Source organism: Pseudomonas simiae, from assembly GCF_000934565.1.
Lineage (GTDB): Bacteria > Pseudomonadota > Gammaproteobacteria > Pseudomonadales > Pseudomonadaceae > Aquipseudomonas > Aquipseudomonas simiae.
Genome location: NZ_CP010896.1, coordinates 5,180,521 through 6,090,358, shown reverse-complemented (window position 1 = coordinate 6,090,358; position 909,838 = coordinate 5,180,521). Strand labels below are relative to the sequence as shown.

The following is a 909,838-nucleotide window of genomic DNA, read 5'->3' as shown; positions in this document are numbered from 1 at the left end:
CGCTGTTGAAACCGATAAACACACGGTCGCCGACGGTGCAGGGGCCGTGGACGATGGAACGGTGTGCAATGGACGTGAACTCGCCGATCGTCACCGCCGCGCCGGACTTGGAGTGGATGACCACGCCGTCCTGGATATTGGAGTTGGCGCCGATGACGATCGGGTCCATACCACCGCTGGCGTCGACTTCGTCGGCACGGATCACAGCGTAGGGCCCGACGAAAACGTTTTCGCCAATGATGACTTTTCCGCAGATGATGGCGGTCTTGTCGACGTAGGCCGATTCGGCAATCACGGGCAGATCGCCGGACGGATTTTTGCGGATCATGCGAGGGGCTCCGTAATGATGTGAACGTAGTCGCCGTCGATGGCGTTGTAGAAGCAGGTGGGCCGTCCGGTGTGGCACGCCGGGCCTTGCTGGTCGACGATCAGCAGTACCGCGTCGCCGTCGCAATCCAGGCGTGCTTCCACCAACTGTTGCCAGTGCCCGGAGCTTTCGCCCTTGCGCCACAACTGCTGGCGTGAGCGCGACCAGTAGCAGACTTGCCCGGTGTCCAAGGTTTCCTTGAGGGCCTGGCGGTTCATCCAGGCCAGCATCAATACCTCGCCACTGCCGTGTTGCTGGGCGATGGCGGCGATCAGGCCATCGCTGTTCCACGGCAAGGCATCGAGCACGGGTTCGAGTGGAAAGCGGCTACCGACGGCAGCCCCTTCCAGGTCGAGCATGCTCAAAGTCATGGTTCGCTCAGGGCCGTGCACAGAGTGTTGAGGTTGTATTCGAACAGACCGGTAAAGGTGCTGGCCGGGCCTTCTGCGGCGAGGGCATCGGAGTACAGCGTGCCGCCGATCTGCGCGCCGCTTTCGTCAGCGATCTGCTTGAGCAAGCGCGAATCCTTGATGTTTTCCATGAACACGGCTTTGACTTTGTCTTTACGGATCTGGGTGATCAGCGCAGCCACTTCGGCAGCGGACGGCTCGCGCTCGGTGGACAGGCCCTGGGGCGCCAGGAACTCGATGCCGTAGGCTTGGCCCAGGTAACCGAAGGCGTCGTGGGAGGTGACGATGCGTCGGTTGCCGGCGGGCAGTGCGCCGAACTTGGTCTTGGCTTCGGCCAGCAGGCGATAGATTTCTTTCAGGTAGGTTTGGCTGTTCTGTTGGTAGTCGGCTTTGTTGGCCGGGTCAGCAGCGATCAGCGCCTTGGTGATGTTGTTCACGTAGATTTCGGCGTTGGCCAGGTTGTGCCAGGCGTGCGGGTCAGGGATGGTCTCGCCGTCCTCTTCCATGGTGTGGGAGATCACGCCCTTGCTGGCGGTTACCACCGTGGCTTTGGTTTCGGTGCTGGTCACCAGGCGGTCCAGCCAGGGTTCGAAGCCCAAGCCATTCTTGATGATCACCTTGGCCTTGAGCAACGCCTTGGCATCGTCGGGGGTGGGTTCGTAGGTATGAGCGTCGGCGTCAGGGCCGACCATGTTGCTGATCTGGATGTGATCGCCACCGATCTGGTGGGTGATGTCATCAAGGATACTGAAGCTGGTAACCACCTGAAGCTTGTCTGCGGCCTGGGCCGTCGACAACGACAGGACGAGACTGAACAGCACGAGTAGGGCGCGCATCGGGAAACACCTCATTGGGATGACAGCAAGGGTGGGCGGCGCAGCAAACCGTGCACCGGACCGAAGACCACGGACAGCAGGTACCCGGCGCCAGCCACCAGCACGATGGCCGGGCCGCTGGGCAACGAGTAGTAGAACGACAGCAGCAAACCCAACCACACCGACAGGCATCCCAGCACTGCCGATACCGCGATCAACACCGGCAGGCGCCGGCTCCAGAAGCGTGAAGCGATGGCCGGTAACATCATCAAGCCCACCACCATCAAGGCGCCGATGGCCTGGAAGCCAATCACCAGGTTCAGCACCACCAAGGTCAGGAACAAGCCATGGGCCAACGGGCCAAGGCGGCTGACGGTCTGCAGGAACAGCGGGTCCAGGGTGTCCAGCAGCAGGGGTTTGTAGATCACGGCCATGGCGATCAGGCTGAAGCTGGAAACCCAAAGCATGCCGGTGAGGGTGGTTCCGTCCACGGCCAGGGCGGAGCCAAACAGCAGGTGCAGCAGGTCCAGGCGTTTGCCGGCGAGGCCGAGGATCAGCACGCCGGCGGCAAGGGAGATGGGGTAGATAGCGGCGAGGCTGGCGTCTTCGCGCAGGCCGGTGCGGCGGGTGATCCAGGCGGACAAGCCGGCCATGCTTAGGCCCGCGCCGAGGCCGCCGATGGTCAGGGCGGGCAGGCTGAGGCCGGCGAACCAGAAGCCGAGGGCGGCGCCGGGCAGAATGCCGTGGGCGACGGCGTCACCGATCAGGCTCATGCGCCGCAGGATCAGGAATACCCCCAGTGGCGCGGTGCTGCAGGCGAGCACCAGTCCACCGATGAGGGCGCGGCGCATGAAGACGAAGTCGACGAAGGGCATCCACAGGTGGGCGGCGAAGTGCATCAGGCCACCTGCATCTGTGGCTGCGGACGGATCAGCTCTTTGCTTGGGCCGAATACGCAGCCGGTGCTTTTGATCTGCACCACGTGCGGGGTGTGGTGGCGTACTGCGGCGAGATCATGACAGACCACGATCAGCGTGCGACCGGCGTCGTGCCAGGCGTGGATGTGTTTCCAGCACAGCGACTGGCCTTCTTCATCGAGGGCGGCGTGGGGCTCATCGAGCAGCAGAACCGGAGCCTCCGCCAAGCTCATGCGGGCGAGCAGAGCGCGCTGCAATTCACCTCCGGACAAGGCCATCAACGGACGGTTTTCCAGGCCGCTCAGGCACCACTCTTCGAGTACCGCTTCCAGGCGCTGGCTGCGTTGTTGCGGTGACCGTTGTTGCGTGCCCCAGAAACCGGCGGCGACCAGCTCTTGCAGGCTAATGGGGAACTGTCGGTCCAAGTGTTGCTGCTGGGGCAGGAACGACAGGCCGCCACGGCGTGGAACGTCCACCGTCACTTTGCCCGCCAGCGGTTTTTGCAGGCCGGCGATAACTTTGAGCAGGCTGCTCTTGCCGGTGCCGTTGGCGCCGATGATGCCGGTGAGGCTGCCTTTTTCCAGCGTGAGGTCGATGGCGGGCGTCAGCGGTTGGCCGGGTGCGCCCCAGCGTAAAGCGGTACAGGTGATCATGCAGGGTGTCTCGTCCAGCGGCTTTCAGCCACGGCATCGTGCGCGTGCAGGCTTTCGGCGTGGATCACTTTCAGGTGGAAGGCTTTGACGGCATCCGAGCGTTTCAAGGCGAGGTTCAGGCGGCGGGCGGCGTCTTCGCAGAACATCAGGTTCTGCCCATTGGCCAGTGCGAAGGCTTGTTCGTCCGCCCGTTTTACGGCGGTTTGTACGGCGGTGCCGAGGGCAGCTTCGACGTTATCGATCAGCTCGGTGATGGGCAGGCTGGGGTGTTCGCTGTCCAATGCAATCAGTAGTTGCGCGCTGCTGCGCTGGCTGTGGGGTGTGGCGACGATGCCGTTGGCGGAGCCAAGCCAGCTCAATACGTCTTCATGCTGTAAAGGCGTGTTGGCGAAGTCTTCAAGAAATTGCTGCTGAATCAACTGCCTGGCGAGGGCAGCGGAGCAAGGACAGGTTGAGGAATAAGTAACGTCAATTTTTAGTTCCACGTGGAACATCTGGTTTTCCAGACGCGCCTCGATGCTCACCGGGTAGCCTTTCCAGCCGGCCAGGGGGCTCACCAGCGCTGGGCGTTTCAGCAGCAAATCGGTGTGGATACGCAGGTAGGCGTTGTTAGATAAACCTTCATGACTGTCGAGAAAACGCTGCAGTACATTACGCAGAAGTGCAGGCGTAAGAGGCTGTTGGTCGAGCATCTCCAATGCCAGGTACAGGCGTGACATATGAATGCCACGGGCGGCGCCATCGTCCAGACTCACGCCGGCATCCGCGGTGGCAGTCAGGCGTTGTCCGTCGATGAGAATGGGCAGGGCGATGCCACACATGCCTACCCAGTCGAGTGGCAAGGCTTGGCGTGAAGCCTGCGCGGCGATATCCGGCAGAGTCAGCGCATTCATGAGCAGGTCCATCATTGGAAATAAAAAGACATGTTATAGTATAACGATTGTGTCGACGATGGTTTTTCTGCTCCAGCCTTTTTTCAGTCATGTCGAGTACGGACGCTCCTTTATTTGCGGTATTTTTCATGCACAGACGTCAGCTCCTAAACCTGCTTCTGGCCAGCCCTCTGTTCACGTTACCGTTCGCCGCCCACGCCACGCAGATCAGCAATGCACGCCTGTGGCGTTCGGACGAAAAGTTGCGGCTGGTGTTCGATCTCAGCGGACCGGTGCAATACAAGACCTTCACCCTGAGCGCGCCGGAACGCTTGATCATCGACCTCAGCGGCGCCGGGCTCAGTGGTGACTTCTCTCAGTTGGCACTGAAGAACAGCGGGATCACCTCGATTCGCTCCGGGCATTTCGGCAAAGGCGACACGCGCATCGTGCTGGACCTCGCAGCGCCGATGCAGCTCAACAGCTTTCTGTTGCCGCCCCAGGATGGCCAGGGGCATCGCCTGGTACTGGACCTGACCAGCGCCACCCAGGCGCCGCGCCAAATTGCGGCCGAGCCCAAGCCACTGGTGGACAAGGCCCACCCCAAGCGCGACATCATTGTGGTGGTTGACCCCGGCCACGGCGGCAAGGACCCGGGCGCGGTCGGCTCCAAGGGGCAGCGCGAGAAAGATGTGGTGCTGTCCATCGCTCAGTTGCTGGCTAAACGGTTGAAACGCGAGAAAGGCTTCGACGTGAAATTGGTGCGCAACGACGACTTCTTCGTACCGCTGCGCAAACGCGTGGAAATCGCCCACAAGCACAATGCCGATATGTTTATCTCGGTGCATGCGGATGCGGCGCCGCGGGTCACTGCGTCGGGCGCTTCGGTGTATGCCTTGTCGGAAGGGGGCGCGACATCAGCCACGGCGCGCTTCATGGCACAACGGGAAAACGGTGCCGATCTGCTCGGTGCCACCCGCCTGCTCAATCTGAAGGACAAGGACCCGATGCTCGCCGGGGTGATCCTGGATATGTCGATGAACGCCACTATCGCTTCCAGCCTGCAACTGGGCAACTCGATCCTGGGCAGCCTGGAAGGCATCACCAGCCTGCATCAGAGGCGTGTGGAGCAGGCGGGTTTCGCGGTGCTCAAGTCACCTGACGTGCCGTCGATCCTGGTGGAAACCGGGTTTATTTCCAACGCGCGGGACAGTGCGCGGCTGGTCACCGCGCGTCATCAACAGGCGGTTGCCGATGGCCTGTTCGAAGGTCTGAAAAAATACTTCCAGAAGAACCCACCCATGAACAGCTACATGGCGTGGGTACAGGAACAGAAGAACGGTCAGGTCTAACAGCCGGTCATACGGCTGCAGGTGAATTTGGCGCTGGCGCCACCCGAACTGGAAAACCGGTTGAGGGTGGTCCAGCCCACACGCCGTGTATAGCCGACCCACGCTTCCCCATCCGATGCCAACCCGGTAAAGAACGTCAGCTGCCCGTAGCGGCTGTTGGTCTGTGCCCAATAGCGTTTGCCGATCACCTCGTAGCCGCGCAAATACGTGGTGCTGCCGACCGTCGCCACACTGTAGGCATTGCCCAAGGGGTCGACACACGCGAGCAGGTTGGCGCTGCGCGTGCAGTGGGCCAACAGGCTAGGCGCCTGGGCGCAGGCAGGTCCTGCGGCAATCAATAACAGGGCGCACACCAAGTATCTCATCGGGTTTCTCAAGGCTGGAGAGTGTTGAAGCATTGCGCCCTTCGTCGTGGCGAGCAAGAGGGGATTGGCTTATTTGCATTGTTATACTATAACATTGAAAAACAGCCTGACCCGTGAACCGCTCCCATGACCGAACAAGACCTCCTGGCCCAGTCTTGCGCCGACTACATGAATGAAGCCCAGCAAGGTTTCTTCCGTGAGTTGCTGCTGAGCCAACGCACTGAATTGCAAGCACGCATCGACGCTGAGTTCCTGGTACTGCGCGAGCAGGAAACCAACAGTGATCCAGCCGATGTCGGCAGCGCCGAAGAACAGCGGCAATGGCAACTGCGCCTGCTGGAACGGGAAAAGAAGCTGCTGGACAAGATCGACGACGCCCTGGAATTGCTGGCCCGCGGCGAATACGGCTGGTGCCGCGAAACCGGCGAGCCCATCGGCCTACAGCGCTTGTTGCTGCGTCCTACCGCCACCCTGTGTATCGAAGCCAAAGAACGTGAAGAGCTGCGCGAACGCCATAGACGGGCGAGTTGACCGGCCAACCCTGATGAGGAATACCTGATGCCCAATCGTCTCCCCGTTACCGTGTTGTCCGGTTTTCTCGGTGCCGGTAAAAGCACGCTGCTCAATTACGTCCTGCGCAACCGCGAAAACCTGCGAGTGGCGGTGATCGTCAATGACATGAGCGAAATCAACATCGACGGCAGTGAAGTCCAACGCGACGTCACGCTCAACCGCGCCGAAGAAAAACTGGTGGAGATGAGCAACGGCTGCATCTGCTGCACCTTGCGGGAAGACTTGCTGGAAGAAGTCGGAAAACTCGCCAAGGAAGGTCGCTTCGATTACTTGCTGATCGAGTCCACCGGTATTTCAGAACCCTTGCCCGTGGCCGAAACCTTCACCTTTCGCGACGAAAATGAGCAAAGTCTGGCCGATATCGCGCGCCTGGATACCATGGTCACCGTGGTCGACGGCATGAATTTCCTACTCGACTATCAGGCTGCCGAGAGCCTGGCCTCGCGCGGTGAAACCCTCGGTGAAGATGACGAGCGCTCCATCACTGACCTGCTGATTGAGCAGATCGAATTCGCCGACGTGATCCTCATCAGCAAGATCGACCTGATCAGCAGCCGCGAACGCGAAGAGTTGATGGCGATCCTTGAACGCCTCAACGCCCAAGCGGAAATCATTCCGATGGTCATGGGCGAAGTGCCGCTGAACAAAATCCTCAACACCGGCCGTTTCGACTTTGAACGCGCCGCTCAGGCCCCGGGCTGGTTGCAGGAACTGCGCGGTGAGCATGTGCCGGAAACCGAGGAATACGGCATCGCTTCCACAGCCTACCGTGCGCGCCGGCCGTTCCATCCCCAGCGTTTCTTCGACTTCATCGACCGTCCGTGGGTCAACGGCAAACTGCTGCGCTCCAAAGGTTTTTTCTGGTTGGCCAGCAAGCATAAGGAGGCGGGCAGCTGGTCCCAGGCCGGCGGTTTGATGCGCCATGGTTTTGCCGGACGCTGGTGGCGCTTTGTGCCTAAAAGTCAGTGGCCTCAGGACGAAGAAAGCATCGCGGCGATCATGGGCAACTGGCAACTGAGCACAGGTGATTGCCGCCAGGAACTGGTGTTTATCGGGCAAAACCTCGACTTCACCCAACTGCGTGCCGAGCTGGACGCATGCCTGCTCACCGATGAAGAAATGGCCCTGGGCGTCGAAGGTTGGCGCCTGCTGGTCGATCCCTTTGGCCCTTGGTATGAGGAGGCCGTCGCCTGATGCTGGCCCCGGCTATTTCCCTGCGTCCCGTGATTCGCCAGACACGCGGTGACACCCCGCTGGCGCTGTCCGACATTCTGGAAGATGGCGTCAACCTGGCCGTGTGGGAGCGGCAGTTGCCGTTGCACATCGCCGAGTTCGGCGCCTTGCTGGTGGCGCTCAATGAGCCATTGGCCGATTCCCTGGTGATCGAGCTCAACAATGAAGACGCCCTGCCCAACCTGCAGGGTTTGGCGTCCAGTTGCCGTGACCTTGAGGGCTACGAAGGCTTTATCGCCGATGTGTCGTGGCTGGTCAGCGCGTTTGCCTGCCTGCTGGGTGCCAAACGTATCGGCGTGCGATTGAGGTTGCTGGACAAGGCGATGTGCCCACGTTTTCACGTCGATCATGTGCCGGTGCGGCTGATCACCACCTATGCCGGAGTCGGCAGCCAGTGGTTGCGCGAAGGCGTGATGGATCGCCGCCAGCTGAGCCAGCCGGATGCCGAGCCTACCGGGTGTATCGAGCAGATCCATTGCGGCGAAGTCGCTCTGTTGAAGGGCACCAAATGGCATGGCAATGAAGGTTATGGACTGATTCACCGTTCGCCCGCACTCAAGGCTGACGAACGTCGCTTGATCCTGACACTGGATTGGCTCGCATAACCGCGTAGGATCAAACGCTCTACACGGTCCGAACGATGCCCCTCATGCTGCAGAACATTCCCACCCACGTGATTGCCGGGCCCTTGGGCGCCGGCAAGACCAGCCTCATCAAGCATCTGCTCGCCCAGCGTCCGGCCAACGAGCGCTGGGCCGTGTTGATCAACGAGTTCGGGCAGATCGGCCTGGACGCCGCCTTGCTCACCCAGGATGACGACGGCATTGCCCTGGGCGAAGTTGCCGGAGGCTGCCTGTGTTGCGTGAATGGTGCGCCTTTTCAGGTAGGACTGGGTCGTCTGTTGCGTAAGGCCAAGCCCGACCGGCTGCTGATCGAACCGTCAGGTCTGGGCCATCCGGCGCAGTTGCTCAAGCAGCTGCGACAGGCGCCATGGCAGGACGTGTTGTCAGTCCAGCCCTGTGTGGTGGTGTTGGATGCCCAGGCGCTGGCAGCGGGTAAACCGTTGCCACCCTCACAGCAGGCGGCGCTGGCGAGTGCTGGGTTGCTGGTATTGAACAAGGATGAAGGGTTGGACGCGGGACAGCGCCGTGCGATCGAACGGCAGTTGCCCGAATGCCCGCTCTACTGGACCCGCCAAGCGCAATTACCCTTGGACCAGTTACCAGGCCTGAACGCGCAGGCCTCAGCCGCTGTGGATAAGGTTGAAGTGCCCGAAGGCCTTGCCCAAATGCCGGCTATCTGGGGCGATCCCACGCAACCGATCTGCCTGAGCCAGGCCCAGGAAGGCGGTTGGAGTGTCGGCTGGCGCTGGCACCCAAGCCAGCAATTCGACACCCGCCGTCTTCACCAGTGGCTGACAAGCCTTGAATGGCGCCGCGCCAAATTGGTTATCCACAGCGCCGAAGGCTGGGTTTCGACCAACGCGGTGGATAACAGCGAGCTCACTTGGCAGGCCAGCGAGTGGCGCCGCGATTCACGTATCGAGTTGATTTTCAGCGAGCCACAGGACGTGGCCGCCTTGCAGGTCGCGTTAAACGCCTGCCGTCACTGACGGTTCTTGGTGCCGTGGTCCTGACGCCACTGGCTTAGCTCGATCACTTCGGCGCTGGGCAACGGCGTCTTGATCTCGAACGGGTAGGGCGCCAGTTCGATCTGCGCACTGTGGGCGCCAAATTGGGTGATGGTTCCCGGATGGCGGGTTTCGCCGGTCACGGTGAATTCAAAGTTGTAGATGCGCGCCAGGCGCCGCCGCCCGTTGGCATCCCTCACAAGCCCTATGCGCTTGAGCGCTACGGCGCCGTCCAGCAGTTCGATGTCGAGCTTGGCGCAATGCTGCTTGACCCGCTCCAGCGCCCGCTCGCGCAGGCCGTGGTTGTGCCACACCCAGGCGGCACCGGTCGCCAGCAGCATCAACACGAAGATGTTTCCCAGGGTCAGCATGCGAAAGACTCCAACAAAGTGAGAGCAGCTTAACTGTGTCGCCGGTCTGTCGTACAGGCTGCGTTTAGTCGCATACTGCGCGGCCAGAATTTCAATGGCTTTACGGAAATCCCGCGCATGAAACGCACACCTCATCTGCTTGCGATCCAGTCTCATGTGGTCTTTGGCCACGCCGGAAACAGCGCCGCCGTATTCCCCATGCAGCGAGTCGGGGTGAACGTCTGGCCGTTGAACACGGTGCAGTTCTCCAACCATACCCAGTATGGCCAATGGGCGGGCGAAGTGTTGGCGCCGCAGCAGATTCCGGCGCTGGTGGAAGGTATCGCCGCGATTGGCGAACTGGGCAACTGCGACGCTGTGCTGTCCGGCTACCTGGGCAGTGCGGACCAGGGCCGGGCGATTCTCAGCGGTGTGGCGCGTATCAAGGCCATCAACCCCAAGGCGCTGTACCTCTGCGATCCGGTGATGGGCCACCCGGAAAAAGGCTGCATCGTGCCCCAGGAAGTCAGCGATTTCCTACTGGACGAAGCCGCAGCCATGGCCGACTTCCTGTGCCCTAACCAGCTGGAGCTGGACAGCTTTGCCGGGCGCAAGCCGCAGTCGCTATTCGATTGCCTGGCCATGGCCAAGGCGTTGCTGGCGCGCGGGCCAAAGGCCGTGTTGGTTAAGCACTTGGATTACCCCGGCAAGCTGCCGGACGGTTTCGAGATGCTGCTGGTGACCGCCGAAGGCAGTTGGCACCTGCGCCGGCCGCTGCTGGCGTTTCCGCGTCAGCCAGTGGGCGTGGGCGACCTGACCTCGGGGTTGTTCCTGGCGCGGGTACTGTTGGGCGACAGCCTGCTGGCCGCCTTTGAATTCACCGCCGCTGCGGTGCACGAAGTGCTGCTGGAAACCCAAGCCTGTGCCAGTTGGGAACTGGAACTGGTACGTGCCCAGGATCGCATCGCCCATCCGCGTGTGCGCTTTGAAGCCACGCCGATCGGTCTATAAATACCCAGAACCCAGTGTGGGAGCGGGCTTGCTCGCGAATGCGGTGGATCAGTCAAAGATGCATTTACTGACACACCGCATTCGCGAGCAAGCCCGCTCCCACATTTGAATCGTGTTCGCCGCTGTCAGCCTTTGATTTCCTGATAGCGCTTTTCCAGCTCCTGACGGATCTGACGGCGCTGCTGGGCCTGGACGAACCGGCGCTTGTCTTCGCTGTTGTGCGGTTGCAGCGGCGGCACGGGGGCTGGTTTACGCTGGTCGTCTACGGCCACCATGGTGAAGAAGCAGCTGTTGGTATGGCGCACCGAGCGTTCGCGGATGTTCTCGGTCACCACCTTGATGCCCACCTCCATCGAGGTGTTACCGGTGTAGTTAACCGACGCGAGGAACGTCACCAGCTCGCCGACATGAATCGGCTCGCGGAAAATCACCTGGTCCACCGACAGCGTCACGACATAGCGCCCGGCATAGCGGCTTGCGCAGGCATAGGCCACTTCGTCGAGGTACTTGAGCAGGGTGCCGCCGTGGACATTACCTGAGAAGTTGGCCATATCAGGGGTCATCAATACCGTCATCGACAGCTGGGCGTTTCCGGGTTCCATAGCACACTCACGGGTTGTAGGCATTGGTTTGGGGGAGGGCACCTCTGCGGGTGCTGGAATCTTTGCAGCGCCATCCATAACGGGACGCCAGTGGGCGGCTTGCCGTCACGCATGCACCGATCTGTTTCCATATATTGCACCGGCTTTCTGCCGGAAGTCGCGGTGTTAACCTTCAAAAGCCCGTCTCAGGGCATTTCTTACGATCAAGGCAAACTTTTCCTTCCGCACTTTGCGACAGTTCAACGGCGTGGACGGAAGTGGGAAAAGTGTCTGTACCCTCAAGGAGCCCCTCGCCATGCACGCCATCAGCTTTATCCAGGACTTGGCCGTGATCATGTTGGTGGCAGGGGTTGTCACCATCCTGTTTCACCGCCTCAAGCAGCCGGTGGTGCTGGGCTACATCGTCGCCGGGTTCATCATCGGCCCCCACACCCCTCCGTTCGGCCTGATCCACGACGAAGACACTATCAAGACCCTGGCCGAGCTGGGTGTGATCTTCCTGATGTTCTGCCTGGGCCTGGAGTTCAGCCTGCGCAAACTGTTCAAGGTCGGTGCCACGGCGTTTATCGCGGCCTTCCTGGAAATCATCCTGATGATCTGGATCGGCTACGAGATCGGCCGCTGGTTTGACTGGAGCACGATGGACTCGCTGTTCCTCGGCGCGATCCTGGCGATCTCCTCGACCACCATCATCGTCAAGGCGCTCAATGACCTGAAGATGAAGAACCAGCGCTTCGCCCAGCTGATCTTTGGCGTGTTGATCGTGGAAGACATCCTCGGCATCGGCATCATCGCCTTGCTGTCGAGCATTGCCGTCAGCGGCACGGTCAGCTCCGGCGAGGTGTTCTCAACGGTCGGCAAGCTCTCGCTGTTCATGATTGTCGCGCTGGTTATCGGCATTTTGCTGGTGCCGCGTTTGCTGGCCTACGTGGCCAAGTTCGAAAGCAACGAGATGCTGCTGATCACCGTGCTGGGCCTGTGTTTCGGCTTCTGCCTGCTGGTGGTAAAGCTGGAATACAGCATGGTGCTGGGCGCGTTCCTGATCGGCGCGATCATGGCCGAATCCCGCCAGTTGATTAAGATCGAACGTCTGATCGAACCGGTTCGCGACATGTTCAGCGCCATCTTCTTTGTGGCAATTGGCTTGATGATCGACCCACAGATCCTGCTGCAATATGCCTGGCCGATTGCAGTGATTACCGTGGCGGTGGTGCTGGGCAAGATGTTGTCCTGCGGCCTGGGTGCGTTTATCGCCGGCAATGATGGCCGTACCTCACTGCGCGTGGGCATGGGGCTGTCACAAATTGGTGAGTTTTCCTTCATCATCGCGGCGTTGGGGATGACGTTGCAGGTGACCAGTGATTTCCTCTATCCCGTAGCGGTGGCGGTTTCGGCGATTACCACACTGCTCACGCCGTACCTGATCCGTGGCGCCGACCCGCTGTCATTGAAGATCGCGTCGGTAATGCCCAAGCGTTTGAGCCGGGTGTTCGGCATGTATGGCGAATGGCTGCGCAGCATTCAGCCTCAGGGCGAGGGCGCGATGCTGGCGTCGATGATCCGCAAAATCATCCTGCAAGTAGGGGTGAACCTGGCGCTGGTGGTGGCGATCTTCTTTGCCGGCAGCTTTTTTGCTGTGCGAATCGGAGGGTATCTGGAAGGCTGGATCAGTGATCCCAGCTGGCAGAAGGCGCTGATCTGGGGTGGGGCGTTGTTGCTGTCGCTGCCCTTCCTGATTGCGGCGTACCGTAAGCTCAAGGCGCTGTCGATGCTGCTGGCGGAGATGAGTGTGAAGCCGGAAATGGCCGGGCGGCATACCCAGCGCGTGCGGAGGGTGATCGCGGAGCTGATCCCGATCCTCTCGCTGCTGGTGATCTTCCTGCTATTGGCAGCCTTGTCGGCCAGTATTCTGCCGACCAACAAGTTGCTGGTGCTGATCGCCGTGGTCACGGCGGCAGTGGCGGCCGTGCTCTGGCGGTGGTTCATCCGCGTGCATACGCGGATGCAGGTCGCCTTGTTGGAGACGCTGGATAATCACAAGGATACGCCGGAGCACTAAGCGCCTGGGGGTGGGGTCAGCTTTCCAGCCAGACGTCCCGCGCCCAGTGCCACACCGATTCCCAGGTTTCCTCGGTGACGATTTCTTCTTCGCCGGACCACAGCACTACAGTGCCGTCTTCTTCGACGCAGTAGTAGTCGTCGCCGTCCTGGCAGATCGGGATCAGGCTACGATCAACACCGGCGTCCCAGGCGTTGGCGGCAACGTCTGGCAGGTAGGTGTGGGATTGCGGGTCGGTGACGGTCACCGGCTCCAGGCTGCCGTACACCACGTCGCTGACGGTCAGCAGAAACTCTCGGAAGACAAACGGGATGTCGATGAACAGTTGTTCCTCGATTTCCACCAGCAGGTCTTCGTCAGGCAGCTCCAAAGGAACCGGGACCGGTTCGTTGGCTTCACGCAATTGTTCGATGATTTCTTCCACGGCCGGGATCCTCTTGCTAGATGGCGCGGTTTATAGGGGCGTTTTATACAGTAGCTCGCTATAAGTGCAACCGTGAAATAGAAAACCCCGGACAGGTCCGGGGTTTTTTGTATCTGCGTGCTAAGCGTGCAGGGATCAGCCGTTCTGGCGAATACCGGCCACCAGCCAAGGCTGGTTGTCGCCCTGGGCACGTTCCATGTTCCAGCTTTCGCTGAACACTTCGCCCTGATCGAAACGCGAGGTCTTCGACACACCGCTGAAGGTCAGGGTGGCGATGGTCTTGTCGGCGCGATCATCCACACCTTCCAGCTGGACGCGCAGGTCGTCGATGTAGGTCGACTGGAAGCCGTCGCCCAGGTCGGCGCGTTCGCGCTTGAGGAACTCCAGCAGCTGTGGGGTCACGAACTCGGAGATCTTGTCCATTTCGTTGGCGTCCCAGTGTTGCTGCAGGGACTGGAAGTGGCTACGGGCCGCTTCGACGAAACGCTCTTCGTTGAACCAGGCCGGCGCGTTGATCACCGGACGGGCTGCAGCAGGGGCTGCAGAACCACCGAAGATCGAGCCCATGGCTGGTTTTTGCTCGAACACTTCACGCTGCATCGGCGCGCCGGCTGGAGCCAGGTGCTCCTGCTGCTTGCGGCGACGGGCGGCGATAAAGCGGAAGATCACAAAGGCGATGACCGCCAGGATCAGGATGTCGAAGATCTGCATGCCCTGGAAGCCGCCGCCCATGAACATGGACGCGAGCAGGCCACCGGCGGCGATACCGGCCAGAGGGCCCAACCAGCGCGAAGCACCGCCGGCCTTGGCCGCGGCGCCTGCAGCACCGGCTGCGCCTGCGGTCGCGGCTGCACCGCCCGTGGCGCCGGCGGATGGAGCCATTTGGCTGGTCTGGTGAGTCGGTGCCGCACCGGAACTTTTGCCGCCACCGAAGCGTTTGGCGTTGGCGTCGAGGCTCATCGTCAGGCCGATGCACAACGCCATGGCGATGCTAAGAAAACGTTTCATAAAGGGAATTCCCATTTGTGGATTGCACGCGCGCCATGTTGCACAGGTGTAGTGACACTGGCTAGCGACATAATGTTTCGGGCTTTTGCGTAGGACCGATTCAGAATGGTCTGTAGGACTTATTACAGATATTGGCCCGCGCTCGTTAAATACAAGGGCGGGCCAATAACCTTCATGTAGGCAAATGTTTCAGCTCTGACAGCGGGGAAGACCTCAGAGGGCTTCGAGTTTCGCGTAACCCATCATCAGCCACTTGCTGCCTTCGGCGAAGTTCACCTGCACCCGTGCCTGGGCACCCGCGCCTTCGAAGTTGAGGATCACGCCTTCACCGAACACTGAATGCCTGACCTGCTGGCCAAGGCTGAACTGGGTTTCCGGGATTTCGGAGCCGGCAAACAGGCTGCTGGAGTTCTGCTGCTGGCCTCCGCCGAATGGGCGGCTGACGCTGTTGGACAGGCGCACTTCCTGGATTAGACCCTTCGGCACTTCACGTACGAAGCGTGACACCTTGTTGTAGGTCTCGCTGCCATACAGGCGTCGGGTCTCGGCGTAGGTCATCACCAGGTTCTGCATGGCGCGGGTGATGCCCACGTATGCCAGGCGGCGTTCTTCCTCAAGGCGGCCGGGTTCTTCCAGGCTCATCTTGTGCGGGAACAGGCCTTCTTCCATGCCCACCAGGAACACATACGGAAATTCCAGGCCCTTGGCGCTGTGCAAGGTCATCAGCTGGATGCTGTCTTCATGCTCATCGGCCTGGGTATCACCGGCTTCCAGCGACGCGTGGCCGAGGAACGCAGCCAGCGGCGTCAGCTCTTCGTCTTCCTCGGTGTTTTCGAAGGCACGGGCGGCGCTCACCAGTTCCTCAAGGTTTTCTACCCGGGCCTGGCCTTTCTCGCCTTTTTCCGCTTCGTGATAGGCGATCAGCCCGGACTGTTCGATTACCGTCTGGGTCATCAAATGCAGGGGCATTTGCGCGCACTTGGCCGCCAGGTTCTCGATCAGCTCGACAAACACCCCCAACGCACCGGCTGCGCGGCCAGTCAGGCCTTTATTGACGATGAGCAAGCGCATGGCTTCCCACATCGACACATCGGCATGGCGTGCGTGATCGCGGATGGCTTCGACGGTTTTTTCGCCGATGCCGCGCGCCGGGATATTGATCACCCGCTCCAGCGCCGCATCGTTGCCGCGACCTTCCAGCAAGCGCAGGTAGGCCATGGCGTTCTTGATTTCGGCGCGCTCAAAGAAGCGCTGGCCGCCATAGATGCGGTACGGGATGCGCTCGCGCAGCAAGGCTTCTTCCAAGACCCGCGATTGGGCGTTGGAACGGTAAAGGATCGCGATGTCGCTGCGCGCCAGGCCGGTCTTCAGCGCGCTTTCGATGGTTTCCACCACGTAGCGCGCTTCATCGTGCTCGTTGAACGCGGCGTACAGGTTGATGGCCTCGCCTTCGCCGCCGTCGGTCCACAGCTCTTTGCCCAGGCGCCCGGTGTTGTTGGCGATCAAGGCGTTGGCGGCCTTGAGGATGCCGGCGGTGGAGCGGTAGTTCTGCTCCAGGCGGATGGTCACCGCGTCTGGGAAGTCTTCGGAATACTGGTAGATGTTCTCGATTTTCGCGCCACGCCAGCCGTAGATCGACTGGTCGTCGTCGCCCACCACCATCAGGCTGTCGCCACCCTTGGCCAGCAGGCGCAACCAGGCGTACTGCACGGCGTTGGTGTCCTGGAACTCGTCCACCAGGATGTGGCGGAAGCGCTTCTGGTAATGGGCCAGCAGGCCTGGGTTGTCACGCCACAGGTCGAGGGCGCGCAGCAGCAGCTCGGAGAAATCGATAACCCCGGCGCGTACGCAGGCGGCCTCGTAGGCTTCATAAATGCTGCGCATGGTGGCCAGGAACAAATCACCGCTGGCCTGGATATGCTGTGGGCGCAGGCCTTCGTCTTTCTGGCCGTTGATGAACCATTGCGCCTGACGCGCCGGCCAACGCTGCTCGTCGAGGCCCAGCTCGCGGATGACCCGCTTGACCAGGCGTTGCTGGTCATCGCTGTCGAGGATCTGGAAGGTCTGGGCCAGGCCCGCCTCCTGCCAGTGTGCCCGCAACAGGCGGTGTGCCAGGCCGTGGAAGGTGCCCACCCACATACCGGCCGGGCTGATGCCCATCAACTGCTCGATGCGATGACGCATCTCGGCAGCGGCCTTGTTGGTGAAGGTCACCGACAGGATGGAATGCGGGGACGCGTTTTCGACCTGGATCAACCAGGCGATACGGTGCACCAGCACTCGGGTTTTACCGGAGCCAGCACCGGCCAGGACCAACTGACGGCCAACAGGGGCCGCTACGGCCTGGCGTTGGGCATCGTTGAGGGAGTTCAGCAAAAGGGAGAGATCATCGCGCATCGGCGCATTCTATGGCCCCCGGGGAAGTGGGGCAAATACCAATGCCGGGTGGTCGACCGAAAACCACCCGGGTGATGACCGGTCGGTCAATGGCCGCAGCCCGCGGGGCGTCTCGCTCGAGCCCTCTGGCACCGAAGTTTGCGCCGCACGACCGTGCAGATTTTATGACGTAGAGCAGTTTGGCCCAGGCGCTTGCTTGTGTATGCTCCGTCGACGTTTCGGGCTCACCATTATAAGAACACTGCCTATGACCTTCAGCACTGATCTGCTCGGCCCCTCAGCGGCGCCCGCGCAGGTTCTTCGCAAACACTACGCCACGGAGATGGCGGTCGAGCGCACGCGCCTGCTGTATCAGGGTTCGCTGTTGCCGACCCTGTTGATGCTGGTGAATGGCCTGGTCTGCGCCTGGCTGTTGTGGAACCCCAAGCAATACCTGCTGGACAGTATCTGGCTGGTCTGGCTGCTGGCCCTGGTGGCGATGCGTGTGATCCAAGTGGCGGCGTTCGACTCGGCCATGCCCAGCCGCCAGGCTCAGCCGGTGTGGCGGCGTATGTTCATGCTGGGTTCGGCCGTCAGCGGTCTGACCTTGGCCACGGCCGCCATCGCGCTGGTGCCGGTCGATAGCTTCATGCAACAGGCCTGGGTGTTCGGCCTGATCGGCGCGGCGACGCTGTCCGCCAGTGTGGCCTATGCCGTGAGCCTGCCGGCGTTCTTGTCGTTCGCCTTGCCGTGTCTGGTGCCGGCGATCCTTTACCTGTTCTGGACCGGCGACCCGCAGCAACGCGGTTGGGGTGTGCTGGGCCTGATCCTGCTGGCATCCTTGAGCCTGGTGGCGTGGCAGGTCAATCGCCTGATCCAGCGCGGGCTGCTGCGGCGTTTTCAGAATCAGGCACTGATCGAACATCTGCAACAGGCACAACAGCGCAGCGAGCAACTCAATCAGGAGCTGGTGCGCGAAGTTGAACAACGTCGTCAGGTCGAGCACGAACTGCGCGAAGCCCAGGTCGGCCTGCAGGACCGCGTGGCGCAACGCAGTCAGGAGCTGGACGCCACCCATCTGGCCCTGAATAAAAGCGAAGCGCGCCTGGCCATGGCGCTGCAAGCCAGTGAGTTGGGCCTGTGGGACTGGAACCTGCAAACCGACGAAGTCCATCACACCCAACTCAAGGAGTTGTTCGGCCTGGAGCCGGAATACGTCACGGCCATGCTCAGCCACCTCAAGCCGCGCTTGCACCCTGATGACCTGCCGCTGCTCAAGCGTGCCTTGGTGGAACACCTCAAGGGCCGCAGCGAGGACTACCAGGTGGAATACCGCGTGCGCCACGGCGATGGGCACTGGGTGTGGATCGAAGACCGTGGCCGCGCCGTGGAGCGTGCGCCCAGTGGGCGGGTGACGCGCATGCTGGGTACGCGCCGCGATATCACTGCGGGCAAGGCCCTGGAAGAGCAGCAGCGTTTGGCGTCGACAGTATTCGAGGCCGCCAGCGAAGGCATCGTGATCCTTGACCCGGACTACAAGCTGATCGCCGTGAACCAGGCGTTCAGCCGTGTCACGGGTTTTGAAACCGACGACATGATCGGTCGCAATGTGGTCGAACTGCCCAGCAGCCGCGATGCCCGCCGCCACTTCCCAGTGATCCGCCAGGCGTTGCTCAGCCACGGTACCTGGCAGGGTGAACTGGTGGAGACGCGCAAGAACGGCGAGCTGTATCCGCAGTGGCTGCAATTGAATGTGGTGCGCGATGTCCGAGGAAAAGTCAGCCACATTGTGGGCTTCTTCGCCGATCTCTCGGCGCGGCGCGAGTCCGAAGAGCGCATGCGCTACCTGACCCATTACGACGAATTGACCGGCCTGGCCAACCGCTCGCTGTTCCGCGAACGGCTGCGCGAGGCTCACCAGCGCGTACGCCAGGGCGGGCGCAACCTGGCGTTGCTGCACATCAACCTCGACCGCTTCAAATTGCTCAATGACAGCCTCGGCCATGAAGTTGCCGACCAACTGCTGCAGAAAATGGCGCGCCGCCTGATCAACGCTTTACCTGAGGCTGACACCATCGCGCGTCTGTCCGGGGACGAATTCGCTGTGCTGTTCGACGCCTACGGCAACCTGTCCAGTCTTGCGCGAGTGGCCACGCGGTTACTGGCCAAACTGCGGGTGCCCGTGACGGTGGAGGGGCATGAGCTGGTAGTGAGTGCCTCGATGGGTGTCAGCCTGTTGCCGGACAATGCGCGGGAAATTTCCGCACTGGTCAGCCAATCCAACATGGCCATGCAACATGCCAAACACCTGGGCGGTAATAACTTCCAGTTCTACACCGACAGCCTGCAAGCCAGCACCCTGGAGCGCTTGCAGCTGGAAAACCACTTGCGCAAAGCCATTGAGGAGGGCCAGCTCACGGTGTTCTATCAGCCGAAACTCTGCCTGGCCACCGGCAAGCTGAATGCTGCCGAGGCGTTGATCCGCTGGGAGCATCCGCAGTGGGGCATGGTGCCGCCGGGGGACTTTATCGGCCTGGCCGAAGAGACGGGTCTGATTGTGCCATTGGGCGAGTTCGTGCTGCGCGAAGCCTGCTGGCAGGCTTGTGAATGGCAGCGCCAGGGGCTGGCGCCGATCCGGGTGTCGGTGAACTTGTCGGTGCATCAACTGCGCCAAGGCAAGTTGGTCAGCCTGGTGCGCCAGGTGCTCGAAGAAACCGGCCTGGACCCGCAATACCTGGAGCTGGAGCTGACCGAAAGCCAATTGCTCGACAGTGTCGAACACATCATCGCCACCTTCCAGCAACTGCGGGACCTGGGCGTGAAACTGGCGATCGACGATTTCGGCACGGGTTATTCGTCCCTGAGCTATCTCAAACGCATTCCCGTGGACTATGTGAAGATCGACCAGACCTTCATCCGTGGGCTGGGCCAGGGGCGTGAAGACGCGGCCATCACCCGCGCCATCATCGCCATGGCCCACGGGCTGGCGCTCAAAGTGGTGGCCGAAGGCGTGGAAGATCAACAGCAGCTGGATTTCCTGCGCGGTGAACGTTGTGACGAGGTGCAGGGCTATTTGATCAGTCGGCCGATGGAGGCCAAAGGGCTGGCAGATTTGTTACGGAAAAATGCAGATTTTCCCTAGTGATGCCTGGGGCCGCCCTGTGGCTACAACTTGGCCGCCCTTAGATTCAAAGGGGGGCAGGGCGATTTAGTGATGCGCCGGACGGGCAAAACGGCAATTCTTGTAGTATAACTACAAGCTTGCTACATCCCTGGCCCTGCCCATAACAAGAGTCCTGCCCTTTGAACCTGTTGCAACATATCGCCCAGTCGCGCCACCTGTTACGCAAATCGGAACTCAAGGTTGCCGATCACGTGCTGCTTGACCCTGCGGCTGTGATGCACAGTTCCATGGCCGACCTGGCGCACAGCGTGGGCATCAGCGAGCCGACCATCGTGCGTTTCTGCCGCGCCATCGGTTGCTCCGGGTTCCAGGACTTGAAGCTCAAGCTGGCGCAAAGCCTGGCCGCGGGTGCCAGCTTTGGCCAATTCGCGATCCATGAAGACGACTCCGTCGCCGACTACAGCCTGAAAATCTTCGACACCACCCTGCACACCTTGATGGAAGTGCGGGAGAAGCTGGACCCGGTGGAGTTGCAAAAGGCCGTGACCGCCATGTCCCAGGCCCAGCGTGTCGAGTTCTATGGCTTTGGTGCTTCTGGCGCGGTGGCTGCCGATGCCCAGCACAAATTCTTCCGCTTGCTGCTCACCGCAGCGGCCTACAGCGACCCGCACATGCAGGCGATGTCGGCGGTGACCTTGAAGCCTACGGACGTTGCCATCTGCATTTCCCAGTCGGGCCGTTCCAAAGACCTGCTGATCACCGCCAACCTGGTGCGTGAAAGCGGTGCATCGCTGATCACCCTGTGCCCGAGCCAGACGCCGTTGGCGGAACTGTCCACGGTCAACCTGGCGATTGATGTGCATGAAGACACGGAAATCTATACGCCGCTGACCTCGCGTATTGCCCATCTGGTGGTGATCGACGTGCTGGCGATGGGCGTGGCCATGGCGCGCGGGCCGAGCCTGGTCAACCACCTCAAGAGCGTGAAGCGCAGCTTGCGCAGTCTTCGCCTGTCGCCTAAATCGGTCAAAGCCCTCGACGATTGATTCAAAGTCACGCACGGTCAAATGTGGGAGCAGGCAAGCCAGCTCCCACAGTGGATCTGCGTCAGCTTTAGAAGATTCATCGTCCTGTAACCCCCGCGCCGCCAAACCGTCATCGCCCAGGGCCATCCTGAACTCCCCGTACTCGCATTGGGAGACTCCAAATGGCCCGGCCCTACGAAGACAGCAACAGCTCCGTCAAAACCCGTCGTCAGCAGGAAGACCAGCGCCGCATGGCGTTCCGTCGCGCAATCGAAGACCGTTGCGAGGAGCGTCAACTGCTCCAGAGCATCAGTGACTACCCGGAACTCCATTGGCAGGCACCCGCGGCTGCCCAGCGAAACGCTCAGCCAGTGCGCTGATCTGCACCCGCTCGCTGCGGATAAAGCCCAGGAACGCATGGGCCACCGGTGACAGGCGCTTGGCTTTGGCTTGCACCAGGCACCAACTGCGGTACAGCGGCAATTCTTCCACCGGCAGCTCCTTGAGCCCGCCGGTGGCCAGTTCCATGTTGACTGCGTGACGCGTCAGCAGGGCCACGCCCAACCCCGCGCATACACATTCACGCTGCGCCTCGGCCGAGGCCACTTCCACCGTCTGGGTGAAGTGCACGCGTTTTTCCTTGAAATACTCCTCGCAGGCCAGTCGCGTGCCGGAGCCTGGCTCGCGCAGCAACAGTGTGTAGGGTTCCAGGTCCTGCAGGCGCAGCGGCCCTTGCAGGCTTAGCGGGTGATCGTGTGGCGCCACGGCGACGATCGGATTGTTGAGGAACGGCAGGAATTCCAGGCCCATGTCCTGGGGCACCATGGACATGATCACCAAGTCATCGCGGTTGTCCGAGAGCCTTCGGATCACCTGGGCGCGGTTCACTACCGTGAGGTGCAACTGCACTTCCGGATGCTGGCGCTTGAAGGCGGCAAACAGGTGCGGCACGAAGTACTTGGCGCTGGACTCAATCGCCAGCTTGAGCTGGCCTTGCAGCGAACCCTGCATATCCGACAGCTGCATATCGAGGTTTTCCAGGCGCCCGAAAATGTCGCGACTGGCGCGTTGCAAGGCTTCGGCGGCCTCGGTCATGTAGAGCTTTTTGCCGACATAATCGAACAACGGCTGGCCGATCAGCTCTTCCAGCTGGCGGATTTGCAGACTCACGGCCGGTTGAGTGAGGGACATTTCCTCGGCTGCGCGGCTGTAGGAGCGCAAATCGCAGACTTCATTGAAGATCTGCAATTGACGCAATGTCATACGCATCAATGATTTACGCATTATTTCAATCCTTTCGCCCCAGGCCGTCCGGCCAACTATAAGTCTTTACTTATGCACGACCCAATAATTATTGATTTTTGTTAATCCCTCTGCAGGCTTAGTGTGTGTCTCGCGACTGTCATGAAACATTTGGTCACGCGCCGACCCGGGTCTAGCGGGTCGAAGAACGCAGCAATCGGCTCAAGGGAATTTCCAAGTGATAAAAAAGATCCTGATCGCCAACCGTGGTGAAATCGCCGTACGAATCGTGCGTGCCTGCGCCGAGATGGGCATTCGCTCGGTCGCGGTCTATTCCGACGCCGACCGCCACGCGTTGCACGTCAAGCGTGCCGACGAAGCCCACAGCATTGGTGCCGAGCCCCTGGCCGGCTATCTGAACCCGCGCAAGCTGGTGAACCTGGCGGTGGAAACCGGTTGTGATGCGCTGCACCCTGGTTACGGCTTCCTGTCGGAAAACGCCGAACTGGCAGACATTTGCGCCGAACGCGGCATCAAATTCATTGGCCCGTCGGCAGAAGTGATTCGCCGCATGGGCGACAAGACTGAAGCGCGCCGCAGCATGATCAAGGCCGGTGTACCGGTCACGCCGGGCACCGAAGGCAACGTTGCGGATATCCACGAAGCCCTGACCGAAGGCGACCGCATCGGTTATCCGGTGATGCTCAAGGCCACTTCCGGTGGCGGTGGCCGTGGTATCCGTCGCTGCAACAGCCGTGAAGAACTTGAACAAGCCTTCCCTCGCGTGATCTCCGAAGCCACCAAGGCCTTCGGTTCGGCGGAAGTGTTCCTGGAAAAGTGCATCGTCAATCCCAAGCACATCGAGGCGCAGATCCTCGGTGACAGTTTTGGCAACGTGGTGCACCTGTTCGAGCGTGATTGCTCGATCCAGCGCCGCAACCAGAAGCTTATCGAGATTGCCCCCAGCCCCCAGCTGACCCCAGAACAGCGCGCCTACATCGGCGACCTGTCGGTGCGTGCGGCCAAGGCCGTGGGTTACGAAAACGCCGGCACCGTGGAGTTCCTGCTCGCCGAGGGCGAGGTGTACTTCATGGAGATGAACACCCGGGTGCAGGTGGAACACACCATCACCGAAGAAATCACCGGTATTGATATCGTCCGCGAACAGATTCGCATCGCCTCCGGCCTGCCGCTGTCGGTGAAACAGGAAGACATCCAGCACCGTGGTTTCGCGTTGCAGTTTCGCATCAACGCTGAAGACCCGAAGAACAACTTCCTGCCCAGCTTTGGCAAGATCACCCGTTACTACGCCCCCGGCGGCCCTGGCGTGCGTACCGACACGGCGATCTACACCGGTTACACCATCCCGCCGTTCTACGACTCCATGTGCCTGAAACTGGTGGTGTGGGCGTTGACCTGGGAAGAAGCCATGGACCGCGGCCTGCGAGCCCTGGACGACATGCGCCTGCAAGGTGTGAAGACCACCGCCGCCTACTACCAGGAAATCCTGCGCAATCCGGAATTCCGCAGCGGCCAATTTAATACAAGCTTTGTGGAAAGCCACCCTGAGCTGACCAACTACTCGATCAAGCGCAAACCCGAAGAGCTGGCCCTGGCCATCGCCGCCGCCATCGCCGCCCACGCAGGCCTGTGAGGAATATAAGAATGAGCAAGAAAATCTTCGTAACCGACACCATCCTGCGCGACGCCCACCAATCGTTGCTGGCGACCCGCATGCGTACCGACGACATGCTGCCGATCTGCGACAAGCTCGACAAAGTCGGCTACTGGTCCCTGGAAGTCTGGGGCGGCGCGACCTTCGACGCCTGTGTGCGCTTCCTCAAGGAAGACCCGTGGGAGCGCCTGCGCAAACTGCGCGCCGCGTTGCCCAACACTCGCCTGCAGATGCTGCTGCGCGGCCAGAACCTGCTGGGCTACCGCCACTACAGCGACGACGTGGTCAAAGCCTTCGTCGCCAAGGCTGCCGTAAATGGCATCGACGTATTCCGCATTTTCGACGCCATGAACGACGTGCGTAACCTGCGCGTGGCGATCGAAGCGGTGAAAGCCGCCGGCAAACACGCCCAAGGCACCATCGCCTACACCACCAGCCCGGTGCACACCGTCGAAGCTTTTGTGGCCCAGGCCAAGCAGCTGGAATCCATGGGTTGCGACTCGATTGCGATCAAGGACATGGCCGGCCTGCTGACGCCGTACGCCACCGGCGAACTGGTCAAGGCGTTGAAGGCCGAGCAAAGCCTGCCGATCTTCATCCACTCCCACGACACCGCCGGCCTGGCTGCGATGTGCCAGCTCAAGGCCATCGAAAACGGAGCCGACCACATCGATACCGCCATCTCCAGCTTCGCCTGGGGCACCAGCCACCCAGGCACCGAGTCGATGGTCGCCGCCCTTAAAGGCAGCGAATTCGACACTGGCCTGAGCCTGGAACTGCTGCAGGAAATCGGCCTGTATTTCTACGCCGTGCGTAAGAAATACCACCAGTTCGAAAGCGAATTCACCGCGGTCGATACCCGCGTTCAAGTCAACCAGGTGCCCGGTGGGATGATTTCCAACCTGGCCAACCAGTTGAAAGAGCAGGGTGCGCTCAACCGCATGAACGAAGTGCTGGCGGAAATCCCGCGTGTGCGTGAAGACCTCGGCTTCCCGCCGCTGGTCACTCCGACCTCGCAGATCGTCGGCACCCAGGCGTTCTTCAACGTGTTGGCTGGCGAGCGCTACAAAACCATCACCAACGAAGTGAAGCTCTACCTGCAAGGCGGCTACGGCAAGGCGCCAGGCATTGTGAACGAGAAACTGCGTCGCCAGGCCATCGGCAGCGAAGAGGTGATCGACGTACGCCCGGCCGACCTGCTCAAGCCGGAAATGACCAAGCTGCGCGGCGAGATCGGCGCGTTGGCCAAGTCTGAAGAAGACGTGCTGACCTATGCCATGTTCCCGGACATCGGGCGCAAGTTCCTCGAAGAACGCGACGCCGGCACCCTGGCGCCTGAAGTGCTGTTGCCGATCCCTGAAGCCGGCGGCGTGGCGCGCGTCGGTGGCGAGGGCGTACCGACTGAATTTGTGATCGACGTGCACGGTGAAAGTTACCGCGTGGACATCACCGGTGTGGGCGTGAAGGCTGAAGGCAAGCGCCACTTCTACCTTTCCATCGATGGCATGCCGGAAGAAGTGGTGTTCGAACCGCTCAACGAGTTTGTCAGCGGTGGCAGCAGCAACCGCAAGCACGCTACGGCGCCGGGTCATGTCAGCACCGCAATGCCGGGCAATATCGTCGACGTGCTGGTCAAGGAAGGCGACGTGGTCAAGGCCGGCCAGGCCGTGCTGATTACCGAAGCCATGAAGATGGAAACCGAAGTGCAGGCCGCTATTGCCGGCAAGGTGACCGCGGTTCATGTGGCCAAGGGCGACCGGGTCAACCCTGGCGAAATCCTGATTGAAATCGAAGGCTGATCCAGCCTTCGAAACTACCGTTTAATCCTCGGGGGGGCAGGTGCCCCCCTTTTTTTTGCCCGAAATCTGGCAGGTTTAGAAGCTCATCTTCCATTGGCCCATCAAGCCTTGGTTACGGCTGTTTGTACCGGCTTGGACGCTGTAGGTCAGGCCTACGGTGTGCTGTGTCGACAACGCGAGGTCCAGGCCAGCGTGCAGGTCCAGGCTATTGCGGTCCAGCGAGGTGCCATTGATGGTGAAACCGTCTGCCATGGCCGGCAGGGCTCGATAGGACTGGCGGACCTGGCTGTCGACGTCGCCGTAGAGGTGTTTCCAGCTTGTGCTGAGGTGAGGTGTGAGGCTGATCTGGTTATCGAATCGATACAGCGTTGCCAAGCGCAGGCCAAAAGTGCTGCTCAGGTTTTGCTGGGTTTGTGCGCCGACGTTCAGCGCGGTCAGACCTCCCGTTTCCTTGAAACTGTCGCGGTGGTAGCGCTGGAAGCCGAGGCCTGCGAAGGGTTCGATGCTCAGATCCGCGACGCCCAATTGATAGCCCATTTCAGAGAACAGGGTTTGGCTTTGAGCGTTGTATTTGCCCTTTAGCTGCTCCTTGTAATCAAGCAGGTTGACGTTGCGCTTGTTCTGGCCAGCATGGTCGCTGTAGATCGCACCCAGGCGCAGGGCCAGCGGTCCGTCCTGGCGCACGGCATAACCCCCCAGGTGCCAGCTGTCCAAGTTGGCGGAGAAACGTTGGGCATCGAGGTTGCTGGTGGATTTCGCGGCCATGACACCGACTCTCCACGCGTCATCCAGTGCCCAGTCGGCACCCAGCAACAGGCCTTGGCTTTCGTATTTCATCCCGGCGCTGCCGCCTTGTTTGTCGAGGCTGCCGCCGTTGCCCAAGCCTTGCACCCAGACGTGGCCTTCGTCGTCGGTGGGCAACGAGCGCAGGGTCGAGAGCAATTGGTTGCTCAGGTGCTGCGTGGTGTTGTGCGTTGCCGTGGCAAGGTTGGCGTTCTGGCTGCCGGCCAACTGCTCAAGGCTTGCGCCGATCCCTCCGGGTTGTTTGCCCAGTGCATCGCCGAATTTTTCCAGGGCTTTGATTTGCTCGGAGTTCAGTTCTCCGGACTCCAGTAACCGAATCAACGCGGGCTCCAGCACCTTGGCCACCTGCAAGCCATTGTGGGAGGTCGCTTTCTGAGTGAGATAACCGTCGAGGGGCTCCGCGTTGGCTTCGGGCTCGTAAGGCCACGCGTCGGGCAGCGCATCGTCGGGTTGAAACGGATACGGCAGGTATTCGATATCGCCTCGCGCCTGCGCGGTTTGAAGGCTGGCGGCGCTGAGGGCAAGGGCAATGACAAGTGCGAGTCGGTGTTGTGTAAAGGACATGAAATCCCAACCTCTGATGAATGAGGCCGGGAATTTAGCGAGATCGCGGGGTGATAACTGTCAGGCCAACTACCCCTGGTTTGCGGGAGTTGTCTCTAGTCCGGCGCGATTAAAAACGCATCTGCTGTGGCCGCGTATCGAACACGGTGAAGGCAATCAGACCCTGAAGTCGCTGAACGCGGTGTTCCGCCCCTTCGGCTTGCAGATGGGCGTGGTCAAGGTCCGTCGTAAATGGAGCAACTGACCCTCACCCGCGCCGTACGTAGCCCTTGCCGTAATGCCGCTCCATCCGTGCCTGGATCAGTTCCAGTCCGAGGGACATCACCCAGTAGATGATTGCTGCGGTGGTGAGCATCTCGATGTAGCGATAGCTTGAGCGTCCATAGGACTGCGCCAGGAACATCACTTCCCACACGCCCATCACTGAGATCAGGGATGAGTCCTTGAGCATCGAGATGAACTGGTTGGTGGCGGGCGGGATGATGGTGCGCATGGCCTGGGGCAGGGTCACGTGCCAGAAGATCACACTGTCACGCATGCCCAACGCCAGGGCCGCTTCGCGTTGGCCGTGAGGCACGCCGAGGATGCCGGCGCGAAAAATTTCGCTCAGGTAGGCGCCGTAGTTCAGCGACAACGCGATGATCCCGGCGACGATGGCGCCTGGCACCAGACCCAGTTGGGGCAGGCCAAGGTAGATCAGGAGGATCTGGATCAGCAGCGGCGTACCGCGAAAGAACGACGCGTAAAAGCTGGCAATGCCAAAGGCCACGGCGCTTTTGGACAGGCGCCCCAGCGCGGTGACAAAGCCCAGTATCGACGAGGCCACGATTGCGCACAGGCACAGGAACACTGTCAGCGCTGCGCCTTGCAGAAAACCGTTAGGCGCCAGGTGCAGGCCCACCAGGTTGGGCAGTTTGTCGAGAATGATCGAGAACTTCAGGTCAAAGCTCAGGAAAAAACTCGCAAACAGGCAAAACAGCGCGGCCCAGGTCAGGTACAGCCGCGTGCGGAAACCCAGCAGGCGCTGAAGCCGCGATGCATTGACCGGCGGCTTGGGAGGCGTTGGAAATGCTGTCATTGGCTGATGTCAGCGCCGATCCATTTTTGCGACAGCTTGCTCAAGGTGCCGTCCTGTTTCAGCTGCGCGAAGACTTCACGCACTTTGCTGTCCCACTGCGGGTCGCCTTTTTCGATGGCCACCGAATTGGGCTCGGAATACAGCGGCTCGCCGGCCAGCTTGAAACGCTTGTCCTGGGTCAGGCGCGGTTGGGCGGTGACCAGGTTGGTGAGGATCGCATCCAGACGCACGCCGGCGCCCAGGCCCAGGTCCTGGAAGGCCACGTTGTCGGTGTCATACGGGGCGATCTGCACATCCTCGAATGGATATTGCAGTTGGGTGTCCTCGGCGCCTTCAATCACCAGGTTTTTATTCAGGTAGCTCTCGTAGCTGGAGGCGCTGGTGAGGCCGACTTTCTTGCCGCTCAGGTCCTTGGCGCTGTGGATGCGATCATCCTTGGCGTTGACCACGATCACCGCCGGCGACGCGTAATACTCCACGGGGAAGTCGAACACTTCGGCGCGAGCCTTGCTCGGGGTCATGGAGCAGATGCAGATGTCGTAGCGCCCGCTCCAGCGCCCGGCGGCGATCACGTCCCAGGACGGGGTCTCAAGACGCAACTTCACACCGAGTTTCTGCGCCACGGCCTTGGCCACGTCAACGTCGAAGCCATCCAGCTGGTTTTGCTCGTTCAAGAACGAGAACGGTGGATAGCTTTCCATCAGCACGCCCACCAATTCTTTGTTCTTCTCGATGCGATCCAGCGTCGCACCGCCGAAGGCTTGAGTCGAGGCGGCCAGCAGGGTCAGGCCCAGGGCCAGCAGCGGTTGAAGTTTCATGAAGGACACCGTTAGAAAAAAGAGTTGTTATGTACCGAATGGAGCGTATTAAATAGTTATAAGAACGACTCTCATAGTGAGTTATTTTCATAAGCTTATGAGTAAAAAGCATATGGCCACAGCAACAGTAATTCTCGATGGCGGCATGGGCCGTGAACTGCAGCGCCGCGGCGCGCCGTTTCGGCAGCCGGAGTGGTCAGCACTGGCGTTGAGCGAAGCACCGCAGGCGGTTGAAGCGGTGCATGCGGCTTATATCCAGAGCGGTGCCAATGTCATCACCAGCAACAGCTACGCGGTGGTGCCGTTTCACATTGGCGAGGAGCGGTTTGCCGCCGAGGGCCAGGCCCTGGCGGCCCTGGCCGGTACGCTGGCACGACGTGCTGTGGAAGCTTCCGGTCAGGCCGTGCGAGTAGCGGGTTCGTTGCCGCCGTTGTTTGGCTCATATCGCCCCGATCTGTTCGAGCCGCAGCGCGTGGCCGAGTTGCTGACGCCACTGGTGCAGGGCCTGGCGCCCTACGTTGACCTGTGGCTGGCGGAAACCCAGAGCTCCATCGCTGAAGCGCGTGCGATCCAGGCCGGGCTGCCGCAGGACGGCAAGCCGTTCTGGCTGTCGTTTACCCTCAAGGACGAAGACACCGACGACGTGCCGTGTCTGCGCTCCGGCGAGCCAGTGGCGGACGCGGCCGAAGCGGCGGCGCAGTTGGGTGTGCAGGTGTTGTTGTTCAACTGCAGCCAGCCGGAAGTGATCGGCGATGCGATTGATGCCGCGCGCCAAACCTTCGAGCGGCTCGGCGTGCACATTGAAATAGGGGCCTACGCCAACGCCTTCCCGCCGCAACCCAAGGAAGCCACGGCCAACGATGGTCTGGACCCACTGCGTGACGACCTTGACCCGCCGGGCTATCTGCACTGGGCTGCGGATTGGCAGGCACGTGGCGCCAGCCATTTGGGCGGGTGCTGCGGGATTGGGCCGGAGCATATCGCCGTGTTGGCGCAGAAGCTGGGTTAATTGAACCCACACAGGCCCAAATGTGGGAGCGGGCTTGCTCGCGAAAGCGGTGGGTCAGGCGACATCGTCGTTGGCTGAAACACCACCTTCGTGAGCGAGCCCGCTCCCACATTCATGTTGTGGTGACCGTGGGGGCTAGGCTCGGCACTCTGCCAGTGTGTTGAGCTGGCCTGAGGATGTTTGATTCGCCTCCGACAACCAGCGCTCAAACCCCGCCTCAATCGCCGGCCATTCCGAATCGAGGATCGAGTACCACGCGGTATCTCGGTTCTGCCCCTTCACCACCATGTGCTGGCGGAACACCCCTTCAAAACTGAATCCCAAGCGCTCGGCCGCATATTTGGAACGGGCATTGCCGTTGTTGCATTTCCATTCCAGTCGGCGATAGCCCTGCTCAAATGCATACTTGCCCAGCAAGTACACCGCCTCGGTGCTTTTGGGCGAGCGCTGCATCGGCGCACCGAAGGTGACGTGACCAATTTCAATACGACCTTGCGCCGGCACGATGGACATCAAGCTGAGGATGCCCTGTACCTGACCGGTCGCGCGGTCGATCACGCTGAAAAAGTACGGATCACTGTTGGCGGCGTGATTGTTCAGCCAGGCATCGAATGTGCTGCGCTCGGGAAACGGCCCATAGGGCAAGTAGTCCCACAGTTTTGGATCCGCGCCTGGGCCATGGAGGGCGTGGAACAAGTCGTCGCCATGGCGGGCCGGATCGAGTTTTTCCAGGCGGATAAAGCGTCCTTCCAGCAGTTGAGCTGTGGGCGCCGGGACGCCTTTCCAGTTGGCGAGAGAGGTCATCATGCTGCGCTCCTTAAAGGCCTTTGCGAAATTGGATGAAGCCAGGGCGTTCGGCGATGCGTTCGTAGAGTTGGATCGCGGTGGCGTTGGTCTCGTGGGTCAGCCAGTGGACCTTGCAGCAACCGTCAGCTTTGGCGGTGGCGTAGACGAATTCGATCAGCTTGCGGCCCACGCCGGTGCCGCGTTCGGTCGGGACCACCAGCAGGTCCTGCAGGTAGCAGGAGTTCTCGATGCTCCAGTTGGAGCGGTGGTAGATAAAGTTGACCATGCCCACCGCCTTGCCGTCCTGCCAGGCCAGGGCCGAGTAGGTAGGCTCGCTGGCGTCGATCAGGCGCTGCCAGGTGCTTTGGGTGACGGCGTCGGGCAGTTCGGTGTTGTAGAACGTCAGATACGCTTGCCACAGCGGCAGCCAAGCGGCGTGGTCGGCGGCGGTGACTGGGCGGATGTCGATCTGGCTCATTCTGTGGCTCCTTGGGGAATGAAGCGTGCGAGGGTCTGGTCACGCACATCGATGCTGGCGGCAAGGCCTTCGCGTACACCGGCAATATCCGCCGAGCTGCGGTTCTGGCTGAGTTTGCGTTTACCGATCAGGCGCTCGATCGGCAGGGCGAAGCCGACGATGGCTTTGAGCATGCCGTCAATGTAGTCGGCCGGGGCGTCGCTGACTTTCCACGGCTGCGCGCGACTGCCTTCGTGGCGATCGGTCAATGCCGTGACCACGGCGAGCAGGCGCTGGGCGTCGGTGAATACCTCGGCCTTGCCGTAAGCGTGCACGGCGATGTAATTCCAGGTGGGTACCACTTTGCCGTGCTCGGCCTTGGCCGGGTAAAACGCCGGGCTGATGTAGGCCTCGGCACCGGCAAAGATCACCAGGGTCTCGCTGCCGTTGTGCAGGTCTTGCCATTGTGGATTGGCCTTGGCCAGGTGCCCGTAGAGCGTGCCGTTCGGGCCCTCATCCGGGTTGAGCAGCAGTGGCAAGTGACTGGCCAGCAGGCCGTGCTCACCAAACGTCACCACTTGCGCCAGGCGAGTGTGTTGGATCAGCTGATGCAGTTCGGGCAAATCATCGAGGGCGAATGAGCGTGGTGTGTACATGCAAATTTTCCTTGGCGAATGCTTGCATCGTAGGCAGGCTAATGGCTCGTTGTAAGAGCCATCTGGAACCAATTTCATAGGTCCAATATGTCGCGTGTCTCGCCACCCCTGTCATTCAACCCCGCCGGTATTGAGTTGGATCGCCGTCAGGGCCTCACTCGCCAACTGTATGACGCCTTGCGCCAACGAGTACTGGACGGGCGGCTGGTCAGTGGCACGCGCTTGCCTGCTACCCGTGACTTGGCGGCCGCGCTGTCGATCTCCCGCAACAGCGTGGTGCGTGCCTACGATCAGCTGTATGCCGAGGGTTTCACGGAGAGCCGCGTGGGTGACGGAACTTATGTGGCGAAACTGCCCACTGCAAAAAAGCTGTCCACAAACCTGTCCACAGGGTTATCAACAGGCTTATCCCCAGGTTTATCCACAAATCCCTCTCAAAACCCTCAAGCTGCGCCGGTAAAAGTTATCCACAGCGCAGCGCTGGGGCGCTTGGAAAACAACCATTTGCCCCTGCCGCCCACGGGGCCGCCGCGCGCTTTTCGCGTGGGTGTGCCGGCGTTTGATCTGTTCCCCTTTGACGTTTGGGCCAAGCTGAATGCGGCTTTCTGGCGCAAACCGGACTTCGAACAACTGTGTTACGGCAACCCCGCAGGCGACCCGCGATTGCGCGGGCTGATCGCCGCATATCTACGCAGCTCGCGGGGCATGCAGTGCTCGGCTGAGCAAATTGTGATCACCAGTGGAGCGCAACAGGCAATTAGCCTTTGTGCACAGTTGCTGGTGGCGCCTGGCGATGGTGTGGCGATTGAAAACCCTGGCTACCGTGCGGCCGGCCATGCCTTCGCGTTGGCTGGCGCACAGTTGCGCGGCGTGGCGGTGGATGCAGAGGGCATTGATTGCAACGTGTTGAACACCTTGAGCGATTGCCGCCTGGCCTATGTCACCCCGTCCCATCAGTACCCGTTGGGCGTGGTCATGAGCCTGGCCCGGCGTCTGGAGTTGCTGGCCTGGGCCGAGCGTAGCGGGGGGTGGATCATCGAGGACGACTACGATGGCGAATATCGCTACAGCGGCGCCCCGTTGGCCCCGCTGGCGGCCTTGGATCGCAGCGGGCGCGTGCTTTATGTGGGCACCTTCGGCAAAGTCGCATTCCCCGCATTGCGCCTGGGTTACCTGGTGTTGCCGCCGACGCTGGTGGAGGCGTTCGCCCAGCGCCGCGCGGTGGATGTACGGCATTCGGAGGTCAGCACCCAGGCGGTGATGGCGGAGTTCATGGCCACGGGGCATTTTCAACGGCATATCCGACGCATGCGTCGCGCTGCACTCAGTCGGCGTAATGCGCTGCTGAACGCCTGGTCGGGCGAACTGGCGGGCGTCGGCAGTCTGCCCAATGCCGCTGCGGGCTTGCACCTTACAGTACGGGTGGACAGCCTCGCTCGCGAACAGCAACTGCTGGCGCAAGCGCGCTCGGTTGAGGTGGAGATCAGTGCCCTGAGCAACTACTGGTTGCCCGACTCCAGCACACCCCCCGATCAACGCGCCGGGCTGGTACTGGGGTTTGCCGCGGTGCCCGAGGCGGCGATCAGGCAGGCGCTGGGCCGGTTGCGCAAGGCCTGGACAGGTTAGGCGACAGGCTGAGGTGGTTTAGCCTTGAGGAACAGCGAGCGCGCCAACTGTGGACCGATTTCTCTACGGTACACGGCGATGTCGCTCAACGATTCGCGTTGGCCACCCATCTTTCGCTGCTTCTGGGTTTTCAGGTGGGCCGCGGTGTAGGCCTCGTTCGGACCGGTTGGGGTGGGGTAGTGAAAGTGTGCATACCACAGCGGGAGTTTGGTTGTGGCGTCCACCACCGTGTATTCCCGTAGATAGCCCTTGTCGCGCCCCCTGAGTTTAATGCGCTCGCCAACCGGTGGATCGACCGTCACGGCGCCCTCATGCAACAGTATTTCGATATGTGCGGCCTCCGGTGGGCGGCGCTTGAGCACGTCGATCTTGACGCGTTTGCCTTCTCGGTACAGTTTTTTGCCTGCCTCATCCAGGTTGCGGCTGGCCAGCGCGGCTGACGGCGAGTCGATTCCTGTCAGGTTGCTGGCGGTCAATGCGTCTTCGATGTCCAGGCTGGCCTGTTCCAATTTTTTGGCGTGCCGATGAAAGCTTTCTTCGATTTCCACTGGCAGCTGTGCGGTTTTTTTAGCCCAGGCTTCCTTACGGGTGATAAATGCGTCGACGCCATCGATCAGATCCAGGCCCGAATTGATGGCAATTTGCAGATCGCGGACCCGGGTGCGTGGAACGGGCTTGAGCACCTGTTCCTGTTCCACCCAGACCCCGGGCTCTTTCTCGTGGAAGGTGGCAATAACCTTGCCCGTCATCGGCTCCTTCACATCGACCAGCGCTTTGCCGTCTTCAGCGGGAGTTTCTCGCTGTTCGCCGACCACTATCCCCTTGGAGCGCGTCTTGATGTACTTACGCTTCACTCTGGAGGTGGCGTTGGACGGGCCTGGGGTGGGTTCAAGTGTTTTGCGCTCGCGAAGCAGGGCCGTCAGTTGTTTCTTTGCGCGTTGGGCAAACTCATCCACTTGCGTGCGCAGGTTTTCGAGGTCGGGCCTGTTGAGGTCGGTGGGAAACTCCGCCGGCAGGTCCACGAGGTTCTGATCAACCCTGGAGAACTGGTCCGTCAGGCTATCCAGTGTTTCGATCAATTGCTCCAGGGGGGCCACATTGACGGGTTGCACGGCCTCCCTGAAGCTTTGCACCGTCAGCTCCGCCGCGTCGACGATGCGGCGTAAGGCCTCCCTGGCATCGACGCGCGATGGCGACTCGCCTTCTGTTACGCACAAGAAGTGGCTCAAGCTGACCTTGAACGCCTTGAGGTCATCAACGTCATGGCCTGACGCGAAGTTATCATCGCTTTGGACCAGCTCTGCTCCCAACGCACCCAGGTCCAGGGCCTGCTCGCGGCGTTCTCGTACATATTCCAATCGATCGATCATGGCCTGTGTCGCGGTATACAAGTCGCGATAGTGAACCGTAGGCCAGGTATCTTCTTGAATATTCTCGATATCGAAGTGGCCCTGTGAGGCTTGCAACTGTTTGCGAAATGGAATTCCTTGTTCATAGATGGCTGAACGCGCCAGCAATAGCTGGTGTTTCAGGTAACTCGCCATGCCGTCCTGGTAGTTGGGAACCGTGTCGATGATCTTCAAGGATTTAAGCTGTGAAATCGGCACGTCTATCTCTTTGAGGCGCGTATCGATCTGTTCGAGAAAGGTGGCCCTGGCCAACTCCTTTGCGTCATCCGCAGCACTGTCGATGGCGCTGCGCAGTTTTTCAAGACTGGCAGTGCGCTCGGCTCGCGTGTTTTCAAATAGCTCCAGTTTTTGACGTAAGTCAGCGATTTTCGGTGGCCTGAGGGCTTCACCTTTTTTGCGCCGACTGCGCAGGCCTGCGCCACGAAGACGCAAGCGTGTATCGACAAACCATTGGCCCAGTTGGTTACCGATTAGCAGCGGACCGTGCCGGCCCGGTTGTTGCGGATCGACGATCAATACTGCGTCGTTTTCATCGACGATCACTTCAAACCATCGCTCACCCACCGGGGCGTACCAGTGTTGGTCTTTGGCATAGAGATTCAGGTAGGGCCCGGCGACCGTATGTTGTTCGCCTAATTTATCGGGCTTGGGTAACGTGAAACTGTCCAGGAAAGTCCCCAGGCTTGGCGAGTTGCGGGTTATGGCTCCACTGATATGCAAGGTGTGCTCGTGGCCGATGGGGGGCCCTACGCCGTCCACCGTAGGTTTTTGTATGAGTTCTGGCTTGGCCGCAGGGGGTGGCAACTTTGGCAGTACGCCAGGCTTCTCGATGGCCGGCCCAGGCCCATGCCGTGTGGCTACGTGCGTTGCCAGCACCATGCCCAGCGTCAGGAAGATATCCACCAGGGCCGAAATGCCGGTTGTACGGTCGTCGATTTCTTTGGCGTCGACCATCTGTTGCAAGTCATCCATCAGTTGCCAGATCCAGGTCGCGGCGCCCACTGAGCGGCCCATAAACGGCAGCACGGTGTTAAAGATCAGCCACCCGGCGTTCTTGAGGCTTTGCCAGCGCGCCTCGGCGTTGGAAAGCGATTGGCGATCGGCCAGCGTAACCATTGCAGCGGCGTTGGCCTTGAACAGTGTTGCGAAGTAATCACCGCGCAGTACCTCCTGCCCCAAGTCGATGGGCCCGGTCATCACTAATGCGTTCAGCGGGTCGTTCACCAGGCTGGTGAGCACCCAGGGCGAGGGCAGGCTGCCGGGAAAGACAAACTGTGCGTAAGCCGTGCGCACATTGTCAGGCAGCCAAGCCAGCACCGATTGGCGCAATGGGGTGTCTTGCTTGATCGCGTACAGCAGGTTGGAGGGCGATGGGAACTCCATCAACTGTACATCGGACAGCGGACGATAGAGCAGGCAAGGCCCCTTCTTCGGGTCTTGAGGACCAATGATGAACATGTTGCTGACCACGTCGACTGAGGCGGTCAGGCGCAACTTGGGGCGCAGGGACAGCGGGCGAATGACGATGGCCGCGCCGTCGACTTCACGGGCCGCGCTGTCAGGACTCAAGGCGGCACAAACGTAGCGATAGCCTTGTTCACTCACCCCGAAGACGCGCTGAACTTTGCACTGCAGCGCCAGCAACGGTAATTGCAGGCGTAGGTGAGCGATGTAGAGCTGTTGCCGACGCAGGGATTCGACAGGGTCGTCAAGGAGTGTGCGCTTGACCAGGGCCGGATAGCGCTCACCGACATTCGCCTGGGTAATCAACGCTTCCAGGTAGGCAGCCGTCATCCAGGCAGGCACATCGCTGCCGTTTTTATAGCTGACGGTTTTGTTGCCCAAAGGCAGGGCTATCAGGTTTTCCAGGGCCAGTTGCGCCAGCGTCAGGGTTTGGATCTGGGTATTGCCCGGCACAATCAAGGTGCCCCAGGCCTGCACGCTGGTAATGGTGATCCGTACATTGTTGAGTGTTGCGCGGGCAACCTCTGGGTGCTCAGTGAGCATGAGCGTATGAATGGCATCCAGGGCGAATTCATCGATGGACTTGATGCCATCATCAAAGGCTTTACCCGCGTCCTGAAAGTGCTGGGCCGCCACATCCATCGAGTATCGCCCATAGGCTGATTGATCGGTGGGAGACGCGTCGAGCAACCAGGTGGGCAGTGCATGATGAACCGCGTCGAGCCTGGATGGGGCTATCAGTGACAGCAAGTCAACCGTGTTGCTGGGGGCGGCTTGGGCCACGGTGGCTACCACTTCGCCGTTTTCGAAGGTGACCGCGCCGATCGCTTGAATTTGCAAGGCTATAAACGTGCAGGCCTGTTGCTCGAAAAAATTGCCGGCCGGCTCGAACAGGCGCCAGTGCATCGAGGAAGACCGTGCAATGGCACCGTGAGTGCTCAAGGATTCGCCAAACTCCTTCTGGCTGTTGAAGGCGGCGTAGCCAGTGCCAATCGAATAGCTGAGGATAATTTCACGCTCCCCGAGGCGCCCGATCAGCACCGCCAACGCTGCCAGGTTGGAGTGGCTGACCTGCGTGGCTTGCTGCACGTCGATATCAATCAGGTAGGCCTTGGTGTTGTACTTGTCGTGGAGCTGGCGGTCGGCGTAGTCGGGATAGAGAAAAACGTTCCTGGCGACGTTGCACTCATCTTCATCCCAGCCCTCGACGCTTTCGATATTCCAGATTCTGCGCAAGGCATTGGCAAAGCTCTGCCAGCGCGGGCCGTTCTCTTGCGGGCTCTGGTTCCAGAACAGAAGTTGCTGCTCTTGGTACGCGACGGGCAGCAGCGGTGCCAGCTCATTGATCAGGCTGCCGACAGTGTCCACCTTGACCGGCAGATGCACGTTCGGCCCGAGGGTGGTTTGATAGATCAGGTAATGCTCGCCGTCGATCCAGGTCACTGTGGTGTTGGACATCACGCACCGGGACAGCGCCCCGGTAAGCGATTGGGCGTGCGGCGTACCGGGCAGGATCACCTCTGCAGTGATTTGCCAGCCGGGTGTGATCAGAAGCGCCAGGTCGGGGTCAATGTCGAGGTCGGGATACAACTCGCGTAAGCTCGAACGCAGGGTGGCCGCGGCTACTTCGCGTAATGAAGGGCCGGTGGTCAGTTGGGTCAGTAAATCTTTGGCGCTGGAGGGGAATGTGGGCAAGAGGGGCTCCTGACAGGCAAGGTGATGAGGGCTGCCGAATGCAGCTCAAGACCTCAATCACGCTAAAGCGCAGGTCTGTCAGGAGGTGGTATTCAGATACCCGACTTGATCTTGCTCCAGGCTCGGGTCCTGGCGCGCTCCGCGTCACGGCCCAAAGGTTTCAGGGTATACAGCGTGGCCATCGCCGCCTCGGTGGGGTACAGGTTGGGGTTGTTGCGAATCGAGGGGTCAACCTGTTCGGTGGCGTCTTTGTTCGGGTTGGGGTAGCCGACGAAATCGCTGATCGGCGCGATCACCTGCGGTTGCAACAGGTAGTTGATGAAGGTGTAGGCGTCCTGCGGGTTTTTCGCGCCTTTTGGGATGGCAAGCATGTCGAACCAGATCGGCGCGCCTTCCTTGGGCAGGCGCATATCTACGGTCACGCCATTTTTGGCGTCCCTGGCGCGGTTGGCGGCCTGGGAGAAGCTGCCGGAGTAACCGACGGCCACGCAGATGTCGCCATTGGCGATATCGGCCATGTACTTGGAGGAGTGAAAGTAAGTGACGTAGGGGCGGATCTTCAACAGCAGCGCTTCGGCCTTTGCATAGTCCTTGGGGTTGCTGCTGTTGGGGTCCAGACCCAGGTGTTGCAGGGCCAGGGGCAGGATCTCCGACGGGGAATCGAGCAGGGCCACACCGCATTGCTTGAGCTTACTGATGTTTTCTTCTTTGAAGATCAGGTCCCAACTGTCCACCGGCGCATTGACGCCCAGCGCGGCCTTGACCTTGTCGGGGTTGAAACCGATGAGAATGGTGCCGTACATGTACGGCACGGCAAATTTATTGCCTGGGTCATTGGCTTCGATCAGCTTCATCAGCTTGGGGTCGAGGTGCTTCCAGTTCTGTAACTGGCTGCGGTCCAGAGGTTGGAAAACTCCGGCCTCGATCTGCTTGGCCAGGAACACATTGGATGGCACCACCACGTCATACCCGGAGTTGCCGGTGAGCAGCTTGGCTTCCAGGGCTTCGTTGGTGTCGAAGATGTCATACACCAGTTTGATCGTGGGGTTCTGCGCCTTGAAGTCTTCCAGTGCCTTGGGCGTGATGTAGTCGAACCAGTTGTAGACCCGCAGGGTTTTCTCTTCGGCGTGGGCCATACCGCTGATAACGGCAGCGCAGAGGACGAGTGACTTGAGCATGTTCATTGGGCTGCCCCTTCAAATCCTTCAAGAACGTTGACGGCATTGATGCCGATTTCTTCCACGGCATAGCCGCCTTCCATCACGAACAGCGTGGGTTTGCCCAAGTCGGCGATGCGTGCGCCCATTGCCAGGTAGTCCGGGCTGTCGAGTTTGAACTGTGAGATGGGGTCGTCCTTGAACGTGTCCACACCCAGGGACACGATGATGATGTCGGCGCCATAGCGCTCGATCTCTTTACAGGCTTCCTCAAGCGCTGCACTCCAGCGCTCCCAGCCGGATCCTGCAGGCAGCGGGTAGTTGAAATTGAAGCCTTCGCCTGGGCCTTCACCCAATTCGTCGGCATAGCCCAGGAAAAACGGAAACTCCGCCTCGGGGTGGCCGTGGATCGACGTGAACAGCACGTCGCGGCGCGCGTAAAAAATCGATTGGGTGCCGTTGCCGTGGTGGTAGTCCACATCCAGGATCGCGACCTTTTTGTGGCCCTGATCAAGAAAGGCTTGGGCGGCAATGGCGGCGTTGTTGAGGTAGCAATAACCGCCCATCAAGTCGCTGGCGGCGTGATGTCCCGGTGGTCGGCACAGCGCGAAGGCACTGTGGGCGCCTTGCTGGATCGCCTGTTGCGCGGTGAGCGCGACTTGCGCTGCGCTGTACGCCGCTTGCCAAGTGCCGGCGGTAATCGGCGCGCCGCCGTCGAAGCTGTAGTAACCCAGCTGGCCGTGCAGGCTGGTGGGCAATACCCTGCGCAAGGTACGGGCGGGCCAGGTATAGGGCAGCAGGTCGCCATCCGTGGCGAATTCAGTCCAGCGCGCCCAGGCGCCTTTGAAAAATTCCAGGTAGTCGCGGCTGTGGATGCGTTGCAGCGGCGCCAGGCCAAAATCCTGCGGCGCTTGCACCGGGCCCAGTTCGCGGTCCTTGACCCGTTGCAGCACGTGGTCCGCGCGCGAGGGCATTTCGAAGCAGGGCATCAGTTGCCCGTCCATCAATTCGCACCGACCGTGATGCAGGTGATGATCGTCTGAGTAGATCGTCAGCATTTTTTGTTCTCCGCAGGCTGTATCAGTGGATGCAGTCTTGCGGCGGGACGGTTTTAAGAAAACGGCAAGAGCGGCCAAAAGGGGATAAATACGGCCAAATTGTGTGACCGCAATTCGCCCCGCTAGCGCGCATCGACCCGTCATTGCGAGGCGTCAGGGGCGAAATTGACTGGGTGCCACGCCGCTCCAGCGTACAAATGCGTGGCGAAAGCTGGCGGTTTCACTGAAACCGAGCTGTTCCGCGATTCGGTAGATCGGCAGTTCGTCCTGCCCCAGCAACTGCTTGGCGCGCTCGAAGCGCAGCTCATCGAGCAGTTCCTGGTAGCTGCTGCCCAAGTCATGCAAATGCCGACGTAAGGTTCGCGCGGAACAGTTCATCTGCGCAGCCAAGCCTTCAATGCCGGGCGCGGCGTGGAGCTGGGCGGCGAGCAAATGGCGGATCCGACCCAGCCAGGCCTGGCGCCCGGTAAACTCCAAGTTCTGCTTGCGACAGCGATCGGTCATGGCTTGATGGGTGACGGCGTCGGCCAGTGGCAGCGGCTGGTCGAGCCAGCGCTTGTCAAACGCGAAGGCGTTGGCGCTGGCTTCAAAATGCAGCGAGCACGCGAAGCACTCGTGGTAGCGCGCGTGATAGTCCGGCGCGCTGTATTCGAAACGTGCACCGAGTAACGGCAGCGGCTGGCCCAGCAGGTCGTCGCAGATGATTTTCAGCGAAACCAGGCAGAATTCGACGTTGAACATTTCCAGCGCGGGCGTTTCCCGGTAATCGGCGGCGGTCAGCCAGATACGCTCGCCGTCGTTTTCCAGGCTCAGCTCGAAAAGTGTTCCCAACAGCGCCGGGTAGCGTAGCGCCAGGCGCAACGCGTCACCGAAGGTGGCACAGGTGAGCAGGGCATAACCGAGCATGCCGTAGGACGACACATGCATCTTGCGGCCCAATTCGAGGCCAATATCCCGCCGCAGCGCGACTGCGTTGGTACACACACGCATCTCCTGGTTGGTGGTGATGCAGGCGTCGGCGCGGCTCAAGTCGGCGGCGCAGATACCGCTGCCCGCGAGCAACGTTTCAGCCGGCAAGCCTTCGGCCTTGAACGCGTTAATGACCAGCGAGACGGCGTTGAGGGTCGTGAGGTGGGAGTGCAACATAGGGGCTTCCAGCCAGAGGATGGCTGGAAGTGGAGCAAGTTATATGCCGCTCAGCGCAGCTCGCCGCACAGGTCCAGCTCTACCAGACGGCGGACCTCCTGGATATCGAGCCCGGCGCCGATCAGCGCGTTGAGCTTGCCGAACGCGGCTTCACGGGTCATGCCGCCACCGGACAACACGCCCACGCCACGCAAACGACTGCCGGCTTCGTAGACGTCCAGTTCCACGCCGCCTTCATGGCATTGGGTGATCGCGACCACGACCACACCTTGCGCCTGCGCACGCTGAAGGCTGGCGAGGAACTCGGGGTTATCGCTGGGCCCGGTGCCGCTGCCGAAACATTCCAGGATCAGCGCTTGAATGCCGCTGCCAATCACCGCGTCCAACTGCGCCGCACCGATGCCCGGCACCAGAGGCAGCACGCCGACGCTGGCCAAGGCTTTGGGCTGGCGATAGTCCAAGGCCTGGGGAATGGACTCTGCACGCGCAGCACCGCCCTGGCGATTCAGCGCCGCGAATGGATTGCGACCGAAGCTGCGAATTTTCGCGCAACGGGTCGGTGCCATCAGCGCGCCGTGGAAGTACAGGTGCACACCCGGCGCGATGCCTTTGCCCAGCGCCGCCAGGGCGCCGCTGACGTTTTCCCAGGCATCGCTGTCGGGCACGCCGGCTGGCAGCATCGAGCCGGTAAACACCACCGGTGCAGGCAGGCCGAGCAGTTGAAAGCTCATGGCCGCCGCGCTGTAGGCCAGGGTGTCGGTGCCGTGCAGGATCAGCACGGCATCGCAGCCGTCGTCCACGGCCTCAACCACGGCGGTGCGCAGGCGCTGCCAGTAAGCGGGGGTCATGTTGGCGCTGTCGATCAACGGGGCCATTTCCTGGAAGCGCCAGGCAGACGCTGGCAGGTGTGCCAGCTGTTCGCGCATGCGTGCTTCGAAGCCGGATGCGGGAGCCAGGCCATGGGTGCTGGCCTGCATGCCGATGGTGCCGCCGGTGTAGAGCACCATGACGTTACTGGATGAGGACATCGATAATTCTCCTGAACGAAAAACGCCGCACGGCCTTGAGCATGCCCAAGGTCGTGCGGCGTGTCATCTATCTACGCTTAGCGTTGCACTTGAGCGTTCAGCTCAGCCGACGTTGCTGCTTCAGGTTTTACCGGGTTCGCCGGCCACGCCTTACGGTCCAGGTCCAGATCAGGAAACTGACTGGAGTCGAACACCGGCGTCTTGATACCCGCCGCGCGCTGGTTGTCGTAGTCGTTCAGGATGCGCATGGCGATCTTGAACAGGAACGCCAGGGCGAACAGGTTGACGAACGCCAGCATCGTCATGGTGATGTCGGCGAAGGCAAACACGGTGCTCAGGTTCTCGATGGAACCCCAGAAAATCAGCACCAGCACCAGCGCGCGGTAGCCCATCAACATCTTGCGGTTGTTGCCGACCAGGAAGCGCAGGTTGCTCTCGCCGAGGTAGTAGTTGTACATGATCGAGGTGAACACGAACAACGCCAGGGCCACCGAGATAAACATGCGACCCCAGTCGCCGACCACGGCCGCCAGGGAGTTCTGGGTCAGGGCAATGCCGTCGCCTTCGAAGCCTGGGGTGTAGAAGCCGGAAAGCAGGATCAGCAACGCGGTACAGGTGCAGATCACGAAGGTGTCGAGGAACACGCTGAACGCCTGCACCACGCCTTGGGCGATCGGATGCTCTACCGACGCCACGGCTGCCACGTTAGGCGCACTGCCCAAACCGGCTTCGTTGGCGAACACGCCGCGCTTCACACCCATGATGATCGCGCTGCCCACCAGGCCGCCGAAGGCTTGGTCGAGGCCGAAAGCGCTCTTGACGATGGTCGCGAGCATGGCGGGTACGTGGTCGAATTGCAGCACGATCACGTACAGGGTTACCGCGATGTAGACCAGGGTCTTGACCGGTACCAGCAGGTCGGCAATCGAGGCGATGCGCTTGATCCCACCGATGAACACCAGGCCCAGCAATACGGCCAGGGCCAGGCCGGTGTAGGTGGTGTCCAGGCCAAAGGCGTTGTTCAGCGAGTGAGTCACGGCATGGGCTTGCAGGCCGTTGAACGCAAAACCGAAGGTCACCAGCAGCAGGAATGCCATGACCATACCCAGCCAGCGCTTCTGCAGGCCGTGCTGGATGTAGTAGGCCGGACCGCCACGGTAGGTGCCTTCGGCGTCGGTGCGCTTGTACAACTGGCCGAGGGAGCACTCGATGAAGCTCGACGACATGCCGACCAACGCGGTGACCCACATCCAGAACACGGCACCGGGACCACCCAGGGTCACGGCAATGCCGACACCCGCGATGTTACCGGCACCCACGCGGCCGGCCAGGCTGAGCATCAGCGCCTGGAAGGAGCTGAGCTGGCCGGCGCTGCTTTTGAGGCTGTCTTTAAACACCGAGAACATGTGGAAAAAGTGGCGCAACTGAACGAAACGCGAGCGAATCGTGAAATAACCGCCGAGCCCGACAATGAGCACGATCAGTACTTTCCCTGAGAGGAAGTCGTTGATGACTTCGAGCATGGAGTGTTCCTCGCTGATTTTTCTAATGGCAAACGCAGGACGGTTCAATGCATCGCTCGGCACCAGGCAGTGCACGACGCTTGGACCCCAATCCTTTTGCGGGTGTTGTTATTCATGCGGTTTCGCGCTGTCCAGGACCTCGATAACGACGATCTCTGACGCGAAGAGGGGCGGCACTATACCTAGGCGAGCGTGATCCGTCTGCACAGGCCGATTAAAGGTTTCAGCACGCTCGAGTCGGGCAAGGAGGGTTTGCAGGGCGATATTGGATTTTTTATGGGCGTCATTTCACAACCTTGAGGCAAAAAAAAGGGCCTGAAGAACGAGCCTTCAGGCCCTCAAAAGGTGAGAGGTGTCTAGTCCCTCAACCTGGTGAGCGGTGCAACAAACGCTTAGGCCTTCAGGGGAACCAAGCGTGGAGCAATCATGTTTTCGGGGCGCAGGATGTCGTCGAGCATGGCGTCGTCGAGCAAGCCTTCTTCGCGCACCAGTTCCAGCACGCCGCGGCCGCTTTCGAGGGCGATACGCGCGATGCGGGTGGCGTTTTCATAGCCGATGTACGGGTTCAGCGCGGTGACCAGGCCGATGGAGTGCTCCACCAGTTCGCGGCAGCGCGCTTCGTTGGCGGTGATGCCGACGATGCAGTGTTCGCGCAGCATGTCCATGGCGCGTTGCAGCAGGCGGATCGAGTCGAAGATCTTGAAAGCGATCAGCGGCTCCATCACGTTCAGTTGCAGTTGGCCACCTTCGGCTGCCATGGTCAGGGCCAGGTCGTTACCGATGACCTGGAACGCTACCTGGTTCACGGCTTCCGGAATCACCGGGTTGACCTTGCCGGGCATGATCGAGCTGCCTGGCTGACGCGCTGGCAGGTTGATCTCGTTGATGCCGGTGCGTGGGCCGCTGGACAGCAGACGCAGGTCGTTGCAGATCTTCGACAGCTTCACCGCCGTGCGCTTGAGCATGCCGGAGAACAGTACAAAGGCGCCCATGTCGGAGGTGGCTTCGATCAGGTCGGCGGCTGGAACAACCGGTTGGCCGCTGATAACGGCCAGGCGTTGTACAGCCAGGGCCTGGTAACGCGGGTCGGCGTTGATGCCGGTACCGATGGCGGTGCCGCCCAGGTTGACTTCGGTCAGCAGCTCGGGCGCGAGGGTCTTCAGGCGCGCCAGGTCTTCGCCCAAGGTGGTGGCGAAGGCGCGGAATTCCTGACCGAGGGTCATCGGCACGGCGTCTTGCAACTGGGTGCGACCCATTTTCAGCACGTGGCTGAACTCTTCGCCCTTGGCGGCGAAGGCCTGGATCAGGCTGTCGAGGCTGGCGAGCAGCGCGTCATGGCCCAGCAGCAGACCCAGGCGGATCGCGGTCGGGTAGGCGTCGTTGGTCGACTGCGCCATGTTCACGTCGTTGTTGGGGTGCAGGTACTGGTATTCGCCCTTGTTGTGGCCCATGGCCTCCAACGCGATGTTGGCGATGACTTCGTTGGCATTCATGTTAGTTGAAGTGCCAGCGCCGCCTTGAATCATGTCCACCACGAACTCTTCGTGGAAATCGCCGCGGATCAGGCGGGCACAGGCTTCGCTGATGGCAGCGTGCTTGGCTTCGCTGAGCTGGCCCAGTTCGCGGTTGGCGTCAGCCGCCGCTTGCTTGACCATTGCCAGACCGACCACCAATTTCGGGTAATGCGAAATCGGAACGCCCGAGAGGCGGAAGTTGTTCACCGCTCGCAGGGTCTGGATGCCGTAATACGCTTGAGCAGGTACTTCGAGTACGCCAAGCAGGTCTTTTTCGGTACGGAAAGATGCAGCGGAGGACATGACGGAAATCATCTCGATATGGACCCGGAACTGGCCGGAACGCTGCGAATGCTAGGCTTGTAGAACTTTTTGGGCCAATGCTGTTAAACACTGGCCTATGCACAAACGGCATAATGCAGGTGTGACCCGGTTATCATGACGGGCGTGTGTGCCAAAATGGTGCATACCCGTGGGAGGAAGTGATGAACCTTGAGAGCAAATGGCTGGAAGACTTCAGCGCCTTGGCGGCCACCCGCAGCTTTTCCCAGGCGGCAGAGCGACGCTTTGTGACCCAGCCGGCGTTCAGCCGACGTATCCGTAGCCTGGAGGCAGCGTTGGGCCTGACCCTGGTCAACCGCTCGCGCACACCGGTGGAATTGACGGCAGCGGGGCAGTTGTTCCTGGTGACTGCGCGCACGGTGGTTGAACAGCTCGGCGAGGTTCTGCGCCATTTGCATCACCTGGAAGGCGGGCAGGGCGAAGTCATGCAAGTGGCAGCCGCCCACTCCCTGGCCCTGGGGTTCTTCCCGCGCTGGATCGCACAATTGCGTAACGAAGGCTTGAACATCGCCACGCGCCTGGTCGCCACCAACGTCGGTGACGCGGTACACGCGCTGCGCGAAGGCGGCTGTGACCTGATGCTGGCGTTCTACGATCCGGACGCCGCCATGCAGATGGACGCCGAGATCTTCCCGTCGCTGCACCTGGGCAACACCGAAATGCTCCCGGTGTGCGCCGCTGATGCCGACGGCAAGCCGCTGTTCGATCTGGAAGGCGAGGGCAGTGTGCCGCTGCTGGCCTACAGCGCCGGCGCGTTCCTCGGGCGTTCGGTGCATTTGCTGCTGCGCCAGCGTGCGCTGCGTTTTACCACCGTGTACGAAACGGCCATGGCGGACAGCCTCAAAAGCATGGCCCTGGAAGGCCTGGGCATCGCCTGGGTACCGCAACTTAGCGTACGGGCGGAGTTGGCCCGTGGCGAACTGGTGGTGTGCGGCGGCCCGCAATGGCATGTGCCGCTGGAGATCCGCCTGTATCGCTGTGCGTTGGTGCGCAAGGCGAACGTGCGGTTGTTGTGGCGCAAGTTGGAAGGTGGCGCGGCCCAAAGCGCCTGAGCGCGATGCAGATCAACTGTGGGAGCGGGCTTGCTCGCGAAGACGGTGTATCAGACACCGCTATTTTGACTGCCCCAGCGCATTCGCCAGCAAGCCTACTCCCACAGGGTTTTACAGCGTCCCTGGCTGACTCTTGAGTCAATAAAACCGCCGGTTTGCGCCACTGGACAGATGGTCATTCCAGGGGCTGTTTATCTTGATTATTACGGTATACTGCGCGGCCTTCGGCCGGTCCAACCGGCCTTAATTCGTACAACAAGCCACGCCGGATTTCCCGCGTGGCTTGTTGTTTTTTGACGCGCCTGCGGGCGCCCAGAGAGAAGAGGCACGACGATGAGTGCATTGGTTGGCGTGATCATGGGCTCCAAGTCCGATTGGTCCACCCTTAGCCACACCGCCGATATGCTGGAAAAACTCGGCATTCCGTATGAAGTGAAGGTGGTCTCTGCCCACCGCACCCCGGATTTGCTGTTCCAGTATGCCGATGAAGCAGAATCCCGTGGCATCGAGGTGATCATCGCCGGTGCCGGCGGTGCGGCGCACCTGCCAGGCATGTGTGCGGCCAAGACCCACCTGCCGGTGCTCGGTGTGCCGGTGCAGTCGTCGATGCTCTCGGGTGTGGATTCGCTGTTGTCCATCGTGCAGATGCCGGCCGGTATCCCGGTGGCGACCCTGGCGATCGGCAAGGCCGGTGCGATCAACGCCGCGTTGCTGTCCGCCAGCATCCTGGGCGCCAAGCACCCGCAGTTCCACGCGGTGCTGAAGAAATTCCGTGCTGAGCAGACAGACAGCGTGCTGGACAATCCAGACCCACGCATCGCCTGAGGTTGTTGACGATGAAAATCGGTGTAATCGGTGGCGGCCAACTGGGTCGCATGCTGGCTCTGGCGGGAACCCCGCTGGGGATGAACTTCGCTTTCCTGGACCCGGCGCCGGACGCCTGCGCGGCCGCCTTGGGTGAACACCTGCGCGCTGACTACAGCGACCCGGACCACTTGCGCCAACTGGCCGACGAAGTCGACTTGGTGACCTTCGAGTTCGAAAGCGTCCCGGCCGAAACCGTTGCGTTCCTGTCGCAGTTCGTCCCGGTGTACCCCAGCGCCGAAGCCTTGCGCATTGCCCGTGACCGCTGGTTCGAGAAGAGCATGTTCAAGGACCTGGGTATTCCGACCCCGGCCTTCGCCGATATCCAGTCCCAGGCAGACCTGGACGCTGCAGTCGCCAGCATCGGCCTGCCGGCCGTGCTGAAAACCCGCACCCTGGGTTATGACGGCAAGGGCCAGAAAGTCCTGCGCACTGAAGCTGATGTGGTCGGCACCTTCGCCGAACTGGGCAGCGTCGCCTGCCTGCTGGAAGGCTTCGTACCGTTCACCGGCGAAGTCTCGCTGATCGCCGTGCGTGCCCGTGATGGCGAAACCCGTTTCTACCCGCTGGTGCACAACACCCACGACAGCGGCATCCTCAAGCTGTCAGTGGCCAGCACCGACCACCCGTTGCAGGCTTTGGCGGAAGATTATTCCAGCCGTGTGCTCAAGCAACTGGATTATGTAGGCGTGATGGCGTTCGAGTTCTTTGAAGTCGACGGTGGCCTCAAGGCCAACGAAATCGCCCCACGCGTGCACAACTCCGGGCACTGGACCACCGAAGGCGCCGAGTGCAGCCAATTCGAAAACCACCTGCGGGCGGTTGCGGGCTTGCCATTGGGCTCCACGGCCAAAGTCGGCGAGAGCGCCATGCTCAACTTCATCGGCACCGTGCCTGCGGTGGAAAAAGTCATCGCCATCGACGACTGCCACCTGCACCACTACGGCAAGGCCTTCAAGGCCGGGCGCAAGGTCGGCCACGCCAACCTGCGTTGCAAGGACCGCGCAACGCTGGAAGCGCAGATCCTCAAGGTTGAAGCGCTGATCGCCGAGCAATAAGGTGAGCCCGACGGGAACCATTGGTGACCGTCGTCTCTCTGATTGCAGGATGCCAAAGCCTGACTAGGCTTTGGCATAGCTCACTTCAATCAGAGGGAAATGCCATGGGTATCATCGGAACCATTTTTATCGGCTTGATCGTCGGCCTGCTGGCGCGTTTCCTGAAACCAGGCGACGACAGCATGGGGTGGATCATGACCATCCTGTTGGGTATCGCTGGCTCTCTGGCCGCGACCTACGGTGGTCAGGCACTGGGTATCTACCAGGCCGGTCAAGGTGCAGGTTTCATCGGCGCGCTGGTGGGTGCCATTGTGTTGCTGGTGATCTACGGCCTGATCAAAAAGAAGTAATCAGCCGACAAAGTCCTCTGCGCTGCGCAGGCGCAGGGGGCTAGAATGCTCGGCACTTGTACTTGCCGAGCTTCTCCATGCGCCGTCTTCTGTTGACTCTCCTTTTGCTGGGCCCTGGCCTGGCGCACGCCGGTGAACTGCCGGAAACCGACTGGCTCGACCTGATGCCGCTTTCCGACCAGAAAGCCCTCGAAGCCATGCCCGAGATCGATCACAACTCCCCCGAAGCCCAGGGCACCTTCACCGACAAAGGTGGCCTCAAGCAAAGCAAAGGCTTGCCGGCGGTGATGTATTCCACCAAGACCGTGGCCGCCATGAACGGCAAGAACATCCGCATCGGCGGCTACCCGGTGCCGTTGGAAACCGACGCCAAGGGCCGAAGTACTTTGTTCTTCCTTGTACCGTATCCGGGCGCCTGTATCCACGTGCCGCCGCCGCCGCCCAATCAGCTGGTGCTGGTGCGCTATCCCAAGGGGCTGAAGCTGGATGATATCTACACGCCGCTGTGGGTCACGGGCACGCTGAAGGTGGAGAAGGTCAACAATGACCTTGCCGATGCGGCGTATGCGCTGGATGCGGGGAAAGTACGGGTGGTGAAGGAGTCGGATTTATAAGGCGCGGCACATGACCCAATGTGGGAGCGAGCAAGTCTCACCGCCGCTCCCACATTTCGATTGGGCTTACAGGGCTATAGCGGCGATGCTCACGCCCAGCGTATGGCTTTCACCGGGTGCCAGGCTCACCACGTCATCCAGCACATTCGCCGTCTCGATGCACAGCATGCCTGTCCAGCCATCATCGGCCATGTCGTCAAATGCCTTGGCGCGTTCGGTCCACGGGTTCCAGATCACGGTCGACTTTGAGCCTTCGCTGGTGAGCTGGATACGGCGTTGCCAGTCTTTGTCGACGATAGTCAACTGTGACGGCGTATCGAGGTAGATGCGATCGGTCTCGGCGGTGAAGTGCAGCAGGCCGGATTGTGTCTTTTCGGTCCAGCCGTCGGCGGTATCGATATAGGCGCGCCCGTCCAGCCCTTCGACCTGCGCATTGCGCACATCGCTTACGGCGAAGTAGGTGTGCAGCGCCTGGCTGAGGGTCACGTTGTCGGTACCACGGTTGTGGCTGGTCAGGCGGATATGCAGTTGGTCATCCAGCAGCAGGCTCAGTGTCAGGCCGACCTGATGGGGCCAACCAGGAAAGCCGCCTGCCGGCACCGGCAGTACCAGATCCACGCGTAGCGCTTCACCTTCAAGCTCGGTCGCGGCCAATTCCCACAACGCTGTGCGCACGAAACCGTGTGCGCCAGCGGGCTGCTCGCTCTGACGCATCGCTTTCACGCTCTGCGGGTTGCGGTCAAATACGCCAAACCACGGCCAGCACACCGGTACGCCGGTGCGAATGCCCTTGCCCTTTTTGAACACCGCTTCAGGATTCGGCCAGATCAGTGGCTGTTCGCCGTCGCGCCCATAACTGAAGAGATGCGCGCCCTGTTGGGCCACTATCAGTTCGGCACCGTTGTGGCGGATACGCCAGCAATCCAGCTCGTCGATTTTCACGGTTTCAACGTGGGGCGTCGGCATAACAAAGCACTCTTCATGGCAGGCAATGGGGCAATTGACCGTCAAAACCCGGCGAGGTTTAACGTGCGCGCGATGGAACCGAGCGCGTGCGGCCGCTGCCGTCGATGGCGACGAATACAAATACCGCCTCGGTAACCTTGCGCCATTCGCTGGACAGCGGGTCGTCGCTCCACACTTCGACCATCATCTGGATCGAGCTGCGGCCGATTTCCAGGGCCTGGGTATAAAAGGAGAGCTGTGCGCCCACCGCGACCGGCACCAGGAACGCCATGCGATCAATGGCCACAGTGGCGACACGCCCGCCTGCAACCTTGCTGGCCATGGCGGTGCCGGCCAAGTCCATCTGCGCGACCAGCCAGCCGCCGAAGATGTCGCCAAAACCGTTGGTTTCACGCGGGAGCGCGGTGATTTGCAGGGCGAGGTCGCCTTGCGGGATAGGATCTTCTTGTTCGAGTTCGATCATGCCGAGGGCCTCTGACCCGTAACGCTTCATGGGTATTTCAAGTGGATAGCCGTCTTCGAAAAAAACGTTTCAGCACCAACATACACCGCGTGATGCGTTTCTCGTAAGGCGTACTAAAGGGAAACTCTGCCAAATCGGCTGGATGGCGCCCAACGACGTTTTGGCACAGCAGCCCCTCAAGACTGCGGTTCTTGCGCTTGCAAGGGCCGAGTATATCGAGACCCTGGCGCCACGACGACCTCTGGGCGTTCATTTGGTCGGCATTTAGCGGCTGTATCGCGGCTTTTTCCGGCAACTGTGCTTATCGGCGCAAATAAACAGCAGGAAAGGGGAATATTGCGCCCCTATAAATGGTTATTCGCTCAACGCTGTGCTTTTTCTAGCGATTTGCTATCTTGCCAAACCTGCCGCAAGTCCCGCTTGCCATCCTGATTACTATAAGAGAAGCCTTGCTATGTCCTCCGTGCCCGCAAGCAGTGCGCAACCGTCGCGCCCGCTGACCCGCAACGACTACAAAACCCTGTCGCTGTCTGCCTTGGGCGGGGCGCTGGAGTTTTATGATTTCATCATTTTCGTGTTTTTCGCCACCGTGGTCGGAAAACTCTTCTTCCCCGTGGACATGCCTGAATGGCTGCGCATGATGCAGACCTTCGGCATCTTCGCCGCCGGCTACCTGGCACGCCCCCTGGGCGGCATCATCATGGCGCACTTCGGTGACCTGTTGGGTCGCAAGAAGATGTTCACCCTGAGCATCTTCATGATGGCCGTGCCGACCCTGATCATGGGCCTGCTGCCAACCTACGCGCAGATCGGTCTGTGGGCACCGGTGCTGTTGCTGCTGATGCGCATCATCCAGGGCGCCGCGATTGGTGGTGAAGTGCCTGGCGCCTGGGTGTTCGTCTCCGAACACGTACCGCCGCGTCACATCGGCTACGCCTGTGGCACCCTGACCAGCGGCCTCACTGCCGGTATTTTGCTGGGTTCGCTGGTGGCCACTGCGATCAACACGCTCTATAGCCCGGAGCAGGTCTCGGATTTCGCCTGGCGGATCCCGTTCCTGCTCGGCGGCGTGTTCGGCCTGTTGTCGGTGTACCTGCGTCGCTGGCTGCATGAAACGCCGATCTTCGCCGAGATGCAGCAGCGCAAGACCCTGGCCGCCGAGCTGCCATTGCGCGCGGTACTGCGGGATCACCGCGGCGCTATCGTGTTGTCGATGCTGCTGACCTGGCTGCTGTCAGCTGGCGTGGTGGTGGTCATCCTGATGACCCCGACCGTGCTGCAGACCGTCTACCACTTCAGCCCGACCGTGGCGCTGCAGGCCAATAGCCTGGCCATCGTCACCCTGAGCCTGGGCTGCATAGCCTCGGGCGCATTGGCTGACCGCTTCGGTGCCGGCCGCGTGCTGGTTACCGGTTGTGCGCTGTTGCTGGCAACGTCCTGGACGCTGTATCACAGCCTCATGGCCCACCCGGATTGGTTGTTCCCGCTGTACGCCCTGACCGGCCTGTTCGTAGGCACCATCGGCGTGGTGCCGTACGTGATGGTCAAGGCCTTCCCGCCCGTGGTGCGTTTCAGCGGCTTGTCGTTTTCCTACAACGTGGCCTATGCCGTGTTCGGCGGGCTGACGCCGCTGGCAGTGTCGCTGCTGATGAAGGAAAGCCCGATGGGCCCGGCCTACTACGTTGCCGCGCTGTGCTTGATGGGGATGGTGGTGGGTGGGTATCTGTGGAAGCGTTCGCGCTGACGCTTTGACAATGACCGCTCCCGCGCCCTGCGTGGGAGCGATGGCAACGCCTCGCTATGCCCCTTCTCCTTGCCAATAGTGGCCTTTCATCTAACTGTCACATTCCAGACATAGAGTGTTCACACGGCCTCCCGATACTTGGCCCCGATCCAACTATCCCTATCTGCTAGGAGCAAGGCATGAAACTGAAACGTTTGATGGCGGCAATGACTTTTGTCGCTGCTGGCGTTGCGACCGCCAACGCGGTGGCCGCTGGTGTTGATCCGGCAATTCCGGCTTATGTTAAGACCACTGGTGTGTCGGGCAACTTGTCCAGCGTTGGTTCCGATACCCTGGCTAACCTGATGACCCTGTGGGCCGAGGGTTACAAAAAGGAATACCCGAACGTCAACATCCAGATTCAAGCTGCCGGCTCCGCTACCGCGCCACCTGCGCTGACTGAAGGCACCTCCAACCTGGGCCCGATGAGCCGCAAGATGAAGGACACCGAACTGGCGGCCTTCGAGCAGAAGTACGGCTACAAGCCAACCGCTATCCCGGTTGCCGTGGATGCCCTGGCTGTGTTCGTGCACAAGGACAACCCGATCCAGCACCTGACCATGGAACAAGTCGACGCGATCTTCTCCTCGACGCGTCTGTGCGGTGGCAAAGCCGACGTGAAAACCTGGGGTGACCTGGGTGTGACCGGCGACCTGGCCAACAAGCCAGTACAACTGTTCGGTCGTAACTCGGTTTCCGGCACCTACGGCTACTTCAAAGAAGAAGCCCTGTGCAAAGGCGACTACAAGCCAAACGTGAACGAACAACCTGGCTCGGCTTCGGTCGTGCAGTCGATCAGCTCCTCGCTGAACGGCATCGGTTACTCGGGGATTGGCTACAAGACCGCCAGCGTGAAAACCGTGGCCCTGGCCAAGAAAGGCAGCACGGATTTCATCGAAGACAGTGAAGAAAACGCCCTGAACGGCAAATACCCGCTGTCGCGCTTCCTCTACGTTTACGTCAACAAAGCCCCGAACAAGCCTCTGGCCCCGCTGGAAGCTGAGTTCGTGAAGCTGGTTCTGTCCAAACAGGGCCAGGAAGTTGTGGTGAAAGACGGCTACATCCCACTGCCAGCCAAAGTCGCCGCCAAGGCCCTGGCTGAACTGGGTCTGAAAGAAGGCAACTGATTGCCTCTGCGGGGCCGGAGTACCGGCCCCGCATCCGAATTTTCTAGTCCGCTGCCAGCCTTGCTTCGCGGCGGCTTTGTTGCGTCACTGCACTGTCATCTTTCTGTCATACAGGATCGCTAGGGTGTGCGCATGAATGATCTGGCCAATTCCACCATGACGACGACTTCTCCCCCCAAGCGCATTGACTTCAATACGCCTGAGCTGCAACGCAAGCGCCGCATTCGCGCGCTCAAGGATCGCCTGACCCGTTGGTATGTGCTGGTCGGCGGCCTCGCCGTCCTCGGCGCCATTACCCTGATTTTCTTCTTCCTGGCCTATGTCGTCGCGCCGCTGTTCCAAGGCGCCTCCTTGACCAAGGAAGATGCATTGACCCCGGCCTGGATCCAGGACGCGGGCAAGCCGCTGATGATCTCCCTCGAAGAACAGAACCAAGTCGCCATGCGGGTTTCCGACAAGGGCCAGGCGTTGTTCTTTAATGTGGAAACCGGCGCTGAACTCAAGCGCGTCGACCTGCCACTGCCCGCTGGGACCAGCGTTGCCTCTATCGGTGAAGACCAGCCCGGTAGCCCGTTGGTGATCCTGGGTCTGTCCAATGGCCAGTCCATGGTGTTCCGCCACACGTATAAGGTATCCTACCCGGACGGCAAGAAAACCATCACGCCTGCGATCGAATACCCCTACGGTGAAACGCCGATCGTGCTGGATGACGCCGGTCGCCCGCTGGAGCACGTCGCCCTTAACGCCACTGATTCCACCTTGGTGGTTGCAGGTTCCGCCGGTTCGCACTTGAACGTGCTGTCCCTGAGCCGCGAAGAAAACATGATGACCGGCGAAGTCACCAGCGAGCAAAAGCGCATCGAACTGCCGCAGATGACCGAGCCAGTGAAGGCGATCTTCATCGACCCACGCCAGCAATGGTTGTACGTGATCAACGGCCGCGCCCTGGCCGACGTGTTCAGCTTGCGCGACAAGAGCCTCAATGGTCGTTACAAATTGCTCGAAGACGGCAATGCCGAGGTGACCGCCAGCACGCAGCTGGTGGGCGGTATCTCGCTGATCATCGGTAACTCCAAGGGCGGCCTGGCCCAATGGTTCATGGCCCGCGATCCGGATGGCGAGCAGCGCTTCAAACAGATCCGCACCTTCCAGATGGGCACCACGCCTATCGTAGAAATTTCCGCCGAAGAGCGCCGCAAAGGCTTCACCGCCCTCGACGCTTCCGGCCAGTTCGGCGTGTTTCACAGCACCGCGCACCGCACCCTGTTGGTCGACCCTGTAGTCGATGGCCAAGGCGTGTACGGCATGTCGCCACGGGCCAACCGGGTGATCGTTGAAGCCGGCGGCAAGCTGCAACCGTTGATGCTCGATAACCCGCACCCGGAAGTGTCGTGGAGCGCGTTGTGGAGCAAGGTCTGGTACGAGAACTACGACGAGCCTAAATACGTCTGGCAATCGACCGCCGCCAACACCGACTTCGAACCCAAGATGAGCCTGGCCCCGCTGACTTTCGGCACCCTGAAGGCCGCGTTCTACGCCATGCTGCTGGCGGCGCCACTGGCCGTTGCCGCGGCGATCTACACCGCCTACTTCATGGCCCCGAGTTTGCGCCGCAAGGTCAAGCCGGTGATCGAACTGATGGAAGCAATGCCGACGGTGATCCTCGGCTTCTTCGCCGGCCTGTTCCTGGCGCCGTATGTGGAAGGGCATCTACCGGGCATCTTCAGTCTGTTGATGCTGTTGCCGATTGGCATCCTGGTCGCCGGTTTCGTGTTCAGCCGCCTGCCTGAGTCGATCCGCCTGCGGGTGCCCGATGGTTGGGAAAGCGCGATCCTGATCCCGGTGATCCTGTTCATGGGCTGGCTCTCGCTGTACATGAGCCCGTACCTGGAAACCTGGTTCTTTGGCGGCGACATGCGCATGTGGATCTCCCATGACCTGGGCATTACCTACGACCAGCGCAACGCCCTGGTCGTCGGCCTGGCCATGGGTTTCGCGGTGATCCCGAACATCTATTCCATCGCCGAAGACGCCGTATTCAGTGTGCCTCGCGGGCTGACCCTGGGCTCGCTGGCCCTGGGCGCCACGCCGTGGCAGACCATGACGCGCGTGGTGATCCTGACCGCCAGCCCGGGCATCTTCTCGGCGCTGATGATCGGTATGGGGCGTGCTGTCGGCGAGACCATGATCGTGTTGATGGCCACCGGTAACACCCCGGTGATGGAGATGAACCTGTTCGAAGGCCTGCGCACCTTGGCGGCCAACGTCGCGGTGGAAATGCCCGAGTCGGAAGTGGGCGGCAGTCACTACCGCGTGCTGTTCCTCTCGGCGCTGGTGCTGCTGCTGTTCACCTTCATCATGAACACCCTCGCCGAGCTGATCCGTCAGCGTCTGCGCAAGAAATACTCGTCGCTTTAAGAAAGGTAGAAGTCTGTGAAACAGAACTCCCTGAATGGATGGTTCAAGAGCGGCGCCCCCGGCGTCTGGATCAGCGGTGGCGCAGTGTCCATCGCGGTCATCATGACCATTGGTTTGTTGGCCGTGATTGCGGTGCGTGGTTTGGGCCACTTCTGGCCAGCCGACCTGATCCAGGCCAACTACACCGTACCGGGCCAGGCCAACCATATCGTCATCGGCGAAGTGGTGCAGAAAGAAGAAGTACCGCGTGAGCGCCTGAAAAGCGCTGGCCTGCCTGTGCCGGAGCAAGGTCCGGAATTCATGACCCGCGAGCTGATCAAGGTCGGCAACCGCGACCTGAACGGCAACGACTTCACCTGGATCGTCGGCGAGTGGCTCAAGGACCAGACCACGCCTGCGAACCTGATGACCATCGAGCGCCGTGAGTGGGGCAACTTCTACGGCACGCTGGTCAACGTCAAGCAGGATGGCAAGGTCGTCGCCGAAGGCGAAGCCGCGTGGCCGGAACTGCAAGCCCGTGTCGAGCGCGTCAATAAGCTGGCCGCCCAACTCAAGACCCTGGAGAAGTCCGACATTGGCGCGATCAACGCCGGTCTCGAACGCATCCGTCTGCACGGCCGCAAACTGGAACTGGAAGGCAAGCTCGACGCTGCCGCCCAGGCCGACATGGACGCCGACCGCGCCGAGCTGAATGCCCGCTACCAGGACATCGAAGCGCGCCTGGCCGATCTGCATGCCCAGTTCAACCGCGACGCCCTGACCGCCCGTGACGGCAACGGCAAGGAAGTCGAAATCGGCATCGGCAAAGTGGTGCACGCCTACCAGCCGAACGCGATGGGCACGATCACCAAGGTCGGTTTCTACTTCAGCAAGGTCTGGGAATTCCTCAGCGACGACCCACGGGAAGCCAACACCGAAGGCGGGATTTTCCCGGCCATCTTCGGCACCGTGATGATGACCCTGATCATGGCGATGATCGTCACCCCGTTCGGCGTGCTGGCGGCGGTGTACCTGCGTGAATACGCCAAGCAGAACACCCTGACCCGCGTCATCCGTATCGCCGTGAACAACCTGGCTGGTGTGCCGGCCATCGTCTACGGCGTGTTCGGCCTGGGCTTCTTCGTGTATGTCTTGGGCGGCTCGGTCGACCGCCTGTTCTTCGCCGAAGCCCTGCCGGCGCCGACCTTCGGTACGCCGGGTCTGTTGTGGGCCTCGCTGACCCTGGCACTGCTGGCGGTGCCGGTGGTGATCGTAGCCACTGAAGAAGGCCTGGCGCGGATTCCTCGCACCGTACGTGAAGGCTCCCTGGCCCTGGGCGCGACCAAGGCGGAGACGCTGTGGAAGATCGTGCTGCCGATGGCCAGCCCGGCGATGATGACCGGCATGATCCTCGCCGTGGCCCGCGCCGCCGGTGAAGTGGCGCCGCTGATGCTGGTCGGTGTGGTGAAACTGGCGCCGTCGCTGCCGCTGGACGGCAACTACCCGTACCTGCACCTGGACCAGAAGATCATGCACCTGGGCTTCCATATCTATGACGTCGGCTTCCAGAGCCCCAACGTTGAAGCCGCACGACCGCTGGTGTACGCCACCGCGTTGCTGCTGGTGCTGGTGATCGCCACGCTCAACTTGTCGGCGGTGTGGATCCGTAACCACCTGCGCGAAAAATATAAAGCGTTGGACAGCTAATTGAAGTGAGCGCGGACTGAATGGGGGAGCGGGCTTGCTCGCGAAAGCGGTGTATCGGAAACACATGTGCTGACTGACACACCGCTTTCGCGAGCAAGCCCGCTCCCACACCGAACTGCGCCAGACACAGCTTTTTAGTAAGCCGCCAGCCCGATCCAGAAGTCTGCGGTTCAATGAAACGAATTGGTAGCACAGGGAGCATCCCATGCAACAAGACACCCACACCCACGGCATCAACATGTCTGCCCTGGGGCGCGACAAGCAGAGCCTGAGCCTGGCCCAGGAAACCGTGGCCATCGAAGTGCCGGGCCTGAGCCTGTACTACGGTGAAAAACAGGCACTGTTCGACGTCAGCATGAACATCCCCAAGCAGCGCGTGACTGCCTTCATCGGCCCGTCGGGTTGCGGCAAGTCCACACTGCTGCGGACCTTCAACCGCATGAATGACCTGGTGGACGGCTGCCGCGTAGACGGTGCGATCAACCTCTACGGCACCAACATCTACCGCAAGGGCGAAGACGTGGCCGAGCTGCGTCGCCGCGTGGGCATGGTGTTTCAGAAGCCCAACCCGTTCCCCAAGACCATCTACGAAAACGTGGTCTACGGCCTGCGCATCCAGGGCATCAACAAGAAACGCATCCTCGACGAAGCAGTCGAGTGGGCCTTGAAAGGCGCGGCGCTGTGGGACGAAGTCAAAGACCGTCTGCACGAGTCAGCCCTCGGCCTGTCCGGTGGTCAACAGCAGCGTCTGGTGATCGCGCGGACCATCGCCGTTGAGCCGGAAGTGCTCCTGCTCGACGAACCGTGCTCGGCACTCGACCCGATCTCGACGCTGAAAGTCGAAGAGCTGATCTACGAGCTCAAGTCCAAGTTCACTATCGTCATCGTGACCCACAACATGCAACAGGCGGCGCGGGTTTCCGACTACACCGCGTTCATGTACATGGGCAAACTGGTGGAATTCGGCGATACCGATACCCTGTTCACTAATCCGGCGAAGAAGCAGACCGAAGACTACATCACCGGTCGATACGGCTAGAGAGCTGTGGTTCTCATCGCACTGACGCTGCGGTTCTCCGCACCTTACCGGACGCTCCAAGGACGCCAACATGATTAGCAAAGAAGGCCTTACCCACCACATCTCCGCGCAGTTCAACGCCGAGCTTGAGGAAGTGCGCAGTCACCTCCTGGCGATGGGCGGGCTGGTGGAGAAGCAAGTCAACGACGCCGTGACTGCGCTGATCGAGGCCGACTCGGGCCTGGCCCAGCAAGTGCGTGAGATCGATGACCAGATCAACCAGATGGAACGCAACATCGACGAAGAATGCCTGCGCATTCTGGCCCGTCGCCAGCCGGCGGCGTCCGACCTGCGTTTGATCATCAGCATCTCCAAGTCGGTGATCGACCTGGAGCGCATCGGCGATGAAGCCACCAAGATCGCCCGCCGCGCCATCCAGCTCTGCGAAGAAGGCGAAGCGCCACGCGGTTACGTGGAAGTGCGCCACATCGGCGATCAGGTGCGCAACATGGTGCGCGATGCCCTTGACGCCTTTGCCCGCTTCGATGCTGAGCTGGCACTCTCGGTGGCGCAGTACGACAAGATCATCGACCGCGAATACAAGACCGCGCTGCGTGAACTCGCGACTTACATGATGGAAGACCCACGCTCTATCTCGCGGGTCTTGAGCATTATCTGGGTACTGCGTTCTCTGGAGCGCATCGGCGACCACGCACGCAATATCTCGGAACTGGTGATTTACCTGGTGCGCGGGACCGACGTTCGGCACATGGGCCTCAAGCGCATGAAGGCCGAAGTTGAAGGTTCGGCGGATCTTATCCCTAATGTTCCGGGCGAATCTGACGATAAGTAAGGTTGCCCGAGAAATTAACGCCCGGCCTTTGGTCGGGCGTTTTTGTTTGCGGCCACTGAATTTTTTGCACGTTGAGTGAGATAAATTCCCAACGTGACTACAGAGTTTTGGCAAAATGCCACCAGTCAGGCGTGTTGCGTGCCGAAGTGTTAATAGGATGAAGGGTCGATGAGTAAAGTCAGTGTGTTGGTGGTGGATGACGCCTCGTTTATCCGCGACCTGGTGAAGAAGTGCCTGCGCAACTACTTCCCCGGGATCAAGCTTGAAGACGCGGTGAACGGCAAAAAGGCCCAGGCCATCCTGATGCGCGAGAGCTTCGACCTGGTGCTGTGCGACTGGGAAATGCCGGAGATGTCTGGCCTTGAACTGCTGACCTGGTGCCGCGAGCAGCCTCACCTCAAGGCCATGCCGTTCGTGATGGTGACCAGCCGTGGCGACAAGGAAAACGTGGTCCAGGCCATCCAGGCCGGCGTTTCGGGCTATGTCAGCAAGCCGTTCACCAACGAGCAGTTGCTGAACAAGGTCAAGCAAGCCCTGCACAAGATCGGTCGCCTCGACGCGCTGGTCGCCAGTGCACCGACCAAAATGAACTCGGCTTTCGGCAACGATTCACTCAGCGCGCTGACCGGTGGCAAACCGGAAGCCGCACGCGCAGCGCCGGTTGCTGCTGCGCCTGTGCCCAACAAAGGCCTGCTCAACAGCCCACCGGTACAGGCGCCTTCAGCGGCGCCGGCTGGCGGTCGTGGCCAGGGCCAACTGCGCCTGTCCAGCGGCAGCCAGCAATGCGTGATCAAGGCACTGAGCATCAAGGAAGCGCTGCTGGTGGTGCGCCGTGGCGAAGTGTTGCCTCAGGTACTGGAAAGCGCCGTGCTCGACCTGGAGCAGGGTGAGAATGCCGAAGTGGCCCGTCTCAACGGCTACCTGCACGCCATCGTCGCCTTCGAACCCAAGCCTGACAGCGATTGGTTGCAGCTGACCTTCCGGTTTATCGACCAGGACGCGCAGAAGCTCGACTACATCTCTCGCCTGATCGCACGGGGTACGGCGCAGAAGCACTTTGTACCGGGTGCCTGACCTCTTGATACCGGAAATTGACCGATTATCTGACTGTCGGCGTCTGCCTAAATGAACGTGGATATTTGTTTCAGCGGGCTGCCAGTCTAAAGTTGTCATGATCCCTTGTTAGCCTGCCGTTCCGTTATCCCGGCAGGTTCACGCCATGCTCATGCGCTTTTTGCTGTGCTGCGGGCTGGCCACGGTCACCGTGTCGACCCAGGCCATGACCCTCTACAAATCCATCGATGCCAATGGCGTGGTGTTTTTCAGCGATCGCTATACGCCGGGTGCCCAGGCATTCGTGATGCAGGAGCGCAAGCTCGAACGGCCGATACTTGACAGGCCGCCTTCCCGTTACCCACCTCAGGCGCACCGCTATCCCTTGCCTTGGCGTGGCGGACCGTTTCGTATGACCCAAGGCCCCAACGGCACGTTCAGCCATACAGACGCCAAAAGCCGCTACGCCATGGACATCGCCATGCCCGAAGGTACGCCGATCATTGCGGCACGCAGCGGTGTGGTGGTGAAGACCGAAAACGAGCAGGCCGGGCGGGGCAGTGATGCGTCGGGGAATTTCGTGAGGGTGCGCCACGATGATGGCACCGAGGGCGTTTACCTGCACCTCAAGCAAGGTTCGGTCAGTGTCCGGGCTGGGCAGCGTGTGGCGGTGGGGAGCCCGCTGGCGTTGTCGGGTAATACCGGCAACAGCAGCGGGCCGCACCTGCACTTTGTGGTGCAGCGCGCCACCGAGGCGGGGCTGGTGTCGATCCCGTATGAGTTCAACCAGCCGGTGGGTGCATTGCCCAACTTTGCGTTGGGCAATTGAGGGTCAATCCAGCAGAAGTACCTTGGCCAACACGATCTTCGGTCCTTTCATCTTCTTGATGATGATCCGCAAACCTTCCACCTCCAGCACTTCTTCCTCTTCCGGCACGCGCTTGAGGGTGTCGTAGATCAGGCCGGCCAGGGTTTCGGCCTCGATGTGGTCCAGGTCGACACCCAGCAGGCGTTCGACCTTGAACAGCGGGGTGTCACCGCGCACCAGCAGCTTGCCCGGCTGATAAGCCAGGATGCCGCGTTCGGCCTTGCGGTGTTCGTCCTGGATATCGCCCACCAGCACTTCCAGCACGTCCTCCATGGTCAGGTAGCCGATGATCTTGCCGTCGGCCTCTTCCACCAGGGCGAAATGCGCGCCGCCTTTGCGGAACTGCTCCAGCAGCTGCGACAACGGCATGTGTCGCGACACACGCTCCAGCGGGCGGGTCAGCTCAGCCAGGTTGAACGACTCGGGAATGTGGTCCAAGGCTGCCAGTTCCAGCAGCAGGTCCTTGATGTGCAAAAGGCCGACAAACTCGTTGCGCACCGCGTCATACACCGGGTAGCGGCTGAATTTGTGGCGACGGAACAGCGCGAGGATTTCCTTGAGCGGCGCGTTAAAGTCCAAGGTGACCAGGTCTTCCCGGGAATTGGCCCAGTCCACCACTTCCAGCTCGCCCATTTCCACGGCGGAAGCCAGTACACGCATGCCTTGGTCGCTTGGGTCCTGGCCACGGCTGGAGTGCAGGATCAGCTTGAGTTCTTCGCGGCTGTAATGGTGTTCATGGTGCGGGCCAGGCTCGCCTTGGCCGGCAATGCGCAGGATGGCGTTGGCGCTGGCATTGAGCAGGTAGATCGCCGGGTACATGGCCCAGTAGAACAGGTACAGCGGCACCGCCGTCCACAGCGACAGCAGCTCGGGCTTGCGAATCGCCCAGGACTTGGGCGCCAGCTCACCGACCACAATGTGCAGGTAGGAAATCACGAAGAAGGCGGCAAAGAACGACACGCCCTTGATCACTTCCGGCGACTCGACGCCCACGGCGCCCAGCAGCGGTTCGAGGATGTGCGCGAAGGCGGGCTCACCGACCCAACCCAGGCCCAGGGAGGCGAGGGTAATGCCCAGCTGGCAGGCCGACAGGTAGGCATCAAGCTGGCTGTGCACGGTACGCAGGATCTGCCCGCGCCAGCCGTTTTTGTGGGCGATCGCCTCGACCCGGGTGGCGCGCAGTTTGACCATGGCAAATTCCGCCGCAACGAAGAAACCGTTGAGCAGTACCAGGATCAGTGCAAAAAGAATCATGCCGAAGTCGGCGAAGAGTGTAGCGAGGGTGATACCAGGGGAAGGGTCCATGATGGGGTTTTGCAGGTTCCGTGTGTTCAATAAGGGGTGGCAGGTGGGCCTGAAGGGCAGGCGCAAGTCGGCCAATGTAGCGGCTGACGGGGCGCTTGCCTAGTGCCCACTGCCGGGCGGGGCGTGGAATACGCACTTCGACACGCTGGAAATCTAATGTGGGAGCGGGCTTGCTCGCGAATGCGGTGGGTCAGTCAACACCTTCATGGCTGACCCACCGCATTCGTGAGCACGCCCGCCTTCACCTTTCAGGTTTGGGTCGTTCTCAGGTTATTCATCGGCAGTGACCCCCCGCGAACGGGTCATCTGCGTCGGCGGAAAATGGCAGGTAAACGTACTGCCATGCCCCAGCACGCTGCTGATTTCCAGGCGCGCACGGTGGCGCAAGAGCACATGCTTGACAATCGCCAGGCCGAGCCCGGTACCGCCGGTATTGGAGTTGCGGCTGGAGTCGACGCGGTAGAAACGCTCGGTCAGACGCGGCAGGTGCTTGGCGTCGATGCCGATGCCGGAGTCTTGCACGCTCAGGTGCGCGCCCTGTTCGTCGGTCCACCAGCGGATGCGGATATTGCCTTTGTCCGGGGTGTACTTCACGGCGTTGAACACCAGGTTGGAAAACGCACTGCGCAACTCACCTTCGCTGCCTTTGAGCAGCACGTTCGGGTCGGCTTCCAGGGTGATCTGTTGCCCACGTTGGCCGGAGAGGGCCAGGGCGTCGTTCTTGATGGTTTGCAGCAGGCTTTGTACGGCGACGGGTTGGTTATCCGAGGGGTAATCGGTCGCCTCAAGCTTGGCCAGCAACAGCAAGTCGTTGAGCAGCGTCTGCATGCGTGAACCTTGCTGCTGCATCTGCTGCAGGGCTCGGCTCCAGCGCGGATTGATCTCGTCGACGTTGTCCAGCAGCGTCTCCAGGTACCCACAGATCACGGTCAGAGGCGTACGCAGCTCATGTGAGACGTTGGCGACGAAGTCTTTGCGCATCTGTTCCAGCTGGTGGATGCGGGTAACGTCGCGCACCAGCATCAGGTGTTCATTGTTGCCGTAGCGCGTCAGGTACAGCTGGATGCGTACGCGGTCATTGGTGGGTGAGGGGATTTCCAGGGCTTCTTCGTAGTTTTCCTGCTCGAAGTACTCCTTGAAGCGCGGATGGCGCACCAGGTTGGTCACCGGCTGGCCGCTGTCCTGGGGCGTTTTGAGGCCCAGCAGGGTTTCGGCGGCGCGGTTCCACCATTCCAGGTTGCCGTCGCTGTCGAGCATGATCACCGCATCCTTGAGCGCGGCGGTGGACTCCTGCACCCGGTCGATCACCGCTTGCAGGCGCCCGCGCACCCGTTGGTCGCGTCGTTGCAGGTGGTAAATGCTGTCGAACACTTCGCCCCACAGGCCGTAGCCATCGGGCGGTGCTTCGTCGGGTTTGTGCTGGCGCAGCCATTCGTGCAGGCGCAGCAGTTGCTTGAGGGTCCAACCCAGGTACAAGGCAATGCCGACTGCCAGGCTCCAGCCGTAGTAGCCACTGACCAGGCCCACCAACAGGCAGCCGGTGATCAGCAAAAGCATGTGGCGGATCAGGGTGCCATGCCAGTTTTGGTTCACTTAAACATGCGTCCTTGTCAGCTGTTAAGGAAAAAAGGGACGGGCTCAGCCTTTGGTGGAGAAGCGGTAGCCAGTGCCGCGCACGGTTTGTACCAGATTCTCGTAGGCCTCGCCCAAGGCTTTGCGCAGGCGGCGGATATGCACATCCACGGTGCGCTCCTCCACATAGACGTTGCCGCCCCACACTTGGTCGAGCAGTTGGCCACGGGTGTAGGCGCGTTCCTGGTGGGTCATGAAGAACTGCAGCAGGCGATATTCGGTAGGGCCCATCTCGGCCGGCGTGCCGTCGATGGTCACGCGGTGACTGATCGGGTCCAGCAACAGGCCACCGACTTCAATCGGTGCTTCGCCATCGGTCGGGCCGGCGCGGCGCAGCACGGCTTTCAGGCGTGCGACCAGTTCGCGTGGGGAAAACGGCTTGGTGATGTAGTCATCGGCACCGACTTCCAGGCCCTGGATCTTGTTGTCCTCTTCGCCCTTGGCGGTGAGCATGATGATCGGGATGTCCCCGGTCAGCTCGTCACGCTTGAGACGGCGGGCGAGTTCGATGCCGGAGGTGCCGGGCAGCATCCAGTCCAGCAGGATCAGGTCCGGCTTGCGGTCGACGATAATGGCATGGGCCTGCTGGGAGTTCTCCGCCTCCAGGCAGTCGTAGCCGGCCATTTCCAACGCAACGGCGATCATCTCGCGGATGGGCGCTTCGTCGTCAACAATCAGAATGCTCCTGCCAACCATGCTCAAAAATCCTCTTGTCATTTAACTGTCTTGCGCCGCATTAGATAACGGAATTATTGCAGTCGTGTGACAGTAATTTAGTCGCTCGGGCAATTCCCGCCTCTCTGGACTACGCTTTGGGTCCGAATCCTGACAACCAAAAAAGGAAGGTTCCGATGACTTACAGCACGATTTCCTGGAAAGCCCTGCTGGTAACGGCAGCGTTGACGCTACCGACCCTGGCGTTCGCGGCGGAACCCGCGATGACGAAAGACGGGATGCTGGTGGACCACAAGGGCATGACGCTCTACACCTTCGACAAGGATGCCGACGGCAAGTCAGTGTGCAAGGACCAGTGCGCGACCAACTGGCCGCCGCTCAAGGCTGAGTCCACCGATACGTCGACGGGCAAATGGACGGTGATCACTCGCGACGACCAGACCAGCCAGTGGGCCTATGACGGTAAGCCGGTCTACACCTACAAGGATGACCACAAGGCGGGTGACAAGACGGGTGATGGCAAGGGTGGGGCGTGGCATGTGATCAAGCCCTGATCACCCCTGTAGGAGCCAGCTTGCTCGCGAAGGGCGTTAACGATAACGCTGGGTGCCTGACACACAACAGCGCTCTCAGGTTTTTCGCGAGCAAGCTCGCTCCTACAGCATTCAGCGAAATGCGTAGTCCGCCACAATCCCGACAAATATCGCCAGCCCGGCCCAGTGGTTGTGCAGAAACGCCTTGAAGCACTTCATCCGGTCCTTGTCGCGGGTGTACCAGAACTCCCAGGCAAAACAGCCCGCCGCCGCCAGCAAGCCCAGGTGGAACCAGCCGCCCAGCTCGAACCGTGCGCCCGCCAGCAGCAGGCATGCCAGCGAAAGGCCTTGCAGGGTCAGGATGATCACGCGATCAGCTTCACCAAACAAAATGGCGGTGGATTTCACGCCGATTTTCAAATCGTCATCGCGATCGGTCATCGCGTAATAAGTGTCGTAGCCCACCGTCCACAGCAGGTTGGCGATATACAGCAGCCACGCGGCGGCGGGCAGGCTGCCGGTCTCGGCGGTAAACGCCATCGGCATACCCCAGGAAAACGCCGCGCCCAGCACCACTTGAGGGTAATAGGTGTAACGCTTCATGAACGGGTAGCTCGCCGCCAAAGCCAAACCACCGAGGGACAACAGGACAGTGGTGGCGTTGGTCAACAGCACCAGCAGGAAACTGATGCCCATCAGCACCGCAAAAAACACCAGCGCTTCCTTGGAGCTGATCTTGCCGCTCACCAGTGGGCGCTGCTCGGTGCGCTTCACATGGCCGTCGACCTTGCGGTCGGCCCAATCATTGATCACGCAGCCGCCCGCCCGGGTCAGCACCACGCCCAGCACGAAAATCACAATATTGATCAGGGACGGCGAACCTTTGCCTGCAATCCACAGTGCCCACAGCGTCGGCCACAGCAGCAAGTAAATGCCGATGGGTTTGTCCATCCGGGTCAACTGAATGAAATCCCAGGCCCTCGGGTTCAGGCGGTTCAGGGATTTGAGCAGGCGTTGATACATCAGCAGTTCTCCGGATGGGCATGCAGCGCGTGCCAGAAGCTCGGCAAAAAGATCTCCGCCACCAGCACGCTCAGCGAACCGCGATCGAAGCGTGAGCGGCGCGCCCACAGCCCGTCGGTCTGGACCGTCGTGGGCAGCCATTGTCGCGGGTAATGGCACACCTCAATGGCCTGGCGGGTGAATGCCTGGTCGCAAAACAGCAATTCACCCAGTGAACGGCTGCCCAACTCATCCATATGCAAGCCGTCGCCCTGCAAGGCACTGCGCGCCGCCACACTGCGCGCGAACACCCAAGGCTGGCCCTGCCCACGCAAATACACTTCACGCACCCAGCCGATAGTGGCCGGGGCCAGTGCCAGGGCAGCGCATTCATCATCGCGCAGTGGCTGCCACCCTTCGAACAGTGGCGTCACGCTGAAACCGTCGCTGGACAGCCACGTCAGCCGCCGTGTCAGTGAGTCTTCGTTGAACAGCCAATTGAGGGTCAAAGGCGCAGGCGCAGGGTGCAGAAGGCTCTGGGTCAGCCATTGGCAAGCATCGGAAGAGTCGATTGAGTGCGGCACGGTGAGTCAGTATTGGCAGCAAAAGAGGCGGCGAGCTTACCATGGCGTCCCTGGTTTTTGCCGGACCGAACTGGCTGTTTGCGTCGATCGTGCTTGCATCTGCCCGCCCCGATCAGTACAAAACGCCCTGAGCCGCACGGCAACGCTGGATCCATCGACCGTCGGCCAAACTGCCTGGACCCTGAGGAAGTAAGTAATGAAGAAGTGGCAATGTGTAGTCTGCGGCCTGATCTATGACGAGAAAGACGGCTGGCCGGATGACGGAATCGCTCCGGGAACCCTGTGGCAAGACGTCCCGGAAGACTGGCTGTGCCCTGACTGCGGCGTGGGCAAAGTGGATTTCGAAATGATCGAAATCGGCTAATTTTCAGCTTTCAGATAAGTACTACAAGGAGAAAGGAATGAACGCACCTGTCGTGATCATCGGCACAGGATTGGCCGGTTACAACGTGGCCCGGGAGTTTCGCAAGCTCGACAGCGAGACCCCATTGCTGCTGATCACCGCGGATGACGGGCGCTCCTACTCCAAGCCCATGCTCTCCACCGGCTTTGGCAAGAACAAGGAAGCCGATGGCCTGAGCATGGCCGAACCCGGCGCCATGGCCGAGCAACTCAAGGCCGAAGTGCGCACTCACACCCGCGTCAGCGGCATCGACCCCGGCCACAAGCGCCTGTGGATCGGCGAGGAAGCGGTGGCGTACCGCGACCTGATCCTGGCCTGGGGCGCAGAAACCGTGCGTGTGCCGGTGGAAGGCGATGCGGCTGAACTGATTTTCCCTATCAACGATCTCGAAGATTACGCACGCTTTCGTGCCGCCGCTGCCGGCAAACGCCGTGTGCTGCTGCTCGGCGCCGGCCTGATCGGCTGTGAATTTGCCAATGACCTGATCCTTGGCGGTTATGAAATCGACCTGGTGGCACCGTGCGAGCAAGTCATGCCGACCCTGCTGCACCCGGCCGCCGCCGCAGCGGTACAGGCCGGCCTGGAAAGCCTTGGCGCGCGCTTCCACCTGGGTCCTGTCCTCAATCGCCTACAGCGCACCGCTGACGGCTTGGAAGCCCATCTGTCGGACGGTGAAGTGATCGCCTGCGACCTGGTGGTCTCGGCCATCGGTCTGCGTCCACGCGTGGACCTGGCCGCCGCCGCCGGCCTGCAGACCAACCGCGGGATCATGGTGGATCGCCACCTCAAGACCTCCCACGCCAATATCTACGCCCTGGGCGACTGCGCCGAGGTCGACGGCCTGAACCTGCTGTACGTGATGCCGCTGATGAGCTGCGCCCGCGCCCTGGCCCAGACCCTGGCCGGCAACGCCACCGCAGTCAGCTACGGCCCGATGCCGGTGACCGTCAAGACGCCGGTCTGCCCACTGGTGGTCTCGCCACCGCCTCGCGGCACCGAAGGCGTCTGGAGCGTTGAAGGCGAGGGTGCCGACATCAAGGCCTTGTGCCGCGACGCCAGCGGCCGCCTGCTGGGCTACGCACTGACCGGCAGCGCCGTGATGGAAAAACTCGCGCTCAATAAAGAACTTCCACCGTTGCTGGCGTAAATAGCGGTCGTTCTGTCGGAATAACCGCGTTTTTCACCCTAGAAAGGTCGCCGCGAGACTGGCGGAGCGTGCGAGGGCATGCCATCCTCACTCCCGTCTGCCGCAGAGTAGAGCCTGCGGCGCTTTGGGCGCTGCTCCAGAAGAGAGCAGCACGGACATAACAACAAAAAACCGTCAAAGAGGCTTCACTTATGCGTAAACCAGAACTCGCAGCCGCCATCGCTGAAAAAGCGGATCTCACCAAAGAACAGGCTAACCGCGTCCTTAACGCTGTTCTCGAAGAAATCACCGGCGCCCTGCACCGCAAGGACAGCGTCACCCTGGTTGGCTTCGGCACCTTCCTGCAACGCCATCGCGGCGCCCGCACCGGCAAAAACCCACAAACCGGTGAGCCGGTGAAAATCAAGGCGAGCAACACCGTTGCGTTCAAACCGGGTAAATCGCTGAAAGACACTGTTAACGCGTAATGGCGTTACCGTCTCGAACGGGGCGGGGTGGTAGGAAAAATGGGCACGCCGACTGGGTCGGGTGCCCATTTTTTGTCCTTGGTGTTACAGAGCCTGCAGGCCAACCAGCAAGCTCACGGGTGTAGACGCGCCGTCCTCTTATTTAGAGTCATCATTGGACCTGCCAGTTCTTTTTGAAAAGCGCACGTCACCCGCAATAATTTCAATGTAATAATCATGGCTTTGGATAATATAGTGTGTGTATTTGTTCTTGTCATAGGCTCTCCAGTTGGGTGAAGTGATATCCCTTTCTTTTGTCAGGCCTTCAAGCCAAGAGGACTCAGGGATTACCCAATAGGAGGACTTGAACTCATCGTCCTCGCGGTTTTCGTAATAGTGCAGGTGTTTATTACGCTCCAGCCTGAGGGCCCATACATTAGAGAAATCCAGAATGCCAATATATTTGGAGTAGTTTGCGTTTTTGGTCCAAGTAGGAAACTCGGCTCTTACATCATCTCGCTCAAGGGTGATGCGAACGTTGTCATTCGGCGCCTGCCATACTGGCAACTCAATAGCGAATGCCCGATCTTTACTTGTAGGTACTGTCATAGCCGTTATCCTTTGCATGTTGGTACTTTGGACGTACCGCTATTTGGCAAGCCATTATTCCTGAGTCGGGTATTAAAGTCGCGTAGCAGGGTAGGGTCGGTAATGACCTTGTACTTAATTTGTTTTGCCTTGCCCAGCACAGCAATCGCCAGGCGGCTGTTGCCATCCCGTGCGACAAGCTGGCCTTTGACATTCACCACTTCAATTGGTGGGAAATCGGTAACTTTCAGTTTGCCCTTTTTAACTTGGTTGACGACAGATTGGATAGGTTTTTTTCCTTCGGGAGTATCGAACGCGCTATTGATGGTTCGCTGGGCAAAGTTGATGTCCTTCGGGTTTCCTAATTGCTCACCTGGGCCCAGCTCAATGCCTTCCAGGCCAAGCGGGTCAACCCAGCTGAAAGGGTTGAAGCCGTATAAGTAGAGATTCAGTCCTCCCATCAAGCTGATCGGGTCAGGGGATGTAAAGCGCCCTATATCCGGATCGTAGAATCTGAAAGTGTTGTAGTGCAGCCCTGTTTCTCGATCCAGATACTGCCCCTGGAATCGCAGGTTCTGTTCTTCAATGTAATGAGGTTCTCGCACTTCCTCCAGCGTGTTGCCCCACACCCGGTACGTTGCCTGCCAGACGATGTGGCCGTCAGCTTCGCTGAGTTGTGCCGGAAGGCCGTTGAGATCGTTATGGTAATAACGCAATTTCTGCAGTTGTCCAATGCCATCTACGCGGGCCAGGGGTTCATAGCCCTCATTTTCGTACACGTATAGGCTGGTCTGGCTGTATTTGTGTTCCTGCAAGAGACGCAAGCCGTCCCAGGAAAAACGAGTTTCACTCAGTGGGTAACCATCAATACCGTGTTCCGTTTTTTTGATGCGTCGGCCCAGTGGGTCATAGTGCATTTTCACCACGTTGCCGTTTTCATTGCGGACTTCAATCAGTCGGCTTTCTGCATCGTAGGCAAATCGTTGTACGCCTCGGGAGGTGCTGCGTTTTTCGATCATGCGTCCGAAGCCGTCATAACGGTAGCGCTTGTCCTGATAGGTCATCAGCTTGTTATGTACTACTAGGCCCGCTCCGGGGTGCGGACTGTCCAGCAGGTTGGCGGCGGCGTCGTAAGTAAAGGTTTCGCGCTGGCCCAGCAGGTTATCCTGGCTGGCAGTGATGCGGCCGGTAGCGTCGTAGTGCAACAGCTGGCGCTGCTGGGTCGTTGGTTGCTGATCGAGTTTGCCGGTCAAATTGTCAGCGGGGTCGTATTCGAAGTGCTGTTGCATTGCCGCCGGCGTCAGCATGGGCTGGTGGCTATGACGGCAATGGCGTGAACGCAGGCGACCGCTCCGGTCGTATTCGCTACGTGTGCTGAGCTGGCCTTGAGTACGTAGCACTTCACGATGAAGGCGGTCGCGCTCGAAGTCGCTGATAACTTCTCCGTCCAGATTGATCTGATGCAAGTGGCCGCTGCCGTAATACAGCCTATTAAGCCAGCGGCCGTCAGGCAGTTGGGTCTGGGTTAGATTGCCGAGTTCGTCATAGTGATGTTGCAAGGTGCCCATAGGGCTTTGTTCGGTCAATAACCGGCCGAGAGGAGCGTATGCGAAACTCAGGACTTGGGTATCGCCCGACAGATCGGTAAAGGTGACGGCGCAGAGCTGGTCCAGCGAATCGTAAACGTATTCGGTGCGGCCATCATCGGTCATTTTTGCAATCAGTCGGCCAACAGCGTCGCGTTCCATCCGGTGAACGATAGGTGACGGCGTCTCGGCAGCGTTGACCAGAGTATTGTCGAAATGCGCGGGAACGGCCGTCATTGCAGTCATGTGGTTCAGCAGATCATAGGTGTAGCGCTTGGCGCTGCCATCGAGGTCTCGCTGTTCGGTCAAGCGATCCCCGGCGTCCCAGACAAACTGGTAGCTTTCTTCATTCTCGTTGATCAGGGCTTTCAGCCGTCCATAGCTGTCATAAGCGAACTTCACCCGTCGGCCATAGGCATCCGTTTGCTGACACACCTGGCCACGCCTATTGTGTTGATACAACGTGGTGTGCCCTGCCGGGTCGGTGTAACCCAGCAATAGGCCACTGGTATCACGTGTGTACTGTTCGGTTCGCCCGTCAGGCAATTGGCTGCTGATCAGCCGCCCACGGGCGTCATGGCTGAACTGAGTACGTTCTCCGAGCGCATCAGTGATGAACTGTAAAAATCCCCGCTCGTCGTAACCGAATCGCGTCGAATAACCCGAGCAATCGATGTGTTCGACCAATTGCCCAAACGGACTCCAGCGCAGCTTTTTGCTTTTGCCGGTAGCGTCGATGATTTCCACGGGGTGGCCGTGGCTGTCGTAGCGATAACGGGTAATGTGGCCCATCGGGTCGGTGGCGGCGATGCAGTTACCGCGCTGATCGTATTGATAGCGCCAGCTGTGGTTGGCGGGGTTGGTCTCAACCAGAGGTAATGCCCAGTGTTCGAGCCACATCGTCGAATCGCGACGGCCCAGCGGGTCGATTTCACTGATGAGGTTACCGGTTTCGTCGTAGCTATATTCAAAGCGCCCGCCCTGAGGATCGGTAGCACCGAGCAATTGGCGCTCATCGTTCCAGTCGAACAGCCAGGTCTGGCCAAGATTGTCGCTGTACTTGGTGATTTGGTGCTGGTTGTTCCAATGACGAATGCTGATGCGCTGCATGCCGTCGGTGATGCGCGTGATACCGGCACTCAGGTCGTACTCGAAATGGTAAGCATCGCCTTCATCGGTCCAATGGTGTGATACGCGCCATTCCACGTCCTCAACCAAGGCCCACTCATAAAAACAGCGCAGTCCGGCAGGCAGTTGGTGCTCTACCATCCGCCTGCCTGCGTCGTAACTGAAGCGTCGTTGTATCTGACCGGTGGCATCGCGCACCTCTGTCAGATCGCCAGTTGCGTTGTAACTGTAACTCACGAGCACTTCACGACGCTGATCAGGGTAAACACGCTCAATCTTGGACACGTGACCCTGGTCGCGGATTAATTCAACCTGCACCAGATCAAGGTTGTCGTGCAACTGCACCAAACGCCCGGCGGCGTCGTAGTTGAGGTGGATGCGATGGTCGTTGCGGTCACCAAGCTGAGTAAGGCGTAGCAGTGATACGTTTGCCGGAGTGGATTCGAACAAGCGATATATACCGTCGGCGCTTTCGATCAGCAGCTGACCATTGCGATGTCGCCGAATGCTCAAACCCTCTCCCGGACTGAACATCGCGCTGCCAAGTGATATACCGCCAAGGTTGATTCGCCTGCCTTGCTCGTCGGTGTAGAGCAATTCTTCACCGCCGTCAGGGTGTAGCAGTATCTCTACGCTGATCTCGTACGGGACACTCCAGCCTGCACCAAACATCCCGGTGCGGCGCTCATCTCGCGAGTTATAAAAACGTTGCCAATCGATTGGCAGGATGCCGGGCAATACAAAATCCAGCTCAGTCTCGCCACCCAATACCTTGGCCCCAGTTGCCGCATGCACCGGGTTAGGTGACCCCATCGTCGCATTGGCTGCAGCGCCCATCGCTTGGCTGACGGCATAAGAAGTTACCCCCGCGAGCAACATGCACGGCAAATTACTCAGCGTCTTGCCTTTGGCACCTTTCAGCATCATCAGCGCTTCAATCGCCAACCCCACCCCAGGGGTTTTCCCGCTGCGAATCTCCTGCACCACCACCGTCCCACCACCAATGGTGACGTTTGGCGAGATCAGCCCCGACGACACCACCGTCGCATCGCACATGCTGCGGTCGCCACTGCGCACGGCGGGCTGGCCGTTGATGGTGACTTTGTCAGACCCTTCGGCCAGAAGCTGTGGTGGCATCGGTGGATGGCGGGCGCACAGGACCATGTCGGTGAGGGCCGGTACCACGCCCGGTGCAGGCGTGGCGACAGTGGGGCGCCATAGTTGGGAGAAGAAACCCTCGGCCATGTCCAGAAAGCCGGGCTCGGGTCGTGGCTCGGGGTCGGGCTCCGGCGGCACTTGCTCAAGCTCTGTGCCAGCGGGCGCCACGTGCGAGGGAATGGAGCCTGCGGCCCGTGCAGCCGGAATGCTGTTGACGAAAGTGTCGGTCGAACCCACCGCAATCGTGGCTTCCACCACGGGCGGGAACAGCGCGTTGGCGAAGCTCTCGCACATCTTGCTGAGGCCCTTGTCGGCCCCCGTCTTGCTCATGGCCATGCCGACGACAATGCCCACCACCGCGCCGAGGATGCAGCCGCCGATACCGGCGGTAGCAATCGTCACCCCCACGGCCGCCGCGACAGCAGCAGTCGCCAGCGCAGTAATCGCCACGTTGGCCGCCACTTCCAGCACACCGCCGAGGATGTCGGCCATCATGGAGGTGTGGGTCAGCGCATCGCCCATCCGGGCAGCCCATAGAGCGTCAGACATACAAGCAGCTCATCAAGAAACAGCGTCGAACGACAGCGAATTTTTAATCAACGCCCAATGCGCCGCCTCGGCATCCCCGAGCTTGTCGGCCTTCACGTAACTCAAGGCGAGCATCTTGCGCGTTCCCGGTAGCACCAGCGCCAACTGGTACTGGAACACTTTGTCATTGCCCTTGTTGAACTGGCTGCGCAGCTCGATGCCTTCCACTTCTTGGGCTGCGCCCAAACGCACGTCCACACCGGGTTGGTAGCGCAAATCCTGCACCTGCTTTTCCAGGCGCTGGAGCTGGTCGTTGAAGTTGCTGTGCAGGGTTTCACCCTCGGCGAGCAGGCTGCGGCTGACAATCAGGGATGTTCCCAATTCAGGGAACTTGAGGATATTGATTGTCGCGTCCTGCAACTCACTGGCGGGCAGTTGAAACTGGAATTCGTTGATTCGATACGTCATGAAAACAGGTCTCGTCAGGAACTTTTAGGCGCGGGGAACGCGGCTTTGATGTTGGCGTCGATGGCGCCTTTCTGGCCCTGGCCATCCGGCGTGGCGCCGGGGCCGCCGCCGTTGTTCAGGTGCAGGACGCCGCCGGTGTTGAACTCTGCGTCGCCGCTGGCATAGAAGCTGATCTGCACGCCGGTGAGGTTGATCTGCCCACTGGCGTTCAACTCCAAAATGCTTTCGCCGCAGACCAGGCGCAGGTTTTCGCCCACTTCGATGACGTAGCTCTGGCTGATGCTGTCGGTCTTCTTCTGGCCTACTGAGAGGATGTCTTCCTGCTTGACGATGCGCAGGCGGTTGTTGCCGATGGTCACCGTCTCGTTATGCCCGATGCTTTTGTTACGGTCATGCCCCACCGAATGGCTCTCATCCACCTCCACCACGATGTCCTGATTGCGCTCGGCGTGGATATACAACTGCTCCAACCCCTTCTTGTCCTCCATGCGGATTTCATTGAAGTTGGCTGGGCTGCCGCCCTTGCTGGAGCGGCTTTTCATGCCGCTCTGGGTAGCGTTCTCCGGCAGGTCGTAGGGCACTGTCTGCTCGGCGTTGTACACGCGGCCGGTGATGATCGGCCGGTCGGGGTCGCCTTCCAGAAAGCTCACAATCACTTCCTGGCCGATCCGTGGGATCTGCATCGAACCCCAGTTCTTGCCGGCCCAGGATTGCGATACACGAATCCAGCATGAGCTGTTCTCGTTGGATTGGTCGTGACGGTCCCAGTAGAAGTGCACTTTTACGCGGCCGTACTGGTCAGTCCAGATTTCCTCGCCCTTGGGGCCGACCACCAGCGCGGTCTGCGGGCCTTTGACGATGGGCCGATGGGTGTTGGCCAGCGGGCGGAAACTCTGCTGGGCGTCGATGCAGGTGAGGCTGCTTTCGAACTGCGCCGAACCTGAGCCGCCGCCGCTTTCCAGGCTTTCCTGGACGATGTAGTAGCGGCAGCCGACGATCAGGTATTCGCGGTTCTGGTCCTGGCGACTGAAGCCGGTCAGGCTGAACAAATGCCCCGAACCCAGGCCACGGGCGTTGCCGTTGAACTCGATCTGTTCATGCAGGGTTTGCAGGGCTTCGATGCGGGTGCGCGCATAGTGCTCGCCGTCTTCGCTTTGCACGTAGGTGCCGGGGTAGTCGTACAGCGGATAGTCGCCGGCGGTGTGCGGGCGCGGCATGGCCGAGCGCACGTCGATGCTGGCGCTGGGGCGTTGGAAGTCGTAGTCGTTGAGCTCCATCGATCCCGGCTGCACCTCGTGCGCCAGGTGCCAGTTGTGCATGTGGTCGCGTTCGCGCTGCTGCTCGTCCTTGGGGTAGTACGGGATCGACGCGTAGCCGGGCACGGTGGTGTGGGCGCCGTAGGCGTCGGCCAGCACTAGCACATGGCGGTCCTGCTCGTGGCGGAAGAAGTAGTAGATACCTTCCTGTTCCATCAAACGGCTGACGAAATCAAAGCTGGTCTCGCGGTACTGCACGCAGTATTCCCACTCGCGGTACGGCCGGCTCAGGGCGTCCTCGAAGTCGGAAAACCCCAGGTCGCGGAACACCTGCTTGATGATCTGCGGAATGCTCAGGTTCTGGAAAATCCGGCAGTCGGACGTGCGGCTGAGCAGCCACAACCAAGGACGCAGCGTCACCTGGTAACTGGCGAACTGGCCCTGGTCGATGTTCTGGCTGCACCGCGCGACGATGCCGTGAAAGTGCCGCTCACCTCCGTCCGCCAGTTGCAGGCCCACGCTCATGGGCTTGCCGAGCAACTGGTTGAGGTCGATGTTGGCGTCCAGGGACGTCAGTTGCAGCTCATAGTTGAACAGCCTGCCCAGCTCTTCACCGCCGCCCATTTCATTGAGCAGCAGCACATCCGGCCCGAGGGGGCTGGTGATCTTGGCCAGGCGTGAGGCTTGGTTGAATAGCATTGGGCGTCCTGTAAAGGTCTTGATTACTGAAGGAACCGAATCCAATGTGGGAGCTGGCTTGCCTGCGATAGCAATTGAACATTCAACATTGATGTTGACTGATACACCGCTATCGCAGGCAAGCCAGCTCCCACATTTTGACCGTGTTCCGTCAGGTCAATCTGCGTCGCTGAAGTCGTAGTGCAATTCATTATCCCGGCTGCTGATCCGTACCCCCGCCAACGCCTTGCCTTCGAGCATGCGCGTGAGGAACTCACGGCTCATGTCCGGCAGCAGGCTGTTGGTGAGAATGGTGTCGATCATGCGCCCGCCGCTTTCGGTCTCGGTGCAACGCGAGACGATCAGGTCGACCACCGCGTCGTCGTAATCGAAGGCCACTTTGTGCGTCGTCTCCACACGCTTCTTGATGCGGTTGAGTTGCAGGCGGGTGATTGCCTTGAGCATCTCGTCGCTCAGCGGGTAGTAAGGGATGGTTACCAGGCGGCCGAGCAGCGCAGGCGGGAAAATCTCCAGCAGCGGCTGGCGCAGGGCCTTGGCGATTTCCTCCGGCTCCGGCACGTTCGCCGGGTCTTTGCACACCTGGGAAATCAGCTCGGTGCCGGCGTTGGTCGTCAGCAGGATCAGGGTGTTCTTGAAGTCGATCACCCGGCCTTCGCCGTCCTCCATCACGCCCTTGTCGAACACCTGGAAGAAGATTTCATGCACGTCCGGGTGGGCTTTTTCCACCTCATCCAGCAGCACCACGCTGTAGGGTTTGCGCCGTACCGCTTCGGTCAGCACGCCGCCTTCGCCGTAGCCGATATAGCCCGGAGGTGCGCCCTTGAGGGTCGACACCGTATGGGCTTCCTGGAATTCGCTCATGTTAATGGTGATGACGTTCTGCTCGCCGCCGTACATGGCTTCGGCCAGGGCCAGGGCGGTTTCGGTCTTGCCCACGCCGGAGGTGCCGGCCAGCATGAACACGCCAATCGGCTTGCTCGGGTTGTCGAGGCCGGCGCGGGATGTCTGGATGCGCTTGGCGATCATCTGCAGGGCGTGGTCCTGGCCGATGATGCGTTTCTTCAGGTGCTGGTCGAGGTTGAGCACCGTTTCCAGCTCGTTGCGCGCCATGCGGCCGACCGGGATGCCGGTCCAGTCGGCGACCACCGAGGCCACGGCCTGGTAATCCACGGTGGGCAGGATCAGTGGGGTTTCGCCTTGCAGCGCGGTCAGGCGTTGTTGCAGGTCGACCAGCTGGGCGCGCAATTCATCGCTCTCGTTGTTCCCGGCAGGGCTGTCCACGACACCGACTTTTTCGCGCAACGTTGCCCGGGTGGCGAGCAGCTCATCTACCAGCGCTTTCTCTTCAGCCCAACGGCTTTCCAAGGTTTCAAGACGCTCACGCTCAGCGCTCAACAGCGTCTCGGTGTTGGTCTGGCGCGCACCAATTGCAATGCCGATGGCGTGTTCGCGGGCGATGATCTGCAACTCGGTTTCCAGGGCTTCGATGCGACGGCGGCTGTCGTCCACTTCGGCCGGAACCGCGTGCAGGCTGATGGCGACGCGAGCGCAGGCGGTGTCCAGCAGGCTCACGGACTTGTCCGGCAACTGGCGCGCTGGAATGTAGCGATGAGATAGCTTCACCGAGGCTTCCAGCGCCTCATCGAGGATCTGCACCTGGTGGTGTTTTTCCATGGTCGACGCCACGCCGCGCATCATCAGCAGCGCCTTGTCCTCCGACGGCTCGGCGACTTGCACCACCTGGAAACGCCGGGTCAGCGCCGGGTCCTTCTCGATGTGCTTCTTGTACTCGGCCCAGGTGGTCGCGGCCACGGTGCGCAAGGTGCCACGTGCCAACGCCGGCTTGAGCAGGTTGGCTGCATCACCGGTGCCGGCGGCACCACCGGCACCCACCAGTGTGTGGGCTTCGTCGATAAACAGAATGATCGGCTTGGGCGAGGCCTGCACGTCTTCTATAACCTGGCGCAGGCGCTGTTCGAATTCGCCTTTCATGCTGGCGCCGGCTTGCAGCAGGCCCACATCAAGGCTGCGCAGTTCCACGTCTTTCAATGCTGGCGGCACGTCACCGGCGACGATACGCAGGGCGAAACCTTCGACCACCGCGGTCTTGCCCACCCCGGCTTCACCGGTGAGGATCGGGTTGTTCTGGCGGCGGCGCATGAGGATGTCGACCAGTTGGCGGATTTCTTCATCACGGCCAACAATCGGGTCGAGTTTGCCGCTGCGCGCCTGTTCGGTCAGGTCGACCGTGAAACGCTTGAGGGCTTCCTGCTTGCCCATCGCACTCGGCGCCATCGCACCGCTGGCTTCGCCCGGAACGGCGCCGGCGTTGAAACCGTCGCTTGCGCTCAGGGCATTTTCCGGCGAATCGCCGACGTATTCGTCAAAGCGCTCGCTCAGGGCTTCGGCCTTGATCTTGTCGAATTCCGACGACAAGCCCAGCAACGCATGACGCAGGCTGGGTGTCTTCAAGATACCAAGCACCAAGTAACCGGTGCGCACTTGGCTTTCACCGAACATCAGGCTGCCGTAGACCCAGCCGCGCTCAACCGCTTCTTCCACATGCGAGGACAGGTCGGTGATCGAGGTCGAGCCACGCGGCAAACGATCCAGCGCTTCGGTGAGGTCACGGGCCAGGCGCGCCGGCTCCACGTTGAACTGACGGATGATGCGGTGCAGGTCCGAGTCCTGCAGTTGCAGCAACTGGTGAAACCAGTGAGCCAGTTCCACATACGGGTTGCCCCGCAGCTTGCAGAACACGGTGGCGGCTTCGATGGCCTTGTAGGCCACGCTGTTGAGTTTGCCGAACAGTGCGGCGCGACTGATTTCACCCATGCTCTGGATTCCTTGAGGTGGTGGCCTGATCGGCGTAATGCCGGGCCAGGATTAGGTCGTTGGCGTCGTGCGCAGGGCTACCGAGCCAGGTGTTGAAGCCCAGGCGGAACTGGCCGTTGAGTTGCAGTGCCGGCACTTCAGGTTGTTGCAAAACCAGGTTGAGGTCCCAGTCCAGTTCATGGCCCAGGTACTCGGCCACCCACGCCACCAGCTCGTTGAACGGCTGTTGGCCGGGCAGCATGCCCATGTAGTCCTCCAGCGTGAGCGGGCCCAGGCGGATACGGAATTTGTGCTGGCGGTCCCATACGAAGCTGCCCAGGCAAAAGTCCACGCCCAGGCGGTTGGCGCTCACGCTGACGCGGCTGCGTTCGGGCAACTCCAACCATTGGCCGACGTACTCTTCAATCTCCACAGGCAGCCCGAAGTACTCGCCGAGAATGGCTTTCAGGCCGTCGGGATAGCGGGTTTGCGCGGACAGATGGCCGCTGTAATGCAGCTTCGCGGTGTCCGGGATGAGTCCCTGATTCAGCAGGCTCGGCATGCCCCGTCCACTCAACGCAGCGAGGCGCGCGGACCAGTAATCATCGTCCGGGCGGTCGTGGCTGACCGTCGGCCGGGCCTCTGCCCATGCCCGGTAAAACAGGCTGAGCAGGCGATGGTGGAACACATCCAAAAACTGCTTGCTGGTGCTGTCGGCGTTGTTGCGCTGGCGCTCGCGCACATATTCGGTGATATGCAGCGGCAGCGGGCCATTGGGTCCGCCAAGGCCGAAGAAGAACTGCTCGAGCCGCGCCGGCTTGCCGTCGCCACCGGGATCGACCGAGGCCAGTGTGGCCGGCGCGAAGGTGCAGTCGGCCTGTTGCCCCAGGCGCAGCGGATCATCCGCCAGGCGCAGGGAATGGCCCAGGCGCGGCAGGTCCGGCGATTCGCACTCGATACGCCGCAGCGCCTGGAAGAAATCGTATTCCCAGGGCTCCTGATGCATCGCATCCAGGGTACTCACAGGGTCGGACGACGTCCGGGCTTGGCTTTCCATCGCATGATCTCGCCGCGTTCGGTGGTACGGATCACCGTCTCGGTAAAACTGTTGATCGACACGTAGCGTGCCAGGAAGCGTTCCAGCACCGCACCGAGCAGGAACACGCCGGTGCCGCGAAACGCGTTTTCATCGAATTCCAGGGTGATCTCCAACCCGCGCCCAAATACGATCGGGCCGGGCATCGGCAGGCGGCGGGTCACCGCTTTGCTGCTGACGTCGCGCAGGCCTTCGATCTGCAATTGCAGGGCGGCGTCGTTGCTGTCGCCATACAGGCGCAACAGTTCGCGCAAGGCCGCGGCGCCCTGGCCCTGTTCGCTCAACGACAGATAGTTGAGCGACAACTGGCTTATCAGGCGCCAGGCCTTGGCGTCATGGGCATGGCTGGCGCGCGGACGACTGGGGCCTGCCACGCAACGTACGGACAGCACCGGGGCGCTGTCGGCCAGGGTGAAGTCGGTCTTGCCGTTGCCGATGCTCATGAACAGTGGCAGATCGCGGTTGGTGCACAGCGCGGTCACGCCGAGTTGGCGCAGGTCGTGGCGGTACGGTGACTGCCGGCTGTCCACCAGGCTGACGAAGGTTTCGCTGCCGACATAAGTGGAGCGCGGACCGTTGCGGCGTTGGTCGCTGGACAACACGCGCGGCTCGCGGCGCACCGTGTAGTACGCCTGGTCCCGGCCGTAGCGGGAGGGATCACGCACTGCATAGAACGGCAAAAATGGCTGCTCCGGCCCAGTGCCGTGTCCTGTGATGCCACTCAACGAATGAATCTCGAAATCCATCGGGCGCGTACGGTCGGCGATCACATGGTGTTCGTTGACCCGGTCAGACAAGTGGATGCGGTCCACGCGCTTGGGGAACAAGTTGATCGCCGGGGTGCAGAACGGCAGGAACTGCGCCGCGCCGACGCTGCCTTCCAAACTCGGCTCATGGCGGTCGAACAGCACGATCAGTTCCAGTTCCTGGCCGTCGCAGCGTTTGACCGCGCGGCTCAGCTCAGCGAACTCGACGAACAGGAAGCGGTGGGGCAGGGCAAAGTATTCCTGCAACAGGCGATAGCCCTGGAACGCACGCGCAACAACCGGCATGGCGGCGTCGGCGTCATCGAAACCCCGCGAGCGCAGTGCGTCTTGTGGCAGGCGCTCGACCCAATCGCCCCCCGGCTTGCGTGCAAACACCGCGCAGGCGTTGCCCAGCAGTTGCTCGTAAAGGCGGAACGGTTGTTCGTCAGCACCGCTGAGGTACAGCGGCAGGTTATCCAGGTCGAGGCTGTTGAAGGGCAATTCGGCGCCGGTGCGCAGGGTCAGGCGCAGGCCGGCCTTGGCTTTCGGCTCGCTGGCGGCCAAACGGCCCAACACGGCGGCGGGGTTGCCGAAGTACTCGGCGTTGCTCACTTGCAACGGCCATAACGTCACTGGATGAGCAGTGCGGTACTCGCAACAGGTCTGGGTTTCACGACCTAATGCGGCGCGCAGGACAGTGTCGCGGGGCAGTGGGAAACCACTGGCCAGGGAGCCCTCGTCCGGGTCGGTCTGCAATTGCACCACGGTCATCGACGGCGTGGGCGCCAAGTAGTGCGGGTAGGCGATTTCCAGCAGGTTGTGGGTGAAGGTCGGGTACTCGGCATCGAGCTTGAGCTGCACGCGGGCGGTGAGGTAGGCAAAACCTTCGAGCAGGCGTTCGACGTACGGGTCGGCGCAGTCCATGCCGGACAGGGTCAGCCGACTGGCGATCTTCGGGTATTCCTTGGCGAACTCGGCGGCGCTTTCGCGCACGTGGTGCAGTTCCTGGTTGTACAGCTCTAGCAGGCGCGGATTCATGGGCGTCTCCGCTGGTCGGCATTCACCACGCGCACGTGGCCTGATTCCAGGTCGAGGTCAGTTTGCAGCAGCAGGCGCAATGGCACCGGCTGGGCCCACAGGTCGCCTTCAATCTCGAAACTCAGGGCGTTATGGTTCATCTCGCCATGGCCGACGCGGGCTTTGACCCGCAGGGTGTGGCGCAGGATGCGCGGTTCAAAGGTTGCGATGGCCTGGTAGATCAGGGCTTCCAGGGCCTTGATGTCGACACTGGAAACACTGTTGCCCGCCAGCGCCGGCAGGCCGTAATTAACCACCGATGTGCCGGCCGGGGTGTGCAGCGTGGCATCGGCATCGAGCAACGACGTGGTGTTGAGCAGCCACGCCAGGTCACGCAGCACCGAGGCTTTTAATTGGGTCAGGGACAGCACGCGTTTGTCGGCGCTTTCCTTGGGATTGGTCGGGTCGTCGTCGGTCAGCCGGTCCAGCAGGGACGGTTGCAGACGGTCGCGGGAAGCGATTTCAGTTACCACCAAAGCAGCTCCACGGACGGGTTGTGAGGGGGACGGTGGGTGAGCGGGGAGGCCTGGGGCCGTGGCGCGCAGCCACGGCCACCAGAGCTATCAGCGCTTGGTGTTGGAGCGGATGTTCCAGCCAAACTTGATCGCGCCGCCGTCTTTGGTGCCGTCGGCTTTCTGCGGCTGGTAGTCGACCATCACTTGGGCAAAGTTCAGGGTGACGTTTTCGGTCAGGCGGTCATCGGTGCCCGAACCGCCCGTGCTCAGGGAAGTCACCAGCACTTCTTCCAGGTTGATCACCATGTACTCGACCTGGCTTTCGCCACCGGCCTTGCGCACGGTCAGCTTGACCTTGTCGATGTGCTTGCCGCTGGCGCAGTGCATCATCAGGTTCGGCGAAGCCTTGTCGACGTACTTGGTCAGCGACAGGTCCTGGATATTCACCTTGCCCGCGCCGCCGCCACCGCCGACATGCATGTTGCCGGACTGGGCCATGCCCCAGCTCCAGTTCAGCACGTCGATTTCGTCCTTGTGGGCCTTGTCCATGGACTCGCCCTTGATGTCGCCGATCTTGATGAAAATATCAACAGCCATGTTTTCTCCCTGTGTGGCGTGCGCCACTCGATTTGGTTTGTGTGGGAGCGGGCTTGCTCGCGAAGGCGTTGGATCAGTCAATACTTGTGCCGACTGACACTGCGCCTTCGCGAGCAAGCCCGCTCCCACAGTAGAGCGAGTTCGCTTTTACTTATGCACTTTTCGCCGAAGGCAGCTTCGATACCAGACGCAGCGACACGGTCAGCCCTTCGAGCTGGTAGTGCGGGCGCAGGTAGAACTTGGAGTTGTAGTACCCCGGGTTGCCTTCCACTTCTTCCACGATCACTTCGGCGGCCGCCAATGGATGCTGGGCCTTGGTGGTTTCGGTGGAGTGCGCAGGGTCACCGTCAACGTAGTTGAGGATCCAGTCCTGCAACCAGCGCTGCATCTCGTCCTTCTCTTTGAAGGAACCGATCTTGTCGCGCACGATGCACTTCAAGTAGTGGGCGAAGCGGCAGGTGGCGAACAGGTACGGCAGGCGCGCGGCCAGGTTGGCGTTGGCGGTGGCGTCCGGGTCATCGTATTCGGCCGGCTTCTGCAACGACTGGGCGCCAATGAACGCGGCGAAGTCAGTGTTTTTCTTGTGCAGCAGCGGCATGAAACCGTTCTTCGCCAGCTCCGCTTCACGGCGGTCGCTGATGGCGATTTCGGTCGGGCACTTCATGTCCACGCCACCGTCATCGGTAGGGAACGTGTGCGCCGGCAGGTTTTCCACTTCACCGCCAGACTCGATGCCACGGATGCGCGAGCACCAGCCGTAGTGCTTGAACGAACGATTGATGTTCACTGCCATCGCGTACGCGGCGTTGGCCCAGGTGTACTTGGAGCTGTCGGCACCGTCGGTGTTTTCTTCGAAGGCGAAGGCTTCCACCGGGTCGGTCTTGGCGCCGTACGGCAGGCGTGCCAGGAAACGCGGCATGGTCAGGCCGATGTAGCGCGAATCTTCCGACTCACGCAGCGAGCGCCAGCCAGCGTATTCCGGGGTGGTGAAGATCTTGGTCAGGTCGCGCGGGTTTGACAGTTCCTGCCACGAGCCCATGCCCATCACGGTCGGCGAAGCGGCAGCGATAAACGGGGAGTGCATGGCGGCGCAGACTTTCGACAGTTCGCCCAGCAGTTCCACATCCGGTGGCGACTGGTCGAAGTAGTAGTCGCCCACCAGGCAGCCGTATGGCTCGCCGCCGAACTGACCGTATTCTTCTTCGTACATCTTCTTGAAGATCGGGCTCTGGTCCCATGCGGTACCCTTGAATTTCTTCAGGGTCTTGTGCAGGTCCGGCTTGGAGATGTTGAGCACGCGAATCTTCAGCTGCTCATCGCTCTCGGTGTTGTTGACCAGATAGTGCAGGCCGCGCCAGGCGCTTTCCAACTGCTGGAAATCCTGGTGGTGGATGATCTGGTTGACCTGGGCGGTCAGCTTGGCGTCGATGGCGGCGATGATCGATTCGATCGACTTGATCGCGTCATTGGACACCAGGTCGGTTTGTGCCAAAGCCTGTTCGGCCAAGGTGCGTACGGCGGTTTCCACGGCTTCGCGGGCACGCTCGGTCTTGGGCTTGAACTCTTGCAGCAGCAGGTTGGCGAACTCGCTGGCTTCTTCGGTGGCACCCAGGATCTGGCTGCCTTCGCGGGCGGTATTGTCGGTCATGATTACTGATCCCCTGCAGGCTTGGGCGCGCTGGCAAGTGCCTGAAGCAGTGCCGGGTCCTTGATCGCCTTCATGATGATTTCTTCAGCGCCAGTCTTGCCGTCCATGTAGGTCAGCAGGTTGGCCAGCTGGGTGCGGGCTTCGAGCAGTTGGTTCAGCGAGTCGACCTTGCGGGCCACGGCGGCCGGGCTGAAGTCGTCCATGCTTTCGAAGGTGATGTCCAGGCTCAGGTTGCCTTCGCCGGTCAGTTCGTTCGGTACGTGGAACGCCACGCGCGGCTGCATGGCCTTGAGGCGTGAGTCGAAGTTGTCGACGTCCACCTCAAGAAACTTGCGGTCGGCCACTGGCGCCAGAGGCTCGGCGGGCTTGCCGGCGAGGTCGGCCATCACACCCATCACGAAGGGCAGCTGGACCTTTTTTTCGGCGCCGTAAAGCTCGACGTCGTACTCGATCTGCACTCGAGGCGCGCGGTTGCGCGCGATGAATTTCTGAGAACTTTGCTTCGCCACGTTGCTGCTCCTGGTCGCTTGAGCGACGGTGTTGTTACTGCACAGTCGGGCGGCTTACTCGCCGTCCGGGCCACGCAGGTTTTCAAATTGGGACATGCCGTCGGGAATCAGATTGCGCACGATGGCCGCAAAGTCGGCATGCACCAGATTCTTGGCCCGGTTCAACAGCACCGGCAGCGGGCTCGAAGGCTCGTGCCGGGTGTAGTACGCAAGGATCTTGTCGAGGCTGCGCAGCACATCGTCGCGGCTGGCGATATCGCCAGCGGGGCGAGGTGCTGCGGGGGCGGCGGCGACGTCGACCGAGGGGGCATTGTCGTCACTGACGGCCTCGGGTTCGCTGCTGCCAGCGGTGCCGGGCACCGCTTGGTTGAGTATCTGCAACGCCTGCTTGAGCGGTTGCTTCAAGGCACTGAGGTCCACGCCTTGGGCGGAACCGACCTGATCGTTGACCTGTTGTTCGATGGCTTCGCACGCCGCACGCGCTGCAATCAGGGCGTCGCGGGTGGCCTGCAGTTGCTCGGGGTCGCTGTCGAGGAACGCGGCGTTGAGTTGCTGGGCGCCGAGTTGTTCATCGGGAAAGTTCAACAGGCCGCTGGCGTTGAGCGCCGCGCGAAGGGTCACGGGGCCGAAGGTGCGCGAGCGCGTGAGGATGCTTTCGCGCAGCAGGCGGATGTTGGTGTCGCAGGTCAGGCCGGTGAGGGCGTTGATGCGCACGGTGGGGTCGTTATCGTCGTCGGCGTCCAGGCGCGGGTGCAGGTCGGCCCAGTAGTCGCGCAGCAGGGCGTCGATCAGCGTCAGGGCTTCGGCCAGGCCGGCCACGCCCTGGAGGGCGAGGGCGCTTTGCAACAGGAAATGAGTGATGCGCAGGTCTTTGCTGCGCGCGAGCAAGTCGAGGCTTTGCTGCTGGATGCTGCGCCATTCCGGCGGTTCAGCGGGCAGGATGGCGTCGCCCATGCTGCGCTCGGGTTGGCCCTTGGCATCACGCTCCAATTGCAGAAATTGCGCGTCATATTCCATGTCTTCGCCACAAGGCGAAGTCGCGGAAACGGCGGTGAGCAGCAACGGCACATCCACTGAATTTGATCTCCCTATCAGCCCGTTAGATGGCGGGCAATTCATGCATTAGTTGCGCGAGGAACTTTGCATGTTTTCTTGGTCATATAAGCAAGATGCCACTAATGTGCCATCACTGGTATTCAAGAAGTTGTGCATTTTTGGTGTAGTACTTAGGGCTTGTCAAGGTAAGCTATTCGCCCTCTGTGACAGATGTGCGGTGCTTAACAACCTGCGCGACTGGTGGGTCGAACGACGCACCGGGACAGGATTTTTGTCATAGAGCCCAGTTAAGATCAGCGATCATGCTGGTATTGACAGGTTTTGGACGGTCGATTGCTCGACCTGATGGGGATACCCCGGGAAGCGCTGTTCCGGGAATCGACCGCGCGCGAAGTATCAGCAAGGAGGCAAGATGTCGCTGTGCTTGACTATCACTAGTTATCACAAGATTACCCCTGGGCAGTGCTCCGAAAAGTCCATGAATCAGGGCGCGATGGCTATCGGCCGCAGCTCGGATAATGACTGGGTATTGCCTGATCCAGAGCGCCTGGTGTCCTCGCAACATTGCGTTATTCAATACAAAGATGGCCGCTATTATTTAACCGATAACAGCACAAATGGTGTGGAGTTGGTTAAAGCCGGTATTCGTATGCGCCGGGGTAATAGTGAACTGTTGCAAGATGGTGAACTGATCCGCATCGGCGATTACGAGATCCAGGCGCGCATCGACTTCAACGTGCAATCCATCGACAGTCAGCCGTTTACCGGCGATGCACCGAACAGTTTTGAAGCGCTGATGGGCGCTGTGGTGAACACGCCCGCGCCCGTCGCCACGCCGGTGATTGCGCCGCAGTTCCAGGGAGCGTCCTCGATGGACACGCTGCCGGACCTGTTTGATTTCCTCAGCCCCACTGCCGTGCCGCCACCGACGGTGCCGGACCACGTGCCTTCCGAGCAACACGACTTCCGCCCGCCGACGCCGGTCGCGATGCCTGTGGCCGAGCCGCCTGTGGTATCGGGCGCGGTGATCCCCGAAGACTGGGACCTGTTTGGCGATGCGCCTGCGCCTGTCGTCAGTGCTCCACCACTGCCGACGCCACAGCCAGTCACCCCGCCGCCACCCGTGGTCGAGTCCATGCTCCCCGTGGCAGACAGCCAACAACCCGACCTCCTGCAAGCCTTCCTGCGCGGCGCTGGCCTGGACCAATTGCGCCTGGACAAAGCCCAGGCCGAGGCCCAGATGGAAAGCATCGGCCGAAGCTACCGCCTGATGGTCGAAGGCCTGATCGACGTGTTGCGTGCCCGCGCCAGCCTCAAGGGCGAGTTCCGCATGCAGCAGACGATGATTCAGCCTGCGGAAAACAATCCGTTGAAATTTGCCCCCAATGCTGATGAAGCGTTGCTGCTTTTGCTGCGTCACGGTAACCAAGCGTTTATGGCACCGGACCTCGCCGTGCGCGACAGTTTCAACGACTTGCGTGCCCACCAGTTGGCGGTGATGGCCGGCGTGGAAGCGGCCATCAAGCACTTGCTCAGCCGATTCGAACCGGCGCAATTGGAAGAACGCATGGGCAAGCCTGGCGGGCTGTCGAGCCTTTTCAATGGCTCGCGCCAGGCGCAGTACTGGCAACAGTTCACCGAGCTCTACAGCAATATTTCCCGCGAGGCCCAGGAAGACTTCCAGGACCTGTTCGGCCGTGAATTCAGCCGGGCCTACGAAGAGCACAGCGCACGACAGCGTCGGTAAAACCGCGCCGCAACACATGGATTAACGGATAGCTAAGTACGTCATTGAGGACGCAGGATGATTCCCAGGTTTTTACTCGCAGCCGCCACCTTGCTGCTGCTGACGGCGTGTGCCAAAGACGCCGCCAAACCCGAAACCACCGCCGAGGCCGAAGCGGATACGGCTGCCGTCGAGCTGCACTTTCACGCGATCAGCGGGCTCAACCCCGGCGCCAACGGCCAGGCCGCCCCGGTGCGGGTGCGCATCTTCGAACTGAAAAACGCCGCCACCTTCGCCCGCTCCGATTACTTCGCATTGGCCGACCGCGCCCAATCCACCCTTGGCCTGGACCTGCTGGACCAGGATGAAGTGATGGTGCAACCCGGCGAGCAACTGACCATCCAGCGCGATCTCGACCCGTCCACGCGCCAGATCGGTTTGCTCGTGGGCTATCGCGAGTTGGACCGCGCGCAGTGGCGCACGGTGATCAATGTGCCCGCGCGCCAATACACCGAATACCAGATCAGCCTCGATGTGCGTGCCGTGCGCGCCGACGTCGTGGTCACCCCATCCAGCCCTGCCCAATAAGAAGCAATCGGAGCCCCCATGTCCTGGAACAATCGCGTGGTCTGGTCGGAAGGCATGTTCATCGGAACGCAGCACTTCCAGCAGCATGACCGTTACCTGGAAAACCTGATCGACGCCCGTAGCCGCCCGCTGTCCGCAGGCAGTTGGGGTTTTTCCGAATTGCTGATCGACCAGGGCCTGCTGGCCCAGGGCAAGCTGGCGATTGTCTCGGCGCGCGGTCTGTTGCCCGACGGCACGCCGTTCAACATTCCCCAGGACGACCTGGCGCCGAGCCCGTTGAACATCGATGACAACCTGCGTGATGGCCTGGTGTACCTGGCGCTGCCGCTCAAGCGTGCCGGTGCTCGCGATACGGTGGATGAAGGCGAAGCCCTGGAAGCCGCGCGTTACGTGAGCCAGGTGCGCGAAGTGCGCGACGACAACGCACCGTTCGAAAACCGCGCTCCGGTGGCCGTGGGCGCCCGGGCCCTGCGCCTGCTGACCGCCCAGGATGGCATCAGCGATTACGCCGCCATCGGCCTGGTGCGCATCAAGGAAAAGCGCGCCGACCGCGCACTGGTACTCGACGACACCTACATCCCGCCGGTGCTGGACGTGGCCGCGAGCAAGCCACTGACGGCATTTCGCAGCGAACTGCTTGGCCTGCTGCACCAGCGCGGCGAAGCCCTGGCGGGGCGCGTGGTCGCCTCGGGCGCCGGTGGCGCATCGGAGATTGCCGACTTCATGCTGCTGCAACTGGTCAACCGTGCCCAACCGCTGATCCAGCATTTGAGCCAACTGAGCCCGCTGCACCCGGAGCGTTTCTTCAGCGAACTGGTGAGCCTGGCGGGTGAGTTCTCGACGTTCTCGACCTCGGGCCGACGCCCCCAGGAATACCCGCAGTATCAGCACGACGACCTGGCCCTGAGCTTTGCCCCAGTGATGGCCGCCCTGCGTGAAGCGCTGTCGATGCTGATCGACAGCAAGGCCACGCCGATCCCGATTGTCGAGAAAGCCTACGGTGTCCACGTGGCGATGCTGGCCGACAAGACCCTGCTCGATAGCGCCAGCTTCATTCTGGTGGTGCGTGCCGATGTCCCCGGCGAGACCCTGCGTGCGCGCTTCGGCCAGCAGAGCAAGGTCGGCTCGGTAGAGCACATCCGCGACCTGGTCAACCTGCAACTGCCGGGCATCACCCTGTTGCCTCTGCCCGTGGCGCCGCGCCAATTGCCGTACCACGCAGGTTCCACCTATTACGAGCTGGATCGCGGCAGCGAAGCCTGGCAACAGCTGGGCAACTCCGGCGGCTTCGCCTTCCACATCGCCGGGCAGTTCCCGGGCTTGAACCTGGCCTTCTGGGCGATCCGAGGATAATCCGCGATGCATCCCAATGATGATGACCGCACCCAGTTCATGCCGCGTCCCGGTGGCCGGGCGCCGGAACCTGCGCGTGCCGAACCTGCGCCTTTGGCCATGCCGGCCGCGCCGATGCTTACCGGCAAGAGCCAGGGCCTCAACCCGCTGGAAAGCGCCGCTGGCCCGCTGTTGGCACTGCTGACGCGCCTGCGCAACACCATCGCCCATCCAGCGCCGGCCAGCCTGCGCGCGCAGTTGCTGGCCTACCTGCGCCAGTTCGAAGAGCGTGCCGAAGCGGCCGGTATCGCCCGCAACGAAGTGCTGCTGGCCCGTTATGCGCTGTGCACCGCGCTGGATGAAGCGGTGTTGAGCACGCCCTGGGGCAGCACCAGTGACTGGGGTAAACAGAGCCTGTTGATCACCGTGCATAACGAAGCCTGGGGTGGCGAAAAGGTCTTCCAGTTGCTCGATCACTGCCTGCAAAGCCCACGGGAACGCCTGTATCTGCTGGAGCTGTTGTACCTGTGCATGTGCCTGGGTTTTGAAGGCCGCTACCGCGTGATGAACGACGGTCGCAGCCAGTTGGAAACCCTGCGTGAACGTACCGCTGCGGCCATTCGCAGTGCGCGTGGCGAACACGAGCGTGAGCTGTCGCCGCACTGGCGTGGCGTGACCGTTGCCCGTGATCGCCTGGCGCAATTCATGCCACCGTGGATCGCCGTGGCCATCGGTGTCGCGCTGCTGCTGGCGCTGCTGTTCGGCTTGCGCCTCAAGCTGGCGTCGGATGCCGAGCCGGTGTTCAAGAATATCCATGCCCTGGGCGAGATTCCGGTGCAGGCCATCGACCGCCCGGTGGCGCAGCCCAAAGTCATTGAACGCCCGCGCCTGGCTGGCTTCCTGGTGGAAGATATCAAGGCCGGGCGCGTTGCCGTTGAAGATGCAGTCGACCGTTCCGTGGTGACCATCCGTGGCGATGAACTGTTTGCGTCCGCCAGCTCGAGCATCGTCGATGACTACCAGCCACTGATGCTGCGCATCGCCGACGCCATCCGCAAGGTCAAGGGCCAGGTGCGCGTCACCGGACACAGCGACAATCGCCCGATTGCCACGCTGCGCTTCCCGTCCAACTGGGCGCTGTCCGAAGCGCGGGCCAAGTCGGTGCTGGAGATCCTGGCGGCCAAGACGGGCCAGGCGGATCGCTTCAGCGCCGAGGGTCGCAGCGACACCGAGCCGGTGGCGACCAACGCCACCGCCGAAGGCCGTGCCCGCAATCGTCGGGTTGAAATCACCGTATTGGCGGAGGGCGTCGAGTGAAGGCGTTTTTCAGTTTCATGATTCGCTGGGTGATCCCCGTGCTGGGCTTGATCGCGCTGAGCCTGATCATCTGGTTTGTGGGGCCGTTGCTCGACGTGCTGGTGCCGGAAGGGCGCCGCTGGGCGCTGATTATCCTGGTGTTCGCGGTGTGGATCGCCTACCGCGTGTTTCGCATCATCCAGGCGCGGCGCCAAGCGGCCGAAGTGATGCGCAGCCTGGCGGCAGAAACCCCGGCCGACCCCAACAGCGTTGCTACTGCCGAAGAGCTCACCACCCTGCGTCAGCGCATGGACGAGGCCCTGGCGCTGCTGAAAAAGGCCAAGTTGGGCGGCGACGAACGCCGCAACCTCTACGAGCTGCCGTGGTACGTGATCATCGGCCCTCCGGGTTCGGGCAAGACCACTGCGTTGGTCAACTCCGGCTTGCACTTCCCGTTGGCTGCCCAGTTGGGCGCCGGTGCCGTGCGCGGCGTCGGCGGTACGCGCAACTGCGACTGGTGGTTTACCGATCAAGCGGTGTTGCTCGACACCGCCGGCCGCTACACCACCCAGGACAGCAACTCCACGGTGGACAAAGCCGCGTGGCTGGGCTTTCTCGACCTGCTGAAAAAGCAGCGCTCGCGCCGCCCCATCGATGGTGCCTTCATTGCCATCAGCCTGTCGGACCTGTTGCTCGGCACCGACGCCGAGCGCGCCGCCCATGCCGCCGCTATCCGTCTGCGTATCCAGGAGCTGTACACCCAGCTGGGTGTGCGTTTCCCGATCTACCTGATGCTCACCAAACTCGACCTGGTGCCAGGGTTCATGGAGTTCTTCGACAACCTGAGCAAGGAAGAGCGCGCCCAGGTGTGGGGCATGACCTTTGCCCTGGACGACGGCAAAAACACTGACAGCCCGCTGGCGCACCTGCAAAGCGAGTTCGCCGGCCTGGAACAGCGCCTCAACGAACGTCTGGTCGAACGCCTGCAACAGGAGCGTGACCCGGCGCGGCGCGACCTGATCTACGGCTTCCCGCAGCAGTTCGGTGCGTTGAAGGATTGCCTGCAAAGCTTCCTCGAAGGTGTGTTCAAGCCCAATGCCTTTGAAGAGCGCGTGCTGCTGCGCGGTGTGTATTTCACCAGCGGCACCCAGGAAGGCAGCCCGATTGATCGCTTGATCGGTGCGATGGCGCAGAGCATGAACCTGGACCGCCAGCACCTGGCGCGTCAGAGCGGCACAGGGCGCAGTTACTTCATCGAAAAACTCTTCACCGCCGTGGCGTTTGCCGAGCGTGGCCTAGTGGGTGTGAACCCCAAGGTCGAGCGTCGACGCAAGTGGATTGCGCGCGGTGTGCTCGCCGCCACCGTTGCGTTGGTCGTGGTGGTCAGCAGTTTGTGGTGGGTGAGTTACCGCGCCAACCAGGCGTATATCGCCCAGGTCGACCAGAAGGTCGCGCCGCTGGGCCAGACTGTGCAGAACCTGAGCCCCGCGCAGCGTGACATCCTCGCTGTGCTGCCATTGCTCAACGCTGTGAAGAACCTGGCGGGCGACTCTCCAAGCTGGTCCGAAGGGTTGGGGCTGTACCAGGGCGACATGCTTGAAGCCGAGTCTGCCAGCGTCTACCGCAAGTTGTTGATCGCGGTGTTCGCACCACGCCTGGTGACGCGTATCGAAGAACAACTGCACGGCGGCGGCAATTCCGACTTCCTTTACGAAGGCCTCAAGGCCTACCTGATGCTCGCCGATTCCGAGCATTACGACCCGGACTTCATCAAGGCCTGGATCGCCCTCGACTGGGACCGCAACCTGCCACGAGACCTGCCGGCGGATCAGCGCCAGGCGCTGGCCGGGCACTTGCAGTCGCTGTTCGAACGCCATCCGCCCACTGCGCGCCTGGATCCCCGGCTGATCGACGACCTGCGTCGCCAGTTGCAACAACTGCCGGTGGCCCAACGTGTGTATGACCGGGTCAAGCGCCAGAAACTGCCTGAAGGCATCCCGGACTTTCGCCTCAACGAAGCCGCCGGGCGTGACGCTGCGCTGGTGTTCAGCCGCAAAAGTGGCAAGCCATTGGGCGAGCCGTTGAGTGGGTTCTTCACCGCCAAGGGCTATCGCCAGGCGTTTCTGCTGAGCAGCCTGAACCAGACCGGCACCCTCGCTGAAGAACAATGGGTGTTGGGGCACGAACAGGCCGACCAGCAGAACGTGGTGAGCCTGGCTGCCGATGTGCGGCGCCTGTATTTCCAGGATTACCAGCGCCAGTGGGATGCGTTGCTGGCGGATATCGACTTCGTGCCGATCACCAGCGTGGCCCAGGCGGCCGACGTGCTGCGGGTGATTTCCGGCCCGACCTCGCCGCTGAAAAAGCTGCTGGTGGCCGTGGCCAAGGAAACCGATCTGCAAGCCGAAGAACGCCAGTTGGCCGCCAAAGGCGTGCCGGTGGAAGGGGGGGTCGACAAGCTCAAGGAGCGCCTGGGCAGCCTGCTCGGCCAAGAGCAGCCGGCTGCGAATGCGCCAGCGGCGGCGGATGATCCTGTGACCGCGCACTTTGCCGAACTCAACAGCATCGTCAGCAAGAACGAAGGCGAGCCGGCGGCCATCGATGGCCTGCTCACGGACATGAATGCGCTGTATGTGCAGGTCAGCGCCATGGTCGGCGCCAGCGGCGACGCGTTGCTCGGTGAGGCGAAAAACCAAGCGGCGGCTGCGGCCACGCGCGTCAGCCTGAATGCCGAGCGCCAGCCACCGCTGGTGCAGGGCATGGTCAAGTCGGTGGTCAATTCCACCACCAATAGCATGATGGGCGGAGTGCGCAATCAACTGAACGCGGCCTGGGTCAGCGAAGTGGTCAACGTGTATCGCCAGTCGCTGGCCGGGCGTTACCCGATGTCGCCGGGCAGCGCGCGTGACGCGACCCTGGATGACTTCGGGCAGTTCTTTGGCGTGGGCGGGGTGATGGACAACTACTTCCGCAAGTACCTGCAGCCTTACGTCGACACGTCCGCGCAGACCTGGCGCTGGCAGCCGGGCGCGGCGCAGAAGCTTGGGATTGCGCCGGGTGTGCTGCAAACCTTCCAGCGTGCCGCGACCATTCGCGATGCGTTCTTCCGCGCCGGTGGCACCCAGCCGATTGTGCGTTTCGAACTCAAGCCGGTGTCGATGGACCCGACCATCACTCAGTTCCTGTTGGACCTCGACGGCCAACAACTGAGCTACGATCACGGCCCGAGCCGCCCGGTAGCGATGCAATGGCCAAACCCCGGCAGCATTGGCGTGGTGCGTATCTCCATCATGCCGCCGTCGGCCAGTGGCCGTTCCGGCGTGACCCTGGACGGGCCCTGGGCCTGGTTCCGCTTGTTGGAGCAGTCGGACCTTACCGCCGGTAACTCGCCGGACCGTTTCAACCTTCGCCTGCGCGTCGATGGCGCAAGCATCGCCTACGAATTGCGCGCCAACAGCGCCTTCAACCCGTTCAAGAGCCGCGTGCTCAGTGGCTTCAGCCTGCCGGAGCGGTTATGACGACTGTGGGTTTCTACGGCAAGTTGGCCAGCCGCGGTGACTTTGTCAGCCGCGCCTTGCCCCAGAGTTTCATCGGCCCATGGGACAGTTGGCTGGCAGCAGGTTTGCTTGCCAGTCAAAACAGCCTCGGCGGTGACTGGCTCAACACGTACCTGGTCAGCCCGTTGTGGCGTTTTGTGCTGGCGCCCGGGGTGTGCGGGCCGGACGCGGCGGCAGGCGTGGTGATGCCGAGCATCGATCGGGTCGGACGCTACTTCCCGCTGGCGGTGGTGGCGTTGCTCGATCACGACACCAATCCTGCCTCCCTGGTAGGTGGCCCGGACAGCTGGTTCGAGCAGACCGAAGCGCTGTTGCTCAGCACCCTGGATGCCGGGGCTACCTTCGAAAGCTTCAATGAAGGCCTCGATGCCCTGGGCCTCCCGTCGACTGAGTCGCGCGCGGTAGACAGCCGTTTCGCCGGCCTGCAACGGGTGGCCGCCACCGAACCGCACCAGCGTATGACCGCCCTCGCCGAACAGGCCTGCGACGGCGCGAGCCTGTGGTGGGGCCGTGGGTCACAACGTATTTCCCCTGGTTTGTTGCGGTGTCAGGGCCTGCCTGCCGCTGGCGATTTTGCGCAGTTTTTGCTCGGACAAGAAGGTGTGGTGTAGATGGGGTCGACGTACAAATCCGCGAGCAAAAGCCATGTGGGCATGGTCCGCCAGGTCAACGAAGACGCCTGCCTGGACCTGCCGGAAAACCGCCTGTGGGTGGTGGCCGACGGCATGGGCGGGCATGCGGCGGGGGACTATGTAAGCAGCCTGATCGTCGACAGCCTGCGCAGCGTGCCGGTAGGGCGTTCCCTGGATGAATACACCGCAGCGCTGCGTAATGACCTGCTGCGCATCAATGCCGCCGTGCGCGAAGAAACCGCCCACCGTGGCGTAACCATGATGGGCAGCACCGTGGTGCTGTTGGCCGCGCGTGGCTTGCGCGGCGTGTGCTTGTGGGCTGGCGACAGTCGCTTGTACCGCCTGCGCGATGGCGTGCTCGAAGGGATCTCCCGCGACCACAGTTACGTGCAAGACCTGCAAGACAGCGGTCTGCTCAGCGAAGCTGATGCGCGCACGCATCCACGCGCCAACATCGTCACCCGAGCGATTGGCGTGGAGGCGTACCTGGAATTGGCGGTGGTCGACCTGCTGATCGCCCCCGGTGACAGCTACCTGTTGTGCAGCGACGGCCTGAACAAGACCGTTGAAGACCATGAAATCCGCGAAGTCCTGGGCCACGACACGCCGGATGAAATCGTGCGCAGCCTGGTGCATCTGGGGCTCAGCCGGGGTGCGCCGGACAACATCACTGCCATCGTCGTGAAGGTATCACCATGAACATCGTCATCCCGGGTTATGACATCGAAGGCGAAATTGGCGAAGGCGCCATGGCCAGCGTGTACCTGGCGACCCAGCGTTCCCTGGAGCGCAAAGTGGCCTTGAAGGTGATGGCGGCGGCATTGGCGGCCGACCCGAGCTTCTGCGAGCGCTTCCTGCGCGAGGGCAAGACCCTGGCGCGCTTGTCGCATCCGCACACGGTGACCATCCATGACATCGGCAATGTCGGTGAGCTGTACTACATGGCCATGGAATACCTGCCCAACGGCACGCTCAAAGAGCGCATCGCCGCCGGCATGACGCCGGAGCAGGGGGTGACGCTGATCCGCCAGATCGCCTCGGCACTGGGCTATGCCCATGCTCAGGGCCTGGTACACCGCGATGTGAAACCGGCGAACATTCTGTTCCGCGCGGATGGCACGGCAGTGTTGTCCGACTTTGGTATCGCCAAGTCGCTGGATGATCGCACCCAGTTCACCCAGGCCGGGTTTGCCGTGGGCACGCCGAGCTATATGAGCCCGGAGCAGGCGCGGGGCCAAGAGATTGATGGTCGGGCGGACTTGTACGCGCTGGGCGTGGTGCTTTACGAGATTCTCGTCGGCAAGCTGCCGTACACCGGCACGGATGCACTGTCGACGGCGCTGGCGCACCTGACCGAACCGCTGCCCGAATTACCGGTGCACCACGGCCGTTATCAGGACGTGCTGCGCAAGCTGTTGGCCAAGGATCCCGCGGAGCGTTTTCCGGATGCGGCGGCGTTGTTACAGGCGTTGGATAACCTGCCGTCGGAGTCGCCGGAAGCCACGTTAGTGCGGCCGCTGCCGATCCCGATGAGTTTTGATTTAGCCGGCATCACCCCGGAATCCATCGAAATCCCTACCGAAAAACCCCAGCCGGTGCGCCAACCGGTGGTGCCGCCGATCCAGCACAGCGAGCAGCGCCGTGGTCCGGTGTTGGCACTGGCCGCTGTTGCGGTGGCGGTTGCGTTGGCCATTGGTGGCGCGAGCTATTGGTGGTTGAGTGGCGGCGATGAGCCTGTGGCCAAACCGCCCGCTGCGGCAGTGCCTGCGGTGGCTTCGCCTGTGGCCGAAGCGGATGGCGGTCAACGTCCGTTGCTCATGGCAGGCAAGAAGACGCTGTTCCAGCGCGTGCTCAGCAAGCCGGGCGCCAAGCTGTCCGCTGACGCCGGCAGCGCGCCGGGCAAAGCCCTGCCGGCGTTCTCCGTGCTCTACGTCTACCAACGCAAGGACGTTGACGGCAGCCCGTGGGTACGTGTCGGCGCCGCCACCGATGGTCGCAGTGACGGTTGGTTGCCTGCGTCCCAGGTCAGCGACTGGAAGCAGAGCCTGGTGCTCAAATTCACCGAGCGTTCGGGGCGGGCGCCGGTGATGTTCCTGCGCCAATCCGCTGAAGTGGAAAAGCTGCTGGCTGACCCGGCCGCCGCCAAAGGCGTACTGGCCAAGGCGCAGAAAAACAGCGAAGACAACAGCCAGATCCTGGCGCTGGAGCCGGCCGCCAGCGCCGTGCCGCAAAACCAGTTCTACCTGCTGCCGATCTTCGACGCCAAAGAGAGCTTCGACGAAAACGGCCAGCCGGTGCAGTTGCTCAATGTGGCCTCCATCGACCCAGGCACCAGCGCCGCCAAACCGGCTACACCGGTGATCAGCGCCAATGCCGACGCCTTTCGCACGGCGGTGGTTCTCGTGGTCGATACCACCGTTTCCATGCAGCCCTACATCGACCAGGTCCGCGACGTCGTGCATGAGCTGCAAACCCGTATCGGCGAGCGGGGCGAGTTGGACAGCGTGAGCTTCGGCATGGTGGGCTTTCGCAGCAGCATCAAGAAAACCCCAGGCCTGGAATACGTCGCCAAGACCCTGATCACCCTCGACCAGGGCCGTGACCCGCAGCGTTTCCTCGACATGGCGCGCCAGGTCAAGGCGTCCACTGTGTCCAGCCACTCGTTCAACGAAGACGCGTTTGCCGGGGTGATGCAGGCGGTGGATGGCATGGATTGGTCCGGCTATGGCGGACGCATCATTCTGCTGGTCACCGATGCGGGTGCGCTGCGCAAGAACGATCCCTTTGCCGCCACCCAGATGAACGAAGCCGAAGTGCGCCAGGCCGCGTTGGGCAAGCAGATCAAGATCTACGCCCTGCACTTGCGCACCGACGCCGGCAAGAAAACCCATGCCGGCGCCGAGAGCCAGTACCGCATCCTCACCGCCGACGCCAACCCGCAGATCGGCGACCTCTACACCGCGGTGCCCGGTGGCGACGTGCGCAAACTCGGTGAGCGTGTGGATGAGATCGGTACGGTGTTCGCCAACCTGGTGCACCAGGTGCGCAGCAACACGCCGCAGCCGGTGCCGTTGCTGAACAGCGCACCGAGCCTGGCGGACAAATCCGCCGCCGTCGGTTATGCCATGCACATGGATTTCCTCGGTCGCAAAACCGCAAGCCAGGCGCCGCAACTGGTCAGCGCCTGGACCGCCGACCGCGACCTGACCAACCCGGCACTGCCGGCGTTCCAGGTGTGCGTGATGCTGACCAAGCTGCAGCTCAACGATCTGCAGCAGTCGCTGAAGTTGATCGTCGACGCGGCGCGCAAGACGCAGACCTCGCCCAAGGACTTCTTTCAGGAAATCGCCAGCGCTTCGGCCTACATGAGTCGCGACCCGCAGGCCCTGCGCAAGGGCGGCAACCTGGCCGACGGCGGCATTCTCGGCGAATACCTGGAAGGCCTGCCGTACCGCAGCAAGTCGCTGAACATGACCCAGGACCTGTGGTTGTCGTTGAGCGTGGCCGAGCAGGAAGACTTCATCGATGAGCTGGACTCGAAGATCCGCCTCTACGAAACCTTCCACAATGACCTGGCCAACTGGGTCCGTTTCGGCGATGCCGAGCCGGGCGATGCGTTGTACCGCGTGCCGTTGTCGACGTTGCCGTAATGCTGAACCTGAGCGCGGTGCACAAGAGCCGAGGCGTCGGTAGCCAGCGCTATAGCCTGGTGATCCCGGCGCTGGCGCTGCGTGCGGGTGAGCAACTGGCGATTGTCGGGCCCAGTGGTTGCGGCAAGAGCACCTTGCTGGATTTACTGGCGCTGGTATTGGCGCCGGATCAGGTCGGGCAGTTCGAATTCCATCAGCAGGACATAGCCGGGCTGTGGCACGGCGATCAGCAATCCACCCTGGCCGCGCTGCGTAGCCAGCATCTGGGGTATGTGCTGCAAACCGGCGGTCTGCTGGGGTTTCTCGATGTGCGCGGCAATATCGCGTTGTCCCGGCAACTGTTGGGTTTGAAGGACGATGGCAGCGTGGCGCGCCTGGCCGAGCAGTTGGAGATCAGCGACCAGTTGACCAAGAAGCCGACGGCGCTTTCGGTGGGCCAACGCCAACGCGTCAGCTGTGCCCGCGCCCTGGCCCATGCGCCACAACTGGTGCTGGCGGATGAACCGACGGCGTCCCTCGACCCCTTGAATGCCGAGCGCGTGATGCAGGCGTTGCTGGCCCAGGCTCGCGAACACCGTGCGGCGTGTGTGATCGCTACCCATGATGAACCCCTGGCCCGCGCCAGTGGCTTGCAGGTGCGGCGCATCAGTTGCCGTCGCGACGCCGATGGCGGCGTTACGGCGACCCTCGGGGAGGTGTGCTGATGCGCATCGGTCTGGTGGCGTCGCTGGCCTGGCAGGACTATCGCAACGATGCCTGGCTGTCCGCCTGTTCGGTGCTGGCGCTGGTCGCCGTCATCGCACCGTTGTTGGTGTTATTCGGCCTGAAATTTGGACTGGTTAGCAGTTTGACCGAACGTTTGCAGACCGACCCCGCCACCCGTGAAATTATTCCGCTGGGCGGTGGTCGATTCAGCAGCGCCTTTATCGAGCAGCTCGGTCAGCGCAACGATGTGGCATTCGCGCTGCCGCGTACGCGGCAGATTGCGGCGACCGCGCAGGTGGGCACGCTGGTCCTGGAGATGCTACCGACCGCCTCGGGTGACCCGTTGCTGGCCGGCCTGCCGGTGCCGCAGGGCCTGGGTCAGATCGTGCTGAGCCACACCGCCGCCGAGAAGCTTGCGGCGCGGCCAGGGGATTGGCTGGAAACCAGCTTTGCACGGCAAGTGGCGGGACGCGTGGAAGCCCAACGCACGCGCTTGCAGGTGCTGGCGGTATTGCCGTTGGAAGCCTTTGCCCGTGACGGCTTGTTTGCCGATCTGAAACTGCTGGAAGGGGCGGAAGACTACCGCGACGGTCGTGCAGTGCCCGCGTTGGGTTGGAGCGGTGAGGCGGTGGGGACGAATGAGCAGCGGGTTTACCCGGCGTTTCGCTTGTATGCCCGTAACCTCACTGATGTGGAGCCGCTGCGGGTGTACTTCGCGGGGCAGAATTTATTAGTGTCGACCCAGGCACAGACTATCGCGCAGGTGCAGTCGTTGAGCCGCAACCTGTCGATCGTGTTCTGGGTGATCTGCGGCTTGGCGTTGGCGGGGGCGTTTGCGGCGATCTTTGCCGGGGCCCTGGCCGCCGTCGCGCGCAAGCGGCGGGAATTGTCGGTGCTGCGCCTGCTGGGGTTTTCCACGGGCGGGCTGCTGTTGTTCGTGGTGGTGCAGGCGCTGTACAGCGCAGGGTTTGCTGCCGTGCTCGGTGCTGGGCTGTATGGCGTGGCCGAGGCGGCGTTGAATAAGCTTTTTGTGCAGGTGCCGGGCGAATACGCCAGCCACCTGTTGGCGCGTCATTACGGCCTGGCCCTGATTGCAGTCATGGGCGTCAGCGCCGTGGCGGCGGCCTGTGGTGGTTGGCGAGTGGCGCGGATCCAGGCTTCTGAAGGAATCAGAGATGTTTAAGTTACTGGGCGCCTGTGTGGCGCTGAGCCTGGCCTCAATGGCCTGGGCCGACGAGGCAAGCGACAAGCTCGACAACCCCAAGCCGTTGGAAGGCGACGTCAGCCTGCCGCTGCCGTGCGAAGGCAACATGGTGTTCCGCTATGCCTATGTGCTGGCCCAGGGCTCCCTGGACGACCGCGAAATCAACCTCGGCTACCCCTTTGCCGAAGGCGAGGCGGGCTATCAGCAGTCGTTTATTTCCGGCTACCGCCGCGACTTCATCAATGGCCAGTTCACCCTCAAGGATCTCCCGAAAGACTGGAACAAAGTCATCGCGCCGTTGATGCCGAAGACCGACGCCAAGACCCCGCTCAAGCCCATGTTGTACTTCATCGGCAAGTACGAAGTGACCGCACGCCAGTACGCCCAGGTGATGTCCCAGGCCCAGTCGCTGGCCAGCGGTGAACCCGCGCCTGCGTGCGATGCGCCCACTGGCATGGCCGCGCGCTTGCCCAAGGTGAAGCTGTCGCGCTTTGAGGCCGAGCGTTTCTCGGCGGTGTACAGCGCCTGGCTGATGAAATACCACCGTGAGCTACTGCCGGTGAGTGGTCGCGGCTCTTCGTCGGATGACGGTGGCCTCGGTTTTGTGCGCCTGCCCACCGAAGTGGAGTGGGAATTCGCCGCACGCGGCGGCCATGCGGTCAGCCGCCAGGACTTGGAAGGGCGCCTGTTCCCCCGTCGTGTCGACGGCAGTGACAGCGACGGCCCGCTCGGCGATTACGCTGTGTTCAACCAGGTGGCCGGCGGCACCGGCCAAGCCGCGCGCCTGATGCCTATCGGCACCAAATTGCCCAACCCGATTGGCCTGTTTGATGTGATCGGCAATGCGGCCGAAATGGTCCAGGAGTCCTTCCAGCTGGTGCACGCCGGACGTCGCCAGGGCGCTTATGGCGGCTTTGTGGTCAAGGGCGGCAACTACCTCGAAGGCGAGGGCACGCTGTTTACCGGCATGCGCCGTGAGTACCCACTGTTCGCCGCCGACGGCACCGAGCAAAGCAACGAGACCACCGGTTTTCGCGTGGCGATCGGCGCACTGTCGGCACCGCGTTCGCGCTACAAGGAACTGTTCGCCCAGTGGCAGAAAGAAGGTCGCCTCGCCTCGCTGACCGACGCCATCGACGACGCCCAGGACCCGACCAAGCGCCTGGACAGCATCATCGCCGCCAGCGTCGACCCCAAGCTGCAAGCCGAGCTGGGGTTGGTCAATGAAGAGCTCAAGCGCAACGTCTCGCTGATCGCCCAGCAACGCGAAGAGGCGGCGGGCAACCTGATCCAGTCGGCCGCGTTGGTGGCCGAAACCATCGCCAACTACAACATCCGCCTGGCCAACCTGCAGAAGAGTCGCCAGCAGGCCCAGGACAACAAGGACGAGGCCAGCGCGCAGCTGTTTGACATGGCCATCACCAATGGCCGCAGCGCGCTCGATGGCGCGGTGGCGATTTATATCGACAACCTGGCCACCGGCACGCGTTACACCGATGCGGTGATCCAGGCGCAGTTTCAACGGATCAAGGAGGAGTTGGATCGCAAGCCGGTGCTCGGCAAGAGCCTGGTGACGCGCGCAACACTGTTCGTTCGCCATGTTGGCAACTACCGCAAGCAACAGCGGGCCGACCCGGCAACGATCTTGAAGGAACTGCTCGCAGCGAGCGGTCAGCGATGAGCGCTGGCTGTATGGCGAGCTTGGAAGGGACTCAGGCGGCGGTGGGCCGTGCTGGGCAAGTCAAACTTAAACGAGAACACACCTATGCTTTTTTCCCGTAAGGCGGTTTCCAAGCGTCACTTTCTGCTGATCGCGGCCGGTTTCAGTACTGTGCTGACCGGTTGCGCCACGTCGCCGGCCTCCAAGGTCGCGTCCAGCACCAAGGTCGAGTACTACCCCAACTGCTACGAGCCGGTGCAACACCTGCGCGCGACCGATTCGGACATGACCAAGTCGGTTGTGACCGGTGCAGCCATCGGCGCTGCCGGTGGTGCACTGCTGGGCGCCCTGACCGGCGACTCCGACAAGCGCGGCCGTAACGCTGCCATCGGTGCCGCTGGCGGCGCCCTGGCCGGCGGCGCGGCGGGTTACTACACCGAGCGTCAGAAGCAGATCAGCGATGACAACCAGCGCATTGCCTCTTACTCCACAGACTTCAATAAAAGCGCATCGGATATCGACCGCAGCACCGCCTACGCCAAAGCCTCGCAGCAGTGCTACCAGAGCGCGTTCACCAAGCTGGTGGCCGACCGCAAAGCCAAGACCGTCAACGACACCGAAGGCCGCAAGCGCCTGGCGGAAATCGTTGCGGGTTTGAAGGAGTCCAATGACCTGATCGTTGCCGTCAACGGCAAGGCCAGCGAAGACCTGAACAACTACACCCAGGCCTACGAAAAAGACCTGCAGCAAGTGGGTGTGCAGCGTAACGACGTAGTCACCGTGGCCCAAGCCGACGTAACGCCGCCACCGGTACCCGCCAAGAAAGGCAAGACGCCACCGAAAGTCGCGAAGAAGCTGCCGGTTGTGCCAAAAGAAGCAGTCACCACCGAGAAGAGCATCCAGACCGTGCAGGCCAAGCAAGCTGAAAGCAAGCAGGTTGCCAGCGCCGGCAAGGCACAACTCGAAGGCAGCTGCCGCGATCCGAACCTGGCCGACTGGGCACCGGTACCTTGCCCTAACGTTTAAACAAAATGCTGCTATAAGCGTCAAACGCCAGCCGATCTTCCGCTAATGCGCAAGATCGGTGGCGTTCCTTTAGCAAATCGTTAAACTGCTGCGGCCACTCAATAATTACACCGAGGCCGTGTGCATGAAATTTCGTCTTCTCCTGTGGGTGCTGGGCCTGATGATGGGCAAAGCCAGCCGCACCAATCCCGCCTTCCAGCAGCAACTGGGTGACAAAGACCTGGCCTTCCAGCTGCAGACCCTCGACGGCAAGGTTGCTCGTCATTTCATCGTCAAAGACCAGCGCATCACCAGTCGCTCGGGTGTTCACCCGTCGCCGGCGTTCGCCATCGCCTTTAAAGATGCCGCCTACGGCTTCGCTACGATGCAGGCGAAGAACAAGCAATTGGCATTCATGACGGGGATTCAGGACAAGTCGATCCAGATCAAGGGCAACCCGGCGCTGGTGATCTGGTTCCAGGGGTTGACCAAGTATTTGAAGCCGAAGAAAAAGAAGTAACTACCGTAGGAGTGAGCTTGCTCGCGAAGGTCGTGAACGATGACGCGGGGTGTCTGGAGCCCCGCGGTGTTGTCAGGTTTTTCGCGAGCAAGCTCGCTCCTACAGGGTGTGGGTGGCTCAGCCCTGGCTGAACTGCGAAGCCAGCTCGCGCAACAACACTTCGGCATCCAGCACCTTACTCACCACTTCGTCCGCCTTTTCCCGGCTCAGCCCCAGGCGCTCAAGCAACTCGTCGGGGATGGTTTCATCCGGCCCGGACCCGATGCCGCGGCTGCGCAGCAGGCGCACGGCCAGGCACACCAGGTTCGGATATTCGGCGTATTGACCATCGTAGGTCGGATCATGCTGGAAGCGCAGGGCGGTGGATAGCTCATCCGGCATGTCCCAGTAGCGCATCAGCCAGGCACCGATCTGCTCGCGGCTGATGCCCAGCAGGTGTTGCTCGACATAGCTGTGGCACAGGTGCGGGTTGACCTCCAAGTGACGGCAGATCAGCGAGAAGTGCGGCGGGAACACGTGGGCCAGCAGCAGGTAACCGAAGTTGTGCAGCAGGCCGGCCAAGTAGGTCAGGCCGGCTTCCGGGCGCTGGGCGCGCGGCATGGCGCGGGTCAGGCCTTCGATCACGGCGGCGGTGTAGATTGACTGGTGCCAGTACGGCGTGGACTGGTGCGGATGGTCTTTGGGCAGGCTCAACGTCTTGCCCAGCGCCAGGTTGATCACCAGGTCAAAGCCCAGCACGCGCACGATGGCGTCTTCCACGGAGCGGATCTTGCCCGGCGAGGCGTAGTACGGCGACGCGGCCCAGCTCACCACTTGTGCGGCCAGCGCCGGGTCGGTCTCGACCACGCCGGTGATGTCATCAATGGTGGCGTTCGGGTCGACGCGCAGCTTGATGATCTTCTGCGCGGTATCGGCCAGCGGTGGAATCTCGATAGTCGCTTCCAGGCGTTGCTGGATACGGCGGGCGGTGAACGCCTGCATCGCCTGGGTGATTTCCTCACGGTCATCATTGGGGCGGTCGAGGTTGGGGCGGATATTGCTCAACGGCTCGCCGAAGTGGCCGGCGCTGGCCTTGGTGAGCATCGTCTTGAAGGCGTCTCTGGAGATCTCCAGCAACAGGCCTGCTTCACCCGAATGCACCAGCAGGCTGGGTTCGTCGAGCAGGCTGCCTTCGTACAGGCAAGGTGAACTGGTGAGCGGTGGCAGGCCCGGCAGCAGGGTCAGTTCGTGTTTGCCCAGCATGCGCTCGACGCGATCCGGCGACACGGCCGTGAGGCGGCGACCGGTGAGTTCGGCGAGGCGGTTGAGGTCAAGCAACTGGTTCTGCGGGAACAGCACCATCAGTGCGCCCACCGCGTCTTCCAGCAATACTGCCTGGATTTTTTGCGCAGGATTCAGGCCCGGTAGATCGGCGACTTCCGTGTAGGGGATGGCGAGTTTTGCGAGCAGAGCCCGAATGACCGGCGGGGCGGTCAGTGGGGCTGTGGCGAGGGCAACTTCTGACATGGCCTGATCCAATTTCTTACAGTCAACGAAGTATAACCAGCTTGATACAACTGTTGGTCGACTAACTGAGGTTTGTGACGCGGTTCATTTGTAGGCGCGGGCTGGCCCGCTCCTACAAAGCCTCAGGTCACACTTGGCCGTATTGCTGCCCATGGCGCAGCCAGCGATCCAGCAACGGGCTGACATGATCCGGCCAGCGTTCGAGCAACGCTTGCGCCGCATCGCGCACGGCCGGCAGTAGGTCGGCGTCGCGCATCAGGTCGGCGACCTTGAATTGCAGCAGGCCGGTCTGGCGAGTGCCGAGCATTTCCCCAGGGCCGCGCAGCTCCAGGTCTTTTTCGGCAATGACAAAACCGTCGTTGGTTTCGCGCATGATGCCCAGGCGCTGACGACCGATCTGCGACAGCGGCGGGTGGTAGAGCAACACGCAATGGCTGGCGGCGCTGCCCCGGCCGACCCGGCCGCGTAACTGGTGCAGCTGCGCCAGGCCCAGGCGTTCGGGGTTTTCAATGATCATCAGGCTGGCATTGGGTACGTCCACACCCACTTCAATCACCGTGGTGGCCACCAGCAGTTGCAGGTTGCCGGCCTTGAATTCGGCCATCACCGCGGCTTTTTCAGCGGGCTTCATGCGCCCGTGGATCAGGCCGACTTTGAGTTCACCCAGAGCGCTGGTGAGGTCTTCATAAGTGGTCTCGGCAGCCTGGCAGGTCAGCTCCTCGGACTCTTCAATCAGCGTGCACACCCAGTACGCCTGGCGCCCTTCGGCACAGGCGCCGCGCACGCGCTCGATCACTTCGACACGCCGGGTGTCAGTGACCAATACGGTGTTGACCGGAGTCCGGCCGGGCGGCAGTTCATCGAGGATCGAGGTGTCGAGGTCGGCGTAGGCGCTCATGGCCAGGGTGCGCGGGATCGGCGTGGCGGTCATGATCAGTTGGTGTGGGTTCATACGTCCGCCCACGCCCTTCTGACGCAGGGCCAGGCGTTGTTGCACGCCAAAGCGGTGCTGTTCGTCGATGATCACCAGCGCGAGGTTCTTGAACTGCACTTCGTCCTGGAACAGCGCGTGGGTGCCCACCACCATCTGTGCGCCGCCGGCAATCTGTTCCAGGGCTGCCGCGCGGTTCTTGCCCTTGAGCTTGCCGGCCAGCCACGCGACTTCCAGGCCCAGGGGTTCGAGCCAGCGCTTGAAGGTGATGAAGTGTTGCTCGGCGAGGATCTCGGTCGGTGCCATCAACGCCACTTGATAACCGGCTTCCAGCGCTTGCAGGGCGGCGAGGGCGGCGACCACGGTCTTGCCCGCGCCCACATCGCCCTGGATCAGGCGCAGCATGGGCTCCTGCTGGCTGAGGTCGTAAGCGATTTCATTCCCGACGCGCTGTTGGGCACCGGTCGGTGCGAAGCCGAGGTTGGCCAGGTACTGCGCGGGCAAGCGGGTGGCTTTGGGCATCGCCGGCGCACGTAGCGAACGCATGCTTTCGCGCAGGCGTTGCTGGGACAGTTGGTGGGTCAGCAGCTCTTCGAAGGCCAGGCGGTGCTGGGCCCAGTGATGACCCAGTGCCAGTTCGTCGACATCGGCATCGGCGGGCGGGTGATGCAGGTAGCGGATCGCATCGTCCAGCGACGCCAATTGATAATCGCGGGCCAGCTCCAACGGCAACCAGTCGGGCAGGCTTTTCGGGCCGAGCATCGTCAGCGTCTGCATGCACAGTTGGCGGAGGCGTTGCTGGGTCAGGCCTTCGGTGAGCGGGTAGATGGGGGTGAGTGTGGTGTCGACCGGCGGCGGCTCGTCGCCGGTGATCGCGCGGTATTCCGGGTGATAGATCTCCAGGCCCGATGCCCCGGGCCGTGCTTCGCCGTAACAGCGCACGCGGGTGCCGCGCTTGAGCCCTTCCTTCTGCGCGTTGCTGAAATGGTAGAAGCGCAGGCTCAGGCCACCGGTGCCGTCCTGCAGGCGCACGACCAGGCTGCGACGCTTGCCCATCACCACGTCGGCGCCGCTGACGGTGCCTTCGATCACGGCATCCTGCCCAGGGCGCAACTGGCCGATGGGCACGACGCGGGTCCGGTCCTGATAGCGCAGGGGCAAATGGAACAAGACGTCCTGGAGGTTTTCCAGGCCGACCTTGGCCAACTTCTCGGCCATGGCTTCACCGACACCCTTGAGTGCCGTCACCGACACCTGCGACAGCTCAGTCATACCGTTGCTTAGCTCGCAGCTGTCGGCTTGGCCACCGAGCACAGGCGGATCGAATCGGCGAGGATCTCAATCGCTTTCGGCCGTGGGAAGCTGGCGCGCCAAGCGATCGCCACGGTACGGAACGGCACCGGCGGCGTGAGTGGGCGCACTTCGATCACGCCGGGGGCGTAGTGATGGCTGTCCACTGCTGACAGCGGCAGGATCGAAATACCCAGACCGGACGCGACCATGTGGCGGATGGTTTCCAGGGAGCTGGATTCCACGGTGGTGTGCTTGGCGCCGTCGTTGCCCTTGGTCAGGGTCGGGCAGGCTTCCAGGACCTGGTCGCGGAAGCAGTGGCCTTCGCCGAGCAGCAGCAGGCTCTTGTCGTTGAGCAAGGCGGCGTCGATGGTGTCTTTTTTGGTCCACGGATGGTCGGCCGGCATCAGCACCTGGAACGGCTCGTCGTAGAGCGGCAGGGTCAGCACGTCGGCTTCGTTGAACGGCAGGGCGATGATGATCGCGTCCAGCTCGCCGTTGCGCAGTTTGTCGCGCAGCACGTGGGTGAAGTTTTCTTCGATATACAACGGCATCTGCGGTGCGACGCGGTGCAGTTGCGGGATCAGGTGCGGGAACAGGTACGGGCCGACCGTGTAGATGGCGCCGACTTTCAGCGGTGCGGTCAGCTGGTTCTTGCCGGCCTGGGCCAGTTCGCGAATGCTCTGCGCTTGCTCCAGCACCTTCTGGGCCTGGGCAACAATGCCTTCACCCACCGGCGTAAGGCGCACGGCGCTCTTGCTGCGCTCGAAAATCAGCACACCGAGTTCGTCTTCAAGCTTTTTCACGCCCACCGACAGCGTCGGCTGGCTGACATGGCAACGCTCGGCCGCGTGGCCGAAGTGCTGCTCTTGGGCGAGGGTAACGATGTAGCGTAATTCTGTAAGAGTCATAGCGGGCGTCCATGAGGTTGCGGGCCAAGCATACCGGCTGCAATCGATAGACGCACGTTATCAGAACTTTGCTGGGGATTGAGCGGGGAATATCGGTGATTTTGCTGATGCGATAAACCCATCTGGGCTGCCCGCGATGCAGGCACCTCGGTCTATCAATTGCACCGAGGTGATGCTATCGCAGGCAAGCCAGCTCCTACACAAGCTGATGCCTGCAACCCTTAGCGGCGGCGTTTCTCGATGTTGTACACGAACGGTGCAACGATCTCGATACTGCCGCCTCTGAGCATGTCTGCCGGTGGCTTGGGCAACGGCTGGGCACGGCGGATCATATCCAGGGTGGCGCGGTCCAGGTCGGCGTTGCCGGAGCGGCCCACCAACTCGTAGGACAGCACGTTGCCGTCGGCATCGACCACGAACTTCAGGCGGTTCAGGCCTTCCTTGCCACGGGCCTGGGCGCCTGGCGGGTACTTCTTGTACTTCTGCAGGTGAGCCAGCAGGGTGCCTTCCCAGGATGCCTTCGCTGCGATTTGCTGCGGAGAGGGGCCTGGTACAGGCTGGGCCGATTTCTCAGCCGGTGCCTGGGTCGGCGGAGCGTCGCTCGGCGGATCCTCGGAGGGTTTCTCCTTGGGCGGCTCGATCTTCTTCTCCACTGGCTTCGGCGGCTGTGGTTTGGGCTTGGGTTTGACCGGCTTGGGCACCTGGATCGTTGGCTTGGGTGCCTCGGCCAGTTTCGGCAGGGGCAGCTCTTCCACCGGTGCAGGCGGCTGCGGCGGCGTCACCACCTTGGGCGGCGCTGGCGGTGGCGGTGCGGGCATCGGTGCCAGGTCGATGACCATGGCCGCCGGCGGCAACTGCACCGTACGCGGCGCTGACCAATGAAGCGCGATAGCGATCGCGACGGCATGCACGCCCAGTACGACGGCGAGGCTGGTGCCATAACGCGTCAGTTTGTGGCGCGTCGTGATCATTTCTTGGCTGCCGTCTCAAGTCCGACCAAGCCTACCTTGAGGTAGCCGGCTGCCCGCAGGGCATCCATCACGCTCATCAGGTCGCCGTAGTCCACGCCCTTGTCAGCCTGGAAGAAGATCGTCGTGTCTTTCTTGCCTTGGGTCTTGGCGTCGAGCACCGGCCCCAGGGTTTCAGCCTTGACTTCTTCTTCACCCAGGAACAGGCGTTGGTCCGCCTTGACGCTGAGGAAGATCGGCTTCTCCGGCCGCGGCGCCGGCTTGGCGCTGGACGCGGGCAGGTCAACCTTGATGTCCACGGTCGCCAACGGTGCCGCCACCATGAAGATGATCAGCAGCACCAGCATCACGTCGATAAACGGCGTGACGTTGATTTCGTGGTTCTCGACGAGTTCGTCGTCGCCTTGATTCAAATGCAGGCCCATGGCCGATTACCCCACTTTCACCATGTGCGGTTGCGAGCTGCGCTCGGTAGGCAGGTGATCGAGATCGCGGCTGACCAGCAGCAGGACTTCTGCCGACGCGTCCGATACCTGAGCCTTGTAGCCGGCAATCGAACGGGCGAAGACGTTGTAGATCACCACCGCAGGAATCGCGGCAACCAGGCCCAGGGCGGTAGCCAGCAGGGCTTCGGCGATGCCTGGGGCAACGACGGCAAGGTTGGTGGTCTGGGTTTTGGCGATGCCGATGAAGCTGTTCATGATGCCCCACACGGTGCCGAACAGACCGACGAAGGGCGCGGTCGAACCAATGGTCGCCAGCACGCCGGTGCCGCTGCTCATGTTACGACCGCAGGCCGCCACCAGGCGCTCCAGGCGGAAGGCCACACGTTCCTTGATGCCTTCTTTTTCGCGGGTGTTGGCCGACAGGCGCATTTCTTCCAGCGCGTCGTGCACCAGGGTGTTGGCCAGGGTGCCTTTCTTGGTCGCGCTTTCGCTGGCTTCCTTGAGGGTGGTGGCCTTTTTCAGGTGGACGATTTCGTTGCGCAGGCGACGTTTGGCGCCCAGCAACTCGAAGCCTTTGGCAATCCAGATGGTCCAGGTGATGATCGAGGCGATGGCCAGGCCGATCATGACGGCTTTCACTACCACGTCAGCGTTCTGATACATGCCCCATGGCGACAGGTCGTGGGCCATGCCCAGGGTGTTGTCTCCTTCCAGAACCACCCCGGTCTCGTCGGCGGAGGCTGGGTCAGCAGCCTGGGCCGGGTCGGTAGCAGCGGGCGCTGCGGCGGGAGCGGCCGCTGCCGCGGCGTTTTGCTCGGCTGCAGCCGGGGTGGCTGGCGCGGTGGCGTCAGCGAAGGCAGCGGTCGGTGCCAGCAGTACGCTGAACAGCAGCGCAGCAATCGCACGCCAGGCGCGGGATGGGCTGTGAAGCTTGGTTGGCGAAGCGGGGGTTGTATTACGTGTCATGCTGGCCGGACCTGAGTAAAAAAATGAGTGATCGTCCTTCCAGACCCATGGGGTCGAGGACAAATGGGCGGTTATTATTGCAAGTAATTCTTGTTAACAAAAGTAATACAGTTACTTTATTTGTCCTTTTTCTGGCCGACGGTCATCTGCGAAGGCTAACCTAGACCTTTCAGTACGGAGTTTTTTGTGATGGCAGCGCCTTCTGTTGTGATAGCCGGTTGTGGCGATGTAGGTAGTCGGCTGGCCAGCCAGTTGCTGGCCTCGGAATGGGAGGTCCATGGCCTGCGCCGCGATATTTCGCGGCTGCCTGATGGCGTGATCGGTATTGCCGGGGACTTGTTCAAGAAGGAGTGCCCTGACACCTGGCCGATCGGCGGGGTGGATTACCTGGTGTACTGCGCCGCTGCGACGGATCACGACGAGGCTGGCTACCGCGCCGCTTACGTACAAGGGCTGAAACATGTGCTGGAGTGGCTGGGTGACTACGGCCAGGAGCCGAAGCACCTGCTGTTTGTATCCAGCAGCAGTGTCTACGGACAGCAGAAGGGTGAGTGGGTCGACGAAACGTCGGAAACCCAGGCGAAGGGATATTCCGGGCAAGTCATGTTGGAGGCTGAGCAGGTGGCGCTCAACAGCGGCATCCCGGCCAGTATCGTGCGCCTGACGGGCATTTATGGCCCCGGTCGCGAATGGCTGCTGACTCAGGTTCGCCAAGGCTACCGCGTCGCAATCGACCCACCTTTATATGGCAACCGCATTCACGCGGAAGACGCCGCGGGTTTGCTGGCCTTTTTGTTGTGGCATGTGGAAAAGGGCGGTTCGCTGGACAAGGTCTACATCGGCGTCGACGATGCGCCCGCGCCACTGGCCGAAGTGGTGGACTGGTTGCGCGAGTACCTGGGTGTGACCGAATGGGCCGATGACGCCAGTGTGCGGCGCGCCGGTAGCAAGCAATGCAGCAATGCGCGTATCAAGGCGCTGGGTTGGGTGCCGACGTACCCGACTTACCGGGAAGGCTACGCGGCGATCCTCAAAGGCTGAAATACGGTGAAAAATGTGGGCGCGGGCTTGCTCGCGAAGGCGCAGTGTCAGGCACTGAATGTGTTGCTGATACACCGCTTTCGCGAGCAAGCCCGCTCCCACATTTGGGTCTGTGTTCGGCTACTTATTGCTTTTCAAGCAACCACTGGCGTGGGCCTGGCGTAAACGAAGGCACTTCATCCGCCTGCGCGGTGTTGACCGCCTGGAAGATCTCCAGTTGTTTACCCTTGCGGATAAAGATCCACGGATTGCCCTGGCCATTCAGTTGCAGCCAGATGCTGTCGTAGCCGCCGCTCATGGATGCGCAATCGCCCGCCAGGCACAGCGAGTACTGATCGACATTCGGCAGGCCGGCGACCTTGCCGTTAGCCTGGAACTGTACGATGGCGCCGCTGCCGAAGCCGTCGCTGATCTTCCAGTCGCCGCCCATGTAGGCTGCATACAACGCACGCTCAAAGTTGGCGCCGATGGGCGCACCGTCCGGCGCAGGCTCTTTGGGGCGGGCGAACAACTGTTCAGGCTCGTTATCATTAGCCACTTGCAGCAGTTGCTTGCCATTGCGCTTGAGTTCGGTGGCGGAGCTGCCGTAGAAGTCCACGCTCCAGGCGCCGGATTTTTCACTCAGCAACTTGCCTTCCGCTACTTCAAAACCGTTGTAGTAGCGTGCCTGCGAGGCCTTGGTATTGACCTCCCATTCGAGGTTCGGGCCGAAGCTTTGCAGGGCTTCACGCAAAGGGCCGCCTTTGGCTGCCGCATCGATGGCGACCTGGTTGATCCAGGTGCCGCCCGCATCCCGGTCGGCAGGGTTGCTGGCGCAGCCGCCAAGCAACAGGGCGAGCAGTGATGAGGCTACAAGCGCTTTGCGCATCATGAAATCCTTCTGAAACGAAATCGGCGCAGCCTATGGGGGCTGCGCCGGGTGTTTTACTCGATGACCAGAATCGCGTCCATCTCAACCTGCGCACCCTTTGGCAGGGCGGCAACGCCGATGGCGGCGCGGGCTGGGTACGGCTGTTCGAAGTACTTGCCCATGATCTCGTTGACCTTGGCGAAGTGGCTCAGGTCGGTGAGGAAGATGTTCAGCTTGACGATGTCTTTGAACGAGCCGCCGGCAGCCTCGGCGACCGACTTGAGGTTTTCGAAGACCTGTACGGTCTGTGCTTCGAAGCCTTCCACCAGTTCCATGGTCTTTGGGTCCAGCGGGATCTGGCCGGACATGTAGACGGTGTTGCCCGCCTTGATCGCCTGGGAGTAGGTGCCGATCGCGGCTGGGGCCTTGTCACTGGTGATAACAGTCTTGGTCATGAATGACTCCTTGTAGTAGAGCGGTTATGCACGCATACGGGTGATGCGGATGACCCCGGTCAAGGCGCGCAGTTTCTTGATCACACGGGCCAGGTGCACGCGGTCGTGCACGCTGACCACCAGCTGGACCACGCTGATGCGGCCATCGCGCTCGTCCATGCTGATCTTCTCGATGTTGCCGTCGGCCGCGTTGACGCTGCTGGCGAGCAGGGCGATCAGGCCGCGCTGGTGTTCCAGCTCCACCCGCAGCTCGACGTTGAATTCGCCGGTGACATCCTTGGCCCATGAGAGCTGGATGCATTTTTCCGGGTTGTGGCGGATTTCGGTGATGTTGCGGCAGTTGTCCAGGTGCACCACCATGCCTTTACCGGCCGACAAGTGGCCGACAATCGGGTCGCCGGGGATCGGTGTGCAGCATTTGGCGTAGCTGAGCACCAGGCCCTCGGTACCACGAATCGCCAGCGGACCTTCGGGGCTCGGCAGCTGTTCGCCTTCGCCGAGCAGGCGGCGGGCGACTACATAGGCCATGCGGTTGCCCAGGCCAATATCTTCCAGCAGGTCTTCGATGGTTTCCTGGCGGTACTCGTGGAGCATCGCTTGCACGCGCTCTGTAGGAATCTTGTCCAAGGCGCTGTCGAAACCGTTGAGGACTTTGTTCAGCAGGCGTTCGCCCAGGCTGATGGACTCGGAGCGGCGTTGCAATTTGAGCGCGTGACGGATGTGCGTGCGGGCCTTGCCGGTGACCACGAAGTTCAGCCAGGCCGGGTTCGGGCGTGCGCCCGGAGCGCTGACGATCTCGACCGTGGAGCCACTCTGCAGCGGTTCGGACAGCGGCGCGAGACGACGATTGATCCGACAGGCGATGCAGCTGTTACCCACATCGGTGTGCACGGCGTAGGCAAAGTCGACCGCCGTGGAGCCTTTGGGCAGCTCCATGATCCGGCCTTTGGGTGTGAATACGTAGACCTCGTCCGGGAACAGGTCGATCTTCACGCTTTCGATGAATTCCAGGGAGTTGCCGGCCCGTTGCTGCATTTCCAGCACGCCCTTGACCCACTGGCGGGCGCGGGCATGGGTGCCTTTGGGCTGCTCGTCGCCGCTGGATTTGTAGAGCCAATGGGCAGCAATGCCGTTGTTGGCCATCTCTTCCATTTCGCGGGTGCGGATCTGGATCTCGATCGGCACCCCATGCATGCCGAACAACGTGGTGTGCAGCGACTGATAGCCGTTGGCCTTGGGGATCGCGATGTAATCCTTGAAGCGGCCCGGCAAAGGTTTGTACAAATTATGTACAGCGCCCAGCACGCGATAACAGGTGTCCACCTTGTCGACGATGATCCGGAACGCATACACGTCCATGATCTCGTTGAAGGCCCGGCGCTTGCCGCGCATCTTTTTATAGATGCCGTAGATATGCTTCTGCCGCCCGCTGACCTCGCCCTCGATCTCGTCGATCGCCAGGCAGTGGCTCAGCGACTCTTCGATCTTGTTGACGATTTCCTTGCGGTTGCCACGCGCGCGCTTGACCGCCTGGTAGATGCGCGCCGAACGCATCGGGTGCATGGCCTTGAAACCGAGGTCTTCGAATTCGATACGAATGGCGTGCATGCCCAGCCGGTTGGCGATGGGGGCGTAGATTTCCAGGGTTTCTTTGGCGATGCGCCGGCGTTTTTCGCCGGACAGCACTTCCAGCGTGCGCATGTTGTGCAGCCGGTCGGCCAACTTGACCAGGATCACCCGGATATCGCGGGCCATGGCCATGGCCATCTTCTGGAAGTTTTCCGCCTGGGCTTCGGCTTTGGTTTCGAAGTTCATCTGGGTCAGTTTGCTGACCCCGTCGACCAGTTCGGCCACGGTTTCGCCAAATTGCGCGCTGAGCGCTTCCTTGGCAATACCGGTGTCTTCGATCACGTCATGCAGCATCGCAGCCATCAGGCTCTGATGGTCCATGTGCATGTCGGCAAGAATATTTGCCACCGCAAGAGGATGGGTGACATACGCCTCGCCACTGCGGCGGCGCTGACCGTCGTGGGCTTGTTCGGCGTAGAAATACGCTCGGCGGACCAGGTTGACCTGGTCTGGGCCGAGGTAGGCCGATAAGCGATCGGCGAGGGCGTCTATGCTCGGCAAAGTGTGAACTCCTGCCGTTGGCTGTGACCCCGCGCCGTGCTACGTCGACCAGGCATAGGCTTAGACGGCCTCGTTGGACTCGTCCTCGAACGCTGCAAACAGCGGTTCGTCTTCAACGATTTCAGCGTTGGCGATGAACTCGTAGCTCATCAGGCCTTCAGCGATTTCACGCAGGGCTACAACAGTAGGCTTGTCGTTTTCCCACTGGACCAGGGGCTCTTTGCCGCCAGTGGCCAGTTGACGGGCACGCTTGGTAGAGAGCATGACCAGCTCAAAGCGGTTATCCACGTGTTCTAGGCAGTCTTCAACGGTTACGCGGGCCATGGTATTCCTCGGAGCGAATGCAAGATGCGCGCTGCCCGGTTGGGCGAGCGGACTGAACAGTTTAAAAAATCACCAGCGTTTAGGGAAGCGCTGATTTCTCGCAGGCCCTCGCAAAACCGCTACAAGTGCCAATGTAAAGCCCTTGCAGCGGTTTTGGGAAGAGCCAATCAACCGAGCAGTTCGGCCAGTAATTTGCCGAAACGCTGTTGCTGACGCTTTTGCTGGAGTTGATTGGTGCGGAAAATCGCCTTCAAATCATCCAGTGCGTGGGCAAAATCGTCGTTGATGATCAGGTAGTCGTAGTCGACGTAGTGGCTCATTTCACTGACGGCTTCGCGCATGCGGCCTTCGATGATCTCGTCACTGTCCTGGCCACGATTGGTCAGGCGCTGGTGCAAGGCTTCCAGCGACGGCGGCAAAATGAAGATCGAGCGCGCCTGGGGCATCAGCCGGCGCACTTGTTCGGCGCCTTGCCAGTCGATTTCCAGGATCAGGTCGTGGCCTTCGTCCAGGGTCTGCTGCAAGTGGCTCTGCGAGGTGCCGTAGAGATTGCCGAACACTTCGGCGCGTTCCAGGAAGTCGCCGTGTTCGATCATCTTGACGAACTCGGTGCGCTCGACGAAGTGATAGTGCACGCCGTTCACCTCACCTGGGCGCATGGCACGGGTGGTGTGGGAGACCGAGATGCGGATCTGCTCGTCAGCGTCGGTCAAGGCCTTGACCAGGCTGCTTTTGCCCGCGCCCGACGGGGCGGAAATGATGTAAAGGGTGCCGGTGCTGTGGGTCATGGAGGTTGCCTTACTCAATATTCTGTACTTGTTCGCGCATCTGCTCGATCAACACTTTGAGGTTGACCGCCGCGGTAGTGCTGCGCGGATCGAATGCCTTGGAGCCCAGTGTATTGGCTTCGCGGTTGAGTTCCTGCATCAGGAAGTCCAGGCGCCGACCGGCGGCACCGCCGGACTTGAGCACTCGGCGCACTTCGAGGATGTGGGTGCTCAGGCGATCCAGCTCTTCGGCGACATCACTTTTTTGCGCAAGCAGGACCATTTCCTGTTCCAGTCGCGTCGGGTCGAGGTCGGCCTTCATGTCGGTGAAGCGGTCGAGCACCTTCTGGCGCTGGGTGGCGAGCATTTGCGGCACCAGTTCGCGCAAGGTGACAACATCTTCTTCGATGGAGGTCAGGCGCTCGTTGATCAAGCGGGCCAGTTCGGCACCTTCGCGCTCGCGGCCGGCTTTCAGCTCCTTCAAACCCTGGTTAAACAGGGCGAGGGCTTCAGCGTTGAGGGCTTGCGGGTCGGTGGCGTCGGCCACCAGCACGCCGGGCCAGGCCAGCACTTCCAGCGGGTTGAGCGCGGCGGGCTGCTTGATCAGTCCGGCGATGGTTTCGGCGGCGGCGACCAGTTGCGCTGCACGGTCGCGGTCAATCTGCAAGGCTTTGCCGGTGGTTTCTTCGGTGAAGCGCAGGGTGCATTCCAGCTTGCCACGGGAAATACCCTGGCGCAGCGCTTCACGCACGGCGCCTTCGAGGTCGCGGAACGATTCCGGCAGGCGCAGGTGCGGCTCCAGGTAACGGCTGTTGACCGAGCGCAGCTCCCAGCTCAGGGTGCCTTGGACGCCGGCTTTCTCGACGCGCGCGAAGGCGGTCATGCTGTGCACCATGGAGGTACCTCGCGTTGCAGCCCGAAAACACGGGCTGATGATTAAGAAGGCGCAGGATTGTAGCGCAGTGGGGCGGACACGCCCAAACCCGAGCATTCGTAACCGAATTTTTTAGCAGTGCCCCGAATCGGCTCGCGGCTCTATAATGCTCGGCAGTTTTTCGTCCTCAGTACAGGTGTCTCCCTATGAAACGTCCAAGTGGTCGCGCTGCCGATCAGCTCCGCTCGATCCGCATCACCCGCAACTACACCAAACACGCCGAGGGGTCTGTACTGGTCGAGTTTGGCGATACCAAGGTCATCTGCACCGTCAGCGTTGAAAACGGCGTGCCGCGCTTCCTTAAAGGCCAGGGCCAGGGTTGGCTGACCGCCGAGTACGGCATGCTGCCGCGCGCCACCGGCGAGCGTAACCAGCGTGAGGCCAGCCGTGGCAAGCAGGGCGGTCGTACCCTGGAAATCCAGCGCCTGATCGGCCGCTCCCTGCGCGCAGCCCTGGACATGTCCAAGCTGGGCGACGTGACCCTGTACGTCGACTGCGACGTGATCCAGGCCGACGGCGGCACCCGTACCGCGTCCATCACCGGCGCCATGGTGGCCCTGGTTGACGCACTGAAAGTGATCAAGAAGCGCGGCGGCCTGAAGGCGGGCGACCCGCTCAAGCAAATGATCGCCGCTGTGTCGGTAGGCATGTATCAGGGCGAGCCCGTGCTGGACCTGGACTACCTGGAAGACTCGGCCGCCGAAACCGACCTGAACGTGGTCATGACCAGCACCGGTGGTTTCATCGAAGTGCAGGGCACCGCCGAAGGCGCGCCATTCCAGCCGGCCGACCTGAATGCCATGCTGGCCCTGGCCCAGAAAGGCATGACCGAAATCTTCGAGTTGCAGAACGCCGCCCTGGCTGACTGAGCCCGCCTCAAGGAGAAACGCCATGAATGACAACAGCCAAGTGCCGGTGCCGACGCCTTCCTACGAAGTGCGCCAGGGGGCAATGTTGTGCCATCTCGCGGCGTTTCTGGGGTTTGTGTTCCCCTTCGGCAGTGTCGTGGGGCCATTGATCCTTTGGCAGATGAAGAAGGAAAAGGATGCGTTCATTGATGATCAAGGCAAGGAAGCCTTGAACTTCCAGATCACCGTGGCCATCGCCTGGATGGCTTGCATCGTGCTGGCCTTCGCGGTGGTTGGGTTTTTCCTGATGTTTGCCCTGGCGGTCGCCACGATCGTGCTGACCATCATCGGCAGCATCAAGGCCAACAAAGGGATTCCCTATCGCTACCCGTTGACCTGGCGTGTGATCAAATAATGAGCGCCCACAAAAAAACCGACAGCGATGTCGGTTTTTTTGTGGCTGGAAAAAGACCTCAGATGGTCAGTGTCCAGTCGTAGTCCACGATCAGCGGCGCATGCTGCGAGAAGCGTGGCTGGCGTGGCAGGCGTGCACTGCGGACGAACCGGCGCAGACCTGGGGTCAGCAACTGGTAGTCGAAACGCCAGCCCAGGTTGAGCATCTCAGCCTGTTCGTTATCCGGCCACCAGCTGTACTGGTCGCCTTCGCGGCTGACTTCGCGCAGGGCATCCACATAGCCCATGTTGCCGACAATCTCGTCCATCCAGGCACGTTCCGGCGCCAGGAAGCCCGGGGATTGCTGGCTGTCGCGCCAGTTCTTGATATCCAGCTTCTGTTGCGCCACGTACAGCGAGCCACAATAAATGTACTCGCGACGCTTGCGTCGCTGTTTATCCAGGTAACGGGCGAAATCGTCCATTAGCTTGAACTTCTGGTTCAAGTCTTCATCGCCGTTCTGCCCCGAAGGGAGCAGCAAGGTCGCGATGCTGACCTTGTCGAAATCGGCTTGCAGGTAGCGCCCGTAGCGGTCGGCTGTCTCGAAGCCGAGGCCGCTGATGACCGCCTTGGGTTGCAACCGCGAATACAAAGCCACGCCACCTTGGGTGGGCACTTCGGCATCGCAGGCATAAAGGAAGTAGCCATCCAGTTGGAAGGCTGGGTCGTCCAGTTCAAAGGCGGAGGCGCGGGTATCCTGCAGGCAGATGACGTCGGCATTCTGGGCTTGCAGCCAACTGAGCAAACCACGCTCGACTGCAGCCTGAATACCATTAACGTTCACACTGATGATCCGCATAAATGGCCCCAAAAATCGCGTGCGTGTATGATACACGCCGTCTACCTAATTAGCTAAATCCGTGGTATCTGAGGCTTTTTTCATGCAGGCGTATCAACGCGATTTCATTCGTTTTGCCATCGATCGCGGGGTTTTGCGCTTCGGTGAGTTCACCCTCAAGTCCGGGCGCACCAGCCCGTACTTCTTCAATGCGGGCTTGTTCAACTCGGGTTCGGCCCTGGCTCAGTTGGGGCGTTTCTACGCGGCAGCCATTGTTGAAAGCGGTATTTCCTTCGACGTGCTGTTTGGCCCGGCCTACAAGGGTATCCCCCTGGCAGCTGCAACGGCCGTGGCCCTGGCGGAACATCATGGGCGCGATCTGCCGTGGTGCTTCAACCGCAAGGAAGCCAAGGCTCATGGCGAAGGCGGCAGCCTGGTGGGTGCGCCGCTGACCGGCGATGTATTGATCATCGATGACGTGATCACGGCCGGTACGGCTATCCGTGAAGTGATGCAGATCATCGCGTCCCAGGACGGCGCCAAGGCCGCCGGTGTGCTGATCGCGCTGAACCGCCAGGAGCGTGGCAACGGTGAGTTGTCGGCGATCCAGGAAGTGGAGCGTGATTTTGGCATTCCCGTGGTGAGCATCGTGTCGTTGAACCAGGTGTTGCAGTTCCTGGAGGATGATCCGCAGCTCAAGCAGCACCTGCCGGCGGTGCGTGCGTACCGCGAGCAATTCGGCGTCTGACACAGTAAAACCTGTGGAGTGGGCTTGTGTGGGAGCGGGCTTGCTCGCGAAGGCGGTCTTTCAGTGATACAGGTGCTGACTGATCCACCGCTTTCGCGAGCAAGCCCGCTCCCACAGGGGATCTCCGCACTGCTGCAAAATCAGCGTCCATAAAAAAGCCCCGCTCAATCGGATTGTGCGGGGCTTTTTAGTTTTTGGCGTTTAAGGACGCTTGCGGTTACTGATCAACGTGCCCATGCCGGTATCCGTGAAGATCTCCAGCAGTACCGCATTCGGCACCCGGCCATCGATGATCAGCGAGCTGCCGACGCCGCCTTGCACCGCTTCCAGCGCGCAACGGATCTTCGGCAGCATGCCGCCGTAGATGGTGCCGTCGGCGATCAGGTCGTCCACCTGTTGGGTGGTCAGGCCGGTCAGCACTTTGCCTTGCTTGTCCATCAGGCCGGCGATGTTGGTCAGCAGCATCAGCTTTTCAGCTTTCAGTGCTTCGGCCACCTTGCCGGCCACCAGGTCGGCGTTGATGTTGTAGGACTCGCCATTGGCACCCACACCGATCGGCGCGATCACCGGAATGAAGTCGCCCTTGACCAGCAGGTTCAGCAGGTCGGTGTTGATGCCGATCACTTCGCCCACTTGGCCGATGTCGATGATTTCCGGCTGGGTCATTTCCGGCGTCTGACGGGTCACGGTCAGTTTTTTCGCCCGGATCAGCTCCGCGTCCTTGCCGGTCAGGCCGATGGCACTGCCGCCGTGACGGTTGATCAGGTTGACGATGTCTTTGTTGACCTGGCCACCGAGGACCATCTCCACCACGTCCATGGTCTGCGCGTCAGTGACGCGCATGCCATCAATGAAGTGACTCTCGATCGACAAGCGCTTGAGCAGGTCGCCGATTTGCGGGCCGCCACCGTGGACCACCACCGGGTTGATCCCCACGGCTTTCATCAACACGATGTCGCGGGCAAAGCCGGTTTTCAGTTCGTCGCTTTCCATGGCATTGCCGCCGTACTTGATCACCAGCGTCTTGCCGACGTAGCGTCGGATGTACGGCAACGCTTCGGACAGGACCTTGGCAGTGTTGGCAGCGGCTTCGCGTTCGAGGGTCATTCAGGGCTCCGGTAAAAAATCAGAACGGTAATTGGAGATCAGGGGCAACACGTTTCAACTGGGCGTGGAACACGTCCTTGATGCGCTGCAACTCAGCCTCGGTATCCGCCTCGAAACGCAGGACCAGCACCGGTGTGGTGTTGGACGCGCGAACCAGGCCCCAGCCTTTGGCGTAATCGACTCGCACACCATCAATGGTGGTCAGGTTGGCGCCTTCGCCCCATTGCGCATCGTGCAGTGCGTCAATGATGCTGAATTTGCTCTCCTCGGTCACATGGATATTGATCTCTGGCGTAGAAATATCGTTCGGGAAGGTCTGGAACAGCTCTTCGGCGGTGGATTTTTCCTTGCTGAGGATCTCCAGCAGGCGTGCGGCGCTGTAAATACCGTCATCAAAGCCGAACCAGCGCTCCTTGAAGAACACGTGGCCGCTCATTTCGCCGGCCAACAGCGCGCCGGTTTCCTTCATTTTCTTTTTGATCAACGAGTGACCGGTCTTCCACATTAGCGGGCGGCCGCCATATTCCTTGATCAGCGGAGTGAGGCGGCGGGTGCACTTCACGTCAAAGATGATCTCGGCGTTGGCGTTGCGCGCTACCACATCGCGGGCAAACAGCATCAGCAGGCGATCCGGGAATACGATTTCGCCGGTTTCAGTCACCACGCCCACACGGTCGCCGTCACCGTCAAAGGCCAGGCCGACATCAGCCCCGGTTTCCTTGACCTTGGCGATCAGGTCCACCAGGTTTTCAGGCTTGCCTGGGTCCGGGTGGTGGTTGGGGAAGTTGCCGTCGACCTCGCAGAACAACGGGATCACTTCGCAGTTCAGGGCTTCGAGCAGCTGCGGGGCGATCACGCCGGCCGCACCATTACCGCAATCCACCACCACTTTGAGGCGGCGCGCGAGTTTGACGTCACGGGTGATTTCATCAGAGTAGCGTTGCAGGATGTCAACTTTGGTGACGGTGCCCTTGCCGCTGGTCAGGTCGTTGTTTTTCAGGCGGTCGTGCAGCGCCTGGATCTGTTCGTTGGCCAGGGTGTCGCCAGCGATGACGATCTTGAAGCCGTTGTAGTCCGACGGGTTATGGCTGCCGGTGAGCATCACTCCGGATTTGCCGGCCAGTACGTTGGCTGCGTAGTACAGCGCAGGTGTTGGCACCAGGCCAACGTCACTCACATGGCAACCGCTGTCGGCCAGGCCCTGGATCAGTTGCTCCACCAGTTCCGGGCCGGACAGGCGACCGTCACGGCCGACCGAAACATTGGGCTCATCCTGGGCCAGGCTCTGGGAGCCGATGGCGCGGCCAATCCAGTAGGCGGTTTCGGCAGTCAGGGTCTTGGGCACCACGCCACGAATGTCATAGGCGCGAAAGATGCTGTCGGGGAATGTCGGGACTACTCGGGCTGCGGTACTCATCGCGGGGGGGAACTCCATCTGAAGGGGGCAAGGCTGGCCTTAATGTGGCTGACCGGCAGGCTCAAACTGAAGGGTATGACGGTGTTTTCGGCAGAGAGTTCGTGGTGCAAAAATGCCATCGGAGCGCTGGTTTCGTCTGGATTGTCGCGTAATTCGTTGATTTCTATGGAGAAATCTCGCTGATAAGGTCCGCGCATTCTTCGTCCTGAAAAGCCTTGCGGTGGCGTTTGGCCGGGCAATGGCGCCCGGCCAGATTCAGCTTAGTCAGTGACTTCCGGAATGCCCAAAACCGCCTGCGCCGCGTTGGGTTTCATCGAACTCCTCGACCAGCTCGAAGTGCGCCTGCACCACCGGCACCAGTACCAACTGGGCAATGCGCTCGCCGACGGCGATGTTGAACGCGGTCTGGCCACGGTTCCAGCACGACACCATCAGCTCGCCCTGGTAGTCCGAGTCGATCAGGCCCACCAGGTTGCCCAGTACGATGCCGTGTTTGTGGCCCAGGCCGGAGCGGGGCAGGATCAGCGCCGCCAGGCCAGGGTCGCCGACGTAGATCGACAGGCCGGTGGGAATCAGGATGGTCTGGCCCGGCTCAAGGACGGTGTCCTCCTTGAGCATGGCGCGCAGGTCGAGGCCGGCGGAGCCTGGAGTGGCGTAGGCCGGCAGTGGGAATTCGTTACCGATGCGTGGGTCGAGGATCTTGGCTTGCAAAGCGTGCATGGACATTAAACCTGGTTCAGCCGTTGGGCGATAAAAGAGATCAGTTGGCGGGCAATCTTGCCCTTGCTGGTCTGGGCGAAAACGGTGGCGTGCAACTCGCGGTCGATCACGCTGATGGCATTTTCCTCGCTGTTGAAGCCGATGCTCGGGTTGGCGACATCGTTGGCAACGATCAGATCGAGGTTTTTGTCTTTCAATTTGCGTGCTGCGTAGTCCAGCAGGTGTTCGGTCTCGGCGGCAAAGCCGACACTGAACGGACGGTCCGCACGGGTGGCGATGGTCGCCAGGATGTCCGGGTTGCGCACCATTTGCAGGAGCAGGCCGTCACCGCTTGTAGGGTCTTTCTTCAGTTTTTGCGGGGCGACGACTTCCGGGCGGTAGTCCGCCACCGCCGCCGAGGCGATGAACAGGTCGCACGGAATGGCTGCCTCACAGGCCGCCAGCATGTCGCGGGCGCTGACTACGTCGATTCGCGTGACCCGGTCAGGGGTTGGCAAATGCACCGGGCCGGTGATCAAGGTGACGCGTGCGCCTGCCTCGACCGCCGCTTCAGCCAAGGCAAAGCCCATTTTTCCTGAGCTATGGTTGGTGATGTAGCGCACCGGGTCGATGTTTTCCTGGGTCGGCCCCGCCGTGATAAGCACGTGCTTTCCGGTCAGGGCCAGGTGCTGGAAACACTCGGCGGCGCACAGCGCCAGGTCGGTCGCTTCAAGCATACGGCCCATGCCGACGTCGCCACAGGCCTGGCTGCCGGAGGCCGGGCCGAACACTTTGAGGCCACGGCTTTGCAGGAGTTGGGTGTTGGCCTGGGTGGCCGGGTCGCGCCACATGGCCTGGTTCATGGCCGGGGCGATGGCGACGGTGGCGTCGGTGGCCAGTACCAGGGTGGTCAGCAGGTCATCGGCGATGCCCTGGGCCAGGCGTGCGATCAGGTCGGCGGTGGCCGGCGCGATCAGCACCAGATCGGCCCATTTGGCCAGCTCGATATGGCCCATGGCGGCTTCAGCTGCCGGGTCGAGCAGGTCCAGGTGAACCGGGTGGCCGGACAGCGCTTGCATGGTCAGTGGGGTAATGAACTCACTGCCACCGCGGGTCATGACCACGCGCACTTCGGCGCCTTGGTCCAGGAGCCTGCGAACCAGTTCTGCGCTCTTGTAGGCGGCAATGCCGCCGCCAACGCCGAGAACGATGCGTTTCCGATACAGACGCTGCATTGGTTTGCCTTTCCAGTTCAGTGATGCCAGTTCAGTGACGCCTGCGATGCCCCCTCCCCAGGGGAAATCACATGCAAAAAAGAGGGCCTACGATAACACAGCGTCCGCGAGGCAACAGCGGCGCACGCGCAGGGAGGTGGGATGAGTATTCGTGATTGGCCGGTGGCAGAACGGCCCCGGGAAAAGCTTTTGGAGTGGGGCGCGGCGAGTCTGTCGGATGCCGAACTGTTGGCGATCTTCCTGCGTACCGGGGTTTCCGGCAGGAGTGCGGTGGACCTGGCGCGCCATCTGTTGGCGCAATTCGGTGGCCTGCGCCCACTGCTGGAGGCCAGCCAGACGTTGTTCAACCAGCAACTGGGCCTGGGGCCGGCGAAGTTTGCCCAGTTGCAGGCGGTGCTTGAAATGGCCAAGCGGCACATGGCCGAGCGCCTGCGAAGCGAATCGGTGCTGGAAAGCCCCGTGGCCGTGCGGGACTACCTGAAGGCCATGCTGCGCCATGAGCCTCATGAGATCTTCGGCTGCCTGTTCCTTGATTCAAGGCACAGGGTGCTGGGCTTTGAGGCGTTGTCCCAAGGCACCATCGACGCGGCGATGGTGTATCCCCGGCAGGTGGTCAAGCGCGCTTTGGCCTACAACGCGGCGGCGTTGATCCTGTGCCATAACCATCCTTCCGGCAGCCTTGAGCCGAGCGCAGCTGATCGAAAATTGACCAGGTTGCTGCAGAAAGCCCTGGAAGTGGTGGATGTGCGGGTGCTGGATCACATCATCGTGGGGGATGGCGATCCGTTGTCGATGGCGGAATATGGGTGGATTTAGCCCGCCCCATCGGGACGGGCCTGGTGCTCAGGGCTTGACGCTGACGTTCGAGAAATCCTGGCGACCGAACGGACTCACCTGGTAGCCCTCAACATTCTTGCGAGCCAGGGCAAACGCCGTCGGGTGCGCGAGCGGCAACCACAGCGCCTGTTGCTGGATCTGCGCCTGGGCCTGCTGGTACAGCTTACTGCGTACGCCTTGCTCGCTGGTGGTCTTGCCGGCGCTGATCAGTTTGTCCAGCGCAGGGTCGCAGTAGCGCGCGAAGTTAGTGCCGGATTTTACCGCTGCGCAGGAAAACTGCGGGGTCAGGAAGTTATCCGGGTCGCCGTTGTCGCCGGCCCAGCCCATGAACAGCAGGTCGTGTTCGCCGGCCTTGGCGCGACGAATCAGCTCGCCCCATTCGATCACGCGGATCTCGGCCTGGATGCCGACCTTGGCCAGGTCAGCCTGCAGCAGCTGTGCGCCGAGGTTTGGGTTGGGGTTCAGCAGGCTACCGGTAGGGCGGGTCCAGATGGTGGTCTTGAAACCGTCCTTGAGCCCGGCGCGGTCCAGCAGTGCCTTGGCTTTGGCGAGGTCCTGTGGATAACCGGGCAGATCCTTGGCGTAGCTCCAGGTGTTGGGCGGGTAGGGGCCGTTGGCGGCTTCGGCGGTGCCTTCAAACACGGCCTTGAGGTAGCTGCCCTTGTCGAACGCCAGGTTGATCGCCTGGCGCACTTCTGGCTTGTCGAGAGGCGGGTGCTGGCTGTTGATGGCCAAGAAGGCGGTCATGAAGGCCGCCGTTTTCTCCACCTTGAGCGCCGGGTCTTTTTCGGCTTCGCCCACATCCAGCGGCTTGGGTGACAGGGCGATCTGGCATTCGTCGCGATGCAGTTTCTGCAGGCGCACATTGGCGTCCGGGGTGATGGCGAAGATCAAGTTATCCACAGGCGGTTTGCCGGCGAAGTAGTTCGGGTTGGCCTTGTAGCGCACCACGGCATCTTTCTGGAAGCGGCTGAAGATGAACGGCCCGGTGCCGATCGGCTGGCTGTTGAGCTTCTCCGGGGTGCCGGCCTTGAGCAGTTTGTCGGCGTATTCCGCCGGGTAGATCGAGGCAAAGCCCATGCTCAGGGCGGCGAGGAAGGTGGAGTCGGCGTGATCCAAAGTGAAGCGCACGGTCAGCGGGTCGAGGGCGTCGATTTTCTTGACCAGCGTCGGCAGTTGCAGCGACTGCGCGTGGGGGAAGCCGCTCTGGGCGATCTTGTGCCATGGGTTCGCGGGGTCAAGCATGCGCTCGAAGCTGAAGCGCACATCTTCGGCGGTCAGGGTGCGGCTTGGTGTGAAGTACTCGGTGCGATGGAATTTCACATCCGGGTGCAGCTTGAAGGTATAGGTCAGGCCATCCGGCGAAACTTCCCAGCTGTCCGCCAGGCTGGGCACCAGTTTGCCGCTCGCCGCATCGTAGTCCACCAGGCGGTTCATCAGCACGTCGGCCGAGGCGTTGGTGGTGGTCAGCGAGTTGTATTGCACCACATCGAACCCTTCGGGGCTGGCCTCGGTGCAGACGCTCAAGTTGCTGGCGGCAGAGGCCAGCGGCGCGATAAAGAGAGGGGCGAGCAATAGCGGTAGGGCAGCGAGGCGCATGTTCGGTTTCCTTTGCAGATCGAAGGCCCATCTGCGAGTGCAGTCTGGAAAAGTCCTACCGTAGTGGTCTGATTGGTAAATGACTAGCCCATTTTTGCCTGTGCTTTTGCCCCAAATACTGTTTTGATGGCACCTCAGCGCGTTTTGTCGTGCACTTCACCGTGCCCGCGAGCGCTGTAAATCATTCTGTGCGACGAGCGGTCGGCTGTGACAGCGGCCCCTCCTGGCAACGGTTCAGGCGTCTGCCGCCAAGATTTACGCCAGTAAAAACACTCGGGCTGTTGTTGCACTGGGGTCTTTCTGGTATAAAGCAGCGCTCTTTTCTAGGGGCCCGGTTCCTTCGCTTGTAGGTGTAGCCGGTAAGACCCTAAAGAAACGCGGCGCCTGGCGCCAAATGACTGAGAGATTAAGCGGCCAACCCATGCCGGGTTGGGCATGTGGTTTTAGAGGGCTGAGGCATGTCGAGAGTCTGTCAAGTTACCGGTAAGGGTCCGGTGACTGGGAATAACATTTCCCACGCAAATAACAAAACCCGTCGTCGTTTCCTGCCGAACCTGCAGCATCACCGCTTCTGGGTTGAAGAAGAGAAACGTTTCGTCCGTCTGCGCGTATCTGCTAAAGGCATGCGCATCATCGACAAGCGTGGCATCACTGTCGTGCTGGCTGAATTGCGCCGCGCTGGCACAATCTAAGGAGCTATATCATGCGTGAATTGATTCGAATGATCTCTAGCGCCGGTACTGGTCACTTCTACACTACCGACAAGAACAAGCGTACTACCCCGGACAAGCTCGAAAAGAAAATGTTCGACCCGCGCGTTCGCAAGCACGTGATCTACAAAGAAGGCAAAATCAAGTAATTGATTTTCCTCCTTGTGAAAAAAAGCCCGTATCTCACGATTCGGGCTTTTTTTTGCCTGCGATTTGCCGGTCAGGCTTTCTGTTCGAACACCACGTAGATCTTGCGGCAAGGCTCCAGCACTTCCCAGGTACCGCTGAAGCCGGCGGGGATCACGAAACGGTCGCCGGCGCGCAAGGTCTTGGCATTGCCGTCGGCATCACGTAGCACGGACACGCCCTGCACAATCTCGCAGTATTCGTGTTCGGTGTAGTTGACCTTCCACTGCCCGACTTCACCTTCCCACACGCCGGCACTCATCTGTCCGCACGGGCTGTTGTAGTGGTTATAGATCGTTTGCTCGGGATCGCCCTTGAGGATTTTTTCGGCAGCGGGGCGGTAGCGTTCTGGGGCGGTGCTGGCTTGGCTGAAGTCGACGATGTCCTGGATGCTCATGTGCGTGTCCCGTCTGGCCTGCGGTTGGAGAACCCAAAGTCTATGTTTATTAAAATGAACATCGCAAGGGCGTTTGCCGGGGTTATGTCAAATATATTGAAACATCCCCAGCCGCTGGTTTAGGGTGGCAGCTGCCTTGAGCCGAACAGCAGGCTGGCCGGGCAAGAATTCTTTGAGGCTGCCGGGGGACACCGCCCGGCCCTTGTATTCAATAAGAGGAGGACACTCGCATGACCACCCTGACCCGTGCCGACTGGGAACAACGCGCCAAGGATCTGAAGATCGAGGGCCGTGCCTATATCAATGGCGAGTACACCGCCGCCGTATCCGGTGACACCTTCGAATGTATCAGCCCGGTCGATGGCCGCCTGCTGGCCACTGTTGCCAGCTGTGACGCGGCCGACGCCCAGCGCGCCGTGGAAAACGCCCGCGCCACCTTCAATTCCGGTGTGTGGTCGCGCCTGGCGCCGGCCAAACGCAAGTCCGCCATGCTCCGTTTCGCCGCGTTGCTCAAGGCCAATGCCGAAGAGCTGGCGCTGCTCGAAACCCTGGACATGGGCAAGCCGATCAGCGACTCCCTGAACATCGACGTACCCGGCGCGGCCAATGCCCTGAGCTGGAGCGGAGAGGCCATCGACAAGATCTACGACGAAGTCGCCGCGACCCCACATGACCAATTGGGCCTAGTGACCCGCGAACCCGTTGGCGTGGTTGGCGCCATCGTGCCGTGGAACTTCCCGTTGATGATGGCCTGCTGGAAACTCGGCCCGGCGCTGTCCACTGGTAACTCGGTGATCCTCAAGCCGTCCGAAAAATCCCCGCTGACGGCCATCCGTATCGCGGCCCTGGCCGTTGAAGCCGGTATTCCAAAAGGCGTGTTCAACGTGCTGCCGGGCTACGGTCACACCGTCGGCAACGCGCTGGCGCTGCACATGGACGTCGACACCCTGGTGTTCACCGGTTCCACCAAGATCGCCAAGCAACTGTTGATCCGCTCCGGTGAATCGAACATGAAGCGTGTGTGGCTGGAAGCTGGCGGCAAGAGCCCGAACATCGTGTTTGCCGACGCGCCTGACCTGCAAGCCGCCGCCGAATCCGCCGCCGGTGCCATTGCCTTCAACCAGGGCGAGGTCTGCACCGCAGGTTCCCGCCTGCTGGTGGAACGCTCCATCAAGGATAAATTCCTGCCATTGGTGATCGAGGCCCTCAAGGGCTGGAAGCCCGGCAACCCACTGGACCCGGCAACCAATGTGGGCGCGCTGGTGGACACCCAGCAAATGAACACCGTGCTCTCGTACATCGAAGCCGGCCATGCCGATGGCGCCAAGTTGGTCGCCGGTGGCAAGCGCACCCTGGAAGAAACCGGTGGCACTTATGTCGAACCGACGATTTTCGATGGTGTGACCAACGCCATGAAGATCGCCAAGGAAGAGATTTTTGGCCCCGTCCTGTCGGTGATCACCTTCGACAGCGCCGAAGAAGCTGTCGCCATCGCCAACGACACCATCTACGGCCTGGCCGCAGCCGTGTGGACAGCCGATATCTCCAAGGCGCACCTCACCGCCAAGGCCCTGCGCGCCGGTAGTGTGTGGGTCAACCAGTATGACGGCGGCGACATGACCGCGCCGTTCGGTGGCTTCAAGCAATCGGGCAACGGTCGCGACAAGTCGTTGCATGCGTTCGACAAGTACACCGAGCTGAAGGCGACCTGGATCAAGCTCTAAGCAACACCGCAGTCCAAATGTGGGAGCGGGCTTGCTCGCGAAAGCGGTATGACAGTCGACATCAATGTTGAATGTGCAACCGTTTTCGCGAGCAAGCCCGCTCCCACACTGTTTTGCATGACCTCAAGAATTATCCACAGGAGCGTGGAAATGCGTTGGGCGACTTATTTCGCAGTCCTGGCTTCGGTGCTCAGTGTCGGCCTGGCCCTGGGCGTCAGCATGCCGCTGGTGTCCCTGCGCCTCGAAAGCTGGGGCTACGGCAGTTTCGCAATCGGCGTGATGGCAGCGATGCCGGCCTTTGGCGTACTGCTGGGCGCGAAGGTCTCCAGTCGCATGGCCTCATGGCTCGGCACCGCCAACCTCATGCGCCTGTGCCTGTGGGCGGGCGCGGTGTCCATCGGCTTGCTGGCGATCCTGCCCAGCTACCCGGTGTGGTTGGTATTGCGCCTGATGATCGGCGTGATCCTGACCATCGTATTCATCTTGGGCGAAAGCTGGATCAACCAGTTGGTGGTGGAGCAGTGGCGCGGACGGCTGGTGGCGCTGTATGGCTGCAGCTATGCCTTGAGCCAGCTGTCGGGTCCGTTGCTGCTGGGCCTGATCGGCACAGGCCATGACTACGGCTTCTGGGTCGGCGTGGGCTTGTTGGTAGTGGCGCCATTCCTGTTGCTGGGCCGCTCCGGCGCGCCCACCGCCGAGTCCTTCAGCGTGACCTTCGCCGACCTCTGGCGCTTCTGCCTGAGCCTGCCCGCGATTGCCTGGGCGGTGGCGTTGTTTGCCGCGTTCGAGGCGATGATTCTGACGCTGTTACCGGTGTATTGCCTGCAGCAGGGCTTCACCGCCGAGATGGCCCTGGCCATGGTCAGCACCGTAGTGGTCGGCGATGCGCTGCTGCAATTGCCTATTGGCGCATTGGCCGACTACCTGCCGCGACGTACGCTGTTCCTGAGTTGTGCGGTGCTGTTGCTGGTGTCGAGCCTGGCGATTCCACTGCTGATGCACACGCCGCTGATCTGGCCGGTCTGGGTGGTGTTCGGCGCGAGTGCCGGAGGGTTGTTCACCCTGTCGTTGATCCTGATCGGCGAGCGCTACCGTGACGATGCACTGGTACGCGCCAATGCCCATGTGGCGCAGTTGTGGGGGATCGGTTGCCTGATCGGTCCGCTGGTGGCCGGCGCTGGCAGCCAGTGGATCAGCGGGCATGCGTTGCCGTTGCTGATGGCGGCCGGTGCGCTGGGCCTGGTGCTGTTGTTGCTGCGCCAAGGCGCATTCGGAGCGGCACAACCGGTGTAGGAGCGAGTTTGCTCGCGAAGAACTCAAGGACGCCGCGTTAAACCAGGCGGCACGCGTTATCGTTAACGTTTTTCGCGAGCAAGCTCGCTCCTACAGCAAGCGTTCCAGGCCTACTGAGGTGGCAAACCAGGCATTGAACCGTCGCCACCAACTGCCAGGCTCGCGGGTCAAGGTGTGCAGTTGGCCGTTATCTTCGGTCACCCACACGACTTGGCCGTCCTGCAGCTTCGCCTCGTAGCTCAAGGGCGGCGCCATGCCTTGCAGCGCCAGGTTGCGCACATGTTCTGCCAGCTCAGGGCTGTCGACCAGCACACCCACTTCGGTATTCCACAGCACCGAGCGCGGGTCGAAGTTGAATGAACCAATAAACGACTTCTCGCGATCAAAGATCATCGCCTTGCTGTGCAGGCTCGAATCGGAGCCCCTGAAGGTGCCTCGGCGAAACAGGTGTGGGCCGCTGCCGCCACTGGGGTCGCCCGGTTGGCGGCGCAGCTCGTAGAGTTTCACGCCGTGCTCCAGCAGCGCCTTGCGATAGGGCGCATAACCGCCGTGCACGGCAGGCACGTCGGTGGCTTCCAGGGAGTTGGTCAGCAGGCTCACCGACACACCGGCATCGGCGCGCCCGGTCAGGTACACCAGGCCGGGTTGCCCTGGCACGAAGTACGCCGAGATCATTATCAGCTCATGATTGACCCCTTCCAGCTCCGGTGCCAGTTGGGTGGTGAGCAACAACCGAGGATCCGGGTCGGCCTTGGCCAGCACCTTGCTCGGCGCGTCCCACAATGCCTGGTTCCAGGCCCAGATCAGCTCGCGGCGCCAGGTGTCCATGCGCGGTTGGGTCTGGTAGGTGCGCAAGCGGTTGTACAACGCGTGGTTCTGCTGGCGCGATTCGGCCAGGGACGCTTCCAGGCGCACACGCGCGGCGGCCAGGTCGCTTTTGGAGGGCATATTGGCGACAAAGTCATCGATCGGCTTGCTCAGGGCGCTGTTCCAGTATTGGTCGAAACTATGACCAAGCTGCTCGGCGACGGGTCCCACGCTGAGCATGTCGATATCGGTGAAGTTCAGGTTGGGCTCAGCGTCGAAATACTCATCCCCCAGATTGCGTCCGCCGACGATCGCCACGCTGTTGTCCGCCAGCCACAGCTTGTTGTGCATGCGCCGATGCTGCAGCGACAGGTTGAACAGCCGTCCCATGGCCCGTGTGGCACCCGTGCTGCGGCCCAGGTGCAAGGGGTTGAACAGGCGGATCTCGATCTTGGGATGGGCGGCGAGGGTGGCGATGATCTGGTCGAGGCCGTCGCTGGTGGTGTCGTCCAGCAGGATGCGCACGCGCACGCCACGGTCAGCAGCCTTGAGCAGTTCGTCCACCAACATGCGCGTACTGATGCCGTCATGCACAATGTAGTACTGCAGATCGAGGCTGATCTGGGCGTTGCGGATCAGTTCGGCGCGGGCCATGAAAGCCTCGCTGCTATTGGGCAGCAGGCGAAAGCCGGAGCGGCCTTGATACGGCGCCGCCTGCGCTTGGATCGAGCGGCCGAACGATGATTGTGCGGCGGGCAGGGCGTCGCTGGAGATGCGCGGTGTGCTCACCGTTGCGCAGCCGCCCAGGGCCAGGGCTCCCAGCAGGAAAAACGGTAATAGCCGTTGAATCATCAAGGGAGTTGCTTCCAGATCAGGGCGGTTGTCGGCATGTGACGGCAAATTCCTGCAAAAGGTCAGTCAGCCGCCTCGGCCAGCATCTTGATTGCGGCAGCACCCACCTTGCGTACGGCTTCTTCAATCTGCGGCGTTGGCTTGGCAGCGTAGTTCATGCGCAGGCAGTTCCGGTATTTGCCCGACGCCGAAAAGATGCTGCCGACGGCCACCTGCACGCCTTGCTCTACCAACACACGGTTGAGCTTGAGCGTATCAAAGCCTTCCGGCAGCTCGATCCAGAGCATGAAACTACCCTGGGGCCTGCTGGCGCGGGTGCCGGTAGGGAAGTAGCGGCTGACCCAGTCGATCATCAAGTCACGATTACGCTGGTATTGGGTACGCATCCGCCGCAAATGCGGTTCGAAGTGACCACCTTTCAGGAATTCGGCAATCGCGATCTGCGGTTGCGTTGCGGTGCAGCCGGTGCTGATGTATTTCATGTGCAGCACCCGTTCCAGGTATCGGCCCGGTGCGACCCAACCGATGCGCAAACCCGGCGCCAGGGTTTTCGAGAATGAACTGCACAGCAATACACGGCCGTCTTCGTCGAAGGACTTGATGGTGCGCGGACGCGGGTAGCTGTAGGCCAGCTCGCCATACACATCGTCTTCGATGATCGCCACGTCAAAGCGCTGCGCCAGGGTCAGCAGCGCCTTTTTGCGCGCCTCGGGCATGATGTAGCCCAAGGGGTTGTTGCAGTTGGGGGTCAGCTGGATGACCTTGATCGGCCACTGTTCCAGCGCCAATTCCAGGGCTTCAAGGCTGATGCCGGTGATCGGGTCGGTGGGGATTTCCAGGGCTTTCATGCCCAGGCCCTTGAGGGTCTGCATGGCACCGTGAAAGCTCGGCGAATCCACCGCGACAATGTCGCCTGGCTCGCAGATCGCATGGATGCTGGCGGACAGCGCCTCATGGCAACCGGTGGTGATCACGATGTCCTCGGCCGTCAGCTGGCAGCCGGAATCCAAGGAGAGACGGGCGATTTGCTCGCGCAATTCCACACAGCCGAGGATGTTGTCGTAATACAGGCCCGGTAGATCCTGGCGGCGACTCACGCGGGCCAGGCTGCGCAGCAGGGGCTTGATGGTCGGCGACAATACATCCGGCATGCCTCGGCCCATCTGTATGACATCCTTGCGCGGAACTGCGCGAATCAACTCCAGCACCTGATCCCACTGGGAGATTTCCACGGGCCGCTGTGCCGGACGGCCGACCTCGGGCAGGGCCGGCAGCTCGCGACCTACCGGCACGAAATAGCCGGATTTTGGCTTGGGCATCGCCAGGCCGTTGTCTTCCAGCAATCGATAGGCCTGCTGCACGGTGCTCAGGCTGACCCCATGTTCCACGCTCAAGGCCCGTACAGAAGGCAAACGATCACCGGGGCGATAGAAGCCCTGTTCGATGCGGGTGCCCAGCAACTCGGCGAGGTTCATGTACAGGGTCATGGCGTTTGCTCCCGATAAACCATTACAGATAGGCAGAAAATACAGGATTCAGCCAACCATAGGCAGTATCTGTATGTATTTAATAAAGGTGGGTTGAATCTGTAATGGTTTCTGCCGTACGCCCATGCTTGTCACTCAAGGCAACAATGCAAATGAGGGGCAGCAAAATGAACGGCATGAGCGATGTGCGGCTGGCGTTACACAGTCAGGAACTGGAGGCAGAGCAGGAGCGGGCTACGGCGCCGCGCGACATCGGCCGCTGGAGTCTGTTCTGGCACCGTCGTCACACGCGCAAGGCTCTGCTGCATCTGACGAGCGAACAGCTGCGCGATGTCGGATTGACCGCCGAACAAGCGCGCCAGGAAGGTCTGAAATCCTTCTGGCGCGATTGAATCACATCCGCTCTTTGAGGCGGTGCCAGAGCATCCCCAATGCCAGCAGCGGCGAGCGCAGGTGCTTGCCGCCGGGGAAGGTGATGTGCGGCACCTGGGCGAACAGGTCAAAGCGCCCCTGTTGCTGGCCACTGATGGCTTCGGCCAGCAACTTGCCCGCCAGGTGGGTGGCGTTGAGGCCATGGCCGGCGTAGGCCTGGGCGTAATACACGTTGGGTTGGTCGGTCAGGCGGCCAATCTGCGGCAAGCGGTTGGCACCGATACCGATCATGCCACCCCATTGATAATCGATTTTCACGTCGGCCAATTGCGGGAACACCTGCAGCATTTTCGGGCGCATGTAGGCGCCGATGTCCTTGGGATCGCGACCGGAGTAATGGCAGGCGCCGCCGAACAGCAGGCGACGGTCGGCGGACAGCCGGAAGTAATCCACCGTGACACGCTGGTCGCACACCGCCATGTTCTGCGGCAGCAAATCGACAGCTTGGGCTTCGCTCAACGGTTCGGTGGCGATGATGTAGCTGCCGGCGGGCAACACTTTGCCGCTCAGGCGTGGGTTGAGGCCATTGAGGTAGGCATTGCAGGCCAGCACCAGGGTTTTGGCGCGTACGTTGCCCTGGGCGGTGTGTACGTTGACTTCGGGGCCGTAGTCGATGCGCGTGACTTCGGACTGCTCGAACAGCTTCACGCCCAGCTGCTGCGCGGCGGCGGCCTCACCAAGGGCCAGGTTCAGCGGGTGCAAGTGGCCGGACCCCATGTCAATCATGCCGCCTACATAACGGTCCGAGCCGATCACGCTGCTCATTTGGTCAGCGTGCAGCAGGCGCACTTCATGGCGATAGCCGAGGCCGCGGAGCTCTTCGGCGTCTTCGGCCAGGCCTTGCAGGTCGCGGGACTTGTTGGCCAGGTCGCAGTAGCCCCACGTCAAGTCGCAGGGGATCTGGAAGCGTTCGACGCGCTCACGCACGATCTCCACCGCTTCCAGGCCCATCAGCTTCATCTGGCGCACGCCCTCGGTGCCGATCACGTTGGCGAACTGGTCCAAGCCATGCCCGACGCCACGAATCAATTGGCCGCCGTTGCGTCCGCTGGCGCCCCAGGCGATCTTGCGTGCCTCCAGCAACACCACGCTGAAACCCCGTTCGGCCAGCTCCAGCGCCGTGTTCAGCCCGGAAAAGCCCCCGCCGACCACGCATACATCGGCCGTCATGTCGCCCGTCAACACCGGGTAATCGGGTTGCGCCACACTGCTGGCGGCATAATAGGACGGAGTGTGCCGGGCGCTGGCAGTCATGGGGAGCATCCCTGTTTGGAAAATTTGACGCAGGATACAGCGGTCGGACAAAACTGTCTGCGCAGGGCGTTTTGCGTCAGAATCCACGTCTATTCGCCGTTCGGTATGTGTTTCGATGAGTTGCAACAGTCAGAAAATCAGCGCGCTGCGTCGGCAGATTCCTTCGTTCGAGTGCGTTCCCGGTTGCCACGACTGCTGTGGCCCGGTGACCACCTCGCCGGAGGAAATGTCGCGCCTGCCGCGCAAGACCGCCGCCGAGCAGGACGCGGCCATGGATGAACTGAACTGCGTGCACCTGGGCCCCCACGGCTGCACGGTGTACGACGAGCGACCGTTGATCTGCCGGCTGTTCGGCACGACCAAGACGTTGCCGTGCCCCAACGGGCGCAGGCCGGTGGAGCTGATTCACCCGCGGGTGGAAAAACAGATCCACGAATACATGGCGAGTACCCGGCAGGTACTGGTTTAACTCGGTTACTGTGTTGTGTCAGTCCGGGATCGGAAGGTTCAGGCTCTCCTTCACTTCTTCCATCACGATATAGCTCTTTGACTCCCGCACATGGGGCAACTTGAGCAGGATATCGCCCAGCAGTTTGCGGTACGACGCCATCTCGGAAATTCGCGCCTTCACCAGGTAGTCGAAGTCGCCCGACACCAAGTGACACTCCAGCACATGGGGCAGTTTCAACACGGCGCGGCGGAACTCCTCAAAGGTGTCGCCGGACTTGTAATCGAGGCTGATCTCGACAAATACCAGCAAACTGCCTTTCAAATGCTGCGGGTTGAGCCGCGCGTTGTAGCCCATGATGATCCCTTCACGCTCTAGCCGGCGCACGCGCTCGGTACAGGGCGTGGTCGACAGCCCGACCTTTTCACCCAGCTCCGTAAACGAAATGCGCCCGTCGGTTTGCAGGATGCGCAGGATGTTGCGGTCGATCTTGTCCAGCTCCCGCTTGGTCTGGGTGTTGGTACGCATAGGGGATACGCCTCTGTGAAAAGGGTTTTTGCCGAGAATTGTCGCCAAATATAGGCAGTTATATAGTGAAATGCACTGGCAATTGTTTTTTACACTGCGCTCATCATTGCTCGAATAACACACGTCAGCGGCCATGCCCGCGATGAGGATATAAAAATGCGCGTTCTGGTCTTGGGTAGCGGCGTCATTGGTGTGACCAGTGCCTACTATTTGGCGCGGGCCGGCTTTGAAGTGGTTGTCGTCGACCGTCAGCCTGCTGCTGCCATGGAAACCAGTTTCGCCAACGCCGGCCAGGTGTCGCCAGGCTATGCATCGCCCTGGGCCGCACCGGGTGTGCCACTCAAGGCCATCAAGTGGCTGCTGCAACGCCACGCGCCGCTGGCGATCAAGGCCACCGCCGATATCGACCAATACCTGTGGATGGCGCAGATGCTGCGCAACTGCACCGCGAGCCGTTATGCGGTGAACAAGGAGCGCATGGTGCGCCTGTCCGAGTACAGCCGCGACTGCCTCGACGAACTGCGCGCGGAAACCGGCATTGCCTACGAAGGCCGTAGCCTGGGGACTACCCAACTGTTCCGCACCCAGGCGCAGCTGGATGGCGCAGCCAAGGACATCGCCGTGTTGAAAGAGTCCGGCGTGCCGTTCGAAGTGCTCGACCGCGCCGGCATTGCCCGCGTCGAGCCGGCCCTGGCGAGCGTCACCGATATCCTCGCCGGCGCCTTGCGCCTGCCTAACGACCAGACCGGTGACTGCCAGATGTTCACCACCCGCCTGGTCGACATGTGCAAGCAGCTCGGCGTGGAATTCCGCTTCGAGCAAGACATCCAGCGCCTCGATTACGCCGGTGACCGTATCAACGGCGTGTGGGTCGACGGCAAGCTGGAAACCGCCGACCGCTACGTGCTGGCCCTCGGCAGCTACTCGCCGAAATTGCTCAAGCCGCTGGGGATCAAGGCGCCGGTGTACCCGCTCAAGGGCTACTCGCTGACCGTGCCGATCACCAACCCGGCGATGGCGCCGACTTCGACCATTCTCGACGAGACCTACAAGGTCGCGATCACCCGTTTCGACAACCGCATCCGCGTCGGCGGCATGGCTGAAATAGCCGGTTTTGACCTGTCGCTTAACCCGCGTCGGCGCGAAACCCTGGAGATGATCGTCAACGACCTTTATCCTCAGGGCGGCGATTTGACCGAAGCCACGTTCTGGACCGGCCTGCGCCCGACCACCCCCGACGGCACGCCGATTGTCGGTGCTACCCCGTTCAAGAACCTGTTCCTGAATACCGGCCACGGCACCCTCGGTTGGACCATGGCTTGTGGCTCCGGTCGCTTGCTGGCCGACCTGATGGCCAAGAAAACGCCGCAGATCAGTGCGGAAGGCCTCGATATTTCCCGTTACGGCAACCACCAGGAGTCCGCACAACATGTCAATCCAGCGCCAGCTCACCAATGAGCGCATGAGCCAGATCGTTGTCCACAACGGTACCGTGTACCTGGCCGGGCAAGTCGGCGACGACATGAATGCCGGAATTGAACAGCAGACCCGTGAAACCCTGGCCAATATCGAGCGCTTGCTGGACCTGGCCGGCACTGACAAGACCAAGTTGCTGTCGGTGACGATCTACCTGAAAGACATCGACGCGGATTTCGCCGGCATGAACGCGGTATGGGACAAGTGGCTGCCCAAAGGTGTTGCGCCGGCCCGTGCCACGGTTGAAGCCAAGCTGTGCGAACCGGAAATCCTGGTAGAGCTGTCCGTCGTGGCTGCCCTGCCTTAAACAACGATCCCTCTCCCGGTGCCGAGGTTGCCTGTCGGTGCCGGTTTTTCTTCACTCTGCCGCCTAGAAGCCTGCCACCATGCGTCCTGCCCGTGCCCTGATTGACCTCCAAGCCCTGCGCCACAACTACCAATTGGCCCGTGAAGTCACGGGGGCCAAGGCCCTTGCCGTGATCAAGGCCGATGCCTACGGACATGGCGCCGTGCGTGTGGCCCAGGCGCTGGAAGCCGAGGCCGATGGGTTCGCCGTCGCCTGTATCGAAGAGGCGTTGGAGCTGCGCGCCGCCGGGATTCGTGCGCCGGTGCTGCTGCTGGAAGGTTTCTTCGAGGCTGATGAGCTGCCACTGATCATCGAGCATGATTTCTGGTGCGTGGTGCATTCGCTGTGGCAGTTGGAGGCCATCGAACAGGCCAAGCTGAGCAAACCGCTGACTATCTGGCTCAAGCTCGATTCCGGCATGCACCGTGTTGGCTTGCACCCCAAGGATTATCACGAGGCTTATCAGCGCTTGCTGGCCAGCGGCAAGGTGGCCAAGATCGTACTGATGAGCCACTTTGCCCGCGCCGATGAACTCGACTGCGTACGCAGTGATGAACAGGTGGCGGTGTTTGACGCGGCGCGCCAGGGCTTGTCGGCCGAGGTGAGCCTGCGCAACTCGCCATCGGTGATGGGCTGGCCGAATGTGTCCAGCGATTGGGTCCGTCCCGGCATCATGCTCTACGGTGCGACGCCTTTTGGCGAAGACCAGGCCGTAGCCTCGCGCTTGCAGCCAGTAATGACCCTGGAGTCCAAGGTTATCTGCGTACGTGAGCTGCCGGCCGGGGAGCCGGTGGGCTACGGCGCCAAGTTCATTACGCCGAAACCCATGCGTATCGGCGTGGTTGCCATGGGATATGCCGATGGCTATCCGCGCCACGCGCCGACCGGTACGCCGGTACTGGTGGCCGGGCAGCGCAGCCAGTTGCTGGGCCGTGTGTCCATGGACATGCTGTGCATCGACCTGACTGACCTGCCTCAGGCCGGGCTCGGTTCCACGGTGGAGTTGTGGGGCAAAAACATCCTGGCCAGTGATGTGGCGGTCGCCGCCGAGACCATTCCTTACCAACTGTTCTGCAACCTGCGCCGCGTGCCAAGGCTCTATTCCGAGGCTTGACCGCCAGTCACGAACACAAGCGCCCGGGATTTAGGCCCAAGTGTTGTAAATACTGAACGCTGTCGCCATGATAACGCTCAATTACAACAAAGCCTGAATCCTAGGAGGCTCCTGCATTGGACGTCGGCGAACGACTGCAATCCATCCGTAAACTGAAGGGTCTTTCCCAGCGCGAGCTCGCCAAGCGCGCGGGTGTCACCAACAGCACCATTTCGATGATCGAAAAAAACAGCGTCAGCCCCTCGATCAGCTCCTTGCGCAAGGTGCTGGGCGGCATCCCTATGTCCATGGTCGAGTTCTTTTCCGAGGAGATCCTCCAGGAAATACCGACGCAGATCGTCTATAAAGCCAATGAGCTCATTGATATCTCTGACGGCGCCGTCACCATGAAACTGGTAGGCCGGGCTCACCCCAGCCGGGCGATTGCGTTTCTCAACGAAATCTACCCGCCGGGCGCCGACACGGGCGAAGAAATGCTCACCCACGAAGGCGAAGAAACCGGGATTCTGGTGGAAGGTCGTCTGGAGTTGGTGGTCGGTCTTGAAACTTTTGTGCTCGAAGCGGGCGATAGCTACTACTTTGAAAGCACCAAGCCTCATCGTTTTCGCAATCCGTTCGACGTGCCGGCGCGACTAATCAGCGCAGCCACACCCGCGAACTTTTAAGAAAAGAGGCGTCCTGCCTGCGTGGCAGAGACTCCCGTAGCTGTATCCGTGAAGCTGAATCTCCCTTTATTTAATAGGGTTGTTTCGGCAGGGCGGGCTAACCGTTATACTTTCGCCGCCTGCGAAACCGTGGCCGCAGGCGTGAATAGCCACCATTGAGGGTGAACGCGTGAACCTAATTATGAAAATGCTGGCTGCACCAGCAACCGTACTGGCCCTATGGGCTGTCAGCGCTCAAGCTGCGACCAATGATGACATTGCCAAGCGCCTGGAGCCTGTCGGCCAGGTTTGCGTCCAGGGCCAGGAATGCAAAGGCATGGAAGTGGCGGTCGCCGCAGGCGGCGGCGCTGCGAAGACGCCGGATGAAATCATCGCCAAGCATTGCAACGCTTGCCACGGCACTGGCCTGTTGGGCGCGCCGAAAATCGGTGACACCGCTGCCTGGAAAGAACGCGCTGACCACCAGGGCGGCCTGGATGGCATCCTCGCCAAGGCCATTACCGGTATCAATGCCATGCCGCCAAAGGGCACCTGCGCCGATTGCTCGGATGATGACCTCAAAGGTGCGATCGAGAAGATGTCCGGTTTGAAATAAACCGATCTTCGCCAAAAAGCCGCTTACAAGCGGCTTTTTTGTACCCGTGATTTGTGTTTCAGCGCTGTTCTTTGCAGCAAAGACCCGGCAAGCTCGGTCCAACCCCTAATCATGGAATGTTCAGGAGGGTCGGATGGTGCAGTTGTGTTCAATCGAGCAAGCAGTTGACGATGTGCTGGAGCGGTTGCCGGCGCATATCCACATGGGCATGCCGCTTGGCCTGGGCAAGCCGAACCTGTTTGCCAACGCGCTGTACCGGCGCATTGCCAAATTGCCGGAGCGGTCGCTGACGATCTATACCGCCTTGAGCCTGGGCCGGCCAACACTGGGCGATGGCTTGCAGAAACGCTTTCTCGAACCCTTTATCGAGCGAGTGTTTGGCGATTATCCCGAACTGGATTTCCTCGCCGCCCTGCACAAGGACAACCTCCCGAAAAATATCCACGTGCAGCAGTTCTTCATGCAGCCCGGCAGCTTGCTCCACAGCGAGTCGGCCCAGCAGGATTACGTCAGCAGCAATTACAGCCACGCCGCCCGCGACATCAACGCCGCCGGCCTGAACCTGGTCGCTCAACTGGTTGCCAGCAGCAGCGAACACCCTGATCGTCTGAGCCTGAGCTGCAACCCGGATATCACCCTCGACCTGTTACCAATGATCGCCAAGCGCCGTGATGCCGGTGAAACCGTGCTGATCGTCGGCCAGGTCCACAGCGATTTACCCTACATGCCGGGTGATGCGGAGCTGGGCATGGACGCCTTCGATTACCTGATCGATGAAAAAGACAGCACCACGCTGTTCTCCACACCGAACATGCCGGTGGGCTTCCAGGACCACTTTATCGGCCTGCATGCCAGCACCTTGGTGCGCGATGGTGGCACTCTGCAGATCGGCATCGGCTCCATGGGGGATGCGCTGACTGCCGCGCTGCTGGCGCGCCAGGCGGACAATGAGGCCTACCGATTGCTGCTGACTGACCTGGACGTCTATCAGTGGGCGCCGTTGATCAGCCACGAAGGCGGTGTCGATCCGTTCGCGCGTGGCCTCTACGGGTGTAGCGAAATGTTCGTCAACGGGCTGCTGGTGCTGGCGGACGCGGGGATTATCCGCCGCAAGGTCTACCCGGATGTGGCGACGCAGCAGCAGGCTAACGCAGGCACGCTCGACGACGCCGCGCAGCCCGACGGGATCTCGATCCACGGTGGATTCTTCCTCGGCCCGCGAAGTTTTTACCAGCGCCTGCAGGAAATGACCCACGCCAAGCGCCTCGAATTCAACATGACCCGCATCAGTTACATCAATGAGCTGTACGGCCAGGAAGAACTCAAACGACTGCAACGGCGGGATGCTCGCTTTATCAACAGTGCGATCATGGTGACCTTGTTGGGCGCGGGGGTAGCGGACCAGTTGGAAGACGGGCGCGTGCTCAGCGGCGTGGGCGGGCAGTACAACTTCGTTGCCCAGGGTCATGCGCTGGAGGGCGCGCGCTCGATTTTGATCCTGCGCAGCTGGCGCGAATCGGCGGGGGAGGTCAGTTCCAATATCGTCTGGGACTATGGCCACTGCACGATTCCCCGGCACCTGAGGGATATCGTCATCACTGAGTATGGAATCGCCGATTTGCGCGGCCAGACGGATGCCAAGGTGATCGAAGCGCTGCTCAACGTAACCGACTCGCGCTTCCAGGATGACTTGATCGAAAAGGCGCAGAAGGCCGGCAAGTTGCCGAAGGATTTCCAGTTGGATCCGCGCTTTGCCGATAACACGCCGGAGCGGCTCCAAGGTATTCAGGCGCGGCATCGCCGGTTGTTCCCGGAGTATCCGCTGGGCAGCGATTTTACGGATGAAGAGCGGGATCTGTTGCGGGCGTTGAACTGGCTCAAGAGCAAATTCAAGCTGACGGAGATTCTGGAACTGGGTAAGGCGGCGTTGGATGCGCCGGAGCCGGAGGCGTATCCCGAGCATTTGAAACGGATGCGGTTGGATAACCCGGAGGGGCTGAAAGAGGATTTGTATCAACGTTTATTGCTCGCCGGCCTGCAGGCCACCGTGCACTGACAGCCCAACGCAAAACCAAATGTGGGAGCGGGCTTGCTCGCGAAAGTGGTGTATCAGTCGACGTCTACATTGACTGTCACAGCGCATTCGCGAGCAAGCCCGCTCCCACAGGGTTAATTGCATTCAGGCAGCGATTACTCGATGAAAGTGACCACGCCACCCGCCAGCGACTTCACCCGTGCCAGCGACTCAACCCGATAACCCTGCGCATCCAGCTCGGCACGACCACCCTGGAACGACTTCTCGATCACGATCCCCAAACCGGCGACGGTCGCGCCGGCCTGCTTGATGATCGAGATCAGCGCCTGGGACGCCTTGCCGTTGGCCAAAAAGTCATCGATCACCAGCACGCGGTCGCTGCTGGTCAGGTGGCGCGGGGAGATCGCCACAGTGCTTTCGACTTTCTTGGTGAAGGAATACACCGTCGCCGACAGCAGGTTTTCCGTCAGGGTCAGGGACTGTTGCTTGCGGGCGAAGATCACCGGCACGCCGAGGTTCAGGCCGGTCATGATCGCCGGGGCGATGCCCGAGGCTTCGATGGTGACGATCTTGGTGATGCCCGAATCCTTGAACAAGGCGGCGAATTCGTCGCCGATCAGCTTCATCAGTGCCGGGTCGATCTGGTGGTTCAGAAAGGCGTCGACCTTGAGTACCTGATCGGAAAGCACGATGCCTTCTTCGCGAATTTTCTTGTGCAGTGCTTCCACGGAAAGCTTCCTCTAATGGCGCGATGCGCGCCGAAAGTAGATTAAAAAGTAGTCGATTCTAGCGCTTTAACATCGCGCGTATGTCCGCCAAGGCGGTGTTGCCGCGAACGGCCTTTACCTCGGTCGGGGTGTCGTCATTGCCTTCCCAGGCCAGGTCGTCCGGCGGCAGCTCGTCCAGGAACCGGCTGGGGGCACAATCGATGATTTCGCCGTATTGCTTGCGCTTGGCGGCAAAGGTGAAGGCCAAAGTCTGACGCGCGCGGGTAATACCCACGTAGGCCAGGCGCCGTTCTTCTTCGATGGTGTCGGCTTCGATGCTGGAGCGGTGCGGGAGGATTTCCTCTTCCATGCCCATGATGAACACGTAGGGGAATTCCAGGCCCTTGGACGCATGCAAGGTCATCATCTGCACACCCTCGGCGCCGTCTTCCTCTTCCTGTTGGCGCTCAAGCATGTCGCGCAGTACCAGCTTGCCGATGGCGTCTTCGACGGTCATCTCGCCGTCTTCGTCTTTTTCCAGGGTGTTCTTCAGCGCTTCGATCAGGAACCAGACATTGCTCATGCGGTAATCCGCGGCCTTGTCGCTGGAGCTGTTGGTGCGCAGCCAGTTCTCGTAGTCGATGTCCATGACCATGCTGCGCAGGGCGCTGATCGGGTCTTCGCCGGCGCACTGCTCGCGGACCTTGTCCATGAAGCGCTTGAAGCGCGCCAGTCGATCGGTGAAGCGCGAGTCCAGGTGCTCGCCCAGGCCGATTTCGTCGGTGGCGGCGTACATCGAGATCTTGCGTTCAGTGGCGTAGTTGCCGAGTTTTTCCAGGGTGGTGGAGCCGATCTCGCGGCGCGGCACATTGATCACGCGCAGGAAGGCGTTGTCGTCGTCCGGGTTCACGATCAGCCGGAAGTAGGCCATCAGGTCTTTGACTTCCTGGCGTCCGAAAAAGCTGTTGCCGCCCGACAGGCGATACGGCACCTGGTGATGCTGCAATTTCAGCTCGATCAGCTTGGCCTGGTAGTTGCCGCGGTACAGGATTGCGAAATCGCTGTAGGGCCGGTCGGTGCGCAAGTGCAGGCTGAGGATTTCCACGGCCACGCGCTCGGCTTCGGCGTCTTCGTTACGGCAGCGGATCACGCGGATTTCGTCGCCGTGGCCCATCTCACTCCACAGTTGTTTTTCAAACTCGTGGGGGTTGTTCGAGATCAGCACGTTGGCGCAACGCAGGATGCGGCTGGTGGAGCGATAGTTCTGCTCCAGCATCACCACTTTCAGGGACGGGTAGTCGTCCTTGAGCAACATCAGGTTTTCCGGGCGCGCGCCGCGCCAGGCGTAGATGGACTGGTCGTCGTCGCCTACCACGGTGAACTGGTTGCGCTTGCCGATCAGCATTTTCACCAGCAGGTATTGGCTGGCGTTGGTGTCTTGGTATTCATCTACCAGCAGGTAGCGCACCTTGTTCTGCCATTTTTCGAGGATGTCGGCGTGTTCCTCGAACAGCTTCACCGGCAGCAGGATCAGGTCATCGAAGTCCACTGCGTTGAACGCCTTGAGCGTGCGCTGGTAGTGGGTGTAGACGATGGCGGCGGTCTGTTCCTTGGGGTTGCGTGCGTTTTCCAGGGCCTGGGCGGGCAGGATCAGGTCGTTTTTCCAGGCGCCGATCATGTTCTTGATCTCGTCCACGCCGTCGTCGCCTGCGTACTCCTTTTGCATGATGTCGGTCATCAGCGACTTCACGTCGGTCTCGTCGAAGATCGAGAAGCCCGGCTTGTAGCCCAGCCGCGCATGCTCCTTGCGGATGATGTTCAGGCCCAGGTTGTGGAAGGTGCACACGGTGAGGCCACGGCCCTCGCCACCCTTGAGCAGGGTGCCGACACGCTCTTTCATTTCTCGCGCCGCCTTGTTGGTAAAGGTCATGGCGACGATGTACTGGGCGCGGATGCCGCACTGCTGGATCAGGTGCGCGATCTTGCGGGTGATCACGCTGGTCTTGCCGGAGCCTGCACCGGCGAGCACCAATAGAGGGCCGCCGACGTAGTTCACGGCTTCTTGCTGCCGGGGATTGAGTCGGGACATACAGAATTCAGGGAGTCGTTGTTCAAAAGGGCGGGCATTTTAACAGGCTCGCAGGATTCTGCTCTGTCAGAACGACAGTGTGACGTACCACTCGATCTAAATTTGCCGGTTTTGATACTTTGCCGCAGGATGTCGGGGTTATTTGCGACTAATCTTTACAGTTCGCGTGTTTGGTAACCCCTATCATTGGTGATCATCTGGCCGCACGTCATAATGCCCGCTGTCACGAAATTTTGCAGAGTCTAGGGAGCTAGCTTGTCTACGCCTGTCGAACCCTTGCGTTTGCTGCTGCTGGCCGATGAGCCCGCGTGGGCAGCGTTGTTGCGCGAGTGCCTGGCGCCGATGGGCGATGGGGCTGTGCTGATCAGCGCACCAAACTGGGAGTCCGTGAGCCGTCTGTTCGATGACGACCACAGCGCCGTGCTGTTGACCACGCCCAGCTTGCAGCCCGGCCCTGGCCGCTGCAGCCTGCCGTGCGTATTGCTGCTGGAGCAGGAGCCGCTGGTTTCGCCGCTGGGCGTCAGCGATTGGCTGGTGCGCGATGTATTGGATGCCGATACAGTGCGCCGCTGCCTGCGCCACGTCCGCGAGCGTGGCGTACTGGAAAACACCCTGCAGCGCCTGGCCGAACAGGACCCGCTCACCGGTATCGCCAACCGCCAGGGCTTCCAGACCTTGCTCGCCGCACGACTGGTCGAGAATGAAGGCCGTGGCCTGGCCCTCGGCCACCTGGACCTCGACAATTTCCGCCACGCCAACGACGCCCTCGGCCACCAGGCCGGCGACCGGCTGATCCTGCAAGTGGTCTCGCGGCTCAAGAGCCAACTTGAGGTCGGGGACCAACTGGCGCGCCTGGGCAGTGACGAGTTTGCCCTCTTGATCGACACCCGCCGCGCGCCCCAGCGTGCCGAGTGGATGGCCGAGCGCATCACCGAAGTCATGGCCGAACCGTACTGGGTGGATGGCGAAAGCCTGCTGATCGGCTGCAGCCTGGGGGTGGCCCATGCCCGTGCCCGCGCCGGCGCCGACCCGCTGATGTGGCACGCCCATATCGCCATGCAGCAGGCCAAAAGCACCCAAGGCTGCACCTTTCATATCTTCAACGAACGCATCAACCGCAACGCGCGCAGCCTGGCCGACCTGGAAAGTGAGCTGCGCCGCGCCTTGCGTCGTGACGAACTGGAGCTGCACTACCAACCGCGCCTGGACCTCGACGACGGGCATATCGTCGGCCTTGAAGCCTTGGTGCGCTGGCGCCACGACGAGCGTGGCCTGTTGCCGCCGAGTGAGTTCGTGCCCCTGGCCGAACAAAGCGGCCTGATCGTGCCGTTGGGTTACTGGGTGATCTCCCGCGCGCTGCGCGACATGCAGGACCTGCGCGAACGTGGCCTGCCGCCGCTGCACATGGCGGTCAACCTGTCATTCCGTCAGTTCCAGGACAGCCAGTTGCTCTCCACCCTCAGCCGGCTGATTGCCGAGCGGGGCGTTGAGGCACAGTGGCTGGAGTTCGAACTCACCGAAACCGCCGTGATGCGCCGCAGTGACCTGGTCAAGCAGACCATGGACGCCCTCGGCCGCCTCGGTGTTCGGTTCTCCCTGGACGATTTCGGCACGGGCTTTTCATCGTTCGTGCACCTCAACAGCCTGCCGATCGCCTTGTTGAAGATCGACAAGAGTTTTGTCGGCGGTATGGAAGAGCGCGAAGAGAACCGCAAACTGGTGCACGCCATGATCAACCTGGCCCACAATCTCAACCTTGAAGTGGTCGCCGAAGGCGTGGAAACGCCGGAGCAACTTGCACTGTTGCGCTTGTTTGGCTGCGACCAGGCCCAGGGTTACCTGATCAGCAAGCCGCTGCCGTTGGCGGAGCTTGTGGAGTACCTGACCTTCGGGAAAAGCCAGCAGGCCTTGCTGGGTTGATTGGGTGCCCACCCAATCAACTGTGGGAGCAGGCAAGCCAGCTCCCACACTGACCGATTACAGCCTTCAATCCGGCTGAGCTGCTTGCAACGTGCTGTAGGTTTCAGGCTCTCGCCGAATCATGCGCTTCATCTTCGCTTCAAATGCCCAAGTCAGGCTGACTGCCGCGCACGCCAGGCCCAGCGCCAAGCCCCACCATACGCCGGTCGGTCCCCAGCCCAGGGTGAAGGCCATCAGCCAGGCCGACGGTGCCCCGATCAACCAATAGCAACCCGCGCCGATCAGGAAGGTGGTCTTGGCGTCCTTGAGCCCGCGAATGCAGCCCATGGCGATGGTTTGCACACCGTCGAACAGCTCGAACCAGGCGGCGACAGCGAGCAGGCTGACGGCCAGGACGATCACGTCATGGAAGGCCGGGTCGTTATGGTCGATAAGCAATCCGATCAAAGGATCGGAATAAAGCCACAGCACGGCGGCAAATCCCAACATCACCGCTGCGCCAAATCCGATGCCGACGCGCCCGGCCAGGCGTGCCTGCAGCAACTGCCCAGCGCCGTAATGTTGGCCGATACGCATGGTCACCGCGTAAGACATCCCCGCCGGCACCATGAACGCCACCGAGACAATTTGCAGCGCGATCTGGTGCGCCGCCAACTGCGTGCTGCCCATGGTGCCCATGCACAGCGCCGCAAACGCGAACAACCCGACTTCCACCGCATAAGTGCCGCCAATCGGCAGGCCCAGGCGCCACAGCTCGCGCAGGTACTGGGTATTGAGGCGCAGCAGGCCGGTGCTCAACGGGTACGCCGCATAGGTACGGTTGCGGTGGATGTACCACATCAGCGCCAACGCCATGCCATTGGCGACGACGGCCGTGACCAGTCCGATGCCCATCAGGCCCAGTTTCGGCAGGCCGAACATGCCTTCGATCAACGCATGGTTGAGCAGGTAGTTGGCCACCGCGCCACCGAGGCTGATCACCATCACCGGCTGGGCCTTGCCAATCGCGCTGGTGAAGCCGCGCAAGGCCATGAAGCTCAGGAAACCCGGGAGGGCGAACGGCAGGATCGTCAGGAATTGCCCCGCCGAGTGCACGTTGGTCTCGGTCTGGCCGAACAGCAGCAGCAGCGGCTTGAGGTTCCACAACAGCAAGCCGGCCGCCAAGGCCATCAGCCAGGCGAGCCACAGTCCGGCCTGGGTCAGGCGGGTGGCGCCTTCGATATCCCCCGCGCCGTGACGGATTGCCACCAAGGTGCCCACGGCGGCAATCACGCCGATGCAGAAAATCGACACGAACGAATAGCTTGCCGCGCCCAGGCCGCCACCGGCCAGGGCTTCGGGGCTCAGGCGCGCCATCATCAGGGTGTCGGTCAGCACCATCAGCATGTGCGCCAACTGTGAGGCAATCAACGGCCCTGACAGCCGCAGAATGGCCCAGAGTTCGGTACGTGCCGGATGCTGCATGATCATCACGCTCGAATAGTCGAAGGGTTGAGGGAGGGTTGATTCTCGGCGCTCTCAGCGCATTGCACAAAGGGATAAATGCGATCGTTCACATGACTAAAACTCATGCCTGATGAATCTGGTACGTTACGGCATTGCTTGTAGGAGCTTGCCAAATGTCACGTCGCCTTCCTCCCCTTTATGCCCTTCGCGCGTTTGAGGCGGCATCGCGGCACAATTCCTTCACCCGTGCGGCGGAGGAACTGTCTATAACGCAAAGTGCGGTGAGCCGACACATCCGCACATTGGAAGAGCACTTCGCCTGCCGCCTGTTCCAGCGCAGCGGCCGCACCTTGCAGCTCACCGAGGCGGCGCGTCTGTTGTTGCCTGGTGTGCGCGAAGGTTTCGCCGCGCTGGAGCGGGCCTGCCATACCTTGAATGCCGAAGACGACATCCTGCGCATGAAGGCACCGTCCACCCTGACCATGCGCTGGCTGTTGGCGCGGCTCAGCCGGTTCCGTGCGTTGCAGCCCGGCAATGAGGTGCAACTGACCAGCGCCTGGATGAGTGTGGACGAGGTGGACTTCAACCAGGAACCCTTCGACTGCGCCGTGCTGCTGAGCTACGGCCATTTTCCGGCGGATTGGGAGGCCAGTTATCTATTCCCGGAATTGCTGATTCCGGTGGGCGCCCCCAACCTGCTGGAGGATGGACCCTGGGATGTCGAGCGCCTGGCCACCGCCGAGTTGCTGCACCCCACGCCTGACCGTCGTGATTGGCGCAACTGGCTGGAGCGCATGGGCTTGTCATCCCAGGTGTCGCTCAAGGGCGGGCAGGTGTTCGATACCCTCGAACTGGGCATGATCGCCGCTGCGCGGGGTTACGGCGTATCCATGGGTGACCTGCTGATGGTGGCCGAAGACGTGGCCCAGGGCCGATTGAGCCTGCCCTGGCCAACAGCCGTAGCCAGTGGTGAAAGTTATTACCTGGTGTGGCCGAAGACCCGCCCCGGCGGTGAGCGGCTGCGGCGCTTGGCGGAGTTTCTCCAGGCGGAGGTCAAGGCGATGGCGTTGCCTTCAGTCGAACGTCTCGATTGAGTGGTTGCAGAGCGTTCGTGCAATCGTTTGCGTGATACCCCTGTGATTCGCTCAAGTATTGCTTCGCCCAGCCGAAGAAGGTGTGTTGGAACAATCGTGCACCAACGTTTCCCACCAGATAATTTGCCGAGCAACGCTATGAGATCAGGATGATCCTGGCCTCGGCCAGGAGCCTTCATGACTCAACCTCGCGCTCGGATAGCCTCACAGCTAGGCCTCGCACTCGCCGTGATTCTGGCTGTCGTCATCAGCGGCAGTACTGTGTTTGCTCTGCGTTCCCTCGACTCCGCCAACCTCGCCACCCGCGAGGAACACCTGGCCAGCGAGGCGCGCTTGCTTGCCGATCAACTCAACACCTTCCACGGCACCTTGCGCGAGAGTACCCAGCGGTTGAGCGGGCTGTTCGAAAAGCGTTTTGGTGCCGGTTTGAGTGTGCGTGCAGACCAACCAGTGACCGTGGCCGGTGTGCAGACCCCGAGCCTGTATCTGGGCAGCGAGGTGTTGAACAACAACTTCGAGGATGTGGATGAGTTCAAGCAGATGTCCGGCGGCGTGGCCACGGTGTTTGTACGCAGCGGCGAAGACTTCATCCGCATCAGCACGTCGTTGACCAAACAGGATGGTAACCGCGCCATCGGTACGGTCCTGGATCGCCAAGGCCCGGCTTATCAGCGTGTGCTCAGCGGGCAGACCTACATCGGCCGGGCGGTATTGTTCGACCGCTCCTACATGACCCAATACAGCCCCGTGCGTGATAGCAGCGGCCAGGTCATCGCCGTGCTGTTCATCGGTTTTGACTACACCGATGCGCAGAATGCCCAGTTCGAGAATCTCAAGCGCTTCCGTATCGGCCAGACCGGCTCCCTGGCCCTGCTGGACGAGCAGAAGCGCTGGCTGGTGCCCCCGGCTGGCGTGCAGGCGCTGGACCAGGCGGTTCCAGTGATGTTGGACCTGGCCAAAACACCAGGCAAAGGTCGCTTCTGGGCGGACAAGAACGAAGAATTCTACAGCGTCTCTGTGCCCTTCGACGGCGGGCCGTGGGCAGTTGTCGCGAGCATGCCCAAGGCCGAGATTCGCTCGGTGACCTGGGACGTCGGCATCCGCCTGGTGATCGGCAGCGTGCTTGCCATGCTGCTGGCGGTCGGCGCAACGGTCTGGTTGCTGCGTAGCAAGTTGGCGCCGTTGGGCGACCTGGTGCGCCAGGCCGAAGCCTTGGGTGCGGGGGACTTGAGCGTACGCCTGAATGTGTCCAGCCATGACGAAATCGGCCAGTTGGCGCGCAGCTTCAACCAGATGGGTGAAGCGCTGTCGACCATGGTCTCGCATATCCGCAAGGCAGCCGAAGAGGTCAACAGCCGTGCCCAGGCGTTGTCTGGGTTATCCGGTGGTGCTTATGAGGGCATGGAGCAGCAGTCCGGTGAGATCACTAGCATGGCTGGTGCAGTGGAAGAGTTCAGCGCCACGTCGCTGAACATCGCCGATAACATGGGCAGCACCGAACGCCTCGCCCAGGAAAACGCCCAGCAAACCCGTATCGGGCGCAACTCGATGCAAGAAGCGTCGTCGTCCCTGGAACACATCGCCGCCGCGCTCAACAGCACGGCTACGGTGATCAACACCCTGGGCCAGCGTTCCCAGGAAATTGGCGGGATCGTCGGCGTGATCACCTCGATCGCCGAACAAACCAACCTGCTGGCACTCAACGCCGCCATCGAAGCCGCACGGGCGGGTGAGCAGGGTCGTGGGTTTGCCGTGGTCGCTGATGAGGTGCGTAACCTGGCGTCGCGTACCCGTGAGGCCACCGACGAAATTTCCGGGATGATCCAGAGCATCCAGCAGGAAACCGGCAACGCCATCAGCACCATGGAGCGCGGCAACGTATTGATGCAGGAAGGCCTGTCGCGCAACGCCGATGTGGCGTCGGCCCTGGCGCGTATCGACGAGCAAAGCCGCTCGGCCGGTCAGCAGTTCGCTGCGATCACCACCGCCACCCAGGAACAGAGCAGCACCGCGACTTTGCTCAGCAGCAACCTGCAGAGCATTGCGCTGGCCAACAGCGAGCAGCGCGAGGTGGTGTCGAACCTGGCGATCACGGCCAAGGAACTGGAGACCCTGGCGGCGGGCCTGCGGCATGAAGTGGATCGGTTTCGTTGAGACCTAGCGGTCGCCCAGCCCTGGGTCCACGCGCTTGCCGATGTCTTTGAGGCGCGCCAGTTGGTCGACCATGCCAGGGGCTTCGTCCATGCTGGTGACGAAGGTCCACAGGTAGGTCATGACCGCATACACATGACCGGCCTTGACTGCGGGGGACAAGGCCAACTGGCTGATGGCGACCACGAAGAGCAAGGCAGCCAGTGTGCCGAGAAACAGGTACGCAGCGGCCTCGCGGTCTGACAGCCAGATCCGCAGGCGAGACAGCACCTGGTAGTGGCGTCGCAGGGTCGGCGCACCGACTTTTTCCACCAGGCCGATTTCCTTTTCCAAGCGATTATTCAGGCGCTCATGCAGCGCTTGGTTACGTTGGGCAAAGCGCGGCAACAGCGTGATACACAGCACCAGTGCGCCCAGGCACGCGAGACCGACCCAGGGCTCGATCACGATCAGCATCACCGCCGCACCAATAATCGATACCAGCGCCGTGGCGATGATCGGCACGTGTTTCTCAAAGAAGTCGACGAACTCTCGTGCGAGCACCACCCGTGCCGCTGACTTGGAGGTGCTGTGATTCTGCAGGCGCTGGTTCAGAATCACCGGCACCGCCAGGTCGGCGTAGATCCGGGTGAAGGTTCGGGTGTCCAGCGCCCGGCGTGCCGCGCCGACGACCCAGAACGCCAGGACCACGGCGGCGTAGAACAGAGCGTTGCTGGCATCGCCCCGAATGATTGCATCCACCGCAAACCCGGCAAACAACGGGTATGCCAGCAGCAGGGCATTTTCCAATGCAACCAATGACAGCGTGCCGAACAGCTTGCCGGGATAGGCTTTGGCGATCGCTTTGAGGGTCTGGCCGGCGGATTGCTGGCCGATTTTCTTGCTTTCTTCGATCAGGATTTGAGGCGTGACGGATGTCATGGGTGCACCAAAGGGATGATAGACGCTATTATTGAGCGACTGCTCAAGTATCCTTGAGCGATCGCTCAAAAAGCAAGCGCCGCTTATCTGCCGGTGCCGAAAGGAATTGCCATGTCGCGTATCGACCGTAAAGACCAGATCATCGCCGCCGCCCTGGAGTTGTTTCGCAGCAAGGGGTTTGCCGATGTGTCCACCCGCGACCTGGCCGAACATGCCGGGCTGTCCCGTAGCCACGTTTATCACTACTTCAGTGATTGGAAGGAGCTGCGCCGCGAAGCCTTCGTGCGGTTTGCCAATGAGCAGTTGGACGAAGTACGGGCGCCTCTGGCAGAAGCCCCCCCGCTGGATGCCTTTGTGGGTTTTTTGCGTGACTGCCTTCCGAGCACCGCCGATGCAGGCTGGGCGCTGTGGCTGGATGCCTGGGACGAAGCGATGCAAGACCCGCAAATGGCCCAGGCTTACCTGGTGATCAATGCTCAATGGCAAGGCATGCTCGCCGAAGTGATCGAGCGAGGTGTCGCTGCCAATGTCCTGCGTTGTGACTCGCCACAACGCGCTGCCCGCCAAATCTTTGCAGTGGCGATGGGCTACGCCGACGACCTGATGCTCCAGCCCTCCACGGAGTCGGCCGAAGCGGCCTTGGATGAAGTGATGGAAGTGGCGCGGTTGCTGCTGGACTTTCCACAGTCACCCTAGCCAACAGCCGCGGGCCGATACTGCAACGCTTCCGCCAGATGCGCCCGGTTGATGCTATCGGTGTGCTCAAGGTCGGCTAGGGTGCGTGCCACTTTGAGCAGTCGATGGGCTGCGCGCAGGGAAAGCGTCAGCCGTTCACAGGCGTTTTCCAGCCAGCATTCGTCGACCTTCGCCAGCTTGCAGTGCTTGCGTAGCTCCGGCAGATCAAGGAAAGCATTCGCACAGCCTTGGCGTTGCTGTTGGCGATCGCGGGCCTGGGCGACCCGTGCCGACGCCTCGGCTGTGTTATCGCCTGCCTGCTGGGTAGGATTCAACGCAGTGGTTTCTCGCGCCACAGTGAGGTGCAAGTCGATGCGGTCCAGCAGCGGCCCGGAGAGCTTGTTGCGATAGCGCTGGATCTGCTCCGGCGTACAGCGACAACGTCCGCTGGGTTCGCCGAGGTACCCGCAAGGGCAGGGGTTCATGGCGGCGACCAGTTGGAAACGGGCCGGGAAGCTCACGCGGTCGCGGGCACGGGAAATCACGATGTGCCCTGATTCGAACGGGGGTCAGTATAATCACATTTTTTCGATTTAGGATTTTGCCATGGCCAGAGCCTATGCCTACGTGCGTTATTCGTCGATGAAGCAGCGTGAGGGGGATACCGTCGAGCGACAGGTGACGCCGTTGGAAGCATTCACCGAAGATACTGGGGTTGTCATTGCCGAAACATTCTTTGACGAAGGTGTATCTTCCTTTCGTGGTAATAACGCTAAGTTTGGTGAGCTAAAAGTTATTCTTGACAGAATAAAAAGCGGAGAACTTCGTCATGGTGACTATCTGGTTGTGGAGTCCATTGATCGGATAACACGGCAAAAGGTTTTTGATGGTGTGGAATTGTTAAGTTCAATTCTGAAGTCTGGAGTTAGAATTTACACAACTACTGATAAGAAAACCTATTCACTGGATGATTCGGCTAAGCATTTTGAAACACTGATGATGATCTCCCTTATTGCACAGCGTGCGAACGAAGAATCGGAGACAAAGTCGGATCGGCGGAAGAAGAAATGGCGATCAGCTAAACGCTTAGCCGTGGAAGAAGGAAAGGTTTTCAACAAGCATAATCCACCATATGGGATACGTTATTGTGAAGATTCACAAAGGTTTGTACTTGATGAAAAACAAGCGGAAGAAGTAAGGCAAATCTTTGAGCTTTTGAAAGTTACAGGTGTTTCTAATGTTATTAGAATAGTAAATCAGACGTCTGAGCGTAGGTGGACAAATAAAGCAATTAACGTATTACTTCGAAGCCAGTACCCTCGTGGTGTAATGATGTCACAGAAGCGGGGTGATGGTCAGAAAAAAGTATTCATTGAATTCATTGAAGGTTATTACCCCGCAATAGTCACGAATACACAGTTCAATGAGGCCATCGCTGCAATGCAGTCTAGGAGGACTAGAAAGGAATACGGCAATAGTACGATTGGGAACTTGAATGTTTTTCGTCACGTTGTTAAATGTGGTTCGTGTGGCGAAAGCTTTGTGTTTGAGAAGCAGCGTAACCAAAAAGGCGAGTTGTATTACTATTTCAATTGCAAAACAAGAAAGGAGCATAAAGGTGACTGTGTGCAACGGTTTCGATATGACCTGGCAATCGGTATGTTATTGCGAGCAGTTTCGCTATTAAGTCCGGCCAAGAAAATAATGACAAAGCCTATGGCCATCAATCTGCCAGAAGAAATAGAAAGATTGATTAGAAAGGATGGTGATAACCGTTTGAAGGCTATGCCAGAAGTAAGCAAAAACCGGGGATTTATAGCTGGTACCATTGCGGAAAGCCCAGAGCAAAAGCAAATCAGGCTGAGGATGAGAAAATTCGGTGATGATTTATTTTCTAAGATAATGAATCATGCCGGTGCAACATCAAAGTTGGAAAACAAGCTTGATAATGCCAAGGAAAAACTTGCTAGGTTGCAAATGACCCTTGATAATTTGAATGAAAATATGAATGCAGTGGTTGACGAGAATGTCGGGCGTATACCCCGTGCGTTGCTCGATAAAATTGGCTCAGTTGAGCAAGAACGTGATGATCAACAAGAAATTGTCGATGCTTTGGGCGTGGAGGTTTCTGAGATGTCTGTCACGATTCCTATTGCATCGGCAAAGGACTTGATAGAGAAGTTTCAAACCGAGGAAGGGCGATTGGAGTTGAACGGATTTTTCAAGAAACAGAAGGTGGTATTCAGTTTTGAATTTGATCCAGAAGTTCGCAGGCTTGATATGACGGTATTTCAAAATAGTGAAGTAGTCTGGAAGGACCAAAGTTATTTTGGGCTTCACAAGCCGTTATCCCAATTTGGGATTTCCAAACTTGAGGATGTGATGTCATCAGAATGATTGATGTGTGGTTTTTCAGGCGCCCTACTTCATCATTCCCAGCGCGGTTACCTTGGACCCTTTGCCCCTTTACACCGAAAATAGGGGGGTCCAATTTGGTCTACCCCCCCCTTCACAGGGCTAGGGGGGTATTCCAGTGGCGTTTAATGGTTGCAATGCCCATGTCTAATTTTCCGGCCACCTGTGCTTGGGTCAAGCCTTGGGCTTTCAAGTGTTGAACTTGTTTCGCAGTTTGAATCGCAGGTGGGCGCCCAAGCTTCTTACCTTCTGCCTTGGCACGCATCAAACCTTGTTGTGTACGTTCAATCAACAGGTCGCGTTCGAATTCAGCAACTGCGTTCAATACCTGCATGGTCATCTTCCCGGCTGGGCTGGTAAGGTCCACCCCGCCCAGCGCAAGACAATGAACACGAATACCGTTATTCGATAGGTGTTCAACGGTCGCACGCACATCCATCGCGTTTCGACCCAGACGATCAAGCTTGGTAACGATCAGTACATCCCCGCTTTCCATCCGATCCAACAGCTTCTGGAATCCTGGCCGTTCAATGGCGGCGATGCTGCCGGACACCACTTCTTCAACTACACGAGCGGGTTGTACGTCGAACCCGGCTGTTCTCACTTCCTGTACTTGGTTGAATGTGAACTGGTTGGCTGTGGAAACGCGGCAATAGAGAAAGGTACGTGACATGATAGTAGCTCTGGTATCGTTTATGGTGGTATCAGTGTATTGTGGTATCACAAACAAAACAACAATATTTTTATGATACCGGTAGGGTCGAGTTTTATGGGTGTCGCAAAACGGTCGTTTAACGATACGTTTTCATATGCGCGAAATGTACCTTATGCGCCAGCATGGAGCGTTGTGCCGGTGCTGTTTGTAGGTGAGTGGCGTTGAACGTCTATAACCCCGGTCTTCCCTACCGTGTCCTGCTATCACGGAATCTGCGTTGAAAGACCGGGGCTGTAAACTTGCAATTAGCAGTTAGTCACGTCCCCAGCGCTCTAGGGCCATTTCAGCTAACAGCTTCCCACGAGTCTCGATCTGTTGTGCGCCCCACTTGTCCTGTTGGTTAATCCACCTTGTTAGTTCAAAATGAGTATTTGCCAACAAAGTTTTCTTTACGTGGAACGCCGAATTTGCCAATTCTGAGTTGTAACTAGTTAGGGTTAGATTGCCAATAGTATCTAACCAGCGCTCGTGAACTGATTCATGGTCCGTGCCAAGTTCTGCACGCCATTCGTTGGTTAAAGTTTGTGGCATCACGTGTTCTATAGTGGCAGATGCAGTATCTACTAGCTCTTTGTGTTTGTGTGCTTCTTCCAATGCTACAAGAACGTATCTAGCGATGCGTGGGCGTTCATAAATCCGCTGGTTAATCATGGCATCTGCGAACTCTTCGTTCGTTGGCCAGCGACGATTCCCTTGCCAATCAAGCAGAGTTCTTCTCAACCAAGCGTGCGGGGCACTTGGCGGCAGTTCTTGACAAAGTTCTAATAAAAGCTTATTCAAGCTGTTTGTAGGGACGGCGCATATTGATCGACGAACAAAAAACGACTCCAGTAAATCTAAGCACTCCACCAGATCAGTATCGCAAATGAACTGTTGTTCCCAGTTGCGGTAAAGTCGTAGCAAAAGGGGATATGCCGCTTTTTGATCTAGGCTTTGAATGCCGTCAAGTCGCCTGCTTATTTTTGTGTTGTTTTCTTCACTAGGGTTAAGGAACTTTCGATAAGCTACCGAAGATTGTTTCATTTCTAACAGTTTTGAACGAACTTCGTCTGATGAGTTTAGTCCTAGAAATTCTTTCTTGGATGATATGTAGATTTCCCCTTTACGGACATTTTCACCGTTGCGCATCAAGAAGTGACGAAGGAAATCTGCCATCGACTCGTCAAGATTAGACTCCATCGGTTGCCAATAATCATTGTAAACAGCTTCTTGTTCTCCGCCGATATCGGTTGAGTGCTTGAATTGCATCAACACATAGTTGCGAACAAGGTCGGCTTGGCTTAGTGGCTTGCCTTTATGGTTTAGGCTTTCGAAGATTAAGTATGGGTCATCGCTTTCGCTTAGGTTGATCATTACAACTTGTAAGGTTTGTTGTATGGTTTGCAGTATTCTTACTGGTGATATCTCGTTGCCTTCGTCATCTTTGCCGCGTAGTTTCTTCAAGAAAAACCGGTAAGCTTGAATTATCTTGGATTCTTCATGGTTGGTCTTGTCTTTTTGGTTGACCAAGGCGTTGTATGCCGCCCGGTCAGCTTGAGTGGGGACTAGCTTCAAATCGTCAGGGTCTTTGTAATGTCGATTTGTTAGTAAGTCACCTACAATGCCTTCAGTTGAAAAATCACCGGAATTCGCGGCTTGCTCCCGTATAGCGGCCAGCAAAATGGAAATTGTAGTAAGTCGCTGCTGGCCGTCAATGACAAGATGTTTTGCTACTCCTACAGGGACGGACTTTACTGGGACAGTGACTACCGCACCCATGAAGTGGGCGTATGGTTCTTTATCGTCATATTGGGCCATGACGTCATCCCATAGTGCCCCCCAGTTACCCTGATCCCAAGAATATGGGCGCTGGAATAAGGGGATTACACCCTGTTTTGATCCATCAAAGTATTGAATGATGTGTACCGGTCCAGCGTCCATTTTGACCCCTTTTTAGTAAGTTGTAATCGCCTGTCGTTGGCAGTATTATTCGTGTACCGTTTCAGTTGGTATATAACTTGCTACAATGGTGCGTAGTAGCAAGTCATACTGGTTTATATCACTCCTTCACTTTGAAGGAAAGCGCATGAGAGGAACCAAAAATAGCGGGCTCGTTGATTGTGAAACCGAGTCTGTTCTTTGGATGGCCCTCAGGGGCTCTATACGTCGATGTAAGCGGTGTTTGTTGACGTGGCAATACCCTGGGTGCACCCGTGCGTCAAAATGCACTGTAGAGCGTTATTGGTCGATCTGGGCGTGGGTGGATACTTCGTCTGACGCAGGTCAGGTTTTCCACTCTCTCGCCAAAGTGTAAGGTCGGACTCTACAGCTTTGCACTTGCTGACGTATTGAGCCTCAAGTACCTTGGTTCGCGTTTTGGCCAAATATGATAACCACTTAAAAAAACGATCACGGTTGCATTCACTATTCAATGACAATCCGTAAGGATGGTCTTCTTCATTGATGATGCTGTAATCGGCCAAATAGTTATTTCTTTTGAGTTTGGCAAAAAAAGCGTTCAAACTTAGCGGGGTGTTATACTTCCCTTCGATAACTATGGCTGCATGATAATGGACGCCATTGTCGTCAGGGTCGTCTTCCTTCACCGTAACTCTGATTGGGTTGTAGCCGTACTTTTTATAGTTCTTGTTTAATCTCGAAGAAAAAGATCGAAGGTCCATCTTGGGTGTGAGTCTTACCCTGATATGTACCCCGATGGGGCGGTTGAATTTCTGTGATGTTCTATATGTCATCACGTAAATTGATTCCAAAACGTTTGTAGTCGTTTTTCGGTTAGTACTGCAGTTTATTGCTTTTCCCATGAAATCATGCTGGATGTATTCTCTGTCCACTGATTGATACCATTATTCTAGCTTAATGCTGTTCTTTTGATGTAAATATCCCCTTAAGCGCTTTTCATGACTTTGGCATGGCTGCAAATTAACTCTGTCGATCATGGTCGACTAGACTGTTACCTAAGAGAAGTAACAGTCCCACGGCTGAATTGGTACGAAGCCCACGCCCCGTCGGGCATAGGCCGTAGTGGGTTTGTCAGCAAGTGTACATGGCTGTCGAGCAAGCATTGAAGTGAGATGGTGGATTGCAAATGGTTACGCTGATGCGGGTAACGTTGCTCAGTCATCGTATCCCACAGTTTGCCGATTTTAAACATTCTAAAAAATTTATTTCGCAGTTCTGTGATGGCCTAGGAGATTGATACAATTGCGATTGCTGCAAATAGCCAGATGGGTATGGCTGACCATATAAAACTGCTGATACGCGATATTAGGCGTTATTAACACGACCTTATTAAGGTGAGGTGAGACACCATTTCGTGGTGCTATCGGTCGACTTGTGTGGGTAAATGTGAGTATTAGGGCTACCATTCTCCAGTGGCTCGCGCAGCACCTCCAATACTTTGCGGTCGAACTCCGGCAGCTCATCCAGAAACAGCACGCCGTGATGGGCCAGGGTGATTTCTCCCGGTTGCGGCTTTGACCCGCCTCCCACCAGCGCCGGGCCCGACGCCGAATGATGCGGCTGGCGAAACGGTCGGTGGGGCCAATGACTGAGTGGCGCCACGCTGACGACCGATTGAATCGCCGCCACTTCCAGGGCTTCCTGCTCACTCAGCGGTGGCAACAAACCCGGTAGGCGACTGGCGAGCAATGTCTTGCCGGTGCCGGGCGGGCCGCTTAACAGCAGGTTATGCGCCCCCGCCGCCGCGATCAGCAGTGCGCGCTTGGCGGCGAGCTGGCCCTGTACTTCGCTCAGGTCCGGGTAAGGTTTGTTCAGATACAGCAATCCGTCGGATTTGTAGGGCTCGATGGGCTGATGCCCATTCAGGTGCGCTACCACCTGCAGCAAATGATCCACGGCGAGCACTTTCAACCCCGACGCCAGGCAGGCTTCTTCCGCATTCGCCCGCGGCACGATTACGGTGCGCCCCGCCTTGCGCGCCGCCAATGCTGCCGGCAACACGCCTTTCACTGCCCGCACTTCGCCGGACAGGGCCAATTCTCCCAGGCATTCCACCTCATCGAGCATCGACGCCGGCACCTGCACGCTGGCCGCGAGGATTCCCAAGGCAATCGCCAGGTCAAAACGCCCGCCGTCCTTGGGCAGGTCGGCAGGTGCCAGGTTCAGGGTGATGCGGCGGGCCGGGTATTGCAGGGCAGAATTGAGAATGGCGCTGCGCACCCGGTCCTTGCTTTCCTTGACCGCCGTTTCCGGCAAACCCACCAGTGTCAGGGACGGCAGACCATTGGCCATGTGCACCTCGACGGTGACGGCGGGAGCTTCGACGCCAATTTGGGCACGGCTGTGGACGATGGCGAGGGACATACTCGTTCCTTGAAGAATTGAGGCCGCTTCCTGCGGTTTCTTAAAGGTAGTCGAGGGAACGCATGGGCAACGAATCAGACTTTTACAGGACGTATCAACGTGCAAAGGCGTTGGGATACTTATCCAGATAGGCGCCGTTGAGTTGGGTGTCTGGGGCACGCATGAAGGTGCGGAAATCGGGGATCAGGAACACCAGCAGTGACAACCCCAGCACCATCGCCCCCAGCGACGTGATGGTCAGGGTGACACCGAGGTTGGCGATCAGGCCATTCATGGCGAAACTGCCCAGCGGGCTGGCTGCCGCGGACAGAAAGGACACGGTGGCGAAGATCCGGTTGCGGTGCTGCTTGGGGGTCGCCAGTAATCTCACGGCAGAGGTCGGAATGTTGATCAGCATCAGGCCCACCCCGCCACAGAAAAACGCCAGGGGCACGACGACTATCGATGAGAGCGCGCCAGCCAGCCACATATTGCCCCCCAACAGTGCAAAGCCTGCCGCGACACACAGGTCGCGGGGCACCCGTTGGGTCAACCAGCCGGTGATCGTGTAGCTGCCCGCCAGGATGCCCAGGCCGAAGCACGCATCCAGCAGGCCGAGGTAGGTGATCGGGTAGTGGATAACTGTCTTCACGTACAGCGGCAGCAGGATGGTAAAAAATGGAAACAGGGCAAAGTTGACGAGCATCGCCACAAGAGCCAGGTAGAACTCGACCTTCACCCCATAGACCGCCTTGAAACCCGAGTAAATCATGCGCCAGCCGCTGGAGGTCGGTTCAGGTTCATCTGGGGCGCTGGCGCCGAGGTGGAGTGGAATGGATGCGATCAACACTGCCGCGCCAAGCATCGCAATGAAGTCGACGGCAAACGCCAGCGGGGTACCGAAGCTGAAAATCAACGCGCTGGCCATGGCTGGCCCGAGCAGGTTGGAAATGGACGACAGCATGCTTTTGGTGCGCACGGCCAGTGAGACCTGATCGTCACGCGCAAACAATGGAATGATCGACGACTGCAGCGGCTCGCGCACACCGGCGACGGCACTGCTGACGAGCATCAGGGCGCCGACGCTCCAGGGGTTGAACAGCTGCGTCGCAGATAGAAGAAACATCAACAGCGCGGTCAACACGCTGGTCAGGGAAACCAGCCTGAGGATCAGGATCTTGTTGTACTTGTCGCCCAGCCATCCCAGCAGAGGGCGGGCCAGCACCTGCGCCGCGATGGAGCAGGCGATCATGTTGGCGAAGACGACGGCGGAACCGGTTTCCTGCAAGGCCCACCACGCCACGGCGAGTTGGTTGCAGCGGCCACCGAGCACCACCAGCAAAAAGCTGAATTGTATTTTCAGCAGGCGCCGGTCGAGGGCCGGCAAGCCCCACAGGGACCGGTTGATGCCGGTTATTCGCCCGCTGGCGTCAATCGCGCTTCCAGTTCCGCGACTTTTGCCTCCAGGCTCTCCAGCCGCGCACGCGTGCGGGCAAGTACCACCATCTGGCTATCAAATTCTTCGCGGCTCACCAAGTCGAGCTTGCTGAAACCACTTTGCAGCAAGGCCTTGAATTGGCTTTCGATTTCATTGCGGGGCAATGGGGTGTCACCGCTGAACAGGCGAGAGGCGTGGCCGCTCAGGGCGTCGAGGAGGTCTTTGGGCGCGAGCATGGGAAATATTCCGGAAAACTGTTGGCCGGCAGTGTATCACGCAGCGTCTATAGTCTTTTTCACGACGGCGGGCGCACGCTTTTCGCGCAGAGGGTCGGGCGGCTACGCACTGTTTTTGTGCGCATTGCCGTCGCCCAAAAGCCTCGCAGGTGGGGATAAGTGGGCAAAGGACTGATTTCAGTGATTTTTACGGAGCTGGCAAGGTTTCTGCTTAGACGAACATGACCCATGCACTGATGCAGTCGCTGTGACGAATGCAGTGCGCCGACGGATCAGGGGTACAGGTTTCGTCACCAGTGGTTCGCTGGCGTCGCAAAGGCAAATGCCGAGGCGACGACGCGTTACAAAGCCAGGCACTGCGCTTAGACTTGAGACGGGTTTGTTTTCCTGGGGCAAGTCCACCAATTCGGGAGAGAGTTTTCATGAAGCTAGTCACTGCCATCATCAAGCCGTTCAAGTTGGACGATGTACGCGAGTCGTTGTCCGAGATCGGCGTGCAGGGCATTACCGTTACTGAGGTCAAAGGCTTCGGTCGGCAGAAGGGTCATACCGAGCTGTATCGCGGCGCGGAATACGTGGTCGATTTCCTGCCGAAGGTGAAGATTGATGTCGCCATTGACGACAAGGATCTTGACCGGGTTATCGAGGCGATAACCAAGGCCGCCAACACCGGCAAGATCGGTGACGGCAAGATCTTCGTGGTCAATCTGGAACAGGCTATTCGCATCCGTACCGGCGAAACCGATACCGACGCAATCTAAGCCGCCAAACCCCAACGCCCCAGGAGAAAACAATATGACTCTGCGTAAATTCGCAGGGCTCGGAGCCCTGTTGTCCATCGTAATGCCAAGCCTGGCCATGGCGGCAGACGAAGTGGCTGCTCCAGTCCTCAATTCCGGCGACACCGCCTGGATGTTGACCGCCACCGCTTTGGTGCTGTTCATGACCATCCCTGGCCTGGCGCTGTTCTACGGCGGCATGGTCCGCTCCAAGAATATTCTGTCGGTGATGATGCAGTGTTTCGCGATCACCGGCCTCATCAGCATCCTCTGGGTCGTATACGGCTACAGCATCGCGTTCGATACCACCGGTATGGAACAGGGTGTGGTCAACTTCAACTCCTTCTTCGGCGGCATGGGCAAGGCGTTCCTGGCGGGCGTGACCCCGGCCAGCATCACCGGCCCTGCAGCGCTGTTCCCGGAAGCGGTGTTCATCACCTTCCAGATGACCTTCGCGATCATCACCCCGGCGCTGATCGTCGGTGCCTTCGCTGAGCGTATGAAGTTCTCCGCGATGCTGATCTTCATGGCTATCTGGTTCACCCTGGTCTATGCGCCGATCGCGCACATGGTCTGGAGCGGCAACGGTGGCCTGATGTGGGACTGGGGCGTGCTGGACTTCGCCGGCGGCACCGTGGTGCATATCAACGCGGGTGTGGCTGGCCTGGTGGCGTGCATCGTGCTCGGCAAGCGTAAAGGCTTCCCGACTACTCCAATGGCGCCGCACAACCTGGGTTACACCCTGATCGGCGCAGCCATGCTGTGGATCGGCTGGTTCGGCTTCAACGCTGGTTCCGCGGCTGCGGCCAACGGCACTGCCGGCATGGCGATGCTGGTTACCCAGATCGCTACCGCTGCTGCAGCGCTGGGCTGGATGTTCGCCGAGTGGATCACCCACGGTAAGCCAAGCGCACTCGGCATCGCCTCGGGTGTGGTGGCGGGCCTGGTAGCCATCACCCCAGCCGCTGGCACCGTGGGCCCGATGGGCGCCCTGGTGATCGGCCTGGTTGCCGGTGTGATCTGCTTCTTCTGCGCCACCAGCCTCAAGCGCAAGCTGGGCTACGACGACTCCCTGGACGCGTTCGGCGTGCACGGTATCGGCGGTATCGTCGGTGCGATTCTCACCGGTGTGTTCGCAGCCCCTGCGCTGGGCGGCTTCGGCACCGTGACTGACGTTGCCGCGCAGGTTTGGATCCAGTGCAAAGGCGTTGGCTTCACTGTGATCTACACGGCGATCGTGACCTACGTCATCCTCAAGGTGCTGGACATGGTCATGGGCCTGCGGGTGACCGAAGAAGAGGAGGCCGTCGGCCTCGACCTGGCGCAACACAACGAGCGCGGCTACAACTTGTAAGTACGCATAAAAAAGATGCCCGGCTTGCCGGGCATTTTTTTGCCTGGCGTTTGTCAGTCATAACACGCTGTGTCGGTTTTTTCGTCGAGTTTGTGATGAGGTTCACCCGGCACTTTTCCGCGTGCCAATGTCTTACAGGCATGTAGGCGTATTCGGCACTTTGTTTTTTCCCAGAGCGCGCTAGAATGCGCGCCGATGGGCGGAGAACTGTATGTGGCAACAGACCTTGATTACCCTGCGGGCCAAGCCCCGGGGCTTTCACCTGGTGACCGATGAGTTGCTGGCCGGCTTGCCTGAGTTGAAGGCCTGTCGCGTGGGCTTGTTGCATCTGTGGTTGCAACACACTTCGGCCTCGTTGACCGTGAACGAGAATGCCGACCCGGCGGTTCTCCGTGACTTCGAACGTTATTTCAACGCGCTGGTGCCGCAAGGCCTTGCCGGGTTTGAACACAACGACGAAGGTCCGGATGACCTGCCGGCGCACTTCAAGGCCAGTCTCCTGGGCTGCCAGCTGAGTTTGCCGGTGAAGGCCGGCCGCTTGGCGATGGGGACCTGGCAAGGTGTTTATCTGGGCGAGCACCGTGATCATGGCGGTGCTCGTAAAGTCCTCGCCACCTTGCAGGGTGATGGGGCATAAGCCACTGGTTATCCCGTGGATGTTGATTTTTTTCCGGCAGCCGTCGACAGAAGGTGAAGCTGGGCTATAACTAATCTGCTTTTCGCAAGTCATGAGGTAGAACATGAGCGACGATGATCTGGAAAACGACGACCTGGAAGTAGGTGACGACGACGACACCGAAGAAGGTCTGGAAGCGGCGGCGGAAGACGTGGCTGACGACGACGGTGGCGATGACGCACCTGCCCCGGCTGCCAAGGGCAAAGCCAAGGCTGCTGTGTCGGTAGATGAATTGCCGAGCGTTGAAGCCAAGAACAAAGAGCGTGATGCCCTTGCCCGTGCGATGGAAGAATTCCTCGCTAAAGGCGGCAAAGTGCAGGAAGTCGAGGCCAACGTGGTGGCAGATCCACCGAAGAAGCCTGATAACAAGTACGGCAGCCGACCTATCTGAGGTCAGTCACCAGCTTGTAGGGAAAAGCCCGCCGTCGCTGCGGGCTTTTTCATGGGCGTTATTTCCAGCCAGCCAGCAAAGGCGCTAATTCGGCCAAGCTGCGAACCTCTGCATCCGGGCGCTTATCGGCTTCCCAAACCTTACCCGTCGGGTTGAACCACACCGCCCGAAGCCCCGCCTGCTGCGCCCCGGCAATATCATCCCCTGGATGATCGCCAATATGCACCGCTGCGCTGGCATCCACGCCACCGCGTTGCAACGCTTCTTGAAACAGTCGCGCATCCGGCTTGGCGATGCCGATGTCTTCAGCGCGCAGGGCAAAGTGAAAGTAGTCCGCCAGGCCCACGCGCTGCACGTCGGCATTGCCGTTGGTGATCACCCCCAGCAAGAAGTGTTGGCGCAAGGCTTTGAGCATGGGCTCCGCTTCGGGGAAGGGGGCGAGTTGGTGGCGCGCGTGTATGAACGCCTCGAAGCATACATCCGCCATTTCCGTGGCCTCAGGCTGTGGATAACCAGCCTCTTCAAACGCATGCATCAACACCCTGTGACGCAAAAGGCTGATCCGGTGTTTCAGCTCGGGATGGCGCTCCAGCACCTGTTGGCGAAGACTGGCGAAGTGCTCCAGCGGCAAATCGCCGACCTTCGCAGCGTTGACCGTCAGCCATTCGCGCATCGACGCTTCGGCGCTGATGATGACGGGTACGTTGTCCCAGAGCGTGTCGTCCAGGTCGAAAGTGATCAGCTTGATACTCATGAGTCGCCGCCCTTGATGCGTTTGGCCCGTGGATGGGCGCTGTCGTACACCGTTGCCAGGTGTTGGAAATCCAGATGGGTGTAGATCTGCGTGGTCTTGATGTCGGAGTGGCCGAGCAGCTCTTGAACCGCGCGCAGGTCCTGGGACGATTCCAGCATATGGCTGGCAAAGGAGTGTCGCAGCATGTGTGGGTGCAGGTTCTGACCCAGCTCGCGCTCACCGGCGGCCTTGACCCGCACTTGAATCGCCCGTGGCCCCAGGCGCCGGCCTTGCTGGCTGACAAACACCGCGTCATCCGCGGGATTGGTCAGCAGGCGCAGCGGTAGCCACAGTTGCAAGGCTTCCCGGGCTTTGCGGCCCACCGGTAGCACGCGGGTCTTGCTGCCCTTGCCGAGTACTTGCACCAGGCCGTCCGCCAGGTCCAATTGGTCGAGATTCAGGCCAGTCAGCTCCGACAGACGCAGGCCAGATGAATAGAACAGCTCCAGGATGGCCTGGTCGCGATGGGCCAGGAAGTCATCCTCGACGGCGCCATCCAGCAATTGCAGGGCGCGGTCGGTGTCCAGGGTTTTGGGCAGACGTCGTTCGCCCTTGGGCGGCGACAGGCCGTTGGCCGGGTCGTGATCGCACAGGCCTTCGCGGTTCAAATAGTGATAGAGCCCGCGTACCGCCGAGAGCAGGCGCGACAGGCTGCGCGAGGATTGACCCGCCTGGTGCAGGCGCGCGATCAGGCTGCGCAGGCTCTGGATATCCAGAGCCTTCCAGCTGCTGATCTGTTGTTTCTCACAGTAGGCCAAGACCTTGTTCAAGTCCCGCCGGTAGGCTTCCAGCGTATGGGGCGACACCTGGCGCTCGTTGCGCAGGTGAGCGCAGTAAGCGTCCAGTTGCCGTTCCATGGTTAGCGCACCGCGCGCAGGGCGGTGGTGAAGCGCGGCAGGACGCGGCCCAGTACTTCGGCAATGTAGGTCAGGAACAGCGTGCCCACTGAGCTCTTATAGTGCTGGGGATCGCGGCTGGCGATGGCCAGTACACCGTGCAGGCCTTGATGGCTGAGAGCGACCACCGCAGTGGAACCGATCTGCTTGCGCTGCTCGGCACCAAACAGGAAGTCCAGCTCATGCTCGCGCAAGGTGCCGCTGATGGTCTTGCCTTCGGACAACAGGCCGCCGATGGCTGTTTGTGCGTCGCTGCCGCTGACCCAGCGACCCACCGGCATCGGGTTGTCGCTGAATAGGATCAAGCTGACAAAGGGCACCTGGAAGTCCTGGCGAAGGCTGTCTTCGACGGCGATCACCGTTTCTTCCAGGCTGGTCGCATCCATCAGGGTCAGGATCAGGCGACGGGTTTTTTCGAACAGGCGGTCGTTGTCGCGTGCGACGTCCATCAAGTGCGAGAGCTTGTGGCGCATTTCGATATTGCGCTCGCGCAGGATCTTCATCTGCCGCTCCACCAGCGACACAGTATCGCCGCGTTGGTGGGGGATGCGCAGCGCCGGCAGCAGTTCTTCGTGCTCGACGAAGAAGTCCGGATTAGCCTCAAGGTACGCCGCGACGGCAGCGGCCTCCAGACTGTCGCTCGGGGTAGCGTGTGCGGGTACTTGAGGCTTATCGGTCATTAGATTGGCTCACTCATAGACGGACCTGTCCTTCGTATACGCGCGAGGCCGGCCCGGTCATCATCACCGGGTGGCCAGGGCCTGCCCACTCAATGGACAAGCGTCCACCGGGCAGGTCGATCAGCAGCGGCGAATCCATCCACCCCTGGCTGATCGCGGCCACGGCAGCGGCGCAAGCACCGGTGCCGCAGGCCTGGGTTTCGCCGGCGCCGCGTTCCCACACACGCAATTGCGCGCGGGTACGGTCGATCACCTGCAGGAAGCCCACGTTGACCCGTGCCGGAAAGCGCGGGTGGTGTTCGATCTTCGGCCCCAATTCATGCACGGGCGCGTTGTTGATGTCGTTGACCCGCAGCACGGCATGGGGGTTGCCCATGGACACGGCGGCGATCTCGACGGTCTTGCCGTCAACATCCAGTGCATAGCTGGCAGCTTGCTCGGGGGCCTGGAACGGAATGTCCGCCGGCACCAGGCGTGGCGCACCCATGTTGACGCTGATCTGGCCGTCACTGCGGATATCCAGTTCGATCACGCCGCTCTTGGTCTCGACACGGATCTGCCGCTTGGCGGTCAGGCGCTTGTCCAGCACAAAGCGCGCGAAGCAGCGCGCACCGTTACCGCACTGTTCCACTTCGGAACCGTCGGCGTTGAAGATCCGGTAACGGAAATCCACCTCCGGGTTGCTGGGAGCCTCGACGATCAGTAACTGGTCGAAACCAATGCCGGTGTGACGGTCGCCCCACTGTTTGGCGTGCTTGGGCAGGATGTGCGCGTGCTGGCTGACCAGGTCGAGGACCATGAAATCATTGCCCAGCCCGTGCATCTTGGTAAAACGCAGCAGCATGGCTTACTCCGGCAGCAGGCTTTCGCCAGCATACAACTCGGCTACCGTCTCGCGGCGACGCACTTCAAACGCTTGATCACCGTCCACCAGCACCTCGGCGGTACGCCCGCGGGTGTTGTAGTTGGAACTCATGACAAACCCGTAGGCACCGGCCGAATGAATGGCCAGCAGATCGCCTTCCTCCAGCGCGAGCTGACGATCCTTGGCCAGGAAGTCACCGGTCTCGCAGATCGGGCCGACGATGTCATAGGCGCGGGCTTTGCTTGCGCGAGGCGTCACGGCGGTGACATTCATCCAGGCCTGGTACAGCGCCGGGCGGATCAGGTCGTTCATCGCCGCATCGACGATGGCGAAATCCTTGTGCTCGGTGTGCTTGAGGTACTCGACCTGGGTCAGCAGCACGCCAGCGTTGGCGACGATGTAGCGGCCAGGCTCGAACATCAGCGTCAGGTCGCGGCCTTCGATACGCTCGCGCACAGCCTTGATGTAGTCGGCAATCAGCGGCGGCTCTTCATCGCGATAACGCACGCCCACGCCGCCACCGAGGTCGATGTGGTGCAGGTAGATGCCGCATTCGCCGAGACGGTCGATCAGCGCCAGCAGGTGATCGAGCGCATCCAGGAATGGCGGCAGCGTGGTCAGTTGCGAGCCGATATGGCAGTCGACGCCCAGTACTTCCAGGTTCGGCAGTTGGGCGGCGCGGATGTACACATCCTCGGCGTCGGCAATAGCGATGCCGAACTTGTTCTCTTTGAGACCGGTGGAGATGTATGGGTGGGTCCCGGCATCGACGTCCGGATTGACGCGCAGGGAGATCGGCGCACGCACGCCCATCTCGGCGGCCACGACCTGCAGGCGCTCCAGCTCGTCGGTGGATTCGATATTGAAGCAGTGCACGCCGACTTCCAGGGCGCGACGCATGTCTTCGCGGGTCTTGCCGACGCCGGAGAACACGATCTTTTCAGCCTTGCCGCCAGCGGCCAGCACACGTTCCAGCTCGCCACGGGAGACGATGTCGAAACCAGCGCCCAATCGCGCCAGGACATTCAGTACGCCGAGGTTGGAGTTGGCCTTGACCGCGTAGCACACCAGGTGCGACACGCCGTCGAGGGCGTCGGTGAACGAGCGGTACTGGGCTTCGATATGCGCACGCGAATACACATAGGTCGGGGTGCCAAAGCGCTGGGCTATCGCGGACAACGCCACGCCTTCCGCGAACAGCTCGCCGTCCCGGTAGTTAAAAGCGTCCATGGAGTACCCTTATTCGTAGGTGTCGTGCTTATGCGCTTTGGATGGTTTTTGCGACGATTGCGCCTGTTCATTCGGGTCTTTGCTGTCATCGGGCAGGTACAGCGGGCCTTTTTGACCACAGGCACTAACGAGGCAAGCGACCGCGACGAGCGCAGCAAGGGAAGAGATCAGGCGCTTCATGGCGAAATCCTTGAATATGCATTAATTGCGCCCGAGTATACCGACCACCCGCCAGCTTGCCTATGCGCTGGAATACCCGTCCGGCGGGGGTTTGCCGAGAGAGTCAGGAAGCGGACTACGCTGCTTGAGGATTTTTCACACCGTCAATCGTGTTGAAATCGGTATCCTTTGCAATCGGCGGGGCTCGCCCGTATCGTGCGGCGCTTGAGCAAAACCAGACACTTTTGAGGTTGCCACAATGAGTTTGACCGAAGCCCGTTTTCACGACCTGGTGGATTCGACCCAGCAGGCGTTGGAGGATATTTTCGACGACAGCGGCCTGGACGTGGACCTGGAAAACTCGGCCGGCGTGCTGACCGTCAAGTTCGAGAATGGCACTCAACTGATCTTCAGTCGCCAGGAGCCTTTGCGTCAGCTGTGGCTGGCTGCACGTTCCGGTGGTTTTCACTTCGATTACAACGAAGAAGACAACAATTGGCAGTGCGACACCAGCGATGAGCTGCTCAGTGAAATGCTCGCGCGGCTGGTTCTGGAACAAGCCGGCGCCGAGCTGGATTTTGACGAGATCTGACCGTGACCCAGCCTGCACCTGTCCGCCCGCCGAAACCGTTGTTCAGTAATGTCAGCCCGGCGGTGCCGTCACCTTGTATCAGTTTGTGTCGTCTGGACGAGCAGAAAGTCTGCCTCGGGTGCTTCCGGCACGTGGAAGATATCCGCGAATGGCGCTCTGCCGACGACGCGCGGCGCCGACTGATCTGCGCGGAAGCCGAGCAGCGCAGGGCGCGCGCCTGAGGCCGTCTTGTTTATTTGTGACGCTGTGGTAGTGTCCGGGTACGCCTCAACTCATCGAGGCCCGTGAGAACCCCGCCTTTTCCTGGCGGGGTTTTGCTTTTTTGTGCAGAAAAAAGGAGTCTGCCTGAATCATGACCACCGCACCGTCCATCATCCTCACCCGTCTTGACGTGCAGCGTCTGGAGCAACTGATCGACCGCCTGGGCGACGAATCTCCCGGCGTCGAAGCGTTGCAAGCCGAACTCGACCGCGCCGAAGACGTGGTTGGTCACGATGAAGTGCCTGCGGGTGTCGTGACCATGAACTCCAGTGTGCATTGCCGAGAGCAAGGCAGCGGCAAGGACTACCACCTGACCCTGGTCTACCCGAAAGACGCGAACGCCGACGAAGGCAAGATTTCGATCCTGGCACCCGTGGGCAGCGCGTTGCTCGGCCTGCAAGTTGGCCAGCACATCGACTGGCCGGCACCGGGTGGCAAGACCCTCAAGCTGGAATTGCTCAGTGTTGAAGGGCAGCCTAAAGACGGCGGCGCCTTCCCTCTCTAAATCTGGCTCAGTGCCTCGTTGAGCGACAGCTCAAGTTCGGCCTTGTAACGCAGGTACAGGTTGCTTGGGCTTTGCACATCGCCGAGCAGGCCGGACAGATCCAGGTCCGTTATGTAGCAGCGGTAACGCTCGGTCTCCCGGCGTTGCCCGACGATTTCCTGGGCGACCACTGCAAACAGCTGGTCGCCAAATTCCAGTTCGGAAAACTCCCGCTGATTGCAGTACAGCGTGATACCTACCTGGCCCTGCGCTGCCTTGCCGATAATTGCCTGCACGTCATAAAACGGTTTGTTCGTCGGGTTCAACGGCGCTGGCCGAGGTTCGATGCTGCGTGCGCGACCACTGACCGACGGCAATAGCTGGTAATACAAGACCTGTACCGCGCCCAGCGGCTCTTGCGGATCCAGCGGGGACAATGCGTCCCGGCGATAAATGATCGACTGCAAGAAACGCTGCAACGGCGCCAACAGACTCTGTTCATCGTGAAACGGCAAGCGCTGCTGCCAAAGCGCGTTGAATTCATCCAGCACATACAGCTCGGCAAAACCCTCGTTGACGCGGTAGAACACCTGCACGCAATCGGCCATGCCCATCGGCAGCAACACTGCCAGATCGTGGTCTTCCAAGGCCATGGCGTCCAGGTGCAAAGGGCTGTAGCTGGCCAGTTCTTCGCTGAGGTAGGCGACCAGCGCATCCTGGGTCGCCAGTGATACATGGTTGGCTTGGCCCGGCATCAGCTCCATGACGTGATAGTGCTGCTGCACCTGGAGCACATAGCGGTGATTACCCTGGCTGAGCAGCAGGTTCTGCGCGGTGTCGAAGATCTCTTCCACGCGCTGGGCAATGAATTGCGCGCGGTTGTGACAGAAGCAGCGCACTCGCATGCGTGGCAGATGGTCGGGAGGCAACTGGTTGAGGTAGTCGCGCAGGCAGTCGAGCAACGCGTGGGGGCCGTCGTAGCGGCTGACCATCACCTCGTTCCAGCTGTTGAGCGTGACCTGGTCCAGGGTCAGCACCAGGTTGTCGCGCACACCGGCGTAACTCAGGGAGTCGGTGCGCTCGGTGGTCATCAGGATATTCAGGTCGCGATGGTGCTTGAGCGGGTCGACGCCGACGTTGATCAGCAACAACACTTCTTCGGGCACTGCCGAGCGCAGCAGGCGTTGTTCATCCACGCTGGTCAAGGGCAGGTCGATGGTCTGTTGCAGGCTGCCCAGCAGGTTGAACAGCTCGAATTCAGTCATGTCACTGGTGCCAGGGTGCAAGGCCAGGCGCGTGCTGCTGTCGATCACGCCGTTGCGATGGCACCAGGTGAGCATCTCCAGCAGGTCGCGACTGCGCTTGATCGGCGCGAAGTGCTCCCATTCCAGGGCCGTCAGGTTACCGTTGTACAGGCCCCAATGATGCTGGCCCGGCTCCTTGCGGTTGGGCGATTGCACCAGGGTCAGGGTGTCTTCGGCCAGGTCCGGGGCGATGCCGGGGTTGATGAACTCGACTTTGCCGGCCTTGCGCTCGAACGCGGCGTACAAGCGCCGCCCCAGTACGTTGAGGTCGCGCTTGTTGATCAGGCTAACGGTCTGTTCGGTGCGGGCGAACTGGGTCAGGAAGCGATAACTGTAATTGAGCTCGCTGACCAGCGCCCGCCGCTCGGAAGCGACCTGGCGTACCTTCCATTGGCTGCGACTGTCCAGCAGCGCCAATTGGCGCTGGTCCCAGCCCCATTCGTGGGCCAGGCGCTCCAGCAGCAGCCGTTGCCAGCTGGTGGTGCGCTGGCTGGCGCTGAGCTTGCGGTTGACCTTCAGGTACAGCGCGCGCCGCACCAGCTCCAGGCGCTCGGGTTCGTTGCGGGCCTTGAGGTATTCCTCGATGCGGCGGTACACCACGATGTACGGGTCCAGCTCATCCAGGTCCATTTGGTTGGCGAACACTGCACGCTTGAAGCGCAGGCTCAAGCAATGCACGTTCGGGTGTTCGCTGGCGTAGACCTCGGTCAGCAGCAGCTTGAGCACGGATTTGTAAGGCGACTCGATGCCCTTGAACAGCTGCCACAGCCCGGCGCCGATGAATTCGCCTGGGGGGATGCGCGCCAGGTGGCCGAGGTCGAGGGTTTCATCGGCGCGGATGAAACGTTTGGAAATCAGCGTGTGGGTGAACTCGGCATACCGGGTCTCTTCATACACCGGTACCAGCCACCAGATCGGCGTGCGCCCGGCCAGCCAGATGGCGGTGCGGTAGAACTCATCCAGCAACAGGTAATGCTGGGTGGTGCCGCAGTCGTCGGAGCTCAGCTGCGTGTCGCGCTCACCGAGGACAAAGCGCGTCGGCTCGATCAGAAAGAAGTGTGCCTCGGCGCCCATGGTCAGGGCCCAGGCTTCCAGCAACTGGCATTTCTTGCGCAGTTCGGCCAGTTCAGTCTCGCTCAGGTCCGCGGCGTGACACACCCACACGTCCATGTCGCTCTGGTCGGCCTGGGCCAGGGTACCCAGGCTGCCCATCAGGAACAGGCCGAGGATCGGTCGCGGCGGGTTGCCATGGCGTGGCTTGTAGGAGAACGAGCGGGTCAGGCGCTGGGCTTCGGTGAGGGCTTGGGCGTCCGGTTCGTAATTCGACAGGCCTGCCGGCGTACTGCCCGACACATAGCCAGGCAGCAGCGGATGGTTAACGTGGAAAAACAGCGGCAACAGGTTCAGCACGCTTTGCTGGCGCGGCGTCAGCCCCTCGATGGCCCGGGCCATGCGGCCTTCATTGAGGGCCATGAACCGCGCGCGCAGCTGGGCCAGCACCTTGCGGTCGATGCCTTCGTCCAGGTCGGGGCGGATTTCATGGGTGCGGGTCATGTCGAACTCGGTGGCTCGCAGGGCCCGACGTGGGCGGCCGTGTAGGAGTTTACAGCCAGTAGCGTAGGAGGTTTAGAGGGAAATGGATTTTGACGTCAGAATTTTCGCACTTGCACAGCAACGCCCTCGGAATCCGCACATAGCGGACTCCATGGGCGGTATCCGGTATCAGGCGGCTTCTTTGGTCGTGGCAGTGGTCAAGATCGTCAGCAGGGTCTGGGCCTGCTCTGCGGCGTCCCGGCCAAGGCTGGTCAGGTAGCCTCCGTCCGGCTGGTCGATCAGCCCTTTCGCGTGGAGGCGCTTGGCAGCGGCGATGGCGGTAGGCGCGGCGGTCTGGTGGACTTTCAGACCTTCTTTGGTGCTGTCCAATGGGAAGAGTACAAGGATTTCCAGTTCGGCAACCAACTCAGGGGTATACGACATAAGGACTCCAGACTTTCTAAGAATTTATTAGAGGCTAGCAGGCCATAAGGTGAACGCACTTTGCCGAACTGTCCAGTGTGTTGCCGCGTGTTGGATTTATTGCTTTTCGGGCGGCAACTCCGGCAGGGCGCGCAGTGCAGTTTCATACCATTCGGTATTGAAGGCGCGGTCTTCTTCCAGCAGCGCATCGATCTCGACAGCCAGCACGTGGGCCATCAGCTGGAGGATCTCTTCACGCTCGTAACCGACCAGGGTCAGCTTGTTGAAGGTGGCCTTGGCAGCCGGTGGGTTTTCGCTTTCGATCTGGTTCTCGATCGCTTCGATCAAGGTGGTTTCGGCGAATTCTTCTTCGTCGTTGTCGATATCGGTCGGCTCGCTCATGGCAGGCTCCTCAAGGAAAGGGCGTCAGTCTACCCCCATTCAGGCAGGTGATGCTGCTGGTCAGGGCGGGCGCCGGGATCTATAACAGTTGCAGCCAACCCCTTTCCCGGCCTGGAGGCACAGACATGCTCAAGCTCTACGGATTCTCGGTCAGTAACTACTACAACATGGTCAAGCTGGCGCTGTTGGAGAAAGGGCTGCCTTTCGAAGAGGTGCCTTTTTACGCCGGCCAAACCCCTCAAGCCCTGGCCGTGAGCCCGCGAGGCAAGGTGCCGGTGCTGGGCGTCAAGCAGGGTTTTATCAACGAAACCAGCGTGATCCTCGAGTACATCGAGCATACCCAGGAAGGGCCCGCACTGCTGCCGGCCGAGCCGTTCCAGCGTGCTCAGGTATTGGCGTTGTGCCGGGAAATCGAGCTGTACATCGAACTGCCTGCTCGCGCCTGTTTCGCCGAGGCATTTTTTTGCATGCCGGTGCCGGATGCGATCAAAGAGAAGTCCAAGGCCGAGTTGCTGTTGGGTTTCGGGTCGTTGGGCAGGCACGGCAAGTTCGCACCCTATGTGGCGGGTGAGAGTTTCACCATTGCCGATCTGTATTTCATGTACAGCGTGAACCTCGCCTGCGCGGTGGGCGAGAAGCTGTTTGGCCTGGATCTACTGGCTGAAATGCCGGCGGCCAAGGCGTTGCTGGAAAGGTTGCACGCCATGCCCAACGCTCAGAAAGTGGCGGCGGACAGGGAGGCAGCGATGCCGGCCTTTATGGCGATGCTAGCGGCAAAAAAATAATCACGACGAGCGCCGCTCAAAATGTGGGAGCGGGCTTGCTCGCGAAGGCGGTGGATCAGTCAACACATTGATGACTAGTCCACCGCTTTCGCGAGCAAGCCCGCTCCCGCAGGGTTGACCGCGTTGCAGCAGAAACCGCGGTCTAGCGGCTGGCGAGCAGGGCCTGGCCGCGCGCGACGGCTGCCTTCACCTGCGCCGGCGCAGTACCGCCCACGTGGTTACGGGCATTCACCGAGCCTTCCAGGGTCAGCACGGCAAACACGTCCTGTTCGATCTGGTCGCTGAACTGGCGCAGTTCTTCCAGGCTCATTTCCGCCAGGTCCTTGCCAGTGTCCACGCCGTACTTAACCGCGTGGCCGACGATTTCGTGGCAGTCGCGGAACGGCAGGCCACGGCGTACCAGGTAGTCCGCCAGGTCAGTCGCAGTAGAGAACCCGCGCAGCGCCGCTTCACGCATGATCGCGTGCTTGGGCTTGATCGCCGGAATCATGTCGGCAAAGGCGCGCAGTGAGTCGCGCAGGGTGTCGGCGGCGTCGAACAGCGGTTCCTTGTCTTCCTGATTGTCCTTGTTGTAGGCCAGGGGTTGGCCTTTCATCAGGGTCAGCAGGCCCATCAAGGCGCCGAACACGCGGCCGCTCTTGCCACGCACCAGCTCGGGTACGTCGGGGTTTTTCTTTTGCGGCATGATCGAGCTGCCGGTGCAGAAACGGTCTGGCAGGTCGATGAACTGGAATTGCGCGCTGGTCCACAGCACCAGCTCTTCGGAGAAGCGCGACAGGTGCATCATCGCGATGCTGGCAGCGGCGCAGAACTCGATAGCGAAGTCACGGTCCGACACGCCATCCAGGGAGTTGCCGCCCACGGCGTCGAAGCCCAGCAACTGCGCGGTGTATTCGCGGTCGATCGGGTAAGTGGTGCCGGCCAGCGCGGCGCTGCCCAATGGCATGCGGTTGGCGCGCTTGCGGCAATCGACCAGGCGCTCGTAATCGCGGCTGAGCATTTCGAACCAGGCCAGCAGGTGGTGGCCGAAGGTCACAGGCTGCGCGGTCTGCAGGTGAGTGAAGCCCGGCATGATGGTGTCGGATTCACGCTCGGCCTGTTCCAGCAGGCCTTTTTGCAGGCGGGTGATTTCGCCCAGTATCAGGTCGATTTCATCACGCAGCCACAGGCGGATATCCGTGGCCACCTGGTCGTTACGGCTACGGCCGGTGTGCAACTTCTTGCCGGTCACACCGATGCGGTCGGTGAGGCGGGCCTCAATGTTCATGTGCACATCTTCCAGGTCGACGCGCCAGTCGAACGTGCCGGCTTCGATCTCGCCACGAATGGTGGTCAGGCCGTCGACGATGCTGTCGCGCTCGGCGTCGGTCAGCACGCCGACCTTGGCCAGCATCGTCGCGTGGGCGATGGAGCCCATGATGTCGTGGCGGTACAGGCGCTGGTCGAAGGTGACGGAGGCGGTGAAGCGGGCGACGAAGGCGTCGACGGGTTCACTGAAGCGGCCGCCCCAGGACTGGTTGGTCTTGTCGGTGCTCATGGATTCGCTCGTGATCTGCTTAGTAAAGAGGCATGGAAGTGTGCCGGCGATAATAACAGGGTTGCCCGTGGACGCGGTGCTGCGGGTTGTCGGCATTTTTATTTGTGCAAAGGATGGCTAAGTGCCTTGCCGCCGAACGCGTCCAGGACGAGACTGGGTACAGGTACTTGTTGAAACGATATTTGACGATTGAGCAATGTCGTCTCAGTGAGCGTCTACAGTTGGACTGATAGTGTGTGAATGCACCAAAGTCGGGTGATGCGGTCAGAGCCCAGACTATCCATTTAAAAAGGGGGGTATTCGGATTGTGTATCAGCAAACCCTACGACGATGCCCGAAGGCAGCAGGTCTTGGGCGCTATTGAACAGGTCCGGGTAAATATGGGTGCCACTCTCAGGGCACTTTTTGCCGCTCGCGCTAGTCTTAGCGTGGATCGCTGTGACGCAAGTCACCGCACCTGTCTACGCTATCCTTGTGCGAGACTCACGCAGGAATCCAGCGCAATATGAATGTCCTGATCGTTGATGACGAACCCCAAGCCCGCGAGCGACTGAGCCGTTTGGTCAGTGATCTCGAGGGTTATGCAGTACTAGAGCCGAGCGCCACCACGGGCGAAGAGGCGTTGACGCTGATCGACAGCCTCAAGCCGGATGTGGTGTTGCTCGATATCCGTATGCCGGGCCTCGATGGCCTGCAAGTGGCCGCCCGGCTGAGCGAGCGAGAGTCGCCACCCGCCTTGGTATTTTGCGCAGCAGGCGATGAGTTTTCTGCGGAGACGCTGGAAGCCAGCGGAGTCAGCTTCCTCACCAAACCGGTGGCTGGCGAAGCGTTGCTCAAGGCGTTGAAAAAGGCTGAGCGCCCAACCCGCGTCCAACTCGCTGCCCTGACTCAGCCTGCTGCCCAGAGTGGTAATGGGCCGCGCAGCCATATCAGCGCCCGTACCCGCAAAGGTATCGAGCTGATCCCCTTGGGCGAGGTGGTCTATTTTATCGCCGATCACAAGTATGTGACCCTGCGCCACCAGGGCGGCGAAGTGCTGCTCGATGAACCGCTCAAGGCGCTTGAGGATGAATTTGGCGACCGCTTCGTGCGTATCCACCGCAATGCGCTGGTGGCTCGCGAGCGGATCGAACGCCTCCAACGCACGCCGCTTGGGCACTTTCAGCTGTTCCTCAAAGGCCTTAATGGCGACGCGCTGATCGTCAGCCGACGGCATGTGGCCGGTGTGCGCAAGATGATGCAGCAGCTTTAGCCCGAGGGCTGTGGCCAGGCCTGTAACCCATATCCCGGTGCGACGCGGCCAGGGAGGCCCCGCACTTGCTGATTCAAATCAAAGCGTATTTGCCTGAGCTGTTATTATCTGCCGTATCTATTCAGTACGGATTGATCCATGTCCTCTCGCGAAATCCGCATCGCCACCCGTAAAAGCGCCTTGGCCTTGTGGCAGGCCGAATACGTCAAAGCTCGCCTGGAACAGGCTCACCCTGGCCTCAAGGTGTCCCTGGTGCCTATGGTCAGTCGCGGCGACAAGCTGCTCGACTCGCCACTGTCGAAGATCGGCGGCAAGGGTTTGTTCGTCAAGGAGCTGGAAACCGCGCTGTTGGAAAACGAAGCCGACATCGCTGTGCATTCGATGAAAGACGTGCCCATGGACTTCCCTGAAGGCCTGGGCCTGTTTTGCATCTGCGAGCGCGAAGACCCGCGTGATGCCTTTGTTTCCAACACCTACGCCTCCTTGGACGCATTGCCTTTGGGCAGTATCGTCGGTACGTCGAGCCTGCGTCGCCAGGCTCAGCTGCTGACTCGCCGGCCGGACTTGCAGATCCGCTTTCTACGCGGCAACGTCAACACTCGCCTGGCCAAGCTGGATGCCGGTGAATATGACGCGATCATCCTCGCAGCGGCCGGCCTGATTCGCCTGGGTTTCGAAGACCGCATCACTTCGGCCATCAGCGTCGAGGACAGCCTGCCAGCCGGAGGGCAGGGCGCCGTTGGCATTGAATGCCGCACCGCCGACAGTGAAATCCACGCCCTGCTCAAACCCCTGGATCACCCTGACACCGAAATACGCGTGACGGCTGAACGAGCCTTGAACAAGCACCTCAACGGTGGCTGCCAGGTGCCGATCGCCTGCTACGCCGTGCTCGAAGGTGAACACTTGTGGTTGCGTGGCCTGGTGGGCGACCCGGAAGGCGGCACACTGCTGACCGCCGAGGCGCGTGGACCACAGCGTGACGCCACGGCCTTGGGTATCCAGGTGGCCGAGGAGCTGTTGGACAAGGGTGCGGGTGCCATCCTGCAAAAGGTCTACGGCGAGGCTGGCGCGCAGTGACCGAATGGCGCGTGCTGCTGACGCGGCCTGCCGAGGAGTCGAGGGCGCTGGCGGCCTCGTTGGCCGACGCCGGTATTTTCAGCAGCAGCCTGCCTTTACTGGATATCGAGCCGCTCCCCGTTACGCCTGAACAGCAAGCCGTCTTCCATGACCTGGGTCGCTACTGTGCGGTGATCGTGGTCAGCAAGCCTGCAGCGCGCCTTGCAGTTGCGCAGCTGGATCGAACATGGCCGCAGTTGCCATGGTTCAGTGTCGGCGCTGCCACCGCGCAGGTATTGGCCGCACAGGGGCTGAATGTTAAGTATCCGCCTACTGGCGACGACAGTGAGGCCTTGCTTCAATTGCCTGCGTTGCGCGAGGCTATCGCCCGCCCGGATGCCCGGGTGTTGATCCTGCGCGGCGAGGGCGGTCGGGAGCTGCTGGCGGAGCGCTTGCGCGAACAAGGTGCTAGTGTCGACTATCTGGAGTTGTATCGCCGTTTCCTACCGGCCTACAAGGCCGGGGCATTGATACAACGCATCCAGTTGGAACGCTTGAACGGCCTGGTGGTCAGCAGTGGGCAGGGTTTTTTACACCTGCAAGCCCTGGCCGGAGCCGATTGGCCCCAGGTGGCCCAGCTGCCGTTGTTCGTGCCAAGCCCCCGTGTCCAAGAGATGGCGCGGGTCGCTGGCGCAGAAAAAGTTGTGGATTGTCGCGGTGCGAGTGCCGCGGCTTTGTTAGTGGCGATACGGAGTTATCCCGTTCCCACTCTCTGAAACGCAAAGGACGGATACGTGAGCGAAACAGCCTTGCCTAAAGATGAAACCCAACCCGCACTTGATGCGCCGGTTGAGTCACCGGTTACCGCGCCGCGTCGCGGCAATGGCCTGGCAATCGTCGCCCTGCTGCTCGGCGTAGCGGGTGTTGCCGCCGGCGGTTGGGGCGTCTGGCAGGTCCGCGCGCTGCAAGCCAGCAGCCAGCAGCAGCTGGGCCAGGTGCAGACCCTCGATGACCGATCCCAGTCCCTCAAGCAAAGCCAGCAACAACTGGCTGCGCGGCTGGCGCAGTTGCCGGGTGCTGATGAGCTGGAGGAGCGCCGTCGCCTGGTGGCCCAGTTGCAGGGTGACCAACAGCGTTTGAGTCAGCGCCTGGAAACCGTGCTGGGGTCCAGTCGTAAAGACTGGCGCCTGGCTGAGGCGGAACACCTGATTCGCCTGGCGAGCCTGCGCCTTTCTGCCCTGCAAGACATCAACAGCGCCCAGGCGTTGGTCCAGGGGGCCGACGAGATTCTTCGCGAGCAAAGCGATCCGGGCGCCTACGCTGCTCGCGAGCAATTGGCCAAGAGCCTTGCCGCGCTGCGCAGCACCGAGCAGCCGGACCGTACCGGGCTGTACCTGCAATTGGCGGCCTTGCGCGACCAGGTCGTGCAACTGGCCGCCATTGCCCCTGAGTATCAACTCACCGAACCTGCTTCCGATGGACGCCCGACTACCGATACGGAAAGCCGCTGGAGCCAGTGGTGGGAGCAGATTTCCCGTTACTTCCGCATTGACTTCAACCCGGATGACAACATCCGTCCGCTGCTGGCTGGGCAAGGCTTGAATCAGGTGCGCCTGGCCCTGAGCCTGGCGCTGGAGCAGGCGCAATGGGCAGCGCTCAACGGTGAGTCGGCGGTCTACAGCCGCTCCCTGGGCGAGGCGCGCAGCGTGTTGCAAGATAATTTCAACCAGGACAACCCGCAAAGCCAGGCGATGCTGGCGCGCATCGCCGAGCTTGAGCCCAAGGCGGTGTCGGTGGTGACGCCGGACCTGGCCGCGAGCCTCGCTGCCGTGCAGGCATACCTTGAGCGTCGTCACTTGTCTGCCGACGAAGCCAAGGCGGCGGCCACGCCGGCGAAGCAGGAGTAGAGCCGATGAAACGTTTCTATGTGATCCTGGTTCTGGCGATTGCAATCGCGCTGGCACTGGCAGTGGGCATTTCGAAACACACCGGCTACGTGCTGATTACTTATCCTCATGTGCTGCATTACGAGTCGAGCCTCTGGGCAACCTTGGTTGCGGTATTTGCCATCGGCCTGGCGATCTACCTGATCCGTGTGTTGTTGAGCCTGGTCACCGCTTCCGGTGGCGTGGTCAACCCCTGGTCGCGGCGTAACCGCAGCCGTCGCGTACAGATTGCAATCGAGCAAGGTCAGATGGACCTCGCCGAGGGCCGCTGGGCCAGCGCTGAGCGCCACTTGCACCGTGCCGCCGAAGCCGAGCGTCAGCCGCTGCTGTATTACCTCGGCGCAGCCCGTGCCGCGAATGAGCAGGGACGTTACGAAGAGTCCGACGGCTTGCTGGAACGCGCCCTGGAGCGTCAGCCCCAGGCCGAGCTGGCGGTTGCCTTGAGCCATGCGCAACTGCAGCTTGACCGCGGTGATACTGACGGCGCACTGACCACTTTGCAGACCATGCATGAACGTCATCCTCATAACGCCCAAGTCCTGCGTCAACTGCAGCGCTTGCATCAGCAGCGGGGCGATTGGTCTTCGGTGATCCGTCTTTTGCCTGAGCTGCGCAAGGATAAAGTGCTGCCCGCCAGTGAACTGGCCGAGCTTGAGCGACGGGCGTGGGGCGAGAACCTGAGCCTCGCGGCCCAGCGTGAAGAGCAGGGCGAGGCCGGTTTGCAGTCCCTTGAGCGGGCCTGGCAGCAACTCACGTCCGCCCAGCGCCAGGAGCCGCAACTGGTCCTGGCTTATGCCGAGCAACTGCGCCAATTGGGCGCCGATGCCAAGGCCGAAGAAGCACTGCGCGGCGCAATCAAGCGTGGCTACGACAGTCATTTGATTCGACTCTACGGCTTGCTGCGCGGCGGTGACCCGGCCAAGCAATTGAAGTTTGCCGAAGGTTGGCTCAAGGACCATCCAGGGGATGCCAGCCTGCTGCTGACGCTGGGCCGCCTGTGCCTGCAAAACAGCCTGTGGGGCAAAGCGCGGGATTATCTGGAAAGCAGCCTTCAGGTGCAGCGCAATCCCGAGGCCTGTGCCGAATTGGCGCGTTTGTTGGCGCAACTGGGTGACACCGACCGCAGCAACCAGTTGTTCCAAGAAGGGCTGGGGCTCCTGGATAACCGTTTGCTGGCGTCCCCGCTGCCTGTCCCAGTTCGGGCCTGATGTAGGAAGGTAGATGAGGGTTGGCTCGGACATGTCTGGCGGCCAACCCCTTTCGACCTTGAAAAACTGTTTGTAGAGCGTTTGTGGGCAGCGTCCGACGCTGAACAATCCAACGTCCTCCATCTTCTGGCGGTAAGTCCTTACCCTCTCGCGGAATCGTCTGCTCTGGCACGTATTGAAAGGGGTCAGGCCTTTCCTCTACCGTAGCGACCTATCTTTCGCTGTGCGGATAAAGCATGTCTTTGGCCCCTTCACGCTCCTTGTTTTTCCTTGCGTTCCTGGCAGGTGCGCTGACATTGGGCGCGTCCTTTTACCTCGAGTTCGGTGTCTCCCTGCGCCCTTGCTTCCTGTGTCAGATGCAAAGGGGGTTCCTGGCGGCTTTCACATTGATCAATCTGGTCGCCGCGATCCATAACCCCAGGCGTCTGGTGAGTTGCCTGTATGGGCTGGCAGGCATGGTCTTCGCGTTGCTCGGCGCCATTACCGCCGTGCGCCAGGTGTTGCTACAAAACGCCGCACCGGACCAGGCGGCTGATTGCTGGCCCAGCCTGCACTACATGATCGAAAACCTGTCGGTTTGGCAGGCCCTGCAATTGACGGTCAAAGGCACCGTCGACTGCATGGATATCAGTTGGACGCTGTTTGACTTGAGCCTGCCGGAGTGGAGCTTGTTGTTCTTCGTCGGGATGTTGATCCTGGGTGCCATACAGTTTTCACCGCTGCTTTCAAGCCATCGTTTGCGCCCGGCGAGACGCTGAAGGCCACTCACAGTTCGTAAGACGGGATTAAACACTTGTATGAACTTTCTCTCCTGCGTACCTTGAAGCCACAGTCATGCGGGCATAATCTGGCCCGCACGTGTCATTGAAACCGTTTGTCAGATGCGGCCTTGTCCCGCTGTTGCTTTATCCTTGAAGTGTTGCGCGGGCACCAGGCGGCAGCGCCCCTATAGGGAAGAGAGATCACCATGCTGGAAAGTTGTCAGAATGCTCAGGAACGCTGGGGTGGGGTGCACAAGCTGATCGACAGCTGGCTGAAGGCACGTCACGAACTGGTTCGGGCCTTTGATGCACTCGGCGCCAAGCCCGAGGCACTGGCGGAGAACCGTGAACCGTTGCAGGATTTCTGCGGTGTGTTGGTGGACTACGTGTCAGCCGGCCATTTCGGCGTCTACGAACAGCTGACCAAGGAGGCGGAAGCCTTCGACGATCAGCGTGGCTTGGAATTGGCTGAGACCATTTACCCACGCATCGATGTCATCACCGAAAAGCTATTGGCCTTCACCGACCTGTGTGATGCCGGAAACTGTGTTGCTGCAAAATTCAAAGAATTGGGCGCACTGTTGCATGAGCGATTCGAGCTGGAAGATTGCTTGATCGAAGTGCTGCACAACGCTCATAAGGAAGAGCCTGCTACCCAGGCTTGACCCTCGACAGCCCTACAAAAAACGGTGCGCATGACGCACCGTTTTTTATGGCCTCAGTGTCGGGTGCCGAGTAACTCGATCTCGAACACCAGGGGGGAATAGGGCGGAATCAATTCGCCGGCACCGTCAGCGCCATAGGCCTGGGCTGATGGGATCACCAGGCGCCATTTCGCACCCACCGGCATCTGTTGCAATGCACTGCTCCAGCCGTTGATCACGCTGTCCAGGCGAAACCACTGGGGTTGCGTGCTTTGGTCGAACACCGTCCCATCGGGTAACCGCCCCACGTACTTCACTTGAACTTGATCGCTGGCCGTTGGCTTGTCGCCAGTGCCGGGGGTGAGCTCGGTGAGCAAGATTCCATCCGCTAATTCGCGCACGCCTTTTACGGCTTTTTCCTTGTTCAGGAATTGGTGTTCGGCCGCGAGTGCTTTTTCGCTTTGCGATGCCTGCGAGTCGGTTTCGGTCTGTGCTTCGTGCTGGGCAAGAATCTGCTCGATGCGTGCGTTGTCCAGTGCCAACGGCTTGCCTTGATACGCTTGCTTTAGACCGTCGATCAACGCCTGCAGCTGCAGGTCGGGAACCTCCTGGCGCAAGCGTTCGCCGAGGCTTGCGCCAAGGCTGTAGGCGAGGTCGTGCTGGTTTGGTTCAGTGGTTTTTGCGGGCGATTGCTCGCTCGCATTGGCCCCTGATATCGCCAAGCCAAGCACAAGGAAAAGATAACGCGACATGGGGATTCTCCCGCCGAAAGTGCGACGGATTATGCCAGTGTGAACGGGTAAAAAGAGCCGTGTATTTTCGTTATATCGATAAGAATTTCCGCACGGTGCAACGCAAGTCAAACGATACTGTCAACATGCCCTAGCGGCGGTAAGAGCAGAGGGCTAGTATGAGCCGCACCCACGTCAGCCAGGAGGTAAACCATGTCGGCCAAACAGAAGCCTGTTAATACCCCGTTGCATTTACTCCAACAACTTTCGGGCAGCTTGCTCGAACATCTGGAAAGCGCCTGTTCCCAAGCGTTGGCCGATGCAGAAAAACTGCTCGCCAAGCTGGAAAAACAACGCGGTAAAGCGCAAGAAAAGCTGCACAAATCCCGCACCAAACTGCAAGACGCCGCGACTGCCGGCAAGGCCAAGGCTCAAGCCAAAGCCAAAGACGCTGTCAAAGAACTTGAGGATCTGCTGGACGCCCTCAAGGATCGCCAAGCTGAAACCCGCGCCTACATTTCCCAACTCAAAAAAGATGCTCAGGAAAGCCTGAAACTGGCCCAGGGCGTTGGTCGTGTGAAAGAAGCTGTGGCTAAAGTGCTGGGCGCTCGTACCCCTGCAAAAGTTGTTGCTGCGAGCTCGGCGAAAAAGCCGGCGAGCAAAGCTGTTGCTGCCAAGGCACCGGTTAAAGCCGCCGCAAAACCTGCTGCCAAAACCGCTGCTGCAAAACCAGCCGCAAAACCTGTTGCCAAAACCGCTGCTGCAAAACCAGCCGCCAAGCCAGCTGCCAAAACCGCTGCTGCGAAACCGGCCGCCAAGCCAGCTGCCAAAACCGCTGCTGCAAAACCGGCCGCCAAGCCAGCTGCAAAAACTGCTGCTGCGAAACCAGCCGCCAAGCCAGTTGCAAAAACTGCTGCTGCAAAACCAGCCGCCAAGCCAGCTGCCAAAACTGCTGCTGCAAAACCAGCCGCCAAGCCAGTTGCTAAAACCGCTGCTGCGAAACCAGCCGCCAAGCCAGCTGCCAAAACCGCTGCTGCAAAACCAGCCGCCAAGCCAGCTGCTAAAACCGCTGCTGCAAAACCGGCTGCCAAGCCAGCTGCCAAACCCGCAGCTGCAAAACCAGCCGCCAAGCCAGCTGCCAAACCTGCAGCTGCAAAACCAGCCGCTAAACCTGCTGCTGCAAAACCCGCTGCAAAGCCAGCCGCTGCCAAGCCAGCTGCCGCAAAACCAGCAGCGGCCAAGCCAGCAACACCTGCTGCTGCCCCGGTAGCATCCACCGCCCCAACTGCACCGGCCAGCAGCACCCCTGCTCCGGTAGCGCCAAGCACCAACCCAACCAGCGCTTCCTAAGTGCTGGTGGCCACGGGGCGCAGCTGATGCAGCGCGCCGTGGTCAAGGTTGGCGGCATCCTCAGCCGCCAGTCCTTCCAGCCACAGTTGCGGGTCCATCGTATCGCCTGCCGGCCACGATTGTGCCAGTGCTTCCAGTCGCGCCAGCAACTGCCGTTCGGCGTCCAGCTCCAGGGCCTTTACCCGCTCGCGCAACCCCGCCAGATCTTCATCCTGCTGCGCCATGCCACGCCATTGTGTGCGTACTCGACGTAACGGTTCGATCACTTGTGTCCGCCACGGCCTGGCAATCTGTCTCAGCGCTTGCAGGCGCTCGGTGGTTACTGCCACAGCGCGCTGCTCCAACCACGCACCACACAGCAACAGGCACACATCTGCGCCTTGCTCCTGCAAACGCAGGCATGCTGCTTCGACACCCGGACGGGCGTAGGTCGTGAGGGCAAAGCTCCACAGGTCAGCGTTCATATTCACACCCAAGCCAGCGGCCAACGAAGCTGGTAGACTCCGCCGCCATTATGATCCGACTTCAAAGCCTAACATTACAGCGTGGCCCGCAACGTCTTCTCGAAGACGCCGAGCTGACCCTGCACGCCGGTCACAAAGCCGGCCTGATCGGTGCCAACGGCGCCGGCAAATCCACGTTGTTCGCCCTGCTGCTGGGTGAGCTGACCCCGGATTCCGGGGACTGCTTGCTGCCCGCCGACTGGCGCATCGCCCATATGCGCCAGGAGATCGACACCCTGGACCGCATCGCGATCGACTACGTGCTCGATGGCGACCTGCGCCTGCGCCAGGTGCAACACGACCTGGCCGAGGCCGAGAAAGCCCAGGACGGCGCCGCCCAGGCTCGCCTGCATTCCGAGTTGGACAGCGCCGACGGCTACACCGCCGACGCCCGCGCCCGCAAGATGCTCGCCGGCCTTGGTTTTACCAACGAACAGATGGACCGCCCGGTCGCCGACTTCTCTGGCGGCTGGCGCATGCGCTTGAACCTTGCACAGGCGCTGATGTGCCCTTCGGACCTGTTGCTGCTCGACGAACCGACCAACCACTTGGACCTCGATGCGATCCTGTGGCTGGAAGACTTCCTCAAGAATTATCAGGGCACCTTGCTGCTGATCTCCCACGACCGGGATTTTCTCGACGCCGTGGTCGACAACATTGCCCACGTCGAACAAAAGAAAATCACGCTCTACCGTGGCGGCTACACCGCGTTCGAACGTGCTCGCGCCGAACGCTTGGCCCAGCAACAACAGGCCTACGAGAAGCAGCAGGCGCAGCGCGCGCACATGGAAAGCTACATCGCCCGCTTCAAGGCCCAGGCCACCAAGGCCCGCCAGGCCCAGAGCCGGATCAAGGCGCTGGAGCGCATGGAGGAACTGTCGGCGGCGCACGTCGATTCGCCGTTCGACTTCGTGTTCCGCGAGTCGGTGAAGATCTCCAGCCCGCTGCTGGATCTTTCCGATGCACGCCTGGGTTATGGCGACAAAACCATCCTGGAAAAAGTGAAGCTGCAGCTCACGCCGGGTGCGCGCATCGGTTTGCTCGGCCCCAACGGTGCGGGTAAATCGACACTGATCAAGAACCTGTCGGGCGAGCTTTCGCCTCTGGCCGGCCGCCTGACCCGTGGCGAGAATACGGTGGTGGGCTACTTCGCCCAGCATCAGCTGGATTCTCTCGATTCCAAGGCTAGCCCGTTGCTGCACCTGCAGCGTCTGGCGCCGACCGAGCGCGAGCAGACGCTGCGCGATTTCCTCGGGGGGTTCGACTTCCGTGGTGCGCGCATCGACGAACCAGTGCTGAACTTCTCCGGCGGCGAAAAAGCCCGCCTGGCCCTGGCATTGATCGCCTGGGACCGTCCGAACCTGTTGCTGCTCGACGAACCGACCAACCACCTGGACCTGGAAATGCGCCTGGCGCTGACCATGGCCCTCCAGGAATTCAGCGGTGCGGTACTGGTGGTGTCTCACGATCGCCACTTGCTCAAGAGCACCACGGACAACTTCCTGCTGGTGGCGGACGGTAAAGTCGAAGAGTTCGACGGTGACCTGGACGACTACGCGCGCTGGCTGACGGATTACCGCCTGCGCAACGCGCCGGTCAGCAATACCCCGGTCAACCCCGACAAGACCGACAAGAAAGCCCAACGTCAGGCTGCCGCTGCGTTACGCCAACAATTGGCGCCGCACAAGCGTGAAGCCGACAAGCTGGAAGCCGAGTTGGGCAAGGTGCACGAGCGCCTGGCCAAGATCGAGACCAGCCTGGGCGACAGCGCCGTCTACGAGGCTGCCCGCAAGGACGAGTTGCGCGACCTGCTGGCTGAACAGGCCAAGCTCAAGGTACGCGAAGGGCAACTGGAGGAAACCTGGATGGAAGCCCTCGAACTGCTCGAAACCCTGCAAGCGGAGCTGGAGGCGCTGTCCTGATGGAAGCGTTGCAACTGCCAATACCGACGCAGTGGGTCGAACCCGTCTGGGTCGGCGTGCAAATCCTGCTGATCCTGCTGGCCGGCTACCTCGCCCAGCGCTTTGTCGCCAAGGGCCTCACTCGCTTGGGTGAGCGCTACCCGTTTCCGCCGCAACTGCTGATGCCGCTGCGCGGGGGCCTGCGCTGGCTGATCATGGGCAGTGCGTTGATTTTTGTGCTGGGCCGCCTGGGTGTGTCTGCCACGGTGTTGTGGACGGCGCTGTCGGGGTTTGTCGCGGTCGCCGCGGTGGCGTTCTTCGCCATGTGGTCGGTACTGTCCAACCTGCTGTGCGCCATTCTGATCTTCACTGTCGGGCCGTTTCGCCTGGGCGATATCGTCGAATTGGTGGATACCGTCGACAAACCGGGGGTGAAGGGTCGTGTCGTGGCGATCAATCTGCTCTACACCACGTTGATCGAAGTGGCAGAGGCGGGTACTGACAGCGCGATGGTGCAAGTGCCCAACAGTCTGTTTTTCCAGCGTTCTGTTCGGCGGTGGCCAGGTACCCACGTGTTTCCGGGCGACCGCTAGCATTCACACCTTGTAAAAATCTATAGCCAGCCTTTGGTCGGCGGAGTTAGCTTAAGGCACAACAGCGAACTCCCTTCCGAGGTGTGCAATGGCACTCGATACGTGGCTGGCCTTTTTCCTGGCCAGTTGGATCATCTCCCTTTCTCCTGGCGCTGGCGCCATCGCCTCGATGTCCAGCGGCCTGCAATACGGTTTCCTGCGTGGTTACTGGAACGCCATCGGCCTGCAACTGGGCCTGGCGATGCAGATTGCCGTCGTTGCTTGCGGCCTGGGTGCCATTCTGGCGACGTCTTCCACCGCCTTCTATGCGATCAAATGGTTTGGCGTGGCGTACCTGGTGTACTTGGCCATCAAGCAATGGCGCGCTTTGCCCATGGACATGACCGATGAAGCGGCCGTGCGCCCGATCGGCAAGCCGATGGCGATGATGTTCCGCGGCTTTCTGGTGAATGCCAGCAACCCCAAGGCCCTGGTGTTCATGCTGGCGGTACTGCCGCAGTTCGTGAACCCGCAGGCGCCGCTGCTGATCCAGTACCTGATCCTGGGGGCGACGATGATCTGCGTCGATATGGTGGTGATGGCGGGTTATACGGGGTTGGCGTCGAAGGTGTTGCGCCTGCTGCGTACGCCTAAGCAACAGAAACGTCTGAACCGTACGTTTGCGGGGTTGTTTGTGGGGGCGGCGGGCTTTCTCGCCAGCCTGCACCGCGCAACGGCATAACTGACGAAACCGGATCAAACATGTGGGCGCTGGCTTGCCGGCGATAGCATCACCTCGGTGTTTCTGAAACACGGGGGTGTCTGCATCGCAGGCGAGCCAGCGCCCACATTTGATTTGTGTTGCGTGCGGTAAACGCCGAGATCATCTCCTGTCGCCTGCCACTCGATGTGATAGTGCCCATCTCTAAAAACGCCAAATCACTTACGCCTTGAGTCAAACCCGTTAAAGCCTAACAATGTGTTACTTCGTATTTCCATTTGAGATTCGTTCATGACTGCCCCCTTCCGTTTTCTCGTCTGGCTACTGTTGCCGGCGTTGATGTCGTGCAGCTTCAACCTGTTGGCCGCGACTGCCGAGGGCGCCCCACAAGCCCTGCATTTGCTGGACTACATTGGCGCTGACTATCCACCGACGGTGGAGGCGGGCAAGGTGATCGATGAATCCGAATACCGCGAACAGCTTGAGTTTCTCGGGGTGCTGCAAGGCCTGGTGGCAGAACTCCCTCAGCGGCCGGAGCGCGCTGCGTTGGTCAAAGGCGTCGATGAACTGTTAGCGGCTGTCACTGCCCGTCAGGACGGTGCGACAGTCGCCCGGCAAGCCCGTCAATTGGGCGCTCAACTGGCCGTGGCTTATGAGGTCAGCCAAGCCCCGGCGATCACCCCTGATCCAACGCGCGGCGAGCCGCTCTACGCCCAGCATTGCTCGGTGTGCCACGGCACGACGGGGGCCGGTGATGGCCCGGCCAGCGTCGGTATGACGCCGCCACCGGCCAATCTGCGTGACCCTGTGCGCCTGGACCGCCTGAGCCTCTATGCGGTCTACAACACCCTCGGTCTGGGCGTTGAAGGCACCGACATGCCGTCCTTCTCCGACCAACTGGACGACCGCCAGCGCTGGGACCTGGCCACGTATATCGCCGGCTTCACCGCAGACCCGGCCGCCGCGAAAAGCGAGCAACCGTTCAACCTTGCGGACCTGGCACGCCAGACCCCCAATGAAGTACTGGCCGCGAGTGGCCCTGCTGCTGCCGCGACGTTCCGCGCCCAGCGTGCGCAACCGCCGCAGGTCAAGCGTGGCCCGGCGCAGTTGCTCGATTACACCGCCACCACCCTGGACAAGAGCCTGGCCGCATTCCGCAACGGCGACCACGAACAAGCCTACGACCTGTCGGTAGCCGCGTACCTGGAAGGCTTTGAGCTGGTGGAAAGCTCGCTGGATAACGTCGACGCCAACGTGCGCAAGGACACCGAAAAGGCGCTGATGGCCTACCGGCAGTCGTTGCAGGACGGTTTGCCGGTGGAGCAGGTGCAGCAACGCCTGGATGTGGCCAAGGGCAAACTCACCGAGTCCGCCGGCTTGCTGGGCAGTGATGGCCTGAGTTGGTCGCTGAGCTACATCTCCGGCTTGCTGATCCTGCTGCGCGAAGGCCTGGAAGCCATTCTGGTGCTGGCGGCGATCCTCGCGTTCCTGCGTAACACCGGCCAGCAGTCGGCGGTGCGCAGCGTCAACGTGGGTTGGGGGCTGGCGCTGTTGGCGGGTCTGGCGACCTGGGCATTGGCCGCGTATGTGATTGACGTGAGTGGCGCCCAGCGCGAGTTGCTTGAAGGCTGCACGGCGCTGTTTGCCAGTGTGATGGTGCTGTGGCTCGGCGTGTGGATGCACGACCGCCGCCACGCCGCCGCCTGGCAGGACTACATCAAGAGCAGCCTGGTAGGCGGCGGCGGGCGTTTCGGCTTCGCGATGCTGGCGTTCTTCTCGGTGTACCGCGAGCTGTTCGAAGTGATCCTGTTCTACGAAACCCTGTGGCTGCAAGCCGGCCCGGCTGGACACAACGCCGTGCTGGCGGGTGGTGCGACGGCGCTGGTGCTGCTGGTGGGCCTGGCGTGGGTGATCCTGCGTGGTTCGGCGAAGTTGCCGCTGGCGCTGTTCTTCGGCATCAACGCGGCGTTGCTGTGCGCGCTGTCGGTAGTATTTGCGGGGCATGGCGTGAAGGCGTTGCAGGAAGCCGGCATCTTCGGTACTCGCCCGGTGGCGTTCTTTGACTTCGACTGGCTGGGCATCCACGCCGATGCATACTCGCTGAGTGCGCAGGCTGTGGCGATCCTGGCGATCGTGGTGTTGTATGGCCGCAGCCGAGTGGCCGAGAAGCGCCGAGTGGCGGCCTGACATGCGGGTGTGGATCGATGCCGATGCCTGCCCTCGTGCAGCCAAGGACCAGGTAGTGAAGTTCGCCCTCAAGCGCCAGTTCGAGGTCGTGCTGGTGGCCGGTCAGAGCCAGATCAAGCCGAGCTTTTCGTGTGTGAAGCTGATCGTAGTGCCCAGCGGCCCGGATGCAGCGGATGACTACCTTGTAGAGCACGCGGTGCCTGGCGAGTTGGTGATCTGCAGCGACGTGCCGCTGGCCGACCGCCTGGTGAAAAAGGGCGTCACCGCCCTCGATCCACGGGGTAAGGAGTTCAGCCCGGCGAACATGAGCGAACGCCTGGCGGTGCGTAACCTGTTCACTGACCTGCGTGAACAGGGCCAAATGGGCGGTGGTCCACCGCCCCATGGCGAGAAGGAAAAGCAGGCCTTTGCCAATGCTCTGGACCGCATTCTCACTAAGTTGATGCGTCCGGCTTGACCTCGGTAGGGGAGCCCGCGCACCACAGTTGAATGATTGGCTGCTCGTCAGTCGTTTTCGTGGGTGAGTTCCAACACCCGGTCCACCAGCTTGTTGATCCCCGAAGCGACCTCACTGATGTTTTTGCCGAGCATATAGGCCGGCGTGCTCACCAGCTTGCGCGCCTTGTCCTCGACGATATCTTCCACCGTGCACTCCTGGTGGGTGGCGCCCATTTTGTCCAGTGCGGCAGCCGTGTCGGCACAGTTGCCGATGGTGCAGGTCACGCCCGGGCCATAGATCTTCGCCGCCAGGGCCGGTGAGATACAGATCAGCCCCACAGGCTTGCCGGCTTCGGCAAAGGCCTCGGCCAGCTCCAACACCTGCGGGTTGACGCTGCAGCCGGCGCCTTCCACGGCGAAGTTCGACAGGTTCTTCGCCGCACCAAACCCGCCGGGCACGATCAGCGCGTCGAAGTCTTCGGCATTGGCTTCGCGGATGTCTTTCACATCACCGCGGGCAATTCGGGCCGACTCCACCAGTACGTTGCGTGACTCGGGCATTTCTTCGCCGGTGAGGTGGTTGATCACGTGCAGTTGCGCGATGTTCGGGGCAAAACATTGGACTTGAGCGCCGCGCTGGTCCAGGCGCAGCAAGGTGATCACGCTTTCTTGGATCTCTGCGCCGTCATACACGCCGCAGCCGGAAAGGATCACTGCAATCTTTTTGCTCATGGGCATTTCTCCTGGGGTCTTGGCGTTAAATGTCTACTAATTTGTCATCTGTTGCCAATGGGATCTCGCGTCGCTGCACCTAATCTTGATGTAACAAAAATAGACCGGACCAGACCATGGACTTCGTGCCTTACGCGGTACCGTTTTTCATCGCCTTGATCGTGGTAGAGCTGCTTGCCGACCGCTGGCGCGGCGAGCGCAACTACCGGGTGGCGGATGCCATCAATAGCCTCAGCACCGGCGTGCTCTCGACCACCACGGGGCTGCTGACCAAGGGCGTGGGGCTGTTGACCTACGCGTTCGCCCTCAAGCACCTCGCCGTGATCGATCTGCCGGCCCAGAGTGTCTGGACCTGGGTGTTCGCCTTCGTGTTCTACGACTTCTGCTACTACTGGCTGCATCGCATGGGCCACGAACGCAACATCCTGTGGGCCGCGCACTCGGTGCATCACCAGAGCGAGGACTACAACCTCAGCACCGCCCTGCGCCAGACCAGCACCGGTTTCCTGCTGAGCTGGGTCTTCTACCTGCCCCTGGCCGTACTCGGCGTGCCATTGGTGGTGTTTATCAGCGTGGCATCGCTCAATTTGCTCTATCAATTCTGGGTACACACCCGGCATGTGCCGAAGCTCGGCTGGTATGAGTGGTTTTTCGTCACGCCGTCCAATCATCGGGCCCACCATGCACAGAACGCTCTCTACATGGATCGCAACTACGGCGGGGTGTTCATTTTTTGGGACCGGCTGTTCGGCACCTTCCAGGAAGAAGACGACAACGAACCGGTGATCTTCGGCGTGACCACGCCCTTGGCCAGCTGGAATCCACTGTGGGCCAACCTGCAGTTTTATGCGCAGTTGTGGAGTGATGCGCGGCGTACCGAGCGTGGGTGGGACAAGTTGCGTATCTGGTTCATGCGCACTGGCTGGCGCCCGGCGGACGTGAAGGCCAAGTACCCGTTGGCCAAGCATGACCTGGCGCAGTTCCGTAAATTCGAGGTGCCGCTGGATGGACGTCAGCAGATCTATATCGCCCTGCAATTTGCGGCGTATGTGGGCTTTGGCAGCTATTTGATGAACGTCGGCGAAGGGCTGCCCACGGCTGCGCTGGTCCTGGGCTGGAGTGCCATGGCGCTGGGGTTGTTTACCTTGGGCGTGGCCCTGGAGAATCGCCCATGGGCGCTGAAGGCCGAGCTTTTACGGCTGGTGCTGAATGTGCCGCTGGTCTGGCTGGCGCCGCTGGTCGGGCTATGGCCAGCCAGCCACCTGGGCTGGCTGGGCCTGCTGAGCTACAGCCTGCTCAGCGTGATTGGCCTCTACTGCTGCAGAAGCCGGTTTACTCGACTGGTGTCTTAGGCGTTTCGACTGGGACCGGCTCGGCGGCGAGCCGGGCCTTGGCACAGGCCTCGCGGGCAATGCGCGCATTCTTGATACGGCGGCGCAGCCACAGGCCGAAGCCCAGTAGCAGCAACGCGCCCAATACCCACAGCTCGTATTTCTTGATGCTGCCCAGCATGCCTTCCAGCACTGCCCCGAAGTGATAGGCCGCAGCGCCTAAGGCCAAAGCCCAGATCGCGGCGCCAATACCGTTGAGGATCAGGTAGCGCAATGGCGGATAGCCAGAAAGGCCGATCGCCACCGGCATGACCGTGCGCAATCCGTAGACGAAGCGGAAGCTCAACACCCAGATATCCGGGTGCCGGCGGATGTGCTCCAGAGCCTTGTCACCCATCAATTGCCAGCGCGGCTTGCGCGCCAACAGCTTACGGCCGTGCTTGCGGCCCATGTAATACCAAAGCTGATCGCCGGCGTAGCTGCCGAAAAAGGCAACCACCACCACCAGGTTGATATCCATGTAGCCACGGAACGCCAGGAAGCCCGCGAGAACCAGAATGGTCTCGCCTTCAAAGAAGGTGCCCAGGAAGAGCGCAAAGTAGCCGAAGTCATGCAGAAATTGTTGAAGCATGGTCTGGGGTGCTGGCGAAATGAACGCGCAGCCTACGCCTTCACGAAGATTCATGAAAGTATCGAGATGTGTCACGAAGTGAACAATTCCTACAGAAGTGACGAATGCGACTTCAGGTCGCATCCTTAAGCACAACTGTCATACCTTCGTCATAATGGCCGCTTATAACTGCAACGCTCGCCCGTAAACCCGGGCTCAGGAGTCTGTCGTGAGCTTTACCCCTGCCAATCGCCTGTTCCCCGCCACCCGTCTGCGTCGCAATCGTCGTGATGATTTCTCTCGCCGCCTGGTGCGGGAAAACGTACTGACGAGCAACGATCTGATCCTGCCGGTCTTTGTACTGGACGGAGAAAATCGTCGGGAAGCGGTGGCATCGATGCCCGGTGTGGAGCGTTTGACCATTGATCTGCTGCTTGAAGAGGCCGCCGGTTGGGTCGAGCTGGGAATTCCTGCATTGGCGCTGTTCCCGGTCACGCCTTCTGAACTCAAGTCCCTGGATGCTGCCGAAGCCTGGAACCCGGAAGGGATCGCCCAGCGTGCCACCCGCGCCTTGCGCGAGCGTTTCCCGGAGCTTGGGGTGATCACTGACGTGGCGCTGGACCCGTTCACCACCCACGGTCAGGATGGCATTCTTGACGAAGACGGCTATGTTCAGAACGACATCACCGTCGATGCACTGGTCAAGCAGGCCTTGTCCCACGCAGCGGCAGGTGCCCAGGTGGTTGCGCCGTCGGACATGATGGACGGTCGCATCCAGGCGATTCGCGAAGCCCTGGAGCTGGCGGGTCACGTCAATGTGCGGATCATGGCCTACTCGGCCAAGTACGCCAGCGCCTATTACGGCCCGTTCCGCGACGCGGTGGGTTCGGCGCTGAACCTGGGCAAGGCCAACAAGGCTTCGTACCAGATGGACCCGGCCAACAGCCATGAAGCCCTGCACGAAGTAGCGGCCGACCTGGCCGAAGGCGCTGACATGGTGATGGTCAAGCCGGGGATGCCGTACCTGGACATCCTTTATCGGGTCAAAGAAGAATTCAAGGTGCCGACGTTTGTCTATCAGGTCAGCGGCGAGTACGCGATGCACATGGCTGCAATACAGAATGGATGGCTGAGTGAAGGGGTGATCCTTGAATCCCTGACAGCCTTTAAACGCGCCGGGGCTGATGGCATTCTGACCTACTTCGCCGCCCGCGCCGCCCAATTGCTTAGAGAGCAACAATAGCCCTCACAGGAACATTCGATGAATACCGAAGGACTCTCAGAAGTTGCCGTAAAAGACGCTCACCCGGTGGTTGAACAAGTCACCGAGACCCCGCCGGAGCATGAGCCCGCCGCGCCTGCCGTGGTGGCCGAACCGCCCGTGCCGGCCCCGGTGGTCGCCGTGACCAACCTGGATGACAGCAGCCTGTACATCCACCGTGAGCTGTCACAACTGCAATTCAACATCCGCGTGCTGGAGCAGGCGCTGGACGAGTCCTATCCGCTGCTGGAGCGGCTCAAATTCCTGCTGATCTTCTCCAGCAACCTGGATGAATTCTTCGAAATCCGTGTCGCCGGCCTCAAGAAGCAGATCACCTTCGCCCGCGAGCAAGCCGGCGCCGACGGCCTGCAGCCGCATCAGGCCCTGGCACGTATCAGCGAGTTGGTGCACGGTCATGTGGACCGCCAATATGCGATCCTCAACGATATCCTATTGCCGGAACTGGAAAAACATCAGGTCCGCTTCATCCGTCGTCGTCACTGGACCACCAAGATCAAGACCTGGGTGCGCCGTTACTTCCGTGACGAGATCTCGCCGATCATCACCCCGATCGGCCTCGACCCGACGCACCCGTTCCCATTGCTGGTGAACAAGAGCCTCAACTTCATCGTCGAGCTGGAAGGTATCGACGCCTTCGGTCGCGATTCTGGCCTTGCCATCATCCCGGCCCCTCGCCTGTTGCCACGCATCATCAAGGTACCGGAAGAGGTGGGGGGGGCTGGCGATAACTATGTATTCCTCTCGTCGATGATCCATGCCCACGCCGATGACCTGTTCCAGGGCATGAAGGTCAAGGGCTGCTACCAGTTCCGCCTGACCCGTAACGCCGACCTGGCACTGGACTCCGAAGATGTCGAAGACTTGGCCCGTGCCCTGCGCGGCGAGTTGTTCTCGCGGCGCTACGGTGATGCGGTGCGGCTTGAAGTAGCGGATACCTGCCCGAAACACCTGTCGGACTACCTGCTCAAACAGTTCAACCTGGCCGAATCCGAGCTGTACCAGGTCAATGGTCCGGTCAACCTGACGCGCCTGTTCAGCATCACTGGCCTGGACAGCCACCCGGAGCTGCAATACACGCCGTTCACCCCGCAGATCCCGAAACTGCTGCAGAACAGCGAGAACATTTTCAGTGTGGTGAGCAAGCAGGACATCCTGTTGCTGCACCCGTTCGAGTCCTTCACACCGGTGGTCGACCTGCTGCGCCAGGCCGCCAAGGACCCGCATGTCCTGGCCGTACGCCAGACCCTGTACCGCTCCGGCGCCAACTCGGAAATCGTCGATGCCCTGGTCGACGCCGCGCGTAACGGCAAGGAAGTCACGGCGGTGATTGAGCTGCGTGCGCGCTTCGATGAGGAATCCAACCTGCAGCTGGCCAGTCGTCTGCAAGCGGCGGGTGCGGTGGTGATCTACGGCGTGGTGGGTTTCAAGACCCACGCCAAGATGATGCTGATCCTGCGCCGTGAGGCCGGTGAGATCGTGCGCTACGCCCACTTGGGCACCGGTAACTACCACGCCGGCAACGCCAAGCTCTACACCGACTACAGCCTGCTGACCTCCGACGATGCCTTGTGCGAAGACGTCGGCAAACTGTTCAGCCAGTTGATCGGCATGGGCAAGACCTTGCGCATGAAGAAGCTGCTGCACGCGCCGTTCACCCTCAAGAAGGGCATGCTCGACATGATTGCCCGCGAGACCCAGTTCGCCCTCGACGGCAAGCCGGCGCACATTATCGCCAAGTTCAACTCGCTGACGGATCCGAAGATCATCCGCGCGCTGTACAAGGCCAGCCAGTCCGGCGTGCGCATCGACCTGGTGGTGCGTGGCATGTGTTGCCTGCGCCCTGGCATTGTCGGGGTGTCGCACAACATTCATGTGCGCTCGATCATCGGCCGCTTCCTGGAGCACACGCGGGTGTTCTACTTCCTCAACGGCGGTGAAGAGCAGATGTTCCTCTCCAGTGCCGATTGGATGGAGCGCAACCTCGATAAGCGTGTCGAGACGTGCTTCCCGGTGGAAGGCAAGAAGCTGATCATGCGGGTCAAGAAAGAGCTGGAAAGCTACCTCACCGACAACACCCACAGCTGGAGCCTGCAGTCGGACGGCCGCTATGTGCGCAACACGCCGACCGGCAACCAGAACCCGCGCAGTGCGCAGGCGACGTTGTTGGAGAAGTTGGGTAGCCCGATTCTCACCGTGAATTAAAACCCAACGCGGTCAAAAAAATGTGGGAGGGGGTTTGCTCCCACATTGGTTTTCGATGTGTTTCGGTTAAGGCATTAGCAATAAATCTTTGTTATTACATCGCCAGGACTCACGCGCCCCCATCGGTAGCCACCTTTGCAAACGGCAGGATTAGGGGCATTTTTCTCTGCAGGGGACCCGGCTCCTGTTCGCTCGGTGGGTTTTTCTTTGCGTTCGAATAACTCTTCCAAAAGCCTCCAATTATTTGGATATGAACCTCCTAGGTAATAAGTTCCGTTTACCCAAGTTCCAGCCTCAGCGGGTTTTGGCATCATTACTTGGCTAACGGCCCACATACACAGGAACCCACTGACAACCATTTTGAATTTCATGAGTGCAACTCCTTCCTTAGTACAAGCAGCGGCATAACCATTACCCAGGTCAGTTTTCACGGACTGCCGCCAATACGCAGCAGTGCTGGCGTCATAGCGCTAACCCTGTTCAGTCTTTACACGCCATGCATCCCCCGCTTTTCACGGAAGCGTCGCCGTTACAGCAATAGCGGTTTGCGTGGCATCCATGACCACACCGGCCATATGCGCGCCGTTTTTGGAGATAGCCGTCACCCGGTTGTTTTTGCCTCCGCCAATCGACGGCAGGCACACGCTTCCCGTCGTCTGCGTCCAGGTGCAACCCAGTGAGTATTGGTCGTTGGTGAGGATATTCAGCCCAACGACATTACCGCCGACGATTGCACCGGCTTCGCCCCATACGCTTCCACTCGGAAAAAGAATGAATGTGATGATCGGGATGGGAAGTGTTGAGGGTAGCCAGGTCATGTACTGGTTTCGTCCATCGGCGGTGTTCTGGGAGACCAATACCTGGCCTATCTCGTTGATATTGATAACCATGTTTTTAGACCCCGAGGATAAGGTCAGCACCAAGGGGGTGGCAGTTTTGCTGCTCCAGAATGCACTTTTCGCCACATTCACCGCCGAGTTTGGATAGAGGCATGTGCCGACGAAGCTTGAGGCCTTAGTGGCACTGTTGACTATGCAGTTAGTGGCGCCAGGGGGCAGGGGCAGGTTGGTCAGGGTATAGAACGATCCGGTTTTTTCCGCGACTCGTGCGGTGGTGTTACCGGCATTGTTCGGGCAATTGAGCGCGATTTGGGGGGTGCCGGTGGCGGGCAGGTTGAGGTCCGCGACGGTGCAATTATCGCCCCAGTCGGACACGCGTTCCGGGGTGCTGCTACCGGTCGCATAAAACACCACGGTACCCCGGCTATCGGCGTTATAGCTTGACCCCGCCACGTCGCCTTGGTCATTGATCGCAACGCCTTCGGTGGCGACATCTTGGGGGCGTAGCAGCGGAATTAACCACGTGGAAGGCAGCGGGTTCAGTTTGGTGGGCGCGGTACTGGGGGACGTGGCTTCCCAGGTCGTCCCGAAATGCGAGTTGCTGGCGTCCCTGCAATCGCCCACTACTTTCCCGGTGTTGGACACTGCCCAAACGCGGCACGGTTGGCCGGTCGCCAGGGGCGGGAGCGCGACCTGGGATCCGCTACCGACGGCCACCCACGGAATATCGTTGGCGGTAGTGCTGGCCGGCGTGCAGTTGCCCACGGTGATGCCGCTATCATTGATGTCGATCGGCGCGCATTGCGCACCTACGGTTACGGCGAAAGGCGTCCATGTGGCTGCATGGGCGACACTCAGGCCTGTCGCATAGAGGCCTAAGCCCAGAAGGGTGATAGCCGATAATTTCATAGTGAGTCCTTCCTTGGGGTGATGCGGTCTACGGGTGCTCTGCGTTACTGCCTGTTACGCGAGAGGGGTGAGCGGGAGTAAAGATTGATCAGCAGATATGCACAACTGTCATATCTGACAGGTCTGCATGAGTGGCTAACGGGAGGGGCAAGGTGTTTTTGCGCGGGCCAATGTGTGAAGGGGCCTGCTCCCGATTGCGGTATGTCAGTCACTGGATACGTTGACTGAACCACCGTAATCGGGAGCAAGCCCCCTTCCACATTGGTTGTATGGTGTTGTCTAGATCGGGTCAGCGCAGGTTCAGGTTGAACCCCACCCGCGTCAGCCACTCGGCTTCCTGACCAAAATCCGCCTGGGTCAGTTGGTTTTCATCCAGCCAGCCTTTCGGGAACACCACGTCCAGGCTGTCGCCGTTGGCACGCAGGGTCACTTGGGGCATTTCTTGGGTACCACGAATATGGTGGAACAGGATCGCAAAGCGCAGCAGCACGCACAGGCGGATCAGCTTGATGCCTTCGTCACCGAATTCAGCGAATTTGTCCTTGGGGATGTTACGGCGATGGCCGCGCACCAGCAGGGCGAGCATTTGCTGGTCTTCGCGGGAGAAGCCGGCCAGGTCCGAGTGCTCGATCAGGTAAGCGCCGTGCTTGTGGTAATGGTAGTGGGCGATATCCAGGCCCACTTCATGCACCTTGGCGGCCCAGCCCAGCAGCTCGCGCCATACGCCGTCTTCCAGGTCCCAGTCTTCGGCCACCTGGTCGAAGGCGTGCAGGGCTTTGCGCTCCACACGGGCGGCCTGTTGCAGGTCGACGTGATAACGCTCCATCAACGAAGTGAGCGTGCGCTCACGCACGTCTTCATGGTGGTGGCGGCCTAGCAGATCATAGAGCACACCTTCGCGCAGGGCGCCGTCACAGTGGTCCATGCGTTGCAGCTCAAGGGCGTCGAAGATCGCTTCGAGAATCGCCAGGCCGGCCGGGAAGATGGTGCGACGATCGGGCTTGATGCCGTCAAAGTCGATTTTCTCGGCATCCCCCAGCTTGAACAGCTTGCGCTTGAGCCACGCCAGGCCTTCGGCATTCACTTCGCCAGTGCCGTGGCCGCCGGCTTTCAGGGCCAGGCCGATCGCGCGGATGGTGCCGGACGAGCCGATGGCTTCATCCCAGGTCAGGCGGTGCAAGGCGTGCTCGATGCTCATGATCTCCAGCCGCGCCGCCGTATAGGCCTGGGCATAGCGCGCCGGGGTAATCTTGCCGTCCTTGAAATAGCGCTGGGTGTAGCTGACGCACCCCATTTGCAGGCTTTCGCGCAGCAACGGTTCGAAGCGTTGGCCAATGATGAATTCGGTACTGCCGCCGCCGATGTCGGCGACCAGGCGTTTGCCGGGGGTGTCGGCCAAGGTATGGGACACGCCTAGATAGATGAGACGCGCCTCTTCTCGGCCGGAGATGACTTCGACCGGATGCCCAAGGATCTCCTCGGCGCGGCGGATGAAATCGCCACGGTTGCGGGCTTCACGCAACGCGTTGGTGCCGACGATTCGCACGGCACCCAAGGGCATGCCGTTGATCAACTGGGCAAATCGCTTGAGGCAGTCGAGCCCGCGCTGCATGGATTCTTCGTTGAGCTGACGCTCGTCGTCGATGCCGGCAGCCAGTTGCACTTTCTCGCCGAGCCGCTCAAGGATGCGGATTTCGCCGTTCTGGGCCTTGGCCACGACCATGTGAAAGCTGTTGGAGCCCAGGTCGATGGCGGCGATCAGGGACAGATTCTTGGCTTGGGATTGCGGCATGGTAAGGGGGTCTCGGTCGATAACCCAGCCATCGTGCCACGATCGACCTTTGGTGCCAACGCGTACCGCTTCGGTAATTTTCCTGCAGGTGTCTGTGAGGAATTCTTGTGGGAAATGTAGGGCGGTTTTCTAAGTTCAAAGAGAACGGGGATTTATCTTTGTAGGAGTTATTAACATTTTGTTGTTTTTATACTGTTTGTGATTTTGCCTACAAGGAAGCGATTAATAGCTTGTTGGTTTTGTATTTGCGCCTACTTAGTCATTCGGCTTGGCTCACTATTTGTTTTTACAGTTCCCACAATGACTGATGCCTAATCTGATTCTTTAGTCAGGTACAAAAACGACAGACTGTCATCCGGCAATTACGCCGTGGTGTTATTTATTTAGGCTCGGAATTTTCGGCCGTCGTAAATGCACCTACTCATTAGAGATGACAGGTTGAATATGAAAAAAATGCTTGGTGTGACAGTGGGTGCTCTTTGCTTGGCCGCCAGTATCGGGGCTCATGCAACGAATGTTGCTGAACTGATTGTACGAGGGACTATCAAACCGGTGGCGTGCAACCTTAGCCTCGCCGGTGGCGGCATCGTCGATTACCAGACAATTCCCGCCTCAAGCTTGTCGCCGACGCAGTTCACGCCTCTTGCAGCAAAAACCGTGGGCTTGAACATCAGTTGCGGCCAAGCACCGGCGCAGTTTCGAGTGATGCTGAGCGACCTGCAATCCGCCAGCAAGGTGACAGGCATCCTCGGTGCCGGGTTCACCGAGGCTCAGAACTATGGCCTGGGCCTTGCCAATAGCAAGCGTACCGGTGGGTACTCCGTAACTCTCAAAAACCTGCAATCTTCCAGCGGGACCCTGACCCCTATCATGCGCAGCAGTCAGGGGGCGGCCTGGCAGAACAGTGACGGTAAAGTCGCCCAATCGCCTTCCCAGTATTCATGGCGTAGCGGCACCACTGTGGTGCCGGCATTCGTTAACAGTCTTACAGGCACGCTTGAAGTGAAAGCCGTTATCAACCGCACGCAGGATTTGGACCTGACCCGTGATGTAACGCTGGATGGTCGCACCAGTCTGTCAGTGGATTACATCTAAGTACGTCATTAATAGCCGACATAAACGCAAAGGCACTTACTTGCCTTTGTTAAGTGTCGGCTGTTTTAGCGTGTGCGTTTGTGGGTGTTCAACTTTATGGCTGTGGGGAAAATCGGTGAATGTTCTATCAATAATCGTGACGTCGTTGCTGCGCTATATAAGCTTTTGCCTTTTTTTGTGCGGTATGGCAGTCGCGGACGGAATGCAGCCCGAGACAACCGTTGTCATACTGAATGAAGAAGAAGGTGAGGCGACACTTAATGTTAAAAACACGGACCCCCGCCCTGCGTTACTTCATTCAGTCATACAAAACATACCGGAAGACCTCGAACCCTTGTTGATCGTGACGCCTCCGATTACGCGGGTGGAGGCGGGCGACACTCAACTGGTTCGCTTCATCAGTACCACGAAGAAACCGCTCAAGACCCAACGCCTGAAACGAGTTTCCTTTGAAGGCATCCCCGAGGCACGTGCGCCTGGCGGTGCGACCATTGGTATCACCCTGCGCCAGAGCCTGCCATTGATCCTGCACCCCAAAGGCTTGGCCAGGCATGACGCGCCCTGGCAGTTGCTGACATGGAAGCGTGAAGGGGATCAGTTGCGGGTCCACAACAACAGCCCTTACGTCGTGCGCTTGGGGATGGAAGTACAACTGCATCCGCAGGCAAGCGTTGCAACGTTGCCGCGAACGTACATCCTGCCGGGCGAAGTGCTGACGCTCGCGTCGGAAGGCTCGGTGGCGGGCGTGGTGGCCGTGGGGATTCAACCGGCCACGGTCTACGGGTTTACGGTGGACAGTTACCGCGCGCCCGTTACGGCTGAGGCGGATTGACGGGCCTATGAAAAAAATCAGGCATACCCGTCGCTCTGCCAATAGCGTGCCGAGCACTATTTCCCAGGCTCGCTCCAGAATTCTGCTGGGGCTTGCGACGCTGTGGAGTCTGCCAGGTAGCAGCGCAGCGGTTGGGTTGGGGGAAGGCTTTGATCTGGCCGCGCTGACCTCCCTTGGGATTGATCCGCAGGTGTCTGAATACTTCCGTAGCGCAGCGCGCTTTCGCGAAGGTGTTCATGTGGTCGGACTGCGAGTCAATGGCACGCCGCTGGGGTTGGTTGACGCCCGTTTCGATTACCAGGGGCAGTTGTGCTTCACCCCTGCGTTGCTGGCAAAAGCCGGTCTGGTTACCCCGTCCAAGGTTCTGCGCGAGGGCATCACCCCTGACCAGGCCTGCCATGATTTCGTTGGGGAATATCCGGCGACCATGGTGCGACTGCGCCCCAGCAGCGACGAGGTCACACTGGTAGTGCCGACCCAGTCCCTGCGTGCGCCGGAGTGGGAGGGCGGGAGTTTTTCCGAGGGTGGCGCGGCCGCGCTCTTCAACTACGACGTATTGGGTTTCGATACCCACGCGCGCAGTGGGTCAAGTCGTTTCGTGTCGGCCTATACTGAGGCGGGATTCAACCTGGGTAATTGGATTGTACGAAGCCGCCAGTTTTATGTGTCCGACAATGGCAAGACGCGCACCGAACAGGTGAATGCCTATGCCCAGCGTGATATCGCGGCGTTGCAGTCGACCTTCCAGGTGGGGCAGATTTCCACCAACAACCCTATATTCGGCGGGGTACAACTGACGGGCTTGCAGTTCTTCCCGGATGGCCAGCAGCGCTCCGGTGCGGGCGACAGCAATGTCGTCGTTGAAGGGCTGGCTCAAAGCCAGTCACGCGTCGAAGTCCGTCAGTCGGGCGCATTGATCCACTCCACCCTGGTGCCGGAAGGTCCGTTCAGGCTGACCGGTTTACCGTTGCTGAACAGCACCAGCGACCTCGACGTGAGCGTGATTGACGTGCGTGGGGCAAAGCGCAGCTTCGTGGTGCCCGCTGCGTCCTTTCTTGGTGGGGCTCCGGTGGAGCCGGGGTACTATTTTTCCCTCGGTAAGGTGCGTGAGACGACCCTCGACAACCAGCAATCCCCTGTGGTTGCCATGGGCAGCGGCACCTGGGGGTTGGGCCAGCGCTCGTCGTTGGGTTTCGGTTTGCTGAGTACCGACGAATATCAGTCGGCAGGCGGATCCCTGAGCAGTGTGTTTTTCCATCAGGTGACCGTGGGCGTGCGCCATAACCTGTCCCGTGATGCTCAAGATGAGGTGGGAGGTGCGCGGAGCACGCTGTCTTTGGGGATTCCGTTATTTGCCAACCTTGATATCAACCTGAGTGCCTCGGCACAGAGCCGTGGTTACCGGGAGGTACTGGACGCCGGCCAGGCGTCGAGGGGGTACGACCTCGATGCGCGTTTCAAGCGCCAGTACACGGCCGGTTTGAGCTGGGCGGACCCGTCCCTGGGTGGTTTCTCCCTCGGTTTCACCCGTAGCTCGCAATTTGACGGGCAATCCAACGATCACCTCTTTGCCTCGTGGAACAACACGTTCAACGGCGTGGGTGTCGCACTGATCGCCGACGCTCAGGTAGACGCGACCGCGCCTCGGGGCCTGGAGCCGATTCGGGGCGGCCGCCGCAACGATCGGCTGGACGAGGGCACGTCTGTCAGGCTGCAAGTCACGGTGCCCCTCGGGACTGATCGGAGTATGAGCACTTACGTCAGTCGTCGAGGTGACCGGCTGGATGCCGGTACCGCCCTCAGCGAGCGGGTCAACGACTATGTGAACTACGAGGTCGGTGTCGATCGGGACATGAAAGAGCGAGAGCAAAGCGTGCGCGGCCGTGTGGACGTCTTGCCGCTGTATACCCGCGTGAGCTTGGGCGTCGACCGTGATCCGTCGAACACCCATTATTCCGGCCAGCTGCAAGGCGGCATCGTGGCCCATGAGCACGGCGTGACCTTCTCGCCTTATGCGGTGCAGGACACGTTTGGCATTGTCTCGGTGGGCGATATCGGAGCGGCCAAGGTTTCGACACCCCAAGGGCCGGTATGGACCGATTTCAGCGGCCAGGCAGTGATCCCCGGGCTGCAGGCCTACAGCAACAACCATCTGCAGGTGCAGACCCAGTCGCTGCCCAAGCGCGTCGACTTGAAGAACGGGACCAAGGTGCTCGCTGCCGGTCGGGGCTCAGTCAATATTCTCAACTTTGACGTGGTGAAAGTCCGTCGCCTATTGCTTGAAGCCCAGGACGAAGAGGGCCGACCACTGCCTCAAGGTGCCGCAGTGTTCGGTGAAGACAACAACTTTGTGACCAGCGTAGTGGGTGAAGGCATGGTGTTCCTGAGCAATATCGATGGGCCGCAAACCCTGACAGTTTCACTGCCGGACGCCAAATCCTGCCGGCTGCAAGTCAATCCTGAGCAAGAGCCTGACGATGACACACTCTACGAAACCGCACCGGTGGTCTGCCATGTTCGCTAAGCGCAGGAGCCTGTGGCTGTTGTGGGTGGCCGTTGTGGCGAGCCAGGCGCAAGCCGACAACTGCCGGATGACCTTGAGCGAGCCCCGGGTCGACTATGGGGTGATTCGTCCTTCGCAAGCGACCTCCGGCCGGGCGACAGTGACGCTGGACACGCCACGTACGCTGCACCTGAGCGTGCTTTGCACGAATGCTTCGACGATGGCGCTGCGTTTCAGCGGTGTCGCCGCCGATGCCCAAGGCTTTCAGTTCGGGCGGCAAGGGCGTTTTACCTTGAACCTGAGGCAGGCTCAGGTCGACGGCAGGCCGGTATCGTGGCAGCCCGATGAAGCCGCCAACGGGCAGCTGTTACCGGGTCGTGCGTTGTATGCGAGCGCAGGCGGTGCGCCGGTGACGGGCCGTCGGCTGACGGCCCAGGTAGAAATAGCGGTTCAATTGCCGGCCAATGCCCTCTCGGTCCGTCGAGAGGTGCTGCTGGAGGGGCATGGCCAGTTCGAACGGGTCAGTGCGACTGTTCCGTCGAACCAATGAAGTTGGCCAGCTCGGCGGTTTGCGGGCTGGCGAACAACACTTTGGGGTCGCCTACTTCATGCACCTTGCCCTGGTGCATGAACACCAGCTTGTCGCCGACTTCACGGGCGAAGCGCATTTCGTGGGTCACCATGATCAGGGTCATGCCGTCCTTGGCCAGTTGGCGCACCACGCTGAGCACTTCGTTGACCAGTTCCGGGTCGAGGGCCGAGGTGATTTCGTCGCACAGCAGCACCTTGGGCGACATGGCCAGGGCGCGCGCAATCGCCACGCGTTGTTGCTGGCCGCCGGACAGGCGATCGGGGAAGGCGTCGAACTTTTCGCCCAGTCCGACGCGCTCCAGCATTTGCTTGGCTAATTGGGCCGCCTTGGCCTTCGGCACTTTCTGCACCACTTGCGGCGCAAGCATCACGTTTTCGCCGACGGTCAGGTGCGGGAACAGGTTGAATTGCTGGAACACCATGCCGACTTTCTGCCGCAGGCTGCGCAGGTCGGCGCGGGCGGCGTCGAGGTATTCGCCATCGACTTCGATCACCCCGTCGTTGATCGACTCCAAGCCATTGAGGGTGCGCAGCAAGGTGGATTTGCCCGAACCGCTGCGGCCGATGATCGCCACCACCTGGCCTTCTTCGACGGTCAGGTCGATGCCCTTGAGTACATGGTGATCGCCGTAATACTTATGCAGGGCGGAAATTCTAAGCAGAGGCATGCAGTCTCCTTTCCAGGTAGCGCGCACTGAGGGACAAGGGGTAACAGAGCAAAAAGTAACCAAGGGCCACCAGGCCGTAGACCATGAAGGGTTCGAAGGTAGCGTTGGCGAGCATGCCACCGGTCTTGGTCAGTTCCGTGAAGCCGATGATCGAGGTGACGGCGGTGCCTTTGACCACCTGCACCGAAAACCCCACGGTAGGCGCGACGGCAATCCGCAGCGCCTGGGGCAGGATTACGTAGCGCAGTTGCTCCAGCGGGTTAAGCGCCAGGCTGGCCGAGGCTTCCCATTGCCCGTGGGCGATGGAGTCGACGCAACCACGCCAGATTTCGGCGAGATAGGCGCTGGTGAACAATGTCAGGGCAATCGCCGCCGCCAGCCAGGGCGAGATATCCACACCGAGCAGGGCGATACCGAAAAACACCAGGAACAGTTGCATCAACAGCGGCGTGCCCTGGAACAGTTCGATATAGGTGCGCGCAAGGTTGCGCGGGAAGGCTTTGCGGCTGATGCGCATCGTCATCACCAGCAAACCGATCACACCGCCGCCGACAAAGGCCACCAATGACAGCAGCAAGGTCCATTGCAGGCCCGTGGCCAGGTTGCGCACGATGTCCCAGAAGGAAAAATCACTCATCGGCTGTTCCTCATCACGAAGCGGCGGCCGATCCAGTTGAGCAACTGGCGAATCATCAACGCCATACACAGATACACCAGCGTGGTCAGGGCATAGGTTTCAAAGGCGCGGAAGTTGCGCGACTGGATAAAGTTGGCGGCAAAACTCAGTTCTTCAGTGGCGATCTGGGAGCACACCGCCGAGCCGAGCATCACGATGATGATTTGGCTGCTCAGGGCCGGCCACACTTTGCCCAGCGCCGGCAGCAGCACGACGTGGCGGAAAGCTTCGAAGCGTGTCATGGCCAGTGCGGCGGCGGCTTCAAGTTGTCCGCGCGGAATAGCCTGAATACCGGCGCGGATGATTTCAGTGGAATAGGCGCCCAGGTTGATCACCATTGCCAGCACGGCGGCTTGCCACTCGGTGATCTTCAGCCCCAGGGACGGCAGGCCGAAGAAGATGAAGAACAACTGCACCAGGAACGGCGTGTTGCGGATCAACTCGACATACACGCCGAAGCACCACGCAAACGGCTGGATCTTCCACGCCCGCACCACGGCGCCGACGGTGCCCAGGGCTACACCGAGGATGGCGCCGATGGCCGTCAGCTCAAGGGTAAACAGCGCGCCACGCAACAGCAGATCGGTATTGGCCAGCACTGGCACGAAGTCAAATTGATACGCCATGAGTCAGCTCCGTCGCTTCAGAGATCGGCGGGCAGTGGCTCTTTCAGCCATTGCATAGCGTTCTTTTCCAGGCTGCCGTCGGCTTTGGCCGCGACCAGGATCTGGTTGACCTTCTCCAGCAGCGCCGGCTCGTTCTTGTTCACGCCCACGTACACCGGCGAGTCCTTGAGTTTCACTTTCAGCGCGGGCACGCGTTTCGGGCTGCGCTCGCTGATAGCCACCATCACTACGTTGCCGCTGGCGATCAGGTCGACTTGGCCGGCGAGGTAGGCGGCGATGGTGGAGTTGTTGTCTTCGAAGCGCTTGATGGTGGCCTCCTTGGGTGCCACGGCGGTCAGCTCGATGTCTTCAATGGCGCCACGGGTCACGCTGATGGTCTTGCCCTTGAGGTCGTCGGTGCTGCTGATGGCCGCTTCAGGCGGGCCGAACACGGCCAGGTAGAACGGTGCGTAAGCCTTGGAGAAGTCGATGACCTTTTCCCGCTCGGCGTTCTTGCCCAGGCTGGAGATCACCAGGTCGACCTTGCCCGTGGTGAGGAAGGGAATACGGTTGGTGCTGTTGACCGGGGTGAGTTCCAGCTTGACCTTGAGTTGGTCAGCCAGCAGCTTGGCGGTGTCGATGTCCAGGCCGCGGGGCTTCATGTCAGGGCCGACCGAGCCGAAGGGCGGGAAGTCCTGGGGCACGGCGACCTTGAGGGTGCCACGGGCGACGATGTCGTCCAGACCGTTGGCCTGGGCGGGTGCCTGGCTCAGCATGAGGCTGGCAAACAGGGCAGTAAGCAGGGCGCTGTAGCGCTTGGTCATGGCAACTCTCCGAGAAGGGCGAAGGAATTTTCTGGATTTGCTCAGTGCACAGCCCATGCCATCACTCTCAATAAAGCCTGCAAGCCAGGGATTTATTGCGTTGCGATGGTCGGACTGGTCTGAACAGTTCGCGGGTTTTTCGCACCCTTTTCGAGCGTCGGCAAAACCTCGCGAGCCCCTTTGGGGCGTGGCTTGCCGCCGACGGCGAATAGCTTTACAACTAGCCGCTCAGTTGACTGGAACCTTGAGTTTTCTATGAATTCCATCGCCCAAGCCGTACCGGAAGCGGCCCTGCAGGCCATTCGCAAACTGATCAAGGACCAGGGCTTCGGGCCGGGCGATGCCTTGCCGTCGCAACGGGATCTGGCGGTGCAATTGGGGGTGAGCCGAGCGTCGTTGCGCGAGGCGTTGTCGTCCTTGAGTGCCCTGGGTGTGGTCAGTGTTCAGCCTGGCAAGGGTGTGTTCGTGCAGGCGGCCGAGGAGTCGCCGGGGTTTACCTGGCCCTTTGCGGCTCAGGCCACGCCGCTGGATATCTTCCAGTTGCGCTATGCGCTGGAAGGGTTTGCGGCGGGGTTGGCGGCGGTGACGCTGACTGTCGATGAGCTGGACAGCCTGGAGGATAACGTCGAGGCCATGCGCAAGGTGCTCAAGGCCGGCGACTTTGAAGCCGCTGCCCGGCTGGACTTCGAATTCCATCAGCGCGTCCTGATGGCCAGCGGTAATCAGGCGATGGTGAGCATCCTGAGTGCCAGCGCCGAGGTGTTCCTGGAGAGCCAGAAGCTACCGTTCATCCGGCCGGAGCGGGCCATGGAAACCTGGCAGGAACATCGCAGGATCCTGCGCGCCCTGGCCCGGCGCGCCAGTGCGGCGGCGCAGAAAAGCATGCAGGAACACGTGCGCAATGCGGCGTTGCGCACGGGCATTGCCTTCGTGACTCCCGTCACGCCGTGAGTTGGGCTATACCCAAACTCATGCACCGCCATAGCAAGACTCAATCAGAGGCGGCTTCCTGAACGGTGGAAGGGCGGCTATGATGGGCCACGTTTTTTTTGCTTACAATCCGGAGACATCCATGAGCAACGATCTTATCAAGCACGTCACCGACGCGACCTTTGAGGCCGAAGTACTCAAGGCTCAAGGCCCGGTGCTGGTTGACTACTGGGCTGAATGGTGCGGCCCTTGCAAAATGATCGCTCCAGTCCTGGACGACATTGCGACCACCTACGAAGGCAAGCTGACCATTGCCAAGCTGAACATCGACGACAACCAGGAAACCCCGGCCAAGCACGGCGTGCGTGGTATCCCGACCCTGATGCTGTTCAAGGACGGTAACGTCGAAGCGACCAAAGTAGGCGCGCTGTCGAAGTCTCAGTTGCAAGCGTTCCTTGACGCGAACATCTAAGCGTCGTCAAAAAGGCCCCGCAAAATAGCGGGGCTTTTTCGTGAAACAGGGCTAGACGCTCCGAAACTCAGGTGGTACATTCGGCCCCGCACTGGTTTCTCCACTGCCCCCTGCATGCCGTCGCCGACGCACTCCTTTTCGATTAGTACGCGATCCTGTCGCCTTCTCTGCGGCGCGGCCTCATTAAGCCAAAAGCTTAATTTCCCCCCTCCATAAATGATTACGTCATTCCTATATGAATCTGACTGAACTCAAGCAAAAGCCGATTACCGACCTGCTCCAGCTGGCCGAAGAAATGGGCATAGAAAATATGGCCCGTTCGCGCAAGCAGGACGTGATTTTCTCCCTGCTGAAAAAGCACGCGAAAAGCGGCGAGGAAATCTCCGGTGATGGCGTGCTGGAGATTCTCCAGGACGGCTTCGGCTTCCTCCGCTCTGCTGACGCCTCCTATCTTGCCGGCCCAGACGATATCTACGTCTCGCCGAGCCAGATCCGTCGCTTCAACTTGCGCACCGGTGACACCATCGTTGGCAAGATCCGCCCTCCGAAGGAAGGCGAGCGTTACTTCGCCCTGCTCAAGGTCGACACGATCAACTTCGATCGTCCCGAGAACGCGAAGAACAAGATTCTCTTCGAGAACCTGACCCCGCTGTTCCCGACCGTGCGCATGAAGATGGAAGCCGGTAACGGTTCCACCGAAGACTTGACCGGTCGTGTGATCGACCTGTGCGCCCCGATCGGCAAAGGCCAGCGTGGTCTGATCGTTGCACCGCCGAAAGCCGGTAAGACCATCATGCTGCAGAACATTGCAGCGAACATCGCGCGTAACAATCCTGAAGTTCACCTGATCGTGCTGTTGATCGATGAGCGTCCGGAAGAAGTGACCGAAATGCAGCGCACCGTGCGCGGCGAAGTGGTTGCCTCCACGTTCGATGAACCGCCAACCCGTCACGTACAGGTTGCCGAAATGGTGATCGAGAAGGCCAAGCGCCTGGTCGAACACAAGAAGGACGTGGTGATCCTGCTCGACTCCATCACCCGTCTGGCCCGTGCCTACAACACCGTGATCCCGAGCTCCGGCAAGGTATTGACCGGTGGTGTCGATGCCCACGCCCTGGAAAAACCGAAGCGTTTCTTCGGCGCCGCGCGGAACATCGAAGAAGGCGGCTCGCTGACCATTATCGCCACCGCATTGGTTGAAACCGGTTCGAAGATGGACGAAGTGATCTACGAAGAGTTCAAGGGTACCGGTAACATGGAACTGCCCCTGGACCGTCGCATCGCGGAAAAACGCGTGTTCCCGGCGATCAACATCAACCGCTCCGGCACCCGCCGCGAAGAGTTGCTGACCGCCGACGACGAACTGCAGCGCATGTGGATTCTGCGCAAGCTGCTGCACCCGATGGATGAAGTGGCTGCCATCGAGTTCCTGATCGACAAGCTGAAAACCACCAAGACCAACGACGAGTTCTTCCTGTCGATGAAGCGTAAGTAATACGACGTTTCAGGTCCGAAAGAATGGCGCCCTCAGGGGCGCCATTTTTTTTGTGCCGTTTTTTAAGCATTCTCCGTAACCAAATACATCGCGATAAGCTGCCAGCCGCCGCCATAGCAGGTAGGATGTACGCCTATTTTACGGGTGGCATGGTTAATGAAATTCAAGGATCTTCGGGATTTCGTGCAGCAACTTGAGCAGCGCGGAGAGTTGAAACGTATCCAGATGCCGATTTCCCCGGTGCTGGAAATGACTGAGATTTGCGACCGTACCTTGCGTAACAAGGGCCCGGCGCTGCTGTTCGAGAACCCGACCGGCTTTGATATCCCGGTGCTCGGCAACCTGTTCGGTACGCCCGAACGCGTGGCCTTTGGCATGGGCGCCGAGTCAGTCAGCGAATTGCGCGAGATTGGCAAGTTGCTGGCCTTCCTCAAGGAGCCCGAGCCGCCCAAGGGGCTCAAGGATGCCTGGTCGAAGCTGCCGATCTTCCGCAAGATCATTGCCATGGCCCCCAAAGTGGTCAAGGACGCGGTGTGCCAGGAAGTAGTCATTGAAGGCGATGATGTCGACCTGGCCATGCTCCCGGTGCAAACCTGCTGGCCTGGCGACGTCGGCCCGCTGATCACCTGGGGCCTGACCGTCACCAAAGGTCCGAACAAGGATCGCCAGAACCTCGGTATCTACCGCCAGCAAGTGATCGGCCGCAATAAGGTGATCATGCGTTGGTTGAGCCACCGTGGCGGCGCGTTGGACTTCCGCGAATGGTGCGAAAAACACCCCGGCAAGCCGTTCCCGGTCTCCGTGGCACTGGGTGCCGACCCGGCCACCATCCTCGGCGCCGTGACCCCGGTGCCCGACAGTCTGTCCGAATATGCCTTCGCCGGCCTGTTGCGCGGTAACCGCACCGAACTGGTGAAGTGCCGCGGCAACGACCTGCAAGTACCGGCCACTGCCGAAATCATCCTGGAAGGCGTGATTCATCCGGGTGAAATGGCCGATGAAGGCCCGTACGGCGACCACACCGGCTACTACAACGAAGTCGACAGCTTCCCGGTGTTCACCGTCGAGCGCATCACCCACCGGATCAAGCCGATCTACCACAGCACCTACACCGGCCGTCCGCCGGATGAGCCGGCTATCCTGGGCGTGGCGCTCAACGAAGTGTTCGTGCCGATCCTGCAGAAGCAATTCCCGGAGATCACCGACTTCTACCTGCCGCCGGAAGGCTGCTCGTACCGCATGGCCATCGTGACCATGAAGAAGTCGTACCCAGGCCACGCCAAGCGGGTAATGCTCGGTGTGTGGTCGTTTTTGCGACAGTTCATGTACACCAAGTTCGTTATTGTCACCGATGACGACATCAATGCCCGCGACTGGAACGACGTGATCTGGGCCATCACCACGCGTATGGACCCCAAGCGCGACACGGTGATGATCGACAACACGCCGATCGACTACCTCGACTTCGCCTCGCCGGTGTCGGGCCTGGGTTCGAAGATGGGCCTGGACGCCACCCACAAGTGGCCGGGTGAAACCACCCGCGAGTGGGGCCGGGTGATCGTCAAGGATGAAGCCGTCACCGCCCGTGTCGATGCGATCTGGAAAGAATTGGGAATAGATTGATGCGAGTAACCCTGCAACCTTCCGGCGCCGTGCTGGAGCTGGTCCCTGGCGAGCGAATCCTCGAAGGCGCGCGCCGCCTGGGCTACGAATGCCCCCAGGCCTGCCGCAACGGCGTGTGCCATGTGTGCGCCGCGCTCTTGGTGGAAGGCCGGGTGCAGCAGGCCGGTGAAGTGCGTGATCACGGCGAGTTCTACACCTGTATCGCCGAGCCGCTGGAAGATTGCATTGTGTTGTGGGATGGCGTGCTGGCGCCGGGAGAGTTGCCGTTGCGCAAGTTGTCGTGCCAATTGAGTGAATGCGTCGAGGTGGGTGGCGATGTGTGGCGCGTGCGCCTGCGTGCGCCGGCCGGCAAGGCGGTGCGTTACCACGCCGGGCAATACCTGATGATCGAGCGCGAGAACGGTGAGCAGTCCGCGTTCTCCCTGGCCTCGGCACCCCATGCCGGGCGCGAGCTGGAGCTGCATGTGCTGGCCCGCGAGGACAGCGCGCGCACCTTGCTTGCGCAACTGCAACGCAACCAAATGGCTCGCGTAGAGCTGCCTTTTGGGGATACTCACCTGGCCGAGCTGCCGGACGGGCCGCTGGTGTTGATCGCCGCTGGCACCGGCATGGCGCAGATGCACAGCCTGATCGAGCATTGCCGCGCCTCCGGCTTCAAGCACCCTGTCCACCTGTACTGGGGCGTGCGCCGTCCGGAAGATTTCTATCAGATCGAACACTGGGACCAGTGGCTGCAACTGCCCAACCTGTTCCTGCACAAAGTCGTCAGCGACCTGTGCGGTTGGGAAGGGCGCTGCGGGCTGTTGCATGAAGCGGTGTGCGAAGACATTGCCGACCTCAAGTCGGTGCACGTCTACGCCAGCGGTTCACCGGCGATGATATACGGCACCCTGGATGCGCTGGTGGATGCCGGTATGGACGCGCACCAGATGCGTGCGGACGTGTTTGCTTACGCCCCTCGGCCCTGAAGCGATCACCTGCATCACGGATGTACGCTGATCAAACTGTGGGAGCGGGCTTGCTCGCGAAAGCGGTGGGTCAGTCAGTGCATGTGTCACTGAACCACCGCATTCGCGAGCAAGCCCGCTCCCACAGTGGACTGCGTCGTGTCTGTGTCAGAAGCGCACGCCTGTGGTCACCATCGCGGCATTGAACCCCAGCAACACTAATTCCGCCGCCACTGGCCCGTAATGGGTGCCCACCGACGGAATGATCACCGGCGCTACGCCAAAACGGTTCAACGGGATCTTGTCGCGGTACTTGCCGCGATAGCCCTGGATCGCCCCGCCCGTCAGCTTCACATACACCGGATAGTCGGCCATATCGTAGCGCTTGCCTGCGTACGCATAGTACGAGCGCTGCCGGAACGAGTTGCGAAACGTCGCCCCGCCATACACAAAGCCTGACGCTTCATTGCGCTCCAGGCCGATCAGGTCCTGGTTGTTGTTGTGCTCGGGGTCGGGCGCAAAATGCCGGGTGTAGACGCTCGTCTGTGCGTACCAGAAGCCTTTGTCGTCATCGGTTGCGGGTATTTCGCCCGCCAGTGCGGTGGTGGCCTGGGCCAGGAACAGCAGGCCAGGCAGTCGGAATCTTTTCATGGGTACGACCTCGATAGTCGGTGTGATGGACGGCTAGGTGGGTCGTGATGGGTGTGCACTATTTTGACGGTTTGGTGTGCTCCCAGGCTGAACCGGGGCTGAAAGTGACGGAATTGGCACGCGTAATGCTGACGAATGGCTGTCGGGCATATATCCGTACTTATTCACTTACGGTATTTAGTGTCTTATACAAATGTCCTTAAGCTATATCTGAGACAGGCGGCTTATTGCTGCAGGTTTTATTACGGTAAAGTTGCTTACAACTGGTAATACATAGGAGGCGTAACGCTCTTCGTCATGACCGCCATTGAAACTGATCTTTTGCAATTGGCTTACCCTCCGCGGCTCGATCTTGGGCCGCAACTCACTCACGAACAGTTAATGAGCTCGATGCAGGCCACCATGGCCCTGCATAAGGGTGGGCCGGTCTGGCTTTTCGCTTATGGTTCGCTGATCTGGCGCCCTGAATGCTCGTCGACCGAGCGGATGCGGGCACGGGTTCATGGTTATCACCGGGGCCTGTACCTGTGGTCCCATGAGCATCGGGGAACACCGGAAATTCCGGGGTTGGTCTTTGGGCTGGATCGCGGCGGCTCCTGCAGCGGGTTTGCCTACCGCTTGCCGGAAGATCAGCTGGAGGCCTCGCTCTACGCTTTGTGGCAGCGCGAGATGCCTTATCCCTCCTACCGGCCGCATTGGCTCAGTTGCCGTCTCGAAGATGGCAGTACGGTGCAGGCGTTGGGATTTGTCTTGGAGCGGCACTTGCCCAGCTATGCCGGCAACTTGCCCGACGTTGTGCTGAACCATGTGTTGCAGAGCGCTTGCGGGCGTTACGGCACGACTCGCGATTATGTCGAGCAGACCGTCAACGCCCTGCGTAGCCACGCCATGCCAGATAAGAACCTGGAGGCGCGGCTCAAGCGTTGTGCAAAGAGTTGCTCAGGCGGTTAGCGCGCCGAGCTGACGCTGTTGGTGTGCCACAGCGTTGGGATCAAGAAGGCGATGGCCAATAGACACGCGCCGATCAGCAGCACGAAACCACCGTCCCAGCCGAAATGGTCCACGGTGTAGCCCATGGCCGCACTGGCCGCCACCGAACCCCCCAGATAACCGAACAGACCGGTGAAACCCGCGGCGGTGCCGGCGGCTTTCTTCGGTGCCAGTTCCAGCGCCTGCAGGCCGATCAGCATCACCGGGCCATAGATCAGGAAGCCAATGGAGAACAGCGCGATCATGTCGACCATCGGGTTGCCCGGCGGGTTGAGCCAGTACACCAGGGTCGCCACGGTCACCAGTGCCATGAACACAATGCCGGTGAGGCCACGGTTGCCACGGAAGATCTTGTCCGACATCCAGCCGCACAGCAGGGTGCCCGGAATACCGGCCCACTCGTAGAAGAAGTACGCCCACGACGACTTGTCGACCGTGAAGTGCTTGGCTTCTTTCAAGTAGGTCGGCGCCCAGTCCAGCACGCCGTAGCGCAGCAGGTAGACGAATACGTTGGCGAAGGCGATGTACCACAGCATTTTGTTACGCAGCACGTATTTGACGAAGATTTCCTTGGCGCTGAATTCGTCTTCGTGGCTGGCGTCGTAACCTTCCGGGTAGTCGTTCTTGTACTTCTCGATAGGCGGCAGGCCTACCGATTGCGGGGTGTCGCGCATGGTAATGAAGGCAAACGCCGCCACCAGCAATGCCACGGTGGCCGGCACGTAGAACGCCGCATGCCAGTCGTTGAACCAAGCCATGCCCAGCAGGAACAGCGGACCGATCAGGCCGCCGCCGACGTTATGCGCCACGTTCCATACGGAAACCACGCCGCCGCGTTCTTTCTGCGACCACCAGTGCACCATGGTGCGTCCACTTGGCGGCCAGCCCATGCCTTGGGCCCAACCGTTGATGAACAGCAAAATGAACATCATGGTCACGCTGGACGTCGCCCAAGGTGCGAAACCGAAAATGAACATCACCCCGGCGGAAACCAGCAGGCCGAAGGGCAGGAAGTAGCGTGGGTTGGAGCGGTCGGACACCAGGCCCATGAGGAACTTGGACAGGCCGTAGGCAATCGCAATAGCCGACATCGCCAGGCCGAGTTCGCCTCGGGTATAACCCTCGTCGATCAGGTAGGGCATAGCCAGGGAGAAGTTCTTGCGCAGCAGGTAGTACCCGGCGTACCCGAAGAAAATGCCGGCGAAGATCTGCCAGCGCAGGCGTCGGTAGGTACTGTCTATTTTTTCTTCAGGCAGGGGCGCCTGATGTGCGGCAGGACGAAAGAAAGCAAACATTCAAGAGCTCCAAATTTCTTGTTTTGACTGCGGATGCGAATGTTACAGTTTCGTTACCGAAAATAGCATCGCCTCTTATCTGCAAACACAGGAAATGAGAGCAATTGCATGTTCTCTTATGAACATGTCGCGATTAGATAAGTGCTGGTCGTGATTGAGTTTGTGAGACGCTGGAGATCCAAAGGTGGGAGCGGGCTTGCTCGCGAAAGCGGTGGGTCAGCCAGTGCATGTGTCACTGAACCACCGCATTCGCGAGCAAGCCCGCTCCCACATTGACCGCATTTCACATCGTTTAGCGAGTTTGCACGACTACCTTGCCCACCGCCTTGCGCTGTCCCAAATCATTAATTGCCTGGGCGGCCTGTTCCAGCGGATACACCTGGGACACCAACGGCTTTAACTTGCCCTCGGCATACCACGTGAACAGCTGTTGGAAATTTGCCGCATTGTCCTGCGGCTGGCGCTGGGCAAACGAGCCCCAGAACACCCCAACCACCGCCGCGCCCTTGAGCAGCGCCAGGTTCACGGGCAGCTCCGGAATGCGCCCGCTGGCAAACCCCACCACCAGCAAACGGCCGTTCCAGGCAATGGCGCGGATCGCCTGATCAAACAGGTCGCCACCCACCGGGTCGTAGATCACATCGGCGCCGTTGCCGTCGGTGAGGCGCTTGATTTCGTCTTTCAGGCTGGCTTCGCTGTAGTTGATCAGCTCATCGGCGCCGGCGGCCTTGGCCACTTCGAGTTTATCGGCGCTACTGGCAGCAGCGATCACCCGTGCGCCCATGGCTTTGCCGATTTCCACGGCGGCCAGGCCCACGCCACCGGAGGCGCCGAGTACCAACAGGGTTTCGCCGGGTTGCAGGTTGGCCCGTTGTTTCAGCGCGTGCATGGACGTGCCGTAGGTCATGCTGAAAGCCGCTGCAGTGTTGAAGTCCATGCTCGGTGGGATCGGCAGCACGTTGTAGCTGGGCACTGCGACTTGCTCGGCAAAGCTGCCCCAGCCCGTTAGCGCCATGACGCGGTCACCGACGTTCAAGTGGCTGACCTTTTCTCCCACTTCACTGACCACGCCCGCCGCTTCGCCACCCGGCGAAAACGGGAAGGGCGGTTTGAACTGGTACTTGCCCTCGATGATCAGCGTGTCCGGGAAATTGACCCCGGCGGCATGCACGTCCAACAGGATCTCGTTCTTCTTGATCGTTGGGCTTGCGACATCTTCCAGCACCAGGGTTTCGGCAGGGCCGAAGGCTTTGCACAGCACAGCTTTCATCGGACTATTCCTTTTGGCGTCGTGGCCGATAAGTGTAGGAGGGCAGGCGCGTGGGTCAACAAGCATGCCCCGGCCTGATAAGCCGCCATAAGCTTGTGCTCAGCCTTGCTAGCGTTATGCTACCCGGCAACCGAATTTGAGGAATGAACTGTGAAAGCGTGGATCCTGTTGATGCTGGCCCTGACCTTGCCGATGGCAGCCCAGGCCGAAGAAGCCAAAGAAGGCGAGGCGCCGAAGGTCAGCTATATCAGCCTGAGCCCGCCGTTCGTGGGTAACTATGGCCTGGATGGCACGGCGAAACTCAAGGTATTCAAGGCCGACATCGCTTTGCGCGTGACGGGCGCCGAAGCGGCGGCACTGGTGAAAGCCAATGATCCATTGATCCGCAACCAGCTGGTAGCGCTGTTCACCCAGCAGACCAACGAGGCCATGAGCACCGTCGAAGGCAAGGAAAAGCTGCGCCAGGAAGCGCTCAAGCAAACCCAACAAGTGATGAGCGACGAGACGGGCAAGCCGGTGGTGGAAGACCTGTTGTTCAACAACCTGATCATCCAGTAATCCACCTAAGCCCCATGGGGCCTGGCTTCTATTGTGAGCAGGCTCCGACAGGCTACGACGCGAGGCTCTTGCGGAACCTCGCCAACGCCACTGCAAAAAACAGCAAACCAATCCCCGCCAGCGCCAGCAAGTCCGGCCACACCACGCTCACGCCTGCATCGCGAAACAGAATCGCCGCACTCAAACTCACAAAGTGCGTCGATGGCGAGCCCTGCATCACCCACTGCAACCACTCGGGCATGCTGTCCAGCGGCGTGCTGCCGCCTGAGAGCAGTAGCATCGGGATAATGACTGGAATCGCCAGCAGGCCGAACTGCGGTGTCGAGCGGGCAAGCGTCGCGAGGAAAATCCCCAGCGCCGTACTGGCAAACAGGTACAGCGCCGTCACGAACAGGAACAGCCCCAGCGACCCGGCCAGCGGCACGCCAAGCAGTCCTTTGACCACCACTTCCAGCGACAGCCAGGTGCACAGCACCACCACCAGCATATTGCTCCAGATTTTTGCCAACATGATCTCCAGCGCCGTCAGCGGCAGCACCAGCAGGTGGTCGAGGGTACCGTGCTCGCGTTCGCGCAGCAGCGCGGTGCCGGTCAGGATAATGGCGAGAATAGTGATGTTGTTGACGATCTGGATCACCGCCAGGAACCAGCCGCCTTCCAGGTTGGTGTTGAACAGCGCGCGGGTAGTGAGCAGGGCGGGCGCCTGGTTGGCGGCGGCTTGCCCGCTATAGGTCAGCAGTTCCCGCTGGAAAATCCGCCCGATATAGCCCGCGCCCATGAACGCTTGGCTCATCGCCGTGGCGTCGACATTCACCTGCACGCCCGGTTGGCGCCCTGCCAGCAGGTCTGCCTGGAAGTTCGCCGGCACATTGATCACGAAGGTGTATTCGCCGCTGTCCATGACCTTGTCCAACTGGTCATAGGCCAGAGGAATGGGCGCTTGAAACTCGGGCGGCTGCAGCGCCTCGGCCATCTGGCGGGAGAGCGAGCTGTGGTCTTCATCGACAAATGCCACGCTGGCATTGTGCACGCCGATCACTGAACCGGCGGCGGGCATATAGATGGCGACGGTGAAGGCGTAGAACAGAAACAGCAGCAACACGCCGTCGTGGCGCAGGCTGGTCAGTTCCTTTATGCCCAGACGCAGGATGTGCGCGAACTTATGCATCAGGCCTCCTGCTTCTTGAGCATGATCAGGCTCAGTCCGGTGAACCCGACGAAAAACCCGAACAGCGCCAAGCACTGTGGCCACAACTGGCGCAGGTCCAGGGCCTTGGTGAACGTGCCCACGGCGATATCCAGGAAGTGCCCTGCCGGGAACAGCATGCCCATCAATGCCGCCGCACCTTCCAGGGACGAGCGCGGCACGATCAGCCCGGAGAACTGGATGGTCGGCAGACTGGTGATGATCATGGTGCCGAGGATCGCCGCGATCTGCGTACGGGTGAACGCAGAAATCAGCAGGCCCATGCTGGTGGTCGCCAGCACGTAGAGCAGGCCGCCAAACGCCAGCGTCAGGCCGCTGCCCTTGAACGGCACGCCGAACAGCCAGCGGTTCATTGCCACCAATACCGCCAGGTTGACCAGGCTCACGGCCAGGTACGGCGCTTGTTTGCCGAGCAGGAATTCCAGACGGGTCAGCGGCGTGGCGTAGAAGTTGGTGATAGAGCCCAACTCCTTCTCGCGCACGATGCCGAGGGCGGTGAGCATCGCCGGGATGAACGCCAGGATCAGCGCCATCACACCGGGGCCGATGGCGTTGACGCTGACCACGTCCTGGTTATAGCGAAAGCGCGTTTCCAGCTTGGCGGCCGCTGGGTGGTTGCGGGGCAGGCTGCTCAGTTCGGCCAGTTGCTGCAGGTTCTCCTGGTGCACGGCCTCTACATAGTTACGGCTGGTTTCCGCGCGAAACGGCATGCCGCCATCGAGCCATGCGGCTACGCTGGGCTGGCGACCGGCGTAGAGGTCGCGACCAAAACCGGGAGGGATCTCCAGGGCCAGTTTGATTTCCGAGCGTTGCAGGCGCCGGTGCAGTTCATTCGAGTCCCGGATGGGCGGCTGCTCGGCGAAATAGCGTGAACTGCGAAACCCCTCCAGGTAGGCACGGCTTTGCGGCGTCTGGTCCTGGTCGTAGATGGCGAAGGCGAGGTTTTCCACATCCAGGGAAATGCCGTAGCCGAAGATCACCATCATGAACATCGCGCCCAGCAGCGCGAAGGCCATGCGTACTTTGTCGCGCAGCAGTTCCTTGCCTTCGCGGCTGGCCACGGCTAACAGGCGAGCCAGGCTGAAACCGCGTTTGCTCACGGGCGGCGCGCCGGTTTCGCTGACGGTTGCGGTGGGGGCATCGGATTTGGCTTCGCCTTGAGCCTGTTCCAGGCAGGTGACGAACGCTGCTTCCAGCGTATCGCCGTGGAATTGCCGTTGCAGCGCATCCGGCGTATCGCAGGCCAGCACCTCGCCCGCGTGCATCAGGGAGATGCGGTCGCAGCGCTGGGCTTCGTTCATAAAGTGGGTGGACAGGAAGATGGTCACACCTTGTTCGCGGGACAGCTCGATCAGCAACCGCCAGAAGTCATCCCGTGCGGCCGGGTCGACGCCCGACGTGGGTTCGTCGAGGATCAGCACTTCCGGGCGATGCAGCACCGCCACCGCCAATGACAAGCGCTGGCGCAGGCCGAGGGGCAGTTCACCGGACGGTTGTTCGGCGACGTCACCGAGATCGAAGCGCTGGATCAGCTCATCAATGCGCGGGCCACTCTCGGCCTTGGGTAAGTCGAACAGTTGCGCATGCAGCACCAGGTTCTGGCGCACGCTGAGCTCGCCATACAGTGAGAAGCTTTGCGACATGAAACCCACGCGCTTGCGGGTCGCCAGGTCCTTGGCGTTGACCGGGTTGCCCAGCAGGGTCGCGCTGCCTTCGGTGGCGGGCATCAGCCCGGTGAGCACCTTCATGGTGGTGGTCTTGCCGCAGCCGTTGGAGCCGAGGAAGCCGAAGATCTCGCCTCGGCCGATGGCGAAGCTGACCTTGTTTACCGCCGTGAAATCGCCGAAACGCAGGGTCAGGTCGTGGGCTTCGATGGCGATGTCGGTGGTGTCGCTTTCTCGCGGTGGGATCAGCAGCGGCTGGTTGCTGTGGGCGCTGTTGCCCTGGAAGTGGGTGAAGGCCTCGTCCAGTTTGCCGCTGGGTGTTGCGTCAGCCAATTCACTGCTCAGCCCGTCCGCAATCAGCTTGCCGCGATCGAGCATCAGGCAATGTTCGAATTGCTCGGCTTCCTCCATGTAGGCCGTGGCCACCAGCAGTGTCAGTTGCGGGCGTTCGCCGCGTACGCTTTCGACTAGCTCCCAGAAGCGTCTGCGTGAAAGCGGGTCGACGCCGGTGGTGGGCTCGTCGAGGATCAACAAGTCCGGGTCGTGGATCAGCGCGCAACACAGGCCGAGCTTTTGTTTCATTCCTCCGGAGAGTTTGCCGGCCGGGCGGTCGGCGAAGCGCGCAAGGTCGGTGGACAGCAGCAGGTTGTGCATGCGCTGTTCGCAGTCGGCTTTCGACAGGCCAAACAGTGTGGCAAAGAAACGGATGTTTTCGCTGATGGACAACTCGGGATACAAGTTGCCGCCCAGCCCTTGAGGCATGAAGGCGATGCGCGGGTACAGGCTATTGCGGTGGCGGCGATCTTCAATCGCACCGCCAAGCACGTTCAACTGACCGTCCTGAAGCTTTTTAACCCCGGCGATCAAGCCCAGCAGGCTCGACTTGCCCGCGCCATCCGGGCCGATCAACCCGCAGCGCGTACCGGCCGGCAGGTTGAAAGTGATGTCGACCAGGGCCTGTTGCTGGCCGTAGCGGTGGTTGATCCCCGTCGCCTGCAGCGCCAGGGCGCTCATCGCAGGTTGGCCGGCCAGTCGATGTCAGCCGTGCGCACGTAGCCTGCGCCGGGCATGCCGGGTTTGGCTTGCGGCACGGCGCTGGGTTGGGTCAGGCGCAGTTTGACGCGAAACACCAGTTTCTGGCGTTCGTCGCGGGTTTCCACTTCTTTGGGCGTGAACTGCGATTTGGCGGCTACAAAGCTGATCTTGGCCGGCAGTGGTTGGTCGGGCAGGGCATCGAGCAGGATGCGTGCGTCGCTGCCAACGGTGAGGCGGCCGGTGACGGAGGCGGGCAGGTAGAGGTTCATGTATTGATCGTTGGGATCGATCAGCAACAGTACGCGTCCTCCCGCGCCCAGCACTTCGCCAGGCTCGGCCAGACGCAATTGGATAATCCCGTCGATGGGCGCGCGCAGGCTGCTGTCATCGATCTCGCTGGTGAGTTGGGCCACCTGGGCTTGGGCTGCGCCGATGGCGGCTTTCACCGAGGCTACCTGGGCTTGTGCGGCAACCACCGCCGCATTGCCGGTGTTCTGACGCGCTTGCTGCTGGTCGATCAGTTGGCTGCTGGCGAAGCCGCGCTTGTACAACTCTTGGGTGCGCCTGAGTTCCTGGTTCGCCAGCAGTTGTTCGCTTTGTCGCAATTGCACATTGGCTTCGGCAGCGGCGAAGTTTTCCTTGGCGCGCAGTACTTCGGCTTCGGCCTGTGCGCGTTGGGCTTCCAGCGTGCGGGTGTCCATGCGTGCAAGTAGCTGGCCCTTGAGCACCTTGTCGCTTTCGTCCACCCGCACTTCGGCGAGGCGCCCGGGGATCTTGGCGGCAATCTGCACTTCGGTGGATTCCAGGCGGCCATTGCCCATGCTCAGGCCCTCGGGCAGGCGGTCCTGGGTGGAGCGCCAGTAGCCGAAGCCACCGGCACCCAACAACAGGGCGATGAGGGCGATGGCGAAAAGACGGGAGGTGTGGTGATTCGTCGACATGGCTGCTTCCTGCGGCATTAGCGTCCTAGTTTGAACGGTTTGCCCCGGCGGGGCCTTGATACCGATCAGTTAAAGCAAATTGATCACGGCAGCCCATTGCTCGGGCGTGACGGCCATCACCGATAACCGGCTGCCTTTTTGTACCAGGGGCAGTTCGGCCAGGGCGGTTTGCTGCTTCAGGTAACCAAGGCCCAACACGTTGGGAAAAGTCTGGACATGGGCGACGGTGATCGCGCTCCACGGATTTTTTTCCGGGGTGGCTTTGGCGTCGAAGTAGTGGCTTTCGGGCTCCAGCGCGGTCGGGTCCGGGTAGGCCGCTTCAACGATTTTACCGATGCCGGCAATGCCTGGCTCCGGGCAGCTGGAGTGGTAGAAGAAAAACAGGTCACCCACCGCCATGGCACGCAGGAAGTTGCGCGCCTGGTAATTGCGCACCCCGTCCCAGCGGGCTTCGCCGAGCTTTTCCAGGCCTTTGATAGAGAGTTCGTCGGGCTCGGATTTCATCAGCCAATAGGCCATTTTTGGGCTCCTGAAAAAAGCAGTGGGCAAGTTGTCAGGCAATTTGATGACAAACCGACAGTCGGTTGGCGTCAAGGTTTGCGTGTTGGTTCACGTTACCGCAGAATGCCGGCTTTTAAAGCTTGACGCAGCTGCAACGGACTACTTTGGAACGTTGTTGTCATCGTGTACGAGGTGCCTGCAGGGGGGCAATCGATGCAACGTAAACCGGATTTACTATGGATTTTGGTGATTTTGTTTGGTCTGGGCGTCGTGACCACCGGGTATGCCCAAAGCTTATGGTCGAACAAGACCGATGCACCCGTTGAACTGGCTCAGCAGCAGCCGCAACCGTTCAAACGCTGACCCCTCTTCTAAGGCGCCGCTGACTCCAGTGGCGTCTTCGCAATATACCAACGCTTATCGGTGACGGTGCCCGCCAGCGGCACATCCCAGTTTGCCTGTGCCAATCGATCGACCTTCTGACATTCGTGGGCCAGGCCCAGCAGCGTCGGCTTGCGCCAGCTCTGACGGCGCGCCAGGTAGGCCAGGCTGCGATCGTAGAACCCGCCGCCCATGCCCAGGCGTCCTCCTGCATCATCGAAACCCACCAACGGCAGCAGCACCAGGTCCAGCGCCCAGACCTTGCGTTGGCGGCTGATATTCACCCGTGGTTCCAGGATACGAAAGCGATTGGGCAGCAGCTTTTCCCCGGGCCTTACGCGCTGGAACACCATCTTGGTCCGTGGCCAGGCGCTGAGCACCGGCAGGTAGGTGGCCTTGCCCCGGCGCTGGGCCGCGCGCAACAGCAGGCGCGGATCGATTTCACCGTCCGTCGGTAGATACAAGGAAATATGTTTGGCCCGACGAAACAGCGGGTGCTGTGCCAGTTGCCGATACAGGCCGTGGGCGGCCTTGCGCTGCTCGCTCGGCGTGAGGGCGCGGCGGGCTTTGCGCAACATGCGTCGAAGTTGCGGACGGGAAAGCGGCGCAGGTTCGGTCATGGTTTCGGCTCATAAAACAATGCCAGTCCGAGGACTGGCATTGAGTTTGGGAATTCAGGCTCCCCGACAGAGCCGCTGTCGACTTAGCCCTTGAACCCGAAAGTTCAAGGTGGAAGATGCAGTAGGCTTTAAGGCTTTCCGTCTAGCGGACATGCACACCAGCCCAACGTGCAACTTCCAGGGTAGTGCGAATCGGCTCAGGGACATCGCCGACTGGCAAACACGCCAGGGAGTGGGGCGAGTATACCTTAAACAGTCGCCGCAATCAGCCCTTGGGTGCGTCTGAATCGCTGGAAAGCACCAGATCGACACGCTCCAGCAGGTCACGCACCTGCTCACGCGTCGAGCCGCTGGCCTGCACGTCAGGGCGTTCCTGCTTATGCAGTAAATCGTGGGTGATATTCAGGGCGGCCATCACGGCGATGCGGTCGGCGCCGATGACTTTGCCGCTGCTGCGGATCTCACGCATCTTGCCATCCAGGTAGCGGGCGGCGCTCACCAGGTTGCTGCGCTCCTCCTGGGGGCAAATGATCGAATACTCTTTGTCGAGGATCTGCACGGTGACGCTATTGCTTGAACTCATGAGTCTTGCTCCAGGGCCTTCAGGCGCGAAATCATCGATTCGACCTTACGCCGGGCGATTTCGTTTTTTTCAATGAGGTGAGCGCGTTCCTCGCGCCAGGTCTTTTCCTGAGCTAATAGGAGTCCGTTTTGACTCTTAAGTTGCTCGACCCGAGTAATTAGCAATTCGAGTCTGGCCATCAGCGCTTGCAGGTCGGTGTCTTCCATTGGGTTCCACTGGATTTGTCTGATGAATGGCAACTGCAGGATAAACGATCTGACGCCCTTGATAGTCTTGGTACGTCTGCCGGTGCTAGGATACAGCGCTCCATTCTAGACATTGCGCCGTCTGGCGCCTAGCTCACCATGCCTATTCAGAACTCCCCGTACGACGCTTTTTCCAAACTGCTGAGCACCAGCGGCCACCCATGCTCGCCTGCCGAACTGCACGGCGTGTTGCTGGGCCGCAGTTGCACCGGCGTTGGCTTTGATGCCGACAACTGGCTGGCAGACGTGGCCGAGCTGCTGGAAACCGAACCGACCGACAACGTGCGCAACGCGCTGATCGGCCTGCAAGAGATGGTCAAGGGCGAGCTGACCGGTGATGACGTCACCGTGGTCCTGCTGCTGCCGACCGACGACGCGCCGCTCGCCGAGCGCGCCGCCGCCCTGGGCCAATGGTGCCAAGGCTTCCTCCACGGTTTCGGCGTCAACGCCGGCGGCCTGGAACTGAGCACCGACGCCAAGGAAGTGTTGCAGGACCTGGCCGCCATCTCCCAGGTGCAAGATGCCCTGGAAGAATCCGAAGACGGTGAAGGCGACTACATGGAAGTCATGGAATACCTGCGCGTCGCGCCGTTGCTGCTGTTCACCGAGACCAAGAAGTCCGCTGAGCCTGCTGCACCCAAGCCGTCGCTGCACTAAAAAGGAAGCCCATCTGCCCATGATCCATATCCCCCGAGCGGAATACACCCGACGCCGCAAGGCGCTCATGGCGCAGATGGAACCCAACAGCATCGCGATCCTGCCGGCCGCTGCCGTGGCGATCCGCAACCGTGATGTCGAGCACGTGTACCGCCAGGACAGTGACTTCCAGTACCTGAGTGGCTTCCCCGAGCCGGAAGCGGTGATCGTGCTGATGCCGGGTCGCCAGCACGGCGAGTACGTGCTGTTCTGCCGTGAGCGCAATGCCGAACGCGAACTGTGGGACGGCCTGCGCGCCGGCACCGAAGGCGCGATCCGTGACTTTGGCGCGGACGACGCGTTCCCCATCACCGATATCGACGACATCCTGCCCGGCCTTATCGAAGGCCGCGACCGGGTGTATTCGGCCATGGGCAGCAACGCCGAGTTCGATCGGCACCTGATGGACTGGATCAATGTGATCCGCTCCAAAGCCCATCTGGGCGCCCAACCGCCGAACGAATTCGTTGCCCTGGATCATCTGCTCCACGACATGCGCCTGTATAAATCGGCGGCAGAAGTGAAGGTGATGCGCGAGGCCGCGCGAATCTCCTGCGCGGCCCACGTGAAGGCGATGCAGGCCAGCCGGGCCGGCTTGCATGAGTTCAGCCTGGAAGCCGAGCTGGATTATGAATTTCGCAAAGGCGGCGCGAAGATGCCAGCCTATGGCTCCATCGTCGCCGCCGGGCGCAACAGCTGCATCCTGCATTACCAGCAGAATGACGCGGTGCTCAAGGACGGCGACCTGGTGCTGATCGACGCCGGTTGTGAGATCGACTGCTACGCCAGTGACATCACCCGCACCTGGCCGGTCAATGGCAAGTTTTCGCCGGAACAGAAGGCGATCTACGAAATAGTACTGGCTTCCCAGGAAGCCGCGTTTGCCGAGATCGCTCCGGACAAGCATTGGAACCAGGCCCACGAGGCGACGGTGCAGGTCATCACCGCCGGGCTGGTGAAGCTGGGATTGTTGCAAGGTGACGTTGACGAGCTGATCGCCAACGAAGCGTATAAAGCCTTCTACATGCACCGCGCCGGCCACTGGCTGGGCATGGATGTGCATGACGTGGGCGAGTACAAAGTGGGCGGTGAATGGCGGGTGCTGGAAGTCGGCATGGCGTTGACCGTGGAGCCGGGCATCTATATTTCGCCGGACAACCAGACTGTGGCAAAGAAATGGCGTGGCATTGGCGTACGCATCGAGGACGACGTGGTAGTGACCAAGCAAGGCTGTGAAATCCTGACCGGCGGTGTGCCCAAAACCGTGGCCGACATCGAAGCGCTGATGGCGGCTGCCCGATGAGCCGGGTCAATCTGGCAATCATCGGCGGCGGCCTGGTAGGCGCCAGCCTGGCGTTGGCGTTGCAGGCCGGGGCCAAGGCGCGGGGCTGGAAGATCGTGCTGATCGAACCCTTCGCGCCGGGCGACCACTACCAGCCAAGCTACGATGCGCGCTCTTCCGCCTTGTCCTACGGCGCGCGGCAGATCTATCAGCGCCTGGGCCTGTGGCAGGACATTGCCCGTCGCGCCGAGCCGATCAAACAGATCCACGTGTCCGACCGTGGACGCTTCTCTACCGCGCGGCTGTCTGCCATGGAAGAGGGCGTGCCGGCGCTCGGTTATGTGGTGGAAAACGCTTGGCTGGGCCAATGCCTGTGGCAAGGCCTGGATAAAGACGTGGTCAGCTGGCGTTGTCCGGCGGAAGTCACGCGCATGGAGCCGCTGCCCGATGGCTACCGCCTGACGCTCAACGATGAAACCGTCCTGGAATGCGACCTCGCCGTACTGGCTGACGGTGGCCGCTCCGGCCTGCGCGAGCAATTGGGTATTGGCGTGAAAACCCGCCCGTACAACCAGAGCGCGCTGATCGCCAACATCACCCCCAGCGAATCCCATAACGGCGAAGCGTTCGAGCGTTTCACCGATGAAGGCCCGATGGCCTTGCTACCACTGCCGGACAACCGCTGCGCGCTGGTGTGGACCCGCATCGGCATGGACGCGCAACGCCTGGCCAATCTCGACGAACGCAGCTTCCTGAGTGAATTGCAGGGCGTGTTCGGCTACCGCCTGGGCACGCTGAAGCAAGTGGGCGCTCGTCATCTGTACCCGCTGACGTTGGTTGAAGCCGAGGAACAAGTGCGCTCGCACCTGGCGGTCCTTGGCAATGCCGCCCACAGCCTGCACCCGATTGCCGGACAGGGCTTCAACCTGTCCCTGCGTGATGCGAATGCGTTGGCCGATGCTTTGCTGGCCGGGCCGCAAGTGCCGGGTGACCTGGCCACCTTGCAGGGCTATCGGGACCGACAGCGCCTCGACCAGAAACTCACCGTGGGCTTCTCCGACCAGGTCACGCGCCTGTTCGGCAGCGCCCAGCCGTTGGTCGCGCTGGGTCGCAACATGGGCCTGCTGGGCCTGGATCTGTTGCCGCCGGCCAAGCGCTGGTTCGCCCGTCAGGCCATGGGCCTGGGCACGCGCCCCGATGCGTAAGTGGTTGATCGAACGCCTCGGCAAGGCGCGGTTGTTGCGTTGGATCATGACCCTGTATCCACCGTACCTGGGCGCGGGGGTCAGCGTGCGGCATATGAGCGCCGATTTTCGTCAGGTTAAAGTGCGCATGGGCCTGGGCTGGTACAACCGCAACTATGTCGGCACGCAATTCGGCGGCAGCCTGTATTCGATGGTTGATCCGTTCTACATGCTGATGCTGATGGAGAACCTGGGCCGCGACTACATCGTGTGGGACAAGGCCGCGAGCATCGACTTTGTCTCGCCGGGCAAAGGCCCGGTGTATGCCGAATTTTCCATCGACGAAGCCTTGCTGGACGAGATTCGTCGACACACCGAAGGTGGCGAGAAGTACCTGCCCCACCTCAAGGTGCAGATTCATGACGGCTCCGGCACCCTGGTGGCGCGGGTCGACAAAACCCTTTACGTGCGGCGCAAGCCGCCAGTGAGACAGGCTTAAAGCATGGACATGCGCGCAGATGTGCTGATTGTCGGGGCCGGAATGGTCGGAAGCGCCCTGGCGCTGGCGTTGCAGGGCAGTGGCCTGCAGGTGCTGCTGCTTGACGGCAGCCCGCTGAGCGTCAAGCCGTTCGACCGTGACGCGGCCTTCGAGCCACGGGTGAGCGCCTTGTCGGCCGCCAGCCAGCGCATCCTCGAGCGCCTGGGCGTGTGGGATGGCATCGTGTCTCGGCGCGCCAGTCCTTACGGCGAGATGCAGGTGTGGGACGGCAGCGGCACCGGGCAGATCCACTTCTCGGCGGCCAGCGTGCATGCCGAGGTGCTCGGGCACATCGTCGAGAACCGCGTTGTGCAGGATGCCTTGCTCGACCGCCTGCATGACTGCGACCTGGGCCTGCTGGCCAATGCACGCCTGGAACAGATGCGCCGCTCCGGCGATGACTGGTTGCTGACCCTGGCCGACGGCCGCACGTTGCGCGCGCCGCTGGTGGTGGCTGCCGATGGTGCCAACTCCGCCGTGCGCCGCCTGACCGGCACCGCGACCCGCGAATGGAACTACCTGCATAACGCCATCGTCACCAGCGTGCGCAGCAGCGAGCCGCACCAGCGCACGGCGTGGCAACGCTTTACCGACACCGGCCCGCTGGCGTTCCTGCCGCTTGTGCGGGACGGGCAGGAGGATTGGTGTTCGATCGTCTGGTCGACGACGCCGGCCGAGTCCGAGCGCTTGATGGCGCTGGATGATGAAAGCTTCTGCCGCGAACTGGAGCGGGCTTTTGAAGGTCGTCTCGGTACGGTGCTGAGCGCCGACCCGCGCGTCTGCGTGCCGTTGCGCCAGCGTCACGCCAAACGCTACGTGGCCGAAGGCCTGGCATTGATCGGCGACGCGGCCCACGTCATCCACCCATTGGCAGGGCAGGGCGTGAACCTGGGCTTTCTAGACGCAGCGACACTGGCCGAAGTGCTGCTGTCGGCGACCGAGCGCGGCGAGCGCCTGGCAGATGTGAAGGTGCTGAGCCGCTACGAACGCCGACGCATGCCGCACAATCTGGCGCTGATGGCGGCGATGGAAGGTTTCGAGCGGTTGTTCCAGGCTGACCAACTACCGCTGCGCTGGTTGCGTAATGCCGGGTTGAAGCTGGTCGACCAGATGCCCGAAGCCAAGGCCGTGTTTGTACGCCAGGCGCTGGGCCTGACCGGCGATCTCCCTGACCTGGCCAAACCCTGACATTGAAGCCCGGTCCCTGTGGGAGCGGGCTTGCCCGCGAAGAGGCCATCAGCTCCACCGCAAAATGCTGGCTATGCAACATCTGGTAACGCCTCCACCAAGCGCTACCAAATGTGAGTCCTTATCATTTGCCCTCTTTTTGCAAATGAGAGACTGCCCCCATGTTGGCACCCAAGCGCCTCCTGACTGCTCTGGCACTCACCTTGATCGGCAGCACCACCGTGCAGGCCGCCGACGAAGTGGTGGTCTACTCCTCGCGCATCGATGAACTGATCAAGCCGGTGTTCGATGCCTACACCCAGAAAACCGGCGTGCAGGTGAAGTTCATCACCGACAAGGAAGCCCCGCTGATGCAGCGCATCAAGGCCGAGGGCGAAAACGCCACCGCCGACCTGCTGCTTACCGTCGACGCCGGCAACCTCTGGCAGGCCGAGCAGATGGGCATTCTGCAACCGTTCACCTCCCCGGTGATCGACAAGAACATCCCCCTGCAATATCGCTCTTCAAAACATACCTGGACCGGCTTGAGCCTGCGCGCGCGGACCATCGCCTATTCCACCGACCGGGTAAAACCGGGCGACCTCACCACCTACGAAGCCTTGGCCGACAAGCAGTGGGAGGGCCGCCTGTGCCTGCGCACGGCGAAAAAGGTCTACAACCAGTCGCTGACCGCCACCTTGATCGAAACCCACGGTGCGGCCAAGACCGAAGAAATCGTCAAGGGCTGGGTGAACAACCTGTCCACCGACGTGTTCTCCGATGACATCGCCGTGCTGGAAGCGATCAACGCCGGGCAGTGCGACGTAGGCATCGTCAACACCTACTACTACGGCCGCCTGCACAAGCAGAAGCCGGACCTGGCGGTAAAACTGTTCTGGCCGAACCAGGGCGACCGTGGCGTGCATGTGAACCTGTCGGGCATCGGTCTGACCCAGCACGCGCCGCACCCGGAAGCCGCCAAGGCGCTGGTGGAGTGGATGACCACGCCTGAGGCGCAGAAGATCTTTGCCGACGTGAACCAGGAGTTCCCGGCCAACCCGGCCGTGGCGCCGTCGGCGGAAGTGGCGAGCTGGGGCAAGTTCGTGGCGGACACCTTGCCGGTGGAAGTGGCGGGCAAGCGCCAGGCCGAGGCGATCCGGTTGATGGATCGAGCTGGCTGGAACTAAGCTCGGCCTCAACTGCACCGCCGATCAAATGTGGGAGCTGGCTTGCCTGCGATAGCATCACCTGGGTATCACTGATACACCGAGGTGCCTGCATCGCAGGCAAGCCAGCTCCCACATGGGTTAGCGGTGACTTCAAAATCTTCATTTGCCTGAGAGCTTTTCCTTGGCCCACCCCGCCCAACGCCGCTGGTACCTGCCGGTCTTCACCGTTGCCGCCCTGGTGCTGCTGCCGCTGAGCGTACTGCTGCTGTCCTGGCAAAGTATCGACGCACAAATCTGGTCGCACCTCTGGGAAACCCAGATGCCGCGCCTGCTGGGCAACACACTGACCCTGGTGTTGGGAGTCGGTGTCGGCGTAACCGTGCTGGGTGTCAGCCTGGCGTGGCTGACCAGCCTCTGCGAATTCCCCGGCCGGCGCTGGCTTGACTGGGCGTTGATGCTGCCCTTCGCCATCCCTGCGTATGTTCTGGCGTTCGTGTTTGTGGGGCTGCTGGACTTCTCCGGGCCTGTGCAAACCCTGCTGCGCGAATGGTTCGGCACCGGGCTGCGTCTGCCACGGGTGCGCTCCACCGGCGGTGTGATCATCGTCCTCGTGCTGGTGTTCTACCCCTACGTCTACCTGCTGGCGCGCACTGCATTCCTGGCCCAGGGCAAAGGCTTGATGGAGGCTGCACGGGTGCTGGGGCAATCGCCATGGCGAGCGTTCTGGCACGTGGCCTTGCCTATGGCGCGGCCGGCGATTGGCGCCGGGGTTGCGCTGGCGTTGATGGAGACCCTGGCGGATTTCGGTGCGGTTTCGGTGTTCAACTTCGACACGTTCACCACCGCCATCTACAAGACGTGGTACGGCTTTTTCAGCCTTTCCAGCGCTGCCCAGTTGGCCAGCCTGTTGCTGTTGGTGGTGATGCTGGTGCTGTATGGCGAGCGTCGCGCTCGGGGTGCCAGCCGACCGAGCAACGAGCGACCACGGGGCAAGGCGCTGTACCGCCTGCGGGGGTTCAAGGCGGCGGCGGCCAGTGGCTGGTGCGGGCTGGTGTTCGCCTGTGCGTTTGTCATCCCGATGCTGCAACTGGTCGTCTGGTTCTGGCAGCGTGGCCGCTTCGATCTGGATGAGCGTTATTCGGGCCTGATCATCCACACCCTTTACCTGGGCGGGATCGCCGCCTTGATCACGGTCAGCGTGGCGCTGGTGCTGGCCTTTGCCAACCGGCTGGCGCCAACGCGGGCGATCCGCTCCGGCATCAGCCTGGCCAATGTCGGTTATGCCTTGCCGGGTTCGGTGCTGGCGGTATCGATCATGTTGGCGTTCAGCTATCTGGACCGTGAACTGGTGGTGCCGTTGTCCGGCTGGTTCGGCGGCGCGGGCAAGCCATTGCTGTTGGGCAGCCTGTCGGCACTGGTGCTGGCTTATCTGGTGCGATTCCTGGCGGTGGCCTATGGACCCTTGGAAAACAGCCTGGCGCGCATCCGGCCCTCCTTGCCGGAAGCCGCGCGCAGTCTTGGCGTATGCGGTCCACGACTGTTTTGCAAAGTGTATCTGCCGTTGCTGCTGCCGGGGACCTTGAGCGCAGCGCTGCTGGTCTTTGTCGATGTGCTCAAGGAAATGCCCGCGACCCTGCTGATGCGCCCGTTCGGCTGGGACACCCTGGCCGTGCGGATCTTTGAAATGACCAGTGAAGGCGAATGGGCGCGGGCTTCTTTGCCCGCGTTGACACTGGTGCTGGTAGGCCTGTTGCCGGTGATCGGGCTGATTCGGCGCTCTGCCCGCCAAATCGGTTAGGTGCCAGTCCTACAGCTTGCGGCTACAATGCGCGGCATTCGGTGCGCTTCGTCTTTCGGAGCGGGTCGCTGAACGTGCTGCAGACCTTGTAATTCAAGGTGTTCGGCACGAACAGTAGCTCCGCGCACCTTCGCCACGCCCGGAAGGAGAAACCCATGGGACAGCGTACGCCTCTGTATGACCTGCATCTCGCCCTTGGCGCGAAAATGGTCGATTTTGGCGGTTGGGATATGCCTCTGCACTACGGCTCGCAAGTTGAAGAACACCATCAGGTGCGACGCGACTGCGGGGTGTTCGATGTATCTCATATGACCGTGATCGATGTCACCGGCCCCCAGGCCAAGGAATGGCTCCAGTACCTGCTGGCCAATGATGTCGAACGTCTGCACGACTGCGGTCGTGCGTTGTACAGCGCCATGCTTAACGAAAAGGGCGGCGTGGTGGATGACATGATTGTCTACCGCACCGAGTCCGCTTATCGCCTGGTGGTCAATGCCTCCACGCGCGACCAGGACATGACGTGGATGCACGCGCAGCTGGGCAATTACCAGGTGCAGCTGCATGAACGCCCTGAGCTGGCCATGCTCGCTATCCAAGGCCCTCACGCCCGGCAGAAGATTGCCGAGCTGGTTACCCAGTCTCGCAGCACGCTGATTCACCAGCTCAAGCCCTTCGAAGGCCAGGCCGATGGCGATTGGTTTATAGCGCGCACGGGTTACACCGGTGAAGACGGCCTGGAGATTGTCCTGCCGGCCGATCAGGCACCGGGCTTTTTCAACGACCTGGTAGGTGCCGGTATTTCACCCATCGGCCTTGGCGCCCGCGATACCCTGCGCCTGGAAGCAGGCATGAACCTCTACGGTCAGGACATTCACCAGGATATTTCGCCCCTGGCGTCGAACATGGCCTGGAGCATTGCCTGGGAGCCCGCCGAGCGTAACTTCATTGGTCGTGCTGCGCTGGAAGCGGAAAAAGCGACGGGTGTCCAGTTCAAACTGGTCGGCCTGGTACTGGAAGAGCGCGGGGTTTTACGTGCTCATCAGGTGGTTCGTATCGCCAATATTGGCGAAGGGGAGATCACCAGTGGTAGTTTCTCTCCTACGCTGAGCAAATCCATTGCCCTGGCGCGTGTACCGACGGCCACTGCCGATCGGGCCGAAGTGGAAATCCGCGGCAAGTGGTACCCGGTTCGAGTGGTCAAACCGACCTTCGTGCGCCATGGCAAAACCTTGATCTAACCTATTTTCGGCAGGCCAATGGCCGCTGACATTACCTCTTGAGGACACAGATTATGAGCGATATCCCTGCCGACCTGCGTTTCGCCGAAAGCCACGAATGGGCACGCCTGGAAGCCGACGGCACCGTGACCGTCGGTATTTCCGACCATGCACAGGAAGCGTTGGGTGATGTGGTGTTCGTTGAGCTGACCGAAGTCGGCAGCGTGTTTGACGCGGCGGCCCAGGCGGGTGTGGTGGAGTCGGTGAAGGCCGCTTCGGATATCTACTCGCCGGTAGCTGGCGAAGTGATCGCGGTGAACGAGGCCTTGAGCGACGAGCCAGAGCTGTTGAACTCCGACCCGTACGGCGCGTGGATCTTCAAGCTCAAGCCAAACGACCCGGCTGATCTGGAAAAACTGCTGGATGCTGCTGGCTACAAAGCCGCCATCGGCGAGTAAACGCCAATAGCTGGACCGGCTCAAAACAATGTGGGAGCTGGCTAACCTGCGATGCGGGCACCTCGGTGTATCAGTGATACCCAGGTGATGCACTCGCAGGCTAGCCAGCTCCCACAGCTGATTATGGCTAGCCGGCTTTCAGGACCGCCTTCACTGCTGCCACCGACCGCTCCACATCCGCTTCTGTCATTGCTGTGAACATCGGCAACGACACGATCAAACGACCTACCTTTTCTGCCACCGGGAACATACCTTCCTTGAACCCCTGCGCGCGATAAAGGCTCAGCAGGTGGATCGGTGGGTAGTGATAGCCAATGCCGACGCCGTGGGCCTGCATCTGCTCCATGAAGGTGGCGCGGGCCGGCAGACCGTCCTGGCGTTCCGGCAGCACCAGTTGGAACAGGTGCCAGTTGCTGTTTTCGAAGTCGGCCGGTGGCAGTTGTGCGCCGTATTGCTCTTCAAAATCACTGCCAAAGCATTTGAAATAATGCCGCGCCAGGTTCTGACGATGCGTGGTGATCTGCTCGATATGGGCAAACTGCCCCAGGCCAATGGCGGCGGCGATGTCGGTCATATTGAATTTGCCGCCCAGCACATCCACATCCAAACCGTCGAAGCCGGTGCGGGTAACGCCCTGCAGACGATATTTTTCCGCCAGCCGCGCTTCCTCGGCGTTGTTCAAGACCAGGCAACCGCCCTCGGAAGACGTGATGTTCTTGTTGGCCTGGAAGCTGAAAGACACGAAATCACCGGTGGCGCCGATACGCTCGCCATCCCAGCTGGAACCCAGCGCCTGAGCAGCATCCTCGACGATGCGCAGGTTGTACTTGTTTGCCAGCGCATACAGCATCGGCATGTCCAGGGGCAGGCCGGCCAGGTAAACCGGGATGATCGCCTTGGTGCGCGGGGTAATCGCGGCCTCCACTTGGGCCAGGTCGATGTTGCGGGTGACCGGGTCGATATCGGCAAACACCGGCGTGGCGCCCACTTCCAGGATCACGTTGGCCGTGGCAACCCAGGAGATCGGCGTGGTAATCACTTCATCGCCCGGCCCAATCCCGGCAATGCGCAAGGCAATCTCCATGGTGCACGTCCCGGAGTTGAAGGTGCGCACCGGCCGGCCGCCAAAGTATTCCGACAACTGAGCCTCGAACGCCTGCACTTTCGGCCCACTGGTGATCCAGCCTGAGCGCAGTACATCGCCGACCGCCGAGATGGTGGCTTCATCGATGGTGGGTTTGGAGAACGGCAGGAAGGGCTGTTGGCTCATGACGACGAAGGCATCCGTTTCAGAGTGGCGTTGAGTGGGCGAGGTAGCAGTACCGGCATGGTTGCACGGCTTGACTGAATATAGCCTGTCGCCTGTGAATGAATCGTCGTCGGTTGGGCAAAAAAATGCCGCTTCAAAAGCGGCATTCTCTAATGGGACTCAGAAGGTGTACCGCGCTTCCAGGAACACGTTCTGCTCTTTGAGCTTGCCTTTGAGTTGTTCATCACGAGCGTTCACACGGTTTGCGAAGGTGTTGTAGCCGGTTTCCACGTCACCCATGGCGATGTAACGATAGCCCGCTCCCAGACTCAGTTGCTGGCTAACCTTCGCTTCCAGACCCATGCCTACGCTATAGGCGAGGTTGTGTTGGCGGTTGTTGGCGAAACGGCGGCTTTCATTGGTTTGATAGCCTTCGGCTTCAATGCGTGCGACGCCGACACCTGCCATACCGTAAAACGACAACCACTGGTTGATAGGGATATCTTTATAGCCGTTGAGCATCAAGCGTTGGCTCTGGACCTGCAAACTGTTGACGTTGGCATTAAAGGGGGCCCAGTAGGATTTGAATGTCGAGTTGTTCGGCAGCGTGTATTCCCCTTCCAGTCGCCAGCCATTGTCAAAGCTATAGCCAGCGGCGAAAGAGGCCACGAATGACTTGCTGCTATCCGGGGCGTCCACCCGTTCAGTCACGCGAGGGCTGGTGAGCAACGAACTGGAGAGGTTCTGGCGGGCATTGTTGAATTTGGCTGATCCGTACCAGCTTTCTGCCTGGGCGTAGGCGGTAGCAAATGCAGAGAGCAGCAGAGCGTAGGCAATCTTGTGCATGGGCAGTGATTCGCTTTATTCAAAAAGGAACCCTTAGCTTGTTGCCCGGCAGGAAGAGGCTCCACAGGACTTGTCCGTATTCAGCTGTGAAAGCAGGAACATTTATGTAGTGCTCAGGTGCGATGACCGTAGGAGCTGAAGACAAAAAAATGCCGCTGTTTAAAGCGGCATTTTTTATCGAACCCGAGTTATTCGGTAACTGCGTTTTTCGCGAGAATGGCGTTGGCCAGTTCCATATCCGTGGCTTGCAGGCCAGGGTTGTCGGCGCGGACTTTCTGCATGGCCGCTTCCAGGTACGGGCCGCGGATGCCGCCGTCGCTGGCAACAAAGCTGCCTGCGTCATCCTGGGCGGCGACCACCAGCTTGTGGTCCTTGAAGGTCAGGTACGTCGAGCCAGTGGTGGCGCCCGACGAGATGACATTGCGCCAGAAACTGTCGGCCATGGCTGAACCGACAGGGAGGGAAAGCACAGCGAGGGTTGCGACAGCATATTTGAGACGCATGATGGGTGACTCCGGGTGGGTTATCTGTACATTATGATTGTAGTTATCCCGACCGAGTTCCCTCACTGACTAAACAGTTTCAACCCTTAACACCACGCCTTCTTGGCCAATCACCCGGACTTGAGCACCTGCAGCGCTGTCCGGGCCGGTGACCATCCATACGCCGTCACCGACCTTTATCTTGCCTCGCCCATCCACAATTGCCTGATGCACCACGAAGGTGCGGCCGATCAGCTCCGAGCCACGCTCGTTCAGTCCCGGCTGGTCGCTGGCCTTGGCACTGCTGCGCTGGCGCCTCCACCAATACACCGCGGTCAGGATCGACAACACGGCAAACAGTAGGAGTTGCCACTCCAGCCCCAAGGGTGGCACCAGGAACTTGATCACACCCACGGCCGCCGCCGCGATGCCCATCCACAGCAGGTAACCACCGGCACCGAATACCTCAAGGATCAACAGCACCGTACCCAGTGCCAGCCAATCCCAAAACGACAGATGCTGCAGGAAATCCCACATGGCGCTGGCCTCAGCCTTTCTTGTTGTCGAACGTTGCCTTGACGATCTCGCCGATACCACCGACTGCACCGATCACCTGGCTGGCTTCCAGCGGCATCAGGATGACCTTGCTGTTGTTGGCCGATGCCAGCTTGCCCAGCGCATCAATGTATTTTTGCGCGACGAAGTAGTTCACCGCTTGCACATTGCCCGACGCGATCGCTTCCGACACGACTTGCGTCGCGCGGGCTTCTGCTTCGGCCTGACGTTCGCGGGCTTCAGACTCCAGGAACGCCGCCTGCCGGCTACCTTCGGCCTCAAGGATCTGCGCCTGTTTCTTGCCTTCGGCGGTCAGGATTGCCGATGCTCGCAGCCCTTCCGCTTCAAGGATCTGTGCACGCTTGATTCGCTCGGCTTTCATCTGGCCCGACATGGCGGCCATCAGGTCGGCGGGCGGGCTGATGTCCTTGATCTCGATACGGGTGATCTTGATGCCCCACGGCGCGGTGGCTTCGTCTACGGTCTTCAGCAGTTTTTCGTTGATGCCATCACGCTGGCTGAGCATGGCATCCAGCTCCATGGACCCGAGTACGGTACGGATGTTGGTTTGCAGCAGGTTGCGGATGGCGTGTTCGAGGTTGTTGACCTCGTACGCGGCCTGGGCGGTGTTGACCACCTGGAAGAAACACACGGCGTCGATCTGCACAGTGGCGTTGTCGGCGGTGATGACTTCCTGGGGTGGGATATCCAGCACGCTTTCCATCACGTTGATCTTGCGACCAATGCGGTCCATGACCGGGATGATGATGTTCAGGCCAGGTTTGAGGGTGTTGGTGTAGCGGCCGAAACGCTCGACCGTCCACTGGTACCCCTGTGGGACCACCTTGAAACCCATGAATAGGATGGCAATGGCCAATCCCACGAAAAGAAGCAGTACGGTTCCGATCTGCATAGCGATTCCCTATCTGAATGTTTCAGTGAAACGACGTTGAGCCGATTGTAACGGTGTTGTCACCGATAAGAACGGTTTCACTGCTTATCAAACAAAGGATTTGTTACCGAATCCCCAGGCGTTACTCGTAATACTTCTGCCATCGTGGTCAGCCCCGCCTCGACCTTTTTCACGCCGGCCATGCGCAGGCTGCACATCCCTTGGGCAATCGCTTTCTGGCGCAGGGCGTGTAGATCGGCGCCGGGTGTGATCAGGGTTTTGAGTGCTTCATTCAGCACCATGATTTCGTAAACACCGGCTCGCCCCCGATAACCGCTCTGTCGACACTCCCCGCATCCGACCGCCTCATGGGCGTCACCCAGCGTCCGCTTGCAATGAGGGCACAACACCCGCACCAGCCGCTGCGCCATCACCCCCAGCAAGGTGGCCTTGATCAAATAATGAGCAATGCCCAGTTCCTGCAAACGGCTGATGGCGCTGGGGGCGTCGTTGGTATGCAGGGTCGACAGCACCAGATGCCCAGTCAACGCGGCCTGGATCGCCATTTCGGCGGTCTCTTGGTCGCGGATCTCGCCAATCATGATGATGTCCGGGTCCTGGCGCAGCAGGGCGCGGATGCCGCTGGCGAAGGTCAGGTCGATGTTGTGCTGCACCTGCATTTGGTTGAACGTGGGCTCGACCATCTCGATCGGGTCTTCCACGGTGCACAGGTTGACCTCCCGGGTCGCCAGTTGCCTGAGTGTGGTGTAGAGCGTGCTGGTCTTGCCCGAACCGGTCGGGCCGGTCACCAGGATGATGCCGTGAGTCTGGCGCGTCATGGATTGCCAGCGTCGCTGGTCATCCGCCGACAGGCCAAGCTGGTCAAAGCCCTTGAGCAACACCTGCGGGTCGAAAATCCGCAGCACCAACTTCTCGCCAAATGCCGTGGGCAAGGTGGAAAGGCGTAGCTCAACCTCAGCGCCCGTCGGGCTTTTGGTTTTGACCCGGCCGTCCTGGGGCCTGCGTTTTTCTGCCACGTTCATGCGGCCCAGGCTTTTCAGGCGGCTGACTACCGCCATCGTTACCTGGGGCGGAAACTGGTAGACATCATGCAGCAGCCCGTCGATACGAAAGCGCACACGTCCCTGTTCACGGCACGGTTCAATGTGGATATCACTGGCGCGCTGGGCGAAAGCGTACTGCAGCAGCCAGTCGACGATATTGACGATGTGTGCGTCATTGGCATCCGGTTCCTGTTCGCGGGCGCCGAGGTTGAGCAGATCGACGTTGCCAGCTGCCACCACCTTTTGATCGGCTCCGCTGACGGACTTCGCCAGCCGGTAGAACTCACCGATACAGCGCGTAATGTCCTGGGGATTGGCGACCACGCGTTTGATCGAACGCTTGAGCACCTGCGAAAGCCCGGCTTCCCAACTGGTGACATGGGGCTGGGCGCTGGCGACGGTGACGGTTTGGGCATCCACCGCCACCGCGAGGATGGCGTGGCGTTGGGCGAACGCGTGGGACATCAGTGGCACTACCGTCGCCACGTCGATTTTCAATGGGTCGATGCGCAGATAAGGTTGCCCGGCCCGTTGGGCGAGCCATTCGGTCAGGGTTTCCAGGCACAGGCCTTGGGCTGCGATGCTCTCCAATGGGTGCAGGGTGTTGCTGGCCGGCAGCGCCGACAAGCGTTGGGCGATTTCTGGCGTGATCAGCCGCCCTTCGACCAAAGCCGGCAACAGTTGATGCAGTTCCAATCGTTGATCAACCGGCATGAAGGTTTTCCTGGGTGGCTGAGGGCGTAAGTCCCAGGCTAGACAGCCGCTGAACATCTTCCTCCCAGTGTGTATTGCAGGCTTTTACTGGGCGACCGCCACCACCGCTTGAGGCCCTACGGAATCAGCCGACCACATATCCAGAGTGCACACGCTGATCAGGTTTCGAATCTTTTCACCGATCACCTGGGCCCGGTGCCAGCTCAGGCCGTCCATCACGATGTCGATGTTCAGCAGGTCCTCTTCGCGGTTCACCATGACCTGTCGCGGCGTGAGGAATTGCAGGGCGAAATAGTTGAGGACCCGGCACAACAGGTCGGGCTCCGCCTCGGCGACGATTCGGTAATGCGCCTGGCAATGAACGCTGTTGACGGCCCACGCGTCGACGCGGGTAACGGGGTAGTTGGTTTCGACGGCGTGCATGGGAAAGCTCCAGATTCGACTGGAGAAATTTTTACATTCGCCAGCGGAGATTTCTTATCTAAGATGAGCCTGTTTTAGGAATAATCGAATTGATCAATTCAAGATAGGCACCATTGAAGGTATTTATATGCACAGCGAGTTGGACGCTTACGACCGCCGTATCCTGGCCTTGCTGCAAGAGGACGCCTCGCTGTCCAGCGCACAGATCGCCGAACAGGTGGGCCTTTCTCAGTCACCTTGCTGGCGGCGTATTCAACGTCTCAAGGAAGAGGGCGTGATTCGCGGCCAGGTGACTTTGCTGGATCGCAAGAAGATCGGCCTCAATACGCAGATCTTCGCCGAGGTCAAACTCAACGCCCACGGGCGCTCCAACTTCACCGAGTTCACCGACGCGATTCGCGGGTTTCCGGAAGTGCTGGAGTGTTATGTGCTGATGGGGGCGGTGGATTTTCTGCTGCGCATCGTTACCTCGGACATTGAGGCCTATGAGCGGTTTTTCTTCGAGAAGTTGTCGATGGTGCCGGGGATTCAGGAGGTCAATTCGATTGTGGCGTTGTCGGAGATCAAGTCCACCACCAGCCTGCCAGTGTTGCGCTGACAGGGCCGGCCTCATCGCGGGCAAGTCCACAGTGGATTGAGTTCACAGCTACCTGTCTGTGAACACAATCAGCGTGGGAGCCGGGCTTGCCCGCGATGACATCGTTACAGACGCAACAAAGTCTTCCAGGCCCGGTTCTGATACACCGCAATCGCCTGATGCATCCGCGCATCCAGCGACTCATCGGTGATCGGCTGGTTGGCCAGTTGGGCCAACTTGTTCAGCTCACCGTACAAACGGTCCAGCTCCGGAATGTCCACCACCTGACGCGCATGGTGCAGCCAGGCCTGGATGCGTTCGATACGCGGCAGTTGCTCGGCCAGGTCTTCCGGCTGTTGCTGGTAGCGCGGCAGTTGCAGGGCGACGGCGTCCTCGGCGAGCAGGCGCGGCAGCCAGTTGGTGAGTTGCGCAGCGCCCTGGCGGTTGCCACGCACGTTGCGGTCGGCAGTCCAGGTACGGGCGAGCAGCCAGCGCGAGGCGTTCAGGGAAAACAGGCCCCAGCGCACGTCTTCCAGTTCTTCGGTGAACTGTTCCGGCGCGGCTTTGCGGATGTCTTCGTCGTCGTCACCGGCTTGAACCAGTGGGCGCCAGTCTTCCAGCAGGGCATCCAGTGCGCTGCGCAGTTCGCTGGTGGATTGACGCGGTGCGGCCTGGCCGAGGCTGCCGACCAGGGCGCGCAGTTCGCCGAGGTTGTCGACCCAGTCTTGCAGCAGGCGCCAGTGGCCATTGAAGCGGTACTGCTCGGCCAGGCGCTGGCTGCTGCCCAGCAGGTGCCACATGATCGCGGCGAAGGCGTCGTCCAATGGCATTTCGGCGTGCAGCTGTGGCGCCGGCAGGCTCAGGGAATAGCTGCTGGCGTCGTACAGGCGGTAGCCGCGCTCGGCCTTGCTGATATCGCATGGCATCAGTGCCAGGGTGGCGGCCAGTTCGGCGGCCAGCTCCAGCAATGCAGCCGGTTCGCCTTCGCGCAGTTCCAGCTCCAGCTCACAGATCTCTTCTTTCTGCTTGCCGACGACCACGTGGCCCAGGTCCAGGGCGGCTTCGATGACTACCTTGGCCTTGCCGCGGCCCCAGGCGATTTCGGCGCGTTCGCGCACGAAGTCGGTGGTGAAGATCGGCTTGAGGGTCTTTTTGTCCAACTCGGCCAATTGCTCGGGCCAGCATTCGCCGTCGAGTTTTTTCACGTCGAGCTTGGCTTTGGGCAGGTCCCAGTTGTATTCGTTGCGTTCCGACAAGCCGGCGACGCTTTGGCCGCGGGTCTTGAGGGTCTGGATGATGTCGTCACCGTCCTTGCGCAGGCGCAGGGCGACTTTGGCCTGGGCCAGATCGCGCTCGGGGGTGTCGAAATACTGGTTCATCAACTCACGGCGTTCCCAGCCACTTTTGTTGCGTTTTTTCAGGAGCGGGTGCTCACGCAGCGCCGCGAGGGTCTCGCGGCTGACGCGGAGTTTGATTTCAGTTTCTTTTTGCATGGCCGGTACATCCAGGATCGGGAGCGCAGCCGGGGAAAAGAGTGGCTGCCAAGGTCGTGCAGTGTACAGGAGTGAGCCCGGCAACGTGCCGCAACGGTTTATTGTGTCGTGCAGATGGCTCTATAGTGAGGTTCATCCGGGAAGCTGAGAGACCGCGCATGCCGTTACCGTCCATGAAAGAGCAGTTCGCCGCATTGATTGCAGCGCCTTCTGTGAGTTGCACCCAGGCATCTCTCGACCAGACCAACCGCCCGGTGATCGATTTGCTTGCCAGTTGGCTGGGGGACCTGGGGTTCGCCATCGACATCCAGCAAGTCAGCCCTGGCAAGTTCAACCTGCTGGCCAGCTTCGGCAGTGGTCCCGGTGGCCTGGTGCTGGCGGGGCATAGCGACACGGTCCCCTATGACGCCGCACTGTGGAAGACCGATCCGCTCAAGCTGACGGAAGTCGACGGCCGCTGGGTGGGACTGGGCAGTTGCGACATGAAAGGCTTTTTCGCCCTGGCCATCGAAGCAGTGCTGCCCCTGCTGGACCAGACGTTCAAGCAGCCGCTGCTGATCCTCGCCACCTGCGATGAAGAAAGCTCCATGTCCGGTGCCCGTGCATTGGCCGAGGCAGGGCGTCCGCTGGGCCGTGCAGCGGTGATTGGCGAGCCGACCGGGCTCAAGCCGATCCGCTTGCACAAAGGCGTGATGATGGAACGCATCGACATTCTCGGTCAAAGCGGCCATTCGTCGGATCCCAGCCTGGGCCACAGCGCCCTCGAAGCCATGCACGACGCCATCGGCGAACTGCGTGGCCTACGCCTGGGCTGGCAGCGCGAGTATCGCAACCCACAGTTCAGCGTGCCGCAGCCGACCATGAACTTCGGCTGCATCCACGGCGGCGATAACCCCAACCGCATCTGCGGCCAGTGTTCCCTGGAGTTTGATCTGCGACCTTTGCCGGGCATGGATCCCGAGGTGCTACGCGCCGCGATCCGGCAGAAGCTTGAACCGCTCGCCGAGCGCCATCAGGTCAAGATCGACTACGCGCCACTGTTCCCCGCGGTCCCTCCCTTCGAGCAACCGGAAGACACCGAACTGGTGCGGGTGGCGGAACGATTGACCGGCCATCGTGCCGAAGCAGTAGCGTTCGGCACCGAAGCGCCTTATCTTCAGCGCCTTGGTTGTGAAACCCTGGTGCTCGGCCCCGGCGACATCGCGTGCGCCCACCAGCCGGGCGAGTACCTCGAAATGTCACGCTTGACGCCTACAGTGCGTCTATTGCGGGAACTGATCGAACATTACTGCCTGAAGCCTGCATAAATTAACCCCTGATTGTTCGTACATAGAAGGAGAGTGAGCGTGTCGCCAAGCCTGTTCCGACGATAACCATCAGCCCGCTGTGCGTTTTCACGACTCATCCTTTTTCGGCTGCTTTTTATTACAGGCCCAGGTTCCATGCCCGACTACGTAAATTGGCTTCGTCACGCTTCCCCTTACATCAACGCGCACCGCGACTGCACCTTTGTGGTCATGCTGCCCGGCGACGGTGTGGAACATCCCAACTTCGGCAACATCGTCCACGACCTGGTGTTGCTCCACAGCCTCGGCGTGCGCCTGGTATTGGTCCACGGCTCGCGCCCACAGATCGAAGCGCGCCTTGAAGCCCGTGGCCTGACCCCGGCTTACCACGAAGGCTTGCGCATCACTGATGCGGCAACGCTGGAGTGTGTGATCGACGCGGTTGGCCAACTGCGTATCGCCATTGAAGCGCGCCTGTCCATGGACATGGCGTCGTCGCCAATGCAGGGTTCGCGCCTGCGGGTAGCCAGCGGCAACCTGGTCACCGCGCGTCCTATCGGAGTATTGGAAGGCGTGGACTACCACCACACCGGCGAAGTGCGCCGCGTCGATCGCAAGGGTATCAATCGCCTGTTGGACGAGCGTTCCATCGTGCTGCTGTCGCCATTGGGGTACTCGCCTACCGGTGAGATCTTCAACCTGGCCTGCGAGGACGTCGCCACTCGCGCCGCCATCGACCTGGGTGCCGACAAGCTGCTGCTGTTTGGCGCAGACATGGGCCTGATCGATGAAAACGGTCGTCTGGTGCGCGAACTGCGTCCGCAACAAGTGCCCGCACACCTGCAGCGCCTGGGCAGCAGCAACTACCAGGCCGAGCTGTTGGATGCGGCCGCGGAGGCCTGCCGTGGCGGAGTAGGGCGCAGTCATATTGTCAGCTACGCCGAAGACGGCGCGTTGCTCACCGAACTGTTCACCCGCGACGGGGGCGGTACGCTGGTGGCCCAGGAGCAATTCGAACTGGTGCGCGAAGCGGCGATTGAAGATGTCGGTGGCTTGCTCGACCTGATCAGCCCGTTGGAAGAGCAGGGCATCCTGGTGCGCCGTTCGCGGGAAGTGCTGGAGCGCGAGATCGAGCAATTCAGCGTGGTGGAGCGCGAAGGCATGATCATCGCCTGCGCGGCGCTGTATCAGATCGCGGATTCGAATGCGGGGGAGCTGGCGTGCCTGGCGGTGAACCCGGAATATCGCCACGGCGCGCGCGGAGATGTGTTGCTGGAGCGTATCGAATCCCGTGCCCGAGCCCAGGGATTGAAGACCTTGTTTGTCCTCACCACCCGCACCGCCCACTGGTTCCGTGAGCGGGGGTTTGAGCCGAGCAGCGTGGACCGTCTGCCGTCGGCGCGGGCTTCGCTGTACAACTATCAGCGCAATTCGAAGATTTTCGAAAAGGCGCTGTAACTAAAAGCTGGGGCTGGCTTGTGTGGGAGCTGGCTTGCCAGCGATAGCATCACCTCGGTTCAACTGAGCACCGAGGCGCTTGCATCGCAGGCAAGCCAGCTCCCACAGGGAGCGCATTTATTTCGAGATAAATGTGTCGGTCACGAAGGCCGAGTAATCCGGCAATACCGTTTCAACCTTCCCTTGTTCCTTCAAGAACTTCGCCGTCTCCCCAATCGCCGTTGCTGTCCCGCCTTTAAGCAGCGCATCGGTTTGCTGTGCTTGCGCGTCTGGGAACGTCGTCCCGGCGAGCAGTTCAGGAATGTCCACAGCATTTGAGCCTGTCAGTTTCGCGATTTTCTGGACCGGCTCGGAATCCACGGTCCAGCCGTCCTTATGGGCCGCATACTCGGCAAATGAATCCAGCGTAACCTTGGCAAACTTGGCCACTATGTCAGGATGTTTTTCCGCAAAATCCTTGCGCGCCACCCACACTTCAAACGTCGGCGCGCCCCACTGACCCACCTGGGCCGCGTCTGTCAGGGTCTTGCCGGTCTTGCGGATTTCGCCCAGGGCCGGCGACCACACGAATGCACCGTCGATATCGCCGCGTTTCCACGCGGCGGCAATTTCGGCCGGTTGCAGGTTCACCACCTTGACTTGCCTGGTGTCCAGGCCCCAGTGCTTCAGTGCGCCGAGCAGGCTGTAATGCGAGGTTGAAACAAATGGCGTAGCGATGGTTTTGCCGATCAGATCCTTGGGTGCGTCAATGTGGCTGCCGTTACGCACCACCAATGCTTCAGAAGTATTGATCTGGGCCGATACGATGAACGCGACGATGGGTAGATTGCGAGAAGCCGCTGCCGCGAGGGGGCTGGAACCGAGATTGCCAATCTGCACATCGCCTGAGGCAATAGCGGTTACGACTTCCGGCCCACTGTTGAAACGGCGCCAGGCGATTTTCTCGCCGATGGCCTTCTCATAGAGGCCGTCGGCCTGTGGGACTTTGCTGGGATCGATGCCGGTTTGGTAGCCGATGGTTAAATCGGCCGCTTTGACACCAAAAGAAAGTATTAGTGACACAAAAACTGTAACAAATTGACGGGAGGATGTGCGTTTGGCCATGATGGCGTCGCCTTTTTGATCGTGGGTGACGTATGCAACTGTACGGTCACACTAATCGATCTAAAAAAGCGCTAACAAATACCCTTTAGGAATTAGCTTATGGAGCGGTTCGTCTAACCTGACAGGCCCGCATCATGGAAAGACTTATTCCCAAATCGTATGAAAAAGAATGAAATAATTCTTTTTGGGTGTATGAAAAACTCATTACCCTGCAGGGACCAAATCAACTGCGATTAGACGAAGGTAGTAGACATACAAGGTTACGATTGACTTGGTAGTCACTATCTGGCGCTAATCGCGCATCTGTGGATCGAGGGCGTCAGACCCGAGACCAAAGAAATACAAAAATTAGAAATGAGAGGAGCGGTACATGAAGAAGTCCACCTTGGCACTGGCTGTAGCCCTGGGCGCAATCGCTCAGCAAGCAGGCGCTGTCGGTTTCGTTGAAGACAGTAAAGCAACACTGGGTCTGCGTAACTTTTACATCAATACCGACAACCGTAACGGTACCGGCGCGAACAAGAACGAAGAATGGGGTCAAGGCTTCGATCTGCGTTTCATCTCCGGTTATACCCAAGGCACTGTTGGCTTCGGTGTTGATGCTATTGGCCTGCTGGGTGTTCGCCTGGATTCGGGCGGCGGCACCAACGGCGCCACCAAGCCAAGCGGCGCCAACCCAGGCTCCTACGGCGGCACCATCTTCCCTAGCGAGCATAACGGCAAGGCCGTTAATGACTACTCCAGCCTGGGTTTGACGGCCAAAGCCAAGATCTCTCAGACCGAACTGAAGCTGGGTACCTTGCAGCCTAAGTTGCCTGTGATCATCACCAACGATGGTCGTCTGTTGCCACAGACGTTCCAGGGTGGCCAGATCACTACCAACGATATCAAGGACCTGACGCTGGTCGGCGGTCAGATCGAAAAAGCCAAGGGCCGTAACTCCAGCAGCAACGAAAACCTGTCGTTGTCGGGTGCTAACAGCCGTGGCGCTACCTGGCGTGACAGCAACAAATTCATCTACGCCGGTGGTGACTACAAGATCACCAAAGACCTGACTGCCCAGTATTACTACGGCAATCTGGAAGACTTCTACAAGCAGCACTTCCTGGGTCTGACCCACAACTGGGCTATCGGCCCGGGTGTTTTGAAGTCTGATCTGCGTTACTTCAACAGCTCCGATGATGGCGCCAACGGTAACGAATCCGCTTACTTCACCACTGGCAACTACCAAGGCTTCCGCGCCGGTAAGGGCAAGGTCGACAACAATCTGTACAGCGGCCTGTTCCTGTACACCGTTGCCGGTCACACCTTCGGTGGTGGTTATCAAGTCAGCAACGGCAGCAGCGACTTCCCTTGGTTGAACCAGGGCGACGGTTCGTCGGCTTACCTGACCACTGACATGCAGATCCAGAAGTTTGCCCGTGCCGGCGAACGTACCTGGCAAGCTCGCTACGCTTATGACTTCGCCAAGGTTGGCGTTCCTGGTCTGACCGCCGGTGTTGTCTACCTCAAAGGCAGCGACATCGACACCGTAGCTAACACCGCTTCTCGTACACAGTTCAACGGTCAGTCCGAGTGGGAACGTGACATCACCGTTGCCTACGTGATTCCAGAAGGTCCGCTGAAAAACCTCGGCGTGGCGTGGAAGAACGCTATGTGGCGCACCGACATCGCTGGCGCGCGTGATCAAGACGAAAACCGTCTGATCGTCAGCTACTCGATCCCGCTGTTGTAAGCCTGTAAAACCTTGCCCGGCGCAACGCCGGGCAGGGTGTCTTGCCGTTCAAGTCGGGCTAAACCCCCGCAAGCCCTTCCTGAACCCCTCTTTGTACAGCGTCTCAAGGCCTTCTCGAACCTTGGAAACGATGTTGCTCTTCGCCTTTGCCTACGTCCAATGAACAGATTTTTAATATTCCTTTATCGTCTAGATAAATCGATATTTATTCTTTTTAAATAATCCGCAAACCATGCACAGTGGGTTCCATAAGCACTCATCAGGAGCCACACCATGAGCCTAAGACTGGGCGATATCGCCCCCGACTTCGAACAGGATTCCAGCGCCGGCAAAATTCGTTTCCACGAGTGGCTGGGCGATAGCTGGGGTGTGTTGTTTTCCCACCCGGCGGACTTTACCCCGGTGTGCACCACCGAGCTGGGTTTCACCGCCAAGCTCAAGGACGAATTCGCCAAGCGCGGCGTCAAGGCTATCGCCCTGTCGGTTGACCCGGTGGACTCGCACCACAAGTGGATCGAAGACATCAACGAAACCCAGAACACGGTCGTCAACTTTCCGATCCTGGCCGACGCCGACCGTAAAGTGTCCGACCTGTACGACCTGATCCACCCCAACGCCAGTGACACCCTCACCGTGCGTTCCTTGTTCGTGATCGACCCGAACAAGAAGATCCGCCTGACCATCACCTACCCGGCCAGCACCGGCCGCAACTTCCACGAAATCCTGCGCGTCATCGACTCGCTGCAACTGACCGACAACCACAAGGTCGCCACGCCCGCCAACTGGCAGGACGGTGATGAGGTGGTGATCGTGCCGTCGCTCAAGGATGAGGACGAGATCAAGCAGCGCTTTCCGAAGGGTTACCGGGCGGTGAAGCCGTATCTGCGGCTTACCCCTCAGCCGAATCGTTAACGCAGGCCCAATGTGGGAGCGAGCTTGCTCGCGAAGGCAGGCTGTCAGTCGATGCATCCTTTAATGACACACCGCTTTCGCGAGCAAGCCCGCTCCCACATGTAAATCGCATTTCAAGGCTCACACAGCAGGGGTTTTCAGGCCGTTTTTACGGCCTTTTTTTTCGTCCGGTGATTCATCATCTGCATATTTCTTTAAGGAATAAACAAATGAAAAAATAAGATTTATAGATATATAAATCAGCTGATAAGGTCTGTTCCATCTTGGCGCTATCGCCACACAGCGAACCGCTGACACCTGCGCAAGGAATTCCTGCATGTTGGTCGTAACACTTGGAGGCAGTCCCAGCCAGCGCTCCCGCTCAGGGGTGCTGCTGGATAAAACCCGTCAGTGGTTGCAAGAAAAAGGCGTCGAAGTGGTGAGTTACCAGATACGGGATTTCCCGGCTGAAGACCTGCTGCATGCGCGCTTCGACAGTCCCAAGGTCATCGACCTGCTGCAACAAGTGGCTAATGCAGATGGCCTGGTGATCGCCACGCCGGTGTACAAGGCTTCGTTCTCCGGCGCGCTGAAAACCGTGTTGGACCTGCTGCCCGAGCGCGCCCTGGCCCACAAGGTCGTGTTGCCGATGGCCACGGGTGGCAGCATCGCCCACATGCTGGCCGTGGACTATGCCTTGAAGCCGGTGCTGTCGGCGCTGAAGGCACAGGAGTTGCTCCACGGTATCTTTGCCGAGGACAGTCAGATCGCTTACGGCGAAGGCAGTGCCCAGGCACAACTGGTGCCGGTACTCGAACACCGTTTGCACGAGGCACTGGAGACGCTGTACGACGCCATGGCCCGTCGCCCGAAACCGCTGGACCCTCACGTGTTGAATGAACGTTTGTTGAGTGCTCGCTGGAGCATTTAAGCCACACCGAAATGTAAAACCGAAATGTAAAAAACTCACCTTACTCAGCCGCCAACGGCCAAGCAGGTGCAGCCAACCCCCTAAACGCATTATTTGGAGAGAGCGCCATGCGCACTGTCATCTTGCGTCGTGGTCTGGTCGCACTGTTTGCTGCGGCTGTGTCCTTCGGCGCCATTGTTCAAGCTCAAGCCGCCGAGACCTTGCGGATCGGTTATCAGAAGTACGGCACGCTGGTGCTGCTCAAGGCCAAGGGCACGTTGGAAAAACGTTTGGCTGCCCAAGGCGTGAACGTGCAGTGGACTGAGTTCCCTGGCGGCCCGCAATTGCTGGAAGGCTTGAACGTCGGCTCCATCGACTTCGGCGTGACCGGCGAAACCCCACCGGTCTTCGCCCAGGCAGCCGGTGCCGACTTGCTCTACGTGGCCTACGAGCCGCCTGCACCGACCAGCGAAGCGATCCTGGTGCCGAAAGATTCACCGATCAAATCCGTGGCTGAGCTCAAGGGCAAGAAAGTCGTGCTCAACAAAGGCTCCAACGTGCATTACCTGTTGGTACGTGCCTTGGAAGATGCCGGCTTGAAATACACCGACGTGCAGGCCGTGTTCCTGCCGCCCGCCGATGCCCGTGCCGCCTTCGAGCGTGGCAGCGTGGACGCCTGGGTCATCTGGGACCCGTACCAGGCCGCCGCCGAAAAACAACTGCAAGCCCGCACCCTGCGTGATGGCACCGGCATCGCCGACAATCACCAGTTCTACCTGGCGACAAAGCCATACGCCCAACAGCACCCCGAAGTGATCAAGGCGCTGGTGGAGGAGGTACGCGCCGTGGGCGAATGGTCCAAGGCCAACCCACAGGAAGTGACTGAACAAGTGGCGCCGCTGCTTGGCCTGCCGGCTGACATCACCCTGACCTCGGTGAAACGCCAAGGCTACGGTGCACTGTTCCTGACCCCTGAAGTGGTGGCTGCCCAGCAGAAGATCGCCGACAGCTTCTACCAACTCAAACTGATCCCCAAGCCCTTGAACATCAAGGACGTGATCTGGACGCCACCCGCCGCCGTGGCCACAGCGCCGTAATGCGACTTCTTCAGGAGACAACTCCATGAGCCTCACTATTTTCTGGTTCCTGCCTACCCACGGCGACGGCCATTACCTTGGCACTGCCGAAGGCGCTCGCGCCGTTGACCACGGTTACCTGCAGCAAGTGGCCCAGGCCGCTGATCGCCTGGGTTTCGGCGGGGTGCTGATCCCTACCGGGCGCTCCTGCGAAGACTCGTGGCTGGTGGCCGCCTCGCTGATCCCGGTGACCCAGCGTCTGAAATTCCTTGTCGCACTGCGCCCCGGGATCATTTCCCCGACGGTAGCGGCGCGTCAGGCAGCAACCCTGGATCGTCTGTCCGGTGGCCGTGCGTTGTTTAATCTGGTCACCGGCGGTGATCCGGAAGAACTGGCCGGTGACGGCTTGTTCCTCAGCCACGAAGAGCGCTACCAGGCCTCGGTGGAATTCACCCGTATCTGGCGCCGTGTGCTGGAAGGCGAAACCGTGGATTACGACGGCGAGCACATCCGCGTCAAAGGCGCCAAGCTGCTTTACCCGCCGATCCAGCAACCGCGCCCGCCGCTGTACTTCGGTGGTTCTTCCGAAGCGGCCCAGGACCTGGCAGCCGAGCAGGTGGAAATGGTGCTGACCTGGGGCGAGCCGCCGGCGGCCGTCGCGGAAAAAATCGAACAGGTGCGGGCCAAGGCCGCAAAACTCGGACGCACCGTGCGCTTCGGTATTCGCCTGCATGTGATCGTGCGTGAAACCAACGATGAAGCGTGGAAAGCCGCCGACAAACTGATCTCCCATCTGGACGACGACACCATCGCCCGTGCCCAGGCCTCCCTGGCGCGTTTCGATTCCGTCGGCCAGCAGCGCATGGCCGCCTTGCATGGTGGTAACCGCGACAACCTCGAAGTCAGCCCCAACCTGTGGGCCGGCGTCGGCCTGGTCCGTGGCGGTGCGGGCACCGCGCTGGTGGGCGATGGCCCAACGGTGGCGGCACGCGTGAAGGAGTACGCAGCGCTGGGCATCGACACCTTTATCTTCTCCGGTTATCCACACCTGGAAGAATCGTATCGCGTCGCGGAGCTGCTGTTTCCCCACCTGGATATCGAGCGTCCCGAGCTGCCGAAAAGCGCCGGCTACGTGAGCCCGTTTGGCGAGATGGTCGCCAACGACATCCTTCCCAAAGCTGCGTCACAGAGCTAAGGCAGCGCCATGAACTATGAAAAATTGAGCCACCGTGTGGCGCCCTGGGTACTGCCGGTTCTATTGCTGGTGGTGTGGCAGTTGTCGGTATCGGCGGGCTGGTTGTCGACCCGTATCCTGCCGGCCCCCAGCGCAGTGATTGAAGCCGGTATCAACCTGGTCGCCAGCGGCGAAATCTGGACCCACCTGGCCATCAGTGGCTGGCGTGCCGGCCTGGGTTTCCTGATCGGTGGCAGCATCGGCCTGGCCCTTGGCTTCATCACCGGCCTGTCGAAGTGGGGCGAACGCCTGCTGGACAGCTCGGTGCAGATGATCCGTAACGTGCCGCACCTGGCACTGATCCCGCTGGTGATCCTGTGGTTCGGCATTGACGAGACGGCGAAGATTTTCCTGGTCGCCCTCGGCACGCTGTTCCCGATCTACCTCAACACCTATCACGGCATCCGCAACGTTGATCCGGCACTGGTGGAAATGTCGCGCAGCTATGGCTTGTCCGGGTTCAGCCTGTTCCGCCAGGTGATCCTGCCGGGCGCGCTGCCGTCGATCCTGGTGGGCGTGCGCTTTGCCCTGGGCTTCATGTGGCTGACGCTGATCGTGGCGGAAACCATCTCGGCCAGTGCCGGTATCGGTTATCTGGCGATGAACGCCCGTGAATTCCTGCAAACCGATGTGGTGGTACTGGCCATCGTCATGTACGCCATCCTCGGCAAACTCGCGGACCTGGCGGCTCGTGGCCTGGAGCGTGTATGGCTGCGTTGGCACCCGGCGTATCAAGTGAACAAAGGCGGTGTGGCATGACAGCTCAACAACCCCCGCGCCTGCTGAAGGGCATTCCCCTGGCGGTACGCAAGTTGCGCAAGGCCTTTGGCGCGCGCGAAGTGCTCAAGGACATCGACCTGCATATTCCGGCCGGCCAATTCGTGGCGGTGGTCGGGCGCAGCGGTTGCGGCAAAAGTACCTTGCTGCGCCTGCTGGCCGGTCTGGATAAGGCCAGCGGCGGCGAGCTGCTGGCCGGTTCCGCGCCATTGAGCGAAGCGATTGAAGACACGCGGCTAATGTTCCAGGAAGCACGGCTGCTGCCGTGGAAGAAGATCATCGACAACGTGGGGCTGGGGCTTAAAGGCGACTGGCGCCCCAAAGCGCTGGAAGCCTTGGAAGCGGTCGGCCTGGCTGAACGTGCCAATGAATGGCCGGCGGCGCTGTCCGGCGGGCAGAAGCAACGCGTGGCCCTGGCCCGCGCGCTCATCCATCAACCGCGTTTGTTGCTGTTGGATGAGCCGTTGGGCGCGCTGGATGCCTTGACCCGTATCGAGATGCAGCAACTGATCGAAAACCTGTGGCAGAAGCACGGTTTCACCGTGTTGCTGGTCACCCACGATGTCAGTGAAGCCGTGGCGATTGCCGACCGGGTGATCCTGATCGAAGACGGTGAAATCGGTTTGGACCTTATCGTCGACCTGCCACGCCCACGTGCCCGGGGATCACATCGCCTGGCCGCGCTGGAAGCCGAAGTGCTCAACCGTGTGTTGTCCCTGCCGGGCTCACCGCCGGAACCCGAACCTGTTTCACCGCTGCCTACGCAATTGCGCTGGGCTCAATAACTCACTTGTCCCATGAAGAGAGAACGACATGACTATTAAAGCTATCAACGTGCGTAACCAGTTCAAAGGCACCATCAAAGAAATCGTCGAAGGCGACGTGCTGTCGGAGATCGACGTGCAGACCGCTTCCGGCATCGTCACTTCCGTGATCACCACCCGTTCGGTCAAAGAGCTGGAGCTGGTGATTGGCAGCGAAGTGATTGCCTTTGTGAAGTCCACCGAGGTGTCGATCGCCAAGTTGTGATCGAGGATCGTTGTCGCTTTCGAGATCGCCTTCGCGAGCAAGCCCGCTCCCACATTTTGATGTGTGAACGGGCTTGCTCGCGAAGAGGCCGCCCCAATCGGTACAAGACTTAGTGCGCAGCCGGCCGCTTAGGCAAATACGCCGGTAAATAAAGCCCCACATACGCATCAAACACCCGCATCCCTTCATCCGCCATGCGTGGCGTAATCAGCCCATGCTGATGCACCGAGCGCGCATACACGCGGTCGCTCAACTCCAGCGCCAAGGCAAACACGTCCACATCGCTGGGCAATGTCGGCACTTCAAAGTGACGGTTGAACACGGTGAGCATCAAGTCACCCAGTTCCAGGTCATGCTGACGGTCGGCCTGGGTCACTTCGGTAAGCCCGTGCTGCGCGAGGATCAACTGGCGCGCGGCGGCGTCATGATCATAGATAGTGAGCATGCGCTGCTCGACGATGTAGGACAGGTCGCGCCAGTGTTTGAGTGAGTCATGCTCGATGGGCGCCTGGATGGCTGCCCGGAAAGCGGCGTGCACGTCAGCGGTCAACGCCTCCAGCAATGCGGGCACGCTGGCGAAGAAGTGATACACCGACGACGGTGGGATCTGCGCCCGCTCGGCCACGCTGTAGATCGACAAACCCGCCACGCCTTCGGCAGCCAGCAAAGTGCGGGCAGCGTCGAGGATCGCGTCGATCCGGGCCTGGCTGCGAGCGCGGGGTTTGCGAGGGGCGGCGGGGCGGGTGGTCATGGAAGTCTCCAACAAGGCAGCGGGCATTGTATGAGCAGGAAGGTGTGTTGTCTGCCGGGCCGCCATCGCAGGCAAGCCAGCTCCCACATTTTGATCTGTGAATACATTCGAATGTGGGAGCTGGCTTGCCTGCGATGAAGCCAACTCGATCTAACTGAAAAAAACACAAAAAAACGCCGCAAACCCCTAAGGTCTGCGGCGTTTTTTTGCAGCAACCGTTTAAACGGTATGCAGGTACCAGTTGTACTCAAGGTCGGAGATGGAGTGTTCGAACTCCTCCAGCTCACTTTCCTTACAGGCGACGAAGATATCGATGTACTTAGGATCGATGTACTTGGCCATCACCTCGCTGTCGTCCAACTCACGCAGGGCATCGCGCAGGTTGTTCGGCAGGCTCTGTTCGTTCTGCTCGTAGCTGTTGCCTTCCACCGGTGCGTTCGGCTCGATCTTGTTGGTCAGGCCGTGGTGCACGCCTGCCAGGACCGAAGCCATCAGCAGGTAAGGGTTGGCGTCGGCGCCGGCCACGCGGTGTTCGATACGCACCGCGTCGGACGAGCCGGTCGGTACGCGGATCGCCACGGTACGGTTGTCCAGGCCCCAGCACGGCGAGTTCGGCACGTAGAATTGTGCGCCGAAACGACGGTAGGAGTTGACGTTGGGGCACAGGAACGCCATTTGGGCGGGTAGGGTCTCCAGCACACCGCCGATCGCGTGACGCAATGCGGCGTTCTGCTCGGGATCCTCGCTGGCAAAGATGTTCTTGCCGTCTTTGTCCAGGATCGAAATGTGCACGTGCAAACCGTTGCCTGCCTGGCCTGGGTAAGGCTTGGCCATGAAGGTAGTGTCCATCTCATGGTCGTAGGCGATGTTCTTGATCAGGCGCTTGAGCAGCACCGCGTAGTCGCAAGCCTTGATCGGGTCGGCCACGTGGTGCAGGTTCACTTCGAACTGCGCCGGGGCACTTTCCTTGACGATGGCGTCGGCCGGGATGCCTTGCTCTTTTGCACCTTCCAGAATGTCCTGGAGGCAGTCGACGTATTCGTCGAGGTCGTCGATCAGGTAGACCTGTGTCGAGTGCGGGCGTTTGCCGGAGATAGGCGAGCGGGGCGGTTGTGGGCGGCCGTTCACGTTCTCCTGGTCGATCAGGTAGAACTCAAGCTCGAAGGCGGCGCAGATGGTCAGACCGAGGTCGTCAAATTTGCTTACAACTTGGCGGAGCACTTCGCGCGGATCGGCGAAGAAAGGTTCACCTTCAAGTTCGTGCATGGTCATCAACAATTGCGCGGTAGGGCGCTTTTGCCAAGGTTCATTGCACAGGGTGTCGGGGATTGGATAACAGATTCGGTCAGCATCACCGATGTCCAGGCCCAGGCCGGTGCTTTCCACCGTAGAGCCGTTGATATCCAGGGCAAATAAAGAGGCAGGCAGGTTAATGCCCTTCTCGTAAACCTTGTGGAGGCTGGTGCGTTCGATGCGCTTGCCGCGCACCACACCATTCATATCCGCAATTAGAAGGTCTACGTACAGAACCTCAGGATGATCCTTAAGGAACGCGTTCGCTTCGTTAAGCTGAACGGCACGCGGGGGTACCGACATGATGCAACACCTTTGTTGTTAAAAATATCAATCATTGATCTTTTCTGGTTTCAGTCAACCCGAACGGCATGCCGAAGTCAAGCGAGGCCTTTTTTGCCCTAAAAAAGCGCCACGAAGGCTTTTTTGGGGCTTTTTGGGGCGGTTTTTTGGGTTTGAAGGGCTTGGGACTCGCAGGCTTGAGCGGGCCGTGTTGTATTTTTTACGGGGGTGTTGTGTAAAAAAATGAACAAGGCTAAGCTCGATTCAAACCCATAACAGCAATAATACCGGGGTGCTTCATGTGTCACCTGCCGCCCAACGGCGTCTTGGCCTGCTTCAGTCAGGCTGTGTCACCCGTCCAATCCTCCCGCGTGAACGCCCGCGCACCGGCCAATATTCTTGACGCCCGGCCCGACCTCTTTCTTGCCTCCTCATTTGCCACAGAACGGCATGCGCCTCGCCTGCTGCTCAAGATTGCGCACAACTTTGGCGTGAGGAATGCAACGCAGCAGCAAATGGCAGGTAAGCTCCTACCCTGAATGAAAAAACGACGCGGATGCTGCGTCAACCAACGCCTGGCCTTTAATGGATGCCAGGAAACCCAGCCCAGAGGCATTTATGAGTAACAACCTCGACCAGCTCACCGATTGGTTGAAAGACCACAAGATCACAGAAGTCGAATGCATGATTGGCGACCTCACCGGTATCACCCGGGGCAAGATCTCGCCGACCAACAAGTTCATCGCCGAAAAAGGCATGCGCCTGCCCGAGAGCGTGCTGTTGCAGACCGTGACCGGCGACTATGTCGAAGACGATATCTATTACGAATTGCTCGACCCGGCCGACATCGACATGATCTGCCGCCCCGACCAGAACGCGGTGTTCCTGGTGCCCTGGGCCATCGAGCCCACCGCCCAGGTGATCCACGACACCTACGACAAGCAAGGCAACCCGATCGAGCTGTCGCCGCGCAACGTGCTCAAGAAAGTCCTCAAGCTCTACGCCGACAAAGGCTGGCAGCCCATTGTGGCGCCGGAGATGGAGTTCTACCTGACCAAGCGCTGTGAAGACCCGGACTTCCCGCTGCAACCGCCGATTGGTCGTTCCGGCCGTCCGGAAACCGGCCGGCAGTCTTTCTCTATAGAAGCCGCCAACGAATTCGACCCATTGTTCGAAGACGTCTACGACTGGTGCGAGCTGCAGGAGCTGGACCTCGACACCCTGATCCACGAAGACGGCACCGCGCAGATGGAAATCAATTTCCGTCACGGCGATGCCCTGTCCCTGGCCGACCAGATCCTGGTGTTCAAGCGCACCATGCGAGAAGCCGCGCTCAAGCACGACGTGGCCGCCACTTTCATGGCCAAGCCGATGACTGGCGAGCCGGGCAGCGCGATGCACCTGCACCAGAGCATCATCGACATCGCTACTGGCAAGAACGTCTTCTCCAATGAAGACGGGACCATGAGCCAGCTGTTCCTCAACCACATTGGCGGCCTGCAGAAATTCATCCCTGAATTGCTGCCGCTGTTCGCCCCCAACGTGAACTCGTTCCGCCGCTTCCTGCCGGACACCTCGGCGCCGGTGAACGTGGAGTGGGGCGAAGAAAACCGCACCGTCGGCCTGCGTGTTCCGGATGCCGGCCCACAGAACCGTCGCGTGGAAAACCGCCTGCCGGGCGCTGACGCCAACCCGTACCTGGCGATCGCCGCCAGCCTGTTGTGCGGCTACATCGGCATGGTCGAAGGCCATAACCCGAGCGCGCCGGTGGTGGGTCGTGGTTACGAACGGCGCAACCTGCGCCTGCCGTTGACCATCGAAGACGCCTTGGAGCGCATGGAAAACAGCAAGACCATCGAAAAATACCTGGGTCAAAAATTCATCACGGGCTACGTCGCGGTCAAGCGGGCCGAGCATGAAAACTTCAAGCGCGTGATCAGTTCGTGGGAGCGGGAATTCCTGCTCTTCGCCGTCTGATGCGCCGGGCGCGTCCTTCACACGGCGCGCCCTCACCTGAAAAGTCTAGGAGATTGGTATGTCCAGCAACAACCCGCAAACCCGTGAATGGCAAGCCTTGAGCAGTGATCACCACCTGGCGCCGTTCAGCGACTTCAAGCAGTTGAAAGAGAAAGGCCCGCGCATCATCACCAAAGCCCACGGCGTCTACCTGTGGGACAGCGAAGGCAACAAGATCCTCGACGGCATGGCCGGCCTGTGGTGCGTGGCGATCGGTTACGGTCGCGATGAACTGGCAGACGCCGCCGCCAAGCAGATGAAAGAACTGCCGTACTACAACCTGTTCTTCCAGACCGCTCACCCGCCGGTGCTGGAGCTGGCAAAAGCCATTTCCGACATCGCGCCGGCCGGCATGAACCACGTGTTTTTCACCGGTTCCGGCTCCGAAGGCAACGACACCATGTTGCGTATGGTCCGCCACTACTGGGCGATCAAGGGCCAGCCAAACAAGAAAACCATCATCAGCCGCAAGAATGGCTACCACGGCTCCACGGTGGCCGGCGCCAGCCTCGGCGGCATGACCTATATGCATGAGCAGGGCGACTTGCCGATCCCGGGCATCACCCACATCGCACAGCCGTACTGGTTTGGCGAAGGCGGCGACATGAGCCCCGAAGAGTTCGGTGTATGGGCCGCCAACCAGTTGGAAGAAAAGATTCTGGAATTGGGCGTGGACAACGTCGGTGCCTTTATTGCCGAGCCGATCCAGGGCGCCGGTGGCGTGATCGTGCCGCCTGCGACCTACTGGCCGCGCATCAAGGAAATCCTCGCCAAGTACGACATCCTGTTCATTGCCGACGAAGTGATCTGCGGTTTCGGCCGCACCGGTGAGTGGTTCGGTAGCGATTTCTACGACCTCAAGCCGCACATGATGACCATCGCCAAGGGCCTGACGTCGGGTTACATCCCGATGGGCGGCCTGATCGTTCGCGATGAAGTGGTGGAAGTCCTCAACGAGGGCGGTGATTTCAACCACGGCTTCACTTACTCCGGTCACCCGGTTGCGGCGGCAGTGGCGCTGGAAAACATCCGCATCATGCGTGATGAAAAAATCGTTAATCGTGTGCACGACGAAACGGCACCGTATTTGCAGAAACGTCTGAGGGAATTGGCGGATCATCCGCTGGTGGGCGAAGTGCGTGGTGTGGGTATGCTCGGTGCCATTGAACTGGTACAGGACAAAGCCACGCGCAAGCGTTACGAAGGCAAGGGCGTTGGCATGATTTGCCGTACGTTCTGCTTTGAAAATGGCCTGATCATGCGCGCCGTGGGCGACACCATGATCATTTCGCCACCGCTGGTGATCAGCAAGGCAGAAATCGACGAGTTGGTGACCAAGGCTCGTCAGTGCCTGGACCTGACTTTGGCGGCACTGCAGGGCTAAGTGCTAGGCTCAGGACGCAGCGGCTTTCGGGCGCTGCGTCTGAGCAGTCAGAAATATGAGGGCCTTGGTTGAAAGCCGGCCCTTGAACTTGCCAGACTGTCGCCCTGTTTTGTTGCCCTTTGGCTGGGCCTCGAAACATATGAAGCTTGTGGCCCAAAAAAGAAAAAATTGGAGCATCACCAAATGAAGGCATTAGGTTTGAAGAACGCTGGCAAGACCCTCCTCGCGTTGTCCCTGATGGGCGCAATGGCGGGCGCGGCCCAGGCAGACGACAAAGTGCTGCACGTCTACAACTGGTCCGACTACATTGCACCGGACACCATCGCCAACTTTGAAAAAGAGTCCGGCATCAAAGTGGTGTACGACGTGTTCGACAGCAACGAAACCCTGGAGGCCAAGTTGCTGGCAGGCAAGTCCGGTTACGACATCGTCGTACCGTCGAACAACTTCCTCGCCAAGCAGATCAAGGCCGGTGTCTACCAGGAGCTGGACAAGTCCAAGCTGTCCAACTACGACAACCTGAACAAGTCCCTGCTTAAAGCCGTGTCGGTCAGCGACCCGGACAACAAGCACGCCTTCCCGTACATGTGGGGCTCGATCGGCATCGGCTACAACCCGGAGAAGGTCAAGGCCGCGCTGGGCGTGGACAAGATCGATTCGTGGGACGTGCTGCTCAAGCCAGAGAACATCGCCAAGCTGAAAAGCTGCGGCGTGAGCTTCCTCGATTCGCCGACCGAAATGCTGCCGGTGGCACTGCATTACCTGGGCCTGCCAACCGACACGCAGAAGAAAGCTGATCTGAAACAGGCCGAAGATCTGTTCCTGAAAATCCGTCCTTCGATCGGCTACTTCCACTCGTCCAAGTACATCTCCGACCTGGCCAACGGCAATATCTGCGTGGCCGTGGGTTACTCGGGTGACATCGAACAGGCCAAGTCCCGTGCGGCTGAAGCCGGTGGCAAGGTCAAAGTGGCCTACGACATTCCGAAAGAAGGTGCTGGCAGCTTCTTCGACATGGTCGCCATCCCCAAGGATGCCGAGAACGTCGACGCCGCCTACAAGTTCATGAACTACCTGCTCAAGCCGCAAGTCATGGCTGAAATCACCAACAGCGTGCATTTCCCGAACGGTAACGAGAAAGCCACCGCACTGGTCGACAAGGAAATCACCAGCGACCCGGGCATCTACCCACCAGCGGACGTACAGGCCAAGCTCTACGCCATTGCTGACCTGCCGGCTGCGACCCAGCGTGAAATGACACGCAGCTGGACCAAGATCAAGTCCGGTAAATAACCGGTCTTTGCTAACCACCGCGCCTGGCGCGGTGGTTATCGAAACAATTAAATGACAGAAAGTTTTGCCGGATCGGTTTATCGAGGGTAAGTTGCGCGCCGGTTTTGTTGCCGGGCAACAACTTTGGGCCCAACTATTTAAGAGGACCTCCACTTGCCAATTTCTTTATTTCGCAAAGCCATGCTGGTGGGTGCAGGTATCACGCTGACGTTGAGCGTGCAGGCCGCACCGACTGTGCATATTTATAACTGGTCGGATTACATCGGCACCGACACCCTGGCCAACTTCGAAAAGGCCAGCGGCATCAAGCCTGTGTATGACGTGTTTGATTCCAACGAAACCCTGGAAGGCAAGCTGCTGGCCGGGCGTACCGGTTACGACGTGGTGGTGCCGTCCAACCACTTCCTGGGCAAGCAGATCAAGGCCGGGGCGTTCCAGAAACTCGACAAGTCATTGCTGACGAATTACGCCAACCTCGACCCGGCGCTGCTCAAACGCCTGGAAAAGAATGACCCCGGCAACCAGTACGCCGTGCCGTACCTGTGGGGCACCAATGGCATCGGCTACAACGTCGATAAAGTGAAGGAAGTGCTGGGCGTCGACCATATCGATTCCTGGGCCGTGCTGTTCGAGCCGGAGAACATGAAGAAGCTGGCGACCTGCGGTGTGTCGTTCATGGACTCGGCGGATGAAATGCTGCCGGCGGTGCTCAATTACATGGGCCTGAACCCTAACAGTACGAACCCGGACGATTACAAGAAGGCCGAAGAGAAGCTGCTGAAAGTGCGGCCGTACGTGACCTACTTCCATTCTTCCAAATACATTTCGGACCTGGCCAACGGCAACATCTGCGTGGCGGCAGGTTTCTCCGGCGATGTGTTCCAGGCCAAGGCCCGCGCGGCGGAGGCCGGCAAGGGCGTGAACATCGCCTACACGATTCCGAAAGAAGGCGGCAACCTGTGGTTCGACGTGCTGGCCATCCCCAAGGATGCCACCAACGTCAAAGAGGCCCACGCCTTCATCAACTATTTGCTGCAACCTGAGGTGATCGCCCAGGTCAGTGATTACGTCGGTTACGCCAACCCTAACCCAGGGGCGGACAAGCTGATGGAGCAATCGATACGCACGGACGAGGCGGTTTACCCACCGCAGGCGGTACTCGACAGGACATTCGTCAACTTCGAGCTACCCCCGAAAGTGCAACGTTTGATGACCCGTAGCTGGACCAAGGTCAAGACGGGCAAGTAAGGCTCAACCTATCCAAGGTTCGTCCGTATTGGACGTTCTGCACTCTTTTTTTCTGGGAGTTTCGTAAATGGCAGTTGCCTCCGGCGCCTATAAGAAAGCCCTCGAAGGGGACCAGACACCGAAGAAGGTGCTGGTCAAAATCGACCGGGTCACGAAGAAGTTCGACGAGACGATTGCCGTGGACGATGTGTCCCTGGAAATCAAGAAAGGCGAGATCTTCGCCCTGCTCGGCGGTTCGGGTTCGGGCAAGTCCACCTTGCTGCGCATGCTCGCCGGTTTCGAGCGCCCGACTGAGGGCCGTATCTACCTCGACGGCGAAGACATCACAGACATGCCGCCCTACGAGCGGCCGATCAACATGATGTTCCAGTCCTACGCCTTGTTCCCACATATGACCGTGGCTCAGAACATCGCCTTCGGCCTGCAACAGGACAAGATCCCCAAGGCCGAGATCGACGCCCGCGTGGCCGAGATGCTCAAGCTGGTGCAGATGAGCCAGTACGCCAAGCGCAAGCCGCACCAGTTGTCCGGCGGTCAGCGTCAGCGTGTGGCCCTGGCCCGTTCCCTGGCCAAGCGCCCGAAACTGTTGCTGCTCGATGAGCCCATGGGCGCTCTCGACAAGAAGCTGCGTTCGCAGATGCAGCTGGAACTGGTGGAAATCATCGAGCGCGTCGGCGTGACCTGCGTGATGGTGACCCACGACCAGGAAGAGGCCATGACCATGGCCGAGCGCATTGCGATCATGCACCTGGGCTGGATCGCCCAGATCGGCAGCCCGATCGACATCTACGAAACGCCAACCAGCCGTCTGGTGTGCGAGTTCATCGGCAACGTCAACATCTTCGACACCCAAGTGGTCGATGACGCCGAAGGCCACGCGGTGCTCAAGTGCCCGGACCTGGACCGCGACATCTACGTGGGCTACGGCATCGCCACTTCGGTGGAAGACAAGTCGGTGACCTACGCGATTCGCCCGGAAAAACTGCTGGTCACCACCGAAATGCCGACCTGCGAGCACAACTGGTCCAGCGGCAAGGTGCACGACATCGCCTACCTGGGCGGCCACTCGGTGTTCTACGTGGAGCTGCCGAGCGGCAAACTGGTGCAGTCCTTCGTTGCCAACGCCGAGCGTCGTGGGCAGCGGCCGACCTGGGGTGACCAGGTCTACGTGTGGTGGGAAGACGACAGCGGCGTGGTACTTCGCTCATGAACATGAAGAAGCTCAAGCGCCGCCTGCAACGAATAACGCCCAGTGGCCGTCATGCGGTCATTGGCATTCCCTTCCTGTGGCTGTTCCTGTTCTTCATGCTGCCGTTCTTCATCGTCCTGAAGATCAGTTTTGCCGAAGCCGACGTCGCGATTCCGCCGTACACCGAGATCTACACGTTCGTTGAGCAGAAACTGCAGTTGGTGCTCAACCTGGGCAACTACGCGATGCTCGGCGACGACGAGTTGTACATCGCCGCGTACCTGGGCTCGCTGAAAATGGCGTTCTTCAGCACGCTGCTGTGCCTGCTGATCGGTTACCCGATGGCCTACGCCATTGCCAGTGCGCGCAAAGAGATGCAGACCGTGCTGGTGCTGCTGATCATGATGCCGACCTGGACCGCGATCCTGATCCGCGTGTATGCGTGGATGGGCATTCTCAGCAATAACGGCCTGCTCAATGGCTTCCTGATGTCCATGGGGTTGATCAACGAACCGCTGCAGATCCTCAACACCAACATCGCGGTGTACATCGGCGTGGTCTATTCGTACCTGCCGTTCATGATCCTGCCGCTGTACGCCAACCTGGTGAAGCACGATCAGAGCCTGTTGGAAGCCGCATCCGACCTGGGTTCGAGCACCTTCAACAGCTTCTGGAAGATCACCGTGCCGCTGTCCAAGAATGGCATCATCGCCGGCTGCATGCTGGTGTTCATCCCGGTGGTGGGCGAGTTCGTGATCCCGGAACTGCTGGGCGGCCCGGAAACCCTGATGATCGGTAAAGTGTTGTGGCAAGAATTCTTCAACAACCGTGACTGGCCGGTGGCCTCTGCCCTGGCGGTGGTGATGCTGGCGATCCTGATCGTGCCGATCATCCTGTTCAACCGCAGCCAAGCCAAAGAGATGGAGGGCAAGATATGAAGCGCTTCAGTTTCTCGAGTTTCATGCTGGTGGCGGGGTTGTTGTTTATCTACCTGCCGATGCTGATCCTGGTGATCTACTCGTTCAACGAATCCAAGCTGGTGACGGTGTGGGGCGGTTGGTCGATCAAGTGGTACGTAGGCCTGCTGGACAATACCCAGTTGATGGGCTCGGTGGCGCGCTCCCTGGAAATTGCCTGCTACACGGCGGTGGCCGCAGTGGCGTTGGGTACGTTGGCGGCCTTCGTGCTGACGCGCATCAGCCAGTTCAAGGGCCGCACGCTGTTCGGCGGCCTGGTGACCGCGCCGTTGGTAATGCCGGAAGTGATCACCGGTCTGTCGCTGTTGCTGCTGTTCGTGGCCATGGCACAGATGATCGGTTGGCCCCAGGAGCGTGGCATCGTCACCATCTGGATCGCCCACACCACGTTCTGTGCGGCGTATGTGGCGGTGGTGGTGTCGGCGCGCCTGCGTGAGCTGGACCTGTCGATCGAAGAGGCGGCGATGGACCTGGGGGCGCGGCCGTGGAAGGTGTTCTTCCTGATCACCATCCCGATGATCGCGCCATCGTTGGCGGCGGGCGGCATGATGTCGTTCGCACTGTCCCTGGATGACCTAGTGCTGGCGAGTTTCGTGTCGGGTCCGGGGTCGACCACCCTGCCGATGGAAGTGTTCTCGGCGGTGCGCCTTGGGGTTAAGCCTGAGATCAACGCCGTGGCCAGCCTGATTCTGTTGGCAGTGTCGCTGGTGACCTTCCTGGTGTGGTTCTTCAGCCGTCGTGCCGAAGAACACCGCAAGAAAGCCATCCAGCAAGCGATTGAAGAAGCGGCGGCAGATGGCTGGAAACAGCCGGACAAGCGCCGGGCGCCTGCACCGGTCTGATCCGGATCAAACTGTGGGAGCGGGCTTGCTCGCGAATACGGTGTATCAGTCACCAGATGTATCGACTGATCCAACGCATTCGCGAGCAAGCCCGCTCCCACATTTGATTGCGTTTCAGGCTGATTAAGCCGTCCAGGGGGATGTGCGGATGACCTCGACAAAATTCATCGGCTTGAACCCCGGCTCCTGATCCACCAAGACATCCGTCTTCACGTTGCCAAACGTGGTCTGCGGGCGATGGCGCAAGCCGTCGGCAAAGGCGCAGATAATGCACTCCTTGAACCCTTCACCGCGTGGGTGCGCATGCACCACGGCTTCGCGCTGCACGGTTGAAAACGCGGCGTAGTCCATGCCCAGCACGTCCATTTCCACACCGGCCGTCACCAGCGCCACGGTCGGGCGCAGATGCTGCGGCACGCCCGGCGTGGTGTGCAGGGCGATGGATAGCCACACCTGTTCGATATCGTCATCGCTCAGCCCGTAAGGCTTGAGGAAGGCAGCGGCGGCGTTGGCACCGTCGACTTCGAAGCGCTCGTTGTCACTGCGATGACCTTCGACCAGGCCCAGGTCGTGGAACATCGCGCCGACGTAGAGCAACTCCGGGTTGTAGGCGAGTTGCTTGCGTTCGCCGCTCAAGGCGCCGAACAGAAAGACCCGGCGGGAGTGGTGGTAGAGCAGGTCCGATTCGACGTCGCGGATGTATTCGGTGGTGGCTTTGGCCAGGGCGCTGTCCGGGATCTGGATGCCGGCGATGGTGGTGCTCATGGGTGTTCTCCTCTGTAAAGTCCCCAGTCTGGTCGCGCGCCAGTCAGGGGGCTATCGCGGCGAGGGAGCGATGTCGGCCAATGTGCCGTCACATCGTGCCAGCGCCAGGCACGCTCACATGTGGGAGCTGGCTTGTCGGATCGCCGCATTGCTGCGATAGCGTCACCTCGGTATACCTGATGGACCGAGTCGCCAGCATCGCGGGCAAGCCCGGCTCCCACAGGGTTTGCGTCCGCCCGGATATAAAGGGTTACCCATGCATAAAACCGTCGCCATTCTGATCTTTCCTGGCGTCCAGTCGCTGGACGTGACCGGCCCCCTGGATGTGTTCTGCGAGGCCAATCGTTTTCTGTCGCCGCAGGATCATTACCAACTGGACGTCATCGGTCTGGGCCACGGCAGCATGGCGGCCTCCAACGGCCTGTCATTGCAGGCCCATCGGCATTACAGCGAGGCCTTGCAAGCCTATGACCTATTGCTGGTCGCCGGCGGCCCGCAGTTGCCGTTCGAAGACTTCGGTGCCGAATTTGATGACTGGCTGCGCAGCGCCACTGCTCGCGCGCAACGCTTCGGCTCGATCTGCAACGGCGCCTTCATGCTGGCGCGCGCCGGGCTGTTGGATGGCAAAACCGTCACCACCCATTGGAATGACGCGGCCGATCTGGCGCGCCTGTGCCCCACGGCCCAGGTCGACGCCGACCGCCTCTACGTGCAGGACGGCAACCTCTACACATCGGCCGGGGTCACGGCGGGCATCGATCTGTCGCTGTATCTGCTGGCTCAGGACCACGGCCCGGAAGTCGCACTGAGCGTGGCCAAGCGCCTGGTGGTGTTTACCCAGCGGTCGGGCGGGCAGTCGCAGTTCAGCCCGTTTCTCACGCCCCACGCCGAAACCACCTCGGCAGTGGCGCTGGTGCAGCTGTACGTGTTGGCGAACCTCACCGGGGATTTGACCATTGCCGACCTGGCCAAGGCGGCCAATATGAGCGCGCGCAATTTCTCTCGGGTGTTTGCCCGTGAGGCGCGGATCACACCGGCGGAATTTGTCGAACGGGCGCGGGTTGACGCGGCGCGGGTCATGCTCGAAAGCAGCCGCGCGCCGCTCAAGACCGTCGCCTATCAATGCGGCTTTCGCGACGCCCAGCACATGCGCAGTGTGTTCAACCGCAGGCTGGGCGTCACGCCGCAACAGTTCCGGCTTAATTTTGCGGCGCCGGTTTGAACGTGTCGTAGGCTTCCAGCGCGCGCAACGAGTAGATATATGCCGCACCCGCATTCAGCGAGATGGCGGTGGCCAGTGTTGCGGCGACTTCTTCACGGGTGGCACCGGCCTTGATCGCAGCATCCGCATGCACACCGATGCAGCCATCGCAGCGAGTGGTGATGGCCACGGCGATGGAAATCAGTTCACGGGTCTTGGCGTCGAGCACGTTGTTTTCCTCGGCAGCCTCGCCCAGCGCCATGTAGGCTTTGACCATCTTCGGGTTGCTCTTGCCCAGCGCGCCAAAGGCTTTCTTCACGGTAGGCAGCAAGTCGGACCAGTTATTGAACATTGCGGTAACTCCTGAACGAGGGTTGGTGTGGAACCAGTCTCTTCCGTTCGGGGGCGGCGTTATTGTTCAATCCGCTCATCTTTTTGACCGATGCTCGCAAATGAATTCGATCGACACGCTCATCGCGCTGGCCAACCTGCGCGGCAGTCTGGATTTACGGTGTCAGTTTCAAGGGGAATGGGCGCTGGACCACCCGCCGGAGAGCCTCGGCGTGGCGCCTTACCACATCGTGCTCAGCGGCACCTGTCGTGCCGAGTTGTCCGGCGGGCAGCACGTGACGCTGGAGGAGGGTGACATCCTGCTGATGCCTGGCGGTGCCACTCACTTGTTGCGCAGTCAGGGCGCGCGGATTCGGCCGGTACAACCCAAGGTGATTGAAGGCGGCGTACTCAAAGTGCACCGCCTGGGCGGTGACCGACCGGACTTGGACATGCTGTGTGGCAGCTTCCACTACAACCGCCAGTCACTGCTGCTCGGCGCGTTGCCGGAGTACCTGGTGGTGTCCAGCCGAGAGTGGCAGGGCGACGGCCAACTGGCGGCGTTGATCGCGTTATTGCGCAGCGAGGCGGACGGCCAGCAACTGGGCGCGCGCTCCTTTATCGATGCGTTGTCATCGGCGCTGTTCACCCTGATCCTGCGCACCTGGCTGGCCCGCCAGACACCTGTTGCCGGCACCTTCGCGTTGCTCGTCGACAAGCGCCTGAGCAAGGCCTGGCAAGCCATGCTGGCCGATCCGGGGCATGAGTGGACCATCGACAGCCTGGCGGCTGCCGCGACGATGTCACGCGCCACCTTCATGCGGGCGTTCGTGAAGGTGGCGGGCGTGTCGCCGTGGGGGCTGTTGACGCAGTTGCGCATGGAGCTGGCCTTCAACCTGTTGCGCCAGTCGCACCTGAGCCTGCTGGATATCGCCACCCAGGTGGGCTACCAGTCCCAGGCGGCGTTCAGCAAGAAATTCAAAGAGACCTATGGCGAGGCGCCGGGGCGCCTGCGTTCATCGGGCGGGTAGCAGCTTGAGGATGCCACGGGTGTTGGCGGTCACTTCCTCATCGGTGAAGTGCGCCTGTTCGTAGCCGCCCTCGATGTAGGTTTCCGCCTGGTCGCCATAGTGTCGGTCAAATGGCACGCCGCTTTGGCCGACCGGGTTGATGGTCAATGCGTGTGCTACATCGGCGAAATCGATCAAGCGGCGAGTCGAAGGTCCGTAGGTAACGGGCCACGGTGCCGGACCGATATTGGCCGATTGGTTGTTCGGCACTTCGTGGGTGCCTGGCGCCGGGAACGGGCCAACATTGACGATCAGGTCCAACGGTTTCTGCGAGCCCAGTGGGTGGCCGTGGGTCAGGGTATGGGCCTTGCCCCACTGCCATTGGCTCGGGTCATCGCCAAAGGTGGCCTTTAGGTGCGCGAGGCTGTTGTCCCAGGCAAGCTTGACGGTTTCGGCGCGCTTGCCGTCCCACCATGGTGAATCCGGCGCGGCGGCCAGGCGTGGGAGGGCGGCGTCGATCACGCGGGTGCCGAGCAGGGTCTTGAACAGATTGTCGCCGAGCTTCGGGTGGAAGGCAGCGTCGGCCAGGTTGAACAGGAACTGGTTGAACAGGGTGGCGCTGGTGGAGTCCAGCGGATAGTCACCCTTCCAGCTTGCAAGCTGCTCCACCAGTTTCAGTTGCGCCGGGTCCTTGACCGCCTCGCGCAGCACCGGCAACAGCGGCGCCAGCAGGCGCGGGCCGAAGGCGGTGGTGGTGCCGAGCTGCAAGGCCTGGCTGTTGTTTACATCCCACTTCACGCTCTTGTCGCTCAATTGCGCGTTCAACTGCTGACCACGGTCGGCGAGGTTGTAGTAACCGGGGATCTCCAGGCCAGTCGGCGAGACGGGCTGGGCGTTGGCCGACACCACGTAACCGCGTACCGGGTTTTCTTCCTGGGGGTTGGCGCTGAAGGGGTAGAAGCCCAGCTTGTCGGCCTGGGCGGTGCTGCCGTCGAGTATAAAACCGGCGTTGACCCCGGCTGGACGAATCGGCAACTGCGCCGCCGCCCACCAGCCGATATCGCCCTTGGTATTGGCCCACACGATGTTCAGCCCCGGCGCAGACACCTTGGCTGCTGCCGCACGGGCCTTCACCAGGGTGTCGGCGCGGTTGAGCTGGTAGAAACCTTCAAGGATCGGGTTCTGGGTATCGAGGAATGCCCACCACATGGCAATCGGTGTCTTGCCGGCGTTCTCGCCCAGCACGTCATTGATGATCGGGCCGTGGGGTGACTGGCGCAGGGTCAGCGTCACCGGCGCCTGGCCCTTCACGGCGATCTGTTGTTCGGTGCGGGTCATGTCGACCCACTGGTCGTGGTACCAGACTTGGTTGGGGTCATCGGGGTTGACCTTCTCGGCGATCAGGTCGAGGTCATCGTTCTGGAACATGGTCAGGCTCCAGCCGAAATCCAGGTTGTGCCCCAGAAACGCCACCGGCACCAGTGCGTTGTGATAGCCATACAGCTCGAAACCCGGCGCCGACAGCTGCGCCTCGTACCACACCGATGGCACCGAGAAACGGATGTGCGGGTCACCCGCCAGCAACGGTTTGCCGCTTTTGGTGCGGTTGCCGCTGATGGCCCAGGCGTTGCTGCCTTCGAACTGCGGCAGGCCGTTGTCGGCCAGGGCCTGTTCGCTCAGGGAGGCAATGGCGCCGAGGGTCTGCCAATCGCTGGCGGCGAGGTTGAGGGCGCCCTTGGGCTGCCAGTCCAGGTCGAAGACTTTCAGGTAATCGCTGCCCAGTTGGTCGCGGATGTAAGTCAGCACCGGCTCGGTACGAAACGCTGCGGCAAAGCTGTAGGCCATATACCCGGCGACGCTGATGGTGTCCTCAGCGGTAAACGGCCGCTTGGGGATGCCCAGCACGTCGAACTCCATGGGGCGGGCGTGGCCGTCCTGATATTGGTTGATCCCGTCCAGATAGGCTTGCAGGGCCTTCCAGTGCGCCGACTCATGGTCAAGTTGCGCTACATAAGTGGCCGCGCGGTCGCGAATGCGCAGGCTGCGAAACAGCTTGTCGGTGTCCAGCACCTTGGGCCCAAGCACCTCGGCCAGCTCGCCACGGGCCAGGCGCCGCATGATCTCCATCTGGAACAGCCGGTCCTGGGCGTGCACATAGCCCAGGGCGCGGTACAGGTCGGTCTCGTTCTCGGCTTGAATGTGCGGCACGCCACGGTCGTCGTAACGCACCGTGACCGAGCCTTGCAGGTTGGCCAGTGTGACCGTGCCCTGGCGGGTGGGCTGCTTGCTGTACACGTACCAACCGGCACCGAGGGCGACCAGCACGACAAGAACCGCGAGAACCCGCAAGACGCGCTTCATGAACATTCCTTACCAAGAGTGGGGGGCGATTTAAGAGCCTTTTGGCCACGAACAATAGCAGCCCACCGCCAGGGTGTGCGTGGCATTTACCTCACGTCCTGTTTCAAGGGCCTTCAAGATCGGCTCAATAAAACTGTTGCTGGAATTACACGTGAGGCCTTCGCTGTAGGGCCCGAAATACGCGAGCTTGCCGCTGCGATCCCAGATGCCTACGGCCGGGCTGGCCGGCACCTGCTCGGCGCCGGGAAGGGCGGTGAGGGTTTTCATCGTGCGCAGGTTGTCGGGCAATTGGCCGTGGCTGCCGGGTTTTTGCAGGGCGTAGAACTCGACCCCCTGGGGCGCGTATTGCTCGATCAATTCGCTCAGGTGCTGCTGGTTGCCGACGTTGCACGGGCAGGCCGGGTCCCAGAAGTGCACCAGGCGGATCGGGCCGGGGCCGGCGAGGTTGGCAGGCAACTTCAATGGGTCGCCGGAAAACACCGCCGTGTGCTCGCTGAAGGCACGCAGGTAGCGGCCCTGGAACCAGTCATACGCCGCCCACAGCATGCCGGCGCAGATAATCAGGATCAGGCTGGCAAATAAGGCGGTGCGGTAGGGCTGTCGCATTCAGATGTATCCTCGAAGGTCGCGTAGCTTGCCATGCTTGTCCTGACAGATGAATATCGCAGCTCGATATTCATCTTTGCCGCAAGTCTGGAAGCCTTTATGCCCGTTACCTTTGACCCTGATCATCTGCGCGAAAGCTTGCGACCCCTGGTGGATGCGCAACCGCTTTCAGCCGAGGCGCGGGTCTATCAGCGTTTCTACGGGCTGGACCAGGCCGTGAGCCGCCTGGGGCGCTTCGAGGTGGATGGATTTGAGGTGGTGGCGCAAGTGTGGTGGCCGCCCACGCCGGTGGCGACGATGTTCATGTTCCACGGTTTCTACGACCACATGGGGCTGTATCGCCATGTGCTGAAGTGGGCGCTTGACCAGGGCTTCGTGGTGATCGCCTGCGATTTGCCGGGGCACGGTCTGTCCAGTGGCGTGCGTGCCAGCATCGATGATTTTGCGGTGTATCAACAGGTGTTGCAGGCGCTGTTTGCCCAGGCGCAAGCCCTGCAACTGCCGCAACCCTGGCACCTGTTTGGGCAAAGTACCGGCGGTGCGGTGGTGGTGGATCATCTGCTCAACCATGGCGCCGACAGCCCTGCCCAGGGCAAGACCTTCCTGCTGTCACCCCTGGTGCGGCCACGTGCCTGGGGATGGTCGCAGGTCAGCTATTACCTGCTGCGCCCGTTCGTCAAAGGCATCGCACGGCGATTCAGCGAGAACACTAACGACCCGGCGTTCAAGCCGTTCCTGGAAGCCGACCCGCTGCAGCCGCGCCAATTGCCTACCGCCTGGGTGGGCGCCCTGGCGCGCTGGATCAAACGCATCGAAGCCGCACCGCGCAGTGCCCGGCGGCCGGTGATCGTTCAGGGTGAGGAAGACATGACGGTGGACTGGCAGCACAACCTGCAAGTGTTGCGCGGCAAGTTCGACCAGCCCGAGGTGTTGATGCTGCCGCGTGGCAGGCATCATTTGGCGAATGAGATTCCGCAGATTCGCGATGAGTACTTTAAGTACCTGACGGATCACCTGACGTCATAAGGTGTAAATGCGGGAACGGGCTACGGCGTCAGGCTTGAGGTGCTCTGGCCGACCGCCAAGCCGGCGCGAATGGCTGCAAGGGCGGCTTGGTAATACGCTTTGCCCTCCGGGGACTCGGCAAACGTCGCGAACTCTTCCAGCTCTGGGTCGGACAAATCCCGGTAGACATACAGCAGCGTGTTGTTCAGATCCTTGTCGATCTGCTGCATCAACCGCTCGCGCTGGCCGTTCAGCATGCCTTGGGCTTGTCCACCCCCCAACAGGCCGGGAATCATCTGGCTCAGGCTATCGGCCGCCACACCGGCAATCGCCAGGCTGACTTCCGCGCCTGCTTCACGGGCCGGCAGGGCCTGGGCCAGATGACCGATGATCAGGCTGCGAGTAGCGTCGGCTTCGATTTTCGGCAGGCCCTGGGCGTTCTTCGCCAGTTGGTCGCGACGGGTGGCGAGCAGCTCGGCGGCGACAATCTTGCGGCCCAGGGGCGATTGAAAAAACGCCAGGGCAGGCTTGGGGTCTGCGAGGTTCTTGCGCAATTGCGCTTCAGCGCGCTGGTCCACGGCCTGGGCGGCGAAGCGTTTATTGCTGTTGTCCACCAGCGCCTGGTACACCGCTGGCGGCAGGCTGTTGCGGTAGCGTTGCTGGGCAGCATTGAGAGCGTCATTAAAATGCGCACGTTGTTCGGCCCAGCCGGCGACCTTGTACAACTGGTCATGGCCGTCTGCCCAGGCGGGCAAAACGCAGAACATCAGCAAGGAAAAAAACAAACGACGCATATGGACTCCTGTCAGTCGGCCACTATTGTCCGTGTCGGGCGTAGGATTTGTCGAGAAGTCCTATCAGTCACCTGACTAAAGTGTATTCAGACGCCCGGCGGCTCTGTCGGATTCACAGGCGTATGGATACTATGCGCGCCATGCAAATACCCCTCGATCACCCCTTGCTGCAACGTATTGTCGACGACCTGGCCGAGAAGGGCTGGTCCCGGCAGAACGGCTTCCTGCCCCAGGCTCTGACACTGGAACTGGCGGCTGAGTGCCGTAAACGTGCGGCAGAGGGTGAGCTGGCCCCGGCGGCGGTGGGGCGTGGCCCGGCCCAGGAGATTCGCGAAGGTATTCGCGGTGATCATATCCAGTGGCTGGAGGACGGTGACGCGGCGGTCTGCGACACCTATATGGCGCTGATGGACAGCCTGCGCCTGGCGATGAACCGCAGCCTTTTCCTGGGCCTGGAAGATTTCGAAAGCCACTTCGCGATGTACCCGCCAGGGGCGTTTTACCTCAAGCACCTGGACCGCTTCCGCGACGATGACCGACGCATGGTCTCGGCGGTGATTTACTTGAACGACGCCTGGCTGCCCGAACATGGCGGCCAATTGCGCATGTACCTCAAGGACGGCGTCGAATACGATGTGGTGCCCACCGGCGGTTGCCTGGTGGTGTTCCTGTCGGGCGAGGTGCCCCATGAAGTCATGCCCGCCACGCGCGAACGCCTGTCCCTGACAGGGTGGTTTCGTCGGCGGGGCAACGAGCCGTTTTAAACATGGAAAAGATTCTGGTCAGCCGTTGCCTGCTGGGGCACAAGGTTCGCTACGACGGCGGGGCCAGCGGGCCGTTCGATCCGTTGGCCGCGTGGCAGGCCGAGGGGCGTGTGGTTGCGATCTGCCCGGAAGTATCAGGTGGTTTGCCGACGCCCCGACCCGCTGCCGAAATACCCGGCGGGCAAGGTGTGGATGTCTGGGAGGGCCGCGCCCAGGTGCTGACCGCCGAGGGCGAAGATTTCAGCGCCGCGTTCCTTGACGGTGCTCGCCAGGCCCTGGCGCTGGTGCAGTGCCACAACATCCGCATCGCCGTGCTCAAGGCCAATAGCCCGTCGTGCGGCAACCTGCACACCTACGACGGCACGTTCAGCGGCGTGAAGGTGACAGGCGAGGGCGTGACGGCGGCGTTGCTCAAGCAGCATGGTGTGCAGGTGTTCAGTGAGTTGGAGTTGCCCGAGGCGGCAGCGGCTCTGACGCAGCTAACGAAACCTGTATAGATCAAATGTGGGAGCTGACCGAATCAAATCCGAAAAATTACTGCGCCTTGGCGACGGGCTTCTCGTCTTCAAACCACTTCTGCGCCAACGCCTTCAATCGGCCATCGGCCTTCACACGCCCCAGCGCCTTATCCAAACTCGCCTTGAACGCCGGATTGCCCTTCTGGAACGGAATCGCCAGCTCAGGCTTCTCGCTGTAAGGCTCACTGAAATCGAACCGATCCTGCAACTCGGCAGTCATAGCGATATGGTTGATGGCCACGTCGTACTTGCCGGTTTCCACGCCCGGCAGCAGGTCAGCGTCATCGGTGGTAATAAATGACGGGCGCACGTCCATCTCTTTAGCCAGTTGTTCACCCAACTCCACTTCGAAGCCGGTGAGTTTGTCGCCTTCCTTGAAGTTGAACGGCGGGGTGTTGGCTTCAAGGGCAATGCGCAGTTCGCCACGGTCGAATACATCATCGATCAGTTCGGCATGAGCCAAGGGGCTCAGAAGGGGCAGCAGCAGTAACAGGCCAGGCGAAAAGCGCATGGTCACTCCTAGAGATTTTTAATGTGCGAGGCGCCGTTCAGCATCGCTTTGCTATGGTGTTGAGTGCCTTGGACAGCAATTTGTCGCGAAGTTGTCATAACCCTACAGATTTCACAGAAAAACTGGAGAAGCGAATGAAAGCCCTTTTGTCCCGTGCAACCCTGACCTCCCTGCTGTTGGGTGCTTCCATGCTGGCCACAGCCGCCGACGGTATCCCGCGCAGCGCGCCACCTGAAGGCGCCAAAGTATTTATCGTGTCGCCAAAAGACGGCGCCACCGTCGACAAGACCTTCACTGTCAAATTCGGCATGGAAGGCCTGAAACTGGCCCCGGCCACTGACCAGGAACCCGGCACCGGTCATCACCACCTGCTGGTCGACCAGAAAGCCCTGCCTGACGCCAGCGTGCCGATCCCGGCCACCGACACCGTGATCCACTACGGCAAGGCCCAGACTGAAACCGAACTGACCCTCACCCCAGGCAAACACACCTTGCAGCTGGTCGCCGGCGACAAATTGCACATGCAGTTCAACCCGACTGTAGCCTCGAAAGTGATCACGGTTAACGTTAAGTAAGATTTGTTCAGATGCAAAAAAGGGAGCCCGAGGGGCTCCCTTTTTCGTGGTGCGGTTGAAGCGTTAGAACAACACGCGGCTACGGATGGTGCCGTTGATGTGCTGCAGTTTCTCTTGCGCCAAGTCCGAGTACTCGGCATCGACGTCGATCACCACGTAGCCGACCTTCTCGTTGGTCTGCAGGAACTGACCGGAGATGTTGATGCCGTTTTCCGCGAAGACCTTGTTGATCTCCATCATCACGCCAGGGATGTTCTGGTGGATGTGCAGCAGACGGTGCTTACCAGGGTGAGCCGGCAGGGCCACTTCCGGGAAGTTCACGGACGACACCGAGGTACCGTTGTCGCTGTACTTGACCAGCTTCTCCGACACTTCCAGGCCGATGTTGGCCTGGGCTTCAGCGGTGGAGCCGCCGATGTGCGGGGTCAGGATCACGTTGTCCAGGCCACGCAGCGGGCTTTCGAAGATGTCGTCGTTGGAGCGAGGCTCCACCGGGAACACGTCGATAGCGGCGCCGATCAGGTGCTTGTCCTTGATCGCGTCGGCCAGGGCGTCCAGCTCGACCACGGTGCCACGGGCAGCGTTGATCAGGATGCCGCCTTTCTTGATGGCGCGGATTTCCTTCTCGCCGATCATCCACTGGGTCTCAGCGGTTTCCGGAACGTGCAGGGTCACGATGTCGGACATGCCCAGCAGCTCGGTCAGGCTGGCCACTTGAGTGGCGTTGCCCAATGGCAGCTTGGTCAGGGTGTCGTAGAAGAACACCTGCATGCCGAGGCCTTCAGCCAGGACCGACAGCTGAGTACCGATCGAGCCGTAACCGACGATACCCAGCTTCTTGCCGCGGATTTCGAAGGAGTTGGCTGCGCTTTTGATCCAGCCGCCACGGTGGCAGGAAGCGTTCTTCTCAGGAATGCCGCGCAACAGCAGGATGGCCTCGGCCAATACCAGCTCCGCAACGGAACGGGTGTTGGAGTACGGTGCGTTGAACACCGCGATGCCGCGCTCGCGCGCTGCGTTGAGGTCGACCTGGTTGGTGCCGATGCAGAAACAGCCGACCGCCACGAGTTTCTTGGCGTGATCGAAGATCTCTTCGGTCAGCTGAGTGCGGGAGCGAATGCCGATAAAGTGCGCGTCGGCGATCTTTTCCTTGAGTTGGGCTTCCGGCAGAGAACTGGTGATGTACTCAATGCTGGTGTACCCGGCGGCTTTCAGAACGTCGACAGCCGATGGGTGGACGCCTTCCAGAAGAAGGAACTTGATCTTGCTCTTATCGAGAGAAGTCTTGCTCATCTGCGTAAACCTGTATCCCGGAGAAAAATGGCAGGGAATCGAGCAGCACAAGCTGACCCGGACGGCAGGAAAGCCGTCACCGCAGAAACGCCCTTGGGCTCTGTCCTGCGGGGGCGGTATGCTAGCATACGCGCCCCGCTAAACACCTATTCCTGCGACGTGAAGCGTTCTCAGGATGACCATGAATTGTTCGAGAGTTCTGTCGATGACCCATCCTGCCCTGATTGATGAGCTAAAGACCCTGGTTGAGCCCGGCAAAGTGCTGACCGATGCTGACTCCCTGGAGGCTTACGGCAAGGATTGGACCAAGCACTTCGCACCCGCGCCGACCGCCATCGTGTTTCCCAAGACCACTGAGCAGGTCCAGGCCATCGTGCGTTGGGCCAATACCCACAAGGTGGCGTTGGTGCCATCGGGCGGGCGTACCGGCTTGTCGGCCGCTGCTGTGGCGGCCAATGGCGAGGTGGTCGTGTCGTTCGACTATATGAACCAGATCCTCGACGTGAACCTTACCGACCGCACCGCCGTGTGCCAGCCGGGGGTGGTTACCAAGCAATTGCAGAACGTCGCTGAAGAAAACGGCCTGTACTACCCGGTGGACTTCGCGTCGTCCGGTTCCAGCCAGATTGGCGGCAATATCGGCACCAATGCCGGCGGGATCAAGGTGATTCGCTACGGCATGACCCGCAACTGGGTAGCCGGCATGAAAGTCGTCACCGGCAAGGGCGACGTGCTGGAGTTGAACCGCGACCTGATCAAGAACGCCACCGGCTACGACATGCGCCAGCTGTTCATCGGCGCGGAAGGCACCCTGGGCTTTGTGGTCGAAGCCACTATGCGCCTGGACCGCGCGCCGAAAAACCTCACCGCGATGGTGCTGGGCACGACCGACTTCGACTCGATCATGCCGGTGTTGCACGCCTTTCAGAGCAAGCTGGACCTGACCGCCTTCGAATTCTTCTCCGACAAGGCCTTGGCCAAGGTCATGGGCCGTGGCGACGTGCCGGCGCCGTTCGAAACCGAGTGCCCGTTCTACGCGCTGCTGGAATTCGAAGCCACCACCGAAGAAGTCGCCAACCACGCGCTGGAAACCTTCGAACATTGCGTGGAGCAGGGCTGGGTGCTGGACGGCGTGATGAGCCAGAGCGAAACCCAACTGCACAACCTGTGGAAACTGCGCGAGTACATCTCCGAGACCATTTCCCACTGGACCCCGTACAAGAACGATATCTCGGTGACTGTCTCCAAAGTGCCGGCGTTTTTGAAGGAAATTGACGCGATCGTCGGTGAACACTACCCCGACTTCGAAATCGTCTGGTTTGGCCACATCGGCGACGGCAACCTGCACTTGAACATCCTCAAGCCGGAAAACCTGAGCAAGGATGAGTTCTTCGCCAAATGCGCCACCGTGAACAAGTGGGTTTTTGAAACCGTCGAAAAGTACAACGGTTCGATCTCCGCCGAACATGGTGTGGGCATGACCAAACGTGACTACCTGACTTACAGCCGCTCGCCGGTTGAAATCGAATACATGAAGGCAGTGAAAGCCGTGTTCGACCCGAACGGAATCATGAACCCTGGCAAGATCTTCGCTGTTTAATCGCCTTGAAGGAGTCGTTCCATGAACTACCAGCACAAGTATGTCGACGGCACCAACATCCACTTTCCAGTCGGCAAAGTGGTGTGTATCGGGCGTAACTACGCCGAACATGCCAAGGAACTGGACAACCCGGTCCCGACCGAGCCGCTGCTGTTCATCAAGCCAGGCAGCTGCGTGGTGCCGCTGGAAGGCGGTTTCAGCATCCCGACCGAACGCGGTTCGGTGCATTACGAAGCGGAAATCGCGGTATTGATCGGCAAGCCACTGTCGACCAAGCCCAGCCGCGAGGAAGTGCTCGACGCCATCTCCGGCTTCGCTCCAGCCTTGGACCTGACCCTGCGCGACAAGCAGGCCGAGCTGAAAGCCAAGGGCCTGCCGTGGGAAATCGCCAAGTCCTTTGACGGTGCGGCCGTTATCGCACCGTTCGTGGTGGGCAGCACCTTCCCGGACGTGACCGACATCGGCATCCGCCTGAGCATCAATGGCGAAGTGCGCCAGGATGGCAACAGCGCGCAGATGCTCAACCCGATCGTCCCGATGATCCAGCACATGGCCGGCTGCTTCTCTCTGCAGGCAGGCGATGTGATCCTCACGGGCACCCCGGCCGGTGTGGGCCCGCTGAATGTGGGCGATGAGCTGGTGTTGGAGTTGTCAGGTGTGAACCGCTTCGAAAGCAGCGTGCGTTAAACGCAGCACACCGCTCAACTGTGGGAGCTGGCTGCCTGCGATAGTATCGGCGGGGTGTCACTGACACGCCGCGTCGTCTGCATCGCGGGCAAGCTCGACGCCCACAGGGTTTATGTGCAGCCGCCCATTGCGTGCTTTTGCATTTTTTTCACACGCCATCCGGATAATCCTTCAGGCTTGAGCGCGCGGTTCCGCTGAACCTGTGCTATCACCTAACGCTGATTTCCCGGATAAAGTGCCCAATGGCCGTGCCCCTGCCTACCGTCACCCCCAAGTTGCGTTCCCGTTTTGCCCTGCGCTGGTATTCATGGCTGTTTCTCGCCGGGGCCATTGTGTATGGCATCGCCTGGGCCATGCACTGGGATGATCGCGGCGTGCTGTGGATGCTGGAGCGTTTTGAAACGCCGGCCGAACGCCAGGAAAGCGTATGGCTGCCGGACTATCACGCGGTCATCGACGCCAAGTTGCTGCCGGGCATGGAGAAGGACGAAGCCTCGGACCTGGCCTACAACCCCCAGACCAAGACCCTGTTCTCCGTCATGGGCAAAAATCCGTTCCTGGTCGAGCTGACCCTGCAAGGCGATGTGCTGCGCAAGATGCCGCTCAATGGCTGGAACAACCCCGAAGGGCTGACGGTGCTGGAAAACGGCCTGATGGCCGTGGTCGATGAGCGCCAGCACAGCCTGACCATCGTCAAGGTCGACGCCGCTACCACGGCGCTGAACAAGGCCGACTTCCAGAGCTATGACCTGGGCCCGTCCAAGGACCAGAACAAAGCCTTTGAAGCCATCACTTGGGACAAGCGCAACCAGCAGTTGGTGCTGGGTGAAGAGCGTCCACCGGCATTGTTTACCTGGAAAAGCGACGGCAGCCAGACCCTGACGGGCAACAAGGTGAAACAGGTCACCAGCGAGCTGGACATGCGTAACCTCTCCGCACTCGCTGTCGACCCGCGCACCGGGCATCTGCTGGCGTTGTCGGCCGACTCCCATCTGTTGCTGGAGCTGGACGAGAAGGGCGAGCAAGTCAGTTTCATGACGTTGCTTGGTGGCTTCAATGGCCTGAAAGACACGATTCCCCGTGCCGAAGGGGTGACCATGGACGAGGACGGCACGCTGTACATGGTCAGTGAGCCCAATCTGTTCTATCGCTTCGAAAAGCAGAAATAGCGGATCAATTACGTCGGATGTTTCTCTATGAGCGGCATTCGCCAGACATCAGGGCGTGTTTAAGTTTAAATTCAGACGGGCGTGATATTCATTCGCCACTTTTGACTTTGAGCCCGCCCGATGCGACGACTAGCCCGCCCCAAACCCCTCTTCTTCACGCTTGCATTGATCGCCCTGGTCAGCGCCGGGGTCGTTGCACAGCATTTTCGCCTGTTCGAGCGCGCCTGGTTCAACTGGCAGGCGTGGCGCCAGCCGACTAATGAGCGTTCCATCGGCCTGGCGGATTACCGGGTGGCGCTGGAGGCTCAGGTAATCGAGGGCCTTGATGACGATGTGTCGGCCTTGACCTACGATCCGGTACGCAAAAGCCTGTTCACCGTCACTAACAAAAACGCCGAGCTGATCGAGCTGTCCTTGGAGGGCAAGATTCTGCGGCGTATTCCCTTGGTGGGGTTTGGCGATGCCGAAGCCGTGGAGTTCATCAGCGACAACATTTATGTCATCAGCGATGAACGCCAGCAGCGGCTGATCAAGGTGCATGTGAACGACGACACTCAGTTCCTCGACGCCGCCGATGCCGAGCAAATGACCCTGGGCGTGCACGTCGGTGGCAACAAGGGCTTTGAAGGCCTGGCCTACGATTCGGTGGGCAAGCGCCTGTTCGTGGCCAAGGAGCGCGACCCGATGTTGATCTACGAGGTTCACGGCTTTCCCCACTTCAAACCGGAAAAAACCTACTCGGTACACGTGATCAACAACCCCAAGCGTGACGCCGGACTGTTTGTGCGCGACCTGTCGAGCCTGCAATATGACGAGCGCAGCGGCCATTTGCTGGCGCTGTCTGATGAGTCGTTTCTGGTGCTGGAACTGGATATCGACGGTCGCCCGTTGAGCAGTCTGTCACTGCTGAACGGGCGCCATGGCCTGAAGAAGCGGGTTCCGCAGGCCGAAGGGATCGCCATGGATGACGAGGGCGCGTTGTACCTCGTCAGCGAGCCGAACCTGTTCTATGTGTTCAAAAAACCGAGTTCCTGAACACACGGCTGAACCAATGTGGAGCCGGCTTGCTTAGGCCTTGAGGGTTTTCACGCCTTCGGGGGTGCCCAGCAGCAACACATCGGCCGGGCGCGCCGCGAACAAGCCGTTGGTGACCACGCCGACGATCGCGTTGATCTGAGTTTCCAGCTCGACCGGGTTGGTGATCTGCATGTTGAACACGTCGAGGATGATGTTGCCGTTGTCGGTCAAGACACCTTCGCGGTACACCGGGTCGCCGCCCAGTTTCACCAGCTCGCGGGCCACGTGGCTGCGGGCCATCGGAATCACTTCCACCGGCAGCGGGAACGCGCCGAGCACCGGCACCAGCTTGCTGGCATCGGCGATGCAGATAAAGGTCTTGGCCACGGCTGCGACGATCTTCTCGCGGGTCAGGGCCGCGCCGCCGCCCTTGATCAGGTTCAGGTGTTCGTCGCTTTCATCGGCGCCGTCGATGTAGAACTCCAGGTCGCTCACGGTGTTGAGCTCGTACACCGGAATGCCATGGCCCTTCAGGCGTGCGGCGGTGGCTTCGGAGCTGGCCACGGCGCCGTCGAATGCGCCCTTGTGCTGGGCCAGCGCATCGATAAAGCAGTTGGCGGTGGAGCCGGTGCCGACACCGACGATGCTCTTGTCGTCGAGTTTAGGAAGGATTAAATCGACAGCGGCCTGGGCCACTGCCTGTTTGAGTTGATCCTGGGTCATGCGGGCTCCGGAACGGGCGGGGAGTTATCGAGGGGCGCGAGTATAACCCAACAAAACCTCTGGATTCGTGTGGTCGCCCGCCCAAACGCTGGGTTAGACTCCTTGGCCCTGCCCAACCCGCCCAGTGATATCCGCCGATGCTTGAACAGTACGTCAAAAAGATCCTCACCTCGCGCGTTTACGACGTTGCCGTAGAAACCCCGTTGCAGACCGCCCGTCAGCTCTCCGAGCGGCTGGGCAACCAGGTCTGGCTCAAGCGTGAAGACTTGCAGCCGGTGTTCTCGTTCAAGATTCGCGGCGCCTATAACAAGCTGACCCAATTGACCGCTGAAGAGCGTGCGCGCGGCGTGGTCACAGCGTCGGCCGGCAACCATGCCCAGGGCCTCGCCCTGGCCGCCAAGGTGCTGGGGGTCAAGGCCACCATCGTGATGCCCAAGACCACGCCTGAGATCAAGGTCGAAGGCGTGCGTTCGCGTGGCGGCAAAGTGGTGCTGCATGGTGATTCCTTCCCGGAAGCCCTGGCCTACTCGCTGAAACTGGTCGACGAAAAAGGCTACGTCTACATCCACCCCTACGACGATCCACACACCATTGCCGGGCAGGGCACCGTGGCGATGGAAATCCTGCGTCAGCATCCAGGGCCTTTGGACGCGATTTTCGTCCCGGTGGGCGGTGGTGGGCTGATCGCCGGTATTGCGGCGTATGTGAAGTACCTGCGCCCGGATATCAAGATCATCGGCGTGGAGCCAGACGATTCCAATTGCCTGCAAGCCGCCCTGGCGGCGGGCGAGCGCGTGGTGTTGCCGACCGTCGGCATCTTTGCCGATGGCGTGGCGGTGGCGCAGATCGGCCAGCACACCTTCGACATCTGCAAGGACTATGTGGATGAAGTGATCACCGTGAGCACCGATGAAATCTGTGCGGCGATCAAGGACATCTACGATGACACCCGTTCGATCACCGAGCCGGCAGGGGCATTGGGCGTGGCCGGGATCAAGAAGTACGTCGAGACCCGTGGCGTCACCGGGCAGACCCTGGTGGCGATCGACTCCGGCGCCAACGTCAACTTCGACCGCTTGCGCCATGTGGCCGAGCGCGCGGAGCTGGGTGAGGGCCGCGAAGCCATCATCGCCGTGACCATTCCCGAGAGGCCCGGTAGCTTCAAGGCGTTCTGCGAGGCCGTGGGCAAGCGCCAGATCACCGAATTCAACTACCGCTTTCACTCCGGCAGCGAAGCACACATCTTTGTCGGCGTGCAGACCCACCCGGAAAACGACCCGCGCAGCGCGCTGATCGCCAGTCTCACCCGCCAGGGTTTCCCCGTGCTGGACCTGACCGAGAACGAGCTGGCCAAGTTGCACATCCGCCATATGGTCGGTGGCCATGCAGCCCACGTCAGTAATGAAGTGGTGTTTCGCTTCGAATTCCCGGAGCGTCCGGGGGCCTTGTTCAACTTTCTTAACAAATTGGGCGGGCGCTGGAACATATCGATGTTCCACTATCGCAACCACGGCGCGGCCGACGGTCGTGTGGTCGCTGGGCTGCAAGTGCCGGCGGACGAGCGTCACCTGGTGCCGGCGGCCCTGGAAGCCATCGGCTATCCGTACTGGGATGAGAGCGATAACCCGGCCTACACACTGTTCCTCGGTTGAGCGACTACGCTGATTGGGGCGGCCTTTAAGGAAGACGAGACATGGAAACGCTGACCACCCTGAAAGTTATCCACATCGCGGCCACGGTATTGCTGCTGCTCAGCGGCCTGGGCCTGGCATTGCTCGCCTGGCGCAAACGCAGCGCCGGCCCGGCAGTGACCGTGCAGCGCCCGTGGGCGTTCGTCTGGTTGTTGATGGGCGTGTGTGTGGTGAGCATGCCGTTTACCGGCTGGTGGCTGGTGCACCTGATCGGTTGGCCGCTGGGGCAGACCTGGATCCTGGGCTCCAGCATCCTCTACAGCGTGGCGGCGCTGGCCTGGTTCTGGCTGGTGGCGCGGCTCAATCGCCTGCGCAAAGGCGAGGGTGGTAGCTTGAACTTCACGCTGGTGCTGGCGGTGGTCAGCCTGGTGGGGTTCGTGGCGATTGCCGGGTTGATGGGCGCCAAACCCGTTTAGATGAGCGCTTACCTGCTGCTGAAAACCCTGCATATCCTATCGTCGACGATCCTGTTCGGGCTGGGCGCGGGCTCGGCTTACTACGCGCTGCGCGCTTGGCGCACTGGCAACGTGGAAGTGATCGCCGTGACCTTCAAGCACCTGGTATTCGCCGACTGGGCGTTTACCGCGACCACGGCGGTGTTCCAGCCGTTGAGTGGCATCGGCTTGATGTACCTGGCGGGCTGGTCGCTGCAGCAGAGCTGGCTGCAATGGACGTTCGGCTTGTATGGGTTGGCGGGGATCTGCTGGCTGCCGGTGGTGTGGTTGCAGATTCGCGTACACAAGATGGCGGAGCAGGCGTTGCGGGAGGGTACGGCAATGCCGATCAAGGCCGCGACGTACATGCGCTGGTGGTTTGGCCTGGGGTGGCCGGCGTTTCTCGCGTTTGTGGCGATTTTCTACTTGATGGTCGCCAAGCCTATGTAGGGCTTGGGACCGTGTCGACTTCATCGCAGGCACGCCAGCTCCCACACTTGACCGAGTTCCAGCATGAGAATGCGGTCAAAATGGGGGAGCGGGCTTGCTCGCGAAGGCGTCATCAGCTGCGCAGGGTAATCACCGGCCAGCCACGCTTCTCGGCCTCAGCCCGCAAATTCGGATCCGGATCCACTGCCACTGGATGAGTCACTTGCTCCAGCAGCGGTAAATCATTCATCGAGTCACTGTAGAAGTAGCTGCCTTCCAGGCTGTACCCGGTTTCTTCCAGCCAACGATTCAAGCGCGTCACCTTGCCCTCGCGAAAGCACGGCACGTCAGTGCTGCGGCCAGTGTAGCGGCCGTTTTCCATCTCGCATTCGGTGGCGATCAGGGTTTCCACGCCCAAGCGTGCGGCAATCGGCGCGGTGACGAAACGGTTGGTGGCGGTGATGATCACCAGCTTGTCACCGGCGGCGCGGTGTTTGGCCAGCAGTTCAGTGGCCAGCGGCAGCAGGATCGGCTCGATGCAGTCACGCATATAGTCGTTGTGCCACTCTTCCAACTGGGCCATCTCGGTGCGGCCGAGGATTTCCAGGCAAAAGTTCAGGTAGGCAGCGTTGTCCAGCTTGCCGGCCAGGTAATCCTGGTAGAACTCGTCGTTGCGGGCCTTGTAGGCAACCGAGTCGAGAATCCCACGTTCACAGAGGTAATCGCCCCAGGCGTGGTCGCTGTCACCGCCGAGGAGGGTGTTGTCCAAGTCGAATAAAGCCAGGCGCATTGCAGTTACTCGCTGAAAAGTCTGTAAAAAGGCGTCCAGAATACGGTCTTTTCACAAGAGTGCACATAAGGTAAGAAGCCTCGTTGCCGCTTCATCAACCTTTGTGGAACAATGCGGCGACATGCGTTTGCGAGGTTGTTGCCGTGATCGACCCCGATGGTTTCCGTCCTAATGTCGGGATCATTCTTACGAATGATGCCGGACAGGTGCTATGGGCTCGCCGAATCAACCAAGATGCCTGGCAGTTTCCTCAAGGTGGAATCAACCCCGACGAAACACCTGAGGACGCCTTGTACCGTGAGTTGAACGAAGAAGTCGGCCTTGAGCGCGAAGATGTACAAATTCTGGCCTGTACCCGTGGCTGGTTGCGCTATCGTTTGCCGCAACGCCTGGTGCGTACCCACAGCCAACCGCTGTGCATCGGCCAGAAGCAGAAGTGGTTTCTCCTGCGCCTGATCTCCAATGAGCAGCGGGTGCGGATGGATTTGACCGGTAAACCGGAGTTCGATGGTTGGCGCTGGGTCAGCTATTGGTATCCGTTGGGCCAGGTGGTGACATTCAAGCGCGAAGTTTATCGTCGCGCTCTCAAAGAGCTTGCCCCGCGCCTTTTAGCGCGCGACTGACGACGGAGTTCGACCCCGAGCCATGCTCAATACGCTGCGCAAGATCGTCCAGGAAGTTAACTCCGCCAAGGATCTCAAGGCGGCGTTGGGGATTATTGTGTTGCGCGTCAAGGAAGCCATGGGCAGCCAGGTCTGCTCGGTTTACCTGCTGGACCCCGAGACCAACCGTTTTGTGCTGATGGCCACCGAGGGCTTGAACAAGCGCTCGATCGGCAAGGTCAGCATGGCGCCCAATGAAGGTCTGGTGGGCCTGGTGGGGACGCGTGAAGAACCCCTGAACCTTGAAAACGCGGCCGATCACCCGCGTTATCGCTACTTTGCCGAAACCGGCGAAGAGCGTTACGCCTCGTTCCTCGGCGCCCCGATCATTCACCACCGCCGCGTTGTCGGCGTGTTGGTCATCCAGCAAAAAGAACGCCGCCAGTTCGACGAAGGTGAAGAAGCCTTCCTCGTGACCATGAGCGCGCAGCTCGCCGGTGTTATCGCTCACGCCGAAGCCACCGGTTCGATTCGCGGCCTGGGCCGTGAGGGCAAGGGCATCCAGGAAGCCAAATTCGTGGGCGTGCCGGGTTCACCGGGCGCTGCGGTCGGTACGGCGGTGGTCATGTTGCCGCCGGCGGATCTGGATGTGGTGCCGGACAAGACCGTCAGCGACATCGACGCTGAAATCAAACTGTTCAAGACTGCCCTGGAAGGCGTGCGCGCCGACATGCGCAACCTGTCGAACAAGCTGGCCACCCAGTTGCGCCCCGAAGAGCGCGCATTGTTCGACGTTTACCAGATGATGCTCGATGACGCGTCCCTGGGTAACGAAGTCAAGACCGTGATCAAGACCGGCCAGTGGGCCCAGGGCGCACTGCGCCAGGTGGTCACCGATCACGTCAACCGTTTCGAAATGATGGATGACGACTACCTGCGTGAGCGGGCCTCGGATGTGCGCGACCTGGGTCGCCGTCTGCTGGCCAAGCTGCAGGAAGACCGCACCACCAACCTGGTTTACCCCGACAACACCATCCTTGTCAGTGAGGAACTGACCGCCACCATGCTCGGCGAAGTGCCTGAGGGCAAGTTGGTGGGGCTGGTTTCGGTACTCGGTTCGGGCAACTCCCACGTCGCGATCCTGGCGCGTGCCATGGGCATCCCGACGGTGATGGGCCTGGTAGACCTGCCGTATGCCAAGGTCGACGGCATTGGCATGATCGTCGATGGCCATCGCGGTGAAGTGTTCACCAACCCCAGCGAAGTACTGCGCAAGCAATACGCCGAAGTGGTTGAAGAAGAGAAACAACTGGCGCTGGGCCTCGATTCCTTGCGCGAACTGCCGTGCGTGACCACCGATGGTCACCGTGTGCCGTTGCTGGTTAACACCGGCCTGCTGGCCGACGTGGCCCGGGCGCAACAGCGCGGCGCTGAAGGTGTGGGGCTGTACCGCACTGAAGTGCCGTTCATGATCAACCAGCGTTTCCCGAGCGAGAAGGAGCAGCTGGCGATTTATCGCGAGCAACTGCAGGCCTTCCACCCGTTGCCGGTGACTATGCGCAGCCTGGATATCGGCGGCGACAAGTCACTGTCCTATTTCCCGATCAAGGAAGACAACCCCTTCCTTGGCTGGCGCGGCATTCGCGTGACCCTCGACCACCCTGAAATTTTCCTCGTACAGACCCGCGCCATGCTCAAGGCCAGCGAGGGCCTGAACAACCTGCGCATCCTGCTGCCGATGATCTCCGGCACCCACGAGCTGGAAGAGGCGCTGCACCTGATCCACCGTGCGTGGGGCGAAGTGCGCGACGAAGGCGCCGACGTACCGATGCCGCCGATTGGCGTGATGATTGAAATCCCGGCAGCGGTGTACCAGGCCAAGGAGCTGGCGCGGCAGGTGGACTTCCTGTCGGTGGGCTCCAACGACCTGACCCAATACCTGTTGGCCGTGGACCGTAACAACCCGCGGGTGGCCGACCTCTACGACTACCTGCACCCGGCGGTGCTGCAAGCCCTGCAACACGTGGTGCGCGACGCTCATGCCGAAGGCAAGCCGGTGAGCATCTGCGGTGAAATGGCCGGCGATCCGGCGGCGGCGGTGCTGTTGATGGCGATGGGCTTCGATAGCTTGTCGATGAACGCCACCAACTTGCCGAAGGTGAAGTGGATGCTGCGCCAGGTTGAGTTGAGCATGGCCAAGGACCTGCTGGCGGAGTTGATGACCATCGACAACCCGCAAGTTATCCACAGTTCGCTGCAGTTGGCGCTGAAGAACCTGGGGCTGACAAGGATGATCAATCCGGCTTCCGCCAAAACCTTGTAGGCGCGAGCTTGCTCGCGAAGAACGTCAACGATAACGCGGGGTGCCTGATTACCCGCGGCGTTCTCAGGTTTTTCGCGAGCAAGAACTAGGCGTCCCCCTCGCTCCTACAGGTTGATGTCTACCTCGCCCAACCGCCCACCATGGGGTCCAAAGCTTCGCTCCACCATCCGCCGCGTGCCATCGGCGTTCACAATCAACGCCGTGCTCGCCCGTGTCCCATAACTCGGGCTGGCGATAAACACACTCGACAGCAAACTCTCCGTCGCCAACCCCACGCCGGTATCCGGCAGCTCGGCAAAAGGTGCAATCTGCGGATCGCTCAGAATCTCCAGTAGCGCTTCGGGCTGGGGATCGTTCAGCAACTCACTCAGCGCGGCTTTGGCCTTAAGCAGTTTCGGCCAAGGTGTATCCAGCCCTGCATTGGATAACCCATACACGCCCGCTTTCAACTGCGTCGGCTCTGTGTGATTAGCGTTGTAATGCCACAGCTCACCCGGTGTGCCCACCAGCAGGTTGAACCCGGCGTATTCAATCGAACGGCCGTTAACGTCGGCCAAATACTGCTCAACCGGCAGTGAACCGTTGAGAAAGCGCGCGACCAGCTCGCCACGGGACTTGCGGGCCGGCGGTTGGTGCGGATCGCGGATATTGGTCAGCGCGGCAAAGCGCCCCTCGGCGTTCACCCCCAGCCAGGTGCCGCCTGCTTCCTGATCGCGGCCGGCATAGACAGTGGGTGCATCCTCCCACTGGGCCAACGGCAGGCTGGGGCGGGCGTAGAACTCATCGCGGTTGGCCGCGACGATCAGCGGCTGGGCGTGGCCCGGTCGCCAAGCGAAAACAATCAGGCACATCAGGCGATCCCTTTTGTGTTTTTTGCCACTCTACCCACTCAAGCACAGGCGTTCCATCGTATCCAGTTGGGTCGCATGCCTTCCATCCGTTAACATGCCGGACTTGGTTCGGGGGCTCCCATGGAATTTCTGCTGTATTTGCTGCTTGGCGCCTGTGCGGGTGTACTCGCCGGGCTGTTTGGCGTGGGCGGCGGGATCATCATCGTGCCGGTGCTGGTGTTCAGCTTCACCTTGCAGGGCTTCGACCCGCAGGTGCTGACCCACTTGGCTGTGGGCACGTCCCTTGCGACCATCATCTTTACCTCGGTGAATGCCGTACGCGAGCATCACCGGCGGGGTGCGGTGCGTTGGCCGATCTTTGTGTGGATGACCGTGGGTATCCTGATCGGCGCCGGTTTTGGCGCACTGACGGCCGAGGCGATTTCCGGCCCTCACCTGCAAAAGATCATCGGCGTGTTCGCCTTGCTGGTGGCCGTTCAACTTGCACTGGACGTTAAGCCCAAGGCCAGCCGCACGGTGCCGGGCAAACTCGGCCTGACCGTCGCCGGTACGTTTATCGGCTGGGCCTCGGCGATTTTCGGCATTGGCGGCGGCTCGCTGACCGTGCCGTTCCTGACCTGGCGCAGTGTGCCGATGCAGCAGGCAGTGGCCACTTCATCCGCCTGTGGCCTGCCGATTGCGCTGGCCAGTGCGTTAAGTTTCATGATTCTGGGCTGGCATGACCCGTTGTTGCCCGCGCATAGTCTAGGGTTCGTGTATTTGCCGGCACTGCTGGGCATTGCCCTGACCAGCATGGTGTTTGCCCGCTTCGGTGCACGCTTGGCACATCGATTGTCGCCGCGTCTGCTCAAGCGGTTGTTCGCCGGGCTGTTGTTCTGTGTCGGCATAAATTTTTTGTTTTGAAAAACTTGAGTAATGCAGTCTTAATCGCGCCCGGGCATGGTCCGGACGCCATAACGAATGATTTAACGAGGAGTCGCAATGCTGCCTTACCCGCAGATCGACCCGGTGGCCCTGGCCATTGGTCCGCTGAAAATCCACTGGTACGGGTTGATGTACCTGATCGGCATCGGCGGTGCCTGGTTTCTGGCCTCTCGACGCCTGAACCGTTTCGATCCGACCTGGACCAAGGAGAAGCTCTCCGACCTGATTTTCTGGCTGTCGATGGGGGTCATTGTCGGCGGGCGCCTGGGCTATGTGCTGTTCTACGATCTCTCGGCGTACATCGCCAATCCGACGCTGATCTTTGAAGTGTGGAAAGGCGGCATGGCATTCCACGGCGGTTTTATCGGCGTGATGATTGCCGCCTGGTGGTTCGGCCGTCGTAATGGCAAGTCGTTCTTCCAACTGATGGACTTCGTTGCGCCAATGGTGCCGATCGGCCTGGGCGCCGGGCGTATCGGTAACTTCATCAACGCCGAGCTGTGGGGTAAGCCGACCGACGTGCCGTGGGCCATGGTGTTCCCGCCGTTCAGCGACCCCGCGCAACTGCCACGCCACCCGTCGCAGCTGTATCAGTTCGCGTTGGAAGGCGTGGCGCTGTTCCTTATCCTGTACATCTTCTCGCGCAAACCGCGCCCCACCATGGCGGTGTCGGGCATGTTCGCGTTGTTCTACGGGATCTTCCGCTTTATCGTCGAGTTCGTGCGCGTGCCGGATGCGCAGCTGGGCTACCTGGCGTTCGGTTGGGTGACCATGGGCCAGATCCTCAGCCTGCCGATGATCCTTGGCGGCCTGGGCTTGCTGTGGTGGGCGTACAATCGCCCGCAACCTTTGAAGAACACCGCGCTTTAAATTCGAATGCCCGGGCCGTAGGGTCCGGGCTTCAACGATACGGGTACCCAAATGAAGCAATATCTCGAACTACTGAACGACGTCGTGACCAATGGATTGACCAAGGGCGATCGCACCGGCACCGGCACCAAGGCCGTGTTTGCCCGTCAGTATCGGCATAACTTGGCCGACGGCTTCCCGCTGCTGACCACCAAGAAGCTTCACTTCAAAAGTATCGCCAACGAGCTGATCTGGATGTTGAGTGGCAACACCAACATCAAGTGGCTGAATGAGAACGGCGTGCGCATCTGGGACGAATGGGCCACCGAAGACGGCGACCTGGGCCCGGTGTACGGCGAACAGTGGACCGCCTGGCCGACCAAGGACGGCGGCACGATCAACCAGATCGACTACATGGTCCACACGCTCAAGACCAACCCCAACAGCCGCCGTATCCTGTTCCACGGCTGGAACGTCGAGTACCTGCCCGACGAGACCAAGAGCCCCCAGGAAAACGCGCGCAACGGCAAGCAAGCGTTGCCGCCGTGCCACCTGCTGTACCAAGCGTTCGTGCACGACGGCCACCTGTCGATGCAGTTGTACATCCGCAGCTCCGATGTCTTCCTCGGCCTGCCGTACAACACCGCCGCGCTGGCATTGCTCACTCATATGCTGGCCCAGCAGTGCGACTTGATCCCCCACGAGATCATCGTCACCACCGGCGATACCCACGCCTACAGCAATCACATGGAACAGATCCGCACCCAGCTGGCGCGCACGCCGAAGAAACTGCCGGAACTGGTGATCAAGCGCAAACCAGCATCGATCTACGACTACAAGTTCGAAGACTTCGAGATCGTGGGCTACGACGCCGACCCAAGCATCAAGGCTGACGTCGCGATCTAAAAACTGCCTCGGTCTAAACTGTGGGAGCTGGCTTGCCTGCGATAGCAGTACATCAGTCACCTAATCAGGTGCTGACACTCCGCTATCGCAGCAATGCGGCGATCCGACAAGCCAGCTCCCACAGTTGGTCGGTGCTCACTTGAGTTAGTGGCCGTGGCTCCTGCCCACATGCGAAGGCTCCGCCTCGCTGGCCTGCACGCTCCCACTGACCTCCAGCCGCTGCAAAATCCCGCACTGATCCCCGCCGCCACAGCGTTGGCGCAGGTCCAGCAACTGTTCCTGCAATGCCAGCAGCCCATCGATGCGCGCTTTCACGTGGTGGATATGCTCGTCGATCAACGCATTCACGTTTTCGCACTGGTCCTGGGGGCTGTCGCGCAAGCCCAGCAGGCTGCGGATTTCTTCCAGGGTCATGTCGAGGCTGCGGCAGTTGCGGATAAAGATCAGCCGCTCGGTGTGCGCCTGGGTGTACACGCGGTAGTTGGCGTCAGTGCGCGCCGGGGGCGGCAGCAGGCCTTCCTTTTCGTAGTAACGGATGGTTTCCACCGGGCAGTCGGTCAGTTTGGCCAGTTCGCCGATCTTCATCGCAGCAATCTCCAAATGGGTGCTTGACCCTATAGTGGCTACAGGGTCTTTACTTGGCAACAGGCACCTTTACGGACGCGACAGAATGAGCGACTCCATCCACACCCCGCATAAACATGATCACGACCATGGTCCGAAAAAACTGACCCCCGTGCATGACCACGGCCACGGCGGCTCCTGCTGTTCCGGCACCCCAGCCCCTGCGTTGGTGCAACTGAGCGAAGCGCCCACCGCCGGTTCGCGGCTGAGCACCTTTCGCATTGAAGCCATGGACTGCCCCACCGAGCAGACGCTGATCCAGAACAAACTGGGCAAGCTGGCCGGCGTGCAGCAACTGGAATTCAACCTGATCAACCGTATCCTCGGCGTCACCCACGACTTGCCGAGCACCGCGCCGATCATCGACGCGATCAAATCCTTGGGGATGCAGGCTGATCCTATCGAGGAAGGCACTCCGGCTGCTGAACCGCCTGCCAAGAAACACTGGTGGCCGCTGGCATTGTCCGGCGTTGGCGCGTTGGGGGCCGAAGTGCTGCATTTCGCCAATGCTGCGCCGACGTGGGTGATCGCGTTGGTGGCCTTGGTGTCGATCCTCAGCGGCGGCCTCACGACTTACAAAAAGGGCTGGATTGCCCTGAAAAACCTCAACCTGAACATCAATGCCTTGATGAGCATCGCCGTCACCGGTGCGATCCTGATCGGGCAATGGCCGGAAGCGGCCATGGTGATGTTCCTGTTCACCGTGGCCGAGTTGATCGAAGCCAAGTCCCTGGACCGTGCGCGCAATGCCATCAGTGGCTTGATGCAGATGACGCCGGAGCAGGCCACCGTGCAGCAAAGCGACGGTTCGTGGGCTGAACAGGAAGTCAAAAGCATTGAATTAGGGGCGATCGTGCGGGTAAAACCCGGCGAGCGCATCGGTTTGGACGGTGAGGTCACGGCCGGACAGTCCACCATCGATCAGGCGCCGATCACCGGTGAAAGCCTGCCGATCGAGAAGACCGTGGGCGACAAAGTCTTCGCCGGCACCATCAACCAGGCAGGTTCCCTGGAGTACACAGTCACCGCAGCGGCCAACAACTCCACCCTGGCGCGCATCATTCACGCGGTGGAACAGGCCCAAGGCGCGCGTGCGCCGACTCAGCGGTTTGTCGACAGCTTCTCGAAAATCTACACCCCAGCCGTGTTCCTGTTCGCCCTGGGCGTAGCGCTGATTCCGCCGCTGTTCATGGCCGGTGTCTGGTTCGACTGGGTGTACCGCGCCTTGGTGCTGCTGGTGGTGGCGTGCCCGTGTGCCCTGGTGATTTCCACTCCGGTGACCATCGTCAGCGGCCTCGCGGCGGCTGCGCGCAAAGGCATCCTGATCAAGGGCGGCGTGTACCTGGAAGGCGGATACAAGCTCGACTACCTGGCCCTCGACAAGACCGGCACCATCACCCATGGCAAGCCGGTGCAAACCGATTACCTGGCACTGTTCCCCAATGTCGCAGACAGCGCGCCGGCCTTGGCCGCTAGTTTGGCCGGGCGTTCCGATCACCCGGTGTCGCTGGCGATCGCCAACGCCGCGGTGGATAAAAACCTGCCGAGCCACGCTGTGGATAACTTCGAGGCCCTGGCCGGGCGAGGCGTGCGTGGCGACATCAACGGCGAAACCTATCACTTGGGCAACCACCGCCTGGTAGAAGACCTGGGCCTGTGCTCGCCTGAGCTGGAAGAAAAACTCTTCGCCCTGGAAAAACAGGGCAAGTCCGTGGTGCTGTTGCTCGACAAGTCCGGCCCGCTGGCACTGTTCGCCGTGGCCGACACGGTCAAGGACAGCAGCCGCGAAGCCATCCAGCAACTGCACGATCTGGGCATCAAGACCCTGATGCTCACCGGCGACAACACCCACACCGCCCAGGCGATTGCCGCCCAGGTCGGCATCGACCAAGCCCAGGGCGACCTGTTGCCGACCGACAAACTGCAAGCCATCGAAACCCTCTACGGCCAAGGCCACCGCGTGGGCATGGTGGGTGACGGCATCAACGACGCCCCGGCGTTGGCCCGTGCCGAGATCGGCTTTGCCATGGCCGCAGCAGGCACCGACACCGCCATCGAGACCGCGGACGTGGCGTTGATGGACGATGATTTGCGCAAGATTCCGGCATTCATTCGTCTGTCGCGGCAAACGTCGAGTATCCTCAAGCAGAACATCGCCCTGGCGTTGGTGATCAAGGCGATCTTCCTTGCGGTCACCTTCCTGGGCATGGCCACCATGTGGATGGCGGTCTTCGCCGACATGGGCGTCAGCCTGCTGGTGGTGTTCAATGGCTTGCGCCTGTTGCGCAAATAGACGATGAGAGGGTGGTGTGCTGAGTGCCGAGTTAAAGGCGTTTTTCATGGTCGCCCGCCTGGGCAGTATCACCCAGGCGGCAAAAAAACTCGGCCTGAGTCAACCCACGGTCACCACCCAGGTCCGTAACCTGGAAAGCCAATACGGCGTCGAGCTGTTCTACCGCGGCGGCCGCCGCCTCACCGTCAGCGACGAGGGCGCGCGCCTGCTGCCTATGGTCAAGGCGCTGTTGCAGCAGGAAGCGGACATCGAGTTTTTCCTGCGCAACAGTGGCCAGGTCCAGGGCGCATTGAGGATTGCCGCCACGGCGCCTTACTACATTCTCGACCTGGTCAAAGCCTTTCGCGAACGCTTGCCCCACGTGGAAGTGTCGGTAGAAATCGGCAACTCTCAACAGGTGCTCGAAGCGCTGGATGATTACCGCGTCGATCTCGCCGCCTCCTCTCAACTGCTGGAAGACCCGCGCCTGATTCGCCGTGTGCTGGGCACCGACCCTTTGGTGCTCGCGGTGCATCGTCACCATCCGTTGGCCAAGCTCGATCATGTACCGCTCACTGCATTGGCCGGGCATACCTTGTTGATGCGTGAAGCCGGCTCTACCACGCGGCGCCTGACCGAAAAAATGCTACAGGATGCAGGCGTGAGCTACGGCCCGCTGCTGGAAATCGGCAGCCGGGAATCGATTCGCGAGGCGGTGTTGCGCAATATCGGCATCAGCATCATCGCCCGCCAGGAAGTGCCGCATGATCCACAGTTGCGGGTGTTGACCATCGAGAATGCGCCGCAGATTCCCGAGTATTTGTACTGCCTCAAGGAGCGTAAAGGCGCGCGGCTGCCCGCGGCGTTTCTGGGGTTGGCGCAGGAAATGTCACCTATTTAAGGTTGTGCGGTGGCCTTTGAATCGCCATCGCAGGCAAGCCAGCTCCCACCGTTGAATGTGTCCACAGATCAACACTGTGGGAGCCGGGCTTGCCCGCGATGGGGTCAGGCCAGGCAGCAAATCCCCACCCGTCCTACCCAAATCCACCAATACCACTATCACTGCGTTTTGCCTTTCTGCCACATGAGGGACGCATTGCCTGCCTAGCATGGGCTTCATCAGTTTGATGAGGTGCCTTGCATGAACACAGCCCTGACCCAACCCGGCGCGCCTATGAAGGTGCGCGGTATCCAGAAACGCTTCGGCGCCTTTACCGCGCTGGACAACGTCTCCCTGGACGTCGCCGCCGGCGAGCTGGTGTGCCTGCTGGGCCCGTCCGGTTGCGGCAAGACCACCTTGCTGCGCTGCATCGCCGGCCTTGAGCGCCAGGACAGCGGCGAACTGTACCTGGGCAGTCGTGATGTTTCTCTGCTGCCGCCCCAGGCGCGGGACTACGGCATTCTGTTCCAGTCCTACGCGTTGTTTCCCAATCTCACCGTCGAAGCGAACATCGGCTACGGTCTCACCGGCAGCGGCCGTGAGGAAGTACGCCTGCGCGTCGGGCAGATGCTTGAACTGGTCGGCCTGGTCGGCAGTGAGAAGAAATACCCCGGTCAACTCTCCGGCGGCCAGCAACAGCGCGTCGCCTTGGCCCGCGCGTTGGCGCCTGCACCTTCGTTGTTGTTGCTGGACGAACCGATGTCTGCCCTCGACGCCCGCGTCCGTGAGCATCTGTGCACCGAGCTGCGCCAACTGCAACGCCGCCTGGGCATCACCACGTTGATGGTCACCCACAACCAGGACGAAGCCATGCTGATGGCCGACCGCATCGCCGTGATGAACAATGGCAAGGTCGAGCAATACGCCACGCCCCAGGCGATCTACGACCGTCCGGCCACTCCGTTCGTGGCGGAGTTTGTCGGCCAGGGTAATTGGCTGCCGTTCAGTCGCAACAGTGCCAGCCATGCCCAGGTCGGCGGGATGAACATGCGCTTGGCCGACGATGCTGGCATCGCCAAGTCCGGCCGTCTGTTCTGCCGCCCGGAAGCGATCAGCGTCAACCCGGCGGTGCACGAAGAAAACCTTTTCCCGGCCAAGGTCCGCGAAATCACCTTTCTCGGCAACCGCTGCCGCATGAGCTTCGAGCTGGAGCAATTGCCCGGCCATCCGCTGCTGGCCGAAGTGGCTCCGGAAGCCATGGCACGTCTGGGTGCTCAGGATATTTGGGTCGCCTTACCGCCGCGCAGCCTGCAGGTGTTTGCCTGAGATGGCCAGCGAGATGACACTGCCCATGCCGCGTGAAGTTTCCCGCGCTGAAAGGGGCGACCGCATTTTCGTGGTCGGCGGCAAACTGGTGTGGCTGTTGCTGCTAGGGATTGCCGTACTGCTGCCATTGCTGGCGATCTTCTGGCGCGGCTTCAGCAGCGAAGCCGGGCAGGGCGGTGGTCTGGTTGCGGCGCGGGAACTGCTCACCAGTGACAACTTCCACTGGCTGCTGGGCAATAGCCTGAAAGTCTCCCTCAGCGTCGCGGCCATTGTCGTACCGCTGGCTTACCTGTTTGCCTACGCTCTGCAGCGCACGTTGATCCCCGGCAAGGCGATCTGGCGCGGCATGTCGCTGCTGCCGCTGATGGCGCCGTCGATGTTACCGGGCATTGCGCTGGTTTATCTGTTCGGCAACCAAGGCATGCTGCGCGGGTTGCTCTCGGACAATATCTACGGCTTCTGGGGCATTGTGCTGGGCGAAGTGATCTACACCTTCCCACACGCCTTGATGATTCTGCTGTCGGCGCTGTCCCTGGCGGATGCGCGCTTGTTTGATGCCGCATCCAGCATGGGCGCCAGTCCGGCGCGGGCGTTTCGCAGTATTACCTGGCCGGCCACGCGTCAGGCGGTGTTCGCTGCGTTCTGCCTGGTATTCACACTGACCATTACCGACTTCGGCGTGCCCGTGGTGGTGGGCGGGGACTATCAAGTGCTGGCGCTGGAAGCCTACAAGGCGGTGGTCGGCCAGCAACAGTTTGGTCGCGGCGCGTTGATCGGCATGGTGTTGCTGCTGCCGGCGCTGTTCAGCTTTGCTGTGGATGCCTGGCTGCGCCGCCGTCACGGCGACGCCATGAGCGGTCGTGCCCAAGTGTTCCAGCCGGCGCCGTCGCGCTTGAGGGATGCCTGCTACCTGGCCATCGTCCTGCTGATCTGCGCGGTGTTGCTGCTGGTGTTCGGCATGGCGGTGTATTCGTCGCTGGTGAAGTTCTGGCCCTACAACCTGTCGTTGTCGCTCAACCATTACCAGTTCGAAGACACGGCCGGCGGCGGCTGGCTGGCCTATCGCAACAGCCTGACCATGGCGTTGTGCACGGCGTTGATCGGCAGCGTGTTGATCTTCACCGGCGCGTACCTGATGGAAAAGACCAAGGGCCAGAAGGGCCTCAACCTGGCCCTGCGCATGCTCAGCTTCGTGCCAATGGCTGTACCGGGCTTGGTGCTGGGCCTGGGCTACGTGTTCTTTTTCAACCTTAATGGCAACCCGCTGCATGTGTTCTACGGCACCATGACGTTGCTGGTGGTGTGCACCATTGCTCACTATTTGACCACCGCGCAGATGACCGCGACCACGGCGCTGCGTCAACTGGACGCCGAGTTCGAAGCCGCCGCGTTGTCGCTCAAGGCGCCGTTGTACCGCCATTACCTGAAAGTGACGGTGCCGATCTGCCTGCCGGCGCTGCTGGACATCGTGCGCTACCTGTTTGTGTCGGCGATGACCACCGTGTCCGCCGCAATCTTCCTTTACAGCCCCGACACCCTCCTCGCCGCCGTCGCCGTGTTGAACATGGACGATGCCGGCAACGTGGGCGGCGCGGCGGCCATGTCGACCCTGATCCTGTTCACCTCGGCCAGCGTCTCGCTGCTGCTGGCGTGGGCTTCACGTGGCGCGTTGCGTCGCTCCCAAGCCTGGCGCCAGAGCGCACCCGGCCAATAAACATCCCTGAAGGAGGTGCTCCATGTTCAAGCCCCTGGCGCTGGTCGCTGCCGTACTGACTGCATTCAGCCTGAATGCCTTCGCCAAGACCGAGTTGACCGTCTACACGGCCCTCGAAGCCGAGCAGTTGAAGACCTACAAAAAGGCTTTCGAACAGGCTAACCCCGACATTGAGATCAAGTGGGTGCGTGACTCTACCGGCATCATCACCGCCAAGCTGCTGGCCGAGAAAGATCGCCCGCAGGCCGACGCAGTCTGGGGCCTGGCAGCTTCCAGCCTGGCGATCCTCGACCAGCAGGGCATGCTGGACAGTTACGCGCCGAAGGACCTGGAGAAGATCGGCAAGAACTACCGCGACGCCGCCAACCCGCCGGCGTGGGTCGGCATGGACGTGTGGGCCGCGACCATCTGCTTCAACACCGTCGAAGCCGAAAAGCAGGGCCTGACCAAGCCGGTGAGCTGGCAGGACCTGACCAAGCCTGAGTACAAGGGCAAGATCGTCATGCCCAACCCGGCCTCGTCCGGCACCGGTTTCCTGGATGTCAGCGCCTGGTTGCAGACCTACGGGGAGAAGCAAGGCTGGCAGTACATGGACGACCTGCATCAGAACATCGGCCAGTACGTTCACTCCGGCTCCAAGCCCTGCAAGCTGGCGGCTTCGGGTGAATTCCCGATCGGCATTTCCTTCGAATACCCGGCTGTGCAGTTGAAGCGCCAGGGGGCGCCACTGGATATCATCCTGCCGAAAGAGGGCCTGGGTTGGGACATCGAAGCCACTGCCGTCATGAAAGGCACGCCTCACGCCGACGCCGCAAAAAAACTCGCTGATTTCTCCGCCAGTTCGGCCGCCATGGACCTGTACAAGGACAACTTCGCCGTCCTCGCCCAGCCGGGCATTGCCAAGCCGCAGACCGAATTGCCGGCCGACTACGAGCAGCGCCTGATCAAAAATGACTTCGCCTGGGCCTCGAAAAACCGCGACAGTATCCTGACCGAGTGGCGCAAGCGCTATGACGGCAAGTCGGAAAAACAATAATGTTCACCTCTACCTGCAGGCGCGGGCTCGCTCCTGCAGAGGACTGCGAAATCCATGACGAAGCACAGTGATCTACTGATTATTGGCGCCGGTATCCTCGGCCTGTCCCACGCCTTCGCCGCCGCCAAGCGCGGCCTCAAGGTCAAGGTGTTCGAACGCAGCGCCACCCCCTTGGGCGCCTCGGTACGCAATTTCGGCCAGGCCCTGGTCACCGGCCAACCGCCGGGGTCGATGCTGGAGCTGGCACGGGAAAGCCGTGAAATCTGGGGCCATTGGGCGCAGGTCGCCGGGCTGCAACTCAAGCGCAACGGCTCGTACCTGTTCGCCCGTACCGAAGCGGAAGAACACTTGCTGGAAGCCTTCTGTGAAGGACGTGCAGAAGAGCACGGCTACAATGTCGAGCTGCTGCAGGGCGCGGCGATGAAGGCGCTGTACGGTGGCCAGTTCCGCCATCACCGTGCCGCGCTGCACGGCAAGGAAGATCAGCAACTGTATTCCCGTGAAGCGATCCCGGCGCTGATCAACTACCTGGCGCAAGAGCTGAACGTGGAGTTTTACTTCTCCACCTTGGTGCGCGACGTCGAGCCGGGGCAGTTGCACAGTACTGCGGGGACCTTTCGCGGCGAGCAGATCATCGTGTGCTCCGGCCATGACTACCAAACCCTGCTGGCCGACGCGATGGCCGCACTCAACCCGAGCATCTGCCGCCTGCAAATGTTGCGTGCCCGGCCCGCGGTCAATCTGAACCTGCAACACGCATTGCTCACCGGTTTGAGCTGCGTGCATTACGGAGCCTTCGCCGATCTGCCGGAAGCGGCGCCGGTGCAGGCGCACATCCTGCAGGAGGCGCCGCACCTGCACGAACACGGCATTCACCTGCTGATCAGCCCGACGCCCCATGGGGAGCTGATCATCGGCGACTCCCATGACTACGGCAGCGACGCGTCGCCCTTCAATGCCGAGCAGGTGGATGACTGGATGATCGAACTGGCTGAACAGACCTTGGGCTGCAAGATCCAGGTGGTAGAGCGTTGGCAGGGTGTGTACGGCTCGCGGGGGCCGGGGCCGTTTTCATTCCTGCGGGCTGCGCCTGGGCTGAGCGCGGCGTTGATGCACACCGGCGTGGGCATGAGCGTGGGGCCGGCGATGGCCGAGCGGAATATCACAACACTGTGGGGCGCTGCGTGATGAACCCGCAACAGACCCTCGCCGAAATCTTCGGCTTGTATGAGCAACACGGCACGGCGGATTACATCGGCGAGCCGGTGTCGCAGATCGAGCACATGTCCCAGGCTGCGCAGCTGGCCATGGCCGAAGGCTTTGACGACGAAGTGGTGCTGGCGGCGTTTTTCCACGACATCGGGCATATCTGTGGCCAGGGTGGGGAAAACATGGGCGGTTTTGGCGTGGTCAGCCACGAACGGCTGGGGGCGGATTATCTGCGTCGCGCAGGGTTCAGCGAGCGCATGGCCAAGTTGGTGGAGTATCACGTGCAGGCCAAGCGTTATCTGACCTTCAGTCAGCCGGACTACTACGCCTGCCTGAGCGAAGCCAGTCGCCGTACCCTGGCGTACCAGGGCGGGGCGATGAGCGCCGATGAGGCTCATGCCTTCGAGCAGGACCCGTTGTGTGCTGTCAGTTTGCGCATGCGTCATTGGGACGAACAGGCCAAGCAGATGCATGTGCCGGTGCTTGACCTGCAGGTGCTCAAGGCCATGGCTGCGCGGCTACTGGCTGCGTAGACAGGCCTTACACCTAACGCAGACTCGCCGTCTGGAGGCGGGTGCAACGCGTCATTAAGGTGTGTGTTTCTTATCTTAAGGAGCAACACTGATGCGTTACTTGAAAGCCAATGCTCAGGACATGAGTGGTAATGGCCGCGCCGATACGGTCATCCTGCATTTTTATGAGCATCAGGTGGGTTGCCCGGATGAACTGGTTCACGAGATCTTCGCGGTGGACATGAGTGCCGATGGCCGTGTCGATCTGCATTGGGCTGAGGATCTGAACCCCGCCAGCCGGTCGCGCATGCTGGATACCGAGCGGGTGGATAGCTTTGCCGACAGTTTCCTGAAACTGGGCTGGTTCAATCAGCGCAGCCATTGGCAGCGTACGTTGACGATGTACGTCGATCACTTCGGTAAAACCGGGATGCCCAACGCGATCAAACTCGACTTCCATGAGCGCACGACGTCTGGGTGCACGTCGTCGCTGGTTTACCAAGCGGCTGCTTATGACGGCGACAGTGACGGGGTGTTGGAGTCTTTCACCAATAGCGACATCGACCGCAACGGAATAGCCAATACAGCCGATAAAGAGCTGATTCGCTCGCTCTGCACGGCCTTCCTGGCGTTTGGGTGGTTTAAGCAATAACCCGATCAGGTCTCATCAAGCCGAGCGGCCAGGGCTTCGACCTGATCCTGCCGTTCGGCCTGGCTCAACCTGGCGTGAGGGTTGAGGGACGACCATTGCGGGTGGGCGCGGGCTTTGTGCAGTGCGTCCGGCAACTTGCCTTCGCGCCACGTCTTGTCTTGGGGCGTGTCGACCTTGATGCTGTGCATCGCCGCATGGCCGCGCAGGTTAAGGGCCTTGAGCAGCTGTCGCTGACGCAGGGCGAGCAGGCGCAACACGCTGTCGTCGACGGTCAGTTCGCGCTGGCCTTTGATCTTGCCCAGCAACCGACTGCCATAGCTGCGGGCAGTTTGCAGCGCGCCACCGGCAATCGCGCCGGCCAGGGCGGCGGCGCCCAGGGTCAGGCCGCCGACCAGCAGATCCACCCCCGCACCGGCCGCCGCGCCTGCGGCGATTCCACCGCCGACGCGCACGCCGAGTTGCTTGAGGGTTTCCGGGTTGAACAGGTCATCGCCCCACCGCCCGTCCAGCAGCGGCAAGTCACTGGCAGCGGCATCTTGCGGGCGGAAGCCGAACAGTTTGAGCAGCGCCTCCACGCATTTTTGTTCGCGTTGCCGCACGGCTTTACGCAGGTCGCCGATGGCTTGTTGCTCATCTTCAGTGACCACACTGCGGCGACAGGCGGCGCAGTCGATCAGCAACTCCGCGATCAGTCGCGCAGCGCTTTGCTGGCGGGCCTTGCGTTGAGCTTCCTGATCAAGAATCAACCGCTCCAGCTGCGGCCGCGCGTTTTCCAGCAGCAGGGCGAGGCTTTCATACAGGCGCCGTTCGCCGTCTTCCGGCGGTGCCACGCTGTCGAATCGCACCAATGCGTGCAGGCCAAGACGGGCGAGGGCTTCGCGCCAGTCCGGCTCGCGGTGGTCGCTGCTGCTGACGAAATTGAGCACGGGCAGCAACGGCTTGCCGCAACTGGCCAGTACCTGCAGCTCGTCGCGATACTTGGCCAACACCGGCTCGCGGGCGTCGATCACATAGAGGCCGGCGTCGGAGGCCAGCAGTTGGCGCAGCACCTTGGCTTCCTGTTCGAAACGCTGGCGGGCTTCGCTGCCTTCCAGGAAGCGCGCCAGGCGGGCCGGGCCGTCGAGGCGTTCGCCGGGGCGGTCCAGGCGCTCCAGGTAATCGAGCAGGGCGATGGCGTCTTCCAGGCCGGGCGTGTCGTACAGTTCCAGCAAGGCCTCGCCGTCCACCGACAGCCGCGCACCTTCCACATGCCGCGTGGTGCTGGGGCGATGGGAGACTTCGCCGAAACCCACGTCGCGTGTGAGGGTGCGCAGCAGGGAGGTCTTGCCGACATTGGTGTGGCCGACCACGGCGAGTTTCAGGGGCTTAGTCATGGCCAGTCTCCAACCAGTTCAACGGCGCGCAGTCGGCGAAAGGCAACTCAAGTTGCTGCAACGCGGTGTGCCAGTCACCCAGGCGCTCGGCGTCCAGCGCCTGGCCGGGCGGCGCTTGCAGCAGCCAGACGCGGGTGGCGGTGGCGCTGCGGGCGAGTTCGGCGATCAGCGCCAGGCTGCCGCGATCCGGCGAACGCCGTGGGTCGCAGGCGATAGCCAGGCGCGCGGGTGGGAAGCGTGTGAGTTGTTCCAGCAGTTTGTTGCGCGACTCTCGGCTGTCGAGGATGCCGGCGTTCTTCACGCTGGCGGGCAGTTTGGGGGGCCAGGGATGTTGGTCGTCCAGTTCGATGGCGACGAGCAGGGCGCCATCGCTTTCCAGTTCATTGACGCCGCCGCTGACGTGGTGCAGCTGTTCGGGCGCGGCATCGTTGACGCCAAGACGTTCGCTGCTCGGCATCAGGCGTTCGCGCAATTGGCTGTAGCCGGGCAGGTTGAGGTCCAGGCGCAGGGCGGCGCGCCCACGTTTCCAGCGCCACAGGCACAGCAGGGCGAGGATCAGGCGGGGCAGCAGGCCATAGACCAGCAACACACCCACCAGCCAGGCGGCCCAGGCTTGGCGGGCGCTTTCGATATTCAGGGCGGAGTCGCCGCTGGCGCGGATCATCTCGACGGTCGGCACGTTGAAGCCCAGCAGAGCGGGCAGCGTGCCGAGGGCCTGGGTCACAGCGACGAAAGTATCAGCGCCGAGAATGGTGGTTTCCCACACGAAGCCGTAGCGACGGGTGGCGAGCAGCGTAAGAAGAATCACCATGGCGCTGAGCAACGCCAGCAACCACAGGCTGTTGACCAGCACGCCCACGGCCCAGCGATTGAGCTTCTGCCGTTGCAGTAGCAGTAACAGTGCTGGGGCCAGTTGTGCGGCTTTGGCATCACGGGCGAGTTTCTCGCTGAGCCATAACCACAGTCGCCCAAGGCTGGCACTGTGTTCACCGGCAAACAGCAGGCCCAGGGCCCAACTGATCAACAGGATGAGATTCAACCCGAGCAGGCTGCCGAGAGCCCAGAACACGTTTACCGGGTTGATGCCGTTGCCCAATGCTGCAAACGCCAGCCCTGCGCCGCTGATCACGGCGACAATCGCCAGCAGCACCAGCGCCAGACGTGCGCCCTGCAACCAGCGGGTGAGAGCAACCGTGAGCCCATCGCGCTCGGCCAAGTGCAGGGCACGCTGCTGAATGCGCGTCGGCAGGTCGCCACCGGCCGTGCGGGCCAGACGGTTGGCTTCCAGGTCTTCCAGCGGGCCCGCGTGTTCTTCGCGCAGGCGCACGGTTTCTGTCAGCCAAAGTGTGTGCAGAGGAGTCACGCGTTGTCCTGTTGTGTTTGTGAGCCTGGAGCATAACCTCTGACTCGGGGCTCTGGTATTCTCGTCGCCATGAAAAAAACTCTCCCTTTAAGCCTGATCGCGGCCCTCGGTGAAAACCGTGTGATCGGCGTCGACAACAGCATGCCCTGGCACTTGCCGGGGGATTTCAAATATTTCAAGGCCACCACCTTGGGCAAGCCGATCATCATGGGGCGCAAGACCTGGGATTCCCTGGGCCGACCGCTGCCGGGACGCTTGAACCTTGTGGTTAGCCGTCAGACCGATCTGGTGCTGGAAGGTGCGGAAGTTTTTCCGTCACTGGACGCGGCAGTAGAGCGCGCTGAGGAATGGGCCAAGGCGCAAGGCGTTGACGAGCTGATGTTGATCGGCGGTGCGCAGTTGTATGCGCAGGGGCTGGAGCAGGCGGATCGCCTGTATTTGACGCGTGTGGCGTTGAGCCCGGAAGGGGATGCTTGGTTTCCGGAGTTTGATGTGGGCCAGTGGAAGCTGGTGTCCAATCTGGAGAATGCGGCGCAAGGGGATAAGCCGGCGTACAACTTCGAGGTCTGGGAGAAAGCCTAAGAGCTTCGCGAGCAAGCCCGCTCTCCCATTTGACCGAGTTCCAACATGAGAATGCGGTCAAAAGGCGGGAGCGGGCTTGCTCGCGAATACGGCCTATCAGGCCTGCGCCAACTCGGCATGCTCATCCGCACCCAGCAACGCCTTATCCGTCTGGCCCATGACCTGGCTGGTGATCGCACCCGCCGTCATCGAACCATTTACGTTCAGCGCCGTACGGCCCATGTCGATCAGCGGCTCTACGGAAATCAGCAGCGCCACCAGTGACACCGGCAAGCCCATGGCCGGCAGTACGATCAACGCGGCGAAGGTCGCACCGCCGCCCACGCCGGCGACGCCTGCGGAACTCAAGGTCACAATCGCCACCAGGGTCGCGATCCACAACGGGTCCAGCGGGTTGATGCCTACGGTCGGCGCGACCATCACCGCCAACATCGCAGGGTAGAGGCCGGCGCAGCCGTTCTGGCCAATGGTCGCGCCAAACGACGCGGCGAAACCGGCGATGGATTGCGGGATACCCAGGCGACGGGTCTGCGCTTCGATGCTCAGCGGGATCGCCGCCGCGCTGGAGCGGCTGGTGAAGGCGAAGGTCAGCACCGGCCACACCTTGCGGAAGAAGCGCAGCGGGTTGATCCCGGCCAGGGACAGCAGCAGGCCGTGCACCACAAACATCAGGCCCAGGGCCAGGTACGACACCACCACAAAACTGCCGAGCTTGATGATGTCCTGCAAGTTGGAACCGGCCACTACTTTGGTCATCAGCGCCAATACGCCGTAAGGCGTGAGCTTCATCACCAAGCGCACCAGGCGCATCACCCAGGCTTGCAGGGTGTCGATGGCGTTGAGGACTTTCTGGCCTTTTTCCACGTCATCCTTGAGCAGTTGCAGTGCGGCAACCCCCAGGAAGGCGGCGAAGATCACCACGCTGATGATCGAGGTTGGCTTGGCCCGGGCCAGGTCGGCGAACGGGTTGGCCGGCACGAACGACAGCAGCAGTTGCGGGATATTCAGGTCGGCGACCTTGCCTGCGTAATCACTCTGGATCACTTGCAGGCGCGCCATTTCCTGGGTGCCGGCCACCAGGCCTTCCGCGGTGAGGCCGAACAGGTTGGTCAGACCGATACCGATCAGCGCCGCAATGGCCGTGGTGAACAGCAAGGTACCGATGGTCAGGAAGCTGATCTTGCCCAGGGACGATGCGTTGTGAAGACGCGCCACTGCACTCAGGATCGAGGCAAATACCAGCGGGATCACGATCATTTGCAGCAGTTGCACATAGCCGTTACCGACCAGGTCGAACCAGCCGATGGAGGCCCTGAGCACCGGGTTACCGTCGCCGTAGATCGTGTGCAAGACAGTGCCGAACACCACGCCAAGTACGAGGGCACATAACACCTTCTTGGCGAGGCTCCAGGTTGTGCGACGGGTTTGTGCCAGGCCCAGCAGCAGGGCTACGAACACCAATAAGTTGAGAATCAGGGGCAGATTCATTGAAGCTCCGTTGAGAAGGCAGCCAATCGCGTGAGCCTGCGATTGCGAACCGAAAATCCTAACAGCTTGAAATATAATGATTTAATACCGATATGGAATGGTGACCGTCGTTTTTGGAATAAGCATTTGACGCTCAGGCACATGCCGTTGGCGCTATCACGACGCAAGCGGTCGCGCTCGGGCGGTAACTGTCACAGGGATTTGTTAGCGTCGATGTTTTTAACTCAGGGAGAAAACGCATATGAAGCTTGCTTCGAGATTGTTTGCCGCAGCGCTGTGTCTGGGCCTTGCCGGACAAACCATGGCCGCCACCGAGTTGAAACACTGGCCGGCCCCGGCCGCCGAGCAACTGAGCAAAATGATCACCGCCAACGCCAACAAGGGTAATTACGCGGTGTTTGACATGGACAACACCAGCTACCGCTACGACCTTGAAGAATCCCTGCTGCCCTACATGGAAAACAAGGGCTTGATCACCCGTGACAGCCTTGATCCGTCGCTCAAGCTTATGCCGTTCAAAGACACCGCCGACCATAAGGAAAGTCTGTTCAGTTACTACTATCGCCTCTGCGAAGTGGACGACATGGTCTGCTACCCGTGGGTCGCTCAGGTGTTCTCGGGCTTCACCCTCAAGGAACTCAAGGTGCAGGTCGATGAGCTGATGGCCTCCGGCAAACCCGTGCCCGTCAGCTATTTCGAAGGCGACGTGGTGAAGAAGTCTGAGGTGCAACCGCCGAAAGTCTTCACCGGCCAGGCAGAGTTGTACAACAAGCTGATGGAAAACGGCATCGAGGTGTATGTAATGACCGCCGCTTCGGAAGAGCTGGTGCGCATGGTCGCTGCCGATCCGAAGTACGGCTACAACGTCAAACCCGAGAACGTCATCGGCGTGACCACCCTGCTCAAGGACCGCAAGACCGGCGAGCTGACCACCGCGCGCAAACAGATCACGGCCGGCAAGTATGACGAGAAGGCCAACCTCGGCCTGGAACTCACCCCTTACCTGTGGACCCCGGCGACCTGGATGGCCGGCAAGCACGCGGCGATCCTCACCTACATCGACGAGTGGAAAAAACCGGTATTGGTAGGTGGCGACACGCCGACCAGCGATGGCTACATGCTGTTCCACGATGTGGACGTGGCCAAGGGTGGCATCCACCTGTGGATCAACCGCAAGGACAAATACATGACCCAACTGAATGGCATGATCGCCAAGCATGCGGCGGCGCAGGCCAAGGAAGGGTTGCCGGTGACGGCGGACAAGAATTGGGTGATCGTCAAGCCGGAGGAGATTCAGTAACACGATCAGTGTGGGAGCTGGCTTGCCTGCGATTGCATCGACGCGGTGTATCAGGCATAGCGAGGTGTCAGCATCGCGGGCAAGCCAGCTCCCACTGTTGATCTCCTTTGTTTGGGAAGATTATCTCCAGGCAAAAAAATGCCCCGCACATGGCGGGGCATTTTTTTGGGCGAAGCTTACAGACCGTCGAGCATCGCTTTGTTACGCACTGCGCCTTTGTCGGCACTGGTGGCCAGCAGGGCGTAAGCCTTCAACGCCGTGGTGACTTTGCGCGGACGCTTCTCCACCGGTTTCCAGCCTTTCTTGTCCTGCTCGACCCGGCGTGCGGCCAGTTCTTCATCGCTGATCAACAGGTTGATCGAACGGTTTGGAATGTCGATCAGTACCTTGTCGCCATCCTGCACCAGGCCAATGGCGCCACCCGCAGCGGCTTCCGGCGAAGCGTGGCCGATGGACAGGCCCGAGGTGCCGCCGGAGAAACGACCGTCGGTCAGCAAGGCGCAGGCTTTGCCCAGGCCTTTGGATTTCAGGTAGGAGGTCGGGTACAGCATCTCCTGCATACCCGGGCCGCCTTTCGGGCCTTCGTAGCGGATGATCACGATGTCGCCGGCCTTCACTTCGTCAGCGAGGATGCCGCGTACGGCGCTGTCCTGGCTTTCGAAGATCTTCGCGTTGCCTTCGAACACGTGGATGGATTCATCCACACCGGCGGTTTTCACCACGCAGCCGTCGAGGGCGATGTTGCCGTACAGCACGGCCAGGCCGCCTTCTTTCGAATAGGCGTGCTCGACACTGCGGATGCAGCCGTTTTCACGGTCGTCGTCCAGGGTGTCCCAGCGGGTGGACTGGCTGAACGCTGTTTGCGTCGGGATACCGGCTGGGCCAGCCTTGAAGAAGGTGTGCACGGCTTCGTCGTCGGTCTGGGTGATGTCCCACTTGGCGATGCCTTCGGCGATGGACTTGCTGTGCACGGTCGGCAGGTCGGTGTGCAGCAGGCCGCCGCGGGCCAGCGAGCCGAGGATCGAGAAGATCCCGCCGGCGCGATGCACGTCTTCCATGTGGTACTTCTGGATGTTCGGCGCGACTTTGCACAGTTGCGGCACGTGGCGGGACAGGCGGTCGATGTCGCGCAGGTCGAAATCGATCTCGGCTTCCTGGGCGGCGGCCAGCAAGTGCAGGATGGTGTTGGTGGAACCGCCCATGGCGATGTCCAGGGTCATGGCGTTTTCGAACGCCTTGAAGTTGGCGATGTTGCGCGGCAACACCGACTCGTCGTTCTCGCCGTAGTAACGCTTGCACAACTCGACGATGGTACGGCCGGCCTGCAGGAACAGCTGCTCGCGGTCGCTGTGGGTGGCAAGGGTCGAACCGTTGCCCGGCAAGGCCAGGCCCAGGGCTTCCACCAGACAGTTCATCGAGTTGGCGGTGAACATGCCGGAGCACGAACCACAGGTAGGGCAAGCGCTGCGCTCGTATTCCGCGACTTTCTCGTCAGAAGCGCTGGAATCGGCGGCGATGACCATGGCGTCGACCAGGTCGAGGCCGTGGGACGCGAGCTTGGTCTTGCCGGCTTCCATCGGACCGCCGGAGACGAAGATCACCGGGATGTTCAGGCGCAGGGCGGCCATCAGCATGCCAGGGGTGATCTTGTCGCAGTTGGAGATGCACACGATGGCGTCGGCGCAGTGGGCGTTGACCATGTATTCCACGGAGTCGGCGATGATCTCGCGGCTCGGCAGGGAATACAGCATGCCGTCATGGCCCATGGCGATGCCGTCGTCCACGGCGATGGTGTTGAATTCTTTTGCTACGCCGCCAGCGCGTTCGATCTCGCGGGCGACCAATTGGCCCAGGTCCTTGAGGTGGACGTGGCCCGGTACGAACTGGGTGAACGAGTTGGCAATCGCGATGATCGGCTTCTTGAAGTCGTCATCTTTCATCCCCGTGGCACGCCACAGTGCGCGGGCGCCGGCCATGTTGCGGCCGTGGGTGGATGTTTTCGAGCGGTAATCTGGCATGGAGCACTCCGGGCGGCTAATCACTTATTAATCAGGTGCAAAGGGGAGTGAGCTTCTAATTGACGACTGGAACACTCGAAAAATGGCCGTGTGTCCGGAAGTTGCCACTCGCGTCGCGGGATCGCCGCGTGCTTGGGCCTCGAGCTCATAAACCCGCCGGGGGATGACTGGCGATGAATAAGGCCGATTCTACACCGCTGGCGGCTGGAGGGAATGGCCGGAACCGTGAAGATAGCGGCTACAGGACGTGTGGGAGATCCACAACCCACTGTAGGAGCCGGCTCGCCGGCGATAGCGGTGGGTCAGGCGCTGATGCAGCGCCAGGCATAATGCCATCGCCGGCAAGCTGGCTCCTACAGTCGGTTAGCGTCCAGTTCTGGCATTGGTCAGCCAGCCCCACAGGCTAAAGACGATGAAGCTCAGGGCGATGGTGATCAATAGGTTGGACCCGGTCTGCGCCAGGGCGGCACTGCTGACGGCGGCGGTCAGGAACATGATGCTGTTGCCCGCCGAGGCAGCAGTACCCGCACTGCTTGAGAACAGCAGCATTGCCGCAGAAATCGCCGCCGGACGAACCAGGGTCACTGCCAGCGCGCTTATCAGCATCGGGATGAGCAACGTCACTGGGGTGATGGCATCCAGGCTGACGATCAGTGTTAACAGCACGCCCGCGACGAGCAGAAGTCCCAGGCCGATATTGATTTGCCGGGACAGCGAAATCCGCTTTTGCAGGTACGAGGCCGCAACGCCACCAAGCAAGTAGGCCACGCCATATACCATCAACACCAACGCGTACTGGTATTCGGAGAGCTTCAGCGTGTCCATGAAAATCAGCGGTGTCACGCTGATCAAGGCGAAGTAGCAGGCGAATACCAGTGCGGCGATCCACCAGTAGCGCAGGAAGTCGCGATTACGGGCGACGGCTTTCAGCGTGCCGATGATCGACACCGGCGCGCGGTGTGGGCTGGCGGATTTGGACGGTAGGATGCAGAGGGCATGGATCAACATGCCCAGTGCCATTACGGCGAACCCATAAAAGCTGCCTTGCCAGTCGAAGGTGGTTTGCAGCCAGGAGCCGATCAACGGCGACAGCGCAACGAATGAACCGCTCAGGGTCAAGTAGTAAAGGCGCACGCGAGCGCGGTCTTGCTCCTCGAACAGGTCTTCCACCAGTGCGTGGCCCAATACGAAGAACCCGCAACCCATGGCCTGGACACTGCGAAACAGCAGGAAGGTCAGGTAGTCCGTCGCCAGTGCGCAACCGATGGCACCCAGGATCGACAGCGTGATGCACCCGAGCAGGACTTCCTTGCGCCCCCATTTGTCCGACAGCGGGCCGGTGACCAGTTGAGAAATGGAAAAGACCAGGGTGAACAGGCTGATGGACAGCGCGACCTCGGCGGTGGGCGTATCGAACCTTTCAGCCAAGGCAGGGAAGGAGGGCAGCAGGATATTGATCGGGAAAAAACTGATCAGGGAGATGCAGGTGATGAGGATGAAGCGGGAGAGTTGTTGGCGTTTTATCTCGCCACTGAGCGGGGGCGAGTAGGTGGACTCAGACATTGTTTTTGTTTTCCGGAGTAATTCCAGAAACCGATACTAGTCTGCGAACAATGGAATTCAACCAATAACGCCATGAAGCCTGCAAATCCCCTGTAGGAGCCGGCAAGCCGGCTCCTACAGGGGGCGGTGTTAGTTAGCTGTTTGGCAACAACCGGCAAGTAATGCTCTTGATGTAACGCGTCTCTGCAATCGCCGGGTGCACCGGGTGATCAGGGCCCTGACCGCCGCGTTCGAGCATCTGGATATTGCGGTCCAGGTGACGGGCGCTGGTCAGCAGGATGTTTTGCAGGTCGTCTTCCGGCAGGTGCATGGAGCACGACGCGCTGACCAGGATGCCGTCCTTGCTCAGCAGGCGCATGGCTTGCTCGTTCAGGCGGCGGTAGGCGCCTTCGCCGTTTTTCATGTCTTTCTTGCGTTTGATGAAGGCCGGCGGGTCAGCGACGATCACGTCGAAGCGTTCTTCGCTGGCTTTCAGTTCTTTCAACGCTTCAAAGACGTCGCCTTCGATGCAGGTCATTTTCTCGGCAAAGCCGTTCAGTGCGGCATTGCGCTCCACGCCGTCGAGGGCGAAGGCGGAGGCGTCGACGCAGAACACTTCGCTGGCGCCGAAGGCCGCGGCTTGCACGCCCCAGCCGCCGATGTAGCTGTACAGGTCCAGCACGCGTTTGCCTTTGGCATACGGGGCCAGGCGCGCGCGGTTCATGCGGTGGTCGTAGAACCAGCCGGTCTTCTGGCCCTGGATCACCGGGGCTTCGAATTTCACGCCGTTTTCTTCCAGCGCGACCCACTCCGGTACCAGGCCGAACACGGTTTCGACGTAGCGGTTGAGGCCTTCGGCGTCGCGCGCGGCGGAGTCGTTCTTGAACAGGATGCCGATCGGCTTGAGCACTTGGGTCAGTGCAGCAATCACGTCTTCTTTATGGGCTTCCATGGTCGCCGAGGCGATCTGCACCACCAGGATGTCGCCGAAACGGTCGACCACCAGGCCCGGCAGCAGGTCGGAGTCGCCGTAGACCAGGCGGTAGAACGGCTTGTCGAACAGGCGGTCACGCAAGGACAGGGCGACGTTCAGACGGTGCACCAGCAGCGACTTGTCCAGCGGCAACTTGATGTCGCGCGACAGCAGGCGGGCGCAGATCAGGTTGTTCGGGCTCATGGCCACGATGCCCAGGGTCTTGCCGCCGGCCGCTTCGAGGATGGCCTGGTCGCCCGCCTGGAAGCCGTGGAGTGGGGTGGCGGCCACGTCGATTTCGTTGCTGTAGACCCACAGGTGGCCGTTGCGCAAACGACGATCGGCGTTGGCTTTGAGACGCAGGCTTGGCAGGGACATGACGTCGCTCCGGAAAAAAGAGCGGGAGTATACCTTGTTGTATAGGACTCTGTGACGCCGCCGGACATGTGGGAGCTGGCTTGCCTGCGATGGCATCACCTCGGTATGACCGCTATATCGAGGCGCCTGCATCGCAGGCAAGCCAGCGCCCACATTTGGTCCGGTTCCCATCGGTTTTTGAGGTGTCAGTCAGGTTCCTATAGAGGTTAGAATCCCCGCCTAGCCCAGAGTGTGTACTTATGTCCCAAGAGCTTTCCGCCGAACAGATCCAACAGGCCCTGCAAGGCATCAGCGTGCCGCCCCAACCGCAAATCATGGTGGATTTGCAGATGGAGCAGTACATGCCCGACCCGGACCTGGAAGTGATCGCGCGGTTGATCTCTCAAGACCCGGGCCTGTCCGGTGCACTGCTGAAGATCGTCAACTCGTCGTATTTCGGCCTGAGCAACAAGATCGCCTCGATCCAGCGTGCGGTGAACCTGCTGGGCAGCCGTTCGATCATCAACCTGATCAACGCGCTGTCGATCAAGGGCGAAATGAGCGACGACACCATCGTTACCCTCAACCGCTTCTGGGACACCGCTCAGGATGTGGCGATGACCTGTCTCACCCTGGCCAAGCGTACCGGCGCCCAGGCGGTGGACGAAGCCTATGCCCTGGGCCTGTTCCACGATTGCGGCGTGCCGCTGATGCTTAAGCGTTTCCCCAATTACATGTCGGTACTGGAGCAGGCTTATGCCAATGCCGGCCCCGACAGCCGCGTGGTCGACACCGAAAACAACGCGTTCAACACCAACCATGCCGTGGTCGGCTACTACACCGCCAAGTCCTGGCGTCTGCCGGAGCATGTGACCGACGCCATCGCCAATCACCACAACGCCTTGGCGGTGTTCAGCGATGAGTCATCGCGCAATTCGCAACTGAAAAACCTGCTGGCGATCCTGAAGATGGCCGAGCACATCTGCTCGTCCTATCGGGTGCTGGGCAACCAGGCGGTGGACCATGAGTGGAATGCCATCGGCCATTTGGTGCTGGACTACGTGGGCCTGTCGGACTACGACTTCGAAAGCATGAAGTTGTCGATCCGCGAACTGGGTGCCCACTGACCCTTTCTTCACGAGGTACACATGCCCGAGTTACCCGAAGTCGAAACCACCCGGCGTGGAATCGCGCCGCACCTGGAAGGCCAGCGGGTCAGCCGCGTGGTGGTGCGTGAACGACGCTTGCGCTGGCCGATCCCGGAAGACCTCGATGTGCGCCTGTCCGGGCAGCGCATCGTGCTGGTGGAACGGCGGGCCAAGTACCTGCTGATCAATGCCGAAGTGGGCACCTTGATCAGCCACTTGGGCATGTCCGGCAACTTGCGCCTGGTGGAGGTCGGCATGCCGGCGGCCAAGCATGAGCATGTGGATATCGAATTGGAGTCGGGCCTGGCCCTGCGCTACACCGACCCTCGGCGTTTCGGCGCGATGCTCTGGAGCCAGGACCCGCACAACCACGAACTGCTGATCCGCCTGGGGCCCGAGCCGCTGACTGACCTGTTTGACGGCGAGCGCCTGTTCCAACTGTCCCGTGGCAAGTCGATGGCGGTGAAGCCCTTCATCATGGATAACGCGGTGGTGGTGGGCGTGGGCAATATCTATGCGACGGAAGCGCTGTTTGCGGCAGGGATTGATCCGCGTCGGGCCGCTGGCGGCATTTCGCGCGGGCGTTACTTGAAGCTGGCCATAGAGATCAAACGTGTGCTGGCTGCTGCCATCGAACGCGGCGGTACCACGTTGCGTGACTTTATCGGCGGCGACGGACAGCCGGGGTATTTCCAGCAGGAACTGTTCGTCTATGGCCGGGGCGGTGAGGCGTGCAAGGTCTGCGGGAGCGAATTGCGCAATGTGGTGCTGGGGCAGCGGGCGAGTGTGTTTTGCCCTAAGTGCCAGCGCTGATTGATGAGTGATGGCTGATGCAGCCTTCGCGAGCAAGCCCGCTCCCACATTGACCGAGTTTCTTCAGGTTGAATGCGGTCAAGTGTGGGAGCTGGCTTGCCTGCGATGAGGCACCAACAGGCACTGAAAAAGCTCAAGCCTTACCGGTAATCTTCCGGTACTTCTCCATTAACTGCTCTTCCGTCTCCGGATGGGCTTCATCCAGAGGAATGCAATCCACCGGGCACACCTGCTGGCACTGAGGTTCGTCATAGTGGCCGACACACTGGGTGCACAGGTTAGGGTCGATCACGTAGATCTCTTCGCCTTGGGAAATCGCGGCGTTCGGGCACTCGGGTTCGCAGACGTCGCAGTTGATGCAATCGTCGGTGATGATCAAGGACATGGAAACTCCTGCCGCGGCAGTCAGCCAAGGCATCTGAAAAACTAATGCGCGCAATTGTGCCGCATTGGCGCCCGCAGTGCGAGCAGGCGCCGATTCAGCGGTCTTACTTCTTGAAGCGCAGGGTCAGCGCATCGGCCACGGCCGGGTGCACGAACTTGGTGATATCTCCGCCCAAAGCGGCAATTTCACGGACTAACGTCGAGGAAATGAACGAATAGCGCTCCGACGGCGTGAGGAAAAGGCTTTCCACATCCGGCGCCAGTTGGCGGTTCATGTTGGCCAGCTGGAACTCGTATTCGAAGTCCGACACCGCACGCAGGCCGCGCAGGAACACATTGGCGTTCTGCTCTTTGGCAAAATGCGCCAGCAGCGTCGAAAAGCCCACCACTTCCACGTTGGGCAGGTGCTTGGTGACCTCGCGCGCCAGCTCCACGCGCTGTTCCAGGGGAAACAGCGGGTTTTTCTTGGGGCTGGCTGCGACCGCGATGATCACATGGTCGAACAAGCGTGAGGCACGTTCGACCAGATCGCCATGGCCTTTGGTAATCGGGTCGAAGGTTCCTGGGTACAACACTCGGTTCATCGCGTCGTCCTGGCGGAGTCCGTTGGGGAACCGGATGGTATCGCAGCCATCCCGGTCGGGAAAGTCAACTTATGCAGAAGAAAGCACTATAGACATGACGAATACCGTGTTTTTTCACGCTGTTTTCAGACGTTCGGCCAATGCTGTCGCCAGTTGGGCGGTCAAACCGTACACCGATAATTGTGGGTTGGCCCCAATACTGGTGGGGAATAAAGAGCCGTCATGGATCGACAGGTTGCGCAGTTGGTGATGGCGCCCGAGGCTGTCGGCCACTGCGTTTTTCGGGTCTTCACCCATGGCGCAACCGCCCATCACATGAGCGCTGCCCAGGCAGGTGCGGTGCAACTCCAGGTTCAGGTCGTCAATCATCGTGCGAGCTTCGCCGAGGGTTTTGACGTAGCGCGCATCGTGATGCAGCGGCTTGACCGACTTGGCGCCGGCCGCGAACTGGATCTCGGCCATGCTGTGGAACGCACGGCGCAAGCCATCCCAGGCGTAGGCCGACACCTGGTAGTCGAGCACCGGCGTGCCATCGCCGCGCAACTCCACACTGCCGCCCGGGCTGTCGGGGTGGAAGCCGTCGCGCAGGAGCGCCAGCATCGCGTGGGTGTTGGGCAACTGGCTCATGTCCAGGGCGTTCTGGGCGCCATAGCCGCCGAGCAGGGTGCTGGCCAACGCCGGGTGCAAGGGCGGTGCCTCCAGCTTGTATGACATTTTGCCAGTGGTGCCGTCCTGCCACTGGAAGTTATCGGAATAGATCGATTGCGGCGCGCCGTAGAACGGATTGATCACCTCGTCGAACAACCCGGCGGAGAAATTCACCAGGTGCAGGAAGGTGCGTTTGCCCAGCCGCGTATGCGGGTCAGGCGCGTCCGAGCGCATCAGCAGCGCCGGGCTGTTGATGCCGCCGCCGGAGAGCACGTAGTGCTTGGCCTTCACGGTGATCTTGCGGCCAGTCGGCGCCACGCACAGGCTATCCATGGCCACACATTCCAGGCTGCTAATCGTGTCACCGCTGTAGACGAGCCGTTCGGCGCGTGCCAGGTAGAGCAGTTCGCCACCCTTTTCCAGGGTGGATGGAATCGTGGTCACCAGCATCGATTGCTTGGCATTGACCGGGCAACCCATACCGCAATACCCCAGGTTGAAGCAGCCGCGCACGTTACGTGGGATGACATGCCAGCTGTAACCGAGCTGTTCGCATCCTTTGCGGATTACGTCGTTGTTGGGGTTGGGCGGCAGAGCCCAGGGCGCGATGCCCAGGCGTTGCTCCATTTTTTCGAACCATGGCGCCATTTCGGCGCTGCTATGGCCCTTCACCGCGTATTCGCTGGCCCAGTGGCTGAGGGTGGCGTCCGGCGTACGGAAGCTCGACGTCCAGTTGATCAGCGTCGTGCCGCCTACCGCGCGACCTTGCAGGATCGTGATCGCGCCATCCTTGCTCATGCGGCCGATGCCTTCCTGATAGAGGCTGGTGTAGGCCTCGTCTTCCAGCAGCTTGAAGTCGCTGCTGGTCTTGAGCGGGCCTTCTTCGATCAGCAGCACCTTGTAACCGGCGGCACTGAGGATTTCGGCGGTGGTGCCGCCACCGGCGCCGCTGCCGATGATCACGACGTCGGCTTCCAAGGTCAGGTCGTTGTCGAGGGCGGCGCCATTGTGGGTTTTCCAGCCACGGGCCATGCCGTCGCGGAACAGATCAGGTACGGGCATAGGAATGCACTCTTATTTTTGTACGGAGTTGCGGTCAATGTGGGCGCTGGCAAGCCAGCTCCCACATTTGATTGGGTTATCAAGGCTAAATCTTCGGCGGGCCCGGATAACCGCAGTGCGCCCATGACGTCGGCTGGAAGTACCAGGCCATGATCACCAGCTTGAGCAGCGAGCCCTGGCCCATGCGCAGCAGGTTCAGGTAGCTGTTTTCCCAACGGTGCAGGAAGTTGCGGATCTGCTCGCTGCTGGCGTTTTCCCAACTGCCCCAGATCCCGGTCAAGGGCCCACGGGTGATGGCCATGCCCAACACGTCGAACAGTTGCTGGGTGAGCTTGAACATCTCTGGCGACAGATGCTGCAGGCTGAAGTCGAGTTTTTTGAGGGTGCCCTCAATGCCGCTCGCAACCGCCTGGGCGCTGGCCACGCCTTCCAGCAACACAGGGATCACCGCGCGCAGGAACGGCAGATCACTGCTACGCAACATCACGAAACCGCTGGCCGGCGTGCTGCTGGAACAACCCGTGAGACTGGCGCCCAGCCCGGCGGTAGCCAGGAAGGCGCTGGCACACAGGCCGATTTTCAGGACGCCGCGCCGCGTCAACGCGGGTGAATCAGTCAGGCTAGGGTTCATTGTTGTTGTTATCCCGTGAGTGGCGGTTTCAGCGGATGAACAGCTTTTGGATCAACGTCTGGATCGATTTTCCGTAGGGCGGGTAGATCAACTTCGCTGCGTTCAGGCGCTGTTTCACCAGCACACCCTTGGCTTTGCTGAACGTGAGGAAGCCTTCATGGCCGTGGTAGTGGCCCATGCCCGACGGGCCGATACCGCCAAACGGCATGTCGTCCTGGGCCACGTGCAGCAGGGTGTCGTTCAGGCACACACCGCCGGAATGGGTTTCGTGAAGCACGCGGTTTTGCTCGCCCTTGTTGTAGCCGAAGTAATACAGGGCCAGCGGGCGAGGGCGCTGGTTGATGTAGGCAAAGGCCTGGTCGATGCCGCGATACGGCACGATCGGCAGCACCGGGCCGAAGATTTCGTCCTGCATCACGGTCATGTCATCGCTGACGTTCAACAATAGGCTGTGGGCCATGCGCCGCGCCTGGCCTTGGTCGTACAGTGGAATCAAGGTGGCGCCTTTGTCGGTGGCGTCCTTGACGTAGGCATTGAGTCGCGCGAGCTGTCGCTCGTTAATGATGGCGGTGTAGTCCGGGTTGTCGGCCAGGGTCGGATAAAACCCGCGAACGGCCTGGGTGTAGGCCTCGACAAATCCCTCGACGCGATCTTCCGGCACCAAGACGTAGTCCGGTGCCACGCAAGTTTGGCCGGCGTTCAGCGCTTTACCGAAGGCGATGCGCTCGGCGGCGTCCTTGAGCGGTACATCGGCGGACACAATGGCGGGCGACTTGCCGCCCAGTTCCAGCGTGACGGGCGTGAGGTGTTCGGCCGCCGCACGCATCACATGCTTGCCAATGCTGGTGGCCCCGGTAAACAACAAGTGATCGAAGGGCAGCTTGGAGAACGCCATGCCGACTTCGGCCTCACCCAGCACCACGCACACCAGGTCCTCGGGGAAGATCTTCGCCAGCAGCGCCTTGAGCAGCTCGCCGGTGGCAGGCGTGGATTCGCTCAGCTTGAGCATCACCCGGTTACCCGCCGCCAATGCGCCGACCAACGGACCGATGGCCAGGTACAGCGGGTAGTTCCAGGGCACGATCACACCGACCACGCCCAAGGGTTGATAGATGACTTTGGCTGACGCGGGCTGGAAGGCAATGCCTACGGCGCGGCGGGAAGGTTTCATCCAGCCCTTGAGGTGTTTGCTGGCATAGTGAATGCCATGCAGGCTGGGCATCAGTTCGGCGAACAGGGTTTCGTCAGCGCTGCGGTGGCTGAAATCCTGGCTGATCGCATTGATCAGCGCCTGGCGCTCGTCGCTGAGCAGGTCACGCAGGGCCTTGAGCCATTGCTGGCGCTGTGCGGCTGGCGGCATCGGGTTGGCGGCGTAGGCACGGCGCTGGGTGTCGAACAGCGCCTGGAGCTGGTCCAGCACCTGGGTATCTTGCAGATAGGCAACGTTGGCAGACATGGCGGCGTTCCCGATTGTTATAGGTCTGCCTGGGTTTTTAGAGTCATTACTCTAAATTGTCAAATGTCATTACGCCCAGATGCGGATTTATCCCTGTAAGAATAGGCCGTAAGATGCCCCATCACGTGTACAGAAGCTGATCCCCTATGGCACCACGAGTAAAGACCAGCGAGCGCATTGTGCAAACCAGCCTGGAGCTTTTTAACCAGCAGGGCGAGCGCAGTGTGAGCACCAACCACATTGCCGCCCATATGGAAATTTCGCCGGGCAACCTGTACTACCACTTCCCCAACAAGCAGGCGATCATCGCCGTGCTGTTCCGCGAATACGAAGCACTGGTGGACAGTTTCCTGCGCCCGCCCCAAGGTCGCGCCGTCACCGTCGAAGACAAACGTTTCTACCTGCAGGCCGTGTTGGCCGGCATGTGGCGCTACCGTTTCCTGCACCGCGACCTCGAACACTTGCTGGAAAGCGACCCGGAGCTGGCGACCGGCTATCGGCGCTTCTCCCAGCGCTGCCTGACCCAGGGGGGCGCTATTTACCAAGGGTTTGTCGACGCCGGCATCCTCAATATGGACCCGGTGCAAACCGAAGCTCTGACCCTCAATGCCTGGATCATCCTCACCTCCTGGGTGCGTTTCTTGTGCACCACCAACGAAAACTCTGCCCACTTGAGTGCTGAGGCGATCAAGCGCGGGGTCTATCAGGTGTTGGTGCTGGAGGCTGGGTTTGTCACGCCTCAGGCCAAGGACGCCGTGGATGCATTATTCAAAGAGTTTTACGTGCCGTTGAATCAGGCATTGGAAGAAGTGAAGTAGGACCTTTCCCGAATCTGTTCATAGGAGTCCGTCATGCCGCTTGCCCAATTGATCAGCCCCCAGCAACTGGCCGAGCGCCAGAAGGCCGCCTCGGTGGTGATCCTGGATTGCCGTTTTGCCCTGGAAGACCCGGACTACGGGCGTTGCAGCTATGCCGAAGGGCATATCGAGGGCGCGCAATACGCCGACCTGAACCGACACCTCAGTGGCCCGGTGATCAAGGGCGTGACCGGGCGTCATCCATTGCCGGCGGCAGAGACGTTGGTTCAGCGATTGCGGGCGTGGGGCATCAGCGCTGACACCGATATCGTGTTGTATGACGACGGCCCCGGCGCCTATGCCGCCCGCGCCTGGTGGCTGCTGGCCTGGCTGGGTAAGCGTGATGGCGTGTTTATCCTGGATGGCGGCCTCAAGGCCTGGCACGGCGCAGGTTTCCCACTGAGTCTGGACGCGCCGCTGGTGGCGCCTGGGACATTCGCCGGTACGCCGGACAACCGACTGTTGCTGGACGCCGAACAGCTGGAAAAACGCTTGGGCCAGCCGGAACTGACACTGATCGATGCCCGCGCTCAACCACGCTTTCGCGGTGACGTGGAGCCCATCGACCCCATCGCAGGGCATATCCCTGGCGCGCAATGTGCGGCGTTCAATGAAAACCTGGACACCGACGGCCGCTTCCTGCCGGCTGCACAGCTCAAGCAGCGCTTCGCTGCCCAGTTGCAGGGACGTTCGCCGGATGAGCTGGTGGCGTATTGCGGTTCGGGCGTGACGGCGTGCCACAACCTGTTCGCCCTGAGCCTGGCGGGTTACCCGTTGGGTAAGTTGTACGCAGGTTCATGGAGCGAATGGATTACCGATCCAAAGCGCGAAATCGCTACAGGCGACTCAGTCAGTTGAGATGTAAACCCAAGCCAGCGCCCACAGGGTTAACCGTGTTGTGCCAGCAGCCATTGAGGAATACGCCGCTCCAAGTAGTAACCCGGGCGTTTCAGGGTGCCATCGACAAATCCGACATGCCCACCCTTGGCCAGCAGCTCAAACTCCGTGCACGCCGACAGTTCGCTCGCTTCAGGTAGGCTGTGGGCGAACACAAAGGGGTCATCGGCGGCCTGGATGATCAGGCTTGGGGTGCGGATATCGCCCAGGTAATAGCGGCTCGATGCACGGCGGTAATAGTCCTCGGCACTCAAAAACCCGTGCAGAGGCGCGGTGACCCGGCCGTCGAAATCCCAGAACGTGCGCATCTTTTCCAGTGGGCCCAGGTCTTCCAATGCCTTGAGCCCGTCTGTCCGGCCGTCCAGCAGGAAACGGCTCTGCTTGACGCGGATATACGCCAGCATTTCACGCATGAAATGCTTTTGATAAACCCGCGAAAAGCCCAGGCCGATGCGATCCGCACACTGGTCCAGACGAAACGGCACCGACACCGCCGCCGCGCCTTGCAGCCCTGATGCCGAGCCGGTTTCGCCCAGATGCTTGAGCAGCACATTGCCGCCCAGTGAATAACCCACGGCGTACAACGGCGCCAACGGCCGTTTGGCCCGCAGATGGGCAATCGCCGCCGCCAGGTCTTCGCTGGCACCCGAGTGATAGCTGCGCGCCAACAGATTCGGTTCGCCCGAACAACCACGCCAATTCAATGCAGCGCTGGCCCAGCCTTGCGCGGCCAGGGCTTTCTGCAGGCCGGCCACGTAGGGCGAGTTGGAGGAACCGGTCAGCCCGTGCAGCACCAGCACCAACGGCGCTTGCGCGTCGTGGGGGCCATGCCAGTCGAGGTCGAGGAAGTCGCCGTCTTCCAGCCACAGGCGTTCGCGTTGGCGTTCGATATGAGTAGTGGGGCGCCACAGCGGCCCCCACAGCGTTTGCAAGTGGGGGTTGCCGAGGCCGAAGGCGGGGGTGAATGTGTTAGCGCAAGGGTTCATGCCGATCTCTGTAGTGAGCGGTGCGACGATTCGACAAGCCCGCTCACCACAAAAGCTCGCTCGCCCGGAGGTCAGGCGGCGCTGCGGTGCCACAGCGCGTAGTACACCCGCCCGGATTTCTGTTCCCGGTGCAGGCGCCACGCTGCCGGCAGGCCCAGGGTAGAGGGCGCGGTCTCGCTTTCAGTGTAGATCCACGCATCCGGTGCCAGCCACTGACGTTCTTCCAGCAGTGCGCACACGGTTGGCAGCAGGTTCTGGTTGAACGGCGGGTCGAGGAATACCACGTCGTATTCGCTGGCCGGCTGGGTTTCCAGGTAGCGCAGGGCGTCGGCGGTCTGGACCTGACCGGTGGTGCAGCGCAGCGTGCCCAAGTGTTCCTTGAGGCTGGAGACCGCCACGTTGCTGGCGTCCAGCGCCTGGCCCAGGGCGGCCCCACGGGACAGTGCCTCCAGGAACAGCGCGCCGCTGCCGGCGAAGGGGTCGAGCACCTTGGCCCCGGCAATGTACGGCGCGAGCCAGTTGAACAGGGTTTCACGCACACGGTCCGGCGTCGGGCGCAGGCCCACCACGTCGGGGAAGCTCAGCTTGCGGCTGCGCCATTCGCCGCCAATGATGCGCAGCTGGCCCACACCGTTATGCACGTTGTGGACGGGTTTTTTCGGGCGAGATGAACTGGCCATTAATGCTCCGGAACCCCGAGCGGCTGCTCGGCGATTTTGTCAGTGGGGGGCGGTAGTGGCTTTTGCGCAATCGTCGGGCCGGCGGTCACGATGACCATCTTGTCGGCGCTCAAGTGTTTGTTCATTGCAGCCTTGACCTGCTCTACGGTCAGGGCCTGGGATTGTTTCATGAAATCTTCCAGATAGGTCAGCGGCAGGTTATAGAAACCCATGGCACCCAGCTGCCCGGCGATATCGGCGTTGCTCGCAGTCGACAGCGGGAAGCTGCCGGCCAGTTCGCGCTTGGCGTCATCGAGTTCCTTTTGCGTCGGGCCGGTCTTGAGGTAGTCGGCTACCACGTCCTCCACCAGGCGCAGGGTGCCGCCGCTCATTTCTGCACGGGTTTGCAGGTTGATCATGAACGGGCCACGCACCTGCATCGGCGAGAAGCCGGAGTACACACCGTAGGTCAGGCCGCGTTTCTCGCGCACTTCGCTCATCAAGCGGGTGCCGAAACCACCGCCGCCGAGGATCTGGTTGCCCAGGGACAGGGCTGCATAGTCCGGGTCGGCACGGTCGATACCCAGTTGGGCGAACAGCAGGTGCGTCTGCTTGGAGGGGAATTCGATGCGGTTCAGACCCGGCTTGGGGTCGGTCGGCTGGGCGATTTTCGGCAACGCCGGGCCTTTAGGCAGCGAGGCGGAAATCTTGCCCGTCATGGCTTCGGCCTCGGCGCGGGTCAGGTCACCCACCACCGCGATCACTGCGTTGCCGGCCGCATAGGCCTTGGCGTGAAACGCCTGCAACTGTGCCAGGGTGATCTTCGGAACGCTCTGCGGCGTACCTTCGCTCGGGTGCGCGTAAGGGTGGTCGCCGTACAGCCGCTTGAACAACTCAAGGCTCGCCAGCTTGCCGGGGTTCTGTTTCTGGTACTCGAAGCCGGCGAGGATCTGGTTCTTGATCCGCGCCAGAGAGTCGGCCGGGAAGGTCGGCTTGCCGATTACCTGGTCAAACAGGGTAAGGGCTGCGTCACGTTTATCGCTGGCGCTGAGGCTGCGCAGGGACACCAGGGCCATGTCGCGATAAGCGCCATTGCCAAAATCTGCGCCCAGGCCTTCGAAGTCACGGGCGATCTGGCTTACATCCTTGCCCGGCACGCCTTCGTTGAGCATGGCGTTGGTCATCAGCGCCAGGCCTGGCACGTTGCCGTCCTGGCTGCTGCCGGCGGCGAACAGGATGCGCACGTCGAACATCGGCAGTTCATGGGCTTCCACGAACAGCACCTTGGCGCCTTCGGCGGTGGTCCAGGTTTGCACGTCGAGCTTGCGGTTGGTCGGTGCCTTGTCGTCCAGTTCCGCCAGCGATTGCAGCGTGTTGCTCGATTGGGCTTTTTCCAGCGCGGGGCTGGCGACGGAGTCGCTCGGACGCAGGAAATACACGGCACTGGCGGCGATCAGGGTGACAACGATCAGGCCGGGGAAGATCAGGCGGCTGCTTTTGCGATCACTCATGAGCGGTCTCCAGAGGCAAGACATGGGCGACGCTGAGACGTTCGCGGATGAAATAGGTACGCGCGGCTTTCTGGATGTCTTCCGGGGTCACGCTTTGCAGGTCGGCAAGCTCCGTGTCCATCAGCTTCCAGGACAGGCCGACGGTCTCCAGGGAGCCAATGGCCGTAGCCTGGCTGGTAATGGAGTCACGTTGGTAGACCAGGCCGGCAATGACCTGGGCGCGGATACGTTCCAGTTCTTCGGCGGTCGGAGGCTTGGCCTTCAGTTCTTCCAGAAGGCGCCACAGGCCGGCTTCAGCTTGGGCGACGGTCTTTTTCTTCTGCTGATTGGGGGTGGCGGTCAACATGAACAGGGTGTCGCCACGGGTGTAGGCGTCGTAGTTGGTGGAGGCCGCGGAGACCAGCTCTTCACCGCGCTCCAACTGTTCGGAGATCCGTGCGCTGTAGCCGCCGTCCAGCAAGGCCGAGATCAGGCGCAGGGCCTGTACCGAGCGTTTGTCTTCGGCGGTGGCCAGGCCTGGCACGTTGAAGCCCAGGATCACGCTGGGCAGTTGGGTCTGCACCTTCATGGTCAGCAGGCGCTCGCCAGGCTCGGCCAATTCCATCGGGATCTTGGCCGGTGGCACGTCACGCTTGGGAATCGGGCCGAAGTAGCGCTGGGCCAGGTTCTTCACCTCGTCCGGGGTGACGTCGCCGACCACCACCAACGTGGCATTGTTCGGCACGTACCAGGATTGGTACCAGTGGCGCAGTTCTTCGACCTTCATGCGATCCAGGTCGGCCATCCAGCCGATGGTCGGCGTGTGGTAGCCGCTGGCCGGGAATGCCATGGCCTTGAAACGCTCGTAGGCCTTGGACATCGGGTTATCGTCGGTGCGCAGGCGGCGCTCCTCCTTGATTACCTCGATTTCGCGACTGAATTCGTCGGCCGGCAGGCGCAGGCTGGCCATGCGGTCGGCTTCCAGCTCGAAGGCGACGCCCAGGCGGTCACGGGCCAGTACCTGGTAGTAGGCGGTGTAGTCGTCGCTGGTGAAGGCGTTCTCTTCGGCACCCAGGTCGCGCAGGATCAGCGAGGCTTCGCCAGGGCCGACCTTGGCGCTGCCTTTGAACATCATGTGTTCCAGGGCGTGGGACAAACCCGTCTGGCCCGGGGTTTCGTAGCTCGAACCCACCTTGTACCAGACCTGGGAAACCACCACAGGCGCGCGATGATCTTCGCGCACGACCACCTTCAGGCCGTTATCCAGGGTGAATTCATGGGTGGGTTGTGGGTCGGCAGCCAAGGCTGAAAGAGGCAGACAAACTGTGCTGAACAGCAGGCCTGCGGCGCAGCGGGCTAGAGCATTCATTCGTTTTTAAACCTGTTGGGCTGCCCGCTTGGTCTTAGCGTCGGCGGGCGAGGAGGTGCTAGGATACTGATCCGACTTAGGGACGGCCACTGCGGCTGTCCTGTTAAGGCCCCATTTTGGCCTTACAAAATGTTGCGCATGAACGAGCTGGCTAAAAAACAGTCTGTTACGCATCGAATTTTATTTACCGACGCGCCCCGTGGCGCGTCGCTACCTTGAGATAGCCGTCTCCATGTTTGGTTCCAACGACGACAAGAAGACCCCAGCTGCGGCTGGCGAGAAAAAAGGCCTGTTCGGATGGCTGCGCAAAAAGCCGCAGGAAACCGTCGACGAACAGCCACAGGTTCAAACTGAACCGGTCCCTGAGCCTATAGTAGAAGCCGAACCGGTCGCCGAAACGCCTGCGCCGGTGGTGTTGCCGATGGCTGAGCCGGTTCTGCAGCCGCTCGCCGAGGCGGAGCCTGAACCTGAGCCGGAACCCGCGCACAAGCCGTGGCCGGAACTGCCGGTAGCGGAAGAGCCCGTGGCACTGGTTGAAGATGTGCAGGCCGCGCATGTGGTTCCGCCGATTCCGGTGGTCATTGCGCCACAGCCGGTTGTCGCTGAAGCACCCGCACCCGTGACGGTCGAGCCAGCGATTGCGGCTCCCGTCATCGTCGAAGAACCTGCCGCTCCTGCTGAAACCAGCAAGACCGGCTTCTTCGCCCGTCTCAAGCAAGGCCTGAGCAAGACCAGCGCCAGCATCGGCGAAGGCATGGCCAGCCTGTTTCTCGGCAAAAAGGTCATTGATGACGAACTGCTTGAAGACATCGAAACCCGTCTGCTCACTGCCGACGTAGGCGTAGAAGCCACCGCCGTGATCATCCAGAGCCTCACCCAGAAGGTCGCGCGCAAGCAGCTGACCGACGCTGACGCCCTGTACAAATCCCTGCAGGCTGAGTTGGCCGCCATGCTCAAGCCGGTGGAAGCACCGCTGGTGATTACCCCGAAAAAACCCTTTGTAATCCTGGTAGTCGGCGTCAATGGCGCCGGCAAGACCACCACCATTGGCAAGCTGGCCAAAAAACTGCAGTCCGAAGGCAAGAAAGTCATGCTGGCGGCGGGCGACACCTTCCGTGCCGCAGCGGTTGAACAGCTGCAGGTCTGGGGCGAGCGCAACAAAATCCCAGTGATCGCCCAGCATACTGGCGCCGATTCCGCCTCGGTGATCTTCGACGCCGTGCAAGCCGCCAAGGCCCGTAACATCGACGTGTTGATCGCCGATACCGCCGGACGCCTGCACACCAAAGACAATTTGATGGAAGAGCTGAAAAAGGTCCGCCGCGTGATCGGCAAGCTGGATGCAGACGCGCCGCATGAGGTGCTGTTGGTGCTTGACGCGGGCACCGGCCAGAACGCCATCAGCCAGGCCAAACAATTCAACCAGACGGTACAACTGACCGGCCTGGCATTGACTAAGCTCGACGGCACAGCCAAGGGCGGCGTGATCTTCGCCCTGGCCAAACAGTTCGGGTTGCCGATTCGTTATATCGGTGTCGGTGAAGGCATCGACGACCTGCGCACCTTTGAAGCCGAACCCTTTGTACAGGCACTGTTTGCCGAGCGGGAGCGTTCATGATTCGATTCGAGCAGGTCGGTAAACGCTATGCCAACGGGCATGTGGGCTTGCATGAGCTGAGCTTTCGGGTGCGTCGCGGCGAGTTTCTGTTTGTAACCGGCCACTCAGGCGCCGGCAAAAGTACCTTGTTGCGCCTGCTGCTGGCCATGGAACGCCCGACCACCGGCAAGTTGCTGCTGGCGGGCCAGGACTTGGCCACCATCAGCAATGCACAGATTCCGTTCCTGCGCCGCCAGATCGGCGTGGTGTTCCAGAATCACCAATTGCTGTTCGATCGCACCGTGTTCAACAACGTGGCACTGCCGTTGCAGATCCTCGGGCTGTCCAAGGCCGAGATCGTCAAACGTGTGGATTCGGCCCTGGAGCGCGTGGCGCTGTCGGACAAAACCGATCTCTACCCTGGCGACCTGTCCACCGGCCAGCAACAGCGCGTCGGCATCGCCCGCGCCATCGTCCACCGCCCGGCCCTGCTGCTGGCGGACGAACCCACCGGTAACCTCGACCCGCGCCTGGCGGCCGAGATCATGGGCGTGTTCGAAGACATCAACCGCCTGGGCACCAGCGTGCTGATCGCCAGTCACGACCTGGCGCTGATCGCGCGCATGCGCCATCGCATGCTCACCTTGCAACGCGGCCGCTTGATCGGTGACGGGGAGGCCGGCGTATGAGTGCGACACGCAGCCCTAAAGTTTCCGAGCGCGTGGCGCCGAAACCGGCCGACCCGCAACCGCCGAAGAAAAAACACGATCACGACGATGACGGCCCGGACTTCAGCACCTTGCTGCGCGCCTGGATCGAAAGCCATCGCGCCAGCCTGGTCGACAGTCTGCGCCGCCTGGGCAAGCAGCCGATCGGCAGCTTTTTCACCTGCCTGGTAATGGCGGTGGCCCTGAGCCTGCCGATGGGCCTGTCGCTGCTGCTCAATAATGTGGAGCGCCTGGGCGGTTCATGGCAGCGCGCAGCGCAGATTTCCCTGTACCTGAACATCGATGCCAGCGCCAAAGATGGCGAAGCGTTGCGCGACGACATCAAGAACATTCCAGGCGTGGCGGATGCCGAGTACATCAGCCGCGATCAGGCCCTTGAGGAGTTCCAGCAACAATCCGGCCTGGGCGAGGCGCTCAAGGAGCTGCCGCAGAACCCGCTGCCGGGTGTGGTGCTGGTAACGCCGAATGAAGTCGACAAGCCGGCGCTGGAAGCCCTGCGACAAAAACTCGCAGAGATGCCCAAGGTGCAACAGGCGCAACTTGATCTAGTCTGGGTAGAGCGCCTGGCGGCCATCCTCAAGCTGGGCGACCGCTTTGTGTTCGGCCTGACGGTGCTGTTGGTGTCTGCATTACTTTTGGTGATAGGTAATACCATTCGTCTTCATATTGAAAACCGTCGCACCGAGATAGAAGTGATTAAACTGGTCGGCGGCACGGACAGCTATGTGCGTCGTCCTTTTCTGTACATGGGCGCGCTTTATGGCTTCGGCGCCGGGATTTTGTCCTGGTGCGTGCTGGCATTTGGCCTGGACTGGCTGAACGACGCGGTTGTCGGGCTTGCCGGACTCTACGGCAGTGATTTCGCACTGGCCGGTGTGCCGGTAGCCGATGGTCTGAGTCTCTTGCTTGGCGCGGTATTGTTGGGGTATATCGGTGCGTGGATTGCGGTCGCTCGTCATTTACGCGAGTTGGCACCGAAGTAGTTAATGTCAGATTAATGTGGTTTCGTTTGTATTGACCGTATTGGTGGTTTAGGGAACTTGTCCTACGGTTCCCGGTCAATTTTCGCAGTGCTTCACTGCACGAGTTATGTGAGTCGGAGGTTTTTTCGTATGACCACTTCTTTGCAACCTGCCTATGCCTTGGTCCCGGGTGCGAACCTGGAAGCCTACGTGCACACGGTCAACAGCATTCCATTGCTGACGCCTGAGCAGGAGCGTGAACTGGCCGAGAGTCTCTACTATGAGCAGGATTTGGGGGCGGCTCGGCAGATGGTGCTCGCCCACCTGCGTTTTGTCGTACATATCGCCCGTAGCTACAGTGGCTACGGCCTGGCCCAGGCTGACCTGATCCAGGAAGGCAACGTCGGCCTGATGAAGGCCGTGAAACGTTTCAACCCTGAAATGGGTGTGCGTCTGGTGTCGTTTGCTGTGCACTGGATCAAGGCGGAAATCCACGAGTTCATCCTGCGCAACTGGCGCATTGTGAAAGTCGCGACCACCAAGGCCCAGCGCAAGCTGTTCTTCAATCTGCGCAGCCAGAAGAAACGTCTGGCGTGGCTGAACAACGAGGAAGTCCACCGCGTGGCCGAAAGCCTCGGTGTGGAACCCCGTGAAGTGCGTGAGATGGAAAGCCGCCTGACCGGCCATGACATGGCCTTCGACCCGGCCGCCGAAGCGGACGACGACAGCGCCTTCCAATCGCCGGCCAACTACCTGGAAGACCACCGGTACGACCCGGCGCGTCAACTGGAAGACGCCGACTGGAGCGACAACTCCAATCACAACCTGCACGAAGCGCTGGAAGTGCTGGACGACCGCAGCCGTGACATCCTCTACCAGCGTTGGCTGGCGGAAGAAAAAGCCACGCTGCACGACCTGGCGCAGAAGTACAACGTGTCGGCCGAGCGGATTCGTCAGCTTGAGAAAAGCGCGATGAACAAGCTGAAGTTGTCGATCGCCGCCTAAAACGCTGCGAAAAGCCAAAAAAATGCCCCGATCAAAAGATCGGGGCATTTTTGTTTGCATCTATTTACTGACCGTAACAGCTGTCGAGCCCTGGCGAGAGAGGTTGGGTCAGTCGGACCAAGGGGCCTTGCGGGCGTTATTCAACTCAGCCAGATATCCATCCCCACCCAACTGGCTCATCTGCTGCCGAATCCACGCCGCGCGCCTTGCCACATACGCCGTCGGATGACTGGCACTCCAGACCCGCGGGTTAGGCAATACGGCAGCCAGATAGCTGGCCTGCTGCCGTGAAAGACCCTTGGCGCTGACCCCAAAGTGATGCCGTGCAGCCGCTTCCGCACCAAACACCCCTTCATCCCATTCAACGCTGTTGAGGTAGACCTCAAGGATCCGTTGCTTGGGCCACAACACCTCGATCAACCCGGTAAACCAGGCTTCCAGCCCTTTGCGCAGATAACTGCGGCCGGCCCACAGGAACAGGTTCTTCGACACCTGCTGGCTCAACGTACTGGCGCCGCGGATCGAGCCACCTCGCTCGTTGTGCAGGATGGCCGCCTGGATCGCGCCGAAATCAAAACCCCAATGCTGCGGGAAACGCTGGTCTTCACCGGCCATCACCGCCACTTTGAGGTCATCGGAGATCTCATCCCACGGCACCCAGCTGCGCTGCAGGTCAATGGGCTCGCCGTCGAACCAGGATTCGACCTTGCGCTCTACCATCAGCGCGGTGAAGGGCGGCGGGACGACACGAAACAGCAGCACCAGCAGCACACTGCCGATGGCAAACCATTTCACGACGTTGAGAAAGCGTTTGAAAAGGAGACGCAGCATAGAGATGGCTTGGCCGAACCCGTTGAGCGGGCCATTATACAGACCCGGCCCTTTGAGTCTGACTGGAGTTCCTCATGTTGCGTGGCTTTCTGATGTTGGCTGCCTTTTTCGGCTTCACGGGTGTCGCTCTCGGCGCGTTCGCCGCCCATGGCCTGAAAAACCGCCTGAGCGCCGAGTACCTGGCGATCTTCCACACCGGCGTGACCTACCAGTTGGTGCACACCCTGGCATTGTTCGGCGTGGCGTTGCTGGCGGCACATATTCCTGGCCGATTGGTCAGCTGGGCAGGCATCTCGTTTACCCTTGGCATCCTGCTGTTCTCCGGCAGCCTGTACGTGCTGACCCTGACCGGAATCAGCAAACTCGGGATCATCACCCCGTTTGGCGGGCTGGCCTTCCTGCTGGGCTGGTTTTTCCTCGGTTTGGCAGCGTGGCGTCTACAGGCCGCCTGACCAAGGGGCTTGGGCCAGCAACCCCAATCGGGCTAGAATGCGGGCCCCTTAAAACGATGGCGGCCCGTGGCATGCGCATTCAGTTGAACGGCGAATCCTTTGAACTGCCCGACGGCGAAACCGTTGCGGCCCTGCTGACCCGCCTGGACCTGACCGGGCGTCGCGTCGCAGTGGAACTCAACCTGGATATCGTCCCGCGTAGCCTGCACGCCGACACTGCGCTCACCGAGGGTGACCAGGTCGAAGTGGTCCACGCCATCGGCGGCGGCTAATCGCGCAGCTTCCTGAATTCTGCAGAACCTCACCCCATTTCGAGGATTTCCCATGAGCATCGTTCGTAGCGACAAGCCTTTCGTCCTGGCCGGTCGTACCTACCAGTCCCGTCTGCTGGTCGGCACCGGCAAGTACCGCGACATGGAAGAAACCCGCCTGGCCATCGAAGCCTCGGGCGCCGAGATCGTGACCTTCGCCGTGCGCCGCACCAACCTCGGCCAGATCGAAGGCGAGCCAAACCTGCTCGAAGTGCTGTCGCCGGATCGCTACACCTTTCTGCCGAACACCGCCGGTTGCTACGACGCCATCGAAGCCGTGCGCACCTGCCGCCTGGCCCGTGAGCTGCTCGACGGCCACAACCTGGTGAAGCTGGAAGTGCTGGCCGACCAGAAAACCCTGTTCCCCAACGTCATCGAAACCCTCAAGGCCGCTGAAACCCTGGTCAAGGAAGGTTTCGACGTGATGGTCTACACCAGCGATGACCCCATCATCGCGCGCCAGCTGGCGGAAATCGGCTGCATTGCCGTGATGCCGCTGGCCGGTCTGATCGGCTCGGGCCTGGGTATCTGCAATCCCTACAACCTGCAGATCATCCTCGAAGAAGCCAAGATCCCGGTGCTGGTGGATGCGGGCGTGGGCACGGCCTCCGACGCAACCATCGCCATGGAACTGGGCTGCGACGCGGTGCTGATGAACTCCGCCATCGCCCATGCCCAGCAACCGGTCATGATGGCCGAAGCCATGAATCACGCCATCGTCGCGGGCCGCCTGGCCTACCTCGCCGGTCGCATGCCGAAAAAACTCTACGCCAGCGCCTCCTCGCCGCTGGATGGTCTGATCAAGTAAGAGCCATTGATGACTGAATCAAACGAAACGCCGAACACCCTGGAAACCGGTGACGAGTCCAAGCACCGCCGCATCAAGAGTTTTGTGATGCGTGCTGGTCGCATGACCGAAGGCCAGCAAAAAGGCCTGGAGCAAGGTACGCCGCTGTACGTGTTGCCCCTGGCCGACGCGCCGGTGGACTACGATCAGGTGTTCGGCCGTTCGGCCCCGCGTTCCCTGGAAATCGGCTTCGGCATGGGCCACTCCCTGCTGGAAATGGCCGCCGCTGCGCCGGACCAGGACTTCATTGGTGTGGAAGTGCACCGTCCAGGTGTTGGCGCGCTGCTCAACGGCGTGCTGACCCAAGGCCTGACTAACTTGCGGGTCTACGACTGCGACGCGATCGAAGTGCTCAACCGCTGCATCGCCGACAACAGCCTCGACCGCCTGATGCTGTTCTTCCCCGACCCATGGCACAAAGCCCGTCACCACAAGCGCCGTATCGTCCAGGCCTCCTTCGCGGAGCTGGTACGCAGCAAGCTCAAGGTCGGCGGCATTCTGCACATGGCCACCGACTGGGAACCCTACGCGGAATACATGCTGGAAGTGATGAACGTCGCCCCTGGCTACCGTAACATCGCCGAAGACGGCAAATGCGTGCCACGCCCGGCTGAGCGCCCGATCACCAAGTTCGAACGCCGCGGCGAGCGGTTGGGGCATGGGGTGTGGGATCTGAAATTCGAAAAGGTTGACTGACAGGCCACTCGCTTGGAATGCAGTCAACAATGTGGGAGCGGGCTTGCTCGCGAATGCGGTGTGTCAGTCACTGAAAATGTCGACTGATCCACCGTATTCGCGAGCAAGCCCGCTCTCACATTTGCTTCTGTGTTGTAGCGGAGGTCAGCGGCGGTCAGCGACTACGCCAATCAACACCAGCACCACCACCAACACCGGCGCCAGGCTGTAGTTATTGAACTGGCTCAACCCCCGCACAATCCACGGCGTGGCGTAGATCAGCGCCGCGCCGCTGCCGATCATGCACAGCAACGCCATTAACGGGACGCGCAATGCGCCTGCGACGCTGCCCAAACGCGCTTCCACCCAACCCTTGATATCGGCGCCAAACAGCACCAGCAGGCAGCCCACAAGGGCCAGGGAGATTTCCGACAGGTTGCTACGGCTCCAGCGGGATACGGTGGCGAGCAGGTCGAGTACCAAATCCATTCGATTTCCTTAAGAGCGATCAGCTCAAAAACTTCTGCAACAGGTCATTGAGAAAGAGTTGCCCACGGTCGGTCGCCGCCAGGCGTGACGGTTCGACCTGCATTAAGCCACTTTGTTCTGCCTCGCGACGGCCTTCATCCAGGCTGGCCAGCTCCAGGCCGGTACGCTCGGCGTAGAGCTTGGCCTCGACGCCGTCGGTGAGGCGCAAGGCGTTCATCAGGAATTCGAACGGCAGTTCTTCGTTGGTCAGTTCTTTCGCGCCGGCCTGGAAGCTTTTGGCCGGGTTGAGGTAGTCCTTCGGTGCTCGGGTCTTCCAGGTGCGCACGATGCGCCCGTCGGGGTGGCTAAGCTTGCCGTGGGCACCGGCGCCGATGCCGATAAAGTCGCCGAAGCTCCAGTAATTCAGGTTGTGCCGCGCCGGGCGACCCGGTTGTGCGTAGGCCGACACTTCATATTGCGCGTAACCGTGTTCGGCGAGCAGCGCCTGGCCGGCCTCCTGGATGTCCCACAAGGTGTCGTCTTCCGGCAGCGCAGGCGGCTGGTTCCAGAATACGGTGTTGGGCTCCAGGGTCAGTTGATACCAGGACAGGTGCGTCGGCCTCAGCGCGATGGCCTGGCGCAGGTCGCTCAGGGCGTCGTCCAGGGACTGATCGGGCAAACCGTGCATCAGGTCCAGGTTGAAGTTGTCGAATCCGGCCTGACGCGCCATGCCGGCGGCGCGCACGGCTTCGTCGCCATTGTGGATGCGGCCGAGGGCCTGGAGTTTTTCCTGCTGGAAGCTCTGGATGCCAATGGACAGGCGGTTGATCCCCAGCGTGCGATAGGCCACGAACTTCTCTTGCTCGAACGTCCCTGGGTTGGCTTCCAGGGTGATTTCGATATCACTGGCAAACGGGATACGCGCTTGCACACCCTTGAGCAGGCGGCCCAATGCGGCGGCGCTGAACAGGCTTGGCGTACCGCCGCCAAAGAAGATCGAACTCAGCTCGCGACCGTACACGGCGTGCAGGTCCTGATCGAGGTCGGCCAGCAGTGCGTCCACATACTCTTCTTCCGGCAGCACTTTACTGGCGGTGTGGGAGTTGAAGTCGCAATAAGGGCATTTGCGCACGCACCACGGAATGTGGATATACAGCGACAGGGGCGGCAGTACCGGCAAGGCCGCCCGAGGTGTTTGCGCGCCGCCGTGGATCAGCGGCTGCGCAGAGGTGTTCTGGGTCATTTCAGGCTCAAGCGTTGGCGCAGCAAATCCATTGCGCGAGCACGGTGGCTGATCTGGTTCTTGTCGACCGGGCTCAGTTCGGCGCTGGAGACATTGCGCTCCGGCACCCAGAACAGCGGGTCATAGCCAAAACCCTGTTCGCCGCTGGCCGCATGCAGGATGCGCCCGTGCCACAGGCCTTCGCACAGGATAGGCAGCGGGTCATCGGCGTGGCGCACCAAAGCCAGCACACAGACGAACTGCGCGCCACGCTCGGCGTCCGGCACGTCCTTGAGCGCATCCAGCAGTTTGGCGTTGTTGGCGGCGTCGCCCTTGCCGTCGGCATAACGCGCCGAGTAGATGCCAGGGGCGCCGCCGAGGAAGTCCACCGCCAGGCCCGAGTCATCCGCCAGCGCCGGCAGGCCGGAAATGCGTGCAGCGTTGCGTGCCTTGAGGATGGCGTTCTCGACGAAGGACAAGCCGGTCTCTTCCGGCTCCACCTGGCTGAATTCGCCAATGGAGCGCAGTTGCACGGCGTCGCCGAGCATCGCCTGCAGCTCTTTGAGTTTGCCGGCGTTATGGCTGGCCAGTACGAGTTGAGTAAGGTTCATCATTCGGCCGGGAACAGTTCTTGGTTGAATTGGAAGCTATGGGCTTTGCCGCCGGTTTCAACGTTGATGGTAAACGTCTTGTATTCCCGCTGGGTCACGGAGTAGGGCGCGAGATAGTTGACGCCGCCTTTTTCGTTGATTTGCTTGAAGGTAAGGATCTCGCTCTTGCCGCCCAGGTCCTTGATGGTGCCTGTGACCTGCGCGGCCACCGGGGTCACGCCCTTGATCACGGTCACGTTGATCAGGCCCTTTTCCTTGCTGCGTACCACGCCCACAGCCTGGGCGGTTTCCGGTTGCAGGAAGCTGGAGGTGAAGGTGTTGTAGTGCACGGTGATATCACCGAAGTCTTTCTTGCGGTTAGCGTCTATAGCGTCCGCGGCCATGGCGCTGGCGCCCAGGCAGGCGGTCAATAGAAAAATAGCCAAACGACTCATGAGCGTCCCTCTTGAAGATGATTAGACGGCAATCTTGTGGTCGGTCAGGCCAGGACTGCTGACCCGGTAAATACCAATTTCGCCCAACAAGTTGGGCCATAGCTTACTCGCCCAGCCGTGGCGGTGCTGTTGATCGACGGCAAGGCGGTTGATCACCTTGGCTTCACGCTCGCCACACAAGGCTTCGAAGTCTTCGAAGGTGCAGAAGTGGATGTTCGGCGTGTTGTACCAGGTGTAGGGCAGGAAATCCGACACCGGCATGCGGCCCTTGGTGGCCAGGTACCAGCGGCAGCGCCAGTGGCCGAAGTTGGGGAAGGTGATGATGCACTGGCGGCCGACGCGCAGCATTTCGTCGAGGATCCGGTCCGGATAGTGCACCGCCTGCAGGGCCTGGGTCATCACCACGATGTCGAAGCTGTTGCTGGCAAAGTTGCCGAGGCCCTTGTCCAGGTCCTGCTCGATTACGTTGATGCCCTTGGCCACACACTGGGCGATGTTGTCCGGGTCGTTTTCCAGGCCGTAGCCGGTGACTTGCTTGTTGTCGCGCAGCCAGCTCAGCAGTTCGCCATCGCCGCAGCCCAGGTCGAGCACGCGGCTGCCGGCGGGGATCCATTCTTGGATGATTTCCAGGTCGGCTCTCATGGCGTTCTCACACAGTAATCCGGTTCATGTAATTGCCGAACGCCTGCAAATAACGCGGGATCGGAATCAGGAAGGCGTCGTGGCCTTGCGGCGCATCGATTTCCAGGTAGCAGACGTCCTTGCGCGCGGCCATCAGCGCATCCACCAGCTCGCGGGAGCGGGCCGGCGAGAAGCGCCAGTCGGTGGTGAACGACATCACGCAGAACTTGGCGGTGGCGCCTTCGAACGTTTTCGCCAGGTCGTCATCAAAGTTGGCCGCCGGGTCGAAGTAGTCCAACGCCTTGGTCATCAGCAGGTAGGTGTTGGCGTCGAAACGCCCGGAGAACTCCTCGCCCTGATAACGCAGGTAGCTTTCCACTTGGAACTCGACGCTGTGGAAGTCGTAGTTGAGCTTCTCGCTCTTGAGGCCACGGCCGAATTTCTCGCCCATGGAGTCATCGGACAGGTAGGTGATATGCCCGACCATCCGCGCCAGCATCAGGCCGCGCTTGGGAATCACACCGGCTTCCTGGAACGAACCGCCGTGGAACTCCGGGTCGGTCAGGATCGCCTGGCGCGCCACTTCGTTGAAGGCGATGTTCTGCGCCGACAACTTGGGGGCCGAGGCGATGGCCAGGCAATGGCGCACGCGATCCGGGTAGGTGATGGTCCATTGCAGCGCCTGCATGCCGCCCAGGCTGCCACCGATCACGGCGGCCCACTGGTTGATGCCGAGCAGGTCGGCGAGGCGGGCCTGGCTGTGCACCCAGTCTTCCACGGTCAGTACCGGGAAATCGGCGCCGAACGGCTTGCCGGTTTCCGGATTGATACTGCTAGGGCCGGTGGAACCGTTGCAGCCGCCGAGGTTGTTCAGGCTGACCACGAAGAACTTGTTGGTGTCGATGGGCTTGCCGGGGCCGATGCAACTGTCCCACCAGCCGGGCTTGCGCTCGTCGACCGAATGGAAACCGGCGGCGTGATGATGGCCGGACAAGGCGTGGCAGATCAGCACGGCGTTGCTCGCCGTGGCGTTCAGTTGGCCGTAGGTTTCATAGATCAAGTCATAGGCAGGCAGCGCACGCCCGCAGGCCAGGGCCAGCGGTTCGCTGAAGTGCGCCACTTGGGGCACGACCAGTCCAACAGAATCGGGGGGGAAGGCAGTTGGCATCGACCCTGCTCTCGTTTAAATGAGGCGTAAGTCTAAAGACCGCTGCACCCAGCGGCAAGCAAAGGCCGGCCAGGATTGAATTCAATATGCAGATACAAAATGTGGGAGCTGGCTTGCCTGTGATAGCGGCGTGCCAGTCAGCCAATCCGTTGACTGATACATCGCTATCGCAGGCAAGCCAGCTCCCACACGTTATCGCGCCGATCGTTAGATCAGCAGTCGCAGGATTTCTGGCATTCCGGTCATGGCCGCCAGGTTGTTGATTACCAGCATGTCCAGCAATTTGAGCACCATGAACGCCAGGATCGGCGAAATATCCAGGCCGCCCAGGTTCGGCAGCAGGCGGCGGAATGGCGCCAGGGCCGGTTCGCAGATCTGGTTCACCAGCTCGGCGCCAGGGTTGTGGCTGCCCGGTGCGACCCAGGACAGGATCACGCTGATGATCAGGGCGAAGAAGAAGATCTTCAGGAACAGCGCGGTCACGCCGATGATGGCCCAGACCAGCAACTGGAGGAAATTACCGGTGGTGCCGTAGGTCAGCAACAGGGTCAGCGCCATCAAGGCCAGCTGTACCAGGATCGCCAGGACCAGCGACGACATGTCCAGGCCGAACAGGCTCGGGATCACCCGGCGCAGCGGCTTGAGCAGCGGCTGGGTGGCCTTCACGATGAACTGGCAGAGCGGGTTGTAGAAGTTCGCACGCACCAGTTGCAGCACGAAGCGCAACAGCACGATCAACAGGTACAGGCTGCCGAGGGTTTGCAGCACGTAGACGGCCGCGGTGTTCAAACCAATCATGTTGGCTCCTTATTTGCCCAGTTGTTCGGCGAGTTCCGCCGAGCGGTGCGCAGCGGCACCCAATGCTTTTTCCACCAGGGCTTCAAAGCCCCCGGCCTGGAACGACTCGATGGCCGCCTGTGTGGTGCCGCCAGGCGAGGTTACGCGACGGCGCAACTCGGCGGCGTCCACATCGCTGGCAACCGCCATATGCGCGGCGCCCAGGGCAGTCTGCTCGGCCAGTTGCTCGGCAACGTCCTTGGACAGGCCCAGCTTCACGCCGGCGGCGGTCATGGCCTCGATCAGCAGGAAGAAGTACGCCGGGCCGCTGCCGGACACGGCGGTGACCGCATCCAGTTGCTGCTCCTGCTCCAGCCACAGGGCGATGCCCACGGCGGACAACAACTCGTGCGCCTGGTCACGTTGTTCGGCGGTCACCGCGGCGGTGGCGTACAGCCCGCTCACGCCTTGGCTGACCAGTGCGGGGGTGTTAGGCATGCAGCGCACGATCGGCTGGGCACCGAGCCAGGTGTTCATGCTGGCGCAGGTGATACCGGCGGCGATGGACACCACCAGCTGGTGCGGCTGCAGGCTCGGACGCAGGCTCTCGCACACGGCTTTCATGGCCTGCGGCTTCACGGCCAGTACGATGACATCGACGCCCTGGATGGCCTCGGCGTTGTCGGCAAAGGTTTCAATGCCGTGCTCGGTGTTGACGCGGGCGCGGGTGTCGGCGCCTGGGTCGCTGGCGCGGATCTGCGCGGCGTCCAGGCCCTTGGCCCGCAGGCCACCGATCAGGCTGGCCGCCATGTTACCGGCGCCGATAAAGGCAATACGCGTGTTGCTCATGACAGGTCCTTACTCAGAGGGAAGTCAGCCATGTTCATGGCTGGCCGTAGTCGCGGGCGCCAAACAGGGCGGTACCGATCCGCACCCAGGTGGCGCCTTGGGCGATGGCCGACTCAAGGTCGTGGCTCATGCCCATGGAAAGTGTGTCCAGCGGCAGGTTCAGGCTGTTTTGCAGGTCGCGTACCGCGGCGAACGCTGCGTCTTGCGCGGTCCGATCTTCAGTCGGCTCAGGAATCGCCATCAAGCCACGCAGCTTCAGGCGCGGCAGGGCACTGATTGCATGGGCCAGGGCCGGCAGGTCGGCGGGCGTACAGCCGGACTTGCTGGCTTCGCCGCTGACATTGACCTGGATGCAGATATTCAGCGGTGGCAGGTCAGCCGGGCGTTGTTCGGACAAACGTTGAGCGATTTTCAGGCGATCCACGGAATGCACCCAAGCGAAGTTCTCGGCGATAGCGCGCGTCTTGTTCGATTGAATGGGGCCGATGAAGTGCCAACTCAAGGGCAGGTCAGTTAATTCGACCTGTTTGCCCAGCGCTTCCTGCAGGTAGTTCTCGCCAAAGTCGTGCATCCCGGCGGCATAGGCTTCGCGCACGGCTTGCGCGGGTTTGGTCTTGCTCACGGCCAGCAGGTGGATGCTGCTTGCGTCACGTTGCACGGCGTCGGCTGCGGCGCGGATGCGCTGGCCAACTTGGCCGATGTTGTCTGCTATCGTCGACATTCAAGATGCGCCCGTGGATATGGAGTCCGCGGCATTCTACTGGAAATGGAAAGCCCTATGGATATCACTGAACTACTCACGGCCAGCGTGCGCCGTGGCGCCTCCGACCTGCATTTGTCCGCCGGCCTGGCGCCGATGCTGCGGGTTGATGGCGAGGTCTGGCCGCTGGAGGGGCCGGTGCTTTCACCTACGCAAGTAGCGGACTTATTGAGCCCTTTGCTCAATCAGCATCAACAAAAGGATTTCGAAACATCTCTTGAAACGGATTTTGCGTTCGAGTTGCCCGACATGGCGCGTTTCCGGGCCAATGTGTTCCGGCAGGATCGCGGGCTGAGCGCGGTGTTTCGTACCATACCGTCCGAAGTCCGGAGCTTGGAAAGCCTTGGTCTCGGTGAAGTATTCCAGCGTATCGCCCAACTGCCCCGGGGCCTCGTGTTGGTCACCGGCCCGACCGGTTCAGGCAAGTCCACCACCCTGGCGGCGATGATTGATTTTCTCAATCAGCATCGGCGCCATCACATCCTCACCCTTGAAGACCCCATCGAATTTATCCACACGCCGAAAATGGCGTTGATCAACCAACGCCAGGTGCATCGCGACACCCATGGCTTTTCGGTTGCCCTGCGCTCGGCCCTGAGGGAAGACCCGGACGTGATCCTGGTGGGCGAACTGCGTGACTTGGAGACCATCCGCCTGGCGCTGACGGCGGCCGAGACCGGGCACCTGGTATTTGGCACCCTGCACACCAGTTCGGCCGCAAAGACCGTAGACCGGCTGGTGGATGTGTTCCCGGCCGGGGAAAAGGCCATGGTCCGCTCGATGTTGTCGGAGTCGTTGCAAGCGGTGGTGTCCCAGGTGCTGGTGAAGAAGATCGGCGGCGGGCGGGTGGCGGCTCACGAGATCATGCTGGGCACGCCGGCCATTCGGAATTTGATCCGCGAGGACAAGGTGGCGCAGATGGTCTCAGCGATCCAGACGGGTGGGGCGTTGGGGATGAAGACGTTGGATATGAGCTTGAAGGTGCTGGTCGGGGAGGGGCTGGTCAGCCGGGAAGACGCGCGGGAGAAGGCGAGGGTACCGACAGACATATGAGGTCTTTAGAACGATGTAAATCAAATGTGGGAGCGGGCTTGCTCGCGAAAGCGTTAGATCAGTCGATTAATCTGTTGACTGACACTCCGCTTTCGCGAGCAAGCCCGCTCCCACATTGGGTACTGCATTTCAGCCTGAAATCAGCGCTGAACGATCCGCAGGTTATTCTGCTCTTTCGGCAGCACCCGCTTGGCAATCACGTAGTTCTTGTTCCAGAACGGCTTCTTCAGCGTGTCGATGCTGACCGATTTGCCACGGCGCGGTGCGTGGATGAAGCGATCATTGCCCAGGTAAATGGCAACGTGGTTCACCTGGCGGCTCTTGAGTTTGAAGAACAGCAGGTCACCTGGTTTCAAATCCTTGCGATCAACCTTCTGCCCGTGGCCAGCGGCCATGGCATTGGAAGTACGCGGCAGGTCCACGGCGGCTACGTCGTTGAACGCGTATTTTACCAAGCCGCTGCAGTCGAACCCTTTACTTGGGCTGCTGCCGCCCCAACGATAAGGAGTACCGAGCACGTTGACGGCGCGGCTGAGGACGGTGCTGCTCTGCTTGGTGTTGACGCCGACCAGGCCTGGAACTGCTTTGCCGTTGTGGGCCTTGCTCACTTGAGTCGGGCGGTTGACGGTCAGCTTTACCGATTTGGCGGTGCTTGGCGTGCTGTGGACTTTAGGGGTGAAACCGTTAACGTTAGGAAGTCGTTGCTCACGATTGGTGGCGTGGGCGGCCAGTGGCATTAATAGGCAAATGGTTAGCCATGTCTTGAAAAATGGTCGCATTAGGCGTGGCTCTTATGGGTTTGCGCGCAACTTTATAACAGCTTTTTGTGTCGTTCTCAGGCCGTTTGTCGACTGAACCTTGACGTCAAAATCAGGAAAAACGCGACGATTCGCCGCAATTGTCCTACACAGGTCAGGTGGCATAAGGCTTTCAGGGCAGGGAAGATACCATTTGCCGTACGTCGGGCGCCTGTAAAAAAGTCACAAAGAAAGTGAAAAAATTTATCTATCGAAGCAAAAGAGGTACGCGATGAACACCTATCAGCAGATTGGTCCGCAGCAAGATACCCACAGTAAGGTGATCGGCTACCTGCTGTGGATTTTCGGTTTTACCGGGGCGCATCGCTTCTATTACGGCAAGCCGGTGACCGGCACGATCTGGTTTTTCACCTTGGGCTTGCTGGGTATCGGCTGGCTGATCGACCTGTTCCTGATCCCGGCCATGGACCGTGAAGCGGACCTGCGCTTTACCGCCGGACCCATCGAATACAACGTGGCCTGGATCCTGTTGGCGTTTCTAGGTGTGTTTGGCGTGCACCGCATGTATCAGGGCAAATGGATCACCGGCCTGATCTACCTGCTGACCGGCGGTTTGTTCCTGGTGGGGGTGCTGTATGACTTCTGGACGTTGAATACGCAGATTTCGATCCGCAATGCCGAGCGCAACGCCGGACGGTAAGTCTGCACACAATCAAATCTGGGAGCTGGCTTGTGTGGGAGCTGGCTTGCCTGCGATGCAGACACCTCGGTCTTTGAGCCAAACCGAGGTGATGCTATCGCAGGCAAGCCAGCTCCTACATGGGTCGTGCCCACATTGGATGTGTTCTATCAGGCCTGGTAGCTGATCCGCCCATCCACCAAGGTGTAACGCACCGTCGCCGGCAGGCTATGCCCGATGAACGGGCAGTTCTCACCCTTGGACAGCCACTGTTCCCCGGCAATCGTCGAGCTGGCCGGATCAAACAGCACCAGATCCGCCGCCGAACCCACCGCCAACTTACCGGCCGGCAGGCGCAAGGCCTCGGCCGGGCCGGCGCTCAGGCGGGCCAGCAGTGTCGGCAAGTCCAGCAGTCCATCTTCCACTAACGTCATCGCCAGCGGCAGCAACAGTTCGACACTGCTGATGCCAGGCTCTGTCGCGCCAAACGGTGCCAGCTTGGCATCTCGCTCATGGGGCTGGTGATGGCTGGAAATCGCCGAGACCACACCGGACTTGACCGCCGCCCGCAAACCTTCACGGTCGGCCAGGGTGCGCAGCGGCGGTTGCACGTGGTACAGGCTGGAGAAATCGATCAGCGCCTCATCCGTCAAAATCAGCTGATACAGCGCCACATCCGCTGTGACCGGCAAACCACGGGCCTGGGCCTGGGCGATCAGGGCGACGCCGCGAGCGCTGGTCAATTGGCTGAAGTGCGCGCGCACACCGCTTTGCTCCACCAGCAGCAGGTCACGGGCCAGGGCCACGGTCTCGGCGGTTTCCGGAATGCCCGGCAGGCCGAGGAAGCTGGCCACGGCGCCTTCATGGGCCAGGCCGCCTTCGGCCAGGTCGCGGTCCTGGGAATGGAAGATCACCGTCAGGTCGAAGGTCGCTGCGTATTCCAGGGCGCGTAACAGCGTGCGGGTGCTGCGAAAGCTTTCCAGGCCATTGCCGAAGGCCACGCAACCGGCGTCACGCAGGGCGATCAGTTCAGCGAGTTGTTCGCCTTCCAGGCCTTTGCTCAGGGCGCCGATGGGGAACACCTTGCAATTGCCGGCTTCGCGGGCGCGGTCGAGGATCAGCTCGGTCACGGCCGAGGTGTCGAGAACCGGTTTGGTGTGCGGCGGGCAGCACAGGCTGGTCACGCCGCCGGCTGCTGCGGCGCGGGTTTCGCTGGTGATGTTGCCCTTGCGGCTGTAGCCCGGTTCGCGCAGGGCAACGTTCAGGTCGACCAGGCCAGGTGCGGCCACCAAGCCGTTGGCGTCGATGGTTTCAGTCGCGCTGAAACCCGCGGGGGCGCCGCCGATGGCGATGAGCTTGCCGGCTTCCAGATGCAGATCGGTGACGTGATCCAGGCCGCTGGCCGGATCGATGACGCGGGCGCCGAGGATGCTGAGCTTCACTGGGCGTTCTCCTGCTCGAATTGACGTTGCGCGGTTTGCCCGCTCATGGCCATGGACAGCACGGCCATGCGGACGGCGATGCCGTAGGTGACCTGGTTCAAGATCACCGATTGAGGGCCGTCGGCCACTGCCGACTCAATCTCCACCCCACGGTTGATCGGGCCCGGGTGCATCACGATGGCATCCGGCTTGGCGCCGGCCAGGCGCGCGGTGGTCAGGCCGAACAGGCGGTAAAACTCGCCTTCGCTCGGCAACAGGCCACCGGCCATGCGCTCGCGCTGCAGGCGCAGCATGATCACCACGTCCACATCCTTGAGGCCTTCGGCCATGTCGGTGTAGACCTTCACACCGTACTGCTCGATGCCGATCGGCAGCAGGGTTTTGGGTGCGATCACGCGGATATCCGGGCAACCCAGGGCCTTGAGGGCCAGCATGTTCGAGCGCGCAACCCGCGAGTGCAGGATGTCGCCGACGATGGCCACCGAGAGGTTTTCAAAACTGCCCTTGTGCCGACGGATGGTCAGCATGTCGAGCATGCCCTGGGTCGGGTGCGCGTGACGGCCATCGCCGCCGTTGATGATCGCCACCTGCGGGCACACGTGTTCGGCAATGAAGTGCGCGGCGCCGGAATCGCCGTGGCGGACCACGAACATGTCGGCGGCCATGGCTTCCAGGTTGCGCAGGGTGTCGAGCAGGGTTTCGCCCTTGCTCGCCGACGAGGTGGACACGTTCAGCGTGATCACGTCGGCCGACAGCCGCTGGGCCGCCAGTTCAAACGTGGTGCGGGTGCGCGTGGAGTTCTCGAAGAACACATTGCAGATGGTCTTGCCGCGTAGCAGCGGGACCTTCTTCACCGCGCGGCCACCGACTTCGAGAAACGAGTCGGCGGTGTCGAGGATTTCGGTGAGCAGTTCGCGGGGCAAACCGTCGAGGGACAAGAAGTGTTGCAACTGGCCCTGAGCATTGAGCTGCAGCGGGCGCTTGGCATCTAGAGGCGTCATCGCGGGGACTCTTTACAAGGCGGTTTAAAGGGCGAGGTCTTGCAGTTCGAGTTCGAGCGGCGTGGGACCGGACAATTTTACCCGCTGGTGGGCTTGCAGCGACAGTGTGGCGCCGACCACATCCGGGCTGATCGGCAGTTCGCCGGCATCCAGGTCCAGCAGGCACACCAGGGTCACGCTGGCCGGGCGGCCGTAGTCGAACAGTTCGTTCATGGCGGCGCGGATCGTGCGGCCGCTCATCAGCACGTCGTCGATCAGCACCAGATGCTGGCCCTCGATCTCGAACGGCAGGGCCGACGGGCGCACTTGCGGGTGCAGGCCGTTCTGGCTGAAATCGTCCCGGTAAAAGGACACATCGAGGGTGCCGAGGGGCGAGTCGCTGCCCAGTGCTTCCAGCAGCGCCTGGGCCACCCACACACCGCCGGTGCGAATGCCGATGAAGCGCGGCTCGCTGATAGAGCGGTGTTGCAGATGGGCCGTGAGGCTTGTGGCCATCTGGCTGATCAGTTCGGCGGGGTTCGGCAGGCTCATGGTGGCTCCTTCAAGGCCTTGCGCGGCGGGGGCCTGCAAGGTCCGGGCTCAAACGTAAAAAGACGCGGCAAGCCGCGTCAGTCAGGATTCAAATAAAGCAGTGTTTTCATCCAGCCATCCCTGCAACAACAGGGCGGCGGCGATGGCGTCCACGGGATTGTCGCGGTAGCTGCCTTTCTGTCCGCCACGGTCACGGCGCTCGCCTTTGGCTTCAAAGGTGGTGAGGCGTTCGTCATGGGTATAGAAGGGCAGGTTGTAGCGGCCATTGAGGCGGCGGGCGAACTTTTCGGCGCGCAGGCACATGTCGCTGGGGGTGCCGTCCATGTTCAACGGCAGCCCGACCACGACCGCATCGGGTTTCCACTCTTTAATGAGGGCCTCGACCTGGTTCCAGTCCGGCACACCGTTCTGGGCTTTCAAGGTGCACAGCTCGCGGGCCTGGCCGGTGATCACCTGGCCGACCGCGACGCCGATCTGTTTGGTGCCGTAGTCAAAGCCGAGGATCAGACGTAAAGCCATCAGGCGTGCCCCGCCTGGCTGGTCAACAAACTGAGGTTGACCCGCAGCTTGGCGGCAGCCGCTTCCAGGCGCAGTTCGCTGGGGGTGTTGAACAGGATTTCCGCGTCGAAGGGGCACGTCAGCCAGGCATTGCTGGCCAGCTCGGCTTCCAATTGGCCGGCTTCCCAGCCCGCGTATCCGAGGGTGATCACACTTTGCTCGGGGCCTACACCGTCCGCGATGGCGAATAACACGTCCTGGGAGGTGGACAGCGACACACCGTCCAGATCGACCGTGGCCTGGAACTTCGGCCCCGTCGGGTGCAGCACAAAACCACGATCGGTCTGCACTGGCCCGCCGATGTAGATCGGCACACCCTGGCAACGGGCCGGTGTGTCGACTTCCGGGCGCAGTTGTTCAAGGATGTCCGCCAGGTTCAGCTCCTGCGGGCGGTTGACCACCAGCCCCATGGCACCATTGGCCGTGTGCTCGACGATGTAGGTCAAGGTCTGCGCAAAGTTCGGGTCGGCCATATGGGGCATGGCGATCAGGAATTGATGCTTGAGGTAGGTCGGGCTGACGTTTTTCATGTTCGATAGTGTGGCGGTGGAGGGGCGAACTGACAAGCTGGTGATGGGCCGCAGGTGGCAATTGTCATCAATTGCTCGACAACCGATCGCCCTTGGCGAACTTCCACGTGCGGATAATTTCCAGGCGGTCGACGTCGTTCAAATCGCCGCTGAACGGCGCGAAGGGCGCGGCCAGGCGCACGATGCGCTGGGCGGCCTGGTCCAGCAGCGGTTGGCCGGACGATTCCAGCACCTGCACTTCATATAACGTGCCGTCGCGGTTGATTGAAACCAATAGACGCAAATTGCCGTAAATCTGCTGACGCCGGGCTTCTTCCGGGTAGTTGAGGTTGCCGATGCGCTCGACCTTCTTGCGCCATTCGTCCTTATACCAGGCGCCTTTGTCGCGCATGGTCGAGGCCGCGTTCAACCGGTAGATGCGCGGGCGCTTGGCGTACAGCTGTTGTTCATTGGCCAGTTCGGCTTCGAGGCTGGAGATCTCGTCGGACAACGTCGAGCTGTCGAATGTCGGTGCCGGCTTTACGGGCTCGGGCGTGGGTTCGGTCTTGGTCTTTTCGCGCTGGGTCGGGGCTTTCTGCGGCTTGGGCGCGACGGTGGTCACCGCAGCCTTGGGCGCGGCCTGCTTGACCTCCGGCTTGGGCACCGGCGGCGGGGTGACTTTATTCACCTTGTTGTCCTGGAACGGTGCGACCTCGGTGGTCTTGGGTACCGCCTTTTTATCGAGGGTGCCGCTGCCCTGCTGGTTGTCTTGGGCGAGGAAATCAGCTTTCTCGGGCTTTTTTTCGCTCTTGAACGTGGCGAGGGTGATTTCCAGGGTTTTGCTGATCTGTTTGGGCTCGACCATGGTGAAACCCACGCCGAGGATCAGGGCCAGATGAATCAACGCTGCCAGAAACAGGGTAAAACCGAGCCGATCAGCCGGGCGCACGCCGCTGTGGGAGAGTTCGGGGGGCAGCTCGGACGGGAGTGTCATGACAAAAAAACCAACATCGCGCGTTTCACAGGTGGGGCATGATAGCGCAATGTTGGTGCGTGTCCGGCTGTTCTATATCACTTGGCTTGCAGCTTGCGCTCAATGGCGGCCATCAGCATTTCGCCGATGTTGGTGCCAAACGCATTGTCGATCTCGCGGATGCAGGTCGGGCTGGTGACGTTGATTTCAGTCAGGTGCTCACCGATCACGTCCAGGCCGACAAACAGCAAGCCCTTTTCACGCAAGGTCGGGCCGACCTGGGCTGCAATCCAACGGTCCTTGTCCGACAGAGGGCGTGCTTCACCACGACCACCGGCCGCCAGGTTGCCGCGGGTCTCGCCGGCCGCCGGGATGCGCGCCAGGCAGTAATCCACCGGCTCGCCGTCGATCATCAGGATGCGCTTGTCGCCGTCCTTGATCGCCGGCAGGTAGGCCTGCCCCATGATCTGCTGGGTGCCCAGGGCGGTCAGGGTCTCCAGGATCACTGACAGGTTCGGGTCGCCCGCGCGGTGACGGAAGATCGAGGTGCCACCCATGCCGTCCAGCGGCTTGAGGATCACATCGCCATGTTTGGCGGCGAACTCACGCAGCACGTCGGCGCGGCGGCTGACCACGGTCGGCGGCGTGCATTGTGGGAACAGGGTGGCGAACAGCTTTTCATTGCAGTCGCGCAGGCTCTGCGGCTTGTTGACGATCAGCACCCCGGCGCGCTCCGCCTGCTCCAGCAAGTAGGTGGAGTAGACGAATTCCATGTCGAACGGCGGGTCCTTGCGCATGAGGATCACGTCCAGATCGCTCAGCGGGCTGTCGATTTCATCCGCAAGCTCGAACCACTTCTGCGGGTTGGCAAACACCTGCAGCGGGCGCATGCGTGCACGGGCCTCGCCGTCGCCCTGGTAAAGATCGCGCTGTTCCATATAGAACAGGGTCCAGCCGCGGGCCTGGGCGGCCAGGAGCATGGCCAGCGAGCTGTCCTTTTTATAGGAAATGCTGGCGATAGGGTCCATGACAATGCCGACGCGAACGCTCATGGGGGATTTCCTCTAGCAAATTAGGGCGCATAAAAGTGGCGTCAGAGTGGCGCTGTGGCTGTTGTGGGTCAAGGAAAAACCACCTGGCCGGTTGCTCGATAGATTGCGTCCGGAGACTGTGCTAAAAAGACTGCCACGGCGCAGCAGCCCTTGAATTCCAAGGCTTGTGGCGCTCATCCTGTGCAACATCAGGCAGTACACACCGAAAACCGATTCGCTGTGGCGATGGCAGAGCAGATATGGAACAGCATTCCAACGCCTTGAGAGTGATGGTGATCGACGATTCGAAGACGATCCGCCGCACCGCTGAAACTTTGTTGAAGAATGTGGGATGCGATGTCATCACGGCCATCGACGGTTTCGATGCCCTGGCCCGGATTGTCGATCATCACCCGCACATTATTTTTGTCGACATCATGATGCCGCGCCTGGATGGCTATCAGACCTGCGCACTGGTGAAGAACAACCCGGCGTTCAAGTCGATCCCGGTGATCATGTTGTCCTCCAAGGACGGCCTGTTCGACAAGGCCAAGGGGCGCATTGTCGGTGTCGATCAGTTTTTGACCAAGCCTTTCAGCAAGGACGAACTGCTGGGTGCGATCAAGGCCTACGTGCCGGGGTTCGCCGCAGTAGAACAAGCACACTGACGCCGCCTCACAAGGGCCGGCGTCCACCTATGTAGTGGGGAAAACCATGGCACGTGTTCTGATCGTCGACGACTCGCCGACCGAAATGTACAAACTGACGGGCATGCTGGAAAAGCATGGCCATCAAGTCCTCAAGGCCGAAAACGGCGCGGATGGCGTGGCCCTGGCCCGCCTGGAACTGCCCGACGCCGTACTGATGGACATCGTGATGCCTGGCCTGAATGGCTTCCAGGCCACCCGCCAGCTGTCCAAGGAGCCGGAAACCAACGGCATCCCGATCATCATCATCACCACCAAGGACCAGGAAACCGACAAGATCTGGGGCGCGCGCCAGGGCGCCAAGGATTACCTGACCAAGCCGGTGGACGAAGAAACCCTGATTGCCACCCTGAACAAGGTATTGGCCGGCTGACGGTCCGCCATCATGACCGAGTCGCAAACCGCCTTCGAGCTGCTGTTGGGCATCGACCAACGTTGCCGTCTGCTGGCGGCTGACCTGCCGTCCCAGAAAACCCGCCTGCAACGCTGGAGCGGGATCGGCTTTCGCCTGGGCCAGCATTGGTATGTTGCGCCCATGGGCGAAGTCGCCGAAGTCCTGCATGAACCGCGTTGCACGCTGATGCCCGGGGTCAAGGCCTGGGTCAAGGGCGTGGCCAACCTGCGTGGGCGCTTGCTGCCGGTAATGGACCTGGGCGGCTTTCTCGGCCTTGAGCTGTCCAAGGCGGGCAAACAGCGGCGGGTGTTGGTGGTGGAATATAACGACCTGTTTGTGGGGCTGCTGGTGGACGAGGTGATGGGGATGCAGCATTTCGCACAAGACGCATGGCTGGCCAACGACGCCCCCGCCGCTCCGTTTATCCAGGGCCGGTTCGATGGCGACCCGCTGTGGCAGGTCTTCAGCCCCTTCGCTCTGGCCCAGGCCCCTGGCTTCATGGATGTTGCCGCATGACCACCGCTACCACGCCAAAACCCCAGGCCGGCTCGCGCAGTCGCTCGCAGATCGTCGTGCTATTCATTGCACTGATCGTGTTCATCATGTTGCTGTTCGCCAATTTCGCCTACCTCAACACCCAGTCCACCTATGACAAGCAGTACATTGGCCACGCCGGTGAGTTGCGCGTGCTGTCCCAGCGCATTGCCAAGAACGCCACCGAAGCCGCCGCCGGCAAGGCGGCTGCGTTCAAGTTGCTGGGGGAGGCGCGCAACGACTTCGCCCAGCGCTGGGGTTACCTGAAAAAAGGTGATCCGCAAACCGGCCTGCCTGCCGCACCCAGCGCCGTACGCGCCGAGATGCGCGCGGTACAGACCGACTGGGAAGCGCTGCTGAAGAACACCGATGCGATCCTCGCCAGTGAGCAGACCGTGCTGTCGTTGCATCAGGTGGCGGCGACCCTTGCCGAAACCGTGCCGCAACTGCAGATGGAGTCGGAAAAGGTCGTTGACATCCTCCTGCAGCGTGGCGCGCCGGCCAGCCAAGTAGCGTTGGCCCAGCGCCAATCACTGCTGGCCGAACGCATCCTTGGCGCGGTGAACACCGTGCTGGCCGGCGACGAAACCGCCGTGCAGGCCGCCGACGCCTTTGGCCGTGATGCCAACCGCTTTGGCCAGGTGCTCAGCGGCATGCTCCAGGGCAACCCCGGCCTGCGCATCACCCAGGTCGAAGACCGCGACGCCCGCGCACGCCTGACGGAAATCGCCGAGCTGTTCGAGTTTGTCTCCGGCTCCGTGGATGAAATCCTCGAAACCTCGCCGCAGTTGTTCCAGGTGCGAGCCTCGGCGAGCAATATCTTCAACCTGTCGCAAACGCTGCTTGAGGAAGCCTCGCACCTGGCCACCGGGTTTGAAAACCTCGCCAGCGGGCGCAGCTTCGACACCATCGGCGGCTATGTGCTGGGCCTTCTGGCGCTGACCTCGATCATCCTGATCGGCCTGGTGATGGTGCGCGAGACCAACCGCCAATTGCACGAAACTGCCGAGAAGAACGAACGCAACCAGAACGCGATCATGCGTCTGTTGGATGAAATCGAAGACCTGGCCGACGGCGACCTCACAGTGACCGCCTCGGTGACCGAAGACTTCACCGGCACCATCGCCGACTCCATCAACTATTCCGTCGACCAACTGCGCGACCTGGTCGCCACCATCAACCTGACCGCCGGGCAAGTCGCTGGTGCGGTGCAGGACACCCAGGCCACCGCCATGCACCTGGCCCAGGCGTCGGAGCATCAGGCCCAGCAGATCGCTGAAGCTTCCACCGCAATCAACCAGATGGCCCAGTCCATCGATCAGGTTTCGGCCAACGCCGCCGAGTCCTCGGCGGTAGCGGAGCGCTCGGTGGAAATCGCCAACAAGGGCAACGAGGTGGTGCACAACACCATCCACGGCATGGACAACATTCGCGAGCAGATCCAGGACACCGCCAAGCGCATCAAACGCTTGGGCGAGTCGTCCCAGGAGATTGGCGACATCGTCAGCCTGATCGACGACATTGCCGACCAGACCAACATCCTCGCCCTCAACGCCGCGATCCAGGCGAGCATGGCGGGGGATGCCGGGCGCGGTTTTGCGGTGGTCGCCGATGAAGTGCAGCGCCTGGCCGAGCGCTCATCGGCGGCCACCCGGCAGATCGAAACCCTGGTACGGGCGATCCAGGCCGACACCAACGAAGCGGTTATTTCCATGGAGCAGACCACTACCGAGGTGGTGCGCGGTGCGCGGCTGGCCCAGGACGCCGGGGTGGCGCTGGAAGAGATCGAAGGCGTGTCGAAAACCCTGGCGGCGCTGATCCAGAGCATCTCCAACGCGGCGCAGCAACAGACCTCGTCGGCGGGGCAGATTTCCCTGACGATGAATGTGATCCAGCAGATCACCACCCAGACCTCGTCGGGCTCCACGGCGACGGCTGAAAGCATTGGCAACCTGGCGAAAATGGCTAGCCAGTTGCGCCGGTCGGTGTCGGGGTTCACCCTCCCGCCGCCCAAGCAGGTCAATGATTGAAATGCTATCTGAAGAACACCACAGTCCAACTGTGGGAGCTGGCTTGCCTGCGATAGCGGTCTGTCAGATACAGATGTGTTGCTGACCCACCGCTATCGCAGGCAAGCCAGCTCCCACATTTGATCTCCACCAGTCGGGAGATCTTGGCAACACCAGCAACCCACGAATTCTAAGCGGAGCAGTTATGGTTGATCGGCACGACTACGTGGCCCTCGAATGGGTCAAGGGCGACATTGCCGAAACCCTGAAACAGGCCCGTTCGGCGCTGGACGCGTATGTCGAAACCAGCGACGGCGACGCCATCAGCGAGTGCCTGGCCGCTGTCCACCAAGTGCATGGCGCGTTGCAAATGGTCGAGTTCTACGGCGCAGCCTTGCTCGCCGAGGAAATCGAAGCGCTGGCCCTGGCCCTGCAAGCCGCAGGCGTGAGCCAGCGCGATGAAAGCATCCGCCTGCTGCAACAGGCCCTCAACCAGTTGCCGCTGTACCTGGACCGTGTGCACAGCGCCCGCCGCGACCTGCCGCTGGTGGTGTTGCCGCTGCTCAATGACCTGCGCAGCGCGCGCGGCGAAAGCCTGCTGTCGGAGACCAGCCTGTTCAGCCCGCAACTGCTGACGATAGCGCCGCTGCCCGACGAGGCCCTGGCCCAACGCGCGGTGCCCGACCTGAAAGAGCAACTGCGCCAGTGGCATCAACTGCTGCAACAGGCCCTTGCCGGGCTGCTGCGCGAAGATCATGGGCCCAGCAACCTGGAAGACATGGCGCGGGTGTTCGCGCGCCTTGAAACGCTGTGCCAAGGCGCGCCGCTGTTGCCGCTGTGGCAAGTCACCTCGGCCCTGGTCGAAGGCATGCTCACTGGCGTGATCGCCAACAGCCCGGCGCTGCGCAGCCTGCTCAAGGCCAGCGACAAACAACTCAAGCGCCTGCTGGCCCAGGGCATCGGCGGGATCAACCAGCCGGCACCGGATGAGCTGCTCAAGAGCCTGCTGTTCTATGTCGCCAAGGTCACCCGGCCGACGCCGCGCATGCAAAGCCTGAAAGAGCGCTACGGCCTGGATGAAGCCTTGCCCGACAGTGCGTTAGTCGACGCCGAACGCGCCCGCCTGGCCGGGCCGGACCGCAACGCCATGGGCTCGGTGCTGGGGGCCTTGTGTGAAGAGCTGGTGCGGGTCAAGGAACGCCTCGATTTGTTCGTACGCAGTGACCGCCAGCACACCAGCGACCTCGATGCGTTGCTCGCGCCGCTGCGGCAGATCGCCGATACCCTGGCGGTGCTGGGCTTCGGCCAGCCGCGTAAAGTCATCATCGACCAACTCGCCGTGGTGTTGAGCCTGGTTCAAGGCCAACGCGAACCCAACGACGCAGTGCTGGTGGACGTCGCCGGCGCGTTGCTCTACGTCGAAGCCACACTGGCAGGCATGGTCGGTACCGTCGAGCCGGAAAGCCGCGAAGAAAACCGCCTGCCCACCACCGACCTGACCCAGATCCATCAGTTGGTGATCCGTGAATCCTGCCAGTGCCTCAAGCAAGCCAAGGAGCTGGTGATCGACTGCATTGAAGCCGACTGGGACCGCCAACGCCTTGAGTCCCTGCCGGAGCTGCTGAGCCAGGTGCGCGGCGCTTTGGCGATGATTCCGCTGCCCCGCGCGGCAAGCCTGATGCGCGGCTGCACGGATTATGTTGATGAACAGTTGATGGGTAACGACGCACCACCCTCCGAGGGGCAACTGGCGCATTTCGCCGATGTGATCAGCAGCCTGGAATACTACCTCGAACGGATGCTCCAAGACCCCGATGCCGCAGGGGAACGGGTGCTGGAGCTGGCCACGCACGGCCTGGCGGCGCTGGGTTACCTGCCTGCCGAGAAACCCTGGCGCCAAGCCCTGGTTGCACCGGACGGAGCACGTGCGGTGGAGGTTACGCCGAGCCAGTCGCAGTTCGACGCGCTGGCCAGTCCCACGTCGCGCCTTAACCCGCCCGCCCTCCAGCGCCCCGGCAGCCTGCTGCCGCCGCCGGCCGATGAAGAACCCATCGACGATGAACTGCGCGAGGTCTTCCTTGAAGAGACCGACGAAGTGCTTGAGGTGCTGCACCGCAATCTACCCAACAGCGCGGACAAAATCGCCCAGGGCGAAATGCGCCGTGCCTTCCACACGCTCAAGGGCAGCGGCCGCATGGTCCGCGCCCTGGTCTTGGCCGAGCTGGCCTGGGCGGTGGAGAACCTGCTGAACCGTGTGCTCGAGCGTAGCGTGACCCTTGGCCCCGACGTGCAGCAGGTACTGGATGAAGCGGTGGCCTTGCTGCCTGAGTTGATCGCTGACTTTGCCATCGACGACCAGCGCCAAAGGGATGAGGTCGACGCCCTGGCCGCCCGCGCCCACGCCTTGGCCAGCGGCATGCCGGTGCCGGCCGCCGAGCCTCATGACCCGATGCTGCTGGAGATCTTCCGCAACGAAGCCCAGAGCCATCTGGACAGCCTCAATCACTTCCTGCACCAGGCCGCCGAGCACGTGCCATTGCAAGTCAGCGATGAACTGCAACGCGCCCTGCATACCCTCAAGGGCAGCGCCTACATGGCGGGCGTGTTGCCGATCGCCGAGCTGGCCCGCCCGCTCGACCACCTGACCCGTGAATACAAGGCCCACCGCCTGCCGCTGGACCTGGACGAGGTGGAGTTGCTGTTGGAAGCCGAAGGTCTGTTTCAACGGGGTTTACGCGATCTGGACAGCGATCCCCTGGCGCCGATCAAAGGTGCAGAGGACTTGATCAACCGTACCCAAAGCCTACTGGATCATCAGCTTGAAGCGCTGCTCGACGTGCGCATCAAGCGCGACCCTCAGCTGATCGCCAACTTCCTCGCGCAGGGCATGGACATCCTGCTCGATGCCGAAAACCTGCTGCGTCGCTGGCAGCAACACCCCGGCGAGCGCCAGGAACTCACCGCGCTGCTGGACGAACTGACCACCTTGGGGGAGGGCGCACACGTCGCTGACCTGCACGCCATCGATGCACTCTGTGAAGCCTTGCTCGACCTGTATGGCGCTGTTGAGGAAAGCAGCCTGGCCGTCAGTGAGCGGTTTTTCCATGAGGCCGAACAGGCCCATGAAGCGCTGATCAGCATGCTCGACCAACTGGCCGCCGGCCAGGAAATCAGCCCGGCGCCAGCCCGCGTCGAAGCCCTGCGCGAGCTGCTGGATGAAGCCCTCGACCCGTCCGCCACCGGCCTGATCAAAAGCGACGGCAGCCGGGTGTTGAGTGTTTCCGAACTGGGCGCCGCCACACAGCAGTTGGGTCACGAAACGGAGAGGGACGACGAGATCGTCGAGATCTTCCTCGAAGAAGCCGTGGACATCCTCGACAGCGCCGGGCAGTCGCTCAAGCGCTGGTTGCTGGAGCCCGACAACGCCGCACCGCTGTCGTCGCTGCAACGCGACCTGCACACCCTCAAGGGCGGTGCGCGCATGGCTGAAATCGAGGCCATTGGCGATCTGGCCCATGAGTTGGAATGCCTGTACGAAGGGCTGGTGGACCGCCGCTACAGCTACACTGCCGAACTGTCCCACGTGCTGATGGCGAGCCATGAACGCCTCGCCTTGCAGCTTGAAGAACTGCACCATCACCAGCCGCTGAGCGACAGTGCCGAGCTGATCGCCAGGGTGCGGGCGTTGCGCCAGGGCAGCGCGCCAGCGGCACCGGCCGCCGCACCGCCAGCGTCCGGCGCCGACCCTGAGCTGCTGGATATCTTCCTCGAAGAAGCCGCCGACATCCTCGACAGTTCCAGTGCTGCGCTGTCGCGCTGGCAGGCAGAGCCGGGCAATCGCCAAGAAGTGGAAACCCTGCTGCGCGACCTGCATACCCTCAAGGGCGGCGCACGTATGGTCGAGATCGCGCCCATCGGCGACCTGGCCCATGAGCTGGAGTTTCTCTACGAAGGCCTGTCCGCTGGTTTGCTCGCGCCGTCCCCGGAGCTGTTCGCGTTGCTGCAAGGCTGCCACGACCGTTTGGCGCAGATGATCGACGCGGTGGCGGATGGTTTGCCGGTCGGTTCGGTGGACAAGCTCATCGAGCGCATCAAAACCCTGGTACATCCGAGCGACGAACCGGTGACGCCGGTGGCGCTGCCTGCAGGCAAGGCGGAGGCCGTCGTCGACCCGATGGCCGATATGGTGAAGATCTCTGCCGAGCTGCTCGACGACCTGGTCAACCTGGCCGGTGAAACCTCGATCTTCCGTGGCCGCATCGAACAACAAGTCAACGACGCACGCATCGCCCTCACCGAAGTGGAAACCACCATCGAGCGCATGCGCGACCAACTGCGACGCCTCGACACTGAAACCCAGGGCCGCATCCTCAGCCGCCAGCAAGCCGAAGCCGAGCGCCTGGGCTATGAAGACTTTGATCCGCTGGAAATGGACCGTCATTCGCAGTTGCAGCAACTGTCTCGCGCGCTGTCCGAGTCCGCCTCCGACCTGCTCGACCTCAAGGACACCCTTGAGCGCCGCAACGAGGACGCCCACGACCTGTTGCAGCAACAGGCGCGCATCAACACTGAGTTGCAGGAAGGCCTGATGCGCACGCGCATGGTGCCGTTCGAACGCATGTTGCCGCGCCTCAAGCGCATCGTGCGTCAGGTGGCGGAGGAGTTGGGCAAAGACGTGGAGTTTATCGTCGGCAACGCCGAGGGGGAGATGGACCGCAACGTGCTGGAGCGCATGGCCGCGCCGCTGGAACACATGCTGCGCAACGCCGTGGATCATGGCTTGGAATCCCGCGACGCAAGGCTGTTGGCTGGTAAACCGGAAAAAGGTCGCATCACCCTGGACCTGACCCACGAAGGCGGCGACATCGTCTTCGACATGCGTGACGACGGCGCCGGTGTTCCGCTGGAGGCCGTACGGCGCAAGGCGATCAAGCGTGGGTTGCTCGACCCGAATCAAGACATCAGCGACCGCGACGTGTTGCAGTTCATCCTGCAACCGGGGTTTTCCACGGCGGAAAAGATCACGCAGATTTCCGGTCGCGGCGTGGGCATGGACGTGGTGCATGAGGAAGTGCGTCAGTTGGGCGGCTCGATGGTCATCGATTCGACGCCGGGCGAAGGCGTGCACTTCCGCATTCGCTTGCCGTTCACCGTGTCGGTCAACCGCGCATTGATGGTGCAGTGTGCAGACGACCAATACGCGATTCCGCTCAACACCATCGAAGGCCTGGTGCGCGTGCTGCCCCATGAGCTGGCCGGGCACTATCAGCAAGACCCGCCGCGATATGAATACGCCGGGCAGCGCTACGAGCTGTTTTACTTGGGCGACCTGCTGCACACCGTCAGCCGCCCGAAACTGCTGGGCCACTATCAACCGGTCCCGGTGCTATTGGTGCAGTGCAACGAGCGGCGCGTGGCCATCCATGTGGACGCCATGGCCGGTACGCGGGAGATTGTGGTCAAAGGCCTGGGCCCGCAGTTTGCTGGTGTGCAGGGTTTGTCGGGTGCGACGATCCTGGGTGATGGCCGCGTGGTGCTGATTATCGACTTGCTGGCGCATATCCGTGCGCGGCAACCCGCGTTGCCGGCGCAAACGGCTGACCTGCCATTGATTCTCAACGACCCGCTGAAAAAGCGCCCGTTGCTGGTGCTGGTAGTGGATGATTCCGTCACCGTGCGCAAAGTCACCAGCCGTCTGCTGGAGCGCAACGGCATGAACGTCCTCACCGCCAAAGACGGCATCGACGCGCTCGCTGTGCTCGAAGAACACACCCCGGACCTGATGCTGCTCGACATCGAAATGCCGCGCATGGACGGTTTTGAAGTCGCCACCCAAGTGCGCAACGACCCCCGGTTGATGCGCCTGCCGATCATCATGATCACCTCGCGCACCGGCCAGAAACACCGCGACCGCGCCATGGCCATCGGCGTCAACGACTACCTCGGCAAGCCGTACCAAGAGTCGGTGCTGCTCGAAAGCATCGCCTACTGGAGCAAGTCCCATGCTTGACCACCGCACCAGCCAACTCACCGGCCTGCTGCTGCCCCTGGCCGACCGCCACCTGGTGTTGCCTAACGTCGCCATTGCCGAATTGATCGACTTCCAGCGCGGCGAACCGGCCAGCGATGCCCCCCCGTGGTATTTGCGGCAAGTGACCTGGCGCGATCGGCAAATACCACTGATCAGCTTTGAAGCGGTGTGCGGCGAAGCGAGCGTAACCGGCGAACGCTCGCGGATCGTGGTGTTGAATGCGTTGGGTGGGCGGCCGACGTTGAAGTTTATTGCGCTGGTGATCCAGGGCATTCCACGCTCGTACAAGCTCGACAGTGAGTTGAGTTACGTGGACGTGCCGCTGTGCTCGCTGGAGTTGGCGGCGGTGCAGGTGGGGGAGCATGTGGCGAGGGTGCCGGATCTCATGGGCATCGAAGCGCTCTTGGTTGAATCCGGCTTGGCTTGATTGCCCACCTATTCAAATCCCAATGAAGTTCCAAATGTGGGAGCGGGCTTGCTCGCGAATGCAGGGTGTCAGTCAATACCTCTACATCTGATGCACCGCATTCGCGAGCAAGCCCGCTCCCACGGTTTGAACCTCATTCGGTTCACAACCCGTATCCATTACTCCAACCGTAACGATCCGCCGCTGAGCTTGATTGATGCCCCCCAGATTCACTCCTAAGGTACAGCCCACGACAGCAAACCCGTGGAGCGACCATGACAACAACAATAACCCCCGACTCGCGCTGGACGCGGCGGCGCGACGAGAAGCAGCGGCGGCTCGCGCTGGTCAAGCAGTATGCGGACGGGGCGGTGTTGCCCAGTGACAAGATCGTCGAGGCGCTTGAGGCGCTGATCCTCCCCGGCGACCGTGTTGTACTGGAAGGCAACAACCAGAAACAGGCCGACTTCCTCTCGCGCTCCCTCGCAAAAGCCGACCCCGCCAAGCTTCACGACTTGCACATGATCATGCCCAGTGTCGGCCGTTCCGAGCACTTGGACCTGTTTGAAAAGGGGATCGCCCGCAAACTCGACTTCTCCTTCGCCGGCACCCAGTCCCTGCGCATCAGTCAGTTGCTGGAGGACGGCCTGCTGGAAATCGGCGCGATTCATACCTATATCGAACTCTATGCACGGCTGGTGGTGGACCTGATCCCCAACGTCGTGCTTTCCGCCGGTTTCATGGCTGACCGCGCCGGCAATATCTACACCGGCGCCAGCACCGAAGACACCCCGGCGCTGATCGAACCCGCCGCGTTCAGCGATGGCATCGTCATCGTGCAGGTCAATCAACTGGTGGATGACGTCACCGATCTGCCCCGTGTGGATATTCCGGCGAGCTGGGTGGATTTTGTGGTGGTGGCTGACAAGCCGTTCTACATCGAGCCGCTGTTCACTCGCGACCCGCGCCATATCAAGCCGGTGCACGTGTTGATGGCGATGATGGCGATCCGTGGCATCTACGAAAAACACAATGTGCAGTCGCTCAACCATGGCATTGGCTTCAATACCGCCGCCATCGAGTTAATCCTGCCCACCTACGGCGAATCCCTTGGCCTCAAGGGCAAGATCTGCCGCAACTGGACCCTCAATCCGCACCCAACCCTGATCCCTGCGATTGAAAGCGGCTGGGTGGAAAGTGTGCACTGCTTCGGCACCGAGCTGGGCATGGAGAACTACATTGCCGCCCGGCCGGATGTGTTCTTCACGGGCCGTGATGGCTCGATGCGCTCCAACCGGATGTTCTGCCAACTCGCCGGCCAATATGCGGTGGACCTGTTTATCGGCGCCACCCTGCAGGTCGATGGCGACGGCCATTCCTCCACCGTGACCCGTGGCCGCCTTGCCGGGTTTGGCGGCGCACCCAACATGGGCCACGACCCGCGCGGCCGTCGCCATGGCACGCCCGCCTGGCTGGACATGCGCCACGACGATGCCCCGGAAGCCCTGCTGGAACGCGGCAAGAAACTCGTGGTGCAAATGGTCGAGACCTTCCAGGAAGGCGGCAAACCCACTTTCGTCGACACCCTCGACGCCGTGGAAGTTGCCCGCAAAAGCGGCATGCCCTTGGCGCCGATCATGATCTACGGCGATGACGTTACCCACCTGCTTACCGAAGAGGGCATCGCCTACCTGTATAAGGCGCGTTCCCTCGAAGAGCGCCAGGCGATGATCGCCGCTGTCGCAGGTGTCACGGCCATCGGCATGCGCCACAACCCCAAGGACACCGCGCGCATGCGCCGCGAAGGCCTGATCGCCTTGCCCGAAGACTTGGGTATCCGCCGTACCGACGCCACCCGCGAGCTGTTGGCCGCCAAAAGTGTGGCCGACCTGGTGGACTGGTCCGGTGGTTTGTACAACCCGCCCGCCAAATTCAGGAGCTGGTAAATGCGCGCACTCAAACTGCATGAACTGACCCTTGCTGAACGCCTGGCGGACATGGCCGTCGATGCGCTGATCGATGAAGCTGACTTGTCGCCCAAACCCGCTCTGGTGGACCGTCGTGGAAACGGCGCCCACCACGATCTGCATCTGGGCCTGATGCACGCCTCGGCGCTGTCGCTGTGGCCGATGTTCAAGGAGATGGCTGAAGCGGCGATTGAATGGGGTGAAGTTGGCGTGCCCTTGCGCGAAGCTCTCGGTCGTATCGGCCGTGAAGGTGAGCAAGCAATGCTCGTCACCACCAACGGCGTGAATACCCATCGCGGCGCGATCTGGGCCCTGGGCTTGCTGACCGCAGCGGCGGCGCTGGAACCCCGCGCCGTCACCCTGAACGCAGCCAGATTAGCCCTGCTCAACGACCGCTACGCCCCACAACCCATGAGCCACGGTGCCCAGGTCGCGCAACGCTACGGCGCTCGCGGTGCCCGTGAAGAAGCCCAGCTCGGCTTCCCCTCGGTTGTGCAACGCGGCTTGCCGCAACTGTATAAAAGCCGCCAGCAAAATGCAGGCGAACAGAACGCACGCCTGGATGCCCTGCTGGCGATCATGACCGAGCTGGCCGACACCTGCGTGCTCTACCGCGCCGGTCCCGAAGGGATCAGCACCATGCAACGCGGTGCGCGCGCCGTGCTGGACGCGGGGGGCAGCGCCACTCTGGCCGGTCGTCGTCAATTACATGAACTCGATCAACACCTGCTGGCCCTGAATGCCTCCCCCGGCGGCGCCGCCGACCTGCTGGCCGCCTGCCTGTTTATCGACCGCCTCGACGGAGCGTTGTGATGGAAACCTTATCCTTTGAATTCCCCGCCGGGCAGCCGCCAACAGGCCGAGCGCTGGTAGGTTGCGTTGGCTCGGGCGACCTGGAGGTGCTGCTGGAACCGGGTACCCCGGGCAGGCTGACCATCCAGGTGCAGACCTCGGTGAATGGCGCCGAACAACGCTGGCAGCGTCTGTTCGAACGCATCTTCCAGGAACAGACGCCACCGGCCTTGAAGATTGATATCCACGATTTCGGTGCCACCCCCGGCGTGGTGCGTTTGCGCCTGGAGCAGGGTTTCGAGGAGATCGGCCATGACTGACTTACTCGCCAAACACAGCTTCGTTGAGTTGGGCGCTCGGCAGCGGGCCAAGGCTCTGCTGGACGCCGGCTCCTACCGCGAATTGATCGACCCGTTCCAGCGCGTCATGTCACCGTGGCTCGGCCGCCAAGGCGTGGTGCCCCAGGCCGATGACGGCGTGGTGATCGCCAAGGGCAGCGTCGATGGCAAGCCTGTCGTCATTGCTGCCATCGAAGGCAACTTCCAGGGCGGTAGCCTCGGTGAAGTGGGTGGCGCGAAAATCGCCGGCGCCTTGGAGCTGGCAGCCGAAGACAATCGCAAGGGCATTCCCACTCGCGCCGTGTTGCTGCTGGAAACCGGTGGTGTGCGCCTGCAGGAAGCCAACCTCGGCCTGGCAGCCATTGCGGATATCCACGCGGCGATTGTCGACCTGCGCCAGTACCAGCCAGTGATCGGCGTGGTGGCCGGCAGTGTCGGCTGCTTCGGCGGCATGTCCATCGCGGCCGGGTTGTGCAGTTACCTTGTCGTCACCCGCGAAGCCCGCCTGGGCTTGAATGGCCCGCAAGTGATCGAACAGGAAGCGGGGCTTGACGAGTACGACTCCCGCGACCGGCCTTTCATCTGGAGCCTCACCGGCGGCGAGCAACGTTTCAACAGCGGCTTGGCCGACCGATATGTGGCTGATGATGTGGTCGAGCTTCAACAGACTGTCAGCGCATTGCTGCAACAAGGCCTGCCCACCCAGCAACGCAGCCGCCAGGCCGAGTATTACCTGGCACGCCTGGCCGAACTGGACGCCACGTCGCAGATCGACCCGGCGACGGTGCGCGAGCTGTATCAAGGAGAACGCTCATGAGAGGTTTGCAGTGGTTCAACGCTTTGAGCGTCGGAGCGACAGCCGTTGAAGGTTTGCCAAATTCGCTGAAAGTCGCCGATGGTGTACTGGGCGAACAGCCCGTGCGCTATATCGCCGTGGTTACCGACGCGCAAAACCACTTTCCCCGCGCACGCGAGGGTGAGGTCGGTCTGCTGGAAGGCTGGGGTCTGGCGAAGGCCGTCGATGAAGCCATCGCCCGTGGCGACAAGCGCCCCATCATCGCCATCGTCGATGTACCGAGCCAAGCCTACGGGCGTCGCGAAGAAGCCCTCGGCATCCACCAGGCCCTGGCGGCCGCCGCCGACAGCTACGCCCGTGCTCGCCTCGCCGGGCACCCGGTGATCGCGCTGCTGGTGGGCAAGGCCATGTCCGGCGCGTTTCTCGCCCATGGGTATCAAGCCAACCGCCTGATCGCCCTGCGTGATCCCGGTGTGATGGTGCACGCCATGGGCAAGGCCTCGGCCGCGCGCGTGACGCTGCGCAGCGTCGAAGAGTTGGAAGCCCTGGCCGCCAGCGTGCCGCCCATGGCCTATGACATCGACAGTTATGCCAGCCTGGGTTTGCTGTGGGAAACCTTGTCGGTCAGCCAGATTGAGCAGCCTACGTCGGAGGATGTGGCGCAGGTCAGCGATTGCCTGGTGAGTGCGATCAAGGATATTGCCAGCACCGACTTGAGCGGGCGCCTCGGCGCGACCAACCGCGCCGCCTCCAGCCACGTGCGCCAACTGCTGCGGGAGCAATGGTGAACGCTCACGACCTGCTCTGGGGCATGACCCCGGCGCACCTGCCCGCTGACGCTGCGGCGTGGGCGGTGGAGGCGGTTGGCACGGTGGTGGTGCGTCGCGCAATTGTCGCGCCGGGCCTGGTCGCGGTGGGCGTGCGCGGGCGTCTGCGTGAGCAGCGTTTTGCCGCTGAACTGCCGATTGCTGCTGTGCAGCGGCGAGTCGTGCCGGAAGCGCTGCGTGACGTTGTCTCGACACGCGACTTACCGGCTTTGCAGGCACTCGAACAGCTGCGACCGATGCTGGCACCCTTGAATTGGGGCATCACCGGCAGCGCAGGTTTTGAGCTGGCAACGGGCATTGAAGCAATGCATGCCCAGAGCGATCTGGACTTGATTCTGCGCACGCCCGCGCCGCTGGATCGCAACGATGCGCGCGACCTGCTGGCAACGTTGGACAAGGCCGCGTGTACCGTGGACCTGCAACTGCAAACACCGTTCGGTGCTGTCGCCTTGCGCGAATGGGCGAGTCCATCGCGGCGGGTGCTATTGAAAACCGCCGGCGGTGCGCACCTCGTCATCGATCCCTGGCAGGCCGTGGCATGAGCAGCCTTCTGGTCTTTCCCGGCCAGGGCGCCCAGCGCCCCGGCATGCTCCAGGCGTTGCCGGCCGATGTATTGGAACAGGCCAGCGATGCCTTGGGTGAAGACGTTCGCGCATTGGATTCGGCGCAAGCCCTGGCGAACACCCGCGCGGTGCAGCTTTGCCTACTGATTGTCGGCGTAGCCCACGCCCGCCAGCTGCAACGCACGCCGGATTACGTCGCGGGACTGTCCATCGGGGCTTACCCTGCGGCGGTGATCGCGGGTGCGCTGGACTTTGCCGATGCGATCAGGCTCGTCAGCCTGCGCGGCGAGCTGATGCAGAACGCTTATCCACAGGGCTACGGCATGACGGCGATCATCGGCCCCGAGTTATCCACTGTCGAACACCTGCTGGCCGATATCCACAGCCCCGACAGCCCGGTGTACCTGGCCAATATCAACGCCGACAATCAGACCGTTATCGCCGGCAGCAACGCGGCGATGAAGCGTGTCGCCGACCGCATCAAAGGCAACGGCGTCGCCAAGCGCCTGGCCGTCAGCGTGCCGTCCCATTGCGCGCTGCTGGAGCAACCGGCCCAGGCCCTGGCGCAAGCCTTTGTGCCGCTCAAGGCGCCGCGTATCACCTACCTGAGCAGCACTCGCGCGCGGCCTATCCACAACCCCGAGCAATTGCGCGACGACCTGGCCTTCAACATGTGCCGCATCGTCGACTGGCGCGGCACCGTGCAAAGCGCCTACGAGCGCGGCGTGCGCCTGCAAATCGAACTGCCACCGGGCGCCGTGCTCACTGGCCTGTCACGCCGGGTGTTTGAACAGGGCACGGTGATCGCCTGCGAAGGTGCGCGCCTGGATACCTTGCAGGCCTTGCTGGAAGAGGAGGGGCTACGCCACCGATAAAGCACTACCCAAGGCTTTCGAAGCACAAAAACAACAATTTCGATCGAGCACTTTGAGGACAACAACAATGATTATCTACGGTGTGGCATTGCTGGCGATCTGCACGCTTGCGGGCGTGATCATGGGCGACATGCTTGGCGTGTTGCTCGGCGTCAAATCCAATGTGGGCGGGGTAGGCATCGCGATGATCCTGCTGATTTGCGCCCGCCTTTGGATGCACAAACACGGCGGCATGACCAAGGACTGCGAAATGGGCGTTGGCTTCTGGGGCGCGATGTACATCCCGGTGGTGGTGGCGATGGCCGCACAACAAAACGTAGTGACCGCTTTGCATGGTGGCCCCGTTGCGGTGTTGGCAGCGATTGGTTCAGTGGTGCTGTGTGGTTGCACCATCGCGCTGATCAGCCGTACCCACAAGGGCGAACCTTTGCCCGATGAAGAGCCACTGATCGCGCCAGTGGGAGGTCGTTGATATGTGGGATCTCATCGAAAAAGGGTTGGAACATAACGGCTTGATCACCGCATTTGCCTTTGTCGGCGTGGTGATGTGGATTTCCGTGGTGCTGTCCAAGCGCCTGACGTTCGGGCGCATCCACGGCTCGGCGATTGCTATCGTCATCGGCCTGGTCCTGGCGTGGGTCGGCGGCACGATCACGGGCGGCCAGAAAGGCCTGGCTGACCTGGCGCTGTTCTCCGGCATCGGGTTGATGGGTGGCGCGATGTTGCGCGACTTCGCCATCGTCGCAACGGCGTTTGAAGTGCAAGCCACCGAGGCGCGCAAGGCCGGGATGATCGGCGTGATTGCGCTGCTATTGGGCACGATCCTGCCGTTTATCGTCGGTGCGAGCATGGCCTGGGCGTTTGGTTATCGCGATGCAATCAGCATGACCACCATCGGTGCTGGCGCCGTGACTTATATCGTCGGCCCAGTGACGGGGGCGGCGATTGGCGCGACCTCGGATGTGATGGCGCTGTCGATTGCCACCGGGTTGATCAAGGCGATTCTGGTCATGGTGGGAACGCCGGTCGCGGCACGCTGGATGGGGTTGGATAACCCGCGTTCGGCGATGGTGTTTGGTGGGTTGGCCGGCACGGTGAGTGGGGTGACGGCGGGCCTGGCGGCGACGGATCGGCGGTTGGTGCCGTATGGCGCGCTGACGGCGACATTCCACACCGGGCTGGGTTGCCTGCTTGGGCCTTCGTTGCTGTATTTCATCGTACGGGGGCTGGTCGGCTAACTTCGGAATGTGTGTTGTCGGGTCGGGCGTCTTCGCGAGCAAGCCCGCTCCCACATTTGGAATGCATTTCAAGTGTGGGAGCGGGCTTGCTCGCGAAAGCGGTGTGTCAGGCTGTCACCTGTCGATTGGCATACATCCGACACTCCGCCAACAATGCCAGCAAATTCGGATCACGCTCCTTGGCCTTCAGAAACACCACGCCAATATGCTGCTGCAACCGATACCTGGGTTGCAGCGGTATCAGTTTCACGCGGTTCTCATATACGGCTGCAATCCGCCCCGGCAGCAGCGCATAACCTACCCCTGAGCTGACCATGCTCAACAGCGTGAAGATGTCATTCACCTGCATCGCCACCTTCGGCTCGAACCCTGCCTGCTTGAACACGCGGTTGCCATCCTGGTGGGTGGCGAAGCCTTGGGTGAGGGTGATGAAGGTTGCGTCACGCACGTCGGCGAGGTCGATCTCCCGCTCGCGGTCGAAGGGCGAGTCGGCGGGAGTGGCGAGGAAGATATCGTCGGAGAACAGCGCGATTTGTTCGCAGTCCGGGTCGTTGGCGTGCTCGTCGAGGGAGATCAGGATCGCGTCCACTTCCATGTTCTTGAGCTTGTAGAGCAGGTCGAAGTTGGAGCCCAGGATCAGGTCGATATTGAGTTCGCTGCGGCGGATCTTCAGGCCCATGATCAGTTGCGGCACGGTTTTCACCGTCAGCGAATACAACGAGCCAAGCTTGAAACGTTCGGCGGAGAAGCCGGCCGCTTCGCGGGTCAGGCGTACGCTGTCGACCACATCGGCCACCAGTTTCTGCGCGCGTTCTTCCAATACGTAGGCGCTTTCCAGCGGCGTGAGGTTGCGCCCTTCGTGTTTGAACAGCGGGCAGCGCAGGGCGTTTTCCAGGGAGTGGATGGCGCGGTGCACGCTGACATTGCTGGTTTGCAGCTCGGCGGCGGCGCGGGCCAGGTTGCCGGTGCGCATGAACGCCAGGAAGATTTCCAGTTTCTTGAGGGTGAATTCTTCGTCGATCAGCATGGCCGTGGGCTCTTGTTCGAATGCTGTTGATTGTGCCCGCAAAACCCTCTCGCGTCCTCGGAACGTCATAAGCCGCTTGCACTCTTATGCGCAAGGTTGGACGCTTGGCAGCCAGCCCATGACGGTTACAGGAGGTCGGAGAACGATGTACCACGGGGAACGATTCAACGCCTGGAGCCATTTGCTCGGTGCTGTCGCGGCGTGCATTGGCGCCGTGTGGATGTTGGTGGTGGCAAGCCTCGACGGCAGCCCTTGGAAGATCGTCAGCGTGGCGATCTATGGCTTTACCTTGATGGTGCTGTACAGCGCTTCCACCGTGTACCACAGCGTGCGCGGGCGGCGGAAAGAAATCATGCAGAAGGTCGATCACTTTTCGATCTACCTGCTGATCGCCGGCAGTTACACGCCGTTCTGCCTGGTGACCCTGAGAGGGCCGTGGGGCTGGACGCTGTTCGGCATCGTGTGGGGGCTGGCGGTGATTGGCATCCTGCAGGAGATCAAGCCGCGCTCAGAGGCGCGCATCCTGTCGATCGTGATCTACGCGGTGATGGGGTGGATCGTGCTGGTGGCGGTCAAGCCGCTGCTCGCCGCGCTGGGCACGGCGGGGTTTATCTGGTTGGCGTCGGGCGGGGTGCTGTATACCGTCGGGATTATCTTCTTTGCCCTGGAGGACCGCCTGCGCCACTCCCATGGTATCTGGCATTTGTTTGTGATTGGCGGGAGCCTGCTGCACTTCGTGGCGATCATGCATTACGTGCTCTAACGGACAACACCTGTGATCCTCGTTGCTTCGACAGAACGGTCTCTACAGCCGCTCCAATAACTCCCGGGCGCGGTGGCCGAAGATCTCCAGCAAATTCGCCAGCATATGCGGCGGAGGCTCATCGGCGCGGGTCAGGGCGTACAGGGTGATCGGCAGCGGCGGCGTGAGCGGGCGGATGCAGGTGGTGGCCGTCGACGCACCCAGCGCGGTGAACGGATCGATCACCGTCAAGCCGGCCCCGGACTCCACCATCGCGCGGGCCAGGGAATAGGTTTGCACCGAGATCGTGACCTTGGGGGGTGGGTCGACGTTTTCCAGGTAGCTATCGAGTTTCGCTGCCAGCGGGTCGGCGCTGGAAAGGCCAATCAGCGCCGTGCCTGCCAGGTCCGCCAGGGGCAATGGCTGGCTCAGTTCGGCGTCGGACCAATAGCCTTTAGACGCCAGTGCCACCAGCACACCATTGGCCAGCACTTGCGTGGTCAACCCTGGATGGCCGGAGAAGTTGAGCGTCAACGCCAGGTCAATCTCGCGCATCAGCAGCTTCTGCACCAACTCGCGGCTATGGTCGCTGGACAGCTCGCACGCCATCTCCGGGTAATCGCGCTTCCATTCCAGGATCGCCGGCGGCAGCAGCGACAACGCCAGCGCCGGGATCGCGCCGATGCGCACACTCTGGCCCGGTGCTCGGCGCAGACTTTTGGCCAGGCGCCGCACGCCTTGCAGGCTTTCGGTGACTTTCTCCACTTCGCTTTCCAGCGCCAGGGCTTCCGGTGTGGGCTGCAATTTGCCGCGCACCCGCAGGAAAAGGGGGAAGCCCAGTTGCAATTCGGCGTGCTGCAGCACCTTGGTCACTGCCGGTTGCGACACATGCAGCAATTGCGCGGCGGCGCTAACGGAGCCGGTCTGGCGGATGGCCTGGAAGATTTCGATATGACGCAAGCGCATGGCAAGTCCATAACCTTTGTTTATAGGTGATCCATCTTTATTCATTGTCGGCAGCCTGTCACCTGCCCCTAGGCTTGAGGCCTCTGGATTTAAAGGTGGGCGGCGGAAATGGTGTGCATCATTGGGGGGGGAGTGATTGGTCTGGCCAGCGCCTATGCGTTGGTGCGTGCAGGTCATGAGGTGACGCTGATCGATGCACGCGAGACCCTGGGCAGCGAGACCAGCTTTGCCAATGGCGGGCAGTTGTCCTATCGCTACGTGGCGCCACTGGCCGATGCAGGGGTGCCGCTGCAAGCCATCGGTTGGTTGTTGCGCGGTGACTCACCATTGAAACTGCGGCCGCGCCTCGACCCCCAGCAATGGCGCTGGATGGCCGCGTTCCTCGGCGCTTGCCGTGGCTCGGTGAACAAACGCAATGCCGCCCACTTGTTGCGCCTGGCGTCCCTGAGCCAGGACACCTTGCAAGTGTGGCGCGATCTCGATCGCCTGGATGGCTTCGACTGGCGGCGCAACGGCAAGCTGGTGACCTTTCGCAATGCCAACGCTTTTGAGCACGCGCGTGGCAAGGTCACCGATATCCTGCAACAGCAGGTGCTGTCGACCGCCGATTGCGCTCGCCTGGAGCCTGCGCTGGCGGACGGTGGTTTTGTCGGTGGGATTTATACGCCGAATGAGGAAGTCGCTGATTGTCATGCCTTCTGCCAGCGGCTGGCGGCGCGATTGGAAGCGTCGGGACGTTGCCGCTTTATGCTGGGCCGAAAGGTCACCGGCATTCGCCACGCCAAGGGTAGGGTGCAGGCCATCGAATTGGGCGATGAGGTTATGCCAGTCGAACACCTGGTGCTGGCGGCTGGGTATCGCAGCGCGGAGTTGGGCGTGCCGTTGCCGCTTTACCCACTCAAGGGTTACAGCCTGAGCGTACCGATTGGCGCGCAACACCAGGCACCGAACGTGAGCATCACCGATTACGACCGCAAGATCGTCTACGCGCGCATTGGCGAACAACTGCGGGTGGCGGCCATGGTGGATATCGTCGGCTTCGACGCCCGTCTTGAGCCCAAACGCCTGGCGCTGATGAAACGTCAGGCCTTGGAGACCTTTCCACTGGCGGGCGACTACGACCAGGCGGTGGAGTGGGCCGGTATGCGCCCGGCCACCCCGACCGGCGTGCCGCTGATCGGCGCCAGTGTCTATCGTAACCTGTGGCTGAACCTGGGCCACGGAGCCCTCGGTTTTACCCTGGCCTGTGGCAGCGGCCAGCTGCTGGCCGAGTTGATTGGCCAACACGCGCCTTCTATTGATATGCAGGGCCTGGCACCCCGCGCCGCATGAGGATGTATGCATGACTATCACCCGCATCAGCAGTAACGAGCGCCTTTCGGGCGCAGTGACGTTCAACGACTTGGTGTTCCTCTCGAGCCAGGTGCCCGGCGATGGTCTGGACGTGGCGACACAAACCCGTGAAGTGCTGGCCAGGATCGATGCGTTGCTGGCCCAGGCGGGCAGCGACAAGGATCATCTGCTCAACGCCACGATTTACCTGAAAGACATCAGTGAAGGTTTCGCACCGATGAATGAAGTGTGGTCAGCCTGGCTGTCGCCGGGTTTAGCGCCGACGCGCACCACGGTGCAGGCAGAACTGGCGCGACCGAGTGTATGGGTGGAAATCAGTGTGATCGCTGTACGTAAATGACTTCAAAGACCAACGGAGAATAACAATGAAAAAGATCCTGTTGACCGGCTGCACCCTGGGACTCTTGCTGGGCGCACAGGCCCATGCGAATCAAGCACCGCTGGACGGCACGCTGGGCAAGATCGCCAGCGCCAAGTCCATTACCTTGGGCTATCGCGATGCGTCGGTGCCGTTTTCCTACGTGGGGGATAACAGTGGCAAGCCCATGGGCTATTCGGTGGAGCTGGCGAGCAAGATTGTCGAGCGCATCCAGCAGAAAACCGGCGTGGCCACGCTTAATGTGAAATACAACCTGGTGACGTCCCAGACCCGCATCCCCTTGGTGCAGAACGGTACCGTCGACCTGGAATGCGGTTCCACCGGCGTAACCGCCGAGCGGCAGAAGCAGGTGGCGTTTTCCTACGGGTTTATCTACGTGAAGGGGCAATTGCTCACGGCCAAGGACAGCGGTATCAAAGGCTTTCCCGACCTGGCAGGCAAGAACGTGGTGACCACCGCCGGCACCACCAACGAGCGCTTCCTCAAAAGCTACAACGCCGAGTACAAGACCAACATGTTCGTGATCAGCGCCAAGGATCACGGCGAGGCGTTCAAGATGCTGGAGACCGGTCGCGCTGCGGCCTTTTACATGGATGACGCGTTGCTCTATGGCGAGCGGGCCAAGGCCAAGGACCCGCATAACTGGGTGGTGGTGGGCGAGGAGCAATCGCGGGAAATCTACAGCTGCATGTTGCGCAAGGACGACCCGCAGTTTCTTGCGGTGGTCAACGAGACACTTGGCGACCTTTACCGCAGTGGGGAGATCAACGGGATTTACCAGCGCTGGTTCGAATCACCCATTCCGCCCAAGGGCTTGAACCTGGAATTCCCGATGACCCGTGAGTTGAAGGCGATTATCGCCAAGCCCATCAGTGATCCGGTGGAGTAAGCCCTAGAAGTCGCCCCACAACTGTTGGGCGACGGCCAACGCCACCACCGGTGCCGTTTCGGTGCGCAATACACGCGGGCCGAGGCGGGCGGCGTGGTAGCCGGCGGCTTGCGCAGTGTCGACTTCCAGGTCGGTCAGCCCACCCTCAGGGCCGATCAGGAAAGCCAGGCTCGATGGCTTGGCATGGCTGACCATCGGCTCGGCCACGGGGTGCAGCACCAGCTTCAAGTCCGCTTGGGTCTGTTTCAACCAGTCCGCCAACAGCAGCGGCGGATGAATCACCGGCACCGTGGAGCGCCCGCATTGTTCACATGCGCTGATTGCCACCTGGCGCCAGTGCTGCAGGCGTTTGTCGGCGCGTTCGTCCTTGAGGCGCACTTCGCAGCGGTCGCTGAAAATCGGGGTGATTTCGCTGACGCCCAACTCGGTGGCTTTCTGGATCGCCCAATCCATCCGTTCGCCACGGGACAGGCCCTGGCCCAGGTGAATGCGCAGTGGCGATTCGGTCTGGCCGCTGAAGCTTTCCGTAAGCTGCACGGTGACGCGCTTTTTGCCGACCTCCAGCAGGCTGCCCCGGAACTCCAGGCCGGAACCGTCGAACAATTGCACGGCATCGCCTTCGCCCATACGCAATACGCGGCTGATGTAGTGCGCCTGGGCTTCCGGCAATTCGTGATCGCCGAGGCTCAGCGGGGTGTCAGTGAAGAAGCGGGACAATCTCATTTCTGTTCTCTGAAGAGGTTTACGTAGGGGTTCGTTGATCAACCCGGATCGCGGAAGCCTGGGTGGAAGTCCTTCGGCACTGCAACGCTGACGTTGCTGTGGGTGGCAATGTCGATGCCTTCGCTGGCCACTTCGGCGAGGAAGTCGATCTGCTCGGGCGTGATCACATAGGGCGGCAGGAAATACACCACGCTGCCCAATGGCCGCAACAGCGCACCGCGTTCCAAGGCGTGCTCGAACACCTTCAGGCCACGACGCTCCTGCCAGGGGTAGGCGGTCTTGGTGGCTTTGTCCTGGACCATCTCGATGGCCAGCACCATACCGGTCTGACGCACTTCCGACACGTGCGGGTGGTCCACCAGGTGCGCCGTGGCGGTGGCCATCCGCTGGGCCAGGGCCTTGTTGTTTTCGATGACGTTGTCTTCTTCGAAAATATCCAAGGTCGCCAGCGCCGCCGCGCACGCCAGCGGGTTGCCGGTGTAGCTGTGGGAGTGCAGGAAGGCGCGCAGGGTCGGATAGTCGTCGTAGAACGCGTCGTACACGTCATCGGTGGTGACCACGGCCGCCAGCGGCAGGTAACCGCCGGTGAGGGCCTTGGACAGGCACAGGAAGTCCGGACGGATGCCGGCCTGTTCACAGGCGAACATGCTGCCGGTGCGGCCGAAACCTACGGCGATTTCATCGTGGATCAGGTGCACGCCATAGCGGTCGCAGGCTTCGCGCAGCAGCGTGAGGTACACCGGGTGGTACATGCGCATGCCGCCGGCGCCCTGGATCAGCGGTTCGACGATCACGGCGGCGACGGTGTCGTGGTTGTCCGCCAGGGTCTGTTCCATGACCAGGAACATATTGCGCGAGTGTTCTTCCCAGCTCATGCCCTCGGGGCGCAGGTAGCAATCCGGGCTCGGTACTTTGATGGTGTCGAGCAGCAGCGCCTTATAGGTTTCGGTGAACAGCGGCACGTCGCCCACCGACATCGCGGCGATGGTTTCGCCGTGGTAGCTGTTGGTCAGGGTGACGAAGCGTTTTTTGTTCGGCAGGCCGCGGTTGAGCCAATAGTGGAAGCTCATCTTCAGCGCGACTTCGATGCAGGACGAGCCGTTGTCAGCGTAGAAGCAGCGGGTCAGGCCCTCGGGGGTCATTTGCACCAGGCGCTCGGACAGTTCGATCACCGGCTGGTGGCTGAAGCCGGCCAGGATCACATGTTCCAGCTGATCGACCTGGTCCTTGATGCGCTGGTTGATGCGCGGGTTGGCGTGGCCAAATACGTTGACCCACCAGGAGCTGACAGCATCGAGGTAGCGCTTGCCTTCGAAGTCTTCCAGCCACACGCCTTCACCGCGCTTGATCGGGATCAGCGGCAGTTGCTGGTGGTCTTTCATCTGGGTGCAGGGATGCCACAGCACTGCGAGGTCGCGTTGCATCCACTGGTTGTTCAAGCCCATCGGTTATCTCCTCGAAGCGGTCCTGCGGCCGGCGCAGGTAAATCAATCGCGCAAGCCTATGCAATGGACGGCTGTGTCACAACCTATTAGAGATAATTCGCAGTAAACGTAGGACGATCTGTCACGTTTCTTAGTAATAGTCCTTAATCCATCGTTAACGTACTGTGCATAATCTCAAGATCGTATTTCTCGATATTTCAAAGCGAAATTTTCGGCTTTAATTCGATAGGTAAATCGCTAGTCTTGGGCACAGCTCTTACGGGATTTGGGACATGCAGCTACGTAATTCGTCGGCCCGCTATGGTTGGGTCAGTATGGTTTTGCACTGGGGCGTAGCCTTGGTGGTGTTCGGGTTGTTCGCGCTGGGCCTGTGGATGGTCGGTCTTGACTACTACAGTGCCTGGCGCAAAGACGCGCCCGACTTGCACAAGAGCATTGGCATCACGCTGTTCGCCATCATGCTGGTGCGTATTGTCTGGCGCCTGGTCAGCCCACCGCCGCCACCGCTGGCCAGCTACAGCCGCATGACCCGTATCGGTGCTGCGTTTGGCCACGCGTTCCTGTATCTCGGGCTGTTTGCCGTGATGATCGCCGGTTACCTGATTTCCACCGCAGACGGTGTCGGTATTCCGGTGTTTGGCCTGTTTGAGATTCCTGCCGTGGTTTCCGGATTACCGGACCAAGCAGATAACGCCGGCTTGGTGCATCTGTACCTGGCCTGGGTGTTGGTGGTCTTCGCCGGCTTGCACGGCGTGGCTGCGTTGAAACACCACTTTATCGATCGTGATGCGACCCTTACGAGAATGCTGGGGCGCAAAGCCTGATGTTCAACCTCGACTCACAAGGAATAGAAAGCATGTTGAAAAATACCCTCGCTGCTCTGGCAATCGGTACTGCTCTGCTCTCCGCAGGCCAGGTGATGGCTGCTGACTACAAGATCGACAAAGAAGGCCAGCACGCCTTCATCGACTGGAAAATCAGCCACCTGGGCTACAGCTTCATCCACGGTACCTTCAAGGATTGGGACGGTACCTTCAGCTGGGATGCCGCCAAGCCAGAAGCCAGCAAAATCGCAGTCGACGTGAAAACCGCCAGCTTGTGGTCCAACCACGCCGAGCGTGACAAGCACATCGCCAGCAAAGACTTCCTGGACGTTGCCAAGTTCGCTGACGCCAAGTTCGCTTCCACCGCAGTCAAGTCCACCGGCGACAAAACCGCTGATGTGACCGGCGACCTGACCTTCCACGGCGTGACCAAGCCTGTGACCTTCAAGGCCACCTTCAACGGTGAGGGCAAAGACCCGTGGGGCGGCGAGCGTGCCGGCTTCAACGCCAAGACCACTGTCAACCTGAACGACTTCGGCATCAAAGGCCCAGGCCCGTCCTCGCAGACTGTGGACCTGGACATCTCGCTGGAAGGTGTGAAGCAGAAGTAATTTCTGTTTTACCCAAAAAAACCGGATCCTGCGATCCGGTTTTTTTATGCCAGGAATGCAATCAATGCCGGAGCTGGCTTGCCTGCGATTGCATCGACTCGGTGGGCCTGACGCGCCGAGGTGCCCGCATCGCAGGCAAGGCAGCTCCCACCGCTGATTTGTGTTGAGTCAAAAAAAAGCCCCGTCTCGAAAAGAGGCGGGGCGTTTTTTATGGCGCTTTGAAACTCAGCGATTGCGCGTCAGCAGCGCTGGTTTTTCACCACGAGGACGGCCTGGCAGTTGATCCAACTGCTCGGGTGTCGGGAAGCGATCAGCCTTCGACTCCTTGTGGATGATCTTTGGCGCCGGACCACCACGAGGGTTCTGCACGGCTGGCTCGGACGAACGTTGCTGGTCGTCACGGGCCGGGCGGCGGTTGTTGCTGCGCGAGTCTTCGCGGCGAGCCTGGCCATCACGCGGCGCGCCGTTACGCGGGCCATTGCGCTTGGCTGGCGGCGTACCGGTAGTGCCGCCGCTGCTGTTGCGTGGACCATTCTGACGACCACCTTGTGGCTGGCCGCCACGGGGAGCACCTGCGCCAGCGCCCTGTGCCGGGGCGCCTGGGCGACGGCCACGGCCTTGGGCCGGCTTGGCCTGGGGCACGTAGTCGACGCGGTTACCGAAGTTATCCACATCGTCGTCCAGGAACTCGTCCGGAGCACGGTCGGCAGCAGCGCGTGGCGGCTGGCTCGGCTGGCGCTGTTCGCGGGCCGGAGTGCCTTCGCGGGGCTTCTGCTCACGGGCCGGGCGTTCGCCACGGCCGCTGGCAGATTTTTCCTTGCCCTTGTCTTTGCCCTTGTCGCGACGGCCACCGCCACCCCCGCCGCCGTTCGGGCCATCGCCCTTCGGACCGCGTGGGTTGCGCGGGTTGCGCACGTCCGGACGCTCGCGCGCTTCAGGCTTCTCGGCCTCCACGGCGCTGGCATCGAAGCCCATCAGGTCGCCGTCGGCGATTTTCTGCTTGGTCATGCGTTCGATGCTTTTCAGCAGTTTTTCTTCGTCCGGTGCAACCAGGGAGATGGCTTCACCCGAACGACCGGCACGGCCGGTACGGCCGATACGGTGCACGTAGTCTTCATCGACGTTTGGCAGCTCGAAGTTGACCACGTGTGGCAATTGGTCGATATCCAGGCCGCGGGCGGCGATATCGGTGGCAACCAGGATGCGCACGGAACCGGCCTTGAAATCGGCCAGGGCCTTGGTGCGCGCGTTCTGGCTCTTGTTGCCGTGAATGGCGACGGCGGTGAGGCCGTGCTTGTCCAGGTACTCGGCCAGGCGGTTGGCGCCGTGCTTGGTGCGAGTGAAGACCAGCACCTGTTCCCACGCGCCGGCGGTGATCAGGTGGGCCAGCAGCGCACGCTTGTGGCTGGCGGCCAGGCGGAATACGCGTTGCTCGATACGCTCGACCGTGGTGTTCGGCGGCGTGACTTCGATGCGTTCCGGGTTGTGCAGCAGCTTGCCGGCCAGGGCAGTGATGTCCTGGGAGAACGTTGCCGAGAACAGCAGGTTCTGACGTTTGGCCGGCAGGCGGGCGAGCACCTTTTTCACGTCATGGACAAAGCCCATGTCGAGCATGCGGTCGGCTTCGTCCAGCACGAGGATTTCCACGTGGGACAGGTCGACGCTGCCTTGGCCGCACAGGTCGAGCAAACGACCTGGGCACGCGACCAGCACGTCCACACCACGGGACATGGCCTGAACCTGTGGGTTCATGCCGACGCCGCCGAAGATACAGGCGCTGACGAACTTCAAATCGCGGGCATACAGCTTGAAGCTGTCGTGCACCTGGGCGGCGAGTTCGCGGGTGGGGGTCAGGACCAGAACACGCGGTTGGCGCGGGCCGTGACGCTGGGATTTGTCCGGGTGACCATTGGGAAACAACCGCTCCAGAATCGGGAGGGCGAAGCCGCCGGTTTTACCAGTACCTGTCTGAGCCGCAACCATCAGGTCGCGACCTTGCAACACGGCGGGAATGGCCCGCTGTTGCACCGGAGTAGGCTCGGTATAGCCCGCTGCCTCGATGGCGCGGACTAAAGCCTCGGAGAGACCGAGGGAAGCAAAGGACATGAGTAATCCTGTTTTAGTTAGGGCTTGGCCCAAAGGGATAATCTTGCCGGGCGTGAATGGCGCTTAGGGGAGCGCAACCCCGTCCGGTCCTGCTGCGTCTGGCGGGCACTCCACCGGCTCGCGCGGGCTGAAAGCTGCGCTGTAGCGGGGTTGGGTGCCTTTTTCAAGACCTCAGCGGCCGGGCGTGAGCCTGGCGGAAAGGCCGGAGTATAACAGAGCAATCACGGCGCGCTGCTTTCCTGCTGCTCAACGGTGTGTCCAGCGCCCGTAATCGCTTGGATTCCACCATATTTGGCGCTCAATGCGCTATATGCCGGTTCTTGTTTGAAGCGTTTGAGCTCGGCGGCAAAGCGTTGTACCAACAGATCCATGCCCGCGCCACGGCGCACCGCAAGGAACTGCTGCTGGCGGCTGACCACCGCCGGCGCCTGGCTGACCTTGCCTTCCAGGCCCAATGCCTTGATCACATGCTGGCCCACCCTGCGGTCCGTGATCACCAGGTCAATGCGCCCGAGCATCAATTTGCCGAAGTTGGCCTCATGGCTGGGAGCCGGTTCGTGGTTGAACAGCGCTGAATCGCTGAAGTCGGCGCCGTACAGGTAGCCCGGCGACGTGCCGACCGTAAGGCCGCGCAGGTCTTCGAGAGCTTGTACGGGGTGTGGGCGCTCATTGGCGTAGAACAGCACGAACTCCACATCCGACAGTGGTTCGCTGGGATACAGCAGCAAGGCGTCGCGCTCATGGCTGTGGAAAATGTCCAGTGCCCCGTCGGCCTGGCCCTGGTCGAGCATGGCCAGGCAGCGCTTCCAGGGCAGGAACTGCCATTGCACCTCGACGCCCAGGCGTTGGAACACGATCGCCGTGGTTTCGTAGTCCAGGCCGCGCATGGTGCCATTGTCGTCGTACACATAAGGCGCCCATGGCTCGGTGACAATGCGCAGTTTCTCGCCATAAGCGGCCAGGCTCAGGCAAGTAAAGAGGGTAGCGGTCAACAACTTGAGAATGACGGGCATGGCCTGAGGTTACGATGCTCCCGCCCTAAAGAGAAGCTCTGGCACGCGCATCCGCAGGCAGGGCTAGGTGGCGCTATTTGGCCGGCGACGTCATCAAATGCTCATAGATCGCCACGCGGCGCTTGCCGAGAATCAGGCGCACCACGGGGTTGGCGAACCAGTGTTCCAGCTGGTGGGCATCGATCGGGCGTTTCTGGCGTTCTTCCTGGTTCTGTCGGGCCTTGTCCCACCACACCGGGCCACACGCCTGGTCGAATTCATTCTCGTGCTCGTAGCAGCCATAGAGAATTTCGCGGATGAACTGCTGCTGGTGCTTGGGCAATACCAGGGTGATCAGTTTGTACAACAGGCGCTGCAGGCGGGGAGGGCGCGGCAGGTGTGAGGAGACCTGGCGAGTGTCGGCCAGTGCCAGTGCGCTGGTCGGGGCCGCCCCATGCTTGGCGATCCACGCCTTGACCTTGGCGCGAAACAGCTGCTTGCGGCTCCAGTAATGGTGGATCAGGTCCGGGCATTCGCGCACGTTGACGGTGCGATAGGCGGCGATCGACAGGCAGAATTCTTCCAGGGTGTAGGCGCCCTGGGCATGGGGGAACAATTCGTCCATCAACTCGATGGAGCGATCGAGGATATGCGCGTCCTGTTGCGTCAGGCCCATGACCCCGGAGTTGAGGGTCATCATGTCATCGTCGGCCACGCCCATGTCCAGCAGGCGCTGGCGCAGGGCGGTGTAGAGAAGGCTTTCGTGGTTGTCGCCGTACTTGGTGTAGAAGGCGTTGCACAGCAGGGTGCCAGGCTGCACGCGCTCGAACAGGTCCATCGGTGAGTGATGGAAAAAAGTGTCGGTGTCGATCAGCATGGCCACCGGCGATTCTTTCAGCACTTGGCGCAATACCACATGCTTGGTGCGGAAGTGATAGCCGTGGGGCTCGCTCCAGCGTTTACGGGTGGCTTCGTCCAGCGGGCGTACGCGCACTGGCAAAAGGCGATAGGGCTCCGGGTTGTCGCTGAATACCTGGATGTCCACGGCGGCTTCCGGGGTGTCCTGCAGGAAGGCCAGCGCACTGGCGATGCTGAACACCGCTTCCTGGTGGTAGGTCTCGGAGCCGAAGACCAGGTAGACCAGTTGTGGGCGGGAAGTCGTGGGCACTGTATTCATGGACTGCTAGGTTCCGTGGGCATGTAAAACGACGAAGGCCCTCGTAGTGACGAGGGCCTTGGCACAGCCGGACAAACTTCAGCGTGGCAGCTTGAGGTTGTTCCAGATGGCAAGGCTGGGTTCAGCCTGGTTCAGGGTATAGAAGTGCAACCCTGGCGCGCCACCTTGCAACAAATCTTCACACATAGTGCTGATGACCTGTTCGCCGAACGCCTGGATGCTCTTGACGTCGTCGCCATAGGCTTCCAGTTGTTTACGCACCCAGCGTGGGATCTCGGCACCGCAGGCGTCGGAGAAGCGTGCCAGCTTGCTGTAGTTGGTGATCGGCATGATGCCTGGCACGATCGGGATGTTCACACCCATGGCCCGTACACGCTCGACAAAATAGAAGTAGCTGTCGGCGTTGAAGAAGTACTGGGTGATCGCGCTGTCAGCGCCGGCGTTGGCCTTGCGCACGAAGTTTTGCAGATCGTCTTCGAAGTTGCGGGCCTGGGGGTGCATCTCCGGGTAGGCCGCCACTTCGATATGGAAGTGATCGCCGGTTTCTTCACGGATGAAGCTCACGAGGTCATTGGCGTAGCGCAGCTCACCGCTGGCCATGCCCATGCCGGAGGGCAGGTCACCGCGCAGGGCGACGATGCGCTTGATGCCGGCGGCCTTGTATTGGGTCAGCAGGCCGCGCAGGTCGTCCTTGCTGTCGCCCACGCACGACAAGTGCGGAGCGGCGGGAACTTTGACTTGGCTTTCCAGTTGCAACACGGTGTTGATCGTGCGGTCACGGGTCGAGCCGCCGGCGCCGTAGGTGCAGGAGAAGAAGTCGGGGTTGTAGCTGGCCAACTGCGTGGCAGTCGCCATCAGTTTTTCATGCCCAGCATCGGTCTTGGTCGGGAAGAACTCGAAGCTGTAGCGACGGTCTTGGGACATGGTCGTATCCTTGGAAACTCAAAACTGGAAGGCTTACACCGTCAATGTGGGAGCGGGCTTGCTCGCGAATGCAGTGGGTCAGTCATGATTGCTCCGACTGACACTCCGTATTCGCGAGCAAGCCCGCTCTCACACAAGCCCGCTCCGATAGGGAGAGAGCCGGTTACTTAGTAGCGGTAAGCGTGCGGCTTGAACGGACCTTCAACCGTCACGCCGATGTAGTCGGCCTGGGTCTTGGTCAGTTGAGTCACCACGCCGCCGAAGCCGCGGACCATTTCCAGGGCCACTTCTTCGTCGAGTTTCTTCGGCAGTACTTCCACGGTCAGGCGCTCGGCTTTCTGCGCAGGCGACAGGTCGGCGTACTTCTGGCCGAACAGGAAGATCTGCGCCAGTACCTGGTTGGCGAACGAGCCGTCCATGATGCGGCTTGGGTGGCCGGTGGCGTTGCCCAGGTTAACCAGGCGGCCTTCGGCCAGCAGGATCAGGTAGTCGTCGTTCTGTGGGTCGAAATCACCAGCGCCGGTGCGGTGAACCTTGTGCACCTGTGGCTTCACTTCTTCCCATGCCCAGTTCTTGCGCATGAAAGCGGTGTCGATTTCGTTGTCGAAGTGACCGATGTTGCAGACAACGGCGCGCTTCTTCAGGGCTTTGAGCATGTTCGCGTCGCAAACATTCACGTTGCCGGTAGTGGTCACGATCAGGTCGATCTTGCCCAGCAGGGCCTTGTCGATGCTGGCTTCGGTGCCGTCGTTCTGGCCGTTGATGAACGGCGAAACCACTTCGAAACCGTCCATGCAGGCTTGCATGGCGCAGATCGGGTCCACTTCGGAGACCTTGACGATCATGCCTTCCTGACGCAGGGACTGGGACGAACCCTTGCCCACGTCACCGTAGCCGATCACCAGGGCTTGCTTGCCCGACAGCAGGTGGTCGGTGCCGCGCTTGATGGCGTCGTTGAGGCTGTGACGGCAGCCGTACTTGTTGTCGTTCTTGCTCTTGGTCACCGAGTCGTTGACGTTGATGGCCGGGATTTTCAGCTCGCCCTTGGCCAGCATGTCCAGCAGGCGGTGCACGCCAGTGGTGGTTTCTTCGGTCACACCGTGGACGCGGTCGAGGATCTGCGGGTACTTCTTGTGCAGCAGCTCGGTCAGGTCGCCGCCGTCGTCGAGGATCATGTTGGCGTCCCATGGCTTGCCATCTTTGAGGATGGTTTGCTCCAGGCACCACTCGTACTCTTCTTCGGTTTCGCCTTTCCAGGCGAACACGGCGATACCGGCAGCAGCGATAGCGGCAGCGGCCTGGTCTTGAGTCGAGAAAATGTTGCAGGACGACCAGCGTACTTCGGCACCCAGGGCAACCAGGGTTTCGATCAGCACGGCAGTCTGAATGGTCATGTGGATACAACCGAGGATCTTGGCGCCTTTGAGCGGCTGCTCAGCGGCGTACTTGCGACGCAGACCCATCAGGGCAGGCATTTCGGATTCGGCGATGAATGTTTCGCGACGGCCCCAGGCGGCGAGGGACATGTCGGCGACTTTGTAGTCGTTGAAATCTGCAGGCGTGTTTACTGCGCTCATGAAGAGCCTCCATTCGTAGTGTGCGAATGGGCGCCGTTGTGCGTTTAGTATCAGGCCAGGTGGACCAGGCCGGACAACGCCCCATCCGAGCCTGACAGGTTGAACCTGCTGCAGCGCCCCTCGGACAGGTGGCGGGAGAACGGTATCAACCAGAGATGACCGTTTTGAAACGGCGCCGATTATAGCCTTGTGCGCCAGACTTCCCAAGCCTTTCCGTCGGCCATATGAAGATCGCTGATGGGGTTGATAGGCAATGGCACATAGAGCTTGGGCCCACGCTCTGCCATGATGTTGCCCATCATTCGGCAAGACGCTTTGGAGTGACCATGAACTTCCACACCCGCAAATGGGTAAAACCTGAAGACCTCAACCCCAACGGCACCCTGTTCGGCGGCAGTCTGCTGCGCTGGATCGACGAAGAAGCGGCGATCTACGCCATTGTGCAACTGGGCAACCAGCGCGTGGTGACCAAGTACATCTCCGAAATCAACTTTGTCAGCGCCTCGCGCCAGGGCGACATCATCGAGCTGGGCATCACCGCCACCGAGTTCGGTCGCACCTCTATCACGTTGACCTGCGAAGTGCGCAATAAGATCACCCGTAAAAGCATCCTCACAGTAGAGAAAATGGTGTTCGTCAACCTGGGTGAAGACGGTTTGCCGGCACCCCACGGTCGCACCGAGATCCGGTACGTGAAGGATCAGTTCAAGGACGATAGCCTTCCCGAGTAACCCCGCAGTGGGGTGATTTGCTTTACCAAATCATTCCGTGCGGATCTTTCGCAGGCGCTCTCATCACTCAGGGCCACATCCCGTAGAGAGAGCCCGTGCATGAAAGTGTTTAATGCAATCGCCACACTCCAACCCTCATTGAATAAAGAGGCCTTCTCCCCGACCCATCAAACGGTGGAGACGCCTCTGGTGGAGGGGGTTGGTGCGCGCAATGTGACGCTTCTGCGTGATCACCAGGGCCGGGTAGACGTATTTTTATCGGCACCCGCCGTTACCAGCCTTGTACTCAGTGGGGGTGGCGCCAAGGGCATTGCTTTCTCGGGGGTGGTGCGGGCACTTGAGGATGCTCAGAAGCTGCAAGGTATCCAATCGATCTCCGGTTCATCTGCCGGTGCGATTTCAGCGGCACTGATTGCCAGTGGTATGGGGGCGCAAGCGTTCGACAGGTTGTCGGACAGCATCGATTTGCCCAGCCTGCTGAACAGCAAGGACGCCGTGACGGCCTGGATGCAGGATGCCAGTTCGACACTGGGCAAACTGGTCGGTCGCTTTCCCGGCGCTGCCGGCAATATTTCTCAGTTGCTAATGACCTTGCTGCCGCGCCTGCAGACCGAGGCATTACCCCTTGAAGAAGTGATCCGCAACGAGTCGCGCCAGTCGATTCTGGAGCATATCGCGCAAACCCCTCGGGAAACCCGGCCGGGCGAAGTCATGCGCATTGCTGACAAATTGAGTGCCGGTGCCGCCCCTACGTTTGGCGATCTTGACGTGTTGAGCCGGCATATTCCTGCGATCAAGCAGCTCAACATTACCGGCACCGGCATGTTTGCTGGCCGTCCGCAGTTGGTGGTGTTCAATGCCAGCCTGACCCCGCAGATGGATATCGCCCGGGCGGCGCATATTTCCGGCTCGTTGCCGCTGGTGTTCAAAAGCCCGGAGGAGCGAGGGCATGGTTTCCAAACCTCAACTGAAACCACCGCGTTCAAGGACGGCGGCATGCTGCTCAATACACCGGCGCCAGGTGTGGTGGATCGGGCATTTCCCGAGAGTCCCCTGACCAAGTCTGAGTCCTTGATCGTCAAGTTCGAGTCCGACGCGGCTGATGCGCGAACGCGCAGTGGCAGTTTTTTCAGCAGCTTGGCAGACCGCATCACCGGTGTTCCGCATTCGGCTGCGGGAGCCTTTCAGGACAAAAAGCTTGAGGCGTTCGCCGAGCAGATCGTGACATTGCCCCTGAAGACGGAAAAAGGTGATTTTCGAGGCCTGCTAACGGGCACGGTCAACTTCACAATGCAGGATGAGCATAAGCAACATCTGCAGGCGAAGGCGCGCCAGGCGGTAGGCGCGCATCTGGAGCGTCGCAGCACCGCGCTTGAGCGCCACTCGTTCCAATCGCTGGATGACGCCGTGTTGGCCATGGACGATGCAATGCTCGCCAGTGTGCAACCAGCGCTGCAAAAAGATCCCGCCGCCGCGGATGTGCTGACGTTTCGCAAGAACGCCCAACAGGCGTTGCACGCCCTGGATGGCGCGATTATCGAAGCCAACCAGGCGAAGGGCGCGCTGGTGTTCACGCCGAAAATCTTATCGGCCCTGCGTAACCTCGACGCTCTGGCCCGGCGTCCCGAGCAAATCGATTGGTTGGGGCGGCGTCTCAATGTCGCCAGTCAGCGCAATTTCCAGCAGTTGTTGCAAGTGGCAGCCAAGCAGATCGCGTCGGGCGCCTTGCCGATGTCCAAGGTCATTGGCAGCGCTGTCGCTGAGATGAGCGCGCGTGATATTGCGATGAAAGCTGAAAGCTTCACGCGGGAGGTGATCTACCCTTCGCTGTTTCGGCCGGGCCAGCCCGACGCCAATGTAGAGCTGTTACACCGTGCGGCCCAGGATTTGGCGTGGTCTTCCACGCCCACTGAATTCAACCGAGTGCTCGATACCATCAGCGACCGCTACAAGGCGCGCAACAAACCCTGGGACCGGATGTCCAGTGCCACCACCGTGGAGCAGGCCAAGGCCTGGCGTGTGCAGGTTTAGTTGCCTGGCCACTGAACAGCCATTGCGGCGGCGTGTCGTAGCTACAGGCACCCCTTGGACTCTGGATGATCATGACCACCGACGAAGCAGGCAAAACCCCCAACCTGTCGCAGGAAGAGCAGCACGACGTGGACAAAAACCAGCCGCCCCGTGCGGCGGTGTTGCATGAAATCATCCGCACCCAGGGTGACCAGGAGCTGGAGCGCAGTGTCGCCGCGTTGTGGTGGTCCGCATTGGCTGCCGGGCTGACCATGGGGTTGTCGCTGATGGCGATGGGGTTGCTCAACTCCCGTCTGCCGGAGGGCGAAGCCTTCAAGGTGATCGCCAGCTTCGGTTACTGCGCAGGCTTCCTGGCGGTGATCCTCGCGCGCCAGCAATTGTTCACTGAAAATACCCTGACCGCCGTGTTGCCGGTGATGAGCAAACCCACGCTGGGCAACGCGGGGCGACTGTTGCGGCTATGGACGGTGGTGCTGGTCGGCAACCTGTGCGGCACCCTGCTGGTAGCCTATGTGATGTTGCACCTGCCGATCTTCGATACCAAGACCGACCTGGCCTTCCTCGAAATCGGTCGCAAGATCATGGAGAACGATGCTGGCCAGATGTTCGCCAAGGGCATCATCTCCGGCTGGATGATTGCGACCATGGTGTGGATGATCCCGTCGATGGAAAGCGCCAAGATGTTTATCATCATCTTGATCACTTACCTGATGGCCCTGGGGGATTTCACGCATATCGTGGTGGGTTCGGCGGAAGTGTCGTACCTGGTGTTTGCCGGCGAGCTGGCATGGAAGGACTTCTGGCTGGTGTTCGCCGGCCCGACCTTGGCAGGCAATATCATTGGCGGCAGCTTTATCTTTGCGTTGATCAGTCATGCGCAAATTCGCAGCGAAGGCAGCCTGCCGGACAAGAAAGCTGCGGACCCGAGGCATCCGCAGCAGATCAGCAAGGATCAGTGAGTGTCCGGCGCAGCCTGGGGCTCGTCCCGGGTCACGCGCTTGACCAGTTTGCCGATGCTCAACCCCTGCAACAGGATCGACGAGAGCACCACGATGTAGGTGATGCTCAGCAGCAGGTCACGCTCCGGGCCCAGCGGCAGTGCCAGAGCCAACGCTACCGACACACCACCGCGTAAGCCGCCCCAAGTGAGGATGCGGATGGTGCCGCGTGGCACCGTGCGCCAGCGCCGTAGCAGCAGGATCGCCGGGGCCACCGTCAACAGGCGCGACAGCAGGATCGCCACGGCCAGCAAGCTGGCGGCGAACACGTGCAGCCAATTGAACGGCAACAACAGCAGTTCCATGCCGATCAGGGCGAACAGTAGGGCGTTGAGCATGTCATCGAGCAACTCCCAGAAACCGTCGAGGTAGCGACGGGTCATGTCGTTCATCGCCAGCTTGCGGCCCAGGTTGCCGATGATCAGGCCGGCTACCACCATCGCAATCGGTGCCGAGACGTGCAGTTCGGTGGCCATCGCCGAGCCGCCGATCACCAGGGCGAGGGTCAGCATCACTTCGATCTGGTGCTGCTCGATGCTCTTGATCATCAGGTAGACCAGGTAGCCGATCAGGCCGCCGAACGCCACGCCGCCGATGGCTTCATGGGCGAATAGCATGGCGGTGGCGCCGACCGTGGGGGTTTCGCCCAGTTGTGCGATGCCCAGCAGTACGGTGAAGACCACGACTGCGGTACCGTCGTTGAAAAGTGATTCACCCACGATGGTGGTTTTCAGTGGTTTCGAAGCATTGGCCGTACGCAATACACCCAGCACGGCAATCGGATCGGTAGGTGAAATCAGCGCGCCGAACAGCAGGCAGTAAAGGAAGCTCACGTGCCAGCCGAACAGGGCAAAGATGTAGTACGCCAGGCTACCGATCACCACCGTCGCGATCAGTACGCCAAAGGTTGCCAGCAGGCCGATGGGCCAGCGATAGCTGCGCAGGTCGTTAAGGTTTACGTGCAAGGCGCCGGCGAACAGCAGGAACGACAGCATCCAGTTCATCAGCAGGTCGCCGAAGTCGATCTGGCCGATCAACTGCTGGATGCGCTCTTCCAGGCCAGGGTAGCCGAGAACGCTCAACCCTTGCAGGATCAGCGAAAACACCAAAGCTGTGACCATCACACCGATAGTGGGCGGCAGGCCGATAAAGCGGAAGTTCACATAGGTGAGCAGGGTGGTGAGGCAGATAAAGGCGGCGACAAGTTCAAGCATCCGGGGTCCTTGGAGTTGGGTGGCAGTGCGTTATTGGGTGGATGGACCGCACCTGTGGCGCGATGTTGCAAGGCATTGGCTAAAACGCCATAGAACCTTTGGGCGAGCCAGGGCTCATAGCGGTGAGTGCGGTTTGGTATTTTTAGTGCTAAAACTCTAATCGCTGTTTAAAACTACAAAAGGAATGTGTGATGACGGTGGCTTTCTGGTGTGTGTTGATCGCAATTTTTCTACCTTACCTGTGCACGGGTGTGGCCAAGTTCAGCGGTGGCAAGTTCGGTCCACGGCAGAACCACGACCCCCGCGCGTTCCTGGACACCCTTGAAGGGTTTGCCAAGCGTGCCCACAGTGCCCAGCTCAACAGTTTTGAAGTCACACCGGCCTTCGCGGCCGCAGTGATCATTGCGCACCTGGCCGGTACGGCCGAATTGGTGACCATCAATGTGCTGGCCGTACTGTTTATCACCAGCCGCCTGCTGTACATCATCTGCTACCTGGCGGACTGGGCGATGCTGCGGTCGCTGGTGTGGTTCGTGGGGATGGCGTTGATTGCGAGTTTCTTCTTCGTATCGATCTAAAGGTCGAGCGGAGCCCCTATGGCGCGGGCTATTGTGGCGAGCGGGGCAAGCCCGCTCACCACAATAAACCGAGTTTGGCAGAGCGCTTTCAGCTCCCGACAGGTGCATCCGGCACGTGCGGCAATGCTGCGCCCTTGGGCCACAACATCCAGATCTGCCCCTGCTGCTTCATGTTCCCCGCCAGTTCGCCGGCCGTATCACCGGTACCCCAGAACAAATCCGCACGCACTTCACCCGTGATCGCACCACCGGTGTCCTGTGCGGCGACGGGCCGTATGATCGGTGAACCGTCTGGCTTGGTAGTCGACAGCCACAGCAGGCTGCCCAAAGGAATCACCTTGCGATCCACCGCCACGCTGTAGCCGGCGGTCAGCGGCACGTTCAAGGAGCCGCGCGGGCCTTCGTTGCTGTCGGGGCGCGCGCTGAAGAACACATAGCTGGGATTGCTCGCCAGCAGTTCCGGGATACGCTGCGGGTGCGACTTGGCCCAGGCGCTGATGGTACCCATGGTGACGTCTTCTTTCTTCAACTCGCCTTGTTCCACCAGCCAACGGCCGATCGGGCGATAGGGGTAGCCGTTCTGGTCGCCATAACCGATGCGCAGTTGGCGCCCTCCGGCCAGTTGGATGCGGCCAGAGCCCTGGATTTGCAGGAATTGCAGGTCCATCGGGTCAGTCAGCCAGGCGATTGGTTTGGCTGTTGAGCCCTGGCCGTTGATGACGCTGGCATCGTCGTAAGGCTTGAGCACGCGACCTTCCAGGCGACCGCGCAGGCGCTTGCCCTTGAGTTCGGGGTAGATACTTTCCAGGTTGACGATAATCAGGTCGTCCGGCACGCCGTATACCGGCACGTTGGCTTTGGCGGTCTTGGTCAGGCTTCCGGGGTAGACCGGTTCGTAGTAGCCGGTGATCAAGCCGTTCGGGGTGTTGTCAGCCGAGCGTAGGCCGAACACATCCAGGCGTTCCTTGAGAAACCCGCGCACCGCCACGGCATTGCTCGGCACCGTCGCGGCTGCCGCACAGGTCGCGCCCCACACCGGGTCGGCCTTGAGGCGCTGGCAGGCGCTGCGCCAGGACTCAAAACCCGCCAGCAGGTCGCTGTCGGACACTGCCGGCAAGGCTTCCCATGGCGCACTCACATAGGTGGCGACAGCGTGGGGTTTCGACGTTTCGTCTTTGGCTGTTTCTTTGCCCGCGTCGCAGCCAGCCAGCAGCGCGATCATCGGCAGGGCCCACGCCAGGCGGCGGCCCCAGGGTTTCAACGTGACATTCATACAAACAATTCCTGAAGCGATTGCCCGCGCCACAGCGCTGTTTGGCAACCCTTATTATTAATAGGGCTATTGGTCTTTACGGGCGGGGCGAGGATACTGGCCGCCGTTTCCCGTGACCTCGAAGCCACCATGACTTTTAAAAAACTGACCGTTGTATTGCTGGCCTGCCTGACACTGTCCGCCTGTGGCGGCGTGGATCCGAATTCGCCGCTGGGCCAGCGCAAGGCGATCTTCAAGCAGATGCTCAAAACCGGCGAAGACCTGGGCGGCATGTTGCGCGGGCGGATCCCATTCGACGGCGCTAAATTTGCCGAAGGCGCAGTCAGGCTGGACGCGTTGTCCCATGAGCCTTGGAAGCATTTTCCGAGCGTGCGCGAAGAAGATCACACCAGTGCCAAGGATGATGTCTGGCAAAAGCAGGCGCAGTTCCAGCAACTGGCCCGCGACCTTGAAGCGGCCACCGGTGAATTGGTGATCGCCAGCCAGGTTCAGCCATACAAAGCGAGCAACCTGGGGCCGGCAGTGCAGAAAGTCGAAGATGCCTGCAGCGCATGCCATAAGCAGTTCCGAGACCACTGACCGGTTTTACTGGTCGAGCTCTTCCACCGCGTCCTGCAGTTCTTTGCGGGACTCGGCGAGTTTGTCCTTACGTTTGTTGATCTTGTCCGCGTCACCTTTTTTCATGGCCTTGTCGAGGTCGGCCTGACGGCGGCTGACTTCATGCTTGGCATCAAGCACCTTGTTTTCCCGTTCCTTCTTCAAGGACGCCTCGGTGCAGTTGGCGGTGACTTCGCTCAAGGCTTTTTCCAGACCGGCTTGCTGGGCGCTGTTGCCGTGCGCCTTGGCCTGTTCGATCTGGGTGCTGATGGCTTGGCGCTTGGCGGCGCAACCGGTGAGCTGCGGGGCTTCTTCGGCGGCCAGCAGGGGGGTGGCCATGAAGCTTGCGACGGTCAACAGGGCAAAGGGGGCTAGAAATTTCATGTGGGACTCCAAGGTCGCAATCTGATGGTCGGCTCGGGTTCAAAACCCATCGATGCCGGCCACGCGTAATGTGTCTGCCAAGGCCTGTACTTGCGGGTCGCGGAAAAAGGCGCTCAGTTGCGCCGCGCGGCCCGGGCCGATGCCATCGATGGCCAGCCAGGCCTGGGTGTCTCTGGCGACCAGCGTCTGCCAGTCGCCTTCCAGGTTGTTGCGTGCCGCGGGTGGTACGCCCAAGGCTTTGAGCCATTGTGCAAAGGACCGCTGTCGTGCGCTGTTGAGGCTTTCGAGCACTCGCGTACGGCTGCTATCACCGAAGCCCTCAATGTTAGCAAGCTCTGCCACATCCAGGGTTAACCAATCGAGAAAGCTTGCGATTAGACCGGCCTGGATCAATACGTTCCAAGTCTCGCGACCTATGTGCGGTAACGCCAGGCCCTGATTGCCGCTCAACCAGGTGAGGCGCGCCAGCAGTTGCTCTTCGCAGCCTGGGTCCAGTTGCCAGCAACTCAAGGCATGAAAGTCCCGAGGGTCAGGTGCCGCCAAGTCGGCCCTATGAGCATTTCGCAGGATGACCTCGTCCAGTCGGGGGATCACCTGGCCCGCAAGGCTGATGGAGACCTGGTCGCCAGGGCGGATATCCAGCGTTTGCCAACGCTTCAATGACCCGGCGCTCACACGACTGATCTGGCGGTCATCCAACTGCACCGGTTCCAGCTCAAGCATGGGTGTGATGCGTCCGGTGCGACCGATCTTGAATCGTACGTTGCGCACCAGCGCCAGGGCTTTGGCCGCCGGATACTTCCAGGCGACCGCCCAATAAGGTTCGCTGGCCTTCCATCGTCTGGCGGGCGGGCGCTGTGCCTGGTGCAACACCACCCCATCGCTGGCGAATGGCAGTGGATGGTTGTACCAATACGCGCGCCAGTGCGTGGCTTCGGCGATATCCCGAATGGGCTGACTGTAGCGTCGGCTGTCGGTAAAACCCCAGCGTGCCAATGCGGCCAAACGCTCGGTAAACGACCCCGGACCCTCGGGCCATGCCCATACGAACAGACCGATGCCGGCGGCGTCGGCGTCGCTCAATTCGAGGCGGTTCATCAGCCCGGCCACCTTGCTGCGGGCATTGAGCCCTCCGTTTGCCGATTGCACGTGGTCGTCGAGGTGCCAATAGAGTTCGCCTTGCAGCACCAGGTCGATGGGCTCCGGCAACTGCTGGACAATGCCGGGGATCCTGCGCGCGGACGCCGACCAGTCGTGGCCCATCAGGCCATCGCCCCGGCTGATGACTTGGCGCAGGCGACCTTGTCGATACACCAGGGTCACCGCCACACCGTCCACCTTGGGTTGAATCCAGACATCCTGGCGTGTGCTCAGCCAGGCGCCGACTGCCTGTTCATCCAGCAGTTTCTCAAGGCCCGTATGGGCAATGGGGTGGCGTAGGGTGCCGCGTGAGCTCGCCAGGGGGTTGTCGGGTTTCGGGGGGGACTCAGGGAAGCACCGGCGCCAGTGGGTCAGACGTTGGCGCGCCTGGTCATAGAGTTCGTCGCTGACGGGGGATTGGTTGAGGCGGTGGTAGCTGTCGTCCCAGAGGCGTATCTGTTCGGTCAGTGTGTTGACCTGTGCCCGGGCTGTGTCGGGACACTCTTCGGCCCACCCCCTGAAGGGTAAAATGCTGAGTAAAAGCGCTAGCAGTAAAGGCATCATGAGCATCCTTGCTCGGAAAGGGTGCCCAGCCTAAATGATCCGATCGGCCACAAAAAAGCCCCGACGCTGCGGGGCTTTTTACTGGGTATTTCTATTTACTTGAACAGACCGCCCAGGGCCTTCACGGCGTCTGGTTTATCGGCCTTCGCCTCTTGAGTTTGCTGCTTCGCGTCGGCTTTTGCCTGGGCTTCAGAAAGTTTGTTGCAACCTTTGTTGATCTGGTCTTGCGCGGCTTTGAAGGCCTTCACCTTCATGGTGTCCTTCTGGGCTTCAGCTGCATTGATCTTGGCTTGCAGATCGGCTGCTTGTTTCTGGCAATCGCCAGCGTTGCCGCCACCCAGTTGGGCGCTCAGGGCACCACTCAATGCGCTCAGGTCGGCGGCGTTTACCGGCAGGGCGAACAGGCTGAAGAGAAGGGCGGCAGGGGCGAGCGTGGAGATGCGCATGAAAAACCTCAATGTTCGATTGCCTGCGCGTTTGTCTGTCTCGGGCTGGCGCAGGGCAATATCCAAATAAGGTAAAGGGCCCGAGAGGGCGCGGATTCTAGAGGGCCATCATTAGGCCTGCAAGGTTTGGATCCAAAAAACGTGAAGATCATCGCGCAATAAAAAGCCCCGCCGGAATAACCCGGCGGGGCTTTTGTGCATCGAGAGCGATTACAGGCCGGCGGCAATCCGCAGGTCGTTGGCGCGGTCGGTTTTTTCCCAGGTGAAGGTGGTGAAGGTGTCGTCGCCGACGGTCTTCTGCGCTGGGGTACGACCGAAGTGGCCGTAGGCTGCGGTTTCCTGGTACATCGGGTGCAGCAGGTCGAGCATGGTGGTGATCGCGTAAGGGCGCAGGTCGAAGATCTCACGCACCAGCTTGACGATCTTGTCATCGCTGATCTTGCCGGTGCCGAAGGTATTCAGCGAGATCGACGTAGGCTGGGCTACACCGATTGCGTAGGAAACCTGGATCTCACAACGCTCGGCCAGACCGGCCGCGACGATGTTCTTGGCCACGTAACGACCGGCGTAGGCCGCCGAACGGTCAACCTTGGACGGGTCTTTACCCGAAAACGCACCACCGCCGTGGCGGGCCATGCCACCGTAGCTGTCGACGATGATCTTGCGACCGGTCAGGCCGCAGTCGCCCACTGGGCCACCGATGATGAACTGGCCGGTCGGGTTGATGTGGAACTGGGTGTCCTTGCTCAGCAGTTCGGCCGGCAGCACGTGCTTGACGATAAGCTCCATGACGCCTTCGCGCAGGTCGGCGTAGGACACGTCCGGGTTGTGCTGGGTCGACAGCACGACCGCGTCGATACCCACCACCTTGCCGCCTTCGTAACGGCAGGTCACCTGGGACTTGGCGTCCGGACGCAGCCACGGCAGCAGGCCGGATTTACGGGCTTCGGCCTGGCGCTGTACCAATTGGTGCGAGAAAGTGATCGGCGCAGGCATCAGCACGTCGGTTTCGTTGCTGGCGTAGCCGAACATCAGGCCTTGGTCGCCGGCGCCTTGATCTTCAGGCTTGGCACGGTCGACACCCTGGTTGATGTCAGGCGATTGCTTGCCGATGATGTTCATCACGCCGCAGGTCGCGCCGTCGAAGCCGACGTCGGAGCTGTTGTAGCCAATGTCGGTGATCACGTCACGCACCAGCTGTTCCAGGTCAACCCAGGCGGAAGTGGTCACTTCGCCGGCGATGATCGCTACGCCGGTTTTCACCAGGGTCTCGCACGCCACACGGGCGAACTTGTCTTCAGCAATGATGGCGTCCAGCACCGCGTCAGAAATCTGGTCGGCGATTTTGTCCGGATGCCCTTCAGACACGGACTCGGAGGTGAAAAGGGAGTATTCGCTCATCTCGATGTTTTCCTGATATTTACCGATGGTGAGTGTCGCCAGCCGGTCGCTGAAAATGGCGGACCTGGATCTGGAAACCATTACGTAAACCTACATAGAGGCTTTCCCCGGGAACGAGTCCCGCAGCGGTGGCCCAACGGGCCAGATCATCCTGTTCAAAACCCAACCAGAGATCACCGCAGGCCTCCCTGGCCCAATTCTGGTTGTGGCTGCATAAATCTGTAACCAACAGGCTACCGCCGGGGTGCAGCAGCCCGGCCATTTGCTTGAGGGCGTCGGCGGGTGCGGCGAAATGGTGCAAGACCATGTTCAGCACCACGCAGTCGGCCTTTAACGCCGTGCTGTTCAATGCGTCGGCCAGTTGCAGGCTGACATTGCCCAGTGACTCGCGCTCACAAAGCTGACGCGCCAGTTCCAGCATCGCCGGGCTGTTGTCCAAGGCTGTGACTTGCTGAAAGCGCCGCGCCAGCTCCGGCAGGAAACCGCCATCGCCGGGGCCGACTTCCAGTGCCGTGGCCTCTTCACTGAAGCTCAGCTTGTCGAGCAACGCCAATACGCTGTCGCGGTATTGGGCAAGACCGGCAATCAGGTCTTGCTGGGCGCGAAACTTCTCGGCAACCCGTGCGAAAAAATCCTGACTCGCGGCAGCGCGCTGCCCATGGACCTGGCCGATGCGCGACTGTACGTCGCCTGGCAGGCTGAGGTTGTCCACTTCTTCGAGCAGGGCAGCGTGCAGTTTGCCGCCCAGCAGTTCGGTATGGGGCAGCGCACGGCGGTAGAAAATCGCATTGCCTTCACGGCGGGTGGCTACCAGGTCGGCCTGGGCCAGTACCTTCAAGTGGTGACTCATGCCCGATTGGCCGATGGCGAAGATCTGTGCCAGTTCCAGTACGCCGAAGGAATCGTTGGCCAGTGCGCGCAACACGTTCAGACGCAACGGATCGCCAGCGGCCTTGCACAAGGCTGCCAGTTCATCGCCGTCGTCGGGGCGCAGTGAGGGCATAGGTAGATTCATAAGGCCAGCAGTCTAGTGACGGGTGGAGGGCATCGCAAGGTCAATATCAAAAAGTTTTGATATTGATCGATAAGTGGTGGTTATAAGCCGCCGCTATAACTGTTAGACGAACCGGTTAAAGGTTTCTGCAAGGGATTGATGCCCAAAGCACAGGAAAAACGTCCTCAAGTGACTATCTGTCATTGCCCGCAGGCGGTGGCTGAGGGAAAATGCCGGTCCTTTTTTCCGTTTCTTTTCAGCAAACCCAGGAGATCAGCGATGCCCAGCCGTCGTGAGCGTGCCAACGCCATTCGTGCACTCAGCATGGATGCCGTGCAAAAAGCCAACAGCGGCCATCCCGGTGCCCCGATGGGCATGGCGGATATCGCCGAGGTGCTTTGGCGTGACTACCTGAAACACAACCCGAGCAACCCTTCGTTCGCCGACCGTGACCGCTTCGTGCTGTCCAACGGCCATGGCTCGATGCTGATCTACTCGCTGCTGCACCTGACCGGCTACGACGTCACCATCGACGATCTCAAAAGCTTCCGCCAGTTGCACAGCCGCACTCCGGGTCACCCTGAATTCGGCTATACCCCAGGCGTCGAGACCACCACCGGTCCCCTGGGCCAAGGCCTGGCCAATGCCGTTGGTTTTGCGCTGGCCGAGAAAGTCCTGGGCGCGCAGTTCAACCGTACAGGCCACAACATCGTCGACCACCACACCTACGTATTCCTGGGTGATGGCTGCATGATGGAAGGCATTTCCCACGAAGTCGCTTCCCTGGCCGGCACCCTGGGCCTGGGCAAGCTGATTGCCTTCTACGATGACAACGGCATCTCCATCGACGGCGAAGTCGAAGGCTGGTTCACCGATGACACCCCTAAGCGTTTCGAAGCCTACAACTGGCAGGTGATCCGCAACGTCGACGGCCACGATCCGGAAGAAATCAAGACCGCCATCGACACCGCCCGCAAGAGCGCGCAGCCAACCCTGATCTGCTGCAAGACCACCATCGGTTTCGGTTCGCCGAACAAGCAGGGCAAAGAAGACTGCCATGGCGCCCCACTGGGTGACGCGGAAATCGCCCTGACCCGTGAAGCATTGAAGTGGAACCACGGCCCGTTCGAAATTCCGGCCGACATCTACGCCGAATGGGATGCCAAGGAAAAAGGCCTGGCCACCGAAGCCGAGTGGGACCAGCGTTTCGCAGCCTACTCCGCCGAATTCCCTGAGCTGGCCAACGAGCTGGTCCGCCGCCTCGCCGGCGACCTGCCTGCCGACTTCTCGGAAAAAGCCTCGGCCTACATCGCCGAAGTCGCGGCCAAGGGCGAGACCATCGCCAGCCGTAAAGCCAGCCAGAACACCCTGAACGCGTTTGGCCCATTGCTGCCTGAGATCCTCGGCGGTTCGGCCGACCTGGCCGGCTCCAACCTGACACTGTGGAAGGGCTGCAAAGGTGTTTCGGCTGAAGACGCCAGCGGCAACTACATGTACTACGGCGTACGTGAGTTCGGCATGAGCGCCATCATGAACGGCGTGTCCCTGCACGGCGGCCTGGTGCCTTACGGCGCGACCTTCCTGATGTTCATGGAATACGCCCGTAACGCCGTGCGCATGGCTGCGCTGATGAAGAAGCGCGTGATCCACGTGTATACCCACGACTCCATTGGCCTGGGCGAAGACGGCCCTACGCACCAGCCGGTCGAGCAATTGACCAGCCTGCGTACCACGCCAAACCTGGACACCTGGCGTCCAGCCGACGCGGTGGAATCCGCCGTGGCCTGGAAACACGCCATCGAGCGCAAGGACGGCCCTTCGGCGCTGATCTTCTCGCGTCAGAACCTGCAGCACCAAGTGCGTACCGACGCACAGATCGCCGACATCAGCCGTGGCGGCTACGTGCTCAAGGACTGCATCGGCGAGCCGGAGTTGATCCTGATCTCCACGGGTTCCGAGGTGGGCCTGACCGTCCAGGCGTACGACAAGCTGACCGCCCAGGGCCGCAACGTACGCGTTGTGTCCATGCCGTGCACCAGCGTGTTCGAAGCCCAGGACGCCGGCTATAAGCAATCGGTCCTGCCATTGCAGGTCAGTGCGCGTATCGCCATCGAAGCGGCTCACGCCGACTACTGGTACAAGTACGTGGGCCTGGAAGGCCGTGTGATCGGCATGACCACCTACGGTGAGTCGGCGCCGGCGCCAGCATTGTTCGAAGAGTTCGGTTTCACCCTGGAAAATATCCTGGGTCAGGCTGAAGAGCTGCTGGAAGACTAAGCTGTAGATTGAGGTGGCTGTACTGGCCTCTTCGCGAGCAAGCCCGCTCCCACATTGGAATGCATTTCAACTGTGGGAGCGGGCTTGCTCGCGAATGCGGTCTAACAGCTACCCTTTTACCCAAGGTAATCGAGAACCCCATGCCTCAACCGCGTCGCTACAAAGTTGCACTCAACGGCTACGGCCGCATTGGTCGTTGCGTCTTGCGTGCTCTGTTCGAGCGAGGGGCGGATGCCGGGTTTGAAATTGTTGCGATCAATGATCTTGCCGACATGGCGAGCATCGAATACCTGACACGCTTTGACTCCACCCACGGCCGCTTTCCCGGCGAAGTGCGGGTCGAAGGCGATTGTCTGCACATTAATGGCAACTGCGTGCAGGTCTTGCGCAGTGCCACCCCCGAAGGCATCGACTGGACGGCATTGGGCGTTGACCTGGTGCTGGAATGTTCCGGTGTCTACCACACCCGTGCCGATGGCCAGCGTTTTCTCGACGCCGGCGCACCCCGTGTGCTGTTTTCCCAGCCGATGGCCAGCGAGGCAGATGTCGACGCCACCATCGTCTACGGCATCAACCAGGACTGCCTGACTGGCGATGAACTGCTGGTGTCCAACGCCTCCTGCACCACCAACTGCAGCGTGCCGCTGTTGCGTCTGTTGGATCAGGCGATCGGCCTGGACTACGTGTCGATCACCACGATTCACTCAGCGATGAACGACCAGCCGGTCATCGATGCCTATCACCACGAAGACCTGCGCCGTACGCGCTCGGCGTTCCAGTCGGTGATTCCGGTATCCACCGGCCTGGCGCGCGGCATTGAGCGACTGTTGCCGGAACTTGCCGGGCGAATCCAGGCCAAAGCCGTACGGGTGCCGACGGTGAACGTGTCCTGCCTGGACATCACCATGCAAACCGTCAGCGACACCGATGCGACGGAGGTCAACCGGATCCTGCGCGACGCCGCCACCAGCGGCCCGCTCAAAGGCCTGTTGGCCTATACCGAGTTGCCCCACGCCAGTTGCGATTTCAACCATGACCCGCATTCGGCGATTGTCGACGCCAGCCAGACCCGCGTTTCCGGCCCAAGGCTGGTGAATATCCTGGCCTGGTTCGACAACGAATGGGGTTTTGCCAACCGAATGCTGGATGTTGCGGAACATTATCTGCACATCGCCTCTAAACAACCTCAACAGTAATTCAGGAACTGCGACCCATGACCGTGTTGAAGATGACCGACCTCGATCTGCAAGGTAAGCGCGTACTGATCCGCGAAGACCTCAACGTCCCAGTCAAGGACGGTGTTGTCGCCAGCGATGCGCGAATCCTGGCCTCGCTGCCGACCATCAAGCTGGCCCTGGAAAAAGGCGCGGCCGTGATGGTCTGCTCCCACCTGGGTCGTCCGACCGAAGGTGAGTTCTCCGCCGAAAACAGCCTCAAGCCCGTCGCCGATTACCTCAGCAAAGCCCTTGGCCGCGACGTGCCGCTGGTGGCTGACTACCTGGGCGGCGTTGACGTGAAGGCTGGCGACATCGTGCTGTTCGAAAACGTGCGCTTCAACAAAGGCGAGAAAAAGAACAGCGACGAACTGGCCCAGCAATATGCGGCGCTGTGCGACGTGTTCGTGATGGACGCGTTCGGCACCGCCCACCGCGCTGAAGGCTCGACCCATGGCGTGGCCAAGTTCGCCAAAGTTGCTGCCGCTGGCCCGCTGCTGGCCGCTGAACTGGACGCACTGGGCAAGGCCCTGGGGGCTCCGGCCCAACCAATGGCCGCCATCGTGGCCGGTTCCAAGGTGTCCACCAAGCTGGACGTGCTCAACAGCCTGAGCCAGATCTGCAACCAGCTGATCGTTGGCGGCGGTATCGCCAACACCTTCCTGGCCGCAGCCGGGCATCCCGTGGGCAAGTCCCTGTACGAGCCGGATTTGCTCGACACTGCTCGTGCCATCGCCGCGAAAGTCAGCGTGCCACTGCCGGTGGACGTAGTGGTCGCCAAGGAATTTGCCGAAAGCGCCGAAGCCACCGTCAAGCTGATCGCGGATGTGGCCGCCGACGACATGATCCTGGATATCGGCCCACAAACCGCAGCCAACTTCGCTGAACTGCTGAAAGCCTCCCAGACCATCCTGTGGAACGGTCCGGTGGGTGTGTTCGAGTTTGATCAGTTCGGCAACGGCACCAAGGTGCTGGCCAAGGCCATCGCTGAAAGCTCGGCATTCTCCATCGCCGGCGGCGGCGACACCCTGGCGGCCATCGATAAATATGGCGTTGCTGACCAGATCTCCTACATTTCTACCGGTGGTGGCGCCTTCCTCGAATTCGTCGAAGGCAAAGTACTGCCCGCCGTTGAAGTGTTGGAAACCCGAGCCAAAGGCTGAGGCTCGTGATCCGGAAAAGGAGTGTTCCTATGACCAAGTCGTTGGCAATGGTGATCGCAGCGGGCCTGCTGGCTGGCTGCGGCAGCACGCCAAATGCGGAGCCGGAAGCTGGAAAGCCTGCGGCGCAGCAGAAAAAAAGCTGCTACCAGGCGGACTGGCAAGCCGAGACCATGCCGGTGATCAACAAACGCATCGGCAACGAACGGCTGGAGAAATACGACTCCGCGCCCAACGGTCAGGAACAGGGTTGCCCTTGACGGGTCTGATCAACTAACCGACAGCAGCGGCGGCCTCCGGGTCGCACTGTGAGGATTGGCAATGAAAGGCGTTTTCGCCCTGGCAGCTCTGGCCTTGTTGGCCGGCTGCAGCAGCATGAACATGTTCGACAGCAAGGCAGAAACTGCCGACAAGTGGACCACTTGGACCTGCGACAGCAAGGCCGAGGTCAACTGGCGTTTCGCCAACCAGGCTAAATCCGAGGTGGAGTTGCGCCTCGGCGGTTCCGACCAGATCTACCGTCTTAAACAGGACGTCGCTGCCTCGGGCGTGCTGTATGCCAACGACCAATTGGCGTTTCACACAAAAGGTGAGGAAGGCCTGGTTTACTGGGTGGCCACCGATGATTTGATCGGCCGCGGCTGCAAGGCTCAATAGAGAGATCACGATCTCAAAGTTGATGAGGCCCAAGTGTGGGAGCGGGCTTGCTCGCGAATGCGGTGTATCAGTCACCGAATCCGCTAGCTGCTTTTCACCGCTTTCGCGAGCAAGCCCGCTCCCACATTGAGCCGGTTTCAAAGTGAGATAGGTGTTGAGCCCGCCTGAAAAAACGATTCAGCAGGCCAGGCATGTAAAACCTGACCGGCAATAACTTGAATAGCAGCCGCCGCTACGGCAGGCTTGCACGATTAACGACCCTCGACCGGGAGAGACAACACAATGGCACTTATCAGCATGCGTCAAATGCTGGACCACGCAGCCGAGTTCGGCTACGGCGTCCCAGCCTTTAACGTCAACAACCTTGAGCAGATGCGCGCCATCATGGAAGCCGCTGACAAGACCGACTCCCCCGTGATCGTCCAGGCTTCGGCCGGTGCCCGCAAATACGCCGGTGCTCCGTTCCTGCGTCACCTGATCCTCGCCGCGATCGAAGAATTCCCGCACATCCCGGTGTGCATGCACCAGGACCACGGCACCAGCCCGGACGTGTGCCAGCGCTCCATCCAACTGGGCTTCAGCTCGGTCATGATGGACGGCTCCCTTGGCGAAGACGGCAAGACCCCGACCGATTACGAGTACAACGTACGCGTCACTCAACAAACCGTTGCCATGGCCCACGCCTGCGGCGTGTCGGTTGAAGGCGAGCTGGGCTGCCTGGGTTCCCTGGAAACCGGTATGGCCGGCGAAGAAGACGGCATCGGCGCCGAAGGCGTGCTGGATCACAGCCAGATGCTGACTGACCCGGAAGAAGCTGCTGACTTCGTGAAGAAGACCCAAGTTGACGCCCTGGCGATCGCCATCGGCACCAGCCACGGCGCCTACAAGTTCACCAAGCCACCTACCGGCGACGTGCTGGCCATCGACCGCATCAAGGAAATCCACAAACGCATCCCTAACACCCACCTGGTGATGCACGGTTCTTCCTCGGTGCCGCAAGAGTGGCTGGCGATCATCAACCAGTACGGCGGCGACATCAAAGAAACCTACGGCGTACCGGTTGAAGAAATCGTCGAAGGCATCAAGTACGGCGTGCGCAAGGTCAACATCGACACAGACCTGCGCCTGGCGTCCACTGGTGCGATGCGTCGCTTGATGGCCACCAACCCGAGCGAGTTCGACCCGCGTAAATTCTTCGGCGCTACCGTGACCGCGATGCGTGACGTGTGTATTGCGCGTTACGAAGCGTTTGGCACTGCCGGTAACGCTTCGAAGATCAAGCCGATCTCGTTGGAAGCGATGTATCAGCGTTATTTGAAAGGTGAGTTGAACGCCAAGGTGAATTAAGCCTCAGCGTTTAAAAGGAGCCCGCAGTGATGCGGGCTTTTTTGTGGTTGGTATTCAGTCGTGATCGATATCCAGCTTCGCAAACGTCACCCGTGCACCTTCCTTGCTATCCCCACTGTTGTCCTGCACATACGCTCCTGCCTTGAAGTACAACGGCTTCGCCCCCCACGCAGCGCCAATGCGCTCATTCCACTCACCATCGGCGGCATACACACTGAGCAGCCCGGCTTTGTTGAGGTTGATCACGTAAGTGAAGCTCTTCTCCAGTGGCACGTTCGACGCCACGATGATTACCCGCCCTTCATCCTCATCCGGGCGCATGCGGACTTTGGCGACGATGTTGCCTGTCTGGGTTTTTTCCTTGAATTGATACTCCAGTTTGATCAGCGGCTTTTGGCTGTCATAGGCATGAATCTGCCCAATCACGATTTTGCCGGTGGAGGGCACTTGGTTGACTGCCAAGGTCGCGCGCAGGAAGTTGTCCGCATCCGGATAGGTCCAGTTACGCAGCCGTCCATCGGCGTAGGTCTCACGCAATTCGCTGCGCGGGTAAACGGCATTTTCGGTGCGGGTGCCGGTGACAGGGGTCCAGAATTGCACGTTGCTGCCTTCGGCCTGGAAATACTGGTCGTTGAAACCATTCATCAGTTTCGGAGTGTCGATGGTGGCGGGCGGGGAGCCGACCGGAATGCTCAGGTTCCAGGTGGAAAGGTCGATCATGGCATTTGCCTTTTTACAGAAGGTGAAGGCTTTGGCCCGTGGGCCAGACAGGTTCTTTATAGGTGGTGTTAACCATCTTGTTAAATGGTCGATGGCAAATTATTGGCGTCAAGGGAATGCCAAAAAGCCATGTTTCCCAGGAATCGCGGGCTGTAGCGGGTTACCGTTAGTCGGCTTCCTGAAAATTGGCGCAATGATGGCACCGTCGTTACTTCTGCTTTTTTGGAAGCGGGGCTAGAGTGAGGCCTCAGAGTTTGTCCGGGTTTTCTGTCAGAATTGACCGGAGTGGCTCCCTAGGAAGAGACGTAGCATGGAATGCGCTCCACACCACGCCGATGGCAGTTCAGTTCTTTTGGTGGTCGATGACTACCCCGAAAACCTAGTCAGTATGCGTGCGCTCTTGCAGCGTGAAGACTGGCGGGTGATCACCGCAGGTTCTGGCCTGGAAGCTTTGGAATTGTTGCTCGCCCACGACGTCGATCTGGTCTTGCTGGACGTGCGCATGCCTGGCATGGATGGCTTTGAGGTGGCGCGGCTGATGCGCGGCAGCCAACGCACGTGCATGACGCCTATCATCTTTCTTACGGCCAACGCCCAGTCCCCCGCGGCAGTGCTGGAGGGTTATGCCAGTGGCGCCGTCGATTATCTGTTCAAGCCGTTTGATCCGAACATTCTCAAGCCCAAGGTCCAGGCTCTGTTGGAGCATCAGCGCAATCGCCGTGCCTTGCAGCGCTTGAGCCATGACCTAGAGTCCGCCCGCGCCTTTAATGCATCGGTGCTGGATAACGCCGCCGAGGGCATTCTGGTGGTGGGTGAAGGGAGTGTGATCGAGTACGCCAACCCGGCTATTTCGCGGCTTCTGAATGCCACCATGAACGAATTGCAGGGTGAGAGCTTCCTGAGTTTCCTGCAAAAACCGCATGTACCGGCCTGGCTGGGGTTCCCGATGTTCGAGGCTTATCGCAAAGGCGAAACCTGGCGTCAGCACGACGCTATTTTACGCACCGGTCGCGGTCAGCAGGTACCGGTGGCGCTGTCATGCGCGCCGTTGCCCGCCGAGCAGAAGGCCATGGTGGTGACGGTGCTGGACATGTCTGAAGTGCGCCATTTGCATCAGCAGTTGGAGTTCCAGGCGGTGACCGATCCGTTGACCGGGTTGTTGAACCGGCGTGGCTTTCATCAGGCGGTGGAGAACATGCTGCTGCGCAGTGAGCGTAGCGAGCAGTCCCTGGTGTTGCTGTACCTGGACCTGGATGGCTTCAAACGGGTCAATGACTCGTTGGGGCACGACGCAGGAGACCGGGTGTTGCGCTGGGTCTCGGAACAGATGCAGGCCTGTTTGCGATCCGGCGACATGCTCGGGCGGATGGGCGGGGATGAATTCACGGCGTTGCTGGAGCTGGAATTTCCAGAGCAAGCCGCGAAGATTGCGGAAAAACTGATCGAACGAGTATCGGTGTGCCAGCAGATCGACGGCCTGGATGTGATGCTGGGCGTCAGTATCGGCATTGCGATGTTCCCGGAGTGTGGTTCGGACTTGAGCGGTCTGTTGCGTGCGGCTGACATTGCCATGTACGAGGCCAAGCGCGCCGGGCGTCAGCAATACCGTTATTACGATCAGGAAATGAACGGGCGCGCCCGCTCTCGGCTGATGCTCGAAGACAGCGTGCGCACGGCGATTCAAAACAAGGATTTCACTCTGGTTTACCAGCCCCAGGTGTCCCTGGAAGGCGGGCGTCTACGCGGTGTCGAGGCGCTGTTGCGCTGGCAGCATCCGAGCGTCGGCGATGTGCCGCCGGGTTTGTTCCTGCCGTTGCTTGAAGAAGCGCGGCTGATCAGCCAGTTGAGTACCTGGATCTACCAGCAGGTCGCCGCCCAGCGTCAGGCCTGGCAATCGGCGTTCGATGAGGAGCTGGTGCTGAGCGTGAGCCTGAGCAGCAGCCAGTTCAATATGCCTAATCTGGCGGCCCAGTTGCAGCAGGTCATTGAGCGACATGGGTTGCAGGGTCGACAGCTGGAGGTGGAAATCAGTGAAGACTGCCTAATGAGTAACCTGGAGGAGTCGACCAAACAGCTTAAGTTGTTGCGCCAGATTGGTGTGCGCACCGCCCTGGATGATTTTGGCCTGGGCAATTGTTCCCTGGCGCATCTGCGTGATCTGGCCTTCGACACCCTCAAGCTCGACCCACAACTGGTCGCGCGCCTGCCCGACTCGGCGCGGGATGCGGTGATGGCGCGCAGTATCATCGAGCTGTGCGGGCATTTTGATGTTGTGGTAGTGGCTGAAGGGGTAGAAACCCAAGAGCAAGCCCGATGGCTCAAGGCCAATGGTTGCCCGTTTATACAGGGCCCGATAGCGGCGTCGCCGTTGATGGCTGAGGAAGTGGCTGATTGGTCGCGCGCTCGCGCGTGCTGAATTCGCTACACTGGCGCCCATTCGAACCCTGTTGCAGACCCCATGACCGCGCTGAAATACCTCCAGGCCTATCCCGCCGCTCTGCAAGAGCAAGTGCGCCAATTGATCGCCAAGGACCAATTGGGTGCCTACCTGGAACAACGTTACCCCGAACGCCACGCCGTGCAGAGCGACAAGGCGTTGTACGCCTACGCCCTGGCCCTGAAGCAGGAACACCTGCGCAATGCCCCGGCCATCGATAAGGTGTTGTTCGATAACCGTCTGGACCTGACCCACCGTGCCCTCGGCCTGCACACCACCATCTCGCGGGTGCAGGGCGGCAACCTTAAATCCAAGAAAGAGATCCGCATTGCGGCCCTGTTCAAGGAGGCCGCGCCGGAGTTCCTGCGCATGATCGTGGTGCATGAACTGGCGCACTTCAAGGAATCGGACCACAACAAAGCGTTCTACAAACTCTGTGAGTACATGATGCCGGGCTACCATCAGGTGGAATTCGACCTGCGCGTCTACCTCACGTACCGCGACCTGCAGGGCAAACCCTGACCGCACAAGGCGACCGACCATGGATGTGAGCAAGACCAAGAGCAGCTTCTACCGCCGCCTGTACGTGGCTTACCTGATCGACAGCGGGCAAGCCAGCAATGTCCCGGCGCTGACCGACGTCACCGGCATGCCCCGGCGCACGGCCCAGGATACGATTGCGGCGTTGGCTGACCTGGATATCCTGTGTGAATTCGAGCAGGAAGACGGTGCCCGCAACCATGCCGGGCACTATCGGATTCGCAGTTGGGGGGCCATTGATCGGCGCTGGATCGAGGCGAACCTTGGGCTGATCAAGCAGGTGCTGGGTTATCCCTAGTCCTTTCTCATGCCAATGTGCGGAATATCGTCCTCAAGGTATTCCTCTCCGGCCACCACAAATCCGTATCGCCCGTAATACCCCTGCAAATGCGCTTGGGCTGACAGGAAAATCGGCGTCTGCGGCCAGATATCGCCGATCCGCTTGAGTGTCTCTTCCATCATTTGATGCCCCAGCCCAGTGCCGCGCGCTACCGACGCCACGATCACGCGACCGATGACCACATCACCGCCCTGTGATTCCGGGTCCAGCAGGCGCAGGTAGGCCACCAGTTGGTCATCCTGCCAGGCCATCAGGTGGTGGGTGTCGCCCGACAAGTCCTGCCCGTCGAGGTCCTGGTAAGCACATTTCTGCTCGACAACGAAGACCTCGTTGCGCAGGCGCAGGATGGCGTAAAGCTGCTCCTTGCCCAGGTCATCGTGGTGCTTGCAGACCCATTCAATTGTCATGGCATGTTCTCTTATTAAATGTCTGCTGCGGATAGTAAGCGCGACAGCCATTTGTGTCTAAATCGACTATTTTTGTGAGTGAAATCAATTTGCCATCATTGAGTGCGTGCGGCGCCGCTTTCTTTGTGTAATCTGAGCTACTGTTAGAACCTCAGGTCTCGCCTGAGCTAGCCTGCCAAGGACTTTGAGCATGCCGCGATTCTCTCGTGCCGTTGCTTTGATTGGAGTGTTATTGCTGGCTCAGCCGGCCTTCGCACAGCGTCTGCGCCTGGTAGCGGATGCCTGGCCACCCTTTACCGACGCCACCTTGATCAATGGCGGGCTGGCCACCGACATCGTCAGCACCGCCCTGGCCCGCGCGGGTTATGCCAGTGATTTCGAACAGGTGCCCTGGGCTCGCGCGTTGATGGGCGTTGGCGACGGTCGTTATGACGTATTGGTGAACGCCTGGTACGACGATGCGCGCACACAGCTGGGGCAGTTCTCCGGTGAGTACTTGCTCAACCGCGTGCGTTTCATCAAGCGACGTGACGATCCCATCGAATTCCAGAACCTTGAGCAACTGCACGACTACCCCATTGCCGTGGTGCGCGGGTATGCCTATTCGGCGGCGTTCGATGGCGATGCGCAGTTACAGAAAGTGCCGGTGCATAACTTCGCCATGGCCGTGCGCATGCTCGCGGCGCAGCGGGTGCGGCTGACGGTGGAGGATGAATATGTGGCGCGGTATTACTTGTCCCGCGAATCGACGCGGGTGCGCAATACAGTGGAGTTCTTACCCAAGCCCTTGAGCGAAAACAGCCTGCATATCCTGGTGAGCTTGAAGAACCCCGAGCATGCGCAGATCGTCGCCAGCTTTGACCGGGAGATTGCCAAGATGAAGGCCGATGGCAGTTATGCGCGGTTGATGAAGCAGCATGGGATGTAGGGTTCTTGCGGGCCTCTTCGCGAGCAAGCCCGCTCCCACATTCGACCACATTCCAAAGGATGGGCGCGGTTAAGTGTGGGAGCGGGCTTGCTCGCGAAAGCGGTCTAAGCCGCACGGGTGTCCTTGATCAGATGCGCAGCCAATGTCCTCAGTGGCCCCAACTGCCGGCAAATCAACGCCAACTGTGTCTGCACCAGCCGCTGCCCCTCATCAATCTCATCCGGCATCTGCTCCAGCTCCACCGCCAGCGCTTCCTCGGCATCGCTCTGAATCGCAATCGGCTGCTTGTTCGCCAGCCCCGTGGCGATTTCATCGATGCTCGCCGCCAAGGTGTTCCCTGCGCCTTCGATCAGGTGTTCCCGCACCTCGGCTGGCAATTGGGTCTCGCGGTGTGCCCCCAGCCCTGACAAGTAGCTGAGCAAAGTGTGCGACAGCACCAGGAAGCGGAAGCCCACGTCCGCCTCCTTACGAAAGTGCCCCGGTTCCATCAGCATATTCGCCAGGGTGGTCGACAGCGCCGCATCCGCGTTGTGCGCATTGCGTCGGGCCAGGCGGTAGGCCAGGTCATCGCTTTTGCCGGCGGCGTATTGCTGCATGATCTGGCGCAGGTAGATGCTGTTGCAGGTCAGGGTGTTGGCCAGCACTTTGTTCAATCGGCGGCCCTGCCAGTCCGGCAGGAACAGGAACACCGCCAGGCCCGCAATCAAGCTGCCCAGCAAGGTATCGAACAGGCGCGGCAGGAACAGGCCGTAGCCGTCACCCACTTGGTTGAAGCAGAACAACACCATCAAGGTGATCGCGGCGGTGGCCAGGGTGTAGCGGGTGGTACGGTTGATAAAGAACACCAGGCCGGCCGCGATGGCGAACATCGACTGCACCAGTGGGCTTGGGAACAGATCGAACAGCGCCCAAGCCACGGTTAGCCCGATGGCGGTACCGATGATCCGCTGGCCGAGTTTGCGGCGGGTGGCGCCGTAGTTGGGCTGGCACACGAACAGCGTGGTCAGGATGATCCAGTAGCCTTGGGAGGCGTGAATTGCATGCAGCATGCCGTAGCCCACGGTCAGCGCCAGGGAGAGGCGCAAGGCATGGCGGAACAGCAAGGAGGTGGGGGTCATCTGCGTACGCAGGCGTGTCCACATTTCCTTGAGGTTGCGCGGGGCGCGGTCCAGCAGGTTGCTGTCGGTAGCATCCGCCAGGCTGTCGGGGTTGCTGGCGTCGCCCAGCAGGCGGTCCAGGGTGGACAGGTTGGCCGCCAGGGCGCGCAGCGAGCGCAGCAGGCCGCGCCAGGCCGGGTTGCTCTGGATGCGCAGGTGTTCCAGGGAGGCGTTCAGATCGCCCAAGGCTTCGGCGAAGCTGTCGTCATAGATGAATGGCTGGCGCAGTTGGATCGATTCGGCCAGGGTCTGGCAGGCCTTGCCCTGTTGGCGCAGCAGGCGCTGGCAACGGAACAGCACGTCGCTGTGGAAGAAGGCGTCGGCCAGGGCGTTGTAGGGGTAGTGGGACGAGCTGGCGCGTTCGTGGATGTCTTGGGCCAGGAAGTACAGCTTGAGGTAGCGGCTGACTTTCGAACCAGGGCGGCCATTGCCGACGCGGTGCAGGATGATCTCCTTCGCCGCATTCAGCGCGGCAACGACTCGCCCATTTTGCTGGGCCAGTTCCAGGCGACGCGCCTCAACATCCAGTTGGCGGATCGGTTCGAACAACGATGACTTGAGCTTGAGGTAACGCCCCAATTCGCGAAACAGCCGCGCCAGGCTCTGCTGCACCGGCTGGTTGGAAAACAACGCTTGCCACAGCACCGACAGCGCGCCATACCAGGCGGCGCCAGCCACCAGCAGCAACGGCTCGTGCCAGAAATCGGAGACGGCGCCACCGCGCTGGTCCACGCCGATCATGGTGTACACCGACAGGATCAGCGTCGCCGATGCAATCGCGCCATACCGTTCGCCCAAGGCGCCGAGCATGGTCAGGCAGAAGGTGGCCAGGGCCAGGGAGATCGCGAAGATCCAGGGATAAGGGAACAGCAGCTCCACCGACAGCGCGGCGATGCTGAAACACACCAGCGTCACCGCCAGGGCATTGAGACGGCCTTGCCAACTGTCATCGGTCTCGGCCAAGGCGCTGGCGATAATCCCCAGGAACAGCGGGATCAGCAGTGTCATTTCATCCTGATACCAGCACAGCGCCATGCTGCCGGTGAGGGCGATGAACACCCGAATGCTGTAGCTGAATTTATCCAGCGCCCACAGGCGCCGCATGGACTGCTTGAACGAGGTTGATGACATGAAGTCTGGAGTCTTCCGGGACGATGCCGCTAAATTGAGCTATCAAGGACGCCACGGCAAGCGTGACGATCACATCCAACAGCAAAATTTATTCCGGCCACACCACAAATCGAATGTGGGAGCTGGCTTGCCTGCGATGGCGTCGGCACATTCAGCATTAGCGTTGCCTGGCTCACCGTCATCGCAGGCAAGCCAGCTCCCACAGTTTGATCGAGTACATCCTTTAGTCAGGCGTACTGTGCGGCGGCGTAACCCGACGCCCACGCCCACTGGAAGTTGAAGCCGCCCAGGTGGCCGGTCACATCCAGCACTTCGCCGATAAAGTACAGGCCAGGGCTTTTCAGCGACTCCATGGTCTTGGACGACACTTCCCGCGTATCCACCCCACCCAACGTCACTTCCGCCGTGCGATAACCCTCGGTGCCCGCCGGCACCAGTTGCCAGCTGCCGAGCTTTTGCGCGATATCGGCAATCTCGGCATGGGTGTACTGCTTCATTGGCTTGGACACAAACCAGGTCTCCGCCAGCAGGTTCGCCATCTTCTTGGTGAAGATCTCGCCCAGCAGGGTTTTCAGCTCGCTGTTGGGGCGCTCGACCTGTTGCTGTTGCAGCCAGGTGTGGGCGTCGTGGTCGGGCAGGAGGTTGATTTCCACCGTGTCGCCGGGCTCCCAGTACGAGGATATCTGCAAGATCGCCGGCCCGCTCAGGCCACGGTGGGTAAACAGGATGTTCTCGCGAAAGCTCTGGCCGTTGCAGCTGACCAGGCAATCCACCGAGGTGCCGGACAACTCGCCGCACAGATCCTTGAGCTGGTCGGTGATGGTGAACGGCACCAGCCCGGCGCGGGTCGGCAGCAATTCATGGCCGAATTGCTTGGCCACTTGGTAACCGAACCCAGTGGCGCCCAGGGTCGGAATCGACAGGCCGCCCGTGGCGATCACCAGGGATTCGCAGCGCAGCTCACCCAAGGTGGTTTGCAACTGATAACCGGCTTCCAGTTTGGCAATCTCCTGGACCGACGTGTCCAGGTGCAGGCTCACACCGACCTGGATGCACTCATCGAGCAGCATGCCGAGAATGTCGCTGGACTTGTTATCGCAGAACAACTGGCCGAGCTTCTTCTCGTGATAGGGCACGCCGTGCTTGGCCACCAACCCGATAAAGTCCCACTGGGTGTAGCGCGCCAGGGCGGACTTGCAGAAATGCGCGTTGTGCGACAGGAAGTTGGCCGGCTCGGTGTACATATTGGTGAAATTGCAGCGGCCACCGCCGGACATCAGGATCTTCTTGCCGGCCTTGTTCGCATGGTCGATCAACATCACTTTGCGCCCACGCCCGGCGGCGGTCAGTGCGCACATCAAGCCCGCGGCGCCGGCGCCAATGATCACAACTTCGGTCGAGCGCAAAACGGTGTCCTCATACATTTTCTGATTTGGAATACAGTCAAATGTGGATCTCCCTTAAGTTGGAGATCTTTACAGGATGCGCACGCGCAACGAACGGCCTTTGATCTTGCCGTCGTTCAAACGCTGCAACGCCTGCTTGGCGATCCCGCGCTCCACGGCCACGAAGGCCTGGAAGTCAAAGATCGCGATCTTGCCGACCTGGGCACCCGGGATGCCGGCTTCACCGGTCAGCGCGCCGAGGATGTCGCCAGGGCGAACCTTGTCTTTACGGCCGGCAGCGATGCACAGGGTGCTCATCTGCGGCAGCAACGGACCACCGCTTTGTGGCTTGAGGTTGTCCAGTTGATCCCAGTTCAGTGGCGACTTCTGCAGTTGCTCGATGGCCTGGGCGCGGTGCGCTTCGGACGGTGCCACCAGGCTGATGGCGATGCCGGTTTCGCCAGCACGACCGGTACGGCCGACGCGGTGAATGTGGATTTCCGAGTCGCGGGCCAGTTCGACGTTGATCACCATGTCCAGCGAGTCGATGTCCAGACCGCGTGCGGCAACGTCCGTAGCAACGAGCACCGACGTGCTGCGGTTGGCGAACATCGCCAGCACTTGGTCACGGTCGCGCTGTTCCAGGTCACCATGCAGGCCGACGGCGGAAATGCCCTTGGATGTCAGGTGATCCACGGTTTCCTGCACTTGCTGCTTGGTAAAGCAGAAGGCCACGCAGGAGGCTGGACGGAAGTGCGCCAGTACTTTGGTCACGGCGTCCATGCGCTCTTCCGGCGAGATCTCGTAGAAACGCTGTTCGATCTGATCGTCGGAGTGGAACGCTTCGGCTTTCACTTGCTGCGGCGCGCGCATGAACTTCGAGGCCAGCTGCTTGATGCTCACCGGGTAAGTGGCCGAGAACAGCAGGGTTTGGCGGCGCGGTGGGGTCTTGCTGATGATGTCTTCGATGGCGTCGTAGAAGCCCATGTCGAGCATGCGGTCGGCTTCATCGAGGATCAGCGTGTTCAGGCCGTCGAGTACCAGCGAACCTTTGCGCAAGTGCTGCTGGATACGACCCGGTGTGCCGACGATGACGTGGGCACCGTGTTCCAGGGAGGCGATCTGCGGGCCGAGGGACACGCCGCCGCACAGGGTCAGTACCTTGATGTTGTCTTCGGCACGGGCCAGGCGACGAATTTCCTTGGCGACCTGGTCGGCCAGCTCACGAGTCGGGCACATCACCAGGGCCTGGCAGCCGAAGTAACGCGGGTTGATCGGGTTCAACAGGCCGATGCCGAAGGCGGCGGTCTTGCCGCTGCCGGTCTTGGCCTGGGCAATCAAGTCCAGCCCCTTGAGGATCACCGGCAAGCTTTGCGCCTGGATCTGCGTCATCTCGACATAACCCAGCGAGTCGAGGTTAGCCAGCATGGCGGCGGACAGGGGCAAAGTATTAAAAGCGGTGGCGATGGTAGTCACGGGACTGGCTCTGCAAAACAAAATGTCGCGCAGTGTACCAGCCTCGTGGGAATTTCCCTGCAAGTTCTAGACGAGAAGCCTGTTAATGCTCGATATGCTGCTCCGGGCTGGCTGCACGCTTGCCGTCTTTGGGCGACAGTTGCAGGAAGATCGCCGCCGCCAGCATCGCCATGATGCCCACGGTGAGGAAGGTCAGTTGGAACGCGCCGAGGACGCTTTCCACACCGTCGTTGCCGGTTTCGGCGGTAAATCCGCCGAGCAGTGCACCGGCGCACGCGACCCCGAGGCTCAGCGACAACTGCGCCACCACCGACAGCAGGCTGTTGCCGCTGCTGGCCTGGGCATCATCGAGGTCGATCAGGGTGACGGTGTTCATGGCGGTAAATTGCAGCGAATTGATCGCCCCCAGTACCGCCAGCATACCCAGTAGCAGCGGGTAGGGCGTGTGCTCCGTGACCAGTCCCATGCTCGCCAGCATGATGCCCAGCGCCAGGGTGTTGCCGGTCAGGACGATGCGGTAGCCCAGGTGTTCGATCAGCGGGCGTGCCACGGACTTGGCAAACATCGCCGCCGCCGCCAGGGGCAACATGCTCATGCCGGCTTCCGACGGTGAATAACCCAGTGCCACCTGCAACAGCAACGGCACCAGGAACGGCAGGGCACCGCTGCCCAACCGCGCGAACAGGTTGCCGAGGATGCCCACGGCGAAGGTGCGGGTCTTGAACAGCACCGGTGAGAACAACGGGTTATCGATATGCCCGGCCCGCAGCCAATACGCCGCCAGGCACGCGAGCCCGCCGAACAGCAGCAACATCACCCGCAAGTGCGGCAGGTGCAGCTCGCCCAGGCCTTCCATGGCGATGGTAATCAGGATCATCGCGGCGCCAAACAGCAGGAAGCCGATTCCGTCGAATCGCGTGCGCTCAGTGCCGCGCAGGTCGGGGATGAATTTCCACACGGCGTAGCAGCCGATCATGCCCACCGGCAAATTGATCAGAAAGATCCAGTGCCATGTCAGGTACTGCACCATCCAGCCGCCCATGGTCGGGCCGAGCAACGGGCCGAGCAAGCCGGGGATGGTGATGAAGCCCATGATGCGCACCAGTTCGGAGCGGGGGTAGGCGCGCAGCACCACCAGTCGCCCGACGGGCAGCATCAGCGCACCGCCCAGGCCTTGGATCACCCGTGCGCCCACCAGCATGGTCAGGCTGCTGGACAGGGCGCACAGCAGCGAGCCAATGCTGAACAGCATGATGGCGCCAAAGAAGATTTTCTTGGTGCCGAAGCGGTCAGCGATCCAGCCCGACGCCGGGATCAGCAAGGCGACGGTGAGCATGTAGGCGATCACCACCCCTTGCATGCGCAATGGGTTCTCTGCGAGGTCCCGTGCCATCGCCGGCAGTGCCGTATTGAGGATCGTCCCGTCCAGCGACTGCATGAAGAAGGCAATCGCGACCACCCAGGGGAGCCAGCGGGCGGTCTTGGCATCAAGCGGGACGCGGTTCGGCATGGAATACCTTTTTGATAGCAGGCTATGTGTTTGCGATTATGCGCCAACCGTCGCGTGTTTTCCCACCAGGAAATCCAGCAGCTCACGGTGCACCGCTACGGCGGCTTCGTTGGATTCAAGGTCGAGCAAGTGGCCCGTCTGCTCGGCCACGGCAAAGCTGCTGCGCCCCACGTACTGCTTGAACAACTGGGCCTCGGCGGCGGGGGTGTATTCGTCCAGCGCGCCGTTGAGGAAGTGCACTGGCGTTTCAATCTGCCGCAGTGCCGGCAGGTAGTTGCCATCGCCCAAGGCCAGTACCTGGTGGATATGGAAACGCGCCTGGCGGTACTCGGTGGTGGCCATGGTCGACAGGTGACGGTGGTTGTTGCGTTTGAGCCGGGGCGACAAGTATTTGCCCACGGTTTCATTGAGCAAGTGGCCGACGGCAGATTTGTCATCCGCTTCGATCAGCACGCGCACACGTTCCACGTAGTCGAGCATGGCCTGATTGAGGTTGGGTGCCAGGGCCATCACCACCGAGCTTTCGATGGAGGGTGGGTTGTGCGCCAGGGTCAGCAGCGTCGAGATACCACCCCAGGAGGCCGACACCAGGTGGTTGACCTGGAAACGCTCGACCAGGGCGCGCAGCATGTGCACCTCGTCGTCCTTGGTTACCAGGTCGAGGTCAGTGTTGTGTTCGCGGGAATAGCCGGAGAACGGCAGGTCGAAGAGCAGCACATTGAAATGCTCTGCCAGGCATTTACTGGTGCGAGCGAACGAGCGCGTGGTGGACAGCGCGCCGTTGACCATCAAGACGGTCTTTTTTGCAGAATCGCTTCCTAGCTGCTCAACATGAACGTTGTAGTGCTTGAACAGCTTTTCAATGACAAAACTTCCATGGTTCATGTCAACGCTCCAGCTTGCCCTTCCCGGGCAAGTGCATGCAGTACTACCTGTCGGGTGGCGGGATGCCACTAACCGTTATATCGAGGTTTTTTACAGGCGACAACAGGCTGCCCCACGGAATGGGAAGAAGAGAATTGACCGTAGGAGAGGATGGAACCGAGATGTCAGAAGCTGACACAGCCCCTGTGGGAGCGGGCTTGCTCGCGAATGCGGTGCATCAGTCGCACATGTACTGACTGACACTGCGCATTCGCGAGCAAGCCCGCTCCCACAGGGGATAGTGGTGGTTAAAGGGTTAGCGTCAGGCGTTTTACCAAAGCCCCCGGCAGCAGGTTGGAGGCGGTGTTGCGCTGGCTGTAAGTGCTGGCCGACAGCAGCAGTTCCCGTTCAGCGGTCAGGGCTTCCAACTGCGTGCCGAGCAGGTGGTAGACGCTGTCATCAAAGCGCATGGTGCTGACCGGCGCCTTGATCTCGCCGTCTTCCACCCAAAAGGTGGCGAAACGCGTCATGCCGGTCAGGCGTGCCGCCGGAAGGTCCGAATAGTTCAGGTACCACAGGTTGCTGATGTACAACCCGGTGCCCAACTGCTTGAGGATATCGGCTTGGGCCAGGCTGCCGGCGGCCATCTGCAAGGCGCTGGGCGATTCATCACTGCTCGCGCCGTTGGTGCTCAAGCCGTATTCGGCAGCGCTGCGCGAATTGATCAATTGGCCATCGGCTTTCCCCGCCTTGATCAGTGTGACGTCGCCGCGTGGATAACCCTCGGTGGAAAACGCCTGGCTCAGGGAGCCGCTGATCTGTTCAGTCAGCGTCACCTGCGGGCTCAGGGACTGTTCGCCGGCATACAGCTTTTGCAGCGAGCTGCCCTTGCTGGCGATCGCCTGGGCGGAAAACCCGCCCCAGGTGATGATGCTGATGATTTCTTCAATCGCCGCCGGGGCGAGGTAGGCGCGGTAGTGTCCGGGCGCCAGTGTGTGCAGTGGGCGGCCGAGGAACTCAAGCTGTTCGCGGGCCTGCTGGAAGCGCGCGGCAAATTCGGCGCTGTCCCAGGTGTGTCCGGCGTAGCTGGCTTTCACCGCTTCGCCATTGGCGTGGAACAGGCTGAAATCGAAATTGAAGCTATTGGCCTGGTGCCAGCCGAAGGCGCCCGACGAACTGGCAAAGCCTCGGGTGATGGGGCCGGCTGCATAGAAACCGACCAGGTCGACGCCGTGGGCGGCCGCCTTGATGTCTTCCAGTACCTGCGCCAGTTCCGGCAACGGCCGGGTTTGTTCGTTGCTGCTTTGCCAGGCGTTGTGGTTCAGCAGCAGGTACGGATCCTGCGGCAGCAACGGCAGGGTTTCACGTAACTGTTGCAGGCCATCGGCCAAGCGTTGGCGGTCCAGTTCCAGCTCGCCGGCCAGGGTGATGCCGAGGTCCGCGTGGCGGCCGTCGTTGATCAGTTTCAAGCTGAGGCTGGCCTGTTGCACTTGGCCGGCCTGGCGCACCTTGGCGTGGTTGAAGCGCACGAACTCGGACGCTTCATCCGCATACCCGAGGTGGAATTGTTCGCTGTCGGTGATGGCGTGCTTGAGCCAGTCCACCAATGCCTTGAAGGTGTTCATCAGGCGTCTCCCCCAAATACGTCGACATCACTGAATACGCAGGCGGGCGACGCATGGCCGACGCGGATCACCTGGTTGGGTTCGCCTTTGCCACAGTTCGGCGTGCCCAGCACCTTGAAGGTACTGGCGTCACCGACCGCGCTGAGGTTGCGCCAGAAATTCGCGGAAATAGCCCGGTAGTTGGGGTTTTTCACCACGCCTTTCAGCTCACCGTTCTCGATCAGTTGGCCCCATTCACAGCCGAACTGGAATTTATTGCGCGCATCGTCGATGGACCATGAGCGGTTGGTCGACATCAAGATGCCGTTTTCGATGCCACCGATCAGTTGCGCAAGGCGCTTGTCGCCCGCTTCGATGTTCAGGTTGGCCATGCGGTCGATGGGGGCGCGGTTCCAACTGCTGGCCCGGCTGTTGGCCACGCCGCTCATGCCCGAACGGTATTGCGACAGCGCACCGCCCAGCGGTTTGAGCAGCAGCCCTTCGCGGATCAGGAACTGCTTGCTGGCGGGAGTGCCGTCGTCGTCATGGCTGTAGCTGGCGAGTTGTTCGGGGATGTGCGGGTCGAACGTCACGTTGAGCAACTTGGAGCCATATTGCAGGTGACCGAAGTCGCTGGCCTTCACAAAACTGGTGCCGGCGTAATTGCGCTCGTCACCCAGGATGCGATCCAGCTCCAGTGGGTGACCGATGGACTCATGAATCTGCAGGATCATCTGGTCGGGCATCAGCAGCAAGTCACGCGGGCCTTTGGGGGTGTTGGGTGCAAGCAGCAATTGCACGGCTTCGTCGGCGATGCGTGGCGCGGCTCCTACCAGGCCGAAGCGGCTGATCACATCAAACCCGCCTTGCTGGCCGAAATTGCTGCCGCCGAGGGTGCGGCTCTGGCTGTCGTTGCCGTCGTAGGCGGTGACATTGACGCCGGGGAATACAAAGCGCTGGGACTGGCGCAGTTCGGCGCCGGCGTTGTTGAGGTAGATTTGCTCGACGTGGGTCAGGCCGAGGCTGACTTCCCAGCTCACCAGGCGCTCGTCCTTGGGCACCGCGGCGGATTCGTCACCCAGCAGTTGGTAGCAGTCGCTCAGGGACGGGAAGGGCTGGTTGAGTTCGGGGGACAGATAGTCCGCCACATCGCTGGAGACGTGCTGGTCACGCAGGTCGAGTAGCGCGTGGGGCTTGATCAGGCGGGCTTGCTGTTCGGCACGCTCAAGGGCGGCTTGCAGGCCAGGCAGGGAAATGTCGTTGGTCGCTGCGTAGGCTTCCACACCGTTGAGGCGCACGGTGAGCATGGCGCCCTCGTCGTGGTTCAGGTGTGGTGGTTCGGCGACGTTTTTGCGCACGGCCAGGTATTGGCCGGATTCGCGTACGTAGCGCAGGGAGAAGAATTCGGCGCGAGTGCGCAGGGCACTGAAATGCTGTTTGAGTGTGGCGTGGTGGTCGAACATGGGGCCTTCCTTGTGGGCGGCTCGGCGCGGGCAGGCAAACAGAGTAGCCGATCAAGGAGAGGTTTTGCAGTGAATGGTTAGGCCCCTTCACGAGCAAGCCCGCTCCCACATTTTGACCGTGTGAACCCGATCAAAGGTGGGAGCGGGCTTGCTTGTGAAGGCCGCACCGCGGTGTATCAGTTACTGCGCCAGCGGGCCCACTTCACGCATCGGCTTGCCACGCACCGGCGCATCGCCGGCCACGTAGTAGTCGGCGGTGCTGCGCGGCAGTGGCTGGCGGCCACGGATCTTGTCGGCGATTTTCTCGGCGATCATGATCGTCGGTGCGTTCAGGTTACCGGTGGTGATGATCGGCATGATCGACGCATCCACAACGCGCAGACCCTGCATGCCATGCACGCGGCCTTCGCCGTCCACTACCGCCATCTCGTCGGTGCCCATCTTGCACGAGCAGGACGGGTGGAACGCGGTTTCAGCGTGTTCGCGGATGAACTTGTCGAGCTGTTCATCGGTTTGCACGTCAATACCTGGGCTGATTTCGCGGCCACGGTAGGGGTCCAGTGCCGGCTGCTGCATGATTTCACGGGTCAGGCGGATGCCGTCGCGGAATTCCTGCCAGTCCTGTTCGGTGGCCATGTAGTTGAAGAGGATGCTCGGGTAGTCCCGTGGGTTCTTCGACTTCAGCTGGATGCGGCCACGGCTCGGCGAACGCATGGAGCCCATGTGCGCCTGGAAACCGTGCTCTTTCACACCGTTGCTGCCGTTGTAGTTAATCGCTACCGGCAGGAAGTGGTACTGGATGTTCGGCCACTCGAATTCTTCACGGGTGCGGATGAAACCGCCCGCTTCGAACTGGTTGCTGGCGCCGATGCCGGTGCCGTTGAACAGCCACTCGGCGCCGATGGCCGGCTGGTTGTACCAGAGCAGCGACGGGTACAGCGACACGGGTTGGGTGCACGCGTATTGCAGGTACAGCTCAAGGTGGTCCTGCAGGTTTTCGCCGACGCCTGGCAGGTCATGGACCACCGGGATGTCGAGGCTTTCCAGCAGTTTGGCCGGGCCGACACCGGAGCGTTGCAGCAATTGCGGCGAAGCGATTGCACCGCTGCACACCAGTACTTCTTTACGGGCGCGGGCTTCAACGCGTTCTTCGGCGGCGCCGATCAGGTAACGCACGCCGACGGCACGCTTGCCTTCGAACAACACTTTGTCGGTGAGGGCGTGGGTGACGATGGTCAGTGTCGAACGCTTCTTGGCCGTGTCCAGGTAACCGCGCGCGGTGCTGGCACGACGGCCGTTTGGCGTGACGGTACGGTCCATCGGGCCGAAGCCTTCCTGCTGGTAGCCGTTCAAGTCTTCGGTGCGTGGGTACCCGGCCTGTACGCCGGCTTCAACCATGGCGTGGAACAGTGGGTTGTTGCCGGCTTTCGGCGTGGTCACGCTGACCGGGCCATCGCCGCCGTGCCAGTCGTTCGGGCCGATGTCCCGAGTTTCAGCTTTTCTGAAATAGGGCAGGCAGTCCAGGTACGTCCAGTTTTCCAGGCCTGGCAATTTCGCCCAGTTGTCGTAGTCCATGGCGTTGCCACGGATGTAGCACATGCCGTTGATCAAGGAAGAGCCACCCAGGCCCTTGCCGCGACCGCATTCCATGCGACGGCCGTCCATGTGTGGCTCTGGATCGGTCTCGTAGGCCCAGTTGTAGCGGCGGCCTTGCAGCGGGAACGCCAGGGCGGCTGGCATCTGGGTACGGAAGTCTAAGCGGTAGTCGGGGCCGCCGGCTTCCAGCAGCAGGACGGTGACGCCTTCGTCTTCGGTCAGACGGGTCGCCAGGGTGTTACCGGCGGAGCCGGCACCCACAATGATGTAGTCGTATTCTTGGGACATTGGATGCACCCTCTTTGAAGTCTAGTCAGGTCGGGCCTCATCGGGGGGCAAGCCCCCTCCCACCTTTGACTGTATTTACACATCTGAACTTGTGAACACAGTCAGTGTGGGAGGGGGCTTGCCCCCGATGGCGGCCTTATAGGCAATACAAGGCTCGGTTCTTAGAACACCGAGGCGTAGTCGCCCAGTTCAACCTGTACCGATTTGATGCGGGTGAAGTTGTTCAGCGAGCTGATACCGTTCTCACGACCCACACCGGATTGCTTGTAGCCACCCACCGGCATCTTCGCGTCGGATTCGCCCCAGGCGTTGATCCAGCAGATACCCGCTTCCAGCTGATGAATCACGCGGTGGGCGCGGTTCAGGTCTTTGGTCACCAGGCCGGCGGCCAGGCCGAAGTCGGTGTCGTTGGCGCGGCGGATCACTTCTTCTTCGGTTTCGTAGGTGAGGATACTCATCACTGGGCCGAAGATTTCTTCACGGACGATGGTCATTTCGTCAGTGCAGTCGGTGAACACGGTCGGGGCCACGAAAGCGCCTTTGGCGAATTCGCCGTCGGTCAGACGGTCGCCGCCGCACAGCACGCGTGCGCCTTCTTCCTTACCTTTGGCGATGTAGCCCAGCACGCTTTCCATGTGGGCGAAGCTGACCAGCGGGCCGAAGTTGGTGTTGTCGTCTTGCGGGTTGCCGACGCGGATGCGTGCAACGCGCTCAACGATCTTGGCTTCGAACGCCGCTTGCAGGTGCTTGGGCACGAACACGCGAGTGCCGTTGGTGCAGACCTGGCCGGAGCTGTAGAAGTTGGCCATCATCGCGATGTCGGCGGCACGATCCAGGTCGGCATCTTCGAACACGATCAGCGGCGACTTGCCGCCCAGTTCCATGGTCACTTCCTTGAGCGACGAGCTCGAAGCGCTGGCCATGACTTTCTTGCCGGTGTCGGTGCCGCCGGTGAACGAGACTTTTTCGATGCGCGGGTGCTCGGTCAACCAGGTGCCGACTTCACGGCCGCTGCCGGTCAGGACGTTGAACACGCCAGCCGGAACACCGGCTTCGGTGTAGATCTCGGCCAGTTTCAGGGTGGTCAGCGAAGTGACTTCGCTAGGTTTGAAGATCATCGCGTTACCCGCGGCCAGGGCCGGTGCGGATTTCCACAGGGCGATCTGGATCGGGTAGTTCCACGCGCCGATACCGGCGACCACGCCCAGCGGCTCGCGGCGGGTGTAGACGAAGGAAGTGTCGCGCAGTGGGATCTGCTCGCCTTCGATGGCCGGCACCAGGCCTGCGTAGTATTCGAGCACGTCAGCGCCGGTAACGATGTCGACGTACTTGGTTTCGGAGAAGGCTTTACCGGTGTCCAGGGTTTCCAGGGCGGCCAACTCGTCGTTGCGCTCGCGCAGGATGTCGACGGCACGACGCAGGATGCGCGAACGCTCCATGGCGGTCATCGCAGCCCAGATTTTCTGGCCTTTTTCGGCGCTGACCACGGCACGTTCAACGTCTTCTTTCGTTGCGCGTTGCACTTGGGCGAGAACTTCACCGTTAGCCGGGTTGATGGCTTCGAAGGTGGCATCGCTGCCAGCGTCGGTGTAGCCGCCGTCAATGTAGAGTTTTTGCAGGTCGAAACGGGCCATAAAGTCCTCGCAAGTGCATAAGTGGTTGGCGTTAACCGCCGAAAAGTGGGCCATAAGGGTCTGGCGACACTGATCAACAGCCGTTCAGGGGTTGAGCGGTTATAGATGCTCTAACTCACCTGCTTGGCCAATTGGAAATCCATGTATTCGTAAGCGATCCGTTGCGCCTGCTCCGTGTCGAAAGCGTCTCCCGACAGGGCGCCGCGCAACCACAAACCGTCGATCAGGGCCGCCAGGCCTCTGGCTGCTTTGCGTGCGTGCGGCAGCGGCAGCACTCGGCGGAACTGGCAGCACAGGTTGGAATACAGACGTTGATCGTTGATCCGCTGCAACCTGTGCAATGACGGGTGATGCATGCTGGTGGCCCAGAAGGCCAGCCAGGTTTTCATTGCCGGGCCATTGACCTGGCTGGCGTCGAAGTTGCCCTCGATGATCACCCGAAGGTGCGCCCGTGGGCTGTCGTCCTTCAGCGCAAGCCTGCGTTCGTGGACGTTCTCGATCAGCACATTCATCAAGTACCGCATCGTTGCGGCGATCAGGCCGTTCTTGTCCTGAAAGTAGTGACTGATGATGCCGTTCGAGACGCCGGCCAAACGGGCGATCAGCGCAATGCTGGCATCTCCCATTCCGACCTGATCGATCGCCGTCAGTGTGGCTTCGATCAACTGCTGGCGGCGTATGGGTTGCATACCGACCTTGGGCATGTAGCACCTCTCCTTAGGCCTGCCGATGGACGATCCACGTCCGTCGGCTTGAGGGCCAGTCTATTTTGTTTTGATTGAACGTTCAATCAACAAAGAATAAGATCTGCGACAAATGGTCGCTGCCTACAGATATTTCCTACTTGTGAGCCGCGACATCTGACACCTGTAAAAAACCTTGAAACAGGCCGTATCAGGGCCTGGGCGTCGCTTCGGCGAGGCTCAAGAATTTTAGGGGTGTCTTTATAACACCCGTCCGTCGACTGCCGAAAAATCGATGTCCCGGGATAACCGTTGCCTTGTGTTTCTCTCTCGCACTGCCCGGAGCATCTGCGCCATGAGTTCTGCCTCTCTTATAAAGACCCCGCCGGAAAAGGTGCGGGTCAACGGTTGGGTGTTCTACACCTCCACCGCGTTGATTCTGTTGTTGACTGCCATCCTGATCATCGCCCCGCAGGAGGCCGGGCGCATGCTCGGCGTAGCACAGGCGTGGCTGTCGAAAAGCTTTGGCTGGTACTACATGGTGGTCATCGCCGCCTACCTGGTGTTCGTGGTGGGCCTGGCGTTTTCGTCCTACGGCAAGTTGAAACTGGGCAGCAAGGACGACACCCCGGACTTCAGCTACGGCGCCTGGGCCGGCATGTTGTTCTCGTCGGGCATCGGCATTTCGCTGTTGTACTTCGGTGCTTCCGAGCCGCTGGACCACTACTTCAACCCGCCCGAAGGCGCAGCCGCCAGCAATGGCGCCGCACGCCAGGCGCTGCAACTGACGTTCCTGCATTGGGGCCTGCACGGCTGGGCGATCTATGCCTTGGTCGGCCTGGCCGTGGCGTACTTCGCGTATCGCCATAACCAGCCGCTGGCCTTGCGTTCGGCGCTGTACCCACTGGTGGGCGAGCGTTGGGTGAAAGGCGCGGCCGGCCACGCGGTGGACGGCTTCGGCATGTTCGTGACCCTGCTGGGCCTGGTGACGAACCTGGGGATTGGTTCGATGCAGGTGTCGTCCGGGTTGGAAAACCTGTTCGGCATGGAGCACAGCAACACCAACCTGTTGATCGTGATCATCGTGATGAGCACCGTGGCGACCATCGCCGCCGTGTCGGGTGTTGAGAACGGCATTCGGCGCCTGTCCAACCTCAACATCGTGTTGTTCAGCGGCCTGTTGATTTTCGTACTGTTGTTCGGCCCGACCCTGCACTTGCTCAACGGTCTGGTGCAAAACACCGGTGACTACCTCAACGGCATCATCCTGAAAACCTTCGACCTCTACGTGTACGAAGGCGACGCCGACAAGACCGAACGCTGGATGGGCCTGTGGACACTGTTCTACTGGGCCTGGTGGATTTCCTGGGCGCCATTCGTGGGCATGTTCATCGCGCGTATTTCCCGTGGTCGCACGGTGCGTGAACTGGTGGCCGGCGTGCTGCTGATCCCGTTGGGCTTCACCTTGGCGTGGCTGTCGATCTTCGGTAACTCGGCATTGGACCTGGTGCTGAACCAGGGTGCGGTGGCGTTGGGCAAGACTGCGTTGGAACAGCCTTCCATGGCCATCTACCAACTGCTTGAGCATTACCCGGCGTCGAAAATCGTGATCGGCGTGTCGATCTTCGTGGGCTTCGTGCTGTTCCTGACCCCGGCGGATTCCGGCGCGGTGATGATGGCCAACCTTTCCTGCAAAGGCGGCAACGTGGATGAAGATGCGCCGCACTGGCTGCGGATCTTCTGGTCGGCGGTGATCACCCTGGTGACCATCGGCTTGCTGTTCGCGGGCAACTTCGAAGCCATGCAGACCATGGTGGTGCTGGCGGGGCTGCCATTCTCGGTAGTGTTGATCTTCTTTATGTTCGGCTTGCACAAAGCCATGCGCCAGGATGTGGCCATCGAACAGGAGCAGGCGCAATTGGCCGAGCGGGGTCGTCGTGGTTTCAGCGAGCGCTTGACCGCGCTGGACCTGCAACCGAGCCAAGGCACCGTGCAACGCTTCATGGATAAGCACGTGACGCCAGCGCTGGAAGAAGCGGCGACGGCGTTGCGTGAACAGGGGCTGGAAGTGCAGACCCTGCTGGGTAAATCCAAGCGCTGCATCGGTGTGCGCATCGAGATGGCAGAGGGCAACCCGTTTGTCTACGAAGTGAGCCTGGATGCTTACTCGTCGGCACCGAGCGACCTTCCCGAGGAAGAGCGCACGCGTTACTACCGCGCGGAGGTCTACCTGCACAATGGACCTCAGGAATACGACCTGATGGGCTTCACCCAGGAGCAGATCACCCGGGACGTGCTCGATCAGTTTGAAAGCCATCGGCAGCTCCTTGGCCGTGTCTATAGCTGATAGTTGAAAACGGGTGGTGTCCTCACTGACACCACTGGGTCCAAATGTGTAAACAGAACTAAATGTGGGAGGGGGCTTGCCCCCGATAGCAGTGTGTCAGTCAGTACTTCTGTTACTGATACACCGCAATCGGGGGCAAGCCCCCTCCCACATTGACCCAGTTTCTACATTGAGATGTGCAGTGTTTGTCAGCCCAGGTTCTTGCCCAGCAGGGCATGGTAAAGCTCACTGTCCCCCAGAATCCCCACTACCTGGTTGTTGTCATGCAGCACCAGCTTGTTTCCGGTGTGATAACGAATCTGCAACGCATCACGCATGCCGATGTTCGAGTCCACCAGCGTCGGCACCCGGCCCAGACCTTCCACCGCTTGCCCCGGTACCCAGTTCTGCAGGTTCATCACCGCGCCATTCTGGCGAGCGCCCTTGATGGTGTTGCCCTCGGCCAGGTCCAGCCACGAGTCGCCGCCCGGGTCCAGGCAGACTGAACCGTTGACGCGCTTGCAGTTGTCCAGGGTGCGCATCAGGCTGCGGCCGCACAACACGTTCAGTGGGTTGGTATGCGCGACGAAGGTACGCACATAGTCATCCGCCGGGTTCAGGACGATCTCTTCCGGCACGCTGTACTGGATGATCTTGCCGTCTTTCATGATCGCGATACGGCTGCCCAATTTGAGTGCTTCGTCGAGGTCGTGGCTCACGAACACGATGGTCTTGCTCAGCTTGCGTTGCAGTTCCAGCAGCTCGTCCTGCAGGCCCTGGCGGATCAGCGGGTCGAGGGCGGAGAAGGGTTCGTCCATCAGCAGGATATCGGCGTCCATCGCCAGCGCACGGGCCAGGCCGACGCGCTGCTGCATGCCGCCGGAGAGTTCGTCCGGCTTCTTGTTACGCCATTGGGTCAGGCCCACCAGCTCAAGTTTTTCATCCACCAGCTTGCGTCGGTCTTTCTCCGGGCGGCCCTGCATTTCCAGGCCGAAGCTGATGTTTTCGCGCACCGTCAGCCAAGGCATCAGGGCGAACTTCTGGAACACCATGGCGATGCGCTTGGTGCGCATCATTTTCAGCTCGGCGGGTGTGCAGGAGGCGATGTCGATCTGGCGACCTTCATGCTCGACGAACAGCTGGCCACGGCTCACGGTGTTGAGGCCGTTGATGCAGCGCAACAGACTGGATTTGCCGGAGCCCGACAGGCCCATCAACACACAGATCTCGCCTTTCTCGATGTCCAGGCTGGCTTTTTCCACGCCAACAATCTGCCCGGTTTTTTTCAGGATCTCGTTACGGCTCATGCCTTGGTCCAGCAGCTTGAGCGCTTCGCGTGGGTCTTTGGAGAAGATCACGTCGACTTTGTCGAATCGGATAATGCTCATGCATCACCCCCTACTTTAGCGTCGGGTTGTTTGCAGATGCGGTCGAGCATGATGGCCAGCAGCACGATCGCCAGGCCCGCTTCAAAGCCCAGGGCGATATCGGCGGTGTTCAGTGCGTTGACCACGGGTTTGCCGAGGCCATCGGCGCCCACCAGGGCAGCGATCACCACCATCGACAACGACAGCATGATGCATTGGGTAATGCCGGCGGCAATGCTCGGCATGGCGTGGGGCAGTTCAATGCGCGAGAGCAACTGACGGCGCGAGCAGCCAAAGGCCTTGCCGGCGTCCATCAACTCTTGGGGTACATCACGGATACCCAGGTAGGTCAGGCGGATCGGCGCGGCAATCGCGAACACCACCGTAGAAATCAGCCCAGGCACCACACCCAGCCCGAAGAGGGTCAGGGTTGGGATGAGGTAGACGAAGGTCGGCACGGTCTGCATCAGATCGAGTACCGGCCGCATCATGGTGTAAAACATCGGTTTATGCGCGGCAACAATGCCCAGCGGCACACCGATGACCACGCAGACCAGGGTGGCGAACAGCACTTGCGCCAGGGTCTCCATGGTTTCCTGCCAGTACCCCAGGTTCAGGATCAGCAGGAAGGAGGCGATGACAAAAACAGTCAGTCCCCATTTACGTTGGATAAAGTGAGCCAGCAGCGCAATCAGACCGATCAATGCCAGCGGATTGAACCAGGTCAGCGCGAACGTCACGCCGTGGATCATCGTTTCCAGTGTCGATGCGATTGCGTCGAAGTAGTTGGCGCCGTGTTGGGTCAACCATTCGACGAAGGCAGCGATGTACTGGCCTAGTGGGATTTTCTGTTCAGTCAGCATGGTAGTGAATGTCCACATGCGAAGAGGGAAAACATCCCGGGACAGCGCACCGCCCCGGGGATAGCGGATTACTTGGCGAGGTAGGCTTTAACGGCGTCGAGTCCTGGTTTGCCATCTATGGTGGTGACACCGGCAAGCCAGGTGTCGAGGACTTGCGGGTTCTTCTTCAGCCAGGCTTTCGCCGCGGCGTCGGGTTTCATCTTGTCGTCCAAGACATTACCCATCAGGGTGCTTTCCATATTCAGGGTGAACACCAGGTTTTTCAGCAACTGGCCCACGTTGCTGCATTCCTCGGTGTAGCCCTTGCGGGTATTGGTGTAGATGGTGGCCTGGCCGTAGTTGGGGCCGAACGAATCGTCACCCCCGGTCAGGTACTTCATCTTGAAACGGGTGTTCATCGGGTGCGGTTCCCAGCCGAGGAACACGATGGCCTGGTCGCGTTTGGTGGCGCGTTCGACCTGGGAGAGCATGCCGGCTTCGCTGGACTCGACGACTTTGAACCCTGCGGTTTTCAGGCCGAAGGCGTCTTTGTCGATCAGCGTCTGGATGGTGCGGTTGCCGTCGTTACCCGGCTCGATGCCGTAGATCTTGCCGCCCAGTTCATCCTTGAATTTGGCGATATCGGCGAAGTCCTTGAGGCCTTTGTTGTACAGCGCTTCCGGGACGGCCAGGGTGTACTTGGCGTTCTCCAGGTTGGCGCGCACGGTTTCCACGGTGCCGGCATCACGGTACTGCTTGATGTCGTTTTCCATGGTCGGCATCCAGTTGCCGAGGAAGACGTCCATGTTCTTGCCGTCGGCCAGCGACTTGTAGGTCACTGGTACCGAAATCATCGTGGTGCGCGGCTTGTAGCCCAGGCCCTTGAGGATCTCGCTGGTAGTCGCGGTGGTGACGGTGATGTCGGTCCAGCCGACATCGGAGAAGTTGACGGTCTGACATTGTGCCGGTTCTGCGGCGTGCGCCATGACTGGCAGACTCAGCATGGCGGCCAACAACAACGAGGGTGAACCTTTCATCTGGGTAGACTCCTGTGTTTTTTCTGGCGGCATTCGCCGCGCTTTATAAGTGTTGCGGTTGGTGCGTGCGACAACAGCTCTGGCACGGTGCCTTGCAAACGAGTCGAGACTGATCATGTACCAGTGAAAATCTGACGCCTACAGGGGGCGTCGTATCCAGTACAGGGATGGTCGTATCCAGTGTCGGTGACGTCGCTTACAGATTTTTCCACAGGCAAAACTGCAGTTTTTGCCCATCTGCACCGTTAAAAACGGCCAAAACAGGCGATCGCACGGGAGCGACGCTGGTGAGCATGAGTGCGTCGGTGTGAGACGCCGTGACGGCAAGTAAAAGCTTGATGATGCCGCCATCTGGGCGATCTGAGCGTAGCAGCTCCTTGGTGTCCGGCCTGTTCACCTGCGGAGTCCCACGTTAATGGCTATCAGTGTTTTCGACCTGTTCAAGATCGGCATCGGGCCTTCTAGTTCTCACACCGTCGGCCCCATGCGCGCCGCGGCGTTGTTCGTTCAGGCTTTGCGTGAACGTGAACTGTTGGAACAAGTGCGGCGCGTCGAAGTTCAGCTCTACGGCTCATTGTCGGCCACCGGCATTGGTCACGGGAGCGACACCGCGACCATCATGGGCCTGATGGGCGAATGGCCAGATGCGATCGACCCATCGCAAATCGGCCTGCGCATCCACACCCTGCGCGAGACCGATACGCTGCTGCTGGACGGCCGTTTGCCGGTGCCCTTCGTATGGGCGCGGGACATGCGTCTGCTCGACGAAAACCTGCCGTTCCACCCCAATGCGATGACCCTGGTGGTGACGGGCGATCACGGTGAGCTGCACCGTGACACCTACTATTCGGTGGGCGGCGGCTTTGTGGTGGATGAAGCCCAGGCGCAGAGCGGCGTGGCCGATATGGACCGCACCGAGCTGCCGTATGATTTTTCCAGCGCAGTCGAGCTGTTGCAGCTGTGCAAGACTCACAACCTGCGTGTCGCCGAGTTGATGCTGGCCAACGAGAAAACCTGGCGCTCCGAGGAAGAAATCCGCAGCGGACTGATGAAGCTCTGGCGCGCCATGCAGGATTGCGTGGAGCAGGGGCTCAAGCACGAAGGCATCCTGCCCGGCGGCCTGAACGTGCGCCGCCGTGCCGCCAAGTTGCACCGCAGCCTGCAGGAATTGAACAAGCCCAATGTGATCGGCTCGACGTTGAGCGCGATGGAATGGGTCAACCTGTTCGCCCTGGCGGTGAACGAGGAAAACGCCGCCGGTGGGCGCATGGTGACGGCCCCTACCAACGGCGCGGCGGGGATCATCCCGGCGGTGTTGCACTACTTCATGAAATTCAGCGAGGAAGTCACCGAAGCCAACGTGGTCGACTACCTGCTTGGTGCGGCGGCGGTAGGCATCCTGTGCAAGAAAAACGCCTCGATCTCGGGTGCCGAAGTCGGCTGCCAAGGGGAGGTAGGCTCGGCCTGCGCCATGGCCGCCGCCGGCTTGGCCGAGATTCTTGGCGCCACGCCGGAACAACTGTGCAACGCCGCTGAAATCGGCCTGGAACATAACCTGGGCCTCACTTGCGACCCGGTGGGCGGGCTGGTGCAAGTACCGTGCATCGAGCGCAATGCAATTGCGGCGGTGAAGGCAATCAACGCAGCGCAAATGGCGCTGCGGGGCGACGGCCAGCACTTTATCTCCCTGGACCGAGTGATCCGCACCATGCGCGATACCGGGGCGGATATGCATGACAAATACAAAGAGACATCGCGGGGCGGGTTGGCGGTGAGTGCTGTGGAGTGTTGAGCCAGTGACGCCGCTATCGCAGGCAAGCCAGCTCCCACATTTGGAATACATTCCCCTGTGGGAGCCGGGCTTGCCCGCGATAGCGGCAGTTCAAGCAACACTGCTCATAAAGTGAACACCGGATCCAAAAGCGCCACCTTTTAGCGCGTCGCAAACAGATAAGTAGCTACCGAACGATTTCCCGCCCGACCCGCTGTCACCCGTGCTTTGGGTGACAGACTTCTCCCACGCCCGCAAAGCGCCTTCCCACAAGTGCTACCGATCTGCTCATCCCCTGTGGATAAGCTCATTCCTACGGCTGATTTCGGCTATATCCGTACGTGCGGCGCGGGCTTATCTAGACACGTCATCAGGTCGTTTTTAGGAGTTATTGGACGGCCATTCAATTTTAGGCATGGCATTTGCTCTATCAATTCAAAGCCTCTCTCCTCGCTGGATGTAGAGCGCAATAACAAGAGCCTCGCCTGAGGCCATCACCCGCTTTTGTGTGAGGAGATACTGCGATGACGTCGTTCAACTCCGGGGCCCAACCCCAGAACCGTGCGCCTCAATCCATCGGCTTTTTGCTGCTGGACAATTTCACGCTGATTTCCCTGGCGTCCGCAGTCGAACCGCTGCGCATGGCCAATCAGCTCTCCGGCCGCGAGCTGTATCGCTGGACGACCTTGAGCGTCGACGGAAACCAGGTGTGGGCCAGCGACGGTCTGCAAATCACCCCCGATGCTTCCATGCACAAAGCCCCGGCCCTGGACACGGTGATCGTGTGCGGCGGCGTGGGCATCCAGCGCACCGTTACCCGTGAACATGTGTCGTGGCTGCAAAGCCAGGCACGCCAGTCCCGTCGCCTCGGCGCGGTGTGCACCGGCAGCTGGGCCCTGGCCTGCGCCGGTTTGCTTGATGGATTTGATTGCAGCGTGCACTGGGAATGCCTGGCCTCGATGCAGGAAGCTTTCCCCCGCGTGGCCATGAGCACACGCCTGTTCACCCTCGACCGCAACCGCTTCACCAGCTCCGGCGGCACCGCGCCGCTGGACATGATGCTGCACCTGATCAGCCGCGACCACGGCCGTGAACTCTCGGCCGCCATTTCCGAAATGTTCGTCTACGAGCGTATTCGCAACGAACAGGATCACCAGCGTGTGCCGCTCAAGCACATGCTCGGCACCAACCAGCCGAAGCTGCAGGAAATCGTCGCGCTGATGGAGGCCAATCTGGAAGAGCCGATCGACCTGGACGAACTGGCGGTGTACGTCGCGGTGTCTCGTCGCCAGTTGGAGCGCCTGTTCCAGAAATACCTGCACTGTTCGCCATCGCGCTACTACCTCAAGCTGCGCTTGATCCGCGCACGGCAGTTGCTCAAGCAGACGCCGATGTCGATCATCGAAGTGGCGTCGGTGTGCGGGTTCGTGTCTACGCCGCACTTCTCCAAGTGCTACCGCGAATACTTTGGCATTCCGCCACGGGATGAGCGCGTAGGTTCCAACACCACCCAGCAGGTGGCGATGATGCCGATCCCGCAGGCGCTGGTATTGTCACCGTTGTCGGGGCCGATGTCGGCGTTGAGCCAGGCCAGGAACGAGTCGACTTTCGCCAGCGTAAGGCTCTAGACCGAGTCGCCTGCGTTCGCGAGCAAGCCCGCTCCCACAGGTGACCGAGTTCCACCTTTGAAATGCGGTCGAATGTGGGAGCGGGCCTGCTCGCGAATGCGGACTATCAGGCGCCCGAGTTCTGCTTGAACTGCACCAAGGCCGGCAGCAACTGCTTATCGATCGCCTGCCGCACCGCCGGCAAGATCGTCGCGCTGCCGGTGTACATCTGCTCAACCATCCCCTTGAGCGCCTTGGCCCGAGCCTCGCTCAAACCACGCACCGCACACTCGCAGGCCTGCTCGGCGGTGGCGCCGCTGGACACTTCGAAACCCAGTGAGCGCAGTTGGCCCAGCAGGTCATCCTGGTCAATCAAATCCGCGTGCATCATGACGTTTATCCTGGTGAAGGGAACGGGGTTTGACCTGGATTCTGGTTGCCGTCCAAAGGGTCGGCAAGGGCAGATTGCACGAATGCCTCAGATGGCTATGAGCAGGTCGTTTTCGGGCCATTTACCGACCGTATTAATGGGCACACTGAACTCAAGCACTCAGCTTGAAGGTTTGGTCACCCTCAGGATGTAACGCTCACACAAGGCACTCTGCCCCGATCCAGTCACGGCTGGATCGGGGCTTTTTTTAGCCTGGGATTTGTGGCGTGAGTACCGGCCTCATCGCAGGCACGCCAGCTCCCACATTTGGAGTGCATTTCCCTGTGGGAGCTGGCTTGCCTGCGATGGCAGCGCCGCGGTCTACCGCTGCAACACCCGGATGCGCGACAGTAATTCATCGCGGTCGATGTAGCAGCCCTGGAAATGCCGTGCCCCGGAGGCCGGATCGAACGCATTGCGCGCATGCAGGGTGCGACGGTTGTCGAAGCACCACAATTCGCCCGGGTTCAGGCGCTTGACCAGCCGAAAACGATCCTCCCGCGTCATCGCAATAAACCGCCGATACGCCCGATACAGCAGCGGCATCTGCGCCACGCTGGTCTCGAAAGGCCCGCGTAGAAAGTTGGCCATGCGAATCTCCGCCACGTCGCCCAAGGCATCCAGTGCAATGATCGGCGCCAGGCGGCGATAGTCGCTGTGACGGTCCTTGTTGCGAAACTCCACCGGGATTTCACACAGCGCCCTGAACGCTTCGGGATCTTCCGTGCGCAGGGCGTTGGCGATGGCAAACCCGTCGACAAAAATGCTTTCGCCGCCGTTGGCATCGTTCACCAGGCAATGCAGGAATTGCAGGCCCGGTTGCAGCTCTCGTGTGGGCAAATCACTGTGCAAGGGCAGGTTGAAAGCGGTGTAGGCATTGCTGTCGGCATCGGCCTTGGATTGCACATTGAACAGCACGCCGAAGTTGCTCTCGCGGATGAAGGAAATGCGCTTGGCCACCAGCGCCAGGGAGTCGCGCTCGGTGGGGACGCCTCGGACTTGCGTCAGGCCAGAATCGCGCAGCGCCAGCAACCATTGCAGCAGCGCGCTCGGGTCTTCCATGACGGCCGAATACTCAAAGACCGGTAGCTGGAACCGACTGTCCCACAGCCGCGATTTGGGCGTTGCCGCACTGCGTTCGGCACGGGATTCATCGTCGTAGGCATGCGCCCGCAGCCAACCCGGATCGTACTGACTGCGGTGGCCGCCGCTCCATTCCAGGCTCAGGTTGCCTTGATCAATACGGGCCGAGGCCGGCCTGAGATGGGCGTCCACATCCACAATCTCCAGCACTTGCTCGCGCGTCACGCTGTATACGCATTGGGAGCAAGGGCAGTTGTCTCGCAGCCATTGATGATGAAACGGACTGACCCGTCCATCGGCCCACTGCACAAAGATCTGATCCTCCAGCACCCGTACGTCCGCGATGTCGCAGATCTTCGGGTAAGTACGGAAATCGGCGACAGCGGCGGCGGTTTGCATGGTGGCTCCTAAGGGTATCTTCAGTGGCTATTTTTTCAGCGGTAGTCCAATCACTCGGCCAAGCAGGGCGGGGCGCGGCAGGTCAGCCTGCTCCGCGCTGATAGCCGTGAGTTTTTCCAGTGTGGACTCGGTGAACGGCGCCGAATGTGGACCGGCCAGATCAACGTGCAACAACATCTGCTCGTTGCCCGCCAGTTCCTTTTCATCCCCAACCAGGTGCAGGCTGTGATAGAGGTGCAGGCGCTTGGCGTCGTGGGCGATGAGTTGGGTATGCACCTCCACGTCGGCACCCAGCTTCACTTCGTGCAGGTAGTTGAGGTGCAACTCCAGGGTGAACAGTGAGTGGCCGCTGGCTTCGCGGTTTTCACTGTCCAGCCCCAGGGTGTCCATCAGCGCGTCGGTGGCGTAGCTGAAGATCAGCAGATAGAACGCGTCGCGCAGATGGCTGTTGTAGTCCACCCAGTCGGGGTGGACCTGGGTGGTGTAGGTGGTCAGTGCGGGCATGTTAGGATTTTCCCTTATTCGGCGAAGGTCATGCCGTGCTTGGCTTTGGTGGTTTTCACCGCCTCCAGCACCGCCAGCAGGCAGTCATCACGATAGCGCTCCAGCGCCGAAATGCTGTGTTTGCCCAGTTGATCGCTGGTGCCGTCGACCACATCGTCGATCAGCTTGTCGGTCAACTCCGGCGCTGGCAGGTAGGTCCACGGCAATTGCAGCGCCGGGCCGAATTGCGCCATGAAGTGGCGCATGCCTGCGTCGCCGCCTGCCAGGGTGTAGGTCAGGAAAGTGCCCATGAACGACCAGCGCAGGCCCGCGCCAAAGCGGATGGCGTCGTCAATTTCGCCGGTGGTGGCGACGCCGTCATTGACCAGGTGCAGGGCCTCACGCCAGAGGGCTTCGAGCAGGCGATCGGCGATAAAGCCCGGGACTTCCTTGCGCACATGCAGTGGGCGCATGCCGAGGGATTCGTACACCTTGATCGCCGCTTGAACGGCCTCCGGCGCAGTGTTCTTGCCGCCGACCACTTCCACCAGCGGCAGCAGGTAAACCGGGTTGAACGGATGGCCGACCACGCACCGCTCAGGATGGGTCGAGCCCTCGTAGAACTCGCTTGGCAACAGGCCGGACGTGCTCGACCCAATCAACGCATTCGGCTTGGCGGCGGCGCTGATCTTGCTGTGCAGGTCGAGTTTCAGTTCCAGGCGTTCCGGGGCGCTTTCCTGGATGAAGTCAGCGTCTTTCACACACTCTTCAATGGTGGCGACAAAGCGCAAGCGGTCCTGGGATGCACCCGGCGCCAGGCCTTGTTTTTCCAAGGCGCCCCAGGCGTTGGCAACACGTTTGCGCAGCGCGGCTTCGGCACCGGGCGCCGGGTCCCAGGCGATCACATCCAGGCCATGGGCCAGGGCGCGGGACACCCAGCCGCTGCCGATAACACCGCTGCCGAGGGCGGCGAAGGTTTTGATTTCAGTGATAAAGCGCATGGCAAGTTCCTAAAGAGTTCGGTGATCACCGGTGGGAGCTGGCTTGCCTGCGATAGCGGTGTGTCAGTTGGTGCATTTGGTGGCTGACGTACCGCAATCGCGGGCAAGCCCGGCTCCCACAGGGTTGTGGGGTGTTTGGAAGTCAGCCGCGTTTGGTCAGGCCCATCTTCACGCGGCCCTCGGCCGGGGTCATGACCCGTGCGCCCAGGCGGCTGAGAATTTCACTTGCCCGCTCCACCAACTGGCCGTTGGTGGCGAGCACGCCTTTGTCCAGCCACAGGTTGTCTTCCAGACCGACCCGCACGTTGCCGCCCAGCAGCACCGCTTGCGCCGCCATTGGCATTTGCATGCGACCGATGCCGAAGCCGGCCCACACGGCGTCGGCGGGCAGGTTGTCGACCATGGCTTTCATGGTGGTGGTGTCGGCCGGCGCGCCCCATGGGATGCCCAGGCACAGTTGGAACAGTGGGTCGTCCAGCAGGCCTTCCTTGATCATCTGCTTGGCGAACCACAGGTGACCGGTGTCGAAGATTTCCAGCTCGGCTTTCACGCCCAGTTCCTGGATGCGCTTGGCGCCGGCCCGCAGTTGTGCCGGGGTAGAAACGTAAATGGTGTCGCCATCGCCGAAGTTCAGGGTGCCGCAGTCCAGCGTGCAGATTTCCGGCAGCAGCTCTTCGACGTGGGCCAGTCGAGTCAAGGGGCCGACCAGGTCAGTGTTGGGGCCGAACGCCATCGGGTTCTCGCCGCCGCCGATCTCCAGGTCGCCGCCCATGCCGGCGGTGAGGTTGACGATGATGTCGATGTCGGCCTCACGGATGCGCTCCATCACCTCGCGGTACAGGGCGACGTCGCGGCTGAACTTGCCGGTTTCAGGGTCACGCACATGGCAGTGCACAACCGTGGCGCCTGCCTTGGCGGCTTCCACCGCGGCGGCGGCGATTTGTTTGGGGGTGACCGGCACGTGTGGGCTTCGGCTGGTCGTGTCGCCAGCACCGGTGAGTGCGCAGGTGATGATGACGTCGTGGTTCATGAGGCGGTTCCTTACAGGCGTAGTGGTGCCGTTCGCGGTCGAAAGTGGCCGCGAAACGGTGATTGAAATGGGCTTACTTGCTGGTCAATTTCAGGTTGGCCGCTGCCGGCTTGCCGTCGAAGGTGGTCACCCCTTCCAGCCAGCGCGCCTGGTCTTGCGGGTGATCCTTGAGCCACTGCTTGGCAGACTCGATGGCGTCCTTGTGATCCAGCAGTGGCTGCATCATCCGGCTCTCGTCGGCGGCGGTGAAGGTGAGATTGGTCAGCAGTTTGTGCACGTTGGGGCACTGCTCGGCGTAGTTCGGCGCGGTGACGCTCCACACGGTAGCCATGCCTTCGTTCGGGCCGAGGGCGTCGTCGCTGCCGGTGAGGTAGGTCATGGCGACGTTGACGTTCATCGGGTGCGGCGCCCAGCCGAAGAACACCACGGCTTCCTTGCGGCGGACCGCACGGTCGACGGCGGCGAGCATGCCGGCTTCACTGGACTCCACCAGTTGGAACTTGCCCAGGCCGAACTGGTTCTTGGCGATCATTGCCTTGATCTGGGTGTTGGCGCCTGAGCCTGGCTCGATGCCGTAAATCTTGCCGCCCAGTTCTTTCTCGAACTTGGCGATGTCGGCGAAGGTTTTCAGGCCCTTGTCTGCCAGATAAGTCGGCACGGCGAGGGTGGCACGGGCGTCTTCCAGGCTGGGTTTGTCGAGGACCTTGACTTGCTTGGCGTCGACGAACGGTGTGATGGTCTGGGTCATCAGCGGGTTCCAGTAACCCAGGAACAAGTCCAGGCGCTGGTCGCGGATGCCGGCGAAGATGATTTGCTGGGAGGCGCTGGTCTGTTTGGTCTTGTAGCCGAGGCCGTCGAGCAACACTTGGGTCATGGCGCTGGTGGCGATTACGTCGGTCCAGTTCACCACGCCCATGCGCACGTTCTGGCAAGATGCCGCGTCGGCAGCCAGTACGTTCGTGCTCAAGATGGCGCTGGCGCTGAGTGCAAGCACACAGCGGCTGATCAGTCGGTTCATGGTGGATCCCTCGGCAGGTCGTTATTGTGGGGGCCGGCGTCTTTATGCGCCGTGAGGCTGATGTTGCGGGTTTAAGTTACGTAGCTTTGGAGGGGACAAAACGCACGGCGGCGACCAGCTCTTGCACTGCAGCGACCTGCCCCCTTGAATCCACCCGAGAACGGGAGTATCACAGTGCCACGCTGCCCGTCCGACGAGAGCGCCACCATGTCCCAGGATTTCTACTTTCTGCTGATGCCAGGCTTCTCGGCCATCGGCTTTATCTCCGCGCTGGAACCCCTGCGGGTGGCCAACCGCTTTCGCGGCGAGCTGTACCGTTGGCACGTGTTGAGTGCCGATGGCGGCGCGGTGCTGGCGAGCAATGGCATGTCAGTCAACGCCGATGCGGCGCTGGAACCGTTGAAGAAAGGTGCCACATTGCTGGTGGTGGCGGGTTTCGAACCGCTGCAGTTCGCCACCCCTGCGCTGGAACATTGGCTGCGCCGCCTCGACCACGAGGGCGTGACCCTCGGTGCCATCGACACTGGCGCCTGTGTGCTGGCTGAAGCGGGCCTGCTCGACGGTCACCGCCTGACCCTGCACTGGGAAGCCATCGACGCCTTCAAGGAAGCTTATCCACAGCTCACCGTGACCCAGGAACTGTTCGAGATCGACCGCCGTCGCATCACCTGCGCCGGCGGTACGGCCTCCATCGACCTGATGCTCGACCTGATCGGCCAGGCCCACGGTCCTGAGCTGGCGATCCAGGTCTCCGAGCAATTTGTGCTCGGCCGCATCCGCCCACGCAAAGACCACCAACGCATGCAGATCGCCACGCGTTATGGCATCAACAACAAAAAGCTGGTGCAAGTGATCGGCGAGATGGAGCAGCACACCGAGCCGCCCCTGAGCACATTGGCCCTGGCCGAGGCGATCAAAGTGACGCGCCGTCAGCTGGAGCGCCTGTTTCGCCTGCACCTGAACGACACCCCGAGTAACTTCTACCTCGGCCTGCGCCTGGAAAAAGCCCGGCAACTGCTGCGTCAGAGCGACATGAGCGTGCTGGAAGTGAGTATTGCGTGCGGGTTTGAATCGCCGTCGTATTTCACCCGCAGTTATCGGGCACGGTTTGCAAAATGCCCAAGGGAGGATCGGCGGCGGGAGGTGGTTTGACGGCTGATTATAGTTAATTGTATTCGCGACTATGATTTACAGTTCTTTTCATAATCTGGTGGGCCGTCGCCCGGAAATGTTGCGCACCCTCCTTGGTGAGGTGGCATTGGAGCTGGGGGAAACGAGCAATCTGGGCCAACTGCTGCGCGCCGGCGTGTGGACCGAATTCGAAAGTGCCTGGAACGCCCTCACCATTCCCCAGCGTGCAGCGGCCTGAAGAACACAGAGATCAAATGTGGGAGCGGGCTTGCTCGCGAAGGCGGCGTGTCAGTCAGCACTTCTGATACCGACACACTGCCTTCGCGAGGCCCGCTCCCACCCTGATTGATGGTGTGGCTTACTTCTTGACCAGCGCCGAACACGCCGCTTTGTACGCCTCATGCTGATACTTGTTCAGCGTCGCCGGCAGATCAAAGTTGTGCTTCTTGTTCTGTGCATTGAGGGTCTGTGGCGACAACAGCGTCACCTCAACACCCTCCAGCAACTGAAACACCCCTTCAATCTTGAACGTGGTCGGGCCGCCGGCGAATTCCCCTTTTTTGCTGCGCTTCTTGATCGCGATACGTTCGATGGCGTTTGCCTGCACAAACGCCCTCACCTGAGCGGCGAAGGCTTTGACGTTGGCCGCTTCATCGTCGTCTTCAAGGGCGATTTTTTTCGTGGCCAGAGCGACGTGGGTCAACACCTGGTTGTCCAGAGAGGCGACGGCGATGATGGCTTCGCTGCCTTTGATTTCGATGCCGCAAGTCTTCATGAATAGCCTTGGTTCGGAGAGAAAGTGACGAGGATTGTCGCTTATTCCTGGCCAATCGACTCCAAAAACTCCGACCGCTCATCACTCATCCGTGCCAAACAATCATTTTGCGCAATCGCGTACGCCTTGGTGCCGTTTACCGCTGGGAAGGTGTCCACCGCGCAATCAGCGTCGCGCAATTTTTCCCACTTCTGCTGGGCATCCTTCAGACGAGCGGTAATGTCCGCCAGCTTGGTCTTGTCGCTGCCATAGGTCGAAGCCATGCGTTCCAGCAGGCCCAGATAGTTATCCTTGAGCAGTTGTTCAGCGGTGGTTTTGTTGTAAGAGGCGCATTCCAGGGTTTGCTTGTCGTTTTCGATGCCGTCGCACGGCGTGCTGTCGGTGTCTTCGGCCGCGTGAACGCCGGTTGCGATGAGTGCCAAAGCCAGGAAAATCGATTTCATTGCGCCGTCTCATATCAGGTGATGCGGGAATTCTGGCTCAAGCGTAAGACAAAGAACAGTCGCCAGTCAGGCCTCTCACAACAGCCTTTGTCGCGGATTGACGCTTTCGGCAATTCCCCTGTCGTTTTTGCACCCGGCTCTGTCGGCCCCTGGGCATATGCTGGCCCCAAAGCGCCGGCAGACGATTCGGCGCATGAATCGCCAATAAGGGGACGCCTGATGAGCCCAGCCGAATTGCACGCCGACAGCATCGTTATCGACGGGCTGATTATTGCCAAGTGGAACCGCGACCTGTTCGAGGACATGCGCAAAGGGGGCCTCACCGCCGCCAACTGCACCGTGTCGGTGTGGGAAGGGTTTCAGGCCACTATCAATAACATCGTGGCCAGCCAGACCCTGATCCGTGAAAACAGCGACCTGGTGATCCCGGTGAAAACCACCGCTGACATCCGCAAGGCCAAGGAACAAGGCAAGACCGGCATCATTTTCGGTTTCCAGAACGCCCATGCCTTCGAAGACCAACTGGGCTATGTCGAGATCTTCAAGCAGCTCGGCGTCGGTGTGGTGCAGATGTGCTACAACACCCAGAACCTGGTTGGCACCGGTTGCTACGAGCGCGATGGCGGCCTGTCGGGTTTCGGCCGTGAAATCGTTGCTGAGATGAACCGCGTCGGCATCATGTGCGACCTGTCCCACGTAGGTTCCAAGACCTCCGAAGAAGTCATCCTCGAATCGAAAAAGCCGGTGTGCTACTCCCACTGCCTGCCGTCCGGGCTTAAAGAGCACCCGCGCAACAAGTCCGATGAAGAACTCAAGTTCATCGCCGACCACGGCGGCTTTGTCGGTGTGACCATGTTCGCGCCGTTCCTGGCCAAGGGCATCGATTCGACCATCGACGACTACGCCGAAGCCATTGAGTACACCATGAACATCGTCGGCGAAGACGCCATCGGCATCGGCACTGACTTCACCCAAGGCCATGGCCAGGATTTCTTCGAAATGCTGACCCATGACAAAGGCTACGCCCGCCGTCTGACCAGCTTCGGCAAGATCATCAACCCGCTGGGCATCCGCACCGTGGGCGAGTTCCCCAACCTCACCGAGACCCTGCTCAAGCGCGGCCACCCCGAGCGCGTGGTACGCAAGATCATGGGCGAGAACTGGGTCAACGTCCTCAAGGACGTCTGGGGCGAATAACCCACCGCCAACGCCTCTTCTTCCCCCGGTTGTTCGCGCCGGGGGCATTAACAAGAATTTTTCTGGAGTTAAGTTTCCATGGCCAAGATCGCCCCGCAATTGCCTATCGAAGTCGACAGCGAAACCGGTGTCTGGACCTCCGACGCCTTGCCGATGCTGTACGTGCCACGCCATTTCTTCGTCAATAACCACATCGGCATCGAAGAAGTCCTGGGCGCCGACGCCTATGCCGAGATCCTCTACAAGGCCGGCTACAAATCCGCCTGGCACTGGTGCGAGAAAGAAGCTGAATGCCATGGCCTGGAAGGCGTCGCAGTGTTTGAGCACTACATGAAGCGCCTGTCGCAGCGCGGTTGGGGCCTGTTCAAGATTCAGGACATCGACCTCGATAAAGGCACCGCCAGCGTCAAGCTGGAACACTCGGCGTTCGTCTACGTGTACGGCAAGGTCGGGCGCAAAGTGGACTACATGTTCACCGGCTGGTTTGCCGGTGCCATGGACCAGATTCTGCAAGCACGCGGCAGCCAGATCCGCACTGTCGCCGAACAAGTCTACGGAGGCTCCGAAGAGGGCCACGATGACGGCCTGTTCATCGTCAAGCCGTTGTAAGCCGAGGACCGTGCCATGGCTTTCGAAGCAATGTTCCAGCCGATCCAGATCGGCAAACTGACCATCCGCAACCGCGTGCTCAGCACCGCCCACGCCGAGGTGTATGCGACCGACGGCGGTATGACCACCGACCGCTATGTGAAGTACTACGAAGAGAAAGCCAAGGGCGGTATCGGCCTGGCGATCTGCGGCGGTTCCTCGGTGGTCGCCATCGACAGCCCGCAGGAGTGGTGGAGTTCGGTCAACCTGTCCACCGACCGCATCATCCCGCACTTCCAGAACCTGGCCGACGCCATGCACAAGCATGGCGCCAAGATCATGATCCAGATTACCCACATGGGCCGTCGCTCGCGCTGGGACGGCTTTAACTGGCCGACGCTGATGTCGCCGTCGGGCGTGCGTGAGCCGGTGCACCGTGCCACCTGCAAGACCATCGAGCCGGAAGAAATCTGGCGTGTGATCGGCAACTACGCCCAGGCCGCGCGCCGCGCCAAGGCCGGTGGCCTGGACGGTGTGGAACTGTCTGCCGTGCACCAGCACATGATTGACCAGTTCTGGAGCCCGCGGGTCAACAAACGTACCGACGAGTGGGGCGGCACCTTTGAAGGCCGCATGAAGTTCGGCCTGGAAGTGCTGAAAGCCGTACGCGCCGAAGTTGGTGATGATTTCTGCGTGGGCATGCGCCTGTGCGGTGACGAGTTCCACCCGGACGGCTTGTCCCACGAGGACATGAAGCAGATCGCCAAGTATTACGACGACACCGGCATGCTCGATTTCATCGGCGTGGTGGGCTCGGGTTGCGATACGCACAACACCCTGGCCAACGTGATCCCCAACATGAGTTATCCACCGGAGCCGTTCCTGCACTTGGCCGCCGGTATCAAGGAAGTGGTCAAGGTCCCGGTGCTGCACGCGCAGAACATCAAGGACCCGAACCAGGCCACGCGCATTCTGGAAGGCGGTTATGTGGACATGGTCGGCATGACCCGTGCACACATTGCCGACCCGCACTTGATCGCCAAGATCAAGATGGGCCAGATCGACCAGATCAAGCAGTGCGTCGGTGCCAACTACTGCATCGACCGCCAGTACCAGGGCCTGGATGTGTTGTGCATCCAGAACGCCGCGACCTCTCGTGAATACATGGGCGTGCCGCACATCATCGAGAAGTCCACCGGGGCGAAACGCAAAGTCGTGGTGGTCGGTGCCGGCCCGGCCGGGATGGAGGCTGCACGCGTGGCCGCCGAGCGTGGCCATGACGTGACCTTGTTCGAGAAGAAAGAGTTTATTGGTGGGCAGATCACCACGGCGTCCAAGGCGCCGCAGCGTGACCAGATTGCCGGCATCACCCGCTGGTTCCAGTTGGAGCTGGCGCGTTTGAAAGTCGACCTGCGCCTGGGTGTCGCGGCCGATGCAGAGACCATCCTGGACCTGCGTCCGGACGTGGTGGTGCTGGCCGTCGGCGGGCATCCGTTTATCGAGCAGAACGAACACTGGGGCGCCGCCGAAGGTTTGGTGGTCAGCAGCTGGGATGTGCTCGATGGCAAGGTCGCGCCGGGCAAGAACGTGCTGGTCTACGACACCATCTGCGAGTTCACCGGCATGTCGGTGGCCGACTTCCTGGCCGACAAAGGCTGCCAGGTGGAAATCGTCACCGATGACATCAAGCCGGGCGTGGCCATCGGCGGTACGTCGTTCCCGACCTACTACCGCAGCATGTACCCCAAGGAAGTGATCATGACCGGCGACATGATGCTGGAGAAGGTCTACCGCGAGGGCGACAAGCTGGTGGCGGTACTGGAGAACGAATACACCGGCGCCAAAGAGGAGCGGGTGGTGGATCAGGTGGTGGTGGAGAACGGCGTGCGTCCGGACGAAGCCATTTACTACGCGCTCAAGGAAGGCTCACGCAACAAAGGCCAGATCGACGTTGAAGCCTTGTTCGCGATCAAGCCGCAGCCTTGCCTGAGCGAGGCGGGTGATGGGTACTTGCTGTTCCGCATTGGCGACTGTGTGGCGCAGCGCAACACCCATGCTGCGATCTATGACGCCCTGCGCTTGTGCAAGGATTTCTAGAAACCACCGAACCACTGTGTACTCGATCTAAATGTGGGAGCTGATCAATGTGGGAGCCGGGCTTGCCCGCGATGCAGGCGACTCGGTCTTGAGTGAAACCGAGGCGATGCCATCGCAGGCAAGCCAGCTCCCACAGTGATCCGGCTTCCATGCTGGACCCGCGTGGTCTTTGGGAGCTTCACCATGTTGAACACCCTTCTTCCGATTCTCTTGTTTGCCGCCCTGGGCCTTGCCGTCCTCGGTGCCCTGCGCCGAGTGAACATGTGGCGCCGTGGCCGCGCGTCCAAGGTCAACCTGCTGGGCGGCCTGTTGGCTATGCCAAAGCGCTACATGGTCGACCTGCACCACGTGGTCGCTCGCGACAAATACATCGCCAATACCCACGTCGCCACCGCGCTGGGTTTTGTGCTGTCGGCGTTGCTCGCCATTCTGGTCCATGGTTTCGGCCTGCAGAACCGCATCCTCGGCTATGCCTTGCTGCTGGCGTCGGTGCTGATGTTTGTCGGCGCCACCTTTGTTTACCTGCGTCGCCGTAATCCGCCTTCACGCCTTTCGAAGGGCCCCTGGATGCGCCTGCCGAAAAGCCTGATGGCGTTCTCGGTAAGCTTCTTCCTGGTAACGCTGCCGGTGGCCGGAATTCTGCCGGTGGACTTTGGCGGCTGGCTGCTGGCGGCGTTGCTCAGCGTCGGTGTGCTGTGGGGCGTGTCCGAAATGTTCTTCGGCATGACCTGGGGCGGCCCGATGAAACACGCCTTTGCCGGTGCGCTGCACCTGGCCTGGCACCGCCGTGCCGAGCGCTTCGGAGGTGGCCGCTCCACCGGTTTGAAGCCGCTGGACCTCAGTGATAAAAGCGCGCCCCTGGGCGTGGAAAAACCCAAGGACTTCACCTGGAACCAACTGCTCGGTTTCGACGCCTGCGTGCAGTGCGGTAAATGCGAAGCCGCCTGCCCAGCCTTCGCCGCCGGCCAGCCGCTGAACCCAAAAAAGCTGATTCAGGACATGGTGGTCGGCCTGGCGGGCGGCACCGATGCCAAGTTCGCCGGCAGCCCCTATCCTGGCAAACCCATCGGTGAGCACAGCGGCAACCCACATCAGCCGATCGTCAACGGCCTGGTGGACGCCGAAACCCTGTGGTCATGCACCACCTGCCGCGCCTGCGTGGAAGAGTGCCCGATGATGATCGAGCACGTGGACGCCATCGTCGACATGCGCCGCCACCTCACCCTGGAAAAGGGCGCCACCCCGAACAAAGGCGCCGAAGTCCTGGAAAACCTGATCGCCACCGACAACCCCGGCGGCTTCGCACCGGGCGGTCGCCTGAACTGGGCGGCAGATTTGAACCTGCCGCTGCTCAGCGAAAAAGGCAGTTGCGACCTACTGTTCTGGGTCGGTGACGGTGCCTTCGACATGCGTAACCAACGTACCCTGCGCGCCTTCGTCAAAGTGCTGAAAGCGGCCCAGATCGACTTCGCGGTACTCGGCCTGGAGGAGCGCGACAGCGGCGATGTTGCGCGGCGCCTGGGTGATGAAGCGACTTTCCAGTTGTTGGCCACACGCAACATCCAGACCCTGGCCAAGTACAGCTTCAAGCGCATCGTGACCTGCGACCCGCACAGCTTTCATGTACTGAAGAACGAGTACGGCGCCTTCAACGGTCATTATCGCGTACAGCACCACAGCACCTTCATGGCGCAACTGATCGATGAGGGCGCGTTGAACCTGGGCCAGCACAAGGGCAGCAGCGTGACCTATCACGACCCTTGCTATCTGGGCCGTTACAACGGTGAGTACGAAGCGCCGCGTCAGGTGCTGCGAGCCCTGGGCATCGAGGTCAAGGAGATGCAACGTTCGGGCTTCCGCTCACGCTGCTGCGGCGGCGGTGGCGGGGCGCCGATTACCGACATTCCCGGCAAGCAACGTATCCCCGACATGCGCATGGAAGACATCCGCGAAACCGGCGCCGAACTGGTGGCCGTGGGTTGCCCGCAATGCACCGCGATGCTCGAGGGTGTGGTTGAGCCGCGCCCGTTGATCAAAGACATCGCCGAGCTGGTGGCGGATGCATTGCTTGAAGAGGCGCCAGCCAACGTTCCATCCAAGCGCGAACCTGCGGAGGTGCATTGATGAGCGACATTATCCGCCGCGACCCACGGGCCGAATGGATCGCCCGTAACCGTCTTCATCCCCTGCATGCGGCGATGCAGCCCGTGCAACACAGCTGGATGGGGCCCAACGGCGTTGTCCGCAAGAACGTGCATGGCGTTGGTTTTATCGGCCCCAACGGGATCAAGCGTATCGACCGCAGCGGCGCCCAGCAGGGCGGCGCGGCGAAGCGTACGGCGGCGGTCGAGGTGCAGTTGCCGCTGCACCAGGTTCCGGCGCCGGCGTTCTACATCAACGTGGTGCCGGACATGGTCGGCGGCCGCCTGAGCAGTCACGACCGCGACTTGCTCGGCCTGGCGCGGCAGCTCGCCGGCAACGACGGCGCAGTGTTGGCAGTGGTATTTGGCGAGCATAAAGAAACCACCTTTGCCACAGCGGGCGTTGATCGCCTGCTGGTGCTGGAGGGCCATGAGTTCGACGGTTATTCACCGGAGCAACGCGTCCAGGGCCTGCGCGCTGTGGATAACCAGCTCAACCCCCGCCATTGGCTGCTGCCGGACAGCCGCAGCGGTGGCGGCGAGCTGGGCCGGCGTTTTGCCGCCAGCCTCAAGCAGCGTCCGGCCACGCGGGTGTGGCAGATCAAAGGCGAGTCGTGTATCGGTCGCGCCGGTGCGGGCCAGGAAGATTTGGCCCGGCCGCTGCCACGCCTGATCCTTGCGGCCGCCGAGTGTGCCGATCCGGTCAGCGAGACACGTCATGAAGTACTGCCCGTGGAGTTATCCACAACCCTGGCGCGCAGCCTGCCACGGATCGAAGATCTAGGTGCCGTGGCGGTAGACCCGGCGGCGATTCCCATGGCCGAAGCGGAATTCATCTTCTCCGGCGGTAACGGCGTGAAGGACTGGGCCCTGTTCCACCAGACCGCTGCGGCTCTGGGCGCCACTGAAGGCGCGTCGCGGGTAGCGGTGGACGATGGCTATATGGCGCGTGATCGCCAGGTCGGCGCCAGCGGCACCTGGGTCACGGCACGGGTCTATGTGGCCGTGGGCATTTCCGGGGCGATCCAGCACCTGCAGGGCATCGGTGCCTGCGACAAGGTGGTGGCGATCAACCTCGACCCCGGTTGCGACATGATCAAGCGTGCCGACCTGTCGGTGATCGGCGAAAGCGCCGCGATTCTGCAAGCCTTGATCGTCGCGGTCGAGGCCCACCGCAACGGCGCCAAGCGCGACGCGGCTTGAGGATATGAGCATGAACACAAATGTTATCAGCTTGGTGTCCATCGGCGCCCACCCGACCTCCGGGCGACCACGCCGTGCCGAGCAAGACGCGCGCGCGGTGGAGCTCGGCCTGCAAATGGCTGGGGATAAGTTGCAGGTGCTACACGCGGGCGACATCAGCGAGCCGACCCTGCGCAGCTACCTGGGCATGGGGTTGCCGCAGTTGCATGTGCTGGAGCAGCCAGCGGGCAGTGATGCCTTGCCGGTGCTCAGTGAATACCTGCGTGACGCCGGTGCCCAGGTGGTGCTCGCCGGCAGCCAGGCGGAAACCGGTGAAGGCTCGGGCATGTTGCCGTTTTTGCTCGCCGAGCAATTGGGTTGGCCTTTGATTGTCGGGCTGGCGCAGGTCGAGTCCATCGACGGCGGTGTGGCCCATGTGCTGCAAGCTCTGCCACGTGGGCAACGACGACGCCTGAAGGTACGCCTACCGTTTCTGGCGACGGTGGATAACGCCGCGCCCAAGCCTCGGCAGAGTGCCTTCGGCCCGGCGCAGCGCGGTGAGCTGGCGGCCCACGAAGTCGAAATCGAACAAGACGAGTTATTCACAGACGCCGTGCTGCAGCCGGCCAAGCCACGCCCCAAGCGCCTCAAGGTAATCAAAGCCAAGAGCGGTGCTGACCGCATGAAAGCCGCCACGGCCAAGGCCAGTGGTGGCGGTGGTCAAGTGCTCAAGGGGCTCAGCCCGGAAGCGGGCGCCGAGGCCATTCTCAAGCTGTTGATCGAGGAAGGCGTCGTACGCTGATCGAATGTGGGAGCGGGCTTGCTCGCGAATGCGGTGTGCCAGTGCCTGTGTTGGCTGACACCTGCCTTCGCGAGCAAGCCCGCTCCCACCTTGGTTTTGCACTGTCCGTGGGATTACCCACAATCCCTGTTGACCCGTCTGTGGATAACCTGTTCGCGGTTGTCCACAGCCCGTTACAATCAAGCCCTCCAGCCCTTTGTACGAAAAACAACCAGGCTAACTGACGGTTTTTACTCGGTTTTTTTGCGCTGTCCGAGCATTTTTCCGCACAGAGTTGCCCCCATACTCTGTTGGCGCTTCTGTGGATAACGTGTTCGCTATCGGCTGCAGCCCTTATTAATCAAGGCTTTCAATCGACTGATCAAAATATGATCAATTAGGGGTATTTACTCACCGGAATCTCTGGAAACCGCGATTTATGAAGCTTTGAAGGGGTTTTCCACAGCGTCGTGCAAGTTGCCCCCAAAGTCTGTTGGTGCTTCTGTGGATAAGGTGTTTGCGTACCTCTACACGTCACGTAATACAACGCTTTCAGGGGTTTGATCAATAAGTGATCAACCGCTGACAAAACCCCGGTACTCAAATAAGTCACGGATTTTCTTCATTTAATTTAGGGTGGAAGGCGCACTTGCCCACAATTGCTGTGGGTGGCTCTGTGGATAAGTTGTTGGGTAAAGGCTGGAGGGTACGTCAGGAGAGGGGTTCAGAGGTTTTGATTAAAATTTGAACACTACATAGGAGCCGGCTTGCCGGCTCCTACAGAGGGGAAGGTTACTCGTGAGCCGCAACGCCTTTGAGGTAAGGCGCCGGAGCGGCCCCCAGGTTGCTCAACATGCGCTCGCTGTACCAGTCCACGAAGTTCACCACGCCGAATTCATAGGTCTTGGAATACGGGCCTGGCTGGTAAGCGGTGGAGTTGATCCCGCGCTGGTTCTCTTCGGCCAGGCGACGGTCCTGGTCGTTGGTGGCGTCCCACACTTGGCGCATGCGGTCCACGTCGTAGTCCACGCCTTCCACGGCGTCCTTGTGCACCAGCCACTTGGTGGTGACCATGGTTTCCTGAGCGCTGATCGGCCACACGGTGAACACGATGATGTGATCGCCCATGCAGTGGTTCCAGGAGTGGGGCAGGTGCAGGATGCGCATCGAGCCCAGGTCCGGGTTCTTGATGCGGCCCATGAGTTTGGCGCAGCCCTGCTTGCCGTCCAGAGTCATCGACACGGTGCCCTTGAGCAGCGGCATGCGCACGATGCGGTTACGCAGGCCGAAGCTGGCGTGGGCGTAAGGGATCTTCTCGGCATCCCAGGCGGCGGCGGAGGCGGCCACGTGGTCCTTGAACGCCTGGTCGGCGCGCGGGTCGGTGACGTCGTCCCATTCCAGCAGGGTTTTCAGCAGTTCCGGGTGCGACGCGTTGCAGTGATAGCACTCGCGGTTGTTTTCCAGCACCAGCTTCCAGTTGGCTTTCTCCATCAAGGTGGTGGTAATCGCCACCTTGGTGTTCTCCATGTCGTAGGGTTCCATGTAGTGGTTCAGTGTCGACAGGAAGTCATCGATGGCTGGCGGGTTCTCCGACAGGCTGATGAAGATGTAGCCACCGGCGGTCTTCACGTTGACTGGCTTGAGGCCGTACTGCTTCATGTCGAAGTCGGCGCCCATCTCGGTGCCGGCGAACAGCAGGCGGCCATCCAGTTCGTAGGTCCACTGGTGGTAGTGGCAGACCAGTTTGGCGACCTTGCCCTTGTCGCTGGTGCACAAGCGCGAGCCACGGTGACGGCACACGTTGTGGAAGGCATGCACCACGCCTTCGGCGCCACGGATCACGATGATCGGGTTCTTGCCCACTTGCAGGGTCAGGTAGTTGCCCTTGGCCGGGATCTCGCAGGTCATGCCGGCGATCAACCACTCTTTCTGGAAGATCTCCTGCATGTCGATATCAAACAACCGCTCATCAGAGTAAAACGGCTGCGGCAGCGAGAAAGTGCGCTCGCGCTCTTGCAGCATTTGCGCGGTGGCCTTGCGTGCGGGTTCCAGCGGATCGCCCAAGCTTAAGGTTGCGGTGACGTCCATCGTGTGTGTCCTCATGGCCATTCTGTGTGGCCGGCGAATAGTGGCTACGGTTGGTGCTTTGCAAGGCGTAAAGAAAGCGTCGTTGTTGGGAGCGAGTGTGGGGCCGGCGATGTGGCGAACCTTATCCATGGGCGACATGGTCCAATCTGTTCCCGACGCGCAACCCTAGGTCGTTGGGGGCTGGTCGCGATAAGTATGTGAATGTCGCAGATAGGTAAATGGGTGGTTCTGACGTTACGCAGAATCGCCACCATAAGGCCGATGTCGGCGGTGGAGAACAACATGTCCAATAATTTCCTGAATCCGGTAACCACCCAGACCTGGGCCAATGGTCGACACATTGTCCGTTGCGTCAAAGTCATCCAGGAAACCTGGGACGTGCGCACCTTCTGTTTCATGGCCGACCAGCCGATCCTGTTCTTTTTCAAGCCAGGGCAATTCGTCACCCTGGAGCTGGAAATCGACGGCCAGCCGATCATGCGCTCCTACACCATTTCCAGCTCGCCCTCGGTGCCTTACAGCTTCTCGGTGACCATCAAGCGCGTGCCGGGCGGCAAGGTTTCCAACTGGTTGCACGATACCCTTCATGAAGGGCAAGAGTTGGCGGTGCACGGGCCGGTGGGCTTGTTCAACGCCATCGACTTCCCGAGTCCGAAAGTGCTGTACCTCAGCGGCGGCGTGGGCATCACGCCGGTGATGTCGATGGCGCGCTGGTTCTACGACACCAACGCCAACGTCGACATGACGTTTATCCACAGCGCCCGTTCGCCCAAGGACATCATCTACCACCGCGAGCTGGAGCATATGGCGTCGCGGATCGACAACTTCAGCCTGCACCTGATCTGCGAAAAACATGGTTTGGGTGAGCCTTGGGCGGGTTATCGCGGTTACCTGAACCACAAGATGCTGGAACTGATGGTGCCGGACTTCCTGGAGCGCGAAGTGTTCTGCTGCGGCCCTACGCCTTACATGAACGCGGTGAAGCGCCTGCTGGAAGTGGCAGGGTTCGACATGACGCGGTACCACGAGGAATCGTTTGGCGCCACACCGCCGGAAGCCCGTGCGGACGCGGTGGAGCAAGCCGAACAAGCCGCCGACGCGCCGGAAATCGACCTGGCGGATCTGCACCAGGTGGAGTTCATTGCGTCGGGCAAAAGCATTCGCGTCGCCCCCGGCGAAACCGTGCATGCCGCAGCCGCCAAGCTTGGCCTGTTGATCCCCAAAGCCTGCGGCATGGGCATCTGCGGCACCTGCAAGGTGATGAAGCTGGGCGGCGAGGTGGAGATGGAGCACAACGGTGGCATCACCGAAGAAGACGAAGCCGAAGGTTATATCCTGTCGTGCTGCAGTGTGCCGAAGGGTGATGTGCGCATCGAGTTCTGACCCTCAGTAGAGTGCTGGCCGCCGACCCGGTTGACGCCGCGCGCTCCGCCGTGGCGGTCGCAGGCCGCGATGAACATGCAGTTGACCGCCGTCCAGGGCACCGGGAAATAGAGCATCAAGAGCCGAAGGCCTTGTGAGCGAAATCACATGAGTGCCGCGTCGCAGGTCATGAGTCTGCGGCGCGAGCCTTAGTGGTTAGCGGACGAAAAGGTTGATGGTGTACGCGCCGGATGCTGTCATTTCGAACTCTTTGCCGGTGACCGTAAAGAGCCTGGAAGGCTCGACGATGGTGTCGCCGACATTCGCCAGCTTCCTCAGGTCGTCGAGGCTGACGAGTGTGGCGCTGGTGGCGTCTCGGCGTTGCGAGTCAATCGTGTAGCGTTGAATTTCCATGATGTTGCCCTCTATAGGATTTCCCTTTCCAGCCGAATATTCGGCAGGCAGTCAGCCCCGAAAAAACGCGTCCGTTTGTTCGGGGTGACGAAATCCTAACCAAGGCAGGGGGTAGATAGATACTGTCAGAAATACCTACAAACAGTCTCTGAAAACGCCCTGAAGGGCCCGTCGTTTCAGGCTTCCATTACTTTCCGAATATCCGCCGCCAATTCTCTTACACGTTCTTCCTCGGTATCCCACGCACACATGAAGCGTGCGCCGCCTTTGCCGATGAACGTGTAGAAGCGCCAGCCCTTGGCGGTCAACGCCGCAATCGCCGGTTCCGAGAGCTGCAGGAACACGCCATTGGCCTGCACCGGGAACATCAGTTCCACGCCGGGAATGTCGGCCACCAGGCTGCTTAGCAGTTGTGCACAGTGGTTAGCGTGGCGTGCATGCTTGAGCCAGGCATCGTTTTCCAGCAGACCCACCCACGGGGCGGAGAGGAAGCGCATTTTCGACGCCAACTGGCCGGCCTGTTTGCAGCGGTAGTCGAAGTCTTCGGCCAGCTTATGGTTGAAGAACAGGATCGCTTCGCCTACGGCCATGCCGTTTTTGGTGCCGCCAAAGCACAGCACGTCCACGCCGGCCTTCCAGGTCAGGTCCGCCGGTGAGCAGCCAAGGAATGCGCAGGCGTTGGAGAAGCGTGCGCCGTCCATGTGCAGGTTCAGGCCCAACTCTTTGCAGGTGGCGCTGATGGCGCGGATTTCATCCGGGGTATACACGCTGCCGACTTCGGTGGCCTGTGTCAGGGTGACCACGCGCGGCTTGGGGTAGTGAATGTCCTGGCGCTTGAGGGCGATCTCGCGGATCGATTCCGGGGTCAGTTTGCCGTTTTCGGTGCGCGCGGTGAGCAGCTTGGAACCGTTGGAGAAAAACTCCGGTGCGCCGCATTCGTCGGTTTCGACGTGGGCGGTTTCCGAGCAAATCACGCTATGGTAACTCTGGCACAACGAGGACAGCGCCAGGGAGTTGGCGGCGGTGCCGTTGAAGGCGAAGAACACTTCGCAGTCGGTTTCGAACAGGTTGCGGAAACCGTCGGCGGCACGGTGGGTCCATTCATCATCGCCGTAGGCGCGCTGATGGCCCTGATTGGCTTGTTCCATGGCGGCCCAGGCTTCCGGGCAAATGCCCGAATAGTTGTCACTGGCGAATTGTTGGCTCTTGTCGGTCATGGCCCATTCCTGTGGTCGATGTTGGTGCGCACTGTAACCAAGATTGTCGCGGGTGCGCACGCACTGTAAATGCAAAGTCACTGGGGAATTATGCACGGTACTGGAACCCTGCCTGTCGGACATGTCCGTGATGGCGCTTTGGATCTGCTCAAGTGGCTGGCGCTGTTGAGCATGGTGCTCGACCACCTGCGCTATGTCGGGCTGAGCCTGGACGGCCTGTATGTGCCGGGACGCTTGGCGTTCCCGTGGTTTTGCCTGGCGATTGCGGCGAATCTGCATCGGGTCAGGCACGCACCCGTGACACGCCAATGGCGCTACCTGGGCTGGCTGTTGGTGTTCAGCGTGATCAGCGAAGTGCCCTATCGGCTGTTTATCGAGGATGCCGATACGTTGAACGTCTTGCCGACCTTGGCACTGGGCCTGCTGGTTGCCCGAGGATGGCAGCAGAAGGCGCTTTTTGATCGCGTATTGGCGCTGATTGCCGTCACGATCGCCGCCGTGTTTTCCACGCAGCTGATGTTCGGTTTGTTTGGTGTATTACTGCCGCTGGCGATGCTGCTGGTGTTCCGTCGTCCCTGGTATTTCAGCGTGTTGCCGGGGTTGGTGTGTGTGGCCGCCAATCAATGGCAGATTCTGCTTAATAGCGGCACGCCTGTCGCGTTGTCGGGATTGGCCGCATGCCTGATCGCGCCGTTGGCGGGATTAGTCCTGTTGCGACATGCCAAAGATGTCACGCCGCCGGCCATGCGCCGTTGGGCTTACGCCCTCTACCCCCTGCATTTCCTTCTGCTGCTGCTCGTTCGCAAGATCATCGCTTAACCCTTGTGGGAGCTGGCTTGCCTGCGATGGCATCACCTCGGTTCTGCTTATAGACCGAGGTGTCTGCATCGCAGGCAAGCCAACTCCCACACAAGCCCATTCCCACATTTGTTTCGGTGTTGTTCACGCCATGTCGTAAACGCACCTTTGCGTGGCGTCCGTAGGCATTTGATCTAGAGGCGTCAGCCCTACCATCGCATCAAAGGGCCCCTGAACGGGCCTCAACAATACGAAAGGCTGGGAGAGACGCGATGTTCAGCAAACAAGACCAGATCCAGGGATATGACGACGCACTGCTGGCGGCCATGAATGCCGAGGAGCAGCGTCAGGAAGATCATATCGAGCTGATCGCGTCAGAGAACTACACCAGCAAACGCGTGATGGAAGCCCAAGGCAGCGGCCTCACCAACAAATACGCGGAAGGTTATCCGGGCAAGCGCTACTACGGTGGCTGCGAGCACGTGGACAAAGTTGAAGCCCTGGCCATTGAACGCGCCAAGCAACTGTTCGGCGCCGATTACGCCAACGTGCAGCCGCACTCCGGTTCGTCCGCCAACAGCGCGGTGTACCTGGCCCTGCTGCAAGCCGGCGACACCATCCTCGGCATGAGTCTGGCGCACGGCGGTCACCTGACCCACGGCGCCAAAGTGTCGTCTTCGGGCAAGCTGTACAACGCCGTGCAATACGGCATCAACACCGACACCGGCCTGATCGACTACGACGAAGTCGAGCGCCTGGCCGTCGAGCATAAGCCGAAAATGGTGGTGGCCGGTTTCTCTGCCTACTCCAAGACGCTCGATTTCCCACGTTTCCGTCAGATTGCCGACAAGGTGGGCGCACTGCTGTTCGTTGACATGGCCCACGTCGCTGGCCTGGTTGCCGCCGGCCTGTACCCGAACCCGCTGCCGTATGCCGATGTGGTCACCACCACCACCCACAAGACCCTGCGCGGTCCACGGGGCGGTCTGATCCTGGCCAAGTCCAACGAAGAAATCGAAAAGAAACTCAACGCCGCGGTATTCCCCGGCGCCCAGGGCGGCCCGCTGATGCACGTCATCGCCGGCAAGGCCGTGTGCTTCAAGGAAGCGCTGGAGCCAGGCTTCAAGGCCTATCAGCAGCAAGTGATCGATAACGCCCAGGCCATGGCCGATGTGTTTATCAAGCGCGGCTACGATGTGGTATCCGGCGGCACCGACAACCACCTGTTCCTGGTCAGCCTGATTCGCCAGGGCCTCACCGGCAAAGAGGCGGACGCCGCCCTGGGCCGCGCCCACATCACCGTCAACAAGAACGCCGTGCCGAATGACCCGCAGTCGCCGTTCGTGACCTCGGGCCTGCGTATCGGCACCCCGGCGGTGACCACGCGTGGTTTCAAAGTGCCGCAGTGCATCGAACTGGCCGGCTGGATCTGCGACATCCTCGACAACCTCGGCGACGCCGATGTCGAGGCCAACGTGGCCAAGCACGTGTCTGCCCTGTGCGCTGATTTCCCGGTTTATCGCTGAGCGCGGTTTTGGAGTAATGACTATGCAACGCTACTCGGGCTTCGGCCTCTTCAAGCACTCACTCAGCCACCACGAAAACTGGCAGAAGATGTGGCGCACGCCGACCCCTAAGAAGGTCTACGACGTGGTCATCGTCGGCGGCGGCGGGCATGGTCTGGCGACCGCCTACTACCTGGCCAAGGAGCACGGCATCACCAACGTGGCCGTGGTCGAGAAAGGCTGGCTGGGCGGCGGTAACACCGCGCGCAACACCACCATCGTGCGTTCCAACTACCTGTGGGACGAGTCGGCCCACCTGTACGAACACGCGATGAAACTGTGGGAAGGCCTGTCTCAGGACCTGAACTACAACGTGATGTTCTCCCAGCGCGGCGTCTACAACCTGTGCCACACCCTGCAGGACATCCGTGATTCCGAGCGCCGCGTCAGCGCCAACCGCCTCAACGGTGTGGACGGCGAACTGCTCAACGCCAAGCAAGTGGCCGACGAGATTCCGTACCTCGACTGCTCCAAGAACACCCGCTACCCGGTCCTCGGCGCCACTGTGCAACGTCGTGGCGGCGTGGCCCGTCACGATGCCGTGGCCTGGGGCTTTGCGCGTGCCGCCGACGCACTCGGCGTGGACCTGATCCAGCAGACCGAAGTGATCGGTTTCCGCAAGGAAAACGGCGTGTGCATCGGTGTGGAAACCAACAAGGGCTTTATCGGCGCCAAGCGCGTCGGTGTGGTCACTGCCGGTAACTCCGGGCACATGGCTTCGCTCGCCGGGTTCCGCCTGCCGATCGAATCCCACCCGCTGCAAGCCCTGGTGTCGGAGCCGATCAAGCCGATTATCGACAGCGTGATCATGTCCAACGCCGTGCACGGCTACATCAGCCAGTCCGACAAAGGCGACCTGGTGATCGGTGCCGGTATCGACGGCTACAACGGCTACGGCCAGCGTGGTTCGTACCCGGTGATCGAGCACACCATCCAGGCCATCGTCGAGATGTTCCCCGTGCTGTCGCGCGTGCGCATGAACCGTCAGTGGGGCGGCATCGTCGACACCACGCCCGACGCTTGCCCGATCATCTCCAAGACGCCGGTGCCGAACATGTTCTTCAACTGCGGTTGGGGCACCGGTGGCTTCAAGGCCACACCGGGCTCAGGCAACGTGTTTGCCGCCAGCCTCGCCAAGGGTGAAATGCACCCGCTGGCCGCGCCTTTTTCCATCGACCGTTTCCACAACGGTGCGTTGATCGACGAACACGGCGCTGCGGCCGTCGCCCACTAACAGGAGAAATTCCCTATGTTGCATATCTTCTGTCCTCACTGTGGCGAACTGCGCTCCGAAGAGGAATTCCACGCGTCCGGCCAAGCGCACATCCCGCGCCCGCTGGACCCGAACGCCTGCACCGATGAAGAGTGGGGCGACTACATGTTCTTCCGCGACAATCCCCGTGGCCTGCACCACGAACTGTGGATCCACGCGGCGGGTTGCCGTCAGTACTTCAACGCGACCCGCGACACCCTGACCTACGAAATTCTTGAAACCTACAAGATCGGTGAGAAGCCACAATTCACCGCCAAGGCCTCTGGAGAGAAGGTATGAGCCAGACCAATCGCCTGTCCAACGGTGGCCGGATCGACCGTAATAAAGTCCTGACGTTTACCTTCAACGGCCAGAGCTACAAAGGCTTTGAGGGCGACACACTGGCCGCAGCCTTGCTGGCCAACGGCGTCGACATCATCGGCCGCAGCTTCAAGTACTCGCGTCCTCGCGGCATCTTCGCGGCAGGCGCTGAAGAGCCGAACGCGGTGCTGCAGATCGGCGCCACCGAAGCCACGCAAATCCCTAACGTGCGCGCTACGCAACAGGCGCTGTACCAGGGCTTGGTCGCCACCAGCACCAATGGCTGGCCGAACGTCAACAATGACGTGATGGGCATTCTCGGCAAGGTTGGCGGCAAGCTGATGCCGCCGGGCTTCTACTACAAAACCTTCATGTACCCGCAATCGTTCTGGATGACCTACGAGAAGTACATCCGCAAGGCCGCTGGCCTGGGCCGCTCGCCGACCGAGAACGATCCGGACACCTATGACAACTTCAACCGTCATTGCGACGTGCTGGTGGTGGGCGCAGGCCCTGCCGGTTTGGCGGCTGCACTTGCCGCTGCGCGCAGCGGTGCCCGTGTGATCCTCGCCGATGAACAGGAAGAGTTCGGCGGTTCGCTGCTGGACTCGCGTGAAAGCCTCGACGGCAAGCCGGCGGCTGAATGGGTTGCCAGTGTCATTGCCGAACTGAAAGCCCTGCCGGACGTGGTGCTGCTGCCTCGCGCCACCGTCAACGGCTACCACGACCATAACTTCCTGACTATTCACGAGCGCCTCACCGATCACCTTGGTGACCGTGCGCCGATTGGCGTGGTGCGTCAGCGTATCCACCGTGTGCGCGCCAAGCGCGTGGTGTTGGCGACCGGTGCGTGCGAGCGTCCACTCGTCTACGGCAACAACGACGTGCCGGGCAACATGCTGGCTGGCGCGGTGTCCACTTACGTGCGCCGCTACGGCGTGGCACCGGGCAAGAAACTGGTGTTGTCCACCAACAACGATCACGCCTACCGCGTAGCGCTCGACTGGCTCGATGCAGGCTTGCAAGTGGTGGCCGTCGCCGATGTGCGCCACAACCCACGTGGCGCACTGGTTGAAGAAGCCCGCGCCAAAGGCATTCGTATCCTCACCGGCAGCGCCGTGATCGAAGCCCGTGGCAGCAAGCACGTCACCGCCGCCCGCGTGGCCGCGATCGATGTGAAAGCGCATAAAGTCACCAGCCCCGGCGAATGGCTGGACTGTGACCTGGTCGCCAGCTCCGGCGGCTACAGCCCGGTAGTCCACCTGGCTTCGCACCTGGGCGGCAAGCCGATCTGGCGTGAAGACATTCTCGGTTTCGTGCCGGGCGAAGCACCGCAGAAACGCGTGTGTGTCGGCGGTATCAACGGCGTTTATGGCCTTGGCGATTCGCTGGCGGATGGTTTTGAAGGCGGCGTGCGCGCGGCCAGCGAAGCCGGTTTTGCCCCGGTGGAAGGCACCCTGCCAAAGGCCTTGAGCCGGCTGGAAGAACCGACGCTGGCGGTGTACCAAGTGCCGCATGACAAGCCGACGGCACGGGCACCGAAGCAATTTGTCGACCTGCAAAACGACGTGACCGCTGCCGCCATCGAACTGGCGACCCGCGAAGGGTTCGAGTCGGTCGAGCACGTCAAACGCTACACCGCGCTGGGCTTCGGCACCGACCAGGGCAAGCTGGGCAACGTCAACGGCCTGGCCATTGCCGCGCGCTCGCTGAACGTGACCATCCCGCAGATGGGCACCACCATGTTCCGCCCGAACTACACGCCGGTTACGTTTGGCGCAGTGGCGGGCCGGCACTGTGGGCACATCTTCGAGCCGGTGCGCTACACCGCGCTGCACGCCTGGCACGTGAAGAACGGCGCCGAGTTTGAAGATGTCGGCCAGTGGAAACGCCCTTGGTACTTCCCACGCAACGGTGAAGACCTGCACGCCGCGGTGAAGCGTGAATGCCTGGCTGTGCGCGACAGCGTCGGCCTGCTGGACGCGTCGACCCTCGGCAAGATCGACATTCAAGGCCCGGATGCGCGTGAGTTCCTCAACTGCATCTACACCAACGCCTGGACCAAGCTCGACGTGGGCAAGGCGCGTTACGGCCTGATGTGCAAGGAAGACGGCATGGTCTTCGACGACGGCGTCACTGCCTGCCTCGCCGACAACCACTTCCTGATGACCACCACCACCGGCGGCGCCGCCCGTGTGCTGCAGTGGCTGGAAATCTACCAGCAGACCGAATGGCCAGACCTCAAGGTTTACTTCACTTCGGTCACCGACCACTGGGCGACCATGACCCTGTCCGGCCCCAACAGCCGCAAGCTGCTGGCGGAAGTGACGGATATCGATCTGGACAAGGACGGCTTCCCGTTCATGACCTGGAAAGAAGGTTTGGTCGGCGGCGTACCGGCTCGCGTATTCCGGATCTCGTTTACCGGTGAGCTGTCGTACGAAGTCAACGTGCAGGCTGACTACGCCATGGGCGTACTGGAAAAAATCGTCGAGGCCGGCAAAAAGTACAACCTGACCCCGTACGGCACCGAAACCATGCACGTACTGCGGGCCGAGAAGGGCTTCATCATCGTCGGCCAGGACACCGACGGCTCGATGACTCCGGACGACCTGAACATGGGCTGGTGCGTCGGTCGTACCAAGCCGTTCTCGTGGATCGGCTGGCGCGGCATGAACCGTGAAGACTGCGTGCGTGAAGAGCGTAAGCAACTGGTGGGCCTGAAACCGATCGACCCGACCGTGTGGCTGCCAGAAGGCGCGCAGCTGGTGTTTGATCCGAAGCAGTCGATTCCGATGAAGATGGTGGGTCACGTCACCTCAAGTTATGCCCACAACTCCCTCGGCTATTCGTTCGCGATGGCAGTGGTGAAGGGCGGCTTGAAGCGCATTGGCGAGCGGGTGTTCTCACCGCAAGCGGATGGCAGCGTGATCGAGGCGGAGATTGTGTCTTCGGTGTTCTTCGACCCGAAAGGCGATCGCCAGAACATCTGATGCACCGAGTCGCCTGCATCGCAGGCAAGCCAGCTCCCACAGCGCAATGCGTTGCAAATGTGGGAGGGGGCTTGCCCCCGATGAGGCCAGAACAATCACCACAGCATTCAGAACAGGTGCTTTATGACAGCAGCCAACGTATACCAACAACGCCCCACCACCGGCGCCAAGGCCGAGTCGTCGCTGCACCATGCCGACCTCGCCAGCCTGGTCGGCAAAGGTCGCAAGAACGCCGGTGTGACCGTGCGCGAGAAAAAGCTTCTGGGCCACCTGACCCTTCGCGGTGATGGCCACGATGCAGCCTTCGCCGCCGGCGTGCACAAAGCTCTCGGCATTGAGCTTCCAGGGGCCCTGCAAGTCATCGTCAAAGGCGAAACCAGCCTGCAATGGCTCGGCCCGGATGAGTGGCTGCTGATCGTGCCAAGCGGTGAAGAATTTGCCGCCGAGCAAAACCTGCGTGCCGCCCTGGGTGATTTGCATATCCAGATCGTCAACGTCAGCGGCGGCCAGCAGATTCTTGAACTCAGCGGCCCGAACGTGCGTGACGTGCTGATGAAGTCCACCAGCTACGACGTGCACCCCAACAACTTCCCGGTGGGCAAGGCGGTGGGCACGGTGTTCGCCAAGTCGCAACTGGTGATCCGCCACACGGCTGAAGACACCTGGGAACTGCTGATCCGTCGCAGCTTCTCGGATTACTGGTGGTTGTGGTTGCAGGATGCATCTGCCGAATTTGGCCTGAGCGTCCAAGCCTGAGGAATACCCCATGAGCCGCGCACCCGATACATGGATTTTGACCGCCGACTGCCCCAGCGTGCTCGGCACGGTGGACGCGGTCACCCGCTACCTGTTCGAGCAAGGTTGCTACGTTACTGAGCACCACTCGTTCGATGACCGGCTGTCGGGCCGGTTCTTCATCCGCGTGGAGTTCCGCCAGCCCGACGGTTTTGACGAGCAGGCCTTTCGTGATGGCCTGGCCACCCGGGGTGAAGCCTTCGGCATGATCTTCGAGCTGACGGCGCCGAACTACCGGCCAAAAGTGGTGATCATGGTCTCCAAGGCCGATCACTGCCTGAACGACCTGCTGTACCGCCAGCGCATCGGTCAACTGTCGATGGACGTGGTGGCGGTGGTGTCCAACCACCCCGATCTCAAACCTTTGGCCGACTGGCACCAGATTCCCTACTACCATTTCCCCCTCGACCCCAACGACAAACCGTCCCAGGAGCGTCAAGTGTGGCAGGTGGTGGAAGACACCGGCGCGGAACTGGTGATCCTTGCGCGCTACATGCAAGTGTTGTCGCCGGAGCTGTGCCGCAAGCTGGATGGCAAGGCCATCAACATTCATCACTCGTTGCTGCCGGGGTTCAAGGGCGCCAAGCCGTATCACCAGGCGTACAACAAGGGTGTGAAATTGGTCGGCGCCACGGCGCATTACATCAACAACGACCTGGACGAAGGCCCGATCATTGCCCAGGGCGTGGAAGTGGTGGATCACAGCCACTATCCCGAGGATTTGATTGCCAAGGGACGGGATATTGAAGGGCTGACACTGGCCCGGGCGGTGGGGTATCACATTGAGCGAAGGGTGTTTCTCAACGCCAATCGCACGGTCGTTCTTTAGATCGCTATCGCAGGCACGCCAGCTCCCACATTCGACCGCATTTCAAGGTTGGAACCCGATCAAATGTGGGAGCGGGCTTGCCCGCGATGAGGTCCTTACTAACAACGCAAAAACAGCATCTGTACCCGAGCACTTAAACGCGCTGCCCAACCAAAGAGGCAACGCAGTTCCATAAAAACAACAGCGAGGTGAAAGCATGTCTGGTAATCGTGGTGTCGTGTATCTCGGCAGCGGCAAGGTCGAAGTACAGAAAATCGACTATCCCAAAATGCAGGACCCCCGTGGCAGGAAGATTGAGCACGGCGTCATCCTGCGCGTGGTTTCCACCAACATCTGCGGCTCCGACCAACACATGGTGCGCGGCCGCACCACTGCCCAGACCGGCCTGGTGCTCGGTCATGAAATTACCGGTGAAGTGATCGAGAAGGGCAGCGACGTCGAGAACCTGAAAATCGGCGACCTGGTTTCCGTACCATTCAACGTAGCCTGCGGCCGCTGCCGCTCCTGCAAAGAACAACACACCGGCGTGTGCCTGACCGTCAACCCGGCCCGTGCCGGCGGCGCCTACGGCTATGTCGACATGGGCGACTGGACCGGCGGCCAGGCCGAATACGTGCTGGTGCCCTATGCCGACTTCAACCTGCTGAAACTGCCGGACCGCGACAAGGCCATGGAGAAAATCCGCGACCTGACGTGCCTGTCCGACATTCTCCCGACGGGCTACCACGGCGCCGTCACAGCGGGCGTGGGCCCAGGCAGCACCGTTTACATTGCCGGTGCCGGCCCTGTGGGCTTGGCCGCTGCGGCTTCAGCCCGCCTGTTGGGCGCAGCGGTGGTGATCATCGGCGACGTCAACTCCATCCGCCTGGCGCACGCCAAGGGCCAGGGCTTTGAAGTGGTCGACTTGTCCACCGATACCCCGCTGCACGAACAGATCGCCGCGTTGCTCGGCGAGCCGGAAGTGGACTGCGCCGTCGACTGCGTAGGTTTTGAAGCCCGCGGCCACGGCCACGACGGCGTCAAGGCCGAAGCACCGGCCACCGTGCTCAATTCATTGATGGGCGTGGTGCGCGTGGCCGGCAAGATCGGTATCCCTGGCTTGTACGTCACCGAAGATCCAGGTGCTGTCGATGCCGCCGCGAAAATGGGCAGCCTGAGCATTCGTTTCGGCCTGGGCTGGGCCAAATCCCACAGCTTCCACACTGGGCAGACGCCAGTGATGAAGTACAACCGCCAGCTGATGCAGGCGATCATGTGGGACCGTATCAACATTGCCGAGATCGTCGGCGTGCAGGTGATCAGCCTGGATGACGCGCCACGTGGGTATGGCGAGTTTGATGCGGGTGTGCCGAAGAAATTTGTGATCGATCCGCATAAGTTGTTCAGCGCGGCATAAACCCCAGGCTATCGAAGATCCACCTGCGGGAGGGGGGCAAGCTCTCTCCCGCAGGGTTTTGTGGTATTTGAAGTATCAGCGGTAGGCCAGTGCGCCTTGGTACACCGTCGGGCCGGTGGGCTGCTTGCTCAACGACCCACCCTTAGTTTCCGAACTCACCATCAATTCCACCGGCTTGCGAATGCTGGCCTGCTGGCGCGCGTTCAATCCAATGATGCCCTTGCCATCCTCCGGTAACAGCCCCAGGGAAACCGGCGCGCTGCCTTCTGGCATGGCCCACAGTTCCAGGCTGCGGTCGGGTTCAGGTGCCGCCGTGGCAATGGGGTCGACTTCGAGGTAATCCTTGTGCGCCATGATCTGCGCTGCCGGCTGCTGGGTGGTGGTCACCAGGGTCGCGGCGGATTTGACGCTGTCCTGGGTATAAAGCGCGCCGCCAAGCCCGGCGACGATGGCCACGCACACGCCGATGAACACGCGCGGGCGGCTCCAGAATGGTTTTTTTTGTTCAATTACTGGGGGGCGGCTGGCACTCATAAGGCTGTTCCTGGCAAGTCTTGAAGTCATTTCATGGACTCTGGTATGCCGATTGGGTTCCTCGACCGACCTGGAACAATGTGCCGGATGCCCAGTCAAACGCCTGCTTTCACCCCTATACCCAGAGGTTGTTTCGATGAAGATTTCACGCGGTTTCGCCCTTTCCTGCCTGATGACCCTGGCAGCCGGCCCGGTGTTTGCCGCAGGCTTCAGCCTTGGTGACGCGGCCAATGCCATTTCCGGCATGCAGGGTGGCAACAACAAGGCCGCAGCTGCCGCACCGTCGTCCGAGACGGCTGGCTTGTTGAGCGCACTGACCTCACAACTGAACATCACCCCTGAACAAGCCGTCGGCGGCACGGGCGCGATGCTGGGCCTGGCCAAGAACAAGCTGAGCGGTAACGATTATTCGCAACTGGGCAATAGCGTGCCGGGCCTCGACCAATTGTCGGGCAACAACGCATTGGGCAGCCTCGGGGCCTTGAGCGGGATGCTCGGCCAGACCGGTGGCAGCAAGACCAGCGGCCTGGACGGCCTTTTGGGCAACGTGAAGAACACCAACGACCTGAACACTGCCTTCAGCGCTTTGGGCATGGACAGTGGCATGATTGGCCAATTTGCCCCGGTGATCCTGCAATACCTGGGCGGCCAGGGCGCCAGCAGCTCGGTGCTGGGCAAGCTGGCCCAGGCCTGGGGCACCGGCAGTTAAGAACGCTCTGCGCGCAGTTGCTCGATGCGTGCGTCCTTCTCCGTCCAGAGCTGGTTCACCCAGCTCTGGACGGTCTGGCGAAACGCCGGATCATTCTCGTAATCCCCTTGCCACAACGCCGGATCCAGCTCACGGGTGCGGATATCAATGATCACCTCTGGCACCGCGCCACTGATCAAATCCCAGAACCCTGGAATCTGCTGCTGCGGATAGACCACGGTCACGTCGAGCACGGCATCCAGCTGTTCACCCATCGCTGCCAGCACGAACGCCACGCCGCCCGCTTTGGGCTTGAGCAAGCGGGTAAAGGGTGAATCCTGCTGCTTGCGCTTGGTCTCGTTGAACCGCGTGCCTTCCAGGTAATTGACCACCGTCACCGGCTGGCGCTTGAACAGCTCGCAGGCTTCCTTGGTGATCTTCAGGTCCTGCCCCGCAAGTTCCGGGTGCTTGGCCAAGAAGGCCTTGGTGTAGCGCTTCATGAAGGGGTAATCCAGTGCCCACCAGGCCAGGCCGAGGAAGGGCACCCAGATCAGCTCTTTTTTCAGGAAGAATTTGAAGAACGGTGTGCGGCGGTTGAGGGCCTGGATCAGCGCCGGGATATCCACCCAGGATTGGTGATTGCTGATCACCAGGTAGGACGTATCGCTGCGCAGGTCTTCACCGCCGCGAATGTCCCACCGGGTCGGGATGCACAGCGAGAAGATCAGCTTGTCGATCTCGGCCCAGGTCTCGGCGATCCACATCACCGCCCACGACATGTAGTCACGCAAGCGGCCCGGCGCCGCCAGCTTGAGCAGCGCGAACACCATCAACGGGCCGATCAGAATCAGCGTATTGAGCAATAGCAGCAGTGAAACAAAACAGCCGGTGAGCAGGCGGCGCATAAGCAACTCTTGGGATCTGGTGGGCGGGCCATGATAAGCAAGCTGAGTCTAGAGGCCAAATCACAAAGCGTCGGACGAATGTTTCACAATGTGCCTGCTAGGGTTGAACGCTAACTAAAGACGGCTTTTGCGGTCTAGAATCCGCCTACTTCTTTCCGAGGAAATCACTTCGTGAAACTGCTCCTTGCCTCTCTCGCCCTGGCTGCCCTGGCTGCCCTGCCTGTCATGGCCGCCGAACCGACCCTCTACGGTCGCTACGAATACATCCAGTTGCCGGAGATCGGTGAAACCTTCAAGGCCAAGATGGACACCGGTGCGCTGACGGCTTCGCTGTCGGCCCGTGACATCGAGACCTTTACCCGTGACGGCGACGACTGGGTGCGCTTCCGCCTTGGCGGCAAGGATGCTTCCAACAAAGTCTACGAACACAAGGTGTCGCGCATCAGCAAGATCAAAAGCCGCGCCGACGAAGACGACGACAAGGATGAAGCCTCCGTGGCCAAACGCCCGGTGATCGACCTGGAAATGTGCCTGGGTAACGTCAAGCGCACCGTCGAGGTCAACCTCACCGACCGCAGCAGCTTTAACTACCCGCTGCTGATCGGCGCCAAGGCCTTGCGTGAATTCGGTGCAGCGGTGAACCCGGCGCGTCGTTACACTGCCGACAAACCGGACTGCTGACGGACCACCATGCCGCATATCCTGATTGTCGAAGACGAAGCGGCGATAGCCGACACGCTGATCTTCGCCCTGCAAGGGGAGGGCTTCACCACCACCTGGCTGACCCTCGGTCAGGCGGCGCTTGAGCATCAGCGCCAGACGCCCGCCGACCTGATCATCCTCGACATCGGCCTGCCCGATATCACGGGTTTTGAAACCTGCAAGCAATTGCGCAGGTTCAGTGAAGTGCCGGTGATGTTCCTCAGTGCGCGGGATGGCGAGATCGACCGCGTGGTGGGGCTGGAGATCGGCGCCGACGATTATGTGGTCAAGCCCTTCAGCCCACGGGAAGTGACGGCGCGGGTCCGGGCGATCCTTAAACGCATTGGCCCAGGTGCTGCGCCGGCAGTGTTTCAGGTTGATCTGGAGCGCATGCAAATTGCATATCGCGGCCAGCCCTTGAGCCTGACGCGCCATGAGTTCCGCCTGCTGCAAAGCCTGCTGGAACAACCCGAGCGTGTGTTCAGTCGCGAGCAATTGCTGGATGCCGTCGGTGTGGCGGCGGATGCCGGCTACGAGCGCAATATCGATAGCCACATCAAAAGCCTGCGCAGCAAGTTGCGCAGCGTGGCCGCCGATGCCGAGCCGATCCAGACCCATCGCGGCCTCGGCTACAGCTACAGCCCGGGCAACAGCTGATGCGCCTGGGGCTGCGGATCTTCCTGGTGTATGCGCTGTTCATCGGCCTGACCGGCTACTTTGTGCTCAGCACGGTCATGAAGGAAATCCGTCCCGGTGTGCGTCAATCCACCGAAGAAACCCTGGTAGACACCGCCAACCTGCTGGCCGAGATCGTGCGTAATGACGTGAAGAACGGCACCCTCGGCCAAAGCCACTGGCCGGAACTGCTCAAGGCCTACGGCAACCGTCAGCCGGGGGCGACCATTTGGGGGTTGCCGAAGAATCAGGTCAACCACCGCATCTACGTGACTGATGCCAAGGGCACCGTGCTGCTCGACTCCACGGGCGAGGCGGTGGGGCAAGACTATTCCAAATGGAATGACGTGTACCTGACCCTGCGCGGTGAATACGGTGCGCGTTCCACCCGCAGCGAGCTGGATGACCCGACTTCGTCGGTGATGCACGTGGGCGCGCCGATCCGTGACAACGGCCAGATCATCGGCGTGGTCACCGTGGCCAAGCCGAACAGTTCATTGCAACCGTACGTCGACCGCACCGAGCGCCGCCTGCTGTGGTACGGCGCGGGCTTGGTGATTCTGGGCCTGCTGCTGGGTGCGCTGCTGTCGTGGTGGCTGAGCGTTGCGCTGCGCCGGCTGACCGCCTACGCCGAGGCCGTCAGCGAGGGGCGGCGTGCCGAGTTGCCCCATTACCGCGGGGGTGAACTCAAGCAACTGTCCACCGCCGTGGAGCACATGCGCACGCAGTTGGAAGGCAAGGCCTACGTCGAACATTACGTACACACCCTGACCCACGAACTGAAAAGCCCATTGGCCGCGATTCGCGGCGCGGCGGAGCTGTTGCAGGGTGATATGAGCCGCGAGCAACAGCAGCGCTTCGTCGGCAATATCGACAGCGAAAGTGCGCGCCTGCAGCAGTTGATCGAACGCCTGCTGAACCTGGCGCAGGTCGAACAGCGCCAGGGCCTGGAAGAGCAGGCGAGTATCTCGTTGGCGGCCATGGTCGATGAGGTACTCAAGGCCCAATGCGCGCGGATCGAAGGCGCCGGGTTGCAGGTCGAGCAGTCGATTGCGGCGCAGGTGAAGGTGTACGGTGAACCCTTCCTGTTGCGTCAGGCCCTGGGCAACCTGCTGGAGAACGCCCTGGACTTCACGCCGCCTGGCGGCCTGTTGAGGTTCAGCGCGCAGACGCGACACAACGATGTGCAAGTATGCCTGTTCAACCAGGCCGCACCGATTCCCGACTACGCCCTGCCACGCCTGAGTGAGCGCTTTTACTCGCTGCCACGTCCGGCCAGTGGGCGCAAAAGCACCGGCCTGGGCCTCAACTTTGTCGAGGAGGTTGTGAAGTTGCACGGCGGCGCGTTGCAGATCGGCAATGTCGACGGCGGCGTGCTGGTGGTGCTGCATCTCCACACAGTCTCCACATTGCCCACATAAATCCCCCACACAGGCTGCCCAGACTCTTCCCATCAAAACAGGGAGAGACCCATGAACCGCAGCCTGCTTTTCAAACTTGGCGCGATTGCGCTGCTGATGCTGTTATTGCTCATTCCGTTGCTGATGATCAACGGCATCATTGCCGATCGCCAGTTCACTCGCGATAACGTCCTGGACGACATTGCTCGCAGTTCCAGCTACAGCCAGCGCCTCACCGGCCCGGTGATGGTGGTGCCGTATCGCAAGACCGTCCGCGAGTGGAAGCTCAATGAAAAGCTCAACAAACGTTACGAAGTCACCCGTGAAGAGCGCGGTCGTCTGTATTTCCTGCCGGATCGATTTGAGCTCGACGGTAAGGTGCAGACCGAACTGCGCGCACGGGGCATTTACCAGGCGCGGTTGTTCCACGCCGACAACCGCATCAGCGGGCGTTTCGAGTTACCTGCGCAATTGGGCATTGCTGAGAACTTTGCCGATTACCGTTTTGAGCCGGCGTTTCTGGCGGTGGGCATCAGCGATATTCGCGGTATCGAAAACGCGCTGAAACTGGAGCTGGGCAGCCAACAACTGGAGTTCGAACCGGGCTCCCAGGTGGACTGGCTGGGTGAAGGCGTGCACGTGACATTGCCGGAGCAGGACAGCAAAAAGCCCAACGTCGTGGACTTCGCTTTCGACCTGCGTCTGCAAGGCACCGAGCAACTGCAAGTGGTGCCGGTGGGCAAGACCAGCCAGGTATCGCTGGCTTCCAACTGGCCACACCCCAGCTTCATTGGCAACTTTCTGCCGGCACAACGCGAGATAACCGACACGGGTTTTACCGCCAACTGGCAGACGTCGTTCTTCTCCACCAACCTCGAACAAGCCCTGCAAACCTGCCTGGACAAACAGGGCTGTGATGATTTCAACAACCGCAGCTTCGGGGTGAACTTCATCGACCCGGTGGACCAGTACCTCAAGAGCGACCGTGCGATCAAATACGCACTGCTGTTCATTGCCCTGACCTTTGCCGGCTTCTTCCTGTTCGAGGTGCTCAAGAGTCTGGCGGTGCACCCGATCCAATACGCGTTGGTGGGGTTTGCGCTGGCGTTTTTCTACCTGTTGTTGCTGTCGTTGTCCGAGCACATAGGCTTCGCCCTGGCTTACCTCATCTCTGCCAGTGCCTGTGTGTTGTTGATTGGCTTCTATGTGTGCCATGTGCTGCGCAGCATCATCCACGGCCTGGGCTTCTCGGCGGGGTTGGCAGCATTGTATGGCTTGTTGTACGGGCTGTTGAGCGCCGAGGATTACGCGTTGCTGATGGGCTCGTTGCTGCTGTTTGGACTGTTGGGCACGGTGATGGTGCTGACACGTAAGTTGGACTGGTATGGCGTGGGCAAGCGCAAGGCGGCCGAGCCTTTGGTATTTGACCTGGAGGCGGTGCAATGATCGGGTTGCGTGAGGATCAGCAGATCAAGGCGCGGTTGGTGGCAAGGATTAACCAACTGTTCCCGCTCTCCATAGGGGACCGTGTTGCAGCCAGTCAAGCCGGTGGTTGTGTTTCCAGCATCGAAGGGCGCTGGCTGACGTCGACGTACCAGGCGGCAAGCTGCGGATTATCCACGCGCCATTGCAGATCCGGATGACGGAAGTCGAGGTAACCCAAGGCGCAGGCCACGCTGATGGCGGCGATGTCGAAGTGGCTGGTCAGCTCGGCAATCGCGTCAGTCTCTAATTCAGCCAGGCTGCGGCGGATCTTTTTGCGCTGTTCGTCGAGCCACTGGTCCCACTGTTTTTCGACTGGGCGCAGGGCGGTTTCGTAGCGTACCAATACGGCGGCATCCATGATGCCGTCGGCCATCGAAGCCAGGGTCAGGCGGCGCCAGCGGGCTGAGCCGTCGCGAGGGATCAGCGGGTTGCCGACGTGCTGGTGGTCGAAGTAATCGAGGATCACCCGGCTGTCGTGCAACACCGTGCCATCGGCCAGGCGCAGGGCCGGGATCTTGCCCACGGGGTTGCCTTGCACCACCTGCGCATCCGGGTTGACCGGGGTCGGCATGCAGCCATGCAGGGCTACGCGGCCCTGCTGGCCGGTTTCAGCCAGCAGCACGCGAACCTTACGAACGAACGGTGAAGCGGGGTTGTGAAACAAGGTCATGCTGGGAGCGGACATGGGCATTCCTCGGAAAGGGCTGTAGGGCCTGTGTTCAGTTGTTTTCTTGCGGGATGGCTTTCAAGTAGTTGTAAACCGTCGCTCGGGAGATCTCGAAGTACTCGCCGAAATAATCGACGAAGTTGCGGATGTCCAGCAGCCCATTGGCTCGCGCTTGTATGAGGACAAGCATGATTTCGGTGCGCCCGAAATCACCTCGCCGCACGCAGTGTTCGACGGAGATCTTTTCGACGATGTCGTTGAGTGTTTCCCGCCAGTCAGCGCTAAACAAGGGGGCGGGGCGCGCCTGGGGCTGCAGGCCCACAGCGAAACCACTCAGTAGCTTTTGCACCTGCGATAACGCCGTGACATCGAAGTTCAGGCACAGGAGTGCAACGATTTCGCCGCTCTCCGAGCGGGCAACGATAGAAATCGAACGTAGCGTACGGTTGTTGGGGCCGGCTTTCTCATACGGCCCGAGGACATCCAGCCCTGGGGCCAGGTCCGGAAGGTCACAAATCAGCGATGCGTCACCGACCTTGCGCTTGGAGAAACCATTGGCGATGTGCACGATCAAGCCGCTGCGGACATCGTGAACCACCGCTTCCAGGTCGGGGAAAAGCAGAGCAGCGATGCCGTCTGCCGCTGCGTTCATGAAGGCGATACTGGCCATGGCGATCCAAGCACAGGTAGGTGGAGGCAACGATTGTACGGAGTCGGCCACACCTTTGACAGGTGCGTTGGCGCGGCCCTCAGTGGTGGATCTGCGCCAGGAAAGCTTGAGCCCTGTCGCTCTTGGGGGCGGTAAAGAATTGCTCCGGGGGCAGGTCTTCGACAATACGTCCCGCATCGAGGAACAACACTCGCTCGGCAACCTGGCGCGCGAAGCCCATTTCGTGGGTAACGCACAGCATTGTCATGCCGGTGTCGGCCAACGTGACGATGACGTCCAGCACTTCCTTGACCATTTCCGGATCGAGTGCCGAGGTGGGTTCGTCGAACAGCATGATTTTTGGCTCCATGCACAACGCCCGGGCGATGGCCACGCGCTGCTGCTGCCCGCCTGAAAGTTGACTGGGGTACTTGTTCGCCTGGTTTTCGATACCGACCTTGTCCAGAAAGTGCCGTGCGTGCGCTTCAGCACGCTTGCGTGAGAAACCGCGAACCGACATCGGGGCCAGTGTGCAGTTTTGCAGGACCGTCATGTGGGGGAACAGGTTGAAGTTCTGAAACACCATGCCAATCTCGCGCAGCGCTTTATGTCGGGCTGGCGATGGTTTTCCGAGGTCGGCATCCAAGGCGCGGATAACCCCGCTATCTGCGACTTCAAGGCGGCTGATGCAGCGAATCAAGGTCGATTTTCCTGAGCCGGATGGCCCGCACAGGACGATGCGTTCACCTTGGCTGACGGTGAGGTCAATGGCGTGAAGTACCTGGAAGTTGCCATACCATTTGTTCAATCCACTGATTTGCACCACGGACTCTCGCTTTGGCAGGGCTGGAACGCAGAGACTGTCTGGAGCGGTGATGCTCGAATTCATTGGCTTACCCTCTGGACCGCAGTGTTGGGAATGTTGAGGCCTGACTACCCGATGTGCTTGCTCAGTGACCGTTCAAGGCGTTTGAACGTGCGTCTGACGACCTCGACGATCGCCAGGTACAACACCGCCGCCCAAAGGTAGATCTGGAAGTCGAAGCTGCGTGAGAACGCCAGTTTGGCCACGCCCATCAGGTCATAGAGGGTCACCAGCGAGGCAATGGAACTGGCCTTGATCATCAGGATCAGCTCGTTGCCCAGCGGCCCGATGGCCACCAGTAACGACTGCGGCAGGATGACCTTTTGCAAGGTGGCCCAACGCGAAAGGCCAAGCATTTGCGCCGCTTCGCGTTGGCCTGGTGCGACGGCTGTCAGGGCGCCGCGCATGATCTCGGCTTGATAGGCTGCGGTATTGAGGGTGAAGGCCAGCAGCGTGCAGAGCCAGGCGTCCCGGAAGAACCACCAGAGGCCCACGTCTTGCCAGAAGCTTTTGAATGACCCCAGGCCGTAATACAGCATGAACAGTTGGGCGAGCAGCGGGGAGCCGCGAAAGAAGTACATATAGGTGCCAGTGAGGCCGCGCAGCCAACGGTTGCTCGACAATCGGCCCAGGGCAAGCAGCAGGCCCAAGAGTGCGCCGAGGCTAAAGGAGATGGCCACCAGTTTTGCGGTGACCAGCAAGCCGTCGATAAAACGCGGGGCGTAACGTTCGAACAGTTCCAGGTTGAGCAGCGCACTCAACAGGCTCTCGATATTCATGGCTTGGCACTCAGTTGGTGGCGGCTGAAATATCGTTCGAGAAAATTGAACACGCGGCCGGACAACGCCGAGAAAAACAGATAGCCGAAACAGGCCACGGCGTAGAACAGCATCGGTTCTTTGGTCACGCTGACCGCCAGGCTGGTCTGACGCATCAGGTCGACCAGGGAGATGGTTGAAACCAGGGACGTGTCCTTGAGCAGCGACAGCCAGTTATTCGACAGGCCGGGCAAGGCAATGCGCGTCAGTTGTGGCAGGACCACCTTGCGAAGGGTCGTACCCTTGGGCAAGCCCAGCATTGTCGCGGCCTCGAATTGCCCCTTGGACAGGGACTTGAAGGCACTCAACCAGACCTCGCTGGAAAACGCGGCAAACACCAGGCTGAAGGCAATCATGGCCGCGACGAAGGTGTTGATCGTGACTTCGCCTTGGTAGCCCATGGCTGCGAGCATGCGTTGTGCGGCAATCTGGCAGCCGTAATAAATGATCAACAAGGTCAGTAGTTCGGGCAGCCCACGGAACACTGTGGAAAATACCGTCGCCCCCGTCCGTAGCCAGCGTCGCTTGGACCTCGCCGCCAGGGCTACTAACAGGCCCAATGGTAAACCGAGCGGGATGCAGGCGAGTGCCAGGGTGATGGTGACCAAGGCTCCGGCCAGAAGCGCCGAGCCCCAGCCGCCGTTGGCGAAAGATAACAGTGACAGTTGTTCGAGCATGCCAGAACCCTCTCGCGAAATTTGGCCTGCACGTGAGCCCGAAGCCAGCGCCCGGGCCCCGCAGGTCAATAGATATCGAAGGCGAAGTAGCGTCTGGAGATGTTCTTATAGGTGCCATCGGCGACGATTTCGTCCAGCGCCTTGTTTAGCCGCTCACGCAACTCGACGTCGCCCTGGCGCACCGCGATGGCCGCGTCAGTATTGGTACCGTCGATGTCCCCGAGAAATGTGCAGCAGTCCTTGCCTGCGCCTGCGACCCAGGCGAGCAAGGGGTATTTGTCGGCGATGACGCCGTCCAGGCGCCCGGCTGCCAAGTCACTGGCGGCCTCGTCCTGGGAGGGGTAGAGCTTCACCGTGGCGCCGGCCGCGGCGTAATGTTCTTCGGCGTAGATGGCTTGTGTCGAATAAGACTGGGCACCCACTGTCAGGCCTTTGAAGTTGGTCTGGGCGTCGCTGATGCCTGAGTCATTGGCCACGGCGACCGACAGCGGTGTGCGGTAGTAGCGGTTGGTGAAGGCGATCTTCTTTTTGCGCTCTTCGGTGACATTCATCGAGGCAACGATCGCATCGTATTTTTTCGCCAGCAGGGCGGGAATCATGCCCTCCCAGTCCTGGGTGACAAAGGTGCAGTTGACCTTCATTCGCTCACACAGGGCGTTGGCAATGTCGATATCGAAGCCGTGCAGCCTGTTGTTTGAATCCACGTAATTGAACGGCGGATAAGCCCCTTCACTGGCAATGCGCAGTGTTTCTGCGTGTGCCGCGCCCGCGACAGTGCAGAGCAGCCAGAGCGTGGCTGTGGTGATCGTACTCGTCAGCTTTTTCATGTGAATACCTACCCTATTGTTATTGTTTGTTCAGGCGTTGATTCGGACTGGTTGCAGGTAGCGGTGCTCGCATCGCCAGGCTTCATGGCCTGGACCAACCCGACCGCCAGGGTGGCGATGGCAATGTCCTGTGCGGCAAGGCCGGTCAGGTCGGCGACGGTGATGTCGTCAGCACCGAGGCGCCCCGGGAGGTTGCCGGCCAGCACTTGCCCCAGCGAGATGTCGGCGGTGTTGGCGATCAACCCGGCGCGAAGGGCATGGGCCAGTTCACCGCGTTCGGCGCATTGGCGGTGGTCGTCGGTCATGATGACCCGAGCCAAGGAGAGGATTTGCGGGTCAAGTTCCTGCTTGCCCAGGCTGTCCGAGCCCAGGGCGACGATGTGGGTTCCGGGTTTTACCGCAGACACTGGCACGATCGGCTGAGTGGACGGCGTGCAGGTAATGACGACATTGCAGTGCTCGAACACCTTCTCCACCGTTGCCGCCACGTAAACCGTCAAACCGTGATGCTCCAGCTTCTCTGCCAGTCGGGTGGCTCTGGTCGGGTCTCGTCCCCAGATGAATACTCGATCGGTCCCCAGCAGGTGTGCAGCCCACTGCGCCTGGTGTTCGGCCTGATGGCCGGTGCCGAGAATACCCAGTGCGGTGATGTGTGACGGTGCCCCGGCCTTGGCCGCCAACGCACCGGCCGCGGCGGTGCGCCAACTGGTCAACCAGCCTTGGTCGTTGAGAAGGGCAACGATCTTGCCGGTTTGTGAGCTGAAGACCAGCATTAGCCCGTTATTGGTTTCCAGCCCCTTGGAGGGGTTCTCATAGAACCCCATGGCCAGTTTGACCACGAAGGTTTGCCCTCCCCGAAAATAGCCAAGCCGGATATGGCAATCCCCCGGAGGCTCCTGGAACATCAATTCGCCGGACTTGGCGCTGATGATGTTGTCTTGGGCATGCTGAATGCAGGCGTCGCGTACCACGCGCAGCATGTCGTCGCGCTTCAGCACCGTGCGCAACTCGGTAAGGCTATAGATGGGGAGAGTCATGGGTGTTGCCCCGCAGGTCGGCGGCACAGGATGTGTGACCTTGGGGCGAGATTAAGCCTGCTTGGACTGTTTGTGTAATTTATTATTAATGTCTAATTATTGCTGGGCACGATTTACAACGCTCACCGCGCTCATCGGCGCAGTACTCCCCACAGCGCAATGGCTGCCGGGATCCCAAGCCCCAGCCAACTCAGCGAATCCCACAACCCGTCTCCCAGCAACGCCGCGAACAACCCTGCCGCCGTGAACAGGCCAATCCCCAGCGGAATACCAAATACCTTCCAGAAATTCGATTGCCTAGGCTTCATGCCTTGCCCGCCTTGCGCCGCACGATCCACAAATAAACCCCGCTGCCGAGCACGATGATGGTCAGCACATCCAGCGTCGCCCACAGGATCTTCATCGGCATGCCGCCGTAGTCACCAAAGTGCAGCGGCTGGGACATGCCCATGGCGTCCATGTACCACGGTCGTTCGGCGATGGCGGTGACGGCGAGGGTGCTGGCGTCAATCAGCACGGGCGTGAGCAGGTGCGAGGTCAGGTGGGTGCTGCCCTTCATGAAGACCGCGTAATGGTGCTCACTGGAAAAGCGTGTGCCGGGGAAGGCGATAAAGTCCGGCTGCATGCCAGGTGCGGCTTTGGCGGCGATACTCAGGAGTTCGGTGGCCGGAGCGCGCTGGCTCAGGGGTGGAGCATGTTTGTACGGTTCGATCATCGCGCTGAGGCTGTCCTGGCGCCAGGCGGCGATGATCAGGTCGGCGCAGGCGCTGATCACACCGGTCACGCCGACGACCAGTGCCCAGGTCAGAGTGACCACGCCGATCAGGTTATGCAGGTCGAGCCAGCGCAGGCGGGTGGATTTGTCCTGGCGCACGGTGGCGAACTTCAAGCGACGCATGAATGGCAGGTACAGCACGGTGCCCGAGATAATCGCGACCACAAACAGAATGCCCATGAATGCCAGCAACAACTTGCCCGGCAGACCGGCAAACATGTCCACGTGCAGGCGCAGCAGAAACATCGTGAACCCGCCGTTGGCCGATGGCATCTCCACGGCTTCACCGGTGCGCGCATCGAGCATGAAGGTGTGCGACGAGTTGGGTTCGGTGCCAGCGGTGGCGGCCATGATCGCGATCACGCCGTTTTTGTCGTCTTCGTCCCAGGCCAGGTATTGCATGGCGTCGCCAGGGCGATGAGCCTGTGCGGCGCTGACCAGTTGCTCCAGGTTGAGCTGCGGCGTGTCGGCAGGCATGTGCGCCAATTCCGGCTCGTTGCCCAGCAGATGGTCGATCTCATGGTGAAACACCAACGGCAAGCCGGTAAGGGCGAGCAGCAGCAGGAATACCGTGCAGATCAGGCTGGTCCATGTGTGGATGAAGGACCAGCGGCGGATGGTTTTGCTTTTCATTTGTTCAACCTTCAGACACACCAAAGCCGCCCACGGGGGCGGCCTGGTGGTTAACTCAGCCGATTACCACTGATAGGTGGCGCTGGCGACGACGCTGCGTTGGTCGCCGAAGTAGCAGTAGGAACCGTCACAGGTGGAAATGTAGTCCTTGTTGAACAGGTTGGTGGCGTTGAGTTTGATCGAGGCGCCTTTGAGGGTGTTGTCGAGTCGGCCCAAGTCGTAATGCACCGCACCGTCGAATACGGTGTATGCGTTGGCTTTGCCGAGCCAGGTGTTGCCCTGGTCGCCGTAGGTGTTGCCGGTGTAGCGGGCACCGAAGCCGATGCCGAAACCGTCCAGTACGCCTGTGTGCCAGGTGTAGTCGGTCCACAGGGAAGCTTGCTGGTTGGGCATCAGTTGCAGGCGGTTGCCCTTGAATTCGCCTTTCTGCACTTCGGATTTGGCCAGGGTGTAAGCGGCGATCACCTTGAGATTCTCGGTGACGTCGGACACCGCTTCCAATTCCAGGCCTTTAACTTTCACTTCGCCGGTTTGGTCGGTGACAGATTGGCCGCCTGCGCCGGTGCTGGTAACGAGTACGTTTTTCTGAGTCAGGTCGTATACCGCCGCACTCAGTAAAGTGTTGGAGCCAGGTGGCTGGTATTTGATCCCCAGCTCCCATTGCTTGCCTTCGGTTGGTTTGTACGACTTGAGCGGGTCCACGCTGGCGTTGCTCGCTGGCTGGAAAGATTCAGCGTAGGACAAGTACGGCACAAAGCCTGAGTCGAACACATAGCTCAACGCTGCGTTGCCACTGAAGTTTTTGCTTCGGTCAGTGTTGGTCACGTCTTTTTTATTGAAGTAGGTAGTGCCTTGATGCACCCAGTCTTCCCGTCCGCCGAGGGTCAGGCGCCAGTTGTCCAGAGCCATTTGGTCTTGAACATAGAGGCCGGTTTGTACAGTTTTCTGGTTGTAGTCGTAGTAGGCGTCGGCGCGTGCGGGGCGCACGACTGGTGTCGTGTTGACGGGGTTGAAAATGTTCACACGCCCGGCGCTGCCGTAGATAGACAGGTAAGAAGTGTCTGTGCGCTGGTGGTCCAGACCCAATAGCAGGGTATGGGTGACATCACCGGTCGAGAAGTCGGCCTGGAAGTTGTTGTCGACCGCGAATTGGCCGATGTTTTCGTCAACGTTTGTTGAGGTGCGGTCGATATTGCCTGCCGCGTCAACCGGATAATAGGCATAGGCACCGACAGTCAGTTGCTGGAACGACAACTCCGACTTGGTGTAACGCAGGTTCTGCCTGAACTGCCAGGTATCGTTGAAGCGATGCTCGAAGGCATAACCCAGCGCGTAATAGGTACGGTCGTAGAACTCGTAGTCCGGATCGCCCAGGTTCTTGTGGTGGGACACATCGCCCAGCGGCGATTTGATCTTGGTGCCCACGATTGGCAGGAACTGACTGGTCGCGCCCGTATCGTCGCGGGTGAACTGCGACAGGAAGGTCAGCTTGGTATCGTTATCGATATTCCATGTCAGGCTTGGCGCAATGTTGTAGCGCTTGTTGTCGATGTGGTCGACCTGGGTGCCGGCATCGCGCACCACGCCGCTGAGGCCATAGAGGAACTGGCCTTCATCATCGATCTTGCCGGTGCTGGCGAAGTTGATCTGGCGATAGTTGTCGCTGCCGTATTGCACCTGCACGGCATTGCTCGATTCAGCGCTGGGGCGGCGGCTGACCATATCCAGCAGACCGCCCGGCGGGGTCTGGCCGTACACCGACGAGGCCGGGCCACGCAGCAGGGCGAGGCGGTCAAGGTTCCAGGTTTCGGCTTTCGGGTTGGCGTACACGCCACGCGGCAGTGGCAGACCGTCGAGGAACTGGGTCGGTTCGAAGCCGCGCACACGCATCCAGTCGTAGCGGGTGTCGCTGCCATAGCTGGCGGAGACGATGCCGGGCATGTACTTGACCGCGTCATCCAGGTTCTGGACGTTGCGGTCCTGCATCTGCTCGCGGGTGGCGACGGAAATCGAACGGGGTGCCTCGACCAGTGCAGTGTCCGTCTTGGTGCCGGCGGCAGTGCGCTTGGCCAGGTAGCCGTCGACCGGCCCCCAGGCGCTTTCATAGCTGTCCTGGCCCGTGATGTTGGTGGTAGGCAATGCGAGTACCCCCTCCGGCACCGGCACCAACGAGTACGTCCCGGCACTGCTCTGCTCCAACTGCAACCCAGTCCCCCTCAACGCTTCACGCAGCGCAGCCGGCGCATCGAACTGGCCCTGGACCGGCGCCGAGGTCTTGCCTGACGCCAATGCCGGGCTGAGGGTCAGTGCCAGGCCGCCCTGGCTGGCGATCTGGTTCAGGGTCGTGGCCAGTGGTGCCGCCGGCAGGTTGTAGGTGCGCACGCTGGACGCCTGCTCGGCGGCAATCAGCGAGGTGCTGGCCAGCGGGGCGCTGAGGGCAATCGCCATGGCTAACAGGCTGGGGCGCAACAAGGTGTCTAGCGTGCGGGACATAGGGCGGCTCCTGAATGGAAATATTTCGCAATTGCCTAGGTGCCGAACGAAAAACGAAAAGTGATAGGGCCAAGTGAAAATAAATCTGTGAGCGTTCACAACTCTTCGCACTGCATGGCCCTGAAAGTTCAGGCTTGCGATGCGTTTCAGCCTTGTGCCCATTGCAGTTTCGCGGTCAAAGCGTCTGCGTAAGGTTCTGCACGGGCGATGGCCGCACGCGTCGCTTCACCGTGGCCGAAGGCATCGATCAACAGCAGGGCGTGGGGGGCCAGGAAGTCGCTCAGTCGATTGAGTTGTTCCTCCAGCGCACGGTAGCGAGTGCTGTCCATGAGGCCCTCGCTGATATACCAGGCCGCGTGTTTGTGCAGGTAGTCGAGTACGTAAAGGCCGCACAGTGCGTTCACCAGATCCTTTGCAAGCCCCGGCGGCAGGGAGTCGCCGGCCTTTACTGCGCTCTCGATGGCGAGGCGTTGGGCATGCGCTTCGCCTGCCCGTGCAACCACCATCAGCTTTGAATTCCAGACCTGCATGTCGTCCTCACCCAACGTCCGGCGTGCGGCGACATGGTCGGCCACCTCCTTGAGCAAACGGTATTCCAGGGTGCGGGCCATGCTCAGGCTGTACTCGGGATCGTCCAGTTCAGCCTGCGGGTCGGGTGGTGTGGGTTTGCTCAAGGGTTGGCCGATCAGGACCTTGGCGGCATCCAGCAGGATCATGCGGTTATTGCCGCCCGCGTCCTGGTAGATCTTGGCCATGCCTTCGTAGTCGGCGAAACGATTGAGGTTGAGCGCCCCGGCCACGCCGCAGCGCAATCGGCATTCGGTGGCCACCGCCTCGGCGGCGGGGGCGCAAAGGGCTTTGAGCAACGCCAATCTCTGGGAAATGGCGGCCCACGGTGTCCACGTCACCTCTCCCGCGCCGGTGTTGTCCAGTGATGACTGACTGGCCGTGCCCTCGATCCAGAGACACGCGCAGTCATTGGCGAAGCTTTTCATCACGTACGCGGTGGCCAGGCAGCCGAACAGTGCGCGGCGTTGGGTGCGAAAATCCAGCAGGCTTGTACCGTTGCCGATGCGTGCCTGGGTGGTGCGCCGGTTGGCATGCGTCAGGGCCAGTGTTGCACAGGCCAGCATGACGGAGCTCAAACCGGTGCCAACCATCGCCCACACGTTCTTGGGGGCGAAGAGTGAGCGGATCAGACGCCGATCGGTGTTGCCCAGTGGGTCGTGGAAGCGGTTGGAGTCATCAATGTGCGCCCCGTCACACAGCCATGCGTCAAAAGAGATGCGTACCTGATTAAAACGCAACACGCCGTAATCCAATGGCACTGCGCGAATTTCCGCTGGCGACGACATTTCAATGCCGGGGCACGGGCCCTGTGCATCACTTAATGGCAAGACAAAGGCGAAGACACCACAGCGTTGGTCCTGAACCGTCAACTCAGCAAACACTACGCCCATCTTATTCAGGTTATTGATACCGACATTGGCGAATTTCAGCGCGGCGTTGTTCGGTGTGTTCAACACAAACGTACGCGTGTCGGTATCGAATACCGCCTCCAGGCAGGGGGCCATATGCGAGTTGCTGCGGCCTATTTCAGTCAGCGCGTAGACCCCCAGGCTTTCGCCCGTTTCCAGTTCGCGCCGCCACCGGGCGGCATGCGGGTGGTCCTGCTCGAACGCCAGCAGTGTGCCGATGCACAAACCCTGCTGAATCACGCATCCCATGAACAGCGATGGATCATTGATCGCCGCATGAGTGGCCACGGCCATCAACCATTCCGGTTGTTTGAACCCGTGGATGCCGTCGGGCAGTTGCTTGAGCAGATGCTGCAAGCGCCAATAGGTATGGCGGTGGCCGTCGTGGGCGCTCTGGTTGGTTTGCGGATGCAACTGCGGATCGCTGAACGTATAGGCCATGTGCGCGTGGGTTTGGGCAGAGACGGGCCCGTTGACCAGAGGGCGCAGGACGTTGAGCGTCTGTGAGTCGACCAGCAGTTGGCGAAGGGCATTGGGCGGCGCGGCCAGGGGTGTGTAGGTTTTGGCATCGCGCAGGCTTTTGAGGATGCACATCGACATGCCTCGGTTCACGCCCATGTCGATAAATAGGCGGCGGTGGTCGGGCGCTAATGTGGTGAGTGTCTTGGGCAGGTCGGTGGGGTGGGTCACGCCCCGCGTGAACAACTCGTGCAGGTCTTCCCCGTGCCGGTAGCAGCGTCTCAGCACGGTCGAATAGATGGGCATTCTGAACGGCTGTTGCTTCAGGGGCTGTAGCCGTGCGTTCATCACTTCTGCGACATGCCGGTGCGCCGAGTAATGGGAGGCGTAGGCGATCGGCACCCAGCGCAATGGCGGCGTGTTGTCGCCGTAGCGTTCAAGCAGACCGTTCAGGCCGCTCATTTCGCCGCTGATGATGCATTGCTCAGGGGCATTGACCGAGCCCAACTCCAGCTTCAGTTCTGGCCACCTGTCGAGCAACGCTTGCGTCTTTTGCGGCGCCAGGTTGATCAGCAGCATGCCGCCGCGGCCCTCCTCACTGCGGTAGGCCGCATTGAGGGCGCAGACTGCAGCCACGCCCTGCTCAATGCTCAGTACGCCGGCGCATACCCGAGCGGCAATCTCACCAAAACTCTGCGCGAGAATCAGTGCCGGACGCACGCCTGCGTCGTGCAGCAACTGGTTGAGCACAACCGCAGCGCCATACAGGGCCAGTTGCATGACTCCGGAAGGCAGCGGCAGGGCATGCTGATGGGTCAGCAACACTTGAGTGACCAGGCCGGGCTGCAGGCCGGGCTCGTGCTGCGCCGCCTCGTGTTCGATGAGCGCCAGGGTGGACTCTATCGAGCCACGCAACTCCTCGGCGTGTTGGTGCAGGTCGGCCAAGGCACCGCAGGGGTCGTTGCCCTGACCGGGGAAGCAGAAGGTAAACGTGTGGCGGGTGATGTTTGGGAGCGTCGACATCGTTTCATCCTTAATAGAACAATTGAGATGTCTATTGAAGGACACGACGGTAAGGCTGAAACCTGTCAGGCATGACAGTTTTTTAGACGCGTTTGAAATGAGGGTTTGTTCATTTCTCGCTAAGTGATTCGGTGTTTTTCGCCGTGGCTTTCACCGTTACCCACCAGGGAGTGTGCTGCTCGATGTGCACCGGCAGTGTCGGCAGCAGCGCGTTGAGCGCCAGCGTGGTGTCGTGCAGTGGGAAGCTGCCGGTGATGCGCAGGTCAGCCACGTTTTTATCCACCCCCAGGTAACCGGTGCGGTAACGGCTGAGCTCCTCGACCACCTCGCCCAGGCGCGCGTTGTCGACCACCAGCATGCCGCGGGTCCAGGCATCGGTGGCGGGAGTGACGGCAAGCAGCGGGCCGAGGCCGTCGCTGCGCATCAGCACTTGTTGGCCTTCCTTGAAGACCTGTTCCTGGTGCAGCGCCTCGGGTTGGGCCGCCACGGCCGATTGCAGCACGCTCAAGCGTGTGGCGTCGTCTTCGCGCTTGACGATAAACCGTGTGCCCAGCGCCCGCAGGCTGCCATCGCGGGTTTGTACATAGAACGGGCGTTCATCGTTGTGGCCGGTTTCGACCAGGATTTCACCTTCCTGCAACACAACCAGCCGGCGTTTTTCATCGAAACGCACGTCGATGGCGCTGTGGGTATTGAGGTTGATCAGCGTACCGTCCGACAGCTTCAGCGTGCGCTGCTCACCCGTGGCGGTACGTTGGTCGGCCAGCCAATAGTGGATCGGCACATAGCGCTCACCGGCAAACAGCGCCAGGCCAATGACCAACGCGACACTTGCCAGGCCACTGCCCAGCTTGCGCACACGCTGGCGAATACCTTCACGCGATTGCAGCAATGCTGCCCGCACCGGGCCTGAGGCTACGCTGAAACGCTGGTCGAGCATGCCCAACTGACGCCAGGCGCGGGCATGTTCTTCATCGCTGGCCAGCCATTTATCGAACTCTTCACGCTCGATTGCACTGCCGTCACCCGAATCAAGGGACAACTGCCAGGCGATCGCCGCATCCAGCACGCGGGCCGACACCGGTCTGGAACTGATCACCGTCACTGCGGCTCGCCATACAGCGCGATGTAGCACTGGCGAATGCCTTGGGCCAGGTACTGGCGCACGCGGGGCACCGACACGCCGAGGCGCTGGGCGATTTCGGCGTGGCCGATGCCGTCGAGACGGTTATAAAGGAAGGCGGCGCGGGCCTTGCTCGACAGCTTGCCGAGCAGGCGGTCGATAGCCTTGAGGTCTTCGAGGATCAGGTGCTGTTCTTCCGGCGAAGGGTGTTCACTTTCCGGGATCAGCATCAGTTCGGTGAGGTAGGCCTGTTCCAGGGCGGCGCGACGGAAGTAATCGAACAGCAAGCCCTTGGCGATCGCCATCAGGAACGCACGGGGTTCGCGGGGCGCGCGCAACTCGTCACGGCCCAGCAGACGCATGAAGGTGTCCTGGCTCAGGTCTTCGGCGCGGCTCGGGCAGGCCACGTTGCGTCGAAGCCAGGCCAGCAGCCAGCCACGATGGTCGCGATACAACGCGCCAACAAGCTCACTGTGTGGGTTCTGAATCGACGACAAGGCATCACCTGGTAAACGGGATGTTTAAACTAACGAGAATTATTCGCGATTGTGGCAGAGCCGTGGTGTCGGCGCAATTGGCGTTTGTCGGGAGATGACATTAAAACGATGGCGCGTGTTGACGCCGTTTCCATTGGCTCAAACGCTCTTGCAATACCTGTGGCGTATCGATGTGCTGCTGGCGCGCGCGGCTGAACAGGATGAGCATCAGCTCCGCCGTGGCCAGGGCATCGGCGCTGGCGTGATGACGCTCGCCCACGTGCAGGTTGAAGTGATTGATCCAATCGTCCAGCCCGGCTTCGCGGATGTGCGCCTCGGGGCATAACAGAGGGGCGATGTCTGCAACGTCGAGAAACGGATGGGTCAGGCGGTAACCCAGGCTGTCCTTGAGTGCCCGGCACAGCATGTGTTGATCGAACGGCGCATGGAAGGCGAGTAATGGGCTGTCACCGACAAAGTCCATGAAGTCCAGCAACGCGTCCACCGGATCGCTGCCGGCCGCGATCGCACTGGGGCCGAGGCCGTGGATCAACACGCTGGGGCTGAGTTTGGTTTCAGCCCGTTGCAGGGTGCGTTCGAACAGTTGCGAGAAATCCACCGCACCGTCTTCGATCACGACCGCGCCGATGGACAGTACCTGATCACGATTGAGGTTGAGGCCGCTGGTTTCCAGGTCCACCACCACCCAGCGCTGGTTGCGCAGGGTGTTGTTGCCCAGTGGCGTGGGACTGCGCAGTTGCGCCAGGCGCTGTTGTTGCGCACTGTCGAGCCCCGGCTTTTTCTTACGCAGCCAGTTGAACAAACTCACAGCTGATACCGCAGCGTCAGGCTGCTTTGCAGACGTTGTGCCTGGCGCAGGGATTCACGCAGGATCCGACGGTCCAGATGGTTGAGGCTGTCAGGGTCGACACGGTTGGAGTACGGCTGGTTCTCGCGGGATTGCAACTGGTGCTGCTGCATGCGGGTCTGCTGGATAAAGTGGTAGGCCTCTTCATACGCGGCGCCGTCCAGGGGCTCAATCACCTCCTTCACCACCAGTTGGCGCAGACGCTCCAAGGTGTTGTTGGCGTGGATACCATTGGCCAGGGCCAGCAGGCGCGCGCCGTCGACGAAAGGGGTCAGGCCCTGCACCTTGAGGTCGAGGGTGGCTTTTTCGCCACCTTTGCGGGTCAGTACAAATTCACGGAAACGTCCTACGGGCGGCCGCTGGCGCAACGCGTTTTCGGCCAGCATGCGTTGGAACAACCGGTTGTCCGCCACTTGGTCGAGAATGGTTTGGCGCAATTGCTCGCAGCCACGTTCATCGCCCCACACCACACGCAGATCGAAATAGATGCTGGAACCCAGCAGATTCTCCGGCGTCGCCTCGCGGATAAAAGCTGCAAACCGCCGCGCCCACTCCGCGCGCGACAGGCACAGCTCCGGGTTGCCGGCCATGATGTTGCCTTTGCACAGGCTGAACCCGCACAGGGCAAGACTCTGATTGATCTGCTGGGCGAGTGGCAGCAGCCGGCCACGGATCGCTGCTGCTTCGGCGGCGTCCTTGGCATCGAACAGAATGCCGTTGTCCTGATCGGTGTAAAGCGTCTGCTCGCGACGGCCTTCGCTGCCGAAGCACAACCAACTGAACGGTACGCCGGGGTCGCCTTTTTCGGCCAGGGTCAGCTCGATCACCCGGCACACGGTGTGATCGTTGAGCAGCGTAATGATGTGGGTGATCTGAGTGGACGAGGCCCCATGGGCCAGCATGCGTTCGACCAACTGGCCGATCTCGCCGCGAATCGCCACCAGGTTGTCCACCCGCGGTGCGTTGCGGATGGTGCGCGCCAGATGCACCAGGTCCACCCGTTGCAGTGAAAACAGGTCGCGTTCGGACACTACACCGCACAGGCGCTGGTCCTTGACCAGGCAGACGTGGGCGATATGCCGTTCGGTCATGGCGATTGCAGCGTCGAAGGCGCTGTGGTCAGGGGTCAGGAAGAAGGGCGCCTGGGTCATATGCCCTTCGATGGGTTGGCTGAAATCGCTGGTGCCATCGGCCACCACCTGGCGCAGGTCGCGCAGGGTGAAAATCCCCAGGGGCGCCTTGAGCTCATCGACGATGACGATGCTGCCCACCTGTTGCTCATGCATCAGCGTGACGGCTTCGCGCAGCGGTGTGGCTGGGCTGCACGTGACCGGATGGCGCATGGCCAATTCGCCGAGGCGCGTGTTCAGCGAGTACTGAGTGCCGAGGGTTTCCACGGCTTTTTGCTGCACTTGCTGATTGACCTGGTCCAACAGGCTGCTGACGCCACGCAGGGCAAAATCGCGAAACGGGCTGGACAGCGCGAAGAGCTTGATGAATGCCGGTTTGTTCAGTTGCAGGCAGAAGGTGTCTTCGGCGGCCTTGTGCTCGGTGCGGGTCGCCCGTTCGCCCAGCAACGCGGCCAGGGGGAAGCACTCGCCAGTGGTGATTTCGAAGGTGGTTTCGGCGCTGTCCGGTCGTTCACCCACAACCCGGCCCTGCTTGACGATATAAAAGTGTTCAACCGGCCCACCCGACGGTTTGAGGATGCTGTCGCCGGGGCCATAGAAGCGTAATTGGCACTGTTCCACCAAAAACGCCAGGTGGGCGTTTTCCATCTGGTTGAACGGCGGGAAACGCTGCAGGAACTGCAGGGTGCCGTGAATATTCTGCAACACAGCAGTTTTTCCCGCTTGCGCGAAAGCATCAGCTTTACTCATAACAGTGACCGCATTTTTTTGTCGTTATCGTCCTGCATGGTCGACTCCCGCGCGGCGGGTGCCCATTGGACGTAAGTCTAGGTCGATACAAACGGCACACGCCTAGGGAAAAACCTTACATGACTATCGTCCAAAACCCGTAGAACGCCCACTAGGCAAACTTTCCGACGAAGTGCACATTGAACGCCCTTCCGCAGATGTCTGACGAGTGTGCTGGGAGATTGATTAGAACTGCTGAGAACCGTATGTCCGACCACGATATTTTGAGTGACGCTGAGCGCGAGGCGCTGAGCGCCGTGATGCTGGAGCCTGATTTACCGCCACAACGCGTGCTGATCGTCGACGACGACAAGGACGCACGCGAATTGCTGGCGGAAATCCTGGGACTGGACGGTATTCGCTGCATGACGGCTGACAGTGGTGAGGCGGCGTGGGATTTGTTGAAGTCGAGCAGCTCCATCGGTTTGCTGATCACCGATTTGCGCATGAACCCCGGCAACGGGCTGGAGTTGATCAAGCTAGTGCGAGATTCCACTCGCGCTGCATTGCCCATTATCATCATGTCGGGGGACGCCGAAGCGCCAGATGTGATTGATGCGATGCACTTGAGCGTGGTGGATTTTTTGCTGAAACCGATTGATAGCGTGAAGTTGGCGAAGATGGTCAAGCGGGAGTTGGGGATGGCGCAGTAGGGGCCGTTTGTCTGGAGTTACACCACACTGTCAACTCTGACAGTCGTTGCAGTGGGCGATCGCATGTTCAATGGTTTGGGTGCTCTTGACGAGCTTTTGGCCCATGACCTGAACAGGAATCTAATTTATGCCCACTGCAGAAGATAACAGCCCTCAGGCTGACGCTGACCACGCGTTAGCGGAGTTTGAATACACCCTCAAAGGCAATCGTCTCAAATTAACCTCGCGGAGGATCATCAGGGACATTCAACGACTGATAATACCCACAGACGAAGTCAACGGCTTAGGTATTAGCTTGACCTATTCTCCGAAAAGAGTCGAAGAGGGGAATAACGAATTCAACTTGTCGGAGATCTCGAAAGTAATATTTATGCTCAGTCCGTTTGAGGAATACGACCGAGCCCCCTCAGGAACGATAGAGGTCAAATATCAAATCATCCCCGAACCTACAGTAGATAGAGTCGAGCTCTCGGGCCTTGTGCGAGACGGCAAAGTCAGTAATAAAACGGGTGATGTACTTACGTTCAGCGGTACATTCAACTACGGGTTTAGTGTGCCTCTAAAGCGTTAATAAAAAGCCCTGATCTCACGATCAGGGCTTTTTCATTTACAGGCCGTTTTTAGCCTTGAACTCCCGACGCCTGCGGTGCAACACCGGTTCGGTATACCCATTCGGCTGTTTGGTACCTTCAATCACCAACTCCACCGCCGCCTGGAACGCGATATTGCTGTCGAAATCCGGTGCCAGTGGGCGATACAGCTTGTCCCCGGCATTTTGACGGTCCACCACTGGCGCCATGCGCTTGAGGCTTTCCATCACCTGGACTTCATTGACGATGCCGTGGCGCAGCCAGTTGGCGATGTGCTGGCTGGAGATACGCAGGGTGGCGCGGTCTTCCATCAGGCCCACATCGTTGATGTCCGGCACTTTCGAGCAGCCAACACCCTGGTCGATCCAGCGGACGACATAGCCGAGGATGCTCTGGGCGTTGTTGTCCAGCTCGTTGCGGATTTCTTCGTCGGACCAATTGGTGTTACTGGCCAAGGGAATGGTCAGGATGTCGTCCACCGACGCGCGCTCGCGCTTGGCCAGTTCGGCCTGGCGGGCGAATACGTCGACCTTGTGATAGTGCAACACGTGCAGGGCAGCCGCCGTGGGCGACGGTACCCAGGCGGTGTTGGCGCCGGCCAGTGGGTGGGCGATCTTCTGCTCGAGCATTGCGGCCATCAGGTCGGGCATGGCCCACATGCCTTTACCGATCTGCGCGCGACCTTGCAGGCCGGTGCTCAGGCCGATATCCACGTTCCAGTTCTCGTAGGCGCTGATCCATTTTTCCGCCTTCATGGCGGCCTTGCGCACCATCGCGCCGGCTTCCATGGAGGTGTGGATCTCGTCGCCGGTACGGTCGAGGAAGCCGGTGTTGATGAATACCACGCGCTCACTGGCCGCCTTGATGCAGGCCTTGAGGTTGACCGTGGTGCGGCGCTCCTCGTCCATGATCCCGACTTTGAGGGTGTTGCGCGGCAGGTTCAGCACGTTTTCGATACGCCCGAACAGCTCATTGGTGAACGCCGCTTCTTCCGGGCCGTGCATCTTCGGTTTCACGATGTACACGGAACCCGTGCGGCTGTTTTTGCGGCTGCTGTTGCCGTTGAGGCTGTGGATCGCCGCCAGGCTGGTGATCAGCCCGTCGAGAATACCTTCCGGCACTTCGTTGCCGTCTTTGTCGAGGATCGCGTCGATGGTCATCAGGTGGCCAACGTTACGCACGAACAGCAGCGAACGGCCATGCAGGGTCACGTCCTGGCCATTCACGCCGGTGTAGACACGGTCGGCATTCATGGTGCGGGTGAAGGTCTTGCCGCCCTTGGCGACTTCTTCGGCCAGGTCGCCCTTCATCAGGCCGAGCCAGTTGCGGTAGATCACCACTTTGTCGTCGGCATCGACGGCGGCGACGGAGTCTTCGCAGTCCATGATGGTGGTCAGCGCGGCTTCCATCAGCACATCTTTGATGCCGGCGGCGTCGGTCTGGCCGACAGGGGTGCTGGCGTCGATCTGGATTTCGAAGTGCAGGCCGTTGTGTTTCAGCAGGATCGCAATCGGCTGCGCTGCAGGGCCCTGGAAACCGATCAACTGTGCGTCATCGCGCAGGCCGCTGTTGCTGCCGCCCTTGAGGCTGACGATCAGCTTGCCGTCGACGATCTTGTAGCCGGTCGAATCCACGTGGCTGCCGGCGCTGAGCGGTGCGGCCTCATCGAGGAAGGCGCGGGCGAAGGCGATGACCTTGTCGCCACGTACCTTGTTGTAGCCCTGGCCCTTTTCGGCGCCGTCGGCTTCGCTGATGGCATCGGTGCCATACAGCGCGTCATACAGAGAGCCCCAGCGCGCATTGGAGGCGTTGAGGGCGAAGCGGGCGTTCATCACCGGCACTACCAGCTGCGGGCCGGCCATGCGGGCGATCTCGTCATCGACGTTTTGGGTCGTGGCCTGGAAGTCTGCGGCTTCTGGCAGCAGGTATCCAATGTCTTGCAGGAAGGCTTTGTAAGCCACCGGGTCATGCGCCTGGCCGGCGTGGGTCTGGTGCCAGGTATCGATCCGCGTTTGGAAATCGTCGCGTTTGGCGAGTAGGGCTTTGTTCTTCGGTGCCAGGTCGTGGATGACCTTGTCGGCGCCGGCCCAGAACTGGTCGGCAGTAATGCCGGTGCCGGGAATGGCTTCGTTGTTCACGAAGTCGAACAGGACTTTGGCGACCTGCAGGCCACCGACTTGAACGTGTTCAGTCATTGCTTGCCTCACTCTGCGGAGCTTATGCGCTGTTTCAGATTTTCATTATGTAGTGCACGATTGGGCATACTACATGATGACTTGCGGTTGTGAAAATTAGACTAAATACGTCGTTTAGCGACCCACTTTGGTCGTACGGTCACAGCGGAGAACCGGATGTTCTCAAAAAACTAATGGATTGTTCCAGATAAATATAAAAATGGTACACGATTTGTTTTCAAGGGCTTGCGGGTCCACCTTGTAGATTGAATTCCAGAGGGCTTGGCCATGGACCATCTTGTACTCACAATTATCGCCGCCGACAAACCCGGGCTGGTTGAACGCATTGCGCAGAACATCGCCGCCCACGGCGGCAACTGGCTGGAAAGCCGCATGGCCCACATGGCCGGGCAGTTTGCCGGGATCCTGCGGGTCAGCGTTCCTGCAGAGCACCGTCAGGCGTTGGTCGGGGCGCTGGAGGATTTATCCACACATGGCATTCGCGTGCTGGTGGGCGAGGGCAGTAGCGGACAGGCCTCGGCCTCCAGATCGATCATGATGACGCTGGTGGGCAATGACCGTGCGGGCATTGTGCGCGAGATTACGGCGCTGCTGAGCAAGCAGGGTGTGAACCTGGAGAGCCTGAGTACCGATGTGCGCCCGGCACCCATGAGCGGCGATCCATTGTTTACCGCCGAGGCGTTGTTGCAGGTGCCAGCGGCGTTGTCCCTCGATACCTTGCAGTTGTCCCTGGAAACCCTGGCCGATGACTTGATGGTGGAACTGCATCACGAGGAATAATCTGCCCACAGGGTTATGCATGGAAATCTTGCATGGGCCTGTGGATAACCTGTAGAGACCCGGCGCCAGGCCACGCCCGCCGGGCGCCTCCGTCATTTGAGCAAAAAACGAGCAATTTCAAAAGCTTGTGCACAAATGGCGGGGATCAGGTTGTGGATAACCTTGGGGTGGATGCCTGCAAGCCACGCCCGCTGTGGCTTGCAGAGGTTTGTACGTTATTTGATCAGCGTTTGCGTGCGCTGAGCCAGATATCAACGCTGTACACCACCAGGCCTGCCCAGATGAAGGCGAAGGCGGTCAGTGTGCTCGGTGCCAGGTGTTCACCGAACAGCAGCACGGCTTCCAGCAACACCAGCGTCGGTGCGACGTACTGCAAAAAGCCCAATGCGGTGTAGGGCAAATGCCGTGCGGCGGCGTTGAAACACACCAACGGGATCAGCGTCACCGGGCCGGCGGCCACCAGCCACCAGGCTTCGGACGTACTCCAGAACGCCATCTGGGCACTATGGGCGGTCGGGTTGAACAGCAACCAGGCCACTGCAATCGGCACCAGCATCCAGGTTTCCACCACCAGCCCCGGCAGCGCCTTGACGGGCGCCTGCTTGCGAATCAGCCCGTAGAAGCCAAAGGTCAACGCCAGCACCAACGATACCCACGGCAAGCTGCCGACTTGCCACACCTGTTGCGCCACACCCACGGCGGCCAGCCCGACGGCCACCCACTGCAAGCGCCGCAGGCGTTCGCCCAGGATCAGCATGCCCAGCACCACATTCACCAGCGGGTTGATGTAGTAACCCAGGCTCGCTTCCAGCATGCGTCCGGTATTCACCGACCACACGTAAGTCAGCCAGTTGCCCGCAATCAACGAACCACTGAGGGCCAGGATCGCCAGGCGCTTGGGGTTGTCGCGCAATTCGCGGAACCAGCCGGGATGCTTCCACACCATCAACAGCAAACCGCCGAACAGCGCCGACCACAGCACGCGGTGTACGATGATCTCGGCAGCGGGTACGCTGGCGATGGCTTTGAAGTAGAGCGGGAACAGACCCCAGATGACATAGGCGCTCAGGCCCAGGATGTACCCCTTGCGGGGGTTGGCGGCTTGCATGCGGAATCCTTGCTTAGGCAGCTAACAAAGCGCAATTGTAAGGATATTTCTCAGGCAATGGGATCTGCTTTCTGTGGGAGCCGGTCTCCCACAGAACAGCCCTTAAAACAGCTTCAGGGGTTCTTCGTTCAAGGCCGAGAGTTGCTCGCGCAACGCCAGCACCTGATCGCCCCAATAACGCTCGCTGCCAAACCACGGGAAGCTGTGAGGGAACGCCGGGTCGTCCCAGCGCCGCGCCAGCCAGGCGCTGTAGTGCATCAGGCGCAAGGCGCGCAGGGGTTCGATCAGCGCCAGTTCACGCGGGTCGAAGTCATGGAATTCCTGGTAGCCGTCCATCAATTCCGAGAGCTGGCCCAGACATTCCTGACGATCTCCGGCGAGCATCATCCACAGGTCCTGCACTGCCGGGCCCATGCGGCAGTCGTCCAGGTCAACGATGTGGAACATCTCGTCGCGACACATCATGTTGCCGGGGTGGCAATCGCCGTGCATGCGGATGTTCTTGTGCGGCGTGGCCTTGTACACCTCTTCCACACGCTTGAGCAGGTCGCGGGCCACGGACTCGTAGGCCGGCAGCAGGCTCTTGGGAATGAAATTGCCTTCGAGCAACGTGGTCAGGGAGTCGTGACCGAAGTTCTTCACGCCCAGGGCTTCCCGGTGTTCGAACGGGCGGGTGGAACCCACCGCATGCAAACGGCCGAGCAATTGCCCGAGGCGATACAGTTGATCGAGATTGCCCGGCTCCGGCGCGCGGCCGCCACGGCGCGGGAACAAGGTGAAGCGGAAGCCGGCGTGTTCGAACAGGCTTTCGCCGTTGTGGATCAGTGGCGCGACCACCGGGACTTCGCATTCGGCCAGTTCGAAAGTAAAGCGGTGTTCTTCGAGGATTGCTTCGTTGGTCCAACGCTGTGGACGATAGAACTTGGCGATCAGCGGTTCCGAGTCTTCGATACCCACTTGATAGACACGGTTTTCGTAGCTGTTGAGCGCCAGAACGCGAGCATCGCTGAGGAAGCCGATGCTTTCGACCGCGTCGAGTACCAGATCGGGCGTGAGTGTTTCAAACGGGTGGGCCATGCGAACTCCTGCGCGCAGCAGGGCGCCGCGTCCGGCCGGGTATGGTAACGCACACGAGCATAGATAGGTGGTGGCTGTGGGGACGCCTTCGCGAGCAAGCGCGCTCCCATATTTCACCGCGTATATCCTGTAGGAATGCGGTGGAATGTAGGAGCGGCGGTTCGACGCTTCGACTTGCTCGCAAAAGCGGTCTATCAGGCGCCGACGATACCGCCGTCATCCCGTCGAATCGCCATCACCGACGAGCGCGGCTTGCCATTCGGCAGATGCTCCGGCCAGGTCGAACCGCCGGTCTCCCCCGGATGCTGAATCCCTACAAAGAGCGTCTTCTGATCCGGCGAGAAGCTAATGCCTGTCACTTCACAGGCCACCGGCCCGACCATGAAACGGCGGATTTCCCCGGTGGCGGGGTCTGCACACAGCATCTGGTTATTGCCCATGCCTGCGAAATCTCCGGCGTTGCTGTAGTCCCCGTCTGTGAGGATCCACAAGCGCCCGGCCTTGTCGAAGCCCAAGCCATCGGGGCTGTTGAACATGTTCTGCGGGTTGATGTTCGACGAGCCACCTTTTGGCGTGCCGGCGTGCACACCCGGGTTGCCGGCCACCACAAACAGGTCCCAGGTGAATGTCGAGGCACCGTGGTTATCGGCGTCGGCCTTCCAACGCAGGATCTGGCCGTAGACGTTTTTCTCACGTGGGTTGGGGCCGCCCACTGGCTGGCCCTCTTCACCCCGCTTGGCGTTATTGGTCAGGGTGCAATAGACCTGGCCATCGGTGGGGCTGACCACGATCCATTCCGGGCGGTCCATGCGTGTGGCTTTCACCACGCTGGCGGCCAGGCGGGCGTGGATCAGCACTTCGGCCTGGCTGGCAAAACCGGTGCTGGCGTCGATGCCGTTTTTGCCGTGGGTCAGCTCGACCCATTGGCCCTTGCCCTTGGGGTGGTCGGTGTTGCCGTCGCCCGCGTCGAAGATCGCCACATACAAGGTGCCGTGGTCGAGCAAGTCTTTGTTGGCCTTGGGGTTCTTGTGGTTGATCTTGTCGCGGCTGACGAACTTGTAGATGAACTCGCCGCGCTCATCGTCGCCCATGTACACCACGGCGCGGCCGTCGCGGGTTTCCGCCAAGGCAGCGTTTTCGTGCTTGAAGCGGCCCAGGGCGGTGCGTTTGGCCGGGGTGGATTGTGGGTCGAACGGGTCGATTTCCACGACCCAACCGTGGCGGTTGAGTTCGTTGGGATTCTTGGCGATGTCGAAGCGTGGGTCGTGTTGGTGCCAGTTGATGTCTTTGCTGGCGGCGACCACGCCATAGCGTTTCTGCCCGGCGTCGAAGGTCTGTTGCGGGTTGCTGCTGCCGAAGCAGTCGGTGAAGTTCTCTTCGCACGTCAGATAAGTGCCCCACGGTGTCTTGCCGTTGGCGCAGTTCTGGAAGGTACCCAGGGCTTTTTTACCGGACTTGTCGGCGCTGGTTTTCAGCCAGTCGTGGCCGGCGGCGGGGCCGCTGAGGCGGATCGGCGAGTTGCCATGGATGCGGCGGTTGTAGCGCGAGTCCTGCACGAACTGCCAGGTGTCGCCCTTGCGGCGTACTTCGATCACTGACACACCTTCGCTGGCCTGGGCCTTGTGCACGTCTTCGGCCGACTGCGGCGCACCGCCGTGGGCGAAAAGGTAGCGATAGTTGGTGTATTCGTTGTTGATCGCCATAAGCGCGCGGTTGTCGTCACCGGGGAAGGCAAACAGGCTCATGCCGTCGTTGTTGTCGCCGAACTGTTGCTCCTGGGCCTTGGCCGTGCCGTTGCCGGACGGGTCGAAGGCCGGCGCGCTCTTGCTCAGCGGCTGGCCCCAGCTGATCAGCACCGAAGCGCTGTAGCCCGGCGGCAAGGTAATGGCGTCGCTGGTGGCAGCGGCGATGCTGGTGAAACCCAGCAACGGGCTGGCGCTGGCGGCGTTGACGGCGAGAGCGCTGCGGGTCAGCAGGTTGCCGCCGAGGAACATCGCGGCGCCGCACAGGGCACCGGCACCGATGAAGCGGCGGCGGGTGAGGCCGACCATCTGCTCAAGGTCGGTGGCTTGGTTTTCTTCTAATAGGCTCATCTCAGGCTCCCTGCGGTTTTTGCAAACACCATAAGGAGCGGGCGTGACGAAATTGTTGCAGTTTAAATAGCGGGCCGCTTACACCGGTGTGCCGAGCAGCACATTGCTCGGTGCACATTGAACCTGGATCGCTTTACCTTCGGCCATGCACAGAGCCTTGAGCGTGTCGGGCTGCGCCAGGGCGCATAAAACCTGGCCGTTGGGCAGGATGACACGCACTTCGCTGGGGCCGTCCTCGGCGTCGAGAATGGCGTCGACGATGCCGCTCATGCAATTGTTTCCAGTTGTTGCTAAGGCCTCGGGCGCCAGCAATTCCAGCCAGCCGGCCTTGATCAGTGCGACCACTTCCACGCCGATCTCCAGCTCTAGTCGCTGCGTGCTGTCGTGGGTGATCTGCGCAGCCAGGGTCAGCCCGCCAGCCAGTTGCAGACGGATCAGATCATTGCGGCCATGCTGCTCGATAGCGACGACCTGACCATGCAGTTGATTACGCGCGCTGGTGCGCAGCATCAAGCGGCCCAGCAGGTTGAAGTCACTGGCGGCTTCGTCAGAGCCCAGCACTTGGGCCTGCAATACTTGCAGGCGCTGATAAAGACGCAGCACGCGCTCACCTTCCGCCGTCAGCTTGGCGCCGCCGCCACCTTTCCCGCCGACGCTGCGTTCCACCAGCGGCTTTTGCGCCAGGTTGTTCAGCTCATCAATGGCATCCCACGCCGCCTTGTAACTCAACCCCGCGCTTTTCGCCGCGCGGGTGATAGAACCCTGCTCGGCGATATGCGCCAGCAGGGCAATGCGCTGGGGGCGGCGGATGATGTGTTGGCTGAGGGGCGTTGGCAGAGACATGGCAATACGCTTCGATGTGGTGGGCCGAACGTTGCGGGCAAGGTGGGACGGAGTCAAGTCAGCTGCCTGGTTTGGGCGTGCGCGCCAGGCAGTACACATCGACCTGTCGCGCCCCGGCGTTCATCAACAACCGCGCCAGGCTGTGGGCGGTGGCACCCGTGGTGAGTACGTCGTCCACCAGTGCAAAGTGACGGCCTTGCACCTGGGCATCGGGCGCCAAGGCGAAAGCGCCGAGCAGGTTGCGTTTGCGGGTCTTGGCATCGAGGGCTTGTTGGGCGACGGTTTCATGGGGGCGTAACAACAAGTGTTCATCGTAGGCGATGTTTAAGGAGCTGCTGAGCCAGCGCGCCAGCATCAAGGCCTGGTTATAGCCGCGTTCACGCAGGCGCTTGCGCGCCAGGGGCACCGGTAGCAGGCAGTCGGGGCGCGTGAGTTCGGTGTTGTCGAAGCGGTGTTGCAGGTGCTGCGTCAACAACTGTGCAAGCATTTGTCCGAGGGGCCAGCGCGCCTGGTGCTTGAAGCGGCTGATCAGACAGTCGATCGGAAAGCTGTAAGTCCAGGGTGCGATCACCTGTTTGAAAGCCGGTGGATGCTGTTGGCATTGACCGCAGATCAAACCCTCCATCGGCAAGGGCAGGGCGCACAGGTTGCAGTGCGCCATCAACCAAGGCAGCTCGGTTTCGCAGGCGTTGCACACAGCATCGCAAGAGTCCGTTGCCTCATCGCAGATCAAACAGGTTTGTGTGTTTTTTGACCAGATGTAAACCTGGTGTTTGTAGTCTGGTTGACAGTGCATGAATCTTCCTTAAATATGCCGAGCATCCGTGTCGTGCCTGTGGGTGTTGCCCCGCCCACAGCGCTTGCCAAAGCATAATCAAGGAATCGCCCATGAGCGCCAGCACCACCGCCACCTTGCGTCACGATTGGTCCCTCGCCGAAGTCAAAGCGCTGTTCGTGCAGCCGTTCAATGACCTGTTGTTCCAGGCGCAGACCGTGCACCGCGCGCATTTCGACGCTAACCGTGTGCAAGTGTCGACGCTGCTCTCGATCAAGACCGGGGCCTGCCCGGAAGATTGCAAATATTGTCCGCAGTCGGGCCACTACAACACGGGCCTGGAAAAAGAGAAGCTGATGGAAGTGCAGAAGGTCCTCGAAGAGGCTGCCCGCGCCAAGGCCATCGGTTCGACCCGTTTCTGCATGGGCGCCGCCTGGAAGCACCCGTCGGCCAAAGACATGCCTTACGTGCTGCAAATGGTCAAAGGCGTGAAGGCCATGGGCCTGGAAACCTGCATGACCCTCGGCCGCCTCGATCAGGACCAGACCGAGGCCCTGGCCCAGGCTGGCCTGGACTACTACAACCACAACCTTGATACGTCGCCGGAGTTTTACGGCTCGATCATCACCACCCGCACCTACAGCGAGCGTCTGCAAACGCTGGCTTACGTGCGGGAGTCGGGTATGAAGATCTGCTCGGGTGGCATCCTCGGCATGGGCGAGTCCCTTGATGACCGCGCCAATTTGCTGATCCAGCTGGCCAACCTGCCGGAGCATCCGGAGTCGGTGCCAATCAACATGTTGGTGAAGGTTGCCGGTACGCCGCTGGAAAACGCCGAAGACATCGACCCGTTCGACTTCATCCGCATGCTCGCCGTGGCGCGCATCCTGATGCCGCAGTCCCATGTACGGCTGTCGGCTGGTCGCGAGGCGATGAACGAGCAGATGCAGGCCCTGGCGTTTTTTGCCGGTGCCAACTCGATCTTCTACGGCGATAAGTTGCTGACCACTGCCAACCCGCAGGCCGACAAGGATATGCAACTGTTTTCGCGCCTGGGGATTCTGCCGGAAGCGCGCGAAGAGCATGCCGATGAAGTGCATCAGGCCGCGATCGAACAGGCGCTGGTGGAGCAAAAGAGCAGCGAGCAGTTCTATAACGCCGTTGTTTGATTGAAATGCCATCCCTGTAGGGGTGGCAAGCGAGCTCCCACATTGTTCACCTGATGTATCGAGGCCAGCATGTCTTTTGATCTCGCCGCGCGCCTCGCTGCCCGCCGTGCCGAACACCTTTATCGCCAACGCCCGCTACTGGACAGCCCCCAAGGTCCGGAAGTGGTGGTGGACGGCCAGCCGTTGCTGGCGTTCTGTAATAACGATTACCTGGGCCTGGCCAATCACCCTCAAGTGATCGAAGCCTGGCGCGCCGGTGCGTCCCGCTGGGGCGTGGGCGGTGGTGCTTCGCACCTGGTGGTCGGGCATGCGACACCGCACCATGAACTGGAACAAGCGCTGGCCGACTTCACCGGTCGCCCGCGCGCGCTGCTGTTTACCACCGGCTACATGGCCAACCTCGGCGCGGTCACGGCGTTGGTGGGGCAGGGCGATACGGTGCTGGAAGACCGACTCAACCATGCCTCGTTGCTGGATGCGGGCCTGCTATCGGGTGCGCGTTTCAATCGCTACTTGCATAACGACGCCGAAAGCCTGGCCAAGCGCCTGGAGAAAGCCACCGGCAATACGCTGGTGGTCACCGATGGCGTGTTCAGCATGGACGGCGATCTGGCGGACCTGCCAGCGCTGGCCCGTGAAACCAAAGCCAAAGGTGCCTGGCTGATGGTGGATGATGCCCACGGCTTCGGGCCATTGGGTGCCAACGGCGGAGGCATCGTCGAGCATTTCGGCCTTAGCCAGGAGGACGTGCCGGTATTGGTCGGCACCCTTGGCAAGGCGTTTGGCACGGCTGGGGCTTTTGTGGCGGGCAGTGAAGCGCTGATCGAAAGCCTGATCCAGTTCGCACGCCCGTACATCTACACCACCAGCCAACCGCCGGCCCTGGCCTGCGCCACCTTGAAAAGCCTGGAGCTGCTGCGCACCGAACATTGGCGGCGCGAGCACCTCAACAGCCTGATTCACCAGTTCCGCCAGGGCGCCGAGCAGCTTGGGCTGGACCTGATGGACAGCTTCACGCCGATCCAGCCGATCCTGATCGGTGACAGCGCCAAGGCCATGCGCCTGTCGCAGATGCTGCGCGAGCGCGGCCTGATGGTCACCGCCATTCGCCCACCCACCGTGCCGGCTGGCAGTGCCCGCTTGCGCGTGACCTTGACGGCGGCCCACACCGAGGCGCAGGTGCGGCTATTGTTAAACGCATTGGAAGCGTGTTTGCGCGTATCAAGCAGTTCGGAGCCCGACCATGCGTGACCGACTGATATTGCTGCCCGGCTGGGGCCTCGGCGTATCACCGCTGGAGCCTTTGGCTGCCGCACTGCAAGGCCTGGACGAACACCTGCAGGTGCAGATCGAGCCCTTGCCCGCGCTGGCTTCCAGCGACCTGAATGAATGGCTCGACGAACTCGATGCCACGCTGCCGGACAACGCATGGTTGGGCGGTTGGTCGTTGGGCGGCATGCTTGCCTCGGAATTGGCGGCGCGGCGCGGCGAACGCTGTTGCGGCTTGCTCACACTGGCGAGCAATCCGTGTTTTGTCGCCCATGACGGCTGGCCGAGCGCGATGCCCGCCGAGACGTTCGACGCGTTTCTCGCCGGTTGCCATGCCGACTCCCAGGTCACCCTCAAACGTTTTGGTTTGCTGTGCGCCAAAGGTGCCGAAGACCCGCGTGGGTTGTCACGCTTGCTGGTCAGTGGCGCACCGAATACGCCTTCCAGTGTGCTGATGCCCGGTCTTGAACTGCTCGCCCAACTCGACACCCGCGACGCTTTGCTGGCGTATCGCGGCCCGCAGTTGCACCTGTTCGCCGGACTGGATGGGTTGGTGCCCGCCGAAGCCGCCAGCGATCTGCTGGCGCTGCTGCCTGATGTTGAAATCGGCCTGATTGAACAGGCCGGCCACGCTTTTCTTCTGGAAGACCCCCACGGTGTAGCGGGGGCCATCCAGGCTTTTTTGCATGAGTGCGTCGATGACTGATTTATCCCACGCCCCGCTGCCGGGAGCCTTGCCGGACAAGCGCCAGGTGGCGGCATCCTTTTCCCGCGCAGCCGCCAGTTACGACAGCGTTGCTGAGTTGCAGCGGGCAGTGGGCAGCCAATTGCTGATGCGCCTGCCGGCCGATATCACCCCGCAACGCTGGCTGGATATGGGCTGCGGCACCGGCTATTTCAGCCGCATGCTGGGTAAGCGGCTGCCTGCCAGCCAAGGCATCGCACTGGATATCGCCGAAGGAATGCTCAACCACGCGCGCCCTTTGGGTGGCGCCGAGCAGTTCATCGCGGGTGATGCGGAGCGTTTGCCGCTTAAAGCGGACAGCGTGGAGCTGATCTTCTCCTCTCTCGCGGTGCAGTGGTGCGCGAACTTCGAAGCGGTGCTCAGCGAGGCCTATCGCGTGTTGCAACCGGGTGGTGTGCTTGCCTTTACCAGCCTCTGCGTGGGCACCCTGGAAGAACTGCGCGAAAGCTGGCGCGCGGCGGATGGCTTGGTTCACGTCAACCGCTTCCGTACTTTCGAGGGTTATCAGCAACTGTGCGCAGCCAGCGGCCTGCGGGTGGTGAGCCTGGAGCAGCGTCCCCATGTACTGCATTACCCGGATGTGCGCAGCCTTACCCATGAGTTGAAGGCCTTGGGCGCCCATAACCTCAACCCCGGCCGCCCGGGAGGGTTGACGGGGCGCGCGCGGATTGTTGCACTGGTGCAGGCGTATGAGCGGTTCCGCCAGGCCCCGGGCCTGCCGGCGACTTACCAAGTGGTGTATGCCGTACTGGAGAAACCTCTATGACCGCTGCCTACTTTATTACCGGTACCGACACCGATGTCGGCAAAACGACTGTCGCTGCCGGCCTGCTCCACGCAGCGCGACAAGCCGGCAGAAGCACCGCCGCCGGCAAGCCCGTGGCGTCCGGCTGCCAGGTTACGCCCAAAGGCTTGCGCAACGCCGATGCATTGGCGTTGTTGGCCGAATGTTCGTTGCCCTTGAGTTATGCCGAGGTCAACCCGGTGGCCTTCGAACCGGCCATTGCACCGCATCTGGCGGCGCGGGAGGCGGGTGTGTCGCTGACGGTGCAATCCTTGCTCAAGCCCATGCAGCAGATGCTGGCGCGAGAAGCGGATTTCACCTTGATCGAAGGCGCAGGCGGTTGGCGGGTGCCACTGGCTGATCAGGCGAACCTGTCGGATTTGGCCATGGCGCTCAAGCTGCCGGTGATCCTGGTGGTGGGCGTGCGCCTGGGTTGCATCAGCCATGCCTTGCTGACCGCCGAAGCCATCGCCCGCGACGGTTTGCAGTTGGCCGGGTGGGTGGCAAATATCATCGACCCCAAGACCTCCCGTCTGGAAGAAAACCTCGCCACCCTGGCCGAACGCCTGCCTGCGCCGTGCCTGGGCCGTGTGCCGAAACTCAAGCACGCCGGGGCTGAGGCCGTGGCGGAGTATCTGCAATTGGACCTGCTTGACTGATTTTGGCTATCGATAAGGCATTATGCCATTAGTGTTTTTGACGGGTGTTTTGCGGGCGACTCTGCTTCAATCAAGGTTCACGATTCTCTAAAGGCAGGCTTACGCCATGGAAATCTCTGGAAGCAGCGCGTTTTATTCGGGCCTGAGCAGCATTCAGGCCGGGCAAAACCGTGTCGACCAGGCCGCCGGTAAAATTGCCAGCGCCGCGACGACCCAGCCCTCGGATGCGCAAAGTGACCGTCTGCAAGCCAATGACCGCGCCCAGCCGTCCAACTCGGCCAGCAACATGGTCGAAATGGCCCAAGGCAAATTCCAAGTGGAGCTCGGTGCAAAAGTCGCCAAGGCTTCGGATGAAATGCTCGGCACCCTGATCGACACCTACGCTTAATCCCCTTCTGTCTTACCCGGTCACTGCAGGAGCGAGCTTGCTCGCTCCTACAAAAACTCCCCATCTCTCCTAAAGTCATGTGTGGCAACCCGCCGCAGGCTTCGCCGTGCGCGCCTTTGATTCATGTCATGACAAACGGCATCCGGACGGCGCTTGACATCCCCAGGTGGTAAACGTATGTTTCAAACACCTGTTTGACCGCCACAACACATCCACGCGGTTGTTCATTCCAGATACATCAGCAGAGGTTTATCGCTATGCCTGACTACAAGGCCCCCTTGCGTGATATTCGCTTCGTTCGTGACGAACTGCTTGGCTATGAAGCGCACTATCAGAGCCTGCCGGCTTGCCAGGACGCTACCCCGGACATGGTTGACGCCATCCTTGAAGAAGGCGCCAAGTTCTGTGAGCAAGTGCTGGCACCGCTGAACCGCGTGGGTGACATCGAAGGCTGCACCTGGAGTGAGTCGGGCGTTAAAACCCCAACCGGTTTCAAAGAAGCCTACAAACAATTCGTCGAAGGTGGCTGGCCAAGCCTGGCCCACGACGTGGAGCACGGTGGCCAAGGCCTGCCGGAATCCCTGGGCCTGGCTGTCAGCGAAATGGTCGGCGAAGCCAACTGGTCGTGGGGCATGTACCCAGGCCTGTCCCATGGCGCGATGAACACCATCTCCGAGCACGGCACCCCCGAGCAGCAAGAGGCCTACCTGACCAAGCTGGTGTCGGGCGAGTGGACCGGCACCATGTGCTTGACCGAGCCACACTGCGGCACCGACCTGGGCATGCTGCGCACCAAGGCCGAACCTCAGGCCGACGGTACCTATAAAGTTTCCGGCACCAAGATCTTCATCTCGGCCGGCGAACACGACATGGCCGATAACATCGTCCACATCGTACTGGCTCGCCTGCCGGACGCACCGGCTGGCACCAAAGGTATTTCGCTGTTTATCGTGCCGAAGTTCCTGCCGAACGCCGACGGTTCCATCGGTGCGCGCAACGCGGTGACCTGTGGTTCCCTGGAACACAAGATGGGCATCCACGGTAACGCCACCTGCGTGATGAACTTCGACGCGGCCACCGGTTTCCTGATTGGCCCGGCGAACAAAGGCCTGAACTGCATGTTCACCTTTATGAACACCGCTCGCCTGGGCACCGCGCTGCAAGGCCTGGCCCACGCTGAAATCGGCTTCCAGGGCGGCCTGAAATATGCGCGTGACCGCCTGCAAATGCGTTCCCTGACCGGCCCGAAAGCGCCGGATAAGGCCGCCGACCCGATCATCGTGCACCCTGATGTGCGCCGCATGCTGCTGACCATGAAAGCCTTCGCCGAAGGCAACCGTGCGATGGTGTACTTCACCGCCAAGCAAGTGGACATCGTCAAATACGGCACCGACGACGAAGCCAAGAAACAGGCCGATGGCCTGCTGGCATTCATGACCCCGATCGCCAAGGCGTTCATGACCGAAGTCGGTTTTGAATCCGCCAACCACGGCGTGCAGATCTACGGCGGTCACGGCTTCATCGCTGAGTGGGGCATGGAGCAGAACGTTCGCGACAGCCGCATTTCGATGCTGTACGAAGGCACCACCGGCATCCAGGCGCTGGACCTGCTGGGTCGTAAGGTGCTGATGACCCAAGGCGAAGCGCTCAAGGGCTTCACCAAGATCGTGCACAAGTTCTGCCAGGCCAACGAAGGCAACGAAGCGGTCAAAGAGTTCGTTGCACCGCTGGCTGCGCTGAACAAAGAGTGGGGCGAGTTGACCATGAAGGTCGGCATGGCCGCGATGAAAGACCGTGAAGAAGTGGGGGCCGCCTCGGTGGACTACCTGATGTATTCCGGTTACGCGTGCCTGGCTTACTTCTGGGCCGACATGGCGCGCCTGGCTGCCGAGAAACTGGCTGCCGGCACCACCGAAGAGGCGTTCTACACCGCCAAGTTGCAGACCGCGCGCTTCTACTTCCAGCGTATCCTGCCGCGTACTCGCACTCACGTGGCCACCATGCTGTCGGGCGCCAACAACCTGATGGACATGAAAGAAGAAGACTTCGGCCTGGCTTACTAAGCCTTACCGGGTTCACTTCAAGAGCCGCTGCTCCCTCCCGGGAGCGGCGGCTTTTTTCGTTTCTGCGTAGGAGCGAGCCCGCTCGCGAAAAAACACAGCGGGCACGCCAGCCCCGACAGAAAGCATTGCAACAAAAAGCTCAGGGAATGCCAGTGGCTGCCGTTACAGTAATGGCAATGTGATATATGCGTGTCAGTTTGTGCTTAACTGTCAACGTAAAGGCACAGTGCCATCATTTTTTGCGGGTCGGAGTTTTACCCTTGTCACGCGTGTCCGCTGTGCGTTTCAATCATTTCCTACCTTCGTTGCTGCTCTTGCTGGCCGGGCTCTCGGCTGCGTACGTCAAGGAGCTCAACGTCTTCTTCACCTCACTGTTCAATGTGTTGCCGACCCTGGTGTTGCTGCTCGGCGGTTCGTATTGCGCGGTGTACCGTCGTCAGCGTGAACTGTTTCTGATGATCACGGTGTACATCGCCTACTTCCTGCTGGATACCCAGACAGACTTCTATCGCGATCACGGTCGCGTGCGTGAAGACGCAGCCGTGGTGTTTCACCTGTGCTGCCTGCTGCTGCCGTTGTTGTTCAGCATCTACGCGCTGTGGCAGGAGAAAACCCACCTGTTCCGTGACTTCGTCGCGCGTGGCGCGGTGTTGCTGGCGATCGGCAGCGTGGCCTTGGCGCTCGAGCAGAGTTATCCCCAGGCGGTGCTGAACTGGTTGGCGGAGATTCGCTGGCCGGCGCTGCATGGCAGTTGGATGAGCCTGATCCAACTGTCGTACCCGATGTTCCTGATCGGCTTCCTGACCCTGGCGGCGCAGTACTGGTACCAGCCGCGCCCGCTGCATGCGGCGCAACTGGTGGGGCTGCTGGGCATGTTCTGGATGTTGCCGCAGACGTTCATCCTGCCGTTCACCCTGAACATCATGTGCAGCCAGGTGATGCTGATGATTGCCGCTGGTGTGGCCCATGAGGCTTATCAAATGGCCTTTCGCGATGAGCTGACCGGCTTGCCGGGGCGCCGCGCACTGAACGAGCGCATGCAGCGGCTGGGACGCAACTACGTGCTGGCGATGAGCGACGTCGACCATTTCAAGCGTTTCAACGACACCCATGGTCATGACGTCGGCGACCAGGTGCTGCGCCTGGTGGCGAGCAAGTTATCCAAGGTCAACGGCGGCGGGCGCGCTTATCGCTATGGGGGTGAAGAGTTCGCCGTGGTGTTCGCCGGCAAGACGGTGGAAGAATGCTTGCCGCACCTGGAGGAAATCCGCGGGATCATCGCCGATTACGATATCAAGCTGCGTAATTCGGACCGCCCTCAGGACGATCATCAAGGCCGTCAGCGCCGTTCCGGCAGTGGCGCATCGAGTGTTTCGGTGACCATCAGCATTGGCGTGGCTGAGCGCCAGGCCGAGCAGCGCACGCCGGAAGAAGTGCTTAAATCCGCGGACCAGGCGCTGTACGCCGCGAAGGGCGCCGGGCGCAACTGCGTGGTGGCCGCCGGGCAAACCCGGCGTGGCGCAGTGCGTATGGAGAGTGCTGCCGGTTGAGTGATGGCGCTGTATTCAGCAGCGCTACAGTGATTGTCCGCGGCAATGCCCGGCAGTAGGTTGAAACCATCTGCTGACGGAGACATTGCCATGCCTGAATACAAAGCGCCCCTACGCGACATGCGTTTTCTGATCGACAACGTGTTTGACTTCCACGGCCATTACGCCGCCTTGGGCGCGACTGACGCCAGCCCGGACATGGTCAGCGCGATTCTCGAAGAAGGCGCAAAATTCTGCGAAAACGTACTCGCACCGCTTAACCGCAGCGGCGACGAAGAAGGCTGCCATTTCGAGAATGGCGTGGTCACTACGCCCAAGGGCTTCAAAGAGGCCTTCGCCCAATACGTGGAAGGCGGCTGGCACGGTGTGGCCGCGGACCCGGCCTATGGTGGCCAGGGCCTGCCGCAGTCACTGGGCCTGGTGCTCAGCGAGATGATCGGCTCCAGCAACACATCCTGGGGCATGTACCCAGGGCTGACCCACGGCGCGATGTCGGCGATCCACGCCCACGGCACCGCCGAGCAGAAAGACACGTTTCTCAGCAAACTCACTGCCGGCGAATGGACCGGCACCATGTGCCTCACGGAAGCCCACTGCGGCACCGACCTGGGCCTGATCAAAACCCGCGCCGTGCCCCAGGCGGACGGCAGTTATGCGGTCACCGGCAGCAAAATCTTCATCTCGGCCGGCGAACACGACATGAGCGCCAACATCATCCACTTGGTATTGGCCAAACTGCCGGACGCACCGGCAGGCACCAAGGGTATTTCATTGTTTATCGTGCCCAAGTTCCATGCGGACTCCGGCGAGCGTAACGCGGTGCACTGCGGCTCGATCGAACACAAGATGGGCATCAAGGGCTCCGCCACGTGCGTGCTGAACTTCGATGGTGCCAAGGGTTTCCTGATCGGTGAGGCGAACAAAGGCCTCAACTGCATGTTCACCATGATGAACCATGCGCGGCTGGGCACCGGCATGCAGGGCCTGTGCAACGGCGAGGCAAGTTTTCAGGGCGCGATCAAATACGCCAACGACCGCCTGCAGATGCGCTCACTGACCGGCGCCAAGGCTCCGGATAAAGCCGCCGACCCGATCATCGTGCACCCCGATGTGCGCCGGATGCTGCTGACCATGAAGGCCTTCAACGAAGGCAACCGCGCACTGACCTACTTCACCGCACAGTTGCTCGACACCGCACACCTGAGCAGCGATGCCACCCAGCGCCAGGACGCCGAAGACCTGCTGGCGTTCCTCACCCCGATCTGCAAAGCCTTCATGACCGACACCGGCCTTGAGGTGACCAACCACGGCATGCAGGTTTTCGGCGGTCACGGTTACATCCGCGAATGGGGCATGGAGCAGCTGGCCCGCGACGCACGGATTGCGCCGATCTATGAAGGTACCAACGGCATCCAGGCCCTCGACCTGCTGGGGCGCAAGGTGCTAGGCAGCCAAGGCAAGTTGCTGCGTGGGTTTACCAAGATCGTGCATAAGTTCTGCGCAGCGCATGCCGAGCATCCGCAACTCAAGGCCTACGTGGCGCAGCTCAATCAGTTGAATGGGGAGTGGGGCGAGTTGACCACCAAGGTCGGCATGGCCGCAATGAAGAATCCCGATGAAGTGGGCGCGGCGGCGGTGGATTACTTGATGTACAGCGGCTACGTGGTGCTCGCTTACCTGTGGCTGCGCATGGCGATCGCTGCCGCTGAACAACCGGATACTGATTTTGCCAAAGCCAAGCTCGCGACCTGCGACTTCTACTTCAAGCGTCTGCTGCCACGTACCGCCACCCACCGCGCTGCGGTGGAAGCGGGCAGCGAATGCCTGATGAGTCTGCCTGCGGAGGCCTTTGCGCTGTGATGACTTAAAAATACCGATCAGTCACAAGTGGACCCTATGTGTCTGAAAAGTTGTTCGGGTACACTCTGAGCCTGTAAAACCGACTCTCACCGAATCACTTTTCACGTTCTCACGAGGTTTGCCATGGCTGATTACAAAGCGCCGCTGCGTGATATGCGCTTCGTCCTCAACGAAGTCTTTGAGGTCGCCACCACTTGGGCCCAATTGCCGGCATTGGCAGACACCGTTGACGCCGAAACCGTAGAGGCCATCCTCGAAGAAGCCGGCAAGGTCACCGCCAAATCCATCGCCCCGCTCAGCCGCGGTGGCGATGAACAGGGTTGCCGCTGGGACAACACCGCGGTGTTCACGCCGGATGGCTTTCCACAGGCCTACGCGACCTATGCGCAAGGCGGCTGGGTTGGGGTTGGCGGTGATCCGATCTTCGGCGGCATGGGGATGCCCAAGGCGGTGTCCGCCCAGGTTGAAGAGATGATCAACTCATCGAGCCTGGCGTTCGGTTTGTACCCGATGCTGACATCCGGCGCCTGCGTGTCAATCAACACCCACGCCAGCGAAGCACTCAAGGCGACTTATCTGCCGAAGATGTATTCCGGTGAATGGGCCGGCTCCATGTGCCTGACCGAGGCCCATGCCGGTACCGACCTGGGGATTATCCGCACCAAGGCCGAGCCACAGGCGGACGGTTCCTACAAAGTCAGCGGCACCAAGATCTTTATCACCGGTGGCGAACACGACCTCACCGACAACATCATCCACCTGGTGCTGGCCAAACTGCCGGATGCACCGGCCGGTCCCAAGGGGATTTCGCTGTTCCTGGTGCCGAAGTTCATGGTCAATGCCGATGGCAGCCTGGGCGCGCGTAACACGGTGAGCTGTGGGTCCATCGAGCACAAGATGGGGATCCAGGCGTCGGCGACCTGCGTGATGAACTTCGACGACGCCGTGGGTTACCTGGTAGGCGAGCCGAACCGCGGTCTGGCGGCAATGTTCACCATGATGAACTACGAGCGTCTGGGTGTCGGTATCCAGGGACTGGCGTCCGGCGAGCGTTCCTACCAGAACGCGATCGAATATGCTCGCGACCGCCTGCAAAGCCGTGCACCTACGGGCGCTCAGGCGCAAGACAAAATGGCCGACCCGATCATCGTGCACCCGGACGTGCGGCGCATGCTGCTGACCATGAAAGCCGCGAACGAAGGTGGCCGGGCGTTCTCCACCTACGTGGCGACGCAGCTGGACATCGCCAAATTCAGCGACGACGCCGCTGCCCGCGAGCGTGCGGATAACCTGGTGGCATTGCTGACGCCGGTGGCCAAGGCTTTCCTGAGCGACCTGGGGCTGGAAACCACTGTGCTGGGCCAGCAAGTGTTTGGCGGCCACGGTTACATTCGCGAGTGGGGCCAGGAGCAACTGGTGCGCGATGTGCGCATCACCCAGATCTACGAAGGCACCAACGGCATCCAGGCCCTGGACCTGATGGGACGCAAGATCGTCGGCAGTGGCGGGGCGTTCTATACCTTGTTCGCTGACGAAATCCGTGGGTTCATTGCCTCGTCGGGGACCGAGCTGGCCGAATTCACCAAACCGCTGAGCGCGGCGGTGGATAACCTGGATGAGTTGACCGCCTGGGTGCTGGACCGCGCCAAGACCAACCCGAACGAAATCGGCGCGGCGTCGGTGGAATACCTGCATGCCTTTGGCTACATGGCTTATGCCTACATGTGGGCACGCATGGCCAAGGCCGCGCTGGGCAAGGAATCGGAAGAAGACTTCTACGCCAGCAAGCTGGGTACTGCACGCTTCTACTTTGCGCGTCTATTGCCGCGTATTCATTCGCTGAGTGCGTCGGTAAAAGCCGGCAGCGAATCGTTGTTCTTGCTGGATGAAGCACTGTTTTAAGGGATTGGAGAGTGTGTAAGCATTCTCTTACATGACGTGCTGCTATTCGTCCTCTATCGCCAGATTGGATCCACGGATAATCTACTTCACATGGACGTCGCGCAGGAAGCGCAAAGCAACAACACGGACACGTAGGATTCTGCCAGGAAGGCGGAGTGAAATGGATGTCAGGGAAACAGTCTGCAAAGCCCCGCTTCGGCGGGGTTTTCTTTTGCCCGTGAAAAAGTCAGGCCGGTGCCTGCGGGGCATTCATCACGTCTTCCAGCAAGGTGCGCAGCAACGCCATCGTCGCCTGCTGACGCTGCACATCGCGGCACACCAAGCCGACTTTCAGCGGCACCCTGGGTTCACTCAGCGGTTTCCATAACAGTGACTGGCTGTTGTGTTCGTCCTGGGAACGCCCCGGCAGCACCGTCGCCAACTTCGTGTGGGGCAAGCTGTCGAGAATCCCCACCATGGTGTTCAGCTCCGCCTGTACTTGCGGGCGTCGTCCGAGGTTGGACAGTTGGCCCTGCCAGATCTGCCTGACTTGAAACTCTTCCCCCAACAGCAACATGGGCAACTCGGCCGCCTGCTTCAGCGAGACTTTCTTGAATGCCCGCAAGGGATGGTCCTCGGGGATGACCACCTTTAACTCATCTTCATACAACAACACGCCGTGCAGCCCCGGCTGGCGTGGCGGCAGGTAGCTGATGCCAATATCCAGCGAGCCGTTGAGCAGTCGTCGCTCGATCTCAAGCCCCGTCAATTCGTAAATCTGCACCACCAGATGTGGCTGGGCCTTGCGCACACGCTCCAGCATCTGCGGCACCAGGCTGGTGTGCACGGTTTGCAGGACACCGATGGCCAAGGTGCGCATCGCCTGCCCCTTGAAGTTACGCAGTGCTTCAACCGCCTGTTGCATGCCATCGATCAGCGGCAGGGCATGGTTGTACAGCGTGTGCGCCGCCAGTGTCGGCAGCAGGCGCTTGCTGCTGCGCTCGAACAGGCTCACATCCAGGTTCTGTTCCAACTGGCGGATCTGCTGAGACAGCGCCGGTTGGGAGATCGACAGGCGCTCGGCGGCACGGCCTACGTGGCCTTCCTCATACACCGCGACGAAATAACGCAGTTGCTTGAAATCCATAAGGCTTACTTATCGAAAAAGCTGGAAAAACGAAATGGCTGTTGGCCGCTGAGGCGCCTAGTCTAGCGCCTATTCGCAGGGCTTACAGGGCCGAATCGAGCAATGAACAGCGTTTATGTTGATAGGGTTTACATAGGCAAGGCAAAAAACCTCAGGGCCGTTCTCGCGTGCCGCACCGACCAAGGTCCGGTTGCTATTGGGGGTGAGCTATGAATCTGTTCCGTCGCGCTGCGCCGAGCCTGGACGATTTGCTTCTCGAGGCGCCCAGCGAGACGTCTTCCAGCGAGCCCCTGATGCCCTGCGTCGCCCGCCCGCCGCACGTGTTCGTGCGCGGCCAGGGCTCGTGGCTGTGGGACAGCGACGACCGCGCTTACCTGGATTTCAGTCAGGGCAACGCAGCCAACAGCCTCGGCCACAGCCCCCAGGTGTTGATCAAGGCGCTGGCTGACCAGACCCAGGCGCTGATCAACCCCGGCAACGGCCTGCACAACCGCGCTCAACTCAACCTCGCTGAGCGCCTGTGCCATCGCACCGGTAGCGATCAGGCTTACCTGCTCAACAGCGGCGCGGAAGCCGTCGAAGCAGCGATCAAGTTGGCGCGCAAATGGGGCCAGCTGCATCGCGGCGGGGCCTACCGCATTATCAGTGCCAGCGCGGGTAGCCATGGTCGCAGTTTCGCCGCGATGTCGGCATCGGCGGGTGGCCCGGAAAACCGTTTCGAACCGCAGTTGCCCGGCTTCAGCCATGTGCCCTTCAACGACCTGTCAGCGCTGCATGCGGCAGTCGACGCGCAAACCGTCGCCATCCTGCTCGAACCGATCCAGGGCGAAGCGGGCGTCATTCCTGCGACCGAGCATTACCTCAAAGGCGTTGAGCGCTTGTGCCGTGAATTGGGGATCCTGCTGATTCTCGACGAAGTGCAAACCGGCATCGGCCGCTGCGGTACCTTGCTCGCCGAGCAGCAATACGGCGTGCGTGCCGACATCATCACCCTCGGCAAAGGCCTGGGCGGCGGTGTGCCCCTCGCAGCACTACTGGCGCGTGGTAAAGCCTGTTGTTTCGAGGTGGGCGAGTTGGAAGGTACTCACCACGGTAATGCGCTGATGGCGTCGGCCGGCCTGGCGGTACTCGAGGCGGTGCTGGAGCACGGCTTTATGGACCACGTGCGTGAGTCCGGCTTGTACCTGGGCGAGGGGCTGGCCCGTCTGGCCTACCGCTACGACCACGGTCAATTGCGTGGTCACGGCCTGATGTGGGGCCTGACGTTGTCGGATGATTCTGCGGATGCTGTTGTAAAAGCTGCCCTGCACGAAGGCCTGATCATCAACGCCCCGCAACCAAACTGCCTGCGCTTCACCCCGGCCCTGACCGTGAGCAAAAGCAACATCGACGAAATGCTCCTGCGCCTGGCCCGTGCCTTCTCCCGCGTGCGCACCGCACAACTGCAATGCCGCAAGGGCGTCGCCGTTTAACCTCTTCCTGAACCGTCTCGCGGTCTACGCGGCGCCTCCGGCCTGATTCTTTTGGTTGGGGGCGTTTTTTTGCCTGGATGGCCCAAAGCCAGATCCCACTGAACCCTCACGAATGGCCAAGGTCGATTAGCTACACGGCTCACACGAGCCGATTTTTGGAGCTTACCCATGGACATCATTCGTATCATCATCGCCATTCTGCTGCCGCCACTGGGTGTGTTCCTGCAAGTGGGTTTCGCCGGTGCATTCTGGCTTAACATCCTGCTGACCCTGTGCGGTTACTTCCCCGGCATCATCCACGCGGTGTACATCATCGCCAAGCGCTGAAGCCGTCAGCCTTTTGCGATGAGCCGTGAGTTGCGCTCGTTGCGAAAGGCCAATTGCTCGATGGTCTGGGTCGCGTGTTCGGCTTCTTCCCGCGCTTGCAGGATGATGCCGTGCTGCTCGGACTTGCTGCACACCGGGTCGGCATTGCTCGCGTCTCCCGTGAGCATGAAGGCCTGGCACCGGCAGCCGCCGAAGTCCTTTTCCTTCTCGTCGCAGGAACGGCATGGCTCGGGCATCCAGTCGTAACCGCGAAAGCGGTTGAAGCCGAATGAGTCGTACCAGATGTGCTGCATGCTGTGGTCGCGCACGTTGGGAAATTGCACCGGCATCTGTCGGGCGCCGTGGCAGGGCAGGGCGGTGCCGTCTGGCGTTACTGTCAGAAAGATACTGCCCCAGCCGTTCATGCAGGCTTTAGGGCGCTCCTCGTAGTAATCCGGCGTTACGAAGATCAGCTTGCACGGGTGCCCTTCGGCCTCAAGCTTGGCGCGGTATTCGTTGGTGATGCGTTCGGCGCGCACCAGCTGTTCCCGGGTCGGCAACAACCCCACCCGATTGAGCTGCGCCCAACCGTAGAACTGGCAGGTGGCGAGTTCGACGAAGTCCGCCTCCAATGCAATACACAGCTCGATGATGCGATCGATCTTGTCGATATTGTGCCGATGGGTCACGAAGTTCAGCACCATCGGATACCCGTGGGCCTTCACCGCGCGGGCCATTTCCAGCTTTTGCGCGAAGGCTTTTTTCGAGCCGGCCAGCAGGTTGTTCACCTGTTCGTCGCTGGCCTGGAAGCTGATCTGGATATGGTCCAGGCCGGCTTTCTTGAAATCGCTGATCTTCTGTTCGGTCAGGCCGATGCCGGAGGTGATCAGGTTGGTATAGAACCCCAGCCTGCGCGCCTCGGCGATCAGCTCGGCGAGGTCTTGACGGACCAACGGCTCGCCGCCGGAAAACCCCAGCTGTGCCGCGCCCATCTCGCGGGCTTCGCGAAATACCTTGAACCACTGCTCGGTGCTCAGTTCCTTGCCCTGCTCGGCAAAATCCAGCGGGTTGGAGCAGTACGGGCACTGCAGCGGGCAGCGATAGGTCAGCTCGGCCAGCAACCATAGCGGCAAGCCAATCGGCGGTTTTTCAGGCAAGGGTGATCCAGTGCTCTGCACGGGCGACCTCCATGAATTGCTCGATGTCTTCGCCGAGCTCAGGCACGCCGGGGAACTGTTTATCCAGCTCGGCGATGATCGTCGCCACGTCGCGCTCACCGTTGATCAATCCGCCGATCAGCGCAGCGCTGTCATTGAGCTTGATCATGCCTTCGGGGTAGAGCAACACATGGCCCTTTTGCGCGGGCTCGTACTGGTAGCGATAGCCTTGGCGCCAGGTGGGTTTCTTGCTGCGATCAAAGCTCATAGGGTGATCCCTTTATGCCACACACGCTGCTCGGTCACGCTGTGATACGGCGGGCGGTTGAGTTCGTAGGCCATGCTCATGGCATCCAGCATGCTCCACAGGATATCCAGTTTGAACTGGAGAATTTCCAGCATGCGCTCCTGGCCTTCACGGGTGGTGTAGTGCTGCAGGGTGATCGCCAAACCATGTTCCACGTCGCGCCGGGCCTGGCCGAGACGGGTGCGGAAGTATTCATACCCGGCCGGGTCGATCCACGGGTAATGCTGCGGCCAGCTGTCGAGGCGCGATTGGTGGATCTGCGGCGCGAACAGCTCGGTCAGCGAGCTGCTGGCGGCTTCCTGCCAACTGGCGCGGCGGGCGAAGTTGACGTAGGCATCCACCGCAAACCGCACGCCTGGCAACACCAGTTCCTGAGAGCGCAGTTGGTCGGGGTCCAGTCCAACGGCCTGGCCGAGGCGCAGCCAGGCTTCGATGCCGCCGTCCTCACCGGGGGCGCCATCGTGGTCGAGCAAGCGCTGGATCCACTCGCGGCGGATCTCACGGTCTGGGCAATTTGCCAGGATCGCGGCGTCTTTCAGGGGGATGTTCACCTGATAGTAGAAGCGGTTGGCGACCCAGCCCTGGATCTGCTCGCGGGTTGCGCGGCCTTCGTACATCGCCACGTGGTACGGGTGGTGGATATGGTAGAAGGCGCCTTTGGCACGCAGGGCGGCTTCGAATTCAGCGGTGGTCAATGGCGTGTCGGTCATTTCGATCGCTCCTACAGTTCAATGCTCATGCCGTCGTAAGCCACTTCGACATTGCGCCGCACCAGCTCCGCTCGCTCGGGGGAGTCTTCATCAAGGATCGGGTTGGTGTTGTTGATGTGAATAAGCACTTTGCGCTGTTTTGGCAATTGCTCCAGCACTTCCAGCATGCCGCCGGGGCCGTTCTGCGCCAGGTGGCCCATCTCGCGGCCGGTGCGGGTGCCGACGCCACGGCGCTGCATTTCGTCGTCATCCCACATTGTGCCGTCCACCAGCAGGCAGTCGCTGCCGGCCATGATCTCCAGCAACGGCGCGTCGACCTTGCCCAGCCCTGGCGCGTAGAACAGTTTGCCGCCGGTGCGCAGGTCTTCGACGATCAGGCCGATGTTGTCGCCGGGGTGCGGGTCGAAGCGGTGCGGCGAGTAGGGCGGCGCGGCACTGCGCAGTGGCAGCGGGGTGAAGCGCAGGTTCGGGCAGGCCGGGATGGTGAAGCTGGCGTCCAGCTCGATGCGGTTCCAGGCCAGACCGCCGTTCCAGTGGGTGAGCATAGTGAACAGCGGGAAGCCGGTGCTCAGGTCTTCATGGACCATGTCGGTGCACCACACCTGGTGCGGGCAACCTTCACGCAGGCTCAGCAGGCCGGTGGTGTGGTCGATCTGGCTGTCCATCAGGATGATCGCGCTGATGCCGGTGTCGCGCAGGGCGCGGCCAGGTTGCATCGGTGCAAAGCCCTGGAGTTGCGCACGGATATCCGGCGAGGCATTGCACAGCACCCAGTTCACACCATCGTCGGAGATCGCGATGGACGACTGGGTACGCGCCTGGGCCCGCAGGCTGCCATCACGAAAACCCGCGCAGTTCACGCAGTTGCAGTTCCACTGCGGGAAACCACCGCCGGCGGCGGAACCTAGAATCTGGACAAACATGGCAGCTCCATCAAGCTCAAAACAAAAACGCCCCGGGCGAACCGAGGCGTTGTATTACCCAGCGGATTAACGGCTGGCGAAGTACATGGTGACTTCGAAACCGATGCGCAGATCAGTGTAAGCAGGTTTGGACCAGGTCATATTCTTACTCCTACGAAGGGATGGGACGTTTACTACCAAGTAATACATATAGTCCACCTCCAATCGGAGATGTTCAGATGTGTGCGTGGGAATGTTACGCAATTCTTTTCAAGTTAGCGCTGTCTTGATGGAAAAAGCCTTTTGCAGGGGCGGCAATGATCAGCCTGCCGCTTGCCAGGTAGCCGAGCTGCACGGGCCGTTGGCCACGCAGCGCCAGCCGCCTGTGGCGTCGTTCAATTGCTGGGCGGCGAGCTGCAACGCTTCGCGGGTACAGGCTTGGATGTGGGATTGCAGTTGATCCAGATAACCCGACGGATGACCTGCCAGATGGGCGTGCCACAGCAGTTCGGCGGCTTGGGCGTTGGGCAGTGTCTGTGCTGAGAACTGCTGTGCCAGGGCCAGGTTGCCCAGGTCGTCGCTGCTATCGATCAGTGCCGGCAGTTGTTGGAGGAAGGCTTGCAGGTGATCAGCGATGCCCTCCAGGGACACGCTGGGGGATTGCACGCCGAATAGCAGGCCGGTCTGGCCGCTTATCTGTCGGATGCCGCTGAACACGGCGTAGCCGATTTGCAGCTCGACGCGCAGGCGCTGGTAGAACGGCCCTTGGACCAGATGGCCCAGCAGTCGCCATGCGGCTTCATCCGCCAGGGACTGGCTTGGCGCCTGGCAAAACAGCAGCAGTGCAGCTTCGTCCGAGTCGGTTTTTAGCGTGTGCCATAGGCGCTGACCGCTGAGGGAAGGACGTGCTTGATCAAGCCGCGCGGGTTGCCCTGGCAGCCGGGCCGCTGCGGTTTTGATCGCGGCTTCATGGGCGGCGGAAAAGCCCAGGCCCAGGCCTTGCCAACGTGCGGTGGCCCAGGCTGTCGATTCAGCGTTGTGACCGTTGCAGCAAGCGGGCAGCGCCTTGAGCAATTCACGGATGGCAATCATCTGTGGCAAGACGGGTTGAGCTTCCTGCGGTTGATTCAGGCTTTGCGCCAACCGGTCCAACACGGCTGGCATGGGCTCCTGCAGCCCGACCATCTTCACCAGCCCGTCCTGCCCCAGGTTTTCGAATGACAATTCGACGCCTGCCTGACGGGCATTCTCACGCAACGGCTGCAAAGCACTTTCAAGGCCGCAAGGCGCTGACCGCCATTGCAGATACAGCGCGCCTTCGTCGCCGTCGTCTGCCAATGCTTGACTGAATGTCAGCGCCGACACTTCCTTGCGGCCACGGGAACGATCCTGGGCAAAGGTGCGTAAGCCTCGGTGGGCGCTGGTCTGGCCGCGAATCAGGCCGGCGCGTTCTTCCTTGATCGGAGGGCGCAGGAATGGGTTGTTCGGTGGCAGTTGCCACGTGTGTCCGGAGGGCGGTAGGTGCAGTGAATCCAGTAGGGTCTTGAGGGCGGCCACACTCTGTTCCGAGAGATCCTGGCTGTGGTTTTTTGCCAATGCCAGGGCGCCTTGGACCTGCCGTTGCCGAGCGGCCAACAGTGCGAATTCTTCCCGCAGTGAAGTCCAGTCGCTGTGTGCGAAAAAGCTCAGCCAGTCGAGCAGCAATGCCTCTATTTGGCTAGCCGATTCGCCTCGGGTGGTGAAGTCGATATCCAGCACAGCCTGCCCAGCGTAGTCATAAAGCACTGACGCCTGCAGTGCACTGGCCAGTTGTCGCGTCTTCAGTTCAGCCAGCAATCCGCCGGGCGCCGAGGTGTTAAGCCAAGTGCAAAGAAACTCCAGCGCTGGCCGGGGCGCGTCGCAGGTAATGACGTGATGCAGGTGATGATTGGCGATGTGCTGATAGCCCCGCGCCTGGCCCGGCATCAATGCCGGTGGGGCGGATTGTGGGCGCAGAGGCCCAGAAGTCAGCTGTTCACTGAACGACTGTGCCAGGCCTTGCAGCGCCTCCAGTGATTGCGGGCCCGCCAGGCTCAAGGTCATCTGTCCGCTCTGATAGAACTGCGCGTGAAATTCGCGCAACGCCTGCTGAAATGCCTCACGTTCTACCGGCAAGCTGTCGCGGTTGCCTGCATGGAAACCCCGCAGTGGATGATCCGCCGCCAGTCCTTCAAGCAACGCGACCTGCTGCTGAGCCTTGGCATCCTGGGACCAGGCGACGAATTCCGCGTGCACTACCTCGCGCTCGCGCAATTGATCCTCCAGGGCCAGGCGCGGGTGGGTGAGCATGTCACCCAAGCGCTCCAACCCACCGGCAAATGTTGCAACCGGCAATTCAAAGAAAAAATCCGTGGTGCGCTCGCGGGTGCTGGCATTGACCTGACCGCCATGGCGTTGCACGTAGGCCATCAACCCTTCACTCGTGGGAAAGCGCTCTGTGCCGAGGAACAGCAAATGCTCCAGGAAATGCGCCAACCCCGGCCAAGCCAGTGGCACATCATGGCTGCCTGCCGCTACGCGCAAAACGGCGGCGCAACGTTTCAAACGCGGCGCATGCTGCAAGGCAACCTGCAGGCCATTGGCCAGGGTCAGTTGAAGGGGATGAGGGTGGGCCGGCGCAGGCATGGGCACTTCCGAAACGTAGAATGTGCCCATGTTAGCAAACCGACTGGATCAGGGCTTGTGCAGCGCCCCGTACAACTCGGGGCGACGGTCCTGCAAGTAGTGATTGGCGGCGCGGGCGTCGAGGATCGACTGGCGATCCAGCTCCCCGACGATCAAGGCTTCATCCAGACCCGCCTGGGCAATGCGCTGGCCATTCGGTGCGGCGATGCTGCTTTGCCCGCAGTACTGGATCTCGCCTTCACGCCCACAGTAATTGGCGTAGGCCACATAACACTGGTTTTCGAAGGCCCGCGCCCGCACGGTGACGTCGGCGACAAAGTCGAACGGCACCATGTTGGCGGTGGGCACCAGGATCAGTTCGGCACCGGCCAGGGCTAGGCGCCGGGTGTTTTCCGGGAACTCCAGGTCGTAACAGATCAGAAAACCAAGCGTCCAGCCGTTGAGCTCCACCAGAGGGAAATTATCCTCGCCGGCGCTGAACATCGAGTGGTCCAGGTCGCCAAACAGATGGGTCTTGCGGTAGTTGCACCGGCACTGGCCGTGGGCGTCGATCAACTGCACGGCGTTGTAGATCTGGCCATCCTCGGCCCGTTCCGGGTAACCGTACAGAATTGCCAGACCGGCGCTTTTGGCCAGTTCGGCAATCGCCTGTGCCGACGGCCCATCCTGCGCCTCGGCCAGCGCGCCAACGGCCTCGGCGCCGATGTTGTAGCCGGTGAGAAACATCTCCGGCAGCACCAGCACATCGGCACTGGAGGCCTCATGCGCCAAAGCGTGCAGGCGCTTGAGGTTGCCGCTTACATCCAGCGGCTGCGGTGGGCATTGGTACAGGGCGACGCGCATGTTCAACTCCTTAATCGGCCAGGGCGATCGGCCCGATTTCATCGAATACGTCACCCGGTCCTGGGTTCTCCGGGTGAGTGCTGCCACCGAAGTGGGTCATGATGCCCCACACCGCGTTCAGCGAGGTTTGCACGGCGCCTTCGACCCAGGCAGGCGTCCAGGACACATCATCACCGGCTATAAAGATCCCACGTTGCTCGGCGGGCATGTCCTTCTGCATGAAGTGTGCATACATGCGTTGGTTGTAGCGATAGTGGCCCGGCAGCGCGCCTTTGAAGGCACCGAGGAAATGCGGGTCGGCTTCCCATGACACGGTGATCGGGTCGCCGATGATGCGCGCCTTGATATCGACTTTCGGGTAGATCTTTTTCAGGGCGTCGAGGGCCAGTTTTACGCGCTTGTCGATGGGCTGCGGCAGCATTTTCAGGGCGTCGCTCATCCACGAGTACGACAGGCAGATCACACCCGGCTTGTCGTCGCCGTTATCGAACAGATACGTGCCACGGGTCAGGCGATCGGTGAGGGTCATGCTCATCAGGTCACGGCCGGTCTCCGGGTCTTTGTCTTTCCAGAACGGGCGGTCGACCATCACGAAGGTTTTCGACGATTGCATGTAGCGCGTGCGGTCCAGGGCCATCCACATCTTTTGCGAGAACAGGGTTTCGTCGCATTCGATCTGGGTGGTCAGCAGCCAGCTTTGGCAGGTGGTCAGTACAGCAGCGTATTCGCGAGTGTCGCCATAGTTGTCGGTGACGGCGAAACGACCATCCGCGGCATGGGCAATGCGTTTCACCCCTGCCCTTGGCGCACCGCGGTGCAGCGAACTCAGGCTGGTGCCCGCCGGCCAGTGGGCGCAACGCTCCGGTACATGGCGCCAGATGCCCATCGGCACCTGTGCCACGCCGCCGACCACCAGGTGTTGGTGGTCATCGCAGTTGGTCATTACCACGCGGAAGATTTCCAGCATCGAGTTGGGGAAGTCCGAGTCCCAGCCGCCGGTGCCAAAGCCGACCTGGCCGAACACTTCGCGGTGATGGAAGGACAACTTGGCGAAGGCCTTGGAGGTGGCGACAAAGTCGTAGAAGGTGCGGTCATCCCACAGTGGCACCAGCTTGTTCCACAGCTCCTTGAGGCGCGGCACGTCGCGGTCGCGGATGGCTTGCTGGATATCGCCGAACTGCGAACCCGCTTCCAGGGCGTCGGCCCAGGCGTCCGCCACTTCCTGGAACAGGACCGGCAAGTCGGAGAGTTTTTGCGCGTAGTGGGTCTGGCCTTCAAGGTCAATGACCGTACTGCCGGACGCCGGCGTCAGTGGGTTGGGGAAGGGTTTGGTTTCCAGCCCCAGCTTGTCGACATAGTGATAGAACGCGGTGGACGACACCGGAAAGCGCATGCCACCCAGCTCGGCGATGATGCCTTCGGCCCCTTCGAAGGCTTGGGAGCGCAGGCGACCGCCCATTTTAGAGGCTTCGTACACCACCGGCTTGAGGCCCAGTTTCATCAGCTCGTAGGCGGCCACCAGGCCCGCGATCCCGGCGCCGACAATCGCCACTTCGGCACCGTGGTTGGCGGTGGGGATGCTGCCCAGGCCTGCGGGGTGTTCGATCCAGTCATCAAAGGCAAACGGAAAGTCCGGACCAAAGATGGTGATGGGTTTCTTGCCGTCGGCGGGGTGGCGATTGGTCTTGCTGATGGTGCTGGACGGAATGCTCATGGCTGACCCTTACTGGCGACCTGGCGGGCGTGACCCGCTGAGTATAGGAAAAGATGGCAGCCAGTTTAGGGAGCGTGGCGTTCGTTAATAAGGCGCAAAGTGTCGTCGGATTGATCTGTTTTTAGTCAGAATGACGAACCTGTTGATCAGATTGGCTGTCCGCGATCCAATTTGTTACTGAGGATGATCGACGTTGTGGTTTTCTCCACCCCATCCACACTGCCGATCTGGTCCAGCAATTGGTCCAACTGCTCGGGCGAATCCGTGCGCAGCCAAGCGACGTAATCGAACTCACCACTCACCGCGCACAACTGTTGCACCTGGGCCATCGCACTCAACCTACGCAGCACTTCCTTGCCCGAGCGCGCTTGCACGGTGATCCCGACGTAAGCCTGCAAACCACCATCGACGACACGCTGCCCGAGGCGCACGCCATAACCGGTGATCACCTGGGTTTTCTCCAGGCGTGCCAGGCGCGACGTCACCGTGGTGCGTGCGATGCCCAACTGCCGGGCGAGCATGGCCACACTTTCGCGGGCGTTGATCTGCAGGGCGGCGATCAGTTGGCGATCAATTTCGTCTAGGGCGGGCAAGGCGAGGGCTCCGATACGGGGGGGGCAATGTGCTGGCATCTTACAGGCTGGCGTCGGCGAGGAGGCAGCGGGTAAACAGTTGCGGCACGGGGAGATGCTGTTGGCTGTGGCGACTGAGCAGGATGATTTCGCGGTAAAACGTCAGGCCGCCCAATGGGATGATTCGCACCTTGGGCGAGCGCTCCAGCCACAACCCCGCCTGAGGAATCAACGACACGCCCAGGCCACACTCGACCATCTTGACGATGGCTTCCAGCTCATCCAACTCCAGCGCCATCTGTACATCCAGCTTCTGTTCACGCAGGAAGCGGCTGACCAACCGTCCGCCAAACGAAGCACGGTCGTAACGTACATGGGGCTGTGTCGCGAGCACGTGCAAAGGGTCATCGCCCGTCAGCGCATGAGGCACGACCAGTACAAACGGCTCCTTGCGCAGGACCTGTACGTGCAACTCCTTGGGCAAATCAAAGGGCGGACGAATGATGATGGCCGAATCCAATTCGCCGGCGTCCACCCGACTCAACAGCTCCAGGGACACACCGGGTATCAGTTTGCACTCCACCGTCGGCGCCGCCTGGCGCAAACGCACCAGTGCCTGGGGCAGCAGACCGGTTTGCGCGGTGGTGATGGCGCCCACTTTCAGCTCGCCTCGGTACTCGTTGGCACCCACCGGCACGGCCATGCGATTGAAGGTTTCCAGGATCTCCCTGGCCAACGGCAAGGCGCGCAAACCGGCCGCATTCAACGTGGCCTGGCGCCCGGTACGGTCGAACAACTGCACGCCGAGCGTCTGTTCCAGTTGACGAATCTGCGCACTGACCGCCGACTGCGTCAGCCCGATATGCATGCCTGCCGCCGCGAACGTGCCGTGACGGGTTACCGCAATAAAGGTCTTCAATTCGCGCAACATGGGCGTCTCGATTGATCAAAATAATTTGAGCTCGGCGCAAAAACTATCGTCTTTTCATCGTCAGGAGCAAGGCTAAACTCGGGGCACTTAATACCCACAGAGGTTTGACCTGATGACACTCGCACCTTTTCACCTGGCAATTCCGGTCTATGACCTCGCCGCTGCGCGGCATTTCTACGGTCAAGTCTTTGGCCTTGAAGAGGGGCGTTCCAGCGAACACTGGGTCGACTTCAACTTCTTCGGGCATCAGTTGGTCATTCACGAACACCCGAAAACCGCCTCACAGGAATCCGCCCACACCAACGCAGTCGACGGCCACAACGTGCCCGTGCCGCATTTCGGCGTGGTACTGGGCTGGGAAGAGTGGCAGGCGTTGGCGGAGCGCCTGCAGGCGCAGCAAACCCGGTTCGTGCTGGAACCGCACATTCGTTTCAAGGGCCAAGTGGGGGAGCAGGCGACGTTGTTTCTGTTTGACCCCTGCGGGAACGCACTGGAGTTCAAGGCATTCAGGGACATCGGGCAGTTGTTTGCGAAGTGAGGCTGCCAGACACACAAAAGCCGCGCAATGCGCGGCTTTCTTGTTTGGTGGGCCCACACGGACTTGAACCGTGGACCAAAGGATTATGAGTCCTCTGCTCTGACCAACTGAGCTATAGGCCCTGTAACAGGTCGCGGATTATAACGATGGTTTCTCCGCTGTGCCATCCGAAAAGTCCTCAATCCTCATACGAAGAAACGTCGCGGCAAAAAGCGCCGGCGGTAGCGGCAGGCTGACGATGTAGCCTTGCATCTGTTCGCAGCCTTCGGCAGCCAGGAAGGCTTGCTGTGCGGGGTTCTCCACGCCTTCGGCGATGATGGTGAATTGCATGCTGTGGCCCAAGGCGATGATGGCGCGCACGATGGCGGCGTCGTGGGGGTCGTCGGGCAGGCCGCGGACGAAGGATTGGTCGATCTTGAGGAAGTCCAGCGGCAGGCGTTTGAGGTAGCTGAGGGATGAATAGCCGGTGCCAAAGTCGTCAATGGCGAGCTGTACGCCGAGGTCTTTGAGCTGGTGCAGGACATCCAGCGCTTCTTCGGCCTGGCTCATGATGAAGTTTTCGGTGATTTCCAGTTGCAGGCGGCCGGGATCGAGCTGGTAGTCATGCAGCAGCTGTTTGATACGGCCCAATAAGCCGGGGTGGCGCAATTGTGCGCCGGCCAGGTTGACCGACAGCGGGCCGAAATCGTCGAAGTGGCCTTGCCAGGCGTGCATTTGCCGGCAGGCCTGTTCCAGCACCCAGTCGCCAATCTGCAGGATCATGCCATTCTCTTCGGCGAGGGCAATAAAGTGTTCGGGCGGTACGTCGCCAAACGTGGGGTGATGCCAGCGGATCAGCGCTTCGGCACCGATCAGTTCATGGGTCGCGAGGCTCAGTTTGGGCTGGTAGTAGAGGCTCAGCTCATCGCGCTCGATGGCGCGGCGCAGTTCGTGTTCGAGTGCCACGCGTTCGTTGGCCTGGGCGGTGAGGTCGCGAGTATAGCTTTCAACCCGGTTGCGCCCCTTGGCCTTGGAGCGGTACATCGCGGCGTCGGCGTTCTTGACCAGCGTGGCGACGTCGGTGCCGTCCTCCGGGTATAGGCTGGTGCCGATGCTCGCGCTGATAAAGAACTCATGCTCACCCGCCTGGAACGGTGGTGTGAAGCAGGCCAGCAGTTTGTTGGCCAGGTACTGGGCGTCGCTGGCGTGCTGCAAGCCGGGGAGCAGGATGATGAACTCGTCGCCGCCCAGGCGGGCGACGGTGTCGATGTCTCGCAACTGCTCCTTGAGGCGCACGGCGATGTCTTTGAGCAGCAGGTCGCCGATCGGGTGGCCGAGGCTGTCGTTGATGTGTTTGAAGCGGTCCAGGTCGAGAAACAGTACGGCGCCTTGTTGACCGGTTTCCTGATGGCCGTTGAGGGCCGCTTGCAGCCGGCTTTCGAAGAGTGTGCGGTTGGGCAGGCCGGTCAAGGGGTCGTGATGCGCCTGGTAGTCGAGGCGCGCCTGGGCAAGTTTGAGGCTGGAGATGTCGGCAAACACCGCGACGAAGTGTGTGATCAACTGCTCGCGGTTGCGCACGGCGCTGATGGTCAGCCAACTGGGGTAAAGCTCACCGTTCTTGCGACGGTTGGAGATCTCGCCCTGCCAGTGCCCTTGGGCGGTCAATTGGTGCCACATCGCCGCATAAAATGCGCTGTCATGCAGCCCGGAAGCGAGTAAGCGGGGGGTGTTGCCGAGGGCTTCGGCCTCGCTGTAGCCGGTGATTTCACTGAAGGCACGGTTGACGGCACTGATGTTCTGCCGGGTGTCGGTGATCAATACACCTTCGGCCGTGCTCTCGAACACGGTGGCAGCTTGTTGCAGTTTTTCCTGCATCAGTTGGCGTTCGGTGATGTCTCGCGCGATGGTCAGCATGCAATCGTCGTCGCCGATAGGCAGCGGGCGGCTGGATAACTCGCACAGGCGGATCTGGCCATCGCTGCGGCGTATATGGCAGATGAAGTCGCGCACAAAGCCATCGCGCTGCATCAGCTCCAGCATGTGTTTGCGTTCGTTGAGGTCGACCCAGATGCCCAGGTCCAAGGTCGATTGGTCGAGGGACGTGGCGCTGGTGAAACCAGTGATTCGGCTGAAACCGTCGTTCACTTCAATCAGCAGACCATCGCGCTGTCGGCTCAGCAGCAAACCGTCAGGGGAGGCGTGAAAGGCCTTGGCGAATTTCTCTTCGGAGGTCTGCAGTTGTTGCTGGGTTTCCTTGAGCTGGGTGATGTCGCGCACCACCACCACAATGGCTTCAATGGTGTCGAGTTGAAACGGTTCGGCGGAGATCAACCCGGTGAAGGCTTGGCCATTGCTGCGCAGAAAGGGCATTTCCAGGTTGCGAATGCTGGTGGTCTGCACCCGTTGCAGCAGGTCCGGCCCCACGCCCTGAATGCCCCAGATATTCAGTTCGGTGGCGGTTTTACCCACCACGTGTTCGGCCTTCAGGCCTATTTGGTCTTCGAATGCCTTGTTGACCTCCAGCAGGCAGCCATCGGAGAGACGAGCAATCACCAACATGTCCGGGCATTGCTGGAACACCGAGGCGAATTTCTGCTCGGACAGCTGCAAGGCTTCCTCGGTGCGCTTGGCCTCGCTGATATCGATCATCAGGCCGCGCAGTACCGGCTCATGCCCGTGTTCTATCAGGCTGACGATGTCACGCACCCACAGGCAACGGCCGTCGGCGGTGATCACGCGGTAATCGATGCTGTGATCGCGGTTAGCGCGGGTTTCACGGTAGCAATAGGCTTCGGCGCGCGTCAGGTCGGCGGGGTGAATGATGTTGCGCCAGAAGCCCGGAATCAGCCAGTGCGCGCGGGGATAACCGAGTAATTCCTCGGCATGCGGTGACACGTAGCTGTAGGTGAAGTCGGCGACACTGGCTTCCCAGGCGATGGCGGACAGGCTCTCCACCAGGCCGCGATAGTGGTATTCGCTGCTGCGCAGTTCCTGTTCGAGGGCGACGCGGCGGGCAATTTCCGAACTGAGCCGGCGATTGATCCGAATCACCACGGCCAATACGGTGCTCAATAACAGCACGGCGGGCAGGCCATAGATCAGCAGGTCCTTCCAGAACGTGCGATGGTCGGTAACGCTGCCGACCCAATGTTGCTGGATCGCGTCGGTTTCTTCCGGGCTGAGGTCAGCCAGCACCTTGTCGAGGATGCCCACGAGCATTTTGTTGTCGCGCGGTACGCCCATCGCCAATTGGTAACGGTAGGGGGTTTCGCCGCTGACGTACAAGCCGTCGAGCTTGAGTTGGCGAAGGCTCCAGACGCTTGAGGCGAGGTCGCCGACCACCGCATCCACTTCATCGGTGGCCAGGGCCTGCAGCGTCGAGCTGACGTTCGGCATGGCCACCAGGTTGAGGTCGGGATGATGGGTGCGCAGCAGTTCATGAGGGGCGTAGTTTTCTACCACGGCAATCTTCAAGCCGTAGAGGTCCTTCAGGGTGCGCGGTTTGGCGCCGCCTTCATGGGCCAGGATGACGATGGGGAAGTCCAGGTACGGGCGAGTGAATGCCATGTAGCCCTGGCGCTCGGGTGTGGACATGATGCCGGGCAGCAGGTCGAGCTGGTTGTTGCGGGCCTGCTCCAGCACGGCGCTCCAGTTCTCCGGCTCGATCAGCTTGACGCGCACGCCCAGGCGGTCCTGGATCAGGCGCACGTAGTCGGCCGCCAAACCTTGGTAGCGGCCCTCGTCGTCACGGTATTCAAAGGGTGGCCACGACGCATCCACCCCCAAGCGCAACTCCTGATGGTCCGCCAGCCAGCCACGCTCATCATCGCTAAGAGTCAACGCGCCAGCCGTTGCGGTCCAGGTCAGCAGCGACAGCAGTAACACGGCCGGCAGTCTGGGCATAACGGTCTCGTTATGGCACGGGGAATATTTCGAGTGTAGACGGGCATTGCGAGGGAGGGGTGTTGCTTGGGATTTTATCTGTAGAAAGCAAAACCCCCGGCCTGGGCCGGGGGTTCTGGTATCACTCGTCGAGGAAGGAGCGCAGATGCTCGCTTCGCGTCGGGTGGCGCAACTTGCGCAACGCCTTGGCTTCGATCTGACGGATCCGCTCACGCGTCACGTCAAACTGCTTACCGACTTCCTCAAGGGTGTGGTCGGTATTCATGTCGATGCCGAAACGCATGCGCAGTACCTTGGCTTCACGGGCAGTGAGGCCGGACAGTACGTCGCGAGTCGCTTCTTTCAAGCTCTCAACGGTGGCGACATCGATTGGCGACTGCATGGTCGAGTCTTCGATGAAGTCACCCAGATGGGAGTCTTCGTCATCACCAATCGGGGTTTCCATGGAGATCGGCTCTTTAGCGATCTTCAACACCTTGCGGATTTTATCCTCAGGCATTTCCATGCGTTCGCCCAGCTCTTCCGGGGTCGGTTCGCGACCCATTTCCTGCAACATCTGCCGGGAAATACGGTTGAGCTTGTTGATCGTCTCGATCATGTGCACCGGAATACGGATGGTGCGGGCCTGGTCGGCGATCGAGCGAGTGATCGCCTGACGGATCCACCAGGTGGCATAAGTCGAGAACTTGTAGCCGCGACGGTATTCGAACTTGTCCACAGCCTTCATCAAGCCGATGTTGCCTTCCTGGATCAGGTCGAGGAATTGCAGGCCACGGTTGGTGTACTTCTTGGCGATGGAGATCACCAGACGCAAGTTCGCTTCAACCATCTCTTTCTTCGCGCGGCGGGCCTTGGCCTCACCGATCGACATGCGACGGTTGATGTCCTTGATCTCGGCAATCGTCAGACCGGTTTCGGTCTCAAGCGCGGTCAGCTTCTGCTGGCAACGGATGATGTCCGGTTGCAGGCGACCAATGGCTTCGGCGTATTTCGCCTTGCCCTTGGCCAGTGCGTCGGTCCAGCTTTCATCTACTTCGTTGCCCGGGAACTGGCGCAGGAAGTCGGCACGCGGCATACGGGCATCACGCACACACAGCTGCATGATTGCGCGTTCTTGGGCACGCAGACGCTCCAGGGCGCTGCGGACACGCTCAACCAGGCCTTCGAATTGCTTCGGCACCAGCTTGATCGGCATGAACAGCTCAGCCAGGGCCACCAGCTCGGCAATCGCCTGCTTGTTGGCACGACCGTGCTTTTTCAGGGCCTTGCGGGTGATTTCCATTTGATCGGAAACCGCACCGAAACGCTGGGCAGCGATGATCGGGTCTGGACCGCTTTCAACTTCATCTTCATCGTCGCCGCTGGCTTCAGCGTCGTCGTCTTCGGTGTCGTCGTCCGCTTTCGCAGCCTTGGCATCAACAGGCGGCGGCACTTCGGCGGCAGGCGGCGCGATGCCGTCGTCCGGATCGATGTAGCCACTCAGGACGTCAGACAGGCGGCCACCTTCGGTGGTGACGCGGGTGTACTCGGAGAGAATGTGGTCAACCGTGCCAGGGAAGTGCGCAATTGCGCCCATCACTTCACGGATACCCTCTTCGATACGCTTGGCGATTTCGATTTCGCCTTCGCGTGTCAGCAGCTCGACGGTACCCATTTCACGCATATACATGCGCACAGGGTCGGTGGTACGACCGATATCGGTCTCCACAGCGGCCAGCGCGGCAGCAGCTTCTTCAGCGGCAGCCTCGTCGGTATCGGCGTCCGCCAGCATAAGGGAATCCTTATCTGGCGCAGCTTCGAATACGTTGATCCCCATGTCGTTAATCATGCGGATGATGTCTTCCACCTGCTCTGGATCTGAAATATCCTCAGGCAGGTGGTCGTTGACCTCCGCGTAAGTCAGGTAACCCTGCTCACGACCGAGAACGATCAACTCTTTGATACGAGACTGCTGTTGCGCTTTTCCGGACATAACACCCTATCCACTGAAGGTCTTGGCGGGCAAAAAACAAGCCGAGGATTATACCCGAGCTATGACCTCACACGCCAGCTGAGGTCGGGTTTGATGCGGAAACATTCTGTTTTAAGAGGTCGCGCATCTGTTTTGCTATCTGAATTTGCTCTTCAGCCGATAATCCCGGCTGCCTTGCTTTCTTGATCAGTTCATCGAGGGTCTGCGTATGCTGGCCCGCGGATAACCTAGTAATGGTGTCTAAAAACTGTTGTTCAAGGTTATCGCCGTCAATTAGCCACTCCTTTTCCGCAAGGGCTTTCAACAGTCGGCCCTGTTCGGTGCCGTGCCAGCGCGCCATCAACTGAATTGAGTTTAGCTTAGGATTTTTCTGTACCGCCTCGATCAAGGCGGTCAGTACCTGGGCGTAAGTGTTGCTCGCGTTGGCAAAGTGATCGGCGCTCTCGACCTTTTCCGCCAGTTGCGGATGGTGGATGAGCGTGCGCAGGGCAATGAGCGTTGGCGCTTCTACGGCGACAGGCGTCCGCGGGGCATACGCCTCATCGCGATCACCGCGCTTGCCGTTCTTGCTCCAGGGTTTCTTTTCCCATTTCTTGCCGTCGTTGCCGGACTTTTTCGGTGTCCACTCCTGCTGGGGGGCGTAGGCCTCCTGAGGTTGATGGAAGTCGGAATAGTCCGGCATGGCGTCGTAATCCATGCCTGGGTCATAGGCCGGTGGCGGCGCATCATGCGGCGTGTTGTGCACCAGCTGGCTGACGGCTTCGCCGCTTAACCCGGTGATTTCCTGCAGGCGCATGCGCATCAATGACTTCAGGTTGGCGCCGGGGACTTTGTCGATCAGCGGCGCCGCAAGGGTGGCCATGTGGGCCTTGCCTTCGAGGGAGCGTGGGTCGGCTTCTTCGGTCAGTTGCTGGAAGAAGTAGTCCGCCAGCGGCTGTGCATGCTGGTTGATGCGCGCGCGGAACGCGTCGGTGCCTTCGGAGCGCACCAGGGTGTCCGGGTCTTCGCCTTCGGGCAGGAACAGGAAGCGTGCGCGACGCCCGTCCTGCAGGCTCGACAGCGTGGCTTCGAGTGCGCGCCAGGCTGCATTGCGGCCGGCCTGGTCGCCGTCGAAGCAGAACAACACGCTGGGCACCACGCGAAACAGGCGTTTCATGTGTTCTTCGCTGGTGGCGGTGCCCAGGGTGGCGACCGCGTTGCGCAAGCCTTGTTGGGCGAGCGCGATGACGTCCATATAACCTTCAACCACGATAATCTCATCGAGGTTGCGGTTGTGCTTGCGCGCTTCGAACAGGCCATAGAGTTCCTGGCCCTTATGAAAAACCGGGGTTTCCGGGGAGTTCAGGTACTTGGGCTTGTCGTCCCCCAGCACGCGGCCACCAAAGGCGATGATCCGACCCCGGCTGTCGCGGATCGGGAACATGACGCGATCGCGGAAGCGGTCATAGCGTTTGCCGGTCTCGGCGTTCTCCACCAGCAGGCCGGCGTCGATCATGGCCTTTTGTTGGAGAGTGTCGCTGCTCAAGTGCTTGTACAGGTTGTCCCAGCCGGGCGGCGCGAACCCCAGGCCGAAGTCGCGGGCGATCTCACCCGTGAGGCCGCGACCTTTCAGGTAGTCGACGGCGGCCTTGCGCTGCGGATGGCTTTTAAGCGCCTGACGGTAAAAGTCGGCAGCGGCCGTCAGCAGCGGGTACAGCGGCGAATCGGTGGGTTGGCGCGGCTTGTGCGGACGGCTGCTTTCCTCGCGTGGGACTTCCATGCCAGCGGCTTTGGCCAGGTCCTCGATAGCCTGGGGGAAGTCCAGGTTGTCGTGGTCCATGAGAAAACCCAAGGCGTTGCCGCCTGCGCCGCAGCCGAAGCAGTAATAGAACTGCTTGTCGGGGCTGACACTGAACGACGGGGTCTTCTCTTTATGGAACGGGCAGCAGGCGGTGTAGTTCTTGCCAGCTTTTTTCAGTTGCACGCGCGAGCTGACAACATCGACGATGTCGGTGCGGTTCAGAAGGTCGTCAATAAAGCTCTGGGGAATCAGCCCGGCCATGGCGTTCTCGTCATCACTGCGTGTCAATGAGGGCCCATTGATTGTTCAAGCGCACGCATTGCGCGGCTCGATCATCAGGTGTCTGCTTGGGCATTCAGGAAGTGTATCTGCCGTTCATTCACTGACGTTAGTTTCAATCAGGTTTTTGGCATGGAAATGTTGCCCCGGCATCCGGTCTTGGCCAATGGCGGCCTCGGAAGCTCATTGTCGGGCACAGTCGATACAGTTGATCGTCTGCTTGAAAAATAAGTGTGCTCGTCAGTAGCCTTGATAGGCTCGTCAGAAGAGACGTGCACCGCTGGCAAAAGAGCCAGTCCTGACGTGTGAAGCAGTTGTATCGGTCGCGTGTGCGACGTCAACAGTGAAGCATCAAGCGATATCCGCAAATGCCATTAGCCCGGCTGAGGGCCGGGCTTGGCAGAAGCTTGCTACGAACGTCTGTGTATTAGTACAGACGAACGGCGCGGCGCTGTTCGCGCTGAACTTTCTTGGCGTGACGCTTAACAGCGGCTGCTGCTTTACGCTTACGCTCAGAAGTTGGCTTCTCGTAAAATTCGCGGCTACGAACTTCAGCCAGTACACCGGCTTTTTCGCAGGAGCGCTTGAAACGACGCAGAGCTACGTCGAAGGGTTCGTTCTCTTTAACTTTGACGGCTGGCATCCAGAGCTACCTTCTTTCATTACCGGGATCAACGTTCTCGTCGCAAAAAATTCGCGGCTGAGGTCGTCGGTTTTTAAGGGTTGCGGATGTTAACCCCTCATTGCCCGGAATGCAAAGCCTCTGATCGAAAACCGCTAGTCGGGAGGGGGAGTGGCGACTATTATGCGCGCCTTCGAATTCAGCCTCTACAAGGCGCAAACCCATGCTAGTACTGGGACTTGAAACCTCCTGCGACGAAACCGGTGTCGCACTTTACGACAGTGAACGCGGGCTCTTGGCCGATGCGCTGTTCAGTCAGATCGACCTGCACCGCGCCTACGGTGGCGTGGTGCCGGAGCTGGCCAGCCGTGATCACGTCAAACGCATGCTACCCCTGATCCGTCAGGTGTTGGATGAGGCCGGCTGCGTGCCGACCGAGATCGACGCCATCGCCTACACCGCTGGCCCCGGATTGGTCGGAGCCCTGCTGGTTGGGGCCTCTTGCGCCCAGGCGCTGGCGTTTGCCTGGGGCATTCCAGCCCTCGGCGTGCACCATATGGAAGGCCATTTATTGGCGCCGATGCTGGAAAAAACACCGCCAGAGTTCCCGTTCGTCGCATTGTTGGTTTCCGGCGGCCATACGCAGTTGGTTCAGGTGGACGGAATCGGCCAATACACCCTTTTGGGTGAATCCCTGGACGACGCTGCCGGTGAAGCCTTCGACAAGACCGCGAAGATGATGGGCCTCAATTATCCCGGCGGCCCGGAAATCGCCCGTCTCGCCGAAAAAGGCGTTGCCGGTCGCTACACCTTCCCGCGGCCGATGTGCGATCGCCCGGGCCTGATGTTCAGCTTCAGCGGCTTGAAAACCTCTGCGCTGAACACCTGGCAGCAAAGCGTCAGCGCCGGAGACGACAGTGAGCAAGCCCGTTGCGACATCGCTCTGGCGTTCCAGCAGGCCGTGGTGGAGACTTTGACCATCAAGTGCAAGCGCGCTCTGAAACAGGCGGGCATGAAGCGCCTGGTGATCGCAGGCGGCGTCAGCGCCAACAAGGCCTTGCGCAGTTCGCTGGAAAAAATGCTCGGCGACATGAAGGGCGACGTGTTCTACGCGCGCCCCGAGTTCTGCACCGACAACGGCGCGATGATCGCCTATGCCGGTTGCCAGCGCTTGCAGGCGGGGCAGCACGAAAGCCTGGCTATCAGCGTGCAGGCGCGCTGGCCGATGGAGCAGTTGTCGCCGCTGTAACGACGCAGGTGGGCCGGGCTCATCGACGGTATTTAAAAATGCCGTTCGCGCCCGGCAAACAGGTCGCGTAAATTGCCCCGGTGGCGCCAGACGATCAGCAGTGTCAGCACGCTCATCGGCAGCAGTGCCGCCGGTTCTTGCCAGGCCAGTAGCGGCAGGGTGAGTGGGGTGGCGATCAGCGCGGCGAGTGAGCTGGTGCGAGTCAGGTAGAACGTCAGCAGCCAGGCGAGCACGGCCAGCAAAGCCGCCGGCGGGTAGATCCCCAGCAACATTCCGGCTGCCGTGGCGACGCCTTTGCCGCCGCGAAAGCGGAAGTACAGGGGAAACAGATGGCCGAGAACGGCACATACGCCGATCCAGGCCTGCTGTTGCAGGGTCAGGCCGGCGAGGCTGGCGATCAGCACGGGCAACAAACCCTTGCACAGGTCGCCCAGCAGCGTCAGAACGGCGAGTTTCTTGCCGGCCAGGCGCAACATATTGGTGGCGCCGGCATTGCCTGAGCCACTCATTCGCGGGTCGGGATTTCCCGTCAGGCGGCTGAGCAAAATGGCGAAGGACAGTGAGCCGAGCAGGTAGGCGATAATCGCCAGTGACCAAAACATGCTAACTATTCCGGGCGAGGACGCCCTGATTCTAACGGGGCATCGCGCCCTTGTCGTGCTGCGGAGAAAAGTGCTTGGACAGAGTGTTTATCGAAGGCCTGGAAGTCGACACCGTTATCGGGGCCTACGACTGGGAGCGCGGAATCCGTCAGTGCCTGCGCTTGGACCTGAGCTTTGCCTGGGATAACCGCCCGGCTGCGGCCGGTGACGACCTGACATTGGCGCTGGATTACGCCAGTGTGTCCGCGCGTATCCAGGCCTTTGCCGAAAAGTCCCAGTACCAGTTGGTGGAAACCTTTGCCGAACGCCTGGCCGAAGTGCTGATGAGTGAATTCCAGATTCCCTGGTTGCACCTCAAATTGACCAAGCCAGGCGCCGTTCCGGCTGCCAAGGGTGTGGGTGTGGAGATCGAGCGCGGATGCCGCTAACTCAGGTTTACCTAGGCCTAGGCAGCAATATCGAGCGCGAGCGGCATCTACGCGCCGGTCTGGACGCGTTGGCGAGTTTCCTGACGGATGTGCGTTGCTCGGCGGTGTTCGAAAGCCAGCCGGTGGGTATCAAGAGCGGGCCGTTCTTCAACCTGGTGGTGTCGGCTTACACCGATCTGCCGTTGATGGAGCTGGATCGCCGATTGAAGCTCATCGAGGCCGACAATGGCCGCTACGCGCCGGATCGCAAGGGGCTGCCGTTGGACATCGACGTGCTGCTGTATGGCGACCTGGTGGGCAATTTCGATGGATTGGTTCTGCCGCGAGCGGAAATCCTGAAGAACGCGTTTGTGCTGTGGCCACTGTCGTTGATGGCGCCGGCGCGGGTCCACCCTGAAGTGGGCAAGACCCTGGCCGAGCTGTGGCGCGACGCGCAGATTGACCAGCTTCTGGCGCCTGTCGCGTTCGAGTGGCAGGGCCAGCAACTCACGCCGAACCATCTCCTGTAGGCGACGGCTCGACAAGCCGGACGCCTAGAGGACGTGATGTTCCTTGTAGATTTTTAATGCCTTGAGCCGTTCGCGCTTAAGTGCCTCGCCCAGCTCCGGGCCTTTGAAGCCTTTCTCCAGCAGTGGCGCAACGGCGACTTCGCGCGCGGCCTTCGCTGCGCCGCGCAAGTAGGCCGCCTGTGGGTAACTTCTCTGCTCCAGGCCCTTGCGGCCCCGTGCATCCATCTCGCAGGCAACCACGAACTCCTCAAAGCGCTGCGGTCGACGGTAAACGTCGAAATTGTGCAGCAACTCCAGCAATGTCGAGGCTTTCAACTCCAGCGCACGATGACCGTGGGTGTGATATTCGCCCACCAGCAACGCAAGCTCCTGGCAATCCCTGGGTACCTTGAAGCGTTCATTGACGGCCTTGATCAGTTTCAAACCCCGGTGTTCATGGGCGATGTGCTGCGGCAACTTATCCACAGGCGTCGTGCCCTTGCCCAGGTCATGAAGCAGGCAGGCCCAGCGCACAGTCAGCGGCTGCTGGTGCAGAGCGGCCTGCTCCAACACGCTCAAGGTGTGCACGCCGGTGTCGATTTCCGGGTGATGGGCTGCGGGTTGCGGCACGCCGAAGAGTGCATCGACCTCAGGCATCAAGGTTTTCAGCGCATCGCATTCGCGCAGTACCTGAATAAACACTTGGGGTTGGTCTTCCATCAGCGCGCGGGAAATTTCTTTCCAGCTGCGCTCAGGTGTCAGGGCCTCCAGTTCGCCGGATTCGCTGAGTTGGCGCATCAGTTCAAGTGTTTCTGGCGCAACGGTAAAACCCAGGTGCGCATAACGTGCAGCAAAGCGCGCAACGCGCAGCACTCGCAGAGGATCTTCGGCGAACGCCAGAGAAACATGGCGTAGAATGCGACCTTCAAGATCACGCTGACCGTGGTAAGGGTCGGTCAAGTTGCCGTCATCGTCTTCCGCCATGGCGTTGATCGTCAGGTCACGGCGGATCAGGTCTTCTTCCAGCGTCACCTCGGGGCTGGCGTGAAACACAAAGCCGCCATAACCCCGACCGCTTTTGCGTTCCGTACGGGCCAGGGCGTACTCGTCGCCGTTCCTGGGGTCGAGGAACACTGGGAAGTCAGCACCCACCGGCTTGTAGCCCTTGGTGAGCATCTCTTCGGCAGACGCGCCCACGACAACGCGGTCGATATCGGTGACCGGGATACCCAAGAGGCGATCCCGCACCGCACCGCCGACTTTGTAGATTTTCATGAAAAAGCCTCCATTAGCGGCACAGGATACCGCCTGTGCCTGGCCAATGGAGGCTTTGCTGTTTCAGAGATGCACGACGGCCAGGTCCAGGCGGCCGTAGTCGTTGTCGTTGTGATCAGTGCGCGGTGGCACGTGGTGGGTTTTCATCACCTGGTCGCCCTGCAGGGTTTCGAGGTGAATATCGAAGCCCCACAGCCGATGCAGGTGCTTGAGCACTTCCTCGGTGGATTCACCCAGGGGTTTGCGGTCGTGTTGCTGGTGACGCAAGGTCAGGGAGCGGTCGCCGCGCACATCGATACTGTAGATCTGCACGTTGGGCTCGCGGTTGCCCAGGTTGTACTGCGCTGCCAGTGTTTCGCGGATGGTGCGGTAGCCGGGCTCATCGTGGATGGCCGGCACCACCAGGTCATCCTTGAGATCGTCATCGAGAATGCTGAACAGTTTCAGGTCCCGAATGACCTGCGGCGACAGGTACTGCAGGATAAAACTCTCATCCTTGAAGCTGCTCATGGCGAACTTGATGGTGGACAGCCAATCGCTGCCGGCGATTTCCGGGAACCAGCGGCGGTCCTCCTCGGTGGGGTGTTCACACATGCGCCGGATGTCGCGGTACATGGCAAAACCCAGCGCATAGGGGTTGATGCCGTTGTAGTACGGGCTGTCGAAGCCTGGCTGGAACACCACGCTGGTGTGGGAGGTGAGGAATTCCATCATGAAACCGTCGGTGACCAGGCCCTCGTCGTACAGGTCGTTCATCAGGGTGTAGTGCCAGAACGTGGCCCAGCCTTCGTTCATGACCTGGGTCTGGCGCTGTGGATAAAAGTACTGGGCGATCTTGCGCACGATACGCACGATTTCCCGTTGCCAGGGTTCCAGCAGCGGCGCGTGTTTTTCCAGGAAATAGAGGATGTTTTCCTGCGGTTCGGCGGGGAAGCGTGCATTGTCCTTGTCGCTGTTCTTGCCGGCGCGTTTGGGGATGGTGCGCCATAGGTCGTTGATCTGTTTCTGCAGGTGCTCCTCACGTTCCTTCTGGCGCAGGCGTTCTTCCTCGGCGGAAATCGGATACGGGCGTTTGTAGCGGTCGACGCCATAGTTCATCAGCGCATGGCAGGAGTCGAGCAGGTCTTCCACCGCATCGATGCCGTGGCGCTCCTCGCATTGCATGATGTACTGCTTGGCGAACACCAGGTAATCGATGATCGAACTGGCGTCGGTCCACGTGCGGAACAGGTAGTTGCCCTTGAAGAAACTGTTATGCCCATAGCAGGCATGCGCCACCACCAACGCCTGCATGCAGATGGTGTTCTCTTCCATCAGGTAGGCGATGCACGGGTCGGAGTTGATCACGATTTCGTAGGCCAGGCCCATCTGACCTCGGGTGTAGGACTTTTCGGTGCTAAGGAAGTGTTTGCCGTAGGACCAATGGTGATAACCCAGCGGCATGCCCACCGAGGCGTAGGCGTCCATCATTTGTTCGGCGGTGATCACTTCGATCTGGTTGGGATAGGTGTCCAGGGCATAACCCGCCGCAATGCGGCTGATTTCCCGGTCATAGGCCTGGATCAGTTCAAAGGTCCACTCGGAACCCGTGGAAATCGGTTGGCGTTTTTGCTCTTTTTTGGCGGTCATGTCACTAACCTGCGCTGGAAGAGTTCACGGAAGACCGGGTAAATATCGCCGGCCGAGACCAGTTGCTGCTGTGCGAACGTGTCGGCAAAGGCTTCGCCGATGCGCTCGTATTCGAACCACAGGGCTTGGTGCTCACGGGGGGTGATTTCAACGTAAGTGTAGTACTGCACGAAAGGCATGATCTGGTTGATGAGGATGTCGCGGCAGATCGGCGAGTCATCGTTCCAGTTGTCGCCGTCCGAGGCCTGGGCGGCGTAGATGTTCCATTCGTTGGCCGGGTAACGCTCGGCCATGATCTCCTGCATCAGCTTCAAGGCGCTGGAAACGATGGTGCCGCCGGTTTCCCGCGAGTAGAAGAATTCCTCTTCGTCGACTTCGCGAGCGCTGGTGTGATGGCGGATGAAGACGACGTCAATCTTGTCGTAGTTCCGCTTCAGGAACAGGTACAAGAGGATGAAGAAGCGCTTGGCGATGTCCTTGGTCGCTTGGGTCATGGAGCCCGACACGTCCATCAGGCAGAACATCACCGCCTTGGAGCTGGGGTTGGGTTGTTTGACCAGCAGGTTGTATTTCAAGTCAAAGGTATCGAGAAAGGGGACGCGGTGGATTCGCGCGCTGAGTTTCTCGATTTCCGCCTCCATTTCCTGGATATCGCCGAAGTTGTCCGGCTCTTCACGCTTCAGGCGCGCCAACTCTTCCTTGGCTTCCCTCAACTTGGCGCGACTGCTGCCCGACAGGGCAATACGTCGGGCATGGGCCGAGCGCAGGGTGCGGATGATGTTGATACGGGACGGGTTGCCCTCGTTGCTGATCCCGGCGCGCACCGTCTTGAAGGTGTCGGTGCCGGTCAGGTTACGCTTGACCAGGTTGGGCAGCTCCAGGTCTTCGAACATGAATTCGAGGAATTCTTCCTGGGTGATCTGGAATACGAACTCATCCATGCCTTCGCCGGAATTGCCCGCCTTGCCCGGCCCTCTACCGCCGCCACCCCCTTGGGGGCGTTGGATATGTTCGCCGGTCGTGAATTCCTTGTTGCCGGGGTGCACAACAGTCTGTTTGCCGCCGCGGCCGTGGTGCAGCACCGGCTCGTCGATGTCCCGTCCGGGAATGCTGATTTGCTCGCCATGTTCCATGTCCGTGATGGAACGGCGGCTGACGGCCTCTTCGACGGCCTTTTTGATGTGGTCACGGTAACGCCGCAGGAAACGCTGACGGTTTACCGTGCTCTTGTTCTTGCCATTGAGGCGTCGGTCGATCACATAGCTCATGGGGAGCCCTCCGGGCAGCTTCACGTTACAAGCTTCAAGCCGCGAGCTGGAAGCTTAGAGACAAGCGGTCAGCTGCCAGGCCAGTGACCCGGCAGTTCACGCCTGTCGCTGCCTTACTGCGATTTACGAACCCGCAGATACCACTCGGAGAGCAGCCGTACCTGTTTGTCGGTGTAGCCGCGCTCGACCATTCGTGTGACGAAGTCGTTGTGTTTTTGCTGATCCTCCTTGCTGGCCTTGGCGTTGAAGCTGATGACGGGCAGCAGGTCCTCGGTGTTGGAGAACATTTTCTTCTCGATGACCACCCGCAGCTTCTCGTAGCTGAGCCAGGTAGGGTTCTTGCCGTTGTTGTTGGCGCGGGCGCGCAGCACGAAGTTGACGATTTCGTTGCGGAAATCCTTCGGATTGCTGATGCCGGCCGGTTTCTCGATTTTTTCCAGCTCCTCGTTGAGGGCCACGCGGTTGAGGATCTCGCCGGTTTCCGGGTCGCGGTATTCCTGGTCCTGGATCCAGAAGTCGGCGTACAGCACGTAGCGGTCGAAGATGTTCTGGCCGTACTCGCTGTAGGACTCGAGGTACGCGGTCTGGATTTCCTTGCCGATGAATTCGATGTAGCGCGGCGCCAGGTATTCCTTGAGGAAACGCAGGTAGCGTTCGCGGGTTTCCGCCTGGAACTGCTCCTGTTCGATCTGTTGCTCCAGCACGTAGAGCAGGTGCACCGGGTTGGCCGCAATTTCGTGCGGGTCGAAGTTGAAGACCTTGGACAGGATCTTGAACGCGAAGCGCGTCGAGAGGCCGTTCATGCCTTCGTCCACACCAGCGGTGTCGCGGTACTCCTGGATTGACTTGGCCTTGGGGTCGGTGTCCTTGAGGTTTTCGCCGTCGTACACGCGCATCTTCGAATAGATGTTCGAGTTTTCCGGCTCTTTGAGGCGCGACAGCACGGTGAACTGGGCGAGCATCTTCAGGGTGTCGGGTGCGCAATGAGCCTTGGACAGCGAGCTGTTGAACAGCAGCTTGTCGTAGATCTTGATCTCATCACTGACCCGCAGGCAGTACGGCACCTTGACGATGTAGATCCGGTCGATGAAGGCTTCGTTGTTCTTGTTGTTGCGGAAGGTGTGCCACTCCGATTCGTTGGAGTGGGCCAGCAGGATCCCGGTGAACGGAATCGCGCCCAGGCCTTCGGTACTGTTGTAGTTGCCTTCCTGGGTCGCGGTGAGCAGTGGGTGCAGCACCTTGATAGGTGCCTTGAACATTTCCACGAACTCCATCAGGCCCTGGTTGGCCCGGCACAGCGCGCCCGAGTAGCTGTAGGCGTCGGCGTCGTTCTGTGGGAATTCTTCAAGCTTGCGAATATCGACCTTGCCCACCAGCGCCGAGATGTCCTGGTTGTTCTCGTCGCCTGGTTCGGTCTTGGCCACGCCGATCTGGTTGAGGATGGACGGGTAGAGCTTCACCACGCGGAACTGGCTGATGTCACCGCCGAACTCGGCCAGGCGCTTGGTGGCCCAGGGCGACATGATGGTGTTGAGGTAGCGGCGCGGGATGCCGAAGTCTTCTTCGAGGATCGCGCCATCTTCCGTGGCGTTGAACAGGCCCAGGGGCGACTCGAAGACCGGTGAGCCCTTGATGGCGTAGAAGGGCACTTTTTCGATCAGTTGTTTGAGCTTTTCGGCCAGCGACGATTTACCGCCACCGACGGGGCCGAGCAGGTAGAGGATCTGTTTCTTCTCTTCCAGGCCTTGGGCGGCATGGCGGAAGTAGGAGACGATCTGGTCAATGCATTCTTCCATGCCGTGGAAGTCTTCAAAGGCCGGATAACGACGGATCACCTTGTTGGAGAATATTCGCGACAGCCGCGAATTGTTCGAGGTGTCTATCAGATCCGGCTCGCCAATCGCCAGCAGCAGACGTTCGGCGGCAGACGCGTAGGTGCTGCGATCCTGTTTGCACAGCTCGAGATACTCTTGCAGCGTGAGTTCTTCCTGCTGTGTGGATGCGAAGCGTTGTTGGAAGTGGCTAAAGATACTCATGACGTCGTCACCTCGCTCGATACTTGGAGCCGACGCCGGATCAATCAGTCGATGCTGGCAGACATTGGCAGACGCCAATGGCTGTTTTCCCCCCAAACACCCTGAAACGCTACCGATGACCCGCACGCCGGTGTACCGGCTCTCCCCTGATTCGGATGGCCTGCGCTTAAGGATAGTTCGGAATCGGAGAGGTCAAGGCGCGATGCGCAATTAGTTTGGCTGCGCCGTTCGTCAGAAACGGCGCGAGCCCAAGCGTCACGCGGGGTAGCGGGGTGTGAAAAAAATTATTGCGAATTGCCGGAAGAAATTTCCGCAGGATAAGTCGTACGCCACAGTTCAAAGCCGCCATCCAGGCTATAGACGTCGGAGAAACCCTGGCTGATCAGATAAGCCGCTGCACTCTGGCTGGAATTGCCGTGATAGCAGGCCACGATCACAGGTGCATCGAGGTCGGCGGCGCGGATGAAATCGGCGATGTTGACGTTGTCCAGGTGCTGGGCGCCAGTGATGTGGCCAGCCGCATACGTTGGCTGGTCACGGATGTCGACCACCACGGCACCTTGCTCGCGCAGCGCCTGGGCTTGTTCGGGGGGGATACGTTTGAATTCGCTCATGGCGGGCTCCTATGGCTTGGCAGTAGCCGGCAGTGTAACGGGAAGAGGGGATTCGCACTGGCAGCTATGACGCTCGCCGGTGTCGATGTTCATCAGGGTCATGGCGCCGCCCCACACGCAGCCGGTGTCGAGGGCGAATACGCCGGGCTCATTGCACTTGCCCTCAAGGGCCGCCCAGTGGCCGAAAATGATCGGGGTGTCGCGGGTCTTGCGGTCCTTGTGAGCAAACCAGGGCTTGTAGCCCGGCAGCGCGGTGTCCGCGCCTTCCTTGCTCTTGAGGTCGAGCTTGCCCTCGGCAGTACAGAAGCGCATGCGCGTGAAGTAGTTGGTGATGACCCGCAGGCGCGTGACGCCGGTGAGGTCGTTGTCCCACTTCACTGGCTCGTTGCCGTACATGCCGTCAAGGTAGGCGGTATAGAGGGTGTCATCGGCCAGGGCGCTTTCGACTTCGGCGGCGCACTTGAGGGCTTTCTTCAGCGTCCACTGGGGCGGGATGCCAGCATGGACCAGGGCCATGTTGCGGCCTTCGTCGTAATGCATGATTTTTTGCCGGCGCAGCCAGTCGAGCAGTTCGGCGCGATCCGGTGCTTCGAGGATTTCCCGCAGGGTGTCGCCCTTTTTCAGGCGCTCAATGTTATTGCCGGCTGCCAGCAGATGCAGGTCGTGATTACCCAATACGCACACAAGGGAGTCGCGCAGGCGATATAAATAGCGCAGCGTCTCCAGGGATTGCGGGCCGCGGTTGACCAGATCACCGACCAGCCACAGGCGATCGTTGGCTGGGTCGAAGGCTACGCGCTCAAGCAGGCACTTGAGGGGTTCCAGGCAGCCTTGCAGATCACCGACCGCATACGTCGCCATCAGTGCAGGGCTCCCGGCACGGCGAGGCGGAAAGGCGCGATGATGGCGTCGAACAATTGGCCGTCGGTGGCTTTCATCTGATAGGAGCCCTGCATGGTGCCGACTTTGGAGGTCATCACCGTGCCGCTGCTATAGGTATGGCTGGCGCCGCTGTCGATCAACGGTTGCTGGCCAACCACGCCGGCGCCGCGAACTTCTTCGACCTGACCGTCACCGTCGGTGATCACCCAGTGGCGCGACAGCAGCTTGGCCGGCACCAGCCCGTTGTTTTTCACCGTGATGGTGTAGGCAAAGGCAAAGCGGTTCTGTTCAGGTTGGGATTGGTCCGCCAGGAAGCGGGTGACGACGCTGACGTCGATCTGGTAGCGAGGATCGGACATGCAAGAGGCCTTAAAAGCGGAAGACAGCAGATGCGGTTCAGTCTAGGCCAAGAGGAGGGCACTAGGCCAGACATGTGTCTAGCCTAGCTCGGTGCTGTCAGTCCGCGGCTGGTGCAGGCTGAATGGCCAGTTGGTCGGCCAGGCGCACGAATGCGGCCAGGTCCAGTTGCTCCGGGCGCAGGCCGCCATCGACGCCGGCAGCTTCGATCTCGGCATTGCTCAACAGTGCCTTGAGCGTGTTGCGCAGGGTCTTGCGACGCTGGTTGAACGCTTCGCGTACGACACGCTCCAGCAGTTTGTGGTCCTTGGCCGGGTGTGGCAATACGGCGTGGGGCACCAGGCGTACGATGGCCGAGTCGACCTTTGGCGGCGGATTGAACGCGCCAGGGCCCACGTTGAACAGGTGTTCGACGCGGCAGTGGTACTGAACCATGATCGACAGGCGGCCCCAATCACCACCCCCAGGACCTGCGGCCAGACGTTCTACCACTTCCTTTTGCAGCATGAAGTGCATGTCGCGGATGATCCCGGCGTTGTTCAGCAGGTGGAAAATCAGCGGCGTGGAGATGTTGTACGGCAGGTTGCCCACCACGCGCAGGCTGTTGGGCGCGGCGTTGAGGGTGTTGAAGTCGAACTTCAGTGCATCGCCCTGATGCAGGTTGAAGTTGGGCTTGCCGGCGAACTGCTGGTTGAGGATCGGGATCAGGTCCTTGTCCAACTCAACCACGTCCAGTTGGCCGCCACTGGCCAGCAGGCCTTGGGTCAATGCGCCCTGGCCCGGGCCGATTTCCAGCAGGCGGTCTTCAGGCTTGGCATGGATGGAGCGCAGGATGCGGTCGATCACGCCAGCGTCATGCAGGAAGTTTTGCCCGAAGCGCTTGCGCGCCCGGTGTTGGTAATGCTCGGTCATATACGGGTCTCGGCCATCTGATAGGCGGTTTCCAGGGCCACGTGCAGGCTGCCGGTATCGATCTTGCCGCTGCCCGCCAGGTCCAGGGCGGTGCCATGGTCGACGGAGGTGCGGATGATCGGCAGGCCCAGTGTCACGTTGACGGCGGCGCCGAAGCCTTTGTATTTAAGCACCGGCAGCCCCTGGTCGTGGTACATCGCCAGCACTGCGTCGCAGTGCTCCAGATATTTGGGGGTAAACAGAGTGTCCGCAGGCAGTGGGCCGCGCAGGTCCATGCCTTCTTGGCGCAGACGCTCCAGGGTGGGTTCGATGATGTCGATTTCTTCATGGCCCAAGTGGCCGCCTTCGCCGGCGTGGGGGTTGAGCCCACAGACCAGGATGCGCGGTCGGGCGATGCCGAACTTCTGTTGCAGGTCGGCATGCAGGATGCGCGTCACGCGCTCCAGTCGCTCGACGGTGATGGCGTCGGCAATCTCACGCAGCGGTAGGTGCGTGGTCACCAGCGCGACCCGCAGGCCGCGCGTCGCCAGCATCATCACCACTTGTTCGGTGTGGGTCAGCTCGGCGAGAAATTCGGTGTGGCCGGAAAAGGCGATGCCGGATTCGTTGATCACGCCTTTGTGTACTGGCGCGGTGATCATGCCGGCGAAGTCACCGTCGATGCAGCCTTGCCCGGCGCGCGTCAGGGTTTCCAGCACGAACGCGGCGTTGGCCTTGTCCAGTTGGCCGGCAACCACCTTGGCCTGCAGCGGGGTGTCCCACACGTACAGGCTGCCGGCAGGGGCGGGCAGGTCGGGCCAGTTGCCTGGCTCCACCTCCAGCAAGTTGACAGCCACACCCAGCTGCGCGGCCCGCTCAAGGAGCAGGTCGCGGCTGGTAATGGCAATCAGGGGGTGTGGCTGGGGTTGCGAGGCGAGCAGCAGGCACAGGTCAGGACCAATGCCGGCCGGCTCGCCGGGTGTCACCGCGAAACGCTGGGGTTTCACTGAACTGCCTGGTCGGTGCCTGTCTGGGCGCCTGGCAGCTTGTTCTCAACGTAGGCTTCGTCGCGGATCTGACGCAGCCAGGTTTGCAGCTCTTCGTCGTATTTGCGGTTACGCAGTACGTTCAGTGCTTGTTGCTCGCGGGCTTGATTGGTGTTGTCGGTGGCGCGACGGCCAAGGACTTCCAGCACATGCCAGCCATATTGGGTCTTGAATGGCTTGGACAGTACGCCTTGCGGGGTGTCGGCCATGACTTGCTGGAACTCCGGCACCAAGGCTTTCGGGTCGATCCAGTTCAGGTCGCCGCCGTTGAGGGCCGATCCCGGGTCTTCCGAGAAGCTCTTGGCCAAGGTGGCGAAGTCTTCACCGCTTTCGATGCGGTCATAGATCTTCTGGGCCAGTTCCTTGGTCTGGGCTTCGGTGCGGATTTCGCTTGGTTTGACCAGGATGTGGCGAACGTGCACCTCATCCTTGAGCGACGTTTCGCCGCCGCGTTTTTCCAGGAGCTTCAGGATGATGAAACCACCCGGTGTACGCGCAGGTTGGGTGATGCCACCCACTTCCATTGCGCTCAGCTCGCGGTCGAACGGCGGAGGCAATTGAGCCGCTTTACGCCAGCCCATGTCGCCGCCTTCCAGTGCGTTGTCGCTGCCGGACTGGGCGATCGCCATTTGCGCGAAGTCGGCACCTGCCTTCAGGCGCTCGTAGATAGCCTGGGTCTTGGCGGCGGCTGCATTGAGCTGCTCGGAGTTGGCGCTGTCCGGTGTCGGGATCAGGATGTTGGCCAGGTGCAGCTCTTCGGAAAGCTGCATCTTGCCCAGGTCCGACGCCAGGAAATTCTTCACTTCCTGCTCGGACACCTGAACCCGCTCGGCCACACGGCGCTGACGTACACGGCTGATGATCATTTCACGGCGGATCTGGTCACGGGCGTCCTCATAGGACAAACCGTCGTGGGCCAGGGCTGCACGGAACTGGTCGATGCTCATGTTGTTGCGCTGGGCAATGGTGCCCACGGCCTGGTTCAGTTCCTCGTCAGAAATACGGATGCCGGAGCGATCGCCGATCTGCAGTTGCAGGTTCTCGACGATCAAACGCTCCAGTACCTGCTGGTCCAGAACGCTGGTCGGTGGCACGCCACCGCCACGCTTGGCGATGGTTTGCTGGACTTCCTTGACGCGCTGGTCCAGTTGGCTCTGCATGATCACGTCGTTATCGACGATGGCCACGACCTTATCCAGTTCTTGAACCGCAGCGTGCGCCGATGCGGTACCCAGGAACAGCGCGCCCAGCACTAGCGGGCGCAGACAATCAGAAAGCTTGGTCTTCACGTTCACGATAACCTTCAATGCCTTTGTCGAGGAAGCTCTCTACCTTGGCGCCAGTCAGGCCGCCGAGTCCTTTGAGGACGATCTGGAAGAAGAGCCCGTGGTCACCCTTTTCGTTAAGCGGGGCGATCTGGCTGTATTCGTCGTTGGAAACCCAGTAACGGTTGATGACGCGCAGTTTCCAGCAGCAGTTGTCGTACTCGAAACCACCGAAGGCTTCCAGGGTACGGTTGCGAGCGTAGTCATACTGCCAGCGGGTGATCAGGTTCCACTGTGGAATGATCGGCCACATCATCGAGAAGTCGTGTTGTTGGATTTTGTAGTAATCCTTCACGAAATTCGGATCGCCTGGCTGACCGTAGTCGCCACCGAACTGCCATTTGCCGGTCAGCTGGTTGTAGACGACCTGGTCGTTACGATAGCGATAGCCGACGTTGATGATCTTGTTCGGGTTGTCTTCCGGCTGGTAGTGAAGCATCGCGCTGCCGGAACGAGGGCTGTGTTCCTCGGTGTCCCAGTTGTAGTCGGCAGTGGCGCGCCAGTCACGGTTGAAGCGGAACTCGTAGTCCAGAGCTACCGGCGAAACATCGGACTGTGCATCGGCACGGTCAGCCGCGAGGATGCCTGGCAGTTGCACTTCACGATCCTTGAAGTACACCGCCTGGCCCACGGATACGCGCTGACGCTCGAAGCCGTTTTCTTCGATCCAGCGGCTGGTCAAGCCCAGGGACAGTTTGTTCTCGTCGCCGATCCGGTCAGAGCCGCTGAAGCGGTTGTCGCGGAACAGCGAGGCGTAGCTGAACGAGTATTCGCTGGTATCAAAGACCGGGATGTCGCTCTGGTCCTTGTTTGGCACATACAGGTAGAACGCACGCGGCTCGAGAGTCTGGCGATAGTCTTTGCCGAACCAGTTGGTGTTGCGGTCGAAATAGAGGCCGCTGTCGACGCTGGCGACTGGCACAGCGCGGTCTTGCGAGCTCTTGAAATCGCCACCGGCGTACGGGTTGGCCGCAGTGGCCGCCGCTTGCTGGGCGATGATCTGGTTCTTGCCGATGCTGTCGAGGTCAAGATCGTACTTGGTGTAAACGTACTTGAGCTTCGGTGTGATAAACCCGTAGGTCCAGTTCATCGGGTAGTCGACGGCTGGCGCAACGTTCAAACGTGTGCCGTTGGCGCGGGTGAGGCCGGTGACGTAGGTGTCCAGGCGAGGCGATACAAGTCCGTCCTGATCGGTGAACGTGCCTTTTTCAAGGCTGCGTTCAAAGCGAACAGCTTCGGTCTCATAGGTAAAGTTCAGCCCGCCCGGATGGTACGGCAGCGCACCATTGAAGGTGATTTGCGGCAACCGGTCATACGGCGTGATCTGGGAGATCGTCGCCAACTGGTAAGCCTGGACGTTCAGGCGCGCCTGGTAAGAGTCGCCCCGGTAGGTCACGGAACCCTGTTGATTGAGGGCATCCCGGCTTTCAACGCCTTCCTGGAACGACTTCAGATCCTGGAAGTAGTAAGGATCGCTGATCCGGGTGTAATCCACCTGGGTCGCCAGACGCGAATCCAATCCGCCGCGATGCTGCCAATTGAGCATGTAACGGGTTTTTTCGTAGTCGGTCTGCTTGCTGCGCTCGTCGTTGTCGTCGTTCAGGTACGCGCCGCCGAACTGGCCTTCGCTGGATTTGGTGAGGTAGCGGAATTCGCCTTCCATCAACAAACCGCGCTTGGTCATGTATTGCGGGTACAACGTGGCGTCGTAGTTGGGCGCCAGGTTGAAATAGTACGGCGTAACCAGGGTGAAGCCGGTTTCGCTGCCGGTGCTGAAGCTCGGCGGCAGGAAGCCGGATTGACGACGGTCGTCGATCGGGAAATAGATGTAAGGGGTATAGAGGATCGGGATGTTCTTGATCCGCAACGTCGCGTTGGTCGCCGTACCGAAACCGGTAGCCGGGTTCAACGTGATGTTGTTGCCCCTGAGCTGCCAGGCGTTGCTGTCTGGCTCGCAGGTGGTGTACGTACCGTCCTTGAGACGGATGATCGCGTTTTCAGCACGCTTGGCGTACAGCGCGTTACCGCGGATGCGCGACTTGTGCAGCACGTATTCGGCGTTGTCGATCTGGGCCGCGCCGGTATCGAGTTGCACTTCGGCATGGTCGCCCACGATCAGTGCACCGTTGTCGCGCAGACGGACTTTGCCGTTCAGCTCGCCACGGTTCTCGGCCTGGTACAGGCTGGCTTCTTCAGATTCCAACTGCATGCTGCCCTGGCGCATGACGACGTCACCGGCCAGGGTAGCGACTTGTTGTTCCTGCTCGTAACGCGAAGCCTTGGCGCCGATGAAGGTGGGCGCATCGCTCTTGTTCGTCTTGTCGTTCATGCCAGGACGAGTCGGCTCGATGTACGCACCCCCGCAGTACGGGCCGGTTTCGGCCAGCTGCGCGGCGGTCAGCTTCTCGCGTGGTACCCAGTCCAGGTGGCTGTAGTCGGCGCTGCGCGAGCGCAGGCCACGGCCTTTGGATTCGGTGACCAGTGCGGTCTTGGGCTCGGCCTCGGCTTTGCCGCCAGCATCGGTCTGCGCCGTGCTGTTGGCGGAGCTGATGGCTGCGCCATCATGCACCGGGCGCGGTGGTAGAGGGGCTGCGGCGGTTTTCGGCGCGCAATCCCAGGCACCCGAAGCAGAGACTGAGCAGTCATACTGTTCCGCGGCGACCACGAATGAGGTGGCGAAGGGTTGCAAGGCCAGCAGACTGCCGGTTACCAGCAACGGAAATTTTCTACGAAACGCGGGGGATTTCAATGCCATCTTATTAGTCCGGGCTTCCTGCGTGCCATCTGCCCGCGGTTTGGGCCGCACGCCTCTCGATGGTCTGAAAAAGATGCGTGATAATAAAGCATGCCCCGCTTGACGGCTAGCGCCGTCGGAGACCCTTGTAATGCCCGAGCAAGATCTACGTTTACAACAGCTGGAAGTCTGGCTGGATGAGCAGTTGCCGATCCTTTTCAACGCTCAAGGCTGGGGTGTCGTACCCCCGGCCACATTGACCGCGGCCAGCAGCGACGCGAGTTTCAGGCGCTATTTCCGTTGGGAAGGCGGTGGCCGTACCTTCGTGGTCATGGACGCTCCACCCCCCCAGGAAAACTGCAAACCATTCGTCGATATCGCGCATTTGCTGGCGAAGTCAGGGATAAATGTTCCAAAAATTTACGCAGAAGATTTGCCGCGCGGCTTTCTTTTGCTCAATGACCTGGGCAGAAAAACCTATCTGGACGTGATTGACGACAAAAATGCCGACCCATTGTTTGCCGATGCCATCGACACCTTGCTGGCTTTCCAGCAATTGCCGATGGACGCGCCGCTGCCCAGCTATGACCTCGCCTTGCTGCGCCGCGAGCTGGAATTGTTTCCGGAGTGGTACGTGCGCCGTCACCTGGGTATCGAACTGGATGCGCAGCAGCAAGCGCTATGGCAGCGCGTCAGTGACCACCTGATCGACAGTGCCCTGGCGCAGCCGAAAGTGCTGGTGCATCGCGACTATATGCCGCGCAACCTGATGATCAGCGAACCCAACCCTGGCGTGCTGGATTTCCAGGATGCGGTCTACGGGCCGGTTACCTATGACATCACCTGCCTGTTCAAGGACGCCTTCCTCAGCTGGCCCAAGGCCCGCGTGCAGGAATGGCTGCGTGGGTATTGGGAGCGTGCGCGGCAACTGAACATTCCGGTGCAGGCGGATTTCGACGATTTCCTGCGCGCCAGCGAACTGATGGGCGTGCAGCGCCACCTCAAGGTCATCGGTATCTTCGCGCGCATTTGCCATCGTGACGGCAAGCCACGCTATCTGGCCGACGTGCCGCGCTTCTTTGCTTATATAGAAGCCGTGCTGGCCGACCGTCCGGAGTTGAGCGCGTTGGGTGAATTGCTCGCCAGCCTGCGCCAACCCGCCGAGGCCAATGTATGAAGGCGATGATCCTGGCCGCCGGCAAGGGCGAGCGGATGCGCCCACTCACCTTGCACACGCCCAAGCCACTGGTGCAGGCCGGCGGCAAGCGTCTGATCGAGTATCACCTGGAAGCGCTGGCCAAGGCCGGCTTCACCGATATCGTGATCAACCATGCCTGGCTCGGCCAGCAGATCGAAAACTACCTGGGGGATGGCGCGCAATTTGGCTTGCGCATCCGTTACTCCCCCGAGGGCGAGCCGCTGGAAACCGGCGGCGGGATCTTCCAGGCATTGCCCTTGCTGGGGGACGAACCTTTCCTGGTGGTCAATGGCGATATCTGGACCGACTACGACTTCACCCAACTCAAACGGCCGCTCAAGGGCCTGGCTCATCTGGTGATGGTCGATAACCCGGCCCATCACCCTTCGGGCGGTGATTTCTACCTTGATCAAGGTTTGCTTCATGATGCCGCGCCCGGTGCCGATAACCTGACCTTCAGTGGCATTTCCGTGCTCGACCCCAAGTTGTTCGAGGGGTGCAGCGCGGGTGCCTTCAAGCTGGCACCGCTGCTGCGGGCGGCGATGGCCAAGGGACTGGTGACGGGGGAGCACATGATAGGACGCTGGATTGATGTCGGTACGCTGGAGCGCCTGGCGCAGGTCGAAACCCTGCTGACAGCGGGGCAGTAACATGCTGTGGCCAGGGACGCTGATCGGCGCCGGGGCTGGCTTTGCCATTGCCAGTATTCCGGGGGCCATGCTGGGCGCACTGTTGGGGCAGGCACTCGACCGCCGCCTGCAACTGCACAGTTGGGCGCAGTTGCGCGAGCGCCTGGGCGGGCGCCCGGCGTTGCGCAATGACGAGCTGTTATTCGTGTTGCTGGGGCGTTTGGCCAAGAGCAACGGTCGGGTCGCCGATGGTCATATCCAACAAGCGCGCCAGGAAATGCGCTCGCTGGAGATGACCGACTCGGCCCAACGTCGCGCGATTGCGGCCTTCAATCGCGGCAAGTCCGGCTCCGACCGGGTGCGCAGTTATCTACGTGTGCTCAAGGCCCAACCCCATGCCGCGGAAGGCTTATTGCGCGCATGCTGGCGCATGGTCTGGGCGGACGGACGGGCGGATGACGCCGAACGTGACTTGATTGACCTGTGGGGCAAATGGCTGGGGTGGACGCCGCAGCAGCTGCAGGCGCTGGCAGCCGACTACAAGCCGGAGCGCAAGCCGCTGGTCAGTCGCGGTGTTACCTATCAGGACGCGTTGCGCTTGCTGGGTGTGACGGCCACCACCGAGCCATCTGTGATCAAGCGGGCTTATCGTCGACTGCTCAGCCGCCACCACCCGGACAAGATCGCCGGCACCGGCGCCAGCCCCGCACAAGTGCGTGAGGCAACCGAGCGTACTCGCGAGTTGCATAACGCCTATGCGTTGATTCGCGAGCGTCGGGATTTCCGTTAGTGTGCCCAACCCCCCTCTGTAGGAGCTGGCAAGCCAGCGCCTACAGTTTGATCGGGTTCACAGTCAGCGATCAGTCAGCCGTCGCCTGCGGGCTCAACCAGCCGCGGATCCTGCGATACAACTGCTCCTGCTCGGCAGCGCTGTTGCCGGGCAAGGCTGTCAAGGACACCTGTTTGTAACCTTCATTTTTCAAACGCTTGGCCGCCTGCGCGCGGGCCAGGGCGTTTTTGCGTGATTGGGCGTTGTCTTGATAGAAGACATCGGCGGTCGGCAACTTCAGGCCAGGGGCCAGTTGTTGTACATCCGGATGACGTCCGCTGGGCGTCTGTGCCGCCACCATCACAAACTTCTGCACTTGGGACGGTTGTTTCTCGCTCAAATAACGTGCGGCCCACCAGGCACCGGTGCCATGGCCGAGCAGTACCACGCTGCGCGCGCTTTGTGTTTGGGCGAACGCCACGGCGGCGTCGATGCGGTCGAAGATGCGCGAGGCGTCGGACTTGTCCTGCTCATCGGCACCGGGCACCACCGCCGGGTCGGTGCCTTCGGCTTCGGCGCTGGCGGCTTGCTCGATGGGTTTGTCGGCGGTGCTCGCTTCCTTGCTGCTGGTGTCGACAGTCGCCTTGGGCGCTTCCATTACACGCGGTGGCAGCGTATCCACGCTCACGTCCGGCAACGACAGGCTGAGGCTGCCCCAATTGGCGTCCGGGAATTTGTGCCGCAACGGGCTGATTGCTTGCGGCCAGTCAGCATTTTCGCCGGCACCCGGTACGATAATCACCACGCCTTCGGGCTCGGCGCTGTTGGCCGGTTTCCACAGGGCGAGGAAGGAATCGCTGCCGGCCTGCAATTGTTGCTGTTCCTGCTGCGGGATCTTGCGCTCCAGGGCGCTGGCTTCTGCCTGGCTGCGCTCGGGCAAGGGTTGGCGCTCGACCGGTTTTTCCGCGGTAGGTTCGGGCGCGTCTGCGGCTCGTACAGAAAAGGCGCTGGTAAAAAGCAGCGACAGGCACAATGCTGGCAGTGCTGAACGGTGAAAAAAGGGCATCGTAAATTCCCGGCCAGAAGTGATTCCAGCAGCCTAATGGGTTGGTCAGTATTTGTCAGTGATGTGAGACGTGGATCATGGGTTTTCGCTGTCTGCTGGTTATCGGCTTTTTGTGCCTTGCCTTGATGGCAAATGCCGCCCCTGCGCCCGTCGCGCCCCAGGCGCAACTCAATGCGCAACAACGCGAATGGCTGGCCCAGCACCCGGAACTGCGGGTGGGCCTGGTGTTACAGGCGCCGTTCGCGCAATACGACCGGCGTTTGCAGCGGCTGTCCGGGGCCAACGTCGAGCTGATGCAGTGGTTGGCCAAAGCGTTGAACATCGAATTGACCTGGCGCAACTTCCCAAACCAGGAGCAGTTGGAAGCGGCCCTGAGCGACGGCGAGGTGGATATCGCTCCCGGCCTGCAACAAACGCCGGCCGGTTTGCGCCTGTGGTTGTTCAGCGACCCCTATATGCGCGTGCCGCAACACATCGTTGGCATCCGTGATGGCGGCGGGGCGGTGGAGTTGGAGAAACTCGATGAGCAATCCCGCGTCGCCGTGCGCATGCCCAGCGCCGTGGCCGATTACCTGCGCAGCACCTATCCCGGCCTGAACCTGCAAGGCGTGCCCATGGAGCGACAGGCCCTGCAATTACTGGTAAGCCAGCAAGCGCGTTATGCGGTGGTGGATGAAGCGCAATTGAGCCGTTTGTCCGGCGAGGCGGAGTTCGCCGGGCTGGCGGTGGTGGGCGATATCGGCCTGCCGCAATTGCTGCGGGTGGCCACGCGCCGGGAATGGCCGGAACTGGCCAGCATCATGGAAAGCGCCCTGCGCGCCATTCCCGCCCGCGATCTGGACCAACTGCACAGCCGCTGGCTGCAACCTAAATACCCACGCCTGACGGAATCCCCGGGCCTGTGGCAAAACCTCAGCCTGTTGCTCGGCCTGTTGCTGCTCGCCAGCCTGGCCACCGTATTCTGGCTGCGCCGCCAACAACGGGTGCTGGAGCACAACCTTTTGGCTGCGCGCGAAGAAAGCGCCGCCCGCGCCGCCGGTGCCGAAGCCTTGCGGCTGACTCAGTTTTCCATCGACCAAAGCACCGTCGGCATCCTTTGGGTCAACTGGGACAGCCACGTGCGCTACGCCAACCGTGCGGCCGAAAGCATGCTCGGCTACGGCCCCGGCGCACTGATCGAGCGGCCACTGGTCGACCTTGATCCGAGCCTGGACATGGACCGCTGGCTCAACCTATGGAAACGCGCGCGGGCCAGCGAAGACGGGCCGCAGAACTTCGCCACCGATTGCCGGCGCGCAGATGGCAGCATCCTGCCAACCAATGTGTCCTTGAGCTTTCTGCGGTTTGCCGAGGCTGAATACCTGGTGGTTTACCTCAATGACGTCACCGAGCTGCGCCGCACCCTGGCGGCATTGCTGCAAAGTGAAGCACAGCTGCGCGAACTGTCCGCTCACCTGGAAACCGTTCGCGAAGAAGAGAAGGCACGCATCGCCCGTGAGGTGCACGACGAACTCGGGCAAATGCTCACGGTGCTCAAGCTCGAGACCTCAATGTGTGAGTTGGCCTACGCGCAACTTGACCCCGGTTTGCACGAGCGCTTGAACAGCATGAAGCGCTTGATCGCCCAGCTATTCCAGTTGGTGCGGGACGTAGCGACGGCGCTGCGTCCGCCGATTCTGGATGCGGGTATCGCGTCAGCCATCGAGTGGCAGGCGCGGCGCTTTGAAGCGCGTACGCAAATTCCCTGTTTGGTGCAGGTGCCGGATAACCTGCCGACACTCATTGATGCCAAGGCCATTGGCTTGTTTCGGATCCTGCAGGAGGCGCTGACCAATGTGATGCGCCATGCCCAGGCGCATACTGTTGAACTGACCCTGGCCCTGGAGGGCACGGATTTGCGCTTGACCATCAGCGACGATGGCGTCGGTTTCGTCCAGGCCCAGGGCCGCCCGGTGTCGTTTGGCCTGGTGGGCATGCGCGAGCGCGTGCTGATCATGGGTGGGCAATTGAGCCTGGACAGCGAGTTGGGGGAGGGCACCACCCTGAGCGTCACGGTGCCGTTGGATGCATAACACCAAGAGGAAGCCCTTGTGATCCGCGTATTGGTAGCCGAAGACCACACCATCGTTCGTGAAGGCATCAAGCAATTGATCGGCCTGGCCAAAGACCTGTTGGTGGTTGGAGAAGCCAGCAATGGCGAGCAATTGCTGGAGGCGCTGCGCCACGTGCCCTGCGAGGTGGTGTTGCTGGACATCTCGATGCCCGGCGTCAATGGCCTGGAAGCGATTGCGCGCATCCGTGCGCTGAACAATCCGCCGGCAATCCTGGTGCTGTCGATGCACGACGAAGCGCAAATGGCCGCCCGCGCCTTGAAGGTGGGCGCGGCCGGTTACGCCACCAAGGACAGCGACCCGGCGCTGTTGCTCACGGCGATTCGCAAGGTGGCGGCGGGTGGGCGTTATATCGACCCGGACCTGGCCGACCGGATGGTCTTCGAAGTCGGCCTCACCGATGCCCGCCCGTTGCATTCACTCCTGTCGGAGCGTGAGTTCTCGGTGTTCGAGCGCCTGGCCCAGGGCGCGAACGTCAACGACATCGCCCAACAACTGGCGTTGAGCAGCAAGACTATCAGCACCCACAAGGCGCGGCTGATGCAAAAGCTCAATATCACCTCCCTGGCGGAACTGGTGAAGTACGCCATGGAACACAAGTTGCTGTAACAACATGCCTGTTTACGACCACCTGTAAGCCGCGCTGATCCCATTCCCGGTGCACGGCAGCGTGGCACTGTCCCATCCCCGCCATCCGTGTAGGGCGATCCCTACCCCAAACCTTCCATCCGGCTGATGTGATTCTCTCCTGGCCCCCGATTTTCGGGGGCTCGCGCCTGGACTACGCTTGTCTCACAGCAGTCCAAAACAAAAAGGTGTTGGTATGAGCGAGGTGGATTCAAATGATGTGCTGGTCAGCTTTCGTGGCGTGCAGAAGAGCTACGACGGCGAGAACCTGATCGTCAAAGACCTCAACCTGGAGATTCGCAAGGGCGAGTTCCTCACCCTGCTCGGGCCTTCCGGTTCGGGCAAGACCACCAGCCTGATGATGCTCGCCGGCTTTGAAACGCCGACCGCCGGCGAAATCCAGCTGGCCGGGCGCTCCATCAACAATGTGCCGCCGCATAAGCGCGACATCGGCATGGTGTTTCAGAACTACGCGCTGTTTCCGCACATGACGGTCGCCGAGAACCTGGCGTTCCCGCTGTCGGTGCGAGCTTTAAGCAAGACCGATATCAGCGAGCGGGTCAAACGCGTGCTGAGCATGGTCCAACTCGACGCGTTCGCCCAGCGCTATCCCGCGCAACTCTCCGGTGGCCAGCAACAGCGCGTGGCCTTGGCCCGAGCGCTGGTGTTCGAACCGCAATTGGTGCTGATGGACGAACCCCTCGGCGCCCTCGACAAGCAACTGCGCGAACACATGCAGATGGAGATCAAGCACCTGCACCAGCGCCTCGGCGTGACGGTGGTGTACGTGACCCACGACCAGGGCGAAGCCTTGACCATGTCTGATCGGGTGGCCGTGTTCCACCAGGGCGAGATCCAGCAGATCGCTGCACCGCGCACCTTGTATGAAGAACCGAAGAACACCTTTGTCGCCAACTTTATCGGCGAGAACAACCGCCTCAATGGCCGCCTGCACAGCCATAGCGGCGAGCGCTGCGTGGTGGAGCTGGCGCGTGGCGAGAAGGTCGAGGCGCTGGCGGTCAACGTCGGCCAGGTGGGTGGCCCGGTGACGCTGTCGGTACGCCCTGAACGCGTCAGCCTCAATGGCTCCAGCGAATCTTGCGTCAACCGCTTTTCCGGGCGGGTGGCGGAATTCATCTACCTGGGCGACCACGTACGTGTGCGCCTGGAAGTCTGCGGCAAGGCCGATTTTTTTGTGAAACAACCGATTGCCGAGCTGGATCCAGCCCTGGCGGTCGGCGACGTGGTACCGATTGGCTGGCAAGTCGAGCACGTTCGCGCACTCGACCCACTTTTAGAGGCGAATTGATCGCCCCCTGGCTTCACCAACCCTGCACTTGGAGAGAACAACAATGTTGAGTTCCTTGAAGTATTCCGTTTTGGCATTGAGCTTGATGGGTGCGACACAGGCCATGGCAGGCCCGGATCTGACGGTCGTGTCCTTTGGCGGCGCGAACAAGGCGGCCCAGGTCAAGGCCTTCTATGCACCGTGGGAAAGCGCGGGCAACGGCAAGATCGTCGCCGGCGAGTACAACGGTGAAATGGCCAAGGTCAAAGCCATGGTCGACACCAAGAGCGTGTCCTGGGACCTGGTGGAAGTGGAGTCGCCGGAACTGTCCCGCGGCTGCGATGAAGACATGTTCGAGCCCCTGGATCCGAAACTGTTCGGCAACACGGCTGACTACGTGAAGGGTGCGATCCAGCCGTGTGGCGTGGGCTTCTTCGTGTGGTCGACGGTGCTCGCCTACAACGCCGACAAGCTGGCATCCGCGCCAACCAGCTGGGCGGATTTCTGGGACACCAAGAAATTCCCTGGCAAGCGTGGCCTGCGCAAAGGCGCCAAGTACACCCTGGAATTCGCCTTGATGGCTGACGGCGTTGCACCGAAAGACGTGTACAAAGTGCTGGCCGGCAAAGACGGCCAGGACCGCGCGTTCAAGAAGCTCGACGAGCTCAAGCCGTCGATCCAGTGGTGGGAAGCCGGCGCACAACCGCCGCAGTACCTGGCCTCGGGTGACGTGGTGATGAGCTCGGCGTACAACGGCCGCATTGCCGCCGTGCAGAAAGAAAGCAACCTGAAAGTGGTGTGGAACGGCGGCATCTACGACTTCGACGCCTGGGCCATCCCTAAAGGCCTGGCCAAGGATCGTGCCGAAGCGGCGAAAAAATTCATCGCCTTCTCGGTGCAGCCACAGCAACAGAAGACCTACTCGGAAAACATCGCCTACGGCCCGGCCAATACCCAAGCCGTACCGTTGCTGGCCAAGGACGTGCTGAAGGACATGCCGACCACTCCGGAAAACATCGCCAACCAGGTGCAGATCGATGTGAGCTTCTGGGCGGATAACGGCGAGCAGCTGGAGCAGCGCTTCAATTCCTGGGCTGCCAAGTAACACTGCATAACCCTGTGGGAGGGGGCTTGCCCCCGATGACGGCGGTCCAGTCGATATATGTGTTGACTGAAAGTCTGCCATCGGGGGCAAGCCCCCTCCCACAAGGGATTTCTTGTGTGTGAAAGGTTGCATTCATTTTCAAGATTCGGAGTCAGCCATGGCCATCGCCGTTCCCTCGAACGAGGTCAGCAGCCCCACCCTCAAGCAGCGCCTGGCGCGTGCCGAGCGGCTCAACCGCTGGAAGGCCCAGGCCTTGATTGCGCCGCTGGTGCTATTCTTGCTGCTGGTGTTCCTGGTGCCGATTGTGGCGCTGTTGTTCAAAAGCGTCGGCAACCCGGAAGTGGTAGGCGGTTTGCCGCGTACCGTGGTGGCGGTGACGGCCTGGGATGGCCGGGGCCTGCCGGGCGAGCCGGTGTACCAGGCCCTCAGTGAGGACTTGAGCGAAGCCCGCCAAAACCAGACGTTGGGCGATCTGTCCAAGCGCTTGAACATGGAACTGGCCGGCTACCGCAGCCTGCTGACCAAAACCGCGCGGGCGCTGCCGTTCAGTGAAGCGCCGGCCTCCTATAAAGACGCGCTGGAAAGCCTCGATGAACGCTGGGGTGACCCGGCGTACTGGCAAGCGATCCGGCGCAATACCAGTAGCCTGACGCCGTTCTATCTGCTGGCGGCTGTCGATCACCGCATCGACGACCTCGGTGAAGTGGCACCGGCCACGCCGGACCAGGCGATCTACCTGGATATCTTCGCCCGTACTTTCTGGATGGGCCTGGTGATCACGGCGGTCTGCCTGCTGTTGGCTTATCCCCTGGCGTACCTGCTGGCCAATCTGCCTGCACGCCAAAGCAACTTGTTGATGATCCTGGTGTTGCTGCCATTCTGGACCTCGATCCTGGTGCGCGTGGCGGCCTGGATCGTACTGCTGCAGTCCGGCGGCCTGATCAACAGCGCACTGATGGGCATGGGGCTGATCGATAAGCCGTTGGAGCTGGTGTTCAACCGTACCGGCGTCTACATCTCCATGGTGCACATCTTGCTGCCGTTCATGATCCTGCCGATCTACAGCGTGATGAAGGGCATTTCGCCCACCTATATGCGTGCGGCCATTTCCCTGGGCTGCCATCCGTTCACCAGCTTCTGGCGTGTGTACTTCCCGCAGACCTACGCCGGTGTCGGCGCCGGTTGCCTGTTGGTGTTCATTCTGGCGATTGGTTACTACATCACCCCGGCATTGCTGGGCAGCCCGAACGACCAGATGGTCAGTTACTTCGTGGCGTTCTACACCAACACCAGCATCAACTGGGGCATGGCAACGGCGTTGGGTGGCTTGCTGCTGCTGGCCACCGTGGTGCTGTATTTGATCTATAACCGGCTGGTAGGCGCCAGCCGCCTGCGCCTGAGCTGAGGAGACCTTTCGATGCTGAGCCCTTATATGTCGCCCGTCGAGCGGGTGTGGTTCTACAGCTTGCGGATCCTCTGCGGCTTGATCCTGTTGTTTTTGATTCTGCCGGTGCTGGTGATCATCCCGCTGTCATTCAACAGTGGCAGTTTTCTGGTGTACCCGTTGCAGGGTTTCTCGCTGCACTGGTACCAGGATTTCTTCGCCTCCGCCGAATGGATGCGTGCTCTCAAGAACAGCGTCATTGTCGCCCCGGCGGCCACGGTGCTGGCCATGGTGTTCGGTACCTTGGCGGCGATTGGTCTGACTCGCGGCAACTTCCCTGGCAAGGCGCTGGTCATGGCGCTGGTGATTTCGCCGATGGTGGTGCCGGTGGTGATCATTGGCGTGGCCAGTTATCTGTTCTTCGCGCCGCTGGGCCTGGGCAACAGTTTTTTCTCGCTGATCGTGGTGCATGCGGTGCTGGGCGTGCCGTTTGTGATCATCACCGTGTCGGCGACGTTGCAGGGGTTCAACCACAATCTGGTGCGGGCGGCGGCCAGCCTGGGTGCTTCGCCACTCACTGCGTTTCGCCGGGTGACCTTGCCGTTGATTGCACCAGGCGTGATTTCCGGGGCGCTGTTTGCCTTCTCCACGTCGTTTGATGAGGTGGTGGTAACGCTGTTTCTCGCCGGCCCCGAGCAAGCGACCCTGCCGCGTCAGATGTTCAGCGGCATCCGCGAAAACCTCAGCCCGACGATTGCCGCCGCCGCGACCTTGCTGATTGCCTTCTCGGTGTTGTTGTTGCTGACCCTGGAGTGGTTGCGCGGGCGTAGCGAGAAACTGCGCACCGCACAGGTTTAACTATCAGATGAAGATCACAATGTGGGAGCGGGCTTGCTCGCGAATGCGGTCTATCAGTAACACGTGCACTGGCTGACCCACCGCCTTCGCGAGCAAGCCCGCTCCCACATGGGGCCTGTGTTGAACCAGAAATTGCCATTCAGCCGCTGAATGCTAGGCAACCCAGATTCCCCAGCTATTCTTGTGCCAGCCCATCTCCGAATAAGAGGCCGCGCACATGAGTACTTCCTCATTCAAGATCGCCCATAAACTGCTGACCGGCGCGGGCGCCATCGAACAACTGGCCGCCGAACTGACGCGCCTGGATGTGGATAACCCGCTGATCGTCACCGACGCCGCGCTGGTCAAGTCCGGTACCGTGGCGCTGGCCCTCGAACACCTGGGCGAACGCAGCTACGAAATTTTCGACCGCGTACTGCCTGACCCCGAAATCGCCATTGTCGAAGACTGCATGCGCGTCTACCGCGAGGGTGGGCATGACGGTTTGATCGGCCTGGGCGGCGGCAGCGCCATCGACATTGCCAAAAGCGTTGCCGCCTATGCCGGTTACCACGGCGCCCTGGCGGACTTGTTCGGCGTCGACCAGGTGCCGCGCAAGGGCCCGCCGCTGATCGCCATTCCCACCACGGCGGGTACTGGTTCGGAGGTGACCAATGTGGCAATCCTCTCCGATAAGGCCGCGCAGCTGAAAAAAGGCATCGTCAGCGACTACCTGCTGCCGGACGTCGCACTGATCAGCCCGCAAATGACCCTGACCTGCCCGCGCAGCGTCACCGCCGCCAGTGGCGTGGATGCGTTGGTGCATGCTATCGAATCCTACCTGTCGCTGAACGCCTCGCCGATCACCGACGCCCTGGCGATTGGCGCGATCAAGCTGATCGCCCATGCATTGCCCAAGGCCTACGCCAACCCAGCCAACCTGCAGGCCCGTGACGACATGGCCACCGCCAGCCTGATGGCCGGCATGGCGTTCGGGAATGCGGGAGTCGGCGCGGTGCACGCGTTGGCGTATCCACTGGGGGGGCGTTTCAATATCGCCCATGGCGTGAGCAATGCGCTGTTGCTGCCCTATGTGATGCACTGGAACAAATTGGCCTGCGTTGAGCGCATGCAGGACATTGCGCAGGCCATGGGGGTGAATGTCACCGGCCTGAGCGTCAACGATGCCGCCGACCAGGCGGTGGAAGCGATGACGCGACTGTGCGCTGCGGTGGAGATCCCGGCAGGGCTGCACAGTTTCGGGGTGCCCGAGGACGCGATCCCCGCGATGGCGGTGGAGGCGGCGGGCATTGAGCGGCTGATGCGCAACAACCCGCGCAAGCTCAGCGCGGCCGATATCGAGAAAATCTACCGGGCCGCTTACTAACCGTTGAGTTAGGTCACGGTGCGCGCGGCAAAGCATGAGGTATACAATGCGCGCCATCGTGATTTAGCTCAAAAAAGGTGCGTCATGCAGCCCTTCGTCATTGCTCCATCGATTCTCTCTGCCGACTTCGCCCGCCTGGGTGAGGAAGTGGACAAAGTGTTGGCCGCCGGTGCCGACTTCGTGCACTTCGATGTCATGGACAACCACTACGTACCCAATCTGACCATCGGCCCGATGGTCTGCGCCGCGTTGCGTAAGTACGGCATCACTGCGCCGATCGATGCACACCTGATGGTCAGCCCCGTGGATCGCATCATTGGCGACTTCGTGGAAGCTGGCGCAACCTACATCACCTTCCACCCGGAAGCCTCGCTGCACGTCGACCGCACGCTGCAGCTGATCCACGAAGGTGGCTGCAAGGCGGGCCTGGTGTTCAACCCGGCCACTCCGTTGAGCGTGCTTGAGTACGTGATGGACAAGGTCGACATGATCCTGTTGATGAGCGTCAACCCCGGTTTCGGCGGCCAGAAGTTCATCCCTGGCACGCTGAACAAGCTGCGCGAAGCCCGTGCGTTGATCGATGCGTCCGGCCGCGATATCCGCCTGGAAATCGACGGTGGGGTCAACGTCAACAACATCCGCGAAATCGCCGCCGCTGGCGCCGACACCTTTGTGGCCGGCTCGGCGATCTTCAACGCGCCGGACTACCAGGAAGTCATCGATAAGATGCGTGCCGAGCTGGCGCTGGCGCGTCCATGAGCGGCTTTGAGCAGCTGTTCCCCGGCAAATTGCCACGGCTGGTGATGTTCGATCTGGACGGCACCTTGATCGACTCGGTGCCCGACCTGGCGGCGGCGGTGGACGAAATGCTGCTCAAGCTAGGGCGTAAGCCGGCCGGGATCAAGTCGGTGCGCGAATGGGTCGGCAACGGCGTGCAGATGCTGGTGCGCCGGGCCTTGGCCAACAACATCGATGCTGAAGGTGTCGATGAAGTCGAAGCCGAGCACGCCCTGGAATTGTTCAACGCCGCCTATGAAGACGGCCACGAGTTGACCGTGGTTTACCCCGGCGTGCGCGACACCCTCAAGTGGCTGAGCAAGCAGGGCGTGGAAATGGCCCTGATCACCAACAAGCCGGAGCGCTTCGTCGCGCCGCTGTTGGACCAGATGAAAATCGGCCGGTATTTCCGCTGGATCATCGGTGGCGATACCCTGCCGCAGAAAAAACCCGACCCGGCGGCGCTGTTTTTCGTGATGAAAATGGCCAATATCCCGGCCTCGCAGTCGTTGTTTGTCGGCGATTCGCGCAGTGATGTGCAGGCGGCAAAGGCGGCGGGTGTGCAGTGCGTAGCTCTCAGTTACGGCTATAACCATGGTCGGCCGATCGCCGAAGAGTCGCCTTCACTGGTGATTGATGACCTGCGCCTGTTAATCCCCGGTTGCTTGGGAGCTGGCGCTGAGATAACGTTGCCCGATACCGATCCGTCCCCTTCTGGAAATTCCATCGTGGTGGTCACTCGCAAACTCTGGATGAAAGTCATTAAGGCCCTGGCCCGCTGGCGTTGGCGCGCCTGACTGTTCCTGGCCGCGCTCTGCGGCACGTTTGCATACCTGACTGTTAGACCCTCAAGCCACGAGGCATATCATGACCCGCGAAGAATTCCTGCGTTTGGCTGCTGCCGGCTATAACCGCATCCCCCTGGCCTGCGAAACCCTGGCCGACTTCGACACGCCGCTGTCGATCTACCTGAAACTGGCCGACGAGCCTAACTCCTACCTGCTTGAGTCCGTACAGGGCGGCGAGAAGTGGGGGCGTTACTCGATCATCGGCTTGCCGTGCCGCACGGTACTGCGTGTACACGACCATCACGTGAGCATTACCCATGATGGCGTCGAGATCGAAAGCCACGATGTCGACGACCCGCTGGCGTTCGTCGAAGCGTTCAAGGCGCGCTACAACGTGCCGACCATTGCCGGCCTGCCGCGTTTCAACGGCGGTCTGGTGGGTTACTTCGGTTATGACTGCGTGCGTTATGTGGAAAAACGCTTGGGCAAATGCCCGAACCCGGATCCGCTGGGTGTGCCGGACATTCTGCTGATGGTTTCCGATGCGGTCGTCGTATTCGACAACCTGGCCGGCAAGATGCACGCGATCGTGCTCGCCGACCCGTCCCAGGCCGACGCCTTCGAACAAGGCCAGGCCAGCCTCGAAGCCCTGCTGGAAAAACTACGTCAGCCGATCACCCCGCGTCGCGGCCTGGACCTCAGCCGTCCACCGGCCGCCGACCCGGTGTTCCGCTCCAGCTTTACCCAGGATGACTACGAGCGTGCCGTCGACACCATCAAGGAATATATCCTCGCCGGTGACTGCATGCAGGTGGTGCCATCGCAACGCATGTCCATCGACTTCAAGGCCGCGCCGATCGATCTGTATCGCGCATTGCGCTGCTTCAATCCGACGCCGTACATGTACTTCTTCAACTTTGGTGACTTCCACGTGGTGGGCAGTTCGCCGGAAGTGCTTGTGCGTGTCGAAGACAACTTGATCACCGTGCGCCCGATCGCCGGTACGCGCCCGCGTGGTGCGACCGAAGAGGCCGACCTGGCGCTGGAAGAAGACCTGCTGAGCGACGACAAGGAAATCGCCGAACACCTGATGCTGATTGACTTGGGGCGCAATGACACCGGGCGTGTCTCGGAAATTGGTTCGGTGAAACTCACCGAGAAGATGGTGATCGAGCGTTATTCGAATGTGATGCACATCGTGTCCAACGTCACCGGCGAGCTGAAAGCCGGCTTGACTGCGATGGACGCACTGCGCGCGATTCTGCCGGCGGGCACCTTGTCGGGTGCGCCGAAGATCCGCGCGATGGAAATCATCGACGAGCTGGAACCGGTGAAACGTGGTGTCTACGGCGGCGCCGTGGGTTATTTCGCCTGGAACGGCAACATGGACACGGCCATTGCGATTCGTACGGCCGTGATCAAGGACGGAGAGCTGCACGTGCAGGCCGGTGGCGGGATTGTCGCCGACTCGGTGCCGGCCCTCGAGTGGGAAGAAACCCTGAACAAGCGCCGCGCGATGTTCCGCGCCGTTGCGCTGGCTGAACAGACCCCTAATTCTTGAGGTTTCCCCCATGTTGCTGATGATTGATAACTACGATTCCTTTACCTACAACGTTGTGCAGTACCTGGGCGAGTTGGGTGCCGAGGTCAAGGTGGTGCGCAACGACGAACTGACCGTGGCCGAGATCGCAGCCCTGAACCCGGAGCGCATCGTGGTTTCGCCAGGCCCGTGCACGCCGACCGAGGCGGGTATTTCCCTGGAAGCGATCCAGTATTTCGCCGGCAAGCTGCCGATCCTGGGCGTGTGCCTGGGCCACCAATCCATTGGCCAGGCTTTTGGCGGCGACGTAGTGCGCGCGCGCCAGGTGATGCACGGCAAGACCAGCCCGGTGTTCCATAAAGATGTAGGCGTGTTTCATGGCCTCAACCTTCCGGTGACGGTGACCCGCTACCACTCGCTGGTGGTCAAGCGCGAAACCCTACCGGAATGCCTGGAGCTGACCGCCTGGACCCAACTGGAAAACGGCTCGGTCGACGAAATCATGGGCCTGCGCCACAAGACACTGAATATCGAAGGGGTGCAATTTCACCCCGAGTCGATCCTGACCGAGCAGGGCTACGAGCTGTTCGCCAACTTTCTCAAGCAGAGCGGCGGCACGCGCTAAGGACTTTCCATGGATATCAAGACTGCCCTGAGCCGTATCGTCGGCCACCTGGACCTGAGCACCGCTGAAATGAGCGATGTGATGCGCGAAATCATGACCGGCCAATGCACGGACGCGCAGATCGGCGCGTTCATGATGGCCATGCGCATGAAGAGCGAAAGCATTGACGAGATCGTCGGCGCCGTATCGGTGATGCGCGAGCTGGCGGACAAGGTCGAGCTCAAGACCCTCGATGGCGTGGTGGATGTGGTCGGCACCGGCGGTGACGGTGCGAACATCTTCAACGTGTCGACGGCTTCTTCGTTTGTGGTCGCGGCTGCAGGTTGCACCGTGGCCAAGCACGGTAACCGTGCGGTGTCCGGCAAGAGCGGCAGCGCCGATTTGCTGGAAGCAGCCGGGATCTACCTGAACCTGACGCCGGTACAAGTGGCGCGCTGCATCGACAGCGTCGGCATCGGCTTCATGTTTGCCCAATCCCACCATGGCGCGATGAAGCACGCCGCGGGTCCGCGCAAGGACCTCGGCCTGCGCACCCTGTTCAACATGCTCGGCCCGCTTACGAATCCGGCCGGTGTGAAACACCAGGTGGTGGGCGTATTCAGCCAGGCACTGTGCCGGCCATTAGCCGAAGTGCTGCAGCGTCTGGGCAGCAAGCATGTGCTGGTGGTGCATTCCAAGGACGGCCTGGACGAATTCAGCCTGGCGGCTCCGACCTTCGTGGCGGAACTGAAGAACGACCAGGTCACCGAATATTGGGTCGAGCCGGAAGATTTGGGCATGAAGAGCCAGAGCCTGCACGGCCTGGCGGTGGAAAGCCCGGCGGCGTCCCTGGAACTGATTCGCGATGCCTTGGGGCGTCGCAAGACCGAGAATGGTCAAAAAGCGGCAGAAATGATTGTTCTGAATGCCGGTGCGGCGCTGTATGCCGCCGATCACGCCTACAGTCTTAAAGAGGGCGTAGCCCTTGCTCATGATGCGTTGCACACCGGGCTCGCGCGCGAGAAGCTTGAAGAACTGGGTGCCTTTACTGCGGTGTTCAAGATGGAGAATGAAGGATGAGTGTGCCGACCGTTCTGGAAAAGATCCTGGCTCGCAAGGCTGAAGAAGTGGCTGAGCGCCGTGCCCGCGTCAGTCTCGCTGAGCTGGAAGCCCAGGCGAAAACCGCCGATGCACCGCGTGGCTTTGCCAATGCGCTGATCAAGCAGGCCAAGGAAAAGCAGCCTGCCGTCATTGCGGAAATCAAGAAGGCCTCGCCTAGCAAGGGTGTGATCCGCGAGAACTTCGTGCCGTCGGAAATCGCCGTCAGTTATGAGAAGGGCGGGGCCACGTGCCTGTCCGTGCTGACCGATATCGACTATTTCCAGGGTTCCGACCTGTTCCTGCAGCAAGCCCGCGCCGCGTGCAAGTTGCCGGTGATCCGCAAGGATTTCATGGTCGATCCGTATCAGATCGTCGAAGCCCGTGCCCTGGGCGCCGACTGTGTGCTGTTGATCGTTTCCGCGCTGGATGACGTGAAGATGGCCGAGCTGGCAGCCGTGGCCAAAAGCGTCGGTCTGGACGTGCTGGTGGAAGTGCACGACGGCGATGAGCTGGAACGCGCACTGAAAACCCTCGACACACCGCTGGTGGGGGTCAACAACCGTAACCTGCACACCTTCGAGGTCAGCCTGGAAAACACCCTCGACCTGCTGCCGCGCATTCCGCGTGACCGTCTGGTGATCACCGAGAGCGGCATCGTCAACCGTGCCGATGTGGAGCTGATGGAGATCAGTGGGGTGTATTCGTTCCTGGTGGGCGAGACCTTCATGCGGGCCGAGAACCCAGGGGCTGAACTGCAGCGCCTGTTCTTCCCGGAGCGGGGCGTGGCGGTCAGCGGTTCGACACTAGACTGACGTAAAACCCGGTCAACATTTAAAATACAGTCTAAATGTAAGAGCGGGCTTGCTCGCGAATGCGGTGTATCAGTCATTGCGCTTTTTACTGACAGACCGCATTCGCGAGCAAGCCCGCTCCCACATCTGGGTTTGTGTCTATTCAGATAGGTAGGTGTTTGATGGCTAAGCCGGTGTCGATGACGGTTGAAGCTGGGCTGGCCGCCGAGCAAGCCTTGCTGGCAGCCGTCTGCGCGGGTGATCAGGCGTTTGGCCTGCTGTTCTGGCAACCCAACGATCAAGCCTTGGTGATGCCCCGCCGTTTGAGTCGGCTGCCGGCGTTCGAAACCGCCAGCCAAGTCTCGGCTGACGCCGGTTGGCCGGTATTGCTGCGTGAAACCGGCGGAGAACCGGTGCCGCAGTCGAATGCCACGGTCAACATCGCCCTGGTCTACGCCCCACCGCGCAGTGAAGGTGACCAGAATCGTATCGAAACCGGTTACCTGCGCTTATGCCAACCGATCTGCGATTTGCTGATCGAGTTGGGCGGTGATGCCTCGGTTGGTGAAATCGATGGGGCGTTTTGCGATGGCCGTTACAACGTCAACCTCAACGGTCGAAAAATGGTCGGCACTGCCCAGCGCTGGCGCCAAAGTGGTGGCCGCCCGGTAGGGTTGGTGCACGGTGCCTTGTTGCTGGAGAACGATCGCGAGGCGTTGATCGCGGCGGTCAATCGGTTCAATGAAGCGTGTGGTCTCGACCAGCGGGTTCGTGCAGACAGCCATATCGCCTTGCACGAAGCTTTCCCCGCGCCGGATGCGATCAGCCGGCTGGATACCTTGTACCGTCAAATGTTGGCCAGCTTCCTGCCGGTTTAACGGGTACCGAACACCACCATCGTCTTGCCTTTGACATGCACCAGGTTGCGCTCTTCCAGATCCTTGAGCACGCGACCGACCATCTCCCGTGAACAGCCGACAATGCGCCCGATTTCCTGGCGCGTGACCTTGATCTGCATGCCGTCGGGGTGCGTCATGGCGTCGGGCTGCTTGCACAGGTCCAGCAGGCAACGCGCGACTCGGCCGGTGACGTCAAAGAACGCGAGGTCGCCGACCTTGCGGGTGGTGTCCCGCAGGCGCTGGGCAATCTGGCCGCTCAGGGCGTAGAGAATGTCGGGATCGTGCTGGGACAGTTCGCGGAACTTGGCGTAGCTGATCTCGGCCACTTCGCATTCGACCTTGGTGCGCACCCAGGCGCTGCGTTCCTGTTCCTTGCCGGCTTGTTCGAACAGCCCCAACTCCCCAAAGAAATCCCCGGTGTTCAGGTAAGCAATGATCATTTCGCGACCGTCGTCATCCTCGATCAGGATGGTGACCGAGCCTTTGATGATGAAGAACAGCGTTTCGGAGCGTTCGCCGGCGCAGATGATGTTGTGCTTGGCCGGGTGACGACGGCGCTGGCAATGCATCAACAGTTTGTCGAGATTCTTGATTTTGGGTATGGGAGTAAGGGCAACCATGGTTGTATCCCGAAAAGACTGCGCTAAATAGTTTGAGTTGTTGTATTCATCGGGTATCGGCACTGATACGCACTGCATAAAGGGTGGCATTACGCCATCGATTTGGCGTCAGCTTAACAGACACATTCTGACTCGATTAGCCAATTTTCTGCGCAAACCCTGCTATTGATCGCTTTTGTTGGAAACACTGACGCAGGCGGGCCCTGTGCTAAGCTGGCGACCCTTTTTTAGCAGTGGAGTCTGGGCGATGAAGGCACGCATCCAATGGGCGGGCGAAGCCATGTTCCTCGGTGAGTCGGGCAGTGGCCATGTGGTGGTCATGGACGGTCCGCCGGAAGCGGGTGGCCGTAACCTGGGCGTACGCCCGATGGAAATGCTCCTGCTGGGCGTGGGCGGTTGCAGCAATTTCGACGTGGTCAGCATCCTCAAGAAATCCCGCCAGGCAGTGGAAAGCTGTGAAGCCTTTCTGGAGGCTGAGCGAGCCACTGAAGACCCCAAGGTATTCACCAAGATCCACATGCATTTCGTGGTGAAGGGGCGGGCGCTTAAAGAAGCCCAGGTCAAGCGTGCGATTGAGTTGTCGGCTGAGAAGTACTGCTCGGCGTCGATCATGCTCGGCGCGGCCGGTGTGGCCATCACCCACGATTACGAAATCATCGAGTTGGGTTGATCGACCGCAGCCCCCCCATGAGTGAGCTCGCCACCGCAAGCTCGCTCCTGCGGGTGACGCTTCAGATACGGTAGGTGCTTTTGGTCATGACCTTGGCCAACAGGCTCATGCCAAACCTTACCGGCGCAGGGAAGCGGAAGCCGCCAGCATCCAGTGCGCTTTCCGCGTGATGCTCTTCATCAACACGCATCTGCTCCAGAATGGCCCGGGATTTTTCGTCTTCGGCCGGCAGTTGCTCCAAATGTTCATCCAGGTGTTTGCACACCTGATGTTCGGTCGCCGCGACAAACCCCAGGCTGACTTTATCGCTGATCAGGCCGGCAGCGGCGCCAATCCCGAACGACAAACCATAAAACAGCGGGTTCAGCACACTCGGGTGACTGCCCAATTGGCGAATGCGTTGCTCGCACCAGGCCAGGTGATCGATCTCTTCTTCGGCGGCATGTTCCATGGCCGCGCGTACCTGGGGCAGCTTGGCGGTCAAGGCCTGGCCCTGGTACAGCGCCTGGGCACAGACTTCGCCGGTATGGTTGATGCGCATCAGGCCGGCGACGTGACGGGTCTCGGTCTCGCTCATCTGGGCGTCGGGCTGCACGATGGCGGGCGAGGGGCGATACGGCTGGCCGCTGAATGGCAGCAGCGTGCGCATGGCCATGTCGGCTTGCAGCAACAGACGGTCAATCGGCGAGTAGTGACGTTGGGTAGTCATGCTGACCTCCGGGAAGAATCTCGGCGGCCAGTTTACCGCAAGAGAGGGGGAAGCGTTTGCGCTGCGTCAAGGGCATGGGGTCGCAGCCTGGGCCGCGCCCTGTGCCTAAGGGCTGATCAGCCCGGTGGCCAGTTCATCTGGCGCTGACCCAGCACATGCATATGGATGTGATAAACGGTCTGCCCACCTTTCGGGTTGCAGTTCATGACCACCCGGAAACCCTCTTCACACCCCTGTTCCACGGCCAAACGCTGGGCGGTGAACAGAATATGACCGGCCAGGGCTTTATCTTCTTCGGTCAGGTCGTTGAGGGTGGGGATGTGTTTCTTGGGAATGACCAGGAAGTGCACTGGCGCCGCTGGGTGGATGTCCTTGAACGCCAGGACTTGATCATCTTCGTAGATGATATCCGCAGGTATTTCTCTGTTGATGATCTTGGTGAACAGAGTATCCACAGCTGTTTCTCCATTATGAATGTGCAGGGTGAGTGTACTCAGCCAGTCAGCGCGGGCAATAGGCCTTGTTGATGGCGCCGGCGATCTTGCGGGTCAGCCAGCGTGGGCTGAAACGCGGGCTGAAGGCGAGCCAGCGGTTGCGTCGGCCGGGAATGATGATGGCCTTGTTCTTTTCCAGGGCGCGCACGGTATAGAGCGCCACCTCTTCGGGGCTCATCAGTTGTTGGCTGCGGTCGAGTTTGGCGGTGTCCATTTGTGCCGTGCCGAAGAATGCGGTACGTGTCGGGCCGGGGCAGAGCACCGAGACCTTGATGCCGCAGGTTTTCAGTTCTTCGCGCAGGCCTTCGGAGAAGTGCAGCACATAGGCCTTGCTGGCGTAATAGGTGCTCATCCACGGGCCAGGCTGGAATGCCGCGACGGAGGCCACATTGAGAATCTGGCCACCGCCGTGCAGCGCCATGGTGTTGCCAAGGGCGTGGCACATGCGGGTCAGGGCGAGGATGTTGACCTCCATGAGGTCTTGTTCGGTCATCCAGTCCTGGGCCAGGAATGGCCCGCTGGTGCCGATGCCGGCGCAGTTCACCAGCAGGTCGATCTGCCGTTCGCCTTCTTCAAGCTCCAGCAGGAACCCGGACAAGCGCAGCGGCTCGCCCAGATCGCAGGCCCGGAACAGCACCTCGACGCCAAAGCGTTGGGTCAATTCGATTGCAATGTTTTCCAACTGGTCACGCTGGCGGGCCACCAGAATCAAGCTGCGGCCGCGACGGGCCAGCGCTTCGGCCAAGGCCAGGCCGATGCCGCTGGAGGCGCCGGTGATCAGAGCGTAACGGGTCATGCCTTTCTCCATCGCAACGCCACCGCGCCTGTGACAAAGGCATCACAGGCCGGGGGCGTTTCTTCACTGTTCTGGAGAGTCTACAGGTTCGTCCGCTTCGTCAGCACTCTGCGCTTCGTCTTCTTCGACGGTCGCGGCTTGGTCGGCATCTTCATCGGAGGTGATGGAGCTGCTTTCGTAGCCGCTGTCCATGTTGGCTTCGAGCTGGTTCAGGTAACCGTTCATACCCAGGGTCACCACGATGGCAAGCATGACCGGGATAAACGCCAGCCACAGGGTGGCCAGGACTTTTACCGCCGTGGAGTTGCGTGGTGGTGGCGCACCGTACTGGTTGGCGCCTGCATTACCCGGCAATACCAGCAGCAGGATCGGGAAGACGCTGTTCACCAGCGGCACCAGGTTGAGAAAGTACAACCAGCCCGACCAACCCAGGTCGTGCAGGCGCTGCACACCGATTTGTACACTGACCCAGACCAGCGCGACAAACAACGCGAGGCCCAGCAATACGCCGAGGATAGTGCCCGCGGTTGGCGAAGCGGTCGCAACGGCAAAGCTAACGGTGCTGATGATGCCACCCGCCACCAACAGCGCCAGAGTCAACACCAGGGTCCAGGCGAGGTACCGCAAGCGCCCGATGCGCCCGTGGATGGTGAACACCTTGAGGGTGGCGTATTCCGGCAGGTCATCACCCACAGCGGAGCGCGGTGGTGCGTAAGGTGAGGCCGCAGTGCGCGAGAAGCTGCCGGAATCCGTTTCGTGGGTCTCGGCGAGGCTGAAGGCGACAGGCTGTTCAGCTTCGATGCGTGCATCGACCCCGGCGTTTTTCAGTGCGGTGAGGTAGGTTTCTGCATCCGGGCGCGACAGGTCACGCTTGAGCGCGACCGGGCGACCGGTGAAGAGCTTCTCGATGGCTTCGACGTCGCTCTTGAACAGCTCGGCCAGGTTCAGCTTGGCCGTGGTGCTTTCGACACCCGGGAGCAAGGCTCCATCAAACACAATCTTGAAACGGTTGTCGCTCATGCGGGCTTCCTTGTCACTTGATTCAGGGAGGTAGTGCAGGCCGGCTCAAGTGGCAGGCCTTGCGGTGGGGTCAGCGCGGCCAGCGCAACTGAGCTGCCTGTTCGCGGGCTTTGCGATATTCGGCATCCAGACGGGCAACCAGTTCATCGACGCTGGGCAAATCATCAATTTCACCGACACCTTGGCCGGCCGACCATACAGTTTTCCACGCCTTGGCCTCGTCGCTCAACGGCTTGAGCTTGGAACCGAAGTTCACTTCGCCTTTGCCTTGCAGGGCGGCCAGGTCGAAACCGGCGTTTTCCAGGCTCTGGCGCATAAAACTGGCGGGCACGCCGGAGACAGCGGGAGTGTGCACGATGTCGGCGGCGCGCGATGTGAGCAGCATCTCTTTATACGCATCCGGGGCATGGCTTTCGGTGGTGGCAATAAAGCGTGTGCCGAAATAGGCCAGGTCGGCCCCCAGCAACTGGGCGGCGAGAATCTCGTGCCCGTGGTTGAGGCAGCCGGCCAGCAGCAGGGTTTTGTCGAAGAACTGGCGGATTTCGGCAATCAGCGAGAACGGGCTCCAGGTGCCGGCGTGGCCGCCAGCGCCGGCCGCCACGGCGATCAAGCCATCCACGCCGGCTTCGGCAGCCTTCTCGGCATGACGTCGGGTGGTGACGTCATGGAACACCAGGCCGCCGTAGCTGTGTACGGCGTCTACCAATTCCTTCACAGCGCCCAGGCTGGTAATGACGATCGGCACTTTGTGTTCGACGCAAATCGCCAGGTCCGCCTCCAGCCGCGGGTTGCTGTTGTGCACGATCAGATTGACGGCGTAAGGCGCGGGGTTGTCCAACTGCGCCAGGCCCGCTTCGATTTCCTCCAGCCAGGCCTTGAACCCGCTGCTTTCGCGTTGGTTGAGCGCCGGGAAGCTTCCGACGACCCCATTGCGGCAGCACGCCAGGACCAGTTGCGGGTTGGAAATCAGGAACATCGGTGCCGCCACGACGGGCAGGCGCAGACGTTGTTCAAGCAGAGCGGGCAGTGACATTGGAGGTACCCCGAGTAATTGAAGTTAGAACGGTTTGACCACGACCAAAATTACGATAGCCAGCAATATCAGAACGGGTACTTCATTGAACCAGCGATAAAAGACATGGCTGCGGGTGTTTTCGCCACGGGCGAAGCGTTTTACTTGCGCGCCGCACATATGGTGGTAACCGATGAGCAGTACGACGAGGGTCAGTTTGGCGTGGATCCAGGCGCCCGAATGAAAGATGCTCGGGTTCAGGTAGATCAGCCAGCCGCCGAAAATCAGCGTGGCAACCATCGCCGGCCCCATGATGCCGCGGTACAACTTGCGCTCCATGACGCTGAAGCGCTCCTTGCTGACGGTATCCTCGCTTTGGGCGTGGTAGACGAACAGGCGTGGCAGGTAGAACAGCCCGGCAAACCAGCAGACGATGCTGACGATGTGGAAGGCTTTGATCCATAGATAGAGCATTTCTAGTTATTCCCAGGTTCACGGTAACTGAAGATAGTAGTGGCTCATGCGCCCGTACGTCACGTTGACGGTTGTCGCAGGACGATACGGCCCCTATTATCGACGGCTTTCCAGTGGGTTCGTTGAGGGCAGGTTTATGGTCAAGGTCGGTATCGTCGGCGGCACGGGTTACACCGGTGTCGAATTGCTGCGTCTGTTGGCACAGCATCCGCAAGCTGAGGTGGTGGTCATCACTTCCCGATCCGAGGCCGGGCTGGCCGTGGCCGATATGTACCCGAACCTGCGAGGCCACTATGACGGCCTGGCGTTCAGCGTTCCGGACATCAAGACCCTGGGCGCGTGCGATGTGGTGTTCTTCGCCACGCCTCACGGTGTTGCCCACGCATTGGCTGGTGAGCTGCTGGCCGCTGGCACCAAGGTGATCGACTTGTCCGCGGACTTCCGTCTGCAGGACGCCGATGAGTGGGCCAAGTGGTACGGCCAGCCGCACGGTGCGCCAGAGTTGCTGGAGGAGGCGGTGTACGGCCTGCCGGAAGTCAATCGTGAGCAGATCAAGCAAGCGCGCCTGATCGCGGTGCCAGGTTGCTATCCAACGGCAACACAACTGGGTTTCCTGCCATTGCTGGAAGCCGGGTTGGCTGATGCGTCGCGCCTGATCGCAGACTGCAAGTCGGGTGTGAGTGGCGCCGGTCGTGGTGCGGCGGTGGGTTCGCTGTACTCCGAGACATCGGAAAGCATGAAGGCCTACGCGGTAAAAGGGCATCGTCACTTGCCGGAAATCCGCCAGGGCCTGCGTCGTGCAGCCGGTAAAGACGTGGGCCTGACCTTCGTACCACACCTGACCCCGATGATCCGCGGCATTCATTCCACGCTCTACGCCACTGTGGCTGACCGTTCGGTTGACCTGCAGGCGCTGTTCGAAAAGCGTTATGCCAACGAACCGTTCGTCGACGTGATGCCAGCCGGCAGCCATCCAGAAACCCGCAGCGTGCGCGGCGCCAATGTGTGCCGGATTGCCGTGCACCGCCCTCAGGATGGCGACCTCGTCGTGGTGTTGTCGGTGATCGATAACCTGGTCAAGGGCGCGTCGGGCCAGGCGGTACAGAACATGAACATCCTGTTTGGCCTGGATGAGAAGCTGGGCTTGTCCCACGCGGGCATACTGCCTTAAGACGCTCAGGTGGTTGCGCAAAAGGCCCGTTGAACGGGCCTTTTGTGTTTTTAATGGCTGCTATGGAGATTGATATACCGTAACAATAGTTGACCGCTTTTCTAGGAGAAGCGGATAATACCGGCCATTACGCATATGGCGGCGCTACGCCGGGAGATTATCAGCATGAGCGTTGAATCCTTCACCCCCACGGCTTTGCAATTCACCCACGGTGCTGCGCACAAGGTGAAGAGCCTGGTCGATGAAGAGGGTAATGATCGCTTGAAGCTGCGCGTATTCGTTACGGGCGGCGGTTGTTCAGGGTTTCAGTACGGTTTTACCTTCGATGAAGATGTGGCCGATGATGACACCATCGTTGAGCGCGAAGGCGTGAGCCTGGTCGTGGACCCGATGAGCTTCCAATACCTGGCAGGTGCCGAGGTGGATTACCAGGAAGGTTTGGAAGGGTCGCGTTTCGTGATCAAGAACCCTAATGCCACCACTACCTGTGGTTGCGGGTCTTCGTTCTCGATCTGATCTGCAGAGCATACAAAAACGCCGCTTGGCTGTGATAGGCCAAGCGGCGTTTTGCTGTCTGCTGATTGCGGGGCGAATCAGGCGGGGTAGATGGCGCCCAGTACCCGAAGCCCACGTGCGCCGGTGACGCTCGGCCGGTTGGCGGCAATGCCCTCAAGGCAGCAGTGGGCCAGCCAGGCGAAGGCCATGGCTTCGACCCAGTCGGGGTGCACGCCGTAGGTGGCGGTGCTGCTGACGTGGGTTGACGGTAGCAGAGCGGCCAGACGACTCATGAGCGTGGAATTGTGAGCGCCGCCGCCGCAGACCAGCAATGTTTCTGTATGGGGTTGGGCTGACTGTAAGGACTCAACGATCGTCAGGGCGGTCAGCTCAAGCAGCGTTGCCTGCACATTCTGGGGCTCAAATGCAGGCAAGAGGCCAAGGTGTTGGTGCAGCCATTCCAGGTTGAACACTTCGCGCCCAGTGCTCTTGGGGCCTTTGGTCACGAAGAAGGGGTCGCTGAGCAGGGCGCTGAGCAACTGGGGCTCGACCTTTCCGCTGGCGGCCCACTGACCATCGCGATCAAAACGTTCGCCGTGTAGTTGGTGAATCCATGCATCCAATAGGACGTTGCCTGGGCCGCAATCGAAGCCGGCTACAGGCTTGCCGGTTTCAATCAGGCTGAGGTTACTGAAACCTCCTACATTCAATACCGCACGGTTACCGGTGTGCTCGCCAAACAGCGCTTCGTGGAAGGCGGGCACCAGCGGCGCGCCCTGGCCACCGGCGGCCACATCACGGCTGCGGAAATCGCTGACCACGGTGATATTTGTCAGCTCGGTGAGCAAGGCCGGGTTACCGATTTGCACGGTAAAGCCGCGGGCGGGCTCATGGCGGATGGTCTGGCCATGGCTGCCGATCGCACGAATGTCCTGGGGCTTGAGGTTTTGCTGATCGAGCAGCGTGTGAATACCGTGTGCGGCCAGCTTCACCCAGTTCTGCTGGGCCATGGCAGAGCGGGCGATTTCATCCGGCCCGCTGGCGCACAAGGCAAGCAGTTCGGCACGTAAGGTATCTGGCATGGGGATGTAGTGCGAGGCGATCAACTTGATCGCCGGGCCTTGCTCGATCACGGCGATATCCAGGCCATCGAGGCTGGTCCCGGACATCACACCTACATAGAGAGGCATGCCTTAACGCTTCGCCGAAGCCAGCAAGGTGGAGCGTTCCTGATCCATGCGTGCCATCAATGGCTGGCTCTGTTGCATGAAGCGGGCGCGTTCAGCCTTGGCGATCGGGTCGGCCATTGGCAGCTTTTGACCCAGCGGGTCAACGTGCACGCCATTGACCTGGAACTCATAGTGCAAATGCGGGCCAGTGGACAGGCCGGTAGTGCCGATATAGCCAATCACCTGGCCTTGCTTCACAGTGCCGCCGGTTTTCACGCCCTTGGCGAAGCCTTGCATGTGGCCGTATAGCGTACGGTAGGTGTTGCCGTGCTGGATGATCACGGTGTTGCCGTAGCCACCACGACGCCCGGCCAGTAAGACTTTGCCGTCACCTGCCGCTTTGATCGGTGTACCACGCGGAGCCGCATAGTCCACGCCTTTGTGGGCGCGGATTTTGTTCAGAATTGGATGCTTGCGACCCATGGAGAAACGCGAGCTAATACGAGCGAAGTCCACCGGGGTGCGGATGAAGGCCTTGCGCATGCTATTGCCATCGGCGGTGTAGTAGCTGCTGTTGCCTTGTTTGTTGGTGTAACGCACGGCGGTGTAGGTCTTGCCGCGGTTGGTAAAGCGCGCAGAGAGAATGTTGCCGGTGCCGACGACCTTGCCGTTGGCGACTTTCTGCTCGTAGATCACGTCGAATTCGTCGCCTTGGCGGATGTCCTGGGCGAAGTCGATGTCGTAGCCAAACACGCTGGCCATGTCCATGGTCAAGCTGTGGGACAGGCCGGCGCGGGCAGCCGACTGCGACAGAGAGCTATTGATGACGCCGTGGACATAGGCGGAGCGCATCACGGGTTTGGTGGTGATGCGGTTGAAGGCAAAACCCTTGGCGCCTTTGGTCAGGGTGATGCTCTCGAGATCGCTGACATTGCTGTGCAGGTTGTGCAACTGGCCGTCGGGCGTCAGTTCGAACTCAAGTTTCTGGCCGTGTTTGAGCTGGGTGAATTGCTTGGCCTGCTTGTCGCTGGCCAGCACTTCATTGACGGTGGCTGCAGGGAGGCCGACTTTCTCGAACAGGGTCGACAATGTGTCGCCCCTGGCCACGACCACTTCTCGGTGTTGTGGATTTTTGGCGGCGTCGGCAGCCGGCGCGGGCGGCTCTTGGGCGGCTTGCTGGGTATCTTCAGGACCGCTTTCTATCTGCGCGAACGGTGATTCGGTGGGTGCATTTGTGGCTTGTTGCGCGTCGGAAGCGTCTTGATCTTGTGTCAGTTGTTCAACTGGACTTTCCAGGTCAAGGCTCAGGGATGTTCGTTTGGCTTCTACGTCACTGGAAGGGAATACCAGGAGTGCCAGGCTGAGAAGGGCGGCGATACCACTTGCGGCGAGCAGGTGGGTCTTCGGGTAAAGCGGCGGCGCTTTAGACGGTTCAGTGGTCATAGGTAATTTTGACTTTGAAGATGAAATGGAAAAGATGAATGACATGATGAAGATGAAATAACTGTATAAAATATAACCAAATCATCTGTGGCGCAAGCTCGCGAACGCTGGGCTTGCTGAACGGTGTCCGTTCGCAGGGCAAAACTTGTAATTAGTCCCTGATCTTGTATGGTTGGTTCCCTTTTGAATCTGAGCCTTGCGGGTCTGTTATGAAGTCGGTTGAAGAGCAGCTAGCGCTGATAAAACGTGGTGCGGAAGAACTGTTGGTCGAAGCTGAGCTGATCGAAAAGCTCAAGCGTGGTCAGCCCCTGCGTATTAAGGCTGGCTTTGATCCGACTGCGCCGGATCTGCACCTGGGTCATACCGTGCTTATTAATAAGCTGCGCCAGTTCCAGGAATTGGGGCATCAGGTCATCTTCCTTATAGGTGACTTCACCGGGATGATCGGTGATCCGAGCGGCAAGAGCGCCACGCGCCCGCCACTGACGCGTGAGCAGGTTCTCGATAATGCCGAGACCTACAAAACTCAGGTGTTCAAGATTCTCGATCCGGCCAAGACCGAAGTGGCATTCAACTCCACTTGGATGGATCAGATGGGGCCGGCGGATTTCATCCGCCTGACTTCCCAGTACACCGTTGCGCGCATGCTTGAGCGTGATGACTTCGACAAGCGCTACTCCACCAATCAGCCGATCGCCATTCATGAGTTCCTCTACCCGCTGGTTCAGGGGTACGACTCGGTAGCCTTGCGCGCGGATGTTGAGCTGGGCGGTACCGACCAGAAGTTCAACCTGTTGATGGGGCGTGAGTTGCAGCGCGCATACGGGCAAGAGGCCCAGTGCATTCTGACCATGCCTTTGCTGGAGGGCTTGGATGGCGTCAAGAAGATGTCCAAGTCTCTGGGCAACTATGTCGGTATCCAAGAAGCGCCGGGCGTGATGTACGGCAAGCTGGTTTCGATTCCTGATGCGCTGATGTGGCGTTACTTCGAGTTGCTGAGTTTCCGCTCGATGGATGAAATCAATGCGCTGCGTGCTGATGTTGAGGCAGGCGCAAATCCGCGAGATGTGAAGATCAAGCTGGCCGAAGAGATTGTTGCGCGCTTCCATGGTGAAGAGGCTGCGGCCAGTGCTCACCGTGCAGCGGGCAATCGCATGAAGGATGGCGAGCTGCCGGATGATCTGCCGGAGATTGAGCTGTCTGCGGCTGAGGCGATGCCGATTGCTGCTGTCCTTAATAAAGCGGGTCTGGTCAAGAATTCGGCGGTTGCGCGTGACCTTCTGGGTTCCGGTGGTGTGCGTATTGATGGTGAGGTCGTGGATCGCACCTTTATATACGAGCTGGGTGCCACCCATGTTTGCCAGGCTGGTAAGAAGGCATTTGCGCGTATTACGCTCAAATCCGAATAAAACTGGAATTAGGTGTTGACGGCGAATTGTATCTGTCTATAATTCGCCCCACTTCCGGCGCAGTCGAAACGGAAAACTCCTTGGTAAACAAAGAGTTATGTAAGTTTCGGCAGCAGGTTGCTTCAGTTCATCGAAGCCAAAAGGAAGTTGAAAAAGAGGTGTTGACAGCAGCGTGTAACGCTGTAGAATTCGCCTCCCGCTAACGAGAGATCGAAGGCGCAAGTGGTTGAAGTTGTTGAAGAATTCTTCGAAAGCTTCTGAAAATAATCACTTGACAGCAAATGAGGCTGCTGTAGAATGCGCGCCTCGGTTGAGACGAAAGATCTTAGCCAACCGCTCTTTAACAACTGAATCAAGCAATTCGTGTGGGTGCTTGTGGAGTCAGACTGATAGTCAACAAGATTATCAGCATCACAAGTTACTCCGCGAGAAATCAAAGATGTAACCAACGATTGCTGAGCCAAGTTTAGGGTTTCTTAAAAACCCAAAGATGTTTGAACTGAAGAGTTTGATCATGGCTCAGATTGAACGCTGGCGGCAGGCCTAACACATGCAAGTCGAGCGGTAGAGAGAAGCTTGCTTCTCTTGAGAGCGGCGGACGGGTGAGTAATGCCTAGGAATCTGCCTGGTAGTGGGGGATAACGTTCGGAAACGAACGCTAATACCGCATACGTCCTACGGGAGAAAGCAGGGGACCCTCGGGCCTTGCGCTATCAGATGAGCCTAGGTCGGATTAGCTAGTTGGTGAGGTAATGGCTCACCAAGGCGACGATCCGTAACTGGTCTGAGAGGATGATCAGTCACACTGGAACTGAGACACGGTCCAGACTCCTACGGGAGGCAGCAGTGGGGAATATTGGACAATGGGCGAAAGCCTGATCCAGCCATGCCGCGTGTGTGAAGAAGGTCTTCGGATTGTAAAGCACTTTAAGTTGGGAGGAAGGGCAGTTACCTAATACGTGATTGTTTTGACGTTACCGACAGAATAAGCACCGGCTAACTCTGTGCCAGCAGCCGCGGTAATACAGAGGGTGCAAGCGTTAATCGGAATTACTGGGCGTAAAGCGCGCGTAGGTGGTTTGTTAAGTTGGATGTGAAATCCCCGGGCTCAACCTGGGAACTGCATTCAAAACTGACTGACTAGAGTATGGTAGAGGGTGGTGGAATTTCCTGTGTAGCGGTGAAATGCGTAGATATAGGAAGGAACACCAGTGGCGAAGGCGACCACCTGGACTAATACTGACACTGAGGTGCGAAAGCGTGGGGAGCAAACAGGATTAGATACCCTGGTAGTCCACGCCGTAAACGATGTCAACTAGCCGTTGGAAGCCTTGAGCTTTTAGTGGCGCAGCTAACGCATTAAGTTGACCGCCTGGGGAGTACGGCCGCAAGGTTAAAACTCAAATGAATTGACGGGGGCCCGCACAAGCGGTGGAGCATGTGGTTTAATTCGAAGCAACGCGAAGAACCTTACCAGGCCTTGACATCCAATGAACTTTCTAGAGATAGATTGGTGCCTTCGGGAACATTGAGACAGGTGCTGCATGGCTGTCGTCAGCTCGTGTCGTGAGATGTTGGGTTAAGTCCCGTAACGAGCGCAACCCTTGTCCTTAGTTACCAGCACGTAATGGTGGGCACTCTAAGGAGACTGCCGGTGACAAACCGGAGGAAGGTGGGGATGACGTCAAGTCATCATGGCCCTTACGGCCTGGGCTACACACGTGCTACAATGGTCGGTACAGAGGGTTGCCAAGCCGCGAGGTGGAGCTAATCCCATAAAACCGATCGTAGTCCGGATCGCAGTCTGCAACTCGACTGCGTGAAGTCGGAATCGCTAGTAATCGCGAATCAGAATGTCGCGGTGAATACGTTCCCGGGCCTTGTACACACCGCCCGTCACACCATGGGAGTGGGTTGCACCAGAAGTAGCTAGTCTAACCTTCGGGAGGACGGTTACCACGGTGTGATTCATGACTGGGGTGAAGTCGTAACAAGGTAGCCGTAGGGGAACCTGCGGCTGGATCACCTCCTTAATCGACGACATCAGCTGCTCCATAAGTTCCCACACGAATTGCTTGATTCATTGAAGAAGACGATAGAAGCAGCTTTAAGCTCCAAGCTGATAGCTCATAGCTAATCAGTTGCGCTCGAAATTGGGTCTGTAGCTCAGTTGGTTAGAGCGCACCCCTGATAAGGGTGAGGTCGGCAGTTCGAATCTGCCCAGACCCACCAATTTTGTTATGGGGCCATAGCTCAACTGGGAGAGCGCCTGCCTTGCACGCAGGAGGTCAACGGTTCGATCCCGTTTGGCTCCACCATATAACTGCTTCTGCTGTTAGAGTTTAGAAATGAATATTCCAGTGTGAATATTGATTTCTAGTCTTTGATTAGATCGTTCTTTAAAAATTTGGGTATGTGATAGAAAGATAGACTGAACGTTACTTTCACTGGTAACGGATCAGGCTAAGGTAAAATTTGTGAGTTCTCTTAATTGAGAAATTCGAATTTTCGGCGAATGTTGTCTTCACAGTATAACCAGATTGCTTGGGGTTATATGGTCAAGTGAAGAAGCGCATACGGTGGATGCCTTGGCAGTCAGAGGCGATGAAAGACGTGGTAGCCTGCGAAAAGCTTCGGGGAGTCGGCAAACAGACTTTGATCCGGAGATGTCTGAATGGGGGAACCCAGCCATCATAAGATGGTTATCTTGTACTGAATACATAGGTGCAAGAGGCGAACCAGGGGAACTGAAACATCTAAGTACCCTGAGGAAAAGAAATCAACCGAGATTCCCTTAGTAGTGGCGAGCGAACGGGGACTAGCCCTTAAGTGGCTTTGAGATTAGCGGAACGTTCTGGAAAGTACGGCCATAGTGGGTGATAGCCCTGTACGCGAAAATCTCTTAGTCATGAAATCGAGTAGGACGGAGCACGAGAAACTTTGTCTGAATATGGGGGGACCATCCTCCAAGGCTAAATACTACTGACTGACCGATAGTGAACTAGTACCGTGAGGGAAAGGCGAAAAGAACCCCGGAGAGGGGAGTGAAATAGATCCTGAAACCGTATGCGTACAAGCAGTGGGAGCCTACTTTGTTAGGTGACTGCGTACCTTTTGTATAATGGGTCAGCGACTTATTTTCAGTGGCGAGCTTAACCGAATAGGGGAGGCGTAGCGAAAGCGAGTCTTAATAGGGCGTCTAGTCGCTGGGAATAGACCCGAAACCGGGCGATCTATCCATGGGCAGGTTGAAGGTTGGGTAACACTAACTGGAGGACCGAACCGACTACCGTTGAAAAGTTAGCGGATGACCTGTGGATCGGAGTGAAAGGCTAATCAAGCTCGGAGATAGCTGGTTCTCCTCGAAAGCTATTTAGGTAGCGCCTCATGTATCACTGTAGGGGGTAGAGCACTGTTTCGGCTAGGGGGTCATCCCGACTTACCAAACCGATGCAAACTCCGAATACCTACAAGTGCCGAGCATGGGAGACACACGGCGGGTGCTAACGTCCGTCGTGAAAAGGGAAACAACCCAGACCGTCAGCTAAGGTCCCAAAGTTATGGTTAAGTGGGAAACGATGTGGGAAGGCTTAGACAGCTAGGAGGTTGGCTTAGAAGCAGCCACCCTTTAAAGAAAGCGTAATAGCTCACTAGTCGAGTCGGCCTGCGCGGAAGATGTAACGGGGCTCAAACCATACACCGAAGCTACGGGTATCACGTAAGTGATGCGGTAGAGGAGCGTTCTGTAAGCCTGTGAAGGTGAGTTGAGAAGCTTGCTGGAGGTATCAGAAGTGCGAATGCTGACATGAGTAACGACAATGGGTGTGAAAAACACCCACGCCGAAAGACCAAGGTTTCCTGCGCAACGTTAATCGACGCAGGGTTAGTCGGTCCCTAAGGCGAGGCTGAAAAGCGTAGTCGATGGAAAACAGGTTAATATTCCTGTACTTCTGGTTATTGCGATGGAGGGACGGAGAAGGCTAGGCCAGCTTGGCGTTGGTTGTCCAAGTTTAAGGTGGTAGGCTGAGATCTTAGGTAAATCCGGGATCTTAAGGCCGAGAGCTGATGACGAGCTAACTTTTAGTTAGCGAAGTGGTTGATGCCATGCTTCCAAGAAAAGCTTCTAAGCTTCAGGTAACCAGGAACCGTACCCCAAACCGACACAGGTGGTTGGGTAGAGAATACCAAGGCGCTTGAGAGAACTCGGGTGAAGGAACTAGGCAAAATGGCACCGTAACTTCGGGAGAAGGTGCGCCGGTGAGGGTGAAGGACTTGCTCCGTAAGCTCATGCCGGTCGAAGATACCAGGCCGCTGCGACTGTTTATTAAAAACACAGCACTCTGCAAACACGAAAGTGGACGTATAGGGTGTGACGCCTGCCCGGTGCCGGAAGGTTAATTGATGGGGTTAGCTAACGCGAAGCTCTTGATCGAAGCCCCGGTAAACGGCGGCCGTAACTATAACGGTCCTAAGGTAGCGAAATTCCTTGTCGGGTAAGTTCCGACCTGCACGAATGGCGTAACGATGGCGGCGCTGTCTCCACCCGAGACTCAGTGAAATTGAAATCGCTGTGAAGATGCAGTGTATCCGCGGCTAGACGGAAAGACCCCGTGAACCTTTACTATAGCTTTGCACTGGACTTTGAATTTGCTTGTGTAGGATAGGTGGGAGGCTTTGAAGCGTGGACGCCAGTTCGCGTGGAGCCATCCTTGAAATACCACCCTGGCAACTTTGAGGTTCTAACTCAGGTCCGTTATCCGGATCGAGGACAGTGTATGGTGGGTAGTTTGACTGGGGCGGTCTCCTCCTAAAGAGTAACGGAGGAGTACGAAGGTGCGCTCAGACCGGTCGGAAATCGGTCGTAGAGTATAAAGGCAAAAGCGCGCTTGACTGCGAGACAGACACGTCGAGCAGGTACGAAAGTAGGTCTTAGTGATCCGGTGGTTCTGTATGGAAGGGCCATCGCTCAACGGATAAAAGGTACTCCGGGGATAACAGGCTGATACCGCCCAAGAGTTCATATCGACGGCGGTGTTTGGCACCTCGATGTCGGCTCATCACATCCTGGGGCTGAAGCCGGTCCCAAGGGTATGGCTGTTCGCCATTTAAAGTGGTACGCGAGCTGGGTTTAGAACGTCGTGAGACAGTTCGGTCCCTATCTGCCGTGGACGTTTGAGATTTGAGAGGGGCTGCTCCTAGTACGAGAGGACCGGAGTGGACGAACCTCTGGTGTTCCGGTTGTCACGCCAGTGGCATTGCCGGGTAGCTATGTTCGGAATAGATAACCGCTGAAAGCATCTAAGCGGGAAACTAGCCTCAAGATGAGATCTCACTGGAACCTTGAGTTCCCTGAAGGGCCGTCGAAGACTACGACGTTGATAGGTTGGGTGTGTAAGCGCTGTGAGGCGTTGAGCTAACCAATACTAATTGCCCGTGAGGCTTGACCATATAACACCCAAGCAATTTGACTACTCTAACGAGCATCAGATTGCGGTGTGTGAAGATGATACGAACCGAAAGTTCGATATCTCACAAAACACCGATCTGTCACATACCCAATTTGCTGAAGCGAGGCCATCAGGTCACGACTCAGTACCCGAATTTCTTGACGACCATAGAGCATTGGAACCACCTGATCCCATCCCGAACTCAGCAGTGAAACGATGCATCGCCGATGGTAGTGTGGGGTTTCCCCATGTGAGAGTAGGTCATCGTCAAGATTAAATTCCGAAACCCCATTTGCGAAAGCAGATGGGGTTTTGTTTTGGGCGGTCGAAAAGCATGGAAATGTCCATTTTTCGGCGACCTTCAGTGCTAAAGTCCTGCGTTTCTATGCAATGACCCTGCGCATGGCTATCATGCGTGCCTCATTGTGAGGCGATATTTGCATGCTGACGCTGTTAAAACTTCTGAAAGATGGCCGATTCCACTCGGGGGAAGCGCTGGGCGCCGCCCTTGGTGTTAGCCGCAGTGCTGTCTGGAAGCAACTCCAGCACCTGGAAGCAGAATTGAATCTGCCCATACATAAGGTGCGAGGGAAGGGGTACCAGTTGGCGTCACCGCTGGTGTTCTTGACTGCTGAAGATATTGCGCTGAATGCGCCCTCCTTGGTGTGGCCCATTCATATATCTGACTCCATTGACTCCACAAATGCTGAAGCCTTGCGTCTTGTTGGTGCCGGGTGCGAGGCGCCGTTTCTAGTGCTTGCGGAGCAGCAAACGGCCGGCCGGGGGCGGAGGGGGCGGAAGTGGGTGAGTCCATTTGCGCAGAATGTGTATTACAGCCTCGTATTGCGCATCGAGTCGGGGCTTCGGCAGTTGGAGGGGCTGAGCCTGGTTGTGGGCTTGGCGGTCATGCAGGCCTTGCGCGAGTCTGGTGTGCAGGGGGCAGAGCTGAAATGGCCTAACGATGTTCTGGTGGGTCAGAAGAAGATTGCCGGCATTTTGCTGGAGTTGGTCGGTGACCCTGCGGATATCTGTCACGTTGTCCTTGGAATAGGCATCAACGTGAATATGCAGAGAGCCGACGATGTGGACCAGCAATGGACTTCACTTCAGTTACAGACAGGCTCTCCGGTGGATCGTAACGCTTTGGTGGCGCGATTGGGGTTGCAGTTGCAAGACTACCTTGAGCGGCACCGCCTGGGCGGTTTTATCGCGCTTCAAGAAGAGTGGGAGCAGAATCACGCTTGGCAGGGGCGTCCGGTATCCCTTATTGCGGGTGTCCACCAAATTGATGGAGTTGTACTGGGGGTCGATCACCAGGGGGCATTGCGCTTGAGTGTTGATGGTGTTGAGAAAATATACAGTGGTGGTGAGCTAAGCCTGAGGTTGCGTGATGATTCTTGAGCTCGACTGCGGGAATAGCTTTATCAAGTGGCGTGTGCTTGATGTCGGTGATACGCGTGCGTCGGCGGAAGGGGTTGTCGGTTCAGACCTGGCATTGATTGACAGCCTTGTGGCGCTTCCCGGACTGTTGCTAACGCGTTGCCGATTGGTGAGTGTTCGTGCCCTGGAAGAAACAAGCAAACTGGTCGAGGCACTGCATGAGGCTTTCGGGGTTGCTGTTTCCTGTGCTGTGCCTGCGCGTGAGATGGCAGGAGTGCGCAACGGCTACGAAGATTTTGAGCGTCTGGGCCTTGATCGCTGGTTGGCAATGCTCGGTGGATTCAAGCTGGCACGCGGCGCTTGCTTGGTGCTTGATTTTGGTACGGCAGCCACGGCGGATTTTATTGCCGCGGACGGTGAGCACCTTGGCGGTTTCATTTGCCCGGGTATGCCGCTCATGCGCAACCAGTTGCGAACTCATACACGCAAGATACGCTACGACGACGCTGCTGCTGAAAGGGCGATGGAACGACTCTCTCCAGGTCGTACGACTGCTGAGGCCGTGGAACGAGGTTGTACGCTTATGCTGAGAGGGTTCGTACTGACTCAGTTGGAGTTGGCGCGAAGCTACTGGGGTGATGATTTCACTGTTTTTCTCACCGGAGGGGACGCCGATTTGGTGGTAGATGCAGTCCCGCAGGCCAGACTCGTTCCAGATCTGGTTTTTGTCGGTTTGGCGATGGCTTGCCCTTTGTCCTGAGGTGATTATGCGTTGGTTGTTTTTGCTTTTACTCGTCCTCAACGCCTTCTATTACATTTGGCATCAACAAGAAGCACCGTTGCGCGCCAAAGATGTCACGCCCCTGAGCCTTTACAAGGGGTCGCAACAGGACATCCGACTGCTCAGCGAATCCTCTGACGTTGTAGCGCGCAAAGAGCGTGCAAAGGCAGCTGATGCGCAAAATACGTGTTTGTACATTGGTGGCTTTGCGGACCAGCGACAGGCGCAGGCCGTTGAGCAGCGGCTCACGAGCCTGGATATAAAGGTCAAGGTTCAATTGCTGAATACTGTCGATGCTTCCGGCTATTGGCTGCGTGTAGCCCCTGAAAGCCGACGCCTGGCTGAGGATCTGCCATTTGAAAACCTTGCTAAGGAATTCAATGAGTTAAAACATAAAATAATGTTGTGCGAAGGCGTTGCATCTCTCGAATAGTTTGCATAGAATGGCGCCCGCTTCGCAGTGAAGACCTTTAAGGCCTACAGCGTGAAGCGAAGGTCAACGCAGCTAACCTCATATTTTTAAATGAGAAAATGCTTGACAGAAGGCCGGCGTGATGTAAAATGCCGGCTCGCTTAGGAGGGGTTCCCGAGCGGCCAAAGGGATCAGACTGTAAATCTGACGTCTACGACTTCGAAGGTTCGAATCCTTCCCCCTCCACCATTTTTAGCGTGAGCTGCAAGCTCCGCGGGTATAGTTTAGTGGTAGAACCTCAGCCTTCCAAGCTGATGATGCGGGTTCGATTCCCGCTACCCGCTCCAAGTTTGCAGGTTGTGCAAGATGTTTCGCTCTTGTAGCTCAGTTGGTAGAGCACACCCTTGGTAAGGGTGAGGTCAGCGGTTCAAATCCGCTCAAGAGCTCCATATGACAAGGCAGATATGAAAATATCTGCCTTTGTTTTAACAGCTGCCTCGGCTTGTTGGTGTGTATCTGGCTCTTATGGTTAGGTGATTTCAAGTCTAGTGGGGTTGGTTGTTGTAAAGTCTTTTTCAGGCCTGCATAATGGTCGGCCTGATTTTGTTTTAGGTCAGTAGCTCAATTGGCAGAGCGACGGTCTCCAAAACCGTAGGTTGGGGGTTCGATTCCCTCCTGACCTGCCAGATTCACGTGGTGTATCTGGCTTTCTTTTCACAGGATCTTCATAGATGACTCCTAAGGCTGAAGCTCAAAGCTCTCGTTTCGATCTGGTCAAGTGGCTCGCTGTAGTCGCCTTGGTGGTCGTAGGCGTTGTTGGCAATCAGTACTATTCTGCTTCGCCGATCCTGTACCGCGTGCTCGCTTTGCTTGCTCTTGCTGCTGTTGCTGCCTTTGTAGGCCTGCAGACTGCCAAAGGCAAGTCTTTCGCGGTCCTGGTAAAGGAAGCTCGCACCGAAATTCGTAAAGTCGTTTGGCCGACTCGCCAAGAAACCACGCAGACCACGTTGATCGTTGTGGCTGTTGTTCTGGTTATGGCGTTGCTGTTGTGGGGGCTTGATTCCCTGCTCGGCTGGCTTGTTTCCTTGATTGTTGGCTAAGGGTGTCCCGTGGCTAAGCGTTGGTACGTTGTGCATGCTTACTCGGGTTACGAGAAGCATGTTATGCGCTCTTTGCTAGAGCGCGTAAAGCTGGCAGGCATGGAAGATGGTTTCGGCGAAATTCTGGTTCCCACTGAAGAAGTGGTTGAAATGCGGAATGGCCAGAAGCGCAAGAGTGAACGCAAGTTCTTCCCAGGCTATGTGCTGGTTCAGATGGACATGAATGAAGGTACTTGGCACTTGGTCAAGGATACCCCTCGTGTCATGGGTTTCATTGGCGGTACCGCTGATAAGCCTGCTCCTATCACCGACAAAGAAGCAGAAGCGATTCTGCGCCGCGTTGCTGATGGTAGCGACAAGCCTAAGCCGAAGACGTTGTTCGAGCCGGGTGAGGTTGTTCGTGTCACAGATGGTCCGTTTGCTGATTTCAACGGTACTGTCGAAGAAGTTAACTACGAAAAGAGCCGGATCCAAGTGGCGGTGCTCATTTTCGGTCGCTCTACTCCGGTAGAGCTGGAGTTCAGCCAGGTCGAGAAGGTCTAGCTGAGCAAGCATCCCAACCCCGCAGCCTTAGGCTGTGGGGTTTTGTCGTCACTGGGATAAACGCGCAAGTAACCGGGGAGCCTTTCGAGGCGCTTGAACCCGTAATTGGAGTGCCTCATGGCCAAGAAGATTACCGCTTACATCAAGCTGCAAGTGAAGGCCGCTCAGGCCAACCCAAGTCCACCTGTTGGTCCAGCTCTGGGTCAGCACGGCGTGAACATCATGGAATTCTGCAAGGCCTTCAACGCCCGTACTCAGGGTCTTGAGCCAGGTCTGCCGACTCCAGTGATCATCACTGTATACAGCGACCGTAGCTTCACTTTCGAAACCAAGTCGACCCCGGCTTCGGTTCTGCTGAAGAAAGCTGCTGGTCTGACTAGCGGTTCCGCTCGTCCTAACACCGTTAAGGTTGGCACCGTAACTCGTGCTCAGCTGGAAGAAATCGCGAAAACCAAAAACGCGGATCTGACTGCAGCTGATATGGATGCAGCCGTGCGTACCATCGCCGGTTCTGCTCGTAGCATGGGCCTTAACGTGGAGGGTGTGTAATGGCTAAGCTGACCAAGCGTCAAAAGGCTATCGCCGGCAAAATCGAAGCGGGCAAGTCCTACAATTTTGTAGACGCTGCTGCTCTGCTGACCGAGCTGTCGACTGTCAAGTTCAGCGAGTCCGTTGACGTTGCTGTAAACCTGGGCGTTGACCCACGTAAATCCGACCAGGTCGTTCGTAGCGCAACTGTGCTGCCACACGGTACTGGCAAGACTGTACGTGTAGCTGTCTTCACCCAAGGCCCGGCAGCTGAAGCTGCTCTGGCCGCCGGCGCTGATCGCGTTGGCATGGACGACCTGGCTGCCGAAATGAAAGGCGGCGACCTGAACTACGACGTCGTTATTGCTTCCCCGGATGCAATGCGCGTTGTGGGTCAGTTGGGTCAGATCCTCGGTCCACGTGGTCTGATGCCTAACCCTAAAGTCGGCACTGTAACGCCAGACGTAGCCACCGCGGTTAAAAACGCCAAGGCTGGTCAGGTTCGTTATCGCACCGACAAAAACGGCATCATTCACACCTCCGTTGGCAAGGTCGGCTTCGACGCCGTCAAGCTGAAGGAAAACGTTGAAGCCCTGATCGCTGATCTGAAGCGTATCAAGCCAGCTTCCTCGAAAGGTATCTACGTCAAGCGCGTTACCCTGAGCACCACTATGGGCCCAGGTCTGGTCATCGACCAAGGTTCGCTGGACGTATAAGACACAGATTGGCGCGAGCGATCGCGCCAATTGAAAAAATTGGGGTCCCTGCCTGGCGGGGGCTATCCAAGACCGTAGGCGGCGCAAGTCTTAAACCACAAGCCTACGCAGATGGTGCTCCCGGTTCCTTACCGAATCAGACACCAAAACGACATCCGGCTCCGGCCAGATGAAACGGTAACAAGCAGGAGTTAAACCCGTGGCAATTAATCTCGAAGACAAGAAGGCCATCGTCGCTGAAGTCAACGAGGCTGCCAAAGCTGCTCTGTCCGCTGTCGTGGCTGATGCCCGTGGTGTGACAGTAGGCGCTATGACCGGACTCCGTAAAGAGGCTCGTGAAGCTGGCGTATACGTACGTGTTGTACGTAACACCCTGCTCAAGCGCGCTGTTGCTGACACTGAATACAGTGTCCTCAACGACGTGTTCACCGGCCCGACTCTGATCGCGTTCTCCAAAGAACATCCAGGCGCTGCTGCCCGTTTGTTCAAAGAATTCGCCAAGAGTCAGGAAAAGTTCGAGATCAAGGCAGCTGCGTTCGAGGGCAAGTTCCTCGCAGCTAACCAAATCGACGTACTGGCAACACTGCCGACCCGCGACGAAGCCATTTCGCAGCTGATGAGCGTGATTCAAGGCGCTACCAGCAAGCTGGCTCGTACTCTGGCCGCAGTTCGCGAGCAAAAAGAAGCTGCCGCAGCCTAAGGCTGAGCGACTTCTCTCGCGTATTTTTGTTTATTTCGATGGCCGAGTAGGCCGTCCCCCAATTCAGGAAATACAGCAATGTCTATCTCCCAAGACGATATCCTCAACGCCGTAGCTGAAATGTCGGTTCTGCAGGTTGTTGAGCTGATCAAAGCTTTCGAAGAAAAATTCGGCGTTTCCGCTGCCGCTGCTTCCGCTGGCCCAGCTGTTGCTGCTGTTGCTGCTGAAGAGCAAACCGAATTCAACGTCATGCTGCTGGAAGCTGGCGAGAAGAAAGTAAACGTGATCAAGGCAGTACGTGAACTGACCGGTCTGGGCCTGAAAGAAGCCAAGGCTGTAGTTGACGGCGCTCCTGCCCAGGTTCTGGAAGCTGTTACCAAAGACGCAGCTGACAAAGCCAAAGCAGCACTGGAAGAAGCAGGCGCTAAAGTCGAGCTGAAGTAAGCATCGACCTTGCGTCTCCAGCCCAAGCGTTAAGCTGAAGGCTGATGGCTGGTGGCTCTTGCCACCGGCCTTTTTCCGTTCTTGGCTGACGACTCGGTCGCCGCCATTAACGCGCTGTAGCCACCCGATGCGGTGGTGCAAACCATGGGGTTTGCGAGATTTTCTGGCTGCTCCCGTCGGGGGGGCCAAACAAGCAGGTGACCAAGCTGGGGAACGCTGATGGCTTACTCATATACTGAGAAAAAACGTATCCGCAAGGACTTTAGCAAGTTGCCGGACGTCATGGATGTCCCGTACCTTCTGGCTATCCAGCTGGATTCGTATCGTGAATTCTTGCAGGCGGGAGCGACCAAAGATCAGTTCCGCGACGTGGGCCTGCATGCGGCCTTCAAATCCGTTTTCCCGATCATCAGCTACTCCGGCAATGCTGCGCTGGAGTACGTCGGTTATCGCCTGGGCGAACCGGCATTTGATGTCAAAGAATGCGTGTTGCGCGGTGTTACGTACGCCGTACCTTTGCGGGTAAAAGTCCGTCTGATCATTTTCGACAAAGAATCGTCGAACAAAGCGATCAAGGACATCAAAGAGCAAGAAGTCTACATGGGCGAAATCCCACTGATGACTGAGAACGGTACCTTCGTTATCAACGGTACCGAACGTGTGATCGTTTCCCAGCTGCACCGTTCCCCGGGCGTGTTCTTCGACCACGACCGCGGCAAGACGCACAGCTCTGGTAAGCTCCTGTACTCCGCGCGGATCATTCCTTACCGTGGTTCGTGGTTGGACTTCGAGTTCGATCCGAAAGACTGCGTGTTCGTGCGTATCGACCGTCGTCGCAAGCTGCCGGCCTCGGTACTGCTGCGCGCGCTCGGCTACACCACTGAGCAAGTGCTGGACGCCTTCTACACCACCAACGTATTCAGCCTGAAGGATGAAACCCTCAAGCTGGAGCTGATTGCTTCGCGTCTGCGTGGTGAAATTGCTGTCCTGGACATTCAGGATGAAAAGGGCAAGGTCATTGTTGAAGCTGGCCGTCGTATCACTGCGCGCCACATCAACCAGATCGAAAAAGCCGGTATCAAAGAGCTGGAAGTGCCTCTGGACTACGTCCTTGGCCGCACGACCGCCAAGGTCATCGTTCACCCAGCTACAGGCGAAATCCTGGCTGAGTGCAACACCGAGCTGAACACCGAAATCCTGGCCAAAATCGCCAAGGCTCAGGTTGTTCGCATCGAGACCCTGTATACCAACGACATCGACTGCGGTCCGTTCATTTCCGACACGCTGAAGATCGACTCCACCAGCAACCAATTGGAAGCGCTGGTCGAGATCTATCGCATGATGCGTCCTGGTGAGCCACCAACCAAAGACGCTGCCGAAACCCTGTTCAACAACCTGTTCTTCAGCCCTGAGCGCTATGACCTGTCTGCGGTCGGCCGGATGAAGTTCAACCGTCGTATCGGTCGTACCGAGATCGAAGGTTCGGGCGTGCTGTGCAAGGAAGACATCGTCGCGGTACTGAAGACCCTGGTCGACATCCGTAACGGCAAAGGCATCGTCGATGACATCGACCACCTGGGTAACCGTCGTGTTCGCTGTGTAGGCGAAATGGCCGAGAACCAGTTCCGCGTTGGCCTGGTACGTGTTGAGCGTGCGGTCAAAGAGCGTCTGTCGATGGCTGAAAGCGAAGGCCTGATGCCGCAAGACCTGATCAACGCCAAGCCAGTGGCTGCGGCGGTGAAAGAGTTCTTCGGTTCCAGCCAGCTTTCCCAGTTCATGGACCAGAACAACCCGCTCTCCGAGATCACCCACAAGCGCCGTGTATCTGCACTGGGCCCGGGCGGTCTGACCCGTGAGCGTGCTGGCTTTGAAGTTCGTGACGTACACCCGACGCACTACGGTCGTGTTTGCCCGATCGAAACGCCGGAAGGTCCGAACATCGGTCTGATCAACTCCCTGGCCGCTTATGCGCGCACCAACCAGTACGGCTTCCTCGAGAGCCCGTACCGCGTGGTGAAAGACGCTCTGGTCACCGACGAGATCGTGTTCCTGTCCGCCATCGAAGAAGCTGATCACGTGATCGCTCAGGCTTCGGCCACGATGAACGACAAGAAAGTCCTGGTCGACGAGCTGGTAGCTGTTCGTCACTTGAACGAGTTCACCGTCAAGGCGCCGGAAGACGTCACCTTGATGGACGTGTCGCCGAAGCAGGTAGTGTCGGTTGCAGCGTCGCTGATCCCGTTCCTGGAGCACGATGACGCCAACCGTGCGTTGATGGGTTCCAACATGCAGCGTCAAGCTGTACCGACCCTGCGCGCCGACAAGCCGCTGGTAGGTACCGGCATGGAGCGTAACGTAGCTCGTGACTCCGGCGTTTGCGTCGTGGCTCGTCGTGGCGGCGTGATCGATTCCGTTGATGCCAGCCGTATCGTGGTTCGTGTTGCCGATGACGAAGTAGAAACTGGCGAAGCCGGTGTCGACATCTACAACCTGACCAAATACACCCGCTCGAACCAGAACACCTGCATCAACCAGCGTCCGCTGGTGAGCAAGGGTGATCGCGTTCAGCGCAGCGACATCATGGCTGATGGCCCGTCCACCGATATGGGTGAGCTGGCTCTGGGCCAGAACATGCGTATCGCGTTCATGGCATGGAACGGCTTCAACTTCGAAGACTCCATCTGCCTGTCCGAGCGTGTTGTTCAAGAAGACCGCTTCACCACGATCCACATTCAGGAACTGACCTGTGTGGCACGTGACACCAAGCTTGGGCCTGAGGAAATCACTGCAGACATCCCGAACGTGGGTGAAGCTGCACTGAACAAGCTGGACGAAGCCGGTATCGTTTACGTAGGTGCTGAAGTAGGCGCAGGCGACATCCTGGTAGGTAAGGTCACCCCGAAAGGCGAGACTCAACTGACTCCGGAAGAAAAACTGCTGCGTGCCATCTTCGGTGAAAAAGCCAGCGACGTTAAAGACACCTCCCTGCGTGTGCCTACCGGTACCAAGGGTACTGTCATCGACGTACAGGTCTTCACCCGTGACGGCGTTGAGCGTGATGCTCGTGCACTGTCCATCGAGAAGACCCAGCTCGACGAGATCCGCAAGGACCTGAACGAAGAGTTCCGTATCGTTGAAGGCGCGACCTTCGAACGTCTGCGTTCCGCCCTGGTAGGCCACAAGGCTGAAGGCGGCGCAGGTCTGAAGAAAGGTCAGGACATCACCGACGAAATCCTCGACGGTCTTGAGCACGGCCAGTGGTTCAAACTGCGCATGGCTGAAGATGCTCTGAACGAGCAGCTCGAGAAGGCTCAGGCCTACATCGTTGATCGTCGCCGTCTGCTGGACGACAAGTTTGAAGACAAGAAGCGCAAACTGCAGCAGGGCGATGACCTGGCTCCAGGCGTGCTGAAAATCGTCAAGGTTTACCTGGCAATCCGTCGCCGCATCCAGCCGGGCGACAAGATGGCTGGTCGTCACGGTAACAAGGGTGTGGTCTCCGTGATCATGCCGGTTGAAGACATGCCGCACGATGCCAATGGCACCCCGGTCGACGTCGTCCTCAACCCGTTGGGCGTACCTTCGCGTATGAACGTTGGTCAGATCCTTGAAACCCACCTGGGCCTCGCGGCCAAAGGTCTGGGCGAGAAGATCAACCGTATGATCGAAGAGCAGCGCAAGGTCGCAGACCTGCGTAAGTTCCTGCACGAGATCTACAACGAGATCGGCGGTCGCAACGAAGAGCTGGACACCTTCTCCGACCAGGAAATCCTGGATCTGGCGAAGAACCTGCGCGGCGGCGTTCCAATGGCTACCCCGGTGTTCGACGGTGCCAAGGAAAGCGAAATCAAGGCCATGCTGAAACTGGCAGACCTGCCAGAAAGCGGCCAGATGCAGCTGTTCGACGGCCGTACCGGCAACAAGTTCGAGCGCCCGGTTACTGTTGGCTACATGTACATGCTGAAGCTGAACCACTTGGTAGACGACAAGATGCACGCTCGTTCTACCGGTTCGTACAGCCTCGTTACCCAGCAGCCGCTGGGTGGTAAGGCTCAGTTCGGTGGTCAGCGTTTCGGGGAGATGGAGGTCTGGGCACTGGAAGCATACGGTGCTGCTTACACTCTGCAAGAAATGCTCACAGTGAAGTCGGACGATGTGAACGGCCGGACCAAGATGTACAAAAACATCGTGGACGGCGATCACCGTATGGAGCCGGGCATGCCCGAGTCCTTCAACGTGTTGATCAAAGAAATTCGTTCCCTCGGCATCGATATCGATCTGGAAACCGAATAACACGTGACGCGAATCGAGAGCGGGGCCGTTTAGCCCGCTCTCTGCTCCGCCAGGAGGAAAGGCCTTGAAAGACCTACTGAATTTGCTGAAAAACCAGGGTCAAGTCGAAGAGTTCGACGCCATCCGTATTGGATTGGCATCGCCTGAGATGATCCGTTCGTGGTCGTTCGGTGAAGTTAAAAAGCCGGAAACCATCAACTACCGTACGTTCAAACCTGAGCGTGACGGCCTGTTCTGCGCCAAGATCTTTGGCCCGGTAAAGGATTACGAGTGCCTGTGCGGTAAGTACAAGCGCTTGAAGCACCGTGGTGTGATCTGCGAGAAGTGCGGCGTTGAAGTTGCACTGGCCAAGGTTCGTCGTGAGCGCATGGCGCACATCGAACTGGCTTCGCCAGTTGCCCATATCTGGTTCCTGAAATCGCTGCCGTCCCGTATCGGCTTGCTGATGGACATGACTCTGCGTGATATCGAACGCGTTCTCTACTTCGAGAGCTATGTCGTTATCGATCCAGGCATGACCACCCTTGAAAAAGGTCAGCTGCTGAACGACGAGCAGTATTTCGAAGCGCTGGAAGAGTTCGGCGACGATTTCGATGCCCGCATGGGTGCCGAAGCTGTCCGCGAACTGCTGCACGCTATCGACCTGGAGCACGAGATTGGCCGTCTGCGTGAAGAAATTCCGCAAACCAACTCCGAAACCAAGATCAAGAAGCTGTCCAAGCGTCTGAAGTTGATGGAAGCCTTCCAGGGTTCCGGCAACTTGCCAGAGTGGATGGTGCTGACCGTTCTGCCGGTTCTGCCGCCAGACCTGCGTCCGCTGGTACCGTTGGACGGTGGTCGTTTCGCGACGTCCGACCTCAACGACCTGTACCGCCGCGTGATCAACCGTAACAACCGCTTGAAGCGCCTGCTCGATCTGTCCGCGCCGGACATCATCGTGCGCAACGAAAAGCGTATGTTGCAAGAAGCGGTCGACGCCTTGCTCGACAACGGTCGTCGTGGCCGCGCTATCACTGGTTCCAACAAGCGTCCTCTGAAATCCCTGGCTGACATGATCAAGGGTAAGCAAGGTCGTTTCCGTCAGAACTTGCTCGGTAAGCGTGTTGACTACTCCGGTCGTTCGGTAATTACCGTAGGCCCGACCCTGCGTCTGCACCAGTGCGGTCTGCCTAAGAAGATGGCTCTGGAGCTGTTCAAGCCGTTCATCTTCGGCAAGCTGGAAATGCGCGGTCTCGCGACCACCATCAAAGCGGCCAAGAAAATGGTCGAGCGCGAACTGCCAGAGGTTTGGGACGTTCTCGCTGAAGTGATCCGCGAACACCCGGTTCTCCTCAACCGTGCACCGACCCTTCACCGTCTGGGTATCCAGGCGTTTGAACCGGTACTGATCGAAGGTAAGGCTATCCAGCTGCACCCGCTGGTCTGTGCTGCGTACAACGCCGACTTCGACGGCGACCAAATGGCCGTGCACGTACCGCTGACACTGGAAGCCCAGTTGGAAGCGCGCGCGTTGATGATGTCGACCAACAACATTCTGTCGCCAGCCAACGGTGAGCCAATCATCGTTCCGTCGCAGGACGTTGTATTGGGTCTGTACTACATGACCCGTGAAGCGATCAACGCCAAGGGCGAAGGTCGTGTGTTCGCTGACCTGCAAGAAGTTGACCGTGTGTTCCGTGCCGGCGAAGCCGCACTGCACGCCAAGGTCAAAGTGCGGATCAACGAAACCGTCAACGACCGTGATGGCGGCAGCGTGACCAACACCCGTATTGTCGACACCACCGTCGGCCGTGCGCTGTTGTATCAGGTTGTACCAAAAGGCCTGTCGTACGACGTCGTCAACCTGCCGATGAAGAAAAAGGCGATCTCCAAGCTGATCAACCAGTGCTACCGCGTGGTTGGTTTGAAAGAGACCGTGATCTTCGCTGACCAGTTGATGTACACCGGTTTTGCTTACTCGACCATTTCCGGCGTTTCCATCGGTGTTAACGACTTCGTTATCCCGGATGAAAAAGCCCGCATCATCGGTGCTGCCACCGACGAAGTGAAAGAGATCGAAAGCCAGTACGCCTCCGGCCTGGTAACCCAGGGCGAGAAGTACAACAAGGTAATCGACCTTTGGTCGAAGGCGAACGACGAAGTTTCCAAGGCGATGATGGCCAACCTCTCGAAAGAGAAAGTCATCGACCGTCACGGCGACGAAGTTGACCAAGAGTCCTTCAACTCGATGTACATGATGGCCGACTCGGGCGCACGGGGTTCTGCTGCGCAGATCCGTCAGCTCGCCGGTATGCGTGGCCTGATGGCCAAGCCGGACGGTTCCATCATCGAAACGCCGATTACTGCGAACTTCCGTGAAGGTTTGAGCGTACTTCAGTACTTCATCTCCACTCACGGTGCTCGTAAGGGTCTTGCGGATACCGCGTTGAAAACCGCTAACTCCGGTTACCTGACTCGTCGTCTGGTAGACGTTGCACAAGATCTGGTTGTCACCGAGATCGATTGCGGCACCGAGCACGGCCTGCTGATGACTCCGCACATTGAAGGCGGTGACGTTGTAGAGCCGCTGGGTGAGCGCGTATTGGGTCGTGTGATTGCCCGTGACGTATTCAAGCCAGGCACCGAGGAAGTTATCGTTCCTGCCGGTACTCTGGTAGACGAGAAGTGGGTCGAGTTCATCGAACTCAACAGCATCGACGAAGTGATCGTTCGCTCGCCGATCAGCTGCGAAACCCGCTACGGCATTTGTGCCAAGTGCTACGGCCGTGACTTGGCTCGTGGTCACCAGGTGAACATCGGTGAAGCGGTCGGCGTTATCGCTGCCCAGTCCATCGGTGAGCCGGGTACCCAGCTGACCATGCGTACGTTCCACATCGGTGGTGCGGCAAGCCGTACCTCCGCAGCTGACAGCGTTCAGGTGAAGAATGGCGGTACTGTCCGTCTGCACAACCTGAAACACGTTGAGCGAGTGGATGGCCACCTGGTTGCTGTGTCCCGTTCCGGTGAGCTGGCAATCGCTGATGACTACGGTCGTGAGCGCGAGCGTTACAAGCTGCCGTACGGTGCTGTGATTTCGGTTAAAGAAGGTGACAAGGTCGACGCTGGCGCAATCGTGGCCAAGTGGGATCCGCACACTCACCCAATCGTTACCGAAATGAAAGGTACCGTGACCTACGTGGGCATGGAAGAAGGCATCACGATCAAGCGTCAGACTGACGAATTGACCGGTATGACCAACATTGAAGTACTCGATGCGAAAGATCGTCCAGCTGCCGGTAAAGACATCCGTCCTGCCGTGAAGATGGTCGATGACAACGGCAAGGACTTGTTGCTGCCAGGCACTGACGTAATCGCTCAGTACTTCCTGCCAGCCAACGCCCTGGTCGGTGTAGCGGATGGTGCGAAGATCGCGATCGGTGATGTTATCGCGCGTATCCCGCAAGAAACTTCGAAGACCCGTGACATCACCGGTGGTCTGCCGCGTGTTGCCGACTTGTTCGAAGCGCGTCGTCCGAAAGAAGCGTCGATTCTGGCTGAAGTCAGCGGTACCATCGCATTCGGTAAGGAAACCAAAGGCAAGCGCCGTCTGGTTATTACGCCGAACGACGGTAGCGATCCGTACGAAGAGCTGATTCCGAAGTGGCGTCACCTCAACGTCTTCGAAGGCGAACAGGTAAACCGCGGCGAAGTTATCTCCGACGGCCCAAGCGATCCACACGACATCCTGCGTCTGCTGGGTGTGAGTGCGCTGGCCAAGTACATCGTTAACGAGATCCAGGACGTTTACCGCCTGCAAGGCGTGAAGATCAACGATAAGCACATCGAGACGATCCTGCGTCAGATGCTGCGTAAAGTTGAAATCGCTGAATCCGGCGATTCCAGTTTCATCAAGGGCGACCAGATGGAACTGACTCACGTACTGGTGGAAAACGAGCGTCTGGCCGCGGAAGACAAATTTGTCTCCAAGTTCACTCGCGTGTTGCTGGGTATCACCAAGGCGTCGTTGTCCACTGAGTCGTTCATCTCGGCGGCCTCCTTCCAGGAGACCACTCGCGTACTGACCGAAGCAGCGGTAACCGGCAAGCGCGATTACCTGCGCGGCCTGAAAGAAAACGTGGTTGTGGGTCGTCTGATCCCAGCCGGTACCGGTTTGGCTTACCACAGCGAGCGTAAGCGTCGCCGTGATGCTGACAAACCGTTGCGCGTAAGCGCCAGTGAAGTGGAAGCTGCACTGACCGAAGCGCTGAACTCTAGCGGTAACTGAGTTCTGCGATAAATAAGACCGGGCCCTGGCAGCCCCCATTCGTCGGATCGAGGCAGTTTTGTCCCGGTTCGATGAGAGGGGAGGTCGGGGCCTTGCCTTGACTGGGGACAAGATCCTCTTTAGACTCTTGTACCCCTAAATTTGGCGGGAATTCGTTCCTGCCATTTTGCTTTTCTTGCAAGACAATAGCGTCGCAAGACAACAGTGGAGCTAGTAGATGGCAACTATCAACCAGCTGGTACGTCAGCCGCGTAAGCGTATCGTCGAGAAATCCGACGTACCTGCGCTGCAGAACTGCCCGCAACGTCGTGGCGTATGCACTCGCGTGTATACCACTACGCCGAAAAAACCTAACTCGGCACTGCGTAAAGTATGCCGTGTGCGCCTGACCAACGGTTTCGAGGTTTCCTCGTACATCGGTGGTGAAGGTCACAACCTGCAAGAGCACAGCGTGGTACTGATCCGCGGCGGTCGTGTAAAAGACTTGCCAGGTGTTCGTTACCACACCGTACGCGGCTCCTTGGATACTTCCGGCGTTAAAGGTCGTAACCAGGGTCGTTCGAAGTACGGTACCAAGAAGCCTAAGTAGTAGCGGCTTTTTGTAACACTGAATCATCTTATTTTCTGAGTCGATAAGAGTAAGGTCGGAGGCGTCCCGAAAGGGCACCGATTCCGAGCGAACCTGAAGACCGTTTGAGGGCTTATCCATGCCAAGAAGACGCGTAGCAGCCAAGCGCGAAGTGCTTGACGATCCAAAATACGGAAGCCAAATCCTGGCCAAGTTCATGAACCACGTGATGGAAAGCGGCAAGAAAGCCGTTGCCGAGCGTATCGTTTATGGCGCGCTGGAAAAGGTTAAAGAACGCAAGAACAGCGATCCCCTGGAAATCTTCGAGAAAGCTCTCGACGCCATCGCTCCGCTGGTCGAAGTGAAGTCGCGCCGTGTAGGCGGTGCTACTTACCAGGTTCCGGTCGAAGTTCGCCCGTCCCGTCGTAACGCTCTGGCAATGCGCTGGTTGGTAGACTTCGCCCGTAAGCGCGGCGAGAAGTCTATGGCTCTGCGTTTGGCCGGCGAGCTGTTGGACGCTGCTGAAGGTAAAGGTGCTGCTGTTAAGAAGCGTGAAGACGTGCACCGTATGGCTGAAGCTAACAAAGCTTTCTCGCACTACCGCTTCTAATCTTAGCTTCACTAATTTTGCGAGGGCTTTATGGCTCGTACTACTCCGATTAGCCGCTACCGTAACATCGGTATCGTTGCTCACGTGGATGCTGGTAAAACCACCACCACTGAGCGCGTACTGTTTTACACCGGCAAAAGTCACAAAATGGGCGAGGTGCATGACGGCGCCGCGACCACAGACTGGATGGTTCAGGAGCAGGAGCGTGGTATTACCATTACTTCTGCTGCTATTACCGCCTTCTGGAAAGGTTCCGAGAAGCAGTACAAAGACGAGCACCGTTTCAACGTAATCGATACCCCGGGCCACGTAGACTTCACCATTGAAGTTGAACGTTCCCTGCGCGTACTCGACGGCGCTGTCGTTGTGTTCTGCGGTACCTCGGGTGTTGAGCCGCAGTCGGAAACCGTATGGCGTCAAGCCAACAAGTACGGTGTTCCACGTCTTGTTTACGTAAACAAGATGGACCGTGCTGGCGCCAACTTCCTGCGCGTGATCGGTCAGATCAAGCAGCGTCTGGGTCACACCCCGGTGCCAATCCAATTGGCTATCGGTTCCGAAGACAACTTCCAGGGTCAGATCGATCTGATCAACATGGAAGCGGTCTACTGGAATGATTCCGACAAAGGTATGGTTCCTGTTCGCAAGCCTATCCCTGCAGAGCTGCAGGAACTGGCTGACGAGTGGCGTAACAACATGGTTGAGGCTGCTGCCGAAGCCAGCGAAGAGCTGATGAACAAGTACCTCGAAGGTGAAGAACTCACCAACGTGGAAATCAAGGCTGCTCTGCGTCAGCGTACTATCGCTGGTGAGATCGTCTTGGCTGTTTGTGGTTCTTCCTTCAAGAACAAGGGTGTTCCCCTGGTTCTCGACGCCGTTATCGACTACCTGCCGGCTCCAACCGACATTCCTGCTATCAAGGGTACCAACCCGGATAACGAGGAAGAAGAGATGGAGCGTCACGCCGATGACAGCGAGCCGTTCTCGGCTTTGGCGTTCAAGATCGCAACCGACCCATTCGTGGGTACTTTGACCTTCGTCCGCGTTTACTCGGGCGTGTTGGCCTCCGGCGACGGCGTGATCAACTCGGTTAAAGGCAAGAAAGAGCGCGTGGGTCGTATGGTGCAAATGCACGCAAACGCCCGTGAAGAGATCAAGGAAGTGCGCGCTGGTGACATCGCGGCCCTGATCGGCATGAAGGACGTCACCACTGGTGAGACTTTGTGCGACGCTGCCAAGCCAATCATCCTGGTTCGGATGGACTTCCCGGAGCCGGTTATTTCGGTTGCCGTAGAGCCTAAGACCAAGGATGACCAGGAAAAAATGGGTATCGCTCTGGGCAAACTTGCTCAGGAAGATCCATCTTTCCGCGTCAAGACTGATGAAGAGACTGGTCAAACGATCATCTCTGGCATGGGCGAGCTTCACCTGGACATCCTGGTTGACCGGATGCGCCGTGAGTTCAACGTCGAAGCCAACATCGGTAAGCCTCAGGTTTCCTATCGTGAGCGCATCACGAAGAATTGCGAAATCGAAGGCAAGTTCGTTCGTCAGTCCGGCGGTCGTGGTCAGTTCGGTCACTGCTGGATCCGTTTTGCTCCTGCTGACGAAGGTCAGGAAGGTCTGCAATTCGTGAACGAAGTAGTAGGTGGTGTTGTTCCTAAGGAATACATCCCTGCTATCCAGAAGGGTATCGAAGAGCAGATGAAGAACGGTGTTGTTGCCGGCTATCCGCTGATCGGCCTGAAAGCAACCGTTTTTGACGGTTCTTACCACGACGTCGACTCCAACGAGATGGCGTTTAAGGTGGCTGCTTCCATGGCAACCAAGCAACTGGCCCAGAAGGGCGGTGGTGAGTTGCTTGAGCCAATCATGGCGGTAGAAGTTGTTACACCTGAAGACTATATGGGTGATGTCATGGGCGACCTTAACCGTCGTCGCGGCATGATCTTGGGTATGGAAGACACGGTTTCCGGCAAAGTGATTCGCGCCGAGGTTCCGTTGGGTGAGATGTTCGGTTATGCGACCGACGTTCGCTCCATGTCCCAGGGTCGCGCAAGCTACTCTATGGAATTCAAAAAATACAACACAGCTCCGGCGCACATCGCTGAAACTGTATCCAAAAAACAAGGCTGATTCAGTCCTTTAGGCAAGGAGTTAATTGTCGTGGCTAAAGAAAAATTTGATCGTTCCCTACCGCACGTCAACGTTGGCACCATCGGTCACGTTGACCACGGTAAAACCACTCTGACTGCTGCTCTGACTCGCGTTTGCTCCGAAGTTTTCGGTTCGGCTCGTGTTGACTTCGACAAGATCGACAGCGCACCAGAAGAAAAAGCTCGTGGTATCACCATCAACACCGCGCACGTTGAGTACAACTCGACTATTCGTCACTACGCTCACGTTGACTGCCCAGGTCACGCTGACTATGTGAAGAACATGATCACTGGTGCTGCCCAGATGGACGGCGCTATCCTGGTTTGCTCGGCCGCTGATGGTCCGATGCCACAAACCCGTGAGCACATCCTGCTGTCCCGTCAGGTAGGCGTTCCGTACATCGTGGTCTTCCTGAACAAGGCTGACCTGGTAGACGACGCTGAGCTGCTGGAACTGGTTGAGATGGAAGTGCGCGATCTGCTGAGCACTTACGACTTCCCAGGCGACGACACTCCGATCATCATCGGTTCTGCTCGTATGGCTCTGGAAGGCAAAGACGACAACGAAATGGGCACCACTGCCGTTCGTAAGCTGGTTGAAACTCTGGATTCCTACATCCCAGAGCCAGTTCGTCTGACCGACAAGCCGTTCCTGATGCCAATCGAAGACGTATTCTCGATCTCCGGTCGTGGTACTGTTGTGACTGGTCGTATCGAGCGCGGTATCGTTCGCGTTCAGGATCCACTGGAAATCGTTGGTCTGCGTGACACCACCGTCACCACCTGCACCGGTGTTGAAATGTTCCGTAAACTGCTCGACGAAGGTCGTGCTGGCGAGAACTGCGGCGTTCTGCTGCGTGGTACCAAGCGTGACGACGTTGAGCGTGGCCAGGTTCTGGTTAAGCCAGGTTCGGTTAAGCCGCACACCAAGTTCACCGCAGAAGTTTACGTTCTGAGCAAGGAAGAAGGCGGTCGTCACACTCCGTTCTTCAAAGGCTACCGTCCACAGTTCTACTTCCGTACTACTGACGTGACCGGTAACTGCGAATTGCCAGAAGGCGTAGAAATGGTAATGCCAGGCGATAACATTCAAATGACTGTTACCCTGATCAAAACCATCGCTATGGAAGACGGCCTGCGCTTCGCTATCCGTGAAGGCGGCCGTACCGTTGGTGCTGGCGTTGTAGCTAAAATCATCGAGTAATTATCTCTTCTGAGATAGCTCTGATGTTTTGAAAAGGCCCCCGCTCAGCGGGGGCCTTTTTTATTGGGTTGACACCTATCAGGGCCGTCTATAGAATTGCGCCTCCTTTTAACGGGCGTATTGCGCTCGCTGGGAATAGCAGCCGGAGTCTGAAATCCAATGCAAAATCAGCAAATCCGTATCAGGTTGAAGGCTTTTGACCATCGCCTGATCGACCAATCCACCCAGGAAATCGTGGAAACCGCGAAACGTACTGGTGCTCAAGTGCGTGGTCCAATTCCACTGCCTACCCGTAAAGAGCGGTTCACCGTTCTGGTCTCCCCGCACGTCAACAAAGACGCGCGTGACCAGTACGAGATCCGTACTCATAAGCGCGTACTGGACATCGTCCAGCCAACGGATAAAACCGTTGATGCACTTATGAAGCTCGATCTGGCGGCCGGTGTGGAAGTACAGATCAGCCTCGGCTAAGACTTGGGTCTTAGTCGTGTAACGCTCTGAAATGGGCGGCCATAGCGGGTGAAAGCCCCGTACACTCATGAGGTTTACAACATGACTATTGGTGTAGTCGGTCGTAAATGCGGTATGACCCGTATTTTCACCGAAGAAGGTGTCTCCATTCCGGTCACGGTCATTGAGATCGAGCCGAATCGCGTCACCCAGTTCAAAACTGAAGAAACCGATGGCTATCGTGCAGTGCAAGTCACTGTCGGCGAGCGTCGTGCTTCGCGTGTGACTGCTGCTCAAGCAGGTCACTTCGCTAAAGCAAACGTTGCAGCTGGTCGCACTGTTATGGAGTTCCGTCTCGAAGATGGCGACTACCAGGCTGGCGATCTGATCAACGCTGAAATCTTCGCTGCTGGTCAACTGGTTGATGTAACCGGTCAGTCCAAAGGTAAAGGCTTCCAGGGTACGATCAAGCGTTGGAATTTCCGTGGCCAAGACAACACTCACGGTAACTCCGTCTCCCACCGCGTCCCGGGCTCTATTGGCCAGTGCCAGACTCCTGGTCGTGTATTCAAGGGCAAAAAAATGTCCGGTCATATGGGCGCTGAGCGCGTGACCGTGCAGTCCCTCGAAGTAGTGCGCGTCGACGCTGAACGCAATCTGTTGTTGGTCAAGGGTGCTGTTCCTGGCGCTACTGGCGGCAACCTGGTTGTACGTCCAGCGGCCAAGGCTCGCGGTTAAGGGGAAGCTGACATGCAATTAAATGTAAATGACGCTCAAGCGATCGAAGTTTCCGAACTGACATTTGGCGGCGAATTCAACGAGACGCTGGTTCACCAAGCAGTCGTGGCCTACATGGCCGGCGGCCGTCAAGGTAGCAAGCAGCAAAAGACCCGTTCCGACGTACGTGGTGGCGGTAAGCGCCCTTGGCGTCAGAAAGGTACTGGCCGTGCTCGTGCCGGTACTATCCGTAGCCCAATCTGGCGTGGCGGTGGTACCACTTTCGCAGCTCGTCCGCAGGATCACTCGCAGAAGCTCAACAAGAAGATGTACCGCGCAGCTCTGCGCTCCATCCTTGCTGAACTGGTGCGTACTGACCGTCTGGTCGTGGTTCAGGACTTCGCTGTTGAAAGCCCGAAAACCAAAGATCTGCTGGGCAAACTGAACAACATGAGCCTGACCGATGTTTTGATCGTGTCTGAAGCTGTTGATCAGAACCTGTACCTGGCTGCTCGTAACCTGCCACACGTTGATGTACGTGACGTGCAAGGTTCCGATCCAGTTAGTCTGATCGCATACGACAAGGTGTTGATCACCGTGTCGGCCGTGAAGAAATTCGAGGAGCTGCTGGGATGAACCAGGAACGCGTATTTAAAGTTCTGCTTGGCCCGCACGTTTCCGAAAAGGCTACGGTTCTGGCTGACAAGAAAGGCCAGTTCGTTTTCAAGGTTGCAACTGACGCAACCAAGCTGGAAATCAAGAAGGCCGTCGAAAGCCTGTTCAGCGTGAAAGTAGAGCGTGTTACTACCCTGAATGTTCTGGGTAAGAGCAAGCGCACTGCTCGCGGTCTGGGCAAGCGTAATGACTGGAAGAAGGCAGTTATCTCCCTTCAGCCAGGCCAAGATCTCGATTTCAGCAGCAGTGCTGAGTAAGGAAGGGGTGCATCATGGCAATCGTTAAATGCAAACCGACTTCCCCTGGCCGCCGTTTTGTGGTCAAGGTGGTCAACCAGGAGCTGCATAAAGGCGCTCCTCACGCACCGCTGCTCGAGAAAAAATCGAAGTCTGGTGGTCGTAACAACAATGGTCGTATTACCACTCGTCACATCGGTGGTGGCCATAAGCAGCATTATCGTCTGGTTGATTTCCGTCGCAACGACAAAGATGGCATCGCTGCCACTGTCGAGCGTATCGAATACGATCCAAACCGTACTGCTCACATCGCTCTGCTGCTGTACGCAGATGGCGAGCGTCGCTACATCATCGCCCCTAAAGGCGTGAGCGCTGGCGACCAGCTGATCGCAGGTGCCTTGGCACCGATCAAGCCGGGCAACGCTCTGCAACTGCGCAACATTCCAGTTGGTAGCACCGTACACGGCATCGAATTGAAGCCAGGTAAAGGCGCGCAAATCGCTCGTTCCGCTGGTGCTTCGGCTCAGCTGATCGCTCGTGAAGGTGTCTACGTGACCCTGCGTCTGCGTTCTGGTGAGATGCGTAAAGTGCTGGCTGAATGCCGTGCGACCCTGGGCGAAGTCTCGAACTCCGAGCACAGCCTGCGTTCGTTGGGTAAAGCTGGTGCCAAACGCTGGCGTGGCGTTCGCCCAACCGTTCGTGGTGTTGCCATGAACCCGGTTGACCACCCACACGGTGGTGGTGAAGGTCGTACCTCTGGTGGTCGTCATCCGGTATCGCCATGGGGCTTCCCGACTAAGGGCGCGAAGACTCGTGGTAATAAGCGTACCGACAAAATGATCGTCCGTCGTCGCAAGTAAATAGAGGGATACGACAGTGCCACGTTCTCTGAAAAAAGGTCCTTTTATTGATCTTCACCTACTGAAGAAGATCGAAGTGGCGGCGGAAAAGAACGATCGCAAACCAGTTAAGACCTGGTCGCGTCGTTCGATGATCCTGCCACAAATGGTCGGTCTGACCATCGCTGTACACAACGGTCGCTTGCACGTCCCAGTTCTCGTGAACGAAGACATGGTCGGCCACAAACTAGGCGAGTTTGCCGGTACCCGCACTTATCGTGGGCACGTGGCAGACAAGAAAGCCAAGCGTTAAGGGGTAAGGAAATGGAAGTAGCCGCTAAGTTGTCGGGCGCTCGAATCTCCGCCCAGAAAGCCCGCTTGGTCGCCGACCAGATCCGCGGGAAGAAGGTGGGCGAAGCGCTCAACCTGTTGGCTTTCAGCAGTAAGAAAGCCGCCGAGATCATGAAGAAAGTGCTGGAGTCGGCCGTAGCCAACGCCGAGCATAACGAAGGCGCAGACGTTGATGACCTGAAGGTCAGCACCGTTTTCGTCAACGAAGGGCGTTCGCTGAAGCGCATCATGCCACGTGCCAAAGGCCGTGCTGATCGCATCGTCAAGCGGTCTTGCCATATCACTGTCAAGGTTGCTGACAAGTAACGGAGTCGAAGAGATGGGTCAGAAAGTACATCCCATTGGCATTCGCCTGGGAATCGTCAAGGAGCACACCTCCGTCTGGTACGCAGACGGTCGGACTTATGCGGACTATTTGTTCGCTGATCTGAAGGTGCGTGAGTATCTCCAAGACAAACTAAAAAGCGCGTCCGTAAGCCGTATCGATATCCATCGTCCGGCCCAAACTGCACGTATCACCATCCACACCGCTCGTCCAGGTATCGTTATCGGGAAGAAAGGTGAAGATGTTGAGAAACTGCGTCAGGACCTGACCAAGCAAATGGGTGTGCCTGTGCACATCAATATCGAAGAGATCCGCAAGCCGGAGCTCGACGGTATGCTGGTTGCGCAGAGCGTAGCTCAGCAGCTGGAGCGTCGCGTAATGTTCCGTCGCGCTATGAAGCGCGCTGTACAGAACGCCATGCGCATTGGTGCCAAAGGCATCAAAATCCAAGTGAGCGGTCGTCTCGGCGGTGCTGAAATCGCACGTACTGAATGGTATCGCGAAGGTCGTGTGCCACTGCACACCCTGCGTGCCGACATCGACTATGCCAACTACGAAGCTCACACCACTTACGGTGTGATCGGTGTAAAGGTTTGGATCTTCAAAGGCGAAGTAATTGGTGGTCGCCAAGAAGAACTGAAACCACAAGCACCAGCGCCTCGTAAAAAAGCTGCTAAGTAAGGGGTACGCCAAATGTTGCAACCTAAGCGTACGAAGTTCCGCAAGCAGATGACAGGCCACAACCGTGGTCTGGCTCAGCGCGGTAGCAAAGTCAGCTTCGGCGAGTTCGCGCTGAAGTCTGTAGCTCGTGGTCGTCTCACCGCTCGTCAGATCGAGTCAGCGCGTCGTGCTCTGACCCGTCACGTAAAACGTGGCGGCAAGATCTGGATCCGTGTATTCCCGGACAAGCCGATCTCCAAAAAAACTCTCGAGGTTCGGATGGGTAAAGGTAAGGGTAACGTGGAATACTGGGTAGCCCAGATTCAGCCAGGCAAAGTCCTGTATGAAATCGAGGGTGTTTCTGAAGAGCTGGCGCGTGAGGCTTTCGCCCTGGCTGCTGCAAAGCTGCCGCTCGCCACCTCCTTTGTTAAACGGACGGTGATGTGATGAAAGCGAATGAACTTCGTGAAAAATCCGCACAGCAGCTGAACGAGCAACTGCTCGGCCTGCTGCGCGACCAGTTCAATCTGCGTATGCAGAAAGCAACTGGCCAGTTGGGGCAGTCTCATCTGCTCTCGCAAGTTAAGCGTGACATCGCTCGCGTGAAGACTGTGCTCAACCAGCAGGCAGGTAAGTGATCATGGCTGAAGCCGAAAAGACTGTCCGTACGCTGACTGGCCGTGTTGTCAGCGACAAGATGGACAAAACCATCACCGTTTTGATCGAGCGTCGCGTTAAGCACCCGATCTACGGTAAATACGTTAAGCGTTCGACTAAGCTGCACGCGCACGACGAAACCAATCAGTGCCACATCGGCGACAAAGTCACTATTCGTGAAACTCGTCCGCTGGCCAAGACCAAGTCTTGGGCACTGGTTGATGTTCTCGAACGCGCTGTGGAAGTCTAAGGACTAGGGGTCGGAGAAATTATATGATTCAGACTCAATCCATGCTCGATGTGGCCGATAACAGCGGCGCTCGCCGTGTTATGTGCATCAAGGTGCTGGGTGGCTCCCATCGTCGTTACGCTGGTATCGGTGACATCATCAAAGTTACCGTCAAGGAAGCAATTCCTCGCGGTAAAGTGAAAAAAGGCCAAGTGATGACTGCTGTTGTAGTCCGCACTCGTCACGGCGTACGTCGTGCTGATGGCTCCATTATCCGCTTTGATGGCAACGCTGCTGTTCTTCTGAACAACAAGCAAGAGCCGATCGGCACCCGTATCTTTGGGCCAGTGACCCGTGAACTTCGTACTGAGAAGTTCATGAAGATCGTCTCGCTCGCCCCAGAAGTGCTGTAAGGAGATCCGACATGCAAAAGATTCGTCGTGACGACGAGATCATCGTGATCGCCGGCAAAGACAAAGGTAAGCGCGGTAAGGTGCTTAAGGTTCTCGCTAATAACCGTCTGGTTATCGGTGGTCTGAACCTGGTCAAGCGTCATACCAAGCCTAACCCGATGTCGGGCGTGCAGGGCGGTATCGTCGAGAAAGAAGCTCCGCTGGACGCTTCTAACGTCGCCATCTTCAACGGCGAAACCAACAAGGCTGACCGCGTTGGTTTCAAAGTAGAAGACGGTAAGAAAATTCGTGTCTTCAAGTCGACCCAAAAAGCGGTTGATGCTTGAACACTGCTAGGTAGATTAGACCATGGCACGACTACAAGAGATTTACCGGAAGGAAATCGCCCCTAAGCTTAAGGAAGAACTTAAGCTTGGGAACGTGATGGAAGTTCCGCGCGTTACCAAAATCACCCTGAACATGGGTCTGGGCGAAGCGATCGGTGACAAAAAAGTCATCGAGCACGCTGTTGCTGACCTGGAAAAGATCACCGGCCAGAAAGTCGTTGTGACCTACGCTCGGAAATCCATCGCTGGCTTTAAAGTCCGTGAAGGTTGGCCGATCGGCGTCAAAGTGACCCTGCGCCGTGAGCGTATGTACGAATTCCTGGATCGTCTGCTGTCGATCTCCCTGCCTCGGGTCCGCGACTTCCGCGGCCTGAATGCCAAGTCCTTCGATGGTCGTGGTAACTACAGCATGGGCGTGAAAGAGCAGATCATCTTCCCGGAAATCGACTACGACAAGATCGATGCTCTCCGCGGTCTGGACATCACCCTGACCACCACTGCCAAGAACGATGATGAAGGTCGCGCCCTGTTGCGTGCTTTCAAATTCCCGTTCCGCAACTGATTGGAGTAGGACCATGGCCAAGATGAGCATGAAAAACCGCGAGCTGAAGCGTCAGCTCACGGTTGCCAAGTACGCCAAGAAGCGTGCAGCACTGAAAGCAATCATCGTTGATCTGAACGCAAGTCCAGAAGCGCGTTGGGAAGCTACAGTTGCTCTGCAGAAGCAGCCACGTGACGCAAGCGCTTCGCGCATGCGTAACCGCTGCCGCCTGACCGGTCGTCCACACGGCGTTTACCGCAAGTTCGGCCTCGGCCGTAACAAACTGCGTGAAGCGGCAATGCGTGGTGACGTACCAGGTCTGGTTAAAGCCAGCTGGTAAGTACTTTCAACGTCCAGGGGGTCAATGTCGCAAGATACTGACCGCCGGTGACCTTGAATCTGGAACAAGCCCCTTTTGGGGCTTGTTTCATTTCTGGAGTGTGTCTAAAATACGCGGCTCGCCTGAGCCCGTGTTTTTTACCCGGAGATTCTCGGCGACATATGTAGCCGCAAGGCTAATTTTTTTGTATTAGGAGCGTCTAGCCCATGAGTATGCAGGACCCGTTAGCGGACATGCTAACTCGTATCCGTAATGCCCAGATGGCTGAAAAGTCCGTCGTAAGCATGCCATCTTCCAAGTTGAAGGTAGCTGTTGCCAAAGTCCTGAAAGACGAAGGCTACATTGCGGGTTATCAGATCAGCAGCGATGTTAAAGCTCTGCTGTCCATCGAGCTGAAGTACTTCGAAGGCCGTTCGGTCATCGAGGAAGTGAAGCGCGTTAGCCGTCCAGGCCTGCGTCAGTACAAGTCCGCTGAAGATCTGCCGAAAGTTCGTGGCGGTCTGGGCGTGTCTATCGTCTCCACCAACAAAGGTGTGATGACGGATCGTGCTGCGCGCGCTGCCGGTGTCGGCGGCGAAGTTCTTTGCACTGTGTTCTAAGGGGGGATAAGCATGTCTCGCGTCGCTAAGAACCCCGTTAAGCTGCCAGCCGGTGTCGAAGTCAAATTCGCAGGCCAACAGCTTTCGGTGAAGGGTGCCAAGGGTACTCTTGAACTGAACATCCATTCGTCCGTTGAGATCGTTGAAGAAGCTGGTGAGCTGCGTTTCGCTGCTCGCAATGGCGATCAACAAACTCGCGCAATGGCCGGTACCACGCGTGCGTTGGTAAACAACATGGTCCAAGGCGTAAGCCAAGGCTTCGAGCGTAAGCTCCAGCTGGTCGGTGTTGGTTACAAAGCGCAAGCAAAAGGCACGGTTTTGAACCTGGCCCTTGGCTTCTCGCACCCTGTGGATTACGAACTGCCAGCGGGCATCACTGCTGAGACCCCTAGCCAGACCGATATCCTGATCAAGGGCATCGATAAGCAGCTGGTAGGTCAAGTGGCCGCTGAGATCCGCGACTTCCGTCCACCAGAGCCGTACAAAGGCAAAGGTGTGCGCTACGCGGACGAAGTCGTCCGTCGTAAAGAAGCCAAGAAGAAGTAGGGCATAGCAAATGACCGACAAAAAAGTTACTCGACTGCGTCGCGCTCGCAAAGCACGCCTGAAAATGCACGAACTCGAAGTCGTGCGTCTCTGCGTGTTCCGCTCGTCGCAGCACATCTACGCCCAGGTCATCTCGGCCGACGGCAACAAAGTCCTGGCAAGCGCCTCGACTTTGGATAAAGAACTGCGTGATGGTGCCACCGGCAACATCGACGCGGCCACAAAGGTTGGCCAGCTGGTCGCTACGCGTGCTAAGGCCGCTGGCGTCTCGCAAGTGGCTTTCGACCGCTCTGGCTTCAAGTACCACGGTCGCGTGAAAGCGCTGGCTGATGCTGCTCGTGAAGCTGGGCTGGAGTTCTAAGTTATGTCAAATAACGACCAAAAGCGCGACGAAGGCTACATTGAGAAGCTGGTTCAAGTTAACCGCGTAGCCAAAACCGTTAAAGGCGGCCGTATCTTCACTTTCACCGCGTTGACCGTGGTTGGTGATGGTAAGGGCCGTGTTGGCTTCGGCCGTGGCAAGTCGCGTGAAGTGCCTGCTGCGATCCAGAAGGCAATGGAAGCTGCTCGTCGCAACATGATCCAAGTTGATCTGAACGGCACCACTCTGCAGTACGCAATGAAGTCCGCCCATGGCGCTTCGAAGGTGTACATGCAGCCTGCTTCTGAAGGTACCGGTATCATCGCTGGCGGCGCTATGCGTGCTGTTCTCGAAGTTGCTGGCGTTCAGAACGTTCTGGCCAAGTGCTACGGCTCGACTAACCCGGTAAACGTGGTTCACGCCACTTTCAAAGGTTTGAAAGCTATGCAATCTCCTGAGTCCATCGCTGCCAAGCGTGGCCTGACTGTCAAGGAGATCTTCTGATCATGGCTACCGTTAAAGTAACGCTGATCAAAAGCATGACCGGCCGCATCCCTAACCACAAACTGTGTGTTAAAGGTCTGGGTCTGCGTCGCATCGGTCACACTGTAGAAGTCCAGGATACTCCCGAGAATCGCGGGATGATCAACAAGGCTTACTACATGCTGCGTGTAGAGGGTTAATCGATGAAACTCAATGATCTGAGTCCAGCGCCGGGTTCCCGTCGCGAAAAGCATCGTCCGGGCCGTGGTATCGGTAGCGGTTTGGGTAAGACTGGTGGCCGTGGCCACAAAGGTCAAACCTCCCGCTCCGGTGGCACCATCGCTCCAGGCTTTGAAGGCGGTCAACAGCCGCTGCATCGTCGCCTGCCTAAGTTCGGTTTCGTATCCCTGAAGGCCATGGACCGCGCAGAAGTGCGTCTGTCCGAGCTGGCTAAAGTGGAAGGCGACATCGTTACTGTGCAGACCCTGAAAGATGCCAACGTGATCAACGTCAACGTACAGCGTGTGAAAATCATGCTGTCCGGTGAAGTGACTCGCGCTGTCACTATCGGCAAGGGAATCGGCGCCACCAAAGGTGCGCGTTCGGCTATCGAAGCAGCTGGCGGCAAGTTCGAGGAATAAATGGCTAAGCAAGGTGCTCTCTCAGCGCTCGGCAAAGGCGGTATGTCTGAACTTTGGGCTCGTCTGCGTTTTCTGTTCCTGGCGATTATCGTCTACCGAATAGGCGCACACATCCCGGTTCCAGGTATCAACCCGGACCGACTCGCAGACCTGTTTCGACAGAATGAGGGGACCATTCTTAGCTTGTTCAACATGTTTTCCGGCGGCGCGCTGGAACGGATGAGCATTTTTGCATTGGGGATCATGCCGTACATTTCGGCATCGATCATCATGCAACTGATGACCGCCGTCAGCCCGCAGCTGGAGCAGTTGAAGAAGGAAGGTGAAGCTGGCCGTCGCAAGATTAGCCAGTACACCCGCTACGGCACTGTCGTTCTCGCCTTGGTCCAAGCTATCGGCATGTCCGTTGGTCTGGCCGGGCAGGGCGTTGCGTTCACTGGTGACTTTGGCTTCCATTTCGTCGCGGTATCCACATTTGTGGCTGGTGCGATGTTCATGATGTGGCTGGGTGAGCAGATTACTGAGCGTGGTGTTGGCAACGGTATCTCGATGTTGATTTTCGCAGGTATCGTCGCCGGTCTTCCGAGAGCGATTGGGCAGTCTTTCGAGTCTGCACGTCAGGGTGATATCAACATTTTCGCCTTGGTTGCCATCGGTTTGCTGGCAGTAGCGATTATCGGTTTTGTGGTGTTCATTGAGCGTGGCCAGCGTCGTATTGCTGTTCACTACGCCAAGCGTCAGCAGGGCCGCAAGGTTTTTGCTGCGCAGACCAGCCACTTGCCGCTGAAAGTGAATATGGCCGGTGTAATTCCGGCAATTTTCGCGAGCAGCATTTTGCTGTTTCCGGCTTCGTTGGGTACCTGGTTTGGTCAGTCCGAAAATATGGGCTGGCTGCAGGACCTCTCTCAGTCGATCGCTCCTGGTCAGCCGTTGAATATTCTGCTGTTTAGTGCAGGGATTATTTTCTTCTGCTTCTTCTATACGGCGTTGATGTTCAATCCGAAAGACGTAGCGGAAAACCTGAAGAAGTCCGGTGCCTTTATTCCGGGCATCCGTCCAGGTGAGCAGTCTGCACGCTACATTGATGGTGTTCTGACTCGTTTGACCCTGTTCGGTGCTCTATATATGACGGCCGTGTGCTTGTTGCCCCAGTTCCTGGTGGTTGCAGCAAACGTTCCGTTCTACCTTGGCGGGACCTCGTTGCTGATCGTGGTCGTGGTTGTGATGGACTTCATGTCCCAAGTACAATCGCACCTCGTTTCGCACCAGTACGAATCCCTGATGAAGAAAGCCAACCTGAAGGGCTACGGCAGCGGCATGTTGCGCTGAGTACCCCATAAGGTTCGAGGAGTTGGTGATGAAAGTTCGTGCATCGGTGAAAAAGCTGTGCCGTAACTGCAAGATTATTCGCCGCGAAGGTGTTGTTCGAGTAATTTGCAGCGCGGAACCGCGTCACAAACAGCGCCAAGGCTGAGTGTGATCCGCTTGAAGCCCGGCAGCTAGTGCGCTGCCGGGTTGATTATTTGTTATTACAGCGATATTATCTCGCGCCCTATTTCTTGGCTTCCGGGGCGTAGGTAGCTGTCAATTGGAGTCCCACTGAATGGCCCGTATTGCAGGCGTTAACATTCCAGATAACAAGCACACTGTTATCTCGCTGACCTACATCTATGGTGTTGGTCGCACTACTGCGCAGAAAATTTGCGCAGTTGCTGGGGTAAACCCAGCCGCTAAGATCAAGGATCTGAGCGACGAGCAGATTGAACAGCTGCGTGGCGAAGTGGCGAAGTTCACCACTGAAGGTGACCTGCGTCGCGAAATCAACATGAAAATCAAGCGTTTGATGGACCTCGGTTGCTATCGCGGTCTGCGTCATCGTCGTGGTCTTCCAGTACGCGGTCAGCGTACCAAGACTAACGCGCGTACCCGTAAAGGTCCGCGTAAGCCGATCCGCAAGTAATCGCCCCAGCGAATCGACAGGAAAATTATCATGGCAAAACCTGCTGCTCGTCCTCGTAAAAAAGTTAAAAAGACAGTGGTTGATGGCATCGCCCACATCCATGCTTCTTTTAACAACACCATCGTGACCATCACCGACCGTCAAGGTAACGCGCTTTCTTGGGCTACCTCCGGTGGTTCGGGTTTCCGCGGTTCCCGCAAGTCCACCCCGTTTGCTGCTCAAGTAGCTGCTGAACGTGCTGGTCAAGCTGCGCTGGAATACGGCCTGAAAAACCTCGACGTTAACGTCAAAGGTCCAGGTCCAGGTCGTGAGTCTGCTGTCCGTGCTTTGAACGGCTGTGGCTATAAGATCGCCAGCATCACCGACGTGACGCCAATCCCGCACAACGGGTGCCGTCCGCCGAAGAAGCGCCGCGTGTAATCCAGGAGATTGTAAAGAATGGCTCGTTACATTGGTCCAAAATGCAAACTCGCTCGTCGCGAAGGCACCGATCTCTTCCTGAAGAGCGGCGTGCGCGCGATCGAATCGAAGTGCAACATTGAAGCAGCACCTGGTATCCACGGCCAACGCCGCGGTCGCCAGTCCGATTACGGCACCCAACTGCGTGAAAAGCAGAAGGTCCGTCGTATCTACGGCGTTCTCGAGCGTCAGTTCAGCGGCTACTACAAAGAAGCTGCTGGCAAGAAAGGTGCAACCGGTGAAAACCTGCTGCAACTGCTCGAATGCCGTCTGGACAACGTTGTATACCGTATGGGCTTTGGTTCTACTCGTGCCGAATCCCGTCAGCTGGTATCGCACAAGTCGATCAGCGTTAACGGTCAGACCGTAAACGTTCCGTCCTACCAGGTTCGTGCTGGTGACGTGGTCGCAGTTCGCGAGAAAGCAAAAAACCAACTTCGCATTGTCCAAGCTCTCGATCTGTGTGCCCAACGTGGCCGCGTAGAATGGGTAGAAGTAGACACTGAGAAGAAGTCGGGCGTTTTCAAGAACGTTCCTGCTCGCAGTGATCTGTCCGCCGACATCAACGAAAGCCTGATTGTCGAGCTCTACTCCAAGTAAGGGCTAGAAAATAGGTGCATCCATGCAGATTTCGGTAAATGAGTTCCTGACACCCCGCCACATTGATGTGCAGGTTGTCAGTCCAACCCGCGCCAAAATTACTCTCGAGCCTCTCGAGCGTGGTTTTGGCCACACCCTGGGCAACGCGCTGCGCCGCATCCTGTTGTCCTCAATGCCCGGCTGTGCAGTAGTCGAGGCCGAGATTGACGGTGTGCTCCACGAGTACAGCGCCATCGAAGGTGTACAGGAAGACGTAATTGAAATCCTGTTGAACCTTAAAGGTCTGGCTATCAAGCTGCACGGCCGTGACGAAGTTACGCTGACCTTGTCGAAGAAGGGTTCGGGGGTGGTTACCGCTGCCGATATTCAGCTGGATCATGATGTCGAGATCGTTAACCCCGATCACGTAATCGCTAACCTGGCGTCTAACGGCGCCCTGAACATGAAGCTCACCGTAGCTCGTGGTCGTGGTTATGAACCGGCCGACTCGCGTCAGAGCGATGAAGACGAAAGCCGCAGCATTGGTCGCTTGCAGCTTGACTCTTCGTTCAGCCCGGTTCGCCGTATCGCATACGTGGTGGAAAACGCCCGTGTCGAACAGCGTACTAACCTGGACAAGCTGGTTATTGATCTGGAAACCAACGGTACTCTGGATCCTGAAGAGGCTATCCGCCGCGCTGCAACCATTCTGCAACAGCAGTTGGCTGCGTTCGTCGACCTCAAAGGTGACAGCGAACCAGTGGTAATCGAGCAGGAAGACGAGATCGATCCGATCCTGCTTCGCCCGGTTGACGATCTGGAACTGACTGTACGTTCGGCTAACTGCCTTAAGGCGGAAAACATTTACTACATCGGCGACCTGATTCAGCGTACCGAAGTAGAACTGTTGAAGACTCCGAACCTGGGCAAGAAATCCTTGACTGAAATCAAGGACGTTCTGGCCTCCCGCGGTCTGTCCCTCGGCATGCGCCTCGACAACTGGCCGCCTGCAAGTCTTAAGAAGGACGACAAGGCGACTGCCTGATCGTCGTAATCACCGAACGTGAGTTTGGTAAGGAATGAACCATGCGTCATCGTAAAAGTGGTCGTCACCTGAGCCGTACCAGCTCGCACCGCAAGGCCATGTTCCAAAACATGGCGGTGTCGCTGTTCGAGCACGAGCTGATCAAAACTACACTGCCGAAAGCTAAAGAACTGCGTCGCGTTGCTGAGCCGCTGATCACTTTGGCCAAGACAGACAGCCTGGCTAACCGCCGTCTGGCTTTCGACCGTACTCGTTCGAAAGCTATCGTTGGTAAGCTCTTCAACGACCTGGGCAAGCGTTACGCTACCCGTGAGGGTGGCTACCTGCGCATCCTCAAGTGCGGTTTCCGCGCTGGCGACAACGCGCCTATGGCGTACGTCGAGTTGGTTGATCGTGCTACTGCCGGCGAAGCTGTAAGCGCCGAGTAAGACGACAAGCTGTAACGAAGAACCGGGCCTAGTGCCCGGTTTTTTGTGCGCGTAATAAAAGCGCGATGCGTACAAGCTTCCGGGGGTTTGGCTTGGCACTATGACGTTTGGGGAGTTTGGTAGTTATTCTCTATCGATGCCTACAATTTAATGAATTTGTAGACGTCATATTGATGATCAATACTTCCTCCAAGCCGATTAGCCGGCAGTTCCAAGTCCGACCTGAGGGAAATTGAGCATGAGCCAGAACAAAATCCTTACTACCGCCAGCGGCGCGCCCGTTGCGGATAACCAGAATTCCCGATCCGCCGGCCCGCGCGGTCCGCTGCTGCTCGACGATTTTCACCTGATCGAGAAGCTCGCTCACTTCAACCGTGAAAACATTCCTGAGCGTCGTGTGCATGCGAAGGGGTCGGGTGCCTACGGTACTTTCACGGTCACCCAAGACATCACTCAGTACACCAGCGCCAAGCTGTTCGAGTCGGTTGGCAAGCAAACCCCTACCTTCCTGCGGTTTTCCACCGTAGGGGGGGAGCGCGGTTCGGCTGATACCGAGCGCGACCCACGTGGTTTCGCCTTGAAGTTCTACACCGAAGAAGGCAACTGGGACATCGTGGGTAACAACACCCCTGTGTTTTTCATCCGCGATCCGTTGAAGTTCCCGGACTTCATCCACACCCAAAAACGCCTGCCGCAAAGCAACCTGAAAAGCGCACAAATGATGTGGGATTTCTGGTCGCACTCCCCAGAGGCACTGCACCAGGTCACCATCCTGTTTTCGGACCGTGGTATTCCTGACGGCTACCGCCACATGCACGGCTTCGGCAGCCACACTTATAGCCTGATCAACGCCAAGGGCGAGCGTCACTGGGTTAAGTGGCACTACAAAACCAAGCAGGGCATCAAGAACCTGGCGCCCGCCGAAGCGGCTCGTCTGGCCGGTACCGACCCTGATTACGCCCAGCGCGATCTGTTCGGTGCAATCGAACGGGGTGACTTCCCGAAATGGCGTGTCTGCATCCAGATCATGACCGAGGCTCAGGCCAACGCTCATTACGAAAATCCTTTTGATGTGACCAAAACCTGGTCGCAGAAGGAGTTTCCGCTGATCGAAGTCGGAGAACTGGAGCTTAATCGCAACCCACAAAACTACTTCGCTGAAGTGGAACAGGCTGCGTTCGGCCCTAGCAACATGGTTCCAGGTGTAGGCCTGTCGCCAGACCGTATGTTGCAAGGCCGTGTGTTCGCGTATGCAGATGCCCACCGCTACCGTGTTGGCACCAACCACCAGCAACTGCCGGTGAACGCCCCACGTAGCCCGGTGAACAGCTACCAGCGCGATGGTTCGATGGCATTCGGCAGCAACGGTGGCGCAGCGCCCAACTACGAGCCGAACAGCTACGCCGATGCGCCGAAACAAGCCCCTCAATACGCTGAGCCTGCTTTGGCCTTGAGCGGTGCGGCAGATCGTTACGATCACCGGGAAGACACTGACTACTACAGCCACGCCGGTGCGCTGTTCCGCCTGATGAACGATGAGCAGAAAGCCTTGCTCACCAGCAATATCGCCGGAGCAATGGGCGGCGTTTCCAGTGATGTGGTCCAGCGTCAATTGCAGCACTTCTACAAGGCAGATCCTGCTTATGGAGAAGCAATCGCAAAGGCACTGGGTGTATCGCTTAACTAACTCTAAACGATAAGCAGAACCGCCCTCATTTGGGCGGTTTTTGCGTTATTTCAGCTACTTTTCTCCGGAAATCTTCACTTTTCTGCCGTTGGTCCCGTGACCTTCAGGTCATCATGGTTCAAACTACAGACTTTCAAGCAGGGAGATGTAGGGCGATGCAAGGTCACCCCGACGTAATCGATTACCTCAACACGTTGCTGACGGGCGAACTGGCGGCTCGTGACCAATATTTCATCCACTCGCGTATGTACGAAGACTGGGGCTTTACCGAGCTCTACGAGCGTATCAACCATGAGATGGAAGAAGAGGCACAGCACGCCGACGCACTGATGCGCCGTATCCTCATGCTCGAAGGCACGCCGCGTATGCGTCCCGATGATCTGGACGTGGGCACAACCGTACCTGACATGCTCGCTGCCGACCTGCGCCTCGAGTACAAGGTCCGTGCCGCGCTCTGCAAAGGCATCGAACTCTGCGAGCAGCACAACGACTATGTCACCCGGGAAATCCTGCGGGTGCAGTTGAATGACACCGAAGAAGATCACACCTACTGGCTTGAAAAGCAGTTGGGCCTGATCAAGCTGATCGGCCTGGAGAATTACCTGCAATCGCAGTTCTGATTTCCGGCTACAAAAAAGCCCCTGTCACCGCAAGGTGACAGGGGCTTTTCATTGGGCCTGAAAAGGTCAGGCCCGGTCGCGTTCCAGCAACGGCTTCAGGTAGTAACCGGTATGCGACTGCGGCATTTCGGAGACCTGCTCCGGCGTGCCTACGGCAATGATCTGGCCACCCTTGGAACCGCCTTCCGGCCCCAGGTCCACCAGCCAATCGGCCGTCTTGATCACATCAAGGTTGTGCTCGATTACCACCACGGTGTTGCCGTGGTCGCGCAGGCGGTGCAGCACGTCCAGCAATTGCTGTATATCCGCGAAGTGCAGGCCCGTGGTCGGCTCATCGAGGATATACAGGGTCTTGCCGGTATCGCGTTTTGACAGCTCGCGAGACAACTTCACCCGCTGCGCCTCACCACCTGACAGCGTGGTCGCCGACTGACCCAGCTTGATATACGACAAACCCACGTCCATCAGCGTCTGCAGTTTGCGCGCCAACGCCGGAACTGCGTCGAAGAACACCCGCGCTTCCTCGATGGTCATCTCCAGGGTTTCGTGGATGCTCTTGCCCTTGTACTTGATCTCCAGGGTCTCGCGGTTGTAGCGCTTGCTTTTGCACACATCGCACGGCACGTAGATGTCCGGCAGGAAGTGCATTTCCACCTTGATCAAGCCGTCGCCCTGGCACGCTTCGCAGCGTCCGCCCTTGACGTTGAACGAGAACCGACCCGGCCCGTAACCCCGTGAGCGGGATTCCGGAACACCGGCAAACAGTTCACGAATGGGCGTGAACAAACCGGTGTAGGTCGCCGGGTTGGAACGTGGCGTCCGGCCAATCGGGCTTTGGTCGATGTCGACCACCTTATCCAGGTGTTCCAGGCCTTTGATGCTGTCGTGCGCCGCCGCTTCCAAGGTGGTCGCGCCGTTCAGGGCAGTGGCACTCAAGGGAAACAACGTGTTGTTTATGAGCGTCGATTTACCTGAGCCGGAAACACCGGTCACGCATGTCAGCAAACCAATTGGAATTTCCAAGTCGACATTGCGCAAGTTGTTACCGCGTGCGCCCTTGAGGTGCAGCGCCAGCTTCTTGTTACGCGGTGTGCGTTTGGCCGGCACTTCGATCTTGACGCGGCCAGACAAGTATTTGCCGGTCAGCGAGTCCGGGTGAGCCATGACTTCGGCCGGGGTGCCTTCAGCGACAATATGTCCGCCATGCACACCGGCGCCCGGGCCGATATCAACCACGTAATCCGCCAGGCGAATCGCGTCTTCATCGTGTTCGACCACAATCACCGTGTTGCCGATATCCCGCAGGTGTTTCAACGTACCCAGCAGGCGATCGTTGTCGCGCTGGTGCAGGCCAATCGACGGTTCGTCGAGGATGTACAACACACCCACAAGGCCGGCGCCGATCTGGCTGGCCAGGCGGATGCGCTGTGCTTCACCGCCGGACAAGGTATCGGCGCTGCGGTCCAGAGAGAGGTAATCCAGGCCAACGTTGACCAGGAACTGCAACCGCTCGCGAATCTCCTTGAGGATCTTGTCGGCGATTTCTCCACGGCGGCCGGTCAGCTTGAGTACGCCAAAGTATTCGCAGGCATCACCGATCGGCAGGTTGGTCACCGCCGGCAATGTTTTCTCGCCCACCCACACATGCCGCGCCTCACGACGCAGGCGAGTGCCGCGGCAATCCGGGCAAGGTTGTGTGCTGAGGAATTTCGCCAGTTCTTCGCGCACGCTGGCCGATTCTGTCTCGCGGTAGCGACGCTCCAGGTTCGGCACGATACCTTCGAACGGGTGCGAGCGCTTGACGATATCGCCACGGTCGTTCAGGTACTTGAAGTCGACGTTCTGCGAACCACTGCCGTGCAAGATGACCTTCTGCTGGTCCGCCGGCAGTTGGTTGAACGGTACCTCCAGGCTGAATTTGTAATGCGACGCCAACGACCCCAGCATCTGGAAGTAGTAAACGTTGCGCCGATCCCAGCCGCGTATCGCCCCCTCCGCCAGCGTCATGTCACCGTTGACCAGGCGCTTGATGTCGAAGAACTGCTTCACCCCCAGGCCATCACAGGTCGGGCAGGCGCCGGCCGGGTTGTTGAAGGAGAACAGCTTGGGTTCAAGCTCGCTGATGGCGTGGCCGCAGATCGGGCAGGCAAAGCGCGCGGAGAAGATGATCTCTTCGCCCGGCTCGTCGTCCATCGGCGCCACGAGTGCAATGCCGTCGGCCAGCTTCAACGCGGTTTCGAAGGATTCCGCCAGGCGCTGCTGCAGATCGGCGCGCACTTTGAAACGGTCAACGACCACATCGATCGAGTGCTTCTTCTGCTTGTCGAGCTTCGGCGCCTCGTCCAGCTCATAGAGCTTGCCGTTGATGCGTGCACGTACAAAACCTTGCGCCCGCAGCTCTTCGAAGACGGAAAGGTGTTCACCCTTGCGCTCACGGATCACCGGTGCCAGCAGCATCAGCTTGGCGCCTTCCGGCTGGGCCAGCACCAGGTCGACCATCTGGCTGACGGTCTGGGCTTCCAGGGGAATGTCGTGGTCCGGGCAACGCGGAATACCCACACGTGCATACAGCAGGCGCAGGTAGTCGTAGATTTCGGTGATGGTGCCCACGGTGGAGCGCGGGTTATGGGAGGTCGACTTCTGTTCGATGGAGATCGCCGGCGACAGGCCTTCAATGGTGTCGACGTCGGGCTTTTCCATCATCGACAGGAACTGGCGGGCATAGGCCGACAGCGATTCCACATAGCGACGCTGGCCTTCGGCATACAGCGTGTCGAACGCCAGGGACGATTTGCCGGACCCGGACAAACCGGTGATGACGATCAGTTTGTCCCGGGGCAGGGTCAGGTCGATGTTCTTCAGGTTGTGGGTTCTAGCCCCACGAATCAGGATCTTGTCCAAGATGGCCTCGCACGGCGGGCGTAAATAATGCCGGAGTATACGGCTAAAGACTGGATGAATATACACTGTCAAAAGGCCGCTTGCAGCCTTAGATGAAAGCTGCGCGGCAAAGCGCCGCATATACCCTCTCAATCGATGGGACTGGTAGAATCGCCGCCGGTTCACATGAGGTTTTTCCATGCACGATCCCCACAGCGAGCGCATGAGTAGCGGCGAGACCCGAGCGGCAAGCGGTCTGGCCCTGGTGTTCGCCTTCCGTATGCTGGGCATGTTTATGGTGTTGCCGGTGCTGGCGACCTATGGAATGGATCTCGCCGGCGCGACCCCCGCATTGATTGGTCTGGCCATTGGCGCGTATGGCCTGACCCAGGCCATTTTCCAGATCCCGTTCGGGATCATTTCCGACCGTATTGGCCGTCGCCCGGTGATCTACCTCGGGCTGATCGTGTTTGCCCTCGGCAGTGTGCTGGCGGCCCAGTCCGACTCCATATGGGGCGTGATTGCCGGGCGTATCCTGCAAGGCGCCGGCGCGATTTCCGCGGCCGTGATGGCCTTGCTGTCGGACCTGACCCGCGAACAACACCGCACCAAGGCCATGGCCATGATCGGCATGACCATCGGTCTGTCGTTTGCCGTGGCCATGGTCGTCGGCCCTTTGCTGACCCGCGCGTTCGGCCTACACGGACTGTTCCTCGCCACCGGCGGCATGGCGCTGTTCGGCATCGTGATCGTGGCCTTTATGGTGCCGCGCTCCACCGGCACGTTGCAGCATCGCGAATCGGGTGTCGCGCGCAAGGCACTCTTGCCGACACTCAAGCACCCCGACCTGCTGCGCCTGGATTTAGGTATCTTCGTATTACACGCCATGCTGATGTGCAGCTTCGTTGCCTTGCCCCTGGCACTGGTGGAAAAAGCCGGTCTGCCCAAGGAACAGCACTGGTGGGTCTACCTGACAGCGCTGCTGATTTCATTCTTCGCCATGATTCCGTTCATCATTTATGGCGAGAAAAAACGCAAAATGAAACGAATCCTGCTCGGTGCCGTCACGACGCTGATGCTCACTGAGCTATTCTTCTGGCAGTTCGGCGACAGCCTGCGGGCGCTGGTAATCGGCACGGTGGTGTTCTTCACTGCGTTCAACCTGCTGGAGGCGTCACTGCCTTCGCTGATCAGTAAAGTTTCACCGGCCGGTGGCAAGGGCACGGCGATGGGGGTGTATTCCACCAGTCAGTTCCTCGGCTCTGCACTGGGCGGCATCATGGGGGGCTGGATGTTCCAGCATGGCGGTTTGTCGGTTGTCTTCCTCGGATGCGCCGGGCTGGCTGCACTTTGGCTGGCCTTTGCTGTTACCATGCGCGAACCTCCCTACGTCACAAGTTTGCGTTTGCCGCTATCGCCTGAGGCGATCCGCGAAAGCGGCCTGGTAGAGCGCCTTAAGGCCGTCGTAGGGGTAACAGATGCAGTCGTGGTCGCGGAAGAGGCGGCCATTTACATCAAATTGGACACCGAATTATTGGATCGCGCGACGCTCGAGCAACTGGTCAACCCAGTGCCGACAGCGCGCCCAGCCTAGGAGAACGTTATGGCCCGTGGGGTTAACAAAGTCATATTGGTCGGTACATGCGGCCAGGATCCCGAAGTTCGCTACTTGCCTAACGGTAACGCCGTGACCAACCTGAGTCTGGCGACCAGCGAACAGTGGACCGACAAGCAGACTGGCCAGAAGGTCGAGAAAACCGAATGGCACCGCGTGTCGATGTTCGGCAAGGTTGCCGAGATCGCTGGTGAGTACCTGCGCAAAGGTTCGCAGGTCTACATCGAAGGCAAACTGCAGACCCGCGAGTGGGAAAAAGACGGCATCAAGCGTTACACCACTGAAATCGTGGTCGACATGCAAGGCACCATGCAACTGCTGGGCGGCCGTCCGCAGGGCGACCAACAAGGCCAAGGCGGCATGTCCAACTCGGCACCGCGTCCACAGCAGTCCCGCCCACAGCCAAGCCAGCAGCCACAGCGTGAGTCGCGCCCAGCGCCACAACAGGCTGCCCCGCAACCGGCTCCGGATTTTGACAGCTTTGATGACGATATTCCGTTCTAGGACTTACCTGAGACTTTATTGTAAAGTTTTTGTCGGAAAGCCCCTATTTAAGGGGCTTTTTTGATGGTTCACGTTGTAAAGTTTTACGTCGCGATTTGCCGATTTTCAGGATTGTGTACTACCTTGAAAAATGTAAAATTTTCATGGGTTGTAATCCCGATGACTTTATTGGCGATAAAACACATCCAATTCCGCCATGGCGAGCGGCATAAATTGTTGGTTAGTGCCCAGACGGGCATCCCTCTGTATTACCCCTCACTCTTTATCACTACCCATGTCCGTGCTGGCGGCTTCTCCGTTTCTACAGTGCAGGGGGCGCTTGCGGCAATTAAAGTGCTGTATGCCTGGTAAGCAAACCAAGGCATTAATCTTGAAGCGTTGTTTTCGACAGGACGACTGCTCCTGCGCGAGGAAGTTACTTCGTTGGTCGCGTTTAGTGCCCGGCTGTTAAGTGGGGAGCGCCGACAACTAACCGCGAAGGTGCACACCTTGAAGCTTAACGCCGGCAGAACCGTCGCTTGTAATACGCGTAGCGTCGGTGCGCAGACGCAATTCACACGGATCAGCACAATGTCAAAATACCTTGGCTTTTTGGCTGAAACATTACGTGTCGGGCGTGATAGTAGTGCGACGGAGAGTCAGGTGAGTGCAATGGTTAAGCGTCTCAACGCATGCCGACCAAAGGTAAGGAACATCTCAGCAGTCGACCGGGATGAGAGGGGCTTGGACATCCATTTGGTGGATTAGGTACTCGAGTATCTTTGGCCAGATCACCCGCAGAATCCTTTTTCTAGTAAGGGTCTCCAGCAGCGCAATTATTTAATCATAACGCTGCTTCGCTATCTGGGCATTAGGCGGGGCGAACTGCTCAATTTGCGGGTAGAGGACGTAGATTTCAGTCAGGGTGTGATCAAAATCGTTAGACGTGCGGACAGCCCGCTGGACAGTCGCCGAAATCAACCGTTGGTTAAGACCGCGCAGCGTGTGAGCGCAGGGCGTGACGTAGTGATCGCCAGCCAGACCGAACAGGACGACTACGCCTATCAGCGGCGGCGCATCAGCGGCACCGAGCAAACCATCCTGCAACATGCGTCGACGGTGGAGGTTGGCGGCCACATGGCCATTGAGGCCCGGCGCGATATTGCGGTTATTGCCAGCACCGTTAGTGCTGCCAAGAACCTGAGCGTTGAAGCGGGTGAAAACGTGTCGCTTATTTCTGCGGCCAATGAGCAACACGAGTATTCGAAAGGCAAAAAAGGCAATACTAAAACCACGACCCAACTGGACAACGTGACCCAGCAAACCGCTCAGCTAAACGCTGGCGGTAACTTGGTTGCTATTGCAGGTACCGACCTGACCCTGGTTGCCAGCAAAATCAGCGCCGGCAACGAAGCCTATATTCAGGCGGGTGAGGAGTTGAAGCTGTTGGCCGCGCAAGACAGTCATTACTCGTTGTATGACATGAATAAAAAGGGCAGTTGGGGTAGCAAGAAAACTCAGCGTGATGAGGTGACCCAGGTCACCCATGTGGGCAGCGAGATCAAAGCCGGTTCGAGCATGATGCTCGAAAGTGGCAGTAATCAGCTGTTTCAAGCGGCAAAGCTCCAGAGTGGGGGGGACATTGCGATTGTCAGCGGTGGCTCGGTGACATTTGAGGCGGTTAAAGACTCGCGGCAGGAGAGTCACGAAAAGAGTAAGAGCGATATGGCGTGGAACAGTGCCAAAGGTGAAGGCAGTACTGACGAGACATTACGTCAGACCTTGATGGTGGGGCAGGGGCAACTCGCTATTCGCGCCGCCGGTAAGATCAATATAGACCTCAAGCAGATTGACCAAAAAACTGTCAGCCAGACGATTGATGCAATGGTTCAAGCCGAGCCTCAGCTTGCCTGGATCAAAGTAGCTGAAGCCAATGGGCAAGTTGATTGGCGAATGGTCAAGGAGATCCACGACAGCTGGGACTATAAGCAATCGGGATTAGGTGCCGCACCCGCGCTGATTATTTCGATTGTCGCCAGCATCTACCTGGGGCCCCTCGCGGGGGCTATGGCTAGCAACTTTGCGGTTGGGACAATCAATGGCGGCGGTGATATTGGTGCGGGACTGAAAGCGGCCACCAGTAAAGATGCGATCAAGGGTTACGCGACGCAAATGGTCACTAGCGGAGTCCTGGCCGGAATAGACACCGCTGTCGGTGGTTGGAATACCGACGGGGCGTTGATTCTTAACGCGGACGGGGTCAATAACCCTGGTTATAGCAAGAGCATGCTGGACTGGAACACGGTCAGTGACAATGTGCTGCGCAGCACTACCCACGCTTTGGTAGCCGGCAGCATCAATACGGCGATAAACGGCGGTAGCTTGAAGGACAATCTTGGCGCAGCCGCAGTTTCCGAAGGGCTGGACCTGACGGCAGCCTTTGGCAACAAGCAGGTGGGCGATTTGGCTGAGTACCTGAAAATAACCCCAGGGTCGGCACAAAAAGTCTTGATGCATGCTGTATTGGGAGGAGCGTTATCAAGCGCTAAAGGTGGAGACTTCAAGACCGGGGCTTTAGCCGGCGCCGCCTCAGAAGGATTGACAGCTTTCGCAACGGAAAAACTGGGTAACTACCTGGACTCCCGGTTTGCCACGGATACCCAGTTCCGGGTAGGCACCGCTCAACTCGTCGGCGTTTTGGCGGGTGCTCTAGTCAACGGTGATCCTGCAACCGCTAGCTGGGTAGCCGGAAACGCAAAAAAATATAATGATGAGTTTCATATTGGTGGGCCCGCCATTGCGGGGGCTGTGAGTGCAGGTGAAAAAGTGCTTAAAGAGGGTGGAACGCCAGACCAGGCTACCGCTGCAATGAGTTCGCACCTGAGGGGCGATGGTTTTGATGGGCCAATGCCTGCCAATGGACTTGTACAAGCATGGTCAATCGGTGTTGGTCTGCCCCTGGCGGCAGTTGAAGCACCTGCTGTAGGGATAGGAGGGCTGGTAGCGGGTGCCTTGATTTCCGGCGGCGCAAATTTCGGCTATCAGCTATCGACGGGTAAGGACGTTAACTATACCGATGTATCCATCGCCGCGACGGTTGGAGGATTAACGCAAGGGAAGGGGTTCTGGCTGACTCAAGGATACGGATTGAGCGGCGCTTATTTGGGCAGTGTAATCAAGGGCGAGGATGCGAAGTATTCGTTGCTGGGCTCTGTGCTAGGCACTGCAATAGGTTATAAATCCGGAAATGTGATCACAGGGCAGTTGAAACCATTAATAGGAAATACTGCGAGCGAAACCTCAGGAGCGGCGACAGGTTCTGTATTGTCTGAAATTGTCAGCGGTGGTGTATCTAATATGGGAAGTAATAAATGAAGCCAAAAACGGTAGGTTGGTACCTATTGGGTACGCTAGTTGTGTATTTTTTTCTGGTTTTTTTTATGGTGGGTATTGTCGGTAATTTACTTGTGGCGACGATTGCATATTTCAAGCTGGGTCATTGGGCGCTTGAGACTGGCGTTATCAATGCCTCTCTGAAAGTCGCTGCTTACTGCGGAGTTCCAGTAGGTGCGGGTATTTGGGTGTTGTCATGGCTGAAAAGTCGTAAAGAAAAAAAAAGGCACTAGTATTTGTGCTATCGGTGGGGAAAAGGGATGAAAGGAAAAGGGGACGGATTTATGTGCGCCAGACAAAGCGTGGTCGCCTGGAATTGACGGCGCAAGCCGTCATGAAATGGCGTAAGAAACCGAGCGGGTACTAACCCCGTCCGGCAAGGACCAGCCATCCACCGGAAGCGAGTCTTGTGTGGTGCTCGGGTAACCGGCACTGCGAAGCTTAGACAGCGAGTGTATAGGCCGTGTAATACAGCCTCGAAATGTCCGCAGCGTGGAAGCCGACGCCTTATAAATAGTGGAAGGCAACATTGAAATACCGCAATGGCTTGGTATTGAAATCCCACCGGGGTCAGAGAGCAGGGCATGTACGCATGAGGGTTTTTCAGGAGCCTGGCCCGTTGTTTTCCTCCATGAGATGACCGGTGAGGAAAGGAGCGGCCGCCAACCTTCCATGGAAAAGGGGACGGATTTTATTTAGTTCCTGTTTTTTAATCTGTTAGCTAAGAAATGGCTTGGCGTATTATTGCTCTTTAATAATTGAGTTTTTTTGCTTGGCAAGCTTGGCTTAGTCAAGCGGGGGTAGTCCATTTAATGCTTTTTGGTGTTCATAAAAATTGTAACGGACGACTTCGCGTCAGTATCCATCAAACCTCTGGGTCCCGTGACTCAGGGGTTTTTTATTGGGTGGGATACAGGCCTTGGCCATGAGGCTATCGAATCCAATCATCCACGGAGCGTCGTTTGGCTTTCTTGCCTGTCAGCAAGATGGGTTTTCCCCAGTCGAACAATGATGTGGATATCCGATGTTTCTTGCCTTTGAACACGGTGCTGAGCATTGCCCGGATATTCTCCAGCAAGGGAGGTTCAAGGTCCGCCTGAAGGGGATAGCCCTGCGGGTAATTTCGCCGTTCGACCCAATACACGATGCGAGAAGTGATGAACAGGGAGAGCATCATCGCGCCCATCGTGAACGGCAGCGTCAAGTACGGTGGGAGGCTCTCGGGCTTGTTCCAGATGACGTCCAGGCCGTAGTCCTGTAGCAGAAGCGCGCCCGCGATGAAGAACCCCGGCAACGTATTGAAGATGAGCAGCAAGCAGGTCAACATCGATAAGCGTTCGAGGAACGGTGCCCTGACTTCCTCCGCCGTATGATCAATCGGACTGTCCTGCCCGATGATTCGCCCTATAACCTTGACTTCGGTCATGGCGTTGCCCGTCACGAAGATGGGCACAATCAGGTACTCACCGGGGTTTATGCAGTCAAAGTCGATGCGTATTGTCGTCGGGCTTGTAATCGTTGCCGCACAGTCGGTCTGGTCTTCGAAAGGGACGGTCTTGGCGCTCACCAGGGTGCAGTCATCGCCGACCTGTATCTGGAGTGGCGCCGATGGCGTCAGGTCAGATTGCACGACTGGTTGATTGCCTTTGTTCCAGATCAACATGCCGATCACGTACACGCCTCTGTGCTGATTGCCTTCTTCATCACATATGCGAAACGGCAGTTCTTTCGGTATCTCAGCCACGATGCCCCTGAGCAACAGGCGCGCCTCCAGGCGTTTATGGGGGAGGTTGGGCTTTCGGCCGAACAGCGTGGTGATCAATCGAACAAGTGCAGTAACCGGGGAGAGAAATTCTCCGAGTGTCATATAGGCCTCCCATCCCTAGGCAAAAAACGAGGTATGTCATCTTCAACGTGTCGTGACTATAAACGCTTTGTACCGGGGAGGCTGTTTTCGGCAAAGCGGACCAGGCGTGCAGCACTCGGTATTTGTCCTCGAGGCTCACACGATTTAGGCTGGCGCCAACGTCAACAAGATGGAAAGCCGCGATGACCTGGTCTGCCAAGCAATACACACTGTTCGAACAGCAGCGCACCCGTCCCGTCCGTGACTTGGTCGCGGCCATTCCGAATGCCGAGGTGCGCAACGCCGTGGATCTGGGCTGCGGCCCCGGTAACTCCACCGAAGTGCTGGCCGAGCGTTTTCCGCAAGCCCATGTCACCGGCCTGGACAGCTCCGACGAAATGCTGGTGGACGCCCGCAAACGGCTGCCGGCACTGAGCTTCGAACTGGCGGATATAGGTGACTGGAAACCTGTGCAAGCCTTCGATGTGATCCTGGCCAACGCGTCCCTGCAATGGTTACCGGACCACGCCATGCTTTACCCGCACCTGGCCCGCCAACTGACGCCCGGTGGCACGCTGGCGGTGCAAACCCCGGACAACCTCGATGAGCCTGCCCACCGGCTTGCCCGCGACGTCGCGGCCGATGGTCCTTGGTCGGCCAAGATCGGCGCGGTCAAACACAACCAGCGTCATACCGCGAGCTACTACTACGAACTGCTGAGCAAGCATTGCAGTACCGTCGATGTGTGGCGCACCACGTATCAGCACCCGTTGGCCGACCACGCGGCGGTGGTGGAGTGGTTCAAAGCATCGGCGCTCAGACCGTTCCTTGCGCCTTTGACCGACGGCGAGAAAGCCGCCTTCCTGCAGGAATATCAGGCGCGGATTACCCAGGCCTATCCAGCCCTGGCGGATGGCACCGTGTTGCTGCCGTTTCCGCGCCTGTTCATCATCGCGACCCGCTGACGCTAAGACGACAAGTGGCGGTCAAGCCGCCGCCGCTTGCGCTTTCAAGTACTCATCTGCCGACACCACACCCGCATAACCAAAGGCCAGCGACGCCATGTACGCCCCATGCACCTGCGCCGCCGGAATCACCTGGCCATTGAACTCCAGGTCCCGTGTCGCGCACGCGTCATGAATCACCGTGACCTTGTAGCCCAGGTCCGCCGCCGCCCGTACCACGCCGTCGATGCACATGTGGCTCATGCTGCCAACCACCACCAGGTCTGTGATGGTGCGTTGTTCCAGCAGTGCGCGCAGGTTGGTTTCGCGAAACGCATTCACAAAGTGTTTAAGCACCACCGGCTCACTGCCTTCGTTCAGCACCTTGGAATGCAGATGCGCCCCTTCGGAGCCTGGCGTGAAGAACGGCGCGTCATCGGACGTGAACTCATGGCGCACATGAATCACCGCATCGCCTGCCTGGCGAAACGCCTGCAGTACTTGCGCGGCCTTGTCTGCCGCGGCGTCCACGCCGTCGAGTGGCCACTTGCCTTGGGGGAAGTAGTCGTTCTGGATATCGATTAGGATGAGCGCTTGCTTGGCCATGTTGTGTTGCCTCGTGATGGGTTGATGGGCCCAGTATCTTAGCTGGCGCCCGCACCGGGGATTGGCTGCGCCGACAATAACAGGGGGAAAACTGACAATGGTGGTCGTCGAGCTGGGCGTGTTGATCTACCAAGGTGCGCAGTTGGCCGCCGTGCATGGCTTGACCGACCTGTTCGGCGTGGCCAACCGCATCGCCGCCGAACATCAATCCGCGCAATTGCCCTTGCTGCGGGTCAGCCATTGGCAGGTGGATGTTACCGGTAAACCGGCGCGCGTATTCAGCAGTCACCCTGGCCCCGAGCAACCGATGATGGCCGTGCTGGTGCCGCCGTCGATTGGTGAATTCACCGAAGACCAGGCGCCCCTCGCGCTGTTGGAGTGGATTCGCCAGCAACACGCGGCGGGTACGGTGTTGGGCGGTGTGTGCATTGGCTCGATCATGCTGGCGCGCAGTGGGTTGCTTGACGGACGTAGTGCCACCACCCATTGGTCTTCTGCCAAATCTTTCGCCGCCCGTTACCCGGCGGTGCGCCTGGAGGCGGATAAGCCCATCGTCGATGACGGCGACCTGATCACCACTGCCGGCTTGATGGCCTGGTCCGAACTCGGCCTGCGCCTGGTCGACCGCCTGATGGGCCCAAGTATCGCGGCCGATACCGCGCGGTTCCTGGTGATCGAACACAGCGACAGTGCCAGCCAATGCGGCAGTAACTTTGCGCCGATTCTCGGCCACGGCGACGCGGCCATCCTCAAGGTTCAGCACTGGTTGCAGGCCAGCGGCGCGGTGGATGTTTCCCTGGCCGCGATGGCCCGGGAAGCCGGTTTGGAAGAGCGCACCTTCCTACGGCGCTTTCGCAACGCCACGGGTTTGAAACCCACCGAATACTGTCAGCACTTGCGCGTGGGCAAGGCGCGGCAGATGCTGGAATTCACTAACGGTACCATCGACCATATCGCCTGGACTGTGGGTTACCAGGACCCGAGTGCCTTTCGCGCCACCTTCAAGAAGATCACCGGCCTGGCGCCCAGCGATTACCGCAGCCGTTTCGGCGTGTGAATCGTGCAGAACGCCGCCGCATCAGAAGGGCGTCGTGCAGAAAAGAGCAGGCCAACTGCCATCGGTTTTTCAGCAACTGGTTGATTTGAAAGTATTCCTGCCCGAGAGCGCCTTGGCCTGATCTCTGCAACGTTCTGTATACACACATGGCGGGATGGCCAAGGGGGACGCATGACCCCGATTCAACGCAAGAAGCTGGTAGTCGCTCACTCCACACGTGAGGGCGCGCCCCTGCATGAAATCGAAACCAACCGCGCCCTGGCGCGCTGGCTGGCGCAGATCCTCGCGCTCAAGTTCGGTGGCAGTTATGACGCTGATCTGCACGCGGGGCTGGCGCTGTACCTGCTGCCCACACAAACTCTGGTCGGCCCGGCCCAGGCGCGAGCGCTCAATATCACGGGGCCGCAGGATTTGTGGGGCGGGTACGTTGACCAAGATTTCATCTGCACCAAAGCCATCAGCCATGGTTTGCTCGGCCCTGAAGCCAAAGCGCCCGAAGGTTGGTCGGCACTGTTCTGCGAGCGTGTCCGTAAAGTCGTGCTGGACGGCTTGAGCGTTTTCGCACTGGAAGACGCGCGCCCAGCCGCCACGCGCTTGCTCTACAGTGGACCCATCCGTTTGAAACCCGTGCACGCCTGCGCGGGCCGAGGGCAGGAAGTTATCCACAGCCTGGATGAATTCGAAGCGGTGCTGGCGCGACCTGATGCCGCGAAACTCTTTAGCGAAGGCGTGGTGCTGGAGCAAGACCTGCACGACGTGGTCACCCACAGCGTCGGCCAGAGCTTTATCGGTGATTACGTGTTCAGCTACTGCGGCGAGCAATACCTGACGCAAGACGGGCAGGGCGAAGACGTTTACGGTGGCTCCAACCTGCTGGTGGTGCCGGGTTACTACGAAGACCTGTTACAGCTCCAACTGCCCGACGACGTACGCGAAGCCATCAAACAAGCCCAGGTCTTCGATACGGCTGCCGATGAAGCCTACCCTGGCTTCTATGCATCGCGGCGCAACTATGACATTGCCCAGGGTCTCGACAGCGACGGCCAGCGCCGCAGTGGTGTGCTCGAACAATCCTGGCGGATGGGCGGGGCCAGCAGCGCGGAAGTCGCGGCGCTACAAAGTTTTATCAACAACCCTGGCCTGCGTGCGATCCATGTGTCCTCCGTGGAAACCTATGTGGACCAACCGTTGCCGGCCGATGCCATCGAGGTGTATCGCGGCCCGGCGGAAAACAGCGAGTTTCTTCTCAAGTACGTGACGGTTAAATCTTATGACGGCTAGAAGCGAAAGCATTGCGATCGATATTGACGACGAACAGATGAGCGGCACCTTCCTGAGCCCCAAATCCAAAGTGCCCGGCGTGTTGTTTGTGCACGGTTGGGGCGGTAGCCAGGAGCGAGACCTTGAGCGCGCCAAAGGCATCGCCGGCTTGGGCTGTGTCTGCCTGACCTTCGACCTGCGCGGGCACGCTGGCACGGGCATTCCATTGTCGCGCGTCACCCGCGAAGACAACCTGCGCGACCTGCTGGCGGCCTATGACCGGCTGTTGGCGCACCCGGCCATCGACACCTCGGCGGTCGCGGTGGTGGGCACCAGTTACGGTGGCTACCTCGCGGCGATTCTCACCTCACTGCGCCCGGTGCGCTGGCTGGCGCTGCGCGTGCCGGCGCTGTACCGCGATCATGAGTGGCTCAAGCCCAAGCGTGATCTGGACAAGGCCGACCTGATGGATTACCGCAGCACCTTGGTCCACGCCGAAACCAATCGCGCCTTGCACGCGTGTTCGGCGTTTACCGGGGATGTCTTGATCGTTGAGTCGGAAACCGATGACCACGTGCCCCATGCCACCATCATGAGTTACCGCGCGGCGTGCCAGCAGACTCACTCCCTGACCCATCGCATCATCGACGGCGCCGACCATTCCCTCAGCGATCCGGTGTCCCAGCAAGCGTACACCTCAATCCTGGTGGACTGGATCACCGAGATGGTGGTGGGCGAGCGGTTGAGCATCATCCAATCCCAGTAAGCGTTCAGGCGGGTGTTTTTTTCACCCGCAACGCCTTTGCCTTCGCCTCCACGCCCAGATACATCACCAGTGCGATCAGCAGCGGCACAATAAAGTAGATGGCCCGATACGCAATCAACCCGGCCAGTAAGCTGCCCCGCGACGCTTCATGCTGCAACAGCGCAATAAAGACCGCTTCGAGCACACCCAGCCCGGCCGGAATATGGGTCAGCACCCCGGCAATCGCGCTGATCAACAACACGCCCAGCACCAGCGGATAGTCCAGCTTGGCCGGCAACAGGGTGAAGATCACCGCGGCCATCAGCGACCAATTCAACGCGCCCAGCATCAACTGCAGGCACGCCATGCGCACCGATGGCAGGTTGATTTCCATGCCGCGAATCGTCCACGCGCGTTTCTTCGAAAACTGGCAGGCCAGTAGATAGCCGAGGCTGGCCAGTACCAACAATGCGCCAATGCCTTGCAATGCGGTGGTGCTGACTTTCCATCCCGGCGGCATGGTCACCAGGCCGCTGCTGAACACCACCCCGGCAATCGCCATGTAGCCAAACCAATTGGTGGCCAGGCTCAGACCGAGGATCTTGGCGATATTGCTGGTGCTCACCCCTAGTCGCGAATACAGCCGATAACGCATGGCAATGCCGCCGACCCACGCGCTCAGATTGAGGTTGAAGGCGTAGCTGATGATGCCCACCGGCAGGATCTGCTTCCACACCAGGTTCTGACGGATGTAGGTGCGGCCGATCAAGTCGAAGCTGGCGTACACCAGAAAACTGCACAGTGTCAGTGCACCTGCAATCACCAGTGTGCGCACCTTGAAGTCGCCCAGGGTTTGCACCACTTCGCTCCAATCGATACGCCGCGCGAGCAGGGTGAACAACACGATCAGCACCAGGAAGAAGGCGATGGTCAGCGGTTTCTTCCAGCGTTTGAACCTGGATTCAGTGGTCATTGGCCTGGCTCTCAATCGGTTTCAAACGTGGCTTGTGCGCGGGCAGCCAACCCGTCAACGCAGGGAAATGGCGCATCACATGAAACACCAGAAAACCCACCGTCAATCGCCAGAGCCACAGGCGCGGCTTGCGGTTTTCCGGCATGGTCTGGCAGTGGTCGCGGGCGAGTATCTCCAGGCGTTTGTAGAGCTGTTGATTGAATCCGCGGTCGCGAATCAATACGTTGGCTTCCAGGTTCAGCGACAGGCTCAACGGGTCCAGATTGCTCGACCCCACGGTGCTCCATTCGTCATCCACCAACGCGACTTTGCCGTGCAGCGGGCGCTGGCAATATTCGTGGATCACCACGCCATCCTTGAGCAGGTAGTCGTAGAGCATCCGCGCCGCCAGTTTGGCCAGCAGGACGTCTGGCTGGCCCTGCATGATCAGTTGCACGTGCACGCCCCGGCGCGCGGCGTTGCGGATTTCGCGCAGCAGGCGATAGCCTGGGAAGAAGTAGGCGTTGGCAATCACCGCGCGTTTTTGTGCCTTGCTCAGCGCGTGGATATACGCCTCTTCGATGTCATCGCGATGCTGTACGTTGTCCCGATAAATCAGGCGCACCAGGCCATCGCCCTTGTCGGTGGACCACAACGAAGGCCGCTGCTGGCGCCGCCGCCAGCCACGTCGCGTGCGGACCTGGCGACCGCTTTGCGCCAGGGCGAAGTGATGCAGGTCAGCCACGGCGGGGCCTATTACCTGCACCGCGTAATCCTGCTTGGCTTCGGGGCCGAAATCCCCCAGGTGATCGGCGGAGAAATTGATCCCGCCGATAAACGCCACTTCAGCGTCCACCACCACAATCTTGCGGTGCAGGCGGCGAAACCAATTGGTGCGAAAACCCAGGGTCTTGGATGCGGGGTCAAACATTTGCACCGTGACCCCGGCGGCCGCCAGTTCGCCGAGAAACGTTGGGCTCAGTTCGCCACAACCAAAACCGTCCAGGCTGACCACTACCTTGACCCCACGCTCTGCGGCCTCGATCAAGATGCCCTGCAGCTCATGGCCTACCTTGTCTTCGAAGAGGATGAAGGTCTCCAGCAGAATCTCCCGTCGGGCCGCGCGCAGGGCTTCGAACACCTTGGGAAAATAGGCCTCGCCGTTCTCCAGCAACTCAATCTGGTTGCCACTCTGCCAGCCGTAATCCAGGTCGCGAGCCTTGGCTTCGTCCGGCGGCTGGTCGGTGGAGATATGTTCCACGGCCACGTTCATAGCTCGATCTCCACCGAGAGCGGTACATGGTCGGACAGGTGGGACCAAGGCCGAGTCGTCAGCACCCTAGGGTTATGCACCTTCAGATTGCGCACATAAATCCGGTCCAGCGCCAGCAACGGCAGGCGCGCCGGGAAGGTGCGCGCAGGTTTGCCCATGGATTCAATAAACACCTCCTTCAAGCCGGCCTTGCTCAGGTCGGCCTTTTGTCGCCAATCGTTGAAATCACCGGCGACCACCAGCGGCGCGTCGGCCGGGATCTCGCTGATGCGCTGTTCGATCAGGCGTAATTGCTGCTGGCGGTGTACCTCGCGCAAGCCCAGGTGGATGCAAATCGCATGTATCTCCTGGCCGGTACCTGGCATACGCAGCACGCAATGCAGCAGGCCACGGTTTTCATGGCCGCTTTGGGAGATATCGAGGTTGTCATGGCGCACGATCTGGAATTTCGACAGCAGCGCATTGCCGTGGTCGCCATGGGGATAGACGGCATTGCGCCCGTAGGCGAACTGCGGCCAGATGCTGTCGGCGAGGAACTCGTACTGCGGCATGTTCGGCCAGTCACTGAAGCGCTGGGGGTGGCGTTCGTGGGTGCCGTGGATTTCCTGGAGGAACACCATGTCGGCGCCCACGCTGCGCACCGCTTCACGCAGCTCGGGCAGGATGAAACGTCGGTTCAGGGCAGTGAAGCCCTTGTGGATATTGACCGTCAGCACCGTGAAGCGAGTGATGGCGACGCTGGGGGTGATGGGCACCCAGTCGGGGATCGCAGCCATGATTGCTCCTGTGGAAGAAGTGGGGGCCTGGCCCCCTGTTTATGGCTGACTGTGATTTTTGGCTGAAAGTTTCCAGCGTCCTACAGACGGCATAAAGATGCCGCTGAAGGGGAACGATCAACGCCCAAACCCGTCAGTTCCTTACAGACCCTTCTGAAGGAGCCCGGTGTTTTGCTGAATCTAAAGACTGCATTACTGCTCGGCGCGCTGCTGTTCTGCGGCAGTGGCGCGCTACAGGCTGCGGCCACGGCGCCTGAACCTGAAGCGCCGGCGAAGCCGGAATTGCTGGTGGAGGGCGGTTTGCTGGGGGCGATCAGTTCCAGCATTGATGACGTACAGCAAAAGCTCGATCTCAATCAGAACCTGATCGATGAGTGGCGCCTGCGGGCGGACCGAGCGGCCAATGAGGTCGGGCGGTTGGTCAATCAGACGGCTGCGCGCTCACCCTGGAGCGTGGCGGGGGATTTCCTGTTGCTGTCCGGCGTGTGGTGCGGGGCTTTTGTGGTGCTGACGCTCCTGGGGCGGTTTATCGTGCAGCGCTTGGGCCGTCGCACTTTCTTCGAGCGGCGCGAGCGCCTGCTGGCAGTGCTCGGGTACGTGATTCCCTATACGATTCCTGCGCTGATTTGCCTGCCGCTGACCCTGTATGTCAGCCACTTTTTACCCACCTCCATAGGTCGCGCGCTGGCGCTGTGTTTTGCCTACGCCACCAGCAGCGGCATTTTTTCCACCTCGATGCTGTTGTGCGTCATTGTCATGTTCAATGTCGGACACAAGCGCCCGGCGGTTCGGATTATTCGCAGCTACTGCCCCAAACCGCTGTTCCTGATCGGCTTTCTCGCGGCCCTCAGCGATGCGTTGACCAGCCCCCAGATCGCTCGCCAGCTCGGTGGCAATATCACCAGCAGTATCGCGGTGTTTACCGGTTTGTTCGCGGCGGTGATCTTCGGCGTGCTGGTGGTACGACTGCGTCGGCCGGTGGCTCATCTGATTCGTAACCGGCCGTTGGCCCAACGCCTCAAACATCCGGCGTTGCAGCAATCACTGCGGGTGTTTTCCGGGTTGTGGTATTGGCCGATTCTGCTGATGGTGCTGGTCTCGGCAATCAACCTGATCGGCGCCGGCGACGATAATCAGAAGACCCTGCGTTGCGCGCTGTTCACCACGATCCTGCTGATCGGCACGGTGTTTCTCAGCACGGTGTTGCAACACCTGTTCAAGTCGCGCAGCCAGGTGGCGATCCAGCGCAGCAGTGCCTACAAGGAACGCTTCCTCAGCCTGTTGCACGCGATCCTGCGTATTGTCATGGCCATCGCGTTTATCGAGATCCTCGGGCGGATCTGGGGGGTGTCGCTGTTCGAATTCGCCCAACGCAATTCGGTGGGTCGGGCGATCAGTGATTCTCTCAGCAGCATCGGCCTGATCCTGCTGATGACCTGGCTGTTCTGGGTGGTGCTCGACACGGCTATCCAGGAAGCGTTGAAACCGCCGGTCAACAAACGCTCCAGTCGCCAGCCCAGCACACGGGTGAAAACCATCCTGCCGCTGCTGCGCAATGCGGTGAAGATCATTCTGGTGGTGATCTGCGCGATCACTACCATGGCCAATCTCGGGATCAACGTCGCGCCGCTGCTGGCCGGTGCCGGGGTGGTCGGCCTGGCCATTGGTTTCGGCTCGCAACAACTGGTGCAGGACGTGATCACCGGGCTGTTCATCATCATCGAAGACACCCTGTCCATTGGCGACTGGGTGGTGCTCGACTCGGGCCACGCCGGTACCGTCGAAGGCCTGACGATTCGCACCCTGCGCCTGCGCGATGGCAAGGGCTTTGTGCACTCGGTGCCGTTCGGGCAAATCAAGGCGGTCACCAACCAGTCGCGGCAATTTGCGTATGCGTTCTTCTCGGTGCAGTTCACTTACGACACGGACGTGGACAAGGCGGTGGAGCTGATCCGCGAGGCGGGGCAGTCGATCCGTGATGACGTGTTCCTCAAGTACAACCTGCAAGGGCCGCTGGAGGTGTTTGGCGTCGACAAGATGGACCTTAATGGCGTGGTGCTCACTGCGCAGTTTCGCACGGTGTCGGGCGGGCAATATGCGGTGAGTCGCGCGTTCAACCAGCGCTTGAAAAAGCTTGTGGATAACTGTGGCGAGGTGCATTTCGCGCAGACTTATCCACAGCAGGTCCTGGTGCCTGCGCGGACGGCCCTTGAGCATGAACCTACCGAGGCTGGCGCGAAGATAGTTAATCCGTGACGGTTGCGCTACAAACCCGCAAAATGCAACGATTCTGATAAATACCTAATAACCATCGTTCCATACTGACCGGGCCTGCTCAATCTATGCGAATGCGCCTTATGTTACTGGGCGGCGGGAATGCCCTCGGGCAGGCGCTGATTCGCCTCGGTGCAGAGGAAGACATCGGTTTCCTCGCACCCAAACCGCCCCAAGACGGCTGGGATGCCGCGAGCCTCACCCAATTGCTCGACGACACCCGTCCCGATGCGTTGATCAACCTCGCCTACTATTTCGACTGGTTCCAGGCCGAAGCGGTCAGCGAAACCCGCCTGGCTGGCCAAGAGTTCGCCATCGAGCGCCTGGCCGAGCTGTGCCAGCACCACAACATCACCCTGCTGCAACCGTCCAGCTACCGCGTGTTCGATGGCTCCCGCGCTACCGCCTATAGCGAAAAGGACGAGCCGGTGCCCCTGGGCCTGCGCGGCCAGGCGTTGTGGCGCATCGAGCAAAGTGTGCGCGCCACCTGCCCGCAACATGTGTTGCTACGGTTTGGCTGGCTGCTGGATGACAGCGCTGACGGCACCCTCGGGCGCTTCCTGGCCCGGGCGGAGAAACCGGATGAATTGCTGATGGCGGACGACCGTCGCGGCAATCCGACGCCGGTGGACGATGCCGCGCGGGTGATCATCTCGGTGCTCAAGCAGCTCGATTGTGCGGCGCCGCTGTGGGGCACCTATCACTATGCCGGCCAAGAGGCGACCACGCCGTTGGCGCTGGGCCAGGCGATCCTCACCGAAGCGCGCAGCTACCATCTGCTGGCGATCGAATCCCCCACCGCCCAGGCCCACGCGGCCCGGCCGGATGCGAGCGAAGAACCGCAACACGCGGTGCTCGCCTGCAAGAAAATCCTCCACACCTTCGGCATCAAGCCACGGGCATGGCGGGCCGGGCTGCCGGCGTTGCTGGATCGTTTCTACCGCCACAGCTGAATACACGCAAAACCAAATGTGGGAGCGGCGGTGCGCCGCTCCCACATTGGTTATGCAGTGTTGCTTAGAACTTGTAGCCGATACCCACCATGTAAACCATCGGATCCACGTCCACATTGACCTTGGCGCGGGTGCCTTGGCCTAGGGCATTGTTGTCCACGGTCGCCTTGGTGCTGATGTCGATATAGCGCGCCTGGGCGTTGATCATCCACTTGTCGTTGATCATGTAGTCCGCGCCAATCTGCGCGGCCCAGCCCCAGGAGTTTTCAGCCTTGAAGTTGCTGAAGCCGGCGCCTTGAGCACGGCTGCCGACGTGTTCGTCGTAGATCCAGGTGTAGTTGATACCGGCGCCCACGTACGGCTGGAAGGCCGACTTGTTGTCCAGTGGGTAGTACACGATGCTCAGGGTCGGCGGCAGGTGTTTCAGGGTGCCGAGCTTGCCGTTGGCGGCGCCAAGGGCGGTGTTCTTGATCTTCACATCATGCTCGAACGGCGTCGCGGCCAGCAGTTCGATACCGACGTGGTTGGTCAGCATGTAGGCGAAGTTCAGACCCAGTTGGGTATCGCTGCTCATGGTCGCCTTGCCGCCCAGGTTGGCGCCCGCCAATGGACCCTGGTCAACTTTGACGTGACCGCTGTCCGCCTTCGGGTTCACGGTGATTGCACCGGCACGCACCAGAATGTCACCCGCTTCATGAGCGTGTACGACGGGGGCGACGAGGGCGAGCGCGAAGAGGGACGCGCCGAGCAGAGACTTGTTCATGGGAGCTCCAAAGGACGTTTAAAAGTTGTACGTCCAATGGTAAAGATCGTTCCGCCCGGTCTTTTGACTCAGCTCAATGAAAGGGCGATCAGCGCTATTCCGGCAGTTCGTACATGTAAATCTTCTCGGCTTCCATCTGGTAACCGGCATCGGCCAGCTCGCTGGTGGATGGCTTGACCTGCATCGCGCCTTCGATCCAGTACGGCTGGTACAGCTCATCGAGTTTCACGCCGATTTCGCTTTTGACATGCACGATCTGGTTCGAGGGCGGCGGCGGGACATGGATGCACGCGCCGAAATACGGCACCAGCAAGAACTCGGCGGTGCGCCCGTTTTCGCTGACCTCCAGTGGCACGATGTAGCCGGGCAAGCGAATGTGCTGGCCATTGAGCCCTGGCACCACCGGCGCGTTGGGCATTTCCTGCTTGGCAGCCGGTGCCGACTCCAGGGCATCTGCCATGCCGGAGAGATTGTGCAGCGGTTGCATGTTCGGCACTTCCGGCTCGGCATCCGGTGGGATCAGTTCCGACCAGGTCAGCTCTTTGGGCTCGGCGGCCCAGGCGGGCAGCGCGATCAGCAGAAACAATGCAAACAGGACGCGACGCATCAAGGCCTTCCTCATAAACGTATGGACAGGCCATCGGCCAGGGATTGCCGATAGGCACGCCACGCGGGCACGCTGCCCATCAACAGTGCGGCGGCCAGGATACCGGCGAGCAGCGTCCATTCATATTCGCTCGGCCAGGACATCGGCAGGTCCAGGCCGTAATTGGCCTGCAGATACCCGCGTGAGGCGGCGATGCACACGTAAAGCAAACCAACGCCGGCTACCACGCCGGACAGCGCCAGGGCGAAGGCTTCGAAGATCAGCAACGTCGCGATATGCCAAGGGCGCGCACCTACAGAGCGCAAAATCGCCATTTCGCGGCGGCGTTCGTTGAGGCTGGTGAGGATCGCTGTGAGCATGCCGATCAAGCCGGTAAGCACCACGAACAGCGAGATCACGAACAGCGCTTTTTCGGCGGTGCCCATCATGCTCCATAACTCTTGCAGCGCCACGCCGGGCAGGATCGCCAGCATCGGCTCGCCACGGAACTCGTTGATTTCCCGTTGCAGGGCGAAGGTGGAAATCTTGTTGTTCAGGCCCAGCATGAACGCGGTGATGGCCTGCGGCGTGAGGTCCATGTTGCGCGCCTGGTCGGCACTGATGCGGCCTTTGCCCTGGGCCGGCACGCCGTTGTGCCAGTCGATGTGGATCGCCTCCATGCCGCCGAGGCTGATGTGCAACGTGCGATCCACCGGTGTGCCGGTGCGCTTGAGGATGCCGACTACGGTGAAGGGCTTGTCATCGTGCTTCACCAGGCTGACCACGGCTACGCCGTGGGCCAGCACCAGTTTGTCGCCGAGTTTGTAATGCAACGCGTCGGCGACTTCTGCACCGAGCACCACTTCAAACGGGTCGGTGGCGAAGGCGCGTCCGCTGGCCAGTTCGAGGTTTTGCTTGCGGCCGTATTGGTAATGTTCGAAGTAGGATTCATTGGTGCCCATCACACGGTAGCCGCGATGGGAGTCGCCGAGGGAAATCGGGATCGCCCATTTCACCTGAGGGCTGGCGGCGAAATGCTCGAAGCTGTCCCAGCGGATGTTGTTGGTGGCATTGCCAATGCGGAACACCGAGTACAGCAGCAGGTTCACCGAACCTGAGCGCGCACCGACGATCAGGTCGGTGCCGCTGATGGTGCTGGCGAAACTGTTGCGCGCCTCAACGCGCACGCGCTCCACCGCCAGCAACAGGCACACCGACAGGGCGATGGCGAATGCGGTGAGGATCGCGGTAAAGCGACGGTTAGCCAGGCTGGCCATGGCTAGACGGAACAGATACATCTCAAACCTCTGCGGGCGTGGCGGCGCGATTGAGTTCGGCCAGCGACAGGTTGCGGTCGAACAGCGAAGCCAGGCTCTGGTCATGGCTGACAAACAACAGGCTGGCGCCGGCTTCACGGCATTCGGCAAACAACAGCTGTAGGAAGGCTTCGCGGGCGTCGTGGTCCAAGGCCGAGGTGGGTTCGTCGGCGATCACCAGTTCCGGTTGGCCGATCAACGCACGGGCGGCGGCCACCCGCTGCTGCTGGCCGATGGAAAGTGAGTCGGCGCGGCGCTCCAGCAGGGATTTGTCTTTCAATCCCAGGTGCGCGAGTAAAGCGGCGGCGGCCTGGTCGACACTGCCATGGCGCTGTTTCGCCCGTTGCGCACGCAGTGTGGAAAAGTGGCAGGGCAACTCGACGTTCTCGCGTACCGAGAGGAATGGCAGCAGGTTGAACTGCTGGAAAATGTAGCCGGTGTGGTCGACGCGAAAACGATCGCGCGCGCCAGCCGAAAGCTCGGTCAGTTCTTGGCCGAGCAGGCGGATATTGCCCCGGCTGGGTTTCTGCACCCCGCCAAGCAGGCCCAGCAATGTGGTTTTGCCACTGCCGCTCGGGCCCTTGAGAAACAGGGTTTCTCCTGCTTCCAGGCGGAACGCAGGGATGTCCAGCAACTGTGGGTGATTGGGCCAGTTGAAGCCCAGGTCAGACAGTTCGATCAATGCGTGGGTCATGGGAAATCAGTATTGCCTGGTGGTGGAAAATGACGCCGATCCATTGTGGGAGCTGGCTTGCCTGCGATGCGGGCGACTCGGTTTTTGCAGACAGACCGAGGCGATCCCTTCGCAGGCAAGCCAGCTCCCACAGCCAAATCAGAACTTCAGGGTGGCTGCTGTGGCCGTTGCGTCAACCCCTTGCTGGCCACTCGGGCCGATCAGTTGTACCTGAATTTTCTGGGTGGCGGGGAAGGTCTTGAACACCTGGGTCAGGTCGAGGTTGCTCAAGGCCGTCGGCGTGGCGCAGGTGAATTGGTAGTGGGCGTGGATTTCGCTGTGGTCGTGATGGTGTTCGTGGGCGGCCGCGCCTTTGCCGTCGGTGGCGTGGTCATCATCGTCATCATGGTCGGCCTCGGGCTTGTCGCCGAACAGCGGGCTGTTGAGTGCCTGGCTGCTGACCACACAACCGGCGGCTTTAGGCAGGTTGAACAGGGCGACAGGGTTTTCCAGCTGTTTGCGCACGGCGGCGACCTTGGCTTTGTCTGCCGGGGTGGTGGCCAGGTGTTCGAAACCCACCAGGTTCATTGCCGGGCTATCCAGCTCCAGCTCCAGGGCCTGGCCGTCGAGCACCGCGTTGAGACGGCCCACGCCGTGTTCATGGGCACCAAGGCTAGGGTGTTCATGGTCGTGATCATCATGAGCGTGGGCAACCGCCAATGGCAGCAGGGCAAACGGCAAAGCAAGCAACAGACGGCGCATGAGAAGGCTCCAGAACATGAAAGTTTTGTTATGTGATCTTATAACAATGTGCCCAGAGTTTGACCGCCCGCTTGGCGTTGCGCAAGCCGCATGGGAGCATGCCTGTCAGAAAACTGCAGGAGTAAGGACGATGTTGCGAATTCGTGGAACCGTCGGCGACCTGCCGGTGGATTTGACCCTGGAGCTGGACGACGGCGACTGGGCGCGGCTCGGCGCACAGTTGCAGGCGACGCCCGTGGCCAGCGCGACGGCTGCGCCGGTGGCTCCGGTCAAACACAATGATGATCTATGGCAGAGTGCCCAGGACCTGTTGCGCGAGGCAGGGCAACTCAGTGGCCTGGAGCTGCTTGACCAGTTGGAAGGCTTGGCCGGCGACGCTTCGGCGGGCAAGCGTCTGTTGGTGCGCCTGCGCCATAGCGCCCAGGTGAAGGTTGCCAGCGGCGGGGATACGCCGCTGTACAGCTGGGTCGGCGATTAGTACAGCGCGGCAAATAACTTGCGGCGGTACACGGTCACCAGTGGGTGATCGTTGCCCAGCAGTTCGAACACCTGCAGCAAGGCCTTGTGCGGCAGGCCTTCGCTGTAGCTGCGGTTGCGGATGAACAGCTTGAGCAAACCTTCCAGCGCCGCGTCGTACTGCTGACGCGCCAGTTGCTGGATCGCCAGTTGATAGGCGGCTTCGTCGTCCTGCGGGTTTTGCGCCAGGCGGCTTTTCAGGTCGGCGGCGTCCGGCAGGTCGGCAGCCTGACGCAGGAAGGTGATCTGTGCCTTCGCACCGGCGAGGGCGGCTTTGTGGTCGTCGCTTTTAACCGCGTCCAGCACGGTCTGGGCTTCGCCCAATTCACCGCGTTCGGCCAGGCAGCGTGCGTACAGGATCAGCGCCGCAGCGTTGGTATTGTCCTCGCCCAACAGCGCCACCAACACCGCTTCGGCATCGCTGATGCGACCTTCGGCAAACAAGGCCTGGGCCTGCTCCAACGGATTCGCCGCCGCCGGTGGTGGCATCTGTACATGGGGCTCCAACAGCGCCCGCACCGCCGACTCCGGCTGCGCCCCGGCAAACCCGTCCACCGGCTGGCCATCCTTGAACAGCACCACCGTCGGCAGGCTTTGAATGCCAAAACGCGCGACGATGTCCTGCTCGGCCTCGCAATCGACCTTGGCCAACAGCAACTCGCCCTGATAACTCTCGGCAATCTTCGCGAGCATCGGCATCAACGCCTTGCAGGGCGCGCACCACTCGGCCCAGAAATCCACCAGCACGGGTTTCTCGAAGGAGTTCTGGATTACCGCCTGGTCGAACGTGGCAGTGGTGACATCGAAGATGTACGGCGTGGGTTCACTCATCGGGCGTCTCGAATAAAGCGGGAATGGGGCAACTATAAGGGCTGGCGCGGTTGGCTGAAAGTGCGGTGGAGTTGGCACCGCTTTCGCGAGCAAGGCCGCTCCCACAGGGGGAACGGGCCCAAGTGTGGGAGCGGGCTTGCTCGCGAAGGTCTCATGCGCGCCGCGAATGGTACAGGCTTACCTTGCGAAATTCCCAAGGCTCCGCCAAGTCCGGCAACGTCAATGCATCAAGGATCTCCAGCCGCTGATAATCCGGGTGCTGAAAATCCCTCACCCGCGAATCCGCCACCAACGCTTCACGGCCACGGGTCAAGAATTGATCCAGCAACGGCAGGTTCGCCCGGTCGTAGAGCACATCGGCGACCAGGATCAGGTCGAAGCGGTCGGCTTCGGCGAAGAAGTCCGCCGAATAACCCAGTGCTACGCCGTTGAGTTCGGCATTCGCTCGACAGGACGCCAACGCCAGTGGGTCGAGGTCGCAGGCCACCACTTCCCGTGCGCCGGCCTTGGCCGCCGCAATCCCTGCAACACCTGAACCCGCGCCAAAATCCAGCACGCGCTTGCCCGCAACCCACTCAGGGTTCGCCGCCAGGTACCGCGCCAGCGCCAGGCCGCTGGCCCAGCAAAAACTCCAGTAGGGCGGTTCATGCAGGATGCGCCGGGTTTCCTCGGGGCTGAAGGCACGGTCCATGTTGTCCGCATCCAGCAGCCATAACGACAACGCGGTGCCCGGCAGCGGGCAGGGCACCAGTTGCGCGTCGCCGATCAGTCCGCTCAGCGCGGCTTGCAGGTCCAGCGGTGGCGTCATGGTGCCTTGACGAGTTGCAGGGGGCCGGTGGACTGGTTGATCGCCTGGGTCACACGCACGGCGGGCAGGTGCAGGATCAACTGGCCGGATTGGCTGGCGCGGCCACGCAGTTCAACCCGCGCGCCGGCCGGGAAGGCTTCGGGGTTGAAGCGCAGGCGAAAGGCCAGGGGCTTGCCGTTGCCGCTCAATACGCTGCTGGCCAGCAATTGTTGCGGGCGCGAACGGTCGTCGATCACCAGCAGCGCCATCTCGACTTCGGCACCCGCCGGAATGTTGGTCAGGCTGCCGCTGATTTCCCGTTGATAGGCGGGCAGGGGACCCAGGTCCTCAATGCCAGGTACTTTTTTCTCTTGCGCGGGAGTGGGTTGAGGTGCGGCCGGCTTGGGGGCTTCGCTGCTGCAGGCGACCAGGAAACTGAACAGGGTGAGCAAAACAAGTGGTCGTAACTGCATGTACGGCTCCAGAAAGGACAAAATCCGTGGCTAAAAAAATATGAAACATAATAGTCAGCCTATATACCGTAAAGGCTATGGCTTGTCTTGCCACGGGGATGCGCTACCATGGCCCTCCCTTTATTTGTTGCCTGCCCACCATGCACTGTCCCTTCTGCGGTGCCAACGACACCAAGGTCATTGACTCGCGTCTGGTCGCCGAGGGCGATCAAGTGCGTCGCCGGCGCGAATGCCTGGCCTGCGGTGAACGTTTCACCACCTTTGAAACCGCCGAACTGGTATTGCCACGTCTGATCAAATCCGACGGTAGCCGCCAGCCTTTCGACGAAGAAAAACTGCGCGCCGGTATGCAGCGCGCCCTGGAAAAACGCCCGGTGAGTGTCGAGCGGCTGGAGGCGGCGCTGGTGCATATCAAGCACAAGTTGCGTGCGACCGGTGAGCGCGAGGTCAAGAGCCTGGTGGTTGGAGAACTGGTGATGGGCGAGCTGCAAAAGCTCGACGAAGTTGCCTATATCCGTTTCGCCTCGGTGTATCGACGCTTCCAGGACCTCAACGAGTTCCGCGAAGAGATCGACCGCCTGGCCCGTGAGCCTGCCAAAGAATGAACCCACTGCCTGCCGAACAAGCTGTGCTCGACGCCCATTACATGGCCCGTGCCCTGGAACTGGCGCGCAAGGGCCTGTACACCACCCATCCCAACCCGCGTGTGGGGTGCGTGATTGTACGTGACGGGCAGATTGTCGGCGAAGGCTGGCATGAGCGAACCGGCGAACCCCATGCCGAGCCCAATGCCCTGCGCGCCGCTGGTGCCAGGGCCCGTGGCGCCACGGTGTATGTGACCCTCGAACCGTGCAGCCACCACGGGCATACGCCGCCCTGCGCTGATGCGTTGGTCACTGCGGGTGTCGCTCGCGTTGTGGCTGGCATGCAGGACCCGAACCCCGAAGTGGCGGGGCGCGGCATGCAGCGCTTGGCTCAGGCCGGTATTGAGGTCCGTAGCGGGGTGCTGGAAGCTGAAGCGCGCGCGCTGAATCCAGGTTTCCTCAAGCGCATGGAACACGGCCTGCCCTTCGTGCGGGTCAAGCTGGCGATGAGCCTGGACGGCCGCACCGCGATGGCCAACGGCGAAAGCCAATGGATCACCGGCCCCGCCGCTCGCGCCGCCGTGCAGCGCCTGCGCGCCGAGGCCAGCGTGGTGCTGACCGGCGCCGATACGGTGCTGGCCGACGGGGCACGCCTGACCGTGCGCGCCGCCGAACTCGGCCTGGACGAAGCCACCACCGCCCTGGCCATGTCACGTCCGCCGTTGCGGGTGTTGATCGACGGCCGCCTGCGCGTGCCGCTCAATGCGCCGTTCTTCAAGGCCGGGCCGGCGCTGGTCATCACCTGCGTAACCCCGGAAAACCAGTTTCCCCGTGGCCCCGAGTGCCTGGTGGTACCGGGCGTCGATGGTCAGGTCGACCTGCGCTCGGCGCTGGTCGCGCTGGCAGCCCGTGGCGTCAATGAAGTGTTGGTGGAGGCCGGCCCAAGCCTGGCCGGTGCGTTTGCCCAGCAAGGCCTGGTGGATGAATACGTGATTTTCATCGCCGGCAAGTTCCTCGGCTCCGCCGCCCGGCCTTTGTTGGACTGGCCGCTTGAGAAACTGGCCAACGCCCCCCAACTCAAGATCACTGAAATGCGCGCTGTAGGCGACGACTGGCGAGTCACTGCCATCCCTGTGCCAGCAGCGAGCGTATAATTCCCGGCCTGCGCTTGCGCGTCAGCCCCTCGTTTTCAGGAGAACGAAATGTTCACCGGCATTATCGAATCCATCGGCAGCATCCGTGCAATGACCCCAAAAGGCGGCGACGTACGCCTGCTGGTTGAAACCGGCAAGCTCGACCTGGGTGACGTCAAGCTGGGCGACAGTATTGCCGTCAGCGGCGTCTGCCTGACCGTCATCGAACTGCCGGGCAATGGTTTTGCCGCTGATGTCAGCCGGGAAACCCTGGATTGCACCGCGATGAACGACCTCAAGGCCGGCAGCCCGGTCAACCTGGAAAAAGCCCTGACCCCCACCACCCGTCTCGGTGGTCACCTGGTCAGCGGCCACGTCGACGGCGTCGGCGAAGTGGTTGCCCGCAGCGAAAACGCGCGTGCCGTGGAGTTTCGCATCCGCGCGCCGAAAGAATTGGCCAAGTACATCGCCCACAAAGGCTCGATCACCGTCGATGGCACCAGCCTGACCGTGAACGCCGTGAATGGCGCCGAGTTTGAACTGACCATCATTCCCCACACCCTCAGCGAAACCATCATGGCGTCTTACCAGCCGGGTCGCCGGGTGAACCTGGAAGTGGACTTGCTTGCCCGTTACCTGGAGCGCCTGTTGCTGGGCGATAAGGCCGCAGAGCCCGCCACCGGTAACATCACCGAAAGTTTTCTGGCCGCTAACGGCTACCTGAAATCCTGACCAAGGGGGTGCCGCGTGGCGCTCAATAGCATCGAAGAACTGGTTGAAGACATCCGCCAAGGCAAGATGGTCATCCTGATGGATGACGAAGACCGCGAGAACGAAGGCGACATCATCATGGCCGCCGAGGCCTGCCTGCCTGAGCACATCAACTTCATGGCCAAGCACGCCCGCGGGTTGATCTGCATGCCCATGAGCCGTGAGCGTTGTGAATTGCTCAAGCTGCCGTTGATGGCACCTCGCAATGGCTCGGGTTTTGGCACCAAGTTCACCGTATCGATTGAGGCCACCACCGGCGTCACCACCGGTATCTCTGCTGCTGACCGTGCACGCACCGTGCAGGCCGCCGCCGCGAAAGACGCCAAGGCCGAAGACATCGTCAGCCCCGGCCACATCTTCCCGCTGATGGCCCAGCCCGGCGGAACCCTGGCCCGCGCCGGCCACACCGAAGCCGCCTGCGACCTGGCGCGCATGGCCGGTTTCGAGCCGAGCGGGGTGATCTGCGAAGTGATGAACGACGACGGCACCATGGCCCGTCGCACCGAACTCGAGGCGTTTGCCGCCGAGCACAACCTCAAGATCGGCACCATCGCCGACCTGATTCACTACCGCATGATCCACGAACGTACCGTTCAGCGGATTGCCGAGCAGCCACTGGACAGCGAATTGGGCCAATTCAATCTGGTGACCTACCGTGATTCAGTGGAAGGTGACGTGCACATGGCCCTGACCCTGGGCACCATTTGCGCCGAAGAGCCGACCTTGGTGCGCGTGCACAACATGGACCCATTGCGCGACCTGTTGATGGTCAAGCAGCCCGGCCGCTGGAGCCTGCGCGCCGCCATGACTGCGGTTTCCGAGGCCGGCAGTGGTGTGGTGCTGTTGCTCGGTCACCCGTTGGATGGCGATGTCTTGCTGGCGCATATCCGCGAAACGGCTGATCACGCGCCAGTGAAAAAACCGACCACCTACAGCATCGTCGGTGCCGGTTCGCAGATCCTGCGTGACCTGGGCGTGCGCAAAATGCGCCTGATGAGTGCGCCAATGAAATTTAATGCGATATCCGGTTTCGACCTGGAAGTAGTAGAATACGTGCCCTCCGAATAAAGGCTGGCGATTTTCGCCCCTTGTTCGTGGTTCAAATATCACTAAGGGACGCGTCATACACGCGTCCCGGCTCTTTAAGAGATTTGTCGAATGACCCTGAAGACCATCGAAGGTACCTTCATCGCCCCCAAAGGCCGCTACGCCCTGGTGGTTGGCCGCTTCAACAGCTTCGTGGTTGAAAGCCTGGTAAGCGGTGCCGTGGACGCCTTGGTTCGCCACGGTGTGAGCGAGAGCGATATCACCCTCATCCGCGCCCCTGGCGCCTTCGAAATTCCACTGGTTGCGCAAAAAGTTGCTCAGCAGGGTGAATACGCGGCGATCATCGCCCTGGGCGCGGTCATTCGTGGCGGTACTCCGCACTTCGAATACGTGGCAGGTGAATGCACCAAGGGCCTGGCCCAGGTGTCCATGGAGTTCGGCGTACCCGTCGCTTTCGGCGTGCTGACGGTGGATTCCATCGAGCAAGCCATCGAGCGTTCCGGCACCAAGGCCGGCAACAAAGGCGCTGAAGCTGCCCTGTCCGCCCTGGAAATGGTCAGCCTGCTGTCGCAGTTGGAGGCCAAGTGATTTCCGACGAGAGCGACAACTTCAACCCGCGCGAGCCACGTCCAGCCGATGCTGGCAAGCCATCCAAGAACGAGAAGCGTCGCGCTGCTCGTCAGTTGGCGACCCAGGCGCTGTATCAGCGTCACCTGGCGGGCGCTTCGTTGAACGAGATCGAAGCACAGTTTCGCGTCGACAACGATTTTACCTTCGCCGACCTGCCGTACTTCCACGACATTCTGCACGGTGTACATGCCCACCTGACCGAGATCGATACAGCCCTGGCACCTTGCCTGGACCTGACCATCGAAGAGCTGGACCCGGTTGAGCTGTGCGTGATGCGGCTGTCTGCCTGGGAACTGCTGTATCGCGTCGACGTGCCGTACCGCGTGGTAATCAACGAAGGTATCGAGTTGGCGAAAGTCTACGGTTCGACCGACGGCCACAAGTTCGTCAACGGCGTGCTCGACAAGCTGGCTCCGCGCCTGCGTGAAGCCGAAGTGAAGGCGTACAAGCGCTAAACCGCGCTTGGGACCTGAATGGGCGAGTTTGAGCTGATCCGCAACTACTTCGCCGCCGCGCCTTGTGCGCAGGGCGGCGAGGGCATTGCCTTGGGGATCGGTGACGACTGCGCCTTGCTGGCGCTCCCTGCCGGGGAGCAGTTGGCAGTCTCCACCGATACATTGGTGGCCGGGGTGCATTTTGCCGACCCCTGCGACCCGTTCCTGCTGGGCCAGCGCTCGTTGGCCGTGGCAGTCAGCGACCTGGCCGCCATGGGCGCCCATCCTCTCGCGTTTACCCTTGCCCTGACCACGCCGACCGTCAATGCCGATTGGCTGCAACGCTATGCCGAGGGTTTGAACCTCATGGCGCAGCGCTGCGGCGTGGGCCTGGTGGGCGGCGATACCACCCGTGGCCCCTTGAGCCTGACCCTGACCGTGTTTGGTCGCGTACCCGCCGGGCAAGCCTTGACCCGCAGCGGTGCGCGGCCGGGTGACCTGCTGTGTGTCGGCGGTGAATTGGGCAATGCCGCCGGCGCGTTGTCGTTGGTATTGGGCCAGCGCAATGCTGACGCGGCCGTTGCCGATCCGCTACTGGCCCACTACTGGTCGCCGCAGCCGCAGTTGGCCCTGGGGCTGGCACTGCGCGGCAAGGCCACGGCTGCCATGGATATTTCCGACGGTCTCTTGGCCGATTGCGGGCATATCGCCACGGCCTCGGCTGTCAGCCTGTTGATCGAACGCCAGCGCTTGCCCCTGTCCCAGGCGTTGTTGGCGTTTGTCGGCGAGGATGCGGCGCGCGTCGCGGCCCTGAGCGGGGGCGACGACTACGTGCTGGTGTTCACCTTGCCATCCGACGAGCTGGCATCGTTGCTGGCCGACGGCTGGCCGGTCCATGTGATCGGCCGGGTCGAGGCGGGGCAGGGCGTGACGCTGCTCGACGGCAACGGGCACGACATCACGCCAGCCATCCATGGTTATCAACACTTTCAGCAGACCCCCTGAGTCGGTGCGCTGCGCTACCCTTTATCGCGTAATCACGGATGCAAGGCCCTGTAGGAGGTCGCCACCATGGATGTGCGCCGTTGGCTGCTGATAGTGCTGTGTGTCTTTACGGCGGTCGTCCAGGCGCAGGACGCGCCCGGCAAGGTCGTGTTGGCCAGTGAGGAGTGGAACGACTACACCAACAAAAATGGCAGCGGCCTGGCCTGGGACGTACTGCGCCAGGTGTTTGAACCCGCCGGAATAACGCTGCAGACGCGTTCAGTGCCCTACACCCGCTCGGTCGGCCTGGCCCAGCGCGGCGAAGTGGATGGCTGGGTCGGTTCCTATCGTGAGGAAGCCACCGGGGTGCTGTACCCCCATTGGAATTTCGATTCCGACCACATCTACGCCCTCGGCCTGGCCGGTACGCCGGCGCCGACGCTGGCTACGCTGGGTAATTACCGCTTGGCCTGGGTGCGTGGCTACAAGTACGAGGAGTACTTGCCCACTGTGCAGCGCTTCAACCAAATCGAGCGCCGCGACGGCATTTTGCCGATGCTGGAACACGCGCGAGCCGACTTCTACATCGATGCGCTGACCGAGGCCCAGTACGTGCTCAATCAGGCGGATGACCCGTCCAGATTCAGACTGACCCACATCGTCGAAATCCCGCTTTATATCGGGTTTGCCGATAATGAACGAGGTCGCGCCTTGATGGCTGTATTCGACCAACGCATGGCTGTTCTGGTGAAAAGCGGCGCGTTGAAGGCGATTTTTGAACGCTGGAAACAGCCATATCCGTTCTAAGTAGGCGCGAGCAAGCGCACGTCTACATAGAATCAATAAGAAGGCCAATCGAACCGATTGATCTTTATCAGCGATAATTCAGCTTAAGCGTCCGTAGGAAGCTGCTGTTACAATGGCCGCCATCGTAAAAACTGAAATCAGGAGCACACGGTGCCCGTCGTTTTCGTCGCCGCTTCCAAGCTGCCTACCCCTTTTGCCACGTTCACCATTAACGGCTTCCTCGAAGACGCCACCGGGCGCGAGCACGTTGTGCTGAGCCTGGGCGATATCGCTGATGGCGCGCCGGTGCTGGGTCGTGTGCATTCCGAATGCCTGACCGGCGACGCGTTGTTCAGCCAGCGTTGCGACTGCGGTTCGCAACTGGAAGCCGCCATGCGGGCCATCGCCCGTGAAGGTCGCGGCGTGTTGCTGTACCTGCGTCAGGAAGGTCGTGGCATTGGCCTGATGAACAAGATCCGCGCCTACGAGCTGCAAGATGGCGGCGCCGATACCGTCGAGGCTAACGAGCGCCTGGGCTTTGCCGCCGACCAGCGTGACTACGCGATCTGCCTGCCGATGCTGGAGCATCTGGGCGTGAAATCCCTGCGCCTGATGACCAACAACCCGCGCAAGGTCAAAGCGTTGACCGAGATGGGCATCACCGTGGCCGAGCGTGTGCCGCTGCACACCGGGCACAACCCGCACAACAAGCTCTACCTGGCCACCAAGGCCAGCAAGCTCGACCACATGATGGGCAACGAGCATCAGGGCGAGGTCGACCGCGCGTGACCCGTGGCCAGGTGAAACGGCGACTGTCCTTCAACTGGTGGCAGTACCTGGCCCTGGCGTTGTTCCCCCTGTTCGTGATCAACCTGGTGTTTGGTCAGGCGGAGTCCTTGCTGCCAGTGTTGGCCATGCCGTTCTTCATTGCTGGCGTGGCCTCGATGTTTCTTAGCCTGCGTTACTTCAACGGCTATAAACACGCGTTGATCGCCACCTCCAAAGCCCTCGATACCCCCGAAGAGCCGGCTGCCTGGATCACCCTGGCGGCCCGTCGGCGCACGGCGTTGCTAGTGGCGGCCGTGCCGGCCTGGATCGGCGCGCTGGCCGTGTTCGTTGGCTTGGAAGCCGTGCCGCTGTTCCTGCTGGCGCTGTCGACGCTGGTGCTGTTTTACCTTTACCGCATCCCCCGTCAATTAGGATGAGGCGTCACTGGCTGGCGGTCCTGCTGCTGGCGTTCTGTGCTCAGGCTTTGGCGGCCGAGCGGGTGGTCAGCCTGGCGCCGTCCCTGTCTGAAATCGTCGTCGAACTGGGCGCCGCCGACTTGCTGGTGGGTGTGCTCGACGGCGGCGATCGTCCGGTTGCCCTGGCGCAAGTGCCGTCGGTGGGGCATTACGGCCAATTGGACATGGAGCGCCTGCTAAGCCTCAAGCCCGACCTGATCCTGCTGTGGCCCGGCAGCGTCGGCCCGGCCCAGCGTGAGCAATTGCAGCGCCTGAACATCCCGATTTATGTCGCCGAACCCCATAGCCTTGAACAGCTCACCACCCAAGTCCAGGCGATCGCCGAGCAATTGGGGCGACCTGAGTCCGGTCGTCAATTGGCCGCGCACTTGCGCCAACGCTTGGCCGACCTGCGTCAGCGCTATCAGCGTGTCGAACCATTGCGCGTGTTTTACCAGGTATGGAACCAGCCGCTGTATACCGTGGGCGGTGGGCAAATCATCAGCGATGCGTTGAGTGTGTGCGGGGCGCGCAATGTGTTCGACGATCTCAAGCTGCCGGCGCCGCAGGTGAGCATAGAGTCGGTGTTGCAGCGTGACCCCGAATTGATTCTGGTCGGGGATCAAGCGCAGAGGGAGGCCTGGAAGGTCTGGCCAGCGATGGCGGAGCGGGTGCGGTTGGTGCCAGACAAAGGCCTGGAGCGGCCCAGCGGGCAGATGCTGGAGGCGGTGGCGCGGCTGTGTCAGGTGATTGCACCTAACAAGTGATACCGCTTTCGCGAGCACGCCCGCTCCCACATTTGGAATGCGTTTGCCCTGTGGGAGCGGGCTTGCTCGCGAAGAGGCCCGTACAGGCGACGATCAAATGTCCGGTGTCCAAGTCACCCCAAGCATCCACACCCGGCCTTCCTCTCGGTAATCCTGATTATTGGCGTATGTCGGGTCGTTATAGCTATAGCGCGCCCGTGCATAAGTCTTATCCAGCAAGTTGTCGACCTTCAACGACAACGCCACTTCCCGATTCAGCGCCCAACTGCTGCGCAATCCCAGTAAGGCATACCCGCCCAGGCGGTGGGTGTTGTCCTCATCGTCATAACTGCTGCTGATGGCCTGCCAACTGGCGCCCACCCCCAGTTTGTCGAACTGCCGATCCAGATCCAGATTCACCGTACGCCGCGCCCGGCGGGCCAAGGTGTGTCCGCTGTCGCGGTCGCGTGGGTCGATGATCGACAGCCCCAGGTTGCCTTGCCAGCCGAACAGCTCCTGCTTGAGCGCGGCTTCAAAGCCGTTGATGCGCGCTGACGCCACGTTCTGCGGCTTGCCGGAGCGGTCGAGGATGATCGCATCGCTCAAGTCGGTGCGGTACAGCGAGGCTTCCAGGCGTGTGCTGTCGCTCAACTGGCTGCGCCATTGCAGTTCGTAGCTCTTTGAGGTTTCGGGCTGCAGGTTGGGGTTGCTGTACTTCGTATCCGGGTAATACAGGTCGTTGAAGGTCGGCGCACGGAAGCCTTCGCTGTAGCTCAGCAACACATCGTTGTCCGGGTTGACCGGCAAGGTCAGGGTGCCGCTCCAGCTATTCTGTCCACCGAACTGCTGGTTCTGGTCACGTCGCAGGCCCAGTTCCGTGGAAAACCAATCACCCTTGAACCGATGCTGCACAAAGGCCGCGCGGTTCCAGCGACTGTTTTCGGTAAAGAGGGTGGAGCCGTGGAAGCGGTCTTCATACCAGTCGCCGCCGAGAATCAGGCTGTTCCGGTCGTTCAGCGTCAGGTCGTTCTGCCAGTTGACCGAGTCGCGGTAGGTGTTGAACACGCTGAAATCGTCACTGAGGGTGTCGCGCTTGGTATCGCGGTTCTCGCTGTGGCCTAACTCCAGGCGTGATTGCCAGCGCTCGTTGAGCTTGGCATCGACATAGCCGCTGGCACTGCTGACGGTGTAGTTGGTGTAGGGCTTTTGCCCCAGCGTTCGCCCGGTAGTGGCGTCGTAGCGGCCGAAACTGTTGTCGTACTCTGACTTGCCGCGGTTATCCAACAGGTTGAAACCGGCCTCCAGCTCATCGCTGAAGGAATGGCTGAGGTTCAGGCTGAGGGACTGATTGCGGTAGGCGTCATGGTCGCCATCGCTGGGGAATGATGTATGCGTCGAGTTGATACCCGCGGTGTCATCCAGGCTCGCGCCGAGGTTGAAACGGGTGTGTTCATCGCCGCCGGACAGGCCAAGGCTGCGCTCCCAGGTCTGGTTGCTGCCAAAGCCCAACTTCAGGCGTGGTTGCAGGCCTTGCTCGGTATTCCGGCGGGTAAACACCTGGATCACCCCGCCAATCGCATCGCTGCCGTAGATCACCGAGCGTGAGCCGCGCAGCACTTCCACTCGTTCAATCTGGTCGACGTTCAGGTATTGCAAGCCGCTGTCGCCGGAGGTGGTATTGGCGATACGTTGGCCGTCCACCAATACCAGGCTTTGCGCGGATTTGGTGCCGCGAATGAAGATCCCCGGCAAACTGCCGCGTCCACCGGTAGGCGCGACCTGCACGCCAGGCACGCGACTGAGCAGGTCGGTGACGCTGGTGGGTTGCAGGCGGTCGATGTCGTCACGGGTGAACACCGTGTTGGCGGCGCTGCTGTCGTTGCGTGCCTGCACCTGGCGGTTCGCGCTGATGACCACGTTGGGAAGTTTCAGGGCGTCGTCGCGGGTGTCGGCGAGCAGGTCCGGAGAGGTTAGCAGCAGCAAGGGCAGGGCGAAGCAGAGGCGATTCATGGGCGGTCCACGGCTGTTAAAATTGACACAAAACCAATGTGGGAGCGGGCTTGCTCGCGAAGGGGTGAGGCAGCCACATAAGTAGTGACTGATACACCGCTTTCGCGAGCAAGCCCGCTCCCACATTTTAGTCCCCGTTTCAGCCGGGAGATTGGGTTACAGGCCCAGCAGCGCCATGCGCTCGCGCACCGATGCCTCAATGCCGGCTTCATCCAACCCGCATTCCGCCAGCATCTGCGCCGGCTTGGCGTGTTCGACGTACACATCCGGCAAGCCCAGGTGCAGCACCGACTTGAGGATGTTCTCCCGCGCCAGGAACTCGCTGACTGCCGCACCGGCGCCGCCCATGATGGCGTTTTCTTCGACGGTCACCAGCAATTCGTGGCTGCCGGCAATCTCACGTACCAAGGCTTCATCCAGGGGTTTGACGAAGCGCATGTCGACCACGGTGGCGTCGATCTTTTCGGCGACTTTCAAGGCTTCGGCCAATTGCACGCCAAACACCAGGAACGCGGTCTTGCTGCCTTGGCGACGCACGATGCCCTTGCCGATCTCGATGGGCTCAAGATCCTTCTCGATCACTGCATTCGGGCCATTACCGCGCGGGTAACGCACGGCCGCCGGGCCGTTGTACAGGTGGCCGGTGCTGAGCATCTTGCGCAGTTCGTTCTCGTCGCTTGGCGTCATTACCAGCATGCCGGGGATGCAGCGCAGGTAGGACAGGTCGAAGCTGCCGGCGTGAGTCGGGCCGTCTTCGCCCACTAAGCCTGCGCGGTCGATGGCAAACAGCACGTCGAGGTTCTGCACCGCCACATCGTGAACAAGCTGGTCATAACCGCGTTGCAGGAAAGTGGAATAGATCGCTACCACCGGCTTGGCACCTTCACAGGCCATGCCGGCGGCGAACGTCACCGCGTGCTGCTCGGCAATCGCCACGTCGAAATAACGCAGTGGGAAGCGCTCGCTGAACGCGACCAGGTCGGAGCCTTCCTTCATCGCCGGGGTAATGCCCACCAAGCGCGGATCGGCGGCGGCCATGTCACACAGCCATTCGCCGAACACACCGGAATACTTCGGCCCGCTGGCCTTTTTCGGCGCAGCGGCAGGCGCGTCCACCGGCTCCAGCTTGGTGATGGCGTGGTAGCCGATCGGGTCGACTTCCGCCGGGGCGAAGCCTTTGCCTTTCTTGGTGACGATGTGCAGGAACTGCGGCCCCTTGAGGTCACGCATGTTACGCAGCGTGGCGATCAGGGTCGGCAGGTCGTGGCCGTCGATCGGGCCGATGTAGTTCCAGCCCAGCTCTTCGAACAGGGTGCCGGGCACCAGCATGCCCTTGGCGTATTCTTCGGTACGACGGGCAATTTCCCACGCGCCAGGCAGACGCGAGAGGACCTTCTTGCTGCCTTCGCGCATGCTGGCATACGTGCGGCTGGAGAGGATCTTGGCCAGGTAGTTGGACAGGCCGCCGACATTGCGCGAGATCGACATGTCGTTGTCGTTGAGGATCACCAGCATGTTGGCATCCACTTCCGGCGCATGGTTGAGCGCTTCGAAGGCCATGCCGGCGGTCAGCGCGCCATCACCAATCACCGCAATCGCCTTGCGATCACTGCCTTGCAGGCGGGCGGCAATCGCCATGCCCAGCGCGGCGCTGATCGAGGTACTGGAGTGGCCGACGCCAAAGGTGTCGTACTCGCTCTCGGCGCGGCGCGGGAAGGCGGCAATGCCGTCCTTCTGGCGCAGGCTGCCCATGCGCTCGCGGCGACCCGTGAGGATCTTGTGCGGATACGCCTGATGGCCCACGTCCCACACCAGCCGGTCATCCGGGGTGTCGAACACGTAATGCAGGGCGATGGTCAGCTCGATGACGCCCAGGCCGGCGCCAAAATGCCCACCGGTCTGGCCGACCGTGTAGAGCAATTCCAGGCGCAACTCATCGGCCAGGGTTTCCAGCTCGGCTTCACCCAATCGACGCAGGCCGGCCGGCGTGACAGCACGGTCAAGCAGGGGCGTGGACGGGCGCTTGCGGGGAATCTCTTGAAACGTCGTGGGCATCAGGCGAATCGTTATAGGTATAGAAGAGGCGGCAGTTTACCTCAAGCATCGCGAACTGCCCACGCAGAGCGCCCAACTTGGCCGATATGCGGCCGCAAAGGCCGCCGTTATCAGTGCCGGCGTTCGACGATATACCGCGCCAAGTCACGCAGTGGCTCGGCCGCCGCGTCGAAAGGTCGCAGGGCGTCCAGGGCCTGGTCACGCAGCTCCAGGGCATAGGCCTTGGCGGCTTCCAGCCCGAGCAGTGCAGGATATGTCGGTTTATCCCGTGCGATATCGGCACCTTGGCGTTTGCCCAGAGTGGCAGTGTCACTTTCTACGTCGAGAATATCGTCCTGCACCTGGAACGCCAGGCCGATGGCCAGCGCGTAGGTCTTCAGCGCCGCCAATTGAGCGGCTTGCGCACGCCCACTGGCCAGGGCGCCCAGGTGTACGGCGGCTTCGATCAAGGCACCGGTCTTGTGGCGGTGCATGTATTCCAGCGCCTGTTGATCAAGCTTCCGGCCCACCGACCCCAAGTCGATGGCCTGGCCACCGACCATCCCGGCCGGGCCCGCTGCCACGGCCAGCGCCGTGACCATGCGTAAACGGATCTCGGCATTGACGCTGCTCAGCGCCGGGTCCAGCAATGCGCTGAACGCCAGGCTTTGCAGGCCATCGCCGGCGAGGATCGCGCAGGCTTCATCAAAGGCTTTGTGAGTGGTCGGCTGGCCGCGACGCAAATCGTCGTCGTCCATCGCCGGCAAGTCGTCATGCACCAGGGAATAGGCGTGGATCAACTCCACCGCACAGGCCGCGCCATTGGCCTGCTCAGCGGCTGCGCCCAAGGCTTCACACGCCGCATACGCCAGCAACGGACGCACGCGCTTGCCGCCATTCATCACGCTGTAGCGCATGGCTTCGTAAAGACGCTTGAGTTCAGGGCTTGGCGCAACAAACAAGGGCTCCAGCGCCGCATTGACCCGGGCTTGGCTACTGGCCTGATACGCATCGATCATTCCGGCTGTTCCGCATCGAAAGGTTCTTCGGCCAACTCCCCGTCACGCTCCAGCAGCATTTGCACCTTCTGCTCCGCCTGCGCGAGCGCGCTCTGGCAGTCGCGGGTCAGGCCGATGCCTTGCTCAAACGCCGTCAACGAGTCTTCCAGCGACAACTCGCCGTTCTCCAGACGCTCGACCAGGGCTTGCAGGTCGGCGAGGGATTGTTCGAAATCGAGTGCAACTTTTTTGCGGGCCATGGCGGCTATTCCGGTAGACGGTAAACCGGCGCGACACTAGCAGACATGGGGGATTGGGGCAAATGAGCGGGGGTGTCACTTGCCAGCTGTCTTGGCCTGATACCGGGTGCTGAGGCCGCCACCGGGCAGCCGGACCAGGCAGTCAGCCCTGTCTGCATCTTTTCCAGCGCAGTGAGCTGCACGTCCAGTTCGCTGGGGTTTCAGGGGAGGGGATGCTTTAGCGGCGACAGTCAAGCATCTAGCCTCGGTTCTCGTTCGTGCAACACGCTGTTGCACAAACGATCCCAGCCTCAAAACCCCGGCGGAATATACCCCGGCACAAATGGCACGTTCAGGCACTTGCCATGCAGGATCCGGCCATCCTCAATCCTGAACAGCACGATCTTCTTCGCCTTATCCACCGTGGCTTCCAGCTTGCAATCCGAACTGTGCCCGACTTGCTGGTAATACTCCGTATACACCATCCCGTTCCCGGTGTGGTTCATTGAAGTCCCAGCGGCTTCGGTGGTCGTCCAGGATGAGGACTTGTGCCAGGTCATCACCACCTGGGTGTCGCCATTGGGTGCATTCTGCTTCTTCATCGAGTCGGGCTTGCCGAATAAATCCAGCGCCTCTTGCACGTCACGGCCTTCCCAACGCGATTGTGCAATCAGGTGGCACCCGTTGATAAACAGCACGGCCGGCAACAAAAGTCCTGCCAGCAACAGCCTTGTCCATGTAGGCATCGTGAATCCTTCTTGTCGGTAAGGGTTGCTCAGCGCTTGTTGCCCAGCATGTCGTCGAGGTCATCAATCATCTGGCTCTTCTCCTGAGTCGGGCCCAACTGCTCGAACATGGCCTTGGTAGTCTGGATCATCTGCAGATGGGTCATCTTGCCCATGGCGATGGTGTCCTTGCTCTTGCCCGGTTCGCAGACATACGCGAGCGTGCGGTCGAGCCAGAACTCCTTTGGCGTCTGCCACGTGTTGGAGACCTTCAAGTGCGTGAGGGTGTAGGAAAATGGCGCGACCGACTGGCCGTTGAGAAAGCGCACCTTGCGCGTGGAGCACTGCACTTCGATGTTGTACACATCGATCATTGGTTTGCCCGGTTCTTCATACACCACCGTGACGGCCACCAATTTGGCGCCCTTGTTGTGGTTCGAGGGCACCACCGAGGTACGGTCGGCCACATACATCACATTTTGATGGGCCCGGCCGCTGCCGTAGATGATCGACCAGTCGCCAATCGGTGTTTGTTCATCGGCCAATACCGATGTTGCGCTGGTCAGCAATAGGGGCAGAAGTGCCAGGCAGCGACCGACCTTGGTTAAAGTATTCAATAGCGTCCTTCCTTGAGGCTCGAAATAAGCGAAGGACTTTAGTGGTGAGGCGGTGCAGCCACAATTAGGGCGAGTGTACTAATGGCGAATGGCTAGGTAACGACGCAAAAAGCCTGCGTTTCAAGGCAGGCTTATGGTGTGTGGCGATTTGACTTAGTCTTTGCGAGCCGTCAGCGCCGCATAACCATTCATCAAGTTGCGATAGTTGGGAATACGCTGGGACAACAGATTCCCCAGGCCTTCGATATCGTTGCGCCAGTCGCGGTGCAGCTCACACGCCACCGAGAACCAGTTCATCAACTGCGCACCGGCTTGCGTCATCCGGCTCCACGCCGCCTGCTGCACCGTGGTATTGAACGTGCCCGACGCATCGGTCACCACAAACACCTCAAACCCTTCCGCCAGCGCCGACAAGGTCGGGAACGCTACGCACACATCCGTCACTACACCGGCAATGATGATCTGCTTACGGCCGGTCGCCTTGATCGCCTTGACGAAGTCTTCGTTATCCCACGCGTTGATCTGGCCAGGGCGGGCGATGTACGGCGCGTCCGGGAACATCTCTTTCAACTCCGGCACCAGCGGGCCATTCGGGCCTTGCTCGAAACTGGTGGTAAGGATGGTCGGCAGGTTGAAGAACTTGGCCAGGTCGGCCAGGGCCAACACGTTGTTCTTGAACTCGTTGGGCGAGAAGTCCTGCACCAGAGAGATCAGGCCGGTCTGGTGATCGACCAACAGAACAATGGCGTCGTCTTTGTTGAGGCGGTTGTAGGTTGGAGCGCTCATGGTTGAATCCTTTTTTGTTTAGGTTGGTTGGGCGTTGCGTTCAACATGGGCACAGATTAATGGGTGGCTGTCGGGGGATAAAGCAGGTGAAAACGGTAATACCGTCAACTCAGGCGTGACAATGCTTGTCTTTGCGTACGCCAAGCCTTTTGTCGTGAATGAAGGACTGAGCTTTTAGGATGCCTGGGGGCGTGTGGCTGGGTTGCAGCAGTGACTTGGTGGGGATGGCGAAGACAGTGGCGGAGCGGGCTATGGCGTGTATTCAGCCTTAGAGGCAGGGCGGGCTATAAGCTGCCCGCTTTTGCTCATTCAAATGTCCAACGGCTTGTCGGACAATTGACTTGGGGTTTATGCGGGCATTAAAAAGCCGGCTTTTGGGCGGCGTTATTTTCCTGATTATGCCTTATTTTGCTGGGTTTTTGTTGGTATAAAATCTTTGTCCCCCCATTTGTCCCCCCACTTAGGGCTTTCGTAACTGTTGGGGGATATTCAGGGCACTACAGTGCTTGGAGTCGACTGAAGGACGGATCAAGGTCGCTACGTTACGGATAATCCTCTGCATCAATAATGGCTTGTTGCTATGCTCACGCGCTTTCGTTCGGCATCAGGCAAGGAGTGGGCTGCCACCATGGCGTCATTGATAACAGAAGATTTGAGCCAGCCCGGTACCCATGCGTTGGTGATTGGAGTGAGTGCCTACGAATTTCTGCTCGGGAGCCAAAATTGCAGCTCGCAAGGTCAGGAATTTGGTATCGGCCAACTTTCAGCCGCTGCTCGCTCTGCATCAGAGTTCGCCGCTTGGTTGATGGAAGACTATAGCCGCAGCGAACTACCTTTGCGCAGCTTGCGCGTGCTGTTATCTCCTTCACCAGATGAGACCATCTCGCCAAGTATTCACGCTCTCCTTAAAGGTGATTGGAAGGCCACCCGGCAAAATGTCGAGGCCATGTTCACCGAATTCAGAGATGCTGCCGCAAGCCACGAAGATAATATCGCCATTGTGTATGTTGTAGGGCACGGTGTGCAGTTTAGTAAAAATGGCGCGGTATTGTTGTTGAATGATTTCGCTGACCCGCAGCATCGTTATGCAACGTATACCGGTGCTGTGGATATGAAAATGATGCACGACGCCATGAACCATGGAGAAACTGCCCAAACACAATTCTGGTTCGTCGATGTATGCCGCGATGTGCCTGCCGACGTCGAGCGCTACGACGTCCTCGCCGGTGTGATGGGTGGTAACGTAAGCCGTACCGGTTCAGCCAAGACTTCTCCGTTGTTTCTCTCGGCATCTTCTGGGCAAGGTGCCTTTGCAAGCAAGGATAAACTGACTCTCTTTTGTGATGCTCTTATGTCGGGTCTTAAAGAGGGGCATGCGGCGCGCTCCGAAGGAGAGCGCAACTCTCCTTGGCGTGTGTCGGTCAATACGTTGGTCGAGTACCTACCAGCGGCAGTGCAGTCCTTGGCCAACGCAGCCGGTGAGATACAGCAGGTTGAATGCACTGGAAAAATCACCAACGCAATTTTCCACGAATGTTCGAAGCCGCCTGATGTCGACTTGACAATCTCTATTCGATCAGGTTTCAACAGCGCCAACTACACGGCCAACCTCAAGCATCGAGGTGCATTGCTTTACGCGAATCATTCAGCCTGGCCACTCACGGCTAGGGTCCGCGCGGGCCTTTATGCAATTGAAGTAACGACTCTCACTCCTCCAGGTAAAGATGAGGATTGCCTGAATCTCCAACCTCCCAGCAATGAGAAGGTGCTGCCACTATGACAACTAATGGAGAAAAGAGTGGGGTGTTGCAGATAGATGTCGATTCAAAACTCTACTATCGCGGCGAAGGGATCCGAGTGGAAATTCGCGACAGTGATTTGATTTTGATCCAGCCTGCGACCACTCGTCGACGCTTTGACCTGCCAATCGGGCTCTACGAAATTAGCGCGGTTCTCGAGGATGGGAAGCGAACCACCAAAATTGTAGCGGTCACCGAAAAAGAGTCGACCCGTATCTCGCTGGACCCAGATTTGCCGTTTCAGCCTCCGGCTTCTACCAAGGAGCACGATTTTCATTCGCTAAGCGAAATGCACCAGCTTCAATCCTTGAAATCAGAAATGGAATTAGTCGACATCAGTTCAGATGTCACTGTATATGCAGTGGAAAGCCATTGGATCATCCGTCATACAGAGGACATGGAGCAGGTTCCAGTTGCGACAATACGTATAGCTGGACGCGCGGTTCGAGCAAGCCTGCCTATTAGTGCTGGCGACCATCGCTACTCGGTGACTTGTCATGTAAAGCGCCATGCCGAAGCTCCTTCCAAGCTACCCGAGATCAATATCTCGCAATCCCGTAGCATTGCCTCAGCGATGGAGAGCATGGTTTTCGCTGGTCAGTTTGAGTCTGCAGCACGGCTCGCCAGTAACGCGATGAAAACCTTGCTGGAGAAGTTCGTCGACCCAACTGGTGCCGTGCTGGCCGCACTGATCCTTCACAAGACAGGTCGCCTCAATGACAAGCTGGCTCTTCTCATCCATTTGGTACAGCGTTTCGACTGGCTTCCTGACGGTAAAATCTTGCTAGCCTCGCAGTTGGCGCGAATTCCTGAGAAGCGTCACATAGCGTTGCAACTTGCCTGTGATGCCAGTAAACAGCGCATTTTATTTACCGAAACCTTCTCCTTACTTCTTGATCTGCTGCGCTACTGGCCTGCTGAGGGTGATAGTAGTGCTCGTAGCGAAGCCCTGTCTCGTCTGGGTAAATGCGCGCCCTTTGTCGACTGGCGCTCGACCTATTTATGCGACCGATTACCGGAGGACCACGATGCTGACGCTGCAACTCCTACCCGCGCGTGAGGGTGATGCCATCTGGGTGCGCTGGGGGAACTCTGAAGCGCCTTATCAAATGCTGATCGACATGGGCACCGAGGAAACTGGCAGGCAGTTGCGTGAACGCATCAACAGCCTGCCTGAAGCTCAACGCGTATTCGAGCTGGTAGTGGTCACCCACATAGACCGAGACCATATTGGTGGCTTGTTGTCATGCCTAGTCGATGCCGCTCCCCTATCAGGTTTTGCGACTAAGGATTTTTGGTTTAATGGTTTTGCGCATCTCGATGGCCACAAGCCAGACAGTGGGCTTGAGTCGATGGGTGCCGTTCAGGGCGAACGATTGAGCCGCTGGCTTGAGACACAACACTGGAACAAGCATTTCAATGGTGGTCCCGTTTGTTGTGAAAAGACGCTCCCTCTTCCTTGGCTGGATCTGGAAGGCGGAATGCGCTTGACCGTTTTAGGACCAACAGCAGAACGGCTCAGTGCGCTGAAACCTGTTTGGAAGAAAGAAGTGCAGGCAGCGCTGAAGAGGGAGCAGCATAGCACCTCAGTACTGGAACGGATGGGTGGCGCTGTAGAGCTTCGGGAGCTAGACAGCCAGTCGGCGCTCAGTCGCCTCGCCGAGCGAGGTCGGAACCGCGATGATAGTCCGGCTAATGCCAGCAGCATTGTCCTGTTACTGGAGTATCAAGGTAAGCGAATATTACTGTCCGGGGATTCGTTCTCTACTGACTTGAAGAGATCAGTGCAGTTGTTGTCTCCGACCCAGCCACTTGAGCTGACAGCCTTTAAAATCCCCCACCATGGCAGCAATGGCAATCTGTGTAAGGCGTTGATAGAAAGTGTGATTTGCCAACAATGGCTGATTTCAACCGATGGCTCGCGCTTCCGGCATCCAGATGACGAAACTCTAGCTCGTATTCTCAGCTACAGTAAACAACGTCCTGCAAATGTCGGATTTAATGTCCCGAGTGCTATCAATGAAAAATGGGATAGGGATGACTGGCGCAGTGCGTTCGACTACGTCACCACGTATGGCAACGCAGAGGATGGATTAACTATCACCTTTTAGCCGCTACTGTTTCTTGCGTATGCATTCAGCAAGGCGCTCTCCTGTTACCTTTGCCTTTCTAACGGATGCAACCTCACATTCCCAGACAACGAATACTCTCCAGCCCGACGCTTCGAGAGTATTTGTTACGCGGCAATCCCGAGCGACATTTTTCTCGAATTTTTCCACCCAAAATGCTGTATTGCTTTTCGGTGTCGTGGCAATTGTGCAGTTGAAGTGCCTGTGCCAGAAGCATCCGTGGACGAAAACCACAGCCTTATACCGGGGAAAGACAAGGTCAGGCTTGCCGGGCAAGCCAACCCCATTCAAACGGTAGCGCAGGCCTAGACTATGCAAAATTTTGCGCAGTGCTATTTCTGGGCGAGTGTTGCTCCCCTTGATTCGGGCCATCCTTTCTGACCGTTCTTTAGGGGAGAGGAAGTCGGTCATATCCGACCTCCGCGTTGAGAGCTCCTAGGCCGGGCTTTCATTTCCCTTCTTAACCAGTTCGTAGAAAGGTAAGCCATGAATTACCTCTCCCGAGACATCGAAAGACTTATAGAGGCAGTGATGATTAGGTAGGGTCTTCACACGCTCTGATAGTTCAGCAAGATCCGATGTAAAGCCGAGGACTCCCAGCTCGGCAGGCGTGATGTTTGGTACCTTGTGGATGAACCAGGACAGTAGTGGTTCCCTGTAGTCGGTCGCACCGACCTTAAAGTGCCTAAGGAATTGCGATGCTAATATCACGCCAGTGCCAAACTCCCGGCCTTGTAGCAACAGCTTGCGTAGAACGTCGAATTCGTAACGCATGATATTGTCGGCTTCGTCCACCAATAGGTAGGAATCGATCGCCCTGAGCTGCGGGTCGGTGCCAGTAAAAGCTCGCTTGGGTACCTTGAGCATGTTCTCGTAAAACATGTTTAGTAAGATGGCGACGAGCATGTTCTTGCTGCGGTCGTCTTGTCCCATGGAGCTCAGGGATATCACCACAACGCCATCGAAGAATTCGTCAAAAGGTTTTGTTTCCCCCTTGGTCTTCGCAAACACCTCCATGTCTACCAGATCATCAATGATTGCCATTGGCGCGTCCGACTTTCCGCTGAGTATCTCTCTGTATTCCGCATGGATATCGTAGATCGTAGGCTGGCGGTCTTGAGCAGTAGCTGCCTCGTAAGCGTTACGGACAGCTGCTTTCAGTTTGTCCCGCTGCACAGGACCTATGCCCGAGTACACCTTGTCGAGGACGTCTGCGAAAAACCGGAACCGATCTAACCATGGTGCGGAAGATTCCCCCATTCCGGTGGTATCAAAGAGGTTCAGGGGTAGGTGGTAGGGTTTTACCACCTTTGCCCCCGTAGCCTTTACGAAATCCGGGCTACTAAAGTCGCTCTTATAATCGAAGATCAAGAAGCGTGGCTTGATCCCACGGTTTGCATCGCTGGCTCTGGATATCTGCAGGATAAGCGACTTGAGGAATTGGGTCTTACCTGTGCCAAGGTCACCTGCCACACCGATGTTCAATTGATTTAGTCGAGTATCCGATATGTTTAGACTTAGCGGTCTTGGCTCGAAACCATCAACTGTTTTGCCTACGGAAAGGATTACGCCTGCGCCTAATTCGTCAGGTATCAAGGAAGGTGCGATCTCTCCATTTGAATTGCTGGAGGATGTTTCTTCGTCGATTAACTGCACTACCGGTGCGCTGTTCGAAATTATTGAAGGGTCTAATGATTGTTCGTTTTTTGCTGCGGAACTGTCGAACGAAGGCACGCTGGTAGTCTTGGTCAGCAGGGGAGGCAATAGTCCCCAATCACCCACTTTGGCACGCACAGCGTCGTAGAACGACTGTGGGTCGTTGTCGACTACGATACGACCTGCATCCTTACTTGAAATGACAATCGTCTCTTCGAAATTGTCGCCATCACGATCGTGTGGACCGCTCAAGGTTGAATCATCGACGACGATAAGTCGTCCTCTTAAATCTAGGCTAGGTCTTGATGCAGGGTCGAGGATCGCTGCGGCGATGCGCTCGTGGTAACTCGCCCATCGGGTCGCCTGCCCCTCTACTGCCTGATGCTGACTGTAGACTCGTAAGCCAAAGCCAATCATAGAAAGTAGTAGATGTTGGTAAGCCAGGCTCCATGCCATAGATTTACTGGCGCGTTCCTCGATGGCCTCCAAAAGCTTTGAGAGTGCTCTGGCTTGCGAAAGGGCTTCGAAGGCATCGGTGGCTCCGAACACACTTCCTTGACGACACTTGACCTCTATGGGCGTCAGATGGAGATGCACTTTGTCGCTACTGATTCGTACGCCGACTACCAGCAGGTCGGGGCGTGAAAGGGAGGTCTCTTTGCGTTCTTTGCCGAGGGAACGTGCAAGGTCGGCAAGATAACCTCTGAATGGGTCGACGGGAACGATTATTGCGATTGTAGATTCCTCTGACGACCCCGCCAGCACTGGTAACAAGCTATTCAGGTTTCCTTCAACGCGGAACTGGTCTTGAAGGAGTCGGACCGCTAGGAAGAGGCCAAGGTCGCCTGTAGCACCTGTATCGTCCCCAGAGAGGCCGCGTACGGTGGGGATTCCCCTTCTAGCGACCTCCAGAAGAATCTGCTCGACCTTGGAATCGTTTAAGTTGTCGCATCCTGGAAGGGGCTTCAGTACACGGCGTAACGCATCACGATCGGCTTCCTTGACCTGTGATAAGAGGTAGTAGCCACTGGTATCGCCTGCACGATGGGAGTATGAGGGGAGGTCGTAGTCCCACAGGTAAGTGCCTTCGATCCATCCACCCAAAAAGCAAGCAGGGTCAATTGCAGAGGACGAGACTGCAACGTAACCGGCGCTATTTTCCTTAAGCATGTCTGACACTGCGTGGACGCTTGGCGAGAACTGCAGGCCTACCTTACTGTCCCTCATCCTTTCGACCATGAGCATGCATGTTGACACCTTGTCGGCAAATGGTTCGCCAGAGGGAGGCATCTGCAGGCCTTGACGTGATTCACTTAGGAATGAGCCTTGAAGCTGACGCCTAACCCTATGTCTGATTAGGCCGCCAACGCCCATCGGTGAGAGCATGCCTACATCTTTGGACCCAGGTTCTGCCGAATCTAATTGTGCAATGATGCCTAGATCAGGCGTGGCGCCTAAAGGTTGTTTGTCATACCAGCGAACGTGGTTATCGGTGTCCTCGGAGAGGTTGGCGATCGTGGCTTGGTCAGGCCTTCCTGAAAGCCTAGTATCGAAAACTTCCAAAATCTTCGCACCGACACTTTGCATCGGTGCTTTCGCGCCTCCGTTACCGAACCGCTTTGTACACCAGTTGGTTAAACCTTCGTTGCAGGCATCAGTGGTACCACCTGCACTAGACACTACCAGACTGATAATGGGCTTTGCTGCAAGAAGGTTAGTTACATCGTCGAGTGCGCGCGAAACCTGAGCTGGACTGAATCCACTTGAGATACCACCGACAGTTAGGCCAAAAGTATTGTCGAATGGGGGCCGGCGGGTACGGGCTGGTAACTGTCCAAGACGAGAGCCATTCCAGAGAACGGACCAATAGTCCGAGCTACATTCGACGGACAGAAAGTCTATTCGCTCTACGCCACTTGGAGACTGTAGAGAGATGGTCAACAGGTCGGGAACACAATCTGGGTCAAGAATACTTGCCGCCGGACAAGGTAAGGGGGAGTCGCCTTCCACTTCATCCCGTAGGACTTTCTGGGCAAGGCAATGCCATGCAAGTCGCAATGGATGAAGGGGGGAAAGGATGATGGCGTCTGGAATTCTACTCAGGGTTCGTCCGTCTAGTTCTAGCGAGCAGACCGCAATGGCATCTATCCAACAAGCAATGTCCGGGTCGGTGTCGAGCCAAGACATATAAGCATCAAGATAGGTTTCGGCGAGTACGCGAAACTCAGTGTCATCCGAGAGCCAGGCTCCTAGCGTCGCAGACTCGATGAGTCCCGACTGGTCATCGCCTCGTATATATTTTGCAATCTCTTGGCGAGCTTCCACGAATCCTTTTGGTGGCTGGAAACTCAGAATGTTCGGGCGCGGGTCATGCAGGAAGCGGCCTTGCGAGAGAATTGGACCGTTAGCGGCATTCCAGTTGGGTGGAACCCAACTAGATACGTAGTCATCTGCTATCACTAGGGGGCTGAACGATTTGGCTACGTTCTGCTCCTCAAGTATCCAGGTCTGCAAGCTTGAAGCACGCGCATTCCGGTCCAGATGGACGACGGCCTTTGTGTCGAACTTTTCAAGATGTCGGCGGTTTAGCTTGATTAGGCGCTCGAACTCACTCCGGCAGCCTTCCTCCTTTGCTTCATCGCAAGCAAGGTAAACTCTGCAGGTCTGAGGAGAGGCCTCGCCCAAGAGGTTAAAGGCGATATCTAGCTGATACTTACCGTCGGCCTCAACTTCTACTAGATATTCATCTTCTCCAACGATCCGCGCGTCGATGGATTGTTGCTGTCCTTCTAGTTCAGTAGCATCGTCCGACATGCCTTCCACTTTGCCAATGGTTGCTCCTGGCGATAAGTGGAAGCGCAGTTCATATCGCCCCGAACCAGGCAGCGAAAGGGATGTCTCCCAGTCCATCGCTGCAGTCTTTTTACTGGGTTTCTTAGGTGGTGACAGTTTTGTCGCTAGCCTGCAGGTTACCAGTATCCCTGGCTTCCAGTTCATTAACGAAATGACCCGGACACTTGCAGGCTTGCAACCCGTAGAGGTGACCTTATAAGTTAAGGGTGTCTTGTGTGCGGGAGGGAGAAGATCTGTGTATTCATTAATTCCGCTAGAGGATGCTTGTAACGGGGTTGGCGCCTTACCATAGGAGCCCCCTGTCAGTAGAAACTCTTCTGGTTGACCGCTTTCGCTCGTAGAGACGGCTAGCTCCACCTTATCACGCACTATCGCTGGTAAGCCCTTGGTTGCGGGAATAATACTATTCGTGCATCGAATACTGATTTCTCCGATAACTTCATCGGGCTCTTCGGCAAGCAGAACAGTCCATTGCTCTATAGTTAGCAGCGTCCACCAAACGGGTGGAGAAACTAGCGCTAGGGCTTTCCCTGGCAAATAAAAAGCCTGGGTCGCACGTTCAAAGGCAGTAGGGACGTCGCAGCTTGCTTGAAGGTGGTGGAGCAATTCGCGAAGAGCTTGAGCGATATCGTCAGGCGCGCCCTGTGCTAGGCGTTCAATACCAGTCTTGAACCCATCAGCAAGCTCATCTGCAATTTTCGCTATGACGGAGAGCTGTGCCTTCGACGAGAGCCCATTGTCTGCCATTGGGGGGAGACCACATGCCAGGGCAAGCGCATTTCCTGGTGAGAGATGTAGTTGGGCAGTCTCTATCGAAAATATGCGGGATAGCATGCGCCATGAAGCTGCGTGGTTGGCATGCTCTGGATCCACCTCGTCGATGGAGCTTGCAGCTGCATGGATTAATTGCTTCGCATCGTCTCTCTGCGGATCTACGATGCCTGCGGCGAGCAATGCCTCATTTACCGATTGCTGCACAAAGCCGTCGTCCCACCATTTTTCGAGATCGGCACTCATGCCGAATACATCACTTGAAGACTCGATCGAAAGGTTGTTGTGCTGGCCCGCAGGAACTAGGGCTACGAAGCTGGAATTATTTGGATCATTTCGTACATCCAGCAAATGGTCGTTATCGCATTTGCCAGACTCCCCGATACGAAGCTTATGGCTATTCAACTGGTCAGTTGGATACTGGAGCAGTACTGGTAGAGTCACCATACTGCCGTCTATTCCAGACATAACTTGAATTCCCCCATCACGAGCGAGCTCCACGTAGACTTGCTCGAGAATCTCAAGGGGTGGGCCGCGGAAAATCAGCCGATACTCAAATTTCTTGCCGCTAAGCCCCTGTGTTGCACCCAAAGCTTTTTCACGGACAATTGATGCGAGCCAGTTTGCGAGTTTATTCATATTCGTATTCCTGAAGGACTTGGCTCGTGTGGAAGGGTGGCAATAGCAGCATGCCGCTCTCGGCATCTGGGCTATCGAGCACAAGACCAAGCATCCTTAGCTGGTGCCCCAAGTCATTCCTGGCTATTTCGTGTTTATCTACGGTAATGCCGTAGGCCTCGAGGTGTAGTCCTAGTCTATGGATTGAGCGAGGCCCACCCATCCCGGCGAGGGCGCAGTGGACTAAAGCCAACACAGCTACAGGTCCAAGGGATACGATCCATGGGCTGGACGGACTGCTTCCTTTCTTCTTGAGGATATATCCCTGGTCATACCCCCTGAGCAACGGGACTGCAGTCTGGCGTTGCCCTAGCGCGTGCCTCGCGAATTCCAGCAAATTCGAGCCGATACCTTTCCTACATAGCAACGCGCGAGCTTCTTGCTCGCGTATATCGATAATGGTTTCGAGAGTCCCTGCGCGAAGGAGGGAATCTCTATGGTTTTGGATATGCTGGCAAAGTGCGGCAATTCCTTTGCTTGAGGAGAAATCGCCCTCGTAGGGGGTTCCTATTTGCTTCAGTGACCAAAGGAGCGTATTTATCCCCAGTCTCGCGTTTAGGTAGCTGGACACCTTGTCCTTGATACCTTGAAGTGCCTTTCCTCCGTAAGCCATGTATTGCGGGGCTTCAGGGAAAATTGCGATCCTTACCTCTTGCTCGTTAGGCGTCGCGCCCTCGGTAAATGCTGCGGAGAGACAGCTCCAAATCCTCGCGTGGACATCACATAACCATGTCACATGGGAGACTGCTCCTAGGCGCAGCACAGCCTCTAATAAACTAGTCCATTGCCGGCGAGTCATGGAGTCTTTCGCCTGCATGATGGCTTGCAGGTCCTTGGCAAATCGTCTGGCTGGCAGGAATTGAATTTCCTTAAAGTCGGACGCCGTCAGTGTTGTTGCTTCCTCTTCCGGAATCCGCGCAAGAGACCATGCACCTGTGCCTTGATTCCACGACGATGTCTCCTGCTCAAGCCAGCGAGCGAAGAAGTCGTCGTTATCATTGACACTTAAAGAGTCGAAGAGATGTTTCCAAAGGCGCTGTGCTGATTCCTGATCTTTTGAACCCAGGCAAACCATGCGGCGTATCAAGCTGCCGGCAGGCCAGGAGTTGCTACTTAGGCGAGCGGAGCCAGAGAAGATCGCCGCTCCTGGTACGAGAGGAGTAACCTGCACAAAGCGTTTGGAAGACTGGTTAGGAAGTTTTGGGCTCTCCAATATCCCGTGAAGCACTGTGTGCCAGGCATCCACGCCTATTACGGCTCCAGTTGGCGGCAGTTGGCTCTTTTCCCGAAGTTTCTGTATGCGTCGATCTAAGTCACGTCCCGCCTGTGGCACGCTGCCTTCGCTTACTGATTCAAAGCCTATCGTCCGGTAGAGCGAGGCTAGAAGGACCTCTGAGCTTGCGTATTCCGGCGCGGGGCTCATGGCTAGAGCCGACTTCTGATAAATGCTGTTGGAGAAGCGCCAAGGTGCTTGTTTGAATTCCATAAGGCTCATTCGACATCCTCCTTGCTCGCGACTAAGCCATCCCATGAGCGAGCTACTACAGTGCCATCTGACCCGATGCGGATTTTGGCATGCTCGAGAAGTTCCTCATCCCGGACAATGGAACCGGAAAGACGAGCTTTTGTTGTATCTAATAGCGCCAAGACCGTACGAGGGAGAGAAGCAGGGGATAGCCCCCTCTCTAGCTCCTTCACTGCCTTGAACAAGTCATAGGTAAGGGGGATTGCTTGCGCCGATTGCACATGGCCGACCCCGAGGTAACAGATTGGTGGACGAGGCCGTCCTGGAGTGTTCTGGGGCAGCATCCTGACCTGGCGTAGAGGCACAACCAATGTCGCCTGACGTTGCTTGGGTGGAAGTGGTTGTCCGAATGTAGTGGTTAGTGAGACCTCGAATTCCTGACCTGTATTCAGCAGGCCCTTCACTTGCTGTACAACCTCGTAAAGCTGGTGCTTGTCATTCTCTTCGACGACCAGTTGGAAAGCCTGCAGGATCTTGAAATCTGCAACTACTGCCGTTCGGGTACAAATGCTTCTGCGGACTAGGCGGCAAGCAAAGTCGCGGAGTAAATGTTGAACACGACTGGCCGCGACAGGTCTCCTTCGTCGGACAATAGGCATTGAAAGCATTTCGTCTGCATTAGAAAGTCGCTTGAGTAGCTCCAGCTCGTTTCGCGATAAGACTTTATATTTGCGGATGAACTCTATTCCGCCGGCTAGGGAGCGACTGAAGCGAACGTCGAGGTCGCCGAGGCTAACCATGCTTTGGCTACTTACCGCGACCTGACTGTCGGGACTTGCGAATGCTGGGTCTAAGGTATCGACGAGGCCTTCCAGCAATGGCGCAATTGTAGCCGGAAGGTAATGTGTCTTTCTCTCTGCAAGAAAGTGCACGAGCCCCATCAGGGTTCGCCCTGCTTCGGCATCTAGCTCCTTCTCGAGGCCTAGGTCCTTGAGATCACGGCGGAGCGAGGTCGCCGCATCCTTGTCCCAACGATGGAACAGTGCATGTTGGTAGCTTGATGTTGCTAGGTGGAAAATCGCAGTGAGTGATTGCCGGTTGTGCTTTTTTGTGCCGGCTGCTTTGTGGTCAAGTTCGACAAGATTCTCGGCCCACTGGCAAGGTGTTGATTGGTGCGTGTGCCTTGCTGAGTCATGAACTACTGGGTGGTGACCAGCCAACAAGTACGAGGTAAGGGAGAAAAGGTCACGGAAGCTCCAACGCTTGCCGCTGGCTAGCTCATACCAGCGTAGAATCTTCAGTAACGCAGTTCGGTGCTCATCTCTGGCTAAGATGACCTGGCTGGTACAGAAGGGGCATTTTTCGCCTGCTGGACATGCTCCCTTTATGGGCCACATTTCGGATGCAGTGGCCTGGCCGATTAGGATTTCGGCTGGCGCCGAAGTCGCGTCGTCAGGCTGGACTAGTAGGGACTCTGCATCCATTGGCCAGACTGCAATCGATGGGAAACCTTCGAGTGGCCAGCATGAAGGGGCATCGTATGCCAGGCTTACAGCCCGCGTAACAGCCTCGAGGATGGCGCGCGGTTTTTCCAGATTATTGTCGAGAGCATGTATCAATGCGTCATCGAGGACGCCCCGGTTAACGCAGCATAGATAAGCTTGGGATGGTGGCCCATCCAGAAGCCTGCCGAGCTCCTCGATAAGGAGTGCTGGCGCAGTGCTTCCCTCGTGACCAGCTGTCGAAGTGGCGTCCTGAACTATATCTAAGCTCAGACTACTATCGAGTCTTGAAAGGCTTCCAGCATCGACGCTTACTATTCGTGGAACTTTGAATCCAGCGGATGGATGGAATGCCTTTGAAAGCTCTTCGATGAGCCGTCCTCCACAGCCTAGGTTCGCGTCTAGCCAGTGGATAGTGGACTCGATCGCTTCGGTTTTTCCATTACCTGGTCCGCCAACCAGCAGGATAATCCTTGGGATGCTCGTGCTGTCGGCCGGAAGCTTCTCGGTCCAGGCTTGGAGCCGAGCCAGAAGGCTTGTCCTTAATAATAGTTTGTTGGGCTGCCCGCTTTCGTTGTCTAAAAGCCGCTTCACTCCCCCCGAGTGATGGCCGGCCCAGTCGACAAGGGCAGCGGGGTAGCGCGCCCCTTCCATTTGGGTGCTATCCATTCCCCTCGACTCCTATGTTTTTAAGCGATGGCTAAAATTTCTTGTTCTGGTTCACTGATTGTTTTTTGACTTTTTGCGGCGATGGCTTCTTTTAGTACGGACTCGATCGCCAGGCCAATGGCTCTTGCAAGGTAAGGAGGAACAGCGTTGCCTACCTGCGTGTAGCGCGGGCATTCCTTAGTACGTTGGCTCCCGCCGGTGGTGAATTTACCTCGGAACTGGAACCAGTCGGGAAACGACTGCAGACGCGCAGACTCTCGGACGGTCAGTATTCTGGGCTCGCTGTAATGGAGCACATCGTCAGGCAACGTCGTTATTGTGGGAGCAGGATTTTCCGCTCGCATTAGGCAAATGCGGTGCTTCTTGAGACCATATTTCTCCCGTTGGGCCAAGCTCATCAAGCTACCCTTGATGCACTCGGGGTCCTGAATGATCTTCAAGAACCGTTCACTGACCTCAGGCTTGTGTTTTGCTAAGCGTACGCTGTCCATGGAGCCGTCACTCCCCTGATGCATGAGGGCTTGATACGGTGTCCGAGGCCCCTTGTACGCGAGCTCTTGGAAGCCGGTACGAGAAGAAGGATCAGTGCATGGCCTGATACCCGTGTGCTTTATCTCCAGATCCGAAATGGCCTCCGAAGCGCTGACTATTTCTGGAAGGCCAAGCTCCTGCAGTTGTTTCAGCCTAGCTTCCTCTAGCAGCTCGAAAGCTCTGCTGGCGCCTCCACGAAGATGACGAGCAAGATCCTTGCGAACTCCTATAACGATTAGGCGTGGTCGCTTCTGGGGGACTCCAAAAAGTGAGGAGTCCAATATTCGACCGAGGACCTGATATCCAACGCTATCCAGGCTTGCGACAAGCTTGTCATAGTAGGACTGGGGCTTTACTTGAATTCCAAGGTCCTTCCAAGCTTTGGCTTTATGCGCGACCTTCATGCCTGGTACGTTTTCCAGGACAATGGCCGCTGGCTGAATGGCCTTGACCATTTCCACGTACTTCTCAAACAGTTGGTTTCGTGGGTCGGACTCTAGTCGCTTTCCTGAGAAGCTGAATCCTTGGCAGGGAGGGCCTCCTGCAAGCACATGCACTTTGCCCTTGAGCTCGGAAAGTTTAAGTGGGTGCTGTTCAAGAATTTCGTCGATACCCCAGGCTTTTCTTTCCAGCCAATCGGGCCATTCGAATTGAGGTGCAGGCACGTTACGCCCTTCGAGCAGGTTTGCCGAAAGGGTAGAAAATGCCATTTTGTCGCGTTCGACGGCAAAAACGCCGTTTAGCCCTGCGAGCGATAGACCTAGAGATAGGCCTCCACAGCCCGCAAAGAGATCTGCGAACATCAAAGGTTGCCCGGGGGCAGGTAGTGAGGGGAGGGTTTCGAAATTTTTCATGGGCTCCTGCCCGGATACGGTCGTTTTCAGGGTAGGGAGCGTCTCGCGAAGCCCTTGGCTATCGCCAATAAAGGCAGCACGATGGTGGTCTTTTTTCGCCATTGATGCTGGATGCTTACTCGGCATGCTGACTAGAGGTAGCTCGGTAGGCGTCGAGGGGGCAATAGTGGTGGATAATGGATTGCCCTGCAAGCAAACGCAATGGCTTAGGCCGCCTGACGGCTGGATTAATTTGAGATTATCCAATTCACTTATGTCTTTGAATTCATCCAGAAATATTGCGTCGGCTAAGCCTGGGGCTTCGCTTGGTGGTACCCACATATTGAGCTCCTTTAGCCGGTTTGAAACCCGAGTAATCTTTCTTCAGCGCAACCCTGTGCTGCTTTAGTCGGGAGCTAGCTGAGTGAGTGTATTGAAGAGTTGGCAGGTGAATCCAGGTGTTTTGGAAGGCGCCGGCCCGGAGTGCTGTGATTATATACAGTATTGGCCTTGGGGCGATTCGTACAGTCACGTTCGTCGACTGATACGGAGCTCCTTGATTTAGATAGGCTCTGCATAGCAACACTCGCTCCCTTGCGTCCGCGAAAGTGCTGCGCGGGAATTAATCCTGACGTTTGCGAGGAGCGCCGAACAAGGAAGAACGGCAGGTCGCGCAGAAACAGAGCTCGGATTTTCGATCGGCCAGATAAGAAAATTAATTTGTGCCGGTAGGAGGCGTGTCTGCCTCCTGTCCGGCTTCTGCCGTTTATTCGAATCTGGATTGGCGCTGGAGAAGCCATTGAAAGAGCAATAAAGCTATGCCAACGGCGATCAGGATCGGCGGGAATCGTAATATCAGGATTACAGTCAACACTACTGCTGAAGCGCTTGCCAGCACGCCGATAAAGGTGAAAAGTGTGATCAAGAAACGTATCAATGCCATGGGAGTCTCCTTGTTTTAAGTGATTTGGCTCGGTGAGAGTTTTAGGCGCCACCTTCCTAAATTGGCTCGTACGCGCCGCTTACAGATTCCCTCGCTCTGCCATTGATTTGCAGCCTTCATGGGCCACCACAACGTGATCCAAAATCTGGGTGCCAACCATATTCAGAGCTTGTTTAAGAGGAGTTGTGCGTGCGCGATCGGCTTGACTGACCTCTTGGGTGCCAGAGGGTTGTTTATGAACCAAGATCACAGCCGCAGCGTTGTGTTCCAGTACGATTTTCACCACTTCCTGTGGGTACACGCCGGCGCCTTCCAGAGGGCCGCTAAATAGCTCTCTGAAACCAATAACCCGGTGCTCTGTATCGAGCAGTAACAAAGCAAAGACTTCGTAATCATGAAACTGCAGCAGAGTTTGTAGGTGGCTGAATACGAGTCTGCGTTCAGTCAATGCACGTCCTTTTGTCAGGCGATACATAGCGAGTTGTTGAGCCATTTGTAAAACGTCCGCCTCGGTGAGCGGTGATTCCAGGGCATAGGTGTCGGTCGTTTCACCGGATTTGAGCTTGGGATATTTCATGCTGGGATTCCTATCCGAACGCGTGAAAGTACAAGAGGGTGGGCGCGCAGTTATTGAGGGCGGTGCTGGGATAAAAAGATTCCGAACGCCCCATTGGAGAAGGCGCTCGGCGATGCTGTGTTTGATGGTTCACGCAACGAGTTGTAACGCTGCATCGAGTGCCTTCTGTTTGATTACTGCGCCTTGCCCAAACCATGCCGAATCCATTCGATACTCAGAACTCCTGGCACGCTTTTCATGATCCACATATTCAGTCACGGCATTCAGCAAGCCCCATGCTGTTCCGCGAGCGGACTCCATTTCAGATCCTCGGCCTTTACCTTCGTAGAGGCTTTGCACCTTCTCCATAGCTCGTTTGTTGGGCAGTACATTTGGAATGGGGTCATGCGCGCCGGTGTCGCATAGCACTTCCATAAAAAAGCCGATGACTTCTTTCGTCTGAACTTTGCGTTCGGCGAGGGCATGCATCCGATACATGAATTCGTCCCATCGCGAGACGGCAATACCTAGTTGCTTTTTGATGGTTTGCGGGTCAAAACGCGTGCTGTGCGGCACTTTTATGGCGTGACTGGCGCTGTTCAAGGAGATGCTCAGGGTGTTGTTGCAGACCACGCGAACGGTGGTGGGGGTCGCAGTGGTAGCCAATGTGCCGTCGCACGAAGTCGCCAGCAGTAGATAACCGTTGACTTGATCCTTGTCCCTTAGGGTTGTCGCCTGGCCTGTCCTGGCGAGAGCCCAGAACTTACGACCACCTTTGAGCACTCCAGCGGTTTCAAGTGCGTAGCCCGTGACTTCCGTCAGTTCTCGATAGAACTCCAAAACTTCACGGGGCTGGACCACTTGATAGCGATGCGAGACCACCGACAGAGGTGCTTTAGTGTCGGATCGGTACAGCACCTTTTGCTCCGGGAATGAGTGAATGGTGCCTAGGTGACGGGCGGCATCGGCTTTGAAATGAACTGGGCTGTCCTGAATCTGCCAGTTCATGCCGGCTTCGCGTTGCCAGACTTCCAGGGGTTGATTCGGTGACAGAGCAGAGCCCAAGCCATGCCAGGGCGTAGCACCAACATAAGCCATTTGTTCAATGAGATGAGCCATATGTGATTCCTTTGAGTAACGGTCGGCATAAGCGCTGCGCAGATCGCAGCACGAGCCGGGTTGATTAGGGAGAGTGTGCTGATTAAGTAGGCAGGTTGAAGCGATGTCCGCAGACCAGACGGAGGTTGTTGGCCAGCGCATAGCGATCCAACTTTTCGCCGAGCTGAGCGCCGAGCGCGCAGCCGCCCACGCTCCCGACAAACCCGCCAAGCAAGGCACCCGAGAGGCGTCCAAGTTTGATGCCCAGCGGACTGATAAGAGCGCCTGCGGTCGAGCCTAATTGGCTATCGATGAGTGCTGTGCTTGCACCGTGCGTGGCACCGACGACAGTACCCACGAAGGCAGCAATCTTCATGGCTGGTTGGAGATAAGCAATTTTTCTGGAGGTACAGCAAGGGCACTGAAATAACATGGTGTTGGATTCCATGAGGGATATTCAGTGTGGTGATGTAGTTGTGAAATTAGTTTCAATATCGTTTTGGTGGCGGGGGCTAGCGGCGTTGGCAGCCAAAGGCCATGCGGAGTTAGTTCCTCAGCTACTGAGTTAGTTCCTACGGTTCAGAAAGCTCCTTTTAGGCGGGGATTTTTGGGTATTTACGAAGGGTTTTTGCCAACCGATGCGTCGATGGAAAACTACTGGAATGGCCAATGATGTGTCCGGTCCCCTAGAGCAGTATTCACAAAAAGAAGCATCGGCAGCGGAGCTAAAACCCAGAAACCACCGCCAGGCCTCACAGGCACGTCAGACGAATTGACGGTGTAGATGCATAGGGGCAACGTCGAACGGGGGGCAGAGACCACTTCCACGGGTCGTGAGGCGGGTAGCGTGTTTCCACATTTGAGGAGCATGCCAATCCTCAGGAAAAAAATACTTGTCGTTGCCGGTCTTATCGTTGCGGCACGCTCGCTTTAAAGTCGCATCACTCCCAAACACATAACGAGTAGCCAAGTGACAAACACCCAAACGGTTTTCTCCCCGAGGATATTGCGCCTTAAGCAATTGACCGAGCGTATCGGCCTTGGGCGGTCAACGATTTATGATCGCATGAACGTCCAGTCGCCGAGGTACGACCCTACGTTCCCCAAACCGATCAAGCTGGGGGCCTCGGCCATTGGCTGGATCGACTCCGAAATCACCACGTGGATTGAGCAGCGCATGTCTGCCAAGGAGGCATGCTAATCATTAAAAGGCCTCTTCACCGGTGAGTAGACTGAAATTTTCTGACTATTTTTGTGCTGAGTTCGAACACTAACTCTGTATGGGGTTTTAATTAATATTTTTGTTGCGAGGTGCGCTGCAGGCAGTACTTTGATCGGACTCGGCTTGCCTAAATATTTCTGGCTTATATGTTATCAGCAGTAATTAGTAGTATCTCTCTTTGCCATTGGTAATGGCTCTAGTGATGATGGGGTTCAATTATAATCGGTGTCCTTTATGCTTATCCATCTTATAGAGAGGCATGCCTGAAGAAAGTACAGAAGAATGGATTGACTTGTTCCAAGACAAGTCAATCAATAATCAACGTAATCTATTGAGTGCTTAAGGGTATGAAGGGCTATGTAAGCGTGTCTAATCATGAGCGCTATAATGCGCTCTTGAGCACGTGTCGTATGAAGCTTGAGAGCGGTGACATACAGGGCGAGTTAGATATCGGTTTGGTCTGTGAGCTGAAGCGAACATCGTTTTTGGCTCAGCAGCTCATCAAGTCGGAGGGCGACGCATTCGAGTTGTATGTTGACAGGGACGGTGGCAGCGCTCTGAAGTTTAATGCTGCGGGTGATATATTGCGTAAGCTGGTAAAAGTGCATGTTTTCAGTGATGACCGATTTGGTGAGTTGTATAGGTTTGAGCCGTATATCGAATTGGTCGTCAGGCAGATTACAGATGCGGGCTTGCATCACACGTATTTGTCGCACAAACGAGCAGCGCTATGCGGTGATGCTCAGGTGCTGCTCGCATTGTTTAACGGTTGTGTTGATAGGATTCGCCAAGAGGCTAAATCTAAGCAGTTCCAGTCCAAGCTTAAAAACTACCAGCGTTCAGGCAATAAAAATTACAAAGAACTGACGGAGTACATAGATGCATTGTTTGAGCGCTATTCCAGATTGTTGGTGCTGAGGGTTGATCTGGGCTACCGCAAAGAGTTCTCCAAGACGACACAGGCTGAGGCCAAGCAAGATCGAGAGCATCTGTTCCAGAACACTAGGTCGAACAAGCTGTTTGGCGATATGGTGGGCTACATATGGAAACTGGAGCATGGGCCGGATAAAGGCTTCCATTATCATATGATGTTTTTCTTTGATGGCTCCAAGGTTCGGGAGGATGGAACGCTGGTCAAGCGAATAGGCCAGTACTGGCTCAATGTGATTACTAAAGGCCGAGGCGTGTATTACAACTGTAACGCGGACAAATCGCGCTACAAGAGCTGTGGGATCGGTATGGTCGATCACCGGGATAGCCTGATGCGGGATGGGCTAGGCAAGGCGGTGCTCTACCTGACCAAGATTGATCTCTACATGAAGCTTCAAGCGGTTGGGCGCGGCATGGGAAAAATGGAACGACCTCGTCAGAAAGACCCGCGCGGTAGGCCTAGGGCGGTCCCTACGGATAGCACTCGCGCTGCATAGGGGGGAGCGCAGCCAAAGGCTCTCAGCGGCACTGAGAGCCGTATGGTCGATCTCGAAAGCACAGCTGCGGGAAATCTGAGCTTTATTGTGCATCCGCATGTTTATTCTTTTTCCAAGCAGGATTCACGAGTTTATCTTTAGGAAGCCAGGTTTTCTCTAAAAGCTCTCGAATATTCGATGAGGTCAAACCAAGTGGGCGGGTTTTGAGAATGAACTCGGCCAGATCCTCCTCTAGTGCGGTTGCTGCGCTACGGTAGCTAGGCCAGCCACCCTTCGGTTTCAACTCCTCAAGCAGCCTTATTGCTTCTTCTTGGACTGGTAGGAAGTTTTTAATTCGAGCTTTTCCGTTTTTGCTGTTTTGTTGAGAGCGTTTTTTAAATTCTGCGCGTTTTTGGATGACTGCTGATTTTTCTATAATTTCTCCGACCATTAGGCTAGCGTGGTTGTTGAAGGCCCAGGCGCGGACATGTTCGTTGCTTGCTTCTGCGGCCCTAGCCAGTTCAATGTACAAACAGGCGTATTGAGCCTCTTTGAGAATGCTCTTGGTTTCGTCGTCATACTCATTGACTTCGCTACCCCACGCCTGCTCCAGCTCCGCTTGTCGTGCAAGATCGCTCGTAACCACGCGGATATCACTCAACAGTTTGATATGTACGTCGCGGCCAAGCAGCGGTTCGAAGAAATGTTCCAAGAGTAATCCGTGGTTTCTCGCGATGGCTTCACCAATGCTGGTATTGCCAATACGTTCATTCAGATGTGTTGCGAATTGAAGCGCTGAAAAGAGTGGTGACGTCGTTTTTGTCATTGTGTAGTTCTTTATCGTAGTTGTTGACGTTGCGTGTCGGCCGATACCTCAGTTTCTAATATCCCTATTTTTGGGGTGGGTAACGGGCATGGCTCAAGCTCAGAGTTTGGCGGCCGTTACGGGAGTGGTTAGAAATTTGCTCCAATCGTTCATCAAGGCGCGGCGCTTGTCGAGAAAGTCCGAGCGGGAATAGGCCCCTTCAGTCTGGTCACGCTCATCATGCGCCAACGCCATCTCGCATACCTCGCGCGGGTAATGGGTACATTCCCCGGCCCAGTCTCGAAATGAGGACCGAAAGCCGTGTCGGGTGATTCTCTCGTATCCCATGCCATGCAGTAGCGTGCGTACAGCGTTCGCATGCATGACCCCTGTCTTGCCCTGGCCAGGGAATAGAAAGGTACTTCCTTCATCTCGCGGAATGGTCTTTACCAGCGTCACGACTTCTTCAGCGAGTGGAATTACGAAAGCTATTCGCATCTTCATTCGCTCATCCGGCAGCGACCAAGTTCCAGCTTCCAGGTCAAACTCATCCCAACGAGCGAACCTGACCATGTGAGCGCGTGCGCTGGTCATGATTAGCAGTTGAGCGGCCCAAGACGGAGGTGTGGAGTTTGCCCTGAGCTTGAACATCAGTGCCGGCACATCCTGCCAGCGCAAAGCCTCAAAGTGCTCACGCTTCCGAGCCTTCTTCTTTTCAGCGCGACTCAACAAATTGTCTAAGTGTCCGCGCCAGCGAGCAGGGTTCTCACCTTCTCGCAGGTTACGGGCCTTGGCGGCATCCAGAACCTGTTCAATTTGCCCACGTAACTCATCGGCGGTTCTGGTTTTGGTAGCCCAGATGGGTTGCAACACCTTGAGCACCTGAGGCGTGCCGATCTCCTCGGCTGACAGTTTGCCGATGTGGTCAAACGCGTACAGCTCCAGCTTTCTCAGCCAGCCTTTGCGCCACTTATCTGACCAGGTGCTTCCGTGAGCCTCGCAATAGTCCTTCGCGAGTGTTTCGAACTTCAACTGTTTTGCCGCGCTTGTTCGCTGTGCTTCTAGTTGGGCTGCGCGTTCAATGTCGCGAGCAGCTAGAGGATCTATACCGTCGCTTAATAGACTGCGCTTAGCGCTGGCTTCAAGCCTAGCTTTCTTGAGGCTCACTTCAGGGAATGACCCCAAGCCCATCTCTCTGCGACGTCCTGCCAGTTGGAAGCGAAGTAGCCAGGATTTGCGCCCGGTAGGTTTGACAACCAAGCGAAGCCCATCACCATCTTCATAGGTGCCCGGTTCGGTCAGGTTTTCGACTTGTTTCGGATTCAACTTACCCATTGGATTCTCCCTGTCGTCCCTTATGTCCCCCCACCTGTCCCCCCACTGTGTTGTTGGATGAGGTTAAATGGTGTTGAACACCATCGGACAGGAAAGCGCCTGAAGACCCCGGAATAGCTAAGCTATCAGGTGGCTTCTCGGATGGGATAGGTTTATTTTGGACAATTAAAAAGCCGGCTTGTGGCCGGCTTCTCGGGGACTGCTTCAGCTTGTTTTTGACAAGCCTCACCAGCCTTCAAATCGCTCAGCCCACGTTGCGTCGGGCTGAATAGTAGGGGCATCAGCGGGAACTCCTCCGCATCGCCAGCAAGGTGAATAGCCTTAAGCCACCCCCTGCCAAATGTGCGGCGCATGATACCCACATTCCCCTCAGTTGCCCACCTCCGGATCCGATTTAGAGCCTTCCCAGCCCAATAGGTGCTCATCCAGCGGCACCGGTGGACGGCGGTTGTTGAGGGTGGACCACCAGAACACCCACCCCACAATCTGGACGTTCTGCTCAAACCGTTGCTCGTACGTCAGGTATTCGTCCGGATGTTCACCGGCGTTGTGGCTGCGCATCCGCAACCCACCGCCAGGTCGGTTGTAGAGGTATTTGATGCGCAGCATCCCGTCGTGCTCTACCGCATAAATTTCGCCGTCGATGATTTGCGTGCGGCCTCGGTCGATAGCGAGGGTGGCGCCTTGCTGGATGATGTCGATCATGCTGTTGTCGACCATGTAGGCGCCCAGGGCACGGTCGGGGTGCACGTTAAGGGCTTGGAGGGTGTGCAGGGTGACGCGGATGCGTTCGATAGAGGTAAATGAGGGGTGGAGGTCGATCTCCACGTCGATTTTTTCCGGGAGACAGGCGGGGCCTGTGAGGTATTGGCCGCTTCCTTCGCGGGTGGTGGGCAGTCCTTTTCGGGTGTTCGGGCCTTCCAGCAGGAAGTTGGCCGGTGGGTGTTTGGGGCCTTCGCCGGTGCGCAGCCAACGGCTGGAGATGCACAGCAGTTCTGCGATTTCGTTGAGTCGACCCATGGGGACGCCGCGCTTGAACCAGTTGTTCACGTGTTGGGGCGTGACGCCGCGGTTCTTGGCGAAGTCGGAGGCGGAAAGGTGGACTTCCCGTAATAGCGCTTTTAAACGATCACCTGATGTATTCATGAACGCAGAGTTTACTGGCCGGAATTACAGATCAAATAAACCATGCGTTGAGTTGCGTGTGTAGGTCGTTGCTTAGTTGTAGCCTGATACTTCGGATTCAGGTGCTGGTTAAACCTTTTATATAAGTTAATGAACTTGTCGTTTAATTTTTCCCACAAAAAAAGCCCCGAATGATCGGGGCTTTTTCAGTTGCCGGGGCAATGAGGAGCGGGTATCAGCCTTTGTAGGCAGCGACCGACTTCAGGATCTCGGCGCGGGCGGCATCTGCGTTGCCCCAACCGTCGATCTTCACCCATTTGCCTTTTTCGAGGTCTTTGTAGTTCTCGAAGAAGTGTTTGATCTGCTCCAGCAACAGGGGCGGCAGGTCGGTGTATTCCTTCACGTCCACGTACAGCTGGGACAGCTTGTCGTGTGGAACCGCGATCACTTTGGCATCGCCGCCGCCGTCGTCGGTCATGTTCAGGATGCCGACTGGACGCGCGCGGATAACCGAACCTGGGGTAACCGGGTAAGGGGTTACGACCAGCACGTCGAGGGGGTCACCGTCGTCAGCCAGGGTGTTAGGGATGAAACCGTAGTTGGCCGGGTAGAACATCGGGGTGGCCATGAAACGGTCAACGAACAGGCAGTCGCTGTCTTTGTCGATTTCGTATTTGATCGGCGCGTGGTTGGCCGGAATCTCGATGGCGACGTAGATGTCGTTCGGCAGGTCTTTGCCAGCCGGAATCTTGCTGTAGCTCATTGGGCGTTGCCCCCGTTAATTGGCCAAGAAACTTGGCCGGATTGGCCTAAAAGTGGCGGCGATTATAGGCACATTCTGACGCCGATGCCATGCGCCAGACGTCGTACGGTCATTCGTCCTGTGGCTGATAACGCGGGTCGCTGGCTTGCAGTTGGGTCAGGCGGGCCAAGGGATCCTGGCGATAAAAGCGGCTGAGTTGGGCGTACACCTGTGGATAACGGTTGACCAGCAAATCCGGAGCGCTGAAAAAATATTCGCTGGTGACGGCGAAGAATTCAGCCGGGTTTTCGGCGGCGTAGGGGTCGATCTCGGTGTCGGCGTCCGGGTTGGCGTCCAGTTGGCGATTGAGGTCGTCGTAGGCGCTCTGCATCACGCTGGCCCATTCCTGCACGCGCATGTCGTTGTGCAGTGGCGGCAGGCCGTTGGCGTCGCCGTTGAGCATGTCGAGTTTGTGCGCCAGTTCGTGGATGACCAGGTTGTAGCCTTCCCAGTTGCCACTGGCCAGCACCCCGGGCCAGGCGAGGATCACCGGGCCCTGTTGCCAGGCTTCGCCGCTGTGTTCGCCGTCCCATTCGTGTTCGATGCCACTGCTGTCGCGATGGCGCTGGGGGCTGACGAAGTCGTCGGGGTACAGCACGATTTCATGGAAGCCCTGGTACCAGTCGAGGTCGCCCAGGTTCATCAACGGCAATTGCGCCTGAGCGGCGAGCAGCAGGCGTTGTTCCTGGTGCAGCTCGACGCCGGGCAGGGCGGTCAGGTGCTTTTCGGCGAGGAACACCACGCAGGCTTCGCGCAGCCATTGGTCCTGCTCGGCGCTGATGCCGTCGAGGAAGGTCAAATGGTGGCGCACCCGCTGCCAGGTGTCATCGGCAATCGGGTGCTTGGCCAGCAAGCGCTGGCGACGCCAGGCGCTGAGCGACCACATCGGCGCTTACTGCGACTTGACTTCGGAGGACGCGCGGCCAAAACGGCTGCGGAACACGCCAATGATCATCGGCACCAGCGACAGCAGAATGATGAACACCACCAGCAGCGACAGGTTTTTCTTGATGAACGGCACGTTGCCGAAGAAGTAACCCAAGGTCACCAGGCCGCCGACCCACAGGATGGTGCCGAATACGCTGAAGCCGAAGAAGCGCGGATAAGGCATTTTGGCGATACCGGCCACGAACGGCGCGAAGGTGCGCAGGATCGGCAGGAAGCGCGCCAGGGTCACGGTCTTGCCGCCGTGCTTGTCGTAGAAGTCGTGGGTCTTCTGCAGGTAGTCGCGGCGGAAGATTTTCGAGTTCGGGTTGCTGAACAGGCGTTCTCCGGCTGTTCGCCCGATCACATAGTTGGTGCTGTCGCCCAGGATTGCCGCCAGCATCAACAGGCCGGCGAGTAACACCGGGTCCATGCCGCCGCCAGCCGCCACGGCGCCTGCGATGAACAGCAACGAATCACCCGGCAGGAATGGCATCACCACCAGGCCGGTTTCGCAAAAAATGACCAGAAACAGAATGGCGTAGATCCACGGACCGTAATTGGTTACCAGCAGGTCGAGGTAGACGTCGAGATGCAGGATAAGGTCGAGCGGGTTGAAATCCATGGATGGCACCTGTGTGGATGGCCCGGCTCAGCAGGCCTGTGCGGAAGCTCGGGTAATAAGGCTACAAGTGTATGCCGCAATTCTTACAACCCTGAAAGGTCCGCATTATACGGATTGAGGCGTGAAAAGCGTGTTGGTTTTGTAGCGGGGGATGTCGTGGGTGTTCCAGGCATACATCGATCAAAATGTGGGAGCGGGCTTGCTCGCGAATGCGGCGTATCAGTCGACTAATCCGGTGACTGCCCCGCCGCTTTCGCGAGCAAGCCCGCTCCCACAGGGGATTTGTGGCGTTTTGGCTATTGGGGTCAGTCTTCGTTGATTGGCAAGGTGTAGTTCTTGAACTCGGTGTCCTCGCGAAACCCGATCGACTCATAGGTCTTCTGCGCCACTTCATTGTCACTGCTGGTCGAGACCCGCAACCGTACCGCGTGGGTCTCCTTGGCCATTTTCTTCGCCGTGCGCATCAGGTTGTCCGCCACCAGTTGTCGGCGCGCGTCTTCAGCCACGTAGATGTCGTTGAGGATCCACACGCGCTTGAGTGATAGCGACGAAAAGCTCGGGTACAGCTGGCAAAAGCCCAGCAGTTTCTTGTCGTCATCATCCGCCAGGGCCAGGTAAATCACCGATTCCTTGCGGCGCAGGCGTTTTTCCAGAAAGGCCCGCGATGAATCCGGGAAGGGCAAGGCCCCGTAGAACTCGCGGTATTTGACGAACAACGGGGTCAGCAGGTCCAGGTGTTCCGGGGTCGCTTGAGTAATCCGCATGCCAGGCCTCAACTTCCAAATGGGGTATGACCACACAAGCGGCCGTGACTCGATGCTGCCTAATGGCGCGAAAAAGCGCAATCGTACCGCGATCAGTCATCCGGTGAACTGAGCAGGAAATTGCCTTTCATCAGGTCCGGGTCATCGGATTCAATGGTCTGAACCTGCGCTTCGTCCTTGAGGTTGACCCCCGACAGCTGCCGACGACACGCTTCTCGCATCAAATACAGCAAGCGATGAGCCGCCATGCCATAGCTCAGGCCCTCCAGGCGTACATTCGAGATGCAATTGCGATAGGCGTCGGTGAGGCCGACCTTGGGGTTGTAGGTGAAATACAGCCCCAGACTGTCCGGTGAACTGAGCCCCGGCCGTTCGCCGATCAGGATCACCACCATCTTGGCGCCGAGCAATTGCCCGATTTCATCCGCCACCGCCACGCGGCCTTGTTCCACCAGGATGACCGGCGACAACGACCAGCCTTCGGCGTGGGTTTGTTCTTCCATGCGCGTCAGAAACGGCAAGGTGTGTTTATGCACGGCCAGCGCGGATAAACCATCGGCCACTACAACGGCCAAATCCACGCCGCCGGGGTTGGCCGACGCGTGGTCGCGCAGCGCTTGGGCGGATTCATCGCTCAAGCGCCGCCCCAAATCCGGGCGTTGCAGGTAGCTGTGGCGGTCTGCAGCGGCGCTGTGCAGCAGCAGGCTGTCACGCCCGCGTTCGGCCAGCTGGCTGCTGAGGCCCGCATGGTCAAAGGGCAAATGCACCGCGTCCCGCGCCTGGGCGTGGGCAAACTGAAAATCCAGCTGCGCGTGGGTGGGAATGCTGGTGCCGGTTCGGCCCAGGGCAATGCGCGCCGGGGTCAGGCGGCGCAGTTCCAGCCAGGGGTTGTCAGGCAGGTCGAGTTGCACAGGCGGCTCCTTCATCCCAGTTGCGCCAGGGCTTGGCGAAACGCCGGTGGCAGGCTGTTGCCGAAGTGCACCTTGCCGTCGGCTTGCGTGAAGATGCCCATTTTTGCCAGCCACTGCTCAAACTCCGGCGCCGGTTTTAAACCCAATGTTTGCCGGGCGTAGAGCGCGTCGTGGAACGAAGTGGTCTGGTAGTTGAGCATAATGTCGTCGGAACCGGGGATGCCCATGATGAAATTGATCCCGGCCACGCCCAGCAGGGTCAGCAGGGTGTCCATGTCGTCCTGGTCGGCTTCGGCGTGGTTGGTGTAACAGATGTCGCACCCCATGGGCACGCCGAGTAGCTTGCCGCAGAAGTGGTCTTCCAGGCCGGCGCGGATGATCTGCTTGCCGTTGTACAGGTACTCCGGGCCGATAAATCCTACGACTGTATTTACCAGAAACGGTTTGAAATGTCGGGCTACCGCGTAGGCGCGCGTCTCGCAGGTTTGTTGGTCGACGCCAAAGTGCGCGTTGGCCGATAAGGCGCTGCCTTGACCTGTCTCGAAGTACATCAAGTTCTGGCCCAAGATGCCGCGATTGAGGCTCAACCCTGCTTCGTACCCTTCCTGCAGCACGCTCAGGCTGATGCCGAAACTGGCATTGGCCGCCTCGGTGCCGGCGATCGACTGGAACACCAGGTCCAGCGGTACGCCACGGTTGATCGCCTCGATGGAGGTGGTGACATGAGTGAGCACGCAGGCCTGGGTCGGGATTTCGTAGCGCTGGATGATCGCGTCGAGCATTTCCAGCATGGCGCAGATCGAGGCGATGCTATCGGTGGCCGGGTTGATGCCGATCATGGCGTCGCCGTTGCCGTACAGCAGACCATCCAGAATGCTCGCGGCGATGCCCGCCGGTTCGTCTGTAGGATGGTTGGGTTGCAGGCGGGTGGATAAACGCCCGCGCAGGCCCATGGTGCCGCGAAATTGCGTGACCACGCGGATCTTCTGCGCCACCAGTACCAGGTCCTGCACGCGCATGATCTTGGACACGGCGGCGGCCATCTCTGGCGTCAGACCTGGCGCCAAGGCGCGTAGGGAATGTTCGTCGGCCGCGTCGCTGAGCAGCCAGTCGCGCAGGCCGCCCACGGTCAGGTGGCTGACCGGTGCAAACGCCTGGGTGTCGTGGGTGTCGATGATCAGCCGGGTGACTTCATCACTTTCATAGGGGATCAACACTTCCTGCAGAAAGTGTTTCAGCGGGATATTCGCCAGCGCCATCTGCGCCGCCACCCGCTCACCGTCATTCTGTGCGGCGACGCCGGCCAGGAAGTCTCCGGAACGCGCGGGGCTGGCCTTGGCCATCACGTCCTTGAGGCTGTCGAAGCGGTAGGTTTGTGCACCCACCGCGTGGGAAAAGCTTGCCATACAGTGTCTCCTTGGCGGCGCGGGCAATTGCTCGCGCCGAGGTTTACGGCAGTTAGTGCAAGGCGGCCTCTGCGGCCTGGATCGCCGCGAATTCCTCTTCGGGCGTGCCTGCTACCAAGTGATGCCGGCTGTAGAAAGCAAAGTAAGCAATTAATACTCCATAGATGATCGCGGCGCCAATCACCACCCGTGGATCCACCAGAAAGCCCGCCACCACGGCCACGCAGGCCAGTACCAGCGCAACGCCTGAAGTGAAGATGCCACCCGGCGTGCGGTACGGACGGTCCATTTTGGGGCGACGGATGCGCAGGGTGATGTGCGCGGCCATCATCAGCACGTAGGAAATCGTCGCGCCGAACACCGCCACCAGAATCAGCAGGTCACCCTGGCCGGTCAGCGACAGGCCAAAACCGATGATGCCGGGGATCACCAGCGCCAGGACCGGCGCCTTGCTTTTGTTGGTCTGGGACAGTTTGCGCGGCAGGTAGCCGGCGCGTGACAGTGCGAAGATCTGCCGCGAATAGGCATAGATGATCGAGAAAAAGCTCGCGATCAGACCCGCCAGGCCGACCAGGTTGACGAAGCTGCCCATCCAGGTGGAACCGCCGTAGGACAACGCCAACGCTTCAACCAGCGGGTTGCCGGATTTGACCAGCGCGTAAGTGCCAGCGCCGCCCGGTGCAATAACGAGGATAAGCAGGGCAAAGCTGGTCAGCACCACGATGGCGCCAATCAAGCCGCGCGGCAGGTCGCGTTTCGGGTTTTTGGTTTCTTCGGCCGCCAGGGGCACACCTTCTACCGCGAGGAAAAACCAGATGGCATAGGGAATCGCCGCCCACACACCCACGTAGCCGAATGGCAGGAAGGTGCTGGCGCCCTTTGCCTCGGTCACTGGAATGTCCAGCAGGTTGGCGACATTGAAGTGCGGCACCATCGCCACCAGGAACACTCCCAGGGCAATCGCGGCCACGGCGGTGATCACAAACATCAACTTCAGTGCTTCACCGACACCAAAGATGTGGATGCCGATAAAGATGATGTAGAACGCCAGGTAGATCATCCAGCCGCCGATGCCGAACAGCGACTCGCAATACGCGCCGATAAACACCGCGATGGCGGCGGGGGCGATGGCGTATTCGATCAGGATCGCGGTGCCCGTTAGGAACCCGCCCCAAGGCCCGAATGCACTGCGGGCAAAGCCGTAGCCGCCACCGGCGGTAGGAATCATGGAAGACAGTTCGGCCAGGGAAAAGCACATGCACAGGTACATGGTGGCCATCAGCAATGTCGCGAGGAACATCCCGCCCCAGCCACCCTGGGCCAGGCCGAAGTTCCAGCCAGCGTAGTCGCCGGAGATGACGTAGGCAACGCCGAGGCCAACCAGCAGCACCCAGCCGGCGGCGCCTTTTTTCAGTTCGCGTTGCTGGAAGTAGTCGGTGTCGACTTTTTCGAAGTCGACGGAGGATCCAGTAGGTTCGCTAGGCATTGGAAAGTACCTTCCATTCTTATTGTTTTTAACTCGGCCTCTGTGTGCCGAATGAGGTAGCAGCTACTTGCGAAGTTCAAATGTGGGAGCAGGCAAGCCAGCTCCCACACTTGATCTCATTTCAAGTTGAGAGCGGGTCGCCTGCTAGGAGGCAACTTTAGAAGAAGCCAAGTGGATTAATGTCGTAACTCACCAGCAAGTTCTTGGTCTGCTGGTAGTGATCCAACATCATCTTGTGCGTCTCACGCCCCACGCCGGACTTCTTGTAACCGCCGAATGCCGCATGCGCCGGGTACAGGTGGTAGCAGTTGGTCCACACGCGGCCCGCTTTGATCGCGCGGCCCATGCGGTAGGCGCGGTTGATGTCGCGAGTCCACACGCCGGCGCCCAGGCCGAACTCGGTGTCGTTGGCAATTGCCAGGGCTTCGGCTTCGTCCTTGAAGGTGGTGATGCTCACCACCGGGCCGAAGATTTCTTCCTGGAACACACGCATTTCGTTGGTGCCCTTGAGCAGGGTCGGCTGGATGTAATAACCCCCCGCCATATCACCGCTGAGCTGCTCGACTTTGCCGCCCGTCAGCAGTTGTGCGCCTTCGCCCTTGGCGATTTCCAGGTAGGACAGGATCTTGTCGAACTGTTGCTCGGACGCCTGGGCGCCGACCATGGTGTCGGTGTCCAGCGGGTCGCCGCGTTTGATCTGCTCGACTTTCTTCATGACCACTTTCATGAAGTCGTCGTAGATCGACTCTTCCACCAGCGCGCGGGAAGGGCAGGTGCACACTTCGCCCTGGTTGAAGAACGCCAGTACCAGGCCTTCAGCGGCCTTTTCAATAAAGGAAGGCTCGGCTTTCATAATGTCGGCAAAGAAGATGTTCGGCGACTTGCCGCCCAGTTCAACCGTCGACGGAATGATGTTTTCCGCAGCACATTTCATGATGTGCGAGCCCACTGGCGTGGAGCCGGTGAAGGCGATTTTGGCGATACGCTTGCTGGTGGCCAGCGCTTCGCCGGCCTCTTTGCCGTAGCCGTGCACCACGTTCAGGACGCCCGGCGGCAGCAGGTCGCCGATCAGTTCCATCAGTACGTTGATGCCCAGCGGGGTTTGCTCGGCGGGTTTGAGCACCACGCAGTTACCAGCGGCCAGGGCTGGGGCGAGTTTCCACGCCGCCATCAGCAGCGGGAAGTTCCACGGAATGATCTGGCCAACCACGCCCAGTGGCTCATGGAAGTGGTACGACGCGGTGTGCTCGTTGATCTCGGCGCTGGTGCCCTCCTGGGCGCGGATGCAGCCGGCGAAGTAACGGAAGTGGTCGGCGGCCAGCGGGATGTCAGCGTTGAGGGTTTCACGCACGGCTTTGCCATTGTCCCAGGTTTCGGTGATGGCCAGCAGTTCGAGGTTTTGTTCAATGCGGTCGGCGATTTTCAGCAGGACCAGCGCGCGGTCCTGGGCCGAGGTCTTGCCCCAGGCGTCGGCGGCGGCATGGGCGGCGTCCAGGGCCTTGTCGATGTCTTTGGCCGTGGAGCGCGGGAATTCGGCGATTGCCTTGCCGTTGACCGGCGAGGTGTTGGTGAAATAGTTGCCATCGACCGGCGCAACGAACTCGCCACCGATGTAGTTGCCGTACTTGGCCTTGAACGAAACGATGGCGCCTTCAGTACCGGGGTGTGCGTAACGCATGGTGGGTATCTCCTGGCTTTTATGTTTATTGGGAGCGCAGCGCGACAAGCGCTTGATAAAGCGTAGAGCAAAGGTTGGGCCACCGTTTCGTGGACCAGCGAAATCAAGGGGTTGGACATTGTTGCAAGGCGTGGCTGTGGCAGGGTCGATACGGGCGATGTGACAGTTTGTGCCACAAACGGTACAGCCTGTGACCAGTGGGTCGGCCTGGGATTGCATTGCCTGGTTCGCTGGGGGATGCTGGGGGTTCTCACGCAGGGAGAATAATAAGAAATGCACAACGATCATTTCAGCCGCCATGCCCAGCAAGTCCTCACCGTGGCGCATGGCCGCGACCCGTCCAGCGATCCGTCCATCGCCCGCTCCTGGCTGCGTTGCCTGGAGGACTATCACCTCGACCCTGCGCAAACCATTGCACCCACTGTGCTCGAACACGGTCGCTTGCTGGAAAGCCGCGAGCGCCTGCAGCAAGTGCTGCACATTGCCGGCAGCGAGATGAACAGCCTGCATCAGCAGCTCTCCGGTGCGGGGCATGCTGTGTTGCTGACCGATGCGCGCGGCGTGATCCTCAACTGTGTCACCGCGCCGTCCGAGCGCAAGATCTTCGAGCGCGCCGGGTTGTGGCTGGGTGCCGATTGGAGCGAGGCCTGCGAAGGCACCAACGGCATCGGCACCTGCCTGGTGGAGCGCCAATCCCTGACCATTCATCGTGACGAACACTTCCGGGGCCGGCACACCGGGCTGACCTGCTCGGCGAGCCCGGTGTTCGATCCGCAGGGTGATCTGCTGGCCGTGCTGGATGTGTCCTCCGCACGGGAGGCCGTGTCGCGCCAGAGCCAGTTCCACACCATGGCGTTGGTGAACCTGTCGGCGAAGATGATCGAGAGTTGCTACTTCCTGCGTCACTTTGAACACCACTGGTTGCTGCGTTTTCACTTGCAGGCGGAGTCGGTGGGGTTGTTCAGTGAAGGGTTGCTGGCATTCGACGGAGACGGGCGCATCTGTGCGGTCAACCAGAGCGCGCTGAACCTGTTGGGCCAGGTGCGTGGCGGTTTGTTGGGGCACCCGGTGGAAGCGTTTTTTGATTGCTCACTGGATCAACTGCTTGGCCGCGCCAGCGCCAATGCCACGGCCAGTTGGCCGCTGCGGACCCGTGATGGGCGACAGTTATTTGCCGCGCTGCGTGGCCAAGTGCGCAGCGCATCGACACCTTTCGTCCAGCCTGAGCCCGCTCCGTTGCCCGGTATTTGCCTGGGCGATCCGACGCTGCAACAGGACTTTCGCAAGGCGCTGCGGGTATTCGAGCGTGATGTGCCGCTGTTGATCAATGGCGAAACCGGCTCCGGCAAAGAGGCCTTCGCCAAGGCGGTGCACCTGGCGAGCCAGCGTGCCAACAAGGCGTTCGTCGCACTCAATTGCGCCGCCATCCCGGAAAGCCTGATCGAAAGCGAACTGTTCGGCTATCGCGGCGGCAGCTTCACCGGTGCGCGCAAAGAGGGCATGCAAGGCAAATTGCAGCAAGCCGATGGCGGCACCCTGTTCCTCGATGAAATCGGTGATATGCCCCTGGCGCTGCAAACCCGCCTGTTAAGGGTTCTGGAAGATCGGCTGGTGGTGCCGCTCGGCGGTGAGCCCCAGGCGGTGAACGTACGAATTATCAGCGCGACTCACCGGAATTTGCTGGAGCGTGTGCAGGACGGTAGCTTTCGCGAGGACCTGTATTACCGGCTCAATGGCCTGGAAGTCGGTTTGCCGCCTTTGCGCGAGCGCAGTGATAAAGCCCAGTTGCTGGATTTCCTGCTGACCCAGGAGGCCAATGGTGAGCCGGTTGCCCTCGACCCGTCGGCGCGGGGAGCGTTGTTGGCGTTTGCCTGGCCGGGGAACGTCCGCCAGCTGCGCACGGTGCTGCGCACCTTGGTGGCGCTGTGTGATGAGGGGCGTGTTGGCCTGGAAGATTTGCCTGCGCAGATTCGTCAGGTCAGGCCCGTGGCAGTCGCGCAGACCAAACCGCTGGAGTCGCCGCTGGAAGACGCCGAGCGCCTGGCGTTGCTCACGGCGTTGCAGCAGCAGCGCTGGCACATGACGCACACGGCGGAGCAACTGGGCGTCAGCCGCAACACGCTGTATAGAAAGCTGCGCCGGCATGGCATCGCGCGTCACGCCCTCAGCTAAAGGGTGCGATTTTCGCCCCCCTGCGCTAACCTGCCTCGATGTTTTACGAGGTCGACTATGCACATTCATATTCTCGGTATTTGCGGCACATTCATGGGCTCGATGGCAGTACTGGCCAAAGAGCTGGGCCATCACGTGACAGGCTCCGACGCCAACGTCTATCCGCCCATGAGCACGCAACTCGAGGCCCAGGGTATCGAGTTGACCCAAGGTTACGACCCGTCGCAATTCGACCCGGTCCCGGACCTGGTGGTGATCGGCAATGCCATGTCCCGTGGCAACCCGGCAGTCGAATACGTACTCAATAAAGGTTTGCCTTATGTGTCCGGCCCGCAATGGCTGGCCGACCATGTGTTGCAAGGCCGTTGGGTACTCGCGGTCGCTGGCACCCACGGCAAAACCACCACCAGCAGCATGCTCGCCTGGGTGCTGGAGCATGCAGGCATGAGCCCGGGCTTCCTGATCGGTGGTGTGCCGCAGAATTTCTCGGTGTCGGCGCGCCTGGGCGATACGCCGTTCTTCGTGATCGAGGCGGATGAATACGACAGCGCCTTCTTCGACAAGCGCTCCAAATTCGTTCACTACCGCCCGCGCACGGCAATCCTGAACAACCTGGAGTTCGACCACGCCGACATCTTCCCCGATCTGGCGGCCATCGAGCGTCAGTTCCATCACCTGGTGCGCACCATTCCGAGCGAAGGCCTGGTGATCCACCCGACCACCGAGCCGGCCTTGCAGCGTGTGATCGAGATGGGCTGCTGGACCCCGGTGCAAACCACTGGCGAGGGCGGGCAGTGGCAGGTCAAGCTGCTCAGCGACGACGGTTCCACATTTGAAGTGCTGTTCGAAGGCCAGACCCAAGGCATCGTCGAGTGGGACATGACCGGCCAGCACAACGTCGCCAATGCCTTGGTCACCCTGGCGGCTGCGCGGCACGTGGGCGTGGTGCCTTCCATGGGCATTGCCGCGTTGAGCGCGTTCAAAAGCGTGAAGCGCCGTATGGAAAAAGTTGCCGACGTGAATGGCGTTACCATCTACGACGACTTTGCCCACCACCCGACGGCAATTGCTACTACGTTGGATGGCCTGCGCAAACGTGTCGGCGATGCGCCGATCATTGCGATTGTCGAGCCGCGCTCCAACTCCATGAAGCTCGGTGCCCACCGGGATGGCCTGCCGGAAAGCGTCAACGACGCCGACCAGGTGGTCTGGTACGCACCGGCCAACCTCGGCTGGGATCTGCCGGCGATTGCAGCCCTGTGCACCGTGCCTTCCCTGGTCTGCGACTCCATCGAAGGCATCATCGAACACGTCAAGCGCCTGGCCAAACCGGGCACCCATGTCGTGGTCATGAGCAACGGCGGCTTTGGCGGCCTGCACGGCAAATTGGCTGAGGCGCTGAAATGAGTGGCCCGGAACGCGTTACCCTGGCGATGACCGGCGCTTCTGGTGCGCCTTATGGTTTGCGCCTGCTGGATTGCCTGGTACGCGAAGAGCGCGAGGTGCACTTCCTGATCTCCAAGGCCGCGCAGTTGGTGATGGCCACCGAGACCGACGTGGCGCTGCCGCCCAAGGTGCAGATGATGCAGGCCTTCCTCACCGAATACACCGGTGCGGCGGCGGGGCAGATCAAGGTCTACGGTAAAGAGGATTGGATGTCGCCCGTGGCTTCCGGCTCCGGCGCGCCGGCGGCGATGGTGGTGGTGCCATGTTCCACCGGGACCTTGTCGGCGATTGCTACCGGTGCCTGCAACAACCTGATCGAGCGCGCGGCGGATGTGACCTTGAAGGAGCGTCGCCAGTTGATCCTGGTGCCCCGTGAAGCGCCGTATTCGAGCATTCACCTGGAACACATGCTCAAGCTGTCGAACATGGGCGTCACCATTTTGCCGGCCTCGCCGGGCTTCTATCACCAGCCGCAGACCATCGATGACCTGGTGGACTTTGTGGTGGCGCGCATCCTCAACCTGCTGAACATCCCTCAGGACATGCTGCCGCGTTGGGGTGAGCACCATTTGAGCAGTGATGAGTAAGGCGCTGCTGATCCTGTTGGCGCTGCAACTGGCCGGCTGCGCCACCGCGCGCACACTGGATGCGGCAAAACCTGGCGCGCCGGTGGTGTATGCCGGTACGCGCCTGGACCTGTATGCGATGAAGGGGGGTTGCTGCGCCAAGGACAGGTTTGGTGCCGAGGCGCCGAGCTACCCTGGGGTGGATCTGCCGGCCAGTGCGTTGCTCGATACGCTGTTGTTGCCGCTGTCGGTGTTGACGGTTCTTGGGGTTGGCTTCAACGCTACCGGTGGTCTCTAACCCTGTCTGGAAGGCGGCACAAAACCCATGTGGGAGCGCGAATGCGGTGGATCAGTCATATTACTCGTCGACTGACACACTGCCTTCGCGAGCAAGCCCGCTCCCACATTTGAATCTCTGCCGGATAGTTAAATCGGATTACTTGCCCAGCTTGCGCAACTCATCCGACTCCACCACCCGCACCCCATCCTGTTCTTCCAGCGCCAGGCGCCACATGGCCCGGGCCAGTTCACACACTTCGATACCACGGTATTTGCCTGGAATCAGTCGTGATAACGGGCCGGCCAACTGTTCGGTCAGGCGCGGCTCCAGCCGTTCCCCCAACAGCAACGACGGCCGCACGATGGTCAGTTGAGGCCAGTCCTGGGCTTTCAGCGCCTCTTCCATTTCCCCTTTGACGCGGTTGTAGAAGACCGACGATTTCGGGTCGGCGCCAATGGCGCTGATCACGACCAAGTGCCGTGCGCCCATTTCCCGCGCGCGTTTGGCGAAGGCCACCACCATGTCCAGATCGACGGCGCGAAAAGCCGCTTCGGAGCCCGCCTGTTTGAGGGTGGTGCCCAGGCAGCAGAAGGCCAGATCCACCCGGCCACTCAGCTGCGGCAGGAACACCGCCGGGTCGCCCACCGGGTTTTCCAGGTGCGGGTGTTCCGCCAATGGCTTGCGGCTGGGTGCGAGCACGCGGGTCACGGTGGGTTCGTTGAGCAGGCGATCGAGCAGGTGTTCGCCGGTAAGGCCGGAGGCTCCGGCGAGCAAGATATGCTGAGGCGTCAGGTACATGGTGTTTCCCCCTTGTTACACGTTACAGCTTAGTTGCCTTTGGCTTCCTTGCTATTCATTGAGACGCTTTCGAGCGCCTTTCGTGCCTGCTGTTTGCGTAATAATTGCCAATGGGCGATCACACCCTTGGGGGCCCAGATCTGCGGCTCGGAGGCTTCGAAGTTGTCCGCCTGTTCGCGTTCGGCCACATGCAGTTGTGCCAGCTTGAAGGCTTGCTGCAAGTCGTCGGTCTGGTTGAAGGCTTGGGCGAAGAGGGCGTCGCCGAAGTAGGTGAAGTCGGCTTCCTCGGAGCAACCGAAAGACACGCGATCGGCGCGGGACGCGGTCATGATCAGGGTGCGATCGTCCTTTAGCGCCGGTATGAAGCCACCGGAGTAGCAGGCGGAAATCACCACGATCTTGTCGCGGCTCTTCAGCGGTGCCAGCACGGCGGCGAGCTCATCGGCGGGCAGGTCGGCCAGCTCCATACGCGGTTGGTCCAGCACCAGTTCGTGTTCGTGGGTACCGTGGCTGGTCATGTAGATAAACACCAGGTCTTCCGGCCCGGTGCGGTCGGCCAGAGTCTGCACGGCGCGGCGCAGGCTTTCGCGCGTGGCCAGCGGGCGGTCGGCGATGTGATCGCGGTGGTTGACCAGGCGAATCTGCCCGCGTGCACCAAAACGGGTGGCGAGCATGTTGCTGACGTAATCGGCTTCGCGCAGGAACACGCTCTGTTTGCCGTCGCCGGCCACGGCCAGGGTGTACAGCTCGACGGCCGGGGTCGAGGCGGGCACGGCGGCGAGGGCTGCGTTGAGCAAACCACCTTGGGCCAGTACGCCGATCTCCAACGGGTCGGGCAGCAGTTTGCCATCGGCGTCACGCACGCGCATGCCATTGACCCACGTGCCGGCCTGCACGGTGCCGTCGGTGAGGACCAGGGTGCCTTTGCCTTGATAGCTGTCGCTGTCGAACCCGCCGATATAGAAGCTGCCGTCGGTGAGGTTCAGGCGGCCTTCACCGCTGAAGCGCCAATCGCTGAACTGGCCGACATAGTGGCTGCCGTCGACACCGATCAACTCGCCCTTGCCGCTGAGCGCGCCTTCCTTGAACTGGCCGATCCACACGTCGCCGTCGGCGTTCTCGTAGCGGCCCTTGCCATTGAGCTGGTTCTGCTTGAATTGGCCGACATAAATGTCGCCATCGGCGCTGTTGAAAGTGCCGTTGCCTTCCAGTTGACCATCGACGAAATGGCCGCTGAACTGGTTGCCGCTGTCGTCGTTGCGCTGGCCTTCGCCATTCGGTTTGCCGTGGGCGAACTGGCCCTGGTATTGGCTGCCGTCCGCCAGCTCCAGGCGACCGAGGCCGGAATACTGGTCGTCCTTGAATTCGCCGCGATAGGTCATCTGCCCCTCTTTGAGGGTGCCTTCGCCGTTGCGTCGACCGTTCTTGAAGCCGCCCACATAGTGGCTGCCCGCCGTGGTCAGGCTGCCCTGGCCGTCGAACAGCCCCTGCTGGAACTGGCCTTTATAGACTTCGCCATTGCTGCCATGCCACTCGCCCTGGCCGTGCCACTGGCCTTTGTCGAACTGGCCGGCATACCAGCTGCCGTTGGGGTAGTCCACGCGGCCCTGACCTTGCAGCAAACCATCGACCACATCGCCCCGGTAGCGGCCGCCGTCGGGCAGGCGCGCATCGGGCGGCAACAGCGATTCGCCGTCTCCGCAAGCGGTGAGCAACAGGGCAAGGGCGAGGGGAGCGAGTGGGCGCATAGCGGGATCCGGATAATTGAGCGCCGAGTATGCCGCAGCTGCGAGTTTCATACATAAATTTACATACGCTGTGGTGAGGTTTATGTCCCCACCACAGGCACGGACTTACACGAAGTAGAGGGACAGCGACTCAGCAATGTAAGCTGGTTTTTCCTGACCTTCGATTTCCAGGGTGGCGGTGGCCTTGAGCAGCCATTGGCCGGGTTTTTTCTCGGTGACGTCATTGAGCGTCACGTTCAGGCGCACCTTGGAGTTGACCTTCACCGGCTGGATGAAGCGCACGCTGTCCAAGCCATAGTTGACGGCCATCTTCAGGCCCTCGGGCACGATCAGCAGGTCCTCCATCAGTTTGGGCATCAGCGACAGCGACAGGAAACCGTGGGCGATGGTGCTGCCGAACGGGGTTTGCGCGGCCTTGACCGGGTCGACGTGGATGAACTGATGATCGCCAGTGGCCTCGGCGAACAGGTTGATACGCGCCTGGTCGATGGTGAGCCATTCGGAACGTCCCAGTTCCTTGCCGACATAATCTTTGAGCTGCGCTACGGGTACATAGGGCATTGCGTCTCTCCTTGGTTCATCACGCTGTGTAGAACGTCTGGTTTTTTATGGATTACAGAGAACCAATGTAGATCATCATGGCCGATAGGCTCGGTCAACCCACCATGCTTTTGGCGAATGCCGGTGCATAGGGCGGGCGTGCTTATAATGCGGGCGAGTATTGAGGGGGAAGAACGGATGCTGTTACGTGGCCTGACCTGGCTGGTGCTGTTTCAACTGATCGGCACGGCGATTAATCATTTGCTGTTGCCGGTACTGCCGGGGCCGATCATCGGGCTGCTGTTGATGCTGGGTTTTCTGATCTGGAAGGGCGATGTCGGCGAGCCCTTGAGCCTGGCGGCCAGCAGCCTGTTGCGTTACTTGCCGTTGCTGCTGGTGCCACCGGCGGTGGGGGTGATGGTGTATGCCAAGGATATTGCCGCTGATTTCTGGGCCATTGTCGGTGCGCTGGTGCTGTCGCTGGTGATCGCCATGGGCTTCGTGGGCGTGCTGATGCAGCAGATGGTCAAGCGCAAGGAGAAGGATCAATGATCTTCGACTGGCATGGCGCGTGGACAGCGGTGATTCATCACCCGTTGTTCGGCATCGGCATCACCCTCGGCGCTTATCAGTTGGTACTGGCAGGGTTCGAGAAAACCCGTTGGATCTTCCTGCAGCCGGTGCTGGTGTCCATGTTGCTGGTGATCGGCGTGCTGATCAGTTGTGGCCTGAGCTACGCCGAGTACCGCAAGAGCACCGAGATCATGGGCATCCTGCTGGGTCCGGCGACCGTGGCCCTGGCGGTGCCGCTTTACTTGAACCTGCGGCGCATTCGCCAATTGTTCTGGCCGATTTTTACTACGCTGGTGATAGGCGGTGTGCTCGCCACCGGCCTGTGTGTGCTGCTGGGCTGGTGGTTTGGCGCCGAGCACAGGATGTTGATGACCATGGCGCCCAAGTCGGTGACTTCACCGATCGCCATGCTGGTGGCCGAGCAGATCGGCGGCGTGGCGGCTTTGGCGGCGGTATTTGTGCTGATCACCGGGGTGATCGGTGCGATGATCGGCCCGGCGTATTTGTCTCGCCTGGGGGTGCACAGCCCCGAGGCGCGCGGCATGGCGCTGGGCATGACTGCTCATGCCGTCGGCACCTCGGTGGCCCTGCAGGAAAGCGAAGAATGCGGCGCTTTTGCAGCGCTGGCGATGAGTCTGATGGGCGTGGCCACGGCGGTGTTCCTGCCGCTGGCTGTGTCGGTGATCGTTTAAACCGGGTTTAAGGAAACCTTTATGAGTCTGGCGCTGTTCCCGCTCAATACCGTGCTGTTCCCTGGCTGCACCCTCGACCTGCAACTGTTCGAGGCGCGCTACCTGGATATGGTCGCCCGCTGCATGAAAAAGGGCGAAAGCTTCGGTGTGGTGTGCATTCTCGACGGCCAGGAGGTGGGCACGGCGCCGGACGGCTACGCGCTGATCGGCTGTGAAGCGCTGATCCGCGACTTCAAGCAACAGGACAACGGCCTGCTGGGGATTCGCGTCGAAGGCGGGCGCAGGTTTCGCGTACGGGATGCCGGTGTGCAGAAAGACCAACTGCTGGTGGCCGACGTGCAGTGGCTCGAAGAACTGCCGGACCAGCCGTTGGAAGAAGAAGATGCCGACCTGCTGGCGCTGCTCCAGGCATTGGCCGAGCACCCCATGGTGGCGTCGTTGGACATGGACGCCCACGCCGACGGCCAGCAAGCCTTGGGCAATCAGTTGGCGTATCTGCTGCCGTTCACCGAGGCCGACAAGATCGACCTGCTGCAACTCGATGACCCGCAGCAACGCCTGGATGCGATCCAGATGCTGCTCGACGAATTGCAGGGCGAACTGTTCACTTAATAGGCATAGCGCAGCAGGGCGTGGGGCGTGCCAGTGAGTGCGATGAAGCTGAGCACCGCGACCAATGCCGGCAGCAACAGCCACCAGGTTTTTTGCGACATGGCCGGCAGCGGGCTTCGATACTGGCTGATGCCCAGGCTGAACGCACACACCGTCATCGCCAGCAGCGTGCCGGCCAGGATGTCCGTGGGCCAGTGGGCGCCGAGGTAGACGCGCGATAGCGCAATGAAAGCGGCGGGAATGCAGCCCAACAACATCCAGGTCAGGCGCAACCGCACGGGTTGTCCGCGACCGGCCAGGATCGCCAGCGCCAGGAAAAACGCGAACGCGCCCGACGCGTGGCCGCTGGGCATGCTGAAGCTGGTCAGCGGGTCGGTGAGGATTTCCGGGCGGCCACGGGCGAAAAACAGCTTGGTCCCGGTGTTGATCACCGCAGCCCCGGCCAGCGTTGCGCCAACGAACACTGCGTGGCGCCATTGCCGCGCCAATAGCAGCAGGCCAGTGAACACCGCGCTGGCAACGAACATCTTCTTGAACTCACCCAGCTGGGTGATGCGCACCATCACTTCGTCCAGCCAGGGGCTGCGGTGTTCCTGCACCAGGGCGCTTAGGCCGTGGTCGAAGTTGTCCAGCGAGTGGTAGCCAATAAACAGCGCGATCAATAGCACCAGGCTGGCACACCCAATCCATAACGTGGCGCGCCGATGGCCGCGCAGGCTGCTGTTCAGGCTCAGTCCAATCAACGCCGCCAGGCAACCCGCAACCACTGCCGCCTCGGGCCAGAACCCTTCGGGCAAGGGCAGGCGGAACGCAGCGCCGGTCGCCCAGCCGGGCAGCAGATAAGCCACCGTCCAACCCGCTGCTGCCACAATGCTCACCATGGCGAAACGCGGGAATGGCATGTCGCACATACCGGCCACCATCGGCAGCATAGGGCGCAATGGGCCGATGAAACGTCCGACCAGCAGGCTGGCAATGCCGTACTTGTGGAAGTAAGTTTCGGCGCCGTTCATCCATTCGGGATGATGGCGCAGGCCGGGCAGACGCCGGATGTTCTGATGGAAATGTCGTCCGAGGAAGTAGGACACCCCGTCACCCAGCAAGCCGCCGAGGAAACCCAGCAGCAGGGTTTCGCTCAAGGATAGCGCGCCGCTACCGGCCAGCGCCGCAATGGCAAACAACAATACCGTGCCCGGCACGATAAGCCCGGCGATGGCCAGGCATTCCACGCAGGCGACGATAAACACCGCGACCGCCAGCCATTCGGGGTTCAGTGTTAACCAGCCGGTAATGCTATCGAGCCATTGGCTCATACAGTCCTCTCCATTTGTGCGGCCATTTCCTCTCGAACTCATAGCCGGCCACACCGCCGGCCAACTGTGGGAGTGGGCTTGCTCCCACATTGGATCTGCGGTGTGGCAGGTATCGATTTCCAGCAGGGACAGCGGTCATTACTTATCAAATCAAAAAATAATCGCGGTCTTCGACCTGGCCCCGGCGCAGCGGGTTCCGCGTGCAATAAGGCGCGTAGCCCGCATCGACGAAGCGGTACATCAGGTGTTCATCACGCCCGCTGGGGATGCCCAGGCGCGTGGTCTGGATGATCTGGATCGGGGTCTGGCCCACGTCTTCAACATAGAGCTGTTCCTGATCGAAACGCTTGGCGTCCCACATCGGCACCTTCAACCCCAGGGCTTTGCACAGCAGGGTCTGACCGGCGCAGAGTTTTTGCAAGGTGCGTGGGCTGCCATCGGCATTCGGGTTGTTCAGCAGCATCTGCGCCAGGCTCGCCGGGCCGGATAACTCATCGACCCATGGATAGGCTGATTTGATCAATACGGCATTGCCCGGCCCATGGGCGCTGAAGTTCAGGGAGTCGCCGCCACGGGCGTAGTACATGTAGATATGGCCACCGTCCAGAAACAAAGCCTTACGCTTTTCTGTGTAGCCCAATGAGGCGTGGCTGCCTTTTTCGGCCACGTAATAGGCTTCGGTTTCAATAATTCGCGCAGAAAGCCAGGTTTCGCCGACGCGATGGCGGATGACTTTTCCGAGCAATGCTTGCGCAAGAATTTGCGCGTCACGGTCGAAGAAGCTGTCGGGCAGGGCGCTGGCGGGGAGTTGGGGCGATGAACTGGGCATGGCGGTCAGGGTAAATACGGCTAAATGTGACGGAATCATAACAACTCCCACCTTAATTACCGCTGAACCCCAGGTTTTTACAGTTCATTTCGACCATCCGCCCCTCACCGCTGTCAGTCGGGCGGCGTCACAGCTATAATCTGCCGCTTTCCTCCCTGCCAAGACTCCCTGACTATGACTGAGTCCGTTCTTGACTACATGACCCGCCTGGGTCGCGCTGCCCGTCAGGCCTCGCGGCTGATCGCCCGTGCGAGCACTGCGCAGAAGAACCGTGCCCTGCTGGCCGCCGCCGACGCTCTGGATGCCTCGCGCTCCGAGCTGACCGCCGCCAACGAGCAAGACCTGGCCAACGGCCGCGCCAATGGCTTGGAACCGGCCCTGCTGGACCGCCTGGCGCTGACCCCGGCACGTATCGACGACATGATCGAAGGCCTGCGTCAGGTGGCCAAGCTGCCTGACCCCATCGGTGAAATCCGTGACATGCGTTACCTGCCATCCGGCATTCAGGTCGGCAAGATGCGCGTGCCGCTGGGCGTGATCGGCATCATTTATGAGTCGCGTCCGAACGTGACCATCGACGCCGCGAGCCTGTGCCTCAAATCCGGCAACGCCACTATCCTGCGTGGCGGTTCCGAGGCGATCAATTCCAACCGTGCCATCGCCGCGTGCATCCAGCAGGGCCTGGCCGTGGCCGAGTTGCCTGCCGAAGTGGTGCAAGTGGTGGAAACCACCGACCGCGCCGCCGTAGGCGCGCTGATCACCATGCCCGAATTCGTCGACGTGATCGTGCCGCGTGGTGGCAAGAGCCTGATCGAACGTGTCAGCCGTGATGCAAAAGTGCCCGTCATCAAGCACCTGGACGGCGTGTGCCATGTGTACATCGACATCGCCGCCGACATCGACAAGGCGATCCGCATCGCCGACAACGCCAAGACCCACCGCTACGCCCCTTGCAACACCATGGAGACGCTGCTGGTGCACGTCGGCATTGCCGATCGCGTGCTGCCGCCGCTGGCTGCCATCTACCGCGACAAGGGCGTGGAACTGCGGGGCTGCGCGCGTACCCGTGCGCTGCTGGGCGCGGACGTGATCGACGCGACCGAGCTTGACTGGTACACCGAATACACCGCGCCGATCCTGTCGATCAAGATTGTCGACGACCTCGACGAGGCCATCGAACACATCAACACCTATGGCTCCAAGCACACCGACGCGATTGTTTCCGAGCATTTCAGCGATGCCCGGCGTTTCCTCACCGAAGTGGACTCCGCTTCGGTGATGATCAACGCCTCGACGCGTTTTGCCGACGGCTTCGAGTACGGCCTGGGGGCGGAGATCGGTATTTCCACCGACAAACTCCACGCCCGCGGCCCGGTTGGCCTGGAAGGCCTGACCAGTGAGAAGTACGTGGTGTTCGGCGATGGTCATGTGCGCACTTGATGGGTAAACGCATCGGGCTGCTCGGCGGTACCTTCGACCCCGTGCACATCGGCCATTTGCGCAGTGCCCTGGAAGTCGCGGATGCCCTCGCGCTGGACGAGCTGCGCATGATGCCCAACGCTCGGCCGCCCCATCGCGATACGCCGCAAGTGTCGCCACAGCAGCGCCTGGAAATGGTGCGCCTGGCGGTGGACGGCATAACGCCGCTGGTGGTGGACGACCGCGAGCTCAAGCGCGATAAACCGTCCTACACTGTGGACACCCTGGAACTGATACGCGCCGAGTTGGCCGTGGATGACCAGTTGTTTCTGCTTTTGGGCTGGGACGCATTTTGCGGCCTGCCCTCTTGGCATCGCTGGGAGGAACTCCTCCAGCATTGCCACATCCTGGTTTTGCAACGCCCGGATGCCGACAGCGAACCGCCGGATGCCTTGCGCAACCTGCTGGCCGCGCGGTCGGTAAGTGACCCCTTGGCCCTGACCGGGCCGAACGGGAATATTGCATTCGTCTGGCAGACCCCGCTTGCGGTGTCCGCCACCCAGATCCGTCAACTGCTGGCCAGCGGGAAGTCGGTACGTTTCCTGGTGCCTGACGCGGTCCTGGCCTACATCGATGCGCACGGGCTTTACCGTGCGTCGAACTGAAAAGGCGCGCTCGAACCTACGCACAGTCGTAGAGCGGGCGCCCGAACATACGAGCAAAACGAGTTTTATATGACGAACAAAGACGTAAGCAAAGTTAAGCGCAAAGGCACCTTCAAAAGCGCTCCGCTGCCAGTAGAAGCCCACACCGGCCCTGAGCTGGCTGGCGAAGAACTGGTAAAAGTCGCCGTGGCGGCCCTTGAAGACGTCAAGGCCCAGGACATCCAGGTACTGGACGTGCGCGACAAGCAGAGCATCACCGACTACATGATCATCGCCACCGGTACCTCGAACCGCCAGATCGGCGCGATGCTCGACAAGGTCCGCGAAGCCGTCAAAGCCCAAGGCGTGAAGCCGCTGGGTGAAGAAGGCAAGGGCGACAGTGACTGGGTGCTGCTGGACATGGACGACGTGATCGTTCACATGATGACCTCCAACGCCCGTCAGTTCTACGACCTGGAGCGTCTGTGGAAAGGCGCCGAGCAGAGCCGTGCCGCCGATGGCAAGCACCACAGCCCGGAAGTGGGCCACGCGCACTTCGACAAGCTGAACAAAGACCAGGAATAAGGAACGGCTGTGCGCCTGCGTCTGATTGCTGTCGGTTCACGCATGCCCAAGTGGGTGGAAGAAGGCTGGCATGAGTATGCCAAGCGTCTGCCCGCTGAGCTGTCGCTGGAATTGGTCGAGATACCGCTCAATACCCGGGGCAAGAATGCCGACGTGGCGCGCTTCATCCGTCAGGAAGGCGAAGCCATGTTGGCCAAGGTCGGCCCCAATGAGCGCATCGTCACCCTCGAAGTCCACGGCAAACCCTGGAGCACCGAGCAGTTGGCGGTGGAACTGGATCGCTGGCGCCTGGATTCGCGTACGGTCAACTTCATGGTCGGCGGCCCCGAAGGGCTGGCGCCGGAAGTCTGTGCGCGGGCGGATCAGCGTTGGTCGCTGTCGGCGCTGACGCTGCCGCACCCGTTGGTACGGATTCTGATCGGTGAACAGCTGTATCGCGCCTGGACAGTTCTGTCCGGGCACCCTTACCACAAATAATCTGCGCCCCTCCCGATGACCCAGCCGATCCGCATCAAGGACCACGAGAAAGACGCACGTCTTGTACGCTCGCGTGTGGTGTTTGGCGCAATCATGGTGGTGGCGTTGTTGGGTGTGCTGATCGCACGCCTGTATTTCCTGCAGGTGATCCAGTACGACTATCACTCCACCTTGTCGGAAAACAACCGGGTGCATGTGCAGCCGATCCCGCCGACCCGCGGGCTGATCTTCGACCGCAATGGCGTGGTAGTGGCGGATAACCGGCCCAGCTTCAGTCTGAGCATGACCCGTGAGCGCTCCGGTGACTGGCAGCAGATCCTCGATGTGATCGTCGAGGTGCTGCAGCTGACGCCGGAAGACCGGGCGATCTTCGAGAAACGCATGAAACAGGGGCGCCGGCCTTTCGAGCCGGTACCGATCCTGTTTGAGCTGACCGAAGAGCAAATCGCACGGATCGCGGTGAACCAGTTCCGTTTGCCGGGTGTGGAAGTGGTGGCGCAGTTGGTGCGGCATTACCCGCAAGGGCCGCACTTTGCTCACTCTGTCGGTTACATGGGGCGAATCAACGAAAAAGAGCTGAAAACCCTCGATCCGGTCAATTACAGCGGCACCCACCATATCGGCAAGACCGGCATCGAGCGTTTCTACGAGCCCGAGCTGCACGGCCAAGTGGGTTACGAAGAAGTCGAGACCAACGCCCGTGGCCGCGTGCTGCGGGTGCTCAAACGCACCGATCCGGTGCCCGGCAAGGACATCGTGCTGAGCCTGGACATCAAATTGCAGGAAGCGGCGGAGATGGCCTTGGGCGGTCGTCGCGGCGCGGTGGTTGCCCTGGATCCGAAGACCGGCGAAGTGCTGGCGATGGTCAGCCAGCCAAGCTTTGACCCCAACCTGTTCGTGACCGGCATCAGCTTCAAGGCTTACGCCGAGTTGCGTGACTCCATTGACCGGCCACTGTTCAACCGCGTACTGCGCGGTCTGTACCCGCCGGGGTCGACGATCAAGCCGGCGGTGGCGATTGCCGGTCTGGACGCGGGGGTGGTCACGGCCTCCAGCCGGGTGTTCGACCCGGGCTACTACATGCTGCCCAACTACGATCATAAATACCGTAACTGGAACCGCACCGGTGACGGCTATGTCGACCTGGACACCGCGATCATGCGCTCCAACGACACCTATTTTTACGACCTGGCGCATAAGCTGGGCATTGACCGCTTGTCCGCCTACATGGGCAAGTTCGGCCTCGGCCAGAAGGTCTCCCTGGACATGTTCGAGGAATCCCCCGGCTTGATGCCGTCGCGGGAGTGGAAACGAGCGACCCGTCGCCAGGCGTGGTTCCCGGGTGAAACCCTGATTCTTGGCATTGGCCAGGGCTATATGCAGGCCACGCCGCTGCAACTGGCCCAGGCCACGGCACTGGTGGCGAACAAAGGTATCTGGAACCGTCCGCACCTGGCCAAGACCATCGAAGGCGAAAAGCCGGTGGATGACAACCCGATCCCGGACATTGTGCTGCGCGATGCGTCGGACTGGACCAAGGTCAACCACGGCATGCAGCAAGTCATGCACGGCGCCCGTGGCACCGCACGCAAGGCGGCGGTTGGCGCGCAATACCGCATCGCCGGCAAGAGCGGTACCGCTCAGGTGGTGGCGATCAAGCAGGGTGAAAAATACGACCGCACCAAGGTCCAGGAGCGCCACCGTGACCACGCCTTGTTTGTCGGCTTTGCCCCGGCGGACGACCCGAAAATCGTGGTGGCGGTGATGGTCGAGAACGGCGAGTCCGGTTCCGGCGTCGCTGCGCCCGTGGTGCGCCAAGTGATGGACGCCTGGCTGTTGGCCGACGACGGCAGGCTCAAGCCCGAATATGGCGGCCCCCCTTCAAGCACCGAGGTTACGGCCCGTGAAGAGTAATTTTGACCGCATCCTCTCCAGTGAGGATGTGATGCGTCGCCGTGCGACGTTGCTGCAGCGCATGCACATTGATGGCCCGTTGCTGATCCTGCTGCTGACCCTGGCGGCCGGCAGTCTGTTCGTGCTGTATTCGGCCAGTGGCAAGAACTGGGACCTGCTGATCAAACAGGCGTCGTCGTTCGGCCTGGGGTTGTTGTCGATGGTGGTGATCGCCCAGCTTGAGCCGCGCTTCATGGCGCGATGGGTGCCACTCGGTTATGTCGCTGGCGTGCTGCTGCTGGTGGTGGTGGACGTGATGGGCCACAACGCCATGGGGGCGACCCGCTGGATCAACATCCCGGGGGTGATTCGCTTCCAGCCGTCGGAATTCATGAAGATTCTGATGCCGGCGACCATCGCCTGGTACCTGTCCAAGCGCACCTTGCCGCCGCAGCTCAAGCACGTGGGGATCAGCCTGATTCTGATCGGGGTGCCGTTCATCCTGATCGTGCGCCAGCCCGACCTTGGCACCTCGCTGCTGATCCTGGCGGGCGGTGCGTTCGTGCTGTTCATGGGCGGATTGCGCTGGCGCTGGATCCTCAGCGTGCTGGCCGCCGCCGTGCCCGTGGCCGTGGCCATGTGGTTCTTTTTTATGCACGACTACCAGAAGCAGCGGATCCTGACGTTCCTCGACCCCGAAAGCGACCCGTTGGGCACGGGCTGGAACATTATTCAGTCGAAGGCCGCCATCGGTTCCGGTGGAGTATTTGGCAAGGGTTGGTTACTGGGCACCCAGTCGCACCTGGACTTTTTGCCCGAGAGCCATACCGACTTCATCATTGCGGTGATGGGCGAAGAGTTCGGCCTGGTGGGCATATGCGCGCTGTTGCTGATCTATTTGCTGTTGATTGGTCGCGGCCTGGTGATCACCGCGCAGGCGCAGACGCTGTTCGGCAAATTGCTGGCCGGTGCCTTGACCATGACTTTTTTTGTTTACGTTTTCGTCAACATCGGTATGGTCAGTGGCCTGTTGCCGGTGGTTGGGGTGCCGTTGCCGTTCATTAGCTACGGCGGAACTTCGCTGGTGACATTGCTGTCAGCGTTTGGGGTTTTGATGTCGATTCATACGCATCGTAAATGGATCGCGCAGGTTTGAATAAGGTGAAGATGTCAATGCAAGTAATGCGCGGCTGGGCGACTCGGCACGCGTCCTGGATGGGCCTGATTGGGCTGCTGGGCGCAACGCAAGAGGCGCAGGCCGGTGACTACGATGGTTCACCCCAGGTCGCCGAGTTTGTCGGTGAAATGACCCGCGACTATGGTTTCGCCGGTGAACAACTGATGGGCGTGTTCCGCGAAGCCCAGAAGAAGCAGGCGATCCTCGACGCCATCTCTCGCCCAGCCGAACGCGTGAAACAGTGGAAGGAATACCGCCCGATGTTCCTCACCGACGCCCGCGTGGCGCGGGGTGTGGACTTCTGGCGCCAGCACGAGGCGGTACTGGCCCGCGCCGAGCAGGAATACGGCGTGCCGGCCCAGGTGATTGTCTCGATCATTGGTATCGAAACGTTTTACGGGCGCAATACCGGCAGTTACCGGGTGATCGACGCCTTGTCGACCCTGGGCTTTGATTACCCGCCGCGCGCTGACTTCTTCCGCAAGGAGCTGCGTGAATTCCTGCTGCTGGCGCGCGAAGAACAGGTCGACCCGCTGACCCTCAAGGGTTCCTACGCCGGGGCGATGGGCTTGCCGCAGTTCATGCCGAGCAGTTTCCGCGCCTATGCGGTGGATTTTGACGGCGACGGGCATATCAATATCTGGAGCAACCCCGACGACGCCATCGGCAGCGTGGCCAGCTACTTCAAGCGCCATGGCTGGGTCGCTGGCGAGCCGGTGGTGATCCGCGCCGACGTCACCGGGGACCGTGCCGATGAAGGCCTGACCCAGGGCATCGAGCCCGCCAAGACGGTCGGGGAGTTGCGGGCGCTGGGCTGGTCGAGTCAGAATGCGCTGCCTGATGATATGCCGGTCACCGCGTTCCGCCTCGAAGGCGAAAACGGTCCGGAATACTGGATGGGCCTGAAGAATTTCTACGCAATCACGCGTTATAACCGCAGTGTGATGTACGCCATGGCCGTGCATCAGCTGTCAGACATGCTGGTCCAAGCACGGGGCAACAAGTAATGCGGGCATCGCCGTTCTATCAACCGCTCAAGCTGGTGGCGTTCGCCGCGTTGTCCTTGCTGGTCGTCAGTTGTTCCACCACCAACAGCCGCGCGCCGGCGCAGAAGTCCGGCGGCGCAGTCGTCCGTGCCCAGCCAGGCCTGGACATCAACCGCGCGCACAAAGACGGCGCGCCGTGGTGGGACGTCGACGTGTCAAAGATCCCGGATGCCACGCCAACCCTGCACACTGGCCCGTACAAGGCCAACCCCTATACCGTGCTGGGCAAGAGCTACTTCCCGCTGCAGGAGTCCAAGACCTACGTGCAATCGGGCACGGCGTCCTGGTATGGCACCAAATTCCACGGCCAGAACACCGCCAACGGCGAAGTGTATGACCTGTACGGCATGAGCGCGGCCCACAAGACGTTGCCGCTGCCCAGCTATGTGCGGGTGACCAACCTGGACAACAACCGCACGGTGATCCTGCGGGTCAACGACCGTGGACCGTTCTACTCGGACCGCATCATCGACTTGTCCTACGCCGCCGCGAAGAAACTCGGTTACGCCGAAACCGGCACCGCGCGCGTCAAGGTCGAAGGCATTGACCCGGCCCAGTACTGGGCCCAGCGTGGCAAGCCGGCGCCGTTGATGCTCAACGAGCCGCAAACCCAACAGCCGCAAGTGACGGCCTCCACGGGCAAGATCGAGCAGTGGACGCCGCCGCCGGCACAGCACGCGCCTGATACCGTGGTCGTACCCCATGCGGCGCCTGGCGCATCCATGGCCGGCGGGCAATACCTGCAGGTGGGCGCTTTCGCCAACCCGGATGCGGCAGAACTGTTAAGGTCCAAGCTCAGTGGTATGGTCAACGCGCCGGTGTTTATCAGCTCCATCGTGCGTAACCAGCAGACATTGCACCGTGTACGCATGGGCCCGATCGGCTCGCCGAGCGAAGTCGCACACGTACAGAACAGCGTACGCATGGCCAACCTGGGGCAACCCAGCGTGGTCACTTCAGAATAAGTAAGCATTGATGGTTCAGGCTCGTGCGCGGGCTCGAACCCTGGTTGTTGGCTCGTTGAACAATAAAAACCCAGGGGCAAGGGGTGAGCGGGCAACCGAACACGCGACAGTCTGGCAACGGGCTGTCTGAATAAGTTTTGCCCGCGAGGGCAAGTTTCCATAAGCAATTTCGAGAGACGGATGAACATCACCACCTTAGCCAAACGCACGTGCCTGCTTCTTTCGCTGATCATCACCCCGGCCGCCTGGGCCGTTGAAATGGTGCCGGCTTCCCCGCAACTGGCCGCCAAGTCCTGGGTCCTCATGGATGCCGCCAGTGGCAACGTGCTGGTCGAGAGCAACGGTGACCAGCGCCTGCCGCCGGCCAGCCTGACCAAACTGATGACCGCCTACATCGCGACCCTGGAAATCCGTCGCGGCCAGATCGGCGAGAACGACCCGGTCACCGTCAGCGAAAACGCCTGGCGTACCGGCGGTTCGCGGATGTTCATCAAGGTTGGCTCGCAGGTCACCGTGAGCGACCTGCTGCACGGCATCATCATCCAGTCCGGTAACGACGCCAGCGTCGCCCTGGCCGAGCACATCGCCGGCAGCGAAGACGCGTTCGCCGACATGATGAACAAAACCGTGGCCGACCTGGGCATGACCAACAGCCACTTCATGAACCCGACCGGCCTGCCGAACCCAGAGCACTACTCGTCGGCTCACGACATGGCGATCCTGGCGCGCGCGATCATCCGCGTCGACCCGGTGCACTACGCGATCTACTCCCAGAAGGAATTCTTCTGGAACAACATCAAGCAGCCTAACCGCAACCTGTTGCTGTGGCGCGACAAGACCGTCGATGGCCTGAAAACCGGCCACACCGACGAAGCCGGCTACTGCATGGTGTCGTCTGCTGTCCGTGACGGCCAACGCTTGATCGCCGTGGTCTTCGGTACCAACAGCGAGCAGGCCCGTGCGGCCGAGACGCAAAAGCTGCTGACCTACGGTTTCCGTTTCTTCGAAACCCAGACCTTCTACCAGAAGGGTGCTGAGCTGGCGACCGCGCCAGTGTGGAAAGGCGCGACCTCCCAGGTCAAAGCCGGCCTGGCCGACGACCTGACCCTGACCATGCCTAAAGGCCAGCTGAAAAAGCTCGCGGCCAGCATGACCATGAACCCGCAATTGGTTGCCCCAATCGCCAAGGGTGATGTGATCGGCAAGGTCGAAGTCAAGCTGGACGACAAAGTGGTGCACAGCGCCGACCTGATCGCCCTGGACGCCGTCGACGAAGGTGGTATCTTCCGCCGCGTCTGGGATAGCATCCGTCTATTCTTCTACAGCTTGTTCAACTGATAGTGTGCACCTGCAAAGCCCCGCGTTGATCCGACGCGGGGCTTTGCCCGTCGCCACGGCTTACGCTTACGAGGCCGTTACGCCATGACCGATAAAGAAGTAAAGGCGCCAAAGATCGAATTCCCGGTGGTGGACTATCCCATCAAGGTGATCAGCGATACCGGTGTCGGCCGTAAAGACCTGATCCTTGAGATCGTGCGTAAACACGCAACGATCAACGATCAGCGCGTGGACGAACGATCCAGTTCAACCGGCAAATACACCACGATCCAGTTGCACATCGTTGCGATCGATCAAGACCAGCTCTACAACATCAACAGCGAACTGCGGGCCACGGGCTTCGTGCACATGGTGTTGTGATGTCTCACGTCCTGGGCTTTCGCGAGCTCGGCCGGATGGACTACGAGCCCGTCTGGCACGCCATGCAGCGGTTCACCAACGAGCGCGGCACGTCGGCACCCGATGAAATCTGGTTGGTGGAACACCCGCCGGTCTTCACCCAGGGGCAGGCCGGCAAGGCCGAGCATCTGTTGCTGCCGGGTGATATTCCGGTGGTGCAGGTCGACCGAGGGGGTCAAGTGACTTACCATGGTCCGGGTCAACTGGTGGCGTATCTGCTGCTGGACGTTCGCAAGCTTGGGTTCGGCGTACGTGACTTGGTAAGCCGTATGGAGGCTTGCCTGATCGAGCTGTTGGCCAGTTACGGCGTGAGCGCCGCGGCCAAGCCCGATGCACCCGGTGTGTACGTGGACGGCGCGAAAATCGCCTCCCTCGGTTTACGCATTCGCCACGGTTGTTCCTTTCATGGCCTGGCCCTGAATGTGGACATGGACCTGGCACCGTTCCGGCGCATCAACCCGTGTGGCTATGCCGGGTTGGCGATGACGCAGCTGAGCGACCATGCCACACCGATTAAATTTGCCGAGGTAAGTGCCCGGCTGCGTGCGCAGCTCGTCAAACACCTCGACTATGCTGAGCAGACGACCCTTACGGGCGGAATCGACTGATTATGACTACTGATGCAGTGCAAACCATGATCCCGACGGTGGACGTTACCGAACGTCCGGCCCCGGCCCCGCGTGCCAAGGTGGAAGCCGGCGTCAAGCTGCGCGGCGCCGAGAAGGTTGCACGCATCCCGGTGAAGATCATTCCGACCACCGAACTGCCGAAGAAGCCTGACTGGATCCGCGTGCGCATCCCGGTTTCGCCGGAAGTCGACCGTATCAAGGCTTTGCTGCGCAAACACAAGCTGCACAGCGTGTGCGAAGAAGCGTCCTGCCCGAACCTGGGCGAGTGCTTCTCTGGCGGCACCGCCACCTTCATGATCATGGGTGACATCTGCACCCGTCGTTGCCCGTTCTGCGACGTGGGCCACGGCCGTCCGAAGCCATTGGACGTCAACGAGCCGGAAAGCCTGGCCATCGCCATCGCCGACCTGAAACTCAAGTACGTGGTGATCACCTCGGTTGACCGCGACGACCTGCGTGACGGCGGTGCCCAGCACTTTGCCGACTGCATCCGCGAGATTCGCAAGCTGTCGCCGAACGTGATGCTCGAAACCCTGGTGCCGGACTACCGTGGTCGCATGGAGGTAGCGTTGGAAATCACCGCCGCCGAGCCACCGGATGTGTTCAACCACAACCTGGAAACCGTGCCACGCCTGTACAAGGCGGCGCGTCCGGGGTCGGACTACCAGTGGTCGCTGACCCTGCTGCAGAAATTCAAGCAGATGATGCCGCACATCCCAACCAAATCCGGCCTGATGCTGGGTCTGGGCGAGACCGACGAAGAAGTCATCGAAGTCATGAAGCGCATGCGCGAACACGACATCGACATGCTGACCCTGGGCCAGTACCTGCAACCGTCCCGCAGCCACTTGCCGGTGCAGCGTTTCGTGCACCCGGACACCTTCGCCTGGTTCGCCGAGGAAGGTTACAAGATGGGCTTCAAGAACGTGGCGTCGGGGCCGTTGGTACGTTCCTCGTATCACGCTGATGAACAGGCCAAGCTGGTCAAGGCTAGCCTGGTTTCCTGATCGGGGTTCAGGCCCAGTGTGGGAGGGGGCTTATGTGGGAGGGGGCTTGCCCCCGATTGCGGTATGTCAGTCGCTACATGTGCTGGCTGATCCACCGCTATCGGGGGCAAGCCCCCTCCCACATTTCGCTCCGCGTTAGTTAGGGAGAGTTGTGTATGACCGCCGCCGTTCCTGCCCTTCGTAGCGAAGGCACCATCGCCCTGATCGCCCCCGCCGGCCCCGCCACCCTGGACGTCGAAAAAGCCGGCCAATGGATGCGTACTCGCGGCTACGACCTGCGGATCTTCCCCGGCGTCTATGAACGCGATGGCTACCTCGCCGGCAGCGATAAAACCCGCCTCAACGACCTTCACAACGCCTTTGCCAACCCCGATATCGACGCCATCTTCTGCCTGCGTGGCGGTTACGGCACGCCACGCCTGCTCGACAGCCTGGACTTCGACCTGTTGCGCGCCAACCCCAAGCCATTCGTAGGCTACAGCGATATAACCGCTCTGCACCTGGCAATCAGCCGCTACGCCGGTTTTGTGACCTTCCACGGGCCGATGCTCAACGCCGACCTGTTGGGTGACAAGCAGCAACCTACCGAGTCTTCATTGTTCAGCATGCTGCGCGGCCAATTGGGCGCTGGCAGCGTGCTGGCGCACCCGGCAGCTTACCCGCTGACCACCCTCGAACCTGGCATTGCCTGTGGGCGCTTGCTGGGTGGCAACCTGTCGATGATCGCGGCGGTCATGGGCACGCCCTTCGAGATCGACGCAGAAGGCATCATCCTGCTGATCGAGGACGTCAACGAGCCGATCTACCGTATTGACCGCCTGCTGACGCACCTGCGTTTGGCGGGCAAGCTGGCGCAGGTTGCCGGTGTGCTGGTCGGGGATGTGGCGGGGGTGGACGGTGCCGCGCTGGAGCGCCTACTCAAGCAGACCTTCGAACCCTTGCGCATTCCGGTGCTGTCAGGCTGGCGCAGCGGGCATTGTGATCCGAATCTGACGCTGCCGATGGGCGCGTTGGTCAGGCTGGATGCGGGGGAGAAGAGGGTGGTGTTGGAGCAGGATGTGGTGTTCAAGGCCTGAGCTTGTTGTCGCCTAACAAACCGCCTTCGCGAGCAAGCCCGCTCCCACATTTGTCAGCATTCCAAAGTTGGAACTCGGTCAAATGTGGGAGCGGGCTTGCTCGCGAAAGCGGTGGCAGCCATAAGCCGATCTACCGATTCTGCAACGATTCCAGCAGTTTCACCGTCGGATAGCCATCCGCCGGCCAGCCCAGCGCTTGCTGCGCTGCACGGATCGCCTTGCGCGTATTGGCGCCGATAATGCCGTCCGGGTTGCCCGCGTCATAGCCATTGGCACTCAAGGCCGTCTGCAGGTCGATACGCTGCGAGCGGCTCAATGGCAGCTCATCCTTCGGCCAATCGCCACGAATCACGCCACCGCCCGCGAAGCGTTCCGACAGCAGGCCAACCGCCAATGCGTAGGACGACGAGTTATTGTACTTGAGGATTGCACGGAAGTTATCCAGCACCAGGAAGGCCGGACCACGGTAACCGGCCGGCAATAGCAAGGCAGCGGACAGTTGGTCAACGTTCGGCGGCAGGGTTGCGCCCGGCGGCAGTTGGATGCCCAGTTTGAGCCATTCAGCAACTGTCTTGCGGATGCCGCCATCGGCCAGCGCGTAATCGAAATTCGCCGGCAGTTGTTTCACCTCGAAGCCCCACGGCTGGCCCTTCTGCCAGCCGGAGCTTTGCAGGTAGTGCGCGGTGGAGGCGAGGGCGTCGGCCGGGCTGTTCCAGATATCGCGGCGACCGTCGCCATCGAAGTCCACGGCGTGGGTGTTGTAGGTGGTCGGGATGAATTGGGTCTGGCCCATGGCCCCGGCCCAGGAGCCTTTCATCTGGTCGGCCTGGATATCGCCATGCTGGATGATCTGCAACGCGGCCAGCAATTGCGCCTGGGCGAATGCTGGGCGACGGCCTTCATAGGCCAGGGTCGCGAGTGAGCGGATCACTGAGTTATTGCCCTGGAACTGGCCGAAGTTGCTCTCCATCCCCCATACCGACACCAATGCCTGGCGGTCGACGCCATAGCGTTGTTCGATGCTTTGCAGGATGTCGGCGTACTTGATCAACAGCGACTGGCCGTTACGTACGCGCAGTGGCGAGAGGGCGCCATCGAGGTACTCCCACACCGGGCGGGAAAATTCAGGCTGGCTGCGATCGGCCCGGATCACCGCCATGTCCGGGGTGACATTGGCGAAGGCGTTGTCGAACACGGCAGCGGTGATGCCGGCCTGCAGGGCTTGCACACGAAAGCCCGCCTGCCATTCGGCGAAGGTCTGGGTCGGTTGGATGTCCAGATTGTCCACGGCCAGCGGGGCCACGACAGCGGGCGCTACCACGGGGGCGGTCTGGAGTTTGGGCAGGGGTTGAGCGTCGGCGGCGGTCGGTTTTTCCGCGCAGGCGACGAGCAGAATGAGGCTGGAGGCAGCGATCAATTGGCGAAGGTGCCAACGATGGGAAAGACTAGAGGGCATGCACAGGTCCAGGGATTACAAATCAGGTGCAGACCTTATCATGTCAGAGGGGCGCTTGCCTTCAGGCAGCCAGAAAGTAAGAAGCCTCCCAGCTATTAGACTGGAAGGCTTCGCGGCGGTAGCTGCCTTTGCCCTTGCCGGCGCGTTCCTGACGGCTGCGGAACAGTGGCTGGGCGATGATGGATTTGGCCTTGTTGGGGCCATGCTTGGATGGCTTTTTGCTCATGGTCGGTACTCTCGTCAGGTGGGATGAAGCGGTGCAAATCATCTGCCGAAGTCGGGCCGCTGTAAAGCCCGGCGATGTGTAGGTGTTTTCGTATGCTGAAGTAAGCGCGGTGAATGTGGGAGCTGGCTTGCCTGCGATAGCATCAGCTCGATGCCTCTGAAAAACCGAGGTGCCTGCATCGCGGGCAAGCTCGGCTCCCACAGGGGAACGTGGTGTTTCAAGAGGGTGTTATTCGGCGGGGAGGGTCAGGCGCTGGCCGGCCATCAACAGCGACAAACGGCTCAGGCTCATCCATGGCGAACCGGCCGCCTGGCCCTTGATCTGTGCGTCGATGCGCTGCGCTTCCAGCAAGAGTTGCGCCCAGCGTTGCGCCGAGTGCCGCTGCAGCGCTTTGCTCATCAGCGGTTTGCGCTTGTCCCATACCGGCGGCCGGGCTTGGCTGAAGGCCTTGTCCAGCGGCGTGCCCTGGCTGTATTGCAGGGCAATATTGGCCAGTACGCGCAGTTCACGGGCCAGGGCCCAGAGAATCACCGGTGGTTCCACCCCTTCGCCACGCAGGCCTTCGAGCATGCGCAGGGCGTGGGCGGGTTCGCCATTAAGGATCGCGTCCACCAGTCCGAACACATCAAAGCGTGCGCTATCCGCCACGGCGCCCTGGACGGTCTCGACGGTAATCTGCCCGTCTTCGGCCATCAGCTTGAGCTTTTCGATCTCCTGGGCGGCGGCAAGCAAGTTGCCTTCGACCCGGGCGGCGATCAGCTCCACCGCATCCTGGGTCGCCGACAGCCCCGATTGGGACAGGCGCTGGCGAATCCACTGCGGTAGCTGGTTGCTGTCCACTGGCCAGATCTGGATGAACTGGGTGTGGGCCCCTTCCACCAAGGCCTTGCCCCATTTGGTTTTCTGCGCACTGCCGTCGAGCTTGGGCAGGCTGATCAGCAGCACCGTGTCTTCGGCCGGGCGTGAGCAGTATTCCATCAAGGCGGCAGCGCCTTTGTCGCCAGGCTTGCCCGAAGGCAGGCGCAGTTCCAGCAGGCGTTTTTCGGCAAACAGCGACATGCTTGCGCCAGCTTGCAGCAGCGTGCCCCAGTCGAAACTGGCGTCGGCGCTGAAGACCTGGCGTTCGTCGAAGCCTTGCTGGCGTGCCGCGGTGCGGATGGCGTCGGCGGCTTCCTGGCACAGCAGCGGGTCATCGCCGCTGACGATATAGACAGGCGCAAGGCCACCTTGCAGGTGTTTGGCGAGTTGGGCGGGAGCGAGTTTCATAGGCAGGGCGAACGGGGCGTTTGGGGCGCCCCGTCTGGCTTACTCGACAGGTACTTCAACAGGCGATTGTTTCGGCGTGTTGTCTTCGTACTCTTTGGCGGCTTTCAGCGCGTCAGCGTCGGCTTTGGCCTTGTTGTCAGCGGCCTGCTGCAGGGCTTCCAATTGCACTGGCGTCAGCAGTTGCAGACGCAGGATCATGCGCTGGACCAGCTCACGACGCATTTCCTTGCGCACTTGGACGATTTCCGAGTCCGAGCCCACCAGGTTGTTGCCATCGTGGCTCACGACCTTCTGGACCTGGATCTTGTCACCCATCAATGGCAGATGGTCGCGGCCCTGGATTTGGAAGCTCAGTTCGGTGCTCAACTCGATGTCCGACGCACGGCCGGCGCTGGCGTAGCTCAGGTTGCGCTGGGTTTCTCTCTCATCAGCCAGGAACAGCTTGTAGGTCGCGCCGGTGTAAACGTGCACGCCGCTGTTTTCTAGAACCTGGCGCAACTGAATCACGGTGTCGCCGTAGGCATTGCGGGCGCTGACGTCCAGTTCCTTGATCGCCAGGTCGTTGGTGCCGGTGCCGCGCAGCTGGAAGCCGCAAGCGCTCAGCAGCACGGCAAGGCCCATTACCAGCAAATTGCGTTTGATCATTTTGTTGCTCCCCTTGAAACCATGTGGGCCTTATCGAGGCCCTGAAGGCTTTGTTCGACGCAGGGCTCAAGCCCTGCGCCCGATCCGATTAGCTAGCGACGATATTGACCAGTTTGCCAGGCACCACGATCACTTTGCGGATCGTCAGGCCTTCGGTAAAGCGCAGCACGTTTTCGTTGACGCGGGCAGCCGCTTCAACGTCTTCGCGGCTGGCGGTAGCCGGCATGTCGATCTGGCCACGCAGTTTGCCGTTGACCTGGATCACCAGTTGCAGCGTGTCCTGTACCAGGGCGCTGTCATCCTGCACCGGCCAGCGTGCATCGATGACGGCTTCGCTGTGGCCCAGGCGGTTCCACAGGTCGTGGCTGATGTGCGGCGTGATCGGTGCCAGCAGCAGGGTGACCGTTTCCAGGCCTTCCTGTACCAGTGCACGATCCTGTTCGGTCGCTTGTGGTGCTTTTTCCAGCACGTTCATCAGTGTCATCACCTGGGCGATGGCGGTGTTGAACTTGTGGTTCTGGCCCACGTCCTGGCTGGCTTGCTTGATGGCCAGGTGGGTGCTGCGGCGAATCAGTTTCTGCTCGTCGCTCAAGGCGTTCACGTCCAGTTTGCCCGGCAGGCCCTGGCTGATGTGGGCGTGCGCCAGGCGCCAGACGCGCTTGAGGAAGCGGTGCGAACCTTCGACGCCGGAGTCGGACCATTCGGCGCTCATGTCGGGCGGCGAGGCGAACATCATGAACAGGCGGCAGGTGTCGGCGCCGAACTGATCGATCATCGACTGTGGGTCAACGCCGTTGTTCTTTGACTTGGCCATCTTCTCGGTGCCGCCGATTTCCACCGGCAGGCCATCGGCGATCAGCTTGGCGCTGATGACCTTGGCTTTGCTGTCGCGCTCAAGCTCAACGTCGGCCGGGTTGAACCAGGTATAGGCGCCATTGGCTTCTCGGCGATAGTAAGTCTCGGCGACCACCATGCCCTGGGTCAGCAGGTTCTTGAACGGCTCATCGGAGCTCACCAGGCCTTCATCGCGCATCAGCTTGTGGAAGAAGCGCGCATACAGCAGGTGAAGGATGGCGTGTTCGATACCGCCGATGTACTGGTCAACCGGCAGCCAGTGATCGGCCGCGGATTTTTCCACCAGGCCACCCTCGTAGTGCGGCGAGGCGTAACGGGCGTAGTACCACGAGGACTCGACGAAGGTGTCCATGGTGTCGGTTTCACGCTTGGCAGGCTGGCCGCATTTCGGGCAGCTGCATTCGTAGAACTCGGGCATGCGCGCCAATGGCGAACCGGCGCCATCCGGTACCACATCTTCCGGCAGGACAACCGGCAGTTGGTCTTCCGGTACTGGCACGTCGCCACAGCTTTCGCAGTGAATGATCGGGATCGGGCAGCCCCAGTAGCGCTGGCGGCTGATGCCCCAGTCACGCAGACGGAACTGGGTGCGCGAGGCACCGAGGTTTTTCTTGATCAGTGCAACTTCGATTGCATCGAAAGCGCCTTGGAAGTCCAGGCCGTCGAACTCGCCGGAATTGATCAGTTCACCGTGCTCGCCGTAGGCGTCTTGCCACGGGGCCGGGTTGGTATCGCCCGAGCTGGTGCGCACCACGGATTTGATCGGCAGGTTGTATTTGGTGGCGAATTCGAAATCGCGCTCGTCGTGAGCCGGCACAGCCATTACTGCGCCATCGCCGTAGTGCATCAGCACGTAGTTGGCGACCCAGACCGGCAGCTTCTCGCCCGTCAGCGGGTGCTCGACGAACAGACCGGTGGGCAGGCCTTTTTTCTCCTGGGTGGCAACGTCGGCTTCGGCCACACTGCCGCCTTTGCATTCGGCGATGAACGCCTGCAGCTCAGGGTTGTTCTGTGCGGCCTGGGTGGCCAGCGGGTGTTCGGCGGCCACGGCGACGTAAGTCGCGCCCATCAGGGTATCCGGACGGGTGGTGAAGACTTTGAGTGCGCCCGCTTCGCCGATCGAGTCGACGTTGTACGGGAACTGCACTTCCATGCCTTTCGACTTGCCGATCCAGTTGCGCTGCATGGTCTTGACCTGCTCAGGCCAGCCCGGCAGGTCGTCGAGGCTCGACAAGAGCTCATCCGCATAGGCGGTGATCTTGAAGTAGTACATCGGGATTTCGCGCTTTTCGATCAGCGCGCCGGAGCGCCAGCCGCGGCCGTCGATCACCTGTTCGTTGGCCAGGACGGTCTGGTCGATCGGGTCCCAGTTCACGGTGCCGCTTTTTTTGTAGATCACGCCTTTTTCGAACAGGCGAGTGAACAGCCATTGTTCCCAGCGGTAGTAATCCGGCTTGCAGGTGGTCACCTCGCGGGACCAATCCACCGCCAGGCCCAGGCTGCGCAGCTGGGTTTTCATGTAGGCGATGTTTTCGTAGGTCCACTTGGCGGGCGCCACGTTGTTTTTCATCGCGGCGTTTTCCGCCGGCATGCCGAAGGCGTCCCAACCCATGGGTTGCAGGACGTTCTTGCCTTGCATGCGCTGGTAACGGGAAATCACGTCGCCGATGGTGTAGTTACGCACGTGCCCCATGTGTAGCTTGCCGCTGGGGTAAGGGAACATCGATAGGCAGTAGTAAGTCTCCTTGCCTGGCTGTTCACTGACTTCAAAGGACTTTTGCTCGTCCCAGAAGGTTTGGGCGGCATTTTCTATTTCACGGGGCTGATATTGTTCGTGCATGGCTACTTTTGAACTGAATAGGGGTGGCCTAATCCTCTTCGGTGCAACATTCAGGTTGATCGACACCAAAAAGCGGCGCGTCCGTGCCCAAACCCTGCGGGAAGTGGAGTTACAGGAAGCGCCGTAGCATACATGACCCCACTCTATCGAGGGAAACCCTGATTGCGCAGGCAGGGCCGTCTGTCGCGGCGCCAGGCAGGTGCAGCCATGGGGGCTACGCTGTTTATTGGGGAATGAGTCATATCTTCAATGAGGTGAGGGGATGGTTGAATCGCAGCGAATCGTAACGACACCGGATATCTACGAAGGACTGATCGACCGATTGGGTCGTGCATTGGATGCAGCGAGGACAGCGGGCCGATTGCGTGATGAACGGCCTGTTGAGTTGGAACTGCGTGGGCTTAGCCGCGCGGAGCTGGAACTGATCAATGCTTATCTGGACCGCAATGGGCGCAGTGCGCCTCCTTGGGTGGCAACCCCGCCAATCAAGGAGCCTACGCATTCAGCCAAGGTGGTGTGGCTCAAGGACTTGTCGGCCGGCCGTGGCGCGGAAAAACTCCGGTCCGCCCGCCACAAGTAGTTCACTCCCCCCTGAACTGCATCATCGCTCTATGTCACCGTAAAGATTGTCGCTAAACCCCGTTACACCTTAGGCTTCGGGCATCTATGGAGATGCCCGATGCCTATTCGTTACTTCATCAAACAACTGCTCCTGCCGCCCGGCATTCTTTTGCTGTTGCTGGCCCTTGCCTGGTGGTTTCGTCGCAGCCGTCCGCGCTTGGCGGCGTGCTGCTTCGCCCTGGGGCTGGGTGGCCTGTGGCTGATCAGCTTGCCGGTGATGGTGGAGTGGGGTGCCCGGGCCCTGGAAAGCGAGCCACCGTTGGCCCGTGAGGACTGGAGCACCCTGGCCCAGCGCGCCGACGCCATTGTGGTGTTGGGTTCGGGGCGTGAACGCGGTGACCCGGCCTGGGGCGCCGACCAGCCCACCGGTATCGGCCTGGGGCGCCAGCGCTACGCCGCACGCTTGGCCGAGGCTTCCGGTTTGCCGGTGCTGACCTCCGGTGGCCTGCATTACGGCACACCGCCCAGCGAGGCGGAGTTGATGGCCGTGTCGATGCAGGATGATTTCGGTGTAACCGTACGCTGGAAGGAAGAGCGCAGCCGTACGACCTGGGAAAATGCGCAGATGAGTGCCGAGATTCTATTGCCGGAGGGTATCAAGCGCGTGGTGGTGGTGACCCAGGCCTGGCACATGTCGCGTTCGGTCTGGAGCTTTGAAAAGGCCGGTTTCACCGTGGTGCCGGCGCCCGTGGGTTTCCTGGGCGTGGACAACGCCCGGCCGCTGGGTGGTTGGATGCCGGAGTTCAAGTCGGTGTGGCAGAGCGGGCAGTTGATCAATGAAGCGGTGGGGCAGGTGGGGTATCGGGTGTTCTACCAATAACACCGCAAATCAAAATGTGGGAGCGGGCTTGCTCGCGAATGCGGTGTGTCAGTCACCAAATGTATTGACTGATCCACCGCATTCGCGAGCAAGCCCGCTCCCACATTGGGTGTCTGCGTTTGTCTGTCAGACGGTTTTGGCCATGCGACCGGCCAGCAGCGCCCAGCCAAACAGCCCCAGGCACACAATGATCAACGGCCATGAGCGCCATTGCAGGTACGGCGTAAGGTTGTGCATCGGCACGACTTCACCGTAGAGGATGCCGCGTTCGAATTGCGGGATCTGCGCGGTGATCTGACCGAACGGGTTGATCAGGCCGGTCACGCCATTGTTGGTGGCGCGGATCATCCAGCGACCGGCTTCGAGCGCACGCATCTGCGCCATTTGCAGGTGCTGCAACGGACCGATGGAGCGGCCGAACCACGTATCGTTGCTGATGGTGAGCAGCAGATCACTCTGGGCCGACAGGCCGGCAGCGAACTCCGGGTACACCACTTCGTAGCAAATGAACGGCGCAATCTGATAGCCCTTGGCCTGCAGCATTGCCTGGTCTGACGGGCCGCGAGCGAAGTCGGACATTGGCAAATCGAAGAAGGCAATCAGGCCGCGCAGCATGTCCTGCAGCGGCACGTACTCGCCAAACGGCACCAGCTTCTGTTTGAGGTAGGTGCCGTCGCCTTCGCCAACCACGGTGATACCGTTGAAGTAGCGCTTCTGGTGATGCACTTCCTGGCGGATCGGTACGCCGGTGATCAGCGCGGTGTGCCGGTCGGCAGCGAACTTGCCCATCATGCCCAGGTAGCCTTCGACAGACTCCTTGAGCACCGGCACGGCGGTTTCCGGCCACACCAGCAGGTCGACGGGCTTGGAGGTGAAGCTCATGTCGCGGTACAGCGCGAGCTGTGCGTTGAGCTGCTCCGGGTCCCACTTCATGCTTTGTTCGACGTTGCCCTGGATGGCGGCCACGCTCAGCGGCGCGCCAGACGGGCTGGTCCAGGCGTGATGCTTGAGCGCCAGGCCGATCGCCCAGGGCGCGACCAGTAATACAAGGCCTGCACCAATGAATGCGTTGCGCTTGCCAGCCAGCAGGCGCGGCAAGTTGCACAGCAGCGCCGCCGTGAGTGCCAGGGCAAAGGAAATCAGCCACATACCGCCCACGGGCGCCAAACCCGTCAGCGGGCCGTCAAGCTGGCTGTAGCCGGAGTACAGCCACGGAAACCCCGTCAGGAACCAGCCGCGAAACGCTTCCTGGCCCACCCACAACGCAGCAAACGTCAATGCATCCGCCAATGGGGCCTCGTTACGACGCAACCAGCGCGCCCACAACCACGCGGGCAGCGCGAAGAACCAGGCGATGGCGGCGGTAAACAGCAGCATCAAGAAACCCGCCAGCAGCACCGAAGCGCCGCCGAAGTGGTGGATGCTGTAGTAGATCCAGCTGGTGCCGGCGCCGAACAAGCCGAAACCGAAGCACCAGCCACGGCCCAGGGCCTGGCGCGGGCTCAGGTCCCGCAGCCCGATATAGAACAGTCCGACCGCCAGCAGCGCAAATGGCCACACGTCGAACGGCGCCAACGCCAGGGTGGTGATGGCACCGGCCACCACGGCCAGCAGATTACCGGGCCAGCCGGGGCGGGTTAGGCGCTGCATGTCATTCCTTAGCGGGCAATAGGGGTCAGGCGGATCAAGTGGATTCGACGACTATCGGCATTCAGGATGCGGAAGCGATACGCGCCGATCTCGGTGGTTTCGTTACGCTTGGGCAGATGCCCGAACGCACTCATCACCAACCCGCCGACGGTATCGAACTCGTCATCGGAGAATTCGCTGTCGAAGAACTCATTGAAGTTCTCGATCGGCGTCAGCGCCTTGATCAGGAAGTCACCGCTGGGCAGTGGCTTGATGTAGCTGTCTTCTTCAACGTCGTGCTCGTCCTCGATGTCGCCGACGATCTGTTCCAGCACGTCTTCAATCGTCACCAGGCCGGCTACGCCGCCGTATTCGTCGATCACGATTGCCATGTGATTGTGGTTGGCGCGGAATTCGCGCAGCAACACATTCAGGCGCTTGGATTCGGGCACGAAGGTGGCCGGACGCAGCAGGTCCTTGATGTTGAAGCTGTCGCCGTTCTCCTTGAGGATCAGCGGCAGCAGGTCCTTGGCCAACAGGACGCCCATGACGTCGTCATGGCTTTCACCGATCACCGGGTAGCGCGAGTGCGCCGAGTCGATCACGGCCGGGAGGAATTCCCGAGGGGTCTGGGTCGCCTTGATGCTGATCATCTGCGAGCGCGGGACCATGATGTCGCGTACTTGCAGGTCAGCCACCTGGATGGCGCCTTCGACGATGGCCAGCGCTTCGCTGTCCAGCAACTTGTTCTGATGGGCCTCGCGCAGCAGCTCAAGCAGCTCCTGGCGGTTTTTCGGCTCGTGGGCAAAAGCCTGGGTCAGTTTACCCAGCCATGACTTCTGCCCGTTGCTCGATCGGTCTTCGCTCATAGCGATTACTCTGAATCCTTTATTGTTACAGTTGAGTGTTTTTAAACTTCGTCGTCGGCATACGGGTCCGGATGACCCAATTCTGCAAGCAACGTTTGTTCCAGTGTTTCCATTTCCTCGGCTTCGTCATCGTCTATATGGTCGTAACCCAAGAGATGCAAGCAGCCGTGGATGACTAGATGGGCCCAATGGGCTTCTAGTTCCTTGCCTTGTTCTTTTGCCTCGCGCTCCACCACGGCGACACAGATGACCAGATCGCCCAGCAACGGGATATCCAGCAGTTCATCCGGCACGTCGGCGGGGAAGGACAGCACGTTGGTCGCGTAATCCTTCTGGCGCCAGGTGTGATTCAGTTCGCGGCCCTCGGGCTCGTCCACCAGGCGAATGGTCAGTTCCGAGTCGGCGGTGCGCTGGCGCAGGGCCAGGGCGCACCATTGGCGGAACTGTGCTTCGCTGGGGGCGGGCGCGTCGGTGGCCAGCTGCAGGTCAAGCTCAAGCATCGCGGCGAACATCCTTGGACAAACCATCGTCGCGGTGTTCGAAGCGCTCGTAGGCCTCGACAATGCGCTGCACCAGCGGGTGGCGCACCACATCCTTGGGCATGAAGTGCGTGAAGCTGATGCCCGGCACGTCCTTGAGCACCTCGATCACCTGGCCCAGGCCCGACTTGGTGCCCTTGGGCAGGTCGACCTGGGTGATGTCGCCGGTGATCACCGCAGTGGAGCCGAAGCCGATCCGGGTGAGGAACATCTTCATTTGCTCGACAGTGGTGTTCTGGCTTTCGTCGAGGATGATGAAACTGTTGTTCAAGGTACGACCGCGCATGTAGGCCAGCGGGGCGATCTCGATCACCTGGCGTTCGATCAGCTTGGCCACGTATTCGAAGCCGAGCATCTCGTACAGCGCGTCATAGAGCGGGCGCAGGTACGGGTCGATCTTCTGGGCCAGGTCGCCGGGCAGGAAACCGAGCTTTTCGCCGGCCTCGACCGCTGGGCGCACCAGCAGGATGCGGCGCACTTGCTCACGCTCCAACGCGTCGACCGCGCAGGCCACGGCCAGGTAGGTCTTGCCGGTACCGGCAGGGCCGATGCCGAAATTGATGTCGTTGCCGAGGATTTCCTTGACGTACTTCTGCTGATTCAAGCCACGGGGGCGAATCATGCCTTTTTTGGTACGCAGGGCCACGCTGGCTTCGGCCACAGGGTTGTTGGCCAGGTCTTCAACCGCCGATTCCTGCAGGTACAGGTGCACCGTTTCCGGCGACAGCTCACTGCCCTTGGTTTCGCGGTAGAGACGGCGCAGCAGGTTTTCTGCAGACGTGGTGTGTTGGGGTTCACCAATGAGCTCGAACTGATTGCCGCGGTTGCGGATCTCGATGCTCAGGCGTTGTTCGATCAGGCGCAGGTGCTCGTCGAACTGTCCGCACAGATTGGCGAAACGGCGAGCCTCAAATGGCTCGAGGATAAAACGATGGGGTTCTGCTATGGGTGCGTTCAAGGTCGCTTTTAGCCGCCCTTTGGCTGTTGAGGTGAAAGAGAGAATAACGCCAGGCGCCGGTGTGCGAAAGCACTTAAATAGCCTGGCCCCACTCTCGATAACCATGAAGAACTCCTGTGGGAGCTGGCTTGCCTGCGATAGCGGTGGGTCAGTTGGCACATAGGGCACTGATACATCGCTATCGCAGGCAAGCCAGCTCCCACATTTTGATCTTCATCCGGTCCGCGAGATCAGTTGATCAGCGAGCCGCGCAACGAGTGTGGCTGCGCCGCATCGATGTGCACATCGGCAAATTGGCCGATCAGGGTCGGGTTGTCGCAGCGGAAGTTGACGATGCGGTTGTTCTCGGTGCGCCCCTGCAACTCACCCGGGTCTTTCTTCGAGTAATCGGTGACCAGGATGCGCTGGGTCGAGCCGACCATTTGTCGGCTAATCTCGAAACCCTGTTGGTTGAGGCGATGTTGCAGTGCGTTCAACCGCTCCTTTTTCAACGCCTCCGGGGTTTCGTCCAGCAGGTCCGCCGCCGGGGTGCCCGGGCGCTGGCTGTACACAAACGAGTAGGAAAAGTCGAAACCGACGTCTTCGATCAGCTTCATGGTCTGCTGGAAGTCTTTCTCGGTTTCGCCAGGGAAACCGACGATGAAGTCCGAGCTGATGCAGATACCCGGCACCGCCGCGCGCAGTTTGCGCAGTTTGGATTTGTATTCCAGGGCCGTGTGGTTGCGCTTCATGGCCGAGAGGATGCGGTCCGAGCCCGATTGCACCGGCAGATGCAGGTGCTTGACCAGTTCCGGCACTTCGGCGTGGGCCTGGATCAGGCTGTCGGAGAACTCCAGCGGGTGCGAGGTGGTGTAGCGGATGCGTTCGATACCGTCCACGGCGGCGACCACGCGGATCAATTCCGCCAGGTCGGCCAGGCGACCGTCGTGGGTCAAACCGCGGTAGCCATTGACGTTCTGGCCCAGCAAGGTCACTTCACGCACGCCGTTTTCGGCCAGGTGGATGATTTCCGACAGCACGTCGTCAAATGGCCGACTGACTTCTTCGCCACGAGTGTAGGGCACCACACAGAAGGTGCAGTACTTGCTGCAACCTTCCATGACCGATACGTAGGCGCTTGGCCCATCGATGCGCGGCTCGGGCAAGTGGTCGAATTTTTCGATTTCAGGGAATGACACGTCGACCTGCGGCAGCTTGGTGAAGCGTGCGGCGTCGATCATTTCCGGCAGGCGGTGCAGGGTCTGCGGGCCGAAGACCACATCGACATAGGGCGCGCGGTCGCGGATCGCCGCGCCTTCCTGGCTGGCCACGCAACCGCCGACGGCGATCACCATGTCCGGGTTGGCGAGTTTCAATTCACGCCAGCGGCCCAGCTGCGAGTAAACACGGTCCTGGGCCCGCTCGCGGATCGAGCAGGTATTGAGCAGGATCACGTCGGCATCTTCGGCGCGGGCGGTGACTTCCAGGGCCTGGTGTTCGCCCAGCAGATCGACCATGCGCGAGCTGTCGTACTCGTTCATCTGGCAACCGTGGGTTTCGATATAAAGCTTCTTGGCCATGGGAATCGTCAACTGGTGGTAAAGAACCGCGCATTATAGGGGGCATGCCCATTGGTTCCTAGCGTTGTGCATCGGGTGCCATGCTATAGTTCGCGCCCTCTTTTATATCCCCGATGTGTTGTTCGCCCACCATGACCAAACGTGAAGCTCCAATCTATAAGGTGATTTTCCTCAACCAGGGCCAGGTGTTCGAAATGTACGCCAAGCAGATCTATCAAAGTGATCTGTGGGGCTTCCTGGAAGTGGAAGAGTTCGTCTTTGGCGAGCGCACCCAGTTGGTCGTCGATCCGGGCGAAGAGAAGCTCAAGGCTCAATTTGAAGGCGTGGTGCGCAGTTTTGTGCCGATGCATTCGATCGTGCGCATCGATGAAGTCGAGCGCCTGGGTACGCCGAAGATCAGCGAGGCGCGGGGCACCAGCAATGTCATGCCGTTTCCGATGCCGATGCCTGAGAAGTAGGGCTTTAGACCGCGTCGACCCTATTCGCGAGCAAGCCCGCTCCCACACGTGATGAGTTCCAGCTTTGGAATGCAGTCAAATGTGGGAGCGGGCTTGCTCGCGAAGAGGCCCTAAAAAGCATCAAAGACTCAGGGCAGGGGTGAAAAGGGCGAGCGCCCATCGGCACTCTGCAATTCCTGCAGGTAATTGCGGAAAATCTGGCCCAACACCTGGGTGGCGACTTCCAGTTCATCGCGCTGCATGTGCTCGGCGACTTCGTCGGCCGTGTCCAGCGCGTCTTCGGCGCCGTTGACCGCGGCCATTTTCAGCACGATGTACGCCTGCACGTTATTGGCCGGCACGCCTTCGCCTTTGAAGAACATGTTTCCCAGCTCGAATTGCGCCTGGGCGTGACCTTGCAACGAGGCTTTCTCGAAGTAGCTCAAGGCCTTGTTGAGGTCGCGGGCCGGGTTTTTACTGTCGTGGAAGTACTCGCCCAACTCGTATTGCGCCTGCGCATCCCCGCCATCGGCCTGTTTCTGGCACGCGCTCAAGGCTTCGGCCTGGCTGTCTGGCTGGGTATTGAGGGTGCAACGACCCATCGCTGGGATTAACAACGAGTTGCCGCCTGCTTGTGCATGCGCCAGCAGCGGCTGAAGGAGCAACAGGCAGCCCAGAACCAGGGTGCGGCCGGTGCGTTTCATGGGAATCGACTTACCTCTGACGGGGCGCGCGGATCCTCGGGGGATCCAATAAGCGCGCATTATGAAATAAGCAGGCCTCTGCTTACAAAGTCTTTACTCGTTTTTCTGCTGCTTGGGCAAGTTATCTGCCGGATTGCAGGTGATTTCTCTAAAAAACGCGGAAATCTCTGTAAGCAAAGTAGCAAATCAGACACCGTTTGCGCGGTGCCTGATTTTTTCGGCCAATTATTTCAATGCAGCAAAGGCGCGCTCGGCGGCATCGAGGGTCAATTTCAGCTCGGCTTCGCCATGGGCGATCGAGGTGAAGCCGGCTTCGAAAGCGCTTGGCGCCAGGTACACACCGCCTTCCAGCATCAAGTGGAAGAAACGCTTGAACAAATCGGCGTCGCTGCCCATTACGTCATCAAACGTCACGATATCGTCGGCACCGCTGAAATACAGGCCGAACATCCCGCCCGCCTGGGTGGTAACAAAGGGGATGCCGGCGGCATCGGCGCGCTGTTGCAGGCCGTCCAGCAGGCGCGTGGTGTAGTCGGTCAGCTCGGCGTGGAAGCCCGGGCGGCTGATCAGGCGCAGGGTGGTCAGGCCGGCGGCCATGGCCAGCGGGTTACCCGACAAGGTTCCCGCCTGGTACACCGGGCCCAACGGCGCGATGTGTTGCATGATTTCGCGCTTGCCGCCGAAGCAGCCCACCGGCATGCCGCCGCCGATGATCTTGCCGAAAGTGCTCAGGTCCGGCGTGACACCATAGTGAGCCTGGGCGCCGCCGAGCGCGACGCGGAAACCGGTCATCACTTCGTCGAAAATCAGCACCACGCCGTGTTTGTCGCACTGCGCGCGCAGGCCTTCGAGGAAGCCTGGTGCCGGTGGTACGCAGTTCATGTTGCCGGCCACCGGCTCGACGATGATGCACGCCACGTCCTTGCCCACTTCATTGAGCATCTGCTCGACGGCGGCGATGTCGTTGAACGGCAGGGTCAGCGTGTGTTTGGCGAATGCCGCCGGCACACCGGCGGAGCTTGGCACGCCTTGGGTCAGCAGGCCGGAACCGGCTTTCACCAGCAGGCTGTCGGAGTGACCGTGGTAGCAGCCTTCAAACTTGATGATGCTGTCGCGGCCGGTGAAACCACGGGCCAGGCGGATCGCGCTCATGGTGGCTTCGGTGCCGGAACTGACCATACGCACCATTTCCATCGACGGTACGATCGAGCAGACCAGGTCGGCCATCTCGGTTTCCATGGCGGTCGGCGCGCCGTAGGACAGGCCGTGTTCCAGCTGCTTGCGCACCGCATCCAGCACGTCCGGGTGGCTGTGGCCGAGGATCATCGGGCCCCAGGAACCGACATAGTCCACGTAGCGTTTGTCATCTTCGTCGGTGACGTAGGCGCCTTCGGCGTGCTTGAAGAACAGCGGCGTGCCGCCCACGCTCTTGAACGCACGCACGGGGGAGTTCACACCGCCGGGGATGTGTTTCTGGGCATTGGCAAACAGCGTTTCGGAACGGGACATGATCGGGCTCTCTGAAATCAAATCTTAAGAAGGGCGTTGAACGCACGGGCGCGGCGCGTGACTTCCTGGGTGCTGTCGGCGCCAAACAGGCCGTGCACCACCGCCAGCAGGTCGGCGCCATGGGCCACCAAGGGCTCGGCGTTCTCCAGGGTGATGCCACCGATCACGCAGATTGGCAGCTGCAAACGTGTGCGGGCCTGGGCCAGCATCTCCACGGTCGCGGCAGGCGCGCCAGGCTTGGTGTTGGAATTGAAGAAGCGGCCGAAGGCGACATAACTGGCGCCTTCCTTGGCCGCCTGCTCGGCCAGTTCGATCTGGCTGTGGCAGGTGGAACCGATGATCGCCTTGGAGCCGAGCAGGGCCCGGGCCGGGGTCAGCGGGCCGTCGGTCTGGCCCAGGTGCACGCCGACGCCGAGGCGCGCGGCCAGTTCAGCGTCGTCGTTGATGATCAGTTGGGTCTTATAGCGCGAGCACAGCTCCCGCAGCTTTTCCGCTTCACGCAGGCGCCGGGCTTCGTCGCTGCTTTTGTCGCGGTACTGCAGCAGGGTCACGCCACCGTCCAACGCGGCTTCGACGTAGGCGAGGAATTTCCCGGCCAGCAGTTGGCTGTCGGTAATGGCGTAAAGGCCACGTAGTTTCATCGGGCAGGCCTCTTAGTCTTACGAGCAGAAATCCAGCGGCAACCGGCGTGGTACAAACTGGCCCTGGCCAAGTTGTTCGGCATCACGCAGGGTGCGCCAAGTGTAGTTGAGGGCCGATTGCACGGCGCTGACCAAGCCTTCGCCCTGGGCAATCCGACCGGACAACGCGCTGGCCAACGTACAGCCCGAACCGTGATAGCTGCCGGGCAGGCGCTGGCAGGTAAAGGTCTGGCGCGTGCCATCGCGGCTGTAGAGGCGGTTGTGCACTTCGTGCTCGTCGCCATGGCCGCCGGTGATCAGCAGGTGCTTGATGTACGGCAGCAGCTTCTCGGCGCATTCGTCCGCCGTGCCTTCAGGCAGCTCCGCAAGGATGCGCGCTTCCGGCAGGTTGGGCGTGGCGATCAGCGACAGCGGCAGCAACCGCTCGCGCATCGCATAACCGACGTCGTCCTTGCCCAGGCTGCCGCCGCCGCCGGCGCGCAGCACCGGGTCGCACACCACGGGCAGGTGCGGATGCGCCTGCAGCAGTTCGACCACGGTGTCGACCATCGCGGTGGAACCGAGCATGCCCAGCTTGACCGCCGCCACCTCGGAGTCGCCGAGTACAGCATTCGCCTGGGCCAGTACCCACTCGCGGTCGAGCACGCGGAAATCACTGACGTTGACGGTGTTTTGCACGGTCAAGGCGGTAACGGTCGGAGCCGCATGGCAACCCTGGGCGAGCAGGGCTTCGATATCTGCCTGCAAGCCGGCGCCACCACTGGGGTCATGGCCGGAGAGACAGAGGACAACGGGACGAGAGCTGTAGATATTCATGGTGCGCGAGCTTACCACCAAACGCTTTTGGCGGGGCCGTCTGGCGATGGCTGAATTTTGTCACTGCAGTGACGCTTTTTTGGCGGTTTTTTAGACGACAAAAATCGCTGAAAGCATCGATCTAGAGCCTTTCAAAAAATTATTTCAATGGTGTCTAGTGGCCTTTGGCAGCTATGCTAGAGTGGATCCAAACTACTGACTGTATTGCCGGTGTACGTCTTCTCAAAAGGAATGGGGGGCTTTTTTGACATGACCGGACAGGCCACGCTGGGGCTCTATGCGCTATTTGCTGATTTTTTTGTTGAGCGGGCTGCCGCTGTTCGCCAACGCCATCGAGTTCAACCAGAACACGCGAAGCCTGCCGTTGGGCCGAGCCATTCAAGTGCTCGAAGACCCGACCGATGCCCTCACCATCGCGGACGTCAGTGCGCCTTCCGCCACCCCGCAGTTCAAACCCCACGATAAAGACACCCTGAATGCCGGCTACTCGCGCTCGGTGTTCTGGCTCAAGGTCAATTTGCACTACCTGCCGACTCAGGCCGAAGCGCAGCGTACCTGGTTGCTGGAGCTGGCCTACCCGCCGCTCGACCATCTTGACCTGTACTTGCCGGACAGCAGCGGCACCTATCGCCTGGCGGGGCGCACGGGCGATGCGCTGCCGTTTTCCGCGCGTGAGATCCGCCAGAACAACTACCTGTTCAAGGTCGACTTCGCGCCGGGCGAGGCCAAGACCGTCTACCTGCGCCTGCAAAGCGAAGGCTCGATCCAGGCGCCGTTGACGCTCTGGTCCAGCACCGCCTACCTGGAGCAACAGCCGCTGCGCCTGTATGTGCTGGGCCTGATCTATGGCGTGCTGCTGGGGATGCTGGTCTACAACTTGTTCATCTACCTCAGCGTGCGCGACACCAGCTACCTCTATTACATCTTCTATATCGCCTCGTTTGGCATGTATCAGCTGTCGGTCAACGGCGCGGCGGTGGAGTATTTCTGGCCGAACAACCCCTGGTGGGCGAATGCCGCGACGCCGTTTCTGATTGGCTCGGCGGCGTTGTTTGGCAGCCTGTTTGCGCGCAGCTTTTTGCACACGGCCCAGCACAGTCGCTGGATCAACCGGCTGCTGCTGGCGCTGGTGGCCTGTGGCGGTGTGGTGATGCTGTTGTCATTGATGACCAGCTACGCCCTGGCGCTGCGCCTGGCTACCGGCTTGGCGCTGGTGTTTACCGTGACCATCTTCGTCGCCGCCATTAAGGCCTGGTACTGCGGGCAGCGGGTGGCGCGCTATTTCATCATCGCCTGGTCGGCGTTCCTGTTGGGCGGGGTGGTGAATACGTTGATGGTGCTGGGTTACTTGCCCAACGTATTCCTGACCATGTACGCCAGCCAGATCGGCTCGGCGATTGAAGTGGCGTTGCTGTCCCTGGCTCTGGCCGACCGCATCAATTCCATGCGCGAGCAACAGGCGCAGATCCTCTTCGATGCCAGCCAGAAACTCGAAGTGCTCAACCAGCAGTTGGCCCGCAGTAATCGGCTCAAGGATGAATTCCTCGCCACCCTGACCCACGAACTGCGAACGCCCATGAACGGCGTGATCGGCTCCCTCGAACTGATGCAGACCGTGCCCCTGGATGCGGACCTGGCGCAATACCATCAAACCGCCGCCGGTTCGGCGCGGGACATGATGCGCATGGTCAACGGCATCCTCACCCTCACCGAGCTGCAGGCTGGTCGCCTGAGTGCCCAGCCCCAGGTATTCAGCCTGCGCGGTACGCTCGACACCTTGCGCCAGCAATTCACCGCCAACGCCCAGAGTAAAGGCCTGGCGTTTTCCATCGACGTGGCGGACGAGTTGCCGGACCGCGTACTGGGTGACGCCGACAAACTGCTGCAGAGCCTGGATTGCCTGCTGGACAACGCCTTCAAATTTACCCACGAAGGCTCGGTGCGCCTGCGTGTGGTGGGTGTGCCCCAGAGTGACGGCGGTCTGCGTTTGAGCTTTATCGTTACCGACACCGGTATCGGCTTTGCTTTCCTCGACGAGGCGACCCTGTACCAGCGTTTCTTCCAGCTGGATGGCTCCACCACCCGCGAGTATGGCGGCCTGGGTATCGGCTTGGCGATCTGTCGGCAACTGATCGAGTTGCTGGGCGGGCGTCTCACCCATCATTCCGAGCCGCGCAAAGGCAGTCGCTTTCAGCTGGAACTGGAAGTCAGCCCGGTAGCGTCAGACTCCAAGCCAGCGCCGGATCGGCAACGCGCGCCGCAGGAGTGTTCGGTGTTGTTGGTGGATGACAACAGCGTCGGCCAATTGGTCGTGCGCGGCATGCTGCTCAAGCTCGGTTACCGGGTAAAAACCGTGGACACGGGCCCGAACGCGTTGGCGGCTTTGCAAGCGGGGGATTTCGACGCCGTACTGTTGGATATTCCCGAAGGGGGTTTTTCGTTGTGCTGTCAGATCCGTGCACTGCCGGGCTGCGGCGAGTTGCCGGTAATCGCCCTGAGTACGTCGCTGAATGTGTCGGAGCGAGAGCGCTGTCATGGCATCGGCGTCTCTGAGCATCTGGTCAAACCTGTGCGTTTCGAGGCCTTGCAGGCGGTGTTGGAGCGTCGGTTGTTGTGTCCGGCAGAGGGTGAAAGCGCCGCGTATTCGGCGGGTATGCCACTTTTTTAAGCGTCGTAGCAGTGCTTAACTGAAAAAACCGGCCTCAATCGACGGGCACCGTGCAGGAGCGAGCTTCGATCGAAATGGGCCTTTTTCCAGGAGGCCCGTCATGAACCTGCATCAGTTTGCCGAAACCCACGACGTCACCAACCAGCCACCGTCCCTGGACGGCACCAACCTGTACCGTATCGATGTGCCCCTGCAGGAATGGTCGCGCCGCTTTGGTGCCGGCTGGGCGCAAGCGCGCATCGATGCCTATGGTGCGCTGGCCGGCGGGCCGCTGATGGAAGCCGGGTTCCTGGCGAATCAAAACAAACCGGTGTTCAGCAGCCATGATCGTTATGGTCATCGCATCGACCTGGTGGAGTTTCACCCGGCTTACCACGAATTGATGCGCACGGCCGTCGAACACGGTTTGCCTTCGCTGCCTTGGGCGCATCCGCAGTCCGGCGCCCATGTGGCCCGCGCCGCCATGACCTACCTGCACAGCCAGGCCGAAGCCGGCACCGGCTGCCCGCTGACCATGACGTTCGCCTGCGTACCGGCCCTGCGCCTGCAACCTGATCTGGCCGAGACCTGGCTGCCGAAAATCCTCACTACCCAATACGACCCGCGCAATGTCGGCATCGCCCACAAGGCTGGCGCCACGCTCGGCATGGCCATGACCGAGAAGCAGGGCGGCACCGACGTGCGCGCCAACACCACCCGCGCTTACCCCGTGGGCGCCGGTGGGCCGGGGCAAGCCTATGAACTGGTGGGCCACAAGTGGTTCTGCTCGGCACCGATGTGCGATGCCTTCCTGACGCTGGCGCAAACCGACAAGGGCCTGAGCTGTTTCCTGCTGCCCCGGCACCGCCCGGATGACACGCGCAACGAGTTCTACATCCAGCGCCTGAAAAACAAGCTCGGCAACTGCTCCAACGCCTCCAGCGAGGTGGAGTTCCGTGGTGCCCTGGCCTGGATGATTGGCGAAGAAGGTCGTGGCGTGCCGACCATTATCGAGATGGTCGCCATGACCCGCTTCGATTGCATGGTCGGCTCCAGCGCGTTGATGCGCCAGGCGCTGACCCAGGCCAGCCATCATTGTGCCCATCGTTCGGTGGGCGGCCGTGTACTCAGCGAACAGCCCTTGATGCAAAATGTGTTGGCGGACCTGGCGCTGGAAAGCGAGTCCGCTCTGGCCTTGAGCCTGCGCATGGGCCGGGCGCTGGACCATTTGGGGGATGAGCAGGAAGCCAAGTTCGCCCGGCTGGTGACGGCGGTGGGCAAGTATTGGATCTGCAAGCGTGCCCCGGCCATGATCAACGAAGCCGCCGAGTGCATGGGCGGTGCCGGGTATGTCGAGGACAGCATCCTGCCGCGCCTGTACCGTGAGGCACCGGTGAATTCGACGTGGGAAGGTTCCGGCAACGTGCAATGCCTGGACGTGCTGCGCGCATTGTCGAAAGAACCCGGCGTACTGGAAGCGCTGTTTGTCGAGTTGGGTGATGGGCATGGCGACCGGTTGCTGGCGCGGCATATCGAGCAGCTGAAAACGGCGTTCATGGACACCCAGGATATCCAGTACCGCGCTCGGCAACTCACCGAAGATATCGCAGTGGCGTTGCAGGCCAAGCTGTTACTGGAAGCCGGCAATGCGGCGGTCAGCGATGGGTTTATCGCCAGTCGATTGGGCGAATCGTCCGGTCGGGTGTATGGCACCTTGCCGCGCGGTGTGGCGGTGGAGGCCATTGTGGCTCGCTCAACCCCGCAATCCCTCTGACTGAGCACGGTCCAAATGTGGGAGCTGACCCACCGCCCTCGCGGGCAAGCCCGGCTCCCACATTGATCGCATTCCAGCTGAGATAAGGGCAAGATAAAGGCCTGCACGTCAGAACACAGGATGCTTACCGTGACCGAAGCTTTTGTTGTCGTTCAAACCGCCGAAGAAGCCGTGGATCGGCTGGCGGCCCTGCATGAGCGTGCCACCGGTGCGCTCAATCAGGCCCTCAAGCAATACCTCAAGGACCGCGTCGAGCCCGACGCCGAACAACGTGCGCTGTTTCGCTATCCGGAACTGCGCCTGACCTACCACTGCCACGGCGAAGTCCCACAGACCACCCGGGCGTATGCCAAGGTTCAGCTGCCGGGGACCTACAGCGTTACCGTCACCCATCCTGCGGCGTTCCGTAAATACCTGCTGGAGCAACTGGTGCCGCTGATGCACGACTTCACCGTGACGGTGGAAGTCGGTGTCAGCCAGCAGAATATCCCGTATCCCTACGTGGTGGAGCAGGGCGATGAACTGGCTGGCTCCGGCGTGACCGCGGCGACCCTGGCTCGCGTATTCCCGAGCACCGACCTGTCGGCCGCCACCGATGGCATCGCCGATGGCCTGTATGACTGGGAAAACACCGATCCGCTCCCTCTGGCGCTGTTCGATGCGGCACGCGTGGACTTTTCCCTGCGCCGCCTGGTGCACTACACCGGCAGCGACTGGCGCCATGTGCAGCCGTGGATCCTGCTGACCAACTACCACCGTTATGTCGACCAGTTCATCCTGCATGGTCTGGAGCAACTGCGCAGCGATCCGCGTTTTATCCGGATGGTGTTGCCGGGCAACGTGGTGATCGACAAGAGCATGGACCACGGCGAAGCCTCCGCCATTGCCGCAGGCGTGGTGTGGCACCGCTACCAGATGCCGGCCTACCACCTGCAGGCGGCCGACGGCCACGGCGTGACCCTGGTGAACATTGGCGTTGGCCCTTCCAACGCGAAGAACATCACCGACCACCTGGCTGTGCTGCGTCCACATTGCTGGCTGATGATCGGCCACTGCGGCGGCTTGCGCCAATCCCAGACCATTGGCGATTACGTGCTGGCCCACGCTTACATGCGCCGCGACGGGATTCTCGACCGCGTAGTGCCGCCGAACATCCCGATCCCGGCCCTGGCCGAAGTGCAGATGGCCTTGCAGCAAGCGGCGGCCAACGTCACCGGCGAAAAGGGTGAAGAGCTGAAAAAACGCCTGCGCACCGGCACCGTGCTGACCTACGACGACCGCAACTGGGAACTGCGCTGGGCTCAGGAACGGCCGCTGATCAACCTGTCCCGCGCCGTGGCCGTGGACATGGAAAGTGGCACCATCGCCGCCCAGGGTTATCGCCTGCGGGTGCCATACGGCACTTTGCTGTGCGTATCGGACAAGCCGCTGCACAGCGAAATCAAGCTGCCAGGTTCAGCCAACGCCTTCTATGAGCGCGCGGTGAGCCAGCACTTGAAGATCGGCATCGAGGCGGTGGATTTGCTGCGCACCGAACTCAACTCGCTGCACTCGCGCAAACTGCGCAGCTTCGACGAGCCGCCGTTCCGCTAAGCGGTTGGGATGGTCATTTAACGGTCAGGCCACTAGCATTGTCGGTCCTGACCGTTAGATGTTCCTTTGCCATGTCGCGTCCCACCCGTCCCGATTCTCGCCGCCCCGGCGTGAAACCTCCGTATTCCGCAGCGCGGCGTGTCGCCAAGGCGCCACCGGCCGAGCCGAAATTGATCCTGTTCAATAAACCCTTTGACGTACTGACCCAGTTCAGCGACGAAGGCGGGCGTGCGACCCTCAAGGATTTCATCGCCATCCCCGGCATCTATCCGGCGGGCCGCCTGGACCGTGACAGCGAAGGCCTGTTGCTGCTGACCAACGATGGCCAGTTGCAGGCGCGCATTGCCGACCCCAAGCACAAGCTGGCGAAAACCTACTGGGTGCAGGTGGAAGGCGAACCGACGGAAGAGCAACTGCAACGCCTGCGCGATGGTGTCGAGTTGAATGACGGCAAGACGTTGCCTGCCCAAGCGCGGCAGTTGGATGAGCCCCAGTTATGGCCGCGCAACCCGCCTGTGCGCTTTCGCAAAAACATACCGACTTACTGGCTTGAATTGGTGATTCGCGAGGGACGTAACCGCCAGGTACGGCGCATGACCGCCGCCGTGGGGTTGCCCACCTTGCGCCTGGTGCGCGTGCGCATTGGCGATTGGACGATCGACGGCCTGGATCAAGGCCAGTGGAAGGAAGTGCCGGCGCGCTTATAAGGCGCCGGACTCGATCAGGCCGATCACCACGCTCTTGATGATGAACGCGGCCACGCCCAGGCCCAAGACGAAGAACAGGATGAAAGAGCCAAAGCGCCCGGCTTTGGACTTCTTCGCCAGGTCCCAGACGATAAAGCCCATGAAAATGATCAGCAGGGTGACCAGACCGGTCATCATCCATTCTTCAAACAGGGCGGGGTCGATGTTGTTCATTAGGGCGTTCCAGCAGGGCAGGCGGGCAGTATACGGCAGCGTTACAGACGCAACATTGACCTGGATCGAAGTGCGTCCAACTGTGAGAGCGGGTTTGCTCGCGAATGCGGTGGGTCAGTCACCTATTCATCAACTGACAGACCGCATTCGCGAGCAAGCCCGCTCCCACAGGGGATCTACAGTGTTCTTGAAATCAGGTGCGCAGGTGAGTCAGCGGCAATTCGGTGCTGTTAAGCACCTGGTTCAGCACAAAGCTTGACCGCACACTGGTCACCCCTTCAATGCGGGTCAGATGCCCCAGCAGCAACTTCTGGTAGTGATCCATGTCCGGCACCACCACTTTCAACTGATAGTCCGCGTCCATCCCGGTGACCAAACTGCATTCCAGCACTTGGGGCAGGGTGCGGATCGCCGCTTCAAAGTTCTCGAAACGCTCCGGGGTGTGGCGGTCCATGCCGATCAGCACATAGGCGGTGAGGCTCAGGCCGAGCATCTTGCGGTCGAGTAACGCGACCTGGCGAGCGATGTAGCCATCGTCTTCCAACTGCTTGACCCGGCGCGAGCACGGCGACGGCGACAAGCCGATGCGTTCGGCCAACTCCTGGTTGGAGATCCTCGCATCACGTTGCAATTCCGCCAAAATACTCAGGTCGTATCGGTCAAGCTTGCTCATTGGGTTAGCCTTTGTCGTAACTATTGCGGCGAATTATCCATGAAGGGTTAAAAATTGCGCAAGCACTGTTTATTGACGCAATCTTCGCAATCATCTGCCGGGCGCTGACGGGTATCTTTATCAACAGAATCACCGCCTGGACAACAGTCCACTTGCAGCGAGCCCAATCAGGTCCGCTGCGGCCGCCACCCCAGCAGGGTTGAGCCGGCCTCCAGGCTGCACACTGTCCACAAGACGGCGTGAGGTGAGCCAACGCCAAAAGCGTTGAGCCAGGACGAAATTCTCAAGGGGTGGCCGACGGGTCACCCCTTTTCTTTTGCCTGCTGATAACCTGTCCGCGAACCGGGCCTGGCTTTTCCAGTCTCATGGACAGGCCCTAATCCGCAGTGAGGAATAGCATGAAGCGCATCTGGCGTATGGCAGGTGTAGGTTTGCTGATGGTCACCGTTGGCGCCCAGGCAGTGGCCGAGGAGCGTGACAACGGGCCGCGCGGTGACGGCGGTGGACAGCACGAAAGAGGGCCGGAGGGCGGACGGCCAGGGGGAAATGAACAGCCGCGGCCGCAGAATAACCCCTCGCGTCCACAGAACAACCAGCCTCGGCCGGAAAACAATCAGCCACGCCCGCAGAATCAGCATTTTGATCGAGGTGGCCAGAACAGTGGCGGCCAATGGCAGGGGCACCCCCAAGGTAACGAGCAGGGGCGGCCGCAGCCACAACCACAACCCTCGAATAACCTGCCGATCCAGAGTCGCCCCGACACCGTGCGCCAGACCCAGGAACCGCGCCAGGGCTACTACCGCGACATCCCTCGACGCAATGACGGCAACCCGCACTGGGAAGCCGGCGGCCCGGGCTCGCGTCCTGGCGACAACCGCTGGCCCGGTCGTCCCGACGGCCATGGCAACGGCTGGGGCCCAGGCCCGCAACATCGCCCCGGCTACGTGATCGACCGCTTCCCCGACCGCAATTACCGCGTGCCTTACCGTGGCCAGGATTACTTCTACTCCGGCGGCTATTGGTACCGTCCACAAGGCCCGCGCTATGTGGTGGTGACGCCGCCTTACGGCATCCGCGTGCATTACCTGCCGGACTACGCCCGTGAAGTGTGGGTGGGCGGCGCGCTGTTCTTCCTCGCCGCCGGCGCCTATTACACCTACGAAAGCAGCTCCCAGCAGTATGTGGTGGTGCAACCGCCAGCCGCCGTGCCTGCACCGCCGCCCGCGCCGCAAGGCAATGGCTATGACGTGGTGGCGTATCCGGCCAACGGCCAGTCACCGGCGCAGGTACAACAGGACGGTTATGACTGTTATCGCTGGGCCGTTCAGCAGAGCGGCTTCGACCCGCAGCAAGTCACCTACGCCCCCGACCCGGCGGTGGTACAAACCTACCGCCAGGCGCAGGGCAACTGCCTGAGCAGCCGGGGTTATCAGGTGCAGTACTAGGTTTTATTGCCCGTGACCACTTCCCGCGGGTCGGCGTGCACCAGTACTTCGGCACGCGGGTAAGCCTTGTGAATGGCATCGGCGGCCTGGTCGCTGATGCCATGGGCCACTGACAGCGTCAATTCCCCCGGCAATTCCAGGTGCAGCTGCACAAACCAATGGCTGCCGGAAATCCGCGTGCGCAAATCATGCGCACCCAATACGCCCGGTACGCCACGGGCCAGTTCCAGCATGTGCTGGCTGACGTCCGGCGGCAGTTCCTCATCCATCAACACCGCGAAGCTTTCCCGGGCGATCTGGATCGCGCTCCACAAGATGTAGGCGGCAATCCCCAGGCCGAACCAGGCGTCCACCTGATGGTAGCCAAAACCTGCCACCACCAGCGCCACCAGGATGCTGCCGTTGAGCATCAGGTCCGAGCGGTAGTGCAGTGAGTCCGCGCGCACGGCGTTGGAGCCGGTTTCACGGATCACCCGGTGCTGCAGCATCAATAAGGCTACTGTCAGCACCAGGGAAAACACGATCACACCAATGCTCAACCACGGCGCGCCCACAGGTTCCGGGTGTTGCAAGCGCTCGTAGGCCTGGAGCGCGATCAACACCGCACTGCCGCCGATAAACAGCGCCTGTGCCATGCCTGCCAGCGATTCGGCCTTGCCATGCCCATAACGGTGATCGTCATCGGCCGGGCGCAGCGCGTAATGCACCGCGAGCAGGTTCAGCAGTGAGGTCACGCCGTCCAGCAGCGAGTCGGTCAACCCGGCGAGCATGCTCACCGAGCCGCTGAACCACCAGGCGATGGACTTGGTGATAATCAACGCACAGGCCACACCCACCGAAGCGCGAGTGGCCAGGCGCAAGAGCCTGGCGTGTTCGGGACTGCTGGTCATAGGCGGGTCGAATCCTTAGGCAGCGGGTTGCAGGCCCAGGCTGGCGAGCTGTTGTACGCTGCCCTTGAACTGGATCATTCGCGGGTCGTCCAGCGGCAGGCTGCGGCCGGTTTCTTTCTGGATGATGCTTTGCAGCTTGGCGTTGTCGACCTTGCCGTCGGCGCCAATGGCTTCGTGGAGTTTTTGCGGATCGACCTGGGCGGTCTTGCCCGGTTCGAAGTAGATAGCGCCAGTGGCGAAGTCCACGCCGAACGCGATCAGGCCGGGGATCACATAGAACAGCAGGCCCACCGCATCGAGCACGGCAATGGTCGGGTCGATCTTGCCGTCGATCTGGCCACGGCGGTCCGGGTAGAAGATCGAACCGCAGGCCGTCAATTGGCTCAGCAGGGTGACGGCGAGGACACCGCCAATGACACGGGAAGCGATACGCATAACATTCTCCTGAACACGATTGATACGGGACTATATGACAATACTGCCGAGCAACACCGCTCTAATGTGGGGGCTGGCTTGCCTGCGATGGCACCCCCTCGGCTTATTTGAAAGACCGAGTTGTCAGTATCGCAGGCAAGCCAGCTCCCACCTTTGACCGCGTAGCCAGGCGCAGCTGGTGGTGTTTTTCAGACCAGCGTCGGCATCCGGCAGTTCGCCGTTATACTCGCCGCTCTGCTTTGGAGCCAGTATGAATTCGTTGCCGATTGATGAAGTTTTACCCGCACTGCGTGACGCCTTGGCGAATCGCCATGAAGCCGTGCTGGAAGCGCCCCCCGGCGCCGGTAAAACCACCCGCGTGCCCTTGGCCTTGTTGAACGAGCCCTGGCTGGCCGGGCAGACCATCCTGATGCTCGAACCCCGTCGTCTCGCAGCCCGCGCGGCGGCCGAGCGTCTGGCCAGCGAGTTGGGTGAAAAAGTCGGTGAAACCGTCGGCTATCGCATTCGTCTGGACAGCAAGGTCGGCCCCAATACGCGCATCGAAGTGGTCACCGAAGGCATCCTCACCCGCCGCCTGCAGGACGATCCGGCGCTGGACGGCGTGGGCCTGCTGATCTTCGATGAGTTTCACGAGCGCAGCCTCGACGCCGACCTGGCGCTGGCCTTGAGCCTGAACGGCCGCGAACTCTTTCGCGATGATCAACCGCTGAAAATCCTGTTGATGTCTGCCACCCTCGAAGGCGAACGCCTGGCCGGGCTGCTGGACAACGCGCCAATCCTGCGCAGCGAAGGGCGCATGTTCCCGGTGCAGATGCGCTGGGGCCGCCCCTACCAACCCGGTGAATTCATCGAACCGCGTGTGGTGCAGACTGTCCTCGACGCCCTGCAAGACGAAACCGGCAGCGTGCTGGTGTTCCTGCCGGGGCAGGCGGAGATTCGCCGGGTCAACCAGCAACTGGCTGACGCCCTCGGCGAGCGCGCGGATGTGGTGTTGTGCCCGCTGCATGGCGAACTGGACCTCAACGCTCAACGCGCCGCCATCGACCCGGCGCCCGTCGGCAAACGCAAGGTCGTGCTGGCGACCAACATTGCCGAGACCAGCCTCACCATCAACGGCGTGCGCGTCGTGATCGACGCCGGGTTGGCGCGGGTGCCGCGTTTCGACCCCGGAAGCGGCATGACCCGCCTCGACACCCAGCGCATTTCCCGCGCCAGCGCCACCCAGCGCGCCGGTCGAGCAGGGCGCCTGGAGCCGGGCGTGTGTTATCGCCTGTGGTCCGAAGACCAACACGAAGGCCTGGCCGCCTACGGCAGTGCGGAAATCCTCGCCGCCGACCTGGCCGGCCTGGCTTTGCAACTGGCGCGCTGGGGCGTCACGCCCACTCAGTTGGTCTGGCTGGATGTGCCGCCGACGGCGGCGTATGCCCAGGCCCAGGATCTGCTGGGGCGCCTCGGTGCGTTGGATGAAGAAAAACTCACCGCTCACGGGCAGAAGATGGCCGAGTTGCCGGCCCATCCGCGTATCGCCCATCTGCTGCTGCGCGGGCAGGCTCTTGGGTTGGCGGCGACGGCATGCGATGTGGCGGCCCTGCTGGGAGAGCGCGACATCTTGCGCGGTGGCGGTGCGGATTTGCACAGTCGATTGGCGCTGTTGTCCGGCGAAGAGCGTGCACGCGGCACTCAAGGCGGTGTACAGCGGGCCAAGCAACTGGCGCGACAATACCGAGGCTACCTAAGAGGCCAGGCCACACAACCCGTTGCCGACCCCGATCACCCGCGCTGGCTCGGTGCCTTGCTGGCACTGGCCTACCCGGATCGCGTCGCCCAGCAGCGTCGCCCCGGCGGTGCCGAGTACCGCCTGGCCAACGGCCGCGCCGCGCTGTTCGCGGAGGCTGACAGCCTGATGAAACAGGCTTGGCTGGTGATCGCCGACCTGGGTAGCCGCCAGGGCCAGCGTGAGGAACGTATCTACTTGGCGGCGGATTTCGACCCGGCGCTGTTCGACACGGTGCTGGCCGAGCAAGTGCGCAACGTCGACCAACTCGATTGGGACGAACGCGAAGGCGTACTGCGCGCCGAACGCCAACGCAAAGTCGGCGAACTGGTGCTCAGCCGCGAACCGCTGACTGGCCTCGACGAATCCGCCCGCAGCCAGGCGCTGGTCAACCTGGTACGCCGCAAAGGCCTGGAACTGCTGCCGTGGACGCCAGAACTGCGGCAATGGCAGGCTCGGGTCATGTTGTTGCGCCAGCTCGACGCCGGCAAAACCAGCGAATGGCCCGACCTCAGTGACAAGGCGTTGCTCGCCAGCCTTGAACACTGGCTGATGCCCTACCTGGGCAAAGTCTCGCGTCTGAGCCATTTCGCCAACCTGGATATCTCCAGCTTCCTGCACAACCTGCTGCCCTGGCCACTGCCCCAACGTTTGGACGAACTGGCGCCACAGCATGTGAAAGTGCCGTCGGGCTCATCGGTGCGTTTGGACTACAGCGAACAGCCGCCGATCCTGGCGGTGCGCTTGCAGGAATTGTTCGGGCTGGCCGACACCCCGCGCATTGCCAGCGGGCGCGTGGCCGTGAAGTTGCACCTGTTGTCCCCGGCGCGGCGGCCGGTGCAGGTCACGCAGGACCTGGCGAACTTCTGGCGCAGTACCTATGCCGAGGTGAAGAAGGATTTGAAAGGGCGCTACCCCAAGCACTACTGGCCGGATGACCCGTTGGTGGCCGAAGCGACGGCCCGAATCAAACCCAGAAAGCCTTGAATGTAAGTAACTCCCCCAGTCGTTTTGATGACTGGGGGGTTAGCTGAACGCGTTGAATCAGAGCACGGAGGTTGTCTTGAAGGGCTTAAAGCGCTTCAAGCGCACTGTCAAATTGCTTATGCGCGTTTGGCAACGATGTGCTCGATTGGGCGCGGATGCCGCAGGTGTACTCGATGAACGAATGCCCGGCGGTTTCAGACTGGGCAATATTGTAGTTCTGAAAGGGCAGCATGGCCCTGCGCACCGGGGATTGATCCAGGATGTTCTTGAATGTGGTGCTCGCGTCATCAGCGATCCACAGCCTTCCTACTTTTCTCTGTTGGTTGCCATCGATGAATTTATGCCGGGCATGCAGGACCCGCAGGTTATCCATCACCAGAATGTCCCCTGGCTCAAGGCTGACAGGGGCAATGTAACGCTCGTTGGTGGAGTAGTGGGTCTGGATGTATTTAAACGCCGCGTTGGCCCATTCAGGAATAAACGCAGTGCTGTCATACCGGTAGCGAATTCTCAACTTTTCGCCAAGCAGGGCAACCCCTGTGTTGTACACCCCGAACAGGAGGTTTGAGACTCCCGCTGCACTACCCAACGTCCTTTCGTTCATGGCAACCATCCCTATGAATTTGACGCCAGCCTGCTCGCCGATCACCTGGCTCAATACAACCTGCCGTTGATTCAGTTCGCAGCGCCGGCAGGTGTTACCAAAGGCATCGCTGCCTTGCAGGGCAAGGAGCAGGAATTTCGCGATGGGCTGCGCGAGGCGGCCCGCTATGCGAAGGCGCTGAACTGCTCGGATGTGCACATCATGTCTGGCGTGACCACACCCCAGGATGAGAGCGCGCCTGCCTACGTAAGTAACCTGGAATACGCGGTCAAGTACCTCGAAGATCAGGGTTTGCGCGCGCTTATTGAAGTGATCTGCCCGCAGGCGATGCCAGGCTATTACATGTCTGACTTCAGCAAGGCGCAACAGGTGCTGGAAACCTTTACGAGTGTCGGGCTGATTCTGGATCTTTACCATGCCCAGCTTTTGACCGGCGACGCAGCCGGGGTGTTGGCGCAGTTTTACGACAGGACCGTCCATGTACAAATCGCCGATAACCCGGGGCGTCATGAGCCGGGCACCGGAACCATGGACTTTGCCGCGTTGTTCGCGGCGCTTGAGCAGCGTGGCTACCGAGGATGGATCGGCTGTGAATACCGCCCATCCGGCACCACGGTTGAAAGCCTTGAGTGGCTTAAGCCGCTGCGGGCCTAGGTGTTGAAACCCTAGGGGCTATTGTGCGGCAGGCAGCAGGAAGCGGGCGATCACCGGCAGGTGGTTGGAAATACGTAACGTATCCTCCTGGCGCACCTTGGCCTCCACCCGTTTGATCCGCGGGCTGTAGAACAGGTAATCCAGCGTACGGTCCGGCCCGTCCACGCTCGGGTCGTTGGGGAAGTTCGTCAGCCATTTCTCACGATCGATCCCGCTGGATTGGCTATTGCTCGGGATCATCGGGTATTTGTCCCACAGCAGATGCAGCTCGCTGTCCGGCGAATATTGCCCGCGTTTGGTGGCGTCCAGGCGCAGGAATTGGCCCAGTGGCAGCAGGTTGAAGTCCCCACCGATCAGCCAGGGCGTGCCACGGCCTTCAAATTTATCCAGCAATTTGACCGTGGTCTGGACCTGCTCCATCACCGCGCTGCGGCCAGGGGCGTCACCGTCCATGCGAGTGTTGAGCACCGCGAGTTGTCCGCCGTCGCTCAGGGGCAGGTAGGTCAACAGCAAGGCAGGCTTGGGTTGAAACTGGCGACTCAGGATGTTGGCCTCGGGCGCCGGCAGCTGCAGGCGTTCGGCGTGTTCGATCTGGTAACGGCTGAGGGTCGCCAGTTTGCGGCCCACGCTGCCGAAGATGTGCAGGTTTGGCACGAAGTCGGCTTTCCAGTCGAAGGCCTGGGCGCTGCACGGGTAGAGATCGACCAGGCGCTCTTGCAGCAGGGCCAGTTGGTCCTGGTAGTGGGACGGCTTGGCGTTTTCGTCGAGCTCCTGCAGCAGCAGGATGTCGGGCTGTTCGTCGCGGATGACCCGCGCCACTTCGTCGAGGCTGGCGGCCATGTCTTCTACGGTGGGGCGGTCGTCGGGGCCGCTGCCGTCGAAGGTGTCGTACCAGAACACATAATTTTTGCCGGCCAGGTATTGCACGTTCCAGGTCATGACCTTGAGCGCTTGCCCCGGCAACAGCGTGGGCGCACGCGGCGCGACGCAGCTCACCGGCAGGGTTTCCTTCGCCTCGGGGCGCCAGGTCAGGCTGTAGATCAGGGCGGTCAGCAGGCCTGCGATGATCAGCAGGCCCAGCAAGGTGATGCGCAATAAACGGGTCATTGGCTCGGCTTATAGCGTTTCAGAGGTGGCACGGAGCATATCACCGCGCGTCGGCATCGCCACCGATCAACATGAATAAACGGAACAGCACCACGCTGGTAAACAGCTGCAGAAAGCTGTGGGCGCTGTCCAGTAGCAGCCCCAGCAGCGGCGCAGGCGTTGGATAGGCCGCAACGCTGGCGCCTTTGAGCAACCACAGTGGCGTCATCACGCACAGCAGGCACACCAGGATCAGCCAGAAATGCCCACGGCTCAGACGGAAACTTTCCTTCATCGCCTCCAACGCCGGCATGCCACGCAGCACCAGCAGGTATTCGGCAAATGCCAGCACCACCATCAGCCACAGCCCCGGCAGGAAATACAGCGACAGCCCCAGCAGAATCAGCAGCGTGCTCATCGCGGTCAGCAGGGCAAAGCGCGGCCACAGAGTAAGGGCCATGGCCCAGACATCTTTAGTGCCCGGCGACTCGCCACGGGTGCGAGCATCCAGAAACAGGATCAATGCGCCGGTGTACAGCGGGTACACCAGCAACCCCACCACCACGCTGTAGCCGGGAAACGCATCCGGGCCGACGACATGGTTGAGCACCTGTTGCAGCAGGGCTTCGAAAATCACCAATGGCAGACACAGCTGGACGATGGCGCCCAGGTTGCGTTGGGTGAAACGGAAGGAGTCGCGCAGCACGTCTAACGGATTCATCAAGTTCATCGCAGGCCTGAAAGCAAGGGCAACACTTTAACCGATCATTACCGGAGGTAAGCAAACGTAAACCTTGAGTAAAGACCATTGAAACAACTCGTAACATCCCCATAACTAGGTCGGCGCCTGAATAAAGGCGAGACCACGATTTTTACCGGCAATCTAACGAGGTCGCCATGAACAGCGAAGAGCAAACCCTGATCGATGGACTGTTTTCACGGTTGCAACAAGCCGAAACGGACTCAGCCCCCCGCGACGCCCAGGCCGAAGCGCGGATCAAGGAACACATGACGCGCCAACCGGCGGCCGGGTACTACATGACCCAGTCGATCCTGGTGCAGGAACATGCGCTCAAGAGCCTCGACGCGCAGAATAAGCAGCAAGCGCAACAGATCCAGCAATTGCAGGACGAGCTGCAACGGGCCAAGTCCGCGCAGCCAGCCCCGGCGAGCAGCGGCGGATTCCTGTCGAGCATCTTTGGTGGTGGCGGTTCCCGTGAGCCGCAACCGGCCCAAAGCGCGCCGGCGTCTTCCGGTGGCGGCTGGCGCGAACCGGCGCGGCCAGGGTTCAGCCAGCCTGCGCCGCAGCAGAACTATCAACAACCTGCTCCAGCCGCTCCGGTGGGCAGCGGTTTTCTTGGCGGCGCGATGAAGACCGCCGCCGGCGTGGCCGGTGGTGTGTTGCTGGCCGAAGGCATCAGCAGCCTGTTCCATCACAACCAGCAACCGCAGGTGGTGGAGGAAATCATCGAGCAACCGGCACCGGCCAGTGATCAAGGCGGCTGGGGCAATGACGACCAGAAGTACGCCGGCAATGACAGCTGGGGTGGCAACAATTCGGACAGCTTTGCCGACAGCGATTATTCCGACGACTCTTCCTCCTTTGGCGACGATGATTCCTTCGTCTGACCCACCTTGGCCCGGGGCGAGCGTCGCCCCGGTCTGATTTTTCCCGGAAACCTTCTCGCGGCTGGCATACTGGCACCCTTTCCGGGCCCTGGCGCCTGGCTGTCATGAGGAAGTACGGTGAAAAAAATTGCAGTGTTCGCCGATGTGCAAAACCTCTATTACACCGTCCGCCAGGCCTATGGTTGTCACTTCAACTACGCCGCGCTGTGGGCTGACATCAGCTCGCGCGGGCAGATCGTCGAGGCATACGCTTATGCCATCGACCGTGGTGACAGCAAACAGCAACAGTTCCAGCAGATCCTGCGCAACCTGGGTTTCACGGTGAAACTCAAACCCTACATCCAGCGCAGCGACGGCTCGGCCAAGGGCGACTGGGACGTGGGCATCACCCTCGACATCATGGACGCCGCCGACCACGTCGACGAAATCGTCCTGGCCTCCGGTGACGGTGATTTCGACATGCTGCTTGACCGGGTTATCCACAAGCATGGCGTCGAAGCCGTGGCCTACGGCGTGCCGGGGCTGACGGCCAACTCATTGATCCGCGCCGCCAGCCGTTATGTGCCGATCGAAGGCGCGTTGCTGCTTAAATAGATTCTTTCACAGAGTTGGAACAGGTTTGGAACGTATAGCGGTCATCGACTTTGAAACCACCGGCATCACCCCGAGCAGCCACTGCCGGGCCACGGAAATCGCGGTGGTCATCCTTGAGCGTGGCCAGATCGTGGACCGCTATCAGAGCCTGATGAAAACCGGCGTGCATGTGCCCGCTTTCATCGAACAACTCACCGGCATCAGCAACGCCATGCTGCGCAGCGCGCCGCCGGCCGAGCGGGTAATGAACGAGGTCAACGAGTTCGTCGGCACCACGCCGCTGATGGCGCACAACGCCGCGTTCGACCAGAAGTTCTGGGACTACGAGCTGGGCCTGATCCGCCGCACCCGCCTGCAGAAATTCGCCTGCTCCCTGCTGCTTGCCCGCCGCCTCATGCCGGCTGCGCCCAACCACAAGCTCGGCACCCTCAACGCCTACGCCCAACTGCCCCACACCGGCCAGGCTCACCGAGCGCTGGCGGATGCGGAAATGGCGGCCAACCTCACGGCCCACCTGGCCCAGGAACTGCGGCGTACCCACGGCTTGCGTGAACTGTCCCACGACCTGCTGTGCACCTTGCAGAAAGTGCCAGCGGCGAAGATCAATGAGCATCTGAAGAAACATCGCGGGTTCTAAACCCGCCGCAATCCCAAAACAACCGAAGATCCAATGGTGGGAGCGGGCTTGCTCGCGAAAGCGGAGTGTCAGTCAGCACCTGTATTGACTGATCCACCGCTTTCGCGAGCAAGCCCGCTCCCACATTAGCTAGGCGGCGGTCATCGAGGGGCAGTCTTTGCGCAGATCAGCGAAAAGGTCATTCAGCTATTCGTCGACATCATCGGCTTCATCGACCGCAGCCAAGTGACAGAGCAAACGGATTTCATCCATGACTTCAAGATCATTGATGACGATTTGACCTGCTTCGTCATGCAGATCAAGTGGCAGTTCAAGCTGCAAGCCACTCAGGCAGATTGGGATGACATCACCACGATCAGGCAGATTATCGATTGGATTGTTGAACGCTCAAATGTGCATTGATGCAACTTACGTCATCGCAGGCAAGCCTGCTCCCACAGTTGGAATGCATTTCAAAGGTGGGAGCCGGGCTTGCCCGCGATGGCGGTGGGTCAGCCACCACTCTTCCCGATCCCCTCCAACTGCCCCAACGGCACCCGCCGCTCTATCGCGCTCGACAAAATGATCGAGGTCTTGCTAAAGCCGAATTTCGCTACGCGATTGATCAAGTTCTCCAACTCCGGCATAGACCCCACTGCCGCCTGCATGATCACGCACGGATCACCCGTCACCCGATGGCACTCGGTCAACTCGGGGATCTGCGCCAGGGCGTCGTAGGTCTTTTGGCTGCCATGGTTAGTCAGCCGCAGTTCCATCACGCATTGAATCGGCAAACCGACTTTGGACAGGTCCACCTTGGCCTGATACCCGGTGATCACGCCACTGGCCTCCAGCTTCGCCACGCGTTCGGCCACGGCAGGGGCAGAGAGGTTCACCGTGCGGGCCAATTGCGCGTAGGAAGCGCGGCCGTCTTCGAGCAGGGCGCTGAGGAGCAGGCGGTCGTATTTGTCCATGATAAGGCTCCGGTTGCGCGTGACTTTCGAAAGCACGGTTTATAGCCTTCACAACCATGCTTTGAAAAGTGTATTGGCGTTTTAAACAGGTTTTGTAACTTATGTTTAGCGACCTGCCTTTTTAGAATAAGCCTCCCATCTCCTGCCATAGAGCCGCCCAATGCCTGGCCCACGTCGCTTTCCCTTACCGTTGATCGCCGCCTTTTTTGCGTTGTATGTGATTTGGGGGTCTACCTACCTGGTGATTCGCATCGGTGTGGAGTACTGGCCGCCGTTGTTGCTGGCGGGGATTCGGTTCTGCACGGCGGGGGCATTGATGTACGGCTTCCTGCGCTGGCGCGGGGTGCCGGCACCGACTTGGCCGCAGTGGAAGGCGGCCGGGATGATCGGTCTTTTGTTGCTCACCGTGGGCAATGGTGGGGTCAGTGTGGCGGAACACATGGGTGTGTCGTCCGGCGTGGCGGCGTTGGCCGTGGCGACCGTGCCGTTGTTCACCTTGCTATGTGGGTATTTCTGGGGCGCGCGTAACACCCGTCTGGAATGGGCTGGGGTGATCCTGGGGATCATCGGCATTGCCATGCTCAACATGGGCAGTACGTTGCAATCGAGCCCGATGGGGGCTGTGTTGCTGTTGGTGGCGGCGGCATCCTGGGCGTTTGGTTCGGTGTGGAGCCGACAGTTGCCGTTGCCCCAAGGCGCCATGGCCAGTGCTGCGGAAATGCTGGTCGCCGGTGTGGCGTTGCTGATGGTCAGCGCGCTGTCCGGTGAACGCCTGCAGGCTGTGCCACCGCTGGAAGGCTGGCTGGCCCTGGCGTATCTGACCGTGTTCGGCTCGATCATTGCCTTCAATGCCTACATGTACCTGCTCAAGCATGTCCGCCCGGCGGCCGCGACCAGCTATGCCTATGTGAACCCGGCGGTGGCGGTGTTGCTGGGGATTGTGTTCGTGGGCGAGACCATTGGTCTGGAAGAAGCCCTGGCCATGTTGGTGATTATCAGCGCCGTGCTGTTGATCAGCCTGCCCCAGTGGCGCAAGCCGAAGCCGGAAATAAGGTAAACTGCCGCGCATTACGCCCTTGCGCTGAATTTTTCCTACGGTATCTACATGACTTTCGCCACCCTTGGCCTGATCGAACCCTTGCTGCGCGCCCTTGAGACGCTTGGCTACCAGACCCCGACGCCGGTGCAGGCGCAAGCCATTCCGGCGGTGCTGGCCGGTCGCGACCTGATGGCCGCGGCCCAGACCGGCACCGGCAAGACCGCCGGTTTCGCCGTGCCGTTGTTGCAACTGTTGACGATGGAAGGGCCGAAAGTCGCCGCCAACTCGGCCCGTGCGCTGATCCTGTGCCCGACCCGCGAGCTCGCCGAACAGGTGCACGCCAGCGTCGCCGAGTACGCGCAAAACCTGCCGCTGACCACTTACGCGGTGTACGGCGGCGTGAGCATCAACCCGCAGATGATGAAGTTGCGCAAAGGTGTCGACATCCTGGTCGCCACCCCTGGCCGCCTGATTGACCTGTTCCGCCAAAACGCGCTGAAACTCAACCAGCTGCAAACCCTGGTGCTGGACGAAGCCGACCGCATGCTCGACCTGGGCTTCTCCGAAGAGCTTGCCAACATTTATCGCATGTTGCCGAAAAAGCGCCAGACGCTGCTGTTCTCCGCGACCTTCTCCGATGACATCCGCCTGCTGGCCGGGCAGATGCTCAACGATCCGCTGAGCATCGAAGTCAGCCCGCGCAACGTCGCTGCCAACACGGTCAAGCAGTGGGTCGTGCCGGTGGACAAGAAGCGCAAGCCGGAGCTGTTTGTGCACCTGATGCGCAAAGGTCGCTGGAAGCAGGTGCTGGTGTTCGCCAAGACCCGTAACGGTGTGGATGCGCTGGTGGATAAGTTGCAGGGCCTGGGCATCAATGCCGACGGCATCCATGGCGACAAGCCTCAGGCTACCCGCCAACGCGCACTGGACCGCTTCAAGTCCAGTGAAGTGCAGATCCTGGTAGCCACCGATGTGGCGGCCCGTGGCCTGGATATCGAAGACCTGCCGCTGGTGGTCAACTTCGACCTGCCGATCGTGGCCGAGGACTACATCCACCGTATCGGCCGTACCGGCCGTGCGGGCAACACCGGTGAGGCGATTTCCCTGGTGTGTGCCGATGAAGTGAACATGCTGTCGGCCATCGAGATGCTGACCCGTCAGACCCTGACCCGTCACATGGAACAGGATTTCGAACCGGAGCACCGCGTGCCGGACACCGATGCCAGCGGGCAGGTGGTGAAGAAGCCGAAAAAACCGAAGAAACCTAAAAGCTCTGGTGGCGGCGGTAAGCGCAACCTGGGCAAGTGGGTGGACAGCGGGGAAGTGGCGCCGGCAGAGCCGTCGATCAAACCGGTGCGCAAGGTGCCTGTTTTTAACACTGGGCCGCGCAAGAAGAAGTGATTTTTCGGCGTTGCTGATGGCCCCATCGCGAGCAAGCCCGCTCCCACATTTTGAATGTATTCACAGATCAAAAATGTGGGAGCGGGCTTGCTTGCGAAAGCGACTTTGAATTCGCCACAAGTCTCAGCGCTTAAGCCACTCCAACATGCCGCGCCCAGCCGCCCGTCCGCTGGCAAAGCATCCTGTGAGTAGATAGCCCCCCGTCGGCGCTTCCCAGTCGAGCATCTCCCCTGCACAAAACACCCCCGGCAACGGCTTGAGCATCAACCGCTCATCCAACGCCTCAAACGGCACGCCGCCGGCTGTGCTGATCGCCTCATCCATTGGCCGGGTCTTCACCAGGGTCAACGGCAGCGCCTTGATATCCACCGCCAATTGCGCCGGATCGTTGAAGTGGTCAGCCGGTGCCAACTCGCGCAGCAGTGCCGCTTTCACCCCGTCCAGCCCCAACTGACTGTGCAAATGCTTGCTCATCGAGCGTGAGCCACGTGGTTTGGCCAGCGCGGCCTGAACCTTGTCCAGCGGCTTGCTCGGCAACAGGTCGATATGCACGGTGGCCGAGCCGTCGCGGTTGATCACTTCCCGGATCGGTGCCGACAACGCGTAGATCAAGCTGCCTTCGATACCCATTGCCGTGACCACACATTCGCCCAGGCGAGGCTTGTCATCTCCCAGCCCGATGGCGACGTTTTTCAACGGCGCGCCCGCGAATTTACTGACCATCAGTTCGCTCCAGGCCGACACCTCGAAACCGCAATTGCTGGGTTGCAGCGGGGCGTAGGGTACGCCTTTGTCCTCCAGCAACTTGAGCCAGGCACCGTCAGAGCCCAGCCGCGACCAGCTGCCGCCGCCAAGGGCCAGCAGCACGGCGTCGCTGTGGACAGTTTTTTCGCCGTCAGGGCTGTGGATAAGTAAGTCGCCCTCGGCATTCCAGCCCACCCAGCGATGGCGGGTGTGGATAACCACGCCCTGGTCGCGCAGGCGCTTGAGCCAGGCACGCAGCAGCGGTGCAGCTTTCATGTCGGTAGGAAACACCCGGCCCGAGGTGCCGACAAAGGTCTCGATCCCCAAGCCGTGGATCCATTCGCACAACGCCTCGGCCCCAAATGCGCGCAGCAAGGGCGCCATGTGTGGCGCACGTTCGGCGTAGCGCGACAGAAACGCCGGGTACGCCTCGGAATGCGTGATGTTCATGCCGCCCACGCCGGCCAGCAGGAACTTGCGCCCCACGGACGGCATGCCGTCGTACAGGTCCACCCGCACGCCCGCCTGGCTCAGGACTTCGGCGGCCATCAGCCCGGCAGGGCCGCCGCCGATAATGGCAACATGAGGAGGAGGGGTCTGAGGCATGGGTCGGGCTACGGTCGCTGAATAGGCCGAGCATTCTACCCGAGGACGGCACAACTGCCTGATCAAAAAATGTACAACTTCCTACAGGCCAGACTGCCTCTGGCTTTCAGGTGCTTACGCTCAAGTTATCCACAGGTGGTTCCACAGGCATTGTGGGTAACGCCCACGGTTCAATGACAACCTGATGACGTCCACACCCGTTGCGCACTGTGGTGCAGGATGCCGTGGCGGCGGGCGAGGGCCGGGCGGTCCTTGCTGTAGCCGCCACCGATCACGCCCATGACCGGAATGTCGCGGCCCAGGCAGTGGCGCATCACGCTTTCATCGCGGGCGGCGACGCCTTCGTCTGTCAGCTTGAGGTAACCGAGGGCGTCGTCCTTGTGTACATCAACGCCGGCGTCGTATAGCACCAGATCGGGTTGGTAGAGCGGCAGCAGGTAGTTGAGGGCGTCATCCACCACCTTGAGGTAGTCGGCGTCGCCCATGCCCATGGGCAGTGGAATGTCCCAGTCACTCTGGGCTTTGCGCGCCGGGAAGTTCTTTTCACAGTGCAGCGACACGGTGATGGCGTCCGGCGTGTCGTGGAGGATGCGCGCGGTGCCGTCGCCCTGGTGCACGTCGCAATCGAAGATCAGCACACGATTGACCCGGCCGCTGGCCAGCAGGTAATGGCTGATCACCGCCAGGTCATTGAAGATGCAGAAACCTGCCGGGTAATCGTAGTGGGCGTGGTGGGTGCCGCCGGCCAGGTGGCAGGCCAGGCCGTGGTCAAGGGCTTGCTCCGCCGCGAGAATCGAGCCGCCGACTGCACGTACGGTACGGCGGGCGAGGGCTTCGTTCCAAGGCAAGCCGAGGCGGCGCTGGTCTTCGCGTGACAGCTCGCCGCCCATGTAGCGTTCGATATACCCAGCGTCATGGGCCAGGGCCAGAATCTCCGGTGGGCACAACTGCGGGCGCAGCAGTTGGCTGTCCTCGGTCAGGCCGCTGTCCACCAGGTGGTCGCGCAGCAGGCGGAACTTGTCCATGGGGAACCGGTGGTCCGCCGGGAACTCGGGACTGTAGTCATCGTGGTAGATCAATGGCAAAGGCATGGGATTTTCTGACGGGAACCTGCGACGGATCTTAACAGCGCTGTACACTCACGCACATGGCAAGGGAGGGGACCCATGGAGCCGATACTGGAATTGGAAAGTGCACGCCTGGTGCTGCGCCAATGGCGCGACGCTGACTTGCCGGAGTTTGCGCGCATGTGCGCCGACCCGCAGGTGATGCGTTATTTCCCGGCCACACTGAGCCACCTGGAAAGCGCCGCGTTGATCGGCCGCATTCGTGGGCACTTCGCCGAATACGGCTTTGGCCTGTGGGCGTTGCAGCGCAAGGACACCGGTGAGTTCATCGGCCTCACCGGGTTGCTGAATGTCAGCTTTGAGGCGGACTTTGCCCCGGCGGTGGAGATCGGCTGGCGCCTGGCTCGCGAACACTGGGGCCTGGGGTACGCCAGCGAGGCTGCGTGGACCGCGTTGCGCTGTGGATTTGATCGCTTGAGCCTGGACGAGATTGTCGCCTTCACCACGCAAGCCAATCTGCCATCACAAAAAGTCATGCAGGCCATCGGTATGCATTACGATCCGCAGGCAGATTTTGAACACCCCAAGGTCGCAGCCGATGACCCGCTGCGCCATCATGTTTTGTATCGCATCACCCGCGCCCAATGGTTGGACACGCTGCATGGATAGGCAGCCCGGAATGCCCCATAGATTTTAGGAGTTGCTCTATGAGCCAAGTATTGGAAGATCTGGTGGACTTGCTGACCCTGGAACCGATCGAGGAAAACCTCTTTCGCGGCCGCAGCCAGGACCTGGGTTTTCGCCAACTGTTCGGCGGCCAGGTGCTCGGCCAGTCGCTGTCGGCCGCCAGCCAGACCGTAGAAGAAGCGCGGCACGTGCATTCCCTGCATGGTTATTTCCTGCGTCCCGGCGATGCAGCGTTGCCGGTGGTGTATTCGGTGGACCGTGTGCGTGATGGCGGCAGTTTCAGCACGCGCCGCGTGACCGCGATCCAGAAGGGCCACCCGATCTTCACCTGCACCACCTCGTTCCAGTACGACGAACAAGGCTTCGATCACCAGACCACCATGCCAGTGGTGGTGGGGCCGGAAAACCTGCCGTCGGAGCTGGAACTGACCCAGCAACGTGCGCACCTGATCCCCGAGCACATGCGCGACAAGCTGCTGTGCCCCAAGCCTATTGAAGTGCGCCCGGTCACGGAAAAAGACCCGTTCAACCCGCAGCCGTCCGACCCGGTCAAATACGTGTGGTTCCGCGCCGACGGCGCCCTGGCTGATGCGCCGGCGCTGCACAAATACCTGCTGGCCTATGCCTCGGACTTTGGCCTGCTGACCACCTCCTTGCTGCCCCATGGCAAGACGGTGTGGCAGAAAGATATGCAGGTCGCCAGCCTCGACCACGCGCTGTGGTTCCACGCCGACCTGCGCGCCGACGACTGGTTGCTGTACGCCATGGACAGCCCATGGGCCGGCAATTCCCGTGGGTTCTCCCGTGGCAGCGTGTACAACCGCGCAGGGCAACTGGTGGCCTCGGTGACCCAGGAAGGCCTGATCCGCCATCGCAAGGATTGGGCATGAGCCTGTCGGACGTAAAGCACTGGGTGTTCGATATGGACGGCACCCTCACGGTGGCCGTGCATGACTTTGCGGCCATTCGCGTGGCCCTGGAGATCCCACCCGAGGACGACATCCTCACACACTTGGCGGCATTGCCCGCGGATGTCGCGGCGGCCAAGCATGCCTGGTTGCTGGCGCATGAGCGTGAGTTGGCATTGGGTTCAGTCGCGGCCGAAGGCGCGGTTGAGTTGGTGCGCGAGCTGGCTGGACGCGGTTACCGTTTGGGCATCCTGACCCGTAATGCGCGGGAGTTGGCGCATGTCACGCTGGAGGCGATTGGCCTGGCGGACTGCTTTGCCATTGAGGACGTGCTGGGGCGTGACGATGCGCAACCGAAGCCCGATCCGGATGGCTTGCTGAAACTGGCAGCTGCTTGGGAGGTGGCGCCGAGCAAAATGGTGATGGTCGGTGATTACCGCTTCGACCTGGATTGTGGCCGGGCGGCGGGAACGCGGACGGTGTTGGTTAACCTGCCGGAAAACCCCTGGCCGGAGTTGGCGGATTGGCATGCCGAGGATTGCGCGGTGCTGCGCCGGATGATCTAGCCCAGACAATAGCGCTCCCACATGTTGATTGGGTTTCTTCAGGGGGGGTTATTGGAAGAGTACTTTCTGGCCCTCTGGTGACGTAAACATCCCATCGCCGTTATGCCCCACCCCCGGCACTTCCACCAACGTGTGGCTCAACTGCGGATGCCGTTGCTTGAGGTAGTCAAAATAGTTGTGCCCACGAATCAGGCGATACGCGCCCTGGGTTTCAGCGGCGCAGCTTTTGTCCAGTGCCGGGTGGTTCGGGTCGGTGTCTTGCTGGCCCAGCAGGTAGGTGATGTTGCGTGACACATAGGCGTGCTCAAGCTGCTCGGCGCTCTGGCCCTTGGCGTAGGCCGGCAGGTGTTGCAGGCCATATTTCCAGTCGTTGAAACCTGGGCAACTGGCCGTGTCGAACTGCACCGGGCGCTGCGCGGTGAAGTAGGCGTAGGACGACGGGTTGGCCACCACATAACGCAGGCGGATGCCTTCGGTTCGCAAGGTTGGGTGATCGTGGCCGGTGAGGGCGAAACGCTGCACCACCTGGCCGCCGCCGGAGTGACCGGCCACCACGATTTCCTTGAGCGCCGGGAATAGCGTGCGGTTGCCCAGGTGCTTGATGATCTGATCGAGGGCACCGTAGGCGCTGATTTGCCCTGGCGCGGTGGAGGGGGCGCCGGCCATCCAGTCATTGCCCTTCCAACGCAGCACCTGGTTGTCCAGGTGGTTGCGCTTTACGTCGGACGCATTGAGAAACTGCGGCGCAATCACCAGTGTGTTGGCGGCTTGGCCCGCATGCGCAGCGGCGTCTTCAGCGCTTTGAAGGTAAGTCTGCGCATTGCGCAGGCGGCCATGCACGATGACCAAGGCGCGGGTGACCTGGGGCAGCGGTTTGCGCCAGTCCTGGCTTAATCCGAGACTGAGGTCGCCGGCCTCCAGGTGAAAACGATCGGGACTGACTTCTTTTACGCCATGTTCGGCGGCCAAGGCGGAACAGGTGACTAACAAACCCAGCAGCAACCCCAATCGTTTATTCATCTAGAGACTCTTGGCGGTAAACGTGTCGCATTGAGTGATCTGGCCCTGGGCGAAGCCGGTCTTGAACCAGCGAACCCGCTGTGCCGAGGTGCCATGGGTAAACGAGTCCGGCACGACGCGCCCTTGACCCTGTTGCTGCAAACGGTCATCGCCGATGGCGTTGGCTGCATTCAGTGCTTCTTCAATATCGCCAGGCTCCAGCCAGTTCAGGCGCTTTTGCGCACGGTTGGCCCACACGCCGGCGAAGCAATCGGCTTGCAGTTCCTGGCGGACCAGCAACCCGCCGTCGCCCTGCATCTGCCGGCCCTGCTGGCGCGCCGCCTGGATCTTCGATGAGATACCCAGCAGCGTCTGCACGTGGTGCCCGACTTCGTGGGCGATCACGTAGGCTTGGGCAAAGTCGCCGGCGGCCTGGAAGCGCTGCGACATTTCCCGGAAGAAATCCAGGTCCAGGTACACCTGCTGGTCAGCCGGGCAATAAAACGGACCGCTGGCCGAGGTGGCGCCACCGCAGGCGGAATTCACCCGGCCGCGGAACAGAATCAGTTTCGGGTTCTTATAGGCCAACCCGTTTTCCTTGAACACCTGGCCCCAGGTGTCTTCGGTATCGCCCAGTACCGCACGGACAAAATCCGCTTGCTCATCGTTGGCCGGCGGCGCCTGGCGTGACTGCGTGCTTACCGACGGCGCCTGTTCCATCTGGCCAGTCAGTTGGCCGAGGATCTGCAACGGGTCCTGGCCGGTCATCCAGCCGATGCCGACGATCAGCACAATGGCCGTGAGGCTCAGGCCTTTGCCGCCACCAAAGCGCATGCCACCACCACCGCCGCCACTGTCATCGCGGGCATCCACCACGTTGTCACTGCGTCGGCCTTTTTTCCATAGCATTGGGGCAATCCTCTCGATGAACCCTGTGTAGGCGCGAGCAAGCTCGCGCCTACAGTAATAGTGATAGTGACTGAGTATGGACCTTAATTTCGGCAGTAACCTTCGCCGGTATCCACCACCAGGCAATCCTTTTTATCCGCCAGCCATTTCATCCCGGTGGCAGCACCGTCGCCGGCGCGCAGCAGTTGCGGGCCATCCGGACGGGTGAAGGCGATGCCGCCTTCGGCCGCTTCCCCCTTGAACGTGCCCGAGTCATCGGCGTCGAGGCCGTATTGCATGGTCAGGATGTAATGACCGCGACCGATACTCTCGTCCTTGGCGATGGTCAGGTGGAGGCCTTCGACGCCGATCCATTTGCCGACCCATTTATCGGTGGGTGGGGTTTGCGGTACCAGGGTGGCTTGCACGGAAGCGGGCGCAGGTTTGGGCGCTTCCTGGGTTTCCTGCTTGCAGGCGGTGAGCAGGGCAAGGGCGGAAAGAGCAAAGAGGAATTTCTTCATAGCAGCAAGGCCTTGGTTAAAAAATGTGCAACTGGAAGGACGATGTGCAGCGTTGGACTCGAAACCCGTGATTTAGTGCGCTGTTCGCACGGTGTTTGGTTATGCTCTTGGGGCAGGCTCCAGCCCGGCTGCTAGATTACTGGGTTGAGCCCGATCGCGCGCCACACAAGAGAATCCGATGACCGTCAGTACCCCTTTATCCGGCGTCAACCATCCCTTCAAGGGCATTTTGCTGATCGTCCTGGCGACGTTTCTGTTTTCCAGCCACGACGCCCTGTCCAAATACCTGGCCGGGTTCTACCCGATCGTGATGGTGGTGTGGGCGCGTTACCTGGTGCACACCTTGTTGATGGCCGGGATTTTCCTGCCGCAATCGGGCTTGCGCGTGCTGCGCAGCAAGCGTCCGGGGATGCAGGTAGTACGGGCGCTCTGCCTGTTGGGCACCAGCCTGTTTTTCACGACGGCGCTGCACTACATCCCACTGGCGGAAGCCACGGCGGTGAACTTTCTCGCGCCGATCCTGGTGACGGCGCTCTCGGTGCCGTTGCTTGGTGAACACGTGACCCGAGGGCAATGGCTGGCGGTGATCTGTGGGTTTGTCGGCGTGCTGATCATCATCCACCCCGGCGGTGAATTGTTCACCCCCGCGGTGTTGCTGCCGCTGTGTTCGGCGCTGTTCTTCTGCTTCTACCAACTGCTCACGCGCATCCTCAGCCAGTACGACACACCCACCACCAGCAACTTCTTTGCCGGCCTGTGCAATACCCTGGTGATGAGTGCAATGGTGCCGTTTTTCTGGCAGGTTCCGACGCTGTGGCATGGCGCGTTGATGCTGGCGCTGGGCACTTGCGGCATGACCGCGCACTTGATGCTGACCCAGGCGTTCCGCTTTGCGGCGCCGGCCTTGCTGGCGCCGTTCGGCTATTGCCAGATCGTGTTCGCGGGGTTGTTGGGCTGGCTGGTGTTCAACCATACCCCCGATGTGACCACAGTGGTCGGCATCGGGGTGATCTGCATGAGCGGGCTGGCCGCTGCCTGGCAGCAGCGGCGCCGATAGCTCAGACGTTAGCTCAGACGTCGACGGTAGGAATCTTGCGCGGCGCCATGAAGTACATCCAGGTCAGCGCAATGAAGTACATCGCCGGGATCAACGTGAACAACACCGTGTAGTTGTTGTTGGTCACGGTGAGGATATGGCCGACGATCTGGGTCATGAACATGCCGCCGATGGCCGCGCACATGCCGCCGAAACCGAACACCGTGCTCATCATGTGCTTGGGCGTGTAGTCCATCACCAGGCTCCAGATGTTCGCGGTCCAGGCCTGATGCGCGCCGATCGCCAGGGAGATGGCAAACACCGCGACCCACAGTTGGCTGGAACCGGCCGCCATGATCACGCCGACGATGCAGCACGCAAACAGCAGCATCGACAGCAGCCGCGCCTTGATCGAGTTCATGCCGCGACCGATCAGGAACGATGACAGAATCCCTCCGCCCACGCTGCCGAAATCCGCAGTCAGGTAGATGATGATCAGCGGGATACCCATCTGGGTCACGTTGATGCCCAGGTTGTATTGCTGATTCAGGAACGGCGGCAGCCAGTACAGGTAGAACCAGAACACGGGGGCGGTCATCGAGTAGGCGAGGGCGAAGGCCCAGGTGCCGCGCATGCGCAGGATGCGGGTGAACGGCACGCGCGGTTGTTCCGGTTCGGCTTCCTGCAGCACGTAGTCCAATTCGGATTGTTTGACGCTGGGATGGTCTTCCGGGTTGAAGTACTTCAGGCCCCAGAACACCAACCAGATCCCGCCGAGTGCCGACATGCACAGGAACGCAGCCTGCCAGCCCCATACATGCAGGATCAACGGCAGCAGCATTGGCGTCATCATCGCGCCGACGTTGGTGCCGGCGTTGAAGATACCGGTAGCCACCGCACGCTCACCGGCCGGGAACCACAAGCGCGTGGTCTTGACGCACGCCGGGTAGTTGGCGGCCTCGGTCAACCCGAGGATAAAGCGGCACACCATGAAGCCAACGGCTGAAGTGGCCAGGCCGTGGGCGCCGGTGGCCAGGCTCCACAACAGTACGGCGCAGAAGAACACACGTTTGACGCCCACCCGGTCGATCAGGCGGCCCTGCAGCACAAAACCGATGGCGTAGCCGACCTGGAACCAGAAGTTGATGTTGGCGTAATCCATCGCCGTCCAGCTCATCTCTTTGGCGAGGATCGGCTGCATGACGCCCAGCGCGGCGCGGTCGATGTAGTTGAGGGTGGTGGCGAAAAACACCAGGGCCAACATGCCCCAGCGCGTTTTACCCACGGCCAGGGCGCCGCGGATCTTGTCGCCGATGCCGGCGTGCGGGGTGCCGTGGCGCGCGGCCAGGGCGGAGTTTTGCAGAGGCATGAGGTCGTACCCGTTTTTTTGAAATTTTTATGGTGTGTTCTGGGTCTTGTTACTGAATCGATGGTGCGCAGCGGCTAAAAAATCGTCAATTCGCCAAAGGGGCATAGTGTTCGATAATCGCACCAAAAACTAACCGGTTCGTACATTTTAATTGCTGTGAACAGTTTAGCGGCCAATAATTTGCCGTAAATAAGACCAGCCTCAAACGCCGGGAGTCGCCCATGCAACGCTCTATTGCCACCGTTTCCTTGAGCGGAACCCTGCCGGAAAAACTCGAAGCCATCGCGGCCGCCGGGTTCGACGGTGTAGAAATCTTCGAAAACGATCTGTTGTATTACGACGGCAGCCCCCGCGAAGTTAGGCAGATGTGCGCCGATCTGGGCATCGCCATCACCTTGTTCCAGCCGTTCCGCGACTTTGAAGGCTGCCGCCGTGACCGCCTGGCACGCAACCTGGAACGCGCCGAACGCAAATTCGACTTGATGCAGGAACTGGGCACCGACCTGGTGCTGGTGTGCAGCAATGCCTCGGCCGACTGCGTGGGGGACGAGCGTATCTTGCTCGATGACCTGAGCCTGCTCGCCGAACACGCTGGCCGTCGTGGCCTGCGCATTGGCTATGAAGCGTTGGCCTGGGGCAAGCATGTGAATACCTGGCAACAGGTGTGGAACCTGGTGCGTCAGGTTGATCACCCTAACCTCGGCGTATTGCTCGACAGCTTCCACACCCTCTCCCTCAAAGGCGACCCAAGTGCTATCGCCGAGATTCCCGGCGACAAGATTTTCTTCGTGCAAATGGCCGACGCGCCGATCCTGGCCATGGACGTGCTGGAGTGGAGCCGACATTTTCGCTGCTTCCCCGGCCAAGGTGAGTTCGACCTGGCAGGGTTCCTCGCGCCGATCATCAAGAGCGGTTACACCGGGCCGCTGTCCCTGGAAATTTTCAACGACGGCTTCCGCGCTGCGCCGACCCGTGCGAATGCGGCGGATGGCTTGCGCTCTTTGCTGTACCTGGAAGAGAAAACCCGCGAGCGCCTGCAGCAGGAGGCTCCTGCACAACCGCTCGATATCCTGTTCGACACCCCGGCGGCCAGTGAATACGACGGCATCGAGTTCCTCGAATTTGCCGTGGACGAAAGCCTCGGCGCCAAGCTCACCTACTGGCTGGAACGCCTGGGTTTCGTCAAGGCCGGGCAGCATCGCTCCAAGAGCGTGAGCCTGTTGCGCCAGGGCGATATCAACCTGATCCTCAACTGCGAGCCCTATTCGTTTGCCCACAACTTTTTTGAGGCCCACGGGCCGTCGTTGTGCGCCACCGCGATTCGGGTCAAGGACAGCGCCAAGGCCCTGGAGCGCGCGATGGCTTACAAAGGCCAGCCGTATCGCGGCCTGGTCGGGCCTAACGAGCTGGAACTGGCGGCGGTGCGCGCGCCGGATGGCAGCCTGATTTATCTGGTGGATCCGAGCGAAGGCGGGTTGTACGACACCGACTTCAACCTGCAGCCCGCCGCATCATCCAGCGGCGGCTTGCTGCGCATCGACCACATGGCCATGGCTTTGCCGGCCGACAGCCTCGACAGTTGGGTGCTGTTCTACAAGAGCCTGCTGGACTTTGAAGCCGACGACGAAGTGGTGCTGCCCGACCCGTATGGTTTGGTGAAAAGCCGTGCGCTGCGTAGCCGTTGCAGCTCGATCCGCCTGCCGCTGAACATCTCCGAAAACCGCAACACTGCGATTTCCCATGCGCTGTCGAGCTATCGCGGCTCGGGCGTGCACCACATTGCCTTCGACTGCGCGGATATTTTCGCCGAAGTGCGCCGCGCCAAAGAGGCGGGTGTGCCGCTGCTGGATATCCCGCTCAACTACTATGACGACCTGGCGGCGCGTTTCGATTTCGACGACGAGTTCCTCAGCGAGTTGGCGTACTACAACGTGTTGTACGACCGCGACGCTCAGGGGGGCGAGTTGTTTCATGTGTACACCGAACCCTTTGAAGGGCGGTTTTTCTTCGAGATCATCCAGCGCAAGAACGGCTATGCCGGCTATGGCGCGGCCAATGTGGCGGTGCGCCTGGCCGCGATGGCCAAATCCCGCAGCGGCGCGGTACGCCAGGCGCGTTTATAACGCTGGGTCAGGTGCTTTCTTTCAGGCAGCATCGCGGCCCATAATCACGGCCTGCATAACACTGGCCGTGAGCGCACCATGACCACCGAGGCACCCCGCAAGAGTCGTAAGAACAATCCGGAAAAGACCCGCGAAAACATACTCCAGGAAGCCATCGTCGAGTTTGTCCAGCAGGGCCTTTCCGGCGCTCGGGTGGACGCGATCGCCGAGCGCATCCACACCTCCAAGCGCATGATCTATTACTACTTCGGCAGCAAGGAGCAGCTGTACGTCGAGGTGCTGGAGAAGCTCTACGGCGACATTCGCACGACCGAAACCCGCATGAACCTCACCGCGCTGGAACCCCGTGAGGCGATCCGGCGGCTGGTGGAATTCACGTTTGATCACCACGACCAGAACGTGGATTTCGTGCGCATTGTCAGCATCGAAAATATCCACAATGCCGAGTACGTGAAGCGTTCGGATTCGATCAAGGCGATGAACAGCAACATCCTGGAAGCGCTGGGTGCGACGTTGCGCCGTGGGGCTGAGCTGGGGTTGTTTCGCGAGGGACTGGAGCCGCTGGACGTGCACCTGCTGATCAACTCGTTCAGCTTTTACCGCGTGTCCAACCGCCATACGTTCAGTGAGATCTTTCAGATCGAGCTGTCGGATGAGGCGGTTAAACAGCGGCATCGGGACATGATTTGTGATTCAGTGATGCGTTACTTGCAGGCCTGAGTACGCAGGGCGCAGCGCAGTCCCTGTGGGAGCGGGCTTGCTCGCGAATGCGGTGGGTCAGTCAACTGAATCGTGACTGAAACACCGCATTCGCGAGCAAGCCCGCTCCCACATTTGGGTTTGGTTTCTTCTGTCAGGTATTCATGCTTTGGAAGTGCGCCAGCATCCGCTGCGCATCCGGCACTTCCCCACTGAATAACTCAAACGCCTTCACCGCCTGAAACACCGCCATGTTGCCGCCATCCAGCGTACGGCAACCCAAGGCACGGGCATCACGCAGCAGTTCGGTTTCCAATGGGAAATACACGATTTCCGCCACCCACAATTCTGTGCGTAGCAAGGTGGCCGGAACCGGTGTGCCCGGCAACTTGGCCATGCCCATCGGTGTGGTGTTCACCAGGCCATCGGCCTCGGCCATGGCATTTTCCAGTTGGCTGCCCACTTGAGCGCGACCCGTGCCGAAACGCTGCGCGAGGTTATCCACAAGGTCGCGGGCGCGGCTGATGTCCACGTCGAAAATACTCAACTGCTGCACACCTTCGGCCAGCAGCGCATGCGCCACCGCCGCGCCCGCACCGCCGGCGCCCATCTGCACCACGCGCTGGCGTGCCACATCCTTCAAGTTGCGCCGAAAGCCTTCGGCAAACCCCAGGCAGTCGGTGTTGTGACCGATGCGCTTGCCGTCCTTGAACACCACGGTGTTGACCGCGCCAATGCCGCGAGCCTCGTCAGACAGTTCATCGAGCAACGGCAGGATGGCCTGCTTGCACGGGTAGGTAATGTTCAGGCCGGTGAAGTGCATCAACTCGGCCGCGTCCAGCAGGTGGGGCAGGGCGTTGGTGTCCAGGTGCAGCGGCTCAAGGTCTATCAGGCGATACAGGTAGCGCAGGCCCCGGGCATCACCTTCCTGTTCGTGCAGGGCGGGTGTGCGGGAGGCCTGGATGCCGGCGCCGATCAGGCCGGCGAGAATGCGCGGTTTCATCGGGCCGACCCTTTTAACAGCTGGCTGAAGTGTTCAAGTGCCAGGTGGTAGCCATGGCTACCGAAGCCTGCGAGGACGGCCTTGGCGATGGGCGACACAAACGAGTGATGCCGGAACGCTTCGCGGGCATGCACGTTGGACAGATGCACTTCGATCACCGGCACTTCGCTGGCGACCAGCGCGTCACGAATCGCCACCGAGGTGTGGGTCCAGGCGGCCGGGTTGATCACGATACCGGCGCAGCGGGCGCGGGCGCCGTGGATCCAGTCGAGCAGTTCGCCTTCGTGGTTGGTCTGGCGAAATTCGATTTTCAGCCCGAGCTGTTCGGCACTGCGGCCACACAGCGCGGCGACATCGGCCAGGGTTTCATGGCCGTAGGTGGCGGGCTCGCGGGTACCGAGCAGGTTGAGGTTGGGGCCGTTGAGCACCAGCACGATAGGCGGCATTAGGGGGTCTCCACAGTTATTGTTCGTTGTGGAGGTAAAATGTACCGGATGGTTAATTTGGTCAATCGGTGGCGGTGGATGTGTTCGATTATCGAACTGTTAATCAGGCCTTTCATACGGGCGGATCAGATTAGATATCAATTGAAAATCATTCTCGACAACGCTTAAGATGCCCGCCTGTTTCCTTAACATTCCAGGGAGTCGGTTTGTCGGACGTGGATCTCAAAGGCCTGTTTCTCAAGCATGCCGATACCCTGCGCGGGTATCTGGCGCGCAAGGTACGGGACCCGCAGTTGGCCGCAGACCTGGTACAGGAGAGTTTCCTGCGCCTGGCGGAAAAGCCGGCCGGCGAGCGCATCGACAACTCCCAGGGCTATCTCTATCGGACGGCGAGCAATCTGCTGATCGACCATATTCGTCAGGAAGCGCGGCGCAAGACAGACGCCGTGCCCCATGAGGCGCTGGCCGAGATTGAAGATGAAGTGGCCGGGTTGGAGGCTCAGGCAATGGCGCAGCAACAGCGACAGGCATTGAAGCAGGCACTGGCGGAGTTGCCGGAACGCACCCAGCAGATTTTCCGCCTCAACCGTATCGAAGGCATGACCCACGCCCAGGTCGCCCGGCACTTGGACATCTCTGACAGCTCCGTACAAAAGCACCTGGCCAAGGCGTTGGCTTACGTGATGCAGCGCTTGCAGGACGGCGAGGTGGCGCCATCCGACGAATGAATTACCGAAAAACGCCAGGTCAGTCGTCACAGCGTTACATAATGAAAAATTCGAGATTCACACGTGAATAGCCAGGGTCCGCAACAGCACAGCATTACCGAGGCGGCCGCCGAGTGGGCGGTGCGCTTGCACGCCGGTGCCCTGACCGACCAGGAACAGGCCGAGCTGCAGCATTGGATCGCCTGCGACAGCCGCCATGAAGCGGCATTGCGCTTTGCCGAACAAACGTGGGCGGCGTTGGGCGACGTGTACAAGGAAGAACCGGTGCACCGTCAACGTCCGTCGGCGGCGGCCCTGCCTGCGCGGCGCTCCAAACGGCGAAGGCCGTGGCAACGTGTGGCGGCCATTGCATTGGTCGTGGTGGTGGCCGGCGTCGGCTGGGTGCGTGGGCCGGACGTGTTGCTGCGTATGCAAGCCGACTACATGACCGAAAAAGGCGAGGTGCGCACCGTCCACCTGGCCGATGGCAGCAAGGTGGAATTGGACTCCGGCAGTGCCATCCGCCTGGACTACGACGGTGTGCAGCGTCGTATCAGCCTGCTCCAGGGCTCGGCGATCTTTGATGTGGCGCCGATGGTGGGCGAGGAAACCCGGCCGTTCGTGGTGCAGAGCGCCGGGGGGCAGACCCGGGCGCTGGGCACGCGGTTTGTGGTGGAACGCGAAGGCGATAGCCAGGCGTGGGTCGGCGTGCTCGAACACAGTGTCGAGGTTTCCCTGCAGGCCATCCCGAAAAAGGGCCCGGCCGACCGGGTGCTCAAGGACGGCCTGGCCGCGCGCTACAACCTCCAGGAAGGCATCGTGCCCCTGGAACAGCTCGATGTAGAACGCGCCACCAGTTGGCGACGCGGTGTGCTGATCTTTGATCGCCAGCCCTTGGCCAAAGTCATCGAGCAACTCAACCGTTACCGCCCCGGACGTGTGGTGCTCACCGATTCGGCACTGGGCGATCGCGAAGTCAGTGGCGTGTTTCGACTCGACATGCTCGACACCGCCCTCGGTACCCTCACCCAGGAACTGCAAGTGCAACGCTTGGACCTGGCAGGCCTCAGCCTGATCTATTGACCCTCCTACAGGTTTGTTTGCCTGCAGAAAAAAACTTTCGAAAAAGTCTTACTGACTTCCTGCGCGTCGCACGTCTTGCTAGGTGAGAAGCATTCGCATAAACAAAAAACGCTTAGCGCAGGGAACCTCAGAAATGTCAGCACTCAACAAGGGGCGTATCACCGTTAGCCGGTTAGCCCTGGCCATCCACGTGGGGCTGTTCGCTGCGGCGGCCCCGGTGTACGCCGCGCAACCTGCGGTGAAGGCTGCGCAACCTGCCGTGCTGATGCTTGATATCCCTGCGCAGTCCCTGGGCAGCGCCGTACTGGCGTTTGCCGATCAGGCCGGCCTGCAAGTGTTGTTCGACAGCCAGCGGCTCGCAGGTTTGCAGAGTACGACGGTGAACGGTCAGTACAGCGTGCAGGAAGGGTTGGCGCGGTTGCTGGGCAATGCACCGGTGGAGTATCGCTTCAACGGCGAGCGTCAAGTCACCCTGACCCGCGTCGAGCAGAGTGGTGCTGCGCTGGCGTTGGCCACCACCACGATCACCGGCCTGCACCCCAACGACTGGGTGTATTCAACGCCACGTTCGGTGAGTGTGGTCGGGCGCGAGCAACTGGATCGCAACCCACCGCGGCATGCCGCTGAAATGCTGGAGGAGGCGCCGGGCGTCTACTCGGCGGTCAGCCAGCAAGACCCTGGCTTGTCGGTGAATATTCGCGGCATCCAGGACTACGGCCGGGTCAACATGTCAGTGGACGGCATGCGTCAGAACTATCAACAAAGCGGCCACCAGCAACGCAATGGCACGTTGTATGTCGACTCGGAGTTGCTGTCTGAGGTGGTGATAGAGAAGGGCGCCACCTCCACGATGGGCGGCGCTGGGGTGATCGGCGGGGTGGCGAATTTTCGCACCGTGGAAGCTGCCGATCTGCTCAAGGACGGCAAGGAAATCGGCGGACGCATCCGCGTGAACACTGGGCTGGGCGGGCGCAGCAACGGTACGCACTTTATCGGCAGCTCGGCGTTTGCCGTGGGCACCGACGTTTGGGACATGCTGCTGGCCGCCAGTGAGCGTCACCTCGGCGATTACAACCCTGGCACCAAAGGCAGTATCGGCGATCTGCGCACCGGCACGTCCTTCCTGCCGAACAGTCAGGAACGGATCAAGAACACCACCGTCGCCTATTCGGGCTCGGTGATGCGCTCCCGCCTGCTCAAGCTCGGTATCAACTTGCCCGTGGACCAGCGTTTGCAACTGAGCTACCTGACGACCGCAGTCGGCTACGACGACGTGAACATGATGAGCGCTGAAAAAGCCCAGTTATGGGAGAAGCTCGGCAGCAGCGATGTCACGGCGCAGAACGTCGCATTGGACTACAGCTACACGCCGGACAATCCGCTGATCGATTTCAAGGCCAAGCTCTATTACGTCGATACCCGCAACGATCAATCCACGCTGACCCGTGGCAGCAGCAAGGGTTACGAGGTCACGTACCAGACCAACACCTATGGTTTCCAGGCACAGAACATGTCGACCTTTGCCTTGAGTGAACTGTCCGTGATCAAGGCCAACTATGGCCTGGAGTTTTTCTACGACAAGGTCCGCCCGGACTCGAACCAGATGGTCGCCAGCGATTCAGCAGTGACGGCCTCGGCGGCAGAGAGCGTCACCCCCAAAGGTGATCGGGCGATGGGCAGCCTGTTCACGCGCCTGGATTACGACTATGACAATTGGCTGAACCTCAACGCTGGGTTGCGCTACGACCGCTATCGGCTGCGGGGCGAGACGGGCCTGAACACCCGGACTTTTATTATTGGCACTACTCGTCAAGTCGGCGTGCCCATGACTTATGACGTGGATCGGGAAGAGGGGCATTTCTCGCCGACCTTCGGCCTGTCGATCAAGCCAGGCGTGGATTGGTTGCAACTCTTCGCCACCTACGGCAAGGGCTGGCGCCCGCCGGCCGTCACCGAAACCCTGGTGAGCGGCAGGCCCCATGGCGGGGGCTCGGAGTCGATTTTCCCCAACCCGTTTTTGAAACCGGAGACGTCCACCGCCTGGGAGGTGGGCTTCAATGTGCTGAAGGAAGACCTGTTGTTCGCCGATGATCGCGCGGGCATGAAGGTGTCGTATTTCAACACCCGCGTGGATGACTTTTCCTATATGGCGCTTGGCGTACAGCCGCCCGGTTATGGCATCGCCAATATCGGCAATGCGGCGTATGTGAACAACCTGGAGACCACGCGTTTTCGCGGCCTCGAGTACCAACTGGATTACGACGCCGGCTTTGCCTATGGCCAGTTCAATTACACGCGGATGCTCGGCAGCAACAGGTTCTGCAGCAAGACCGCGTGGCTGGGGGGGGTCACCAAGATCCAGAAAGGGCCGGGTAGCCGGGCGCCAGTCACCGCGATGGTGCCGGACGACGTGGCCAATGCGGGGCAGGGCTGCAGTGCAATCCTGGGCTCCTCCGAGCACATGCCGATGGACCGTGGCACCGCGACGCTGGGGGCACGCTTCTTCGAGCGAAAACTGGACGTAGGCGTTCGCGCCCGCTACAGCGGCGGTTACTACGTAAAAGGTGGCGTCGGCGTGACCACTTCGCAGACCGGCGTTTATCCGGCCGACTGGAAGCCCTACACGGTCTATGACCTTTTCAGCAGCTACCGCGCCACTGACCAGTTGACCCTGCGCCTGGCCATGGAAAACGTCACCGACCGTGCCTATCTGGTGCCGCTGGGCGACGTGTTGGCCTTTACCCTGGGGCGTGGGCGCACGTTGCAGGGCACTGTCGAATATCAATTCTGACCGATTTTGCCCAGTGACGGGCAAAACCACAGCATGCACTGGCCTGCTGTGGAGTTACCACCCCATGACTTGGAGTTTTGCATGAGCATTTCTATTTCATACAGCACGACCTACGCCGCTAGCACCGTTGCCGAGTACCTGAGCGACTGGTCGGCTTACTTTGGTGACCTGAACCACCGTGAAGGTTCGGTCAAAGAGGGTTCGAACACCGGTGGTTTCAATCCTGGCCCGTTCGACGGCACCCAATACGGTGTGTCGAGCACTGTCAGCAACGCAGCAGTGGTCGCTAACGGTGACCTGCATTACACCTTGTTCAATCCGCCGTCGCACACCTTGTGGGGTTCGATCGACTCCCTGGACCTGGGCACTGTCCTGACGGGCGGCGCTGCCGGCGGTAGCTACGCCCTCGGCGAGCAGGAAGTCAGCTTCGCCAACCTGGGCCTGTCGAGCCTGCAGTCCGAAGGCCGTGACGGCCAGGTACACAAAATCGTGTACGGCCTGATGAGCGGCGACAGCTCGGCACTGGCTTCGGCGATCGACTCCCTGCTCAAGGACATCGATCCAAACCTGTCGATCAACTCGACGTTCGACCAACTGGCTGCCGCCGGTGTGGCCCATGTGGACTCGGCTTCGGTCGCGGCTTCCGACGTGGCGCTCGTGGGCGTGCAAGACGTGCCTCAGGACTTCGCCCTGGCCGCCTGACGCGAAGAAAAAAGCGAATGGAAGATCGCTCTCCCATTCGCCGCATTACACCGCCGTCGCCCAAGCCTTCTACTTCTTCAGCGACGGCGGTGCCGAATTCTGCGCAGCGCCGTTTTACCTGTCAACGCGGCGCTGCCCGCTCAACCCCATGAGAATCTCCAGATGCGCCACGCCGGCAACGAAACCCTGGCCGCCCTCAAGGCCTATAAAAGTGGCTTCTTCAACATCGGCCTGTTCTCGGCGGTGATTAACCTGCTGATGCTCGCTCCGGCGCTGTACATGCTGCAGGTGTACGACCGGGTGCTGGCCTCGGGCAACCAGATGACCCTGTTGATGCTGACGCTGATGATCCTCGGCCTGTTCGGCCTGATGGGCGCGTTGGAATGGGTGCGCAGCCAGGTGGTGATTCGACTCGGTACGCAGATGGACATGCGCTTGAACCAGCGGGTGTACGACGCCGCGTTCGAAGCGCAACTCAAGGGCGGCAGCCAGGCGGCGGGCCAGGCGCTGCATGACCTGACCACGCTGCGCCAGTTCGCCACCGGCCAGGCGTTGTTCGCGTTCTTCGATGCGCCGTGGTTTCCGGTGTACCTGCTGGTGATTTTCCTGTTCCATCCCTGGCTGGGTCTGCTGGCCCTGGTCGGGGCGGTGTTGTTGATCGTGCTGGCGTGGGTCAACCATCACGTCAGCCAGGCGCCGATGGCCCTGGCCAGCCAACTGTCCATCAACGCCAGCCAGCAAGCCACGGCCAACCTGCGCAATGCCGACACCATCGAAGCCATGGGCATGCTTGCCACCTTGCGTGCCCGATGGTTCGGTCAGCATCAGGCGTTTTTGGCGCAGCAGAACCTGGCCAGTGAAAAGACGGCGACCGTCACCGCTTGGTCCAAGGGTGTGCGCTTGGCGTTGCAATCCCTGGTGCTGGGCCTGGGCGCCTTGCTGGCAGTGCAGGGCGATATCACGCCCGGGATGATGATTGCCGGTTCGATCCTGATGGGCCGTGTGCTGAGCCCTATCGACCAATTGATCGGCGTGTGGAAACAATGGGGCTCGGCACGCCTGGCCTTCGATCGGTTGTCGCAGATGCTGGAGGCTAATCCCGCGCGCCCTGAGCGCATGACGCTGCCGGTGCCCAAAGGCCAACTGAGCGTCGAACAGATCAGCGCCTGTGCCCCTGGCAGCCGTCGGCCGGCGTTGGCTAATCTGGGCTTCAACCTGGCAGCAGGCGAAGTCCTGGGCGTGATCGGGCCGTCTGGCTGCGGCAAGTCCACCCTGGCTCGGATACTGGTGGGCGCCTGGGGCCCCCTGGCCGGCAAGGTGCGGCTGGACGGTGCCGACTTGGCGCTGTGGGACAAACAGCAGTTGGGCCCGCACATCGGTTACCTGCCGCAAGACATCCAGTTGTTCGCCGGCAGCATCGCGCAGAACATCGCGCGCTTTGCTGAAGTCGACGCCGACAAAGTCTTTGCTGCCGCGCAACTGGCCGGCGTACATGAGCTGATCCTGCAACTGCCCCAGGGCTACGACACGCACTTGGGGGAGGGCGGCGCCGGGCTGTCCGGCGGCCAGAAACAACGCGTCGCCCTGGCCCGTGCGCTGTACGGCTTGCCTGCGCTGATCGTGCTGGATGAGCCCAATGCCAACCTTGATGAAGTCGGTGAACACGCCCTGCTCCGGGCCATCGCCCAGCTCAAGCAGCAGCGTCGTACGATCATCCTGATCACCCACAAACCCAACGTGCTAAGCCTGACGGACCAGCTGCTGATCCTCAAGGACGGCCAGATGCAAGCCTTCGGGCCGACGGCGCGCGTGCTGGAGGCACGGCAGAAACCGGCAGCGGCCAAGCCGGTATCGACCATGAGCATGAGCTACCGCCTCGGTGAAGGAAAACAGGCATGAACCAGAGCAAACCCGTGTTGGTCAGCGAAGCGCCTAACAACGTCCTGGCGCTGGATGACAAACAGTACTCACGCCTGGGCTGGTTGTTGGTGCTCGGTGGTTTTGCCGGGTTCCTTGGTTGGGCCGCGCTGGCGCCGTTGGACAAGGGCGTGGCGGTGCCGGGTAAGGTCATGGTCTCGGGTCATCGCAAGACCGTGCAGCATCCTGCCGGTGGCATCGTCGAGCGTATCGACGTGCGCGACGGTGACGTGGTCAGCGCCGGCCAGGTGTTACTGCGCTTGAAGGAAACCCCGTTGCGCGCGCAGATGCAGTCCCTGCGCAGCCAGTACCTGGCGTCCCTGGCCAGCGAAGCGCGCTTGAGTGCGGAAAGTGAAGGGTTGTCGGCGATCCGTTTCGGCCCTGAGTTGCTCAACGACCCGGAGGCAGCGGGCACGCTGAGCCTGCAACGGCAGCTGTTCAATAGCCGCGCCCAGGCATTGGCCACCGAGCAACAAGGCCTGCGCGAAACCATCGCCGGGGCCGAGGCGCAACTGCGGGGCACGCGGGATTCGCAAGCGAGCAAAGTCCAGCAACGCGCCGCGTTGAATGAGCAGTTGCAGGGCCTGCGCGAGCTGGCGCGTGAGGGTTACATCCCACGCAATCGCCTGCTCGACAGCGAACGGTTGTACTCACAAATAGACGGCGCCATCGCCGAGGACTACGGCCGCATCGGCCAACTGCAACGCCAGGTGATGGAACTGCGCCTGCGCATCCGACAGCTCGGCGAAGACTTTCAGAAGGACCTGCGTGGCCAGTTGGCCGAGACCCGCACCCGCAGCGACGACCTGCGTAATCGCCTGGCGTCGGCCGAGTTCGAACTGGCTAACAGCCTGGTGCGCGCCCCCGCATCTGGCGTGGTGGTGGGATTGGATGTGTACACCGAAGGCGGCGTGATCAAGCCCGGCCAGGCGTTGATGGACATCGTGCCCCAGGGCGAACCCTTGCTGGTGGAGGCGCGGGTGCCGGTGCAGATGGTCGACAAGGTGCACCCCGGCCTGCCGGTGGAACTGATGTTTTCGGCGTTCAACCAATCCACCACACCACGGGTGGCCGGCGAGGTGACGTTGGTGTCGGCGGACCGCCAGGTCGATGAACGCTCCGACGAGCCGTATTACACGCTGCGTGCCCAAGTCAGCGCGGCCGGCATGCAGCAACTGGGCGGTGTGCAGATCCGTCCGGGCATGCCAGTGGAAACCTTCGTCAAGACTGGCGAGCGCTCGATGCTCAACTACCTGTTTAAACCTTTGATGGATCGCACCCATATGGCCCTGGTGGAAGAATGAAGGCGCTGTTGTTTACCGTGTGTTTTGGTTGTTCCTCGGCGGTGCAGGCCTTGGGTTTGCTGGATGCCTACGACTTGGCCCTACGCAATGATCCGACATTTCAGGCCGCTATCCAGGAGCGTGAAGGCGGTGAAGAAAACCGCGCGATCGGCCGTGCGGCGTTACTACCGAATTTGTCGTGGAGCTATAACAACTCGCGCAACGCATCCGAAGTGACGGCGGGTGATGTGACCAGTGAGCGTGATTACCGCAGCTATGCGTCGACCCTGACCTTGCAGCAACCGCTGCTGGATTACGAAGCCTACGCGCGTTTTCGCCAGGGCACCGCCCAGGCGCTCATGGCCGACGAGCGCTTTCGCGGCAAGAGCCAGGAGCTGGCGGTGCGGGTGCTCAACGCTTACAGCCAGGCGTTGCTGGCCCAGGAACGCATCGAGCTGAGCCGCGCTCAGAAGCGCGCGTATGCCGAGCGCTTGCAACTCAATGATCGCCTCTTAAAAGGTGGTGAAGGCACACGCACCGATGTGCTGGAAACCCAGGCGCGCTTGAGCTTGGCGCTGGCTGAAGAAATCGAATCCCAGGACGCTCAGGACAGCGCATTGCGTGAGCTGGAAGCCATCATTGGCCAACCGCTGCAGATCGAAGAGCTGGCGCCGCTGACGCGTCAATTCGAGATACCGCCCTTGGAGCCCAATCGTTTCGAAACCTGGCGCGAGATGGCCATGGCCAACAACCCGGAACTTAAATCCCAGCACCATGCCCTGGATGTGGCGTCCTATGAAGTGGAGCGCAAACGCGCTGGACACCAGCCCAAGGTCAGCCTGTATGCCACCAGCCGCCAGACCAACTCCGACTCGGAAAGCAGCTACAACCAGAAGTACGACACCAATACCGTCGGCATTCAGGTCAGCCTGCCGCTGTTTGCCGGCGGCGGCGTATCGGCGTCCACCCGCCAGGCGGCGAACCAGCTGTCCCAGGCCCAATACGAGCTTGACGCGCAAACCTCGGCCACCCTGGTGGAGTTGCGCAAACAGTTCAACCTCAACACCAGCGGCGCGGCGAAAGTGCGTGCCTATGAGATGGCGGTCAGCTCCGCCACAGCGTTGGTCGCTGCGACGAAAAAGAGTGTGGCCGGCGGTGAACGAGTCAACCTCGACGTGCTCGACGCCGAGCAACAACTCTTCACCGCCCGTCGCGATTTGGCGAACGCGCGGCATGCCTATTTGTTGGCGAGGATTCAGTTGAAGTATTACGCGGGGTTGCTGAGCGAGCAGGACTTGCGGGCATTGGCGGGGTATTTCCAGCCCTCGGCGTAAGTGGTTATAACCCGGCATTCGCCGGGCTTTAGCCGCCGCCCGCGCCAATGGCAAGAAGGGCGGACGGCCGAGCAAGAAGGCACCGGAGGCGTTTGAGTTACCGCCGAGTCAATAACACCCCGGACTCCATATGGTGCGTCCACGGGAACTGGTCAAACATCGCGCATTGGGTAATCTTGTGCGTGTCATGCAGTTGCGCAATGTTCGCCGCCAGCGTCTCCGGGTTGCAGGAGATGTACAGGATGTTATCGAAGCGCCGGGTCAGCTCGCAGGTGTCCGGGTCCATACCTGCGCGAGGCGGGTCGACGAAGACACTGCCGAATTCGTAGCTTTTCAGGTCGATGCCGTGCAAGCGGCGGAACGGGCGCACTTCATTCAGTGCCTCGGTGAGTTCTTCGGCGGAGAGGCGCACCAGGGTGACGTTATCCACCGCGTTTTCATCGAGGTTGCTCAGGGCCGCATTCACCGAGGTCTTGCTGATTTCGGTGGCCAGCACTTTGCGTACACGCGTAGCCAGGGGCAGGGTGAAGTTGCCGTTGCCGCAATACAGCTCCAGCAAGTCATCCGGACGATCACCCAAGGCTTCATAGGCCCAGTTGAGCATCTTCTGATTCACCGTGCCGTTGGGCTGAGTGAAGGCGCCTTCGGGTTGGCGGTAACTGAACGTGCGGCCGCCGACGTCGAGTTTCTCCACCACGTAGTCGTGGCCGATCACATCGCGCTTGCCCTTGGAGCGGCCGATGATGCTGACATTCAAGTCGGCCGCCAGTTGGCGTGCGGCGGTGTGCCAGTGCTCATCCAGCGGGCGGTGATAACACAGGGTGATCATCGCGTCGCCGGCCAGGGTGGTCAGGAACTCCACCTGGAACAGCTTGTGGCTCAGGGCGGCGCTGGCTTGCCAGGCGGCCTTGAGTTGCGGCATCAACTGGTTGATGCGTGTGCTTGCGATGGGGAACGCTTCGATCAGGATCGGCGTGCGCTTGTCGTCCTGGGAGAACATCGCGTAGTGGCGCTCACCGCCCTCGCGCCACAGGCGGAACTCGGCGCGCAGGCGGAAGTTCTGCAGCGGCGAGTCGAAGACCTGCGGTTCTGGCGCGTCGAACGGGGCCAGCAGGTCACGCAAGCGCGTGACCTTGTCTTGCAGTTGAGCGGTGTAGCGTGCGGCGTCAAAAGTCATGCGTTGAACCAGCCCAGCTTGATCACAAACAGAATCGACAGAATCACCAGCGCTGGGTTCAGCTCACGGTAGCGGCCCGAAAGCAGCTTGATGGCGGTCCAGGCGATGAAACCGAAGGCGATGCCGTTGGCAATGGAGTAGGTGAAAGGCATCGCCAGGGCGGTGATGACCACCGGCGCTGCAACTGTGATGTCGTCCCAGTCGATTTCGGCCAGGCCCTGGGTCATCAGCACCGCCACGAACAGCAGTGCCGGCGCAGTGGCGAAGGCCGGTACGCTGGCGGCCAGTGGCGAGAAGAACAACGCCAGCAGGAACAAAATCGCGACCACTATGGCGGTCAAACCGGTACGGCCACCGGCGCTCACGCCAGCCGCTGATTCAATGTAGCTGGTGGTGGTCGATGTGCCCAGCAGCGAGCCGGCCATGGCGGCAGTACTGTCGGCAATCAACGCACGACCCATTTTCGGCATGTGGCCGTCCTTGCCCATCAGGCCGGCACGCTTGGCCACGCCGATCAGGGTGCCGGAGTTGTCGAACAGGTCGACGAACAGGAAGGCGAAAATCACGCTGACCAGGCCGATATCCAGCGCGCCTTTGATGTCCAGCTGCAGGAAGGTCGGAGCCAGGGACGGTGGCATCGAGGTCACGCCGCCGAAGGCGGTGACGCCAAGCAGGATCGACACGATGGTCACCGCCAGGATACCGATCAGCACCGCGCCGCGCACGGCCAGGGCTTCCAGTGCAACGATCAGCACGAAACCGAGGGTGGCGAGGATCGGCGCGGGTTGTTTCAAGTCGCCCATGCCGACCATGGTGGCCGGGTTGCTGACCACGATGCCGGCGTTATGCAGGGCGATCAACGCCAGGAACAGACCGATACCGGCGGCAATCGCCGAGCGCAGCGGCAGGGGGATGGCGTTGATGATCCATTCACGAATACGGAAGATCGACAGCAGAAAGAACAGCACCGCCGAGATAAACACCGCACCCAGCGCAACCTGCCAGGTATGGCCCATGTGCAGGACGACGGTGTAGGTAAAGAAGGCGTTGAGGCCCATGCCCGGCGCGAGGGCGATCGGGTAGTTGGCGATCAGGCCCATCACGGTCGAACCGATGGCCGCCGCCAGGCAGGTCGCGACAAACACCGCGCCCTTGTCCATGCCGGTCTCGCCGAGGATGCTCGGGTTCACGAACAGGATGTAGGCCATGGCCAGGAATGTCGTGATGCCCGCGAGAATCTCGGTGCGCACGTTGGTGTTGTGTGCCTTGAGTTGAAACAGCTTTTCCAGCATGCCTGCTCCCTGTGACGCTCTGTGGCGTCGTGATTTGTTGACCTCTAAGTCAAAGCACAAACTGCGCCAAGCGCCTGTGGTTTCAGAGAGGATCGGAAAAAGCGGCGCATCATACCAGCAGCCGAGGCCTTGAGGCATACTGCGCCGACGTTTAAACGAAGGTCACTTGCAGCATGAAAATCGCCAGCCCGTGGAGTCTAGCCCTGATCCCCTGTCTCAGCCTGTTGCTCGGCGCAGCACCGGTGTGGGGCGCGGCTGCACCGCCCTTGAGCGAGGTGCGCGTGTTCAAGGTCGAATCGGCGGCTTGCACCGAAACCATTCCCGAGCGCGCGCAGAGTACGCAGATGTGCACGCACCGCGGTCCCACCAAGGTTTCTGTGATGGAAGTCGGCTTGGGCAATAACCCCATGGGCCGCTTCGATGGTGCCGAATTGAATGGGCAGCGCACGCCGGTCTGCCAGGTCGGCAACATCAGCGAAGTGTGCAACGGCGCAGGCACGCTGATGGGCTACATCTATGTGTTTGACCTGAATGTCGACGCCCAGGGCTGGTTCCAGTACAGCAATTCCTCGATCAACCCCCCGCAAAACACCCTGACCACGCAGCTCAATATCCGCTGATCAATCAGCTTGAACGCTCGATACCCCGGGAAGTCGTACCCCTGAGACGGCGATTTTCCTGAACGCCGCGGATGTAGACCAACCCGTGAGGTGTTTATGAGCGCGACCCCTAATGGCGCGGCGGCCCAACCGTTCGCCAGCCACTCCATACGCCTGAGCCTCAACGGCCAGGAACGCCAGCTGGATGTGTTGCCCTGGACCACGCTGCTCGACCTGTTGCGCGAGCAACTCGATCTGGTCGGCAGCAAAAAAGGCTGCGACCACGGCCAATGCGGTGCCTGCACAGTGTTGCGCGACGGCAAGCGAATCAATGCCTGCCTGACCCTGGCGGTGATGTGCGACGGCGCCGAGCTGACCACCATCGAAGGTCTGGCTAACGGCGACCAGTTGCACCCGATGCAGCAGGCGTTCATCAAGCACGACGCCTTCCAGTGCGGTTACTGCACCCCCGGCCAGATCTGTTCCGCCGTGGGCCTGGCCAATGAAGGCCGTGCCCACGACACCGCGCAAATCCAAGAACTGATGAGCGGCAACCTGTGCCGCTGCGGTGCCTACAACAATATTCGCGATGCCATCGTGGACGTTGTGGGAGGTGAGCAGTGAACCCCTTCCATTACAGCAAACCCGTCGATGTACAGGAGGCCGTGCACCTGAGCACGGGCGCCTCGCGCTTTATTGCCGGTGGCACCAACCTGCTGGACCTGATGAAAGAAAACATCAGCCGCCCCGAGCATCTCATCGATATCACCGGCCTGCCGTTGCATGACATTCAGGAGACGAGCGACGGAGGGCTGTTGATCGGCGCCCTGGTGAGCAATGCCGACCTGGCCTGGCACCCGCTGATCGAACAGCGCTACCCACTGCTGTCGCAGGCCATCCTTGCCGGCGCCTCGCCGCAATTGCGCAACATGGCCAGTACCGGCGGCAACCTGTTGCAGCGCACCCGTTGCTACTACTTCTATGACGCCACCGTGCCCTGCAACAAGCGCGAGCCTGGCACCGGCTGCCCGGCGCGAACGGGCTTGAACCGCATCCACGCGATCCTCGGCGCCAGTGAGCAGTGCGTCGCCACCCATCCTTCCGATATGTGCGTCGCCTTGGCGGCGCTGGAGGCGCGGGTGCATGTCGAAGGGCGCGGCGGTGCGCGGATCATCGAGTTTGCCGATTTCCATCGCCTGCCCGGTGATACGCCGCAACGGGACAACCAGCTGGCCGACGATGAGCTGATCACCGCCATCGAGCTGCCCGCCGACAACCTGGCGCACCATAGCAACTATTTGAAAATCCGCGACCGCGCGTCTTATGCCTTTGCCCTGGTGTCGGTTGCCGCAGCGCTTGAACTGGACGGTGACACTATCGTCGATGCGCGTCTGGCCCTTGGCGGCGTGGCCCACAAACCCTGGCGTGATCGCGCCGTGGAAGCCGCGCTGATCGGCCAGGTCGTCAGCCGCGAAACCTTCAGCCACGCCGCCGACGCTCTGCTGCAAGACGCAGAACCGCTGGAACACAACGGCTTCAAGATCAAGCTGGCACGCCGGGGGATTATTCGCGCCCTGAGTGATGCAGCAGTCGCAGGAGAACGCCCATGACCGCTATCGGCAAACCCTTGGACCGGGTTGACGGTCTGCTCAAGGTCACCGGCCAGGCGCGCTACGCCGGTGAGTTTCCCGAGGACGGCTTGCTGCATGGCAGCGTGGTGTCCAGTACCGTCGCCAAGGGCCGTGTGCTGCGCATCGATGCTTCCAAAGCGCTGGCCCTGCCGGGCGTGGTGGACGTGATCCATCACCTCAATCGCCCCAAAATCGCCAGCTACGACGATGCTTTCCAAGACGCCGACGCCGCCGACGGCTCGCCGTTTCGGCCGCTCTACAACGACCGCGTGCTGTACAGCGGCCAGCCCCTGGCCCTGGTTATCGCCGACAACCTTGAACTGGCGCGGCATGCCGGTTCATTGGTGCAGGTCGAGTACGAGACCGAAGCCTTCGAAACCGACTTGCTGGCCATGCAGGACCAGGCCCACGCCTCGCCGCAGACCCCGCCCACGCCGCGTGGCAACTTCCAGGCCGAATGGACCGGCGCCGCCGTCAGCCTGGACGTGCACTACAGCACGCCTATCGAACACCATAATCCGATGGAGCCCCACGCCAGCACCGTGCTGTATCAGCCGGACGGCACCCTGCATATCCATGACAAGACCCAAGGCCCGCAGAACTGCCAGGCCTATGTGCAAGAAGTCTTCGGCCTGGATAAAAGCCAGGTGCGTATCTTCGCCGCGTTTGTCGGCGGTGCGTTTGGTTCCGGCCTGCGTCCGCAGTACCAATTGCCGCTTGCAGTGATGGCCTCTTTGGCACTCAAGCGTTCGGTGCGGGTCACGCTGACGCGTCAGCAGATGTTCACGTTCGGTTACCGCCCGCGCACCTTGCAGCGCCTGCAACTGGGCGCCGCCGCCAATGGGCGCCTGCTGGCGCTGGGGCACACCGCAATCGGCCAGACCTCGCGCTTCGAAGACTTCAGCGAACACGTCGTGGAATGGAGCGGCATGCTCTACCACTGCGACAACGTGCAACTGACCTACAAACTGGTGCCCCTGGACGTGTTCACGCCGCTGGACATGCGCGCACCTGGCGCCGCCCTCGGCGTGATCGGCCTGGAATGCGCCATGGATGAACTGGCCAGCGCCTTAGGGTTGGACCCGGTGCAACTGCGGCTGATCAATTACGCCGAGCGTAACCAGAACGAAGACAAACCCTGGTCCAGCAAAGCCCTGCGCGAATGTTACAGCGAAGGCGCCGAGCGTTTTGGCTGGAACCAGCGCAACCCGGAGCCGCGCAGCATGCGCGACGGTCGCCAGTTGATCGGCTGGGGCATGGCCGGCGGGGTATGGGAAGCCATGCAGATGAAGGCCAGTGCCAAGGCGCGAATCGACGTGCAGGGCAAGCTGACCGTCAGCAGCGCCACCACTGATATCGGCACCGGGACTTACACGGTGATGACCCAGATCGCGGCGCAGGCCAGCGGTGTGGCGGTCGAAGACGTGACGTTTGTGTTGGGGGATTCATCATTGCCCACCGCGCCGTTGCAGGGCGGGTCGTTTACCGTGTCTTCCGTCGGCACCGCTGTGCAGCAAGCCTGCGAAGCGTTGACCGGCAAACTGTTGAGCATTGCCCGGCAGACGTATCCGGTGTTCAAGGATGCCGAGTCCGTGCGCTTCGAAGATGGCCATCTGCATACCGGCGACGTGAGTGTGTCGCTGGCACAGTTGGTCAAGGACAGCGGCGAAGACGCGCTGCAAGTGCAGGTCGACAGTGAGCCCGACAAGAAACGCGAGGGCTACAGCACCGCCACCCACTCGGCGGTCTTTGTCGAGGTGCAGGTGGATGAAGACCTGGGCACCATCAAGGTGCGTCGGGTGGTCAGCGCGATTGCTGCCGGGCGGGTGGTCAACCCCAAGATGGCCCGCAGCCAGATCCTGGGCGGTGTGGTGTGGGGCATTGGCATGGCGCTGCATGAAGAAACCCAGATCGACCATCAGCTGGGGCGTTACATGAACCACAGCCTGGCGGAGTACCACATTCCGGTAAACGCCGATATCGGCGACATTGACGTGGTGTTTGTCGAAGAGCACGACGAGATCGTCAATGCCCTGGGGTCCAAGGGCGTCGGGGAAATCGGTATCGTCGGGGTGGCGGCGGCGGTGGCCAATGCGATTTATCACGCCACCGGCAAGCGGGTGCGGGAGTTCCCCATTACCCTGGACAAGGTGCTCTAGCCCCAATCTTCAACCCACCGAAGATCCAAAATGTGGGAGCGGGCTTGCTCGCGAATGCGGCGGGACAGTCACCTGATGGGCTGGCTGATTCACCGCGTTCGCGAGCAAGCCCGCGCCCACACTTAGTGCATTCCAGCATCAGGATAGGTGGCGGGGCTTAAACCTTGGCGTCTTCCACTGGCACATGCATCCGATCCCGGTTGGCCAACGTCGGGAACAACTTGATCCAGACCCCGGTCACGACCAGCGTACCGATCCCGCCCATGACCACGGCGGGCACGGTGCCGAACCAGTGGGCGGTAATGCCGGACTCAAACTCGCCCAACTGATTGGACGCACCGATAAACAGGCCGTTGACGGCACTGACCCGCCCGCGCATTTCATCCGGCGTTTCCAACTGCACGAAGGAGGCGCGGATCACCATGCTGATCATGTCCGCCGCGCCCAGCACCACCAGCACCGCCAGGGAGAACCAGAACGAGGTGGACAGCCCGAACGCAATGGTCGCCACACCGAACACGCCGACGGCGGTAAACATCACACGGCCCACGTGGCGGTCCACCGAAAACCGCGCCAGCCACAGCGACATCAACAGCGCCCCCACTGCCGGCGCCGAACGCAGCAGGCCCAGGCCCCAGGCACCCGTCAGCAGGATGTCTTTGGCGAACACCGGCAGCAACGCGGTGGCACCCCCCAGCAGCACGGCGAACAGGTCGAGGGAGATGGCACCGAGAATGTCCGGGCGGCTGCGGATGAAGCGGATGCCGGCGAGCAGAGAATCCAGGGTGGCCTTGCCTTTGTTGAGTGGCGTCTGGCGCGCGGGCAGGTTGAGGGTCAGCACGCAGGCGATAAGGTACAGCACCACCGTTGGACCATAGACCCAGACGCTGCCAAACGCGTAAAGCAAACCGCCAAGGGCTGGGGCGACGATGGTTGCCAACTGCTGGGCCGACTGCGACGAGGCCACGGCTCGCGGAAACAAGGTGCTGGGGACGATGCTCGGCAGCATCGCCTGAGTGGTCGGCATTTCAAACGAACGTGCGGCGCCAAGCAGGAAGGCGAGGATAAAAATCATCTCGCGGGTCACGTTGCCGGTCAGCCCGCCGATGGCCAGGCTCAGGGCAATCAGCGCCTGCACGATCTGGCAGATGGCGGCGACCTTGCGCCGTTCATAGCGATCGGCCACATGCCCGGTGTGCAACATGAAGAGTACGCGCGGCACAAACTCCACCAGGCCGACCAACCCCAGGTCCAGCACATTGCCGGTCAGTTGGTAGAGGTTCCAGCCGATGGCCACGGTGAGCATCTGGAAACCGCTGGCGGTAAAGATGCGCGCCAGCCAGAAGGCAATGAAAGGGCGGTGATGACGCAACAGCAACGCGGGTTCACTAGGCATCGGGAGTTCAGGTCAGAGCCGGAGGGAGCGCCGAGATTATCACTAAGTTGTAACAGATAGTTGCAACAACTGAGCTGAGGCAGTCTGTCACGCGGCAAAAGACCACGCCGTCCTACATCGAAAATGGGACTACTCTTTTAGCAATGCTTGATCCAGATCAATGTCCGCCCGGGCATCGACCTGGCGGCCGCAAGGCCAGATTCCCGACGGGGTGGGTTAAAAAAAGAAACGAATTGAAATTCGCCAGACTCCATATCCGTGGGGGCAGTGGGTGCAGGCTCCCGCCAGCAGCCGGTATTACCTGACAGAGGAAGACTTATGTTCGGTTTGGAGGCGCTAGATCTCGCCCGAATTCAATTTGCGTTCACCATCTCTTTCCACATCCTGTTCCCGGCGATCACCATCGGCCTGGCCAGTTACCTTGCGGTGCTGGAAGGCTTGTGGCTCAAGACCCACAACGACACCTACCGTGACCTCTATCATTTCTGGTCGAAGATCTTTGCCGTCAACTTCGGTATGGGTGTGGTCTCCGGTTTGGTCATGGCCTACCAGTTCGGCACCAACTGGAGCCGCTTCTCGGACTTCGCGGGCGCCGTCACCGGGCCGCTCCTGACCTACGAAGTGCTCACGGCCTTCTTCCTCGAAGCCGGTTTCCTTGGCGTGATGCTGTTCGGCTGGAACAAGGTCGGGCGCAACCTGCACTTCTTCTCCACCGTAATGGTGGCCGTCGGCACGTTGATTTCCACGTTCTGGATCCTCTCGTCCAATAGCTGGATGCAGACGCCTCAGGGCTTTGAAATCATTGATGGCCGCGTGATCCCGACCGATTGGTTCGCCGTGGTCTTCAACCCGTCTTTCCCGTATCGCCTGGCGCACATGGCCACGGCAGCCTTCGTGGCCACCGCGTTCTTCGTCGGTTCCTCGGCGGCCTGGCACCTGCTGCGCGGCAAGGACAACCCGGCGATCCGCAAAATGCTCTCGATGGCCATGTGGATGGCCCTGATCGTCGCGCCTATTCAGGCGGTGATCGGCGACTTCCATGGTCTCAACACCTTGAAGCACCAGCCGGCAAAAATTGCCGCGATCGAAGGCCACTGGGAAAACATCGGCAACGAGCCGACGCCGCTGATCCTGTTTGGCTGGCCCGACATGAAGGCCGAGAAAACCAAGTACGCGGTGGAAATCCCGTACCTGGGCAGCTTGATCCTGACTCACTCACTGGATAAGCAGGTTCCGGCGCTCAAGGAATTCCCGCCCGAGGACCGCCCTAACTCGACCATCGTGTTCTGGTCGTTCCGGGTCATGGTCGGCCTGGGCTTCCTGATGATCTTCACCGGTTTGTTCAGCCTCTGGCTGCGCCGGGGCGACAAGATGTACACGTCCAAACCGTTCCTGTACCTGGCGTTGTGGATGGGCCCGTCCGGCCTGATCGCGATTCTCGCCGGCTGGTTCACCACCGAGATCGGTCGTCAGCCGTGGGTGGTCTACGGCTTGATGCGCACGGCGGATGCTTCCTCCGGGCATAGCCTGGCGCAGATGACGATCACCCTGGTGTTGTTCGTGGTGGTGTACTTCGCGCTGTTCGGCGCGGGCCTGGGCTACATGATGCGCCTGGTACGCAAAGGACCTCAGACCCACGAGGGCAGTGAACCTACCCACGGTGGCCCTGGCCAGAAACGCACACCGGCCCGTCCGTTGTCGGCTGCCGATGATGGCAGCGACGACGACCACGTCGACATCCAGCACAAGGGGAATTGAGATGGGTATTGATCTTCCGCTGATCTGGGCCGTGATCATCATCTTCGGCATCATGATGTATGTGGTCATGGACGGTTTCGACCTGGGCATCGGCATCCTGTTTCCGTTTATCCCGGGCAAGACCGACCGTGACGTCATGATGAACACCGTGGCCCCGGTCTGGGACGGCAATGAAACCTGGTTAGTCCTGGGCGGCGCAGCGTTGTTCGGCGCGTTCCCGCTGGCCTATTCGGTGGTGTTGTCGGCGCTGTACCTGCCGCTGATCCTGATGCTGATCGGGCTGATCTTCCGTGGCGTGGCGTTCGAGTTCCGCTTCAAGGCCAAGGACCACAAGCGTCACCTGTGGGACAAGGCGTTTATCGGTGGCTCATTGGCGGCGACGTTCTTCCAGGGCGTGGCGCTGGGGGCGTTTATCGACGGCATTCCGGTAGTGGATCGCCAGTTCGCCGGCGGCTCACTGGACTGGGCCACACCGTTCACGATGTTCTGCGGCGTCGCGTTGATCGTGGCCTATGCGTTGCTCGGCTGCACTTGGCTGATCATGAAGACCGAAGGCCCGCTGCAGGAAAAGATGCACAACCTGGCACGGCCATTGGCCTTTGTGGTGCTGGCGGTGATCGGCATTGTGAGCATCTGGACGCCATTGACGCACCCGGAAATCGCCTCGCGCTGGTTCACCCTGCCGAACCTGTTCTGGTTCCTGCCGGTGCCGATCCTGGTGTTGGTGACCATGTACGGACTGTTCCGCGCGGTGGCACGTCATGCGCACTACACGCCGTTCCTGCTGACCTTGGTGCTGATTTTCCTGGGCTACAGTGGTTTGGGCATCAGCCTGTGGCCGAATATCATTCCGCCCTCCGTGTCGATCTGGGATGCCGCGGCGCCGCCGCAAAGCCAGGGCTTCATGCTGGTGGGCACCTTGTTCATCATCCCGTTCATCCTGGGCTACACCTTCTGGAGCTACTACGTATTCCGCGGCAAGGTCACCCACGAAGACGGTTATCACTAGGAGGGTCGTTCCATGTCCGGCAAACCTTCGTTGCACGAGATCGAACAGGCCGAGAAACAGCCGTTGTGGCGGCGCCTGGGGTGGCTGGCGATGATCTGGACCGGCAGCGTGCTGGCCTTGTTTGTCGTGGCGAGCCTGATGCGCATGTTCATGAATGCGGCGGGCCTGACCACCCACTGACATCCCGATCCGGGCTTTGCAGCCCGGCTTTTCAACCCTGCCCCTCGCGAGATCGGCAGGGTTTTTTTATTTGCGCGCTTTGAGGATCACGAATTTTGGCGTGGTGGCGACTTGCTCGACACCTCGGAACAAGCGAGCCAGTTTGGTGTGATAACCCAGGTGGCGGTTGCCGACTATATAGAGGGCGCCACCGACCACCAGCGCTTCCCGCGCCTGTTGGAACATGCGCCAGGCGAGGAAGTCGCCCACCACCTGCTGCTGGTGAAACGGCGGATTGCACAGCACCACGTCCAGCGATTGCGGCTCTTGCCCGGCCAGGCCGTCGGCGGCGCGCACGACGACATCGCGTTCGCCAAGTGCGGCGTGCCAGTTCTCGGCTGCCGACTGCACGGCCATGTAGGACTCATCTACCAAGGTGTAGTGCGCTTCGGGATTTTGCAGGGCGCTGGCAATCGCCAGCACACCGTTGCCGCAACCCAGGTCTGCCACGCAGGCACTGCCCAGGTTTTTCGGCAAGTGGGGCAGGAACGCGCGGGTGCCGATGTCCAGGCTTTCGCGGCAGAACACGTTGGCGTGGTTCAGCAGTTCGATGGCCGGCGTGTCCAGGGTGTAGCGGGTCGGGTAGGGCGAGACTGCAGCAGGACGGTCTTCGGGAGTGGCAATCAGCAAACGCGCCTTTTTCACTGCCAGCGACGCCTGCATCGGGCCGATGTAACGCTCCAGCAACTCGCCTGCCGCCCGTGGCAGATGCTTGATCATTGCCCCGGCGATGACTTGAGCTCCCGGCGCGAGTTGGCCTTGCAAGCGGATCAGTTGTTCTTCCAGCAAGGCCAGGGTTTTCGGTACGCGGATCAACACACAGTCGTACGGCCCTGTCGGAACCTGGCTGGCGGGGATGAATGCCACCGCATCAAAAGCCTTGCCGTTGCGCACCAGGTTTTTTTCCAGGCCCTGGGCGGCCAGGAACGAATCACCACTGGAGGTTACCTGCACCTGGCCTTGAAGGCTGGCCGCCAGGGCGCCGAAGCTGTCATTGAGCACCAGCACGCGCGTCGTCACCGTCGGCTGTTGCTCGGCCAGGTGATTGAGCAGGTACTCGTCGGCGGCATCGAAGGCTTGCAGCGGATCGTTATGTTGCTCTGGCTGGCGGATCAGATCGAGCTGGGCGAAGGGGCTTTCGAGCAGGGGCATGGCGGGGGAGGCTCTGGGTAAACGATGGGTGTTCGGCAGTCGCCGACCAAACCGTCTGAGTGAACAACAGGCGGCCCAGCGGGCTGCTCAACACTCAGAATTGGCCGTAAATGTTACGTTTTTTTCAGCGGGAATACATGCGGTGTTTCTTTGCCGGTCAAATAATCCCGCTGCGGGCGGCGCAGAGCACGGCGGCAATCTTGTTATTGACCCCCAGCTTTTTGAAACAACTGCAAATATGATAGCCAATCGTTCGTTCGGACAAGCACAGGATGGCGGCTATGTCCGCTGCGGTCTTGCCCATGGCGGACCACTTGAGGACCTCCCTTTCTCGCGCGGTGAGTGTGCTGGCAGCTATGACGTCGGGGGAGGCCGCATACTTCTGCGCCACGACGGCGTGCATTGCGTGACACAGCCACAATACCTGGCCGGCCTTTTCGTACAGCTCTTCCGGGCTGACTTCGTGTCTGCTACGCGCCAGGGTCAGCATGCTGAACACGCCCCGGAAGTCATGCACGGCTTGCGTCCATCCCACGTTCACACCCAGTGTCTGCGCCAGGGACCACAGGTTGGGCGAGTCCCGAAAGGTCTTCTCCTCCCAGACAACCGGCAGCACTGAGGTCTTGCAGTGTTGGACGACGGGGTCTATGTCGAAAAAGTGTGCTTGGTCATACAGCGTGGACCACTCGCTTGGATAGTTGTTGATATCGATCGGTTTTGCTTTGTTTTTGGGTATTTGAGAACTCATCTTGAAGGAACAGTATTGAAAGCCGAGCTCATACGTTTTGTTGGTAAGCATTTCAAACACACTGGTGATCTCGTCCTCGCCTTCCAGTTTGGGGAGTTTTGTATTGCGCCAGTTGATCATCGGTAAATCTCCATGGATTAAGCTATTTGGGTACGTCCTGAACCCCAAAGCTGCAGAAAAAAAGTGTAGGACAGGGACTACGCGGCGGTAGGAAAAATTTGATCTTGTAAGCACGTGTTTAATAATTTTCTGCAAGGCTGCTCATGAACTTTGCAAGGGGCACATGAGAAAATTGCGGTTTATTAGAGGGTTGTAATGATCAACTAACAGCGCGTTGTTGAATCCACTGGAAAGGCTAATAGCGAATTGATTGGCGGTGATATTACGTAGCCACTGCTCCATGAGCTCAAGAAGCCATTACCAACCGTAGGTGTTCCCACGCGCGACTTTGAGGGACACTAGGGCACCTGTAGAACGGAGCCCCCCATGACGGCCAGTGCTGAGAAATTTACCCGCCAGACCTTGCTCGATGTGCAATCGCTGACCCCCAGCCTGTTTACCCTGCGCACCACCCGCGATCCGGGCTTTCGTTTCACGGCGGGGCAGTTCGTGCGCGTGGGGGTGACCAAGGCGGACGGCAGCACCGTGTGGCGCGCCTATTCCCTGGTGTCCTCACCGTTTGACGAGCATCTGGACTTCTTCTCGATCGTTGTCCCAGGGGGGGAGTTCACCAGTGAGCTGAGCCGCCTGCGTGTGGGCGATACCTTGATGGTGGAGCGCCAGGCCACGGGCTTCCTGACCTTGAACCGTTTCGTCGATGGCCGCGACTTGTGGATGCTGGGGACGGGCACCGGGGTAGCACCTTTCCTGTCGATCCTGCAGGATTTTGAAGTCTGGGAGAAGTTCGAACGCATCATCCTCGTGTACAGCGCACGGGAAGCCAAAGAACTGGCCTATCAGGCACTGATCAAGGAACTGGGCGAGCGTGAGTATCTCGCCGAATACGCGCACAAGCTTATCTACATTCCCACAGTCACCCGTGAGCAACACCCTGGCGCGTTGAATGGACGCATCACCACACTGATCGAAAATGGCGAGCTTGAGCGCGCAGCCGGCGTTGAGTTGACCCCGGAACATTCCCGCGTGCTGATCTGCGGCAACCCGCAGATGGTCGATGACACGCGGCAGTTGCTCAAGCAGCGTGACATGAACCTGAGCTTGAGCCGTCGCCCAGGCCAAGTGGCGGTGGAAAACTACTGGTAATAAAAAAGGCGCCTCAAGCAGGCGCCTTTTTTCTCAAACCGTTCGTTACAGGCGCGGCTTGTCGTTCTGTGCCTTGAGCAGATCCCGGATCTCACCCAGCAACACTTCTTCCTTGGTCGGCGTCGGCGGCAGGCTTGGCGCCACGGCCTCTTCCCGCTTCAGGCGGTTGATCGCCTTCACACCCATGAAGATCGCAAACGCGACGATCACAAAGTCGATGACGCTCTGGATGAACTTGCCATAGGCGAGCACCACCGCAGGCACATCGCCCTGTGCCGCCTTGAGCGTAATCGCCAAGTCTCCGAAGTCCACACCACCGATCAACAGACCGATTGGGGGCATCACCACGTCGCCTACAAACGAGGAAACAATCTTGCCGAAGGCGGCGCCGATGATAATACCGACGGCCATGTCGACCACATTACCTTTGACCGCGAAGGCCTTGAACTCACTGATCACGCCCATAGGTTATTCCTTGTTACAGATGAGAAGGGTGGGACTCAGTGTAATTCAGTCATAGCGGGCTTGCCCGACACAACCGTTTACACTGTTAATTTTTATCGACACATTAAAACGCAAATAGTTTGCAAAGTGCCACCAGTCGCGCGCGAAATACGCCTGATATCAGTGACTTAACAGATTATTTTATTAATCGGGTCGTTGTGGCTTTTCTATTTATCTTCTGACGCTTGGGTCACTAGCCTCTGGCAAGCACAACTGAATGTGCACTAAAAAAACCAGAGGAAACCTCGATGAAGACCCCAATGAGCCGCGGGCCGGTTTCAGCGCGATACGCGCTGGTACTGGCGACCGCCAGCCTGCTTTCCCTGTCCGTACACGCCGCCAACCTGACCCGCGACAACGGTGCTGCGGTTGGCGACAACCAGAACTCGCAGACCGCCGGCGCCAATGGTCCGGTGCTGCTGCAAGACGTGCAGTTGATCCAGAAACTGCAGCGCTTCGATCGCGAGCGCATCCCCGAGCGCGTGGTACACGCCCGCGGTACCGGCGCCCACGGCATCTTCACCGTCACGGACAACCTCAGCGACCTGACCAAGGCCAAGGTGTTCGCGGCCGGTGAAGCCACGCCGGTGTTCGTTCGCTTCTCCGCCGTTGTCCACGGTAACCACTCCCCGGAAACCCTGCGCGACCCGCGTGGTTTCGCCACCAAGTTCTACACCGCCGACGGTAACTGGGACCTGGTGGGCAACAACTTCCCGACGTTCTTCATCCGCGATGCGATCAAGTTCCCGGACATGGTCCACGCCTTCAAGCCAGACCCGCGCACCAACCTGGATGACGATTCCCGTCGCTTCGACTTCTTCTCCCACGTGCCCGAGTCCACGCGCACGCTGACCGAGCTGTACTCCGATTCCGGCACCCCGGCCAGCTACCGGGAAATGGACGGCAATGGCGTGCACGCCTACAAACTGATCAACGCCAAGGGCGAAGTGCACTACGTCAAGTTCCACTGGAAGAGCCTGCAAGGCATCAAGAACCTCGATCCCAAGCAGGTCACCGAAGTGCAGGGCCGCGACTACAGCCACATGACCAACGACCTGGTCACCCATATCAACAAGGGCGATTTCCCCAAGTGGGACCTGTACGTGCAGGTGCTCAAGCCTGAAGACCTGGCCAAGTTCGACTTCGACCCGCTGGATGCCACCAAGATCTGGCCGAATGTACCCGAACGCAAAGTCGGGCAGATGGTGCTGAACCGCAACCCCGCCAATGTGTTCCAGGAAACCGAGCAAGTGGCCATGGCCCCGGCCAACCTGGTGCCAGGCATCGAGCCGTCCGAGGACCGCCTGCTGCAAGGTCGGGTGTTCTCCTATGCCGACACTCAGATGTACCGCCTGGGCGCCAATGCCCTGCAACTGCCGATCAACGCTCCACGGGTGACTGTCAACAACGGTAACCAGGACGGCGCGATGAACGTCGGCAAGACCACCACCGGCGTGAACTACCAGCCAAGCCGCCTGCTGCCACGGGACGAGCCGCAAACCGCGCGCTACAGCCAGTCGAACCTGGTGGGCAGCACCCAGCAGGCGAAGATCCAGCGTGAGCAGAACTTCAAGCAGGCCGGTGATCTGTACCGTTCTTTCACCAAGAAAGAGCGCCAGGACTTGATCGAAAACTTTGGCGGCTCGCTGGCGACCACCGATGACGAGAGCAAGCACATCATCCTGTCGTTCCTCTACAAGGCCGACCCGGAATATGGCACCGGCGTGGCCAAGGTTGCCAAGGGGGACCTGGCGCGCGTGAAGGCGCTGGCGGAAAAACTGACTGACTGATCCGTTGGTTCTGGTCGGCGCCCAATGACGGGCGTCGACCCTTGGCAGGAGAACACCCATGCGAGTTTCTATCGGATTGCTGATGGCCATGCTGGCCTTTGTCGCCCATGCCGAGTCTCCCGAGCCGGTCGCGCTCAAGGCCCAGCTGCAGGACTACTATTTCGACGCCGCCCGCCGTGGCGACCTCGACATGCTTAACACCTTCATCGACTCCGGCTACAGCCTCAACACCCAGGACGACAAGGGTTACACCGCGCTGATCCTCGCCGCTTACCACGGTCAGGGCCCGTTCGTGGAGCGCTTGCTCGATGCCGGTGCCGACGCCTGTGTGCAGGACAGGCGCGGTAACACCGCGCTGATGGGCGCGATCTTCAAGGGTGAGCTGAAAATCGCCCAACGCCTGCTGGCGACTGACTGCAACCCCGACCAACGCAACGGCGCCGGACAGACAGCGGCCATGTACGCCGGGCTGTTCAAGCGTGTCGAGTTGCTGGAAGCGTTGAAGGCCAAGGGCGCGGACCTCAATGCCGAAGACCCGATCGGCAACAGTGCTTCACGATTGGCCAGTGGTGAAATCCGGACCCCGGCGCCGCGCTGAGCTATCATCGCGGTTTTTCGGTTGGAGGTTCTCAAATGGCAAAGGCCAAGCGCATGTACGGCTGCACGGAGTGCGGCGCGACCTTTCCCAAGTGGGCCGGCCAATGTACCGAATGCGGTGCGTGGAACACCCTGACTGAAACCATGATCGAGAGCGGTGGCGCTGCGGCCCCCACTGGCCGTGCCGGCTGGACCGGGCAACAGGCGCAGATCAAGACGTTGGCCGAAGTCAGTGTCGAAGAGATCCCGCGTTTCTCCACGGCCTCCGGTGAATTGGACCGGGTGCTGGGCGGCGGACTGGTGGACGGTTCGGTGGTGCTGATTGGTGGCGATCCGGGCATCGGCAAATCGACGATCCTGCTACAAACGTTGTGCAGCATCGCCAGCCGCATGCCAGCGCTGTATGTCACCGGTGAAGAGTCCCAGCAGCAAGTGGCCATGCGCGCCCGTCGCCTGGGGTTGCCCCAGGATCAGTTGCGAGTGATGACCGAGACCTGCATTGAAAGCATCATTGCCACGGCGCGTATCGAAAAGCCCAAGGTCATGGTGATCGACTCGATCCAGACGATTTTCACCGAACAACTGCAGTCGGCGCCGGGGGGTGTGTCCCAGGTGCGTGAGAGTGCGGCGCTGCTGGTGCGCTATGCCAAGCAGAGCGGTACAGCGATCTTCCTGGTGGGGCATGTGACCAAAGAGGGCGCACTGGCCGGGCCACGGGTGTTGGAGCACATGGTAGACACCGTGCTGTATTTCGAAGGTGAGTCCGACGGTCGTCTGCGCTTGCTGCGGGCGGTGAAGAACCGTTTCGGCGCGGTCAACGAATTGGGCGTGTTCGCCATGACTGACCGGGGGCTGAAAGAAGTCTCCAACCCTTCAGCGATTTTTCTCACGCGCGCCCAAGAAGAAGTCCCAGGCAGTGTGGTGATGGCAACCTGGGAAGGCACCCGTCCTATGCTGGTGGAAGTGCAGGCCCTGGTGGATGACAGTCACTTGGCCAACCCCCGCCGCGTGACGTTGGGCCTGGATCAGAACCGCCTCGCGATGCTGTTGGCGGTATTGCATCGCCACGGTGGCATCCCGACCCACGATCAGGACGTGTTCCTCAACGTGGTCGGCGGGGTCAAGGTGCTGGAAACGGCATCCGACCTGGCGTTGATGGCGGCGGTGATGTCCAGCCTGCGTAACCGGCCGTTGCCCCATGACTTGCTGGTGTTTGGTGAAGTCGGTTTGTCCGGTGAAGTGCGCCCGGTGCCCAGCGGCCAGGAGCGCCTCAAGGAAGCGGCCAAGCACGGCTTCAAGCGCGCCATCGTGCCCAAGGGCAATGCGCCGAAGGAATCACCGCCGGGGATCACGATTATTGGCGTGACGCGGTTGGAACAGGCGTTGGATGCGTTGTTCGAGTAACCGGCAACACCGCAAACCCATGTGGGCTGTTAAACCTCTAGTAAGGCGCCCAACTCGCGCTCCAACTCTTCCTCGTCACCCAGGTTCAACTCGATCAGCCGCCGCAAATGGCTGATCGATTCCAGGTCGATGTGCTGGCACACAAAGCCCAATTGCCCATGATCCTCATGAGCCAGCCGCACTTGCATCTTTATATGGGCCTTTGGGTCCAGGCGTATGTCCACGTCGAACGGCAGCGCCTTGTTGCCCTTCCAGTCTTCGGGCTTTTGTATCAACAAGCCTTTTAACGACAAATCCACTAGTTGCGCCGGCCATTCGCGGCCGTTTTGCCGAAATTCAGTCTTGGCGTCAAAAGCGATACGACGGAAACGGCGGCGGTCAGACGGTTGTTCGGTCATGGTGAAACCCTCTGGAGATACGGGGATTGTAGCCCTGCGCCATCATTGGCCCGGTATTTCTGCTTTTTTTGCGCGCAGAAGGCTCTAGACCAACGTAGGGGGGTGGCCTTTGAGGCCAACAGCGCTAAACTCGGCATGGCTGTCCTTTCTGTCCACCCTGGCTGGAATATAAAAATGAAAAATAATAATAGCCTGCTACGCCACCTACCCTGGCTGGTGCTGGCAATCGTAGGAGCGTGCGCCCTGGGCGTAGTGGCCTTGCGCCGCGGCGAGGCAATCAACGCCTTGTGGATTGTGGTCGCTGCTGTGGCCATCTATCTGGTTGCGTACCGTTACTACAGTCTGTTCATCGCTAACAACGTGATGCAACTCGATCCACGGCGGGCCACCCCCGCAGTGCTCAATAATGACGGTCTGGACTATGTGCCGACCAACAAACACATCCTTTTCGGTCACCACTTTGCGGCGATTGCCGGTGCAGGCCCGTTGGTCGGCCCGGTGCTGGCGGCGCAAATGGGCTACCTGCCTGGAACGCTCTGGCTGATTGCCGGCGTGGTGCTGGCCGGTGCGGTTCAGGACTTCATGATCCTGTTCCTGTCCACCCGTCGTAACGGCCGTTCCCTGGGGGACATGGTGCGCGAAGAGATGGGCCGTATCCCAGGCACCATCGCGCTGTTCGGCTGCTTCCTGATCATGATCATCATCCTCGCGGTGCTGGCGCTGATCGTGGTCAAAGCGTTGGCCGAGAGCCCGTGGGGCATCTTCACGGTGATGGCGACCATCCCGATCGCAATGTTCATGGGCATCTACATGCGCTACATCCGCCCGGGCCGCATTGGCGAAATCTCGATCATCGGGGTGCTGTTGCTGCTGGGCTCGATCTGGCTGGGCGGGCAGATCGCTGCTGACCCGGTCTGGGCCAAGGCTTTCACCTTCACCGGGATCCAGATCACCTGGATGCTGATCGGCTACGGCTTCGTGGCCGCGGTACTGCCGGTGTGGCTGATCCTGGCGCCGCGTGACTACCTCTCCACTTTCCTGAAAATCGGCACCATCATTGCGCTGGCAATCGGCATCCTGGTGACCATGCCCGACCTTAAAATGCCGGCATTGACCCAGTTCATCGACGGCACCGGCCCAGTGTGGAAGGGCGGCCTGTTCCCGTTCCTGTTCATCACCATCGCCTGTGGCGCGGTCTCGGGGTTCCACGCGCTGATTTCTTCCGGCACCACGCCAAAGTTGCTGGCTAATGAAAGCCATGCCCGCTACATCGGTTATGGCGGCATGTTGATGGAGTCCTTCGTGGCCATCATGGCGATGGTTGCCGCGTCGGTGATCGAGCCGGGTGTGTACTTCGCCATGAACAGCCCGGCCGCAATTGTCGGCACCGACGTGGTCACCGTGGCGCAGACCGTCAGCAGCTGGGGCTTTGCGATCACGCCTGAGGCGCTGTCCGCGGTGGCCCATGACATCGGTGAAACCACTATCCTGGCCCGTGCCGGTGGCGCACCGACGTTGGCAGTGGGTATCGCGCAGATCCTGCACAGTGTGCTGCCAGGTGAAAACACCATGGCGTTCTGGTACCACTTTGCGATCCTGTTCGAAGCGCTGTTCATCCTGACGGCAGTGGATGCGGGCACCCGTGCCGGTCGCTTCATGTTGCAGGATTTGCTCGGCTCTTTCGTACCGGCGCTCAAACGCACCGAGTCGTGGACCGCCAACCTGATCGCGACCGCCGGTTGTGTGGCCATGTGGGGTTACCTGCTGTACCAAGGCGTGATCGACCCACTGGGCGGCATCAACACCTTGTGGCCGCTGTTCGGTATCTCCAACCAGATGCTGGCAGGTATTGCGCTGATGCTGGCCACCGTTGTGCTGATCAAAATGAAACGCCAGCGTTATATCTGGGTGACTATGCTGCCGGCCGTCTGGCTGCTGATCTGCACCACCACCGCAGGCTTCATCAAGCTGTTCGACGCCAACCCGGCGATTGGCTTCCTGTCGCTGGCGAAGAAGTACAGTGATGCATTGGCCAATGGCCAGATCCTCGCCCCGGCGAAGAACATCGACCAGATGCAACACGTGATCTGGAACGCCTACACCAACGCAACGCTGACGGCGCTGTTCCTGTTCGTGGTCTTCAGCATCCTGTTCTATGCGCTCAAGGTTGGCGTCGCCGCCTGGGGCAACAAAGAACGTACGGATAAAGAAGCGCCGTTCCAGGCAGTACCGGACGCATAACCGAGGATTGCAACCATGTTCAATGACATCAGTCGCCTCGGTAAATACCTCGGTCAGGCCGCGCGCCTGATGGTCGGCATGCCCGACTACGATACGTACGTCGAGCATATGCAAACCAAACACCCGGACAAGCCGGTGATGGACTACAAGGCGTTCTTCCGGGAACGCCAGGAAGCCCGTTACGGCGGCAAGGGTGGGCCTAAGTGCTGCTAACCCGGCACTCGGGCTTGCGGTGATCCACTGTGGGAGCGGGCTTGCTCGCGAATGCGGTCTGTCAGTTGATGTATGTGCTGACTGATACACCGCATTCGCGAGCAAGCCCGCTCCCACATTTGTTTTGTGTTCCTTCAGTTATAAGGAGAACTGCTTTTGTCCTCTCCCATTCCAGTGACCGTCCTCAGTGGCTTCCTCGGCGCCGGCAAGACCACCTTGCTGCGCCACCTGCTCAAAGCCGAGCACGGCCTGAAGATCGCCGTGATCGAAAACGAATTCAGTGACGCCGGTATCGACACCCAGCTGCTGGGCGCCGAGCCGGTGCAAGTCATGACCCTGTCCAACGGTTGCGTGTGCTGCACCATCCACACCGACCTGACCAAGGCCCTGTACCTGCTGCTCGAACGCCTGGACAGCGGCGAGATCGCCTTCGATCGTCTGGTGATCGAGTGCACCGGCCTGGCCGACCCGGCCCCCGTGGCCCAGACCTTTTTCATCGACGAGGAATTGCGCGAGCGCTACATCCTCGACGGCATCATCACCCTGGTGGATGCGGCCCACGCCGAGCACCACCTGACCCAAACCATCGCCCAGGCCCAGATCGGCTTTGCCGACCGCCTGCTGGTGAGCAAGCGCGACCTGGTGGATGACGCCACCTTCGACGCGCTAAGCGAGCGTCTCACCCGCATCAACCGCCGAGCGCCGATCCGCGTGGTGGACCATGGCAACATCGACCTGGCTGAATTGCTCGACGTACGTGGCTTCAATCTCAACGCCGGCATGACCCTACGCCCGGTCAGCGCCGCGCCGTCCATCGACCGTATCTCAAGCCTGGTGCTGCGCACCGATCAGCCGCTGGATATCGACCGCCTCAGCGAGTTCATGAACGAACTGCTGGAGGACCACGGCAAGCAGCTGTTGCGCTACAAGGGCGTACTGAACATTGCCGGGGAGGACCGGCGCATGGTGTTTCAGGGCGTGTTGAAGCTCTACGGTTTCGATTGGGATACCGAGTGGGCCGAAGGCGAGGCGCGGGAGAGTGTGATTGTGTTTATTGCCGATGAATTGCCGGAAGACAAGATTCGCGAGGGCTTTGCGAAGGTCCACCAACGCTGATCAAAAATGTGGGAGGGGGCAACCCCCTCCCACATTTGATCGCACTTCAAGTTGGAACAGGCATAAAAAAAGCCCGGCTCAAGAGCCGGGCTTCTTAGTCAAGCAACTGCTATCAAGCGCCGTACACCGGCAGCTTTTTGCAGATGGCCTTGACCTTCTCACGCACCGCGTCGATCACGGCTTCGTTGTTCAGGTCAGCCAGGATGTCGCAGATCCAGCCAGCCAGTTCCTTGCACTCAGCTTCCTTGAAGCCACGAGTGGTCACAGCCGGGGTGCCGAAACGCAGGCCCGAGGTGACGAACGGCGAACGTGGGTCGTTCGGCACGGAGTTTTTGTTCACGGTGATGAAGGCTTTGCCCAGGGCAGCATCAGCATCTTTACCGGAAATGTCCTGCTTGATCAGGGACAGCAGGAACAGGTGGTTCTCGGTACCGCCGGACACGACGTCAAAGCCGCGCTCGATGAACACGCTCGCCATGGTCTGGGCGTTCTTGACCACTTGTTGCTGGTAGGTCTTGAACTCAGGCTGCAGGGCTTCCTTGAAGCAGATCGCTTTGGCGGCGATCACGTGCTCCAGTGGGCCGCCCTGGGCGCCTGGGAATACGGCCGAGTTCAGCTTCTTCTCGATGTCGGCGTTGGCGCGCGCCAGGATCAGGCCGCCACGTGGACCGCGCAGGGTCTTGTGGGTGGTGGTGGTGACCACGTCAGCGAAAGGCACCGGGTTCGGGTAGACGCCAGCGGCGACCAGACCGGCCACGTGGGCCATGTCCACGAACAGGTAAGCACCGACTTTGTCGGCAATGGCGCGGAAACGTGGGAAGTCCAGGATCTGCGAGTAGGCAGAGAAACCGGCCACGATCATTTTTGGCTTGTGTTCAACCGCCAGGCGCTCGACTTCGTCGTAGTCGATCAGGCCGTTGGCATCGATGCCGTATTGAACGGCGTTGTACAGCTTGCCGGAAGAAGAGACGCTGGCGCCGTGGGTCAGGTGACCGCCGTGGGCCAGGCTCATGCCCAGGATGGTGTCGCCGCCTTGCAGCAGGGCCAGGTACACGGCGCTGTTGGCTTGGGAACCGGCGTGCGGCTGGACGTTGGCGTAATCGGCGCCGAACAGCTCTTTGGCACGGTCGATGGCCAGTTGCTCAACCACGTCGACGTACTCGCAACCACCGTAGTAGCGCTTGCCTGGGTAACCTTCGGCGTACTTGTTGGTCAAGACCGAACCTTGAGCCTCCATCACCGCTGGGCTGGTGTAGTTTTCCGAAGCGATCAGCTCAATGTGCTCTTCCTGGCGCACGGCTTCTTGCTCCATGGCGGCGAAGAGATCGGCGTCGTACTTGGCAATAGTCAAATCACGGCTGAACATGGCGGTCCTCAAGGATCGGGGGCAGAAAAGGAGGGCATTCTAACCCAATGGGTTTTAGATGGCATATGAAAGGACATCATGTCGCGGACAAGTGGGGCTCATCTGCGGATAGGCGGTGTCTGTGCTGCCGCCTTCGCGAGCAAGCCCGCTCCCACATTCAATCGAGTTCCCTCAGGGGAATGCGGTCGAAATGTGGGAGCGGGCTTGCTCGCGAAGAGGCCATTTGCCCACCGCAGAACGTCAGTCGAACATGAACAGCGCATCATTGCTGAACTGCGCCTCGAACCTATTTGCCGGCATCGGCCGCCCGAACAGATAACCCTGCACTTCATCGCAGCCATGCTCACGCAGGAAGTCCAGTTGCTCATGGGTTTCCACGCCCTCGGCGATCACCGCCAGGTTCAGGCTATGGGCCATGGCAATGATAGCGCGGGCGATCTGTGCGTCCTGCTCACCGGATGGCAGGCCGTCGACGAACGTCCGGTCGATCTTCAGCACGTCGATCGGGAATTGCTTGAGGTAGTTGAGCGAGGAATAACCGGTACCAAAGTCGTCAACCGCAATGCTCAAGCCCAGGTTTTTCAAACTGTCGAGGATCTGCATGGCCTCGTTGACTTCACGCATCAGGATACTTTCGGTGAGTTCCAGCTCCAGGCACGCCGGCGGCAAGCCGGTGTCCTTGAGAATGGTGGCGATGCGAGTGCCCAACTGGCCGTCGGAGAACTGCCGCGCGGAGATATTCACCGAGACCTTTGGCACGCGCACCTTGTTCTGGTGCCAGGTCTTGAGCTGGCGACAGGCTTCGCTGATCACCCAGTCGCCCACGTCTACCACCAGGCCCAACTCTTCCAGCACCGGGATGAAGTCCCCTGGCGGCACCAGGCCACGTCGTGGGTGACGCCAGCGCAGCAGGGCTTCGGCGCCGGTCAGGCGCTTGCCGTCGCCACTGAACTGCGGTTGGTAATAGAGCACGAATTCGTTCTGCTCCAAGGCGTGGCGCAGGTCGCTTTCCAGCTCCAGGCGCTCCAGGGCGCTGGCATTCATATCGGCCTGGTAGAACTGGAAGTTGTTCTTGCCACGCTCCTTGGCGTGATACATCGCCGTGTCGGCGTTTTTCATCAATTGGCTCAGCTCGTTGCCGTCCTGAGGGCTCAGGGCGATACCGATACTGGCGGTCACAAAGAACTCGCGGCCTTCCAGCACGAAGGGCTTCACCAGGCTGGCGAGGATCTGCTCGGCCACATGTATCGCGCGGTTCAGCGCCATTTCGCGATTGACCCGTGGCTGCAGGAGCAAGGTGAACTCGTCGCCCCCCATGCGTGCCACGGTATCGTCTTCGGCCACGCAACCCAGCAGGCGTGTGGCCATTTCCTTGAGCATACGGTCGCCGGCGGCGTGGCCCAGGGAGTCGTTGATGGGTTTGAAGCGGTCGAGGTCAAGGAACATCAGCACCACCCACGACTTTTGCCGTTCAGCGGCCTGCAGCGCGGTGTGCAGACGGTCCTGGAACAGTGTGCGGTTGGGCAGGTGGGTGAGGGCGTCGTAGTAGGCCAGGCGGTGGATGCGTTGCTCACTGGCCTTGCGCTCACTGATGTCACTGAAGAAACACACATAGCTGGCCAGGTCGCCTTCATCGTCGAACACGGCGGTAATGCCGACCCATGCCGGGTAATGCTCGCCGTTGCGACGCTTGAGCCACACTTCGCCTTCCCAGGTGCTGTGCTGATGCAGCTGCTTGAGCACGTAGCGCAGGTGGGCTTCCTGTTGTTCGTCGACGGTGAGCATGTTCGGCAACTGGTCGAGCACATCGCTGACCGCGTAGCCGCTGACCCGGCTGAACGCCTCGTTGGCCTGCACGATATAACCGGCGGGGTCAGTGATCAGGATCGCCGAGGTCGAATGTTCGAACACCGTGGCCGCCATGCGCAGGTCTTTCTCGGCGCGGCGTTGCTGGCTGATATCACGGCCTACACCGAGGATGCCCTCAAAGGCGCCGTGTTCGTCCCACACCAGCACCATGCGCAGTTCGATCGGCACTTTGCGACCGTCTGCGCGCAGGCAGTCGAACAGGAACAGCTGGGTCTGGATCTCATCACGCAGCTTGTTCAGCGCCTCAGGATCGCCCAGCGCGCGGCTGACCTCTTCCATCAGGCTGTAAATGCCGGTCAATTGCTGCGGGTTGGCGATGATCGACTGCCAGCCGTTCTTGAACACCCAGTCCACGTCATAACCGAGCACGGCGTTGACCGAAGGGCTGATGTAGTTGAGGGCCAATTGGCTGTCGGTGGAGCAGATCACGTCGCTGATGCTTTCGGCCAGCATGCGATAGCGCTGTTCGCTGTCACGCAGGGATTCGCTGGCTTCGATCTGGTCGGTGATGTCCTTGGCCACGCCGATGATGCGGCTGATTTGTGTCGTCTTGTCGCGGGCCAAGGCTTGCTCGCGGATGTCAAAGCGCCGCCATTGGTTGTTGCGGTGACGAAAGCGCAGCTGGCATTGCAATTGGGTGGTGTAGCCGATCTGGCGCTGCTGCTGGCGCAAATCGTGGTAATGCTCGGCGTCTTCGGGGTGCAGCAGGATTTCCCAGAAATATTCGCCCATTTGCTGCAGTTCGGCCTTGTTGTAGCCGAGGGTGTGGCCCAAATGGTGGTTGCTGAAAATCATGCGCTGGCTGATCACGTCCTGCACATACAGATGGTCGGGCACTGTGCGTACCACGTCCGACCAGAAGCTCTCGCGCTCCACCAGCGACAGCTCGATCAGCTTGCGGCTGGTGATATCGCTGATGCTGAGGATCACTGCCTTGAAATCGTCCGGCTGCTCCGGCAGGCGCATCACCAGCCACAGGTACTGCTCGTTGCCGGCCACGTCCTTGAGCTGGATTTCCAGTTCCAGCTGGTGCTGTTGGGTCAGCACCGCCTCAACAATCTGGTGGCCGATAGACGTGACATTTCGCGGGCAGTCATCGATCAGACGTTCCCAGGCTTCTTCGCAGGAGCCCACGTTCAACAGACGCACCGCCACCTGGTTGACCTCGGTGATGCGCAGTTCCTTGAGCAGTTGCTGGCGCTCGTTGGGGTGGTCCTGCAGCCAGGCGTGCAGTTGCTCGCGGGTTTCCAGCCGGGTCTTGTCGAAGAATGCGTTCAGGCCCATCAGGTCGAGCACGCACAGGGCGACGCCGGTGCCTTCGAAAATGTCTTGGTAGCGTCGGCGGCCTTCATGCACTTGGCGCTGGCGGCGGCGCATGTTCAGCAGCACGATCACCGGGATCAGCGAGAACGCCAGGCCCAACAGGCATTTGCCAATGAAAGCCGGCAGCAGTTGCTCCAGCACCGCAGTACGGTCGAACAGCCCGCGCAGTTGCCAGTCGCTTTTGCTCAGGGGCGTGACCAGCACGCTTTTATTCAGCTCGTCCGGGGTGAGCGCGGACGCCCACTGCGCCGGCATGCCGCTGTCCCGGCTGACAACACGGTGGTTGATGCGATTCTCGATGACCCACAGCGGTCGCTGGCCCTGGATGTCTTGGCGGGTGAGGTTGGCGAGGTAGGTGGGGGCCAGGCGCAGCGCCCAATACATCCGGGAGCCGCCGCTGGGCTGGTGCAGCAAGAGATAGATGATGGTGCCGTCGTTGCTGTTGCTCAGGTAATAGGACTGGGCACGGCTGCGTTGCACCAGCTCTGCCAGCCAGGCAGCGTCCTGGCTGTCGGCGGCGCTGTCACTGATCATCGCGCCGCTGGGGGCGAGCAGGGCGATGCTGCGCAACTCCGGCAGCGAGCGTTGCAAGGTGCGCATCAAGGCCTGTTGCTGTTCGCTGTCACGTGGCGGCTCGACCATCGGCAGCAGGTTCAGGGCGATTTTCGCGCTGAGGGCCATGTTCAAGCTGATCTGTTCAGCCAGGTCGGCGCTGTAGTCGATGGTGTACTGCTGCTGGTTCTTCTGGTTTTGCTGCAACTGGTCCAGCAACTGCCAGAACAATAACGCGAGCAGCATAAGGACAAGCGTCGCCAATGCGCCTTTGAGGGTGCCGTGCAGGGGCGCTCTCGGCGCTATATGAGCGGCGCGCAGGGGAGTTGGCGGCGTGACTTTGGACAAGCTGTGATCCTGCGGTTTGGCTGGACTGGCGCGCGACGTGCACTATAAGCCGGACGCCCGGAGGGCGGCTAGCATGCCTTGACTTGTGGCAAAGTGCCAGCCCCGCCTGGCGGGCATTAAAGAGCGCCGCCGAGGTGGATCAGGCTGTCCGCCAGCCGTGTCAGGATCGCCAGGGTGAACAGGCTGATAACCACAGACGCCGTGCGGTTGATGGTGTGCGGCGTCAACCACGCGTATCCGCCTCGTTTGATGCGGGCACCCAGCAGCACCCAGGCGCAGCCCACAGGTATCACCACGGCAGTGAATTGTGCGACGAAAGGCAGGTACAGGGTCAAGTCGATAAACGTCTGCATCGGCACGATGAACGAGACGATCAGCAACCCCTTGGGATTGATCAGCGTCAGCAGGAAGAAATGCCGCTTGGACACCCGTGCCTCGGGCTCGGTGTGGAGTGTTTCGTCGGGATGGCGCCACAACAGGTAGCAAGTCCTGATCAAATAGCAGACCGAGGCGAACTGCACGAGCTTCAGGCCCCAGGGCGCGTTGTCGCCGATATGGCTGAGCAGGTAGCCCCAAAAGGAGATCTGCGTCAGATAGGCCAGGCATTCCAGCAGGCTCAGTGGCCAGGCGCGCCTGAATCCCGTGAGTAATCCCGAGCGCAGTAGCAGCGTGTTGGTAGGCCCCGGCATTAACAGCAGTAGCCCGAGTGCGGATAGGACGCCAAGCATGAAGGTTTCTCCTGGAGCCCCTGAGGGCTTTGGCCGGCTAATCTAACAGATAGGCTTCGATACGCTCGGTCACTTAGGTTAACCTTGAGGATTCGCAACACTATGTACAGCGCCATGACGCTACGTAGGCCTGTTCTTACTTTTATGAGGTCCACATTTTGGCTCAATACGTCTTCACCATGCATCGGCTGGGCAAAGTTGTCCCGCCGAAGCGGGAAATCCTGAAAAACATTTCGCTGTCCTTCTTCCCCGGCGCCAAGATCGGCGTGCTCGGCCTCAACGGTTCGGGTAAATCCACACTGTTGAAAATCATGGCTGGCGTCGACACCGAGTTCGAAGGCGAAGCCCGCCCGATGCCGGACCTGAATATCGGCTACCTGCCGCAAGAGCCGATCCTGGACCCGACCAAGACCGTGCGTGAAGTGGTTGAAGAAGCCGTCAGTGTGATCAAGAACGCCCAGGCGCGCCTGGACGAGGTCTACGCGGCTTACGCTGAAGAAGACGCCGATTTCGACAAACTGGCCGCCGAACAGGCCAAGCTCGAAGCCATCCTGCAAGCCGGCGACGGCCACAACCTGGAGCGCCAGCTGGAAGTCGCCGCCGACGCGCTGCGCCTTCCGGCGTGGGACGCCAAGGTCGAGCACCTGTCCGGTGGTGAGAAACGTCGTGTGGCCCTGTGCCGCCTGCTGCTGTCGGCTCCCGACATGCTGCTGCTCGACGAACCGACCAACCACTTGGACGCCGATTCCGTCGCTTGGCTGGAACACTTCCTGCACGATTTCCCGGGCACCGTGGTAGCGATCACGCACGACCGTTACTTCCTGGACAATGTGGCCGGCTGGATCCTTGAGCTCGACCGTGGCGCCGGTATCCCTTACGAGGGCAACTATTCCGGTTGGCTGGAAGCCAAGTCCGACCGACTGGCCGCCGAATCCAAGCAGCAATCGGCCCATGAAAAAGCCATGAAGGAAGAACTGGAGTGGGTGCGCAAAGGCGCCAAGGCCCGCCAGTCCAAATCCAAGGCACGTCTGCAACGCTTTGAAGAAATGCAGTCCCAGGAATTCCAGAAGCGCAGCGAAACCAACGAGATCTACATCCCGGCCGGTCCGCGCCTGGGTGACAAGGTCATCGAGTTCAAGAACGTTTCCAAAGGCTATGGCGACCGCGTGCTGATCGACAACCTGTCGTTCTCCATGCCAAAAGGCGCGATCGTCGGCGTAATCGGTGGTAACGGCGCGGGTAAATCCACGCTGTTCCGCATGCTGATGGGTAAGGAAACACCGGATTCGGGCACCATCGAAGTCGGCGAAACCGTGCAACTGGCCTGTGTGGACCAGAGCCGTGAAGACTTGGATGGCAGCAAAACCGTGTTCCAGCAGATTTCCGACGGCTCCGACCAGATCCGTATCGGCAACTATGAGATCCCGTCGCGTACCTATGTAGGCCGTTTCAATTTCAAGGGCGGCGACCAACAGAAGTTCGTCAAGGACCTGTCCGGTGGTGAGCGCGGTCGCTTGCACCTGGCCCTGACCCTGAAAGAGGGCGGCAACGTCCTGCTGCTCGACGAACCGTCCAACGACCTTGACGTTGAAACCCTGCGTTCCCTGGAAGAAGCCCTGCTGGACTTCCCGGGCGCCGCCATTGTGATCTCTCACGATCGGTGGTTCCTTGACCGCGTCGCGACCCACATCCTGGCGTACGAAGACGACTCGCAAGCGGTGTTCTTCGAAGGTAACTACACCGAGTACGAAGCGGACCGTAAAAAGCGTCTGGGCGATGCAGCTGCCCAGCCGCACCGTGTACGGCACAAAAAACTGGCCTGATTCGGGTTGGTTTGAAAAAAGCGGAGCCTTCGGGCTCCGTTTTTTTTGGGCGCTATTCAGGTGGACCGAGGCGACTTCATCGCAGGCAAGCCAGCTCCCACATTGGACCGTGTCGTAGCAGAGGTACTCGATCTAATGTCGGAGCTGGCTTGCCTGCGATAGCGGTTTAACTATTGGTGCATAGCTCGGGTTGAAATCCCTGTTAAGGGGCAAAAAAACGGGGCTATTTATATAAAATGCACCATTTAAATTCACAAAGGCGACATTTTGCCCTGTCGCGGTGCGATATGAATTGCTAAAGTCCGGCTCAATCTCATTTAAAAACAATCAATTTGCCGAGACTTTTCATGATCGAATCCGTCGAATCCTTCCTTGCCCGCCTCAAGAAACGCGACCCCGACCAGCCAGAATTCCACCAGGCCGTAGAAGAAGTCCTACGCAGTCTATGGCCGTTTCTTGAAGCCAACCCCCACTACCTGACCTCAGGCATCCTGGAGCGCATCTGCGAGCCGGAACGCGCGATTACCTTCCGGGTATCGTGGGTGGATGATCACGGCAAGGTCCAGGTCAATCGCGGTTTCCGTATCCAGATGAATAGCGCGATTGGCCCCTACAAAGGCGGCCTGCGCTTCCACCCTTCGGTGAACCTGGGCGTGTTGAAGTTCCTCGCCTTCGAACAGACCTTCAAGAACTCCCTCACCTCGCTGCCCATGGGCGGCGGCAAGGGCGGCTCGGACTTCGATCCCAAGGGCAAGAGCGACGCCGAAGTCATGCGCTTCTGCCAGGCGTTCATGAGTGAACTGTACCGCCACATTGGCGCGGACGTAGACGTGCCGGCCGGCGACATCGGCGTGGGCGCCCGTGAGATCGGCTTTTTGTTCGGTCAGTACAAGCGCCTGAGCAACCAGTTCACGTCGGTGCTGACCGGCAAGGGCATGACCTATGGCGGCAGCCTGATCCGTCCTGAAGCCACCGGTTTCGGCTGCGTGTACTTCGCCGAAGAAATGCTCAAGCGCAACAATCAGCGGGTTGAAGGCAAGCGCGTGGCGGTGTCTGGCTCCGGTAACGTGGCGCAATACGCAGCCCGAAAGGTCATGGACCTGGGCGGCAAGGTGATCTCCCTGTCCGATTCCGAAGGCACCCTGTACGCCGAAAGCGGTTTGACCGAAGAACAATGGTCGGCCCTGCTGGAGCTGAAAAACGTACAACGCGGCCGCATCAGCGAACTGGCCGAACGTTTTGGCCTGGAATTCCGCAAAGGCCAGGCCCCATGGGAACTGGCCTGCGACATCGCGCTGCCCTGCGCGACCCAGAACGAACTGGATGCCGACGCCGCCCGCACGTTGCTGCGCAATGGCTGTATCTGCGTCGCCGAAGGCGCCAACATGCCGACCACGCTGGAGGCTGTGGATATCTTTATCGAGGCGGGCATCCTGTTCGCACCGGGCAAAGCGTCCAATGCCGGTGGCGTGGCCGTGAGTGGCCTGGAAATGTCGCAGAACGCCATGCGCCTGCTGTGGACCGCTGGTGAAGTGGACAGCAAGCTGCACAACATCATGCAGTCCATTCACCATGCCTGCGTGCATTACGGCGAAGAAAACGGTCGGATCAACTACGTGAAAGGCGCGAACATCGCCGGCTTCGTCAAGGTCGCCGACGCGATGCTGGCCCAAGGCATCGTCTAAGCCTCGGGTTCGATCCGCAGCACTTCGATCAACTGATCGCCGACGGGGCGCTGCCACACCACCTCGTCACCCACCTGGGCGCCCAGCAAGGCGCGGCCCAGGGGCGAGCCCCAGTTGATCAGGCCTGCGCTCGCATCGGCCTGGTCTTCTCCGACCAACTGGATACGCTGCTGTTCGTCCTGCTCATTGGCGAAGGTCACCCAACTGCCGATCTGTACCTTGTCGGTGGAGGTGGCCGGCGCCACGACCTGGGCGCTTTGCACTCGCTGGTTGAAGTAACGCAAATCCCGTTCAAGGTCGGCCTGGCGCTGTTTATCGGCGTGCTCGCCCTTTAGCGATTCGGCGCTGTATGCCTGCTGCAACTGCGCAACCTTGGCCTGCAACTGCGCCAAACCCTGCGCGGTGAGGCGGTTGGGCTGCTCGCTGACGTGGCGCTCCACCGGCTGGTCGGCCTGGGCAGCAGCGTTGTCTTCGTTAACAAAAGCTCGGCTCATGACATTCTCCCTCTATGGAGTTTGGGCCATGGTCGCCGCACTTTAGTTTCGATGGATGTCTGAAAGCGACCTAGTGCGAGCGATAGGTCCGGGCTGCGTCGCGGTCTTTCTCCTGTTGCCATTCGCGATCCCGGTCGTCCCAGTGCCGCTCCTTGTAATCGCGCAACTCATCGTTTTCGCGCATGGCCTTGCACTGGCGAAAGCCATCCTCCCAACCCTCGGCGTATTGCCGGTCCTTCAGATACCGAGGCACGTTCTTGCGAAACGCCCCGGTAATCACCCCCGCCGCCTGGCGGCCACTGCTGCAGCCATCGTCAAAACCGTCGGCAAATGCCGGTGGATAACCCTTGGCCAGCAACTCCTGATGGGTCGACTGGCAACCCGCCAACCCCAGCACCGCACACAGCATTACCGCAGACCGCCACATGGCGTACTCCCTGGCCGTTTCACGGCTGATAGGGAGAGTCTAGAAGGGGATTTGTCGGGGCGGTGTGAAAGGGAGGTGAGAAAGGCGTGGGCAAATCCCAAATGTGTAGGCGCCGGCCCCGGCGTCTGCAGGTTAAGCAGTGCCTGGCAGTGCAGAATGCTCCGCCAATTCCTGCTGGATAAACGCCGCAATCATCGCGCGATACACCTGCTCCGTGACGTCGGGGTTGGCGCCCGCCGCGTCGGACAACCCCCGCACTTTGGCAATCACCTGTTCAACTCGTTGTGGCGCCTTGACGCCATCAGCATCTTTCTTGAAGCGCGCCGCCTGTGACACGTAGCGGCCGCGCTCTGCCAGCAGGGTGACGATTTGTTGGTCGAGGCGGTCGATGTTTTCTCGGACGTGTTCAAGGGTGGTGCAGTTAACGACCATGTTGGTTGAGCTCCTGGTTGGATAGGCAATGCGATGTAGTTGAATACAGGGTGATCAATGTGGGAGCGAGCAAGCCCGCTCCCACATGTTGAGCGTCGCCAGGTTTCGATCAGTAGTGATACCACTTCACTTCCAGCATCACTTCATTCACGGGCGTCGACAAATGGCTGTACTCGCGCTGTGCGCTCAGGCGCAGGCCCAGGTTGCGCGACAATTCCCACTGCTGGTTGAGGCTGATGCTGCGGCGTACTTCGCCGTTGGTGAAGAAGTCACCCTTGGCTTCCAGGCTCAGGTTGCCCAGCGGGTTTTTCCACAGCACGCCAGTGTTGAAGCCGGCGGCAGGGGAGATGGCTTCGTTGAAGTCGTTGTTCTGCTCCACGCGCACGGTGCCGAGGGCGAAGCCGAGCATGTCGTCGCTCAACTGCCAGGTGCCGCCGGCGCCGCCGTTGACGTGGGCGACCAGGGTTTCGTCGTCGTGTTTACCCGGTACACGTTCAAGGCCGCCGGTGACTTGCCATGACCACGGTTGCAACAGGGCGTTGCGCGGGGTCAGGGAGCGAATGGTGGCCAGATCCAGTTGCTGCAGTTGCCAGTGGTTGCCTTCGTACTGGCGCAGTTTCATCTGCAGGATTTCGATCTGCGCGCCCAAGGGGAAACCTTCGGCGTTGTCATTGAGGTCGTGGTAGGCCATGCGCAGGCCGTATTCACCGAAAGCCTTATCGCCACGGGTGCCGATGCCGGCTTGCCAGGTGCGGGATTCATGGCCGTTTTCCGGTAGGCCGGGCGGTGTGATTTTCAGGTCGGGCGCCGGGTTCTGGTTGATCGCGCGCAGCAGCTCGAAGCTGCGCTGGGAGCGGGCGGTGTCACGTTCCAGGCCGTTGGCGCGGTAGCGGCCAAGGCGATAGGCGGCGTCGATGATCAGGGCCTGACGCTCGCGGGGCAGGGCTTTGAAGGCGGGCTCCTGCAATTGCTTCTGGTCGTCGCTGATCTTTAATACCCAGCGCTGTTCGTCGCTATCGAGCGGCTTGGCGCGTTCCAGCAATTCGCGTTCACGGGAGGGGCGATAGTCGATTTTTTCTACCAGGCCTGCGTCTTTTACGGCCTTGACCGTGTCGGTCGGGATGGCGGTCAGCGGGAACTGTTCGGTCAGACGCAGCCCGGGGCGGGCCACTTGCAGCAGTTCCAGCAGGCGATACGAGCAGTTTTCGTCGAAGAAAAAGTAGTCGAACTGGATCTGCTTGAGCTCCCACACGTGCTCGACCATGCGCTCGGTCTCGACTTGCGTCAGGTTAAGCCGATATTCCCACAGGTCGCGGTTCTCAAGGCTACGGTACTCCGACAGCTTCTCCTGATAAGGCACCAGGGCGAACAGGCCGGGATAGCCGCCCATCAGGCCTTTCCAGGCGTAGAGAATGCTGTTGTCGGAGCCCTCGATATAGGCGCCGAAGTTGATCGCGTAGCTGAGCAGGGCGGTGTTGTTGCTTTGCACGTCGGCCTGGTCGATGCGCAGCAGGGTGTGGCCGAACATGGACGACGGGCTGTTGAGGTAGGCCGCCGGGAAGATCATCACCGCGCTATGGGGGGAGACGTCCTTGAACCATTGCTTGAATTCTGTGCAGTCCACGGCAGGCAGGTCAGTGAGGTGCAACTGATCCTTGAGCCAGCGGGTCCGTGCGGGGTAAACGCATTGGGCGTGTTTTTCACCCAGGCTGGCCGGCGCGTAGAGCGCGTCAACGGTGGCCTTGAGCTCGGCATCCGGGTGGTGGGCACCGTCGGCTGCGAGGAAGAACTTCTTGTCGCTGACATAGCTGCGCCAGCCACTGACCTTCCCGGCTTCGTAATGGCCGAGGGACAGCCAAAACGGATCATTGGCCAATTGCTGCAAACGTTGATCATCAAGGTGCGGGGCCGCGTACAGCGGGGCGCAGGCGAAGAGTGCCATCCAGGCAAAGCGTTTGAGCATAGGGGCAACTTAAGTCGGAAATAAAAGAGACCCAAAGGGGAGGCGGGTCCAAAATAAAACCCGCGCCTTGGTAGGCGCGGGCTGGTCGAGCTTAAGCCTGGGTCGCGTATTTCGCCAGACGGGCATCACTTTTCAGTACAGCAATGGTGTTGTTGTGCACGTCATCAGCGGTCACGTCAGCCTTGCTGAAGATCTGCTGGAAGTGCTCGTGGGTCACAGCCGCGAAGTGCTCGCGATCTTCCGGTGCAACGCCCAGTACCACGGCGTAGGTGGTCAGCGCCTCGCCGTTGCCTTTGGCCATGTCTTCGGACAGCTCGTTCATCATGCCATTCATGGCAATCCAGGACTTGCCGCCGTAGGACAGGGCGCTGTTGGTGCTGCAACCGTTGGTGCCTGAGGTCATGCCGAAGGTGGCGTTACCCGAAGTACCGTTAGTGGTGGAAGCCAGGAAGTGAGCTGGAGTGCCGCGCTGGCCTTCGAACAACATGTTGCCCCAACCGCAGTTCGGGCCGCCTGGTGCTTCTGCCATTGCATTGAGGGAGACGACGGTGAAGAGAGTACCGAGAAGGATCCGTTTCATAGCTTTGTTCTCTTTGTTTGCAAACCAATGGACAAGGGTTCAGGCGCGTCGCAGCGCCCTAGGGGCCAGTTATTAGTCCAACCCGCGCAATTTGGAGTTTAGGCACGTTCCAAGGGTTCCGTGCATTTTTATAAAACAATTGGCGATGTCGCGATATTTCTGCAGGTCGCATCCCACGTCTACGCTTTCCCGAAAGCGCGCCTTGCCAGAGCGCGCAACCGAGAGCCAGAATGCCGTCATCTGCCCCGCCTGATGTAAGGAAGCCCGATGCCTGATCCTGTTGCTGCCAGCTTGCGTCTAGCGCCCGAAGCGCTGACTCGCCCTTTCTCCGCTGAACAGTTCAGCTTCTCGACCACCAATGATTTGGAGCCCTTTCGCGGTGTGCTTGGCCAGGAACGTGCGGTTGAAGCCTTGCAGTTCGGTGTGGCCATGCCACGCCCCGGTTACAACGTGTTTGTCATGGGCGAGCCCGGTACTGGCCGCTTTTCGTTCGTCAAACGCTACCTGAAAGCCGAAGGCAAGCGCCTGCAGACCCCGGCGGATTGGGTCTATGTGAATAATTTCGATGAACCCCGCGAACCCCGTGCCCTGGAGTTGCCAGGCGGCGCTGCGGCGGCGTTCATCAATGACATCAACGGTTTGGTCGACAACCTCGTTGCCACCTTCCCGGCCGTCTTCGAACACCCGACGTATCAACAGCGCAAAAGCGCCATCGACCGTGCCTTCAACCAGCGTTACGACAAGGCCCTGGACGTTATCGAACGCCTGGCCCTGGAAAAAGACGTGGCGCTGTACCGCGACAGCACCAATATCGCCTTCACCCCGATGCTCGACGGCAAGGCGCTGGACGAGGCCGAGTTTTCGCAGTTGCCGGAAGCCGATCGCGAACGTTTCCACACGGACATTTCCGAGCTGGAAGAACGCCTCAACGAAGAATTGGCCAGCCTGCCGCAGTGGAAGCGTGAGTCGAACAATCAACTGCGCCAGTTCAACGAAGAAACCATCACCCTGGCCCTGCAACCATTGCTTGCACCGTTGTCGGAAAAGTATGCCGAAAACGCCGCGGTCTGCGGTTACCTGCAAGCCATGCAGGTGTACCTGCTCAAGACCGTGGTCGAGCAATTGGTGGACGACGCCAAGACCGACGCCCAGGCGCGCAAGCTGCTGGAAGAGCAGTACTGCCCGAGCCTGGTGGTGGGCCATCCGGTCAACGGTGGCGCCCCCGTGGTGTTTGAGCCGCACCCGACCTACGACAACCTGTTCGGGCGGATCGAATACAGCACCGACCAGGGCGCGCTCTACACCACTTATCGCCAGTTGCGTCCGGGCGCGTTGCACCGTGCCAACGGTGGTTTCCTGATCCTGGAAGCCGAGAAAATGCTCAGCGAGCCGTTTGTCTGGGACGCTCTTAAACGCTCCCTGCAATCGCGCAAGCTGAAAATGGAATCGCCCCTGGGCGAGCTGGGCCGCCTGGCCACCGTGACCCTCAACCCGCAGATGATTCCGTTGCAGGTCAAAGTGATCATCATCGGTTCGCGCCAGCTGTACTACGCATTGCAGGACGCCGATCCGGATTTCCAGGAGATGTTCCGCGTACTGGTGGACTTCGACGAAGACATCCCGATGGTGGACGAAAGCCTGGAGCAGTTCGCCCAGTTGCTCAAAACCCGCACGTCGGAAGAAGGCATGGCGCCGCTGACGTCGGACGCGGTGGCGCGGCTGGCCACTTACAGCGCACGGTTGGCGGAGCATCAGGGGCGTTTGTCGGCGCGAATTGGCGACTTGTTCCAACTGGTCAGTGAGGCGGACTTCATTCGTCACCTGGCGGGCGACGAGATGACCGATGCGGGCCATATCGAGCGCGCCCTCAAGGCCAAGGCCACGCGCACCGGGCGGGTGTCGGCGCGGATCCTCGACGACATGCTCGCCGGAGTCATCCTCATCGACACCGCGGGTGCGGCGGTAGGCAAGTGCAACGGGCTGACGGTGCTGGAGGTCGGTGATTCGGCCTTCGGCGTGCCGGCGCGGATTTCCGCCACGGTGTACCCGGGCGGCAGCGGCATTGTCGACATCGAGCGCGAGGTCAACCTCGGCCAGCCGATCCACTCCAAGGGGGTGATGATCCTCACGGGTTACCTGGGCAGCCGCTATGCCCAGGAATTCCCGCTGGCGATCTCGGCGAGCATCGCGCTGGAGCAGTCTTACGGCTACGTGGACGGCGACAGTGCGTCCTTGGGCGAGGCGTGCACCTTGATCTCGGCGTTGTCGAAGACGCCGCTCAAGCAGTGCTTTGCCATCACCGGCTCCATCAACCAGTTTGGTGAAGTGCAGGCAGTGGGTGGGGTCAACGAGAAGATCGAAGGCTTCTTCCGGCTGTGTGAAGCACGCGGTTTGACCGGTGAGCAGGGCGCAATCATTCCCCAGGCCAACGTCGCCACGTTGATGCTCGATGAGAAGGTGCTGCAGGCCGTGCGCGCCGGGCAGTTCCACATCTATGCGGTGCGCCAGGCCGACGAGGCGCTGAGCCTGCTGGTGGGCGAGGATGCCGGTGAGCCGGATGCCGAGGGGCAGTTCCCGGAAGGCACGGTGAACGCGCGCGTGGTAGAGCGGTTGCGCGCGATTGCCGAGATGATCAGCGAGGAAGACCTCAAGGAAGCGGAGAAGGAGTTGGCACAGCAGGCGCTGGCCGAAGCCAAACCGACCTGATGGCTGACTCGTCATTAAATTGACTTGGTTTGGGGGCCAACGCCCGTTGGTCCCTACAACCTTGGTTTGTCGTGGTTTTCTTCTATTCTTTGCTCAAGGGATATCCACAGGAGTCGCGGGATAGAAACAGCCTCGCCCCAGGCGCAGGTTGAACACCGATCTACCGAGGGTCGCCGCCATGCCGCGCAACCTTTGCCTTACCCGCCAGTGCTTTGGCCTGGTCACCCGTATCGAATGTTCCATTCGCCCTCTCGCGGGGGATAACGGGATGTGGACCTTGTTGTTTGCCGCCGGAATGACCGGTGAACAGCCCTCCACCATCAAGTCCCAAGGCCCGTTCCCTGGGCCCTTCGTTGCGGAAAATATTCTGGAGTCCATCGTGGACAGCCTGACCCAGCACGGCTACGAGCAGGCGGGTGACCCGCAGATCTGGTGCCTGCACATGCAGGCCCATCTGCGACAGCTCAATGGTGAGACCCAGCACTGACCGCTATTTGCTCTCGGGTTTGTCCAACTTGACCTCGAAGCCATATTGCACGGTGCTCAGGTCGGTGCGCTGGTAGCTTTCCAGGGTGGTTGGCTGGCCGTAGAAGTAATGCACGTCAAACATCGCCGTGCCGTATTCCTCGGCGCGGTGGCTGACGCCGAGGATTTCCTTGAGGTAGTTGCCACTGGCGTCTTTGGCGTAGAAACGCCAGCTGTCGGCGGGGAATGCCTTCTGGTCGACGATCAGCGCGTTGTCTTTGAGTTCGAGCCCTTTGGGCAGCGTGTTCGCGTCAATCTCGTGTTTATCGATGGTTGCCAGGAACAGCGGAATCGAGCCCACCACAAAGGCCGGGTTTTCCGGGAACAGGGTGAGATCATAGGTCAGGGTGCCGCGTGCCGGGTTCAGCTCAAAGGCCTCGGTCGGCAACTCGATCGGCTCGCCGCGCTCGCCTTTTTCGTCGGCGGTGAAGAAGGTCACCGGTGAATCGCTGCTGTTGCGCTCGCTGCCCACCAAATCGTCATTGAAGGTAAACGGGTGGTCGAACACGATGTGCGCCGCGCTGGCGTCTTCGACTGACTGGCTGATGGTGACGCTGTTTTTCAACTGGTCCTCGGTCATGCTTGCGTCTTTGAGCCAATTGGCGGCGCCGTCGTCGTACACGGTGACCGGCATCGGCAGGGCCTGCACGGTTTTCTGCAAGCTGTTCCTGTCGAAACGCAGCACCGGCAGATCGAGGTCTTTACGGGTGCGCGTGGCGGTGGAGAAATCCAGCACGTTGACTTGCAGGTTGTCGATCACGCCATTGAAGTACACCTTGGCGTAGTGGCCGCTCTGCTTGTGTTCGAAGGCTTTCTGCTCATCGATCAACTGCTTTTCGAACGCCTCGGACCAGGTCTTCTGTTTTTGCATCTCGGCCAGTTGCTTCTCGTAAAACGCAACTTGGACGCTGCTTTCATTGATCGAGCCCGAGCGTGTGAGGAACTGCCCGGTGCTGTCGCGCGCCTGGATCAGCAGCGGGTTGGGCGATTCGTCGCCGACTTCCGGGGCCAGTGGCTGGCTGTTGGTCAGCTCGATCTCGGCGTAGTTTTTTTCCAGCAGGATCAGGTTGAGGGTGATGTTGCCTTCGGTGCGCTTGTGGCCGACGTCCTGTTTCGACAGGTCAAAGGTCAGCACCTTGCCTGGCGCGACCACTTCAACCGTGCCCTTGAGGCTGACGGGCTGTGGCTGGCTCTTGTTTTCCGTCTCGATGCCGTCGATGAACGGGTAGGTCACCGTCAAATCGTCAGGGTTGGTCAGGTTGGAGCTGCTGGGGCTCAGTTGGATGCCCGGATCGGTTTCCGACCACTCTGGCTGGAAGGGGATGACCTTGTTGTTGCTCAAGGTCACCGACTGCCATTCCAGCCCGTGGGGGAAAGGGAATTGGTCGGGGATGTTGAAGTTGAAGGGAAACACCGGCTGCAAGTCGGTCAGATAGTCTGAATGGGAGTTCTTGCGCAGCACGAACAGGCCATTGATGTAGGTGTCCACCAGCGCCTGGGGGGTGGGGTAGTGCTTGAGCAGGGCCAGTGTGTCGTCACCGTATTCGGCTTCGATGGGCTTGGTGGCGAGTTTGACCCGCGCCCGTTCCAGTAACAGCAGCGAACCGCCCAGGTCGGCGACGGCGTCGCGCAGCTTGGGGTCCTGGATGCTGTCGAGGGATTGTTCGAATTTGGCGGTTTTCTCTTCGAGGGTGGTCTGCTTCTGCTCGTCGCTGGGGGAGCAGCCGCCAGCCAGCAGCAATGCCGCGCACAGGCCGATACTGGCCAAAGGGGATCGCACATCCATCATCTGAGTTTTTTCCTGTCCGACGTCATCGAGCCGAGTTGTTATTGGGCTCGACACTAGCAGAAAAATTCTCTTACAGATGCCGCACAGGTCAGTTTTCTCGTGATGACAGGTGTCTTGTAGCGGCTGGTATACTCGCCGCCATTTCTAGCCAAGCTGTGTGAGATCCAATGGAACGCTTTATCGAAAATGCTATGTACGCCTCGCGCTGGCTGCTGGCGCCGATTTATTTCGGCTTGTCCCTCGGGTTGCTGGCGCTGGCGCTGAAATTCTTCCAGGAAGTGATTCACTTGCTGCCGAGCGTGTTCTCGATGGCCGAGTCCGAGCTGATCCTGGTGCTGCTGTCGTTGATCGACATGGCCCTGGTCGGCGGCTTGCTGGTCATGGTGATGATCTCCGGCTACGAGAACTTCGTCTCGCAGCTGGATATCGATGACAACAAAGAGAAACTCAACTGGCTGGGCACCATGGACTCTTCGTCCCTGAAGATGAAAGTGGCGGCCTCCATCGTGGCGATTTCGTCGATCCACTTGCTGCGCATCTTCATGGACGCCAAGAACGTCGATCCACAGCACCTGATGTGGTACGTGATCATCCACATGACCTTCGTGGTCTCGGCATTTGCCATGGGCTACCTGGACAAAGTCACCAAGCACTGATGCCCCGCGCCGGCCTTACTGCTCCACGAAGTAGTAAGGCTGGCGATTGATCGACATCCGCTTGATCTCCTTCACCGGACGGGTCAAGTCATCGGTGTGGTCCAGCAGCGCAACGTTGCCGGGCTTGGCGCCGAGATAGCTGTGCAGCTCGGCCTCGGTTTGCAGGATCGGTAAATAGGCCTGCAGGTAAAACACGCTGGCTCCGGCGATGCGCTCGTTGGGCCGGTACAGTACCACCTCCCGGCCTTCGTCTTTCAACGCCTGAACCTGGCTGATCACCGGTACGAAGGACTGGCGCACATCCGCTTTGGGCGCGAACCAGAAGGCGGCGATCAGGTAGCAACTCACGGCCAGGGTGAACACGCCGCCCACTATGGTTCTGTGATGCTTGTAGAGCGCGGGCTTGTGGGTTTTCAGCCAGTCCAGCAGCACCCTTGCATATTCCGCGGCCAGGACGGCGGCGGCCGGTGCGAGCGCCATCAGGTAAACGGTGCGTTTGCTCGACGCCAGGGTCAGCAGGGTGAACTGTGCCACCAGCCAGACGCTGAAGAACAAGTGGTAGCGGTTGCGCACCAGGCTTTTGCGAAAGTGCCACAGGCCCAGGTACACCAGGATGTTCCAAGGCAGGAACGCCTCGGGCAGCTTGGCAATGTAGTAGTAGAACGGCTCGTAATGCCCGGCTTCGACAAACGAGCCGCTGAAGCGGCCGACGCTGTTGGTCAGCAAGACCTCGGCAACGGCCTGCATACCCCCGCGTTGGAACAGGAAGCCTAGCCAGATCACCAGTGGCACCAGCGCCAATAAGGTAAACAGTGCCGGCTTGAGCCAGTTGCCAATCTGCAGCCGTTTGTCCATCAGGCTGGTGCTGGCCAGGTACACAAAAATCACAATGCCCGGCATCGCCAGGCCCAGCACGCCTTTGCTGAGGGTGGCGATGACCATCCCGGCGGTAAACAGTGCCCATGCGCCCACGCTGGAGTCTTGGCGATCGGGCCGCACTGCCTGGTAGAACGCCAACAGCGCAGTGGTCACGCCGAGGGTGAGCAGCGCATCCTCACCGACGCCGCGCGCATTGCTCCAATAGCTGGCCATGGTCGCCAGGATCAAGGCCGCACTGAACGCCAGCGTCTGCGGTCGCCCGAACCGGCGCAGCATGGTGTAAAGGAGCATCACGCTGAACAATCCAGCAAACGCCGAGGCCAGGCGCACGGCCCAGGTGGTGCCGCCGAACAGGCGAATCGCCCCGGCGTCGATCCACAGGCTCAGGGGCGGTTTTTCCAGAAAGGGCTCACGAAACAACTGGGGCACTACCCAGTTATTGTCCAGGTGCATGGCCATGGCGATCCCGGCGACGCGGGCTTCGGTGGAGCCTTGCAGCTCATGGTTGCCCAGGGCAAAGAAGAACAACAGACCAGCAAGCAGGAGCAGCAGGGAAGCAGGACGCGTCATGGAGTGTGGCTACCAGGGCAGGAGGACCGTCCGGGGGAACGGTCATTGCAATGGGCTAGTATCCGTTGGCGTTTCTGAATATTTCGTGAACGAGTGATGGATTTTTGTAAGGCTGATTAGGCCGTTATGGCGCTTTCAAGCTGGGTATAGCCGCTTTGCCTTGGGCTGTCAGCACCGGCTCCAATTGCTCCCACGTAAAGCTCAGTTCGTTATCACAGCCATCGCCCTGGGCGGGTGTCGAAAGTTGCAGGCCCTGGGTGTTGAAGCTCAAGTCGAAGGTGGAATAGCTGGTCACGGCCGGGCAGCCTTCGTCGACGGTGGTTTGCTTGGAAAGCCATGCGCTGAACGCTGCGGGCAGTTTGACCTGGCCGGAATAGGGGCCGTCCCATTGCTCCTCGCCTCCCAGCCACGTCCAGGGATCGACCTTTTTACCGGTTTGCAGGTTCCAACTGTGCAGGCCCCAACTGATGCCTCCGCGTCCGTAGCCTGCCGACCAGCGATAGAAACGCACGGTGATCCACTGTGATGACCAGTAGACCGGTTCCACCGTGATCTCGCTGGTCGTGGTGCTGCCGCCCTGGTCCAGTGAGTTGCGCCGCTCTCTATAGAAATCGGTCTGTCCGTCCGGGTTGATGGCCATCCGTGCGAGATCCCGGTTGATCTTGTCGATGGCCTCTGTGTCGCCTTCAAGTTTGAGGATGACCTGCCCGCCTTGGGTTTTCACCTGGTAGGCATGTTCGGCGAACGTCTTCCTCTCAACCTTCACCGCCGGTGGCGTGGCCTCAAGCGGGTTGTTGTAAGTGTCGCTGGCGCACCCGTCCGTGTCCGCGCGTTTCAGCATCAACGCCAGGCTTTTGCCACCTAAGGCTTTGCTCCAGGTGCCGGTCAATAGGTCGTCCTGTGGGTCGTCCAACTGCCAGAAACCGGTTTGCCCTTCTTCCACCCAAGGCTCGCTGGCGTTGGCTTGGGTCAGCTGAATGGGGGTGAGGATCCGTTGGTAGTAATAACTGCCATTGGCGCCGTGGGGCCCGTTGAAACAGACAGTAATCGCGGATTTCCCCAGAGTGCCTGTCCAGACACCGGCCAGGTCGGCGGCGGTTGCAAGCAGAGGGGTGCAGGCGAGAGCGAGAGCGGCGAGTGGCTTGAACACGGGTATCGGACTTCCGGTTGTCTGATAGAGGGGATCAGGGTAATGGGAAGTGCGGTGGGATTCCAGAGAGGGACTCCCACCCGAAGCATTACCTGCCGGAACGCGTGGATTTCGTCCTCAATACGTTGGCAAGGAAATCGTGCCGCTCGGCGTGTATTTGGCCAAGTTCACATGATGATCCTCGCCAGCATATCTTCGCCGTCTGCATCCATGCCAACCTCGATAAAACCAAAACTGGAATAAAACCCTTTGGCGACGACGTTGTTGGGGTTGTAGCAAATCTCAATTTCTTTCAACTCTTCGTTCTGTCTTATTTCATGCAGGGCGAGACCCAGCGCTGCTCTACCGATGGATTTCTGCTGATGTTTCTTATCCACCATAAAGCGCCAGATAGAGACTTTTCCTTTTGATTCCTGCACCCACATTAAAAAGCCTACGGCCTCTTCATCCGCAATGATGGCGCGTGTGAAGTAGCCCGGGTTGTACGCGGCCTCAACGAGCGACCAAGTATTACTAGCCACGTAGTCCTCTTGTTCTTCAGTGACCTCCAGTTCACAAATGGCCTCATAGTTTTGTTGCGTTATTTGGGTGAGTGAGATTTCCATCGCGTCGCCTGAGTGAGGGTGATGATCGAGCTGAATCAATGTTTTATGGGTGTGTACCGCACCTGAATGGCAACGGTGTATCAAGGGAGGCTAGTTCCTCGTACAACCCCAGGTAAGGTTCGCGTCCCTCTTCGGTTTGTGCTCTTACACTTTCGAATATTCCAGCCATTCCTGGTAGGTGATCCGGCTAATGTGCTCTGTGCGATAGTCTTGGAGGAACTGGTTGTATTTGTTTTCTTCCGTGTGATGAAAGCGAAACCCACACTTCGATTGGGCAGCATGGGATTGGATGTTGTCGGCGAAGTAACCACACCACAGTGCTTTGAGGTTCAGGTTTTCAAAAGCGTGTCGCATCACTTCACGCACGGCTTCCGGAATCAGGCCTTTGCCCCAGTACGGCACGCCGATCCAGTAGGCTATTTCCCCTTCCTGCTCACTGATTTCAAAATTGCTGTTGCTGCCTATGAGAATGCCCACACAACCAACAGCACGGCGATTTTCCTTCAATTCGACCGCATACACCTCTGGGTGATTGAAGACTGTGCGGATGATGTCGGCACTGTTCTCCACACTGGTGTGCGGGGGCCAGCCAGCGATGGGACCGACTCGGGCGTCTTTGGCATATTCGTATAGATCGGCGGCGTCTGTGTCCTGCCATCGGCGCAGCAAGAGCCGTTCTGTTTTAAGTGTCATATCCCGTACTCGGAGTGGATGGGTGCGTTCGGGATAGAGTATTGGCAGACAGGCCATCGGTACACGCCAGTACCTCGGCTTCTTCGGTACTTTTCGCAACAACCGCGCCAAGCGCTGATACGATGATGGCTATTGTTTGTTATAGCGCTGGGGCACTATGCATCACATTCCGAAACTTTCCGTTCCTGACGATTCGATGCGGATGGGAGAAACCACGCTAGCGCAAGGGCAAGGTTTACCGCTCTCTTTCGGTCATGCTTACTTGACGTTGCTGGTATGCCTCTCCGGTAGTGCCCACTTCACTCTAAACTTCAAAGAGCATGCGGTCAGGCGCGGAGGAGTGATGTTGCTGGCTGAGGACACCATTGCCTTGCTCAAACGTCGCTCGCGCCGCTTCAAGGTTTTTTTCTGCCTTATGCCGAAAGATTTTGCAGCGGAGGTTGCCTACCCGCTGCCAAATAGTTTGTTCGTCTTTCTGCATGACCATCCCCATTGCGTTCCATCCAAGGACGACATGCCACTGATAGAAGGGTGGGTGACGCAGATGCGGAATATTGCGCTGACCTGTCCCTCTTACCAACGCATCATGTTGCGCAATCAGCTGCAGAACCTCTTTTTGAAAATAGCCGAGCAACTTCCAGCCAACCAAATAGAAAACCGTGGATTCAGCCGCAAGGAAATGCTCAGTTGGCGCTTCTGGGAATTGATAGGTAAACACTGCATCCGCAACCGGGATGTGAAGTTCTACGCTGACGCACTGAATATCACGCCGTTCTACCTGTCGCAGTTGACCAAAGCGTTTTTCAATGACACTCCCAAGGGCCTGATCGATCGGCAGGTAACCTTGGAAATCAAGGCGCTCCTTTCATACAGTGACTTGGCTATTGGCCGTGTGGCCGACGAACTGAACTTCGCCGACGCCTCTTACTTGTGTCGCTACTTCAAGCGCCAAACGGGGATTTCACTTTCCCATTATCGTAAGCACAAGAGGGAGAAGGAGAGCCATGACTGACCTGCGGTGGTGAATCGGGCGCTGGATCGGTTGGACCTCCGACGTATCCCGACACCGGGCGGCGAGGGCATGAGTGCCCTTGCCACGGGGCTCATGAGCTATCGATCTGGTACCTGAACCCCTCGGCCGCCGCGCGGGAAATTCGGTATTCGAGCGGGGGAGATCAGGTTAAGCAAAGGCTCGGCGCGCCGGATCAAAAACATGATGACGACCTTGTTTCTCAGCGCCGATGGCAAGCCAATGTCTGCTGCGCAGTTTCTAGAAAGCCTGTTTGGCGTCCTTCCAGATTTCTTCAAAGACGAAGACGAGCTGCGCTCCATTTGGGGTGGGCCAGACACGGAGCGAAGCGTCTTCGTTTACCGCGTCGGGCATCAGTTGCTAAGCGCAGAGAATCTTAGTGGGCGAGCGATTGCAGCAGAGTTGCCGCGAAGGGCCGCTTTGGCACGGACAGCAGCCATTTCAAGCATCTGAGGGTCAGCTGCATAGACAGCATCAACCTGGCGGTCACGTAAGCTGCTTTTAAGGCCCATCATTTCCGCAAGGCTAAGGTCTTTTGAATGCTTGTGGCCGTTGATCATGGCGAAAGTACCCATAAGGGTGAAAATAGACTTGGATCTGAGGTTAACACCTCGCTCGGTCCGCTATAGGCGAAAGGCTGTGAGTGCAAGGTATTGAGCGACGAAATGCATGGTTCATCAAGCTGCTCAGGTGTGCAATTCAGACTGGCTGAGCCGATCGGTAAATGATCGCCTACGGAGGCTAAAAGGCAAATAAGCCTATGAGCTTACTGAATTACAGGTATAAAAAAAGACGTCCGTGGACGTCTTTTTTCGTTGGGTGGGGTAATTTGAGTTGGCTAAGTAACTTGTTGATTTATAATATTAATAATGATTTTAATTTTTCGTTGGAATACCAATTGGAATACTGCACTCCACTTGACCACCCGTTTGCATTCGATGTGACCAGCACGCTTCGTAACCATGATTGGCAGTGAACTGCCCACAGCGGACGGTCAGCGATTACCGGCACAGCCGCCGCAACCTATAAGGACGGCGCGGTCGCGACAATGCTTCATGAGCGCGTTGCATCTGGGCTGTCTACGGAAGGAATGGCAAATAGATGCTCGGCGGCAAAGTCCACGAATACGCGGATTTTCGGTGAAAGATGGCGACTGGACGGCCACAATTCCCAGAACTGCCCTTGATCTTCGCTGTATGTTGGCGCTGATTGAAAACTGAGATCGCAAGAGGAGAAATCACTGGCACAAAAAAACCGCCGTTGGAAAGGCGGTTTTTTTGTGTCAACCGAATTGGACATTCGGTTTAACGGTTCGCTGACCTGAGTCTCGTGTATGGTCCGTTCGGAGCTAGAAAAGATATGGTTTTCCGCGTGCACAATGAAATACTGCTTAACTGCGGATACCGTCTCGCCGCTGGGCAGGAGCATTGAAAACCTGCGATCTGCCACAGGCCCTACAACTGTGTTGACCTGAATACCGGTTTCCTCACGCAGTTCACGTATTGCAGCGGCGTGAAATGTTTCTCCGTCTTCAAGACCACCGCCAGCGGTGGCTCAGTAATTTCTACCGGCTAAGGCACGGTCTTGGGGAAATTTGAAAAGCAAGACATCGAGAGGGGCTTATAACTAGTAAACGTGCTGCCTTTCGCTCACGCATTTTGACGAAGATGGCCCGCGCATAAATGGGCGAGCACCATTGAACTTAAAGTCGGGATCAGGAAGTGGTTTTTCTGTTCAGTTGTGTGTGAATGTCTTGAGGGCTGCGAACATAGTAATTGTCGAATTCGGTACTTTCGACGAACTGAAAGCCATGCCGTGTATAAAAACGATTTGAAGCACTTTCCCTGAGGGCACCCACCCGCAATGTCATGGACGCAGCATCCGCCTCCATGAAGATGTGACGAAGGACAACCGAACCGATCCCCGCCCCCTGTGCGTTCGGCTTGATGTACAGGTGATCAAGTAGCCAACCATCGTAATCAGGTTTGACGACCACGAAACCCACCCGCTGGCCGGAAACCTCGATATGGCGAGTGAACTCGGCACAAAAGCCCTCACGAAAACGCTCTCGGGCGCGTACAGGGTCGAATCGGCCAATGCGTTCAAGACTTTCACGCATGGCTTCAATCCGGATAGCGACAAGCGCTTCGAAGTCGCTGGGTTGAGCCACGACAAGCGTGACCGAAGGGTTATCCGTGGCGGCAAACTGTAACTGCATCCTGAGCGCTCCATTTTTTATCCGGCGGCGCCCATCAAGGACCGCATAAATCATGCCTAGCCTACGACACAAAACTTGTGCTGTCTCCCCGCCAAGCGGGAGACTGGTCAAACCGGTTGCCGGCTTTTTAATATTCACTCAATTCACTCGCTCCACATGCAATAATATGTGGAAACGTTAAATTAGGTAACTTATTGATTTATGAAAGGTAAATCACATGTAACTGTTAACAAGGCTCCGGAATTGATGAAAGAGCAAATTCTTGGCATCATTTATAGCGCGATTGAAAATGAAAACCACAGTCTCGCCCAGCCCATCAGCCTGGAAAAGGCGAAAACACCGTGCTCTATGGTGCCGGCGGCGTCCTCGATTCGATGAGCCTGGTGTCCATCGTGATTGACGTCGAGCAGATGATCGAGGAGCAACTGGGGGTCAAGATGACGCTGGTCAACGACAGCGCCATGTCCCCCAAGGGCAGCCCGTTACAGTCGGTAAACACCTTCGCCAACTACATTCTCGAGCGTGCCCTGTCATTTCGTCGCCGCTGATGTCCATGCGGCGTAACGCACTGAGTACTGCATTGTTGGACATCGGCCGGTCGCCTCCTCGTGCGGAGGGGAAGGCGTACCGATGTCTGCTTGTGAGTGGTTTCAGCTCGCGCAGAACCGCGACTGCTTGTTGGCTGAGAGGAACCAAATGATCCGGCCGATCCAGTTTGGTGGCAGTGAGCCCTTTCATCTTGTGGCCGGGAATCAACCACTCGCCTGCATCCAGATTGACCTCCGACCACTCCATGTGGCGCAGGTCACCGGGCCGGCAGAACAGCAACGGGGCCAGTTTGAGTGCACAACAAACAGTCAGTGTGCCGGTGTAGCTGTCCAGTGCTTTGAGCAGTGCACCGAGTTTTTCAGGATCGGTCACGGCAGCAAAGTGTTTCACCCGCTTGGCTGGGAGCGTCCGTGAGAGATTCCCTATCTGATTGGGCGGGGTGATACCGGCAGCTTCGGCGAACTCGAAAATCTGTTTGTAGATTTGAGCTACACGACGTGCCGTCTCGCGAGCACCGCGTTTGATGATGCGCTGCAGGTTTTCGACCAGCATGGGCGTGCTGATGCTGCTGATCGGGAGTTTTCCCAGCCAGGGGTAGGCATTGAGCTCAAGACGCTGCCGCACCGTGCGGGTGTACTCCGGGTCCCAGGAGGACTCGCGAATACTCAGCCACTGCGTGGCAACCGACTCAAAGGTATGCTGGTGATCAAGCTGGCTGACCACCTTAGCCATGCGTCTTTGCAGTGAAGGGTCTTGGCCGCTGGCGAGCTGGACACGAGCATCATCGCGTTTTCGCCGCGCCTCCTGCAGGCCTACCTCTGGGTAAACGCCAAGAGCCGGGCGTTTTTCCTTGCCCAGAAAGCGATACTTCAACCGCCAGTAACGGCCTCCGTTGGGCTGCACTTTCAGGTACAAACCTTGTTCGTCATACAGGCGGTACGGCTTGTCCTGGGGCTTGGCGTTGCGGCAGTTGGTATCTTTCAGGGGCATTGGGGGCACATCCTCTCCGAGCGAGCTGATGAGCGTTTTATGCCCCCATATATGCCCCCGTCAACCGTGGGATGCCCTGGGATCAGGTGGGAAAACGCGGGCAAGAAAAAAGCCGTAAAGCTTTGATTTCTCTAGGCTTTACGGCTTTTCTGGGTCTTCCTGGGAAGACTAAATGGTGGAGCCGGGGGGATTTGAACCCCCGTCCGCCAGTACTCCGCTGTCGGTACTACATGCGTAGCCGTTTCTATTAAGTTAACCCTCAGCGACCCGAAGGGCAGGGTGCTTTGGGCGAGTTGTGTAAGTTTTAGCCGCTTCGTCCACAACGTACTGCACGGCGATTCTGTTCTATATGACAATCACTTTGGGTTTACAGACATCCCCTGGTGATTGCTGGACCCGAAGGTACCAGAAGCTCAGGGCTAAGGCTGCTTACGCAGCGAGAGCGAATTCCTGGCCGTAGTTTTCGTCATTGGCAACTATAAGAAGTTGCAACAGTGGATTTACGAGTTCTGTTACCAACTCGGCATGCACCTAAAGTTTCGCAACCGGCGTCGAATCCTAAACGGCCCCGTGCTTGTAACTCGTTGTTTCATAGTGAGTGACAAGCCTGTGCAGTGTACGCCAAACCGTCACGGAAGGCCAACCCGAAGGTTTGCCTTCCGTGACTGAGCGGCCTATTGGCCGCCTTTTTCGCTGTTCTGCAGGTCTTGCAGCGCCTTCGAGGTGATCTCGATGCACTTTTTGTCATCGCCGGCGGCGTGGGCCGCTTTGGCTTGGGAGACGGCAGTGTCTATTTCGCCGCTTTTGCCGCTGGTGTCAGTGGCGAGCAGCGCTTTACCGTTGTTGATTTTGTCCAGATTGATTTTGCACAGATCGGGCTCGCCCGCAGCGAACACAGGGGAAGCCAGCATCGCAGCGGTAATGAACAAGCCAGCAAGAGCGGAACGCTTCATAGGGTATCTCCTTGCGCAAAAGGGCCCGACGCTGCTGGCGTTCAGGGGCTGCCAGCGACATCACTGATGAGCCTCGTTTGTCGAGGCCTATGCAGATGACTACGCCGGCACGCAGGGGTTCTGTTTTTTTTGCAGGATCATTTCTTCAGGATCAGTGGGCGCGGGCCTGGGTGACACGGTCCACCAAGTAGACCAGCCCGTGATAATCGATGCCGCCATGCTGGCTCAGGCCGATCTCGCAAGTGCGGCTGGTGGAGATACCTTCGCTGCAATATTGCACCGCGTCCTTGAGGGTGCGCAGTGAGTGGGCGTTGAGTTCCGGCGTGGTGAAGCCTTTGTCACCGGCAAACCCGCAGCAATGAATGCCTTCGGGGATGACCACGGTGTTGGAGCAGCGCCGTGCCAGGTCGATCAGGGCCTGGCTTTCGCCCAGGTGCTGCGTGCTGCAGGTGACGTGAACGGCGATGGGGGCTTCCTGGGGCGTGAAGTCGAGGCGGTCCATCAGGTGCGTGCGGATGAAACGCACGGGGTCATACAGGTCTAGGCGCGTATCGCCCAGGTCCTGCACCAGGCGCAGGGTGCAAGGGCTGGTGTCGCAGTAGATCGGGTCGAGCCCGCCACGGCTGGCGTGGAGCAGGGCGCCAATCAGCTCCTGGCGCTTGTGTTCGGCTTGTTCGGCGTAGCCTTTGGAGGCGAAGGGCTGGCCACAGCACAGGCTGTCCTGATTGTCGGGGAACACGACTTGGTAACCGGCTTTTTCCAACAGGCTGCGGGTTTTGTCGTACAGCGACATCTGTTCCTTATCCCCCGCTGCCGGCCCCATGGCGCGTGAGACGCAGGCGGCCAGGTAGACCACTCGCGGCCGCTCGTCCGTTACCGCCGGGCTGAAACGAATGGCTTTTTCTGGCTGTGGCATGGCGGCGGTCCACTGCGGGATTTGCCCCTTGGACAGCTTGGTCATGCTGGCCGACAGCTTCGCCAGGCGTGGTGCGCCCAGCAGCATGCGTGCGCCGTTGGCCACGTGCAGGGTGAAGCGCGCGCCTTGGAGTGCGGTGGAGAAATGGGTGGCGAGCCATTCGGCGGTTTTCGTACGGTCAGCGTCGCGGCTGCGTAGTTTTTTCACCAGATCGCCGGTATTGATTCCTACCGGGCAGCGCTGAGCGCAGAGGCCGGTGGCAGCGCAGGTGTCGATGCCTTGATAGTGATAAGCCGCCTCCAACTCAGTGGTGTCGACACCGGCACGTTTTTTCGCCTGGATGTCGCGCCAGATCACGATGCGTTGGCGCGGGCTCAAAGTCAGGCCTTTCGACGGGCACACCGGTTCACAGAAGCCGCACTCGATGCACTTATCCACAAGCTCATCAGCGGCGGGTAGCGGCTTGAGGTGCTTGAGGTGGATTTGCGGGTCCTGGCTGAGCACCACGTCCGGGTTGAGAATGCCGTTGGGGTCAAGCAGGCGCTTGAGTTGCCACATCAATTGATAGGCGTCGCTGCCCCATTCCAGCTCCACGAACGGCGCCATATTGCGTCCGGTGCCGTGTTCGGCTTTTAGCGAGCCACCAAACTCCACGGCCACCAATTGCGCCACGTCGTCCATGAACGCCTGATAGCGTGTGACTTCTTCCGCACTGTTGAAGCCTTGGGTGAAGACGAAGTGCAGATTGCCTTCCAGCGCGTGTCCGAAAAGTATCGCTTCGTCGTAGTGATGTTTGTCGAACAACTCGATCAAGCGATTGACGCCGATTGCCAGTTGCTCCACCGGGAAGGTCACGTCTTCGATGATCACGGTGGTACCGGTTTTGCGCACGGCGCCGACAGCTGGGAAGGTGTCCTTGCGGATTGCCCACAGGCGGGCGTTCTCTGTGGGGTCTTCGGTGAAGTCGACCTGTTTTTCCACCGGGAATTGGGCCAGGGAGGCCATGATGAGCGCCAACTGCTCATGCAGTAAGGACGACGACGCTGCACGGGATTCGATCAACAGGGCGCAGGCATTTTCCGAGAGTTGCTGTACGAAAGCGGGCATGCCTGGCTTGTTCTGTACCGAGCGCATGCTGCGTCGGTCCAACAGCTCGACGGCCGAGACCGGCTGGGTTTTGAGGACGGTGACTGCGTTGCAGCAGGTTTCGACATCTGGAAACACAATCAACGCCGACGCTTTATTCGGGTGATCTACCACCGTGTCGTAGGTGACCGCGCTGATAAAGCCCAGGGTGCCCTCGGAACCCACCAGCAGATGGCTAAGGATATCCAGCGGCTCATCGAAGTCCACCAGGGCATTCAGCGACAGTCCGGTGGTGTTTTTCAGACGGTATTTGTGACGAATTTTCGCGGCTAATTCGGCATTTGCCCGTGTCTCGCGACCCAATGTTGCCAGCCGCTCAAGCAGCGCACCGTGTTGTTCACGGAACGCCTTAACGCTGGTGGCGTCTTCGGTATCCAGGCGGCTGCCGTCAGCCAATACCAAGCGTATGCCGGCCAGGGTGTGGTAAGTGTTCTGCGCCGTGCCGCAGCACATGCCGCTGGCATTGTTGGCGACGATGCCGCCGATCTTGCAGGCGTTTATCGACGCTGGGTCCGGCCCGATCTTGCGCCCGAACGGCGCCAGCCACGCATTGGCCTGGGCGCCGATCACGCCGGGCTGCAGGCGGATTTGCGTGCCTTGCCCGCGAATCTCGCGGCCATTCCAGTTGTCCCCCAGCACGATCAGCACCGAGTCGCTGATGGCCTGCCCGGACAGGCTGGTGCCGGCGGCGCGGAAGGTCACGGCTACGTGGTCGCGCTGAGCCCATTGCAACAAGGCAACGACTTCGTCTTCTGACTCCACGCGGATCACCAGCTGTGGGATCAATCGGTAAAAGCTGGCGTCAGTGCCGAAAGCGAGGGTGGAAAGTGGGTCGTCGAAACGTCGATCTTTAGGGATCAGTTGTGCGACGTCGCTCAGGAAAGCAGCAGGCAGGCTCATCGGTCCTCCAGAAATAGCTGACGCCGGAATCGTGTCCGGCGTCGATTCTTACCCTATTACGTGCAGGTTTTAGTGCACCAGCATACCGGTGAACCAGTAAGCCTGGGCCAGGGTGATCAGCCCGACGATGGTGGCAAAGAACAGGCTGTGCTTGAGAGTAAAGCGGAACAGGTCGGATTCTTTGCCCACCAGGCCGGTAGCGGCGCACGCCACCGCGATGGACTGCGGCGAGATCATCTTGCCGGTAACGCCGCCGCTGGTGTTGGCAGCGACCAACAAGGTGTCGTTGACGCCGATCTGATGCGCGGTGGTGGCTTGCAGGGAGCTGAACAAGGCATTGGACGAGGTGTCGGAGCCTGTCAGGAAAACACCCAGCCAGCCAAGGAAAGGCGAGAAGAATGGGAAGGCTGCGCCCGTGCCGGCCAGTACCAGCGCCATGGTCGAAGACATGCCGGAGTAGTTGGTAACGAATGCGAATGCCAACACCATCCCAATCGACAGGATCGGCCAGCGCAGTTCGTAGAAGGTCTCTTTTAAAGTGGTAAGACCAGTCTTGATGTCAATTTTCAGTACCAGCATCGAGATCAACGCCGAGAAGAAAATCGCAGTGCCGGTCGCTGAAATCGGGTCCAGTTTGAACACGGCGGGGATCGCAGTGGGGTTGGTTACGATCGGCGCGACTTTGATCACCAGTTGGTCCAAGTGCGGGATAGCGAAGTTGAACACCCAGCTGTACATCGAGCCCCCGGCAGCAAACATCGCCTTGAACGGCTTGAGGGTCCAGATAGTGACCAGCACGGTAAGAATCAGGAACGGCGACCAGGCCTTGAAAATCTGGCCGAGGCTGTAGGGCGAAACGATTGTGTTGCGCGGCAGACCGAAACCGCCTGCGCTGGCGGTGACTGCGGCGCTGGAGGTGGCGCCGGCAATCTGGGCACCTGCGATGCGTTTGGGTTGCCAGACTTTCAGGAACAGCGTCAGGGAAATCAGGCTGGCCAGGGCCGAGGTGATGTCCGGCAGTTCCGGGCCGATGAAGTTGGAGGTGAAGTACTGGGTGATGGCAAAGCTCAAGCCGGCGACCAGTGCCGCTGGCCAGGTTTCACGCACGCCGCGCACGCCGTCCATCATGAACACCAACCAGAACGGTACGAACAACGACAGCAGCGGCAGTTGGCGACCAGTCATGGCGCCGATCTTGAATGCGTCAATGCCGGTCACCTGACCTGCAACGATGATCGGGATGCCCAGCGCCCCAAAGGCCACGGGGGCGGTGTTTGCAATCAGGCACAGGCCGGCGGCGTACAGCGGGTTGAAGCCCAGGCCGACCAGCAGTGCAGCGGTAATTGCCACGGGGGCGCCGAAACCGGCCGCACCTTCCAGGAAGGCGCCGAAGCAGAAGCCGATCAATAGCACTTGCAGGCGCTGGTCGTCAGTGATCGACAGGACCGAGCTGCGGATGATTTCGAACTGGCCGCTTTTGACCGTGAGTTTGTAGAGGAACACCGCCGCGACGATGATCCACGCGATGGGCCACAGACCGTAGGCAAAGCCATAACCGGCGGCGGCCAATGCCATGTCTACCGGCATCTGGAAGGCGAAGATCGCGACCAGGATCGACAGCGCCAAGGTAATGCTGCCCGCCACGTGGCCTTTGAGGCGAAACACGGCCAGGGCCAGGAAGAAGAATACGATCGGAATAACGGCCGCCATTGCGGACAGGCCGAGGCTGCCGAGCGGGCTGTAGAGCTGTTGCCAGGTTTGCATGATGGGGTGGCCCCTGATTGTTGTTGTTTGGTCAGCTTGGGTAATTGGTAATACCAATTTACAGTCGCTGTTGGCTAGAGTAAAAGCCTTGGTTGGGGCGTGTCAATTTGCCGCTTACGAAACTTTGGTCGTAGGTGGGTGGCAAGGGTGCGCTGATCAGTGGAAATGAGGGCGCTCTGATAGGTGCTGCATTCGTTGTGATCGGCGAGAATAGAGGGCCCGGCGAGTGGTCGGGATGGTGGAGAGTGAGTGATGGGGTTTGATCAGGTGCGTCAGCGCCGTTTGTCTGATGACATCGTCGAGCAGCTTGAGGGCATGATCCTTGAGGGCACGCTGAAGTCGGGCGAGCGCTTGCCGGCCGAACGCGCGTTGGCTGAACAATTCGGGGTGTCGCGACCTTCTTTGCGAGAGGCGATCCAGAAGCTGGCAGCCAAAGGTTTGCTCGTCAGCCGCCAGGGTGGTGGTAACTACGTGGCTGAATCTTTGGGTTCCACGTTCAGTGACCCGCTGTTGCTCCTGTTGGAGAACAACCCCGAGGCTCAGCGGGATCTGCTGGAGTTTCGTCAGACCCTTGAGGCCTCGTGTGCTTATTACGCCGCGTTGCGCGCGACAGAGGTGGATCGCGAGCGTCTCACGGCTGCGTTCGAAGCGCTTCAGGATTGCTACACCCGTTCCGATGAGGTGAGCCGGGTCGAAGAGGGGGCGGCGGATGCGCGGTTTCACTTGGCTATCGCCGAGGCGAGCCACAACGCTGTGTTGCTGCACACGATTCGCGGCCTGTTCGACCTGCTCAAGCGTAACGTGGTGACCAACATTGGCGGCATGTATCAACAGCGTACGGAAACCCGCGACATGCTGATCAGTCAGCACCGGGATCTGTACCTGGCGATTATCGAGGGGCGTGCCGAGCAGGCGCGGGAAGTTTCAACACGTCACCTGCTGTATGTGCAGGAAGTGTTGGAAGAAGTGCGTCAGGAAGTTCAGCGTGTGGCGCGTGCGGAGCGGCGCAAGGGGACGTAGCCGAGGGAAGCTCCCGCGGCTGCATCACTGCAAGGATCAGTCTTCCTTGCCCTTGTTGCGTACGGCACGATGAAGCTCGCGATTGGAATCGCGTTCGCGCTCGGTATCGCGCTTGTCGTATTCCTTCTTGCCCTTGCCCAAGGCGATCTCGCACTTGACCAGGTGCTTGCTCCAGTACCAGGACAGGCAGACGCAGGCATAGCCCTTCTGCTGTACGGCAGCAGCGAGCTTTTCCAGTTCGCGGGCATTGAGCAGCAGCTTGCGCGTGCGTACCGGATCGGCAATCACGTGGGTGCTCGCAGTGGTCAGCGGGGTGATATGACTGCCGAGCAGCCATGCCTCGCCATCCTTGAGCAGCACATAACTGTCGACCAGCTGCAGCTTGCTGGCACGCAGACTCTTTACTTCCCAGCCGGCCAGGACCAGACCAGCCTCGAACCGATGTTCGATGAAGTAATCGTGTCGCGCCTTTTTATTTTGCGCGATGGTCCCTGTGGGGTGTTTCTTTTGTTTAGCCATAGGGGCGGCATTATAGGGAGTTGCGAGCCTGTCGGCTACGGTCAACCTGCGTGCTTGAGCGTGTTGGACGAATCCCGGACAATGCAGGCAGTTCTCTGGTTTTTTTCTTTCGCGGATCGGGCTGTTCTTCCGCGATGTTTGCCGCTCAGCTGTGGAAATAACGCACACATGACGACGCATATTCAACGTTCAGCGCTGCTGCCCTATCCGGCACAGGCGCTCTATGACCTGGTCAACGACGTGGCGCGTTACCCGGAATTCCTGCCGTGGTGCTCAACCGCCGAGGTGCTGGAAAGCAGTGATGAGCACATGGTCGCCAGTGTCGGGGTCGCGAAGGGCGGTCTTAGCCAGCACTTTGTGACGCGTAATGTGCTGGTGCCTGGGAAATCCATCGAAATGAATTTGCAGGAAGGGCCGTTTACTCAGCTGCATGGGGTGTGGGTATTCAAGGCGCTGACGGACAAGGCCTGCAAAATCAGCCTGGATCTTTCCTTTGATTACGCTGGGCCTATCGTGCGCGCGACCTTGGGGCCTTTGTTCAATCAGGCGGCAAATACCCTGGTGGACGCATTTTGCCAGCGGGCCAAGCAACTGCATGGTTGAGATTGAAGTGGTGTATGCCGCAGTGGATCACCAGGTGCTGCTGGCGGTGACGGTGCCGGCCGGCACCAGCCTGCGCGCGGCGGTGCAGGCGTCAGGCATTGCAGCGCAATTCCCCGGGCTGGATCTGGCTGATTGCCCTTTGGGTATTTTCGGCAAGGTAGTCGCGGACGCTGAGGTGCGCAGTGTGCAGGCGGGTGATCGTATCGAGATTTACCGTCCATTGCTGGCAGACCCTAAAGAAGTGCGCAGGTTGCGCGCAGCCAAAGCGGCGCTGGCCAAGCAACAGAACTCATAGGTCAGCCAAATGGCGAGCAGCAAAAAGCCCGGCATGCCGGGCTTTTTGTTGAGCGACGCACATTTACTGCGGACTGGTATCCAGAGGTTGTGGCGTCGGCACAGGCACCGTTTCCACGCCGTCGACGTCTTTCTGGATCTTGTCGAGCAGCGAGCCTGGCTTGGCCGGTACTTCGGACTTCGGCTTCTCGCCTTCCTGCGCAGGCGCAGTGACATTGGTGCCGTTGTCCTTGCCGAGCAAGGCTTCATCACGACTCACGCCGGGCATGAAGTCGCCGGACAGGCTGACAAGCTGGTCATTGCCATTGAAGATGACACTGACGCGCTCCTGCTGGCGTTCACCGCCGCCTGGCTGAAGGCTGTAGAGATAATCCCAGCGATCGGCATGGAAAGTGTCGGTCAGCAGGGGGTTACCCATGATAAACCGTACTTGCCGTCGGGTCATTCCGGGGCGTAACTGGTCTATCATGTCCTGCGTGACGACATTGCCCTGCTGGATGTCGATTTTGTAAACCCCGGGGAATGAACAACCGGCGAGTGCGAGCAGTCCCACAAAGGTGAAACTGGTTAGCAAGAGCTTGGTGTTTTGCATCGGTGGGCGACTTCCACTATCTTGGCTGGGACAACGTAAACGCCGATCATACCCGTATTAAGAGAAGCTGCGAAGCAGCATCCGCGAGAAAGCTAACCATGGTTGAAAATAGCGAACTACGCAAAGCCGGTCTCAAAGTGACTCTGCCACGAGTCAAGATTCTACAAATGCTCGATTCTGCTGAGCAGCGCCACATGAGTGCCGAGGATGTTTACAAGGCACTGATGGAGTCTAACGAGGACGTCGGCCTGGCCACGGTTTACCGTGTGCTGACCCAGTTTGAAGCCGCAGGGCTGGTGGTTCGTCATAATTTCGACGGCGGTCATGCGGTGTTCGAACTGGCTGACGGTGGTCATCACGATCACATGGTTGACCTGGATACCAATGAGGTTATCGAGTTCACCAGTCCGGAAATCGAAGCGCTGCAGCACAAGATTGCTGAGGAGCATGGCTTCGATCTGGTTGACCACAATCTGGTCCTGTACATCCGTAAGAAAAAGTAACAAGCGTTGCAGATTCTCTCTGCAAAACGATCGAAGGCGACCTTAGGGTCGCCTTCGTGCTTTCTATAAGAGAGAAAATAGTTCGGTTAGGCCTTTGCCGCTACGACCATTTTCTTCGCGTGCGCCAAAGACTCCTTGGTTAGATCGATGCCGCCAAGCATGCGTGCGACTTCTTCCACACGTTCCGACTTGTTCAGCTTGGACACGGCTGTGTGTGTTGCATCGCTGCCGCGTACCTTGTGCACAAAGAGGTGTTGATGTCCCTGGGCCGCGACTTGTGGCAAGTGAGTTACCGTCAGTACCTGGCCTCTATCTCCAAGGCGTCGCAACAGCTGGCCAACAATTTCTGCTGTCGGCCCGCCAATTCCCACATCGACTTCATCGAACACCAGTGTCGGCACCCGAGAGGTTTGCGCAGTAATCACCTGGATTGCCAGGCTGATCCGCGACAGCTCGCCGCCGGAGGCTACTTTCGCCAGCGCTTTGAGCGGTTGTCCGGGGTTGGCGCTGACCAGTAGCTCGACCTGCTCCAGCCCGTGGGGTTGTAGTTCGTTGCTGGCGCTGGTGCGCAATTCGATGGTGAAACGACCGCCAGGCATGCCCAGACGCTGGATCTCCAGCTCCACTGCGCTGGCCAGGCCCGTCGCTGCTTGCTGGCGCAGGTCGCTGAGCTCGCGCGCTTTCTCTTGGTAATGACGAGCGAAAGAGGCGAGCTCACCGCTCAGGCGCTCGATAGATTCATCGTTGGCGTTCAGGGTCTCGATTTCATCCAGCAGCTTTTGCTGCATCGTCGCCACTTCAGTGGGCTGGATGCGATGTTTGCGTGCCAGCGTGTAGATGGTATCCAGGCGTTCTTCTATTTCCTGCAGGCGTGCTGGGTCGGCATCGAAGTGATCCAGGAACCGATTCAGTTCGCCGACGGCTTCCTCTACCTGGATCTGTGCGCTGGTAAGCAGGGTCGTCGCCTCGCTCAACGAGCCGGAGCCGCTGTTCACGCTCGATAGGCGATTGAGGCTGGCAGTCAGTGCATTGAGCACGTTCCCGGAGTCGCTCTCACTGCACTGCTCCACTACCTGGCGGCAAATGCCCAGCAGGGTTTCCGCGTTGGTGAGGTTCTTGTGTTCCTGCTCAAGCTGCTCCAGTTCGGTCTCGCCCAGGCCCAGGCTTTCCAGTTCTTCGAGTTGATAGCTGAGCAATTGATGGCGAGCACGTTGCTCATCGCCGGAGTTGGAGAGTCGCTCCAGTTCCTGGCGAGTCTGGCGCCAGCGCTGGGCGGCAAGCTGCACCTGGCGGGCAAGGTCTGTGGCACCAGCGTACTCATCGAGCAGGCGACGATGGGTGTCGGTTTTCAGCAGGGACTGGTGTTCATGCTGGCTGTGGATGTCGATCAGCAACTCGCCCAAGGCTTTAAGGTCGCCAAGCGGGCAGGGTGTGCCGTTGATGTAGCCACGGGAGCGACCTTCCGCCGTGATGACCCGTCGCAGGATGCACGGACCTTCATTATTAAGGTCGCGCTCGGACAGCCAGGCTTCTGCCTCGGGAATGTCCGCCAGGTCGAAGGTGGCCAGGATGTCGGCCTTGTCTGCCCCAGGTCGCACCACGCCGCTGTCGGCGCGATCACCCAGGGTCAGGCCCAAGGCGTCGAGCATGATCGACTTGCCGGCGCCGGTTTCGCCTGTGATTACGCTCATACCGCGATCCAGTTCGAGATCCAGGTGTTCAACGATGGCGTAGTTATGTACGGACAAGTGCACGAGCATGACGGCCGCTCCCAGGCTTTAGGTCTGGTTATTTATACAGTGTTTTGTTCGAGGCTGACAATCCTGGCGCTTAGCTCGATTTGCTTGAATGAGCGAATTTTTTAGCGCAACGAGGAATGGAAGCGCAGGAATTGATCCACATCACTGGAAAGACTTTTGGTAACGCCTGCACCCTTGAACCTGGAAATTGTGGCCCCATATACCGGAACAGAAGCGCGAGTTGAGTTCGCGCATGATTTTGAAAGGAGAAAACTATGGCTGACGAACAGACGCAGGATACGCAAACTCCAGACGCCAATTCGGCTGTCGGCGATGAGCTGGCGACTCGTGTGCAAGTGCTCGAAGAGCAACTGGCCGCTGCGCAGGACCAGTCTTTGCGTGTTGCCGCTGATCTGCAGAACGTCCGCCGCCGTGCCGAGCAGGATGTAGAAAAGGCTCACAAGTTCGCACTGGAAAAATTTGCCGGTGACTTGCTGCCGATCATCGACAGCCTGGAGCGTGGTCTTGAGTTGTCCAACCCGGACGACGAAAACATCCGCCCAATGCGCGAAGGGATCGAGCTGACCCTGAAAATGTTCCAGGACACCCTGAAGCGTTATCAGTTGGAAGCCATCGATCCAGCAGGCGGTGAGCCGTTCAACGCTGAGCACCACCAAGCCATGGCCATGCAGGAAAGCCATGACCTGGAGCCTAACAGCGTGTTGAAAGTGTTCCAGAAAGGTTACCAGCTCAATGGTCGCCTGCTGCGCCCGGCGATGGTTGTGGTGAGCAAGGCCCCTGCACCGGTTTCACCTTCTATTGATGAGCAGGCTTGAAATACGCTGAAAAGCCCTCATCTATAAGTCAAGCGTTTAAGTGCTACCGCAGTTAGCCACCACTGCTGCGGCAACCAAATTCAAGTTTCGGGAGAGTAAATAATGGGCAAAATTATCGGTATCGACCTGGGGACCACCAACTCCTGTGTCTCCGTCATGGAAAACGGCAAAGCCAAAGTCATCGAAAACGCCGAAGGCGCGCGTACCACGCCGTCGATCATTGCATACGCAAATGATGGCGAGATCCTGGTAGGTCAGTCGGCCAAGCGCCAGGCTGTCACCAACCCGCACAACACCCTGTACGCGGTAAAGCGTCTGATCGGTCGTAAGTTCGACGAAGAAGTCGTACAGAAAGACATCAAGATGGTGCCTTACAAAATCGCCAAGGCTGACAACGGTGACGCCTGGGTTGAAGTAAATGGCAACAAGATGTCTGCCCCGCAGATCTCGGCTGAAGTCTTGAAAAAGATGAAGAAGACTGCCGAAGACTACCTGGGTGAAACCGTGACCGAAGCGGTGATCACTGTTCCGGCCTACTTCAACGACAGTCAGCGTCAGGCGACCAAAGACGCCGGCCGCATCGCGGGTCTGGACGTAAAGCGTATCATCAACGAACCAACCGCAGCCGCTCTGGCTTACGGTATGGACAAGGCCAAAGGCGACCACACCGTGATCGTTTATGACTTGGGCGGTGGTACTTTCGACGTCTCCGTCATCGAGATCGCTGAAGTTGACGGCGAGCACCAGTTCGAAGTGTTGGCCACCAACGGTGACACCTTCCTCGGCGGTGAAGACTTTGATATTCGTCTGATCGACTACCTCGTTGACGAATTCAAGAAAGAAAGCGGCATGAACCTTAAGGGCGACCCGCTGGCCATGCAGCGCCTGAAAGAAGCTGCCGAAAAAGCCAAGATCGAGCTGTCCTCGAGCATGTCGACCGACGTGAACCTGCCGTACATCACTGCAGACGCCACCGGTCCTAAGCACTTGAACGTGAAGATCTCTCGCGCCAAGTTGGAAGCGCTGGTTGAAGACCTGGTTCAGCGCACCATCGAACCTTGCCGCATCGCGCTGAAAGACGCCGGTATCGACGTTGGTTCCATCAACGACGTGATCCTGGTGGGCGGTCAGACCCGTATGCCACTGGTTCAGCAGAAGGTCACCGAGTTCTTCGGTAAAGAAGCCCGTAAAGACGTGAACCCGGACGAAGCGGTTGCCATGGGTGCTGCCATCCAGGGCGCGGTATTGGCCGGCGACGTGAAAGACGTGCTGCTGCTGGACGTCAGCCCGCTGACCCTGGGTATCGAAACCATGGGCGGCGTGATGACTGCGCTGATCGAGAAAAACACCACGATTCCTACCAAGAAATCCCAAGTGTTCTCGACTGCCGATGACAACCAGGGCGCTGTGACCATTCACGTGCTGCAAGGTGAGCGTAAGCAGGCTGCTCAGAACAAGTCCCTGGGCAAGTTCGACCTGTCCGAGATTCCACCAGCACCACGTGGCGTGCCACAAATCGAAGTGACCTTCGACATCGACGCCAACGGCATCCTGCACGTCGGCGCGAAAGACAAGGCTACCGGCAAAGAGCAGAAGATCACGATCAAGGCCAACTCCGGTCTGTCTGATGAAGAAATTCAACAGATGATTCGTGATGCTGAAGCCAACGCTGATGCGGATGCCAAGTTTGCTGAACTGGCTGGCGCCCGTAACCAGGGTGATGCACTGGTTCACTCGACGCGCAAAATGGTCGCTGATGCTGGCGATAAAGTGACTGCTGAAGAGAAGACTGCAATCGAAGCTGCTGTGGTTGCCCTGGAAGCCGCCGTCAAAGGCGACGACAAGGCTGCTATCGAAGCCAAGATCGAAGAGCTGTCGAAAGTCTCTGCGCCGGTTGCTCAGAAAATGTACGCCGAACAAGGTCAACCAGCTGACGGTGCTGCGCAACAGGCAGAGCCTGAAGCCAAGCACGACGACGTTGTCGATGCCGAGTTCGAAGAAGTCAAAGAAGACCAGAAGAAGTAACTTGGTCGCCCGGTTGACCGCTATCAAGCGGTGACTGGTAGGATGTCGCCGCGCGGGAGCTTGCTCCCGCGTTGGCGTGTCTGGGGTATGCGAATTTTTACAGTATGCGACAGCGTTCGGATGCTGGCGGTGTGATCGGGAATGCTCCTGCTTTCCGAATGGCATTCACCGCGTTTTTGGCCGGGTCCCTGGCTGAAAGCAGTTATGACCAGGATCGTTGAATTGACGTGAGTTGGGTCCGGGCCTGTATTGGGGCTCAACGAGTTTAGTCAGGCTCAGGAGGGTCTGGCTGAACGTCCTTAAGAGTGCAAAGACTTATGGCAAAGCGTGACTATTACGAAGTATTGGGTGTGGAGCGCGGCTCCAGCGAGGCGGACCTGAAGAAGGCCTACCGTCGCCTGGCGATGAAGCATCACCCGGACCGTAATCCGGATAACAAAGAATCCGAAGAGATGTTCAAAGAGGCCAATGAGGCCTACGAATGCCTGTGTGATCCCAATAAGCGTGCGGCCTACGACCAGTATGGCCATGCCGGTGTCGACCCAAGCATGGGTGGCGGCGGTGCCGGGTTTGGCGGTCAGAACTTCTCCGATATTTTCGGCGACGTATTCAGCGACTTCTTCGGCGGTGGTCGAGGTGGTCAGCGTGGTGGCGCCCAGCGTGGTAGTGATTTGCGCTACACCCTGGAATTGAACCTGGAAGAAGCCGTGCGCGGCACCAGCGTCAACATCCGTGTGCCGACGCTGGTCAACTGCAAGCCGTGCGATGGTTCGGGTGCCAAGAAAGGCTCTTCGCCGATCACCTGCCCAACGTGTGGCGGTATTGGTCAAGTTCGCATGCAGCAGGGCTTCTTCTCTGTGCAGCAGACCTGCCCGCGCTGCCATGGCCAGGGCAAGATCATTTCCGATCCGTGCGATTCCTGCCACGGCGAAGGTCGTGTCGAAGAGTACAAAACCCTGGCGGTGAAAGTGCCGGCGGGCGTGGACACCGGAGACCGTATTCGCCTGTCGGGTGAGGGCGAGGCTGGTACTCAGGGTGGTCCGACGGGCGACCTGTACGTAGTGATCAACGTGCGCGAGCACTCGATCTTCCAGCGCGACGGCAAGCACCTGTTCTGTGAAGTGCCGATCAGCTTTGTCGATGCAGCCTTGGGCGGCGAGCTCGAAATTCCTACCCTTGATGGTCGGGTCAAGCTCAAGATTCCTGAAGGCACTCAGACCGGCAAGCAGTTCCGTATCCGTGGCAAAGGCGTTGCGCCGGTGCGCGGTGGCGGTGCTGGGGACTTGATGTGTCGTGTGGCGGTAGAGACGCCGGTCAACCTGAATCGCCGTCAGCGCGAACTGCTTGAAGAATTCCGCAGCTCGATGGAGGGTGATGACTCTCACTCGCCAAAAACTGCAGGCTTTTTCGATGGTGTGAAGCGCTTCTTCGGCGACCTGTAAGGAATTGAGTATGCGACGTATAGCCGTAATGGGCGCTGCCGGGCGCATGGGCAAGACGCTGGTCGAAGCGGTGCAGCAGCGCTCGCCGGCTTCCGGCCTGACTGCGGCGATCGTTCGTCCGGGCAGCACGTTGATTGGTGCGGACGCGGGCGAGTTGGCCTCGTTGGGGCGCATCGGTGTGTCGTTGTCCGGCAGCCTGGAGCAGGTAGCGGATGAGTTCGATGTGTTGATCGATTTCACCCTGCCGGACGTGATGCTGAAAAACCTGGCGTTCTGCCGTAAGGCGGGCAAGGCAATGGTGATCGGTACCACGGGTTTGACTGCTCAGCAGAAGCAATTGTTGGAGGAGGCGGGCAAGGATATTCCTATCGTCTTCGCCGCCAACTTTAGTGTCGGTGTGAATCTGTCGCTCAAGTTGCTGGATCTGGCGGCGCGCGTGCTGGGTGATGAAGCGGATATCGAAATCATCGAGACTCACCATCGCCACAAGATCGACGCGCCTTCGGGCACCGCGCTGCGCATGGGTGAAGCGATTGCCGATGCACTGGGTCGCGACCTGTCGAAAGTCGCGGTGTACGGTCGCGAAGGCCACACCGGCGCGCGTGCACGCGACACCATTGGTTTTGCGACCGTGCGCGGCGGTGACGTGGTGGGTGATCACACCGTATTGTTCGCCACTGAAGGTGAGCGTCTGGAAATCACGCATAAGGCCTCCAGCCGCATGACCTTTGCCAAGGGAGCGGTACGTGCTGCGCTCTGGTTGGAGGGGCGCGAGCCGGGTCTGTACGACATGCGCGATGTGCTGGATCTGCACTAATCAGTAGCTAAAACAGGGCCTCAAGCTTATGCTTAGGCCCCGTTTTTACCCGCTAAGCGACGTCCTGTCGCATTCCCCTGCCTTTAAGGCTCATTAGCGGTGGACCAAAAAAGCCTTTTTCTGTAAGCTACAGCTTTAGTGTGTCCACTAAAAGCGCGCAGAATAATTCAGTGAAGAAGCGGGGTGACGTGTCCATACGTCACTCCGCTTTTTTACAACCTGCGATCGCCCTTTCAGGCTTTATTTACGGGAGGTCTTCTTGACTAAGCCAGCCATACTCGCCCTTGCTGATGGCAGCATTTTTCGCGGCGAAGCCATTGGAGCCGACGGTCAGACCGTTGGAGAGGTAGTGTTTAACACTGCCATGACCGGCTATCAGGAAATCCTTACCGATCCTTCCTACGCCCAACAGATCGTTACCCTGACCTATCCGCACATCGGCAACACCGGTACTACACCGGAAGATGTCGAGTCTGATCGTGTCTGGTCGGCCGGTCTGGTGATTCGTGACCTGCCACTGGTTGCGAGCAACTGGCGTAACACGATGTCGCTGTCCGATTACCTGAAAGCCAACAACGTTGTGGCGATCGCCGGTATCGATACGCGCCGCCTCACGCGCATCCTGCGTGAAAAAGGCTCGCAGAATGGCTGCATCATGGTCGGTGACAATATCTCCGAAGAGGCGGCGATTGCCGCGGCGCAAGGTTTCCCAGGCCTGAAAGGCATGGACCTGGCGAAAGTCGTCAGCGTTAAAGAGAAGTACGAGTGGCGCTCCACTGTCTGGGACTTGAAGACCGACAGCCATGCAACCATCGACGCCGCTGACCTGCCCTACCACGTAGTCGCCTACGACTACGGCGTTAAATACAACATCCTGCGCATGCTGGTCGAGCGAGGCTGCCGCGTGACCGTGGTGCCGGCGCAAACCCCGGCCAGCGACGTGCTCGCCCTGCAACCGGACGGTGTATTCCTGTCCAACGGCCCAGGTGACCCTGAGCCATGCGACTACGCCATCCAGGCGATCAAGGACGTACTGGAAACCGAGATTCCGGTCTTCGGTATCTGCCTTGGTCACCAGCTGCTGGCCCTGGCCTCCGGCGCCAAGACCCTGAAAATGGGTCACGGCCACCACGGTGCCAACCACCCGGTTCAAGACCTGGACACTGGCGTTGTGATGATCACCAGCCAGAACCACGGTTTTGCGGTAGATGAAGCAACCCTGCCGAGCAACGTGCGCGCCATTCACAAGTCGCTGTTCGACGGTTCCCTGCAGGGCATCGAGCGCACCGACAAGAGCGCGTTCAGCTTCCAGGGCCACCCTGAAGCGAGCCCGGGCCCGAACGACGTAGCGCCGCTGTTCGACCGTTTCATCAATGAGATGGCCAAGCGACGCTGACTGAGCGGCCTGCGGGCGGCCCCGGACACCGGTGGCCCCCGCAGGCTCATCAAAGATTGTTCAAGACGGCTTGCCGACTGACCTGCGGATTTGAGTGACAAACCCATGCCAAAACGTACAGACATAAAAAGCATCCTGATTCTCGGCGCTGGCCCGATCGTGATCGGCCAGGCCTGCGAATTCGACTACTCCGGCGCCCAGGCCTGTAAAGCCCTGCGCGAAGAGGGCTACCGCGTCATTCTGGTGAACTCCAACCCGGCCACCATCATGACCGACCCGGCCATGGCCGACGCCACTTACATCGAGCCGATCAAGTGGCAGACCGTTGCCAAGATCATCGAGAAAGAGCGTCCAGATGCGCTGCTGCCAACCATGGGCGGCCAGACTGCACTGAACTGCGCCCTGGACCTGGAGCGCGAAGGCGTCCTGGAAAAATTCGGCGTAGAGATGATCGGCGCCAATGCCGACACCATCGACAAGGCTGAAGACCGTTCGCGTTTCGACAAGGCCATGAAGTCCATCGGCCTGGCCTGCCCGCGTTCCGGTATCGCCCACAGCATGGAAGAAGCCAACGCGGTCCTTGAGACCCTGGGCTTCCCGTGCATCATCCGTCCGTCCTTCACCATGGGCGGCACCGGTGGCGGTATCGCTTACAACCGTGAAGAGTTCGAAGAAATCTGCGCCCGTGGCCTGGACCTGTCGCCGACCAAAGAGCTGCTGATCGACGAATCCCTGATCGGCTGGAAAGAATATGAGATGGAGGTTGTCCGCGATAAGAAGGACAACTGCATCATCGTCTGCTCCATCGAAAACTTTGACCCGATGGGTGTGCACACCGGTGACTCGATCACTGTTGCTCCTGCACAGACCCTGACCGACAAGGAATACCAGATCCTGCGTAACGCCTCCCTGGCGGTACTGCGCGAGATTGGCGTGGAAACCGGCGGTTCCAACGTTCAGTTCGGCATCTGCCCGAACACCGGCCGCATGGTCGTGATCGAAATGAACCCACGCGTTTCCCGTTCGTCGGCCCTGGCTTCGAAAGCCACCGGCTTCCCGATCGCCAAGGTCGCGGCCAAGCTGGCAGTGGGTTACACCCTGGACGAATTGTCGAACGACATCACCGGCGGCAAGACCCCGGCGTCCTTCGAGCCGTCCATCGACTACGTCGTGACCAAGCTGCCACGTTTTGCCTTCGAGAAATTCGCCAAGGCTGACGCACGCCTGACCACCCAGATGAAGTCGGTGGGTGAAGTGATGGCCATCGGCCGTACCTTCCAAGAGTCTCTGCAGAAAGCCCTGCGCGGCCTGGAAGTGGGCGTTTGCGGTCTGGACGAGAAGCTCGACCTGAGCAACCCGGAAAGCATGAGCGTGCTCAAGCGCGAGCTGACCGTGCCGGGCGCCGAGCGTATCTGGTACGTGGCTGACGCCTTCCGCGCCGGCATGACCGTCGAAGACATCTTCGGCATGAACATGATCGACCCGTGGTTCCTGGTACAGATCGAAGACCTGATCAAGGAAGAAGAGAAGGTCAAGACCCTGGGTCTGGCCAGCATCGACCGCGACATGATGTTCCGCCTCAAGCGCAAGGGCTTCTCCGATCAGCGTCTGGCCAAGCTGCTGGGTGTGACCGAGAAGAACCTGCGTACGCATCGCCACAAGCTGGAAATCTTCCCGGTCTACAAGCGCGTTGACACCTGCGCGGCCGAGTTCTCCACCGACACCGCCTACCTGTACTCCACCTATGAGGAAGAGTGCGAAGCCGCGCCGTCGGGTCGCGACAAGATCATGATCCTGGGTGGCGGTCCAAACCGTATCGGCCAGGGTATCGAGTTCGACTACTGCTGCGTCCACGCCGCCCTCGCTCTGCGCGAAGATGGCTATGAGACCATCATGGTCAACTGCAACCCGGAAACCGTTTCCACCGACTACGACACCTCCGATCGCCTGTACTTCGAACCAGTGACCCTGGAAGACGTGCTGGAAATCGTGCGCGTCGAGAAGCCCAAAGGCGTGATCGTGCAGTACGGCGGTCAAACTCCGCTGAAACTGGCGCGCGCCCTGGAAGCCGCTGGCGTGCCGATCATCGGTACCAGCCCTGACGCCATCGACCGTGCCGAAGACCGCGAGCGTTTCCAGCAAATGGTAGAGCGCCTGAACCTGCGTCAGCCGCCAAACGCCACCGTGCGCAGCGAAGACGAGGCCATCCGTGCCGCCAGCAAGATTGGCTATCCACTGGTGGTGCGTCCGTCCTACGTACTGGGCGGCCGTGCGATGGAAATCGTCTACGAAGAAGAAGAACTCAAGCGTTACCTGCGCGATGCGGTGAAAGTGTCCAATGACAGCCCGGTGCTGCTTGACCACTTCCTCAACTGCGCAATCGAGATGGACGTGGACGCTGTTTGCGACGGCACCGACGTGGTGATCGGCGCGATCATGCAGCACATCGAGCAGGCGGGTGTTCACTCGGGTGACTCCGCATGCTCCCTGCCGCCGTACTCGCTGCCGGCGCACATCCAGGACGAGATGCGCGAACAGGTCAAGAAAATGGCCCTGGAGCTGGGCGTGGTCGGCCTGATGAACGTACAGTTGGCGCTGCAAGGCGAAGACATCTACGTCATTGAAGTCAACCCGCGCGCTTCGCGCACCGTGCCATTTGTTTCCAAGTGCATCGGTGTGTCCCTGGCCATGATCGCTGCTCGCGTGATGGCCGGTAAGACCCTGAAGGAAATCGGCTTCACCAAGGAAATCATTCCTAACTTCTACAGCGTGAAAGAGGCGGTGTTCCCATTCGCCAAATTCCCTGGCGTGGACCCGATCCTGGGCCCAGAGATGAAGTCCACCGGTGAAGTGATGGGCGTTGGCGATACCTTCGGTGAAGCCTTCGCCAAGGCCCAGATGGGCGCCAGCGAAGTGTTGCCGACCGGCGGTACTGCGTTCATCAGCGTGCGTGATGATGACAAGCCGCTGGTTGCAGGCGTGGCCCGTGATCTGATCAACTTGGGCTTCGAAGTCGTGGCCACTGCCGGGACCGCCAAGCTGATCGAAGCTGCCGGCCTGAAAGTGCGTCGCGTGAACAAGGTGACGGAAGGCCGTCCACACGTGGTCGACATGATCAAGAATGACGAAGTCACCCTGATCATCAACACCACCGAAGGTCGCCAGTCGATCGCGGATTCCTACTCCATTCGTCGTAACGCCTTGCAGCACAAGATTTACTGCACCACTACCATTGCTGCTGGCGAAGCCATCTGCGAAGCGCTCAAATTCGGTCCGGAAAAGACCGTGCGTCGCTTGCAGGATCTACACGCAGGATTGAAGGCATGACCAAATACCCAATGACTGTCCAGGGCTTCAAGGCCCTGGAAGAGGAGCACGCCCATCTGACCAAGGTCGTACGTCCAAAGCTGAGCCAGGACATCGGTACGGCCCGTGAGCTGGGTGACTTGAAGGAAAACGCTGAATACCACGCTGCTCGTGAGCAGCAAGGTATGGTCGAGGCGCGGATCCGTGATATCGAAGGCCGCCTGCAGAACTCGGTGGTCATCGACGTGACGACCATTCCAAAGACCGGCAAGGTGATTTTCGGCACTACCGTGGAAATCGCTAATGTTGAGACTGACGAAAGCGTGGTCTACCACATCGTTGGCGAAGATGAAGCTGACTTCAAACTCGGCAAAATCTCTGTCGGTTCTCCGCTCGCCCGCGCCTTGATTGCCAAGGAAGAGGGCGATGTGGTGTCTGTTAAAACGCCTGGCGGCGTGACCGAGTACGAGATTGTTGAAGTTCGTCACGTCTGAAAGGCGGCGCCCGCTTCGTGCGGGCGCCATGCTTTGGCAGCTCTCTCAGATGCTTTGGGTGGGTGGCCTGTGGTTGTTGCACATCGGCGTATTGCCTGCGCTGGGCTTGATTGGCCTGGCGCCGTTGCTGATCGATGAGATCGATGGATTGCTCAGTGCGTTGCTGGTGGGTTTTGCGGCGGCGTGCGTGACGCTCCAGGTATTGGTGCTGGTCAAGACCGAGGGCTTGGGGAGTTTGTGGCGGGATATTCGCGGGCAACTGCTGTTGATGGCGCTGTATGCGTGTGCAATGTATTGCATTGTGCATGTCTGGCTGCCGGAAGCGTTGCGCTGGCAGCTATTCAGCTATCTTGTGCTAGGGTTTTCCGGCCTGGTCCTGGTTTTACAGCCTGCACCCGGATGGAGTGGCGGGGCGCGCGAAGCACGCCCGTGACCCTTTTTATTACTTGAAGCGGTGTACGTTCGACAGTTGCTTGTTGACGCTGAAGTTCTTGCGATACAGCAGCGCCATCTTGCCGATGACCTGGACCAGGTCAGCTTTGCCTACCTTGCACAGTTCCGCAATGGCAGCCAGGCGCGCTTCGCGGTCAAGGATGTTGACCTTGATCTTGATCAGTTCATGATCGTTCAGCGCACGTTCGAATTCGGCTAACACACCTTCAGTCAAACCGTTATCTGCCACAATCAGAACTGGTTTCAGATGGTGGCCAATGGATTTGTACTGTTTCTTCTGCTCTTGAGTGAGCGGCATAATCTGACCCCTGCGTCTGATCTTGTAAAAAGCGGCGGCCAGTTTACCCGAGCGAGTCCGGGACCGCCCAGTTAATCACGACCCGTTTTATTTTTCGAGGTGGCCCGTGGCCCGTTCCAAAACCAGCCTTAAGTGGCTACAAGAACATTTCAACGATCCTTACGTCAAAAAGGCGCAAAAGGACGGCTACCGTTCCCGGGCCAGCTATAAGCTGCTGGAGCTCCAGGACAAGGACAAATTGTTCCGCCCCGGCATGAGTGTTATCGACCTGGGCGCCGCCCCGGGGGGCTGGTCCCAGGTGGCCAGTCGTCTGATTGGTGGGCAAGGCCGCTTGATTGCTTCCGATATCCTGGAGATGGACAGCATCCCGGACGTGACCTTCGTGCACGGCGACTTTACCCAGGACGCGGTCCTGGCCGAGATCCTGGAAGCTGTAGGAAATTCGCAAGTGGACCTTGTGATTTCCGACATGGCCCCCAATATGAGTGGATTACCGGCTGTTGATATGCCGCGAGCCATGTTCCTGTGCGAGTTGGCACTGGATCTGGCGGGTCGGGTATTGCGTCCGGGGGGTGATTTCCTGGTCAAGGTCTTCCAGGGTGAAGGCTTCGACGAGTACCACAAGAACATTCGCAAGCTGTTCGACAAGGTGCAGATGCGCAAACCGGACTCTTCTCGGGACCGGTCTCGCGAGCAGTATTTGTTGGCGCGGGGGTTCCGCGGCATTGAAGGCGCCGCCAGTGATGAGCGTCTTTGAAGGTTTGAAGGGAGTCGATAGGTTTTTTTATATCGCTTTCGTCACGAAGCTTTACGAATATTGTGTAGTCAAAGTTTCACAAAGGGTTACAGACGGCGCCTGCCAGAGTTGTAGGTAATGTAGTAAGTTAGGCCGGTGAATATCATGCGAAGCGCGCGCCAGTAGCGGAGCTTGCTTCAGAGGGTAGTTAATTGAACGATATGGCAAAGAATCTGATCCTGTGGTTGATCATCGCGGCTGTCCTGGTGACGGTGATGAACAACTTCTCCAGCCCTAACGAGCCGCAGACCCTCAACTATTCCGACTTCATCCAGCAAGTTAAGGATGGCAAGGTCGAGCGCGTAGCGGTTGATGGCTATGTGATCACCGGCAAACGCAATGATGGCGATAGCTTCAAGACCATTCGTCCGGCCATCCAGGACAACGGTCTTATCGGCGACCTGGTCGATAACCACGTGGTTGTCGAAGGCAAGCAGCCTGAGCAGCAGAGCATCTGGACCCAGTTGCTGGTAGCCAGCTTCCCGATCCTGGTGATCATCGCCGTGTTCATGTTCTTCATGCGCCAGATGCAAGGCGGTGCGGGAGGCAAGGGTGGGCCGATGAGCTTCGGCAAGAGCAAGGCGCGCCTGCTTTCCGAAGACCAGGTGAAAACGACCCTGGCTGACGTTGCCGGTTGCGACGAAGCGAAGGAAGAAGTGGGCGAGCTGGTCGAGTTCCTGCGTGATCCGGGCAAGTTCCAGCGCCTGGGCGGTCGCATTCCTCGCGGCGTACTGATGGTCGGTCCTCCGGGTACTGGTAAAACCTTGCTGGCCAAGGCGATTGCCGGTGAAGCCAAGGTGCCTTTCTTCACCATTTCCGGTTCTGACTTCGTTGAGATGTTCGTCGGTGTCGGTGCCAGCCGTGTTCGCGACATGTTCGAACAGGCCAAGAAACACGCGCCCTGCATCATCTTTATCGATGAAATCGACGCCGTTGGTCGCCATCGTGGTGCCGGCATGGGCGGCGGTCATGACGAGCGTGAGCAGACCCTTAACCAGTTGCTGGTTGAGATGGACGGCTTTGAAATGAACGATGGCATCATCGTTATCGCTGCAACCAACCGTCCGGATGTACTGGACCCTGCGTTGCTGCGTCCGGGCCGTTTCGACCGTCAGGTTGTAGTTGGCTTGCCGGATATCCGTGGCCGCGAACAGATCCTGAAAGTACACATGCGCAAAGTACCAATGGGCGACGATGTGGCTCCGGCCGTGATTGCGCGTGGTACGCCTGGGTTCTCCGGTGCCGACCTGGCCAACCTGGTCAACGAGGCTTCGCTGTTTGCGGCCCGTACCGGCAAGCGCATCGTTGAAATGAAAGAGTTCGAACTGGCGAAAGACAAGATCATGATGGGCGCCGAGCGCAAATCCATGGTCATGTCCGAGAAAGAGAAGCAGAACACCGCTTATCACGAAGCCGGTCACGCCATTGTCGGTCGCGTTGTGCCCGAGCACGACCCGGTCTACAAGGTGTCGATCATTCCTCGTGGTCGGGCGCTGGGCGTCACGATGTTCCTACCGGAAGAGGATCGTTACAGCCTCTCCAAGCGTGCCCTGATCAGTCAGATCTGCTCGTTGTACGGCGGTCGGATTGCTGAAGAAATGACCTTGGGCTTCGACGGTGTCACTACCGGTGCTTCCAACGACATCATGCGTGCCAGCCAGATTGCACGGAACATGGTGACCAAGTGGGGCTTGTCGGAGAAACTCGGCCCGTTGATGTATGCCGAAGAAGAAGGTGAGGTATTCCTGGGGCGCGGCGGTGGTGGTCAAAACGCTAGCTTCTCCGGTGAGACGGCCAAGCTGATCGACTCCGAAGTGCGCAGCATCATTGACCAGTGCTACGGCACGGCCAAGCAGATCCTCACGGATAACCGCGACAAGCTGGATGCCATGGCGGATGCGCTGATGAAGTACGAGACCATTGATGCCGACCAGATTGACGACATCATGGCCGGTCGCGTACCTCGTGAGCCTCGCGATTGGGAAGGCGGTTCAGGCACCTCTGGCACGCCGCCAGTGGTTCAGAATGAACGCCCTGAAACTCCGATCGGCGGCCCCGCAGCTGACGTCTAAGGTTTGAAATGACTTCTGTGTTGTCCTCCACCCGGTTGCCTTGCGGCAACCGGGTTCTTGATTTGGCCCATACGCATGTCATGGGCATTCTTAATGTAACTCCCGACTCCTTTTCCGATGGCGGCCGATTCAGCCAGCTCGATGCTGCATTGCGTCATGCTGAAGCAATGGTTGCGGCAGGGGCGACCCTGATTGATGTCGGGGGCGAATCGACCCGTCCTGGCGCTCGCGTGGTATCTCCCTTGGAAGAGCTGGAGAGGGTTGCGCCGATTGTCGAGCGTATTGCGCGTGAGCTGGATGTGATCATCTCGGTTGATACGTCGACGCCGGCCGTGATGCGCGAAACTGCGCGCCTTGGGGCGGGGTTGATCAACGATGTGCGCTCCCTTCAGCGTGACGGGGCCCTTGATGCCGCTGCGGCAACCGGGTTGCCGGTGTGCTTGATGCATATGCTGGGAGAGCCCGGCAATATGCAGGACAACCCTCACTACGACGATCTTGTTGGTGAAGTGAGTGGTTTTCTTGCTGAGCGAGTCGCTCAATGCGCTGTCGCGGGAATTGCCGCAGAAAAGATCATCCTTGATCCCGGTTTCGGCTTCGCCAAGACCCTGCAGCATAATCTAAGCCTGTTCAAGCATATGGAATCCCTGCATGCCTTGGGTCGCCCTCTGTTGGTCGGCGTTTCACGCAAGAGCATGATTGGCCTGGCCCTGAATCGACCGGTGGGGGAGCGCTTGTACGGTGGTCTTGCGCTGGCGGCGCTTGCAGTGACCAAGGGCGCGCGAATATTACGTGTGCATGATGTTGCCGAGACGGTGGATGTAGTGCGTATGATTGCCGCGGTAGAATCAGCCGAATAAGAATGATGGAGCACTTATGACTAAAAAATACTTTGGTACCGACGGCATCCGTGGTCGGGTCGGCGAATTTCCGATCACTCCTGATTTCATGCTTAAGCTGGGTTGGGCAGCTGGTATGGCGTTCCGCAGCATGGGCGCGTGCCGCATCCTGGTGGGTAAGGACACTCGCATCTCGGGCTACATGTTTGAGTCTGCGCTCGAGGCGGGTCTATCCGCTGCAGGTGCTGATGTCCTGTTGCTGGGCCCAATGCCGACGCCGGCGATCGCTTACCTGACGCGTACCTTCCACGCTGAGGCCGGTATTGTGATCAGTGCCTCGCACAACCCGCATGATGACAACGGCATCAAATTTTTCTCGGGCCAGGGCACCAAGCTGCCGGACGAGATCGAGTTGATGATCGAAGAGTTGCTGGATGCACCGATGACGGTGGTTGAGTCCAGCAAGCTGGGCAAGGTGTCGCGTATCAATGACGCCTCAGGGCGATATATCGAGTTCTGCAAAAGCAGTGTGCCAAGCAGCACCAGTTTTGCCGGCCTGAAGCTTGTTGTCGACTGCGCTCATGGGGCGACCTATAAGGTGGCGCCAAGCGTGTTCAAGGAGCTGGGTGCGCAGGTAACTGTTTTGTCGGCTCAACCTGATGGCTTGAACATCAACGAAAACTGCGGCTCAACCCATATGGAGCAATTGCAGGCCGCTGTCTTGGCTGAGCATGCTGATCTGGGTATTGCTTTCGATGGCGATGGCGATCGGGTGCTTATGGTCGATCATACCGGCGCAATCGTTGATGGTGATGAGCTGCTGTTCATCATCGCTCGTGACTTGCATGAGCGTGACAGGCTGCAAGGTGGTGTTGTCGGGACCTTGATGAGCAACCTGGGGTTGGAGCTGGCCCTTTCGGATCTGGGCATTCCTTTTGTTCGCGCAAATGTAGGTGACCGTTACGTCATCGCTGAGCTGCTGGAGCGCAACTGGCTGATCGGTGGTGAGAACTCCGGGCATGTGGTTTGCTTCCAGCACACGACTACCGGCGATGCGATCATTGCAGCGCTTCAGGTATTGATGGCTCTGCGGGCTCGCGGGGAAAGCTTGGCCCAATCGCGTCAGGCGTTGCGTAAGTGTCCTCAAGTTCTGCTCAACGTGCGCTTCTCCGGCGGCGAAAACCCGATTGAGCACCCTGCTGTCAAAGAGGCGTGCGAGCGCGTGACCCTTGCTATGGCTGGGCGTGGCCGCGTGTTGTTGCGCAAGTCCGGCACAGAGCCTCTGGTGCGTGTCATGGTCGAAGGTGACGATGAAACACAGGTTCGCGCACACGCTGAAGACCTGGCAAAACTGGTAACTGAAGTTTGCGCCTGAATTCGGCTTGCCAGTCGTGATGTGGTTGGGTAACATCTGCGCCCACTTTGACCGACGAGGTACAGCATGCGTCGCACTATGGTAGCTGGTAACTGGAAGATGCACGGTACCCGCGCCAGTGTCGCTGAGCTGATCAATGGCCTTCGTCACTTGGCCTTGCCGAGCGGTGTTGATGTCGCGGTGTTCCCACCTTGCTTGCATATCAACCAAGTGGTTGATGGCTTGAAAGGCAAGTCGATCCAGGTCGGCGCGCAGAACTCTGCGGTGGAGCCGATGCAAGGTGCGTTGACGGGTGAGATTTCACCGAGTCAGTTGGTCGATGCGGGTTGTTCCTATGTGCTTGTCGGGCACTCCGAGCGCCGTCAGATGATGGGCGAGCGTGATGGGACACTCAATCGCAAGTTCGCAGCGGCACAGGCTTGTGGCTTGATTCCGGTGTTGTGCATAGGGGAGACCCTGGAGCAGCGCGAATCGGGCAAGACTCTTGAAGTTGTCTCGCGTCAGCTGGGCAGCATCATCGAGGAGCTGGGTGTTGGTGCGTTTGCAAAGGCAGTGATTGCTTACGAGCCGGTCTGGGCCATTGGCACCGGGCTGACTGCTACACCGCAACAGGCGCAGGATGTGCACGCAGCCATCCGCGCGCAGTTGGCGGCAGAGAATTCTGAAGTCGCACAAGGTGTGCGTCTTCTATACGGCGGCAGCGTGAAGGCGGCCAATGCGGTCGAACTGTTCGGCATGCCGGATATCGATGGGGGGCTCATTGGTGGAGCTTCCCTGAATGCAGATGAGTTCGGTGCGATCTGTCGCGCCGCGGGAAACTGAGAAAATGCTGGAAACAGTCGTAGTCGTTTTTCATCTGTTGGCTGCCCTGGGCGTAGTTGCCCTGGTTTTGTTGCAACAGGGTAAAGGTGCGGATGCTGGTGCGTCTTTCGGTGCAGGTGCTTCAAATACTGTGTTCGGAAGCCAAGGTTCCTCTACCTTTCTTAGTAAGTTTACTGCTATACTTGCCGCCGGTTTCTTCATAACCAGCTTGGGGTTAGGTTACTTTGCTAAAGAGAAAGCTCATGTGCTGACTCAAGTAGGTCTCCCAAACCCAGCAGTGTTGGAAGTACCAAAAGCAAAACCGGCTTCTGATGATGTCCCGGTGCTTCAAGAGCAAAAGTCGGCTACTCCAGCGACTGACGTACCTCCAGCTCAAGAGCAGAAGTAAGAAGGGTTGTAAACGCTGTATTGCCGAGGTGGTGGAATTGGTAGACACGCAACCTTGAGGTGGTTGTGCCCATAGGGTGTAGGGGTTCGAGTCCCCTTCTCGGTACCAATTATCAGGAGAGCCCGCTGTTGCGGGCTTTCTTGTAGGTGGAAGGTTACATTGACCCTGTAAGGGATCGGTCGTATACTTCCGCCCCAGCTTTGTCGCGGGGTGGAGCAGTCTGGTAGCTCGTCGGGCTCATAACCCGAAGGTCGTCGGTTCAAATCCGGCCCCCGCAACCAGTTTTAGCGGAGCCCCTTTTAAGGGGCTTTTTGTTAGCTGGACACTTTCAACGCCGCTGTTCGACGGCGTTTCAAGGATGGGCGTTTCGCCCATTTTTTTATTTTGCACAGCATGCACATACATGCACGAGGGGGTTCAGGTGTCGAGCAAGCTAGAAGAGTTGCAGGCCTTGTTGGCCCCGGTGGTCGTGGCCCTAGGCTATGAATGCTGGGGTATTGAGTTTTCGGCTCAAGGTCGCCACTCAATGTTGCGCGTTTATATCGATAAAGAGGGCGGCGTGCTGGTGGACGATTGTGCCATTGTCAGCCGTCAGATCAGCGGTGTCCTGGATGTTGAAGATCCAATCTCCGTTGAATACACCCTCGAAGTTTCCTCGCCAGGCATGGAACGCCCACTGTTCACTATTGATCAGTTTGCAAAATTTGCCGGTGAACAAGTGAAGATCAAGCTGCGGTCTCCCTTTGAAGGGCGACGCAACTTTCAGGGCCTTCTGCGCGGTGTAGAAGAACAGGATGTCGTGGTGCAGGTAGAAGACCATGAATTCCTGTTGCCGATCGATATGATCGACAAGGCCAACATTATTCCCAGTTTTGACTGAGACGCGGATCCCGCGGATCCAATGGCTTGCGAAAGGCGAGGCGTACGATGAGCAAAGAAGTACTGCTGGTTGTTGAGTCGGTATCCAATGAAAAGGGCGTACCGGCAAACGTGATTTTTGAAGCGTTGGAGCTGGCCCTGGCCACTGCTACCAAAAAGCGTTTTGAAGACGAAGTTGATCTGCGTGTGGAAATCAACCGCCACACCGGTGCCTATGAGACTTTCCGTCGCTGGACGGTCGTCGAAGAAGCCGATCTTGATGATCCGGCGATCGAAACCTGGCCAAGCAAGGTTGCGCAAACGCATCCTGGCGCCAAGGTCGGTGATGTCGTCGAAGAAAAGATCGAATCGATCGAATTCGGCCGTATTGCTGCACAGACCGCCAAGCAGGTCATTGTGCAGAAGGTTCGCGAAGCCGAGCGCGCTCAAGTCGTTGACGCTTATCGCGAGCGCCTGGGTGAAATCATCTCCGGCACCGTGAAAAAAGTCACCCGCGACAACGTGATCGTCGACCTGGGCAACAACGCCGAAGCGTTGCTGGCCCGCGAAGACATCATTTCTCGCGAAACCTTCCGTGTCGGCGTGCGCCTGCGTGCGCTGCTCAAGGAAATCCGCACCGAGAACCGCGGCCCTCAGTTGATCCTGTCGCGTACCGCGCCGGAAATGCTGATCGAGCTGTTCCGTATCGAAGTGCCGGAAATCGCCGAAGGCCTGATCGAAGTTATGGCTGCGTCCCGCGACCCGGGTTCGCGCGCCAAGATCGCGGTCCGTTCCAAGGACAAACGCATCGACCCGCAAGGTGCTTGCATTGGTATGCGCGGTTCGCGCGTCCAGGCAGTGTCGGGCGAGTTGGGCGGTGAGCGTGTGGACATCGTCCTGTGGGACGATAACCCGGCGCAGTTCGTGATCAACGCCATGTCGCCGGCTGAAGTGGCGGCAATTATCGTTGACGAGGATGCCCATGCAATGGACATCGCCGTTGGCGCAGACAATCTGGCTCAGGCCATTGGTCGTGGTGGTCAGAACGTGCGTCTGGCCAGCCAACTGACCGGTTGGACCCTGAACGTGATGACCGAATCGGACATCCAGGCTAAGCAGCAAGCTGAAACCGGTGACATCCTGCGCAACTTTATCGAAGAGCTGGAAGTCGATGAAGACCTGGCGCAGGTGCTGGTAGATGAAGGCTTCACCAGCCTGGAAGAGATTGCCTACGTACCGTTGGAAGAAATGCTCAACATCGACGGCTTTGACGAAGACACCGTCAACGAGCTTCGCGCTCGGGCCAAGGATCGTTTGTTGACTAAAGCCATCGCTACTGAGGAAAAGCTGGCAGACGCCCATCCGGCCGAAGACCTGCTCTCGCTTGAGGGTATGGACAAGGATTTGGCGATGGAACTGGCGGTGCGCGGCGTAATTACCCGCGAAGACCTGGCCGAGCAGTCTATTGACGATCTGCTCGACATCGACGGCATTGACGATGATCGTGCCGGCAAGTTGATCATGGCCGCCCGAGCCCATTGGTTCGAGTAACTAGGCGCGGCCTGAGGAGAGAAGTGCATGACGCAAGTCACGGTGAAACAACTGGCCGATGAGGTCAAAACACCGGTAGAGCGCCTGTTGCAGCAGATGCGTGAGGCAGGTCTGCCGCACACCGCCGCCGACGAAGGTGTGAGCGACAGTGAGAAGCAGTCTTTGCTGACTCACTTGAAGAGCAGCCACAAGGCGAAAGTGGAAGAACCGCGCAAGATTACATTGCAGCGCAAAACCACCAGCACCCTGCGTGTTGCTGGTAGCAAGAGCATCAGCGTTGAAGTACGCAAGAAGAAAGTCTTCGTACAGCGCAGCCCGGAAGAAATCGAAGCCGAGCGCAAACGCGAACTGGAAGAACGTCGCGCAGTAGAAAACGCTGCTCGTCAGAAGGCTGAAGAAGAAGCCAAGCGTCGCGCCGAAGAAGAAGCGCGTCGCCAGCCTGCTGCTGCGCAACCTGCTGGTACTGAAGCGGTCGCCGCACCTGCTGCGCCTGTTGAAGCTGTGCGTGAGGCCGCTCCGGTTGCCGCCGCACCTGCTCCTGCAGCAGACGCTCGCAAGCGCGACGAACCTCGTCGTCCGGACAAACCACGTGCCGACGATAACAATCGTCGTGGTGGTGGCGGCGATGGCGAGCGTAAAAACGCTCCACATCGTGCCTCGGTCAAAGAGAAAGCGCCTGCTCCACGCGTTGCTCCACGTACTACCGACGAAGAAAGCGATGGCTTCCGTCGTGGTGGTCGCGGCAAGGCCAAGCTGAAAAAACGCAACGCCCACGGTTTCCAGAGCCCAACCGGCCCTGTCGTGCGTGAAGTGAAGATCGGCGAGACCATCACTGTTGGCGATCTCGCCCAACAGATGTCGGTCAAGGCAGCTGAAATCATCAAGTTCATGTTCAAGCTGGGTACGCCAGCCACCATCAACCAGGTACTGGATCAGGAAACTGCCCAGTTGGTTGCTGAAGAGCTGGGCCACAAAGTGACCCTGGTCAGCGACACCGCCCTGGAAGATTCCCTGGCCGAGTCCCTGAAGTTTGAAGGTGAAGCCGTTTCCCGTGCACCGGTTGTGACCGTAATGGGCCACGTTGACCACGGTAAGACTTCCCTGCTCGACTACATCCGTCGTGCCAAGGTAGCTGCGGGCGAAGCCGGCGGTATCACCCAGCACATCGGTGCGTACCACGTTGAAACTGACCGTGGCATGGTGACGTTCCTCGACACCCCTGGTCACGCCGCGTTTACCGCGATGCGTGCCCGTGGTGCCAAGGCGACCGACATCGTGATCCTGGTGGTTGCAGCCGATGATGGCGTGATGCCACAAACCATCGAAGCCGTTCAGCATGCCAAGGCAGCTGGCGTTCCGCTGGTTGTTGCGGTGAACAAAATCGACAAGCCGGGCGCCGATCTTGATCGCATCCGTAGCGAACTGTCGGTTCACGGCGTGACCTCCGAAGAGTGGGGTGGTGACACTCCATTCGTACCGGTCTCCGCGAAGATGGGTACCGGCGTTGACGAACTGCTCGAAGCCGTTCTGTTGCAAGCCGAGGTTCTGGAACTGACCGCTACTCCATCGGCTCCTGGCCGTGGCGTTGTGGTTGAGTCCCGTCTCGACAAGGGCCGTGGCCCGGTTGCGACCGTGCTGGTTCAAGACGGTACCCTGCGCCAAGGCGACATGGTGCTGGTCGGTTCGAACTACGGCCGTGTACGTGCCATGCTCGACGAGAACGGCAAGCCAATCAAGGAAGCAGGTCCAGCTATTCCGGTCGAGATCCTCGGCCTGGACGGTACCCCGGACGCTGGCGACGAGATGAGCGTAGTGGCCGACGAGAAGAAAGCCCGTGAAGTGGCTCTGTTCCGTCAAGGCAAGTTCCGCGAAGTCAAACTGGCCCGTGCTCACGCCGGCAAGCTGGAAAACATCTTCGAGAACATGGGCCAGGAAGAGAAGAAGACGCTTAACATCGTCCTCAAATCTGACGTACGTGGTTCCCTCGAAGCGTTGAACGGCGCCTTGAACGGCCTGGGTAACGACGAAGTGCAAGTGCGCGTTGTCGGTGGCGGTGTGGGTGGTATCACCGAATCCGACGCCAACCTGGCACTGGCTTCCAACGCTGTACTGTTCGGCTTCAATGTGCGTGCCGATGCTGGCGCTCGCAAGATCGTCGAGCAGGAAGGCCTGGACATGCGTTACTACAACGTCATCTACGACATCATCGAAGACGTCAAGAAAGCCCTCACCGGCATGCTTGGCAGCGACGTCCGGGAGAACATCCTGGGTATTGCCGAAGTCCGTGACGTGTTCCGCTCGCCGAAGTTCGGCGCGATCGCCGGTTGCATGGTGGTTGAAGGTGTTGTGCACCGTAACCGTCCAATCCGTGTACTGCGTGAAGACATCGTTATTTTCGAAGGCGAGCTGGAATCCCTGCGCCGCTTCAAGGATGACGCTTCCGAAGTACGTGCCGGCATGGAATGCGGTATCGGCGTCAAGAGCTACAACGACGTCAAGGTTGGCGACAAGATCGAAGTCTTCGAGAAGGTTCAGGTTGCTCGCAGCCTCTAACTCGCGCACTTCCGGAGCCACGCCGCGTGTGGGCATGCAAATGCCTCGCGCAGCGTACGGACTCTAAACGCAACGCCCGGTCTGGCTTTTGTCAGGCCGGGCGTTTGCCGCTTTCAGACCCCACGGGTTTCACCGTGTGGCAGTAACAGGTAACAAGACATGGCAAAAGAATACAGCCGTACCCAGCGAATCGGCGATCAGATGCAGCGCGAGCTGGCCCAACTGATCCGTCGCGAAGTCAAAGACCCGCGCGTTGGCCTGGTCACCATCACCGCCGTAGAAGTGAGCCGTGACGTGGGTCACGCCAAGATCTTCATCACCGTGATGGGGCAGGATAGCAGCGAAGAAATCGCACAAAGCATCAAGGTGCTCAACTCCGCTGCAGGTTTCCTGCGCATGCAGTTGGCCCGTGAAATGAAGCTGCGCAGTGTTCCGCAGTTGCACTTCCATTACGACGAAAGCGTCGTGCGGGGTGCGCATCTGTCGGCATTGATCGAGCGCGCCGTGGCCGAAGACAGCCAGCACCCGTCCACACCTGAAGACGCCAAGGAGTAAGCGGTGGCTCAGGTCAAACGTATCCGTCGCAACGTCAGCGGCATCATTCTGCTCGACAAGCCTATTGGCTTTACCTCCAATGCCGCGTTGCAGAAGGTCCGCTGGTTGCTCAACGCCGAAAAGGCCGGGCACACCGGCAGCCTCGATCCCCTGGCCACCGGCGTACTGCCGTTGTGCTTTGGCGAGGCCACCAAGTTTTCGCAGTACCTGCTCGATTCCGACAAGGGTTACGAAACCCTGATGCAACTGGGCAAGACCACCACCACGGCCGACGCCGAAGGTGATGTTCTGCAGGTTCGCGACGTGACCGTTGGTCGTGCTGATATTGAAGCTGTTTTACCCGGTTTTCGTGGGGAAATCAGTCAGATACCGCCGATGTACTCGGCTCTCAAGCGTGATGGCCAGCCTCTCTACAAGCTGGCACGTGCGGGCGAAGTAGTGGAGCGCGAACCGCGTTCTGTTACTATTGCGCGCTTGGAATTACTCGCCTGTGAAGGCGACACCGCCCGGTTGGCCGTGGACTGCAGCAAAGGCACCTATATTCGTACCCTGGTGGAAGATATCGGTGAAAAGCTCGGTTGCGGCGCGTACGTTGCAGAACTGCGACGCACCCAGGCCGGTCCTTTCAGCCTGGCCCAGACGGTCACGCTGGAAGAGTTGGAAGCGGTACATGCCGAAGGCGGCAACGAAGCGGTTGATCGCTTCCTGATGCCATCGGACAGCGGTTTGCTCGATTGGCCGTTGCTGCACTTCTCGGAGCATAGCGCGTTCTACTGGCTCAACGGCCAGCCGGTACGTGCCCCGGATGCCCCGAAGTTCGGCATGGTACGTGTACAGGATCATAACGGTCGCTTTATCGGTATCGGTGAAGTGAGCGAAGACGGGCGTATAGCGCCACGTCGACTGATTCGGTCAGAATGACCGAACGAGTGTGGCTGTTAACAGGCACGGTCAACACTCATTTTTAGATACAGGGATTTGTCCCTGGCCTGTTGAAACTGCCCTTTGGGTGGTTTCCTGAAAAAAGGATTGCCTCATGGCTCTCGACGTTCAAGAAAAAGCACAAATCGTTGCTGACTATCAGCAAGCTGTTGGTGACACTGGTTCGCCAGAAGTGCAAGTTGCACTGCTGACCCACAACATCAACAAGCTGCAAGGTCACTTCAAGGCCAACGGTAAAGATCACCACTCCCGTCGTGGTCTGATCCGCATGGTAAACCAGCGCCGTAAGCTGCTGGACTACCTGAAAGGCAAGGATCTGGGTCGTTATCAGACTCTGATCGGTCGCCTGGGTCTGCGTCGCTAATAAGCGATTGCGCTAGAGGTTGGTTGTCTGCCGTGTGTCAGTGGGATTCCCGCTGGCCCATGGTAGGCTCCCAGCCTCAAGTTTTATCTGGATACACGTTTTACCCTGGACCAGGTTCGGGCCGATCCCCGACATTGCCCAAGAATTTCGCAAGAAGACAAGTTCCCCCAAGAGCCACAAAGAAGGTAGGACACCGTGAACCCGGTTATCAAAAAATTCCAGTTCGGTCAGTCGACCGTTACCCTCGAGACAGGCCGTATCGCCCGTCAAGCCTCCGGCGCAGTGCTGGTTACCGTTGACGACGACGTTACCGTTCTGGTGACCGTTGTTGGCGCCAAGACCGCTGACCCGAGCAAAGGCTTCTTCCCTCTTTCCGTTCACTACCAGGAAAAGACTTACGCTGCCGGTAAGATCCCTGGCGGTTTCTTCAAGCGCGAAGGCCGTCCTTCCGAGAAAGAAACCCTGACTTCCCGACTGATCGACCGTCCGATCCGTCCGCTGTTCCCAGAAGGCTTCATGAACGAAGTGCAGGTTGTCTGCACCGTCGTTTCCACCAGCAAAAAGACCGATCCGGACATCGCTGCGATGATCGGTACTTCGGCTGCCCTGGCGATCTCCGGCATTCCTTTCGATGGTCCGATCGGCGCAGCCCGCGTTGCTTTCCACGAAAGCACCGGCTACCTGCTGAACCCGACTTACGAGCAACAGAAAGCTTCGAGCCTGGACATGGTCGTCGCCGGTACCTCGGAAGCCGTGTTGATGGTTGAATCGGAAGCCAAAGAGCTGACCGAAGACCAGATGTTGGGTGCCGTACTGTTCGCGCACGACGAGTTCCAGGCCGTTATCAAGGCCGTCACCGAGCTGGCCGCAGAAGCTGCCAAGCCAACCTGGACCTGGGCTCCACAAGCCGAAGCCACCGAGCTGCTGGGCGCTATCCGCTCCGAGTTCGGCGCTGCCATCTCCGACGCCTACACCATCACCGTCAAGGCCGACCGTTACGCTCGTCTGGGCGAGCTGAAGGATCAGGTTGTTGCCAAGCTGTCCGGTGAAGAAGGCCAGCCTTCCGCCAGCGACGTTAAAGCGGCTTTCGGTGAAATCGAATACCGTACCGTTCGCGAAAACATCGTTAACGGCAAGCCACGTATCGACGGTCGTGACACCCGCACCGTACGTCCGCTGAACATCGAAGTTGGCGTTCTGCCAAAGACTCACGGTTCGGCGCTGTTCACCCGTGGTGAGACTCAGGCTCTGGTCGTCGCGACCCTGGGCACCGCCCGTGACGCACAATTGCTGGACACCCTGGAAGGCGAGAAAAAAGACCCGTTCATGCTGCACTACAACTTCCCACCGTTCTCGGTAGGTGAGTGTGGTCGCATGGGGGGCGCTGGTCGTCGCGAAATCGGTCACGGCCGTCTGGCCCGTCGTTCGATCGCGGCCATGCTGCCTGCCGCTGACGTGTTCCCGTACACCATCCGTGTGGTCTCGGAAATCACCGAATCCAACGGTTCCAGCTCCATGGCGTCCGTTTGCGGTGCTTCCCTGGCGCTGATGGATGCTGGTGTGCCGATGAAGGCACCGGTTGCCGGTATCGCCATGGGCCTGGTTAAAGAAGGCGAGAAGTTCGCCATCCTGACCGACATCCTGGGTGACGAAGACCACCTGGGCGACATGGACTTCAAAGTAGCCGGTACCGCCAAAGGTGTGACCGCGCTGCAGATGGACATCAAGATCAAGGGCATCACCGAAGAGATCATGGAAATCGCCCTGGGCCAAGCCCTGGAAGCGCGCCTGAACATCCTCGGCCAGATGAACCAGATCATTGGTCAGTCGCGTACCGAGCTGTCGGAAAATGCTCCGACCATGATCGCGATGAAAATCGACACCGACAAAATCCGTGATGTCATCGGTAAAGGCGGCGCGACTATCCGTGCGATCTGCGAAGAGACCAAGGCTTCGATCGACATCGAAGACGATGGCTCGATCAAGATCTTCGGCGAAACCAAGGAAGCGGCTGAAGCAGCACGTCAGCGCGTACTGGGCATCACCGCAGAAGCCGAGATCGGCAAGATCTACGTGGGTAAGGTTGAACGCATCGTCGACTTCGGTGCATTCGTCAACATCCTGCCGGGCAAGGACGGTCTGGTTCACATCTCCATGCTGAGCGACGCTCGCGTTGAGAAAGTGACCGACATCCTGAAAGAAGGCCAGGAAGTGGAAGTGCTGGTGCTGGACGTGGATAACCGCGGCCGTATCAAGCTGTCCATCAAGGACGTAGCAGCAGCCAAGGCTTCGGGCGTTTAATCGCCCCAAGCGTTCAGCTGAAAAAGAGGACTCTTCGGAGTCCTTTTTTTATGCCTGGGGGAAAATGTCGGGAAATCAGCCGCTTAGCAAAATCCAAAAGCCGCAACTTGCATGCAGAGGCGGGGGCTTTCATGCAAGATGCACGATTCCGAAAATTAGCTGTTTTCTTAACCCATTGTTTTATAAGGATTTAATTGCCGTTCACGACTTGGCACACTGCCTGCAATATCCCTGTTAACGCTGCAGCATCAAGGTTTACGCACTGCAGATTTTTAATAAAACAGGAGTTACTCGTATGAAGAAGTTCGCTCTCGCTACTGCTACCGCTCTGACCCTGGCCATGGGTGCTAACGTTGCCTTTGCTCAGACTTCCCAAGCGCCAATGACCCTTGCAGCTGGTGAAGCTACCAAGGCCAAGGAAGCTACTTCTGACACTTGGATCACCACCAAAGTTAAAGCCGACCTGTTGACCGAAAAAGGCATTCCAGGTTCTGACATTAAGGTTGAAACCAACAAAGGCGTGGTTTCCCTCTCTTCGGATGTAGCTATCTCGGACGCGCAAAAAGAGACTGCCGTAGCTATCACCAAGAAAATCAAAGGTGTAACTGCCGTATCGGCTGATGGCCTGCTGGCTGGCGGCGCGACCAAGGCTGACAACGTCGACAAAACCAAAAGCGCAGCTGCAGGTGCCAAAGAGTCCACTTCGGACACTTGGATCACCACCAAAGTAAAAGCTGACCTGGTTACTGAGAAAGGCATTCCTGGTACCGATATCAAAGTCGAAACCAACAAAGGCGTAGTGTCCCTGTCTTCGACCGCTCCGGTCACTGAAGCTCAGAAAACTACCGCGGTGAACATCACCAAGAAAATCAAAGGCGTTAAAGCTGTATCGGCCGATGGCCTGAAAGCAGAGTAACGCACCCGTTTCGTCTGGACTGGACGGCGGCGGCTTAGGGTGAGTTAGATATCCACCTGATGCACCTCTGGAGTTCATGCGACCGACCACACGGATGTGGTCATTACAGGCCCCGGCACTTGTGTTGGGGCCTGTTCTATTGTGGGTCGGATACATTTTGTAGGTTTATGAAGATCAAATGTGGGAGCGGGCTTGCTCGCGAATACAGCGTTTCAGTCGACAATATTGTGACTGACACTCCGTATTCGCGAGCAAGCCCGCTCTCACTTTCAGATGTGTATGGGGGCCGGTTTACTCGGCATCCAGATGCATCGGTGTCACCACCCGCCCATCCTTCTCTGCCTGCCCCAGGTTGGCATCGATGAAGTACACCCGGTCATCCTCCAACTGTCCTTTATCCACCAGGTAGTCCTTGATGGTGCTGGCACGGTCCTGGCCGAGTTGGCGCAGCAGCACGTCACTGCTACTCCAGAACTTGATCACGCCGTCACGAAGCTTCGTGCTACGGTCATCGCTGCTCAGGTCTTTCCATTCGGCCGGTGGTTGTTGTTTCAGGCGAGTGCGGTAGATGCCTTCCAGCAATGGCGCTTTTTCCTTCTCGGGGACGACAAGCAACGATGCCTGGGCCGGCACCTTGTCTCCACGCCGCTGAAGAATCTTGTAGTAGTTGTACTGGTATTCACGCTCCAGTCGTTGGGCCGCCAGGATTGGTCCATCGCTGCTGGCCGCCGCTGTGCCTTCGATCTCCAGGCGCAGGGTAGGGCGTTCTTTCAGTGCTTTGGCCAACGTGTTCAGGGCGCCTTCAGCATCCTTGTTCAGTTCGCTGGAGCCAGCGGCGAACGATACGTTGCCAAGGTCTTCCGAGCCGCCGCCCGTCACCAGGCCACCAATAAACTTGAACGGCGCCGTCGCTGCACGCACCACCAGGTTGCGCAGGGTCTGCCAGACAATTGGCATCACGCTGAACTGCGGGTTATTCAGGTCACCCGTCACCGGCAGTTCGATCGAGATTTTGCCGTCAGTGTCCTTGAGCAACGCGATTGCCAGGCGAATCGGCAAGTCCACGGCATCGGCGCTGTCGACTTTTTCACCCAGTTGCAATTGTTCGACCACCACTTTGTTCTCGGCCTTCAGTTGGCCTTTGGTGATCACGTAGTGCAGGTCGAGGTTCAGTCGACCCTTGCGGATACGGAAACCGGCGAACTTGCCGGAGTAGGGCGTCAAGGTGGTCAGCTCTACGCGTTTAAAGCTTGTTGCGATATCCAGCGACGCCATCGGGTCGAATGGGTTCACACTGCCCTTGATGGTCACCGGCGCATAACGGTCAACCTTGCCTTTGATATCGACGCTGGCCGGTTTGGCCTGGCGACTGTCGATGGTGCCGATCTGCCCGTTGAGCTGTTGAATCGCCGTCGCGAAGTTAGGCGTAAGGCTGAAGTCGGCAAAGTTGGCCGAACCGTCGTTGATCGCGATCTGGCCGATACGAATGCCCAACGGTTTTTCCTTGCTGGCGGGCTTGGGTGTTTTGTCAGCAGGTTGTGGAATCAACAGGTCATCAACGTTGGTGGTGCGGTCATCGTTGATCATGAAACGTGCATAGGGCTGCAGCAGGTTGACCTTGTCGATCGACAGGCTGTCGCCGTGCTGATAGTTCACGCCTTCGAGCACCAGGCGTTGCCATTTGAGGAAGTCGCGGGTCTTGAGGGTATCCAGGGTGTGCAACTGGTCAACCTGTGCCCGGCCCGTAACCTGGAGCTTCAAGGGATCAGTGCTTTTCAGGTTCACATCGAGATTGCTGCCGAGCATGCCGCTACGCAGTTCCAGGCGGATGAACGGGCTGATATAGGACTGGGCGACCCGCAGGTCGATGTCCTGGGTATTCACTTTCAACTTGGCGCTGACCGGGTTGAGGTTGACCTCGCCGGTCGCCTGAACCTTGCCCTGCTTGCCCAGGCCCGTGTCGACTTTCAACGTGAATGGGCTCTGGTTGAGGCTATCGAAGTTCTGCACATCGACGTTCAGCGGGCCGACTTCCAACGCGACCGCCGGCTTGGCCTGACGGTCAGCCAGGTGCACCTGATAGTTGCGCAGTTGCACGTCCTTGAGCAGCACTTGCCAGGGCTTGCCTGGCGCGACGGGTTCAGCTTTTGGCGAGTCGGCGGTGGCAGGTGCATTTTGGGGCTCGGACGCCGAGTCCGGTTTGCTGGGTTGGCTGGCGAACAGTTTCTGCCAGTCCAATTGCCCATCCGCTTCGAGCGCGGCCCAGGTTTCCAGTTTGTTGCTGCGGATCTTGCCAACGATAACTTGCTGTTTGGCGAGGTCTACCGTCGTTTCGCTGATGTCCAGGCGCTCCAGGCGCACCAAGGGGCGGCCGTCAGGCGCCTTGATGGCAAACGGCGCGATGCTGGCGGCGGTGTTGGTGAGGTTCAGTTCGGTCTCTTTGGCCAGGCTGAACTTGTACGCGGTGCTGAAGTTGAGCACGCCGTCTTCCAGTACCAAGGGCAGTGCGTCGCGTACGTAGGGCCACCAGGCTTTCATCTTGCCATCGGTGACTTTCAATGTGCCCTCGGAAGTCATCGGCACCAGGCTGAAATTACCTTTCCAGTCGATCTGCCCGCCTTCAGGCCCGGCTGCCACCAACGTCATATCGGCGTTGTCTTCAGGCAGGGTACTGAGGTTCTTCAGCTCGAAGTCGAGCTTGTCGTAGAGGAATTCGATGGGCTCGCTGGGGCGCAAGTCTTCAAAATGCACATAGCCGCCGGCCAGCTTGATGCTGTCTATGCGCAGCGGAAACGGCTTGGCATTCGGATCGGTCGGGGTCGGCTCGCTGGGCGGCAATTTGAACAACTGCGCGAGGTTCAATTGGCCGGACTTGTCGAAGAGCAGCTCGGTCTTGGGTTTGTCCAGTTGTATATCTGCCAGGTGCAGGGCGCGGGTCCAGAGGCTGTCGATCTGCAGGTTGGCGTAGAGGCGTTCGAATCCCAGCTGTTCCTTGCCTGGGTCACCGATTTTCAACCCCCATGCTGTCACTTCCAGGCTGAACGGATTGAGCTCGATCCGCTCGATCCGCGCCGGCACCGTGGCGTAATTGGCCAGTTGCTGGTTGGCAATGCGCAGCGCGACACCAGGGAGAATCAGGAAGCCCAGCAAGCTGTACAGGGCGAGTGCGGTCAACAAGGCGCCAGCGGCGCGAATCAATCCTTTGGGCATGGGGCGGCGCCATCTATGTCAATCAGGAGTGCCTTGGAGTATGGCACGGGTTTTCGGTTCCGAAGAACGGGTCCTTTGGGAAACGTCTTACAGCTGCAGTATCAAGGTTTTCAGCGGTGGCTGTTGATCCTGCGAGGGAAAGTCCGCACCTGGCGTCATGACTTTCCAGTCACGCACGGGACGTCCGGCCTTTTCTGCGCAACGCAACACGTGTTCACGCCAGTCTTCCATGCTGACTTTTGCCAAGTTGTTGCAGCAGATCAGCACACCGTTATCAGCTGTTGCCAGCAGCGCGGGCTTGAGCAGGCTCTGGTAGTCGCGCAGCAGGTCGACGGTGCCGAACGCGCTCTTGGCCCAGGCTGGCGGATCGAGCAGCACCAGATCGTATTGACGTTGCTCCAGGCGCGGATAACTGGGCAGCTTTTGCCCGCGGCGCTGGGTGATCGGCAGGCCGGCCAGTTGGCGAATTGCCGGGAAGTAGTCGGACTGTACGAATTCCATGGTCGGCAACTGCGGGTTCAGCAAGCCGTTTTCACGACCGACCGCCAGGTTGCCCTCGGCAAAGTCCAGGTTGCACACCTCACGCGCACCCCCGGCGGCCGCGCTCAGGCCTACGCCGCAGGTATAGGCGAACAGGTTCAGCACACTTTTGCCGGCACTGTGGGCCTTGACCCAGCCACGGGTGTTACGCAAATCAAGGAACAGCAGTGGGTCTTGCCCGGCATGGCGCCCGCGCACGCGGTAATTGAGGCCCCACTCGTGGCCTACCAGGTCTTCCAGTGCAGCGGGCTCGGCACGATAAACCGTGTCGTCGCGGTCAATGCGCGAGTTGCCACGGGAACGGTCGTTGTAGACCAGCAACAACTCCAGGCCCAAGCACTGGTTGACCTGTTGATGCAGGTCCAGCAGTTCTGCGGTTTCCAGGGGGTGGTGGAAGCTCTGGACCAGTAATTGCGGGCCGTAGCGGTCGACGGTCAGGCCGCCGGCGCCTTCCTGGCTGCCATGGAACAGGCGGTAGCAGTCGCTGCCTTGGGCGTGCAGCTCATTGATCAGGTCTTGGCGATGATCGAGGGCGGCGCGCAGCGCCTGATGCAGAGGAGACATGGAGCGCGCCTTGCTGGGGAAATGAGGGCGCGAAGTTTAACAGCTATGCGCCGTCGCCTACATCAACCCCATCCGCCGATGGGCCCGTTGCACTGAACCGTTGCGCATCGCCCAGCGCAGCATCGGGGCACTGCGCCTGACCCCGGCACGGATCATCTGGCGTTGCAGTGGGTGCTGGTGCTGGTCGAGCATGGTGCTGGCCCAATCCGGCAGCAGATCGATCCCGGCCTGCATCATCAGGCTGCCAAAGGGTTTGGCCAGCAGGCTGGGGGAGGGTGCATTCAAAAGCAACCGCAGCACTTCTCGGCTGCGCTCGTCGCACAGTAATTGCGGGCGGATACGTGCCAGATAATCCGAAACTTCCTGCCGAGAGCGCGGAACATGCCGCGCGCCCAACTGTTCGGCAACCAGGGCAATTTCACTGTAGTAACGGTCCTGGTCCCGACCTGAAAGACGCGGGTTGCGATAGCGCAGGTGAGCAGCGAGAAAATTACTGACCTCCGCCACATGCACCCAGGTCAGCAATTCCGGGTCGCTGGCCGCATAAGGCCGACCATCCGGAGCATGGCCGACCACCTGTAGGTGAATGGTGCGGACTTTTTCGATCAGCCATTCAGCGTCTTTGCGCGAACCAAAAGTCGTACCCGAGATGAATTGCGAGGTACGCCGCAAGCGCCCGAGCATGTCCTGACGAAAGTTCGAGTGGTCCCACACGCCCGCCAGGGCCAATGGATGCAAGGCTTGCAGCATCAAGGCGCTGATGCCGCCGATGAGCATGCTGCTGAAGTCGCCATGGACCTGCCAACTCACCGAATCAGGCCCGAACAGGCCGGGGTCGCCCTTGGGGTTTTCCAGGTCCAGTTGGCCCAGCGACAGGCCGGTCAGGCTCATCAACTGGGTTTCGATGCGGCTGCGGATAAATTCCATGGCGACTCAGGTTTTCCTATCGGTTCAAGCGTTTGTCGATCAAGCCCTCTACGACACTCGGATCGGCGAGGGTCGAGGTATCACCCAGGCTGTCGAGTTCGTTGCAGGCGATCTTGCGCAAAATCCTGCGCATGATCTTGCCGGAGCGGGTTTTCGGCAAGGCCGGGGCCCATTGGATCAGTTCCGGCTTGGCAAAGCTGCCGATTTCCTTACTGACCAACTCCAGCAGGTGCCTTTTCAACGCATCGTCGGGTTCCACCCCATTCATGGGGGTCACAAAGGCATAGATGCCCTGGCCTTTGACGTCATGGGGGTAGCCCACCACAGCGGCCTCTGCCACCAGGTCATGCAGCACCAGGGCGCTTTCCACTTCGGCGGTGCCGATACGGTGGCCGGACACGTTGATCACATCGTCGATGCGCCCGGTGATCCAGTAGTCGCCGTCTTCATCACGCCGTGCGCCGTCACCGGTGAAGTAGTAGCCGGGGTAGGGCTTGAAATAGGTGTCGATCATGCGCTGAGGGTCACCATACACACTGCGGATCTGCCCTGGCCAGCTCGCTTTGATCGCCAGCACGCCACTGCCGGCGCCGCTGAATTCTTTACCCTGTTCGTCCAGCAATACGGGCTGTACGCCAAACATTGGCTGAGTCGCGCAGCCGGGCTTGATACGCTGCGCGCTGACCAAGGGGCTGAGCATGATGCCGCCGGTCTCGGTCTGCCACCAGGTATCCACAATCGGGCAGCGCTGTTCGCCGACGGCGTTGAAGTACCAGTCCCAGGCTTCCGGGTTGATCGGTTCGCCGACGCTGCCCAATAGGCGCAGGCTGGCGCGGGACGTGCTTTCCAACGGCGCGTGGCCTTCACGCATCAACGCCCGCAAGGCGGTGGGCGCGGTGTAGAAAATATTGACCTTGTGCTTGTCGATCACCTGCCAGAAGCGTGAGCTGTCCGGGTAGCTCGGTACGCCTTCGAACATCAGTGAGGTTGCGCCATTGGCCAGCGGGCCGTACACGATGTAACTGTGGCCGGTGACCCAGCCCACGTCGGCGGTGCACCAGAACACTTCGCCATCGCGGTAGTCGAGCACGTATTTGAAGGTCATCGCGGCTTGCAGCAGGTAGCCGCCGGTGGTGTGCAGCACGCCTTTGGGTTTGCCGGTGCTGCCGGAGGTGTAGAGGATGAACAACGGGTCTTCGGCATCCATGGGCTCGGGCGGGCAGTTGTCGCTTGCCGCATCCAGGGCCTGTTGATACTTGAGGTCGCGGCCTTCGCTCCAGTTGACGGTCGCTCCGGTACGCTCCACCACCAGCACCGTGCTCACGTTCGGGCAACTGGCCAGGGCTTTGTCGACGTTCTGCTTAAGTGCCACCGGCTTGCCGCCGCGCACGCCTTCATCAGCGGTGATCACGGTGCGGCAGTCGGCGTCTTGAATACGGTCGCGCAGGGCGTCCGGCGAGAAGCCACCAAATACCACGGAATGCACCGCGCCAATCCGCGTACAGGCGAGCATGGCGTAGGCGGCTTCGGGGATCATCGGCATGTAGATGCACACCCGGTCGCCTTTCTTTACGCCACGGCTTTTCAGCACATTGGCCAGGCGGCTGACGTTCTGGTGCAGTTGGCGGTAGGTGATTTTGCAAGACTTTGCAGGATCATCGCCCTCCCAGATGAAGGCGGGCTGCTCGGCGCGTTGCGCCAGGTGGCGGTCGATGCAGTTGTAGCTGACGTTCAGTTGGCCGCCGGCAAACCAATGGGCGGCGCCGGTGTTGATGTCTGAGCGTTGAACGGTGTGCCACGGGGTTATCCAGTCGAGAAAGCCTTTGGCCTGTTCGGCCCAGAAGGTATCCGGCTGTTCGATGGATTGGCGATAGAGGCGCTTATAGTCCTCTTGACTGAGTTGCGCAGCCCGACGGACGGCATCGGCGGTGGGGAACGTGCTGATATCGAACATGAGCAATCCTTATTCTTGTTTTCGCGACAAGTCATAAAGATGCACCCTGCACGGTGAGGGTTCAAGGCCAACGTCCAAACGGATGTTGGCCTTGCGATACCTGGATCAGCCGCGGTGACGACCGCGGAAGTAGTTGATCAGGCCCTGGGTCGAAGCATCCTCGGCCGAGGTTTCTTCGGCGCCGGTCAGGCGGTTGTAGACGCCCTTGCCCAGCTCTTTACCCAGTTCCACACCCCATTGGTCGAACGCGTTGATACCCCAGATCACGCTCTGCACGAACACTTTGTGCTCATACATCGCGACCAGCGCACCCAAGCGACGCGGGCTGATGCGCTCAACCACAATGGTGTTGCTCGGGCGGTTGCCCGGAATCACCTTGTGCGGTGCCAGCTTCTGCACGTCTTCTTCCGGGATGCCCTTGTCACGCAGCTCGGCTTCGGCTTCGGCGCGGGTCTTGCCGAGCATCAATGCCTGGCTCTGGGACAGGCAGTTGGCGTAGAGCCACTGATGGTGGTCGGACACCGGGTTGAAGCTGACGATCGGCACGATGAAGTCGGCCGGGATCAGTTGGGTCCCCTGGTGCAGCAACTGGTGATAGGCGTGCTGACCGTTGCAACCCACGCCACCCCAGATCACTGGACCGGTATCGGTCCCCACTGGGGTGCCATCCTGGCGCACGCTCTTACCGTTGGATTCCATGTCCAGCTGTTGCAAGTGTTTGGTAATGTTACGCAGGTAGTGGTCGTACGGCAGGATCGCATGGCTCTGCGCGCCCCAGAAGTTGCCGTACCACACACCCAGCAGGCCCAGCAGCACCGGCATGTTGGCTTCGAAGGGGGCGTTCTGGAAATGCTGGTCCATGGTGTAGGCACCGGACAGCAGTTCCTTGAAGTTGGACATGCCGATCGCCAGGGCGATTGGCAAGCCGATGGCCGACCACAGCGAGTACCGTCCGCCAACCCAGTCCCACATCGGGAAGATGTTTTCTTCACGGATACCAAAGGCCACCGCCGCCGCGTTATTGCTCGATACGGCGATGAAGTGGCGGTACAGCTCGGCTTCCGAGCCACCCTGGGCCAGGTACCAGGCGCGAGCGGCCTGGGCGTTTTTCAGGGTTTCCAGGGTGTTGAAGGATTTCGACGAAACGATGAACAGCGTAGTCTCGGCGCGCAGCTTCATGGTCAGCTCATGGAACTCGCTGCCGTCAATGTTCGCCAGGTAATGGCAGCGCACGCCTTTGTGGGCGTAGGACAACAGCGCTTCGGAGACCAGCTCCGGACCGAGGAACGAGCCACCGATACCGATGTTCACCACGTCGGTTATCGGCTTCTCGGTGTAGCCACGCCACAGGCCGTCGTGGATGCGGCCGACCAGGTCAGTGATCTGGTTCAGCACCTTGTGCACGTCCGGCATGATGTTCACGCCGTTCACCGACAGCTTGTCGCCCACCGGGCGGCGCAGGGCGGTGTGCAGGGCCGGGCGGCCTTCGGAGGAGTTGACCGGCTCACCGGCATACAGCGAGTTGATCGCGTCTTTGAGGCCGACTTCTTCGGCGAGGCCCACGAGCAGGTCGCGGGTTTCGCTGGTGATCAGGTTTTTCGAGTAATCGAGGAAAAGTCCGCAGCTGCTCAGGGTGAACTGGGAAAAACGCTGTGGATCGGCATTGAACGCTTCGCGCATGCTGAAATCCTGCATGGCTTGGCGATGTTGATTGAGCGCTTGCCAGGCGGGCAGAGCGGTAACGTCATGAGGGGTGCGGTAGTACGCCATCGCTGCGGGTTTCCTTTTATTACGGGGACTGCCTTTAGGACACTTCTAAGCCCGGAACGTCCAGTCTTTCATCAAGCAATGGGTTCCGGACAGCGCTAACCATAGCGCCGGGCGATTACATTAAACCTAGCGTGTCGATATGTCTTGGCTTTGTCTGCGCTCAGGCCGGTACTTTTTTATACCGGCACTTTTTATTTACGCAACGAGGAGGGCAATTTGGAGCGAGTCAGTCGAGGGTCAGGTGCAGATTGTCGATGAGTCGGGTGGCGCCCAGATAAGCGGCTACCAGTATCACGATATCCCGGTCCTCGGCCGTGGCCGGGCGCAAATGCACGCCCTGGCGCACTTCGAGGTAGTCCAGGCGCAGCCCGGCGGCTTCGATCTGCTGGACCTGTTCGGCACGCAGCTTGGCAAAGTCGTGGTCACCGGCTTTGATCGCTGCACCGATCTGGCTGAGGCAGCGGTACAGCACCGGCGCAATGGCCCGTTGTTCGTCGGAGAGGTAGCCGTTGCGCGACGATAGCGCGAGACCGTCGTCGGCGCGTACGGTGGGCTCGCCAATGATTTGGATCGGCATGTTCAGGTCATGGACCATGGCGCGGATCACCGCCAGTTGCTGGTAATCCTTCTGGCCAAATACCGCCATGTCCGGCTGGACCATATTGAACAGCTTGCTGACCACCGTCGCCACGCCTTCGAAGTGCCCCGGACGGCTGGCGCCGCACAGGCCTTCAGACAGTTGCGGCACGCTGACACGGGTCTGGCCGGTCATGCCGCCGGGGTACATTTCCTCGACGGTGGGCGCGAACAACAGGTTGCAGCCGGCTTGCAGCAGCTTTTCCTGGTCGGCTGCCAGCGTGCGCGGATACTTGTCCAGGTCTTCGCCGGCGCCAAACTGCAACGGGTTGACGAAGATGCTGGCGACTACGAAATCCGCCTGCTGGGCGGCCTTGGTCACCAAAGTGGCATGGCCGCTGTGCAGGTTGCCCATGGTCGGCACAAAGCCAATGCGCTTGCCGGCATTGCGGGCGTGGGTCACAGCGGCCCGCAGTTCACGTACGGTTTTTACGGTGTTCATGCAGAAAATCCGTGTTCGGCGCCAGGGAAGGTCACCGCTTTGACTTCGGCGACGTAGGCACTCAGTGCGGCGTGAATGCTGTCCTGGCCGGCCATGAAGTTCTTCACGAACTTCGGCACACGGCCGCTGATCGACAGGCCGAGCATGTCGTGCAATACCAGCACCTGGCCATCGGTGGCCGAGCCTGCGCCAATGCCGATCACCGGTACCTTCACCGCCTGAGTAATTTCTGCCGCCAGCTCGCTCGGCACGCATTCGAGCAGGATCATTGCCGCGCCCGCCTGTTCCAGGGCGATGGCATCCGCGCGCATCTGCCGCGCCTGGGCCTCATTGCGGCCTTGTACCTTGTAGCCGCCGAGGATGTTCACCGACTGTGGCGTCAGGCCCATGTGCGCGCACACCGGCACGCCGCGTTCCGCCAGCAGGCGGATCGACTCGGCCAGCCACACTGCGCCTTCAACTTTGATCATGTGCGCACCGGCTTGCATCAGCTTGCCGGCATTCTGGAACGTCTGTTCGAGCGTCGCGTAACCCATGAACGGCAGGTCGGCGATGATGAAGGCACCATCGTTGCCGCGCTTGACGCTGGCAGTGTGGTACGCAAGTTCATCGGTGGTGACGGGCAGGGTGCTGTCATTCCCTTGAAGAACCATGCCCAGGGAGTCGCCCACCAGCAGCACTTCAACACCCGCCTGGCAACTGGCGTGGGCGAAGGTGGCGTCATAGCAGGTCAGCATGGTGATTTTTTCACCTTTGAGCTTGAGGCTCTGCAAGGTGGTCAGGGTAATGTCTGGCATGAAAAGGGTCCTCGTTCAGGCGCTTGGAAACAGCGAGTAACGCGCGTGAGTCTTCGTTTATACAGGCGCACCGTCTTGAGAGCAGTGCTTATAAGGCCTGGATTGCGCCCTTTAGCGCCGGGTTGGCGGCAGCGGGACGCCTATAGTCGTGAGGAGGGCACGGGAAGTCAATTGGATGTGTTACCGCATTGTTACGATGGCGGTGTTACCGCTGTTACTGACGCGATTCAGCAAGTGGGAAAGCGATTTTGAGTGCGCAGGTGATCGAAATGTGGGAGCTGGCATGCCTGCGATAGCATCACTTCGGTATGACTGAAAGACCGAAGTGCCTGTATCGCAGGCAAGCCAGCTCCCACATTGAGCGAGTCAGTCTTGGGGCAGGCGTTCCAGGCCGACAAACGGGCAGGCGGCCAGCAGTTCGCTGAGCGTCTGACCGTTGGGCAGTTGCAGCGCGACGGGCGCCAGTTCAGCCAGCGGATACAGCACAAACGCCCGCAGGTGCATTTGATAGTGCGGCACCTTGAGGCGCGGCTCGTCGATCAGGCGATCGCCAAACAACAGGATGTCCAGGTCGAGCGTGCGTGGGCCCCAGCGCTCAAGGCGTTCGCGGCCTTGGTCGTTCTCGATGGCTTGCAGCGCATCCAGCAACTCCAGGGGCGCAAGGTTGCTGTCCAAGGCAGCAACCGCATTGGTATAGCGCGGTTGGCCTGGGAGCAGGGAGTCACTTTGATAAAAGGCGGAGACGCCGGCGACGGTGGTGCCTGGCAATCGTGCCAGTGCTTCGACAGCGCTGCGCAATTGCTGAGCCGGGGCAGCCAGGTTGCTGCCCATGCCGATGTAGATGCGTTCCACGTTTATTCGCCCGCAGCGCCCGAGGCGTCAGCCGAACTGCGCTTGCGTTTGGTGCCGCTGCGACGACGCTTCTTAGGGCCGGCGCCTTCGCCATCGCCTTTGCTGCCGAGCTCACGAATCATGTCGCGGCGCCCGCTGTCATTGGCGTCCTGGTAATCGGTCCACCATTCGCCCAGGCCGTCGGTCTGCTCGCCGGCACTTTCGCGCAGCAGCAGGAAGTCGTAGCCGGCGCGGAAGCGTGGGTTGTCCAGCAACAGGTCAGCGCGTTTGCCGCTGCGGCGTGGCAGACGCTCCTGCATGTCCCAGATCTCGCGGATCGGCATGGTGAAGCGTTTCGGGATGGCGATGCGCTGGCACTGCTCGGCGATCAACTCATGGGCGGCTTCCTGCATGGCCGGGATCGGCGGCATGCCACGTTCCTGCAAGCGCAGTACGCGTTTGGGCAAGGCTGGCCACAACAGCGCTGCAAACAGGAACGCCGGGGTGACCGGCTTGTTCTGCTTGATGCGCAGGTCGGTGTTGATCAGCGCTTCGCTGATCAGGGTGTGGGTGTACGTCGGGTTGTATTCCAAAGCCTCGGCGCTGGCCGGGAACAGCGGGTCGAACAACTGCAGGTCCACCAGCATTTCAAAGGTGTCGGCGGCATAACCCGAGAGGAATAGTTTGAGCACTTCTTCGAACAGGCGCGCCGAGGGGATCTCTCGCAGCATCGGGGCCAGTTCGCGAATCGGCGCGGCGGTATGGCGCTCGATGCCGAAGTTCAGCTTGGCAGCAAAACGCACGGCCCGCAGCATGCGTACCGGGTCTTCCTGGTAGCGCTGGACGGGGTCACCGATCAGGCGGATCAGGTTGTTGCGAATGTCGTGTACGCCATTGGCGTAATCGAGGATGCGCTCGCTGACCGGGTCGTAATACAGGGCGTTGATGGTGAAGTCGCGGCGTTGCGCGTCTTCTTCCAGGGTGCCGTAAACGTTGTCGCGCAGGATGCGCCCGCTTTCGTTGCGGGAGGACTGATTGGTGTCTTCCTCTTCATCGTTTTGCGGATGGCCGGCACGGAACGTCGCGACTTCGATGATTTCGCGACCGAAGTGAATATGCACCAGCTTGAAGCGTCGGCCAATGATCCGCGCATTGCGGAATTCGGCACGCACTTGCTCAGGCGTGGCGCTGGTGGCGACGTCGAAGTCCTTGGGTGTGATATTGAGCAGCATGTCGCGAACGCACCCGCCCACCAGATAAGCCTGGTAGCCGGCGTTCTGCAAACGTTCGACGATGTTCACGGCGTAACGGCTGAATTGAGCGCGTTGCAGCGAATGTTGGCTGCTGTTGAGCACTTCAGGCGTGCTGCGTTTGTGTTGCGTACGACGCAAGGGAGAACGGAATGACTGGAACAACTTCTTCAGCATGGGATGCACTGTTTGAAGGAATGTTCGGCCATAACGAAGAATGACCGCATGATGGGCGGGGATTCTAGCATTTAGTCAGGGGATGGTGTAGGAACAAGCTGCAGGCATTGCGCCGTAAGCGTTGAAAGGTCAAATCGCAGAAACTACAAGGGGAGCCGAAGCTCCCCCAGAAGTAGTTGCGTGCTCTATTTTTATTATTGGTTTCGGGCTTCTTGTTTTTGTTGATCGCCCTCGCCATGAAGTTTCACCTTCATGACACTCCCAATCGGGAGTCAAGAGCAAACGGATTGCTTTGGTCGCTGTGTTGCTGATCTACGATCCAACCAGTTCAGGCTCTGCCTTAGGGCAGTTTTTGTTGTTCTCGGCCTGGTTGCGGGGCAAGCCCCAAATGCAACGCCTCTCCAAAAGAATCAGTTAGCTGCGCCTCCGCCGTGTTGTTTTTGTTATGCGTGAGTCGATTCGTCTTATTTTTATTGTCTTGTACAAAGCTTGTTATTGTTTTTGTACTAAGCATATAGCAGGGTTCGTGCCAACTTTTGCGCCGCCCAGTAAAAACGGGGGGTTGAGGTGGTTTCGGGTTTTTGACGGACCAAAAAAAGCCGGGGCTTCGTTACCGTAAGCCCCGGCTTTTGTTACGCGAAATATCCGCGGTAACAGTTTTTTCACCTCTGTGGGTGTTACCTGTGGGGGCGCCCCCTCAACTCTCGCTGGCGACTCCGGTCTTGCGTCGAGGAATGCCCAGGCGCTGGCGGCGTTCCCACAGGCATTTACGGCTCACGCCCAGTTTGCGTGCCAGCTCGGTCTCGGTCATATGGTCCTGATGTTCAAGGACAAAATGCTGGAAGTAATCCTCCAGTGACAGATCCTCAGTCGGCTCATGGCTGGTATTGCTACCGCCCTGTGACGGCGCCAGGCCGATGAAATCATCGTCCTCCAGGTCACTCAGCTCGATATCGATGCCCAGCAGCTCGGCGGAAATTTCCGGGCTTTCGGACAGGATCACCGCACGTTCAACCGCGTTTTCCAGCTCGCGCACGTTACCAGGCCACGAATAATGCCGAATCGCCTGCTCAGCGTCCGGCGCAAACTTCAGGTCGGTACGGTTGATGCGTGCGCTCTGGCGCAGCAGGAAGGCGTGGGCGATCTCGTTGACGTCGGCGCCACGTTCACGCAGGGCCGGCAGCTTGAGGGCGATCACGTGCAGGCGGTAATACAAGTCTTCACGGAACTGGCCGATCTTGGCCAGGCTCTTGAGGTCGCGGTGGGTCGCCGCGATCAGGCGCACATCGACCTTTTGCGATTGCACCGAGCCTACCCGGCGGATTTCACCTTCCTGAAGCACGCGCAGCAACCGCGCTTGTGCTTCCAGCGGCAGTTCGCCGATCTCATCGAGGAACAGCGTGCCGCCGTCCGCTGCTTCCACCAGGCCCGCACGCCCGGCGCTTGCACCGGTAAACGCGCCTTTCTCGTGGCCGAACAGTTCGGACTCGATCAGGGATTCGGGGATCGCCGCACAGTTCACCGAGATCATCGGCGCCTTGGCACGCTTGGACAGATTGTGCAGCGCGCGGGCCACCAGCTCTTTACCGGTGCCCGACTCGCCCTGGATCAAGACATTTGAGTCAGTCGGCGCGACTTTGCGGATCTTGCCGTACAGGTCCTGCATCGGTGGGCAGGAGCCGATGATGCCGATCTCGCCGTTGCTGTTGTCGACGCCTGGTTTGTCGGCGGCTTTTCCCGCCGGACGTTGCTCGGCGGGCGCACTGCTGGCCGACTGGCGGTCCCGCAGGATGCGGGCCACGGCCTGAAGCATCTCGTCATGGTCGAAAGGCTTGGCGATGTAGTCCACCGCGCCCATCTTCATGGAGTCCACTGCCGAGCGCAGGCTGGCGTAGCTGGTCATGATCAGCACCGGGGTGCCCTGGCCAAGCTTGATCAACTCGGTGCCAGGCGCGCCAGGCAGACGCAGGTCACTGACAATCAGGTCGAACGTGGGAATGCTGAAACGCTCCTGGGCTTCCTGCACCGAGCCGGCTTCGCTGACTTGGTACTGATTACGTTCAAGCAGGCGACGCAAGGCAGAGCGGATAATGGTTTCGTCTTCGACGATCAAAATGTGCGGCATTGATTCAATTCTCTCGACGGTCTCAGTTCACAGCGGACGTCGCTTCGACATGACGCGGCAAGGTCACCCGAATACGGGTGCCGCGTTGGCTTTCGGTGTCAGCCGGGCTGTCGATGGTGATTTGTCCATAATGCTCTTCAACGATGGAATAGACCAGTGCAAGGCCCAGACCGGTACCTTCACCTGGGTCCTTGGTGGTGAAGAAGGGTTCGAACAATCGGTCCATGATGTTCTGTGGAATACCGCTACCTTCATCTTCGACGATCAGATCGACCGTATGTTCGAAAGCCTCGGTCTTGACGCGTACCGCGCCGCCGGCCGGGGTGGCGTCACGGGCGTTGGACAACAGGTTGATCAGCACTTGTGCCAGGCGCTGTGAGTCGCCATCGACCCAATGGTCGGGGTCGCACAAGTTGAAAAACTGTACTTCGAAATTGCGCCGGTTCAAGGCCAGCAGCCCAATGGCATCCTGCGCCACTTCGGCCAGGCAGACGGCTTCGTCCTGGTTCTGGTGCGCGCCGGCGTGGGCGAAGCTCATCAACGACTGCACGATGCGTGAAACACGCTTGGTCTGTTCGAGGATCTGCCCGCTGATCTCGGTGATTTCGCCATCTTCTTCGCGCTCTTCCCGCAGGTTCTGCGCCAGGCAAGCGATACCGGTGATCGGATTGCCGATTTCATGGGCCACACCCGCCGCCAGTCGGCCGATGCTCGCCAGGCGCTCGGAGTGCACCAGCTTGTCTTCGAGCATCTGGGTGTCGGTCAGGTCTTCCACCAGCAACACCAAGCCGCTGTTACCGGGCGCCAAAGGCTCGTCGATAGCGGCTTTGTGCAGGTTGAGCCAACGGGTCTGGCCGTCGAGCGCCAGGTGCTGTTTGTGCAAGTGTTCGTCGGGCAGGTTGATGAAGCCTTGCAGCAACTCTTTCCAGGGATCGCCCAAGGTATTGAGGCGCGAACCGACCACGCGCTGCGCGGCAATGCCGGTGAGCTCTTCCATGGCCTTGTTCCACATCAGGATCTCTTGGTCCTTGGCCAGGGAGCACACGCCCATCGGCAATTCCTGCAGGGTCTGGCGGTGGTAGCGGCGCAAGGCATCGAGTTCGGCGGCGAGACCGGTAAGGCGTGAGTGGTAATCCTCCAGCCGGCTTTCGATGAAATGGATGTCTTCGGTCACGTAGTTTTCGCCGCCGGCCTTGTAAGGCAGGAAGGTTTCCACCATGTCCTGGGACACGCTCGGTCCCATCAGCCCGGACAGGTTGGCTTCAATGCGGTCACGCAGACGGCGCAGCGCGTACGGGCGCCGTTCATCGAACGGCAGATAGAGATCGCGCAGCGCCTGCTCGACTTCCTTCTGCGCCGCTTTTGCGCCCAGTGGCTTGGCCAGTTGCGTGGCGAATTCCTGGGGGGAAGCCGCATGCAATTCGCGTCGCTGTGGGCGGCGTACGTTATCCACCGCGCAGGCCTCGGCGGCGCTGGTTTCTTCCGGACTGGCGTTGGTGAACAGCGAGATCAGGGTGAACATCAAGACGTTGGCGGCCAGGGAAGCAATCGCGGCCATGTGCCAACTGGTGTCATCCAGCACGTAGATCATGTTCAGCAATGGGATGTAGAAGCCTTGCAGGTTGCCGACCAGCGGTAACAGCATGGTCACGACCCACACCAGGATCCCCGCCAGCAACCCGGCGATGAAACCGCGGCGATTGGCGGTCGGCCAATACAGCACCGACAGCACGCCCGGCAGGAACTGCAAGGTCGCGACAAACGCGACGATGCCGAGGTTGGCCAGGTCTTGGCCTGCGCCCAGCAATAGGTAGAACCCGTAGCCGGCCATGATGATTGCGACGATCAGCGCGCGGCGTGTCCATTTCAGCCAGCGGTAGATATTGCCTTCGGCCGGCGGCTGATACAGCGGCAGCACCAGATGATTGAGCGCCATGCCGGAAAGTGCCAGGGTTGTGACGATGATCAGTCCGCTGGCCGCTGACAAGCCACCGACATAAGCCAGCAGCGCCAAGGCCGGGCTGTTGGCGGCGATGCCGATGCCGAGGGTGAAGTATTCAGGGTTGGTGGTGGCGCCCAGTTTCAAGCCAGCCCACAGGATCAGCGGCACCGCCAGGCTCATCAACAGCAGGAATAACGGCAAGCCCCAACTGGCGCTGACCAGCGAGCGCGGGTTGAGGTTTTCGGTGAAGGTCATGTGGTACATGTGCGGCATCACGATGGCCGAGGCGAAGAACACCAGCAGCAGCGTGCGCCATGGGCCTTCCTGCAATGGGGTGTGCAGGGCGGCGAGGGCGGTCTGGTTTTGCAGCAGCCACAGTTCCAACTGCTGCGGGCCATCGAACACGCCGTAAAGCGCATAAAGGCCGACACCGCCAATGGCGATCAGCTTGATCACCGACTCAAAGGCAATCGCAAACACCAGGCCTTCATGTTTTTCACGGGTGGCGATATGGCGCGAGCCGAAGAAAATCGTGAACAGCGTGATCAGCGCACAGAAGGCCAGGGCGACGCGGTGTTGCACCGGCTCACGGGTCAGGATGCTGATGGAGTCGGCCACCGCCTGGATTTGCAGGGCCAGCAATGGCAATACGCCGATCAGCATGAAAATGGTGGTCAGCGCGCCGGCCCAGGTACTGCGAAAGCGGAAGGCAAACAGGTCGGCGAGGGATGACAGCTGGTAAGTACGGGTGATCTTCAGGATCGGGTACAGCAGCACCGGTGCCAGCAAAAAGGCGCCGGACACGCCTAGGTAACTGGACAAAAAGCCATAGCCGTACTGATAGGCCAGGCCCACAGTGCCATAGAACGCCCAGGCACTGGCGTATACGCCGAGGGACAGGGTGTAGGTCAACGGATGGCGAATGATCGCCCGCGGAATCATTCCGCGCTCACTGATCCAGGCCACCCCGAACAGCGCGGCCAGGTAGGCGGCGCTGATCAGCAGCATCTGGGTGAGGCTAAAGCTCATCGGCATCTTTTTGGCTCTGCAGGATGAAAGTCACGACGATCAGGATCAGCCACAGCAGATAAGGGCGGTACCAGGCGCCCGTGGCGTCGATCCACCAATCCATGATGGCGGGGGAGAACAGGTAGATCCCGACGACCAGCAGCAGGACCAATCGATAGATGTACATGTTGGCCTCTGTGTAAAAACGTGCGGCGATGGTAACGGATGCCGGGCAAGCTGCAAGCGCCTTCAGCTCAATTGCGCTTCGGCCAGCGTGAGTGTGCGCGGGATCCGGCTGGCATCCCAGTGCGCAATGCCCCAATCCAGCAGCTCCCGTGGGCTGGCGTGCAACAGCTCAGCGCCGGGTTGCTGGCCGAGGGCGCGCAGTGCTCTCAATAGCAAAGGCGTCGCCTGGTCGGGTGTCAGTGGCGGGGAGCGGTAGGATTTGCCCAACTTGTTGCCGTCCGGCTGAATAATCAGCGGCACATGCAGGTAGCGTGGTTGGCGCAGGCCCAGTAGTTCTTGCAGGTAAAGCTGGCGTGGCGTGGAGTCGAGCAGGTCGGCACCGCGCACGATGTCGGTCACACCTTGCCAGGCATCGTCGAGCACCACAGCCAATTGATAGGCATAAAGGCCGTCGCGGCGACGGATGACGAAGTCGCCTACATCGCGGCCCAGGTGCTGTCGGAATTCGCCTTGGACGCGGTCGGTAAAGTGGTACTCAAGTTCGGGAACGCGCAGACGGATGGCGGCGTCTTGCTGGGCGTGACCTACATTACGGCACAGGCCGGGGTAGATGCCGTTGTAAGGCTCCAGTTGTTTGCGTGAGCAGGTGCAGGCGTAGGCCAGGCCGTGGTTGAACAGGCCGTTCAGCACGTTGGCGTAGGCATCGTGCCGCTCGCTTTGTCGGACCAGTTCGCCGTCCCATTCAAAGCCATAGCTTTCCAGTGCGTGCAGGATTGCCGCCTGGGCACCGGGCTCTTCGCGGGGCGGGTCAAGGTCTTCCATGCGCATCAGCCAGCGGCCTTGGTTGGCGCGGGCGTCGAGGTAGGAGGCGAGGGCGGCGACCAGAGAACCGAAATGCAAATGGCCGCTGGGCGTGGGGGCGAAGCGCCCGATATAGGTAGAGGCTGTCATGGGCCGGATACTACTGGAAATTCGGTAAACGCCAGCAACAAAAATGGGGCGTTCGCACGCCCCATTCGTTCAGTTCGGCTGGGTTACTTGCCGACCTGTTTTTCCTTGATTTCGGCCAAGGTCTTGCAGTCTACACAGAGGTCCGCGGTTGGGCGGGCTTCCAGGCGACGAATACCGATCTCGACACCGCAGGATTCGCACCAGCCGTATTCTTCGTCCTTGATCAGCTGCAGGGTCTTGTCGATCTTCTTGATCAACTTGCGCTCGCGATCACGGGCGCGTAGTTCAAGGGCGAACTCTTCTTCCTGGCTGGCACGATCGGCCGGATCAGGGAAGTTGGCTGCTTCGTCCTTCATATGGTCAACCGTGCGGTCGACCTCCTGCATCAAGTCCTGTTTCCACTTGTTCAGGATTTTGGTGAAGTGGTCGCGCATGGGCTCGCCCATGTACTCCTCACCTTTCTTTTCTACGTAAGGTTCGAAGCCGTTGAGGCCTTGAGTCTGCTGTTGCTTTGCTTGGGTGGACATGAATAGACCGCCTCTCACTCTTCTAATCCATTGCGCAGGATTGCAACGTCACCGACACCTGCCGGCCCTGCGGCTGCAAGCGGGCGAACTTACCAGATAGATTCGGGGTGCGCCACTCCCGGTTGTCGAGGCCCACGGCAATGGGGTTGCAAACTACGACAGCCCGCCGTTGCTGGGTATGTATTGCCTCAGCTTTAGATTTTAGTCGTTTTGCAGGCACTTGCCCGAACGCCACATGCCGCCGGGCAGGCAATAGAACATGTTTTACGGCGCGGGTTCGGTAGAATCCAGATTTTGTCCTCACCGTTAAGGAAGGCTAATGGCTCAGCCCTACAGTGCGCGCAGTCGCGCCATCGAACCTTTTCATGTCATGGCATTGCTGGCGCGGGCCAATGAGCTGCAAGCCGCTGGTCATGACGTGATCCACCTGGAAATCGGCGAGCCGGATTTCACCACCGCCGAGCCGATCATCAAGGCCGGCCAGGCGGCTTTGGCCAACGGCAAGACGCGTTATACCGCCGCCCGCGGCTTGCCGGAACTGCGCGAGGCCATCAGCGGTTTCTACCAGCAGCGCTACGGGCTGAACGTGGACCCCGCGCGTATCCTGATCACCCCCGGCGGTTCCGGCGCTTTGCTGCTGGCCAGCAGCCTGCTGGTGGATCCGGGCAAGCACTGGTTGCTCGCAGACCCCGGTTACCCGTGCAATCGTCATTTCCTGCGGTTGGTGGAGGGCGCGGCCCAACTGGTGCCAGTCGGCCCCGAAGTGCGCTACCAGTTGACCGCCGACCTGGTGGCCAAGCACTGGAATCAAGACAGTGTCGGCGCGCTCGTGGCGTCCCCGGCCAACCCGACCGGGACGATCCTCACGCGTGACGAATTGGCCGGGCTTTCCGCCGCCATCAAGGCGCGCAACGGCCACTTGGTCGTGGACGAGATTTACCATGGCCTCACCTACGGCACGGACGCGGCCAGCGTGCTGGAAGTCGACGACGAAGCATTTGTCCTGAATAGTTTTTCCAAGTATTTCGGCATGACCGGCTGGCGCCTGGGTTGGCTGGTGGCGCCCCCGGCCGCAGTGGGGGAACTGGAGAAACTGGCGCAAAACCTTTACATCAGTGCGCCAAGCATGGCCCAGCACGCGGCGTTAGCGTGTTTCACCCCGCAAACCCTGAGCATTCTTGAAGAACGCCGCGCTGAATTCGGCCGTCGTCGTGACTTCCTGCTGCCTGCCTTGCGCGAGTTGGGGTTTGGCATCGCCGTCGAGCCGGAAGGGGCGTTCTATTTGTATGCCGATATCAGCGCGTTTGGCGGTGATGCCTTCGCATTCTGTCGTCACTTCCTCGAAACCGAGCATGTGGCCTTTACCCCAGGCCTGGATTTTGGCCGCTTTAAAGCCGGTCATCATGTGCGCTTTGCCTACACGCAAAACCTCGACCGCCTGCAGGAGGCGGTGGAGCGAATCGCCCGTGGCTTACGGAGCTGGCAAGGCTGATGCGCTTTCATCCTCCTCTTGAAGAAGCCCGGCTGATTCGTCGCTACAAGCGCTTTCTCACCGATATCGAAACCGTCACCGGCGAGTTGCTGACCATTCATTGCCCCAACACCGGCTCGATGCTTAATTGCATGGTCGAAGGTGGGCAGGTCTGGTTCAGTCGCTCCAATGACCCCAAGCGCAAGCTCCCCGGCACGTGGGAGATTGCCGAAACGCCCCAGGGCCGACTTGCGTGCGTCAATACGGCACGCGCGAATCAGTTGGTCGAGGAGGCGTTGCGTGCGGGTGTAATCACCGAGCTCAATGGCTTTACCGCTTTGAAGCGCGAAGTGCCTTACGGTCAGGAGAAAAGCCGCATCGACTTTCGCCTGGACTATCCCGACGGTGCGGCCTACGTCGAAGTCAAAAGTGTAACCCTGGGTTTTGACGGTACCTCGATCGCCGCCTTCCCCGATGCAGTGACTCAGCGAGGCGCCAAGCATTTACGCGAGCTGGCCCATCTGGCGCGTGACGGTGTGCGTGCGGTGCAGTTGTATTGCGTCAATCTCTCGGGGATTGATGCCGTGCGCCCGGCGGTGGAGATTGATGCGGCCTATGCTGCGGCGCTGCGCGAAGCCGAAGCGGCAGGCGTGGAAGTGCTGGCCTATGGTGTGCGAGTGACCTGCGAAGAGATCTACGTGGACCGGCGATTGGACGTACTGCTCGACTAGAGTTCCACCCACAACCCCTGGGCGTCTTCGCGGCCGGGCAGGGCAGTAAGGCTTTGCCCGGCACACGGGCCGGCGATGCACTCGCCGCTCTCGATCAGGAACAGCGCGCCGTGGGTGGCACACTGGATCAGGCTGGCGCTGTCGTCGAGAAACCGGTTGGGCTGCCATTCCAGTGGGACGCCGCGATGGGGGCAACGGTTGATATAGAAGTAGGCAACACCGTCCCGGCGCACGGCCAACAATTTGCAACCATCGATTTCAAAGCCCAGGCTGCTGTCTGGCGCGAGGGTATCGGAGGAGCAGAGAAACTTCATTTCAATCCTTAAGTGCCTTGACGTTCAAATGCAAACAATTATCAAATGCCGGCTTCGCCCGTTAGCTGACCGGGCGCTCAATACGATGCGGGGCAGGGCATATCTGTCACATTGATGAGCGTTTGAGCGGCCCCGCCCTAGGAAGGAAACCCTGTTATGCGCCTGAGTGCCAGCGCTATTGCGCTTGTTGTCGGACTGCTGCTCAACCCTGGGGCTCAAGCCTCTGAACTGCCACAACGCTGGGTAAGTGCCGGCGGGGCGTTGTCTGAGTGGGTGACGGCCTTGGGCGGCGAGTCGAAGTTGGTGGGGGTGGATACCACCAGCCAGCATCCAGACGCCCTCAAGGCGTTACCGAGTATTGGCTACCAGCGGCAGCTGTCGGCTGAAGGCATCTTGAGCTTGCGCCCGCAAGTGCTGGTAGGCACCGAAGAAATGGGCCCGCCGCCGGTGCTGGCGCAGATTCGCAGTGCGGGTGTGCAGGTGGAGATGTTCTCGGCGCAGCCTGACTTGCCGACGTTGAAGGGCAACCTTCAGCACTTGGGCAAGTTGCTGGGCACTGATGCCAAGGCCAACGAATTGTTTACCGGATATGAGCAGGCACTGGATCAGCAGAAACGCTGGGTTGCCAACGCTCAGTCCACCCAAAAGGCCCCCGGCGTATTGCTGTTGCTGGGGCATGCGGGCGGTAAACCACTGATTGCGGGCAAAGACACGGCGGCTGACTGGATGTTGCAGCAGGCGGGCGGGCGCAATTTGGCGACGCATACTGGCTACAAGCCGTTTTCGGTGGAGTCGTTGGCGGGGTTGAGCCCGGATGTGTTGGTGTTTGCTGATCGTGCTTTGAACGGGGATGCGGCGCGTGCTGCGCTGTTCAAAGAGAATCCGATCCTGGCTTCCACGCCGGCGGCCAAGAACGGGCGAGTGTTTGAGGTCGATCCCACGCTGCTGGTTGGCGGGCTTGGGCCGCGTATGCCACAAAGCCTGGCGGATCTGTCTGCCGGGTTTTATCCGTCCCAGACTAAGCCTGCCCCATGACCACGCTGGTCAAGCCGAAGACGCTGTTTGTTGGGCTGGCGCTGTTGTGTGTCTTGGCGATCTGGCTGTCGCTGGCGCTGGGCCCCGTCAGCTTGCCACTGCTGGACACACTTAAGGCCGCGTTGCGTTTGATGGGGCTGCCGATCGAGGCCCAGGGGTTGGAGCAGGCTGAGCTGATCCTGGGGCAGATCCGTTTGCCGCGCACGTTGCTGGGCTTAGCCGTCGGCGGTGTACTCGCCTTGTCGGGTGTGGCAATGCAGGGGTTGTTCCGCAATCCGCTGGCTGATCCAGGTTTGGTCGGGGTCTCCAGCGGCGCTGCGCTGGGGGCGGCGGTGGCGATTGTTGGTGGTTCGTTTTTCGGCGGTTTGCCGGATGCGTTCGGGCCCTATCTGCTGTCGTTCTGTGCATTCCTGGGTGGGCTGGGTGTAACTGCACTGGTCTATCGACTGGGGCGGCGTAACGGCCAGACCAACGTCGCGACCATGCTGCTCGCCGGCATTGCCCTCACAGCCCTCGCCAGTTCGGCGGTGGGTCTGTTTACCTACCTGGCCGACGACGCCACCCTACGCACCCTGACATTTTGGAACCTGGGCAGCCTCAATGGCGCCAGCTATTCGCGGTTATGGCCGTTGTTACTGGTGAGCGCGGGGGTGGCAATGTGGTTGCCGCGCCGAGCCAAGGCGTTGAATGCCTTGCTGCTGGGTGAGTCGGAGGCCAATCATCTCGGCATCGATGTGGAAGGGCTTAAGCGCGAGTTGGTTTTCTGCACGGCGCTGGGTGTAGGGGCTGCGGTGGCTGCCGCGGGCATGATCGGTTTTGTGGGGCTGGTGGTGCCGCATCTGGTGCGTTTGCTGGCGGGGCCGGACCATCGTGTGCTGTTACCAGCGTCGGTCCTCGCGGGTGCGAGCCTGTTGTTGTTTGCCGATCTGGTCGCGCGGCTTGCCTTGGCGCCGGCTGAGCTGCCGATCGGAATCGTCACTGCGTTCATCGGTGCGCCGTTTTTTCTTTACCTGTTATTGCGGGGGCGTGCCTGATGCTGCGTGTTGAAGACCTGCAGATCCGTCGCGGTCACAAAACTGTATTGGCAGATGTCACCCTCGACCTGTTGCCGGGTGAAGTGCTCGGGGTGCTGGGCCCCAACGGTGCGGGCAAGAGTACGTTGCTCGGTGGATTGTGCGGTGAGCTGCACCCCGACCAAGGCAAGGTGTGGTTGGATCAACGCCCGTTGAACGAGTGGAGTGGTGCGCAGCGGGCACAACGCCTGGCGGTATTGCCGCAAAGCTCGACGCTGGACTTTGCTTTCCGTGTCGAAGAGGTTGTCGGCATGGGCCGCTTGCCGCACCAGACAGGGCGAGTGCGCGATGACGAGATCATCGAGGCCGCCTTGCAGGCGGCAGATGTCGGCCACTTGAGCGGCCGCAGCTACCTGGCACTGTCCGGTGGCGAGCGTCAGCGGGTGCATCTGGCGCGGGTGCTGGCGCAGTTATGGCCGGGCGAGGCAGGGCAGACGTTGCTGTTGGATGAGCCGACGTCGATGCTGGACCCTTTGCATCAACACACCACTTTGCAGGCCATTCGCACCTTTGCCGACCGTGGGGCGGCGGTGCTGGTGATCCTTCATGACCTGAACCTGGCGGCGCGTTACTGCGATCGGATTCTGCTGCTGGAGGCGGGGCGGCCACACGCGTTGGATACGCCGGCGCAAGTGATGCAACCTGAACCGTTAAAGGCTGTATTTGGTCTGGATGTGCTCGTGCAGCCCCATCCGGAGCGTGGGCATCCACTGATCATTGCGCGTTGATTGTCCGTAGGCCGCTTTTTATAGATAAAAAAAGACCCGGCAAGAGCCGGGTCAAATAACCGTGATTAGCCTGATGAGGAGATAATCTGAGAGTCCGAACCAAGGGCCTTTCAGTTATCGGCTGATCTCGCGACCAGTTGTGATAATCATAACGATTCTCATTTGAGAGTCAACATTTGTTTTTGCATGTGCGCTGCGTTTTCTCAAACGCCTGTTTGCAATGCCTGTAAATGTTGGGGATTGTCGGCGCGCTAATTCTTCTGGCGTGCCGATAGCGCGTCCAATTGACGGTTCAAGGCTTCCTTGCGCTCGGCAGGAATGTCATTCCAGTGCACATCCATCAATGCCCCTTCGATGGCATACAACAGGACTTTCGAGGCGCGAAACCCCCGCGTCCGGACGGCCCGGTACGCATCGACCGCACCCAGGCGGCGCAAGTCCGACGCACTGTGGATGCCCACCGCATGCAGCCACTGCGCTGACGTCTTGCCGAGGTTTTTCAGGTGTTGCAGCTCATCGTTCATCAAGCCTCCTTGCGACGGCCGAATGGTGCGGTGGGTATCGAAACCAGGCAAGCCTGAACAGGAGTGTAGCGCTCAGTAGGAAAAGCGTAGTTCTTTAGTCGGAAACGGCCTAAAGCTTATTGGCGTGGCGAGACCAGTCAGGTGGGAAGTCCCCGGTACGCCTGCGCGAAACCGGGGCTGGAGCAGAGGGTTTCAGCGGGTGCGGTAGCGCAGGCGAGTACCGAAATTAACCGACATGAGGATCTCATCGGCGGTCAGTTCGGGTGGGAAGTAGGTGCCGGAAATTTGTGCGTGGGCCAGGCTGGCGCCTTCCATTGGGCAGTCGCGCAGGTCCAGGCCGCGCAGGTCGGCGGAGCGGAAATAGGCGTCGGTAAAATCCACGCCGGTGGTATTCAGCTCACGCAAGTCCAATCCACGGAAGTCGCCACCGCGCATGTCGATGACGCCGTCTTTTGGGCGCTCCTGGTTGAAGCCTCGGATATCGTCTTTGTGCAGGAGCGAGTAAAGCGGAGTATCAAGAAGCTTGGGCTGACTCATGAAGGCGACTCCTGTTGGATTTATGACGCCATTATAGTGCCACTATTGCTTGGCCGTGCCCCCTAAGCAGGCGACACGACCAAGAAATTTTTCTTACAGGCCGGGCAGGCGCTGACGAATATGCGCCACCAACGCGTCGAGGGTGCCACTTTCGTTCGTTTCGACGCGTTTGCTGAGGCGCAATTCCTCGGCAGTCAGCGGGTCGCGATTGGCTTGCTGTTCTTCGATAATCGTCAGTGTCGCGTCGGAAGGATCGTTTTTGTCCGCCTGACGTTGCGCCAACCAGCTGGCGATAACGGCTTGCGGCGCATTGCAATCCAGGATCAGGAAGGGCGCGCCTGTGGCCTCAGCTACTTTAGCAGCAGCATCGCGTTGCTCGCGTTTCAGGAAAGTAGCGTCCAGCACCACTGGGTAACCGGCGCGCAGCACGGTGTCGGCAATTTCATTCAACCGTGCGTAGGTCGCTGCGCTGGCGTCGGCGGCATAGATGCCGGCTTGTGGCGTGTTCTCCACGTGTTGCTCGCCGAACAGGCGCTTGCGCTCCACGTCCGAGCGCAGGCGTACAGCGCCAAGGGCTTCAACCAAACGCATGGACACGTGGCTTTTACCGACGGCCGACACACCGTGGGTAATGGCCAGGAAACGCGAAGGAATGGTGCTATAGCTTTCCGCCAGGTTGGCGTAGTTGCGGTATTGGCGCAGGGTCGTGGCGCGTTGCACCGGGCTGGCTTCGCTTGGCATGCTGAACAGCGCGATTTTGGCGCGGACCAAGGCGCGATAGGCTTTATAGAAGTTCAGCACCTCCAGGCCCTGATAGTCGCCGGTCAGTTCCAGGTACTGGCTGATAAAGCGGCGCGCCAGGGACTTGAGGCCCCGGTCTTCAAGGTCCATGGCCAGGAAGCCGGTATCGGCATACACATCGGTGAAACGGAATGGCTCATTGAACTCGATGCAGTCGAAGATCACCACATGGCCATTGATCAACGTGGCGTTGCCTAAGTGAATATCGCCGTGGCATTCGCGGGTGAAACCGTCTGTTTTGCGCTGGGAGAACAGCGGCTTGAGGCGCTCGAAGCTGCTCTCGGCCCAGGCTTGCAGAGCGTCCAACTGAGCCAGGTCAGACTTGTCGCTCAGGAACGGACGGATCTGGTCGAAATTCTGGCGAACCGGCGCCATCACTTCATCCGGGGTACCTGCCGGGTGTTCTTGCGGGACTTTTGGCGCCGTGAGATGGAAGTGCGCGATTTGCTTGGCCATCTCATCGATGTGCGCACTGGTCAGTTCGCCGTTGGCTTGCAAGGTGCTGAGCAACTGGCTCTGCGGGAACTGGCGCATTTTCAGCGCGTATTCGATGACCGGGCCGTCACCGCCCAATTGCGGGGCTTCGGCACTGCCGGTAATCGGCAACACTTCAAGATACAAATCTTCGGTCAGGCGCTGGTTGAGGCGCAGTTCTTCGTTGCAGAAGTGCCCGCGCTTTTCCAGATCGGTGAAATCCAGAAACCCGAAGTTCATCGGCTTCTTCAGCTTATAGGCATACGGGCCGGTCAGGACGACCCAGGAAATATGGGTTTCGATGACTTGAAACGCTTCAACCGGGTGAGGGTATAAAGCCGGGTTTTGCAGGGCAGCGATCAGGGACTGGCTCACGGGCGATCCTTCAGAGTCTGGGGAAAAACATGGCGGGCATTATGGCCGCTACGAGCGGTCGTGCAAACCGCTGTCCGGCTCATGTTGATCATCGATAAAGTGCGTATAATCCGCCGCCATGACTCGAACTCGATCCCCCCGTTCCCGTAAAAAACCTCCTTCCCGCGGCCTGCGTCCTTGGCTGGGCTGGGCGCTCAAGCTCGGCCTGGTAGGCCTGGTGGTACTCGCTGGCTTTGCGGTGTACCTCGACGCTGTGGTGCAGGAGAAATTCTCCGGCAAGCGCTGGACCATCCCGGCCAAGGTGTATGCTCGCCCGCTGGAGTTGTTCACCGGCCAGAAGCTGAGCAAGGATGATTTTCTCACTGAACTCGACGCCTTGGGCTACCGCCGCGAACCTGTGAGTAACGGTCCCGGTGCCGCCGCCGTCAGTGGTAACACCGTCGACCTGAACACCCGTGGCTTCCAGTTCTACGAAGGCCTGGAAAAAGCACAGCCTGTGCGCGTGCGTTTCTCCGGCGATTACGTCGCCGAACTGTCGTCGCTCAACGGCTCCAAGTTGCCTGTGGTTCGCCTGGAACCGCTGATGATTGGCGGCATTTACCCAAAAAACCTGGAAGATCGCATCCTGATCAAACTTGATCAGGTGCCACCGTATCTGCTGGAAACGCTGGTCGCCGTTGAAGACCGCGATTTCTACCATCACTGGGGTGTTTCGCCGAAGTCGATTGCCCGCGCGGTCTGGGTGAATACCTCCGGCGGCAAGATGACCCAGGGGGGCAGTACGCTGACGCAACAATTGGTCAAGAACTTCTACCTGACCAACGAGCGCAGCCTGACCCGCAAGCTCACCGAAGCAATGATGGCGATGCTGCTGGAGCTGCACTACAGCAAGCAGGAAATCCTTGAGGCGTACCTCAACGAGGTATTTGTCGGTCAGGATGGCCAGCGAGCGGTACATGGTTTCGGCTTGGCCAGCCAGTTCTTCTTTGGTCAGCCGCTGTCCGAACTGAAGCTGCACCAGGTCGCACTGTTGGTGGGCATGGTCAAGGGACCTTCCTACTACAATCCGCGCCGCAATCCTGAGCGTGCGCTGGAGCGCCGTAACCTGGTGCTCGATGTGCTTGAGCAGCAAGGCGTCGCCACGGCTGAACAAGTCGCTGCAGCCAAGAAAATGCCACTTGGTGTAACAACCCGCGGCAAGCTGGCAGACAGCTCCTTCCCGGGCTTTATCGACCTGGTCAAACGCCAGTTGCGTGAAGACTACCGCGACGAAGACTTGACTGAAGAAGGCCTGCGGATTTTTACCAGTTTTGACCCGATCCTGCAGATGAAGGCCGAAGCGTCGGTCAACGACACCTTTAAACGTCTGACAGGCCGTAAAGGCTCGGACGAAGTCGAAGCGGCCATGGTGGTGACCAACCCGGAAACCGGTGAAGTGCAGGCGATGATCGGCAGTCGCCAAGCCAGCTTTGCCGGCTTCAACCGCGCGCTGGATGCGGTGCGGCCGATCGGTTCACTGGTCAAGCCAGCGGTTTACCTGACCGCCCTGGAAAAACCGAGCAAGTACACGCTGACCAGTTGGTTGTCGGATGACCCGCTGTCGGTCAAAGGTGGCGATGGGCAGGTGTGGACGCCGCAGAACTTCGATCGGCGTTCTCACGGCACAGTGTTCCTGTATCAGGGTATTGCCCACTCCTACAACATTTCCACGTCGCGACTCGGCCTTGAAGTCGGTGTACCGAATGTCCTCAAGACCATTGCGCGGCTGGGCGTCACTCGTGAGTTCCCGGCGTTCCCATCGATTCTGCTGGGCGCTGGCGCGATGACCCCCATGGAAGTCGCGACCATGTACCAGACTCTCGCCAACGGTGGCTTCAATACGCCGATGCGCGGGATTCGCAGCGTGTTGACCGCCGAGGGCGAGCCGCTCAAGCGCTACCCGTTCCAGATTCAGCAGCGTTTCGACGCAGGCTCCATCTACCTGATCCAGAACGCCATGCAGCGCGTTATGCGTGAAGGTACCGGGCGCTCGGTCTACAGCGTGCTGCCGGCGAACCTGACATTGGCAGGCAAGACCGGTACCAGTAACGATTCGCGTGACAGCTGGTTCGCTGGTTTCGGTCAGGATGTGCTGGCAGTGGTGTGGCTGGGGCGCGACGATAACGGCAAGACGCCATTCACCGGTGCTACCGGTGCGCTGCAGGTCTGGACCAGCTTCATGCGCAAAGCCGACCCGCTGCCGTTAAACATGCCGCAGCCGGACAACATCGTGCAGGCCTGGATTGATCCGCACACGGGCCAGGGCTCCGATGCCAACTGTCCGGGCGCGGTGCAGATGCCGTATATTCGCGGCAGCGAACCGCCACCCGGCGCCGCATGCGGTGGCAGTGCCCCCGCTGACGCGGAATCGGTGATGGATTGGGTCAAGGGCTGGATGAATTAAGCAAAGAGGGTTTCAAGTGAACAAGTGGTTGTTTCCAGCTATTACAGCTCTGGCTTTGCTCAGCGGTTGCTCCAGCGTGCAGCGCGGTTCCATTCCCGTGGTGGACTCGAGTACAGCCGTCTCCAATAACGACCGGATCTCGGCCAATGGCGGTTTCCGCCAGACCGTAACCAATCGTCCTGCCCAGGCCAAGCCACAAGCCATGCCGCAGGATTCGGGCGTGGTGGTAATGGTGCCAGGCAGTGGGGCTGCGACATCAGCTCCGATCAGCGCCGAGCCGTGGACTCCTGGGCCAAGCAACTCCGGCCCGATCGATACCGCGCCGATACAGACCGCTCCAAGCAACCAGGGCACCTACAACATGCCATCGACGCCGAGTGGCATTCCATCGTCGTCCAGCAGCGGTGGCCTTTCGGCTGACGAGCAACTGGATGGCCCGGTGCTGGCTTTGTTGACCACTGCCCAGCAACAGCAGGCGGGCGGTGATTTGAACGGCGCCTCGTCGAGTCTCGAACGTGCCCAGCGCGTTGCGCCGCGTGAGCCGCAAGTGCTGTATCGCCTGGCTCAAGTACGCATGGCTCAAGGTGACGCTCCCCAGGCCGAACAATTCGCCCGTCGCGGCTTGTCTCTCGCCAACGGCCGTCCCGACCTGCAAGCCAGCTTGTGGGCGTTGATTGGTGACGCTCGTGCCGCACAAGGTGATGCCGCCGGCGCCGCCCAGGCGCGTCAAAAAGCCAAGGTCAGCCTCTGATGGATGCACGGTTTCCTGCGATTGCTGAACAATTATTGCTGATTGAGCGCGAATTGCGCGTGCAGGGCTGGTGGGACGACGTGTCCCCCAGCGTCGAGGCGCTCAGCAGTGTCGAGCCGTTTTCGGTGGATACCCTGGATTTTCACCAGTGGCTGCAATGGATATTCCTGGTCCGCATGAAGCAGATCCTCGAACAGGACCTGCCGTTGCCCAATGCGTCAGGCATCCTGGAGATGGCCGAGATGGTCTATGCCGACCGCCCGCAAGAGAGCCTTGGCTTGCGTAACGCGCTGAAAAAGTTCGACCAATTGATCGTCGACGCTCGTTAATTGCCTGACTGCCGGTTTTTCCGGCAGTCTTGCGCATATTTCTACCGCTTGACGACATTCAGGCGAGTTTTATCCCTCCTCAAAGCCCTTTCTCCTACGTTCTCATGCGCTTAGTTGGAAAAAAGCGCAATTATTGCTTGACTTGAAGGGCCTGAAACAGAAGAATCCAAAGTCCGCTGTATCGGGACTGCCAGAAGCAGGCCCGCTCAGCAGATCATGAGGCGCACATCCGCGCCGACCTGTTACACCCGCAACGCGTTACCTCGCGCTGGGTGGGAAAAGCCCGCAACACTTGGGACGATCCCAATACTTGCTCAGTCAGTGCTGACGTAGTCGGCGACCACCGTCGCTCATGCTCTGTTGAGAAGTAAACCTATTAAGACCCGTCGGTTTTCAACGGACGGTATTCTGGCGTTTTAGAGGTGAACAACGTGGAGCTTTTATCTGGTGGTGAGATGCTCGTCCGCTTTTTGCGTGACGAAGGCGTCGACTATATCTACGGGTACCCAGGTGGTGCTCTGCTGCATGTCTACGACGCACTGTTCAAGGAACCGGCTGTTACCCACATCCTGGTTCGCCACGAACAGGCTGCGACCCATATGGCTGACGGTTATGCCCGTGCCACCGGTAAAGCCGGCGTGGTACTGGTGACGTCCGGCCCAGGCGCAACGAATGCCATTACCGGCATCGCGACTGCGTATATGGACTCCATCCCGATGGTGATCATTTCCGGCCAGGTGCCCAGCACCATGGTGGGTACCGATGCATTCCAGGAAACCGACATGATCGGTATTTCCCGGCCGATCGTGAAACACAGCTTCATGATCAAGCATCCGTCGGAAATCCCGGAAGTCATGAAAAAGGCGTTCTACCTCGCACAGTCCGGTCGCCCGGGTCCTGTCGTGGTCGACGTGCCGAAAGACATGACCAACCCGGCGGAAAAATTTGAATACATCTTCCCGAAGAAGGCCAAGCTGCGTTCCTACAGCCCGGCCGTTCGTGGGCACTCGGGGCAAATCCGCAAGGCGGCAGAAATGCTCCTGGCGGCCAAGCGTCCTGTGCTGTACTCGGGCGGTGGCGTCATTCTGGGCGGCGGTTCTGCGCCTTTGACCGAACTGGCCAAGCTGCTCAATCTGCCGGTGACCAACACCTTGATGGGCCTCGGTGCCTTCCCGGGTACAGACCGTCAGTTCGTGGGCATGCTCGGCATGCACGGCAGCTACACCGCCAACCTGGCGATGCACCACGCCGACGTGATCCTGGCAGTGGGCGCGCGTTTCGACGACCGGGTAATCAACGGCGCGAGCAAGTTCTGCCCGAATGCCAAGATCATTCACATCGACATCGACCCGGCGTCCATCTCCAAGACCATCAAGGCCGATGTGCCGATCGTAGGTCCTGTGGAAAGCGTGTTGACCGAAATGGTTGCTGCGCTCAAGGACATTGGCGAGACCCCAAACAAGGAATCCGTTGCCAGTTGGTGGAAGCAGATCGACGAATGGCGCGGTGACCGCGGCCTGTTCCCTTATGACAAGGGCGACGGCAGCATCATCAAGCCACAAACCGTGATCGAGACCCTGTGCGAAGTGACCAAGGGCGACGCCTTTGTGACCTCAGACGTGGGCCAGCACCAGATGTTCGCTGCGCAGTACTACAAGTTTGATAAGCCTAACCGCTGGATCAACTCCGGTGGCCTGGGCACGATGGGCTTTGGTTTCCCTGCAGCCATGGGTGTGAAACTGAGCTTCCCGGACACCGACGTCGCGTGCGTCACCGGTGAGGGCAGCATCCAGATGAACATCCAGGAACTGTCGACGTGCCTGCAGTACGGTCTTCCGGTGAAGATCGTCTGCTTGAACAACGGCGTGCTGGGCATGGTTCGTCAATGGCAGGACATGAGCTACAACAGCCGTCACTCCCATTCCTATATGGAATCGCTGCCGGATTTCGTGAAATTGGTTGAAGCCTATGGCCATGTCGGCATTCGCATCACTGATTTGAAAGATCTGAAGCCGAAGATGGAAGAGGCGTTCGCCATGAAGGATCGCCTGGTGTTCATCGATATTCAGGTGGATACCAGCGAGCACGTCTACCCGATGCAGATCAAAGACGGCTCTATGCGCGACATGTGGCTGAACAAGACGGAGCGTACCTAATCATGCGGCACATTATCTCCCTGCTTCTGGAGAACGAGCCCGGCGCTCTGTCTCGTGTTGTCGGCCTGTTTTCGCAACGCAACTACAACATCGAAAGCCTGACGGTGGCCCCGACCGAAGACCCGACCCTGTCGCGCCTGACGTTGACTACGGTTGGCCACGATGAGGTGATCGAACAGATCACCAAGAACCTCAACAAGCTGATCGAAGTGGTCAAGCTGGTCGACCTGTCGGAAAGTGCCCACATTGAGCGCGAGCTGATGCTGGTTAAAGTCAAGGCTACGGGTGCCCAACGTGCCGAGATCAAGCGCACGACCGACATCTATCGCGGGCAGATCGTCGATGTGAGCGCCAGCGTTTATACCGTTCAACTGACCGGTACGAGCGACAAGCTGGACAGCTTCATCCAGTCGATCGGGACGGCCTCGATTCTGGAAACGGTACGCAGTGGTGTCACCGGGATTGCCCGTGGCGACAAAGTACTCAGCATCTAACCCAAATTAGCGAATGGCCTCACGGCCTGGATATATAGAGGAACCTCATGAAAGTTTATTACGATAAAGATTGTGACCTGTCGATCATCCAGGGCAAGAAAGTCGCCATCATCGGCTACGGCTCCCAGGGGCACGCCCAAGCGTGCAACCTGAAAGATTCCGGCGTTGACGTAACTGTTGGCCTGCGTAAAGGTTCGGCCACTGTTGCCAAGGCTGAAGCCCACGGCCTGAAAGTGACTGACGTCGCTTCCGCCGTTGCTGCTGCCGACCTGGTCATGATCCTGACCCCGGACGAGTTCCAGTCTTCGCTGTACAAGAATGAAATCGAGCCGAACATCAAAAAAGGCGCCACCCTGGCCTTCTCCCACGGCTTCGCGATTCACTACAATCAGGTTGTGCCGCGCGCCGACCTCGACGTGATCATGATCGCGCCGAAAGCACCGGGCCACACCGTGCGTTCCGAGTTCGTCAAAGGTGGCGGTATCCCTGACCTGATCGCGATCTACCAGGACGCATCGGGCAACGCCAAGAACGTAGCATTGTCCTACGCCGCAGGCGTTGGTGGCGGTCGTACCGGCATCATCGAAACCACCTTCAAGGACGAGACTGAAACCGACCTGTTCGGCGAACAAGCCGTTCTGTGCGGCGGTACCGTTGAGTTGGTAAAAGCCGGTTTCGAAACCCTGGTTGAAGCTGGCTACGCGCCGGAAATGGCCTACTTCGAATGCCTGCACGAACTGAAGCTGATCGTTGACCTCATGTACGAAGGCGGTATCGCCAACATGAACTACTCGATCTCCAACAACGCCGAGTACGGCGAGTACGTGACTGGCCCGGAAGTCATCAACGCCGAGTCCCGTCAGGCCATGCGCAACGCCCTGAAACGTATTCAGGACGGCGAATACGCCAAAATGTTCATCAGCGAAGGCGCTACCGGCTACCCTTCGATGACCGCCAAGCGTCGTAACAACGCCGCTCACGGTATCGAAGTCATCGGCGAGCAACTGCGCTCCATGATGCCGTGGATCGGTGCCAACAAGATCGTCGACAAAGCCAAGAACTAAGTCTTACGCATCAAGGGAAAACGCGGCTTAGGCCGCGTTTTTTCGTTTGGGGGGCGTGTTCTGGTATAAAGCTGCATCGTTTGCTGGCGAACACTCGCCGCAAGTATCTGTCGAATTTTTCACACAGTTGCAAGGTAAAGTCCATGAGCGAACGTCCCGAAGAGCCAAGCCCGGCTCCTGACGCCGAAAGCCTGCTGCCGATCGATGAACATGTCGAAGAAGGGCATGACGCGGAAGGCCGCAAGGTCCGGCATCGTGGCATCTATCTTTTGCCCAACCTTTTCACCACGGCGAACCTGTTTGCCGGGTTCTACTCCATCATCAACTCCATGAGCGCCCAAAGCGCGTTGGCGGCAGGTGATGCGGCGAATGCCAGCAAGTATTTCGGTTTTGCTGCTATCGCCATCTTTGTCGCCATGGTGCTCGATGGCCTTGACGGTCGTGTCGCGCGCATGACCAATACGCAAAGTGCCTTTGGTGCCGAGTACGACTCATTGTCGGACATGGTTGCGTTCGGTGTGGCGCCTGCATTACTGGCTTTCGCCTGGGCGTTGGGTGATATGGGCAAGGTCGGTTGGATGGTTGCCTTCATCTATGTCGCAGGTGCAGCTTTGCGTCTGGCGCGCTTCAATACCCAGGTGGGGACCGCCGACAAGCGCTACTTCATCGGGCTGGCCAGCCCTGCGGCGGCAGGTGTGGTGGCAGGTATTGTCTGGGCATTCAGCGATTA

The 909,838-nt window shown here is 60.1% G+C and carries 840 protein-coding genes, 9 tRNA genes, 3 rRNA genes, 2 other RNA genes, 6 pseudogenes and 1 riboswitch (2 of these 861 running past the window's edge); of the genes and pseudogenes, 466 read left to right on the top strand and 394 right to left on the bottom strand.

The window, feature by feature from the left end:
* The 6 genes in view from PF1751_RS27785 to folE2 are tightly spaced (at most 11 nt apart) and all read right to left on the bottom strand, a layout consistent with a single transcriptional unit that may run on beyond the window.
* Positions 1–328 carry the 5' portion of a gamma carbonic anhydrase family protein gene (locus tag PF1751_RS27785; RefSeq protein ID WP_010207647.1) on the bottom strand. 233 nt of this gene lie to the left of the window's left edge, so the window shows 328 of its 561 coding nt (coding positions 1–328); its start codon is at positions 326–328; its stop codon lies off the left edge, out of view.
* Positions 325–738 carry a phosphoribosyl-AMP cyclohydrolase gene (hisI, locus tag PF1751_RS27780; protein ID WP_044288079.1) on the bottom strand — a complete coding sequence of 138 codons (414 nt, stop codon included), beginning with the start codon at positions 736–738 and terminating at the stop codon, positions 325–327. The genes PF1751_RS27785 and hisI overlap by 4 nt, the downstream gene beginning before the upstream one ends.
* Positions 735–1,613, bottom strand: coding sequence for a metal ABC transporter substrate-binding protein (locus PF1751_RS27775; RefSeq protein WP_044288077.1), 879 nt, complete (start codon positions 1,611–1,613; stop codon positions 735–737). Before PF1751_RS27775 ends, hisI begins: the two co-directional genes overlap by 4 nt.
* An 11-nt stretch (positions 1,614–1,624) precedes the next feature.
* Positions 1,625–2,491 (bottom strand): metal ABC transporter permease, encoded by an 867-nt coding sequence (locus PF1751_RS27770; protein ID WP_010207641.1) that lies wholly within the window; start codon positions 2,489–2,491, stop codon positions 1,625–1,627.
* Complete coding sequence (locus tag PF1751_RS27765) at positions 2,491–3,162, bottom strand: metal ABC transporter ATP-binding protein (RefSeq protein ID WP_010207640.1); 672 nt, start codon at positions 3,160–3,162, stop codon at positions 2,491–2,493. The genes PF1751_RS27770 and PF1751_RS27765 overlap by 1 nt, the downstream gene beginning before the upstream one ends.
* On the bottom strand, positions 3,159–4,055 hold the full coding sequence (folE2, locus tag PF1751_RS27760) for a GTP cyclohydrolase FolE2 (protein ID WP_042571091.1): 897 nt from the start codon (positions 4,053–4,055) through the stop codon (positions 3,159–3,161). Before folE2 ends, PF1751_RS27765 begins: the two co-directional genes overlap by 4 nt.
* Positions 4,056–4,183: 128 nt before the next feature.
* Between folE2 and PF1751_RS27755 the strand changes: the two genes are divergently transcribed.
* Entirely contained in the window at positions 4,184–5,386 is a 1,203-nt protein-coding gene (locus PF1751_RS27755) for an N-acetylmuramoyl-L-alanine amidase (RefSeq protein WP_010207638.1), read from the top strand.
* Here the strand turns inward: PF1751_RS27755 and PF1751_RS27750 are convergent.
* Positions 5,383–5,751 carry a hypothetical protein gene (locus PF1751_RS27750; protein WP_010207637.1) on the bottom strand — a complete coding sequence of 123 codons (369 nt, stop codon included), beginning with the start codon at positions 5,749–5,751 and terminating at the stop codon, positions 5,383–5,385. The genes PF1751_RS27755 and PF1751_RS27750 overlap by 4 nt on opposite strands.
* A 126-nt stretch (positions 5,752–5,877) precedes the next feature.
* Here PF1751_RS27750 and dksA (PF1751_RS27745) point away from each other — a divergent pair, with 126 nt between their 5' ends.
* The 4 genes from dksA (PF1751_RS27745) to PF1751_RS27730 are packed head-to-tail and all read left to right on the top strand — an operon-like array spanning position 5,878 to position 9,169.
* Entirely contained in the window at positions 5,878–6,282 is a 405-nt protein-coding gene (gene dksA, locus PF1751_RS27745; protein ID WP_010207636.1) for an RNA polymerase-binding protein DksA, read from the top strand.
* Positions 6,283–6,309: 27 nt separating this feature from the next.
* The gene (zigA, locus tag PF1751_RS27740) at positions 6,310–7,518 is read left to right on the top strand and encodes a zinc metallochaperone GTPase ZigA (RefSeq protein ID WP_010207635.1); all 1,209 of its coding nucleotides are present in this window, start codon (positions 6,310–6,312) and stop codon (positions 7,516–7,518) included.
* Positions 7,518–8,162: a DUF1826 domain-containing protein gene (locus PF1751_RS27735; protein ID WP_021491458.1), complete on the top strand. Its 645-nt coding sequence runs from the start codon at positions 7,518–7,520 to the stop codon at positions 8,160–8,162. The genes zigA and PF1751_RS27735 overlap by 1 nt, the downstream gene beginning before the upstream one ends.
* 44 nt (positions 8,163–8,206) lie before the next feature.
* The gene (locus tag PF1751_RS27730; protein WP_010207630.1) at positions 8,207–9,169 is read left to right on the top strand and encodes a CobW family GTP-binding protein; all 963 of its coding nucleotides are present in this window, start codon (positions 8,207–8,209) and stop codon (positions 9,167–9,169) included.
* On the opposite strand, the gene PF1751_RS27725 is transcribed toward PF1751_RS27730, so the two are convergent.
* On the bottom strand, positions 9,163–9,558 hold the full coding sequence (locus PF1751_RS27725; RefSeq protein ID WP_010207629.1) for a DUF3301 domain-containing protein: 396 nt from the start codon (positions 9,556–9,558) through the stop codon (positions 9,163–9,165). The genes PF1751_RS27730 and PF1751_RS27725 overlap by 7 nt on opposite strands.
* 117 nt (positions 9,559–9,675) lie before the next feature.
* On the opposite strand from PF1751_RS27725, the gene pdxY reads away from it, so the two are divergent.
* On the top strand, positions 9,676–10,548 hold the full coding sequence (pdxY, locus tag PF1751_RS27720) for a pyridoxal kinase PdxY (protein WP_010207628.1): 873 nt from the start codon (positions 9,676–9,678) through the stop codon (positions 10,546–10,548).
* Positions 10,549–10,673: 125 nt separating this feature from the next.
* On the opposite strand, the gene PF1751_RS27715 is transcribed toward pdxY, so the two are convergent.
* Positions 10,674–11,150 (bottom strand): acyl-CoA thioesterase, encoded by a 477-nt coding sequence (locus tag PF1751_RS27715; protein WP_010207626.1) that lies wholly within the window; start codon positions 11,148–11,150, stop codon positions 10,674–10,676.
* Positions 11,151–11,445: 295 nt separating this feature from the next.
* Here PF1751_RS27715 and PF1751_RS27710 point away from each other — a divergent pair, with 295 nt between their 5' ends.
* Positions 11,446–13,209, top strand: coding sequence for a cation:proton antiporter (locus PF1751_RS27710; RefSeq protein ID WP_010207625.1), 1,764 nt, complete (start codon positions 11,446–11,448; stop codon positions 13,207–13,209).
* Positions 13,210–13,225: 16 nt separating this feature from the next.
* Here the strand turns inward: PF1751_RS27710 and PF1751_RS27705 are convergent, their stop codons facing one another.
* From PF1751_RS27705 to uvrD, 3 genes are all read right to left on the bottom strand, one after another.
* Positions 13,226–13,633 (bottom strand): SMI1/KNR4 family protein, encoded by a 408-nt coding sequence (locus tag PF1751_RS27705; protein WP_010207624.1) that lies wholly within the window; start codon positions 13,631–13,633, stop codon positions 13,226–13,228.
* Positions 13,634–13,768: 135 nt separating this feature from the next.
* A complete protein-coding gene (locus tag PF1751_RS27700; RefSeq protein WP_010207623.1) occupies positions 13,769–14,641 on the bottom strand; it encodes a Tim44 domain-containing protein in 873 nt (290 codons plus the stop codon).
* A 213-nt stretch (positions 14,642–14,854) separates the two neighbouring features.
* A complete protein-coding gene (gene uvrD / locus PF1751_RS27695; protein WP_010207622.1) occupies positions 14,855–17,038 on the bottom strand; it encodes a DNA helicase II in 2,184 nt (727 codons plus the stop codon).
* Between the two features lie 247 nt (positions 17,039–17,285).
* On the opposite strand from uvrD, the gene PF1751_RS27690 reads away from it, so the two are divergent.
* The 3 genes from PF1751_RS27690 to PF1751_RS29615 all read left to right on the top strand — a co-directional run bounded on the left by PF1751_RS27690 (position 17,286) and on the right by PF1751_RS29615 (position 21,546).
* Complete coding sequence (locus tag PF1751_RS27690; RefSeq protein ID WP_010207621.1) at positions 17,286–20,159, top strand: EAL domain-containing protein; 2,874 nt, start codon at positions 17,286–17,288, stop codon at positions 20,157–20,159.
* A gap of 161 nt (positions 20,160–20,320) precedes the next feature.
* Entirely contained in the window at positions 20,321–21,187 is an 867-nt protein-coding gene (gene hexR / locus PF1751_RS27685; RefSeq protein ID WP_003177007.1) for a transcriptional regulator HexR, read from the top strand.
* A 161-nt stretch (positions 21,188–21,348) separates the two neighbouring features.
* Entirely contained in the window at positions 21,349–21,546 is a 198-nt protein-coding gene (locus tag PF1751_RS29615) for a PA3496 family putative envelope integrity protein (RefSeq protein WP_074900515.1), read from the top strand.
* On the opposite strand, the gene PF1751_RS27675 is transcribed toward PF1751_RS29615, so the two are convergent.
* Positions 21,476–22,450: a LysR family transcriptional regulator gene (locus tag PF1751_RS27675; protein ID WP_010207619.1), complete on the bottom strand. Its 975-nt coding sequence runs from the start codon at positions 22,448–22,450 to the stop codon at positions 21,476–21,478. The genes PF1751_RS29615 and PF1751_RS27675 overlap by 71 nt on opposite strands.
* Before the next feature lie 196 nt (positions 22,451–22,646).
* On the opposite strand from PF1751_RS27675, the gene PF1751_RS27670 reads away from it, so the two are divergent.
* Both PF1751_RS27670 and oadA read left to right on the top strand, forming a co-directional pair.
* On the top strand, positions 22,647–24,062 hold the full coding sequence (locus PF1751_RS27670) for an acetyl-CoA carboxylase biotin carboxylase subunit (RefSeq protein WP_003195732.1): 1,416 nt from the start codon (positions 22,647–22,649) through the stop codon (positions 24,060–24,062).
* A gap of 11 nt (positions 24,063–24,073) precedes the next feature.
* Positions 24,074–25,882 carry a sodium-extruding oxaloacetate decarboxylase subunit alpha gene (oadA, locus tag PF1751_RS27665; RefSeq protein ID WP_010207617.1) on the top strand — a complete coding sequence of 603 codons (1,809 nt, stop codon included), beginning with the start codon at positions 24,074–24,076 and terminating at the stop codon, positions 25,880–25,882.
* A gap of 75 nt (positions 25,883–25,957) precedes the next feature.
* Here oadA and PF1751_RS27660 read toward each other — a convergent pair whose 3' ends face one another.
* Positions 25,958–27,250 carry an autotransporter outer membrane beta-barrel domain-containing protein gene (locus PF1751_RS27660; protein ID WP_010207616.1) on the bottom strand — a complete coding sequence of 431 codons (1,293 nt, stop codon included), beginning with the start codon at positions 27,248–27,250 and terminating at the stop codon, positions 25,958–25,960.
* Here PF1751_RS27660 and PF1751_RS29065 point away from each other — a divergent pair.
* Positions 27,249–27,494 carry a hypothetical protein gene (locus PF1751_RS29065; RefSeq protein ID WP_029529032.1) on the top strand — a complete coding sequence of 82 codons (246 nt, stop codon included), beginning with the start codon at positions 27,249–27,251 and terminating at the stop codon, positions 27,492–27,494. The genes PF1751_RS27660 and PF1751_RS29065 overlap by 2 nt on opposite strands.
* Positions 27,495–27,497: 3 nt before the next feature.
* Here PF1751_RS29065 and PF1751_RS27650 read toward each other — a convergent pair whose 3' ends face one another.
* Both PF1751_RS27650 and PF1751_RS27645 read right to left on the bottom strand, forming a co-directional pair.
* Positions 27,498–28,328 carry an amino acid ABC transporter permease gene (locus PF1751_RS27650; RefSeq protein WP_010207614.1) on the bottom strand — a complete coding sequence of 277 codons (831 nt, stop codon included), beginning with the start codon at positions 28,326–28,328 and terminating at the stop codon, positions 27,498–27,500.
* On the bottom strand, positions 28,325–29,146 hold the full coding sequence (locus PF1751_RS27645; RefSeq protein WP_010207612.1) for an ABC transporter substrate-binding protein: 822 nt from the start codon (positions 29,144–29,146) through the stop codon (positions 28,325–28,327). The genes PF1751_RS27650 and PF1751_RS27645 overlap by 4 nt, the downstream gene beginning before the upstream one ends.
* 112 nt (positions 29,147–29,258) lie before the next feature.
* Here PF1751_RS27645 and PF1751_RS27640 point away from each other — a divergent pair, with 112 nt between their 5' ends.
* Positions 29,259–30,155 carry a homocysteine S-methyltransferase family protein gene (locus tag PF1751_RS27640; RefSeq protein ID WP_021492573.1) on the top strand — a complete coding sequence of 299 codons (897 nt, stop codon included), beginning with the start codon at positions 29,259–29,261 and terminating at the stop codon, positions 30,153–30,155.
* A 135-nt stretch (positions 30,156–30,290) separates the two neighbouring features.
* Here the strand turns inward: PF1751_RS27640 and PF1751_RS27635 are convergent, their stop codons facing one another.
* From PF1751_RS27635 to PF1751_RS27625, 3 genes are read right to left on the bottom strand one after another with little or no spacing between them, the layout of a single operon-like run.
* Positions 30,291–30,962 (bottom strand): GNAT family N-acetyltransferase, encoded by a 672-nt coding sequence (locus PF1751_RS27635; protein ID WP_021492574.1) that lies wholly within the window; start codon positions 30,960–30,962, stop codon positions 30,291–30,293.
* A gap of 10 nt (positions 30,963–30,972) precedes the next feature.
* The gene (locus PF1751_RS27630) at positions 30,973–31,419 is read right to left on the bottom strand and encodes a GNAT family N-acetyltransferase (RefSeq protein WP_010207608.1); all 447 of its coding nucleotides are present in this window, start codon (positions 31,417–31,419) and stop codon (positions 30,973–30,975) included.
* The gene (locus tag PF1751_RS27625; protein WP_044288076.1) at positions 31,416–32,054 is read right to left on the bottom strand and encodes an FMN-binding negative transcriptional regulator; all 639 of its coding nucleotides are present in this window, start codon (positions 32,052–32,054) and stop codon (positions 31,416–31,418) included. Before PF1751_RS27625 ends, PF1751_RS27630 begins: the two co-directional genes overlap by 4 nt.
* 87 nt (positions 32,055–32,141) lie before the next feature.
* On the opposite strand from PF1751_RS27625, the gene pdxR reads away from it, so the two are divergent.
* On the top strand, positions 32,142–33,680 hold the full coding sequence (gene pdxR, locus PF1751_RS27620) for a MocR-like pyridoxine biosynthesis transcription factor PdxR (protein ID WP_044288075.1): 1,539 nt from the start codon (positions 32,142–32,144) through the stop codon (positions 33,678–33,680).
* On the opposite strand, the gene PF1751_RS27615 is transcribed toward pdxR, so the two are convergent.
* The 7 genes from PF1751_RS27615 to aspA form a co-directional block, all read right to left on the bottom strand.
* On the bottom strand, positions 33,677–38,248 hold the full coding sequence (locus PF1751_RS27615) for a dermonecrotic toxin domain-containing protein (protein WP_044288074.1): 4,572 nt from the start codon (positions 38,246–38,248) through the stop codon (positions 33,677–33,679). The two genes, pdxR and PF1751_RS27615, sit on opposite strands and share 4 nt — an antisense overlap.
* A 92-nt stretch (positions 38,249–38,340) precedes the next feature.
* The gene (locus tag PF1751_RS27610; protein ID WP_044288073.1) at positions 38,341–39,432 is read right to left on the bottom strand and encodes a polyamine ABC transporter substrate-binding protein; all 1,092 of its coding nucleotides are present in this window, start codon (positions 39,430–39,432) and stop codon (positions 38,341–38,343) included.
* Positions 39,429–40,463: a histone deacetylase family protein gene (locus tag PF1751_RS27605; RefSeq protein ID WP_010207599.1), complete on the bottom strand. Its 1,035-nt coding sequence runs from the start codon at positions 40,461–40,463 to the stop codon at positions 39,429–39,431. Before PF1751_RS27605 ends, PF1751_RS27610 begins: the two co-directional genes overlap by 4 nt.
* Positions 40,464–40,616: 153 nt before the next feature.
* Positions 40,617–41,609, bottom strand: a complete 993-nt coding sequence (locus tag PF1751_RS27600; RefSeq protein WP_010207597.1) for an AraC family transcriptional regulator — start codon at positions 41,607–41,609, stop codon at positions 40,617–40,619.
* Positions 41,610–41,659: 50 nt separating this feature from the next.
* Complete coding sequence (locus tag PF1751_RS27595; RefSeq protein ID WP_044288072.1) at positions 41,660–42,637, bottom strand: asparaginase; 978 nt, start codon at positions 42,635–42,637, stop codon at positions 41,660–41,662.
* 77 nt (positions 42,638–42,714) lie between these two features.
* Positions 42,715–44,160, bottom strand: coding sequence for an alanine/glycine:cation symporter family protein (locus PF1751_RS27590; protein WP_044288071.1), 1,446 nt, complete (start codon positions 44,158–44,160; stop codon positions 42,715–42,717).
* Between the two features lie 392 nt (positions 44,161–44,552).
* Positions 44,553–45,977 (bottom strand): aspartate ammonia-lyase, encoded by a 1,425-nt coding sequence (aspA, locus tag PF1751_RS27585; protein ID WP_010207594.1) that lies wholly within the window; start codon positions 45,975–45,977, stop codon positions 44,553–44,555.
* 182 nt (positions 45,978–46,159) lie between these two features.
* On the opposite strand from aspA, the gene PF1751_RS27580 reads away from it, so the two are divergent.
* From PF1751_RS27580 to PF1751_RS27560, 5 genes are all read left to right on the top strand, one after another.
* Entirely contained in the window at positions 46,160–47,068 is a 909-nt protein-coding gene (locus PF1751_RS27580) for a LysR substrate-binding domain-containing protein (RefSeq protein ID WP_010207593.1), read from the top strand.
* A gap of 333 nt (positions 47,069–47,401) precedes the next feature.
* Positions 47,402–47,893 (top strand): 5-(carboxyamino)imidazole ribonucleotide mutase, encoded by a 492-nt coding sequence (gene purE, locus PF1751_RS27575; protein ID WP_003195648.1) that lies wholly within the window; start codon positions 47,402–47,404, stop codon positions 47,891–47,893.
* Positions 47,894–47,904: 11 nt separating this feature from the next.
* Positions 47,905–48,990 carry a 5-(carboxyamino)imidazole ribonucleotide synthase gene (locus PF1751_RS27570; RefSeq protein ID WP_010207591.1) on the top strand — a complete coding sequence of 362 codons (1,086 nt, stop codon included), beginning with the start codon at positions 47,905–47,907 and terminating at the stop codon, positions 48,988–48,990.
* A 104-nt stretch (positions 48,991–49,094) separates the two neighbouring features.
* Positions 49,095–49,340, top strand: a complete 246-nt coding sequence (locus PF1751_RS27565; protein WP_005792540.1) for a GlsB/YeaQ/YmgE family stress response membrane protein — start codon at positions 49,095–49,097, stop codon at positions 49,338–49,340.
* A gap of 77 nt (positions 49,341–49,417) precedes the next feature.
* Entirely contained in the window at positions 49,418–49,954 is a 537-nt protein-coding gene (locus tag PF1751_RS27560; protein WP_010207590.1) for a DUF3299 domain-containing protein, read from the top strand.
* A 66-nt stretch (positions 49,955–50,020) separates the two neighbouring features.
* Here PF1751_RS27560 and PF1751_RS27555 read toward each other — a convergent pair whose 3' ends face one another.
* Positions 50,021–50,920, bottom strand: coding sequence for a D-hexose-6-phosphate mutarotase (locus tag PF1751_RS27555; RefSeq protein WP_044288070.1), 900 nt, complete (start codon positions 50,918–50,920; stop codon positions 50,021–50,023).
* A gap of 58 nt (positions 50,921–50,978) precedes the next feature.
* A complete protein-coding gene (locus PF1751_RS27550) occupies positions 50,979–51,383 on the bottom strand; it encodes an acyl-CoA thioesterase (RefSeq protein ID WP_003176975.1) in 405 nt (134 codons plus the stop codon).
* 454 nt (positions 51,384–51,837) lie between these two features.
* Here PF1751_RS27550 and PF1751_RS27545 point away from each other — a divergent pair, with 454 nt between their 5' ends.
* The 8 genes from PF1751_RS27545 to PF1751_RS27510 all read left to right on the top strand — a co-directional run bounded on the left by PF1751_RS27545 (position 51,838) and on the right by PF1751_RS27510 (position 62,150).
* Positions 51,838–53,127: an MFS transporter gene (locus tag PF1751_RS27545; RefSeq protein WP_010207587.1), complete on the top strand. Its 1,290-nt coding sequence runs from the start codon at positions 51,838–51,840 to the stop codon at positions 53,125–53,127.
* A gap of 179 nt (positions 53,128–53,306) precedes the next feature.
* Positions 53,307–54,293: a phosphate ABC transporter substrate-binding protein PstS gene (locus PF1751_RS27540; protein WP_010207586.1), complete on the top strand. Its 987-nt coding sequence runs from the start codon at positions 53,307–53,309 to the stop codon at positions 54,291–54,293.
* 384 nt (positions 54,294–54,677) lie between these two features.
* On the top strand, positions 54,678–56,711 hold the full coding sequence (locus tag PF1751_RS27535) for an ABC transporter permease subunit (RefSeq protein ID WP_175439659.1): 2,034 nt from the start codon (positions 54,678–54,680) through the stop codon (positions 56,709–56,711).
* Between the two features lie 15 nt (positions 56,712–56,726).
* The gene (gene pstA, locus PF1751_RS27530) at positions 56,727–58,397 is read left to right on the top strand and encodes a phosphate ABC transporter permease PstA (RefSeq protein WP_021492577.1); all 1,671 of its coding nucleotides are present in this window, start codon (positions 56,727–56,729) and stop codon (positions 58,395–58,397) included.
* A 205-nt stretch (positions 58,398–58,602) separates the two neighbouring features.
* On the top strand, positions 58,603–59,436 hold the full coding sequence (gene pstB / locus PF1751_RS27525; RefSeq protein ID WP_010207582.1) for a phosphate ABC transporter ATP-binding protein PstB: 834 nt from the start codon (positions 58,603–58,605) through the stop codon (positions 59,434–59,436).
* A 70-nt stretch (positions 59,437–59,506) separates the two neighbouring features.
* Positions 59,507–60,268, top strand: a complete 762-nt coding sequence (phoU, locus tag PF1751_RS27520; protein WP_010207581.1) for a phosphate signaling complex protein PhoU — start codon at positions 59,507–59,509, stop codon at positions 60,266–60,268.
* A 168-nt stretch (positions 60,269–60,436) separates the two neighbouring features.
* Positions 60,437–61,342 carry a response regulator gene (locus tag PF1751_RS27515; protein ID WP_038454049.1) on the top strand — a complete coding sequence of 302 codons (906 nt, stop codon included), beginning with the start codon at positions 60,437–60,439 and terminating at the stop codon, positions 61,340–61,342.
* A 145-nt stretch (positions 61,343–61,487) separates the two neighbouring features.
* Positions 61,488–62,150, top strand: a complete 663-nt coding sequence (locus PF1751_RS27510) for a M23 family metallopeptidase (protein WP_010207576.1) — start codon at positions 61,488–61,490, stop codon at positions 62,148–62,150.
* 3 nt (positions 62,151–62,153) lie between these two features.
* On the opposite strand, the gene PF1751_RS27505 is transcribed toward PF1751_RS27510, so the two are convergent.
* From PF1751_RS27505 to phoB, 3 genes are all read right to left on the bottom strand, one after another.
* Complete coding sequence (locus PF1751_RS27505) at positions 62,154–63,494, bottom strand: hemolysin family protein (RefSeq protein ID WP_010207573.1); 1,341 nt, start codon at positions 63,492–63,494, stop codon at positions 62,154–62,156.
* A 270-nt stretch (positions 63,495–63,764) separates the two neighbouring features.
* The gene (phoR, locus tag PF1751_RS27500; protein ID WP_221214872.1) at positions 63,765–65,051 is read right to left on the bottom strand and encodes a phosphate regulon sensor histidine kinase PhoR; all 1,287 of its coding nucleotides are present in this window, start codon (positions 65,049–65,051) and stop codon (positions 63,765–63,767) included.
* An 81-nt stretch (positions 65,052–65,132) separates the two neighbouring features.
* Positions 65,133–65,822 carry a phosphate regulon transcriptional regulator PhoB gene (gene phoB / locus PF1751_RS27495; protein WP_010207570.1) on the bottom strand — a complete coding sequence of 230 codons (690 nt, stop codon included), beginning with the start codon at positions 65,820–65,822 and terminating at the stop codon, positions 65,133–65,135.
* A gap of 155 nt (positions 65,823–65,977) precedes the next feature.
* Here phoB and PF1751_RS27490 point away from each other — a divergent pair, with 155 nt between their 5' ends.
* A complete protein-coding gene (locus PF1751_RS27490; protein ID WP_010207569.1) occupies positions 65,978–66,355 on the top strand; it encodes a COG4315 family predicted lipoprotein in 378 nt (125 codons plus the stop codon).
* 111 nt (positions 66,356–66,466) lie between these two features.
* Here the strand turns inward: PF1751_RS27490 and ubiA are convergent, their stop codons facing one another.
* Together ubiA and PF1751_RS27480 are read right to left on the bottom strand one after the other, a co-directional pair.
* Positions 66,467–67,357 (bottom strand): 4-hydroxybenzoate octaprenyltransferase, encoded by an 891-nt coding sequence (ubiA, locus tag PF1751_RS27485; RefSeq protein ID WP_010207568.1) that lies wholly within the window; start codon positions 67,355–67,357, stop codon positions 66,467–66,469.
* Positions 67,357–67,920, bottom strand: coding sequence for a chorismate--pyruvate lyase family protein (locus PF1751_RS27480; RefSeq protein WP_029529030.1), 564 nt, complete (start codon positions 67,918–67,920; stop codon positions 67,357–67,359). Before PF1751_RS27480 ends, ubiA begins: the two co-directional genes overlap by 1 nt.
* 196 nt (positions 67,921–68,116) lie before the next feature.
* Between PF1751_RS27480 and PF1751_RS27475 the strand changes: the two genes are divergently transcribed.
* The 3 genes from PF1751_RS27475 (at position 68,117) to PF1751_RS27465 (ending at position 69,937) form a co-directional block, all read left to right on the top strand.
* Entirely contained in the window at positions 68,117–68,284 is a 168-nt protein-coding gene (locus PF1751_RS27475) for a rubredoxin (protein WP_010207566.1), read from the top strand.
* A gap of 37 nt (positions 68,285–68,321) precedes the next feature.
* The gene (locus tag PF1751_RS27470) at positions 68,322–69,470 is read left to right on the top strand and encodes an NAD(P)/FAD-dependent oxidoreductase (RefSeq protein WP_010207565.1); all 1,149 of its coding nucleotides are present in this window, start codon (positions 68,322–68,324) and stop codon (positions 69,468–69,470) included.
* Positions 69,471–69,661: 191 nt separating this feature from the next.
* The gene (locus tag PF1751_RS27465) at positions 69,662–69,937 is read left to right on the top strand and encodes an HU family DNA-binding protein (RefSeq protein WP_003176958.1); all 276 of its coding nucleotides are present in this window, start codon (positions 69,662–69,664) and stop codon (positions 69,935–69,937) included.
* Between the two features lie 138 nt (positions 69,938–70,075).
* Here the strand turns inward: PF1751_RS27465 and PF1751_RS27460 are convergent, their stop codons facing one another.
* The 12 genes from PF1751_RS27460 to tssA all read right to left on the bottom strand — a co-directional run bounded on the left by PF1751_RS27460 (position 70,076) and on the right by tssA (position 87,343).
* On the bottom strand, positions 70,076–70,525 hold the full coding sequence (locus PF1751_RS27460; protein WP_010207560.1) for a hypothetical protein: 450 nt from the start codon (positions 70,523–70,525) through the stop codon (positions 70,076–70,078).
* Positions 70,526–70,530: 5 nt separating this feature from the next.
* Positions 70,531–74,925 (bottom strand): RHS repeat-associated core domain-containing protein, encoded by a 4,395-nt coding sequence (locus PF1751_RS27455; protein WP_226994533.1) that lies wholly within the window; start codon positions 74,923–74,925, stop codon positions 70,531–70,533.
* A 12-nt stretch (positions 74,926–74,937) separates the two neighbouring features.
* Positions 74,938–75,372 (bottom strand): DcrB-related protein, encoded by a 435-nt coding sequence (locus tag PF1751_RS27450; RefSeq protein ID WP_021492582.1) that lies wholly within the window; start codon positions 75,370–75,372, stop codon positions 74,938–74,940.
* Positions 75,373–75,386: 14 nt separating this feature from the next.
* Positions 75,387–77,327 (bottom strand): type VI secretion system Vgr family protein, encoded by a 1,941-nt coding sequence (locus PF1751_RS27445; protein ID WP_010207556.1) that lies wholly within the window; start codon positions 77,325–77,327, stop codon positions 75,387–75,389.
* Between the two features lie 156 nt (positions 77,328–77,483).
* A complete protein-coding gene (gene tssH / locus PF1751_RS27440; RefSeq protein ID WP_010207555.1) occupies positions 77,484–80,162 on the bottom strand; it encodes a type VI secretion system ATPase TssH in 2,679 nt (892 codons plus the stop codon).
* Positions 80,155–81,198: a type VI secretion system baseplate subunit TssG gene (tssG, locus tag PF1751_RS27435; RefSeq protein ID WP_010207554.1), complete on the bottom strand. Its 1,044-nt coding sequence runs from the start codon at positions 81,196–81,198 to the stop codon at positions 80,155–80,157. Before tssG ends, tssH begins: the two co-directional genes overlap by 8 nt.
* Positions 81,162–83,021, bottom strand: coding sequence for a type VI secretion system baseplate subunit TssF (tssF, locus tag PF1751_RS27430; protein WP_010207553.1), 1,860 nt, complete (start codon positions 83,019–83,021; stop codon positions 81,162–81,164). The genes tssG and tssF overlap by 37 nt, the downstream gene beginning before the upstream one ends.
* Positions 83,018–83,533, bottom strand: a complete 516-nt coding sequence (gene tssE, locus PF1751_RS27425; protein WP_005792513.1) for a type VI secretion system baseplate subunit TssE — start codon at positions 83,531–83,533, stop codon at positions 83,018–83,020. Before tssE ends, tssF begins: the two co-directional genes overlap by 4 nt.
* Before the next feature lie 90 nt (positions 83,534–83,623).
* On the bottom strand, positions 83,624–84,112 hold the full coding sequence (locus PF1751_RS27420) for an Hcp family type VI secretion system effector (RefSeq protein ID WP_005792512.1): 489 nt from the start codon (positions 84,110–84,112) through the stop codon (positions 83,624–83,626).
* Between the two features lie 151 nt (positions 84,113–84,263).
* Complete coding sequence (gene tssC, locus PF1751_RS27415; protein ID WP_010207548.1) at positions 84,264–85,760, bottom strand: type VI secretion system contractile sheath large subunit; 1,497 nt, start codon at positions 85,758–85,760, stop codon at positions 84,264–84,266.
* A 2-nt stretch (positions 85,761–85,762) separates the two neighbouring features.
* On the bottom strand, positions 85,763–86,269 hold the full coding sequence (tssB, locus tag PF1751_RS27410) for a type VI secretion system contractile sheath small subunit (protein WP_010207547.1): 507 nt from the start codon (positions 86,267–86,269) through the stop codon (positions 85,763–85,765).
* A gap of 54 nt (positions 86,270–86,323) precedes the next feature.
* Positions 86,324–87,343, bottom strand: coding sequence for a type VI secretion system protein TssA (gene tssA / locus PF1751_RS27405; protein ID WP_010207546.1), 1,020 nt, complete (start codon positions 87,341–87,343; stop codon positions 86,324–86,326).
* A gap of 394 nt (positions 87,344–87,737) precedes the next feature.
* Between tssA and tagH the strand changes: the two genes are divergently transcribed.
* The 13 genes from tagH (at position 87,738) to PF1751_RS27340 (ending at position 105,200) form a co-directional block, all read left to right on the top strand.
* Positions 87,738–89,072 (top strand): type VI secretion system-associated FHA domain protein TagH, encoded by a 1,335-nt coding sequence (tagH, locus tag PF1751_RS27400; RefSeq protein ID WP_038454043.1) that lies wholly within the window; start codon positions 87,738–87,740, stop codon positions 89,070–89,072.
* A 57-nt stretch (positions 89,073–89,129) separates the two neighbouring features.
* A complete protein-coding gene (tssJ, locus tag PF1751_RS27395; protein ID WP_021492587.1) occupies positions 89,130–89,639 on the top strand; it encodes a type VI secretion system lipoprotein TssJ in 510 nt (169 codons plus the stop codon).
* Between the two features lie 18 nt (positions 89,640–89,657).
* Positions 89,658–90,992, top strand: a complete 1,335-nt coding sequence (gene tssK, locus PF1751_RS27390; protein WP_010207541.1) for a type VI secretion system baseplate subunit TssK — start codon at positions 89,658–89,660, stop codon at positions 90,990–90,992.
* A gap of 6 nt (positions 90,993–90,998) precedes the next feature.
* Positions 90,999–92,288: a DotU family type VI secretion system protein gene (locus tag PF1751_RS27385; RefSeq protein ID WP_010207539.1), complete on the top strand. Its 1,290-nt coding sequence runs from the start codon at positions 90,999–91,001 to the stop codon at positions 92,286–92,288.
* On the top strand, positions 92,285–95,785 hold the full coding sequence (gene tssM, locus PF1751_RS27380) for a type VI secretion system membrane subunit TssM (RefSeq protein WP_010207538.1): 3,501 nt from the start codon (positions 92,285–92,287) through the stop codon (positions 95,783–95,785). The genes PF1751_RS27385 and tssM overlap by 4 nt, the downstream gene beginning before the upstream one ends.
* Positions 95,782–96,435: a type VI secretion system-associated protein TagF gene (gene tagF, locus PF1751_RS27375; protein ID WP_010207537.1), complete on the top strand. Its 654-nt coding sequence runs from the start codon at positions 95,782–95,784 to the stop codon at positions 96,433–96,435. Before tssM ends, tagF begins: the two co-directional genes overlap by 4 nt.
* Complete coding sequence (locus tag PF1751_RS27370) at positions 96,436–97,155, top strand: PP2C family protein-serine/threonine phosphatase (protein WP_010207536.1); 720 nt, start codon at positions 96,436–96,438, stop codon at positions 97,153–97,155.
* Positions 97,152–100,106, top strand: a complete 2,955-nt coding sequence (locus PF1751_RS27365) for a serine/threonine-protein kinase (RefSeq protein WP_010207535.1) — start codon at positions 97,152–97,154, stop codon at positions 100,104–100,106. The genes PF1751_RS27370 and PF1751_RS27365 overlap by 4 nt, the downstream gene beginning before the upstream one ends.
* Positions 100,106–100,810 carry an ABC transporter ATP-binding protein gene (locus PF1751_RS27360; protein ID WP_010207533.1) on the top strand — a complete coding sequence of 235 codons (705 nt, stop codon included), beginning with the start codon at positions 100,106–100,108 and terminating at the stop codon, positions 100,808–100,810. The genes PF1751_RS27365 and PF1751_RS27360 overlap by 1 nt, the downstream gene beginning before the upstream one ends.
* A complete protein-coding gene (locus tag PF1751_RS27355) occupies positions 100,810–101,994 on the top strand; it encodes an ABC transporter permease family protein (RefSeq protein WP_010207532.1) in 1,185 nt (394 codons plus the stop codon). Before PF1751_RS27360 ends, PF1751_RS27355 begins: the two co-directional genes overlap by 1 nt.
* Positions 101,987–103,696 (top strand): formylglycine-generating enzyme family protein, encoded by a 1,710-nt coding sequence (locus tag PF1751_RS27350; protein ID WP_044288068.1) that lies wholly within the window; start codon positions 101,987–101,989, stop codon positions 103,694–103,696. The genes PF1751_RS27355 and PF1751_RS27350 overlap by 8 nt, the downstream gene beginning before the upstream one ends.
* 84 nt (positions 103,697–103,780) lie before the next feature.
* Entirely contained in the window at positions 103,781–104,701 is a 921-nt protein-coding gene (gene tagQ / locus PF1751_RS27345) for a type VI secretion system-associated lipoprotein TagQ (protein WP_021492590.1), read from the top strand.
* Between the two features lie 124 nt (positions 104,702–104,825).
* Complete coding sequence (locus tag PF1751_RS27340) at positions 104,826–105,200, top strand: hypothetical protein (protein WP_010207528.1); 375 nt, start codon at positions 104,826–104,828, stop codon at positions 105,198–105,200.
* A 117-nt stretch (positions 105,201–105,317) separates the two neighbouring features.
* Here the strand turns inward: PF1751_RS27340 and PF1751_RS27335 are convergent, their stop codons facing one another.
* The 6 genes from PF1751_RS27335 to exbB all read right to left on the bottom strand — a co-directional run bounded on the left by PF1751_RS27335 (position 105,318) and on the right by exbB (position 112,218).
* Entirely contained in the window at positions 105,318–106,706 is a 1,389-nt protein-coding gene (locus PF1751_RS27335) for an aminoacyl-tRNA deacylase and HDOD domain-containing protein (RefSeq protein WP_044288067.1), read from the bottom strand.
* 127 nt (positions 106,707–106,833) lie between these two features.
* The gene (gene recG, locus PF1751_RS27330; RefSeq protein WP_042570952.1) at positions 106,834–108,909 is read right to left on the bottom strand and encodes an ATP-dependent DNA helicase RecG; all 2,076 of its coding nucleotides are present in this window, start codon (positions 108,907–108,909) and stop codon (positions 106,834–106,836) included.
* A gap of 8 nt (positions 108,910–108,917) precedes the next feature.
* Positions 108,918–109,838 carry a hydrogen peroxide-inducible genes activator gene (locus tag PF1751_RS27325; RefSeq protein ID WP_010207523.1) on the bottom strand — a complete coding sequence of 307 codons (921 nt, stop codon included), beginning with the start codon at positions 109,836–109,838 and terminating at the stop codon, positions 108,918–108,920.
* A gap of 221 nt (positions 109,839–110,059) precedes the next feature.
* Positions 110,060–110,809 (bottom strand): TonB family protein, encoded by a 750-nt coding sequence (locus tag PF1751_RS27320; protein ID WP_010207522.1) that lies wholly within the window; start codon positions 110,807–110,809, stop codon positions 110,060–110,062.
* Positions 110,806–111,231, bottom strand: coding sequence for a TonB system transport protein ExbD (gene exbD, locus PF1751_RS27315; RefSeq protein ID WP_003195519.1), 426 nt, complete (start codon positions 111,229–111,231; stop codon positions 110,806–110,808). The genes PF1751_RS27320 and exbD overlap by 4 nt, the downstream gene beginning before the upstream one ends.
* A 6-nt stretch (positions 111,232–111,237) precedes the next feature.
* Positions 111,238–112,218, bottom strand: coding sequence for a tonB-system energizer ExbB (exbB, locus tag PF1751_RS27310; RefSeq protein WP_044288066.1), 981 nt, complete (start codon positions 112,216–112,218; stop codon positions 111,238–111,240).
* Between the two features lie 189 nt (positions 112,219–112,407).
* Here exbB and PF1751_RS27305 point away from each other — a divergent pair, with 189 nt between their 5' ends.
* Positions 112,408–113,259 carry an SDR family oxidoreductase gene (locus tag PF1751_RS27305; protein WP_044288065.1) on the top strand — a complete coding sequence of 284 codons (852 nt, stop codon included), beginning with the start codon at positions 112,408–112,410 and terminating at the stop codon, positions 113,257–113,259.
* A 124-nt stretch (positions 113,260–113,383) separates the two neighbouring features.
* On the opposite strand, the gene PF1751_RS27300 is transcribed toward PF1751_RS27305, so the two are convergent.
* From PF1751_RS27300 to PF1751_RS27275, 6 genes are all read right to left on the bottom strand, one after another.
* Positions 113,384–114,127 carry a hypothetical protein gene (locus PF1751_RS27300; RefSeq protein WP_044288064.1) on the bottom strand — a complete coding sequence of 248 codons (744 nt, stop codon included), beginning with the start codon at positions 114,125–114,127 and terminating at the stop codon, positions 113,384–113,386.
* Between the two features lie 56 nt (positions 114,128–114,183).
* The gene (locus PF1751_RS27295; RefSeq protein WP_003176922.1) at positions 114,184–114,564 is read right to left on the bottom strand and encodes a RidA family protein; all 381 of its coding nucleotides are present in this window, start codon (positions 114,562–114,564) and stop codon (positions 114,184–114,186) included.
* Between the two features lie 24 nt (positions 114,565–114,588).
* Positions 114,589–116,694, bottom strand: a complete 2,106-nt coding sequence (gene spoT / locus PF1751_RS27290) for a bifunctional GTP diphosphokinase/guanosine-3',5'-bis pyrophosphate 3'-pyrophosphohydrolase (RefSeq protein WP_016975931.1) — start codon at positions 116,692–116,694, stop codon at positions 114,589–114,591.
* A gap of 60 nt (positions 116,695–116,754) precedes the next feature.
* A complete protein-coding gene (rpoZ, locus tag PF1751_RS27285; protein WP_003176920.1) occupies positions 116,755–117,018 on the bottom strand; it encodes a DNA-directed RNA polymerase subunit omega in 264 nt (87 codons plus the stop codon).
* A gap of 167 nt (positions 117,019–117,185) precedes the next feature.
* Positions 117,186–117,806: a guanylate kinase gene (gene gmk, locus PF1751_RS27280; RefSeq protein ID WP_010207513.1), complete on the bottom strand. Its 621-nt coding sequence runs from the start codon at positions 117,804–117,806 to the stop codon at positions 117,186–117,188.
* 10 nt (positions 117,807–117,816) lie between these two features.
* A complete protein-coding gene (locus tag PF1751_RS27275; protein WP_010207512.1) occupies positions 117,817–118,680 on the bottom strand; it encodes a YicC/YloC family endoribonuclease in 864 nt (287 codons plus the stop codon).
* A 185-nt stretch (positions 118,681–118,865) separates the two neighbouring features.
* On the opposite strand from PF1751_RS27275, the gene rph reads away from it, so the two are divergent.
* Positions 118,866–119,588 (top strand): ribonuclease PH, encoded by a 723-nt coding sequence (gene rph, locus PF1751_RS27270; protein WP_010207511.1) that lies wholly within the window; start codon positions 118,866–118,868, stop codon positions 119,586–119,588.
* A gap of 22 nt (positions 119,589–119,610) precedes the next feature.
* Positions 119,611–119,982 (top strand): DUF4870 domain-containing protein, encoded by a 372-nt coding sequence (locus PF1751_RS27265; RefSeq protein ID WP_044288063.1) that lies wholly within the window; start codon positions 119,611–119,613, stop codon positions 119,980–119,982.
* A 58-nt stretch (positions 119,983–120,040) separates the two neighbouring features.
* On the opposite strand, the gene PF1751_RS27260 is transcribed toward PF1751_RS27265, so the two are convergent.
* On the bottom strand, positions 120,041–120,820 hold the full coding sequence (locus PF1751_RS27260) for an exodeoxyribonuclease III (RefSeq protein ID WP_003195493.1): 780 nt from the start codon (positions 120,818–120,820) through the stop codon (positions 120,041–120,043).
* An 82-nt stretch (positions 120,821–120,902) separates the two neighbouring features.
* Between PF1751_RS27260 and pyrE the strand changes: the two genes are divergently transcribed.
* Positions 120,903–121,547, top strand: coding sequence for an orotate phosphoribosyltransferase (pyrE, locus tag PF1751_RS27255; RefSeq protein ID WP_021492595.1), 645 nt, complete (start codon positions 120,903–120,905; stop codon positions 121,545–121,547).
* A 201-nt stretch (positions 121,548–121,748) separates the two neighbouring features.
* On the opposite strand, the gene argB is transcribed toward pyrE, so the two are convergent.
* The 4 genes and pseudogenes from argB to coaBC form a co-directional block, all read right to left on the bottom strand.
* Positions 121,749–122,654: an acetylglutamate kinase gene (argB, locus tag PF1751_RS27250; RefSeq protein WP_010207505.1), complete on the bottom strand. Its 906-nt coding sequence runs from the start codon at positions 122,652–122,654 to the stop codon at positions 121,749–121,751.
* Between the two features lie 19 nt (positions 122,655–122,673).
* Positions 122,674–124,095, bottom strand: a pseudogene (locus PF1751_RS27245) (phosphomannomutase/phosphoglucomutase); the annotation flags it as partial.
* 240 nt (positions 124,096–124,335) lie between these two features.
* On the bottom strand, positions 124,336–124,791 hold the full coding sequence (gene dut, locus PF1751_RS27240; RefSeq protein WP_042570951.1) for a dUTP diphosphatase: 456 nt from the start codon (positions 124,789–124,791) through the stop codon (positions 124,336–124,338).
* A 5-nt stretch (positions 124,792–124,796) separates the two neighbouring features.
* Positions 124,797–126,005, bottom strand: coding sequence for a bifunctional phosphopantothenoylcysteine decarboxylase/phosphopantothenate--cysteine ligase CoaBC (gene coaBC / locus PF1751_RS27235; RefSeq protein ID WP_010207499.1), 1,209 nt, complete (start codon positions 126,003–126,005; stop codon positions 124,797–124,799).
* A 141-nt stretch (positions 126,006–126,146) separates the two neighbouring features.
* Here coaBC and radC point away from each other — a divergent pair, with 141 nt between their 5' ends.
* Complete coding sequence (gene radC / locus PF1751_RS27230; RefSeq protein ID WP_010207497.1) at positions 126,147–126,821, top strand: RadC family protein; 675 nt, start codon at positions 126,147–126,149, stop codon at positions 126,819–126,821.
* 27 nt (positions 126,822–126,848) lie between these two features.
* On the opposite strand, the gene PF1751_RS27225 is transcribed toward radC, so the two are convergent.
* On the bottom strand, positions 126,849–128,441 hold the full coding sequence (locus PF1751_RS27225; RefSeq protein ID WP_042570938.1) for an ABC transporter substrate-binding protein: 1,593 nt from the start codon (positions 128,439–128,441) through the stop codon (positions 126,849–126,851).
* Between the two features lie 458 nt (positions 128,442–128,899).
* Here PF1751_RS27225 and rpmB point away from each other — a divergent pair, with 458 nt between their 5' ends.
* A complete protein-coding gene (gene rpmB, locus PF1751_RS27220) occupies positions 128,900–129,133 on the top strand; it encodes a 50S ribosomal protein L28 (protein WP_010207494.1) in 234 nt (77 codons plus the stop codon).
* An 11-nt stretch (positions 129,134–129,144) separates the two neighbouring features.
* On the top strand, positions 129,145–129,300 hold the full coding sequence (rpmG, locus tag PF1751_RS27215) for a 50S ribosomal protein L33 (RefSeq protein ID WP_003176906.1): 156 nt from the start codon (positions 129,145–129,147) through the stop codon (positions 129,298–129,300).
* A 71-nt stretch (positions 129,301–129,371) separates the two neighbouring features.
* Here the strand turns inward: rpmG and PF1751_RS27210 are convergent, their stop codons facing one another.
* Positions 129,372–129,734 carry a cupin domain-containing protein gene (locus PF1751_RS27210; protein WP_010207492.1) on the bottom strand — a complete coding sequence of 121 codons (363 nt, stop codon included), beginning with the start codon at positions 129,732–129,734 and terminating at the stop codon, positions 129,372–129,374.
* Between the two features lie 230 nt (positions 129,735–129,964).
* Here PF1751_RS27210 and PF1751_RS27205 point away from each other — a divergent pair, with 230 nt between their 5' ends.
* Positions 129,965–131,458, top strand: coding sequence for an aldehyde dehydrogenase (locus tag PF1751_RS27205; protein ID WP_010207491.1), 1,494 nt, complete (start codon positions 129,965–129,967; stop codon positions 131,456–131,458).
* Between the two features lie 150 nt (positions 131,459–131,608).
* Positions 131,609–132,751 carry an MFS transporter gene (locus PF1751_RS27200; protein WP_042570936.1) on the top strand — a complete coding sequence of 381 codons (1,143 nt, stop codon included), beginning with the start codon at positions 131,609–131,611 and terminating at the stop codon, positions 132,749–132,751.
* Between the two features lie 90 nt (positions 132,752–132,841).
* Here PF1751_RS27200 and PF1751_RS27195 read toward each other — a convergent pair whose 3' ends face one another.
* Both PF1751_RS27195 and PF1751_RS27190 read right to left on the bottom strand, forming a co-directional pair.
* Positions 132,842–134,410 (bottom strand): phospholipase D family protein, encoded by a 1,569-nt coding sequence (locus PF1751_RS27195; RefSeq protein WP_044288062.1) that lies wholly within the window; start codon positions 134,408–134,410, stop codon positions 132,842–132,844.
* A 62-nt stretch (positions 134,411–134,472) separates the two neighbouring features.
* Positions 134,473–135,897, bottom strand: coding sequence for an aminotransferase-like domain-containing protein (locus tag PF1751_RS27190; protein ID WP_044288061.1), 1,425 nt, complete (start codon positions 135,895–135,897; stop codon positions 134,473–134,475).
* Between the two features lie 167 nt (positions 135,898–136,064).
* On the opposite strand from PF1751_RS27190, the gene PF1751_RS27185 reads away from it, so the two are divergent.
* Entirely contained in the window at positions 136,065–136,289 is a 225-nt protein-coding gene (locus PF1751_RS27185) for a DUF1127 domain-containing protein (protein WP_010207487.1), read from the top strand.
* Between the two features lies 1 nt (position 136,290).
* Here PF1751_RS27185 and PF1751_RS27180 read toward each other — a convergent pair whose 3' ends face one another.
* Positions 136,291–137,583: an NAD(P)/FAD-dependent oxidoreductase gene (locus PF1751_RS27180; protein ID WP_021492602.1), complete on the bottom strand. Its 1,293-nt coding sequence runs from the start codon at positions 137,581–137,583 to the stop codon at positions 136,291–136,293.
* A 115-nt stretch (positions 137,584–137,698) separates the two neighbouring features.
* Between PF1751_RS27180 and PF1751_RS27175 the strand changes: the two genes are divergently transcribed.
* Complete coding sequence (locus PF1751_RS27175; RefSeq protein WP_010207483.1) at positions 137,699–138,052, top strand: YkgJ family cysteine cluster protein; 354 nt, start codon at positions 137,699–137,701, stop codon at positions 138,050–138,052.
* An 18-nt stretch (positions 138,053–138,070) separates the two neighbouring features.
* On the opposite strand, the gene PF1751_RS27170 is transcribed toward PF1751_RS27175, so the two are convergent.
* Positions 138,071–138,559, bottom strand: coding sequence for an Lrp/AsnC ligand binding domain-containing protein (locus PF1751_RS27170; protein WP_003176896.1), 489 nt, complete (start codon positions 138,557–138,559; stop codon positions 138,071–138,073).
* A gap of 156 nt (positions 138,560–138,715) precedes the next feature.
* Between PF1751_RS27170 and dadA the strand changes: the two genes are divergently transcribed.
* The 6 genes from dadA to PF1751_RS27140 all read left to right on the top strand — a co-directional run bounded on the left by dadA (position 138,716) and on the right by PF1751_RS27140 (position 144,811).
* Positions 138,716–140,017: a D-amino acid dehydrogenase gene (dadA, locus tag PF1751_RS27165; RefSeq protein WP_010207481.1), complete on the top strand. Its 1,302-nt coding sequence runs from the start codon at positions 138,716–138,718 to the stop codon at positions 140,015–140,017.
* Entirely contained in the window at positions 139,989–140,342 is a 354-nt protein-coding gene (locus PF1751_RS27160) for a RidA family protein (protein WP_010207480.1), read from the top strand. The genes dadA and PF1751_RS27160 overlap by 29 nt, the downstream gene beginning before the upstream one ends.
* 79 nt (positions 140,343–140,421) lie before the next feature.
* Positions 140,422–141,495, top strand: coding sequence for an alanine racemase (gene alr, locus PF1751_RS27155; protein ID WP_021492603.1), 1,074 nt, complete (start codon positions 140,422–140,424; stop codon positions 141,493–141,495).
* 116 nt (positions 141,496–141,611) lie between these two features.
* A complete protein-coding gene (locus tag PF1751_RS27150) occupies positions 141,612–142,160 on the top strand; it encodes a cupin domain-containing protein (protein WP_003176893.1) in 549 nt (182 codons plus the stop codon).
* A 181-nt stretch (positions 142,161–142,341) separates the two neighbouring features.
* Complete coding sequence (locus PF1751_RS27145; RefSeq protein WP_010207476.1) at positions 142,342–142,755, top strand: c-type cytochrome; 414 nt, start codon at positions 142,342–142,344, stop codon at positions 142,753–142,755.
* Between the two features lie 133 nt (positions 142,756–142,888).
* Positions 142,889–144,811, top strand: a complete 1,923-nt coding sequence (locus PF1751_RS27140; protein WP_044288060.1) for an acetyl-CoA hydrolase/transferase C-terminal domain-containing protein — start codon at positions 142,889–142,891, stop codon at positions 144,809–144,811.
* A gap of 134 nt (positions 144,812–144,945) precedes the next feature.
* Here the strand turns inward: PF1751_RS27140 and PF1751_RS27135 are convergent, their stop codons facing one another.
* Both PF1751_RS27135 and rep read right to left on the bottom strand, forming a co-directional pair.
* On the bottom strand, positions 144,946–145,518 hold the full coding sequence (locus PF1751_RS27135) for a xanthine phosphoribosyltransferase (protein ID WP_010207474.1): 573 nt from the start codon (positions 145,516–145,518) through the stop codon (positions 144,946–144,948).
* Between the two features lie 58 nt (positions 145,519–145,576).
* Positions 145,577–147,586, bottom strand: a complete 2,010-nt coding sequence (gene rep, locus PF1751_RS27130; RefSeq protein ID WP_010207473.1) for a DNA helicase Rep — start codon at positions 147,584–147,586, stop codon at positions 145,577–145,579.
* Positions 147,587–147,841: 255 nt separating this feature from the next.
* On the opposite strand from rep, the gene PF1751_RS27125 reads away from it, so the two are divergent.
* Positions 147,842–149,506: a putative bifunctional diguanylate cyclase/phosphodiesterase gene (locus PF1751_RS27125; RefSeq protein ID WP_010207472.1), complete on the top strand. Its 1,665-nt coding sequence runs from the start codon at positions 147,842–147,844 to the stop codon at positions 149,504–149,506.
* Positions 149,507–149,572: 66 nt separating this feature from the next.
* Here PF1751_RS27125 and PF1751_RS27120 read toward each other — a convergent pair whose 3' ends face one another.
* Positions 149,573–150,976 (bottom strand): NorM family multidrug efflux MATE transporter, encoded by a 1,404-nt coding sequence (locus tag PF1751_RS27120; RefSeq protein WP_010207471.1) that lies wholly within the window; start codon positions 150,974–150,976, stop codon positions 149,573–149,575.
* A 149-nt stretch (positions 150,977–151,125) separates the two neighbouring features.
* Here PF1751_RS27120 and PF1751_RS27115 point away from each other — a divergent pair, with 149 nt between their 5' ends.
* A complete protein-coding gene (locus PF1751_RS27115) occupies positions 151,126–152,046 on the top strand; it encodes a LysR substrate-binding domain-containing protein (RefSeq protein ID WP_010207468.1) in 921 nt (306 codons plus the stop codon).
* 177 nt (positions 152,047–152,223) lie between these two features.
* On the top strand, positions 152,224–154,200 hold the full coding sequence (locus PF1751_RS27110; RefSeq protein ID WP_010207466.1) for a methyl-accepting chemotaxis protein: 1,977 nt from the start codon (positions 152,224–152,226) through the stop codon (positions 154,198–154,200).
* 3 nt (positions 154,201–154,203) lie between these two features.
* On the opposite strand, the gene PF1751_RS27105 is transcribed toward PF1751_RS27110, so the two are convergent.
* Entirely contained in the window at positions 154,204–155,118 is a 915-nt protein-coding gene (locus tag PF1751_RS27105) for an ABC transporter six-transmembrane domain-containing protein (RefSeq protein WP_176331943.1), read from the bottom strand.
* Between the two features lie 111 nt (positions 155,119–155,229).
* On the opposite strand from PF1751_RS27105, the gene PF1751_RS27100 reads away from it, so the two are divergent.
* On the top strand, positions 155,230–155,814 hold the full coding sequence (locus PF1751_RS27100; protein ID WP_044288170.1) for a TetR/AcrR family transcriptional regulator: 585 nt from the start codon (positions 155,230–155,232) through the stop codon (positions 155,812–155,814).
* Here the strand turns inward: PF1751_RS27100 and PF1751_RS27095 are convergent.
* A pseudogene (locus tag PF1751_RS27095) lies at positions 155,811–156,359 on the bottom strand (ATP-binding protein); the annotation flags it as partial. The gene PF1751_RS27100 and the pseudogene PF1751_RS27095 overlap by 4 nt on opposite strands.
* A gap of 40 nt (positions 156,360–156,399) precedes the next feature.
* Between PF1751_RS27095 and PF1751_RS27090 the strand changes: the two are divergent.
* On the top strand, positions 156,400–158,190 hold the full coding sequence (locus PF1751_RS27090) for a recombinase family protein (RefSeq protein ID WP_044288059.1): 1,791 nt from the start codon (positions 156,400–156,402) through the stop codon (positions 158,188–158,190).
* Positions 158,191–158,302: 112 nt separating this feature from the next.
* On the opposite strand, the gene PF1751_RS27085 is transcribed toward PF1751_RS27090, so the two are convergent.
* From PF1751_RS27085 to PF1751_RS27060, 5 genes and pseudogenes are all read right to left on the bottom strand, one after another.
* The gene (locus tag PF1751_RS27085; RefSeq protein WP_044288058.1) at positions 158,303–158,881 is read right to left on the bottom strand and encodes a recombinase family protein; all 579 of its coding nucleotides are present in this window, start codon (positions 158,879–158,881) and stop codon (positions 158,303–158,305) included.
* Between the two features lie 294 nt (positions 158,882–159,175).
* Entirely contained in the window at positions 159,176–160,843 is a 1,668-nt protein-coding gene (locus PF1751_RS27080; RefSeq protein ID WP_044288057.1) for a DUF262 domain-containing protein, read from the bottom strand.
* Positions 160,844–162,283: 1,440 nt separating this feature from the next.
* Positions 162,284–163,246, bottom strand: a pseudogene (locus PF1751_RS27070) (YifB family Mg chelatase-like AAA ATPase); the annotation flags it as partial.
* Positions 163,247–163,340: 94 nt separating this feature from the next.
* Entirely contained in the window at positions 163,341–164,612 is a 1,272-nt protein-coding gene (locus tag PF1751_RS27065; RefSeq protein WP_021492607.1) for an MFS transporter, read from the bottom strand.
* 26 nt (positions 164,613–164,638) lie between these two features.
* Positions 164,639–164,899, bottom strand: coding sequence for an accessory factor UbiK family protein (locus PF1751_RS27060; protein WP_010207460.1), 261 nt, complete (start codon positions 164,897–164,899; stop codon positions 164,639–164,641).
* Positions 164,900–165,321: 422 nt separating this feature from the next.
* Between PF1751_RS27060 and glnK the strand changes: the two genes are divergently transcribed.
* The 4 genes from glnK (at position 165,322) to sutA (ending at position 168,099) form a co-directional block, all read left to right on the top strand.
* Positions 165,322–165,660 carry a P-II family nitrogen regulator gene (glnK, locus tag PF1751_RS27055; protein WP_002555808.1) on the top strand — a complete coding sequence of 113 codons (339 nt, stop codon included), beginning with the start codon at positions 165,322–165,324 and terminating at the stop codon, positions 165,658–165,660.
* Between the two features lie 34 nt (positions 165,661–165,694).
* Positions 165,695–167,032 carry an ammonium transporter gene (locus tag PF1751_RS27050; RefSeq protein ID WP_010207459.1) on the top strand — a complete coding sequence of 446 codons (1,338 nt, stop codon included), beginning with the start codon at positions 165,695–165,697 and terminating at the stop codon, positions 167,030–167,032.
* Positions 167,033–167,243: 211 nt separating this feature from the next.
* Entirely contained in the window at positions 167,244–167,669 is a 426-nt protein-coding gene (locus tag PF1751_RS27045; protein WP_010207458.1) for a secondary thiamine-phosphate synthase enzyme YjbQ, read from the top strand.
* A 103-nt stretch (positions 167,670–167,772) separates the two neighbouring features.
* Positions 167,773–168,099, top strand: a complete 327-nt coding sequence (gene sutA / locus PF1751_RS27040) for a transcriptional regulator SutA (RefSeq protein WP_010207457.1) — start codon at positions 167,773–167,775, stop codon at positions 168,097–168,099.
* A 58-nt stretch (positions 168,100–168,157) separates the two neighbouring features.
* Here sutA and PF1751_RS27035 read toward each other — a convergent pair whose 3' ends face one another.
* The 6 genes from PF1751_RS27035 to lptM are packed head-to-tail and all read right to left on the bottom strand — an operon-like array spanning position 168,158 to position 172,743.
* Positions 168,158–168,853, bottom strand: coding sequence for an HAD family hydrolase (locus tag PF1751_RS27035; RefSeq protein WP_010207455.1), 696 nt, complete (start codon positions 168,851–168,853; stop codon positions 168,158–168,160).
* On the bottom strand, positions 168,850–169,749 hold the full coding sequence (gene xerC / locus PF1751_RS27030) for a tyrosine recombinase XerC (RefSeq protein WP_010207453.1): 900 nt from the start codon (positions 169,747–169,749) through the stop codon (positions 168,850–168,852). Before xerC ends, PF1751_RS27035 begins: the two co-directional genes overlap by 4 nt.
* 2 nt (positions 169,750–169,751) lie before the next feature.
* On the bottom strand, positions 169,752–170,468 hold the full coding sequence (locus PF1751_RS27025; RefSeq protein ID WP_010207452.1) for a DUF484 family protein: 717 nt from the start codon (positions 170,466–170,468) through the stop codon (positions 169,752–169,754).
* A 13-nt stretch (positions 170,469–170,481) separates the two neighbouring features.
* Entirely contained in the window at positions 170,482–171,312 is an 831-nt protein-coding gene (gene dapF / locus PF1751_RS27020; protein ID WP_010207451.1) for a diaminopimelate epimerase, read from the bottom strand.
* Between the two features lie 3 nt (positions 171,313–171,315).
* Positions 171,316–172,563 carry a diaminopimelate decarboxylase gene (gene lysA / locus PF1751_RS27015; RefSeq protein ID WP_044288055.1) on the bottom strand — a complete coding sequence of 416 codons (1,248 nt, stop codon included), beginning with the start codon at positions 172,561–172,563 and terminating at the stop codon, positions 171,316–171,318.
* Positions 172,564–172,572: 9 nt separating this feature from the next.
* Entirely contained in the window at positions 172,573–172,743 is a 171-nt protein-coding gene (gene lptM / locus PF1751_RS28720; protein WP_010207449.1) for an LPS translocon maturation chaperone LptM, read from the bottom strand.
* A 238-nt stretch (positions 172,744–172,981) separates the two neighbouring features.
* On the opposite strand from lptM, the gene cyaY reads away from it, so the two are divergent.
* The 3 genes from cyaY (at position 172,982) to rnk (ending at position 174,080) form a co-directional block, all read left to right on the top strand.
* A complete protein-coding gene (cyaY, locus tag PF1751_RS27005) occupies positions 172,982–173,314 on the top strand; it encodes an iron donor protein CyaY (RefSeq protein ID WP_010207448.1) in 333 nt (110 codons plus the stop codon).
* Positions 173,315–173,316: 2 nt separating this feature from the next.
* Positions 173,317–173,535, top strand: a complete 219-nt coding sequence (locus tag PF1751_RS28710) for a DUF1289 domain-containing protein (RefSeq protein WP_010207446.1) — start codon at positions 173,317–173,319, stop codon at positions 173,533–173,535.
* 131 nt (positions 173,536–173,666) lie between these two features.
* Complete coding sequence (rnk, locus tag PF1751_RS27000) at positions 173,667–174,080, top strand: nucleoside diphosphate kinase regulator (RefSeq protein ID WP_010207444.1); 414 nt, start codon at positions 173,667–173,669, stop codon at positions 174,078–174,080.
* Here the strand turns inward: rnk and PF1751_RS26995 are convergent.
* The 3 genes from PF1751_RS26995 to PF1751_RS26985 form a co-directional block, all read right to left on the bottom strand.
* The gene (locus tag PF1751_RS26995) at positions 174,077–176,917 is read right to left on the bottom strand and encodes a class I adenylate cyclase (RefSeq protein ID WP_044288054.1); all 2,841 of its coding nucleotides are present in this window, start codon (positions 176,915–176,917) and stop codon (positions 174,077–174,079) included. The genes rnk and PF1751_RS26995 overlap by 4 nt on opposite strands.
* A gap of 168 nt (positions 176,918–177,085) precedes the next feature.
* A complete protein-coding gene (locus PF1751_RS26990; protein WP_010207442.1) occupies positions 177,086–177,340 on the bottom strand; it encodes a TIGR02647 family protein in 255 nt (84 codons plus the stop codon).
* A gap of 96 nt (positions 177,341–177,436) precedes the next feature.
* Positions 177,437–177,721: a hypothetical protein gene (locus PF1751_RS26985; RefSeq protein ID WP_010207441.1), complete on the bottom strand. Its 285-nt coding sequence runs from the start codon at positions 177,719–177,721 to the stop codon at positions 177,437–177,439.
* A 125-nt stretch (positions 177,722–177,846) separates the two neighbouring features.
* On the opposite strand from PF1751_RS26985, the gene PF1751_RS26980 reads away from it, so the two are divergent.
* The gene (locus tag PF1751_RS26980) at positions 177,847–178,506 is read left to right on the top strand and encodes a glutathione S-transferase family protein (protein ID WP_021492609.1); all 660 of its coding nucleotides are present in this window, start codon (positions 177,847–177,849) and stop codon (positions 178,504–178,506) included.
* Between the two features lie 142 nt (positions 178,507–178,648).
* On the opposite strand, the gene argH is transcribed toward PF1751_RS26980, so the two are convergent.
* Positions 178,649–180,043: an argininosuccinate lyase gene (gene argH / locus PF1751_RS26975; protein ID WP_021492610.1), complete on the bottom strand. Its 1,395-nt coding sequence runs from the start codon at positions 180,041–180,043 to the stop codon at positions 178,649–178,651.
* A gap of 505 nt (positions 180,044–180,548) precedes the next feature.
* Here argH and PF1751_RS26970 point away from each other — a divergent pair.
* From PF1751_RS26970 to PF1751_RS26940, 7 genes are all read left to right on the top strand, one after another.
* Positions 180,549–181,295, top strand: coding sequence for a LytR/AlgR family response regulator transcription factor (locus PF1751_RS26970; RefSeq protein ID WP_010207438.1), 747 nt, complete (start codon positions 180,549–180,551; stop codon positions 181,293–181,295).
* A 138-nt stretch (positions 181,296–181,433) separates the two neighbouring features.
* Positions 181,434–182,375 (top strand): hydroxymethylbilane synthase, encoded by a 942-nt coding sequence (gene hemC, locus PF1751_RS26965; RefSeq protein WP_010207437.1) that lies wholly within the window; start codon positions 181,434–181,436, stop codon positions 182,373–182,375.
* A complete protein-coding gene (locus PF1751_RS29605) occupies positions 182,372–183,130 on the top strand; it encodes a uroporphyrinogen-III synthase (protein ID WP_010207436.1) in 759 nt (252 codons plus the stop codon). Before hemC ends, PF1751_RS29605 begins: the two co-directional genes overlap by 4 nt.
* 18 nt (positions 183,131–183,148) lie before the next feature.
* Positions 183,149–184,261, top strand: coding sequence for a uroporphyrinogen-III C-methyltransferase (locus tag PF1751_RS29600; RefSeq protein WP_044288053.1), 1,113 nt, complete (start codon positions 183,149–183,151; stop codon positions 184,259–184,261).
* Positions 184,262–184,266: 5 nt separating this feature from the next.
* Positions 184,267–185,508 (top strand): heme biosynthesis protein HemY, encoded by a 1,242-nt coding sequence (locus PF1751_RS26950; protein WP_021492612.1) that lies wholly within the window; start codon positions 184,267–184,269, stop codon positions 185,506–185,508.
* 236 nt (positions 185,509–185,744) lie between these two features.
* Positions 185,745–186,266: a disulfide bond formation protein B gene (locus PF1751_RS26945; protein WP_010207433.1), complete on the top strand. Its 522-nt coding sequence runs from the start codon at positions 185,745–185,747 to the stop codon at positions 186,264–186,266.
* A 209-nt stretch (positions 186,267–186,475) separates the two neighbouring features.
* The gene (locus PF1751_RS26940) at positions 186,476–186,934 is read left to right on the top strand and encodes an Rsd/AlgQ family anti-sigma factor (RefSeq protein ID WP_010207432.1); all 459 of its coding nucleotides are present in this window, start codon (positions 186,476–186,478) and stop codon (positions 186,932–186,934) included.
* A 53-nt stretch (positions 186,935–186,987) separates the two neighbouring features.
* Here PF1751_RS26940 and PF1751_RS26935 read toward each other — a convergent pair whose 3' ends face one another.
* Complete coding sequence (locus PF1751_RS26935; RefSeq protein WP_010207431.1) at positions 186,988–187,665, bottom strand: FKBP-type peptidyl-prolyl cis-trans isomerase; 678 nt, start codon at positions 187,663–187,665, stop codon at positions 186,988–186,990.
* 192 nt (positions 187,666–187,857) lie between these two features.
* Between PF1751_RS26935 and PF1751_RS28700 the strand changes: the two genes are divergently transcribed.
* Complete coding sequence (locus PF1751_RS28700; RefSeq protein WP_080923234.1) at positions 187,858–188,994, top strand: AlgP family protein; 1,137 nt, start codon at positions 187,858–187,860, stop codon at positions 188,992–188,994.
* Here PF1751_RS28700 and PF1751_RS26920 read toward each other — a convergent pair.
* Positions 188,991–189,458, bottom strand: a complete 468-nt coding sequence (locus PF1751_RS26920) for a TIGR02444 family protein (protein ID WP_044288051.1) — start codon at positions 189,456–189,458, stop codon at positions 188,991–188,993. The genes PF1751_RS28700 and PF1751_RS26920 overlap by 4 nt on opposite strands.
* Positions 189,459–189,508: 50 nt before the next feature.
* Between PF1751_RS26920 and PF1751_RS26915 the strand changes: the two genes are divergently transcribed.
* From PF1751_RS26915 to PF1751_RS26895, 5 genes are all read left to right on the top strand, one after another.
* On the top strand, positions 189,509–191,419 hold the full coding sequence (locus tag PF1751_RS26915) for an ATP-binding cassette domain-containing protein (RefSeq protein WP_010207427.1): 1,911 nt from the start codon (positions 189,509–189,511) through the stop codon (positions 191,417–191,419).
* The gene (locus PF1751_RS26910) at positions 191,419–191,991 is read left to right on the top strand and encodes a mechanosensitive ion channel family protein (RefSeq protein ID WP_010207425.1); all 573 of its coding nucleotides are present in this window, start codon (positions 191,419–191,421) and stop codon (positions 191,989–191,991) included. The genes PF1751_RS26915 and PF1751_RS26910 overlap by 1 nt, the downstream gene beginning before the upstream one ends.
* Positions 191,992–192,079: 88 nt before the next feature.
* A complete protein-coding gene (locus PF1751_RS26905; protein WP_010207423.1) occupies positions 192,080–192,712 on the top strand; it encodes a LysE family transporter in 633 nt (210 codons plus the stop codon).
* 270 nt (positions 192,713–192,982) lie between these two features.
* The gene (locus PF1751_RS26900; protein ID WP_010207422.1) at positions 192,983–194,878 is read left to right on the top strand and encodes an FTR1 family protein; all 1,896 of its coding nucleotides are present in this window, start codon (positions 192,983–192,985) and stop codon (positions 194,876–194,878) included.
* Position 194,879: 1 nt separating this feature from the next.
* On the top strand, positions 194,880–195,335 hold the full coding sequence (locus tag PF1751_RS26895) for a YaiI/YqxD family protein (RefSeq protein WP_010207421.1): 456 nt from the start codon (positions 194,880–194,882) through the stop codon (positions 195,333–195,335).
* A 47-nt stretch (positions 195,336–195,382) separates the two neighbouring features.
* On the opposite strand, the gene elbB is transcribed toward PF1751_RS26895, so the two are convergent.
* Positions 195,383–196,048 carry an isoprenoid biosynthesis glyoxalase ElbB gene (gene elbB, locus PF1751_RS26890; protein WP_010207420.1) on the bottom strand — a complete coding sequence of 222 codons (666 nt, stop codon included), beginning with the start codon at positions 196,046–196,048 and terminating at the stop codon, positions 195,383–195,385.
* Between the two features lie 116 nt (positions 196,049–196,164).
* Here elbB and PF1751_RS26885 point away from each other — a divergent pair, with 116 nt between their 5' ends.
* The gene (locus PF1751_RS26885; RefSeq protein WP_044288050.1) at positions 196,165–197,400 is read left to right on the top strand and encodes a sterol desaturase family protein; all 1,236 of its coding nucleotides are present in this window, start codon (positions 196,165–196,167) and stop codon (positions 197,398–197,400) included.
* Here the strand turns inward: PF1751_RS26885 and PF1751_RS26880 are convergent.
* On the bottom strand, positions 197,381–198,010 hold the full coding sequence (locus tag PF1751_RS26880) for a DedA family protein (RefSeq protein WP_010207418.1): 630 nt from the start codon (positions 198,008–198,010) through the stop codon (positions 197,381–197,383). The genes PF1751_RS26885 and PF1751_RS26880 overlap by 20 nt on opposite strands.
* Positions 198,011–198,218: 208 nt before the next feature.
* Here PF1751_RS26880 and hemB point away from each other — a divergent pair, with 208 nt between their 5' ends.
* Together hemB and ppk1 are read left to right on the top strand one after the other, a co-directional pair.
* Positions 198,219–199,232 carry a porphobilinogen synthase gene (gene hemB / locus PF1751_RS26875; protein ID WP_010207417.1) on the top strand — a complete coding sequence of 338 codons (1,014 nt, stop codon included), beginning with the start codon at positions 198,219–198,221 and terminating at the stop codon, positions 199,230–199,232.
* A gap of 18 nt (positions 199,233–199,250) precedes the next feature.
* The gene (ppk1, locus tag PF1751_RS26870) at positions 199,251–201,473 is read left to right on the top strand and encodes a polyphosphate kinase 1 (RefSeq protein ID WP_010207416.1); all 2,223 of its coding nucleotides are present in this window, start codon (positions 199,251–199,253) and stop codon (positions 201,471–201,473) included.
* A gap of 512 nt (positions 201,474–201,985) precedes the next feature.
* Here the strand turns inward: ppk1 and PF1751_RS26865 are convergent.
* The gene (locus PF1751_RS26865; RefSeq protein WP_010207415.1) at positions 201,986–203,221 is read right to left on the bottom strand and encodes a hypothetical protein; all 1,236 of its coding nucleotides are present in this window, start codon (positions 203,219–203,221) and stop codon (positions 201,986–201,988) included.
* Positions 203,222–203,510: 289 nt separating this feature from the next.
* Positions 203,511–205,013, bottom strand: coding sequence for an exopolyphosphatase (gene ppx / locus PF1751_RS26860; RefSeq protein ID WP_010207414.1), 1,503 nt, complete (start codon positions 205,011–205,013; stop codon positions 203,511–203,513).
* Positions 205,014–205,457: 444 nt separating this feature from the next.
* Here ppx and PF1751_RS26855 point away from each other — a divergent pair, with 444 nt between their 5' ends.
* The 4 genes from PF1751_RS26855 to PF1751_RS26840 all read left to right on the top strand — a co-directional run bounded on the left by PF1751_RS26855 (position 205,458) and on the right by PF1751_RS26840 (position 209,993).
* Positions 205,458–206,108, top strand: coding sequence for a DUF1120 domain-containing protein (locus PF1751_RS26855; RefSeq protein WP_029529026.1), 651 nt, complete (start codon positions 205,458–205,460; stop codon positions 206,106–206,108).
* A 130-nt stretch (positions 206,109–206,238) separates the two neighbouring features.
* Positions 206,239–206,940, top strand: coding sequence for a fimbria/pilus chaperone family protein (locus PF1751_RS26850; protein ID WP_370737445.1), 702 nt, complete (start codon positions 206,239–206,241; stop codon positions 206,938–206,940).
* A 7-nt stretch (positions 206,941–206,947) separates the two neighbouring features.
* Positions 206,948–209,464 carry a fimbria/pilus outer membrane usher protein gene (locus PF1751_RS26845; protein WP_226994532.1) on the top strand — a complete coding sequence of 839 codons (2,517 nt, stop codon included), beginning with the start codon at positions 206,948–206,950 and terminating at the stop codon, positions 209,462–209,464.
* Positions 209,454–209,993 carry a DUF1120 domain-containing protein gene (locus PF1751_RS26840; RefSeq protein WP_044288049.1) on the top strand — a complete coding sequence of 180 codons (540 nt, stop codon included), beginning with the start codon at positions 209,454–209,456 and terminating at the stop codon, positions 209,991–209,993. Before PF1751_RS26845 ends, PF1751_RS26840 begins: the two co-directional genes overlap by 11 nt.
* Here PF1751_RS26840 and PF1751_RS26835 read toward each other — a convergent pair.
* Genes PF1751_RS26835 through PF1751_RS26820 form a run of 4 tightly spaced genes read right to left on the bottom strand, consistent with a single transcriptional unit; the run spans position 209,965 to position 212,807 of the window.
* Positions 209,965–210,702, bottom strand: coding sequence for an amino acid ABC transporter ATP-binding protein (locus tag PF1751_RS26835; protein ID WP_010207409.1), 738 nt, complete (start codon positions 210,700–210,702; stop codon positions 209,965–209,967). The genes PF1751_RS26840 and PF1751_RS26835 overlap by 29 nt on opposite strands.
* Positions 210,689–211,339, bottom strand: coding sequence for an amino acid ABC transporter permease (locus PF1751_RS26830; protein WP_010207408.1), 651 nt, complete (start codon positions 211,337–211,339; stop codon positions 210,689–210,691). The genes PF1751_RS26835 and PF1751_RS26830 overlap by 14 nt, the downstream gene beginning before the upstream one ends.
* The gene (locus PF1751_RS26825; RefSeq protein ID WP_010207407.1) at positions 211,336–212,004 is read right to left on the bottom strand and encodes an amino acid ABC transporter permease; all 669 of its coding nucleotides are present in this window, start codon (positions 212,002–212,004) and stop codon (positions 211,336–211,338) included. The genes PF1751_RS26830 and PF1751_RS26825 overlap by 4 nt, the downstream gene beginning before the upstream one ends.
* Positions 212,005–212,021: 17 nt before the next feature.
* Positions 212,022–212,807: a transporter substrate-binding domain-containing protein gene (locus tag PF1751_RS26820; RefSeq protein ID WP_010207406.1), complete on the bottom strand. Its 786-nt coding sequence runs from the start codon at positions 212,805–212,807 to the stop codon at positions 212,022–212,024.
* A gap of 255 nt (positions 212,808–213,062) precedes the next feature.
* Here PF1751_RS26820 and PF1751_RS26815 point away from each other — a divergent pair, with 255 nt between their 5' ends.
* The 5 genes from PF1751_RS26815 (at position 213,063) to PF1751_RS26795 (ending at position 218,295) form a co-directional block, all read left to right on the top strand.
* Positions 213,063–213,758, top strand: coding sequence for a FadR/GntR family transcriptional regulator (locus PF1751_RS26815; RefSeq protein ID WP_044288048.1), 696 nt, complete (start codon positions 213,063–213,065; stop codon positions 213,756–213,758).
* Positions 213,759–213,879: 121 nt separating this feature from the next.
* Positions 213,880–214,209: a thioredoxin TrxA gene (gene trxA, locus PF1751_RS26810; RefSeq protein WP_010207403.1), complete on the top strand. Its 330-nt coding sequence runs from the start codon at positions 213,880–213,882 to the stop codon at positions 214,207–214,209.
* Positions 214,210–214,444: 235 nt separating this feature from the next.
* Positions 214,445–215,704, top strand: a complete 1,260-nt coding sequence (rho, locus tag PF1751_RS26805; protein WP_003176825.1) for a transcription termination factor Rho — start codon at positions 214,445–214,447, stop codon at positions 215,702–215,704.
* Between the two features lie 156 nt (positions 215,705–215,860).
* On the top strand, positions 215,861–217,327 hold the full coding sequence (gene ubiD / locus PF1751_RS26800; protein WP_003176824.1) for a 4-hydroxy-3-polyprenylbenzoate decarboxylase: 1,467 nt from the start codon (positions 215,861–215,863) through the stop codon (positions 217,325–217,327).
* Complete coding sequence (locus tag PF1751_RS26795; protein WP_010207400.1) at positions 217,327–218,295, top strand: CDP-6-deoxy-delta-3,4-glucoseen reductase; 969 nt, start codon at positions 217,327–217,329, stop codon at positions 218,293–218,295. Before ubiD ends, PF1751_RS26795 begins: the two co-directional genes overlap by 1 nt.
* Positions 218,296–218,442: 147 nt before the next feature.
* On the opposite strand, the gene PF1751_RS26790 is transcribed toward PF1751_RS26795, so the two are convergent.
* Positions 218,443–218,925, bottom strand: a complete 483-nt coding sequence (locus PF1751_RS26790) for a hypothetical protein (RefSeq protein ID WP_010207399.1) — start codon at positions 218,923–218,925, stop codon at positions 218,443–218,445.
* Between the two features lie 297 nt (positions 218,926–219,222).
* Here PF1751_RS26790 and PF1751_RS26785 point away from each other — a divergent pair, with 297 nt between their 5' ends.
* Complete coding sequence (locus PF1751_RS26785) at positions 219,223–219,876, top strand: gamma-glutamylcyclotransferase (RefSeq protein ID WP_021492624.1); 654 nt, start codon at positions 219,223–219,225, stop codon at positions 219,874–219,876.
* Here PF1751_RS26785 and glpT read toward each other — a convergent pair.
* Both glpT and PF1751_RS26775 read right to left on the bottom strand, forming a co-directional pair.
* Complete coding sequence (gene glpT, locus PF1751_RS26780; RefSeq protein WP_010207397.1) at positions 219,873–221,210, bottom strand: glycerol-3-phosphate transporter; 1,338 nt, start codon at positions 221,208–221,210, stop codon at positions 219,873–219,875. The two genes, PF1751_RS26785 and glpT, sit on opposite strands and share 4 nt — an antisense overlap.
* Before the next feature lie 292 nt (positions 221,211–221,502).
* A complete protein-coding gene (locus tag PF1751_RS26775; protein WP_021492625.1) occupies positions 221,503–222,480 on the bottom strand; it encodes an NADPH:quinone oxidoreductase family protein in 978 nt (325 codons plus the stop codon).
* 150 nt (positions 222,481–222,630) lie between these two features.
* Here PF1751_RS26775 and PF1751_RS26770 point away from each other — a divergent pair, with 150 nt between their 5' ends.
* Positions 222,631–223,038: a flagellar basal body-associated protein FliL gene (locus PF1751_RS26770; RefSeq protein WP_010207395.1), complete on the top strand. Its 408-nt coding sequence runs from the start codon at positions 222,631–222,633 to the stop codon at positions 223,036–223,038.
* A gap of 52 nt (positions 223,039–223,090) precedes the next feature.
* Here the strand turns inward: PF1751_RS26770 and PF1751_RS26765 are convergent, their stop codons facing one another.
* The 4 genes from PF1751_RS26765 to PF1751_RS26750 all read right to left on the bottom strand — a co-directional run bounded on the left by PF1751_RS26765 (position 223,091) and on the right by PF1751_RS26750 (position 228,404).
* Positions 223,091–224,206 carry an ABC transporter permease gene (locus PF1751_RS26765; protein ID WP_044288047.1) on the bottom strand — a complete coding sequence of 372 codons (1,116 nt, stop codon included), beginning with the start codon at positions 224,204–224,206 and terminating at the stop codon, positions 223,091–223,093.
* Entirely contained in the window at positions 224,206–226,923 is a 2,718-nt protein-coding gene (gene rbbA, locus PF1751_RS26760) for a ribosome-associated ATPase/putative transporter RbbA (RefSeq protein WP_044288046.1), read from the bottom strand. Before rbbA ends, PF1751_RS26765 begins: the two co-directional genes overlap by 1 nt.
* Positions 226,920–227,885, bottom strand: a complete 966-nt coding sequence (locus tag PF1751_RS26755) for an HlyD family secretion protein (RefSeq protein ID WP_044288045.1) — start codon at positions 227,883–227,885, stop codon at positions 226,920–226,922. The genes rbbA and PF1751_RS26755 overlap by 4 nt, the downstream gene beginning before the upstream one ends.
* Before the next feature lie 69 nt (positions 227,886–227,954).
* Entirely contained in the window at positions 227,955–228,404 is a 450-nt protein-coding gene (locus PF1751_RS26750) for an EVE domain-containing protein (protein ID WP_010207388.1), read from the bottom strand.
* A gap of 195 nt (positions 228,405–228,599) precedes the next feature.
* On the opposite strand from PF1751_RS26750, the gene PF1751_RS29335 reads away from it, so the two are divergent.
* Entirely contained in the window at positions 228,600–228,749 is a 150-nt protein-coding gene (locus PF1751_RS29335; RefSeq protein ID WP_010207387.1) for a hypothetical protein, read from the top strand.
* A gap of 8 nt (positions 228,750–228,757) precedes the next feature.
* On the opposite strand, the gene PF1751_RS26745 is transcribed toward PF1751_RS29335, so the two are convergent.
* The 4 genes from PF1751_RS26745 to PF1751_RS26735 all read right to left on the bottom strand — a co-directional run bounded on the left by PF1751_RS26745 (position 228,758) and on the right by PF1751_RS26735 (position 230,176).
* The gene (locus tag PF1751_RS26745) at positions 228,758–229,387 is read right to left on the bottom strand and encodes a 5-formyltetrahydrofolate cyclo-ligase (RefSeq protein WP_044288044.1); all 630 of its coding nucleotides are present in this window, start codon (positions 229,385–229,387) and stop codon (positions 228,758–228,760) included.
* A gap of 56 nt (positions 229,388–229,443) precedes the next feature.
* A non-coding RNA gene (gene ssrS / locus PF1751_RS28695) (6S RNA) lies at positions 229,444–229,622 on the bottom strand.
* A gap of 30 nt (positions 229,623–229,652) precedes the next feature.
* Positions 229,653–229,970, bottom strand: coding sequence for a cell division protein ZapA (locus PF1751_RS26740; protein ID WP_010207385.1), 318 nt, complete (start codon positions 229,968–229,970; stop codon positions 229,653–229,655).
* Positions 229,967–230,176, bottom strand: coding sequence for a TIGR02449 family protein (locus PF1751_RS26735; RefSeq protein WP_007982902.1), 210 nt, complete (start codon positions 230,174–230,176; stop codon positions 229,967–229,969). Before PF1751_RS26735 ends, PF1751_RS26740 begins: the two co-directional genes overlap by 4 nt.
* Positions 230,177–230,314: 138 nt before the next feature.
* On the opposite strand from PF1751_RS26735, the gene PF1751_RS26730 reads away from it, so the two are divergent.
* The 9 genes from PF1751_RS26730 (at position 230,315) to gcvH (ending at position 239,724) form a co-directional block, all read left to right on the top strand.
* Entirely contained in the window at positions 230,315–230,872 is a 558-nt protein-coding gene (locus tag PF1751_RS26730) for a YecA/YgfB family protein (protein WP_021492630.1), read from the top strand.
* Positions 230,873–230,891: 19 nt separating this feature from the next.
* On the top strand, positions 230,892–232,214 hold the full coding sequence (pepP, locus tag PF1751_RS26725) for a Xaa-Pro aminopeptidase (RefSeq protein ID WP_021492631.1): 1,323 nt from the start codon (positions 230,892–230,894) through the stop codon (positions 232,212–232,214).
* The gene (ubiH, locus tag PF1751_RS26720; RefSeq protein WP_010207380.1) at positions 232,211–233,398 is read left to right on the top strand and encodes a 2-octaprenyl-6-methoxyphenyl hydroxylase; all 1,188 of its coding nucleotides are present in this window, start codon (positions 232,211–232,213) and stop codon (positions 233,396–233,398) included. The genes pepP and ubiH overlap by 4 nt, the downstream gene beginning before the upstream one ends.
* Positions 233,391–233,876 carry a DUF4442 domain-containing protein gene (locus PF1751_RS26715; RefSeq protein WP_010207379.1) on the top strand — a complete coding sequence of 162 codons (486 nt, stop codon included), beginning with the start codon at positions 233,391–233,393 and terminating at the stop codon, positions 233,874–233,876. The genes ubiH and PF1751_RS26715 overlap by 8 nt, the downstream gene beginning before the upstream one ends.
* A 9-nt stretch (positions 233,877–233,885) precedes the next feature.
* Positions 233,886–235,103 (top strand): 2-octaprenyl-3-methyl-6-methoxy-1,4-benzoquinol hydroxylase, encoded by a 1,218-nt coding sequence (locus PF1751_RS26710; RefSeq protein ID WP_167337379.1) that lies wholly within the window; start codon positions 233,886–233,888, stop codon positions 235,101–235,103.
* A 161-nt stretch (positions 235,104–235,264) separates the two neighbouring features.
* Positions 235,265–236,269: an extracellular solute-binding protein gene (locus tag PF1751_RS26705; protein ID WP_010207376.1), complete on the top strand. Its 1,005-nt coding sequence runs from the start codon at positions 235,265–235,267 to the stop codon at positions 236,267–236,269.
* A 163-nt stretch (positions 236,270–236,432) separates the two neighbouring features.
* On the top strand, positions 236,433–238,049 hold the full coding sequence (locus tag PF1751_RS26700) for an ABC transporter permease (RefSeq protein ID WP_044288041.1): 1,617 nt from the start codon (positions 236,433–236,435) through the stop codon (positions 238,047–238,049).
* 155 nt (positions 238,050–238,204) lie between these two features.
* On the top strand, positions 238,205–239,287 hold the full coding sequence (gene gcvT / locus PF1751_RS26695) for a glycine cleavage system aminomethyltransferase GcvT (protein WP_010207372.1): 1,083 nt from the start codon (positions 238,205–238,207) through the stop codon (positions 239,285–239,287).
* A 53-nt stretch (positions 239,288–239,340) separates the two neighbouring features.
* Entirely contained in the window at positions 239,341–239,724 is a 384-nt protein-coding gene (gene gcvH, locus PF1751_RS26690; protein ID WP_010207370.1) for a glycine cleavage system protein GcvH, read from the top strand.
* 127 nt (positions 239,725–239,851) lie between these two features.
* On the opposite strand, the gene PF1751_RS26685 is transcribed toward gcvH, so the two are convergent.
* The 7 genes from PF1751_RS26685 to PF1751_RS26655 form a co-directional block, all read right to left on the bottom strand.
* Positions 239,852–240,994: a DegT/DnrJ/EryC1/StrS family aminotransferase gene (locus PF1751_RS26685; RefSeq protein WP_010207369.1), complete on the bottom strand. Its 1,143-nt coding sequence runs from the start codon at positions 240,992–240,994 to the stop codon at positions 239,852–239,854.
* A 159-nt stretch (positions 240,995–241,153) separates the two neighbouring features.
* Entirely contained in the window at positions 241,154–241,819 is a 666-nt protein-coding gene (locus PF1751_RS26680; RefSeq protein WP_010207367.1) for an outer membrane protein, read from the bottom strand.
* A gap of 188 nt (positions 241,820–242,007) precedes the next feature.
* Positions 242,008–242,322, bottom strand: a complete 315-nt coding sequence (locus PF1751_RS26675; RefSeq protein ID WP_003176799.1) for a DUF2388 domain-containing protein — start codon at positions 242,320–242,322, stop codon at positions 242,008–242,010.
* A gap of 69 nt (positions 242,323–242,391) precedes the next feature.
* On the bottom strand, positions 242,392–242,838 hold the full coding sequence (locus PF1751_RS26670) for an NfeD family protein (protein ID WP_010207365.1): 447 nt from the start codon (positions 242,836–242,838) through the stop codon (positions 242,392–242,394).
* Between the two features lie 10 nt (positions 242,839–242,848).
* Complete coding sequence (locus PF1751_RS26665; RefSeq protein WP_010207363.1) at positions 242,849–243,769, bottom strand: SPFH domain-containing protein; 921 nt, start codon at positions 243,767–243,769, stop codon at positions 242,849–242,851.
* A gap of 77 nt (positions 243,770–243,846) precedes the next feature.
* Positions 243,847–245,526, bottom strand: a complete 1,680-nt coding sequence (locus tag PF1751_RS26660) for a GspE/PulE family protein (RefSeq protein WP_010207361.1) — start codon at positions 245,524–245,526, stop codon at positions 243,847–243,849.
* 84 nt (positions 245,527–245,610) lie between these two features.
* Positions 245,611–245,949 (bottom strand): hypothetical protein, encoded by a 339-nt coding sequence (locus PF1751_RS26655; protein ID WP_010207359.1) that lies wholly within the window; start codon positions 245,947–245,949, stop codon positions 245,611–245,613.
* Between the two features lie 127 nt (positions 245,950–246,076).
* On the opposite strand from PF1751_RS26655, the gene PF1751_RS26650 reads away from it, so the two are divergent.
* Complete coding sequence (locus PF1751_RS26650; protein ID WP_010207358.1) at positions 246,077–246,547, top strand: Lrp/AsnC family transcriptional regulator; 471 nt, start codon at positions 246,077–246,079, stop codon at positions 246,545–246,547.
* Between the two features lie 104 nt (positions 246,548–246,651).
* On the opposite strand, the gene PF1751_RS26645 is transcribed toward PF1751_RS26650, so the two are convergent.
* Positions 246,652–248,019, bottom strand: a complete 1,368-nt coding sequence (locus PF1751_RS26645; protein ID WP_010207357.1) for a CYTH domain-containing protein — start codon at positions 248,017–248,019, stop codon at positions 246,652–246,654.
* Between the two features lie 158 nt (positions 248,020–248,177).
* On the opposite strand from PF1751_RS26645, the gene argE reads away from it, so the two are divergent.
* Both argE and argA read left to right on the top strand, forming a co-directional pair.
* Positions 248,178–249,326 (top strand): acetylornithine deacetylase, encoded by a 1,149-nt coding sequence (argE, locus tag PF1751_RS26640; RefSeq protein ID WP_010207356.1) that lies wholly within the window; start codon positions 248,178–248,180, stop codon positions 249,324–249,326.
* Positions 249,327–249,461: 135 nt separating this feature from the next.
* Entirely contained in the window at positions 249,462–250,763 is a 1,302-nt protein-coding gene (gene argA, locus PF1751_RS26635; RefSeq protein WP_010207355.1) for an amino-acid N-acetyltransferase, read from the top strand.
* A 117-nt stretch (positions 250,764–250,880) separates the two neighbouring features.
* Here argA and tauA read toward each other — a convergent pair whose 3' ends face one another.
* Positions 250,881–251,867, bottom strand: coding sequence for a taurine ABC transporter substrate-binding protein (gene tauA, locus PF1751_RS26630; protein WP_010207354.1), 987 nt, complete (start codon positions 251,865–251,867; stop codon positions 250,881–250,883).
* Positions 251,868–252,237: 370 nt separating this feature from the next.
* On the opposite strand from tauA, the gene PF1751_RS26625 reads away from it, so the two are divergent.
* The gene (locus PF1751_RS26625) at positions 252,238–253,602 is read left to right on the top strand and encodes an OprD family porin (protein WP_044288040.1); all 1,365 of its coding nucleotides are present in this window, start codon (positions 252,238–252,240) and stop codon (positions 253,600–253,602) included.
* Positions 253,603–253,875: 273 nt separating this feature from the next.
* Positions 253,876–254,514 carry a peroxiredoxin gene (locus PF1751_RS26620; protein WP_010207351.1) on the top strand — a complete coding sequence of 213 codons (639 nt, stop codon included), beginning with the start codon at positions 253,876–253,878 and terminating at the stop codon, positions 254,512–254,514.
* 120 nt (positions 254,515–254,634) lie between these two features.
* Here PF1751_RS26620 and PF1751_RS29055 read toward each other — a convergent pair whose 3' ends face one another.
* Positions 254,635–254,832 carry a hypothetical protein gene (locus PF1751_RS29055; protein ID WP_137205802.1) on the bottom strand — a complete coding sequence of 66 codons (198 nt, stop codon included), beginning with the start codon at positions 254,830–254,832 and terminating at the stop codon, positions 254,635–254,637.
* On the opposite strand from PF1751_RS29055, the gene ssuE reads away from it, so the two are divergent.
* The 6 genes from ssuE (at position 254,831) to PF1751_RS26590 (ending at position 259,519) form a co-directional block, all read left to right on the top strand.
* Positions 254,831–255,424, top strand: a complete 594-nt coding sequence (ssuE, locus tag PF1751_RS26615; protein WP_010207349.1) for an NADPH-dependent FMN reductase — start codon at positions 254,831–254,833, stop codon at positions 255,422–255,424. The two genes, PF1751_RS29055 and ssuE, sit on opposite strands and share 2 nt — an antisense overlap.
* Positions 255,425–255,531: 107 nt before the next feature.
* Positions 255,532–256,500, top strand: coding sequence for a sulfonate ABC transporter substrate-binding protein (locus PF1751_RS26610; protein WP_010207347.1), 969 nt, complete (start codon positions 255,532–255,534; stop codon positions 256,498–256,500).
* A gap of 25 nt (positions 256,501–256,525) precedes the next feature.
* Positions 256,526–257,674: an FMNH2-dependent alkanesulfonate monooxygenase gene (ssuD, locus tag PF1751_RS26605; RefSeq protein ID WP_010207346.1), complete on the top strand. Its 1,149-nt coding sequence runs from the start codon at positions 256,526–256,528 to the stop codon at positions 257,672–257,674.
* A gap of 9 nt (positions 257,675–257,683) precedes the next feature.
* The gene (gene ssuC / locus PF1751_RS26600; RefSeq protein ID WP_010207345.1) at positions 257,684–258,472 is read left to right on the top strand and encodes an aliphatic sulfonate ABC transporter permease SsuC; all 789 of its coding nucleotides are present in this window, start codon (positions 257,684–257,686) and stop codon (positions 258,470–258,472) included.
* The gene (gene ssuB, locus PF1751_RS26595) at positions 258,469–259,275 is read left to right on the top strand and encodes an aliphatic sulfonates ABC transporter ATP-binding protein (RefSeq protein ID WP_010207344.1); all 807 of its coding nucleotides are present in this window, start codon (positions 258,469–258,471) and stop codon (positions 259,273–259,275) included. Before ssuC ends, ssuB begins: the two co-directional genes overlap by 4 nt.
* Positions 259,276–259,303: 28 nt before the next feature.
* Positions 259,304–259,519: a TOBE domain-containing protein gene (locus tag PF1751_RS26590; protein WP_003213899.1), complete on the top strand. Its 216-nt coding sequence runs from the start codon at positions 259,304–259,306 to the stop codon at positions 259,517–259,519.
* 109 nt (positions 259,520–259,628) lie between these two features.
* Here the strand turns inward: PF1751_RS26590 and PF1751_RS26585 are convergent, their stop codons facing one another.
* Together PF1751_RS26585 and PF1751_RS26580 are read right to left on the bottom strand one after the other, a co-directional pair.
* Positions 259,629–260,270: a TetR/AcrR family transcriptional regulator gene (locus PF1751_RS26585; protein ID WP_010207342.1), complete on the bottom strand. Its 642-nt coding sequence runs from the start codon at positions 260,268–260,270 to the stop codon at positions 259,629–259,631.
* Between the two features lie 219 nt (positions 260,271–260,489).
* Complete coding sequence (locus tag PF1751_RS26580) at positions 260,490–261,866, bottom strand: glutamine synthetase family protein (protein ID WP_010207341.1); 1,377 nt, start codon at positions 261,864–261,866, stop codon at positions 260,490–260,492.
* 597 nt (positions 261,867–262,463) lie between these two features.
* On the opposite strand from PF1751_RS26580, the gene PF1751_RS26575 reads away from it, so the two are divergent.
* The 7 genes from PF1751_RS26575 to PF1751_RS26545 all read left to right on the top strand — a co-directional run bounded on the left by PF1751_RS26575 (position 262,464) and on the right by PF1751_RS26545 (position 270,794).
* Complete coding sequence (locus PF1751_RS26575) at positions 262,464–263,822, top strand: glutamine synthetase family protein (RefSeq protein WP_003176780.1); 1,359 nt, start codon at positions 262,464–262,466, stop codon at positions 263,820–263,822.
* A gap of 58 nt (positions 263,823–263,880) precedes the next feature.
* Positions 263,881–265,245, top strand: a complete 1,365-nt coding sequence (locus tag PF1751_RS26570; RefSeq protein ID WP_010207340.1) for an aspartate aminotransferase family protein — start codon at positions 263,881–263,883, stop codon at positions 265,243–265,245.
* A 198-nt stretch (positions 265,246–265,443) separates the two neighbouring features.
* Positions 265,444–266,538, top strand: a complete 1,095-nt coding sequence (locus PF1751_RS26565; RefSeq protein WP_010207339.1) for a polyamine ABC transporter substrate-binding protein — start codon at positions 265,444–265,446, stop codon at positions 266,536–266,538.
* Positions 266,539–266,691: 153 nt separating this feature from the next.
* Positions 266,692–267,786 carry a polyamine ABC transporter substrate-binding protein gene (locus tag PF1751_RS26560; RefSeq protein WP_010207338.1) on the top strand — a complete coding sequence of 365 codons (1,095 nt, stop codon included), beginning with the start codon at positions 266,692–266,694 and terminating at the stop codon, positions 267,784–267,786.
* 67 nt (positions 267,787–267,853) lie between these two features.
* Positions 267,854–268,996, top strand: coding sequence for an ABC transporter ATP-binding protein (locus tag PF1751_RS26555; RefSeq protein ID WP_010207336.1), 1,143 nt, complete (start codon positions 267,854–267,856; stop codon positions 268,994–268,996).
* Positions 268,993–269,913: an ABC transporter permease subunit gene (locus PF1751_RS26550; protein ID WP_010207335.1), complete on the top strand. Its 921-nt coding sequence runs from the start codon at positions 268,993–268,995 to the stop codon at positions 269,911–269,913. Before PF1751_RS26555 ends, PF1751_RS26550 begins: the two co-directional genes overlap by 4 nt.
* On the top strand, positions 269,910–270,794 hold the full coding sequence (locus tag PF1751_RS26545; protein ID WP_010207334.1) for an ABC transporter permease subunit: 885 nt from the start codon (positions 269,910–269,912) through the stop codon (positions 270,792–270,794). Before PF1751_RS26550 ends, PF1751_RS26545 begins: the two co-directional genes overlap by 4 nt.
* Positions 270,795–270,917: 123 nt before the next feature.
* Here the strand turns inward: PF1751_RS26545 and PF1751_RS26540 are convergent, their stop codons facing one another.
* A complete protein-coding gene (locus PF1751_RS26540) occupies positions 270,918–271,559 on the bottom strand; it encodes an HD domain-containing protein (RefSeq protein ID WP_010207332.1) in 642 nt (213 codons plus the stop codon).
* A 256-nt stretch (positions 271,560–271,815) separates the two neighbouring features.
* On the opposite strand from PF1751_RS26540, the gene PF1751_RS26535 reads away from it, so the two are divergent.
* On the top strand, positions 271,816–272,781 hold the full coding sequence (locus tag PF1751_RS26535) for a GlxA family transcriptional regulator (protein ID WP_010207330.1): 966 nt from the start codon (positions 271,816–271,818) through the stop codon (positions 272,779–272,781).
* Here the strand turns inward: PF1751_RS26535 and PF1751_RS26530 are convergent.
* Positions 272,759–273,112, bottom strand: a complete 354-nt coding sequence (locus PF1751_RS26530; protein WP_044288038.1) for a carboxymuconolactone decarboxylase family protein — start codon at positions 273,110–273,112, stop codon at positions 272,759–272,761. The genes PF1751_RS26535 and PF1751_RS26530 overlap by 23 nt on opposite strands.
* A 100-nt stretch (positions 273,113–273,212) precedes the next feature.
* Between PF1751_RS26530 and PF1751_RS26525 the strand changes: the two genes are divergently transcribed.
* The gene (locus PF1751_RS26525) at positions 273,213–274,121 is read left to right on the top strand and encodes an AraC family transcriptional regulator (protein WP_010207329.1); all 909 of its coding nucleotides are present in this window, start codon (positions 273,213–273,215) and stop codon (positions 274,119–274,121) included.
* On the opposite strand, the gene PF1751_RS26520 is transcribed toward PF1751_RS26525, so the two are convergent.
* Positions 274,107–276,461, bottom strand: a complete 2,355-nt coding sequence (locus PF1751_RS26520) for a penicillin acylase family protein (protein WP_044288037.1) — start codon at positions 276,459–276,461, stop codon at positions 274,107–274,109. The two genes, PF1751_RS26525 and PF1751_RS26520, sit on opposite strands and share 15 nt — an antisense overlap.
* Positions 276,462–276,491: 30 nt before the next feature.
* Entirely contained in the window at positions 276,492–277,067 is a 576-nt protein-coding gene (locus PF1751_RS26515) for a DUF6436 domain-containing protein (RefSeq protein ID WP_044288035.1), read from the bottom strand.
* A gap of 99 nt (positions 277,068–277,166) precedes the next feature.
* Here PF1751_RS26515 and bipL point away from each other — a divergent pair, with 99 nt between their 5' ends.
* The gene (bipL, locus tag PF1751_RS26510; protein WP_010207326.1) at positions 277,167–278,093 is read left to right on the top strand and encodes a phospholipase BipL; all 927 of its coding nucleotides are present in this window, start codon (positions 277,167–277,169) and stop codon (positions 278,091–278,093) included.
* 20 nt (positions 278,094–278,113) lie between these two features.
* Here bipL and PF1751_RS26505 read toward each other — a convergent pair whose 3' ends face one another.
* On the bottom strand, positions 278,114–278,866 hold the full coding sequence (locus tag PF1751_RS26505) for a DUF2059 domain-containing protein (protein WP_021492644.1): 753 nt from the start codon (positions 278,864–278,866) through the stop codon (positions 278,114–278,116).
* A 131-nt stretch (positions 278,867–278,997) separates the two neighbouring features.
* Between PF1751_RS26505 and PF1751_RS26500 the strand changes: the two genes are divergently transcribed.
* Both PF1751_RS26500 and PF1751_RS26495 read left to right on the top strand, forming a co-directional pair.
* Positions 278,998–279,630 (top strand): 2OG-Fe(II) oxygenase, encoded by a 633-nt coding sequence (locus PF1751_RS26500; protein WP_044288034.1) that lies wholly within the window; start codon positions 278,998–279,000, stop codon positions 279,628–279,630.
* A gap of 2 nt (positions 279,631–279,632) precedes the next feature.
* Positions 279,633–280,127, top strand: coding sequence for a 2-thiouracil desulfurase family protein (locus PF1751_RS26495; RefSeq protein WP_021492646.1), 495 nt, complete (start codon positions 279,633–279,635; stop codon positions 280,125–280,127).
* 37 nt (positions 280,128–280,164) lie between these two features.
* Here the strand turns inward: PF1751_RS26495 and PF1751_RS26490 are convergent, their stop codons facing one another.
* Positions 280,165–280,659, bottom strand: a complete 495-nt coding sequence (locus tag PF1751_RS26490) for a transporter substrate-binding domain-containing protein (RefSeq protein WP_010207320.1) — start codon at positions 280,657–280,659, stop codon at positions 280,165–280,167.
* 134 nt (positions 280,660–280,793) lie between these two features.
* Between PF1751_RS26490 and PF1751_RS26485 the strand changes: the two genes are divergently transcribed.
* Entirely contained in the window at positions 280,794–281,234 is a 441-nt protein-coding gene (locus PF1751_RS26485; protein ID WP_010207318.1) for a DUF4399 domain-containing protein, read from the top strand.
* Between the two features lie 63 nt (positions 281,235–281,297).
* On the opposite strand, the gene serA is transcribed toward PF1751_RS26485, so the two are convergent.
* Entirely contained in the window at positions 281,298–282,527 is a 1,230-nt protein-coding gene (serA, locus tag PF1751_RS26480) for a phosphoglycerate dehydrogenase (protein WP_003195214.1), read from the bottom strand.
* A 205-nt stretch (positions 282,528–282,732) separates the two neighbouring features.
* On the opposite strand from serA, the gene PF1751_RS26475 reads away from it, so the two are divergent.
* From PF1751_RS26475 to PF1751_RS26460, 4 genes are all read left to right on the top strand, one after another.
* On the top strand, positions 282,733–284,127 hold the full coding sequence (locus PF1751_RS26475) for an FAD-binding oxidoreductase (protein WP_010207312.1): 1,395 nt from the start codon (positions 282,733–282,735) through the stop codon (positions 284,125–284,127).
* Positions 284,128–284,148: 21 nt separating this feature from the next.
* Complete coding sequence (locus PF1751_RS26470) at positions 284,149–284,814, top strand: fumarylacetoacetate hydrolase family protein (RefSeq protein WP_010207311.1); 666 nt, start codon at positions 284,149–284,151, stop codon at positions 284,812–284,814.
* 242 nt (positions 284,815–285,056) lie between these two features.
* Positions 285,057–285,983 carry an SdiA-regulated domain-containing protein gene (locus tag PF1751_RS26465; protein WP_010207310.1) on the top strand — a complete coding sequence of 309 codons (927 nt, stop codon included), beginning with the start codon at positions 285,057–285,059 and terminating at the stop codon, positions 285,981–285,983.
* 120 nt (positions 285,984–286,103) lie between these two features.
* A complete protein-coding gene (locus PF1751_RS26460; protein ID WP_010207309.1) occupies positions 286,104–287,018 on the top strand; it encodes an SdiA-regulated domain-containing protein in 915 nt (304 codons plus the stop codon).
* A gap of 33 nt (positions 287,019–287,051) precedes the next feature.
* Here the strand turns inward: PF1751_RS26460 and rpiA are convergent, their stop codons facing one another.
* Entirely contained in the window at positions 287,052–287,723 is a 672-nt protein-coding gene (gene rpiA / locus PF1751_RS26455; protein ID WP_010207308.1) for a ribose-5-phosphate isomerase RpiA, read from the bottom strand.
* A 137-nt stretch (positions 287,724–287,860) separates the two neighbouring features.
* On the opposite strand from rpiA, the gene ilvA reads away from it, so the two are divergent.
* The 3 genes from ilvA to PF1751_RS26440 are packed head-to-tail and all read left to right on the top strand — an operon-like array spanning position 287,861 to position 290,298.
* A complete protein-coding gene (gene ilvA / locus PF1751_RS26450) occupies positions 287,861–289,375 on the top strand; it encodes a threonine ammonia-lyase, biosynthetic (RefSeq protein WP_010207306.1) in 1,515 nt (504 codons plus the stop codon).
* Between the two features lie 41 nt (positions 289,376–289,416).
* Complete coding sequence (locus PF1751_RS26445) at positions 289,417–289,830, top strand: DUF2269 family protein (RefSeq protein ID WP_021492649.1); 414 nt, start codon at positions 289,417–289,419, stop codon at positions 289,828–289,830.
* Positions 289,831–290,298 carry a DUF2269 family protein gene (locus PF1751_RS26440; RefSeq protein WP_010207302.1) on the top strand — a complete coding sequence of 156 codons (468 nt, stop codon included), beginning with the start codon at positions 289,831–289,833 and terminating at the stop codon, positions 290,296–290,298.
* Between the two features lie 112 nt (positions 290,299–290,410).
* Here the strand turns inward: PF1751_RS26440 and PF1751_RS26435 are convergent, their stop codons facing one another.
* The gene (locus PF1751_RS26435) at positions 290,411–291,067 is read right to left on the bottom strand and encodes a histidinol-phosphatase (RefSeq protein WP_044288033.1); all 657 of its coding nucleotides are present in this window, start codon (positions 291,065–291,067) and stop codon (positions 290,411–290,413) included.
* A gap of 143 nt (positions 291,068–291,210) precedes the next feature.
* Between PF1751_RS26435 and PF1751_RS26430 the strand changes: the two genes are divergently transcribed.
* Complete coding sequence (locus tag PF1751_RS26430; RefSeq protein ID WP_003176750.1) at positions 291,211–291,690, top strand: RNA pyrophosphohydrolase; 480 nt, start codon at positions 291,211–291,213, stop codon at positions 291,688–291,690.
* Between the two features lie 22 nt (positions 291,691–291,712).
* Positions 291,713–293,992 (top strand): phosphoenolpyruvate--protein phosphotransferase, encoded by a 2,280-nt coding sequence (gene ptsP, locus PF1751_RS26425; protein WP_010207299.1) that lies wholly within the window; start codon positions 291,713–291,715, stop codon positions 293,990–293,992.
* A gap of 104 nt (positions 293,993–294,096) precedes the next feature.
* On the opposite strand, the gene PF1751_RS26420 is transcribed toward ptsP, so the two are convergent.
* Positions 294,097–294,843, bottom strand: a complete 747-nt coding sequence (locus PF1751_RS26420) for an NRDE family protein (RefSeq protein WP_010207298.1) — start codon at positions 294,841–294,843, stop codon at positions 294,097–294,099.
* A 120-nt stretch (positions 294,844–294,963) separates the two neighbouring features.
* Between PF1751_RS26420 and PF1751_RS26415 the strand changes: the two genes are divergently transcribed.
* The 3 genes from PF1751_RS26415 (at position 294,964) to PF1751_RS26405 (ending at position 297,522) form a co-directional block, all read left to right on the top strand.
* The gene (locus PF1751_RS26415; RefSeq protein WP_010207297.1) at positions 294,964–295,746 is read left to right on the top strand and encodes a sulfite exporter TauE/SafE family protein; all 783 of its coding nucleotides are present in this window, start codon (positions 294,964–294,966) and stop codon (positions 295,744–295,746) included.
* 78 nt (positions 295,747–295,824) lie between these two features.
* On the top strand, positions 295,825–296,637 hold the full coding sequence (gene lgt, locus PF1751_RS26410; RefSeq protein WP_010207296.1) for a prolipoprotein diacylglyceryl transferase: 813 nt from the start codon (positions 295,825–295,827) through the stop codon (positions 296,635–296,637).
* A gap of 51 nt (positions 296,638–296,688) precedes the next feature.
* Positions 296,689–297,522, top strand: a complete 834-nt coding sequence (locus PF1751_RS26405) for a thymidylate synthase (protein ID WP_010207295.1) — start codon at positions 296,689–296,691, stop codon at positions 297,520–297,522.
* A gap of 144 nt (positions 297,523–297,666) precedes the next feature.
* Here the strand turns inward: PF1751_RS26405 and cadR are convergent, their stop codons facing one another.
* Positions 297,667–298,107 carry a Cd(II)/Pb(II)-responsive transcriptional regulator gene (cadR, locus tag PF1751_RS26400; RefSeq protein ID WP_010207294.1) on the bottom strand — a complete coding sequence of 147 codons (441 nt, stop codon included), beginning with the start codon at positions 298,105–298,107 and terminating at the stop codon, positions 297,667–297,669.
* Positions 298,108–298,192: 85 nt separating this feature from the next.
* On the opposite strand from cadR, the gene PF1751_RS26395 reads away from it, so the two are divergent.
* The 8 genes from PF1751_RS26395 to PF1751_RS26360 all read left to right on the top strand — a co-directional run bounded on the left by PF1751_RS26395 (position 298,193) and on the right by PF1751_RS26360 (position 307,747).
* A complete protein-coding gene (locus tag PF1751_RS26395; protein ID WP_010207292.1) occupies positions 298,193–300,439 on the top strand; it encodes a heavy metal translocating P-type ATPase in 2,247 nt (748 codons plus the stop codon).
* 16 nt (positions 300,440–300,455) lie between these two features.
* Positions 300,456–301,319: a LysR family transcriptional regulator gene (locus tag PF1751_RS26390; protein WP_042571406.1), complete on the top strand. Its 864-nt coding sequence runs from the start codon at positions 300,456–300,458 to the stop codon at positions 301,317–301,319.
* Between the two features lie 240 nt (positions 301,320–301,559).
* Positions 301,560–302,624, top strand: a complete 1,065-nt coding sequence (locus PF1751_RS26385) for a putative 2-aminoethylphosphonate ABC transporter ATP-binding protein (RefSeq protein WP_044288031.1) — start codon at positions 301,560–301,562, stop codon at positions 302,622–302,624.
* A 1-nt stretch (position 302,625) separates the two neighbouring features.
* Positions 302,626–304,338, top strand: coding sequence for a putative 2-aminoethylphosphonate ABC transporter permease subunit (locus PF1751_RS26380; RefSeq protein WP_031291088.1), 1,713 nt, complete (start codon positions 302,626–302,628; stop codon positions 304,336–304,338).
* A gap of 22 nt (positions 304,339–304,360) precedes the next feature.
* Positions 304,361–305,374 (top strand): putative 2-aminoethylphosphonate ABC transporter substrate-binding protein, encoded by a 1,014-nt coding sequence (locus PF1751_RS26375; RefSeq protein ID WP_044288030.1) that lies wholly within the window; start codon positions 304,361–304,363, stop codon positions 305,372–305,374.
* Positions 305,375–305,428: 54 nt separating this feature from the next.
* Positions 305,429–306,562 carry a TIGR03364 family FAD-dependent oxidoreductase gene (locus tag PF1751_RS26370; RefSeq protein WP_044288029.1) on the top strand — a complete coding sequence of 378 codons (1,134 nt, stop codon included), beginning with the start codon at positions 305,429–305,431 and terminating at the stop codon, positions 306,560–306,562.
* Positions 306,562–307,116, top strand: a complete 555-nt coding sequence (locus PF1751_RS26365) for a phosphonate degradation HD-domain oxygenase (protein WP_010207283.1) — start codon at positions 306,562–306,564, stop codon at positions 307,114–307,116. Before PF1751_RS26370 ends, PF1751_RS26365 begins: the two co-directional genes overlap by 1 nt.
* Positions 307,117–307,207: 91 nt before the next feature.
* On the top strand, positions 307,208–307,747 hold the full coding sequence (locus PF1751_RS26360) for a hypothetical protein (RefSeq protein WP_044288028.1): 540 nt from the start codon (positions 307,208–307,210) through the stop codon (positions 307,745–307,747).
* A 5-nt stretch (positions 307,748–307,752) separates the two neighbouring features.
* Here PF1751_RS26360 and PF1751_RS26355 read toward each other — a convergent pair whose 3' ends face one another.
* Together PF1751_RS26355 and PF1751_RS26350 are read right to left on the bottom strand one after the other, a co-directional pair.
* Positions 307,753–309,120 carry a DUF3482 domain-containing protein gene (locus tag PF1751_RS26355; RefSeq protein ID WP_044288027.1) on the bottom strand — a complete coding sequence of 456 codons (1,368 nt, stop codon included), beginning with the start codon at positions 309,118–309,120 and terminating at the stop codon, positions 307,753–307,755.
* Positions 309,113–310,483, bottom strand: a complete 1,371-nt coding sequence (locus PF1751_RS26350) for a DUF2868 domain-containing protein (protein WP_044288026.1) — start codon at positions 310,481–310,483, stop codon at positions 309,113–309,115. The genes PF1751_RS26355 and PF1751_RS26350 overlap by 8 nt, the downstream gene beginning before the upstream one ends.
* Before the next feature lie 69 nt (positions 310,484–310,552).
* Here PF1751_RS26350 and PF1751_RS26345 point away from each other — a divergent pair, with 69 nt between their 5' ends.
* Entirely contained in the window at positions 310,553–311,065 is a 513-nt protein-coding gene (locus PF1751_RS26345; RefSeq protein ID WP_010207277.1) for a dihydrofolate reductase, read from the top strand.
* A 96-nt stretch (positions 311,066–311,161) separates the two neighbouring features.
* Here PF1751_RS26345 and PF1751_RS26340 read toward each other — a convergent pair whose 3' ends face one another.
* Positions 311,162–312,553: an L-cystine transporter gene (locus tag PF1751_RS26340; RefSeq protein WP_021492659.1), complete on the bottom strand. Its 1,392-nt coding sequence runs from the start codon at positions 312,551–312,553 to the stop codon at positions 311,162–311,164.
* 241 nt (positions 312,554–312,794) lie between these two features.
* Between PF1751_RS26340 and PF1751_RS26335 the strand changes: the two genes are divergently transcribed.
* Entirely contained in the window at positions 312,795–313,853 is a 1,059-nt protein-coding gene (locus PF1751_RS26335) for an HAD family hydrolase (protein WP_021492660.1), read from the top strand.
* Positions 313,854–314,029: 176 nt separating this feature from the next.
* On the opposite strand, the gene ilvD is transcribed toward PF1751_RS26335, so the two are convergent.
* From ilvD to PF1751_RS26320, 3 genes are all read right to left on the bottom strand, one after another.
* Positions 314,030–315,871, bottom strand: coding sequence for a dihydroxy-acid dehydratase (gene ilvD / locus PF1751_RS26330; protein WP_021492661.1), 1,842 nt, complete (start codon positions 315,869–315,871; stop codon positions 314,030–314,032).
* A gap of 363 nt (positions 315,872–316,234) precedes the next feature.
* Positions 316,235–317,434 (bottom strand): MFS transporter, encoded by a 1,200-nt coding sequence (locus tag PF1751_RS26325; protein WP_044288025.1) that lies wholly within the window; start codon positions 317,432–317,434, stop codon positions 316,235–316,237.
* A 133-nt stretch (positions 317,435–317,567) separates the two neighbouring features.
* Complete coding sequence (locus PF1751_RS26320) at positions 317,568–318,764, bottom strand: class I SAM-dependent rRNA methyltransferase (RefSeq protein WP_044288023.1); 1,197 nt, start codon at positions 318,762–318,764, stop codon at positions 317,568–317,570.
* 293 nt (positions 318,765–319,057) lie between these two features.
* Between PF1751_RS26320 and PF1751_RS26315 the strand changes: the two genes are divergently transcribed.
* Both PF1751_RS26315 and mutM read left to right on the top strand, forming a co-directional pair.
* Entirely contained in the window at positions 319,058–319,870 is an 813-nt protein-coding gene (locus tag PF1751_RS26315) for an HDOD domain-containing protein (RefSeq protein ID WP_175439655.1), read from the top strand.
* A gap of 21 nt (positions 319,871–319,891) precedes the next feature.
* Complete coding sequence (mutM, locus tag PF1751_RS26310; RefSeq protein WP_010207270.1) at positions 319,892–320,704, top strand: bifunctional DNA-formamidopyrimidine glycosylase/DNA-(apurinic or apyrimidinic site) lyase; 813 nt, start codon at positions 319,892–319,894, stop codon at positions 320,702–320,704.
* 133 nt (positions 320,705–320,837) lie between these two features.
* Here mutM and PF1751_RS26305 read toward each other — a convergent pair whose 3' ends face one another.
* The 5 genes from PF1751_RS26305 to PF1751_RS26285 form a co-directional block, all read right to left on the bottom strand.
* Entirely contained in the window at positions 320,838–321,089 is a 252-nt protein-coding gene (locus tag PF1751_RS26305; RefSeq protein WP_003195146.1) for a YfhL family 4Fe-4S dicluster ferredoxin, read from the bottom strand.
* A 103-nt stretch (positions 321,090–321,192) separates the two neighbouring features.
* Positions 321,193–321,672: a pantetheine-phosphate adenylyltransferase gene (coaD, locus tag PF1751_RS26300; protein WP_003176711.1), complete on the bottom strand. Its 480-nt coding sequence runs from the start codon at positions 321,670–321,672 to the stop codon at positions 321,193–321,195.
* 114 nt (positions 321,673–321,786) lie between these two features.
* Positions 321,787–323,382, bottom strand: a complete 1,596-nt coding sequence (locus tag PF1751_RS26295; RefSeq protein ID WP_044288022.1) for a GMC family oxidoreductase — start codon at positions 323,380–323,382, stop codon at positions 321,787–321,789.
* Between the two features lie 85 nt (positions 323,383–323,467).
* Positions 323,468–324,013, bottom strand: coding sequence for a hypothetical protein (locus PF1751_RS26290; protein WP_010207265.1), 546 nt, complete (start codon positions 324,011–324,013; stop codon positions 323,468–323,470).
* 28 nt (positions 324,014–324,041) lie between these two features.
* A complete protein-coding gene (locus PF1751_RS26285) occupies positions 324,042–325,469 on the bottom strand; it encodes a coniferyl aldehyde dehydrogenase (RefSeq protein ID WP_010207264.1) in 1,428 nt (475 codons plus the stop codon).
* A 146-nt stretch (positions 325,470–325,615) separates the two neighbouring features.
* Here PF1751_RS26285 and PF1751_RS26280 point away from each other — a divergent pair, with 146 nt between their 5' ends.
* Positions 325,616–326,287, top strand: coding sequence for a TetR/AcrR family transcriptional regulator (locus PF1751_RS26280; protein ID WP_010207263.1), 672 nt, complete (start codon positions 325,616–325,618; stop codon positions 326,285–326,287).
* A gap of 33 nt (positions 326,288–326,320) precedes the next feature.
* The gene (locus tag PF1751_RS26275) at positions 326,321–327,184 is read left to right on the top strand and encodes a sulfurtransferase (protein WP_021492663.1); all 864 of its coding nucleotides are present in this window, start codon (positions 326,321–326,323) and stop codon (positions 327,182–327,184) included.
* 29 nt (positions 327,185–327,213) lie between these two features.
* Here PF1751_RS26275 and PF1751_RS26270 read toward each other — a convergent pair whose 3' ends face one another.
* From PF1751_RS26270 to PF1751_RS26255, 4 genes are all read right to left on the bottom strand, one after another.
* Positions 327,214–328,209: a hydrolase gene (locus PF1751_RS26270; protein WP_010207260.1), complete on the bottom strand. Its 996-nt coding sequence runs from the start codon at positions 328,207–328,209 to the stop codon at positions 327,214–327,216.
* Positions 328,210–328,280: 71 nt separating this feature from the next.
* On the bottom strand, positions 328,281–328,889 hold the full coding sequence (rsmD, locus tag PF1751_RS26265; RefSeq protein WP_010207259.1) for a 16S rRNA (guanine(966)-N(2))-methyltransferase RsmD: 609 nt from the start codon (positions 328,887–328,889) through the stop codon (positions 328,281–328,283).
* Positions 328,889–330,379 carry a M16 family metallopeptidase gene (locus tag PF1751_RS26260; protein ID WP_010207257.1) on the bottom strand — a complete coding sequence of 497 codons (1,491 nt, stop codon included), beginning with the start codon at positions 330,377–330,379 and terminating at the stop codon, positions 328,889–328,891. The genes rsmD and PF1751_RS26260 overlap by 1 nt, the downstream gene beginning before the upstream one ends.
* Entirely contained in the window at positions 330,372–331,727 is a 1,356-nt protein-coding gene (locus PF1751_RS26255) for a M16 family metallopeptidase (RefSeq protein WP_010207255.1), read from the bottom strand. The genes PF1751_RS26260 and PF1751_RS26255 overlap by 8 nt, the downstream gene beginning before the upstream one ends.
* Positions 331,728–331,959: 232 nt before the next feature.
* On the opposite strand from PF1751_RS26255, the gene ftsY reads away from it, so the two are divergent.
* From ftsY to rpoH, 4 genes are all read left to right on the top strand, one after another.
* On the top strand, positions 331,960–333,345 hold the full coding sequence (gene ftsY / locus PF1751_RS26250; RefSeq protein ID WP_044288021.1) for a signal recognition particle-docking protein FtsY: 1,386 nt from the start codon (positions 331,960–331,962) through the stop codon (positions 333,343–333,345).
* Positions 333,342–334,013, top strand: coding sequence for a cell division ATP-binding protein FtsE (ftsE, locus tag PF1751_RS26245; protein WP_003234627.1), 672 nt, complete (start codon positions 333,342–333,344; stop codon positions 334,011–334,013). The genes ftsY and ftsE overlap by 4 nt, the downstream gene beginning before the upstream one ends.
* Complete coding sequence (gene ftsX, locus PF1751_RS26240) at positions 334,010–335,035, top strand: permease-like cell division protein FtsX (protein WP_010207250.1); 1,026 nt, start codon at positions 334,010–334,012, stop codon at positions 335,033–335,035. Before ftsE ends, ftsX begins: the two co-directional genes overlap by 4 nt.
* 129 nt (positions 335,036–335,164) lie before the next feature.
* Entirely contained in the window at positions 335,165–336,019 is an 855-nt protein-coding gene (gene rpoH, locus PF1751_RS26235) for an RNA polymerase sigma factor RpoH (RefSeq protein WP_003176698.1), read from the top strand.
* A gap of 108 nt (positions 336,020–336,127) precedes the next feature.
* Here rpoH and mtgA read toward each other — a convergent pair whose 3' ends face one another.
* On the bottom strand, positions 336,128–336,850 hold the full coding sequence (gene mtgA / locus PF1751_RS26230; RefSeq protein ID WP_010207249.1) for a monofunctional biosynthetic peptidoglycan transglycosylase: 723 nt from the start codon (positions 336,848–336,850) through the stop codon (positions 336,128–336,130).
* A gap of 74 nt (positions 336,851–336,924) precedes the next feature.
* On the opposite strand from mtgA, the gene PF1751_RS26225 reads away from it, so the two are divergent.
* From PF1751_RS26225 to trmB, 4 genes are all read left to right on the top strand, one after another.
* A complete protein-coding gene (locus PF1751_RS26225) occupies positions 336,925–337,302 on the top strand; it encodes a DUF423 domain-containing protein (protein ID WP_010207248.1) in 378 nt (125 codons plus the stop codon).
* Between the two features lie 71 nt (positions 337,303–337,373).
* Positions 337,374–337,574 carry a sulfur carrier protein ThiS gene (thiS, locus tag PF1751_RS26220; RefSeq protein WP_010207247.1) on the top strand — a complete coding sequence of 67 codons (201 nt, stop codon included), beginning with the start codon at positions 337,374–337,376 and terminating at the stop codon, positions 337,572–337,574.
* 52 nt (positions 337,575–337,626) lie between these two features.
* Complete coding sequence (locus PF1751_RS26215; RefSeq protein WP_021492666.1) at positions 337,627–338,421, top strand: thiazole synthase; 795 nt, start codon at positions 337,627–337,629, stop codon at positions 338,419–338,421.
* A 9-nt stretch (positions 338,422–338,430) separates the two neighbouring features.
* A complete protein-coding gene (gene trmB / locus PF1751_RS26210) occupies positions 338,431–339,156 on the top strand; it encodes a tRNA (guanosine(46)-N7)-methyltransferase TrmB (protein ID WP_044288020.1) in 726 nt (241 codons plus the stop codon).
* A gap of 144 nt (positions 339,157–339,300) precedes the next feature.
* Here trmB and PF1751_RS26205 read toward each other — a convergent pair whose 3' ends face one another.
* From PF1751_RS26205 to PF1751_RS26165, 9 genes are all read right to left on the bottom strand, one after another.
* Complete coding sequence (locus PF1751_RS26205) at positions 339,301–339,624, bottom strand: DUF3392 domain-containing protein (protein ID WP_010207241.1); 324 nt, start codon at positions 339,622–339,624, stop codon at positions 339,301–339,303.
* A gap of 19 nt (positions 339,625–339,643) precedes the next feature.
* A complete protein-coding gene (gene hemW, locus PF1751_RS26200; protein WP_044288019.1) occupies positions 339,644–340,846 on the bottom strand; it encodes a radical SAM family heme chaperone HemW in 1,203 nt (400 codons plus the stop codon).
* Positions 340,843–341,439, bottom strand: a complete 597-nt coding sequence (gene rdgB / locus PF1751_RS26195) for an RdgB/HAM1 family non-canonical purine NTP pyrophosphatase (RefSeq protein WP_044288018.1) — start codon at positions 341,437–341,439, stop codon at positions 340,843–340,845. Before rdgB ends, hemW begins: the two co-directional genes overlap by 4 nt.
* Positions 341,436–341,870 carry a DUF4426 domain-containing protein gene (locus PF1751_RS26190; protein ID WP_010207238.1) on the bottom strand — a complete coding sequence of 145 codons (435 nt, stop codon included), beginning with the start codon at positions 341,868–341,870 and terminating at the stop codon, positions 341,436–341,438. Before PF1751_RS26190 ends, rdgB begins: the two co-directional genes overlap by 4 nt.
* 21 nt (positions 341,871–341,891) lie before the next feature.
* The gene (metW, locus tag PF1751_RS26185; protein WP_010207236.1) at positions 341,892–342,512 is read right to left on the bottom strand and encodes a methionine biosynthesis protein MetW; all 621 of its coding nucleotides are present in this window, start codon (positions 342,510–342,512) and stop codon (positions 341,892–341,894) included.
* Between the two features lie 7 nt (positions 342,513–342,519).
* Positions 342,520–343,659, bottom strand: coding sequence for a homoserine O-succinyltransferase MetX (gene metX, locus PF1751_RS26180; protein WP_010207235.1), 1,140 nt, complete (start codon positions 343,657–343,659; stop codon positions 342,520–342,522).
* A 207-nt stretch (positions 343,660–343,866) separates the two neighbouring features.
* Positions 343,867–344,457 carry a YggT family protein gene (locus tag PF1751_RS26175; RefSeq protein WP_010207234.1) on the bottom strand — a complete coding sequence of 197 codons (591 nt, stop codon included), beginning with the start codon at positions 344,455–344,457 and terminating at the stop codon, positions 343,867–343,869.
* 9 nt (positions 344,458–344,466) lie between these two features.
* Positions 344,467–345,285, bottom strand: coding sequence for a pyrroline-5-carboxylate reductase (gene proC / locus PF1751_RS26170; RefSeq protein WP_044288017.1), 819 nt, complete (start codon positions 345,283–345,285; stop codon positions 344,467–344,469).
* A 34-nt stretch (positions 345,286–345,319) separates the two neighbouring features.
* Positions 345,320–346,006, bottom strand: a complete 687-nt coding sequence (locus tag PF1751_RS26165) for a YggS family pyridoxal phosphate-dependent enzyme (protein ID WP_010207232.1) — start codon at positions 346,004–346,006, stop codon at positions 345,320–345,322.
* Positions 346,007–346,063: 57 nt separating this feature from the next.
* Between PF1751_RS26165 and PF1751_RS26160 the strand changes: the two genes are divergently transcribed.
* Entirely contained in the window at positions 346,064–347,098 is a 1,035-nt protein-coding gene (locus tag PF1751_RS26160; RefSeq protein WP_044288016.1) for a type IV pilus twitching motility protein PilT, read from the top strand.
* 140 nt (positions 347,099–347,238) lie between these two features.
* Here PF1751_RS26160 and PF1751_RS26155 read toward each other — a convergent pair whose 3' ends face one another.
* Positions 347,239–347,877 (bottom strand): C40 family peptidase, encoded by a 639-nt coding sequence (locus PF1751_RS26155; RefSeq protein WP_021492670.1) that lies wholly within the window; start codon positions 347,875–347,877, stop codon positions 347,239–347,241.
* 268 nt (positions 347,878–348,145) lie between these two features.
* Between PF1751_RS26155 and PF1751_RS26150 the strand changes: the two genes are divergently transcribed.
* Positions 348,146–348,556, top strand: a complete 411-nt coding sequence (locus tag PF1751_RS26150; protein ID WP_164673138.1) for an NINE protein — start codon at positions 348,146–348,148, stop codon at positions 348,554–348,556.
* A 149-nt stretch (positions 348,557–348,705) separates the two neighbouring features.
* Here PF1751_RS26150 and PF1751_RS26145 read toward each other — a convergent pair whose 3' ends face one another.
* The 7 genes from PF1751_RS26145 to gshB all read right to left on the bottom strand — a co-directional run bounded on the left by PF1751_RS26145 (position 348,706) and on the right by gshB (position 354,601).
* Positions 348,706–349,977, bottom strand: a complete 1,272-nt coding sequence (locus tag PF1751_RS26145; RefSeq protein ID WP_021492671.1) for a dihydroorotase — start codon at positions 349,975–349,977, stop codon at positions 348,706–348,708.
* The gene (locus PF1751_RS26140; RefSeq protein WP_010207224.1) at positions 349,974–350,978 is read right to left on the bottom strand and encodes an aspartate carbamoyltransferase catalytic subunit; all 1,005 of its coding nucleotides are present in this window, start codon (positions 350,976–350,978) and stop codon (positions 349,974–349,976) included. Before PF1751_RS26140 ends, PF1751_RS26145 begins: the two co-directional genes overlap by 4 nt.
* 24 nt (positions 350,979–351,002) lie before the next feature.
* Positions 351,003–351,509: a bifunctional pyr operon transcriptional regulator/uracil phosphoribosyltransferase PyrR gene (gene pyrR, locus PF1751_RS26135; protein ID WP_010207223.1), complete on the bottom strand. Its 507-nt coding sequence runs from the start codon at positions 351,507–351,509 to the stop codon at positions 351,003–351,005.
* A gap of 81 nt (positions 351,510–351,590) precedes the next feature.
* On the bottom strand, positions 351,591–352,028 hold the full coding sequence (gene ruvX, locus PF1751_RS26130) for a Holliday junction resolvase RuvX (RefSeq protein ID WP_003195067.1): 438 nt from the start codon (positions 352,026–352,028) through the stop codon (positions 351,591–351,593).
* Positions 352,028–352,597, bottom strand: a complete 570-nt coding sequence (locus tag PF1751_RS26125; RefSeq protein WP_010207221.1) for a YqgE/AlgH family protein — start codon at positions 352,595–352,597, stop codon at positions 352,028–352,030. Before PF1751_RS26125 ends, ruvX begins: the two co-directional genes overlap by 1 nt.
* A 67-nt stretch (positions 352,598–352,664) precedes the next feature.
* The gene (locus PF1751_RS26120; protein ID WP_010207219.1) at positions 352,665–353,570 is read right to left on the bottom strand and encodes an energy transducer TonB; all 906 of its coding nucleotides are present in this window, start codon (positions 353,568–353,570) and stop codon (positions 352,665–352,667) included.
* A 77-nt stretch (positions 353,571–353,647) separates the two neighbouring features.
* A complete protein-coding gene (gene gshB, locus PF1751_RS26115) occupies positions 353,648–354,601 on the bottom strand; it encodes a glutathione synthase (RefSeq protein WP_010207218.1) in 954 nt (317 codons plus the stop codon).
* A gap of 239 nt (positions 354,602–354,840) precedes the next feature.
* On the opposite strand from gshB, the gene pilG reads away from it, so the two are divergent.
* From pilG to madM, 15 genes are all read left to right on the top strand, one after another.
* Positions 354,841–355,248: a twitching motility response regulator PilG gene (gene pilG / locus PF1751_RS26110; protein ID WP_010207217.1), complete on the top strand. Its 408-nt coding sequence runs from the start codon at positions 354,841–354,843 to the stop codon at positions 355,246–355,248.
* Positions 355,249–355,294: 46 nt separating this feature from the next.
* Positions 355,295–355,660, top strand: a complete 366-nt coding sequence (pilH, locus tag PF1751_RS26105) for a twitching motility response regulator PilH (protein WP_010207216.1) — start codon at positions 355,295–355,297, stop codon at positions 355,658–355,660.
* Between the two features lie 12 nt (positions 355,661–355,672).
* The gene (locus tag PF1751_RS26100; RefSeq protein ID WP_044288014.1) at positions 355,673–356,197 is read left to right on the top strand and encodes a chemotaxis protein CheW; all 525 of its coding nucleotides are present in this window, start codon (positions 355,673–355,675) and stop codon (positions 356,195–356,197) included.
* Positions 356,194–358,245 (top strand): methyl-accepting chemotaxis protein, encoded by a 2,052-nt coding sequence (locus tag PF1751_RS26095; RefSeq protein ID WP_010207214.1) that lies wholly within the window; start codon positions 356,194–356,196, stop codon positions 358,243–358,245. Before PF1751_RS26100 ends, PF1751_RS26095 begins: the two co-directional genes overlap by 4 nt.
* A gap of 184 nt (positions 358,246–358,429) precedes the next feature.
* Positions 358,430–364,234, top strand: coding sequence for an Hpt domain-containing protein (locus PF1751_RS26090; protein ID WP_010207212.1), 5,805 nt, complete (start codon positions 358,430–358,432; stop codon positions 364,232–364,234).
* Positions 364,227–364,682, top strand: a complete 456-nt coding sequence (locus PF1751_RS26085; RefSeq protein ID WP_021492674.1) for a chemotaxis protein CheW — start codon at positions 364,227–364,229, stop codon at positions 364,680–364,682. The genes PF1751_RS26090 and PF1751_RS26085 overlap by 8 nt, the downstream gene beginning before the upstream one ends.
* Before the next feature lie 254 nt (positions 364,683–364,936).
* Positions 364,937–366,607, top strand: coding sequence for a malonate decarboxylase subunit alpha (mdcA, locus tag PF1751_RS26080; RefSeq protein ID WP_021492675.1), 1,671 nt, complete (start codon positions 364,937–364,939; stop codon positions 366,605–366,607).
* Entirely contained in the window at positions 366,608–367,441 is an 834-nt protein-coding gene (locus tag PF1751_RS26075) for a triphosphoribosyl-dephospho-CoA synthase (protein ID WP_010207204.1), read from the top strand.
* Positions 367,441–367,740, top strand: a complete 300-nt coding sequence (locus tag PF1751_RS26070; protein ID WP_044288013.1) for a malonate decarboxylase subunit delta — start codon at positions 367,441–367,443, stop codon at positions 367,738–367,740. The genes PF1751_RS26075 and PF1751_RS26070 overlap by 1 nt, the downstream gene beginning before the upstream one ends.
* Positions 367,733–368,575: a biotin-independent malonate decarboxylase subunit beta gene (locus tag PF1751_RS26065; RefSeq protein WP_042571425.1), complete on the top strand. Its 843-nt coding sequence runs from the start codon at positions 367,733–367,735 to the stop codon at positions 368,573–368,575. The genes PF1751_RS26070 and PF1751_RS26065 overlap by 8 nt, the downstream gene beginning before the upstream one ends.
* Positions 368,572–369,342 (top strand): biotin-independent malonate decarboxylase subunit gamma, encoded by a 771-nt coding sequence (mdcE, locus tag PF1751_RS26060; protein ID WP_021492678.1) that lies wholly within the window; start codon positions 368,572–368,574, stop codon positions 369,340–369,342. Before PF1751_RS26065 ends, mdcE begins: the two co-directional genes overlap by 4 nt.
* Entirely contained in the window at positions 369,336–369,923 is a 588-nt protein-coding gene (locus PF1751_RS26055) for a malonate decarboxylase holo-ACP synthase (protein ID WP_021492679.1), read from the top strand. The genes mdcE and PF1751_RS26055 overlap by 7 nt, the downstream gene beginning before the upstream one ends.
* A complete protein-coding gene (gene mdcH, locus PF1751_RS26050; RefSeq protein ID WP_021492680.1) occupies positions 369,920–370,819 on the top strand; it encodes a malonate decarboxylase subunit epsilon in 900 nt (299 codons plus the stop codon). The genes PF1751_RS26055 and mdcH overlap by 4 nt, the downstream gene beginning before the upstream one ends.
* A gap of 67 nt (positions 370,820–370,886) precedes the next feature.
* The gene (madL, locus tag PF1751_RS26045) at positions 370,887–371,291 is read left to right on the top strand and encodes a malonate transporter subunit MadL (protein WP_010207195.1); all 405 of its coding nucleotides are present in this window, start codon (positions 370,887–370,889) and stop codon (positions 371,289–371,291) included.
* Between the two features lies 1 nt (position 371,292).
* Positions 371,293–372,057: a malonate transporter subunit MadM gene (gene madM, locus PF1751_RS26040; RefSeq protein ID WP_010207194.1), complete on the top strand. Its 765-nt coding sequence runs from the start codon at positions 371,293–371,295 to the stop codon at positions 372,055–372,057.
* Between the two features lie 106 nt (positions 372,058–372,163).
* Here madM and PF1751_RS26035 read toward each other — a convergent pair whose 3' ends face one another.
* Positions 372,164–373,084, bottom strand: coding sequence for a LysR family transcriptional regulator (locus PF1751_RS26035; protein WP_010207193.1), 921 nt, complete (start codon positions 373,082–373,084; stop codon positions 372,164–372,166).
* 145 nt (positions 373,085–373,229) lie between these two features.
* On the opposite strand from PF1751_RS26035, the gene trhA reads away from it, so the two are divergent.
* Entirely contained in the window at positions 373,230–373,847 is a 618-nt protein-coding gene (trhA, locus tag PF1751_RS26030; protein WP_010207192.1) for a PAQR family membrane homeostasis protein TrhA, read from the top strand.
* 42 nt (positions 373,848–373,889) lie between these two features.
* On the opposite strand, the gene PF1751_RS26025 is transcribed toward trhA, so the two are convergent.
* Positions 373,890–374,792 carry a LysR family transcriptional regulator gene (locus PF1751_RS26025; protein ID WP_021492682.1) on the bottom strand — a complete coding sequence of 301 codons (903 nt, stop codon included), beginning with the start codon at positions 374,790–374,792 and terminating at the stop codon, positions 373,890–373,892.
* Between the two features lie 108 nt (positions 374,793–374,900).
* Here PF1751_RS26025 and PF1751_RS26020 point away from each other — a divergent pair, with 108 nt between their 5' ends.
* The 3 genes from PF1751_RS26020 to PF1751_RS26010 are packed head-to-tail and all read left to right on the top strand — an operon-like array spanning position 374,901 to position 377,413.
* Entirely contained in the window at positions 374,901–376,124 is a 1,224-nt protein-coding gene (locus tag PF1751_RS26020) for a D-amino acid dehydrogenase (protein ID WP_021492683.1), read from the top strand.
* A gap of 10 nt (positions 376,125–376,134) precedes the next feature.
* A complete protein-coding gene (locus PF1751_RS26015; RefSeq protein ID WP_044288012.1) occupies positions 376,135–376,485 on the top strand; it encodes a RidA family protein in 351 nt (116 codons plus the stop codon).
* Positions 376,486–376,510: 25 nt separating this feature from the next.
* On the top strand, positions 376,511–377,413 hold the full coding sequence (locus PF1751_RS26010) for a transporter substrate-binding domain-containing protein (protein WP_044288011.1): 903 nt from the start codon (positions 376,511–376,513) through the stop codon (positions 377,411–377,413).
* Positions 377,414–377,416: 3 nt separating this feature from the next.
* Here PF1751_RS26010 and PF1751_RS26005 read toward each other — a convergent pair whose 3' ends face one another.
* Both PF1751_RS26005 and PF1751_RS26000 read right to left on the bottom strand, forming a co-directional pair.
* Positions 377,417–378,136: a 16S rRNA (uracil(1498)-N(3))-methyltransferase gene (locus PF1751_RS26005; RefSeq protein ID WP_021492685.1), complete on the bottom strand. Its 720-nt coding sequence runs from the start codon at positions 378,134–378,136 to the stop codon at positions 377,417–377,419.
* A gap of 38 nt (positions 378,137–378,174) precedes the next feature.
* Entirely contained in the window at positions 378,175–379,581 is a 1,407-nt protein-coding gene (locus tag PF1751_RS26000) for an adenosylmethionine--8-amino-7-oxononanoate transaminase (protein ID WP_044288009.1), read from the bottom strand.
* Positions 379,582–379,853: 272 nt separating this feature from the next.
* Between PF1751_RS26000 and PF1751_RS25995 the strand changes: the two genes are divergently transcribed.
* On the top strand, positions 379,854–380,405 hold the full coding sequence (locus tag PF1751_RS25995) for a cytochrome b (protein ID WP_010207182.1): 552 nt from the start codon (positions 379,854–379,856) through the stop codon (positions 380,403–380,405).
* A 32-nt stretch (positions 380,406–380,437) separates the two neighbouring features.
* Positions 380,438–381,016 (top strand): YceI family protein, encoded by a 579-nt coding sequence (locus tag PF1751_RS25990; protein WP_044288008.1) that lies wholly within the window; start codon positions 380,438–380,440, stop codon positions 381,014–381,016.
* A 225-nt stretch (positions 381,017–381,241) separates the two neighbouring features.
* Here PF1751_RS25990 and PF1751_RS25985 read toward each other — a convergent pair whose 3' ends face one another.
* The 5 genes from PF1751_RS25985 to ahcY form a co-directional block, all read right to left on the bottom strand.
* A complete protein-coding gene (locus PF1751_RS25985; RefSeq protein WP_010207180.1) occupies positions 381,242–383,122 on the bottom strand; it encodes an RNA helicase RhlE2 in 1,881 nt (626 codons plus the stop codon).
* A 221-nt stretch (positions 383,123–383,343) separates the two neighbouring features.
* Positions 383,344–384,135 (bottom strand): substrate-binding periplasmic protein, encoded by a 792-nt coding sequence (locus PF1751_RS25980; RefSeq protein WP_021492688.1) that lies wholly within the window; start codon positions 384,133–384,135, stop codon positions 383,344–383,346.
* 73 nt (positions 384,136–384,208) lie between these two features.
* On the bottom strand, positions 384,209–385,291 hold the full coding sequence (locus tag PF1751_RS25975; protein WP_044288007.1) for a hypothetical protein: 1,083 nt from the start codon (positions 385,289–385,291) through the stop codon (positions 384,209–384,211).
* Positions 385,292–385,369: 78 nt separating this feature from the next.
* Complete coding sequence (metF, locus tag PF1751_RS25970; protein ID WP_010207177.1) at positions 385,370–386,215, bottom strand: methylenetetrahydrofolate reductase [NAD(P)H]; 846 nt, start codon at positions 386,213–386,215, stop codon at positions 385,370–385,372.
* 167 nt (positions 386,216–386,382) lie between these two features.
* A complete protein-coding gene (gene ahcY, locus PF1751_RS25965) occupies positions 386,383–387,792 on the bottom strand; it encodes an adenosylhomocysteinase (protein WP_010207176.1) in 1,410 nt (469 codons plus the stop codon).
* A 21-nt stretch (positions 387,793–387,813) separates the two neighbouring features.
* Positions 387,814–387,920, bottom strand: a riboswitch (S-adenosyl-L-homocysteine riboswitch).
* A gap of 198 nt (positions 387,921–388,118) precedes the next feature.
* Between ahcY and PF1751_RS25960 the strand changes: the two genes are divergently transcribed.
* The 3 genes from PF1751_RS25960 (at position 388,119) to PF1751_RS25950 (ending at position 391,513) form a co-directional block, all read left to right on the top strand.
* Positions 388,119–388,523 (top strand): acyl-CoA thioesterase, encoded by a 405-nt coding sequence (locus PF1751_RS25960; protein ID WP_010207175.1) that lies wholly within the window; start codon positions 388,119–388,121, stop codon positions 388,521–388,523.
* A gap of 99 nt (positions 388,524–388,622) precedes the next feature.
* On the top strand, positions 388,623–390,554 hold the full coding sequence (locus tag PF1751_RS25955; protein WP_044288006.1) for a patatin-like phospholipase family protein: 1,932 nt from the start codon (positions 388,623–388,625) through the stop codon (positions 390,552–390,554).
* A gap of 71 nt (positions 390,555–390,625) precedes the next feature.
* Positions 390,626–391,513 carry a formate/nitrite transporter family protein gene (locus PF1751_RS25950; RefSeq protein WP_010207170.1) on the top strand — a complete coding sequence of 296 codons (888 nt, stop codon included), beginning with the start codon at positions 390,626–390,628 and terminating at the stop codon, positions 391,511–391,513.
* Here the strand turns inward: PF1751_RS25950 and PF1751_RS25945 are convergent.
* On the bottom strand, positions 391,507–392,766 hold the full coding sequence (locus PF1751_RS25945) for a cation:proton antiporter (RefSeq protein ID WP_042571432.1): 1,260 nt from the start codon (positions 392,764–392,766) through the stop codon (positions 391,507–391,509). The genes PF1751_RS25950 and PF1751_RS25945 overlap by 7 nt on opposite strands.
* A 191-nt stretch (positions 392,767–392,957) precedes the next feature.
* On the opposite strand from PF1751_RS25945, the gene PF1751_RS25940 reads away from it, so the two are divergent.
* The gene (locus PF1751_RS25940) at positions 392,958–393,344 is read left to right on the top strand and encodes an MAPEG family protein (protein ID WP_010207167.1); all 387 of its coding nucleotides are present in this window, start codon (positions 392,958–392,960) and stop codon (positions 393,342–393,344) included.
* An 88-nt stretch (positions 393,345–393,432) separates the two neighbouring features.
* On the opposite strand, the gene mltA is transcribed toward PF1751_RS25940, so the two are convergent.
* Complete coding sequence (gene mltA / locus PF1751_RS25935; protein ID WP_044288005.1) at positions 393,433–394,617, bottom strand: murein transglycosylase A; 1,185 nt, start codon at positions 394,615–394,617, stop codon at positions 393,433–393,435.
* A 129-nt stretch (positions 394,618–394,746) separates the two neighbouring features.
* On the opposite strand from mltA, the gene PF1751_RS25930 reads away from it, so the two are divergent.
* Positions 394,747–395,196 carry a c-type cytochrome gene (locus PF1751_RS25930; RefSeq protein ID WP_042571433.1) on the top strand — a complete coding sequence of 150 codons (450 nt, stop codon included), beginning with the start codon at positions 394,747–394,749 and terminating at the stop codon, positions 395,194–395,196.
* Positions 395,197–395,202: 6 nt separating this feature from the next.
* Here the strand turns inward: PF1751_RS25930 and PF1751_RS25925 are convergent, their stop codons facing one another.
* From PF1751_RS25925 to PF1751_RS25905, 5 genes are all read right to left on the bottom strand, one after another.
* A complete protein-coding gene (locus tag PF1751_RS25925) occupies positions 395,203–395,598 on the bottom strand; it encodes a DUF1090 domain-containing protein (protein ID WP_010207163.1) in 396 nt (131 codons plus the stop codon).
* Between the two features lie 39 nt (positions 395,599–395,637).
* Positions 395,638–397,302 carry an NAD-dependent DNA ligase LigB gene (ligB, locus tag PF1751_RS25920; protein WP_031291100.1) on the bottom strand — a complete coding sequence of 555 codons (1,665 nt, stop codon included), beginning with the start codon at positions 397,300–397,302 and terminating at the stop codon, positions 395,638–395,640.
* A 95-nt stretch (positions 397,303–397,397) separates the two neighbouring features.
* A complete protein-coding gene (locus PF1751_RS25915) occupies positions 397,398–397,748 on the bottom strand; it encodes a hypothetical protein (RefSeq protein ID WP_021492694.1) in 351 nt (116 codons plus the stop codon).
* A 210-nt stretch (positions 397,749–397,958) separates the two neighbouring features.
* A complete protein-coding gene (gene metK / locus PF1751_RS25910) occupies positions 397,959–399,149 on the bottom strand; it encodes a methionine adenosyltransferase (protein ID WP_010207159.1) in 1,191 nt (396 codons plus the stop codon).
* A 19-nt stretch (positions 399,150–399,168) separates the two neighbouring features.
* On the bottom strand, positions 399,169–400,164 hold the full coding sequence (locus tag PF1751_RS25905; RefSeq protein WP_010207158.1) for an ArsR/SmtB family transcription factor: 996 nt from the start codon (positions 400,162–400,164) through the stop codon (positions 399,169–399,171).
* 258 nt (positions 400,165–400,422) lie between these two features.
* Between PF1751_RS25905 and tkt the strand changes: the two genes are divergently transcribed.
* The 6 genes from tkt (at position 400,423) to fba (ending at position 406,798) form a co-directional block, all read left to right on the top strand.
* A complete protein-coding gene (gene tkt, locus PF1751_RS25900) occupies positions 400,423–402,420 on the top strand; it encodes a transketolase (protein ID WP_021492696.1) in 1,998 nt (665 codons plus the stop codon).
* Positions 402,421–402,560: 140 nt separating this feature from the next.
* Positions 402,561–403,616: an erythrose-4-phosphate dehydrogenase gene (gene epd / locus PF1751_RS25895; RefSeq protein WP_010207156.1), complete on the top strand. Its 1,056-nt coding sequence runs from the start codon at positions 402,561–402,563 to the stop codon at positions 403,614–403,616.
* Positions 403,617–403,633: 17 nt separating this feature from the next.
* The gene (locus tag PF1751_RS25890; protein WP_010207155.1) at positions 403,634–404,797 is read left to right on the top strand and encodes a phosphoglycerate kinase; all 1,164 of its coding nucleotides are present in this window, start codon (positions 403,634–403,636) and stop codon (positions 404,795–404,797) included.
* A gap of 29 nt (positions 404,798–404,826) precedes the next feature.
* Entirely contained in the window at positions 404,827–405,054 is a 228-nt protein-coding gene (locus tag PF1751_RS25885; RefSeq protein WP_021492698.1) for a hypothetical protein, read from the top strand.
* Positions 405,055–405,115: 61 nt separating this feature from the next.
* Entirely contained in the window at positions 405,116–405,451 is a 336-nt protein-coding gene (locus PF1751_RS25880) for an MliC family protein (RefSeq protein WP_021492699.1), read from the top strand.
* A gap of 282 nt (positions 405,452–405,733) precedes the next feature.
* Entirely contained in the window at positions 405,734–406,798 is a 1,065-nt protein-coding gene (fba, locus tag PF1751_RS25875) for a class II fructose-bisphosphate aldolase (protein ID WP_003177554.1), read from the top strand.
* Between the two features lie 54 nt (positions 406,799–406,852).
* Here fba and PF1751_RS25870 read toward each other — a convergent pair whose 3' ends face one another.
* Entirely contained in the window at positions 406,853–407,518 is a 666-nt protein-coding gene (locus PF1751_RS25870) for a polysaccharide lyase family 7 protein (RefSeq protein WP_010207150.1), read from the bottom strand.
* A gap of 310 nt (positions 407,519–407,828) precedes the next feature.
* Here PF1751_RS25870 and PF1751_RS25865 point away from each other — a divergent pair, with 310 nt between their 5' ends.
* From PF1751_RS25865 to PF1751_RS25855, 3 genes are read left to right on the top strand one after another with little or no spacing between them, the layout of a single operon-like run.
* Positions 407,829–409,934, top strand: a complete 2,106-nt coding sequence (locus tag PF1751_RS25865; protein ID WP_044288004.1) for a putative bifunctional diguanylate cyclase/phosphodiesterase — start codon at positions 407,829–407,831, stop codon at positions 409,932–409,934.
* A 42-nt stretch (positions 409,935–409,976) separates the two neighbouring features.
* Positions 409,977–410,477: a M48 metallopeptidase family protein gene (locus PF1751_RS25860; protein WP_010207148.1), complete on the top strand. Its 501-nt coding sequence runs from the start codon at positions 409,977–409,979 to the stop codon at positions 410,475–410,477.
* A 19-nt stretch (positions 410,478–410,496) separates the two neighbouring features.
* A complete protein-coding gene (locus tag PF1751_RS25855; protein ID WP_010207147.1) occupies positions 410,497–410,793 on the top strand; it encodes a winged helix-turn-helix domain-containing protein in 297 nt (98 codons plus the stop codon).
* Here PF1751_RS25855 and PF1751_RS25850 read toward each other — a convergent pair.
* Entirely contained in the window at positions 410,790–411,242 is a 453-nt protein-coding gene (locus tag PF1751_RS25850; protein ID WP_010207146.1) for a GNAT family N-acetyltransferase, read from the bottom strand. The genes PF1751_RS25855 and PF1751_RS25850 overlap by 4 nt on opposite strands.
* Before the next feature lie 190 nt (positions 411,243–411,432).
* Here PF1751_RS25850 and PF1751_RS25845 point away from each other — a divergent pair, with 190 nt between their 5' ends.
* Complete coding sequence (locus PF1751_RS25845; RefSeq protein WP_010207143.1) at positions 411,433–412,170, top strand: substrate-binding periplasmic protein; 738 nt, start codon at positions 411,433–411,435, stop codon at positions 412,168–412,170.
* Between the two features lie 104 nt (positions 412,171–412,274).
* Here the strand turns inward: PF1751_RS25845 and yccS are convergent, their stop codons facing one another.
* From yccS to betI, 10 genes are all read right to left on the bottom strand, one after another.
* Positions 412,275–414,458 (bottom strand): YccS family putative transporter, encoded by a 2,184-nt coding sequence (gene yccS / locus PF1751_RS25840; RefSeq protein WP_010207141.1) that lies wholly within the window; start codon positions 414,456–414,458, stop codon positions 412,275–412,277.
* Positions 414,459–414,685: 227 nt separating this feature from the next.
* Positions 414,686–415,864, bottom strand: a complete 1,179-nt coding sequence (locus tag PF1751_RS25835; RefSeq protein ID WP_010207139.1) for a BaiN/RdsA family NAD(P)/FAD-dependent oxidoreductase — start codon at positions 415,862–415,864, stop codon at positions 414,686–414,688.
* Between the two features lie 69 nt (positions 415,865–415,933).
* On the bottom strand, positions 415,934–417,271 hold the full coding sequence (gene dbpA, locus PF1751_RS25830) for an ATP-dependent RNA helicase DbpA (RefSeq protein ID WP_231501119.1): 1,338 nt from the start codon (positions 417,269–417,271) through the stop codon (positions 415,934–415,936).
* A 130-nt stretch (positions 417,272–417,401) separates the two neighbouring features.
* Positions 417,402–418,829, bottom strand: coding sequence for a multidrug transporter subunit MdtD (gene mdtD / locus PF1751_RS25825; RefSeq protein ID WP_010207136.1), 1,428 nt, complete (start codon positions 418,827–418,829; stop codon positions 417,402–417,404).
* A gap of 36 nt (positions 418,830–418,865) precedes the next feature.
* Positions 418,866–419,714, bottom strand: a complete 849-nt coding sequence (locus PF1751_RS25820) for an alpha/beta fold hydrolase (RefSeq protein WP_044288003.1) — start codon at positions 419,712–419,714, stop codon at positions 418,866–418,868.
* A 287-nt stretch (positions 419,715–420,001) separates the two neighbouring features.
* Positions 420,002–421,318 (bottom strand): TldD/PmbA family protein, encoded by a 1,317-nt coding sequence (locus tag PF1751_RS25815; protein ID WP_044288002.1) that lies wholly within the window; start codon positions 421,316–421,318, stop codon positions 420,002–420,004.
* Positions 421,318–422,760 (bottom strand): TldD/PmbA family protein, encoded by a 1,443-nt coding sequence (locus tag PF1751_RS25810; RefSeq protein ID WP_044288001.1) that lies wholly within the window; start codon positions 422,758–422,760, stop codon positions 421,318–421,320. Before PF1751_RS25810 ends, PF1751_RS25815 begins: the two co-directional genes overlap by 1 nt.
* 180 nt (positions 422,761–422,940) lie before the next feature.
* Positions 422,941–424,644 (bottom strand): choline dehydrogenase, encoded by a 1,704-nt coding sequence (gene betA, locus PF1751_RS25805; protein WP_010207131.1) that lies wholly within the window; start codon positions 424,642–424,644, stop codon positions 422,941–422,943.
* 161 nt (positions 424,645–424,805) lie between these two features.
* Positions 424,806–426,278 carry a betaine-aldehyde dehydrogenase gene (betB, locus tag PF1751_RS25800; protein ID WP_010207130.1) on the bottom strand — a complete coding sequence of 491 codons (1,473 nt, stop codon included), beginning with the start codon at positions 426,276–426,278 and terminating at the stop codon, positions 424,806–424,808.
* 110 nt (positions 426,279–426,388) lie between these two features.
* Positions 426,389–426,982, bottom strand: coding sequence for a transcriptional regulator BetI (gene betI, locus PF1751_RS25795; protein ID WP_010207128.1), 594 nt, complete (start codon positions 426,980–426,982; stop codon positions 426,389–426,391).
* A gap of 391 nt (positions 426,983–427,373) precedes the next feature.
* Here betI and PF1751_RS25790 point away from each other — a divergent pair, with 391 nt between their 5' ends.
* On the top strand, positions 427,374–429,308 hold the full coding sequence (locus tag PF1751_RS25790; RefSeq protein ID WP_226994565.1) for a BCCT family transporter: 1,935 nt from the start codon (positions 427,374–427,376) through the stop codon (positions 429,306–429,308).
* A gap of 188 nt (positions 429,309–429,496) precedes the next feature.
* On the opposite strand, the gene choV is transcribed toward PF1751_RS25790, so the two are convergent.
* The 3 genes from choV to PF1751_RS25775 all read right to left on the bottom strand — a co-directional run bounded on the left by choV (position 429,497) and on the right by PF1751_RS25775 (position 432,533).
* Positions 429,497–430,675, bottom strand: coding sequence for a choline ABC transporter ATP-binding protein (choV, locus tag PF1751_RS25785; protein ID WP_010207126.1), 1,179 nt, complete (start codon positions 430,673–430,675; stop codon positions 429,497–429,499).
* Complete coding sequence (gene choW, locus PF1751_RS25780) at positions 430,672–431,517, bottom strand: choline ABC transporter permease subunit (RefSeq protein ID WP_010207125.1); 846 nt, start codon at positions 431,515–431,517, stop codon at positions 430,672–430,674. The genes choV and choW overlap by 4 nt, the downstream gene beginning before the upstream one ends.
* Before the next feature lie 68 nt (positions 431,518–431,585).
* The gene (locus tag PF1751_RS25775; protein WP_010207122.1) at positions 431,586–432,533 is read right to left on the bottom strand and encodes a choline ABC transporter substrate-binding protein; all 948 of its coding nucleotides are present in this window, start codon (positions 432,531–432,533) and stop codon (positions 431,586–431,588) included.
* A gap of 415 nt (positions 432,534–432,948) precedes the next feature.
* On the opposite strand from PF1751_RS25775, the gene PF1751_RS25770 reads away from it, so the two are divergent.
* Entirely contained in the window at positions 432,949–434,325 is a 1,377-nt protein-coding gene (locus PF1751_RS25770; protein ID WP_021491298.1) for an L-serine ammonia-lyase, read from the top strand.
* A 503-nt stretch (positions 434,326–434,828) separates the two neighbouring features.
* The gene (gbdR, locus tag PF1751_RS25765; protein ID WP_005792167.1) at positions 434,829–435,932 is read left to right on the top strand and encodes a choline metabolism transcriptional regulator GbdR; all 1,104 of its coding nucleotides are present in this window, start codon (positions 434,829–434,831) and stop codon (positions 435,930–435,932) included.
* Positions 435,933–436,038: 106 nt separating this feature from the next.
* Here the strand turns inward: gbdR and PF1751_RS25760 are convergent, their stop codons facing one another.
* The 6 genes from PF1751_RS25760 to PF1751_RS25735 form a co-directional block, all read right to left on the bottom strand.
* Positions 436,039–436,302 carry a hypothetical protein gene (locus PF1751_RS25760; protein WP_010207120.1) on the bottom strand — a complete coding sequence of 88 codons (264 nt, stop codon included), beginning with the start codon at positions 436,300–436,302 and terminating at the stop codon, positions 436,039–436,041.
* Positions 436,303–436,662: 360 nt separating this feature from the next.
* Positions 436,663–437,823 (bottom strand): gamma-butyrobetaine dioxygenase, encoded by a 1,161-nt coding sequence (locus tag PF1751_RS25755; protein WP_044288000.1) that lies wholly within the window; start codon positions 437,821–437,823, stop codon positions 436,663–436,665.
* A gap of 27 nt (positions 437,824–437,850) precedes the next feature.
* Positions 437,851–438,327: a thioesterase family protein gene (locus PF1751_RS25750; RefSeq protein WP_044287999.1), complete on the bottom strand. Its 477-nt coding sequence runs from the start codon at positions 438,325–438,327 to the stop codon at positions 437,851–437,853.
* Between the two features lie 14 nt (positions 438,328–438,341).
* Positions 438,342–439,307: an L-carnitine dehydrogenase gene (locus tag PF1751_RS25745; protein ID WP_044287998.1), complete on the bottom strand. Its 966-nt coding sequence runs from the start codon at positions 439,305–439,307 to the stop codon at positions 438,342–438,344.
* Between the two features lie 142 nt (positions 439,308–439,449).
* Positions 439,450–440,337, bottom strand: coding sequence for a 3-dehydrocarnitine:acetyl-CoA trimethylamine transferase CdhC (gene cdhC, locus PF1751_RS25740; protein ID WP_010207113.1), 888 nt, complete (start codon positions 440,335–440,337; stop codon positions 439,450–439,452).
* A 73-nt stretch (positions 440,338–440,410) separates the two neighbouring features.
* Positions 440,411–441,355 carry a choline ABC transporter substrate-binding protein gene (locus PF1751_RS25735; protein ID WP_010207112.1) on the bottom strand — a complete coding sequence of 315 codons (945 nt, stop codon included), beginning with the start codon at positions 441,353–441,355 and terminating at the stop codon, positions 440,411–440,413.
* A 207-nt stretch (positions 441,356–441,562) separates the two neighbouring features.
* Here PF1751_RS25735 and PF1751_RS25730 point away from each other — a divergent pair, with 207 nt between their 5' ends.
* Positions 441,563–442,507, top strand: a complete 945-nt coding sequence (locus tag PF1751_RS25730; RefSeq protein ID WP_044287997.1) for a GlxA family transcriptional regulator — start codon at positions 441,563–441,565, stop codon at positions 442,505–442,507.
* A 31-nt stretch (positions 442,508–442,538) separates the two neighbouring features.
* A complete protein-coding gene (locus PF1751_RS25725) occupies positions 442,539–442,724 on the top strand; it encodes a hypothetical protein (RefSeq protein ID WP_044287996.1) in 186 nt (61 codons plus the stop codon).
* Positions 442,725–442,844: 120 nt separating this feature from the next.
* On the opposite strand, the gene PF1751_RS25720 is transcribed toward PF1751_RS25725, so the two are convergent.
* Together PF1751_RS25720 and PF1751_RS25715 are read right to left on the bottom strand one after the other, a co-directional pair.
* A complete protein-coding gene (locus tag PF1751_RS25720) occupies positions 442,845–443,261 on the bottom strand; it encodes a DUF3010 family protein (RefSeq protein ID WP_010207109.1) in 417 nt (138 codons plus the stop codon).
* Between the two features lie 41 nt (positions 443,262–443,302).
* Complete coding sequence (locus PF1751_RS25715; RefSeq protein WP_010207107.1) at positions 443,303–443,704, bottom strand: lysozyme inhibitor LprI family protein; 402 nt, start codon at positions 443,702–443,704, stop codon at positions 443,303–443,305.
* A 219-nt stretch (positions 443,705–443,923) separates the two neighbouring features.
* On the opposite strand from PF1751_RS25715, the gene PF1751_RS25710 reads away from it, so the two are divergent.
* The 6 genes from PF1751_RS25710 (at position 443,924) to etfB (ending at position 451,711) form a co-directional block, all read left to right on the top strand.
* The gene (locus tag PF1751_RS25710; RefSeq protein ID WP_010207105.1) at positions 443,924–444,901 is read left to right on the top strand and encodes a dipeptidase; all 978 of its coding nucleotides are present in this window, start codon (positions 443,924–443,926) and stop codon (positions 444,899–444,901) included.
* Positions 444,902–444,979: 78 nt separating this feature from the next.
* Entirely contained in the window at positions 444,980–445,510 is a 531-nt protein-coding gene (locus PF1751_RS25705) for a 4-vinyl reductase (RefSeq protein WP_010207102.1), read from the top strand.
* A gap of 15 nt (positions 445,511–445,525) precedes the next feature.
* Positions 445,526–447,586, top strand: a complete 2,061-nt coding sequence (dgcA, locus tag PF1751_RS25700) for a dimethylglycine demethylation protein DgcA (protein WP_010207100.1) — start codon at positions 445,526–445,528, stop codon at positions 447,584–447,586.
* A gap of 183 nt (positions 447,587–447,769) precedes the next feature.
* Positions 447,770–449,710, top strand: coding sequence for a dimethylglycine demethylation protein DgcB (gene dgcB, locus PF1751_RS25695; RefSeq protein ID WP_010207099.1), 1,941 nt, complete (start codon positions 447,770–447,772; stop codon positions 449,708–449,710).
* Positions 449,710–450,930, top strand: coding sequence for an electron transfer flavoprotein subunit alpha (etfA, locus tag PF1751_RS25690; protein WP_044287995.1), 1,221 nt, complete (start codon positions 449,710–449,712; stop codon positions 450,928–450,930). Before dgcB ends, etfA begins: the two co-directional genes overlap by 1 nt.
* 10 nt (positions 450,931–450,940) lie before the next feature.
* On the top strand, positions 450,941–451,711 hold the full coding sequence (gene etfB / locus PF1751_RS25685; RefSeq protein ID WP_010207097.1) for an electron transfer flavoprotein subunit beta: 771 nt from the start codon (positions 450,941–450,943) through the stop codon (positions 451,709–451,711).
* A gap of 771 nt (positions 451,712–452,482) precedes the next feature.
* On the opposite strand, the gene gbcA is transcribed toward etfB, so the two are convergent.
* Entirely contained in the window at positions 452,483–453,778 is a 1,296-nt protein-coding gene (gene gbcA / locus PF1751_RS25680; protein WP_010207096.1) for a glycine-betaine demethylase subunit GbcA, read from the bottom strand.
* 282 nt (positions 453,779–454,060) lie between these two features.
* On the opposite strand from gbcA, the gene gbcB reads away from it, so the two are divergent.
* Positions 454,061–455,161, top strand: a complete 1,101-nt coding sequence (gene gbcB / locus PF1751_RS25675) for a glycine-betaine demethylase subunit GbcB (RefSeq protein WP_010207095.1) — start codon at positions 454,061–454,063, stop codon at positions 455,159–455,161.
* Between the two features lie 195 nt (positions 455,162–455,356).
* Here the strand turns inward: gbcB and PF1751_RS25670 are convergent, their stop codons facing one another.
* Both PF1751_RS25670 and PF1751_RS25665 read right to left on the bottom strand, forming a co-directional pair.
* Positions 455,357–455,554 carry a hypothetical protein gene (locus tag PF1751_RS25670; protein WP_010207094.1) on the bottom strand — a complete coding sequence of 66 codons (198 nt, stop codon included), beginning with the start codon at positions 455,552–455,554 and terminating at the stop codon, positions 455,357–455,359.
* Positions 455,555–455,730: 176 nt separating this feature from the next.
* On the bottom strand, positions 455,731–456,771 hold the full coding sequence (locus PF1751_RS25665; RefSeq protein ID WP_010207092.1) for a threonine aldolase family protein: 1,041 nt from the start codon (positions 456,769–456,771) through the stop codon (positions 455,731–455,733).
* 90 nt (positions 456,772–456,861) lie between these two features.
* On the opposite strand from PF1751_RS25665, the gene PF1751_RS25660 reads away from it, so the two are divergent.
* The 8 genes from PF1751_RS25660 (at position 456,862) to fdhA (ending at position 466,720) form a co-directional block, all read left to right on the top strand.
* The gene (locus tag PF1751_RS25660; protein ID WP_044287994.1) at positions 456,862–457,590 is read left to right on the top strand and encodes a TraX family protein; all 729 of its coding nucleotides are present in this window, start codon (positions 456,862–456,864) and stop codon (positions 457,588–457,590) included.
* Between the two features lie 251 nt (positions 457,591–457,841).
* Positions 457,842–459,095, top strand: coding sequence for a serine hydroxymethyltransferase (glyA, locus tag PF1751_RS25655; RefSeq protein ID WP_010207085.1), 1,254 nt, complete (start codon positions 457,842–457,844; stop codon positions 459,093–459,095).
* Positions 459,096–459,117: 22 nt separating this feature from the next.
* Positions 459,118–460,368 (top strand): sarcosine oxidase subunit beta, encoded by a 1,251-nt coding sequence (locus tag PF1751_RS25650; RefSeq protein ID WP_010207084.1) that lies wholly within the window; start codon positions 459,118–459,120, stop codon positions 460,366–460,368.
* A gap of 15 nt (positions 460,369–460,383) precedes the next feature.
* Positions 460,384–460,686, top strand: a complete 303-nt coding sequence (locus PF1751_RS25645) for a sarcosine oxidase subunit delta (RefSeq protein WP_010207083.1) — start codon at positions 460,384–460,386, stop codon at positions 460,684–460,686.
* The gene (locus tag PF1751_RS25640) at positions 460,683–463,700 is read left to right on the top strand and encodes a sarcosine oxidase subunit alpha (protein ID WP_044287993.1); all 3,018 of its coding nucleotides are present in this window, start codon (positions 460,683–460,685) and stop codon (positions 463,698–463,700) included. Before PF1751_RS25645 ends, PF1751_RS25640 begins: the two co-directional genes overlap by 4 nt.
* Positions 463,701–463,823: 123 nt before the next feature.
* On the top strand, positions 463,824–464,456 hold the full coding sequence (locus PF1751_RS25635) for a sarcosine oxidase subunit gamma (protein WP_010207081.1): 633 nt from the start codon (positions 463,824–463,826) through the stop codon (positions 464,454–464,456).
* A gap of 10 nt (positions 464,457–464,466) precedes the next feature.
* A complete protein-coding gene (gene purU, locus PF1751_RS25630) occupies positions 464,467–465,324 on the top strand; it encodes a formyltetrahydrofolate deformylase (RefSeq protein WP_005792124.1) in 858 nt (285 codons plus the stop codon).
* Between the two features lie 196 nt (positions 465,325–465,520).
* A complete protein-coding gene (gene fdhA, locus PF1751_RS25625; protein WP_010207077.1) occupies positions 465,521–466,720 on the top strand; it encodes a formaldehyde dehydrogenase, glutathione-independent in 1,200 nt (399 codons plus the stop codon).
* 75 nt (positions 466,721–466,795) lie between these two features.
* Here the strand turns inward: fdhA and PF1751_RS25620 are convergent, their stop codons facing one another.
* Positions 466,796–467,254 (bottom strand): anti-sigma factor domain-containing protein, encoded by a 459-nt coding sequence (locus tag PF1751_RS25620; protein WP_044287992.1) that lies wholly within the window; start codon positions 467,252–467,254, stop codon positions 466,796–466,798.
* A gap of 136 nt (positions 467,255–467,390) precedes the next feature.
* Between PF1751_RS25620 and PF1751_RS25615 the strand changes: the two genes are divergently transcribed.
* Positions 467,391–467,963, top strand: a complete 573-nt coding sequence (locus PF1751_RS25615) for a DUF2780 domain-containing protein (protein ID WP_010207073.1) — start codon at positions 467,391–467,393, stop codon at positions 467,961–467,963.
* Here the strand turns inward: PF1751_RS25615 and PF1751_RS25610 are convergent.
* Positions 467,960–468,847, bottom strand: coding sequence for an acyltransferase (locus PF1751_RS25610; RefSeq protein WP_010207071.1), 888 nt, complete (start codon positions 468,845–468,847; stop codon positions 467,960–467,962). The genes PF1751_RS25615 and PF1751_RS25610 overlap by 4 nt on opposite strands.
* A 171-nt stretch (positions 468,848–469,018) precedes the next feature.
* Between PF1751_RS25610 and rloA2 the strand changes: the two genes are divergently transcribed.
* The 4 genes from rloA2 to creD are packed head-to-tail and all read left to right on the top strand — an operon-like array spanning position 469,019 to position 473,070.
* Positions 469,019–469,528: a retropepsin-like aspartic peptidase RloA2 gene (rloA2, locus tag PF1751_RS25605; protein ID WP_457244048.1), complete on the top strand. Its 510-nt coding sequence runs from the start codon at positions 469,019–469,021 to the stop codon at positions 469,526–469,528.
* 9 nt (positions 469,529–469,537) lie between these two features.
* Positions 469,538–470,206 (top strand): two-component system response regulator CreB, encoded by a 669-nt coding sequence (creB, locus tag PF1751_RS25600; RefSeq protein WP_010207068.1) that lies wholly within the window; start codon positions 469,538–469,540, stop codon positions 470,204–470,206.
* Positions 470,206–471,645, top strand: a complete 1,440-nt coding sequence (gene creC / locus PF1751_RS25595) for a two-component system sensor histidine kinase CreC (protein WP_010207066.1) — start codon at positions 470,206–470,208, stop codon at positions 471,643–471,645. The genes creB and creC overlap by 1 nt, the downstream gene beginning before the upstream one ends.
* A 51-nt stretch (positions 471,646–471,696) precedes the next feature.
* Positions 471,697–473,070 carry a cell envelope integrity protein CreD gene (gene creD / locus PF1751_RS25590; RefSeq protein ID WP_042571450.1) on the top strand — a complete coding sequence of 458 codons (1,374 nt, stop codon included), beginning with the start codon at positions 471,697–471,699 and terminating at the stop codon, positions 473,068–473,070.
* A gap of 94 nt (positions 473,071–473,164) precedes the next feature.
* Here the strand turns inward: creD and PF1751_RS25585 are convergent, their stop codons facing one another.
* From PF1751_RS25585 to PF1751_RS25520, 15 genes are all read right to left on the bottom strand, one after another.
* Positions 473,165–473,794, bottom strand: coding sequence for a glutathione S-transferase N-terminal domain-containing protein (locus PF1751_RS25585; protein ID WP_044287991.1), 630 nt, complete (start codon positions 473,792–473,794; stop codon positions 473,165–473,167).
* Positions 473,795–473,828: 34 nt separating this feature from the next.
* A complete protein-coding gene (locus tag PF1751_RS25580) occupies positions 473,829–474,446 on the bottom strand; it encodes a helix-turn-helix transcriptional regulator (RefSeq protein WP_010207061.1) in 618 nt (205 codons plus the stop codon).
* A gap of 79 nt (positions 474,447–474,525) precedes the next feature.
* Positions 474,526–475,251: an amino acid ABC transporter ATP-binding protein gene (locus PF1751_RS25575; protein ID WP_010207059.1), complete on the bottom strand. Its 726-nt coding sequence runs from the start codon at positions 475,249–475,251 to the stop codon at positions 474,526–474,528.
* A 107-nt stretch (positions 475,252–475,358) separates the two neighbouring features.
* Complete coding sequence (locus PF1751_RS25570) at positions 475,359–476,069, bottom strand: ABC transporter permease (RefSeq protein ID WP_021491306.1); 711 nt, start codon at positions 476,067–476,069, stop codon at positions 475,359–475,361.
* Positions 476,066–476,785 (bottom strand): ABC transporter permease, encoded by a 720-nt coding sequence (locus PF1751_RS25565; protein WP_010207057.1) that lies wholly within the window; start codon positions 476,783–476,785, stop codon positions 476,066–476,068. Before PF1751_RS25565 ends, PF1751_RS25570 begins: the two co-directional genes overlap by 4 nt.
* A 65-nt stretch (positions 476,786–476,850) precedes the next feature.
* Positions 476,851–477,612, bottom strand: coding sequence for a transporter substrate-binding domain-containing protein (locus tag PF1751_RS25560; RefSeq protein ID WP_042571453.1), 762 nt, complete (start codon positions 477,610–477,612; stop codon positions 476,851–476,853).
* 8 nt (positions 477,613–477,620) lie between these two features.
* Positions 477,621–478,649, bottom strand: coding sequence for a Rossmann-fold NAD(P)-binding domain-containing protein (locus tag PF1751_RS25555; RefSeq protein ID WP_042571454.1), 1,029 nt, complete (start codon positions 478,647–478,649; stop codon positions 477,621–477,623).
* A gap of 131 nt (positions 478,650–478,780) precedes the next feature.
* Complete coding sequence (locus PF1751_RS29325) at positions 478,781–478,957, bottom strand: hypothetical protein (RefSeq protein WP_010207054.1); 177 nt, start codon at positions 478,955–478,957, stop codon at positions 478,781–478,783.
* Positions 478,954–480,057 carry a PepSY-associated TM helix domain-containing protein gene (locus PF1751_RS25550; RefSeq protein ID WP_044287990.1) on the bottom strand — a complete coding sequence of 368 codons (1,104 nt, stop codon included), beginning with the start codon at positions 480,055–480,057 and terminating at the stop codon, positions 478,954–478,956. The genes PF1751_RS29325 and PF1751_RS25550 overlap by 4 nt, the downstream gene beginning before the upstream one ends.
* 63 nt (positions 480,058–480,120) lie before the next feature.
* Positions 480,121–482,550 carry a TonB-dependent siderophore receptor gene (locus PF1751_RS25545; protein ID WP_010207051.1) on the bottom strand — a complete coding sequence of 810 codons (2,430 nt, stop codon included), beginning with the start codon at positions 482,548–482,550 and terminating at the stop codon, positions 480,121–480,123.
* A gap of 146 nt (positions 482,551–482,696) precedes the next feature.
* Positions 482,697–485,510, bottom strand: coding sequence for an acyltransferase domain-containing protein (locus tag PF1751_RS25540; RefSeq protein ID WP_021491311.1), 2,814 nt, complete (start codon positions 485,508–485,510; stop codon positions 482,697–482,699).
* Between the two features lie 109 nt (positions 485,511–485,619).
* Positions 485,620–486,615, bottom strand: coding sequence for a FecR domain-containing protein (locus PF1751_RS25535; protein WP_044287989.1), 996 nt, complete (start codon positions 486,613–486,615; stop codon positions 485,620–485,622).
* Complete coding sequence (locus PF1751_RS25530; RefSeq protein WP_010207046.1) at positions 486,612–487,130, bottom strand: RNA polymerase sigma factor; 519 nt, start codon at positions 487,128–487,130, stop codon at positions 486,612–486,614. The genes PF1751_RS25535 and PF1751_RS25530 overlap by 4 nt, the downstream gene beginning before the upstream one ends.
* A 100-nt stretch (positions 487,131–487,230) precedes the next feature.
* Entirely contained in the window at positions 487,231–487,938 is a 708-nt protein-coding gene (locus tag PF1751_RS25525) for a 3'-5' exonuclease (RefSeq protein ID WP_010207044.1), read from the bottom strand.
* Entirely contained in the window at positions 487,935–489,857 is a 1,923-nt protein-coding gene (locus PF1751_RS25520; protein ID WP_010207042.1) for a putative nucleotidyltransferase substrate binding domain-containing protein, read from the bottom strand. The genes PF1751_RS25525 and PF1751_RS25520 overlap by 4 nt, the downstream gene beginning before the upstream one ends.
* 245 nt (positions 489,858–490,102) lie before the next feature.
* On the opposite strand from PF1751_RS25520, the gene PF1751_RS25515 reads away from it, so the two are divergent.
* Together PF1751_RS25515 and PF1751_RS25510 are read left to right on the top strand one after the other, a co-directional pair.
* A complete protein-coding gene (locus tag PF1751_RS25515) occupies positions 490,103–490,549 on the top strand; it encodes a response regulator (protein WP_010207040.1) in 447 nt (148 codons plus the stop codon).
* Between the two features lie 127 nt (positions 490,550–490,676).
* Positions 490,677–491,120 carry a hypothetical protein gene (locus PF1751_RS25510; protein WP_010207038.1) on the top strand — a complete coding sequence of 148 codons (444 nt, stop codon included), beginning with the start codon at positions 490,677–490,679 and terminating at the stop codon, positions 491,118–491,120.
* A 36-nt stretch (positions 491,121–491,156) separates the two neighbouring features.
* Here the strand turns inward: PF1751_RS25510 and PF1751_RS25505 are convergent, their stop codons facing one another.
* Positions 491,157–493,334 carry a malate synthase G gene (locus PF1751_RS25505; protein WP_044287988.1) on the bottom strand — a complete coding sequence of 726 codons (2,178 nt, stop codon included), beginning with the start codon at positions 493,332–493,334 and terminating at the stop codon, positions 491,157–491,159.
* A 267-nt stretch (positions 493,335–493,601) separates the two neighbouring features.
* On the opposite strand from PF1751_RS25505, the gene PF1751_RS25500 reads away from it, so the two are divergent.
* Positions 493,602–494,114: a glycine cleavage system transcriptional repressor gene (locus PF1751_RS25500; RefSeq protein ID WP_044287987.1), complete on the top strand. Its 513-nt coding sequence runs from the start codon at positions 493,602–493,604 to the stop codon at positions 494,112–494,114.
* 223 nt (positions 494,115–494,337) lie between these two features.
* Here PF1751_RS25500 and rarD read toward each other — a convergent pair whose 3' ends face one another.
* The 5 genes from rarD to PF1751_RS25475 form a co-directional block, all read right to left on the bottom strand.
* The gene (gene rarD / locus PF1751_RS25495; RefSeq protein WP_010207032.1) at positions 494,338–495,222 is read right to left on the bottom strand and encodes an EamA family transporter RarD; all 885 of its coding nucleotides are present in this window, start codon (positions 495,220–495,222) and stop codon (positions 494,338–494,340) included.
* Positions 495,223–495,324: 102 nt separating this feature from the next.
* A complete protein-coding gene (locus tag PF1751_RS25490; protein WP_010207031.1) occupies positions 495,325–496,299 on the bottom strand; it encodes a serine/threonine protein kinase in 975 nt (324 codons plus the stop codon).
* Positions 496,300–496,493: 194 nt separating this feature from the next.
* A complete protein-coding gene (locus PF1751_RS25485) occupies positions 496,494–498,392 on the bottom strand; it encodes a PhoX family protein (RefSeq protein WP_010207029.1) in 1,899 nt (632 codons plus the stop codon).
* A gap of 78 nt (positions 498,393–498,470) precedes the next feature.
* Positions 498,471–499,235 (bottom strand): TOBE domain-containing protein, encoded by a 765-nt coding sequence (locus PF1751_RS25480; RefSeq protein ID WP_044287986.1) that lies wholly within the window; start codon positions 499,233–499,235, stop codon positions 498,471–498,473.
* 58 nt (positions 499,236–499,293) lie between these two features.
* Complete coding sequence (locus PF1751_RS25475; protein ID WP_044287985.1) at positions 499,294–500,031, bottom strand: ComF family protein; 738 nt, start codon at positions 500,029–500,031, stop codon at positions 499,294–499,296.
* Positions 500,032–500,123: 92 nt separating this feature from the next.
* Here PF1751_RS25475 and bioB point away from each other — a divergent pair, with 92 nt between their 5' ends.
* From bioB to PF1751_RS25425, 10 genes are all read left to right on the top strand, one after another.
* Positions 500,124–501,179 carry a biotin synthase BioB gene (gene bioB / locus PF1751_RS25470; RefSeq protein ID WP_010207025.1) on the top strand — a complete coding sequence of 352 codons (1,056 nt, stop codon included), beginning with the start codon at positions 500,124–500,126 and terminating at the stop codon, positions 501,177–501,179.
* 69 nt (positions 501,180–501,248) lie between these two features.
* Positions 501,249–502,430, top strand: a complete 1,182-nt coding sequence (bioF, locus tag PF1751_RS25465) for an 8-amino-7-oxononanoate synthase (RefSeq protein WP_044287984.1) — start codon at positions 501,249–501,251, stop codon at positions 502,428–502,430.
* Complete coding sequence (locus tag PF1751_RS25460) at positions 502,423–503,154, top strand: alpha/beta fold hydrolase (protein WP_010207020.1); 732 nt, start codon at positions 502,423–502,425, stop codon at positions 503,152–503,154. Before bioF ends, PF1751_RS25460 begins: the two co-directional genes overlap by 8 nt.
* A complete protein-coding gene (gene bioC / locus PF1751_RS25455; protein ID WP_044287983.1) occupies positions 503,147–503,959 on the top strand; it encodes a malonyl-ACP O-methyltransferase BioC in 813 nt (270 codons plus the stop codon). Before PF1751_RS25460 ends, bioC begins: the two co-directional genes overlap by 8 nt.
* Positions 503,956–504,636: a dethiobiotin synthase gene (gene bioD / locus PF1751_RS25450; protein WP_010207018.1), complete on the top strand. Its 681-nt coding sequence runs from the start codon at positions 503,956–503,958 to the stop codon at positions 504,634–504,636. Before bioC ends, bioD begins: the two co-directional genes overlap by 4 nt.
* A gap of 106 nt (positions 504,637–504,742) precedes the next feature.
* Complete coding sequence (locus tag PF1751_RS25445; RefSeq protein ID WP_010207017.1) at positions 504,743–505,024, top strand: hypothetical protein; 282 nt, start codon at positions 504,743–504,745, stop codon at positions 505,022–505,024.
* A gap of 257 nt (positions 505,025–505,281) precedes the next feature.
* Positions 505,282–507,087 (top strand): phenylacyl-CoA dehydrogenase, encoded by a 1,806-nt coding sequence (locus PF1751_RS25440; protein ID WP_010207016.1) that lies wholly within the window; start codon positions 505,282–505,284, stop codon positions 507,085–507,087.
* Between the two features lie 260 nt (positions 507,088–507,347).
* On the top strand, positions 507,348–508,637 hold the full coding sequence (locus tag PF1751_RS25435) for a GGDEF domain-containing protein (RefSeq protein ID WP_010207015.1): 1,290 nt from the start codon (positions 507,348–507,350) through the stop codon (positions 508,635–508,637).
* Between the two features lie 90 nt (positions 508,638–508,727).
* Complete coding sequence (locus PF1751_RS25430; RefSeq protein ID WP_010207014.1) at positions 508,728–510,497, top strand: acyl-CoA dehydrogenase C-terminal domain-containing protein; 1,770 nt, start codon at positions 508,728–508,730, stop codon at positions 510,495–510,497.
* A 123-nt stretch (positions 510,498–510,620) separates the two neighbouring features.
* A complete protein-coding gene (locus PF1751_RS25425) occupies positions 510,621–512,399 on the top strand; it encodes an acyl-CoA dehydrogenase C-terminal domain-containing protein (protein WP_042571466.1) in 1,779 nt (592 codons plus the stop codon).
* A 226-nt stretch (positions 512,400–512,625) separates the two neighbouring features.
* On the opposite strand, the gene PF1751_RS25420 is transcribed toward PF1751_RS25425, so the two are convergent.
* Positions 512,626–513,525 (bottom strand): LysR family transcriptional regulator, encoded by a 900-nt coding sequence (locus PF1751_RS25420; RefSeq protein WP_010207012.1) that lies wholly within the window; start codon positions 513,523–513,525, stop codon positions 512,626–512,628.
* A gap of 209 nt (positions 513,526–513,734) precedes the next feature.
* On the opposite strand from PF1751_RS25420, the gene PF1751_RS25415 reads away from it, so the two are divergent.
* Entirely contained in the window at positions 513,735–514,997 is a 1,263-nt protein-coding gene (locus tag PF1751_RS25415; RefSeq protein WP_044287981.1) for an aspartate aminotransferase family protein, read from the top strand.
* A 168-nt stretch (positions 514,998–515,165) separates the two neighbouring features.
* Positions 515,166–515,324: a YqaE/Pmp3 family membrane protein gene (locus tag PF1751_RS28670; RefSeq protein WP_010207008.1), complete on the top strand. Its 159-nt coding sequence runs from the start codon at positions 515,166–515,168 to the stop codon at positions 515,322–515,324.
* A 5-nt stretch (positions 515,325–515,329) separates the two neighbouring features.
* Here PF1751_RS28670 and pqqE read toward each other — a convergent pair whose 3' ends face one another.
* The 10 genes from pqqE to PF1751_RS25365 form a co-directional block, all read right to left on the bottom strand.
* Positions 515,330–516,460 (bottom strand): pyrroloquinoline quinone biosynthesis protein PqqE, encoded by a 1,131-nt coding sequence (gene pqqE / locus PF1751_RS25405; protein ID WP_010207007.1) that lies wholly within the window; start codon positions 516,458–516,460, stop codon positions 515,330–515,332.
* The gene (gene pqqD / locus PF1751_RS25400; RefSeq protein ID WP_010207006.1) at positions 516,453–516,728 is read right to left on the bottom strand and encodes a pyrroloquinoline quinone biosynthesis peptide chaperone PqqD; all 276 of its coding nucleotides are present in this window, start codon (positions 516,726–516,728) and stop codon (positions 516,453–516,455) included. The genes pqqE and pqqD overlap by 8 nt, the downstream gene beginning before the upstream one ends.
* Entirely contained in the window at positions 516,725–517,477 is a 753-nt protein-coding gene (gene pqqC / locus PF1751_RS25395; protein WP_010207005.1) for a pyrroloquinoline-quinone synthase PqqC, read from the bottom strand. The genes pqqD and pqqC overlap by 4 nt, the downstream gene beginning before the upstream one ends.
* An 11-nt stretch (positions 517,478–517,488) precedes the next feature.
* Positions 517,489–518,400, bottom strand: a complete 912-nt coding sequence (gene pqqB, locus PF1751_RS25390) for a pyrroloquinoline quinone biosynthesis protein PqqB (RefSeq protein WP_010207003.1) — start codon at positions 518,398–518,400, stop codon at positions 517,489–517,491.
* 66 nt (positions 518,401–518,466) lie between these two features.
* Positions 518,467–518,541: a pyrroloquinoline quinone precursor peptide PqqA gene (gene pqqA, locus PF1751_RS28665; protein WP_003194766.1), complete on the bottom strand. Its 75-nt coding sequence runs from the start codon at positions 518,539–518,541 to the stop codon at positions 518,467–518,469.
* A gap of 159 nt (positions 518,542–518,700) precedes the next feature.
* Positions 518,701–521,043 carry a pyrroloquinoline quinone biosynthesis protein PqqF gene (gene pqqF, locus PF1751_RS25385; RefSeq protein ID WP_010207000.1) on the bottom strand — a complete coding sequence of 781 codons (2,343 nt, stop codon included), beginning with the start codon at positions 521,041–521,043 and terminating at the stop codon, positions 518,701–518,703.
* Between the two features lie 48 nt (positions 521,044–521,091).
* A complete protein-coding gene (locus PF1751_RS25380) occupies positions 521,092–521,886 on the bottom strand; it encodes a carbon-nitrogen hydrolase family protein (RefSeq protein ID WP_010206999.1) in 795 nt (264 codons plus the stop codon).
* Positions 521,887–521,896: 10 nt separating this feature from the next.
* Positions 521,897–523,579 (bottom strand): flavin monoamine oxidase family protein, encoded by a 1,683-nt coding sequence (locus tag PF1751_RS25375; RefSeq protein ID WP_029529016.1) that lies wholly within the window; start codon positions 523,577–523,579, stop codon positions 521,897–521,899.
* Positions 523,580–523,746: 167 nt separating this feature from the next.
* Entirely contained in the window at positions 523,747–524,193 is a 447-nt protein-coding gene (locus PF1751_RS25370; protein WP_010206997.1) for an Lrp/AsnC family transcriptional regulator, read from the bottom strand.
* 40 nt (positions 524,194–524,233) lie between these two features.
* Positions 524,234–525,103 carry a LysR family transcriptional regulator gene (locus tag PF1751_RS25365; protein WP_010206996.1) on the bottom strand — a complete coding sequence of 290 codons (870 nt, stop codon included), beginning with the start codon at positions 525,101–525,103 and terminating at the stop codon, positions 524,234–524,236.
* A gap of 112 nt (positions 525,104–525,215) precedes the next feature.
* On the opposite strand from PF1751_RS25365, the gene PF1751_RS25360 reads away from it, so the two are divergent.
* On the top strand, positions 525,216–525,641 hold the full coding sequence (locus tag PF1751_RS25360) for a VOC family protein (RefSeq protein WP_010206994.1): 426 nt from the start codon (positions 525,216–525,218) through the stop codon (positions 525,639–525,641).
* 45 nt (positions 525,642–525,686) lie between these two features.
* Here the strand turns inward: PF1751_RS25360 and PF1751_RS25355 are convergent.
* From PF1751_RS25355 to rpsU, 5 genes are all read right to left on the bottom strand, one after another.
* Positions 525,687–525,763, bottom strand: a tRNA-Ile gene (locus tag PF1751_RS25355).
* 16 nt (positions 525,764–525,779) lie between these two features.
* On the bottom strand, positions 525,780–529,523 hold the full coding sequence (locus PF1751_RS25350; protein WP_044287980.1) for an EAL domain-containing protein: 3,744 nt from the start codon (positions 529,521–529,523) through the stop codon (positions 525,780–525,782).
* A 121-nt stretch (positions 529,524–529,644) separates the two neighbouring features.
* A complete protein-coding gene (rpoD, locus tag PF1751_RS25345) occupies positions 529,645–531,495 on the bottom strand; it encodes an RNA polymerase sigma factor RpoD (RefSeq protein WP_010206992.1) in 1,851 nt (616 codons plus the stop codon).
* Between the two features lie 67 nt (positions 531,496–531,562).
* On the bottom strand, positions 531,563–533,536 hold the full coding sequence (gene dnaG, locus PF1751_RS25340; RefSeq protein WP_044287979.1) for a DNA primase: 1,974 nt from the start codon (positions 533,534–533,536) through the stop codon (positions 531,563–531,565).
* 445 nt (positions 533,537–533,981) lie between these two features.
* The gene (rpsU, locus tag PF1751_RS28660) at positions 533,982–534,197 is read right to left on the bottom strand and encodes a 30S ribosomal protein S21 (RefSeq protein WP_002551877.1); all 216 of its coding nucleotides are present in this window, start codon (positions 534,195–534,197) and stop codon (positions 533,982–533,984) included.
* 202 nt (positions 534,198–534,399) lie between these two features.
* Between rpsU and tsaD the strand changes: the two genes are divergently transcribed.
* The gene (gene tsaD / locus PF1751_RS25330) at positions 534,400–535,425 is read left to right on the top strand and encodes a tRNA (adenosine(37)-N6)-threonylcarbamoyltransferase complex transferase subunit TsaD (protein WP_010206989.1); all 1,026 of its coding nucleotides are present in this window, start codon (positions 534,400–534,402) and stop codon (positions 535,423–535,425) included.
* 32 nt (positions 535,426–535,457) lie between these two features.
* Here tsaD and plsY read toward each other — a convergent pair whose 3' ends face one another.
* Entirely contained in the window at positions 535,458–536,027 is a 570-nt protein-coding gene (plsY, locus tag PF1751_RS25325; protein ID WP_044287978.1) for a glycerol-3-phosphate 1-O-acyltransferase PlsY, read from the bottom strand.
* Positions 536,028–536,101: 74 nt separating this feature from the next.
* Here plsY and folB point away from each other — a divergent pair, with 74 nt between their 5' ends.
* Both folB and folK (PF1751_RS25315) read left to right on the top strand, forming a co-directional pair.
* Positions 536,102–536,455, top strand: coding sequence for a dihydroneopterin aldolase (folB, locus tag PF1751_RS25320; protein ID WP_010206987.1), 354 nt, complete (start codon positions 536,102–536,104; stop codon positions 536,453–536,455).
* Entirely contained in the window at positions 536,446–536,964 is a 519-nt protein-coding gene (gene folK, locus PF1751_RS25315; protein ID WP_010206986.1) for a 2-amino-4-hydroxy-6-hydroxymethyldihydropteridine diphosphokinase, read from the top strand. Before folB ends, folK (PF1751_RS25315) begins: the two co-directional genes overlap by 10 nt.
* A 24-nt stretch (positions 536,965–536,988) precedes the next feature.
* On the opposite strand, the gene PF1751_RS25310 is transcribed toward folK (PF1751_RS25315), so the two are convergent.
* From PF1751_RS25310 to PF1751_RS25260, 11 genes are all read right to left on the bottom strand, one after another.
* Positions 536,989–538,218, bottom strand: coding sequence for a multifunctional CCA addition/repair protein (locus tag PF1751_RS25310; protein ID WP_044287977.1), 1,230 nt, complete (start codon positions 538,216–538,218; stop codon positions 536,989–536,991).
* 63 nt (positions 538,219–538,281) lie between these two features.
* On the bottom strand, positions 538,282–539,847 hold the full coding sequence (locus PF1751_RS25305; protein ID WP_010206982.1) for a SpoVR family protein: 1,566 nt from the start codon (positions 539,845–539,847) through the stop codon (positions 538,282–538,284).
* Positions 539,844–541,115 (bottom strand): YeaH/YhbH family protein, encoded by a 1,272-nt coding sequence (locus tag PF1751_RS25300; RefSeq protein ID WP_021491368.1) that lies wholly within the window; start codon positions 541,113–541,115, stop codon positions 539,844–539,846. Before PF1751_RS25300 ends, PF1751_RS25305 begins: the two co-directional genes overlap by 4 nt.
* A 113-nt stretch (positions 541,116–541,228) precedes the next feature.
* A complete protein-coding gene (locus tag PF1751_RS25295; RefSeq protein WP_044287976.1) occupies positions 541,229–543,151 on the bottom strand; it encodes a PrkA family serine protein kinase in 1,923 nt (640 codons plus the stop codon).
* Positions 543,152–543,435: 284 nt separating this feature from the next.
* Positions 543,436–543,765 (bottom strand): thiosulfate sulfurtransferase GlpE, encoded by a 330-nt coding sequence (glpE, locus tag PF1751_RS25290; RefSeq protein WP_010206975.1) that lies wholly within the window; start codon positions 543,763–543,765, stop codon positions 543,436–543,438.
* Positions 543,766–543,774: 9 nt separating this feature from the next.
* Complete coding sequence (locus tag PF1751_RS25285) at positions 543,775–544,626, bottom strand: symmetrical bis(5'-nucleosyl)-tetraphosphatase (protein ID WP_010206974.1); 852 nt, start codon at positions 544,624–544,626, stop codon at positions 543,775–543,777.
* Complete coding sequence (apaG, locus tag PF1751_RS25280) at positions 544,626–545,006, bottom strand: Co2+/Mg2+ efflux protein ApaG (RefSeq protein ID WP_010206973.1); 381 nt, start codon at positions 545,004–545,006, stop codon at positions 544,626–544,628. The genes PF1751_RS25285 and apaG overlap by 1 nt, the downstream gene beginning before the upstream one ends.
* A 97-nt stretch (positions 545,007–545,103) precedes the next feature.
* The gene (gene rsmA / locus PF1751_RS25275) at positions 545,104–545,916 is read right to left on the bottom strand and encodes a 16S rRNA (adenine(1518)-N(6)/adenine(1519)-N(6))-dimethyltransferase RsmA (protein ID WP_016977876.1); all 813 of its coding nucleotides are present in this window, start codon (positions 545,914–545,916) and stop codon (positions 545,104–545,106) included.
* Entirely contained in the window at positions 545,913–546,902 is a 990-nt protein-coding gene (gene pdxA / locus PF1751_RS25270; protein WP_010206969.1) for a 4-hydroxythreonine-4-phosphate dehydrogenase PdxA, read from the bottom strand. The genes rsmA and pdxA overlap by 4 nt, the downstream gene beginning before the upstream one ends.
* Positions 546,899–548,236, bottom strand: coding sequence for a peptidylprolyl isomerase (locus tag PF1751_RS25265; protein ID WP_021491372.1), 1,338 nt, complete (start codon positions 548,234–548,236; stop codon positions 546,899–546,901). Before PF1751_RS25265 ends, pdxA begins: the two co-directional genes overlap by 4 nt.
* Complete coding sequence (locus tag PF1751_RS25260; RefSeq protein ID WP_010206967.1) at positions 548,211–551,021, bottom strand: LPS-assembly protein LptD; 2,811 nt, start codon at positions 551,019–551,021, stop codon at positions 548,211–548,213. The genes PF1751_RS25265 and PF1751_RS25260 overlap by 26 nt, the downstream gene beginning before the upstream one ends.
* A 130-nt stretch (positions 551,022–551,151) precedes the next feature.
* On the opposite strand from PF1751_RS25260, the gene PF1751_RS25255 reads away from it, so the two are divergent.
* The 3 genes from PF1751_RS25255 to PF1751_RS25245 are packed head-to-tail and all read left to right on the top strand — an operon-like array spanning position 551,152 to position 553,617.
* Positions 551,152–552,177, top strand: a complete 1,026-nt coding sequence (locus tag PF1751_RS25255; protein ID WP_021491373.1) for an aminoglycoside phosphotransferase family protein — start codon at positions 551,152–551,154, stop codon at positions 552,175–552,177.
* Positions 552,174–552,848, top strand: coding sequence for an N-acetylmuramate alpha-1-phosphate uridylyltransferase MurU (gene murU, locus PF1751_RS25250; protein ID WP_021491374.1), 675 nt, complete (start codon positions 552,174–552,176; stop codon positions 552,846–552,848). Before PF1751_RS25255 ends, murU begins: the two co-directional genes overlap by 4 nt.
* Before the next feature lies 1 nt (position 552,849).
* Entirely contained in the window at positions 552,850–553,617 is a 768-nt protein-coding gene (locus PF1751_RS25245) for a TerB family tellurite resistance protein (RefSeq protein ID WP_010206963.1), read from the top strand.
* A 70-nt stretch (positions 553,618–553,687) separates the two neighbouring features.
* Here PF1751_RS25245 and PF1751_RS25240 read toward each other — a convergent pair whose 3' ends face one another.
* Entirely contained in the window at positions 553,688–554,662 is a 975-nt protein-coding gene (locus PF1751_RS25240; protein WP_044287975.1) for an alpha/beta hydrolase family protein, read from the bottom strand.
* Positions 554,663–554,739: 77 nt separating this feature from the next.
* On the opposite strand from PF1751_RS25240, the gene PF1751_RS25235 reads away from it, so the two are divergent.
* From PF1751_RS25235 to PF1751_RS25170, 14 genes are all read left to right on the top strand, one after another.
* Positions 554,740–556,734, top strand: coding sequence for a PAS domain-containing sensor histidine kinase (locus PF1751_RS25235; protein ID WP_042571473.1), 1,995 nt, complete (start codon positions 554,740–554,742; stop codon positions 556,732–556,734).
* A gap of 18 nt (positions 556,735–556,752) precedes the next feature.
* Positions 556,753–557,382: a response regulator gene (locus PF1751_RS25230; RefSeq protein ID WP_010206959.1), complete on the top strand. Its 630-nt coding sequence runs from the start codon at positions 556,753–556,755 to the stop codon at positions 557,380–557,382.
* A gap of 214 nt (positions 557,383–557,596) precedes the next feature.
* Positions 557,597–558,709 carry an ABC transporter ATP-binding protein gene (locus PF1751_RS25225; protein ID WP_010206958.1) on the top strand — a complete coding sequence of 371 codons (1,113 nt, stop codon included), beginning with the start codon at positions 557,597–557,599 and terminating at the stop codon, positions 558,707–558,709.
* Positions 558,710–558,752: 43 nt separating this feature from the next.
* The gene (locus tag PF1751_RS25220; protein WP_010206957.1) at positions 558,753–559,793 is read left to right on the top strand and encodes an ABC transporter substrate-binding protein; all 1,041 of its coding nucleotides are present in this window, start codon (positions 558,753–558,755) and stop codon (positions 559,791–559,793) included.
* A 157-nt stretch (positions 559,794–559,950) separates the two neighbouring features.
* Positions 559,951–561,198, top strand: coding sequence for an ABC transporter permease (locus tag PF1751_RS25215; protein WP_044287974.1), 1,248 nt, complete (start codon positions 559,951–559,953; stop codon positions 561,196–561,198).
* Positions 561,199–561,210: 12 nt separating this feature from the next.
* A complete protein-coding gene (locus tag PF1751_RS25210) occupies positions 561,211–562,035 on the top strand; it encodes an ABC transporter permease (RefSeq protein WP_010206955.1) in 825 nt (274 codons plus the stop codon).
* A 217-nt stretch (positions 562,036–562,252) separates the two neighbouring features.
* A complete protein-coding gene (locus PF1751_RS25205) occupies positions 562,253–563,401 on the top strand; it encodes an iron-containing alcohol dehydrogenase (RefSeq protein WP_021491377.1) in 1,149 nt (382 codons plus the stop codon).
* An 84-nt stretch (positions 563,402–563,485) separates the two neighbouring features.
* Complete coding sequence (gene rpe / locus PF1751_RS25200; protein WP_010206952.1) at positions 563,486–564,160, top strand: ribulose-phosphate 3-epimerase; 675 nt, start codon at positions 563,486–563,488, stop codon at positions 564,158–564,160.
* The gene (locus PF1751_RS25195) at positions 564,157–564,975 is read left to right on the top strand and encodes a phosphoglycolate phosphatase (protein ID WP_044287973.1); all 819 of its coding nucleotides are present in this window, start codon (positions 564,157–564,159) and stop codon (positions 564,973–564,975) included. The genes rpe and PF1751_RS25195 overlap by 4 nt, the downstream gene beginning before the upstream one ends.
* A gap of 70 nt (positions 564,976–565,045) precedes the next feature.
* Positions 565,046–566,527, top strand: a complete 1,482-nt coding sequence (trpE, locus tag PF1751_RS25190; RefSeq protein WP_044287972.1) for an anthranilate synthase component I — start codon at positions 565,046–565,048, stop codon at positions 566,525–566,527.
* 10 nt (positions 566,528–566,537) lie between these two features.
* Positions 566,538–567,131 carry an aminodeoxychorismate/anthranilate synthase component II gene (locus PF1751_RS25185; RefSeq protein ID WP_044287971.1) on the top strand — a complete coding sequence of 198 codons (594 nt, stop codon included), beginning with the start codon at positions 566,538–566,540 and terminating at the stop codon, positions 567,129–567,131.
* 9 nt (positions 567,132–567,140) lie between these two features.
* Positions 567,141–568,190, top strand: coding sequence for an anthranilate phosphoribosyltransferase (trpD, locus tag PF1751_RS25180; protein ID WP_010206948.1), 1,050 nt, complete (start codon positions 567,141–567,143; stop codon positions 568,188–568,190).
* Positions 568,187–569,023: an indole-3-glycerol phosphate synthase TrpC gene (trpC, locus tag PF1751_RS25175; protein ID WP_010206947.1), complete on the top strand. Its 837-nt coding sequence runs from the start codon at positions 568,187–568,189 to the stop codon at positions 569,021–569,023. The genes trpD and trpC overlap by 4 nt, the downstream gene beginning before the upstream one ends.
* 161 nt (positions 569,024–569,184) lie before the next feature.
* Positions 569,185–569,880, top strand: a complete 696-nt coding sequence (locus PF1751_RS25170) for a lipoate--protein ligase family protein (protein ID WP_010206946.1) — start codon at positions 569,185–569,187, stop codon at positions 569,878–569,880.
* On the opposite strand, the gene crp is transcribed toward PF1751_RS25170, so the two are convergent.
* Positions 569,877–570,521, bottom strand: a complete 645-nt coding sequence (gene crp / locus PF1751_RS25165; RefSeq protein ID WP_010206944.1) for a cAMP-activated global transcriptional regulator CRP — start codon at positions 570,519–570,521, stop codon at positions 569,877–569,879. The two genes, PF1751_RS25170 and crp, sit on opposite strands and share 4 nt — an antisense overlap.
* A gap of 247 nt (positions 570,522–570,768) precedes the next feature.
* Between crp and PF1751_RS25160 the strand changes: the two genes are divergently transcribed.
* Positions 570,769–571,191 carry an OsmC family protein gene (locus PF1751_RS25160; RefSeq protein WP_005792019.1) on the top strand — a complete coding sequence of 141 codons (423 nt, stop codon included), beginning with the start codon at positions 570,769–570,771 and terminating at the stop codon, positions 571,189–571,191.
* Positions 571,192–571,252: 61 nt separating this feature from the next.
* On the opposite strand, the gene coq7 is transcribed toward PF1751_RS25160, so the two are convergent.
* The 6 genes from coq7 to hemJ form a co-directional block, all read right to left on the bottom strand.
* Positions 571,253–571,900 carry a 2-polyprenyl-3-methyl-6-methoxy-1,4-benzoquinone monooxygenase gene (gene coq7 / locus PF1751_RS25155; protein ID WP_021491380.1) on the bottom strand — a complete coding sequence of 216 codons (648 nt, stop codon included), beginning with the start codon at positions 571,898–571,900 and terminating at the stop codon, positions 571,253–571,255.
* Between the two features lie 116 nt (positions 571,901–572,016).
* Positions 572,017–572,355 (bottom strand): histidine triad nucleotide-binding protein, encoded by a 339-nt coding sequence (locus tag PF1751_RS25150; RefSeq protein ID WP_010206940.1) that lies wholly within the window; start codon positions 572,353–572,355, stop codon positions 572,017–572,019.
* A 46-nt stretch (positions 572,356–572,401) separates the two neighbouring features.
* The gene (locus tag PF1751_RS25145) at positions 572,402–573,190 is read right to left on the bottom strand and encodes an SDR family NAD(P)-dependent oxidoreductase (protein ID WP_010206939.1); all 789 of its coding nucleotides are present in this window, start codon (positions 573,188–573,190) and stop codon (positions 572,402–572,404) included.
* A 63-nt stretch (positions 573,191–573,253) separates the two neighbouring features.
* Positions 573,254–574,210: a DUF805 domain-containing protein gene (locus PF1751_RS25140; RefSeq protein ID WP_021491381.1), complete on the bottom strand. Its 957-nt coding sequence runs from the start codon at positions 574,208–574,210 to the stop codon at positions 573,254–573,256.
* Positions 574,211–574,280: 70 nt separating this feature from the next.
* The gene (locus PF1751_RS25135; RefSeq protein ID WP_010206937.1) at positions 574,281–575,243 is read right to left on the bottom strand and encodes an NAD(P)H-dependent flavin oxidoreductase; all 963 of its coding nucleotides are present in this window, start codon (positions 575,241–575,243) and stop codon (positions 574,281–574,283) included.
* 24 nt (positions 575,244–575,267) lie between these two features.
* A complete protein-coding gene (hemJ, locus tag PF1751_RS25130; RefSeq protein WP_042571475.1) occupies positions 575,268–575,696 on the bottom strand; it encodes a protoporphyrinogen oxidase HemJ in 429 nt (142 codons plus the stop codon).
* Between the two features lie 136 nt (positions 575,697–575,832).
* On the opposite strand from hemJ, the gene argC reads away from it, so the two are divergent.
* Both argC and erpA read left to right on the top strand, forming a co-directional pair.
* Positions 575,833–576,867 carry an N-acetyl-gamma-glutamyl-phosphate reductase gene (gene argC, locus PF1751_RS25125; RefSeq protein WP_044287969.1) on the top strand — a complete coding sequence of 345 codons (1,035 nt, stop codon included), beginning with the start codon at positions 575,833–575,835 and terminating at the stop codon, positions 576,865–576,867.
* A gap of 165 nt (positions 576,868–577,032) precedes the next feature.
* Positions 577,033–577,383: an iron-sulfur cluster insertion protein ErpA gene (erpA, locus tag PF1751_RS25120; protein WP_003176443.1), complete on the top strand. Its 351-nt coding sequence runs from the start codon at positions 577,033–577,035 to the stop codon at positions 577,381–577,383.
* Between the two features lie 77 nt (positions 577,384–577,460).
* Here the strand turns inward: erpA and PF1751_RS25115 are convergent, their stop codons facing one another.
* A complete protein-coding gene (locus tag PF1751_RS25115; protein WP_044287968.1) occupies positions 577,461–578,552 on the bottom strand; it encodes an anhydro-N-acetylmuramic acid kinase in 1,092 nt (363 codons plus the stop codon).
* A gap of 3 nt (positions 578,553–578,555) precedes the next feature.
* Positions 578,556–579,974: a peptidoglycan DD-metalloendopeptidase family protein gene (locus tag PF1751_RS25110; protein ID WP_042571477.1), complete on the bottom strand. Its 1,419-nt coding sequence runs from the start codon at positions 579,972–579,974 to the stop codon at positions 578,556–578,558.
* A 209-nt stretch (positions 579,975–580,183) separates the two neighbouring features.
* Between PF1751_RS25110 and tyrS the strand changes: the two genes are divergently transcribed.
* The 55 genes from tyrS (at position 580,184) to bfr (ending at position 622,696) form a co-directional block, all read left to right on the top strand.
* On the top strand, positions 580,184–581,383 hold the full coding sequence (gene tyrS / locus PF1751_RS25105) for a tyrosine--tRNA ligase (protein WP_010206932.1): 1,200 nt from the start codon (positions 580,184–580,186) through the stop codon (positions 581,381–581,383).
* 496 nt (positions 581,384–581,879) lie between these two features.
* Positions 581,880–583,416 (top strand): 16S ribosomal RNA (locus PF1751_RS25100).
* A gap of 122 nt (positions 583,417–583,538) precedes the next feature.
* Positions 583,539–583,615: transfer RNA gene (locus PF1751_RS25095), tRNA-Ile, on the top strand.
* A gap of 10 nt (positions 583,616–583,625) precedes the next feature.
* Positions 583,626–583,701, top strand: a tRNA-Ala gene (locus PF1751_RS25090).
* A 238-nt stretch (positions 583,702–583,939) separates the two neighbouring features.
* Positions 583,940–586,831, top strand: a 23S ribosomal RNA gene (locus tag PF1751_RS25085).
* A 156-nt stretch (positions 586,832–586,987) separates the two neighbouring features.
* Positions 586,988–587,103: ribosomal RNA gene (gene rrf / locus PF1751_RS25080) — 5S ribosomal RNA — on the top strand.
* Together the 16S, 23S and 5S rRNA genes with 2 tRNA genes alongside form the textbook arrangement of a ribosomal RNA operon.
* Before the next feature lie 168 nt (positions 587,104–587,271).
* On the top strand, positions 587,272–588,231 hold the full coding sequence (birA, locus tag PF1751_RS25075) for a bifunctional biotin--[acetyl-CoA-carboxylase] ligase/biotin operon repressor BirA (protein ID WP_044287967.1): 960 nt from the start codon (positions 587,272–587,274) through the stop codon (positions 588,229–588,231).
* Entirely contained in the window at positions 588,221–588,970 is a 750-nt protein-coding gene (locus PF1751_RS25070) for a pantothenate kinase (RefSeq protein WP_010206930.1), read from the top strand. The genes birA and PF1751_RS25070 overlap by 11 nt, the downstream gene beginning before the upstream one ends.
* A gap of 7 nt (positions 588,971–588,977) precedes the next feature.
* Positions 588,978–589,424: a hypothetical protein gene (locus PF1751_RS25065; protein ID WP_010206929.1), complete on the top strand. Its 447-nt coding sequence runs from the start codon at positions 588,978–588,980 to the stop codon at positions 589,422–589,424.
* A 143-nt stretch (positions 589,425–589,567) separates the two neighbouring features.
* Positions 589,568–589,652, top strand: a tRNA-Tyr gene (locus PF1751_RS25060).
* A gap of 24 nt (positions 589,653–589,676) precedes the next feature.
* A tRNA-Gly gene (locus PF1751_RS25055) sits at positions 589,677–589,750 on the top strand.
* 26 nt (positions 589,751–589,776) lie between these two features.
* Positions 589,777–589,852 (top strand) — tRNA-Thr (locus tag PF1751_RS25050).
* 161 nt (positions 589,853–590,013) lie between these two features.
* A tRNA-Trp gene (locus PF1751_RS25045) sits at positions 590,014–590,089 on the top strand.
* Between the two features lie 45 nt (positions 590,090–590,134).
* The gene (secE, locus tag PF1751_RS25040) at positions 590,135–590,503 is read left to right on the top strand and encodes a preprotein translocase subunit SecE (protein ID WP_003194658.1); all 369 of its coding nucleotides are present in this window, start codon (positions 590,135–590,137) and stop codon (positions 590,501–590,503) included.
* A gap of 9 nt (positions 590,504–590,512) precedes the next feature.
* Positions 590,513–591,046, top strand: a complete 534-nt coding sequence (nusG, locus tag PF1751_RS25035) for a transcription termination/antitermination protein NusG (protein ID WP_003176436.1) — start codon at positions 590,513–590,515, stop codon at positions 591,044–591,046.
* 117 nt (positions 591,047–591,163) lie between these two features.
* A complete protein-coding gene (gene rplK / locus PF1751_RS25030; RefSeq protein WP_003176435.1) occupies positions 591,164–591,595 on the top strand; it encodes a 50S ribosomal protein L11 in 432 nt (143 codons plus the stop codon).
* Positions 591,595–592,290, top strand: a complete 696-nt coding sequence (rplA, locus tag PF1751_RS25025) for a 50S ribosomal protein L1 (protein ID WP_003176434.1) — start codon at positions 591,595–591,597, stop codon at positions 592,288–592,290. The genes rplK and rplA overlap by 1 nt, the downstream gene beginning before the upstream one ends.
* A 199-nt stretch (positions 592,291–592,489) precedes the next feature.
* Entirely contained in the window at positions 592,490–592,990 is a 501-nt protein-coding gene (gene rplJ / locus PF1751_RS25020) for a 50S ribosomal protein L10 (RefSeq protein WP_010206364.1), read from the top strand.
* A 78-nt stretch (positions 592,991–593,068) separates the two neighbouring features.
* The gene (rplL, locus tag PF1751_RS25015; protein WP_021492993.1) at positions 593,069–593,434 is read left to right on the top strand and encodes a 50S ribosomal protein L7/L12; all 366 of its coding nucleotides are present in this window, start codon (positions 593,069–593,071) and stop codon (positions 593,432–593,434) included.
* A 219-nt stretch (positions 593,435–593,653) separates the two neighbouring features.
* Positions 593,654–597,727 carry a DNA-directed RNA polymerase subunit beta gene (rpoB, locus tag PF1751_RS25010; protein WP_010206926.1) on the top strand — a complete coding sequence of 1,358 codons (4,074 nt, stop codon included), beginning with the start codon at positions 593,654–593,656 and terminating at the stop codon, positions 597,725–597,727.
* Positions 597,728–597,791: 64 nt separating this feature from the next.
* Complete coding sequence (gene rpoC / locus PF1751_RS25005; protein ID WP_010206924.1) at positions 597,792–601,991, top strand: DNA-directed RNA polymerase subunit beta'; 4,200 nt, start codon at positions 597,792–597,794, stop codon at positions 601,989–601,991.
* 217 nt (positions 601,992–602,208) lie between these two features.
* Positions 602,209–602,580: a 30S ribosomal protein S12 gene (gene rpsL, locus PF1751_RS25000; RefSeq protein ID WP_002555494.1), complete on the top strand. Its 372-nt coding sequence runs from the start codon at positions 602,209–602,211 to the stop codon at positions 602,578–602,580.
* Positions 602,581–602,698: 118 nt separating this feature from the next.
* Positions 602,699–603,169, top strand: a complete 471-nt coding sequence (gene rpsG / locus PF1751_RS24995) for a 30S ribosomal protein S7 (protein ID WP_002555493.1) — start codon at positions 602,699–602,701, stop codon at positions 603,167–603,169.
* A gap of 30 nt (positions 603,170–603,199) precedes the next feature.
* Entirely contained in the window at positions 603,200–605,305 is a 2,106-nt protein-coding gene (fusA, locus tag PF1751_RS24990; protein WP_010206921.1) for an elongation factor G, read from the top strand.
* A 30-nt stretch (positions 605,306–605,335) separates the two neighbouring features.
* Entirely contained in the window at positions 605,336–606,529 is a 1,194-nt protein-coding gene (tuf, locus tag PF1751_RS24985) for an elongation factor Tu (RefSeq protein WP_010206920.1), read from the top strand.
* Positions 606,530–606,688: 159 nt separating this feature from the next.
* Complete coding sequence (rpsJ, locus tag PF1751_RS24980) at positions 606,689–607,000, top strand: 30S ribosomal protein S10 (RefSeq protein ID WP_003186070.1); 312 nt, start codon at positions 606,689–606,691, stop codon at positions 606,998–607,000.
* Positions 607,001–607,081: 81 nt separating this feature from the next.
* Positions 607,082–607,717, top strand: a complete 636-nt coding sequence (rplC, locus tag PF1751_RS24975) for a 50S ribosomal protein L3 (RefSeq protein ID WP_003194649.1) — start codon at positions 607,082–607,084, stop codon at positions 607,715–607,717.
* A 12-nt stretch (positions 607,718–607,729) separates the two neighbouring features.
* Complete coding sequence (gene rplD / locus PF1751_RS24970) at positions 607,730–608,332, top strand: 50S ribosomal protein L4 (protein ID WP_003176424.1); 603 nt, start codon at positions 607,730–607,732, stop codon at positions 608,330–608,332.
* Positions 608,329–608,628: a 50S ribosomal protein L23 gene (rplW, locus tag PF1751_RS24965; RefSeq protein WP_002555488.1), complete on the top strand. Its 300-nt coding sequence runs from the start codon at positions 608,329–608,331 to the stop codon at positions 608,626–608,628. The genes rplD and rplW overlap by 4 nt, the downstream gene beginning before the upstream one ends.
* 14 nt (positions 608,629–608,642) lie before the next feature.
* The gene (rplB, locus tag PF1751_RS24960; RefSeq protein WP_003186055.1) at positions 608,643–609,467 is read left to right on the top strand and encodes a 50S ribosomal protein L2; all 825 of its coding nucleotides are present in this window, start codon (positions 608,643–608,645) and stop codon (positions 609,465–609,467) included.
* Between the two features lie 16 nt (positions 609,468–609,483).
* Positions 609,484–609,759 carry a 30S ribosomal protein S19 gene (rpsS, locus tag PF1751_RS24955; protein ID WP_003232420.1) on the top strand — a complete coding sequence of 92 codons (276 nt, stop codon included), beginning with the start codon at positions 609,484–609,486 and terminating at the stop codon, positions 609,757–609,759.
* A gap of 11 nt (positions 609,760–609,770) precedes the next feature.
* Positions 609,771–610,103, top strand: a complete 333-nt coding sequence (gene rplV / locus PF1751_RS24950; protein WP_003103908.1) for a 50S ribosomal protein L22 — start codon at positions 609,771–609,773, stop codon at positions 610,101–610,103.
* Between the two features lie 13 nt (positions 610,104–610,116).
* Entirely contained in the window at positions 610,117–610,803 is a 687-nt protein-coding gene (gene rpsC, locus PF1751_RS24945) for a 30S ribosomal protein S3 (protein WP_003176422.1), read from the top strand.
* 12 nt (positions 610,804–610,815) lie between these two features.
* The gene (gene rplP, locus PF1751_RS24940) at positions 610,816–611,229 is read left to right on the top strand and encodes a 50S ribosomal protein L16 (RefSeq protein ID WP_044287964.1); all 414 of its coding nucleotides are present in this window, start codon (positions 610,816–610,818) and stop codon (positions 611,227–611,229) included.
* Positions 611,229–611,420 carry a 50S ribosomal protein L29 gene (gene rpmC, locus PF1751_RS24935; protein ID WP_002555481.1) on the top strand — a complete coding sequence of 64 codons (192 nt, stop codon included), beginning with the start codon at positions 611,229–611,231 and terminating at the stop codon, positions 611,418–611,420. The genes rplP and rpmC overlap by 1 nt, the downstream gene beginning before the upstream one ends.
* A 2-nt stretch (positions 611,421–611,422) precedes the next feature.
* Positions 611,423–611,689 (top strand): 30S ribosomal protein S17, encoded by a 267-nt coding sequence (gene rpsQ / locus PF1751_RS24930; protein WP_003176419.1) that lies wholly within the window; start codon positions 611,423–611,425, stop codon positions 611,687–611,689.
* 23 nt (positions 611,690–611,712) lie between these two features.
* Positions 611,713–612,081: a 50S ribosomal protein L14 gene (gene rplN / locus PF1751_RS24925; RefSeq protein WP_002555479.1), complete on the top strand. Its 369-nt coding sequence runs from the start codon at positions 611,713–611,715 to the stop codon at positions 612,079–612,081.
* A gap of 11 nt (positions 612,082–612,092) precedes the next feature.
* Entirely contained in the window at positions 612,093–612,407 is a 315-nt protein-coding gene (gene rplX / locus PF1751_RS24920; RefSeq protein ID WP_003176416.1) for a 50S ribosomal protein L24, read from the top strand.
* 22 nt (positions 612,408–612,429) lie between these two features.
* Positions 612,430–612,969, top strand: a complete 540-nt coding sequence (rplE, locus tag PF1751_RS24915) for a 50S ribosomal protein L5 (RefSeq protein ID WP_003194642.1) — start codon at positions 612,430–612,432, stop codon at positions 612,967–612,969.
* Between the two features lie 13 nt (positions 612,970–612,982).
* Positions 612,983–613,288 carry a 30S ribosomal protein S14 gene (rpsN, locus tag PF1751_RS24910; RefSeq protein ID WP_003176414.1) on the top strand — a complete coding sequence of 102 codons (306 nt, stop codon included), beginning with the start codon at positions 612,983–612,985 and terminating at the stop codon, positions 613,286–613,288.
* Positions 613,289–613,494: 206 nt separating this feature from the next.
* Positions 613,495–613,887 (top strand): 30S ribosomal protein S8, encoded by a 393-nt coding sequence (gene rpsH / locus PF1751_RS24905; RefSeq protein ID WP_010206883.1) that lies wholly within the window; start codon positions 613,495–613,497, stop codon positions 613,885–613,887.
* 12 nt (positions 613,888–613,899) lie between these two features.
* Entirely contained in the window at positions 613,900–614,433 is a 534-nt protein-coding gene (gene rplF / locus PF1751_RS24900; protein ID WP_003194640.1) for a 50S ribosomal protein L6, read from the top strand.
* 10 nt (positions 614,434–614,443) lie between these two features.
* Positions 614,444–614,794 carry a 50S ribosomal protein L18 gene (gene rplR, locus PF1751_RS24895; RefSeq protein WP_003186037.1) on the top strand — a complete coding sequence of 117 codons (351 nt, stop codon included), beginning with the start codon at positions 614,444–614,446 and terminating at the stop codon, positions 614,792–614,794.
* Between the two features lie 3 nt (positions 614,795–614,797).
* Positions 614,798–615,298, top strand: coding sequence for a 30S ribosomal protein S5 (gene rpsE / locus PF1751_RS24890; protein WP_003176409.1), 501 nt, complete (start codon positions 614,798–614,800; stop codon positions 615,296–615,298).
* 2 nt (positions 615,299–615,300) lie between these two features.
* Positions 615,301–615,477 carry a 50S ribosomal protein L30 gene (rpmD, locus tag PF1751_RS24885; protein ID WP_003176408.1) on the top strand — a complete coding sequence of 59 codons (177 nt, stop codon included), beginning with the start codon at positions 615,301–615,303 and terminating at the stop codon, positions 615,475–615,477.
* A gap of 3 nt (positions 615,478–615,480) precedes the next feature.
* On the top strand, positions 615,481–615,918 hold the full coding sequence (rplO, locus tag PF1751_RS24880; protein WP_003176407.1) for a 50S ribosomal protein L15: 438 nt from the start codon (positions 615,481–615,483) through the stop codon (positions 615,916–615,918).
* Positions 615,919–617,247, top strand: a complete 1,329-nt coding sequence (gene secY / locus PF1751_RS24875; protein ID WP_003194637.1) for a preprotein translocase subunit SecY — start codon at positions 615,919–615,921, stop codon at positions 617,245–617,247.
* 28 nt (positions 617,248–617,275) lie between these two features.
* Positions 617,276–617,392: a 50S ribosomal protein L36 gene (rpmJ, locus tag PF1751_RS28650; RefSeq protein ID WP_002555468.1), complete on the top strand. Its 117-nt coding sequence runs from the start codon at positions 617,276–617,278 to the stop codon at positions 617,390–617,392.
* Between the two features lie 129 nt (positions 617,393–617,521).
* The gene (gene rpsM / locus PF1751_RS24870; protein ID WP_003194635.1) at positions 617,522–617,878 is read left to right on the top strand and encodes a 30S ribosomal protein S13; all 357 of its coding nucleotides are present in this window, start codon (positions 617,522–617,524) and stop codon (positions 617,876–617,878) included.
* Between the two features lie 30 nt (positions 617,879–617,908).
* Positions 617,909–618,298: a 30S ribosomal protein S11 gene (gene rpsK, locus PF1751_RS24865; protein WP_002555466.1), complete on the top strand. Its 390-nt coding sequence runs from the start codon at positions 617,909–617,911 to the stop codon at positions 618,296–618,298.
* A gap of 18 nt (positions 618,299–618,316) precedes the next feature.
* Positions 618,317–618,937 (top strand): 30S ribosomal protein S4, encoded by a 621-nt coding sequence (gene rpsD / locus PF1751_RS24860; protein WP_003176404.1) that lies wholly within the window; start codon positions 618,317–618,319, stop codon positions 618,935–618,937.
* Between the two features lie 22 nt (positions 618,938–618,959).
* The gene (locus tag PF1751_RS24855; RefSeq protein ID WP_003176403.1) at positions 618,960–619,961 is read left to right on the top strand and encodes a DNA-directed RNA polymerase subunit alpha; all 1,002 of its coding nucleotides are present in this window, start codon (positions 618,960–618,962) and stop codon (positions 619,959–619,961) included.
* A 41-nt stretch (positions 619,962–620,002) separates the two neighbouring features.
* Positions 620,003–620,389, top strand: a complete 387-nt coding sequence (rplQ, locus tag PF1751_RS24850; protein ID WP_003176402.1) for a 50S ribosomal protein L17 — start codon at positions 620,003–620,005, stop codon at positions 620,387–620,389.
* Positions 620,390–620,627: 238 nt separating this feature from the next.
* Positions 620,628–622,076 carry a catalase gene (locus PF1751_RS24845; RefSeq protein WP_010206879.1) on the top strand — a complete coding sequence of 483 codons (1,449 nt, stop codon included), beginning with the start codon at positions 620,628–620,630 and terminating at the stop codon, positions 622,074–622,076.
* Positions 622,077–622,231: 155 nt separating this feature from the next.
* On the top strand, positions 622,232–622,696 hold the full coding sequence (gene bfr / locus PF1751_RS24840; protein WP_003176400.1) for a bacterioferritin: 465 nt from the start codon (positions 622,232–622,234) through the stop codon (positions 622,694–622,696).
* Positions 622,697–622,762: 66 nt separating this feature from the next.
* Here bfr and uvrA read toward each other — a convergent pair whose 3' ends face one another.
* Positions 622,763–625,597 (bottom strand): excinuclease ABC subunit UvrA, encoded by a 2,835-nt coding sequence (gene uvrA, locus PF1751_RS24835; protein WP_010206877.1) that lies wholly within the window; start codon positions 625,595–625,597, stop codon positions 622,763–622,765.
* 178 nt (positions 625,598–625,775) lie between these two features.
* Between uvrA and PF1751_RS24830 the strand changes: the two genes are divergently transcribed.
* The 5 genes from PF1751_RS24830 to PF1751_RS29035 all read left to right on the top strand — a co-directional run bounded on the left by PF1751_RS24830 (position 625,776) and on the right by PF1751_RS29035 (position 631,300).
* Positions 625,776–627,170, top strand: a complete 1,395-nt coding sequence (locus PF1751_RS24830) for an MFS transporter (protein ID WP_010206876.1) — start codon at positions 625,776–625,778, stop codon at positions 627,168–627,170.
* A gap of 9 nt (positions 627,171–627,179) precedes the next feature.
* Positions 627,180–627,695: a single-stranded DNA-binding protein gene (locus PF1751_RS24825; protein WP_003232445.1), complete on the top strand. Its 516-nt coding sequence runs from the start codon at positions 627,180–627,182 to the stop codon at positions 627,693–627,695.
* A gap of 63 nt (positions 627,696–627,758) precedes the next feature.
* Positions 627,759–628,046 (top strand): hypothetical protein, encoded by a 288-nt coding sequence (locus PF1751_RS29040; RefSeq protein ID WP_010206872.1) that lies wholly within the window; start codon positions 627,759–627,761, stop codon positions 628,044–628,046.
* A 654-nt stretch (positions 628,047–628,700) separates the two neighbouring features.
* Positions 628,701–631,049 carry a DUF637 domain-containing protein gene (locus PF1751_RS24820; protein ID WP_226994531.1) on the top strand — a complete coding sequence of 783 codons (2,349 nt, stop codon included), beginning with the start codon at positions 628,701–628,703 and terminating at the stop codon, positions 631,047–631,049.
* Positions 631,046–631,300, top strand: coding sequence for a hypothetical protein (locus PF1751_RS29035; RefSeq protein WP_069673118.1), 255 nt, complete (start codon positions 631,046–631,048; stop codon positions 631,298–631,300). The genes PF1751_RS24820 and PF1751_RS29035 overlap by 4 nt, the downstream gene beginning before the upstream one ends.
* Before the next feature lie 698 nt (positions 631,301–631,998).
* Here PF1751_RS29035 and PF1751_RS24815 read toward each other — a convergent pair.
* Positions 631,999–632,934, bottom strand: a complete 936-nt coding sequence (locus tag PF1751_RS24815; RefSeq protein WP_044287963.1) for a hypothetical protein — start codon at positions 632,932–632,934, stop codon at positions 631,999–632,001.
* A gap of 182 nt (positions 632,935–633,116) precedes the next feature.
* Between PF1751_RS24815 and tam the strand changes: the two genes are divergently transcribed.
* Positions 633,117–633,878: a trans-aconitate 2-methyltransferase gene (gene tam / locus PF1751_RS24810; RefSeq protein ID WP_044287962.1), complete on the top strand. Its 762-nt coding sequence runs from the start codon at positions 633,117–633,119 to the stop codon at positions 633,876–633,878.
* A gap of 21 nt (positions 633,879–633,899) precedes the next feature.
* Here the strand turns inward: tam and PF1751_RS24805 are convergent, their stop codons facing one another.
* A complete protein-coding gene (locus PF1751_RS24805) occupies positions 633,900–634,463 on the bottom strand; it encodes a cysteine hydrolase family protein (RefSeq protein ID WP_042570818.1) in 564 nt (187 codons plus the stop codon).
* 97 nt (positions 634,464–634,560) lie between these two features.
* Here PF1751_RS24805 and PF1751_RS24800 point away from each other — a divergent pair, with 97 nt between their 5' ends.
* The 3 genes from PF1751_RS24800 (at position 634,561) to PF1751_RS24790 (ending at position 637,546) form a co-directional block, all read left to right on the top strand.
* Positions 634,561–635,520, top strand: a complete 960-nt coding sequence (locus tag PF1751_RS24800) for a GlxA family transcriptional regulator (RefSeq protein ID WP_010206866.1) — start codon at positions 634,561–634,563, stop codon at positions 635,518–635,520.
* Positions 635,521–635,691: 171 nt separating this feature from the next.
* Positions 635,692–636,801 (top strand): DUF3182 family protein, encoded by a 1,110-nt coding sequence (locus PF1751_RS24795; protein WP_044287961.1) that lies wholly within the window; start codon positions 635,692–635,694, stop codon positions 636,799–636,801.
* The gene (locus PF1751_RS24790) at positions 636,791–637,546 is read left to right on the top strand and encodes an alpha/beta hydrolase family protein (protein WP_010206862.1); all 756 of its coding nucleotides are present in this window, start codon (positions 636,791–636,793) and stop codon (positions 637,544–637,546) included. Before PF1751_RS24795 ends, PF1751_RS24790 begins: the two co-directional genes overlap by 11 nt.
* A 4-nt stretch (positions 637,547–637,550) precedes the next feature.
* Here PF1751_RS24790 and PF1751_RS24785 read toward each other — a convergent pair whose 3' ends face one another.
* Genes PF1751_RS24785 through PF1751_RS24775 form a run of 3 tightly spaced genes read right to left on the bottom strand, consistent with a single transcriptional unit; the run spans position 637,551 to position 640,526 of the window.
* Positions 637,551–638,498 carry a lysylphosphatidylglycerol synthase domain-containing protein gene (locus PF1751_RS24785; protein WP_010206861.1) on the bottom strand — a complete coding sequence of 316 codons (948 nt, stop codon included), beginning with the start codon at positions 638,496–638,498 and terminating at the stop codon, positions 637,551–637,553.
* On the bottom strand, positions 638,488–639,750 hold the full coding sequence (gene clsB / locus PF1751_RS24780; protein WP_010206860.1) for a cardiolipin synthase ClsB: 1,263 nt from the start codon (positions 639,748–639,750) through the stop codon (positions 638,488–638,490). Before clsB ends, PF1751_RS24785 begins: the two co-directional genes overlap by 11 nt.
* A complete protein-coding gene (locus PF1751_RS24775; RefSeq protein WP_010206859.1) occupies positions 639,747–640,526 on the bottom strand; it encodes an endonuclease/exonuclease/phosphatase family protein in 780 nt (259 codons plus the stop codon). The genes clsB and PF1751_RS24775 overlap by 4 nt, the downstream gene beginning before the upstream one ends.
* A 171-nt stretch (positions 640,527–640,697) precedes the next feature.
* Between PF1751_RS24775 and PF1751_RS24770 the strand changes: the two genes are divergently transcribed.
* Positions 640,698–642,782 (top strand): mechanosensitive ion channel family protein, encoded by a 2,085-nt coding sequence (locus PF1751_RS24770; RefSeq protein ID WP_044287960.1) that lies wholly within the window; start codon positions 640,698–640,700, stop codon positions 642,780–642,782.
* A gap of 86 nt (positions 642,783–642,868) precedes the next feature.
* On the top strand, positions 642,869–643,753 hold the full coding sequence (locus PF1751_RS24765; RefSeq protein ID WP_010206856.1) for a sugar nucleotide-binding protein: 885 nt from the start codon (positions 642,869–642,871) through the stop codon (positions 643,751–643,753).
* A gap of 64 nt (positions 643,754–643,817) precedes the next feature.
* Here the strand turns inward: PF1751_RS24765 and PF1751_RS24760 are convergent, their stop codons facing one another.
* The 5 genes from PF1751_RS24760 to PF1751_RS24740 all read right to left on the bottom strand — a co-directional run bounded on the left by PF1751_RS24760 (position 643,818) and on the right by PF1751_RS24740 (position 647,853).
* A complete protein-coding gene (locus PF1751_RS24760) occupies positions 643,818–644,516 on the bottom strand; it encodes an OmpW/AlkL family protein (RefSeq protein WP_010206855.1) in 699 nt (232 codons plus the stop codon).
* A 94-nt stretch (positions 644,517–644,610) separates the two neighbouring features.
* Positions 644,611–645,123 carry a DUF3299 domain-containing protein gene (locus PF1751_RS24755; protein WP_044287959.1) on the bottom strand — a complete coding sequence of 171 codons (513 nt, stop codon included), beginning with the start codon at positions 645,121–645,123 and terminating at the stop codon, positions 644,611–644,613.
* An 11-nt stretch (positions 645,124–645,134) separates the two neighbouring features.
* Positions 645,135–646,400, bottom strand: coding sequence for an ABC transporter permease (locus PF1751_RS24750; RefSeq protein WP_010206853.1), 1,266 nt, complete (start codon positions 646,398–646,400; stop codon positions 645,135–645,137).
* 1 nt (position 646,401) lies between these two features.
* Entirely contained in the window at positions 646,402–647,112 is a 711-nt protein-coding gene (locus PF1751_RS24745) for an ABC transporter ATP-binding protein (RefSeq protein ID WP_010206851.1), read from the bottom strand.
* A 138-nt stretch (positions 647,113–647,250) separates the two neighbouring features.
* Positions 647,251–647,853, bottom strand: coding sequence for a DUF2796 domain-containing protein (locus tag PF1751_RS24740; protein ID WP_010206849.1), 603 nt, complete (start codon positions 647,851–647,853; stop codon positions 647,251–647,253).
* Between the two features lie 130 nt (positions 647,854–647,983).
* On the opposite strand from PF1751_RS24740, the gene PF1751_RS24735 reads away from it, so the two are divergent.
* A complete protein-coding gene (locus PF1751_RS24735; protein WP_010206848.1) occupies positions 647,984–648,331 on the top strand; it encodes a hypothetical protein in 348 nt (115 codons plus the stop codon).
* On the opposite strand, the gene trxA (PF1751_RS24730) is transcribed toward PF1751_RS24735, so the two are convergent.
* The 3 genes from trxA (PF1751_RS24730) to PF1751_RS24720 form a co-directional block, all read right to left on the bottom strand.
* On the bottom strand, positions 648,328–649,200 hold the full coding sequence (trxA, locus tag PF1751_RS24730) for a thioredoxin (RefSeq protein ID WP_010206846.1): 873 nt from the start codon (positions 649,198–649,200) through the stop codon (positions 648,328–648,330). The two genes, PF1751_RS24735 and trxA (PF1751_RS24730), sit on opposite strands and share 4 nt — an antisense overlap.
* A 151-nt stretch (positions 649,201–649,351) precedes the next feature.
* Entirely contained in the window at positions 649,352–650,008 is a 657-nt protein-coding gene (locus tag PF1751_RS24725) for a class I SAM-dependent methyltransferase (RefSeq protein WP_010206845.1), read from the bottom strand.
* Entirely contained in the window at positions 650,005–650,460 is a 456-nt protein-coding gene (locus PF1751_RS24720; protein WP_010206844.1) for a YbaY family lipoprotein, read from the bottom strand. Before PF1751_RS24720 ends, PF1751_RS24725 begins: the two co-directional genes overlap by 4 nt.
* Positions 650,461–650,600: 140 nt before the next feature.
* Here PF1751_RS24720 and nrdR point away from each other — a divergent pair, with 140 nt between their 5' ends.
* The 11 genes from nrdR to PF1751_RS24665 all read left to right on the top strand — a co-directional run bounded on the left by nrdR (position 650,601) and on the right by PF1751_RS24665 (position 658,819).
* Positions 650,601–651,065, top strand: a complete 465-nt coding sequence (gene nrdR, locus PF1751_RS24715) for a transcriptional regulator NrdR (RefSeq protein WP_010206843.1) — start codon at positions 650,601–650,603, stop codon at positions 651,063–651,065.
* Positions 651,062–652,198 carry a bifunctional diaminohydroxyphosphoribosylaminopyrimidine deaminase/5-amino-6-(5-phosphoribosylamino)uracil reductase RibD gene (ribD, locus tag PF1751_RS24710; protein WP_010206842.1) on the top strand — a complete coding sequence of 379 codons (1,137 nt, stop codon included), beginning with the start codon at positions 651,062–651,064 and terminating at the stop codon, positions 652,196–652,198. Before nrdR ends, ribD begins: the two co-directional genes overlap by 4 nt.
* A 48-nt stretch (positions 652,199–652,246) precedes the next feature.
* Entirely contained in the window at positions 652,247–652,909 is a 663-nt protein-coding gene (locus PF1751_RS24705) for a riboflavin synthase (protein WP_010206841.1), read from the top strand.
* Positions 652,910–652,924: 15 nt separating this feature from the next.
* Positions 652,925–654,016, top strand: coding sequence for a bifunctional 3,4-dihydroxy-2-butanone-4-phosphate synthase/GTP cyclohydrolase II (gene ribBA, locus PF1751_RS24700; protein WP_010206838.1), 1,092 nt, complete (start codon positions 652,925–652,927; stop codon positions 654,014–654,016).
* A gap of 90 nt (positions 654,017–654,106) precedes the next feature.
* The gene (gene ribH / locus PF1751_RS24695; protein WP_003194576.1) at positions 654,107–654,583 is read left to right on the top strand and encodes a 6,7-dimethyl-8-ribityllumazine synthase; all 477 of its coding nucleotides are present in this window, start codon (positions 654,107–654,109) and stop codon (positions 654,581–654,583) included.
* Positions 654,580–655,080, top strand: a complete 501-nt coding sequence (gene nusB / locus PF1751_RS24690) for a transcription antitermination factor NusB (RefSeq protein ID WP_010206836.1) — start codon at positions 654,580–654,582, stop codon at positions 655,078–655,080. Before ribH ends, nusB begins: the two co-directional genes overlap by 4 nt.
* Before the next feature lie 18 nt (positions 655,081–655,098).
* Positions 655,099–656,064, top strand: a complete 966-nt coding sequence (gene thiL / locus PF1751_RS24685; protein ID WP_010206834.1) for a thiamine-phosphate kinase — start codon at positions 655,099–655,101, stop codon at positions 656,062–656,064.
* A gap of 66 nt (positions 656,065–656,130) precedes the next feature.
* Positions 656,131–656,850 (top strand): substrate-binding periplasmic protein, encoded by a 720-nt coding sequence (locus tag PF1751_RS24680; protein ID WP_010206832.1) that lies wholly within the window; start codon positions 656,131–656,133, stop codon positions 656,848–656,850.
* 150 nt (positions 656,851–657,000) lie between these two features.
* Positions 657,001–657,618 carry a GTP cyclohydrolase II gene (ribA, locus tag PF1751_RS24675; protein WP_010206831.1) on the top strand — a complete coding sequence of 206 codons (618 nt, stop codon included), beginning with the start codon at positions 657,001–657,003 and terminating at the stop codon, positions 657,616–657,618.
* A complete protein-coding gene (locus tag PF1751_RS24670) occupies positions 657,615–658,034 on the top strand; it encodes a nuclear FMR1 interacting 1 family protein (protein WP_010206829.1) in 420 nt (139 codons plus the stop codon). Before ribA ends, PF1751_RS24670 begins: the two co-directional genes overlap by 4 nt.
* Positions 658,031–658,819: a cobalamin-binding protein gene (locus PF1751_RS24665; protein WP_044287958.1), complete on the top strand. Its 789-nt coding sequence runs from the start codon at positions 658,031–658,033 to the stop codon at positions 658,817–658,819. Before PF1751_RS24670 ends, PF1751_RS24665 begins: the two co-directional genes overlap by 4 nt.
* A 93-nt stretch (positions 658,820–658,912) precedes the next feature.
* Here PF1751_RS24665 and PF1751_RS24660 read toward each other — a convergent pair whose 3' ends face one another.
* From PF1751_RS24660 to ycaC, 7 genes are all read right to left on the bottom strand, one after another.
* A complete protein-coding gene (locus PF1751_RS24660; protein ID WP_010206826.1) occupies positions 658,913–660,808 on the bottom strand; it encodes a TonB-dependent receptor domain-containing protein in 1,896 nt (631 codons plus the stop codon).
* A 156-nt stretch (positions 660,809–660,964) separates the two neighbouring features.
* Positions 660,965–662,863, bottom strand: coding sequence for a 1-deoxy-D-xylulose-5-phosphate synthase (gene dxs / locus PF1751_RS24655; protein WP_010206825.1), 1,899 nt, complete (start codon positions 662,861–662,863; stop codon positions 660,965–660,967).
* Positions 662,864–662,973: 110 nt separating this feature from the next.
* Positions 662,974–663,861 (bottom strand): (2E,6E)-farnesyl diphosphate synthase, encoded by an 888-nt coding sequence (gene ispA, locus PF1751_RS24650; protein WP_010206824.1) that lies wholly within the window; start codon positions 663,859–663,861, stop codon positions 662,974–662,976.
* Positions 663,858–664,100, bottom strand: coding sequence for an exodeoxyribonuclease VII small subunit (locus PF1751_RS24645; protein WP_044287957.1), 243 nt, complete (start codon positions 664,098–664,100; stop codon positions 663,858–663,860). Before PF1751_RS24645 ends, ispA begins: the two co-directional genes overlap by 4 nt.
* A 290-nt stretch (positions 664,101–664,390) precedes the next feature.
* The gene (locus tag PF1751_RS24640) at positions 664,391–664,825 is read right to left on the bottom strand and encodes a hypothetical protein (protein ID WP_028618099.1); all 435 of its coding nucleotides are present in this window, start codon (positions 664,823–664,825) and stop codon (positions 664,391–664,393) included.
* A 29-nt stretch (positions 664,826–664,854) separates the two neighbouring features.
* Positions 664,855–665,421, bottom strand: a complete 567-nt coding sequence (locus PF1751_RS24635; protein ID WP_010206821.1) for a hypothetical protein — start codon at positions 665,419–665,421, stop codon at positions 664,855–664,857.
* A gap of 153 nt (positions 665,422–665,574) precedes the next feature.
* Positions 665,575–666,207: an isochorismate family cysteine hydrolase YcaC gene (gene ycaC / locus PF1751_RS24630; protein ID WP_010206820.1), complete on the bottom strand. Its 633-nt coding sequence runs from the start codon at positions 666,205–666,207 to the stop codon at positions 665,575–665,577.
* A gap of 628 nt (positions 666,208–666,835) precedes the next feature.
* Here ycaC and PF1751_RS24625 point away from each other — a divergent pair.
* Genes PF1751_RS24625 through PF1751_RS24615 form a run of 3 tightly spaced genes read left to right on the top strand, consistent with a single transcriptional unit; the run spans position 666,836 to position 670,117 of the window.
* Positions 666,836–667,987, top strand: coding sequence for a caspase family protein (locus tag PF1751_RS24625; RefSeq protein WP_044287956.1), 1,152 nt, complete (start codon positions 666,836–666,838; stop codon positions 667,985–667,987).
* Positions 667,984–669,066 (top strand): hypothetical protein, encoded by a 1,083-nt coding sequence (locus PF1751_RS24620; RefSeq protein WP_044287955.1) that lies wholly within the window; start codon positions 667,984–667,986, stop codon positions 669,064–669,066. The genes PF1751_RS24625 and PF1751_RS24620 overlap by 4 nt, the downstream gene beginning before the upstream one ends.
* Complete coding sequence (locus tag PF1751_RS24615) at positions 669,035–670,117, top strand: ComEC/Rec2 family competence protein (protein ID WP_044287953.1); 1,083 nt, start codon at positions 669,035–669,037, stop codon at positions 670,115–670,117. The genes PF1751_RS24620 and PF1751_RS24615 overlap by 32 nt, the downstream gene beginning before the upstream one ends.
* A 3-nt stretch (positions 670,118–670,120) precedes the next feature.
* On the opposite strand, the gene PF1751_RS28645 is transcribed toward PF1751_RS24615, so the two are convergent.
* The 9 genes from PF1751_RS28645 to PF1751_RS28640 form a co-directional block, all read right to left on the bottom strand.
* Positions 670,121–670,546: a very short patch repair endonuclease gene (locus PF1751_RS28645; RefSeq protein WP_080923232.1), complete on the bottom strand. Its 426-nt coding sequence runs from the start codon at positions 670,544–670,546 to the stop codon at positions 670,121–670,123.
* Between the two features lie 24 nt (positions 670,547–670,570).
* Positions 670,571–676,054, bottom strand: coding sequence for an ATP-binding protein (locus tag PF1751_RS24610; protein ID WP_044287952.1), 5,484 nt, complete (start codon positions 676,052–676,054; stop codon positions 670,571–670,573).
* On the bottom strand, positions 676,047–677,588 hold the full coding sequence (locus tag PF1751_RS24605; RefSeq protein WP_044287951.1) for a hypothetical protein: 1,542 nt from the start codon (positions 677,586–677,588) through the stop codon (positions 676,047–676,049). The genes PF1751_RS24610 and PF1751_RS24605 overlap by 8 nt, the downstream gene beginning before the upstream one ends.
* On the bottom strand, positions 677,585–679,729 hold the full coding sequence (locus tag PF1751_RS24600; RefSeq protein ID WP_044287949.1) for a hypothetical protein: 2,145 nt from the start codon (positions 679,727–679,729) through the stop codon (positions 677,585–677,587). The genes PF1751_RS24605 and PF1751_RS24600 overlap by 4 nt, the downstream gene beginning before the upstream one ends.
* A 20-nt stretch (positions 679,730–679,749) precedes the next feature.
* Positions 679,750–681,435, bottom strand: coding sequence for a DNA cytosine methyltransferase (locus PF1751_RS24595; RefSeq protein ID WP_080923231.1), 1,686 nt, complete (start codon positions 681,433–681,435; stop codon positions 679,750–679,752).
* Positions 681,436–681,859: 424 nt separating this feature from the next.
* On the bottom strand, positions 681,860–682,036 hold the full coding sequence (locus PF1751_RS29320; RefSeq protein ID WP_167337373.1) for a hypothetical protein: 177 nt from the start codon (positions 682,034–682,036) through the stop codon (positions 681,860–681,862).
* Between the two features lie 79 nt (positions 682,037–682,115).
* Entirely contained in the window at positions 682,116–682,613 is a 498-nt protein-coding gene (locus PF1751_RS24590) for a JAB domain-containing protein (RefSeq protein WP_044287948.1), read from the bottom strand.
* 129 nt (positions 682,614–682,742) lie between these two features.
* Positions 682,743–683,711: a DUF932 domain-containing protein gene (locus PF1751_RS24585; protein WP_044287947.1), complete on the bottom strand. Its 969-nt coding sequence runs from the start codon at positions 683,709–683,711 to the stop codon at positions 682,743–682,745.
* A gap of 82 nt (positions 683,712–683,793) precedes the next feature.
* Complete coding sequence (locus PF1751_RS28640) at positions 683,794–684,066, bottom strand: hypothetical protein (RefSeq protein ID WP_193387815.1); 273 nt, start codon at positions 684,064–684,066, stop codon at positions 683,794–683,796.
* 594 nt (positions 684,067–684,660) lie between these two features.
* On the opposite strand from PF1751_RS28640, the gene PF1751_RS24580 reads away from it, so the two are divergent.
* Together PF1751_RS24580 and PF1751_RS24575 are read left to right on the top strand one after the other, a co-directional pair.
* Positions 684,661–684,891, top strand: a complete 231-nt coding sequence (locus PF1751_RS24580; RefSeq protein ID WP_131108502.1) for a helix-turn-helix transcriptional regulator — start codon at positions 684,661–684,663, stop codon at positions 684,889–684,891.
* 431 nt (positions 684,892–685,322) lie between these two features.
* Positions 685,323–686,339 (top strand): YagK/YfjJ domain-containing protein, encoded by a 1,017-nt coding sequence (locus tag PF1751_RS24575; protein WP_177435053.1) that lies wholly within the window; start codon positions 685,323–685,325, stop codon positions 686,337–686,339.
* A gap of 82 nt (positions 686,340–686,421) precedes the next feature.
* Here PF1751_RS24575 and PF1751_RS24570 read toward each other — a convergent pair whose 3' ends face one another.
* The 11 genes from PF1751_RS24570 to exaC all read right to left on the bottom strand — a co-directional run bounded on the left by PF1751_RS24570 (position 686,422) and on the right by exaC (position 698,179).
* A complete protein-coding gene (locus PF1751_RS24570; RefSeq protein WP_044287944.1) occupies positions 686,422–687,144 on the bottom strand; it encodes a hypothetical protein in 723 nt (240 codons plus the stop codon).
* A gap of 99 nt (positions 687,145–687,243) precedes the next feature.
* Positions 687,244–688,458: a tyrosine-type recombinase/integrase gene (locus PF1751_RS24565; protein WP_044287943.1), complete on the bottom strand. Its 1,215-nt coding sequence runs from the start codon at positions 688,456–688,458 to the stop codon at positions 687,244–687,246.
* Between the two features lie 369 nt (positions 688,459–688,827).
* Positions 688,828–689,604, bottom strand: coding sequence for a LexA family transcriptional regulator (locus PF1751_RS24560; protein ID WP_029529012.1), 777 nt, complete (start codon positions 689,602–689,604; stop codon positions 688,828–688,830).
* A gap of 214 nt (positions 689,605–689,818) precedes the next feature.
* The gene (gene ppa, locus PF1751_RS24555; protein WP_003219382.1) at positions 689,819–690,346 is read right to left on the bottom strand and encodes an inorganic diphosphatase; all 528 of its coding nucleotides are present in this window, start codon (positions 690,344–690,346) and stop codon (positions 689,819–689,821) included.
* A 109-nt stretch (positions 690,347–690,455) separates the two neighbouring features.
* Positions 690,456–691,271, bottom strand: a complete 816-nt coding sequence (locus tag PF1751_RS24550) for a M90 family metallopeptidase (protein WP_021492978.1) — start codon at positions 691,269–691,271, stop codon at positions 690,456–690,458.
* A 6-nt stretch (positions 691,272–691,277) separates the two neighbouring features.
* Positions 691,278–691,934, bottom strand: coding sequence for a DedA family protein (locus PF1751_RS24545; RefSeq protein ID WP_010206817.1), 657 nt, complete (start codon positions 691,932–691,934; stop codon positions 691,278–691,280).
* A 305-nt stretch (positions 691,935–692,239) separates the two neighbouring features.
* On the bottom strand, positions 692,240–692,698 hold the full coding sequence (locus PF1751_RS24540; RefSeq protein ID WP_021492977.1) for a GNAT family N-acetyltransferase: 459 nt from the start codon (positions 692,696–692,698) through the stop codon (positions 692,240–692,242).
* Positions 692,699–692,790: 92 nt separating this feature from the next.
* Positions 692,791–693,624 (bottom strand): ethanolamine ammonia-lyase subunit EutC, encoded by an 834-nt coding sequence (eutC, locus tag PF1751_RS24535; protein WP_010206815.1) that lies wholly within the window; start codon positions 693,622–693,624, stop codon positions 692,791–692,793.
* Complete coding sequence (locus PF1751_RS24530; RefSeq protein ID WP_044287942.1) at positions 693,621–695,015, bottom strand: ethanolamine ammonia-lyase subunit EutB; 1,395 nt, start codon at positions 695,013–695,015, stop codon at positions 693,621–693,623. Before PF1751_RS24530 ends, eutC begins: the two co-directional genes overlap by 4 nt.
* 52 nt (positions 695,016–695,067) lie before the next feature.
* Complete coding sequence (eat, locus tag PF1751_RS24525; RefSeq protein ID WP_010206812.1) at positions 695,068–696,501, bottom strand: ethanolamine permease; 1,434 nt, start codon at positions 696,499–696,501, stop codon at positions 695,068–695,070.
* 157 nt (positions 696,502–696,658) lie between these two features.
* Entirely contained in the window at positions 696,659–698,179 is a 1,521-nt protein-coding gene (gene exaC, locus PF1751_RS24520) for an acetaldehyde dehydrogenase ExaC (protein ID WP_010206811.1), read from the bottom strand.
* 273 nt (positions 698,180–698,452) lie between these two features.
* On the opposite strand from exaC, the gene PF1751_RS24515 reads away from it, so the two are divergent.
* Genes PF1751_RS24515 through PF1751_RS24500 form a run of 4 tightly spaced genes read left to right on the top strand, consistent with a single transcriptional unit; the run spans position 698,453 to position 702,661 of the window.
* Complete coding sequence (locus tag PF1751_RS24515) at positions 698,453–700,351, top strand: sigma-54-dependent Fis family transcriptional regulator (protein WP_042570824.1); 1,899 nt, start codon at positions 698,453–698,455, stop codon at positions 700,349–700,351.
* 57 nt (positions 700,352–700,408) lie between these two features.
* Positions 700,409–701,758 (top strand): UDP-N-acetylmuramate:L-alanyl-gamma-D-glutamyl-meso-diaminopimelate ligase, encoded by a 1,350-nt coding sequence (gene mpl, locus PF1751_RS24510; RefSeq protein ID WP_044287941.1) that lies wholly within the window; start codon positions 700,409–700,411, stop codon positions 701,756–701,758.
* Complete coding sequence (ubiX, locus tag PF1751_RS24505) at positions 701,755–702,384, top strand: flavin prenyltransferase UbiX (protein ID WP_010206807.1); 630 nt, start codon at positions 701,755–701,757, stop codon at positions 702,382–702,384. The genes mpl and ubiX overlap by 4 nt, the downstream gene beginning before the upstream one ends.
* Positions 702,377–702,661, top strand: a complete 285-nt coding sequence (locus PF1751_RS24500) for a YceK/YidQ family lipoprotein (RefSeq protein WP_021492973.1) — start codon at positions 702,377–702,379, stop codon at positions 702,659–702,661. The genes ubiX and PF1751_RS24500 overlap by 8 nt, the downstream gene beginning before the upstream one ends.
* 138 nt (positions 702,662–702,799) lie before the next feature.
* Here PF1751_RS24500 and PF1751_RS24495 read toward each other — a convergent pair whose 3' ends face one another.
* The 3 genes from PF1751_RS24495 to PF1751_RS24485 all read right to left on the bottom strand — a co-directional run bounded on the left by PF1751_RS24495 (position 702,800) and on the right by PF1751_RS24485 (position 705,750).
* Entirely contained in the window at positions 702,800–703,441 is a 642-nt protein-coding gene (locus PF1751_RS24495) for an oxidoreductase (RefSeq protein WP_010206805.1), read from the bottom strand.
* Between the two features lie 29 nt (positions 703,442–703,470).
* Entirely contained in the window at positions 703,471–705,189 is a 1,719-nt protein-coding gene (locus PF1751_RS24490) for a C13 family peptidase (RefSeq protein ID WP_010206804.1), read from the bottom strand.
* A gap of 105 nt (positions 705,190–705,294) precedes the next feature.
* The gene (locus PF1751_RS24485; protein WP_010206803.1) at positions 705,295–705,750 is read right to left on the bottom strand and encodes a MaoC family dehydratase; all 456 of its coding nucleotides are present in this window, start codon (positions 705,748–705,750) and stop codon (positions 705,295–705,297) included.
* Positions 705,751–705,927: 177 nt separating this feature from the next.
* Here PF1751_RS24485 and PF1751_RS24480 point away from each other — a divergent pair, with 177 nt between their 5' ends.
* Genes PF1751_RS24480 through PF1751_RS24470 form a run of 3 tightly spaced genes read left to right on the top strand, consistent with a single transcriptional unit; the run spans position 705,928 to position 707,606 of the window.
* Positions 705,928–706,281: a CidA/LrgA family protein gene (locus tag PF1751_RS24480; RefSeq protein WP_010206802.1), complete on the top strand. Its 354-nt coding sequence runs from the start codon at positions 705,928–705,930 to the stop codon at positions 706,279–706,281.
* A complete protein-coding gene (locus PF1751_RS24475; RefSeq protein ID WP_044287940.1) occupies positions 706,278–706,994 on the top strand; it encodes an LrgB family protein in 717 nt (238 codons plus the stop codon). The genes PF1751_RS24480 and PF1751_RS24475 overlap by 4 nt, the downstream gene beginning before the upstream one ends.
* 21 nt (positions 706,995–707,015) lie before the next feature.
* Positions 707,016–707,606, top strand: coding sequence for an LON peptidase substrate-binding domain-containing protein (locus PF1751_RS24470; RefSeq protein ID WP_010206798.1), 591 nt, complete (start codon positions 707,016–707,018; stop codon positions 707,604–707,606).
* Here the strand turns inward: PF1751_RS24470 and PF1751_RS24465 are convergent.
* Both PF1751_RS24465 and PF1751_RS24460 read right to left on the bottom strand, forming a co-directional pair.
* Complete coding sequence (locus PF1751_RS24465; protein WP_010206797.1) at positions 707,603–708,919, bottom strand: bifunctional DedA family/phosphatase PAP2 family protein; 1,317 nt, start codon at positions 708,917–708,919, stop codon at positions 707,603–707,605. The genes PF1751_RS24470 and PF1751_RS24465 overlap by 4 nt on opposite strands.
* Before the next feature lie 145 nt (positions 708,920–709,064).
* On the bottom strand, positions 709,065–709,748 hold the full coding sequence (locus tag PF1751_RS24460; protein WP_029529011.1) for a DNA-3-methyladenine glycosylase: 684 nt from the start codon (positions 709,746–709,748) through the stop codon (positions 709,065–709,067).
* A 174-nt stretch (positions 709,749–709,922) separates the two neighbouring features.
* On the opposite strand from PF1751_RS24460, the gene PF1751_RS24455 reads away from it, so the two are divergent.
* The 13 genes from PF1751_RS24455 to PF1751_RS24395 all read left to right on the top strand — a co-directional run bounded on the left by PF1751_RS24455 (position 709,923) and on the right by PF1751_RS24395 (position 722,403).
* Positions 709,923–711,188 (top strand): glutamate-5-semialdehyde dehydrogenase, encoded by a 1,266-nt coding sequence (locus PF1751_RS24455; RefSeq protein ID WP_044287939.1) that lies wholly within the window; start codon positions 709,923–709,925, stop codon positions 711,186–711,188.
* On the top strand, positions 711,188–711,832 hold the full coding sequence (gene nadD, locus PF1751_RS24450) for a nicotinate-nucleotide adenylyltransferase (RefSeq protein WP_010206794.1): 645 nt from the start codon (positions 711,188–711,190) through the stop codon (positions 711,830–711,832). The genes PF1751_RS24455 and nadD overlap by 1 nt, the downstream gene beginning before the upstream one ends.
* Before the next feature lie 69 nt (positions 711,833–711,901).
* Complete coding sequence (rsfS, locus tag PF1751_RS24445) at positions 711,902–712,396, top strand: ribosome silencing factor (protein ID WP_010206793.1); 495 nt, start codon at positions 711,902–711,904, stop codon at positions 712,394–712,396.
* A gap of 9 nt (positions 712,397–712,405) precedes the next feature.
* A complete protein-coding gene (rlmH, locus tag PF1751_RS24440; protein ID WP_003176297.1) occupies positions 712,406–712,873 on the top strand; it encodes a 23S rRNA (pseudouridine(1915)-N(3))-methyltransferase RlmH in 468 nt (155 codons plus the stop codon).
* Between the two features lie 15 nt (positions 712,874–712,888).
* Positions 712,889–714,787, top strand: a complete 1,899-nt coding sequence (mrdA, locus tag PF1751_RS24435) for a penicillin-binding protein 2 (RefSeq protein WP_021492969.1) — start codon at positions 712,889–712,891, stop codon at positions 714,785–714,787.
* Positions 714,788–714,818: 31 nt separating this feature from the next.
* A complete protein-coding gene (gene rodA, locus PF1751_RS24430; protein WP_042570827.1) occupies positions 714,819–715,922 on the top strand; it encodes a rod shape-determining protein RodA in 1,104 nt (367 codons plus the stop codon).
* A 17-nt stretch (positions 715,923–715,939) separates the two neighbouring features.
* Positions 715,940–716,950 (top strand): lytic murein transglycosylase B, encoded by a 1,011-nt coding sequence (gene mltB / locus PF1751_RS24425; RefSeq protein ID WP_010206788.1) that lies wholly within the window; start codon positions 715,940–715,942, stop codon positions 716,948–716,950.
* On the top strand, positions 716,950–717,954 hold the full coding sequence (locus PF1751_RS24420; RefSeq protein WP_010206787.1) for a septal ring lytic transglycosylase RlpA family protein: 1,005 nt from the start codon (positions 716,950–716,952) through the stop codon (positions 717,952–717,954). Before mltB ends, PF1751_RS24420 begins: the two co-directional genes overlap by 1 nt.
* A 180-nt stretch (positions 717,955–718,134) precedes the next feature.
* Positions 718,135–719,292 carry a D-alanyl-D-alanine carboxypeptidase family protein gene (locus PF1751_RS24415; RefSeq protein WP_010206786.1) on the top strand — a complete coding sequence of 386 codons (1,158 nt, stop codon included), beginning with the start codon at positions 718,135–718,137 and terminating at the stop codon, positions 719,290–719,292.
* Between the two features lie 84 nt (positions 719,293–719,376).
* Positions 719,377–719,652 carry a DUF493 domain-containing protein gene (locus PF1751_RS24410; RefSeq protein WP_010206784.1) on the top strand — a complete coding sequence of 92 codons (276 nt, stop codon included), beginning with the start codon at positions 719,377–719,379 and terminating at the stop codon, positions 719,650–719,652.
* Positions 719,652–720,299, top strand: coding sequence for a lipoyl(octanoyl) transferase LipB (gene lipB / locus PF1751_RS24405; protein WP_010206783.1), 648 nt, complete (start codon positions 719,652–719,654; stop codon positions 720,297–720,299). Before PF1751_RS24410 ends, lipB begins: the two co-directional genes overlap by 1 nt.
* A 26-nt stretch (positions 720,300–720,325) precedes the next feature.
* Positions 720,326–721,327, top strand: coding sequence for a lipoyl synthase (gene lipA, locus PF1751_RS24400; protein WP_162098517.1), 1,002 nt, complete (start codon positions 720,326–720,328; stop codon positions 721,325–721,327).
* A gap of 155 nt (positions 721,328–721,482) precedes the next feature.
* The gene (locus PF1751_RS24395) at positions 721,483–722,403 is read left to right on the top strand and encodes a S66 peptidase family protein (RefSeq protein ID WP_044287938.1); all 921 of its coding nucleotides are present in this window, start codon (positions 721,483–721,485) and stop codon (positions 722,401–722,403) included.
* 130 nt (positions 722,404–722,533) lie between these two features.
* Here the strand turns inward: PF1751_RS24395 and PF1751_RS24390 are convergent, their stop codons facing one another.
* From PF1751_RS24390 to leuS, 5 genes are all read right to left on the bottom strand, one after another.
* Positions 722,534–723,859 (bottom strand): lytic murein transglycosylase, encoded by a 1,326-nt coding sequence (locus tag PF1751_RS24390; protein WP_010206779.1) that lies wholly within the window; start codon positions 723,857–723,859, stop codon positions 722,534–722,536.
* Between the two features lie 61 nt (positions 723,860–723,920).
* Positions 723,921–724,085 carry an alternative ribosome rescue factor ArfA gene (gene arfA, locus PF1751_RS24385; protein WP_003176285.1) on the bottom strand — a complete coding sequence of 55 codons (165 nt, stop codon included), beginning with the start codon at positions 724,083–724,085 and terminating at the stop codon, positions 723,921–723,923.
* Between the two features lie 228 nt (positions 724,086–724,313).
* Positions 724,314–725,351, bottom strand: a complete 1,038-nt coding sequence (gene holA, locus PF1751_RS24380) for a DNA polymerase III subunit delta (protein ID WP_010206778.1) — start codon at positions 725,349–725,351, stop codon at positions 724,314–724,316.
* Between the two features lie 39 nt (positions 725,352–725,390).
* A complete protein-coding gene (locus PF1751_RS24375; protein WP_010206777.1) occupies positions 725,391–725,996 on the bottom strand; it encodes an LPS-assembly lipoprotein LptE in 606 nt (201 codons plus the stop codon).
* 88 nt (positions 725,997–726,084) lie between these two features.
* Positions 726,085–728,691 carry a leucine--tRNA ligase gene (gene leuS, locus PF1751_RS24370; protein ID WP_010206776.1) on the bottom strand — a complete coding sequence of 869 codons (2,607 nt, stop codon included), beginning with the start codon at positions 728,689–728,691 and terminating at the stop codon, positions 726,085–726,087.
* Positions 728,692–728,953: 262 nt separating this feature from the next.
* Between leuS and PF1751_RS24365 the strand changes: the two genes are divergently transcribed.
* Both PF1751_RS24365 and PF1751_RS24360 read left to right on the top strand, forming a co-directional pair.
* Positions 728,954–729,271, top strand: a complete 318-nt coding sequence (locus PF1751_RS24365) for a hypothetical protein (protein WP_021492967.1) — start codon at positions 728,954–728,956, stop codon at positions 729,269–729,271.
* A 99-nt stretch (positions 729,272–729,370) separates the two neighbouring features.
* Entirely contained in the window at positions 729,371–730,132 is a 762-nt protein-coding gene (locus tag PF1751_RS24360) for a YdcF family protein (protein WP_044287937.1), read from the top strand.
* A gap of 126 nt (positions 730,133–730,258) precedes the next feature.
* On the opposite strand, the gene lnt is transcribed toward PF1751_RS24360, so the two are convergent.
* The 5 genes from lnt to miaB all read right to left on the bottom strand — a co-directional run bounded on the left by lnt (position 730,259) and on the right by miaB (position 735,686).
* A complete protein-coding gene (gene lnt / locus PF1751_RS24355; RefSeq protein ID WP_010206773.1) occupies positions 730,259–731,782 on the bottom strand; it encodes an apolipoprotein N-acyltransferase in 1,524 nt (507 codons plus the stop codon).
* Between the two features lie 8 nt (positions 731,783–731,790).
* Positions 731,791–732,630: an HlyC/CorC family transporter gene (locus tag PF1751_RS24350; RefSeq protein WP_010206772.1), complete on the bottom strand. Its 840-nt coding sequence runs from the start codon at positions 732,628–732,630 to the stop codon at positions 731,791–731,793.
* 41 nt (positions 732,631–732,671) lie between these two features.
* Complete coding sequence (gene ybeY, locus PF1751_RS24345; protein WP_010206771.1) at positions 732,672–733,130, bottom strand: rRNA maturation RNase YbeY; 459 nt, start codon at positions 733,128–733,130, stop codon at positions 732,672–732,674.
* Positions 733,123–734,127: a PhoH family protein gene (locus PF1751_RS24340; RefSeq protein ID WP_010206770.1), complete on the bottom strand. Its 1,005-nt coding sequence runs from the start codon at positions 734,125–734,127 to the stop codon at positions 733,123–733,125. Before PF1751_RS24340 ends, ybeY begins: the two co-directional genes overlap by 8 nt.
* A gap of 230 nt (positions 734,128–734,357) precedes the next feature.
* The gene (gene miaB / locus PF1751_RS24335; RefSeq protein ID WP_021492966.1) at positions 734,358–735,686 is read right to left on the bottom strand and encodes a tRNA (N6-isopentenyl adenosine(37)-C2)-methylthiotransferase MiaB; all 1,329 of its coding nucleotides are present in this window, start codon (positions 735,684–735,686) and stop codon (positions 734,358–734,360) included.
* Positions 735,687–735,817: 131 nt separating this feature from the next.
* Here miaB and PF1751_RS24330 point away from each other — a divergent pair, with 131 nt between their 5' ends.
* Positions 735,818–736,144, top strand: a complete 327-nt coding sequence (locus tag PF1751_RS24330; protein ID WP_003194436.1) for a DUF1820 family protein — start codon at positions 735,818–735,820, stop codon at positions 736,142–736,144.
* 128 nt (positions 736,145–736,272) lie between these two features.
* On the opposite strand, the gene PF1751_RS24325 is transcribed toward PF1751_RS24330, so the two are convergent.
* From PF1751_RS24325 to PF1751_RS24310, 4 genes are all read right to left on the bottom strand, one after another.
* Positions 736,273–736,827 carry a tetratricopeptide repeat protein gene (locus PF1751_RS24325; protein ID WP_010206766.1) on the bottom strand — a complete coding sequence of 185 codons (555 nt, stop codon included), beginning with the start codon at positions 736,825–736,827 and terminating at the stop codon, positions 736,273–736,275.
* 225 nt (positions 736,828–737,052) lie between these two features.
* Positions 737,053–738,336, bottom strand: a complete 1,284-nt coding sequence (hemL, locus tag PF1751_RS24320) for a glutamate-1-semialdehyde 2,1-aminomutase (protein ID WP_010206765.1) — start codon at positions 738,334–738,336, stop codon at positions 737,053–737,055.
* Between the two features lie 17 nt (positions 738,337–738,353).
* A complete protein-coding gene (gene thiE / locus PF1751_RS24315) occupies positions 738,354–738,977 on the bottom strand; it encodes a thiamine phosphate synthase (RefSeq protein WP_010206764.1) in 624 nt (207 codons plus the stop codon).
* A gap of 18 nt (positions 738,978–738,995) precedes the next feature.
* A complete protein-coding gene (locus tag PF1751_RS24310) occupies positions 738,996–739,793 on the bottom strand; it encodes a hydroxymethylpyrimidine/phosphomethylpyrimidine kinase (RefSeq protein WP_021492965.1) in 798 nt (265 codons plus the stop codon).
* A gap of 277 nt (positions 739,794–740,070) precedes the next feature.
* Between PF1751_RS24310 and PF1751_RS24305 the strand changes: the two genes are divergently transcribed.
* The 4 genes from PF1751_RS24305 (at position 740,071) to PF1751_RS24290 (ending at position 746,514) form a co-directional block, all read left to right on the top strand.
* Complete coding sequence (locus tag PF1751_RS24305) at positions 740,071–742,461, top strand: hybrid sensor histidine kinase/response regulator (protein WP_044287936.1); 2,391 nt, start codon at positions 740,071–740,073, stop codon at positions 742,459–742,461.
* A gap of 100 nt (positions 742,462–742,561) precedes the next feature.
* Positions 742,562–744,214, top strand: coding sequence for an acyl-CoA dehydrogenase family protein (locus tag PF1751_RS24300; RefSeq protein WP_010206761.1), 1,653 nt, complete (start codon positions 742,562–742,564; stop codon positions 744,212–744,214).
* Between the two features lie 120 nt (positions 744,215–744,334).
* Entirely contained in the window at positions 744,335–745,807 is a 1,473-nt protein-coding gene (gene amn, locus PF1751_RS24295; protein ID WP_162098509.1) for an AMP nucleosidase, read from the top strand.
* 71 nt (positions 745,808–745,878) lie between these two features.
* Positions 745,879–746,514: a pseudouridine synthase gene (locus PF1751_RS24290; RefSeq protein WP_044287935.1), complete on the top strand. Its 636-nt coding sequence runs from the start codon at positions 745,879–745,881 to the stop codon at positions 746,512–746,514.
* Here PF1751_RS24290 and PF1751_RS24285 read toward each other — a convergent pair.
* Positions 746,509–746,718, bottom strand: a complete 210-nt coding sequence (locus PF1751_RS24285; protein WP_025858220.1) for a DUF2788 domain-containing protein — start codon at positions 746,716–746,718, stop codon at positions 746,509–746,511. The genes PF1751_RS24290 and PF1751_RS24285 overlap by 6 nt on opposite strands.
* 202 nt (positions 746,719–746,920) lie before the next feature.
* On the bottom strand, positions 746,921–747,400 hold the full coding sequence (locus tag PF1751_RS24280) for an Lrp/AsnC family transcriptional regulator (protein WP_003194418.1): 480 nt from the start codon (positions 747,398–747,400) through the stop codon (positions 746,921–746,923).
* A 398-nt stretch (positions 747,401–747,798) separates the two neighbouring features.
* Between PF1751_RS24280 and PF1751_RS24275 the strand changes: the two genes are divergently transcribed.
* On the top strand, positions 747,799–748,845 hold the full coding sequence (locus PF1751_RS24275; protein WP_044287933.1) for a DUF6515 family protein: 1,047 nt from the start codon (positions 747,799–747,801) through the stop codon (positions 748,843–748,845).
* On the opposite strand, the gene PF1751_RS24270 is transcribed toward PF1751_RS24275, so the two are convergent.
* Complete coding sequence (locus PF1751_RS24270; protein WP_010206752.1) at positions 748,842–749,735, bottom strand: cation diffusion facilitator family transporter; 894 nt, start codon at positions 749,733–749,735, stop codon at positions 748,842–748,844. The two genes, PF1751_RS24275 and PF1751_RS24270, sit on opposite strands and share 4 nt — an antisense overlap.
* A gap of 15 nt (positions 749,736–749,750) precedes the next feature.
* Positions 749,751–750,170 (bottom strand): hypothetical protein, encoded by a 420-nt coding sequence (locus PF1751_RS24265; protein WP_010206751.1) that lies wholly within the window; start codon positions 750,168–750,170, stop codon positions 749,751–749,753.
* Between the two features lie 250 nt (positions 750,171–750,420).
* Here PF1751_RS24265 and hrpB point away from each other — a divergent pair, with 250 nt between their 5' ends.
* Positions 750,421–752,931, top strand: a complete 2,511-nt coding sequence (gene hrpB, locus PF1751_RS24260) for an ATP-dependent helicase HrpB (protein WP_010206750.1) — start codon at positions 750,421–750,423, stop codon at positions 752,929–752,931.
* A gap of 85 nt (positions 752,932–753,016) precedes the next feature.
* On the opposite strand, the gene PF1751_RS24255 is transcribed toward hrpB, so the two are convergent.
* Positions 753,017–753,535 carry a TauD/TfdA family dioxygenase gene (locus tag PF1751_RS24255; protein WP_226994564.1) on the bottom strand — a complete coding sequence of 173 codons (519 nt, stop codon included), beginning with the start codon at positions 753,533–753,535 and terminating at the stop codon, positions 753,017–753,019.
* Positions 753,536–753,544: 9 nt separating this feature from the next.
* On the opposite strand from PF1751_RS24255, the pseudogene PF1751_RS24250 reads away from it, so the two are divergent.
* Positions 753,545–754,189: pseudogene (locus tag PF1751_RS24250) on the top strand (hydroxypyruvate isomerase family protein); the annotation flags it as partial.
* A gap of 18 nt (positions 754,190–754,207) precedes the next feature.
* On the opposite strand, the gene PF1751_RS24245 reads toward PF1751_RS24250, so the two are convergent.
* Together PF1751_RS24245 and PF1751_RS24240 are read right to left on the bottom strand one after the other, a co-directional pair.
* A complete protein-coding gene (locus PF1751_RS24245; protein WP_021492960.1) occupies positions 754,208–755,296 on the bottom strand; it encodes an endonuclease/exonuclease/phosphatase family protein in 1,089 nt (362 codons plus the stop codon).
* Between the two features lie 40 nt (positions 755,297–755,336).
* On the bottom strand, positions 755,337–755,996 hold the full coding sequence (locus tag PF1751_RS24240) for a YciC family protein (protein ID WP_010206746.1): 660 nt from the start codon (positions 755,994–755,996) through the stop codon (positions 755,337–755,339).
* A gap of 176 nt (positions 755,997–756,172) precedes the next feature.
* Here PF1751_RS24240 and PF1751_RS24235 point away from each other — a divergent pair, with 176 nt between their 5' ends.
* The 4 genes from PF1751_RS24235 to PF1751_RS29595 all read left to right on the top strand — a co-directional run bounded on the left by PF1751_RS24235 (position 756,173) and on the right by PF1751_RS29595 (position 758,537).
* Positions 756,173–756,904: a DUF2076 domain-containing protein gene (locus PF1751_RS24235; protein WP_021492958.1), complete on the top strand. Its 732-nt coding sequence runs from the start codon at positions 756,173–756,175 to the stop codon at positions 756,902–756,904.
* A gap of 117 nt (positions 756,905–757,021) precedes the next feature.
* On the top strand, positions 757,022–757,498 hold the full coding sequence (locus PF1751_RS24230; protein ID WP_010206743.1) for a LabA-like NYN domain-containing protein: 477 nt from the start codon (positions 757,022–757,024) through the stop codon (positions 757,496–757,498).
* Positions 757,499–757,523: 25 nt separating this feature from the next.
* Positions 757,524–758,135, top strand: coding sequence for a 3'-5' exonuclease (locus PF1751_RS24225; RefSeq protein WP_044287932.1), 612 nt, complete (start codon positions 757,524–757,526; stop codon positions 758,133–758,135).
* Between the two features lie 165 nt (positions 758,136–758,300).
* Positions 758,301–758,537, top strand: a complete 237-nt coding sequence (locus PF1751_RS29595) for an acyl carrier protein (protein ID WP_029529010.1) — start codon at positions 758,301–758,303, stop codon at positions 758,535–758,537.
* An 89-nt stretch (positions 758,538–758,626) separates the two neighbouring features.
* Here the strand turns inward: PF1751_RS29595 and PF1751_RS24215 are convergent, their stop codons facing one another.
* Entirely contained in the window at positions 758,627–759,088 is a 462-nt protein-coding gene (locus tag PF1751_RS24215; protein WP_042570861.1) for an Lrp/AsnC family transcriptional regulator, read from the bottom strand.
* 160 nt (positions 759,089–759,248) lie between these two features.
* On the opposite strand from PF1751_RS24215, the gene yedA reads away from it, so the two are divergent.
* The gene (gene yedA / locus PF1751_RS24210; RefSeq protein ID WP_010206736.1) at positions 759,249–760,145 is read left to right on the top strand and encodes a drug/metabolite exporter YedA; all 897 of its coding nucleotides are present in this window, start codon (positions 759,249–759,251) and stop codon (positions 760,143–760,145) included.
* A gap of 48 nt (positions 760,146–760,193) precedes the next feature.
* Entirely contained in the window at positions 760,194–761,528 is a 1,335-nt protein-coding gene (locus PF1751_RS24205; RefSeq protein ID WP_010206735.1) for an RNA helicase RhlE1, read from the top strand.
* A gap of 123 nt (positions 761,529–761,651) precedes the next feature.
* On the opposite strand, the gene PF1751_RS24200 is transcribed toward PF1751_RS24205, so the two are convergent.
* Together PF1751_RS24200 and PF1751_RS24195 are read right to left on the bottom strand one after the other, a co-directional pair.
* On the bottom strand, positions 761,652–762,878 hold the full coding sequence (locus tag PF1751_RS24200; protein WP_010206734.1) for a TIGR03862 family flavoprotein: 1,227 nt from the start codon (positions 762,876–762,878) through the stop codon (positions 761,652–761,654).
* Between the two features lie 170 nt (positions 762,879–763,048).
* On the bottom strand, positions 763,049–763,969 hold the full coding sequence (locus PF1751_RS24195) for a histone deacetylase family protein (protein WP_010206733.1): 921 nt from the start codon (positions 763,967–763,969) through the stop codon (positions 763,049–763,051).
* A 75-nt stretch (positions 763,970–764,044) separates the two neighbouring features.
* On the opposite strand from PF1751_RS24195, the gene PF1751_RS24190 reads away from it, so the two are divergent.
* Genes PF1751_RS24190 through PF1751_RS24180 form a run of 3 tightly spaced genes read left to right on the top strand, consistent with a single transcriptional unit; the run spans position 764,045 to position 766,106 of the window.
* Positions 764,045–764,614, top strand: coding sequence for a GNAT family N-acetyltransferase (locus PF1751_RS24190; RefSeq protein ID WP_010206731.1), 570 nt, complete (start codon positions 764,045–764,047; stop codon positions 764,612–764,614).
* Between the two features lie 38 nt (positions 764,615–764,652).
* A complete protein-coding gene (tesB, locus tag PF1751_RS24185; RefSeq protein ID WP_010206730.1) occupies positions 764,653–765,522 on the top strand; it encodes an acyl-CoA thioesterase II in 870 nt (289 codons plus the stop codon).
* Positions 765,519–766,106, top strand: coding sequence for an HAD family hydrolase (locus tag PF1751_RS24180; protein WP_010206729.1), 588 nt, complete (start codon positions 765,519–765,521; stop codon positions 766,104–766,106). Before tesB ends, PF1751_RS24180 begins: the two co-directional genes overlap by 4 nt.
* Positions 766,107–766,154: 48 nt before the next feature.
* On the opposite strand, the gene PF1751_RS24175 is transcribed toward PF1751_RS24180, so the two are convergent.
* From PF1751_RS24175 to PF1751_RS24165, 3 genes are all read right to left on the bottom strand, one after another.
* Positions 766,155–767,126, bottom strand: a complete 972-nt coding sequence (locus tag PF1751_RS24175) for a lipoprotein (protein ID WP_044287931.1) — start codon at positions 767,124–767,126, stop codon at positions 766,155–766,157.
* Positions 767,127–768,014 (bottom strand): KPN_02809 family neutral zinc metallopeptidase, encoded by an 888-nt coding sequence (gene ypfJ / locus PF1751_RS24170; protein WP_010206727.1) that lies wholly within the window; start codon positions 768,012–768,014, stop codon positions 767,127–767,129.
* Positions 768,015–768,097: 83 nt separating this feature from the next.
* A complete protein-coding gene (locus PF1751_RS24165) occupies positions 768,098–768,514 on the bottom strand; it encodes a lipoprotein (protein ID WP_044287930.1) in 417 nt (138 codons plus the stop codon).
* A 178-nt stretch (positions 768,515–768,692) separates the two neighbouring features.
* On the opposite strand from PF1751_RS24165, the gene PF1751_RS24160 reads away from it, so the two are divergent.
* A complete protein-coding gene (locus PF1751_RS24160; protein WP_010206725.1) occupies positions 768,693–769,571 on the top strand; it encodes a DMT family transporter in 879 nt (292 codons plus the stop codon).
* 13 nt (positions 769,572–769,584) lie between these two features.
* On the opposite strand, the gene PF1751_RS24155 is transcribed toward PF1751_RS24160, so the two are convergent.
* Positions 769,585–770,919: an MFS transporter gene (locus PF1751_RS24155; protein ID WP_010206724.1), complete on the bottom strand. Its 1,335-nt coding sequence runs from the start codon at positions 770,917–770,919 to the stop codon at positions 769,585–769,587.
* A gap of 221 nt (positions 770,920–771,140) precedes the next feature.
* Between PF1751_RS24155 and quiC the strand changes: the two genes are divergently transcribed.
* Together quiC and PF1751_RS24145 are read left to right on the top strand one after the other, a co-directional pair.
* On the top strand, positions 771,141–773,042 hold the full coding sequence (quiC, locus tag PF1751_RS24150) for a 3-dehydroshikimate dehydratase QuiC (RefSeq protein ID WP_010206721.1): 1,902 nt from the start codon (positions 771,141–771,143) through the stop codon (positions 773,040–773,042).
* A 78-nt stretch (positions 773,043–773,120) separates the two neighbouring features.
* A complete protein-coding gene (locus PF1751_RS24145; RefSeq protein ID WP_010206720.1) occupies positions 773,121–773,762 on the top strand; it encodes a TetR/AcrR family transcriptional regulator in 642 nt (213 codons plus the stop codon).
* A gap of 133 nt (positions 773,763–773,895) precedes the next feature.
* Here the strand turns inward: PF1751_RS24145 and PF1751_RS24140 are convergent, their stop codons facing one another.
* A complete protein-coding gene (locus tag PF1751_RS24140) occupies positions 773,896–774,744 on the bottom strand; it encodes a shikimate dehydrogenase (protein ID WP_010206718.1) in 849 nt (282 codons plus the stop codon).
* A complete protein-coding gene (gene aroQ / locus PF1751_RS24135; protein ID WP_010206717.1) occupies positions 774,741–775,190 on the bottom strand; it encodes a type II 3-dehydroquinate dehydratase in 450 nt (149 codons plus the stop codon). The genes PF1751_RS24140 and aroQ overlap by 4 nt, the downstream gene beginning before the upstream one ends.
* 206 nt (positions 775,191–775,396) lie before the next feature.
* Between aroQ and PF1751_RS24130 the strand changes: the two genes are divergently transcribed.
* From PF1751_RS24130 to PF1751_RS24100, 7 genes are all read left to right on the top strand, one after another.
* Positions 775,397–775,918: an RNA polymerase sigma factor gene (locus tag PF1751_RS24130; RefSeq protein WP_010206716.1), complete on the top strand. Its 522-nt coding sequence runs from the start codon at positions 775,397–775,399 to the stop codon at positions 775,916–775,918.
* A 63-nt stretch (positions 775,919–775,981) separates the two neighbouring features.
* Positions 775,982–776,980 (top strand): FecR family protein, encoded by a 999-nt coding sequence (locus PF1751_RS24125; RefSeq protein ID WP_010206715.1) that lies wholly within the window; start codon positions 775,982–775,984, stop codon positions 776,978–776,980.
* A 133-nt stretch (positions 776,981–777,113) separates the two neighbouring features.
* Positions 777,114–779,771 (top strand): TonB-dependent receptor, encoded by a 2,658-nt coding sequence (locus tag PF1751_RS24120; protein ID WP_044287929.1) that lies wholly within the window; start codon positions 777,114–777,116, stop codon positions 779,769–779,771.
* A gap of 81 nt (positions 779,772–779,852) precedes the next feature.
* Positions 779,853–780,473: a heme acquisition protein HasA gene (locus tag PF1751_RS24115; RefSeq protein WP_021492947.1), complete on the top strand. Its 621-nt coding sequence runs from the start codon at positions 779,853–779,855 to the stop codon at positions 780,471–780,473.
* 162 nt (positions 780,474–780,635) lie between these two features.
* The gene (locus PF1751_RS24110; protein ID WP_044287928.1) at positions 780,636–782,372 is read left to right on the top strand and encodes a type I secretion system permease/ATPase; all 1,737 of its coding nucleotides are present in this window, start codon (positions 780,636–780,638) and stop codon (positions 782,370–782,372) included.
* Positions 782,369–783,694: an HlyD family type I secretion periplasmic adaptor subunit gene (locus PF1751_RS24105; protein ID WP_044287927.1), complete on the top strand. Its 1,326-nt coding sequence runs from the start codon at positions 782,369–782,371 to the stop codon at positions 783,692–783,694. Before PF1751_RS24110 ends, PF1751_RS24105 begins: the two co-directional genes overlap by 4 nt.
* Positions 783,691–785,007, top strand: coding sequence for a TolC family outer membrane protein (locus PF1751_RS24100; RefSeq protein WP_044287926.1), 1,317 nt, complete (start codon positions 783,691–783,693; stop codon positions 785,005–785,007). Before PF1751_RS24105 ends, PF1751_RS24100 begins: the two co-directional genes overlap by 4 nt.
* A 97-nt stretch (positions 785,008–785,104) precedes the next feature.
* Here PF1751_RS24100 and trmA read toward each other — a convergent pair whose 3' ends face one another.
* Together trmA and PF1751_RS24090 are read right to left on the bottom strand one after the other, a co-directional pair.
* Positions 785,105–786,184, bottom strand: a complete 1,080-nt coding sequence (trmA, locus tag PF1751_RS24095; RefSeq protein WP_010206703.1) for a tRNA (uridine(54)-C5)-methyltransferase TrmA — start codon at positions 786,182–786,184, stop codon at positions 785,105–785,107.
* A complete protein-coding gene (locus tag PF1751_RS24090) occupies positions 786,181–787,476 on the bottom strand; it encodes an NCS2 family permease (RefSeq protein WP_021492943.1) in 1,296 nt (431 codons plus the stop codon). The genes trmA and PF1751_RS24090 overlap by 4 nt, the downstream gene beginning before the upstream one ends.
* Before the next feature lie 173 nt (positions 787,477–787,649).
* Here PF1751_RS24090 and PF1751_RS24085 point away from each other — a divergent pair, with 173 nt between their 5' ends.
* The 4 genes from PF1751_RS24085 (at position 787,650) to PF1751_RS24070 (ending at position 791,865) form a co-directional block, all read left to right on the top strand.
* On the top strand, positions 787,650–788,096 hold the full coding sequence (locus PF1751_RS24085; RefSeq protein ID WP_044287925.1) for a DUF4879 domain-containing protein: 447 nt from the start codon (positions 787,650–787,652) through the stop codon (positions 788,094–788,096).
* Between the two features lie 96 nt (positions 788,097–788,192).
* Entirely contained in the window at positions 788,193–788,699 is a 507-nt protein-coding gene (locus PF1751_RS24080; protein WP_021492941.1) for a (2Fe-2S)-binding protein, read from the top strand.
* A complete protein-coding gene (locus PF1751_RS24075; protein WP_044287923.1) occupies positions 788,696–789,685 on the top strand; it encodes an FAD binding domain-containing protein in 990 nt (329 codons plus the stop codon). Before PF1751_RS24080 ends, PF1751_RS24075 begins: the two co-directional genes overlap by 4 nt.
* Entirely contained in the window at positions 789,682–791,865 is a 2,184-nt protein-coding gene (locus PF1751_RS24070; RefSeq protein WP_044287922.1) for a xanthine dehydrogenase family protein molybdopterin-binding subunit, read from the top strand. Before PF1751_RS24075 ends, PF1751_RS24070 begins: the two co-directional genes overlap by 4 nt.
* A gap of 157 nt (positions 791,866–792,022) precedes the next feature.
* Here PF1751_RS24070 and PF1751_RS24065 read toward each other — a convergent pair whose 3' ends face one another.
* Positions 792,023–793,261, bottom strand: a complete 1,239-nt coding sequence (locus PF1751_RS24065) for an MFS transporter (RefSeq protein WP_044287921.1) — start codon at positions 793,259–793,261, stop codon at positions 792,023–792,025.
* A 318-nt stretch (positions 793,262–793,579) separates the two neighbouring features.
* Between PF1751_RS24065 and PF1751_RS24060 the strand changes: the two genes are divergently transcribed.
* From PF1751_RS24060 to PF1751_RS28630, 3 genes are read left to right on the top strand one after another with little or no spacing between them, the layout of a single operon-like run.
* Positions 793,580–795,019 (top strand): cytochrome ubiquinol oxidase subunit I, encoded by a 1,440-nt coding sequence (locus PF1751_RS24060; RefSeq protein ID WP_010206693.1) that lies wholly within the window; start codon positions 793,580–793,582, stop codon positions 795,017–795,019.
* A 1-nt stretch (position 795,020) separates the two neighbouring features.
* A complete protein-coding gene (cydB, locus tag PF1751_RS24055) occupies positions 795,021–796,028 on the top strand; it encodes a cytochrome d ubiquinol oxidase subunit II (RefSeq protein ID WP_010206692.1) in 1,008 nt (335 codons plus the stop codon).
* A gap of 12 nt (positions 796,029–796,040) precedes the next feature.
* Entirely contained in the window at positions 796,041–796,208 is a 168-nt protein-coding gene (locus tag PF1751_RS28630; RefSeq protein ID WP_010206690.1) for a DUF2474 domain-containing protein, read from the top strand.
* Positions 796,209–796,274: 66 nt separating this feature from the next.
* On the opposite strand, the gene PF1751_RS24050 is transcribed toward PF1751_RS28630, so the two are convergent.
* Positions 796,275–797,399, bottom strand: coding sequence for a methyltransferase (locus tag PF1751_RS24050; protein WP_044287920.1), 1,125 nt, complete (start codon positions 797,397–797,399; stop codon positions 796,275–796,277).
* 157 nt (positions 797,400–797,556) lie between these two features.
* Positions 797,557–798,267 (bottom strand): helix-turn-helix transcriptional regulator, encoded by a 711-nt coding sequence (locus PF1751_RS24045; RefSeq protein WP_021492936.1) that lies wholly within the window; start codon positions 798,265–798,267, stop codon positions 797,557–797,559.
* A 366-nt stretch (positions 798,268–798,633) separates the two neighbouring features.
* On the opposite strand from PF1751_RS24045, the gene PF1751_RS24040 reads away from it, so the two are divergent.
* Complete coding sequence (locus PF1751_RS24040) at positions 798,634–799,410, top strand: ferredoxin--NADP reductase (protein ID WP_010206686.1); 777 nt, start codon at positions 798,634–798,636, stop codon at positions 799,408–799,410.
* Between the two features lie 45 nt (positions 799,411–799,455).
* On the opposite strand, the gene mscL is transcribed toward PF1751_RS24040, so the two are convergent.
* Positions 799,456–799,875 (bottom strand): large-conductance mechanosensitive channel protein MscL, encoded by a 420-nt coding sequence (gene mscL, locus PF1751_RS24035; protein WP_010206685.1) that lies wholly within the window; start codon positions 799,873–799,875, stop codon positions 799,456–799,458.
* Positions 799,876–800,162: 287 nt separating this feature from the next.
* Between mscL and katB the strand changes: the two genes are divergently transcribed.
* Genes katB through radA form a run of 3 tightly spaced genes read left to right on the top strand, consistent with a single transcriptional unit; the run spans position 800,163 to position 803,705 of the window.
* Positions 800,163–801,704 carry a catalase KatB gene (gene katB / locus PF1751_RS24030; RefSeq protein ID WP_010206684.1) on the top strand — a complete coding sequence of 514 codons (1,542 nt, stop codon included), beginning with the start codon at positions 800,163–800,165 and terminating at the stop codon, positions 801,702–801,704.
* Positions 801,705–801,762: 58 nt separating this feature from the next.
* Entirely contained in the window at positions 801,763–802,302 is a 540-nt protein-coding gene (locus PF1751_RS24025; protein WP_010206683.1) for an ankyrin repeat domain-containing protein, read from the top strand.
* Positions 802,303–802,337: 35 nt separating this feature from the next.
* Positions 802,338–803,705 carry a DNA repair protein RadA gene (gene radA / locus PF1751_RS24020; RefSeq protein WP_038453821.1) on the top strand — a complete coding sequence of 456 codons (1,368 nt, stop codon included), beginning with the start codon at positions 802,338–802,340 and terminating at the stop codon, positions 803,703–803,705.
* Positions 803,706–803,734: 29 nt separating this feature from the next.
* Here radA and PF1751_RS24015 read toward each other — a convergent pair whose 3' ends face one another.
* Complete coding sequence (locus PF1751_RS24015; RefSeq protein WP_010206681.1) at positions 803,735–804,103, bottom strand: PilZ domain-containing protein; 369 nt, start codon at positions 804,101–804,103, stop codon at positions 803,735–803,737.
* Between the two features lie 174 nt (positions 804,104–804,277).
* On the opposite strand from PF1751_RS24015, the gene PF1751_RS24010 reads away from it, so the two are divergent.
* The 3 genes from PF1751_RS24010 (at position 804,278) to yjiA (ending at position 807,673) form a co-directional block, all read left to right on the top strand.
* Positions 804,278–806,344 (top strand): carbon starvation CstA family protein, encoded by a 2,067-nt coding sequence (locus PF1751_RS24010; RefSeq protein ID WP_010206680.1) that lies wholly within the window; start codon positions 804,278–804,280, stop codon positions 806,342–806,344.
* Between the two features lie 15 nt (positions 806,345–806,359).
* Complete coding sequence (locus PF1751_RS24005) at positions 806,360–806,557, top strand: YbdD/YjiX family protein (protein ID WP_003194308.1); 198 nt, start codon at positions 806,360–806,362, stop codon at positions 806,555–806,557.
* 156 nt (positions 806,558–806,713) lie between these two features.
* Complete coding sequence (gene yjiA, locus PF1751_RS24000) at positions 806,714–807,673, top strand: GTPase (RefSeq protein WP_010206678.1); 960 nt, start codon at positions 806,714–806,716, stop codon at positions 807,671–807,673.
* A gap of 112 nt (positions 807,674–807,785) precedes the next feature.
* On the opposite strand, the gene glyA (PF1751_RS23995) is transcribed toward yjiA, so the two are convergent.
* The 3 genes from glyA (PF1751_RS23995) to PF1751_RS23985 all read right to left on the bottom strand — a co-directional run bounded on the left by glyA (PF1751_RS23995) (position 807,786) and on the right by PF1751_RS23985 (position 813,859).
* The gene (gene glyA, locus PF1751_RS23995; protein ID WP_010206677.1) at positions 807,786–809,039 is read right to left on the bottom strand and encodes a serine hydroxymethyltransferase; all 1,254 of its coding nucleotides are present in this window, start codon (positions 809,037–809,039) and stop codon (positions 807,786–807,788) included.
* Positions 809,040–809,279: 240 nt separating this feature from the next.
* Positions 809,280–813,131: a bifunctional diguanylate cyclase/phosphodiesterase gene (locus PF1751_RS23990; protein WP_044287919.1), complete on the bottom strand. Its 3,852-nt coding sequence runs from the start codon at positions 813,129–813,131 to the stop codon at positions 809,280–809,282.
* Positions 813,132–813,247: 116 nt separating this feature from the next.
* Positions 813,248–813,859, bottom strand: coding sequence for a LysE family translocator (locus PF1751_RS23985; RefSeq protein WP_010206674.1), 612 nt, complete (start codon positions 813,857–813,859; stop codon positions 813,248–813,250).
* Between the two features lie 158 nt (positions 813,860–814,017).
* On the opposite strand from PF1751_RS23985, the gene ettA reads away from it, so the two are divergent.
* The gene (gene ettA, locus PF1751_RS23980) at positions 814,018–815,682 is read left to right on the top strand and encodes an energy-dependent translational throttle protein EttA (protein ID WP_010206673.1); all 1,665 of its coding nucleotides are present in this window, start codon (positions 814,018–814,020) and stop codon (positions 815,680–815,682) included.
* Between the two features lie 347 nt (positions 815,683–816,029).
* The gene (gene gdhA / locus PF1751_RS23975; RefSeq protein WP_021492931.1) at positions 816,030–817,367 is read left to right on the top strand and encodes an NADP-specific glutamate dehydrogenase; all 1,338 of its coding nucleotides are present in this window, start codon (positions 816,030–816,032) and stop codon (positions 817,365–817,367) included.
* Here the strand turns inward: gdhA and PF1751_RS23970 are convergent.
* The 5 genes from PF1751_RS23970 to PF1751_RS23950 form a co-directional block, all read right to left on the bottom strand.
* On the bottom strand, positions 817,364–817,861 hold the full coding sequence (locus PF1751_RS23970) for a GreA/GreB family elongation factor (RefSeq protein WP_021492930.1): 498 nt from the start codon (positions 817,859–817,861) through the stop codon (positions 817,364–817,366). The genes gdhA and PF1751_RS23970 overlap by 4 nt on opposite strands.
* Positions 817,862–817,931: 70 nt before the next feature.
* Positions 817,932–818,288 (bottom strand): hypothetical protein, encoded by a 357-nt coding sequence (locus PF1751_RS23965; protein WP_044287918.1) that lies wholly within the window; start codon positions 818,286–818,288, stop codon positions 817,932–817,934.
* 132 nt (positions 818,289–818,420) lie between these two features.
* Positions 818,421–818,720, bottom strand: coding sequence for a chorismate mutase (locus PF1751_RS23960; protein ID WP_021492928.1), 300 nt, complete (start codon positions 818,718–818,720; stop codon positions 818,421–818,423).
* Positions 818,721–818,829: 109 nt separating this feature from the next.
* Complete coding sequence (locus tag PF1751_RS23955; RefSeq protein ID WP_044287917.1) at positions 818,830–820,683, bottom strand: Lnb N-terminal periplasmic domain-containing protein; 1,854 nt, start codon at positions 820,681–820,683, stop codon at positions 818,830–818,832.
* Between the two features lie 91 nt (positions 820,684–820,774).
* Entirely contained in the window at positions 820,775–821,263 is a 489-nt protein-coding gene (locus PF1751_RS23950) for a DUF3015 domain-containing protein (protein WP_010206666.1), read from the bottom strand.
* 267 nt (positions 821,264–821,530) lie between these two features.
* Between PF1751_RS23950 and PF1751_RS23945 the strand changes: the two genes are divergently transcribed.
* Both PF1751_RS23945 and PF1751_RS23940 read left to right on the top strand, forming a co-directional pair.
* Positions 821,531–823,969 carry a Lon protease family protein gene (locus PF1751_RS23945; RefSeq protein ID WP_010206665.1) on the top strand — a complete coding sequence of 813 codons (2,439 nt, stop codon included), beginning with the start codon at positions 821,531–821,533 and terminating at the stop codon, positions 823,967–823,969.
* A 178-nt stretch (positions 823,970–824,147) separates the two neighbouring features.
* Positions 824,148–824,456, top strand: coding sequence for a PA4575 family protein (locus PF1751_RS23940; RefSeq protein WP_010206664.1), 309 nt, complete (start codon positions 824,148–824,150; stop codon positions 824,454–824,456).
* 3 nt (positions 824,457–824,459) lie between these two features.
* On the opposite strand, the gene PF1751_RS23935 is transcribed toward PF1751_RS23940, so the two are convergent.
* Entirely contained in the window at positions 824,460–826,283 is a 1,824-nt protein-coding gene (locus PF1751_RS23935) for a hypothetical protein (protein WP_080923229.1), read from the bottom strand.
* Positions 826,284–826,450: 167 nt separating this feature from the next.
* On the opposite strand from PF1751_RS23935, the gene PF1751_RS23930 reads away from it, so the two are divergent.
* Positions 826,451–826,939 carry a TIGR00645 family protein gene (locus tag PF1751_RS23930; protein WP_010206662.1) on the top strand — a complete coding sequence of 163 codons (489 nt, stop codon included), beginning with the start codon at positions 826,451–826,453 and terminating at the stop codon, positions 826,937–826,939.
* 15 nt (positions 826,940–826,954) lie between these two features.
* On the opposite strand, the gene PF1751_RS23925 is transcribed toward PF1751_RS23930, so the two are convergent.
* The 4 genes from PF1751_RS23925 to PF1751_RS23910 all read right to left on the bottom strand — a co-directional run bounded on the left by PF1751_RS23925 (position 826,955) and on the right by PF1751_RS23910 (position 830,836).
* The gene (locus PF1751_RS23925; protein ID WP_044287916.1) at positions 826,955–828,388 is read right to left on the bottom strand and encodes an ArnT family glycosyltransferase; all 1,434 of its coding nucleotides are present in this window, start codon (positions 828,386–828,388) and stop codon (positions 826,955–826,957) included.
* A gap of 124 nt (positions 828,389–828,512) precedes the next feature.
* The gene (locus tag PF1751_RS23920) at positions 828,513–829,538 is read right to left on the bottom strand and encodes a hypothetical protein (protein ID WP_044287915.1); all 1,026 of its coding nucleotides are present in this window, start codon (positions 829,536–829,538) and stop codon (positions 828,513–828,515) included.
* Between the two features lie 167 nt (positions 829,539–829,705).
* The gene (locus PF1751_RS23915) at positions 829,706–830,143 is read right to left on the bottom strand and encodes a GNAT family N-acetyltransferase (protein WP_044287911.1); all 438 of its coding nucleotides are present in this window, start codon (positions 830,141–830,143) and stop codon (positions 829,706–829,708) included.
* A gap of 144 nt (positions 830,144–830,287) precedes the next feature.
* The gene (locus PF1751_RS23910) at positions 830,288–830,836 is read right to left on the bottom strand and encodes a GNAT family N-acetyltransferase (RefSeq protein ID WP_044287910.1); all 549 of its coding nucleotides are present in this window, start codon (positions 830,834–830,836) and stop codon (positions 830,288–830,290) included.
* Between the two features lie 157 nt (positions 830,837–830,993).
* Here PF1751_RS23910 and PF1751_RS23905 point away from each other — a divergent pair, with 157 nt between their 5' ends.
* Together PF1751_RS23905 and PF1751_RS29370 are read left to right on the top strand one after the other, a co-directional pair.
* Positions 830,994–831,848 (top strand): helix-turn-helix domain-containing protein, encoded by an 855-nt coding sequence (locus PF1751_RS23905; RefSeq protein WP_044287909.1) that lies wholly within the window; start codon positions 830,994–830,996, stop codon positions 831,846–831,848.
* Between the two features lie 201 nt (positions 831,849–832,049).
* Positions 832,050–832,319, top strand: a complete 270-nt coding sequence (locus PF1751_RS29370) for a hypothetical protein (RefSeq protein ID WP_044287908.1) — start codon at positions 832,050–832,052, stop codon at positions 832,317–832,319.
* Between the two features lie 600 nt (positions 832,320–832,919).
* Here the strand turns inward: PF1751_RS29370 and PF1751_RS29590 are convergent.
* The 3 genes and pseudogenes from PF1751_RS29590 to PF1751_RS23895 form a co-directional block, all read right to left on the bottom strand.
* Positions 832,920–833,063 (bottom strand): annotated as a pseudogene (locus PF1751_RS29590) (LysR family transcriptional regulator); the annotation flags it as partial.
* 120 nt (positions 833,064–833,183) lie between these two features.
* Positions 833,184–833,523, bottom strand: a pseudogene (locus PF1751_RS28625) (NUDIX domain-containing protein); the annotation flags it as partial.
* A gap of 57 nt (positions 833,524–833,580) precedes the next feature.
* The gene (locus PF1751_RS23895) at positions 833,581–834,084 is read right to left on the bottom strand and encodes a GNAT family N-acetyltransferase (RefSeq protein ID WP_044287907.1); all 504 of its coding nucleotides are present in this window, start codon (positions 834,082–834,084) and stop codon (positions 833,581–833,583) included.
* Between the two features lie 246 nt (positions 834,085–834,330).
* Here PF1751_RS23895 and PF1751_RS29680 point away from each other — a divergent pair, with 246 nt between their 5' ends.
* Positions 834,331–834,462, top strand: a complete 132-nt coding sequence (locus PF1751_RS29680; RefSeq protein ID WP_264371030.1) for a hypothetical protein — start codon at positions 834,331–834,333, stop codon at positions 834,460–834,462.
* 69 nt (positions 834,463–834,531) lie between these two features.
* On the opposite strand, the gene PF1751_RS28620 is transcribed toward PF1751_RS29680, so the two are convergent.
* The 5 genes from PF1751_RS28620 to PF1751_RS23865 form a co-directional block, all read right to left on the bottom strand.
* Positions 834,532–835,623, bottom strand: coding sequence for a tyrosine-type recombinase/integrase (locus tag PF1751_RS28620; protein ID WP_226994529.1), 1,092 nt, complete (start codon positions 835,621–835,623; stop codon positions 834,532–834,534).
* Between the two features lie 173 nt (positions 835,624–835,796).
* Positions 835,797–836,193, bottom strand: a transfer-messenger RNA (tmRNA) gene (gene ssrA, locus PF1751_RS28615).
* Between the two features lie 104 nt (positions 836,194–836,297).
* On the bottom strand, positions 836,298–836,576 hold the full coding sequence (locus tag PF1751_RS23875) for a hypothetical protein (RefSeq protein WP_010206635.1): 279 nt from the start codon (positions 836,574–836,576) through the stop codon (positions 836,298–836,300).
* Positions 836,577–836,727: 151 nt separating this feature from the next.
* The gene (locus PF1751_RS23870) at positions 836,728–839,538 is read right to left on the bottom strand and encodes an FAD-binding and (Fe-S)-binding domain-containing protein (RefSeq protein WP_044287903.1); all 2,811 of its coding nucleotides are present in this window, start codon (positions 839,536–839,538) and stop codon (positions 836,728–836,730) included.
* Positions 839,539–839,607: 69 nt separating this feature from the next.
* On the bottom strand, positions 839,608–841,302 hold the full coding sequence (locus PF1751_RS23865; RefSeq protein WP_044287901.1) for a lactate permease LctP family transporter: 1,695 nt from the start codon (positions 841,300–841,302) through the stop codon (positions 839,608–839,610).
* A gap of 252 nt (positions 841,303–841,554) precedes the next feature.
* Here PF1751_RS23865 and PF1751_RS23860 point away from each other — a divergent pair, with 252 nt between their 5' ends.
* Entirely contained in the window at positions 841,555–842,322 is a 768-nt protein-coding gene (locus PF1751_RS23860) for an FCD domain-containing protein (RefSeq protein WP_010206631.1), read from the top strand.
* A 36-nt stretch (positions 842,323–842,358) separates the two neighbouring features.
* On the opposite strand, the gene smpB is transcribed toward PF1751_RS23860, so the two are convergent.
* Positions 842,359–842,841 (bottom strand): SsrA-binding protein SmpB, encoded by a 483-nt coding sequence (gene smpB / locus PF1751_RS23855; protein WP_005791513.1) that lies wholly within the window; start codon positions 842,839–842,841, stop codon positions 842,359–842,361.
* Positions 842,842–843,009: 168 nt separating this feature from the next.
* On the opposite strand from smpB, the gene PF1751_RS23850 reads away from it, so the two are divergent.
* Both PF1751_RS23850 and PF1751_RS23845 read left to right on the top strand, forming a co-directional pair.
* Positions 843,010–843,444 (top strand): type II toxin-antitoxin system RatA family toxin, encoded by a 435-nt coding sequence (locus PF1751_RS23850; protein ID WP_005791512.1) that lies wholly within the window; start codon positions 843,010–843,012, stop codon positions 843,442–843,444.
* Entirely contained in the window at positions 843,437–843,739 is a 303-nt protein-coding gene (locus tag PF1751_RS23845) for an RnfH family protein (protein WP_010206629.1), read from the top strand. Before PF1751_RS23850 ends, PF1751_RS23845 begins: the two co-directional genes overlap by 8 nt.
* 63 nt (positions 843,740–843,802) lie before the next feature.
* Here PF1751_RS23845 and PF1751_RS23840 read toward each other — a convergent pair whose 3' ends face one another.
* Positions 843,803–844,330: an outer membrane protein assembly factor BamE gene (locus PF1751_RS23840; RefSeq protein ID WP_016976810.1), complete on the bottom strand. Its 528-nt coding sequence runs from the start codon at positions 844,328–844,330 to the stop codon at positions 843,803–843,805.
* A gap of 98 nt (positions 844,331–844,428) precedes the next feature.
* Here PF1751_RS23840 and fur point away from each other — a divergent pair, with 98 nt between their 5' ends.
* Entirely contained in the window at positions 844,429–844,833 is a 405-nt protein-coding gene (gene fur, locus PF1751_RS23835) for a ferric iron uptake transcriptional regulator (protein ID WP_003194220.1), read from the top strand.
* Between the two features lie 86 nt (positions 844,834–844,919).
* Here fur and recN read toward each other — a convergent pair whose 3' ends face one another.
* Positions 844,920–846,593: a DNA repair protein RecN gene (recN, locus tag PF1751_RS23830; protein WP_010206622.1), complete on the bottom strand. Its 1,674-nt coding sequence runs from the start codon at positions 846,591–846,593 to the stop codon at positions 844,920–844,922.
* A gap of 254 nt (positions 846,594–846,847) precedes the next feature.
* Here recN and grpE point away from each other — a divergent pair, with 254 nt between their 5' ends.
* The 8 genes from grpE (at position 846,848) to PF1751_RS23790 (ending at position 857,321) form a co-directional block, all read left to right on the top strand.
* Positions 846,848–847,408, top strand: coding sequence for a nucleotide exchange factor GrpE (gene grpE, locus PF1751_RS23825; protein ID WP_021492893.1), 561 nt, complete (start codon positions 846,848–846,850; stop codon positions 847,406–847,408).
* Between the two features lie 102 nt (positions 847,409–847,510).
* Positions 847,511–849,433, top strand: coding sequence for a molecular chaperone DnaK (gene dnaK, locus PF1751_RS23820; RefSeq protein WP_010206617.1), 1,923 nt, complete (start codon positions 847,511–847,513; stop codon positions 849,431–849,433).
* 317 nt (positions 849,434–849,750) lie between these two features.
* A complete protein-coding gene (dnaJ, locus tag PF1751_RS23815) occupies positions 849,751–850,875 on the top strand; it encodes a molecular chaperone DnaJ (protein ID WP_010206615.1) in 1,125 nt (374 codons plus the stop codon).
* 10 nt (positions 850,876–850,885) lie between these two features.
* Positions 850,886–851,692, top strand: coding sequence for a 4-hydroxy-tetrahydrodipicolinate reductase (dapB, locus tag PF1751_RS23810; protein ID WP_010206614.1), 807 nt, complete (start codon positions 850,886–850,888; stop codon positions 851,690–851,692).
* 259 nt (positions 851,693–851,951) lie between these two features.
* Positions 851,952–853,088 carry a glutamine-hydrolyzing carbamoyl-phosphate synthase small subunit gene (gene carA, locus PF1751_RS23805; protein ID WP_010206613.1) on the top strand — a complete coding sequence of 379 codons (1,137 nt, stop codon included), beginning with the start codon at positions 851,952–851,954 and terminating at the stop codon, positions 853,086–853,088.
* A gap of 105 nt (positions 853,089–853,193) precedes the next feature.
* Complete coding sequence (carB, locus tag PF1751_RS23800) at positions 853,194–856,415, top strand: carbamoyl-phosphate synthase large subunit (protein WP_010206612.1); 3,222 nt, start codon at positions 853,194–853,196, stop codon at positions 856,413–856,415.
* Positions 856,412–856,888, top strand: coding sequence for a transcription elongation factor GreA (gene greA / locus PF1751_RS23795; protein ID WP_010206609.1), 477 nt, complete (start codon positions 856,412–856,414; stop codon positions 856,886–856,888). The genes carB and greA overlap by 4 nt, the downstream gene beginning before the upstream one ends.
* 28 nt (positions 856,889–856,916) lie before the next feature.
* Positions 856,917–857,321, top strand: a complete 405-nt coding sequence (locus PF1751_RS23790; RefSeq protein ID WP_031291218.1) for a hypothetical protein — start codon at positions 856,917–856,919, stop codon at positions 857,319–857,321.
* 9 nt (positions 857,322–857,330) lie between these two features.
* Here the strand turns inward: PF1751_RS23790 and PF1751_RS23785 are convergent, their stop codons facing one another.
* The gene (locus PF1751_RS23785; protein WP_010206607.1) at positions 857,331–857,639 is read right to left on the bottom strand and encodes a YhbY family RNA-binding protein; all 309 of its coding nucleotides are present in this window, start codon (positions 857,637–857,639) and stop codon (positions 857,331–857,333) included.
* 106 nt (positions 857,640–857,745) lie between these two features.
* Between PF1751_RS23785 and rlmE the strand changes: the two genes are divergently transcribed.
* The 16 genes from rlmE (at position 857,746) to PF1751_RS23705 (ending at position 873,971) form a co-directional block, all read left to right on the top strand.
* Positions 857,746–858,396, top strand: a complete 651-nt coding sequence (gene rlmE / locus PF1751_RS23780) for a 23S rRNA (uridine(2552)-2'-O)-methyltransferase RlmE (RefSeq protein ID WP_010206606.1) — start codon at positions 857,746–857,748, stop codon at positions 858,394–858,396.
* 200 nt (positions 858,397–858,596) lie between these two features.
* The gene (ftsH, locus tag PF1751_RS23775) at positions 858,597–860,507 is read left to right on the top strand and encodes an ATP-dependent zinc metalloprotease FtsH (protein ID WP_010206605.1); all 1,911 of its coding nucleotides are present in this window, start codon (positions 858,597–858,599) and stop codon (positions 860,505–860,507) included.
* Positions 860,508–860,515: 8 nt separating this feature from the next.
* Positions 860,516–861,367 carry a dihydropteroate synthase gene (gene folP, locus PF1751_RS23770; protein ID WP_044287898.1) on the top strand — a complete coding sequence of 284 codons (852 nt, stop codon included), beginning with the start codon at positions 860,516–860,518 and terminating at the stop codon, positions 861,365–861,367.
* Between the two features lie 16 nt (positions 861,368–861,383).
* Positions 861,384–862,721, top strand: coding sequence for a phosphoglucosamine mutase (glmM, locus tag PF1751_RS23765; protein WP_010206601.1), 1,338 nt, complete (start codon positions 861,384–861,386; stop codon positions 862,719–862,721).
* A gap of 66 nt (positions 862,722–862,787) precedes the next feature.
* A complete protein-coding gene (tpiA, locus tag PF1751_RS23760; protein WP_003194193.1) occupies positions 862,788–863,543 on the top strand; it encodes a triose-phosphate isomerase in 756 nt (251 codons plus the stop codon).
* A 4-nt stretch (positions 863,544–863,547) separates the two neighbouring features.
* Positions 863,548–863,931 (top strand): preprotein translocase subunit SecG, encoded by a 384-nt coding sequence (gene secG / locus PF1751_RS23755; protein ID WP_010206600.1) that lies wholly within the window; start codon positions 863,548–863,550, stop codon positions 863,929–863,931.
* 22 nt (positions 863,932–863,953) lie between these two features.
* Positions 863,954–864,039: transfer RNA gene (locus PF1751_RS23750), tRNA-Leu, on the top strand.
* Positions 864,040–864,135: 96 nt separating this feature from the next.
* Positions 864,136–864,212, top strand: a tRNA-Met gene (locus PF1751_RS23745).
* Positions 864,213–864,352: 140 nt separating this feature from the next.
* Positions 864,353–864,811, top strand: a complete 459-nt coding sequence (gene rimP, locus PF1751_RS23740) for a ribosome maturation factor RimP (protein ID WP_003235029.1) — start codon at positions 864,353–864,355, stop codon at positions 864,809–864,811.
* Positions 864,812–864,858: 47 nt separating this feature from the next.
* Positions 864,859–866,340, top strand: coding sequence for a transcription termination factor NusA (gene nusA / locus PF1751_RS23735; protein WP_010206599.1), 1,482 nt, complete (start codon positions 864,859–864,861; stop codon positions 866,338–866,340).
* A gap of 27 nt (positions 866,341–866,367) precedes the next feature.
* Entirely contained in the window at positions 866,368–868,893 is a 2,526-nt protein-coding gene (gene infB, locus PF1751_RS23730; protein ID WP_010206598.1) for a translation initiation factor IF-2, read from the top strand.
* 159 nt (positions 868,894–869,052) lie between these two features.
* Complete coding sequence (gene rbfA, locus PF1751_RS23725; RefSeq protein ID WP_016973761.1) at positions 869,053–869,448, top strand: 30S ribosome-binding factor RbfA; 396 nt, start codon at positions 869,053–869,055, stop codon at positions 869,446–869,448.
* A 3-nt stretch (positions 869,449–869,451) separates the two neighbouring features.
* Positions 869,452–870,369 (top strand): tRNA pseudouridine(55) synthase TruB, encoded by a 918-nt coding sequence (gene truB, locus PF1751_RS23720; protein WP_010206595.1) that lies wholly within the window; start codon positions 869,452–869,454, stop codon positions 870,367–870,369.
* Positions 870,370–870,484: 115 nt separating this feature from the next.
* The gene (rpsO, locus tag PF1751_RS23715; protein ID WP_003177875.1) at positions 870,485–870,754 is read left to right on the top strand and encodes a 30S ribosomal protein S15; all 270 of its coding nucleotides are present in this window, start codon (positions 870,485–870,487) and stop codon (positions 870,752–870,754) included.
* A 195-nt stretch (positions 870,755–870,949) separates the two neighbouring features.
* Positions 870,950–873,055: a polyribonucleotide nucleotidyltransferase gene (pnp, locus tag PF1751_RS23710; protein ID WP_010206593.1), complete on the top strand. Its 2,106-nt coding sequence runs from the start codon at positions 870,950–870,952 to the stop codon at positions 873,053–873,055.
* A gap of 295 nt (positions 873,056–873,350) precedes the next feature.
* Positions 873,351–873,971 (top strand): BON domain-containing protein, encoded by a 621-nt coding sequence (locus tag PF1751_RS23705; RefSeq protein ID WP_010206591.1) that lies wholly within the window; start codon positions 873,351–873,353, stop codon positions 873,969–873,971.
* 291 nt (positions 873,972–874,262) lie between these two features.
* Here the strand turns inward: PF1751_RS23705 and PF1751_RS23700 are convergent, their stop codons facing one another.
* The 14 genes from PF1751_RS23700 to dksA (PF1751_RS23635) form a co-directional block, all read right to left on the bottom strand.
* On the bottom strand, positions 874,263–877,181 hold the full coding sequence (locus tag PF1751_RS23700) for a DUF748 domain-containing protein (protein WP_044287893.1): 2,919 nt from the start codon (positions 877,179–877,181) through the stop codon (positions 874,263–874,265).
* A gap of 87 nt (positions 877,182–877,268) precedes the next feature.
* The gene (locus PF1751_RS23695) at positions 877,269–878,285 is read right to left on the bottom strand and encodes a class I SAM-dependent rRNA methyltransferase (protein WP_010206587.1); all 1,017 of its coding nucleotides are present in this window, start codon (positions 878,283–878,285) and stop codon (positions 877,269–877,271) included.
* Between the two features lie 57 nt (positions 878,286–878,342).
* Positions 878,343–879,212 (bottom strand): oxygenase MpaB family protein, encoded by an 870-nt coding sequence (locus tag PF1751_RS23690; RefSeq protein ID WP_010206586.1) that lies wholly within the window; start codon positions 879,210–879,212, stop codon positions 878,343–878,345.
* Between the two features lie 16 nt (positions 879,213–879,228).
* Positions 879,229–881,166, bottom strand: a complete 1,938-nt coding sequence (gene acs / locus PF1751_RS23685; RefSeq protein WP_010206585.1) for an acetate--CoA ligase — start codon at positions 881,164–881,166, stop codon at positions 879,229–879,231.
* 105 nt (positions 881,167–881,271) lie between these two features.
* On the bottom strand, positions 881,272–882,936 hold the full coding sequence (pgi, locus tag PF1751_RS23680; protein ID WP_010206584.1) for a glucose-6-phosphate isomerase: 1,665 nt from the start codon (positions 882,934–882,936) through the stop codon (positions 881,272–881,274).
* A 226-nt stretch (positions 882,937–883,162) separates the two neighbouring features.
* Positions 883,163–884,014: a pantoate--beta-alanine ligase gene (gene panC / locus PF1751_RS23675; RefSeq protein ID WP_021492887.1), complete on the bottom strand. Its 852-nt coding sequence runs from the start codon at positions 884,012–884,014 to the stop codon at positions 883,163–883,165.
* Positions 884,011–884,811: a 3-methyl-2-oxobutanoate hydroxymethyltransferase gene (panB, locus tag PF1751_RS23670; protein ID WP_010206582.1), complete on the bottom strand. Its 801-nt coding sequence runs from the start codon at positions 884,809–884,811 to the stop codon at positions 884,011–884,013. Before panB ends, panC begins: the two co-directional genes overlap by 4 nt.
* A gap of 366 nt (positions 884,812–885,177) precedes the next feature.
* Positions 885,178–885,663, bottom strand: coding sequence for a 2-amino-4-hydroxy-6-hydroxymethyldihydropteridine diphosphokinase (gene folK, locus PF1751_RS23665; RefSeq protein ID WP_044287891.1), 486 nt, complete (start codon positions 885,661–885,663; stop codon positions 885,178–885,180).
* Between the two features lie 2 nt (positions 885,664–885,665).
* Positions 885,666–887,069: a polynucleotide adenylyltransferase PcnB gene (locus PF1751_RS23660; protein ID WP_010206578.1), complete on the bottom strand. Its 1,404-nt coding sequence runs from the start codon at positions 887,067–887,069 to the stop codon at positions 885,666–885,668.
* 697 nt (positions 887,070–887,766) lie between these two features.
* The gene (locus PF1751_RS23655; protein WP_021492886.1) at positions 887,767–889,194 is read right to left on the bottom strand and encodes a sigma-54-dependent transcriptional regulator; all 1,428 of its coding nucleotides are present in this window, start codon (positions 889,192–889,194) and stop codon (positions 887,767–887,769) included.
* Positions 889,195–889,216: 22 nt separating this feature from the next.
* Positions 889,217–892,171: a sensor histidine kinase gene (locus PF1751_RS23650; protein WP_021492885.1), complete on the bottom strand. Its 2,955-nt coding sequence runs from the start codon at positions 892,169–892,171 to the stop codon at positions 889,217–889,219.
* Positions 892,155–892,331: a hypothetical protein gene (locus PF1751_RS29010; protein ID WP_003176118.1), complete on the bottom strand. Its 177-nt coding sequence runs from the start codon at positions 892,329–892,331 to the stop codon at positions 892,155–892,157. Before PF1751_RS29010 ends, PF1751_RS23650 begins: the two co-directional genes overlap by 17 nt.
* A gap of 62 nt (positions 892,332–892,393) precedes the next feature.
* Positions 892,394–893,281, bottom strand: coding sequence for a tRNA glutamyl-Q(34) synthetase GluQRS (gene gluQRS / locus PF1751_RS23640; protein ID WP_010206571.1), 888 nt, complete (start codon positions 893,279–893,281; stop codon positions 892,394–892,396).
* 83 nt (positions 893,282–893,364) lie between these two features.
* Positions 893,365–893,808: an RNA polymerase-binding protein DksA gene (gene dksA, locus PF1751_RS23635; protein WP_010206570.1), complete on the bottom strand. Its 444-nt coding sequence runs from the start codon at positions 893,806–893,808 to the stop codon at positions 893,365–893,367.
* A 319-nt stretch (positions 893,809–894,127) separates the two neighbouring features.
* Here dksA (PF1751_RS23635) and PF1751_RS23630 point away from each other — a divergent pair, with 319 nt between their 5' ends.
* Positions 894,128–895,300, top strand: a complete 1,173-nt coding sequence (locus tag PF1751_RS23630; RefSeq protein WP_010206569.1) for a pyridoxal phosphate-dependent aminotransferase — start codon at positions 894,128–894,130, stop codon at positions 895,298–895,300.
* Entirely contained in the window at positions 895,300–896,010 is a 711-nt protein-coding gene (gene sfsA, locus PF1751_RS23625; RefSeq protein ID WP_010206568.1) for a DNA/RNA nuclease SfsA, read from the top strand. The genes PF1751_RS23630 and sfsA overlap by 1 nt, the downstream gene beginning before the upstream one ends.
* On the opposite strand, the gene PF1751_RS23620 is transcribed toward sfsA, so the two are convergent.
* Positions 896,007–896,324 carry a Rieske (2Fe-2S) protein gene (locus PF1751_RS23620; protein WP_010206567.1) on the bottom strand — a complete coding sequence of 106 codons (318 nt, stop codon included), beginning with the start codon at positions 896,322–896,324 and terminating at the stop codon, positions 896,007–896,009. The genes sfsA and PF1751_RS23620 overlap by 4 nt on opposite strands.
* A gap of 156 nt (positions 896,325–896,480) precedes the next feature.
* Between PF1751_RS23620 and PF1751_RS23615 the strand changes: the two genes are divergently transcribed.
* From PF1751_RS23615 to PF1751_RS23605, 3 genes are read left to right on the top strand one after another with little or no spacing between them, the layout of a single operon-like run.
* A complete protein-coding gene (locus tag PF1751_RS23615; protein ID WP_021492882.1) occupies positions 896,481–897,359 on the top strand; it encodes a heme/hemin ABC transporter substrate-binding protein in 879 nt (292 codons plus the stop codon).
* A complete protein-coding gene (locus PF1751_RS23610) occupies positions 897,356–898,393 on the top strand; it encodes a FecCD family ABC transporter permease (protein ID WP_010206565.1) in 1,038 nt (345 codons plus the stop codon). Before PF1751_RS23615 ends, PF1751_RS23610 begins: the two co-directional genes overlap by 4 nt.
* A complete protein-coding gene (locus PF1751_RS23605; protein WP_010206564.1) occupies positions 898,393–899,160 on the top strand; it encodes a heme ABC transporter ATP-binding protein in 768 nt (255 codons plus the stop codon). Before PF1751_RS23610 ends, PF1751_RS23605 begins: the two co-directional genes overlap by 1 nt.
* Before the next feature lie 251 nt (positions 899,161–899,411).
* Here the strand turns inward: PF1751_RS23605 and PF1751_RS23600 are convergent, their stop codons facing one another.
* From PF1751_RS23600 to PF1751_RS23590, 3 genes are all read right to left on the bottom strand, one after another.
* Positions 899,412–899,684 (bottom strand): TfoX/Sxy family protein, encoded by a 273-nt coding sequence (locus tag PF1751_RS23600; RefSeq protein WP_010206563.1) that lies wholly within the window; start codon positions 899,682–899,684, stop codon positions 899,412–899,414.
* A 192-nt stretch (positions 899,685–899,876) separates the two neighbouring features.
* Positions 899,877–900,221: a pentapeptide repeat-containing protein gene (locus PF1751_RS23595; protein ID WP_010206561.1), complete on the bottom strand. Its 345-nt coding sequence runs from the start codon at positions 900,219–900,221 to the stop codon at positions 899,877–899,879.
* A 93-nt stretch (positions 900,222–900,314) separates the two neighbouring features.
* Positions 900,315–901,871 (bottom strand): bifunctional aminoglycoside phosphotransferase/ATP-binding protein, encoded by a 1,557-nt coding sequence (locus PF1751_RS23590; protein ID WP_044287888.1) that lies wholly within the window; start codon positions 901,869–901,871, stop codon positions 900,315–900,317.
* Between the two features lie 118 nt (positions 901,872–901,989).
* Here PF1751_RS23590 and mrcB point away from each other — a divergent pair, with 118 nt between their 5' ends.
* From mrcB to pssA, 7 genes are all read left to right on the top strand, one after another.
* Positions 901,990–904,314, top strand: coding sequence for a penicillin-binding protein 1B (mrcB, locus tag PF1751_RS23585; protein ID WP_010206558.1), 2,325 nt, complete (start codon positions 901,990–901,992; stop codon positions 904,312–904,314).
* Between the two features lie 16 nt (positions 904,315–904,330).
* The gene (locus tag PF1751_RS23580) at positions 904,331–905,065 is read left to right on the top strand and encodes a tetratricopeptide repeat protein (RefSeq protein WP_010206557.1); all 735 of its coding nucleotides are present in this window, start codon (positions 904,331–904,333) and stop codon (positions 905,063–905,065) included.
* Positions 905,065–905,394, top strand: coding sequence for a YqcC family protein (locus tag PF1751_RS23575; protein ID WP_021492878.1), 330 nt, complete (start codon positions 905,065–905,067; stop codon positions 905,392–905,394). Before PF1751_RS23580 ends, PF1751_RS23575 begins: the two co-directional genes overlap by 1 nt.
* Before the next feature lie 431 nt (positions 905,395–905,825).
* A complete protein-coding gene (locus PF1751_RS23570; RefSeq protein WP_010206555.1) occupies positions 905,826–907,550 on the top strand; it encodes an acetolactate synthase 3 large subunit in 1,725 nt (574 codons plus the stop codon).
* A gap of 2 nt (positions 907,551–907,552) precedes the next feature.
* On the top strand, positions 907,553–908,044 hold the full coding sequence (gene ilvN, locus PF1751_RS23565) for an acetolactate synthase small subunit (RefSeq protein ID WP_003176102.1): 492 nt from the start codon (positions 907,553–907,555) through the stop codon (positions 908,042–908,044).
* A 47-nt stretch (positions 908,045–908,091) separates the two neighbouring features.
* Positions 908,092–909,108: a ketol-acid reductoisomerase gene (gene ilvC, locus PF1751_RS23560; protein WP_003194132.1), complete on the top strand. Its 1,017-nt coding sequence runs from the start codon at positions 908,092–908,094 to the stop codon at positions 909,106–909,108.
* A 143-nt stretch (positions 909,109–909,251) separates the two neighbouring features.
* Positions 909,252–909,838, top strand: partial view of a CDP-diacylglycerol--serine O-phosphatidyltransferase gene (gene pssA, locus PF1751_RS23555; RefSeq protein ID WP_042570830.1) — the 5' portion only. The gene runs 271 nt beyond the window's last position; the window shows 587 of its 858 coding nt (coding positions 1–587); the start codon lies at positions 909,252–909,254; the stop codon falls past the right edge of the window.

Bases quoted from the DNA above. Each gene is read 5' to 3' on its own strand.
- PF1751_RS25640 (WP_044287993.1), top strand. From the start codon at position 460,683: ATGAGCCAGACCAATCGCCTGTCCAACGGTGGCCGGATCGACCGTAAT.
- PF1751_RS27635 (WP_021492574.1), bottom strand. From the start codon at position 30,962: ATGATGACCTCTCTCGCCAACTGGAAAGGCGTCCCGGCGCCCACAGCT.
- PF1751_RS24765 (WP_010206856.1), top strand. From the start codon at position 642,869: ATGCGAATGCGCCTTATGTTACTGGGCGGCGGGAATGCCCTCGGGCAG.
- PF1751_RS24790 (WP_010206862.1), top strand. From the start codon at position 636,791: ATGACGGCTAGAAGCGAAAGCATTGCGATCGATATTGACGACGAACAG.
- arfA (WP_003176285.1), bottom strand. From the start codon at position 724,085: ATGAGCAAAAAGCCATCCAAGCATGGCCCCAACAAGGCCAAATCCATC.
- rpsJ (WP_003186070.1), top strand. From the start codon at position 606,689: ATGCAAAATCAGCAAATCCGTATCAGGTTGAAGGCTTTTGACCATCGC.
- rplL (WP_021492993.1), top strand. From the start codon at position 593,069: ATGTCTATCTCCCAAGACGATATCCTCAACGCCGTAGCTGAAATGTCG.
- PF1751_RS25725 (WP_044287996.1), top strand. From the start codon at position 442,539: ATGATTTACAGTTCTTTTCATAATCTGGTGGGCCGTCGCCCGGAAATG.
- glyA (WP_010206677.1), bottom strand. From the start codon at position 809,039: ATGTTCAGCCGTGATTTGACTATTGCCAAGTACGACGCCGATCTCTTC.
- PF1751_RS27645 (WP_010207612.1), bottom strand. From the start codon at position 29,146: ATGAAACTTCAACCGCTGCTGGCCCTGGGCCTGACCCTGCTGGCCGCC.
- tssH (WP_010207555.1), bottom strand. From the start codon at position 80,162: ATGGGTGAAATCAGTCGCGCCGCACTGTTCGGCAAACTCAACAGCGTG.
- bfr (WP_003176400.1), top strand. From the start codon at position 622,232: ATGCAAGGTCACCCCGACGTAATCGATTACCTCAACACGTTGCTGACG.
- PF1751_RS24010 (WP_010206680.1), top strand. From the start codon at position 804,278: ATGAAAAATAATAATAGCCTGCTACGCCACCTACCCTGGCTGGTGCTG.
- mpl (WP_044287941.1), top strand. From the start codon at position 700,409: ATGCACATTCATATTCTCGGTATTTGCGGCACATTCATGGGCTCGATG.
- PF1751_RS25170 (WP_010206946.1), top strand. From the start codon at position 569,185: ATGGCTAAGCCGGTGTCGATGACGGTTGAAGCTGGGCTGGCCGCCGAG.
- rpmG (WP_003176906.1), top strand. From the start codon at position 129,145: ATGCGTGAATTGATTCGAATGATCTCTAGCGCCGGTACTGGTCACTTC.
- argC (WP_044287969.1), top strand. From the start codon at position 575,833: ATGGTCAAGGTCGGTATCGTCGGCGGCACGGGTTACACCGGTGTCGAA.
- PF1751_RS25960 (WP_010207175.1), top strand. From the start codon at position 388,119: ATGAACTTCCACACCCGCAAATGGGTAAAACCTGAAGACCTCAACCCC.
- PF1751_RS23650 (WP_021492885.1), bottom strand. From the start codon at position 892,171: ATGCCGATGAGCTTTAGCCTCACCCAGATGCTGCTGATCAGCGCCGCC.
- PF1751_RS25925 (WP_010207163.1), bottom strand. From the start codon at position 395,598: ATGAAATTTCTAGCCCCCTTTGCCCTGTTGACCGTCGCAAGCTTCATG.
- PF1751_RS24825 (WP_003232445.1), top strand. From the start codon at position 627,180: ATGGCCCGTGGGGTTAACAAAGTCATATTGGTCGGTACATGCGGCCAG.
- apaG (WP_010206973.1), bottom strand. From the start codon at position 545,006: ATGTCCGATCCTCGCTACCAGATCGACGTCAGCGTCGTCACCCGCTTC.
- PF1751_RS25555 (WP_042571454.1), bottom strand. From the start codon at position 478,649: ATGACTCTCCCCATCTATAGCCTTACCGAGTTGCGCACGGTGCTGAAG.
- PF1751_RS26785 (WP_021492624.1), top strand. From the start codon at position 219,223: ATGACCGCCATTGAAACTGATCTTTTGCAATTGGCTTACCCTCCGCGG.
- uvrD (WP_010207622.1), bottom strand. From the start codon at position 17,038: ATGCGCGATGATCTCTCCCTTTTGCTGAACTCCCTCAACGATGCCCAA.
- PF1751_RS24065 (WP_044287921.1), bottom strand. From the start codon at position 793,261: ATGCCTAGTGAACCCGCGTTGCTGTTGCGTCATCACCGCCCTTTCATT.
- PF1751_RS27300 (WP_044288064.1), bottom strand. From the start codon at position 114,127: ATGCGCAAAGCGCTTGTAGCCTCATCACTGCTCGCCCTGTTGCTTGGC.
- dgcA (WP_010207100.1), top strand. From the start codon at position 445,526: ATGGCTTTCGAAGCAATGTTCCAGCCGATCCAGATCGGCAAACTGACC.
- coq7 (WP_021491380.1), bottom strand. From the start codon at position 571,900: ATGACTACCCAACGTCACTACTCGCCGATTGACCGTCTGTTGCTGCAA.
- pqqC (WP_010207005.1), bottom strand. From the start codon at position 517,477: ATGACCGACACGCCATTGACCACCGCTGAATTCGAAGCCGCCCTGCGT.
- recG (WP_042570952.1), bottom strand. From the start codon at position 108,909: ATGACTGAGCTGTCGCAGGTGTCGGTGACGGCACTCAAGGGTGTCGGT.
- PF1751_RS23660 (WP_010206578.1), bottom strand. From the start codon at position 887,069: ATGCTGAAGAAGTTGTTCCAGTCATTCCGTTCTCCCTTGCGTCGTACG.
- fba (WP_003177554.1), top strand. From the start codon at position 405,734: ATGGCACTTATCAGCATGCGTCAAATGCTGGACCACGCAGCCGAGTTC.
- PF1751_RS26360 (WP_044288028.1), top strand. From the start codon at position 307,208: ATGCGTTACTTGAAAGCCAATGCTCAGGACATGAGTGGTAATGGCCGC.
- PF1751_RS26715 (WP_010207379.1), top strand. From the start codon at position 233,391: ATGCGTAAGTGGTTGATCGAACGCCTCGGCAAGGCGCGGTTGTTGCGT.
- mdcH (WP_021492680.1), top strand. From the start codon at position 369,920: ATGAGCAGCCTTCTGGTCTTTCCCGGCCAGGGCGCCCAGCGCCCCGGC.
- pdxY (WP_010207628.1), top strand. From the start codon at position 9,676: ATGAAACGCACACCTCATCTGCTTGCGATCCAGTCTCATGTGGTCTTT.
- PF1751_RS23690 (WP_010206586.1), bottom strand. From the start codon at position 879,212: ATGGAATTTATCCGCAGCCGCATCGAAACCCAGTTGATGAGCCTGACC.
- PF1751_RS26165 (WP_010207232.1), bottom strand. From the start codon at position 346,006: ATGTCGACGATAGCAGACAACATCGGCCAAGTTGGCCAGCGCATCCGC.
- pstB (WP_010207582.1), top strand. From the start codon at position 58,603: ATGCAACAAGACACCCACACCCACGGCATCAACATGTCTGCCCTGGGG.
- fusA (WP_010206921.1), top strand. From the start codon at position 603,200: ATGGCTCGTACTACTCCGATTAGCCGCTACCGTAACATCGGTATCGTT.
- ybeY (WP_010206771.1), bottom strand. From the start codon at position 733,130: ATGCTTGAGCTTGACCTGCAGCTGGCCACCGACGCGCCCGCCCCCAGC.
- PF1751_RS27145 (WP_010207476.1), top strand. From the start codon at position 142,342: ATGAAAATGCTGGCTGCACCAGCAACCGTACTGGCCCTATGGGCTGTC.
- lipB (WP_010206783.1), top strand. From the start codon at position 719,652: ATGTCTCACGTCCTGGGCTTTCGCGAGCTCGGCCGGATGGACTACGAG.
- PF1751_RS27140 (WP_044288060.1), top strand. From the start codon at position 142,889: ATGGTGCAGTTGTGTTCAATCGAGCAAGCAGTTGACGATGTGCTGGAG.
- PF1751_RS26845 (WP_226994532.1), top strand. From the start codon at position 206,948: ATGAAAAAAATCAGGCATACCCGTCGCTCTGCCAATAGCGTGCCGAGC.
- PF1751_RS23845 (WP_010206629.1), top strand. From the start codon at position 843,437: ATGGTTGAGATTGAAGTGGTGTATGCCGCAGTGGATCACCAGGTGCTG.
- PF1751_RS26985 (WP_010207441.1), bottom strand. From the start codon at position 177,721: ATGAGCGAGCCGACCGATATCGACAACGACGAAGAAGAATTCGCCGAA.
- PF1751_RS26670 (WP_010207365.1), bottom strand. From the start codon at position 242,838: ATGTGGGATTTCCTGCAGCATCTGTCGTTTTGGGATTGGCTGGCACTG.
- rpsO (WP_003177875.1), top strand. From the start codon at position 870,485: ATGGCTCTCGACGTTCAAGAAAAAGCACAAATCGTTGCTGACTATCAG.
- PF1751_RS25225 (WP_010206958.1), top strand. From the start codon at position 557,597: ATGAGCGAGGTGGATTCAAATGATGTGCTGGTCAGCTTTCGTGGCGTG.
- PF1751_RS24490 (WP_010206804.1), bottom strand. From the start codon at position 705,189: ATGCGCCCACTCGCTCCCCTCGCCCTTGCCCTGTTGCTCACCGCTTGC.
- dapF (WP_010207451.1), bottom strand. From the start codon at position 171,312: ATGCTGCTGCGTTTTACCAAGATGCACGGGCTGGGCAATGATTTCATG.
- miaB (WP_021492966.1), bottom strand. From the start codon at position 735,686: ATGGCCAAGAAGCTTTATATCGAAACCCACGGTTGCCAGATGAACGAG.
- PF1751_RS27195 (WP_044288062.1), bottom strand. From the start codon at position 134,410: ATGATTCAACGGCTATTACCGTTTTTCCTGCTGGGAGCCCTGGCCCTG.
- PF1751_RS26530 (WP_044288038.1), bottom strand. From the start codon at position 273,112: ATGTTCAATAACTGGTCCGACTTGCTGCCTACCGTGAAGAAAGCCTTT.
- rpsC (WP_003176422.1), top strand. From the start codon at position 610,117: ATGGGTCAGAAAGTACATCCCATTGGCATTCGCCTGGGAATCGTCAAG.
- PF1751_RS24245 (WP_021492960.1), bottom strand. From the start codon at position 755,296: ATGACCCGTTTATTGCGCATCACCTTGCTGGGCCTGCTGATCATCGCA.
- PF1751_RS27320 (WP_010207522.1), bottom strand. From the start codon at position 110,809: ATGATCACGACGCGCCACAAACTGACGCGTTATGGCACCAGCCTCGCC.
- PF1751_RS25140 (WP_021491381.1), bottom strand. From the start codon at position 574,210: ATGAGCGACAACCGTTTCAAGATTGTGTTTGATGGAGCCTTGCTCCCG.
- PF1751_RS27445 (WP_010207556.1), bottom strand. From the start codon at position 77,327: ATGCTATTCAACCAAGCCTCACGCCTGGCCAAGATCACCAGCCCCCTC.
- PF1751_RS27750 (WP_010207637.1), bottom strand. From the start codon at position 5,751: ATGAGATACTTGGTGTGCGCCCTGTTATTGATTGCCGCAGGACCTGCC.
- rnk (WP_010207444.1), top strand. From the start codon at position 173,667: ATGACCACCGCACCGTCCATCATCCTCACCCGTCTTGACGTGCAGCGT.
- PF1751_RS29325 (WP_010207054.1), bottom strand. From the start codon at position 478,957: ATGAAGCCTAGGCAATCGAATTTCTGGAAGGTATTTGGTATTCCGCTG.
- PF1751_RS26935 (WP_010207431.1), bottom strand. From the start codon at position 187,665: ATGTCGCGTTATCTTTTCCTTGTGCTTGGCTTGGCGATATCAGGGGCC.
- exbD (WP_003195519.1), bottom strand. From the start codon at position 111,231: ATGGGCCTGCATTTGAATCAAGGCGACGACGAACTCGTCGAGAACCAC.
- PF1751_RS26495 (WP_021492646.1), top strand. From the start codon at position 279,633: ATGGAAAAGATTCTGGTCAGCCGTTGCCTGCTGGGGCACAAGGTTCGC.
- PF1751_RS24460 (WP_029529011.1), bottom strand. From the start codon at position 709,748: ATGCCCAGTTCATCGCCCCAACTCCCCGCCAGCGCCCTGCCCGACAGC.
- tssK (WP_010207541.1), top strand. From the start codon at position 89,658: ATGTCCTGGAACAATCGCGTGGTCTGGTCGGAAGGCATGTTCATCGGA.
- PF1751_RS26345 (WP_010207277.1), top strand. From the start codon at position 310,553: ATGAAAAAAACTCTCCCTTTAAGCCTGATCGCGGCCCTCGGTGAAAAC.
- PF1751_RS25650 (WP_010207084.1), top strand. From the start codon at position 459,118: ATGCAACGCTACTCGGGCTTCGGCCTCTTCAAGCACTCACTCAGCCAC.
- PF1751_RS24615 (WP_044287953.1), top strand. From the start codon at position 669,035: ATGCTGACGCTGCAACTCCTACCCGCGCGTGAGGGTGATGCCATCTGG.
- PF1751_RS27515 (WP_038454049.1), top strand. From the start codon at position 60,437: ATGAGTAAAGTCAGTGTGTTGGTGGTGGATGACGCCTCGTTTATCCGC.
- PF1751_RS25930 (WP_042571433.1), top strand. From the start codon at position 394,747: ATGACTTTTAAAAAACTGACCGTTGTATTGCTGGCCTGCCTGACACTG.
- PF1751_RS25710 (WP_010207105.1), top strand. From the start codon at position 443,924: ATGAGCCCAGCCGAATTGCACGCCGACAGCATCGTTATCGACGGGCTG.
- PF1751_RS25545 (WP_010207051.1), bottom strand. From the start codon at position 482,550: ATGTCCCGCACGCTAGACACCTTGTTGCGCCCCAGCCTGTTAGCCATG.
- ftsY (WP_044288021.1), top strand. From the start codon at position 331,960: ATGTTTGGTTCCAACGACGACAAGAAGACCCCAGCTGCGGCTGGCGAG.
- dadA (WP_010207481.1), top strand. From the start codon at position 138,716: ATGCGCGTTCTGGTCTTGGGTAGCGGCGTCATTGGTGTGACCAGTGCC.
- PF1751_RS26895 (WP_010207421.1), top strand. From the start codon at position 194,880: ATGCGGGTGTGGATCGATGCCGATGCCTGCCCTCGTGCAGCCAAGGAC.
- mutM (WP_010207270.1), top strand. From the start codon at position 319,892: ATGCCCGAGTTACCCGAAGTCGAAACCACCCGGCGTGGAATCGCGCCG.
- ispA (WP_010206824.1), bottom strand. From the start codon at position 663,861: ATGATCGATGCGTATCAGGCCAGTAGCCAAGCCCGGGTCAATGCGGCG.
- PF1751_RS24735 (WP_010206848.1), top strand. From the start codon at position 647,984: ATGTTGCGAATTCGTGGAACCGTCGGCGACCTGCCGGTGGATTTGACC.
- trpE (WP_044287972.1), top strand. From the start codon at position 565,046: ATGACCCGCGAAGAATTCCTGCGTTTGGCTGCTGCCGGCTATAACCGC.
- PF1751_RS29010 (WP_003176118.1), bottom strand. From the start codon at position 892,331: ATGTACATCTATCGATTGGTCCTGCTGCTGGTCGTCGGGATCTACCTG.
- PF1751_RS25135 (WP_010206937.1), bottom strand. From the start codon at position 575,243: ATGTCACTGCCCGCTCTGCTTGAACAACGTCTGCGCCTGCCCGTCGTG.
- PF1751_RS24160 (WP_010206725.1), top strand. From the start codon at position 768,693: ATGACCGTCAGTACCCCTTTATCCGGCGTCAACCATCCCTTCAAGGGC.
- ssuE (WP_010207349.1), top strand. From the start codon at position 254,831: ATGTTGGTCGTAACACTTGGAGGCAGTCCCAGCCAGCGCTCCCGCTCA.
- hrpB (WP_010206750.1), top strand. From the start codon at position 750,421: ATGAATTCGTTGCCGATTGATGAAGTTTTACCCGCACTGCGTGACGCC.
- PF1751_RS24610 (WP_044287952.1), bottom strand. From the start codon at position 676,054: ATGAATAAACTCGCAAACTGGCTCGCATCAATTGTCCGTGAAAAAGCT.
- PF1751_RS26705 (WP_010207376.1), top strand. From the start codon at position 235,265: ATGTTGGCACCCAAGCGCCTCCTGACTGCTCTGGCACTCACCTTGATC.
- PF1751_RS26070 (WP_044288013.1), top strand. From the start codon at position 367,441: ATGGAAACCTTATCCTTTGAATTCCCCGCCGGGCAGCCGCCAACAGGC.
- PF1751_RS26515 (WP_044288035.1), bottom strand. From the start codon at position 277,067: ATGCGACAGCCCTACCGCACCGCCTTATTTGCCAGCCTGATCCTGATT.
- PF1751_RS24255 (WP_226994564.1), bottom strand. From the start codon at position 753,535: ATGAACGAAAGGACGTTGGGTAGTGCAGCGGGAGTCTCAAACCTCCTG.
- PF1751_RS24060 (WP_010206693.1), top strand. From the start codon at position 793,580: ATGTTCGGTTTGGAGGCGCTAGATCTCGCCCGAATTCAATTTGCGTTC.
- PF1751_RS24330 (WP_003194436.1), top strand. From the start codon at position 735,818: ATGACCAAACGTGAAGCTCCAATCTATAAGGTGATTTTCCTCAACCAG.
- PF1751_RS26885 (WP_044288050.1), top strand. From the start codon at position 196,165: ATGGACTTCGTGCCTTACGCGGTACCGTTTTTCATCGCCTTGATCGTG.
- PF1751_RS24855 (WP_003176403.1), top strand. From the start codon at position 618,960: ATGCAGATTTCGGTAAATGAGTTCCTGACACCCCGCCACATTGATGTG.
- murU (WP_021491374.1), top strand. From the start codon at position 552,174: ATGAAGGCGATGATCCTGGCCGCCGGCAAGGGCGAGCGGATGCGCCCA.
- leuS (WP_010206776.1), bottom strand. From the start codon at position 728,691: ATGCACGAACAATATCAGCCCCGTGAAATAGAAAATGCCGCCCAAACC.
- radA (WP_038453821.1), top strand. From the start codon at position 802,338: ATGGCAAAGGCCAAGCGCATGTACGGCTGCACGGAGTGCGGCGCGACC.
- PF1751_RS26650 (WP_010207358.1), top strand. From the start codon at position 246,077: ATGCACAGCGAGTTGGACGCTTACGACCGCCGTATCCTGGCCTTGCTG.
- PF1751_RS23615 (WP_021492882.1), top strand. From the start codon at position 896,481: ATGCGCCTGAGTGCCAGCGCTATTGCGCTTGTTGTCGGACTGCTGCTC.
- rpe (WP_010206952.1), top strand. From the start codon at position 563,486: ATGCAGCCCTTCGTCATTGCTCCATCGATTCTCTCTGCCGACTTCGCC.
- rpsH (WP_010206883.1), top strand. From the start codon at position 613,495: ATGAGTATGCAGGACCCGTTAGCGGACATGCTAACTCGTATCCGTAAT.
- PF1751_RS25520 (WP_010207042.1), bottom strand. From the start codon at position 489,857: ATGAGTAAAGCTGATGCTTTCGCGCAAGCGGGAAAAACTGCTGTGTTG.
- thiS (WP_010207247.1), top strand. From the start codon at position 337,374: ATGCGCATTCAGTTGAACGGCGAATCCTTTGAACTGCCCGACGGCGAA.
- PF1751_RS24530 (WP_044287942.1), bottom strand. From the start codon at position 695,015: ATGGCAAGCTTTTCCCACGCGGTGGGTGCACAAACCTACCGCTTCGAC.
- PF1751_RS27675 (WP_010207619.1), bottom strand. From the start codon at position 22,450: ATGCGTAAATCATTGATGCGTATGACATTGCGTCAATTGCAGATCTTC.
- ubiX (WP_010206807.1), top strand. From the start codon at position 701,755: ATGAGTGGCCCGGAACGCGTTACCCTGGCGATGACCGGCGCTTCTGGT.
- PF1751_RS25645 (WP_010207083.1), top strand. From the start codon at position 460,384: ATGTTGCATATCTTCTGTCCTCACTGTGGCGAACTGCGCTCCGAAGAG.
- PF1751_RS25505 (WP_044287988.1), bottom strand. From the start codon at position 493,334: ATGACTGAACACGTTCAAGTCGGTGGCCTGCAGGTCGCCAAAGTCCTG.
- PF1751_RS27600 (WP_010207597.1), bottom strand. From the start codon at position 41,609: ATGTTGCACTCCCACCTCACGACCCTCAACGCCGTCTCGCTGGTCATT.
- ypfJ (WP_010206727.1), bottom strand. From the start codon at position 768,014: ATGCTATGGAAAAAAGGCCGACGCAGTGACAACGTGGTGGATGCCCGC.
- PF1751_RS26765 (WP_044288047.1), bottom strand. From the start codon at position 224,206: ATGCATAAGTTCGCGCACATCCTGCGTCTGGGCATAAAGGAACTGACC.
- PF1751_RS27050 (WP_010207459.1), top strand. From the start codon at position 165,695: ATGACTCTGCGTAAATTCGCAGGGCTCGGAGCCCTGTTGTCCATCGTA.
- PF1751_RS24395 (WP_044287938.1), top strand. From the start codon at position 721,483: ATGACCGCCGCCGTTCCTGCCCTTCGTAGCGAAGGCACCATCGCCCTG.
- rpsD (WP_003176404.1), top strand. From the start codon at position 618,317: ATGGCTCGTTACATTGGTCCAAAATGCAAACTCGCTCGTCGCGAAGGC.
- pdxR (WP_044288075.1), top strand. From the start codon at position 32,142: ATGTCGCGTGTCTCGCCACCCCTGTCATTCAACCCCGCCGGTATTGAG.
- PF1751_RS24180 (WP_010206729.1), top strand. From the start codon at position 765,519: ATGAGCCTGTCGGACGTAAAGCACTGGGTGTTCGATATGGACGGCACC.
- PF1751_RS26680 (WP_010207367.1), bottom strand. From the start codon at position 241,819: ATGCACAAGATTGCCTACGCTCTGCTGCTCTCTGCATTTGCTACCGCC.
- trpD (WP_010206948.1), top strand. From the start codon at position 567,141: ATGGATATCAAGACTGCCCTGAGCCGTATCGTCGGCCACCTGGACCTG.
- PF1751_RS25235 (WP_042571473.1), top strand. From the start codon at position 554,740: ATGGGTTTTCGCTGTCTGCTGGTTATCGGCTTTTTGTGCCTTGCCTTG.
- panB (WP_010206582.1), bottom strand. From the start codon at position 884,811: ATGCCAGACATTACCCTGACCACCTTGCAGAGCCTCAAGCTCAAAGGT.
- PF1751_RS27340 (WP_010207528.1), top strand. From the start codon at position 104,826: ATGAAATTTCGTCTTCTCCTGTGGGTGCTGGGCCTGATGATGGGCAAA.
- PF1751_RS24175 (WP_044287931.1), bottom strand. From the start codon at position 767,126: ATGAATAAACGATTGGGGTTGCTGCTGGGTTTGTTAGTCACCTGTTCC.
- PF1751_RS25770 (WP_021491298.1), top strand. From the start codon at position 432,949: ATGGCTATCAGTGTTTTCGACCTGTTCAAGATCGGCATCGGGCCTTCT.
- PF1751_RS24410 (WP_010206784.1), top strand. From the start codon at position 719,377: ATGACCGATAAAGAAGTAAAGGCGCCAAAGATCGAATTCCCGGTGGTG.
- PF1751_RS27590 (WP_044288071.1), bottom strand. From the start codon at position 44,160: ATGCTCGAAGTCATCAACGACTTCCTCTCAGGGAAAGTACTGATCGTG.
- gluQRS (WP_010206571.1), bottom strand. From the start codon at position 893,281: ATGACAGCCTCTACCTATATCGGGCGCTTCGCCCCCACGCCCAGCGGC.
- PF1751_RS27170 (WP_003176896.1), bottom strand. From the start codon at position 138,559: ATGCGTACCAACACCCAGACCAAGCGGGAGCTGGACAAGATCGACCGC.
- metF (WP_010207177.1), bottom strand. From the start codon at position 386,215: ATGTCCCAAGACCGTCGCTACAGCTTCGAGTTCTTCCCGACCAAGACC.
- argH (WP_021492610.1), bottom strand. From the start codon at position 180,043: ATGAGCACCGACAAGACCAACCAGTCCTGGGGCGGCCGCTTCAGTGAA.
- PF1751_RS26610 (WP_010207347.1), top strand. From the start codon at position 255,532: ATGCGCACTGTCATCTTGCGTCGTGGTCTGGTCGCACTGTTTGCTGCG.
- PF1751_RS24465 (WP_010206797.1), bottom strand. From the start codon at position 708,919: ATGAGCCAATGGCTCGATAGCATTACCGGCTGGTTAACACTGAACCCC.
- rsmD (WP_010207259.1), bottom strand. From the start codon at position 328,889: ATGGCCAGTTCATCTCGCCCGAAAAAACCCGTCCACAACGTGCATAAC.
- PF1751_RS24570 (WP_044287944.1), bottom strand. From the start codon at position 687,144: ATGACAAAAACGACGTCACCACTCTTTTCAGCGCTTCAATTCGCAACA.
- bioC (WP_044287983.1), top strand. From the start codon at position 503,147: ATGACTGATTTATCCCACGCCCCGCTGCCGGGAGCCTTGCCGGACAAG.
- ligB (WP_031291100.1), bottom strand. From the start codon at position 397,302: ATGATGCCTTTACTGCTAGCGCTTTTACTCAGCATTTTACCCTTCAGG.
- PF1751_RS24605 (WP_044287951.1), bottom strand. From the start codon at position 677,588: ATGAGCCTTATGGAATTCAAACAAGCACCTTGGCGCTTCTCCAACAGC.
- dgcB (WP_010207099.1), top strand. From the start codon at position 447,770: ATGTTGAACACCCTTCTTCCGATTCTCTTGTTTGCCGCCCTGGGCCTT.
- PF1751_RS26175 (WP_010207234.1), bottom strand. From the start codon at position 344,457: ATGATTGGTTTGAACACCGCGGCCGTCTACGTGCTGCAAACCCTCGGC.
- PF1751_RS24800 (WP_010206866.1), top strand. From the start codon at position 634,561: ATGGTGGTCGTCGAGCTGGGCGTGTTGATCTACCAAGGTGCGCAGTTG.
- rpoH (WP_003176698.1), top strand. From the start codon at position 335,165: ATGACCACTTCTTTGCAACCTGCCTATGCCTTGGTCCCGGGTGCGAAC.
- nrdR (WP_010206843.1), top strand. From the start codon at position 650,601: ATGCACTGTCCCTTCTGCGGTGCCAACGACACCAAGGTCATTGACTCG.
- PF1751_RS24455 (WP_044287939.1), top strand. From the start codon at position 709,923: ATGACTGAGTCCGTTCTTGACTACATGACCCGCCTGGGTCGCGCTGCC.
- PF1751_RS25185 (WP_044287971.1), top strand. From the start codon at position 566,538: ATGTTGCTGATGATTGATAACTACGATTCCTTTACCTACAACGTTGTG.
- PF1751_RS26405 (WP_010207295.1), top strand. From the start codon at position 296,689: ATGAAGCAATATCTCGAACTACTGAACGACGTCGTGACCAATGGATTG.
- PF1751_RS24575 (WP_177435053.1), top strand. From the start codon at position 685,323: ATGAAGCTTGAGAGCGGTGACATACAGGGCGAGTTAGATATCGGTTTG.
- ptsP (WP_010207299.1), top strand. From the start codon at position 291,713: ATGCTCAATACGCTGCGCAAGATCGTCCAGGAAGTTAACTCCGCCAAG.
- rplV (WP_003103908.1), top strand. From the start codon at position 609,771: ATGGAAGTAGCCGCTAAGTTGTCGGGCGCTCGAATCTCCGCCCAGAAA.
- PF1751_RS29335 (WP_010207387.1), top strand. From the start codon at position 228,600: ATGCAACGTAAACCGGATTTACTATGGATTTTGGTGATTTTGTTTGGT.
- PF1751_RS27260 (WP_003195493.1), bottom strand. From the start codon at position 120,820: ATGCGGATCATCAGTGTGAACGTTAATGGTATTCAGGCTGCAGTCGAG.
- PF1751_RS25670 (WP_010207094.1), bottom strand. From the start codon at position 455,554: ATGGAAATTCAACGCTACACGATTGACTCGCAACGCCGAGACGCCACC.
- rplW (WP_002555488.1), top strand. From the start codon at position 608,329: ATGAACCAGGAACGCGTATTTAAAGTTCTGCTTGGCCCGCACGTTTCC.
- rplD (WP_003176424.1), top strand. From the start codon at position 607,730: ATGCAATTAAATGTAAATGACGCTCAAGCGATCGAAGTTTCCGAACTG.
- PF1751_RS29370 (WP_044287908.1), top strand. From the start codon at position 832,050: ATGATGACGACCTTGTTTCTCAGCGCCGATGGCAAGCCAATGTCTGCT.
- argE (WP_010207356.1), top strand. From the start codon at position 248,178: ATGCCGTTACCGTCCATGAAAGAGCAGTTCGCCGCATTGATTGCAGCG.
- PF1751_RS24105 (WP_044287927.1), top strand. From the start codon at position 782,369: ATGAACCAGAGCAAACCCGTGTTGGTCAGCGAAGCGCCTAACAACGTC.
- tssJ (WP_021492587.1), top strand. From the start codon at position 89,130: ATGATTCCCAGGTTTTTACTCGCAGCCGCCACCTTGCTGCTGCTGACG.
- PF1751_RS23840 (WP_016976810.1), bottom strand. From the start codon at position 844,330: ATGCAAAACACCAAGCTCTTGCTAACCAGTTTCACCTTTGTGGGACTG.
- mscL (WP_010206685.1), bottom strand. From the start codon at position 799,875: ATGGGCGTGATCAGTGAGTTCAAGGCCTTCGCGGTCAAAGGTAATGTG.
- rpoZ (WP_003176920.1), bottom strand. From the start codon at position 117,018: ATGGCCCGCGTAACCGTTGAAGACTGCCTAGAACACGTGGATAACCGC.
- mdcA (WP_021492675.1), top strand. From the start codon at position 364,937: ATGACAACAACAATAACCCCCGACTCGCGCTGGACGCGGCGGCGCGAC.
- PF1751_RS25440 (WP_010207016.1), top strand. From the start codon at position 505,282: ATGCCTGACTACAAGGCCCCCTTGCGTGATATTCGCTTCGTTCGTGAC.
- PF1751_RS25220 (WP_010206957.1), top strand. From the start codon at position 558,753: ATGTTGAGTTCCTTGAAGTATTCCGTTTTGGCATTGAGCTTGATGGGT.
- PF1751_RS26755 (WP_044288045.1), bottom strand. From the start codon at position 227,885: ATGTCGACGAATCACCACACCTCCCGTCTTTTCGCCATCGCCCTCATC.
- PF1751_RS24025 (WP_010206683.1), top strand. From the start codon at position 801,763: ATGCGAGTTTCTATCGGATTGCTGATGGCCATGCTGGCCTTTGTCGCC.
- panC (WP_021492887.1), bottom strand. From the start codon at position 884,014: ATGAACACCGTAAAAACCGTACGTGAACTGCGGGCCGCTGTGACCCAC.
- PF1751_RS29055 (WP_137205802.1), bottom strand. From the start codon at position 254,832: ATGCAGGAATTCCTTGCGCAGGTGTCAGCGGTTCGCTGTGTGGCGATA.
- PF1751_RS28670 (WP_010207008.1), top strand. From the start codon at position 515,166: ATGGACATCATTCGTATCATCATCGCCATTCTGCTGCCGCCACTGGGT.
- PF1751_RS24265 (WP_010206751.1), bottom strand. From the start codon at position 750,170: ATGCGTATCGCTTCCCGTGTCATTGGCGGTGTCCTCGCCGTCACCCTG.
- rpiA (WP_010207308.1), bottom strand. From the start codon at position 287,723: ATGACCCAGGATCAACTCAAACAGGCAGTGGCCCAGGCCGCTGTCGAT.
- PF1751_RS26730 (WP_021492630.1), top strand. From the start codon at position 230,315: ATGCCTATTCAGAACTCCCCGTACGACGCTTTTTCCAAACTGCTGAGC.
- PF1751_RS24660 (WP_010206826.1), bottom strand. From the start codon at position 660,808: ATGAATCGCCTCTGCTTCGCCCTGCCCTTGCTGCTGCTAACCTCTCCG.
- metK (WP_010207159.1), bottom strand. From the start codon at position 399,149: ATGAGCGAATACTCCCTTTTCACCTCCGAGTCCGTGTCTGAAGGGCAT.
- madM (WP_010207194.1), top strand. From the start codon at position 371,293: ATGTGGGATCTCATCGAAAAAGGGTTGGAACATAACGGCTTGATCACC.
- PF1751_RS25865 (WP_044288004.1), top strand. From the start codon at position 407,829: ATGGAATGCGCTCCACACCACGCCGATGGCAGTTCAGTTCTTTTGGTG.
- PF1751_RS23620 (WP_010206567.1), bottom strand. From the start codon at position 896,324: ATGAAGTTTCTCTGCTCCTCCGATACCCTCGCGCCAGACAGCAGCCTG.
- PF1751_RS27640 (WP_021492573.1), top strand. From the start codon at position 29,259: ATGGCCACAGCAACAGTAATTCTCGATGGCGGCATGGGCCGTGAACTG.
- rpsU (WP_002551877.1), bottom strand. From the start codon at position 534,197: ATGCCAGCCGTCAAAGTTAAAGAGAACGAACCCTTCGACGTAGCTCTG.
- PF1751_RS25565 (WP_010207057.1), bottom strand. From the start codon at position 476,785: ATGCTCGAACAACTGTCACTGTTATCTTTCGCCAACGGCGGCTGGGGC.
- PF1751_RS26675 (WP_003176799.1), bottom strand. From the start codon at position 242,322: ATGCGTCTCAAATATGCTGTCGCAACCCTCGCTGTGCTTTCCCTCCCT.
- PF1751_RS23630 (WP_010206569.1), top strand. From the start codon at position 894,128: ATGGCTCAGCCCTACAGTGCGCGCAGTCGCGCCATCGAACCTTTTCAT.
- PF1751_RS25460 (WP_010207020.1), top strand. From the start codon at position 502,423: ATGCGTGACCGACTGATATTGCTGCCCGGCTGGGGCCTCGGCGTATCA.
- PF1751_RS24775 (WP_010206859.1), bottom strand. From the start codon at position 640,526: ATGGCTGCGATCCCCGACTGGGTGCCCATCACCCCCAGCGTCGCCATC.
- PF1751_RS23850 (WP_005791512.1), top strand. From the start codon at position 843,010: ATGACGACGCATATTCAACGTTCAGCGCTGCTGCCCTATCCGGCACAG.
- folK (WP_010206986.1), top strand. From the start codon at position 536,446: ATGCCGCTAACTCAGGTTTACCTAGGCCTAGGCAGCAATATCGAGCGC.
- nusA (WP_010206599.1), top strand. From the start codon at position 864,859: ATGAGCAAAGAAGTACTGCTGGTTGTTGAGTCGGTATCCAATGAAAAG.
- PF1751_RS27735 (WP_021491458.1), top strand. From the start codon at position 7,518: ATGCTGGCCCCGGCTATTTCCCTGCGTCCCGTGATTCGCCAGACACGC.
- PF1751_RS23985 (WP_010206674.1), bottom strand. From the start codon at position 813,859: ATGCTTGGCGTCCTATCCGCACTCGGGCTACTGCTGTTAATGCCGGGG.
- PF1751_RS25890 (WP_010207155.1), top strand. From the start codon at position 403,634: ATGACCGTGTTGAAGATGACCGACCTCGATCTGCAAGGTAAGCGCGTA.
- PF1751_RS26795 (WP_010207400.1), top strand. From the start codon at position 217,327: ATGCGAGTAACCCTGCAACCTTCCGGCGCCGTGCTGGAGCTGGTCCCT.
- betB (WP_010207130.1), bottom strand. From the start codon at position 426,278: ATGGCCCGTTTCGACCTGCAAAAACTCTACATTGACGGCGGCTACACC.
- PF1751_RS26525 (WP_010207329.1), top strand. From the start codon at position 273,213: ATGAATTCGATCGACACGCTCATCGCGCTGGCCAACCTGCGCGGCAGT.
- dksA (WP_010206570.1), bottom strand. From the start codon at position 893,808: ATGTCCACCCAAGCAAAGCAACAGCAGACTCAAGGCCTCAACGGCTTC.
- PF1751_RS25820 (WP_044288003.1), bottom strand. From the start codon at position 419,714: ATGAACCATGGAAGTTTTGTCATTGAAAAGCTGTTCAAGCACTACAAC.
- PF1751_RS23595 (WP_010206561.1), bottom strand. From the start codon at position 900,221: ATGAGTCAGCCCAAGCTTCTTGATACTCCGCTTTACTCGCTCCTGCAC.
- PF1751_RS26825 (WP_010207407.1), bottom strand. From the start codon at position 212,004: ATGGCGTATCAATTTGACTTCGTGCCAGTGCTGGCCAATACCGATCTG.
- PF1751_RS26750 (WP_010207388.1), bottom strand. From the start codon at position 228,404: ATGGCCTATTGGCTGATGAAATCCGAGCCCGACGAACTCTCTATCAAA.
- rplP (WP_044287964.1), top strand. From the start codon at position 610,816: ATGTTGCAACCTAAGCGTACGAAGTTCCGCAAGCAGATGACAGGCCAC.
- bipL (WP_010207326.1), top strand. From the start codon at position 277,167: ATGCCCGTTACCTTTGACCCTGATCATCTGCGCGAAAGCTTGCGACCC.
- PF1751_RS27490 (WP_010207569.1), top strand. From the start codon at position 65,978: ATGACTTACAGCACGATTTCCTGGAAAGCCCTGCTGGTAACGGCAGCG.
- PF1751_RS24280 (WP_003194418.1), bottom strand. From the start codon at position 747,400: ATGAGCAAGCTTGACCGATACGACCTGAGTATTTTGGCGGAATTGCAA.
- PF1751_RS25515 (WP_010207040.1), top strand. From the start codon at position 490,103: ATGTCCGACCACGATATTTTGAGTGACGCTGAGCGCGAGGCGCTGAGC.
- PF1751_RS27475 (WP_010207566.1), top strand. From the start codon at position 68,117: ATGAAGAAGTGGCAATGTGTAGTCTGCGGCCTGATCTATGACGAGAAA.
- PF1751_RS26155 (WP_021492670.1), bottom strand. From the start codon at position 347,877: ATGCGACCATTTTTCAAGACATGGCTAACCATTTGCCTATTAATGCCA.
- PF1751_RS26460 (WP_010207309.1), top strand. From the start codon at position 286,104: ATGCGACGACTAGCCCGCCCCAAACCCCTCTTCTTCACGCTTGCATTG.
- exbB (WP_044288066.1), bottom strand. From the start codon at position 112,218: ATGACACGTAATACAACCCCCGCTTCGCCAACCAAGCTTCACAGCCCA.
- PF1751_RS27775 (WP_044288077.1), bottom strand. From the start codon at position 1,613: ATGCGCGCCCTACTCGTGCTGTTCAGTCTCGTCCTGTCGTTGTCGACG.
- PF1751_RS25980 (WP_021492688.1), bottom strand. From the start codon at position 384,135: ATGCCCGTCATTCTCAAGTTGTTGACCGCTACCCTCTTTACTTGCCTG.
- PF1751_RS23600 (WP_010206563.1), bottom strand. From the start codon at position 899,684: ATGAACGATGAGCTGCAACACCTGAAAAACCTCGGCAAGACGTCAGCG.
- PF1751_RS25065 (WP_010206929.1), top strand. From the start codon at position 588,978: ATGCGTTGGTTGTTTTTGCTTTTACTCGTCCTCAACGCCTTCTATTAC.
- PF1751_RS24205 (WP_010206735.1), top strand. From the start codon at position 760,194: ATGACTTTCGCCACCCTTGGCCTGATCGAACCCTTGCTGCGCGCCCTT.
- PF1751_RS26835 (WP_010207409.1), bottom strand. From the start codon at position 210,702: ATGCCTCTGCTTAGAATTTCCGCCCTGCATAAGTATTACGGCGATCAC.
- rpsQ (WP_003176419.1), top strand. From the start codon at position 611,423: ATGGCTGAAGCCGAAAAGACTGTCCGTACGCTGACTGGCCGTGTTGTC.
- PF1751_RS26620 (WP_010207351.1), top strand. From the start codon at position 253,876: ATGAGCCTAAGACTGGGCGATATCGCCCCCGACTTCGAACAGGATTCC.
- tam (WP_044287962.1), top strand. From the start codon at position 633,117: ATGACCTGGTCTGCCAAGCAATACACACTGTTCGAACAGCAGCGCACC.
- PF1751_RS23870 (WP_044287903.1), bottom strand. From the start codon at position 839,538: ATGAGCCTGCCTGCTGCTTTCCTGAGCGACGTCGCACAACTGATCCCT.
- PF1751_RS24145 (WP_010206720.1), top strand. From the start codon at position 773,121: ATGACCACCGAGGCACCCCGCAAGAGTCGTAAGAACAATCCGGAAAAG.
- PF1751_RS26990 (WP_010207442.1), bottom strand. From the start codon at position 177,340: ATGTCGTATACCCCTGAGTTGGTTGCCGAACTGGAAATCCTTGTACTC.
- PF1751_RS28700 (WP_080923234.1), top strand. From the start codon at position 187,858: ATGTCGGCCAAACAGAAGCCTGTTAATACCCCGTTGCATTTACTCCAA.
- PF1751_RS25880 (WP_021492699.1), top strand. From the start codon at position 405,116: ATGAAAGGCGTTTTCGCCCTGGCAGCTCTGGCCTTGTTGGCCGGCTGC.
- PF1751_RS26420 (WP_010207298.1), bottom strand. From the start codon at position 294,843: ATGTGCCTGATTGTTTTCGCTTGGCGACCGGGCCACGCCCAGCCGCTG.
- tkt (WP_021492696.1), top strand. From the start codon at position 400,423: ATGCCCAGCCGTCGTGAGCGTGCCAACGCCATTCGTGCACTCAGCATG.
- mtgA (WP_010207249.1), bottom strand. From the start codon at position 336,850: ATGCTGCGTCTCCTTTTCAAACGCTTTCTCAACGTCGTGAAATGGTTT.
- serA (WP_003195214.1), bottom strand. From the start codon at position 282,527: ATGAGCAAGACTTCTCTCGATAAGAGCAAGATCAAGTTCCTTCTTCTG.
- PF1751_RS25570 (WP_021491306.1), bottom strand. From the start codon at position 476,069: ATGAATATCGAGAGCCTGTTGAGTGCGCTGCTCAACCTGGAACTGTTC.
- PF1751_RS24310 (WP_021492965.1), bottom strand. From the start codon at position 739,793: ATGAATATCTACAGCTCTCGTCCCGTTGTCCTCTGTCTCTCCGGCCAT.
- PF1751_RS27505 (WP_010207573.1), bottom strand. From the start codon at position 63,494: ATGGACCCTTCCCCTGGTATCACCCTCGCTACACTCTTCGCCGACTTC.
- PF1751_RS24470 (WP_010206798.1), top strand. From the start codon at position 707,016: ATGAGTCTGGCGCTGTTCCCGCTCAATACCGTGCTGTTCCCTGGCTGC.
- PF1751_RS26655 (WP_010207359.1), bottom strand. From the start codon at position 245,949: ATGCACGCCGTCGAAACCAACTACCCCGTTACCCGCGTCGACGCGTGG.
- ribH (WP_003194576.1), top strand. From the start codon at position 654,107: ATGACCCTGAAGACCATCGAAGGTACCTTCATCGCCCCCAAAGGCCGC.
- glnK (WP_002555808.1), top strand. From the start codon at position 165,322: ATGAAGCTAGTCACTGCCATCATCAAGCCGTTCAAGTTGGACGATGTA.
- carB (WP_010206612.1), top strand. From the start codon at position 853,194: ATGCCAAAACGTACAGACATAAAAAGCATCCTGATTCTCGGCGCTGGC.
- ahcY (WP_010207176.1), bottom strand. From the start codon at position 387,792: ATGAGCGCAGTAAACACGCCTGCAGATTTCAACGACTACAAAGTCGCC.
- PF1751_RS26585 (WP_010207342.1), bottom strand. From the start codon at position 260,270: ATGACCACCCGCCCCGCCGCCCCTCGCAAACCCCGCGCTCGCAGCCAG.
- PF1751_RS27265 (WP_044288063.1), top strand. From the start codon at position 119,611: ATGAATGACAACAGCCAAGTGCCGGTGCCGACGCCTTCCTACGAAGTG.
- folE2 (WP_042571091.1), bottom strand. From the start codon at position 4,055: ATGAATGCGCTGACTCTGCCGGATATCGCCGCGCAGGCTTCACGCCAA.
- PF1751_RS27560 (WP_010207590.1), top strand. From the start codon at position 49,418: ATGCGCCGTCTTCTGTTGACTCTCCTTTTGCTGGGCCCTGGCCTGGCG.
- PF1751_RS26570 (WP_010207340.1), top strand. From the start codon at position 263,881: ATGTCCAGCAACAACCCGCAAACCCGTGAATGGCAAGCCTTGAGCAGT.
- PF1751_RS26660 (WP_010207361.1), bottom strand. From the start codon at position 245,526: ATGCCGGTTGATCAACGATTGGAACTGCATCAACTGTTGCCGGCTTTG.
- PF1751_RS25380 (WP_010206999.1), bottom strand. From the start codon at position 521,886: ATGCGCGTCGCCCTGTACCAATGCCCACCGCAGCCGCTGGATGTAAGC.
- PF1751_RS25365 (WP_010206996.1), bottom strand. From the start codon at position 525,103: ATGTTGCGCGAATTGAAGACCTTTATTGCGGTAACCCGTCACGGCACG.
- PF1751_RS25550 (WP_044287990.1), bottom strand. From the start codon at position 480,057: ATGAAAAGCAAAACCATCCGCCGCTGGTCCTTCATCCACACATGGACC.
- rpsE (WP_003176409.1), top strand. From the start codon at position 614,798: ATGTCAAATAACGACCAAAAGCGCGACGAAGGCTACATTGAGAAGCTG.
- mdcE (WP_021492678.1), top strand. From the start codon at position 368,572: ATGAGAGGTTTGCAGTGGTTCAACGCTTTGAGCGTCGGAGCGACAGCC.
- hemJ (WP_042571475.1), bottom strand. From the start codon at position 575,696: ATGCTCTATCTATGGATCAAAGCCTTCCACATCGTCAGCATCGTCTGC.
- PF1751_RS27080 (WP_044288057.1), bottom strand. From the start codon at position 160,843: ATGGACGCTGGACCGGTACACATCATTCAATACTTTGATGGATCAAAA.
- rpmJ (WP_002555468.1), top strand. From the start codon at position 617,276: ATGAAAGTTCGTGCATCGGTGAAAAAGCTGTGCCGTAACTGCAAGATT.
- PF1751_RS25915 (WP_021492694.1), bottom strand. From the start codon at position 397,748: ATGCGCATCTCCACGCTCGCCCCTGCCGCCCTTCTCTTCAGCCTGTTC.
- PF1751_RS27205 (WP_010207491.1), top strand. From the start codon at position 129,965: ATGACCACCCTGACCCGTGCCGACTGGGAACAACGCGCCAAGGATCTG.
- PF1751_RS25560 (WP_042571453.1), bottom strand. From the start codon at position 477,612: ATGAAAAAGCTGACGAGTACGATCACCACAGCCACGCTCTGGCTGCTC.
- holA (WP_010206778.1), bottom strand. From the start codon at position 725,351: ATGAAACTCGCTCCCGCCCAACTCGCCAAACACCTGCAAGGTGGCCTT.
- PF1751_RS27360 (WP_010207533.1), top strand. From the start codon at position 100,106: ATGCTGAACCTGAGCGCGGTGCACAAGAGCCGAGGCGTCGGTAGCCAG.
- PF1751_RS25195 (WP_044287973.1), top strand. From the start codon at position 564,157: ATGAGCGGCTTTGAGCAGCTGTTCCCCGGCAAATTGCCACGGCTGGTG.
- gmk (WP_010207513.1), bottom strand. From the start codon at position 117,806: ATGACCCACAGCACCGGCACCCTTTACATCATTTCCGCCCCGTCGGGC.
- elbB (WP_010207420.1), bottom strand. From the start codon at position 196,048: ATGAGCAAAAAGATTGCAGTGATCCTTTCCGGCTGCGGCGTGTATGAC.
- PF1751_RS25420 (WP_010207012.1), bottom strand. From the start codon at position 513,525: ATGGATTTCAAGCAACTGCGTTATTTCGTCGCGGTGTATGAGGAAGGC.
- PF1751_RS23915 (WP_044287911.1), bottom strand. From the start codon at position 830,143: ATGGAAATCTCACTCACCCAAATAACGCAACAAAACTATGAGGCCATT.
- rpmC (WP_002555481.1), top strand. From the start codon at position 611,229: ATGAAAGCGAATGAACTTCGTGAAAAATCCGCACAGCAGCTGAACGAG.
- pqqD (WP_010207006.1), bottom strand. From the start codon at position 516,728: ATGAGCTTTGATCGCAGCAAGAAACCCACCTGGCGCCAAGGCTATCGC.
- ubiH (WP_010207380.1), top strand. From the start codon at position 232,211: ATGAGCCGGGTCAATCTGGCAATCATCGGCGGCGGCCTGGTAGGCGCC.
- PF1751_RS25430 (WP_010207014.1), top strand. From the start codon at position 508,728: ATGCCTGAATACAAAGCGCCCCTACGCGACATGCGTTTTCTGATCGAC.
- PF1751_RS23910 (WP_044287910.1), bottom strand. From the start codon at position 830,836: ATGACACTTAAAACAGAACGGCTCTTGCTGCGCCGATGGCAGGACACA.
- rpsL (WP_002555494.1), top strand. From the start codon at position 602,209: ATGGCAACTATCAACCAGCTGGTACGTCAGCCGCGTAAGCGTATCGTC.
- PF1751_RS26025 (WP_021492682.1), bottom strand. From the start codon at position 374,792: ATGCGCTTGCGTCATATCGAAATCTTCCAGGCCATCCGCCAGACCGGC.
- rplE (WP_003194642.1), top strand. From the start codon at position 612,430: ATGGCACGACTACAAGAGATTTACCGGAAGGAAATCGCCCCTAAGCTT.
- rplX (WP_003176416.1), top strand. From the start codon at position 612,093: ATGCAAAAGATTCGTCGTGACGACGAGATCATCGTGATCGCCGGCAAA.
- PF1751_RS23965 (WP_044287918.1), bottom strand. From the start codon at position 818,288: ATGTGGCGGTCTGCGGTAATGCTGTGTGCGGTGCTGGGGTTGGCGGGT.
- PF1751_RS26995 (WP_044288054.1), bottom strand. From the start codon at position 176,917: ATGACCCGCACCCATGAAATCCGCCCCGACCTGGACGAAGGCATCGAC.
- sutA (WP_010207457.1), top strand. From the start codon at position 167,773: ATGAGCGACGATGATCTGGAAAACGACGACCTGGAAGTAGGTGACGAC.
- nadD (WP_010206794.1), top strand. From the start codon at position 711,188: ATGGGTAAACGCATCGGGCTGCTCGGCGGTACCTTCGACCCCGTGCAC.
- PF1751_RS23960 (WP_021492928.1), bottom strand. From the start codon at position 818,720: ATGGTCGTTAACTGCACCACCCTTGAACACGTCCGAGAAAACATCGAC.
- PF1751_RS26190 (WP_010207238.1), bottom strand. From the start codon at position 341,870: ATGAGTCGTTTGGCTATTTTTCTATTGACCGCCTGCCTGGGCGCCAGC.
- PF1751_RS27350 (WP_044288068.1), top strand. From the start codon at position 101,987: ATGTTTAAGTTACTGGGCGCCTGTGTGGCGCTGAGCCTGGCCTCAATG.
- PF1751_RS25295 (WP_044287976.1), bottom strand. From the start codon at position 543,151: ATGAGTATCTTTAGCCACTTCCAACAACGCTTCGCATCCACACAGCAG.
- hemC (WP_010207437.1), top strand. From the start codon at position 181,434: ATGTCCTCTCGCGAAATCCGCATCGCCACCCGTAAAAGCGCCTTGGCC.
- PF1751_RS26160 (WP_044288016.1), top strand. From the start codon at position 346,064: ATGGATATCACTGAACTACTCACGGCCAGCGTGCGCCGTGGCGCCTCC.
- cdhC (WP_010207113.1), bottom strand. From the start codon at position 440,337: ATGAACCACGACGTCATCATCACCTGCGCACTCACCGGTGCTGGCGAC.
- PF1751_RS24720 (WP_010206844.1), bottom strand. From the start codon at position 650,460: ATGCAGTTACGACCACTTGTTTTGCTCACCCTGTTCAGTTTCCTGGTC.
- gbcB (WP_010207095.1), top strand. From the start codon at position 454,061: ATGTCCAATAATTTCCTGAATCCGGTAACCACCCAGACCTGGGCCAAT.
- PF1751_RS26035 (WP_010207193.1), bottom strand. From the start codon at position 373,084: ATGCTGATCGACGAAGAATTCACCCTCAAGAAACTGGAAATCTTCCTG.
- PF1751_RS26225 (WP_010207248.1), top strand. From the start codon at position 336,925: ATGTTGCGTGGCTTTCTGATGTTGGCTGCCTTTTTCGGCTTCACGGGT.
- PF1751_RS27710 (WP_010207625.1), top strand. From the start codon at position 11,446: ATGCACGCCATCAGCTTTATCCAGGACTTGGCCGTGATCATGTTGGTG.
- purU (WP_005792124.1), top strand. From the start codon at position 464,467: ATGAGCCGCGCACCCGATACATGGATTTTGACCGCCGACTGCCCCAGC.
- rodA (WP_042570827.1), top strand. From the start codon at position 714,819: ATGCGTCGCCGTGCGACGTTGCTGCAGCGCATGCACATTGATGGCCCG.
- PF1751_RS26205 (WP_010207241.1), bottom strand. From the start codon at position 339,624: ATGGATTTGGTACTCGACCTGCTCGCCACCGTATCCCGCTGGAGCCGT.
- PF1751_RS24795 (WP_044287961.1), top strand. From the start codon at position 635,692: ATGACCCCGATTCAACGCAAGAAGCTGGTAGTCGCTCACTCCACACGT.
- PF1751_RS26140 (WP_010207224.1), bottom strand. From the start codon at position 350,978: ATGACGCCTCTAGATGCCAAGCGCCCGCTGCAGCTCAATGCTCAGGGC.
- PF1751_RS24165 (WP_044287930.1), bottom strand. From the start codon at position 768,514: ATGAAGAAATTCCTCTTTGCTCTTTCCGCCCTTGCCCTGCTCACCGCC.
- etfB (WP_010207097.1), top strand. From the start codon at position 450,941: ATGAACACAAATGTTATCAGCTTGGTGTCCATCGGCGCCCACCCGACC.
- PF1751_RS26790 (WP_010207399.1), bottom strand. From the start codon at position 218,925: ATGAAAAGATTCCGACTGCCTGGCCTGCTGTTCCTGGCCCAGGCCACC.
- PF1751_RS24015 (WP_010206681.1), bottom strand. From the start codon at position 804,103: ATGACCGAACAACCGTCTGACCGCCGCCGTTTCCGTCGTATCGCTTTT.
- secY (WP_003194637.1), top strand. From the start codon at position 615,919: ATGGCTAAGCAAGGTGCTCTCTCAGCGCTCGGCAAAGGCGGTATGTCT.
- PF1751_RS25755 (WP_044288000.1), bottom strand. From the start codon at position 437,823: ATGCAAACCGCCGCCGCTGTCGCCGATTTCCGTACTTACCCGAAGATC.
- rplR (WP_003186037.1), top strand. From the start codon at position 614,444: ATGACCGACAAAAAAGTTACTCGACTGCGTCGCGCTCGCAAAGCACGC.
- rbfA (WP_016973761.1), top strand. From the start codon at position 869,053: ATGGCAAAAGAATACAGCCGTACCCAGCGAATCGGCGATCAGATGCAG.
- PF1751_RS25445 (WP_010207017.1), top strand. From the start codon at position 504,743: ATGGAAATCTCTGGAAGCAGCGCGTTTTATTCGGGCCTGAGCAGCATT.
- PF1751_RS23955 (WP_044287917.1), bottom strand. From the start codon at position 820,683: ATGCTCAAACGCTTTGCCTGGATGGCACTCTTCGCCTGCGCCCCGCTG.
- ribD (WP_010206842.1), top strand. From the start codon at position 651,062: ATGAACCCACTGCCTGCCGAACAAGCTGTGCTCGACGCCCATTACATG.
- PF1751_RS24475 (WP_044287940.1), top strand. From the start codon at position 706,278: ATGATCTTCGACTGGCATGGCGCGTGGACAGCGGTGATTCATCACCCG.
- grpE (WP_021492893.1), top strand. From the start codon at position 846,848: ATGGCTGACGAACAGACGCAGGATACGCAAACTCCAGACGCCAATTCG.
- PF1751_RS24740 (WP_010206849.1), bottom strand. From the start codon at position 647,853: ATGCGCCGTCTGTTGCTTGCTTTGCCGTTTGCCCTGCTGCCATTGGCG.
- pqqF (WP_010207000.1), bottom strand. From the start codon at position 521,043: ATGCCTGCGCCGGCCCACCCTCATCCCCTTCAACTGACCCTGGCCAAT.
- PF1751_RS27625 (WP_044288076.1), bottom strand. From the start codon at position 32,054: ATGTACACACCACGCTCATTCGCCCTCGATGATTTGCCCGAACTGCAT.
- PF1751_RS24745 (WP_010206851.1), bottom strand. From the start codon at position 647,112: ATGACCCACGCATTGATCGAACTGTCTGACCTGGGCTTCAACTGGCCC.
- PF1751_RS29680 (WP_264371030.1), top strand. From the start codon at position 834,331: ATGAAAGAGCAAATTCTTGGCATCATTTATAGCGCGATTGAAAATGAA.
- PF1751_RS27085 (WP_044288058.1), bottom strand. From the start codon at position 158,881: ATGTCACGTACCTTTCTCTATTGCCGCGTTTCCACAGCCAACCAGTTC.
- PF1751_RS25475 (WP_044287985.1), bottom strand. From the start codon at position 500,031: ATGCACTGTCAACCAGACTACAAACACCAGGTTTACATCTGGTCAAAA.
- xerC (WP_010207453.1), bottom strand. From the start codon at position 169,749: ATGGAACGGCAACTGGACGCTTACTGCGCTCACCTGCGCAACGAGCGC.
- ilvA (WP_010207306.1), top strand. From the start codon at position 287,861: ATGCTTGAACAGTACGTCAAAAAGATCCTCACCTCGCGCGTTTACGAC.
- PF1751_RS23605 (WP_010206564.1), top strand. From the start codon at position 898,393: ATGCTGCGTGTTGAAGACCTGCAGATCCGTCGCGGTCACAAAACTGTA.
- ftsE (WP_003234627.1), top strand. From the start codon at position 333,342: ATGATTCGATTCGAGCAGGTCGGTAAACGCTATGCCAACGGGCATGTG.
- PF1751_RS23695 (WP_010206587.1), bottom strand. From the start codon at position 878,285: ATGTCTCCTCTGCATCAGGCGCTGCGCGCCGCCCTCGATCATCGCCAA.
- PF1751_RS27545 (WP_010207587.1), top strand. From the start codon at position 51,838: ATGTCCTCCGTGCCCGCAAGCAGTGCGCAACCGTCGCGCCCGCTGACC.
- PF1751_RS27565 (WP_005792540.1), top strand. From the start codon at position 49,095: ATGGGTATCATCGGAACCATTTTTATCGGCTTGATCGTCGGCCTGCTG.
- PF1751_RS25160 (WP_005792019.1), top strand. From the start codon at position 570,769: ATGAAGGCACGCATCCAATGGGCGGGCGAAGCCATGTTCCTCGGTGAG.
- pgi (WP_010206584.1), bottom strand. From the start codon at position 882,936: ATGGCGTACTACCGCACCCCTCATGACGTTACCGCTCTGCCCGCCTGG.
- PF1751_RS27295 (WP_003176922.1), bottom strand. From the start codon at position 114,564: ATGACCAAGACTGTTATCACCAGTGACAAGGCCCCAGCCGCGATCGGC.
- PF1751_RS26290 (WP_010207265.1), bottom strand. From the start codon at position 324,013: ATGAACCCTAGCCTGACTGATTCACCCGCGTTGACGCGGCGCGGCGTC.
- PF1751_RS27715 (WP_010207626.1), bottom strand. From the start codon at position 11,150: ATGGAACCCGGAAACGCCCAGCTGTCGATGACGGTATTGATGACCCCT.
- rpsG (WP_002555493.1), top strand. From the start codon at position 602,699: ATGCCAAGAAGACGCGTAGCAGCCAAGCGCGAAGTGCTTGACGATCCA.
- choW (WP_010207125.1), bottom strand. From the start codon at position 431,517: ATGCTGACTGAACAGAAAATCCCACTAGGCCAGTACATCGCTGCCTTC.
- PF1751_RS25870 (WP_010207150.1), bottom strand. From the start codon at position 407,518: ATGATCGACCTTTCCACCTGGAACCTGAGCATTCCGGTCGGCTCCCCG.
- PF1751_RS27365 (WP_010207535.1), top strand. From the start codon at position 97,152: ATGAACATCGTCATCCCGGGTTATGACATCGAAGGCGAAATTGGCGAA.
- lptM (WP_010207449.1), bottom strand. From the start codon at position 172,743: ATGAAGCGCCTGATCTCTTCCCTTGCTGCGCTCGTCGCGGTCGCTTGC.
- aroQ (WP_010206717.1), bottom strand. From the start codon at position 775,190: ATGCCGCCTATCGTGCTGGTGCTCAACGGCCCCAACCTCAACCTGCTC.
- PF1751_RS24785 (WP_010206861.1), bottom strand. From the start codon at position 638,498: ATGACCACTGAATCCAGGTTCAAACGCTGGAAGAAACCGCTGACCATC.
- PF1751_RS26325 (WP_044288025.1), bottom strand. From the start codon at position 317,434: ATGTCTGAGTCCACCTACTCGCCCCCGCTCAGTGGCGAGATAAAACGC.
- PF1751_RS24415 (WP_010206786.1), top strand. From the start codon at position 718,135: ATGAACATCACCACCTTAGCCAAACGCACGTGCCTGCTTCTTTCGCTG.
- pepP (WP_021492631.1), top strand. From the start codon at position 230,892: ATGATCCATATCCCCCGAGCGGAATACACCCGACGCCGCAAGGCGCTC.
- PF1751_RS24515 (WP_042570824.1), top strand. From the start codon at position 698,453: ATGCACAACGATCATTTCAGCCGCCATGCCCAGCAAGTCCTCACCGTG.
- yccS (WP_010207141.1), bottom strand. From the start codon at position 414,458: ATGTCATCAACCTCGTTCAAGCAGTCCATGCGGCGCCTGTGGGCGCTG.
- glpT (WP_010207397.1), bottom strand. From the start codon at position 221,210: ATGTTTGCTTTCTTTCGTCCTGCCGCACATCAGGCGCCCCTGCCTGAA.
- PF1751_RS25615 (WP_010207073.1), top strand. From the start codon at position 467,391: ATGAAGATTTCACGCGGTTTCGCCCTTTCCTGCCTGATGACCCTGGCA.
- PF1751_RS26645 (WP_010207357.1), bottom strand. From the start codon at position 248,019: ATGCAAAAAGAAACTGAAATCAAACTCCGCGTCAGCCGCGAGACCCTC.
- gbcA (WP_010207096.1), bottom strand. From the start codon at position 453,778: ATGGACGTCACCGCAACCTTAAGCTTGGGCGATCCGCTGGAACCCGCA.
- PF1751_RS25425 (WP_042571466.1), top strand. From the start codon at position 510,621: ATGGCTGATTACAAAGCGCCGCTGCGTGATATGCGCTTCGTCCTCAAC.
- rplB (WP_003186055.1), top strand. From the start codon at position 608,643: ATGGCAATCGTTAAATGCAAACCGACTTCCCCTGGCCGCCGTTTTGTG.
- PF1751_RS24585 (WP_044287947.1), bottom strand. From the start codon at position 683,711: ATGGCTCATCTCATTGAACAAATGGCTTATGTTGGTGCTACGCCCTGG.
- clsB (WP_010206860.1), bottom strand. From the start codon at position 639,750: ATGAACGTGGCCGTGGAACATATCTCCACCGACCAGCCGCCGGACGAA.
- PF1751_RS26980 (WP_021492609.1), top strand. From the start codon at position 177,847: ATGCTCAAGCTCTACGGATTCTCGGTCAGTAACTACTACAACATGGTC.
- rpoD (WP_010206992.1), bottom strand. From the start codon at position 531,495: ATGTCCGGAAAAGCGCAACAGCAGTCTCGTATCAAAGAGTTGATCGTT.
- PF1751_RS26120 (WP_010207219.1), bottom strand. From the start codon at position 353,570: ATGACACTCCCGTCCGAGCTGCCCCCCGAACTCTCCCACAGCGGCGTG.
- PF1751_RS25735 (WP_010207112.1), bottom strand. From the start codon at position 441,355: ATGAACCGACTGATCAGCCGCTGTGTGCTTGCACTCAGCGCCAGCGCC.
- PF1751_RS27630 (WP_010207608.1), bottom strand. From the start codon at position 31,419: ATGAGCCAGATCGACATCCGCCCAGTCACCGCCGCCGACCACGCCGCT.
- PF1751_RS23785 (WP_010206607.1), bottom strand. From the start codon at position 857,639: ATGCCGCTCACTCAAGAGCAGAAGAAACAGTACAAATCCATTGGCCAC.
- PF1751_RS24760 (WP_010206855.1), bottom strand. From the start codon at position 644,516: ATGAACAAGTCTCTGCTCGGCGCGTCCCTCTTCGCGCTCGCCCTCGTC.
- rdgB (WP_044288018.1), bottom strand. From the start codon at position 341,439: ATGATGAACCTTACTCAACTCGTACTGGCCAGCCATAACGCCGGCAAA.
- PF1751_RS28620 (WP_226994529.1), bottom strand. From the start codon at position 835,623: ATGCCCCTGAAAGATACCAACTGCCGCAACGCCAAGCCCCAGGACAAG.
- PF1751_RS27035 (WP_010207455.1), bottom strand. From the start codon at position 168,853: ATGAGTATCAAGCTGATCACTTTCGACCTGGACGACACGCTCTGGGAC.
- tesB (WP_010206730.1), top strand. From the start codon at position 764,653: ATGAGCCAAGTATTGGAAGATCTGGTGGACTTGCTGACCCTGGAACCG.
- ppx (WP_010207414.1), bottom strand. From the start codon at position 205,013: ATGCCGCAATCCCAAGCCAAGAATCTGTCCCTGATCGCCGCCATCGAC.
- glyA (WP_010207085.1), top strand. From the start codon at position 457,842: ATGTTCAGCAAACAAGACCAGATCCAGGGATATGACGACGCACTGCTG.
- PF1751_RS29065 (WP_029529032.1), top strand. From the start codon at position 27,249: ATGAAATCCCAACCTCTGATGAATGAGGCCGGGAATTTAGCGAGATCG.
- PF1751_RS27420 (WP_005792512.1), bottom strand. From the start codon at position 84,112: ATGGCTGTTGATATTTTCATCAAGATCGGCGACATCAAGGGCGAGTCC.
- tagQ (WP_021492590.1), top strand. From the start codon at position 103,781: ATGCTTTTTTCCCGTAAGGCGGTTTCCAAGCGTCACTTTCTGCTGATC.
- PF1751_RS25885 (WP_021492698.1), top strand. From the start codon at position 404,827: ATGACCAAGTCGTTGGCAATGGTGATCGCAGCGGGCCTGCTGGCTGGC.
- glpE (WP_010206975.1), bottom strand. From the start codon at position 543,765: ATGAGCGAATTCAAACGTATCCCCCCCGAACAAGCCCAGGCGCTGCGC.
- PF1751_RS26215 (WP_021492666.1), top strand. From the start codon at position 337,627: ATGAGCATCGTTCGTAGCGACAAGCCTTTCGTCCTGGCCGGTCGTACC.
- quiC (WP_010206721.1), top strand. From the start codon at position 771,141: ATGCAACGCTCTATTGCCACCGTTTCCTTGAGCGGAACCCTGCCGGAA.
- PF1751_RS23705 (WP_010206591.1), top strand. From the start codon at position 873,351: ATGAAGAAGTTCGCTCTCGCTACTGCTACCGCTCTGACCCTGGCCATG.
- PF1751_RS25745 (WP_044287998.1), bottom strand. From the start codon at position 439,307: ATGCGCTTTATCACTGAAATCAAAACCTTCGCCGCCCTCGGCAGCGGT.
- PF1751_RS24325 (WP_010206766.1), bottom strand. From the start codon at position 736,827: ATGAAACGCACCGGCCGCACCCTGGTTCTGGGCTGCCTGTTGCTCCTT.
- PF1751_RS26745 (WP_044288044.1), bottom strand. From the start codon at position 229,387: ATGACCGAACCTGCGCCGCTTTCCCGTCCGCAACTTCGACGCATGTTG.
- PF1751_RS25995 (WP_010207182.1), top strand. From the start codon at position 379,854: ATGCAGCTACGTAATTCGTCGGCCCGCTATGGTTGGGTCAGTATGGTT.
- aspA (WP_010207594.1), bottom strand. From the start codon at position 45,977: ATGTCCTCCGCTGCATCTTTCCGTACCGAAAAAGACCTGCTTGGCGTA.
- PF1751_RS25845 (WP_010207143.1), top strand. From the start codon at position 411,433: ATGCCGCGATTCTCTCGTGCCGTTGCTTTGATTGGAGTGTTATTGCTG.
- PF1751_RS27185 (WP_010207487.1), top strand. From the start codon at position 136,065: ATGAACGGCATGAGCGATGTGCGGCTGGCGTTACACAGTCAGGAACTG.
- PF1751_RS27355 (WP_010207532.1), top strand. From the start codon at position 100,810: ATGCGCATCGGTCTGGTGGCGTCGCTGGCCTGGCAGGACTATCGCAAC.
- ppk1 (WP_010207416.1), top strand. From the start codon at position 199,251: ATGAATACCGAAGGACTCTCAGAAGTTGCCGTAAAAGACGCTCACCCG.
- PF1751_RS28640 (WP_193387815.1), bottom strand. From the start codon at position 684,066: ATGAAGATTGCTGCCTTCGTGGGTACTGTCGTCGGTGCCACGCACGGT.
- rplQ (WP_003176402.1), top strand. From the start codon at position 620,003: ATGCGTCATCGTAAAAGTGGTCGTCACCTGAGCCGTACCAGCTCGCAC.
- PF1751_RS25860 (WP_010207148.1), top strand. From the start codon at position 409,977: ATGACCGCGCTGAAATACCTCCAGGCCTATCCCGCCGCTCTGCAAGAG.
- trxA (WP_010206846.1), bottom strand. From the start codon at position 649,200: ATGAGTGAACCCACGCCGTACATCTTCGATGTCACCACTGCCACGTTC.
- PF1751_RS26735 (WP_007982902.1), bottom strand. From the start codon at position 230,176: ATGGAAGACACCGACCTGCAAGCGCTGATGGCCAGACTCGAATTGCTA.
- PF1751_RS25940 (WP_010207167.1), top strand. From the start codon at position 392,958: ATGACGGTGGCTTTCTGGTGTGTGTTGATCGCAATTTTTCTACCTTAC.
- PF1751_RS26465 (WP_010207310.1), top strand. From the start codon at position 285,057: ATGGCCGTGCCCCTGCCTACCGTCACCCCCAAGTTGCGTTCCCGTTTT.
- tagF (WP_010207537.1), top strand. From the start codon at position 95,782: ATGACGACTGTGGGTTTCTACGGCAAGTTGGCCAGCCGCGGTGACTTT.
- tssC (WP_010207548.1), bottom strand. From the start codon at position 85,760: ATGACCGACAATACCGCCCGCGAAGGCAGCCAGATCCTGGGTGCCACC.
- dnaJ (WP_010206615.1), top strand. From the start codon at position 849,751: ATGGCAAAGCGTGACTATTACGAAGTATTGGGTGTGGAGCGCGGCTCC.
- choV (WP_010207126.1), bottom strand. From the start codon at position 430,675: ATGAGCATTATCCGATTCGACAAAGTCGACGTGATCTTCTCCAAAGAC.
- PF1751_RS26855 (WP_029529026.1), top strand. From the start codon at position 205,458: ATGAAAAAAATGCTTGGTGTGACAGTGGGTGCTCTTTGCTTGGCCGCC.
- PF1751_RS28630 (WP_010206690.1), top strand. From the start codon at position 796,041: ATGTCCGGCAAACCTTCGTTGCACGAGATCGAACAGGCCGAGAAACAG.
- bioF (WP_044287984.1), top strand. From the start codon at position 501,249: ATGTCTTTTGATCTCGCCGCGCGCCTCGCTGCCCGCCGTGCCGAACAC.
- PF1751_RS24005 (WP_003194308.1), top strand. From the start codon at position 806,360: ATGTTCAATGACATCAGTCGCCTCGGTAAATACCTCGGTCAGGCCGCG.
- PF1751_RS27190 (WP_044288061.1), bottom strand. From the start codon at position 135,897: ATGACCCTGTACATGAACCTCGCCGAGTTGCTGGGCACCCGCATCGAA.
- PF1751_RS24805 (WP_042570818.1), bottom strand. From the start codon at position 634,463: ATGGCCAAGCAAGCGCTCATCCTAATCGATATCCAGAACGACTACTTC.
- PF1751_RS25750 (WP_044287999.1), bottom strand. From the start codon at position 438,327: ATGCCCGCACTGACCACCTACACCACCCAGGTCCACCCCGACTGGGTG.
- PF1751_RS27175 (WP_010207483.1), top strand. From the start codon at position 137,699: ATGAGTTGCAACAGTCAGAAAATCAGCGCGCTGCGTCGGCAGATTCCT.
- PF1751_RS24275 (WP_044287933.1), top strand. From the start codon at position 747,799: ATGAAGCGCATCTGGCGTATGGCAGGTGTAGGTTTGCTGATGGTCACC.
- PF1751_RS23865 (WP_044287901.1), bottom strand. From the start codon at position 841,302: ATGCAAACCTGGCAACAGCTCTACAGCCCGCTCGGCAGCCTCGGCCTG.
- PF1751_RS26090 (WP_010207212.1), top strand. From the start codon at position 358,430: ATGGTTGATCGGCACGACTACGTGGCCCTCGAATGGGTCAAGGGCGAC.
- PF1751_RS24155 (WP_010206724.1), bottom strand. From the start codon at position 770,919: ATGCCTCTGCAAAACTCCGCCCTGGCCGCGCGCCACGGCACCCCGCAC.
- hisI (WP_044288079.1), bottom strand. From the start codon at position 738: ATGACTTTGAGCATGCTCGACCTGGAAGGGGCTGCCGTCGGTAGCCGC.
- fur (WP_003194220.1), top strand. From the start codon at position 844,429: ATGGTTGAAAATAGCGAACTACGCAAAGCCGGTCTCAAAGTGACTCTG.
- PF1751_RS25500 (WP_044287987.1), top strand. From the start codon at position 493,602: ATGGACCATCTTGTACTCACAATTATCGCCGCCGACAAACCCGGGCTG.
- rsmA (WP_016977876.1), bottom strand. From the start codon at position 545,916: ATGACCGAGCATTACCAACACCGGGCGCGCAAGCGCTTCGGGCAAAAC.
- PF1751_RS24705 (WP_010206841.1), top strand. From the start codon at position 652,247: ATGTTCACCGGCATTATCGAATCCATCGGCAGCATCCGTGCAATGACC.
- PF1751_RS26555 (WP_010207336.1), top strand. From the start codon at position 267,854: ATGGCAGTTGCCTCCGGCGCCTATAAGAAAGCCCTCGAAGGGGACCAG.
- rpsN (WP_003176414.1), top strand. From the start codon at position 612,983: ATGGCCAAGATGAGCATGAAAAACCGCGAGCTGAAGCGTCAGCTCACG.
- PF1751_RS24070 (WP_044287922.1), top strand. From the start codon at position 789,682: ATGACCGCTATCGGCAAACCCTTGGACCGGGTTGACGGTCTGCTCAAG.
- PF1751_RS26005 (WP_021492685.1), bottom strand. From the start codon at position 378,136: ATGAGATTGTCCCGCTTCTTCACTGACACCCCGCTGAGCCTCGGCGAT.
- gdhA (WP_021492931.1), top strand. From the start codon at position 816,030: ATGATCGAATCCGTCGAATCCTTCCTTGCCCGCCTCAAGAAACGCGAC.
- lgt (WP_010207296.1), top strand. From the start codon at position 295,825: ATGCTGCCTTACCCGCAGATCGACCCGGTGGCCCTGGCCATTGGTCCG.
- lipA (WP_162098517.1), top strand. From the start codon at position 720,326: ATGATCCCGACGGTGGACGTTACCGAACGTCCGGCCCCGGCCCCGCGT.
- PF1751_RS24040 (WP_010206686.1), top strand. From the start codon at position 798,634: ATGACGGCCAGTGCTGAGAAATTTACCCGCCAGACCTTGCTCGATGTG.
- PF1751_RS26320 (WP_044288023.1), bottom strand. From the start codon at position 318,764: ATGTCCCTGCCAAGCCTGCGTCTCAAAGCCAACGCCGATCGTCGTTTG.
- mltB (WP_010206788.1), top strand. From the start codon at position 715,940: ATGCAAGTAATGCGCGGCTGGGCGACTCGGCACGCGTCCTGGATGGGC.
- PF1751_RS27470 (WP_010207565.1), top strand. From the start codon at position 68,322: ATGAACGCACCTGTCGTGATCATCGGCACAGGATTGGCCGGTTACAAC.
- PF1751_RS26340 (WP_021492659.1), bottom strand. From the start codon at position 312,553: ATGAATCTGCCCCTGATTCTCAACTTATTGGTGTTCGTAGCCCTGCTG.
- PF1751_RS26970 (WP_010207438.1), top strand. From the start codon at position 180,549: ATGAATGTCCTGATCGTTGATGACGAACCCCAAGCCCGCGAGCGACTG.
- PF1751_RS26485 (WP_010207318.1), top strand. From the start codon at position 280,794: ATGAAAGCCCTTTTGTCCCGTGCAACCCTGACCTCCCTGCTGTTGGGT.
- trmA (WP_010206703.1), bottom strand. From the start codon at position 786,184: ATGACTTTTGACGCCGCACGCTACACCGCTCAACTGCAAGACAAGGTC.
- rpsM (WP_003194635.1), top strand. From the start codon at position 617,522: ATGGCCCGTATTGCAGGCGTTAACATTCCAGATAACAAGCACACTGTT.
- PF1751_RS26535 (WP_010207330.1), top strand. From the start codon at position 271,816: ATGCATAAAACCGTCGCCATTCTGATCTTTCCTGGCGTCCAGTCGCTG.
- PF1751_RS24080 (WP_021492941.1), top strand. From the start codon at position 788,193: ATGAGCGCGACCCCTAATGGCGCGGCGGCCCAACCGTTCGCCAGCCAC.
- PF1751_RS27045 (WP_010207458.1), top strand. From the start codon at position 167,244: ATGTGGCAACAGACCTTGATTACCCTGCGGGCCAAGCCCCGGGGCTTT.
- PF1751_RS25305 (WP_010206982.1), bottom strand. From the start codon at position 539,847: ATGACCGCCAAAAAAGAGCAAAAACGCCAACCGATTTCCACGGGTTCC.
- PF1751_RS26950 (WP_021492612.1), top strand. From the start codon at position 184,267: ATGAAACGTTTCTATGTGATCCTGGTTCTGGCGATTGCAATCGCGCTG.
- PF1751_RS26385 (WP_044288031.1), top strand. From the start codon at position 301,560: ATGAACACAGCCCTGACCCAACCCGGCGCGCCTATGAAGGTGCGCGGT.
- PF1751_RS24545 (WP_010206817.1), bottom strand. From the start codon at position 691,934: ATGGATTTCAACCCGCTCGACCTTATCCTGCATCTCGACGTCTACCTC.
- PF1751_RS26945 (WP_010207433.1), top strand. From the start codon at position 185,745: ATGTCTTTGGCCCCTTCACGCTCCTTGTTTTTCCTTGCGTTCCTGGCA.
- PF1751_RS26475 (WP_010207312.1), top strand. From the start codon at position 282,733: ATGACCCATCCTGCCCTGATTGATGAGCTAAAGACCCTGGTTGAGCCC.
- PF1751_RS26065 (WP_042571425.1), top strand. From the start codon at position 367,733: ATGACTGACTTACTCGCCAAACACAGCTTCGTTGAGTTGGGCGCTCGG.
- cadR (WP_010207294.1), bottom strand. From the start codon at position 298,107: ATGAAGATCGGCGAACTGGCCAAACTGACCGACTGCCCGGTGGAAACC.
- PF1751_RS24550 (WP_021492978.1), bottom strand. From the start codon at position 691,271: ATGTGGTCGCTCAGCGCCTGGCGTCGCCAGCGCTTGCTGGCCAAGCAC.
- PF1751_RS26270 (WP_010207260.1), bottom strand. From the start codon at position 328,209: ATGAACCCTTGCGCTAACACATTCACCCCCGCCTTCGGCCTCGGCAAC.
- gcvT (WP_010207372.1), top strand. From the start codon at position 238,205: ATGGGACAGCGTACGCCTCTGTATGACCTGCATCTCGCCCTTGGCGCG.
- PF1751_RS27180 (WP_021492602.1), bottom strand. From the start codon at position 137,583: ATGACTGCCAGCGCCCGGCACACTCCGTCCTATTATGCCGCCAGCAGT.
- PF1751_RS25585 (WP_044287991.1), bottom strand. From the start codon at position 473,794: ATGTCCGCTCCCAGCATGACCTTGTTTCACAACCCCGCTTCACCGTTC.
- PF1751_RS26840 (WP_044288049.1), top strand. From the start codon at position 209,454: ATGTTCGCTAAGCGCAGGAGCCTGTGGCTGTTGTGGGTGGCCGTTGTG.
- rpmD (WP_003176408.1), top strand. From the start codon at position 615,301: ATGGCTACCGTTAAAGTAACGCTGATCAAAAGCATGACCGGCCGCATC.
- PF1751_RS26285 (WP_010207264.1), bottom strand. From the start codon at position 325,469: ATGTCTGCCAACGTTGCCTATCTGCAAGATACCCAGGTGCTGGACCAG.
- PF1751_RS27580 (WP_010207593.1), top strand. From the start codon at position 46,160: ATGAACCTTGAGAGCAAATGGCTGGAAGACTTCAGCGCCTTGGCGGCC.
- PF1751_RS26920 (WP_044288051.1), bottom strand. From the start codon at position 189,458: ATGAACGCTGACCTGTGGAGCTTTGCCCTCACGACCTACGCCCGTCCG.
- PF1751_RS26295 (WP_044288022.1), bottom strand. From the start codon at position 323,382: ATGCCCGTACCTGATCTGTTCCGCGACGGCATGGCCCGTGGCTGGAAA.
- glmM (WP_010206601.1), top strand. From the start codon at position 861,384: ATGACTAAAAAATACTTTGGTACCGACGGCATCCGTGGTCGGGTCGGC.
- PF1751_RS24240 (WP_010206746.1), bottom strand. From the start codon at position 755,996: ATGAATCCGTTAGACGTGCTGCGCGACTCCTTCCGTTTCACCCAACGC.
- PF1751_RS27455 (WP_226994533.1), bottom strand. From the start codon at position 74,925: ATGTCTGACGCTCTATGGGCTGCCCGGATGGGCGATGCGCTGACCCAC.
- PF1751_RS24495 (WP_010206805.1), bottom strand. From the start codon at position 703,441: ATGTACCTGACGCCTCAGCATATCTTGCTCGCCGGAGCCTCCGGCCTT.
- PF1751_RS27465 (WP_003176958.1), top strand. From the start codon at position 69,662: ATGCGTAAACCAGAACTCGCAGCCGCCATCGCTGAAAAAGCGGATCTC.
- PF1751_RS27210 (WP_010207492.1), bottom strand. From the start codon at position 129,734: ATGAGCATCCAGGACATCGTCGACTTCAGCCAAGCCAGCACCGCCCCA.
- PF1751_RS25540 (WP_021491311.1), bottom strand. From the start codon at position 485,510: ATGTCGACGCTCCCAAACATCACCCGCCACACGTTTACCTTCTGCTTC.
- PF1751_RS26010 (WP_044288011.1), top strand. From the start codon at position 376,511: ATGAAAAAGATCCTGTTGACCGGCTGCACCCTGGGACTCTTGCTGGGC.
- rsfS (WP_010206793.1), top strand. From the start codon at position 711,902: ATGACGAACAAAGACGTAAGCAAAGTTAAGCGCAAAGGCACCTTCAAA.
- PF1751_RS27510 (WP_010207576.1), top strand. From the start codon at position 61,488: ATGCTCATGCGCTTTTTGCTGTGCTGCGGGCTGGCCACGGTCACCGTG.
- PF1751_RS26085 (WP_021492674.1), top strand. From the start codon at position 364,227: ATGCTTGACCACCGCACCAGCCAACTCACCGGCCTGCTGCTGCCCCTG.
- PF1751_RS26865 (WP_010207415.1), bottom strand. From the start codon at position 203,221: ATGAAATTATCGGCTATCACCCTTCTGGGCTTAGGCCTCTATGCGACA.
- PF1751_RS24090 (WP_021492943.1), bottom strand. From the start codon at position 787,476: ATGCTGGAAAAGCTGTTTCAACTCAAGGCACACAACACCAACGTGCGC.
- PF1751_RS23940 (WP_010206664.1), top strand. From the start codon at position 824,148: ATGCCGCGCAACCTTTGCCTTACCCGCCAGTGCTTTGGCCTGGTCACC.
- PF1751_RS23935 (WP_080923229.1), bottom strand. From the start codon at position 826,283: ATGATGGATGTGCGATCCCCTTTGGCCAGTATCGGCCTGTGCGCGGCA.
- phoU (WP_010207581.1), top strand. From the start codon at position 59,507: ATGATTAGCAAAGAAGGCCTTACCCACCACATCTCCGCGCAGTTCAAC.
- argB (WP_010207505.1), bottom strand. From the start codon at position 122,654: ATGACCCTCGAACGCGAAGCCGCTGCCAACACTGCCAAGGTCCTGTCC.
- PF1751_RS24620 (WP_044287955.1), top strand. From the start codon at position 667,984: ATGACAACTAATGGAGAAAAGAGTGGGGTGTTGCAGATAGATGTCGAT.
- PF1751_RS25905 (WP_010207158.1), bottom strand. From the start codon at position 400,164: ATGAATCTACCTATGCCCTCACTGCGCCCCGACGACGGCGATGAACTG.
- pilG (WP_010207217.1), top strand. From the start codon at position 354,841: ATGGAACAGCATTCCAACGCCTTGAGAGTGATGGTGATCGACGATTCG.
- gcvH (WP_010207370.1), top strand. From the start codon at position 239,341: ATGAGCGATATCCCTGCCGACCTGCGTTTCGCCGAAAGCCACGAATGG.
- PF1751_RS24645 (WP_044287957.1), bottom strand. From the start codon at position 664,100: ATGGCCCGCAAAAAAGTTGCACTCGATTTCGAACAATCCCTCGCCGAC.
- PF1751_RS24680 (WP_010206832.1), top strand. From the start codon at position 656,131: ATGGATGTGCGCCGTTGGCTGCTGATAGTGCTGTGTGTCTTTACGGCG.
- PF1751_RS26075 (WP_010207204.1), top strand. From the start codon at position 366,608: ATGCGCGCACTCAAACTGCATGAACTGACCCTTGCTGAACGCCTGGCG.
- gshB (WP_010207218.1), bottom strand. From the start codon at position 354,601: ATGAGCGTTCGCGTCGGCATTGTCATGGACCCTATCGCCAGCATTTCC.
- PF1751_RS25110 (WP_042571477.1), bottom strand. From the start codon at position 579,974: ATGACCACTGAACCGTCTAAAGCGCCGCCGCTTTACCCGAAGACCCAC.
- PF1751_RS24750 (WP_010206853.1), bottom strand. From the start codon at position 646,400: ATGTATCTGTTCCGTCTAGCCATGGCCAGCCTGGCTAACCGTCGCTTT.
- PF1751_RS23945 (WP_010206665.1), top strand. From the start codon at position 821,531: ATGCCTGATCCTGTTGCTGCCAGCTTGCGTCTAGCGCCCGAAGCGCTG.
- PF1751_RS25720 (WP_010207109.1), bottom strand. From the start codon at position 443,261: ATGAAGACTTGCGGCATCGAAATCAAAGGCAGCGAAGCCATCATCGCC.
- PF1751_RS25660 (WP_044287994.1), top strand. From the start codon at position 456,862: ATGCACGGTACTGGAACCCTGCCTGTCGGACATGTCCGTGATGGCGCT.
- PF1751_RS25775 (WP_010207122.1), bottom strand. From the start codon at position 432,533: ATGAAAGGTTCACCCTCGTTGTTGTTGGCCGCCATGCTGAGTCTGCCA.
- PF1751_RS25950 (WP_010207170.1), top strand. From the start codon at position 390,626: ATGACCACCGACGAAGCAGGCAAAACCCCCAACCTGTCGCAGGAAGAG.
- PF1751_RS23700 (WP_044287893.1), bottom strand. From the start codon at position 877,181: ATGCCCAAAGGATTGATTCGCGCCGCTGGCGCCTTGTTGACCGCACTC.
- folP (WP_044287898.1), top strand. From the start codon at position 860,516: ATGACTTCTGTGTTGTCCTCCACCCGGTTGCCTTGCGGCAACCGGGTT.
- PF1751_RS26490 (WP_010207320.1), bottom strand. From the start codon at position 280,659: ATGCGCTTTTCGCCTGGCCTGTTACTGCTGCTGCCCCTTCTGAGCCCC.
- PF1751_RS23860 (WP_010206631.1), top strand. From the start codon at position 841,555: ATGGGGTTTGATCAGGTGCGTCAGCGCCGTTTGTCTGATGACATCGTC.
- PF1751_RS25360 (WP_010206994.1), top strand. From the start codon at position 525,216: ATGACACTCGCACCTTTTCACCTGGCAATTCCGGTCTATGACCTCGCC.
- PF1751_RS27115 (WP_010207468.1), top strand. From the start codon at position 151,126: ATGTCACGTCGCCTTCCTCCCCTTTATGCCCTTCGCGCGTTTGAGGCG.
- PF1751_RS26305 (WP_003195146.1), bottom strand. From the start codon at position 321,089: ATGTCCTTGATCATCACCGACGATTGCATCAACTGCGACGTCTGCGAA.
- PF1751_RS24190 (WP_010206731.1), top strand. From the start codon at position 764,045: ATGGAGCCGATACTGGAATTGGAAAGTGCACGCCTGGTGCTGCGCCAA.
- exaC (WP_010206811.1), bottom strand. From the start codon at position 698,179: ATGCGTTACGCACACCCCGGTACTGAAGGCGCCATCGTTTCGTTCAAG.
- PF1751_RS24085 (WP_044287925.1), top strand. From the start codon at position 787,650: ATGAAAATCGCCAGCCCGTGGAGTCTAGCCCTGATCCCCTGTCTCAGC.
- PF1751_RS26125 (WP_010207221.1), bottom strand. From the start codon at position 352,597: ATGAAAAACGTCAGCCCGACCTACCTCAAGCATCAATTCCTGATCGCC.
- rplA (WP_003176434.1), top strand. From the start codon at position 591,595: ATGGCTAAGCTGACCAAGCGTCAAAAGGCTATCGCCGGCAAAATCGAA.
- PF1751_RS25975 (WP_044288007.1), bottom strand. From the start codon at position 385,291: ATGAATACAGTGCCCACGACTTCCCGCCCACAACTGGTCTACCTGGTC.
- PF1751_RS26000 (WP_044288009.1), bottom strand. From the start codon at position 379,581: ATGGGCTTGAACAACCAGTGGATGCAACGCGACCTCGCAGTGCTGTGG.
- amn (WP_162098509.1), top strand. From the start codon at position 744,335: ATGCTTACCGTGACCGAAGCTTTTGTTGTCGTTCAAACCGCCGAAGAA.
- PF1751_RS26500 (WP_044288034.1), top strand. From the start codon at position 278,998: ATGCGCGCCATGCAAATACCCCTCGATCACCCCTTGCTGCAACGTATT.
- PF1751_RS26445 (WP_021492649.1), top strand. From the start codon at position 289,417: ATGGAAACGCTGACCACCCTGAAAGTTATCCACATCGCGGCCACGGTA.
- PF1751_RS26550 (WP_010207335.1), top strand. From the start codon at position 268,993: ATGAACATGAAGAAGCTCAAGCGCCGCCTGCAACGAATAACGCCCAGT.
- etfA (WP_044287995.1), top strand. From the start codon at position 449,710: ATGAGCGACATTATCCGCCGCGACCCACGGGCCGAATGGATCGCCCGT.
- PF1751_RS25665 (WP_010207092.1), bottom strand. From the start codon at position 456,771: ATGACCGACAAGAGCCAACAATTCGCCAGTGACAACTATTCGGGCATT.
- PF1751_RS24045 (WP_021492936.1), bottom strand. From the start codon at position 798,267: ATGATCAACTGGCGCAATACAAAACTCCCCAAACTGGAAGGCGAGGAC.
- PF1751_RS26435 (WP_044288033.1), bottom strand. From the start codon at position 291,067: ATGCGCCTGGCTTTATTCGACTTGGACAACACCCTCCTCGGCGGTGAC.
- rpsK (WP_002555466.1), top strand. From the start codon at position 617,909: ATGGCAAAACCTGCTGCTCGTCCTCGTAAAAAAGTTAAAAAGACAGTG.
- PF1751_RS27060 (WP_010207460.1), bottom strand. From the start codon at position 164,899: ATGCTCGCGCCCAAAGACCTCCTCGACGCCCTGAGCGGCCACGCCTCT.
- PF1751_RS27755 (WP_010207638.1), top strand. From the start codon at position 4,184: ATGCACAGACGTCAGCTCCTAAACCTGCTTCTGGCCAGCCCTCTGTTC.
- dxs (WP_010206825.1), bottom strand. From the start codon at position 662,863: ATGCCCACGACGTTTCAAGAGATTCCCCGCAAGCGCCCGTCCACGCCC.
- PF1751_RS27660 (WP_010207616.1), bottom strand. From the start codon at position 27,250: ATGTCCTTTACACAACACCGACTCGCACTTGTCATTGCCCTTGCCCTC.
- PF1751_RS25855 (WP_010207147.1), top strand. From the start codon at position 410,497: ATGGATGTGAGCAAGACCAAGAGCAGCTTCTACCGCCGCCTGTACGTG.
- rplF (WP_003194640.1), top strand. From the start codon at position 613,900: ATGTCTCGCGTCGCTAAGAACCCCGTTAAGCTGCCAGCCGGTGTCGAA.
- PF1751_RS26880 (WP_010207418.1), bottom strand. From the start codon at position 198,010: ATGCTTCAACAATTTCTGCATGACTTCGGCTACTTTGCGCTCTTCCTG.
- secE (WP_003194658.1), top strand. From the start codon at position 590,135: ATGACTCCTAAGGCTGAAGCTCAAAGCTCTCGTTTCGATCTGGTCAAG.
- PF1751_RS24115 (WP_021492947.1), top strand. From the start codon at position 779,853: ATGAGCATTTCTATTTCATACAGCACGACCTACGCCGCTAGCACCGTT.
- PF1751_RS23610 (WP_010206565.1), top strand. From the start codon at position 897,356: ATGACCACGCTGGTCAAGCCGAAGACGCTGTTTGTTGGGCTGGCGCTG.
- acs (WP_010206585.1), bottom strand. From the start codon at position 881,166: ATGTTCGATATCAGCACGTTCCCCACCGCCGATGCCGTCCGTCGGGCT.
- ftsH (WP_010206605.1), top strand. From the start codon at position 858,597: ATGGCAAAGAATCTGATCCTGTGGTTGATCATCGCGGCTGTCCTGGTG.
- hemL (WP_010206765.1), bottom strand. From the start codon at position 738,336: ATGTCCCGTTCCGAAACGCTGTTTGCCAATGCCCAGAAACACATCCCC.
- PF1751_RS24305 (WP_044287936.1), top strand. From the start codon at position 740,071: ATGCGCTATTTGCTGATTTTTTTGTTGAGCGGGCTGCCGCTGTTCGCC.
- PF1751_RS26545 (WP_010207334.1), top strand. From the start codon at position 269,910: ATGAAGCGCTTCAGTTTCTCGAGTTTCATGCTGGTGGCGGGGTTGTTG.
- birA (WP_044287967.1), top strand. From the start codon at position 587,272: ATGCTGACGCTGTTAAAACTTCTGAAAGATGGCCGATTCCACTCGGGG.
- PF1751_RS26415 (WP_010207297.1), top strand. From the start codon at position 294,964: ATGGAATTTCTGCTGTATTTGCTGCTTGGCGCCTGTGCGGGTGTACTC.
- PF1751_RS24595 (WP_080923231.1), bottom strand. From the start codon at position 681,435: ATGTGGGTACCACCAAGCGAAGCCCCAGGCTTAGCCGACGCAATATTT.
- ruvX (WP_003195067.1), bottom strand. From the start codon at position 352,028: ATGGCTTTACGTCTGATCCTCGGCTTTGACTACGGCACCAAACAGATC.
- PF1751_RS26820 (WP_010207406.1), bottom strand. From the start codon at position 212,807: ATGACCAAGCGCTACAGCGCCCTGCTTACTGCCCTGTTTGCCAGCCTC.
- bioD (WP_010207018.1), top strand. From the start codon at position 503,956: ATGACCGCTGCCTACTTTATTACCGGTACCGACACCGATGTCGGCAAA.
- recN (WP_010206622.1), bottom strand. From the start codon at position 846,593: ATGCTCGTGCACTTGTCCGTACATAACTACGCCATCGTTGAACACCTG.
- PF1751_RS24050 (WP_044287920.1), bottom strand. From the start codon at position 797,399: ATGCCCCTGCTCGAAAGCCCCTTCGCCCAGCTCGATCTGATCCGCCAG.
- greA (WP_010206609.1), top strand. From the start codon at position 856,412: ATGACCAAATACCCAATGACTGTCCAGGGCTTCAAGGCCCTGGAAGAG.
- ssuC (WP_010207345.1), top strand. From the start codon at position 257,684: ATGAACTATGAAAAATTGAGCCACCGTGTGGCGCCCTGGGTACTGCCG.
- epd (WP_010207156.1), top strand. From the start codon at position 402,561: ATGCCTCAACCGCGTCGCTACAAAGTTGCACTCAACGGCTACGGCCGC.
- PF1751_RS27160 (WP_010207480.1), top strand. From the start codon at position 139,989: ATGTCAATCCAGCGCCAGCTCACCAATGAGCGCATGAGCCAGATCGTT.
- PF1751_RS24480 (WP_010206802.1), top strand. From the start codon at position 705,928: ATGCTGTTACGTGGCCTGACCTGGCTGGTGCTGTTTCAACTGATCGGC.
- PF1751_RS24845 (WP_010206879.1), top strand. From the start codon at position 620,628: ATGAGCCAGAACAAAATCCTTACTACCGCCAGCGGCGCGCCCGTTGCG.
- smpB (WP_005791513.1), bottom strand. From the start codon at position 842,841: ATGGCTAAACAAAAGAAACACCCCACAGGGACCATCGCGCAAAATAAA.
- PF1751_RS25705 (WP_010207102.1), top strand. From the start codon at position 444,980: ATGGCCAAGATCGCCCCGCAATTGCCTATCGAAGTCGACAGCGAAACC.
- betA (WP_010207131.1), bottom strand. From the start codon at position 424,644: ATGTCCCAAGAATACGACTACATCATTGTGGGTGCCGGCTCCGCCGGT.
- PF1751_RS23575 (WP_021492878.1), top strand. From the start codon at position 905,065: ATGGATGCACGGTTTCCTGCGATTGCTGAACAATTATTGCTGATTGAG.
- PF1751_RS26900 (WP_010207422.1), top strand. From the start codon at position 192,983: ATGACTGCCCCCTTCCGTTTTCTCGTCTGGCTACTGTTGCCGGCGTTG.
- PF1751_RS26665 (WP_010207363.1), bottom strand. From the start codon at position 243,769: ATGCAGATCGGAACCGTACTGCTTCTTTTCGTGGGATTGGCCATTGCC.
- PF1751_RS25945 (WP_042571432.1), bottom strand. From the start codon at position 392,766: ATGCTTGAACTTGTCGCCGCCTTTATCTGCCTCACCACCCTGCTCACC.
- PF1751_RS25510 (WP_010207038.1), top strand. From the start codon at position 490,677: ATGCCCACTGCAGAAGATAACAGCCCTCAGGCTGACGCTGACCACGCG.
- ssuB (WP_010207344.1), top strand. From the start codon at position 258,469: ATGACAGCTCAACAACCCCCGCGCCTGCTGAAGGGCATTCCCCTGGCG.
- PF1751_RS25255 (WP_021491373.1), top strand. From the start codon at position 551,152: ATGCCCGAGCAAGATCTACGTTTACAACAGCTGGAAGTCTGGCTGGAT.
- PF1751_RS25580 (WP_010207061.1), bottom strand. From the start codon at position 474,446: ATGGCCAGTATCGCCTTCATGAACGCAGCGGCAGACGGCATCGCTGCT.
- tssG (WP_010207554.1), bottom strand. From the start codon at position 81,198: ATGGAAAGCCAAGCCCGGACGTCGTCCGACCCTGTGAGTACCCTGGAT.
- PF1751_RS27105 (WP_176331943.1), bottom strand. From the start codon at position 155,118: ATGACATCCGTCACGCCTCAAATCCTGATCGAAGAAAGCAAGAAAATC.
- PF1751_RS29320 (WP_167337373.1), bottom strand. From the start codon at position 682,036: ATGGCATTGATACGTTTCTTGATCACACTTTTCACCTTTATCGGCGTG.
- hemW (WP_044288019.1), bottom strand. From the start codon at position 340,846: ATGACCCAGAACACCTCTGCGCAGCCGCTGATCCACGGCGGCGCGCAA.
- PF1751_RS24565 (WP_044287943.1), bottom strand. From the start codon at position 688,458: ATGGGTAAGTTGAATCCGAAACAAGTCGAAAACCTGACCGAACCGGGC.
- PF1751_RS26335 (WP_021492660.1), top strand. From the start codon at position 312,795: ATGAAGCTTGCTTCGAGATTGTTTGCCGCAGCGCTGTGTCTGGGCCTT.
- PF1751_RS26710 (WP_167337379.1), top strand. From the start codon at position 233,886: ATGCGCGCAGATGTGCTGATTGTCGGGGCCGGAATGGTCGGAAGCGCC.
- PF1751_RS24140 (WP_010206718.1), bottom strand. From the start codon at position 774,744: ATGAAACCGCGCATTCTCGCCGGCCTGATCGGCGCCGGCATCCAGGCC.
- PF1751_RS26440 (WP_010207302.1), top strand. From the start codon at position 289,831: ATGAGCGCTTACCTGCTGCTGAAAACCCTGCATATCCTATCGTCGACG.
- PF1751_RS24420 (WP_010206787.1), top strand. From the start codon at position 716,950: ATGCGGGCATCGCCGTTCTATCAACCGCTCAAGCTGGTGGCGTTCGCC.
- trxA (WP_010207403.1), top strand. From the start codon at position 213,880: ATGAGCAACGATCTTATCAAGCACGTCACCGACGCGACCTTTGAGGCC.
- PF1751_RS24625 (WP_044287956.1), top strand. From the start codon at position 666,836: ATGGCGTCATTGATAACAGAAGATTTGAGCCAGCCCGGTACCCATGCG.
- PF1751_RS23930 (WP_010206662.1), top strand. From the start codon at position 826,451: ATGGAACGCTTTATCGAAAATGCTATGTACGCCTCGCGCTGGCTGCTG.
- PF1751_RS23895 (WP_044287907.1), bottom strand. From the start codon at position 834,084: ATGCAGTTACAGTTTGCCGCCACGGATAACCCTTCGGTCACGCTTGTC.
- zigA (WP_010207635.1), top strand. From the start codon at position 6,310: ATGCCCAATCGTCTCCCCGTTACCGTGTTGTCCGGTTTTCTCGGTGCC.
- PF1751_RS24195 (WP_010206733.1), bottom strand. From the start codon at position 763,969: ATGCCTTTGCCATTGATCTACCACGATGACTACAGTCCCGAGTTCCCG.
- PF1751_RS27275 (WP_010207512.1), bottom strand. From the start codon at position 118,680: ATGGTGCACAGCATGACCGCCTTCGCGCGCGTCGAGAAAGCCGGCGTC.
- phoB (WP_010207570.1), bottom strand. From the start codon at position 65,822: ATGGTTGGCAGGAGCATTCTGATTGTTGACGACGAAGCGCCCATCCGC.
- cydB (WP_010206692.1), top strand. From the start codon at position 795,021: ATGGGTATTGATCTTCCGCTGATCTGGGCCGTGATCATCATCTTCGGC.
- PF1751_RS26520 (WP_044288037.1), bottom strand. From the start codon at position 276,461: ATGAAGCGCGTCTTGCGGGTTCTCGCGGTTCTTGTCGTGCTGGTCGCC.
- ilvN (WP_003176102.1), top strand. From the start codon at position 907,553: ATGCGGCACATTATCTCCCTGCTTCTGGAGAACGAGCCCGGCGCTCTG.
- PF1751_RS27305 (WP_044288065.1), top strand. From the start codon at position 112,408: ATGGCAGCGCCTTCTGTTGTGATAGCCGGTTGTGGCGATGTAGGTAGT.
- tpiA (WP_003194193.1), top strand. From the start codon at position 862,788: ATGCGTCGCACTATGGTAGCTGGTAACTGGAAGATGCACGGTACCCGC.
- PF1751_RS25635 (WP_010207081.1), top strand. From the start codon at position 463,824: ATGACAGCAGCCAACGTATACCAACAACGCCCCACCACCGGCGCCAAG.
- yedA (WP_010206736.1), top strand. From the start codon at position 759,249: ATGCCTGGCCCACGTCGCTTTCCCTTACCGTTGATCGCCGCCTTTTTT.
- proC (WP_044288017.1), bottom strand. From the start codon at position 345,285: ATGAGCAACACGCGTATTGCCTTTATCGGCGCCGGTAACATGGCGGCC.
- PF1751_RS27325 (WP_010207523.1), bottom strand. From the start codon at position 109,838: ATGACTCTTACAGAATTACGCTACATCGTTACCCTCGCCCAAGAGCAG.
- PF1751_RS27385 (WP_010207539.1), top strand. From the start codon at position 90,999: ATGCATCCCAATGATGATGACCGCACCCAGTTCATGCCGCGTCCCGGT.
- secG (WP_010206600.1), top strand. From the start codon at position 863,548: ATGCTGGAAACAGTCGTAGTCGTTTTTCATCTGTTGGCTGCCCTGGGC.
- mltA (WP_044288005.1), bottom strand. From the start codon at position 394,617: ATGAATGTCACGTTGAAACCCTGGGGCCGCCGCCTGGCGTGGGCCCTG.
- PF1751_RS25350 (WP_044287980.1), bottom strand. From the start codon at position 529,523: ATGCCCAGACTGCCGGCCGTGTTACTGCTGTCGCTGCTGACCTGGACC.
- ssuD (WP_010207346.1), top strand. From the start codon at position 256,526: ATGAGCCTCACTATTTTCTGGTTCCTGCCTACCCACGGCGACGGCCAT.
- PF1751_RS26260 (WP_010207257.1), bottom strand. From the start codon at position 330,379: ATGAGTGATCGCAAAAGCAGCCGCCTGATCTTCCCCGGCCTGATCGTT.
- creB (WP_010207068.1), top strand. From the start codon at position 469,538: ATGCCGCATATCCTGATTGTCGAAGACGAAGCGGCGATAGCCGACACG.
- PF1751_RS24350 (WP_010206772.1), bottom strand. From the start codon at position 732,630: ATGAGCGAAGACCGATCGAGCAACGGGCAGAAGTCATGGCTGGGTAAA.
- phoR (WP_221214872.1), bottom strand. From the start codon at position 65,051: ATGCTTTTGCTGATCACCGGCTGCCTGTTGGTGGGCCTGGTCAGTGGC.
- gbdR (WP_005792167.1), top strand. From the start codon at position 434,829: ATGACGTCGTTCAACTCCGGGGCCCAACCCCAGAACCGTGCGCCTCAA.
- PF1751_RS25210 (WP_010206955.1), top strand. From the start codon at position 561,211: ATGCTGAGCCCTTATATGTCGCCCGTCGAGCGGGTGTGGTTCTACAGC.
- PF1751_RS27700 (WP_010207623.1), bottom strand. From the start codon at position 14,641: ATGAAACGTTTTCTTAGCATCGCCATGGCGTTGTGCATCGGCCTGACG.
- eat (WP_010206812.1), bottom strand. From the start codon at position 696,501: ATGCCTAGCGAACCTACTGGATCCTCCGTCGACTTCGAAAAAGTCGAC.
- tssF (WP_010207553.1), bottom strand. From the start codon at position 83,021: ATGAATCCGCGCCTGCTAGAGCTGTACAACCAGGAACTGCACCACGTG.
- PF1751_RS26055 (WP_021492679.1), top strand. From the start codon at position 369,336: ATGGTGAACGCTCACGACCTGCTCTGGGGCATGACCCCGGCGCACCTG.
- PF1751_RS27370 (WP_010207536.1), top strand. From the start codon at position 96,436: ATGGGGTCGACGTACAAATCCGCGAGCAAAAGCCATGTGGGCATGGTC.
- PF1751_RS25145 (WP_010206939.1), bottom strand. From the start codon at position 573,190: ATGACCCGTTACGCTCTGATCACCGGCGCCTCCAGCGGCATCGGCCTG.
- madL (WP_010207195.1), top strand. From the start codon at position 370,887: ATGATTATCTACGGTGTGGCATTGCTGGCGATCTGCACGCTTGCGGGC.
- PF1751_RS25240 (WP_044287975.1), bottom strand. From the start codon at position 554,662: ATGCCCTTTTTTCACCGTTCAGCACTGCCAGCATTGTGCCTGTCGCTG.
- PF1751_RS26370 (WP_044288029.1), top strand. From the start codon at position 305,429: ATGACGAAGCACAGTGATCTACTGATTATTGGCGCCGGTATCCTCGGC.
- PF1751_RS24300 (WP_010206761.1), top strand. From the start codon at position 742,562: ATGAACCTGCATCAGTTTGCCGAAACCCACGACGTCACCAACCAGCCA.
- ilvD (WP_021492661.1), bottom strand. From the start codon at position 315,871: ATGCCAGATTACCGCTCGAAAACATCCACCCACGGCCGCAACATGGCC.
- cyaY (WP_010207448.1), top strand. From the start codon at position 172,982: ATGAGTTTGACCGAAGCCCGTTTTCACGACCTGGTGGATTCGACCCAG.
- rpoB (WP_010206926.1), top strand. From the start codon at position 593,654: ATGGCTTACTCATATACTGAGAAAAAACGTATCCGCAAGGACTTTAGC.
- PF1751_RS26940 (WP_010207432.1), top strand. From the start codon at position 186,476: ATGCTGGAAAGTTGTCAGAATGCTCAGGAACGCTGGGGTGGGGTGCAC.
- PF1751_RS24365 (WP_021492967.1), top strand. From the start codon at position 728,954: ATGGTTGAATCGCAGCGAATCGTAACGACACCGGATATCTACGAAGGA.
- PF1751_RS24390 (WP_010206779.1), bottom strand. From the start codon at position 723,859: ATGCCCTCTAGTCTTTCCCATCGTTGGCACCTTCGCCAATTGATCGCT.
- PF1751_RS26575 (WP_003176780.1), top strand. From the start codon at position 262,464: ATGAGTAACAACCTCGACCAGCTCACCGATTGGTTGAAAGACCACAAG.
- PF1751_RS25490 (WP_010207031.1), bottom strand. From the start codon at position 496,299: ATGGCCCACCCGTTTGAAACACTCACGCCCGATCTGGTACTCGACGCG.
- PF1751_RS25205 (WP_021491377.1), top strand. From the start codon at position 562,253: ATGAGTACTTCCTCATTCAAGATCGCCCATAAACTGCTGACCGGCGCG.
- PF1751_RS25310 (WP_044287977.1), bottom strand. From the start codon at position 538,218: ATGAAAATCTACAAAGTCGGCGGTGCGGTGCGGGATCGCCTCTTGGGT.
- PF1751_RS24665 (WP_044287958.1), top strand. From the start codon at position 658,031: ATGAGGCGTCACTGGCTGGCGGTCCTGCTGCTGGCGTTCTGTGCTCAG.
- coaBC (WP_010207499.1), bottom strand. From the start codon at position 126,005: ATGCAGCGTCTGTATCGGAAACGCATCGTTCTCGGCGTTGGCGGCGGC.
- lnt (WP_010206773.1), bottom strand. From the start codon at position 731,782: ATGCAGCGCCTAACCCGCCCCGGCTGGCCCGGTAATCTGCTGGCCGTG.
- PF1751_RS25985 (WP_010207180.1), bottom strand. From the start codon at position 383,122: ATGTCCTTTGCTTCCCTCGGTCTCTCCGAGGCTTTAGTCCGCGCCATC.
- PF1751_RS26395 (WP_010207292.1), top strand. From the start codon at position 298,193: ATGAGCGACTCCATCCACACCCCGCATAAACATGATCACGACCATGGT.
- crp (WP_010206944.1), bottom strand. From the start codon at position 570,521: ATGGTTGCCCTTACTCCCATACCCAAAATCAAGAATCTCGACAAACTG.
- purE (WP_003195648.1), top strand. From the start codon at position 47,402: ATGAGTGCATTGGTTGGCGTGATCATGGGCTCCAAGTCCGATTGGTCC.
- PF1751_RS24290 (WP_044287935.1), top strand. From the start codon at position 745,879: ATGTCGCGTCCCACCCGTCCCGATTCTCGCCGCCCCGGCGTGAAACCT.
- PF1751_RS27550 (WP_003176975.1), bottom strand. From the start codon at position 51,383: ATGATCGAACTCGAACAAGAAGATCCTATCCCGCAAGGCGACCTCGCC.
- dksA (WP_010207636.1), top strand. From the start codon at position 5,878: ATGACCGAACAAGACCTCCTGGCCCAGTCTTGCGCCGACTACATGAAT.
- PF1751_RS23970 (WP_021492930.1), bottom strand. From the start codon at position 817,861: ATGAGCCGAGCTTTTGTTAACGAAGACAACGCTGCTGCCCAGGCCGAC.
- PF1751_RS25285 (WP_010206974.1), bottom strand. From the start codon at position 544,626: ATGGCGACGTATGCGGTCGGTGATCTGCAAGGCTGCCTGGAACCCCTC.
- lysA (WP_044288055.1), bottom strand. From the start codon at position 172,563: ATGGACGCTTTTAACTACCGGGACGGCGAGCTGTTCGCGGAAGGCGTG.
- PF1751_RS27555 (WP_044288070.1), bottom strand. From the start codon at position 50,920: ATGCCGACGCCCCACGTTGAAACCGTGAAAATCGACGAGCTGGATTGC.
- PF1751_RS26380 (WP_031291088.1), top strand. From the start codon at position 302,626: ATGGCCAGCGAGATGACACTGCCCATGCCGCGTGAAGTTTCCCGCGCT.
- PF1751_RS24270 (WP_010206752.1), bottom strand. From the start codon at position 749,735: ATGACCAGCAGTCCCGAACACGCCAGGCTCTTGCGCCTGGCCACTCGC.
- trhA (WP_010207192.1), top strand. From the start codon at position 373,230: ATGTACCACGGGGAACGATTCAACGCCTGGAGCCATTTGCTCGGTGCT.
- tsaD (WP_010206989.1), top strand. From the start codon at position 534,400: ATGCTAGTACTGGGACTTGAAACCTCCTGCGACGAAACCGGTGTCGCA.
- creD (WP_042571450.1), top strand. From the start codon at position 471,697: ATGAACCGCAGCCTGCTTTTCAAACTTGGCGCGATTGCGCTGCTGATG.
- PF1751_RS27200 (WP_042570936.1), top strand. From the start codon at position 131,609: ATGCGTTGGGCGACTTATTTCGCAGTCCTGGCTTCGGTGCTCAGTGTC.
- rplN (WP_002555479.1), top strand. From the start codon at position 611,713: ATGATTCAGACTCAATCCATGCTCGATGTGGCCGATAACAGCGGCGCT.
- PF1751_RS25955 (WP_044288006.1), top strand. From the start codon at position 388,623: ATGAAAGTGTTTAATGCAATCGCCACACTCCAACCCTCATTGAATAAA.
- PF1751_RS27725 (WP_010207629.1), bottom strand. From the start codon at position 9,558: ATGCTGACCCTGGGAAACATCTTCGTGTTGATGCTGCTGGCGACCGGT.
- rho (WP_003176825.1), top strand. From the start codon at position 214,445: ATGAATCTGACTGAACTCAAGCAAAAGCCGATTACCGACCTGCTCCAG.
- PF1751_RS24235 (WP_021492958.1), top strand. From the start codon at position 756,173: ATGAACAGCGAAGAGCAAACCCTGATCGATGGACTGTTTTCACGGTTG.
- PF1751_RS27595 (WP_044288072.1), bottom strand. From the start codon at position 42,637: ATGTCCTCATCCAGTAACGTCATGGTGCTCTACACCGGCGGCACCATC.
- PF1751_RS27025 (WP_010207452.1), bottom strand. From the start codon at position 170,468: ATGACCGATAAGCCTCAAGTACCCGCACACGCTACCCCGAGCGACAGT.
- PF1751_RS26830 (WP_010207408.1), bottom strand. From the start codon at position 211,339: ATGAGTGATTTTTCCTTCTGGGACATCGTGCGCAACCTGGCCACGGGC.
- PF1751_RS26255 (WP_010207255.1), bottom strand. From the start codon at position 331,727: ATGAATGCTCTAGCCCGCTGCGCCGCAGGCCTGCTGTTCAGCACAGTT.
- PF1751_RS26775 (WP_021492625.1), bottom strand. From the start codon at position 222,480: ATGAAAGCTGTGCTGTGCAAAGCCTTCGGCCCTGCCGAAACCCTGGTG.
- PF1751_RS26470 (WP_010207311.1), top strand. From the start codon at position 284,149: ATGAACTACCAGCACAAGTATGTCGACGGCACCAACATCCACTTTCCA.
- PF1751_RS27335 (WP_044288067.1), bottom strand. From the start codon at position 106,706: ATGTCAGAAGTTGCCCTCGCCACAGCCCCACTGACCGCCCCGCCGGTC.
- fdhA (WP_010207077.1), top strand. From the start codon at position 465,521: ATGTCTGGTAATCGTGGTGTCGTGTATCTCGGCAGCGGCAAGGTCGAA.
- pyrE (WP_021492595.1), top strand. From the start codon at position 120,903: ATGCAGGCGTATCAACGCGATTTCATTCGTTTTGCCATCGATCGCGGG.
- pqqB (WP_010207003.1), bottom strand. From the start codon at position 518,400: ATGTTTGTCCAGATTCTAGGTTCCGCCGCCGGCGGTGGTTTCCCGCAG.
- ycaC (WP_010206820.1), bottom strand. From the start codon at position 666,207: ATGAGCGCTCCAACCTACAACCGCCTCAACAAAGACGACGCCATTGTT.
- PF1751_RS25070 (WP_010206930.1), top strand. From the start codon at position 588,221: ATGATTCTTGAGCTCGACTGCGGGAATAGCTTTATCAAGTGGCGTGTG.
- PF1751_RS25485 (WP_010207029.1), bottom strand. From the start codon at position 498,392: ATGAGCCTATTAGAAGAAAACCAAGCCACCGACCTTGAGCAGATGGTC.
- PF1751_RS26020 (WP_021492683.1), top strand. From the start codon at position 374,901: ATGGTGTGCATCATTGGGGGGGGAGTGATTGGTCTGGCCAGCGCCTAT.
- plsY (WP_044287978.1), bottom strand. From the start codon at position 536,027: ATGTTTTGGTCACTGGCGATTATCGCCTACCTGCTCGGCTCACTGTCC.
- PF1751_RS24215 (WP_042570861.1), bottom strand. From the start codon at position 759,088: ATGGACAAATACGACCGCCTGCTCCTCAGCGCCCTGCTCGAAGACGGC.
- PF1751_RS25245 (WP_010206963.1), top strand. From the start codon at position 552,850: ATGCTGTGGCCAGGGACGCTGATCGGCGCCGGGGCTGGCTTTGCCATT.
- PF1751_RS26375 (WP_044288030.1), top strand. From the start codon at position 304,361: ATGTTCAAGCCCCTGGCGCTGGTCGCTGCCGTACTGACTGCATTCAGC.
- PF1751_RS24540 (WP_021492977.1), bottom strand. From the start codon at position 692,698: ATGCGGATTACTCAAGCGACCCCGGAACACCTGGACCTGCTGACCCCG.
- PF1751_RS24600 (WP_044287949.1), bottom strand. From the start codon at position 679,729: ATGGATAGCACCCAAATGGAAGGGGCGCGCTACCCCGCTGCCCTTGTC.
- alr (WP_021492603.1), top strand. From the start codon at position 140,422: ATGCGTCCTGCCCGTGCCCTGATTGACCTCCAAGCCCTGCGCCACAAC.
- metW (WP_010207236.1), bottom strand. From the start codon at position 342,512: ATGAGAGCCGACCTGGAAATCATCCAAGAATGGATCCCCGCCGGCAGC.
- PF1751_RS25215 (WP_044287974.1), top strand. From the start codon at position 559,951: ATGGCCATCGCCGTTCCCTCGAACGAGGTCAGCAGCCCCACCCTCAAG.
- oadA (WP_010207617.1), top strand. From the start codon at position 24,074: ATGAGCAAGAAAATCTTCGTAACCGACACCATCCTGCGCGACGCCCAC.
- PF1751_RS24375 (WP_010206777.1), bottom strand. From the start codon at position 725,996: ATGATCAAACGCAATTTGCTGGTAATGGGCCTTGCCGTGCTGCTGAGC.
- sfsA (WP_010206568.1), top strand. From the start codon at position 895,300: ATGCGCTTTCATCCTCCTCTTGAAGAAGCCCGGCTGATTCGTCGCTAC.
- PF1751_RS29040 (WP_010206872.1), top strand. From the start codon at position 627,759: ATGGTTCACGTTGTAAAGTTTTACGTCGCGATTTGCCGATTTTCAGGA.
- infB (WP_010206598.1), top strand. From the start codon at position 866,368: ATGACGCAAGTCACGGTGAAACAACTGGCCGATGAGGTCAAAACACCG.
- PF1751_RS26915 (WP_010207427.1), top strand. From the start codon at position 189,509: ATGATCCGACTTCAAAGCCTAACATTACAGCGTGGCCCGCAACGTCTT.
- dnaG (WP_044287979.1), bottom strand. From the start codon at position 533,536: ATGGCCGGGCTGATTCCCCAGAGCTTTATTGACGACCTTCTGAACCGC.
- PF1751_RS24640 (WP_028618099.1), bottom strand. From the start codon at position 664,825: ATGCCTACATGGACAAGGCTGTTGCTGGCAGGACTTTTGTTGCCGGCC.
- PF1751_RS26100 (WP_044288014.1), top strand. From the start codon at position 355,673: ATGACCGAGTCGCAAACCGCCTTCGAGCTGCTGTTGGGCATCGACCAA.
- coaD (WP_003176711.1), bottom strand. From the start codon at position 321,672: ATGAACCGAGTGTTGTACCCAGGAACCTTCGACCCGATTACCAAAGGC.
- rplK (WP_003176435.1), top strand. From the start codon at position 591,164: ATGGCCAAGAAGATTACCGCTTACATCAAGCTGCAAGTGAAGGCCGCT.
- PF1751_RS25760 (WP_010207120.1), bottom strand. From the start codon at position 436,302: ATGATGCACGCGGATTTGATTGACCAGGATGACCTGCTGGGCCAACTG.
- dapB (WP_010206614.1), top strand. From the start codon at position 850,886: ATGCGACGTATAGCCGTAATGGGCGCTGCCGGGCGCATGGGCAAGACG.
- PF1751_RS27730 (WP_010207630.1), top strand. From the start codon at position 8,207: ATGCTGCAGAACATTCCCACCCACGTGATTGCCGGGCCCTTGGGCGCC.
- PF1751_RS27605 (WP_010207599.1), bottom strand. From the start codon at position 40,463: ATGCTGACGATCTACTCAGACGATCATCACCTGCATCACGGTCGGTGC.
- PF1751_RS27100 (WP_044288170.1), top strand. From the start codon at position 155,230: ATGTCGCGTATCGACCGTAAAGACCAGATCATCGCCGCCGCCCTGGAG.
- PF1751_RS27225 (WP_042570938.1), bottom strand. From the start codon at position 128,441: ATGCGCCTCGCTGCCCTACCGCTATTGCTCGCCCCTCTCTTTATCGCG.
- betI (WP_010207128.1), bottom strand. From the start codon at position 426,982: ATGCCCAAGGTCGGTATGCAACCCATACGCCGCCAGCAGTTGATCGAA.
- PF1751_RS23875 (WP_010206635.1), bottom strand. From the start codon at position 836,576: ATGAAGCGTTCCGCTCTTGCTGGCTTGTTCATTACCGCTGCGATGCTG.
- thiE (WP_010206764.1), bottom strand. From the start codon at position 738,977: ATGAAACTACGTGGCCTTTACGCCATTACCGACAGCCAACTGCTGGCC.
- PF1751_RS24485 (WP_010206803.1), bottom strand. From the start codon at position 705,750: ATGCCCTATGTACCCGTAGCGCAGCTCAAAGATTATGTCGGCAAGGAA.
- PF1751_RS27450 (WP_021492582.1), bottom strand. From the start codon at position 75,372: ATGACGTATCGAATCAACGAATTCCAGTTTCAACTGCCCGCCAGTGAG.
- trpC (WP_010206947.1), top strand. From the start codon at position 568,187: ATGAGTGTGCCGACCGTTCTGGAAAAGATCCTGGCTCGCAAGGCTGAA.
- PF1751_RS25480 (WP_044287986.1), bottom strand. From the start codon at position 499,235: ATGTCTCTGCCAACGCCCCTCAGCCAACACATCATCCGCCGCCCCCAG.
- PF1751_RS26505 (WP_021492644.1), bottom strand. From the start codon at position 278,866: ATGCGTCGTTTGTTTTTTTCCTTGCTGATGTTCTGCGTTTTGCCCGCC.
- PF1751_RS24500 (WP_021492973.1), top strand. From the start codon at position 702,377: ATGAGTAAGGCGCTGCTGATCCTGTTGGCGCTGCAACTGGCCGGCTGC.
- PF1751_RS26740 (WP_010207385.1), bottom strand. From the start codon at position 229,970: ATGAGTTCAAGCAATAGCGTCACCGTGCAGATCCTCGACAAAGAGTAT.
- PF1751_RS26590 (WP_003213899.1), top strand. From the start codon at position 259,304: ATGACTATTAAAGCTATCAACGTGCGTAACCAGTTCAAAGGCACCATC.
- PF1751_RS27540 (WP_010207586.1), top strand. From the start codon at position 53,307: ATGAAACTGAAACGTTTGATGGCGGCAATGACTTTTGTCGCTGCTGGC.
- radC (WP_010207497.1), top strand. From the start codon at position 126,147: ATGAGTATTCGTGATTGGCCGGTGGCAGAACGGCCCCGGGAAAAGCTT.
- PF1751_RS26275 (WP_021492663.1), top strand. From the start codon at position 326,321: ATGCCGCTTGCCCAATTGATCAGCCCCCAGCAACTGGCCGAGCGCCAG.
- PF1751_RS25715 (WP_010207107.1), bottom strand. From the start codon at position 443,704: ATGAAATCGATTTTCCTGGCTTTGGCACTCATCGCAACCGGCGTTCAC.
- dut (WP_042570951.1), bottom strand. From the start codon at position 124,791: ATGCACGCTTTGCAAGCCAAGATCCTCGACCCACGCATCGGTAACGAA.
- PF1751_RS27765 (WP_010207640.1), bottom strand. From the start codon at position 3,162: ATGATCACCTGTACCGCTTTACGCTGGGGCGCACCCGGCCAACCGCTG.
- rpmB (WP_010207494.1), top strand. From the start codon at position 128,900: ATGTCGAGAGTCTGTCAAGTTACCGGTAAGGGTCCGGTGACTGGGAAT.
- PF1751_RS24100 (WP_044287926.1), top strand. From the start codon at position 783,691: ATGAAGGCGCTGTTGTTTACCGTGTGTTTTGGTTGTTCCTCGGCGGTG.
- ubiA (WP_010207568.1), bottom strand. From the start codon at position 67,357: ATGTATCAACGCCTGCTCAAATCCCTGAACCGCCTGAACCCGAGGGCC.
- PF1751_RS25850 (WP_010207146.1), bottom strand. From the start codon at position 411,242: ATGACAATTGAATGGGTCTGCAAGCACCACGATGACCTGGGCAAGGAG.
- PF1751_RS24815 (WP_044287963.1), bottom strand. From the start codon at position 632,934: ATGACACTCGGAGAATTTCTCTCCCCGGTTACTGCACTTGTTCGATTG.
- PF1751_RS23655 (WP_021492886.1), bottom strand. From the start codon at position 889,194: ATGCCGCACATTTTGATCGTCGAAGACGAAACCATTATCCGCTCTGCC.
- PF1751_RS23950 (WP_010206666.1), bottom strand. From the start codon at position 821,263: ATGAAACGGATCCTTCTCGGTACTCTCTTCACCGTCGTCTCCCTCAAT.
- PF1751_RS24830 (WP_010206876.1), top strand. From the start codon at position 625,776: ATGCACGATCCCCACAGCGAGCGCATGAGTAGCGGCGAGACCCGAGCG.
- PF1751_RS27460 (WP_010207560.1), bottom strand. From the start codon at position 70,525: ATGACAGTACCTACAAGTAAAGATCGGGCATTCGCTATTGAGTTGCCA.
- PF1751_RS27110 (WP_010207466.1), top strand. From the start codon at position 152,224: ATGACTCAACCTCGCGCTCGGATAGCCTCACAGCTAGGCCTCGCACTC.
- PF1751_RS27650 (WP_010207614.1), bottom strand. From the start codon at position 28,328: ATGACAGCATTTCCAACGCCTCCCAAGCCGCCGGTCAATGCATCGCGG.
- PF1751_RS24755 (WP_044287959.1), bottom strand. From the start codon at position 645,123: ATGCGTCGCGTCCTGTTTGCATTGTTTCTGCTGATCGCGCTGCCCGCC.
- PF1751_RS25730 (WP_044287997.1), top strand. From the start codon at position 441,563: ATGTCCCAGGATTTCTACTTTCTGCTGATGCCAGGCTTCTCGGCCATC.
- mdtD (WP_010207136.1), bottom strand. From the start codon at position 418,829: ATGCCGAACCGCGTCCCGCTTGATGCCAAGACCGCCCGCTGGCTCCCC.
- PF1751_RS27570 (WP_010207591.1), top strand. From the start codon at position 47,905: ATGAAAATCGGTGTAATCGGTGGCGGCCAACTGGGTCGCATGCTGGCT.
- PF1751_RS27610 (WP_044288073.1), bottom strand. From the start codon at position 39,432: ATGAACATGCTCAAGTCACTCGTCCTCTGCGCTGCCGTTATCAGCGGT.
- tauA (WP_010207354.1), bottom strand. From the start codon at position 251,867: ATGGCCAAACGCACATCCTCCCGTCAATTTGTTACAGTTTTTGTGTCA.
- pilH (WP_010207216.1), top strand. From the start codon at position 355,295: ATGGCACGTGTTCTGATCGTCGACGACTCGCCGACCGAAATGTACAAA.
- erpA (WP_003176443.1), top strand. From the start codon at position 577,033: ATGAGCGTTGAATCCTTCACCCCCACGGCTTTGCAATTCACCCACGGT.
- PF1751_RS29615 (WP_074900515.1), top strand. From the start codon at position 21,349: ATGGCCCGGCCCTACGAAGACAGCAACAGCTCCGTCAAAACCCGTCGT.
- PF1751_RS25815 (WP_044288002.1), bottom strand. From the start codon at position 421,318: ATGAACACCTTCAAGGCATTGGTGGACTGGCTCAAGCACGCCATCACC.
- bioB (WP_010207025.1), top strand. From the start codon at position 500,124: ATGAGCGCCAGCACCACCGCCACCTTGCGTCACGATTGGTCCCTCGCC.
- PF1751_RS24120 (WP_044287929.1), top strand. From the start codon at position 777,114: ATGTCAGCACTCAACAAGGGGCGTATCACCGTTAGCCGGTTAGCCCTG.
- PF1751_RS26580 (WP_010207341.1), bottom strand. From the start codon at position 261,866: ATGTCGGTACCCCCGCGTGCCGTTCAGCTTAACGAAGCGAACGCGTTC.
- rph (WP_010207511.1), top strand. From the start codon at position 118,866: ATGAAACGTCCAAGTGGTCGCGCTGCCGATCAGCTCCGCTCGATCCGC.
- PF1751_RS26625 (WP_044288040.1), top strand. From the start codon at position 252,238: ATGAAGAAGTCCACCTTGGCACTGGCTGTAGCCCTGGGCGCAATCGCT.
- PF1751_RS23905 (WP_044287909.1), top strand. From the start codon at position 830,994: ATGCATCACATTCCGAAACTTTCCGTTCCTGACGATTCGATGCGGATG.
- pyrR (WP_010207223.1), bottom strand. From the start codon at position 351,509: ATGAGCCTGCCGAACCCCGCCGAACTGATCAGCCAGATGGCCACAAGC.
- trmB (WP_044288020.1), top strand. From the start codon at position 338,431: ATGACTGAATCAAACGAAACGCCGAACACCCTGGAAACCGGTGACGAG.
- tyrS (WP_010206932.1), top strand. From the start codon at position 580,184: ATGAAGTCGGTTGAAGAGCAGCTAGCGCTGATAAAACGTGGTGCGGAA.
- argA (WP_010207355.1), top strand. From the start codon at position 249,462: ATGCCCGACTACGTAAATTGGCTTCGTCACGCTTCCCCTTACATCAAC.
- PF1751_RS26910 (WP_010207425.1), top strand. From the start codon at position 191,419: ATGGAAGCGTTGCAACTGCCAATACCGACGCAGTGGGTCGAACCCGTC.
- PF1751_RS26095 (WP_010207214.1), top strand. From the start codon at position 356,194: ATGACCACCGCTACCACGCCAAAACCCCAGGCCGGCTCGCGCAGTCGC.
- dnaK (WP_010206617.1), top strand. From the start codon at position 847,511: ATGGGCAAAATTATCGGTATCGACCTGGGGACCACCAACTCCTGTGTC.
- ilvC (WP_003194132.1), top strand. From the start codon at position 908,092: ATGAAAGTTTATTACGATAAAGATTGTGACCTGTCGATCATCCAGGGC.
- PF1751_RS27690 (WP_010207621.1), top strand. From the start codon at position 17,286: ATGACCTTCAGCACTGATCTGCTCGGCCCCTCAGCGGCGCCCGCGCAG.
- PF1751_RS26905 (WP_010207423.1), top strand. From the start codon at position 192,080: ATGGCACTCGATACGTGGCTGGCCTTTTTCCTGGCCAGTTGGATCATC.
- creC (WP_010207066.1), top strand. From the start codon at position 470,206: ATGCGCCTGGGGCTGCGGATCTTCCTGGTGTATGCGCTGTTCATCGGC.
- PF1751_RS24110 (WP_044287928.1), top strand. From the start codon at position 780,636: ATGCGCCACGCCGGCAACGAAACCCTGGCCGCCCTCAAGGCCTATAAA.
- ppa (WP_003219382.1), bottom strand. From the start codon at position 690,346: ATGAGCTACAGCAAGATTCCGGCTGGCAAAGACCTGCCGAACGACATC.
- tagH (WP_038454043.1), top strand. From the start codon at position 87,738: ATGTCGCTGTGCTTGACTATCACTAGTTATCACAAGATTACCCCTGGG.
- PF1751_RS23790 (WP_031291218.1), top strand. From the start codon at position 856,917: ATGCTTTGGCAGCTCTCTCAGATGCTTTGGGTGGGTGGCCTGTGGTTG.
- metX (WP_010207235.1), bottom strand. From the start codon at position 343,659: ATGCCAACTGCCTTCCCCCCCGATTCTGTTGGACTGGTCGTGCCCCAA.
- PF1751_RS28645 (WP_080923232.1), bottom strand. From the start codon at position 670,546: ATGACCGACTTCCTCTCCCCTAAAGAACGGTCAGAAAGGATGGCCCGA.
- PF1751_RS25620 (WP_044287992.1), bottom strand. From the start codon at position 467,254: ATGAGTGCCAGCCGCCCCCCAGTAATTGAACAAAAAAAACCATTCTGG.
- PF1751_RS27770 (WP_010207641.1), bottom strand. From the start codon at position 2,491: ATGCACTTCGCCGCCCACCTGTGGATGCCCTTCGTCGACTTCGTCTTC.
- PF1751_RS23925 (WP_044287916.1), bottom strand. From the start codon at position 828,388: ATGACGCGTCCTGCTTCCCTGCTGCTCCTGCTTGCTGGTCTGTTGTTC.
- thiL (WP_010206834.1), top strand. From the start codon at position 655,099: ATGGGCGAGTTTGAGCTGATCCGCAACTACTTCGCCGCCGCGCCTTGT.
- PF1751_RS25990 (WP_044288008.1), top strand. From the start codon at position 380,438: ATGTTGAAAAATACCCTCGCTGCTCTGGCAATCGGTACTGCTCTGCTC.
- PF1751_RS24360 (WP_044287937.1), top strand. From the start codon at position 729,371: ATGCCTATTCGTTACTTCATCAAACAACTGCTCCTGCCGCCCGGCATT.
- ftsX (WP_010207250.1), top strand. From the start codon at position 334,010: ATGAGTGCGACACGCAGCCCTAAAGTTTCCGAGCGCGTGGCGCCGAAA.
- PF1751_RS26355 (WP_044288027.1), bottom strand. From the start codon at position 309,120: ATGACTAAGCCCCTGAAACTCGCCGTGGTCGGCCACACCAATGTCGGC.
- rarD (WP_010207032.1), bottom strand. From the start codon at position 495,222: ATGCAAGCCGCCAACCCCCGCAAGGGGTACATCCTGGGCCTGAGCGCC.
- PF1751_RS26685 (WP_010207369.1), bottom strand. From the start codon at position 240,994: ATGAGCCAACAGCCCTTCCTGCCGTTCTCCAAACCCACCATCGATGAA.
- ubiD (WP_003176824.1), top strand. From the start codon at position 215,861: ATGAAATTCAAGGATCTTCGGGATTTCGTGCAGCAACTTGAGCAGCGC.
- PF1751_RS25115 (WP_044287968.1), bottom strand. From the start codon at position 578,552: ATGCCTCTCTATGTAGGTGTGATGTCCGGGACCAGCCTCGATGGCCTG.
- rep (WP_010207473.1), bottom strand. From the start codon at position 147,586: ATGTCCCGACTCAATCCCCGGCAGCAAGAAGCCGTGAACTACGTCGGC.
- PF1751_RS26280 (WP_010207263.1), top strand. From the start codon at position 325,616: ATGGCACCACGAGTAAAGACCAGCGAGCGCATTGTGCAAACCAGCCTG.
- rbbA (WP_044288046.1), bottom strand. From the start codon at position 226,923: ATGAGCGCCCTGGCGCTGCAGGCGACGGGGATCAACCACCGCTACGGC.
- PF1751_RS25415 (WP_044287981.1), top strand. From the start codon at position 513,735: ATGAATCTGTTCCGTCGCGCTGCGCCGAGCCTGGACGATTTGCTTCTC.
- PF1751_RS24200 (WP_010206734.1), bottom strand. From the start codon at position 762,878: ATGCCTCAGACCCCTCCTCCTCATGTTGCCATTATCGGCGGCGGCCCT.
- PF1751_RS25260 (WP_010206967.1), bottom strand. From the start codon at position 551,021: ATGGCATTGAAATCCCCCGCGTTTCGTAGAAAATTTCCGTTGCTGGTA.
- PF1751_RS26815 (WP_044288048.1), top strand. From the start codon at position 213,063: ATGAATTCCATCGCCCAAGCCGTACCGGAAGCGGCCCTGCAGGCCATT.
- PF1751_RS24725 (WP_010206845.1), bottom strand. From the start codon at position 650,008: ATGACGCCACCGCTGGACCTGCAAGCCGCGCTGAGCGGACTGATCGGC.
- mrdA (WP_021492969.1), top strand. From the start codon at position 712,889: ATGACCCAGCCGATCCGCATCAAGGACCACGAGAAAGACGCACGTCTT.
- PF1751_RS25610 (WP_010207071.1), bottom strand. From the start codon at position 468,847: ATGCGCCGCCTGCTCACCGGCTGTTTTGTTTCACTGCTGCTATTGCTC.
- PF1751_RS29035 (WP_069673118.1), top strand. From the start codon at position 631,046: ATGAAGCCAAAAACGGTAGGTTGGTACCTATTGGGTACGCTAGTTGTG.
- PF1751_RS24590 (WP_044287948.1), bottom strand. From the start codon at position 682,613: ATGAAATATCCCAAGCTCAAATCCGGTGAAACGACCGACACCTATGCC.
- rplO (WP_003176407.1), top strand. From the start codon at position 615,481: ATGAAACTCAATGATCTGAGTCCAGCGCCGGGTTCCCGTCGCGAAAAG.
- PF1751_RS26015 (WP_044288012.1), top strand. From the start codon at position 376,135: ATGACTATCACCCGCATCAGCAGTAACGAGCGCCTTTCGGGCGCAGTG.
- PF1751_RS25300 (WP_021491368.1), bottom strand. From the start codon at position 541,115: ATGAGCTATGTGATCGACCGACGCCTCAATGGCAAGAACAAGAGCACG.
- PF1751_RS27120 (WP_010207471.1), bottom strand. From the start codon at position 150,976: ATGATCATGCAGCATCCGGCACGTACCGAACTCTGGGCCATTCTGCGG.
- katB (WP_010206684.1), top strand. From the start codon at position 800,163: ATGAAGACCCCAATGAGCCGCGGGCCGGTTTCAGCGCGATACGCGCTG.
- PF1751_RS26540 (WP_010207332.1), bottom strand. From the start codon at position 271,559: ATGAGCACCACCATCGCCGGCATCCAGATCCCGGACAGCGCCCTGGCC.
- dbpA (WP_231501119.1), bottom strand. From the start codon at position 417,271: ATGCTGGCTAACCTCGACTCGCTGGGTTATGTCGAGATGACGCAGATC.
- PF1751_RS24560 (WP_029529012.1), bottom strand. From the start codon at position 689,604: ATGAATACATCAGGTGATCGTTTAAAAGCGCTATTACGGGAAGTCCAC.
- PF1751_RS27090 (WP_044288059.1), top strand. From the start codon at position 156,400: ATGGCCAGAGCCTATGCCTACGTGCGTTATTCGTCGATGAAGCAGCGT.
- rplC (WP_003194649.1), top strand. From the start codon at position 607,082: ATGACTATTGGTGTAGTCGGTCGTAAATGCGGTATGACCCGTATTTTC.
- PF1751_RS25810 (WP_044288001.1), bottom strand. From the start codon at position 422,760: ATGTTCGACCACCACGCCACACTCAAACAGCATTTCAGTGCCCTGCGC.
- mrcB (WP_010206558.1), top strand. From the start codon at position 901,990: ATGACTCGAACTCGATCCCCCCGTTCCCGTAAAAAACCTCCTTCCCGC.
- eutC (WP_010206815.1), bottom strand. From the start codon at position 693,624: ATGAAGGAGCCGCCTGTGCAACTCGACCTGCCTGACAACCCCTGGCTG.
- PF1751_RS26365 (WP_010207283.1), top strand. From the start codon at position 306,562: ATGAACCCGCAACAGACCCTCGCCGAAATCTTCGGCTTGTATGAGCAA.